The sequence below is a fragment of the Sphingomonas sp. SORGH_AS_0870 genome (assembly GCF_031453175.1).
GTDB lineage: Bacteria > Pseudomonadota > Alphaproteobacteria > Sphingomonadales > Sphingomonadaceae > Sphingomonas.
Genome location: NZ_JAVIYW010000002.1, coordinates 298,846 through 1,207,523 on the forward strand (window position 1 = coordinate 298,846; position 908,678 = coordinate 1,207,523).

Sequence of the window (908,678 nt, forward strand, 5' to 3'; positions counted from 1 at the left end):
CGCTGCCCCATCCGCTCCAGACCGACCTGCCTCGGCTGAAGCGGGGCGGGGTCGGCGGGCAATTCTGGTCGGTCTGGATTCCCGCCGACGTCACCGGCCCGCGCGCGGTCGAGATGACGCTGGAACAGATCGACCGCGTCCACCGCCTTGTCGCCCGCGCATCCCGACCGGATGGCGATGGCGCGCACCGCCGGGGACGTCCGCCGGATCGCGCAGACGGGCCGCGTCGCCTCGCTGATCGGGGTCGAGGGCGGGCATCAGATCGACGGGCGGCTGTCGGTGCTGCGCCAGTATAAGGCGCTCGGCGTCGCCTATCTGACGCTGACTCATGGCCGCAGCCTGGCCTGGGCCGATTCGTCGACCGATGCCCCACACGCCAACGGGCTCAGCGCCTTTGGCCGCGCGGTCGTGGCGGAGATGAACCGGATCGGCATGATCGTCGATGTCGCGCATGTCTCGGACGCGACGATGGCGGCGGTGCTGGACGTCAGCAAGGCGCCGGTCATCGCCTCGCACTCCGACGCGCGCGCGTTGGCGGATGCGCCGCGCAACATCCCCGACGCGCTGCTCCGCCGGATCGGCGCGGGCGGCGGGGTGGTGATGGTGAATTGCTATCCCGCCTTTCTGTCGAGCGCCTGGCGGGCCTGGGACGCGCGGCGTACGGCATTCGCGAAATCGGTCGGCGTGCCCGCCAATGTCTATGGCGCGCGCAGTCCCGCGCCGCTGGTCGCCTGGGACGCCACGAACCCCGCCCCGCGCGTGACCGCGACGATGGTCGCCGACCATATCGAGCATATCGCCCGGATCGCAGGGCGCGGCGCGGTGGGCTTCGGCGGCGATTATGACGGGATCAACGGCACCGGGCCGGAGGGGATGACCGGCGTCGAGGGCTATCCGCTGGTGCTGGCCGAGCTGGTCCGGCGCGGCTGGAGCGATGCCGATCTCGCGGGGCTGACCAACGGCAATATCCTGCGCGTGATGGCGCGGGTCGAGGCGGTGGCGAAAGACCTCAGTGCGACAGCACCGGACGATTCGATCGATCCGCTGGCCCGCTGAGCGTGTCTCCGGCGAATCGCATCGCGACCAGCCAGATCGCAAAGCCGCCCAGCGCCAGCCCGCAGCCGACATAGCCGGTCGAGGTCCAGCCCAGCCCGTGTGCGATCGCCAGGCCGCCTGCCCAGGGGCCGATGGCATTGGCGGTGTTGAACGCCGAATGGTTGAGCGCGGCGGCCAGCCCCTGCCCCTCGCCCGCCACGTCCATCAGCCGCGTCTGGAGCACCGTGCCCAGCGCGCCGCCCAGCCCGATGGCGAAGACATTGGGCAGGATCGTCCACAGGCTCCCCGCCGCCAGCGGATAGAGCGCCAGCATCGCCGCCGACCAAAGCAGCAGCCCCCCGGCCGTCGGCATCAGGGCACGGTCGGCGAAGCGCGGCACGACGATATTGCCGATCGTCATGCCCAACCCGAAGACCGCCAGCACCAGCGGGATGGTCGCGGTGGACATGCCCGTCACCTCGGTCAACGTCGCGGCCAGATAGGTATAGACCGCGAACATGCCGCCGAAGCCGATCGCCCCGATCGCCAGCGTCAACCAGACCTGCCCGCGCCCCAGCGCCGCCAGCTCGCGCCGGATGGTCGCGCCCTCGTCCGGCCGGTCATGCGGCGCGGCGATCCAGACCAGGGTCGCGGTCAGCAGCGCGAGCCCCGCGACCACCCCGAACACCCAGCGCCAGTTGAGCCACTGCCCCAGCATCTGCGCCAGCGGCACGCCGATCACCGTCGCCACCGTCAGCCCCAGCATGATCCGCCCGACCGCGACCGTCCGCCGATCCTCGGGCACCAGCGAGGCGGCGACCAGCGCGGCGATCCCGAAATAGGCGCCGTGCGGCAGCCCGCTGAGAAAGCGGAAGAACAGCATCCAGTGATAATCGGGCGCCAGCGCGGACAGGCCGTTGCCGACCGCGAACATCAGCATCAGCGCGATCAGCAGCGTGCGCCGCGCCAGCCGGGCCGACAGCACCGCCAGCATCGGCGCGCCCACCACGACGCCCAGCGCATAGGCGCTGATGACATGGCCCGCAGTCGGCGCATCGATGCCCAGCCCGCGCGCCAGATCGGGCTCCAGGCTCATCGCGGCGAATTCGGTGGTACCGATCGCAAAGCCGCCCACCGCCAGCGCGGTATGGACGATGCCGGGGGGAAATGTCCGCGCCATGAAGATGTCCTTTCCCCTTTTATATGTTGCAGCGCAGCACGCGGTGCAACCATCCGCCTTCCCATAATCCTGTTGATCCGCCGCAATCCGGCCGTCACATTCGCGCATCGGCAAAGGGGGAATGCCGGATGGATGTCACGGGGGTGATGGCCGTCGTCGCGCGCGAGCTGACCCTGTTCGCAGCGGCGGGGCTGTTGATCGGTGGGCTGGACGATCTTCTGGTCGATCTGCTCTATCTGGCGCGGCGTCTGGCGAGGCGTAGCGCGACCCCGATCCACAGCCATGCCCTGCCCCCGCCGCTGGAGCCGGGCAGGATGATCGTCTTCATCCCCGCCTGGGACGAAGCGGCTGTGATCGGCGCGATGCTGTCGGCGGCGCTGGTGCGGTTCCGCCACCCCGATTACCGGCTTTATGTCGGGCTGTACCCCAATGACCCCGCCACCATCGCCGCCGCCGCCGATGTGGCGCAACACGACGAACGCGTCCGACTGGTCATCGGCCCGCGCGACGGCCCCACCACGAAGGCCGATTGCCTCAACGCACTGTGGCGCGCGCTGGCGCGGGATCGCGTGGCGGAGGATTTCACGGTCAAGGCGATCGTCCTGCACGATGCCGAGGATGTCGTGCATCCCGACGAACTGACGGTGTTCGACACGCTGATCGAGGGACGCGCGGTGGTGCAATTGCCCGTGCTGCCGCTGGTGGTGCCGGGCTCGCGACTGGTGTCCGGCCATTATGCTGATGAATTTGCCGAAAGCCATCAGAAGCAGCTGGTCGTGCGCACCTGGATCGGGGCGGGGATGCCGCTGGCGGGGACAGGCTGCGCCATTGCCCCGACGATGCTGGCCGAGATTGCGGCGCGGCGCGGCGGCGATCCATTCGATTCGACCAGCCTGACCGAGGATTACGAACTGGGTCTGCGCATCGCCGAGCTGGGGGGCGAAGGGCTGTTCGCACGGGTCGCCGACGGAGCGGCGGGCGGCATCGTCGCGGTGCGCGCCTATTTCCCCGCCACGCTGATCGCCGCGATCCGGCAAAAGGCGCGGTGGATGACGGGCATCGCTCTGATCGGCTGGGACCGTACCGGCTGGAGCCGCACCGCCGCGCTGGGCGATCATTGGTGGCGGCTGCGCGACCGGCGAGCGCCGCTCGCCATGCTGGTGCTGGCGGCGGCCTATCTGGGGCTGTTCGCCGAGGCGTTCGGCATCGTGACCTGGTGGGTCGAGGGGCATCCGCTGCCACCGCTCACCCCGGCGCTCCGCACCTTGTTCGCGATCAACGCGCTGCTGCTGGGGTGGCGATTGACAATGCGGATGGTCTTTACCGGCCGGGCCTATGGCTGGCGGGAGGCGCTGTGGTCGCTGCCGCGCTTCGTCATCGGCAATTTCGTCGCGCTGGCCGCCGCGCCGCGGGCGCTGCTCCGCTATCTTCTCGTGCTGCGCGGGCGGCCAGTCGTCTGGGACAAGACCAGCCACGCCTTTCCAGACCTGTCGCCGCAACCATGAGCGGGCGGCCGCTGCGCTTCCTGGGGGGTACGCTGGCGTTATGGACGCTGGGACGGGTCGCCTTCCTGCTGCCGCCCGATACGGATGCGCCGGTGACGGCGGCCCGGCCCCCAACCCTGCATCTCGCCATGCGGTCGGGCGCGCAGCCGGTGGCGGTGCGCGCGGTCCGGCCAGGCGCCGCCAAGGAGCGACCCACCGAACGACACCCCGAACGAAACCGGTCCATCCCCGTCCCAGCCCCCGCCACTCCTCCGCTATCGTCCGTCATGCCGTTCCCGGACGACACGCCGAGACCAAACCCGCCGGCGGATGCGATTCCGCTTCTGCCCGAAAGCCCGCCACCGCCCGACCGATGGAGCACCTCCGCCTGGGCCATCCTGCGAAGGGGTGGCGATGCGCTGACGCCTGGCGGACAACTGGGCGGTTCGCAGGCGGGGGTCCGGCTGCTCCGTCGCCTCGACCGAAGCGGCACCCTGTCCGCCAGCCTGCGGGTCTCGTCGGCGTTGAACGGCATGAGCCGGGAGATCGCGCCGGGGCTCGACTGGCGCCCCTTTCCCCATAGGCCGGTTCGCGTGCTGGTCGAGCAGCGTATCCCGCTGGATGGCGGGGATGGCGGGCCTGCCCTGCTGGCGGTGGCGGGGATCGGCCCCCGGCCGGTCGCGCCGGGGCTCGCGCTGACCCTGTATGCGCAGGCCGGGGCGGTGGCCCGCGCCCGGATCGAGCCCTTTGCCGACGGCGCGGCCCGGGTGACGACGCCGCTGGCGGCCGGCATCGACCTCGGGCTGGGCCTGTGGGGCGGGGCGCAGCGCGAGGTGCGGCGGCTGGATATCGGTCCCACATTGGGGGTGGGCGTGCCGCTCGCCGGGCGGTGGGTGCGCCTGTCGCTCGACTGGCGACAGAGGATCGCGGGGCGCGCCGCGCCGAACTCGGGTCCGGCCCTGTCGCTGGCGGGCGATTTCTGATCCGCCGATACTGTTCGGCAAGGCCTATCGGGCTATAACGCCGCCGTGGACCTGTATCTTCCGATCGCCAACCTGTCGGTCAACGCGCTCGTCATCGTCGCGCTGGGCGCGGGCGTGGGCCTGTTGTCGGGCATGCTGGGGGTCGGCGGCGGCTTCCTGACCACGCCGTTGCTGATCGTCTATGGCATTCCCCCCACCGTCGCCGCCGCCTCCGCCGCCAGCCAGGTGACGGGGGCCAGCGTCTCGGGCGTGTTCGCGCATTTCCGGCGCGGCGGGGTCGATGTGAAGATGGGCGGGGTGCTGGTCGCGGGCGGCATCGTCGGGTCGTTCGCGGGGGCCTGGATCTTCCGCCTGCTCCAGGCGAGCGGGCAGATCGATACGGTCATCGCCATCGTCTATGTCCTGATGCTCGGCTGGATCGGATCGGTCATGGCGCGCGAGGCGACGAACGCGATCATCGCACAGCGCCGGGGCGTCGCCCAGCGCGCGGCGCGGCGTCGGCATCACCCGATGGTCGCCGCCCTGCCCTTTCGCACGCGATTCTACGCCTCGGGGCTCTATATCTCGCCGCTGGCGCCGCTGCTGCTGGGCTTCTTCATCGGCATCCTGACCATATTGCTGGGCGTGGGCGGCGGATTCATCCTTGTCCCCGCGATGATCTATATCCTGGGCATGGCGACCAATGTCGTGCTGGGCACCTCGCTGTTCCAGACGCTGTTCGTCACCGCCGCCGCGACCATGGTTCATGCGACCACGACCAAGGCGGTCGATATCGTGCTGGCTGCGCTGCTCCTGATCGGTTCGGTGACGGGCGCGCAGGTCGGGGCGAAGCTGGCGACCAACGTCAAACCCGAATATCTCCGCCTGGCGCTGGCCGTCATCGTCCTGCTCGTCGGGTTGCGCATCCTGCTGGGGCTGGTCTGGCGGCCCGAGGAAATCTTCACGGTCCAGCTGCTGTGAGGAGGGCCGCGCTCCTGACGCTGCTCGCGCCGCTGCTGATGGGACAGGCCAAGCCGGTGCTGGTCCCCGACGTGTCGCAGCGCGATATCGAGATCGTGTACAGCTTCACCGGCGCCGAGCTGCTGCTGTTCGGCGCGATCCTCTATCCCGGCGGTCGCCCGCCCAGCGACGACCGGCCGACCGACATCGTCGTGGTGGTCAAGGGCCCGACCCAGTCGATCCTGATCCGCGAGAAGGAGAAGATCGCCGGGCTGTGGGTCAATGCCGGGCGGCTGCGCTATCAGTCGGCGCCGTCCTTCTACGCCATCGCATCGTCCCGCCCGATCAACCGGATCGTCGACGACCGGACGCGCGCCATCTACGAACTGGGGCTGGACAGCCTGCAGCTTTCCCCCGCCTCCAACGCGCCCGCCAATGTGCAGGCGCGGTTCCAGGCCGGGCTGGTCGACCAGCGCCGCCGTGCGGGCCTGTATGTCGAGGCGCCGCGCGCGGTCGAGATCACCGACAATGTCCTCTACCGCGCGCGCGTGACCATCCCCGCGCGCGTGCCGGTGGGACGCTTCACCGCGGAGACGTTCCTGATCCGCGACGGCCGCGTGCTGGCCGCCGCGGTGCGCGATATCGACATCCGCAAATCGGGGTTCGAGCGGTTCGTCGCGCGCGCCGCCGACCGCGCCGCCATCCCCTATGGCCTGACCGTGGTCGCGCTCTCGGTGCTGCTCGGCTGGACCGCCGGGTGGATCGCGCGGCGGGTCTGAGGCGGGATCGATACGGCTTCTTAAGTCTTTGATCCCTAACGGTCGGGGCTGATTCCTCCCCCTGACCGGATATGTGCTGGCCGATGCACGCCCCCCTGCCCCGACCGTCCGATACGCTTTCCCATGACACGCCCGCGATCGGCTGGCTGCTCGGCATCGCAGGCGCGGGCGGGCGCGTCCTGCTCGACCGCGAGGCACTGGCGCTGCTGTCCGGCGATGCCGATCCCGTGCTGGCGCAGGCCGGACAGGTCGCGACCCCGGTCAAGCTGCGCCATGGCGATCGCTGGATCGTGGGCAGCATCCGCTCGCTGACGCTCGACCCGGCACAGGACGCCGCCGCCATCGCCGCCGAGATCGAGCTGATGGGCGAGGCGATGCGCAACCCCGAGACGGGCGAGCTGTACGGCTTTCGACGCGGCGTCACCGCCTATCCGGTGCCGGGCAGCACCGTCCATGCGGTCTCGGTGGCCGAGCTGGCGGCGATCCATGGCCAGCGCCATGCCACTACCGTCCGGATCGGCACCGTCCATCCGGGGCGCAGCGTGCCCGCGATGCTGGCGGTGGACGCGCTGTTGGGCCGCCATTTCGCGATGCTGGGATCGACCGGCACCGGCAAGTCGACCGCGACCGCGCTGATCCTGCACCGCATCTGCGCGCTCGCGCCGCTGGGCCATGTCGTGATGATCGATCCGCACGGCGAATATGCCCGCGCCTTTTCCGACCGGGGCGAGATCCACGATGTCGGCAATCTGCGCATGCCCTATTGGCTGATGACCTTCGAGGAACATGCCGAGATGCTGCTCTCCGCCGGTCCGGCCGAGCGCCAGGCGGAGGTCGACATCCTGGCCCGCTGTCTGCTCGCCGCGCGGATGCGCAACCGGGCGGCGGCCGAGCTGCCCCGCGTCACCATCGACACCCCCATCCCCTATCTGCTGTCCGACCTGACCGCCGCGATCGCGCAGGAGATGGGCAAGCTGGACCGTGCGGGCGACACTGCGCCCTATCAGCGGCTGAAAGCGCGGATCGAGGAGGTGAAGGGCGATTCCCGCTATGCCTTCATGTTCTCCGGCATGCTGGTCGCCGACACCATGGCGGCGTTTCTGGGGCGCATCCTGCGCATGCCGGGCGGATCGCGGCCGATCTCGATCATCGACCTGTCGGGCGTCCCTTCCGAGGTGACGAGCGTGGTCGTCGCGATGCTGGCGCGGATGATCTTCGACCATGCGATCTGGTCGCGGCCCGAGGATCGCCGCCCCGTGCTGATGGTCTGCGAGGAGGCGCATCGCTACATCCCCGCGCACGCCGAACGCCATTCGGCGGCGGGGCGCATCCTGTCGCGCATCGCCAAGGAGGGGCGCAAATATGGCGTCTCGCTGGGGCTGGTGACCCAGCGTCCGTCCGATCTGGCCGAGGGCGTGCTGTCGCAATGCGGCACGATCATCGCGATGCGGCTGAACAACGAACGCGATCAGGCGGTGGTCCGCGCAGCGATGCCCGAGGGCGGGCGCGGCCTGCTCGACACCATCTCGGCGCTGCGTAACCGCGAGGCGATCCTGTGCGGCGAGGGCGTCGCCCTGCCGATGCGCGCGAGCCTGGACACGCTGGACGAGGCGCTTTGCCCCGCCTCCGGCGACATGACGATCACCGAGCTATGGGCGCGTCCCGCCCGCGGGGATGCGATGCTGGCCGACACCGTCGCCCGCTGGCGCGGGGCAGGGAAATAACGGCTCAGCGACCCGGCTGAACCGCCAGAAGCGCGCGAACCTCTTGGCGGAAGGCGCGCAATCTAGCGCCCGACAGCGCGGCCATGCTCGTCAGCTTCAGGCTGTAGGGATTGACGGTCACGCCGTTCTTCCACACCTCCCAATGCAGATGCGGCCCGGTCGACATGCCGGTCGAGCCGACATAGCCGATCACCTGCCCCTGGCGGACGCGCGCGCCCGAGCGGACCGTGAAACGGCTCATATGGCCATAGCCGCTGGCGATCCCGCCCGCATGGGTCAGCTTCACGAAATTGCCATAGCCGCCCGATCGCCCGGCGAACTGGACGACGCCGTCCATGATCGCATGGATCGGCGCGCCGTAAGGGGCGCCGATATCGGTCCCCTTGTGCATCCGCATGAAGCCCAGGATCGGGTGCATCCGCTTGCCGAAGGACGAGGTGACACGCCCCGCGACCGGCACCGCCATCGCGCCGCGCCGTTCGCCCTGGCCGTTGACGTCATACCAGGGGCTGTCCTCGTCCCCCGCCAGCCGCGCGAGCTGCATCTGGCGACCGCCATGGTTCAGCCCGACGAACAGCAGCTTGCCCAGCCGAGTCTCGCCGGTGGCGGCGCGTTCGCGTTCGATGATCAGGTCGAAACTGTCCGAGCGCCGGACATCGCGCCCGACCGACAGCCGCGCCGACAGCGCCTTGATATAGGCCTCGACCGCCTTGGCCGGGGCGCCCGCCGCGCGGACCGAACGGTACAGGCTGGATCCGACCAGCCCCTGGAGGCGCAGCGGGGTGCGGTCGATCGCGATCGGCTGCTGCGTCATCGCCAGCCCTTGCGCGGTGCGGGTCAGCGTCACCGCCAGGTCGAAGCGCGCGCGTAGCGTCATCGATTCCAGCGGCCGCGCGACCGTCCGGCTGGGCCGCCGCCCCAGCGTCAGCATGACGCGGGTGCCCGAGGCGATGTCCGCGCCGTCCGTCGCCTGTGCGACCAGATCGGCCGCCGCCTGCGCCTGGTCGCGCGCCACCCCGGCGCGTTGCAGCACACGCGCCAGCCGGTCGCCCGACCCGACGGTGGCGGACAGCTCGACCACCGGCCGCTCGGGCGCCTCGGCCAGATTGGCCACCAGTTCGTTCGCGGCCATGTGCCGACCGCTATCGGCCCCCAGCGCCAGCGGCGCGATCGCCTGCGCCCGGGCGTTACTCCGCGCCTCTCCCGTCAATGCGGCGGGCGAGGGGGACAGGATCGGGCGGTGAAAGCCCGGCGCCATCGCGATCGTCGCGGCGCACAGCCCAGTGCACGTCGCCAGTCCGCGCCACCAGGCACGGCTGCCGATCTGCGCGCCCAGATCGGGCACCCAGTCGATGCCGCGCAATCCCGCGCGCCAGCGTGCCAGCCATCCGCCGGGAATCGGCGCCAGCGCGGTGCCCGGCAGCCGGACGGCCGTTCCGCCCGAGCCGAAGCCGCCCGAGGCCATCAATGTATCGTCGGTGGTCAGGAACATGGGTGGGTGATGCGTCCGTCTGTCGTCGATCAGCGTCGCCGATCCCCCCGGCGCACGAAAGGGCCGTGCGAAGCCGGGGCCGCAAAGTCAAACGCCCGCGCCGCCCCCCGCCCCGATGCTGCGACCGGGCGTGGCCGGTTCGGGCCGAAACCGGCCCGACATCCGCCATCTTGCTTCATGCCGTTGCAACCGGCCGCGCGAAGCCCGATGTAGGGATCATGACCAGCCGCGTATCGGGCACCGTGACGGCCGTTCTCGGGCCGACCAACACCGGCAAGACGCACCTCGCGATCGAGCGGATGTGCGCGCATAGCAGCGGCATCATCGGCTTTCCCCTCCGCCTGCTCGCGCGCGAGGTCTATGACCGCGTCGTCGCGCTGAAGGGACCGGAAAAAGTCGCGCTGGTGACGGGCGAGGAAAAGATCGTGCCGCCCGACGCCCGCTGGTTCCTGTGCACCGCCGAATCTATGCCCGACCGCGACGTCGCCTTCGTCGCGCTGGACGAGGCGCAGCTGGGTGCCGATCCCGAGCGCGGTCATGTCTTTACCGATCGGTTGCTGCACGCGCGCGGCCGGGACGAGACGATGATCCTGGGGTCCGAGGCGCTCAAGCCCATGATCCGCGCGCTGGTGCCCGAGGCGGAGATCGTCGCACGACCGCGCTTCTCGACCCTGTCCTATGCGGGCGCCAAGAAGATCAGCCGCCTGCCCAAGCGCTCGGCCATCGTCGCCTTCTCCGCCGAGGAGGTCTATGCCGTCGCCGAGATGCTGCGGCGCCTGCGCGGGGGCGCGGCGGTGGTGATGGGGGCACTGTCCCCACGCACCCGCAACGCGCAGGTCCAGATGTTCCAGGCGGGCGAGGTCGATTATCTCGTCGCCACCGATGCGATCGGCATGGGGCTGAACATGGACGTCGCGCATGTCGCCTTTGCGGGGCTGCACAAGTTCGACGGGCGTCGCCGTCGTCGCCTGACCGTCGCCGAAATGGCCCAGATTGCGGGCCGCGCCGGGCGCCACCACCGCGACGGCACCTTCGGCGCGCTGGCCGAGGAAGGCCCCGACGCGTTCCTGCCCGAAGAGATGCTGGCGATCGAGGAGCATCGCTTCCCCCGGCTCGACCATCTCTATTGGCGCGACGGCGATCCCGACCTGTCGAGCATCGATGCGCTGATCAAGAGCCTGGAGCGCAAGCCCGAACCCGGCGTGCTGCGCGCCGCCCCGCTCGCCACCGATTTGCGGGTGCTCAAGCGGCTGGCCGACGAACCCTGGGTCCGCGACCGGGTGCGGCGGCCCGCCATGGTCGCGCGGCTGTGGGCGGCGTGCGGCATTCCCGATTTCCGCAAGGTCGGCATCGATCCGCATGCCCGCTTCGTCTCGCGCGTGTTCGGGCATCTGTCCGAGGGGCTGGGCCATGTCCCGCACCAGTGGTTCGCCGACGAGATCGCGCGGCTGGACAGCATGGCGGGCGATGTCGAGACGCTGGCGGGCCGCCTCTCTGCGATCCGCAGCTGGGCCTATATTGCGCAGCGGGCCGACTGGCTGGCCGATCCCAAGCATTGGGCCGAGCGAACCCGCGAGATCGAGGAGCGGCTGTCCGACGGGCTCCATGCCAGCCTGACCCAGCGTTTCGTCGACAAGCGGACGACCGCGCTGATCCGCCGCATCGGCGCGGATGCGGGCGCGCTGCCCGTCACCATCGGGCCGGAGGGCGAGGTGCTGGTCGAGGATCACCCGATCGGGCGGCTGGAGGGGTTCCGCTTCACCGTCGAGGCGGGGGCGCGCGCCAATGACAAGAGGCTGTTGCTGGCGGCGGCCGAAAAGCGGCTGGGCACCGAGCGATCGCGGCGGGCCGAGGCGTTGATCGCGGCGGGGCAGGAGGCGATCCTCCTCGCCGAGGACCGGCTGGTCTGGGACGGGCATGGCGTCGCCCGGCTGGTCGCGGGGCCGTCGCTGGGGCGGCCGGTCGTGCGGCTGGAGCGCGATCTCGATTGCCTGAGCCAGCCGCTTCGCGAGCGGGTGAAGGCGCGCCTCGACGGCTGGGTGGCACGGGCGCTCGACCGGAATGTGCCCGCGCTCGTCCGGCTCGCGGCCCTGGCGCGCGAGGCCAAGGCGTCGCCCGCCTTGCGCGCCGTCGCCGCCGCGCTGGAGGATGCGGGCGGGATCGTCCCGCGCCAGCCGCTGCGGCTGATGATCGACGCGCTGTCGCCCGAGGAGCGGCGGCGGCTGCGCGGGCTGGGGATCACCATCGGGACGCTCGACATCTTCGATGCGCGGTTGCTCAAGCCCGCCGCGGCGGCGTGGCGGCGCACGCTGATGACGCTTTGGGGGCAAAGCCCCGAACTGGCGCGGATCGGCGCGACCACCCTGCGCCGTGACGAGCCGGGGCGCAGCGTCGCCTCGGGCTTCCGCCCGCTGGGCGACCAGGCGGTGCGGATCGATCTGGTCGAACGCATCGCGCGGGCCACCCATGACGCGCGCGACGGGCGCGGGCCGTTCGCGCCCGACCCGGCGCTCGCCACCTCGATCGGGCTGGAGCCCGCGACGCTCGACCGGCTGATGGGCGATCTGGGTTTCCGCAAGGTCCGCCCCGCCGCCGAGGGCGATGCCCCCCGCTGGATCTGGCGCGGCCGTCCCCCTGCCCGCCCCGCTCCCCGGGTCGAAGCCCGACCAGGCAACGCCTTCGCCGCGCTCGCCGACTGGGGGCGCACGCCGTGACCTTTATTTCCCACCGAAAGGACCGCCTGACCCCATGACGAACCGCGCCCCTGCCCCCGAGTCGATGCGGCTCGACCGTTTCCTCTGGTGGGCGCGGATCGCCAAGTCGCGGGATACGGCGCAGGCGATGGCGTGTGACGGGCATTTCCGGATGGATGGGCGCGCGATCGACCGGGCGCATGCGCCGGTACGGATCGGCAGCATCCTGACCTTCGCGCATCATGGCCAGGTGCGCGTGCTGCGGGTGGAATCGCTCCCCGTCCGGCGCGGACCACCCGCCGAAGGACGCGCCTGCTACTGCGATCTGGTCACTTCGCCGGTTTCAAGCGTTGACGGATCGCCATACGCGGCATAGCAGCACGCGTTCGTACCTTGGGAGTTGTCATGACCTACGTCGTCACCGATGCCTGCATTCGCTGCAAGTATATGGACTGTGTCGAGGTGTGTCCCGTCGACTGCTTCTATGAGGGCGAGAACATGCTCGTCATCAACCCGTCCGAGTGCATCGACTGCGGCGTGTGCGAACCGGAATGCCCGGCCGAGGCGATCCTGCCCGACACCGAGAGCGGTCTGGAACAGTGGCTGGAGCTGAACAACACCTTCTCCGCCCAATGGCCCAACGTCACGCGCAAGCTGGACCAGACGCCGCCCGACGCCGATGCGATGAAGGGCGTCGAGAACAAATATGAGCAGTTCTTCAGCCCCGAACCCGGTAAGGGTGACTGAGCGGGGGTAACGACCGGAGTCGACCGATCCGCACCGGCGCCGTCTTGCGACGGGTAGCCATGCGGATATGCTGGTAATTTTGTTGCGACCATGCTATATGGTTCCGCGACGGGCCTAGCTTTTTCTCGCGACGGCCCGCCTTGATGTGTTCGACCCTTCCTTCCCGAGGCCGGCTTGATCAGTGGACCCATTTCCGCTCGTTCGGCGCTCGCGCGAAGGCCTTGATCCGGAAAGGCCCCCAATGGCTGCCAAGGCGCTCCACTTCGACGTCGGTGACTATGTCGTGTATCCCAAACATGGCGTGGGCCGCGTCATCGAGCTGCAAAAGCAGGAAATCGCAGGGATGCAGCTCGAACTCTATGTGCTGCGGTTCGAAAAGGAGCGCATGACGCTCCGCGTTCCCACCAACAAGGCCGAGTCGGTCGGCATGCGCAAGCTGTCCTCGGACAAGACCATGCGCGAGGCGATGGAAACGCTGAAGGGCAAGCCCAAGGTGAAGCGCACCATGTGGTCGCGCCGCGCGCAGGAATATGAAGCCAAGATCAACTCGGGCGACCTGGTGTCGATCGCCGAGGTGGTCCGCGACCTGTTCCGTGCCGACGACCAGCCCGAGCAGAGCTATTCCGAGCGGCAGATCTTCGAGGCCGCCACCAGCCGCCTCGCGCGCGAACTCGCCGCGATGGAAGAGGTGGACGAGCCCCGCGCCCAGGAAAAGATCCTGGAAATCCTGCGCGCCGCCGCCGCCATCTACAACAAGGAAAAGCCTGCGGCCTGAGGCCGTTCGCCATTTCCGAACCGAAAAGGGCGGTCCCGATGGGGCCGCCCTTTTCATTTGCGCCCATGCCCCGACCATGTGTATTGTCCACACAATACACAGGAGGTCGCCCATGACGAAGTCCCTCGCTCTTCCCTCGCTCCTGGCCATCGTCGCGCTGGCCATCCCCACCGCCGCCTGTTCCTTCGAAAGCGAGGCGCGGGGGCAGGACATTCCCGCTCAGGGGTCGGGCGGTGCGCGCAGCTATGCCGCGACCGCCTTCACCAGCGTTGAGTCGAGCGGCAGCGATCCGGTCGACATCCGGGTCGGCCGCGACTTCTCGGTCCGCGCCGAGGGGCCCAGCGCCGAACTCGACCAGCTCCGCGTCGCGCGCGACGGCGACAAATTGCTGATCGGACTGAAAAAGGGCGTGCATTGGGGCAAGCGCTCCGGCGTCCGGGTAATGGTCACCCTGCCCCGCCTGACCGGCGCCGGAGTCGGCGGATCGGGCCGGATGACGATCGACCGGGTCGAGGGGGCAAGCTTCAAGGGCGGTGTCGCGGGCTCGGGCGATCTCGCCATCGCCGCGATGCGGGTGGGCGATGCGGATCTGGGGATCGCCGGATCGGGTTCGATCAGCGCCGCCGGCACCGCCGATGCGCTGAAGATCGGCGTCGCCGGATCGGGCAGCCTCAACGCCGCCGGTGTGCACGCCCGAAAGGCCAAGGTCGGGATCAGCGGATCGGGCGATGTGACCGTCCGGGTCGATGGTCCCGCCCAGGTGGGTCTGACCGGGTCGGGCAGTGCCGATCTGGGCCCGAATTCGGTCTGCACGGTCGGCAAGGCGGGTTCGGGATCGGTGCGCTGCGGACGGCAATAAGGACAGCCCGGCGGCGCTTGCCGAGCGGCCCGATCGGGACGAGGATAGGGCGATGCGTCACCTTTTGCCGTCCGTTCTGATCCTGGCCGCCCTGATCCCCGTCACCAGCACCGGGGCGGCGGATCGGCGGGTCGACCTGAGCAGCTTCGACTCGCTGCGGGTCGAGGGGGCGTTCGTCATCGCGCTGACCACCGCGCCCTCGCCGCGCGCCATGCTGTCGGGGGATGCGGAGACGCTGCGCCGGGTCGATGCGCATGTCGCCGGGCATAGCCTGGTCGTCCGGATGATGCCGGGCGATCCCACCATGCGACGCCCGGCGAGCCAGCCGGTGACGCTGACCCTCGCCGCGCCGCCGCTGTCGGCGATCACCGTCATCGGCGGATCGCGGATCACCGCGCAGGCGCTGCGCGGTCCCAGCCTGAGCGTGTCGATCGCGGGGCCCTCCGATGTCCGGATCGACCGGGTGGAGGGCGAGCAGCTGGCCGCGTCGCTGATGGGATCGGGCAGGCTGGCGATCGGCGGGGGGCGGGTCGGCAAGGCGCGGCTGGCGGGCAACGGCACCGTGACCATCGCCGCCGAAGGGCTGGAGGTCGGCGACTTGGCCGTCACGCTGGAGGGGCCGGGCGAGGTGACGGCGCGGGCCCGCTATAGCGCGACCATCGCCAATAACGGGCTGGGCCGGGTGACGGTCGACGGCACGCCCAAATGCCGCATCCTTGGCGGCGGCGGCGGCACGACCCGCTGCGGCGCGCGATAGGATCAGCCGGGCGCCCCCACCCGCCGCGTCAGAAAGGCGTCGATCGCCGCCAGGGCGTTGGCGCGGACCGGATCGGCCTCGCGCAAGATCTCATGCGCGCATCCCTGGCCGAAACAGACCAAAATGGCGTTCGGCATCCGCGCCGCCACGCGCCCGGCGGCGCGCGCATCGACCAGCCGGTCGGCCTGCGCCACCAGCATCAGCACCGGCGTCTCGATCCGCGCCAGCCCCGGATCGTCGCGAAGCGCCGCCGTCGCGCGGAAAGCCTCCGCCACCCAATGCCAGCTGGGCGAGCCGAGACAGAGTTCGGGCCGCATCCGCCGAAACGCCTGCTGGTCGGCGAAGCGCGCAAGGTCATGGGTCAGCCGCTTCTGCCGGGCGGTGGCGGCGGCGGGCGTCTCCAACCGACGCCAGGCGGGGCGGAAGCGATCGCCCCGCCCCGCCTGCCAGCGTGCGAACCGCGTCCCCGCCCATTGCCCGATCGGCGAGCGCATCGCGATCATCGGCGCGACCAGCACCACCGCATCGGGCGCGATCCGCCCGGCCGCCAGCGCGGCGAGCGTGACGAACCCACCCATGGAATGGCCCAGCACGACATGCGGCCCCTCGCCCTGCGCCACCCAATCGGCATGGAAGGCGGCGAGATCGTCGATCAGCCGGTCGAACCCCTCGACATGCCCGGTGTCCCCTTCGGCCAACCGCCCCGATCCGCCCTGCCCGCGCCAATCGAATGCGGTCACATCCCACCCCAAGGTGCGGAAATGGTCGATCGCATCGCCATATTTCTCGATCATGTCGGCGCGCCCGGTCTGGAACAGCAACCGCCCGCGCCGCACGCTGCCCTCTGCGTGCGGACGATCATAGCGCCGATGGACCCAGCCGTCCGGGGCTTCCCAGATGGACAGCCATTCGGCGGACCAGTGCGGTGATAGCGCCACGGACTTTCCCTTCACGGCGGAGGACGGAGTCCGGTCGCTACCGCCCTTCCCGCCGTTTTTTTATGACAGGCGGATCAGAAGAGCGACCATTCCAGGATCGCGGGTTCCCTGGCCTGCACCGTCATGCGCAGGAAGCGCGCCGTGACCGGATGGCGCAGCACGATCGGCGACCCGCTCACCCCCTTCGCCGCCGCGACCTCGCGCCACTGGCGGCCGTCGGGCGATGCCTCGATCCGGATATCCTGCGGCTGGATCACGAAGGCCGGGCGGATCCTGCTTTCGCGGAACGCGCGCATCCGGCCCAAATCGGCGGTCAGCACCGGCGGCTGCCCCGCCTCGGGCCGCCAGGCGGTAGCATAATTGTCGTCCGCCGCCAGCGCCGCCGCCCCCTGCCCCGTCCAGCGCAGCCCGCGCGTCCGCTGCGCGGCGAAGGCGGGGATGGCCGGGTCATGGCTGGGCGCGACCTGCGCCAGCGTTCCGTCGGCGCGCACGGTCAGCGGATCGATCGCCACTTGCCGCAACACCCGCTCGCTGCCCATCACGAACGGCAGCGCCTGTCGGTGATAGAGGATATAGGATCGCCCCTTGTCCGCGAAGATCGCATGATGGCCGGGGCTGATGATCTGCCTGGCGGCATCGGTCTGCAGGATCGGGCTGTCGGCGGCCTCGGTGAACGGCCCCATCGGCGAGCGGCCGACCGCATAGCGGACCTTGTACGTGTCCTTGGTCGTGTTGCCGTCGCTATAGGTCAGCAGATAGCGGCCCTTCTCCTTCACCATGAAGGGGCCTTCGAAATAGTTTGCCGGGGTCACGTCGCGGGGTTCGCCGTCGAAATGCACCATGTCGGGCTTCAGCTTCACGACGAAGCAATGCCCGTTGACCCAGTTCAGCCCCGATCCCCAATAGAGATAGGCCTGGCCGTCATCGTCGACGAACGCCTCGGCGTCGATCATATGATATTGGGGCGCGAAATCGCGCGCGATCAGCGGCTTGCCGCCATTGGCATCGGCCCAGGGCCCCGCCGGCGACGGCGCGGAGCCGACCCACACCTCGCTGCCGACCGAGACATACATGTACCAGCGGCCGTTCGCCGCCTTGACCACCGAGGGCGCCCAGACCTTGGCATCGCCCGAGGTCGGGCTGGTCGCCGCCTGCTTGGTCGGCCAGTTCGGCTGAGAGAAGGTCCAGTCGCGGCCATTGTCCGAGGTCCAGAGCCCCAGCCGGTCGTCGCCCCAGGGATCGACCGTCGCGAAGATATACCAACGCCCCCCATCGCGCACGATGGAGGGGTCGGCGAAATAGCCGGGCAGCAGCGGATTGCCCGCTCCCGGACTGTTCCACGAAAGGTCGCGTCGGGGCGCAGCGGACCCCGCCGTCCCGACGAACGCCATAGGGGCGAGCAGGATGGCGGCGACCAGCGCCCCGGCGCGGACCTTCATCAGCGCAGGTCCAGCATCACGACCGACTTGGCCGGGATCTGCACGCTCAGCATGCCCCCCGACAGCGTCGCGCCGCTGAACGGCTGCGGCGCGACCTGGCTGGGCGCGTCGAACGTGTTGTGCGCGTCCATCGTGGCACCCGTCAGGATGCGGCCCGACACCTGCGCGGCGTTCAGGCCGTCCAGCTTGACGGTAACGGTCGCGGGCTGGTTGGGATCGACATTGGTCAGGCCGACATGGACCACGCCCGCCTTGTCGCGCACCGCCGAGGCGCTGACCGCCTTCATCACCCACTGGTTCTTGCTGTACCAGCGCGACTGGACATCGACCGGCAGGACGGTGGCGTCCTGATAGTCCTTATACATGTCGAACACCCAATAGGTCGGCGTCTTCACCATCCGCGCGCCGTCGGTCAGCAGCATCGCCTGGAGCACATTGACCATCTGCGCGATATTGGCGCCGCGCACCCGGTCGGCATGCTTGGCGAAGATGTCGAGGTTCAGGCTCGTCACCATCGCGTCGCGCAGGCTGTTCTGCTGGAACAGGAAGCCGGGATTGGTGCCGGGCTCGACATCATACCAGGTGCCCCATTCGTCGACGAGCAGCGCGACCCGCTTCCGGGGGTCGTATTTGTCCATGATCGCCGCGTGGCGGGTGATCAGCTCGTCCATCTTCAGCGTCTTGGACAGGGTGCGCGCCCAGGCCTCCTCGTCAAAGCCGGTCGCCGCGCCCTTCTTTTCCCACGAGCCGGGGATGGTGTAATAATGGACGCCGATGCCGTCGAAGTGGTTGCCCGCCTCGCGCATCATCACCTCGGTCCAGTTATAGTCGTCGCTGTTGGCACCGCTGGCGATCTTCATCAGCTTCTCGCCCGCAGGCACCTTCAGGAAGGTGGAATAGCGACGCGTCACGTCGGCGGCATATTCGGGGCGCATATTGCCGCCGCAGCCCCACAGCTCGTTGCCGATGCCGAACATCGCCAGCTTCCATGGGCGGTCGCGGCCGTTCCGGCGGCGCTCCTCGGCATAGGTCGATTTGGACGGGAAGGTCATATATTCGACCCACTCGGCCATTTCGGACGGCGCGGACGAGCCGACATTGCCCGAGACATAGGCCTCGGCGCCGACCAGCTCGGTATAGTTCATGAACTCGTTGGTGCCGAAGCTGTTGTCCTCGGTCACGCCGCCCCAGTTGGTGTTGACCTTGGTCAGGCGCTTGGCCTGCGGACCGACGCCTTCGCGCCAGTGATATTCGTCGGCGAAGCAGCCGCCCGGCCAGCGGATCACCGGCACGCGAATCGCCTTCAGCGCATCGATCACGTCGCGGCGATAGCCGTTGATGTTGGGGATCTTGCTGCCCTTGCCCACCCAGATGCCCGGATAGATGCCGGTGCCCAGATGCTCGGCGAACTGGCCGAAGATGTGGCGGTCATAGACCGCGCCGGGACGGTCGCCATGCACCGCCACCTGATCGCCGCCGCTCGTCGGTGCCGTCTGCGCGGTTGCCGACGCTCCGTTCAGCGACAGGGTGGCGAGCGCCGCCGCGAACAGAAACTTGGTTGCCCTTTTCATGGATTCTCCTCTGCCTGATGCGGGCATGATGAATTATTGTCCGAGTAAAAAACAGCCCCCTTTCCACCATGGATTGACGCGATCATCCCCTCCTCCGCTAAGATGCCTGCGTAATCGGGTCAGGCGGGGAGCAGGCGATGGGGTTTTGGGCGGATCGGGCAAGGCGCGGCGGTCGGGTCGCGGCCATGCTGGGGATGATTTTGTCGGCGTCGTCGGTGGGGGCGCAGGCGCCCGGGCCGGATCGCCCGGTGCCCGTCACGCTGCGCCCCGCCATCGATCGCCCCTCGACCGTGTTCGAGGGCTGGGGCACCGCGCTCGCCTGGTTCGCGCATGTCACCGGCGGCTGGCCCGAGGCGGAGCGGACGCGACTGGCCGATCTCTTCTATGGGCCGGGCGGCCTGGGCTGGACGATCGCGCGCTACAATATCGGCGGGGGCAATGCCGCCGATACCAAGCCCTATATGAAGGTCGGCCGCGCGGTGCCGGGATTCTGGCGGCAGCCCGCCGGTGTGACGGGCAAGGACTGGTGGCGGCCCAAGGACCCCGCCATGTGGGACTGGAACCAGGACGCCAACCAGCGCTGGTGGCTGGACGCGATCCGGGTGCGGGTGAAGCAGCCGATCTTCGAGGCCTTCTCCAACTCGCCGCCCTGGTTCATGACGGTCAGCGGCCGCGTGTCGGGCGCGGAAAAGGGCACCGACGACAATCTGCGCCCCGGCATGGAGGGCGCCTTCGCGACCTATCTGGTCCGCGCGACCCGCGAATTGCAGCAGCGCCACCATATCGCCTTCCGCACCCTGTCGCCGGTCAACGAGCCTAACACTGATTATTGGTTCGCCGCCAACACGCAGGAGGGCGCGCACTGGTCGCCCCGGCGACAGGCGATGATGATCGACGCGACCGCCGCCGCGCTGAAGGCGCAGGGCCTGGCGACCGTGGTCGGCGCGCCCGACGAGACCGCCTCGAATCTGTTCGTCGAGGACTGGGCCGCCTATCCGCCCGCGACCCGCGCTGCGATCGGCCAGCTCAACGTCCACAGCTATGGCAGCGTTCACCAGACGGCGGTGCGCGACATCGCGCGATCGTCGAGCATCCGGCTGTGGATGAGCGAGAACGACACCCCGCTGTCGCGCGATCCCGAGGACTTTACCGGCATGGCGACGCCCTTGGCCTTCGCCGAGCATGTCGTGGGGGACATCAAGCGGCTGGAACCCGCCGCCTGGGTCTTCTGGCAGGCGGTCGAGGATCTGAGCACGCGCGACGGGCAGAAGGGATCGAACTGGGGCATCGTCAAGGCCGACCTGCAAGGCGCGGCGGATCGCCCGCATGCGATTCACGTCACCGGCAAATATTGGGCGATGGCACAGTTCAGCCGCTTCATCCGGCCGGGGGATCGGCTGGTGCCGGTGGACGATATGGACACGGTCGCGGCGCTGTCCCCCGACGGACGGCGGCTGGTGCTGGTCCATGTCAATCCAGGGCTATCCCCGCGCCCGCTGACCGTCGCGGTGCCGGGGCGGTGGCAGCGGCGCGCGTTCCTGACCGATGCGGGGCATCATGCCGAGGCGGTCGATTCGACGGTGGCACCGCCGCGGTCGATCGTGACGCTGGTTTTGACGCGGTAGTTCGGGGCGTTGGGGGCGTGGCCTTCGACTTCGCTCAGGCTGAACGGAGTTTGGGGGGCATCTCCATTCCCTCACGCCGTTCAGCCTGAGCGAAGTCGAAGGCCAAGGGAATCACATCCCCGCATCGGGATCGGTCAGCCCGATCATCCGCCGCCCCGCCCGCCTCGCGAAGTTCAGCGTCACCTTCTTGCGGATATGCGCGGGCAGCGGCACGCTGTGCGCCTCCCGGACGATCGCGGCGTCATAGCGGTCGGCGACGATGATCCCGGTCCGCTCGGGCAGGAAGGCGGCGCCCTCCAGCGGCGACCAGTCGAACCCGGCGGGCACCGCCCAGTAGAAGCGGTCGCAATGCGCCAGATAGTCGGGCCATTTGCCGTCGCCCAGCATGTCGGCGCGCGACACCTTGATCTCGACGATCACCGCCTGCCCGCGCGCGTCGAGCGCCATCAGGTCGGCGCGGCGGCCGCCCTCCAGCGGAACCTCGGGAATGGTGATCAGATCGTGGCGGAGCAGCATCCGAGTCACGCCGCGCGCGACATCGGCGGCGCAGAGCGGCGAGGCGGGATCGTCGACACACGAAGCGGGCGGCATGTCCAACATGCCACCCGCTTAGAACATTTGACGAACAAACGCAAAGCCCCGCCAGAGCGGGACCGGATCAGCGATAGAAGATGTGATTGCCGATCGCGGCGACCTTCTGCACCCGCACGCCCGGACGGTTGCCGGGGGTGTTGAAGTACAGCGCCTTGCCCGCGGTGCTGTCCCACGCCTGGGACAGCGCGACCTGCGCGACCGCGATGGCGGTGCGATAGGCGGCGCGCGACGGGCTGACCGAGGGAATTTCGCCACCGCGCACGAAGCTGAACTGCCCGCGCTGCTTGATGACGTCGCACACGCTGGTCGGGAAGCGGCCCGACTTGGTGCGGTTCAGGATGACCTGGGCGACGGCGAGCTGACCGGCGAGCGGTTCGCCGCGACCCTCGAAGTAAATCGCACCGGCAAGGCAGCGGAGCTCTTCGCTCGACGCCATCTCGTCCTGGGCGGCTACGGCCTCGGCCAGCGTTTCATATTCGCCGGCGTCATCCGCTTCAGAAACCTGGGAAAGATCGGGAAGCGCGGACATGGTGGCCCGGGCGCTCTGGGGAACCATCGCCAGATCGGCGGCGTTGATCCCGGAAACAGCCATCGCCGTGGCTGGTACGGCACCACCGGCAGCATTGGCGGCGACATTGGTCGCCAGGCTGGGGGTGCTGGTGGCGAGAAGTCCCGCCAGGGAAAGAGCCATGGCCGCAGTAGCCGCGACTCGCTTGAAAACCGTCATTCACTCGAACAGACATGCGGTTGGATCACGGACCCGAGCAGCCCAAAGGGCACTCGTCCGGGCTTCCCCCCGACTGCGTAACCGACCGGATCGCACCCAGCGCGGCACAACGCGACTTTAAGATGGGGGGCTCGTGGCCGATCCGGCCGCGTTCGTCAATGTTGCAGGATCGTTTCAGCGGTGAAGCGTTCCGCCGCAGCGCCGTCCAGTTCGATTACCCACAGGTCGGGATCGCGCGACCGGCGGCGGCGCCAATAGCTTAAAATATCGTTTGCAGGCGTCGAATCGATCAGCGCGGTTCGGCCATCGGAGCCGAGCCCCCGCTCCAGCACGCGCTCGCGGCGCTCGGCGGTGACGGGGTCGGTATCGACGACGATCACCAATATGCCCCCCGCCTGCGGATCGCCCTTGGCCAGCACCATGCCCATGCCGCCGCTATCGTTCATCCGGCGGAGCAGCGCGGTGACCAGCATCCCGCTCGGCAGGCGACCGTCCATCGCCTCAACCCGCCCGATAGCCGGGCAGCCCCGCCAGCGCGATCTGCGAGCGCATGAAGGTGCCGGTGCCGCGCGCGACCTCTTCGCCATCGGCGTCGATCAACCGCGCATCCGCGACGAACACCCGGCGCCGTCCGCTGACCCAGCGCCCCTCGGCGACGACCGCCCCCGCCCGCATCGGCCGGGTGAGCAGCAGGTTGAACTGCGTCGTCAGCAGGAAGCGATCGGTGACCAGGCTGTTGCAGGCATAAAAGGCCGCATCGTCCAGCATCTTGAAATAGCTGGTGCCATGCGCCGCCCCCGCCGCGTGATAATGGCGTTCGTCGACCAGGAAGCGGATACGCGCGACGCCGGGTTCGGGAATCTCCAGCGAGGAGTCGAACAGCCGGTTGATCGGTGCCTCGGCATAGAGCGCCTCCAGCGCCCGGAAATGCGCGGCCTCGCCTTCAGGCCGCGGCGTCACGCGCCTCGTCCTGGGTCAGCAGCGCCCAGATCGCGTCGGGCGACCCGGCCCCGCGCAGCTTGGCGACGAAGCCCTTGTCGCGCAGCCGTCGCGAGACCCGCGCCAGCGCCTTGAGATGCGCGGAGCCCGCATCAGCGGGGGAGAACATCGCAAAGACCAGGTCGACCGGCATGTCGTCGACCGCCTGGAAATCGACCGGCTGCGCCAGCCGCGCGAACACGCCGACGATCTGGTCCAGCCCGGCGACCTTGCCATGCGGAATGGCGATGCCGCCGCCGAAACCGGTCGAGCCCAGCTTCTCGCGCTCGACCAGCACGTCGGTCAGTATCTTGGCGCTCTGTCCGGCAGGACCGGACGCCGCCGTCGCCAGAACCGGAAACAGGCTTTTCTTGTTCGCGGCCGTAACACCGGCCAGCACGGTTTCGTGGCGCAACAGATCGCTAAAGTCGTTCATCGTTTTTTCCGGTGCGCCCCCGCGCGGCCCGGCTATTAGCGGGCCACGCGGAAGAACGATAGGGGCTTAAAGGTCAGCCGCCCCGCTGCGGTTCGACCCAGCCAATGGTTCCGTCGCCACGGCGATACACCATGTTATACGATCCGGTGCCCGAATTCTTGAACAACAGCGCGGCTGTATTGCGCAGGTCGAGCATCATCACCGCATCCGACACGCTGGCATCGGGAATGTCGACGCGGGTTTCGGCGATGATCAGGGGCGCATCGCCCGCCTCATCTTCATCGACCTGTTCGGCGAACAGGGTATAGCCCGCATCATAGGCCCCCGCCTCGGCCAGTTCGATCGCCTGGCCCGCATTGCGATCCTTCAGGCGGCGCGAGTAACGGCGCAGCTGCTTTTCGATCTTGGTGGCGGCACCGTCGAAGGACAGATGCGCGTCCTGTGCATCGTGGCGGCCCTTCAGGACGAGGCCGCGGGTCACATGCATGACGATATCGCATTTGAAGCCGATATCGTGCGGCCCCTTGCCGAACGTCACCTCCGACGACATGGCGCGGGCGAAATATTTCTCGGCGATACCCTGAAGCCGGTCCGTCACATGGGTCCGCAGCGCGTCGCCCGTTTCGACCTGATGACCAGAAATCCGGATATCCATCGTCTTCTCCTTGTCTTACACGACTGGGACGGTCCTTTTGGCCTGTCCCGTGGCGTCAACCGGACGCCTCGGCCCCCCAAATCGGATCGGTGATACCCTTTAGAAACGCGGCATGGGCGGCAAGTTCCCCCTCGCTGGGGCGGAAGATGCGCGGCGGCCGGACTTTGGCGGGCGCGCGGGCGACGACCACCGGCCCCGCCTCCACCATGGTCTCGGCCAGCAGGCCCAGCCCGATCTGGCGCCCCGCCCATAAGCTCGACATAGACCTGCGCCAGCAGTTGCGCGTCGAGCAGCGCGCCGTGCAGCACGCGGTGCGACCGGTCGACGCCGTAACGCGAACACAGCGCGTCGAGCGTATGCTTGGCCCCCGGATGCTTGCTGCGCGCGATGGCCAGCGTATCGACCATCCGCGTCTTCTCGCAGACGTGCGGAAAGCCCAGCGCGCCCAGCTCGCCATTGATGAAGCCGAAGTCGAAGGTCGCATTGTGCGCGATCAGCGGCGCGTCGCCGATGAAGTCGAGAAACTCGGCCACGCCCTGGGCGAAGACCGGCTTGTCCTTCAGAAAGGCGTCGGACAGGCCGTGGATCGCCTGCGCCTCGGGGGGCATGGCGCGTTCGGGGTTGAAATAGGCGTGATAGGTCCGCCCCGTCTCGACCCGGTTGACCAGTTCGACACAGCCGATTTCGACCAGCCGGTCGCCTTCCGAAAATTTGAACCCTGTCGTTTCGGTGTCGAAAACGATCTCTCTCATGCCCCGACTATCGGACTTCGGAGTCCCGCATGCAAGTGATCAGCCGCTGCACCGCGCGCTTTGTGTCGGTGATGGGAATATCGGTCGCGATGACGTGATCGGCGCGCGCGCGCTTGTCGGCATCGGGCAGCTGACGTGCAAGAATCGCGTCGAATTTCTCGCGTGTCATGCCGGACCTTGCCAACACCCTGGCCTCCTGCACGGCGGGTTCTGCCGATACGACCAACACCTTATCCACAGCCTTATCCCCGCCCGTTTCGAACAGCAAAGGCACGTCGACGACGACCAGCGGCACGTCGGCATGGCGGTGGAGAAAGGCGGCGCGCTCGGCCTGGACCGCCGGATGGACGATTCGCTCGAGCCGCCGCATCGCCGAATCATCGCCCAGCACCGCGCGACCCAGCGCCGTCCGATTCACGCCGTTCGCATCGGTGGTGCCGGGAAAGGCCGATTCGATCGCCGCGACCAGCCGCCCGCCCGGCCCCTGGAGCCTGTGGACACAGGCATCGGCGTCGAACACCGGCACGCCCTCGTCGCGGAACATCTGCGCGACGGTGGACTTGCCCATGCCGATCGAGCCGGTCAGCCCGAGGACGATCATCCGAGCAGAAGGCCGCGCAGTTCCTCGTCGCGGTCGCGAGGCGGCTCGGCACCAAAGAACAGCTCGAACGCCACCGCCGCCTGGCCGATCAGCATCTCCAGCCCATCGATCGTGTCGAGATCGCGCGCCCGCGCCGCCGCCAGCAGATCGGTCTCCAACGGGGCATAGACGATGTCATAGACCACCGCCTCCTCGGGCAGCGCCGACAGGTCGAGGGTCAGCGGCGGCTGGTCGGTCATCCCCAGGCTGGTCGCGTTGACGACCAGGGCCGAGGGCGGCACCGCCGCGCCGATCGGCAGCGCCTGGCCCTTCAGGCCGAAGGAGGACAGCAGCGCCGCGCCTTTGAGCACGTTGCGGTTGAACAGCGTCACCGGGCCGACACCCATGCGCGACAGCGCGAACAGGATGGCGCGCGCCGCCCCCCCTGCCCCGATCACCGTCACCGGCTGCCCCGCGAGGTCCAGCCCGCTCAGCGGCGCATAGAATCCCGCCGCATCGGTGTTGGTGCCGACCAGCGCGCCGTCCTCGGCCCGGATCACCGTGTTGATCGCGCCGATCGTGGTGCGGACGTCGCCGCGATCCTCGACATGCGCCAGCGCCTCGACCTTGTGCGGCACGGTGACGTTGCAGCCGCGCCAATCGGGATCGGCCTTGCGCTCGGCGAAATAGGCCGCCAGCCCCTCGGGCGCGACGTGGACCGCGCGATACGCGACGTCGAGGTCCAGCGCCTCGGCCCAGAAATTGTGGATGATCGGCGATTTGGAATGGCTGATCGGGTCGCCGATCACCTCTGCATAGGGCTTGGTCATGGAATTTCCTGTCAGGCGGCCATCCAGCCGCGCTCGCGCAGATAGCCCAGGACGGGCAGCAGCGGCATGCCGAGAATGGTGAAATGGCTCCCCTCGATCCGCGAGAAGAGCTGGACGCCCGGCCCCTCGATCCGGAAACAGCCGACACAGCCCGCGATTTCGGGCCATTCCTGGTCCAGATAGCGGTCGATAAAGGCACCCGAAAGCGGGCGGACATGGAGTTTCGCCCGCTCGACATGCCGCCAGACCGGGCGGCCATGTTCGGCGATGACGGCGGCGCTCCACAATTCGTGGCTGCCGCCGCTCATCCGCGCGAGATGCTCGGCCGCTTCCTCGCGGCTCTCGGGCTTGTCGAGCAGCGTGCCGTCGGCCAGCGCGACGATCGAATCCGATCCCAGCACCGGGACCGGCCCGGCATTCGCCGACACCTTCACCGCCTTCATCTCGGCCAGCGCGTCGGACAGGTCGCGGGGGGAGGCGCCCGCCATCGCCGCCTTCACGCCCGCTTCGTCGACGCGCGCGGGCAGCGCCTCATAGGCCACTCCGGCGGCCTCGAGCATCGACCGACGCGAGGCGCTTTGCGAGGCGAGGATGATCATGCTTCGGCCTTTCGTTGATTCACCAGCGAGATGATCGCCGCCGCCGTCTCCTCGATCGAGCGGCGGGTGACGTCGATCACCGGCCAGTCATTGTCAGCGAACATCCGCCGGGCAAAGGTCAGTTCGCGATTGACCGCCTCCTGCTCGACATAATCGGTGTCGGGCGCCTGGTTCAGCGAGAGCAGCCGGTTGCGCCGGATCGCGATCAGCCGGTCGGCGCTGGTGGTCAGCCCGACGACCAGCGGCTTTTTCAGCGTGAACAGAAAGGGGGGCGGGGGGCTTTCGACCACGATCGGGATGTTGGCGGTCTTGAACCCGCGATTGGCGAGATAGATGGAGGTCGGCGTCTTGGACGAGCGGCTGACACCCGCCAGCACGATATCGGCTTCCTCCCATTCCTCCCAGGCGATGCCGTCGTCATGCGCGATGGTGAACTGGATCGCATCGACCCGCGCGAAATAGGCGGCGTCCAGGACATGCTGGCGACCGGGCCGCATCTTGGCCTGCACGCCCAACAGCCCCGACAGCGCGGCATTGACCGGGTCGAGCGGCGCGACGGTGGGCAGGCCCAGTGCATGGCACCGGCTCTCCAGCACGCGCCGGGTGGTCGGGTTGACCAGCGTATAGATCACCAGCCCCGGATTCTGCGCGATCTCCTGCAGGATGCGCTCCAGATGGCTCTCGGTGCGGACCATCGGCCAGAAGTGCCGGACGGTTTCCACATCGTCATATTGGGCCAGCGCCGCCTTGGCGATGTTCTCCAGCGTCTCGCCCGTGGAATCGGACAAAAGGTGGAGGTGGAGCCGCGTCGTCATGACCGGCCTAATGACTCTGTGGATAACATGGGAAGAATCGGTAGCGTAACTTCGCCGACCGGCCAAGCGGCGGACCGGCGGTGGATAACGACCGATTCGTCCACAATGAATCTCACAGGCCCGATTCTTTTCCACAGCCTGTGAGTTACGGGGGTCATGAATCCGAATCCCGTTGAATCGGCGATTCCCCATGAGTCAACGTGTTGGCATATCGGGGAGAGCCGCATAATCCCGACAACCAACGTGCCAACCACTTCAACAATCCATTCTTAGAATCTTCTTATTTAGAAGAAGGGGGGTCTCCTGACCGACGTTGCGATTCAAAAGCCCCTGCTCGCCGTGCTGAACGGAGAGCGGCAGGCGACACCGCCCATGTGGCTCATGCGACAGGCCGGACGCTATCTGCCCGAGTATCGCGAACTCCGGGCGCAGAAGGGGGGCTTCCTGGCCCTGGCCACCGATCCGGCGGCGGCGACCGAAGTGACGGTGCAGCCGATCCGGCGCTTCGGTTTCGACGGGGCGATCCTGTTCTCCGACATCCTGATGGTTCCCTGGGCGCTGGGCCAGGATCTGAGCTTCGGGGCGGGGGAGGGGCCGCGTCTGGCGCCCGCGCTGGTCGATCATGCGCTGAATGCTCTTCAACGCGTCCCTGAGCGGCTCGACCCGGTCTATGCCACCGTGGCGGGGGTGAAGGCGCAATTGCCGTCCCAGACCACCTTCCTGGGCTTTGCTGGCTCTCCCTGGACGGTCGCGACCTATATGGTGGCGGGGCAGGGGTCGAAGGACCAGGGCGAGACGCGGCGCTTCGCCTATGCCGATCCGGCCGGCTTCGGCGCGATCATCGATGCGATCGTCGCGATGACCGTGGATTATCTGGCGGGCCAGGTCGAAAACGGCGTCGAGGCGGTGCAGCTGTTCGACAGCTGGGCGGGGTCGCTGTCCCCGGCGCAGTTCGAGCGCTGGGTGATCGCCCCCAATGCCGCGATCGTCGAGGGTTTCCGCCAGCGTTGCCCGGGCGTGCCGGTCATCGGTTTCCCCAAGGGGGCCGGGGGCAAGCTGCCCGCTTATGCCCGTGAGACGGGGGTGGATGCGGTCGGGCTGGACGAGACGGTCGATCCCGTCTGGGCCGACACCTATCTGCCCAAGGAGCTGCCGGTGCAGGGCAATCTCGACCCGCTGGCGCTGATTGCGGGCGGCGAGGCGCTAGACGGCGCGGTCGACCGCATTCTGGCGGCGTTCACCGAGCGGCCGCATATCTTCAACCTGGGCCATGGCATTCTGCCCGACACGCCGATCGCGCATGTCGAGCGGCTGATCGCCCGTGTACGGAGCGCATCATGATCGGACTGCTCGGCGCCGCCTATGAATGGGTGAAGGCGGCACATATCATCTTCGTGATCTTCTGGATGGCCGGGCTGTTCATGATGCCGCGCTATCTGGTCTATCACCAGGAGGCGCTGGTCGCTGGTGACGCCACCGACGCCGCGCGCTGGGTCGAGCGCGAGGGCAAGCTGCGCGCCATCATCCTGACGCCCGCGATGATCGCGGTGTGGGTGCTGGGGCTGTTGCTGGGGGCCTCGCTGGGGGTGTTTTCCGGTGTGCCGGGGCTGGGGTGGCTGCATGCCAAGCTGTTCTTCGTGCTGCTGCTCAGCGGCTATCATGGCTGGATGGTCGGCTATTCCAGGAAGCTGGCGCGGGGGCAGATGACGCTGACCGGCAAGCAGCTGCGGATGATCAACGAAGTGCCCGCGCTGGCGGCTGCGGTGATCGTGGTCCTGGTGGTGATCAAGCCGTTCTGACCCCTTCTTCTCCCCTCCCGCAGGCGGGAGGGCCCTCCTTCTTGCTCCCCTCCCGTAAACGGGAGGGGTTGGGGGAGGGCAGGGAGTCTCACCGAGACCATTGCCCATGACCTTCCCTCCCCCATCCCCTCCCGCCTGCGGGAGGGGCGTGAGTCTCATATGGGGCGGGCCCTTTCCCCATTGACTTGGGGTTCCCCGAATCCTAACTCAAATCTTGTACGGCGCGGTCCTCGCGTCGCGTACGCTTCCTTATCGACAGCCTCGTTTCGCCGCGATCCTCGCCGACCGACGCCCTCCGACCATCCGGACCGATCCCCATGCATCTGAAAGACCTGAAGAAGAAGACCCCCGCCGACCTCGTGCAGCTGGCCGAGGAACTGGGGGTCGAGAGCGCGTCGACGCTGCGCAAGCAGGACCTGCTCTTCGCCATCCTGAAGGAGCAGGCGGAAAAGGGCGACCAGATCATGGGCCTGGGCACGATCGAGGTGCTGCCCGACGGTTTCGGCTTCCTGCGCTCGCCGGAGGCCAACTATCTCGCCGGGCCCGACGACATCTATGTCTCGCCCAACCAGGTCCGCAAGCACGGCCTGCGCACCGGCGACACGGTGGAAGGCGAGATTCGCGCGCCCAAGGACGGCGAGCGCTATTTTGCGCTGACCAAGCTGACCAGCGTCAATTTCGACGATCCGGAGGCGGTCCGCCACCGCGTCAATTTCGACAATCTGACGCCGCTCTACCCCGAGCAGAAGCTGATCCTCGACCCCGCCGACCCGACCCAGAAGGATAAGTCGGCACGCGTCATCGACATCGTCAGCCCCCAGGGCAAGGGCCAGCGCACGCTGATCGTCGCGCCCCCGCGCGTGGGTAAGACGGTGATGCTGCAGAACATCGCCAAGGCGATCACCGACAACCATCCCGAAGTCTTCCTGATCGTCCTCCTCATCGACGAGCGTCCGGAAGAAGTCACCGACATGCAGCGCTCGGTGCGCGGCGAGGTCGTCTCCTCGACCTTCGACGAACCGGCGCAGCGCCACGTGCAGGTCGCCGAGATGGTGATCGAAAAGGCCAAGCGCCTGGTCGAGCACAAGAAGGATGTGGTCATCCTGCTCGACTCGATCACCCGCCTCGGCCGCGCCTACAACACCGTCGTGCCCTCGTCGGGCAAGGTGCTGACCGGCGGCGTCGATGCGAACGCGCTCCAGCGGCCCAAGCGCTTCTTCGGCGCGGCGCGTAACATCGAGGAGGGCGGCTCGCTCTCGATCATCGCCACCGCGCTGATCGACACGGGCAGCCGCATGGACGAGGTCATCTTCGAAGAGTTCAAGGGCACCGGCAACTCGGAAATCGTCCTCGACCGCAAGGTGGCGGACAAGCGCATCTTCCCGGCGATGGATGTCGGCAAGTCGGGCACCCGCAAGGAAGAGCTGCTCGTCGAAAAGGACAAGCTGTCCAAGATGTGGGTGCTGCGCCGCATCCTCATGCAGATGGGCACGATCGATTCGATGGAGTTCCTGCTCGACAAGATGAAGAACTCGAAGACCAACGAGGATTTCTTCGACTCGATGAACCAGTAACCGGCGCTTGGCGGGGCCATCGGGCCCCGCGACGCTACGGAAATAGGGGTTCGCTGGCGGAATTGGTCCCGCTGGCGAACCCATTTTCGTTTTGGGGCGTTAGCAGGCCCGATCCCACCCCCTTTCGGGATCGTGCCGGTCCAAGCACGGCACGGCCGCGTCGTTGCTTACCAGGCGACGCGGCCAAACGGGGGGTACCCAATCTCCGTTCAGCCTGAGCGAAGTCGAAGGCCAAAGGTTTCCGTTGCGAAACGCGGACCCTGCGCTTCGACGTCACCTCACGGGAATGGAAGGGTAGGTGAGAGGCGCTCCGGCCCTTACGGCCGGGTGCGTCCGCCGCCCATGCCACCGCCCTGACCGCCACCCGCGCCGGGTGCGCCCACCGCGCCGATATTGCCGAACAGGTCCTGGAAGAAGCCGCGCTTGCGGCCCAGCGTCGGGGTGGTCTTGCCATAGGGCGAGATGTCGGCGACCTGATCCACGCCCGAACGGCGGATCGTCGTCACGTTGCCCGCCTGATCGAAGCTGATCTGAAGCGTGATCTGCGACGCCGGCTTGGGCAGGTTGAAGCCCAGATTGCGGCTGTCGCGCGCGACATAATACCAGTCGCCGCCGCCGAACTGGCTGGAGATGGTCGGCGTGCCCAGCGTCTGGAGCACCGACTGGCGGTTATCCACGCCCGGCTGGATCGAGTTGACGAGATCGGTGTCGACCACATAACCCTGATGCGACCGCAGCGGCGTGCAGGCCGACGCGGCCAAGGCCATCGCCAGGCCAAGCCCGAGGGCGCGGGTCGAAGAAACGCTCATCATCATCTCCGGGCCGGGGGATCGGCCGCACAGGCAAATATACAGGCGGTCGATCCGCTCGACCGTCACCCCCTCGATATGCCAAGGGAAAGACGCATACAAGCACTCGCGCGGGTGTGATCGCGCAAGGCGAGGGAGGGGCGGATGGCCGCGGGCTGGCTGAAGCGGATGGTGGCGCGCTATTTCGGGCGCGACGGGAACGAGGCGTTGCCGCTCTACAATGCGGTGGTGCTGCGCGCGCGCGAACCGCATTGGTATGTCGAGGGCGCGGTGCCCGACACGGTCGATGGCCGGTTCGACATGATCGCGGCGATCCTCTCGCTGGTCCTGATCCGGCTGGAGCGGGAGTCCGAGGGGGCGGCGCTGGCCGCGCGGTTGACCGAACGCTTCGTCACCGACATGGACGGGCAGTTGCGCGAGCTGGGCATCGGCGACATCGTGGTCGGCAAGCATATCGGCCGGATGATGGCGATGCTCGGCGGCCGCCTGACCGCCTATCGCGACGGACTGGCGGGGGAGGGGGCGGCGCTGGATGCCGCGTTGCTCCGCAATCTGTATCGGGGGGATGCGCCCGCCGGTCCGGACGCCGTCGCCCATGTGCGCGATCGGATGCGCGATCTGTCTGAGCGGCTGGCGGCGGTGTCGCTGGCCCGATTGAGAATGGGAGAATTGCCGTGACCCCCGAATGGAGCCGCCCCGAAAAGATCGACACGATCGGCGAGCGTGAAAAGCCCGTGACGATCCAGGCCTCGGAAGAGGAGCGCCGCGCGCTGGCCGGGCGGTTCGGACTGGTGTCGATCGACGCCCTCGCCGCCGATCTGGTCGTCCGGCGCGATGCGATGGGCATCCTCGTCACCGGCACGGTCCGCGCGAAGGTGGCCCAGCCCTGTTCGGTAACCGGCGACCCGGTGCCCGCCACGGTCGACGAGCCGGTGGCGTTGCGCTTCGTCGAACCTTCGGCGCATGGCGGCGACGAGGAGATCGAGCTGTCCGAGGATTCGCTCGACACGATCGAGATCGAGGGCGGCACGATCGATCTGGGCGAGGCTGCGGCCGAAACCATCGCGCTCTCGCTCGACCCTTTTCCGCGCAGCCCCCATGCGGCGGCGGCCTTGAAGGAAGCGGGGGTTATCAGCGAGGACGAGGCCGGGCCGTTCGGTGCGCTGGCGGGATTGAAGGCCAAGCTGGAGGGGAAGGAGTAACTTCCTTCACTCACGCCACTTTTTTGCGATTATCCACAGGCTGTCAACAGATGGCTAACAGGTCGCCAACGGTTTTTCGGGTCATTTTCCGACAGATTGGCCCACAGCCTATCAGGGGACAGGTCAGGGTGTATCGGGCCCCAGCGTCGGGTCCAGGTCGCGCGGGCGGATAAAGGCGATCAGGGTCGCGCTGTGTGAAGCGGCATCTGCCCAGCGGGTGATCGGCAGGGTCAGCTGCGCGACGGTGGCGGTGGGATATTTCTCCTCGACCCGTTCGCGCAACTCGCCATCGCAGGTCAGGTCGAGGACCAGATCCTCCAGCCCGGGATTATGCCCGACCATCAGGACATGGTCGCAGGCGTCGGGCAGCGCATGGACCTGATCGAGCAGGCTGGCCGAGGAGGCGAGGTAGAGCGCCTTGTCCCAGACCGGCGCCAGCTTGCGGCCATAACCGCTCCACACTTCGTCCAGTGTCTCGATCACGCGGACGGCGGGCGAGGCGAGGATATGGTCGAAGGCCATGTCGAGCGATTTCAGATGGCGTCCCATCATCGCCGCCGCGCGCCGCCCCTTGGCGTTGAGCGGCCGGTCGAAGTCGCGGGCGACGGGATCGTCCCAGCTCGATTTGGCATGGCGAAGCAGCGTCAGCGTCTTCATCGGATCGGATTCTCCGTCGCGGCGGCCAGCGGGGTTTCGACCGATCCATGCCCGATCCCGGCGTCGGAGGAAAGCCGGGCCGCGACCCGCGCGACCGCCTCGTCGAGCGTGACGCGCGCAATCGCCACGCCCGGCGGAAAGGCGTCGAGCAGGCGCGACGGCATGGCGGCGGACAGCAGCACGAAGGCACCACGATCGTCGGCGCGGCGGATCAACCGGCCGAACGCCTGGGCCAGTCGCGCGCGGACGATACGGTCGTCATAGGCGCTGCCGCCCCCCGCCAGCTTGCGTGCGGCATGAAGCACGGTCGGCTTGGGCCAGGGTACGCCCTCCATCACCACCAGCCGCAGCGAGGCGCCGGGCACGTCCACCCCGTCGCGCAGCGCATCGGTGCCGAGCAGCGACGCCGACGGATCGTCGCGAAAGATATCCACCAGCGTCCCCGTGTCGATCGGATCGACATGCTGCGCGTGCAGCGCCAGCCCCTCGCGCGCCAGCCGGTCGGCGATCCGGCCATGCACGCCGCGCAACCGTCGGATCGCGGTGAACAGCCCCAGCGTACCCCCGCGCGACGCCGCGATCAGCCGGGCATAGGCATTGGCCAGTTGGGGAATGTCGCCGCGCTTGACGTCGGTGACGATCAGCACCTCGGCCCGGCTCGGATAATCGAACGGGCTGGGGGCGACGAAATGGGCGGGGCCACGCGCCAGATGCGGCGCGCCGGTCCGCGCCTCCGCCACGTCCCAGTCGCCGCCCGCGCGCAGGGTCGCCGAGGTGACGAGCGCGCCATGCGCGGGCTTCAGCACGATTTCGGCAAAGGGGCGGGTGGGGTCGAGCCAGTGACGGTGTAGCCCGATATCATATTCGCGCCCCTCGACCCGGTCGACCGCCAGCCAGTCGACAAAGTCGGGATCGGCAGGGCCGCCGATCCGCGCGAGTAGCGACAGCCAGGCGGCGACCGTCTCGGCGCGCCAGGCGATCGACGCGATCGCGCCCTCGACCCGCGCGCGCGCCTGACCGTCGAGCCAGTCGGGCGCTTCCTGCAACACCGCCTCCAGCCGCTGGCCCAGCGTCACCAGCGGGCGCAGCAGCGCGTCGAGCGCGTGCGCGGCGGGACCGGCGGTATCGATCAGCTCGGGGGAAGGGTCGGCGAGTTCGGTCTCCAGGCCATAGCCCGCATCGCCGGTTTGCTCGGCGCGCGCAAAGGCCAGCCCCCGCACCGCCGCCAACAGCGTCTCGATCGGACCGAAGGGCTGGCCCTCCGCCAGTCGGCCGAGCCAGCCTTCGCTCGCTAGCGCCTGCGCGGCCTGCACCGCATCGCCGATCGCGCGATTGCCGCCCTCGTCATAGCTGGCGACATCGGACAGCCGCGCCGCCAGACCGCGCCGCCGCCCGCGCGACCCGGCCTCGGGGCCCAGGATCCAGCGGCGCAGCTCGATCGTCTCCGATCCGGTCAGCGCGGTGGCGAACATCGAGTCGGCCGCGTCGAACAGGTGATGGCCCTCGTCGAAGACATAGCGGGTCGGTCGCGTCTGCGTCTCGCGCCCGCGCGCGGCGTTGACCATCACCAGCGCATGGTTGGCGATGACGATATCCGCCTGCACCGAGGCGCGCGCCGCCCGTTCGATGAAGCATTTCCGATAATGCGGGCAGCCCGCATAGACGCACTCGCCACGCCGATCGGTCAGCGCGGCCGATCCGTTGCGCCGGAACAGGGTGGTCAGCCAGCCGGGCAGGTCGCCGCCGACCATATCGCCATCGCCGGTATAGGCGGCCCAGCGTGCGACCAATTGCGCCAGTACCGCCGCGCGTCCCGCAAACCCGCCCTGAAGCGCGTCCTCCAGATTGAGCAGGCAGAGATAATTCTCCCGCCCCTTGCGCGTGACCACCCGTTCCTTGCGCAGCACCGCGTCGGGGAAGATGCGCGCGGTCTCGCCGCTCAGCTGGCGTTGCAGTGCCTTGGTATAGGTCGAGATCCACACCGCACCGCCCGCCCGCTCGGCCCAGAGGCTGGCGGGGGCGAGATAGCCCAGCGTCTTGCCGATGCCGGTCCCCGCTTCGGCCAGGACCATGTTGGGTGTGTCGCGGACCGCGCGCGGTGCGAAGGCGGCGGTGACCGCGGCGGCATAGGCGCGTTGGCCCGGCCGCTCCTCGGCCCCGTCGCCGGTCAGCCGGACCAGCCGCTCCTCCGAATCCTGCGGCGGCAGGTCGATGGTGCGCGGGGCTGGGCGGGGGGCATCCTCTTCCCATTCGGGCAGCGCGCTGAACAGCCAGCGTTCGTTGCGCTCGGGCCGGGTCAGGCGCGGACCGATCAGCGGCGCCCACGGCCAGCGGAGTCGCGCCAGACTTTGCGCGGCGGTCCAGGCGCCCTCGCGCTCGGGCCAGGCGCCGTCGGGCATGGCGAGCAACGTCTCGGTCGCGCGGAGGAGGAAGGCCGCGACGTCGGCATCGCTTTCCGGAGGCGCGAGTCCGCAGGCACGGGCAAGGCCATGCGGGGTCGGGACCGCGAATTGGGCGGGGCGCAGGAATGCGAACAGCTCGAGGATGTCGAGCCCCGACAATTCGGCATAGCCCAGCCGCTGCCCGATCAACGGTGCGTTGAGGAGGATCACCGGGGTTTCCGACGCCAGCCCGATCGCCTCGCCGCGCGAGACGGCGCGGGTCTGTCCGCCGGTGGAAATCCACACACCGCTATGGCTGGCGTGAAGAGCGGGGTGGGGAAGCGCGGTCACGATGATGATTTGGGGGAGTGGGAACAGGTTGGCAACGGGGAATGGGATTGGAATCGTTCAGGCCAACAGGTTTGCTGTCCGACCCTCCCAGCAGGGCACCCATTCATGGCGCGCATAACGCTGCAACAACGCACGCCCCTCCCGCAAGCGCGAGGGGATGGGGGAGGGAAGGCCAAACAGGACCACCCGATCTGTTCCACGTGGAACAACCCGCAATGTGGATAACTCTGTGGGCAAAGCGCGGATAGCCGGTGGAAATTGCAAAATACGTTGTGAATTGCCCCCCGGCTTGCCAGAGGCAAAATCATGACAGACGAACTTCGCTCCACCGCTCTCGAGTCCAAGGCCTGGCCCTATGAGGAGGCCCGCAAGCTCCTCAAACGCTATCCCGACGGCAAACCGGGCGGCGAGCCGATCCTGTTCGAAACCGGCTATGGCCCCTCGGGGCTCCCGCATATCGGGACGTTCAACGAAGTGCTGCGCACCACCATGGTCCGCAACGCCTTCCACGCGCTGTCGGACCAGAAGACCCGGCTGATCGCCTTTTCGGACGATATGGACGGGTTGCGCAAGGTGCCCGACAATGTCCCCAACCAGGAGATGCTGCGCGAGCATCTCGGCAAGCCGCTGACCCAGGTGCCCGATCCGTTCGAGACGTTCGACAGCTTCGCCGCGCACAACAATGCGATGCTGCGCCAGTTTCTCGACCGCTACGGCTTCGATTACGAGTTCGCCTCCTCGACCGACTATTACACCTCGGGCCGGTTCGACGACGCGCTGCGGCTGGTTCTCAAGCATTTCCAGGGCATCCAGGATGTGATGCTCCCGACCCTGCGCGCCGAGCGCCGTGCCACCTATTCGCCGGTCCTGCCGATCAGCCCCAAGTCGGGGATCGTCCTTCAGGTGCCGATCGAGGTCGTGGACGCCGAGGCGGGCCTGATCGCGTTCGAGGATGAGGGCGAGCGGATCGTCCAGTCGGCGCTGGGCGGCCTGTCCAAGCTGCAATGGAAGGTCGACTGGGCGATGCGCTGGGTCGCGCTGGGCGTGGATTACGAGATGGCGGGCAAGGACCTGATCGACTCGGTCACCCAGTCGTCCAAGATCGCGCGTGTGCTCGGCGGCCGTCCGCCCGAAGGCTTCAACTATGAGATGTTCCTCGACGAACATGGCGAGAAGATCTCCAAGTCCAAGGGCAATGGCCTGAGCCTCGACCAGTGGCTGACCTATGGGCCGGAGGAGAGCCTGGCCTTCTTCGCCTATCGCGAGCCCAAAAAGGCCAAGCAGCTGCACATGGGCGTCATCCCGCGCGCGGTGGACGAATATTGGCAGTTCCGGGTCAACTATCCCAACCAGTCGCTCAAGGAGCAGCTGGGCAATCCGGTGCATCACATCCATGACGGCAAGCTGCCGCAGGGTGAGCTGCCGGTGACGTTCGGCCTGCTGCTCAATCTGGTCGGCGTGATGGGCGAGGCGACCAAGGAGCAGGTCTGGGGCTATCTCGCCAATTATGTGCCGGAAGCCTCGGCCGCGAAATATCCCGAGCTGGACCGGCTGATCGACCATGCGCTGGCCTATGCGCGTGACTTCGTCGCCCCGACGCTCCAGCGCCGCGCGCCCGAGCCGCATGAGGCCGAGGCGCTGCGCCAGCTCGACGCACAGCTGGCCGCGCTTCCCGAGGGGGCGAGTGCCGAGGATATCCAGAACATCGTCTATGAGATCGGCAAGACCGACGCCTTCCCGTCGCTGCGCGACTGGTTCAAGGCGCTGTACGAGACGCTGCTGGGATCGGCGCAGGGGCCACGCATGGGCAGCTTCATCGCGCTCTACGGTGTGGACAACAGCCGCAAACTGATCGCCGAGGCGCTCGCCAAGGCGGCGTAAAAGGGAAGGGGGGGTGCCGACCGGCTCCCCCCTTTTTCATATCAGCGGAGATGCTCCGCAAAGAACGCCATGGTGCGTTCGTCCGCCAGCCTGGCCGACTCCTCCGAGCGGCGCTGGCCGAATTCGGCGGCAAAGCCGTGATCCTCGCCGGGATAGTCGTACAGCGTCACCTTGGGGTGATCGTCCAGCCCCGCGTGCATCCGCTTCTGGGCGTCCTTGTCGACGAAATGATCCTCCTCCGGAATGTGGAGCAGCACCGGCTTGGCGATCGCATGCTTCTCGCCGAGCAGCCCGTCGATGCCGACGCCATAATAGCCGACACTGGCATCCACATCGGTCCGCGCCGCGGTCATGAAGGCCAGCCGTCCGCCCAGGCAATAGCCGACCACGCCGACCTTGAAGTCCGCGCCATGTTCGTCGCGGATCGCCTTGATCGTCGCCTCGATATCGCGAATGCCGCCATCCTGGTCGAACTGTCCCATCAGGTCGAGCGCCTGCTGCATCTCGTCGGGGACGTCGGGATCGAGTTCGATGCCCGGCGCGATCTTATGGAAGAGATCGGGCGCGACGGCCAGATAGCCCGCCTCGGCCAGCGTATCGCATTTGCGGCGGATGCCCGCATTGATGCCGAAGATTTCCTGGATGACGATGATCGCCGCGCTCGGCTGTCCCTGCGGCTCGGCGTGATAGGCGTTGAACTGGCCGTCGCCGTGGTCGGCGGCGATGGTCTTGGTCCCGGTCATGTCTACTGGTCTCCTGTGGTCCACGCGATCATAACGCCTTATGCCCAGCTTGGTCGCGATGGAGAATGGCGCATGAAAGTGAATGTGGAAATCGACTGCACGCCCGAAGAAGCACGGCGTGCGATGGGCCTGCCCGACCTGACGCCGATTCACGAGCGCTATGTCCAGATGATGCTCGACACGATGCAATCGGGGGTGAAGCCCGAAATGGTCGAGGCGATGATGCGCAGCTGGGCCCCGATGGGCGAGGCGGGCATGGCGATGTGGCGGCGCATGTTCGAGGGGCAGAAGGGCTGATCCGGTGAGCGACACGATCTTCGCCGTATCGAGCGGGCAGCCCCCGGCCGCCATCGCGGTGATCCGGGTCAGCGGCCCGGCGGCGTTCGCGACGGCCGAGCGGCTGGGCGGGCGTCTGCCCGCACCGCGTCGGGCGGGGCTGCGGACCCTGCGCGACGGGGCGGGGGCGGTGCTGGACTCGGCGCTGATGCTCTGTTTCCCTGGCCCCGCGACGGCGACCGGCGAGGATCTGGTCGAGCTGCATTGCCATGGCGGCCGCGCAGTGGTGGCGGCGGTCGAGGCGGCGCTGGCGACATCACCCGGCGTCCGCCGGGCTGAGCCGGGCGAGTTTACCCGCCGCGCCCTGCTCAACGGCCGGATCGATCTGGCCGAGGCGGAGGGGCTGGCCGATCTGCTCGAAGCCCAGACCGAGCGACAGCGACGGGCCGCGATCGGCGCGGTCGAGGGACGGGTGAGCCAGGCGCTGCGCGGCTGGATGGACCGGCTCTCCGCTCTGTCCGCCGGGATCGAGGCGATGCTCGATTTCGCCGAGGAGGATGACGTGCCGCTCGACGCCGCCATGGTGGCGCGGATCAGGAGCGACATGACGGCGCTGGCCGCCACGATGCTGGCGGCGGTCGACCAGCCGCCGGTCGACCGGCTGCATGACGGTATCCGGGTGGTGCTGGCGGGGCCGCCCAATAGCGGCAAGTCGACCCTGCTCAACCTGCTGGTCGAACGCGAGGCGGCGATCGTCTCGCCGATTGCGGGGACGACGCGCGACCGGATCGAGGCGAGCGTGCTGCGCGGCGGCATCGCCTATGTGCTGACCGACACGGCGGGGCTGGCCGAGGATACCGACGATGTGATCGAGGCGATCGGCGTCACGCGCGCGCAGGAGGCGATCGAGCAGGCCGACATCCTGCTATGGATGGCCGATGCTCCACCGCCGCGCGACGATGCGATCTGGCTGCACGCGCGCGCCGATCTGCCGGGGCGCGAGGCTTTGCCCGAGGGGCGGGTGTTGGCGGTGCGGCGGGACGATGCGGCGACGGTGGCCATGGTCTGGGACGCGATTGCGGCGCATGCGGCGACTCTGCTCCCGCGCGAGGATGCGCTGAGTTTCAAGCGGCACCAGCAGGATCAATGCCGCCGTGCGGCACAGGCGCTGCTCACCGCGCAGGGCGATGACGTGCTGTTGATCGCCGAGGAACTGCGGGTGGCGCGGCAAGCGCTGGCGGCGGTGCTGGGGGTCAGCGCGACCGAGACGATGCTCGACGCCCTGTTCGGACGCTTCTGCCTGGGCAAGTGATGTTCCACGTGGAACGTTTTGCCACGGATCGCTTTGACGCTGCGCGCCGCTTGCGATAGGGCGGGGGCATGTTTGATGTCGTAGTGATCGGTGGCGGTCACGCGGGAACCGAGGCCGCCGCAGCGGCCGCGCGCCGGGGCGCGCAGACGGCCCTTTTGTCCTTCGATCGTCATGGCCTGGGTGCCATGTCCTGCAATCCGGCGATCGGCGGATTGGGGAAGGGCCATATCGTGCGCGAGGTCGACGCCTTTGACGGGTTGATCGGTCGCGCGGCGGATCAGGGCGCGATCCACTATCGCATGCTCAACCGGAGCAAGGGGACGGCCGTGCAAGGCCCTCGCGTCCAGGCCGACCGGCGGCGCTATGCCGGGGCGATCCAGGCAATGCTGGCGGCCCAACCCGGCCTGACGATCGTCGAGGGCGAGGCCGAGGCGCTGGTGCTGGACGGCGACCGGGTGGCCGGTGTGCAGCTGGCCGACGGCTCGGTGCTGGCCTGTCGCGCGGTGGTGCTGGCGACCGGGACCTTCCTGGGCGGACGGCTTTTCCGGGGCGAGGAGCGGCATATGGGCGGCCGTATCGGCGAGCGTGCGGCGACCCGCATGGCCGAACAGCTGCGTGGCCTGGGCCTGCCGATGGCGCGGATGAAGACCGGCACGCCGCCGCGTCTGGACGGGCGCAGCATCGATTGGGCCCGGCTGGACGAGCAGCCGTCCGACACCGATCCCTGGACCATGTCGCCGATGACGGCGGTACGGCCGCTGCCGCAGATCGCTTGCGCGATCACCCGGACGACCGAAGAGACCCATGCGATCATCGCGGCGGCCTTTCACCGCTCGCCGCTGTTCACCGGCGCGATCGAGGCGAACGGCCCGCGCTATTGCCCGTCGATCGAGGACAAGATCAAGCGCTTCGCCGACCGCGACAGCCATCAGATCTTCTTGGAGCCGGAGGGGCTGGATGATCCGATCGTCTATCCCAACGGCCTGTCAACCTCGCTGCCGACAGATGTGCAGGCGGCGATGATCGCCTCCATGCCGGGGCTGGAGCGCGCAGTCATCACGCTGCCCGGCTATGCGGTGGAATATGACCATATCGATCCGCGCGCGCTCGATGCGCGGCTGGCGCTAGGGGCGCTTCCCGGCGTGTTCTGTGCGGGACAGATCAATGGCACGACGGGGTATGAGGAAGCGGCGGGGCAGGGGCTGATCGCCGGGCTCAACGCGGCGGCGCTCGCCTGTGAACTGAGCCCCGTCATCCTCGACCGCGCCTCCAGCTATCTGGGCGTGATGATCGACGATCTGGTGTTGCAGGGCGTGACCGAACCCTATCGCATGCTGACCGCGCGCGCTGAATATCGGCTGTCGCTGCGGGCCGACAATGCCGAGACGCGGTTGGGGGATATCGCCGAGACGGCGGGATGCCTGTCGCCCGAGCGGCTGGCGCATCGGCAGCGGCGGCAGGCGCAGCAGGCGACCCTGCGCGACCGTTTGGCGGTCATCCGCACCGCCTCAGATCTGGCGCGCAGTGGGGCGGCGATCGCGCAAGACGGCGCCCGCCGATCCGCCTATGAATGGCTGCGCTTCGACGGCGTCACGCTGGCGCATGTCGCGCCCGATGCGGCCGAGGGGTGTGACCCGGCCGTCGTGGCCGAGACGCTCGAGGATGCGCGCTATGCGCCTTATGTCGAGCGCCAAGCCGAAGAGGTCGCGCGGCTTCGCGCCGACGAGCAGATCCTGTTGCCCGCCACGATCGACTATGCGGCCATCCCCGGTCTGTCGCAGGAGATGATCGACCGGCTGGGTCTGGCGCGTCCCGCGACGCTGGCCGCCGCGTCGCGCATTCGCGGCATCACTCCCGCCGCCTTGTCGGCGGTTCTTCTCCACGCACGAAAGATGGCGGCATGACCGAAGACCAGGCCCGCGACTGGGTCGTCGCGCGTTTAGGGGCGGAAGCCGCCGACCGGATCGACCACTTCCTCAATCTGGTGGTTGTGGAAAACGATCAGCAGAATCTCATCGCCCCCTCGACCATCTCCACCATCTGGTCGCGGCACGCGCTCGACTCGGTACAGCTGATTCCGCTGGCGGATCGGCCTGATGGGCAATGGGTCGATATCGGCACGGGGGGTGGCTTTCCCGGTATGGTCGTGGCGCTGGCCTGGCCAGGCAAGGTCGCGCTGGTCGAGCCCCGCAAGCGCCGCGCCGACTTCCTGCGCGACTGTGCCGAGACGCTGGGGATTGCCGACCGGGTCAGCGTCTATGCCTCCAAGATCGAGGCGGTGGAGATCAAGGCGGATATTATTTCTGCTCGCGCCGTGGCGACAGTCGAAAATCTTTTGCGCGCAGCCGCCCATTGCGGCAAACAGGATACGCGGTGGCTGCTCCCGCGCGGCCGCCTGGACGAGCGCGAAATCAAGACCCTCAAGCGGCAATGGCGCTTCGTGTTTCACGTGGAACATAGCATCACCTCGGCGGATTCGTCGATCGTGATCCTCGACCGAGTAGGGCCCCGATGATCTGCGTTGCCATCGCGAACCAGAAGGGTGGGGTGGGCAAGACCACCAGCGCCATCAATTTAGCGACCGCGCTGGCCGCGACCGGGCTACATGTCCTGCTGATCGACCTCGATCCGCAAGGCAATGCCTCGACGGGGCTGGGCATTCCCAACAGCCAGCGCATGTTCTCCAGCTATCACGTCCTGCTGGGGGAAGCGCGGATCGACGATGCGGTCGTCCATACCCAGGTGCCGCGCCTCGACGTCGTGCCCGCGACGGTCGACTTGTCGGGGGCCGAGCTGGAGCTGGTCGATTATGAGAATCGCACCCATCGGCTCGATCATGCGATGCGCCGCTCGCAGGGCAATTGGGACATCGTGTTGGTCGACTGCCCGCCCTCGCTGGGGCTGCTGACGATCAATGCGATGGTGGCGTCCGATTCGCTGTTCGTGCCGCTGCAATGTGAGTTCTTCGCGCTGGAGGGCCTGTCGCAGCTTTTGACCACGGTCGAGCGGATACGCGCGCGGTTCAATCCGGGGCTGGCGATCCTGGGCGTGGCTTTGACGATGTTCGACCGGCGCAACCGGCTGACCGATCAGGTGTCGGCGGATGTGCGCGCGGTTTTGGGAGGTGTGGTGTTCGATACGGTGATTCCGCGCAACGTCCGGCTGTCGGAGGCGCCCAGCCATGGACTTCCTGCGTTGATCTATGACCATCGCTGCGTCGGCAGCCAGGCCTATATCGCGCTGGCCCGCGAACTGATCGCGCGCCTGCCGCTGACCACCCAGCCGGGAGCGGCCGCGGCATGAGCACGGAAACCGCCAAGCGCCCGCGTCCCGGCCTGGGGCGCGGACTGGGGGCGTTGCTCGGTGACATTGCGCGCGAGACGCCGATCCAGCCGGGCGACCAGCAGATCCCCGGTGGCGTGCGGATGCTGCCCGTGGGGGCCTTGTCGCCGCATCCCGACCAGCCGCGTCGCCATTTCGAGGAAGCCGCGCTCGACGAACTCGCCGCCTCGATCGCGGCGCGCGGGCTGATCCAGCCGATCGTCGTGCGTCCGCATGGCAAGGATTACCAGATCGTCGCGGGCGAGCGCCGCTGGCGCGCGGCGCAGCGTGCCCGGCTGCACGAGGTGCCCGTCGTCGTCCGCGACTTTGACGACGCCCAGACGCTCGAAATCGCGCTGATCGAGAATATCCAGCGCCAGGACCTCAACGCGATCGAAGAGGCGCAGGCCTATCAACGGCTGGCAGGCGAGTTCGGCCATACCCAGGAAGCGCTGGCCAAGATCGTCCACAAGTCGCGCAGCCATGTCGCGAACCTGCTGCGCCTGCTCGAACTGCCCGAATCGGTGCAGAAGCAGGTCGTTACCGGCGCCCTGTCGATGGGCCATGCCCGCGCGCTGCTGGGGGCGGAGGATGTCGAGGCGCTGGCCGATCAGGTGATCGGACGCGCGCTGAGCGTGCGCGAGACCGAAAAGCTGACCCGCGAGGCCAAGGGCGGCGGGCGCAAGCCGGCGGCGGAGTCGGACAAATCGGGTCCGCGCGGCAACGGGATGGATGCGGCGGATGCGGATATCGCGGCGCTGGAGGGCCAGCTCGCCGATCTGCTGGGCCTGTCGGTGCGGATCGCGCATGGCGAGAAGGGCGGCACGCTGACCCTCAGCTATTCGACGCTCGATCAGCTCGACATGGTATGCCAGCGCCTGACCGGTGAGGGTATTTGAAAGGGGGACGCTGGTCTGTTCCGCAGACAGGCGCAACTCGCTTTTAATTTCTGAATGGGCGTGGGCCTCGCTTCGCTCAGCCTGAACGGATGTTGGTAAAGATCCGGAGGCCCCGTTCAGGCTGAGCGAAGACGAAGACCAAGGGCGATCACCCCCGCCGGGCAATGCCCTGTGCGATGATCGTCGCCTCGGCCTCCGCCAGCACGGCACCGGCATTGCCCGGCGCCATCACCGCCCGCTCCGCCGCGCGAATCCGCGCCAGTGCGCGCGCCAGCATCGCCGGGGTCCAGCGGCGCAACGCCTTGGCGGTGCGGGCCTCGTCGCGAAAGAAGACGCGGTGGCGCTTCATCACCGCGTCGACCGGCTCGCCCTTGTCGATATCGGCGCGCATTTCGGCCAGCGCGACCAGGCGGCGGGCCAGCGCGCGCAGCCAGGGGATGGGGGAGGCGCCACCTTCATCCAACAAGGCCAGTTCGCCGCCCAGATCGGCGACGCGGCCCTCGACCACCGCTTCGACCGCATCGCCCATCTCGACCTCGCCCAGATCGGCGCCGATGGCGTCCAGCGCGCCATGGTCGATCTCGCGCGGGCGATCGGGGGCGGCGTCGGCATAGAGGGCGAGTTTCTCCAGCTCGCGGGTCATGACCGAGCGATCGGCTGCGGCGGCATCGACCAGCCGCGCCGCCACGCCCGCCGCCAGCCGTAGCCCCATTTCGCCCGCCATGGTCGCTGCCAGCCGCTCGGCATCCGCCGCCGTGGGGGCGTAACAGCCAAAGGCCATGGCGCGCGGCGATTCCAGCGCCAGCTTGACGATCTTGGCGGTCGTCTTGACCGATGGGGCGATGGCGACGACCGGATTGCCCGCCGATTCCGCTTCGAGCAGCGCGGTGAACGCCGCCAGCCCTTCCTCGCCGACACTGGCGATACGGATATGCCGGGGCCCGCCGAACAGCGACAGCGCGGCGGCTTCGTCGGTCAGGCGGGCGGGATCGCTCTTGAGCGTCGCCGAATCGAGATCGATCCGCTCGGCATCGCGCCCCATCGCATTGGCCAGCAACCGGGCCAGTTCGGCGGCCCCCGCCTCGTCCGGCCCGTGCAACAGATAGAGGCGGATGTCGGGCGAGGGGCGGCCCAGCGCCTGGCGAATCTGGTTGGCGCTGGCTTTCAAGAGAGGGGGGCCTTCACAGCAGTCGCGCCGTCACGGCCGCGCGGGGGCCATCGCCTCGCCGGGGCGCGACCGGGCATAGGTGGCCAGCCGCGCGACGATTTCGTCCGCGACGATCACCGACAGCCGCTCCAGTGCGGTATTTTCCGCCGCGATGGTGGCATATTCGGACCGGACCACGTCGATCCCGGCATCCGATCCGGCGGTGGCGTCGACCAGCACCGCATTGCTCGTCTGGTCGACCAGCTGATAGCGCGCGCGCAGGATTCGCCGCTCGCGCACCACCGAGTCGTCGCGCCGCACGCCAAGCCCGCGAATCTGGTCGTCCAGCTTCACATCGAGCCGATAGCGCGCATTCCCGGTCTTGCCGCCCAGCCGGTCATTGAGCGCATTGGCCATCAGCCAGCCCGCCTTCCCCTGAATCGGTGCGACCTCGATCTGCGACAAGGCGGTCGCGACCGAGCCCGAGCCGCCCCCCGCATAAAGCGGATGCAGCCCGCAGCCCGACAGGCCCAGCGTCAGCGCCAGACCGGCGGCGATTTGACAGAAGAGGGGCAGGGGAAGGGAGCGGGTCATGCGACGATATTCACCAGACGGTCGGGCACCACGATCACCTTCCTGGGCGTTGCGCCGTCCAGCGCGCGGACGATCTTGTCCGACGCCAGCGCGGTCGCTTCGAGAACGTCCTTGGGAAGCCCCTTGGCGACGGTCAGCGTGTCGCGCAGCTTGCCGTTGACCTGTACCGCGACGGTGACCTCGTCCTCGACCAGCAGGCTTTCATCGACCACCGGCCAAGCGGCGTCGGCGATCAGGCCGTCCTGGCCCATCCCGGCCCAGGCTTCCTCGGCCAGATGCGGCACCATCGGCGCGACCAGCAGCATGGTGGTGCGGATCGCCTCGTTACGGGCGGCCGATGGCTTGGCCTTTTCGATCGCGTTGACCAGCTCGTACAGCTTGGCGACGGCCTTGTTGAAGGCCAGCGCCTCGATATCCGCCGCGACGCCCGCGATGGTCTGGTGCAATTTCCGGGAAAGCGCCTTGTCCTCGCCCTCGGCGGCCTCCGAGCCGTCGAACAGACGCCACAAGCGCTGGACGAAGCGCCACGACCCCTCGATGCCCGATTCGGACCAGGGCAGGTCGCGCTCGGGCGGGCTGTCGGACAGCATGAACCAGCGCACCGCGTCCGCACCGTACTGATCCACAATGGGTTCGGGATCGACGGTGTTCTTCTTGGACTTGGACATCTTCTCGACGCGGCCGACGGTGATCGGTTGTCCGGTCGCGATCTCGATGCCGTCGCGAATCTCGCCCGGCGCCAGCCAGCGGCCGTCCGACGACTTGTAGCTTTCGTGCGTGACCATGCCCTGTGTGAACAGGCCCGCAAAGGGCTCCGCCACGTCGATCAGGCCGATATGCTTGAGGGCACGCGTCCAGAAGCGGGCATAGAGGAGATGCAGGATCGCATGCTCGACGCCGCCGATATATTGCCCGACCGGCAGCCATTTCTTGACGACCTCGGGATCGAACGGGCGATCCTTGGGCTGGCTGGCGAAGCGGATGAAATACCAGGACGAATCGACGAAGGTGTCGAGCGTGTCGGTCTCGCGCCGGGCGGGCTTGCCACAATTGGGGCAGTCGACATGCTTCCAGGTCGGATGCCGGTCGAGCGGGTTGCCGGGGACGTCGAAGGTGACGTCCTCGGGCAGCGTCACCGGCAGCTGGTCCTTGGGCACCGGCACCGCGCCGCAATCCTCGCAATGGATGATCGGGATCGGCGTGCCCCAGTAACGCTGGCGGCTGACGCCCCAGTCGCGCAGGCGGTACACGGTCTGGCCCTGGCCCCAGCCTTCGCTTTCGGCGCGCGCGATGACGGCGGCCTTGGCGGCCTCCACGTCCATCCCGTCGAGCGGACCCGAATTCACCAGCTGGCCGGTGCCGGTATAGGCGGTGTCGCCCTCGAACACCGGCGCGGTCGTGTCGCCATCGGCGACGACGCGGGTGACGGACAGAGCGTATTTGCGCGCGAAGTCGAGGTCGCGCTGGTCATGCGCAGGCACGCCCATCACCGCACCCGTGCCGTAATCCATCAGCACGAAGTTCGCGATATAGACGGGCAGGGTGATGCTCTCGTCCATCGGATGCTGCATCCGATAGCCGGTGTCGAAGCCCAGCTTTTCCTGGGTTTCCAGCTCGGCCGCAGTGGTGCCGCCCGCCTTGCAACGCTCGATGAAGGCCGCCGCATCGGCATTCGTCTCGGCCAGCTGCCGCGCGATCGGGTGGTCCGCCGCGATGGCGACGAAGCTGGCGCCGAAGATCGTGTCGGGCCGGGTCGAATAGACCTCGATCGGCGTCGCGAAGGGGGCGACCGGCGCAAAGCGGAACTGGAGACCCTGGCTGCGGCCGATCCAGTTCTCCTGCATCAGCTTCACCTTGTCGGGCCAATGCTCGAGGGTGGTGAGGCCCTCCAGCAGCTCGTCGGCGAAGTCGGTGATCTTGAGGAACCACTGGTTCAGCTTGCGCTTCTCGACCAGCGCGCCCGAACGCCAGCCGCGCCCGTCGATCACCTGCTCGTTGGCGAGCACGGTCATGTCGACCGGGTCCCAGTTGACCGCCGATTCCTTGCGATAGACCAGCCCGCCCGCATACAGGTCGAGGAACAGCGCCTGCTCATGCCCGTAATAATCGGGCTCGCAAGTCGCGATCTCGCGCGTCCAGTCGAGCGCGAAGCCCAGCCGCTTCAGCTGCGCCTTCATCGTCGCGATATTGTCGCGGGTCCAGCCGCCCGGATGGACGCCCTTTTCCATCGCGGCATTCTCGGCGGGCATGCCGAACGCGTCCCAGCCCATCGGGTGGAGCACCTCATGCCCGATCATCCGCCGATAGCGCGCCAGCACGTCGCCCATCGTATAGTTGCGGACATGCCCCATATGGATGCGCCCCGAAGGATAGGGAAACATCTCAAGGACATAGCTACGCGGCTTGGGGCTGTGATCGTCGGCGGCGAAGGTGCGCCGCTCCTCCCAGATCCGCTGCCAGGTCGAATCCGATTTCAGGGCGTTGAAACGCGAGGCCATTCTTCTCGTCTTTTATCAGTTCGTGATCGACGCACGGCGCAGGTCGCGCGCCTTGGTCAGGATGATGTCTTCCAGCTTCTGGATGGTCGCCGCCTGGACGGGCGCCTCGACCCACTGGCCGCTGCGGTTCACCTCACGCAACGCGGTAACGCGCAGCGCGTCGGCGCGCAGGTCCTGGTCGAGGATGGTGACGGTGACCTTCATCCGCTCGGTCGGCGTCTGCGGATTGACGTACCAGTCGGTGACGATCACGCCGCCGTTCGAGTCGGTCTCGGCCAGCGGCATGAAGCTGAGCGTGTCGAGGCTGGCGCGCCACAGATAGGAATTGACGCCGATCGTCGTGACCTTCGACGCGGCCAGATCGGCCTGCGGGCGATCCTTCTTGCCGGCACAGGCGCCGAGCGACAGGGCGGCGATAACCGCGAACGCGGTGGCGGAACGGCGAAGCATCGGCATTGTCCTGACTGGGAATAAGGGTTGGCTATAGCCTCTACAGGGGCCCCGCCACCCCGGCAAGCGCCCGGACGATGGGCGGCGTTTCCCCGATTCTGTGGATCGTGCGCAACAGTCAGACAAGATTCGCCCATCGGGGCGTAACAATGGGATCGCTCACCTGCCTTTTCATGTTAGGACGATCCCTACAAAGGGGTTTCCATAAAGGGGTGGACCGTGTCGTTCGGGCGTGTGGTGATCGGAATTGCTATCGGGGCGCTCGCCGCCACGACGGCTCTGGTCGCGCCCGCCATCGGCGCGGTGGAGCAGGGGGGCAAGCCCATCAAGCGCAGCCTGTCGCTGCGCGCCAGCGGCGGCTTCACCCCGGCGGCGGCCGATCCCCGGCTGGCGGCGCTGTTCGCCAAGAGCGGGCTCGACGCGGGCGACCTGCGCTTCACCCCGGCGGAAAGCCAGCGCGGCGTCAGCCGTGCGGTGACCGTCGCGGTGCGTGCGCGGACCAGCCGTACCAATGACGAGCGGATCGCCGCCAACACCGCGCCGACGGTCGGCCTGGCGCCGATCTCCTACAATCTGGGCGTCGCGGTCGGCTGGAAGCGGCTGGCGGTGTCGGGTGACGTGACCCGCGTCGACCTGGCGGGCATGCCGGGCAGCCGCGAGAGCGCCGATGTCGCGGTCAGCTATACCGCGAATCGCTTCACCGGCCGGGTGAAGGCATCGACCGATCGCCCGATCGACGCGACGGCCAAGCTGGTCGACATGCCGTCCAGCTATTCGCTCGACATGGGCGGGTCCTATTCGCTGACGCGCAACCTCGATGTGACGGCGGGTGTTCGCTATCGCTCGGATCGTGAGCGCCTGGCGCGACTCGACGACGATCGCCGTAACAGCCAGGCGGTGTATCTGGGAACGGCCTTCCGCTTCTAAGCGCGAACCGCTCGGTAGCGAGCGGTTCCGAGGCGTCTCTGGTATCTCTGGGGCTGACCGGCTCGCGCGCTCGCTAAGCGAGCCCACCCCTCACCCAGCTCCGACTAAGCCTTTGCTGCGCAAAGGCCAAGTCTGCGCAACCCTCTCCCCTCTGCGAGGGGTGAGGGAAGAACAGGCAGCGCTGAATGGTGATCGGCCCCAGTTCGTCATCCCAGCGAAGGCTGGGATCTTCGGATTGGCTGTCCCGTCGACGCTTCGGACGACGCGTTACTACTCTGCCCAACAAGCAGGAATGAGAGGGATGCCCTTCTCCGCGTCCTCTGCGCCTCCGCGCGAACCAAATATGAAAGCCGCAACGGATCATATGGCGAGGCGGCTCGCTGCGTTAAACCGCAACCCAAGCGTCGATCGCGGCCCAGCCCTCGAATCGCCCGCGCAACCGGCGGAAGCGTTTCGCGGTCATCCCGCCCAGCGCGATTCGGGGAAGGTCCAGCCCCCGCCCGATCCGCGCGGCGCGTGGCAAACCCAGACTCGGCGCGCCGCGATGCGAGCGGGTGGGGAATAGCGGCGATACGAACAGCAGGTCGGCCCCGGCCTTCCATCCCGCGACCGCCTCCGCCCGGTCATGTGCGGGCCAGCTCCGCAGACCCTTACCCCGGCCGCGCTTGTGCACTCCGTCGCCGGGCAGGCCACCGCCTGCCACCAGCAGGAGCAGCCGCCGCGCGCGCGCGATTCGGAACACCCGCCGATGAATCGCACGCCGCGCGGCCGGGGGCGTGGCATGGTGGCGAAAGACCACCCCCGATCCCGGCGGTAGCCGCCGCAAGGCGGACCACAGCCCGTCCCCCAATCGCTCGTCGGTCATCAGCCATGTCTCGGGGTATCGGTCGGCCATTGCGGGCACTATAGCGCGGGGCATGACCGACGACAGCGTTTCCCGCCTCTCCACCGTCTCCACCCAGCTCCAGCGTGCCGCGAAGCTGGGCGATCACCCCAGCCCGACGCTGATCGCGGTGTCCAAGACGCATGATGCCGACACGATCCGCCCGCTGCTGGATGCTGGCCACCGTGTCTTCGGCGAGAATCGCGTGCAGGAGGCGGCGGCCAAATGGCCCGCGCTGCGCGACGATTATGCGGGCGTCGAACTCCATCTGATCGGCCAGCTCCAGTCGAACAAGGCCGGTGACGCGGTCGCGCTGTTCGATGCGATCCACACCGTCGACCGCCCCTCGCTGATCGCCGCGCTGGCCGAGGCGATGGAAAAGAGCGGGCGGCGGCCCGATTGTTTCCTTCAGGTCAATATCGGCGAGGAGGAGCAGAAGGGCGGCTGCGCCATCGCGGAAGCCCCCGCCATGCTAGAGACGGCGCGCGCCGCCGGGTTGCCGATCGTCGGGTTGATGGCGATCCCGCCGCACGGGCTGGACGCCGCGCCCTATTTCGCGCTGCTCGCCAAGATGGCGCGCGAGCTGGGGCTGGCGAAGCTCAGCATGGGCATGTCCGAGGATTATGAGGTCGCCGCGATGCTGGGCGCCACCCATGTCCGCGTCGGCAGCGCGCTGTTCGGAGCACGCGGATGAGCCGCTTCGCCGCGCTGCTGTTCGATTTCGACGGCGTCCTGATCGACAGCGAATATGAGGGCAATCGCCACCTCGCCGAATGGCTGACCGCCAACGGCCACCCGCATACGCCCGAAGAGGCGATGCACCATTATATGGGGCTGGCGGGGAAGGACTTCGTCGCGACGATCGAGGCGCGGATCGGCCACACGCTGCCCGAGGCCTTTTACGAAGCGCGCCGCGTCGAGGATGTCCGTGCGATGGAAGAGGGCGTCGCGGCGATCGCGGGGGCGGTCGATTTCGTCCGCTCGCTGCCCGCCGATTTTCCACGCGCGGTGGTGTCGTCCAGCCCGACCGTCTGGCTCGACCGGCACTTGCGCCATCTGGGCCTGCGCGAGGCGTTCGGCGATCATGTCTATAGCGGGCGCGAGCATGTGACGCGCGGCAAGCCCGCGCCCGACCTGTATCTCTTTGCCGCCGACCGGCTGGGCGTGCGGATCGAGGATTGTGCGATCCTGGAGGACTCCCCCGTCGGCGCGACCGGTGCGGTGGCCAGCGGCGGCCATGTCATCGGCATGTGCATGGGGACGCATTGCGGCATCGGCCACGACCAGCGGCTGCGCGAGATCGGCGTCGCGGCGATCGCGCAGGATTATGCCGATGTGCGGCGCGAACTGGGGTTCTGAACGCCCAACGCTCCGATCAGCCTGAGCGAAGTCGAAGGCCACGGGAATGACCCTTGTGGCTGAGCGCGGGGCGTGCACTTCGACTTCGCTCAGTGCGAACGGAGGATAGGCAGAGCGTTAAAGCTGGTGCCCGGTCCGGTCGCGCTTGGTCGCCAGATAGCGTTCATTGTGCGGATTGGGCGGCAGGCTGTGCGCGACGCGTTCGACCACGCGCACCCCCGCCGCTTCCAGCCCCGCGACCTTGGCCGGGTTGTTGGTCAGCAGCCGCACCTGGTCCTGCCCCATCAGGGTCAGCATCCGCGCCGCCACCCCGAAATCGCGCGCGTCGATCGCGAAGCCCAGCCGGGTATTGGCGTCGACCGTGTCGAAACCCTGATCCTGAAGCTGATAGGCGCGCAGCTTGTTGACCAACCCGATCCCGCGCCCTTCCTGCCGCAGATAGAGCAGGATGCCCCAGCCAGCCTCGGCAATGGCCTGGATCGCGGCATGGAGCTGCGGCCCGCAATCGCACTTCAGGCTGCCCAGCACGTCGCCGGTCAGGCATTCGCTGTGCAGCCGCACCAAAGGCGGCTGCCCATTGGGCTGGCCGATCTGCAGGGCGACATGCTCGCCCGCCGCATGGGGCGAGCGAAAGGCGACGATCTCGGCATTCTCCGCGCCCGCGACGGGCAGGCGCGCGCGGGTGGCGATGGCCAGCGCCTCGGCATTCTCATGCGCGGCGATATCGGCGAGCGACAGCTCGGCCTCGACGCCGGTCCCACCGACGAAGAAGGCGGGCAGCATCCCTGCGATGCGCGCGAATCGCACCGCCGCCGCCGCGACCGCCGGATCGGGTAGGGGCAGCGCGCGATAGGGGCCCTTGAGCGGCGTCGCGAGGTCGAACTGCGGATCGGCGAGCGCGGTGGCGGCGGCGAAGTCGATCCACGGCGCGCGCTCGACCAGCACGGCGGCGTCGGGATCGGCGGCGTCGAGCTGGTTGGTCAGCTTCAGCGTCGCGGCCCGCCCCGCCGAGATCAGCACCGGCGCGCGGGCCCCAGGATCGAAGGCGGCCAGCCGCAACGGATCGGCCGTCTCGACCGCGAGCAGCGGCTGGCCCGCAATCGCGATCGGCCAGCCCCGGCGCAGCGCGTCGATCGCGCGCGCGGCGGCCTTGGCATCAGCGCTCAAAAATCGAATTCCGTCATGATCGGGATATGGTCGGAGGGTTTCAGCCAGCTGCGGCACCCCTCGAACACCCGATGCGACACCGCCTTTTCGGCCACGTCGCGCGTCGCCCACATATGGTCCAGCCGCCGCCCGCGATCCGACGCCGCCCAGTCCTTCGCGCGGTAGCTCCACCAGGTATAGAGTCGCTCGGGCGCAGGGATGAAGTGGCGGCCCAGATCGACCCAGTCGTTCGACGCCTGCAACCGCGCCAGCGTCTCGACCTCGATGGGGGTATGGCTGACCACGTCGAGCAGCTGCTTGTGGCTCCACACGTCCGATTCGAGCGGCGCGATGTTGAAGTCGCCGGTCAAGATGGTGGGGCAGTCGAGCTTGCCCGACCAGTCGATCATGCGACCTAGAAAATCGAGCTTCTGGCCGAATTTCGGATTCACCGCGCGGTCGGGCACGTCGCCGCCTGCCGGGATATAGACATTCTCCAGCCGCACGCCGTTCGGCAGGCGGATGCCGACATGCCGCGCCTCGGCATTGGCCTGCCAGTCGAGGCGGTCGTCCTCGGTGATGGGGACGCGGCTGGCGATCGCGACGCCGTGGTGCATCCGCTGGCCATGGATGATGATATGCTCATAGCCGAGCGAGCGGAACAGATCGAAGGGGAAGTCGTCGTCGACGACCTTCGTCTCCTGAAGACACAGCACGTCGGGCGCGGCTTCCGTCAGGAATTGCTCGACGATGGCGGCGCGGAAGCGCACCGAATTGATGTTCCAGGAGGCGATTTTCACGAGCGCCGATGTAGCGGGGGCAGGGGGGGGAGACAAGATTACCCGCTCCCCCATTCCTCCCCTGCAAGGGGAGGTGGCAGGCCGTCAGGCCTGACGGAGGGGTGTCACCCCTCGAGAGCGGGACACCCCTCCGACGCGCGATGCGCGCCACCTCCCCTTGCAGGGGAGGAATAAGGGGGAAAAGGAAAGGCCCCCGCTCCGGGGGCATGGAGCGAGGGCCGACCTAGCGTTCGTCACGCAGGCGGGATGAGGATGCCTGTCCGAGCAACAGGGGGGAATCTCGAACGCCCCTCAACCGCAAGGCCCTGATAGGACAGGAAACCTGTCGCCTGGATGAATGAAATAGTCCGCGACCGTTCAGTTTCGCGCCGCCGCTCTCCGCGGGTCGTTGAATCGGAACGCCTTGTCGTCCACCGGCACGCCGAAGCGCTGGTTGGACAGGCGAATCGTGGTCCGGTTGTTCTGGCTGTCGAGCGCGACCCAGCCCTGCATCATCAGCCCGCCCGGCGCGGCGGCGTCGCGTGCGAAGACCAGGGTGATCTTGCCATATTCGGGATGCTTGGGGTCGTTCGCCTCGACCGAGAGCAGGCGGGGATCGGCGCTGGGCACCACCTTGGCATAACGGCCGATGTCGCGGCTGGGGTCGAGCAGCACGCCCAGCGGCGAGTTCTTGATCGGCCAGCGCTGCACCTGCTTGACCGAATAGTCGATGAAGGTCAGCGCGCCGCCGTCGGCGACGATCAGCAGAGGCACGCCCTTTTCATACTGGAACCGGATCCGGCCCGGCTTCTTCATGGTCAGCGTGCCGGTCAGGACCTTGCCGGCGCGGTCGGTCTGGGTGAAGTCGGCGGTCATCGTCTGCACCGATTGCAGGTGACGCTGCACCGCCGCCAGGTCGCCATTGGCCTGGGCCAGCGCGGGGACGGGGGCGGCGACCATCGCCATGGCGGTCGGCGCCAGCAGGGCGGACGCCACAATCGAACGGATCATCAAAACACTCCTTTGGGCACGCCTGTCCTTGCGCGCCGTCTATTGAACGGGTCGTGAATCGCGGGTGTTACAGGGTGAAGGCGGCCTTCAGCCCCAATATGGTGACGTCGTCGGCCTGCGAATAGCCGCCCGGATGGTGGACGAACTGGACGTTGGGCCGCATCTCCAGCCATTCGGCGGGGTGGATGCTGTAATAGACTTCGGCGGCATATTCCGATCCCTGCACCGCAGGCCGGGTGGGATCGAGCCGCTGGCCGTCCGCCACCCGCCCGTTCACATGCGTCCGCGCCACGCCGAAGCCCAGCACGTCGCCCGGCACGGCGGGGACCAGCCCCTTGTAGAACAGCCCGGCCGCAACCTGATTGTCGGTGACGCTGGTCGCACGGTCGGCCTGGGTCGCGTTGAGGAAGACGCTGAGGCCGTTTTCGGCCTTGCCGTCCTTGGTCGCGCCGGTCAGTTGCTGCTGGATATTGATATAGACGCCGTAGCGGCTGCTCCGCTCCAGCGGGGCCAGGCCGGTGATCGCGATCGGACGACGGTTGATGTCCAGGAAGACGTCTGCCGCATCCGCCGTCGCGACCCAGCCGCCCAGCTTGTACGACCCGATCCGCCCGGCGGTCGGGTTGCGGATCCAGCCGATCTCGGCGGGGACCAGCACGCCGGTCGCGCCCTTGAAATGGCCGATGAAGAAGTCGGTATCCAGGTTGCGCGGATTGATCTCATAGACCGCGCCCTGGACATACAGGTCGTCGCGCGGTTCGTAGCGCAGCCGCGCGCCCCACTGGCTGACCGGCCAGTTCTGCCAGTAATCGCCGACCAGATTGCCCGGCTGTGCCCCGCAGAAGCTGAGATTCATGAAATGGCAGGAGAAGATGGCGAAATCCTCGCCCGGATTGGTGCGGCCCAGCTTCAGCTCGAACCGGTCGCCGATCCGCTGCTCGTACCAGAACTGGGTCAGGCGCAGCGTCTGGCCGCGACCATAGACCTCCTGCACCTGTTGCAGCGTGCCCAGATTGGCGTCGTCGCTGAGGTTGCGGCCGCGCCGATAGGTGAGGGTGGCCTGGAACGCCCCGCCCTTCAGCCCCATCACCTTTTCCAGATCGAACAGCGCGCCCGCATCGAACTGCCCGGTCTCGCGGAACAGCGTCTTGCGCCCGCCGGTCAGGTTCGCGGCACTTTCGGAGGCATAGCGCGCGGTGACGGTGATGCCGCGCTCGTTCAGCCGCGTGCGGATCTTGTGCCAATCGCCGATGATCCCCGGCGGCGGGGTGCGGCGCGTATCGGCGGTGATCGCGGAGGGCGCGCTGTCGGAGGGGCGGACCGCGCGGCGGCGGGTCGGGATTCGCTGCGTATCGCCGGTGGCGGCATCGGGCGTGATGCGCGCGGCGGTGGGGACGGGGTCGGTGGTCTGTTGCGGTGACAGCGGGGCCGCGAGCAGCAACGGCGCCCATCCCCAGATCATCGCCATCCTATAGCCCCCCGTTTTCCAAGACTTATCGTTGCGCGGCCCTAACGATCCGGGGGGCAAAAGGTGCCGTAAACGTCAATCCTCCCCCGCGCCGGGGAGGATCGGGTCAGCCCTGCTCCGCCGCGCGGACCTGGTCGACATAGTCGCCATACCCTTGCGCCTCCATCTCGCCGAGCGGCACGAAGCGCAGCGAGGCCGAGTTGATGCAGTAGCGCAGGCCGCCGCGATCGCGCGGGCCGTCGGGGAAGACATGGCCCAGATGGCTGTCGCCATGCGCCGAGCGGACCTCGGTGCGGACCATGCCGTGCGTGGTGTCGCGCAGCTCGTTGACATGGGCGGGCTCGATCGGCCGGGTGAAGCTGGGCCAGCCGCAATGCGAATCGAACTTGTCGGCGGAGGCGAACAGCGGCTCGCCCGAGACGATGTCGACATACAGGCCCGGCTCGCGGGTGTGGAGATATTCGCCGGTGCCGGGGCGCTCGGTGCCGCTCTGCTGGGTCACATAATATTGCTCGGGGGTCAGCCTGGCCAGGGCTTCCTCGGTCTTGGCGTAACGGGTGTCGGTCATGGCGTGTCCTTTCCCAAAGATTCAGGCGTCGGCAGGTTCGGCGGCCAGGATCTGGCGCAGCGCCTGCTCGAAGGATTCGGGCGGCTGTCCGCCCGAGATGAGATAGCGGTTGTCGATCACGATGGCGGGCACCGACTGGATGCCACGCCCCTGCCACAGCCGCTCCGCCTCGCGCACCTCGGCGGCATAGCGATCGGAGGACAGGATCGCGCGCGCCTCGTCCTCGGGCAGACCGGCACGGACGGCGGCGGCGGCCAGGATCTCGCGATCCGAAATATCCTGTCCCTGCGTGAAATAGCTGTCGAACAGCGCGTGCTTCAGCGCGGCCTGTCGCCCTTCGATCCCCGCCCAGTGGAGCAGGCGGTGCGCATCGAAGCTGTTATAGATTCGCGACGTGTCGCCCATCGCCATGGTGAAGCCCACCGCCGCCGCGCGCTCGCGGATCGTCGCGCGGTTGGCCGCCGACTGTTCGGGGGTGGCGCCATATTTGCGGCCGATATGCTCGACGATATTCTCGCCCTCGGGCACCATGGCGGGATTCAGCTCGAACGGCTGGAAGTGCAGATCGACCTCGACCGCCGCGCCCGACGAGTCCGCCAGCCGCTCCAGCGCGATCTCCAGCCCGCGCAGGCCGATGATGCACCAGGGGCAGGAGATGTCGGAGACGAAATCGATCCGGATGGGGCGGGGCATGGGCGGTCCTGATGGCGGGCGGGAAGGGCCCTTATGTGGGGATGCCGGCCGGCTTCGGAAGGGGGCGGAACGCAAAGCCCCCGGCGGGTCTTTGCCATCGACGGGTCGCAGCCGCTACGACACCGGCCTGCTCCAAGGAGATGACTGCATGACCAAGACAGCCCTTATCACCGGCGCCACCGCCGGAATCGGCGCCAGCGCCGCGCGTGCGTTCGTCGCGAGCGGCTGGCGGGTGATCGGGACCGGGCGCCGGGGGGACCGGCTCCAGGCGCTGGCGGAGGAACTGGGCGGGGCCTTCCATCCGCTCGCCTTCGACATCACCGACGAGGCGGCGCTCGACGCCGCGCTGGGCGACCTGCCGCCCGAATTCGCCGGGATCGACCTGCTGATCAACAATGCCGGGCTGGCGCTGGGCACGAAGCCCGCCCAGGACAGCGACCTGGCCCAGTGGCGCACGATGATCGCGACCAATATCGACGGGCTGATCACCATCACCCACCGGCTGCTGCCCCGGCTGATCGAACGGCGCGGGGGGATCATCAACCTGTCCTCGGTGGCGGCGAATTATCCCTATACGGGCGGCAACGTCTATGGCGGGACCAAGGCGTTCGTGAAGCAATTCTCGCTCAACCTGCGCGCCGACCTGCATGGCAAGGGGGTGCGCGTCACCTCGATCGAGCCGGGCATGGTCGAAACCGAGTTCACCACGGTCCGCACCGGCGGCGACCGGGCGGCGTCGGACGCACTCTATGCGGGGTCCAACCCGATGACGGGCGAGGACATCGCCGCGACATTGCTCTGGGTCGCCGAATTGCCGCCGCATCTCAACATCAACCGGCTGGAACTGATGCCGGTCAGCCAGTCCTTTGCGGGCTTCCAGGTCGCGCGCGAGGGCTGATCACAACGGCCGGTGCATGACCAGCGCCTCCACCGGCCCCAGCGCCGGGTGCCGGAACGCCCCCGGCACCCGGCCGACCGTGGCAAAGCCCAGCGCGGTCCACAGATGCACGGCGGCGGCGTTGCTGGCCACCACGAAGTTGAACTGCATCGCGGTGAAGCCGTGCGCGCGGGCTTCGTCAAAGGAATGGAGCGCCATCGCCCGCGCGACGCCTTTGCCGCGCGCGGCCGGGGCGGTCATATAGCCCGCATTGGCGACATGATCCCCGCCGCCCGCCTGATTGGCGCGCAGATAATAGGTGCCGAGGATCGCACCATCCTCCTCCGCGACAAAGACCGTCTTGTCCCCGCCGAACCAGTAAGCGAGCGCGGCCTCTTCGGACATGGCGGGGTCGAGCGCATAGGTCTCGCCCGCGCGGATCACCGGCAGGATGATCGCGGCGATGGCGGGGGCGTCGGCGGGGGAGGCGGGGCGAATCGGCATGGGGCGGATCTAAGGCCGAATGACGATCAGGTCGCGCGATATGGCGGCCATGGTCCCCGAACGAGCGAAGGAGTCGCTTTCGACCGCTGAACGTCGCGACAGATTGGCGCTTCCATACAAAGGGCGACATGCAAGTGATGTGAGATTTTATGGGATCGTCGCTGGCGACAAAGGCGATCTCTTCCGAGAGATCGCTGGAGCGGGCGAAGGGATTCGAACCCTCGACCCCAACCTTGGCAAGGTTGTGCTCTACCCCTGAGCTACGCCCGCTCTGGCGTTCCGAACCGGCTGACCGGCTGGGGTGAGGCGGGCTATTAGATGTGGGTTTCGAATCCGGCAAGCACTTTTTTCAATTTTTTTACGGCTGGCGACTCCGTCAACAGAACATTACAAGAACATATATGGAGGAGCCCTTTGCCCTGATCGATCGTCTGCGCCGCGCGGCCGCGCTGGTGGAGCAGGCGCGTGACGGCGAAGAGGGGAAAGGAAAAGGCGCGCCGCCCCGGCTGGCGCGGGCGCAACTCCATGAGGTTCATGCGCTTTCCCAGGAATCGGCGGCCAGCGGCGCAGGGTTCGCGATCGGATGCGTGCTGGCCGGCGCGGCGCGGCCGACCCTGTGGCTGCGCACCGAGGCGGCGGAGCGGCAGGGCGGGCGACTCCATGGGCCGGGGCTGATCGCGATGGGGCTCGACCCCGCCGAACTGGTCGTGGTGGTGGTCGCCGACGATGCCGCGCTGCTCCGCGCCGCCGCCGATGGCGCGCGCTGTCCGGGGCTGGGCAGCGTCATCGCCGAGGGCTGGGGGGCGATACGCGGGCTCGACCTCACCGCCTCGCGCCGGTTGATGCTGGCTGCCGAAGCCTCGGGCGTGATGATGATCCTGTTGCGGGTGGGCGGGCAGGTCGTGCCCAGCGCGGCCGCGACCCGCTGGTCGGTCGCGCCCGCCCCGTCGCGCGCGCTCGCCGCCGATGCGCCGGGGGCGCCCGCCTATGATCTGGAATTGCTGCGCCGACGGGGAGGGCCCGCGGGCGCCCGGTGGCGTGTGGAGTGGAACCGTGACACGCAGAGCTTCGATCCCGCGCCGCTATCTGGCCCTCGTCTTCCCCTGGTTGCCGATCGAGCGGTTGCGGGCACGCCGCCCGCACCTGTTCGTGGCGCGGGGTGACGCGCCGATCGCCTTTGCCGAATCGGTGGGCGGGGCGATGCGCCTGGCCGCGCTCGACCCGGCGGCGGTGGCGGCGGGGCTGTCGGTCGGGCTGACGCTGGCCGATGCGCGCGCGCGGGTGCCCGAGGTCGAGGTGTATCCCTATGATCCGGCGGCGGACGCCGACTGGCTGGAACGGCTGGCCGAGGGCGCGCGGCGGTACAGCCCGGCGGTGGCGCTCGACCCGCCACAGGGGCTGGTGCTCGATTCGGGCGGAGCGGACCATCTGTTCGGCGGCGAGCGCGGGCTGGCCGAGGATATCGAGACGCGGATGGCCAGGCGTGGCATCACCGTCCGGCTGGCTTATGGCGACACGCCCGAGGCGGCGCGCGCGCTGGCGCGGCATGCGGGGGCGCCCGCCCCGGACGAGATGGGCGCGATCCGCCGCCTGCCCGTCGCCGCGCTGGAGCTGGACGAGGATGGCTGTGCGGCGCTGGTCGCGGCGGGGCTGAAGTCGGTCGGCGATGTGCTGGCGCGGCCGATGGCGACGATCGCCGCGCGATTCGGGCGCGAGGCGGCCACCGCGCTCCGGCGGCTGACCGGCGAGGAGGACAGCCCGCTGACCCCGCGCGTCGTCGCGACCCCGATCGCGGTGGAGCGCCGCTTTGCCGAGCCGGTGGCGCGGACCGAGCATATGCTGGCGGTGCTGGAGGAACTGGCGGGAGAGGCGGCGCGCGCGCTGGAAGAGCGGCATGAGGGCGGCCGCCGCTGGGACGCGCGCCTGTTCCGTGCCGATGGCGAGGTGCAGGCCTTGCGCGTCGAGACGGGGCAGCCGACGCGCGACCCGGCGGTGCTGCTGCGGCTGTTCCGCGAGCGGATCGAGGCGCTGGCCGATCCGCTCGACCCCGGTTTCGGCTATGACCTGATCCGGCTGGACGTGGGGCTGGCCGAGAAGCTGGACGCGGTGCAGTTGCGGCTGGAGGGGGGCGAGGCCAGGACCGAGGCGGTCGCCGCGCTGATCGACCGGCTGGGCACAAGGCTGGGGCGCGAGCGGGTGCGGCGAATCCATCCGCGCGACAGCCATATGCCCGAACAGGCCGAATTGCTGCTGCCCGCAACCGACCCGACCCCCAGGGCCGAATGGACCCGGCCCGAGCCGGGCGAGCCGCCGTCGCGCCCCATCCACCTGTTCGATCCGCCCCAGCCGATCGAGTCGCTCGCCGCCGAAACGCCCGACGGCCCGCCCGCGCGCTTTCGCTGGCGGCGCAAGCTGCACGACGTGGCGCGCGCGGAAGGGCCCGAGCGGATCGCGGGCGAATGGTGGCGCCGCGCCGACATGGCGCCGCCGACCCGCGACTATTACCGGGTGGAGGATGTGCGCGGGCGGCGCTTCTGGATCTTCCGCCACGGGCTTTACACGGAGACCGAGCGGCCGCGCTGGTATGTGCACGGGCTGTTCGCGTGAGGGAGGGTGACCCTTTTCCTCCCCTGCAAGGGGAGGTGGCAGCGCATAGCGCTGACGGAGGGGTGTCGCGCTTTCGAGAAGAACGATATTTCTGTAACGCACCATCCCGGCGAAGGCCGGGATCCAGTTGGGGTGACGTCGGCCCATCATTCCCATCGGTGCGAAACTGGACCCCGGCCTTCGCCGGGGTGGGGCGTGTGGGGCTGGGAAGATCGAGTTTCGCCACGATCTCGCCAGCACGGGCAGAACCGTAAATGCCCGCCTTCGCCGAACTGGTCGCGGCGACGCATTATTCCTTTCTCGACGGGGCGAGTCCGGCCGAGGATATGGTGGCCCGAGCCTATGAGTTGGGCCTCAACGGCATCGGCATCGTCGATCGCAACACCGTCGCAGGAGTCGTGCGCGCCCTCAAAGCCTGGCGAAAGGCCTGCACGTCAGCGGCGGAGATCGGCGGATCCCCGCCACCGACCCTGGTCGTGGGCGCGCGGCTGGTCTTTGCGGACGGCACGCCCGACATCGTCGCCTATCCGGTCGACCGCACCGGCTGGGGGCGGCTGACCCGGTTGCTGACGCTGGGCAACAAGCGCGCGAGGAAAGGCGGCTGCATCCTGGGGCTGGGCGATCTGATCCGCCATGCCGAGAATCTGCTGCTGATCGCGCTGCCGGAATCCTCCGCGCGGCCCTGCGAGCCGATGCCGGATGCGATGCTGCCGCCCCGGCGTGCCGATCCGGGGCTGGCGGCGACGCTCGACCGGCTTGTCGCGGCGGCGCCGGGGCGGGTGTGGCTGGGCGTGACCATGCCGAGAGGGGGCGCGGACCGGCGGCGGCTGGCGGCGCAGGCGGCGCTGGCCGAGGCGCGGGGCGTGCCCCTGCTCGCGACCGCCGATGCACTGTTCGCCGAACCCGCCGACCGACCGGTACAGGATATACTGACCTGTATTCGCGAAGGCCTGACCATCCGCACCGGCGGACGGCGGCTGGCGGCCAATGCCGAACGCCACCTGAAGCCCGCCGCCGAAATGGTACGGCTCTTCGCCGACCGGCCGGGGGCGGTGGACGAGAGTATCGCGATCCTCGACCGGATCACATTCCGGCTGGAGCACCTGTCCTACGACTATCCGCATGAGCCGGTGCCCGAGGGGTGGGAGGCGCAGGACTGGCTGGACGAACTGGTCCGGCGGGAGGCCGCCGCGCGGTTCCCCGAGGGCGTTCCGGCCCGGTTACGGGATACGCTGGACATGGAACTCGCGCTGATCCGCGAGCGCCACTATGCGCATTACTTCCTGACCGTGCACGACGTGGTGAGCCATGCGCGCGGCTTGAAGCCGCCGATCCTCTGCCAGGGACGCGGCTCGGCGGCCAATTCGGCGGTATGCTGGATATTGGGCGTCACCTCGGTCGATCCGACCCGGCATGACCTGCTCTTCTCGCGCTTCGTATCGGCCGAGCGGGGCGAGCCGCCCGATATCGACATCGATTTCGAACATGAGCGGCGCGAGGAGGTGATCCAGTATATCTATAACCGCTATGGCCGCCACCGCGCCGCCATCGCCGCGACCGTCATCCATTATCGCCCGCGCAGCACGGTGCGCGAAGTCGGCCGCGCGCTGGGGCTGAGCGAGGACGTCACGCAGCGGCTGACCAGCACCGTCTGGGGCAGCTTTTCCCGACACTTCGAGGAGAAGCGGTTCCACGAAACCGGCTTTTCCCCCGACAATCCGGAGATCGCCCGGCTGCGCATGCTGGTCGACCGGCTGCTGGGGGCACCGCGTCACTTATCACAGCATGTCGGCGGCTTCGTGCTGACGCAAGGAAGGCTCGACGAGACGGTGCCGATCCATAACGGCGCGATGGAGGGGCGGACCTTCATCGAATGGGACAAGGACGATATCGACGAGCTGAAGATCATGAAGGTCGACATATTGGCGCTCGGCATGCTGACCTGCATCCGCAAGGCGTTCGACCTGATGGAGGCCAACGGGATGCCGCGCCCCGACCTCACCGATCTGGCGCAGGAGGAGGATGATCGCGTTTACGCGATGCTGCAAAAGGGGGACAGCATCGGCGTGTTCCAGGTGGAAAGCCGCGCCCAGATCAACATGCTGCCCCGGTTGAAGCCGAAGGAATTCTACGACCTGGTGGTACAGGTCGCGATCGTCCGGCCGGGGCCGATCGAGGGGGACATGGTTCATCCCTATCTGCGCCGCCGCGCGGGCAAGGAGCCGGTCAGCTATCCGTCCCCGACCAAAGGTCCGGCGGACGAATTGCGGACGCTGCTCGGCAAGACCTATGGCGTGCCGCTGTTCCAGGAACAGGCGATGAAGCTGGCCATCACGGCGGCGGGATTCACGCCGGACGAGGCCAATGGCCTGCGCCGCGCCATGGCGACGTTCCGCAATGTCGGGACCATCAAGGGTTTCCGCGAAAAGATGATCGGCGGCATGGTCCGGCGCGGATACGAACCCGACTTCGCCGAGCGGTGTTTCAAGCAGATCGAGGGGTTCGGCTCCTATGGCTTTCCCGAAAGCCATGCGCTGTCCTTCGCGCGGCTGGTCTATGTTTCGGCCTGGCTGAAATGCCATCAGCCCGCGATCTTCACCTGCGCGCTGCTCAACGCCCAGCCCATGGGATTCTATGCCCCCGCCCAGCTGGTCCGTGATGCGCGCGAGAACGGGAAGGTCGAGGTGCGGCCGGTCGATGTGAATCACAGCGGCTGGGACAATCGGCTGGAGCGGCGCGCGGACGGTCGCTTCGCGCTGCGGCTGGGGTTCCGGCAGGTCGACGGGTTTCGCGAAGCCTGGGGTAACGCCATCGCCACCCACGCCCCTTACGAATCCATCGAATCGGTCGCGATCCGCGCGCAGCTTCCCCGTCGTGCGCTCGACCTGCTGGCACAGGGGGACGCCTATCGCTCGCTGGGGCAGGGGCGGCGCGAGGGGCAGTGGGAGGCGCGGCGGATGAAGGCGGCGCAACTGCCGCTGTTCGCCGCGATGCAGGCCCCCGAAATGGCCGCCGAGCCCGAGGTGACGCTGCCGCCGATGACGCTGTCCGAACAGGTCAGCGCCGATTACCGCGCGACCCGATTGTCGCTGAAGGGACATCCGATGGCATTCCTGCGCGCCGAACTGGCGGCGGAGGGGGTGTTGTCCGCCGCCGACCTCCGCAATCTGCGCGACGGGCGGCGGGCGAAGGTGGCGGGGGTGGTGCTGGTCCGCCAGCGGCCCGGCAAGGGCCATGCGATCTTCGTCACGATCGAGGACGAGACGGGAATCGTCAACGCGCTGCTCTGGGCGCGTGATTTCGAGGCGAATCGGCGCGCGGTGATGGCTTCGCGGTTGATGCTGCTCCACGGCGTGGTCCAGCGCAGCGAGGAGGGCGTCGTCCATCTGATGACCGCCGGTGTCGAGGATCGCAGCGCGATGCTCGCCCGGCTGGAGGATGTGCCCGCCGCGCCGACCCGCTCGCCCGATCCGCGCGGGCCGGTCGCGCCGCGCGGGGTGCATCCGCGCGACGTCCGCCTGCTCCCCCGCTCGCGCGATTTTCATTGAAGGCGGCAATTTCTGCGACGGCGACCCGCCGAAGGACTTGTGCCCACCCCCCGCCATGCCATATTTTACCTCATCATGGCCCTGAACAACGATCTCCTCACCCCGCCTTCGGGGATGACCGGCAATGGGCCGGGGCGCGGGCCCGGCCAGGGCCCCGATCATGGCGACGATGACGGTTCCGGCCTGGGCGTCGCGACCCGCACCCGCGCACGGACCAAGCAGCCGACGCCGTACCGGGTGCTGATGCTCAACGACGATTATACCCCGATGGAATTCGTCGTGCTGTGCCTTCAGCGGTTTTTCCGGATGAGCATGGACGATGCGACCCGCGTGATGCTGCACGTGCACCAGCGCGGGGTCGGGGTGTGCGGCGTCTTCTCCTATGAAGTCGCCGAGACGAAGGTGGCGCAGGTCATCGACTTCGCGCGCGCCAACCAGCATCCGCTTCAGTGCACGCTCGAAAAGGCGTGACCATTCGCGGGTGAGGGGGATGCCCCCCCCTTCGCTATCCCGACGACAGACCGTCCGCCGCCTGCCGACCGGACATCCAGGCGCTCTCCACGCGCGGCGCGATCAGCCAGTCGCCGCACGCCGCCAGCGCGATGTCGGGCCGGACATGCGTGCCCGTCCCGCCCTTGGCCGAACGGGCATAGCGCCAGCGATGTGCCGCGGCATGGATCGGCGGCGGCAATGACCCCGTCTGCTCCTCGAAAGCGCGCAACAGCGATGCGGTGACCGAGGCGGCATCGCGCTCCAGATGCCGTCGCGACCAGTCCTCGGTCGCGTGGATCGTCCAGGCCTCGCCGCCGCCATGCCCCGGCTTGGCGGGGTTGCGCGCCGCCCAGTCGATCGGCTCGCGAAGGGCGGGCACGTCCGCCACCGACAGCCGGGTGTCGAATCCCAGCATCACCGTCCAGCAGGGCGCCGAAGGGCAGGCGGCGGCGCGCTGTACCAGTCCGGGGTCATGCGCGGCGATCAGCGGGCCGACCTGTTCGGCCGGGATCGCCAGCACCAGCGCGTCGAACGGCCCTTCCCGGCCGTCGTCATGGACCAGCGTCCAGCCCGTCGCATCGCGCGCGACCGAGCGGATATGGGTCGACCAGCGGACCGGATGCGCCCCGGCCATATGCGCCGGGATCGTCGCCATGGCGGGCGTGCCGACCCAGGCATCCGCCCCGGCGGCAGGCCAGCGCGCCACGATTCCCGCTTTTTCCCAGTCGGCGACCTGGGCCCTGAAAAGCGGATCGCGCGCGGTCAGATATTGCGCGCCGTAGTCGAAGGCGAAGTCGAGCCCTTCGGCGAAAACCGTCTTGCTCGACAGGCGGCCGCCGGGGCGGCGTCCCTTGTCGAACAGCTGGACGTCGCATCCCGCCTCTGCGGCTCGCGCGGCGCAGGACAGCCCGGCCCCCATGCCCGCCCCGATGATCGCCATCGATCGCATCGTCGCCATTCTCCATTGCGGCCTGCCCGCTCGCACGGGCTCCGTGCGGCTACGCATCGCGGCCGCAAATGATCCGCATCAGCGGCGCAAGCAACCGACTTGATCCATGATGATTTTTTTAACCGCCACCGCCCCCGCGAAAGGATCGACCGCTCCATCGCGACGTTGTTGCGCGCGAAGATCGGCGGGCTCGTCCGCCGGTCGGGGACGACATGCCGCCAACGCCATCGCATGGCGGGGATGGGGACTGACCTTCATCTTGCCAGCATGTCACTGTGTTTCAGTGATTTTCTTTCCCGCTCCGACACGCATGAGGCCAAGGCATGGAAGACTATAAGACGGTTCTCGAAGGCAAGTGCCCCTTTGGCGGGGACCGGATCGGCGGTGCCTTCACCACCCCGCCGACGCTGGCGGACTGGTATCCCAATCGCCTGCGCGTCGAGCAGCTTCACCGCCATGGCCCGCGCGCCAATCCGCTGGGCGAGGCGTTCGACTATCGCGCCGCCTTTGCCCGGATCGATTTCGAGGCGCTGAAGGCCGAGATCAAGCAGTTCCTGACCAGCTCGGTCGCCTGGTGGCCGTCCGACTATGGCAATTACGGGCCGCAGATGATCCGCATGTCCTGGCACTCGGCGGGCAGCTATCGCATCGCCGACGGGCGCGGCGGCGCGGGCGAGGCGATGCAGCGTTTCGCGCCGATCAACAGCTGGTGGGACAATGGCAATGTCGACAAGTCGCGTCGCCTGCTCTGGCCGATCAAGCAGAAATATGGCGCGGCGCTGTCCTGGGCCGACCTGATTGTCCTGACCGGCAATTGCGCGCTCGAGATCATGGGGCTGCCCACCTATGGGTTCGGCGGCGGGCGCGAGGATGCGTGGGAGGCCGACGATGCGGCCTATTGGGGGCCGGAGGTCTTCGACATGACCCAGGTCGATTCGTTCGACGAGATGGTCAATCGCGACAAGCGGTGGCGCGGGGAGAATAGCGACGCCGATTACGACCTGGAACAGCCGCTTGCCGCCTCGCACCAGTCGCTCATCTATGTGAACCCCGAAGGCCCCTATGCGAACGGCGATCCGATGGCCTCGGCGCGGGACATCCGCATCACCTTCACCCGGATGGCGATGAACGACGAGGAGACGGTGGCGCTGATCGCGGGCGGTCATGCCTTCGGCAAGAGCCATGGCATGGTGAAGGCCGACCGGATCGGCGCGCCGCCCGAAATCGCCCCGATCGAGGAGATGGGGCTGGGCTGGCACAATCCCGAGGGCACCGGCAATGCCGAATTCACGATGACCAACGGCATCGAGGGCAGCTGGACCCAGAACCCGACCCAGTGGGACAACAGCTATCTGGAAAATCTGCTGGGCCTGGAATGGGAACAGACGCGCAGCCCGGCGGGCGCGCTGCAATGGACGCCGGTCGACGGTGACGCGCCGCGCACCCCCGATGCGCATATCGAGGGCAAGACCCATAAGCTGATGATGATGACCAGCGACATCGCGCTGAAGGTCGACCCTGTCTATCGCCCGATCTGCGAGCGGTTCCTGGCCGATTTCGACTATTTCACCGAGCAATTCTCCAAGGCGTGGTACAAGCTGACCCACCGCGACATGGGCCCGCGCGAACGCTATGTCGGGCCCGAGGTGACGATCGAGCCCGACCTGCTGTGGCAGGACCCGATTCCGGTCCGCGACCATCCGCTGATCGACGGGGCCGAGATCGCGCAGCTCAAGCAGCAGATCCTGGATTCGGGCCTGTCGGTGTCGGACCTGGTCTTCACCGCCTTTTCCGCGGCCGTCACCTATCGCGACAGCGACAAGCGGGGCGGCGCCAATGGCGCGCGAATCGCGCTGGCCCCGCAAAAGGACTGGGCGGTCAATCGCCGCACCGTGCCCGTGGTCGCCAGACTCCGGGAGCTGATGGCGGCGTTCAACGAAGCGGCGATGGACGGCAAGCGCGTGTCGCTGGCCGACCTGATCGTGCTGGGCGGTTGCGCGGCGGTCGAAAAGGCGGCGGCCGATGCCGGTTTCGCCGAGGCGGTGCCGTTCGGCGCGGGACGGCGCGACACCACCGACGAACTGACCGACGCGGACAGCTTCGAATGGCTCAAGCCCGTGGTCGACGGCTTCCGCAACTATGTCGACGATCAGTTCGCGACGATCACCCGGGGCCGCGTGTCGCCCGAGCAACTGTTCCTCGACAAGGCGGCGCTGCTGACGCTCAGCGCCCCCGAATGGGTCGTGCTGGCGGGTGGCCTGCGGGTGCTGGGGGCCAATTGGGACGGGTCGCAGGACGGGCTGTTCACCGACCGGGTGGGCGTGCTGACCAATGATTTCTTCCGCGTGCTGACCAGCATGGACTATGTCTGGACCCGGCGCGACGATGCGGGGCTGCGCTTCACGCTCGACGACCGCGACAGTGGCGAGACGCGATTCACCGCGACGCGCAACGACCTGATCTTCGGCACCAATTCGCAGCTGCGCAACATCGCCGAGGTCTATGCCGCCGAGGACGGCCAGCGCCGTTTCGTCCGCGACTTCATCGCGGTGTGGAACAAGGTGATGACCGCCGATCTTTTCTGATGGCAGGCGGCGGCCCCGGACAGGCCAGGGCCGCCGCCTTCACCGGGTGAGGAGCCCATGAGCCTGACCGTCTGGTACGACGCCGCCTGTCCGTTGTGCCGTCGCGAGATCGCGATGATGCGGCGGCTCGACCGGCGCGGGCGGATCGCGTTCGTCGCGATCGACGAAGGTTCGTCTTGTCCGATCGATCGTGAAGCTTTGCTCGCCCGTTTCCACGCGCGCGAGGATGGGCGGATGCTGTCGGGCGCGGCGGCCTTTGCCGCGATGTGGCGGGCCATCCCGCTGCTGCGCCCGCTGGGGCTCGCCGCGCGCAATCGGGTCGCGCTGGGGGTGCTGGAGGCGGCCTATCTGCGCTTCCTGAAGGTCCGCCCGCATCTGCAACGGCTGGCGGGCGGGCGCGGCTGACCTATCGGCCGGGCGGCAGCCAGCTCAGGTCCAGCCCCTCGAACCGGTCGACATAGCCCGCCTCGCGCACCAGCCGCTGCTCGGCGAGCAGGAACACCCGGCCGCCCTCGCGCCGGATCAGCCCCTCATCCTCCAATTGCCGCAGCATCCGGTTGACGTGCACGGCGGTCAGGCCGATCGCATCGCCCATCTCCTCCTGGGTCAGCCCCAGCGTGAAGGAGGTGGAGACATCGATCCCCGCCTGGCGCATCTGCGCGCGCAGCGACAGGAGCAGCGTCGCGACCCGCGCGCGCGCCGTGGTGCGGCCCAGCCCCGCCAGCCGGTCGGTGGTGATGACCCGCTCGATCTGGTTGAGGACCAGGAACAGGCTGAGCAGCCGGGGATGTTCGGCGGCGATGGAGGTGACCAGCGTCCGGTCGAACGAACAGACGACCGCGTTCGACACCGCCACGATCGTATCGGGCGACCGGCCATAGACCAGGGTCGACAACGCGAAGAGGTCGCCGGGAAACAGGAAGCGCACGATCTGGCGACTGCCGTCGTCGAGCAGGACATAGCACATCAGCATGCCCTGCTGGACGATATACAATTCTTCGCTGCGCGCCTGTTCGTCCATCAGCACGCCGCCGCGCTTGATCGACCGGGGCCGCTCTTCCAGACGCGCCAGGGTCTGGCGTTCCGCCGGGGTCAGCGTAACCCAACGATTGAGGCGATCAGCAAGGCCGCTTTTTGACACTGACACTCCATCCCCCCAAGCGGTGGAATGCCTTAGCCATCAAGGCCGATCCCTCGCATTAATATCGATCAACCGGCCCTATTCTTGCTTGTCGGGGGTTTCGACGGTCCGGACGCGCGCGACCCTTGGCGGTGGCGCGCGCGTCCGCTAGGAGGGCGGGTCTATGGACCGTATCCTCATTCGCGGCGGCAACCGGCTGTCGGGCCGCCTGAAGATCTCGGGCGCGAAGAACGCCGCGCTCACCCTGATGCCCTGCGCGATCCTGACCGACGAGCCGGTGACGCTGCGCAACCTGCCGCGGCTGGCCGATGTCGACGGGTTCGGCCATCTGCTGAACCAGATCGGCGCGTCGACGCGGGTCGAGGGGACGCGGCCCGAGGATTTCGGCCGGGTCATGACGATCCGGGCGGGCCAGCTTTTCTCGACCGAGGCGCCCTATGACATCGTGCGCAAGATGCGCGCGTCGATCCTGGTGCTGGGCCCGATCCTGGCGCGCGCGGGCGAGGCGCGGGTGTCGCTGCCCGGCGGCTGCGCGATCGGCAACCGTCCGATCGACCTTCACCTGAAGGCGCTGGAGGCGATCGGCGCGGAGATCGAACTGACCGCCGGCTATGTGAAGGCTAGCGCGCCGGGCGGTCGCCTGTCGGGCGGTCGCTATACCTTCCCGGTGGTGTCGGTCGGCGCGACCGAGAATGCGCTGATGGCCGCCGTGACGGCCAAGGGCACCTCGGTGCTGGGCAATGCCGCGCGCGAGCCCGAGATCGTCGACCTGTGCCGGTTGCTGATCGCGATGGGCGCGCGAATCGACGGCGTCGGCACCGAGACGCTGACCATCGAGGGTGTCGACCGGCTGCACGGCGCCACCTACTCGGTCATGCCCGACCGGATCGAGGCGGGCTCCTATGCCTGTGCCGCGGCGATCACCGGCGGCGACCTGGAACTGGTCGGTGCCTGTGCCGACGACATGCGCGCGACGCTCTCCGCGCTGACCGAGGCGGGGGTGACGGTCGAGGAAGGCCGCGATTCGATCCGCGTCGCCGCCAACGGCCCGCTCCAGCCGCTGACCCTGTCGACCGCGCCCTATCCGGGCTTCGCCACCGACATGCAGGCGCAGTTCATGGCGATGCTGTGCAAGGCCGAGGGCACCAGCACGCTGACCGAGACGATCTTCGAGAATCGCTACATGCACGTGCCCGAACTGGCGCGGATGGGCGCGGACATTCAGGTGCATGGCCGCACTGCGATGGTGAAGGGGGTCGAGAAGCTGACCGGCGCGCCGGTGATGGCGACCGACCTGCGCGCCTCGATGAGCCTGATCCTGGCGGGTCTGGCCGCCGAGGGCGAGACGGCGGTGTCGCGCGTCTATCACCTCGACCGGGGTTACGAGCGCCTCGAAGAGAAGCTGTCGGCGGTCGGCGCGGATATCGAGCGCGTCGGCGACTGATCCGATCCTCCCCGGGCCGGGCCTGGGGAGGGGATCGCCGCGAAGCGATGGTGGAGGGACGAAGCGGCCTGGCCATGGCCTCTCCGCCAAGCCGCTACCACCAGCCCTCGGCCTCCAGCACCGGCACCATCGCGCGCGAGACCCGCGCCTCCACCCCGCCGGTCAGGACCAGTCGCACGCCGCGACCTTCGCGATGCGCCTCGCGGACGGCCGCGCGCGCCACCCACCAACTGCGATGCACCTGCGCGCCGACCAGGGGGGCGACCTCCTGCACCGCGTCGCGCATCCTCAGCAGGATCAGTTCCGACCCATAAGCGCCGTGGACGCGCAGATAATGGTCCTCCATTTCCAGCGCGACGATGTCGGGGCCGAAGCCTGGAGGCAGGCGGCCCAGCAGCGCGGGGCGGGGATCGGCAACGGGTAGCGCGGATTCGGGCGCGGATTCGAGCGTGGGGGGCTCCGGCGCGACACGCCGCCGCCGTTGGCCGTACCACAGCAACAGGCTGGCCAGTCCCCCGATCACCAGCACATTGCCATAGAGCAGCAGCGCCTGATCCCCGTCGGGCCAGCGCGGCGGCAGGCCCAGCCGCCCGACCCACCAGACGATGACGCTCATCGGCCCGCTGGCGAGGATCGCGGCGGCGGCCCAGCCCGCCATTTCGGGCAGGTGCAGCCGCGCCGCCACGGTCAGTGCGCCCGCCATCATCGGCTTGTACAGCGCATAGCCCGCCAGCATCAGCGCGATCCAATAGATCAGCCGATGGGCGAAATGCGCATCGAACGTCCCGAACGGTCCCAGCACCGCCAGCAGCAGCCCCACGCCGATCATCAGCGCGATATCGATCACTAGGCGGCGCGAACGGGGCATCACGGGCTTGTGCCTATGGCCAATTGGCGCTTCGCGAAATGGCAAATCGGCCGCTCCACGAAGCGGAACCGCCGATCCGCGCAAGACCGCTGGCGAACAGGCGGCGCGACGGCAGGAAGGGACGAACCCGTTTCCGATCAGGATATCGACCGATGACCAGCCTTTCGATCGCCGCCCCGAACTGCCGCCGTTCCGATATATCCCCCGCGCTGCGCCTCGCGATCCTGGTCGCGGGCGGTACCTTGTCGCTGATGGCTATGGCCGCCATGGCGCGGGGGGCGCTCGGCCTGTCACCGACGCTGGCGCGGGCGCATGACGTGGCGGTGTGGATTCACCTCGGCTCCGTACTGCCCGCGTTGTCGCTGGGGCTGTATGTGCTGCTGGCGCGCAAGGGCGATGCGCGGCACCGGATGCTGGGCAAGCTGTGGAGCGGGGCTGATGGCGGTCGCGGCGCTGTCGGCGCTGGCGTTGCGCGACCTGAATCACGGGCAGTTCAGCGTCATCCACCTCTTCGTGCCGGTTACGCTGATCGGACTGTGGCGCGCGATCGCGGCCGCCCGCGCGGGGCGGATCGATACGCATCGCAAGGTCATGGTCGGCCTGTATCTGGCCGGGCTGATCGGCGCCGGTTCCTTCGCCTTCCTGCCCGGTCGTGTCATGGGAACGTGGCTGTTCGGCTAGGTCGGATCGACATCCAGCCATGCCTTTCCGTCCCTCGCCCCTCGCAGAGGGGAGAGGGTTGCACAGACTTGGCCTTTGCGAAAGCAAAGGCTTAGTCGGAGCTGGGTGAGGGGTGGGCGCTCGCTTTACGAGCGCGCGAGCCGAAGGCTCGCTCGACCCCTCACCCAAGCTGCGCTAGCCAGCAGGCTGGCAAGCTCCGCTAACCCTCTCCCCTTTCCAGGGGAGAGGGGGAGGAAGACGCAATCGTGAATGGCGATCGGCCCTAGGTCACCAGCCGCTTGAGCGTCTCCACCCGGTCGGCCTCTGCGGCGGGCTTGTCGGTGCGGATGCGGGCGATTCGGGGGAAGCGCATCGCGACGCCGGATTTGTGCCGCTTGGACTCGTGGATCGAATCGAACGCGATCTCCAGCACCAGCGTCTTCTCGACCTCGCGCACGGGGCCGAAGCGCTGCACGGTATGCGCGCGCACGAAACGGTCGAGTTGCCGCAACTCCTCGTCGGTGATCCCCGAATAGGCCTTGCCGACGGGGAGCAACTCGCCCTCCTCGGTCCAGCAGCCAAAGGTATAGTCGCTATAATAGCTCGACCGGCGACCATTGCCGCGCTGGGCATACATCATCACGCAATCGGCGGTCAGCGGATCGCGTTTCCATTTGTACCACAGGCCGACCCGCCGCCCGCCGCTATAGGGCGAATCCCGACGCTTGAGCATCACCCCCTCGATCGCGGCATCGCGGGCGGTGGCGCGCAGGGCCTCCAGCGCGGTGAAGTCCTCCGCCTCGATCACCGCGCTGACGTCGAATCGGTTGGGGTCGAGTTTCGCCGCGAACGCCTCCAGCCGCTGGCGGCGCTCGGTCCAGGGGAGGGCGCGGACATCCTCGGTCCCGTCGACCAATATGTCATAGAGCCGGACGAAGGCGGGGTAGTCGGCCAGCATCCTGGCCGACACCGTCTTGCGCCCCAGCCGCTGTTGCAGCGCGTTGAAGCTGGCTGCGCCGCCGCCATCCTCCAGCGTACCGCCCTGATGCTCGCCCTTGACCAGCAATTCGCCATCGACCGCACCCACCGCGTCGAAGGCGCTCGCCACATCGGGAAAGGCGTGGGTCACATCGTCGCCGGTGCGGCTGTAGAGTCGGGTCTGGCCCGCGACATGGACGATCTGCACCCGGATGCCGTCCCATTTCCACTCGGCGGCATAGTCGGTCAGGTCGACCCGCAGATCCTCCAGCGGATGCGCCAGCATGAAGGGGCGGAAGACCGGCACGTCGGCGGGCGTCGGCTGCGCGCCCTTGCCCTCGCCCCAGGCGAACAGTTCGGCATAGGGCGGCGACAGGCCATGCCAGACCTCTTCCACCGCGTCGACGTCCAGCCCGAAATGCAGCGCGAAGGCGGTCTTGGCGAGCCGGGCGGACAGGCCGATGCGCAGCCCACCGGTCGCCATCTTGAGGAGCGCGAACCGTTCCTCCGCACTCGACCGGTCGAGCATGTCGGCCAGCACGGCGGGGGCGTCCGAGCGGGAGAGGTGGCGCAACCGCTCGACCACCGCGCTGACCGAGAGGGGTTCGGGGTCCAGCGGCCGGTCGGGCGCGGGCCAGAGCAGCGCGACCGTCTCGGCGGTGTCGCCGACATAGTCGCGGCTCATGCGGAACAGCACCGGGTCGACCCGCTGCTCGATCAGCGCGCGGATCAGCGCGGGCTTGACGCCGGGCAGGTCGAGATCGCCGGTCAACGCCGCCATCGCCCAGCCCCGGTCGGGGTCGGGCGTGGCGGCGAGGTAATCCGCGACCAGCTTCAGCTTGGCGTTGCGCGACCGGGTATAGATCAACGCATCGAGCAACGCCGCGAATTCGCGCATCGGCGGATCAGTCGATGGCGTTCTTCACCGACTTGCCCGCGACCAGTCCCAGCACGAGGAAGATCACGAACAGTGCGATCGCGATGAAGAACAGGATCTTGGCGATGCCGACAAAGGCGCCCCCGATCCCCCCGAATCCCAGCGCGCCGAGAATCAGTCCGACGACGAGAAAGGTGATGGCGAGCTTGAGCATGGGACGATTCTCCTGACCTGACAGGGGGTCAACCGGCCAGGACGGTTGGTGTTCCGATTACGGATGGGCGAAACCGAAAGGGGGCGGGTGAGCCCGCTAAATGCAGGGATCGGTTGGCAAAAGGGGTGGGGAAATGGAACAAGGCCATCCTATGCCTTATCCGACCCACCGCTATCGCGCCTTGTGCGACCTGACCCCGGCCGAAGAGAATGCGCTGATCAACCTGGGCGATGCCGAGGTGGTGCGCCGTCGCGGCCAGACGTTCCAGCGCGAAGGCGACGTCGTCAGCGGCTTTTACCTGCATATCCGGGGATGGATCAGTTCCTCGATCGTGCTGCGCAACGGCGATCGGCTGATCCAGAAGGTCCATCTGCCCGGCGATATGCTGGCCACGCCCAGCATGGTCCTGCCGCATGCCGCCGACACGCTGACCGCGATTACCGAGGCGGTGACGGCGTTCGTACCCTATGAACGGATTGGTCAACTGTTGACCGAGATGCCGCGTCTTGGCGCGCTGTTCACCACGGCGGCGCAGATGGAGCGGTTGGCGCTGATGGACATGCTGGCGATCACGGGCAACGCCTCGGCCAAGGAGCAGTTGGCGCGCCTGCTGGTCGATCTGCACGCGCGGCTGACCCCGATCGACATGGTGCAGGACGACAGCTTCCACCTGCCGCTGACCCAGGAGATCATCGGCGATCTGGTCGGCCTGACCGCCGTTCACGTCAACCGGACGATCCGGGCGATGGAGGCCGAGGGGCTGATCTCGCGACAGGGCCATCGCTTCCGCCTGCTCGATCTGCCCGCGCTGCGCCAGCTCTCCCCGCTGCCCCCCCGGCGACCTCGGTTCGAGGCCCCCTGGCTGCCCGCCGCGGCGGTCTGACACCCAGACAAAAGGCCCCGGCTTTCGCCGAGGCCCTTTGCATCATGGGGCAGGGATGGGGGGATCAGCCCTTGCGGCCGGCTTCGAACAGGAACCAGGCGCGTTCCTCGGCTTGGTCGGTCCATTCGTCGACGATGCCGCTGGTGGCATTGTCCTTGGCCTCTTCGGCGGCGTCCTTGACGGTGCGGAACCGCTCGACCAGCTTCAGATTGTCGTCGCGCAGCTCGACCAGCATGTCGGCGGCCGACACGAATTCGCGGTCATTGTCGACGATGGTCTGGCGCCGCGCGATATCGCCGATCGAACGCAGCGTCACATTGCCCGTCTTGCGCACCCGCTCGGCAATCGCGTCGGTCACGCCCAGGATCTGCGTCGCCTGGTCGTCGAGCATCAGGTGATAGTCGCGGAAATGCGGGCCCGAGACGTGCCAGTGGAAATTCTTGGTCTTCAGGTACAGCGCATAGCAGTCCGCCAGGGCGCCGTTGAGCGCGTCGGCGACGCTGGCGGTCGCGTTGCGGCTGAGGTCGGTCGGCGTATCGAGCGCCGGATTGATATCGGACATGACATGCTCCCGCTATCTGTCGTTGCTGTCTGGATCGTTGCGTAAACGATCCGATGGCGCAAATGCTCCCTGCCTGTCCATGCACAAAGACCGTGCAGTCTGATCGATCCCCTAGATCAGTCCCCGGATCGACAGGGCGATGGTGATTCCGGCCAGAATCATCGCGCAACCGACGCCGATCCGTATCGCCCGTAGCGGCAGGCGGCGCCACTCCCGCTCACCGAGCAGCAGCGCGGGCAGGATCGCCCCCGCAAGGCCCAGTATCGCGCCGGGCAGCGCGGCCCAGGGCAGGGGCGACCGCGCCGCCGCCGCCGCGATGACCAGCGTCGTCGAATCGGAAAGCTGGATCGCACCGCTGCCGATCACCGCCGCGACCAGCGGGTTCCAACGCGGCGGCATGGCGCGCGGCGCGGTCATCCGCCCGAACAGCCCGATCCCCAGGACGAGCAGCGCCAGCGCCAGCAACAAGCTGCGGGTGTCGGGCGTCACCTCGGGCGCCAGCGTTTGGCCGAACGCAATCGCCAGGCCCGCCATGACCGCCTGGACCAGCATCGCCCCCAGGACGACCCGGCCGGGCTGTCGGCTATGCTCGGCCAGATGGACCACGAAGCCGCTCCATCGCCCCGCCGCCTGTGCGCCCAGCACCGCGACCAGCACGATCATCAGCGCATCCATTCAGCCCGCCAGCCGCGCCGAACAGACCGTGGCGAAGTGATTCGCCGTCTCGAAATCCTGCCGCTCGCTCGCCACCGCGTCGGTCAGCATCGTCAGCCAGCCATGCACGGTCGCCGTGCCGCCGCTGCGCGACAGGGCACGGTCGATGAAATGGGTGACGGTGACCGCCGGGGCCAGGCCATGGGCATGGGCGATTCGGCGAATCGCCTCGACGCCCCCCGCCAGATCGGCGACGGGGGCATAGGGCGCGCGAACGTCGAGCGCGGCGATGCGCGCCCAGAGCTGATCGCGAATCGCGCCGTCCATGCCCTTTTCGCGGGGCGAATCGCCTGTACCCATGGCCTTGCGCCTGTTCCTTCCACCCGTCCCTGTCCGGCGGCCCGCCGGGATCGGGGGGTGTAAGCATAGTCGCGGGCGCGTAAAGAGGGGCTTAAATGGCCCGCAATACTTGACTCGGGCGGGCCCATGGGCCATGGGCGGCGCTTATATAGCGGCGGCTCCGGCTGCCGCTTTCGCTTTTTCACGCATACAGGAACCAGGTCATGGCCAAGCCGACCACCGTCAAGATCAAGCTCGTCAGCTCGGCTGATACCGGCTTCTTTTACGTCACGAAGAAGAACCCGCGCACCAAGACCGAGAAGCTGAGCTTCAACAAGTACGACCCGGTCGTGCGCAAGCATGTCGAGTTCAAGGAAGCCAAGATCAAGTAATTTGCGGGCGGCGACCCCCAGGGTCGCCCCGTAATGGCTTGAAGGCGTGAAGCCGCCGTCCTGATGGACGTGCGGCTTTTTGTCGTTGGCGTGAGACCACTCCCCCTCCCGCCTGCGGGAGGGGCGTGCTTGGGGTAAGGGGCGTGTGCCTACGCCGCTTCGGGATACAGCGTGCGGATCAGCCAGTCGTGGAACAGCCGCACCGACTTCTGCTGGAGCGCGCGGGGGCGGCAGACGAACCAGTGGCTGTACGGGCTGTCGACCTCGATATCGAACAGCCGGACGAGGCGCGGGTCCTGCGCATGTTCGAAATGGCTGGCATGCATGAAGGCGATGCCCAGCCCCTGCGCCGCCGCCTCCAGCATCAGCCCGCCCGAATCGAAATAGTCGATCGCCTTGGGCTTGATGTTGGTCAGCCCCGCCACCTGGCACCAGGCGGTGAAGGCGTCGGGCATTTCGCGGTGGAGCAGCGCGGTCATGCCGTTCATCTGCGACGGGCGGACCAGCGGGTTGGGGCCTTCGACCAGCCGCTTCGACCCGATGACATAGACCTTGTTGCGATCCAGCCGCTTGGCATAGAGCGAGGGATCGATGTCGCGGCCCAGCGCGATCACCGCGTCCAGCCCTTCGCCCAGTCGCGCGATGCCGTGCCCGGCGGTGTCGATGTCGAGATGCAGTTCGGGATGCGCCGCGCGCAGCATCCCCATATGCGGGAACAGCCGCTGCGCCGCATAGAGCGGCAGCACCCCGAGTCGCAGGCGCAGCACCTCGTGCCCGCTGGTCATCGCCTCCACCGCGTCGCTCAACTGGTCGAGCAGCGGCGCGATCTGCTCCATCAGCGTCTGGCCATCCTCATTGGGCACCATCGCCTGATGCCGCCGCGCGAACAGCGGCTTGCCGACGAACCGCTCCAGCGTCTGGACCCGGCGGCTGAGCGCAGGGGCGGACAGCGCCAGTTCCTCGGCGGCGGCCTTGATGGAGCCCAGGCGGACGACCTGGACGAATGCTTCGATCGCACCCAGCGGGGGAAGCCTGCGCATCTCGCACCTGTTGTTGTGACATCCTCTCGATCAGAGGATTGCATAAACTGCAACCTTAGCCAAGCTTTTCGCACTTGCAACATAGCGTGCTGCGGCGCAAAAGGAACGGGCCTTTCAGGCATCCTCTCCTAAAAACTTTTACGGGCTGGTCGTTTCGATCGGCCCTTTTTTTTGCCTCGCTCCGTCGGGCGGCCCTTTCGCGACCCGGAACCCGCCCCCAAGTCCCGCGCTTTCGTGTTGAACACTCAAGCCAAGGGATCATCATGGCCGACAGCGACGCGCCGACCCGCAAGATACAGGTGGCCAATAGCCGTCCCGAGGATTCGGGGCGCGGGCTGGCGCATATGCCGCGCGCGCTGATGGCGGCGCTGGGCATCACCGAGGGCGATGTCGTCGAGATCGTCGGCAAGCAGGCGACCCCGGCGCGCGCCGTCGCCCCCTATCAGGAGGATGAGGGCCTCGACCTGCTGCGCATCGATGGGTTGCAGCGGGCCAATGCGGGCGTCGGCTCGGGCGATTTCGTCGAGGTGCGCAAGGTTGAATCGAAACCCGCGACCCGCGTCGTCTTCGCCCCGGCGCAGGAGAATCTGCGGCTCCAGGGATCGGCGCAGGCATTGAAGCGCACCTTCTTCAACCGGCCGCTCTGCCAGGGCGATGTGGTGGCGACCGCGGGGCAGCAGCGTGTGACCAACATGCCGCCGGGCGTCGCGCAATTCATGAACGCGCCCGCCTATGCGCTCCAGGAGATCCGCCTCGCGGTCGTCGCGGCCAGCCCCAAGGGCGTCGTCCATATCGACGAGAACACCGAGGTCGAGCTGCGCCCCGAATATGAGGAGCCGCGCGAGGCCCGACGTGCCGACGTCACCTATGACGATATTGGCGGCATGGCCTCGACCATCGATCAGCTGCGCGAGATGGTCGAACTGCCGCTGCGCTATCCCGAATTGTTCGAGCGGCTGGGCGTCGAGCCGCCCAAGGGCGTGCTGCTCCACGGGCCGCCCGGCACCGGCAAGACGCGGCTCGCCCGCGCCGTCGCCAATGAATCGGACGCGCAATTCTTCCTGATCAACGGGCCCGAGATCATGGGCTCGGCCTATGGCGAATCCGAACAGCGCCTGCGTGAGATTTTCGAGGAGGCGACCAAGTCCGCTCCCTCGATCGTCTTCATCGACGAGATCGACTCGATCGCCCCCAAGCGCGACCGGGTGCAGGGCGAGGCGGAGAAGCGGCTGGTCGCGCAGCTCCTGACCCTGATGGACGGGCTGGAGGCGCGCGCGAACCTCGTCATCATCGCCGCGACCAACCGGCCCGAGGCGATCGACGAGGCGCTGCGGCGGCCGGGCCGCTTCGACCGCGAGATCGTGGTGGGCGTCCCCGACGAGCGCGGGCGGCGCGAGATTCTGGGCATCCACACGCGCGGGATGCCGCTGGGCGACAAGGTCGACCTGGCCGAGCTGGCGCGCACGACCTTCGGGTTCGTCGGGGCCGATCTGGCCGCGCTGACCCGCGAGGCGGCGATCGAGGCGGTGCGGCGGATCATGCCGCGCCTGAACCTCGAGGAGCGGACGATCCCCGCCGAGGTGCTCGACACGCTGTCGGTGACGCGCGAGGATTTCATGGAGGCGCTCAAGCGCGTCCAGCCCTCGGCGATGCGCGAGGTGATGGTGCAGGCGCCCACCGTCCGCTGGGAGGATGTCGGCGGGCTCGACACCGCGCAGATGAAGTTGAAGGAAGGCGTCGAGCTACCGTTGAAGGACCCGGATGCCTTTCGGCGACTGGGTATCCGGCCCGCCAAGGGCTTCCTGCTCTATGGCCCGCCGGGCACCGGCAAGACCCTGCTGGCGAAGGCGGTCGCGCGCGAGGCGCAGGCCAATTTCATCGCCACCAAGTCGAGCGACCTGCTGTCCAAATGGTATGGCGAGAGCGAGCAGCAAATCACCCGCCTGTTCGCCCGCGCGCGGCAGGTGGCGCCGACGGTCATCTTCATCGACGAGCTCGATTCGCTGGTCCCCGCGCGCGGCGGCGGCCTGGGCGAGCCGCAGGTGACCGAGCGGGTGGTCAACACCATCCTGGCGGAGATGGACGGGCTGGAGGAATTGCAGTCGGTCGTCGTGATCGGTGCGACCAACCGCCCCAATCTGGTCGACCCCGCGCTATTGCGGCCGGGCCGGTTCGACGAGCTGATCTATGTCGGCGTGCCCGACAAGGCGGGGCGTCGGCGGATCCTGGGCATCCAGACCGCGAAGATGCCGCTGGCTCCCGATGTCGACCTGGACGATGTGGCGGCGCGGACCGATCGCTTCACCGGCGCGGACCTGGGCGACGTGGTCCGCCGCGCGGGCCTGATCGCGCTGCGCAAGTCGCTGGGCGCGCAGGAGGTCGACATGGCGGCGTTCGACGAGGCGCTGACCGAGGCGCGGGCCAGCGTGACCCCTGAAATGGAGCGCGATTACGAACAGATCGCCGCCCGGCTGAAACAGGATGCAGCGGCGATCCAGCCGATCGGCTTCATCACGCCGGGAATGCTGACGCCGAGAGGGGATAAGCAGCCTTGAGGGAAAGCCCCTCCTTCCGGCGGGGAGGGGGGGGCTATGGCGATCGACATTCAGTATTGCTTCTTCTTTCCCTCTCCCCTGGACAGGGGAGAGGGTTAGCGGAGCTTGCCAGCCTGCTGGCTAGCGCAGCTTGGGTGAGGGGTTGAGCGAGCCCAAAGGCTCGCGCGCTCGCGAAGCGAGCGCTCACCCCTCACCCAGCTCCGACTAAGCCTTTGCTTTCGCAAAGACCAAGTCTGCGCAACCCTCTCCCCTCTACGAGGGGCGAGGGACGGAAAGGCGTCGCTGAATGTCGATCGGCTCTAGGCTACGGGCCATGGTCTCGGTGAGACTCCTTGCCCTCCCCCATCCCAGTTTCAGGTAAACGATGCCCCGCATCGTTTAGGTCATGCCGGGGGCATGACAGACCTGGAACTCGCTTGCGGGAGGGACGTGCTTGGGGCCGGGCGCGGGCAACTCTCTTATGCTCGCTCCCCACCATAACTCCGCCCCACCTCGGCCACAGCGACCTCGTATCGCGAATACCACTCCGCCCGCCCATATTCCCGGATCGCCGCATGTTCCGGATGCGCCCGCCACGCCAGCGCGCTCGCCTCGTCCGCCCACCAGCTGATGGTGATCCCCAGCCCGTCCGCTCCGCGCACGCTGTCGACGCCGCAATAACCCGGCTGCTCCGCCGCGAGGGCATCCATCGCCTCCGCTGCGGCCGCATAGCCCGCCGCGTCATTCTCGGTCCGCTGCGACACGAAGATCACCGCTATCTGCCCCGTCCGATCCATCGCCGCTGCTCCTTTCGCCCCATCGCTTTGCGGTGGAATGCACCGCCCCGGCGCAACCCAATAGCTTGAAAGTCGTTCGGCACCTGTGCGACGAGGGGGTTTCCCTCGCGTCTCCTCCTCGCGGGGATCACGAACGACAGGAACTCGATGCCCAGCTCGACCACCGCCGCGCGCAAGTCCCGCACCGAAGCCACGGGTTATCCGTCGCCCGGCCAGATGTTTTTTCAGCAGTTTCTGAAGCATCCGGTGATGGTGGGCTCGATCATCCCCTCGTCGGGCAAGCTGATCCGCAAGATGCTGGCCCCCGTCGACTGGGCCAATACCAAGCTGTTCGTCGAATATGGCCCCGGCGTCGGCACCTTCTGCCGCCCGGTGCTGGACCGGATGGCGCCCGATGCGAAGCTGATCGCGATCGATACCAATGCCGATTTCTGCGACTATCTGCGCCACACCATCATCGACCCCCGCTTCACCGCGGTGAACGGCTCGGCGGCGGACGTGCAGAAGATCGTGCGCGACCATGGCTTCGACCATGCCGATTATGTCCTGTCGGGCCTGCCCTTCTCGACCCTGCCGCCCGGCGTCGGCCCCGCCATCGCCCAGGGCACGCACGACGTGCTGCGTCCCGGCGGCGCGTTCCTGGTCTATCAGTTCAGCCCCAAGGTGAAGGACTTCCTGACCCCGCACTGGGACAATATCGACCACGACATGGAATGGTGGAACGTGCCCCCGGCGCAGCTCTACTGGGCCTGGAAGGATTGATCGGCCGAGGCGTCGCCCCGGTGCAGGCCGGGGCCTTTCATGCGACGGGGCAACGATCGCCCATATTCCCGCCCTTGCCGGCATGACGTCCTAATCCCCGTCGGACGACTCGATCCCGAAGTTCAGCCCCCGCGATACCGACGGATCGATCACCGCGATCAGCAGATAGGCCGCGAACTGGCGCAGCCGCTGGAACCAGCCGGTGTTCCGCTTGTACCATTCGGGCGTGATCGCCTCCGACCGGGCGATTTCGGCATCGACATAGGCGCGGACATGGTCGGCAAAGGCGCGGTCCTCGATCCGGAGCATCAGCTCCAGATTCACGAACAGGCTGCGCATGTCGAAATTGGCGGAGCCGATATGCACCGCATCGTCGATCGCATATAATTTGGTGTGCAGCTTGGTGAGCTGATATTCATAGATGCGCACGCCCTTGCGCAGCAGCCCCGCATAGGTGAAGCGCGCCGCCGCGATCGTCGCCTCATTGTCCGACTGGCCCGCCGTCACGATCCGCACCTCGGCATCGCGACGCCCGGCACGGTCCAGCCGCCGCAATATGGTCGGGCTGGGGGTGAAATAGGCCGCGATCACGTCGATCCGCCGCCCCCGCCGCATATCGTCGCGCACCGTCCGCGCCCAGGGCGACAGCCGCCGCGTCGGCCCGCCGATCAGCCAGCGCAGCGCCCCCGTCGACTCGCTCCAATCGGCCAGCGCGCGGTTCAGGTCGCGCAGCCGCCCCTTGGCATCCTGCGTCCAGGCGAACAGCGCATCGAAATAGCCCGCCATCCGCGCCGCCGCCGGCCCCTCGACCAACAGACCCAGGTCGCGCCAGCTCTGCTCGGCGGGGGTGCCGAAATAATCGTCCTCGATATTGAAGCCGCCGATAATGATGGAGGGCGAGGGGCCCTCGGCATCCGCCAGCGCCAGCTTCTGGTGGTTGCGCAGCAGGTAGCGGCGGCCGAAGCGCGGCTCGAAGCGCGACAGCCGCGCGCCGGTTGCGACCAGCGGCCGGAAGAACGCCTCATCCGCGCCCGCGCCGAATCCGTCGACCACCACCGACACCGCCACCCCGCGTTGCGCCGCCGCGATCATCGCATCGCGCACCCGGCGCCCGGTCGCGTCGTCGGCATAGATATAATAGAGGATGCGCAGGCTGGTCCGTGCGCCTTCGATCAGTGCCAGCAACGCCGCCAGCCGTCGCGGGCCGGTGTCGAGCAGGGTCAGCCGGTGGCCATCGACCGGAAAAACGGGCTGTTCGGGCGGGGCGGGTGACGAAATGGCGAACTCCTGAAAGGCCCGGTGATCCTGACGAAAGCGTAACGAGCCAAGCGACATATGCGTTGCACGCGCCGCGGCTTTTGACTTGTGCGCCCTTTGCTGCTAGGTGGCCCGCTTTCATCCCAGCATTATTTGCGAAGGACACACGCATGGCGCGCGTCACCGTCGAAGATTGCGTCGACAAGATTCCCAACCGTTTCGATCTGGTGCTGTTCGCGGCGCAGCGGGCCCGTCAGATTTCGGGCGGGGCGGATCTGACCGTCGACCGCGATCGCGACAAAAACCCGGTCGTCGCGCTGCGCGAGATCGCCGAGGAAACGGTTCGCCCGACCCATCTGGAAGAGGCCGTGGTCAACAGCCTGCAGCGCGTCCAGATCGACGACGAGGACGAGGCGGATGACGTCGGCAGCCTGCAGGCTTCGGCCGAGGCGCTGCGCCTGACCGCCGCCGCGCCGCCGCGCAACCAGAATCTGGGTGCCGATTACGACGGCTGATCGCGCCCGCGATCATGCGAAAAGGGGCCGGTGCGAACCCTCGCGCCGGCCCCTTTCGTTTGCGCGGCAGGATCAATAGCCCCAGCCGCCGCCATGCCAGTAATCCCAACGTGCGGCATGCCGCTCATGCCGGGCAAAGCGTGCGTCGCGCCGCGCCTCCGATCGGCGTACGGCCGCAGCATGGGCATAGGCGTCCGCCGCGCGATAATCGCCATAATAGGCCGCCTCATCGGCCGCCCGCTGGTCCCGCCCGGCCTGATACGCATGCACCTCGGCCCCGCGTCCCGCACGATGCGCCATATAATCATCATAGCGCCAGTCTTGCGCATTGGCGGCCCCGGCGGCCAGCATGGCCCCACCGGCCAGTGCGAACAGCAATCCCGTTCTGAGCATCTTCATCGCAACACCCTCACATCCATTCGCTCCCGGATGGACGGGACGTTGCCCTTCCCATCCTGAACCGGGCGTGGCAGCGGCGTTCAGCGGGTTGGCAGATAGAGCGAGGAGCGAGGGCCGATCGCCATTCAGCGATGCCTTTCCGTCCCTCGCCCCTCGCAGAGGGGAGAGGGGTGCGCAGACTTGGCCTTTGCGAAAGCAAAGGCTTAGTCGGAGCTGGGTGAGGGGTGCATGCGCGCAGCGCGCGAGCCGAAGGCTCGCTCAACCCCTCACCCAAGCTGCGCCAGCCAGCACGCTGGCAAGCTTCGCTTCCCCTCTCCCCTGTCCAGGGGAGAGGGGAAGAAGAAGCAATACTGAATGTCGATCCGCCCTGGGTGGCGGGTCCGTCCGGACGAACCGGTAAGGCGGACCATCACCCGCCCCGCGAGACCGGCTCCGACAGGATCTTCGCAAAGCAGACGGCCTCGGGCCGCCCGGCATATTTCCCAAAATTGGGGATGCGCCGATAGCCGTTCTTCTCGTAGAATCGTACGGCCCTTTCATTGACCCGTCGCGTCTCCAGCCAAAGCTGGTCATATCCGTCCGCCCGCGCGCGGGTTTCGAGACAGGCGAGGATAGCCGCGCCGACACCCTTACTTCCGGGCAGGGCGAACATCCGCTTGAGCTCCGCCACGCCCTCCGCCAGCGGCCGATACGCGCCACAGCCGAGCGGCCTTCCCTCCTCGTCATACGCCAGCACGAACGACGCGCCGTCACCCTGTACGTCCAGGGGATCGAAGGATGCTCGGCCGCTGTCCCCGGTTATCGTTTCCAGCGCGTCGGAAAGCCGGTCGAGCAGCCGGGACGATGACGGATCGGTGGGGTCGGCGGGTTCGATACGCATTTGAGGAACGGCTCCTTCGAGGGCAAGGATTATCGCGCCCACTCGCGGGCTTGTCGAGCGTGTATTGACACAATAATACACATGAGCGATCCTCTCCGCTTCTCAATGGGGAGAAGGTCCATGTACAGCGAAAGCGACATCGACGGTGCGGTGGCGGCGGGGGCGATTTCGTCCGAGGCGGCGGCGGCGCTGCGGCGGCACGTCGCGACGGTCCATGCCGCACCGGCCGTCGAGGAGGAGCATTTCCGGCTGCTCACCGGGTTCAACGACATCTTCGTGTCGATCGCGATCGCGCTGCTGCTCGCCGCGCTCGGGCAGATCGGCTTCAGCCTGAGCCATGGGCTAGGCGGTGCCTTCGTCGCGGCGGCGGCGTGGATGCTGGCCTTCTACTTCACCGGCAAGCGGCGGATGGCGCTGCCCAGCATCCTGTTGCTACTCGCCTTTGTCGGCGGTGTGGCGGGGGGGCTGATCGGGTTCATCGAGACCCTCTGGTCGAACATCAACGGCACGGCTGGCGCCTTGGCGATGTCCGGGGTGGGGCTGGTCTCGGCCGGGGCGGCATGGCTGCACTGGCGCCGGTTCATGGTGCCGATCACCGTGGCGGCGGGGGCGGCGGCGCTGGTCGCGGTCGTGATCGGGCTGTTGATGGCGGCGTTCCCCGACATCAAGCAGGGCATGTGGCCGATCCTGCTCGTCTGCGGGATCGGCGTCTTCGCGCTCGCTATGCGTTGGGACATGTCGGACCCGCAGCGTCAGACCCGGCGTGCGGACGTCGCCTTCTGGCTGCACCTGGCCGCCGCGCCGATGATCGCGCATCCGATCTTCCAGATGCTGGGCGTGTTCGACGGAGAGATCGGCGCGGGCGTCGCGGTGATCGTGCTGGCGCTCTACCTGCTGTTCGCGGGGATCGCGCTGGCGGTCGACCGGCGGGCGCTGCTCGTCTCCAGCCTCGTCTATGTGCTCTATGCGCTCTATTCGCTGTTCCGCAGCGCCGGGGCGGTCGAACTGGGCGCGGCGTTCACCGCCTTCGTCATCGGCTCGGCGCTGCTGACGCTGTCCGCCTTCTGGCAGCCGATGCGGCGAATGGTCGTCGGCTGGCTGTCGCAGCCGATGCGCCTGCGCCTGCCGCCGGTGCACCAGCCCGCCTGATTGGGGAGCGGGCCGGTACCGCTGAAACGGGTCTAAAGCCCCTGAAGCCTCGCCGCCCGTCGGAGACGGGCGGCGATGTCGCGTTCAATAGGCATAGGCCCGGACCAGATCGTAGAGATAGTCCCGGCCGTCATAGAGCGACGTGACCCGAATCCGCTCGTTCAGGCCGTGAATGCCCGACATATCCTTCTCGATGAAGATGCCCGGCGCGCCGTAGACCGGGATGCCGATCGTCTGGAAGAAGATGCCGTCGGTCGCCCCCGTCGACATCATCGGGACCAGCGGCACGCCGGGGAAGTGCTTGGCGGCCAGCGTCTTCATCGGGCCGATGATCTTGGGGTCCAGCTTGGGCGGAATGGCGGTCGGCCGTACCGGCTGGTTGGCGGTGACGGTGATCTTCGGCCCGGCCAGTTCCTTCAGCTTGGCCAGCGTGCCCTCGACCGTCTCGCCGGGGAAGATGCGGCAGTTGATATTGGCGGTCGCGCGCTGGGGCAGCGCGTTTTCGGCATGACCCGCCTGAAGGAGCGTCGCGACGCAGGTGGTGCGCAGCGTCGAATGCAGCGCCTTGTCCTGGCTGACGACGGCGTCGGCGGCCTTGTCGTTCGGATCGGCGAGCAGCCGGGTGATCGCATCGCCGAGCGGCCCGCCGACCTTCTGCGCGGTCGCGGTCAGGAAGGCGCGGGTGGTGTCGGTCAGCTGGATCGGAAACTCGTAACCCTGCACCGCCTTCACCGCGTCGGCGAGTTCGTAGATCGCGTTTTCGGGCGTCGGCTGCGAGCTGTGACCGCCGGGATTGGTGGCCAGGAAGGTATAGTTCTGCGCCGCCTTCTCGCCGACCTGCACCGCCAGCAGCTCGCGCTTGCCGTCCGAATCGAGCCGCCCGCCGCCGCCCTCGTTCAGCACGAACTCGGCCGCGATCAGATCGGGCTTGTTCTTCGCCAGCCACTCCGCACCGTTGAACGCGAAGGTCGTTTCCTCGCCACAGGTCAGCGCCATCTTGATCGTGCGCTTGGGCGGGGTCTTTTTCAGGCGGATCAGCGTATCGGCCCAGATCGCGCTCATCGCCTTGTCGTCGACGGTGCCGCGACCATAGAGGAAGCCGTCCTCCTCGATCAGCTTGAACGGATCGCGGGTCCAGTCCTCGCGCTTGGCCTCGACCACGTCGAGATGGCCGAGCAGCAGCATCGGCTTCAGCCGCTTGTCGGTGCCGGGCAGTACCGCGACGATGCCGCCGTCCTTGGGATGCTCAGGCACCGAGAACAGGGTGATGTCGGCGTCCTTGTAGCCCGCGGCCTTCAGCCGGTCGGCGATCTGGGCGGAGGCCTGGGTACAGCTGCCCACCGACAGGCTGGTGTTGGTTTCGACCAGCTGCTTGTACAGGTCGAAGAACGCCTTCTGGTCGGGACGGGTCTGCGCCGCCGCAAGCCCCGGCATCATCGCCAGCGTCGCGGCAACCCCGCCGAGCCATTTCGCCAACCGCATATCTGATCCCCCTGATTATCGTTTCGGTGGGGAATAGAGCGTGTTGCGGGAGGCGGCGCAAGCGACGGAATGTTCCTCCCCTGGAAGGGGAGGTGGCGCGCGTAGCGCGTCGGAGGGGTGTCCCCCTCTCGATAGCGCGACACCCCTCCGTCAGGCCTGACGGCCTGCCACCTCCCCTTGCAGGGGAGGAAAGGGGTTCGCCTAATCCTTTGCCCCGGCGCGATTTCGCGCTAGCAGTCGCCGATGGACCATCCCGACGCCGTTTCCCGCTCGCGCCTGATCTCTCCCTCGCTGTTCGCGCTGTCGATCTTCTACGGCGGCATGGTGTGTATCGCGGGCGTGCTGGGCAACAAGCAGGTCGCGCTGGGGCCGCTGGCGGTCGAGGCGGGGATCTTCGCCTTCCTGCTGCTGGTCGTGACGTCGAGCGCGGTGGCCGAGCTGCACGGGCCGCAGGTCGCCGGGCGGCTGGTGCGGGTGGGCTTCGTGCCGCTGCTGGTGTCGCTCGCTTTGTCGTGGATCGTCTGGATGCTGCCGCCCTCGCCGGAGATGATCCCGGCCAATCGCGACGCGATCCAGCTGGTGCTGGGATCGACCTGGCGGATCTGGCTGGGCGGCATCGTCGCCTATGGCGTGTCGCAGACGCTGAACGTCACCATCTTCGCCGCTCTGAAGGGCAAGGAGGGCAGCAAGCTGCTCTGGCTGCGCGCGGCGGTGGCCAGCATGCTCAGCCAGGTGGTCGACACGCTGCTGTTCGTCACCATCGCCTTTTACGGCGCCTTCCCCATCGGCCAGCTGATCGTGGGGCAGATGATCGCCAAGGTCACGCTGTCGGCCGTTCTCGTCCCGCCGTTGATCTATCTGTTCGTCGGCCTGGGGCGGCGGCTCGATCGCGCCTGATCCATATTGCCGGTTTTCCCCGTTCCCGACCCGCGATAAAGGGCCGCTCATGACCAACCACGATCCCGACGCCGCCCTGCTCGCCAAGGCCGAGACGCTGACCGAGGCGCTGCCCTATCTCCAGCGTTATGCGGGCAAGACCTTCGTGGTGAAATATGGCGGCCACGCCATGGGCGATCCCGAACGGCAGCGGGATTTCGCCGAGGACATGGTGCTGCTGAAGGCGGTCGGCATCAACCCGGTGGTCGTCCATGGCGGCGGCCCGCAGATCGGCGCGATGCTGAAGCGCCTCGGCGTCGAGTCGCAGTTCGTCAACGGCCTGCGCGTCACCGACAAGGAAACCGCGCAGATCGCCGAGATGGTGCTGGCGGGATCGATCAACAAGGAAATCGTCAGCTGGATCTCCGCCGCCGGGGGCCGCGCGGTCGGCATCTCGGGCAAGGACGCCGGGCTCGTTATCGCCGAGAAGGTGCAGGGGCGCGAGGCCGATCCGCTGAAGGGGATCGAGCGCCATGTCGATCTGGGCTTTGTCGGAGAGCCGGTCGCGGTCGACCCGCGCCTGATCGAAAGCCTGTGCGCCGACGGCATCATCCCGGTCATCGCGCCGGTCGCGATCGGGATGGACGGGCATACCTATAACATCAACGCCGACACCATGGCGGGCGCGATCGCCGCGCGGCTGGGCGCGTCGCGCTTCTTCCTGCTGACCGATGTCGCGGGCGTGCTCGACAAGCAGGGCGAGCTGATGACCGACCTGAACCCCGCGCGGATCGCCGAGCTGCGCGCCGACGGGACGATCTCGGGGGGGATGATCCCCAAGCTGGAGACCTGCGTCTCGGCGGTCGAGGCCGGGGTGGACGCGGCGGTGATCCTGGACGGGCGCGTGCCGCACGGGATGCTGCTGGAGATCTTCACCAAGCAGGGTGCGGGGACGTTAGTGCGCCGGTGATCGGGGTGAGGTCGGGGGCGTGGCCTTCGACTTCGCTCAGGCTGAACGGGGGTTGAGCGGTCTAACCTAGCCTCTGGCCGCTCCCCTCCCGCCTGCGGGAGGGGGTGGGGGAGGGCACGGAGTCTCACCGAGACTGTCGCCCGTGGCCAAACCCCCACCCCAAACCCCTCCCCCCTACCGGGAGGAGGGGCTTTAAGAAGATGACGGGCTTTCGGGTCAAAAATCGACCGCCACCCCCTTCAATTCCCAATCCCCATAGCGCACCGGATTCTTCCCCAATGGGTCGTCCTGCGGCTCGGGCTTGGCCTCGGGCTGCGGCACCGGGGTATTTTGCGAGAGATAGGCGGGCGGCTTCACATGGTCGGGGCGCTGGCCCATGGGCGGTCCTTTCGACTAAGGGGCAATGATTGCAGCCCATGTCGGGGCTGACAGGAGTTTTGCCAAGTGACACGCCCCCCCCAATCGCCTTCGCGCCCCGGCCGTCCCGATCGTCGCGGGCCGCCCAAGGGCGGCGACCGGCGCGGGGGACCGCAGCGCCCCTCTGAACCGCTGGGCACCGCCACCCGCCGCGCCGCCATCCGACTGCTCGACGCGGTGCTTCGCCGGGGCGAACCGCTGGAGGCGGCGCTCGCCTCGGCCACCCGTGCACTGGCGGGCGGACCGGATCGGGGCCTGGCGCATGCCATCGCGGCGGAGACGCTGCGCCGCCTGCCCGATCTGGACGCGCTGATCGACTCGGCGACCAAGCAGCGGCTGCCCGACGATGCCAAGGCGCGCTTCGCACTGCGCATCGCGCTCGTCCAGGTGCTGGCGCTGGGCACGCCGCCGCACGCCGCGATCGCGACCGTGCTGCCGCTGGTCGATGGCGGCCCGCGCAAGCTGGTCCACGGTGTCTTCAGCACCATCACCAAGAGCGGTGTCCTGCTCCCCGAAATCCCCGCGCTGCCGCCCGCGACCGAGATGCGCTGGGAAGAGAATTGGGGGGAGGATATGGTCGAGGCCGCCGCCCACGCCATCGCCGCCCCGCCGCCGCTCGACCTGACGCTGGCCGATCCGTCCGCGACCGACGAATGGGCGGAAAAGCTGGGCGGGGTCAGCCTGCTCCCCGGCCATGTCCGCCTGCCTTCGGGCAATTCGGTGATGGAGTTGCAGGGCTTCGACGAGGGCGCCTGGTGGGTGCAGGACCTCGCCGCCTCGATCCCCGCCCGTCTGCTGGGGCAGGGGCCGGGCCATGTGCTCGACCTGTGCGCCGCGCCGGGGGGCAAGACGTTGCAGCTTGCGAGCGCGGGCTGGACCGTCACCGCGATCGACCAGTCCGAATCGCGACTCGCCCGCCTGGCCGAGAATCTCGAGCGCACCGGCCAGTCGGCTGAGGTCGTCACCGCCGACCTGCGCGAATGGAACCCGAAGGGGCAGGTCGATGCGATCCTGGTCGATGCGCCATGCAGCGCCAGCGGCATCTTCCGCCGTCACCCCGACGTCCTCTACCGCGTTCGCCCCGCGATCATCGCCGAGATGGCGGAGTTGCAGCGGGTGATCCTGGCCCGCGCCGCCGACTGGCTGAAACCCGGCGGGACGCTGGTCTATGCCACCTGCTCGCTGGAGCCCGAAGAGGGCGAGCGCCAGATCGCGGCGTTCCTGGCCGAGCGGCCCGATTACGCGCTGTCGCCGATCGCGGGCGAATGGCCGGGGATCACCGACCAGGGCACGATCCGCACCCTGCCGACGATGCTCGCAAGGGAAGGGCGGCTCGACGGGTTCTTCATCGCGCGGCTGCAACGCAAAGGCTGACTTGGGCGCGATAGGACGTTAAGGACAAATGCCATGCTCCCCGTCCGTATCGCACCCTCCATCCTGTCCGCCGATTTCGCCAAGTTGGGCGAAGAAGTCCGGGCCATCGACGCCGCGGGCGCCGACTGGATCCATATCGATGTGATGGACGGGCATTTCGTGCCCAACATCACCATCGGCCCGGCGGTGGTGAAGGCGCTGCGCCCGCATACGGACAAGCCGTTCGACGTGCATCTGATGATCTCGCCGATCGACGCCTATCTGGACGCTTTTGCCGAGGCGGGGGCGGACACCATCACCGTCCACCCGGAGGCGGGGCCGCACATCCACCGCACGATCCAGCATATCAAGGGGCTGGGCAAGCGCGCCGGGGTCGTGCTGAACCCCGCCACGCCTGCCAAGATGCTGGATTATCTGATCGACATGGTCGATCTGATCCTCGTCATGAGCGTGAACCCCGGTTTCGGCGGCCAGAGCTTCATCGAAAGCCAGCTGAAGAAGATTTCGGCGATCCGCAAGATGATCGAGCATTCGGGGCGCGCCATCGACCTGGAGGTCGATGGCGGCGTCGATCCGGCGTGGGCGAAACGCTGTATCGAGGCGGGGGCCGACGCGCTGGTCGCGGGAACGGCGGCCTTCCGGGGCGGTCCGGACCAGTACGCCGCCAACATCGCCGCCCTGCGCGGTTGAGCGCGATGCGGAGCGGGATCGAGGGCGGGTCCACCCCGCAGGCTGCCGACAGCATCGAGGAAGGCAAGCGGCTGGTCCGTGTCGGCACTGGCGGGCTGTCGCTCGCCGACCGGTTGAGCGAGCATCTCCACCGGCTGACCTGGCGCACGCCGCTGCATTCGCTGCGGCTGAAGGGGCGGCATCCGCTCAAGCTGATGGCGGTGCCCGAAGACCCGATCCTGGGCGATATCGAGCGCGGCCATGCCCTTCTCGGCGGGGTGCTCGACTGGCGCGGCGAGGAGCGCGGGGTCGAATCGATCGATTTCGCGCATCCCGACTGGTCGAGCGGCTTTGCCGACCATCTGCACGGCTTTGCCTGGCTGCGCGACCTGTCCAGCGTCGCGACGCGGGCGCAGGGGGTGCCGATCGCCGAATATCTGATGGGCCGCTGGCTCGACGCGTTCGGGGACAAGATCGATCCGGTGGCGTGGCGGCCCGATCTGTGGGGCCGCCGCATCCTGTTCTGGACTGCGCATGCGCCGCTGATCCTGTCGTCGACCGATCTCGTCTATCGCTCGCGCGTGCTCAACACCCTGGCGCGGGGCGCGCGGCATCTGGATCGCGGCGCGGACAAGGCGCCCGCCGGGGTCGCGCGGATCGCCGCCTGGTGCGGCGTCGTCGCGGCGGGATTGCTGCTGGCGGGGGGCGATCCGCGCCAGGCGTTCGGCGAGGCGGGGCTGAACCGCGCGCTCGACACCGGCCTGTTCGCCGATGGCGGCGTCATCGCGCGCAGCCCGGCGGTGCAACTCGACGCGGTCATGCTGCTGACCATGATGCGCGAGGTTTATGACGCGCGCGGGCTGGCGTTCCCGGAGGCGTTCCAGGCGCGGTTGCAGAAGATGATCTCGGCGCTGCTCGGCGTGGTGCATGGCGACCGCGCGCTGTCGAGCTGGCAGGGATCGGGGCCCGAGACGCCCGAGAAGATCGCCGCCGTCATCGAGGCGTCGGGCGTGCGCACCCGGCCGCTGCGCCAGGCGGGCGACTGGGGTTATCAGCGGCTGGCGGCGGCGCAGACCGTGCTGCTCATGGACGCCGCGCCCCCGCCCATCGCGCGCGCGATCGAGGGGGGCTGCGCCTCGACGCTGGCCTTCGAGTTTTCGGACGGGGCGCAGCGGATCGTCGTCAATTGCGGCGGCGCGGGCGCGACCGTGGCACAGGTTCCCGCCAGCCTCGCGCATGGCCTGCGCACCACGGCGGCGCATTCGACGCTGGTCCTGGGCGATTCCAACTCCACTGCGATCCATGCCGACGGCACGCTGGGGCGCGGCGTCGCCGAGGTCGAGCTCAGCCGCCAGGAATCGGACGCGGCCAGCCGGATCGAGGCGAGTCATGACGGCTATGTCCGCCGCTATGGCTTTCTCCACCGCCGCCAGCTGCTGCTGACCGGCGACGGACGCGAGCTGCGCGGCGAGGATGCGCTGTTGCCGCAGGGGCGCAAGCGCCAGGCCGGATCGACCCATTTCGCGCTGCGCTTCCATCTGGGCGACGGAGTCGAGGCGGTCATCACCGCCGAGAGCGGGCAGGCGATCCTGCGGTTGGACGACGGCGCGCTGTGGCAGTTCCGCTGTCGCGGCGGCACGCTGGCGATCGAGGAGTCGCTGTGGATCGACGGCACCGGCCGCCCGGTCGCGACGCAGCAGCTGGTCGTGACGGGCGAAACCCCGGCGGGCGGCGCGCATGTCAGCTGGGCGTTCAAGCGGGCGCTCTGAGCGCATCGGCGCGAAGAGCGCCCGCCCCGGCGAAGGCCGGGGCACAGTCGAACCATCAAATTCCTCCCCTGCAAGGGGAGGGGGACCATGCGAAGCATGGTGGAGGGGTGTCCCCATTAGAGAGGAAGCCTGCCCTGACGAGCGGTGACACCCCTCCGTCAGGCCTGCGGCCTGCCACCTCCCCTTGCAGGGGAGGAATCATGCTCCCCCGAATCACATTTTGCGCTTCGGCGAATCGGAGTCTATCGGGGCCGCAAACTCTCCCCCAGCATGTAGGACCCGCAGCCCGATGGCCGTTTCGCTCCCCTCCGCTCCCTCCGTCGACACCGTGCCGGTCCGCCGCGCGCTGCTGTCGGTGTCCGACAAGACCGGCGTCATCGATCTGGCGCGCGCGCTGGCCGAGCGCGGGGTCGATCTCGTCTCGACCGGCGGCACCGCCAAGGCGATCCGCGATGCGGGCCTGCCGGTCCGCGACATCTCCGAGGTGACGAACTTCCCCGAGATGATGGACGGCCGGGTCAAGACGCTGCACCCGATGGTCCATGGCGGCCTGCTCGCGGTGCGCGACGACCCCGCGCACGCCGCCGCGATGACCGAGCATGGCATCGGCGCGATCGATCTGGTCGTGGTCAACCTCTACCCCTTCCAGCAGACGGTCGCGAAGGGGGCGGAGCGGCCCGAGATCATCGAGAATATCGATATCGGCGGCCCGTCGATGGTGCGTTCGGCCGCCAAGAACCATGGCTATGTCTCGATCCTGACCGATCCGGCGGACTATGCCGACTTCCTGGCCGAACTCGCCGCGAATGACGGCGCCTCGACGCTGAAGACCCGCCAGCGCCTCGCCGCAAAGGCCTTTGCCGCCACCGCCGCCTATGACTCGGCGATCGCCCAGTGGTTCGCCTTCGCCGACCAGGGCGAGGCGTTCCCGGCGACCCTGCCGCTCGCCTTCACCCGCCACCCCGAAACGCTGCGCTATGGCGAGAACCCGCATCAGGTCGCCGCGCTCTATCTGCCGCAAAAGGGCGGTCAGGGCATCGCCCAGGCCGAGCAGCTTCAGGGCAAGGCGCTGAGCTACAACAACCTGAACGACGCCGATGCCGCGCTGGAGCTGGTCAGCGAATTCATCGACGGCCCGCCCACGGTCGTCATCGTCAAGCACGCCAACCCCTGCGGCGTGGCGAGCGGCGAGACGCTGCTCGAGGCGTATCAGGCGGCCTTCGCCTGTGACACGGTGTCGGCCTTCGGCGGCATCATCGCCTGCAACCGTCCGCTCGACGCCGAGACGGCGGAAGCGATCTCGGGCATCTTCACCGAGGTCGTGGTGGCGCCGGACGCTTCGGCAGAGGCACGCGCCATCTTCGCCAAGAAGAAGAACCTGCGCCTGCTGCTGTCGGGCGAACTGCCCAACCCGTCGCGCCCGGGCCTGATGATGAAGTCGATCGCGGGCGGTCTGCTGGTCCAGAGCCGCGACAATGGCCGCCTGACCGACGACATGTTGAAGGTCGTCACCAAGCGCGCGCCGACCGCACAGGAACTGGCCGATTGCCGCTTTGCCTGGACGGTCGCCAAGCATGTGAAGTCGAACGCGATCGTCTATGCCAAGGGCGGCTCGACCGCCGGTGTCGGCGCGGGCCAGATGAACCGTCTGGAATCGGCGCGCATCGCCGCATGGAAGGCCAAGGACGCCGCCGACAAGGCGGGCTGGGCCGAGCCACGCACCATCGGTTCGGCTGTCGCCTCGGACGCCTTCTTCCCCTTCGCCGACGGCCTGCTCGCGGCAGTCGAGGCGGGCGCGACGGCGGTGATCCAGCCGGGCGGCTCGATCCGCGACGATGAAGTGATCGCGGCGGCGGACGAAGCCGGGCTGGCGATGGTGTTCACCGGCATGCGCCACTTCCGGCATTGATCCGAAAAAGGCCCCTTCCGAAGCGTTCGGAAGGGGCCTTCTTATGACCGACCCATAGCCCAACCGTTCACGCTGAGCGTAGTCGAAGCGTCATCCCATGGCCTTCGACTTCGCTCAGCGTGAACGGAGATTGGAAGTTACCGCGTGATCCCGCCCGCATGGGGCAAGGTGGCTTCCTCCGCGCTCGGCGCCTTGCCGAACAGCGCGCGGTCCGCTGGCCCAAAGGCCCAGCGCCACAGCACCAGTAGATAGGTCGCCGCGATGGCGGGCTCGCCGAACAGCAGCTCGGCCCATTCCAGTCGCTTGGGCAGCAGCGTGAAGGCTCCGCCCACGACGATCGCCGCCCCCGCCGCCCAGAGCAGCGGCCAGCGAAAGGGCGAGACGGGCGCGTTCAGGATGCCCGACAGCACCCGCGCCTTGATGACCGAGGTCATCGTCACGCTCATCGCCAGCGCAACCGCCGGGCCCGCCGCCGCCCAGGTCGGCGGCCAGCCGAGCGCGCGCATGCCCAGGATCAGCGCGAAGCTGAGGCCGATCTGCACCCCCAGCATCGCGATCGAGATCATCAGGTTGCGGTGCCGCGCGGTATAGACCAGCGCCGATTCGCACACCGCGCCGGTCGAGGCCAGCACCTCGGCGAACAGCAGGAAGGCGAGCGCGGCGGTGCCCGACACGAATTGCGGGCCGACCACGCCCATCACGCCCTCGCCGGGAATCGAGCCCATCAGCGCCAGGCAGCCCTGCGCCGCCATGATCCAGAACGCCACCTGCCGCACCTGCCGCGCGATGGCGCCCATGTCGCCATTGGCCAGGCTCTGGGTGATGACCGGGCCCAGGATCGGGTCGAAGCTGGTCTTCAGCTTCTGCGGAAGCGAGGCGACCTGCTGCGCCATATAATAGATGCCGACGATGCGCGGCTCGAACATCACGCCCAGGATGAAGCGGTCGACATTGCGCGTCCCCCATTCCAGCGCGTCCGCCCCCGCCAGCGGCGCATTGGCGCGGGCGAGCGCGAAGACGCGGGCGAGGCGCGGGCTCCAGCCATGCGGCAGGCCATAGCTGCGCAGGAACGGCACCAGGCTGGCGATCAGCGCCGCCGTCATCGACGCGACATAGGACAGGACCAGCCCGTCGCGGATCGTGAAGAAGGAAAAGACCCAGGCCGCGATCGAGATGGTCCAGGGCTCGACCACCGCGCGCGCGGTGACCGTCGCCTTGACGTTCAGGCGATAGGCGAGCGCGGCGAGGCTGACGTCCGACCAGGCGATGGCGACGATGATGCAGGGCAGCCACCGGTCCAGCCCGGTGATCGCGCTGTTGGGATAGAGCAGCTCGGGAAAGGTCCACAGCACCGCGCTGGCCAGGACCGAGGCCAGGAAGGCGAGCGCCATCGCATCCCACACGACATGGACATGCGGCCGCTCGGTCGAGGACAGCGCCTGCGCCAGCCCGCGCTTCATGCCCAGCGTCGCGATCAGCGCCGCCAGCTCGACCACGACCACCGCGATGGCGAAGCGGCCGACCAGATCGGGGCCGTACATGCGCCCCGCGATGAACAGAAAGGGGATGCGCGCCGCCAGCCGCAGCGCGAAGCCCGCGATATTGGTCCGCCCGCCCTTGGCGAGCGTATCGATGTCCTTGCTCTCGGCCATCAGCCGCGACGATTTCGGGCGAGGGGGCGCGGACAGGTCAATGCGCCGCGCCCCAGCTCTTGCCGAACCCGATCTCGACGCCCAGCGGCACCGACAGCGTGACCGCCGGTTCGGCCGCACCCGCCATGACTTCGCGGATCACCGCACCGGCCGCCTCGGCATCCGCCTCGGGCGCCTCGAACACCAGTTCGTCATGCACCTGGAGCAGCATCCGCACATGGCCCAGCCCCGCGGCGGCGAGGGCGGGTTCCATGCGGACCATGGCGCGCTTGATGATGTCGGCGCTGGTCCCCTGGATCGGCGCGTTGATCGCGGCGCGTTCCGCCCCCTGGCGCTCGCCCTGGTTGCGTGAGGCGATACGCGGGAAATGCGTCTTGCGGCCGAACAGCGTGCTCGTGAAGCCCTTCTCGCGGACGCTCGACAGCGTCTCGGCGATGTAGCGGTTGATGCCGGGGAAGCGCTCGAAATAGCGGTCGATCATCGCCTGCGCCTCGTCCGCCGACACGTCGAGGCGACCCGCCAGTCCCCAGCGCGAAATGCCGTAGAGGATGGCGAAGTTGATCGTCTTGGCCCGCCCGCGCGTGTCGCGATTGACCTCGCCGAACAGCTCCTTGGCGGTCAGGCTGTGGATGTCGTCGCCATTGGCGAACGCGTTGCGCAGCGCCGGCACGTCCGCCATATGCGCGGCGAGGCGCAATTCGATCTGCGAATAGTCGGCGGCGATCAGGACATGGCCGTCCTCGGCGATGAACGCCTCGCGCAGCTGCCGCCCGACCTCGGTGCGGATCGGGATGTTCTGCAGGTTCGGCTCGGTCGAGGACAGCCGCCCGGTCTGCGCGCCGGTCAGGCTGTAGCTGGTGTGGACGCGGCCGGTCTTCGGGTTGATCTGCGCCTGGAGCGCGTCGGTATAGGTGCTCTTCAGCTTGGACAGCTGGCGCCATTCCAGGATCTTGCGGACGATCTCCGCCGCCTCGCCGCCGTCGCGGGCCAGGCGTTCGAGTTCGGTCACGTCGGTCGAATAGACGCCCGACTTGCCCTTGCGCCCGCCCTTGAGACCCAAGCGGTCGAACAGGATCTCGCCCAGCTGCTTGGGACTGCCGATGGTGAAGGGGGTGCCCGCCATCGCATGGATCTCACCCTCCAGCGCGGCGATCTGTCCGGCGAATTCGGTCGAGAGCTGCGACAGGCGGTCGCGATCGACCTTGATGCCGCGCCGCTCCATCCCTGCGATGACGGGTACAAGCGGGCGGTCGACCATCTCGTACACGCGCGTCGCCTGCTCCATGGGGAGCCGCGCCTTGAACCGCTTCCACAGCCGCAGCGTGACGTCGGCATCCTCGGCGGCGTAGCGGGTGGCGGTCTTGAGGTCGACCTCGTGGAAGCCGAGCTGCTTCTTACCGGTGCCGACCACTTCCTTGAAGGCGAGACAGGTGTGCGACAGATGCGTCGCGGCCAGTTCGTCCATGCCGTGGCCGTGAAGCCCGGCGTCGAGGTCGAAGCTCAGCACGATCGTGTCGTCATGCGGCGCGACGGCGATGCCGCGCTCGCCCAGCACGATCATGTCGAATTTCAGATTCTGGCCGATCTTCAGGACCGACGGGTCCTCGCACAGCGCCTTGATCCGCTCGAGCGCCGCGGCGACCGGAATCTGCACCGGCACTTCGGCCAGCAGGTCGGTGCCGCCATGCCCCAACGGGATGTAGCACGCCTTGTTGGGGGCTAGGCACAGGCTGACCCCGACCAGTTCGGCCTGGGTCGCGTCGGTCGAGCTGGTTTCGGTATCGATCGCGATAAAACCCTGATGGCGGGCGTCGGCGACCCACCGGTCGAGCGTCTCGAGGTCCTGCACCGTCGTATAGCCGTCGAGATTGCACGGCTCGTCATCTTCCATCGGTGCGGCGGGCGTGGCCTCTCCGGCGGCGGGCGCGGGCGCGGCGTCGTCGGTGATCTGCCCCATCTTGGCGATCAGCGAACGGAAGCCATGATGCTCCAGGAACGCGCGCAAGGGGGCATCCGGGATGGTCGGATGCAGCGCCAGTTCCTCCAGCGGCTGGGGCAGCGGCGCGTTGCACTCCAGCGTGACCAGCCGCTTCGACAGCCGCGCATTCTCGGCATGTTCGATGAGGTTGTCGCGCAGCTTGCCCTTCTTCATCTCGGGCGCGGCGGCGAGGACGGATTCGAGGTCGCCATGCTCGACGATCAGCTTGGACGCGGTCTTCGGCCCCACGCCCGGCACGCCCGGCACGTTGTCGACGCTGTCGCCCATCAGCGCGAGCACATCGCCCAGCTGCTTGGGACCCACGCCGAACTTCTCCTGGACGTAAGATTCGCCCAGACGCCGGTTGTTCATCGTGTCGAGCATGTCGAGGCTGCCATCCTCGACCAGCTGCATCAGATCCTTGTCGCCCGACACGATCGTGACCTGCCACCCCTCGGCCATCGCGGCGCGGGCGTAGCAGGCGATCAGGTCGTCGGCCTCCAGCCCCGCTTCCTCGATACAGGGCAGCGAGAAGGCGCGGGTGGCGTCGCGGATCATCGGGAATTGGGGGACCAGATCGGGCGGGGGCGGGGGCCGGTGCGCCTTATACTGGTCGTACATGTCGTTGCGGAAGGTCTTGGACGACTTGTCGAGCACCACCGCCATATGGGTCGGCCCATCGGCGGCGTTGATCTCGTCCACCAGCTTCCAGAGCATGGTGGTATAGCCGTACACCGCCCCGACCGGCTCGCCATGCTTGTTCGTCAGCGGCGGCAGGCGGTGATAGGCGCGGAAGATATAGCCGGAGCCGTCGACGAGATAGAGATGGGGCATATCGCTGCGGTTTAGCGGAACAGAGAGAGGGTAAACAGCCCCTGATCGCACGGCTTTTGGCGGCTGTGGCGGATGGGCCACGCTCAGCCTGATGGGCTGATCTAGCGACGGGAATAGGTGGTTAGCTGCCGTTTGCGGTTGGCAAAGGCAATTGTGAAACGAGGAGATCGCAGTTCGGCTTGCTCATATTGCATAGCCCAGCGATCGCGAAGCGTCGCAGTTTGCCGGAACCGTCGCCGACATAGAGGACGTTGGCCTCTCTGGGCGGCCAAGGCGTGGTCATGACGTTGCCGGGAGAGAGCTTTTGCGTTGATGGCGGCCGAGGTACGCCGTTTTTGAGTATATCGACGTAGACGGTCGCGTTGGTGTCATTTCGCAAGCTCGTCGTCGGACTACAGGCTGCAAGCGGCCCGAAGATCAAAAGCCCAATCAACGTGAACCGCCACCTCATAAGCGCACGATGTCGTCTAAGAGGATTGTCTGCAACTGGGCAATAGCAGCCGTTACCCCCAAGCCACACTCAATTCGCCACCGCCACCGGTCCTCTCGGCGGCCCCGCCGCATCGGCTACCGCCGCCGCGACATTCTGGATCAGCTGTTGGCGCTTGCGAATATCCTCGGTCGTGTCGCCGATCATCACCGCAATCGCAAAGCGGCGGCCATCGGGGGCGGTCAGCAGGCCGACATCGTTGAAGCCCGCATTGCGGCGGCCCAGGTCCTGCCCCGTCCCGGTCTTGTGCGCGATCGTCCAGCCGCTCGGCACGGCGGCGCGCAGGCGGGCATGGCCGGTGCGCGAGGCCTCCATCGTGTCGATCAGGATGCGGGTCGAGGTTTCGGACAACAGCTCGCCGCGCGCCAGCCGGGCCAGCGCATCGGCGATGGCGATCGGCGCCGCGCCGTCGGGCGGATCGCTGACATAGGCGTCGAGCGCCGCGGTCCGCGCCGCGGGGTCGAGCCGATTGCGCGCCGCCTGGAACGCCCCCGCCATCGCGAAGGCGGGTTGCCAGGTCAGGCCCGCCGTCTTCGCCTGGAGCAGCCGCTCGCCGGGGCCGAAGCGGATATCGCCCAGCCGCTTGTTGGCGATCATCGCGCGCACCGCCTGCGGCCCGCCGACATAGGTGAGCAGCCGGTCATTGGCGGTATTGTCGCTCTGGGTCAGCGCGCGGGTCAGCAGTTCGCCGACCGTGGTATGATATCCGTCGCCCTTGACCAGCATCGCGATCGGCTGGTGGAACAGGGTCAGGTCCTCGCGCCGCACGACGATCGGCTCGTCCAGCCGTGCGCGGCCCCTGTCGCGCAGGTCAAGCAGCGTGATCGCGACCCACAGCTTGGACACCGATTGCTGGGGCAGGCGCTGGCGGCCGCCGACCTCGACCGTCCAGCCGTCATCGACCGCGCGCACCGCAATGCCCTTCTTGCCCGAAAAACCGGCGGACAGCCGATCGATCGTGCTGACCAGCCCGGCGGGCGCGGCGGGGGCGCGGCTGGGGCGGGGCGGGGGGAGCGGCATCGACACCGAAACCTGGGGATCGGGCACGCTGGGAGCATGGGACGTCGCGCCGGGGCGCGAATCCGCCCCACAGCCTGCGAGCCCCAAGAGAAGAAACCCGGCAGGCCATGAACGCAGCCCGCCGCTCGATACTCGCTTCGTCACCGCAATACCCCGCAACACAGGGGTATCCTTACGTCTTGACCGGGTGGGGGAAATCCCCGTGTCCGGGCCTTGCGACGAAAGGTCGCACGCGCACGACAAGATGCGAAACATTCCAAATTCCTCCCTTTGCAGGGGAGGAATCAGGGCTTGCCTTACGGAATCAGGATCGTGTCGACCGCTTCGGGCAAGGTCTCGGGATAATCGAGCGTGTAATGCAGTCCCCGGCTCTCCTTGCGATGCAGCGCGCAGCGGACGATCAGCTCGGCGGTCTGGAGCAGGTTGCGCAGCTCGATCAGGTCGGGCGTGACGCGGAAATGGCCGTAATAGTCGTTGATCTCGTCGGTCAGCATGCGGATGCGGTGCTGCGCGCGCTCGAGCCGCTTGGTGGTGCGCACGATGCCGACATAATTCCACATGAAGCGGCGGATTTCGGTCCAGTTCTGCTTGATGACCACCTCTTCGTCCGAATCGGTGACACGGCTCTCGTCCCAGGGGCGGATGGCGGGGGCGGGGGGCAGATCGTCCCAATGCGCCGCGATATGGTTCGCGCACGCCTCGCCATAGACGAAGCATTCGAGGAGCGAATTGGAGGCGAGCCGGTTGGCACCGTGCAGCCCCGACTGGGTCACCTCGCCCGCCGCATAGAGGCCTGGCAGGTCGGTGCGCCCGTCGCGGTCCACGATGACGCCGCCACAGGTATAATGCTGCGCGGGGACGACCGGGATCGGCTGGACCGTCATGTCGATGCCGAGGCTCAACAGCTTTTCGTGGATGTTGGGGAAATGCTCGCGGACGAAGGCGGGCGGCTGGTGGCTGATGTCGAGATGGACATAGTCCAGGCCCAGCCGCTTGATCTCATGGTCGATCGCGCGCGCCACGATGTCGCGCGGAGCGAGTTCGGCGCGGGCATCGAAATCGGGCATGAAGCGGTGGCCGGTCTCGGGAATCTTCAGATGCCCGCCCTCGCCGCGAACCGCCTCGGTAATCAGGAAATTCTTGACCTGGGTGTTGTACAGGCAGGTCGGGTGGAACTGCATGAATTCCATGTTCGACACGCGCGCGCCCGCGCGCCATGCCATCGCGATGCCGTCGCCGGTCGCCCCCTTGGGCGCAGTGGAGAATTGATAGGTGCGGCCGGCGCCCCCGGTCGCCAGGATCGTCGCGCGCGCCTTGTGCACCACGACGCGGCCCGTCCGCCGGTCGACTGCATAGATGCCCCAGACATGGCCCGCCCCCGAATAGCGCATCTCGTGGCGGCTGGTCGCCAGGTCGATCGCGACCTGATCGGGGACCATGGTGATGTTGGGATGCGCGTCCGCCGCCTTCAACAGCGCGTCGAGCACCGCCCAGCCGGTCGCGTCCGCCACATGCACGATGCGCCGGTGCGAATGCCCGCCCTCACGCGTCAGGTGGAGCATATTGCCCTCGGTCGCGAAGGGGACGCCCAGTTTCTGGAGGCGCTCGATCGCGGCGGGGGCGTTCTCGACCACGAATTCGACGGTGGCGCGGTCGTTCAGCCCCGCGCCCGCGACCATCGTATCCTCGATATGGCTGTCGAAGGTGTCGCCGGGTTCGAGGACGGCGGCGATGCCCCCCTGCGCCCAGGCGGTCGAGCCCTCGTTCAGCTTGCCCTTGGCCAGCACCGTCACCTTGAACCGGTCGGCCAGGTTCAGCGCCGCGGTCAGCCCGGCCGCGCCCGATCCGACGATCAGGATATCGGAATCGGTCATGCGCGGGCTCCTTCGGGCGCGGGGGCAGGGGTCATGGCGCACCCTGTGGCACGGACGCGGGGCGGGGGACAGGGGGTAACGCCTTGCCTTGGTGCGCGCGCCTTCCCACTTGCCCGTCATGGCGTTGGCCCGATCCGATTGGCGCGACCGTCTGCGCGCGGCGATCCCCACGGGGGTGATCGTGGGCGGCCTGGGCTATGCGCTGGTCCTGGGGCTGGGCTTCACACCGGTCCAGCCCCTGGTTTCACCGGCGCTCGACAGTTTCGACGTCACGCCGCCCAAGCCGCCGCCCCCGCCGCCGGTCCGGCCCAAAAGGATCGAGAGCCACCGGCCGCGCGGTGCCGCCGCGCCCCCCAATATCCGGTCGAAGGCTACCCCTGTCGTCGCCCCGCCGCCGGTGGTCGTGCTGCCCCCGGTCTCGCCCGTCATCACGGCGCCGGTAGCGGGCACGGGCGCGGACCCGAGCCAGGGCGCCTCCGACAAGCCCGGGCTCGGCACCGGGGCGGGCGGCATCGGCAATGGTACGGGCAGCGGCGGGTCGGGGGATGGGGACGGCTATGGCGACGAAACCCCGCCGCGCCGGATCAGGGGGCGGATCAAGGATTCGGACTATCCCGAAGCCGCCGCCGATGCGGGTGCCAGCGGGACGGTGCAGGTCCGCTATTTCGTCAATGTCGATGGCCGGGTCAGCGGGTGCGTGGTGACCAAGAGCAGCGGCAATGCCGCTTTGGACGAGACGACCTGTCGGCTGATCGAGCAGCGATACCGTTACGACCCGTCCCGCGATGCCGAGGGGCGGCCGGTGCGGTCGATCATCGTGGTGAATCAGGATTGGGTGCTGGAGCGTTTGCCTGCGGAGCGGTGATAGGTCGGGCTTTGGGGGAGCGCCGGGCGTGGGCTTCGACTTCGCTCAGCCTGAACGGAGGTCGGGATATTTCGGTTCGCGCAGAGGCGCAGAGGACGCGGAGGTGTTCGGTGCGCGGATAGCGCATCCCTTACCTATCATGGCCTGTTGGAGCGGACTGTAGAATGAGTGGAGTGGTACACCTCCGCGTCCTCTGCGCCTCTGCGCGAACCCAAAATTCCTTCCCCCCAAGAACCCCGTTCAGCCTGAGCGAAGTCGAAGGCCAAGCGAATCCCTCAAGCCCCAACACTCCGCGTCAACGACAGGAACACGTCCTCCAGATCGGCTTCCTTGGTCGAGACGTCGACGATCCCGTATCCGTCCGCCTGCACCGCCGCCAGGACCTGGCCCGCATTCACCTTGTCCTTGGCATAGGTGATCTCCAGCGTGCGGCTGCCCTTCAGCACGATCTTGCCGAAGCTGGCATGGTCGGGCACCGCCGCGACATCGCGGTCCACCGTCACCGCGACGATCTTTTCCTGCGCCTTGCCGACCAGCTCGCGGGTCGGCTCATTGGCGACCAGGCGACCATGGTTGATGATCGCGATCCGGTCGCACAGCTCCTCGGCCTCTTCGAGATAATGGGTGGTCAGCACCACCGTCACGCCCTGTTCGTTGAGCTGCTGGACATAGGCCCAAAGCTGCTGGCGAAGTTCGATGTCGACGCCCGCCGTCGGTTCGTCGAGGACGAGGACGGGCGGCGAATGCACCATCGCCTTGGCGACCATCAGGCGGCGCTTCATGCCGCCCGACAGGGTGCGCGAATAGGCGTTCGCCTTGTCCTCCAGATGAACCGCGCGCAGCAATTCCATCGAGCGGCGCTGGCCCTTGGGCACGCCGTACAGTCCGCCCTGAATCTCCAGCGTCTCCAGCGGCGTGAAGAAGGGGTCGAACAGGATTTCCTGGTTGACGATGCCGATCGACGCTTTCGCGTTGCGCGGATGCCGGTCGATGTCGAAGCCCCAGATCGACGCCGATCCTTCGGTCTTCATGACCAGACCCGCCAGGATGTTGATCAGCGTCGACTTGCCCGCACCGTTCGGCCCCAGCAGCCCGAAGATCTGCCCCCGCGGCACGTCGAAACTGACCCCGTCGAGCGCGCGCTTGCCGCCCTGATAGGTCTTGGCGATGCCCTGGATCGAGATGGCGGCTTCGGTGCTGGCGGTCATGGCGCCCGAGATAGGCGTGTGGGGCGGACAGGCCAAGCCGGTTTTCGGGAATTGCACGGGGCTCCATGCCTTGCTATCGCGCGAGCCTATGTTGCCGCCGCCCGAAACCACCCGCGTCACCCAGACCCGCGTCGCTTGCGACGGTGCCACCGACATTCCCGGCGGCGCTGCGCTCGGTCATCCGCGCGTGTGGTTGCAGATCGACGAGACCGGCTATGTCGATTGCGGCTATTGCGATCGCCGCTTCGTGCTGATCGGCGGCCCGGCGGACGGCGCGGACCAGGCGGCGCTGCCGGATCATGGCGACGGCGCCGGGCGCTAACCCCCAACACGAATGAGACTCACGCCCCTCCCGCAAGCGGGAGGGGCTTAAGAGAGCGCTGCGGTATGCGGCCGGGGCTTAACAAGGTCGGAATTCCGCCGACGGGAGATTTCAAACCTCGGCGGGGCGTCCTATATCCTCGTGATGACCGTCACCGATCCCCGCTCGTTCCTCTACCGCGACACGCTGGACCCCGAGGCGGCGTTGCGCCTCACCGCCAATGCCCTGTCCCGCGCCGACGATGGCGAGCTGTACCTCCAATATAAGCGGTCCGAAGCCTTCGGCTTCGACGACGGGCGGTTGAAGACGGCCAGCTACGACACGCATTCGGGCTTCGGCCTGCGCGCGGTGTCGGGCGAGATGACCGCCTTTGCCCATGCCAATGAGCTGTCGGAGGCCGCGATCCGGCGCGCCGCGCAGACCATGGCGCTGATCGATCCCGCCAAGGGCGCCGCCGCGCCGCCGCCGCAGGGGACCAACCGGCACCTCTATACCGCGACCGATCCGCTCGACCTGATCCCCTTTGCCGAGAAGGTGTCGCTCTGCCAGACGATCGACGCCGCCGCCCGCGCGCGCGACCCGCGCGTCGTGCAGGTGTCGGTCGGCCTGTCGGGCAGCTGGAGCGTGGTCGAGATCGTCCGCGCCGACGGCTTCGTCGCGACGGACGTGCGGCCGCTGGTGCGGCTCAACATCTCGGTCGTGGTGGAACAGAATGGGCGGCGTGAGACGGGCAGCTTCGGGATCGGCGGCCGCTATCTGTACGACCGGCTGGTCGCGCGCGAGACGTGGGAGCGCGGCATCGACATCGCGCTGACCCAGGCGCTGGTCAATCTGGACTCGGTCGCCGCCCCGGCGGGCGAGATGACCGTGCTGCTCGGGCCGGGCTGGCCGGGCGTGCTGCTGCACGAGGCAATCGGGCACGGGCTGGAGGGGGACTTCAACCGCAAGGGCACCTCGGCCTTTTCGGGGCGGATCGGCGAGCGGGTCGCGGCGCCCGGCGTCACTGTGGTCGATGACGGAAGCCTGGCCGACCGGCGCGGGTCGCTGTCGATCGATGACGAGGGCACGCCGACGCGCGAGGTCGTGCTGATCGAGGACGGCATCCTGAAGGGTTACATGCAGGACCGGCTCAACGCGCGGCTGATGGGCGTCGCGCCGACTGGCAATGGCCGCCGCGAGAGCTTTGCCCATGCGCCGATGCCGCGCATGACCAACACCTTCATGAAGGGCGGGCAGGACGATCCCGCCGAGCTGCTGTCGCGGGTGAAGAACGGCATCTTCGCCAAGTCCTTCGGCGGCGGGCAGGTCGATATCGTGTCGGGCAAGTTCGTCTTCTCCTGCACCGAGGCGTACCGGATCGAGAACGGCAAGCTGGGCGCGCCGATCAAGGGCGCGACGCTGATCGGCGACGGGCCGAGCGTGCTGACCAAGGTGAAGGGCATCGGCAACGACTTCGCGCTGGACGAGGGCGTGGGGGTCTGCGGCAAGGGCGGGCAGAGCGTGCCTGCGGGCGTGGGCCAGCCGAGCCTGCTGGTCGAAGGGCTGACCGTCGGCGGAACCGCGCTGGCGGCGTGATTTCCCTTCCTCCCCTCAAAGGGGAGGTGGCAGGCCGCAGGCCTGACGGAGGGGTGTCACCCTCTCGATAGCGGAGCCCCCTCCCCTTGCAGGGGAGGAAAGGCTGCCCAAAATTTGGGCATATCCTTACCAATGCCTAAAAATTGATGCCGCCCGGCAGGCGAAACAGATCGCGCCGCATCATCATAGCGCGCAAAAGTCACGAAAACGTAACTGGCACACCCTTTGCAATGCTTGTCGGCGGGAAACGCAAAGGGGGCACAGGTGAAGCTGATCATCGCTATCATCAAGCCGTTCAAGCTCGACGAGGTGCGCGAGGCGCTCACCACTTTGGGCGTGGCGGGCATGACGGTGACCGAGGTGAAGGGTTTCGGGCGGCAGAAGGGCCAGACCGAAATCTATCGCGGGGCCGAATACAGCACCAACATGGTGCCCAAGATCAAGATCGAGGTCGTCTGCGCGTCCGAGATCGCCGACCGCGTCGTCGAATCGATCCAGGCCGCCGCCAACACCGGCGCGATCGGCGACGGCAAGATCTTCATGCTCGATGTCGGCCAGGCCGTGCGCATCCGCACCGGCGAAACCGACGAATCGGCACTCTGAGCAAGGGGGGATTTCGATGAAGCATGTCACCAAATTGGCGACCGGCGCGGCGGGCCTCGGCCTGACGCTGTTCGTCGCGCTACCCGCCTGGGCCCAGGATGCCGCCGCGCTCCAGTCGCCCGCCGCCGCCGCGCCGGCCGCGACCGTGAACAAGGGCGACACCGCCTGGATGCTCACCTCGACCGTGCTGGTCATGATGATGATCCTGCCGGGCCTGGCGCTGTTCTATGGCGGTCTGACCCGCGCGAAGAATATGCTGTCCACCATGACCCAGATCGGCGCGGCCGCCTGCCTCGCGATGCTGATCTGGGTGATGTACGGCTATAGCCTGGCCTTCGGGCCGGACGTGTCGGGGGGCGCGTCCAACTTCATCTCCGGGCTGGGCAAGGCGTTCCTGAAGGGCGTCACGCCCGCCAGCCAGGCGGCGACCTTCACCGCGGGCGTCGAAATCCCCGAATATGTCTTCATCTGCTTCCAGATGACCTTCGCCGCGATCACCGCCGCGCTGGTGCTCGGCTCGGTTGTCGAGCGGATGAAGTTCTCGGCGGTCATGGCGTTCACCGCCGTGTGGCTGACCATCGTCTATTTCCCGATCGCGCACATGGTGTGGGCATCGTCGGGCCTGTTCTTCAAGGCGGGCGCGCTCGACTTTGCGGGCGGCACGGTGGTGCACATCAACGCCGGTGTCTCGGCGCTGGTCGCCTCGCTGATCCTGGGCAAGCGCATGGGCTATCCCACCACGCCGATGCCTCCGCACTCGCTGACGCTGACCGGCGTGGGCACCGGCCTGCTGTGGGTCGGCTGGTTCGGGTTCAACGCGGGCTCCGCGCTGGAGGCCAATGGCTCGGCGGGCCTGGCGATGATCAACACCTTCGTCGCGACGGCGTCGGGCGGCCTGTTCTGGATGCTCGCCGAGCGTCTGGCGGGGCATAAGGGTTCGGCGCTGGGCTTCTGCTCGGGCATCGTCGCGGGTCTGGTCGCGGTGACCCCGGCGGCGGGCAATTCGGGCCCGTTCGGCGCGATCGTGCTGGGCGCCATCGCCAGCGTGATCTGCTTCTATGCGGTGTCGGTCCTGAAGCCCAAGCTCGGCTATGACGATGCGCTCGACGCCTTCGGCGTGCACGGCATCGGCGGCATGATCGGCGCGATCGGCACGGCCGTGGTCTACGCCCCCTCGCTGGGCGGTCCGGGTGCGGCGGATTACGTCATGAGCTCGAAGCTGCTGGTCCAGCTCGGCGCGGTCGCCACGACCATCGTCTGGGCCACCATCGGCACCGTCATCGCCATGTACATCGCCAAGGCTGTCACCGGCCTGCGCGTCTCGAAGGAAGTCGAGCAGGAAGGCCTCGACCTCGGCGAGCACGGCGAGCGCGCCTACAACTGATCGGGAGCGGGGGCGACAGACCCCCGCACCCCACGACGTTCCTCCTGCGGACGACCTAAGCCCGGTGCGGCAACGCACCGGGCCTTTTTTTGTGTTGGCGGGGAAACCGCACCGACAGGGCGAAGGCCGGGGTAGAAAGTCGGACCACCCTCCGTTCGCACTGAGCGAAGTCGAAGTGCACGGGATTCGCTTACCCGGAGGGTGGGGCGTGGCCTTCGACTTCGCTCAGGCTGAACGGAGGTGGGGCTGGGGGGATAGTGGGGGAAGGGGGCGACCCTTACCGCCCCTTCGGCCCCGCCGCCGGCCCCGCCTGCTGCGCCCGCGCCGCCTTGGCCGCCTCATATTCGTCGAAGGTGCGCGACAGCAGCGCCTGCGCCTCCGCCTCGGTCACCTTGCCGTCCTTGTTGGCATCGGCCTTGCCGAACCACAGCTCGGCCAGACGCCCGGCATGGACGTCGTCGATCTTCTTCTGGCCGTTGCCCATCTTCATGATCGCAGCCTTCACCTCGGCCTTGGTCAGCGCGCCGTCGTGATTGGTGTCGCGCGCCTTGAACTCGCGCGAGAATTTCGCGGCGGCGGACGCGCGGGTGTCCTGCGCCATGGCGGGCACGGCAAGGGTCGCGGCGATCAGGCCGGTGACGAGGAAACGGGTCATGCGGGAACTCCTGAACGGGACATCATGGCCGCTCCTGACCGGCTTTGGCTGTCGCCGCAATGAACAAGCGGGGGAACGGGCCCAACCGAAGGTTGCGTGAGGCCGCCACAGCGCATAGGGGCCGGGGCAAATCCATCTCCTATCCTCGAAGGACTTTGCCGTGAGCGAAGATATCAAGCGCGTCGTCCTCGCCTATTCGGGCGGCCTCGACACCAGCGTCATCCTCAAGTGGCTGCAGCAGCATTATGGCTGCGAGGTCGTGACCTTCACCGCCGATCTGGGCCAGGGCGAGGAGCTGGAGCCCGCGCGCAAGAAGGCCGAGATGGCGGGCGTTAGACCTGAGCATATCTTCATCGACGATCTGCGCGAGGAATTCGTCAAGGATTACGTCTTCCCGATGATGCGCGCCAATGCGCTCTACGAGGGGCTGTACCTGCTCGGCACCTCGATCGCGCGGCCGCTGATCGCCAAGCGCCAGATCGAGATTGCCAAGATGGTGAACGCCGACGCGGTCAGCCACGGCGCGACCGGCAAGGGCAACGATCAGGTCCGCTTCGAGCTGGGCTATTATGCGCTGAACCCCGATATCAAGGTCATCGCGCCGTGGCGCGAATGGGACCTGACCAGCCGCACCAAGCTGATCGAATTCGCCGAGGCGCACCAAATCCCGGTGTCGAAGGACAAGCGCGGCGAAGCGCCCTTCTCGACCGACGCGAACCTGCTGCACACCTCGTCCGAGGGCAAGGTGCTCGAGGATCCGTGGGATGAGGTCCCCGATTACGTCTATTCGCGCACCGTCAATCCGGAGGACGCGCCCGACGTCCCCGAGACGATCACCATCGATTTCGAGCGTGGCGACGGTGTCGCGCTGAACGGCGAGGCCTGCTCGCCCGCAACCCTGCTGACCAAGCTGAACGAGCTGGGCCGCAAGCACGGCATCGGTCGCCTCGATCTGGTCGAGAACCGCTTCGTCGGCATGAAGAGCCGCGGCATGTACGAGACGCCGGGCGGCACCATCTATGCGCTGGCGCATCGCGGCATCGAGCAGATCACGCTCGACCGGGGCGCCGCGCATCTGAAGGACGAACTGGCGCCGCGCTATGCCGAGCTGGTCTATAATGGCTTCTGGTTCTCGCCCGAGCGCGAGATGCTCCAGGCCGCCGTCAACTACAGCCAGGAGAAGGTGACCGGCACCGTCCGCCTGAAGCTGTACAAGGGCCAGGCGATCGTGACGGGCCGCAAGTCGCCCTACAGCCTGTATTCGGAGAAGGTCGTGACCTTCGAAGACGATCAGGGCGCATACGACCAGCGCGACGCGGCGGGCTTCATCAAGCTCAACGCGCTGCGCCTGCGCCTGCTGGGCCGCCGCGACCAGATCTGATCCGGGTTCGGAGCTGAATGCCGAAAGGGCGGACCGGGCAACCCGTCCGCCCTTTTTTGCGACTGCGTCATCCCAGCGAAGGCTGGGATCTCGGGCGGTGGAAGAGCAAGTGTCGCGAAAGGCCCCAGCCTGCGCTGGGGCGACCGTCCCTCATGTCGCTCAGGCTGAACGGAGGATAGGGCACGTTTTCAAACGGAGTTCCGTTGCCGAGCCCCCAACAACTCGCCGCACCGCAGCAAGGGGGATGCTTGTCCTCGCCCCCTTCGATCCGCTAGGCCGATCGCCATGAATGGGGGAAAGCTCAACTGGTGGCAGACGCGGTGGTTCGTGGCGGCGATGGCGCTGCTCGCGGCCGTGCCGCTGCTCTGGCCGACGGTGCCGCCGCTGGTCGACCTGCCGGGTCATATGGGCCGCTACCGGGTCCAGCTCGATTATGCCGCGCAGCCCTGGCTGGCCAACTGGTATCATTTCGAATGGCAGATGATCGGCAATCTGGGCATCGACCTGCTGATCGAGCCGCTGGCGCCGATCTTCGGGCTGGAGCTGGCGGTCAAGCTGATCGTCATCGCCATCCCCGTGCTGACCGTCACCGGCCTGCTCTGGATCGCGCGCGAGGTGCAGGGGCGGATCCCGGCCACCGCGCTGTTCGCGCTGCCGCTGGCCTATAGCTATCCCTTCCAGTTCGGGTTCGTGAACTTCGCGCTGGCGATGGCGCTGGCGCTGAACCTGTTCGCGCTGTGGCTGCGCATGGGGCGGCTGGGCGCGGTGCGGTTGCGCGGCATCGTCTTCGTACCGCTGTCCTGCCTGCTCTGGGTCGCACACACCTTCGGCTGGGGCGTGCTGGGCGTGCTGGCCTTTTCGGCCGAGCTGATCCGCCAGCATGACATGCGCCGTGCCAGGGGCGCGCATGGGGTGAAGGGGTGGATCGAATCCGCCATCCATGCCGGGATCGGCTGTATCCCGCTCGCGCTGCCGATGGTGCTGATGGTGCTGTGGCGCTCGGGCGAGCATGTCACCGGGCAGACCACCGACTGGTTCAACTGGCGGTGGAAGATCAACTGGGTGACGATGGTCCTGCGCGATCGCTGGATGGCGTTCGACCTGGCCTCGGTCACGGTGCTGTTCCTCGTGCTGCTCAAGGGCGTGCGTGACGAGCGGGTCGAATATTCGCGCAATCTGGTGCTGACGGCGGCGTTCCTGGCGGTCGTCTATCTGCTGTTACCGCGCATCGTCTTCGGTTCGGCCTATGCCGATATGCGACTGGCGCCCTATGTCCTGGCGATCGCGCTGATCGCGCTCAGGCCCCGGCGCGGGCTGTCGTTGCGTGGTGCTTCGACGCTGGCGGTGATCGGGCTGGTGTTCTTCGTCGTGCGGATCGGCGCCACCACGGTCAGCTATGTGATGTACAGCAACGATTACGACCGGGTGCTGACCGCGCTCGATCATGTCCCGCCGCGCGCGCGGCTGCTGACCTTTGTGGGCCGCCAATATTGCGCCGATGTCTGGCCGTCGAGCCGGCTGGAGCATGTTGCGGGCCTCGCGCTGGAGCGCAAGCTGGCCTATGCCAATGACCAATGGTCGATGGCGGGCGGCCAGCTGCTGACCGTGCGCTATGCCCCCGCCAAGCGTTTCGCGCACGACCCGTCGGAGATCGTGACCGCGCGCCGCTGTCGCGGGCAATGGTGGCGGCCGATCGACACCGCGCTGAAGCTGCTGCCGCGCGATGCGTTCGACTATGTCTGGCTGGTCCATCCGCCGCGCTATGACGAGCGGCTGACCCGCGGGCTGACGCCGATCTGGCGGTCGGGACGCGACGTGCTGTACCGGATCGACGATCGCCGTCCGATCATCGATCCGGCGGCCTATGAGCTGCTCAGCCGTCCTTCGCCCGAAGAGGAAAAGCGCGTACCCGCCCGGCGCAAGGCGACCGCCGATCAGGACGACCGATAGGGGCTAACCCCGGCGGAACGGGGTCAGCTCGCCCAGATATTCGCTCTCCGCCGCCATCGCCTCGCGCTCGCGGGTCACGAATTCGGCGACGGCGCGGCGAAAGGCGGGGTGGGGGATGTAATGCGCCGAGTAGGTCGGCACCGGGGCGTATCCGCGCGCCAGCTTGTGCTCGCCCTGCGCGCCCGCCTCCACGGTCGACAGCCCGCGCGCGATGGCGGCGTCGATCGCCTGATAATAGCATAGCTCGAAATGGAGGAAGGGCACCTCCTCGGTCGCGCCCCAATAGCGCCCATAGAGCGTGTCCGCGCCGATCAGGTTCAGCGCCCCCGCGATCGGCAGCCCCTCGCGCTCCGCCAGGATCAGCAGCACCCGGTCGCCCAGCCGCTCGCCGATCCGGTCGAAGGCGGCGCGGGTCAGATAGGGCTGGCCCCATTTGCGGCTGCCCGTATCCTGATAGAAGGTCCAGAAGGCGTCCCAATGCTCCGGCCGGATGTCGGCGCCGGTCAGGTGGCGGATGGTCAGCCCCGCGACGGCGGCGGCGCGCTCCTTGCGGATCGCCTTGCGCTTGCGGCTGGCCAGCGCATCCAGGAAATCGTCGAAGCTGGCATAGCCGTCATTGCGCCAGTGGAATTGCACCCCCTCGCGGATCAGCCAGCCCGCCGCCTCGAAATGCGGCACCTGGTCGGGCGCGACGAAGGTGGCATGCGCCGAGGACAGCGCGTTCTGGTCGGTCACCGCCTCGATCGCGGCGATCAGTGCGGGCGCAAGCGCCGGGTCGCGCAGCAGCAGGCGGGGGCCGGGCACGGGCGAGAAGGGCGCGGCGATCTGGAGCTTGGGGTAATAGCGGCCCCCGGCGCGCTCCCACGCATCGGCCCAGCCATGGTCGAAGACATATTCGCCCTGGCTATGCGCCTTCAGATAGGCGGGCGCGATCGCGGCGGGCTGTCCGTCCGGGCCGTCGATCACGATGGGCGCGGGGGTCCATCCCGATCGGCCGCCGACGCTATGCGAGGTTTCGAGCGCGCTCAGGAAGGCGTGGCTGACAAAGGGATTGGCGGTGCCCGCACAGGCGTCCCACTGGTCGGGGGACAGGGCGGCGACGCCGGAGAGGATACGCGCGACGGCGGTGGTCATCGCGGTGGGATATGCGGTTTGGGGCGGGGCGGGACAAGGGCTGGCGGTTCGCTTGTGGCGAGGGCCCTCCCCCATCCCCTCCCGCTTGCGGGAGGGGTGCGTTACCGGGTGGGCGTTTCCCACCATCGCGATGGTGGCCTGTCGCTGCCACCAAACACGCCCCTCCCGCAGGCGGGAGGGGATGGGGGAGGGGAAAGCCGCAAGCTACGCACTCACGGCAAATCCCCGATCACCCCAACTGAACGATCGCATCCACCTCGACCGCCGCGCCCAGCGGCAGTACCGGCACGCCGACGGCCGAGCGCGCATGGCGGCCAGCCTCGCCGAACAGCGACACCATCAGCTCCGACGCGCCATTGGCGACCTTGGGCTGGTCGGTGAAGTCGCCCGCCGAATTGACGAACACGCCCAGCTTCACGATCCGCTTCACGCGGGCCAGGTCGCCGCCCAGATATTTCTTGATCTGCGCCACCAGCATCAGGCCGCACGCCTGCGCCGCCTTCTGCCCGTCCTCCAGCGAGACGCCCTCGCCCAGCCGCCCGGTGACGAGCTGGCCGTCGATGAAGGGCAGCTGGCCCGAGATATGGAGGAGCCCGCCCGCCTCGACGACGGGGACATAGGCGGCGACGGGGGCGGCGGCCTCCGGCAGGGTGAGGCCGAGCTGCTCGAGCGCGCGATCGATATGGGTGGTCATGGCGCGAGACATGGCGCGGTGCGCCCCCGCCGGTCAAGTATCCCGTCAGCCCGGCGCGGCGCGCCCCTCGGCGAATCGTGCGGCGATCCAGGTCTCGGCGCGGCGCCAGTCGTCGATCCGGGCATGCGCGGCGGGCGCGGGCGGGACATGCGGCGCCATTTCCGGCTCCGACACCATGTGCAGCCGGTGGACCTGCGGCGCATGCTCCGCGACCGAGGCATGGTGTTGCGCCAGATCATCGACGAAGACGGTGACGGGGTGGCCATGCTCGGCGACGAGCCTCGCCACCGGCACGCCCTTGGGGCCGGAATTGCACTGGACGCGGTGGGTGATGCCGAATCGCGCCAGCTGCTCGATCCGGGGCTGGCGGCATTCCTCGACCAGATTGGTCAGGATGACGATGTCGGCCTGTTTCGCCAGCGCGGCCAGCGCCTCGGCGGCGTGGGGCACCAGGGTCTGGCGCTCCATCTGGCCGGGAAAGAAGCCGTGCAGCAGCTCCCAGGCCTCGTCATGGGTAGGGGCGGGGCCGCCGCCGCGCCGGGACAGCGATCCGAAAAAGTCGTGCCGGTCCAGCGCGAATTCCATGTCGTGCGCCTCGTCCAGCCAGTCGCGAAAGTGCCGCACCATATGGACCAGCACCTCGTCGCAGTCGCAGATCAGCAGCGGCTTCATGCGGCCTCCAGCGTCCGCCGCGCGGCGACCAGCGCCTCGGGACGCACGCCCAGCGAATCGGCGCATTCGATCAGGTCGGCCTCATGCCCCTCCAGAAAGGACAGGATGGCGGCCAGCACGCCGGGCTCGCCCGCCCCGCCGCGCAGTTCCTCGACCGACAGGCCGGTCAGCGCCAGCAGCCGTTCGGCGCGGCTCTGGCTTTGCAGCGTCCAGACGAGCGCCTGCAACGCCAGCGCCCCGGCCGTCTCGATGCGTGCGGGTTCGATTGTATCCGGTCCGGGCATTGCCTATCGTCACTCATGGTCAATGGTGGAACGGGCGTGACAAGAAAGGTGCTCGTTGTCGAGGACAACGAACTCAACCTCAAACTCTTCTGCGACCTCCTGCGCGCGCACGGCTTCATCGCGGAGCCGGTCCGCGACGGGCGCGAGGCGGTCGCACGCGCGCGCGAGGTCGAACCCGACCTGATCATCATGGACATCCAGATGCCGCACGTGACCGGCTATGAGCTGATCCTGGAGCTGAAGGCGGACGAGGAACTGCGCCGCATCCCGGTGATGGCGGTCACCGCCTATGCGGGCCGCGAGGACGAGGACCGGATCCGCGCGGCGGGGGCGGATTCCTATGTCTCCAAGCCGATCAGCCTGATGCGATTCATGGAGGCGGTGAACGCGTTGCTGTGAGGGGGAGGCTGCTCCCCTACCTCCGTTCGCCCCGCTCCCCACCTTCCGTTCGCACGGAGCGAAGTCGAAGTGCATGCCCCGAACCTCTGGCACGGGCGTCATCCCGTGGCCTTCGACTTCGCTCAGGCTGAACGGAGAAAGGGGCGAGCGAGATGTCTATTTTGGGTGGCTAGCTGCCATGTGGCTTGAACCACCGACGGAAGAACGCCTGCCGCCCAGCCACTCGCTCCCGACGCTCCGCCGCTGCCTGCTCTTGGAACTGGGAACTGCTGTAACCGACCGCCCAGCGGTAAAGAGATACGAGCATCATGGCGAACATTGCCGCCCCACCAAGCGCAAAAACGCCGAGGGCAACCGTACCGTCACGCGAGAGGCCCAAAGCCTCAAGTGCGCTGATCACCGCTAGACTCAAGAAGGCCGGCACACCCCAAACAAGCCGCTGCGCAAACGCGAATACCGGATTGTATCTTCGACTCGTCCAGTCCCGATCCATCCAGTTGATCAGCGCACGAAACATGGCGGCTCGCTCCCTCGTCACCGCCTTATCGCCTATTGCCGACGTCCGCTATTGGGCGAAGGCGAAAGCGCCCCCCGACACTCCGGGCTCAATCCTCCGAATCGTCCCCGACCGGCGCGGCCTTGCGCCCCTTGAACCCCTGCGCCACGACGAACCATTCCACCGATCCCTTGCGGCTCGACGGCGGCTTGGCGTGCTTCACGGTGGCGAAGTGGCGCTTCATCTCGGCGACCAGCTGCGAATCGGCGCCGCCCGCAAAGACCTTCGACACGAACACCCCGCCGGGCGACAGCACGTCGCAGGCAAAGGCGAACGCCGTCTCGACCAGCGCCATGGTGCGCAGCGCGTCGGTCTGCGGATGGCCGACCGTGTTGGCCGCCATGTCCGACATGACGAGGTCGGGCGCGCCGCCGAGCGCCTCCATCAGCCTGTCGGGTGCCGCATCGTCCATGAAGTCCATCTCGAAGATGGTGACGCCGTCGATCGGGTCGACGGGCAACAGGTCGATGCCGACCACGCTGGCGTTCGGCACCTTGCGCCGCACCACCTGGCTCCAGCCGCCCGGCGCGATGCCGAGGTCGATGATCCGCTTCTTGCCGCGCAGGAAGCCGAACCGCTCGTCCAGCTCGATCAGCTTGTACGCCGCGCGGCTGCGATACCCCTCCGCCTTGGCGCGGCGGACATAGGGATCGTTCAACTGGCGCTCCAGCCAGCGGGTCGATTGCGCGGTGCGGTTCCGGGCGGTGCGCACGCGCTGGTGCAGCCCCGAATTTCCTCTGCTCACGGTCTGGTGATTCCCATCAAACGCCGCAAAATCCCCTCGCGGATTCCACGGTCGGCGATCCCTAGCCGCTCGGCGGGCCAGAGGTCCAATATCGTCTCGAGGATGGCGCAGCCCGCGACCACCAGGTCGGCGCGCTCGGGGCCGATGCACGCGACCTTGCCGCGCGCGGCCAGGCTCTTGCGCGACAGGCTGGTACTGATCTCGCGCATCGCCGCCGTCGGCACGATCAGCCCGTCGACCGCGGCCCGGTCATATTGGCTGAGCCCCAGATGGACGCTGCCCAGCGTCGTCACCGTGCCGCTGGTGCCCAGCAGCCGGGGGCGCTTCAGGTCGCGCGGCAGGCGTGCGGCGAAACCGGCAAAGCTGTCCGCGACGATCTGGCGCATCCGCGCATAGGCGGCCAGCCGCCCTGCCTCGCCCTCGCCGCCGCCCGCGCTTTCGGTGAGCGAGACCACGCCCCAGGGGGCCGAATGCCAGTCGAGGATGCGGGGGCTGGGGCCGCGCGTGTCGACCAGCACCAGTTCGGTCGAACCGCCGCCGATGTCGAAGACCAGAGCGGGGTCCTCGCCCGGCTCGATCAGCGCGTGACAGCCGAGTACGGCGAGCCGTGCCTCTTCCTCAGCCGAGATGATGTCCAGATGGATGCCCGTCTCCGCCAGCGCGCGCGCGATGAAGGCGGGGCCGTTGGCTGCCCGCCGGCAGGCCTCGGTCGCGACCGCGCGCGACAGGGTGACGTTGCGGCGCCGCAGCTTGTCGGCGCAGACGCGCAGCGCCGCGATGGTGCGGTCGATCGCGGCGTCGGACAGGCGGCCGGTGGTGGCCAGCCCCTCGCCCAGCCGGACGATGCGCGAAAAGGCGTCGACCACGGCAAAGCCGCCGCCCTGCGGCCGCGCGATCAGCAGCCGACAATTGTTGGTGCCAAGGTCGAGCGCGGCATAAGCCTGCGCATCGGACCACCGGCCACGCTGGGGCCGGGGCGGTGCCGGACGGGCAGGGGGCTTGGCCTGCCGGTACGGCCGTCGGGTGGGTTGATCCCCCATCGCCGTATCTCGCTTTATTCTGTTCTATCCGTCACGGACATGAGCGTCCGCCGGTGCTTGGTCCCCAAGGTAGCGGGTCGGTGCCCGTGCGACAAGACGCACGGCATCAAAGCCTGTTGACAAGCCCCGCCAGCCCGCCTAGAGGCACGCCCCTGTTCGGTGCCCCGTCGTCTAAAGGTAAGACCACGGACTCTGACTCCGTTAATTGAGGTTCGAATCCTCACGGGGCATCCAGACATTTGCCGCGATCAGGCGATCTGATCCGCAGGCCGGGCTAAGCGCCCGCCCCATATCCCCTTCCAAGAAATGTCACGCTGATGATCGGCGTCGCCTGCCGTCGATTCGCACGGCTGTAGATGATGACTTAGGTCGGATCATTCAGAATTGCTTCTCCTCTCCCCTGGACAGGGGAGAGGGTTAGCGAAGCTTGCCAGCCTTGCTGGCTAGCGCAGCTTGGGTGAGGGGTTGAGCGAGCCCAAAGGCTCGCGGCGCTCGCCAAGCGAGCGCCCACCCCTCACCCAGCTCCGACTAAGCCTTTGCTACGCAAAGGCCAAGTCTGCGCAACCCTCTCCCCTCTGCGAGGGGCGAGGGAAGGAAAGGCAGCGCTGAATGTCGATCGGCCCCAGGTGAGCATGTCGGCCGTCTCGGCCTGTTTCGTGGCGAATCGTTCTATCCCGCCATCGAATCGGGTCGCACGCGAATCCCGGACGTCGCCGTGCGCTTCCCGTCGTCGATCATTTGCCGGGGTGGCCTCTTCGCAAATCCAGTCGTGGGTGCCGTCGCGTATCGTCGGGATGCGTGGTGGCAGCAGGGGGCTGTCGTTCGACGGAGCTTCCTCCGATATAATCGTCCCCAAAGCACGAATATCGGCAAGCAAAGCCTCGACGGCATGGTCATGGCGGCCGGGATCGGAAAAGACGGCGCGATGATTTCGCGCGATATGCCAAAGCATCGGGACAAACACGTGTCGGCGGCTGTCTTTCGACAGCCGCCTCACATTTTCCACCAATGTTGGAAAGTGGTGCCCAGAAGAGGACTCGAACCTCCACGACCTTGCGATCGCCAGCACCTGAAGCTGGTGCGTCTACCAATTCCGCCATCTGGGCACGGGGTAGGCCCGCGCCTTTAGGGTAGGGTTCGAATCCTTGTCAACGGCTTTTTTGCGAGGCAAAGGGGCGAAAGACGATTTTTCTCGAAAAAATAGGGACGGTCATGACGAACAAGCTGGTGACGCTGATTGGCGGCGGGGGCTTTCTGGGCCGCTATGTCGCACGCGAGTTGATGCGCACGGGCGCGCGGGTGCGGGTCGCGCAGCGCGATCCGCGCCAGGCCTATTTCCTGCGCACGCAGGGCGGGCTGGGCCAGACGCAGTTCGTCGCGGCCGATATCGCACGGCCCGACACGGTCGCGCGGGCGGTCGAGGGCGCGGATGCCGTCGTCAATCTGGTCGGCGTGATGGGCGGCAATATGCAGCGCATCCATGTCGACGGCGCGCGCACCGTCGCCGAGGCCGCGCGCGCGGCGGGGGTCGAGGCGCTGGCCCATGTCTCGGCCATCGGCGCCGATTCGAACGGCGCGGCGGCCTATGCCCGGTCGAAGGGGCAGGGCGAGGATGCGGTGCGCCAGGCTTTCCCGAACGCCACGATCCTGCGCCCCTCGATCGTGTTCGGGCGCGAGGACCAGTTCGTGAACCGCTTTGCGGGCATGGTGTCGGCGCCGATCGTGCCGATCCTGCGTGCGGGCGTGAAGTTCCAGCCGGTGTTCGCGGGCGATGTCGGCCAGGCGATCGTCGCGGCGATCCTGGACGGCGAGACGCATGGCGGCCGCACCTATGAGCTGGGCGGGCCGGACGTGCTGTCGATGGGCGAGCTGATCCGCTGGATCGCCGCGACGCTGGGCCGCAAGCCGAACTTCGTCGAGCTGCCCGACTTTGCGGGCGCGCTGCTCGCCCGGCTGCCGGGCTCGCCGATCAGCTGGGACCAGTGGCTGATGCTCCAGCAGGACAATGTCGCCGCCGCCGGTGCGCCGGGTCTCGCCGCGCTGGGCGTCACCCCGGCGCCGCTGGCGACCGTCGCGCCCGAATATCTGATCCGTTTCCGCAAGGCGGGCCGGTTCGGGCGGCGGGCGCAGACGCTGGCGGCCTGAGCCGTCCCATAACGCCCCACGGGTCGCCGCTTAGGCGTTTCCCTGTCGGCCCCGTCGTCCTATGGCGACGGGGCCAATTTTTTGGGGACGCTCGTGAACGATCTGCTAGCCGCCATCATCCTCGGTATCGTCGAGGGGGTCACCGAATTCCTGCCGGTGTCCTCGACCGGACACCTGATCCTGGCGGGCGCGCTGCTCGGCTATGACGATGCGCGGTGGCAGATGTTCAACATCGTCATCCAGCTGGGCGCGATCCTGGCGGTCGTCGTCCTCTACTGGCGGACCTTCTGGACCGTGCTGGAGGGGCTGTTCAAGCGCGATCCGGGTTCGATCCGCTTCGTGCGCAACCTGCTGATCGCCTTCATCCCCGCCGCCGTCATCGGCGTGCTGGCGAAAAAGCATATCGAGGCGCTGCTGCTCCAGCCCAAGGTCGTCGCCATCGCGCTGATCGTCGGCGGCATCGCGATCCTGGTCATCGAGCGGCTGGTGAAGCCCGGCACGACGCGCGGCATCGCGGCCGTCCCGGCCAGGACGGCGCTGGGCGTCGGCTTCCTCCAGTGTCTGGCGATGATTCCGGGCGTCAGCCGCTCGGGCGCGACGATCCTGGGCGCGCTGACCCTGGGTGTCGAGCGGCGCACGGCGGCCGAGTTCAGCTTCTTCCTCGCCATCCCCACCATGCTGGGCGCCAGTGTGGTCGAGACGGCGGGGCATCTGGATGCGATGCGCAGCGGGAGCAGCGTCGGGCCGATCGAGATCGGTGTCGGCTTCGTGGTGTCCTTCGTGGTCGCCCTGCTGGTCGTCCGCTGGTTCGTCGGCATCGTCGGCAAGCACGGCTTCGGCCCCTTTGCCTGGTATCGAATCGTCGCGGGTAGCATCGCGCTGGCGATGCTGACGCTGCATTGATACCGGATCGGGCCTATTTACTTGCGGGTCGCTCGCAATAAGGGCGGGCCGCGCACAAATAAGGGTCTAAATAGGACGCGCTTGCTGTCCTATATGTCGATTTGCCCGTGACATGGGGTCGTTCGCGCAATATCCGCATCTTCGGAGGCGCATATGGCGAACGATTCTATGCTGAAGTTTGTAGGCCGCGAGCAGGCTTATCCGGCCAAGCGGGCGGCCGAGGCGCGCGCGGAGGATTTCCGCGAGATCGCCGAGCGTTATGCGCCCCCGGCGGCGGAGGATCAGGCGGGGCGCTGCTCGCAATGCGGCGTGCCCTATTGCTCGGTCCATTGCCCGCTGCACAACCATATCCCCGACTGGCTGCGCCTGACCGCCGAGGGGCGGCTGCGCGAAGCCTATGAGCTGTCCAACGCCACCTCGACCATGCCCGAGATTTGCGGCCGCATCTGCCCGCAGGACCGGCTGTGCGAGGGCAATTGCGTCATCGAGTTTTCGGGCCACGGCGCGGTCACGATCGGATCGGTCGAGAAGTTCATCACCGACACCGCCTGGGAAGAAGGCTGGGTCGAGCCGCTGGTCCCCGGACCCGCGCGTGGCCAGTCGGTCGCGGTGATCGGCGCGGGGCCTGCGGGGCTGACGGCGGCCGAATATCTGCGCGTGTCGGGCTATGAGGTCCATGTCTATGACCGGCACGACCGGGCGGGCGGGCTGCTGACCTATGGCATCCCCGGCTTCAAGCTGGAAAAGCCCGTCGTCATGCGCCGGGTCGAGCGGCTGAAGGCGGGCGGCATCGTCTTCCATGAGGGTTTCGCGGTTGGCGAGGACGCGACGCTGGAGGATCTGCGCCGCCGCCATGACGCGGTGCTGATCGCGACCGGCGTCTATAAGGCGCGCAATGTCGATGTGGACGGCGCGGGCGCGAACGGCGTGATCGCCGCGCTCGACTATCTGACCGCGTCCAACCGCAAGAGCTTCGGGGACACGGTCGAGGCGTTCGAAAATGGCTCGCTCAATGCAGAGGGCAAGAATGTCGTCGTGATCGGCGGCGGCGACACCGCGATGGACTGCGTCCGCACCGCGATCCGCCAAGGTGCCAAGTCGGTGAAGTGCCTCTATCGCCGCGACCGGGCCAACATGCCGGGCTCGCAACGCGAAGTCGCCAATGCCGAGGAGGAAGGCGCCGAGTTCGTCTGGCTCTCCGCCCCGCTGGGCTTCGAGGGTGGCGAGACGGTGACGGGTGTCCGCGCCACCAAGATGCGGCTGGGTGCCCCCGACGCGAGCGGCCGCCGTGCGCCGGAGGCCGAGCCGGGTGCCGACCATCTGCTCGAGGCGGACATGGTCATCAAGGCGCTGGGCTTCGATGCCGAGGACCTGCCGAGCCTGTTCGGCACCGCCGAACTGGGCGTTAGCCGCTGGGGCACGGTGCTGGTCGACGGCCGCACGCTGATGACCAGCCTGGACGGCGTGTTCGCGGCGGGCGACATCGTGCGCGGCGCCTCGCTGGTGGTGTGGGCGATCCGCGACGGTCGCGACGTGGCTAAGGCGATGCACCAGTGGCTGAAGGCGCGCGCCAAGACCGCGACGCGCGAGAAGGTGGCGGCATGAGGCGCGGGCGGGCCCTGCTCGCGCTGACCGCGACCGCCATGCCGGGTGTCGCGATGGCCCAGACGGCGGCACCCGCGCGTGCGCCCGTCGTGGCGGAGCCCGACGCGGCCCGGCTGGCTCTGGCGCGGCAGTTGCTGGATCAGATGATGCCCCCCGCCACGCGCCAGAGCATGATCCAGGCGATGCTGACCCCCATGCAGGCCAATATGCGGCAGGGTCTGGAACAGTCGCCTGGCTTTCAGCAGGCGTTGACCAAGAACCCGAAAGCGCGCGCGATCTTCGATCGCTTCCTCGACAAGCAGCAGGCGCGAACGAACGCCACGCTGACCGAGGCGTTGCCGGGCATGGTCGACGCGATGGCGCGGGCCTATGCGCGCCGTTTCGATGCGGGGCAGCTGGGCGATCTTCAGCGCTTCTTCGCGACCCCGACCGGCCAGGCCTATATGAAGGCCTCGTTCACGATCATGGCCGACCCCGACATCGCCGCCTGGCAGCGCAAGCTGATGGGCGAGGCGATGACCCATATGCAGGACGATATCGCCACGATGGCCAAGGACATCGACGCGACCCAGCAGGACAAGAAGTGATGACCGACCAGCGCCAATATCTCGCCGAGCATGGCATGTACCGCCCCGAATTCGAGGGCGATGCGTGCGGCGTCGGCATGGTCGCGGCCACCGATGGCCAGCCCTCGCGCCGGGTCGTCCAGTCGGCGATCGACGCGCTGAAGGCGGTGTGGCATCGCGGCGCGGTCGATGCCGATGGCAAGACTGGCGACGGTGCGGGACTGCATGTCGACCTGCCGCACCGCTTCTTCGACGACGCCATCGCCGCGTCGGGGCACAAGGTGCTGCCCAACCGGCTGGCGGTCGGCATGATCTTCATGCCGCGCACCGATCTGGGCGCGCAGGAGACCTGCCGCACCATCGTCGAGAGCGTCATCATCGAGGCGGGCTATACCATCTATGGCTGGCGCCAGGTGCCGGTCGACGTCTCGGTCATCGGGCTGAAGGCGCAGGCGACCCGGCCGGAGATCGAGCAGATCATGATCGCCGGGCCGATGCCCGACGAGGTCGATGCCGCCGAGTTCGAGAAGAACCTGTACCTGGTCCGCCGCCGCATCGAAAAGCGGGTGATCGCGGCGCAGATCAGCGGCTTCTATATCTGTTCGCTGTCCTGCCGCTCGATCATCTACAAGGGGCTGTTCCTCGCCGAGAGCCTGTCGGTCTTCTATCCCGACCTGCAGGACCACCGGTTCGAGAGCCGCGTGGCGATCTTCCACCAGCGTTACTCGACCAACACCTTCCCGCAATGGTGGCTGGCGCAGCCCTTCCGCTGCCTGGCGCATAACGGCGAGATCAACACGATCCGCGGCAACAAGAACTGGATGCTCAGCCATGAGATCCGGATGGCCTCGATCGCGTTCGGCGACAATTCGGAGGACATCAAGCCGGTGATCCCGGCGGGTGCGTCCGATACCGCCGCGCTCGACGCGGTGTTCGAGGCGATCTGCCGGTCGGGTCGCGACGCGCCGACCGCCAAGCTGATGCTGGTGCCCGAGGCGTGGCAGAAGGACCTCGACACGCCCAAGGCGCATGCCGAGATGTACCAGTATCTCGCCTCGGTGATGGAGCCGTGGGACGGCCCCGCCGCGCTGGCGATGACCGATGGCCGCTGGGCGGTGGCGGGCATGGACCGCAACGCGCTGCGCCCGCTGCGCTACACGCTGACCGCCGACGGGCTGCTGATCGTCGGGTCGGAAAGCGGCATGGTGGTGGTGCCCGAGGCGACCGTCACCGCCAAGGGCCGGTTGGGGCCGGGGCAGATGATCGCGGTCGATCTGGCCGAGGGCAAGCTGTACGACGACCGCGCGATCAAGGACCAGATCGCAGGCGAACAGGACTATGCTGCGATGATCGGCGAGTTCCTGACCATGGACCAGCTGCCCGCGCCGTCCGAAGAGGATGCGCTGGTGCGGATGCCGCGTGCCGAAATGCTGCGTCGTCAGGTCGCCGCCGGCCAGACCATGGAGGATATGGAGCTGATCCTGTCGCCCATGGCCGAAGGCGGCAAGGAAGCGATCGGGTCGATGGGCGACGACACGCCGCTCGCCGTCATCTCCGACAAGCCGCGCCTGATCAGCCAGTTCTTCCGCCAGAATTTCTCGCAGGTGACGAACCCGCCGATCGACTCGCTTCGCGAACGCTATGTGATGTCGCTCAAGACCCGGTTCGGCAATCTCGCCAACATCCTCGACACCGAGGATCGGCGCGAGCGCGTGCTCGTCCTGCCGTCCCCGGTCCTGACCGGCGCCGACTGGCACCGCCTGAAGACGCATTTCGGCCGTTCGGCCGCCGAGATCGACTGCACCTTCGAGGCGGATGGCGGTCCGGACCGCCTGCGCGCCGCGATCCAGCGAATCCGCAACCAGGCCGAACAGGCGGTGCGCGAAGGGCGCTCCGAGCTGTTCCTGACCGACGAGCATGTCTCCGAAGACCGTGTCGCGATCGCGGGCGTGCTGGCGGCGGCGGCGGTGCACACGCATCTCGTCCGCCGGGGGCTGCGCAGCTATGCGTCGATCAACGTCCGCTCGGCCGAGTGCCTCGACACCCATTATTATGCGGTGCTGATCGGTGTCGGCGCGACCACGGTGAATGCCTATCTGGCCGAAGCCGCGATCGTCGACCGTCACAGCCGCGGGCTGTTCGGCGACCTGACCATCGACCAGTGCCTGGCCAACCATCGCACCGCGATCGAGGATGGCCTCCTCAAGATCATGGCCAAGATGGGGATCGCGGTGATCTCCAGCTATCGCGGCGGCTACAACTTCGAGGCGGTCGGCCTGTCCCGTGCGCTGGTCAACGACCTGTTCCCCGGCATGCCCGCCAAAATCTCGGGCGAGGGCTATAACTCGCTCCATTACTCGGCGATGGTCCGTCACGAAGCGGCCTGGGATCAGCATGTCGCGACGCTGCCGATCGGCGGCTTCTATCGCCAGCGCGACGGCGGCGAGACCCATGCCTATTCGGCGCAGCTGATGCACCTGTTGCAGACGGCGGTCGCGACCGACAGCTATTCGACGTACCTGCAATTCGCACGCGGCGTCGGCGACCTGCCGCCGGTCTATTTGCGCGACCTGCTCCAGTTCAACTTCCCGAACGAGGGCGTGCCCGTAGATCAGGTCGAGGCGATCACCGAGATCCGCAAGCGCTTCGTGACGCCGGGCATGTCGCTGGGCGCGCTGTCGCCGGAAGCGCATGAGACGCTGGCGATCGCGATGAACCGGATCGGCGCGAAGGCGGTGTCGGGCGAGGGCGGCGAGGACAAGCTGCGCTATCAGCCATACGACAATGGCGACAACGCCAACTCGACGATCAAGCAGATCGCGAGCGGTCGCTTCGGCGTCACGGCGGAATATCTGAACGCCTGCGACGAGATCGAGATCAAGGTCGCGCAGGGTGCCAAGCCCGGCGAGGGCGGGCAGCTGCCCGGCTTCAAGGTGACCGAGTTCATCGCCAAGCTGCGCCACGCGACGCCGGGCGTGACGCTGATCTCGCCGCCGCCGCACCACGACATCTATTCGATCGAGGATCTCGCGCAGCTCATCTATGACTGCAAGCAGATCAACCCGCGTGCGCGCGTCTGCGTGAAGCTGGTCAGCTCGGCGGGCATCGGTACGGTCGCGGCGGGCGTGGCCAAGGCGCATGCCGACGTCATCCTGGTGTCGGGCCATGTCGGCGGCACGGGCGCCTCGCCCCAGACCTCAATCAAATATGCCGGTACGCCGTGGGAAATGGGTCTGTCGGAGGTCAACCAGACGCTGACCCTGAACGGCCTGCGCGGTCGCATCCGCCTGCGCGCGGACGGCGGCCTGAAGACCGGGCGCGATATCGTGATCGCGGCGATCCTGGGCGCGGAAGAGTTCGGCATCGGCACGCTGAGCCTCGTCGCGATGGGCTGCATCATGGTGCGTCAGTGCCATAGCAACACCTGCCCGGTCGGCGTCTGCGTGCAGGACGAGCGGCTTCGCGCCAAGTTCACCGGCACGCCCGAAAAGGTCATCAACCTGATGACCTTCATCGCCGAGGAAGTCCGCGACATCCTGGCGCGCCTCGGCGTGCGGTCGCTGGACGAGGTGATCGGGCGGACCGAGCTGCTGCGCCAGGTCAGCCGCGGGGCCGAGCATCTCGACGATCTCGACCTCAACCCCGTGCTGGCGAAGGTCGATGCGACCGATGCCGAGCGGCGGTTCAGCCTGTCGACCTTCCGCAACGAAGTGCCCGACAGCCTGGATGCACAGATCATCAAGGACGCCTCGGCGGTCTTCTCGCGCGGCGAGAAGATGCAGCTGACCTATTCGGTGCGCAACACGCACCGCGCGGTCGGCACGCGCCTGTCGTCGGAGATCACCCGCAAGTTCGGCATGAGCAAGCTGGCCGACGGGCATGTCACCGTGCGGCTGCGTGGGAGCGCGGGCCAGTCGCTGGGCGCGTTCCTGTGCAAGGGCGTGACGCTGGAAGTGTTCGGCGATGCCAATGACTATGTCGGCAAGGGCCTGTCGGGCGGCACCATCATCGTGCGCCCGGCGGTCAGCTCGCCGCTGGCCAGCCAGAAGAACACGATCATCGGCAACACCGTGCTGTACGGCGCGACCTCCGGCAAGCTGTTCGCGGCGGGCCAGGCGGGCGAGCGTTTCGCGGTCCGCAACTCGGGCGCGACCGTGGTGGTCGAGGGCTGCGGCGCGAATGGCTGCGAATATATGACCGGCGGCGTCGCGGTGGTGCTGGGTCAGGTCGGCGCGAATTTCGGCGCGGGCATGACCGGCGGCATGGCGTTCATCTATGACGAAGAGGATCGCTTCGCCCGCCGCGCCAACCCCGAGAATATCGTGTGGCAGCGCCTGGCGTCGGCGCATTGGGAAGGCGTGCTGCGCGACCTAGTCGAACAGCATGCCGCCGCGACCGACAGCAAATGGTCCAAGGGCCTGCTGGAGGACTGGGACCGGGTCGCCGGGCATTTCTGGCAGGTCTGCCCGAAGGAAATGCTGACCCGCCTGGCGCACCCGCTCGATGACAGCGTCGAGGCGGTGGCGGCGGAGTAACGGGCCATATTCTTCCTCCCCTGCAAGGGGAGGGGGACCATGCGCAGCATGGTGGAGGGGTGTCACCCTATCGAGAGCGCGACACCCCTCCGTCAGCCCTTCGGGCTGCCACCTCCCCTTGCAGGGGAGGAATAGCGACGCACTTCGCTCACGCTGAACGGGGTTGCGGGGTGCGGGGCAGGGCAAGAGCCTTTTCCATCCTGACATCCCCGTCATCCCGCCGACAGGGATCGCGGAACCGTTGCGGGATCGTGACGGTTACGCCGCGATGCATGAAGGGGAGGGCCATATGAACATCGACCGCCAGAGGATCGAGCGAGGGGGATTCATCCTCTTCCTGGCGATCGTCACCATCGGCCTGATCGCGGTGATTTCGGGCTTTCTGATCGCGCTGCTCTGGGCGGGGCTGGCGGCGATCCTGTTTCGGTCGCTGTTCCAGTGGCTGCTGACCAAGACCGGCGGGCGGCGCAATCTCGCCGCCGGGCTGACCATGTTGATCATCACCTTTGCCGTGGTGGTGCCGACCCTGTTGATCGGCAGCATGGTCGTCGACCAGGCGTCGGGCGTCTATCTGAAGATGCGCAGCGGCCAGATCGACTTCGCGCAATATTTCCAGCAGGTCCGCGATGCGCTTCCCCAGCGGCTGCGCCAGGCGATGGACAATTCGGGCGTCGGCAGTTTCGAGGGGCTTCAGGCGCGCGTCTCGCGCACGCTCAGCAGCAGCGTCAGCCAGATCGCGACCCGCGCGCTGTCGATCGGGCGCAATGCCTTCGCCTTTGCGCTGGCCTTTGGCGTGGGGCTCTATGTCGCCTTCTTCCTGATCCGCGACGGCGATCGGCTGGGCCCCGATTTCGTCCGCGCGCTGCCGCTGGAGCGGGGCGTGGCGACGCGGCTGGTCGATACCTTCGTCGCGGTGGTGCGTGCGACCATCAAGGGATCGGTCATCGTCGGGCTTGTGCAGGGGGCGCTGGGCGCGATCACCTTCTGGATCGTCGGCGTGCCCGCCGCGCTGCTCTGGGGCGTGCTGATGGCGATCGCGGCGCTGCTGCCCGCGATCGGCCCCGCAATCATCTGGGGGCCGGTCGCCATCTATCTGCTCGCGACCGGCGCGGTCTGGCAGGGGGCGGTGGTCGTCGCTTCGGGCGTGCTGGTCATCGGGCTGGCCGACAATATCCTGCGGCCGATCCTGGTCGGGCGCGACACGGGGCTGCCCGACTGGATCGTGCTGCTGACGACGCTGGGCGGGATCGAGCTGCTGGGGTTGAGCGGCATCGTCGTCGGACCGGCGGTCGCCGCGCTGTTCCTGGCGGGATGGCGCATCCTGAGCGAGCAGCGCGGGGCGGTCCCGGCTGCCGAAACGGCGGGCTGAGCGCACGCCGCCACGGTTTGCACCACGGCAAGCCGGTCCCTATGGTCCGCCGCCACGGGGGCAGGGGTGCGCCTGGGGCAAAGGGACGGTAATGAGGGTGCGATCGGGCGGGTGGATGGCGATCATCGGGCTCGCGGTGGTGCTGGGCGGATGCCGCGAGCGCACGTCCGCAACGGCCAGCCGGGGAACGGTGATCGAAGTGCCCGTGCCCGAGCCTGCATCACCCGCCCGACCGGCGGAGCCTCGGTCGGACGCGGTTGCGGGCCGGGTCGGCCCGACTATCGGCTTTCCCCAGGGCGGCGCGGCGCTGAACGCCGAGGCCCGCGCCGCGCTCGACCGGCTGGCCGGCGACCGGGCGGCGGGGCAAGGGCGGATCGTCCTGCGGGGCCATTCGGACAGCGAAGGCGATGACGACTCCAATCGCCGCATGTCGCGCAAGCGCGCGGAGGCGGTGCGCGACTATCTGGTGGCGCGGGGCATCGCCGCCACGCGGATCGAGGTGATCGCCCTGGGCGAGACCCGTCCCATCGCCCCCAATGCCAAGCCCGATGGCAGCGACGACAGCGCGGGCCGCGCGCGCAACCGCCGGGTCGAGATCGAGCTGGACCCCGCCGCCTGACCGTCGACGGGCCGGTCACCCCGGATTGCGGACCGGGTCGCCGCCCTTTAGGGGGATGGGCATGGCCAAGGCTGATCGACTTGCTCGCCTCGACGCGCACCGCGTGGATATGGAAGGCGAATATCGCGAGGCGCTGATCGCCGCGCTGCGCACCACGGCGGCGGGCAAATGGGGGCTGTTCGATCATCGCAAGGACCGCGCGGCGCGGGCGGCGGCGGCACCGGTCGTCGCGCAACTGACCGAGATCGGCGAGAGCATCGACGACGCGCGCGAGCAGCTGGGGCTGCCGCCGTTCGACCTTCATGCGGAGTTTCTGGCCGCGCGCGGGCCGGTCGGGCCCGAGGCGGTCGGCGAGCCCCGGCAGGCGCAGGCCTGGCTCGACCGCCTGCTGGCGGCCCCGCCTCTTACCGACGGATGACCGGCGGGCGGCTTAGGCCGCCTCCAGCCCCTCCATCGCGACCGCCGCGATATCGTCGCCCAGCTGGTCGACCCGCGCCGGATCGGCGTCCCAGGCGAACATGAACCGCGCGCCCCCGCCGATGAAGGTATAGAAGCGCCAGCCGCGCGCGCGTAGGGCTTCGAGGACGGCGGGCGGCGCGCTCAGGAACACCGCATTGGCCTCGACCGGGAACATCGGCGCGATACCGGGCAGGCCCGCCACCCGGTCGGCCAGCCGCCGGGCACAGTCATTGGCATGGGTCGCGTTGGACAGCCACGCGCCGGTGTCGAGCATCCCGATCCACGGCGCGGCGAGGTAGCGCATCTTCGACGCCAACTGCCCCGCCTGTTTGCAGCGATAGTCGAAATCCTCGGCCAGCGCGGGGTCGAAGAACAGGATCGCCTCGCCCACCGCCATGCCGTTCTTGGTGCCGCCGAAGCACAGCACGTCGACCCCGGCGCGCCACGTCATGTCGGCGGGCGAACAGCCGAGCGCGGCGCAGGCATTGGCGAAGCGGGCGCCGTCCATGTGCAGCCGCAGCCCCAGTTCGCGACAGGTCGCCGACAGCGCATGGATTTCGGCCAGCGTATAGACCTGCCCCGTCTCGGTCGGCTGGGTGATCGTCACCGCGCGCGGCTTGGGGAAATGGATGTCCGACCGGCCGGTGGCCAGCGCGCGCACCGCGTCGGGGGTCAGCTTGCCGTCCTCGGTCTGAGCGACCAGCAGCTTGGAGCCGTTCGAGAAGAATTCCGGCGCGCCGCATTCGTCGGTCTCGACATGCGCGGAGGCCGAGCAGATGACGCTGTGATAGCTCTGGCAGAGCGCGGCGAGCGCCAGCGAGTTGGCCGCCGTGCCGTTGAAGGCGAAGAACACCTCGCACTTGGTCTGGAACAGCGTGCGGAACGCGTCGGCGGCGCGGTCGGTGAACGGGTCCTCGCCATAAGCGGGGACATAGCCCTGGTTCGCCTCGGCCATCGCCGCCCAGGCCTCGGGACAGATGCCTGCATAATTGTCGCTGGCGAATTGCTGGGGGGCAGGGTGCCGGGGAATGGCCGCGTCCATCACAAATCCTTCGTGCCTGTGGGCGAGTCGGGATGAGGAAAGTGGCTGATCGTCCCGTTGTTGCCGGTCTGGCCACATCCCTCTCCGAAGGGGAGAGGCACCACCTTGCCGGGAGGCAGGTTGGTGCCGGGCGACGGCCCGACTCTTGATGCTGCGTCGCCCCTAGCCGCGCGGCGGGGGGAAATCAAGCCGTGCGGCCGGATCGGACTAAGCCGACCAAAATAGCGCAAAGCATTGCGTATCGTCGCCGAAAGGTGGAAGCGTAAACGTTATGAGCATCAGGACCTCGCGCCGCGGCAGCAGCGCTCCCACGATCAGCGATGTCGCGCGCGCGGCGGGCGTGTCGCTGATGACCGTATCGCGCGTCATCAACAACGAGGCCAATGTCCGCCCCGCCACCCGCGAAAAGGTCGAGGCGGCGATCGCCCAGCTGAACTATGCCCCCAACCCCGCCGCGCGCAGCCTGGCGGGCGCGGCGCAGATCCGGGTGGGGATGCTGTACAGCAACCCCAGCCAGGGCTTTCTCAGCGAATTCCTGCTCGGCACGCTGGACCAGGCCTCGCGCCTCGACATCCAGATGGTGGTCGAGAAATGCGAGATCGGCGAGCATGAGGTGGAGGTCGCCCGGCACCTGATCGCGGGCGGGATCGACGGCGTGATCCTGCCGCCGCCCCTGTGCGAGGCGGATGCGGTCCTGTCGCTGCTGGGCGAGGCGGGGGTGCCCGCCATCGTCGTGGCGACCGGCGTGCCCGCCGAGGAGATGCCCGGCACGACCATGGCGGTCCAGATCGACGACCGTGCCGCCGCCGAGGAGATGACGCGCCACGTCATGACGCTGGGCCATCGCCGGATCGGCTTCATCTGCGGCAATCCCAATCTGTCGGCCAGCGCACGCCGGTATGAGGGGTTCCGCGCCGCGCTGGAGGCGGCGGGCGTGCCCTTTGACGAGGCGCTGGTCGCGCCGGGCCTCTATACCTATCGATCGGGGCTGGACGCCGCCGAGCGGCTGCTCGACCTGGCCGAGCCGCCGACCGCGATCATCGCGTCGAACGACGACATGGCGGCGGCGACGGTCGCGGTGGCGCATCGGCGCGGGCTGGACGTGCCCAGCGACCTGACGGTCTGCGGGTTCGACGACACCACGCTGTCGACCACCATCTGGCCCGAGCTGACCACCATCCACCAGCCGATCGCCGACATGGCCCGCGCGGCGGTGGAGATGATCGCGACCGTGATCCGCCAGAAGAGCGCCGAGGCGGTCGACCACCGCCTGCTGGATTACAGCCTGATTCGCCGCCAGTCGGATGCCGCGCCGCGCCGCCGCCCGCGCGAAATCTGACGACGGCGCGGGGGGCCGCCGCGAATCCGTCCGGCATGGGACAGGATGCGCGCGCGCCCGCTTGACGAAGCGATGATTTAAGATAGCGTTACCACGGAAGGCCGGTCGCATCTTGGACCGGTGACAGGACGAGTTCGTGCGGATAGGCGAAGACGCCACGCAGCGACGAGGAGAGGGCCCGAGTGACCGATAATGCGAGAGGGTTGACCGCAGGCAGCGTCAACCATGGATTCATCGCCGCCATCGTCGTCGTCGCGACGATCGGCGGTTTCATGTTCGGATACGACTCGGGCGTCATCAACGGCACCCAGAAGGGGCTGGAGGCCGCGTTCGACCTCGGCCGCCTGGGCGTCGGCGTCAATGTCGGCGCGATCCTGGTCGGCTCGGCGATCGGCGCGTTCGGCGCGGGGCGGCTGGCCGACGCGATCGGCCGCCGCAACGTCATGATGCTGGCCGCGGGGCTCTTTCTGGTCAGCGCGCTGCTGGCCGGTGCGGCGGGTAGCTCGGCGATCTTCATCCTCGCGCGCATCATCGGCGGCCTGGGCGTCGGCGCGGCCAGCGTGATCTCGCCGGTCTATATCTCCGAAGTGACCCCGGCCTCGATTCGCGGCCGCCTGTCGAGCGTGCAGCAGGTGATGATCATCACCGGCCTGACCGGCGCCTTCGTCGCCAATTTCGCGCTGGCCCGCTATGCCGGTGGCTCGACCGCCGAATTCTGGCTGGGCTTCCCGGCGTGGCGCTGGATGTTCTGGCTCCAGGCGATCCCGGCGGCGATCTATTTCGCGGCGCTGTCGATCATCCCGGAAAGCCCGCGCTTCCTGGTCGCCAAGGGCCGCGATGCCGAGGCGCATGCCGTGCTGACCAAGCTGTTCGGCGAGGCCGAGGCGACCCGCAAGGTCGCCGATATTCGTGGCAGCCTGGCCGCCGACCAGCACAAGCCCAAGCTGTCCGACCTGGTCGACAAGACCACCGGCCGGATTCGCCCGATCCTGTGGGCGGGCATCGGCCTGGCGGTGTTCCAGCAGCTCGTCGGCATCAACGTCGTCTTCTATTATGGCGCGACCCTGTGGGAAGCGGTCGGCTTCTCGGAGGATTACGCGCTCCAGACCAACATCCTGTCGGGCGTGCTGTCGATCGGCGCCTGCCTGTTCACCATCGCGACCGTCGACAGGATCGGGCGCAAGCCGCTGCTGCTGATCGGCTCGGCGGGCATGGCGGTGACGCTGGCGATCGTCGCCTATGCCTTTTCGACCGCCGTCACCGGCGCGAACGGCGGCGTGACCCTGCCCGGCAACAACGGCGTGATCGCACTGGTCGCGGCGAACCTGTACGTCATCTTCTTCAACGCCAGCTGGGGTCCGGTCATGTGGGTCATGCTGGGCGAGATGTTCCCCAACCAGATTCGCGGATCGGGCCTGGCGGTGTCGGGCTTTGCCCAGTGGATCGCCAATGCCGCGATCTCGGTCAGCTTCCCCGCGCTGGCGGTGTCGCCGGGGCTCAGCATCACCTATTTCGGCTATGCCTTCTTCGCGGCGGCGTCGTTCTTCTTCGTCAAGGCGATGGTGAACGAAACCCGAGGTCGCGAACTGGAAGACATGGCGGGCTGATCCGCAGGTCCCAGACTTGGCGAGGCCCGCTCCCTCCGGGGGGCGGGCCTTTTCCTATGCGCGCCCCCGTCCGTTCGGCCTGAGCGAAGTCGAAGGCCAAGGGAATCCCTCACCCCAGGGGGCAGGGGAGAGGCTTGGGGCGTGGCCTTCGACTGCGCTCAGGCCGAACGAAGGGGTGTGCCCCTCAGCCCCGCCCGGCCTGGATCAGGATCGAATCGGAGGGCAGCAGCCGGTCCATGAAGGGCAGCATCGCCGCGCCGATGGCGGGGGCGTCCTGCGCCATGCGGGCGGGGCGGATTTCGGGGCGGGCGGGCAGCTCGATCGCGGCCAGCGCCTGTTTCAGCCCGTCGGCCAGCCGGACGATCAGCCAGCCGGGCAGGCGTCCGCCGATCAGGATGGCGTCGGGATCGAACAGGGTGGTGACCGCGACGAAGGGCTGGGTCAGCGCCGCGACCGAGTCGTGGACCCATTGGTCGATCACCGCGCAGACGACCGGATCGTCATGCTCGCCCAGCGTCTCGGGCGACCCGAAGGCGCGGCCCGCCGCCGCCAGCCGGACGCGCAGGCCCGCCAGCGACACGGTATCCTGCACGATCGCCCCGGCGCGCCCGGCGCTGGGATCGGGGATCAGCCCGATCTCGCCCGACCGGCGATGCGCGCCGCGATGATAGGAGCGGTCGATGATCAGCCCGCCGCCCAGCCCCGCGGTGATCAGCAGGTAGAAGAAGCTGGGGCAGGAGAATGTTTCGTCATATTGCGCCTCGCCCAGCGCGGCGGTGGCGGCGTCATTGTCGCGCAGCACCGGCCAGGGCAGCACGGGGGCGAGCAGCGCGTCGAGGTCGACCGCGTCCCACTGGGCATAATCCTCGGGCTGGTCGGGCAGCGAGCGGCCAAGCCCGTCGGGCATGGCGACGCCGACGCCCAGGATGCGCGCCCGGTCGACCGCCCCCTCGGCCAGCGCCGCGTCCAGCGTCTCGCGCAGGAAGGCGACCACCTCGTCCGGCCCGGCAAAGGCGATCTCGCGGGTGGCGCGGGCGCGCACCGTGCCGCTCAGGTCGAGGATCGCCAGCGACAGATGATCGCGGTCGATGGTCAGCCCGATCCCGAAGGCGCCCTCGGGACACAGCTCGATCTTGAGCGCCGGCTGGCCGCGTCCGCCATGCAGCCGCCCGGCGGTGCGGACCAGCCCCATATCGGTCAGGCGGCCGGTGATGTTGGCGATGGTCGGCGGCGTCAGCCCGGTTTCGTTGGCGATCGCGACTCGCGTGGTTTCGCGGTGGAAGCGGATGACTTGGAGAACGGTGCGCAGATTGTAATCGCCCGCCCGCTCCAGATTGGTGCCCGACAGGCCGCGCGACAGGCGGGCGTCGCGGGCATGCCCATCGGCAGGTCGCCCGCGCTCTGGCGACAGGAGCGGCACCGCTCGCATATGATCCATCTCCCTTGTGAAGCGGACCCCCATCCGCTCCCTGTTATACGCTTGGATCGGCGGGATGGACCGTCGAGGTCAAGTGGTATCGTAGAATATCGCAAATGGTATTGCCGCAGGGCCGCCCGGCCAGCGTCCGGGCGGCCCCGCCTTGCGGGCCATGCGATCAGGCGGCGGGTGTCAGGCGGATCAGCCGCCCCTGCGATTCGCCGCCATCCTCCAGCACATAGATGGCGCCGTCGGGGCCCTGCTCGACCTCGCGGATGCGCGCGCCCATGTCCCATTGGTCGCCCTTGGCCGCGCTGGTGCCGTTCAGGTCGACGCGGACCAGCGCCTTGCTCGACAACCCGCCGATGAACGCGTCGCCGCGCCACTGCGGGAAGAGCGACCCCGAATAGATCATCAGCCCGCCCGGCGAGATCACCGGGTTCCACGAGACCTTGGGCGCCTCATAGCCATCGCCCGCGCGGTGGTCGGGAATGTCGCGCCCGTCATAATGCGATCCGTTGGAGGCATTGGGCCAGCCATAGTTGCGGCCCGGCAGGATCAGATTGACCTCATCGCCGCCCTTGGGCCCCATTTCCTGTTCCCACAGATTGCCCGACGCGTCGAAGGCGAGCCCGAGCAGGTTGCGATGGCCATAGGACCAGACGGCCGGATCGAAACCCTGGGCGGCCAGCGGATTGCCCGGCGCCGGCTTGCCGTCCGGGGTCAGGCGAAGGACCTTGCCCAGCGTCGCCTTGGGATCCTGGGCGGGCGTGAATTTCTGCCGCTCGCCCGCGGTGAAGAACAGATATTGGCCGTCGGGGGAGAAGGCGATGCGGCCCGAATAATGGCCGTCGCCGGTGACGGCGGGGCTGGCGCTCCACAGGGTCTCGATGCCCGCCAGCTGCGCGGTGCCGTTCGTTTCGCGCAGCGTGCCGCGCGCCAGCACGACATGCTTGCCGCCATCGGTCGCCGCCGAATAGCTGAAATAGACGCGGCCGCTCTGTGCGAAATCGGGGGCGAGGACCACGTCCATCAACCCGCCCTGGCCCGCCGAATCGACGCCGATCCGCGCGATCGTCTGGCGCTGTTGCCCGTCCGCGGCGACCAGCAGCATCCGGCCGTCCTTCTCGGTGACGAGCATCCGCCGGTCGGGCAGGAAGGTCATCGCCCAGGGCGCGTCGAAATCGGCGACGACCGTGCGGCCAAAGGGCTGGCCGTCGACCACGGTGGCGGGCGGAGTGGCCGAGGGGGAGGGCGTCGGGGTCGGCGTGCCGCCCGGCGTCACCGCGACCGGCGGGGCGTTTCCGGTCTCGTCGGGCCCCGGCCCGTTACCCGAACAGGCGAGAAGCGCCACCGGCAAGGCGGCGAGCAACGGCAGTTTCATGATCTACTCTCCCGGTTGGCCCTGTCGGCCCGATGGGCCGCCAACGCTTCGGCATGGATGCTTGTTTCGTCAGAGGGATATGTGTATAGAATGCGGCATTCTCTTACATCGTCGGGTGAAAGAGGCTGCGGGACGGGTTCCGCGGCAGCGCACCGGCACATCTGGAGCTTTCATGGCGGACATCGCCCTTCTGACGCAACTCATCGAACCCGAGGCCAAGGCGCTCGGCTTCGAGCTCGTGCGCGTGAAGATGTATGGCGGCACGTCGGACCCCACGCTGCAGGTGATGGCCGAGCGTCCCGACACGCGCCAGCTGAACATCGACGATTGCGCCGACCTGTCGCGCCGCATCTCGGACGTGATGGACGCGCTGGAGGCCGAGGGCCGCGACCCGATCGACCATGCGTACCGGCTGGAGGTCTCCTCGCCCGGTATCGACCGCCCGCTGACCCGGCTGAAGGACTTCGCCGACTGGGCGGGGCATGAGGCGCGGATCACGCTCGCCGAGAAGCTGAACGGCCGCAAGCAGTTCAAGGGCGACCTGAACGGGGTCGAGGGCGAGACGGTGGCGATCACCGATGCCGAGGGGGTTCGCCACGAACTACCCTTCGCCGCGATCGAGGACGCCAAGCTCGTCATGACCGACCGGCTGATCGCCGCGACGGTGCCGCTGTCCCTGGATGGCGCGGAAGAGGTTTATTATCAGGACGCGCCCGAACAGGACGGCGCCACCACGGAAGGACGGCACTGATGGCTACCGCCATTTCCGCCAACAAGGCGGAACTGATCGCGATCGCGAATGCGGTCGCCTCGGAAAAGATGATCGACAAGGGCATCGTCATCGAGGCGATGGAGGACGCGATCCAGCGCGCCGCCCGTGCGCGCTATGGTGCCGAGAACGACATCCGCGCCAAGCTCGACCCGAATTCGGGCGACCTGCGCCTGTGGCGCGTCGTCGAGGTGGTCGAGCAGGTCGACGACTATTACAAGCAGATCGACCTGAAGGGGGCCGAGAAGCTGCAAAAGGGCGCGAGCGTCGGCGACTTCATCGTCGATCCCCTCCCTCCGATCGAATTCGGCCGCATCGCGGCGCAGGCGGCCAAGCAGGTCATCTTCCAGAAGGTCCGCGACGCCGAGCGCGACCGTCAGTATGACGAGTTCAAGGACCGCCAGGGCGAGATCATCACCGGCGTCGTCAAGCGCGTCGAGTTCGGTCACATCGTCGTCGACCTGGGCCGCGCCGAGGGCGTGATCCGTCGCGACCAGCAGATCCCGCGCGAAGTCGTCCGCGTGAACGACCGCATCCGCTCGCTGATCCTGAACGTCCGTCGCGAAAACCGTGGTCCGCAGATCTTCCTGTCCCGCGCGCATCCGGACTTCATGAAGAAGCTGTTCGCGCAGGAAGTGCCCGAAATCTATGACGGCATCATCGAGATCAAGGCCGCCGCGCGCGATCCGGGCAGCCGCGCCAAGATCGGCGTGATTTCGCACGACTCGAGCATCGACCCGGTCGGCGCCTGCGTCGGCATGAAGGGCAGCCGCGTCCAGGCCGTCGTGCAGGAAATGCAGGGCGAGAAGATCGACATCATCCCCTGGTCGCCCGACACCGCGACCTTCGTGGTCAACGCGCTCCAGCCCGCGAACGTCAGCCGCGTCGTGATCGACGAGGAAGAGGACCGCATCGAGGTCGTCGTTCCCGACGATCAGCTCAGCCTCGCCATCGGTCGTCGCGGCCAGAATGTCCGCCTCGCCAGCCAGCTGACGGCCAAGGCGATCGACATCCTGACCGAGGCCGACGCGTCCGAGAAGCGCCAGAAGGAATTCGTGGCCAACTCCGAGATGTTCCAGAACGAACTGGACGTGGACGAGACGCTGGCCCAGCTGCTGGTCGCCGAAGGCTTCGGCGCGCTGGAAGAGGTCGCCTATGTCGAGCTCGACGAGCTGGCCGCGATCGAGGGCTTCGACGAGGATCTCGCGCAGGAGCTCCAGAGCCGTGCGCAGGAAGCGCTGGACCGTCGCGAACAGGCGGCGCGCGACGAGCGTCGTGGCCTGGGCGTCGAGGATGCGCTGGCCGAAATGCCCTATCTGACCGAGGCGATGCTGGTCACGCTGGGCAAGGCGGGCATCAAGACGCTGGACGATCTCGCCGACCTGGCGACCGACGAACTGGTCGAGAAGAAGCGCGCCGAGCCGCGTCGCCGTGGTGACGACACCCCGCGTGCCGCGCCCAAGGGCGGCATCCTGGCCGAGTACGGCCTGAGCGACGAGCAGGGCAATGAGATCATCATGGCCGCGCGTGCGCACTGGTTCGGCGACGAGGACGAGCCCGCCGTCGAGGCGGCGCAGGCGGAGGGCGACGAAGCCTGATGCCGTTCGTCTCGATCCGTCTGGCGGGCACCGCCTCCAAGCAGCAAAAGGCCGAGATCGTCGCCGACGTGACTCGTTCGCTGGTGGAGCGGCTGGGCAAGAACCCGGCCGCCGTCCAGATCGTGATCGAGGAGGTCTCCACCGAAAATTACGGCGCGGGCGGTCAGTTGATCGCCGACCGTGATGCGCCTTCCTCCAACCCCCCGGGAGACGCGCATGCGGAACCGGGACAATGAGCGCGCTGGCGTAAATAATGCTCCGGCCAAGAAGGGCCGGGGCCCCAGAGACGCCGCGAAGGCGGCCCGCGAGTCGATCGACGGGCCGGTCCGCCGCTGCATCCTGTCGGGCGAGCATGATGCGCGCCCGCACCTGATCCGTCTGGCGCTCGCGCCCGACGGACGGGTGCTGCCCGATGTCCGTGCGAAAGCGCCGGGGCGGGGCGGCTGGATCGGCGTGACCCGTAGCGAGCTTCAGGAGGCCATCGCCAAGGGCAAGTTGAAGGGAGCACTGGCGCGCGCGTTCAAGACGGGCGAGTTTGCGATCCCCGACGACCTGCCCGCGCTGATCACCGCCGCGCTGGAGCGCAATGCGCTCGACCGGCTGGGACTCGAGTCGCGCTCAGGGCTATTGCTGACCGGATCGGACAAGATCGCGACGGCGGCGCGCTCGGGACAGCTGCACGCGCTCTATCACGCCGCCGATGCGGGCGAGGATGGCTGTCGCAAGCTGGCCCAGGCGTGGCGCGTCGGATCGGACCGTGAAGGTTCCGATCTGAAGGGGTTGGCGTTGCCCGCCACACGCCCCATATTGTCATTGGCGTTGGGCCGCGAAAATGTGGTACACATCGGCCTGACAGATCGTAACGCGGCAAAGCGGGTGAGCGAAGCGCTCGACCGCTGGCTGCATTTTATCGGACCCGACCCTGTGGCAACGCCTTGCGAAACGGCCTCGCAAGGCGCATCGGCGTCCGACCTTACTGGTGACCGACCGGCCGTGACCGTACACGAGGATTTTGAGTGAGCGAGACCGACAACGACAAGCCGAAACTCGGAATGCGCCAGCCCCTGGGGCTGAAGCGCACGGTCGAGACCGGCAAGGTGAAGCAGAGCTTCAGCCACGGCCGCTCGAACACCGTGATCGTCGAGACGAAGCGCCGTCGCGTCCTGGGCCCGCAGGGGGGAGCGCCGGAAACGGCCGCCCCCGCGCAGGCCCCCGAACCCGTGCCCGCAGCACCCGTCGCCGCGGCGCCGGTCGCACCGCGTCGCCCGGTGCCGTCGAACGAGACGGCACAGGAGCGCCAGGCGCGCCTGCTGCGTGAAGCCGAGGAACAGCGCCTCGCCATGCAGGAAGAGATTCGTCGTCGCGAGGACGCCGAGCGTCAGCAGCGCGCCGAGGACGAGCGTGTGCGGGCCGAAGAGCGCGCGCGTGCCGCCGCCGAGGCTGCCGCCGCCCCGCCGCCCGCGCCGGAACCGGCTCCCGAGCCTGCGCCCGCGCCCGAGCCGACCCCGGCGCCCGCGCCCGAGCCGACCCCGGCGCCCGCGCCCGTCGCTGCGGCGGAACCCGCCCCGGCTCCGGCCGCGCCGACCATCTCGGTCCAGCCGCGTCCCTTCCGTCCGGTCGAACGCCCGGTGATCCCGGCGCCGCAGCCCAAGGCGGAAGAGCCCAAGGTCGAGGCACCCGCCCCGGCACCGGCGCCAGCCCCGACGCCCGCCCCCGCTCCGGTGGCGGCGAAGCCCGCGCCTGCGCCCGCTCCGGTGGTGCCGACGCCGCCGATCCTGGGTCGCGATCCCTCGATGCCCGCGCCGCGCCGCTTCTCGCCGGTGCAGCGTCCCGAGATTCCGAAGCCTGCGCCCAAGCCCGCGCCTGCGCCCGCCGCAGCCGCGACTCCGGCTGCCAGCGCGCCGACCAACACCACCGCCTCCGCTCCGTCGGGTGGCGCACCGCGTTCGATGCCTTCGGGCCAGCCGACGCCGCGCAACGCGCCTCCGGGCCGTCCGCAGCAGCGCGACCGCAAGGGCGACGAGCGTCGCGGCGGCAAGCTGACCGTCACGCGTGCGCTGAACGAGGACGGCGCCCGCGCCCGCTCGCTCGCCGCGCTGAAGCGTGCCCGCGAGAAGGAAAAGCGTGGCTTTGGCGGCCCGCGCGAGCCGCAGGTCAAGCAGGTCCGCGACGTGCAGGTGCCCGAGGCGATCACCGTCCAGGAACTGGCCAACCGTATGGCCGAAAAGGGCGCGGATCTGGTCAAGGCGCTGTTCAAGATGGGCATGCCCGTCACCATGACGCAGACCATCGACCAGGATACGGCCGAGCTGCTGGTGACCGAATTCGGCCACAACATCGTCCGCGTCTCGGACAGCGACATCGACTTGGCGCTCGACACCAGCGAGGACGCGGCCGAGAGCCTGCAGCCGCGTCCGCCGGTCGTGACGATCATGGGCCATGTCGATCATGGCAAGACCTCGCTGCTCGACGCGCTGCGCGGCACCGATGTGGTGCGCGGTGAGGCCGGTGGCATCACCCAGCATATCGGCGCCTATCAGGTCACGCTGAAGGACAAGTCGAAGATCACCTTCCTCGACACGCCGGGCCACGAGGCCTTCACCCAGATGCGCGCCCGCGGTGCCGACGTCACGGATATCGTGGTGCTGGTGGTCGCGGCCGATGACGGGCTGATGCCGCAGACGATCGAGGCGATCAACCACACCAAGGCGGCGGGCAAGCCGATGATCGTGGCGATCAACAAGATCGACAAGCACGACGCCAATGCCCAGCGCGTCCGCGAGCGTCTGCTCGAGCATGACGTGCAGGTCGAGGACATGGGCGGCGAGACCCAGGACGTCGAAGTCTCGGCGCTCAAGAAGATCGGTCTGGATACGCTGATCGAGAAGATCCAGCTTCAGGCCGAACTGCTCGAACTGGCCGCCAACCCCGACCGCGCCGCCGAGGGCAGCGTGGTCGAGGCCAAGCTCGACAAGGGTCGTGGTCCGGTCGCGACCGTGCTCGTCACGCGGGGCACGCTGAAGGTCGGCGACGTGTTCGTCGTCGGCGCCGAAAGCGGCAAGGTCCGTGCGCTGGTCGACGACAAGGGTCGCCAGGTGAAGGAAGCCGGTCCGGCGATGCCGGTCGAGGTGCTCGGCCTGTCGGGCGTGCCCCAGGCGGGCGACCTGCTCCAGGTCGTCGAGAACGAGGCCCGCGCCCGCGAGGTCGCCGAATATCGCCAGAGCGTGCTACTCCAGAAGCGCACCACCTCGGCCCCGGCCAGCCTGGAGTCGATGTTCTCGGCGCTGAAGGCGAACCAGGCCAAGGAATATCCGCTGGTCGTGAAGGCGGATACGCAAGGGACCGTCGAGGCGATCGTGGCGTCGATCAACAAGATCGCGTCCGACCTCATCAAGGCGCGCATCCTGCATTCGGGCGTCGGTGGCATCACCGAGTCGGACGTGACGCTGGCGGCCGCCAGCGGTGCGCCGATCATCGGCTTCAACGTCCGTGCGAACGCCAAGGCGCGCGAGATCGCCGAGCGGAACAAGGTGGCGTTGAAATATTACGACGTCATCTACGACCTGATCGACGAGATCCGCGCGGGCATGGCGGGCGAACTGGGCCCCGAGGCGTTCGAGACGGTCGTCGGCCGCGCCGAAATCCGCGAGGTCTTCTCGGCGGGCAAGATCGGCAAGGCCGCCGGTCTGCTGGTCACCGAGGGTGTCATCCGCAAGGCGCTCAAGGCGCGCATCACGCGCAACGACGTCATCATCTACCAGGGCGAGATCAATTCGCTCCGCCGGTTCAAGGACGATGTCGCCGAGGTTCGCGCGGGCCTGGAATGTGGTGTGACGTTCACGCAGAACTTCACCGACATCAAGGCGGGCGACTATCTCGAAACCTTCGAGGTCGAACTGCGCGAGCGTTCGCTCTGATGCGGGCGGGGTGGTGGGATAACTCCTGCCGCCCGCCTCTGCCGGACATGATCGCGGTCGCCTGCCCGGCGGCCGCGATTTCCGTTTGAAGAAGAACTATCATGGTCCAAGCCAAGAACCCCGCCGAACCCTCGGTCCGCCTGCTCCGTGTCGGCGAGCAGGTGCGTCATATCCTGTCCGAAATCCTGGCGCGCGGCGACGTGCATGACGAGACGCTGGCCAAGCATATGGTCAGCGTGACCGAGGTGCGCATGTCCCCCGACCTGCGCCACGCCACCGTCTTCGTGAAGCCGCTGCTCGGCAAGGACGAGGAGGTGGTCATCAAGGCGCTGCGCACGAACACCGCCTATCTCCAGCGCGAGGTCGCGCACCGGGTGAAGATGAAATATGCCGCCAAGCTGAAGTTCCTGGCGGACGAAAGCTTCGACGAGGGAAGCCATATCGACTCGCTCCTGCGCTCGCCGAAGGTCGCGCGGGACTTGGAGGAGGATGCTGGGGAAGCATGATCGCTTTCCGGCCTCGAATTGTGACTTTGGCTTATCCCTACCTCCGTTCAGCCTGAGCGAAGTCGAAGGCCAAGGGAATAGGTTCGCGCAGAGGCGCAGAGGGCGCAGAGAAGAAGTGCCCCACATTCAAACGTCGCCCCACCCCAGTGAAGGCCGGGGCCAATCTCGATGTCTTGGATGGCGCGCTGCGTCGGGGCGGGGGAGGCAGATATCCTGCACCGCCGCCCGTTAATGGCAACTGGACCCCGGCCTTCGCCGGGGTGGAAGCGTTGGGGGCAATGCCTCTCTGCGTCCTCCGCGCCTCTGCGCGAACCTCTGTCAGCCGGAACGGCCGTTGGGAACGGCCTAATCCCGCCCCGGCACCAGATCGGCGTCGATCGTGATCGTCACCTGTCGCCCGACGATCAGCGGATAGGCGGTCATCCCGAAGTCCCGCCGGTCGATCCGCGTCGACGCCGCGATATGCACCGGCTCTCGGCCGGTCATCGCGGCGAAGTCGCGTGAGAAGTCGACCGCCAGTGTCGCCGGACGGGTGACGCCGCGCGCGGTGATCGTCCCTGCGACCTGCGCGCTATGCGGTCCGGTCCGGGTCATGGTCGAGCCATGGAAGATCACGCGGGGGTATCGCTCGACATCGAAGAAATCGGGTCCGCGCAGGCGGGACCGGGTCAGCGAATCCCCTGCCTCCAGCGCTTGCGCATCGATCCGCACGTCCAGCGTCACGGCTTGCGCATCCCGGTCCGACAGGGCCACGCGACCCTCCAGCCGGGGAAAACGCGCCGTCTTGCTGCCCAGGCCGAAAAAGCCGACCTTTGCCTGCACGCGCGCATGGGCGGGGTCGATGCCATAGGCGAGCGAGCCGGGCGCGGTTGCCGATCCGGCGCCACCCATCGACATGGCCGCCACTGCCATCGCCATTCGCGTGCCAACCCACATGCCGGTTCGTCCCATGCTCGAAATGGCGGCTCCCCTCCGATAAGGGCGGCGGATGGCCAAGCTCTATTTCTACTATGCCAGCATGAATGCAGGGAAATCGACCATGCTGCTGCAGGCCGATTTCAATTATCGCGAGCGGGGGATGAACACGATGCTGTTCACCGCCGCGATCGACGATCGCTTCGCCTATGGCACCATCGCCTCGCGAATCGGCCTGTCGCAGCCCGCGACGCCGTTCCAGGCGACCACCGATCTGGAGGCCTGCGCGCTCGACCGGCACGCGCAGACGCCGCTGGCCTGTATCCTGGTCGATGAGGCGCAGTTCCTGACGCCCGAACAGGTCGATCAACTGGCGCGGCTGGCCGACCGGCACCGGATTCCCGTGCTCTGCTATGGCCTGAGGACCGATTTTAAGGGCCAGCTCTTCCCCGGATCGGCGCGGTTGCTGGCGCTGGCCGACACGCTCAGCGAGATCAAGTCGGTCTGCGTCTGCGGCGCCAAGGCGACGATGAACCTGCGCGTCGACGGCCAGGGCCATGCGATCGCCGAGGGCGCGCAGACCGAGATTGGCGGCAATGACCGCTACATCGCCTTGTGCCGCCGCCATTTCGGCGAGGCGCTGGCGGGCGGCACGGTGCTTGAGGCGCCGTCCTTGAGATAGGGGCCAAGCCCGACTAACGCCCGTCCGATGCATGGATGGATCATACTCGACAAGCCGCTGGGGCTCGGCTCGACGCAAGGGGTGAGCGCGGTCAAGCGCGTGCTGCGCCAGGGCGGCTATGGCAAGGGGATCAAGGTCGGCCATGGCGGCACGCTCGACCCGCTGGCGACCGGCGTGCTGCCGATCGCGGTGGGCGAGGCGACGAAGCTCGCCGGGCGGATGCTGGACAGCGACAAGGTGTACGACTTCACCATCCGCTTCGGCGCGCAGACATCGACGCTGGATGCCGAGGGCGAGGTGGTCGCCGAGAGCGATATACGCCCGACTCGCGCGGCGCTGGAGGCGGTGTTGCCGCGCTTCACCGGCCCGATCGACCAGGTGCCCCCCGCCTATTCCGCGCTGAAGGTGGATGGCGAGCGCGCCTATGACCTGGCGCGGGCCGGGGAAGAGGTGGTGCTGGCGAGTCGCAGCGTGACGATTCATTCGCTTCAATCCTCCCCATCTCCGATGGGGAGGGGGACCGCGCTCGGAGAGCGTGGTGGAGGGGCGGGCGCGCTCGCCACCGATTCCGTCGCTGACGCGACGCCCCTCCTCCACCATCCTGCGGATGGTCCCCCTCCCCAAGCGGAGCTTGGGGAGGAATTGGAGGAGGTCACCCTCACCGCCCATGTCTCCAAGGGCACCTATATCCGCTCCCTCGCGCGCGACATCGCGCTGGCGCTGGGTACGGTGGGCCATGTCACCATGCTCCGCCGGATCAAGGCGGGGCCGTTCACCCTGGCCTCGGCGATATCGCTGGACAAATTGAACGAAATGGGGCAGGCGCGCGGGCTTGAAGAGATACTCCTGCCGCTGAGGGCGGGGCTGGACGACATCCCGGCTCTCGCGCTCGACCCCGACCAGGCAGGGGCGCTCCGTCAGGGGCGTGTGCTGGTCGGGATTGCCGCTGACGATGGCCAATATTTCGCGATGCTGGGCGACCGCCCGGTGGCGCTGGTGGAGGCGCTGGACGGGGACGTCCGGGTCGTGCGCGGTTTCAACCTCGATTAAGAAAGGACCACGATGTCGATCACCGCTGAACGCCGCCAGGAAATCATCAAGGACCATGCCCGCGCCGAGGGTGACACGGGTTCGCCCGAAGTCCAGGTCGCGATCCTGACCGAGCGGATCCAGAACCTGACCGGCCACTTCAAGACCCATGCGAAGGACAATCATTCGCGTCGCGGTCTGCTGATGCTGGTCAACAAGCGTCGCTCGCTGCTCGACTATCTGCGTCACAAGGATGGCGACCGCTATCTGGCGCTGATCGCCAAGCTCGGCCTGCGCAAGTAAGACGCGGGGCGCGCCAAGCGACCAAAAAGGGCACTCCCATCAGGGGGTGCCCTTTTTTTATCGGCTGGTGTATGAAGCACCGGGCCGACCGGATGCCGCAAGGGCGCATCCCCAAAGCCTCTATGTCATCAAACCCGACGATAGGGTCGGGCAGGATCGGAGGATCGGCAATTCGGTCGACCTCCAGAGCCAATCTTGGCTCAACCCATAGGCCCCGGCGGGATAGGCCCGTCGGAGTGAAGGATATTCCATGTTCAATACCAAGAAAGTGGCCATCGAGTGGGGCGGCAAGACGCTGACCCTCGAAACCGGCAAGGTGGCCCGTCAGGCCGACGGCGCGGTGATCGCGACGCTGGGCGAGACGGTGGTGCTGTGCGCCGTGACGGCCGCGAAGAATGTGAAGGAAGGCCAGGATTTCTTCCCGCTGACCGTTCACTATCAGGAGAAGTTCTCGTCGGCGGGCCGCATCCCCGGCGGTTTCTTCAAGCGCGAGCGCGGTGCGACCGAGCGTGAGACGCTGATCAGCCGCCTGATCGATCGTCCGATCCGCCCGCTGTTCCCCGAAGGTTTCTACAACGAGATCAACTGCATCTGCCAGGTGCTCTCCTATGACGGCGAGAACGAGCCCGACATCCTGGCGCTGGTCGCCGCATCGGCCGCGCTCACCATCTCGGGCGTGCCCTTCATGGGCCCGATCGGCGCGGCGCGCGTCGGCTATGTCGATGGCGAATATCAGCTGAACCCGACCGACGCCGAGGCGCTGGCCGGTGACCTGGACCTGGTCGTCGCCGCCACCCACAATGCGGTGATGATGGTCGAGTCGGAAGCCAAGGAGCTGTCCGAGGAAGTGATGCTGGGCGCGGTCATGTTCGCGCACAAGGCGTCGCAGCAGATCATCGACGCGATCATCGATCTCGCCGAGCAGGCCGCCAAGGATCCGTGGGAGCTGAAGGTCGGCGACGACCAGAAGACCGTGAAGGCCGAGCTGAAGAAGCTGGTCGGCAAGGACATCACCGCCGCCTACAAGCTGACCGACAAGCAGGCGCGCCAGACCGCGCTGGGCGAGGCCCGCGCCAAGGCGAAGGCCGCCATGGCCGAGCGCACCCCGCAGGAGCAGCTCGTCGCCGCCAAGCTCGTCAAGAAGCTGGAAGCCGAGATCGTCCGCACCGCGATCCTGAAGGACGGCCGCCGCATCGACGGTCGCTCAACCACGCAGATCCGTCCGATCGAGGCCGAGGTCCACTTCCTGCCGCGTTCGCACGGCTCGGCGCTGTTCACCCGCGGCGAGACCCAGACGATCGCGACCACGACGCTGGGCACCAAGGATGCTGAGCAGATGATCGACGGGCTGAACGGCCTGTCCTACCAGCACTTCATGCTGCACTATAACTTCCCGCCCTATTCGGTCGGCGAAGTGGGCCGCTTCGGCGCGCCGGGCCGTCGCGAGATCGGCCATGGCAAGCTGGCGTGGCGCGCGCTGCACCCGGTGCTGCCGTCGAAGGAAGAATTCCCCTACACCATCCGCGTGACCAGCGACATCACCGAGTCGAACGGCTCGTCGTCGATGGCCACCGTCTGCGGCGGCTCGCTGTCGCTGATGGATGCGGGCGTTCCGCTGAAGCGCCCCGTCTCGGGCATCGCCATGGGCCTGATCCTGGAAGGCAAGGACTTCGCGGTCCTGTCCGACATCCTGGGTGACGAGGATCACCTGGGCGACATGGACTTCAAGGTGGCGGGCACCTCCGAGGGCATCACCTCGCTCCAGATGGACATCAAGATCGCCGGTATCACCGAAGAGATCATGAAGGTCGCGCTGGCGCAGGCCAAGGAAGGCCGCGCGCACATCCTGGCCGAGATGAACAAGGCGCTGGGCGAGACCCGCACCGAACTGTCGGCCCATGCGCCGCGCATCGAGACGATGACGATCGACAAGTCGAAGATCCGCGACGTGATCGGCACCGGCGGCAAGGTGATCCGCGAGATCGTCGCCACGACCGGCGCCAAGGTCGACATCGACGACGAGGGCGTGATCAAGATCAGCTCGTCCGACTCGGCGCAGATCGAAGCCGCGATGAACTGGATCAAGGGCATCGTCGAAGAGGCCGAGGTCGGCAAGATCTATAACGGCAAGGTCGTCAACCTCGTCGATTTCGGCGCGTTCGTGAACTTCATGGGCGGCAAGGACGGTCTGGTCCACGTCTCGGAGATCAAGAACGAGCGCGTCGAGAAGGTCTCGGACGTCCTGAGCGAAGGCCAGGAAGTCAAGGTCAAGGTCCTCGAGATCGACCCGCGCGGCAAGGTCCGCCTGTCGATGCGCGTCGTCGACCAGGAAACCGGTGCCGAGCTGGAGGACAATCGTCCGGCGCGCGAACCGCGCGGCGAGCGTGGTGACCGTGGTCCGCGCGGCGACCGTGAAGGCGGTCGCGGTCCGCGTCGCGATGGCGGCGACCGTGGCGGCGAAGGCCGCAGCGGCCCGCGTCGCGACCGTGGCGACCGTCCCCGCCGTGAAGGCGGCGAGCAGGGCGGTTCGTCCGAATTCGCCGCTCCGGCCTTCCTGACCGGCGATCGCGACTGATCCTTTGCCATGAGGCAGGAAAAGGGCTCGGGGGAAACCCTGGGCCCTTTTTCGTTGGGGGGATGCGGGTGGGTGATTCCCTTGGCCTTCGACTTCGCTCAGGCTGAACGGATTCTTGTGCCCAGACCCATTCCCGAACGCCGTTCAGCCTGAGCGAAGTCGAAGGCCACGCCCCGACCCCCGCCGCGTGCGTTCCGGAGTCAAAATTCCCGTGCGAAAGTCAGCCCGCTACCACCACCCCGACGAACGCCGGGGGAGTCCCGCAGGAGCGGAAGCGCCCGCGCCGGACCCGCGCGATGGCGGTCAGGCGGGATCCTTGGCCCGCTCATGCGCGCTATAGCCCAGCCGGGCATGGCCCTGCACCGGCCCCGCCACATCGGCGACCAGATAGAGCGGCCGCCGCTTCGATTCGATATAGAGCCGCCCCAGATATTCGCCGATCATGCCCAGCACGAACATCTGCACCGCGCCCAGGATGACGGTGACCAGCATGGTCGAGGTCCAGCCCTGCACCGCCGAGCCGGTCAGCCAGCCGATCGCGATATAGACCAGCAGCAACAGCGACGCCGCGGTCAGCGCCAGGCCGATATGGCTGGCCCAGCGCAAGGGCGCGGTCGAGAAGCCCGTCACCGCGTCGAAGGCCAGCGCGATCATCTTGCCCAGCGGATAATGGGTCTCGCCTGCATGCCGCTCGGCGCGGTCATAGGGGAAGGGGACCTGGCGGAAGCCGACCCAGGCAACCATGCCGCGAATGAAGCGCGCCTGTTCGGGCAGCGACTGCAACGCGTCGAGCGCACGGCGGCTCATCAGGCGAAAATCGCCGGTGTCGAGCGGGATCGGCGTGTCGGTCAGCCGGTCGAGCATGCGGTAGAAGATCGCCGCCGTCGCCTTCTTGAACAGCGTTTCCCCGGCCCGCTTGCGGCGCACCGCATAGACCACGTCCGCCCCCTGCGCCGCCATCGTCGCGCGCATGTCGGTGAGGAGCTCGGGCGGGTCCTGAAGATCGGCGTCGATGATCAGGATCTGCTCGCCCGAACACAGGTCGAGGCCCGCAGTCAGCGCCAGCTGGTGGCCGTGGTTGCGCGACAGGTTGATCGCGACCAGATGCGGATCGGCGGCGGCGAGCCGCTGCATCACCGGCCAGCTGTCGTCGCGCGAGCCGTCGTTGATCAGGACGATCTCGTAATCCTCGCCTACCGCCGCGCGCGCGGCGCCCGAGATACGCGCGTGCAGCACGTCCAGACAGGCGGCTTCGTTATAGCAGGGGACGACGACGGACAGGGCAGGGCGCTTCATGACGCCGCCGGTTTAGCGGCGTCGAGCGCGTCCGTCACCCATTCACGACCAGCTTGACCAAACGACCCGGCACCAGCGCTTGTTCCGAATCGAGCCCGTTCAGCGTCACGAACCGCTCGCGCTTGTAATCGGGAAAGGCCATGCGCGCCGACAGGCTGTCGATCGTGTCGCCCTGGCGGACGGTGACGATGCTGATCTTCTTGCCGCGAATGGCATTGGCCTCGGCGGTCGAGAGCGGCGCGACCGACGCGAGCAGCGGCTGGAACGGCCCGATGCCGCTGCCGGCGGGGGTGACCAGCGTGAAGGTATAAGTCGCGGCGGGGAAGCGATACGCGACCACCGTCGCATCCACCGCGCGGTTGTTGGCGGCGGCGCGGGTGGTGACATAGGCATAGGGGATGCCGTTGGCGGTCCCGTTCTGCACCTGGCCCGAGGGGGTGCCGGTGCCGAGCTGGCCGAAGCGCTGCGCGATCGCCTGGGAAAGGTCGCTGCCCTGGCCCAGACGCATCTCGGCCTGGCCGCCCTGACCGGCGATGGTCACCGCATCGCTGCCATTGGCGATGGCATAGCCGGTGGGCGCGGTGAATTTCAGCTTCAGGCCGGGATGGCGAAAGCTCTGGCCGTCGACCACGCCCTCCTTGGGATCGTCGCCATAGGGCAGGCCGTCGAGCATCCGCAGGAAGGCGGTGTCCTGCGGCGGGGTGGTTTCGGGACGGCCGGTCGCTTGCGCGAGCGAAGCGGCGCGGCGGACGCGGTCGGCGCTGTTGGGATGGGTCGAGGCCCAGGTCGGAATGGCATTGGCGTCCTTGCCGGATGTGCGCGCCGCCAGGTTGCTCGACGCGGCCAGCGAGGCGAGCATGTCCGCCGAGGCATAGGGATCATAGCCGGCGGCGGTCATGTAGCGGATGCCGAGGCCATCGGCCTGATATTCCTGATCGCGGCCATATTTCAGCGTGTAGAGCTGTGCGCCGGTGCCCACCAGCTGGGTGGCGATATTGCTGCCGGTCAGCAGCCCCGCGCCCGCTGCCAGGATCGAGCCGATGGTCGAGCGGGTGTTGCGGCTCTGCGAATGGCGCGCGGCGACATGGCCGACTTCATGGCCCAGCACTGAGGCGAGTTCGGCCTCGGAATTCATCAGCGCGAGCAGCTCGCGGGTGACATAGATATAGCCGCCGGGAATGGCGAAGGCGTTCTCGACCGGCGAGTTGAGCGTCGTCACGACGAAATCGCCCTGCGCGTTGGACAGGCCGGACTGGACCGCCACCCGCTTGCCGACCCGCTCGACGAACGCGGCCTGCGGGCCGGTGTAGCGGCCGCCATATTGCTTCACGAGTTCCGGGTTGGCCTGCGCCCCTTGCGCCTTGTCCGAGGCGGAGATCGACCGGGTCTGCTGGGCGACGACGGGGGCCGCGACGAGCGCGAGCATGGCGGCGGCGGTGACGAAACGCATGTTAAGGCTCCCCTGTTTGGGGTCTCCAAAGCGCAGGCGCGTCGGGGGTTCCAGCTTTTTGTTACGCAGGCGTCATCCGGGTGTCAGGAAATCCAATGCCGCATGGTTCCCCGGCGAAGGCCGGGGCCCAGTTTCTCGGCGGCTTAGGAGGCGCGAAACGATGCGGGGAAGGCAAACGCCCCGCGTTCTCGATCATTCACCCCTACTGGGCCCCGGCCTTCGCCGGGGGAACGAAGAAGATTCTGTTCGCGCAGAGGCGCGGAGGACGCAGAGGGGGTTCGTTCAACCACCTTGGCGACGGTCATCATGCAGCGTCGAAGATGACAGGACGCGCGTTCCGCGCGCCGGACCTCTCTGCGTTCTCCGCGCCTCTGCGCGAACCTAAACCCGCTCCACCGAACTCACCACATCCGCCGCGCGCAAGGCGGCGATCAGGCGCATCAGGTGTTGCAGGTCGTGCACCTCGACATCGATCAGGTTCGTATGGAAGCGCGTGTCGCGGGTATCCAGCCGGACGTTGATGATGTTCGCCTTATGCTGGCCGATGATCGTCGCCAATATGCCCAGCGCGCCGGGTTCGTTCTTGACCATCACCGAGATTCGCGCGGTCGCGCCCTCGCTATCGTCGCCCCAGGAGACGTCGACCCAGTCGGTTTCCTCGTCGGTCCGGTCGGCCAGTTCGGCGAGGACCGGGCACTGGATCGCGTGCACCTCGATCCCCGCATCCGGCCGCCGCAACCCGACGATGCGGTCGCCCGGCACCGGGTGGCAGCATTGCGCCAGGTCATAGGCGACGCCGGGCGTCAGCCCCTTGATCGAGATGGCGCTCGATTGCGGCGGCAGCGCGGCGACGTCCGCGCCCGCCGAGCCCGGCATCAGCGCCTCCATCACCGCGGCATCCGACACGGTCCGCCTGGCGATCGCGATCATCAGATGCGCCTCGTCGGGCATCTTCAGCCGTTGCAGCGCATGGGTCAGCGCGTCCGCGCCGATCTGGGCAGGCAGGCGGCGGACGATATCCTCGTACAGCTTGGTGCCCAGCGTCACCTGCTCGGCGCGTTCGGCATGGCGCAGATGGCGGCGGATCGCGGCCAGCGCCTTGCCGGTGATCGCCAGGTTCAGCCAGTTCGCCTGCGGCGTCTGTCCGGCCGAGCGCAGGATCTGCACCTGGTCGCCATTGGAGATGACGGTCGACAGCGGCACCACCCGCCCGTTCAGCTTGGCCCCCACCGCCTGGTCGCCCAGATCGGTATGGACGGCATAGGCGAAGTCGATCGGCGTCGCGCCCTTGGGCAGCTGGATCAGCTCGCCCTTGGGGGTGAAGGCGAAGATGCGATCCTGGTACATCGCCATCTTCGTATGTTCGATCAGCTCCTCGGGGCTGTCCGAAGTGTCGAGGATTTCGACCAGGTCGCGAATCCAGCTCACCTGCGCATCATGGCGCGTCGCCTGTTTGTAGGTCCAGTGCGCCGCCAGGCCGAAATCGGCCTCGGCATGCATTTCGGGGGTGCGGATCTGGATCTCGATACGCGCATTGTCGGCGTGGATGACGCTAGTATGGAGCGAGCGGTATCCGTTGCGCTTGGGCGTCGAGATATAGTCCTTGAACCGCCCCGGCACCATCGGCCAGCGACGATGGATCAGCCCCAGCGCGCGGTAGCAATCCTCCTCGGTCGGCACGATCGCGCGGAACGCCATGACGTCGGACAACTGCTCGAAGCTGATGTGCCGCTCGTTCATCTTGCGGAAGATCGAGAAGGCCGATTTCTCGCGCCCCGTCACCTCGGCCTCCACCCCGCCGCGTGACATGAGCAGCTTCAGCCCGGAGGCGATCTTGGCGATCCGGTCGCCGCCGCCTTCCTTCATTTGCGCCAGGCGAAGCGTGATCGACTCATACGCCTCGGGTTCGAGCTGCTGGAAGGATAGCATCTGCATCTCCTTCATGAACTCGTACATGCCGATCCGCTCGGCGAGCGGGGCATAGATGTCCATCGTCTCCTTCGCGATGCGGCGGCGCTTTTCCGGCTTCGCGATGTGATGGAGCGTGCGCATATTGTGGAGGCGATCGGCCAGCTTGACCAGCAGGACGCGGATATCGTCCGACATGGCGAGCAGGAACTTGCGCAGATTCTCGGCGGCGCGCTCGCTCTCGGTCTGTGCCTCGATCTTGGACAGCTTGGTCACGCCGTCGACCAGCCGCGCGACATTGGGACCGAACAGCCGTTCGATCTCGTCATAGGTGGCGACCGTGTCCTCGATCGTGTCGTGCAGGATGGCGGTCGCGATCGTCTCGTCATCCAGATGCAGGTCGGTCAGGATGCCGGCCACCTCGATCGGATGGCTGAAATAGGGATCGCCCGAGGCACGTTTCTGGCTGCCATGCGCCTTCATCGAGAAGACGTAAGCGCGGTTCAGCAGCGCCTCATCGGCCTGGGGGTCATAGTCGAGCACGCGGTCGACGAGTTCATACTGGCGGAGCACGAGATCAGATTTGCGTGGGTGGGATGACCATTGCAACATTTTTGATGCGATCAGGGTGATCGAGGTCTTCTCAAGCCCCTTTCTTCTTCGAGCCCCTCTCCCGGCAGGGGGAGGGGTTGGGGAGGGGCAAGAGCCACGGGCGTTGGTCTCTGTGAGACCCTGTGCCCTCCCCCATCCCCTCCCGCCTGCGGGAGGGGAGTGGCCAGAGGTGAGGAAGGCCTATACCAACCTCCGTTCAGCCTGAGCGAAGTCGAAGGCCACGGGAATCACCCCGCCATCGCCTCCGCCGCCAGAGCCTCCGCCTCGATCAACAGGTCGTCGTCCGCAGTCCCCGTCGCCACCTTCTCGCGCCCGATCAGCACCAGCACCGGCACGGCGAGCGGGCTCACCCGCTCCAGATCGACATGCAGCATCGTGCCCCCCGCCCGGTCGAGCAGATTCGCCAGCCGCCCCACATCGGTCATCCGCGCCCGCGCATCGTCCCACGCCGCCTGGAGCAGCAGATGGCCGGGCTCGTACTTGCGCAGCACGTCGTAGATCAGGTCGGTCGAAAAGGTCACCTGCCGCCCGGTCTTGCGCTTGCCGGGATGCTGGCGGTCGACCAGCCCGCCGATCACCGCCACCTCGCGAAAGGCGCGCTTGAGGAGGTGCGATTGCTGGACCCAGTCGGCGAACTCGTTCTCGAGAATGTCGGGCGAGAACAGGCTGGCGGGGTCCGTCACCTTTTCCAGCCCATAGCATGCCAGCGCATAGTCGCTGGCGACGAAGCCCAGCGGTTTCAGCCCCTGCGCCTCCATCCGCCTTGTGATCAGCATCCCCAGCGACTGGTGCGCATTCCACCCCTCGAAGCTATAGGCGACCATGTAATGCCGCCCCTCGCGCGGGAAGGTCTCGACCAGCAACTGGCCGGGGCGGGGCAGGACCGAGCGGCGATCCTGCATCTCCAGCCAGGCATGCACGTCCGCCGGGAAGCGATCCCACTCGCCCCGGTCGGCCAGGAATTCGCGTACCCGGTCGGCCAGGCTGGTCGACAGCGGCATCCGGCTGCCGCCATAGGTCGGGATGCGCGCAGGGCGGGAGGTGGCGCGGACGATCAGGTCCTCGCCATCGATCGATTCCACCTCCAGGCTCAATCCGGCGAAGAAGAAGGTGTCGCCCGGCGCCAGGGTCGCGGCGAAGCCTTCCTCCACCCGGCCGAGCTGGCGGCCGTTGCGGAAGCGGACCTTCAGCATCGTCGCTTCCACGATGATCCCGGCGTTCAGGCGGTGCTGGGCGACGAATTGTGGATGGGTAACGCGCCACGTCCCGTCCGGCTGCTGCACCAGCCGCTTGAACCGGTCATAGGCGCGCAGGGCATAGCCGCCGTCGGCAATGAACCGCAGCACCCGGTCGAAGGTCGCATCGTCCAGCGCCGAATAGGGCATGGCCGAGCGAATTTCGTCCAGCAGCGCGGCCTGCTCGAACGGCGCGGCACAGGCGCAGGCCATGACATGCTGTGCCAGCACGTCGAGCGCGCCGGGGCGGAACAGGTCGGGGTCCAGCTCGCCCGCCTCCACCGCGTCGAGCGCGGCGCGCGCCTCCAGATATTCGAAGCGGTTGCCGGGGACCAGGATCGCGCGGCTCGATTCGTCCAGCCGGTGATTGGCGCGACCGATCCGCTGGAGCAGGCGCGACGAGCCCTTGGGCGCGCCCATCTGGATCACGCAGTCAACATCGCCCCAGTCGACACCCAGGTCGAGGCTGGCGGTCGCGACCAGCGCGCGGAGTTGCCCGTCGGCCATCGCCGCCTCGACTTTCTGGCGGGCTTCCAGCGAGAGCGAGCCGTGATGGACGCCGATCGGCAGGCTCTTGTCGTTCGCCTTCCACAAATCCTGGAAGATCAGCTCGGCCAGGCTACGCGTGTTGCAGAAGACGATGGTGGTCCGGTTCGCCTCGATGACGCGCATGACCTGCGCGGCGGCATAGCGGCCCGAATGGCCCGCCCAGGGAATGCGGTCCTCGGGCAGCAGGATCGCTATGTCCGGCGGCGCGCCGGGTTCCCCCGTGACCAGGCCGACCGCGTCGATATCGCCATCGGGCGCGAGCCAGGCGCGATAGCCGTCCGGGTCCGCCACCGTCGCCGACAGCGCGACCCGTCGCAGACCGGGCGACAGCCGCTGCAACCGCGCCATGCACAGGGACAGCAGGTCGCCGCGCTTCCCGGTGGCAAAGGCGTGAACCTCGTCCACCACGATGGTCTTGAGGCCCGCGAACATGGTCGCGGCATCGGGATAGCTGAGCAGCAGCGATAGCGATTCGGGCGTGGTCAGCAGGATGTGCGGCGGCTTCACCCGTTGCCGCGCCTTCTTGTCCGACGAGGTGTCGCCGGTCCGCGTCTCGACCCTTATGTCGAGGCCCATCTCCTCGATCGGCGTCACGAGGTTGCGGCGGATATCGACCGCCAGCGCCTTCAGGGGCGAGACGTAGAGGGTGTGCAGCCCCTCGCTCGGTTGCTCGATCAACTCGGTCAGCGTCGGCAGGAACCCCGCCAGCGTCTTGCCCGCGCCCGTGGTGGCGACCAGCAGCGCGTGGCGGCCTGCGCGCGCTTCCTCCAGCATCGCCAGCTGATGGGTGCGCGGGTGCCAGCCCTTGGCGGCGAACCAGTCGGTCAGGGCGGGCGGAAGGGAACCGGGAGGCATATCCAAGGATATAGGTAGCATGGCCAAGCTCGGCGACTGGATACAGCCCCATAAACACGGGATTTACGTGGCCCCTGCCGATGTGTGGGTGGACCCGTCCGAACCGGAGGCCAAGGCGCTGGTGACTCACGGCCATGCCGACCATGCGCGTGGCGGGCATGGCACCGTCTGGGCGACGCCCGAGACGCTGGCGATCATGGCGGCGCGCTATGGCCCGCAGAACGGCGTCGAGGTGGCGTATGGCGAGACGATCCGGCTGGGCGAGGTGGAGGTCGGCTTCGTGCCCGCCGGGCATGTGCTGGGATCGGCGCAGATCGTGCTCGACTATCGCGGCGAGCGGGTGGTGGTGTCGGGCGATTACAAGCGCCGCGCCGATCCGACCTGTGCGGCCTTCGAGCCGGTGAAATGTGACGTCTTCGTCACCGAAGCGACCTTCGCACTACCCGTCTTTCGCCATCCCGAAACCGGGGACGAGATCGACAAGCTGATCGCGCGGCTCCATGCCAATCCGACGCGCTGCGTGCTGGTCGGCGCCTATGCGCTGGGCAAGGCGCAGCGGGTGATCGCCGAACTCCGCGTGCGGGGGCATGAGGCGCCCATCTACCTCCACGGCGCGCTGGCGCGGCTATGTGCGCTCTATCAGGAGCTTGGCGTCGATCTGGGCGAGCTGCGCATGGTGGCCGACACGCCCAAGGCGGAGATGGCGGGGCATGTCGTGATGTGCCCGCCCGGCGCGCTTAACGATCGCTGGTCGCGGCGGCTGCCAGAGCCCATCACCGCCATGGCCAGCGGCTGGATGCGGGTGCGCCAGCGCGCGCGGCAGAAGAATGTCGAGCTGCCGCTGATCCTGTCCGACCATGCCGATTGGGACGAACTGACCCGGACGCTGACCGAAATCGCCCCGCGCGAGGTGTGGGTGACGCACGGCCGCGAGGAGGCTCTGGTCCACTGGTGCGAGACGCGACAGATGAAGGCGCGGGACCTGGCGCTGGTGGGGTTCGAGGATGAGGATGATTGAGGGGGCGGCGTGGCCTTCGACTTCGCTCAGGCTGAACGGAGATTTGTGCCTTAACGCCGTTCAGGCTGAGCGAAGTCGAAGCCCATGCCCCACCCTCACACCAAGGCCAAGGGCCGGGCAGGGTCCGCCACCACCGACCCCGGCACCGCGAAGACGCCCTTCTTCGCCAACCGCTCGCCGGGCCGGACCTTGGCTGTCTCCATCGCCAGCCACGGCGCCAGCAGCAGCCCCAGCGTCACCGGCGACAGCCACGCCCCCAGCACCGGGTTCAGGAACGACACCCCCAGGAACACCACGCCCAGCGCCAGATGCCAGCGATAGCGCGGCATCGCATCCGCCGCCGCCAGCCCGTCGCGCACCCGGCTCTGCGGGTTCCAGCCCGATGGCTTGCCGCGCATGATGTTGACGAGGTCGATCGTCTGGGTCAGCGCGATGCCCGGCGCGGTCAGGATCGACAGCGGCACGTCGAGCGCCACCGACGCCAGGATCGCGCGCGCGCCGCCATAGCTGGCCCGGCGTTCGCGGTCGGCCATCGCCCAGACGATGCTCAGCAGCTTCGGCCCGAACAGCAGGATCAGCGTCACGACCAGCACCCGCGCCGACGTCACCGCGCGCACCGTCGCGGCATCGTCGGACAGGCTCTGCGCGATCGAGGTGGCGATCAGGATCAGCCAGGCGGGCGAGGTCAGATAGGCCGAGGCGCCGATCAGCAGCTGCAACCGGCTGATCCAGTGGAAACCGCTCGCGCCCAGCAGCTTCAGATGCTGGGTATTGCCCTGCGCCCAGCGCCGGTCGCGCACCGCCTGGTCGATCAGCGTGGGGGGATATTCCTCGAAACTGTCCTCGACCATCAGCATGTGCAGCCGCCAGCCGCGCCGCCGCAGCAGCGCGGCCTCGACCATGTCATGGCTCATGATCGTGCCGCCGAAGGGCGGGCGTCCGGGCAGGTCGGGCAGGCCGCAACTCTCGGCGAAGGCGCGGATGCGGATCAGCGCGTTATGCCCCCAGAAGGTCGATTCGGACCCCGACCACCAGACCAGCCCGGCGGTCGAGATCGGGCCGTAGAATCGGCTGGCGAACTGCATCCAGCGCTGGAAGAAGGTCGTCGCGCCGATGATCATCGGCACGGTCTGGAGAAGCGCGATCGAGGGGCGCTGCTCCATGATCTGCGCCATGCCGACGATGGTGTCGCCGCCCATCAGGCTGTCGGCATCGAGCATCAGCATGAAGTCGTAGGCCGCACCCTGGTTGCGGATCCAGTCGGCGACGTTGCCGGGTTTGCGTCCGACATTCTCGGTCCGGCGGCGATAATAGAGCGGCACCGCCAGCCAGGGGGCGAGCTTTTCCCAGGCGGCACGCTCCTCGGCCTCGGCGGCTTCGCCCGAATCGGACAGGACGAAGAAGGCGAAACGGTCGGCCGCCCCCGCCCGGTCGATCATGACGGCCATGCGTGCGATCCGGTCGAACACCGCATCGACATCCTCGTTATGCACCGGCACCAGCACCGCCGTCCGCGCGGTCGGCGGCGCGGCCCCCTTGGGCGCGGGGGTGATGCCCGGATGCGCGCGCGAGATCAGCAGGACGAAGCCGATCGCCGCCGTCACGAAGCCGAACGAGATCCAGGCGAACAGCGGAAAGAACAGCAGCAGCAACAGCCCGTCGAGCAGGTTCAGCCCGTCGCTGAGCAGCGCCTCCTTCACCGAGGCCGAGGCGGCGGTCGCCAGCAACCCGGTCAGCAGCACCAGCAGCAATCGGCGGGTCAGGATGTCGTCGGGCGCCAGATTGACCCCGGCGCGCGGCTCGGGCGCGGAGTGCGGCGGCGGCGGGCCATCGAAACGCTGCACCGCCATGGTCAGCGGTGCGGGTGGCGGCATGATGGCGCGCGGATGGGTCACGGCAGGAAGACCGGGGCAAGCACCGTCTCGGTCAGCGCCCTGGTTCCGCGCTTCAGGAACAGGCGGACATCGGCGGGCCCCTGACCTTCGGGTGCGATGTCGGCGGTGACGCGCCAGCGATTGGGCTGTCCCACCACCGGATAGGCGGCCTGGGTCAGCAGCTTGCCGCGCGTGACCGAGATATCGGCCGTCACGCCGCTCTGCCGGTCGAGCCCGGCCAGCACGGGGCCGGTGAAGTCGACCACCAGCTTGCGCGCGCCCGGCGTCGGCTCCGCACCGGGCCGTCCCGCCGCGCCGGTCCACAGGTCGACCGCATGGGCGACGGCCGGGACGATGGTGGGATCGGTCGATCCCCAGCTCAGGCGATAGTCGAACTGCCGCTTCTGCCCCGCCTTGGGTGCATCGGCGGGGTTCCAGAAGGCGACGATATTGTCGACCGTCTCCGACGCGGTGGGAAAGGCATAGAGCATCACCTGGCCCCGGCCCCAATTCCCTTGCGGCTGGACCCACAGGTTCGCGCGGCGGTCATAAAAGGCCCCGTCGTCCTGGTAATGATCGAAGTCCCGGTCGCGCTGGAGCAGGCCGAAGCCGCGCGGATCGGTGTCGGCGAAGCTGTCGAGCGTCGGGCGCGGCGGATTGACCAAAGGCCGCCACAGCCGCTCACCCGCGCCGGTCAGCAGCGCGAGGCCGTCCGAATCATGAATCTCGGGCCGCCAGTCGCTGCCCGCTGCCCGGTTGCCCTCGCCATACCAGAACATGCTGGTCGCGGGCGCGATGCCCAGCCGCTCGACATCGCGGCGGAAGAACAGCACCGCCGACACACGCTGTTCGACGCCCGCCGCGCCCTTTTGCGACTCGATCCGGTAGGCCCCTGTGACGCTGGGCCCGTCGAGCAGTGCATGGACGGTATAGCCTTGCGCGCCGGTCCGCTCGATCCAGAAGTCGGTAAAGGCGGGAAATTCCTCGCGCCCGTCGATGCCGGTATCGATCGCGATACCCCGCGCCGACAGGCCATATTGGTCCTGCGCACCCGCCGTGCGGAAATAGGAGGCACCCTGAAAGGCCAGCCAGTCGCTCTTGCCGTCGGCCGTCATCGCGCGGAACCCGGCGATGCCCAGCGGCGGCGTATGGCCCGCCTCGGCGGTGAACAGCGCGGGCGAGAAGGGCACGGCGCGCGCCTGGCCGTTCGCGACGATGTTGATGCCGACCGGATTGGGCGCATAGCGGCCCAGCGGGAACAGGCGGATGCCGCCCGCCAGCGTGCGGTCGTCGCGATACCGGATCGTGCCCACCGCGTCATAGTCGATCGCCGCCGCCGCCTCGACCTTGGCCTGGGGGCGATAGGGCTGACGGGCCAGTTCTTCCGCCCGCCGTTGCAGCGCGGCCCAGGAAAAGGGCTGGGGGGCGCCGGTCGCGCCACCGGGGGCAAGCGCCTGGGCGGCGAGGCGTGGCGATACGCCCAGAATGGCGAGGGCCGCGACCAGTTCACGGCGATTGGCCTGCATCATCGGCTCGGCGTCTCCATCGGTGAATCCATCCGTCCCTCGCTGGCGGGACATGGCTCGTGGTGCAACGCAGCATGCGATGATCGGTTGCTCTGTTACTGTCGAAGCGACAGCAGCAAAGGAAAGTATAATATATTTGACCGGGCTGGCGGGATCTATTATGACCAGTACAAATCAAGAGGGGGGCTCTTGAATGACCGAAAAGTTCAGGCGGATCCTGTGTTCGATCCGTCCGTCGCGTTCCCTTGCATAACAGACAATGATGAAGTCGCGCGTCCTTGCGATGCGCCGACGATGTTGTTCGGCGGCCGATGGCTGGCGCGGCATCTGTTTGTCTTGTCAGGACGAAAGCGGGCGAGCGCCGTTTGCGATCCGCTTCATCGACCGTTTACCCCAGCCTGTCCCGCCCGGTTCGTGCCGGGCGGGGCTTTTTTCGCGTATCGCGAACGGCGCTCCCCCGCCGTGTATCGAAAATTCCCGCCGCTGTGACGGTTATTTCGCCTCGGACAGCAGTTTTTGGGCCTCGGCCCCGGCCCAGTCGAATCCACCCGTCACCCGCCAGATCTCCTTGCCGTCCGCGCCATAGAGGATCGTGGTCGGCAGATTGGCCTGGTAATGGACGCTTAGCCCCAGCTTGGGGTCGAGATAGACGGGCAGCGCGTCGAGCTTCCGGCCCGCCAGGAACGGCTTCACCTTGGCCGCCTCGTCCTGCGCGACCGCGATTACCGCAACCTTGCCCTTCAGCCGCTCGGCCGTGGCGGCCAGCGTCGGCATCTCGGCGACGCACGGCCCGCACCAGGTCGCCCAGAGATTGACCAGCACCGGCTTGCCCCGGAAATCGGCCAGCGTCGTCGGCTTGCCGTCGAGCGTGGTGAAGCCCAGCGTCGGGGCGGCCTCGCCCTTGTGGCTGCGGTTCACGGCTCCGGCAGGCTTGGGCGCGTCGGGCGTCGAGGCGACTTCCCCGCCGGTCACTTCCCCGCCGGTCACTTCCCCGCTCGAAACTTCGCCCGTGGCGGTGTTGGCGGCTTGCTCCGGCGCGGGGCTTTGCTTATCGCACCCGGCGACCATCAGCCCCAGGAGACAGGCGATCACGGTACGCGACGACATGGGCGGCTCCAACGCAATGTGGGGCGGGCGCTTCGCAGAAGGTCCCGCCGCGGTGATGCGCGAGATAAACGCGTCCATCCCCTTCGACAAGCGACTGTGGAAACAGGACATCGCCGGGTCGAAAGCACATGTCGCCATGCTGGGCAAACAGGGCATCGTGTCGGCCGAGGACGCCGCGACGATTTCCGCCGGGCTGGACCGGGTCGCCGAGGATTATGCCGCGAACGGCGTGGCCGAGGACCTGACCCTCGAAGATATCCATATGCAGACCGAGGCGAAGCTGGCCGCGTTGATCGGCCCGGTCGCGGGGCGGCTGCACACCGCGCGGTCGCGCAACGACCAGGTGGCGACCGACTTCCGCCTGTGGGTGCGCGACGCGATCGACGAGACGCTGGCGGCGCTGGGCGCGCTGCGCGAGGCGTTGCTGACCCGCGCGGAAGAGCATGCCGACAGCGTGATGCCCGGCTTCACCCATCTGCAATCCGCGCAGCCGGTGACCTTGGGCCATCACCTGATGGCCTATCACGAGATGATCGTGCGCGACGCCAGCCGCTTCGCCGATGCGCGTGTGCGGATGAACCAGTGCCCGCTGGGCTCGGCGGCGCTGGCGGGGACGGGCTTTCCGGTCGACCGGCACATGACGGCGGCGGCGCTGGGCTTTGACTCGCCGACGCGCAACTCGCTCGATGCGGTCAGCGACCGCGACTTCGCGATCGACTATCTCCAGGCGGCGACCAACTGCTCGCTGCACCTGTCGCGTCTTGCGGAAGAATTCGTGCTCTGGGCGTCGCAGCCCTTCGGCTTCGTCGCGCTGTCCGACCAGTGGTCGACCGGCAGCTCGATCATGCCGCAGAAGCGCAACCCCGACGCGGCCGAGCTGGTGCGCGGCCATGCCGGGCGGATCATGGGCTGCATGACCAGCCTGATGGTCACGATGAAGGGCCTGCCGCTCGCCTATTCCAAGGACATGCAGGACGACAAGCCGCCGGTGTTCGAGGCGCACGACCTGCTGGCGCTGTCGATCGCGGCGATGACCGGCATGATCCAGAGCGCGACCTTCCGCACGGAACGGATGCGCGGCGTCGCGGAGGCGGGCTTCTCGACCGCGACCGACCTAGCCGACTGGCTGGTGCGCGTCGGCGGCATCCCCTTCCGCGAGGCGCATCACATCACCGGCCGCGCGGTGAAGCTGGCCGAGGAGAAGGGCGTGATGCTGCACCAGTTGTCGATCGACGAGCTGACCGGCATCGACGCGCGGATCGATGAGCGCATCTATGACGTGTTGTCGGTCGATGCCTCGGTCGCCAGCCGGGTCAGCTTCGGCGGCACCGCGCCCGCCAATGTCCGCGCCGCCATCGCGACCGCGCGGGGCCTTCCCGCATGAGGCGGGCGCTCGTCCTGCTGGTCGCGCTGGGCCTGAGTGCTTGCGGCGCGGCCAACCGGCTGCAACCGCCCAAGGGCGAGCAACTGCCCGTCGCGCCGCGCGGCGCCACCGTCCGCCCCACGGCGCAGCAATTGCTGACGCCGACCCCCCAACAACGCCCGCAACGCTCCGACGAACTGATGACCCAGTCGCAGGAACGGCGTTCGGACGAATTTGATTTGCCCCCCCGCTGATGGACCATTTTCATTTCCAAGACGGCGAACTCCATGTGGAGGACGTGGCCGTGTCCCGGATCGCCGCCGAAGTCGGCACGCCGGTCTATATCTATTCCGCCTCGACCTTCCGGCGGCATGCACAGGTGTTCCGCGAGGGGCTCAAGGGCCTGCCGCGCGTCCACCTGGCCTATGCGATCAAGGCGAACCCCAATCTCGCCGTGCTGCGCGTGCTGGCCGATGAAGGCTATGGCGCCGACGTCGTCTCGGTCGGCGAGATGCGCCGCGCGCTGGCGGCGGGGATGAAGGCGGAGGACATCGTCTTTTCCGGCGTCGGCAAGACGAAGCGAGAGCTGGTCGCCGCGCTCGAGGCGGGGATCGGCCAGTTCAACCTGGAGCTGGAGGAAGAAGGCGCGGTCCTGGCCGAGCTGGCGCATGAGCGCGGGCTGGTCGCCCCCGCCACGCTGCGCGTGAACCCGGACGTGGATGCTGGCACGCACGCGAAGATCTCGACCGGGCGCAAGGAGAACAAGTTCGGCGTGCCGATCGACCAGGCGCTGGGCATGTTCGACCGTCTGGCGGGGCTGCCCGGCATCGACCTGAAGGGCGTCGCCTGCCACATCGGCAGCCAGCTGGGTGATCTCGCGCCGCTGGAGGCCGCGTACAAGCGCGTCGGCGAGCTGGTCGCCGAGCTGCGCGGGGCGGGGCATCGCATCAGCCGCGTCGACCTGGGCGGTGGCTTGGGCGTGCCGTACAAGCCGGGCGACGTCATGCCTGCGCCGGCCGCTTATGGCGAAATGGTGGCGCGCGTGACCAAGGACTGGGATGTCGAGCTGATGTTCGAACCCGGCCGGGTGATCGCGGGCAATGCGGGCGTGCTGGCGACCGAGGTCGTCTGGGTGAAGCCCGGCGTCGCCAACCCTTATGTCATCGTCGATGCAGCGATGAACGACCTGGCGCGCCCGGCGCTTTATGATGCCTGGCATGATTTCATCGCGGTCAAGCCGACTGGCGAGACGATGATGGCGAATATCGCGGGGCCGGTCTGCGAGACGGGCGACACCTTCGCGATGAACCGCGAGATCGATGTGGTGAAGTCGGGCGACCTCGCCGTGTTCCGCACCGCGGGCGCTTATGGCGCGACCATGGCGTCGACCTATAACAGCCGCCCGCTCGTCCCCGAGGTGATGGTCGAAGGCGACCGCTTCGCCGTCGTCGCCGACCGCATCGCCGCCGAGACGATCATCGCCGCCGAGCGCGTGCCGGAGTGGCTGAAGAAGTGACGTCGCGACCTGCCGCCTTCCTCCCCTGGAAGGGGAGGTGGCAGGCCGTCAGGCCTGACGGAGGGGTGTCACCCCTCTCGATAGCGGGACACCCCTCCACCAGCTTCGTGTGCGAGCGAGATTGTGCCCCCGGCACAATCTTGACTTGCCGGGGGCAAGCCAAAGCTCGCACACCCCCTCCCCTTACAGGGGAGGAAGGGTGACGTGAGCCTCGCCAGCCTGCCGCTGTTCGTCCGGCTGGGCGGGCGTCCGGTGATCCTGCTAGGCGAGGGCGAGCCCGCCGAGGCCAAGCGCCGCCTGCTCGACCGGGCGGGCGCGCTGGTCGTCGGTGAAGAGGCGCAGGCCGCGCTCGCCATCGTCGCGATCGAGGATGAGGACGAAGCGCAAGACGCGATCGCCCGGCTGAAGGCGCGCGGCGTGCTGGTCAACGCGGTGGACCGTCCGGCGGCGTGCGACTTCACCCTGCCCGCCATCGTCGAGCGGGGGCCGGTCATCGTCGCCGTCGGAACCGGCGGCGTGTCGGCCGGACTGGCGGCGGCGCTGCGCCAGCGGCTGGAGGCGTTGCTGCCCGCCGGGCTGGGGGGGCTGGCCGAGGGACTCTATGCCGCGCGGGCGGGTTTGCGGGCGCGCTTTCCCGACGGGGCGGAGCGGCGGCGGGCGATCGGGGCGGCGCTGTCGCCGGGCGGGCCGCTCGACCCGCTCAAGGCGGAGGGCGATGTCGCCGCCTGGCTGGCGGGGGCCGACCGGCCTGCGGCGCGGTTCGAGGCGTTCGTGCTGACCTCGACCGATCCCGACGACCTGACGCTGCGCCAGGCGCGCGCGCTGGCCGCAGCCGACCGGGTCTATCACCGCGCGGATGTGCCGGGCGCGATCCTCGACCGTGCGCGTGCCGATGCGGTGCGGATCGCCAGCGACACCGCACCCGCCGATCCGGGCGAGGGGCAGGTGGTCGATCTGGCGATGGCGATCCCGGCATGACCGGCTTTGCCTATCGCGTCGATCAGGGCCAGGCGACGACGATCCCGATCCGCGAGGCGATCGCGACTCAGGCCCGGCTGGTCTGGGTGCATCTGGAGACCAACGACGCGGTCGCGCAGCGCTGGCTGAGCGATTCGGCGCATGTCGGCGATTATGTCGTCGACGCGCTGACCGCGACCGAGACGCGCGCCCCCGGTGCGAGGCGGTGGGCGAGGGGGCGTTCGTCAATCTTCGCGGGCGGAGCAGCGAACCGCTCGACGGATCCGACATGCTCGCCTCGGTGCGGATCTGGGCGGTGAAGGGCCGGGTCTATTCGGTGACGCGCCGTCCGCTGCTGGCGGTCGATCTGGTGCGGCAGGAGGTCGAGAAGGGCGCGATCGACGATCCCGGCGACCTGATCACCGCCTTCGCCACCGCGATCACCAACGATCTCGACCCCGATGTCGCGGGCCTGGGCGACGATCTGGACGATTGCGAGGAGCAGTTGGACGAACGCCGCGTCTTCCAGCTTCGCCGCACGGTCAGCCGGGTGCGGGTCGCCGCGATCGGCTATCGCCGCTTCCTCAACCCGCAGCGCGCGGCGCTGGAGAAGCTGGCGGCGCTGCCCGGCGACTGGCTGGCCGATGACGACCGGCTGCACCTGTCCGCCGCCGCCGACCGCGCGGCGCGCATGGCCGAGGAGCTCGAGTCGATCCGCGAACGCTCGGCGCTGATCCACGAGACGCTGACCGACCTGCGCGCCGAACAGATCGACAATCGCGCGCTGGTCATCTCGATCGTGGCGATGGTGTTCCTGCCGCTGACCTTCATCACCGGGCTGTACGGGATGAACGTCAAGAACCTGCCCTATGCCGAGGAGCCCTGGGCGTTCGACGCGATCCTGGGCGCCTGCGCGCTGATCTCGGCGGGGATCGTGATCTACTTCGTGCAGAAGCACTGGTTCCGGCGTTAGGGCGGATCGGCATTCGGGATGGCTTCTTCTTCCCCTCTCCCCTGGACAGGGGAGAGGGTTAGCGAAGCTTGCCAGCCTGCTGGCTAGCGCAGCTTGGGTGAGGGGTACAGCGAGCCCAAAGGCTCGCGCGCTCGCTTCGCGAGCGCTCACCCCTCACCCAGCTCCGACTAGGCCTTTGCTTTAGCAAAGACCAAGTCTGCGCAACCCTCTCCCCTCTACGAGGGGCGAGGGACGGAAAGGCGTCGCTGAATGTCGATCGGCCTTAGGTCATACCGATTTACGGCCCCAACGGCCGTTCACGCTGTGCGAAGTCGAAGCGCATGTTACGCGTTTTGCCAAGGACCCCCTGTCATCCCGTGGCCTTCGACGTCGCTCAGGCTGAACGGAGGGAAGGGATCTGGGGAGAAGCGGGGGAAAGGGCCTCAGCTGTCCTTCTTGGGGTTGTTCATCTTGCGCACCGTCTCCCACGCCTCGGCAATGTCGGCGATGCTGGCCGCGACGTTGCGGAACACCTGCGCGTTCTGGCCCAAAGAGGCGTCGACGATCTGTTTGCGCGCGCCGCCATAGAGCTTGGCGAAGGTGATCGACATCTCGCCGCCATTCTCGAAATCGAGTCCCGCCTCCAGCGCGAACAGGATCGCGGTGGCGCGCGTCACCCGCTCGCTCTTGCGGGCCAGCTGGCCATGCTCGGTCGCCCAGGCGGCGGAGCGGAGCGCGGCGACCAGTTCCTCGTAGAGAAGCGTGACCAGCGCGGGGCCATCGGCCATGGCGGTGCGGCCGACCACGTCGATCTGGCGATAGACGGCGGCAGGATCGGTCAGAAGGGCGGAGGCGTACGTCATCTCAATTGCCCTTCGTCCACATCTTCACCTGCTGGTCCATGAAACTCTGCACCGATTTATAGGCGGTGACCCGGCTGTTCATCTGCGCGAAGCGCGCGGTCAGCGCGTCGCTGGCCGTCTGGCGGGAGTCCGCCAGCTTGGTCTGCGCCAGGGCCGTATCCGATTTCTGCTGGGTCAGATTGTTATAGGAGGCGGTCAGGCCATAGATGCTGCTGGTCGACGACATCTGGATCGTGTTCATCTGGGCCGACAGGCCGATGACATTGTCGTCGCTGGCCCGGAACATCTTCTCGACCACGTCGGGATATTTGCTGAGCGCCTGCGACAGGCGGGTCTGGTCGACGGTCAGCGTGCCGTCCTTCTCGGTCTTCACGCCCAGATCGGCCAGGGTCAGCGGGGCGCCCGCCGCCGAATCGCCCGGCACCAGCTTCGTCGTGGTGATGGTCCGCAGCGTCTGGGCCAGCGAACGCGCGGCGGGGTCGGCGCGTAGCGAGCCGGTGATCGGATCGGTCGCCTTGGTGATCGCCTTCATATTGTCGTTGAAGGTCGACACGAAGTTGGACACGACATTGCTGAGCGCGGCGGTCGGCGACGAACCGGTCAGCGACACCGCCTTGCTGGTCACCGCCGACAGGGTCATGGTCACGCCCTGGACCAGATCGCTGACGGTATTCGAAGAGCGCTCCACGGTGACGCCGTCCATCGTGATGCTGGCATTGGCCGCGGTCGACGAGGTGGAGGTGCCGCTCGCATTGTTGCCCACGTTCAGCCGCGACAGGCCGGCCGTGTCGCCTTCGCTCGCGGTGATGGTGAAGCTGTTGTCCTTGCCGGTCGCGCTCGAGAAGGACAGATAGGCGTTGCCCGACGAATCGGTGATGACCGCGGCCTTGACGCCGGTATTGGCGGCGTTGACCTTGGCCGCGAGCGCCGCCGGGGTCGAATCGGCGCTGTCGATGGTGACCGAAATTGCATCCTTCGACCCGACCTTGATCGACAGGCTCCCCGTGCCCAGCGAGGCGGTCGAGGAATAGGAGGATTTGGTCGAGGAGACCTGCGCGGTCGCGAGCGCGTTGATGGTGATCGACTTGGACATGCCCGCCAGCTTGGCGCCCGCCGAGGTGGTGACGGACAGGCTGTTGGGGTCCGAACTGACCGCCTGCGTCGCGAGCGTCCCCCCCTTCGCCAGCGAGGCGAGGGCGGAGGCGAAATCGGTGATGCTGCTCTTGATCGAGGACACGTCCGAAATCTGCGAGGTCAGCGTGTCCGACTGGGTCTTCAGCGCGGCCGTCTTCGCGGCGAACTGGGCCTCGATCAGCGCGGGGACGACCGACGACAGGTCGATGCCCGATCCCGTCTGAAGCGAGTTGAACAGCGCCTGGGCGGCCGTCTTGGTGGTGCTGGCGGTCGTACTGGTCGTCGTACTGGTCGACGACGCGGTCACGGAAACATCAGTCATCGGCAATCCTTCGGCACGCGCCCGACATCCTTAACGACCGCCTGCGTCCGAACTTTAGGCGGATGCGGCGAATGGAGCGCGGCGATCACGGCCTTGCCCCTCATGGCTGGGCCACGCCGTTTTCGTCGAAGCGGGCGCCCTCCGGCACTTCGACCGGCGGCTGGGCGGTACCGCCCGCGCCCGCATTGAGCCCGAAGACGAAGGCCAGGACGACCGCGATCGCCTGATACAGGTCGGCGCGCACCTCCTGCCCCTCGCGGCTGGTATAATAGACCGCGCGGGCGAGCTGCGGATATTCCAGCACCGGCGTGTCGAGTTCGGCGGCAAGCTCGCGGATCGCCAGCGCGGTGGCGCCGCGCCCCTTGGCGACGACGACCGGCACCTCGTCTTGGCCCCGTTCGTAGCGCAGCGCGACCGCGAAATGGGTCGGGTTGGTCAGGATGACATGCGCCTCCTGCACCGCCGCGCGCACCGCCCGGCGCGACATCTCGCGCTGCTTGCCGCGGATATGCGCCTTGGCCTCGGGGTTGCCTTCGCTTTCCTTATGCTCGTCCTTGACCTCCTGCTTGGTCATTTTCAGCTTGGACATCAGCTGGAAGATTTGGATCGGCACGTCGAAGCCAGCGATCAGGACCAGCCCCATGCCCATCACCAGCAGGATGGAGGTGAAGGTGCCGCCCAGCGACCCGATCGCGCTGTTCAGGTCGGACTGGGCCAGCCCCATGGTGGTGCGCGACGAGCGCCACAACAGGACGCCGCCGATCGCGCCGAGCAGCACGACCTTGAGCAGCGACTTGCCCAGTTCGGTCCAGCCCTGCATCCCGAAGATGCGCTTCAGCCCCGAGGCGGGGTTGAGCTTGGACGGCTTGGGCGCCAGCGCCTTGGCGTTGAAGTGGAGCGAGCCCAGCCCCGCCTGCGACGCGATGGTCGCGACGATGGTCACCGCGAACAGCGAGGCGAGCGAGGGCAGCAGCTTCCATCCCGCCTCCATCAGCGGGCGGAACGGCTCGAAATCCTCGACATCGGCATGGGTGAACTGGAAACTGGTCGCCATCACCGCCTTGCACGCGCCGAGCAAGGTGGGCCCCGCGAACATCAGCCAGGCGATACCCGCCATCATCACCAGCGCCGCCGCCAGATCGCGGCTGCGCAGCACCTGCCCGTCGTCGCGCGCTTTGTCGCGACGCTTTTGGGTTGGGGCTTCTGTTTTCTCGCCGCCCTCCGACATCAGCCGATCACCAATGTTTCGGTGGCGGCCAGCGCCTCGCGGATGATCACGAGCATGTAATCGCCCATGGCGGGGAAGGCGACGGCGATGGCGATCACCCCGACGCCGAGCGCGGCGGGCAGGCCCACCGAGAAGAGGTTGAGCGCGGGCGCGGCGCGGCTCATCATGCCGACCACCAGGTTCAGGCAGAGCAGCAGGAACCCGACCGGCAACGCCAGCAGCAGCCCGGCGAGGAACGCATAGCCGCCGAACAGTGCGATCGCCTTGAACTGCGCCGGGGCCATCCAGGCCTGGCCGGGGGGCAGCGCCTCATAGCTTTTCACGATCGTCTCGACGAGCACCAGATGCCCGTCGACCGACAGGAACAACAGGGTCAGCATGACGGTGAAGAACTGGCCCAGCGCCTGGGTCGAACGGCCGTTGAGCGGATCGATGGTCGCGGCGAAGTTGATCCCCATCGACCCGCCGATCAGCTCGCTGGCGACCAGCGGCGCGGTGAAGGCGACCTGGAGGATCAGGCCGAGCGCCAGCCCCACGATCGCCTCGGCCGCGACCGACAGGATGGTAGGGACCGAGAAGATGACCGGCGGCGGCACCACCGGATGGACCGAATTGACGAGGAAGGCGATGGCCCCGGCCAGGCTGATCCGCACGGGCAGGGGGATCGACACCGCACCGAACACGGGCGCGGTGACGAACGCGGCCCCGATGCGGATCATCAGGAACAGGATCGCCCAGGCCTGCGGCTCGATCGAGAGGCCGAAGCCGAGCATGTTACTTTACAAGATCCGGGATGCGCTCGAACATGCTGACGGTGAAATCGCTGAGCAGCCCGACGATCAGGCTGCCGAAGATCAGGATAGAGACGGCGACGACGATCAGCTTGGGGACGAAGGACAGCGTCTGCTCGTTGATCGAGGTCGCGGCCTGGATCATGCCGATCACCAGACCCGAGACGAGCACGGGCAACAGGATCGGCGCGGCGGCGAGCGCCAGCACCCACATGGTCTGGTTGGCCAGCGTCAGGAAATATTGGGCGTCCATGATGCGGTCTTTGTCCCGTGTGGGTCAGGGTTTCCCATGGCCTTCGACTTCGCTCAGGCTGAACGGGATTATGGTCCGAAAATGGTTAACGAAGGCCTTCCCTCCCGGTCGCCGTTCAGATCGGCATTCCTCCAATTCCTCCCCTGCAAGGGGAGGTGGCAGGCCGAAGGCCTGACGGAGGGGTGTCGCGACGGGAGAGGTAGGTCGAAACCCGCGACCGGGGACACCCCTCCACCATGCTTCGCATGGTCCCCCTCCCCTTACAGGGGAGGAATGGGGGCCGTCTGACCGTTGATCCCTCAAGTCGCGAAACTGTTCGCCAGACTGCCCATGGTCAGCGCCCATCCGTCGACCAGCACGAACAGCAGCAGCTTGAACGGCAGCGAGATGATCGAGGGCGACAGCATCATCATGCCCAGCGCCATCAGCACGGTGGCCACCACCAGGTCGATGACGATGAAGGGCAGGAAGATCAGGAAGCCGATCTGGAACGCGGTCTTCAGTTCCGAGGTGACGAAGGCGGGCAGCAGCACGGCATAGGGAATGTCGTTGGGGCTGGCATAGGGGCCCGACTTGGCCATTTCGGCGAACATCGTGACGTCCTTCACCCGCGTCTGCTTGGCCATGAAGGCGTGGAGCGGGGCGCCGGCGGTCTTGATCATCTCGGTGCCGGGCAGGCGACCCTCGGCATAGGGCTGGATCGCGTTCGCGTTGATCTGGCTGATGGTCGGCGCCATGATGAACAGCGACAGGAACACCGACAGGCCGATCAGCACCTGGTTGGGCGGCGTCTGTTGCAGGCCCAGCGCCTGGCGCAGGATGGCGAGCACGATGACGATCCGGGTAAAGCTGGTCATCATCAGGATGATGCCCGGCAGGATCGTCAGCAGGCCCATGATGATCAGGACCTGGAGCGAAAGGCTCAGCGAACCCGAACCGCCATTGGCGCCGCCGCCCAGCTGGCCCAGCGCGCGGTCGACCGCGTCGCCGACACCCGGTGCGGGGGCGGCGGCCGGGGCTGCGGCGGGCGCGGCTTGGGCGAAGGCGGGCATCGCGATGACCAGCGCCAGCAGCAGCGCGAGCAGGACCCACAGCGGCTTCAGGCTGCGGCGCGGCGCATCCTGGCTATAGGTGCGGATCAGCGCGGGGCCGGTGCCGCGACGGGTGACGGAAATGCTCATTGGTCGAACGATGTCGGCTTGGGTGCGAAGCGCGAGACGAAGTCGCCGCGGCGCGGGGGTGTGGGCGGCACGGGCGCGGGGGCGATCGGGGCCTGGCCCTTGACCTCCACCTTGTCGACCAGCTGGACGCCGCCGCGCCCGACCGAGACGAGCAGGTTGCGCCCCTCGAACTCGATGACCGCCAGCCGCAGGCCGGGCGAGATCATCATCGTCTCGCGGACATGGATCAGCCGCGTCGCGGGACGGCCCGGCATCCGGCTCTCCAGCCGCCGCCACAGATACAGGCACCCGATCATCAGCCCGCAGATCAGCGGCAGCAGGACGGCGAGCTTCAGGATGTAGGACCAGAGCATGGCGGGGGTCAGCCGCGCTTGTCGGGGTTGACCAGCTCGGTCATGCGCACGCCGAAACGGTCGCCGACCGTCACCACCTCGCCACGCCCGATCAGCGTGCCGTTGACCAGCACGTCGAGCAGTTCGTTGGCCTGGCGGTCCAGCTCGATCACGCTCGATTCGGACAGCGCCAGCAGCTCGCGGAGCGACAGCTGGGTCGAGCCGATCTCGACGGTCAGCTTGACATCGACATCCTGGAGCAGCCGGAAATTGGCGGCGACCGACGTGTCGACGGGGAATCCCCCGGCCATATCGTTCATTCTACGGGTCCTTCGTGGAAATTCTGCGCCAGACCTTCGGCCGAGCGGGCAAGCGAGGTGAGCTGGACGGCGGCGCGACCATTGGCGGTGCCGACCGTGCCCATGCCGAGCAGGTCGCCGCCGACCATCACCGGCACTTCGGGGCCGAAGCTGATCGGGATCACGTCGCCGATCTTCAGCTCCATCAGGCGACTGAGCGAGACGACGGGTTCGGCCAGCACCGAGCGGACCGGGAAACGCACCGTCATCACCGCGCGGGTCAGGTCGCCGCGCCAGGTCGGATCGGCCTCGGCCTGCTTGTCGACGACCTTGCCGGTCAGCGCCGAGCCGTGCGGCTTCAGGGCGGCGACCGGATAGAGGATGTCGAGCATGGTCGGGCGGCGGTTATGCCCCGCAATGCCGAAGCGGGTGACGATCATCGCATCCTCGCCCTCCAGGCCCGGCAGCATCGCGGGCGAGGATTCGGGCGGGCCCGCGGTGAACTCGATCCGGGCGAGCGATTCCCAGGCGCGGCGCAGCGGCTCGGCCATCATGCCGCCCAGGCGACGGATCATCGCGTCGGCGGCGGGCGAGAACTCGCCGGGCAGCGTGTCGGGCGCGGTGCCGTTCCCGCCGAACAGCAGGTCGATCAGCGACAGGCTGAACCCGCCCTCCAGCACGCACAGCGCATGGGCATTGTCCTGGATCGCGGGGCCGCCGACCGACACCATCGCCATCGGCAACCACGCGCTCAGGCCGTCGCCGCGCTCCGCGCGATAGTCGGAAAAACGCTGGACGACCAAAGGCTCGGCCCAGCAGCGCAGTTCTTCGCGAAGAAGCGATTCGAACAGCCCCCGCAGCGACCGCGCGAGGCGCGCGGACAGATGCTGCATCGTGTGCAGGTCGCCGAACGGATTGAGCTTCGTCGTCCCCAGCACGCCGTGATCGGCGCTTTGGGGACGAAGACGCTCGCGTTCGTCGGCCTGGGCGGGGGCGTTAACCATGCCTCACTGAACAACGAAATTGGTAAAGTAGACGTTAGCGATACCCCCGAATCCCTCCTTTTGCCGAAGAATCTCGTTGATCGCGTCGACCAGCTTGCGTTGCAGCTGGCGCTTGCCCTCGCTGCTGAACACCTGTTCCTCATTGGCATCGCCCAGCGCCATCAGGATCGCCGAGCGGACCGCCAGGTCGTTGGTCTTCAGATTGTTGATGACCGTGTCGTCATAGGGGGTCGACACCGCCAGCCCGACCTGGATGACATGCACCGAGTCGCGCAGGTTCGAGGTGAAGTCCTTGGGCATCTCGTAATAGTTGGACGCATAGCGTTCGCCGCCGTCGCCGACCGGGGTCGCCATGCCGACATGCTCCTTGGCCTCGCCGCCTTCGCCGCCCTCGCCGCCGCCATGGCCGCCGCCCTCGCCGCCTTCGCCCTCGCCGCCTTCACCCGCGCGCTTCTGCTCGGACTTGGGCACCAGCTTGGGGCCGGGGTGGTTGGCCTCGGCCTCGGCCTCGCCATGGTCCTCTTCCTTGGCATGGCCGCCGCCGATCAGGCCCGAATTGGCGGCATAGAGCCCCGCGCCGACGCCCCCGCCCAGCAGGACGAGCACGCCGACCACCATCACGATGATCTTGCCCAGCTTGCCCTTCTTCTTGGGGGCCTTCTCTTCGGTTTCCTTGGCGTCGCTCATGTCTCAATCCTCAGGCGATTCGGGTGGTGGCGTCGGCGGGGGCATCCCCGGCGTCGCTGGAGGCCGTCCCCCCGGCAAGCGCCGGGCGGGTGGGCAGAACGGGTTCGGGCTGGCGCTGCGGCTGGCGCTCGCCGCCGCCGCCGCCCGACTGGCCCAGATCGACCGCCGTCTGGCCCAGCCGCATGCCCTTTTCCTCGGCAAGCCGGGCGAGCGTCGGCTGCGCATCGGCGAGCATCGTCGCGGTCTGCGCCTGGTCGGCGGTGAAGTGGATATGCGTCGCGCCGTCCTCATGGCGCAGCGCGACCGCGATGCCGCCCAGCGCGTCGGGGGACAGCTGGATCCGGGTGTCGGCGGTGGCGGCGTCCTCGCGCATCCGCTCGATCCGGTCGATCATGCCCTGCGGCCAATGGCCTTGCGTCATGTCGAGCGGTGCCTGCTCCGCGCCCGTCATCGCCGCGACCGGCGCGGCGGTCAGCGAATCGGCGCGGGTCAGCGTCGCGGGGTCGATGGCGCCCAGCCCCGTATCCTTGCGGCGGCCGGACTGCTCTTCGGATTCGTCCTGCGCCGCGCGCATGGCACCGGCGAACAGCTGGAGGGCGGGCGCGGTCTGGCCCGTCTGCAGGATCGCGGCGGAGGCTTCGGCGGTCGGCGGCGCGGCGAGCGGCACCGCCTGCGCCGTGGCGGCAAAGCGCGCCGGCACGTCCGAGCGGAGCGCCGGGCCCTGCTCCCGAGTGGCTTGGGTCACGGTCGAATCGGTCGACAGGGTCGCCAACGCCGCTTCCCCCGTCGAGCGAAGGGTGGACCCCGTACCGGAGGGCAGGGGGGCGGTGGTCCGTGTCGCGGATGCCGTGGTGGCAAGGGCCTGCCCGTCGCCGGGAGCAGCCATCGCCTGTGCCGGTATGTCCGCAGCGACCGGCAGGGCTTCGGACGGGAAGCGGGGCGCCTTCGCCAAGCCTGTCGTGCCGCTCGACACGACCGCATCGGCGGGTGCCGCGCCGTCGCCGGTGGAGGCGGCCACGGGCATCGCCTGTTCCGGCGAAACCGGCATGGCGGCGAGCAGCGTTGTGATCGGGGCGGCCGAGGCGCGTACAGCATTGGTCGGCGCCGCCACGGTCGTCTCCTCGACCGGAAGGATCGGGAGCGGGGGCACCGCCATCGGCAAGAGGGTGGCGTCGCTCGGCAAGGGCTTGCCGTCCTTGACCGTCTCGCTGCCGCTCCCGGCGGTATCGCCGCCGGTCTTGCCCTTGCCCTGTTTCGCGGCCTCGCCCGTCTCCGCCGTGGCGTCCCCGCCCATGCCGGGCACCAGCGCGAACAGCATCGCGAAGGCGGAGCTCATCGCATTGCCCGCGCCCGCCGTCAGCGACGAGCGGACGGCGGAGGGGCCGGAAGCGGGGACGGAGGCGAGGGGCGACATCATGACAGACATGTCAGCAAGGTTCGTGCCGATTGCGCCGGTTGCCGCCGCTGGACGGCATGTCCTCCAGCGCGCGCATCTCGGCACGGATCGCGGCGAGGCGCGCGCGGTCGAGCAGCTTCTCGACGGCGGTCTGGTCGCGCTTGGCGGCCTTGGTCTGTTCGCCCGCATGGGCGGCGCGCTGTTCGGCGACCTGGATGCGCATGGTCGCGGCATCGGCCGATTCGAGCAGCCGGTTGCGGAAATGCGCATTGGCCATCAGCGACCCCGCCGAGGCGCTGGCGGTCGGGGCGGGGGAAACCGCCTCGATCAGCTGGCCGATACGCTGGGAGAGTTGCTGTTCGGTGGCGACGCGTTCCTGCGCGCGCGCTTCCTCCGCCATCGTCAGGTTGAGTTGCAGCGTGCGGACCCGGTGAAGCCGGTTCAGCATCGTCTGTTGCCGGGATGCCATTTATGTCCCCCTTTACCGGGCTCAGCCGAGCGGCTGGCCGAAAATGCCCACCAGTTCCTCGACCGCATGGTCGAGCGGCACGACCTCGTCGGCGTCCTGCCGGATATATTCCATCACCGCCGGATGGCAGGCGATGGCGGCGTCGATCGCCGGGTCCGCCCCGGCGCGATAGGCGCCCATCAGGACGAGATCGCGGTTTTCCTCATAGGTCGCCAGATGACGACGCAGCGTCCGCGCGGCCTGGGCATGGGGCTTGCCGACGATGTCGGTCATGACGCGGCTGACCGAGGGGCCGATGTCGATCGCGGGATAGACGCCGCGCTCGGCGAGATGGCGGTTGAGCACGATATGCCCGTCCAGGATCGAGCGCGCCGAGTCGACCACCGGGTCGTTGCCGTCGTCGCCGTCCGCCAGCACGGTGTAGATGGCGGTGATCGATCCCGGCCCATGCGCGTCGGCGCCCGCCCGCTCGATCAGATTGGGCAGCATCGCGATGGCCGAGGGCGGATAGCCGCGCGCCGAGGCGGGTTCGCCCAGCGCCAGCCCGATCTCGCGACCGGCATGGGCGACGCGGGTCAGCGAATCCATGATGAGGAGGACCTTCTTGCCCTCGGCCCGGAACGCCTCGGCGATGGCGGTGGCGCGCAGAGCCCCGCGGATGCGCAGCACCGGCGAATGGTTGGCGGGCACCGCGACCACCACCGAACGCGCGCGGGCTTCACCGGCGACCTTGGTTTCCAGGAAGTCGGCGACCTCGCGGCTGCGCTCGCCGATCAGGCCGATGACGATGACGTCGGCGCGCGCGGCGCGGACCATCATGCCCAGCAGCACCGACTTGCCGACGCCCGAGCCCGCCATGATGCCGACGCGCTGGCCCTGGCCGATGGTCAGCAGGCCGTTGATCGCGCGCACGCCGACATCCATCGGCTCCAGCACGCGGCCCCGGTCGAGCGGCGACTGCATCCTGCCCGCCAGCGGCCAGCGGCCCGCGCCGCGAATGGGGCCCAGGCCGTCGATCGGCTTGCCCGATCCGTCGACCACGCGGCCGAGCATCGCCGCGCCCACTTCCGCCTCGCCCGGAGGGCCGAGCGGGCGCACCGGCGCGCGCGGGAGCAGCGGCGCGGGGCCGCCCAGATTCATCATCAGCGTGCGGCCGTTGCGGAAGCCGATCACCTCGGCCTCGACGCACGATCCGCCCTTCTCGCCGATCGCGCAGACCGTGCCGACCGGCAGCGAGAGGCCGACCGCCTCCATCAGCAACCCGTCATAGGAGGCCAGCCGCCCCGCCACCACGGGACGCGGCGCGAAATCGGCCTGGGCCAGCGTATCGAGATAATCGGCGGTGAAACGGTTCAGCATTGGGGAACGGGCACCTTGTCGATCGCGGCGGAAAGCTGGTCGAGCCACAGCGAGGGGCCGTCCTCGACGATGGTGGACGCGCTTTCGAGGACGAAGCCGCCGCGCTCCACGGCGGGGTCGCCGACCGGGAAGACGGTCTGGGGCAGGCGGCCTTCGAGCAGCGCGACATCGTCCGGATGGACGCGCAGCATCGCGGCTTCCTGGGCATCGGCCAGCAGGTCGATCGCGGCCTCGATCCGGCCGGTCAGCCGGTCGGCATCGACGCCGATCTCGCCCACCAGCTTGCCGACCAGGGCGAGGACGGTCTGGCGCAGCTGTTCGGCCATCATCGACCGGTCGACGCGCGAGGATAGCGCCTGCGCGATCGCATCGACCATCTGGCCGTCGCGCGCCTCGGCCTCGGCCCGCGCCTGGAACTGCGCGGCGGCGGCGGCCAGCCCGGCGGCATAGCCCTCGGCATGACCGGCGTCGTGCGCGGCGGTGATCGGATCGATTGCAGGGGCCGCCGCGTCCTCGCACGCCGCGAACGGGTCCCAGCCCTCGGTCGGGTCCTGGTCGCGATTGGCGGGGTGGAAGTGACGCGGTTGCCCGTCGGCCTGCCGGGGCGCGCCGCCGGTCTGGCCCGCGCCCGTGCCCGCCGGTCCCTGCGGCCGGAAGGAGATCGGCCCCGAACCCAGGTCGATGCCCAGTCCCGCCATGTTGGACGGCGCGAAGCCGCCCGGCGGGGCGAAGGCCTGGTGCAGCGCGGCCGCGGCGGCATTCTGGCGTGCGGAGAAACCCGCGACGAAATCAGACATAGTCGTCCTCGCCTCCGCCCATCATGATCGTGCCTTCCTTGGCGAGATTGCGCGCGACGGTGATCATCGCCTTCTGCGCCTCGAGCACCTCGGACAGCTTCATCGGCCCGCGCGACTCGATCTCGTCGCGGATACCCGCCGCCGCACGTGCCGACATGCAGCCCAGGAAGCGTTCGCGGGCGGCCTCTTCCGCGCCCTTGAGCGCGCGGGTGAGGATTTCGCCATCGACGTTGCGGATGAGCGTGCCCAGATTCTTGTCGTCCATGTCGAGCAGGTTCTCGAAGATGAACAACGCCTCCTCGATCTGCTTGGCGACGTCGCGGTCGATCTTGAACAGCTTGGGCATGACCCGCTGCTCGGTCGCCTTGCGCGCGCTCGACAGGATCTTGGCCGCCTCGCGCGAACCGCCCAGCGCCAGGCCCTGGCCGCCGCCGCTGCCCTCGCTCCAGCGCTTGAGGATCTCGTTCAGCGTGTCGATCGCCTGCGGCGTCACCGGGCCCAGCCGCGCGACGCGGTGGAGGATGTCGGGCTGCATCGCCTCGGGAAGCAGTTCCAGCACCTTGCCCGCGACGGCGGGATCGCAATTGGCGATCAGGACCGCGCCGATCTGGGGATGTTCCTTCTCGACGATCTTGGCGATGTCGACGGGATCGAGCCAGCCGAGCATCTCGATCTCGCACTGCGCCTCGGTGGGCACGATGCGCGACAGCACGCTGCCGGCGCGTTCGGGGCCGAGCGCGCGGTTCATCAGATTCTCGACGATCGGCTTGGGCTGGAACGCGATCGAGGCGCGGGCGCGGGCACAGCCGACGAAATCGTCCAGGACGAAGCCGACATCCTGCTCGCTGACATCGGCGATCGAATACATCGCCTTGCCCAGTTCCCGGACCTCGTCGGGCTCCAGCTTCTGGAGGATCGCGGCGGCTTCTTCCTCGCCCACCAGCATCATCAGGACCGCGGCGCGCTCGACACCCGAATAGACGCGCCCTTCTTCGGCAGAGGCCATTATTGCTGCGCCTCCGAACGGATCATGTCGCGGACGGCCAGCGCGGCGCGCGCCGGATTGTCACGGGTGAAGCCGCGCACCTTGGTGATGCGCTCGTTGAAATTGTTCGTGTCCTCGATCTCGTCGAGCGTCACGGCGGGCGGCTGCGTGCCGATCATGCCGGGCAGGGGCTGGCCGTCCGCGCCGACCCACACCGGCTGGCCGTTGGGACCGATCCGCACGGGTTCGCCGTTGGGGCCGATCACCGGCTGGCCATCGGCGCCCATCAGCACTTCGCCGACACCTTCGCCCGCGCCTGCGCCGTCGGCCGCGCCCATGGGCAGCGCCTTGGCCGCCTCGGCTTCGGCCTTCTTGCGGGTCATCGCCTTGACCAGCGGACGCACGCCCAGCAGCAGGACCAAGAGCGCGATGACCAGCGCGGTGGCGTTGCGGGCGACGATCGGCAGCCAGCTATTGTCGTACCAGGCGCGCTTGTCGTCCAGGCTGGCGTCGGCGAACTTGCGGCTGATGACGGTGACATTGTCGTTGCGCTGCTGGTCGAAGCCGACCGCCGACTTCACCAGGTCGGAAATCTGGGTGATCTCCATCTGGCTGCGCTTGCCGGTGGCGGGGTCGCGCAGCAGGACCGCGACGGTCAGCCGCTTGATCGAACCCGGCGTGGCCCGCGTCACCGAAACCTCCTTGTTCAGGTCATAGGCGCGCTGGAAGGCGTCGGACTGCTTTTCCGGATTGAGGCCCGGGCCACCGGCGACCGGCTTCTGGTCGGCGGGCGGGTTGCCGCTCGCGCCGTTCGCGGGTTGCGGCTGTTGCAGCGTGCTGGCGGGCGGCGGCGTGTTGGACAGCGCGCCGGGGATGCCGCCGGGGGTGACCGGGTCCTTCTGGTTGCCGGTCCAGTTGCCGGTTTCGGCCCGCAGCGCGCCGTCCTTGTCGTAACGCTCGCTCGTGGCGCTGGTCTCGTCGAGATTGACGTCGGCCTGCACCTCGGCGGTGAAATTGCCTGCGCCGACCAGCGGGGTCAGCAGCTGGATCAGCTGGGTGCGGTATTTCTCTTCCATGCGGCGCTGGAAATCGATCCGGCGATCGTCGCCGGTCGCGCCGTCGGCGCCCTTCTTGGACAACAGGCCGCCCATCTGGTCGACCACGGTCACATCCTCGGGCTTCATGCCCGGCACCGACGAGGCGACGAGATTGACGATCGACTGGACCTGCGATTCCGACAGCGAGCGCCCGGCATTGAGCTTGAGCACCACCGAGGCGGAAGGCGAGGACTTGTCGCGGATGAAGGGCGAGGCGTCCGGCGTGGCGAGGTGCACGCGCGCCTCGGCCACCGCGTCGATCTCCTGGATCGAGCGGGCCAGTTCGCTCTCGCGCGCCTGGCGAAGCCGTTCGCCCTCGACCGCGCGGCTGACGCCCATCGGCAACTGGTCGAGGATCGCATAGCCGCCGGGCGCCTGCTTCGGCAGCCCCTGGCCCGCCAGCAGCATCCGCGCCCGGGAATAATCCTCTTCGTTGACGGTCAGCGCGCCGGTGCCGTCGTTGATCCTGCTCTTGATGTTCGCCGCCGACAGCGCGCTCGTCACCGCCTGCTTGTCCGCGTCCGACAGATTCTCGAACAGCGTCTTCTGCGTCGGGCTGGACAGCGCCATCCAGGCGAGCGCGGCGGCCGCGATCAGCCCGATCAGCAGCGCCATCGGCGCGGAGCGGCGGACGGCGGGCTGCGCCATCACCGACTTGATCTGGCGAAGCGGGTTGGCGAACTTTTCCGGCAGCGGCGGCAGGGCCGGTGCGGGATTGGTCGATGCGGGGGTGAGGGCAGTGCTCATCTTACACCGGCATGCTCATGATGTCCTTGTAGGCGGACAGGAGTTTGTTGCGGACCTGCAGCGTCGCCTCGAACCCGACCGACGCCTGCTGGCGGGCCATCATCACCTTGGCGATGTCGACGGTTTCGCCGCGTTCGTAGGATTCGGACAGGCGGGCGGCCTGTTGCTGGCCCTCGTTCACGCCCTTCAGCGCGGACTCCAGCGTGTCGGCGAAGGTCGCCGGCGCGGCCGGGGCTTGAGTCTGGGCGGCCTGTGCCGCCTGGTTGGCACCGGCCTGGCTTGCCGCCTTGAGCGCTTGATTGCGTTCCAGGATCTGGGCACGAAGCGCCATCACCCGGTCGACGCTCATCGCGCCGCCGACACCGCCGACGCTCATGCCATCATGGCCCGGCTAGAGGGGCGGATGATCTCCTCGCCCTGCTCGCGCGCCTTGGCGAGACGGTAGCGAAGCGTGCGCTCGGAAATGCCCAGGCGCTTGGCGGTCTCGACCCGGTTGCCGCCGCAAGCGGCCAGCATCTCGCGGATCGCGGCGAACTCGCTCATCTGCACGACCTTGCCCAGCGTGGCTTCCGCGGTCGTCACGGTCAGCGGCATGTCATCGGTGTCGTTGGCGACCATCGGGCGGTCGAACACGATATGCTCGGCCTCGATCGTCGCACCGCCCGCGAAGAGCAGTGCGCGCTGGATCACATTCTCCAGCTCGCGGACATTGCCGGGCCAGTTGTGCATCGCCAGCTTCTCGATCGCGGCGGTGCTGGGCCAGGGCATCACGGTGCGGCCCGCGGCGTGGCGCAGGATCATCGTCGCGGCGAGCGCGGGAATGTCCATGCGGCGCTCGCCCAGCGCCTTGGTGGTCAGCGGGAAGACCGACAGGCGGTAGTAGAGATCGGCGCGGAACCGGCCCGCCGCCACTTCGGCCTGGAGGTCGCGATTGGCGCAGGCGATGACGCGGACATCGACCGACTGCGGCATCGATGCGCCGAGCGGGATCACCTCGCGCTCCTGCAGCACGCGGAGCAGCTTGGCCTGGAGCTGGAGCGGCATCTCGGCGATCTCGTCGAGGAGCAGCGTCCCGCCGTCCGCCGCGCGGAAGAAGCCTTCGCCCGCCTGCGCCGCGCCGGTGAACGCGCCCTTCTGGTGGCCGAAGAGGAGCGCTTCCAGCATCGACTCGGGCAGGGCGGCGCAGTTGATCGCGACGAAGGGCTTGGCCGCGCGGGCCGACTGGGCATGGATGGCGCGAGCCACCACTTCCTTGCCGGTGCCGGTCGGGCCGTTGATGAGGACGGTGATGTCCGACTGGGCGACGCGCTCGGCCAGGGTGAACAGCGCCAGGCTCTCCGGGTCGGCGGCGGTCGGCACGGTCGGCCCGGCGACCAGTGCACGCACGAAGCTGTTGCCCACGCCCGCCTCGGCCGCCGAATAGGTCACGGTGGCGGGGCGGCCGGCGCTTGCCGGGACGATGGCGGGGACCGGGCCGTCGATGACGACGACCGAGCGTGCCGGATGCTCGACCGGGTCGCCCTCGGCCAGCAGGAACATGTCCCCGGCCTGGGGAACGGCACCCGACTCGGCGATCGCCAAGCCCTGGGCACGCAGCGCGGAAATCAGCGCGTATTTCTGCTTAACCAGCGCAGCGGAGGGGAAAATCGACGACATCGGGCTTGAGTCCTTTCGTGACTCTGCAATGCCCCTTCTTTGGTAAAACCGTGGTTAATGCGGCAACGCGAACGGCAAGTTTTTTCCGGGCGCGACGCGCGCCCGTATGTGTGCTCGCGACGCCCGGCTGCGCGCGCGACCGTTCCGGCAAAACCGGCAAGCCAACCGGCAAAAATTTGCATGCCACCGGCTAAAGCCTGCCGGAAAGCGGCCGTTACTCCACTCGGCGGCTCGGTGATCCAGAGGGGACACAGACGGATCGCCGAGCAGATTTGGAGACATCACATGACCGTTATTGCCAGCAATATCAGTGCATTGCGTGCTACCGCCGCGTCGACCTCGGCGTCCTTGGCCCTCAGCAGCTCGATGGAGCGCCTGTCGACCGGCCAGCGCATCAACTCGGCAAAGGACGACGCCGCCGGTCTGGCGATCAGCAACTCGATGACCGCGCAGATCAAGGGCATGGCGCAGGGCATCCGCAACGCCAATGACGGCATCTCGATGGCGCAGACGGCCGAAGGCGCGCTGAACGAGGTCAGCAACATGCTGCAGCGCATGCGCGAGCTGAAGGTCCAGTCGTCGAACGGCACCTATTCGGCCGACGACAAGAGGAACATCACCAACGAGCAGACGACGCTCGCCGACCAGATCAGCTCGGTCGTGAAGAACACCAAGTTCAACGGCACGGCGCTGTTCAATGCGGCCTCCCAGGTCTCGATCCAGACCGGCGCGACCAGCAGCGATACGGTCTCGATCAATCTGCGCGACATGACCGCGACCTATGCGGCCGGTACCGGCGGCGCGGCCGACACGGGTTCGAAGCTGAGCGCAGTGGTCGATTTCGCCCCGGCTTCGGGTTCGACCTCGCTGAAGTCGGACACGCTGGACAATTACGACGCCGCGATCGCCGACGTGTCGAAGATCCGCGCGGGCCTGGGTGCCACCCAGAACCGTCTCCAGTCGGCGGTCAACAGCGCGACGTCGAACATGACCAACCTGTCCGAAGCGCGCAGCCGCATCCAGGACACCGACTTCTCGGAAGAAACCACCGCGCTCGCCAAGGCGCAGATCCTGAGCCAGGCGTCCACCGCGATGCTGAGCCAGGCCAACCAGTCGCAGCAGGGCGTGCTGAAGCTCCTCGGCTAACGCCCTGGGCGAATGCCGACCGCGGTTATCCCCTCGGTCGCGGAAGGTGGACCCCCCGGTACCTTATAATAGGGTGCCGGGGGGCTCCGCCCGAAAAAACGCGCCCAAACGACTCTTTTCTCTAAAGTCCGGTCCCAGGCGGTCGTTACCCGTCTTGGCAGCTCGACCTTCGCCTTGGGGGCGGCGGAGAGCTCCGGCTTTGGAGAACGACCATGACGGTTATCGCCAGTAATATTTCGGCGTTACGCGCGTCGAGCGCCAACGGCGCCGCATCGGAAGCGCTGAACGTGTCGATGGAGCGCCTGTCGACCGGCAAGCGAATCAATTCCGCGAAGGACGACGCCGCCGGCCTCGCCATCGCCGCCTCGATGTCGGCGCAGGTGCGCGGCATGAACCAGGCCATCCGCAATTCCAACGACGGCATCTCGATGGCGCAGACCGCCGAAGGTGCGCTCCAGGAAGTGAGCAACATGCTCCAGCGGATGCGCGAACTGGCGGTGCAGAAGGCCAATGGCATCTATTCGACCACCGACAAGGACAACATTACCGCCGAACAGAACGCCCTGGCGGCACAGGTTTCGACGATTCTCCGCAACACCCAGTTCAACGGGCAGAAGCTGCTGAACGGCACCGCGGGCAATTCGGGCGCGGTCCAGATCCAGGCGGGCGCGAACACCAGCGACGCCATCACCATGAATTTCAGCGATCTGACGACGGCGACCGAAATGACCAACGTCATGGTCTTGGGCGATCCGAATGCCGGCACGACCAGCTCGGTGAAGTCCACGGCGACGCTCGAGAATTTCGACTCGGCCATCGGCAAGGTCGCCAATATCCGCGCGGGCCTCGGCGCCACGCAGAACCGGCTCCAGTCGGCAGTCAACAACCTGACCTCCAACGTCACCAACCTGACCGATGCGCGCAGCCGTATCGAGGACACCGATTTCTCGGCCGAAACCACCGCGCTCGCCAAGGCGCAGATCCTGAGCCAGGCATCGACCGCGATGCTGAGCCAGGCCAACCAGTCCCAGCAGGGCGTGCTCAAGCTGCTCGGCCAGTAACACCCGGTTCCTGAGCGCCCCGGCACCGCGCCCCCACTCGGGTGACGGGGCCGACCGGCCGCGAGTCCCTCGCCAGGCCGGTTTGCAGGACAAACCCCGGCGGCCTCCGTGCCGCCGGGGTTTACTCATGTCCGCGCTCAATCGGCGCGCAGCACCAGCGCGGGCGAGGTCCGCCCCGCCCGCCACGCGGGATAGAGGCTGGCCAGCACCGCCCCCGCCACCACGCTCAGGCCGATCGCGGCCAGCTCGGCCCGCGAAATTCCGATCGGCAACGACAGGAGGACGTCCCATTCCGCCTGCCGCGCCGGGGACAGATGGCGCACCGCCGCGACGATCGCGGCGCGCTGGGTCAGCAAACCGGCCGCCAGCGCCAGGCCGACGCCCGCGCCGGTCAGCGCGATGATGCTGCCGACCGTCGTGAAGATCCGCGCGATGCTCGCCACCGACACGCCCATCGTCCGCAGGATCGCGATCTCGCGCCGCTTGGCCCGCGCCAGCAGCGTCATCGACGACAGGATGTTGAACAGCGCGACCAGGGTCACCAGCCCGACCGCGATCGTCATCCCGATCTTCTCGGTGACGAGCGCGGCGAGCAGCGCGCGATTCGCCTGCCGCCAGCTGGTGATCGGATAGCCGGGGCCCAGGCGCCTGCGCATCGCCGCCGCGACCGCCGCCTCCCGCGCGGGATCGGTCAGGACGATGGCGATCCGGCGGGTGACGGCGGCGTCGTCCTTCAGGATGGGCAGCGAATCGAGCGGCGCGAACACCGTCACCCGGTCGCTCCCCTTGTCCTCGTCGGGATAGAAGGCGGCGACCCTTGCGTCGAACAGGTCGAGCGACGGCATATGGTCGGGGCCGAGCCGCACCCGGCCGATCGCGATGGTATCGCCGGGGAACAGCCCCAGTTGCAGCGCGGCATCCTGTCCGATCGCGACCGCGTTCGCCGGGTCCGGGCTATGGGCCAGCGCCGATCGCATCGTCGGGACCAGCCGGGCGAGCGTCGCCGGGTCACGACCCTGCAACTGGATGGGGGTGATCCGCCCGTCGATCGACAGCGCGGCGGTAAGCTCGCGAATCGGCTCGGTGCGCGCGACGCCGGGCAGGTGGGCGATGACGGCGGCGACCTGGCCCTCGGTCATCGCGGCATGGGCGGGGACGGTGACGCTGAGATGGCCATCGACCGGCGCGACGCTGTCGGCCAGCCTGGTTTGCGCGCCGTTCATGACCGCGATGACCAGCACCAGCGCGGCGACGCCGATCATGACGCCGGTGCATCCGATCGCGGCGACCAGCAACACCAGCCGCCCACCCGCGCCCGGCCACAGATAGCGTGCGATCAGTCGGCGTTCATGGCGTGCGAACATCGGCGTCCCCGGTCATCGGGGACGCGCTTATAGGAAGATGGCGCCATCGGAAATGGCGCGGGCCCGTTCCTCCCCCTCGCAGGAGAGGAATCGCCTTATCGCTGGCTGGCGAGCGCCTTTTTCAGGCGGGCATGCGCCGCGCTCTTGATCTGGCAGATGCGCGCGGCGCCGACGCCCAGCACTTGGCCGATTTCCTCCAGGTTGAGTTCCTCGACATAATAAAGCTGGATCACCATCGCCTCGCGCTCGGGGAGCGCCGAGATGGCGGCGATCAGCGCGTCGCGCAGGTCGCTTTCGGCCAGCTGCTCGAAGGCGTCGGGGGTGTCGTCGGCGAACCAAGGCAGGTCGTCGGCATAGACATCGTCGATCGCCTCCATCCGCACCGCCTCGGCGGTCTTGTAGTCGGCGCGCAGCCGCTCGACCGAGACGCCCAGCTTTTCCGCCACCGCCTCGTCGGTCGGGGCCTGGCCGCCGGACTGCGACAGGGTGGTGACCGCCTCGCTATACTGGCGGCGGCGGCGCATCGCGCCGCGCGTCGTCGTGGCCTGGCGGCGCAGCTCGTCGATCATCGCGCCGCGCAGCCGCGACTTCAGATAATGGCCGAACTCGACCCCGCGCTCCTCGAACGAGGCGGCGGCCTCGACCAGCGCGACCAGCCCGACCTGGACCAGATCCTCGACCTCGATCAGGCTCGACATGGATCCGTGCACATGCCACGCGATCCGGCGGACCAGCGGCAGATGCTGGCGGATGATCGCATCGGTGTCGCCGCCGGGGCGACGGACGGTCGGACGATAGGTGATCGGGCGGTCGGCGACCGTGGGGTTGGCCAGCGCCGGATCGAAATTCGCCGGGTTGAGGCTCTGGGCGTTGACGAACGCGCCGCTCAGGGGATGCGCGCTCATGCGGCCAGCGCCTGCGGAGCGCCGATCACGGCGACGACCTCGACCGCCTTCTCCTCGGGCACCTCGAAGAAGGACAGGACCGGCGTGTCGGGCATGCAGGTGCGCAGCAGCTTGCGCATCGCGAGCCGCACGCCCGGCTGGACGACCAGCGCGAACGGCTTGGCCTCGGCGATCAGCGGCTGGGCGGCATGGGTCAGCGCCTCGGTGATGCGGCGGCCCAGATCGGGCTCGATCACATGGCGGCGCGCGGTGTCGGCGCGCATGGCCTGGCCCAGCAGCCCTTCGAGCTGGCCGTCCAGCGTCATGACGCGCAGCGGCTCGCGCATCCCGCACAGTTTCTGGATGATGAGCGCGCCCAGCTGCGGCCGGATCAGCTCGACAATCTCTTCGGCGTCGAGCGTCTTCTGGGCCGCCACGGCGATCGCGCTGGCGATGCGGCGGAACTCCTTCAAGGTGATATTCTCCGAAAGAAGGCCCTTGAGAACCTGGGTCAGGGTGGTGAGCGGCAGGGGGTTGGGGCTGAGCGAGGCGGCGAGCTGGCTCGCGCGTTCCTTCAGCCCGTCGAGCAGCGACTGGACCTCGTCGGGGCCGAGCAGCTCGGCGGCGTTGGAGCCCAGAATGTGGTTCAGATGGGTCGCCATGACGGTGCCCGGATCGACGACCAGATAGCCCATGCCGGTGGCGGCATCGGCGTCGCCCTTCAGGATCCAGGTGGCGGGCAGGCCGAAGGTCGGGTCCTGGACCGGCTTGCCGTCCAGCGTGCCGAAGGCCTGGCCGGTGTCGAGCGCCAGCATCTCGTCGGGCGACACCTGATCCTCGGCGGCGACGACGCCGTTGATGAGGATGCGGTAGTTGAACGGCCCGAGATTGATGTCGTCGCGGACCCGCGCCTGCGGCACGACGAAGCCCAGTTCCTTGGACAGCTGGCGGCGGACGCCGGTGATGCGCGCCATCAGCGGGGCGCCGCGACGCTCGTCGACCAGCGGCACCAGGCCATAGCCGATGTCGATATGCACCTGCATCCCGTCGATGACCTCGTCCCAGCCGATGCGCGAGGGATCGACCGGCTCGGCCGCGGGGGGCGGGGGGACGGGGACCGGGCGCTTCTCGATCTGGCGCAGCTTCCACGCGGTGAACCCGGCAATGGCGGCGGCGGGCAGCAGCACGAGGTGCGGCATGCCGGGCAGCGCGCCGAGCAGGCCCAGGATCACCGCGACCGGGATCCAGGTCTTGGACGCGCCGAACTGCGACCCGATCTGGCCCGCCAGATCCTTGTCGGACGACACGCGCGTCACGATGGCGGCGGCGGCGATCGACAGCATCAGGCTGGGCAGCTGCGCGACCAGCGCGTCGCCGATGGCGAGCAGGATATAGGTCTTGGCGGCGTCGGCCACGCCCATGCCGTGGCTGACCGGACCCAGGATCAGGCCGCCGATGATATTGGCCGCCAGGATCAGCATCGCGGCGACCGCGTCGCCCTTCACGAACTTGGACGAACCGTCCATCGAGCCGTAGAAATCGGCCTCGGTCGACACCTCGACGCGGCGCGCCTTGGCCTGGTCGGGGGTGATGAGACCGGCGTTCAGGTCGGCGTCGATCGCCATCTGCTTGCCGGGCAACGCGTCCAGGGTGAAGCGCGCCGAGACCTCGGACACGCGGCCCGCGCCCTTGGTCACGACGATCAGGTTGATGATCATCAGGATCGCGAAGACGAAGAGGCCGACGACATAGTCGCCGCCGATCAGGAAGGTGCCGAACGCCTCGATGACATGGCCCGCCGCGCTCTCGCCCTCATGACCGTGCACCAGCACGATGCGGGTCGAGGCGACGTTGAGGCCCAGGCGGAACAGCGTGGCGAACAGGAGGACGGTCGGAAAGGCCGAGAAGTCGAGCGGCTTTTCGGCGTTCAGTGCGACCATCAGGACGGCCAGGCTGATCGCGATATTGGCGACGAAGAAGATGTCGAGCAGCGCGGGCGGGATCGGCACGACCATGACCAGGACGAGCAGCAGGATCGCCGCGGGAAGGGCCATGGTGCGGCCGCCGGAAAACAGCTTGCCCATCGTTTAACCCCCCATGCTCGCGAGCATCATGTACGCCAGCCGCGCATGGTCGGGCTTGGGGCGCAGCACGCTGTCGCTGTCGGTGATGCTGGCCGATCCGTTGCGCAGGCCCAGCCGGTTCATCGTGCTGTTGGCCCAGGCCATGGCGTCGGCGGCGCTTTCGTTGTTGCCGGTGACGACCGTCGCATCCTCGCCCATGCCCTTCAGCGCGAGCGACTGTGCGGCGAATTGCAGGTTGGCGGCGCGGGTCGCGTCGCTGTCGGCGCTGCTGCCCGCCAGCTTGTCGGCGAAGCGGTTATAGATGTCGGAGAGCGTGCGCGGCTGGCCGTTCGCGGCATAGAAGACCGAGCGGTTGGCGCGCGCGGCGGCGGGGAACAGCGCGGCGCCGGTCGCCTGCGGGCTCGACGCCATGGTGCTCAGGAACTTGGTCGCGCCGCCCAGGCCCAGGAAATGCGCCATATACAGGTCGGTACCGCCCGCCTCGCGACCCAGCGTCGCCTCCAGCGCGCTCTTGTTGTCCGAGGCATGTTCGGCCGCCATCAGCGAGGCGGCGGTGGGATCGTTGCGCAGCCCCATGACGGCGGCGCGCGCCTCGCCCGACACATGATAGCGTCCGCCCGACTGGCCGATCGAATCCGCCGCCCAGCCCAGGCCATGCTCGGCGCCATGCTTCTTGACCACCGCGAGCCAGCTCTGCTCGACGAACTGGTACAGGCCCGAGGCCGAGGAGGTCCCCGCACGGGCATTCGCGTTCAGCCCGGACTCGAGCTTGGCCTGCCCCAGCAGATAGCCGAAATCGACACCCGTGCGGCTGGACGCCAGCGCGATGGCCGATTGGATCCTGGTTTGAGAGACGGGTTGGACGGTCATGCTGTTCGGTAAAAGCCCTTGTTCGGGCTCTACTCAGCAAAGGGCGTGCCAATTCCCCGTGGCTGTGCCGGGGATCGGTGCGAATCCGGCGCGGGAGACGAAAAAAGCCCGGCAAAGCGGGCTTTCGTGCTGGGGGCCGGCAGGGCCGGCCATCAGGGTCGGCAGGGGGCGTGGCGGCAAAGCGGCAACGGCTTGCCGCCCGGCAAGCGGCAATCAGGCGTAGGCGCGCATCGCGGGGCGATAGCCCATGCCGGCATCCCCGGTCAGGGTCTGGAGCTTGCGACGGACATTGGCCGCCATCAGGTTCACATAGATGCGGCAGGTCTCGTTCAGGCGGTTGGCCTCGTCGGCCAGCTCGCGCAGCTCGGGCCCGGCGGGGCCGGTGCCCAGCGCGGCGACCTGTTCGATCGCGGCCAGCTTTTCCGAGGTGGCGCGTTCGAGGGCGACCACGTCGTTCGACTTCAGCGCCGCGATTTCGCGGTGCAGGGCCTCGATGACCTGGATCAGGGCGTCACGGCGCGTCATTTACCGTTCCAGTCGAGCTTCAGGGCGATCATCTGGTCGGCGATGGTCGCCGGCAGGATCGGGAAATCGCCATTGGCGATGGCCTTCTTGATCTGGGCGACACGATCCATGTCGACCGGCGGCTGGGCCGCCAGGTCGCGCGCCAGATTGCCGACGCCGCTGGTCTCGCTGGCCGCCTTGGCCGGGTTCGGAGCGGTCTGGGTGCTCGCCGCGAGCGCGTTGGGACGCGTCACGGCGGCGATCCGCCCGATCCTCGCTTCCCCGGCACTCAGCCTTGTTACATCCACCATGTCCGCACCTTCTGGTTCCGCTGACATGGAGGGTAACGGCCGAATCCGGGGAATCTTTAGCGAGAATTTACGCTCTCGCCCCCGATTTTCCGGCCGATGGGCATTCCGCTATTCGGCCCAGCCGGGCAGGGTGGCGCGACCGCTGGCCAGCGCGACCGCCTGGACCGGTTGGCGGGACGAATCGATGCGGACCAGGAAATGCGCGCCGGGCGCGGCATCGGCCATCGCCACGCCTTCGCGGGTGATCGAAAAGCCGTTCGATCCCGCCTCGATCACCACCGGATCGCCGCGCCGGATGACCGGCTCCACTCGGGCGGCGGCGACGGGAATCGGGCGCGGCTCGGCGGCGGGCTTCGGCACGGCCAGCACCGGCACGAAGATGCGCCATTGCGGGCTGGAACAGGTGACGACCACCGCGTCGTGCATCTCGGTGCGCCATGATAGCGCGACGGTGGGGCATTGGCTGAGCTTCAGCCTGGCATCGACCGGCGACCGGGCGCCCCCCTCCACCCCGACGGGGCGGCCGGTAAAGGCGGTGACGGCGGCGTCGAGCGCGGCAATATCCTGAAAGCCGGCGGCACCGGCCAGAAGCAGCGACAGGATCATCAGGGTCTCCGTGGCGGATCGCCGGCAAAGACGAGCGTGACCATCGCGATGCGCGGGCCCGGCTTGGCGGCGGTGGAAAGGATCAGGCGGTCGGCGGCGGCGGGGCCGATCAGCGCGGCGGCGGCGCGGGCGCGATCGGCGGCCAGCACGACCGCGCTATGGGTGACGGGATCGACATCGACGGCGCTGCCGTCGGTCGCCCCGGTGATCGACAGGCGGATGCGCGGATCGGCCAGCGCCTCGCGCGCCCAGGGGCCCAGCAGCGGGTCGGGATCGACCGGCTCGGCCGAACCGGGGGCGAAGCTCAGCGAGGCGGTCGCGACCGGCATGGCGGGCGGCGGGGCGGGGGGCAGGCGGAGCGCCTGCGATGCGGGATCGGTGTTGGCGCCGAACTGCGCGCGCAGTCCGTTGAGCAGCGCGGGCCGCCGCTCCGCCCCCGTCGCCTGGACGAGAACGAGGAAGCCGACCAGCAACAGGGCGAGGTCGGCCAGCGTGATCAGCCAGATCGGCCGCGAGGGCACGGGATCGGGAAACACCGGATCGGTCATGCCACGCTCATCAGGCTGGGCGGAGAGGACGGGCCCGACTTGGACGACGCCGTCGATCCGCGCGAGGGGCGCGGGGCCTCGCGCGCGGCCAGGGCGGCAAGCGGGGCGACGATGCGGGTCCGCTCGAACGCCTCGATCCGCGCGGCGCGGCGCAGCCGCATCGCGATCGGCTGGGCGACCAGATTGGCGAACAGCGCGCCATAGAGGGTGGCGAGCAGCGCGATCGCCATCGCGCCGCCGATCCGCTGCGGATCGTTCATCGTCGCGAACATCGCCGCCAGTCCGATCAGCGTGCCGACCATGCCCATGGCGGGCGCCACCTCGGCCGCGCCGGTCCAGATATCGGCGACCGCGACATGGCGCTCGATCCGGCCCTGCCGCGCCAGGTCGAGCCGCGCGGTCACGGCCTCCGGCCCCTCGCCATCGACGATCGCGGCGATCGCCTCGGCCAGATCGGGGTCGGTGACGACCGAACGATCGAGCGTCAGCACCCCGTGCCGCCGCGCGACGCGCGACAGATGCGCGATCTGTTCGATCAGCGGCTCGGCGGCGAAGGGCTTCCGCGCCAGCACGGCCAGCGCCCGGAGCGCGCGCCGCCCGTCACGCCATGGCGTGCGCAACAGCGTCGCGATCAGCGTCCCGCCCAGCACGATGGCGAGCGCCGCGGAGTCGAAGAACTGGTGGAGCGGTGGAAGGGCTATCATGCGCGCCGCCACGCAAAGACCGGGCCAAATGCCTGTGCGGATTCGCCAAAGTCGCACCCGCTGGGGGGAGCGCGTCGGGGCGGCGCGCGCGGCGCGGGTGGGGCGGCAGGACCATGCTGCCGCTTCGTTGCCGCCGACCGGCAAAAGGCGGCAACGCCTTGCCGGAGGGCGGGCGGGCAAGGCGGCCGGGCCAGCCCGACCCCGCGCCTTTCCGCGCCTTTCGACAGGTTGGCACGGTGATTGCGTATCCCCGGTTATCGCGATGATCCGCGTGGGAAAGGAGGTTGAACGATGGCCGCAGAAACGCTTTTCGGAATTCACGGCGCGGCGCTGGAAGTCCGGGCGCAGCGCATGGGTGTGCTGGCCTCGAACATCGCCAACGCCTCCACCCCCGGATTCAAGGCGCGCGACATCGATTTCAAGGCGGCGCTCGCCGCGATCGAGGGCGGCTCCGACCAGGGCCAGGGCAAGGGGATCGCCGGCGCGACGAAGTATCGCGTTCCGCTCCAGACCTCGCTCGACGGCAACACGGTCGAACTCAACCAGGAACAGACCGCCTTCGCCGAAAACGCCGTCCAGTATCAGACGACGCTGTCGTTCCTGAACGGCCGCATCTCCACCATCACCCGCGCGCTGAAGGGCGAATAAGCGATGGCCGACACGCCTCTCTCCATCTTCCAGGTCGCGGGCCGCGCCATGTCGGCGCAGCTGGTGCGGATGAACACCACCGCGTCGAACCTCGCCAATGCGGGCGGTGTCGCCGGGTCGGCCGAGACCGCGTACAAGACGATGAAGCCGGTCTTCCGCACCAGCTTCGACGCCGCGACCGGCCTGTCCACCGTCGACGTCGAGAAGATCGTGACCGCCGGGGAGGACCCCGCCAAGCGGCACGATCCGAACAACCCCTTGGCCGACAAGGACGGCAATATCTACGAGGCCGCCGTCGACGAGACCCGCGAGCTGGTCGACATGATGGAGACCTCGCGCACCTACCAGAACAATGTCGAGGTCATGCAGACGGCCAAGTCGCTGATCCTCGATACCCTCAAGCTGGGACGCTGATCATGACATCCACCGCGCTCGAGTCGACGCTCGACAGTCTGGGCATCGCGCGAACCGGGTCGACCGGCTCGTCCTCGACCACCACGACGGCGAAGAAGTCCACCACGCTGGGCCAGGCCGATTTCCTGAAGCTGCTGACCGCGCAGCTGAAGAACCAGGACCCGTTCTCGCCGATGGACAATACCCAGATGGTCGCCCAGATGGCGCAATTCTCCAGCGTGGCGGGCATCTCCGAGATGAACACCACGCTGACCTCGCTCGCGAACAAGCTGACCGGGACCACGCCCGCGGCCGCGATGAACTATGTCGGCAAGACCGTGCTGACCCAGGGCACGACCGCCTATGGCCGCACCAGCGGCGGGCTGGCGGGTCAGGTCGAACTGGATGCCGCGGCGTCCAACGTGACGGTGACCATCGCCGATGCCAGTGGCGGGGTCCTCAAGACGCTGTCGCTCGGCGCGCAGAAGGCGGGCGCGGCCAGCTATGACTGGGACGGCAAGACCGCCGACGGCAAGAGCGCCGGATCGGGCCCCTTCACCATCTCGGTGTCCGCCAACAACGGCAGCACCGCCGTCACCAGCCGCTCGCTGGTCTGGGCGCCCGTCCAGTCCGTCTCGCTGCCCTCCACCGGCTCGCCGGTCCTGACCGTCGCCGGTCTGGGCCAGGTCCAGCTCTCCGCCGTCCGCGCCGTCGGCTGATCCCCCTTCACGTACCAGGAAGATAGCCCATGTCCTTCTACACCTCGCTCAGCGGCCTTCAGGCTTCGCAGACCGACATGTCGGTCATCTCGCACAACCTCGCCAATGTCGGCACCAACGGCTTCAAGAAGAGCCGCGCCGAATTCGCCGACGTGATGGCCGCCAATTTCGCCACCGACCCGTTCAAGCAGGTCGGCTCGGGCACCGTGGTCAAGGCCAACCGGCAGGAGTTCAAGGAGGGCAATTACACCAGCACCTCCAACGCGCTGGACCTCGCCATTTCGGGCGACGGCTTCTTCACGGTGCAGGCGGGCGGCACCGCGGGTACGCTCCAGTACACGCGCAACGGCTCGTTCCAGGTCGACACCAAGAACTATGTGACCGACACGCAGGGCAACCGCGTCCAGGTGTTCCCGGTCGACAAGGACGGCAACGTCACCGCGTTCGGCAATGACGGCCTGACCAGCCTTCAGCTGCCCACGACCAGCGGCACGCCGGTCGCCACCAAGAAGGTGACGATGGCCATCAACCTGTCGAGCACCGCCGTCGCGCCGACCGCCGCGTTCGACCGCACCAATATGGGCACGTACAACAACACGACCCAGACCAAGATCTACGACACGGCGGGCAACGCCATGACGCTGACCAACTATTATGTCCGCGCGCCGTTGCCGGTCGATGCCAATGGCAATGCGATCCAGCCCTCGGACGGCAGCAGCAGCTGGCTGGTCTACAGCTTCGTCGGCGATCAGCAGATGACGACCAATGGCGGGTCGAAGGACCCGATCAAGATGACCTTCGATTCGGGCGGCAACCTGAAGTCGCCGACCGGGGCGACCAAGTTCGACAATTTCACCCCGCGCACCTCGACCACGTCGCAGCCGCTGTCGATCGACTATACCGGCTCGTCGCAGTCGGGTTCGATCTTCTCGGTCGCCTCGCGCACCCAGGACGGCAAGTCGGTGGGCCTGTTGTCGGGCGTGTCGGTCGGCGACGACGGCCTGGTGACCGCCTCCTTCTCCAACGGCGAGACCGCCGCGCTGGGCAAGGTCGCGGTGGCGACCTTCGTCAACATGCCGGGCCTGCGCCAGGAGGGGAACAGCTATTGGGAGGCGACCGGCAAGTCGGGCGCGGCCAAGTTCGGCACCGCCAACCAGGGCGCGTACGGCGCGATCCGGTCGAGCACCATCGAGGGGTCGAACGTCGACATCACCGAGGAGCTGGTCAACCTGATCGCCGCGCAGCGCGACTTCCAGGCGAACGCCAAGGCGCTCGATACGTCGAGCCAGATCTCGCAGACCATCTTCAACATCCGCAGCTAAGCGAAACGGGCCGGGTAACGGGACAGGTAACGGGGGGCAGCGATGGACAAGCTGGTCTATACGGCGGCGACGGGACTGCGGGCGCACATGTCGGCGCAGTCGGCGATCGCCAACAACATGGCCAATGCCTCGACGATCGGTTTCCGTTCGGACCGGGTCGTGTTCGACCGCATCGACCTGAAGGGCGGCGGCGCGGCGTTCGAGGCGCGGATGCCCACCGCCGAGGAAGTGACCGACGCCGACCGCCAGCCCGGCACCGTCCAGCATACCGGCAATCCGCTGGACGTCGCGGTCGCGACCTCCAGCGCGTGGCTGGCGGTGCAGGCCCCCGACGGGTCGGAAGCCTATACCCGTCGCGGCGACCTGGAGGTCACGGCCTCGGGCGTGCTGCAGACCGGCGACGGCTTTCCGGTGATCGGCCAGAACGGCCCGATTACCGTGCCCCCCTATAATTCGATGAGCGTCTCGCCTGACGGCACGCTGTCGATCGTGCCGCTGGGCGCAGGGCCCGGCACCCAGCCGCAGGTGATCGACCGGATGAAGCTGGCCGACACGCGCGGCAGCCAGACGGTCAAGGGGCTGGACAATCTGCTGCGCGTCAAGGGCGGCGGGGCGCTGCCGCAGGACATGGACGCCACCGTCCAGTCGGGCGCGCTGGAAGGGTCGAACGTCAACATGACCCAGACGCTGGTCGACATGATCGAGAACCAGCGCAGCTACGAGGTGCAGGCCAACCTCATGAAAGAGGCCAAGTCGATGGACGAGAACAGCGCATCGCTGATGCGGCTGCCGAGCTGAGGATTAAGGGTTTATGTCTTCCGCCGCCATGCACATCGCGCGCACCGGGCTCGACGCCCAGGACATGCGCATGCGGGTCATCTCGAACAACCTGGCCAACGTCAACACGACCGGGTTCAAGCGCGATCGCGCCGCGTTCGAGACGCTGGCCTATCAGACGATCACCGCGCCGGGCGCGGCCAGCTCGACCGAGAGCAAATATGCGACCGGCCTGAACCTGGGCACCGGCGTGCGCATCCAGGGCACCGCGCGGATCAACACGCAAGGGTCGATGCAGACCACCAACAACAGCCTGGACATGGCGCTCGACGGCGAGGGCTTCTTCCAGGTGCAGATGCCGGGCGGGACGCTGGGCTATACCCGCGCGGGCAATTTCTCGCGCTCGGCCGAGGGGCTGCTGGTCACGTCCGAGGGCTATCAGGTGATGCCGGGCATCACCGTGCCGCAGGGCGCGACCCAGATCACCATCGGCTCCGACGGCACCGTGTCGGCCACCATCCAGGGCCAGGTCGCCCCCGCCGAGATCGGCCAGATCCAGGTCGCGACCTTCCCCAACCCGGCGGGCCTCCAGTCCAAGGGCGACAATTACCTGACCGAGACCGCCGCCTCGGGCGCGGTCGGCATGGGCGTCGCGGGGCTCGAGGGGCGCGGCCAGATCCGCCAGGGCATGCTCGAAGGCTCGAACGTCAACGTCGTCGAGGAGCTGGTCGACATGATCGAGACCCAGCGCGCCTATGAGGTCAACTCGAAGATGATCAAGTCGACCGACGAGATGCTCCAATACGCCAACCAGAATCTGTGAGGCCGGTGATGCGTCTGGCTCTTCCCCGTTTCGACTATTGGATCGAACTGGCGCTGTCGACGGCGGCCGCCGCGATGGTCGTCGCCGCGCTCGCGCCGTTGCCCGCGCAGGCCAGCCTCTTCGGCAAGAAGCAGCCGGTCGAGGATTTCACCACCGTCCGCCCCGCGCCCATGCCCGCCCAGCCGGTCCAGCCCGCCAACGGCTCGATCTTCCAGGCGGCCGACGGCTATGCCGCGCTGTACGAGGGATGGCGCGCGCGCCGGGTCGGCGATCCCCTCACCATCGTCCTCGTCGAGCGCACGGCGGCGTCCAAGTCGGCGACCTCCAAGCTCGGCTCGAAGGGCGATCTGGGGATCAACCCGCCGACCACCGGCCCGCTGGGCTCGCTGCTCAAGTCGACCGATATCGGCATGGGCGGCAGCCGCAACTTCAACGGTTCGGGCGCGGCCGACCAGTCCAACTCGCTGTCGGGCGAGATCAGCGTGACCGTGGCGCAGGTCTTCCCCAACGGCACCATGCTGGTCCAGGGGCAGAAGCGCGTGACGCTGAACCGCGGTGACGAGTTCATCCGGATCAAGGGGCTGGTCCGCATGGCCGATATCGGCATCGACAACCGCGTCGAATCGACCCGCGTCGCCGATGCGCAGATCGCCTATACCGGCAAGGGCGATGTCGCCCGCGCCAGCCGCCAGGGCTGGCTGAGCCGTTTCTTCCAGGCCGTCAGCCCGTTCTGAGGCATAGAGACATGATCCGCTTCCTCCTCACGCTCCTCGCCACGCTCCTGATCGCGGCCCCGGCCTCGGCCGACCGGATCAAGGATCTGGGCGGTTTCCAGGGCATCCGCACCAACCAGCTGACCGGATACGGCGTCGTCGTCGGCCTGCCGGGCACGGGCGACGACAATCTGGAATATACCGTCCAGTCGCTGAAGGCGGTGGTTTCGCGGTTCGGCCTGCAACTGCCGCCGGGCGCCAATCCGGGGATGAAGAACGCCGCGGTGGTGATGGTCACCGCCGAGCTGCCGCCCTTCGCCAAGCCGGGGCAGAAGCTGGACATCACCGTGTCCTCGATGGGCAAGGCCAAGTCGCTGCGCGGCGGCGCGCTGATCCTCACCCCGCTCCAGGGCGCCGATGGCCAGATCTATGCGATGGCGCAGGGCAATCTCGCGGTCGGCGGCCTGGGTGCCGAGGGCGCGGACGGGTCGAAGATCGTCGTCAACGTCCCCTCCACCGGCCGCATCCCCGAGGGCGCGACGGTCGAGCGTGCGGTCGCGACCGGCTTCGACACCGCGCCGATGCTGACCTTCAACCTGGCCCGCGCCGACTTCACCACCGCGCAGAATGTCGCGCAGGCGATCAATGCGCGCCTCGGCATGGGCATCGCGCAGGCGATGGACGCCGTGTCGGTCGCGGTCCGCGCGCCGATGGGCGCCGATGTCCGCGCCACGCTGATGTCCGAGATCGAGAATCTCGACGTCGCCTCCGCCGAGCCGCCCGCCAAGGTGATCGTCAACGCGCGCACCGGCACCGTCGTCATCAACTCGGCGGTCCGGGTCGGCCCGGCGGCGGTGACGCACGGCAAGCTGACCGTGAAGATCGACGAGCAGCAGCGCGTCAGCCAGCCCGGCCCGTTGAGCGGCGGCCAGACCGCGATCACCCAGAAATCGGGCGTCTCGGTCGAGGAAGAGCGTCGCCCGATGTTCGTCCTCGCCCCCGGTCCCAAGCTCGCCGACATCGTCAAGGCGGTGAACGCGATCGGCGCGGCCCCGTCCGACCTGGTCGCCATCCTCGAAGCGCTGAAGGAAGCCGGCGCACTGAAAGCGGAGTTGATCGTCCTGTGACCCAGAGCATCGCACCCAGCTCGGCGATTTCGCCGACTTCCGCCCCCGCTTCGGCGATTTCGGGAAGCGTGTCGACCGACACCCGGCGGCTGTCCAACGGCGCCAATCTGGACAAGGCGGGCACCCAGTTCGAGGCGATCTTCACCGGCATGATGCTCAAGGCGATGCGCCAGACCAAGCTGGGCGACACGATGTTCGAATCGAAGGCGCTCGACACGTTCCGCGACATGCAGGATCAGCAGGTCGCGCAGACGATGGCGGTCCAGGCGCCGCTGGGCATCGGCAAGGCGGTCACCGCCTTCCTCGCCAAATCTCAACCTGCCGTTAACCAGAAATAATGTAGCACGAGTCGCATGAGCGATCTGCTCTCTATCGGCGCTTCGGGCGTCCGCGCATATCAAACCGCGCTGACCGCCGTTGGTGAGAATATCGCCAATGTCGCGACGGACGGCTATTCGCGCCGGACGGTCACGACGCAGGAAGTCTCGCCGGCGGCGGGGCTGTCGGCGAACAAGGTGTCGGCGGGCTCGGGCGTGGTGGTGCTGGGCATCGCGCGTTCGACCGACGTCTATGCCACCGCCGCGGTGCGCTCGGCCACCTCCGACCTGTCGCGGACCCAGACGGGGGCGACTTGGCTGAGCCGGATCGAAAGCACGCTGACCGGCGACCAGGTTCAGACCCGCCTTACCTCCTTCTTCACCGCCGCGCGCACCCTGGCGTCGGATCCGAGCTCGAACGCGTTGCGCGCGACGATGCTGGAGGCGGCGCGGTCGACCGCCAGCGCCTTCAGCGCGACCAATGCGGCCTTCGACCAGGTCCAGGCCGATTTCGACGGCCAGGCGCGGCAGGCGGCGCAGGACCTGTCCTCGCTCGCCGTCTCGCTGGTGCGCGTCAATGACGGGCTGGGCCGGACCCAGGCGGGAACGGCGGCGGCGGCGCAGCTGACCGACCAGCGCGACCAGATCCTGACCAAGATGAGCGCGCTGGCCGACATCACCAGCACCACCGACTATCTGGGGCGCGCGACGGTGCGGCTGGGCGATCGCGCCGGGCCGGTGCTGGCCGCACCCGATGTGACGGGTTCGGTGACCTATCAGCGCGGAACCGATGGCAGCGTGGCCTTCAAGGTGGCGGTGCAGGGCGAGCTTCACGACTTCATCCCCACCGGCGGGTCGATGGCGGGGATGCTCGACGGGGCGGAGCGGATCAACGCCACGCGCGGCGCCTTCAACCAGGTCGCGAAGGATTTCGTCAACACCGTCAACACCTTGCAGGCGGGCGGCCAGGACGTGAACGGTCAGCAGGGCGCGAAGATGTTCGCCCTGACCGACGGCACCGCCAATATGAGCCTGTTGCTGACCAGCGGCTCCGGCATCGCGGCGGCCAGCAATGGCGCGGGATCGCGCAACGCCGACAATCTGACCCTGCTCGAACAGGCGCGCAGCAACACGAGCACCGGCAATTTCGAAAACCGGCTGACCCAGATCGTCACCGGCAACGCCACCACGCTCAAGCAGCGCCAGACCGTCGCCGAGGCGCAGACCGCGATCAGCGACGGCGCCAAGGCGACCCTGTCGGCGGCTTCGGGCGTGACGCTGGATTCGGAGGCGGTGACGCTGATGCGGTTCCAGCAGGCCTATTCCGCGTCGAGCCGCGTCATCCAGGCCGCGCGCGACACCTTCCAGTCCATTCTCGAGCTCCGGTAACGGCCATGCAGATTTCCACCAACGTCTTCTATGAAACGGCGTCGCGCCGGATGTCGGAGCTGACGGGCAAGGCGAATGCGCTGCAGGTCGAGATTTCGACCGGCAAGAAGCTGCAGACCCCGTCCGACGACGCCGCCGCATCGGCCCAGATCGCCGAATTCAACCGGCGCGACGCCAATGACGCGGTCTACAAGACCAATCTGACGGTGGCGGGATCGCTGCTGCAACAGGCGGACACCACGCTGGGCCAGATCGGCAAGCAGGTGCAGAAGGCGCTGGAACTGGCGACCCAGGCCGCCAACGGCACGCTGTCGGCCGCCAACCGGTCGAGCGTGGGCGACCAGATCGCCTCGATTCGCGACGCGCTGGTCGGGCTTGCCAATTCCAAGGATGCGCGCGGCCTGCCGCTGTTCGGCGCGGCGGCGGGGACCGATGCCGTCAAGCAGGTCAACGGCACCTATGTCTATTCGGGGGCCAGTGTCTCCGACATCCCGATCGCCGACGGCCAGTCGATCGACGTGTCGGTCGGCGCGGACCGGGTGTTCAAGGCGGGCAGCGACGACACGCTCAACGTGCTTAACAACCTGGTTACCGCACTTCAGTCAGGATCTGGTGACGTCAGCGCGTCCATCAAGGACGCGATGAACAAGTTGAGTGCCGCGAACGACAATATCGCGAGCGTGCAGGCCTCGGTCGGCGCGCGCGCGGCGCGTGTCGAACTGCAGCAGGGGTTGCAGCAAAAGGCCGCCACCGACCGCACCGCGCTCCGCTCCAGCGTCGAGGACGCCGATGCCGTCACGACCATCACCCAGTTGCAGCAGACGATGACCGTGTTGCAGGCGACCCAGGCCAGCTTCACCAAGCTGTCGAACCTGTCGCTGTTCGATTACCTCAAGTGATGCTGTCCGGGCCCGCGCCCGGTAACCCTATTTTGACCTAAGAGGCGTAGGCGGGTGGTCTGACAGGCACAGCGCCGGTCTTCGGGAGAATCGGTTCACCATGTTTCCTGCCATCGGCCTCGTCATCCTGCTCGGCATGGTGTTCGGCGGCTTCGCCATCACCGGCGGCAAGCTGGGCCCCGTGTTCGAGGCGATCCCGCACGAGATGCTCATCATCGGCGGTGCAGCCGTCGGCGCGCTCGTCATCGGCAATTCCGGCAAGGAGCTGAAGGCGCTGGGCGGCGCGATGGGCAAGATCTTCAAGGGCCCGAAATACAAGAAGCAGGACTATCTCGACGTCATCTTCCTCGTCTCGAAGCTGATGAAGATGCTGCGCACCGAGGGCCCCATCGCGCTGGAACCGCATGTCGAGGACCCCAAGTCCTCGTCGGTCTTCGCCGAATATCCGCGCCTCGTCGCCGACCATACCCTCGTCAACCTGATCGCCGACACGCTGCGGCTGGTCGTCGTCTCGTCCGGCACGCTCGACGTGCATGCGGTCGAGGAGGTGATGGACAATGCGATCAAGACCCACCACCATGAGGTAGAGGGGCCGCAGGGCACGCTTCAGAGCCTGGCCGACTCGTTGCCCGCGCTCGGCATCGTCGCTGCCGTGCTCGGCATCGTGAAGACCATGGGTTCGATCGACAAGCCGCCGAGCGTGCTGGGCGGCATGATCGGCTCGGCGCTGGTCGGCACCTTCATGGGCGTGCTCCTGGCCTATGGCATCGTGAACCCGTTCGCGGGGCGGCTGAAGCAGGTGATCGACGCCGACGCGGCTATCTATCACGTGGTCAAGCAAATCATCATCGCCTCGCTCCACGGCCATCCGCAGCCGCTGGTCATCGAGGCGGCACGCTCCGGCATCGCGCACAAGGACCAGCCCGGCTTTGCCGAGGTGTTCGACGGCCTGCGGGGCAAATAAGCCATGGCCCGCGCACCGCACGGCAAGAACGAGCCGCCCAAGATCGTCATCGTCAAGAAGATCATCGCCGATGGTCATGGCGGGCATCATGGCGGCGCGTGGAAGGTCGCCTATGCCGACTTCGTGACGGCGATGATGGCGTTCTTCCTGCTGCTCTGGCTGCTGGGTGCCACCACCGAGAAGCAGCGCAAGGGCATCGCCGACTATTTCGCGCCGACCCTGCTCGACACCAAGTCGGTGGGCATCGGCGGCGGCGTCCTCAACGGCGGCGCGGGGCTGGGCCAGATGCACAAGGAAAGCAGCGCGGCCATCACCCAGACCATGGTCATGAAGATCAACGGCCAGGGCGGCAACAAGGCGGGCACCGGCAACAAGGGCTCGCTGCGCAATCCCGACAGCATGGCGCGCGACCAGCAGACCTTCGACGCGGTCAAGCGCGAGCTTCTGAAGAAGATGGAGGTCACGCCCCAGCTCAAGAAACTGGCGCAGCAGGTGCGTTTCATCCCGACCGATGACGGACTGCGCATCGACCTGGTCGACAATGCCAATTATTCGATGTTCGCGATGGGGACGACGACGCTGACCCCGGAGGCGTCCGAGCTGATCGGCACCATCGCCAAGACGGTCGCCGACGTGCCCAACACGATCATGATCCGCGGCCACACCGACGGCGTGCCTTACGGCGATCCACGCGCGATGAACAACTGGCTGCTGTCGTCCAGCCGCGCCGAGGCGACCCGCCGCCGGCTGGCATCGGGCGGGCTCCCGGAGTCGCGGTTCGAGCGGATCGAAGGCGTCGCCGATCGCGAACCGATGATCGCCAACAACCCCTCCGACCCGCGCAACCGCCGCGTGGCGATCACGCTGCTCTACCGCAAGGGCGCCTTCGGGCAGTAAGCGGGCGGTTCGTTCCGTCCGGGCGTCTTTGGGGGATCGACAATCCGGAATGGGTATTCTTCCCTCTCCCCTGTCCAGGGGAGAGGGAAGGGATCACAACCCCACCCAAGCAAAAGGCCCGCCTGACCATCCTGCTCCGGGAGACGAGCAGGACGGTCGGACGGGCCTTCATGCGATCGGTCGATCGCGCCGTCGCTTATTCGGCGTCGGCGGCCTCGGCCTTGCGCGGCTTGCGCGCGGCAGGCGCGGCGCCCGCGTTGCGCGGACCGGGCTTGCGGCCCAGGCCGATCTTCTTGGCCATCGCGCGACGGCTTTCCGAATAGCTCTCGGCGACCATCGGATAGTCGGGCTTCAGGCCGTAGCGCTCGCGATATTCCTCAGGGGTCAGACCATGGGTCGCCAGATGACGGCGCAGCGTCTTGTAGGGCTTGCCGTCGATCATCGAGACGATGTGGTCCTTCGACGCAAGCGACTTGCGGACCGAAACCGCCGGAACATATTCGGTCGGTGCTTCGACATCGGCGGCCTGCGGCGCGCTGCCCAGAAGCGAAGATACGGTTTCGTGCATCTTGTGCAGAAAGGCCGGGACCTCTTCGGACGAAGTGCGGGTGTTGGGATTACCCAGCCACGCGATGGTCAGTTCGGTCGCCAGTTCTACGGCATTCACATCGATAGGGTCGTCGGCCATGATACGCTCCTTTTTTATTTATGGTTTGACCTAACCGTCAATCTCGCCGCGTCAACCGTCCGGAGCGGAAATGGGTCAAATATATCCGTTTCTCTATTCGTTTGACTTGGTGGGGCGCCAATATCTCTATTTGGGACGGCGTTGCTGCGGCTGATGGGCGCAGATGCACGACGATAGGGTCGGCAACCCGGACAATGCTTGGCGAAGCAGGTTTAAATCCAGATCAAGAATTGGATGACGGCCCCGTCATCAGCGTGGTTTTGCAAGCAATTACCCAGCTGTTTCCACGCCCCGTCGGTTCCACGATTGCAAAAAATGCAACAAAAATTGTTTAGCTTGCAGTTGTGCTAATCGCGTCGATCCGCCAAAGAGAGCGGGCCTTTCAGGCATCCTCTCCTAAAAACTTTCACGGCTGGTCCTCGGACCAGCCTTTTTTTTGCTATGCATTCGGCGGGCATGCGCCTAGGTTGCCGCATCGCCGCGCTTCAATGACAAGATAAGCAGGAGTGGAAGCCGCCGGAAAGACCGGCATCGCGCGTCGGTGCCGGGGGTCGAGCGACCCGGGTCGCTCCCCCCGTCCAACCTGATTCGATGACCACCAGCGGCGTCAGCGCCGACAAGCGATCATGATCGGCGCGCGTATCACATCGCAATGATGTACCGGGGATGGGCCGGGCGTCCCATGCGGTCGACCCCGGCCTGAAGCTGAGGGGGCGACGCGACCGCGTCTATGCCTTGTCCTCGGGCGTCTTGCGGCGAATGAACTGGTCGAGCGCGGACAGCGCCATGCCCGCAAAGGCCGCCGCTTCCGAAACGCCGGGGACCGACGGAGCGGGATCGCGCGGCAGGCCGTCCTGCGGCGGCGGTCCGGAGGGTTCCTCGGCGCTCGGGCGTTGGGTATCGCGCGCCAGCGCGGCGGCGGCGACCACCAGGCCGGTGGCGATCAGCTGGCGTCCCATCGGGCTGCGCGCCTGATCCAGCAGGACCTGCCCGACCCGGTGCAGCGGCGACGCTGTGGCGGACCCGGCCTGCTCGGCGCGTGCCGCCTTTTTCTGCTTCTTTTTGTGCTTCTTCTTGCCCATCGACGGCGCACTCCTGCCCTGGTGTATTTTCAATATAATACACCTTGGTCCGCGTACAAGATGGCGGGGTGGTCAGCCGTTGAGCGCGCGCGCGCGCCGTCGCTGGACCGAGCTGCCGATCCCCATCGATTCGCGATATTTGGCGACGGTGCGCCGGGCGATGTCGAAGCCCTTGGCCTGGAGCAGTTCGACCAGCGTGTCGTCGGACAGGATCTTGGCGCCTTCACCCGCGATCAGCGTCCGGATCGCGCTCTTCACCGCCTCCGCCGACACCGCATCGCCGCCATCCGCCGTCGCGATCCCGCTGGTGAAGAAATATTTCAGCTCGAACAGCCCGCGCGCGCAGCTGAGATATTTGTTGCTCGTCACCCGGCTGACGGTCGATTCGTGCATCCCGATCGCCTCGGCCACCCGCGCCAGCGTCAGGGGTTTCAGATGCGCGACACCGTTCAGGAAGAACGCCTCCTGCTGCTTCACGATCTCGGTCGCGACGCGGATGATCGTCCGCTGCCGCTGGTCGAGCGCCTTCATCAGCCAGTTGGCGCTGGCCAGGCAATCGGCCAGCCAGGCCTTGGACCCCTTGTCCTGCGGTCCGTGACGCAGTTCCTGATAATAACGGCGATTGACCAGCACGCGGGGCAGGGTGGCGGTGTTCAGCTCAATGCCCCAGCCGGCCTTGGTCCGGGTGACGAACAGGTCGGGCACCACCGCCTGTGCGGGTTCGCCGCCATAGCGACAGCCGGGCTTGGGATCATAGCCGCGCAGCTCGCGGATCATGTCGGCCATGTCCTCGTCATCGACCCCGCAAATCCGCTTGAGCCGGACCAGGTCGCCGCGCGCCAGCAGGTCCAGATTGGCGATCAGCCGCGCCATGCAGGGATCGTAGCGGTCGGCCTCGCGCGCCTGGAGCGCCAGGCATTCGGCCAGGTCGCGCGCGCCGACCCCCGTCGGCTCCAGCCCCTGCACGACCGACAGGATCGATTCGACACGCGCCAGCGGGACGCCCAGCCGCTCGGCGATCTCGGCCAGCGGTGCGGTCAGATAGCCCGCCTCGTCCAGCAGGTCGATGATATGGGTCGCGATCGTCAGGTCGGCACCCGACAGGATCATCGCAACCTGCGCCCCCAGATGCTCGGCGAGGCCCGGCGCATCATTGGCCAGCGAATCCCAGTCGGGTCCGTCCTCGCCGCCCAGGCCCCCGCCCGTGCCCGCGCCGTTCAGCGACAGCCCGCCATCGGGGCCGGTGCCGCCATCGGCGACGCTGTCCTGCTGATGGCTCTCGGTCGCGTAATCCAGGTCGAGCCCGCGATCCTCGGCGGGCGCGGTGCCCGCGACCAGCTCGTCGGCACCGGCGGGCGCCTCGCGCTCGGGACGCTCGGGGGTGGCCACGTCGCGGATCGCGGTCGCGTCGAGCAGGGGGTTCTTCTCCACCTCCTCGGCGATGAACGCCTCGATCTCCAGGTTGGACAGCGCCAGCAGCTTGATCGCCTGTTGCAGCTGCGGCGTCATCACCAGCGACTGGGACTGGCGGATGTCGAGGCGCGGGGCCAGGCTCATGCGGACGCCCCCGGTCCGACGCCCCGTGCCCATCGCCCGGCAAAGGCGATGAAGCGGAACGGGGCGGAGCGGGGCGCGGTCCTCATGCGGTCAGAGCGAGAAGCCCTCGCCCAGATAGAGGCGGCGGACATTGGCATCGGCCACCAGCTCTTCGGGCGATCCGGTGAACAGCACGCGGCCATCATAGATGATGTAGGCGCGGTCGACGATGTCCAGCGTCTCGCGGACATTATGGTCGGTGATCAGCACGCCGATGTCGCGCCGCTTCAGGTCCTTCACCAGATCGCGGATGTCGGCGATCGAGATGGGGTCGATGCCCGCGAACGGTTCGTCGAGCAGCATGATCGACGGATCGGCGGCCAGCGCGCGCGCGATCTCGGCCCGGCGCCGCTCGCCGCCCGACAGCGCCATGGCGGGCGCGGCGCGCAGGCGGGTCAGCCCGAATTCCTCCAGCAGCTTGTCGAGCTTGCGCGCGCGCTCGGCGGGATCGGGCTCGGCCAGTTCGAGCACGGTCAGGATGTTCTTCTCGATCGACAGTCCGCGAAAGATCGAGGTTTCCTGCGGCAGATAGCCCAGGCCCAGGATCGCGCGGCGATACATGGGCAGCCCGGTGATATCCTCGCCGTCCAGCATGATGCGGCCCGAATCGGGCTTCACCAGCCCCATGACCGAATAGAAACAGGTCGTCTTGCCCGCGCCGTTTGGGCCGAGCAACCCGATCACCTCGCCGCGCCCGACCGAGACCGAGACGTCGGTCAGGACGGTGCGCTTGTCATAGCTCTTGGCGATGGACACGACCTGCAGGCCGTTCGCCACGGGCGGCTCGGCCACAGGGGGCCTGTGCTCCTGCGCCTCGCGAATCGGGGTTTCCATATCCATCGGCCAGTCTGTTCCCTTCATTGGCAACCACGGTAGCGCGGGCGGGCGCCCGGCGTCACGCGTCAGTTGCGATCGGGGACCGAGAAGGTGCCCGTGACCCGGCCCGACGGCGCGCGCGACACGGTGCCGCCATTGCCGCCCGATGCGCCGCCCGCCACCGACGATCCGTCGATCACCGCGCGCCCGGTGTCGAGATTGATGGTCAGCCGCCCGCCATTCACCGTGTTGCCGTCCTGAGTCAGGGTGACGTTGCCCAGCATCGTGATGACCCGGCGGTTCAGGTCATAGATGCCGTAATTGGCGCGCGCGGTCTGGTTGGGGCGCTTGACCACGACATTGCCCGACGCGTCGAAGCGCGACACCTGCGGCTTCCCGCCGATCACCTGCCCCGTATAGGTGATCGTCATCCGCGCGGCGGTCAGCGTCATTTCCGCCTGGCGCAGCGAGACATTGCCCGACAGCACGCCGCGATTCTGCTTGTCCTGCAATTCGATGACATCGGCGCCGAAATCGATCGGCGCGCGGCTGTTGTGCCGGACCTGCGCCGCCGCGGACACGGCAAGGACGATGAGGGCAGGAGCCGTCGCGGCGATGAACTTGTTCATGATCGGCTATTTCGTGCTTTACGGCACGATGCGCAAGCGGGCGTTGCCTTCCAGCCGGACGGTGCGATCCTCCAGATTGGCGCGCAGCTTGTCGGCGCTGAAATTGCCCTGCGGCATGCGGCCCGTCACCGCCCCCCCCGATACCAGCGTGCGCTGTTGCAGGTCGATCGTCGCGTTCTGCGTCTGGAGGTTGTAGCCGCCCTGCGACTGGACGTTGAGCGGGCCGTCCAGCTTCACCTGCTCGGTCCGCATGTCGTACAGCCCGGAATTGGCGCGCACCGTGGCGGGACCGTCGGACAGCTGGATCGCGGCGGCCAGCCGGTTCAGCTCCACCACCGGCTCGGCCGAGCTGCGCTGGATCGCCGAGCCCGCGTCGAGCGAGAAGGGCTGCCCCTTGTCGTCGACGCCGCGATATTGCGCGGCCTGGATCTTCATCCGTTCGCGCGCGACCTCGACCTTCTTCTTGTCGAGGACGAAGGACACCTCGCTGGAGGAATAGATCGGCGCCATCACCAGGAACGCGGTCAGCACACCGATCGCGCTGGGCAGGATCCAGCGCGCCGCCGTCACGAACCGGTCGTGGCGGCTGCCCGGCGCGGCCCAGCGCTGGCGCTGGGTGCGGACGCGATCGGCGATCTCGGACATGGCGGCTGCTTCCTAAAGGGCGGGGCGGATCAGGCGTGGGCGAAGATATCGACCTCGGGCCAGCCCGCCAGGTCCAGCTCGGCGCGCGCGGGCAGGAAGTCGAAACAGGCCTGGGCCAGTTCCATCCGCCCCTCGCGCACCAGCCGCTTGTCCAGCTCGACCTTCATCCGGTGCAGATAGCGCACGTCCGAGGCGGCATATTCGCGCTGCGCGTCGGACAGTTCGGGCGCGCCCCAGTCGGACGATTGCTGCGCCTTGGACAGCTCGACGCCCAGCAGCTCGCGGACCAGCTCCTTCAGGCCGTGGCGGTCGGTATAGGTGCGGATCAGCCGCGAGGCGATCTTGGTGCAATAGACGGGCGCGGCGACCACGCCCAGATAATGGCGGATCGCGGCGATATCGAATCGCCCGAAATGATAGAGCTTCAGCCGTGCCGGATCGGCCAGCAGCGCGCGCAGGTTGGGCGCGGCATAGTCGCTGTTCGGGCCGAAGCGCACCAGATGCTCGTCCGGGCCGCCATCCGACAGCTGGACGACGCACAGCCGGTCGCGCGGGGTGATCAGGCCCATCGTCTCGGTATCCACCGCGATCGCGGCGCCGGCGGCGAACAGGTCGGCGGGGATGTCTTCTTCATGCAGATGAACGGTCATATGTCCTGCCCTAGCGGGGGCGGGGGAAAGCCTCAACCGCGATCGGCCGAATCGGCGGGCCGATGCCCCCGGTTTTTTTCCACAGGAATTGTGGAGTTTTGGCCACAATTCCGACGCAATCTGCCTCGTTCGCGATGAACAGAGAGGCGCGTGCACGATTTCGTTCGCGATGGGAGAGCTTCTGCGTTATGGATAGCAACTAGGCGCAAAAGGTTTGGCGCCAAAAGACCCGCGCTCTTCGTCCGGCGCACGGTTCTTGAAGATAGCATTTGCGGGCGAACCGGGAAGACGAACAGGGCTTATGGGTTTCGATAGAGGTAGCCGAGGCAATCGCGGCACGCGTGGTCGCGACAAGCGGGACAATTTCGGCGGCGGCGATGAAGGCGGCTTTGGTGGCGGCTTCGGCGGCGGTGATCGCTTCGGCGGTGGCGGCTTCGGCGGCGGCTTCGGTGGCGGCGATCGCTTCGGCGGTGGTGGCGATCGTGGCGGCTTCGGCGGCGGTGATCGCTTCGGCGGCGGCGGCGGCGGTTTCCGTGGCGGCGGCGGTGGCGGCTTCGGCGGCGGTCGTGGCGGCGGGATGCCCCCCCAGGTCGTTGGCGAGGGCACGGGCGTCGTCAAGTTCTTCAACGCGCAGAAGGGTTTCGGCTTTGTCGTGCGTGATGACGGCGGCGAAGACGTGTTCGTCCACATTTCGGCGGTCGAGCAGGCCGGCCTGACCGGCCTGGCGGAAGGCCAGCCGCTCGGCTTCACGCTCGTCGATCGCGGCGGCCGCATCTCGGCCACCGAGCTGAAGATCGAAGGCGAGCCGCTTCCGGTCCAGGATCGCGCGCCCCGCGAACCGCGTGAAGGCGGCTTCGGCGGTGACCGCGGTCCCCGCGGCGGTGCGGCCGGTGGTTTCGGCGGCGCCCCGCAGCGCCAGCTGACCGGCGAGAAGGCGACCGGCACGGTCAAGTTCTTCAACGCAATGAAGGGCTTCGGCTTCATTCAGCGCGACGACGGCCAGCCCGACGCGTTCGTTCACATCTCGGCCGTCGAGCGCGCCGGCATGGGTTCGCTGAACGAAGGCGACCGTCTGCAGTTCGAGATCGAAGTCGATCGTCGCGGCAAATATGCGGCGGTGAACCTGCAGAACGAGGGCTGATCCCCTCGGCTGAATAAGCCATCCCTTTTCGGGCGACAGGGCCCGGCGTTGCAGCGATGCGACGCCGGGCCTTTTCGTTTTACGGACGGCCCGCGCCGCGCCACTGGTGGCGATTTCCGGCCTGGTGATGGCAGCCGCGATAACGGGTTGGCCGAACGCGCTCAGCCGCGCGGCCGGAGAGGCCATGCGGCCGCTCTGATTGCCCGTTGAACTCGCACCGGCATCCTCTACCTCCAGCGCCCGCCCCCTATCGCGGTCGGGCGAAAGTCCGCCGATCGAGGCTTCCCAGCAGCATCGCGAAACGGATAGGCTTGGGCGCCATGCCCCGCCGACCTGCAATCACCCATGTCCTGTTCGTGTGTAGCCAGAACCGGCTGCGCAGCCCGACGGCGGAGCAGGTTTTCGCGTCGCGACGTGACCTGGAGGTCTCGTCCGCCGGGACGAACAACGACGCCGAAAATCCGCTGACGGCCGAGCTAGTGATCTGGGCGGACGTCATCGTGGTCATGGAGAAGGTCCACCGAACCAAGGTTCAGCAGCGGTTCCGCCGGGCGTTGAACGGCAAACGGCTGATCTGTCTGGACATCCCCGACAACTATGCCTTCATGGATCCGGCCTTGATCGACCTGTTGCAAACGCGGCTGGCCCGGCATTTGCCTGAAGCGTGACCATGGCCATGGTGGAATGGAGGCGTTGAGGTGATCGCCTGGCTCAAGAGGCTTCCGTTCTTCGGGCGACCGGCATCATATCCGTGTGTGACCCCGCCGCTACTGGGCGACGCACCGGCGGAGCAGCGCTATGCGGCTCTGGCCGATTACTGGGCGCTGGCAGAATCCAAATTCTATACGCCCGCCCATGATGAGGACGACATCGCGGCGCTGGAGTCGCGATATGGCATACGTCTGCCACCCGAATTTCGCGCCTATCTCTCGATCGCGGCGCCGCGCCGGCAATTCATGGACCAAGTGACGATCAGCTGGTGGGCGGTCGGTGACATAAAGTCACTGGCGGAAGAATGCGCCAAATGGACACCCGGATGGGGCGATGCCGTCGAGTCCGACGCGCACCGTTACTTGGTCTTTGCGGACTATATGATCTGGTGCTGGGCCTGGGCGATCTGCTGCGTGGAAGGGCCAGATTACGGCCGGATCGCGCTGATTCGTGGCGATCCGCCCGATGCCTTCGTCGCCGACGATATGGGCGCGTTCATCGCCCTGGCCTTGCGCGACGATCCCCAGATACACTGACCGGCGGCCGTATCGCGTTGCACGACGCATTCCCATTCTGTACTGATCGATACAGACATGAATATGTGGTCAGGAGGTTTCTCGCCATGCGCCCGCCCTTGCCGCCCTTCTCCGCCGAAAGCGCCGCGCAAAAGGTGCGCGCCGCCGAAGACGCTTGGAACAGCCGCGACCCCGAGCGCGTGGCGCAGGCCTATACCCCCGATTGCCATTGGCGGAATCGCGCCGAGTTCATCACGGGGCACGGCCAGATCGTCGTCTTCCTGCGCCGCAAATGGGCACGCGAGCGCGACTATCGGCTGATCAAGGAACTTTGGGCGCAGGAGGGGAGCCGGATCGCGGTTCGCTTCGCCTATGAATGGCATGACGATCACGGCCAGTGGTTCCGCTCCTATGGCAATGAGAATTGGGACTTTGCCGAGGACGGGCGGATGCGGCGGCGGATCGCGTCGATCAACGACCTGCCGATCGCCGAGGCCGAGCGGCTGTTCCGCTGGCCGCTCGGCACCCGTCCGGCGGACCATCCCTCGCTGAGCGATCTGGGGCTGTAAAGGTGGCGCGGCTGATCGCCGAGCGGGCCGACGCGCTGCCGGGGCTGGCCGAGGTGTTTCGCGAACATGGCTATGCCGGGGCCAGCCTGTCGCTGATCGGTGCGGCGACCGGGCTGGGGCGGGGCAGCCTTTATCACTTCTTCCCCGGCGGCAAGCAGGAGATGGCCGAGGCGGTGCTGGCCGAGATCGGCGACTGGTTCGAACGCCAGGTCTTCGCGCCGCTTGCCCAGGCGGAGGACCCGCGCGGCGGTATCGATGCGATGATGGTCGCGATCGACCGTTATTACCGCTCCGGGCAACAGGCATGCCTGATCGGCGCCTGGGGTCTGGGGGCGACGCGCGAACCCTTTGGCGCCGCGATCGCGGGCTATTTCCAGCGCTGGATCGCGGTGCTGGCCGATGCGCTGGCGCGGGGCGGGGTGGAGGACGACCGCGCGCTGACCCTGGCGCAGGATGTGGTCAGCGGCATCCAGGGGGCGATCACCCTGTCGCGGGCGCTGGGCGATCCCACGCTGTTCCGCGCGACGCTGGGGCGGCTGACCGCGCGGCTCTATACCGCGCTCGCCGCGGCTTGAGGGGGGAGGCGGCGCTCCCCCCTTCGTCCGGTCAGATCGCGGCCAGCGCCTGTTCGCAATCGGCGATCAGGTCGCCCGCATCCTCGACCCCGATCGAGATGCGCACCAGATTGTCGGTGATGCCCAGCGCCGCCTTGCGCTCGTCGGGGACCGACAGATGCGTCATCGCGGCCGGATGGCTCGCCAGCGTCTCGGTCCCGCCCAGGCTGACCGCCAGCTTGGCGATGCGCAGGCTGTCGAGGAAACGGAACGCCTCCGCCTCGCCGCCCTTGAGATAGAGCGAGAAGGTCGAACCGCCCCCGGTGCAGTGACGGCGATAGATATCGGCCTGCCGCTCCAGGCCGGGCGTGCTGTCGAGAAAGCCGAGATAGCCGACGCGCTCGACCTTGGGATGATCGCGTAGATAGGCGCAGACCTTGGCGGCATTCTCGCCCGCGCGGCTCATCCGCAACTCCAGCGTCTCGAGCGAGCGGAGCAGCATCCAGGCGGTGTTGGGGTCGCAGATGGTGCCGATGGTGTTGCGCATCGACCGGATGGTGGCGATGTGCGCCTTGGAACCCAGCACGCCGCCCGCGACCAGGTCCGAATGGCCGCCCGCATATTTGGTCAGCGAATAGACGACCAGATCGGCCCCGTGGCGCAGCGGCCGCTGCCACAGCGGCCCCAGAAAGGTGTTGTCGATCGCGATCGGGGGCTTTTCCGCCGAATCGGCAAAGGCCGCGTCGCGTGCCGCCGCCACCGCCTCGATATCGACCAGCGCGTTGGTCGGGTTGGCGGGGCTTTCCAGATAGATCAGCGCGACCCGGCCGATCTCCGCCGCCCGGGCCATGACCGTGTCGATCTCCTCGCGCGTCGCACCGGCGGGGAAGTCGAGCCACTTCACCCCGAATCGGCCCAGGATGCGGCCGATCAACGTCTCGGTCGCGGCATAGAGCGGCCCCGAATGGACGATCACGTCACCTGGCTGGACCATCGACAGGAACAGCGTGGCGATCGCCGCCATGCCGCTGGAAAAGGTCAGCGCGTCCTCCGCCTCGTCCCAGATGGCGAGGCGATCCTCCAATATCTCCTGATTCGGCCCGTTGAAGCGCGAATAGACCAGGCCGTCCGCGCCGCCCGGCCGCTTGCCGGTCACGCCCTCGAAATGACGCTTGCCCGCCGCCGCATTGGGGAAGACGAAGGTGGAGGTCAGGAAGATCGGCGGCTTGAGCGATCCTTCGGACAGGGTCGGGTCAAAGCCATGGCCCATCATCAGCGTCGCGGGGCTCAGCTTGCGGTCGCCGATGCTGGTCGCATCGCTCCTGCGCTCGGCCGTGGCCGGGGTCTGAGTCTGGGGCGGGACGCCGGTCAGATCGGATTCGGTCGGCATGTCGGTTTCCTTGCGAACGAGGGGGCCGCTCTGTCGGCGGCGATACAGGCAGGATAGCGCGGCAAACGGCTTTGGCGAGGCTCAGGCCAGGCCGATCAGCGAAATCTGGCGGCCATAGGACGGCTCGGCGCGGTGGGTGGCACGGCGGAAGCTGAAGAATCGGTCGCCCTGCGCATAGGTGTCCTCGCCCAGCGCGGCGACGCGCGAGACCCCGGCGGCGGCGAGGCGATGCGCGACATAGGCCTCCAGATCGAACTGGTAATGGTCGATGCGGCGACCATCGGCGAAGAAGCGCTCATTCTCGGGCGCCTGTTCGACGAAGCGCCGGAGGAAGGCGGCATCGACCTCATAGCTGGCGCGGGCGATGCACGGGCCGATCGCGGCGGCGATCCGCTCGCGTCGCGCGCCCAGCGCCTCCATCGCCAGCAGCGTGGCGTCGGTGACCCCGCCGAACGCACCCTTCCAGCCCGCATGCGCGGCGCCGATCACCCCTGCTTCGGCATCGGCGAACAGGACGGGCGCGCAATCGGCGGTCAGGATGCCGAGCAGCAGCCCCGGCCGGTCGGTCACCAGCGCATCGCCATGCGGACGGACATCGTCCTCGGGCGGGGTCAGCACCGTCACCGCCTCGGCCGAGTGGATCTGGTAGCAGGTGACGAGCCGCGCGCCGGGCAGCACCGCGTCGCGCGCGCGGCGGCGATTCTCGGCCACCGCATCGGCATCGTCCTGCGAGCCGAGCCCGACATTCAGCCCGCCATGAATCCCCGCCGACACGCCGCCGCGCCGCCCGAGAAAGCCGTGCGGCACATCCCCCAATAGCGAGGTGCGAAGCGTTTCGATGGTCATAGCGACAGCCTCATGATCCGGTCCTCGTCGATCGTGTTGCCGACCGCAAAGTCATAGCGCCCGACATCGACAAAGCCGTGGCGCGCGTAAAAGGCCTTGGCGCGGTGGTTGTCGACATAGACCGACAACATCAGGTCGCGCGCGCCGCGCAGCCGGGCTGCGTCGATCGCCCATTGCATCAGCGCGGGGCCGACACCCGCGCCCAGATGGCTCGACAGGACATAGAGCTGGTACAGCTCGACCGCATCGTCCGGCCAGTCGCCGGGAAAGGCGACGGGGCCGATCTTGGCAAAGCCGATCACCGCATCCCCCTGCAACGCCAGGCGTATCGAAAAGGCCGGATCGCCGATCTGCGACGGCAGGCCGGTGGGGCCGAAGGCCTCGTCCAGAAAGGCGTTCAGGTCGGCGGGCGGATAGAGATGGCCGAACGTCTCGGTAAACGCCGTCCGCGCCATGGCGGCGAGGGGGGCGGCGTCGTCCGGGCCTGCGTCGCGATAGGCGATCATTCGCCATAGCCCGCAGGCACCGGCCAGTCGGGGCGCGTCACCGCCAGCGCGCGGAACAGCGTGCCCATGTCCTGCATCAGCCGGTTGCGATCGGCGAGCAGCGCATCGGCGCGGTCGGGATGCGTGCGGGCCAGCGCGGCGGTGCGCTGGTCGATCCCCAGCGCGCCGAGCAGGTCGCGCTGCGTCACCGGCCCGAAGGCGGCGAGGCCGGCGCCCTGCGCGGCGGCGGCCAGCGTCGTGAAGTCGACATGCGCGCTCAGATCCTGTTCGCCCGGCCGGTCGAAGGGATTGGCATAGGCATGGCCGCGCACCGCCTGGAGCGTGTCGGCGATGGCGGGGCCTTCATAGCCGTAATCGACGATCAGCGCGGCGCCCCCTTGCGCGGTGATCCGGGCGGACAGGCCGCGCATCACCGCGACGCTGGCGGGGGACACCTCGATCACCGACCCGGCCCCGGCCGCGCGCAGCGGTTCGGGGATGATCTCCGCGGGCACCGGCGGCCCGGCGATCGGCAGGAACAACAGGTCCTGCGCGGCGACCAGCCGCTCATGCCAGCCATCCCCGCGCCGGACGAGCTGGCGGATGGGCAGCGCGTCGAAGAATTCGTTGGCGACGACGATCAGCGGCCGGTCGGTGGGCAGCGTCTCGACGGTGTCATGCCACTGGGCGTCCGCGACCCGCTCGCGCTGCGCGGTGCGGAGCGTCGCGCTGGTCTCGACGAAATGGATGGTCGGGGTCAGTCCCGCTTTCGCCATCGCCCGCCGCGCATCCGCCGCCAGCGTGCCGCGCCCCGGACCCAGTTCGACCCAGTGTATCTCGGGCCGCCCCGCGCGGTCCCACAGGTCGGCGCACCACAGGCCGACCAGCTCGCCGAACATCTGGCTGATCTCGGGACTGGTGGTGAAGTCGCCGCCCGCGCCCAGCGGATCGCGGGTGCCGTAATAATGCGCATTGGCGGCGGCCATGAACTGCGCCACCGGGATCGGTCCGGCGAGCGCGATCGCGCGGGCGAGCCGTTCGGGCAGCGCGTCCTCGGGCTCGGGCTTGTGATCGGCGGGGGGGATCAGCGGGTTCGTCATGCCCCCGCTCTGCCCCCCGGCACGCCCGCCCGCAAGAGCGTCAGGCGACGCTGTCGGTGCCCGCGATCGGCTCTACGCGGACGCGGCGGGCCTTGGCGCTGTTCATCAGGTACAGCCCGCCCAGGATCATCGGCACGCACAGCCACTGGCCCATGTGCAGCCCGGTCATCTGCGCAAAGGCGCGCAGCTGCTGGTCGGGTTCGCGGAAGAACTCGACGATGAAGCGGGCGATGCCATAGCCGAGCAGGAACAGGCCGGACAGCTTGCCGGGATCGTAGCGCGCCTTGGTCCGCCAGAAGGCGAAGCTCATCACCGCGAACAGGACCAGCCCTTCCAGCCCCGCTTCGTACAGCTGGCTGGGGTGACGCGCCGGGTCGGGCAGGCCGAAGGGGACGGTGCGCGGAAAGACGATCGCCCAGGGCACGTCCGACGGCTTGCCCCACAGCTCGCCGTTCACGAAATTGGCCAGGCGGCCCAGGAACAGCCCGACCGGCGCGGCACAGACCAGATAGTCGAGGATGCGCAGCCAGTTGAGCTTGTGCTTGCGCGCAAACAGGATGACGCCGACCCCGGTGCCGACCGCGCCGCCATGAAAGCTCATCCCCCCGTCCCACAGGCGCAGGATCCGCACCGGGTGCAGGAACATCTCCGGCGCGTAGAAGATCACATAGCCGATCCGCCCGCCCAGGATGATCCCCAGCGTCGCGTAGAAGACCAGATCGTCGGCATGGGTCCGCGACATCGGCGCGCCCGGCCGGTCGAGCATCCGGCCCAGATACCACCATCCGAACAGGATACCGGCGATATAGGCCAGGCTGTACCAGCGCAGCGTGAAGAAGCCGATCGAGAAGATGTCCGGGTGCAACCCCAGATCCTCGAACCGGATATGGCCGCCGGCGGCCGCGAGCATGGACAGGATCAAGCGCGTTTCCCTTTCTGGCCCGTCTCCATAGAGCGGTCGTGAGACAACACCAAGACCGGGGCTTCGGTGCCTTGGGGGCTTGGTGGGGTGGGGTGTGGCCTTCGACTGCGCTCAGGCTGAACGGTCTTTTGTATCCAGACCCATTCCCTCCCGCCGTTCAGCCTGAGCGAAGTCGAAGGCCACGCCATGACGGTCGCCAAACGGGATTCACGCGAAGCCGCGAAGATTCTTGGTTCGCGCAGAGGCGCGGAGGGCGCAGAGAGGATGCGGCTGCACGATCATGCCGCCGTCTCGATCGGTAGACCTTGTTGTGCATGACAGGCAGACTGGCCTGGCGGCCGGGCCAGCCACCTCTGCGCCCTCCGCGCCTCTGCGCGAACCCAAAAGACTTCGCGACTTCACGGCATCGCGCGAACAATCGACTCCGTCGCTTTGAGACAGCGAAACCCCCGGCTTGTCTGCTCCTGCCTGTCGGCTAAGGCTGGCGGGGATGGAGCTGAACCGGCGCAACATATTGATCGGCGGGGGCGCGGGGGCGGGGTTGCTGGTCGCCTGGGGGCTGTGGCCGCGCGCCTATGTGCCCGATCTCGCCACCGAGCCGGGCGAGCAGGCGTTCGGCGCATGGCTGAAGATCGGGCGCGACGGCATCGTTACCGTCGCGGTGCCCCAGGCCGAGCATGGGCAGGGGATCGCGACGACGCTGGCGCAGGTCGTCGCCGACGAACTGGGCGCGGACTGGCGGACGGTCGCGGTCGAGCCCGCGCCGCTCGGCCCGCTCTATGCCAATAGCGTCGGGGTCGATTCGCTGTTCGAGGGCGCGTTCGACCGGCTGCCCGAGGCGGTGCGCGCCGAATGGCTGCGCCGGGACATGGTGATGCTGACCGCCGGGTCGAGTTCGATCCGCATGTTCGAGGCCCCCGCGCGCGCCGCCGCCGCGACCGCGCGCGCGCTGATGGCGCAGGCCGCCGCGCGCCGCTGGGGCGTCGCATGGACCGCATGCGAGGCGAGGGACGGCTTCATCACCCATGGCGCGCAGCGGCTGCGCTTCGCCGAGCTGGCCGAGGCGGCGGCGGGTGAGACGGTGCCCGAGCCCCTGCCGCTGGGCAGCGGCGGTGCGGGCGCGCTGGCGGGCCGGGACCTGCCCCGGCTCGATTCACCCGCCAAGGTCGATGGCTCGGCCAATTTCACCGCCGACATCCGCTTGCCCGAGATGGTGCATGTCGCGGTTCGCCATGCGCCCTGGGGGCGGACCCGCTCCATCGCGATCGACCGCGCGGCGGCGATGCGGGTGCAGGGCGTGGTCGATGTGGTCGAGGGCGACGACTGGGTCGCGGTCGCCGCCGCCAGCTGGTGGATCGCGCAAAAGGGCCTCGATGCGCTGGCACCGCGCGCCGTGACCGAGGGGCCGATCCCGACGACGGCGGACATGGCCCGCGCGCTCGACGCGGCGCTGGCGCGGAAGGGGCATTCGGTCGCCTCGCAGGGCGATGTCGAGGCTGCGCTGGAAGGCGGGGGGCGGATCGCGGCACGCTATCAGATTGGGGTGGGGGTCCATGCCGCGATCGAGCCGCGCGCGGCGGTGGCCGCCTGGCGCGACGGCGGGCTGGAGCTGTGGTTGCCGACCCAGGCGCCGGTCCGCGCGCGCGACATCGCGGCGCGGGCGGCGGGGATCGCGCCGGACCGGGTGATCGTCCACCCCATGCCGATCGGCGGGTCCTTCGGCGTCGCGCTGGAGAGCGAGGCGGCGGCGCAGGCGGCTGTGATCGCGGTCCGGTTGAAGCGGCCGGTCAATCTCCTCTGGTCGCGGACCGAGGATCTGCGCCGCGACGCGTATCGCGCGCCGATGCGGGCCGAGATGACCGCGCGCGTGGCGGGCGGGCGGCTGCTGGCGTGGCGGGCGCGGGTCGCCACGCCTGACACCGGCCGCGATCTGGCCGCGCGGCTGATGCCCGGCGGGTTCGTCCGGGTGGGCATGGCGCGGGGCGACGCCTATGCGATGGGGGGAGCGGTGCCGCCCTATGCGATCCCGGCGCTGGCGGTGGATCATCACGCCGCCGACCTGCCCATTCCGACCGGCCATGTGCGCGGCGGCGCCCATGTCGGCCATGGCTTCGTGGCCGAATCCTTTCTCGACGAATGCGCGCAGGTCGCCGGGGCCGATCCGCTGGCCTGGCGGATGACGATGCTGGGCGAGGCGCCGCGCCTGGCGCGCTGCCTGTCCACCGCCGCGTCGCTGGGCGGATGGGAAGGGGGCCGCGCGGGCAGCGGGCAGGGCGTGGCGGCGCATGCCTTTCGCGGTAGCTTCGTCGCGGTGATGGCAGAGGTTCACCGCGACGCCGCGGGGCGGCCGATCGTCGACCGGCTGGTCGCGGCGGTCGATGCCGGGCGGATCGTCAACCCCGACATCGTGCGCCAGCAGATCGAGGGCGGGCTGATCTTCGGGCTCGCCGCATGGCGCGGCGGCGCGGTCGGCTTCGCCCAAGGGCTGGCCGAGCCCGCGCGGCTGGGGGCGTTGAACCTGCCGCGTCTGGCCGACACCCCCGACATCACGGTCGAACTGATCCGCTCGGACGAAGCCCCCGGCGGCGTGTCCGAACTGGCCGTGCCGCCGGTCGCGCCCGCCATCGCCAACGCGCTTGCCACCCTGCCGGGCTTCCCACGGATACGAAGCCTGCCGATGGAGTTGTCCGCCTGATGCTGCCCCCCGACCATCCGCCCGTCCCGCGTCCGAAGATCGGCGTGCTCCTAATGAATCTGGGCACCCCCGACGCTCCCGAGCCGCGCGCGGTCAAACGCTATCTGGGCGAATTCCTGTCGGACCGCCGCGTCATCGAGATTCCCGCCCTGCTGTGGCAGCCGATCCTGCGCGGCATCATCCTGAACACCCGGCCCAAGAAGTCGGCGCATGCCTATTCATTGGTCTGGCGCGAAGACGGCTCGCCGCTCGCCGCCATCACCAAGGCGCAGGCGGCGGCGCTGAAGGACGCGTTCGGGCCCGGCGTCATGGTCGACTGGGCGATGCGCTATGGCCGTCCCGCCATTGCCGACCAGGTCCAGGCGATGAAGGATGCCGGGTGCGAGCGGATCCTGCTCGCGCCGCTCTATCCGCAATATTGCGCGGCGACGACCGCGACCGCCAATGACCGGGCCTTCGCGCATCTGGCGACGATGCGCTGGCAGCCCGCGATCCGCACCCTGCCGCCTTATTATGACGATGCGCTCTATATCGATGCGCTGAAGACGCAGCTGGAGGCGCAACTCGCCGCGCTGGATTTCACCCCCGAGGCGGTCGTCGCCAGCTTCCACGGCATGCCGCAGCGGACGCTGGAGCTGGGCGACCCCTATCATTGCCATTGCCGCAAGACCGCGCGGCTGCTGGCCGAGGCGATGAAGGACACGCTGGGCGACCGCGAATTGCTGGTCGCGTTCCAGTCGCGATTCGGCCGCGCCAAATGGCTGGAGCCCGCGACCGACACCGTGCTCGAGGCGCTGCCCGGACGCGGCATCCGCAAGGTCGCGATCCTGGCGCCGGGTTTCTCGGCCGACTGTATCGAGACGCTGGAGGAACTGGCGATTCGCGGCCGCGAAAGTTTCGAGGGCGCGGGCGGCACCCATTTCGCCTATCTGCCCTGCCTCAACGACAGTGACGTCGGGGTCGCGATGCTGCGCGGATTGATCGCACGCGAGCTTCAGGGGTGGTTGCCGTAGCGTAATATTACGTTTCGCCCGGTCTTCGCCATTGCGGATGACCTCTGCCCCTTTTAAGCCACAATCGGAAAATGGGAGAGGTTTGATGGCACGGGTCGCGATTGTGACGGGTGGTACGCGCGGTATTGGCGAGGCGATCAGCCTGGCACTGAAAGAGGCGGGCGTGACCGTCGCCGCCAATTATGCGGGCAATGACGAACGCGCTCGTGAGTTCTCCGAACGCACCGGGATCAAGGCGTATAAGTGGGACGTCGCCGATTATGACGCGGTCCAGGCGGGCGTCGCGCAGGTCGCCGAGGAACTGGGCCCGGTCGACATCGTCGTCAACAATGCGGGCATCACCCGCGACGGCACGCTGCTGAAGATGACCTACCAGATGTGGAAGGAGGTCATGGACACCAATCTGGGCGGTTGCTTCAACATGGCCAAGGCGGTGTTCCCCGGCATGCGCGAGCGCAAATGGGGCCGCATCGTCAATATCGGTTCGATCAACGGCCAGGCGGGCCAGTATGGCCAGGTCAACTATGCCGCCGCCAAGTCGGGCATCCATGGCTTCACCAAGGCGCTGGCGCAGGAAGGCGCGCGCGTCGGTGTGACGGTGAACGCGATCGCGCCGGGCTATATCGACACCGACATGGTCGCCGCGGTCCCCGCCGACGTGCTGGAGAAGATCGTCGCCAAGATCCCGGTCGGCCGACTGGGCCAGGCGCATGAGATCGCGCGCGGCGTCGCCTTCCTGTGTTCGGACGAGGCGGGCTTCGTCACCGGCTCGACCCTGTCGATCAACGGCGGCCAGCACATGTATTGATGCAAGAACGCCGACCTCCACGGGGGAGATCGGCGTTCCGTCCTCGATACGCTACGCGAGGAAAACCGGGGCGGGTGGGGCAGATACAGGCCGCGCCCGCCCGAACTGTGTTAGCGGCAATAGCCCGGACGACCCGACCGCTCGATCGCGCGGCCCGCCAGCGCGCCCGCACCGCCGCCGATCAGCGTGCCCAGCGTGCGGTCGCCATCGGTGTCGATCGTCCGGCCCAGCAGACCGCCCGCGACCGCACCGACGATGGTGCCAGTGGTGCCGGAGCGACGGCACTTGCGCGCCTGATATTCGGCACGCGCGCCATCCTCATAACCCCGGTCGTAGCGATCGGCATGATAGGCCCGGCGATAGCGGTGCGCATCCGCGGCGGTCGCGGGCAGGACAGCGCCGCCGAGCATCGCCAGCGTGGTCGCCGCCAGGGTCAGGGTCTTCATCATGATATCACTCCCGATATTTCGTTTCGATCGGCGGTCCCGTCCGCCGTTGATCCGCTTCTGGACGATTCGGCTTGAGCCTTTCCTGAATGCCGCGGTTATCCGCCGTTCATCCGCGTCGGCCTGTGCCGATCCGATCGGGCGAGCGCATTTTTGGCGCTGTCGTGTTGCGGCGCGGCGCGTATGAGGCGCCATGCGTATCCTCCTGTCCTGCCTGTTGCTGCTGGCCTGTATCCCCGGATGGTCGGGTGAGGCGCGGCTGGGGCTGCTGGAGCAGCCGGGGCAGATGGACGTGCGCCGCGTCGCGCTCGACCCGCATGATCCGTCGCGCCGGATGCTGGGCGCGCTGACCTATCTGGGCGGTGTGGCGCTGACCAGCCGCGATCCGGCCTTTGGCGGATTTTCGTCGCTGACGGTGACGGGGGACCGCTTCACCCTGCTCAGCGACGGCGGCAATATCGTACAGTTCGCGATGGGCGGGGACTGGCGTCCACACGGCATCCGCTTCGCCAACCTGCCCGCGGGGCCGGGGATCGGGTGGCAGAAATGGGACCGCGACAGCGAACCGATGGCGGTCGATCCGCGCACCGGCGCTCTATGGGTGGGGTTCGAGCGCTATAACCAGATCTGGCGCTATGCCCCCGGCTTCGCGCGCGCGGAGGGATTCGTCGCGCCGCGCGCCATGAAGCGCTGGCCGATCAATGGCGGCCCCGAGTCGCTGGCGCGGATGCCCGACGGGCGATTCGTCACCATTTCGGAAGAGGCCAAGATTCGTCGCACGCTGTGGCGTGGGGGCGAGGCGTCGCGCAAGACGACGCGGCAGGGACTGATCTTCGCGGGCGATCCGTTGCGCCACCGCCCGCGCCTGTTCGCCTATCGCGTGTCGCCCGATTACGATGTGGCGGACGCCGCCGCCTTGCCCGATGGGGCGCTGATCGTGGTCGAGAGGCGGTTCCGGCTACCGTTCCGATTCTCGAATCGAATCATGCTGGTTCCGGCGGAGCGAATCGCGCCGGGGCGGGTGGTGCGGGGGCATCTGCTCGCCGAACTCGACGCGCCGCTGATCCACGACAATTTCGAAGGGGTCGCCGTGACGCAGGAGGGCGGGGCGACGATCCTGTGGCTGGTGTCGGACGACAACCAGCTGCCGATCGAGCGCAGCTATCTGCTGAAATTCCGGCTGGACCCACGCTGATCGGGCGATTCGCGAACGTGATTCGCGTGGCCTTCGACGTTGCATCGGCCGAACGGCGGTTTGGAATGGGCGAGGCGAATCGCGGACACGGATGCTGACACCCGTTCAGCCTGAGCGGAGTCGAAGGCCACGTCCCAGCGCCGATCGGCATTCCATAATGCCTTATCCTTCCCTCGCCCCTCGCAGAGGGGAGAGGGTTGCGCAGACTTGGTCTTTGCGAAAGCAAAGGCTTAGTCGGAGCTGGGTGAGGGGTGGGCGCTCGCTTGGCGAGCGCCGCGAGCCTTTGGGCTCGCTCAACCCCTCACCCAAGCTGCGCTAGCCAGCAGGCTGGCAAGCTTCGCTAACCCTCTCCCCTGTCCAGGGGAGAGGGAAGAAGAAGCAATCCTGACTGTCGATCCGACCTAGCCCATGCCCCTACCCACGCCCAACCAAACGTCGAAAACCCGCCGCTCCGGGGAGCGGCGGGCTTCGAAACCTCGGCAGTCGCGTCGCGCGATTAGGCGGCGGCGGCTTCGGTCTGGGTCGAGGCCAGCTTCTTCACGACGTCGCGCTTCAGGCGACGGGCGCGCAGGCTGAGCTGGTCGTCCGAGGTCTTGACGAGCCAGTTGTCGAGGCCGCCATTGTGCTCGACCGAGCGCAGGCCGTGGGTCGAAACGCGAAGACGGACGCTCTTTTCCAGCGCGTCGGAAATCAGCGTGACGTTCTGCAGGTTCGGCAGGAACGTACGCTTGGTCTTGTTGTTGGCGTGGGAAACGTTGTTACCCACCTGCCGGCCCTTGCCGGTCAGCTCGCAAATGCGCGACATGATCGTTATCCTGGTTTCAGGCAATGCCCGGAAAGGCCGCGCGGATAACCCGTACCGGCGTCCGCGTCAACCGATTCCCCATCGGGGCCCGTGCAACCGGCCCGGTGAACGGGGCGTTGTTACGGCAACGAACCTGATGGAGCCAGACCCATGCGCGCCTTTCTCGTCCTTATCGGCATCGTCCTCCTGCTGGTCGCCGGGGCCATGGCGATGGGCTGGGTCAATATCGACCAGACCCGTCCGGCGGTGGTGCAGGCCCCCGCCTTCCGCGCCGAGGGGCCCAAGGTCTCGGTCGGCACCGAGACCAAGACCGTCGAGGTGCCCACGGTGAAGGTCGAAAAGCCCGCCGACAATGCCCAATAAGCGATAAGGGGCAGGGGCACCGCTCTTGCCCCTGTTCGCCGCGCGCGGCAGGGAGGGGGCATGTTCCCACTCCCCGCCCCGATGCGCGCCGCGCTCGACGCCGCTGCCCAGGCGGGGCAGGCCGGGGAAGTGCCGGTCGGCGCGGTGGTGATTCGCGATGGTGTCATCCTAGCCACGGGGGCGAATGCGCCGCGCCGCCTGCACGATCCCACCGCCCATGCCGAAATCCAGGCGATTCGCGCGGCGGCGGCCAAGCTCGGCCGCGACCGGCTGGAGGATTGCGACCTCTGGGTCACGCTGGAGCCCTGCGCGATGTGCGCGGGGGCCATCGCCCATGCCCGGATCGCGCGACTCTATTATGCGGCCAGCGATCCCAAGGGCGGGGCGGTCGAGCACGGCCCCCGCTTCTTCGCCCAGCCGACCTGCCACCACCGGCCGGACATCTATGCCGGGATCGGCGAGGGGGAGGCGGCGGGCCTGTTGCGGGATTTCTTCGCGGCCCGGCGATGACGACGCGTCAGTCCGGTCCCGCGTGCTTCCGGAGGCGGCCCACCAGATAGTTCGCCAGAGCACCGCTCGCCCCGCCAACAAGCACAGTGCGCCATGCCGAATTCACACCGACATGCCATGCGTTGAGGATCATCAACGCGACGTAGGTGAACAGTCCCGTCAGCAGGGGCGGCGCCCATCTGGAGGCCCGCCAGCCCGTCTTGCCCGCCTGTGCCTCCATGTCCTTCGCCCCCTCGATCACCAGGGCATATCATAGGCGCGTGCGCGCGGGCCGCCCATGAAAAAAGGCCCGGACGGTATCCCGTCCGAGCCCTTTGCCCTGTTCGCGAATCGCGACTCGATCAGCGCAGGTCGCCCTCGCGGATCGGCACGATCTTGATCTCGACGCGGCGATTGGCGGCGCGGCCTTCCTCGGTGTCGTTCGAGGCGATCGGCTGCGACTTGCCGAAGCCGCGCGTGCCGATGCGGGCGGGCTGCACCCCGCGCGAGGCGAGATAATCCGCGACCGAGACCGCGCGCTGTTCGGACAGGCGCTGGTTATACGCATCGCTGCCGGTCGAATCGGTGTGGCCGTACACGTCGATATAGGTCTGTTTATACTGCGACAGGATGTCGGCGACCTGATCCAGCGTCTGGCGGAACTGCGGCTGCACCTGCGACGAGTTATAGGCGAAGGTGATGCCCGAAGGCAGGTTCAGCAGCAGGTCGTCGCCCTGGCGCACCACCTGTACGTCGGTGCCCGCGGTCCGCGCGCGCAGGTCGCGCTCCTGCTTGTCCATATAGGCGCCGATCCCGGCCCCGGCGAGGCCGCCGATGCCGGCGCCCAGGATCTTCTCGGTCCGGTCGCGTCGACCGCCGACGAGATCGCCGAGCAGATAGCCGCCGACCGCGCCGCCGATGCCGCCGATCGCGGCCTTGGACAGGCGCTGCTGTCCGGTTTCGGGATCGGTCGTGCAGGCCGAGGTGGCGAGCAGCGCCGACATTGCGGCCATGGACAGGAACTTAGCGGACGTCTTCATGCGCATAACCCTTGTTAGATTGTCGCGTCTCACCCCCGGAAACGCGGACCCGGTCGCGCTTGTTCCGCAAGCGATCTGAACGGAACATGACGACGGGAGTTGTCGAAGGCCCTCCCGTCCCGCTATGAGCACCCTGTACCGATGGCACCGCTGCCCCCCTTTCCGTGGATCGACGTCCTCATCATCCTCGCGCTTGTCGCGTTGAACGGGGCGTTCGCGATGAGCGAGCTGGCGATCGTGTCGTCGCGCCGCGCCCGGCTGGAGGCGATGGCGCGCAGCGGGCGCAAGGGCGCGCAGGCCGCGCTGACGCTGGCCGCCGATCCGGGCAAGTTCCTGTCGACCGTCCAGATCGGCATCACCCTGACCGGCATCATCGCGGGCGCCTATTCGGGTGCCAGCCTGGGCACGCCGACCGCCGCCCGGCTGGAGACGCTGGGCATCGCGCCCTCGACCGCCGCGACGCTGGGCTTCGCGCTGGTGATCGGGCTGACCACCTATGCCTCGCTGATCCTGGGCGAGCTGGTGCCCAAGCAGTTCGCGCTACGCAAGCCCGAGCCGATCGCCGCCTTCGTCGCGGTACCGATGCGCTGGCTGGCGGTCGGCACCGCGCCCATCGTCTGGATCCTCGATTCGACCAGCGGGGTCATCTTCAAGCTGCTGGGCCTGAACCGCGACAATGAGGATCAGGTGACCGCCGAGGAGCTGCACCTGATCGTCGCCGAGGCGTCCAAGTCGGGCGTGATCGAGGAGCATGAACGCTCGATCATCTCGGGCGTGGTGCGGCTGGCCGACCGGCCGGTGCGCGAGGTGATGACGCCGCGTACCGAGATCGACTGGCTGGACTGCACGCTGGACGATGCCGCGATCCGCGCCAAACTGCTCGAAAGCCCGCGCACCCGCCTGCCGGTGGGGGAGGGCTCGATCGACGCGGTGGTCGGGGTGGTGCAGGCGCGCGATATCGCGATGGCGCTGTTCCGGGGCGAACCGCTCGACCTCAAGCAGCTGATGCGCAAGGCGCCGGTCGTCATCGATCGGATCGACGCGATGGACGTGCTGCTGGCGCTGCGCCAGGCCGAGGTGCCGATGGCGCTGATCCATGACGAGTACGGCCATTTCGAGGGGATCGTGACCCCGGCCGACCTGCTGGCGGCGATCGCGGGCGAGTTCGCCTCGGACGCCGATCCGGGCGAGGCCCCCTCGGTGGTCGAGCGCGATGACGGCTCGCTGCTGGTCGCAGGCACCATGGCGGCGGACGCGCTGGCCGACCGGCTGGGCATCGACCTGCCCGACGACCGCGACTATGCGACCGTGGCGGGCCTGGCGCTGGCGGTGTTCCGCCATCTGCCGACCGAGGGCGAGAGCTTCGTCGAGCAGGGCTGGCGCTTCGAGGTCGTGGATCTGGACGGACGGCGGATCGACAAGCTGCTGGTCAGCGAAGCGTAGCAGACCGATAGCCCGTTGCGGCGGTCCCGCGACGCGAAGACGCGCCTATCCGGCCCAGCGGAAACGGACCAGCGCCATGACGAGCGCGAACACATACGCATAGCCGAAGCGGTCCAGGCGGATCAGGGACAGGCCCTTGCGCCGCCGGAGGCTGCCAATCACCGCCATGACGGCGCCCAGGACGAACGGCGTCACGATCACATTGATCCGGCGCCAGTCCGGGTTGGTGATGGGCGAGGACGGGAACAGCAACAGGCTCAGTCCGCCTGCCGCCAGGCCCCAAAGGGCGAAGCCGATGGTGGCAATGACCGGGTTCTTCGGCTTGCTGAAGGTCTCGCCCATGCTGTGCAGCCCGATCTCCGCAGCCGTCTCGATCAGCAGCTGGATCAGGATTTCACCGCCATATTGAATCAGGATCTCGAACAGGAATTCCATGCCGTTCCCCCACCCCTCACCCAAGCTGCGCTAGCCAGCAGGCTGGCAAGCTTCGCTAACCCTCTCCCCTGTCCAGGGGAGAGGGAAGAAGATGCAATACTGAATGGCGATCCGCCATGGGTGGGATCGATGGCGGGACTCAACCTTCCAACCGAATATCCCCGGACGCCACCACGCGCGCGATCAGCGGCAGGATATGATCGACCGCAAAGGCGTGGAGTTCGCTCGACCGTGACGCGCAGGCATCTTCGGCGATGACCACGTCATAGGACAGCTCCCACGCCGAACGCGCGGTCGATTCGACGCCCATATTGGTCGAGATGCCCGCAATCACCACCGTTCGCACCCCGCGCCGGCGCAGTTGCAGGTCCAGGTCGGTGCCGGTGAAAGCGCCCCAGTGATGCTTGAGCACCACGATGTCGCCAGGCTCGACCAGGCCGGGGACCAGTTCGCTGAAGTCGGGCGGGGTGCCCTCGGGCGGCAGGCTGGGGCGGTCGACCGTCTGGCTGGGCATCGTCTCGGGCGTGAAGCCGACATGGACCAGCACGACCGGCGCACCCGCCGCGCGGAATCGGGCGGCGAGGGCCTTGGCGGTGGCCACGACCTCGTCTCCCGAGCGGGGGCCGCCGGCGCGCGGGACGATGCCCTGTTGCAGGTCGATGAGGATGAGCGCGGTGGTGGCGGGATCGAGTGTCGTCATCGCACCTCAACCGACCGGCAAAGCCCCCGTTCCGTCAGAGCCTGCCGAACACCGCCTCGAAGCCCGCACGGTCGCCCGCCGCCAGCAGCCGCGCCTGTTCCAGCCAGCGGTCGCGCGCCATCCGGCCCGAAAACGGCCCCAGTTGCGCATCGAGCGACTGGGCCTGCGCCTCGCTCAAGCCCGCCATGTCGCCGACCGTGGTGATGCCATGTTCGGCCAGCTTCTGGGTCAGCTTGGGCCCCAGGCCCTTGAGCAGCGTGATCGGCTGATCCTCGGGCCGCGCGGCCTGGGCCGGAGCAGGTTGCGGAGCAGCCTCGGCGGCGGGGCTGGCGGCCAGGGGCGCGGCCGCGGCGACCGGCTCGGCGTTCAGCGGCTCGTCCGCCACCGGCGATTCCTCGGGTGCCGCCGGGGCGGGCATGACCGGGGGCGGCGGCGGGGCGGCCGGAGCCGGAGCGGGGGCAGGCGCTGGTGCGGGTTCCGGAACGGGCTGGGGCTCCGGAACGGGCCGGGGCTGCGTCAGCGCGGCCTCGCGGATCGGGGCGCTGTCGGGCTGGCGGAGCGCGACGCCCGCTTCCTCGGCATTGTCCTCGACCTGGCGGGTGGCCTTGTTCCGGCGATGCTTGAGCCGCATCCCGATCAGGATGACCGCGATCGCCGCCACCGCGACCAGCGCGATCAGGGCGAAATGGATGGTGGTGATGGTCGCCACGCCATCAGGGATCAGGCTTTGCGCCGTCGCAGAAGTCTCGTTCATCGACTTACCCTATTGTCCCATCGCCCCGATCGCGAGCCCAATCGTCAGGCTCAGGCCTCGGTTCCCTGTGCATCGGCCTCCCGCGCGACCTCGCGCCAGCCGATGTCGCGGCGGCAGAAGCCGTCGGGGAAGCGGATCGCGTCGACCGCACGATAGGCGGCGGCCTGCGCCTCGCCCACGGTGGCGGCGCTGGCGGTGACGGCCAGCACGCGGCCGCCGCTGGCGACCAGCTGCTCGCCGTCCATCCGGGTGCCCGCCTGGAACACGACCGCGCCGGTCGCCTCGGCGGCGTCGATCGCATCGATGCTTCCGCCCGCGCTGGGCGTGCCGGGATAGCCCGAAGCCGCCATCACCACGGTCAGCGCGGGATCGTCCGAGAAGGCGGGCGCGGGCAGCTCGGCCAGCCGCCCCTCGGCCACCGCCAGCATCACTGCCAGCAGATCGCCCTGGAAGCGCAGCATCAGCACCTGGCATTCGGGGTCGCCGAACCGCGCATTATATTCGATCAGCTTGGGCCCCTGCTCGGTCAGCATCAGCCCGGCATAGAGCACGCCCGAAAAGGGCGTCCCTTCGGCGCGCAGCGTATCCACGGTGGGGCGGACGATCCGGTCGATCGCCTGGCGCTCCAGCTCCGGGGTCAGGACGCGCGCCGGGCTATAGGCGCCCATGCCGCCGGTATTGGGGCCGGTATCGCCGTCGCCGACGCGCTTATGATCCTGCGCCGAGCCGAAGGGAAGGAGCGCCTCGCCATCGGTCAGGACGAAGAGGCTGGCCTCCTCGCCCGCCAGGAATTCCTCGATCACCACTTCGGCGCCGGGGACGGAGAACAGGTCGGTGATCGCGGCATCGGCCTCGGCGCGGGTGAAGGCGACGGTCACGCCCTTGCCCGCCGCCAGGCCATCGGCCTTGATGACGACGGGCAGGCCGAAGGTCGTGGCGAGCGCGGCCTGCGCGTCGGCGAGGGTCGAGACGCGGACATAGCCCGCGGTCGGGATGTCGGCGCGGCGGCACAGGTCCTTGGTAAAGCCCTTCGACCCCTCCAGCTGCGCGGCGGCCTTGCTCGGGCCGAACACGGGCACGCCCTCGGCGCGCAGCGAATCGGCCAAGCCATCGACCAGCGGCGCCTCGGGGCCGACCACGACCAGGCCGATGGCATGTTCCTTCACGAACGCCACCACGGCGGCGTGATCGGTCGCGTTCAAGCCGACGCAGGTCGCATGCGCGGCGATACCGGGGTTGCCGGGCGCGGCGTAGAGCGTATCTAACCCGTGCGACTGGGCCAGCTTCCATGCCAGCGCATGTTCGCGGCCCCCCGATCCCAGCAGCAGGACGTTCATGCCCGATCCTTATCCCTATGACGAAAGTTCGAGGCTGGTAGCCGAGGATATCGCCGGCGACAACGCGCTCGCGCTGTCGGTCGGCGAACTCAGCCTGAAGCTGAAGCGGATGGTGGAGGGCGAGTTCGGCCATGTCCGCCTGCGCGGCGAAATTTCGGGCTATAAGCGCGCCACTTCGGGCCATGTCTATATGAGCCTGAAGGACGAGAATGCGGTCATCGACGCGGTGATGTGGAAGGGGGCGGCGAACGGCTTGCCCTTCCAGCCGCAGGACGGGGTGGAGGTGATCGCCACCGGCCGCCTGACCACCTTCCCCGGCCGGTCCAAATACCAGATCGTCGTCGAACGGATGGAGCTGGCGGGTGCGGGCGCGCTGATGGCCCTGTTCGAGAAGCTGAAGGCGAAGCTGGCGGGCGAGGGGCTGTTCGCGCGCGAGCGGAAGAAGCCGCTCCCCTTCATGCCGCCGGTCATCGGGGTCATCACCTCGCCCACGGGTGCGGTCATCCGCGACATCCTCCACCGGCTGGAGGATCGCTGTCCCACCCATGTCATCGTCTGGCCGGTCAAGGTGCAGGGCGTAGGCTCGGCGGAAGAGGTCGCCGCCGCGATCCGGGGCTTCGACGCGATCCAGCCCGGCGGCCCGGTGCCGCGCCCCGATCTGGTGATCGTCGCGCGCGGCGGCGGCTCGATCGAGGATCTGTGGTCGTTCAACGAAGAGGTGGTGGTCCGCGCGGTCGCGGAATGCACGATTCCGATCATCTCGGCGGTGGGGCATGAAACCGACACAACGCTATGCGACTATGCCGCCGACTTGCGCGCGCCGACCCCCACGGCGGCGGCGGAGATCGCGGTGCCGGTGCTGGCCGACCTGCGCCTGACCGTGGCGAGCCACCGCCAGCGGACCGAACGCTGCGCGCGCCGCTATGTCGAGCGGGGGCGCGAGCGGCTGGACGCCATGGCCCGCCTTCTGCCCAAGCGCGACCAGCTGCTCGGGCCGCAGCGCCAGCGCGCCGACGAGGCGGGGGCGCGGCTCGATCGCGGGCTGGAGCGGCGGGTGACGCTGGCGCGCGGCGGGCTGGACCGGGCGGGCGCGGCGCTGCGCCCGGCGATCCTCGAGCGCCAGGTCGAGCGCGGGCGCGACCGGCTGGCCGCGACCTGGCGGCTGGTCCAGTCACTCAACCCCGACCGGATTCTGGAGCGCGGCTATGCCCGGATCACCGCGCGGCCCGGCGGCGAGACCTTGTCCTCGGCCGAGGCGGCGCGCGCGGCGGACACGCTGACGCTGCGTTTCCGCGACGGCACGGTCGATGTGGCGGTCGACGGGGACGGTAGCCGGGCCGGGGTTGAGCGCCCGGCCCCCAAAACCTATGACAAGCCCAAACGGGAGCCCAGGCCGGATCAATCCCGGCCGGACCAGCCCACGCTCCTTTGACCCGAAAGTGACGAAGATGCTGATGTCGAACACCGATCGCCCCGCGCGGCTCCATTATCTGGCCAACGGCTTTCGCGTCCTGTCGCCGGGCGACCATGTCGTCTGCGCGGTGACCGGCCGTCGCATCCCGCTCGAGGAGCTGAAATATTGGAGCGCCAGCCGACAGGAAGCCTATGCCGATGCGCAGGCGACCGCGCAGGTGCTCGCCCCGCAATGAGGAAGGCGGGCGGTGTCGCGCTGGGGCTGCTGGTCGCGGGGCTGGGCCTGTCCCCGGTTCCGGCGCAGACCGTCGCGGTGCCCGCCGCCACCCGCTCGGCGTTCCGCTGGACCGGCGAACTCAGCCAGGGCGGGTTGATCCGGGGACAGGCGCCTGCGGGTACGGTCGCGATGACGCTCGACGGACAGGATGTGCCGATCACGCCGGACGGGGCCTTCCTGATCGGGTTCGACCGCGACGCCGGACCCGCCGCCGAACTGGTCGCGACGCTGGCGGACGGTCGCCAGTTGCGCCAGAGCCTGACCGTCGCGCCGCGCGCCTGGCGGATCGAGCGGCTCGACCGCCTGCCCAAATATCCCGTTCCCGATCCCGAATTCCAGCGGCTGCGCCCGCCCGAGCTCGACCGGATTCGCGCCGCCCGTGCCCAGGTCACCGATGCGGAGGGCTGGCGTCAGCCGCTGATATGGCCGGTCCGGGGCCGCATCTCCGGCCTGTTCGGGGCGCAGCGAATCTATCGCGGCGAGCCGGGCAGCTATCACTCCGGCACCGACATCGCCGCCGCCACCGGCACCATCGTCCGCGCGCCCGCCGATGGCGTCGTGATCCTGGCGGCGGACACGCCCTTCACGCTGGAGGGGCATCTGCTGATGCTCGACCACGGCCAGGGTCTCAACAGCGCCTTCCTGCATCTGTCGCGCATCGACGTCCGCCTCGGCGACCATGTCCGCCAGGGCCAACCCATCGGCGCGGTCGGCGCCACGGGCCGCGCCACCGGCCCGCACCTCCACTGGAGCCTGCAATGGCGCGGGCGCAAGCTCGACCCGCTGCTGGTGACGGGGCCGATGGGGTGAGGGGGGGTCATTCCACCCGTTCGATCCGTACCGCCAGGTTGCCGTTGAACGAGGCCCGGAAACTGCCCATCGCCGCCTTGAAGATCCGCACCGACTGACCGACCTCCGGATCGAATCGCGCCTTTTCGGTCGTGCGCCAGACGCCGCCCTGATCCAGCCAGACGGTCCATTGATCCCGCCCGAATGGGGCCAGTCGAACCACCTTGGAGCGGACCTCGCGGATTTCCGGCTCCTTGGCTTCCTCGCGGCCGAACAGCTGAATCTCTGGCAGGCGCAAGCCGAACAGCGATTGCCGCTTCTGCCGAACCTCGCCCCGGTCGAGCACGACCATCTGTCGTTCGCTGCGCGCCTTGGCAAGCGCGGTTGCCGCTTGGTCGAAACAGGTCAGCCGTCGACCCGCATCGGCGATCGCGCGACAAGCCGTGATCTTGTCAATCAGCAACGCCGACTGCCCGCTATCCGGCGCATCCTGCGCCGCAGCGGGGCAGGCGCCCAGAATCGTGATCGCTAAAGCTATGACGTGTATAGCTTTTTTGGGTGTTTTTTGGGTCATTTTCCGCCGTCTACCCTTCCTATGATCCGACACGCCCTGTGTCAGTTTTGTCACTAGATTGCTAAAAGCCACGTCATTTTTGCTGTTTATGCGTGTTAGATTGTTGCCTGATGTCAAAACTATTGCATAAACCTTAACCCAGTCGATGGCGCACGGTCTTCGTGTGAGCATCGCCGATCCGCGAAGACGGATGAACAAAAAAAGGGGCTAGTATATGAAGGGAATGCGTTCGCGCTTGCTCGCGACGACGTTCATGCTGGGGGCATTCGCGGCTGGCACGGCCGCTCAGGCGCAGACGGCGCCGGCCACCGGCGGTAACGCCGATGTCTCCACCTCCGCCGCAACGCAGCAGCCGGAAAGCGGCGAAGTCGTCGTCACCGGTTCGCGCATCGCGCGGCGGGACCTGCAGACGGCCGCTCCGATTGCGGTCGTGGGCCAGGAAGAGTTCCAGCTTTCCGGTACCGTGAACGTCGAGCAGGTCATCAACACCCTGCCGCAGGTGATCCCGGGTTCGACGGCCTTCTCGAACAACCCAGGTGGCGGCGTGTCGACGCTGAACCTGCGTGGTCTGGGCTCGCAGCGTACCATGGTGCTGGTCAACGGCCGTCGCTGGGTTTCTTACGACACCTCGCAGGTTGTCGATCTGAACACCATTCCGGCCTTCCTGCTGGAAGGTGTGGACGTGGTGACCGGCGGTGCATCGGCCGTTTACGGGTCGGACGCGCTGGCTGGCGTCGTCAATTTTCGTCTGCGCAACAACCTGAACGGCGTGATCGCCGGTGGCCAATATGGCATCACCGAGCGCGGCGATGGCCGTCGCTATGAGGGTTATGTCGCGATCGGCGGCGAACTCGGTGATCGCGGCCATGCGACGGTTTACGGCGAATATTACAACCGTGCCTCGATTTTCCAGGGCGCGCGTGACTTCTCGCGAGTCGCCCAGCAGGAGAATTTCGACGCCAACGGCAATCCGACCGGCTTGGTCGCTGGCGGGTCGTCGACCACCCCGAACGGCCGCGTCACCTCCACTTATGGATCCTCCGTCTGCCCGACGGGTAACGTCTTCTGTTCGCCGGGCGCCTTTTTCACTGCGCCGGGCGTCAGCCGTCGTCGGACCTCGACCGACCTCTATAACTATGCGGTCGACAATTATCTGATGGTCCCGCAGGAGCGTTACCTCCTCGGCGGCTATGCGGATTATGAGTTCAAGGACGGGCACACGGCCTATGTCGAGGCGACGTTCGTCAACAACCGCGTTGCCAACGAACTGGCACCGACCCCGGTCACGGGTACGTATCAAGTCAACATCAACGCCGTTTCGCCGTTCCTGTCGGCAAATGACGTGGCGGCGCTCCGTGCGCTGGATGCCGTCGCGGCGTCCGGTAACACGGTGGGCGATGGCATTGTCCCGCTCGCTATCCAGCGCCGTGTCAATGAAACCGGGTCGCGCAATTCGCTCGACGAGCGTAACGCATTTCGCCTGCTCGTCGGCGTTCGTGGTGCCATCACCGACGCTCTGAACTACGACGCATATTATTCCTATGCGCGGACCCGCAACTCGAACATTCAGGCCGGCAATATCTCCAAGTCGGCGTTCCAGGCGGGCCTGAACGGTTCGGCGAACGCGATCAATATCTTCGGTCCGGGTACCCTGACCAAGGCGATGGTCGATCAGATCTCGATCGTGGCACAGAACAGCGATATGTCGGTGCTGCAGGTGGCCAACGCCTCCGTGTCCGGCTCGCTTTTCAATCTGGGCCTGGGAGCCGGTGATGTCGGCTTCGCTCTGGGCGGCGAATATCGCAAGATGTCGGCCGAATTCGTGCCCGACACGGCGCTGTCGTCCGGTGACGTGATCGGCTTCAACGCCGGTGACCCCACCAACGGTAGCTACAACGTCAAGGAAGTCTTTGGCGAATTGCGCGTGCCGATCGTTGCGGACCGCCCGTTCTTCCACCGCCTCGAACTGGGTGGTGCAGGTCGCTATTCCAGCTATTCGCTGGGTGGCGTGGGCAACGTCTGGACCTATGCGGCGGATGCCCAGTGGGCGCCAATCCGGGACATCACCTTCCGCGCCCAATACCAGCGCGCGGTTCGTGCGCCGAACATCGCCGAATTGTATCAGGGCGCCGCAGTCGGCTTCCCGACCGCAACCGATCCCTGCTCGTTGGCTTCGGCGGCGAGTAATGCGACCATTCGAGCTCTTTGCATCGCGACTGGCGTTCCTGCATCGGCGGTTGGGCAGGCCAGCACCCAGATCAACTCGCAGATCCAAGGCGTTTTTGGTGGTAACCCGAACCTGAAGCAGGAAGTGTCGGACAGCATCACGGCGGGCGCGGTAATCCAGCCGTCCTTCATCCGCGGTTTGACGATCAAAGCCGACTACTTCAACATCAAGGTCAAGGATGCGATCAGCACTTTTGGCGGCGGTCTCGGCAATTCCCTCAGCCTTTGCTATAATGTCTTCCAAAACATCAGCAGCCCATATTGCCAGGTCTTCGTCGGCAAGCGGAATGCACTGGGCCAGTTTGACGGCGAGAACCTCCCGTCGTTGCTGAACGCCAATGTCGGTAAGCTGGAAGTCGAGGGTGTCGACCTTGCCGTGGATTACGCCACCAAGCTGGGCTTCTCGGTTTTCGGCGGGGAGCAGGTCAGCCGCCTGAACTTCTCGTTCCAAGGCACCTATACCGGCAAGAATACCCTGACGCCGGTCGCCACGGCACCGGATCTGAACAACAAGTGCGCCGGAGCCTTCGGTTCACTGGCTTGTGGAAGCCCGACGCCGCGTTGGAAGTGGGCGAGCCGCGCATCGCTGCTGGATGGTCCGTCGACCATCAGCGTGCGTTGGCGCCATCTGTCGGGTGTTCGCGACGACGATCCGGATACGACCTACTTCGTCGAGCGTATTCCCGCTTATGACGTGTTCGATCTGACGTTCGCGTTCGATGTCACCAACAACATGAACTTCGCGATTGGCGTGAACAACCTGTTCGACAAGAAGCCGAAGGTCCTGGGCTTGAACCAGGAGCAGTCGAACACTTATCCGGGCGTCTATGACGTGCTGGGGCGTGATTTCTTCGCGTCGGTTCGTTTCACCTTCTAATTTTCGCTATTCATTGGCGAAATTTTGCGGGCGGCAGGTCAATGATCTGCCGCCCTTTTTTTGGCTATATCCCACGATGCCGGTTGAACGGTCCTCCATAGGCCCGGCGGCATTTTGCCTGTTCGCAGAACGAAGACGAGGGAGGCCATGGGGGTGCCCCGCGTGATATCCGCGCGATGCTGTGGACCACGCTCCCGGACCAGGGCCCCGCGTCGCGGGAGGTGAGCCTGATTGCAAGGTCAGGTCCTACCCTGTGACAACATGACCGACCCATGGCTGCGAGGTCTCACAGGTCAGGCCGATTCACGCGATGCACTGTCTGGGTTTTTCCCCCTTCCAAGCGCAGGCGGTGCCCGAAATCTGTCTGTCGTTCTTGATCGGGTCAGAGGACTGGCGAACGGGTCAAGTGACGGAATAAGCCTTGGGCGGTCCTATCAAGACGCCCATTTTGCTGTCGACGGCGTCATTTTATCATCACGTCCTGATCGAGCGATATTGGCCTCGCCATGTCTACGCGCTGACCATGCTGGCGGATCTTGCCGGTAACCCATTCCGGTAGTTGATAACCCCCGATCCGGGCTTGCTCCGCGTCCGATGCTGACGGCTGTGGCTACGTTCACTTGCCGCACAAGCGACAGGGATATTGTCATATCGTTTGCATTCAGAAACATGTCATCCTTGTGTCATGTGATGCCACGGCACCCGGAAAGGCCAATGTGGAAGTGGTTGTGTCATTTTTGCGACACGCGCACGCTTGATGCGATTGCGGCGGTATTCCGGACTTTACAGCGGCGAAACTTCGTCTCAATCAAGCAACATTCCATCACGAAACGCAATTTTTGTTTCACGAGGGTGGGGAGCCGCCGAGCCCAAGGCCGGACGGGTAGAACAAGAGGGGTAATAAACATGACCAATTCATGGATCGGTCAGCGCAAGCTTGGCTTGTTGGCGACCGTTGCGCCGCTGTCGATGCTGTTGGGCGCGCCCGCACTGGCGCAGACCGCGCCTGCCGCGAGCCAGAATGCCGAGAACAATGCGCAGGTCGCGCAGGGCGCCGAGCAGGCGAATGCGGGCACGAGCGGCGATATCGTCGTCACCGGCTCGATCATCCGCGGCGCCGATGTCGGCCCGTCGCCGGTGTCGACCATCACCGCCGAGAATCTCGACGTGCGCGGCATCAATACGGTGCAGGCCGGTATCCAGGCGCTGGCATCGAACAACGGCCCGGCGCTGACCAACTCGTTCACCGCCAATGGCGCATTCGCGACCGGCGCGTCGTCGGTGTCGCTGCGCGGTCTGTCGACCAACTCGACGCTGGTGCTGTTCGACGGCCTGCGCGCCGCCTATTACCCGCTGTCGGATGACGGCACGCGCAACTTTGTCGATCTGAACACCATCCCCGACGACATCGTCGACCGCGTCGAAGTGCTGCGCGACGGCGCTTCGTCGAGCTATGGCGCCGACGCGATCGCGGGCGTGGTGAACATCATCACCAAGCGTTCGGTGAAGGGCATCATGGGCCGCGCCGAAGCCGGTATCTCCGAGCGCGGATACAACGCCAACCAGCGCCTGTCGCTGACCACCGGCACCGGCGACCTCGATGAGCAGGGCTATAACGCCTATATCAGCGGCTTCTATTACCGCTCGGAAGGCGTGAAGGCGCGTCAGCTGCCCGCACCGTATAATTCGAGCGACGAGCGTGGCATCTGCTCCAGCCGCACCGGCACGCTGGTCTGCGGCCCCAACAACATCGCCAACGGCCTGGATCAGAACAACCAGTACACCAACGGCTTCGCGATCAACACGCCGAACTTCTATGTTCGTCCGGCGGATGCGACCAACACCACCGCGCTCGGCCGCTATCAGCTGCTGAACCCGTCGGCGGGCTGTCTGACCGGCAACCCGTACAACCCGACCGCGGCCGAACTCGCGCTGCCCGCCAACGCGACCGCACCGGGCACCGTCTGTCAGGTCGACGGCCAGAATCGATACGGCAATATCACCCCGGACATCGAGCGTATCGGCGGTTCGGCGCGCTTCACCGCCAAGATCGGTGACACGTCGGAAGCCTATCTGCAGGTCAATTTCCAGCAGGCGACGACCAGCTATACCGGCACCCCCACGGTGATCCGCGCCAATGCGCCAGCCGGTATCCTGTTCCCGCAATATTCGACGTCGCAGAACGCCACGCCCTCGATCGATCCCAACTCGTCGATCTTGGCACTGCCGATCTATATCTGCCCGCGCTCGACCGTCGGCGCGTGCAACGCGACCAATGGCACGCTGAACCCGAACAATCCGTTCGCGGCCCAGGGCCAGGTCGCGCGTCTGGTCGGCCAGCTGCCGGGCAGCTTTGAATCGACCCAGACCCGCAGCCGCGTCTATCGCGCCGCCTTCGGCATCCACGGCACGATCTTCGATGATGTCGACTATCGTTTCGATGCGACCGCGATGCACACCGATCTGCGTCTCGAGCAGAACGGCTATGTCTACATCCAGCACCTGCTCGATGTGATCAAGGACGGCAGCTACAACTTCGTCAATCCGGGCCTGAACAGCCAGGCGACGCTGAACTATCTGACGCCGACCAACATCACCAACGACAGCTCGGACCTGCTGCAGGCGCAATTCACCCTGGGCAAGGCGATCATGGCACTGCCGGGCGGCGACCTGCGCGTCGCGGTCGGCGGCTCGATCTTCTACGAAGCGATCGACGCGCCCAGCGCCAACTCGGACGAGAATGGCCCGACCCAGCGCTATTTCCGCCTGAACGCGTTCGGCACCCAGGGCAATCGTACCGTCTCGTCGGCCTTCTACGAGGTCAATGCGCCGGTGTTCGACCAGCTGACGCTCAACGCCTCGGGTCGTTATGACCATTATTCGAGCGGCCAGAGCGCCTTCTCGCCCAAGTTCGGCGCGATCTTCAAGCCGATCCGCCAGGTCTCGCTGCGTGGCACCTACTCGCGCGGCTTCCGCATCCCCTCGTTCGGCGAGGCGAATGCGCTGCCCACCACGGGTTACGTGACCCAGCAGCTGACGAGCATCCCGGCGGCGTTCCTGCGCCAGTACAGCATCAATCCGGGCGCCAACCAGATCTGCTCGGCCCAGACGCCGCAATTCTGCTCGTCCTACATCACCAGCTATTCGATCGGGCAGACGACGCTGGCCTCGCAGAATCTCGACCCTGAAAAGTCGCGCAGCTTCACCGCGGGCATCAAGGTCGATCCGGTGCGCGGCCTGTCGCTGACCGTCGACTATTACAACATCCGCAAGACCGGGGCGATCACCACCCCCGACCTGTCGCCTGCCATCGCCGCTTATTATGCGGGCGGCGCGATCCCGTCCGGGTTCCAGGTCATCCCGGATGCCGTCGACGTCAACAACCCGACCGCCACGCCGAAGATCGCCTTCGTCCGTTCGCAGCTGATCAACGCCCAGACCATCAAGTCCGAGGGCATCGATTTCGGCATGAACGGCTTCTACGACTTCGGCACGTTCCGCTGGAACACCAACCTGAATGCCAGCCTGATCCTGGAGCTGAGCACGACGGTGAACGGCGTGCGCCAGACCTATGTCGACACGCTGGGCAACTTCAACCTGACGGCGGGTTCGGGCACGTTCGAGTGGAAGGGCAACTGGGTCAACACCTTCGACTTCGGCAACTTCGCCTTCACGGGTACGGTCAACTACACCTCGGGCTATGACCTGTCGGCCATGGACCAGGGCGATGCGTACAAGGATTGCGGCCAGGCACCGGCCTATTTCGGCTGCCGCGTGAAGAGCTACATCACGGCGGATGCGAACGCGTCGTTCAAGGTCAACGACAAGTTCACCTTCTACGTGAACGTCCTGAATGTGTTCAACCGCCTGCCTCCGATCGATCCGGTCACGTACGGCGCGTATCTGTACAACGCGGTGCAGGGCGGCGACGGCATCTTCGGCCGTCAGTTCCGCGCCGGCGCCAAGTTCAACTTCTAACCCCAGGGTTCGCTTCGGCGAGCCCTACTCGGGGGCGGTTCCTTCGGGAGCCGCCCCCAATTTTGTGGAGCGGACAAGCGCGACCGGCTGCGCATGTTAAGGGTTGCTGGCGGGTGGCGGATCGCCGAACAATCGCGTGATGAACCTGCCCCCGCTTCACCTCAATCCATCCCCCGACCCGGATCGTCTGGCCGGGGATTTCGCGCGTGACCGGCGGGTGCGGATTCCCAACATCCTGACCGATGAATGCGCGGGCTGGTGGTACGATCATCTGCGTCAGCGCACCGATTGGCGGCAGGTGGTGAACAGCGGCGACCGGATATTCGAACTGGATCGTACGACGCGCGAAGGGATGAGCGCCGCGCAGCGACAGGCGCTGGACGATGCCGTCTATGCGGGCGCCCGAACCGGGTTCCAATATCGCTATGAGACGATCCGCACGCCCGATGGCACCGCCGCTCGCGAGGCGAGCGACGATCCGCTGACGGCCTTTGGTCGCTGGATGTCCGAAGGGGCCGTGTCCGACCTCTTGCGCAGGATCGTCGGCGACCCAGCCGTCGCCATGGCCGATGCGCAGGCGACCGCCTATGCGCCGGGGGACTTTCTGACCGGCCATGACGACGGCATGGCGGGCAAGAACAGGGTGGCGGCCTATGTCCTGGGCCTGACGCCGGCATGGCGATGCGAGTGGGGCGGCCTGCTGCTGTTCCACCCGACACAGGCGGATGGGGATGCGGCGGAAGCCTGGGTGCCCCGATTCAACACGCTCAACATCTTCGCGGTGCCGCAACCGCATAGCGTGTCGGAAGTGACCCGCGCCGCGCCCTATCGTCGTTATGCGATCACCGGCTGGCTGCGACGCGGGCCGATCCCGGCCTGATCGGGCAGGGCGGGCGAAGCCGGGCATGTCATCCCGGCTTCGCATGGAAATCACCCCACCGACAACGCCAGCTTGCCGTCGCCCTCATCCACGGTGACGGTCGCGCCGTCCTTCACATGCCCGCGCAGGATTTCCTCGGCCAACGGGTCCTGCAAATGACGCTGGACCGCGCGGCGCAAGGGGCGTGCGCCATAGACCGGGTCGTAGCCCACCCGGCCCAGCCATTCGCGCGCGGCGTCGGTCAGGTGCAGGGTAATCTTGCGATCGCTGAGCAATTTGGCGACGCGGCCGACCTGGATGTCGACGATCGGGCCCATATGGCTCTGGCCCAGCCGATGGAACAGGATGATCTCGTCCAGCCGGTTGAGGAACTCCGGGCGGAAATGCGCGCGGACGATCTCCATCACCTGCGGCTCGACGCTCTCGACGCTCTGCCCGTCCTCGACATTGGCCAGATACTGGCTGCCCAGGTTGGAGGTCAGGATGATCAGCGTGTTCGAGAAGTCGACCGTCCGCCCCTGGCCGTCGGTCAGGCGGCCGTCGTCCAGCACCTGGAGCAGCACGTTGAACACGTCGCCATGCGCCTTCTCCACCTCGTCGAACAGCACGACCTGATAGGGCCGCCGCCGCACCGCCTCGGTCAGCACGCCGCCTTCCTCATAGCCGACATAGCCGGGAGGGGCGCCGATCAGCCGCGCGACGCTGTGCTTCTCCATGAACTCGCTCATGTCGAGGCGCACCATCGCGGAGGGATCGTCGAACAGGAATTCGGCCAGCGCCTTGGTCAGCTCGGTCTTGCCGACGCCCGTGGGCCCCAGGAACAGGAAGCTGCCCAGCGGCCGGTTGGGGTCCTGTAGCCCGGCGCGCGCGCGGCGGACGGCGGTGGAGACGGCGCGGACCGCATCCTCCTGGCCGATCACGCGCGCACCGATCACCTCCTCCATGCGGAGCAGCTTTTCGCGTTCGCCCTGCATCATCCGGTCGACCGGCACCCCGGTCCAGCGGCTGACCACGCCCGCAATATCGTCGGCGGTGACTTCCTCGCGCAGCATCGAGCCCTCGGTCGCGGACTGCGCCTCGGCCAGCTGCTTCTCCAGCTGCGGGATGCGGCCATAGGAAAGCTCACCCGCCTTGGCGAGATCGCCGCTGCGCTGCGCCTGATCGAGTTCGATGCGCGCCTGGTCGAGCTGTTCCTTCAGCTTCGCCTCGCCCGCGATCTTGTCCTTCTCGGCCTGCCAGCGCTGGGTCAGCGCGTGCGACTGTTCCTCGAGATTGGCGAGTTCCTCCTCCAGATGGCCGAGCCGGTCGATGCTGGCGGCGTCGCTTTCGCGGCGCAGCCCCTCGCGTTCGATCTTCAGGCGCAGGATGCGGCGGTCGAGCGTCTCGATCTCCTCGGGCTTGGACTCCACCTCCATGCGGATGCGGCTGGCGGCCTCGTCCATCAGGTCGATCGCCTTGTCGGGCAGGAAGCGGTCGGTGATGTAGCGGTTGGACAGAGTCGCCGCCGCCACCAGCGCGCCGTCGGTGATGCGCACGCCGTGATGGAGTTCGTATTTCTCCTTCAGCCCGCGCAGGATCGAGATGGTGTCCTCGACCGTGGGCTCGCCGACAAAGACCGGCTGGAACCGCCGCTGGAGCGCGGGGTCCTTTTCGACGTACTTGCGATATTCGTCGAGCGTGGTCGCGCCGACGCAGTGCAGCTCACCGCGCGCCAAGGCGGGCTTGAGCAGGTTGGAGGCGTCCATCGCCCCGTCGCCCTTGCCGGCCCCGATCAGCGTGTGCATCTCGTCGATGAACAGGATGATGTCGCCCTCGGCGGCCTTCACCTCGTCCAGCACGCCCTTCAGCCGCTCTTCGAACTCGCCGCGATATTTGGCGCCCGCGATCAGCGCGCCCATGTCGAGCGCCATCAGCCTGCGGTCCTTCAGCGTGTCGGGCACGTCGCCATTCGCGATGCGCAGCGCCAAGCCTTCGGCGATCGCGGTCTTGCCGACGCCGGGTTCGCCGATCAGCGCGGGGTTGTTCTTGGTCCGGCGCGCCAGAATCTGGATGGTGCGGCGGATTTCCTCGTCGCGGCCGATCACGGGGTCGAGCTTGCCGTCGCGCGCCACTTGCGTCAGGTCGCGGGCGAATTTCTTCAGCGCGTCATAACGGTCCTCCGCCCCCGCCGTGTCGGCGGTGCGGCCCTGGCGCAGCTGTTCGATCGCGCCGTTCAGTCCTTGCGGATTGACCCCGCCCGCCGCCAGCGCCTTGCCCGCCGCCGTGGTGGAGGCCAGCGCCAGCGCGAGCAGCAGCCGCTCGACGGTGACGAAGCTGTCGCCCGCCTTTTGCGCGACCTGCTCGGCCTGGTCGAGCACGCGGACCAGGTCATTGTCGAGGCCGGGCGACGACTGCGCCCCCGAGCCGGATACGGCCGGGATACGGCCGAGCGCCGCATCGGTCTCGCGCTCGACGCGCTTGGCGTCGCCGCCCGCCGCCTGGATCAAACCGGCGGCCATGCCCTGATCGTCCTCGATCAGCGCCTTGAGGAGATGTTCGGGAGCGATACGCTGATGGCTGTTGCGGATCGCCACGGTCTGCGCGGCTTGCAGAAAGCCTTTGACGCGGTCGGTGAATTTTTCGAGGTTCATCTGGGGTTCCTGTCGCTTTCCAGGTCAGATGGTGTTGCAAATTGGCAACACAAGGGGTGGGCGCATGATGCTGTCCGCAAGATGGGATGGCCGTTTCGATTGCGAAAGGGTGGCAAGCGGGATGCGGCGAAATCGCTGTGTCGGACCGGGATTGCGGTCCGTCGCGCGCCCGCTATGCTCGACCCCTTACTGAGTGGGGAGACTCAAAAGATCATGCGTATCAAGTCCGTGGCGCTGACCGGCGCCGCCGCCCTCGCGTTCGTCCTGCCGGGGCAGGCCATTTTTGCACAGACCGCGGTCAAGGCCGCCGCCACCGCGAAGCCCGCGCCCGTATCGACCCTCGTGAAGGCGGTCGACATCCCCTATCAGACCTTCACCCTGAAGAACGGCCTGCGCGTCGTCGTCCATACCGATCGCAAGGCGCCCGTCGTCGCGGTCAGCGTGTGGTATGACGTCGGCTCGAAGCACGAGCCCAAGGGCAAGACCGGGTTCGCGCACCTGTTCGAGCATCTGATGTTCAACGGGTCGGAGAATGCGCCGGGCGATTTCTTCGCGCCGCTCAAGTCGGTGGGCGCGACCGACTATAACGGCACCACCTATTTCGACCGGACCAATTATTTCGAGACGGTGCCGACCGCCGCGCTCGACCGCGCGCTGTTCCTGGAATCGGACCGCATGGGCTATCTGCTCGGCGCGGTGACGCAGAGCGTGCTCGACGAGCAGCGCGGCGTCGTCCAGAACGAGAAGCGCCAGGGCGACAACCAGCCTTACGGCCTGACCCAGTACAAGATCCTCGAGGGGCTGTTCCCCGCGGGCCATCCCTATGCCCATACCACCATCGGCTCGATGACCGATCTCGACGCCGCGACGCTCGACACGGTGAAGGACTGGTTCCGGGAGCATTACGGCCCCAACAATGCCGTGCTGGTGCTGGCGGGCGATATCGACGTCGCCACCGCCAAGCCGTTGGTGGAAAAATATTTCGGCGCGATCCAGCCGGGGCCCAAAAGCGTCCTGCCGACCGTCGGCATCCCGACCCTGCCCGCCCCCGTCAACGAGGTGATGAAGGACCGCGTGGCGGCGGTCATGATCAGCCGCAACTGGGCGGTGCCGGGGCTGAACGATCCCGAAAGCGCGCCGCTGGTGGTCGCGGGGTCGATCCTGGGCGGACTGGCCTCGTCGCGGCTCGACAATATCCTGGTCAAGCAGGAGAAGCTGGCGGTGCAGGTGTCGGCCAGCGACCGTCCCTTCGCACAGGTCGGCATGTTCAACATGACCGCGATCGTCCGCCCCGGCGTCGATCCGGCGCTGGTCGACAAGCGGATGCAGGAGATCCTGGCCGACTTCCTGAAGAACGGCCCGACCGCCGACGAGGTGCGGCGGGCGGTGACCCGGTTCGTGTCGGGCCGTGTCGAGGGGCTGGAATCGGTCGGCGGCTTCGGCGGCAAGGCGGTGGCGCTGGCCGAGGGGGCGCTCTACTCCAACGATCCGGGCAAATATAAGAAGCAGTTGCTGGCGATCGCGGCGCAGACGCCCGCGACCGTCAAGGCGGCGGCCGACAAATGGCTGTCGCGCCCGGCTTATACGCTGACCGTCGTGCCCGGCGCGCGCGATGCTTATGAGGAGGCCAAGGTGCCGCCGCGCGCCGATGTGCCCGCCGCGCCCGACCAGCCGGTCAAGGGGACGCGTGGCAGCCTGCCCGAAGTCGGCGAGGTCAAGCCGCTGAGCTTCCCGGCGGTCGAGCGCAGCCGCCTGGCGAACGGGATTGAGCTGATCTACGCGCAGCGGACCGCCGTGCCGGTGACGCAGATCGCGATGTCGTTCGACGCCGGGATCGCCGCCGACGTGCCCGGCAAGCTGGGGACGCAGCGCCTGGTCCAGTCGATGCTGGACGAGGGCACCACCCACCGCAACACGATCGCGATCGCCGAGGAGCAGGAGCGGCTGGGCGCCTCGATCGGGTCGAGCGCATCGAACGACCGCACGGTCGTCGGCCTCGACGTGCCGAGCGCCAATCTGGCGCCCGCGCTCGACCTCTATGCCGATATCGTCCGCAACCCCGCCTTCCCCGATGCCGAACTGGCGCGGGTCAAGGCGCAGACGCTGGCGGGCATCAAGCAGGAGCTGACCAGCCCGCAGGGGCTGGCGAGCCGCGTCCTGCCGCCGCTCGTCTATGGGCCGACCAGCCCCTATGCCAAGGCACAGGGCGCGGGCGATCCGCGGGCGGTTGCGGCGCTGACCCGCGCCGACCTGATCGCGTTCCAGCAGGCGTGGCTGCGCCCCGACAAGGCGAAGATCTTCGTCACCTCCGACCGTCCGCTGGCCGAGGTGAAGGCGGCGCTCGACCGGGTGCTGGGCGACTGGCGCGGCACGGGCGCGGCGGGGGTCAAGAACTTCGCGGCGGGGCAGCCCTCGGCGCCCAGGATCGTGCTGGTCAACCGGCCCGACAGCCCGCAGTCGATGATCCTGGCGGGCGCGCCGACGGGGCTGAAGGGCATCGACAATCTGCTGGTGCAGAATACCGCCAACGACGCGCTGGGCGGCAGCTTCCTCAGCCGGATCAACACCGACATCCGGGAGAACAAGCACTGGTCCTATGGCGTGCGCGGCGGCTTCCAGACCTCGGAATTCGCGGCGCCCTATGTCATGTCGGCGCCGGTGCAGGCGGACAAGACCGGTCCGTCGATCGACGCGCTGCGCACCGACGTCACCGAATTCCTGACCACCAAGCCGATGGACCAGGTGGAGTTCGACCGCGCGATCACCGGGGCGATCCGCTCGCTGTCGGGCAGCTTCGAGACGTCGGGCGCGGTGCTGTCGGCGATGCAGGCCAACGACCTGTTCCGCCGTCCCGACGATTATTATGCGACGATCACCCGGCGGTATCAGGCGATGACGCTGCCCGAGCTGAACAAGTCGATCGAGGCGGCGTTGAACCCCAGGCAATTCATCTGGGTCGTGGTCGGCGATGCCAAGACGGTCAAGCCACAGCTCGATACGCTGGGCCTGCCGGTCGAGGTGGTCGAGGCGGCCGATGTGGCGGGGCCCGCCCCCGCCGCCGGACAATAAGGGAGAGCGAATATGGCCGACATCGACGGCACCTGGAACTGCACCGTCAAGTCGCCGCTGGGCGACCAGGAGATGACCCTGACCGTCACCACCGAGGGTGATCGCTTCACCGGCTCGGGCGGCGGCCAGATGGGGGCGATGGATATCGAGGGGAGCGTGTCGGGCAACACGATCCACTGGAAGATGTCGATCTCCTCGCCCATGCCGATGACGCTGGACTGCGAAGCGACCGCCGATGGCGACACGCTGACCGGATCGGTCGGCGCGGGCGCGTTCGGCAGCTTCCCGCTGTCGGGCACGCGCGCGGGGTGATTTCCACGCCTTGAGCGGGGGAAGGGCGGTGCGTCGCAGGACGGGCCGCCCTTTTTCTTTGGGGTTTCCCTTGGCCTTCGACTTCGCTCAGGCTGAACGTCGGGTGGAATGGGACTTTCCCCGCAGCCGTTCAGGCTGAGCGAAGTCGAAGCCCATGTGCAAACACCCGCCCCATAACCGCTTCAATTCCCGCCAAATCCCGTTACGCTGCCGGTCGAAAACCAAAAGGGGACAAGCATGATCGACCGGCGGCATTTCCTGGGGGGCACGGCGGCGCTGGCCGTGGCGGCGGGCAGCGAGGGGGTTCTGGCCCAGACCAGCGCATCCGCCCGCCTGACCGCGCTGTTCGACACGCTGGTCCAGGAACAGCTCCGCCGCAGCCCGGAGGGCGCGACCAGCCTCGGCCTCGACACCGGCGCCAATGCCGATCTGCGGGGGCGTCTGTCCGACCAGTCCCCCGCCGGGATCGCGGCGGCGAAGGCGGCGACCAAGGCCGATCTGGCCCGGCTCCAGGCGATCGACCCCGCCACCCTGTCGCCCGAGGAGCGGATCGACCTGGAATCGGTCCTCTACACCCGGCGCTCGGCGGAAGCGGTGCAGGCGTTCGATTTCGGCGGCTATTCCTATGGCCCCAGCCCCTATGTCGTGTCGCAGCTGTCGGGCGCCTATCAGTCGGTCCCCGACTTTCTCGACACCAAGCACAAGATCGCCAATGCGGGCGATGCCGATGCCTATCTGATGCGGCTGCGCGCCTTCGGGCAGCAGATGGACGCGCAGACCGACCGGATGCGCCATGATGCGGGGCAGGGGGTGGTGCCGCCCGACTTCATCCTCGACCTCGCGATCGAACAGATGGGCAAGACCCGCCAGCCCGCGAGCGAGGCGCTGGTCATCCGGTCGCTCGCGCGCCGCGCCGCCGAAAAGGGGCTGGGCGACCGCCATGCGCAGGCGGCCGCGAAAATCTATGAGGCGGAGGTGCTGCCCGCGCTGGATCGCCAGCTCGCCTATGCCAAGGCGTTGCGGGCCAAGGCGACGCATGATGCGGGTGTGTGGAAACTGCGCGAGGGGGCGGCCTATTATCCGGTCGCGCTCAAGGCCAATACGACGACCAGCTTCTCGCCCGATGAGGTCCATCGCTTCGGCCGCGACCAGGCGGCGATGCTGTCCGCCCGGCTCGACGCGCTGCTGAAGAAGCAGGGCTTTACCAAGGGTACGGTGGGGCAGCGCATGGCCGCGCTCTACAAGAATCCCGACCAGCTCTATCCCAATACCGACGAGGGCAAGCGCGCCGCCATCGCCTATTGCAACGCGCGGTTGGATGCGATCCGGACGCGCCTGCCGCAGGTGTTCGAACGCATGCCGCCCTATGGCTTCGAGGTGCGCCGTGTGCCGCCCCAGACCGAGGCGGGCGCGGCGGCGGCCTTTGCGCAGGGGCCCGCCATCGACGGATCGCGCCCCGGCCTGGTCTATTTCAACCTGAAGGACAGCGCCGACTGGCCCAAATTCTGCCTGGCCACGACCGTCTATCACGAAGGGTTGCCGGGGCATCAGATGGAGGGCGGGCTGGCGCTGTCCAACACGCGGCTGCCGCTGATCCGCAAGATCAACGGCTTTTCGGGCTATGGCGAGGGCTGGGCGCTCTATGCCGAGCAGCTGGCGGACGAGATCGGCATGTATGACGACGATCCGCTGGGGCAGCTGGGCTATCTGAAGTTCCTGCTGTTTCGCGCCAATCGCTGCGTGGTCGATACCGGGCTTCACCATATGCGCTGGACCCGCGAACAGGCGATCCGCCATTTCGTCGAGGCCGAGGGCGAGGCGGAGGGGTTCGCGACGCGCGAGGTCGAACGCTACTGCGTCAATCCCGGCCAGGCGGCGAGCTACAAGCTGGGCCATTCGGTCTTTGTCGACATTCGCGAGTCCGCCCGGAAGCAGCAGGGCGCGCGGTTCGACCTGAAGGCGTTCCATACCGCCGTGCTGCGCCACGGCCGCGTGCCGCTCGACGTGCTGCGCCGGATCGGCGAGGACTGGGCGCGGACTTGACGTCGATCAGCATCGCGGTGATCCTCCGTCCGGGAGAATAGCGCGATGCGGGACAGCGTTTCGGTCCGGCGGGATCATGGGCGGCGATCGGTGGCGGTCGTCGCCACGGTCGCGGTCCATGCCGCGATCCTGGCGCTGCTGATCTGGGGACAGCCCCGGCATCGCCTGACCGACGACCCGGCCCGGCCGCTGCTGACGCTGTTCGACGTGCCCCGCCCGCCGGAGCCTCCGCCCGTCCCCGTGCCGCCGCCGCCGGTCGCACCCGCCCCGGTCAAGCGCGAGAGCCTGGTGCCGCGTCCGACCGCCGGGGGCGGATCGCCACGCCCGGCGCCCGCGCGTCCCGCCCGACAGGCCGCCCCGGCGGCGGTCGCGCCTGCCCGGTTCGACATGGTCGACCTGCCCGCCCCGGCGGCGGGATTGGCGGCCGAGCCGGCCTTGCGCGTCGGGACGGCGATTTCGGATGGGCTGGGGACGGGAATCGCCAGCGGGCGCGGGACGGGTGGCGAGGGGCGCGGCACCGGCAGTGGACGCGGCGACGGCGATGGTCCGGGCGAAGGACGGCTCCGCTACGCGCTTGCCGAATGGATCGAAAAGCCGCCGCAGGAGCTGATCGACAAAGCCTTTCCCAAAATGGCTTGGGCGGGCGGGGTCAGCGGCATCGCGGTGCTGCTATGCGACGTGCCCCGGCCGGGAACGCCCAAAAGCTGTTCGATCGCGGCGGAGCGTCCCAAGGGGCGCGGTTTCGGCGCGGCGGCACTGGGGCTCTACCGGCAATTCCGGATTCGGCCGGTGATGAAGGGCGATCAGGTCTATCAGGCGCAGGTGCTGGTGCCCGTGACCTTCACCGTCCGGCGATAGCGTGACGCCCGCTCAGCGCGTCACGCGCGTGATATGCCCCATCTTGCGCCCCGGCCGCGACTCGGCCTTGCCATAGAGGTGGAGATGGGTGCCCTTTTCGGTGAACGCGCCGTCCCAGGCATCGTCGCCGATCAGATTCTCCATCTGCACCCACGCACCCGTCAGCGACGTGTCGCCCAGCGGCAGGCCGCAGATCGCGCGGATATGATTCTCGAACTGCGAGGTTTCGGCGCCCTCGATCGTCCAATGGCCCGAATTGTGGACGCGCGGGGCCATCTCGTTGAACACAGGGCCGTTCTCGGTCGCGAAGAACTCGCAGGCCAGCACGCCGACATAGCCCAGCTGCTCGGCAATGCGGATGGCGAGCGCGGTCGCTTCCTCGGCCTGCGCCACGATCTCGGGCGGCGCGGGCAGGGTGGAGGTGCGCAGGATCGCGTCGCGGTGGATATTGTGCGGCGGGTCGTAGCGGACGGTCGTGCCGTCGGTCCCGCGCGCCACCAGGATCGAGAATTCGTGGCTGAAATGGATGAACCCCTCCAGCACGGCGGGGCCGCCAATCGCTTCCCAGGCGGCGGGGGCATCGGCCATCTCGCGGATCAGCGCCTGGCCCTTGCCGTCATAGCCGAAGCGCGTGGTCTTCAGGATCGCGGGACAGCCGATCCGCTCCAGCGCGGCGGTCAGGTCGGCGGCACAGTTCACCGGCGCCCAGGGGGCGGGGCGGCCGCCGACCTTCTCGACGAAGCTCTTCTCGGCGATCCGATCCTGCGCGACGCGCAGCGCGGCGGGCGCGGGGTGGACGGGCAGCCGCTCGGCCAGCCATTCGACCGGCGTCACGTCGACATTCTCGAACTCATAGGTGACGACGTCGCAGGCGGCGGCGAAGTCGGCGAGCACGACGGTGTTGTGATAATCGGCGCGGGTCAGCGCGGACGCGGTCTGTGCCGCGACGCTTTCCTCGTCGGGGGCCAGCACATGGGTGCGATACCCCAGTTGCGCGGCCGCCACCGCCAGCATCCGGCCCAGCTGGCCGCCACCCAGAATCCCGATCGTCGAACCCGGCTTCAGCATCGGCTTACCCTTGCGGATCGTTGGCGACGCCGTCGGTCTGGCGCTGACGCCAGTCCTTCAGACGCTCGGCTAGGTCTTCGTCGGACAGCGACAGGATCGAGGCGGCCAGCAGGCCCGCATTGATCGCACCCGCCTTGCCGATGGCCAGCGTGCCTACGGGCACGCCGCCGGGCATCTGGACGATCGAGAGCAGGCTATCCATGCCCTTCAGCGCCTTGGACTCGACCGGCACGCCCAGCACCGGCAGATGGGTCATCGACGCGGCCATGCCGGGGAGGTGCGCCGCGCCGCCCGCGCCCGCGATAATGACCTTGATCCCGCGATCGGCGGCGGTGGTGGCGTAATCGTACAGGCGCTGCGGCGTGCGATGCGCGGAGACGACGCGGGTCTCATGCGCCACGCCCAGCGCCTCCAGCGTCTCGGCGGCATGCCGCATGGTTTCCCAGTCCGAAGTGGACCCCATGATGATCCCGACCGACGTCATATCCGCTGTTCCGCCTTAGCCCCTTTGGCCCCGTTGCCGGGGAAGCGGGCTGCCTAGCGGGACGGGACGAGGGGGGCAAGTTTCCGTATGCGTTCGGGCATGGTGGTGGGCGATTTTGCCGGAGCGTCTGGGCGTGGGCTTCGACTTCGCTCAGCCTGAACGGAGGATGGAGTTTGGTTCGCGCGGAGACGCGGAGACGCGGAGGTGTCGGTATGGGCCGCCGCGTAGCCCTCCCTGTCGAACGGAAGACGATGGCAGGCTCCGATGGGAACAATAGACCTGCTGCGCGGACCAAATCTCCGCGCCTCCGCGCGAACAAAAATCTTCGTGTCTTCGCGTCTTCGCGGCTTCGCGTGAAATCAAATGATCACGCGAAGCCGCGATGGCGCGAAGAGGTCGGGGCGCGAGGCGGTCGCACGTCAGACCGCCCCGTCTCCCGATCGCTTACCGCTCCGACAGATAATAACGGTCGGTCGGGGTCAGGTCGTCGGCCAGTTCATAGACGATCGGCTGCGCGGTCGGGATTTCCAGGCCGGTGATCTCGTCGTCCGGAATGTTCGACAGATGCTTGACCAGCGCGCGCAGCGAGTTGCCGTGCGCCGAGATCAGCACGCGGTTGCCGTCGCGCAGCGCGGGCGCGATGCGCTCGTCCCAATAGGGCAGGACGCGCGCGATCGTGTCCTTCAGGCTCTCGGTCTGCGGCACGTCGATACCCGCATAGCGGCGGTCGCCCGACACGTCGAACTCGCCGCCCGCATCCGCCGGGGGCGGGGGCACGTCGAAGCTGCGGCGCCAGATCTTGACCTGCTCGTCGCCATGCTTGGCCGCCGTCTCCGCCTTGTCGAGGCCGGTCAGCCCGCCATAATGCCGCTCGTTCAGCCGCCAATGCTTCTCGGTCGGCAGCCAGAGGCGGCCCATCGTTTCCAGCGCCAGGTTCAGCGTCTTGATCGCGCGGGTCTGAAGGCTGGTGAAGGTCAGGTCGAAGTCGAGGCCCTTCTCGGCCATCATCGCACCCGCCGCGCGCGCTTCGGCCGCACCCTGCGCGGTCACGTCGACATCCCACCAGCCGGTGAAGCGGTTCTCGAGATTCCAGGCGGACTGGCCGTGGCGGATCAGGACGAGCTGGGGCATGGAAACTCCTTCAAAGTGATGAGGCCCGCATAGAGCGGCGGGCACGCGGGGTCGAGGTCAGCCGCGAAAACGGCCTTGCGTCGAGGCGGGATTGGCCTTCAGCACGCGGCCCATGCGGGTCGGCCGGTCGAGCAGCTCGCCGCCGCAATCGGGGCAGATCTCGTCCAGCTCGTCGGCGCATTCGGCGCAGAAGGTCGTCTCCAGCGAGCAAATGAACGCGCCGCCCTGGCTGGGGGGCAGGTCCGCGCCGCAGCGCTCGCAATCGGGGCGCATCTCCAGCATCAGGCGGCCACCTCGCGCACCACGTCGCAGATCCGGTCCACCAGAGTCTCCACCTGACGCTTGTCCTCGCCCTCGGCCATCACGCGGATGACCGGCTCGGTGCCCGAGGGGCGGATGACCAGGCGACCGCGCCCGGCCAGCTCGGCCTCGGCGGCGGCGATGACGCCCTGCACCTTCTCATGCTCCAGCGGCTTGCCGCCCGCGAAGCGGACATTCTTCAGGAGCTGGGGGAGGGGATCGAAGCGGTGCAGCACCTCGCTGGCGGGCGCGCCCGCGCGCTTCAGCTCGGCCAGCACCTGGAGCGCGGCGACCAGCCCGTCGCCGGTGCGGGCATAGTCGGACAGGATGATATGCCCCGACTGCTCGCCGCCGACATTGTAACCGCGCGTGCGCATCGCCTCGAGCACATGACGGTCGCCCACCTTGGTGCGGATCAGGCCCAGCCCCTGCGCTGCCAGGTGCCGCTCCAGCCCCAGATTCGACATGACGGTGGCGACCAGGCCGCCGCCCGCCAGCCGCCCTTCGCGGGCATAGCTGGTCGCGATCATCGCCATCAGCTGGTCGCCATCGACCACCGCGCCGGTCTCGTCGACAATGATGAGGCGGTCGGCATCTCCGTCGAGGGCAATGCCGATGTCCGCGCCGCTCGCCACTACCGTCTCGGCCAGCGTCTGCGGCGCGGTCGAGCCGACGCCGTCATTGATGTTGGTGCCATTGGGGGTCACGCCGATCGCGACCACATCCGCGCCCAGTTCCCACAGGGCGGCGGGGGCGACCTTGTACGCCGCGCCGTTCGCGCAGTCGATCACGACACGCAGGCCGTCCAGGCGAAGCGCCTGCGGGAAGGTCGACTTGGCGAAGTGGATATAGCGCCCGGCGGCGTCGTCGACCCGGCGCGCGCGGCCGATCTTGCCCGAGGGGACCAGCGGGACATTCTGCTCGATCAGGTCCTCGATCGATTCCTCGGCCTCGTCGGACAGCTTATAGCCATCGGGGCCGAACAGCTTGATGCCATTGTCGGCAAAGGGATTGTGGCTGGCCGAGATCATCACGCCGATATCGGCACGCATCGAATGGGTCAGCATCGCGACCGCGGGCGTGGGCAGCGGCCCGAGCATCACCACGTCCATGCCGACGCTGGTGAAGCCCGCGACCAGCGCCGATTCGAGCATATAGCCCGACAGGCGGGTATCCTTGCCGATCACGACGCGGTGGCGGTGATCGCCGCGCTGGAAATAGGCACCGGCCGCCATGCCGACCTTCATCGCCATCTCGGCGGTCATCACCGCGCCGTTGGTCGCGCCGCGAATGCCATCAGTGCCGAAATATTTTCTTGCCATGCGGCCAAGTCCCTGCCGGATTAAGAGGAAGCACCATGCGGTCGCGCCCCGTTTAGCGTGACCTTTCCAAAAGCTCAAAGGAACCGAGGGCCCTTCATGTCCCGAGCCACGCTGATCCTATTGTGTCTGGCCGCCGGTCTGTTGGCGGGGGTGGGGCTGGCGGCGGCCTCGCCCGGGGTGGCGCAAGCGGGTGTCGCGGTCGCGCGGCCGGTCGGCACGCTGTGGCTGAACGGGTTGCAGATGACGGTCATCCCGCTGGTCGTCACGCTGCTGATCACCGGCGTGACCGCCACCGCCGAGGCGGCGCAGGCCGGGCGGATCGCCGCGCGGGCGATCCTGACCTTCCTGATCCTGGTCACGCTGACCGCGACGATGGCCGCCGTCGTCACGCCCGCGCTGCTGCACGCGGTGCCGATCCCGCGCGACGCGGCGGAGGCGCTGAAGGCGGCGCTGGGCCATGCGGAGCCGGTCGCCGCCCCGCCGCCCATCGCCGAGTTCGTGACCGGCATTGTGCCGACCAACATCTTCGCCGCCGCCACCAACAATGCGCTGCTGTCGCTGATCCTGTTCACGCTGGCCTTCGCCTTTGCGATCACCCGGATCGAGGGTGAGGGGCGCGCGCTGCTGCTGCGATTCTTCACCGCGATCCGCGATGCGATGCTGGTCCTGATCGGATGGGTGCTGTGGCTGGCGCCGCTGGGCGTGTTCGCGCTGGCCTTCGTCGTCGGGGCGAGCGCGGGCGGGGGCGCGTTCGGGGCGCTGGCCCATTATATCGCGATCATCGCCAGCGTGGGGGTGATCGTCATGCTGATGGCTTACGGCGTGGCGATGCTGGGCGCGCGGGTGCCGCTGGCGCGCTTCGCCCGCGCGCTGGCCCCGGCGCAGGCGGTGGCGATCTCCACCCAATCCTCGCTCGCCAGCCTGCCCGCGATGGTCGAGGGGACCAAGGTGCTGCGCATCGCACCGGGCACCGCCAGCCTGGTCCTGCCGATGGCGGTGGCGATGTTCCGCGCGACCCAGCCCGCGATGAACGTCGCGGTCGCGCTCTATATCGCCGACTGGTTCGGGATCGTGCCCGGCATGGCCTCGGTCGCGGCCGCCGTGGTCGTGGCGATCCTGTGCTCGCTGGGCTCGGCGAGCCTGCCGTCGCAGATCACCTTCTTCGCCTCGATCGCGCCGGTCTGCGTCGCGCTGGGGGTGCCCGCCGCACCTTTGGGGCTGTTGATCGCGGTGGAGACGATTCCCGACATCTTCCGGACGCTCGGCAATGTCAGCATGGACCTTGCCGCCACCGCGACCGTTTCCCGAGCCAGCCGCACCATCAACGAGGACACCCCATGAAATACCGCACGCTCGGCCCCGAATTCGAGGTTTCCGCGCTGGGTCTCGGCTGCATGCCGATGGCCGGTGTCGGCCGGAACATGTACGGCGAGGCGGACGAGGCGGAGAGCATCGCGACCATCCACCGCGCGATCGAACTGGGCGTGACCCTGTTCGACACCGCCGAAATCTATGGCCCGCTGGTCAATGAGGAACTGGTCGGCCGCGCCATTCGCGGCCAGCGCGACGCCGTGGTGATCGCGACCAAGTTCGGCTTCCGCTATGACGAGAACGGCATGACCGGGGTCGATTCCACCCCCGCCAATGTCCAGCGCGCGTGCGAGGGCTCGCTCAGGCGGCTGGGCGTCGAGACGATCGACCTGTTCTACCAGCACCGGGTCGATCCCAATGTCCCCATCGAGGACACGATCGGGGCGATGGGGCGGCTGGTCGAACAGGGCAAGGTCCGGCGGCTGGGCCTGTCCGAGGCCAGCGCCGAGACGATCCGCCGCGCCGCCGCCGTCCACCCGATCGCGGCGGTCCAGTCGGAATATTCGCTGTGGGAACGCGATGTCGAGGCCGACATCCTGCCCGTGGTGCGCGAACTGGGCATCGGCTTCGTGCCGTACAGCCCGTTGGGGCGCGGTTTCCTGACCGGGCAGATCACCCGGCGCGAGGATTTGCCCGAGGGCGATTATCGGCGGAACGATCCTCGCTATTCAGAGGAGAATTTCGACCGGAACATGGCACTGGTCGAGGTGGTGAAGTCCATCGCCGCCGCGCATGACGCGAGTGCCGCGCAGGTGGCGCTGGCCTGGCTGCTGGCGCAGGGCGACGACATCGTGCCGATCCCCGGCTCCAAGCGGCGCGTGACGCTGGAGGATTCGATGAAGGCGGCCGAACTGACGCTCTCGGCCGGGGAACTGGCGACGCTGGACGAAGCGGCTCCGCTGGGCGGCACGGCGGGGCCGCGTTATGGCGAGCGGGCGATGGCGATGACGCGTCTCTGAGCCGCTCGCCGGAGCAATACCCCCGAACCTCCGTTCAGGCTGAGCGAAGTCGAAGCCCACGCCCCGGCCTGTCCGCAGGCGTCATCCCGTGCACTTCGACTTCGCTCAGTGCGAACGGAGGTGGGGGTGATCGGAAGAGCAAAGGGGGTAGGGAAAAAAGGGGCGGCTGGGTCATCCCGAACCGCCCCATTTGGTTCACAGCGGCTTCTGCTCCAGCCGCGTATCGACGCCCGCCGCCGCCGGTTCGGCCAGTTCCTTGTCGCCCGCCAGTGCGGCATCGGCCTTCAGCAGGTCGAGGTGCATCAGCCTGGCGATGAAGGGCGACACGACCAGCACGACGACGCCGATCCCGATCGAGAACCAGCCGATCCGCGTATAGACGTCGAGCACCTTGTCCGGCCCCGCGCCCTCGCCGCCGGTCGCCTGTGCGATCAGTCCGGCGATGAAATTGCCCGCCGCCGTCGCCAGGAACCAGGTGCCCATCATCAGCCCGGTCATGCTGGGCAGCGACAGCCGCGTCATCGCCGACAGCCCGACCGGCGAGAAGCACAGCTCGGCCATGGTGTGGATCAGATAGACGAGGATGACGAAGATCACCGGCGTCGGCGCCCCGGCATATAGCGCGGCCCCCGCCACCAGGACCAGAAAGCCCGCGCCCACGCCGACCAGCCCGATGCCGAACTTGAACGGCGCGCTCGGCTCCCATCCCCGCTTGGCGAGCAGGGTCCAGACCGCCGCGAAGACCGGGGCCAGCAGGATGATGAAGATCGAGTTGACCGACTGGAAGGCGGAGGCCGGGATCGTCCAGCCGAGCAGGCTGCGATCGACCGAGCGGTCGGTATAGACGTTGAGCGAGGAGCCCGCCTGTTCGAACAGTGCCCAGAAGAGCGGGCACAGCGCGATCAGGAACAGCGCGGCCAGGATACGGTCGCGATCGATCTTGCCCAGGGTGAACACCGCCCGCCACAGGATGAAGCCCACCGTGCCGATGCTGAACACGATCAGCAGCGTGCCGACCGCATCCTGATGCCGGATCAGCTGCCACGTCACCAGCGTCGCCACGATCGCGCCCAGATAGATCAGCCATTCGCGCGACAGACCGGCCACGACCGGCGCGCGCAATACGGGCAGCGAGGGCGCTTCACCCGCGCCGTGGAGCTCGCGCTTCAGCCCGATAAAGGCGACCAGGCCCAGCAACATGCCGATGCCCGCCGCGCCGAAGCCATAGGCCCAGCCCACCGTCTCGCCCAGCACGCCGCACACGATCGGCCCCAGCGCGCCGCCGCCGTTGATCCCCATATAGAAGATCGAGAAGGCTGGATCGCGCCGCATGTCGTCGCGGGCATAGAGTTGCCCGACCAGCACCGAGATATTGGCCTTGAGGAAGCCGGTGCCGATCACGATCGCGGCCAGCGCCAGATAGAAGCCCTCCAGATAGACGCCTTGCGCGCCCTGCGGCCCTTCCATCACCGCGATCAGCAAATGGCCGAAGGCGATGAAGATGCCGCCCGCCAGCACCGCGCGTCTGGCCCCCAGATAGCGGTCGGCCAGATAACCGCCGATCACCGGCGTGAAATAGACCAGCGACATATAGGCGGCGTAGATGCCGAAGGCCGGTTCGTCGGTGAACAGGAAATGCTTGGTCAGGTAGAAGACCAGGATGGCGCGCATCCCGTAGAAGGAAAAACGCTCCCACATTTCGGTGAAGAACAACAGGAACAGGCCTCGGGGATGCCCCAAAACCGTCTTGCCGCGCGCGGCGGCCTCATACGCAGTCGCCATGCCGGCGTTTACTCCATCGAAATCGCCCCGCGCGCCGGTCGGCACGCTGGGGCGTAATGGTTCGGTAACCTAGCGGCAAAGCCGCGACTGTAAATATCATGCGCGACGCCGTAAGGATCGAACCCATGAGCGATTCCTCCTCCGACATGGTGTTCAACGACCGTACGACCCCGCTTTCGCTGCTGGCGACGCGCCGCTCGGGCAAGCCGCGCGATCTGGTCGCGCCGGGGCCGGACGCCGCCCAGCTGGCCGAGATGCTGACCATCGCCGCGCGCACCCCCGATCACGGCAAGCTGGCGCCGTGGCGCTTCGTGATCGTGCCGACGGAGGCGCGCGGCCGACTGGCAGAGGTCATCACGACGGCGTACCGCGCCGAACGGCCGCAGGCGAGTGCGACCGAGATCGCCGCGCTGGACCAGTTCGCACATCAGGCGCCCTCGCTGGTCGTCGTCCTGTCCTCTCCCCGCACCGAAAGCCACATCCCGCTGTGGGAACAGGAATTGTCGGCGGGGGCGGCGTGCATGAACCTGCTCCATGCCGCGCATGCCATGGGCTATGCCGGGGGCTGGCTGACCGGCTGGCCCGCCTTTTCCGATGCGGTGCGCGACGCATTCGGCGCCGCGCCCGAGCGGATCGTCGGGTTCGTCTTCCTCGGCACGCCCGGACGCCCGCTCGACGAACGGCCGCGCCCGGACATGGCGCGGATCGTGTCGACCTGGGGCGGATAGGCCGAGCCGCTGCCGCGACGATCGTGCAAACGTTGTCACCATAGCCCCTCGACTTTCCCGAGGCGTTGCTGTATTAACTTGGCATGACAGCTCTTAGCGGCGACGACAGCCCGGTTTACATCCGCCTGCGCGGGACGATCGCGGCGGGCATTCTCAACGGCACCTACCGGACCGGGGACCAGCTTCCATCGGTCCGCGCGCTGGCGGCGGACCAGGGGGCGAACCCCCTGACGGTCGCCAAGGCCTATCAGAGCTTTCAGGACGACGGCTATGTCGAGGTGCGGCGCGGCGTCGGCATGTTCGTGATGCCGGGGGCCGCCGACCGGCTGCGCGCCGCCGAGCGCGAGAGCTTCCTGGCGGTGCAATGGCCGCGCATCCGCGACCATATCGACCTGCTCGGCCTCGACGCGACCGACCTGCTCAGCGTCGAGCGGGTCTGACCTTCGGACGCCGCGTCCAGGCGATCAGCCCGGTCGCCGCGGTTCCCAGCGCCAGCAGGCCGACCAGCACCGCCAGCGCGCGCCCGGCCCAGGACATGGTGCGACCATCATGCAGGCGGCGCGCCCAGGACAGCATCACCGGCGCGGCATGACCCGGCGCGGCGACCGCCCCGACGCTGTCATCGGCGACCTTGACGATGCCGGGCGCGGACCCCGCGAAATACAAGGTCCAGTCCGCCGAGCGTTCGGTCGGCCAGTCGATCGCCGATAGCGACCCTCGAGACCAGCGCTGCGCGCTGGCGACCACCCGCGCGACGGGCAGGGCGGGGCGGGCGACCGGCGGCGCGGGGCGCGGCGCGGTGGCCGTACCGGACAAGGCGAGCGCGATGCCGCTGACGGTCATGGCCAGCACTGGGACCGCCGACCAGAATCCGATCCCCCGATGCCAGGTCCTGACGGCGTCGCCTCTCCGGCCAGAGCGCCTGGCGGGCCGTTTGCGGGCCAACGCTGCCCAGAACCCGCTCAGTCCGGTCAGGACGATGGCGATCCCGGCGATCCCCACGATCCATCGCCCCGCCCCCGCCAGGAAAAGCCCGTCATGCAGGCGCCGGAGCGCGCCGATCACCCCGCCGTCGCGCCAGCCGCTGGCGAGGATATGCGCGGTCGGCGGGTCGAGGAATAGCTGGCGCTGCGCGCGGTCGCCCACCCGGTCGAGCGTCACGACGACCGGCGCGGATCCCTCGCCGAGCGCCAGCGTGGCGATCCGCTCGCCGGGGCGCAGGCGGCGAGATGCGGCGTCGCTATAGGCCTGTGCGGCGATCCGGGTTTCGCCGCTGATCCGGTATCGGTCCGGCGCGGCGATCCGCTCGATCAGCGGCGCACAGGCCAGGATCACGCCGGACAGCGCCAGCGCGACCGCGAACAGCCCGCTCACCAGCCCCAGCCAGCGATGGACCCGCAATCCCCGGTCGCGATGCGTAATGCCGGCCACACATACCCCGAAACAGACGGCGCGCCCTGCCGGAGCCGGGCGGCGGCGTCAATTGGGGAGGGGGGTCTTCCCCCACCTCCGCTCGGGCTGAGCGACGTCGAAGCCCGCGCCTGGTCCTTTGCTCCAGGGGGCAACCGTCATCCCATGGCCTTCGACTTCGCTCAGGCCGAACGGGGCGGAGGGAATGGGAGCATGATCGGTGCCGGAAGCGATCTTGCCCCAGTTATGCCAAGGGTTCGGCTGGTATAAGTCCACCCCTCCGTTCAGGCTGAGCGCAGTCGAAGCCCACGCCCCGTCCTTCGCCCCGGGGGCAACCGTCATCCCATGGCCTTCGACTTCGCTCAGGCTGAACGGAGGGAGGGATGGGGGTATTGTCGGTGCCGGAGGCGATCTTGCCCCGGTCATGCCAAGGGTTCGGCTGGCGTAAGTCCTCCTCCGTTCAGGCTGAGCGAAGTCGAAGCCCGCGCCTGGTCCTTTGCCCCGGGGGCAACCGTCATCCCATGGCCTTCGACTTCGCTCAGGCCGAACGGGGGGAGGGGATGGGGGTATTGTCGGTGCCAGAGGCGATCTTGCCCCGGTCATGCCAAAGGTTCGGCTGGTATAAGTCCCCCCCTCCGTTCAGGCTGAGCGAAGTCGAAGCCCACGCCCCGTCCTCGCCCCAGGGGCAATACTCATCCGTGGCTTGTCGACCACGCCCAGCTCCGCCCCTTCGCGAACCCGATCACCGCCGCAGGAACAGCCAGGACCGGATCGCGCTCGCCAGATTGGGGGGATCCTCCGCGCCGATCCGCAGCGCGTCGATCTCCGCCACCAGCGCGGACAGCGGCAGGGCATGCGCCACCGCCGCCTCTTCCAGCGCGGTCCAGAAGACCGGCTCCAAGCTGATCGAGGTCGCGTGGCCCGCGATCGTGATCGAGCGTTTGACCGGCCCGACGAAACCCTCCGCCGGGGGCGCGATCCGGCTCACGGGGTGTCGAACAGGCTGGCCAGCTGCTCGATGATCGTGCCGCCCAGCTGCTCGGCGTCCATGATCGTCACCGCGCGGGCGTAATAGCGGGTCACGTCATGGCCGATGCCGATCGCGACCAGCTCGACCGGGCTCTTGCTCTCGATCCAGCCGATCACCTGGCGCAGATGCCGCTCCAGATAGCTGCCCGAATTGACCGACAGCGTCGAGTCGTCGACCGGCGCGCCGTCGGAGATGACCATCAGGATGCGCCGCTCCTCGGGCCGCGCGACCAGGCGGCTATGCGCCCACATCAGCGCCTCGCCGTCGATATTCTCCTTGAGCAGCCCCTCGCGCATCATCAGGCCGAGATTGTTGCGCGCGCGCCGCCACGGCTCGTCGGCTTGCTTGTAGACGATGTGGCGAATGTCGTTCAGCCGCCCCGGCTGTGGCGGGCGCCCGGCGGCCAGCCAGGTTTCGCGGCTCTGCCCGCCCTTCCACGCACGGGTGGTGAAGCCGAGAATCTCGGTCTTCACCCCGCACCGCTCCAGCGTGCGCGCGAGGATGTCGGCGGAGATGGCCGCGATGCCGATCGGCCGTCCGCGCATCGAGCCCGAATTGTCGATCAGCAGGGTGACGACGGTATCGCGGAAATCGGTGTCGCGCTCGATCTTGTAGGACAACGACTGGCCGGGATTGACCACCACGCGCGCCAGCCGCGCCGCGTCGAGAATCCCCTCTTCCTGGTCGAAGTCCCACGATCGCGACTGTTGCGCCATCAACCGGCGTTGCAGCCGGTTGGCCAGCTTCGACACCGCCGATTGCAGATGCGCCAGCTGCTGGTCGAGATAGCCGCGAAGCCGCGCCAGCTCGTCGGCGTCGCACAGCTCGCCCGCCGCGATCACCTCGTCATATTGGGTGGTCCAGGGCTTATAGTCGAATTGCGACGCCAGATCGTTCATCGGGCGATTGGGGCGGGTCGGCTGGCTGCCTTCGTCGCCATCCTCGCCGGGTTCGCCGTCGAGATCGTCGAGCGAATCCTGGCTCTGCTCCTGCGATTCGCCGTCCTCGCTGTCCGAGTCGCGCTTCTCGGCGCGGGCTTCTACCTCGCCTTCGCCCTGGCCCTGTTCGTCGTCCTGATCGTCGCTTTCGTCCTCATTCTGCTGGTCCTCGCCCTCCTGGTCGTCGCCGCCCTCATCGGCCTGTTCGGGCTCGGCGGGGGGCTCGGCGAGTTCGAGGTCGGCGAGCATGCGCGCGGCCAGCGTCTGGAACCTCTTCTGATCGTCCATCGCGCCCGCCAGCGCGTCGAGATCGGTCGCCCCCTCCAGCCAGTCGCGGACCAGCGCCAGCGCGGGCGCGGTCTCGGCGGGCGAGGGACGCCCCGTCATCCGCTCGCGCAGCAGCAGCCCGAGCGCGGTCGACAGCGGCACCTCGTCGCGGTTGCGCGCCCGCGTCATCGGATCGGAGCGCAGCCGCACGTCGAGCGCATGCGCCAGATTGTCGCCGATCCCGGCATAGCCCCGCGCGCCCAGCGCCTCGATCCGCGCGGTCTCCACCGCGTCATAGACCGCACGCGCCACCGCTTCGGTCGGCGCGGCGCGGGCATGGAGCGCGGTGTCGTGCAGCTTCAGCCGCAGCGCGAAGGCATCGGCAAAGCCGCGCGCCTCGGCCACCTGCTCGGGCGGCAGCGCGCGGCCGGGCATCGGCACGCGGATATGCTTGCCCGATTGCGCGGGCGCATCGGCGGTGAAGGCCAGCTCCACCTCCGGCTCCTGCGCGATGGTGCGCGCCGTGCCGCCGAGGACCGCCTTGAACCGGTCGAGAGGGGTTTCGTTGCCCAAGGGAATCAGGCCCGGCTGACGACGCTCTCGGGCAGGTCCTTGCCGAACACGCGCTGATAATATTCCGCGACCAGCGCGCGTTCGTTCTCGTCGCACTTGTTCAGGAACGACAGGCGGAAGGCAAAGCCCGGATCGTTGTTGAAGATCAGCGTGTTCTGCGCCCAGGTGATGACCGTGCGCGGGCTCATCACGGTCGAGATGTCGCCGTTGATGAAGCCCTTGCGGGTCATGTCGGCGACGCGGACCATGTTCTCGACCAGCTGCTTGCCCTCGGGCTTGTCATATTCGCCCGACTTGGCGAGCACGATCTGCGCCTCGGTCGCGGCGGGCAGATAGTTGAGCGTCACCACGATGTTCCAGCGGTCCATCTGGCCCTGGTTGATCTGCTGCGTGCCATGATAGAGCCCGCTGGTGTCGCCCAGGCCGATGGTGTTGGCGGTGGCGAACAGGCGGAACCACTTGCTGGGACGGATGACGCGATTCTGGTCGAGCAGGGTCAGCTTGCCCTCGGTCTCCAGCACGCGCTGGATCACGAACATCACGTCGGGACGGCCCGCATCATATTCGTCGAAGACGAGCGCGGTCGGCGTCTGGAGCGCCCAGGGGAGCAGCCCTTCGCGGAACTCGGTCACCTGCTGCCCGTCCTTCAGGACGATGGCGTCGCGGCCGATCAGGTCGATACGGCTGATATGCGCGTCCAGGTTGATGCGGATGCACGGCCAGTTCAGTCGCGCGGCGACCTGTTCGATATGGCTGGACTTGCCGGTGCCGTGATAGCCCTGCACCATCACGCGGCGATTGTGCGCGAAACCGGCCAGGATCGCCAGCGTCGTGTCGGGATCGAACACATAGGCGGGATCGAGATCGGGGACGCGCTCATCGGCCTCGGAGAAGGCGGGCACCTCCATGTCGGTATCGATGCCGAACAGGTCGCGCACCGACACCATCTTGTCGGGTGCGTCGAGGATCGTCGTATCGCGGCTGTCGGGAAGCGTATTCGGGATGTTGGTCATCAGGCCCTCGTCTCGTCGCTCAACGCCTTAGGCCAAGCGCGGCTCCCTACTCAATGGCGGTGATCGCAGGAAGATGGCGGATCGGCCCGGTCGCGGCGATTGCGTCGGCGGGGCTTGGGCGTCATCGTCGGGGGAGCCGACGGGCCGCCGAATCGGCTCCGGGGAGCGTCATAACGCCCTGAGAGATCGGCAATATGATGGGGTGGGGTGATGGCGAATTTCATCTGGTACGAATTGCTGACCGACGATGCGGCGGCGGCGCAGGCCTTTTATGCGGGCGTGATCGGATGGCAGGTGGGCGACAGCGGCATCGCCGACCTGGATTACCGAATCTTCGCCACGACCGAGGGCGAGGCGATCGGCGGCCTGATGCAGCGGCCGCCGGGGGCGGCGGGCAAGCCGGTCTGGCTGGGCTATCTGCCGGTGGTCGATGTCGACGAGTCGCTGGCCACCATCGTCGAGGATGGCGGATCGGTGCTGATGCCCGCCTGGACCATGGCGGGCGTCGGGCGGATGGCGCTGGTCGCCGATCCGCTGGGCGCGCCCTTCTATATCATGGCGGCGGAGGAGGAGCGCCCGTCGCGCGCCTTTGTCGAGCATGGCACCGGCCCCGCGACCGGGCATGTCGTGTGGAACGAGCGGATCGCCAGCGACCCCGACCGGGCGCTCGCCTTTTTCCAGCGGCATTTCGGCTGGGCCCATCGCGGCGGGATGCCGATGGGCGAGCTGGGCGAATATCGCTTCCTGGCCGATGGGCCGGTGGTGCTGGGCGCGTTGATGGGGTGCCCGCCGGGGGGCGTGCCGGGATGGCATTTCTACTTCGCGGTGGAGGACATCGATGCCGCGGCGGCGCGCGTGACCGAGCATGGCGGCACGATCGCGTTCGGGCCGATGGAAATTCCCGGCGGCGATTATTCGCTGTCGGCGCTGGACCCGCAGGGCGCGCGATTCGGGTTGGTCGGGCCGCGGAGGTAACGAGGGCGGATCCTTTCCTTCCCTCGCCCCTCGCAGAGGGGAGAGGGTTGCGCAGACTTGGTCTTTGCGAGAGCAAAGACTTAGTCGGAGCTGGGTGAGGGGTGGGCGCTCGCTCCGCGAGCGCCGCGAGCCTTTGGGCTCGCTCAACCCCTCACCCAAGCTGCGCTAGCCAGCAGGCTGGCAAGCTTCGCTAACCCTCTCCCCTGTCCAGGGGAGAGGTGAAGAAGAAGTCCTGAATCGCGATCGGCCCCTTATTCCTCCCCTGCAAGGGGAGGTGGCAGGCCGCAGGCCTGGCGGAGGGGTGTCCCGCTATCGAAAGGGTGACACCCCTCCACCAGCTTCGCTGGTCCCCCTCCCCTTGCAGGGGAGGAATAAGCGTTCAGGCGAATGCCGGGGCCTGGCGGAGCTGTTGATAGGCCGCAATCACCTTTTGCAACCGCCCCTCATGGCTCCGGTCGCCGCCATTGCGGTCGGGGTGATAGCGCCGCACCAACTCGCTATACCGTCGCCGCAGCGCGCTGCGGTCCGCATTCGCCTCCAGCCCCAGCACTTTCAGGCTTTCGCGATCCTGCCCCGACAATGGCTTGCCGTCGCTGCGTTCGGGCGCGGCCTCGCGGCGATAGCGCGCGGCGATGGCGTCGAGCGGATCGGAGAAATCGGCCCAGCGCGGCCCCGGATCGGTGCCGCCTTGCGCAAAGGCGCGCGTCTCGCGCTCCCAGCCCGCATAGGGGCGTTGCGCGCGGTGAATCTCGTCGGCGCTCATGCCTTCGAAGAAATTGTACCGGCTGTTGAACGCGCGGACATGCTCCAGGCAGAACCAGCGGAACTGCCCCGGTCCGTCGCCGCTGCGCGTGCCCTCGGGCGGGGGCGCGCGAAACTCGCCCGCCTCGGCACAACCGGCATGGTCGCAGGCGCGGCCGGTATTTTCGACCCGGCCGTGAAACCGCGCGCCGGATTTATCCTTGGAGGTATCGCTGCTCGACCGACGTACCACGGCTATCCGCTTGTCCCGAAAAACCGTCTATATAGGGGCCATGACCGATATCACCACCGCCCCTGTCGCCGACCAGATCACCGCCCGCCTGACGCAGGCGCTGGCCCCCACCCATTTGGAGGTCATCAACGAAAGCGCGATGCATCTCGGCCATCTGGGCGATGACGGCACCGGCGAGAGCCATTTTCGCGTCATCGTCGAATCGCCCCTGTTCGCCGGGGAGTCGCGCGTCGCCCGCCAGCGCCGGGTGAACCACGCGCTGGCCGATCTGTTGTCCGAGCGTATCCATGCGCTGGCGATCAGCGCGAAGGCGCCCGGAGAATAAGCCCATGCCCTATGACCTGTGGTACTGGCCCGGCCTGCCGGGACGCGGCGAGTTCGTCCGGCTGGCGCTGGAGGCCGCAGGTCTGCCCTATCGCGACAGGGGCATGGAGGAGGGCGCGGAGGCGTTGCTCACCGATATGCGCAAGGGCGATCGCCCGCCCTTCGCGCCGCCCTATCTGCGCGCCGGGGGACAGGCGATCGCGCAGGTCGCCAACATCCTCCACTGGCTGACCGAGCGGCACGACCTGGCGCCCGCGCCCGAGCGTGTCTGGCTCCACCAGCTGCAACTGACGATCAGCGACATGGTCGCCGAGGTGCACAACGTCCATCATCCGGTCGCGACCGGCGCCTATTATCACGAGCAGAAGCCCGAGGCCGCGCGCGCCGCCGCGCAGTTCCGGGGCGAGCGGCTCCCCAAATTCCTCGGCTATTTCGAGGATGCGCTCGAGGACCGCGACTGGATGGCGGGCGGGTGCTGGTCGCCGGTCGACACCTCGCTGTTCCAGCTGGTCGCGGGCCTGCGCTACATGTTCCCGAAACGTATGGCGGCGGTCGAGCGCGACTATCCCGCGCTGATCGGCTTGCACGACCGTGTGAAGACCCTGCCCGGCATCGCCGCCTATCTGGACAGCGACCGGCGACAGGCGTTCAATGAAGACGGAATCTTCCGCCATTATCCGGAGCTTGATGCCGAATGACCCGCTTGCCCCGTCCCGCCGCGCGCATCCTCCTGGTGGATGGGGCGGGCCGGACGCTGATGTTCCGCTTCACCCCCGGCGATCGCCCGCCCTTCTGGTGCACGCCGGGCGGCGCGGTCGATCCGGGCGAGAGCTATGAGGACGCCGCGCGGCGCGAGCTGCTGGAGGAAACCGGGCTCGACCGCGATTGCGGGCCGCAGGTCGCGCGGCGGCAGGTCGAATTCCGCACCATCGAGGGGGTCGAGGTGGATGCCGACGAACGCTATTTCCGCGTCGACATCGACGCGCATGAGGTGACGGGCGCGGGCCGTACCGCGCTCGAACAGCGGGTCATGCAGAGCTGGCGCTGGTTCACCCGCGACGAACTGGCCGCCCACGCCGAACCCTATTTCCCGACCGACCTGATCGAGCTGCTCGACGCCACGGATGCGACCCATGTTTGACGATTTCCTGCTGCGTACGCTGCAACCGTCCACCCACGACCTGGGCGGGTTCAAGGTGCACCGGACGCTGCCCAACAAGGAGCGGACGATGGTCGGCCCCTTCCTGTTCTTCGACCAGATGGGCCCGGCGCAGCTGGCGCCCGGATCGGGGATCGACGTGCGGCCGCATCCGCATATCAACCTGTCGACCGTGACCTATCTGTTCGACGGCGCGCTGGGGCACCGCGATTCGCTGGGCACCGACCTGGTGATCGAGCCGGGGGCGGTGAATCTGATGACCGCGGGGCACGGCATCGTCCATTCCGAACGCTCGCCCGGCGAGACGCGGCCGCAGGGGCCGATCCTGTCGGGCATCCAGACCTGGCTGGCGCTGCCCGAGGCGCAGGAGGAGATCGACCCCGCCTTCGAGCATATCGGCGCCGACGCGCTGCCGGTGATTCAGGGGCAGGGGGCGACCGCGCGGGTCATCATGGGCGAGCTGTGGGGGGAGCGCGCGCCGACGACCACCTATGCGGGCACCATCTATGCCGACATCGCGCTGGAGCCGGGCGGGAGCGCGCCCATCGATGCGTCGGCCGAGGAGCGCGCCGTCTATTGCGCGCTGGGCGAGGCGAGCCTGGAGGGGATGCCGCTGGAGCCGCAGCGGCTCTACATCCTGAAGCCGGGGATCGCCGCGACGTTGCGGTCCGGATCGGGCGGGCGGGTGATGCTGTGCGGCGGCGATGCGTTCACCACGCCGCGCCATGTGTGGTGGAACTTCGTCTCCTCCCGCCGCGAACGGATCGAGGAGGCCAAGCGGGCCTGGCGCGCGCGGGAGTTTCCGACGGTGCCGGGGGACGATGCCGAGCGGATCGAGATTCCGGAGATTCCGAAGACCGTCAGCTATCCGTGAAGGGGGAAGAGTCGCGGGCTGCCCACTCGGTGAGACGCCTTGCCCTCCCCCAGCCCCTCCCGCCTGCGGGAGGGAAGTGGTGGGGGGCGTGGCCTTCGACTTCGCTCAGGCTGAACGGATGTTTGTAAACAGGACCTGATCCTACGCCCCGTTCAGCCTGAGCGAAGTCGAAGGCCATGGGGCAACGCCAGCCACGCGAAAACAGCCCGCCAGAAGCGAACCGTCAAAACACCATCGATGTCAGAAAAATGGTGCCCAAGGGCGGGATCGAACCACCGACACTGCGATTTTCAGTCGCATGCTCTACCAACTGAGCTACTTGGGCCCACACCGCGATTGCGATTGGAGGCGTGCCTTTACGGGTGGCTTTGCCCCGTGTCCAGCCCCTCTTCGTCATTTTCTTTGACCGGAATGCGATAACCCTCGCCCAGCCATTGCAGCAGGTCGCGGTCCTTGCAGCCGCGCGAGCAGAAGGGAGCGTGGTCGGCGGCGGTCGGCTTGTCGCAGATGGGGCAGGTGGTCATGCGCGTTCCAGTTGCAGCGGGCGGCCCGTGCGGCGCGCGCATTCGTCGCGCCAGTCGGGCTGGGCCATCAATCGGTCGTAAAGGGGGCCGGGGAGCCGGTGGACCATCGCCGGGCCGGGCGGCTCGCGCTCCCATTGGCGCAGGATCGCGCGGGCGCGGGCGCCGACGGGATCGATCGCCAGCCGCTCGGGGATCGAGGCGCGCGGGCGCGGGCGTACGATCTGGAGGAAGCCGAAACCGTTGACCGCCGTCCGCTCGAAGGGAAGGGGGAGCGCGGCATCCAGCGCCTCCGCCACCGCCTGGCGCGGGCCCTTGCCCTCCAGTGTCGGAAAATCGATCCCGATCGACCCGCCAATGCCGTGGCGCAGGATCGCCCCGGCCACCGCACGCGCCGCCGCGATCGCCAGCGGTTCGTGCGGGGGCGAGCCGTCGACATCGAACAGCGTCATCGCCGGGGTCGGCGTCATTCGCAGCACACCCGCGCCAAAGCCGATCTCTCCCGTCACCGCCTCGTCGAGCAGTTCGGACCAGCCCGCCGCTTCCAGATCGTCCGCCTGATGCGCGCGCAATTCGCGGACCGGCAGGCCGGTGGCGGCGATGCGGGCGCGCAGATCGGGGCCGGGGGCGGGCGTCGCGTCGTCGGGGGCCTGTTGCGCCTTGGGCAGCTTGGCGCGGCCGCGCTCGGGTATGGCCTCGCGCGTGACGATGACGGTCAGCGCGGAGCCTTGGGTCATCCCCTTGGGCACCGGCGACAGCAGCACCTCCCCGCCGCCCGCCAGCGTCACCCGGCCCTGTCGACCGGGGAGCAGTTCGACCAGCCGCCCTTCGGCCACCGTGCCGACGGTCAGCGTGGCGGTCGGCTCGATTGCGGCCTGGACGATCCGGCCATCCGCGACCAGCGCGGCGCGCGCCTCGCCGATCCCGGCCTCATAGAGCCATTCAGACAAGCGGCAGCCCGGCGGCTTTCAACAGGGCGCGCGTCTCGAACAGCGGCAGGCCGATCACGCCCGAATGCGACCCTTGCAGGAAGCGGACGAACGCCTCGGCGCGGCCCTGGATGGCATAGCCGCCCGCCTTGCCCAGCCCTTCGCCACACGCGACATAGGCGTCGATCTCGTCATCGGAGAGCGGCTTGAACGCGACGATGGTGTCGGCCAGCCGGGTGCGCGCCTTGCCGGTCGCGTCGATCACGCACACCGCCGACAGCGCATGGTGCCGCCGTCCGGACATCAGGCGCAGCAGCTTGCGCTGAACGTCTTGCGTCTCGGCGGGGGGCAGGATGCGGCGGCCCAGCGCGATGGTGGTGTCGCCCGCGACGACGATCTCGCCCTCGGCACGCTCGACGGCCTGCGCCTTTTCCACCGCCAGCCGCAGCGCATAGACGCGGGGAAGCTCGGCGGGGCGCGGCGCTTCGTCGATATCGGGGGAGGCGACTCGGTCGGGCACGACTCCCAGCCGCGCCAGCAGATCGCGGCGGCGCGGGGAGGAGGATGCAAGGACGAGCGGCATGTGGGGCCGGTCGCTCACTTGAAGCGGTAGGTGATCCGGCCCTTGGTCAGGTCGTACGGCGTCAGCTCGACGAGCACTTCGTCGCCGACCAGCACGCGGATGCGGTTCTTGCGCATCTTGCCTGCCGTATGCCCCAGGATCTCGTGATCATTCTCGAGCTGGACGCGGAACATCGCGTTGGGGAGGAGTTCCACCACGCGGCCGCGCATCTCGAGCAGTTCTTCCTTGGCCAAAAAATACCTCGGTTCGTCGTGTTATAGGGTATGTCGAAGAGGCGCCGCCATAGCCGCAATGGCCCCAAAAGGAAAGGCGCGCCGAATCTACCTGGGATATGGGGTTGCGGGACGCCTTCGGCAAGGTGGAGGCGGCAGGTCGTTATCGCGCCGTATCATGCTGGAACCCAAGCCGTGCGGGCAGGGCAACCGGGCCGCCAGCGTCGAACAGACGCAGTCCTTCGCCCGGACCGAACTGGCCGACCCGCGTTGCCGCGACGGGGGGCGGGGTGTCGGGGGGCAGGGCGAAGAGGAGTTCGTAATCGTCGCCCGCAGTCGCCGCGGCCAGCCGGGCGGCGCGATCCTCGCCGCCATGGGTGCGTGCCTCGGCGGAGAGCGGGACCGAGTCGAGGTCGATCGCCACCGCCAGCCCGCTCGCGCCCGCCATGCGCATCGCGTCGATCAGCAGGCCGTCCGACACGTCCATCATCGCATGAACCACGGGGCCCAGCGCGCGGCCTTCGGTCAGGCGCGGGACGGGGCGGCGATAGGCGTCGCGCAGGGTGGCGGGGCCATCGCCCTTCATCGCGATCGCGAGGCCCAGTCCGGCATCGCCGATCGTCCCGGTGACCCACAGGCCGTCCCCCGCTTTGGCCCCGTCGCGCGACGGGGCGGCGGCGTCGCGGCCGAAGGCGGTCAGCGTCAGCGTGCGGGGGCCGCGCATCGTCACCGTGTCGCCGCCGATCAGCCGGGCCTGGAACCGGGTCAGCACGGCATCGAGCCCGACGAGGAACGCGCGGTCCCAGGCGGCGTCGCCCAGCGGATAGTTGAGCAGGACGCCCTCGACCAGCGCCCCCTTGGCGGCGAGGTCGGACAGGTTGGTCGCGACCAGCTTCCACGCCACATCGGCGGGCGGGTCATGGGGCAGGAAATGCACCCCCTCGACCAGCGTATCGGTGGTGACGACCAGCGGCGCAGCGGTCAGCACCGCGCTGTCGTCGATCAGCCCGCGCGCGCCGGGATGCAGCGGCATCCGGCGCAACGCGGCGATGAACTCCGCCTCGGTCATCGGGGCGGGCGGGGCTTCAGGCCCGCGCGACCTTGGCGATCGCGTCGAGCAGGCCGTTGACGAAGCCCGATTCGCGCTTTTCGTAAAAGGCATGGGCGACGTCGACATATTCGCTGATGACCGCGCCGACCGGCACGTCGTGCCGCGCGAGCAGTTCATAGGTGCCGGCACGCAGGATCGCCTTCATCGGCTTGTCGAGGCGGTTCAGCGACCAGCCCTTGGCCAGCTTTTCCTCGATCGCCCGGTCGATCTCGCCCAGGCGGGCATGCACGCCCTTCACGATGTCGTCGAAGAAATCGATGTCGGCATCGGCATATTCGACATCCTCGATGGTCGCGCCGATGCGGTGATTGTGGAATTCGTGGAGCAGCGTGGCCAGCGGCGTCTGTTCCATGTCATGCTGGTAAAGCGCCTGAACGGCGGCAAGGCGCGCGGCGGCGCGCGCCTGGGTACGGGCGGTGGGACGAGTCATTGGCGGGCCTTTACCGGGCTGTCGCCAATTCGTCACGTATTTTGGGAGAGGCTGGGTGGGACGGGGCCTTCGACTTCGCTCAGGCTGAACAGAGGGTGGTAAACGGGGCTGGATACCAACCTCCGTTCAGCCTGAGCGAAGTCGAAGGCCAAGGGCCGAAACCCTCACAATTCCCGACGGAAATACACCACCCGCTCGGTCTCAACGAACCCCAGCGCGCGGTGCATCGCATGCGAGTCGATATTGGCCAGTTCGGCATCCGAAGCGAACTCGGCACAGCCCTGCGCCCGGCCCCAATCCGCAACGGCCGCGACCAGCGCCCCGGCCACTCCTTGGCGGCGATGGCCCGGATCGACATACAGCCCTTCGAGAAACAGCACCGGCGAGCCGTCGCACCCATTGACGTAATCCCGCCGCACCGCCGCCTCGGCAAAGCCGATCACCCGGCCGTCCAGCAGCGCGACGAAATTGCCGTCATCCTCGGGCAAATCCGCCGGATCGCCCGCTTCCTCGCCCCAAAGCGCCGCCCGCAACGCCAGCCATCCTTCCCGATGCTCCGGCGCGGCGGGCGCGACGATCATCGGTTGAGCCGCAGCCGCAGCGCCACCGACTTGGCGTGCGCCGGAAGCCCCTCGGCATGCGCCAGCGCGACCGTCGCGGGGCCGAGCTCGGCCAGTGCCGTCTCGGTCAGGCCCAGGAAGCTGGTCCGCTTCATGAAGTCGAGCACCGACAGCCCGCTGGCGAAGCGCGCGCGGCGCCCCGTGGGCAGGACATGGTTCGGCCCGGCGACATAATCACCGATCGCTTCGGGGGTATGGCGGCCCAGGAACACCGAGCCCGCATGGCGCAGCCGGTCGAACAGGGCCTGCGGATCGTCCACCGCCAGTTCCAGATGCTCGGGCGCGAGCCGGTCGACCAGCGGCATCGCGGCCTCCAGCGAATCGACCACGATGATCGCGCCATTCGCATCCCAGGCGGTGCGCGCGACGCTGGCGGTCGCCAGTTCGGGAATCTGGCGGTCGACGGCTTCGGCCACGCGGGTCGCGAAGTCGGCATCGTCGGTGAACAGGATCGACTGGGTGACGGTGTCATGCTCGGCCTGGCTCAGCAGGTCGGCGGCGATCCAGTCGGGATCGTTCTTGCCGTCGGCCACCACGACGATCTCGGAGGGGCCCGCGACCATGTCGATGCCGACCATGCCATAGACCTGCCGCTTGGCCTCCGCGACCCAGGCATTGCCGGGGCCGGTGACGACATCGACTCGCTGGATGCGGCCCGCGCCATAAGCCAGCGCGCCCACCGCCTGTGCGCCGCCGACACGCCATACCTCGTCCACGCCCGCCAGATGCGCGGCGGCGAGGACGAGGTGGTTGATCTCGCCCTTCGGGGTAGGCGTGACCATCACCAGCCGCTCGACCCCGGCCACCTTGGCGGGAATCGCGTTCATCAACAGCGAGGAGGGATAGGCCGCGCGGCCGCCGGGGACGTAGATTCCGGCCGCGTCCACCGCCGTCCAGCGCGCGCCCAGCCGCACGCCCTGCGCATCGACATAGTCGGTGTCGGTCGGCTTCTGCTTTTCGTGATAGGCCCGGATGCGCGCGGCGGCGAGGTCGAGCGCGGCGCGCAATTCGGGCTCCAGCGCGTCATAGGCGGCGCGGCAGTCAGCCGGTTCGATCCGCCAGCCGGTTTCGGCCAGGTCGTGTCCGTCGAACTGCTTGGTGAAGGCCGCCACCGCCGCCTCGCCATCGTCGCGGACCGCGCGCAGGATCACCTGCACGTCGCGCGCGACATCGGCATCGCTCTCGCGCCGGGCGTCGACCAGTTCGTCGAACGCGGCGGCAAAGCCCGATTCTTGCGTGTTCAGCCGGATCATGCCGCTTCCCTCTCGGCCACCGCGCGGCGGAACGCCTCGACCAGCGGCACCACGGCGCTGCGCGTCTTCATCGCGGCGCGGTTGACGACCAGCCGCGAGGTGACCTCCTCGATCACCTCCACCTCGACCAGCCCGTTTTCCTTCAGCGTGCGGCCCGACGACACCAGGTCGACGATGCGCGGCGCCAGGCCCAGCGTCGGGGCCAGCTCCATCGCGCCGTTCAGCTTGACGCACTCGGCCTGCACGCCCCGCGCGGCGAAGTGGCGGCTGGTGATATGCGGATATTTGGTCGCAACGCGGACATGGCTCCACCCGCGCGGATCGTCGCCCTCCGCCATCGCGACGGGCTCGGCGACCGAGATGCGGCAATGGCCGATCTTCAGGTCGACGGGCGCGTACAGCTCGGAATAGCCGAATTCGGACAGCACGTCCGATCCGACGATGCCGAGCTGTGCCGCGCCATGCGCGACGAAGGTGGCGACGTCGAAGGCGCGGACGCGGATCAGCTCGATGCCGGGGACATCGGTCGCGAAGCGCAGCGCGCGGCTGTCCTTGTCGGTGAAGGCCGGTTCGGGCCGGATGCCGGCGGCGGCGAGCAGCGGCAGCGCCTCGGCCAGGATGCGTCCCTTGGGGACGGCGATGATGAGCGGCTGGACCATGAGGATCGGGGGCTTAACCCCCGCCATCGGGGATCGCAATTCTTATCCTCCCCTGCAAGGGGAGGGGGACCGTCGCAAAGCGGTGGTGGAGGGGGATTGCCGCAAGGGACGTCTTATGGGGCGATCCCCCCTCCGTCAGGGCTTCGCCCTGCCACCTCCCCGTGCCGGGGAGAATTTACACCTTCGCGGCGTAGATCATCCGGCCGGGGCCCAGGTTCGCGAACACCCGGTCCAGGTCGCTCTCGCCGACCGCGAAGCAACCCTGGCTGCGGCCCAGCATCCCATGGGTGCGGATCATGTCGCGATTGGCGTACCAGGCGGAGTGGATCACGATCGCACGGCCCAGCGCATTGTCGTTGGTCGGATCGAGCCCGACCAGACGCTGCGACCGGCCATGCTTGCCGACATAATAATCGTCGGTCAGGAAGGCGCCCTCGCTGCTGGCGTTCGAGTTGAACGCATTCGAGAAGCGCTGGAGATAGCCGCTGTGCGACGGGTCCGACCCGCTGCCGTGCGAGACGAGCAGCGACTGGCTCTTGCCGCTGACCAGGTCGATCAGGTGGAGGCGCGGTTCGGACGAGCCGACCGCGAAGTCGACGATCGCCATCCGGTCGCGCTGGCCGATCCGCCCGTTATGCCGTTGCAGCGAGGCCATCGCCGCGCGCAGTAGTTCCGGACGCACCACCCGCGACGAGGCCAGGATCGGCTGTGCCGGGATCGGATCGGGCGCACCGGGCAGCGTGGGATGTTTCGGAACCGGCGGCTGGCGAAGTGGGCGGAGATCCCCCGCGGTCAGGCGACCCCGGGCCGTTGCCGCACCCGGAACCGCGAGCGCCCCGGCCAACACCAGCGCGTTCTTCAACAGCGCGCGCCGACCCGGCGCAGCGTCCAGATTTTCGAGCATTATGATCCTTCAAACCCCAGAATTCCCGCGACTCCTAGATAGCAGGGAAGGGGCCGTTTTTCTGCCCTTCGGCCTATCGGTTGATCGCTTGGTTCCATCGATTCGGCGAAAGTTCCGGCTCAGCGTAAAAAATTTCGCTCGGCACCAAATGTGGCTTGACGTGTTTAAGAAATTATGAACCCGCCAAGGAAAAGGGATATGAAGGCTTTCGCTTTTGCCGCCCTGCTCGGGGTGACCACTCTGGGTTTCGCCGCACCCGCTTTCGCCGAAGAGGGGCCTGCCACCGCCACCATCGCCCAGGCCGCCGCCGCGCTGGCGCCCAACCGATTCGTCTGGGCCGATCCGCAAATGGCGGCGGTCGATCCGGTCGTCCAGCCGGTGACGGTCGTCGTCAGCCTGCCGATGCAGCGCGCCTATGTCTATCGTGGCGACACGATGGTCGCTGCGGCGTCGGTGTCGACGGGCAAGGACGGCAAGGACACGCCGGTCGGCATCTTCCCGATCCTGCAGAAGCGCGAGATGCATCGCAGCAATCTCTACAATTCGGCGCCAATGCCGTTCATGCAACGGCTGACTTGGGACGGCGTGGCGCTGCACGCGGGCAACAATCCCGGATTTCCCGATTCGCATGGCTGCATCCGGCTGCCCAGCGCCTTCGCCAAGAAGCTGTTCTCGATCACCACGGTCGGGACCAATGTGATCGTCACCGACCAGATGGTCGGGGATCATCTCGATCCGGCGCTGCTGGATACCGAGGCGAGCCAGGCCAATCAGGCGCAGCTGGCGTCACTGGAGCGGTGAGGTCGGGGCGTGGCCTTCGACTACGCTCAGGCTGAACGGAGTTTGCTCCCGCGTTCCGTTCACGCTGAGCGAAGTCGAAGCGCACGGGCTGGCCGTGCGGCTAGGCCACCAACCCCAATTCCCGAAGCTGCGGCCGAAGCGTCGCCTCGTCGGTGAAATGCAGCGCATGGATTCCCATCGCCGCCGCCGCATCGATATTGGCGCGATTGTCGTCGATGAACACCGCCTGCCCCGGCTCCAGCCCGAACCGGGCGAGCGCGAGGGCATAGATGGCGGGGTCGGGCTTCACCAGCTTCTCGTCGCCCGACACCACGATGGCGCGGAAACGATCGAACAACGCCGCCTCGCGCGCCCGGAAGGGCGGCCAAAATTCATGGCTGAAGTTCGTGATCGCGAATAGCGGGACGCCCGCCGAATCGAGTTCGGCGACCAGTTCATGCATGCCCGGAATCGGATCGCCGATGCTCTCGCCGAAGCGCGGGCCCCAGGCGGCGATCAGGTCGCGATGCTGCGGATATAGCGCGATCAGCTCCGCCGAGGTGTCGGCGAAGTCACGGCCCGCATCATGCTGGAAATGCCATTCGGTCGTGACGACATCGCGGACAAACGCATCGAGCGCCCGATCGTCCGCGATCAGGCGCCGATACAGGATCCGGGGATCCCAGTCGTAGAGTACGCGACCGACGTCGAAGATGACGGCGGTCGGCCGATCGGAACGGGCCGCGGACACGCCGCCAGCCTCGTCCTGTTCGATCAGCCCCAAGAGCGATTAGCCCTGGCGCGCCTTGAAACGACGGTTGGTCTTGTTGATGACATAGGTGCGGCCGCGACGGCGGATCACGCGGTTGTCCCGGTGGCGATCCTTGAGCGACTTCAGGGAATTGCGGATCTTCATGATCGATTCGCTTCTTTTGAACTGGAGGGTGATCTGGAAAGCGTCGCCGCCTAGTGGCAAAGGGCGGCCAAGTCAAGGTTGGGGCATGACATGACGGTCATCCGCCACGCGGCCTCTTCCGCCGCTGGATCAACCCCCATATGTCATGCGTTGCCCATCCGTAACATCTTCAAGGTGCCCCCCACTCATGAAAGCCCGCTCGCTCCTGATCCTCGCGGCCGCCGCCGGAACGCTGGCCGCCTGTTCCACCACGGGCGGGCGCCTGCCGCCGACCGAGGTGATTCGCTATCATCTGGGCGAGCCGATCGCGCGCGGGACCGTCCGGGTCGAGCCGCTGTCGAACACGGGCCCCGCCAGCATCGAGTTCAAGACCTATGCCGCCGCGGTCGAAACCGCGCTGCTCCGCAACGGCTATACGCTGCCCCAGGGTGATGCGCAGCCCGACTATATCGCTACCGTGGCCTTCACCCGCGCCAACCGGCTGGGCCCGCCGCGCCCGTCGCCCTTCTCGATCGGCCTGGGCGGCGGCAGCTTCTCGGGCGGTCGTGGCGGTGGCGTCGGGCTGGGCGGGGGCGTCAGCTTCCCGATCGGCAAGAGCCGTCCGCAGGAGATCATCGGCACCGAGCTGTCGGTCCAGATCAAGCGCCGCGCCGACCAGTCGCCGATCTGGGAAGGCAGCGCGCGCAACATCGCCCCGATCGAGGCGGTGGCGAAGGTCGATGCCCAGGCCCAGGCCGCCAAGCTGGCCGATGCGCTGTTCACCAGATTCCCCGGCGAGTCGGGCCGCACCATCGAGGTGAAGTAAGCCGATGACGCTGACCATCAACGCGGCCTTCGACGGCGGCAATATCCGCCTTGTCGGGATCGAGGGCGACCGGGTCGATCTGGAGATCGTGAACGACCGGGATTCGGACTTCTACCAGTGGTTCTATTTCCGGGCCGGTGGGGTGAAGGGGCGCACGCTGACCTTCCGGATTCTGAACGGTGCAGGCTCGGCCTTTGCCGATGGCTGGCCGGGCTATCATGTCCGCGCCTCGACCGACCGGCAGGACTGGCGCATGACCCCGACCCGCTATGCCGACGGGGTGATCGAGTGGCAGTGGACGGGCGAGTCGGACCTGGTCTGGTTCGCCTATTTCGAGCCCTATACGATGGAGCGCCACCACGACCTGATCGCGCGGATCGCCGCGCGCGGCGTCCATCACGAAGAGATCGGCCAGACGCTCGACGGCCAGCCGATCGACTATTTCCGCCTCGGTTCGGGTGCGAAGCAGGTGTGGCTCTATGCCCGCCAGCATCCGGGCGAATCGATGGCCGAATGGTGGATGGAGGGCGCGCTCGACTGGCTGACCAGCCCGGCGGCGGAGTCGCTGCTGGCGGCGGCGACCTTGCATGTCGTGCCCAACATGAATCCGGACGGCACGCGGCGCGGGCATCTGCGCACCAATGCGGTGGGGGTGAACCTCAACCGCGAATGGCACGCGCCCACCCCCGAGCGCAGCCCGGAAGTGCTGTGCGTGCGCGACCGCATGGACCGGACCGGCGTCGACTTCGCGATCGACGTCCATGGCGACGAGGCGATCCCGGCGAACTTCATCGCCGGGTTCGAGGGGATTCCGAGCTGGACCGAGGAGCATGGCGCCAAATTCTATGAATTCGGTCGCCGCCTGGCCGCGCACACCCCCGATTTCCAGACCCAGATGGGCTATGAAAAGGCGAGCGCGGGCAATGCCAACCTCGCCATGTCCACCAACCAGCTCGCCGAGCGGTTCGGTGCGGTGTCGGTGACGCTGGAAATGCCGTTCAAGGACCATGATCCCAATCCCGACGCGGTCCATGGCTGGTCGGGCGAGCGGTCGGCGAAGCTGGGCGTGTCGTGCCTAGAAGTGCTGTCGGAGATGATCGGGGACATCTGATCGGGGAGTGGGGGGCGCTCCGGAGGGGCGTCCCTTGGCCTTCGACTGCGCTCAGGCTGAACGGAGCGACGGATGTTACGCCGATTTCCCCAACCTTCGTTCGGCCTGAGCGAAGTCGAAGGCCACGCCCGGCGTTACCGGTGTACCCCCTCCATCGCGAGGTAATGGTCCAGCTCCGCCAGCACCCGCTCCAGCCCCGCCGCATCCCCGGCCTCGGCCCGCACGGTCAGCGCGGCTTGCGTGTTGGACGCCCGCAACAGCCACCAGCCATCCGCCGTCCGCACCCGGACGCCATCCGTGTCGTTGACCTGGGCCCCGTCACGGGCCAGCGACGCCGCCACCCGGTCGACGATCGTGAACTTGTCCGATTCGGATATGACGATCCGCGTTTCGGGAATATCGACCATCGCGGGCATCGCCCCGCGCAGCTCGGTCATCGAGCGGCCCGCCAGATGCGCCGCGCGGATCAGGCGGATCGCGGCATAATGCGCATCGTCGAATCCGTACCATTCGCCCGCGAAGAACATATGGCCCGACATCTCGCCGCCCAGCGGCGCGTCGGTTTCGGCCATCTTGGTCTTCATCAGGCTGTGCCCGGTCTTCCACATCACCGGCTGGCCGCCCAGCGTCGTGATATGGTCGAACAGCGCCTGGCTGGCCTTCACATCCGCGACGATCGGCGCGCCGGGATGCTCGGCGAGTGCGGGCCCGGCCAGTAGCATCAGGATCTGGTCGCCCCAGATCACGCGGCCCAGCCCGTCGATCGCGCCGATCCGGTCGCCGTCGCCATCGAAAGCGAATCCGAAGTCGAGCGACTTCTCGGCCACGAGTCGCTTCAGCGCGTCTAGGTTGCTCTCGACCGTCGGATCGGGGTGATGATGCGGGAAATGACCGTCCACATCGGTGAACAGCGTGTGATGCTCACCCGGCAGGCGCTGGACCAGCTTCTCGATGACCGGGCCCGCCGCGCCGCTGCCGCAGTCCCAGCCGATGCGATAGGCACCCCCGGCATAGCCCGCCATCAGCCGGTCGACATAGGCGTCGAGAATGGCGTGCTCGCTCACCCGTCCCTGGCCCGTGGTCCAGTCGCGCGTCCGTGCCATCCGCGCCAGGTCCTGCACATCCTCGCCGAAAAACGGGCGGTGGTGCAGCACCATCTTGAAGCCATTGTCGTCGCGGGGATTGTGGCTGCCCGTTACCTGTACGGCGCCGTCCACCCCTAGGGTCGCTTCGGCGAAATAGACCATCGGGGTGGGGCCCAGCCCCAGCCGGACGACATCGACGCCGCTTTCGCACAGCCCCTCGACCAGCGCGGCCTCGAGTGCGGGCGAGCTAAGCCTACCATCGCGCCCGACCGCGACGCGGGAGCCGCCCGCGCGCCGCACCCGGCTGGCAAAGCCGCGCCCGACCGCATAGGCGGCGGCTTCGTCCAGCGTCTCGGGTACGGTGCCGCGCACGTCATATTCGCGGCACGCGCTGGGATGGATCGCGGCGGCGCGTTCAGCCACCACGCCGGTCCAGCAACAGGTCGCGCGCGGCGTTCACCCGCCGCGCGAGTTCGGCCGATCCACCGCGATCGGGATGGACCTGGCTCACCAGCCGCCGATGCGCCTGGCGGATCGCCTCGGCATCGGCGTGCGGCGGCAGGTCGAGGATCGCCAGCGCCTCCGCCTCGTCACGCGGCAGGCGGGGCGTGCGCGCCGCTCTGGCGGGGCGGGGCATGTAGCGCCACACCAGCCAGATCACCGCCAGCGCGATCAGCCATTTCACGCCGTCCGCATCCCGTATCCGATCATGCGGCCGCGTCGGTTTCGGTCGTGCCGCCCAGCGCGGAACCCTCCTCGCCCGGCTCGGGCAGCTGGAGCGCGGCCATCATCTCGCGCAGTTCCTGCCGGGCGGCGACATGGCCCAGCCCCATCGCGCCGAACTCCTTGGAGTCGATCATGGTCAGGCCGTTGGGGAACATCTCGCGATAGATGACCCGCTCGCCCAGCCCCGGAATGATCCGGAAGCCGACCCGGCGCGACAGCTGGGTCAGCGCGTCCGACACGCGGCGCATGTTGCGCGCCTCGATATGCTGAAGCCGGTTGCGCAGCACGACCCAGTCGATGGTGGTGCCGTCGGCCCGCGCCCGCTGTTTGCGCGCGTCCCAGATCAGCTCGGAATAGAAGCTGGGGCGCGTGACCTGGAAACTCTCCGGATCGACCTGGCCGATCAGGTCGAAATCGACGAAGCTGTCGTTCATCGGCGTGACCAGCGTGTTGGACAAGGCCGCTGCCGTCCGCGCGAAATGGTCGTCGCGGCCCGGCGTGTCGACGATCAGGAAATCGGCATCCTGCGACAGGCCGAACCACAGCTCCTCGAACCCCTCCTCGGTCTGGGTGGTGTGGGTCGCATGGACCGGCATGGGCAGGGCATGGCCGGTGCGCCGGATCGTCTCGGCGCGATTCTCCAGATACCGGCCGACGGTGCGTTGACGATGATCCAGATCAAGACAGGCGACTCGGGCCCCCTTGGCTGCCAAAGCGATGGCGACATGGACCGCCGTCGTCGATTTGCCAGTGCCACCTTTTTCATTGGCAAAAACAATCACGTGGGTTGAAGATAGCCGCTCCGGCAACTCGTCGCTTCCTTATTGATCCCCGTTGCCACCCTTCATAGAAGCCCTCGGCGTGGGGAACGAGGGGTAAAATCAGTGGAAGTCATTCGGGATCGCGAAGCGCTGGCCGCGACGCTCGGCACGTTGCGGGCCGAGGGCGCGCGCGTGGCGTTCGTGCCGACCATGGGCGCGCTCCATGCCGGGCATATCGCGCTGATCGAGGCGGCGAAGCGGCCGGGAACCAAGGTGGTCGCGTCGATCTTCGTCAATCCCCGGCAATTCGGCGCGGGCGAGGATCTGGGTCGCTATCCCCGGCGCGAGGCGTCCGACCTGCGCATGCTGACCGAGGCGGGATGCGATGCCGTCTGGATGCCCAGCGTCGAGACCATGTACCCGGAGGGGCATGCGACCACGATCCATGTCGCGGGCGTCAGCGAGGGCTTTGACGGCGAGGCGCGTCCCGGCCATTTCGACGGCGTCGCCACCGTCGTCGCCAAGCTGTTCAACCAGGTCCGCCCCGACGCCGCCTATTTCGGCGAAAAGGATTTCCAGCAGCTGGCGGTGATCCGCCGCATGGTCGCCGATCTCGATTTCCCCATCGATATCGTCGGCGTGCCGACCCAGCGCGACGATGACGGTTTGGCCCTGTCGTCGCGCAACATCTATCTGGACGAGGAACAGCGGGCCAAGGCGGTGGCGCTGCCCCGCGCGCTAGGCGTCGCCGCGCGGGCGATTGGGCGGGGCGAGGAGGTGGCGACGGTGCTGGCCGATGCCCGCGCCACGCTGACCGCCGCCGGGTTCGAGGTGGACTATGTCGCCCTGGCCGATGCCGAGACGCTGGCCCCCGATCCCGCCGCCGACCGCCCCCGCCGCCTGCTCGCGGCTGCGCGCATGGGATCGACCAGACTGATCGATAATATCGCTATCACACTCGGTTAATGAGTTAACCAATTTGTGACCGTTATGGCCATAGACCCATGCTCGTGGACACGGTGTCCGCAAGAGGGGCATGGATATGGCCAATAGCAGCAAATCCGCGCAGTTCCTGATGGAAAGCCGGATCGCCGACCAGATGGCGACCGACGGCGCGGCGATGTACGATCTGGGCGTCGCCTTTTCGACCGGCTCGGGCGGCACCCGCCTGGACCTGATCGAAGCGCACAAATGGTTCAACCTGGCGGCGGTCGCGGGCTTCCTGCCCGCGCAGATCGCACGGTCCGAAGTGGCCGAAGACATGACCGCGCGCGAAATCGCCGAAGCGCAGCGCCAGGCCCGCGCCATGCTCTACGGCCATCTCCCGCAGATGCGTGCGGCTTGAGGTCCTGACACCCCGCCGATAGACGGCCCTGATCGTTTTCGATTTGGGGGGGGGCGATGGACGACAAGAGTGACGGCCAGGTGACCCTCAGTCTCGGGCGCGTCGCCGTTCATGTCGGGGTCGCGACATTGGTGGGCATGTCGGTCACGATCATGCTAGAGCGATACGGCCATTTACCGCACTGGATGGTGGTCAATAACGCAAGAGGCAGGTCGTTCGTCTGGCTGATCGGGCTGTTGTTCGGTTCTCTCGCATGGCGAATGCTGAACAAGGTGTTCCCGGTGCAGGGGAAAGGCGGAGCGTAGAGGCCGCCATGTCCGCGACATGAGGGATTCGGGATTGCAGGGGCGGTAACGGCTCCGTCATCGGCCGACCGGAATGATCGACGAGGCTTATCCCCGCCGACCATTTACGCCGTCATGCAATCGCGATCAGTCCGCCGCCTTTTTCGCAGCCGTCTTTTTGGGCGCGGCCTTTTTGGCCGGGGCCTTCTTCTCCGTCGCGGATTTGGCCGCCGTCTTGGCAGGCGCCTTCTTGGCTGCGGCCTTCTTCGCCGGTTTCTTGCGGGCCGGAGCCGCTGCCGCCCGCGCGTCGATCAGCTGCGCGGCCTCTTCCAGCGTCAGCTGGTCCTTGTCGACCGTCTTGGGGATGGTCGCGTTCGTCTCGCCATCCGTGACATAGGGGCCATAGCGCCCCTCCATCAGCTTGATCTCCGCCTCGGTGCGCGGATGCTTGCCCAGCACCTTTAGCGGTTCGCGCGACGCCGTGCCGCGCGCGGCGCGCCCGCCGCCCGCCGCCGCCTCGGCCAGCTTGACCACGGCGGCGTTCATGCCGGTCTCGAATACCTCGGCGGTCGAGGTCAGTCGGGCATATTTGCCGCTATGCGCCAGATAGGGGCCATAGCGGCCGATCGACGCGGTGATCGGCTCGCCCGTCTCGGGATGGTTGCCGATGGTGCGCGGCAGGCTGAGCAGCTTGAGCGCCCATTCCAGATCGAGATCGACATCCTTGGGGATCGAGGCGCGCTTGGCGTCCTTGCCCTCGCCCAGCTGGATATAGGGGCCGAAGCGACCCGACTTGCGCTCGACCGGCAGTCCGGTTTCGGGATCCTGGCCCAGCGTTTCCGGCCCTGAATCCTCGCCCGCGCCCTCGCCGCCTTGAGCGAAGCGACGGGTATATTTGCACTCGGGATAGTTGGAGCAGGCGATGAACGCGCCGAACCGGCCGCCGCGCAGCGCCAGCCTGCCCTCGCCGCAATTGGGGCACAGGCGCGGGTCCGACCCGTCCGCCTTTTCGGGGAACAGGTAAGGCGCCAGGAACTGGTCCAGCTCGGCGGTGATCGCGGAGGGCTGCTGCTCCATGACTTCGGACGTGCGTGGCTTGAAGTCGCGCCAGAAGGCGTCGAGCACCGCCTGCCACTGGGCGCGGCCGCCGGACACGTCGTCCAGCTCCTCTTCCAGCTCGGCGGTATAGTCATAGCCGACATATTTCTCGAAGAAGCGTTCTAGGAACGCCGTCACCAGCCGCCCGCTCTCCTCGGCGAAGAAGCGGTTCTTCTCGACGCGGACGTACGCACGGTCCTTCAGCGTCTTGATGATCGACGCATAGGTGGACGGCCGCCCGATGCCGAGTTCCTCCATCCGCTTGACCAGCGAGGCTTCGGAGAAGCGCGGCGGCGGCTGGGTGAAGTGCTGTTCGGCCTTGACCTCCTTCTTGGCGGGCGCATCGCCCTCGCGCAGGCGGGGGAGGCGGCGCGCCTCCTCGTCCTGGCTGTCGTCCTGGCCTTCTTCATAGAGCGCCAGATAGCCGGGGAAGAGCACGACCTGGCCGGTCGCGCGCAGCACATGGCGGCCGGTGCCGTCGGCCATGTCGATGGTGGTCCGCTCCATCCGCGCCGAGGCCATCTGGCTCGCCAGCGCCCGCTTCCAGATCAGGTCGTACAGGCGGCCATGATCGCCCGAGCCCGCACGATCGCGCGAGAAGTCGGTCGGGCGGATCGCCTCATGCGCTTCCTGCGCGTTCTTCGCCTTGGACTGATACATGCGCGGCTTGTCGGGGACATAGGAGGCGTCATAGCGATCGGCCACCGCCTTGCGCGCGGCCGAGATGGCCGACCCGTCCATCTGGACGCCGTCGGTACGCATATAGGTGATCGCGCCGTCCTCGTAGAGTTGCTGCGCGATCCGCATCGTGTGATCGGCCGAGAAGCCCAGCTTGCGCGCGGCCTCCTGTTGCAGCGTGGAGGTGGTGAAGGGCGGCGGCGGATTGCGCGTCGCGGGCTTGGTTTCGACCGACTGGACCGCGAAGCGGCCCGCCTCGACATCCGCCTTGGCGCGGGTCGCGTCGCCTTGAGTGCCGATCGACAGGCGGTCGAGCTTCTTGCCCTCCCACTGGACCAGCCGCGCGACGAAGGGCGTGCCGTCCTGCTCCATATCGGCCGTCACCGACCAATATTCCTGGGGCTTGAACGCCTCGATCTCGCGCTCGCGCCCGACGATCAGGCGCAGCGCCACCGACTGGACGCGCCCCGCAGACTTGGCGCCCGGTAGCTTGCGCCACAGTACCGGCGACAAGGTGAAGCCGACCAGATAGTCGAGCGCGCGGCGCGCCCGGTACGCGTCGATCAGGTCGGTATCCAGCTCGCGCGGGTTCTGCATCGCGTGCAGGATGGCGGGCTTGGTGATCGCGTTGAAGGTGACGCGCTCCACCTTGTCGGGCAGCGCCTTGCGGTTCTTCAGCACCTCCTGGACATGCCACGAAATCGCCTCGCCCTCGCGATCAGGGTCGGTGGCCAGGATCAGGCGGTCGGCCTTCTTGGCCTCGTCGGCGATCGCTTTAAGCTGGCGCGCCTTGTCCGCGTAATTCTCCCACTCCATCGCGAAATTCTGGTCGGGATCGACCGAGCCGTCCTTGGGCGGCAGGTCGCGGACGTGACCATAGCTCGCCAGGACGCGGTAGTCCGAACCCAGATATTTCTCGATGGTCTTCGCCTTGGCGGGCGATTCGACGATGACAAGCTGCATGAGTGGTGAAACGCGTCCCTTATGTGCGTACGCGAGGATGGGGAGGGGGCGGGGGGCCGTCAAGCGGGGTTGGGTCGTTGGCGGTGGAGGTTCGGGCGGGTGCGGGTGCCCTGTTAACGCTCTCGGACGAAACGCAGCGCCTCCCCCCGATAGGTCGGCCGGTCGTGCAAAGCATAGCCCAGCCGCTCCGCCAGGCGGATCGAGCCGAGATTGGCGGGCGATATGATGCACTGGGTCGCGGCGGGCGCATGATGCTGCTCCATCCAGCGATGCGCGGCGGTCGCGGCCTCGAACGCATAGCCCTTGCCATGCGCGGCGCTGGTGAAGACCCAGGCCGCTTCCGGTGGAGAGGGTGAAAGTCTCGGCACCACCTCGCGGCGGAAATCCATGAAGCCGGTCTCCCCGATATATTGCCCGGTGGCCCGGTCGAGCACTGCGAACATCCCATGGCCGAACACCGACCAATAGCCGATGAAGCGGAACAGCCGCATCCATGCTTCTTCACCCGACATCGGCGGACCGGCATGACGGACCACGACGGGATCGGCGACCATCGCGGCATAGGCGTCGAAATCCGCCACCTCATAGGGACGAAGGGTCAGGCGTTCGGTCTGGATCATGCCAGCGCCACCCGCCCGCCCGCATGGCGCTCCAGCCGTCCGGCCAGTTCCAGTTCCAGCAGGATCGTCTGGACGATGGCGGGCGGGCGGCCGCTCTGGCGGATGAGTTCGTCCACGCTCACCGCCACCGGGCCGAGCAGGTCGCCAATCCGCCGCCGGTCGGCATCGCTCGCCTCCTGCGGCGGCGGCGGGGTGTAGGCGCTATCGGGTGCGCGGACCATGCGCGGGTCGATGGGGCGGATCTGTTCCAATATGTCCCCCGCCGACTGGATCAGCGTCGCACCCTCGCGGATCAGCATGTTGCAGCCTTGCGCGCGCGGGTCTGCCGGATGGCCGGGCACCGCCATCACCTCGCGCCCCGCCTCGCCCGCCAGCCGCGCGGTGATGAGCGAGCCCGAACGCGGCGCGGCCTCGACGACCACGGTCCCTTGCGCGAGTCCTGCGATGATCCGGTTGCGCGAGGGGAAGTGGCGGGCCAGCGGCTGGGTGCCCGGCGGCTGTTCGGCGATCAGCAGGCCGCGCGTCGCCACCTCTTCCTGCAACCGGGCATTTTCGGGGGGAAAGGCGATGTCGATGCCGCTGGCGATGACGCCGATCGTGCCGCCCCCCAGCGCGCCCAGATGCGCCGCGGTGTCGATCCCCCGCGCCAGGCCCGAGGTGACGGGTACATGCTGCGCCGCCAGATCCTGTGCCAGCCCGCGCGCGAAGCGGCAGGACGCGGCCGAGGCATTGCGCGCGCCGACCAGCGCCACCCCGCCGCGATGCGCCAACCCGATGTCGCCGCGCACGATCAGCGCGGGCGGCGCGGTGTCGAGCTCGGCGAGCAGCGGCGGATATTCGGCCTCGCCCAGCAGGACATGCCGCGCGCCGAGCCGTGCGACCGCCTCGATCTCGCGGGCGATCAGCGCGGGATCGGGGATGCGCGGGCCATCGCCGCCGCCGCGCCGGGCGAGCATCGGCACCGCGTCCAGCGCCGCCTCCGCCGCGCCGAAGCGCGCCATCAATTGTCGCCAGGTGACGGGACCGATGCCATGCGTCCGCAGCAGCCGGAGCTGCGCGAACCGGGCGTCAGCCACGCGTCTTGCCGATGCGCGGCTCGGTACCCGCCAGCAGCCGTTCGATGTTCGGCCCGTGCTTCCACACGACGATCAGCGCGAGCGCGATCAGCAGCAGGACCAGGTCGAACCGGCCTAGTACGGCGGCGGCCAGCGGCGCGCTGATCGCCGCGATCATCCCCGCCACCGCCGAGATGCGGATGGTGGCGAGCAGGCCTAGCCAAACCACCGCATAGACCAGGCCCAGCGGCCAGTAGAGCGCGGTGACGACGCCCATCAGCGTGGCGACGCCCTTGCCGCCGCGAAACTTCAGCCAGACGGGATAGCAATGGCCGACGAACGCCGCCGCCGCCGCCAGCACCTCCTGGCCGGGCAGCCAGTGGCGGACCAGCAGCACGGCGGCGACCCCCTTCAACATGTCGAGGATCAGCGTCGCGGCGGCCAGCCCCTTGCGGCCGGTGCGCAACACGTTGGTCGCGCCGATATTGCCCGATCCGATGCTGCGCAGATCGCCCGCGCCCGCCATCCGGGTCAGGATGATGCCGAAGGGAATCGACCCCAGCAGATAGCCGATCAGCAAGGCCCAGCTCGGCGGTCCCCAGATGATGTCGGTCGGCAATGGTCTTCCCCCGGTTCTCCGGGACAGACATAGAACAGCGATCCCGGCCTGTCCAATCGCGGCCCGCTCTGGCCTCGGCGTCGGGGGGCGCTTAAAGACGGCGGGATGAGCGATGCGCGTCCCATCCTGTTCTTCGATTCCGGCGTCGGCGGACTGTCGATCGCGGGGCCCGCGCGCGCCCTGCTGCCGACCGCCCCCTTCGTCTATGTCGCGGACAGCGCGGGCTTTCCCTATGGCGAAAAGACCGAGGCGGAGATTGCTGGGCGGGTGCCCGCCCTGCTGGGGCGGCTGGCGGAGCGGTATCGGCCAAGGCTGATCGTCATCGCGTGCAACACCGCCTCGACCATCGCGCTGCCCGCGGTCCGCGCCGCGCTGGACGTGGCCGTGGTGGGCACCGTGCCCGCGATCAAGCCGGCGGCGGCGATGAGCGAGACGCGGGTGATCGGCGTGCTCGGCACGCGCGCGACGGTGCGACAGGCCTATGTCGACGATCTGGCGGCGCGGTTCGCGGGCGATTGCCGGGTGATCCGGCACGGCTCGGCCGAACTGGTCGAACTGGCCGAGGCCCGGCTGCGCGGCGAGACGCCGTCGTCCGAATCCTTCGCGGCGGTGCTGGACGGGCTGTTCGGGCAGCCGGGGGGCGAGGCGATCGACGTGATCGTCAACGCCTGCACCCATTTCCCGCTGGTCGAGGCCGAACTGACGGCGGCGGCGCCGCGTCCGGTGCGCTTCGTCGACGGCGGGCCGGGAATCGCGCGGCGAATCGCGTTTCTGACCCAGGGGCAGGACTGGCCCGACTCGGCGGGAGAGGGGGTGGCGGTGTTCACGCATCTGGGCGAGCGCGAGGCCGCCCTGCGACCGGGGCTGGCGGCGCGCGGCTTTTCGCGGATCGAGACGCTATAGCATCGCTCGCCCCGCCCGAACGGGGCTTGCGAGCCATCCGCATCGGGAACCGTGGGGACGCTGGGACAATATGTCCACCATGATCGATCACAGTCATCGCGGTTATCGACTCGCATCGCCCGCCGCATCGTCCTACATTCCCAACCCATGAGCATGGACGGTACGGACGTGCGCGTGGATTATTCCCGCGTCTTCACCCAGGCGATCGACCGCCTGCACGCCGAGGGACGTTACCGCGTCTTCATCGACATTCTGCGCAACAAGGGCATGTTCCCCAATGCGCGCTGCTTTGCCGGTCATAACGGACCCAAGCCGATCACGGTCTGGTGCTCCAACGACTATCTGGCGATGGGACAGCATCCCAAGGTCATCGCCGCGATGGAGGAGGCGCTGCACGATGTCGGCGCGGGCTCGGGTGGCACGCGAAATATCGGCGGCAACACCCATTATCATGTCGATCTGGAAGGCGAACTCGCCGACCTGCACGGCAAGGAAGCCGCGCTGCTGTTCACCAGCGGCTATGTCTCCAACGAGGCGACGCTGGCGACGCTCGCCAAGATCCTGCCCGGTTGCGTGATCTTCTCCGACGAACTCAACCACGCCTCGATGATCGCGGGCATCCGCAATTCGGGGTGCGAGAAGCAGGTCTTCCGCCACAACGACCTGGCGCATCTCGAGGAACTGCTGGCGGCGGCCGATCCGGGCGTGCCCAAGTTGATCGCGTTCGAGAGCGTCTATTCGATGGAGGGCGATGTCGCCCCGATCGCGGCGATCTGTGATCTCGCCGACAAGTATAATGCGCTGACCTATCTGGACGAGGTCCATGCGGTCGGCATGTACGGCGCGCGCGGCGGCGGCATTTCGGAGCGGGACGGGGTCGCGCACCGGCTGACCGTGATCGAGGGGACGCTGGGCAAGGCGTTCGGCGTGATGGGCGGCTATATCGCGGCCGACCGGATGATCGTCGACGTGATCCGCTCGTACGCGCCGGGTTTCATCTTCACCACCTCGCTGTCGCCGGTGCTGGTCGCGGGCGTGCTGGCGAGCGTCCGCCACCTGAAGCAGAGCGCGGTCGAGCGCGAGGGCCAGCAGGCCGCCGCCGCCCGGCTGAAGGCGATGATGCGCGATGCGGGACTGCCCGTGATGCTGGGCGAGACGCATATCGTGCCGGTGATGGTCGGCGACCCGGTCAAGGCCAAGAAGATCAGCGACATCCTGCTCGCCGAATATGGCATGTACGTCCAGCCGATCAATTATCCGACCGTCCCGCGCGGCACCGAACGCCTGCGCTTCACGCCGGGCCCGGCGCATGACGAGGCGATGATGGCGGAACTGGTGTCGGCCCTGGTCGAGATTTGGGAACGGCTCGAACTGAAGATGGCGGCCTAGGGGCGATCACCATTCAGCGATGCCTTTCCATCCCTCGCCCCTCGCAGAGGGGAGAGGGTTGCGCAGACTTGGCCTTTGCGAGAGCAAAGGCTTAGTCGGAGCTGGGTGAGGGGTGGGCGCTCGCTCTGCGAGCGCGCGAGCCTTTAGGCTCACTCAACCCCTCACCCAAGCTGCGCTAGCCAGCAGGCTGGCAAGCTTCGCTAACCCTCTCCCCTGCCCAGGGGAGAGGGAAAAAGACGCAATACTGAATGGCGATCCGGCCTAGGTTCTGTCTGCATTTATCGTATCCAGATCATGGCGCATGCGAGATGGACGAATCCCATGAAGGCGGAGATCGTCTTCTCGCAGCGCAGGGCGATACGGCGGAAGCGTTTGAGTTTGTTGAAGAAGCACTCGATCTGGTGGCGCTCTTTGTAGAGCCGCCAGTCGATTGCCGGCTTTCGGGTCCGGCTGGGATTAGCCTTGATCTGCGCCGTTGCGCCGAGATCATCGGCAATGAAAATGCGCAGCGGATCGGCATCGTAGGCAGCATCGGCGATGACATGACCAACGCCACGCAGGCCTTTCAGCAGATCCAGCGCCTGGGGAGCGTCGCCACGTTGCCCCGGCGTCGGGTGAATACGGATCGGCAGTCCGATGGCGTCGACGGCCGCGTGTAGCTTGGTCGTCAGTCCGCCACGCGAACGGCCAATCGCGGCAGCGTCAGCCCCCCTTTTGCGCCACTTGCATCGGCATGGACCTTCGAGATCGTGCTGTCGATCAGGACATATTCGAAGTCCGGCGTGTCGGCCATCGCATGGAACAGCTTTTCCCAAACGCCAGCGTGCGACCAACGGCGGAACCGCGCATGGACCCCGCTCCATTTGCCGAACGCCTCCGGCAGATCACGCCAGCGTGCTGCATTGCCCGCCATCCACAAAATGGCATCCACGAACAGCCGATTATCGACCCCGCTGCGCCCACGCAGTCCATCTCGCCCAGGAAGATGTTCCGCAATCCGCTCCCATTGCTCGTCCGTCAGCGTGCGTCTGCTCATGATCTGGCTCCTTTGCCAACCTTGAATCAGAACTTACCAACAATGGGAATCCTCAAATGCAGACAGGGCCTAAGCCCTCTCCATCATTCCATGTTCCCCGGCGAAGGCCGGGGCCCAGTTGCTGCAATGGCAATGGTATACAGGGCGATGGGTGGGAGGCATGCGGCAAGGCTTCGCTTGGGCCTCCCACGCTTGGCCAGTCCGCTCCATTGAGGTCGTGGCAACTGGGCCCCGGCCTTCGCCGGGGAACAGGGGGCGATAGGGCTGTCGGATGCCGGAATTTCGCGGGGAGGCCCGTCCGTGATCGACGGCTCGGCCCCGCTTTACGTCTTGCAATAGCCTTCGCCCGTCTTGACCGTCAGGCACTCGGTCTTTCCCGCCAGATATTTCAGCCCGGTCGCATCGCCACCCGTCGGGCGCAGCGTCTCGCGCACGCCGTTGCGTTCGAAGACGATGGTGTCGCCCACCGCATCGCCCAGGAACTCGCCCCGGTGGTCGAGGTCCCACTGCATCTCCAGACGATAGCGGCCGGGCGTTGCGGCATGCTTCACGTTCAGGACCATGCCCTCCACTCCGATCCAGCGGCCGACATAATCCGGTGCCTTCTTCTTGGGCACGCCGTTGAAGGTCGCGCCGTCGCCCGCCGGGCCCGCCGTCGCGGCCGCCTGGGGGCCGCTGGCCGGGGCGGCGTCGTTGGTCACCGAGTCGGGCGCCTCGCGCGAGCAGGCGGAGAGGGTGGCGAGGGCGGCGAGGATCAGGATACGCGTCATGCCGCGCAGAACCCCTGGCCATGGCGCACGTTCCGTTGCGCGAAGGGGTAGCCATCCGCCCCGTGCGCGCGTAAAGGCGCGCTCATTCCATTCCTACCCCGTCAGGAGCGCCCGTCCCATGCGCATCGCGATCGCATCCGATCATGCCGCCGTCTCGTTGAAGACCGTGCTGGCGGACTGGCTGCGCGAACAGGGGCATGAGGTGTTCGACCTGGGCACCGACGGCACGGCGAGCGTCGATTATCCCGATTTCGGCCATGCGGTGGCCGAGGCCCTGGCCGATGGTCGCGCCGAGCGCGGCGTGGCGCTGTGCGGCTCCGGCATCGGCATCTCGATCGCCGCCAACCGCCATCCCGCCTGCCGCTGCGCGCTCGTCTCCGAGCCGCTGTCCGCCGCGCTCGCCCGCCAGCATAACGACGCCAACGCCATCGCCATGGGCGCGCGCGTCATCGGCGAGGAAATGGCCAAGGCCTGCCTGACCGCCTTCCTGTCCACCCCGTTCGAGGGCGGACGTCATCAGCGCCGCGTCGACATGCTGTCCGCCGCATCCGCCCAGAATTGAACGCCCAAGGATATCCGCAATGAGCACGCTTAACGACGTCCAGCCCGCCGGCTTCTTCACCCGCACCCTGGCCGATGCCGACCCCGCCGTCTTCGCCGGTGTGTCGCACGAGCTGGAGCGCGAGCAGACCCAGATCGAGCTGATCGCCAGCGAGAACATCGTCTCCAAGGCGGTGATGGAAGCGCAAGGCTCGGTCTTCACCAACAAATATGCCGAGGGCTATCCGGGCAAGCGCTATTATCAGGGCTGCGCGCCGTCGGACGAGGTCGAGCAGCTGGCGATCGACCGCGCCAAGCAGATTTTCGGCTGCGACTTCGTCAACGTGCAGCCGCATTCGGGCGCGCAGGCGAACGGCGCGGTGATGCTGGCGCTGGCCAAGCCCGGCGACACGATCATGGGCCTGTCGCTCGATGCCGGCGGGCACCTGACGCACGGCGCCAAGGCGGCGCTGTCGGGCAAGTGGTTCAACGCGGTCCAGTATGGCGTCGCCCCCGAGACGCACCTGATCGACTATGACGAGGTCGCCCGCATCGCGCGCGAGTGCCAGCCCAAGATCATCATCGCGGGCGGATCGGCCTATCCCCGCGTCATCGACTTCGCCAAGTTCCGCGCGATCGCGGACGAGGTCGGCGCGTATTTCATGGTCGACATGGCGCACTTTGCGGGCATCGTCGCGGGCGGTCTGCACCCGACCCCGTTCGGCCATGCGCATGTCGTGACCACCACCACGCACAAGACGCTGCGGGGCCCTCGCGGCGGCATGATCATGACCAATGACGAGGCGATCGCCAAGAAGATCAACTCGGCGGTCTTCCCGGGCCTTCAGGGCGGCCCGCTGATGCACGTCATCGCCGCCAAGGCGGTCGCGTTCGGCGAGGCGCTCCAGCCCGAGTTCAAGACCTATATCGCGGCGGTGGTCGAGAATGCCCGCACGCTGGCGGCGACGCTGAAGGCGCGCGGCGCGAACCTGGTCGCGGGCGGCACCGACACGCATCTGGCGCTGGTCGACCTGACCCCGCTGGGCATCACCGGCCGCGACGCCGACGAGGCGCTGGAGCGCGCGGGCATCACCTGCAACAAGAATGGCATCCCCAACGATCCGCTGCCCCCGATGAAGACCAGCGGCATTCGTGTCGGCTCGCCCGCGGGCACCACGCGCGGTTTCGGCCCGGCGGAGTTCGAGCAGATCGGCCATATGGTCGCCGACGTGCTCGACGGTCTGAAGGCCAAGGGCGAGCATGGGGACCCCGAGGTCGAGGCGAACGTTCGTGCCCGTGTGCGTGAGCTTTGCGCACGCTTTCCGATCTATCAGGGATAAGGACGTAAACGCATGGCCAAGTTCGACGAGAAGTTTTCCGAGGTGCAGAACGACATCAAGTCGACCCCCGGCCTCGGCAAGAGCATGGCGAAATGGGGCGCGCTCGGCGCCGTGGTCGCGATCCCGGTGCCGTTCGTCGGTCCGGTCCTCGGCGCGGCGGCGGGTGCCGGTTACGCCTATTTCAAGGCCAAGAAGAAGATCTGAATGCGCTGCCCCTTTTGCGGCCATGAAGACAGTCAGGTAAAGGACAGCCGCCCCACCGAAGATGGGGCGGCGATCCGCCGCCGCCGCCAGTGCGAAGGCTGTGGCGCGCGCTTCACCACGTTCGAGCGCATCCAGTTGCGCGAGCTGACCGTGATGAAGAGCGAAGAGCGGCGCGAGCCGTTCGACCGCGAAAAGCTGCTCCGCTCGATCGCCATCGCGACCCGCAAGCGCCCGATCGACCCGGTGCGGGTGGAAAAGCTGGTGTCCGGCATCCAGCGCCAGTTGGAAACCAGCGGCGAGGGCGAGGTATCGTCCAAGCGGATCGGCGAGATGGTGATGGAAGGGCTGAAACGCCTGGATTCGGTGGCCTATATCCGCTTCGCCAGCGTGTATCGCGAGTTCGGCGAGGCCAAGGATTTCGAGGCTTTTGCGGGGACTGTGGAAGAGGTGGCGCCGAAGGGGGAGTGAGGTTCGGGGCGTGGGCTTCGACTTCGCTCAGCCTGAACGGCCGTTTTGCCAAGCCCAATTGCACCTCTCCCCAACCCCCACACTCCGTTCAGGCTGAGCGAAGTCGAAGCCCAAGGGAATCCCTTGCCCCAAGCCGCCGTCGCGATAGCATCAGGCGATCGGCAAATGGGAACCGGGCCATGGCCTTCTACTGCTACATCCTCCGCTGCTCCGACGGCAGCTTCTACACCGGCCACACCGAAAACCTCGAACACCGCATCGCCCAACACCAATCCGGCGAAATCCCCTGCTACACCCAAACCCGCCGCCCGGTGGAATTGGCTTGGTCGCAGGACTTCCCCACCCGTCACGAGGCCCTCACCGCCGAGCACCAGATCAAGGGCTGGTCCCGCACCAAGAAGGCCGCGTTAATCGCATCGGACTGGACGGCGCTGAAAGAAGCCGCGATACCGCGCGCGGAACGTGCCCTTCGACTTCGCTCAGGGCGAACGGAAGAGTGAACGTGAACAAATCCCAGCCCCCCGTCATCGTCCTGGTCCGCCCGCAGCTGGGCGAGAATATCGGCAAGGCCGCGCGCGCCATGCTCAATTTCGGGCTGGTGGAGATGCGCCTCGTCACCCCGCGCGACGGCTGGCCCAATCCGCAGGCGGGGCCCGCCGCCTCGGGCGCGGACAGCGTGCTGGAACAGGCCAAGGTCTATGAGAGCGTCGCCGATGCGGTCGCCGACTGTGCGCAGGTCTATGCCACCACCGTACGCAAGCGCGGCGTGACCAAGCCGGTCGTGACCCCGGAAGAGGCGGCGCGCGAAATCCATGCCGACACGACCGGCCGGGCGGCCTTCCTTTTCGGGCCCGAGCGATCGGGGCTGGAGACCGACGACGTGGCGATCGCGCGCAAGATCGTCACCGTGCCGATCAACCCCGAATTCGGCAGCCTGAACCTGGCGCAGGCGGTGATCCTGATCGCCTATGAATGGTCGAAGGGCGTCGAACTGGCCCAGCCGCCCGAGGTCGAACTGCCCGAGGTCGCGCCGCAATTCGAGCTGGACGGCATGATCGGCCAGCTCGACGAGATGCTGGACGGCGCGGGCTATTTCTTCCCGCCCGACCGGACGCCCGCCACCAAGCGGACGCTGCGCACCCTGCTGACCAAGCCCGGCTGGTCGAGCCAGGAAATCCGCACCCTGCGCGGCGTGCTGTCGACGCTGGCCCGCCCGCGCGAGCGGTAAAGACCGCACGTCCAAACTCCGTTCAGCCTGAGCGTAGTCGAAGGCCACGCCGTGATCTCCGCCACGGGGGCCGCTTGGCGGGGGATGGCCCTTGGCCTTCGACTACGCTCAGGCCTAACGGAGATGGGGTCGTCTTACCCCCGCGTCCGGTCGAAGGTCGCCAGTTCATAGGCGATCGACCCTTCGACCAGAACGTCCCACATCTCGGCGATCACGGCGTCGGGCAGGCCCAGCCGTTCGGCCTCGGCCCGCGCCTGTTCGATCACCTGGGTCTTGCGATCCTCGTCGCGCACGCGGTCGCGGCTCGGCTTGATCCGCGCGGCGGCGTCCATATAGGCGAAGCGGCGCGCAAGCAGCGCCACCAGCTCGCGGTCGAGCTGGTCGACGCCCGCGCGAACCTCCGCCATGGTGGTGCAATCGGGTCCGGCGAGAATCTGGGTCATGGCCAAGCTCTGCCGGGCGGCGTTCGCGCTGTCCAGTCCGGCTTGCGGGTCGGGGCTGGCGCGGGATAGGCTGCGGCTTCGTTCCAATTGGGAGATAGGACGATGCTGACCACCTTGCTGCTGCTCGCGCTTTCCGGCCAACAGGCCGAACCCACCCCCGCGCCGGTGAAGGAAAAGAAGATCTGCCGCGCGCAGGAAACCACCGGCTCGCGCCTCGCCAGCAAGCGGATCTGCAAGACCCAGGCGGAATGGGACGAGATCGCCGCCAATGCCCGCAACGATGTGGAAAGCACCGCCGGACGGCTGAGCACCGCCAACGGTCGCTGATCCGCCGCTTCGCTTGACTCCGGGGTGCGTCTCGGTTAGGCGCGCCCCTTCGCAATTGCCCCCGCATCCCGGTGAAGCGGTGGGCCTGCGCTTGTCCCCATAAAGGCTTGCATGGTGCGATACCGGGACCAACGTCGTTCGTAATTGCCAAGGATTTAAGATGTCGAAGCGTCAGAGCGCGAAGTACAAGCTCGATCGCCGTATGGGCGAGAACATCTGGGGCCGCCCCAAGAGCCCCGTCAACAAGCGTGAATATGGCCCCGGCCAGCACGGTCAGCGTCGCAAGGGCAAGATGTCGGACTTCGGTCTGCAGCTCCGCGCCAAGCAGAAGCTGAAGGGCTACTATGGCGACGTGACCGAGAAGCAGTTCAAGGCCTGCTACCAGGAAGCCGCCCGCATGAAGGGCGACACCTCGCAGAACCTGATCGGCCTGCTCGAGCAGCGTCTGGACATGATCGTGTACCGCGCCAAGTTCGCGCCGACGATCTTCGCCGCGCGCCAGCTGGTCAGCCACGGCCACATCCGCGTCAACGGCGTGAAGTGCAACGTCGCGTCGCGTCGCTGCTTCGTCGGCGACGAGATCTCGCTGGGTTCGAAGGCGACCGAAATGGCGCTGGTCATGGAAGCGCAGCAGCTCGCCGAGCGTGAAGTGCCCGATTACGTCACCGCCGACGGCAACACCAAGGTCGCGCTGACCCGCATCCCGACCCTGGACGAGGTGCCCTATCCGGTGAAGATGGAGCCGAACCTGGTCGTCGAATTCTATTCGCGCTAAGTTTTCGGGTCTTACCGAATGCGAAGAGGCGGTCCTTCGGGGCCGCCTTTTTTCGTTTCGGCGTCGCTTGCCGGATGCCGAAGGGCCGCCCATACTCCGCCCATACAAGGAGAGGGGTGCGATGCGACCGGGTTTTGTTGCCATCGGTGCATGGATGATCGCGACGGCCGCCACGGCCCAGACCGCCGAGCAGGGCCAATATGCCGGACAGCTCCGCGCGATATTTACCGCCGTCGCCGGCGGCACCTGCCCGGCCGACCTGATGGCGGATGGCTTGCTCAAGGCGTGTCAGGACCAACTCCCCCGGATGGCGCCGGACCTGAAGGCGGCGGGGCCCGTCAAGACGATCACCTTCGTGCAGGCCGAACAGATAAGCGGCGAACGCTATGAGCAATATCGGGTGATCTTCACCAACGGCGCGCCGTCCAAGTGGACGATCGGCGGGCTGCGGAATGGCAAGTTCCAGTCGGTCTATTCGCTGGGGGACTGACGTGTCTCCTTGGCCCGGAACGGCGTTTCCGGAGCTGACGCTGGAGTGAAGGCAAACGCCGGCATGCTTGCCCTCGGCGACGCCGCCCGGCACAACCTCCCCAAACACAAGGGGAAAGCACATCATGCGTCGTCTGGTCCTATTGTCCCTCCTGCTCTCGGGCACCGCCATCGCGCAGGAACGGCCCGCCATTTCGGTCGACACGCTCAAGACCGTGACGCAGGTCCTGTCCTCCGACGAATATGAAGGCCGCGCGCCGACCACGCCCGCGGAGGACAAGACGGTCGCCTATATCATCGACCGTTTCCAGAAGGCCGGTCTGAAGCCCGGTAACAAGGGCAGCTGGACCCAGGACGTGCCGATGGTCGAGATCACCGCGACCGACGTCCAGCCCTTCACGGTGGCGGGCAAGGGGCAGCCCATTTCGCTGGCCTACCGCACCGACATGGTGGCGGGGACCTATCGCGTCACGCCCCGGATCGACGTGAAGGACAGCGAGATGGTCTTTGTCGGCTATGGCATCACCGCGCCCGAAAAGGGCTGGGACGATTATGCCGGGGTCGATGTGCGCGGCAAGACGGTGGTCATCCTGATCAACGATGCCGACTGGCAGACCATGGGGCGCGAAGGGCCGTTCGAGGGCCGTGCGATGACCTGGTATGGTCGCTGGCCCTATAAGTTCGAGAATGCCGCCAAGCACGGCGCCGCCGCCGCGCTGATCGTGCACCAGACCGAACCTGCCGCTTACCCCTGGGCGGTGGTCCAGTCCTCCTGGACCGGGCCGCAGCTGGAGCTGGACGAGGCGGGGGATCATAGGGACCAGAGCCAGGTCATCGGCTGGATCCAGCAGCCCGTGGCCGAGCGCATCCTGAAGGCGGCGGGCAAGGACCTCGCCAGTTTGACCAGGGCGGCGCAGACCAAGGGGTTCAAGGCGGTGCCGCTGGGCCTGACCCTGTCGGGCGGCTTCGCCAACACGATCCGGCGCCAGGCATCCAAGAACGTGATCGGCGTCCTGCCCGGCACCACGGAGCCGGGCGATTACGTCCTCTATTCGGCGCATTGGGACCATCTGGGCCGCTGCGACGCGGTGGACGGCGACGATATCTGCAACGGCGCGCTCGACAATGCCACGGGCATCGCCGGGCTGGTCGCGCTGGCCGAGGCGCAAGCAAAGGCGGGGCCTGCCAAGCGCTCGATCGCATTCCTGGCGGTGACGGCGGAGGAAAGCGGGCTGCTCGGCTCGGGCTATTATGCGCAGCATCCGGTGTTCCCGCTGGCGCGGACCGTGGGGGGCGTGAACATGGACGGGCTGAACGTGACAGGCCGCTCGAAGGACTTCGTGCTGGTCGGCAAGGGCAAGTCCGAGATCGAAGATCTGGCCAAGGGCTTTGTCGGCCGGCAGGGCCGCTATATCGGCGAGGAAGCCAATCCCGAGCGCGGCAGCTATTACCGCTCCGACCATTTCTCCTTCGCCAAGCTGGGCGTGCCGATGCTCGACGGCGGGTCGGGGCAGGACAAGGTGATGGGCGGTATCGCCGCGGGCAAGAAGGCGACCGAGGATTATGTCGCCAACCGCTATCACAAGCCGGCCGACGAATATGATCCCCGCTGGGATTGGTCGGGCGCGGTCGAGGATTTGACGGTCTATTATCAATTGGGCAGGACGCTGGCCGACCGGCCGGGCCTGTGGCCCAACTGGTATCCCACCGCCGAATTTCGCGCCATTCGCGATCAAAGCAGGAAGAACGTCCAGTGACCACGCAGACCGTGACCACGCCCCCACCGCCCGAATGGGCCCCGCATGACGCCGTGTGGATCGGCTTTCCCAGCCATCCCGAGCTGTGGCAGGAGGATCTGGAGCCTGCGCGCGAGGAGGTGCTGGCCTTTGCCCGCGCCGTCCATGCCGATGGCCGGGGCGAGCGGGTGATCCTGGTCGCCGCCGATGGCGAGGCGGCCGACGCCGCGCGGGCCATGGCGGGCGATGCGGCGGAGGTGATCGTCCAGCCCTTCGGCGATATCTGGCTGCGCGACACCGGCCCGATCGTCATCGGCGACGGATCGGCGCGGCTGTTCCAGTTCAACGGCTGGGGCGGCAAATACGACCTGCCCGGCGACGATACGGTCGGCGCGCGGCTGGCCGAGGATCGCGGTATCGCGGCGACGGCGTGCGACTGGGTGCTGGAAGGCGGCGCGATCGATGGCGACGGCACCGGGCTGGTCATCACCACGCGCCAGTGCCTGCTCAACCCCAATCGCAACCCCGAGCTGAGCGAGGCGGCGATCGCCGACCGGCTGGCGCGCGACCTGGGGCTGACGCGGATCGTCTGGCTGGGCGACGGCCTGCTCAACGACCATACCGACGGCCATGTCGACAATCTGGCGCGCTTCGTCGGCCCGAACCGGGTCGCCATGCCCGAGGCGGCCGAGAACGACCCCAACTGGCAGGTCTATGCCGCCGCCAGGCGGACCGCCGAGGCGGCGGGGCTGGAGGTCGTGACCATCCCGTCGCCCGGCCGTGTGCTGCGCGACGAAGAGGTGGTGCCCGCCAGCTATATGAACTTCTATATCGGCAATGCGGCGGTCGTCGTGCCGGTCTATGGCAGCGAGAATGACGATGCGGGCGTCGCGGCGATCCAGGCGATCTTCCCCGACCATCAGGTCGTCGGCCTGCGCGCCGACGCGATCCTGACCGGCGGCGGCAGCTTCCACTGCATCTCGCAGCAGATCCCGGCGCGCTGATCCGAATCGCTGCCGACAAAGGGCCCGCGCTTCCGGAGGGGAGCGCGGGCTTTTTTGCTGTGTAACGCTTCCAGCGGAGGGGGATCGGGGATGCGGCCCCTCGCATAAGGTGCTACTCCTCGCATGATAGAAGGGGGATGCGCCATGATGATCGCCCGCTCGACTGCCACGCCCGATCGTTCCGTCTGGTCGGCCATCATCCCTCCCCTCGTCATCATGGCGGCGGCGGCCCTGCTCCGCCTGCCGATCGCGCTGGCCCATCCCCATGCGGCGGCATTGCTGTTCCTGTGGATCGCTTCCGACGCGATGATGCTCGGCCTGATCGCCCGCCATCGCCGTCCCGGCTGGCGCGCGGGCATTGCTGCCATGGCGATGGCGGGCTCGGCGGTCCTTTCCCTGTCGCCGGTGCCGATCCGCGCCGCCCTGGTCGACATGCCCTGGGCGCTGGCGGTGCCGGTGGTCGCGATCGGCCTTCATGGCGGCTGGGGCCTGTGGCGCGTGGCGGAGCGGGTGCGACATTGGGATGCGCGTGATCCCGATCGCTGGGGCGCATTGCTTGGCGAAATTCTACCCCCGCCACTCGCGCGCTTCGCCATGGCCGAGGCGAGGCTGCTGCATCTGGCCCTGTTTCGCTGGAACGGCGCTCCCGACGTGCCGCCGGGGACGATCGGCTTTGCCTATCACCGCTATCTCCAGCCGATGATGATCGCGCTGCTGCTGCTATCCTGCATCGAGATCGGGGTCACGCACCTGCTCATCGCGCATTGGAACCGGACGCTGGCGTGGATGCTGTTCGCGATCAGCGACGTGTCGCTTCTCTATCTGGTCGGCCTCATCAAGTCGCTTCGGCTGGCACCTGTGTTGCTGACCCGGACGGGGGTGCGGATTCGCGCCGGAATTCTGATCGACCGGATAATCCCCTATGAAGCGATCGCCGAAGTCACGGCGAATCCCGATGGAGAGACGGTGCGGGCGCCGGGCAACTGGAACGTGGCGTTGCTCGCCTGGCCCAACCTGATGCTCCGGCTCGAAACGCCGCTGCCGCCCCGTTCGCCCTGGCATGGCGCGCCGGTTCAAGCGATCGCCTTGCGGCTCGACGAGCCCGGTCGCTTCCTCGACGAATTGCGCGCCCGGCTGGTCACTCGGCGGGTGACGGGCCGGTCCTGAGCCATTAAAGGGCGTGGCCATGACCCAGATCACCGTCGCCGCGCTGCAACTGGCCTTCACCGCCGATATCGACCGCAACATCGCAGAGGTGTCGCGCCTCGTCCGCGAGGCGGCGGCCCAGGGGGCGCAGGTGATCCTGCCGCCCGAATTGTTCGAGGGCGAATATTTCTGCCGCGTCGAGGACGAGGGGCTGTTCGCCAACGCCAAGCCGACCGCCGAGCACAAGGCGGTGCGCGCGATGCAGGCGCTGGCCTCCGAGCTGAAGGTCCATATCCCGACCAGCTTCTTCGAGGCGGATGGCCCGCATCACTATAATTCGCTGGCGATGATCAATCCCGACGGGCAGGTCGCGGGCGTCTATCGCAAGAGCCATATCCCGGACGGTCCGGGCTATGAGGAGAAATTCTATTTTCGCCCCGGCAATACCGGGTTCAAGGTGTGGGACGGCCCCGCGACCAAGCTGGGCGTCGGCATCTGCTGGGACCAATGGTATCCCGAGACGGCGCGCGCGATGATGCTGATGGGCGCCGAAATCCTGTTCTATCCCACCGCGATCGGCAGCGAGCCGCATGACGACAGCCTCGACACCGCCCGGCTGTGGCGGCGCGCGATGGTCGGCCATGCGGTGTCCAACGTCGTGCCGATCGTCGCGGCCAACCGGGTCGGCTGCGAGCATGGCCAGACCTTCTACGGCACCAGCTTCATCTGCGACGAGCGCGGCGACATCCTGGCCGAGCTGGACCGCGAGGAAGAGGGCGTGATCGTCGCCACGCTCGACATCGACCGGGTGAAGCGTCACCGCGCGGCGTTCGGCTTCTTCCGCGACCGCCGTCCCGAGCTGTACGGGCGGCTGGTCCAGGATATCTGACGTCTTGTTCCTCCCCAGGCGCGCTTGGGGAGGAGTAGGATCATCCCCGCAAGGCCAGCGCCCGTTCGAACACCGCCTCGAACATGGCGGGGGTCAGTCGCCCGGTATTCTGGTTGTAGCGCGAGCAGTGATAGCTATCGAGCACCACCGGCCCGCCACCGGGCAGGCGGTGCTCGGCCAGATGCGCGAACCGCGCCTTGGGCAGGCGTCCGCCCAGCGCCTTGATGACCGATCGGTGCGCGATCTCGCCCAGTGCGATCACGACCGACAGCCGGGGCAGCGCGGCGAGTTCCTGCTCCAGGAAGGTGCGGCAGGTGCGGATTTCGTCGGGCGTCGGCTTGTTCTCGGGCGGCAGGCACTTGACCGCGTTCAGGATCACCGCGCCGTTCAGCGTCAGGCCGTCATCGACCCGCGCGTCGAAATTCCCCTCGGCCAGCCCGAACCGGGCGAGCGTGCCATAGAGCAGCGGCCCGGCGCCATCGCCGGTAAAGGGGCGGCCGGTGCGATGCGCGCCATGCTTGCCGGGGGCCAGGCCGACGATCGCCAGCCAGGGATCGGCATCGCCGAAGGGCGGCACGGGGCCGTTCCACCAGCCGGGATATTCGGCGGCGACCGCGTGGCGGACTTCGACCAGGCGGGGGCATAGCGGGCAGTCATGGGGCGGCTGGACGGGCACGAGCGGCGCGGGGATGGCGGGAAAGGATGCATCGGACATCGCGCTCGGGTAGTCGTCGGGCATGACGACGACAAGCTATGCCATCGCGCTGGGTTCCAACCGTCCGGGGCGGCATGGCTCCCCGCGCGCCGAGATCCGCGCGGCGCTGGCCGAGCTGGGCGATGTCCGCGCGGTGTCGCCGATCATCGTCACCGCGCCGGTCGGCCCGTCGATCCGGGCCTTCGCCAATGCCGCCGCGCTGGTCGACAGCCCGCTCGATCCGCCCGCGATGCTGGCGCGGCTGAAGGCGATCGAACGCGCCTTCGGGCGGCGGCGCGGGCAGCGCTGGGGGGCGCGGGTGATCGACCTCGACATCGTCCTGTGGTCGGGCGGGGCCTGGCGGTCGCCGGGGCTGGTCGTCCCGCACATCGCCTATGCCGCGCGCGCCTTCGTGCTGCACCCGCTGGCCGCCATCGCCGCGGACTGGCGCGATCCGCGCGACGGCCGCCGGGTGAGACATTTGCGACATGGTGTTGACCGCAGGCGTCCGCGCCCCTAGGTCGCTTCCACCCCGATGGAGGGTCCGTAGCTCAGTTGGTAGAGCAAGCGACTTTTAATCGAGAGGTCCCGGGTTCGAGTCCCGGCGGACCCACCACGGGGTGTTTCAAGCACTGTGGCGCGCTTACTTTGTCAGAGCGCGGCGCTCTAATGACATAGAAGGCCAGGGATTAGTCCCCAGTGAGGGGGCGCCCGCACTGCTTCGGTCTTCGGTGGCAGATCGGTGAGTGTCGCACAGCTGTTCGATCACGCGACTCAGATTCTCTCCGGTTGACTGAGACCGGCGATCGACGATGATGCCGCCATGTCCAACCTTGCTGAGCTCCGAGCATTGGCCCAAGCGCAAAGCCCCTTGATGCCATTGGTGGCGGAAACGGTCGAGCTGCAGGCGACACAGTCGGGGCAGCGAGGGGCATGCCCTTTCCACCCGGATGCGACCCGTGGCCTCTACGTTCACAACGGCCGCTTTCACTGTTTTTCATGCGGTGCCAACGGCGACGTGATCGACTGGTGGATGCGGCTCCACGGAGTCGACGAGGCGACCGCGACAGCACATCTCGCTCGAGGCGTTCCCGGCGACAGCATCGATGAACATGGCAAAAAGCCTTGCTGACCGGACAGGTTGACCGGTCAGCAAGGCTGCGGATGACGGAACGATATTCTTGGTGTGCCACCTAGCGCGTCAACGCTTCTGCGCCGGCTGGCACAAGCTCGCCTAGGTCTGCGGTGACCTGGACGCTACGACCTGCCCGAGCAGGTGCTGCGTGAATGCGCCGCCGCCCCGACCATAGGCCATGCGCCCCCAGGCATCCCAATTATCGACCCTGGCCGCGATCCAGGCAAACAGGTCGTCGCGCACGATCAGGTCATCGAAGGCCAGGGACCAGGTCACCCGCCTAACCGGCATCCTGGCGGGGCTTCCGTTCGCCATCGAGGTCAGCGTGATCGCATGCGACTGCCCCACCGTCTCGCGCGCGAAGACGTGACGCCGCAACCCGACCGCGTGCTCGAAATCCTGCAGCGTCTGCTCCTGGTCCCAATCGGACGGATCGCGCGATGCCGCGACCACCGCCGCCATGACGTCCGCGATGGGCAGATCCTCCCACTCCGGGTCGCGGGTCGCGATCAGCATCATGAGGACCGACCGACCCTCGGGACTCAGATCGTCCGTCAACCCCCGCTGCAGCAGACCGACGGTACAGAGCCAGCACATGTAGAAGGTCAAGAAGATGAGGTTGCCGCGGAATAGATCGAACCGCCGCTCGCTTTCACCACGATCCGCCATATCGAAGGACAGAAGGACCCGGAGCAGGAATTCGAGCTGCTCCCGTACGGCATGCGTGTCGGGGAAGCCCAGCTCGCCCCGCCAGAAGGCATCGCGCACTGACTGCCACTTGCGGCCATCCTCGTCCTCGAAATGAGGGCCGTTGGCCCGCAGCCACCAGCCCCAGGGCAGATCGCCCGGTCGGTGCCGCTCCCTAGCCGTCGCCATCATCCTGCCCTCGGCTCAAGACCGATGGGCGGAAGCGGCGACCCTTCGCGCGGCGGGACTGGAAGACCGTCGCGGATCGCGGCGAGCTGCGCCGCGAGGTTGCGAATCTCGTGCACGACATATCCGTCGTCACGGTATCTGGCCTCGATCCCGGCGCCCATGAGGCTCTGGCGATCGCCCACGTATTTCGGCACGACGTCGAAGACGTGGTTGCAGTCGAAGCCGAACCACCACTGTCCCTGGCCGGCTCGATGATCGCTCGCATGCTGCAGCGGCACTTCGCCGATGACGACGTGGCAGATGCGGCGGTATTCGGTGATCAGGCGTCGGCGCGGATTGGGGCCATCGTCGCAGATGCGCGAGTAGGTCAGGCCGCCATGCACCTCGATCCCGAGGCTCGCCGGCACCGCGTCATGGTCCCAGCCGAAGAGCGGATGGGTGGACGACACTCCGACGAAGCCGCGCAGGAAGCCTTCCGGATGCTCGCGCATCATGATGCACTCCAGGCCCGTCGCCTCGTCGATCCACGAGACCTTGTCGGCCTCGCCGAGCCATGGACCGTGAGCGCGCGGCATTCCCTGCTTGGCATAAAAAATGTCTGCTGCCGGAACCACGCCGTCGCTCGTCGCATAGCCGCGGCCGGTGATGCGGACCACGCCCTCCTGACTGACGAATTCGCCACCCGCACCGAGCACTTTGCCCAGTTCGACGCCCGGCCCGACCGCATCCGCCAGTACACCGTCCCCGACCTTCGCGAGCGACAGCGGCTTCTGTACCGCGACGGCCGTCGACCTCGTCTTCTTCGTGGCCATGACTTTCACCTTTCCTGCTGTGGTTCGATCAATCATCTGGTCGAGGGGCAGCGCCGCCCTTCGGCGCTTGCGCCTATCGGGTCGTCCCTGGCCGCCCGCCCACAGCGCCTGCGCAGCCTGCGGCCGATCCCTCGCTGACGGTCGAGATGAAGCGCGCGCCTACCGGCACTGACGAAGACGCTCACAGGAAGCGGTCCGCGGCCGTGACCATCTCGAAGCGAGGCGCCATGGCTCTGGCACCGCACCCCGCGGCATAGACGGTCGTCGCCAGCCAGAATTCCTCTGCCATGCGCGCGTCATCCGCGATCTCGGTCCACCACGCCCGGCGGTCCGGATCCCATCGATAGCCCCGCGCCTTCAGCACGTCCTTGGCGTCGAAGCTGGCCCCGTCGGCGTACACCATCCAGCTGGGCGCCCTCATGCGGCCGAGCAGTTCCGCGAGCACGGTCGTGCCATCGTCGGCGCGGTGACGGAGCAGCTGCACGAGGGCGTCGACGTCCGCAGTCGCCCGATGAGGTCGGAAGAAGTGTCCCGCCTGCTGGAGCAGATAGCCGAGGTTCCGGCCGTCGAAGCCCCGGCTGCGCCAGTCGACTTGACTGAAGGAGCAGGCCCAATCGAGTCCGCGTGCGCCCTGCAGACGCCGCTCGACATAGGGGCGGTCGTATGCGGCGTGGTGCGCCACGATGCACGATGCCGAGCGGAGCAGACGCGTCGCCTCAGCCTCGTCGATCCGCTGACCGGCGACGTCCTCATTGGTCAGCCCGGTGATCGCGGTCGTCTCCGGCGTCAGCGGGTAACCCGGATCCTCCGTCCACGAATAGATGGGGCCGATGTCGGTGATGACACCATCCGCATCAAAGCGAAACGGGCGGATCGCCAGTTCGATGATCGTGCCCAAGTGGACGACGGTGCCCGTCGTCTCGACATCGATCGCGACGCCGATGGTGGCGTCAAGATCGTCCCCGTCGCCGGTGGGACCTTCGCGCACGTCGAGCCTGTGCAGGACGCGCGTCTTCTCGTCGCCACCCGCGTTGACGCGGCCGGCCGATGCCTGCTTTTCCATGTCATTCTCCGGTGATCAGGTCGGGCGGTGCCCGGCGGTTACGCGAACCTCAGGCCTCGAGGCGCTGTTCGGTGTCGTACGAAAAAGAGGCGTATCGCGGCTCGTCGCTCGCCAGCTCTACCGAACGCAGCAGTTCGGCAACCGCGCCCGGCACAAGCGCGATGGCGAGAGGTGAATAGGGGTGGAAACCCTCGCGAATCTCCGCAATCTCGATCACGTCCTCGCCGAACCTAGTGCGCAGGCGCTGCACGACCTCGGCAGGGTGACGCGCCACCGAAGCGTGAAAGGCCTGCAATACGACGCCGTCTCCCTCCCAGGCGATCGTCGCACAATAGAGCGATGGCCTCGCCGCCAGTCTGTGCTTTCCACTACGGCCGCGCCTCGGCCGCGATAGATGCGGACTGTCGTCGGCGCCATCAGAAGCTACAAGCCGGTCGAGGACGGCAGGATCGGCGTCCACCCCGAGTGAGAGGCCGTGCAGTAAGATCGCGCGCACGAAGTGGTCACGGTCCAGACACGCCTCCAGCGCAGAGGCGCCATCGAACATCCGGCGAGGCGCGAGCATCCAGGCCATCGGATCGACGGAACTTGCCTCGCGCTGGAATCGTGCACCGGCCTCGGCGGCGACTGTCGCCACGCGGCACACGGCGCGGCGAGTGGTCACCACTTCCATGTCACCCGGCAGGTCCGGTTCCATCGGATCATCGAACGTGAAAAGCGTCGGCGTCGGTTGCGGCGGGCTGATGGGCTGGCTAGTCGCGACGGTCGAATGCATGACTTTCTCCCTTCCTGTTCGGACCTGAGCTGTTGCGCCATAAGGGCAACGGGGCGGCACGCGATCTGGGAGCCAAACCTAATATATCAATAGATCTGGACATATTGACTTAGAAAATTGTGGGTTAACTCCGCATTAGGGAAATCCGCTCCTCGCGGACTTCCTGACCTTGAACATTGTTATCTGGTCCATTATTCTAGATTTATGGACAAGTTAGCGGCTATCCAGCTCATGAGCGCCCTTGCTCAGCCAACGCGGATGGAGGTCTTCTTTGCGCTTCGCGATAGAGCGGAGGGCCTTTCCGTAGGCGACTTAGCTAAGCTCGTCGACACGCCGCCCAACACCATGTCGTCTCACCTGTCCATTCTCGCTCGAGCGGGAGCTGTGGTCGCGTCGCGTTCGGGTCGGGTCGTGACCTATATCGCAGCCCCAAATGCCGTATCGGAACTTTCGTCTTTCTTGTCGGGAGGCGATCTGAGGCTCTGACGCAGAGGCCATCCGCGACACTATACCTAGGGTCAGGACTCGTTGATCACAGCCAGAAGATGACGGTGGCAGCAAGGGCGACGGCCGAGAAGAAGGCCGTGGGGCAGCGATCGTAACGGGTTGCGACGCGTCGCCAGTCTTTGAGGCGACCGAACATGATCTCGATGCGGCTGCGGCGCCGGTAGCGGCGCTTATCGTACCTGACGGGCTCGTTGCGGGATCGCCGGCCCGGGATGCACGGCTGAATGCCTTTTGCCTGGAGCGCGTCTCTGAACCAGTCGGCGTCGTAGCCGCGGTCGCCGAGCAGCCATTGCGCCTTGGGCATGTCGTCGAGCAGCGCTGCCGCGCCGGTGTAGTCGCTGACTTGGCCCGCCGTCATGAAGAAGCTCAACGGGCGGCCGTTTGCATCGGCGATGGCATGGAGCTTGGTGTTCATGCCGCCTTTGGTACGGCCGATCAGGCGGCCGAGGTCCCCTTTTTTACCCGCAGGCTCGATGCCGTGCGGTGCGCCTTGAGGTAGGTCGCGTCGATCATCACCGTATTCGGCTCAGCGTCCGCCGCTGCCAAGCCTTCCATCATTCGGGTGAATACGCCTGCCTCTCCCCAGCGCTTCCACCGGTTATAGAGTGTCTTGGGCGGGCCATAGGCGGCGGGCGCATCGCGCCAGCGCAGCCCGTTGCGGTTGACGAACACGATGCCGCTCAACACCTTACGGTCATCAACACGCGGCTTGCCGTGGCTCTTGGGAAAGAACGGACGCAGCCGTTCCATCTGCTCGTCCGTCAGCCAAAACAGGTCACTCATTCCGGTCTCCTCGCGGAGCCTGAATCAGATTGCCGCCCTCACATCAATGGGTCCTGACCCTAGAAGCGATTGGCGATCGTTGTTCCGTAGGCGGTCGGCGCTTTTGAGCCAATGGACGAACGAGGATCGAACCTCAACCAGCAGGCAGCGCCCCGTGTCGTCGAAGCATCTCAGGTCCCAGGGATCGGCATCCTGGAAGTCGTCGGCGCGGATTTCGTCGTACTCCTCAACCGTCCAGCGCATCTCGTTCTTTTGGTAATAGCGCTCCAGTATCCGCCGCACGGCATGATCCGCCAGCTTTCCTGCCACCAGCCTGCGAAGACGGACGTCCCGCTCACGAGGCGAACCGCCCGGAGAATTGACGTTGACCAAGTCAACCTTACGCATCGCAATGTGCCGAGCGCGGTCAAGATCGTCCCCATCGAATACGGCCCTGATCGGGCCGAGATCCTCCAGAACACGGGCTGGCGTGTAATGCAGTTCCATCAAGCAATCCGCCTTCCAAAGCCATTGCGTCCAAGCCGGTTACCGCTTGAGCGAAGGCGCCCGACGCGTCTATTATCATATGGTGGCGACACGTCAGATGCCGAGTGCGCGTATGATGCTGGCCCGGATCTCTGCAGCATCGAGGCCATCGACCTCGCTCGTCGTGAGCAACGTAACCTCCGCGTCTGGATCGCCTGCGGTCCCGACGCCGACCGATCTGTACCAGGCCTCCTTCCTTGCCCATCGCCTACGATAGTCAGGCCGGTTGAGCATTCCGAGATGCTCGATCAAAAGCGTGCGTCCGGTCTCGGCGTCCTCTACCGTGAAGTCCGGGTAGCGGACCGCTCCGTCGGTGCCGACGAACGGCCGTTCATAGGAATAGGGCAGGTCGAGGGCGGCAAGGATGTCGGCGACGATCACCTCCGACTTTGACCTGACCAGCTCGCCTCGCGTGGTGCGATGTATTAGTCCCCGTTCGAGGAAGCCGCCACCGTAATCGATGGGATCGGGAGCGACAAACAGATTGGTCCATCGTCTCGCGGTTTCCGAACGCGCGTCGCCCGACAGCTCCATCAGCTCGCGAATGTCGCCCTGGTGGAGGAGGACGACCTCCTGCTGCTGGCGGGTGAGGGCCGTGTAGAGCAGCTCTCGTGATAGCGGCCGGCAGGGGTTCGGCAACACGACGAAAGTGGTTCCGAATTCGCTTCCCTGCGACTTGTGGATCGTGAGGGCGTAGGCGAGCTCGAGCCGCGCCTCGCCATCGGCACCGAATTCGTAGCGCTCGAACCCGAACTTGTGCCCGAGCTGTGTCGAGAACTCGACCTCCAGTTTCCAGGGGGCGCCTTGGAGCTTCCACTTGCTTCCCTTGAACTGTCCTACGACGAGGCCGATCTCGCCATTCGCGAGGTACGCGCGATCCAGCTTCGGCCACACGTCCCTCCGGCGCCCATTTGCGACGTTGATCACCTTGTCGCCCCAAACGATCTTCTGGGCGCCCATCGGCGCCGGCACACGCCGCTGCCAGCTCTTCTCGGCTTCTGCCGCCTTCAACGTCTCGGTCCTGAACAGTCTCTTCATCCACCGGTTCAGACCATCGACGCCGCTTTCACCGCCGCGCATTGGCGCCAGGATCTGCCAGGACTCGACCTCGGCCGCGCCATGCACTCGACCTTCATCGCCGTCCTTCGAAGGCCAGAAGTAAGCGCGTCCCTGGTGCTCGGTACCGCCAAGGCTCAGGCCGAATGCCGTCTCGTCGTCGAGGTCGACATCCCTGCCGACGCGGACGTGCGCGGCAATCGCGTCCTGCAGCTTTACGTGCAGGTCCTCGTCGTCAGTCCACTGCACCGCGCGGACCCCGACGGCCGTCCCGCGGACCAACCGATCCCAGACCTCGTCGGCACCGGGATCCGGCGACTGTCCGCTGAACCACCGGGAGAGGAGCACGTCGTCGCGTCCTTCGGATCCGCCTTCGGCCTGACGGCGGACGACAGTCAGTTCGGCAAGGCCACGCAGCGGGCCATCGGTGCTCCGAAGCAGGCCTATGATGTCGAAGAACGGTCGTCCCGCCCCAATCGGCGGCAGCTGTCGAGGATCGCCGACCAGGATCAGCCTCTGTACGATTGCTGGATCCAACGCGTCCAACGTCGCCGCGAGCTGGTCTTCGGTCAGCATGGATGCCTCGTCGATTACGACCGTTCCGAAGCCCGCCTCCCGATCTAGAGCGCCGGTGACGAGATAGGTTCCGGTCACGGCGTCGTAGCGATCCCAACCGAGAAGGAACTGGGCGAGCGTGTAGGCCGTGACGTCGCCGGCCTTCTTCTGCATCTGCACCCTGGCCTTGCCGGTCGGAGCGAGAAGCAGGACGCCACCTGCGGAAACCTGGTCCAGCGACAGCAGGGCCATCAACAGGGTCGTCTTGCCCGTCCCGGCAGGCCCGATAAGCACCGATCCTCGCGACCGGTAGAGTTCCTCGAGTGCCGTCGCCTTTTCGTCCCGCGCTGCTTCCTCGATAAGATCTTGGCCGACCAGGGCTCCGCCGAGGGCCTCGTCAATCTTCGCTCGCCAGTCGTGGTCGCCCTTATGGCGTGTGCCGCCGACGCGTCGCCTGATGCGAGTGGCGATCAGATCGCGAGCGGCCGCGTAACGCGCCAGCTGCCAGCCACGACCGCCATCCCGAAGTTCGGTCGGCTCGATCGTGGGTGCGAAGCCACTCTCAAAGGCGGCGACCCAGTCGCTGCCGACGGGGCACGGCGGAGCGATGTCTGCGTCACGTATGGCGGAAACCAGCCAGTCTTGGGGCAGCAAGGTATGCCCCTGGGACGCGGCCTTCTCCAGCATGTCGACCATGAAGGCCCGTACGCGGCGTGGATCTGTCGGTTCTGTGCAAGCGGACGGCGACGGCACCGAAAACTCGCCGCCGACATGCGGACCGGGGAAGATGCCCCTGTCTATGGTCCTGACGGGGACGGGGTCGAGACGACCCCGATCGAGCTCGTAGACCAGGTAGGGGTTCGCGAGCAGGGCCGCGTCATCGACCTGGATGCCCGCCTTGACGCGCTCCTCCAAAACCCACCATCGCACGGCCTGCTCAGACGAAATCTCGAATCGCGACAGCAGCTTCAGCAGCGCCAGACGATCCGGACGGAGGCTTTTCCACAGCGCACCTGCGACCGGACCGACCGATGCGCCGAGCTCCGGCGGAAGCAGGGAAGGATCCGATAGGACGGCATCCACATGCGCCCACGGATCGGTCGAACCGGCAACGCCCTGCGCGTCGCAGCGTCGGCCTATCTCGTGTGCGAGAAGGGTGCCGTTCTGAAGACCGAGAGCCGTCAGCGCTGAACCAAGTCCGGGGAAGGAACCGCGGAGACGCCATAGCCGGTTCAGTTCGGCGTCAATCCAATCTCTCGCCGCCGACCAGTCGCCGTCCAGCAACTGTTCGTACCGGCTGACGACTGCGGCGGCGGAAATCAGGGCTGAGACGGCTTGGTCGTGGCTGACGTGCTCCGCGCCCATCGAGAAGGCGTTCCAGTGATCCTCCGGAGCGTGCAGCACGAAAGAGGCGAGATCCAGGTCGGGATCGGACGCCGCCATCCGTAGCAGTTCATGATAGGGCAGCAGGAAGCCGTCGCCAATTCCTGGTCTTATGGAGTGCTCGACATCGCGTTCCCATACCATGGACCTGAGCCCATTGGCCGGCGCGTCTTCGTAGGCGTATTCGGTAGACGGGCCGACCTTACGCACGCGGCCGATGCCGACGATCACCCGACGAGGATCTTCGGTCAGTGGCGTCTTTTTGGCGTAGAAGAAGACCAGCGACGCCTCGGGCTCGATCGCGCCGAAGAAGGTGTCGAGCAAGGCGAGCTGATTGCTCCGTTCCTGCACCCAAGCACTCTTGAATCCGATCTCCGGCTCGCGCTCGGACTGGAAGTCAAGTTTGAGGGCGGACGCAACCGCGGGTGTTCCCTCTTCTCCTAGCATCATCCAGCCGAACGGGATGGCCGCGGCAGAGAATGGCGCATGACGATAAGTCGTCCTGCGGAAGTGCAAATGCGATGGGCGTCCGCTATAAGGGTGTTCGAACCGACGCACGTAGCCGAAGCCGGCCATGAACGCGCCACGCTCGGCGGCGCATGCGGGAAGCCGACCGCCGTCGACGTCGAAGGTCTTACCGGCAACCGAAGCCTCCCAGTCGTCGTCCCGAGTATCGCCGATCCGCGGCAGCGCTATGCAGTGTGTGTTCCCGCGCGGATTGGTGCATACCCGCCCGTCCCAACCAAGATCGTGCCAAGGAACCCGGATCGAGAGATGTCGTGTCGGCAGCCTGCGTGCACCCTGAATCATGTTGTCCGTTACCCCCCCTAAAGACACCTTAACTCTAACGTCGCCATCGCCTCAAACAAGCGGGTCTATATTTTCTTACCGCTCAGGCTAATACGGCCGTAACGTAGGAGTTGCGCAAAGGCCCGATCGGGCGCAGACAATGGTCAAAACTTTTTAGGAGAAGCAATGCCGCGGATTCGTCAACTCCGAATCGAGCGGTTCCGGGGCATCGCGCAGCTCGAGTGGCAGCCCAGCAGCGGGATCAACGGTCTGATCGGTCCCGGTGACTCTGGCAAGTCGACGATTCTAGACGCTATCGATCTCCTTCTGTCGCCTCGCCGCTCCGTGACATTTAGCGATGCCGACTTCCACGGGCTCAACACCGCCGCCGAGATCATAATCGAGGCAGCGGTCGGTGATTTGCCCGCCTCGCTGCTTGACATGGAGCGCTATGGCCTCTTCCATCGCGGATGGGATAGCGACCTCGGCGTATCAGACGAACCGGAAGCTGGTGGTGAGATCGTCCTCTCCGTGCGCCTCACGGTCGCAGCCGACCTCGATCCTCGTTGGACCTTGTACTCCGAGCGCGCCGAAGCCGAGGATTGCCTTCGCGACCTGCCGTATGCGGAACGGGCAGGTCTTGCGCCCACGCGACTTGGAGCATTCGCCAGCCATCATCTCGCATGGGGTGCGAAGAGCGTGCTCAACCGGATCGTCGACGTCCGACCGGCCGCCGCAGCTGCGCTTGCCGACGCTGCGAGGCAGGCGCGGGCGACCTTCGGTGACGCCGCTGCCCCCGAGGTCGCAGACACGATCGCGCTCGTACGCGGCGTCGCCCAGCAGGTCGGCGTCAGCGGAGCCGAGGAGGCAGCGGCGCTCCTCGACGCACATGGTGTAGGCTTCGGGGCGGGCTCAATCGCGCTGCACGACGGGGATGGCGTCCCGCTACGCAACCTAGGCATCGGCAGTTCCCGGCTACTCGTCGCTGGCCTGCAGGCGCTGGCGGGTAACTCGTCGCCATTCACGCTGGTGGATGAGCTTGAGCACGGCCTTGAACCGTTCCGCATCATCCGCCTGCTGCACCAGCTTGGCGCAAAGGACGCCGAGCCGCCGCGACAGGTCTTCCTTACCACACATTCGCCAGTCGTCGTACGCGAGCTGTCAGCACAGCAGCTATGGCGCGCGGGGCGAGACCCGGCGAGCGGCAAACCAGCTCTCCGCAAGCTCGGGCGCTCACCCGAGGACCAGGGTGCGCTGCGCAGCTGCGCCGACGCGTTCCTGGCGCCCAGCGTGCTCGTTTGCGAGGGTGCCACCGAGGTCGGTCTCCTGCGCGGCCTAGACCTCTACTGGACCGATCGTGGGGAGCGACCCATCGGTAGCCGCGGCATCGCGCTCGCGGACGGTACGGGGTCGAACATGCTCCAGCGCGCCCTATCGTTCGCGCGCGCCGGCTATCGGACCGGCCTGCTTCACGACTCCGACAAGGAACTGGACGCAGACGAGTTGCACGCGCTTGAGACCGCGGGGGTCGCGCGCTTCTACTGGGATGAGCCATACACGACGGAGATGCAGATGTTCGCATCGATCGCCGACGACGCGATTCCACACCTGGTTAACCTCGCACGAGGCTGGAACGGCACGGCTTCGGTAAACGACCAGATCCGCGCCCGGCGGCCGGAGATTGATCTCGCGTTCGACGATCCCTTCGGGTACTCGGCGGTCGAGCGACAGGCCCTTGGAGCCGCGGCTACTAAGGGCAAGTGGTTCAAGACGGTCAGCTATGCGGAGACCATCGGCCGCGAGGTCGTCGGACCGTTCCTGGCGGCCAGCAACGGCCGTCTTGTCGCTGCGATCAACGAGCTGCGGGACTGGATAGTCGATGCCGCCGGTGCCGAACCGGCCTCTTGAGGTGAGGCTCTTCGACTTGAGGCCAGGTGCCGTCGTCGCACCTGCGGGTTGCGGCAAGACTCAGACCGTGGTGGACGCCCTGGCCGGTCATGAGGGCCTTCCCGTTCTTGTCCTCACTCACACGAACGCGGGCGTCACGGCTCTGCGCACGAGGTTGGCACGGGCAGGCGTGGTGGCCGAACGCTTCCGAGTGGCCACGATCGACGGATGGGCGCTGAAGCTGATCCATCTTTACCCGCGCCTCGCCGGGTTCAGGAATGATGCGGAGCGGGTCGACTATCAGTCGACGCAGGACGCCGCCGTCGCCGTCCTTGAGAGTGGCGCGCTCGCCTCTGTCCTACGGGGAACCTACGCGCGCGTGGTTGTGGACGAGTATCAGGACTGCTCCGCCCGGCAGCATCGTCTCGTCTGCGCCCTCGCCGCCGAACTCCCTTGCCATGTGCTGGGCGACCCGCTTCAGTGCATCTTCGATTTCAACGACGAGCACCCCGACTGGCACGCCGACGTGCTGTCCACCTTTGGCGTCGTCCGCGAACTCGACGTTCCATACCGATGGGTCAATGCCAAGCAGGGCGACTTCGGCCAGTGGATCCTGGACGCGCGAACCGACCTACTCCGGGGAGCTCAGATCGACCTGCGGGCGGGGCCGCCAGCAGTCCGCTGGCAGCAGCTTGCTGCGGATCCCACGCAGCGCGTGCGCGAACAGGCCGCCATCGTCGCGAGCGTGCGGACTCGAGCGGGATCGGGACTCTTGATCATCGGCGACTCGCGGCCGGTGAAGAACCGGCTCGACTTTGCCCGAGCGAACGTCGGCGTGCAGGTCGTCGAGCCCGTCGACCTAGCGGACTTGATTACGGCCGCAGGCGAGATCGACGCCGTGACGCACGTTCAACGTCTGAACGCGGTCCTTCGCTTCGTTTCCAAAGCGATGGCTGGCGTCGCACGCCCGCTTGCCGAGCGGGTGAACGCGCTCCGGCGGGGCGATCCAAGTTCGGGACCATCGTCGGTCGAACGTATCTGCCTGCGCTTCTTTGATGGCGCAGGCCTCGTCGACGTCGGGCGGCTCCTCGATGAGCTTCGTCACACACCCGGCGTGCACGTCTACCGGCCGCACCTCCTGGCCGTCATGCTGGCGGCACTTTCGCGCGCGCAGGCTCGTGGGATTAGTCTGAAGGATGCCGCGATCGCAGAGCGGGAAGCGCATCGCGTGAAAGGGCGGCCGTTGCCCCCGCGCGGTATCGGCAGCACACTGCTGCTGAAGGGTCTGGAGAGCGAGCATGCCGTAGTGCTGAACGCGGATCCCATGAACGCGCAGAACCTATACGTGGCGCTGAGTCGCGCCTCCACGTCGCTCACCGTATTCTCCAGCAGCCCACTCGTCCCATGACGCTCGGCGGATCGGCATTGATCACAATCAACGCTCGCGTTTCTCGACCTGCTCGGTCAATGGGTCAGGCTACCATGTATCCTGGCATCCGGCCCACATGAGCTATCATCACATTCTGATCAGGCCGTCCTCGCGCCTCCGCAAGGACATCGAGCTAGCGGCCCACCGCCTGCTTGAACAGCGAGGCTTCGGCGTGACCGGGGCAGCGCAGTTCGACGGAGACCAGCATTGGCAGTGCCGGGAGCTGTTCTGCGTCCCCGCAGAGCAGATCAGACTGGCACTGGCCGAGGTCCGCCATCAGTTCGCAGACGATTGCGTCTATCAAGAGCCGGCCTGAATCGTAGAAAATGCTTCGGGCCCTCGGCCCCGCCTGGCCGCTGGTCAGCGGGCGACGGTCATTGGCCGATGGGTCCTAGACTGATCGGAAGACGACAAGGCCGACCGCGACGAGTAGCAGAACTGAGATAACTGTGCTGGCGATGGCCGAATTGACGAACGCACGCTCGGCGTCCGCCACCGGTGAGGCGACCATGCGCTCGTACTCGTCATCGGGGAGGAAGCGGTACAGACGTTCTCGCCATTCGGTTCGCAGGCTGCGCTGAAGATCCAGGAAATTCCAGCCCGACCAGATAACGGCTCCCACATAGACGGCCAAGGCTAGGCCTATGGCGACCGCAGCGGGAGCGACGAACCGCGCGTTGCTGCCAAGAGTCAGTCTTGCGATGACCAGCGCGACGTTGCCGACGGCGGACGTGGTCACCGCAGCCGCCATGGTCCTCGTCGCATCTGTCAGCTTGGACGTCTCGTCGGACACAGCTTTCCGAAGATCGCTTAGCGTCTTCAGCGCGTCGCGGCTCTGCTGCGACACCCCGAAGCTGTAGGCGATGCGCGCACCTTCCAGCGCCGTCGGCATGGTCGATGCGAGCGCCCGCGCGTCGCCGTCGCGCAGAGCTGTACGAGAGACTTCGGCGGCGAGAAGGCCATGCCTGTTTTCGAGCTCGCGGGGATTTTCGTACACCCAACCTGTTGCGCGCTGCAGTGCGGCGAAGCATCCGACTTCGATCAGCGATGCGCCCTCGACCGCAAAGCGGGTCGGCGGCGGACCGCGGAAGAGCACGCGGCCGTCGCTCTCTACCTCCTGCGCAATCGCCCGGACCAGCGCGCCGGCCGCGTGCGCCCTCCATAGCGGCAGGATTCGGCCAGACACGTCCGCGTCGGGATCACGGAGCAGCCAGCGGCCGATATGTTTGAGCGGATCACCCGCCCCCAGCACTCTCACCACCTTCGAGGGATGAGGCACCTCCATCGCGGCGAACGGCGCGACATCGTCCCACGGCCGCCAGCTGACCGAGTAGGTCTCGATCCGACGATCGAGGCCATGGACCCACACAACGTCCTCAGCCGGCGCCCGGTCGATTACCGCATTTAGTCCCGCGGTCGTGACGACGGGGTAGATCCAGTCCGGCACGACCGGCTTCGCGGCCACCAGCTCGACGTCGACGGCGTGAGCGTCAAGTTCGTCCGGGACGAGGTCTCCACCGGCATCGGCCAGGCGCACCAGCGCGAACCCCGCCGGAACCAGCAGCTGCAGCACATCCCGTGCATCCGGTCCCGCAAGCTGATACAACGCCAGCTGCGTCCGCGTCTCGCTGACGGTGGCCTGCCCCGCCGCAGAAAGAGCGTTAGCCTTGTTGGCGAGCGCTGATAGCAAGGGTGCCATCCTCGACCACCTGCCGGGTCGTGACCGTGAAGGTTGTCACCCCGTCCCGGTCCGTACGGGTCACTGCCTGGCCCATCTGCTCGGCCGGGAATTCGATTCTAACCTCTTCGGCGGTCCGTACGTATTCACGCGGCTGAAGCAGGAAGATCCGACCTTCGGGAACAAACGCAACCTCCTCCAGCCCCTGACGGCGCAGATGCATCCTCGTCTTGCGCTCGATGCGCGACGCGACCTGCTCGTCGGCAGGACGGTTCGCGGCGTGCAGAGCGGCATCGACGATGTCGTCGTTGGTCACGGGAGTACGAGCCTGAAGCGACTGCTTCATCCGTCGCAGCGCAGCGCCGACGCCGCCGACCGGCAAGTCGGTCGCGACGTCTCTCAAGGCAGCGCGCATGGCTTCGTGGAGGCGGTTGCTCAGCTCCGCGTCCGTTCGCTCTCGCGCAACGCCGAGATAGCGTGCGAAATAGTCGGTAAGGTCCGGCGCCTGATGCATCCGGTCTGCCGCCGACACCATCGGCTGAGCCACGCCGTTCACGATCCGAACGATGCAGATCTTCTGAATCGCCTTGCGTTCCTTGACGAACGCCTGAACGATTGCCCTCAGCACGCTGCGACCGTCCTGCTGCGACAGTTCGACGACCTCGCGGTAGTCGTACTTGATCAGCGCGTAGAATTTGGTCCCTGGCGCGGCTTCCAGCTGGAAAACGAAGAACGCGCCCGTCGCGGCCTGGCGCACGTGGTCGCGCGCGAAAAGCTGCGCCAGTTCCTGACCCCCAGCCTCGAAATCCTGAGTACCCGACGCCATACGTTCCAGGATCGGGCGGACAAGCGAACCGTCTTCGAACTCGTGTACAGCGTCACCCGCCTCGTCGAGGATGCGAATGCGGAAGAACAACTCCTCCTGAACCGGGACTTCGGGGGCAGGCTGGAACTCTTCGTCCTGTCGCCCGATCACATGCAGGATCATCCGGGTGACACGCAGGTCGTTCTGCTCGGCTTCAGTGAAAAACGACATTCCCGCTCCCAGTCAGGGTTCCTCGGTTGAGTATCCGAACCGATCGAATCGCACAACTGATCGATCCGACTTGCTTGACGCGACGACCATACGATTCTGGTGACTTACGTCCCGCACCTTCCGCTGCGCATGTTCTTGATTTGTTTCGGCGATAGCGCTCGTCGGGCCTAACTGCAAGCGCCGTTCATTCAGTCGCCGCCTTGCGGTTTCTCGACAGGCACGTCCGCCTGGTCGCTGCCAGCAACGCGGCGCTCCGACGGACCTGTGCGGACGGGCCAGCTTGTCCGGATCCCAGGTGCGAAACCTGCCAGTCCGTCAAGCGACCGACCGCATCGACGACCCGGTCCACCCGCCAGGCGAGCGCTCCGTCACCGGCATGGCCAAAGCGAGGAAGAACAATCAATCGAAAGGAAAAAGATGGAAGGCATCGATCTATCCGGCGTCGATCCGACGCGCTGGCCCGAGATCCGTCGTCGGGTCGCGATCCTCGACGAATACTGCGCCATTCCCGAGCGCACCCAGCGCTCTCGCCGCGCGTTCGCCCGCCGGCTTGGTGTGGGTGAAGCCCACTTCAGCAGCCTGGCCCAGATCTGGCGCGAGCGGCGCGATCCGGCCGACCTCCCGGGCGCACGCGCGCACCACCCGCCGAAGCCCGCCAACCGCCTTCCCGCCGCGTCGACCGACGTCGCGCGCGCCGTGATCGCCGATCTCGGCGCGATGGCCCGGCGACGGGATATCCTGTCGGAGGTGCGCAGCCGCTGCGAGAACGCCGGAGTCATGCCGCCTTCGGCAGCTACCATCACCAACATGCTGGCCGCAGCGCGGGCATCGCTCGACGAGGCCACGACGTTTGATCCCGAAATCCTCGTCGACAGCTGCGCCGCGAAGCTGCCGGCGCGGCACCGCGGCGGCGTGGTCCTGCCCCGGCTGCTCGTTGCGGTCCAGCTGCCGGAGCGCGTCATCATCGCATACGAGATGTCGCTCGATACGACCGTGCCGCCTTCGGTGGAAAGCCTGGCCGCAAGCATCCGGGCCGCCGCCGACCCGTCAGGACGACCGCTCCGCATCCGGGCTCCCCACTTGGGCGTATCGGAACAGGCGTTGATCGGCGCGACGGTGCTGCGGGGCAAGCCCACCGGATTGCCGACACTCACGCAGCTACTCGCGCCTGCCATCGGCGACATCCCGCTGGTTTTCCAGATTTCGAGGGCGATATCGGCCGACGCCCTCGTCAGGATCCGCAACGTGTCGCCGCTCTCGCGCCGGGACGTTCAGGCGGCGCTCGACCAGGCGGTGGCAACCCACAATTCCCGACGCCCTGCGCCGGTGGCGTTTATCCCCGCCGGTCAGCCAGCAGCCTGAAGCTCGGGCGCCGATGCGATGAAGCGCAGCATCCGGAGCAGGGCCGGCGCCGGCCTGGAGGCACCTGTGGTCGACGACGCTGCCCGCACTGCGGAATTGTGGCGAGCGACATCGATCTCCAATGCTTCGATCGCCTCGGCATCGGAGTAGGAGCGGGACGTGGTGGGGGCCTCGCCGTCGCCGGCTGTCCGCATTGGAATTATCCTGAGCTTGCCGACCGAGGATCCTGCCACCAGCTTGAAGTAGCGACCGTAGCGCTTTTCGCTGATGACCGGGTCGAACACCTCGGCGATCGGGTGCCGAGCGTGGGCCTGGAACACGGTCTTCCAAGCGTCGACGTCGTCTCCGACGATCACGTCGACGCGCTTCAATTCGTCCGCCCAGGGCAGCTCGCCTCCATCGGGTCCCTCGATGCGCCGGAGCGCGTCGTGCGCCGCGCGCGCGTACGCGGATAGGCTGTCCTCCACGCGGCCAACCGAAAAGCCGAGTATGTACCGAGCGGTCCGGTCGATGACCGCGAACATCACATGGTTTGTTCCGTCCGGACGGAGCAGGTCGCATGCCACGGCGTCGAGACCGGGCCGAAGTCCGGCCTGCTGCTCTCCGCGCACACGCAGGACCTCGCGCTCCACCATCGCGCGTAACGTGTTGACGTGCGGTAGGTCGAGATCATCGAGATCCGGATGTTTCTGAAGCGCAGTCACGATGGTGCCGATCTTCGTGCCGGCGTCGGCAGCAAGGCGCTCCGCGATCACCGGCACCAGCACCGCCTGTATCCGGTTGATGGTCGCGCCGTCGAGTCTCGGGCCGCGGCGGCCCGGCTGGTTGGCGAAGGTGCCCAGGGCCGCGAGCGTGCCCTTCGCCTTCCAGGCACCGACGATCTCGTACCACCGGCTGACCTTCACCTTGGCCAGCTCGGCCGCCTCCGCTGCGGTCATCTCGCCCGGCCGGAGTATCCAGTCCTTGACCGTCGCGATCCGCTTCAGCGTCAGCTCGCGTCGATCGGGCAGCATCGATGCCCACAGGTGTCGTTCCTCTTCGCTCGCTGAGCGTTCAAGCGCAGCTTCGAGGGCAGCCACCAGATCCTCGCGGGAACTCTGAGCGAAGAGGATGGGCGTCGGTTCGCCGTGTTCACTAGGCACCTTCGGCATGGACGATCGTCTAGCTAACAGCGGCATTAACTACAAGAATCTTCCGGACCTTATTGTTTCCGGAAAACCTCTACCATATAACCCGACTAGGAAGGTATGTTAGAAGTTGTCCAGATAGATAGGGATAGAGCATGCGGAAGTACGACGATGCGGCATCGAAGCAGGCGAAACGACGGCGCGAGACGAGCTACGTTCGCCGCCATCACGGTGTGATCCACCACGGTGGAAGGTGGCTCACGCCCGGTGAGGCGCTCAGGCTGCTCGAGCGGCTGGCCGCCGAACGGCGGCACCGCGGCTTCGGAGACAAGGCATGAAGTCCCCGCGAGGTCGGGATATCGACCCACCGGAGGTTTCGAAGCCTGCGCCGCCCGTGCGTCGCCGTCGCAATGCCAAGGCGGGAACCGGTTCGACCCGCGCTTCGCGTCGGAGGCGCGATGGCGACGGCGGCACTGCAGCGTCCAGCATCGCGAGTGAATTTGCCGGGCACACGGATATGACGGAAGGCCTTGGCTCGACGATCGCCCCGCTCGCGAACTGGAATCCTACGCGCCGGCCGCCGCGTCATCCGGTCCGGCGAGTACCGTATGCACTGCTCCATCCCACGAAGTTCGACCATCTCAAGGATCCAGAGCAGTGGGAGCTGATCGGCGTTGAGACAGCGGCTGGCCTTGGCCACGTTCGGAACGGCATGAACTATGCGCAGGCGTACACGACCTGCGCTACGCTCTACGAGAAGGCTCGGCGCATCCAGTTCCTCGAAGGCCCGAACGAGCCTGCTGTCGCCGATCATCTCGAGATGTGCCCCCGCTACATCGATTTCCAGTTCCAGCCCGTCGTGCTGATCTTCCGCCGCGCCGACGGCAAAATCATCCGGAAGTACCCTGACGTCGCGTACGAGCTTGCCGATCACCGCGTCGTCTTCGGTGAGATCAAGTCGAATGACGCGTGGTTCGTGGCCGAAGGCGTGCGTCGCCCCCTGGAGCGGGTCAGCACCGCACTGCAGGAGCTCGGCCTGGGACCGATTCATAAGATCAAGGGCGAGCCGTTCCGACGCGACGACACTGTCGAGGCTCACTCCATCGCCATGGAGGCGAGGCTGACGACCTTCGATCGCGACGCCGACGCGACCGCCGTCCGCAAGGTGATCATGGCCAGCGGTGGACACGCCCGCTACGTGGACGTCGTCGCCGCCCTGGGCGGATCGAGGAGCGTGGCGGTAGACAAGCTCTATGCGATGCTGTTGCGCCGCATCGTCGACTTCGACCTGCGATCGACCCCGAAATCGGAAACCGTTGTGACGGCGCCCCGTGCCGTGTCCCCATACGCGCTGCGCGAGATCCTCGCGCGGTTCGAGAAGAAGGCGGCCTGACCATGAATCCGCTTGGCTTGGTCTTCGGGACCGTCTTCGTCCATCTGCTGAAACGCATCGTGTTCGTCGAGGCGGTCGACGACTTCGTCTTCCGCTTCCACGTCGAGGGGACGGACGATGAATATTTCATCGAAGACGCCTCAGGCGTCATGGTCCGCCTGACCGTCCGATCCCTCCTGGAGGAATATGCGGCCGGAAGGCTGCGCGAGTGCAGCCATGGCGAGGTTACCCTATCGGAATGGCGCGGACGCTATCTTGGGTGGGATATCGCCGCGTGCCTGGCGAAGTACCCGCGCGCCGTTGCCAAGTACGACGTCGCGCTCGCCGCGCTCCAGGACGGCATGCCGCGATCGGAGGCGACCTTGCGGGCGTTCGCCGAGGCCCGTTGGCCAGCCGGACTGCCCGCGCCCAGCGGCAGGTCAGTCATCCGCTGGATGAATAACCTCGTCGAGTGCGACGAGAGGGTCGGCGCGATGTGCAACAGAAGCGGGCGCCAGAAGGGCCAGTCGCAGCTCCCGCCCATCGTCGATCGCCTGGTCCATCAGGCGATGGCGCTCTTCTATGCGGTCGAAGAGCTGAAGAAGATGGACTGTTTCGCGCTCGTCGTAGCGGCCTGGAAAAGGCTGCACGATCGCGGAATCGCTAACATCGGGGAGTCCCATCCGCACAAGTCGACGGTCATCAACCGCATCAACAAATGCGAGAACGTCAATACCTATGCCGCCAAGTACGGCAACGAGGCGGCGGAGCGATACTTCCACGCGTCGGGCAACGTCGTGCCGACCAGTCGCCCGTTCGAGCTGATGTACATCGACGGCACCGAACTCCGGCAGGTGACGCACTACTCGAACGACGTCGAAATTCCGAGCCACAAGCTCAAGGTGGTCGGGCTGATGGATGCACACTCTCTGTTCGTCCCGCCAACCCAGCCTTTCGGTGGCCCCTACCGCGCCGAGATGGGGATGGGCGCGCTCATGGGCGCGCTGACTCCTCCGGCGCTCACCGACGAGATGATCGCCGATGACCCCATGCTCCTCCTCTGCTTCGGCCGGATCGGAACGCTGCGGGGCGACAACGATAAGGCCATGATCCCGCCGACCGCGATCGGCAATCTTGCAAGCGTGATGAAACGCGTAGAACTGGCCCAGAAATACGGGCCAGACGAGAAGGCGAACCTCGAAAACTTCTGGGGTTGGGTCAAGGAGAGGTTGGAAGGGGAGCCAGGTACCGTGCTTTCCCCCCGAAGCCGGCGGAAGGGCATCCGCTATGACCCCCTCAAGTTGACCATGCCGCGGCATGATCTGGCCGCGAAATTCGAGGCGCTCAGGCTGGAGTGGAACGCCACGGGCCACAAGGCGCTCGGATGGCGTACGCCGAACCAGGTGATGCTCGACTATATCGGTAGAAGCCGCATCCGCTTCACCCCACCAGCGGAAGTCCGCCGGTATCTCGCCCGAACCGTTGCGGCCGAGATGACCAACGACGGCGTCGTCTATGACGAGATCCTCTACAAATGGAATCGGGAGGGCATCACACAGACGCTCTCCCGCAACCTGGCCGCGGAAAAGATCAGATCGCGGCTCGAAAATACTGCGAAGTGCAGCGTCTGGTTGCGCGTATACGACTGGAACTTGGATATGGTCGAGGTACAGGACGAGGCGGGCAACGAGTTCGTCGAGCTCTGGTCAGACGACCCCGACTATACCCGATTCCTCACCCGCTACGAACACGCGTTCCACAAGCAATGCGTCGTTTCGGGCGCGACCGGCGCGCAGACGCTCACCGAGCGGGCCCTGCGTCGCGCAGCGTCGCTCAGCCAGCAAAAGCGCGTGCTGGAAGAGGAACCATTCACCATCGCCAAGAGGGCCGGGGCCATCCTCGAACAGGCGGAGATCAGGGAACTCGGCGGCAGTGTCGCGGATGATCCGGACCTGACGAATTTCGGAGATATGCTTGTCCCGACAGACGTCGGCGGCGCCGACCGTGTGGATCCATCCACCGGCCCTTCCCAGAGGTCCGAGAACCAGGGCCGGGAGGAGACACGCGAGGACGACAAACGCGATCTGAAGGATGTTCGGGGGGACTGGAGCGGCCTCGATCCAGACGCAAGATCAGATTTGCGGATGCTGAGTGCCCTTGAGGAGGACCCTGACGAAGGCATCACCTGGGACGACGACGATGAGAACGAGGAAGACAACCGATGATCCCGAAGAGAAAGGCAATACCGCTCGGCCCGCAGCCGTTGCCCGCTCGGGGCGATCCCGTTCCCGACTATTCGAACCCGAGCCGTCGGGCCCGGGTCGTGTCGGTCGTGCCGTTCTTCAAGAACAACTGGATCGAGCACGAGCCGCAAACCAGTCTCGTAAACCAGCTGCTAGCCTATATGGAGTCGATGCAGCCCCTGCTTGACGGCCCGATCGACGGCCGGTGCCTGTCGCAGGACACCAATGCCGGCAAGTCGCGGATGATTGAGGCCCTGGTCGCCGAAGCCGCCTTGAGGCGGGAAGAAGAGGGTTTACCCTCTAACAAGTACCAGATCATCGTCGTGGAGCTTAACGAGGCGACGTCGGTCAAGAGTTTCTTCCGGAACATCCTGAAGGCTCTCGACGATTCTCATTGGAATAATAAGCACGATACGATTGACGACCTTGAGGATCGGATCCACCACTTCTGTCGCAAGCTGGGTGTTCAAGGACTGGTTGGTGACGAGGTTCAGCATCTCGACAAGAAGTCGTCAGACGCGACTGGCGTGACCAATCGCCTCAAGTCGTTCCTCAATCGGGGGATCGTTCCGTTGATACTGGTCGGCAACGAGAAGGCCGAGGCATTCTTTGAGAAGAACACCGATCTTGCAGCTCGGCTCGGAACCCCTCTCGTCTTGAAGCCGCTCGATCCGCGGAACGACAGAACCGATGGAAAGCTGTTCACGGCATTTTGCAAGAAGCTCGACGCGTCAATGGTCAAGGCCAAGATCGTCGACGAGCCAGCAGGGCTCGATAAGGCCGGTCTGCGCAGTCAGCTTGTCGCCGTCAGCGGCGGACACGTCGGTCGGGTGTGCCGTGTCGTATGTGAGGCGACGATCCATGCGCTGTGGCGCGGCTCCCCCAAGGTCGAGAAGCACGATCTCAGCGTCGCGACACGCAGGTACGCCATGGGGCCAGTCAACTGGGTCACACGCGATCCATTCTCGAGCTCGAAGTGACTCGGTCGATCAAGCAGCTGCGCTTCGAATACCATCCGCAGCCGGACGAGAGTGCGATCGGCGCGCTCGCGGCCGGCTGTCGTGACCACCGCCTCGTGCGCGTCGCCTCGGCGCTCGAAGGCGGCGCAATCACCATCGCCAAGCCTGGGCATGTCCAGCTCGCGTCTGCCGACGACGCCGCCCGCCTCGCGCATATCCTTCGGACCGACGTGGATTCGATCGCTGCCATCACTTTCGATGCGACGGGCAGCCGCAGCAGCATCATGCTTGGCGAGCTGCGCATGCCACGTCCAGCGTTCGACTTCTTGCATCGTCGCATCGGGCCTCATTCCCTGAAGGGGAGGCCCCATCATCGAAGTGCCTGGCTCAACCGTCTGCTCCCGTACTGCCCGGAATCGTTCGAACATCTCGTGGAGGCCTGCTCGAAATGCGGCCCCCTTGGGTGGCGGCGAACACGCGGGATTGGCAATTGCGAGTCCTGCACCCAGACCGTGCCTGCATCAGACCTGCCGCGCCTGCCTGAACGCCTGGAACTCGATTATCGGCTGGCCGCCGACCTGATGTCCCGCGATCCAGTGGCTGGTCGGCGAGCGGTCAACCTACTTCCCAGCTGCCTGCAGACCTTCTCCCGGACGACGCTCGTCGACATCATGCTGAAGTCCGGCATCATGGCCAGCGAGCTTCCGACCCGCTGGGAGCTGGATCAGCTTCGTTCGCAATCGTCGGAGATGGTGGCCGAGATCATCGCTAACGGCGCTGGGATACTGCGATCCTGGCCCGACGGGATCAGGGACGTGGTCACCAGGCGTATGGATACGAACGTCGACGATCTTGTGGCCTACGAGGAAGTGCGAACGGAGGTGCGTTGGATCGCGAAGTATTCCGGTGATGAGGGTCAGGCGATCCTTGCCTTGGCGTTCCCACACCTTGACGGTCGGACTGCGGAAACGTTCTCCTCTGCCGCCCGCTTCTATACGGCGACCGAAACCAACCAGCGACTATGGTCGTCGAGCGTCGAGCTAGGCAAGCTGCGGGAGGCTGATGCAATCAGGTTCGAGCCTCTCCCGAGCCGGCGGCGCCTGCGTGCGAGGTATGATGCCGACGACGTCGACGAGCTGCACCGCCAGCTACAAGCCGGTGAGACGCCCGGAGCAGCCGCGGGGCGCTTCGACTTGCCGGTTTATGCGGTCGGCCAGCTGGTCACGTCGGGTCGTCTCGAAATTATGCCCCATCCTGGCGTTCAGGTCCTGCGCGGCTACCTGATCGACAGAGGCCGGGCGGAGCAACTGGAGGGGGCGCTCACCCACGGGGCCAAGCTCCCGGCGAAACCGTCCGGTGCGGTCTCGTTGCGCTACGCAATGATGCGCTACGGAGGTGAGAAGCCTTGGGCCTTTATCCTCGAGGAGATGCTGGAAGGCAGGATCGACTACCACTTACCGGAAGGTAAAGCGCCCAAGATTCGTGACATCATGGTCGACCTGACCCGGTTCCCAAAGCATATCACCTGCGGCACGGCTTCGGCTGATCCCCTTGGCCTGACCCACGTCTCGCTTCGCGATGCGGAAGAGATTCTGGGGACCACCTTTTACGAAGCCCAGGCAACGATCGTGGCAGCTGGCCTACAGGTCGTCCCCTACGGCAAAGGGAAGGGTGTGGCCCGTCGAGAGTTGAACTCCCTCGCGGCACAGGTTGCGTTCACCGGAGAGGCGTTGGCCAGAACGGCTTTGCAGCCGCAGGCACTTCACCGTGAGCTACTCAGGATGGGAGCGGGTCGGTTGCATGGCGCATGGAGCAGACAATCACTTTTTGAACTCGGGCTGGTCGACCTACTTACGACCGACAGGTGTAAGCACACTTCAGCCGTGTAACCGTGAAGCGGCTCATCCTGTTGTGTCACCCTCCGGCACCAAGCTCGAACTGGTCGTGCATCAAGCGCTGTGACAATGTAAGAGCGCCACAGTGTCAAGACATTGCGGACCTTTCCCGATCGGCGGGTGGCATCCTGGCCCGCCGCGTCCCCGCCTGATACGCGTGGCACGATGGGGTCATGGCGGCAGGGGCTGCCCCATGGTAATCCGTAGCGGCGCCAATGACGTAGGATGCTGGCGCGCCGAACAGGACGAGCGCCGCATGGATTTTCCGCTGATCGCCCCCCGACCGCCCCGGCTGTCCGAGCATCTGGACGGGCTGAAGCGGATCGAGGCGTCCGGGCAGTTCAGCAACAACGGCCCCGAAGTCCGCGCGCTCGAGGCGGAGATGGTGGACCGGCTCTTCGACGGCCGGGGGGCGGCGCTGGCGGTGGGCAATGCGACGCTGGGGCTGATGATCGCCATCCGGCAGGCGGCGGGCATGACGCCGAAGCCCGGCATGCTGGCGATGATGCCCGCCATGACCTTTGCCGCGACCGCGCAGGCGGCGATCTGGGCGGGGCTGACGCCGTTGATCGTCGATGTCGATCCCCAGGGCTGGACGGCCGACCCGGGCGAGGAGGAGCGGATGCTCGCGCGCCATGGCGACCGGATCGGGGCGATCGTGCCCTATGCCACGTTCGGCACGGATATCGACCTGGATCGCTATGCCTGGCTGGCCAGACGCCATGGCGTGGGGGTGGTGGTCGATGCGGCGGCCTCGCTGGGCACGCTGGACGAACGGGGGCAGGGGTTCGGCACGGGTGCGCCCTTCACGCTGGTCTATTCGATGCACGCGACCAAGACCTTTTCGGTCGGGGAGGGCGGGCTGGTCTATAGCGGCGATGGCGACCGCATCGACCAGTTGCGCGCGATGGTGAATTTCGGTTTCGAGCGCGGGCGGGTCGCGACGCTGCCCGGTATCAACGCCAAGATGCCCGAGATACTGGCCCTGATGGCGCGTACGAAACTGGCGGAGATCGACGCCGTCTGCGCCGCGCGCGCGGATCTGGACCGCGAATATCGCGACAGCCTGCCCGGCTATGGCTTTCAGGCGGAGCGGGGGCGGCGGCAGGCGACGCAGTTCATGCCGGTGCTGTTGCCGCCAGCGATTGCGGCGCGGCGCGACGCGGTGATCGCCGCCCTGGCGGCGGACGGCGTCGGGGCGGGGCATTATTTCAGCCCGCATCTCGGCGAGCAGCCGCTGTTCCGCGACACCGCGCTGATCCAGCCGACCCCAGTGGCGGACGCGCTGTCGGCGCGGATGCTGAGCCTGCCGATCACGGACGGGATGAAGTCGGGCGATGCCGGGACCGTCGCCGAGCGGCTGAAGGCGGTGGTCGCGCGCATCGCCGCCGAGGGCGCGCCCGCGCCGGACCGCGACCGGCCCTGTGGCTGCCTGGTGGTGGGGGGCGGCCCGGCGGGGACCGCGATCCTGATCGCGGCGAGCAAGACGGGACAACTCGTGCCGCTGGCCCGGCAGGGACTGGTCCTGGTCGAACGGTCGGACCGGATCGGCGCGGGCGAGCTGGGCGGCTATGCCATCCGCTCGGACACCACCGCCGAAACCTTTCTGTCGGCGGTGAAGGGCAATCCGCATCCCGAACTGGCCGCGCTGGAGGCGCATCCGGCGGGGCAGGTGATGGCGGGCTATTGTGGGGCGCTGGGCGCGCCGCTTCGCGATACCGCGCCGCTGCTGGAGGCGACGGCGCAGCGGCTGCGCGGGATCGTCACGGATCATGGCGGGGCGGTCCTGACCGCGACCGAGGCGGTGCGCGCGGACCGCATGGCGGATGGCGGGTGGCGCACCACCCTGAACGGTCCCGATGGCGTCCGCACCCTGACCTCGCGGCATATCGTCATCGCCACGGGGGGATACCAGACCGACGAACAGATCGCCGACGCGATGGTGGCGGGCGCGCGGCTGGGCGATATGGCGGGGGACCGGCTGATGCGATCCGACACGCTGCTGCGGCATGGCGGGATCGACCGGGCGCGGGAGCGGCTGGCGGGTGTCCGCGCGCCGCGCGTCGCGATCATCGGCGCATCGACCAGCGCGATCGCCTGCGCCGTGCAATTGCTCAAATGCCATGATCTGCCCTTCGGAGCGGAGGCGATCACCCTGCTCGCCCGGACGCCGCCCAAGCCCTTCTTCCCGACGGTCGAGGCCGCCCATGCCGAGGGGTTCACCGATTTCACCCAGGACGACATCTGCCCGGTCAGCGGCTTCGTGCTGCGCCTTGCCGGGTTGCGGCTGGAGTCGCGCGAACTGGTCCTGCGGATGCTGGCGCTTGGCGGGCGCACGCCCGATCCGCGGCTGGCGCTTCACCGGATCGCGGGAGAGGCGGACCTGCACGCGCGCGCCATCATCGGCGCGGCCGATCTGGTGATCGGGGCGCTCGGCTATCGCCCGCGCGCGCTGCCGCTGTTCGACGCCGATGGGGTGGCCATCGCATTGGCGCATGAGGAGGGGCGGCCGATGGTCGACCGCCATTGCCATATCCTCGATGCGCAGGATCGGCCGGTGCCTGGCGCCTATGGCATCGGTCTGTCCGCCGGTTTCGTGCCCTGGGGGCCGCTGGGGGGAGAGAACAGCTTCCGGGGGCAGGCCAACGGGCTGTGGCTGTGGCAGAATGATGTCGGCCGGATGATCGTCGATCAGGTGCTGGGGCAGGGCGATGCGCAATCGGGTGCGGCGGCGGCATGAGCGATCCGATCGTCAGCGTCGTCATTCCCGCTTATAACGGCGCGGCGCTGATCGGTGAGACGCTGGCCAGCCTGGAAACCCAGACGCTGACCCAGTGGGAGGCGTTGGTTGTCGACGATTGTTCGTCCGACGACACCCGCGCGCTGGTGCGCCACTGGCGCGATCCGCGTGTCCGCCTGATCGAGAATGCGGTGAATGGCGGTCCGGTGCGGACGCGCAATCGCGGCTTTGCCGAGGCGCGGGGGCGCTATCTGGCGGGGCTGGACCAGGACGATCTCTGCCGTCCCGAAAGGCTGGCGCGGCAGGTCGCCTATCTGGAGGCGAATCCCGATGTCGCGCTGGTGGGGGCGCAGGCGGAGCAATGGGTCGAGGGGCGGATCCTGCCCATGAACTATGCGCCGCACACCACCCCCGATCTGATAGCCTGGCTGAGCTGGATCGAGAATCCGCTGGTCTGGTCGACGGTGATGGTCCGTGCCGAGGTCGCGCGGCGGCTCGATCCGTTCACGCGGCCCGACATCCTCTATGCCGAGGATTTCGACCTGTATCATCGCATCCGCCGATTCGGCCGGATCGCGCGGCTCGACGAGCCGCTGCTGATCTATCGCCAGCATGCCGGGGGCGTGTCCAAGCGCTTCACCGACACGATGCGGGACAGCGCGACGCGGGTGCTGGCCGAGGCGCATCGGCCGCATCTGGGCGCGGAGGCCGAGGCGGTCGCGCGGCTGCTGGTCCGGCACAATATGGGCGGCCTGCCGGTCGCGGACGGGGCGACGTTCCGGCGGCTGGGACGGGCGATCGCCGGATTGCAGGCGGCCTTCGTCGCCGAGGTCGCGCCGCGTGACGAATCCCTCGCGCTGATCCGCTGGGAAACCGCGCGGCGATGGCGGCAACTGGCGCGCGCCGCGCTACGTTCGGGGCGCGTGACGCTGGGCGATGTGCTGAGCGCGCGGCCGCCGCATCTGGGGCTGGGCTATGCGGGGCTGGACGATCTGTTGCGCTGGCGCGCCATCGGCGCGGTGCGACAGCTGCGTCGTATCCGTCGGGAATTGGATTCATCCACCGTCGAAAACGAATCGCCCAAGGGCTGATTCGCCTCGGCGACGTCGCGCTTCGGGATTGGCGCGGACCGCGCAAACAAAAGCCCGCGCAGAGGGGGCTGCGCGGGGCATGGCAATCAGTGCGTCTTGGGAGCCGGGCTTGTCGATCCGCAAGCCCCGGAAAAATCAGAAAAGATGATGAACCAGTCGCGAGGCGCCCAGCGCGACGCCGCCAACGGCGACCCAGCTGGCCATCGCACCGAAGGCCAGGATCAGCAAACGGTCAACGGGCGAAATGGCGTTATCGTTCATGGTCATCGGTCCTCTCCGACCGGTCTGCCTGCCGGTATGAGACATTTCTGCGACAAAATTCGCCGAGAAGCAAACCCATTTTTCAAATCAGCCTGATTGATAAATTCTCCGTTCAGGAAAAAGGAGAGGGGCAAATGCGCGCCCTGGCCTCTCCAGGCCCGGAAATCGGGCATTTCCCCTTGCCTTGCCAGGGAGATGGCACGATCAGCACCCTCCTATGACAGACCCGAACCCCGTCCCCGATATGCGCCCCGCGTCCGTGTTGAGCGAACCCGGTGTTCGACCCTCGACCATGCCGCTGGCGTTGCGCGGTGCCGCCGCGGGCGCAACGGCGCTGGCGCTTCTGCTGATTCTGGGCCTGCTGATCGATCACTGGCCCTTTGCCTGGGACCGGGCGATTCTGACCGGGCTGCGCGCGCATGGCCAGTCGCGCGCGCTGATGCGGGCGGCGGTCGATGTCACCGCGCTGGGCAGCGTGCCGGTGCTGATCCTCATCATGGCGGGGGCCGTATCGCTGCTGGCCGCGCGTCGGCTGTGGCTGACCGCGATCGCCACGGCGGCGGCGGGGATCAGCGGGGGCATGGCGGTGACCCTGGTCAAGACGATCGTCGCGCGGGCGCGGCCCGATCTGGTGCCGCACTGGGTCGACGTGTCCAATGCCAGCTTTCCCAGCGGCCATGCGGCGGGCAGCGCGATGGTCTATCTGACGCTGGCCGCGCTCGCGACGCAGGTGACGCAGGAGCGGCGGGTGCGCCACATCATCGTGATCCTGGCGGTGCTGCTGGTCGGGATGATCGGGGTCAGCCGCGTCTATCTGGGCGTGCACTGGCCGTCCGACGTGGCCGCCGGATGGTGTTTCGGAACGCTCTGGGCGTTGGGCTGGTGGTGGGCGACCGCCGCCGCCCGCGAGTCATGGCGCGGCGCGCGCCAATAGCCGCTGTGCCGCCTTCAGGTGCGGCGCATCGAGCATCTTGCCGTCGAGCTGGAGCACCCCCGCGCCGGGGTTCGCCGCGAACAGGTCGACGATCGCCTGCGCCCGGATCACCTCTTCGGGCGTCGGGGTGAAGGCGGCGTTGATCACCGGCACCTGCCGGGGATGGATCGCCATCATGCCGGTAAAGCCGTCGCGCCGCCCGCGCGCGGCATAATCGGCCAGCCCCTCCGCGTCGCCGAAATCGGGATAGACCGTCTCGATCGCCGCGACGCCCGCCGCATGCGCCCCGAACAGGGTCAGCGAACGGGCCAGTTGATAGGGGGCGGTATAGCCGCCATCGGCCTGGCGCGCGGTCGTGGCGCCGATCGCGGCGGGCAGGTCCTCCGCGCCCCAGGTCAACCCGGCGAGCGGCAGGCGCGCCCCCGCATAGTCGCCCAGCCGGAAGATCGCCGCCGGGGTCTCGGTGGCGATGGGCAGGATGGGGGGCAGGACGGGGATGTCCGCCACCCCCAGCGCCGCCAGCGCGTCCAGGCTGGCCAGCCCTTCCGCCTTGGGCAGGACGAGGCCGTCGGGACGCGCGGGCAGGATGATGGCGAGATCGTCGGCGGCCAGCGGTCCGTCGACCGGGTTGATCCGGACGAAGATCGCCTTGTCCGTCTCGCGCGGGGCGGACAGGAAGCGGGCGACCGCCTCGCGCGCCACCGGCTTGGCGTGGGTCGCGACCGAATCCTCCAGGTCGAGGATCAGCGCGTCCGCCTCCGTCCGCAGCGCCTTGGCCATCAGGCTGGGCTGGTCGCCCGGCACGAACAGGAGCGAACGCAGCCGCATCGGCGTCAGCGGCCCATTTCGGCCAGCTTGCGCTCCCAGGCCAGCGCGTCGCGGACGATGCCGTCCAGATCGTCGCGTTGCGGGCGCCAGGGCAGCGCCGCCAGGATCGCGCTGTTGTCGGCGACCAGTTCCGCGGGATCGCCCGCGCGGCGGCCCTCCATCCGGCGCTCGATGGTCAGGTTCGTCACCCGGTCGACCGCGTCGAGCACTTCGAGGACCGAGAAGCCGCGACCATAGCCGCAGTTCAGCGTGTGGCTCTCGCCCGGCTGGGCGACCAGCAGCTCCAGCGCGGCGACATGCGCGGCGGCGAGGTCGGAGACATGGATATAGTCGCGCACGCCGGTGCCGTCGCGGGTCGCGAAGTCGGTGCCATAGACGCCGACCGCCTCACGCTTGCCGATCGCCGCCTCGACCGCGATCTTGATGAGATGGGTCGCGCCGACCGTCGACTGGCCCGAGCGGCCCTGCGGATCGGCCCCCGCCACGTTGAAATAGCGCAGCGCGCAATAGTTGATCGGATGCGCGGCGGCGACGTCCTTCAGCATGATCTCGGTCATCAGCTTGGACATGCCATAGGGATTGATCGGCGCCTTGGGATCGCTCTCCTTGATCGGCACGCGTTCGGGCGTGCCATAGGTGGCGGCGGTCGAGGAGAAGATGAAGTGCGCCACGCCCTCGGCCACCGCGCTTTCCATCAGCGAACGGCTGGCGGCGGTGTTGTTGCGATAATATTTGAGCGGATCGGTGACCGACTCGGGGACGATGATCGAACCGGCGAAGTGCATGATCGCGCGCACGCCATGCTCGCGGATCGCGGCGCGCACCGCTTCGTCGTCGGCGACATTGGCGACCACCAGCGAGGCGCGGGGATCGACCGCCCAGTCGAAGCCGGTGACGAGATTGTCTAGCACGACGACGTCATAGCCTGCATCCAGCAGCGCCAGCACGGCATGGCTGCCGATATAGCCGGCGCCGCCGGTCACCATCACCTTGCCGTCGATCGTCGCCATCATCTTTTGTCCCAAAGCCTTGGATTGTCGTCGCCTAGCGCCTTCCTATCTAGGCACACAAGACGACAAGGAGATTCCGAGTGACCGAATATGTGACGCTGGCCGGCGGATGTTTCTGGTGCACCGAGGCGGTGTTCAAGGACGTGATCGGGGTCGAGTCGGTCGAGAGCGGCTATATCGGCGGGACCGTGCCCAACCCGACCTACAAGCAGGTGTGCGGCGGCGATACCGGCCATGCCGAGGCGATCCGCATCGGTTTCGACCCCGAGCAGCTGGCGCTGGACGATCTGCTCGACATCTATTTCGCGACGCATGACCCGACGCAGCTGAACCGCCAGGGCAATGACGTCGGCACGCAATATCGCTCGGCGATGTTCCCGGCCGACGAGGCGCAAGAGGCCGCGATGGTGGCGGCGAAGGCGCGCGCGCAGGACGGCAGCGACAAGCCGATCGTCACCACGATCGAGCCGATGGCCGAATGGTATCCGGCGGAGGATTATCACCAGGATTATTGGGAAACCTCGGGACGGTCCAACCCCTATTGCATGGCGGTGATCCCGCCCAAGCTCCAGAAGCTGCGCAAGAGCTTCGCCGCGCGGTCGAAGGCGGTGACGGCGTAAATTCCGGGGCGAGGTCGGGGCGTACGCTTCGATTCCGCTCAGCGTGAACGGAGCAGTGGAGCGATCCCATCCTCCCGTTCAGCCTGAGCGTAGTCGAAGGCCACGCCCCGGACCTTTGCCAAAAATACCCTTGTGGTGTCGGTTGATCCCTTGGCCTTCGACTTCGCTCAGGCTGAACGAAGAGAGGGTTTTTCCTTCACGCTAAACGAAATCTAGGGCGGATCGACATTCAGCATTGTTTCTTCTTCCCCTCTCCCCTGGACAGGGGAGAGGGTTAGCGAAGCTTGCCAGCCTGCTGGCTAGCGCAGCTTGGGTGAGGGGTTGAGCGAGCCCAAAGGCTCGCGCGCTCGCTTCGCGAGCGCCCACCCCTCACCCAGCTCCGACTAAGCCTTTGCTCTCGCAAAGGCCAAGTCTACGCAACCCTCTCCCCTCTACGAGGGGCGAGGGACGGAAAGGCGTCGCTGAATGTCGATCGGCCCTAGGGCCTCGCCGTAAACCCTAGCGCGTCGCGGCCCGCCGCAGCCGGTCGTTGATTGCCTCGCCGATCCCGTCCGCCGGGATCGGGGCGACCGCCAGGCGGGCGTGATCGCTCGCATCGGCGCGGTGGAGGGCGTCGAACAGCCGTGCGGCGGCCTTGACCGGATCGCCGCTCGCCGACAGCGTGTCGTGTCCCGCGACCGCGCCAAAGCCGATCAGCCATTCGTCCGCATCCGCTGCCGTGGCGTTCAGCCGCAGCGCCTTGCGCGGGGCATAGTGGCTGGCGAGTTGCCCCGGCGCGGTGACGATCGCGGGGGCGTCCGGCCCCTGTTCGACCGTGCCCAGCACGCCCGCCAGCATCGCCGCCGTGACCGGACCGGGGCGCAGGATGGTGCGGCCCGCGACGATCGTCGATTCCAGCCCCGCCTCGGTCGCGCCGTCGTCCAGAATGGGCACGTCCGGCCCCAGGCTGGCGCGGACATGGGACGCGCGGGTCGGGCTGATCCCGCCGCTGGCATTGGCCGAGGGGGCGGCGAGCGGACGGCCGCTCTCGGCCAGCAGCGCCTGCATCGCGCGGTGGCGCGGCACCCGGATCGCCACCGTGTCCAGCCCCGCCGTCACCAGCGAGGCGATGCCCGACCCCGCCCGGACCGGGCGCACCAGCGTCAGCGGGCCGGGCCAGAAGGCCTCGGCCAGCGCCAGCGCCTCGGCATCGAAGTCGGCCAGCGCCTGCGCCGCCGCCAGATCGGCGACATGGACGATCAACGGGTTGAAGGACGGCCGCCCCTTGGCCGCATAGATGCGTGCGACCGCCGCCGCGTCGGTCGCGTCGGCGGCGAGGCCATAGACCGTCTCGGTCGGCACCGCGACGATCCCGCCCGCTGCGATCACCGCGGCGGCGGCACGGATCGCGGAAGGGCCGAAGGGCAGGGTCGGGTCGTGATCGGGAAAGGTCATGGCTGACGCGGCCTATATCCTGTCGGGACGTGCGCGATAAGGGGGCGGGGCAGGGCCATGCGCGCCCCCCTTCGACAATCGCGGTCGGGCATCCTATCTGCTGGGCCATGTTCGACCTCGATTCCTATCTCGCCCGCATCGCCCTTCCCTCGCGCGTGACCGTCGATGCCGAAGGGCTGGCGCGGTTGCAGCGCGCGCACCGGCTGGCCATCCCGTTCGAGAATCTCGACGTCCGCCTCGGCCGTCCGATCGCGATCGACAGCGCCAGCGTCTTCGCCAAGCTGGTCGGGGCCCGGCGCGGCGGATATTGTTTCGAGCAGAACCGGCTGCTCCTCGACGTGCTGGCGGCGCATGGCTTTGCCGCGCGGCCGCTCCTGGCGCGGGTCTGGCTGCGCGCGACCGACGTGCCGCCGACTACCCATACGTTCAGCCTCGTCCATATCGACGGCCAGGACTGGATCGCCGATGCGGGCTTCGGGGGCAGCTATTCGCCGCCGATGCCGTTGGTCGACGGAGCGGAGGCGAGCGGCCCCGATGGCGCGCGCTTCCGGCTGGCGCGCGACGTCCAGCATGGCTGGATGCTGCTGCGCGACGGGCATCCGGGCAATACCGATGGCCGCTCGGCGGGTGAGGGGTGGGAGCCGCAATACAGCTTCACCACTGACCGTGTCTGGGATGCCGACCTGGCGATGGGCAACCACTGGACCTCGACCTATGAGGAGAGCCGGTTCCGCCTGGCCAATATCGTCAGCATCATCCTGCCGCGCGGCTTTGCGACGCTGACCGGCCGGCATTATCGCCGCTGCGTCGGGCAGGAGGTGACGGAAGGGACGATCACCGACCCGCGCGTTTATCGGATGCGGATGAGCCTGATGTTCGGCATCGACCTGACCGCCGACGAAACCGCGACCCTGTTCGCCGAATAATCCCGAACCCCGTCCGCGAATCGCGCCGTCGCCCGGTGGCAGTGCGATTCGCGGTCGCGCCCGATCGATCTTCACCGAAATGCCGTCCGGCGGATGCTTCCCCGGACGGGTTTTCCCGTGCGCGCTGCGCCATCTGATGCCGATGAAATGGCGGCTTTTCAGGACATCGCACAGGCGCGGCCAATAATTCGCCATTTTGGGCAGAAAATTTTGCCCATTTAAGGGGCATTTTACCTTTGTTCCCTATCCCTCCAAATGAATGCGGGGGAATTACAAATGAGTCGACCCTTAAAGACGCCCCTTCACCCGTGCCAAGGCAAGCCGGGTGCAGCCGCGCGACAAGGGTGACTCCCGATTGGGATACGGAACCGGGCGCCGAAATCTTGACGATCGTCCCGATAGATAAGTGATCCTCGACGCAGGCGCGATCCTGCGCCGTCGAATCTTTGCTGCGAAGGATAAAATCATGTCGATCACGACAGTGATGGCAAGCGAGAATCTGTGCCTGCCGAACATCGGCACGCTTGCCGAGGAATTGCAGGCCGTCATCACGCCGGGCGCGACGGTCCGGCTGGATCTCTCCGAGGTCGCCGCCCCCGATCTGAGCGTCGTCCAGCTCGTCCAGGCGGCACGGGTCGGCGCGGCGGAGGTCGATTGCGATTTCGCCCTGGCGGCCCCGGCGGGCGAGTCCTTCCGCGCGCTTCTCAACCGGGCGGCCTTCCTGCCCCACCCCAACCCCGAACACAGCCAATTCTGGTTCCACGGAGATACGGACCAATGACCGCCTCGATCCTTACCGTTGACGACAGCGCCTCCTTGCGCATGGCGATCCGCATCGCGCTGACCGGCGCGGGCTATGCGGTGACCGAAGCCGCAGACGGCGTCGAGGGGCTGAGCAAGGCGACCGCGACCCGGTTCGACCTGATCGTCACCGACCTGAACATGCCCAATATGGACGGGTTGGAGATGATCCGCGCGCTGCGCCAGCAACCCGCCCAGGCGGGTGTGCCGATCATCTTCCTGACCACCGAATCGGACGACGCGATGAAGGCGCAGGCCAAGGCGGCGGGCGCGACCGGCTGGCTGGTCAAGCCCTTCCAGCCCGAACAGCTGATCCGCGTCGCACAGAAGGTCCTCGCACGGTGAGCGGCGAGGATCCGACAGCCGCCTTCCGGATCGAGGCGGGCGAGCTTCTGGAGCAGGTCGAACAGGGGCTGCTCGACCTGGGGCACCGGCTGGACGACATGGGCCTGGTCAATGCCGTGTTCCGGGGGCTTCACACGCTCAAGGGCTCGGGCGCGATGTTCGGCTTCGACAAGCTGGCGGCCTTCACCCATCACTGCGAAACCGCGTTCGACCGCGTCCGCAAGGGCGATGTTCGCGCGACGCCGGACCTGGTGTCGGTCATCCTGTCGGCGGGCGACCATATGCGCGCGCTGGTCGAGGGCGATGCGCCCGAGGCCGAGGGGCAGGCGATCCTGACCCGGCTGGCGGCGGCGGTCGATGCCGCGGCGGGCGGGGCCGGCGAAGCGCCTGTGCCCGTCGCCGCGCCGGTCAGGACGGGCTGGACGCTGTCCTTCCGCCTGCCGCCCGACGCGATGGCCAATGGCACCAATCCGCTGGCGCTGCTCGACGAGTTGCGCGAGCTGGGCGAGGCGACGATCGTCGCGCGGACCGACGAGATTCCCGCGCTCGGCACCTTCGAGCCCGGCCACTGTGTCGTCGGTTGGGACTGCACGCTGATCGGCGACATTTCGCGCGATGCGATCGAGGACGTCTTCCTGTTCGTCATGGACGATATGGAGATCACCATCGCCCCGCTGGCGGTCGAGGCGAGCGAGGAACCGGCGGTGGCGGACGAACCGGCGGCGGCATCGCCCGTCGCGGCTCCGGCCCCCGCGCCCGTCGTCACGGCCCCGGTCGCGGCGAATGACCAGCCCGCGCGCACCCCGGCCAACCGGTCGCAGGGCGAGCATGTCCGCGTCCCCGCCGAGCGTCTCGACGAACTGATGGACCGGGTCGGCGAACTCGTCATCGCGCAGAGCCGCTTGTCGCAGCTGGCGGGCCATGGCCACGACCTGAGCCTGCGCTCCGTCTCCGAGGAGATCGAGCGGCTGGCGGGCGAGATGCGCGACACGATGATGATCCTGCGCATGGTGCCGGTCTCGACGCTGTTCGGCCGCTTCCGCCGCCTGATCCACGATCTGGCGATCGAAACCGGCAAGACGATCGAACTCGTCACCGAGGGCGAGACGACCGAGGTCGACAAGACGGTGATCGAGCGGCTGTTCGACCCGCTGGTCCATATCATCCGCAACAGTTGCGACCATGGGCTGGAACGGGCCGAGGACCGCCTCGCGGCGGGCAAGTCGGCCAGCGGCCTGATCCGCCTCAGCGCGCATCAGGCGGGCGGCGAGGTGCTGATCACCATCACCGACGACGGGCGCGGCATCGATGTCGAGCGGGTCCGTGCCAAGGCGGAGGCCAATGGCCTGATCCAGCCGGGGCAGGTGGTCGGTGAGGACGAGCTGCTGGGCCTGATCTTCCACCCCGGCTTCTCGACGGCGGCGCAGGTCACCAACCTGTCCGGGCGCGGCGTCGGCATGGACGTGGTCAAGCGCACGATCGAAAGCCTGCGCGGCTCGATCGACGTGAAGAGCGTGCCCGGCCAGGGTTCGACCATCACGCTGCGCATTCCGCTGACGCTGGCGATCATCGAGGGGCTGCTCGTCCGGGTGGGTGAGGGACGCTATGTCATCCCGCTCGCGGCGGTCGAGGAATGCCTGGAGCTGTCGCTGGAGGAGGATCTGCGTTCGCGCGGGCGCAGCATCATCACGCTGCGCGAGCGGCTGGTGCCCTTCCTGCGGCTGCGCGACCTGTTCGAAACGGGCACCAAGCCCGACACCTATCAGAAGATCGTCGTGGTCGGCACCGGCCAGGAGCGGGTCGGCCTGGTCGTCGACCAGATCATCGGCAACCACCAGACGGTGATCAAGGCGATGTCGCCGCTTCACCGCAACGTCGCGGCCTTTGCGGGCGCGACCATATTGGGCGACGGTTCGGTCGCCCTGATCCTCGACATCGCCCAGCTGATCGCGCTGAGCCAGCCCAGGGAGGAGCGGCGTCTGGCCGCTGGATAAGCCCATGCCCTATCACAAAGTACCCCATTGGACGCCCGACCAGGGGCTGGAGGTCCTGACCTTCGGCCTGGGCGGAGAGACCTTCGCACTGGAGGCGGGCATCGTCCGCGAGATATTGGACATGATGCCGGTCACCGCAGTGCCGGGCGCCGATCCGCTGGCCGCGGCGGTCATCAACTTTCGCGGGCGCATCGTGCCGCTGGCCGATCTGCGCGGTTCGTTCGGGATGGAGGCGCTGAGCACCACCGCCGACAGCCGGATCATCGTGATCGAACTCGACCTGGACGGCAATCCGATCCTGATCGGCCTGACCGCCGACCGGGTGAACGAGGTGACCGTGCTGCATGCGGGCGATGCGGAGGAGGCGCCCGTCATCGGCATGCGCTGGCCGCGCGACCATGTCCGCTGCCTGGTCCGGCGCGAGGGCGATGTCGTCGTCCTGCCCGATCTGGCGGCCCTGTTCTCGCGTCTGACCGCCCATGCGACCGAGGCGGCAAGCATCCACTAAAACATACGACATATCAGCCATTTGCGCGGGGGGACAAAATCATGCGAGCAACGATAAAAATGAAACTGGCGGCCAGCTTTGCCGTCACGATATTGCTTTTGCTGGCCGTCATCGGCGTCGGCATCGCCAAGATGAACGCACTGAACTCCGCGATCACCGAGGTCATCGCGGGCCCCGCCAAGCGGCTGGAGATCGCGCTCATGGTCAATGAGCGGATGAACAAGACGCTGCGCTTCGAAAAGAACATGGCGCTGACCAACGACGATGCGCTGACCCGCAAGTTCGACGAACAGGTGATGAAGGCGCGCAGCGAGACGCGCAACATGATCGCGACGGGGCTGAACATCGCCAGCGCCGACGGCAAGCCGCGCTGGATGCAGGTCCAGTCGCTCTTCGAGCAATATGTGCCGATCAACGACCAGATCCGCAGCCTGGCGCTGGTCAACAAGAATGCCGAGGCCGGACAGCTTTCGGTGTCCAAGTCGCGCGAGATCGCGGGCACCATGTCCGAACAGATCGACCAGATCGTCAGCATCGCGCAGGACGCGATGAAGCAGGCCGATGCCGATACCAATGCGCAATATGAGCAGGCGCGCAACATCCTGCTGGCGACGGCGGTGGCGGCGATCCTGATCGCGATCGGTGCGGCCTTCTGGATCGCGCGCCTGGTGTCGCAGGGGCTGAGCAAGGTGTCGGTCGCGCTCGACGCGGTGGCCATCGGCGATCTCAGCCAGGATGTGACCGTCAAGACCAATGACGAGATCAAGGACCTGGTCGACACCGTCAACCGCATGACCGCCAATCTGCGCGAGAGCGCCCAGCTGGCCGATACGATCGCCAGCGGCGACCTGACCATCAGCCACCAGCCCCTGTCGGACAAGGACGTGCTGGGCCATGCGCTGGTCTCGATGGTCGAGCGTCTGCGCGGCGTGGTGAGCGACTCGACCCAGGCGGCGCAGAATGTCGCGGCGGGCTCGCAGCAGCTGTCCTCCTCGTCGGAGCAGGTGAGCCAGGGCGCGACCGAACAGGCCGCCGCCGCTGAGGAAGCCTCGGCCTCGATGGAGCAGATGGCCGCCAACATCAAACAGAATGCCGATAACGCGACCCAGACCGAGAAGATCGCCCGCCAGTCCTCGCAGGACGCCGAACAGAGCGGTGCGGCGGTGCAGAAGGCGGTCGTCGCGATGCGCACCATCGCCGAGAAGATCGGCATCGTGCAGGAGATCGCCCGCCAGACCGACCTGCTGGCGCTGAACGCGGCGGTCGAGGCGGCCCGCGCGGGCGAACATGGTCGCGGCTTTGCGGTCGTCGCCGCCGAGGTCCGCAAGCTCGCCGAGCGCAGCCAGTCGGCCGCTGCCGAGATCAGCGGCATGTCCTCGGACACCGTCGCCGCCGCCACCCAGGCGGGCGAGATGCTGACCAGGCTGGTCCCCGACATCCGCCGCACCGCCGAGCTGGTCGCCGAGATCAGCGCCGCGTGCCGCGAACAGGATATCGGCGCGGTCCAGATCAACGAGGCGATCCAGCAGCTCGACAAGGTGACCCAGCAGAACGCCTCGGCCTCCGAGCAGATCTCGTCCACCTCGGAGGAACTGGCCAGCCAGGCCGAGGAGCTTCAGGAAGGCATCGCCTATTTCCGCGTCGAGAAGACCGGTGGCCAGCATGTGCGCAGCTCGGCGGTTCGCAAGCCGGTCGTCCAGCGCGCCGCGCCGGCCAAGAAGGCCAGCCAGGCCTCGCGACCCGGCTCGATCGCCGACCAGCAGGCGCGGGTGCGCGGCTTCGCGCTCGACCTGGCCAATGGCGGTCCCGACAGCGAGGACGCCGATTTCGGACGCGCCGCCTGATCGCTGCGTGACCGGGGGAGGCGGATCGCCTCCCCCACTACCCCTTTCCCATCCGTAACGCCGACCGTCATCCGCGCGCCAAGACGCGGAGGCCCCGGCGTGCGCCCTTTTTTCCTCCTTGGGACATCACCATGCTGACGCTGTTCAACAATCTGTCGATATCGAAGAAGCTGACATTATGTCTGGGCGCGATCATCGCGATTACGGTCGGCGTCGACGGGGTGATCCTGTCCAATGCGGGCAAGGTCAAATCGACCACCGAGATCAACGAGCATACCTATAAGGTCATCGCCACGGCGGACGATATCGTCACCAACATGGTCAACCAGGAAACCGGCTATCGCGGCTATCTGGTGTCGGGGAACGATGACTTCCTGAAGCCCTATCACAAGGGCTGGACCGATTTTTCGCATGCCTGGACCGAGGTCAAGGCGATGACCAGCGACAATCCGGCGCAGCAGTCGCGGCTGGACGATATCCGGCGGCTGGCGGAAAGCTGGCATAACGATGTCGCCGAAAAGGCTATCCGCCTGATGGCGCATCCCGAAACCCGCGAAAGCGCGCGCGCGCTGGAGAGCAGCGGTGCGGGCAAGGCGGCGATGGACCAGCTGCGTGGCCGGGTCGGCGAACTGGTCGCCACCGAACGCACCCTGCTCGCCCAGCGGCAGGAGGCGCAGCGGGACGCCTTCTCGACGATCACCCTGGCCATCTGGATCGGCATGGCGGCCAGCGTGCTGGCGGCGGTCGCGATCGGCCTGTTGATGACTCGCACGATCGCTCGTCCCATCGGCCTGTTGTCCCAGGCGCTGGCCCGCATCGCCGAGCCGCTGGCGACCAATCGCCGCGACGAGATCGGGCAGATGCAGGGCAGCGTCGGCGCGGTCGAGGGCGCGTTCGACCAGATTTCGGGCGTGCTGGATGCCGTGTCGAAGGGCGACACGACGGTCGGCATGACCCAGCGTTTCGGCGGCCTGACCGATCAGCTGAACGCCAATCTCGACGCGCTGCGCCGCAGCTTCGAGGGGATCGCCGCCATCGCCGGGGAGATTGCCGGGGGCGACCTGACCGTCCAGCCCAAGCCGCTGTCCGACAAGGACCGGCTGGGCCATGCGCTGGTCACGATGGTCGAGCGTCAGCGCGGCGTCGTCGGCGATGCGACCCAGGCGGCACAGAATGTCGCGAGCGGCAGCCAGCAGCTGTCCTCCTCGTCGGAGCAAGTGAGTCAGGGCGCGACCGAACAGGCCGCCGCCGCCGAAGAGGCCTCGGCGTCGATGGAGCAGATGGCCGCCAACATCAAACAGAATGCCGACAACGCCACCCAGACCGAGAAGATCGCGCGCCAGTCGTCGCAGGACGCCGAACAGAGCGGTGCGGCGGTGCAGAAGGCGGTCGTCGCGATGCGCACCATCGCCGAAAAGATCGGCATCGTGCAGGAAATCGCGCGCCAGACCGACCTGCTGGCGCTGAACGCGGCGGTCGAGGCGGCGCGCGCGGGCGAACATGGACGCGGCTTCGCGGTCGTCGCCGCCGAGGTCCGCAAGCTGGCCGAGCGCAGCCAGATGGCGGCGGCCGAGATCAGCGGCATGTCGTCCGACACCGTCACCGCCGCGGTCGAGGCGGGCGAGATGCTCAGCCGCCTCGTCCCCGACATCCGCCGCACCGCCGAGCTGGTCGCCGAGATCAGCGCGGCCTGCCGCGAACAGGATGTCGGCGCGGTCCAGATCAACGGCGCCATCCAGCAGCTCGACAAGGTCACGCAGCAGAACGCCTCGGCCGCCGAACAGATCTCGTCCACCTCGGAGGAGCTGGCGAGCCAGGCCGAGGAGCTTCAGGAAAGCATTTCCTATTTCAACGTGGATGACCGCGACCGCGCCGGGTCGGCCCGATCGTCGCGTGCCGCCAAGCCGGCCGATCGCCGCGCCGCCGCCCGAAAGGCCAAGCCCGCGCCGCGTTCCCAGTCGGTTGCCGACCAGCAGGCCCGCGCGCACGGCTTCGCGCTCGACCTGAGCAATGGCGGCCCGGACGGCGAGGACGCCGAATTCGGACGCGCGGCATGAGCGCGCGCGGCGACATCCAGGTCGTGGTCTTCGGACTGGGGGACGAGGAATTCGCGCTTCCCGTGACCAGCGTCCGCGAGATCCTGGATCATCGTCCGGCCTATCGGGTGCCTGCCGCGCCCGACTGGTTCCTGGGGCTGACCGATGTGCGCGGCCTGTCGGTGCCGATGGTCGACCTGCGCGCGCGGCTGGGCCTCTCGCCGGTCGAGCCGACGTTGACGACCCGCATCCTGGTCGTCGACCTGGTCGGGGCGGGGGACGTGCCGCTCTCGCTCGGGCTGGTCGTCGACCGGGTGCTCGACGTCAGCATCTTCGCGGCGGACATGATCGAGGATTCGCCCGGTGTCGGTGGCCGATGGCGATCGCAGCAGATCGAGGCGATCCTGCGGCGCGGCACGGGCTTCGTCGCGCTGCTCGATCCCGGTCGGCTGTTCGCGGCGGACGATCTCGACGGCCCCATGTCCCTTGCGGCGGCGGCCTGACTTTCGGGGGCGGTATCGATCGATACCGCCCCGCTTCCTTTTTCAAGAACATAACCTCTTAGGAACAGTAAAATGCGTTTCCATGCCTCGCTCAAGACCACGTCGCATGTCGATGCCGCCACGATGGAAATCACCCGGTTGCAGCGCGCCTTCGCCCAGGGGCGGACGCAGGAGCGGGCCGATCTGACCGGCGCGACCGGCAAGGCGCGCGACATTCTGGTCGCGGTGAACGAGATGATCGAAGCGGCGGCGTCCCCCACCGCCGCCTTTACCCGGCGGCTGTCGCACATGGCCGCCGAGCATGATCGCGGCGATATCGACGCGATGCTGCCGGTCGACGATTTCCACGGTGACCTCGCCGCCGCCGCCCGCCTGGTCAACGACCTGGTCGCCAGCCATATCGCGGTCAAGAAGATGGCGATGGCCTGCGTCAAGTCGCTGGGCGAGGGCGATTTCGAGGCGCCGCTGGCGCCGCTGCCCGGCAAGAAGGCGTTCATCAACGACACGATCGAGCAGCTTCGCGGCAATCTGAAGGGCCTGATCGCCGAGATGAACACCATGTCGGCCGAGCATGATCGCGGCGATATCGACGTCTTCGTGCCGGTCGAGCGGTTCCAGGGCGACTTCGCGGCGATGGCCAAGGGCCTCAACGACATGGTGGCCAACCATATCGCCGCTAAGAAGAAGGCGATGGCCTGCATCAAGCAGTTCGGCGAGGGCGATTTCGACGCGCCGATGGAGCAGCTGCCCGGCAAGAAGGCCTTTATCAACGAGACGATCGAGCTGCTGCGCACCAATTTCAAGGCGATCATCGGCGAAATCCAGCGGCTGATCGCCGCCTCGACCGCGGGGCAGCTGAGCGAGCGGGGCGAGGCCCAGCGCTTCCCCGGCGACTTCGCGCGTCTGGTCCAGGGCATCAACGGGATGCTCGACGCGATCCTGCTGCCGATCGGCGAGGGCAACCGGGTGCTCAATCTCGTCAGCACGGGCTCGCTGCTCGAACGGGTCGAGATTGCGTGCGAGGGCGATCATCGCCGGATGAAGGATGCGATCAACAATCTGGTCGACAATCTGACCAGCTTTGCGATCAACGTGTCGGGCGCGGCGGATCTGGTCGCGGCGGGCAGCCAGCAGCTGTCCTCCTCGTCGGAGCAGGTGAGCCAGGGCGCGACCGAACAGGCCGCCGCCGCCGAAGAGGCCTCGGCCTCGATGGAGCAGATGGCCGCCAACATCAAACAGAATGCCGACAACGCGACCCAGACCGAGAAAATCGCGCGCCAGTCCTCGCAGGATGCCGAGATCAGCGGGGCGGCGGTGCAGAAGGCGGTCGTCGCGATGCGCACCATCGCCGAGAAGATCAGCATCGTGCAGGAGATCGCCCGCCAGACCGACCTGCTGGCCCTGAACGCCGCCGTCGAGGCGGCGCGCGCGGGCGAACATGGTCGCGGCTTCGCGGTGGTCGCCGCCGAGGTCCGCAAGCTGGCCGAGCGCAGCCAGACGGCGGCGGCCGAGATCAGCGGCATGTCCTCGGACACCGTCGCCGCCGCCACCCAGGCGGGCGAGATGCTGACCAGGCTGGTCCCCGACATCCGACGTACCGCCGAACTGGTCGCCGAGATCAGTGCCGCGTGTCGCGAACAGGATATCGGCGCGGTCCAGATCAACGAGGCGATCCAGCAGCTCGACAAGGTGACCCAGCAGAACGCCTCGGCCTCCGAGCAGATATCGGGCACGTCGACCGAACTGGCGGGCCAGGCCGAGGATTTGCAGGAGAGCATCGCCTTCTTCCAAGTGGCGCAGGAGGCGCGACCGGCGGCGGCCAAGTCGGCGGTGCGCAAGCCCGCGCCGCGTCCGGCGGCGGCCAAGGCGCGGCCCGGCGGCGGACGTGCGGGATCGGTGGCCGACCAGCAGGCGCGCCTGCGCGGCTTCGCGCTCGACATGACCAGCGGCGGCCCGGATGGCGAGGATGTGGATTTCGGCCGAGTCGCCTGACGTCGCCATCGGGGGCAGGGTATCGGGGGCGGGGCGTCGCATTGCCTCGCTCCCGGACGCCATCGCCGCGCAAGGCCGCGTAAAATCGGCACAAGAGCATCCGCTCTGAACCAATCCTTCATCAGTTGCCGGTTAATTGATGATCGGAATTTTATGGGTGATTCGAAACCACCTCGAAAGGTGGTTCTTACGGGGACTGACGATGCGCGCAACCATCAAGATGAAGTTGGCCGGGACATTCGCGGTAGTATTGTTGCTATTGGCGGTGGTCGTCGGGGTCGGCATTTCCAAGATCAACGTTTTGAACACCATGATCGCGGACATCATCGATGGACCGGCCAGGCGCATCCAGCTCTCGTTGACCGCCGATGGTGATATCGGCCGCGCGATCCGCGCCGAAAAGAACATGATGCTGACCCAGGATGCGGCGGCGAACCGCAATTTCGAGGCGCTGTTCGCGCAATATGACGCCAAGATCCAGGAAAGCCTGAACGGCGGGCTGAAGATCGCCACCGAGCAGGGGCGTCCGGTCTGGACCAAGGCGCTGGAGGACTGGCGCGCCTACAAGGCGGTCAGCGAGCGGGCGCGCGGCCTGGCGATGGAGAATCGCAATGCCGAGGCCGCGCAGATCTCGATGACCGAGGGGCGCACCATCGCCACCAATCTGAGCGAGACGCTGGGCAAGTTGGCGATCATCACCCAGGGGCAGATGGTCAAGGCCAATGCCGAGTCGGACGCGCTCTACGCATCGGCGCGCACCACCATGTTCACCACCGCCGCGGTCGCGCTGCTGATCGCGATCTGCGGTGCGGTGTGGATCGCGCTGCTGGTGTCCAACGGGCTGCGCAAGGTCGGCGAGGCCATGTCCGCGGTGGCCGAAGGCGACCTGAACAACGAAGTGTCGGTTCGCAGCAATGACGAGATCAAGGATCTGGTCGACACGGTGAACCGGATGACCGGCCGCCTGCGCGACACGATCACCCAGACCGCCCAGGCGGCGCAGAATGTCGCGAGCGGCAGCCAGCAGCTGTCCTCCTCGTCGGAGCAGGTGAGCCAGGGGGCGACCGAACAGGCCGCCGCCGCCGAGGAGGCCTCGGCCTCGATGGAGCAGATGGCCGCCAACATCAAACAGAATGCCGACAACGCGACCCAGACCGAGAAGATCGCCCGCCAGTCCTCGCAGGACGCCGAACAGAGTGGTGCGGCGGTGCAGAAGGCGGTCGTCGCGATGCGCACCATCGCCGAGAAGATCGGCATCGTGCAGGAAATCGCCCGCCAGACCGACCTGCTGGCGCTGAACGCGGCGGTCGAGGCGGCCCGCGCAGGCGAACATGGTCGCGGCTTCGCGGTCGTCGCTGCCGAGGTCCGCAAGCTGGCCGAGCGCAGCCAGACGGCGGCGGCCGAGATCAGCGGCATGTCCTCGGACACCGTCGCCGCCGCCACCCAGGCGGGCGAGATGCTGACCAGGCTGGTCCCCGACATCCGACGTACCGCCGAACTGGTCGCCGAGATCAGTGCCGCCTGCCGCGAACAGGATATCGGCGCGGTCCAGATCAACGAGGCGATCCAGCAGCTCGACAAGGTGACCCAGCAGAACGCCTCGGCCTCCGAGCAGATCTCGTCCACCTCGGAGGAACTGGCGAGCCAGGCCGAGGAGCTTCAGGAAGGCATCGCCTTCTTCCAGGTCGACACGATCGGCCATGGGGCTCCCGCCCGCACGCCGCATAACCGCCGCCCGGCCTCGCGCCCGGCCGTCGCCAAGGTCAGGGCCAAGGCCCCGTCGCCCGCGCGGCCCGGCTCGGTCGCCGACCAGCAGGCGCGGGTGCGCGGCTTCGCGCTCGACCTGACCAATGGCGGCCCGGACGGCGAAGACGCCGAATTCGGACGCGCGGCATGAGCGCGGCGGGGGGAGACATCCAGGTCGTGGTCTTCGGTCTGGGGGACGAGGAGTTCGCGCTTCCCGTGACCGCAGTCCGTGAGATTCTGGACCATCGTCCGGCCTATCGGGTGCCCGCCGCGCCCGAATGGTTCCTGGGCCTGACCGATGTGCGCGGCCTGTCGGTGCCGATGGTCGATCTGCGGTCGCGGCTGGGATTGCCGCCGGTCGAACCGACGCTGACGACCCGGATCCTGGTCGTGGACATGACCGGCGCGGGGGGCGCGCCGCTCGCGCTGGGGCTGGTGGTCGACCGGGTGCTCGACGTCAGCACCTTCGCCGCCGACTCGGTGGAGGGCTCGCCCGATATCGGCGGCCGCTGGCGGTCGCAGCAGATCGAGGCGATCCTGCGGCGCGGGGCGGGCTTCGTCGCGCTGCTCGACCCCGCCCGGCTGTTCGGCGCCGATGACGGGCCCGACGCGCTGGCGACCCTGGGCCTGGCGGCCTGATCCTTCTTGCAACCGGCCGCCCGGCGCGGCGGCCGGTCCCTTTCCTTCCGGCGAACAGGAGCCGACCCCTTGAGCAATCTGGCCCGCGTGGCAGACACGACCGATGCGCTGCAACCGCGCGATTTCGATCGGCTTGCCGCCTATATCTACAAGGAGTGCGGCATCCGCCTGCCGCCGGTCAAGATCACCATGATCGAGGGGCGGCTGCGCCGCCGGGTGCGCGCCAACGGCCTGTCCAGCCTGCGCGACTATTGCGGCTGGCTGTTCGACGGCAATCATCTGGAGGGGGAGCGCGAGCATCTGCTGAACGCGGTCACCACCAACAAGACCGACTTTTTCCGCGAACCCAAGCATTTCGACTATCTGGTCGATACCGCGCTGCCCAAGATGCACCGCGAGGGCGTGCGCCAGCTGCGGGTGTGGAGCGCGGCCTGCTCGACGGGGGCGGAGCCCTATACGCTGGCGATGCTGCTCGATGCCTATGCCCAGGACAAGGGCGGCCCCGATTTCGGCATCCTGGCGACCGATCTGGACAGCGAGGTGCTGCGCACCGCCCGGCGCGGCGTCTATCCGGCGGCGATGCTGGACCCGGTGCCGACCGCGCTGCGCAACCGCTATGTGATGCGGCCGAGCGATCCCAAGCGCGGCGAGATGCGGATCGTGCCCGCCCTCCGCTCGGCAATCGGCTTCGCGCAGATGAACCTGATGGACGAACGCTATCCGGTGGGCGATGCGATGGACATCATCTTCTGCCGCAACGTGCTGATCTATTTCGACAAGCCGACCCAGGAAAAGGTGGTGTCGCGGCTGGTCGCCTGTCTGCGGCCCGGCGGGCTGATCTTCCTGGGCCATTCGGAATCGATCGCCGGGTTCCAGCTGCCGCTGCGCCCGGTCGCCAACACCGTGTTCGAGCGCGTCTGATGCCGGTCAAGAAGATCCGCGTCCTCGTCATCGACGACAGCGCGAGCGTCCGCCAGGCGATGACCGCGATCCTGTCCGCCGATCCGGCGATCGAGGTGATCGCGGCGGCCGCCGATCCCTTCGCTGCGGCGCGCTATATCCAGGAGGAGGTGCCCGACGTCATCACGCTCGACGTCGAGATGCCGCGCATGGACGGCATCACCTTCCTGCGCAAGCTGATGGCGCAGCGCCCGGTGCCGGTCGTCATGTGCTCCTCGCTGGTCGAGGAGGGGTCGGAGACGCTGCTCCAGGCGCTGGAGGCCGGCGCGGTCGACGTGATCCTGAAGCCGCGCGTCGGGGTGGCGGACCATCTGGCCGAGGCGCATCTGATGATCCGCGAGACGGTCAAGGGCGCCGCCACCGCGCGGCTGGGCGCGCGGCGACAGGGGCGGACCACCGCCCCGGCACGCAAGCTGACCGCCGATGCCGTCCTGCCGCCGCCGACCGGCCGCGCGATGAGCCGCACGACCGAGATGGTGGTGTGCATCGGCGCGTCGACCGGCGGGACCGAGGCGCTTCGCGAGGTGCTGGAGGCGCTGCCCGCCAATTCGCCGGGCATCGTCATCGTCCAGCATATGCCCGAAAGCTTCACCCGCGCCTTCGCCAAGCGGCTCGACGGGCTGTGCCAGGTCGACGTCAAGGAGGCCGAGGATGGCGACACGGTGATGCGCGGCCGGGTGCTGATCGCGCCCGGCGGCCTGCGCCACACCATGCTGGAACGGCAGGGCGCGCGCTATGTCGTGTCGGTGCGCGAAGGACCGCTGGTCTCACGCCATCGCCCGTCGGTCGACGTACTGTTCCGTTCGGCGGCGCGCAACGCCGGGGCCAATGCGGTCGGCATCATCCTGACCGGCATGGGCGACGACGGCGCGCGCGGCCTGCTGGAGATGAAGCAGGCGGGCGCGCGCACCTTCGCGCAGGACGAGGCGACCTCGATCGTCTTCGGCATGCCCAAGGAAGCGATCGCGCGCGGCGCGCATGACAGGATCATCCCGCTGGGCAGCGTCGCGCGCGAACTGCTGCAAGCCACGGCCCGCTGAGAAGGGGAAATACCATGTTGATGGCACGGATCGATACGCCCCTGGCCACCCCCGTCCTGGGACCTGTTTTGGGTGATGCCCCGTCGGTCGGGGAACTGGCCGATCATCTGCAAGGCGAGATGACGGGGCTGGAGGATGCCTTTCGCCAGACTGGCGAGGCGCTGGCCTCGGCGATCGACACTATCGACGGGCTGGCGCAGGGGCTGGCGGCGATCCGCGAGTCGCTGTCGCCCGAGACCGCCGGGGTCGCCGTCACCCGGCTGCGCGACGTCGCCTATCGCCTGATCACCCTGCCGATGATCCAGGCGCGCCGCGCGGTCGAGGTCGAGACGCTGAACGGCCGTACGCGCGAGCTGCGCGGGCTGCTGGGCGAAGTGGGCATGATCCTGAAGCTGCTCGGCATCTATGGCATGAACATCAAGATCGCCTCGTCGGGCGAGCCGTCCTTCCTGAACTTCGTGGTCGGCATGGACGAGAAGCTGGCCAGCGGTCGGAACGAGCTGCGCCATATCGAACAGGATCTGGGCCAGTTCAACCAGGTCATCGGCGAGGTGCAGGCCGCCGACCAGCGGCTGGCCCGCGAATGCGCGAGCGCCGGGGGGACGGTGCCGTCCGAACTGACCGGCAATGCCAATGCGTTGCAGGACCATGTGAACGCGGTGATGCGCACCACCGACGAGGTGGCGGGCATCATGCGCACCGTGCAGGGCGAGGTGGCGCGCATCCTGGGCGCGATCCAGATCGGCGACAGCGTGCGCCAGCGCGCCGAGCATGTGATCACAATCCTGCGCCGCATCGCGCCCGCGACGATCGGCGACGTGCCGCCGGTGCCGCCCGGCGCCGCCGCGCATCTGGCCCGGCTGGCCGCCGCGCAGATGGAGGCGATGTCCGATGATTTCGGGCGGGAGATCGTCGCGATCGTCCAGTCGCTCGAACGGCTGGGGCCGCTGGCCGATCATCTGCGCACGCTGCTGGGTTCGCACAATGCCGATGACGGGCAGATCCTGGTCCGGCTGGAACTGGACATCGCCAAGCTGACCAGCGTCACCGACCAGCTGTGCGACGCCGACGGGCATCTCGCCGAACTGACCGGCTTCGTCAGTCGGACGCTGGCCGATCTGACCCAGGGGCTCAGCCGGATCCGCAACATCGCGACCAGCGTGCAGGACATCTCGACCAATACCCAGTTGCTGTGCCGTCGCCACGGCACCCTGGGCCGCGCGGTCGCGGTCATCGCCAAGGAGGTCGCCCCCTGCGCCAGCCGTCTGGACCAGTTGAGCGTCGCGGTCGGTCGGCTGGTCGGCGTGCTGGCGGCGATCGATCTGGTGCAGGACAGCACGCAGGACGGCACGGTGCGCACGCGCGGCGCGCTGAACGACGCGCTGGCGGTGGTCCGCGCGGCCTGCGAAAGCTCCAGCGCGGTGATGGCCAAGGGCGATGGCGACGCGCAGCGCGTGCTGGCGTCGCTCCAGGCGAGTGCCAGCGACCTGGCCGAACAGCGCGCCTTTGCCGACACGCTGGCGACCGCCGCGCAGGGGCTGGCCCTCTATGCCGGGCAGCAGGGTCATGCGGCCGATGCGGGCGCGCTGACCGCCGAGGATTTCGCCGCGCTGACCGAGCTGCTGCCCTGGGGCGGGAAGCCTCTACACCATGGCGTGCGAGCGGGTGATCCATGCGGACTTCCTGTTGCCCGGCATGGCGGTGCCCGCGCCGTCTGTCGCGGCGGTCACCTTCGACGACGACGATGACGGGCTGTTCTGATCCTGTCCGCGGGCCGCGCCCGTCCCGGCGGCGGGGCGGGCGAGGGTTACGATAGCTTCACCCGTCCGTCACGAAGCCAATCGGCTCACCAATCGTTTCGCTCCTGCAGCATGAACGGGGACCCGCCTGTCCCCGTGGCACAGCAAGGGACCTAGCGAGATGGCCGAGACGATCGCCGACCTTTTGAACCGCACGCTGATCGAGGCGGGTGTGGCGCGAATCTGGGGCGTGACGGGCGACAGCCTGAACGCGTTCAACGATTCGCTCCGCAAGTCGGGCAAGATCGACTGGATGCATGTCCGCAACGAGGAGGCGGGCGCCTTCGCCGCCGGGGCCGAGGCGGCGGCGACCGGCGCGCTGGCGGTGTGCGCGGGCAGTTGCGGGCCGGGCAATCTCCATCTCATCAACGGCCTGTTCGACTGCCACCGCAACCGCGTTCCCGTGCTCGCCATCGCCGCGCATATCCCGTCGAGCGAGATCGGCCTGAACTATTTCCAGGAGACCCACCCGACCGAGCTGTTCCGCGAGTGCAGCCATTTCTGCGAGATGGTGCAGGATGCGCGGCAGATGCCCGAGATCCTCCACCGTGCGATCCGCACCGCGATCGGCCAGCGCGGCGTCGCGGTGCTGGTGATCCCCGGCGATGTCGCGTTGCAGACCGCGCCCGCGACGCGCGCCATTCCCTTCCCCGCCCTTGCCGCGCCGCGCCTCGTGCCCGACGCGCAGGCGCTGGGGCAGGTCGCCGCGCTGCTCAACGAATCCAGGGCGGTGACGCTGCTGTGCGGCGCGGGCACGGCGGGCGCGCATGACGAGGTGGTCGCGCTGGCCGAGGCGCTGAAGGCCCCGATCGTCCATGCCTATCGCGGCAAGGAATGGATTGAATATGACAATCCCTATGATGTCGGGATGACCGGGCTGATCGGCTTCTCGTCGGGCTATCACGCGATGATGGAGTGCGACACGCTGCTGATGCTGGGCACCGACTTTCCCTATCGGAACTTCTATCCCGAAAAGGCGAAGGTGGTGCAGGTCGACCGTGATCCCGGCGCGCTGGGGCGGCGCGTGCCGCTCGACCTGGGGGTGGTCGCCGATGTCGGCGAGGTCGCGCGCGGCCTGATCCCGCTGATCACCGGCGAGCGCGACGGGCGCTTCCTGGACAAGGCGCGCGCGCATTATCGCGACGCGCGAAAGGGGCTGGACGATCTCGCCACCCCGCGCGACGGCGACAAGCCGCTCCACCCGCAATATGTCGCCCGGCTGGTCGACCGGATCGCGGCCGAGGATGCGGTCTTCACCGCCGATGTCGGCACGCCTGCCGTCTGGGCGGCACGCTATCTGACGATGAACGGCAAGCGGCGGCTGATCGGATCGTTCAACCACGGATCGATGGCCAATGCGCTGCCCCAGGCGCTGGGCGTGCAGGGGGCGTATCCCGCGCGGCAGGTGGTGTCGCTGTCGGGCGATGGCGGGCTGACCATGTTGATGGGCGACATGCTGACCGCCGTGCAGATGAAGTTGCCGGTCAAGATCGTCGTCTTTAACAATCGCTCGCTGGGTTTCGTCCAGATGGAGCAGAAGGCGGCGGGCTATGTCGATACCAATGTGTCGCTGCACAATCCCGACTTCGCCGCCATCGCGCGCGAGATGGGCTATTTCGGGGTGCGCGTCACCCGCTCGGACGCCTTGGAGGAGGCCCTGCGCGCGGCGTTCGCGCATGACGGGCCCGCGCTGGTCGATGTCGTGACCGAGACCCAGGAGCTGATCATGCCCCCCAAGATCCAGGCCGAGCAGGTCAAGGGCTTCAGCCTGTACGCCGCGCGCGCGGTGCTGAGCGGACGCGGGGACGAGGTGATCGAATTGGCCAGGGCCAATCTCTTCCGGTGATCCGGCGGCTTGCCCTGAGGGACTGGGTCGGGCAGCGCCTGTCGCGGGCGGACACGATCCGCAGCGTGGCGTTCGTCGCGCGCTGCACCGGCGCGGCGGTGCTGGCGCTGGTGGTGGCGAACCGGCTGGGACTCGACCATCCGGTCTGGGCCAGCGTCTCGGCGCTGGTCGTGTCGCAGGACACGCTGGGCGACACGCACCGGTCGCTGAGCTGGCGGATCGTCGCGACGGTGATCGGCGTGGGGGTCGCGGTGCTGGTCGCGCTGATCCTGCACGGGGCGGGGCCGGTGGCGATGCTGGCGGTGGCGGTGGGGATCACCGCCGCCGTCGCGCGGCTGCGCACCGAGCTGCGCGTGTGCATGTGGACCTCGGTCATCGTCCTGCTGACCGTACCGCCCGGCGGCACCATCCTGACCGCGGCGCTCGCCCGCGCGCAGGAGGTGCTGCTGGGCGTCGCGATCGGCGCGGCGCTCCACTGGGTGGCGGAACGGTTGCTGTTCCGCCGGGCCTAGCCGCGGGAGGTCATCGGCCGGGCATCGGCGCGATCGTGATGCGGTCGATATTGGGGGCGTAGCGCGACCGCAGCAGGACACCGGGCCAGGTCTGCGACGCATAGGTGCGGCCGTCCCATTCGGGCTGTTCCTCGCCCGAGATGCGGATCGTGTTCGCGCCGGCGCGCAGCGTGACGGGCACCGTCATCTCCCACCAGTTATTGGCATGGAAGCTGTTGGGGAAGGTGGCGAGCAGCGGCTTGGCGCCGTTGACCGAGATGCGCGCGATCCGGGCGAGCGGGTCGGGATTATAGTGCGTCGCCTTGGACTGTTCGTCGTTGGAAAAGCGGATGGTCAGCGCATAGGTGCCCGCCCGGTCGGCCATGACGCGAGGGAAGGTCAGCGTGTTGCCGTTGCCGGTCGCGCCGCCGATGTCGAACACCGCGCGTCCTCCCTCGGCGCGCGAGGCGGTGCCGATCCGCGCGGTTCCGGCGACCTGCGCCTCTTCGGCCTGATAGCGATGCGGGGCGGCGGGGGCGGCCTCGCGGGTGACGCGCAGCGCGCGCAGCACGGGCGATCCGCCTGCGCCGCCGACCACCACCTTGTTGATCCCGCCCAGCAGGAAGGCGCGACCGTCGGTCAGCGTGCGGCCATTGACCGTCATGCGCGCCGTGCCGCCGCGCATATCCGCCGCCAGCCGCATCGGCCCGTCCTGCGGCGCATAGACCCAGAAGGTCGCGCTCTTCCCCGGCGACAGGGTGACGCCGTCGCCCGCGGGGGCGGGATCGCCGTGCAGCACCGCGTCCTGCACGTCGTACAGCGCGGTCGTCGGCGCCGGATCGGCGGCGGTCAGGGTGATCCGGTCGACCAGCGCATTGCCCTGGGTGTGGCGGCGCCCGTCCCGGCTGCGCGTCGACAGGGTCAGCACGTGCCGCCCCTGCGTCAGCGACAGCACCGTATCGACATGATCGAGCACCGATGGCTTGTAGCCCAGCGGCAGCAGCAGCTCGGTCTCGCCCGCCGCCTTGCCGTCGATGGTCAGGAAGACGTTGGTCGCCCCCTGCGCCTGTGCCAGCGGGTCCTTGTTGAAGGTGCTGGCCAGCACCCGCAGGTCGTAGCGGCCGGTGCGCGGCACATCGACCGCGAAGTCCAGCGCGGCATCGTGGCCGGTCGCGAATCCCTCGACCGAATAGCGGCCCGAGGTGTGGAAGCGATCGACATTGTCGGGCGATCCCTCGGGCCCGCGCAGCGTTAGGCCGGTGCCCCGGCGGGTCGCCTGTTCCGCCTCGTAATCCTGCCGCCAGGGCAGGGTGACGGCGGCGGGCCGTGCGGCCTGGCCGGGGGTCAGGACCAGCTCATAGGCGGCTTCCTCGCGCAGGGCGGGCAGGCCGTCCTGGCCGAAGCGCATCTCCACCCGCCCGTCGCGGACCGGCAGGACGCGGTCGGCGATCAGGTGGGGCGGGGTGGCGTCACCCAGCTGGCCGGTCCAGCCGATCTCGCGCACCCGCGCGCGCACCGTTCCGCCGAACAGCGCGGGAATCCGGTCGAGCGCGACGATCGCGTCGCCGCTCTTGCCGCCGAACAACAGCCGCGCCTGGTGCCGGGCGGGATCGAGCGTCGCCAGCCCCTGCAGCGTATAGCTCTGGTCCGGGTGCGGCGGCGTGACCGCCAGCGTATGGCCGCTCATCGTCGCATAGGCGTTGAGCAGCCACCATTGCCCGTTGCCGCGATTGGCCTGCACCGCCGAGTCGCTGAGATTGCCGTCGATATTCCAATAGGCGATGTCGGCATCGACCTTGGAATCCTCGATCGCGGCGACCCATTGCACCATCTGGCCGGGAACGGAGGTGTGGTAGTTATAGGCATATTCGTTGATGTTGATCGGCAGGTGGCGGCCCTGCCACCTGGTCCCGGCGAACAGCCTGTCCTCCCATTGCCGATATTGGCGCACGCTGGTGCGCACCGTCGCCGGGTTGCTGAGTTCGTGCCAGGTGATGACGTCGGGCACCGTGTCGGCCGCGATGGCGTGGCGCAGGAAGCCCTCCACCTCGGGGAACAGGATGCTGGTATTGGGCCCGGCGACCCGCGCATCGGGCATCTCCTGCCGGATCATGCGATAGGCGCGGTCCCAGGCGTCGTTGAAGACGGTCGGGTCCTTCTGCCAGCGCACGCCGTTGCAGCTCTTGGGACCGTCGGCGAACATGTTCCCGTCGGGCTCGTTATAGGGGACGAAGACGATGCGGTCGCGATAGCGCTTGGCCATGCCCTTCACCTGGCGGACCTGCGCGCGGAGCTTTTCGATATAGGCCGCGACCGACTGGGCGCAGTCGCCCGTCTTCCAGTTGTACGGGAATTCGCGGTTGATGTCGGTCATGTAGATATAGGTGTCGCCGCCCGACGCATCGGTCAGCAGCGTCGCCACCTCCAGCGCGTCGGCGCCGGGATGCTGCGGCCCGTCCTGCGCCTTGGTCGAGACAGTGCGCAGGCCGATGCCCTCGACCAGATTGGGATGCGGCAACCGCGCATCGTACAGGCCATAGAGCGTGCCCGACGCGCCCCCGTGAAACGCGCCGGTGTCGCTCGACAGGTCGACCGTGATCCGGTCCTGCGCGGTGGCCAAGGTCGCGGTCGATCCGAGCAGTGCGGCAAGCATCAGGCGAAGCGGGGAGGGCATCAGGCGGGCTTTCGTCAGGAGGAGCATGGAGCGCGCTCGGCGGTCATGCGCTCGATCGTCGCGCGGGTCAGGATCAGGCGGGCGGCGGTGGCGGCGAGCGCCAGGTGCATCAGGCCGGGGATGAGGGTCGACAGCGCGCGGATGCCGGTCAGCGACAGCGGTGTCTGGTTGCCCGCCCCCGCCCGGTACGACACGATGACCAGCACCCCGCTGATCAGCACGCCCGCCAGCGCCCAGGCCAGCTTCACGAAGAACTGGTTGAAGGCGAAGCTCATGCCCGAGGAGCGCATGCCGAGCTTCCACTCGCCATATTGGTCGGCCAGCTGGATCAGGGTGAAGTGCAGCGGCAGGGTGCAGCCCAGCACGACGCAGCACAGCCCGACCAGCACCAGCCACAGCATCGGATGGCCGCCCGGCACGAAGAAGGCGGCGAAATGCCCCGCGACCAGGATCAGGTTCACCCCGACATAGACGGTCTTCACGTCGAACCGCCGGGTGAAGAAGGGCACGATCACCGATCCCAGGAACCCGCCCGCCGTCGCCGTGCCGAAGAACAGCGCCTGATAGGTCGTGTCGCCGCCCAGCACATAGGTGATGAAATAGAGGGCGGCGCCTCCCTTGGTATTGAAGATGCCGATCAGCAGCAGCGTCATGACGAAGGTCAGGCGCAGCTGGTCGTTCTTCAGCGTGGTGGCGACCGCGACCTTCAGCGGCACCTCGGCCGAGTCGGCGGCGACCACCCGCTCGCGCACGAACAGGAAGCAGATCAGGAACATCGCGACCGCCGCCAGCGACAGGATCGCCACCCCGTCCCGGTAACCGCGCGCGATGTCGGTGCCGCCCAGCTGGCGGACCATGATCGGCAGGCCGACCGACACGCAGAAGGAGGCGATGGCGACCAGCGCGAACCGCACCGACTGGCACGCCACGCCCTCGCGCGCGCTGTCGGTCATGCGGGTGATCAGCGCGCAATAGGGCACGTTGTTGAGCGAATAGGAGAAGGCGAGCAGGAAATAGGTCGCCGCCGCATAGGCGACCTTGCCGTCATAGCCGAGATCGGGCGACTGGAAGGTCAGGAAACAGCTCAGGCCCACGGGAATTGCGGTCCACAGCAGATAGGGGCGGAACCGCCCCCAGCGGGTGGAGGTGCGGTCGGCCATGATCCCGATCAGCGGGTCGGAGATCGCGTCGAAGATGCGCAGCGACAGGAACAGGATGCCGACGATCCCCGGCGCCAGCCCGAAGACGTCGGTATAGTAGAAGGTCAGGAAATTGGCGATCAGCCCGGTGACGATCGTGCCCCCGGCATCGCCCAGCCCGTAACAGACCTTCTCGACGAACGGGATCGAAGCGGCGACGGCGGCATCGCTCCGCTGTGCTCCGTTCGCCGCTATGGCGTGGTCCGCCCCCGATGCCGCCATGACCCTCTCCCTTGCTCCCCCGCCTATCGCCTGACGATTCCGATTCCGCTTTCCCTTATTCCCAACCGTCCCGATCGAAGGCCGCGGCGACCGCCGCGCCGTCGCGCACGAAGACCGGAATATGGTCGAGCGGCGCCGCGACCGACAGGTCGCCGCCGCCTTCGATCAGGTCGCCGTTCCACGCGTCGCGCCACACCCCGGCGGGAAGATAGACGCAGCGCATCGTCTCCCCCGCCGCCGTCACCGGCGCGACGAGCAGGTCGGGGCCGAACATATATTGATCGTCCACCGCCCAGCAGCGCGGATCGTCCGGATGGTCGTAGAACATCGGCCGCATCAGCGGATCGCCGCGTTCGTGCGCATCGCGCATCAGCCCGGCGACATAGGGGCGCAGCCGCTCGCGAAGCGCGGCATAGCGGCGCAGGACCGCGAAGACCGGCTCGCCGAAACTCCAGAGTTCGTTGCCCGCACCCGTATCGCATTGCGCCACGCCGTCGCGGAACGGCTCGGGCGGCGGGATGATGGGGTCGCGATGGCCGTGCATCCGCAGCACGGGGGTGAATACCGCCCATTGGAACCAGCGGACCATCAGTTCGTGAAAGGCCGGGTCGCCGACATCGCCGCCGTGGAAGCCGCCGATATCGGTCGTCCACCAGGGGATTCCCGCCATTCCCATGTTCAGCCCGGCGCTCAGCTGGTTGCGCATCGCCTCGAACGAGGAATGGATGTCGCCCGACCAGACCAGCGCGCCGTAACGCTGGCTGCCCGCCCAGGCGCAGCGGATCAGGCTGACGATCTCGGTCTCTCCCTCCGCCGCCAGCCCGTCGTGAAACGCCTGGGCATAATGGAGCGGATAGGCGTTGCCGACCGCCAGCACGCTGCCCGCATGATAGCGATAGGTGTCGAAATCATAGGCGCTATATTCGGGTTCGGCCTCGTCCAGCCAGAACAGCGCCACCCCCTGGTCGCGATAGTTGCGCTTCGCCCTTTCCCACAGAAAGGCGCGCGCGCCCGGATGGGTGGTGTCGATGAAGCGGGTATTGCCCAGAAATTCCTGTTGCACGTCCAGCCCGCGATTGGCGCGGACCAGATAGCCCTTTTCGGCCATCTCGGCGTAATTTTCCGACCTGGGGTCGACGGTCGGCCAGATCGAGACGAGCAGTTCGGTGCCCATCGCCTTCAACTCGGCGGTCATCGCCGCCGGGTCGGGCCATTCGCGCGGATCGAACCGCCAGTCGCCCTGGACCGGCCAGTGGAAGAAGTCGGCGACGATCACCGCCAGCGGAATGCCGCGCCGGTGATAGTCGCGCGCGACCGCCAGCAGTTCCTCCTGGGTGCGATAGCGCAGCTTGCTCTGCCACAGGCCCAGCGCGAAGTCGGGCATCATCGGCACGGTGCCGGTGACGCGGGCATAGTTGCGCACGATCTCGGCGGGGGTGTCGGCGGCGGTGATCCAATAGTCGATCTCGCGCGCGGCGCGTGCGGTCCAGACGGTGCCGTTGGCGGCGAAATGCACCTCGCCCACCGCCGGGTTGTTCCACAGAAAGCCATAGCCTTCGCTCGACACGACGAAGGGGACGCTGGCCTGCGAATTGCGCTGCGCCAGTTCCAGCGAGCAGCCCGCCAGATCGAGATTGGGCTGCTGATACTGGCCCATGCCGTAGAGCCGTTCGCCGCGCTTGGCCTCGAACCGCACGGTGATCGCGGCGACCTCGCCGGGCAGCGGCTTGAACTCGCGCCCCGACAGGCCGAGCGCGCTGATCGTGCGCACCTCGTCGGTGCCGACCGTCCAGAATGTGTTGATCGTATCGCGCTGCCGCCATTTCTCCTCGAGCAGAAGCTGCCCCCGCGCGTTCAGAAAGCGGACCCGGCCCTGAAGGTCGACCTCGGCGGTGATCCGCCCATGGGTGATGCGGGCGATGGCCCCGTCGCGGGTAACGTGCGGCGTGCCGTCATGGGTGACGGTGTCGAGCAGCGCATGGGTCTTGGCATCGGTCGCCGGAAAGGTCGAGGCGCGCAACCGAAGCCCGTCGGGACCATGCGCCTCGATCCGCAGCCAGTCGCCATTGTAGCGCCATGCGATCGCGCGCGATTCCAGACACAGCGTGTCCAACCCTATCACCCTCCCGATCTTTGTCCGTCCGTAAACGTTTACGAATAGTGATCGGAACAATCGGGACTGTCAATGACCCTTGTGCGGATCGCGTCGTCCCGCAATCACGGGCGGATGGACATACGCCAGCTCGCCAAGCATTTGGGGCTTTCGATCGGCACGGTTTCGCGCGCGCTGAACGATCGCAAGGATGTCAGCCCCGCCACGCGCGAGCGGGTGATCGCGGCAGCGCGGACCCATGGCTATATCCCCAACCAGTCGGGGCGGACGCTGCGCAGCGGGCGGACGGGCACGATCGGCTTCATGCTGACGCTGGAGAATGACAGCGCGATCCATGGCGACCCGTTCTTCATGGCGCTCCTGGAGGGATTGCAGAGCGGGCTGGGCGAGCATGACCTGGACCTCGTCGTCCTGCTGGCGCGCAAGGGCGAGGACGGGTTGACCTTTTTGCGGCGGCACGTGTCGCGCGGGACGGTCGATGGCTGGGTGTTGTCGGGGACGCAGCAGGACGATGCGCGGATCGCGTTCCTGCTCGAGCGGGGGATTCCCTTCATCGCGCTGGGGCGGACCGCGACGGCGCAGGACTATGCCTGGATCGACCTGGATTTCGAGGGGGTGGTGGCCGAGGCGATGGGCTTGTTCACCCAGGCCGGACACCGGCGCATCGGGCTGGTCGCGCCGCCCGTGTCGATCAACAACAGCCAGATCGTCCTCGCCTGCTACCGCGCCGCGCTGGAGCGGGCGGGGCTGCCCTTCGACCCGGTGCTGGTCCATCATGGCGAGACGGACGAGAGCGATGGCGAGGAAACCGCGCGCGCGCTGATGGCGCTGGCCGATCCGCCGACCGCCTTGCTGCTGATGGGCGAGACCGCGCCGGTCGGGGCCTATCGCGCGCTGCGCAGCATCGGGCTGGAGCCCGGGCGCGATGTCGCGGTGATCGGCTTGCGCGACAGTCCGGCGTGCCGGGCGCTGTCGCCCGATCTGACCTGCTTCACGCTGACGCTGGGCGATCTGGGGCTGGCGCTCGCCAAAGGCGTGGTCGCCCGGCTGCCGGGCCGGTCGGCGGAGGACGAGCCGCTCGTCCAGCAGCTCTGGCGCATGAGCCTGCGTGCCGGGCGGAGCCATGTGACGGCCTCCTGATCGCCTCTATCTGTCCGACAAGAAACACCGGCGCCGTGGTGGAATGCGCGCCTTTTTGCCGCCGATCCCTTCTGCGCGCGAAAGCGGTTGCGAATCCCGACCGAAGCCCGCTACCCCATGGGCAAAGATAAATAGTCGGAGAAGATCGGTGCCCTCATGCTGCCACGCCCCGTCGCGTCGCGACGTCCTTGCCACCGCCAGCGTGGGGGCGATGGCCACCGCCTGGGGCGCGGCGATGCCCGCCAGCGCCTGGGCGCAGAACGGGGCGGGGCTGGGGGCGCGGCCGATCGCCACCGCATCCGCCGCCATGGTCCAGCCCTTCGACATGGCCGATGTCACGCTGGCGGAGGGGCCGTTCCTCCATGCGCAGAAGATGACCGAGGCGTATCTGATGCGGTTGCAGCCCGATCGGATGCTCGCCAATTTCCGCAAGAATGCCGGACTGAAGCCCAAGGCCGCGGTCTATGGCGGCTGGGAGTCGGAGGCCCAGTGGGACGACATCAACTGCCATGGCCATACGCTGGGCCATTATCTGTCGGCCTGTGCGCTCGCCTATCGCGCGACCGGCGACCGGAAATACCGCCAGCGCATCGACTATATCGCGAACGAACTGGCCGAGTGCCAGAAGGCGGCGGGCACCGGGCTGGTCTGCGCCTTTCCCAAGGGGGCCGCGCTGGTCGCGGCGCATCTGCGCGGCGAACCGATCACCGGCGTGCCGTGGTACACGCTGCACAAGGTCTATGCGGGCCTGCGCGACGCCGCCTTGCTGGCGGACAGCGAACCGGCGCGGGCGGTGCTGATCCGGCTGGCCGATTGGGGCGTCGTTGCCACCAGGCCGCTATCGGATGCGCAGTTCGAGACGATGCTGGAAACCGAATATGGCGGCATGAACGAAATCTATGCCGACCTGTATGTCATGACCGGCAACGCCGATTACCGCCGCGTCGCCGAGCGTTTCTCGCAAAAGGCGATCATGAACCCGCTGGCGCAGGGGCGCGATTATCTCGACGGGCTGCACGCCAATACGCAGGTGCCCAAGATCATCGGCTTCCAGCGCGTGTTCGAGGCGACCGGCGAGCCGAAATATCAGAATGCGGCGGCGTTCTTCTGGCGGACCGTGGCGCATACCCGCTCCTTCGCGACCGGCGGGCATGGCGATGGCGAGCATTTCTTCGCCATGGCCGATTTCGACAAGCATGTCTTTTCGGCCAAGGGGTCGGAAACCTGTTGCCAGCACAATATGCTGAAGCTGACCCGCGCGCTGTTCCTGCACGATCCGCGCGCCGAATATGCCGATTATTACGAGCGTACGCTCTACAACGGCATCCTCGCCTCGCAGGACCCGGATACGGGCATGGCGACCTATTTCCAGGGCGCGCGGCCGGGCTACATGAAGCTCTATCACACCCCCGAAGACAGCTTCTGGTGCTGCACCGGCACGGGGATGGAAAATCATGTGAAGTATCGCGACTCGATCTACTTCCATGACGACCGTGCGCTTTACGTGAACCTGTTCATCCCCTCGAGCGTGACCTGGGCCGACAAGGGCGCGGTGCTGACCCAGGTGACGACCTTCCCGGAGACGGCGACCACCCGGTTCCAGTGGAAGCTGCGCCAGCCGACCGAACTGACGCTGAAGCTGCGCCACCCGAAATGGAGCCGGACCGCGACCCTGCTGGTCAACGGCGCCGAGGTGGAGCGATCGGACAAGCCCGGCCGCTATGCCGAGCTGACCCGGACGTGGAAGACCGGCGATACGGTCGAATGGCGGATGGTGATGGAGCCCGGCGTCGAAAGCGCCCCCGCCGCGCCGGAGATCGTCGCCTTCACCTATGGCCCGCTGGTGCTGGCCGGCGCGCTGGGCCGCGAGGGGCTGGCGCCGGGTGCGGACATCATCGTCAGCGAGCGCAAATATGGCGATTACAACAATACGCCGTTCCAGGCCCCGACGCTGGCGGGCGAGCCGGGGGAACTGACGCAGAAGATTCGGGCCTCGGGCAAGCCGCTCGAATTCACCATCCCGGCCGCGGACGGCCAGCCGGTGCGACTGGTCCCGTACCACCGCATCGCGCATGAGCGTTACGCGACCTACTGGAAGTTGGCCTGATCACGATTCGACCACCCCGGCGAAGGCCGGGGTCCGGTCGCTATCAGATTACAAGATCCCAGAAGATTTGTTCGCGCGGAGGCGCGGAGGACGCAGAGAGGCTGTCCGATCGGCTGCGGCACGTCTTCATCTCTATGGGGTGGAGAGAGGCATAAGCTGCCACGGGCGAAACACCTCCGCGTTCTCCGCGCCTCCGCGCGAACACAATCTCTTCTGATCCACTGCCCCGCACGGCATCTGGCCCCCGGCTTTCGCCGAGTCGGGCCTATCCGATGATGTCTGGAATGGTGGGCGATGACGGGCTCGAACCGCCGACATTCTCGGTGTAAACGAGACGCTCTACCAACTGAGCTAATCGCCCCCTCTCGGGAAACCCGCCTAATACTGCCATTTTCAGGGCTGGCAAGGGGCCGTTTCGCGGAACCGAAGGGAACCGAGCGGAACCAGGCGGAACCAGAAGTCCCGAACTATTCCCGAACAGATTTGGCGTGCAGCGGCTTGGGGCGGGGATGTCCTGCGCAAGCGATCCAGCGCGACGGTCCATGGCTTGGCTATGAGCGTCATATGCGCTGATGGGGGAGGGGCCTTCCCAAACGTTTAGGAGGCCTCGGGAAAACCCCAACATCCCCAACATGTGTGCAAAATCAATGACTTACACCCCAACATTTACCCCAACATAACTATAACCTGATTGGGGTCTTTAAGAGCAATTTCGTACTCTAAAAAAACCACCTAAATTCAATGACATTGGGGTTTTCGGTAAAAAAGATTGGCGAATATTGGGGTCGGACCCCAACCTCATTTTTCGCAGTTTTCTGCGGGTTTCAGCGCCAAATTCTTAGCAGATTGGGGATATTGGGGTTTTCCCGCATATGCCCCCTTCTGTTGGGGCTAGGTGCGCAAATCTGACCATGCACCTGACCGGCGCAACTGGCGGATGATGCCATTAAATGCGGCGGTGCATCCTTGGGCTCTGCCGATCTCATTCTCTTGGCCAGCCGACTCCCAAAATGTCGTCAGCGGCCAGCGCTCGGGACAATGGGGGAGGAGCGATCGGAGCGCGAGCCGTACCGCTGTTGTGTCGCATCGCTGTTCGCCGCTCGCGATCATGGCCTCGCGAAGAACCTGCACGGCGAGGTCGATAATCGCGCGCTTCTGCCGATCCATTACGCCTTGCCTTCGTGTCGCATTGTCGGGGCAATTGGTGCACCTAAGTGCACCCAGCCGCACCCAGGCTTGATCGCTACGCCGCCCAGGACCTGGGCCGGTTCCCGGCGGTTCGCTCACTGCACCTTTTCGGACACAGAAAGAGCGCGGGCGAGGCGGGGAGGAAAGCGCGCAATTCGGGGGTACGACAGATTATTGCGCAAAATGTAATAAAATTACATTGCATAATATTATTGCGCGAAAAGCAATAAAATTGCGCGATGATGTTATACGATTTTGGTGATGGTTCCGGGGGGCAGGACCTCGTCGGGGTGCGGCTCATCCCTACCCCAGCGCCCCTCCAGCTCCCCCGCCTGCACGATCACTCGACTAGGTCGCAGGATCACCGCTTCATTGAAGGGGGTCCCCATGACACGTGTGAGAATGTCTTCGACCATCTTGTTGAGCACCAGGTCGTCATGAATGCCTAGCCGCTGCTTATCGGTCCGCTTGTAGAGCCCCAGACCGATGCGCAGCGCCAAGCGCAGGTGATCGCGCGACACCCGCTCCATCAGTAGGACATCCAGTCCAGCTCGGCATCGTCGAGCGCGGCGAAGGCGTCGCCATCGGCGCCCATGGCGCGCAGCCGGTCGCGGACCTGGTCGGGTGTACCATTGCGGGGAAAGCCGCGATCGGCGCGAGCAGCGGCGGCAATCGGATCGATCCAGTCGCCACGATCCTTCTGCGCCATCAGCCAAGCGCCGAAGGGCTCCTTGGCCTGTCCATATTCAGCAAGCATCGTCACCTCCATCGAGTCGATGGGGCGATTATACCATGTTCCTAGTTTGTTCCAACGATATGGGGCGGCATCGGCCGCCCCTGGCCTAGGCCGCCTTGGTCACCATCGCCGCGATGGTCGCCTGCATCACGGCCTCGTCGAAGGCGACGGCCTGGGCACCGACCTGCGCATTCACATCGAGCCAGCGCATCATGAGCGGGTACATTTCCAACGCCCAGAACATGCGCGTCGCCTCGGCGGGGCTCCCCAATGCCGAGCCTTGCGCGGGCACGATGCCGAGGAGCTGGGGCGGCACGCGGTTCGCGGCGAGGATATCGTCGCGGGTCGCGTTCTTGATGCCGAGAAATTCGTCTTTCGCTCCCACCTCGGCAATCGGCAGGATCTTGATCCCGCCATCCTTTCCGCCGGGCTGGTGCACGAACATGTTGCGAAAGTTGCCCGGCCCTTTGGCCTGGCGCAGTGCCTCCCGGATTTTGTCGACATCACCCTCGGCGAACTCGCCGGTCGCGTGCAGGATGAACCCGGCGTGCGAGCCGTTGATGTAGTATTTTCGGCGGAACAGGGTCGCCGCCTCGTTGAGCAGCGTCGATTGCAGCGCCGAGATATACTCAGGCACCCCGTAAATCTCCTGGTTCACGTCCGGCTGCATGATCTGGATCACGCTGCCCGGCCGGAATTCGGTCTCCGTCGCGCTGCCGGGCACGAAGAAATAGCGGCCATCCTCCACCCCGCGCCTGGTCGCCTTCGCCAGAGAATGCTTCAGATGGTGCAGCCCGCCCAGGCGGTTCGACACCTGTTCCAGAAAGCCGAAGCCGAAGACCAGATAATCCTGCACCACCTTTTCGAAGTCCGACCGCGTCAGATACTGGGTCGGCTTGAAGGCCCCGACCAGCAAATTGCGCTTCAACAGGATCGCAGAGCTGTGATGCGGCGAGGCGCGGAACGACCGCGCCAGCCCTTCGACGCTGATCGGCGGTTCATACCACCGCCCATTGTGCCAGCACTGGAGCAGGTCGAGGATTTCGCGCCGATCATTGACCGGCTCGGGATCGCCGAAGCTGAACGCCTCCGCTGCGGCCGGTGCCGCCCGGCTGCTGGCGCCGAACAGGGGCATTTCTTGCATCACAGGATCTCCATGGTGGATTTCGGCGCTTCGCGGCCGTCGAGCGGTTCATTTATGAGCGTGTGCATGGTCGCCCAGGCGATATCGGCGTGACCGTCATCACCGCCGCGCCCGGCCTTGAACGTCGTGTTCCGGCCGCTGTCGGTGATCGTCTTCTTGATCGAGATGAACGACGAAACCACGTCGAGATGACCCAGGTCGAACGCAAGGCGCCCCCGGCGCACGACGTTCTGCGCCTTCATCACCATGGTCGCCTTCACTTCGAGCGAATATTCGATTTTGGTCACGCCGCGGATCGGTGAACCCGGCTTGGCGAGGAGCTGATAGACGCCTGCGCCAACGCCCGTCGCGTCGATCCCCAGATAGGTGCAGTTGTAGCGTGACAGGATCGCCTTGATGAAATCGGCCTGCTGCTCGAAATCCAGGCCCCGGAGCTGGTGGCGCTCCAGGATGCGGAACGTGCCGCCCTGTTCGGTGGGCGGCGCGACGATGACCAGCGCGGCATTGTCGCCCTCTTCGCTGTTCTGCGGATCATAGCCCGCCCAGACCGGACGCTCGCCATAGGGACGCCTGCTCTCGGGCTCGAAATCGGTCCACTCGACCTCGCTGTCGCAACCCAGCGCGACCAGGTCGTTGAACTTGAACGCCGACAGGCTATCGTCGACGAACTGGCACCCGAACAGGTTGGCGAATTCGTCATCCGGATGATCGTCGTGCAACTCATCCAGATCGACCAGGTCAAAGCCGCTCTCGATCGCGTCATGGACCGTGACGATCTGACGCCAGATCCCGTCCTCACAGACACGGCCCTCCTTCAGCGACTCATGGCTGGTGTCGATCTCGACCCGGTCCGCCTTCTTCTTGCGCTTGTTGCGGCGCTCGCCGGTCCAATAGGGGTAGGCGAGGTGCGCGACGGTCGACGGCGTCGAGAAATAGGTCTTCCGCCATTTCGTGTGCGTCGCCATCGCCGACGCCACCTTATTCAGGTCCTCAAACCCGTGGACCCAGAAGAACTCGTCGAAATAGAAGTTGCCGCTGCGCCCCTGGGCGGTGCGGAAATTCGTGCCCAGGAAGTGCAGCTCGGCCGCTGCCTCGCCCTCGGGGCGCAGATCCGACGTGATGAGCATCGGATCGCCGCCCAGGGTGACGCCGACCAGCTTGGCGAAACCGACGATGTAGTTGCGGAACTGGTGGGCCTGCGCCTTGGACGCCGATAGGAAGATTTGGTTTCGGCCGCTCTTGATCGCGTCCATCAACGCTTCGAACGCGAAATAATAGGTCGCACCGATCTGGCGCGACTTCAGGATCATGCGCGTGCGGCGGTTGAGGTTCGCCCACCAGGTTTCCTGATAGCCGAACATTTGGCCGAGGAAATGGTCTTCCAGTTGCTGCGCCTGTTCGGCGGTGAAGTGGTTCTTCTTCGCCTTGGGCTTGCGCTCGCCCGAATTGCGGTTGGCGACCTTGTCGTTCAGGTCCCCGGAATGACCGCCCGGCGCTTCATAGCGGCGGACCCGTGCCAGACTTTCGACCTGGCGGCGTAGAGCGTCCAGCTCGACATAGTCCGACTCGGTCTTCTTCTCCTTGCAGATCAGCACCATCAGGCGCGTCTCAAGGCAGTCCTCCAGCTTGCGGATCGAGGTCGCTTCGTCCCACCGATCGCGCCGCCCCCACGACTTCACCGTGTCACGGCTAAGCTGCAATTCGTCGGCGATCTGGCCATAGCTCCACCCGCGCCAGTACAGGCTGCGCGCGGCATTGCGCCGGTCTTCGGGCGCAAGCGTCAGGGGATTGGCGAGGATCGACATGGTGCGGCGGACCTTGCCCGCGCCGCGCCGAACCGGGAGGCACATCCGGGTGTCGGGGCGCTCCCCACACTCGGCCGCGCTTGAGAAGATAGCCGCCTTCGGTGCCTTTCAGGGCCTCGCATAGATCGGGCGGTCGCCGCCCATCCCGAGACCGAACCGCCGAGGACCGCCATGGGCAAGAAGAGCAATTTTTTCCGCGCATTCGTGGCGGGCCAGACGATCAGCGATGGCCGCGTCGTGACGCCGGAGATGATCGATCAGATCGTCGAGACCTTCAATCTCGACACGTACACGCCACGCATCAATGTCGAGCATATCGCGGGCTATAGCCCCGAGCCGCCCTTCAATGGCTATGGTGACGTGATCGCGGTCAAGAAGCAGCTCGACGAATTCACCATCGCGGGCAACTCCGAGAAGCGCGCCGCCCTGTACCTCCAAGTTGACGGCAACGACCAGCTTTTCGCCCTGTCGAAGCGCGACCAGAAGCCGTTCCCCTCGGTCGAGCTGACCCCGAACTATGCGGGCACCGACAAGGTGGGCCTGATCGGCCTGGCGTTCACCGACACCCCCGCCTCGATCGGCACCCAGCGCCTGAGCTTCAGCCGCGTCAACGGCACGATGCTGAGCACCGCGACCGACCGCGCCGAGATCGCCTTTACCGAGGAAGCGGACGGCAAGGACCAGGTCGACAACATCGTCAACCGCCTGTTCTCGAAGCTGACCGGCCATTTCAAGCAGAGCGAGCCAGAGAAGCCGAAGGACGAAGCGGCCAAGCCCGCGAACGACAATTTCGACCCTGGCAAATTCACCGCCGACATCCAGACGGCGGTGGCGGGCTCGATCAGCGCCGCGCTGGCGCCGATCGCCGAGGCACAGGCCAAGCATCAGCAGGAATTCGCGGACCTGAAGGCCAAGCTGGAGGGCGAGCCGCAGACCAGATTTTCGCGTCAGCCCGTCTCGGGTGGCGGCGCGGACATCGTGACCGACTGCTGATCGCCCCCTCCCGAACCCACCCCCCGACCGTCAGGATTTCGCTCCCATGCTCAATGGCACCCGCACCAAGTACGACCAGTACACCCAGCAGATCGGCAAGCTGAACGGCGTCACCGACCCCAGCCGTACGTTCACCGTCGCGCCCGCCGTGGCGCAGACGCTGCGCGCCAAGCTCCAGGCGTCCAGCGACTTCCTGAGCCGCATCAACATCATCCCGGTGGTGGCGCAGGAAGGCGACAAGGTCGGCGTCGGCGTCAAGGGTACGATCGCCAGCCGCACGGACACGCGGACCAAGGATCGCGCGCCGCGCTATCCGGGCGATCTGACCGAGAGCACCTATCGCTGCGAGAAGACCGATTTCGACACGCTGATCCGCTATGAGACGCTGGACGCCTGGGCGCATCAGCCCAATTTCCAGCCGCTCATTCGGGATGCGATCGTCAACGCCAAGGCGATGGATATCATCACCATCGGCTTCAATGGTGTCTCGGTCGCGCTGACCACCGATCCCGTCGCCAATCCGCTCCTTCAGGACGTGAACAAGGGCTGGCTCCAGCACATCCGTGAGGACAGCCCCGAGCGCCATATGGCCGGCGCGGCGCTGAAGAAGGAAGTCCGCGACGCGACCACCGGCCGCGTGACCACCCCCGGCGCGATCTATGTCGGCCCCGGCACGGTCGGCACCGAGGTCGACTATGTCAATCTCGACGCGCTGGTGTTCGACGGTATCGAGCTGCTGCACGAAAACTACCGGGAAGACACGGACCTGGTCGTGATCGTCGGGCGCGAGCTGGTCCACGACAAGTATTTCAAGATCGTCAATGCCGCCGGTGACCGCGCGACCGAGCAGCTCGCTCGCGACGTGCTGCTCTCCGACAAGAAGATCGGTGGTCTTCAGGCGGTCCGCGTGCCGAAATTCCCGAAGAATGCGTTGCTCATCACCACGCTCGCTAACCTGTCGGTTTACGAACAGATCGGCACCGAGCGGCGCAAGATCGAGGACAACGCCAAGCGCGACCAGATCGAGAATTACGAGAGCGTCAACCATGCCTATGTCGTCGAAGACTCGGGCAAGGCGGCGCTGATCGAAGCCATCGTCATGGGCAAGAAGCCGGCCGCGTAAGCGGCTGCACTTGCCCCGCACCCCGTACCCGCCCCCGTACAGGACACGCCAATGAGCTATGCTCAACAGATGCAGGAACGCGTTCTTGCCATGAAATCGGCGTCGGCTCCTGCCTCCGGGGGCGGGCACACCCGCCCCGCCGCGACCGCCCCCTCGGTCGCGGCGGGACATTCGGCCCCCGCATCCAGCCGTGAAGGCAGCACCGCCGAGAGTCGCCTTGCCGCGCAGATGAAGATGCGCCTCACCCACGACCTGCGACGGCTGAAGGAAATCAAGTCGACCGAGCTGAAGGTCGCCGCCAAGCGCGACATGCTGCCCGAATATGCCGCATTCTGTGACGGTCAGCTCGAAGCGGGCCGCTGCACCGTTGGCGATGCGCTGGGTTCGACCGGCGCCGATGACGTGCTCCCCACCATCATGGTCTGGTCGATCGATACCGGCGACTGGTCCCGCGCGCTCGATATCGCGGGCCATGTCCTGCGTTTCGGCCTGGCCATGCCCGAGCGCTACAAGCGCGATGCCGCGACGCTGGTGGTCGAGGAGATCGCCGAGGCCGCGATCCGTGCCCAGGCGTCGGGCCAGACCTTCCCGCTCGACGTGCTGGAAAAGGTCGAGCTGCTGACCATCGGCACCGACATGCACGACGAGGTCCAGGCCAAGCTGCAAAAGGCGCTCGGCGTCGAACTGGCCCGCGCGGCCGGGGAGATCGACACCGGCCCTACCGATTACATCGCTGGTGCGACCCGTGCGCTGGGCGTGCTGCGCCGCGCGCAGGAACTGAATCCGCGCGCGGGCACCAAGACCCGCATCACCAAACTCGAAAAAGCCATCAAGGCGGCAACCGCCTTTCAGGAATCGGCCGGTCCCACCGGCTGACAAGCTGCCCCCCGGCGCTCGGGGGCGGATCACGCGATGCGGGAGGGTCCTTCGGGACTGTGGGCCGCGATCGACCTGGTCCCCACCCCCGTAGGCCGAGGGGCGCCCGGCACGAAGGACATCCATGCTGACGCTCGCTTTCCTTTTCGCCATGGCGCTCGAAATAGCCGGTGGCATGGCCTTCTCCATCGGCCTGATGTCGTTCTACATCATCGCCACCGAAGATATCGCCTTCGTCCGCGCCCACGCGCCCGATCTGGATGATCTGGGGAAGGCCGAGATCCTGGGGCTGGCGGCGCTCACCGCGACCATCGGCCTCGTAGTCTTTATCCTCGGCTTGTCGATCGCGCAGTGGATCATTCTGGCATGACCACCCTTGTCATCCCGGCGCTGGGCAATGTGAACGGCTGCACCTCGATCGTCCCCGACCCCGCCGCACCGGACGCCACCATCATCACCAATGACGGCTTTTTCCCCGACATCGATCTTGCGCATTTCCGCCGTGCCACCCGCCTGCGCGAAAGTGTCACCGTCGATCGCCAGCGGGACGCGGTGCTGGCGGCGATCATTACCGTGGGCAATGATCTGACCGCCTGGGCCGCTGCCCGGCGGGCGGCGGGCGCGGCCGATTTGGCGAGCGTCGGCGATGTGCCCAACCCGAAGCTGGGCGGCGAAGCCCGCTTGGAGATCCTATACCGCCGCGCCGTCTATGCCTTTGCCAAGGCGGACCTGGTCGAGCGCTACCGCGACGTGGACACGACCGCGCCCGGTCAGCGCCGCGCCGAGGATCTCGACCCGACGATCGGCGAGCTGCGCCGCGACGGCGCGTGGGCGGTGCGCGACATGCTGGGCGTCACCCGCACCTGTGTCGAGCTGATCTGATGGCGACGATGCTCCACGCGCATCAGGGCGACACGCTCGACGCGCTGCTCTGGCGCGAAATGAACCTCGGTCCCGCCGACTGGCCCGCCGTGCTCGATGCCAATCCGGGCCTTTCGATGAACGTGGTGCTGCCGATCGGAACGCCGGTGACGGTGCCGACCGCCCAGACCACCCCCGCCACGCCGACGCTCGCCCTTGTGAACTTGTGGGATTGACGATGAAAAATATTCTCCATGACATCGCGGAAGGCTTTTTTTCTTTTCTGAGCGGTCTGGTCCCCGGTGCGTTCGGCGCGGGTGTCAGCCTAGCCTATGAAGAGGGGCTGACCTGGTCCCGCCGCATCACCCAGATGATGGTCGGAATCACCGTCAGCTATTTTGCGCGCAACCTCGCCGCCTCGCTGACTGGCTGGGACGGCTATGTCCTTCAGGCGGTCGGGTTCGTGGTCGGCATGACTGCGTTCAAGGCAACGCCCGCGCTGATCGCCGGCATCGTCGAGCGCGCCCCCATGCTCCTCAACCTTATCGACGTCATCACCGGGCGAAAGGGCGCCAAGTGAGCTACGACCGCATCCGCTTGGCGCATGAGATCGCGCGTGACGAAGGCGACAAGCTGACCGTCTATCGCTGTACCGAGGGCTATCGGACGATCGGTAAGGGGCGCAACCTCGATACGGTTGGAATTTCCGCGCGGGAAACGGCCGTGCTGGGGATCACCGTCGCGAGCTGCATCGCGCGCGGGATCAGTCAGGCACAGTCGGACGCGCTGTTCGTCAGCGACATCGAACGGACCGAAGACGACCTCGATCGATACTTGCCCTGGTGGCGCAAACTCGATCCCGTCCGCCAGCGCGTGATGCTCAACATGTGTTTCAATCTGGGGATCGGTTTTCCGCCGACGCGGACCCGCAAGGGCAGGGGGCTGCGCGCCTTCGTCAACACCTTGCCGAAAATCGAGCGTGGCGATTGGCGCGGTGCGGTCGCCGGGATGCGCGCCTCGCTCTGGCACGACCAGGTCGGCGCCCGCGCCGTCCGGCTGGAAGCGATGATGCTCACTGGAAAGGACCCGTCATGATCTGGCTTCGCAAGCTCTGGGGCGGACTGCGCACCGAGCTGCCCTTTGTCATCCTGGTCGCGGTCGCCGCTGTCGGCGCCTGGCTCTACGTGCAAGCCCGCCATGCCGAGCGGGACCGCGACGTGGCCGTGCAGCGCGGCGATCTGGTGTGCGCGAACGTCGGCGTCAAATGGACCGCCAAGCATCCGCGCGGCCCTGGCGCCGCCTGTGCCGATCGTGCCAGCCAGCTCCGCACCGACCGCGAGGCGATCGATCGCCAGACCGCCGCCCTGCTGACCGAGGCGATGAAGGCGCAAAACGCCCGGTCGCTCGCCGACACCCAGGCCGCACAGGCCGCCATGGCCCGCGTACGGGCTGCTGACACCCGAATGGAGAAGGCCAATGCGGATGCGAATGCGCACGATCATGTGGGCGCTGACTGGATCGCTGCTTTTAACGACCTTGCCGGGCTGCATCGCCCGGCGCGCTGACCTGACGCCACCGGCACCCGTCGCCGTCGCCGTCGAGCCGCCCCGGCCCCCCGCCGATCTGCTCACCTGCGCCGATCGCCCCGCCGCCCTGGTCGAGGATTCCGCGATGATCGCGACGATCCCCGGCGCCTGGCGGGCCGGGTTCATCGGTCTGGCCCGCGCCGCTGGCGTCAACGCCGACCGGCTCGACCGTCTCACCAACTGGATCGTGCCGGGCACCTGCCCGGCCAAGGAGTAACCATGGCCCTGTCCACCATCGAAGAGCGGCGCGCGATCTATGACCGCACCGTCGCGCAGGCGACCACCGCCGCCCCACTGAAACCCGCCGCGTCGGCGCCGATCGCGGGCGTCAGTGCGGGCGTGGAGGTCGCGGGACCGTTCATCCCCGATCTAGGGCGCCCGATCACCGTCGCACTTTCCGCCGCCAAATGGCCGGGGGGCAACGCGCAAATCCTGCGCTCGACCGATGGCGGGGTGACGCGCCTCCCGTTGACGCCGGGCGGCGTGCCCATCGGCAACTATGCGACGCCTGGTGTCGATCAGCCATGGGTCGAGACCGAGGCGGGCGCTACCTTCTATCTGACCCTGCCGGGCGCTGGCATCACCTATCGGGTGGCGCAATGACCCGGCGCCTCGCCTCCGCGCTCTTCGCGCTCTTCCTGGCCCTCTTCGCGCTCCAGCCGATCGCGGCGCAGGTCGATCCCGCCGCCCGCGCTATGGCGGCACAGGCGATCCAGAGGGCGAGCCCATGGCGCGTCGCGCCCTATCTCGGCGTCGTCGTCGACAAGGCGCGGCTCGATACCGCCGTGTCAGGCAGCAACACGCGCGCCATGGCGGTCACCGAGTATCGCACGACCAGCGCAATCTCTCGCCCTCGGGTCATCCACTACAACCGCTATATCTCGCCCGCGCTCAACGAGACTGATGGCGGCGCGCCCGCGACCTATACCAGCTGGGTCGAGTATCCGATCGGCGTCAAGCTCTATGGCCCGGTCAGCGCGGTCGCCGCGCCTGGTCAGAAGGTCGTGCTCGACATGGGCGCGATCACGATCCCGAACAACGCGCGCGTGCGCGTCTGGACGCTGATCGACGGACCGCTGATCCACTATGTCGGACAGGGCGGCGGGAGCCAGCTCGGCAGCACGATCCAGTTCGGCGCATCCGCCCCCGCCACCCCGACGTTGGGCGCCATGGTGCCGCAGCCGAGCGGGACCAACGGCTATTTCCCGATCGTGGTCGACACGACCACCGCGCCGACCGTCTTCGTCGCCGATGACAGTCATGCCTATGGGATCGGCGATACGTCCGACCTGACCGGCTATCTCGGTTATCTCGAACGCTATTACGCGGGCTCGATCGGCTTCATCAACGGCGCGCAGGCGGGTGACTCTCTCGCCAAATATCTGACGCCGGGCAACCGCACGATGCGGCTCGATGCGATGCAATATGCATCCGACATCGGCATCAACCTGGCGGGCAATGACATCTCCAATGGTGTCACCGCGGCGACGATCATCGCCAACCTGACCACGGCGGCCGGAGAGGTCCCGCCGGGCAAGCGCAAGTTCACCACGACCGAATTCGTCAAGACGACGCCGACCGACAGTGCTGTCAAATGCACCACCGTCGCCAACCAGACCGCGACCGTGAACGAGGCCAACCGGCTCGGCGTCAACCGGTTCAAGCGGTCGGGCGTCCTGTTCGACTATTGGCTCGATTTCGAACCATGGGATGCGACGATGAACGGGACGTCGATGGTCTGGGCGCTGAGCGCGACCGGTGCGCCGCTGACCGATGACTGCATCCACCCCAACCGCACCGGCTATCTCGAAAGCGTGCGCAACATGCGCCAGATTATTCCGTTTCCCTGATGAACAAGCCCGCCTCCTTGAGCCGCCTGTTGATCCAGGCCGTCCCCCAGTTCGCCGAAAATCCGGAGAACCTTGCCCTCTATGTCGACGAGGGCAGGGTGGCGGCGACCAGTGGTGCCAGCCTCTCCTTCGAATATCGCTACAAGCTCAACCTGGTCGCACAGGATTTTGCGGGCGACCGCGCCGCACTGTTCGTGCCGCTGCTGGCATGGATCGCCCAGGCGCAGCCCGATCTGCTCGACCGCCCGACGGCCGAACCCTTCACCTTCGAATGCGAGCTGCTGGACGCGGACACGGCCGATATCTCGATCACGCTGGACCTGACCGAACGGGTCGCGGTGCGTCCGCGCGAAGGCGGCGGCTATGAGGTCAACTATCTGGACGATCCGACCCCGGCCGATCTTGATCGCTTCGACGGCGTTTGCGGCGTCAATCTGTGGCAGCTCTTCCTGCGCGACGAACTGATCGCCCAGAGCGACAGGCCAGCCCCCGGCGCATCACCAGGCACGTCATGAGTGATGACCTGGCATCCATCGAGACGCTGGCCAGCGCGCTCCTCCGTAAGGTCGGCGCGCCCGAACGACGCCGCATCCTGCGCGAAATCGCGGGCGATATCCGCGCCAGCCAGTCGGCGCGTATCGGTCGCCAGCAACAGCCCGATGGGACCGCGTTCGAAAAGCGCCGCCCCCGCAAGCCGGACACGCCCGGCACCCATGCGGTGAAATTCCTCTACCCCAAGGGCGCGGCGAACCCACGCCTGGTCTTCATGAAAAGCTGGGTACGACAGGGACCTTTGCTGACCGGGTTCGACGCCGAGGCGGGCGGCATCCGCAGCTTCTTCTGGGACAAGGTCGACCAGTGGCTCCCCGTCGATCCCGCCGACCAGAATAAGCGCGCCGGCAAATTCCGGCGGCAGGGCAGCGTGCGCGCCAAGCCGATGTTCGCCCGCTTGCGCAGCGGCCGGAACCTGAAAAGCGGCGCGACGGCGGACGAGGCGTGGATCGGCTTTCCCAAGCCCGCCGCCAGCCGGGTCGCCAGCATCCACCAATATGGCGAGATGGACCGCCCGTCGAAGCGCGGCAAGCCGGTGCGCTATGCCCGCCGCGTGCTGCTCGGCCTGACCAGCGAGGAGCGGTCCGCCATGATCGACACCATCCTGCGCCACGTCGCCGCCTGATGGGGTTCGGGTGTCGGGACGTTCCCGACACCCGGCACCAATGGCGCGAGGGCATGGGCCTCCGCGACATGGCCGCATGGCCACCGAATACGCTACCTTCACCGCCGTCGATCTGTCGCGCCTGCCGGCGCCTGCGGTGGTCAAGGCGCTGTCCTATGAGCAGATCCTCGCCGAGATGATCGCGCGGCTGAAGACGCTGCTGCCCAGCTTCGACGCGACCGTCGAAAGCGACCCCGCCGTAAAGATCCTTCAGGTCGCCGCCTACCGCGAATTCCTGCTCCGCGCCGATGCCAATGATGCGGCGCGCGCCGTCATGCCCGCCTATGCGACCGGCTCCGACCTCGACCAGCTCGCCGCGCTGATGGGTGTCGCGCGCAAGCTGCTGACGCCTGCCGATGCGGCCACCGATACGCCCGCTGTCTATGAAAGCGATGACGATTTCCGACGCCGCCTGATCCTGGCGCCCGAGGGCTATTCGGTCGCCGGACCCGAGGGTGCCTATATTTTTCACACGCTTTCGGCCGCGCCTGATGTGCTCGACGCCAGCGCGACCAGCCCCTCGCCCGGTGAAGTCGTCATCACCGTCCTGTCGCGGACCGGCAATGGTGCGGCGAGTGCGGCGCTGCTGGCGGCGGTCGATGCCTATGTCTCTGCCGAAACGCGCAGGCCGATGACCGATCATGTCACTGTCCGTTCGGCTTCGATCAGCGAATATCGCGTCGAGGCCATGATCCGAACCTTTTCGGGGCCGGATAGCGCGATCGTCATGGCGGAGGCACAAAAGCGCCTGGCGGCCTATGTCGCCGACAATCACCGCCTCGGCCGCGACATCGTCCGCTCGGGCATCTTCGCCGCCCTGCATGTCGAAGGCGTGCAGAATGTCGTGCTGACCGCGCCAGCGGCGGACGTGGTGCTGGACCGGACCATGGCGCCCTATTGCACCGGAACGGCCATCACCTTCGGCGGGGTGGGCGAATGACGCTGCTTCCGCCCAATGCCTCGCCGCTCGAACGCGCCCTCGACCATGCCGTCGCGCGGATCAGCGATGTGCCGACACCCTTTCGCGATCTCTGGAACCCCGCCACCTGTCCCGTCGAGCTGCTCCCCTATCTCGCCTATGCGTTGTCCATCGATAGCTGGTCGAGCGACTGGCCCGAGGCGGTGAAGCGGCGCCGCATCACCCAGGCCATCGCGATCCAGCGCCGAAAAGGGACCGCCAGTTCGGTGCGCGATGTGGTCACCGCCTTCGGTGGTGTCATCGCCATTCGCGAATGGTGGCAGATGCAGCCGCCCGGCGATCCCCACACGTTCAGCCTGGTCCTCAATATCACCGATCAGGCGGGCGCGCCGGTCGATGCAGCCTTTGTCGAGGCGATCATCGCCGAGGTTTACCGCACCAAGCCGGTCCGTTCGCATTTCACCTTCAGCCAGGCGCTGAACGCTACTGCCGGGCTTGCGCCCGTCGCGGCGGTACGCCCGACCCTTTTCACCCGCCTTGCCATGACCGCGCCTGCGGCCTGACCCGGAGAGATCATGTCGATCGTCTTGACCATTACCGACGCCGGGCGGGCCGCCCTGGTCAATGCCGCGCGTGACGGCACCAATGCGGTCCGCATCGCCGGGGCCGGTCTATCGCCAACGGCGGTGGCCCCATCGCCGTCCGCTACGACCCTGCCCGGCGAAGTGAAGCGCATCGCCACCATTTCGGGCGGCGCCAGTGCGGCCGATGTGATTCACCTGATCGTCCGCGACGAAACCAGCGACAGCTACACGGTGCGCAGCTTCGGGCTGTACCTCGGCGACGGGACGCTCTTTGCGATCTATGGCCAGGCGTCGCCGATCATCGAAAAGTCGAGCGCGGCGCTGCTCCTGCTGGCGATCGATGCGACGCTGGTCGATATCTCCGCGACCCAGATCACGTTCGGGAACGCCAATTTCCTCAATCCGATGGCGACCACCGACACGCCGGGCGTCGTGGAACTCGCGACGCTGGACGAGGCGAGGGCCGGCGTCCCCAATCGCGTGCTGACCCCCGCGCTGGCGCTCGCCGCGTTGCTTGGCCTCGACGGCAGCGGCTCGGGCCTCGACGCGGATTTTCTCGACGGGCTGGACAGCTCGGCCTTCATGCGGGCGAGCGAAGGGGCGAAATTCGCCCTCCTGACCGGCGGGGCCTTTACGGGGCCGGTGCAGGCTGTGACGCCCGGTAATGGCGACAGCGGCGGATTTCGGCTGCTGGCCAACGATCTCAGCGGCTTTGCGAAACTCCAGGTGCTTAACCGTTCCGGCGATGCGCAATGGGGCGTGTGGACCTATTCGGCCGATGGCGTCGCGAGCTGGTCGGGGCCGCTGCGGCGCGGCACGGCGATGCTGTGGGATGCGGCGAATGACGGCTCGGGTTCGGGCCTCGACGCCGATCTGCTCGACGGACTGGACAGCACCGCCTTCATGCGGGCGAGCGAGGGGGCCAAATTCGCTCTCCTGACCGGCGGGGCCTTCACGGGTCCGGTGCAGGGCGTGACGCCCGGTAATGGCGACTCGGGCGGATTTCGGCTGCTGGCCAACGACCTGAGCGGCTTCGCGAAACTGCAGGTGCTCAATCGGGCTGGCGATGTGCAATGGGGCGCATGGACCTATTCGGCCGATGGCGTCGCGAGCTGGTCGGGTCCGCTTCGGCGCGGCACGGCGATGCTGTGGGATGCGGCGAATGACGGCTCGGGTTCGGGCCTCGACGCCGATCTGCTCGACGGTCTGGACAGCACCGCCTTCATGCGGGCGAGCGAGGGGGCCAAATTCGCTCTCCTGACCGGCGGGGCCTTCACGGGTCCGGTGCAGGGCGTGACGCCCGGTAATGGCGACTCGGGCGGATTTCGGCTGCTGGCCAACGACCTGAGCGGTTTTGCCAAACTGCAGGTGCTCAATCGGGCTGGCGATGTGCAATGGGGCGCATGGACCTATTCGGCCGATGGCGTCGCGAGCTGGTCGGGGCCGCTTCGGCGCGGCACGGCGATGCTGTGGGATGCGGCGAATGACGGCTCGGGTTCGGGCCTCGACGCCGATCTGCTCGACGGTCTGGACAGCTCGGCCTTCATGCGGGCGAGCGAGGGGGCCAAATTCGCTCTCCTGACCGGCGGGGCCTTCACGGGGCCGGTGCAGGGCGTGACGCCCGGCAATGGCGACTCGGGTGGATTTCGGCTGCTGGCCAATGACCTCAGCGGCTTTGCGAAATTCCAGGTGCTCAACCGTCCGGGCGATGCGCAATGGGGCGCATGGACCTATTCGGCGGACGGCTATGCGGCCTGGTCCGGTACGCTGGGGCGTTTGGGCAGCGGTCGATATGTCCATTTCGCGGACGATCTGCCTGGCGACACCATCACGCGCGGCACCGCGCCCCCCTCGGGCGGTAAGGACGGCGACACTCATTATCAGGTCGACACCGACGCCGGGACGATGCGCCTGTGGCACAATTACCGAGGCACCTGGGTACATAGCTGAAGGATGATGCAATGAAGACGACGATTGGCAAATATGACCCGGCGACGCGCACCGTGCCGGTGACGTTCGAAAGCGGCGATATCCGTCACCATCGCTCGGTGAACGCCTGTGTGACGGCGGGTGGTGACTATGATGCAGAAGCGACCGGGGAGCGCGTCGAAGAGGTGGCGCGCGGGGTCGTGGCGAAGATCGTTTGTGGCGTGATCGTCGCGACGGAAGAAACCGCCGCCTGATCTGACGGTTCTGACCTATCGGGTGTCGGGAACCTCCCGACACCCGCAACCCCGCGCACCCGAAGCGGGGCGGCTTCATGGTCCGCGACCATGGCCTCTCTCAACGATCCCCGCCGCGTTATCGGCAACATTATTCAGGTCGGCACGATCGAAACCGTCGATCGCGGCGAAGCGACCTGCACGGTGCGCGTGGGCGAGATCGTCACCGGCTCGGTCCCATGGATCGTGCCGCGCGCGGGAAAGACGCGCATCTGGTCGCCACCCACGGTCGGCGAGCAATGCACCCTTCTGTGTCCGGAGGGCGATATGGAGGCGGGCTTCGCCTTCCTTGGCCTGTTCTCCGACGCCAACCCGGCCCCCTCGGCCGAGGATATCGACCTGATCCGCTTCGGCGACGGCGCGATCGTCTCCTACGATGCGACCGCGCATCTTCTGGTCGCCGATCTGCCGGCGGGCGGGAAGGTCCGGATCAACGCGCCGGGCGGTGTCACCATTACCGGCCCGCTGACCGTCGACGGCGATGTGTCGATCAATGGCAAGGCAACCGCCAGCGACGATGTGATCGGCGGTGGCAAGAGCCTGAAGGGTCATATCCATACCAAGGTTCAGGCGGGCGGCGCCGTGTCGGGACCGCCACAATGATCGGCATGGACGCCGTCACCGGCAAGCCGCTGACCGGCCTCGATCATCTGCGCCAGTCGATCGCCGATATCCTGTCGACGCCGATCGGCGCCCGCATCGGGCGGCGCGAATATGGCTCGCTGCTCCCCGATCTGATCGACCAGCCGATGAACCCGGCCGGTCGGATGCGCCTGATCGCCGCAACCGCGCTGGCGCTGCTCCGCTGGGAGCCGCGCATCCGCCTGACCAACGTCGCGATTTACCAGACCGCGCCTGGCGCCTTTTCCGTCGCGATCGAGGGCGTCCGGACCGACGCGCGCCTCGGCGCCCGCGCCAGCCTCACCATCCCGCTCACCTCCGCCACTGCCACCGCCTGAAGGAAAAATCATGGCCTATCAACACGGCATCACCATCACTGAGGTCACTGAGGGCGCAGCCGCGCTGACCACCATCGCCACCGCCGTTATCGGCATGGTCGCCACCGCGCCCGACGCCGACGCCACCGTCTTTCCGCTCAACCGCCCCGCGCTCATCATGGACATGGATAGCGCGATCGAGAAGGCGGGGACCAATGGCACGCTGGCGTCCGACCTGCGCGCCATCGCCGACCAGGCGCGCGCGCCCGTCGTCGTCGTCCGCGTCGCGCCTGGCGCCGATACCGCCGCGACCAATGCGGCGGTCATCGGTGGGACGGTCAACGGCCTGAAGACCGGCATGCAGGCCTTGCTGGCGGCCGAGGCGCAGGTCGGCGTCCGCCCGCGCATCATCGGTTGTCCCGGCCTCGATACCCAGGCGGTGACCACCGCCCTGGCCGTGATCGCCCAGCGGCTGCGCGCCCGCGCCTATGCCGCCGCGATCGGCGCCGACATTTCGGCCGCGATCGACTATCGCAAGAATTTCGCTGCGCGCGAGCTGATGCTCCTGTGGCCCGACTTCATGGCGACCAATGCGGCGGGACAGACGGTCAGCAGCACCGCGACCGCGCGCGCGCTCGGCCTGCGCGCCCGCATCGATCAGGAACAGGGTTTTCACAAGACCCTGTCCAACGTGCCGGTCAGCGGCGTGACCGGCCTGTCGAAGGACGTGCAATTCGACATCCAGGACGCCTCGACCGAGGCGAACTTGCTCAACGCCGCCCAGGTCACCGCGCTGATCCGCACCGGCGGGGGCTTCCGCTTCTGGGGCAGCCGCACCTGCGCCGCGCCGGAATCGCCCTTCACCTTCGAAAGCGCCACCGCGACCGCGCAGGTGCTGCTCGATACGATCGCCAACGGGATGCTGTGGGCGATCGATAAGCCGCTGCGCCCCAGCCTGGTCAAGGACATTGTCGAGACGATCAACGGCAAGCTGCGCGAATTGAAGAGCGCCGGCCAGATCATCGACGGCAACGCCTGGTACGATCCGGCCAAGAACACCACCGCCACCCTGAAGGCGGGCAAGCTGGTCATCGACTATGATTACACGCCCGTCCCCCCGCTCGAAAACCTGACCCTGACCCAGCGGATTACCGACAGCTACCTCGCCGATTTCGCGGCGGGCGTGGCCGCCTGACGCCCGCTTCCCTCCCCCTCTGACGATCGGACCTGACCCATGGCGATGCCGCGCAAGCTCAAGAATATGAATGTCTTCAACGAAGGGAATAGCTGGCTGGGCGAGATCGCCAGCGTGACGCTGCCCAAGCTGACCCGCAAGCTGGAGGACTGGCGCGGGGGCGGCATGGACGGCACCGTCAAGCTCGACATGGGCGCCGAGCCTATGGAGATCGAGACGACGTGCGGCGGGCCGATGCTCGACGTGCTGAAGCAATTCGGCGTGATGAATATGGCGGGTGTCTATCTCCGCTATGCGGGCTGGCACGAAAATGACGCCACCGGCACCACCGATACCGTCGAGTTGACCGTGCGCGGTCGTCACGAGGAAATCGACATGGGCGAGTCGAAGCCCGGCGAGGGCGGCGAATTCAAGACCAAGACGGCGCTGGTCTATTACCGCCTCGAATGGAATGGCCGCGAGGTCATCGAGATCGACGTGCTGAATATGGTCTTCCGCGTCGACGGCGTCGATCGCCTCGCCGAAATGCGCGCCGCCCTGTCCTGATGCGCCGCTCCCACCCTTCGAACAAGCCGGGGGTCACCCCCCGGCAATGCCGCAAAGAAATCGAGGCCGATCTGGCCCGCAGCGAAATGGAAAATGTCATGACCGAAGCGACCACCAATCCCGCCCTGCGTACCTTCACCCTCGACGAAGCCGTGAAGAGCGGCGACACCGTCCTGATCCCGGCGGGCACCGTCATCACCGTGCGCAAGCCCGGCTCGGGCGAACTGCGCGGCTTGACCCTCATGGCGTTGTCGCAGCTCGACGTGACCGCGCTGCACACCCTGGCGCCGCGCATCACCACGCCACCCATTGCCAAGGGCGCGGTGATGGACCCCGCCGACCTGATGCAGTTCGGGGGCGAGGTGATGGATTTTTTGCTGCCGAAAGCCGCGAAGGCGATGGCGGACTCCCCGACGACGTAGAGGAAGTGATGGCGGACGTGGCGACCATCTTCGGATGGTTGCCCGCCGCGATGGATGAAATGTCCGTGCCCGAGCTGATGCGCTGGCACACCCGCGCGATCAAGCGCGCCAAAGCAAGACGAGGCGAGTGATGGACCGGAACCTGCGCATCCAGGTGTTGATGGAGGCGAGCGACCGGCTCACCCGCCCGCTGCGCGACATGGCGAATGGCGGCACCCGCGCCGCCCAGGCCCTGCGCGGCACCCGCGAGCAGATGGAAAGCCTGCAACGGGCGCAAGGGTCGATCGGCGCGTTCCGCACCCTTCGCGCCGGACTCCAGTCCACCACCCATGAACTGGCCGCCGCGCGCACCCGCGTCGGCGAGCTGCGCGCCGCCATGGCCGCGACCGAAACGCCCAGCCGGGCGATGGCACGTGACCTGACCCGCGCCGAAAACGCGGTGTCGCGTCTGACCAACCAACAACGCCGACAGGCGGCCGAGCTGCGCACCACCCGCGCCGATATGCGATCGGCGGGCATCGGCGTGCGCGATCTGGCCGAACATGAGGAGCGCCTCGGCCGCGAGATCGAGGAGACGACGCGCCACATGGCGGAACAGTCCCGCCGCGTCGAGCAACTCGCCGCCCGTCAGCGCCGCCTGGGCGCCGCGCGCGAGAGCTTTTCGCGGACGCAAGGCATGGCGGGCGGCATGGCCGCCAGCGGCGCGGCCGGGATCGGCGGTGCCATCGCGCTCGCCGCCCCGCTGGTCGCGTCGTCGCGCGGCGCCATGGACCTTGAGGAAGGGATGGCGGGCGTCGCCAAGGTCACCGGCATGGCGCAAGGCCCGCTCGCCGCCATGCAGGACAGGCTGGTCGCCTTGAGCGAGCGCATCCCGATGACCGCCGTGGACCTGTCCAATATTGCCGCAGCGGCGGGCGCGGCGGGCGTCGGCATGGACAAGTTCGGCCGCCCCTTGCCCAGTCAGGCCGAGGATCTGGTCGCCTTCACCGATGCCGCCGCACGGATGGGTATCGCCTTCGACATGAGCGCCGAGGACGCGGGCGGGACGATGGCGAAATGGCGTCAGGCGTTCAAGATGACCCAGCCCGAGGTGGAGGCGCTCGGCGACCGGGTGAACGCGCTGACCAACAAATTCGGCGGCAAAGCCGATGCGGTCGCCGGCATCGTCACCCGGATCGGCCCGCTCGGCGAGGTGGCGGGCATCGCCGCGGCGCAGATTTCTGCACTGGCATCGTCGCTGAATTCGATCGGCGTCGAGGAAGAGGTCGCGGCGACCGGCATCAAGAACACGCTGTTGACCCTGACCAAGGGCGCGGCCGCGACCAAGAGCCAACAGGCCGCGTTCAAGGCGCTCGGCCTCGACGCGGTGAAGGTCGCCAAGGCGATGCAGGTCAACGCCAGTGGTACGATCGTCGACGTGCTGGAACGGGTCGGGCGGTTGAGCAAGGACCAGCAGGCCAGCCAGCTTAGCGAGCTGTTCGGCACCGAATCGGTCGGCGCCATCGCGCCCTTGCTCACCAACCTCGACGGCCTGAAACAGCGCCTCGGCCTGGTCGGTGACAAGAGCCAATATGCCGGCTCGATGACCGGCGAATTCCTGTCGCGGATCAACACCACCAAGGGCGCGACGGACCTGGCGAAGAACGCCTTCGAAGCGGTCAACATCACCCTGGGTCAAGCCCTGCTCCCCACGATCAAATCGGGTGCGCAATTCTTCGCGGGGCTGGCCAAGGGCGCCCGAGCATTCGCGCAGGCGCATCCCGTCATGGCGAAGGGCGCCATGGTCCTGGTCGGCGCGCTGGGGGTTCTCTTCGGCCTGTTCAGCGTCGGCATGATCGCCATCGCCGGGATCATGGGGCCGATCGCGCTTCTGAACGCGGGCTTGATCGCGATGGGGACGGCGGGCGGGATCGCTGCGGTCGGATTTCTGCCGATCATCGGCACCCTTGCGGCAGTGGTCGGCGGGATCGCGGCCGTCGCCGGGGCGGTCTATCTGATTTATTCGAATTGGGGCGCGATCACCGGCTTTTTCGGCAGCCTGTGGAACGGGGTGAAGGCCGTCTTCTCCATGAGCCTGGGTCAGATCCTGACCGGGCTGGCTGGTTTCATCGGCGCCGCGCTGGGCACGCTATACCGCTTCGGCGGGGCGGCCGGGGTCTGGCTGACCGGCACGCTTCCCGGCCTTCTCGGCCGGGGCTGGGATGTGGCCTGGGGCGCGTTCAAGGCGGCGATCCGCGCCGCCTTCACGACGCTGCCCCGCCTGTTCTTCGATTTTGGCGGCATGATCGTCACCGGGCTGATGAATGGCGTCGCCAATGCGCCGGGCCGCCTGTGGAGCGCGGGCGTCCGCATGGCGAAGGCGCTGGCGGGTGGCTTCAAATCGGCCGCGCAGATCCATTCCCCCAGCCGCGTCTTCATGGCGCTGGGCGGTCATGTCATCGGCGGGCTCGACAAGGGCCTCGACGATGCGGCGGGCGCGCCTGTCGCGCGCATGGCGCGCCTCACGCGGCAAATGGCGGCGGTATTGGCGGTGCCAGCCGTGACGATGCCGGCGATGGCCGCCCTGTCATCGCCCCCGCCCGTCATGCGGCGGCTGGTGACGGACGCGGACAACGTCCGAACCGCGATCAACACGGGCGATCGGGCGCGCCGCGACATGCGACAGGCCGTCGACCGCCCGCGCGGCATGGCCAGCGCACCCGCCCCGGCCGCGCCGTCGCAATATCACTTCCACATCAACCAGCTCCCCGGCCAGTCCGCCGAGGATCTCGCCCGTGCGATCCGCCGGGAGCTGGAAGATTATGAGCGGTCCAAGGCCGCATCCGCCCGCTCGACCTATCGCGATGATCCGGATGGAGCCGATCTATGAGCAACATGATGGCCCTGGGGATGTTCGTCTTCTCCCTCCCGACGCTCGCCTATCAGGATCTTCAGCGCAAAAGCGCCTGGCGTCACGCGCGCAGCGGGCGGATCGGCAATATCGACGCGACCCAATTCACCGGCCGCGACAATCAGACCATCACGCTGGCGGGGGACGCTCCCGCCGAGTTGATGGACGGACGCGCCTCGCTGGACCGGCTGCATGAAATGGCGGACGAGGGCGCGGCCTGGTCGCTGATCGATGGCGCGGGCCGCGTTTACGGCGCGTTCGTCATCACCGAGCTCGATGAGCGCCAGCGCCACCTGATGCCCGACGGCACGCCGCGCCTGATCGAATTCACGATCGAGCTGCTCGAAGTGGACGCTGGACAGGGACAGGCCGCATGACCGCGATCGAGAATGTCCCCGACTATCTTGTGACGGTGAACGGACAGGACATCACCGGCAAGCTCAAGGGGCGCATCCCCGAACCCAGTGGCCGATCCCGCGCGCGCCTGATCGGCCTGCGCCTGTCGGAAAAGCGCGGCGGGGACGCCGACGAACTGGAACTGACGATCGACGACAGCGACGGCGGGATGGCCTTGCCCCCCGAAAAGGCGTTGATCGAGATCCAGCTCGGATGGAGCGCGGGCAGCACGGTCAATGTCGGGCTGGTCGACAAGGGCCGCTTCACCGTCGACAGCGTCGAACATAGCGGCCCGCCCGACATCGTGACCATCCGCGCGCGTTCTGCGGACATGACCAGCGCGATCGTCACCCGGCGCGACCAGTCATGGAGCAAGACGACATTGGGTGCGGTCCTGCGCGCCGTCGCCGCCCGCAACAAGCTGACCCCGCGCATCGCCCCGGCGCTGGCGGATATCGCCGTCACGACGCTCGCCCAGGCGCGCGAAAGCGACATGGCGCTGCTCCGCCGCCTGGGGCGCGAGCATGACGCGGTGGCGACCATCAAGGGCGGCGCGCTGATCTTCGCGGCGATCGGCGCGGGGATCAGCAGCTCGGGCAAGCCCATCCCCGGCGCCACCCTGACCCGGGCGGTCGGCGATCGGCACAGTTTCCGGATCGAAAAGCGCGAGGAGGTTGGGACGGTCGAGGCCGCCTGGCACGACCGCAAGGGTGCGAAAAAGCAGGTGGTGACGGCGGGCAAGGGGGAGGGGACCACCCGCCGCCTGACCCGCACCTATCCCACCGAGTCCGCCGCCAGACAGGCCGCCCAGGCCGAACAGAGCCGCGCCGCGCGCGCGCCGCGTAAACTGGACCTCGGCCTCGCCCTCGGGCGGCTCGACCTCTACCCCGACCGGCCCATGACCGTGTCGGGGTTCAAGGCCGAGATTGACAAGGTGAAATGGTTGATCGCCGACGTGACCCACGAATTGCTGGCCGATCGCGGCTTCACCAGCGCGGTGACGCTGGAACAGGCGTAACCGCGGCTTTGCGGACGTGGTCAGTCTTCCAGGTTCACCAGGACAGGCGGCGTTTCGTCACAGCCCAGCAGGAAATCGGCCGCCGCCATCAGGTTGACCGGGTCGCCATTGATCCGAACCCCGACCGTGCGCCCCTCGCCACCATCCTCCCACGCTTCGCGCATGGCCTCCGACCGATCGACGATACGCGCTTCATAGGCGCGAAGATCGGCCCAGACGAAATCCGGCGTCGGGCGGCTGCCCGCTGCCCAGCGCTTGACATTGTCGAGGCGGATCGGCTGGCCATCGCGGGCGTGGACATGCGTCGCGGCCTGCTCGGACAGGCCGAGCCGCGCGAGGCAGGCGGCGTATAGCGTCTTCATCGAACCGTCCTGATCCTGACCGTATGGCCTTCGGCGCGGAGCGTCCGCGCCACGCGACGCACCATCGCCTCATGGTCAGCCCTGCTCATCCCTTCGGCGCATGCCGCACTTTCAAGGAAGCACTGGTCATTGCCATAGAGGTATAGGTCCAGGGATTCCGGCGGCTCGCCATGCTGGCGGGTATGGATGGCGACTTGGGTCAACACCCGGTCGACCATTTCATCAGGGGCCGAGGGAAACCGTCCCGACGACATCGGCCGCGCTTTGCCAAGGCTGATCGCGGCCCAGCCCAATGCGGAACTTGTGGCGTTGGACGGGTCCTTCCCGAGACGAAGACCAAGACGCCAGCGGTCGCCGCGTCGAAAGTCCCAGGGTTCACGCATGCTCGACACCGTCCTGGGCGTCGCGCAGCTGATAAGTCGTTTCGCGGTGCGAGTGGTGAGAGGCGAATGCGATCTCGTCGCCGTCTTCGTTCAGGAAGAATTGCGCTTGGCAAGCATATTTTTGCGTTGTGACGGAAATAATCTGCGCTACAAGCGCAATATGGAAAATGAGACAGTCCGCCGCGTCATCGCCGCGATCACCCCGGCCATCCGCCAGGCCCTCACCGAGACGCGTGGGGAAGTAGCCGACAACCCGATCCCCGAAAGCGCTGAACAACGCGCCGCAGTCCTGCGCGCCATGCGCGCCTATTGCGGGGTGGAACAGGCGGCGGTGGCGCAGGGGGCCGATTTGTCGCTGAGGACCATCGGCTATGCGGAAAAGGGCCATGGGGTCAGCGTGCGGGCTTGGGAAAGGTGCATGACCTTCTTCGCCACGAAAGGGCTGGCCTGGGACGGTCGGGCGATCGTCGTCGCGAGCGAGGGCGCATGATCTTCACCACCCTGCGCCAACTCGCCGACCGCGTCGAAACGCTGGTCGCATCCGCCAATGATGACGACATGACTTGGTGGCAGGTCAACTCGGCGATCTGGCGCTATGTCGGGCGTCCCGACCATCCTCGCTGGCATCATGAGGCGGATCGCAATGTCTGGTGGTGGGGTGACCCGCGCGAGGACGTCGATTGGGACCGATACGCCCCGCAATATCTATCGTCCTGGGATGCGGCCTATGGCCTGGTCCTGCCCGGCTGGCGCCTGGCACTGGCGGGCACCGGGGCGGAATGGACCGCCGGGCTGGCGAACGGCGACAAATTCGTCGGATCATCCGCGCCCGGCGCGCCGCAGGCGATCGTCGCGGCGGCCATCCGGTCCCGCTTCGCCTAGTCCCGACCGCCGCGGGAATGGTGCATCATCGCCGCCTCGACTTGTTCGCGCAGGCTGTAAACGTCGTCGCGGTCAAGGCTCTCATAGGCTTGCTGCTCGGACGCGGCGGTAATCAGGAACAGTTGATAGGTGATCTGCTTCGACTTTTTCCAGGCGAGATAGGCGCCATAGCCAAAGACCAGCGTGAAGATCAGGAAGGGAGGAACGGCGATCCCGATGGCCAGCGACAGAACGGCCCCGAGCGCCAGCAGGACGACCATGCACCCGGCATTCTGCGCCGTCACCTCGCGAATCTCCACGCTGGTGATCTTGTTGATCGCATAGCTCTTCGCGCCGAACCGCGCGAAGTCGTTGTCCACCGAAACCATCACCTATCCCCCCGAAATCCCTATGAATTCGATCCACTTCGGATGCATCGCCGTAACGACCCGCCGATATGACCCAGATCAACAACCCCTGTTAAATCATACCCGACTTTGCACGGCTGGCGGCCCGCGCCGGTCGCTGCAAGTCGCGGTTAATGCATGAACTTTTTGTCAGGCCCGCGCATCACGCGCCGATCGAGATAGCGGTCCATCATGTTCCGCCCCGCCTCCAGCAGACGGATCGTCCCTTCCACCTCACCGAACGCCGCCAGCCCCTTGGACACCAGCCAACCGATATACGGCTCGGCAAGGTCCCGTTCGACATGCGCCGCGAACAACAGCTCCTGGTGCGTCGCCGATCCGCCCTCGCTGTCCGCGAGGTAGAGCAGCAACAGCATGTCCCAGGCGGGCTCACCGAAACCGCCCTCGACACTGGCGAAGGCGGCATCCCGGTCGCGCCGCGATACGAAGATCTCGGCCGCCAGCCGCTTGCGTTCCGCCCGCATCATGGGCGGTCCCCGATCAGGCGACGATCGGCCGCCCGTCCAGCGTCTTCCAGTCCGGCTCGATCAGCCCGGCCGCGCGCCGCATGTGATAGCGCCACGCCCCCGCTGCCGTCGCCAGCAACATCGGATAGGCCCATATCTGCAACTCGATCGCATAGCCGGTGGCCTGCATCGTCGGATCGATCAGCTTGGCCAGATGCGCGACGATCGCCGCCAGCTGCCATCCCGCGACCCATAGGGGCCAATGGCGCGTGCACCGCGACGCCAGCACGATCAGCGCCAGCAACAGCGCCAGGTCGACCAGCGCCGACCCCACCGCCAACGCGGCATAGGCCCGCCCGTCGACCAGCCGGTGCACCGCCTCGTCCGTCGCGAACGCGCCCAGTTGCAACAGCGCCGAGGCCCGCTCCGGTGGCCCGCCCCGCGCCAGCGCATAGGCGCAGCACAGGACGAGGACCGCGAGGAAGAGGTACAGGCTCATGGCCTGTTCCATCGGACCGCGAAGCGCATCGCGTCAACCCGGCCCTGTCAGGCCGCATTGGCCTGCACGACCGCCAGATGCGCGCCGGTGGTGCCGGGCAGGACGGGGATGACGTTTTCGCGCGGCGTGTCGCCATGGTCGCCATAGGCGCGCGCCGGGACGTTCATCCCGTCGGCGATGTCCCGGAACCCGTAATGCGCCGTGTGGACCGCCTTGCGCGTCGCCATCAGCGTCGCCTGCGCCGTGACCACCTGCTCGATCGCGTCATGCCCGGCATGCAGCGGCAGGCGCGCCGCGCGGCGTCCCTCGACCGCTGCGGCCTGCGCCTGCGCCAGCAGGACGAACGCCTGATCCAACAGCTTTTCGGCCTTCATCAACGGCAGGCCCACCGCCTGCGCCACACCGATTTTCGTTTCCAGGCTCGCCAATCTGACCTCCGCTGCGGGGGAGGCCCCCGCGATTATCCGGTTAGTCGATCGAAGGCGCGAAGCACCGGCTTCGCGACGGGTGGCAGTCCACTGCCCAGCGCCATGGCCAGGGCCAGGGCAGCAAGCGAACCCACCGTGATCAGCCCTATCCGACCCAGCGTCTGCAACAGCGAAAGCGTGTTGAGCCGCCGTGCTCCTCCCAAAGCAGGCCAGAACGGGGCCGCCCCGATCGACGCCTCGGTCGTTAGGGGCTCGGCGATCGGGCCGGATACCCGTGCAGAATCGGACTGCCATTCTACAGGGGGCGTTTCGGGGGGTATGATGTCGCGCCCATCCCCCTGCAAAATCGGGGTTTCGCCGAATATCATCGCGGCCGCCTGGCGCCGGTCGCGCGCGCCGGTCAGCTCGATCGCCTCGGCGATATATTTGTCGACCGTCGACTTGCTGATGCCCAGCTCGGCCGCGATCTCTTTCGACGTGGCACGACGCGACCAGACCAGCCGCAGACATTCGATCTGGCGGGGGCTCAACCGGGCCGGGGGCTCGCTCATGCGCGGGGCGCGGCCATGACCGGCCGCCTGGTCCGCGCGACCCCGGCGTGCGAGCAGGGCTGCTCGCCATGCGAGATCGACTGTTCGATCACGGTCGCGGTTCGGGACTCGCTGTGGCGAGATCTGCGGCGGCTTCTTCTGGCGCCGCGCGATGGTCCTGGCGCGTCTCCGACACGACGCGAAGATCTCGCAAACCTGACAGAGCAATGGGGAGCTTACGTGCAAGCAGTCGAGCGTTCGCGGCCCGTGACGCCTTCAGGTCCAGTCCCGCGAGCATCCCCTCGAACATCAGGGTCAGAGCCTCCTCCGATCCAAGCGGGATAGTGACATCCACCCACAACATGTTTGACGCTGTCGGGGCAGGGGGAGGGAAAGCGTCCTGATCGTTGAGCAGCGCTTCGGCCCAGCGGAACCAAGGTGGGACCGTCTTGCCGTGGCCATTCTCGAAATATGAGACAGCTTGCTGCGTCAGATTGACTTCGACCCCTCGTGAAGCCGCCGTCTCGACGATGGCACGCGCGAGGGTCGCAGCCGACCAACCGCGCTCATCGCGCGCGGCCTTCAACCAGGCGGCCTTGGAGGTCACGTCATCCACCGTGTGACCGTTACAAAACATTTGTGATGTGATCCGCTACAAATGGCTTGTAGTTGTTTGTGGTTCTTTGTAAGCCGTTTGTTATGACGGACGAACAGCTCAAGATCGCGCTTGCCGCACGAGACGAGGCGCTCGAAAAATTCGAGGGCAACCAGTCGGCTTTCGAGCGCGAGACAGGCGTAAAGCAGCAGACGCTTTCGTACTGGCTCAAGCATGACCGCCCGGTCAGTCCGCTCTTTGTTCTCAGGGTCGCAACCGCCACTGGAATTCCAGCATCGCGCATTCGCCCTGACATGTATCCCGAAGCCCCCTCAAACGTACTCCCATGCCAAGAGGCGGTAGAGGGCGTCGCGCCGATTGTCCCCGGCGATCGGCGCGCCATTTCGCAGTGTGTGAAGTCATGAACACACAGACGCCTGTTCAGGCAAAATGCGCCGCGTCGCCCGACCACGACGATATTCTGGAGACGCTTGAGAATGCGGCAGATGATTGGCGGACCAAAGGCTACGCCAGCGCGCTGAGCGAGGTCCGCGACATGGCGAACATCGGCCGCGCCCTCATGACGGCGATTGCCGATAACGCCGGGTGCCCGCCGCTGATAGGCTGGCATCCCGCTGACTGCCCGTCCGAAATCGTCGTCGACTTGCTCAACATGATGGAATCAAACCGCTTCACCAAGCTGGTCGACCGGATCGCCAATTGGTCCGATGACGAATTGAAATTCGTCTCGCCACGGCAGGTCCGGCACATTGCACAGGTGGTCATTGCGGGGGCCGATCCCGAATATCCGCCATTCGAGTTGGAGGGGCGCGCCCGCATTGAGGCAATCGAGAGCGCCATCCGCATCGGCATTTTCAATACCTGTGTCCAGCGCGGCATGAGCCAAGACGCGGCGATCGCCATCGTGCGCGGCACGATGGAACAGCTCTGCGTCGCCTCCGCCCTTTCCAAAGCCAAGGACGATCGAGCATGAGCTACGACACCACGAATGCGCGTCACATCGCCCTGCGCCTGTCGACAGGACAGGCGTTTCTGGTCCTCGATCTGGACGGCGATCCCACCGTCCTGGGCTGTGTCGAGGCGACCGCGATCCGCATGACCAAGGCCACCAAGCGCCGCCCGGCGCTGGTCGAACGCGCCCTGACCCGCGATGGCCAGACCGGCTTTATCCTCACCAAGATCGGTTTTTCGGTGAAGACCGAACTGCAAGCGGTGATGGCTGAGCAATGACCATCGCCGACATCCTCCACGGGTGCGTCTTCACTGGCGCCGGGGCCTTGGCGGTCACCACCATCGCCTGCGCGTTGGGCCGCAACTGGACCAAGATCACCGCCGCCTATCGCGGCCAATGGTTCGTCGCCGCGCACCAGCCCGCCCCGCACCGCCCGAGCAACGATTTGCTCCCCGAAACCACGAACGCCCGGAGGGCTGCATAATGGGCGCGCGCCTGGACTATGATCTGATTTCGCGCTTCGTCACCAAGCTTTTTCTATCGCAAAAGCTAGATGCGGCGAAGCGATTGAAGGTCGAGCGACCCACTGATGCGATCAGTGATTTGGAAAAGGACAAGCTCTTTCTCCTGCACGTGAGGGCGGCGGGAAAGTTGCAAGAGCTGTCCGACTTCATGGACGAGGTGCTTCCCCGCCCTGTTCCAATCGATAAGCCTATCCCGGTTGGTCGATCAGCCAGCACCGTCGTGATCGACGAATATTCCGTCTTGGCTCAAGCCGTTCGCGGGATTTCTGACGACTTCATGACCAGCGAGGCGCACCACCCTGGGTACGTCCTGATCCCGACCGCAAAATTCGAGCAGCTTCAAGCGGCCGAGCGGGTGCTCGGGGCATGACCATTGCAAAGCCCACCGATGCCGAAATCCTCGCCATCGTGCGCCGGTACGCGAATGGCGTCATGACCTACGTCGTGCGCAATATTCTGGCGAGCACGCCGCGCGGTCCCGAGTCGCACGCCCAGCCCTATCCCCGCCTCGATACGGCTTTCGTGCGGCGTCGCCTCATGGCGATGGAAAAAGCTGGTCAGGTCAAGCGCGTGCGCTCGGGCTACGCTACCATGATTTGTTGGAGCATAGCATGACCCATCTTCGCGCACCCCGTACCTATCCCGACGCCATCACCCGCATTGCGGGCGTGATCGGCTGGGACCAGGTCAAGCAGATCACCGGCCGGGCCGAGCGCTCCGTCCGCTACTGGTCGCAGCCCAATTGCAATACCGTGCCCCCGATCGACCAGGCGCAGGCGCTCGACGCCGCGTACATCGCGGCAGGAGGGCAGGGGGCGCCGTTCTTCGACGCCTTCGAATTCCAGCTTGGGCTTCAGGTGCAGCGCGAAACCGCCTGCACCCGTGAACTGCTGGACAAGATCGCCATCGCGACCAAGGAATGTGGCGACGCTCTGTCCGCCGCCATGGCCGTCGTATCGACCAATGCCTCGCCGCTGAGCGCCCACCGCGCGTTCGCCGAGACCGAGGAGGCAGACCGCGCGATGAACGCGCTGATGCGCCTCCTGTCCAGCTTTCTCCCGTCCGATGTCAGCGGCGTGGGAAATAACGGGGGTAACCACCAATGAAGACGAAGCGCCGGAGGGCATCCTTGCCCTCGATCACCTGCCCGCACTGCCAATCGGTTGCGGCGATCCGCACCAGTGAATCGGTCAGCGAGTTGCTGCGCCAGCTCCGCTTTCGGTGCGAGAATGACGAATGCGGCCACGTCTTCGCGGCCGACCTGGTCGTGGTGCGCACCATCGTGCCCAGCGCCTGTCCCAATCCGCTGATCCGGCTCCCCTTCGGCCGCACCGCGCGCACGGCCAATGACGACACGCCGATCCCGGCCAATGACGATCGCCCCGCTGCGGCCGAGATCGCGCCCACCCCCAGCTAATCCGCCTGCGGCCCCGCGCCGCGCCTGATCCTTGCCCTGATTGATGACCACCCGGCGCGACCCCGTCGCCGGGCACGGTCCCCCTTTGCCTGAAAGTCCTGACCCCCGTGCAGCCTGAAGTCCTCCGCACACTGATCGCCCGCCTGAAAAAGGATTACGGCTTCGTCGACAAGAAGCGGTTCCTTCAGCAGGGCAAATGCCCGGCCTGCGGCGAAAAGGAGCTGTTCACTTGGCAGGACAAACCCTTTGTCCTGAAATGCGGACGCGAAAACAATTGCGGCGAAAGCATTCAGGTCAAGCCGCTCTATCCCGACATATTCGACGACTGGTCAAAGCGTCATGTGCAGACGCCCCAGGACCCGCACGCTGCGGCGGATGCCTATCTCCAGCACGCGCGCGGCTTCAATCTCATGGGCCTGCGCGAATGCTACACCCAGGAGAGCTACCACGATAGCAAGCTGGGCATCAGCACCGCGACCGTCCGCTTTGCACTGCCCGGCAAGCCCAACAGCTATTGGGAACGGCTGATCGATCAGCCCGGCCGCTTCGGCAAGAAGAAGGCCCGCTTCTCCTATGGATGCGAATATGGCGGTCTGTGGTGGGCCATGCCCGCGCACACGCCCGATGTTCTCGCCGACGCGGCCGAGGTCTGGGTCGTGGAAGGCATCTTCGACGCGGTCGCGCTCAACCAGGCGCCCGCGTTCAAGGATCGCGGTGCCGTCGCGGTCAGCACCCTGTCGTGCAACAATTACCCGCTCAAATCGCTCGATGCCCTTCGCCTGGCAGCGGCCGAGAAGGGCAAGCCCACCCCCAAGATCATATTCGCCTATGACGTGGGCAAGGCGGGCGTCCGCTTCACCCGTGAATTCGTCGCGAAGGCCCGCAAATCTGCATTTGCCTGCGGTGCCGCCCAGGTCCGACCCGATGGCGAGGGCGAAAAGCACGACTGGAATGATCTCGCCCAGTCGGACGAGCTGACCGCCGAGCATCTTGCCGACTACCTGTGGAACGGCGAGGTGACGATCGCGGGCAGCGCCACCGAGAAGGCGCTGCTGATCTACCGCAAGGAACGCTACGCCTCCTTCCCGATCATCTTCGGCGGCAAGCAGCTCTGGGCGAGCTTCTCCATCGATCGCATCAACCAGATCGTTCAGAACTGGCTGGAGAGCGAAGCGCCCGAACATGCCGATTTCAAGACGCTGCCCTTCGACGAGCAATGGAACCAGGCGGCCGAGGAAGCCTGCGATATCGAGGAGGTCGCCAATTGCGTCTTCCGCACCCTGTATTTCCAGCGTGATCCCAATATCGAAGAGGGGGCCTATTACCTCCGCGTCGATTTTCCCAAGGGACGGGCGAGCGTAAAGGCGACCTTCAGCGGCTCGGCGACGACGACGAACGGCGAATTCAAGAAGCGCCTCGCTTCGGTCGCGGCGGGCGCGCAATGGACCGGCAGCGCCTACCAGCTCGATAAATTGATGCAGGTTCAGTGGACCAGCTTGAAGCTGGTCGAGGCGATCCAGCACACCGGATATTCCAAGGAACATGGCGCCTGGGTCCTCGGCGACCGCGCCGTCTACCAAGGCCGCGTCTACGAGCCGAACGAGGAGGATTTTTTCGTCCTCGGCAAGCAGAACGTCAAGCTTCGCACCACCGACCGTATCCTGCGCATCACCTACGATCCCGACAAGCTCAACCTGGCGTGGTTGCCGCCGCTGTTCACGGCCTATGGCCCCAAGGGCATCGTCGCCTTGGCATTCTGGGTCATGAGCTTTTTCGCGGACCATCTGCGCCGCGACCAGGAGAGCTTGGCCTTTCTGGAAATGACCGGCCTTCCCGGCACCGGCAAAAGCACCCTGCTGGAATTCCTGTGGAAGCTGGCCGGTCGTTCTGGATACGAGGGCTTCGATCCGACCAAGGCGACCAACGCGGGTATCGCCCGTACCCTGGGGCAGGTCGGCAATCTGCCCGTCGTGCTGATCGAAGGCGACCGCACCCAGGAGTCGCACGGCAAGAAATTCGAATGGGACGAGCTGAAGACCGCCTATAACGGTCGTCCGGTCCGCACCCGTGCCATCGCCAATGGCGGCATGGAGACATTCGAGCCGCCCTTTCGCGGCGCGATCGTCATCGCCCAGAACGACGCCGTCGAGGCGTCACCGGCGCTCCGCGAACGCATCATGGCGATGCACTTCGACAAGAGCCGCTTCGGCCCGGCCGGTAAGACGGCGGGCGAGCAGCTCGCCCGCGCCGATGTCGAAAATGTCTCGGGCTTCCTGATCCACGTCATCCGCCGCGAGGCCGAGATCATGAAGACCTATCACGAGGTCTTTCGTGGTCACGAGGATAGGCTCGGCAAGCTGGCGGGCGTCCACAACGGTCGCCTCATCAAGAACCACGCCCAGCTCGCCTCCATGCTCGATGCCATGCGCTTGGTCGTCACCAACCTGACCGACACCCACGCGGACGAGGCGCACGCCTTCATCGACACCATGCTGCAGGAGCGGCAGCGCGCGGTCGAGGACGATCATCCGCATGTCGAGCTGTTCTGGGAGCGCTTCGACCATATGCGCTCGATCGAGGCGGAAAACACCGACAAGCCGATCGATCACAGCCGCACCGTCGAGGTGCACGCGATCAACCTGGTCCATTTCGAACAGCGCTGCGCCGACCTGCGCCTGTCGCTGCCCTGCACGATCATCGAGCTGAAGCGCCTGCTGAAGACCAGCAAGAAGCGGAAATTCGTGGCGGCATCGAAGCCCACGAACAGCACCACCGGCAAAACGGTGAACTGCTGGATTTTCAAAAATCCCGACCACTTGCCCACCCCCGCATATTGAGGAGCCCTGACCTATGGACGCCAATAGCAAGTACATGTTCACGACGCTGGAAGGTCTGAAGCGGCGCGCCACAGAACTGAAGCGCGAAACCGGCTGCAAGCATAATGAGGCGCTGGAATTCATCGCCAAACTGGGCGGCTATACCAATTATCAGCACGCCTTTCGTGCTCTTGCCGGGCGCTGATCCATGAATGCGATCACCATGCGCACCGTGCGCGGCCCTGGCGGGGTGACGCGGCATGTCCCGTGCCTCGCCCCGCCGCCCGCGAAAAAGGGCAAGAAGAAGTCCAAGCCCGTCCCCGATCCGATCATGACCAACGGCGAGGCAGCAGCCGAACAGATTAAGCAGCTTTTAGAGCGGCTGGAGCGCCTGCACGAGGAAAAGCAGGGCATCGCCGACGACATTAAGGACGTGTTGGCCGAGGCCAAGGCGGTCGGCTTCGATCCGACGACGATCGAGACGATCCGCAAAATTCGCCTGAAGAAGAAGGAGGAATACCAGGAAGCCTCGGCGATCCTCGAAACCTACATGATAAATTTGGGGATGATCTGATGGATCGCCCCTATCGCCCCCGCTGGTACGACGATCACACGCTCCTTGCGGCCGTCGCCCGCAACCTGCACGCCCAGCGCGCCGCCCACTATCCCCGCCTGGTCGCCGAGGGGCGCATCACCCGCTCGGCCGCGCTCGACGGCCTGCGCGTTATGCGCACCATCGCGCGGTGCTGGAACGCCATCGCCTGGCTCCGGCCGGAGCCTTTCGGCGTCCACACCCCCGACCAGGGCGGCGCCTGGCCGTTCGAGCGCCAGCATCACCTGACCCTGTCCGCCCGCCACGCCCGCACCCGCGCCAACGCCAATCCCGGTGAATTCGAGATCGTGGGCTTCGCCGACGCGGTCGACACCCTCTTGTGGTGGGAAACGGCAAACATGCCCGCCCGCCTGCTCGCCGACATCAATATCGGCCTGCGCGACGGCTCCTACGCCACGCGCGGCACCCGCCCTTTGCCATGGAAGGAAGCCGCATGACCCAGCCGACCCCTCGCAAAAGCCGCCTGCTGACCGCTGCTGCGATCATACTGGCAATCGCCCTCATCCCTTTCGTCCTGATCGGCCTTGCCGGTGCCGCCCAGGAGCGTCGCCGGTGACCCGCCCCAGCTACCACCAGGAGGAGGCGGAACGCGCCCGCCTGCAAGCCCTGTCGCAACGCCAGCCGCTCACCGACTGGCAGGCCGATCGCCTCGCCCATCTCGACTTCCTCGCCGCCAGCCGCGGCTTCGCCCTCTACCGCGCCTGGGCAGGCCGCCACGCCCTCGCCATCCGCACGAAATCGCCCCGCCGGAGGAAAGCGGCATGAAAACCGAGCGCCTTCAGATGAATCTGTTCACGAGCGGGTTTAGCACCCTGGCGATCGACGATCGCGTGCGCGCCGCCATCGCGGCCGGGGTGCCGGTCGCCTATTCGCTATCCGGCGGGAAGGACAGCGTATCGATCAGCCATGCCGCCGATCGGCTGCTCGACCAGCTCGGCCACCCGCGCGACCGCCGCATCGCCATCCATTCCGACCTCGGCCGGATCGAATGGCAGACGACACCCGCGACCGTCGAGGCGGCAGCGGCCGCGATCGGTGTTCCGCTTGTCGTGGTGCGTCGTAAAGCCGGAGACCTGGTCGACCGCTGGGAGCGGCGTTTCGAGCTGGGCCTTGATCGCTATATCGACCTGCGCACCTATCACCTGACGGGGCCTTGGAGCAGCGCCAGCAATCGCTTCTGCACGGCCGAGCTGAAGACCCAGGTCATTCTGCCCGAGCTGCTGCGCCAGTGGAAGGGCACCGAGATCCTGTCGATCGTCGGCATCCGCCGACAGGAAAGTCCGAAGCGCCGCCTGGCGCCGATTTCCAAGCGGGAAGGCAAGCCCTGGGTCCGCGCGGCCGGCGGATGCATCACGACCTGGCACCCCGGCGTCGATATCCGCGAGGACGAGGTCTTCACCTATCTGGAGCGCGAAGCCCTGCCCGTCGCCGAGCCGTACCGCCTGGGCAGCACCCGCTTCGGCTGCGCCTTCTGTGTGATGGGATCAGAAAATGACCTGACCGTCTCGGCGCGGGCGCCCGGCAATCTGGGCTTGCTGCACCACCTGGTCGATATCGAGGCGCAATCGACCTTCTCTTTCCAACAGCAGCGCTGGCTCGGCGACATCGCCCCCGACCTGATCCACCCTGCGCTATGGGCCGATCTGGAGCGCGGCAAGGTCCGCGCGGCTGAGCGCCGCAATCTGGAGGACCGCTTGCCCGCCAATCTGCGCTATGTGAAGGGCTGGCCCCAGCGCATCCCGACCCTCGCCGAGGCGAGCGTCATCCTGTCGACCCGCTCGGCGATCTTAGCCGTGCACGGCAAGACCTCGCCCTACGACACGCCCGCCCTGGTTCGCGATCGGATCGCCGAGCTATTCCACGCCGAACGGGTGAAGGAGGCGGCGTGACCGAGCTGCTAACCCCTGACCAGGCGGCGCATAGATTGTCCGTCTGCACGAAGACCTTGCGCCGACTCCGGCAGGACGGCCACATTCGTTACGTCGCCATCACCGACCGCAAAATCCGCTATCGCCCGGAGGATTGCGACGACTATGTGGCAAGCCGCGCCCGGAAGGCCCCTGAATGTCCGTCTACAAGCCGAAAAACTCACCGTATTTCCACTTCGACTTCATCGTCAAAGGTCGTCGATTTCACGGCTCGACAGGCGCGAAAAGCAAACGAGCGGCGCTAAGGTACGAGGAGAGGGAGCGGGCAAAGGCGCACCATGGCGGACAGGTGCGTCCCCCGATCACCTTGGACGAGGCGTGCGGCCTCTATCAGGACAAGGTCGAAGAGCTGCCTTCGTGGATCGACGCCGAGCGGACGATCAAGATACTGATCGCCGCGATCGGCGCGGCCAATCTTCTGTCGGAGATCACCCAACGCGATCTGCTCGCCCTGGTCGCGAAGCGCCGCCCCGATCTGGAAAATTCCTCTGTCAATCGAGAGATCGAGGTATGGCGCGCCATCTGGCGCTGGGCGGATAAGGCCCGCTACGACGTGGGCGAGATGCCCGATTGGGGCGCCCTGCTCTTGAAGGTGACGGCCAAGGCCCCGCGCGAATTGAGCGCGACCGAGGAAACCTCCCTTTTCGAGGAAATCCGCGACGATCTGTACGCGTTCTGCGAATTCGCCCTCAAGACCGGCTGGCGCAAGAGCGAGGTCATGGGCCTGCGCTGGTCGGACGTGGACCTCGGTGCCCGCACGGCGGGCACGAAGATCAAGGGCGGCGACATCGTCCGCCGCCCGCTCACCCAGGATATGCTGGTCATCATCGCCAATCAGCCGAAGGTCGGGCCGTTCGTCTTCACCTATAAGGCGGTACGGACGAAGCCCGAATTCGTCGACAAGCTCGGCCGGAAGCAACCTGGGCGGAAGAAGGGCGATCGATACCCGATGACCGCGACGGTCATCCGCAAGCCCTGGGCGGCCGCACTGGCGGCAGCAGGCGTCGAGAATTTCCGCTTCCACGACCTGCGCCACACGCGCGGCACCCGAATCCTGCGCGCCACCGGCAACCTGAAGGCCGCCCAGCGCGCCCTGGCCCACAAGTCTATCAAGACCACCCTGCGCTACGCCCACGCCACCGACGACGACGTGCGTCAGGCCCTAGATGCAAGCGAGTCCCGGACTATTCCCGAAGTCCCGAACGCCAAGGGCGCAAAAGCCTAGGTTTTCTGCGGGTTTCAGGGGCTTTGGGAGCATCGGTGTAAACGAGACGCTCTACCAACTGAGCTAATCGCCCCCTCTCGGGAAGCCCCGCCTAATGCCGGGGTGTCGGGCATCTGGCAAGCCGCTTTTGCGTCGCGAACCGCAGCGGTTCCTTTGTTGGATACAAAGCCGATCGCATCCGGTACATAACAGGAACATCGGGGGCGGCCTGACCGGGGGAGCGGTCGGGGGCGTCCGGTGCTTCGGGGGGAGCGGGGATGGCCGGAACGGGGGAGGGCGCGCGGTGGACGCAGGCGCGGCGACGGCAATTCCTGGCGGCGCTGGCGGTCAGCGCGGATGCGGGCGTGGCGGCGCGGGCGGTGAGAGAGACGCTGGGCGCCGTGCGCGGGTTGCGGCGACGCGATCCGACCTTCGCGGAGGGCTGGGCCGAAGCGATCGGTGCGGCGCACGCGCTGGTCGAGGAAGGCCTGCTGCGCCGGATGCTGACCCTGTTGGCCCACGGTGGGGAGGAGGGCGGAGAGGCCGGTGCGGGGACCACCGGCCTCTCCATCACCCCGCCGCTCTCGGCCACCGAGGTGCAACTCTATCTGAAGCTGCTCGCCCGGCGGGATGCGCTGGCGCAGGCCGGTGACGGGGCGAACGCGGCGGCGCGCGCCGATGCGGCGGAGACCGATGCGGCGCTGGAACGCGCGCTCGACGGCCTGGCGCGGCGGCGGTTGAAGGGGATGGCGTGATGGCGGGAGAGGATGCGGCGACGCGGCTCGCCACGCTGGCGATGCTGGAACCGGAGGCGCGGGGGCAGGCGCTGGCGGCGCTGACCCCGGCGCAGAAGCGCGAACTGGTCGAGCGATGGGAATTATGGGCGCATGACGGACAGATCGCGCCGCCGGGCGACTGGCGGGTCTGGCTGATCCGCGCGGGGCGCGGCTTCGGCAAGACGCGCGCGGGGGCGGAGTGGGTGAGTGCGCTCGCCCGCGACAATCCGGGCGCGCGGATCGCGCTGATGGGGGCGACCCTTCGCGATGTCGAGCGGGTGATGGTGCGCGGCGAAAGCGGCCTGCTGGCGGTGGCGCGCAAGGGCGAGACGCCGCGCTGGATCGGCAGTCTCGGGCAGGTGCATTTCGCATCGGGCGCGATCGGCTTCGCCTATTCGGCGGCGGCGCCCGAGGCTTTGCGCGGGCCGCAGCATCATGCGGCCTGGTGCGACGAACTGGGCAAATGGAAGGGGGAGGCCGGGTGGGACAATCTGATGATGACGCTCCGGCTGGGGGAGCGCCCCCGCGTGCTGGTCACGACCACGCCGCGCGCGACGCCGCTGATGCGCAAGGTCATGGCGCTGCCCGATTGCGTCGAGACGATCGGGCGGACCAGCGACAATGCGCATCTGCCCGACAGCTTCCAGGACGCGATGCTGGCGCAATATGGCGACACGCGGCTGGGGCGGCAGGAGCTGGACGGCGAGATGGTCGACGACCGCGAGGGGGCCCTGTGGACCCGTGCACTGCTCGACCGGCAGCGGGCGAAGACGGTGCCCGCGCTCGACCGGGTGGTGGTCGGCGTCGATCCGCCCGCGACCAGCAGCGGCGATGCCTGCGGGATCGTCGCGGTCGGGCTGGGCCGCGACGGCCATGGCTATGTGCTGGAGGACGCCAGCGAGGCGGGGCTGTCGCCCGAGGGCTGGGCGGCGCGGGTCGCGGGCTGCGCCAGGCGCAACCGCGCGGACCGGGTGGTGGCCGAGCGCAACCAGGGCGGCGACATGGTGGAGAGCGTGCTGCGGCTCGCCGACCCGACCCTGCCGGTGCATCTGGTCTATGCCTCGATCGGGAAAGCCGCGCGGGCGGAGCCGGTGTCCTTCCTCTATGCGCAAGGCCGCGTGTGGCATGCGCGCGGCTTCCCCGCGCTGGAGGACGAGCTGTGCGGGCTGGGCGTGGCGGGGGCCTATGACGGGCCGGGCCGCTCGCCGGATCGCGCAGACGCGCTGGTCTGGGCGCTGACCGAGCTGATGCTGTCGGGCCGGGGGCCGCCGGGGATACGGAATTTATGAGGTCAGCTTTTCCTCCCCTGCAAGGGGAGGTGGCAGGCCGAAGGCCTGACGGAGGGGTGTCCTGGTTGGAGATGTGGGACTGTCTTCGCGGGCGGTGACACCCCTCCACCATCCTGCGGATGGTCCCCCTCCCCTTGCAGGGGAGGAATGGTTTTCGAGGAGATTCGACGATGAGGATGTTCGGTCGCAAGGCCGGGCGGGGGGCTGCGCGTCCCTTGCTCGGGCTGGGCTTGGCCCGGTCGGGGGTGCCGCTGACGGGGGCGGCGCCGTCCTATGAAAGCCAGGTGCGCGAGGGCTATCTGCGCAACCCGGTGGCGCAGCGCGCGGTGCGGATGGTCGCGGGCGGACTGGCGGAAGCGCCGCTGGTCGCCTCGCACCCCGAACTGGTCGCGCTGGTCGCGGCACGCAGCGAGGGGCAGGCGCTGCTGGAGACGGTCGCCACCCATATGCTGCTGCACGGCAATGCCTATGTGCAGCTGCTGCGCGACGGCGATGGTGCGGTCGTCGAGCTGTTCGCGCTGCGCCCCGAACGGGTGACGATGGAACTGGACGCGAGCGGCTGGCCTGCGGCCTATCTCTACCGGGCGGGCGGACGGGTGACGACGCTGCCGGTCGATCCGGTGCGTGGCCATGTGGTGCACCTGAAAAGCTGCCACCCGCTCGACGATCATTATGGGCTGGGCTGTCTGGGCGCGGCGGCGGGGGCGATCGCGATCCACAATGCGGCGGCGACGTGGAACCGCGCGCTGCTCGACAATGCGGCGCGGCCGTCGGGGGCGCTGGTCTATGATCCGGGCGACGGCTCGACCCTGACCCCCGACCAGTTCGAGCGGCTGCGCGCCGAGATGGAGGGCTTTGCGGGCAGCGGCAATGCGGGGCGTCCGCTGCTGCTCGAAGGCGGGCTGAAGTGGCAGGCGATGAGCCTGACCCCGGCGGAGCTGGACTTCATCGCGGCCAAGGCGTCGGCGGCGCGCGAGATCGCGTTGGCCTTTGGCGTGCCGCCGATGCTGCTCGGCCTGCCCGGCGACAACACCTATGCCAATTACCGCGAGGCGAACCGCGCGCTGTGGCGCCAGGCGATCCTGCCGCTGGCGGGGGCGATCCTGAGCGGGCTGTCGCAGGGGCTGGCGGGCTGGTTCGAGGGGGCGAGCCTGTCGGTCGACATGAATCGCGTCACCGCGCTGGCCGAGGAGCGGCAGATGCTGTGGCAAATGGCGGCGAGCGCGGACTTCCTCGATCCGGCGGAGAAGCGCGCCATGGTAGGCCTGTCATGAGCGGCGACGTTCTGGCGCGGCTGCTGGCGCAGGCGGCGGACAGCGGTGCGGACCTCGTGACGCTGCGCGCGGTCGCCGAGGAAGCGGGCGAGCTGGGCGCGACGCGCGCGCTGACCCGGCTGGGCCTTTCGGACGCCGAGGCGGCGGGGGATGTCGCGGAACTGCGCGAGCTGCTGACCGCGTGGCGCGAGGCCAAGTCGTCGGTGTGGAAGAGCATGGTCGGCTGGATCAGCCGGTTGCTCGGCGCGCTGCTGCTGGCGGGAATCGCGATGCGGCTGGGGATGGAGGACTGGCTGAAATGAGCCTTTCCTTCACCGGCTATGCCGCGATCTGGGACCGGATGGACCGGGTGGGCGACGTCATGCGGCGCGGCGCGTTTGCGGGCGCGGGGCGGGTGCCGCTCCTCTGGCAGCATCGCGGGGCGGCGATGGGGCGGATCGAGTCGCTCGTCGAGGACGCCACCGGGCTGGCGGTCGCGGGCGAGGTCGAGGACCCCGCGCTCGCCGCGCTGGTCCGGTCGGGCGCGGTGGCGGGGCTGTCGGTCGGTTATCGGCCGCGCGTCGTCCACCAGGGCGCGGCCCGCGCGATCCTGTCGGCGGAACTCATCGAGATCAGCCTGGTGACGGTGCCGATGCAACCGCTCGCCCGCGTGAATCACCTTTCAACCAAGGGGAATTGATATGGACGTGATCGAACGACCCGTGCTGGACGGCGCGCGCGACAAGAGCGACGGCGCGTTCGGCGGCTATGTGCGCAGCGGCACCACCGTCGAGATGAAGGCCTTTACCGGCACGACCGGGGACAGCGGCGGCTTTGCCGTCCCGCGTGAGATCGATGCGGCGATCGCCTCGGTCCTGAAGACCGTCTCGCCGATCCGGGGCATCGCCAATGTCGTGGCGGTGGGATCGGCGGGCTATCGCAAGCTGATCACCACCGGCGGCACGCCTTCGGGCTGGGCGAGCGAGACGGCGGCGCGGCCCGAGACCGCGACGCCCGCCTTTGTCGAGCTGGCGCCGCCGATGGGCGAGCTCTATGCCAATCCCTCGGCCAGCCAGGCGATGCTGGACGATGCAGCGTTCGACGTCGAGGGCTGGCTGGCGGAGGAGATCGCCACCGAGTTCGCACGGGCCGAGGGCCAGGCCTTCATCACCGGATCGGGCGTCAACCGGCCGCGCGGCTTGCTGACCAGCCCGATATCCTCGGCCCGGGACGGCACCCGCCCCTTCGGCACGCTGCAATATCTGGCGAGCGGGGCGCCCGGCGCGTTCGGGCCCGCCCCCGACGAACGGCTGGTCGACCTGATCCAGTCGCTTCGTGCGCCCTATCGCCAGGGGGCGTGCTTCGTGATGAACGCCGCGACCTCGGCGCGCATCCGCAAGATCAAGTCGGGCGACGGCCAGTTCCTGTGGGCGCCGGGGCTGGTGGCAGGACAGCCCGCGACGCTGCTCGGCTATCCGGTGGTCGAGGCGGAGGACATGCCCGACATTGCCGAGAATTCCTGCGCGATCGCGTTCGGCAATTTCCGGCTCGGCTATCTGATCGCCGAGCGCGCCGAGACGGCGATCCTGCGCGACCCGTACAGCAACAAGCCGTTCGTCACCTTCTACGCCACGCGGCGGGTCGGCGGCTGTGTCAGCGACTCGGAGGCGATCAAGCTGATGAAGTTCGCGACGAACTGACCCCTCGGAAAAATCGGGGCAGCCGGCAGGCGGCTGCCCCGTAGTTCAGGGAGGATGCCGGACCCGGCCGGGGGGCGCGGGGTCGGCATGGCCGGTGCCCAAGGGGGAGGCGGGCAGCGGCTGAGCAGGTCTCTGCTCCCCAAGTGTGACGATCATATGTCGCGCCTGTCGCAACTTGTATCGGTGAAGGAGAATTCATGATGAGCGGGACGATGGAGCCCCTGCCCGCCGCGACCGTGACGGCGGCGGCGGGCGCGGTGCGCGCGCTGTTGCGGCTGGACGAGGGCAATGAGGCGGCGCTGGTCGAGCGAGTCGCGGGCGTCGCGCTGGGGCTGGCCGAGTCCTTTTGCGGGCAGGTGCTGATCGCGCGAGTCGTCGAGGAGCCGGTGACGGCGTCGGTCGCGTGGCAGGCGCTATCGGCGACGCCGGTCGGCGCGATCCTGTCGGAGGGCGAGGGGGCGATAGACCGTGATGGTCGTGGCTGGGTCCGTACCGGCACGGCGATCACGGTGCGTTATCGCGCTGGGCTGGCAGCGGACTGGACGGGCTTGCCGCCCGAGATCGCGCATGGCGTGGCGATCATGGGCGCGCATCTGTTCGACAATCGCGAGGCCGCCGCCGTGCCGCCCGCGGCCGTCGCGGCGCTGTGGCGGCCCTGGCGGCGGATGCGGCTCGACACGCCGAGGCGGTCGTGACCGCGCGCGAGGCGCTGCGCACCGGCCTGTTGACCGGCCTGCGCACCGTTTTGCAGCCGCTGGCGGTGACGGTGTTCGACGCGGTCCCGGTGCGCGGCGGCGTCCCGCAGGCGGTGCTGGGCGAGCCGAGCGACAGCGACTGGGGCGCGGCGGGGATCGAGGGACGCGAGCTGCGGGTGACCGTGACGCTGAGCGACGAGGGCGAACAGCCCCGGCGGCTGCGCACGGCGATGCAGGCGGTCGAGGGGATCGCGCTGCCTGCCGCGCTGTCGGACGGATGGCGGGTCGCCGGGCTGGCGGTCATCGCGACCCGCATGGCGAAGACGGGCGCGCGCTGGACCGCGAGCGTCGAGTGGCGCGCCCGTTTGTGGCGCGCGGGACAATAAGGGGGGACATCATGGCGATCGAAAAGGGAAGCGCCTTTCTGCTCAAGATCGGCGACGGGGCCGAGCCGCCCGCCTTCGCGACGATGGCGGGGCTGCGCACGACGCAACTGTCGATCAACGGCGAGACGGTGGTGGTGACGAACAAGGATTCGGGCGGCTGGCGCGAGCTGCTGTCCGGCGCGGGGGTGCGGCATGTCAGCGTCGCGGGCGCGGGCGTGTTCACCGGATCGGCGGCGGAAGCGCGGATGCGCGGCCATGCGCTGGCGGGCACGATCGAGACCTATCGGCTGAGCTTCGAGAGCGGCGGGTCGATGACCGGCCGGTTCCTGGTCACGCGTCTCGACTATAGCGGCGATTTCGGCGGCGAGCGGACCTACACGCTGGCACTCGAAAGCTCCGGCCCGGTGGTGGCGGCATGAGCGCCGGGGCCAATCCGGTGCGCGGCGAGGCCGCCTTGCGGGTCGGCGGCGCCGAGCTGGTCGTGCGGCCGAGCTTCCAGGCGCTGGTCGCGGCGGAGGGCGAGCTGGGCCCGCTGTTCGAACTGGTCGAGCGCGCGGGCGAGGGGAAATTGTCGCTGGGCGAGGCGGCGGCGCTGATCTGGCACTGCCTGCGCGAGGTGCCCGAGGGGCTCAGCCGCGAGCAGCTGGGCGAGGCGCTGGTCGAGCTGGGACTGGCGGCGCTGGCGCCGGTGCTGCGGCAATTGCTGCGCCAGATCCTGGGCGGGCGATGAGCTTTGCCGACGATGCGGCGCGGCTGGCGGGGATGGCGGGCGCGGTGCTGGGCTGGTCGCCCGACCGCTTCTGGCGCGCCACCCCGGCCGAGCTTTACGCGGTGGTCAGCGCCTTGACGGGGGCGGGGCAGGGCGGGGGCGATCCGCCGTCGCGCGCCACGCTCGCCCGGTTGCGGGAGATGTATCCGGATGGATGAGCAGGATTTCGCGCCGCGCATCGACATGCGTGGCTTCACCGCAGACATGGCCGCGATGCGCGCCGACCTGTCGCATGGGCTGGGCGATGCCGCCGAGCTGGGCGCGCGTAGCGTCGAGGGGGCGCTGCTCCGGGCGGCGCGGACCGGCCGGTTCGGTTTCGAGGAGCTGAAGGCGACCGCGCTGTCCGCGCTCGACCAGATCGCCCGCGCGGCGTTGCGACAGGGGGTAGGGGCGGTCGGTGACGGCGGCCTGCTGGGCCTGCTGGGCGGACTGGCCTCGGGCCTGCCGGGGCGGGCGACCGGCGGGCCGGTATCGCCCGACCGCCCCTATCTGGTCGGCGAGCGGGGGCCGGAGGTCTTCGTGCCGACCAGCAGCGGCCGGGTGGAGCCGTTGGGCCGCGCTGCGTCGCCGCGCGACGTGCGGGTGGCGATCACGATCAACGCCGGGGCGGGCGAGGCGTCGGGGGTGCTGCAACGCTCCGGCCGCCAGGTGGCGCGTGCGGTTCGCGCGGCGCTGGCGGAGGATTGAGGCGCCCACGACGGCCCAAGGGACAAGGGGAGGGGAAAACCGGTGCAATGGTGTCTGCATGAGCAGCGGCGGGATCAGCGGGGCGATCATCTGTCGCGCTTCGATCCCCGTTACTGGACCGTCGACTTCCCGCGCCCGATGATGGCGGCGGTGGTCGCGAGCGGGGCGGACAGCCTGCGCGTCGACACGGTCTTCTATCGCACCGACGATCTGGCGGGGCTGATCTGGGAGTCGGCCGACCGGCACGACCATCCGCTGCTTCGCTATGATACGGTGCGCGACTATCGCGATTGCCGGTTGCGGTTTCGCTGGCGTTCGGGCGGGATCAAGCCGCTCGACGCGCGGCATGGGCCGACGCTGACCATCGAGGGGCGCGACGCAAGCGGCAAGGCGCGCGCCTGGTATGTCCGGCTGTGGAATTATGCGACCGGCACGGCGGAGGATGCGGAGGTCGTGATCGACTTCGCGAACCTGGCGGGCGGGTTCAGATTTCCCGAGGAGCGCGATCCCGTCTGGGCGGGCGATGTCGACCGCATGTTCGTTTCGCTGGTCGCGCCCGATTACGATGCGGGGGCGGCCTTTCTGGCGCGGCCGCAGGAGGGGTGGGTCGAGCTGACCGGCATCGCCTGCGACGGGCCGGGCGCGGTGATCGGGGTCGGCGCGGCGGTGCTGCCCGAACAGGGGTTCCGCATCGCCAGCGGCTATGACGACAGCTATCACCTGACGCCGCAACGTTTGCTGCGCAACATGCTGCACCTCGGCTATCGCGGCGACCTCGTCCATTATGTCGGCATGAGCCATTATTTCCGGCTCGAACGCAGCGGCGACGGGCTGTACGCCAGCCTGGCGGGCGGCGTGCTCAACGCGCCCTGCGCCGCCTGGCATCGCGGGTTCGCGGTCGAGGCCAGGGCGCTGGGCTATGACCCGATCTGGTCGCTGTCCTATGAGCTGTTCGACGCGCATTGCTGGGGCGACTGGAAGCAGCGTTCGGCCGATGGCGCGCCAGCGCTGACCGGCTGGTCGCCGCCCTCCACGCTGCTCAGCCCGGCGCATGGCGGGGCGATGGCATATCTCCAGGCGGTGGCGCGCGCGTTCCTGGGGATCGGACAGGCGGCGGGGCTCGCCCCGAAATTCCAGGTGGGCGAACCCTGGTGGTGGGTGCGTCCCGCCGACGGCGCGCCGTGCCTGTACGACGCGGCGGCGGTGGCGGCCTTCGCGCCGGTGCCGATGGCGAGCATGGCGGAGGCGCGGAGCCAGGCGCAGCGCGATACGCTCGACCGGGCGGGGGCGTGCCTGGCGGCATCGACGGCGGCGCTTTGCGCGGCGGCGAAGGCGGCGGCGCCGGGCTGCGTCACCCATTTGCTGACCTATCTGCCGACCGTGCTCGACCCGGCCGCGCCCGAGGCCGTCCGCGCGAACATGCCGGTCGGCTGGGCGAGTCCGGCCTTCGATATCCTGCAACTGGAGGATTATGACTGGGTGACGGCGGGCGACACCGCCTCGACCCGCAAGGGCGTCGCGCTGGCCGAGGCGCGGCTGGGCTATCCGCCGGAGCGACAACATTATTTCTCGGGCTTCGTGCTGCGCGCCGATCAGCGGGCGCAATGGGGCCGGATCGCCGAGGCGGCCGGGGTCGCGCGGGCGCGGGGGATCGCGGCGACCTTCGTCTGGGCGATGCCGCAGGTGATGCGCGACGGGTTCGTCTGTTGGGAAGGGGGAGAGGATCGCGTGCAGGCTTTCGACGATGTGCTGTTCCCGCTGGCGCTGGGCCGCGAGGCGGAGGTGACGCCGGGCTTTTCCACCGCGATCCTGACGAGCGCGGGCGGGCGCGAGGCGCGCAATGCCGCTTGGGCGGAGGCGCGGACCACCTATGATGTCGGCCCCGGCCTCCGCTCGGCCGAGGATATGGCGACGCTGCTCTCCTTCTTCCGCGCGCGGCTGGGCCCGGCACGCGGGTTCCGGCTGCGCGATCCGTTCGACAGCAGCGCGACCGACGAGGCGATCGGCATCGGCGACGGCACCACCCGCCGCTTCGCGCTGCTCCGCCATTATGGCGACCAGCCGCGCCGGATCACCCGGCCGGTCGCGGGCAGCGTCTCGGTCAGGGTGGCGGGCCGGGGCGTGACGGGCTTCGTCGTCGAGCCGGGCGGGTGGCTGTTGTTCGACACCGCTCCGGTGGCGGGCGCGGCGATCGCCGCCAGCTTCGCCTTCGACGTGCCCGTCCGCTTCGCCGAGGACCGGCTGAGCGTCACGCTGGCGGGGTTTCGCGCCGGGGCGGCGGCGTCGGTGCCGCTGGTCGAGGTGCGCGAGGCATGAGCGGCGATACGCTGACCGGCTGGGTGCTGTGCTGGCGGATCGAGCGGTCCGACGGGGTGACGATCGGGCTGACCGGCCATGACCATGACCTGTGGATCGACGGTCTGCGCTACCGCGCCGCGCCCGGCCTGACGCCCAGCGCGATCCTGCGCGGCGATGGCCTCGACCCCGATCTGATGGACGCCTCGGGCGCGCTGACCAGCGAGGCGATCGGCGAGCGCGACCTGCTGGCGGGCCGCTGGGACGGGGCGCGCGTGGCGGCGATCGCGGTCGACTGGAGCGGCGCGGGCGACCCGGTGCCGCTGGGCCAGGGGACGATCGGCGCGGTGCAGCTGGGCGAGGGGGGCTTCACCGCCGAACTGCGCGGCGTCGGCGCGCTGCTCGACCGGCCGGTGGCGGCGGAGACCTCGCCGGACTGCCGCGCCGCGCTGGGCGACCGGCGGTGCCGCGTGCCGATGGCGGGGCGGCGGCGCATCGCGCGGGTGACCAACTGGGACGGCGAGGCGATGCTGACCGTCGCGCATGACGAGCCGGTCGCCAATGCCTATGGCCAGGGGCGGCTGATCTGGTTCGGCGGCGCGAACAGCGGGCTGGAGGCGGTGGTGTTGCGGTCGGAGGGGCGGCGTCTGTGGCTGGCCGCCACGCCCGCCTTCGCGGTCGAGGGCACGCCGCTGGTCGAGCTGGTCGAGGGGTGCGACAAGCGGCTGGAGACCTGTGTCGCGCGGTTCGGCAATGTCCTGAATTTCCGGGGCGAGCCGTTCCTGCCCGGCATCGACCTGCTCACCCGCTATCCCGGCGCATGAGCGCGGTGGCGGCGGCGGCGGCCGCGCTGATCGGCGTGCGGTTCCGGCTGCACGGGCGCGACCCGGCGCATGGGCTCGACTGTGTCGGGCTGGTCGCGGCGGCGACCGGGCGGGCGGCGCCGACCGGCTATGGCTGGCGCAGCGGCGACGCGGCGAAGGCGGCGGCGGCGCTCGATGCGCAATTTCAGAGGACGACGGATTCGCCGGGCGCGGTGCTGTTGCTGCGCGCCGGGCCGGGGCAGCTCCATCTGGCGATCCGGGTCGGTGACGGGATCGTCCATGCCGATGCGGGCCTGCGTCGGGTCGCCTGGCGGCCGGGTGCACCGCCCTGGCCGGTGCTGGGCTGTTGGAAGGGGGAGGGATAATGGCGACCTTGGTGTTGGGCACGGTGGGGCGGGCGCTGCTGGGGCCGGTGGGCGGCGCGATCGGTGCGCTGATCGGCAACCGCGTGGATCACGCGGTGCTGGGGCCGCGACGCCAGCAGGGCCCGCGCCTGACCGAGCTGTCGGTCCAGACCTCGACCTATGGCACGCAGATGCCCGCCGTCTTCGGCACGATGCGGGTTGCCGGGCCGGTGATCTGGGCGACCGACCTGGTCGAGGCGCGCGGGTTGACCGGCGGGGGCAAGGGGCGTCCGGCGACCGAAAGCTATAGCTATACCGCCAATTTCGCGGTCGTCTTGTCGGGGCGGCCGATCCGGCGGGTGGGGCGTATCTGGGCCGATGGCCGGTTGCTGCGCGGGGCGGCGGGCGATTTCAAGGTGGCGACGGGCTTTCGCCTTCATCCCGGCACCGAGGATCAGCCGGTCGACCCGCTGATCGCCTCGGTCGAGGGGGCGCGCGCCTCGGCCTGTCGGGGCCTCGCCTATGCGGTGTTCGAGGGGCTGGCGCTGGCCGAGTTCGGCAACCGCATCCCCCAGCTGACCTTCGAGGTCGAGGCGGACGAGGCGCCGCTGTCGTGCCGTGCCATCGCGCAGGCATTGTGCGGGCAGGTGCGCGGCGGCGATGCGGGCGCGACCGTCGCGGGATTCGCCGCAAGCGGGGGCAGCGTGCGCGCGGTGCTGGACATGCTGGCCGATATGAGCGGCGGGCAATGGGTCGCCGAGGGCGACGGCATCCGGCTGGTCGCGCCGTCCGCATCCGCCACGCCCGCCGTCACGATCCGCGACGATGCCTTGGCGGCGGACGGCCATGGGCGGCGCGGCCAGCGCGCCATCGCCAGCGAGGCGAGCATCGCCGCCAGCGTGACGGTGGCGCATTACGACCCCGCCCGCGATTATCAGATCGGGCAGCAGCGCGCGCGTCGCCCCGGCGGGGTGCGCGACGAGCGGCTGGAGCTGGCCGCCGCGCTGGATGCGGCGACCGCGCGGACATTGGCGCAGGACCGGCTGGCGCGGCTGTCGGTCGAGCGGGTGCGGCGGACGGTGACGCTCGGCCCCGAAGCATTGTTCATAGCGCCGGGCAGCATCGTCGCGATCGCGGGAGAGGCGGGGCGCTGGCGGGTGATCGAATCCGCCTGGGAGAATATGGCGGTGCGGCTGACCTGCGTGCCGCTGGGCCGGGGCGGGCCGATGCTGCCCGCCGCATCCGGCCGGATCGCGCCCGCGCCGGACCGGGCCATCGGCGCCACCCGGCTGATCGCCTTCGAAGCGCCGCCGCTCGACGACCAGCCGCTCGGCACGCCGCGCCTGTCGGTGGTGGCGGCAGGCGGTCCCGGATGGCGGCAGGCCTCGCTCGCCTATAGCCTGGACGACGGCGCGAGTTGGACCGCGCTGGGCCTGACGGCGATGCCGGGCGTGATCGGGCGGGTGACGGCGGTCTCCCCCGGCGGGGCGATCGGCCTGATCGACCGGTGCGGGGCCTTGGTCGTCGCGGTGGCGGAGGATCTGGCGGATGCCGATCCGGCGGCGATCGATGCGGGGGCCAATCTCGCCTGGGTCGGTGGCGAGCTGTTGCAGTTCGCGCGCGCCGAGCCGCTGGGCGACGGGCAATGGCGGCTCAGCCAGCTGCGACGCGGCCTGCGCGGGACCGAGGCGATGGTCGGCCAGGCCGGACCCGGCGACGCCTTCGTCCTGATCGCGGCGGCCAGCGTCCGGACGATCGACATTCCCGTCACGATGCTGGGCGCTCGGGTCCGCTTCCTGGCGCATGGCGTGGGCGACGGCGTCGAGGGGGTGCAGGCATCGGCGATGGTGACCGGCCAGTCGGTCCGCCCGCCCGCGCCGGTCCATCTGCGCTGGCGGCGAGGCGAGGACGGGCGGGTCACGATCGGCTGGACCCGGCGGAGCCGCATCGGCTGGGGCTGGACGGACCGGGTCGACGCGCCGCTGGGCGAAGAGAGCGAGCGCTACCGCGTGACGATCGGCGAGCGGGAGGAGGAGGTTTCGGCACCCGTCTGGACGGGCAGCGCGCCCGTCGGGACGCGGGTGGCGGTGCGGCAATTGGGGACGCTGGCGGCATCGCTGCCGCTGGTCGCGATATTGGGGGAGGGACGAGATGGGTGAGGAAACGCCGCGCTGGACGCTGCCGCTGCTGTCGGCGGGGCAGGCGCAGAAAGAGGTGACGCATAACGAGGCGCTGAGCCTGCTCGATCTGGTCGTGCAGCCCTGTGTCGAGGCGGTCGGGCTGAACGCGCCGCCCACCGATGCGACACCAGGTCAGGCCTGGGTCGTCGGCGACCAGCCGACCGGCGCCTGGACCGGCCATGCCCGGCATCTGGCGGGCTGGACCGCCGGGGGCTGGCGGTTCCTGATTCCCCGGCCCGGCCTGTCGGTGTGGAGTCGGGCCGATCGCTGCCGATCGGAATGGGGTGAGGATGGCTGGCGGACGGGCCGGGTGACGGCGCGCGAGTTGCTGGTGGAGGGAAAAAAGGTTGTTGGCCCGCAACAAAGTGGCATCGCGCTTACAGAAGGTGGGCAAGTCATTGATTCACAGGCAAGATCGGCGGTCGACGCGGTGATCCGCGCGCTACGGAACCATGGCTTGATCGCCTCGGCATGACCCAAAATCTGTGCTTTTAATGCCACAGTCGGGGGCTTTTGTTTGCTTGCGTGGAAACCAACCCTCCGATAGTGAGTTTGCGCTGTCCGTAGTGACAACCAAGAAAGGGGACTATGATGCGGAAGCTTGCCATTGTTCTGGCACTTGCCTCCACCGCCCTCGCTTCGCCTGCCCTCGCCCGCGACAAGTCGTGGTATGTCGGCATCGAAGGCGGCGGGATGATCGTCGAAGATATCAACTATGATATCACCGGCACGCGTACCGGCACCGCCACCGTCGACCATGACTATGGTTATGACATTGACGGCGTGATGGGTTACGACTTCGGTGGTTTCCGTCTGGAAACCGAAGTCGGCTATCGCCGCGCGACGGTCGACAGCTTCAGCTCGACCACGCTGACCAACACCGGCATCGGCACGGGCACCGTTCCGGCCGGTAACTATGACTATGCCGGTGGCTCCACCTCGGCGCTCAGCTTCATGCTGAACGGCTTGCTGGACTTCGGTGCCGATGACGGCATCCAGGGCTTCGTCGGCGGCGGCGTCGGCGTCGCGCGCGTCAAGGCGAACTACGCCCTGAACAACCGCGCCGACTTCCTGAACGACTCGGACACCGTGTTCGCGTGGCAGGCTCTGGCGGGCATCCGCGCGCCGCTGACCGACCACATCGACGCGACGCTGAAGTATCGCTTCTTCAACGCCGAGAACGTCAAGCTGGTCGACGTTGCGAACAACACGTTCGACGGCCGCTTCCGTTCGCACTCGATCCTGGGTGGCGTGGCGTACAACTTCGGCGAACCGGCAGCTCCGCCGCCGCCCCCGCCGCCCCCGCCGCCCCCGCCGCCTCCCCCCCCGCGCCGCCCCCGCCTCCGGCTCCGGAGCCCGTGGTGTGCTCGCCGGGTCCGTTCATCGTGTTCTTCGAGTGGAACAAGTCGGACGTCACCCCGGAAGCAGCGTCGATCCTCGACAACGCGATCACCCAGTACCAGAGCTGCGGCAATGCCCGCGTGATGGTTGCCGGCTTCACCGACACCTCGGGTACGCCGCGCTACAACATGGGTCTGTCGCAGCGTCGTGCCGACGCGGTGAAGGCGTACATGACGTCGCGTTCGATCCCGGATGGCTCGATCTCGACCGAAGCGTTCGGCGAAGACCGCGACCACCTGCGCGTTCAGACTGCGGACGGCGTCCGCGAGGTCCAGAACCGTCGCGTGGAAATCACCTACGGTCCGGGCGCTGGCCAGTAAGCCACGCTCAGCCAAGGCTGATTGCAAAAAGGGAGGTCGGCGAAAGCCGGCCTCCTTTTTTCATGCGCGCGCGCGCGGCCTGTACACGGGCCGTAATCGATTTCGGCGATTCATACTTTCTTCGCCCCTGCCCAATATGAACAGGTGACTGGGGATACGAAGGGGCAAGGCCGCCATGCCGCGCGGAGGACAACATCATCGAAGCCGGGAAGCGCGTCGGCAGGTCATGATTCCGTGCCGGATGAAGTCGGTGCGGGGATGGGGCGACGCCTGCATCCACAATATCTCGTCGCGCGGCATGATGATCGCCTCCGACGATCCGCTGGTGCCCGGTGACTATGTCGACATTCGCCGGGGCCGCCAGGTGGTGATCGGCCGCGTCATCTGGCGGCGCGATTGCTATACCGGCATCCGAACCCAGGACGTGATCAGCGCCGATACCCTCATCAACGAACCGCGCCTGGAAGGGCGCCCGGTCCAGTCCGCCGCCGAAGCCGATCGCCGCACCAGCCGCAGCCGCGCGGTCAGCCGCATCGACACCGCGCATGGCCTGGACCGAAGCCGCTGGCTGGCCGGCAACCTGCAATTCGGCGCGCTCTGTGCCTTTGGACTGGTCGCCGCCATCGTCATCGCCCTGCAGGTGGCGCAGATGCTCGCCATTCCCACCGGCCGCATCACCCAGGCGCTGGCGGTAAAGCCCGACGCGCGCCCCTGATCCGCGAAGGGGATCAGGCCGGTTCGTCCGCGCCGATCGCCGCCGCCAGCCAGGCGGGGCACAGCGCATCGCCCAGCGTCTCGACCCGGCGATGCTCGACCATCAGCCCCAGCTCCGGATAGGTCGCCCGTGTCCGGTCGCCCGCATCGCCCAGCGGTGCCACGACCAACCGCCGGTTGACCTTCGAGCGGTGATGCATGCGGGCGGTATTCTCCTGCCCGACATAGCAGCCCTTGGTGAAGCTGACCCCGTTCAGCTCGCGCGCATTGCATTCCAGCCAGAGCGTCTCGCCCGACCCCAGTTCGCCCACGCCCTCGGTAACGCCCAGCGACAGGCGGTGCGCGACCCAATCGGTCGCCGCGTCGCCGGCGGGGGCCAGCCAGCGCTTGCCCAATTCGGGCAGGCGTGGGTCCTCGGCATGGCCATCGGCGTCGCGGCTCCAATGCACCGCCAGTTCCTCCACGGGCTCGATCGTGATCGCCCGGCGCAGGCGATAGATCGACAGCCGCCGCGCCAGCGCCTCTGCCTGCGCGGCCTCCGCATCGATCAGCACCGCATCGCCGTCCGCCCATAGCAGAAAGTCGAACAGCGCCTTGCCCTGCGGGGTCAGCAGCCCCGCCCAGCGCGGCCGGTCGGGCGTCAGGCCGATCACGTCCTGCGTCACCAAGCCTTGCAGGAAACCGCGCACATCCTCCCCCGCCACGCGGATCAGGCGCCGGTCGGCCAGCGTCGTGGCGGGCGTGGCGCCGGGCTGCGTCGTCGGGGTGGTATCGCTCATGGTGGCAAGGTAGGAGGGCGCGACCAATCGCGAAAGGCCCGTTTGTCATGACCTTCGATCTGCTTCTCTCCGGCGGCACCGTTCATACCCCCGGCGGCCCCGTTCGTGCCGATGTCGGCGTGACGAACGGCCGGATCGTCGCCATCGGGGCGAAGGGCGATGCGGGGCGGGTGATCGATTGCACCGGGCTCGACATCCTGCCCGGCGTGATCGACAGCCAGGTCCATTTCCGCGAGCCCGGCCTGATGCACAAGGAAGACCTGGCGAGCGGAAGCCGCGCGGCGGTGATGGGCGGCGTGACCGCCGTCTTCGAAATGCCCAACACCAAGCCGAACACCGATTCGGCCGATGCGATCACCGACAAGCTGACCCGCGCGAAGACGATGTATTGCGACCACGCCTTCTATGTCGGCGCGACCAACCACAATGCGCGCGACCTGGCCGAGCTGGAGCGGATGCCGGGCACGGCGGGCGTCAAGATCTTCATGGGCGCGTCGACCGGCGACCTGCTGGTGTCCGAGGACGCGCGGCTGGCCGAGGTGCTCGCCTCGGGCCATCGCCGCGTCGCCATCCATGCCGAGGACGAGGACCGGATGAACGCGCGTGCGGGCGAGCGGATCGAGGGCGATCCGTCGTCGCACCCGGTCTGGCGCGACGACGAAAGCGCGCTGCTCGCCACCCATCGCATCCTGCGGCTGGCGCGCGCGGCCAATCGCCGCATTCACATCCTGCACGTCACCACGCCCGCCGAGCTGGAATATATCGCCAAGCACAAGGACATCGCGACCTGCGAGGTCACGCCGCAGCATCTGACGCTGGCGGGCGAGGAGGCCTATCCGCGGCTCGGCACGCTGGCGCAGATGAACCCGCCCATCCGTTCGGGCGCACATCGCGACGGGCTGTGGCACTGGCTGAACCAGGGCGTGCCCGACGTCATCGGCTCGGACCATGCGCCGCACACGCTGGAGGAAAAGGCCAAGCCCTATCCGGGCAGCCCCAGCGGGATGCCCGGCGTGCAGACGCTGCTGCCGCTGCTGCTCGACCATGCCGCGAACGGCCGCCTGTCGCTCCAGCGCGTGATCGAGCTGACCAGCGCCGGTGCGCAGCGCATCTTCGGCATCGTCGGCAAGGGGCGGATCGCGGCGGGCTATGACGCCGACTTCACAATCGTCGACCTCAAGAAGCGTTGGACGATCGAGGAAAAGTGGCTTCAGTCCAAGTGCGGCTGGTCGCCCTTCACCGGCATGGAGCTGACCGGCAAGCCGATCGGCACGATCGTGCGCGGCCAGGTGGCGATGTGGGAAGACCAGCTGGCCGAGACCCCGACCGGCCAGCCGATCCGTTTCGAGGCGGTCGATTTCGGATGATCGCAGAGCGCCGGGTGCGTGACATCCGGGTCTATTGCCCGGTCGCGCACCGCACGCTGGCGGCGATGATCGCCGGCGATCCGATGGCGGTCGAGCGCGACGCGACCGCCGCCGCGCTGCTCGCGATCCTGCGGACGCCGCCGCTGGGCGATTTCGGGCGGTATCGCGAGGTGGTGGAACTCGCGCTCGGCTATGAAGGCTTCCGCCCGGCCGAGGGCGCGGTGCCGACGCTGGGGACGGTGGGCGAGGCGAGCTGGTCGCCCACCGTTATCCTGACCGCGATCTATGATGCGGAGGCGGATGTGTCGGGCCTGGCGGAACGGCTGCTCGCCGCGCATCCCTGGGACGTGCCGGTGATCGCGGTCAGCGAGCCCTATCGCTTGCTGATGCGCGGATAGGGGCGGGCATGGGCTTCGACTTCGCTCAGCCTGAACGGCTGTTTGGGAATCACCCGCTCCGTCCGTTCAGCCTGAGCGAAGTCGAAGGCCAAGGGAATCCCCCAGCCCCGATCAGAACGGCAACCAGCGCGCCTTGTGCGTGAAATTCATATAGCCGACATTGACGCCCGCGCGCCAACCGACGCCCAGCCGCACCGGGATCAGCACGACATTGCCGCGCCGCAAATAGGTCGCGGCGAACCCGCCGACGAAATAGAGCCGCCCCTCGGCCGCCGGGAAGCGGTGGAACAGCTCCTCGGTGTCGTAGAGGTTGTAGACCAGCACGAACACCTTGTTCGCGTCGCCGCCAATGTCGAAGCCCAGCGAGGGGCCGGTCCAATAGACCGGCATCTGCCCCTCGACCTTGTGCGTCATCACGCCCGAGCCATAGCGAAGCCCGACGACGAATGCGCCCGACGCCTCGCGCCCCGCGATATAGGCATTGGGGCGGCCCTGCTCGCGCAGGATGCGCTCGATCATCCCCGCCAGGCCCTCGGCGCCCTTGCCGAACACATCCTCGCCCGCGGCCATCAGATCGTCGCGCTCGAAGGTTTCGGAGGCCTGGGTCGTCTGCGTCGCGCGCGAATCGGGAATGGGGGTGGTGACCGGGGGCGGAGTGGTGGTCTGGGCGGGGGGCAGCGACTGGACCGGCGGCTCGACCGGCACGGGATCCCGCTGCGCCGGACGCGAGGGCTGGGTCGCCAGGTCGCTGTCGATTCCCTGGTTCGGATCGATGGTCCGGACCTGGGCGACGGCGGGCATGGCGGTCGCGGCGACGGCGGACAGGCCGCACAGGACCGACAGACCCAGATGGACGAAACGCATGACCTTCAACTCCCCCGGCAAGCCGATGCGGCACGTTAACCAGCCGCCGCCTTGCAGTGCAATGAACGACCTGAAGGCCCCTAGTCGATTTTCTCCACAAAATCCCGTCCAACCCCGGTTGATTGCCTCCCCCGGCCCCGCTATAGCCGCACCTCGCCGCAACCGGAGACGTGGGTGAGTGGCTGAAACCAACGCTTTGCTAAAGCGTCGTACGGGAAACCGTACCGAGGGTTCGAATCCCTCCGTCTCCGCCATATTGCGCGCTCCCCGATCATGTTCGAAACGCCGTAAGGCCGAACCGTGCTTCACCGCCCAGTCGAGCGGCCGGGACGGCATCTGATCCGTTTCCGGACCTGTGCCGATCGGCGCTTGTGTTGTCCTGTCCTTGCGATCACCCTCGCGGAAACGAACCGGCTTTCGGGACCGGGAGACGAGGGAGGATGAGCTATGAGGAACGCACTCGCGGCGCTGGCGATGGGTATGGCGGGCGTGGCGGCGGCCGGCGCGGCCCAGACCCCGTCCGCGCCGACGCCCGCGCCGGTGAAGGAGGATTTCAGACCCTCCTCGCTCAACCAGCCGGGCCAGCTCTATCCGCAGGTCAATTCGCAAGGTTATGCCCGTTTCCGCATCCTCGCCCCCGATGCCAGGGCGGTGAAGGTCAGCCTGGGGCTGGGTGGGCGCGGCGGGACCGTGCTGACCAGAGCGCCCGATGGGTCATGGATGGGCACGTCCGAAGGGCCGCTGGACGAGGGATTTCATTATTACCACCTGACCGTCGACGGCGGCACGTTCAACGATCCGGGGACACTCAACTTCTACGGCTCGACGCGCTGGGAAAGCGGGATCGAGATTCCGGCGCATGACGCGGACTTCTATGCGCTGAAGGACGTGCCCCATGGCCGGGTCGAGCAGATCCTGTTCGCCTCGCCCAGCACGGGCACGCAGCGGCGCGCCTTCGTCTACACCCCGCCCGGCTATGACCGGAGCGCGGCCGAACGCTATCCGGTCCTCTATCTCCAGCATGGCTGGGGGGAGGACGAGACCGCCTGGTCCAACCAGGGCCATGCCAACCTCATCATGGACAATCTGATCGCCGCCGGAAAGACGCGGCCGTTCCTCATCGTCATGACCTATGGCATGACCAACGATCTGCGCCCCGGCGGTCCGGGTGGGCTGGCCGCGTTCGATATCCGACCGTTCCAGACGGTGCTGCTGAACGAGCTGATCCCTTATGTCGACGGGCATTTCCGCACCCTGTCCGACCAGCGTCACCGCGCGATGGCGGGGCTGTCCATGGGCGGGTTCGAGACCAAGCTGATCGCCCCCAAACATCTCGACACCTTCGGCGCGATCGGGTTGCTGAGCGGCGGGACCATGTCGATGGAGGATGTGAAGGCGGCACCCGGCTATCGCGACAAGGTGCGGCTGACCTTTGTCAGCTTCGGCAGTCGCGAGCTGGAGGGCGGTCGCACCGGCCCGCCGGGCGGCCCGCGCAGCGATCCGCGCGCCAATGCCGAAGCGTTGAAGAAGGCCGGGTTCAACAGCGTCTTCTTCGTCTCGCCGGACACGGGACACGAATTCCAGACATGGCGGCGCAGCCTGCATGCCATGGCGCCGCTGCTGTTCCGCGACTGAGGGGGACGGGGTCGGCGGCGGTGATGCGCCGCCGACTTTACGCGATCAGTTGCGCAGGCTGTCGGGCACGACGCCGCCATTTTCGGCGAGCTTGGCCATCACCGCCTTGTGCAGCGCGATATTCTGTTCGGCCGACCCGTCCTCGGCGGCGTGGACGCCCAGTTCGTCGGCCAGTTCCTTGCGCGCCGACAGGCTGGAATCCAGGTCGAGCAGCTTGAGCAGATCGACGATCGAGCTTTGGTAGTTACCCCCGCCGCCCTTCATCGACGCCATTTCGGACAGGACCGCACCGACATCGACCGCCTGGGGCGATGCAGGTTCGGGGGCAGGGGTAGGTGCGGCGGCCGGGGCGGGCTGGGTCGGTTCCGCCTGGATCGTGGCGGGCGCCGGGGTGGGAGCGGGGGCAGCCGTCTTGCTGCCATGGTGGAATATCTTGTTCAGGATATTGCCGAAAATGCTCATGACCGAGTTCCTTCGCTGATACGGATGACGGCGATGCCCGCCTCAACGACGAAAAGTGGCGTCCGGGTCCGTCACGGGTCGCTTCCCGGTTGGGAACGTCATCGCCCGACAGACGCTTACACCCCATCTCCCGACGCTTTTTCAGGGGTTTGCCATGACCATTCGTACGACGCTCATCGCCACGACCGCCCTTCTCGCGCTGGCGGGGTGCGGCAAGAAACAGGATGCGACGCCCGCCGACACGACGAACAGCGTCGCCGCCGCCAACCAGCTCGACGCCGCGACGCCGACCCCCGCCGCCGTCAGCGCGTCGCAGAGCTTCGTCAACACCGCCGCCGCCAGCGACGCGTTCGAGATCGAAAGCTCGAAGCTGGCGCTGACCAATGGCGCGTCCGCCTCGGTCAAGTCCTATGCCCGCAAGATGATCGAGGCGCACACCGCCTCGACCGCCAAGCTGAAGGCGACCACCGCCACGCTGAGCCCCGCGCTCACCCCCGATCCGGCGCTCAACGCCGAGCAGCAGCAGACGATCGACCAGCTGAAGTCGCTCAACGGCGCGGCGTTCGACCAAGCCTATATCGCCGCGCAGGCGGCCGGGCACCAGCAGACGCTCGATGCGCTGAAGGCCTATGCCGCGACCGGCGACGTGCCCCAGTTGAAGACCTTCGCCAACGGGCTGATCCCGACCGTCGCCGCGCATCTGAACATGGTGAAGGGCCTGAAGGCCTGAGTTAAGGGACAGGGGCGGCGGGCCTGCGCGCCGCCCCTTCTCAAAAGGCGAAGCTGACCGTGCCGATCGCGCGACGCGGGTCGCCGATCGCGACGCCATATTGGTTGACCGCCGAGGTGTAATAGGTCCGGTCGAAGATGTTCTTCAGGTTGAACTGGAACGTCACCCGCCGCCCCGCCAGTTGCGTGTCATAGGTCATGAAGGCGTCGGCCACGACATAGGATGCCAGCCAGAAGCTGTTGGCATCGTCCCCAGGCCGCCGCGCGACATAGCGTCCGCCCGCGCCCAGCCTCAGCCGATCCTCGCCCGCGATCGCCCCGACATCATAGGCCGCCGACAGCGACGCGGTATGCGGCGCGACATTGGCGAGCTGGTTGCCCGAAAATGCCGGGTCCTCGACGGTCCGCGCATGGGTATAGGCATAGCTGCCGATCAGGCTGAGCGTGCGCGTCACCTGGCCCGCCACGTCCAGCTCCACCCCGCGCGAGATCGCACGGCCGGCGGTGCGGTAATCGGTCAGCGCGGTCGCCGGATTGAACTGCGACACCAGCACGTTGCGCTTGTCGATATCGTACAGCGCCAGCGTCGCGGTGACGCGGTCGGGCATGTCCAGCTTGGCCCCGACCTCGAACGAGCGTCCCCGCTCCGGCGCGAAGGCCAGAGGTGAGGGTGACGCCGCTGGCCAGCGGCGCGATGGTCGAGGTCGGCTTCAGCGAGCGGGTATAGCCGCCATAGAGCGACAGGATGTCGGTCGCGCGCCAGACCAGCCCGGCCTGGGGCACGAACTCCCAGCGGTCCAGATCGGTGTTGGCGGTGAAGGGCCGTCCGCGCCCCGCCCGCTGGTCGAACCCGACCAGCCGTCCGCCCGCCGTCACGATCCAGCGCTCGCCCAGATGGATCGCGTCCTGGCCGAACAGCGAATAGTTATACAGCCGGTCGGTCTGGTCGCTGTCGGACGGCGACACGGTGGTCGGAAAGGGCTCGCGCCCATAGACGGGGCGCAGATAGCTGAAGGTCGTGGACGTCGCCTGGCGGATCAGGTCGCGGCGATAATAGCGGCGATATTCGCCCTCCACGCCCAGGATGATCTGGTGCCGCATCCCCAGCGCCTCGACCTGGCCGTCGAGATAGGCCTGAACATAGGCATCGGTGCTGAGCGACCCGACGGTCGCGTCGTTGCGGCGGGTCAGCGTGCCGCGCGTCGTGTTGACGCCGGTGACCCGCAACTGTCCGGCATCGTAACGCTCGCTGTTGAAGCTCGCCGCCAGATGCGCCGCCCATGTGCCGCCCAGCCGGTGGTCGAGCGCCAGCTGGACCAGGTGGCTGTCGCCGACCATCCGGTTGTTGCGATCGTCCAGCCGCTCGCGACGCGGCACCGCCAGCGGGGTCATCGTGCGGGGATCGAGCACCGTCCCCCGGTCGAAGGGCGTGTCGAACCGGCGATATTCATACCACAGCACCACCTGCGTATCGCCGCCATACCAGCCGAGCGAGGGCGCGATCAGCGTGTCGCGGCGCTCGCCGAAATTGCGCCAATAATCCTCGTCCTGATGATCGAGCACCAGCCGCCCGGCCAGAGGACCCGCGATCGGCCCGGTCAGGTCGGCCATCGCCTCCAGCCCGGTGCGCGATGCGGCATAGGCCGATCCGGTCAGCGCGACCGCCAGATGCGGGTCGAGCAGCGGCTTCTTCGCGACGGTGTTGATGACCCCGCCGGGGTCCATGATGCCATAGAGCAGCGAGGCGGGGCCCTTCAGCACCTCGACGCTCTGGGTGGCGGCGTTGAAGGCGCGGCCCTGTACCAGCGGCATGCCGTTGCGCATCACCGACCCGTCGCGATTGCCGCCGAAGCCGCGCTTGAGCACCGTGTCCTGCGTCGCGGCCAGCGTATTGCCCTGGGTGATGCCGCTGATATTGGCGAGCGCATCGTCCAGGAAGCGCGGGCGCTGGTCGCGGATCACCTGCGCGGGCACGATATTGACCGCCTGCGGCGTCTCCAGCGGTCCGGCCGAGGAGCGCAGGGTCGAGGCGTCGGGGGTCGGCTTGTACCGATCGTCCGCCGCCCTGGGCGCGGGCGAGGCGCGGCCGGTGACGACGATCTCCTGCCCGGTGGTGCCGTCGTCGTCGAGCGTGGCCGCCTGCGCGGAAGCGGCGGTCAGGCCCAGGACCAGCAACCCGCCGGTGATCGTTCGCATAGGATGTCCCCTTTGCGAGCGCCTCATATACTTTTGATAGGGACTCGCAATAGCTACCTGCGCGTGAGCGTGATCCCGTCCGGCCCCTCGCGCACCGACAGGTCGAACAGCGCGCCGATCAGCGTCAGGCTCTCGACCGGGCGGTCCAGCCGGAAGCGCCCGTTGAACGTCTCGTCCGCCAGCGCCGGATCGGCCAGCCGGATGGGGCGGGGGCTGTAGCGCCCGATCCGCGCCACCGCATCGCCCAGCCGGATTCGGTCGCCGGTCAGCCAGCGATCCTGCCACCCCTGATAGATGGCGGTGTCGAAGCGGTGGAGCGCGATCCGGTCGCGCCCGGCCTCGGCCCAGTAACCGGCGGTGACGACCACCGGCGCCTGCCCCGGCACGCTCAGCCGCACCCGGCCGCGATAGACGCGCAGCTCGCTATGCCCCGCGCCGCGATCGACGCTGAAATTGGTGCCCAGCGCGACCATCTGCCCTTCGGGTGTCGAGACGGCGAAGGGGCGGTCGGCGTCATGGCGCACCTCGAACCGTGCCGCGCCGCCTTGCAACGTCAGGTCGCGCGCGTCGTCCGAAAAGGCGATCGCGACGCGCGAGGCGGCGTCGAGCGTCATGTCCGATCCGTCGGGCAGCGTGACCCGGCGCTGCTGCCCGACCGCGCTGGCATAGTCTGCGCGCACCGTTCCGCCGGGGGGCAGGGCGTGCCACAGCACCGGCGCAACGGCCATGGCGGCGAGCGCGGCGGCGATGCCGATGGCGAAGCGCCGGTTCGCGGGGCGCGCCAGCGCCTGCCAGCGGCGGGGACGGGGGCGGGGTGCCGGGATGGACAGGCTCGCCCGTTCCGCCTGCTCGACGACATGGAACAGCGCCGGGTCGCCCAGCAGCCGTACCATCCGCCCCAAGGCGTCGCGATGCGCGGGCGAGCGGTTCAGCCATGCGCCCAGTTCGGCGCGATCGTCCGGCGACAGCGCGTCCAGCCGGTCGGCCCAGTCCGCCGCCTCTTCGATCAGCCCGTCAGTCATGCGCCCGGCTCCGGGGAAGGGGGCGGATGGGGCCGTCGTCCACGCATCCGGCCAGATCGACCATGGCGCGGACCAGATGCTTCTTCACCGCCTCGACGCTGATGTTCATCTCCTGGGCGATCTGCTGGCGCGACTTGCCCTCCAGATGGCGTTCGACAAAGACCGCGCGGCGCTGCGGCGGCAGGGTGTCCAGCACGGCGCGGAACCGGTCGAAACGCTGGCGATAGTCCAGCACCTCGTCCGCCAGCGGCAGCGCGCAGGCCAGTTCGGTGTCGACCGGGCCATGGTCGGCGACGATCCGCCGGGCGCGGTTATGGATGACCGAGTCGGCCACGCGAAAGGCATAGGCGAGCGGCTGTTCGATCACCTGTCTGCGCTCCTGCTCGATGACGCGCATGATCGCCTCCTGCACGATGTCCTCGGCCTGTTCGGGCTCGCGGATCCGCCTGCGGACATAGGTCAGCAGCCGGTCGCGCCCGTCCGCCACCCAGGCGAGCGGCCCGCTCATTCGGTCCCGTCCATGAAGAGCCGGTCGCACCGCATCCGGGGACATTTCCTCGCGAAAAACAGGATGCGTCGGCCTCGGGGAGAGGCCGACGCACCATGATCCGATATCCTGCGCGGGCAGGACATCAAGTGCCGTCAGGGTCAGAAGGTGACCCGGACACCGCCCAGCAGCGTCGTGCCCGAACGGGTCACGACATAGAGCCGCTTCGTGCTGTTGGAATATTGCTTCTCGCGCTGGTTGGTCAGGTTGATGCCGTTCAGCGTCAGCTGGACGTTCTTGGTGACGCTATAATGCGCCGACATGTCGACATAGACCGTGCCCTCGAACCCGGTGACGTCCTGGTCGGGGCCGAGCGCGGTCAGCACCGGCGAGGCGCTGAAGATATAGCCGCTGCGATAATTGGCCGAGACGCGCGCGTCGAACGCCTTGTCCTGGTAATAGAGCGTGGCGTTGGCATTGTACTTGCTCAGCCCCTCCAGCGTGGTCGGGATGCTGCCCGCATAGATTTTGGAATAGTCCAGCCGCGAGTCGACATAGGTGAAGTTCACCGCGGTCCCCAGCCGGTCGAACGGCGCGGGCAGGAACTTGAAGTCGGTCTGGCCCGACAGCTCGACCCCGAACAGGTTCGTCGCCAGCAGGTTCACGGGGCGCGAGAAGCTGTCGATGATCGTCTTGCCGGTGACGCCCGGATAGAGATTGTCGGGCAGCCCGGTCTGCGAATAGGGCACGTCGCTGACCGTCTGGGTCGAGATATAGCCGTCGAGATGCTTGTAGAACAGGGCGGCGGCGACATAGCCGACCGAGCCGAAATACTGCTCGGCCGAGATGTCGAAGTCGTTCGACTTGTAGGGGCGCAGGTTCGGGTTGCCGATCGACACGGTGATGTCGCCATTGTTGTTGCTGACCGATCCGTTGACCGCCAGCGCGCCCAGCGCCGGACGGTTGATGTTCTGCGACGCGGCGAAGCGCAGCATCAGCCCCGGATTCAGCTCGAAGATCAGGTTCGCGGCGGGCAGCACGCCCTGATATTCGCCGCGCACCGTGACCGGGCCGACGCTGGCCAGCCCGTCCGAGGTGACGGTGGTGCGATAGTAGCGCGCCCCGATATTGCCGCGGAAGGGCACGCCGCCCAGCACATGGTTCCAGTCATATTGGACAAAGGCCGCGCTGGTGCGCTCCTCGACCGCATATACGCCGATCTTGTTGGCCAGATATTGCGAGCGGTTGATGCCCAGGGTCTGGAGCATCTTGGGGAAGTTGACGATCGTCCAGTCCTGCCCCGAATAGCCGGTATAGGTCTGGGCATAGGCGCTGGGATTGGCGTTGACCTTGCCCGACACGAAGCTGCTCGTCAGGATATTGTCCTGCTCGGCATAATAGCCGCCGTTCGAGAAGCGCCGCCACTCGCCGCCGACGCTGATCGTGTCGTCGGGGGTGAACTTATAGTCGAAGCGGCCCTTGACGTTGTCGAAGGCGGAATCCTGGTAGGTGTTGTTCACATACAGGCGCTTGGCGTGCCAGAAATTCGGGTCGGTGGTGTTGAATTTATAGGTGTTGACCAGCGAATAGGTGCCGCCGCGATAGTCGGAGGTGACGTCGCCAAAGCCCTCCAGCGTGAACTTGTCGTTGACCGGCATGTCGTAGCGCGAACGCTCGACGCCGCCCAGCCAGGTGAAGGTCAGGCCGTCGACCAGCTCGGCGTCGCCGCTGAGCACCATCTGCTTGAACACGTTCTTGGTGTTCTGGACGCGGGTCTCGGTCGACGCCTTGCCGCCCGACACGTCGAGATAGGTCACCTCATTGCGGTCGTTCCACTGGATCGCGTTGACGCGCGAATTGGGATAGACGGTGCCCGCAAAGGTCTCACCGCCGCCCAGCCAGGTCGAGCTGCCGCCGCCGCGCGAGGCCAGGTGCGTCTCGAAACGGTCGCCCTTGAACTGGCCGTAGAGGCCGTCGAGCGTCAGATGCACCTTGTCGGTCGGCGCCCACTGGACCGAGGTGGTCAGCCCGATCCGCTCCTGCTTGCTGTCCCATACCGACAGGCGGTTGCCGCGCGCGAACAGCAGGTCGCCCGAGTTGATCTTGGTCTGTTCGGCGGCGGTCAGGCCGCTGATGTTGCTGCCATTCGCCTTGTTGCGGCGCCAGCGATAGGTGTCGAACCCCTCCTCGCGGGTGTTGCGGCGGCTATAGGCGGCCGAGACGAGGATGCCGAAATCGCCCCAGTTTTTGGAGATCAGGCCGGTCAGGCGCGGCTGGAAGTCGCGGGTCAGCGAGTTGGTGCCGCCCTGCGCCGACATGGCGATCTTGGTGCCTTTGAAGTCGAACGGGCGCGCGGTGTAGAGCCCGACCGTGCCCGCCAGGCCGCCCTCGGTCTGCTTGGCCTGGTACGACTTTTCGACATCGACATGGTTGAACAGTTCGGCGGCGAACAGGTTGAAGTCGAAGGCGCGGTCGCGCGTCGTCTGGCCGCGGCTGTCCTGCGGCGAGTCGACATTGCCCAGCACCTCCATCCCGTCGAGCTGGACGCGGGTGAAGTCGGGGCCCAGGCCGCGCAGGGAGATGCGGCGGCCTTCGCCCGCTTCACGATTGATCGCGACGCCGGGCAGGCGCTGGAGCGCCTCGGCCAGGTTCAGGTCGGGAAAGGCGGCGATGTCGCTGGCCGCGATCGAATCCTTGATGATCGACGCCTCGCGCTTGGAATTGCGCGCCTGGGCCAGGCTGGTGCGATAGCCGGTGACGACCACCTCGCCCTGCTGGTCCGTCGCGCCGTCCTGGTTCGGCGCGTCCTGCGCAACCGCCGGCTGCACCGCGAACAGCGCGCTCGACGCCAGCAGCAGCGTTCTCTTCGTCCACATCTCGAATAACCCCCCAAGGAATGAAATCACGCGTCCGGCCAAACGGACGGTCGCGGGGAAGACGGGGGTTCGCGCAAAACGGGGACAAGGAAATTTGTAAAAGTTTTAAGACATTTATGGCGTTTTTGTTACGGTTTTTCTACGGATTTGAGAATCGTCTGAACAATCCGAGGGCCATGTCCCCGGTTGCCGGAGAAAAACGTCTTGGGATAGGCGAATGACAACTTGGGCAGGGGACGAGCGGATGCGGACGATGCGAACGGGCTGGGGAATGGCAGCGATCCTGATGCTTGCGCTGGCGATGCCGGGCGGCGCGGTCGCGCGGGAGGTGGCGGGCTATCTGGCGACGGGCGAGGGGCTGGACCTGGCCGCGATCCTGCCAGGACCGCCCGCACCGGGCAGTCCGCGCGCGCTGGCCGATGCGCGGGTCTTTCGCGACAGCCGGACGCTCGCCGGCACCGCGCGCTGGCAACAGGCGACGGCGGACGTGTCGAGCGATCTGGGCGATCGCTTCGCCGGGGCGCTGGGCTTTCGGCCGGACTGGAGCAAGCTGCCCGTCACCCGCGCGCTGATCGCGCGGTTCGATGCCGACCGTTCGGCGGCGATCGGCGCGGCCAAGCGGCACTGGCAGTCGCCGCGCCCCTTCATCGGCACCGACCTGCCCATTTGCGAGCCGCGCACCCCCTCGCTGATCGCCAATGGCGACTATCCCTCAGGCCATACCGCGCATGGCTGGGGCTTTGCGCTGCTGATGGCGGCGCTGATCCCGGACCGGGCGCAGGCGATCCTGGCGCGCGGGCGCGACTATGGTGACAGCCGCTGGATCTGCGGATCGCACAGCCAGAGCGCGGTCGAGGGCGGTTATCTGGCGGCCAGCGCGGTGTTCGCGCGCGAACAGGGCCAGCCCGCATTCCGCCGCGACCTGGCGGCGGCGGCCGACGAGCTGGCGCGCTACCGCCGGGGCCTTACAGCCGCCAGTCGACGCTGAACGCCACGACGCGCCCCTGCTGCGCGCGGACGGTGATGACACCGTCGCTGGCCCCGGCGCGAATCTCGCCGCCCAGCGCGTCGCCCTGCATCACCGCGATCCGGTCGAGGATGTTGGTCGCGCGCAGCCGCAGCGTCAGGACGGGCGTCGCCGCCCAGCTCGCGCCCAGATCGACCAGCGCGAAGCCGGGCAGCGCCAGCGTATTGGCATCGTCGGCAAAGCGCCGCCCCATCGCCGAAACATCGCCGTCCAGCGTCCAGCCGGTGCCGGGCAGGGTGGCGCTGGCCGACAGGCTGGCCATCAGACGAGGCACCCGGCGCGGCATCCGGCCGCTCAGGTCGGTGACGACGGGCGTGCCGCCGGTGGTGTCGGCGAAGCGATAATGGCGCAGCCTGGGGTCCTGCCAGGTCAGCGTGCCGCGCAGCGCCAGGCCCGGCCGGGGGCTGGCATGGCCGCTAAGCTCCAGCCCCAGCGTACGTGCGGTCGCGTCATGCTGCCCCACCTGCACCGCGCCGGTCGCGGGATCGAGCGACAGGTCGGGCAGCGCGATGTCGGGAAAGCGGCTGGCGAAAAGCGTCGCGTCCAGCCCCGCACCGCCACGCCGCCAGATCAGCCCCAGCTCGGCCTGTTCGACCGACAGGGCGCGGACGGCGTCGCCGCTGCCGATGCGGAACGCGCCGGGATCGGGCAGCCGCATCGCATGGGTCGCGCGGGTGAACAGTCCCAGCCGATCGGACGCCCGCCAGTGCAGCGCCAGCGTCGCCGCCGTCCGCGCGATGCGGGCCCGGCGCCGGTCCCATATCCCCGATCCGACCGCGATCCGGTCATCCGCCAGCGTCGCCGGATCGCCGCCATTCACCGTCGTCGCGCGCTCGACCCAGGCGGACAGCGCGGCGCGCTCGTGCCGCAGGCCCCAGTCGAGCCGCCAGTCCGGCGCGAACCGCCATTCGTCGGCGGCATAGAGCGCGACCATGCGCTGGTGCCCGTCGACCGCCTCATAGGTCGATCCCCGGCTCGACAATCCGCCATCGGTCGCGCGGCCCAGCACCCGCCCGGCGGCATCCAGCGCGACGAGATCGAGCAACCGGCCCTGTCCCCGCGCCTCGACCAGCGCACGCGCGACCGCACGCCGGAAGCGCCAGTCATAGCCGACGCCGTACAGCCCCAGCGTCAGATCGTGATGCCCCGCCGCCTCCAGCGCGCGCGAATAGGACAGGTCGGCGATCGCTTCGGACAGGCGGACGTCGGCGGCGACGGGGTTCAGCGTCACGACCCGGTCGTTGCCGGGAATGGCGGCAAAGGGGCTGTCGTCGCTCGCATGGCGCAGAGCGGCTGAGACGGTGCCCGGAAAGGCGGCGGCGAGGCGGGGCAGCGCGTCGGCCACGGCGCTTTCCGCCGGAACCGCGCTGCCCGACGAGGAAAGCGCATAGCGCTCGGTCCGCGAGGTCCGGCCATGCACGCGAAGGGTCAGCGTGCCGCCGCCCGCCGCCTGCGTCAGCGCCAGCGAGGGCATGACCAGCCGGTTGCGATTGTTCCGCCCCAGCGGCCGCTCGCCCAGCGCGGCGAAGCGCAGGGTCGCCAACTCGGGGCCGAAAGAAACTGTCCCGGCGCGGATCGAAACCGGGCATCGGCTCCAACCGGCCGCCGACATAGCGCATCGGAAAGGACGAGATGTTGAGCGTGTCGTCGGCCAGCCCGCGCCATGCCAGCGTCAGCCGCCCGCCCCGCCAGTCGTGATCGACCCGCGCGCGGATCTGGCCGCCGCCCAGCGTCGCGGCGATGCGCCGCACCGTCGGATCGCGCGCCACCGACCCGCCGATGATCGCGCGCCAGCCGGGGGCGACGGGGCCGGTCGCATAGCCTTCCCAGCGGACCAGCCCGTAATCGGTCAGCGTCGCGCGCATCTCGCCGCCGGGCCGCCCGGCGGGGGCGCGGGTGCGCATGTTGAGCACCCCGCCCGGCGCATTGCTGGCAAAGATCGCGGAGGGGCCGCCGCGCACATAATCGACCGTCTCGACCATCAGGTCGGGGCGGACGAACTGGTCGATATCGGTCCAGGGCAGCGTGTCGTGCTGCACCGGCAGGCCGTCTTCCTGCACCGCGATCGCCTGATAGCCGTCGAGCGGGATGCCGCGCACCCGGACAGTGTTGGCCGCGGTTCCCGCCGAGGTGTCGACCCACAGGCCGGGCAGGCCCGACAGCATCTCGGCCAGGCTTTGCGGCGGCCGCCGCGCCAGTTCCACCGCGTCCAGATGCGACGCGGAATAGCTGCGATCCAGTTCGCCCTGCACGTCGGTGCCGCGTCGTCCGGACACGATCACCTCCTCGCCGACCACCGGCGGCGGGGGCGGGGAGGCGGCGCGGCGCGGCGGCGTGACCTTGGGCGGCAGCGACCGGCCGGCCCGCACCACGATCCCGCCCGGCATCCGGCGACAGGACAGTCCGGCCGGGCGACACCAGCGGTCGAGCGCGCGCGACAGCCGCAGCACCCCCTTCAGCGCGGGCGCCTGGCGACCGGCCAGGTCGGCGGGCCGCGCGACCAGCGCCTGCCCCGCCTGCCGTGCCAGCCGATCGAGTCCGGCCGCGACCGTCCCGGCGGGCAGGTCGACACGCAGCATCGGGTCGTCCTGCCCGGCGGCCAGCACCAGCGCGGCGAGCAGCATCATCGCCGCCCCGCCGTGTCCCGCGCGCCCATCACTGTCCGACCGTCGCCACCCATTCCGCCACCACAGGAGCCGCGCCCTTGCGCGCCGCCGCCCCGGCATCGCCATCGACGGATGCGCGCCGATACCGCGCGAATATGTAGCGCGCATGTCAGTCGCCCCCGACATTCCACGGCTTCGCGAAGATGCCGCTGAACCGATCTGGATCAAGAATCGTTACGCCCGATCATCGATGGAGGACAGGACGTGGCGGGTCAGACAGTGATCGTGACGGGCGCGGAATCGGGCATCGGCGCGGCATGTGCGGAGGCGTTCGGCGCACGGCAGGCGCGGGTGGCGGTGCTCTATTATGCGGATGCCGCCGCCGCCGAAAAGACCGCGGCGGCGGTGCGCGCCGCCGGGGGCGAGGCGATCACCGTTCAGGCGCATGTCGATGACGAGGCCTCGGTCGATCATGCCTTCGCGACCGTCGAACGGCATTGGGCCCCGGCCGATGTGCTGGTCAATTCGGCCGGGCTGAACATGTCGGGCGTGACGGTGCGCGATATGACGCTGGCCCAGTGGCGACGGCTGCTCGACACCGACCTGACGGGCGCCTTCCTGACCTCGCGCCGGTTCCTGACCGGGCGGGGCGCGGCGAAGGGTGATGCCGCGATCCTGCATATCTCGTCGATCCATGCCTATGCGGTGCGCGCCGGGGGCGCCGATTACTGCGCGGCCAAGGGCGGGCTGTCCAACCTGGTCGAGACGCTGGCGATCGAGGAAGCGCCGCACGGCATCCGCGTGAACGCGATCGAGCCGGGCATGATCCTGACCCCGATGAACGCGCATGCGCAGGCCGATCCGGTCTATCGCCGAACACTCGAGCAGAATATCCCGATGGGGCGCGCCGGGAATGCCTCGGAGGTGGCCGACCTCGCCGTCTTCCTCGCCTCCGACAAGGCACGCTACATCACCGGGGCACGGATCGTCATCGATGGCGGCCTGTCGCTGATGCAGGCGCTCGGCGCATGATGGCCCCCGACGCGCAGGGCCCGGTCGCCGATCCGCACCGCAAGGACCGGGTGGTCGACGCCCCGCTCGACCTCGACTTCAACGTCAAGCGGATCGAGGATGTGACGCTGTCGGGCCCGCCCGCGCTGATGGCCCGCGACCTGATGAGCCCCTATGTCTGGCGCGAGGCGGACGGGCGATGGGGCATGATGGTCCGCGCGGTGGTCCGTCCGGGCGAGACGCTGACCGATACCGGCGTGATCTGGTCGGGATGGAGCGAGGACGGGCGGCATTTCACCATGCTCGACGCCCCCTCGATCGCGCCGGGGCCGGGCGACCATGACGCGGGCGGGGTCGAGGACCCGACCGTCGTGCGCCGCGAGGACGGCTATCTCGTCTATTATTCGGGCGTGCTGGCGGACCATTCGCATGGCGAGCTGTCCTATGCCACCGGCCCCGCGCTCGACCTGCTGGAAAAGAGCGGCGTCGCGCTGGCCTCCTCCAAGTCCGAGGGCAATACCAAGGAAGCGACGGTCGACCGCACCGCCGATGGGCGCTGGCGGCTGTTCTACGAATATGCCGCCGACCAGGCCTCGCGCATCGGCATGGCGATCGGCGCGGATGTCGCGGGCCCCTGGACGGAACAGCCCACCCCCTTCATGCCGCGCGAGAACAGCTGGGACGACTGGCATCTGTCGACCGGCCCGCTGCTGACCGACGACAAGGCGTGTCCGGTCATGTTCTACAACGGCGCGACGCGCGATGCGCGCTGGCGGATCGGCTGGGTGGCGTTCGACGAACATTATACCCGCGTCGTCGCGCGCGGGATCGAGCCGCTGATCCTGCCGCCGCCCGCCGATGATCGCGGCGCGACCGACATCGCCTTCGCTGCCTCGGTCGTGGTGGCTGAGGATGGCATCTGGCTTTACTATTCGCTGGAGGATCGGCGATTGTCACGGGCGCTCATCCGGCGCAGTTGAGCCGTCTCCGTCCTTGTTCCCCAGGAAAGCGTATCGATGTCCGCAGATACCGAAGCCTCCGTCGCGCCGAGCATCCATGCCTCGATCGCTCCGGCCCCGGCGCTGCGGCCCGACCGCCCCTATGCGCGGGACGAACTGCTCCACGAGCTGTTCGACGCGACCTGCCGGGACCGGGGCTGGACGACCGCGCTGAAGCTGATCGGCGCAGACGAGGAATTCGGCCGCTCGACCGAATGGACCTATGACATGCTGGCGCAGCGCAGCCTGTCGCTGGCGCACCGGCTCCGCGCGCTGGGGGTGGGGAAGGGCGACCGCGTCGTCCTGTGCCTGCCGCGCGGGCTGGACCAGTATATGGCGATCCTGGGGGTGCTGCGCACGGGGGCGGCCTATGTGCCCGTCGACTGGGGCTATCCGCAGGATCGCATCGCCTACATCATCGAGGATAGCGGCGCGGCGCTGACCATCACCACGAGCGCGCGGGCGGGGGAGATTCCGGGGCGGACTTTGTGCCTGGACGCCGAACTGGGCGATCTCGCCGCCGAGCCGCCGCTGCCGCTGGGGCGCGAGGCCACCGGATCGGACCCGCACGACCTGGCCTATATCATCTATACCTCGGGCACGACCGGGCGGCCCAAGGGGGTGATGATCACCCATGCCAATGCCTGCCATCTGGTCCGCTCCGAAAGCGCGATCCTGGCGCTGGAGCCCGGCGACATCGTGTTCGGCGGGTTCAGCCTGGCCTTCGACATGTCGGTCGAGACGATGTGGAGCGCCTTCTTCGTCGGCGCGAAACTGCTCGTCGCGACCGAGGCGCTGGCGTCGAGCGGGCCCGATGTCGCGATCGCGCTGGCCGAGGAAAAGGCGACGGTCTGGCACGTCGTCCCCTCGCTGATCGCGCTGGTCGAGCATCCGGTGCCCACGCTCCGCCTGATCAACATGGGGGGCGAGGCGTGCCCGGCGGACCTGCCGCGTCGCCTCGCGCGGCCGGGCTTGCGGCTGCTCAACACCTATGGCCCGACCGAGACTTCGGTGACCGCGACCTGGACCGAGGTGCAGCCGGGCAAGCGCATCACCATCGGCAAGCCGCTGCCCGGCTATACCGCCTGGATCGTCGACGAGGCGTTGCAACCCGTGGAGGCGGGGCAGGAAGGCGAGCTTGTGATCGGCGGCCCCGGCGTCGGCGTCGGCTATGTCAACCGCCCCGACCTGACCGCCGAGAAATTCACCATGACCCCGTTCGACACCGTGTCGGGCGGGCCGGAGCGCATCTATCGCTCGGGCGATCTCGTCCGGCTGGATGCGGCGGGCGACATCGATTTCGTCGGCCGCATCGACACCCAGGTCAAGATTCGCGGCTTCCGCGTCGAACTGGCCGAGATCGAGGCGGTGATCGGCGAGGCGCCGGGGGTGGCGCAGGCGGTCGTCCATCTGTTCACCGATGCCGATGGCGCCGAATTCCTGGCGGCCTTCCTCGTCGCGCGCAGCGGCGAGAGCGTCGATATCCCCGCGATCAAGGCACGCGTCACCGAACGCCTGCCCAATTACATGCGCCCCGCCGCCTATCAGCTGCTCGCCGCGTTGCCGACGCTGCCCGCCTCGGGCAAGGTGGACCGCAAGGCGCTGGTCAAGCCCGAGGTGACGGTCGACACCGGCCGTGCGATCGAGGCGCCCGCGACGCCGATGGAGGAACAGCTCCACCGCATCTGGGCGGAGGCCTTCGCGCCGCAACCGGTATCCGTCACCGACGACCTGTTCGAGGATCTGGGCGGCCACTCGCTGAAGGCCGCACGGCTCGTCTCGGCGGCGCGCAAGGTGCCGGGGCTGGCGGGGTTGTCGCTGGAGGATCTCTACGCCGCGCCGACCATCCGCGCGCTGGCGCTGCGCATCGGCGGGACCGCACCCGTCGCGGTCGCGACCGAGGCGAGTTTCCACCGCGTCCCCGAATGGCAGCGGATGCTGTGTGTCGCCGCGCAGACCGTCGCATTGCTGCCCATCTACACCATTGCCGGGCTGCAATGGTTCTTCCCCTATGTCGCCTATACCCATCTGGCGGGGCGGATGAGCCGGATCGACGCGCTGGTCCTCAGCGCCTTGTTCTTCACCATCGTCCCCGTCGCCTCGATGCTGTTCTCGATTGCGGCCAAGTGGCTGATCGCCGGGCGGTTCAAGGCGGGCGACTATCCGCTCTGGGGCTGGACCTATTTCCGCTGGTGGCTGGTGCGCCGGATCATCGCGGTGACGGCGACCCCCTATCTGGCGGGCACCCCGATGATCCGGGGATATTATCGGATGCTGGGCGCCCGGATCGGCAAGCGCGCCTATATCGGCACCGGCATCATCGACACCGCCGACCTGTTTGCGTGCGGCGACGACGCCATCGTCAGCGACCAGGCGGTGCTGGCGACCAGCTCGGTCGAGCGCGGGCTGTTGCGGCTGGGCACGGTCCATCTCGGCGCGCGGTCCTTTGTCGGGTCGCAGGCGGTGGTCGGGCGGAATGCGCGGCTGGAGGAGGATGCGATCCTCGACGACATGTCCGCACTCCCCGCCGAGACGGTGATCCCCGCGCGGCAACGCTGGACCGGATCGCCCGCCGCCTTCGATACGGAGGTCGAGCCCGGCACGGTGCGGACCGCGAAGAGCGGCGCGGCGTCCCTCGGCCTGCTGATCGGCGCGCTGCTGCTGCCGATCCTCGCCATCCTGCCGATCGCGCCGGGCCTGATCGCGCTGATCGAGCTGGACTGGGCGACGACCGGCTATGGCTATATGCTCGTCTCGCCGCTGCTCGCCGCGACCTATATCGTGATGATGTGCGTGCTGACCGTGCTCGCCAAGCGGCTGCTGCTCGGCCGGGTCGCGCCGGGCGTCTATGACCTGAACAGCGGCTTCTATGTCCGCTACTGGATGGTCAAGCAGATCAACGATCTGGCGCTGCGGCTGCTGCACCCGATCTTTGCGACCTTGTACGTCATCCCCTGGTACCGCGCGCTGGGCGTGAAGGTCGGGCGCCGTGCCGAGATTTCGACCGCCAGCGCGATCATCCCCGACCTGGTCGAGATTGGGCCGGAGAGCTTCATCGCCGACTCGGTGATCTTCGGCGCGGCCAAGATCGGGCATGGCACCATCGAGCTGGCGCATACCCGGATCGGCCGCCGCAGCTTCATCGGCAATTCGGCGCTGCTCCCGACCGGCGCGCAGATCGGCGACGAGGTGTTGATCGGCGTCCTGTCCAAGCCCCCCGCCGACCCCGCGCTCGCGACCGAGGCGGGGAGCACCTGGTTCGGCTCGCCCGCCTTCAAGCTGCCGGTGCGCCAGGTCGCGACGATGTTCGACGAGGGCGCACGCTTCAACCCGTCGCGCGGGCTGATCGCCACGCGTCTTTCCATCGAGGCGATCCGCACCACCCTGTCGCTGACCGCCTTTCTGGTGTTCTTCAGCATGTTGTTGTCGGTGGTCGGCGATCTCGACGATCTGGAGCGCGGCGGGCTGGTCATCGTCTCGACCTTCCCCTTCCTCTATCTGGGCTTTTGCCTGGCCTGCGGGGCGTTCGTGCTGGCGCTGAAATGGCTGGTCGTCGGGCGGTACAAGGCGACCACCGCGCCCTTGTGGAGCACCTTTGTCTGGCGGACCGAGCTGGTGACGGCGACCTATGAGAATCTGGCGGTCAGCAACCTGCTCGAACCGTTGCGCGGCACGCCGTGGATCGGGCTCTATCTGCGGCTGATGGGCGCGAAGGTCGGGCGGCGCTGCTATATCGACACCACCGACCTGACCGAGCATGATCTGGTCACGATCGGCGACGATGTGGCGCTGAACGACTATGCCGGGTTGCAGACGCATCTGTTCGAGGACCGGGTGATGAAGGTCGGCGCGATCACCGTCGGCGACCGCGCGACCATCGGCTCGCTGGCGATCGTCCTCTACGATGCCGAGATCGGGGCGGACGCGCAGCTGAGCGACCTGTCGGTGGTGATGAAGGGCGAGACCCTGCCCGACGGCACCAACTGGGAAGGCAGCCCCGCGCGCATCGTCACCGGGGGATGACGCCGCTCTGGCATGACGGCGTGCTGGAGGCGCTGGACGCGGATGGCCCGGTGATCTGGCGGACCGAGGATCCGGGGGCGGGGCGGCGAGGGGCTCTGGCCGCGCGGCTGCTCGCCCGGCTCGGCGGCCTCGATCCGCAGGCGGTCATGCTGGCGCGCAGCCCGGCGGGGCAGCCGCAGGTCGTGGTCCCGCGCGGCTGGCATCTCGGCCTGTCGGGGCGCGGCGGCCAGTGCCTGATCGGTGCGGCGCGCCGGCCGATCGCGGTCGACCGCGAGCTGATCGAGGATGCCCCGCCGCTCTGGGACATGCTGACCCCGCTGGAAGCACAGGCGCTGCGCGCCGCGCCGCCGGGGGACCGGTCGCGGCAATGGCTGCGCCGCTGGACGATCAAGGAAGCGCACGCCAAGCTGGTCGGCACGCCCCGGCGGCTGGCGGCGGAGGCGATCGAGACCCGGCTGCTCGACCCGGTCATGGCGACCGCGACCTGCGAGGGCACGTCCCGCTGCTGGAGCCGCGAGGCGGGGGACGCCATCGACACCGTGGCACTCTGGGACCGCACGCCATGACCGACATTCTCGTCCGCGCTTATGAACAGGCCGACCGCGCCGCCGTGCTGGCGATCTTCGACGACAATCGGGCGGACTATTTCGGCGCGGGCGACCGCGAATGGCTGGAAGAGACGCTGGACGATCCCGACGGCCCGGCCTTCGTGGTCGTGCTGGACGGGGAGGCGGTGGCGTTCGGCGGCTATGAACTCTGGGAGCATTACAACAAGGGGCTGCTCTATTGGGGCATGGCGGCGCGGCGTTGCCACGGCATGGGGCTGGGCCGGTTGCTGCTGTTCGAGCGGCTGCTCCATATCGCCACCCATGCCGATCCGCCGACCCGCTATGTCACCGTCGACACCTCGCCACGGGTCGCCCCCTTTTTCCAGCGCTGCGGATTCGAACAGACCGCCGTCTGGCCCGAGGGCTATCGCTCGGGCATGACGATGCACGAATTGCGCTTCGATCTGGCGGAGGTCCCGGTGGCGACACTGAGGGCATGGCGCGACGCGGCGCTGGACAGCGTGCGGCGCCGTGTGGATGGCGCAGGAGGGTAGTCCGGTGAAGCCCCTCTCCCGGCAGGGGGAGGGGTTGGGGAGGGGCGAGGGCCACGGGTTATGGGCTCGGTGAGACCCCATGCCCTCCCCCGACCCCTCCCGCCTGCGGGAGGGGAGAGGTCCGAACGGGCGTCGGATCGTTCTACCAGCCCTGCGCCCATTCGTCATAGCGGAGGGCTCGGCCCATAAAGCCCCTCTCCCGGCAGGGGGAGGGGTTGGGGAGGGGCGAGGGGCACAGGCTTTGGGCTCGGTGAGACCCCATTCCCTCCCCCGACCCCTCCCGCTTGCGGGAGGGGAGAGGTCCGAACCGGCGTCAGAACGTACCCCAACCCTCCGCCGTCCCGGCATAGCGGACCGCGCGGCCATATTTGGCGAGTTCGGCCTGCACCTCGGGCAGCGCGCGGGCCTTGTCCATCGTCTCGACCATCTCGGCCTCCAGCGGTGTGCGGTGCGGAGAGGGCGGCTGGATCAGGAACAGGCCGATCGCCTGCTCCCGGCTGTCCTCGGCGCGCAGGCGGGCGATCAGATGCTCGCCGATCGCCTTCACGTCGCCCCGGCATGCCGCGGCGGCGGTCGTCGCGCTCCAGTTCTCGGCGGGCTTGGCGGCCAGCCGGTCCTCGTCGGCTTTCGCCTCCGCCGCATGGCCCAGCCGGTGCTGCGCACAGGCGCGGTTGGACCAGATCCACATCTTGCCATAGAGGCTGATCTTCGGGCCCTGCCCGGCCTCCAGCGCGGTCAGGCTGTCGATGCTCGCCTGATAGCGTCCGGCGGCGGTCAGCATCTCGGCGCGGTTGATCGCCAGCGAGACCAGCTCGGGATATTGCTCCATCCCCAGCGCCAGCATCCGGTCATATTGCGCCACCGCCTCGTCGGTCCGGCCCAGCGCTTGCAGATTCTCGGCATATTCGTTGGCCAGCCAGAAGCCGTCATGGCCGACCATCTCGATCCGCGCAGTGTCGGTGGCGAGCGCCTTGCCCGCCTCAAGTGCCTCCTGATAGCGGCCGAGCGTGCGCAGCGTGCGCATCTGTTCGGTGATCGCCTTGTAATCGCGCGGCGCGGCGCGGGCGGCGGCCTCCGCGCTGGTGGCGGCGCTGGTCAGCGACTGGCGGAAGCCATCGGCGACCAGCCGCTCCATATCGCCCCACAGCGGCTGGTGCCGCCTGTCGGTGGCCAGCGCCAGCAGCGCGGGCGTCGGCGGGGTCCTGGCCAGCCCGGCCCGCACGGCGGCGAGATCGCCCCGGCGGCTCTGCGCCACGATCGCGCAGCCCAGCATGCTGCCGCCGAAGCCGGTGCGCGGCGATTGCTGCCATTCGCTGTCGGACAGGACGATGCACAGATCCTCATGGGCCTTCGTCCGCGCCTCGGCGGGCAAGGCCTGGATCTTCTGGAGTGCGGCGCGAACCCATGCATCTTCGAGTCCGGTGACGATCGCGGGCTGGGCGGCGCGGGTGCGCTGCAAGGCCTTCACGACCGAGTCCGGCGTTCCCAGGTCCAGCTCATAGGCGATCCACATGCGGAACACCTCGGGATTGCCGTCGAATTGCGCGGTCGCCGACTGGAATGCGGCGAGCGCCGCCTGCGGACGCCGCAGATCGGACAGCACCGCCGCCTTCAGCCCGTCGACCATCCCCGCCATCGGCGAGGGGTGCGGCAGCTTTTCGGACATTGCGGCGATCAGCGACAGCGCCTCGATCTTCGACGGCTGGTCCGGCTTCTGGATCAGCGCCATCAGCTTTTCCAGGTCGGGCCGGATCGTCGCCGCCAGGGCGGGGTCGAGCCCGGCGGGCATTCCCGAGGGGCGCGGGGACTTTTCCAGATAGAATTCGATGCCCGTCTCGTTCGAGACCTTTTCCGACACGGCATAGACCGCCTCCGCCTCGGCGGCGGGCACCATGTCGCGCGGGCCGGTGTCGAGCCGATAGACGATGTGCAGGCCGTCGGGCAGCTTGGTCGAGCGGCGCGAGAAGGCGACCGGCCCGCCCTTGGCCTCGACATCGTCCAGCGGCTCGAGCAGCCGGTCCTTGACCCGCAGGTCGATCGTCTGCTCGTTCACCACATGGTCGGGCAGTGCCAGCGGCTGGCGGCGCGGATCATCCTGCCGGTCGGGCAAGATATCCTGTGCGGCATAGGCGCGGGTGATCAGCTTGGCGGACAGCTTGGCCTTGTCGAACGCGGCGCGCGACATCGTATAGTCCTCGACCATCGTCACCACATTGGCGTCGCGATCGTCGGTCTGGACCAGCGGCTTGCCCTCGACCAGTTCGGGAAAGCGCTTGCGATAGAAAGCGAGATTGTTGTCCGCGATCTTGCGCGCGGAGGTCGAGGCCCAGCTGCCGCGCACCTGGTCGGCGCGGGCGTCGGTATAGCGGGTCACGACGTGCAGGGTCATCGCGACCTCGGCCTTTTCGTCGACCGCGAATTCCTCGACCACGGTCATGCGCCCGGCCCGCTCGCCATAGCCCGCCATCGGCTCGAGCGCCGCCTGGCCGTCGCGGATCGGCAGCGCATGGCCCAGATTGGAGGGGACGATCGCGGTCCCCCGGCCGCCGCGATGGGTGCCGGTCGGGTCGATCCACAGCACCCGCCCGTCAAGGACCGCACGGACGATGACATGGTCGAACACCAGCGGCGAGGGCAGGCGCTCGGTCAGCCGGGGGCCATCGGTCGTCGATACCAGCGCGGGCACCGCATCGATGCCCAGCCGCCGCAGCGCCACCGCCAGCAACAGGCTCTTGTCCTTGCAGTCGCCGTAACCGCGCGCCAGCACCACGCCGGGCCGCCGCGGCACGAACGAGCCCTCGCCCAGTTCCTCGCCGACATAGCGGATATTGTCCTGAACATAGCGGGTCGCGGCGGTCAGCCGGTCGGCGGGGGCGGGCGACGCCTTGGCGATGGCGTCCAGCCGCGCGGCGAAGTCGGCGGGCAGCGTGTCATCGCCCCGGTAGAGCCCGGTCGCCCAGGCCGCGACCTCGCCCCAGTCGCGCATCGTCGAGATTTCGCCCAGTCCCCACTGGAACACGCCGCCGGGCACATTGTCCTCGCCCTTCATCGGCGCGGGATCGGTGACGCTCCATTCCCATTCGGTGCCGCGATCGGTCTTGCGCGGCGGAAAGGCGATGTCGCTGTTGATCGCCTTGAAACGCGGCGTCATCCCCTCGGGCCAGACGAACCGCAGGCTGCGCATCGCCAGCGGCTCGGAGAAACGCTGGGAGAAACCGTAAAAGGCGTGGCCCGCCCACAGGCTGGACCGGGCATGGACCGTGGTCGCGTAATCGACGATGTCGCCGACCCGCACGTCGCGCAGATTGGCGATGACCTTCATCGTGCCGCTGACGATGCCGTCCTCCAGATCGTCCTCGCGCTCGACCACGCGGAACTGCGTGTCGCGGGTCAGGTCGATGACCTTGCCGTCGCGGATCAGGTGGACGAAATGGACGCCCAGCGTCTCGAAGGCCGGATTATAGGCCATGGTGATCTGACCGGCCGACTCCAGCCCGCTGCGGTTGATGACCTTGCTCGTCAAGCGGAACCAGTCGTCATGACCGTCCGGGCGCGAGCGATATTGTGCATCGTTGAGCAGATAGACGACGCCGTCCTGCGCCCGCTCGACGCGCGGCTTCGTCGCCTCGGGGATGGCAAGCGTGCGGACCCAGTCGGGCATCGGCTCGACCGCCGGGGCCTGCGCGGCGGCGGGGCCCGTGGTCTCCACCGCCACGGCGACCGGTCGGGCGGCGTGAAGTGGAAAGGCGGCGACGCCCGCCATCAGAAGCGCCGGCGCCAGCCGGTGCCGCGGCACGAATATGGTACGCACGTCTCTATTCCCCCCAGATCCCCGGCCGGGACGCTATGGCGCGGCGGGAATCCTGGCAAGGGGGGACGGGGGCGGTGGGAAAGGCGCGCGGTGGTGCGGATCGGCGGATGGTGCTAAACCATTGATGGATATAGCCATAACCGATCGGGAGAGGATCATGCGCGACACCAGCCGTCGAACCGTCATCACAGGGCTGGGCGCCGGACTGGCCATGGCGGCCGGGGGTGCCTGCGCCGCACCGGGCGGGCGTAGGATCGGTTATGCCATTGTCGGACTGGGCCGCTATGCCGAACTGATCATGTCCAAATTCGCCGAGTGCGATCACGCGCGCCTGACTGCGCTGGTCAGCGGCACGCCCGAGAAGCTGGCCCGCTTCGGCGAGACATATGGCGTGCCCGCCAGCCACCGCTACAGCTATGCCGACTTCGACACGATCCGCGACAATCCCGATGTCGACGTCGTTTATGTGATCCTGCCCAACGCCCTGCACGCCGAATATACGGTGCGCGCGGCGCGGGCGGGCAAGCATGTGATGTGCGAGAAGCCCATGGCGGTGTCGTCCTCGGACTGCCGGACGATGATCGAGGCCTGTCAGGCGGCGGGGCGCAAGCTGATGATCGGCTATCGCTCGCGGTTCGAGCCGTATAACCGGCTGGCGATCGATCTGGCGCGCAAGGGCTTTGTCGGGCCGACGCGGATCGTCACCTCCGACCATGGCTTCGATGCGCAGCCCAACCAGTGGCGGCTCGACCGTGCGCTGTCGGGGGGCGGGTCGCTGATGGACATCGGCATCTACAGCCTGAACGCGGTCCGCTACCTGACCGGCGAGGAGCCGGTGGAGGTCAGCGCGGTGGAATCGACCGACCGCAACGATCCGCGCTTTCGTACCGTCGAGGACCGCATCACCTTCCTGTTGCGCTTCCCCTCCGGGATCGAGGCGACCTGCGTGTCGAGCTACAGCTCGGGGCACAATATCTACCGCGTGACGGGGACGAAGGGCTGGATCGAGCTGGAACCCGCCACCGCCTATGAGGGGCAGCGGATGTTCGTCCACCGCGACGGCCGGACCGAGGAGCGGCGCCTGCCGCCGGGCAAGGGGCAGCATGCCGGACAGCTCGACCATTTCGCCGAGTGCATCCTGAACGACACCCGGCCGCTGGTCCCCGGCGAGGAAGGGCTGGCCGATCTGCGCGTCATCGAGGCGATCTATCGCTCCGCGCGGGAAGGGCGGCGGATCACCCTGACCGCCTGAGCCGTGATGGCGGCTTCCTGATCCAGGTGATGCGGTTTATCCTATTGTAAAATAGAGATAAGGTGGAACGATCGCCCGATCGATCGGGTTGGAGCCCGATGCGGATTCACCATCTCAACTGCGGGACCGACTGCCCCCTGGGGGGTGCGTTGTTCGACGGGCGCAGCCATGGGCCGCTGGGGCATCTGGTCTGCCACTGCCTGTTGATCGAGACCGAGGCGAGCGGGCTGGTGCTGGTCGATACCGGCTATGGCCTGCGCGACGTGGCGCATCCGCATCGCCGCCCCCATCCCCGCATCACCCTGCCGTGGCGGGCCATGCTCAACATCCGGCTGCGCGAGTCGGAAACCGCGATCCGCCAGATCGAGGCGCTGGGCCACCGCGCCGGGGATGTCCGGCACATCGTGCTGACCCATCTCGACTTCGACCATGCGGGCGGGCTGGAGGATTTTCCCAATGCGACCGTGCATGTCATGCGCCGCGAATATGACGATGCCGCCGGGCCGCATGCGGGGATCGTCGCGCGCAACCGCTGGCGGCCGCGGCAATGGGATCAGGTCGCGCGGTGGCAGTTCCACAGCGCCGGGGGCGAGGGCTGGTTCGGGTTCGATGCGGTCCGCGACCTGCCCGGCCTGCCGCCCGAGATCCTGCTGGTGCCGCTGCCCGGCCACACCTGGGGCCATGCGGGCGTGGCGATCCGACAGCCCGGCGGGCGATGGCTGCTCCATGCCGGGGACGCCTATTTCTATCGCGGCGAGATGCGCGAGGCGAGGCGCCGCTGCACGCCGGGCCTGCGCGCCTATCAGCGGCTGATGGAGGTCGATGCGCGTGCGCGTCTGGCCAACCAGGCCCGGCTGCGCGACCTGTCGATCGCACGCCGCGACACGGTCACGCTGGTCTGCGCGCATGATCCGGTCGAATGGGAGCGGTGCCGCGACGGCTATCCGCTATAGCGGCAAACGGCTTTCGCGAACGACGCCATGCGATAGGATGCGCCGGTCCCGCCAACGGGACGGGAGAGGGCCATGAATCATCATTGCGTCGCGATCGTGCCGGCTGGCGACATGGCGGCCAGCACCGCCTTCTACCGGTTGCTCGGCTTTACCGTCGCGGCCGATTTCGGCGGCTATCGGATAATGGAGGACGGGCGCGGCTGGCATCTGCATTTGAACCACATGCCCGGTTGGCCACCCCGCGTGGAGGAGAATCCCTTCGGTCTCTATCTCTATGTCGAGGACGTCGATGCGGTCGCCGACCGGGTGCGCGACCGGATCATCGAACCCGGCGCGCCGCACCTCAAGCCCTGGGGCACCTATGAGTTCGCGGTCAGCGACCCCAGCGGGGTGCTGGTGCGGATCGGGCGGGTCGCGGGATAGCGCCGCCCGTCCGGCTCAGTGCAGCTTGGCGATCGACAGCCCGTCTTCCTTGGCGCGCGCCTTGACCGACTCCTCGCTGCGGGTCAGCGCCTTGGCGATCGCCTTCAGCGCCATGCCCTTCTTGGCGAGCGTGTGGAGTTTCTGAATCTCGTCGGGCCGCCAGGGCTGGCGGTGTCTCTCAAAACGTTCGGCCATATCCGCATGATAGCGTGATCTGGCCCCGCTGGCCATGGCGGGCGGGCGGATGATGACTGTCTTACAAATGCGTCATGGAGCGCGACGACGCTTGCCTTCGCACCGCAGCAAGGCGAAGCAGAACGTCCGGGAGACTATATATCATGCGAGTATCTCTATGCGCTTATACGCCCTGTTGTGTTGCGTAGCCACGGCCGCGATCGCCATGCCGGCGATGGCGCAGACGCGCGGCGTGCCCACGCCTGACGCGGACCAGGCACAGGGAGGCGACAGCAGCGACATCGTCGTGACCGCCAAGCGGCTGGACACGGCGCGCGCGCATATCCAGCCCAGCCTCGGCGCGTCGAATTACGAGATCACCAGCGCGACGATCAAGGCGCTGCCCGGTGGCGAGAACCAGCAGTTCAACCAGATCCTGCTCCAGGCGCCCGGCATCGTGCAGGATGGTTTCGGCCAGTTCCACGTCCGCGACGACCATAACGGCCTGCAATATCGCATCAACGGCACCATCCTGCCCGAAGGCCTGGCGGTGTTCGGCCAGACCCTGTCGCCGCGCCTGGTGGACAAGGTCAACATCCTGACCGGCGCGCTGCCGGCGCAATATGGCCTGCGCACCGCAGGCGTGATCGACATCACGACCAAGAGCGGGCTGTTCGACAATGGCGGCACCGCGTCCATCTATGGCGGCAGCCACAACACCATCCAGCCCAGCCTGACCTATGGCGGCTCTTCGGGAAGCACCAATTACTTCGTGTCGGGCGATTACCGGCACAGTGGCCTGGGCATCGAGAGCGTCGACGGCCGGTCCAACCCGGTGCATGACGATACCGACCAGTATCAGGGCTTCGCCTATGTCGACCATATCCTGGACGACCAGAACCGGGTGTCGTTCGTCGGCGGCTATTCGAACCAGTGGTTCCAGATCCCCAACCCGGTCGGCCAACAGCCGGGCGGCACCTGGAGCGTCGGCGGACAGAAGACGTTTCCCAGCGAGAAGCTGAACGAGACGCAGCTGGAGAAGACCGGCTTCGGCCAGCTGGCCTTCCTCCACGATGCCGAGCCGTTCACCGTGCAGGCGTCGCTGTTCGCGCGCTATTCCTCGCTGCGCTATCGTCCCGACGTGCTGGGCGAGCTGCTCTATAACGGGCAGGCGCAACAGGCGTACAAGCAGGATTTCGCGATCGGCGGGCAGGTCGATGCCGTCTATCATCTGGGCGATGCGCACACGCTGCGCGGCGGCCTGCTGCTGTCGCGCGACCGCTCGACCAGCGCGACCACGACCAGCGTCTTCCCGGTCGACGGCAACGGCGCCCAGGCGGGCGAGCCGATCCAGATCGCCGACAATAGCGGCAAGACCGCGACCAGCGTCAGCGCCTATCTGCAGGACGAATGGAAGCTGCTGCCCAGGCTGACGCTGAACTATGGCGCGCGCTACGACCTCTATAACGGCTATCGCCGTGAGGGGCAGCTGTCGCCGCGCGTCAACCTGGTGTGGCAGCCGGATGATGTCTATACGCTGCACGCGGGCTATTCGCGCTATTTCGTGCCGCCGCCCTTCGAGCTGGTCGGCAATACCAGCATCAACAAGTTCGTCGGCACCAGCGCCTATCCCTCGGTCACCGTCAACGACGTCCCCTATGCCGAGCGGCAGGATTATTTCGACGCCGGGTTCCAGGCGCGGCTCAGCCGCTACTTCACCTATGGCATCGACGCCTATTATCGCATCTCGAAGAACCTGATCGACGAGGGGCAGTTCGGCGCGCCGATCATCCTGACCCCGTTCAACTATCGGCAGGGGCGAATCGGCGGGATCGAGGCGAATATGAGCTATCAGCGCGGGCCGCTGCTCGCCTATGCCAATTTCGCCGCCGCCAAGGCCAAGGGGCGGGGGATCGTCTCCAGCCAGTTCAGCTTCGGCCAGGACGATCTCGACTATATCGCCCGGCACTATATCTATCTGGATCACGACCAGACCTTCACCGGATCGGCGGGTGTGTCCTATGCCTTTGCAGGCGGCACGAAGCTGGGCGGCAGCATGATCTATGGCTCGGGCCTGCGCCGCGATGACGATGTGCGGAGCATTCCCAACGGTGCCAAGATCGCGCCCTATGCCCAGTTCAACCTGACCGCGAGCCACCATCTGGCCGGGCCGAACATCGACATCCGCTTCGACGTCATCAACGCGCTCGACCACAAATACGAGATCCGCGACGGAACCGGCGTGGGTGTCGGCGCGCCGCAATATGGGCCGCGTCGCGGCTTCTTCGTCGGCGTGTCCAAGTCGTTCTGAGGAGGGGGGCGGCGGCGCGAACCGCCGCCCCGCCACCCGGTCAGGCGATGCCGAACGTCCTGATCCGGTCGGGCATGTGCCGGTCGAGCGCGATGGCGGCGGCGCGGTCGCGATCGGCCTCGGCGGTCCTGCCCAGCCGCTGCTCGACGATGGCGCGGCCATAGAGCGCCCAGGCGCGCTTCGGGTCGATGGCGAGCGCGGCGTCGAAATCGGTAAGCGCGGCCTGATCCTCGTGGCGCCGCAGCCGGACGAAGCCGCGGCTGTCGAGATAGCTGGGATTGCCCGGCACCGCATGGATGGCGGCGTTGCAGTCGCTCATCGCCTTGTCCAGCTCGACATTCGCGAGCATCCGGGCCCAGCATCGCCCATTGAGCGCCGCGCCGCGCCGGGCATCGTCGCGATGCGTGTCCAGCCACAGGCCATATTGCGCGATCGCCGGGGTGAAGGCGTCGGCATCGGCATAGAGCCGCGCGATCTGAAGCCGTTGCATGTCCTCGCGTGGCAGGGTCGCGCTGATCTGGTCGAGATCGGCGACCGCGCCCGCCGGATTGCCCGCCCGCTGGCGAAGCTCGGCGCGCAGGAAACGGGCGCGGGTGTCGGCGGGGGCGAGCGTCAGCGTGGTGTTGAGGTCGTCGATCGCCAGCACCGGCCGCCGCTGCTCCAGATAGGCGAGCGCGCGCTGGCGGGGGAAGCGCGGGTCGCGGGGCGCGAGCGTCATGGCATGGGTGAAGGCGTCGATCGCGCCGGGCAGGTCGTGCTGGGTCTGCAGCATCGCGCCGCGACGGCTATAGCCCTCGGCATCGGTCGGTGCAGCGGCCTCGGCGACGACCTGCACCGCGCCCGACGCGGCGGGATCGACATGCGCGGCGGCGTCGAACAGCCGTCCGCCATTATAGGTGAAATACAGCCGGTGCTGCGCATTCGAGACATAGAGGCGGTGCGACACGAAATAATCCGCGCCCAGCAGCATGTCGGTGTCCAGTCCGCCCAGATCGGCGATATGCAGCCGGACATTGTGCAGTTCCTCATTGCCGATCCGCAGCAGCTTGAACCGCGCGACCCAGCCCTTGACGACATGATGCCCGATCCCGGTCGACCAGCCTGCGGGCTCCACCCCCGGATCGCCGGGATGCACCCCGGCGCGCGCGGCGGCGCGCAGGGTCAGCACCGTGCCGTCCGCGCCGGTGTCGAAGGTGGCGCGCAACTTCGCGCCATCCAGCTCGACCGTGCCGACCGTATGGTGCTGGCGGCTGTCGCGCGGCTCGATCGGCATTTCGAAGAAGGGCTGCCCCTTGGTCCAATAGGCCATGGCGGCCTTGGCGCAGTTGCTGGGCTTGAACAGCCGCACCATGCCGCCGGGCAGGTCATATTCGACATCGGCCAGTCCCAGCACATTCTGGCCGAGCAGCCCGGTCTCTCCGACATCGCTGCCGCTGACGATGAATTCGACATGCGCCAGGTCGAACCCAGCCAGCGTGAAGCGGCGGACGGTGGTGACGCGCGCCTCCGAACTGCCGCCGACCCCGTTCACGCGATACCCGTCGGGAAGCGGGCTCAGCGACAGCCCGAACTCGCGCGCGACGGGCGGCGCGATGTTGCTGTAAAAGGCGCCGCTATCGAGCAGGAAGGGGGCGGGCCTGCCGTTGATCTGAGTCTCGACCACCGGGCGAAGCCCCTGCATGGTAACGGGGATCGCGGCCATCATCCCGACCTGACACCCCGTGGCCGCCATAGCGGGCGCGGCGCCACCCGCCAGCAGGCCTGCCGCCACGACATATCGCCCCATCGTCCCCATCATCGCGCCATCATCCCCATGCCGGCTGCCTTGGTGATGCAGCATAGCGGGACACCGAAGCAGCAAAGATGACGCGAATCTGAAATCCCTGATATGTCACGCCCGAGCATAGCCAGAGTTTTCATGGCCGCCGGATTTTGTTTCCGGTCGATCCGATCCTTTTGCGAGCGGGCCATTTCTTCGTGTCATCGGCCGGGTCGTCGGAAAAAGCGTGGAGCTTCAGGACGGTTGATTTTACCAAACGCCCGGCGAGCGGTCCCCGGCCAACATAAATCAGCCTGACTGCGGATATTTCAAAACATTGCTGAGTTGGGGCCCCGCATCTTGCGGAGACGATCCATGGCGACAGCTGCCCTATCCGACGCCTCCGGCGCCCATGCGCCGGACGCCGACCGCCGCCGCGCGACGCGCTGGTTACAGGCGCTCAATTTCTTCATGGCCGACATGCAGGCGGGGATCGGCCCCTTTCTGGGCGTCTTCCTGCAACAGCGCGGGTGGCAGACGGGGCCGATCGGCACCGTCATGACGCTGGGCGGCGTGGCGGGAATGGTGATGACCGTGCCTGCGGGCGCCTTTATCGACCATACCGACAAGAAACGCTGGGTGGTGGTCATCACCGGCATCTGCACGGTGCTGGCGTCCTTCCTGATCCTCTGGTCGCAGACCGGGCTGGTCGTCGGGATCAGCCAGGTGGCGACCGCGATCGCGGGCGCGGCGATCGGGCCGGCGGTGACCGGCATGACGCTGGGCGTCGTCCGGCAAAAGGGCTTCAACGCGCAGAATGGCCGCAACCAGGCCTGGAACCATGCCGGGAACATGGTCGGCGCGGGGCTGTCGGGTTTCCTCGGCTGGAAGTTCGGGATGCCCGCCATCTTCTTCCTGGCCGCCGCCTTCGGCGTGCTGGCGGTCATCTCGGTCCTGTCGATCCCCGAGCGCGCCATCGACCACCGGGCCGCGCGCGGGCTGGAGGATGACAAGGGCGAGGATGAGGACGGCGGGCAGGCCGAGGGGTTCAAGGCGCTGCTGTCCAACAAGCCGATGCTGATCCTGGCGGCGGCGCTGGCGTGCTTCCATCTGGGCAACGGCGCGATGCTGCCGCTCTATGGCATGGCGGTGGTCGGCGCGGGCAAGGGCGATGCGGCGATGTTCACCGCGACGACGGTGATGGTCGCGCAGGCGGTGATGATCGTCGCCAGCCTGGTCGCGATGAAGGTCGCCGCCGGGCGCGGTTACTGGCTGGTCCTGCTGATCTCCTTCGCAGCGCTTCCGCTGCGGGGATTCCTGGCGGGGACCTTCATCGAGCATTGGGGCGTCTGGCCGGTCCAGGCGCTCGACGGGATCGGCGCGGGGCTTCAGAGCGTCGCGGTGCCGGGGCTCGTCGCCTGCCTGTTGAATGGCACCGGCCGGGTCAATGTCGGGCAGGGCGCGGTGATGACGATCCAGGGCGTCGGGGCCAGCCTGTCGCCCGCGATCGGCGGGTGGCTGGCGCAGGAGCTGGGCTATGGCATCGCCTTCTACATATTGGGCGGCTTCGCGGTCGTCAGCCTGGCGCTGTGGATCGGCTTTGCGGGGACGCTGCGCCCGGCCTGCGGGGGCGACGCCGGAAAGGAGGCCAAGGCATGAGCGGCGGCATCTGCTGGGTCCATATCGGCGACCTGCATCTGGACGCGGACGACGGCTGGCAAAGCCTGGACCGGCTGCGGGCCATCGTGGCGCAGGTGAATGCGCGGATCGGTGAGGCGGCGGACTTCGTCTTCCTGCCCGGCGACAACGCCAATCACGGCACGCCCGAACAATATGCCCGGATGCTGGACGCGCTGGCACCGCTGTCGAGACCCTGGCGGATCATCCCCGGCGACCATGATTTCGAGCCGGGCGACCTCGCCGCCTATGACGCCGCCATCCCCAGGGCCAACCGGCCTGAGACGGAGGTGATCGCCGGGCATCGCTGCCTGTTCCTCGACATCGTGTCGGCGGGCGCGGGTGGGCCGGATTTCCGGCTGACCATGCACGACCGCAACCGGCTGGCCGAGGAACTCGCGCGGGCCAAGGCGGCGGGGCAGGTGCCGCTGGTCTTCATGCACGCCTATCCGGGCGATCTGGCCGCCGATGGCGAGACGATCGCGCGCCAGTTCATCGATGGCGAGGTCGCTTTCGTCGATACCGGCCATACCCATTATAACGAGCTGCTGAACGATGGCCGGGTCATCTATGGCGCGACCCGCTCGACCGGGCAGATCGAGGAAGATGGCGGCGCGGCGGGCTTCGCCATCGTCCATGTCCAGGACCGGGTGGTCAGCTGGCGCTTCCGGCGGCTGGACGCGCCCTGGCCGCATGTCCAGATCGTGGCTCCTGGCGATGTCCGCCTGATCACGCGGCCGACCGACCCGCATCAGGTCCCCCGGCCGGGCCCGGTGACGATCACGGCCAGGCTGTTCGGCGCCGATGCCGATGCGGTGCCGCAGGTCACGGCCGATGGCGGCGCGGCGACGGCGATGACGCGCGGGGAGGATGGATCGTGGCATGCCGAGATGACGCTCGACGCCGGGCTGCACGCGATCGAGGTGGTGTGCGGCGAAGGACGCGACCGCATCGACTGTCTGGTCCGGGGCATGGACGCGATCCCCAAGCGGCGCCTGCCCGTTGCGCCGGGCGAGGATTGCCATGCGATCGGCCCCTGGCCTATCGCCGGGATCGACGGGGCCCGGCTGGGGCCGAACAAGAATGGATGCGGATGGTGACTCTGGCGACGGGTGCGACCTGGGCGATTGCGGGTCTGTCGACCGCCGGGGTCATCGCGCGGCCGATGCGCTGGCCCGAATGGATCTGGGCGGTGGCAGGGGCGGCGTTGCTGATCGTCCTGGGCCTGATGCCGCTCGGGCAAGCGGGGCAGGCGGTGGCCAAGGGGGGCGACGTCTATCTGTTCCTGATCGGCATGATGTTGCTCAGCGAGACGGCGCGCGAACACGGTGCGTTCGACTGGATCGCCGCCACCGCCGTCAACGCGGCGAAGGGATCGCGCGCGCGGCTCTTCGCGCTGGTCTATGCGACCGGGGTGGTCGTCACGACCTTCATGTCCAATGACGCGACCGCCGTCGTGCTGACCCCGGCGGTCTTCGTCGCGGCGAAGAAGGCGAAGGCCGACCCGTTGCCGCTGCTGTTCGCCTGCGCGCTGATCGCCAATGCCGCCAGCTTCGTCCTGCCGATCTCCAATCCCGCCAACCTGGTGCTTTATGGCGGGCATATGCCGCCGCTGGGCGCGTGGATGGCGGCCTTCGCGCTGCCCTCGATCGGGTCGATCGTCATGACCTTCCTGGTGTTGCGCACCATAGAGCGGCAGCGGATCGCGGGCGGTTGCGAGCGCGACGTCGCGCGCGACCCGCTGACCAATGGCGGCAAGCTGGCGATTGCGGGCATCGTGCTGACCGCGCTCCTTCTCCTCACCATGTCGGCGCTGGACGAGTCGCTGGGGTTGCCGACCGCGATTGCGGGGATCGCGACGGCGGTGATCGTGTCGCTGCTGGCGGGGCGCTCGCCGCTGACGCTGGCGCGGTCGGTGAGCTGGGGCGTGCTGCCGCTGGTCGCCGGGCTGTTCGTGCTTGTCGAGGCGCTCGACCGGACGGGTGTGATCGCCTGGGTGGCGAACGGCCTGCGCGGCATGCTGGCCGATCCGACACGCGCGGCGGCGGTGTCGGGCACGGTGCTGGCGTTCGGCAGCAACCTGATGAACAACCTGCCCGCCGGGTTGATCGCGAGCAGTGCGATCGCCCAGGCGCAGCCGCCGCAGATCGTCACCGACGCGCTGCTGATCGGGGTCGATCTGGGGCCCAACCTGTCGGTGACGGGCTCGCTGGCGACGATCCTGTGGCTTCAGGCGATCCGGCGCGAGGGGGAGGATGTCAGCTTCCTCGCCTTCCTCAAGATCGGCGCGGTGGCGATGCCGCTGGCGTTGCTGGCGGCGCTGGGGATGCGGTTGCTGATCGGGTAAGCGAGGGGCGTGCGCTTCGACTTCGCTCAGCGTGAACGGAGTGGGGGAAGGGATCCCAACCTCCGTTCAGCCTGAGCCCAGTCGAAGGCCAAGGGAATCACAGCGCCGCCAGATCGATCGCCGCGTTCTTGTCGAGCCACTGCCCCGCCTCCGGCATCGGGTATTTCAGCCCGGTGGCACAGTTGAACAGCACCACCCGCTCATCCTCGTCGACCAGATTGTCGCGCACCGCCTGCTTGTACGCCGCCAGTGTCGCCCCGCCCTCGGGGCAGAGCAGCAACCCGTCCCGCTTCGCACAGTCCTCCACCGCCTTCAGGATGGCAGGGTCGCCCACCGCCAGCGCCGCGCCGCCGGACTCGCGCACCGCACGCAGGATCAGGAAGTCGCCGACCGCCTTGGGCACCCGGATGCCCGCCGCCACCGTCGCGGCGTCCTCCCATCTTTCGGCATGCTCCTCGCCCGCCTCATAGGCGCGGACGATGGGCGCGCAGCCGCTGGCCTGGACCGCATACATGCGCGGTCGCCTGGACCCGATCCAGCCCAGCCGCTCCATCTCGTCGAACGCCTTCCACATGCCGATCAGGCCGGTGCCGCCGCCGGTCGGATAGAAGATCGCATCGGGCAGTTCCCAGCCGAGCTGCGCGGCCAGTTCCAGCCCCATCGTCTTCTTGCCCTCGATCCGATAGGGCTCCTTCAGCGTCGAGAAGTCGAACCAGCGCCCCTCCGCCGCGCCGCGCCCGACGATCGCGCCGCATTCGTCGATCTGGCCGTTGACCCGCCACACGCGCGCGCCCTGCGCGGCGATCTCGCGGACATTCACTTCCGGCGTTTCCTCGGGGCACAGGACCACCGTCTCAATCGCGCACCGCGCGGCATAGGCGGCCAGCGCCGCGCCCGCATTGCCGTTGGTCGGCATCGCGATCCGGGTCACGCCCAGCTCGCGCGCCATCGCCACCGCCATGACCAACCCGCGCGCCTTGAACGATCCGGTGGGCAGCCGCCCCTCGTCCTTGACCAGCACCGATCCGCCGCCCGAGCGGGGAATCGGGATCAGCGGCGTCTCGATCTCGCCCAGCGACACGATGCTCTCGGTGCGCCGGACGGGCAGCAACTCGCGCCAGCGCCACAGATCGGTGTCGCGCGCGGCGATCGCATCGCGCGACACCGCGCGGCCCATCGCCTCCAGATCGTACCGCACCAGCAGCGGACGGCCCGCGCGCGACAGGCCGTGGAGCCGGTCCGCCTCATAGCGTTCGCCGGTCAGCGAGCATTCCAGATGGGTGACGAAGGTTGGGCGGTCTTCGGTAAGGTTGCGGTTCATGGGGTCAGCCTATCGGCCGAAACCGCCCGACGCCATAGGCTTAGCCCGGGCTCGCCGCCGATCCCGCGAGCAGCCCGCCATCGATGTTGAACTCCGCGCCGGTGACATAGGTCGCCTCGTCCGAGGCCAGCATCACCGCGATCGCCGCGACCTCGTCGGGTTCGCCGAAGCGTTTCAGCGGGGTATCGGCGACCAGCGCCGCCATGCGCGCCGCGCGGTCGGGCCCGTCACCCAGCATCGGTTCCCAGATCGGGGTCAGGATCGCGGCCGGGTGGATCGTATTGCAGCGGATCGTCCAGCCCTGCTGCGCGCAATAGAGCGCGACCGTCTTGCTGTGGTTGCGGATCGCCGCCTTGGACGAGGCATAGGCCGCCGCCGCCGGAATCCCGACCAGCCCGGAGCGCGACGAGATGTTGATGATCGATCCGCTGCCCTTCGCCTTCATCGCGCCGATGGCATAGCGACAGCCCAGGAAGGTGCCGTCCAGATTGACCCGGTGCACCGCGCGCCAGTCGGCCAGCGTGGCATGTTCGGGGTCGTGCGCGACGGGCCCTTCCTCGAACCCGGTGATCCCGGCATTGTTGACCATGACATCGACCAGCGGGACCGTGTCGGCGAGGCGCGTCCAGTCGGCTTCCTCGGCGACGTCCAGCGGTTCGAAACGACAGCCGAGCGCGTCGGCGGCGGCCCGGCCGGTGTCGGTATCGCGGTCGGTCAGGATGACGGTCGCGCCTTCCGCGTGGAAGCGCCGGGCGATGGCATGGCCGATCCCGCGCGCGGCGCCGGTGACGACGCACGTCTTGTTCTGCAAGCGTGGCATGGATTGTCTCGAAATTCAAAAGGGGCAGGCGGAGCGGCGGGTGCCGTCCGGGAAGACCTGTGCCGCGTCAGCGGTGCCGCTGGATCATTTCGAAAACTCCCGTTCGATAACGTCTTCTAACACGAATGGCGCGGGTCATCACCCCTTCAGCGCTTCCATCGAATCAACTGCCGGTCGTGCAGCCGCGACAGGGTCAGCAGCGCGGTCGCCGCGCCGATCAGGCACATCAGCATGTCCCATTGCGTGTCCCAGACATCGCCCTGCGTGCCCAGAAACGCCTCCGCCCCCTGGCCCAGCATCCACGCGGCGGCGAATTCGATCAGCTCATAGGTGGCGCTGACCGCCAGGCAGCAGGCGAGGACGAGAAAGGTCGTCAGCCCGCCGCGCGGCAACCCGCCCCGCCGGATCAGCGCCTCGCGAAACACGATGGCGGGCACGAAGCCCTGCGCGAAATGGCCCAGCCGGTCATAGGGATTGCGCGCCAGATGCAGCCAGTCCTGAACCCAGGCCCCGGCGGGCACCCGCGCATAGCTATAGGCCCCGCCCAGCATCAGGATCAGCCCGTGCAACCCGACCAGCGCCAGCGCCAGTCCGGTCCAGGCAAAGCGCCGCCGCGTCGCCCAGAGGATCGGCAGCAGGATCAGCACCGGTGCGACCTCCATCGCCCAGGTCGCCCGGTCGAACGGTCGCCACCCCGATGCGACCAGCGCCGCCGCCCAGATCAGGGTCAGCAGCACCAGCCGCCGGTCGTCGCGCTTCCATCGGTCCCGTTGCATGCGCCGACGATAGCGGCGTGGCGACCCCATGCAACGCCCGCACCGGATTGCCGGGGGCGCTCGCGGGTGCCAAGGACGCCGCGGACAACAGAAGGGACCGGCGATGATCGTGCGCGGCGATGAGTTTCAGGATGTCGAGGTGCCGGGCAGCGGCGCGATGCGGGTCCACCTGATCCGCCCGGCGGTCGAGGGGCGCTTTCCCGCCATCCTGCTGTTTTCCGAAATCTATCAGGTGACCGCGCCGATCCGGCGGCTGGCGACGATGCTGGCGGGGCAGGGCTATGTCGTCGGCATCCCCGAGGTCTATCACGAATATGAGCCCGCCGGCACGGTGCTGGCCTATGACAAGCCGGGCACCGATCGCGGCAACGACCTGAAATTCACCAAGCCGGTCGCGGCCTATGACGCCGATGCGACGGCGGCGCTGACCGCACTGGCGGCGCATCCGGCGTGCAACGGGCGGCTGGGCACGTTCGGTGTGTGCCTGGGCGGGCATCTGGCCTATCGCGCCGCGCTCGACCCGCGCGTCTCGGCGGCGGCGTGCTTCTATGCCACCGACATCCATTCGGGCACGCTGGGCGAGGGGCGCAGCGACGACAGCCTGGCGCGGATGGACGACCTAAAGGCCGAGGCGATGTTCGTCTGGGGGCGGCAGGACCCGCATGTCCCCTATGCCGGACGCGAGGCGATCCGCGCCCGGCTGGAAGCGGTCGGCGCCCGCTATGAATGGCATGAGGTGAACGGCCAGCACGCCTTTCTGCGCGACGAGGGGCCGCGCTACGACCCCGCATTGTTCCTCCAGGCGATGCAATGGACCCTGGCGCTCTATGCGCGGGCGCTGCGTTGATCGTCCTTCGGTATCATCCCGAAATCGCGGCATATTTGCGGATGTTTAACCCTTTGTGACCGATATGGGCGGAAACGAGACCGCCCTTCCATGATCCTTCGTCCCCCCTCGCTTCGTCGCGCACGCGCCCGGCGCTCGGTCCTGAGCGATCGGCGGGGGGCTGCGATCGTCGAATTCGCGCTGGTCGCGGCGCCGTTCCTCGCGCTGCTGCTGGCGATCCTGCAGACCAGCCTCGCCTATCTGGCGCAGGAATCGCTCGAAACCGCGGTCGAGGTCGCGGCGCGCGGCATCGTGACCGGGCAGACCCAGTCGGCGGACATCAAGTCCCTGGCGCAGGGGATGACCCAGGCGCAGCTCGCCGAGCGGTTTCGCAAGTCGGGCTGTGCGCAACTGCCCATCTTCCTGTCCTGCTCGCGTCTCTATGTCGATGTGAAGAGCGCGCCCGGCGGCGGGCTGGCCATCGCGCCGCTGGATCTGCGTCTCGATGCCAATGGCAAATTGTCCGCGCCGCTGTCCTATAGCCTGGGCGAGCAGGGGGCGGTCGTGATCGTGCGGTTCGTCTATGTGTGGCCGATGCGGATCACGCCGCAGCCCGATCTGAGCGGCAATGCCGGTTCGTCGATCCTGATGGCGACATCGGTGTCCAAGTCGGAACCCTATACGTGAGGCGGCATGTCCTGCCGACGATGCGAGGCGACGCGCGCGGGGTCGCCCTCGTCGAATTCGCGCTGATCCTGCCGGTGATGCTGTTGCTCTATCTGGGCGGCGTCCAGCTTCAGGACGGGATCGCCTGCAATCGCAAGGTGACGATCGCCACCCGCGCGGCGGCCGACCTGATCGCGCAGAACACGACCGGCATCATGTCGGCCGCCGAGATCCAGGACAATCTGGTCGCGGCCGCGCAGGTGCTGCAACCCTATGCCGCGGACAAGGCGCGCTTCCGGATCACCGAGATCGCGACCGATGCCCGCGGTAATACGACCGTGCAGTGGAGCCGGGGACTGAACACAACCGGCTATGCCGTCGGCACCACCCTTGCGGTTCCGGCCGCGATGCGCGGTGCAGGCACCTATTTCCTGCTCGCCGAGGTCAGCTACGCCTATTCCCCTCCGGTATCGTTCGGCACCATCGGTCCGATGACCTTCCAGGATCGTCTGTTCATGGTGCCGCGCAATACCGACAAGATCGATTGTTCGAACTGCCAATGATCCGTCGCATCCTGTCCGTCCGCCTGCTTCGCGCGGCGCTTCGCCATCGTCGCGGGAACGTGATGATGCTGTTCGCCCTGGCCCTGCCGGTGCTGACCTTCGCCATCGGTATGGGGGTCGACTATGCGCGCGCGATGAAGGCCCAGACCAAGCTCAACGCGATCGCCGATGCGGCGGCGCTCTCGGCGGTCAGCAAGGCCAAGCTGGGCGTCAGCGACAGCGATGCGGCGGCCTATGCGGCCCAGGTCTTCCAGGCGCAGGCCAAGGGCGTCGGCGGGGAGGGGGCGATCCAGGTCACCGGACTGACCGTGCAGGCGCCCACCGACGCCAACGGACGGCGCAACGCCACGGTCAGATACACCGCCACATCCTCGAACGCCTTCGCCCAGATATTGGGGCTCAAGACCCTGCCCATATCGGGCCTGTCGGCCACCACCAACGCGGTGGCGCCGGATATCGACTTCTACATGGTGCTGGATGTCTCGGCCTCGATGGCGCTGCCGACGACCTCGGCGGGGCTGGCCAAGGTGGCGCAGAGCAACAGCCAGGGCTGCAAATTCGCCTGTCATTCCCAGGCCGATCAGACCGGGCGCGATGCGAACGGCAGGATAACGGACCTGTACGGGGTCGCGACATCCTATGGCCTGACCCTGCGCATCGACGACGAGGGCACCGCCCTGTCGCGCCTGAGCACCAATATCCGCAGTGCGTCGAGCAAGAACGGCGCGGCATATCGGGCGGCGGTGGTGACCTTTCGCGGCAAGGGCGGCATCACCGTTCTGACGAAGCGGACACCGGACATGACGATCGTGGCCAGCAAGGCCAAGACGCTGAAGGTGCCGCTATACTATACCAACAACTGCCCGACCCGCGCCTGCGATCCGGACGAGGTCGGCTTTGGCGACAGGGACTCGGCGCATAGCGACATCCTGAGTTGGATGCGCGACAATATGGAAACGCCGGGCAGCGGCACCGACAACCAGGCTCCGCAGGGCGTGATGTTCATCGTCACCGACGGCATGCGGGACGAGGCCCGCACCAATGGCCGACCCGAGGTGGCGATCGACACGACGCTTTGCGATGCGATCAAGGCCCGCAACATCCGTATCGCGGTTCTCTATACCGAGTATCTGCGCGAAGCGATGGACAACCACAGCTGGTCCCAGAAGAATGTCGCGCCCTATCTGTACCAAGTCGAACCGGCGTTGCAGAAATGCGCTTCGCCCGGCCTGTATACTAAGGTTACGACCGACCAGGATATCTTCGCCGCCATGGACGGCCTGTTCCAGAGCGCCGTCGCGACCGCGCGCATCACCCGGTAGGATGCGCGCGGGGGCGCGGGGTCAGCCCGCCAGCGCCTCGACCTGTTCGGCCAGCTCCAGCCAGCGCATCTCGGCCGCGTCCTTTTCCTCCCTCGCCTTTTCGATCGCCTTCATCAGCCGGTCGAACTGGGCGGGGTCCTTGGCATAGAGATCGGGGTCGGCCAGCTTCACCTCGTCGCGCGCGATGGCCGCTTCCAGCTCTTCGATCCGCTTGGGCAGCAGCTCGTAATCGCGCTGGTCCTTGTAGCTGAGCTTGGTCTTGGCCTGGACCGGCGCGGGGGATGCCGGGGCGGCGGCCTTGGCCGGAGCCTTCTTCTCCGCGACCGGCTTGCGCTTGGCGACCCAGTCGGCATAGCCGCCCGCCACCACATCGACCGTCCCCGATCCGTCCAGCCCCAGCGTCACCGTGACGGTGCGGTCGAGGAAGTCGCGGTCGTGGCTGACGATCAGGACGGTGCCGTCATAATCGCCGATCACCTCCTGCAACAGGTCGAGCGTCTCGAGGTCGAGATCGTTGGTCGGTTCGTCGAGCACCAGCAGGTTGGATTCGCGCGCAAATTCGCGGGCGAGCAGCAGGCGCGACCGCTCGCCGCCCGACAGCGTCCCGATCTTTGCCTCGGCCAGCGAGGGGTCGAACAGGAACTCCTTGAGATAGCCATGGATGTGCTTGCGCACTCCGCGCACGTCGATCCAGTCGCCGCCGTCCGCCAGCACCTCGCGCACCCGCTTTTCGGGCGCCATCAGCTTGCGTTGCTGGTCGATGATGACGCCGTCCAGCGTCTTGGCCAGGAACACCGTGCCTTCGTCGGGCTCGATCTCGCCGGTCAGCAGCTTGAGCAGGGTGGTCTTGCCCGCGCCGTTCGCCCCGACCAGGCCGATCCGGTCGCCGCGCGTCACCTTCAGGCTCAGGTCCTTGATGATCGTGCGGTCGCCGTAGCGCTTGGTGACATGCTCGGCCTTGATGACCTCCTTGGTCTTCACATCGTCCGACGCGATGCCCAGCTTCGCCGCGCCCTGCGGCCCGATCATCGCGGCGCGGGTGGCGCGCATCTGGTGCAGCTTTTCCAGACGGCCCTGGTTGCGCTTGCGCCGCGCGGTGACGCCGCGGTGGAGCCAATGCTCCTCGATCTTCAGCTTGGCGTCCAGCTTCTCGGCGGCGCGCTGTTCCTCGGCATAGACCTGTTCGGTCCACGCATCGAAGCCGCCGAAGCCGACCTCGTTGCGCCGCATCTGCCCGCGATCCAGCCACAGCGTCGACTTGGTCAGCCGGGTCAGGAAGGTGCGGTCATGGCTGATGACGACGAACGCGCCGGTGAAGCGCTTCAGCCAATCCTCCAGCCATTCGATCGCGGCGAGGTCGAGATGGTTGGTCGGCTCGTCGAGCAGCAGCACGTCGGGGTTCATCGCCAGCGCGCGGACGATCGCGGCGCGCCGCTTCTCGCCGCCGCTGGCGGTCGCGGCCTCGCGGGTCAGGTCGATGCCCAGCTGTCCGGCGATCGCCTCGGCCTCATAGCTTTCCGGCGCGCCCTCGCCCGACAGGACATAGTCCATCAACGTGGCGCAGCCGGTCAGGTCGGGGTCTTGTTCGAGATAAACGACATGGGTGCCGGGCACGATCATACGCCGCCCCTCGTCCGAATCGATGATCCCGGCGATCAGCTTGAGGAGCGTCGATTTGCCCGCCCCGTTACGCCCGATCAGCGCCAGCCGGTCGCGCGGACCGATATGGATGTCGAGATGCCGGAAGAGCCAGCCCGAGCCTTGCACAAGGCCCAGGTCTTCATAGGAAAGAACGGGTGCTGCCATGATGGATTGGCAGTTAGGCGTGAAGGGGGAACCCGGCAAGCGCTCCATGCGCTGTCGCACGGCTGCATGATCCATTCAGAGGCTGTTCAACGGTTTCCCGCTATGCCAGTTTCATGTCGATGACCGTCCTTCTGGCTCTGCTCGCCGCACCGATGGGTCCGCCGCCGATAATCGGGTCGCCCCCCGATCAACGTCGCGGCGACCAGATGCGCGCGGCCCAGGCCCGCCGGGAAGGCAATTTGTCGCTGCGCGAGATCGAGGCGCGGGTGGTGCCCACCATGCGCGATTCGCAATATATCGGCTTCGACTATGATGCCGGCGCGGCCATTTACACGCTGAAGTTCCTGCGCAATGGCACGGTCATCTGGGTGGAGGTCGACGGTCGCACCGGCCGCGTCATCGGCCGGACCGACGGGTGAGCGCGACCCCCGCCGGCTGCAATCGAACAACAGGAGTTTTGCGATGCGCGTTCTGATCGTCGAGGACGAGCCCAATCTCGGCCAGCAGTTGAAGTCCACGCTGGAGGGCGCGGGCTATGCCATCGACCTGGCCACCGATGGCGAGGAGGGGCATTTCCTGGGTTCGACCGAAAGCTATGACGCGATCGTGCTCGACCTGGGCCTGCCCGAGATTGACGGGCTGACCGTGCTCGACCGCTGGCGCAAGGAGGGCAAGACCATGCCCGTCCTCGTCCTGACCGCGCGCGACAGCTGGTCGGACAAGGTCGCCGGGCTCGATGCGGGCGCGGACGACTATGTCGCCAAGCCGTTCCAGACCGAGGAGCTGATCGCCCGTCTGCGCGCGCTGATCCGGCGCGCCAGCGGCAATGCCTCGTCCGAGCTGACCGCCGGTGACGTCCGCCTCGACACCCGCTCGGGCAAGGTCACGCGCGCGGGCGAGCCGGTGAAGCTGACCGCGCAGGAATATAAGCTGCTGTCCTATCTGCTCCATCACAAGGGCAAGGTGGTCAGCCGCACCGAGCTGATCGAACATATCTACGACCAGGATTTCGACCGCGATTCGAACACGATCGAGGTGTTCGTGACGCGCATCCGCAAGAAGCTGGGCCAGGATGTGATCACCACCATTCGCGGCCTGGGCTACAGCCTGGACGATCCGGCGGCCGGGTCGGCGGGCGCGGCGGCCTGACCGGCGGCCGCACCGGGACATTGCCATGAAGGACGGTGCCACCCTGCGCCCGACACGGCGCACCGGATCGCTGTCGCGCCGCATGATCCTGATCGCGGCCGGGTGGATCACGGTCCTGCTGGCGGGCGGCGGCTTCGCGCTCGATCGGGTGCTGGTGTCGGCGGTGACCCAGAATTTCGACGACCGGCTGGCCTATGTGCTGCGCTCGCTGCTGGTCTCAGCCGAAATCCAGCAGGGCGAGGTGTGGTTCAGCCGCGAGCCCGCCGACCAGGCGTTCCTGGAACCGGGCTCGGGCGTCTATTGGCAGGTGTCGGCACCGGGGCGCGAGGCGTTTCCCTCGCGATCCCTGTGGGACCGGCAGCTGGCCTATGGCACGCCGCACAACGACGACAGCATCCACACCTATAACAGCGACCAGTTCCCCGAGGAAAAGCTGCGCATCGTCGAACGGGATGTGAAGCTGCCCGGATCGGAGGTGCGCTGGCGGTTCCAGGTCGCGCAGAGCCGCCAGGGGCTGGACGCGCAGATCGCCGCGCTCCGGCGGACGCTGGTGCGCAGCTTCGCGCTGCTGGCGGTCGGCCTCCTTCTGATGGCGGCGATCCAGACCTTCTACGGCCTCTATCCGCTACGCCGGGTGCGCGAGGATATCGCGGCGATGCGCGCCGGGCGGGCGGACCGGATTTCCGACGCCATGCCCGACGAGGTCGCGCCGCTGGTCGAGGAACTCAACGCGCTGGTCGAGCATAACGAGAAGCAGGCCGAGGAGGCGCGGCGGCATGCGGGCAATCTGGCGCATGCGCTCAAGACCCCGCTGACCGTCATCATGAACGCCGCCACCGCGCATGCCGACGATCTGGCCGAGACGGTCATCCGCGAGGCGCGGACGATGCGGCGGCAGGTCGACCACCATCTGGCGCGCGCCCGCGCAGTCGGGCGGCGCGGCTCGGCGCACAGCCGGGCGGAGGTCTGGCCCAGCCTGCAATCGGTCGAGCGCGCGGTCGGCCGCCTCTATCGCCACGCCCGGATCGATGTCGATGGGCCGAAGGACCTGGTCGTCCATGTCGAGCGCCAGGACCTGGACGAGATGCTGGGCAATCTGGTCGAGAACGCGGCCAAATATGGCGGCGGCAGCGTTTTCGTGACGGTGGCCGCGCAGGCGGGCTTCGTCGAGATACTGGTCGAGGACGACGGCACCGGCATCCCCGAAAGCGAACGCGTCCGCATCTTCGATCGCGGCGTCCGGCTGGACACCGGCAAGCCCGGCACGGGACTGGGCCTCGCCATCGTGCGCGACGTGGCGGAGATTTACGGCGGCACCGTATCGCTGGAGGAGAGCGAGGACCTGGGCGGCCTGCTGGTGCGGCTCAGGCTTCCGGCGGCGGTGGGCTGATTTCGGTTCGCGCGAAGGCGCGATGCCGCGAAGAGAAGAAGATGGGTTCGCGCAGAGGCGCGGAGAACGCGGAGGTGGCCCGCCCGGGGCGAGTATATTCCTCATCCCTCGGCCAAGATGGGCTTGCATCCGGTTCGGCAAGCCAAGCACCTCTGCGCCCTCCGCGCCTCCGCGCGAACAAAAAATCTTCGCGTCATCGCGCCTTCGCGTGAATCAACGAATCAGGCCGCCACCGTCTCCAACGCATCCATCGCCCGCGCCGCGATCCCGATGGACCGTTTGCGCGCCTCGTGGTCGAAGATCGAACTGACCACCATCACCTCGTCCACCTTGGTCCGCTCGACAAAGGCGGCGAGCTGCCGTTCCACGGTCGCGGGCGCGCCGATCGCCGAGCAGGACAGGACATGGTCCAGGATCGCGGCCCCCTGCGCGCCGAGGCTCTCGCGATAGCCGGGGACGGGCGGGGGCAGCTTGCCCGGGTTGCCGGTGCGCAGCGCGACAAAGGCCTGTTGCTGCGAACTCGCTAGCAATTCCGCCTCTTCGTCGGTGTCGGCGGCGAAGACGTTGAACCCCGCCATCGCATGGGGCTTGTCGAGCACCGCCGACGGCCGGAAGTCGCGGCGATAAATGGCCAGCGCGTCGTCCAGCGCGTCGGGCGCGAAGTGCGAGGCGAAGGCATAGGGCAGGCCGAGCGCGGCGGCGAGCTGCGCGCCGTAAAGGCTCGATCCCAGAATCCACATTTGCGGCCGCGCGCCCGCACCGGGCGTGGCGACGATGCCGGTCTGGCCGTCATCCGCGAAATAGCTTTGCAGCTCCATCACGTCGCGCGGGAAGCCATTGGGATCGCTGTCCAGCGTCCGGCGCAGCGCGCGCGCGACGCGCTGGTCCGATCCGGGCGCGCGGCCCAGCCCCAGGTCGATCCGGCCGGGGAACAGCGCATCGAGCGTCCCGAACTGCTCGGCGATGGTCAGCGGGGCATGGTTGGGCAGCATGATGCCGCCCGCTCCGATGCGGATCGTCTTGGTCGCCTGCCCGACATGCGCCAGCACGACGGCGGTCGCGGCCGAGGCGATGCCCGCCATGCCGTGATGCTCGGCGGTCCAGTATCGGTGATAGCCGTTCGCCTCGGCATGAGCGGCCAGGTCGGCGGCATTGGCCAGCGCCTGCGCCACGGTGCCGCCCTGAATGACGGGCACCAGATCGAGCAAGGAATAACGTGTCATAAGAGCAAGATGGGGGTGGCGCGCGCCCTTCGCCAGCCAAGACCGGGTATCAGAAGGTCAAGCCATACTTCACCGCGGCCCCGCGCTCGTCGGGCAGGGCGGCGATCTGTCCCGGATCGTGCCGCCAGAACAGATGGGTGGACAGCTCGCCCGCGCCCAGCGGCACGGCATGGCGCGCCTCGATCAGCGTCTCGCGCCCGGTCGGCGCCAGCGCCAGTCGCTGCGTGGTCCAGCCGTCGACCTGCCCGGCGGCATAATCCCAATGCGCCGGGAGCCGCAGGTCGAGCCCGCCGCCGGTGACGCGCAGCGGTTGCGACAGCCGCACGTCCAGCCGGTCGCCGCCGAACAGGCCGCGCTTGCCCACCTCGACCGACCAGGACCGGCTGACCAGCAGCCCGCCGCCCATGCCGCCGAACGCGTCGGTCCAGCCCCGGCGCCAATGCCCCGCCAGCGTCCAGCCGCCATCGCTTTGCCAGCGCGCGGCGGCATCGGCGAACCAGCTGGTCGCGCGCGGTTGCCCCAGCGCGCCGCCGAACCAGCCGCCCAGCACCGTCGACCGCTCGGCCAGCCGGGTCAGGCCCAGCGTCGTCGCGATCGCCCCGACGCGCCGGTCGAGCCCCAGTGCCATCTGGTCGTAGCGCGGCGGCGTCATCCCCGGCACGGCGGCGGCGAAGCGGCCATTCTCGGCCGACAGGCTGATGCCGAGCGCGCCCAGCCGCTGGCGCAGCGCCGCCGAGGTGCGCGGTGCCCGGTCGATGCCGAAGCCCGGATCGGTCAGCAGGAAGCCCGGCCCCGCCTGTCCGGTCCACCCGGCCAACAGCGCGTCGGCACCGCTGGCAAAGCCGAAGCCGATGGCGGTGTCTGGCGCCAGTGCCTGGGTCATCGTGCCCGCGACGATCCGGCGACCGGCGGGGGGCGCGTCGGAGGGGACGATGGCGCGCAGCCGCGCCTCGCCCGCCGTGGTGATCGCGCTGGTGACCGCGATCGTGCGGACGCCATCGGAGAGGCTCGCGCCTTCGATTCGGCCGAGCAGGCTGGGGGCGAGCAGCGCGCGCGGCGCGGCGCGTGCCACCGTGCCCGACAGATCGAGCTGATAGGCGCGCGCATAGCCGTCGAGCGCGACCATGCGCAGCCCCGCGACGGCCGCGTCGCCCATGGCAGGGGACAGGCGTGCATTGACCGACAGCGAGACGGCGGCCCCGGCCGCTCCCGTGCCAGCCACGTTCAACGCACCGATCGGCTGGAAGGCGTTGGTCAGGTCCAGCGTCCCCCGGCCATAGACGCCGTCGCTGCCCGCCGATCCCGTGTCGCGCGCGGTGCGCAGCAACAGCTCGACGATCTGCGCGGCGGTCAGGTTGGGAAAGGCCTGGGCCAGCAGCGCGGCGGCGCCGCTGATCTGGGGCGCGGCGAAGGAGGTGCCCGACCACAGCTTGCGCGTGCCGGTCTGGTCGGGTGCCTCGACCATCTCGCCCAGCGCGGTCAGGTAATGCGCGGCGGACTGGCCCGCGCGGTTGCTGAAGTTGGAGATGACGCCGCTGGCATTGACCGACCCGGCGATGATGACCTGGCCGCGCGCGACACTGGCATCGTTGGCGATCTGGGCCAGCGCGGTGGGATCGGCCTCGCCGTCATTGCCCGCCGCGATCACCACGACCATCCCCGCCGCCGTCGCGCGGCCGATCGCGGCGGTCAGGCTGGCGGGCGGAGTCTCGTTGGCGCCCAGCGAGATGTTGACCACCTTCGCGCCCGATTGTCGCGCCACGTCCAGCCCGCGCGTGATCGCATCGAGCGGAAAGGCGCAACCGCTGCCCGCATCGCCCCCGGCGGTGCTGGAGCAGCTGCCGGGCCGGTCGGCGCGCAGGACCACCAGTGTCGCGTCGAACGCGACCCCCTGCGCCCGGACGCCGTCGCGCCCCCCTGCGGCGGTGAAGGCGACGGCGGTGCCGTGCCCGTCCTCGTCGGTGATGCCGCGCGTTCCAGCGACATCCGAGGAGGCGCTGGCGATTCGCCCGGCGAATAGCGCGTTTGTCGTGTCGATCCCCGAATCGATGATGCCGAGCGCGACGCCCTTGCCGGTCGCCCCGCGCTGATAGGCGGCCAGCGCGTTCATCGCGACCGCCCCCGTCGTCGCGCGATACCCGGCGGTGTCGTAATTGGGGATCGGGGTGGGCGTCGGTGTCGGCGTGGGGCTGGGCGTCGGCGTGACCATGGGCGGCGTCGGTGTCGGCTGGATGCCCGATCCGGCCCCGCCGCACGCGCCGAGCGTCAGGCTGGTCGCCAGCACCGTCGCAATGCCGGTCATGCCCCGCAGGCGCTCGATCCTCACATATCCCCCTTCGTCCGACCCCGTGTGCGATCCTTATCGCCGATCCTGCATCCTGACGAGCCCGGCGGCTTGCGGCGAGGCGACGGCCCGCCTACACGCCCGACCATGCTGCCCGCCCTTGCCCATATCGACGCATGGATCTTCGATCTGGACAATACGCTGTATCCGGCGAGCGCCAATCTGTTCGCGCATATCGACCGGCGGATGACCGCGTTCGTCGGCGAGCTGCTGGGCCTGGACCCCGCCGAGGCGTTTCGCGTGCAGAAGGAATATTTCCACGCGCACGGCACCACGCTGGCCGGGCTGATGGCCGAGCATGACGTCGATCCCGCCGCCTTCCTCGCCTATGTCCACGATATCGAGATGGACGTGCTGGAACAGGACGCGCCGCTCGCCGCCGCGCTGGCGAAGCTGCCGGGGCGCAAGCTGGTCTTCACCAATGGCGACAAGCCCTATGCGCTGAAGGTCCTCGACCGGCTGGGGCTGGGCGAGCATTTCGAGGCGGTGCACGACATCACCGCCATGGGCCTGGTCCCCAAGCCGCAGCCGTCCGCCTATGCGGGGCTGTGCGCGGCGTTCGACATCGACCCGACCCGCGCCATCTTCTTCGAGGACATGGCGCGCAACCTGATCCCCGCCAAGGCGATCGGGATGACGACCGTGTGGGTCGACAACGGCTCCGAACAGGGGCCCGAGGCCGCCCGCGACCATATCGACTATACCGTCCACGCGCTGACGCCGTGGCTGACGAGCATATTGGAGGACTGACGATGGCTCACGAACTGGCCGCCACCATCGATGCCGCCTGGGAAAACCGGGCCGAGCTGGGTTTCGCCACGCAAGGCGAGGCGCGGATCGCCGTCGACCGCGCGCTGGCGCTGCTCGACCGGGGCGAGGCGCGCGTCGCCGAGCCCGACGGGAATGGCGGCTGGACGGTCAACCAGTGGCTGAAAAAGGCGGTGCTGCTGTCGTTCCGCCTCAACGACAATGTCCTGATCGACAACGGTCCCGGTGCGGGCCACTGGTTCGACAAGGTGCCCTCGAAGTTCAGCGGCTGGTCGGAGGCCGAATTCCGCGCCGCCGGTTTCCGCGCGGTGCCCGGCTCGGTCGTGCGGCGCGGCGCGCATGTCGCCAAGGGCGCGATCCTGATGCCCAGCTTCGTCAATATCGGCGCCTATGTCGGTGAGGGCACGATGGTCGACACCTGGGCGACGGTGGGCAGCTGCGCGCAGATCGGCAAGAATGTCCATCTGTCGGGCGGGGCAGGCATCGGCGGCGTGCTCGAGCCGCTCCAGGCGGGTCCCGTCATCATCGAGGACGGCGCGTTCATCGGCGCGCGCGCCGAGGTGGCCGAGGGCGTTCGCGTCGGCGAGGGCGCGGTGCTGTCGATGGGCGTGTATCTGGGCGCCTCGACCAAGATCATCGACCGCGAGACGGGCGAAGTCTTCCGCGGCCATGTGCCGCCCTATTCGGTCGTCGTTCCGGGCACGACCCCGTCGGTCGACGGCAAGCCGGGGCTGTACTGCGCGGTGATCGTCAAGCGCGTCGATGCGCAGACGCGGTCCAAGACCAGCATCAACGACCTGCTGCGCGACTAAACGCGCCGGACGCGCGATCCTTGGCACGCCCCTCCCGCAGGCGGGAGGGGATGGGGGAGGGCCTGGCCACAGGCGATGGTCTTTGTGAGACTCGATGTCCTCTCCAAACCCCTCCCGCCTGCGGGAGGGGCTTATCGCTCACGCGAAGCCGCGAAGTCGCAAAGAAGAATGGGTTTCGCGCGGAGGCGCGGAGGACGCAGAGGTGTTGTACCGGACGGCAGCCTTCATCCGGCCTCTCCGGCCTGAGGCGAAAAGAGGACGGTCGCCCGAAGCGATACCCCTCCGCGCCTCCGCGCCTCCGCGCGAACAAAATCTTCTCTGCTTCGCGGCATCGCGGCTTCGCGTGAACCCAAACTACAAACCGACCCGCTCCGCCAGCCAGCGCGCCGCAGCCTCCGGGCTTTCCTTGGCCGCGTCATCCCGGTCGACACGATAATTCGCCTCGCGCATCGCCTCGACCGGAATCCGGTTCAGCATCGGCCGCAGCGCCTCTACGAATGTCGCATCCGCCGCCCGGTCCTTCGCCACCAGCAGCACCGCGTCATACCCCGGTATCGCGCGCTTCGGATCGCCCAGCACCACCAGCCGGTCCGCCGCGATTCGCCCGTCCGAAGAGAAAGCGGAGATCACATCCGCCCGCCCGCTTTCCAGCGCGCGGTACATGAAGGTCGGGCTGTACGGCGTCTGCCCGGCGAAGCGCAGGCCATAGGCATCGCGCACCGCCGCCCATTCGGGGCGGTCGAGAAATTCCAGGTCGCTGCCCAGCTTCAGTCGGGGCGCCACACGGCCCAGATCGGCGAGCGACCGCACCCCCAGCCGCTGCGCGACCGGGGCCTTCATCGCAAAGGCATAGGCATTCTCGAACCCCAGCGGCCCCAGCATCGCCACATCGCGCGTCGCGGCCCATTGCTGGAGCGTGCCCAGCATGGCGGCGCGGGGCGGCGAATCCTGCCGGTGCATCGCGGTGGTCCACAGCGTGCCCGCATAATCGACATAGACGTCGACCCGGCCCCCCGCCGTCGCCTCGAACGCCACCGCCGAGCCCAGCCCGTCGCGATAACTGACCGAATAGCCCGCACGGGTCAGCCGGTCGCCGATCAGGCGCGCCAGGATATATTGCTCGGAAAAATTCTTCGCGCCGATCACCACCTCGCGCCGCTGTTGCGAGCCGCGCGGCCATAGCGGCTGCGTTGCCAGCGCACAGCCCAGCGCCAGCGCGATCAGCCCGCCGATCCACAGGCCCTTCCGCCGCCTCGCCAGCCCGCGCTCGATCAACCCGATCAGCGCGTCCACCCCCAGCGCCAGCGCGGCGGCGGCGACGCAGCCCGCCAGCACCAGAGCCCATGCCTGGGTCTGGAGCCCGGCAAAGATCATGTCGCCCAACGAGGGCTGGCCGACCGTCGTCGACAGGGTCGCCGCGCCGATCGTCCAGACCGCCGCCGTCCGGATTCCCGCCGCCAGCACCGGCGCGACCAGCGGCGCCTCGACCAGCCGCAGCTTCTGCGCGCGGGTCATCCCGACCGCATCGGCCGCCTGCAACACCGCCGGATCGAGCCCGGTCAGCCCCGTCACGCCGTTGCGCAGGATCGGCAGCAGCGCATAGAGCGTCAGCGCCAGCAGCGAGGGCAAGAAGCCCAGCGCCGGTATCCCACCGCCGACCAGCCCGGACAGGCTGAGCAGTACTGGATAGAAGAGCGCGAGCAGCGCCAGCGCCGGAATGGTCTGGACCAGACTGGCGAATCCGAGCGCGGCCCGCGACAGCCCCGGCCGCCGCGCGCATGCAAAGGCCAGCGGCACCGCGATGACGATCCCAAGCAGCAGCGCGGCCATGCTGACCGTGACATGATGCGCGAGCAGCGGCGGCACGCGGTCCAGCGCGTCGAGAAAGGCGCTCATCGCGCGAGCGCCGCCAGCCGTTCGGCCTGGTGCCGGGGAACCGCCATCAGCGCCTGCGCGACCGTGCCGCCCTGGCCCGCGACCAGTTCCGCCGGGGTGGCGTCGGCGACGATCCGCCCCTGGTCCATCACCAATATGCGGTCGGCGGTCAGCAGCGCCTCGGCCATGTCATGAGTGACGAGCAGGGTCGTCAGCCCCAGCCGCGCATGCAGCTCCCCCAGCCGCCCGGCCAGCGCGTCGCGTGTCACCGGGTCGAGCGCGCCCAGCGCCTCGTCGAGCAGCAGGATCGGCGGCTCGGTCGCCAGCGCGCGGGCGATCGCGACCCGCTGGCGCTGGCCGCCCGACAGCGCGTCGGGCATCCGCCCGGCCAGTTCGCGGGGCAGGTCGACCAGATCGAGCAGTTCGCCCACGCGATCCCCCACCGGCCGCCCCGCGATGCGCAGCCCGATCGCGATATTGGCGGCGACCGTCATGTGCGGGAACAGGCCGTGCTGCTGGAAGACATAGCCGATCCGCCGCCGCCATTCGGGCGCGGGCCGCGCGCCGGCATCCTCTCCATCGATGGTGACGCGGCCCATATCGGGCGTCTCCAGCCGGTTGATCATCCGCAGCAGCGTCGACTTGCCCGATCCCGACGCCCCGACCAGCGCGACGAAGCTGCCCCGCGCGACGGTCAGCGAAACCCGGTCCACCGCCGCAACCGATCCGTAGCGGCGGCTGACATCGGTCAGGTCAATCATGGGGGCGGCGGGGGATGGCATCGGCATGTCCAACGCAGGGTCGACCGTTTCCGCCCCACCGTCCATCGCCTTTCGCTCTGTTCGTGGGGAACGAGACGCGGTATGGCATGTAAAACATGTTCAACAAAGTGCCGCGTCAGGAGAGCCCCATGAACACTATCCCGCAGCCCGCCAGCCATGTGCTGGACCGTGTCCTCGTCCTCGAAATGGTCCGCGTGACCGAGGCGGCGGCGATCGCCGCCTCGACGCTGGTCGGGCGCGGTGACGAGAAGGCGGCGGACGCGGCGGCGGTCGAGGCGATGCGCGCCGCGCTCAACGAGCTGGAGATGGACGGCACCGTCGTCATCGGCGAGGGCGAGCGCGACGAGGCCCCGATGCTGTTCATCGGCGAGAAGGTCGGCACCGGCCATGGTCCGGAGATCGACATCGCGCTCGACCCGCTGGAGGGCACGACGATTTGCGCCAAGGCGGGGCCCAACAGCCTGGCGGTGCTGGCGATCGCCGAGAAGGGCCATCTGCTCAACGCGCCCGACGTCTATATGGACAAGATCGCGGTCGGCCCCGGCTATCCGGCGGGCATCATCGATCTGGACCGCAGCGCCAGCGAGAATATCCGTGCCATCGCCGAGGCCAAGGGGGTGAAGCCCGGCGACATCGTGGTCTGCGTGCTCGACCGGCCGCGTCACGAGACGCTGATCGCCGAGCTGCGGTCGCTGGGCTGCGGGGTGGTGCTGATCGGCGATGGCGACGTGGCGGGGGTGATCGCGACGACCGATCCGGACACGACGATCGACGTCTATATGGGTTCTGGCGGCGCGCCGGAGGGGGTGCTGGCCTGCGCGGCGTTGCGGTGCGTCGGCGGGCAGTTCAAGGGGCGGCTGCTGTTCCGCAACGATGCCGAGCGGGCGCGGGCGTATAAATGGGGCGTGACCGATCTCGACAAGCAATATGACCTGACCGAGCTGGCGCAGGGCGACTGCATCTTCGCGGCGACCGGCGTGACCGACGGCTCGCTGCTGGCGGGGGTCAAGCGGCGGCCCAAGGTGATGACGACCGAGAGCGTGGTCATGCGCGCCTCGTCGGGCACGGTGCGCTGGGTCAAGGGGCAGCACCGGCTGTGATCTGCCAGGTTGATCGTCTTTCCGACGACGTAGCGCCGTGACCTTCCCACCCGCGCCGTTCAGCCTGAGCGAAGTCGAAGGCCATGGGATAAGCGTGGCCAAGCCGCGTACGCCGGGCGTGCGCTTCGACTTCGCTCAGCGCGAACGGATGGGTGAGGCACGATCGGCTATGGAAGGGCAATGGTCATGATGTCGCCCATTCTAGCCGCCCTGCTGCTGCTCGCCGCGCTGGGCGGCGTCTGGTGGTTCCAGAAGGGCGATCTGGGCGAATATCGGCGGTTCAAGGCGCTGAACGACGGTCATTCGCGGCGGATGCGCTTCCGGTTGTGGCTGGTGCGTGCGGCGCTGGTCTTCCTGGTGCCGGTGGGAATCGGTCTGGCGCTGCTTGGGCGGCTGGTGGCGCTGGTCACCATGCCGGGCGAGTTCGCACCCCTATCCGCGCTGCTGCCCTCGGTCCTTGCCAGCGACGACGGGGCGTTGGGGTTGTTGCTGGGCGGCGCGGTGGGTGGGCTCGCCATGGGGGCGGTGCTGGCGCGCGTGTTGAAGCGCCGGCCGCTGGGCGATGTCTCCGCGCTGCTGCCGCGTGACCGGCGCGAGCTGAAATATGCCGCCGCGCTCAGCGCCATGGCCGGGGTGAGCGAGGAAGCGTTTTTTCGCCTCTATCTGCCGCTGCTGATCGCGGCGCTGACCGGACAGGCCTGGATCGGCTTCGTCGCCTCGCTGGTGCTGTTCGGGGCGATGCACCGCTATCAGGGCTGGGCGGGAATTCTCGCCACCACCGCGCTGGGGGCGGTGATGACGGGGCTGTACCTGATGACCGGCAGCCTGTGGGTCGTGATGCTGGTCCACGCGCTGGTCGATCTGAACGGCCTAGTGGTGACGCCGTGGCTGGGCGGGGCACTCAAAAGATAACCTGCTCCCCGGCGAAGGCCGGGGCTAACGCAACGTTCATGGTGCGTCGAAACGGCGAGGGGGTGGCCCATGTCCCGCATCCTCGACAACCCACCGCAACTGGCCCCGGCCTTCGCCGGGGAACAGATAGGTTTCAGGCCGCGCTCAATTCTTCAGCCGCCAGCCGGTGCGGAAGATCCAGCCGATCCACGCCAGGCACGCCAGCAGGAACAGCCCCGTCACCCCCAGGCTGACCGTCGGGGCCACGTCCGACGTGCCGAAAAAGGTCCAGCGAAAGCCGTTGATCAGATACACGACCGGATTGAACAGCGTCACGGTCCGCCACGGCTCGGGCAGGATCGTCACCGAGTAGAAGGCGCCGCCCAGAAAGGTCAGCGGCGTGACGATCAGCAGCGGGATGACCTGCAACTGCTCGAACCCGCGCGCCCAGATGCCGATCGCGAAGCCGAACAGCGAGAAGGTCGTCGCGACCAGCAACAGGTAAAAGATCATCGCCACCGGATGCAGGATCGACAGATCGACGAACAGATAGGCGGTCGCCAGGATCACCAGCCCGATCACCATCGACTTGCTCGCCGCCGCGCCGACATAGCCCAGCACCGTCTCGATCGGCGACAAGGGTGCGGACAGGATCTCGTACATCGTCCCGGTGAATTTAGGCATGTAGATGCCCAGGCTGGCGTTCAGGATACTTTCCGAAAAGATCGACAGCAGCATCAGCCCCGGCACGATGAATGCGCCGTACGGCACGCCCGAAACCTGATTCATCGCAGAGCCGATCGCGGTACCGAACACCACGAAGTACAGCGTCGTGGTGATGACCGGCACCATCAGGCTGGTCCACACGGTCCGCCGGAACCGCGCCATTTCGAAGCGATAGATCGCCCATATGCCATGCAGGTTCATGCGCGCGTCCCCTCGACCAGATCGACGAAAATATCCTCCAGCGAGGATTTGTAGGTTTCCAGATCGACGAACCCGATCCCCATCTCGCCCAGCATTCGCAGGAGCGAGGGGATGCCGGTATGCTCGGCGCGCGCGTCGAAGATGTAGCGCAGGCGGCGCCCTTCATCCTCCAGCGTCAATTCCCATTCCGCCAGCGCGGCGGGGATCGCCGCCATCGGCTCGGCCAGCGTCAGCACCATTTCGCGCTTGCCGAGCTTCTTCATCATCTCGGCCTTTTCCTCGACCAGAAGAAGCTGGCCCTTGGCGATCACGCCCACCCGGTCGGCCATCTCCTCGGCCTCCTCGATATAATGGGTGGTCAGGATGATGGTGACGCCACGTTCCCGCAGGCGGTGGACCAGCTTCCACATGTCGCGGCGCAGTTCGACATCGACGCCCGCGGTGGGTTCGTCGAGGAACAGCAGGTCGGGTTCGTGGGCGAGCGCCTTTGCGATCAGCACCCGGCGCTTCATGCCACCCGACAATTCCATCAGCTTGGCATGGCGCTTGTCCCAGAGCGACAGGTCGCGGAGCACCTGCTCGACATAAGCAGGGTTGGGCGCGCGACCGAACAGGCCCCGGCTGAAATTCACCGTGTCGATGACCCGCTCGAACATGTCGACCGACAATTCCTGCGGCACCAACCCGACTTTCCGCCGCGCGCCCTTGTAATCGCGTAGCGCGTCATGCCCGTCGACCCGGATCGTACCCGCAGATGGCGTGACGATGCCGCAGACGATCGAAATCAGCGTCGTCTTGCCCGCGCCATTGGGGCCGAGCAGCGCGAAGATCTCGCCGCGCCGGATGGTCAGGTCGACCGGATGCAGCGCGGTAACGCCGCTTTTATAGGTCTTCGTCACCCCCTGGATGGACAGGATCGGGTCGGTCATGCGGCAGTCCCCCGTATTTGGCCCCCGTTGGAAGACTGCCGCTTTATCAACCGTTTCGCGCGTCGGCGATGGCCTTTTGCAATTGTTCGATCGGCAGCGCGCCCGACAGGACGCGGTTGCCGACGATCCAGCTGGGCGTACCGTTCAGGCCCAGGCGACTCGCCGCCTCCATGTTGCGTGCGATCTCGGCATCGGCCTGGGGCTGGAAGGCGGCGAGCTTGGTCGTGTCGACCCCGGCCGCCTTGGCCGCCGCCGCGATCGTCGCGTCGCTGACCGGCCCTCCGGCATAGAGCGCGTCGTGGAACGCCTGGAACTTGCCCTGCGACGCGGCGAGCAGGCTCATCCGCGCCGCCGCCCGGCTGGACGGCGCCAGGATCGGCAGCTCGCGATAGACGATGCGCAGTTTCGGATCGGCCTCGACCAGCTGCTTGAGCAGCGGCAGGCTGGCCCGGCAATAGCCGCAATTATAGTCATAGAATTCGACCAGCGTGACATCGCCCTTGGGATTGCCGGAATAGGCGTTGCCGAACGGCTTGGTCAGGTCGCCGCCGATCGCCGCCACCGCCTTGCCCTGTTCACGGTCCTGAAGCCGCTGCATCGCCTCCGGAATCACCTCGGGATGGTCCAGCAGATAAGCGCGCACCGCCTCGCCCGAGGCACCGTGCGGCGCGGCCAGCTGCTGGATGCCGATCGCGGCGCCGCCACCGATCAGGCCGCCGATCACCGCGACGGCGGCCAAGGCCTTCATGCTCATTTGCGGCGCTTCTTCTTGGAACTGGCGGCGGCGTCGGCAGAGGTCATCGCGATATCCTGCGCCCGAATCCATTCGGACGTATTGGGGGTGAGATTGGCCATCGCATAGCGGGCGCTCTGGATGGCGGTGCGGGTGTCGCCCATCATGCTGGCCCGCTCGGCGGTGGCGAGCGCGGCGCGCGGCTCGTCGCCCAGCTGTTCATAGGCGGTGCCGAGCTGAATCCAGGCGAAGGGATTGTCGTCGTCGCGCTGCACCGCGACCTTCAGCACCTTCACCGCCTCGGCCAGATGGCGCTTGTCCTCGGTCGCGATCAGCGCATGGCCGAAGGTCGTGGCGATCAGCGCATTCTGCCCCGACCCCATGGTCGCGGCGCGAAGCGGGGCCAGCGCCTCTTCGGGCTTGCCCGATTCGAGCAGGATCTGGCCCTGGATTTCCTCGAAATAGGGATCGTGCGGGTCACGCGCGATCAGCGCATCGGCCTCCGCCTCGGCTTTGTCGGGGTATCCCGCCTTGTGATAGGCATAGGCGCGCGCATAATGCGCATAGACCGACTGGTCGCTGACCGGATATTTGATCAGCGTCGCCTCGGGCGTGGCGACATAGCCCAGCAGCTTGGCCTTCACCCGCAGGAAGCGTTCCTGCAATTTCGCGTCGACCGGCTTGTTCCAGGCGGGGGCGGCCTGGAGATCGGCGGTGAGCGCCTGGATGCGGTCGGCCGATAGCGGGTGGGTCTGCGCGAAGGGATCGATATTGGTGTAGCCGTACCGATATTGCTGGTTCTGCAACTTCTTGAAAAAGCTAAGCATCCCCTTGCCGGTGATCCCGGCGGTGGTCAGGTATCGCGCGCCCGCCGCGTCGGCGCTGGATTCCTGCGTGCGGCTGAACGCCAGCACCTTGCCCATCGCGGCCTGCTGTCCCGCCGCCATGATCCCCGCGCCCGCCTCGCCGCCGCCCGCCGCCATCGCGGCCAGCCCCAGCACCATCGAGAGCAGGTACATGCCCATGGCGGGCTTCATCGCGGCATCGCCCAGCACGACATGGCCGTCGGCGATATGGCCCAGCTCGTGCGCGACGACGCCCTGGACCTCGTTCACATTGTCCGCCGCCTGGATCAGCCCCGAATGGACATAGACGATCTGGCCGCCCGCCACGAAGGCGTTGATCGAATCGTCGTTGATCAGGACGATCTTCACGTCGCGCGGCGACAGCCCCGCCGCCTTGATCAGCGGCGCAGACATGTCGGCGAACAGCGTCTCGGTCTCCGCATCGCGCAGGATCGACTGCGCGGCGGCCGGTTGGGCCCAGAGCAGGGCGGTGGCGGCGAAGGCGGCGATCAGGCGCTTCATGATATCCTCTATCGTCGGGTCGGGCCCCGCGCACAACCGGCTTTGCAGGCGCGGATGCGATGGATAGCCTCTGGCAGCGCATGGCTGAACGCCGGGCGAACGAAAGGGGAGACGGGATGGTGGCGATGACGATCGACGAACGACCCGCGCCGGTGACGGTGCGACAGGGCCTGCCACCCTGCCGGATTCGGGCCAGCGGTGCGGAAATCCGGCGGATCGCCGACCTGCCCGCCTCCGTCGCCGCTGCGATGGACGCGGCGGCCGGGGGTGTCGTGGCCGAGGCGGGACAGCCCTTCCATGCCACCGACATCGCGCACCGCGATGCGCCGCCGGGGGTCCGCTTCCTGCGCGCCTATCGGGTGCGCGACCTGTGGCTGGTCTGGGTGGAGCGCGGCGGGATCGCGCATCGTTACGATGTGTTGGGGTTCCGGGGCGCGCCGCATGGCATGGTGGCGGCGGTTCCGACGAATCCGGGCCGGATGGGGCTATGCGCCGCGTCGCGCAGGCTGGCGGCGGCGGAGCGGGGATAGGGCGGGGCGGCATGGCTTCCGGTGGTCGTCTTGCCACCCTCACCCTTCCCACCCGCTGACGCGGGCGGGCCCCTTCCCTCTCCCGGTGGGAGAGGGAGGGAGGCGCGGAGCGCCGGAAGGGTGAGGGTGGCGCCCGAACCGTAGCGTCCACCCCCCCTGTCTGATGTGATGCTGGTATGAAGGTGTTGCGGAAGGGAGCCCGTCCCCCCCGAGGGTCTGGAGCCCGATAGGGAGCAAGGGTCCCTTCCGCGTTGGTCACAACCCTGAACAGTTGCTTGGGACTGCTGATCCCGCACGACATGGACAGGAGCCTATACCATGCCACAAGCCGTCATCGGCTGCGACCTTTCGCGTGCTCTCATCGACATTTGCGAACTGCCATCCGGTCGGATCGGGCAGATCGCCAATACACCGGATGCCATCGACGCCTGGCTCGACACGCTCGACCATGATGTCCGTGTCGTCTTCGAAGCCACCAGCGGCTGCGACGGCGAGTTGATCGCAGCGCTTGCGATGCGCAGCCATCCCTTCTCACGCGTCAATCCGCGCCAAGCGCGCGAGTTCGCCCGGGCCACCGGCACGCTGGCCAAGACCGACCGCGTCGACGCCCGTATTCTGGCGCAGATGGGCGCGGCGCTGAACCTGCCGGCTACCATCCCGCTCAGCCCGGCGCGTTCCCGCCTGGCCGATTTCCTGCGCCGCCGCAGGCAGTTGGTCGACATGCGAAAAGCCGAAAAGCTGCATCGCCATAGCGCTGGCCAGCCCGACATCGCCCGGGCCATCGAGGCTATGATCGACATGCTCGGCCAGCAGATTGCCGAGCTCGACCGACAGATCGCAGGCTTCATCGCCCAGGATCACGCCCTGTCCGAACAGGCCCTGTCCGAACAGGCCCGGCTGCTGACGGCCGTTCCCGGCATCGGACCCACCGTCCTCGCCACCCTGCTCGGCGAACTTCCCGAACTCGGCACGCTGTGCCGCCGCAAGATCGCCTCGCTCGCAGGCCTTGCCCCCCACGCCCGCGAAAGCGGGACATGGCGCGGTGCCAGGCGCATTTGGGGCGGTCGACGAAAAGTCCGAGAAGCCCTCTACATCGCCGCCCTCAATGCCTCACGGCGTATCCCCGTCCTCACCGCCATGCGCGACAGGATGCGTGCCAAGGGCAAGGCGCCGAAAACCATCCTCATCGCCGTCGCCAGACAACTCCTCGTCATCCTCAACGCCATGATCCGCAAGCGACAGCCTATCGCTCTCGCATGATCATCACAGTTGCCCCCACAAAAACGCCCTCCTTCCGCCGGGGAAGGAGGGCGTCTTCGCGTTCAGGGCTCGGCGATCAGGCGCCGAAGGTCCGCTGCCACCAGCCGCGACGCGGGGTTTCGCCCGTGGCGGCGTCCGGCTCGGCGGTCGGGGCCGGTTCCTCGGCGGTCACGGCTTCGGCCTCGACGGGGGCTTCCTCGGCGACCGGCTCGGCGGCTGCCTTGGGGGCGGCCTTCTTGCGGGTGCGCTTGGGCTTGGCCGGGGCTTCCGCCTCGGCGGCGGCGGGGGCCTCCTCGGCGACCGGCTCGGCGGCTGCCTTGGGGGCGGCCTTCTTGCGGGTGCGCTTGGGCTTGGCGGGGGCTTCCGCCTCGACCTCGGCGACCGGGGCGTCCGCCGCCGGAGCTTCTTCGGCCACCGGCGCCTCGACCGTTTCGCTCACCACCGGCGCGGCCTTGCGGGCGCGCGGGCGACGACGGGTCTTGGGCGCGATTTCCGCCTCGGCCTCGGCCACCGCCAGCGGCGTGGTCACGGGGGCGGCATCGCCCGCCTCGATCGGCTCCTCGATGGTCAGCGGCGTTTCGGCCGCATCGTCATCGCCCTCGGCGACCGTTTCGGCACCGGCGTCGGCCGCAACCTCGGTCGCGCCGCCGTCCTGGCGACGGCCACCGCGACGGCCGCGACGGCCACGACGGCGGCGACCGCCTTCGCGGGGTTCGCCGGATTCGGTCTCGGCCTCGGTCGCCTCGACGGCTTCGGCGGCGTTCTCCTCGCCTTCCTCGGCCTCATCGGATTCGGCTTCCTCGATCGCCTCGGCACCTTCGCCCTGCTCGGCCTCGCCACGGTTGCGGCGACCACGACGGCGGCGGCGACGCTTGCGACCGCCTTCGCCTTCCTCGCGGGGCTCGCGCGGCGCGGCGGCTTCGGTGGCCTCCTCCTCGACCTCGTCCTCTTCTTCCTCCTCGATCTCGTCGATCAGATCGTCCTCATCCTCCTCGACGGGCAGGAGCGTGTCGATCTTGGGGGCATAGGCGGGCGGCGGGCCGGAGGCCTCGACCGTCATGCGCGCACCCTCTTCCTCGCGATCCGGGATGATCTCGACGGTGACGCCGTAGCGATCCTCGATCTCGGCGATGTCCGCGCGCTTGCGGTTCAGCACATAGATGGCGGCTTCCTGGCTGGCGCGCAGCGTCAGGATCGAGCCGCGACCGCGTGCGGCCTCGTCCTCGATCAGGCGCAGCGCCGACAGGCCTGAGGACGAGGCGGTGCGGACCAGGCCGGTGCCCTCGCAATGCGGGCAGGGGCGGGTGGACGCTTCGAGTACGCCGGTGCGCAGCCGCTGGCGGCTCATCTCCATCAGGCCGAAGGACGAGATGCGGCCGACCTGGATACGGGCGCGATCGTTCTTCAGCGCCTCCTTCATCGCCTTCTCGACCTTCCGGACATTGGAGTTGTTGTCCATGTCGATGAAGTCGATGACGACGAGGCCCGCCATGTCGCGCAGACGCAGCTGGCGCGCGATTTCCTGCGCGGCTTCCAGGTTGGTCGCGGTCGCGGTCTGCTCGATATTATGCTCGCGGGTCGAACGGCCGGAGTTGATGTCGATCGACACCAGCGCCTCGGTCGGGTTGATGACCAGATAGCCGCCCGACTTCAGCTGCACGACCGGATTGTACATCGCGGCGAGCTGATCCTCGACATGCGCGCGCTGGAACAGCGGCACGGCGTCGGCATATTGCTTCACCCGGCGGGCATGGGCGGGCATCAGCAGGCGCATGAAGTCCTTCGCCTGGCGATAGCCTTCCTCGCCCTCGACGATCACTTCCTCGATCTCGCGGTTGTAGATGTCGCGGATCGCGCGCTTGATCAGGTCGCTGTCGCCATAGATCAGCGCGGGCGCCGACGAATGCAGCGTCTTTTCGCGGATGCCGTCCCACAGGCGCGCCAGATAGTCGAAGTCGCGCTTGATCTCGGTCTTGGTCCGCTGGAGCCCGGCGGTGCGGACGATGCAGCCCATGGTCGAGGGCAGCGCCATGTCGGCCATGATGGTCTTCAGGCGCTTGCGGTCGGCCGCGTTCGAGATCTTCCGGCTGATGCCGCCGCCATGCGACGTGTTGGGCATCAGCACGCAGTAGCGACCCGCCAGCGACAGGTAGGTGGTCAGCGCCGCGCCCTTGTTGCCGCGCTCTTCCTTGACGATCTGGACCAGCAGCACCTGGCGGCGATGGATGACGTCCTGGATCTTGTAGCGGCGGCGCAGATTCTGGCGACGCTGGCGCAGCGCCTCGACCTGGTCGTCATTGACGGTCGACTTGCGCGCGCGCGGGGCGGCCTCGCCGTCCTCGTCGTCGTGATGGTCGTCGGCGTGATCGTCATGATCGTCGCCGTCGTGATCCTCGTCATCCTCGGCGTCGAGCTCGGCGCGCAGCGCGGCCTCTTCGGCGGCATGCTCGGCCTCTTCGCGGAGCAGGGCTTCGCGGTCTTCCTTGGGGATCTGGTAATAGTCGGGATGGATTTCCGAAAAGGCCAGGAAGCCGTGACGGTTGCCACCGTAATCGACGAACGCCGCCTGCAGCGACGGTTCGACGCGGGTCACCTTGGCGAGGTAGATATTGCCCTTGAGCTGCTTGCGCTCGGCCGACTCGAAGTCGAATTCCTCGATCCGGTTACCCTTGACGACCGCCACGCGGGTTTCTTCCCGGTGGCGTGCGTCGATCAGCATACGCGTGGTCATTATGAAGTCTCCACGCGCGCGTCGGGCCCGGTGGCAGCCGTCGCGCGCGGTAAATAAGGTGGGCGGCGGCGCGGGGCGCCGGTCCGCTGGAAAAAACGGAATGCGTGTCGGCCGCAGCCGCAGCGCCGGCAACGGGGCCGGTGCGGATCCACGACACCGCGTTCCCGCCGGCATGGGCCGGTCGGACTGCGGGGTGGATCATATGCGTCATGCGAGCGTCAACCTGGTTGGCCCTGGCGCGAAAGCCTTCGCGTTCCCGGCCCTTGATGGATGGCCCCGCCCCGATCGTGGGAGAGGTGATCGGGGTCGGGGTCCACCGGATTGCTAGCATCATCGGAACGTTTGCGCAACAGGCGGAAAACTGCCGATTCTCCCGGCCAGAAAATGCCGAATTGCCGGTTAACCATGCGTGGAAAGGCTGGATACAGCTGCGCGGCGTTACCCCCGAATGTCGATCGACCGATCGCCGAAAAGGGTTTTGGGGTGATGGCTTTTCGCTGGACCAGCGGCCGGCGGGCGCGGCATGTACGCCGCGTCGTGTTGATGCTGATCGCTTTTCTGATGGGGGTGTTCGCGCCGGCCGGTGCGTGGGCCGCCACGATTCGCAAGGTCGTGGTGCGCGGCGCGCAGGTGATCATCCGGTTCGATACACCCGTCAAGCGCGCGCGCAGCGTCATGCTGGACGAGCCGCGGCGCGTGTCGATCGACGTGACCGGCGCCTCGCCCAACGCGCTGGCGGTGCGCGAAGGGGTGGTGCGCGGCCTGACCCAGCGGCGAATCAAGCCCGACGTCACCCGCCTGGATTTCGACCTGGCGGAGAATGCGACGATCTTCGACGGCGGCTTCGACGATGACGGGCGGCAATTGTCGCTGACCCTGAAGCCGGTGCGCCAGGGCTATACCCAGGCGAGCTTCGCTGGCGCGCTCGACTTCTTTCCCTTCCATTTCCAGCGCAAGCCCACCTATGCGCTGTCGGTGCCGGTCCCGGCGGCGACGCGCACTTTGCCGCTGCCACGGGTCAAGGGCGCCGACGACCGCCCGCTGGTGGTGATCGATGCGGGGCATGGCGGGGTCGATCCCGGCGCGATCAATCCGCAGACGGGCCTGCGCGAAAAGGATGTGACGCTCGCCATCGCCAAGGCGATTCGCGATACGCTGGTGGCATCGGGCCGGGTCCGCGCGGCGCTGACCCGCGAGGACGACCGCTATATCCTGCACCGCGAACGCTATAATATCGCGCGGCGGCTGCATGCCGACTTGTTCATCTCGATCCATTGCGACAGCGCGGGCGCGGGCGAGGCGCGCGGGGCCACCGCCTATACCCTGTCCGACGTCGCCTCCGACAAGGAGGCCGCGCGGCTGGCGGCGCGCGAGAACAAGGCGGACGTGATCGCGGGCGTCGATCTGGGCGGGAACAGCGACGTATCCTCGATCCTGATCGACCTGACCCAGCGCGAGACGATGAACGCCTCGGCCAGCTTCGCGCGCCTGCTGGGCCGCGAGGCGCAGCCGCTGATCCCGGTCAAGCCGGTCTTCCACCGCATGGCCTCGCTGATGGTGCTCAAGGCGCCCGACATGCCCTCGATCCTGTTCGAGACGGGCTATATCTCGAACATGCAGGACGCGGCGTTCCTGGCCAGCAAGGACGGGCAGAAGCGGATCGCGCAGGCGGTGCTCCAGGCGGTCGAGGTGCATTTCGCGCGGCGGATGGCATCGCGCTGAGCCCACCGGAGATCGGGGTGAACCCGTCCGGCAACACTCGTTAAACTTTTGCGGTTAGGGTCATTTTCCAATGACCGAATATGTAGAACAGCTTGAGGGGCAGTATCGGCGCACGACGGAGCAGCTGGCCCTGTATCGCCGCGCCTGCGCGTCGCCGGTGCTGGACCTGGCCGCGCTGTGCGCCGCCCGGCACGGCCTGCTTTCCGCCAGCACCGCGCGCGCCAAATTCCTCCAGACGGAAATCTATCCGCTGATCCTGCGCGGCCAGGGCGATGCCTTTGCGGCCCGCATCGAGGAACTCGACAGGGATCTGGCCGTCAAGCGGCGGCTGTCGAGCGGACATATCGCACAGTGGTCGACGGCGGCGGTGCAGGCGGATTGGCCGGGCTATAAGGTGGCTTCGGCGCAAATCGTTCGTCTGGTGGAGACGCGCCTGACGCTCGAGAAAGCGGTCATCCTGCCCGCGCTTCGCACGCTGGCGATGCGGCGCGTGGCGTAACGGGCGCGACCGATGAAGGACTATTACGACATCGCGTTCGACGAGCGCGCCCGGATTCTGCACATCACGACCAACGGCTTCTGGTCGCTGGCGGTGACGACGATGTTCTCGGCCGATCTGCTGGCGCGCGGGACCGCGATCCGGATCCGGCACGGGACGTTCTGCACGCTGGCCGATCTGCGCAAGGCGCCCATCCAGCCGCTGCCGGTGATCGACGCGCTCGCGGCGATGATGCCCAAGGCGCTGAAGCTGACCTCCGCCCCGATCGCGGCGGTCGCGGGGTCCAGCCTCGCCAAGTTGCAGACCGAGCGCTATCTGGTCGGCCCCAATTGCCGGACCTTCCTCAGCCATGACGAGGCCGTGGCGTGGCTGGCGGAGGCGTCGCTGCCCGTGCGGGCGTGATGCCGCGGCGGCGCGGGGCGCCATGTCTGGCCCCCATCGCCGGATCGGCGTAAGGGGCGGGCGATGATCCGCGTCTGTGCCCTTTACCGTTTCGCCCCTTTCCCCGACCCCGCCGCGCTGCGCGAACCGCTGCTCGCCGTTGCGGAGGCCAATGGGATTCGCGGCACGCTGCTGCTGGCGGCCGAGGGGATCAACGGCACCATTGCGGGCAGCCATGACGGGATCGCGGCGGTGCTGGACCATATCCGCACGCTGCCCGGCTGCGCCGACCTGGACTATAAGGACTCGACCGCCGAGACCATGCCGTTCCACCGGATGAAGGTGCGGCTGAAGCGCGAGATCGTGTCGATGGGCGTGGACGGCATCGACCCGACCCGCGAGGTGGGGACCTATGTCGCGGGGGCGGAATGGAACGCGCTGATCGCCGATCCGCAGACCGTGCTGATCGACACGCGCAACGATTACGAGGTCGCGATCGGCAGCTTCGACGGCGCGGTCGACCCGAGGACGAAGAGCTTCCGCGACTTTCCCGCCTGGTTCCGCGATCACCGTGACGAACTGATGGCGGGCAAGAGCCGGGTCGCGATGTTCTGCACCGGCGGGATACGCTGCGAAAAGGCGACCGCCTTCCTCAAGGCCGAGGGGGTGGAGGATGTCTTTCACCTGGACGGCGGCATCCTGAAATATCTGGAGACGATGCCCGAGGAGGAGAGCCGCTGGCAGGGCGAATGCTTCGTCTTCGATGCGCGCGTGGCGGTGGGGCATGGGCTGGCGCAGGGCTCGCATGCGCTATGCCATGGCTGCCGGATGCCGGTCAGCCCCGAGGATCGCGCATCGCCGCTCTATGTCGAGGGGGTCAGCTGCCCCGCCTGTCACGGCACCCGCGACCCCGAGCGGCTGGCCGCCTATGCCGAGCGGCACCGGCAGGAGCGGCTGGCGGCGGCGCGGGGGCAGGCGCATGTCGGCGCGCGCCTTGCCCCCTCGGCCGGTGCCGACCCCGCCCTCGGCCCGGATCGCGACGAGCCGCCCGCCGCCTGACGCGGGCGTGACGGCTGGCAGGTGGCAAGCCGGAGCGAACCTGCTACACGGACCGTCGCAAAATCATGGCCGTCACCTTCTCCCATCCGTCCGAAGCCCCCGAAACGCCGCGTCGCCCGCCATGGCGCCGCTGGTGGGTGAGGCTGTCGGCCGCGCTCGCCCTGCTGGCCGTGATCGGCGCGGGCCTGTTCTGGTTCCTGTTCATGCGCGACCTGCCCTCGGTCGATGCGCTCAAGGCCTATGAGCCGCCGCTGCCCACCCATGTCCGCGGCATCGACGGCACCCCGATCCAGTCCTATGCGCGCGAACGCCGGGTCGAGCTGTCCTATAACGAATATCCGCCGCTGCTCGTGCGCGCGTTCCTGGCGGCGGAGGACAAGACCTTTTTCGAACATGGCGGCGTCGACTATCCGGGTCTGGCGGGCGCGGTGCTCGACTATGCGCAGAAATGGGGCACCGGGCGGCGTGCGCGCGGCGGTTCGACCATCACCCAGCAGGTCGCCAAGAACCTGCTGATCGGCAACGCCTATTCCCCGACGCGCAAGGTGCGCGAGGCGATCCTGGCGTACAAGATCGAGAATGCGCTGACCAAGCCGCAGATCCTGGAGCTGTATCTCAACCAGATCGCGCTGGGGCGGAACGCCTTTGGCGTCGAGGCGGCGTCGCATGCCTATTTCGACAAGGAACTGAACGAGCTGACGCTCGGCCAGATGGCTTATCTGGCGGTGCTGCCCAAGGGGCCGTCCAATTACGATCCCATCCGCCATCCCGACCGCGCGCTGGAGCGGCGCGGCTATGTGCTCGGCGAGATGCTGCGCAACAACTTCATCACCCGCGCGCAATATGACGCCGCCATGGCCGAGCCGCTGGGCACGGTGCTGCGCCGCACCCCCAAATATGCGCAGGTCGGCGGCTATTTCGTCGAGGAGGTCCGCCGCCAGCTGATCAAGCAGTTCGGCGAGAACGCCAAGAGCGGGCCGCACAGCGTCTATGATGGCGGGCTGTGGGTGCGTACCTCGCTCGACACCCGGCTCCAGGATCTGGCGACCCAGGCGCTGCGCGACGGGCTGGTCCGGTTCGAGGGCGGGCGCGGCTGGTCCGGGCCGATCCGGCACGAGACGATCGACGACAGCAACTGGCAACAGGTGCTGCTCAACACCAATATCGCGCTCGACTATCGCGACTGGCGCGCCGGGATCGTGACCGGCAAGGGCGGCAGCGAGGCGACGATCGGCTTCGCCAACGGCCGCACCGGCACGCTGCCGCGCAGCCTGGCGCAGATGCCGCGCCGGGGGACGGCGGCGACCGCGTTCAGCGCGCTGAAGGTCGGCGACATCGTCGCGGTCGCGCCCGAAGGCGGCGTGTTCGGCCTGCGCTCGATCCCGCGCATCTCGGGCGGCTTCGTGGTCGAGGAACCCGCCAGCGGCCGCGTGCTGGCGATGCAGGGTGGATTCGACGCCCGGCTCCAGGCGTTCAACCGCGCCACCCAGGCCCAGCGCCAGCCGGGATCGACGATCAAGCCGATCGTCTATTCCGCCGCGCTCGACCACGGCATGACGCCCGCCTCGATCATCGTCGACGGGCCGTTCTGCGTCGACCAGGGTGCCAATCTGGGCACGAAATGCTTCCGCAACTTCGGCAATTCGGCGGGCGCCGGGCCGCACACCATGCGCTGGGGCATCGAGCAGTCGCGCAACCTGATGACGGTGCGCACCGCCGCGACCGTGGGCATGAAGAACGTCGTCGCCACCATCAAGCAGATGGGGATCGGCGACTTCCCGCCCTATCTCGCCTATGCGCTGGGCGCGGGCGAGACGACGGTGGGGCAGATGGTCAACGCCTATGCGATCCTGGCCAATAGCGGGCGCGGCGGCGATCCCTCGCTGATCGACTTCGTCCAAGACCGGCACGGCAAGGTGATCTGGCCGGAGAATTGGCGCGCCTGCGACCGTTGCAACATGGCCGATTATGACGGCAAGCCGATGCCGCGCCCGGTTTCGCATCAGCGGCAGGTGCTGGACGCAATGACCGCCTATCAGATGGTCCATATCACCGAGGGCGTGATCCAGCGCGGCACCGCGACCGGCTTGCGCGACCTCGACCGTCCGATGTTCGGCAAGACCGGCACCAATAACGGCCCGACCGATGTGTGGTTCGTCGGCGGCACGCCGCAATTCGTCGGCGGCCTCTATATCGGCTATGACCATCCGCGTTCGCTGGGCGGCTATGCGCAGGGCGGGACGGTCGCGGTGCCGATCTTCCGCGAATTCGCCGAAAAGGCCTATGAGGGGCTCGACAAGCTGCCCTTCCGCGCGCCGCCGGGCATCCGCATGGTGCGGATCGACCGGGCGAGCGGACGGCCGGTCTATGGCACCTTCCCGACCGGCGACGATCCCAAGCCTGCCGTGATCTGGGAGGCGTTCAAGCCCGAGAGCGAACCGCGCCGCCGTGCCCGCCGGGCGGGCCCCGCGACCGAGGCCCCCGCGACGCCGACCGGCCCCGCCACCCCGGCGGCGCCTCGCGACAGCGATTTCTTGCAAAGAGAAGGCGGAATCTACTAGCCCGCTTCCCATATTCGTTTTGCCGTCCCCGTTCGGACGGCCGCACGACCGATTCGGAGAATTTTCATGCGCGCAGAAGCGCAGGCTCATGTCGACACGATCAAGGATGCCCTGGAGCTGCTGCGCCGCTTCCTCGACTGGGACCGCGCGCTGCGCCGCCTGGACGAGCTGAACGCGCGCGTCGAGGATCAGGCGCTGTGGAACGACCCCAAGCAGGCGCAGGCCGTGATGCGCGAGCGTCGCCGTCTGGACGAGGCGATCACCGCCACCCGCGCCATCGAGAACGAGCTGTCGGGCACGGTCGAGCTGATCGAGCTGGCCGAGATGGAGGGCGACGAGGAGCTGGAGAAGGAAGCCGTCACCAGCCTGGGCGAACTCGCCAAGCGGGCCGAGGCCGACAAGGTCAAGGCGCTGCTGGCCGGCGAAGCCGACGCCAACGACACGTACCTGGAAATCAACGCGGGCGCGGGCGGCACCGAAAGCCAGGACTGGGCCGGGATGCTCCAGCGCATGTATACGCGTTGGGCCGAGCGGCACGGCATGAAGGTCGAGCTGATCGACTTCCATGCGGGCGAGCAGGCCGGGATCAAGTCGGCGACGCTGCTGGTCAAGGGCGAGAATGCCTATGGCTATGCCAAGACCGAGTCGGGCGTGCACCGGCTGGTGCGGATCAGCCCGTACGACTCCGCCGCGCGACGCCACACCAGCTTTTCGAGCGTGTGGGTCTATCCGGTGATCGACGACAATATCGAGGTCGAGATCAACGAGAGCGAACTGCGCATCGACACCTACCGCGCGTCGGGCGCGGGTGGTCAGCACATCAACACCACCGACTCGGCGGTCCGCATCACCCACTTGCCGACCGGCATCGTCGTGCAGTGCCAGAACCAGCGGTCGCAGCACAAGAACAAGGCCGAGGCCTATAACCAGCTCCGCGCCCGCCTGTACGAGCGCGAACTGGCCGAGCGCGAGGCGGCGGCCAATGCGCAGAACGCGACCAAGACCGATATCGGCTGGGGCCACCAGATCCGCTCCTATGTCCTCCAGCCCTATCAGCTGGTGAAGGATCTGCGGACCGGCGTCACCTCGACCGCGCCCGGCGACGTGCTGGACGGCGATCTCGACTCGTTCATGGCGGCGGCGCTGTCGCAGCGCGTGACCGGCGAGGCGGTCGCGGTGGAGGATGTCGACTAAGATGCGTATCCAGGGGGCGGGATCGATCCTGGCGGCGGCACTCGTCATCGCGCTGGGGGGCGCGGTGGCGGCGTGCGACGGCTCCAAGCCGCTGATCCAGCGCGACGAGGACAAGCCCGGACCCTTTCCGGCGGCGGACCGCCCGGTCGCCGACGTGGTATCGGCGCGCTGGTCGAGCGAGGACGCGCGGGACCGGCTGCGCGAGGCGGACCAGGTGATGGACCGCGCCAAGATCCGCCCCGGCATGACCGTCGCCGATATCGGCGCGGGCGAGGGCTATTATACCGTCCGCCTGGCGCAGCGCGTCGGCAAGCAGGGGCGGGTGTTGGCCGAGGACATCGTCGCGGCCTGGCGCGACCGGCTGGCCGACCGCGTCGCGCGCGAGCGGCTGGACAATGTCAGCGTCCGGCTGGGCGAGCCCGCCGATCCCAAGCTGCCGCCGAACAGCTTCGACCGGGTGCTGATGGTCCATATGTATCACGAGATCGACCAGCCCTATGAGTTCCTCTGGCGGCTGTTCCCCGCGCTGAAGCCCGACGGGCTGGTCGTGGTGGTCGACGCCAATCGCCGCACCCGTGCGCACGGCACCCCGCCCGCGCTGTTGAAATGCGAGTTCGAGGCGGTCGGCTTCACCCAGGTCTCGATCGAGAACATGCCCTCGGCGGGCGGTTATCTGGCGACCTTCCGCGCGACCGGGCCGCGCCCCGAACCCGACACGATCCGGCCCTGTCGGATGCCAGGCAACTGAGCCGGGACCCTTACGTCGTCATTGCGCCGACAGACTTGGAACATGACATATTTGTCATGTATTGATCGGTCATCGGTCCCGCACGGGGCCGATACGCCACCGGCCAGCATGGGCCGGGGCACGCCAAGGAGAAGACCATGACCATGTTGTTGATCGCCGGGCTGGTGCTCGGCACCGCCGCCGCATCCGATGGAGCGATCGAGCACCGGATGCAGCTGGACCATCATTCCGGGCCGGTCGCGGTCCGTTACAGCGCCGATGTCGGCGTGACCCATAAACAGATCGGCGCGGTCGCCACCGGCGGCCGCCCCTCGACGCTGCGTTGCCTGTGGAGCGCCAATGTGACCGTCCATCGCGAGGCGCGGGCGACCACCGGCACGACCCTGAGCCGCAGCGCGGCGCGTGACGGTGTGATCGAGGGCAGCCGTCCGGGCTGGTGCAGCACCCAGCGCGCGGCGATCGCGCGCGAGGTGGCGCAGCGCCAGGACGCGGTGCGCGATCATGTCCAGGCCGTCGCGCAGGAGGATCATCCCACGCTGCGCGCCGAGATGGATCGTCTCCATGCGGAGACGCGCGCCGGATGACCATGACGCACAAGGCCCTGTGGGCGGCGGCGTCGATGCTCGCCCCGATCGTCGCGGCGCATCCCGCCACCGCGCAGGATCGCCCCGCCATCGGGGTCGAGCTGGACAGCGACGAGAATCGCCGTGGCCTGAGCTGGAGCGGGGGGCGGGTGTCGCCCTCCGCCGACATCTTCGCGACCCGTGGCGCGCTGGAGGCGAGCGGCCGGATCGTGGCGTTGCGCGAATCGGACCGTCATGGCGGCGCGGGCCTGGTCGGCGACCTGACGCTCGGCGCCAGCACGCTGGCCGGGCCGGTGACGGTGCGCGGCCGGGTGACGGGGCATCTGTTCGGCGGCGCAGGCTTCGACGCCGATTATGTCGAACTGGGCGGCGTCGCCTCCTATACGCTGGGGCCGGTCCAGCTGGACGCCGGCGCGGATTACGCCCCGTCGCAGGACGCGATCGGCGGCGACAATCTCTATCTCCATGCGGGTGCGCAGGCGGGCGTGCCGGGCACCCCCTGGACCGTGCTGGCCGGGGTCGGCCATTCGACCGGCCAGACCGACAATGCCGCGCGCGCCGCCCGGCTGCGGCCCGGCGGCGACTATAGCGACTGGCGGATCGGCGTGGAGCATGTCGCGGGGCCGGTGACGCTGGGGCTGGATTATGTCGGCACCGACGTGTCGGAACGGGCGGCATCGGCCTTCCCGCTGGCCGATGCGCGGCATTCGGGCGACCGGCTGGTCGGGCGCGTGCGGTTCTCCTTCTGAACGGAGCGCGGCGCCGATCGGCCCCTCATAACATCCCCTGATCGCGCAGGCTGACCACCGCGCCCCGCGACAGGATCAGATGGTCGAGCAGCATCACGTCCAGCGCCGCCAGCCCCTGCGCCAGCCGCCGGGTCAGCGTCAGGTCGGCGGCGCTGGGGCGGGGATCGCCGTCCGGATGGTTGTGCGCCATCACCACCGCCTTCGCCGCCAGCAGGATCGCGTCGCGCGCCACCCGCGCCAGGGGGACGCCGACCGAATCGGCATGACCCGCGACATGGCGCAATCCCAACAAGGTCCGTTCCGAACCCAGAAAGGCGATCCCCAGGGCCTCGCCGCCGGTCCGGTCCAGCCCCGCGAACAGCCGACACGCATCCTGGCGCGTGCGGATTCGCAAGGGCGGGCGAAGAAGGGCGGGCATTCCCGGACCTGCTTCACCCCGGCGTCGAAAGCATCTTCAGCCCGCACCGATCCGGTCGCGCTTGGCGCGGGGCGTGCGCGGCGCTAGGCCCGGGCCATGCGGCAATATCTCGACCTCATGGACCGGGTTCTGACCCACGGCGTGCAACAGATGGACCGGACCGGCACCGGCACCCTGTCGGTGTTCGGCCATCAGATGCGATTCGATCTGGCCCAGGGCTTTCCCGCCCTGACCACCAAGAAGCTCCACCTGCGCTCGATCATCGTCGAGCTTTTGTGGTTCCTGCGCGGCGACACCAATGTCCGCTGGCTGCAGGAGCGAAAGGTCAGCATCTGGGACGAATGGGCCGATGCGCAGGGCGATCTCGGCCCCGTCTATGGCAAGCAGTGGCGCGACTGGGCGACGGCGGACGGCCGCCATATCGACCAGATCGCCGAGCTGGTGGAGCAGATCCGCACCCAGCCCGCCTCGCGCCGCCAGATCGTGTCCGCCTGGAACCCCGGCGACCTGCACGCCATGGCGCTGGCGCCCTGCCATTGCCTGTTCCAGACGCATGTCGCGAACGGGCGGCTGTCGCTGCAACTCTATCAGCGCTCGGCGGACATCTTCCTGGGCGTGCCGTTCAACATCGCCTCCTATGCGCTGCTGACCCATATGCTGGCGCAGCAATGCGATCTGGAGGTGGGCGAGTTCATCTGGACCGGCGGCGACTGCCATCTGTACCTGAACCATCTGGACCAGGCGCGCACCCAGCTGGGCCGCGAGCCCGGCGCGCTGCCCCGGCTGGAGATCGTGCGCAAACCCGATGCGATCGACGGCTATGAGCCCGAGGATTTCGTCCTGCACGATTATGTCGCACAACCGCATATCAAGGCGGCGGTGGCGATATGATCGTCTTCGTGCTGGCGCGGGCGCGCAACGGCGTGATCGGGCGCGACGGCCAGCTCCCCTGGCACCTCCCCGCCGACCTGAAGCATTTCAAGGCGCAGACCATCGGCAAGCCGATGATCATGGGCCGCAAGACCTTCGAGAGCTTTCCGGCACCCTTGCCCGGACGGCGGCATATCGTCCTGACCCGCGATCCGCACTGGAGCGCCGAGGGGGCCGAGGTCGCGCATGACGTCGAGTCCGCCTTGGCGCTGGCGGGATCGGGCGATGTCGCGGTGATCGGCGGCGCGGAGATCTTCGCGCTCTTCCTGCCCCGCGCCGACCGGATCGAACTGACCGAGATCGACGCGGAGCCCGAGGGCGATGCTGTAGTCCCGGCCTTTACCGGATGGCATGAGACCCGGCGCGAGACGCATCCGGCCGAAGAGGGGCGTCCCGCTTATGCCTTTGTCTCACTGGTGAGACGATGATTGGCTGACCGGGATTTCCGCTGTCCGTTGCGCGATGGGCATCGGCAAGCGCCGCAAAGCCTTCTATGACGGGCGGGCGCGTCGATCATGAGGCGCGATGATCCTATCGGACGGGCAAGATCGCATGATCTGGGAAGCGCAGCGGCAGGCGGAGGAACGATGGGATGCCGAGCGGGAGGCCATGCTGTTCCTGGAGGCGCACCGGCTGGCGCATACGCCCGACAGCCATGCCGTGGCGCTTCACGCCCTGCGCCATCCCGGCAGCGTGCTGGGCCGCGAGGTCGCGCGGCGGACCGATGGCGGCGTCCGCCTCACGCCCGACGATGTCGATTCGCTCCGCCCGCTGTTGCGCGTGCACGAGGAGGCGGGGCACAGCCATGAGGCCTGGCAGCGCGATCTGGGCGTCCAGGCCGAACGGCTCGAGTCGCTGACCACCGACGCGCGGCAGATCACCCGGGACTTCACCAGCGACATGGCCGCGCTGTCCGGGGTGGACCGGGATGCGCCGGAGGCGAGGGGTGCGGGGGACGTGGCCGGCCTGCTCGAACAGTTGATCGCGCGTATCGCGAAGACCGAGCGCGAGCTGGCCGAGCTGTCGGGGCATATCGCGGCGCTGCGCGACCGGATCGACACGGTGCCGCGCAACGAGGATGTCGACCCGCTGACCGGCGTGATGACCCCGACCGGCGCGCGCCAGATGATCGCGGAGCTGCCCGACCTTGCGCATGGCTATGTCCTGGCGAGCTGCGGGCTGGACGATCTCGACGCGATTGAGGCGCGATATGGCCGGCCGGTGGCGGACAATGTCGTGCGCGCCTTCGTCGCGACGCTGCGCCAGAGCTGTGTCGGTGCCGACATCATCCGCTGGCAGGACAATCTGTTCGTCCTGCTGTTGCGCGGCCGCCCGCTGTCGCATCTGGCGATGATGATGGAGGAGGCGCGCGGGGCGATGCTGGCGCGCACGCTGCGGCTGCGCGGATCGGGCGAGCCGATCGGGGTCGTCACCCTGTCGGCGGGCGTCGCCATGGGGCAGGGAGCGGAGCTGCCGGAGGTGCTCGACCGGGCCGAGGCCTTTCGCGCCGTGGCCAGTGCGGGGCAGGGCAATCGCGTCGTGTCGCGCGCCTAGCCAATTCGCGCGGGCCTGTTATAGCGCGCGCCCATGCAGCGTCTTGATGGCGTGAGCCCCGTTCCGGCCGATCTGGCCGGGGGGATCGTCGCGCTGGGCAATTTCGACGGATTCCATCTCGGCCACCAGGCGGTGGTTGGGGCCGCCGTTTCGCGCGCGCGCGCCGAGGGGCGTCCGGCGCTGGTCGCGACCTTCGATCCGCATCCGATTCGCCTGTTCAAGCCCGACGCCGCGCCGTTCCGCCTGACCACGCTCGACCAGCGCGAGCGGTTGTTTGCCGAGGCCGGGGTGGATGCGATGGTCGTGTTCGGCTTCGACACCGCGCTGGCGGCCCTTAGCGCGCAGGAATTCGTCGAGCAGCGGCTGCTGGGCGCGCTGCGGGTCGGCGGCGTCGTGACCGGCGAGGACTTCACCTTCGGTCGGGGGCGCAGCGGCACGGTCGCGACCCTGCGCGAATGGGGGCGGCGGCAGGGCTTCTCGGCCGAGACGGTCGCGCCGGTGACGCTGGACGGCGAGCCGGTCTCGTCGAGCCGGATCCGCGCCGCGCTGATCGCCGGAAACCCGCGCGAGGCGGCCCGGCTGCTGACCCGGCCGTTCGCGATAGAAGGCAGGGTCCAGCATGGCGACAAGCTGGGCCGCACCATCGGCTATCCCACCGCCAATCTCGACATGGGGCATTATCTGCGCCCGGCTTACGGCATCTATGCGGTGCGCGGAACGCTGGACGACGGGCGGGTGCTGGACGGCGCGGCCAATCTGGGCATCCGGCCCAGCTTCGACCCGCCCAAGGAATTGCTGGAGCCGCACTTCTTCGACTTTGCGGGCGATCTGTACGGGCGGACGCTATCGGTCGCGCTGATCGAGTATCTGCGGCCCGAGGCGAAGTTCGACACGCTCGACGCGCTGATCGCGCAGATGGACGGCGATTGCGCCCGCGCGCGCGACATTCTCGCCCGTGCATAATCCGGCATGACGTGTTAACCTAAAGTCGTTAAGGGCGTGTCCCCTATGACCGACGCGCCCGATTATCGCGACACCGTCTTCCTGCCGAAGACCGATTTCCCCATGAAGGCGGGGCTTGCCGCCAAGGAACCGGCGATTCTGGATCGCTGGGCCAAGATGGGGCTGTACGACCGCCTCCGCCGCGAGCGGGCCGGGCGCGAGCGGTTCATCCTGCATGACGGCCCGCCTTATGCGAATGGCGACATCCATATGGGCCATGCGCTCAACAAGGTGCTGAAGGACATCATCGTCCGGTCGCAGACCCTGTTGGGCAAGGACGCGCCTTACGTCCCCGGCTGGGACTGTCACGGCCTGCCGATCGAGTGGAAGGTCGAGGAGGCGTATCGCGCCAAGAAGCTGAACAAGGACGAGGTGCCCGTCGCGCAGTTCCGCGCCGAGTGCCGCGCCTATGCCGACACCTGGGTCGGCACGCAAAAGGCGCAGTTCGAGCGGCTGGGCATCATGGGCGACTGGGCCAACCCCTATCTGACCATGACCTATGACGCCGAGGCGGTGATCGCGGGCGAGCTGTTGAAGTTCGCCGAATCGGGCCAGCTCTATCGCGGCGCCAAGCCCGTCATGTGGTCGCCGGTCGAAAAGACCGCGCTGGCCGAGGCCGAGGTCGAATATGAGGACATCGTCTCGACCCAGATCGATGTCGGGTTCGAGGTCGCATCCTGCCCCGAATATCCCGATCTGGTCGGCGCGCTGGCGGTCATCTGGACGACGACCCCCTGGACGATCCCGGTCAACCAGGCGCTGAGCTATGGCGAGGCGATCGACTATCTGCATTTCGAATGCGATGGTCGCCGCTATCTGGTTGCCGAGCCGCTGTTGCCCGCCTTCACCAAGCGGACCGGCATCACGATGAAGGGCTTTATCGGTCTGGTGAAGGGTCCGGTGCTGGAAGGCGCGACCGCCAAGCACCCGATGCACGCGCTGGGCGGCTTCTTCGCCAGGCCGCGTCCGTTCCTGGCGGGCGAGTTCGTCACCACTGACGCGGGTACGGGCTTGGTCCACATGGCCCCCGATCACGGCGAGGACGACTTCCTGCTGTGCAAGGCGCATGGGATCGATCCGGTCTTCGCGGTGCAGGGCGACGGCACCTACCGCGCCGACTGGGCCTGGCTGGGCGGCCAGGGCAGCGTCATCAACAAGAAGTTCGTCTCCGCCGAAGGGCCGATTTGTTCGGACCTGCGCGAAGTCGGCGCGCTGCTGTCGGCGTCGGACGATTTCCAGCACAGCTATCCGCATAGCTGGCGCTCGAAGGCCAAGGTCATCTTCCGCGCCACGCCGCAATGGTTCATCCCGATGGACCGCGCCGAGGCATCGGTCGATCCGACGCTCGCCATGGCGAATATCGATCCGATCTCGGGCGTGACGCCGCTCCTCACCGTGCCGCTGGGCAATGGCGCGACGCTGCGCCAGACCGCGCTCGACGCGATCGAGCGGACCCGCTGGGTGCCCGAGCGCAGCCGCAACCGCATCCGCTCGATGGTCGAGGGGCGTCCGGACTGGGTCATCAGCCGCCAGCGCGCCTGGGGCGTGCCGATCGCGCTCTATGTGAACCGCCAGACCGGCGAATATCTGGCCGACAAGGCGGTCAATGCCCGCATCCTCGACGCCTTCCGCGAAGGCGGGGCGGATGCGTGGTTCACCGCCGACCATCAGGCGCTGCTGGGCGCCGATTACGACCTCGCCGATTTCGAGCCGGTCAACGACATTCTCGACGTGTGGTTTGACTCGGGCTCGACCCATGCCTTCGTGATCGAGGCGCGCTATGGCGAGGGTACGCGCGCGAACCTGTATCTCGAAGGGTCGGACCAGCATCGCGGCTGGTTCCAGTCGTCGCTGCTGGAGTCGTGCGGCACGCGCGGTCGCGCGCCCTATGATGCGGTGCTGACCCATGGCTTCGCGCTCGACGGGCAGGGCCGTAAGATGTCCAAGTCGCTGGGCAATGTCGTCGATCCGCTGAAGATCATCGGCGAGTCGGGCGCCGACATCCTGCGCATCTGGACCGCCTCTACCGATTATTTCGAGGATGTGCGCATCGGCAAGGAGGTGCTCGCCACCGCCTCGGACAGCTATCGCAAGCTGCGCAACACCTTCCGCTATCTGCTGGGCGCGCTCGACGGATTCACGGAAGAGGAGCGCATCTCGTTCGACGCGATGCCCGAGCTGGAGCGTTACGTCCTGGCCCGCCTGACCGCGCTCGATACCGAGCTGCGCCGGGCGGCGGACGCCTATGAGTTCAACCGCTACTTACGCGCGCTAACCGATTTCGCGAATGAGGACCTGTCGGCCTTCTTCTTCGATATCCGCAAGGACTCGCTCTATTGCGACGCCGCGACCGATCCGAAGCGGCGCAGCTATCGCACCGTGCTCGACATCCTGTTCCATGCGCTGGTCCGCTATGCCGCGCCGATCCTGTGCTTCACCGCCGAGGAAGTGTGGCAGGCGCGCTATCCGTCGGAGGATGGCTCGGTCCATCTGCTCGAATGGCCCGAGCTGCCGCAGCTGGGTGAGGACGAGGCGCTGATGGCGCGCTGGGCCGAGATTCGCGGGCTGCGCGCGCAGGTGACCGAGGCGATCGAGCCGCTGCGCCGCGAAAAGACCGTGCGCTCGTCCAACGAGGCCGAGGTGACGGTGCCGTCGCTGCCGCTCGAGCCGCATGCGCTGGCCGAGGCATTCATCGTCGCCGATGTGGCGCTGGCCGATACGGTGACGGTGACGCGCACCACGAAGCACAAATGCGGTCGCTGCTGGCGGCATCTGCCCGATGTGGCGGTGGACGGCGAGCTGTGCGGGCGCTGTGCCGAGGTGGTCGCGCATGGCTAAGTTCCCCCGGCTGGGGCTGGTGACGGCGGTCGCGCTGTTCCTGCTCGATCAGGTCATCAAATGGGCGATCACCGGGCCGATGGGCCTGCGGTCGCTCGGCGACGTGCGCGAGATCGCGCCGATCTTCAACCTGCGCTTCGTCCCCAATTTCGGCATTTCGCTGGGGCTGCTGACCGCCGACAGCAACGCCTCGCGCTGGGCGCTGGTCGCGATGACCGGGGCGATCGCGCTGGCGGTCGGCTATTGGATGACGCGCGAGCGCAACCCGGTCGATCAGGTCGCGCTCGGCTGCGTGCTGGGCGGGGCGCTGGGCAATATCCTGGACCGGGTGCGGTTCGGCTATGTCGTCGATTTCGCCGATCTGCACTTCGGCGAGTGGCGGCCCTTTTTGGTCTTCAATGTCGCCGATGCAGCGATTACGATAGGCGTTCTGGTTCTGCTGGCGCGCGCGCTTCTCGTGCGCGATCGGCCTGCTCCCGTGGAGAAGAGCAATGCGTAAGTTGGTGCCCGTCATCGCAGGTCTGTCCTGCGCCGCGTTGCTGACGGGATGTGGGGCCGGGCGCGGCCTGGACCGGGCGCGTCCCGACGAGTTCGCCGTCGCGCGTCAGCCCTCGCTGATCATCCCGCCCGATTTCGCGCTGGTCCCGCCCCAGCCGGGCGCCGCGCCCGTCCAGGCGCGTAGCAACCAGCAGCAGACGCTCGACGCGCTGTTCGGCGGCCAGGCGGCACGCAGCCAGTCCGAATATGGCCTGGTACAGAATGCGGGCGGCGACAGCGCCGATGCGGGCATCCGCTCCTCGGTCGGCGATCCCGGCACGAACGTCGTCGACAAGGGTGCGACCACGCGCGACATCGTGGCGGCGCCCGAGGGTGACGGCCAGGACGCGCGCGCCGCGACCAAATAAGGGGTTTTCCCAAAGGGATCGGGGCCGGGACGCTTGCGCGTTTCCCGGCCCTTTTTCATGGGGAAAGCGCGTCAGGCCGGCGGTGCGCCCTCTGACCCCGACAGGCCGGGATCGGTCTGTGGCCCCATGTCGAATCGTACCCGGTCGACACAGCCGACATAGCCCTGCCTCTGCGCGGGCAGGCGCGCGCTGCGCAGGACGGTGATCGCCTGTCGCCCGAAATCGGCGGTCGGCTCGCTGGCGATCACGGTCAAATTGCCGAGTTCGCCCCAGGGCGCGACATCGTAGCGGATGACCGCCCAGCCTTCGATCCGGCGCCGTCGATAGGGTTCGGGAAAGCGCAGCTGCGGCGGCGTGGCCCAGCCATGCTCATCGGGGCAATTGCCATCGGCCACTCTGGTCGCGCGGATCGCCTCGGGCATGTCGGGGGCGGGCAATGTCCCGGCTTCGCGCCAATAGGGGGCCAGACACCCTGTCCTCGCGCCCCTGGTAAAGCGCGACGCCCGCATGGCGGTCAGCCCGGCCGCGTTCAGCGCGGCGTTGCCGGTGCCGGTCAGGATGGCGGCATGGACCGGCTTGCCCGCCGCATTCAGGTCATAGCGGATCATGCTCCAGTCGCGCACTCCCGGCGTCGCGGGGATTTTGACGAAGTCGGGGATGTGGCGGATCAGGGCGCGGGGGAGCGGTGTGTCGAGACAGGGGCCGCCGCTCGCCCGGATCGACTTCCACCCTTCTTCGGGCAGGCGGCCGGAGAGGGGATTGATCGTATAGGACATCAACTCGGGTGCCGCCGCCTGGTCCAGCGGCACGGCCTGCATGGTGAAGGTCACGCCGCACCCTTCGTGCGGCTTGCCCGCCGGAAAGCGGCTGGCGGCCATGGCGGGCAGGATGTCGTCGCCGAACGGCAGATAGTCGGGACCGTCGCGGCTGATCGAGACGGGCCTGCCGCGCTCGTCGATGGCGAAGCGCAACGTCGTGCTGCGCGGTGCCGCCTCGACGGTCCAGCCCAGCATGTTCCAGGGTCTCCGGATCGCCTGTCCCGATACCATGGTGCCGCGGCAGCGGACCTCGCCCGGCATCCACTGGATCAGCATCTGGCGAGGGCCGCCGGGACTGGCGGGAGGCGCCGGCTGGGACGGGAGCGCGGCGGCGGCGGGAAGCCCCAGCAGGGCGGTGGCAAGGCAGATCGAGCGGGCGGCGCGGGGCATGGGCAGGCTCTCCATGGACGCGATCCGTCGACCGGGCGGCCGCGACCGGGGCCAGCTTAGGCGGTGCCCGGCGGGGAAGCGAGGGGCCATCGGCATCCCCGCCATGCGGAAAGGGCGGCCCCGTCGCCGGCGCCGCCCTTCACCCCCCGATTATCCGCCGATCAGAAGGCGGCCGTCACCGAGAACACCACCGTCGCCCCCGCGATGGTGTCGCCGCCCGGAACCTGCCCCTTGGAGAAATTGGGCTGGAGATAGGCCGACTTGGCGCGGGTGATGTCGGTGTCGATATAGGACACGTTGAAGGTGAAGTTCTTGTACGCCGCGACATCGGCGCCCAGCGACCAGTCCCAATATTGCCCCGTCGGCGACAGGCTGGTGCCGTTCGGGCCCAGGCCCGGATTGCCCTTGGAATAGCCGATATGCGCCTTCGCGGTGATCGGGGTGTTGGGAATGCCGACCGCGCCGTCGCCGGTCAGGTACAGATTGTCCCAACGTTGGCCCCGGCTGTACGAGGTGTTGGAGAAGTTGCCGAGCGAGGTCTGCTTGGGCGCATAATAGACGCCGGCGGTCAGCGTGGCGGGACCGGCGGTCCCCGACAGGCGGCCGAAGAATTCGACCACGTCCGATTCGGACGCGCCGCCCGGATAGGTGTACCAGGTCACGCCTGCATCGACGGTCGCGGTGCCATAGCTGTGCTTGTACCCGGCAATGCCGTCCAGCTCCATATTGGCGCCGCCGAACGTGCCCCAGCCCGCCAGGTTGGAGGCGAAGGTGCCGATATAGAATCCGCTTTCGTGACTGACCGTCAGCGCGGCCTGGACCGCGGCGTTCTTGTTGGTCTGCGAGATGCCGCGCAGGCGGTAGTCGGTCAGGATCGCCGCGCTGCCGCTGACCGTGATCGGCGAGGGCGGTGCGGTTTCGGTGCCGCTGTCCTGCGCGAAGGCGGGCGTCGCGGCGACCAGCGAGAGGCCGCCGAGGAGGATCGTGGAGAAGCGCATCGTTTCCCTTTCAAACGGAAATTCGATGTTCTCACCTGCAACCCCGCATGGGTGCGGCCTCTATCGTGTCGGGTCAAACCCGGCGGACCGTCTGCCGTAGCGAGGTAGCAAGAATTGGCAGGACGTGGTGCGCCGCACAAGTATAATCTAACGCAAGTTGGCTTTCATGTGACGCGATGTTGCGCAAACAGCACAGGTCATGCCCCCAGATTTTCGTGACGCGCCCCGCCCGGCAGCGAACGGATGTGAATGTCGCGCTGGGGATAGGGCAGGCCGATGCCATGCTCCTTGAACAGGAACCACAGCCGGTTGAGCACGTCGGAGCGGACATTGCCGACCCCGCTTTCGGGATCGCTGATCCAGGCCAGTATCTCGTGCTGGAGCGCATGGTCGCCAAAGCTCATCAGCCAGACGGTCGGCTTGGGGCTTTTCAGCACGCGCGGCGATTCGCACGCGGCGCGCAGCATCAGCTCCTGCGCGAGTTTCAGGTCGTTGTCATAGGCGATGGAGACAGGAATGCGGACGCGGACGTTGCGGTCGGAATAGGACCAGTTCTCCACCTCCTGGGTCATCAGATTCTCGTTGGGGATCAGATGCTCCTTACCGTCGCGGGTGATGATCGACACCGCGCGTACCCCGATCTTGTTGACCCAGCCGATCTCGTTCTGGAGCGCGATGACGTCGCCCGGTTTGATCGACCGGTCCATCAACAGGATGATGCCCGCGATCAGATTGCCGATCGTCTTCTGCAACCCGAAGCCGATCGCCAGGCCGAAGCCGCCCGAGAACAGCGCCAGGCTGGTCAGGTCGATCTCCAGCAGGTCGATGGCGAAGAAGAAGGCGATGACGACGATGCCGATGCTGGCGAGCTTCTGGGCCAGCAGCTTCTGGGTCGGGTCCAGCCCGCGCGCATGGCCGATCCACTGCTCGGTGATCCGCGTCACCGCGCGGGTCAGCGCCAGGATGGCGACGACCGTGACCAGCATCGTCACCAGCAGCATCACCGAGAATCGCCGCGATCCCACGGTAAAGCCGATCTGCTCGGCCAGCCGGGTGACCGGCTCCAGCCCGCCGATCTCGCGGCTGAACAGCGCGACGAAACAGACGGTGGCAAAGACCCAGGCCAGCCAGCGCGGCAGGTTCAGCCCGCGCAGCAGCTGGAACCCCGCCCGCGCCACCGAACTGCCCAGCGCCAGCCCGATGGGCACGCCCGCCAGCGACTCCCACGGCCAGATCGCGCCCAGCGTCATCAGCAGGAGGGCGGCGGCCAGATGGCGGGTGATCGCACAGATGCGCGCCTGCAGCGCCTCGCCATGGGTCGCGGCGAAACGCTGGACCAGCGCCGCGACATGCGGGCCGAGCTTGCGCCCCGCGACCACGCCGCCCGCCAGCATGGCGAGCGTCAGGACCGAGGCGACCCCAGCCTCGATGGCCTCGACGCGGGTCGGCAGTTCGATGCCGCTCGCCTGAAGCCATTCGACCAGCGTCACCCGCGCGCTGCCCGGAAGCGGGCAAGCCCCCGGTCGAGATCGGCGATCAGGTCGTCCGTGTCCTCCAGCCCGATCTGGAGCCGGATCAACGGCCCGGCGAAATCGCGTTTGGTAACGCTGCGATAGCGGTGCGGGTCGGCGGGGATGGCCAGGCTTTCATAGCCGCCCCAGCTGAACCCCAGCCCGAAATGCGCCAGCCCGTCGAGCATCGCGGTGCGCGCCGCATCGTTGCCGCCGTCGAGGGCGAAGGCGAACAGCCCGCTCGACCCCAGGAAATCGCGCGCGAATATCGCATGGCCGGGGCAGGAGGGGAGCGCGGGGTGGAGCACCTGGGCGACCCCCGGCTGTTCGGCGAGCCATTTCGCGATGGTCAGCGCGCTTTGCTGATGCTGGGCCAGCCGCACGCCCATGGTGCGCAGTCCCCGGCTGCCCAGATAGGCGTCGTCGGGACTGGCGACCTGCCCCAGCTGGAAGCTGGTGTCGCGAAGCGCCGCCCAGTGCGACGGCGCGGCCGTCACCGAGCCCAGCATCGCGTCCGAATGGCCGACGACATATTTGGTGCAGGCCAGCACCGTCAGGTCGATGCCCTTTTCGATCGCCGGGAAGAACAGCGGCGTCGCCCAGGTATTGTCGAGGATCGTGGTGATCCCGCGTTCCTTGGCGACGGCGACGATGGCGGGAATGTCCTGCACCTCGAAGCTGAGCGAGCCGGGGCTTTCGAGGAAGATCGCGCGGGTCGCCGGACCGATCAGCTCGGCGATGCCCGCCCCCACCAGCGGGTCGTAGAAGCGCGTCGTGATCCCCATCCGCGCCAGCAGCCCGGTGGCGAGCCCGCGCGTCGGGTCATAGGCGCTGTCGACCAGCAGCAATTCGTCGCCCGGCGACAGCACCGACAGCAAGGCCGCCGCGATCGCCGCCACGCCCGAAGGATAGAGGAAGGTCGCCTCCGCCCCCGGCTCCAGGCTGGTCAGCGCATCGGCCAGCGACCATTGGGTGGGCAGGCCCTTGCGGCCATAGAACAGCTTTTCGTGCAGGTTGCCCGCACCGGTGGCGCGCATATGCGCGACATTGTCGTAGAGGACCGTGGAGCCGCGCCAGACGGGGACGTTGACCACGCCCTTCGTCCATTCCGCGCGGCGGCCCGCCTGGACGAGACGGGTGGCGGGCTTGATGGGCAGGTCGTCGTCGGTCATCGGCGTCACGCGTCTTTCGCTTTGGGGGTGCTGGGGTCGGAGCCCCATTCGGTCCAGCTGCCGTCATAGACCGGCATCATCCCGCCGATCCGCTCGGCCCCGAAGGCCAGCACGCAGGCGGTGATGCCGGAGCCGCAGGTGGCGACCATCGGCCTGGTCGGGTCGATCCCGGCGGCGCTGAATTCGGCCGCGATGGCCTCCGGCGATTTCCACCGGCCATCCGCCTCGAACAGCCGGGAATAGGGCAGGTTGAGCGCACCGGGGATATGGCCCGGCTCGACGCCGGGGCGGGGTTCGGGTTCGGCACCGGCGAAGCGGCCGGGCGAGCGGGCATCGACCAGTTGCGCATCCCCCGCCTCGACATGGGCATGGACTTCGCGGAGCGTGCGCAGCCGGGCCAGATCGGCATGGGCGACGAACAGGCCGGGCGTATCGACCGCGCCCGCCGGGCCCGTCATGACCGGATGCCCCGCGGCGGTCCAAGCCTCCAGCCCGCCATCGAGCAGGGCGACCGACTTCGCGCCGAACAGCGTCAGCATCCACCAGGCCCGCGCCGCGCTGTGCAGCGGGGAGCGGTCGTAGAGGACGATCCGGTCGGCATGGCCGACGCCCGCCTCGCTCATCGCATGCGCGAAATGCTCGGCCATGGGCAGGGTCATCGGCAGGTCGCTGTCGGGATCGGCCAGCCCTCCCAGCGCCAGGAAGCGCGCGCCGGGAATATGCCCGTCCTCGAACCCGCGCCTCGCCTTCGCGTCGCCGGGATCGTCGAGGAAATAGGTGACGTCGAGGATGCGCACATCCGCCTCGCCTGCGATGGCGGCGAGTTCGTCCGGGTTGATGAGTGGCGGCATCCTGGGGTCCCCTTGGTCGAGTGCCGTACCTAGGCGTGTTCGGGGCGGGGTCGCAAGCCAAGCCAAAGCCCCTCTCCCGGCAGGGGGAGGGGTTGGGGAGGGGCAAGGGCCACGGGGGCTGGTCTTGGTGAGACTCCAGACCCTCCCCCATCCCCTCCCGCTTGCGGGAGGGGAGCGGCCAGAGGCGAGTATAGGTTATTCCTCGCTCCGTTCACTCTGAGCGAAGACGAAGGCCACGAGAATCTCGCTATTCCAACCCCTCCAGAAACCCCGCCGCCTGCGCCCGGATCGCCTTGCGGTCTTCCTCCGCCATCCGGTTCCAGTTGCGATAGGGCATCGCCATGCGCGGATTCTCGCCGAAACGCTCCTCGTGCCGCGCCAGGAAATCCCAATAGAGCGCATTGAACGGGCAGGCGTCCTCGCCCACCCGCTGCTTCACGTCATAGCGGCACGTCCCGCAATAATCCGACATGCGGTTGATATAGGCCCCGGACGAGACATAGGGCTTGGAGGCGATGATACCGCCATCGGCGAACTGGCTCATGCCCACGACATTGGGCAGCTCGACCCATTCATAGGCATCGATATAGATTTCCAGATACCAGCGATGCACCTCCACCGGGTCCGCGCCGATCAGGATGGCGAAATTGCCCGTCACCATCAGCCGCTGGATGTGATGGGCATGCGCGGTGTCGAGCGTCTGGCCCAGCGCCTCGGCCATGCAGTGCATGTCGGTCTCGCCCGTCCAGTAGAAGCCGGGCAGCGGCCGGGTCGCGCGCAGGGCGTTGCGGTTCACATAGTCCGGCCCGACATGCCAGTAGAGCCCGCGCACATATTCGCGCCAGCCGATGATCTGGCGGATATAGCCCTCGACCGAATTGAGGCTGACACGCCCGTCCTCATATTCCCCTTCCGCCATCCGGCAGAGTTCGAGCGGGTCGAGCAGCCCCGAATTGATATAGGGCGACAGGACCGAGTGCCAAAGCTGGTGCTGTCCGGTCAGCATCGCATCCTGATAGTCGCCGAATTTGGGCAGGCCGTTCGCCATGAACGCCTCGGCCTGTTTCTGCGCGTCCTCCGCCGTGGTCGCATAGGCGAAGCCGTCGAGCGAGCCGGGATGGTTGTCGAACCGTGCGGCAACCATCTCCAGCACCTCGCGGGTGATCCGGTCGGGGGCAAAGCGCAGGGGTTCGGGCGGTATGTCCTTTTTGGGCGCGGGCTTGCGATTATCGGCGTCGTAATTCCACTTGCCGCCCTCGGGCTTGTCGCCCTTCATCAACAGGCCGGTCTTGCGCCGCATCAGCCGGTAGAAATACTCCATGCGCAGTTCCTGGCGGTCCTCCGCCCAGGCTTCGAACTCGGCCTGGCTGGCGATGAAGCGGGTGTCGGGAAGGATGTCGACGGGGATGCCGAACATCGTCTCCCACGCCTCCAGCATCGCGGCGACGCGCCATTCGCCCGCCTGGGTGACGACGATCCGCGCGGGGTCGTGGCGTCCGACCGCGCGCGCGACTTCGCCGGTGAAGCTGCCCATATTGTCGGGGTCGTCCAGCCGGACGTAATCGACCGTCCATCCCGCCTGGCGCAACGCCTCGGCATGATGGCGCATCGCGGACAGGATATAGGCGATCTTGGCCTTGTGATGGCGGACATAGGCCGTCTCGTCCGCCACCTCCATCATCAGCAGGATCGCGCTTTCGGGATCGGCACCCTCCAGCGACGACAGGTTCATCGACAATTGATCGCCCAATATCGGGATCAGCGTTGGCGATTCGGGCATGGTTGTCCTACATGGCCTTTCATGAAGCATCTCGGCCAGACCAGCGCGCTGCCCGCTTCCCCGGAAGAGGCGGTGCTCGATTATGTTCCCAACCCCCGACCGGGGCGCACCTATCTGATCCGGTTCGCGGCGCCCGAGTTCACCTCGCTCTGCCCGGTGACCGGCCAGCCCGACTTCGCGCATCTGGTGATCGACTATGTGCCCGGCGAGACGATCGTCGAGTCCAAGTCGTTGAAATTGTTCCTGGGCAGCTTCCGCAACCATGCCGGTTTCCATGAGGATTGCACGGTCGGCATCGGCGAGCGCCTGTTCGAGGAGATGAAGCCGGTCTGGCTGCGCATCGGCGGATATTGGTATCCGCGCGGCGGCATTCCGATCGACGTGTTCTGGCAGTCCTCCGCCCCGCCCGCCGATCTGTGGCTGCCCGACCAGGGCGTCGCGGGCTATCGCGGCCGGGGCTGACGACCCCCGGCCGGGCCGGTCAGCGGGGGTTCAGCGGGCCGTGCTAGACGGGGCGCCTCACAGAATGGAGGTTCCGTCGTGAAGACCAGGTTGATGATCGCCGCTTCCCTTCCCCTCTGTCTTGCCGCCGCCGTCCTGCCGACCGCGGCGCAGGCCATGCCCAACCCGGCATCGGTCTTCTGCCAGAAGATGGGCGGCCGCTCGGTCAACGCCACGCTGCCGGACCGGTCGCAGCTCGGCCTGTGCTATCTGCCCGGCAAGAAGATCGTCGAGGAATGGACGCTGTACCGGATGTTCGACGGCAAGAAGCCCTCGCCCCGGCACAATCCCTTTCGATAGGACATTCCGCTTCGCAACAGGGTCCTGAGCGACCCTTTTCGTCGGCAGACCGGGCCTTTGCAGCGCCCGGTCGCCTGACACGGTTGCGGTGCAGCAAATATGTAATACGGTCTGCAACCTTCCTGCCAAATGCGGGTTAACCTTGAAACGATGTGTCCGGTGGGAAACCCGCCCCGACATGTCGTGCTTCAAGGACTGGCAATATGGCGGATGCGAACGGAACCGTGATCGAACGACTGGCGCTGATCGGAAACTTCCTGCCCCGGCAATGCGGGCTCGCGACATTCACCACCGACGTCTATTCGGCCCTTCGCGATCGCTATCCCAATCTGGCGGTCGACGTCTATGCGATGGACGATCATCCCGGCCGCTACGCCTATCCCCCGGCCGTGACCGCCGCCATTCCGCAGAATGAGCGCTCCGCCTATATCGACATGGCCCGCCGGATCGAGGCGAGCGGCGCGCAGGCCATCTGGGTCCAGCACGAATATGGCATCTATGGCGGCGCGGCGGGCGAGCATCTGCTCGCGCTGCTCGACCGCACCACGCTGCCCGTCATCGCGACGCTGCACACGGTTCTCGAAAAGCCTTCGGCCGACGAGCGGCGGGTGATGGAGGGGCTGCTTCGCCGCTGCGCCAAGATCATCGTCATGGCCGAGAAGGGCTGCGACATCCTCAAGCGCGTCTATGGTGCCGATCCGCGCCAGATCGCGATGATCCCGCACGGCGTGCCCGACCGCGAACTGATCTCGCCGGATATGTTGAAGGCCCGGTTCGGCTGGGAAGGCCGCAAGGTCGTCTTCACCTTCGGGTTGCTGGCGCCCAACAAGGGGATCGAGACGATCATCAAGGCGCTGCCCGCCGTCGCCGCGCATCATCCCGAACTCCTCTATGTCGTGCTGGGCGCGACCCATCCCAATCTGATCGCGCATGAGGGCGAAGCCTATCGCGACCGGCTGAAGGCGCTGGCCGAGGCGCGCGGCGTGGCGGACAATGTCGCCTTCGTCGATGCGTTCGTCGACCATGACGACCTGATCGAATATCTCCAGGCCGCCGATATCTACGCCACCCCCTATACCAACCCCGCCCAGATCACGAGCGGGACGCTGTCCTATGCGGTCGGCGTCGGCAAGGCGGTGATCTCCACCCCCTATGTCCATGCCGCCGAGATACTGGACGACGATCACGGCGTGCTCGTCCCCTTCGGCGACGTCGAGGGATTCGCGCGCGAGATCGACCGGCTGCTGGGCGACGACACGGCGCGCGACCGGCTGTCGCAGCGCGCCTATGCGCGGGGCCGCACGATGATCTGGCCGCGTCTGGCCGAGGGGGCGATCAAGCAGATCGGCACCGCGATCACCACCCGCCCGCGCCGCATCGCCACCGGCCATACGCCGACGATCAAGCCGCTAACCCCCGATCTGGCCGCCGTCGAGCGGATGAGCGATTCGACCGGCATGTTGCAGCACGCCATCTATTCGGTGCCCGATCGCCGCCACGGCTATTGCATCGATGACAATGCCCGCGCGCTGATCTTCATGACCCAGGCGCCAGGAATCGATCCCGTCACGCGCGACAAATGGACCACCATCTACGCCTCGTTCCTGCAATATGCCTGGAATCCCGAGGCGCGGCGCTATCGCAACTTCATGCGGTTCGACCGCAGCTGGTGCGAGGATGTGGGGTCGGAGGATTCCAACGGCCGTACCCTATGGGCGCTGGGCGTCGCCGCGCGCGATGCGCAGCTCGCCAAGCACCGCGACTGGGCGCAGATGTGGTTCGATGCGACCGCCTCGCTGGCGCTCGACCTCGGTTCGCTGCGGGCCCAGGCCTTTGCGATGCTGGGCGCCGCCGCCATGCTCGAGGCGCGACCGGGGCATCAGCTGGCGCGCACCATCCTGGAAAAGCTGCCGCCGCTGCATCTGGCGCTGCTGGAAGAAGCGCGGCGGCCCGAATGGCAGTGGTTCGAGATCGTGCTCGCCTATGACAATGCCCGCGTGCCGCAGGCGCTGATCGAGGCGGGGCGTGCGCTGGGGCGTCAGGACCTGATCGATTGCGGCATTTCCACGCTGGACTGGATCGTCGCCAAGCAGACCTCGCCGGAAGGCCGTTTCCGCGCGGTCGGCAGTGAGAGCTTCGGTCGCCCCTATGCCGAGCCGTTGCAGTTCGACCAGCAGCCGCTGGAGGCGCAGGCGACGGTCGAGGCCTGTCAGTCCGCCTATGTCGCGACCCGCGACCCGCGCTGGATCGCCGAGGGCGAGCGTGCCTATGGCTGGTTCCTGGGCCTGAACGACCTCGACCTGCCGCTGGCGACGGCGCAGGATGGCGGCTGTTTCGACGGATTGATGCCCACCGGCCTCAACCGCAACCAGGGCGCGGAGTCGATCCTGGCCCTGCAACTCGCCAATTGCGCGATCGCCAGCCTTTGCCATTCCGCATCATCCATGGCAGGAGCCGATCGTCACATTGCCTGATGCGTCCAGCATGGGGGATGGGATGAGCGTTTTGGGTAAAGTGGCGAGACGGTAGCGCGATGGATCTTTTCAACCACCGGCTGCGGCTTCATGCCGATCCTTCCCGCGTCGTGGTGCGGCCGTTTCACATCGCCTGGGGCGGTGGCAATGGCGCGCCGCCCAGCCGGACCGAACGGCTGGTGGGCGAGGTGCTGGCAATGACGCCGCAGGAAGCGCGCGACCAGCTGGAAACCGTGCTGAAGGATTTCGAGGCGCGGCACTGGCAGACGCGGCGCGTCTTCATGACCCGCTATGACCAGATCGAGGATCTGCTGAAGCTGGACGGCGCGGCGATCAGCGACGAGAAGCGGCAGCTGATCGGCGCCTATTTCTGCCACGAATATAGCTATGCGGCGGCGGCGCTGATGAACCCGTCGGCGGTGCCGCATTTCGACCAGACCGGCATCCAGCCGGGGTCGCAGCGCATCCTGATGTCGATGCGCGCGGTGGGCGAGGGGCATATCTCGTCGGTCGCCTTTCGCGAGGGCATCATCAACGACCAGAATCAGCTTCGCCTTGCGCCCGAGCCGCCCTTCGCGACCGCGACCGACGTGCATGGCTGGGGCGACGACGATGTGCCGGGCGGCCCCGTCACGGTGCATCGCCACCGCGACTCGACGCTGTCGGGCACGGTCATCTTCCCGATCACCCAGGCCCAGTCCAAGGGGCTGGAGGACATGCGCATCGTCCAGTTCACGCATGACGACGGCGCGGTCGAGTGGATCGGCACCTATACCGCCTATGACGGCTCGGGCATTCAGTCCGAACTGATGCGCACCCGCGACTTCCGCGCGTTCGACCTCGTGCCGATGACCGGCTCGGCGGCGCGCAACAAGGGCATGGCGCTATTCCCGCGCAAGGTCGCCGGGCAATATATGATGATCGGGCGGCAGGACGGCGAGAACCTGTTCCTGCTCAAGTCCGACTCGCTGACCCATTGGGACGAGGGCGAGAAGATCCTGACCCCCGTCTATCCGTGGGAGCTGGTGCAGATCGGCAATTGCGGCCCGCCCATCGAGACGGACGAGGGCTGGCTGCTGCTGACGCACGGCGTCGGCGCGATGCGCAAATATTCGATCGGCGCCGCACTGCTCGACAAGGACGACCCTTCCAAGGTGCTGGGTCGGACGAAGCAGCCGATCCTGGCCGCCAAGGACCAGGACCGCGAAGGCTATGTGCCCAACGTCGTCTATTCGTGCGGCGCGATCCGGCACGGCGACTCGCTGTTCCTGCCTTACGGCATCGCGGACAGCTCGATCGGCTTCGCTTTCGTGAAGATCAGCGAGTTGCTGGCGGCAATGTAACGACCCGGCGGCGCGTATAGCGATACAGCGCCGCCAACAGCCCCAGGAACAGCAGCGTCCCCCCGACCAGCGCGGGGGTGGCGAAGCCGTCGCCGACCAGCGCCAGCGGCGCGTCCGAATTGGTCAGATAGACGATTCCGGCAAAGCCCACGCCCCACAGGCTCTCGCCTACGATCAGCCCGGTCGCCGTCAGCACGCCCAGCCGCTCCGCCGTCTCCGGATTGGCGCTTCGCCGCGCCCAGCGGTTATAGCCATGGCCGATGACCGCGCCCAGCACGACGGGCAGCGTCGCGGTCATCGGCAGATAGATGCCCAGCCCCACGCCCAGAGGCGGCAGGCGCAGCCAGCCGAGCTTGCCCAGCCCTTCGTCGGCGATGATGACGCCGATGCCGATCAGCGCCCCGACGCCGATCATCGTCCAGTTGAGGTCACCGCCCAGCACCCCCTTGGCCAGGGCCGAGATCAAAGCGGCCTGCGGTGCGGACAGCGCATTGGGGCCCGCGCCCGGCGTGCCCGCGAATCCCAGCGTCGCGTTGAGCAGGTCGAGCACCGGCGGGATCACCAGGCTGCCGAAGACGACGCCGATCATCAGCGCCACCTGCTGCTTCCACGGCGTCGCGCCGACCAGCTCGCCGGTCTTCAGGTCCTGGAGATTGTCGTTGGAGATGGTCGCCACGCCGAACACGACGCCGGTGACGATCAGCGCGTAGGCGACCAGCGCCTGCGTCGTCTCGGGCGGGGTGCCGCGCCCGAACAGCCCGACCAGCAGCAGCGCGGCGGCCAGGACGGACAGGATGCCGATCCCCGACACAGGGCTGTTCGACGCTCCGATCAGCCCCGCCATATAGCCGCACACGGCCGCGATCACGAGGCCGATCAGCAGGATGAAGAGCAGCGCGCCGCCGATCAGCGCGATGCCCGACGCCGCCAGCGGCCCGCCCGCGATCACCGACCAGAGCAGCCCGGCGATCGGCACCAGCGTCGCCAGCGCGACCGCCGCGACGATCCCGATCGGCAGGTCGCGCTCGCCCACCGCCAGCACCGCCCCGTCGCGCCTGGCCGAAGCGGCGGCCAGCGAAGAGCGGATGCCGCCGATGACCGGCCCGATGATCTTGAGGAGCGTCCAGATCGCCGCCACCCCGATCACGCCCGCGCCCAGGAAGCGCACGTCGCGGGAAAAGATGCTGCCCGCCCATTCGGCGACGGGCCCGGTCGAGGGAGACATGGCGGTCAGGATCGGCAGCGCCCCCCACCATCCGATCGCGATTCCCGCCAGCATCGCCATGCCGACCGACAGCCCGACCAGATGCCCGACCCCGATCAGCGCGAAGGACAGCCCGCCCGCAATTCCGGTCGCGCCCGCACCGGTGCGGAAGAAGACCGCTGCCTCGGCCACCGCCAGCTTGGTCTGGGTCAGGATCGCGAACCCGGCCGAGGCGAGCGCGTTGACGACGATCAGCCGCAGCCCGACCGCGCTTTCCACTTCGCCCTCGCGGCTGCCCGCGCCGACCTTCAGCACCTCGGCGGCGGCGCGGCCCTCGGGATAGGGCAGGTCGGTGTCGACCACGAGCGCACGGCGCAGCGGCACCGAGAACATCACGCCCAATATGCCGCCCGTCGCGGTGATCCCGGCGGTCAGCAGATAGGGGAAACCCTGCCACCAGCCGATCATGACCAGGCCAGGCAGCACGAAGATGATCGCCGCCAGCGTTCCCGCCGCCGAGGCGACGGTCTGGACGATATTGTTCTCCAGCACCGAACTGTTCGGCAGATAGCGCAGGATCGCCATCGAGATGACCGCCGCCGGGATCGAGGTCGCGAAGGTCAGCCCGACCTTGAGGCCGAGATAGACGTTCGCGGCGGTGAACAGCAGGGTGATGATCCCGCCCAGCGCGATCCCGCGAAGGGTCAGCTCGGCGACGGGGGCGGCGGTGGCAGAGGTACGGCTCATGCGCGCAGATGTGGCAGATGGCGGGGCGCGCGACTAGGGTTTCGTGGCGGGGCGGGGCGTGTGCTTCGACTTCGCTCAGCGCGAACGGGCGGGGGACGGATCACCCATTCCCGGTTGGCGGGCGGGGGGTATCCTCTGACATCCGTTGAACGGGCGGGGCATCCCCCAACCTCCGTTCAGCCTGAGCGAAGTCGAAGGCCAAGGGAAACCCGTTATCTCAAGCCCCCATCCCGGCGGAGGCCGGGGTCCAGGCACCACCAAGGCCGATCGCCATTCACCGATGCCTGTATTTCCCTCGCCCCTCGCAGAGGGGAGAGGGTTGCGCAGACTTGGTCTTTGCGAGAGCAAAGGCCTAGTCGGAGCTGGGTGAGGGGTGGATGCGCGCAGCGCGCGAGCCTTAGGGCTCGCTCAACCCCTCACCCAAGCTGCGCTAGCCAGCAGGCTGGCAAGCTCCGCTAACCCTCTCCCCTGTCCAGGGGAGAGGGAAGAAGATGCAGTCGTGAATGTCGATCCGCCCTAAATTTGTGGCGCGCGGGGAGGCCATGGTTTCGCGCCTCCGCCGGGGTGGCGGCGGATTCGTGGCAGGCGGTGTCGCTTGGCCTTCGACTTCGCTCAGGCTGAACGGATGTTGGGGAGGGTCAGCCCCGGAACAGGTTCCCCAACACCCCACGCACCACCGCGCCCATGATCCCCCCGCTGTTCGACCGCCGCCGCGATCCGCCGCCGAACACCTGCTTGCCGATTTCGTTGGCGACCTGTCGCCCGATCGAGGAGCTGGCCGAGCGTGCCGCGCTGGTCGCGATCTTGGCCCAGGGGGAGTTGGCGGCCTCGCGCTGTTCGGCGATGCGCGCGCGTTCGGCTTCCTTCGCGGCCTTCGCCTCGGCCTTGGCCGCTTGTGCCGCCTGTTTGTCGGCTTCGGTCGCGGCCCGCGCTTCCGCAGCGGCGGCGGCCGCTTCCTGCGTCTTGGCGGTGAGCAGTTCCTCGGCCGATTCGCGGTCGATCGCCCGATCATATTTCGCGCCGACCGCGTCGGTTTCGACCAGGACCTTGCGCTCCTCGGGCGTGGCGGGGCCGACCCGGCTGCGTGGCGGGGCGATCATCGTGCGTTCGACCGGCGAAGGCGAGCCATCGGGCTGGAGCAGCGACACCAGCGCCTCGCCGACCTTCAGCTCGGTGATCGCGCTGGCCACATCGACGCCGGGATTGGCGCGGAACGTCTCGGCGGCCGAGCGCACCGCCGCCTGGTCGCGCGGGGTGAAGGCGCGCAGCGCGTGCTGGACTCGGTTGCCCAGCTGCCCGGCGATCTTGTCGGGCACGTCGATCGGGTTCTGGGTGATGAAATAGACGCCGACACCCTTCGACCGGATCAGCCGCACGACCCGCTCGATCGTGTCGACCAAGGCGGGCGCGGCTCCGTCGAACAGCAGATGCGCCTCGTCGAAGAAGAAGACCAGCTTGGGCTTGTCAGGGTCGCCGATCTCGGGAAGCTGCTCGAACAATTCGGACAATAGCCACAGGAGGAAGGTGGCATAGAGTTTGGGACTGGCCATCAGCTGGTCGGCGGCCAGGATGTTGACGGCGCCGCGCCCCGCATCGTCGGTACGGATCAGGTCGGCGAGTTCGAGCGCGGGCTCGCCGAAGAAATGCTCGCCCCCCTGCGTGCGCAGCTGGAGCAAGGCGCGCTGGATCGCCCCGACCGATTGCTTGGAGATATTGCCATAGCTGGTCGTCAGTTCGTCGGCCCGCGCGGCGCATTCGGCCAGCATCGCCTGGAGATCGTCGAGGTCGAGGAGCAGCAACCCCTCCTTGTCCGCGACATGGAAGGCGATGGTCAGCACGCCCTCCTGCGTCTCGTTCAGCCCCATCATCCGCGCGAGCAGCAGCGGCCCCATCTCCGACACGGTGGCGCGGACCGGATGCCCCTGGGTTCCGAACAGGTCCCAGAACTGCACGGGCGCGGCCTCATAGGACCAGTCGGTCATCCCCAGCTCGGCGGCGCGCGCGGCGAAGGCGGCATGGGTCTTGCCCAGCGCCGATCCGGCCAGCCCCAGCCCCGACAGGTCGCCCTTCACATCGGCGACGAAGCTGGGCACCCCGGCGCGCGAGAAACCCTCGACCATGGTCTGCAACGTCACCGTTTTGCCGGTACCGGTCGCGCCCGCGATCAGGCCGTGCCGGTTGGCGCGCTTGAGGTCGATCGCCTGCGGCTTGCCGCCGCCCATGCCGATGAAGATGCCTTCCATGGCCGCATATTATCGCGGCGTTCGGTGACGGGAATAGCAAAAGGGCCGCCGCATCGGGGAGATGCGACGGCCCTTTTCGGACGGGCGGAACCGTTACTTGATGCGCAGCGGCATCAGGCGGTCGGCGATCCGGCCGCGGGTGATCTGCGCCAGCACCTGCGGACGACCGGCGGCCTTGGCGGCGGCGACGACGCGCTGGACGTCGGCGGCGCTGCGGACCGGGGTGCCGTTGATCGCCGTGATGACGTCGCCGCGCTTCAGCTTGGAGGCGGCATCGCTCGACGGGTCGACCGCCGCGATCACCACGCCCTGGGTCGACGGCTCGACATTGATCGCGCGGGCGATCGCCGGGGTCAGCGTCTGCACCGACAGGCCCAGGCCGCCACCGGCCGCCGGAGCGACCTGCGCATCGTCGTCGCTGTCGGGGAAGGCGTCGGAGCCGTCACCCAGCGACGCGGCCAGTTCCTCGTTGGACGGACGCGTCGCGGCGGTCGCGGTCAGCGAGACCGGCTTGCCGCCGCGCAGCACCTCGAGGTTGACGCGGCCGCCCGGCGGGACATTGGCGATCAAATAGGACAGCGTCTGTTCGGGCGTGACCGACTGGCCGTTGACCTTGGTCACCACGTCGAACGCCTTCAGCCCGGCCTTGGCGGCGGGGCCGTTGGGCTCGACCTTGGCGATGACCTCGCCCTGGTTCTTGGGGATGCCCAGCGACGCGGCGACATCGTCGGTGACCGGGCCGCCGATCTGCACGCCCAGATAGCCGCGCTCGATCTTCTGGCCCTTCATCAGCTTGTCGATGATCGGCTTGGCGTCTTCGGCCGGGATGGCGAAGCCGATGCCGATATTGCCGCCCGACTGCGAATAGATCTGGCTGTTGATGCCGATCACATTGCCGTTCATGTCGAACATCGGGCCGCCCGAATTGCCCTGGTTGATCGCGGCGTCGGTCTGGATGAAGCGGTCGTTCGCGCCGCCCTGGCCGGTGACGCGGTGGACGGCCGAGACGATACCGGCGGTCACGGTGCTCGACAGGCCGAAGGGCTGGCCGATCGCCAGCACCCAGTCACCCGGCCGCGCGCGCGACGAATCGCCGAAGCGGACGAAGGGCAGGTTCTGGCCGTCGATCTTCAGGACCGCCAGGTCCGAGGTCTCGTCGCGGCCGACGACCTTGGCGGTATATTCCTTGCGGTCGTTGAGCGTGACGGTGATCGAATCGACCGAGGCGCCCTGCGCGCCGGGTGCGATGACGTGGTTGTTGGTGACGATGTAACCGTCGGGCGAGATCAGGAAGCCCGAGCCCAGCGAGGCGCCTTCGCGCTTTTGCGGCTGCGGCCCGGTCTGTCCGCCGAACTGGCCGAACATGCCCTCGAACGGCGTGCCCGCGAACGGGTTCGGCTGCTGCTTGACGGTGATCGACTGCTTGGTGGAGATGTTGACGACGGCGGGCTGGAGCTTGGCGACCATGTCGGCAAAGCTCATCGGCGCGCCGGCGCGGGGGGCGACCGCCTGGATCGCGCCCGGTTCGTTCTGCGCGACCTGGGCGGTGCCGGGCTGGAGGGCCAGGGTCGCGGTCGCGCCACCGAGGAGGAGCGCACTGGTAATGGCGTAGGCGTAGCGCACTGGGCTAGGGTCCTCTCAAAGAAAATTCAGTTTGACCGTGTCCTATTTGTCACGGTCTGGCTGAACGACGCTTGAATATGAACGAGCGGAAAGGTGGCGAAACCACCTATCGGCCCGGCGCGGTGAATTCCTTCAAATAGCTGTTCTGCGGCGACAGAATGATCTGGGTGCTCCCATGTTCCTGGGTCGAGCCGTCCGCGCCGAAGGTGTGGCGATAGGACTGCATGGCCCGGTAGAAGTCATAGAAATCCGCATCCTTGCCAAAGGCCTGGGCATAGATTTGCGCGGCCTGGGCATCGGCATCGGCGCGGACGATCTGCGCCTGCTTCTGGCCTTGCGCGGCGATGGTGATCGCCTCCTGCTGGCGCGCGGTCTGCATCCGGGCGAGCGCGCTTTGCAGCGGGGTGCCCGGCGGCAGCTCGGCTTCCTTGATCCGCACGTCGACGATCTGCACGCCATACTGGCGCGCGATCCGGTCGAGCCGGACCTGGATCGCGTCCATCACCTGCCCGCGCTCGGGGCTGAGCAGTTCGGACGACCGCCGCTTGCCCAGTTCGTTGCGCAGCGCCGATCCGAAGATCGGGCGAAGCTGGTTGATGACGCCGTCGACGCTGCCCGCCGTCGCCAGCATCCGGCGCGGGTCGATCACGCGGAAACGGGCAAAGGCATCGACGTTCATGCGCAGCTGGTCGGTCGACAGCACCTGGGTCTTTTCCAGGTCGAGGTCGAGCACCCGCTTGTCGACCCAGACGATGCGGTCGATGAAGGGAATGCGCGCGATCAGCCCGGCGCCGCTGTCGCCCAGTTCCTCGTTCGGGCGATAGCCGTTGACGATCCGGCGCGGCTGCTCGAACCGATAGATCACCGCCTGCTTGGTCTCGGGCACGATGGCGAAGGTCGCCGCCGCCACGATCACCGCGACCAGCAGGGCGACGCCCAGCACGATCGGATTGCGCATCGACAGGCCGTTCACTGGCCGCCTCCCTGCGTCGCGACGGGCGCGGCGGGTTCGGGCGCCACCATCTCGGGCGCGGGGCGCGCCTTTTGCAGCGGCAGATAGGGCACAACGCCCGGTGCCTCGACGATGGTCTTGTCCGACTTGGCCAGCACGGCCTCCATGGTCTCGTAATACATGCGGCGACGGGTCACTTCGGGGGCCAGGCGATATTGTTCGTACACCTTGTCGAACTGCGCCGCCTCACCCTGGGCGCGGGCGATCACCTGCTGCGCATAGGATTTGGCCTGGTTCACATCGGCCACCGCGCGCTGCTGCGCCGCCGTCACCTTGTTGAAGTCGTCGACGATCTGCTGCGGCGGGGCGGCCTGCTTGATCGCCACGCCCTGGATGCGCACGCCCGAGCGATATTCGTTCAGGATCGACTGGGTCAGCTCCTGCACCCGCTGTTCGATGCCGGTGCGGCCCGAACCCAGCGCCTGGTCCAGCGTCGTCTCGGCGATCACCGCGCGCATCGCGCTTTCGGCGGCGGCGCGCACCGTGTCCTGCGGCTGGGCGAGGCGGAAGGCGAAGTCGCGCGGATTGGCGATGTCCCAGCGGACCGAATAGGTCAGGTCGATGATGTTCTGGTCGCCGGTCAGGACCAGATTCTCGCCCGAGCCCTCGGGGAAATTCTCGGTCCGGATCTTCTGCACGTCCAGGACGCGGACGGCGGCGATGGGGGCGGGGGCGGTCAGCTGGATGCCGGGTTCGAGCACGCCGGTATAGCGACCGAAATAGGTGACGACGCCGCGCTGCTGCGGGCCGATCGGATGGATCGAGGTGTAGAGCAGCCAGATGCCGACCAGGATCGCGGCCCCGATCGCCCAGAGGGTGCGTCCGCCGGGCGCGCCGGGCAGGCCGCCAAAGCCGCCACCGCCCGATCCGCCGGGGCCTTCGCCCGGTCCGCCGCCGCCCGATCCGCGCGCCTTGCGGATGAACTCGTCCAGCGCGGTCGGCTTGGCAGGGGCCTTGCGACCGCCCGGCGGGACGGCCCAGGGATTGCGGGGCCCGCCATCGGAGTCCTCACCGGACCCGCCCCATGGGCCCTTCGGCGTCTCGGCGGCAAGATTGGGGGGGCGTCGGAAGCGACCCGTCAGCTTTCTCATAGTCATCGTTATAGGAACGGTTCGCCGACAAAAACAGTGCCAAGCCGCGTAACCCATCCTATCTGCCCCCCATGAGCATGATCGAGACGGTGAAGGCGGCGGTGGCCGCAGTGGCGGGCAAGCGCGCGAGCGTGCGGATGGAGGGCGCGCGCGCGGGCGTCGTGCTCGACGCGACGGGGCTGGACGGCGCGGGCCGACAGGCGCTGGAGGACGGGGTCAAGGCTGCCGCGATCCAGTCGGGAGCGGAGGATGTCCGTGTCGTCCTGACCGCCGAGAAACGCGAGCGCCGGATCGTCGCGGTCGCCAGCGGCAAGGGCGGGGTGGGCAAGTCCACCCTGTCGGCCAATCTCGCCATCGCGCTGGCGCGGGGCGGGCGCAAGGTCGGGCTGGTCGATGCGGACATCTATGGCCCGTCGCAGCCCCGGCTGATGGCGGCCGAGGGGGTGAAACCCGTCGCGCAGGACGGCAAGCTGCAACCCGTGCCGACCCCGCATGGCGTTCCCCTGCTGTCGATGGGCCAGCTGGTCGAGCCGGACAAGGCGATCGCCTGGCGCGGGCCGATGGCGGCGGGGGCGCTCAGCCAGCTGGTCGATGGCGACTGGGGCGCGACCGAGCTGCTGGTGCTCGACCTGCCGCCGGGGACGGGCGATGTCCAGCTGACCATGGTGCAGAAGCACCGCCCGGCGGGTGCGGTCATCGTATCGACGCCGCAGGACCTGGCGCTGATCGATGCGCGCCGCGCGATCGACCTGTTCACCAAGGCCGGGGTGCCGATCATCGGGCTGGTCGAGAATATGGCGGGCTATTGCTGTCCGCATTGCGGCGGCATCTCGGACCCGTTCGGTTCGGGCGGGGCGGAAGCGGCGGCGGCGGAGTTGGGCATTCCCTTCCTGGGTCGGGTGCCGCTGACCATCGCGATTCGCACCGCCTCCGACGCGGGCCAGCCGCCCGCGGCGGGGGAGGGGGACACGGTCTTCGCCCCGCTGGCCGAACGGGTGGCACAGTGGCTGGACGCGAGCCCGGCGGCGGCATGAAACCGGCGCGGCGGCAGGGCGTTAGAGCCGGATAAGCCGCCCGCATCCCCTTGATCCCGCAAGCCGGACGGGCGGTTCGACAAAAAGGACCGTCCATGCCGCTGACCGCCGACGAGGATATCCGCGCCCTGCTGAGCGAGGCGCGCACCATCGCGCTGGTCGGCGCCTCGGATCGCCCCGACCGGCCCTCCTATGGGGTGATGAAGCGGTTGCAGGATCATGGCTATCGCGTGATTCCGGTCAATCCGCAGATCACCGGCGAGCATGTGCATGGCGAGTTCGTGTTCCGTGAGCTGGGCCAGCTGGGCGATCCCATCGACATCGTCGACATCTTCCGCCGCTCGGATGCGGTCGGCGCCATCGTGGACGAGGCGATCGCGGTCGGGGCCAAGGCGATCTGGATGCAGCTGGGCGTCGTCAACGACGAAGCGGCGGCGCGCGCCGAGGCGGCCGGGCTGAAGGTGGTCATGAACCGCTGTCCGGCGATCGAGATACCCCGGCTGGGCATCGCGCCGGTGACCGGGGGTTGAGGTCGGGGGCGAAGAACAGGGAGATGCGACGATGATGATGCCGTTCCTGATCCTGCTGGCCGCGCCGCAAGCACCGGAGCGTCAGCTGGTGACACTTCCCCGACTGACGACGGGATGTGTGCCGGGTCGCTGTCCGATGACGGCACGCCCCTCGCCCTATCGGTTGGGCCCCGACAGGACGAGCGCGATCGATTCCAAGTCCCGCGCCTTTGCCAATGACGGCACCTATTGTGCTGTTGTCGGGGACAAATATTGCACCAGCAAGCCGCGAACCCTGTTCCGGATGCCGATCGACCAGTAATCGAGCGGTAATGGCGCAAAGGAATACTGGCGCGATGCCCGCGAAACAGGCATGATCCCGGCCGTGGCGGTCATCCGACCGCGCGCATGCACGATGCCGGGAGAGCGTCATGGTTGCGACGATTTGGGCGATAGGGATGATGGTGGCACCCATTCAGGGGGAGATGCCGCCGCCCCAGCCGTCGGTCGACGCAATCATGGCCAGGACCCGGCGACTGACCAGCGTCGAGAGCCGCTGCATTTATGATCCCAACTCGACCGATGTGACCGTGTGCGGTCGTCGCAATGCCGATCGCTTCCGCTTTCCCTATCAATCCGCACCCGATCCCGGCGACCCCAGGCATGAGGGGGTGATGGCCGAGCGCACCCGGATACTGGCGCGCAGCACGCCGTTGAAGGATCTGTCCCCCTTCCAGGTCGGCGGCGGCCATGTCGGCGTCACGGTCGAAACAGGTGGGCGCAGCGGCGCGCCGACCCTGCGGAAGCCCGCGCCATGATGCTGGTGCCGCTGATCCTCGCGCTCCAGGCGACTCCGGCGGTGGCCGGACCGCCGCCGGGCACCCAGCGTTTCTCGATCCTGGCTCCCGATCCCTGCCCGCCCTCGGCCGGGACGAAGGACGAGGTGATCGTGTGCGGACGGCGCCTGGGCGACAATCGCCTGCCCCCTGATCCGGATGCGCCGCCCGCCAAGCCGCTGATGTCCAATCCCGACCTGACCGGCATCGGGGCGTTGCGGGCCGCGGGCACGCCCTGCGCCGCGCAGCTTGCGGGGTGCGGGGGGAAGGTGGACGTCGTGACGCCCGTGCTGATGCTGGCGAACGAGGCGCGGATCGGGCTCAGCAAGATCGTCGACAAAGCGCGCGACAAGCGCAACCGCGTGCCGATCGCGCTCGACGGTCCGGGGCCGCGAGGGCATTTGGAGCCATAGGCCGGATCGCCCCTATTCCTCCCTCTGGAAGGGGAGGGCGCCCACGGTCGCGCGCTTCGACGAAGCTTCCAGCCGGGACACCCCTTCGTCATGCCTGCGGCCTGACACCTCTCCTTCCAGGGGAGGAATGGACGGAATGTCGATCCGATCGAGACGCCCGCGCCGATGAAGCGGGCGCGCGCCTCAGCCGCGCGCCTGTCGCCGCGACCGGGCCGAGGGCGGCGGGGCGAACCAGTCGGCCAGTGTCAGCCCGGTCTGCGCCATCGCGCGCAGCACCACCTGTCCCGCCGCGCGCGCGTCGCTCAGCGCGTCATGGTGGCGGTGTTCCAGCTCGAGAAAGGCGGCCAGCGTGCTCAGCTTGTGATTGGGCAGCTCGGGCCAGGCCCGCCGGGCGATGGTCACGCTGTCCAGCCAGCGTGCGGCGATCGGGGGCAGCGCGTCGCGTTCGCAGGCCCGGCCCAGCGCGCCCTTGTCGAACCCCGAATGCGCCACCGTCACCCGCCCGCCCAGATGCCCGGCCAGTTCGGGATGGAGCGCGGCGAAATTGGGCTTGCCCAGGACATGATCGGCGGTGATGCCATGGATGCCGATATTGAAGGGGCTGAACTCGTCGCACGGATCGACCAGCGTCTCATAGGCGAGCACCTCGACTCCGTCCGTATAGCCGACGATACCGATCTGGCAGATGCTGCTGGTACGCGAACAGGCGGTTTCGACGTCGATGACCACGAAATCGGGGGAAATCATCCCGCCGCTTTAGCGCGATCTGGCGTTTCGAGCAATAAAAGGTCGCCTGCCCGCTCGACAGCGACCATTTCTATCCGCTACCCGCCCAGGCTCAACGAACGCTCTGGATACGGGAAAAGATGATGGGCGACGCATTGCGGGTGGCTTTGGCGGGACTCGGTACGGTGGGGGGCGGCGTCATTCGCCTGCTCGACGCAAACCGGGAGCTGATTACCCGGCGCGCCGGTCGCCCGATTGAGATCGTCGCCGTCTCCGCGCGCGACCGGACCAAGGATCGCGGCGTCGACCTGTCGCGGTTCGAGTGGGTGGACGACACCGCCGCGCTCGCCGCGCGCGAGGATGCCGATGTGGTGGTCGAGCTGATCGGCGGATCGGACGGCCCGGCGCTGACGCTGGCGCGCACCGCGCTGGAGGCCGGGCGCGGCTTCGTCACCGCCAACAAGGCGATGCTGGCGCATCACGGGCTGGAGCTGGCGCAGAAGGCGGAGGCGTCGAAGGCCGCGCTGAAGTTCGAGGCGGCGGTGGCGGGCGGCATCCCGGTCATCAAGGGCCTGCGCGAAGGCGCGGCGGCCAATGCCATCGCGCGCGTCTATGGCATCCTGAACGGCACCTGCAATTTCATCCTGTCCAAGATGGAGGCGGAGGGCCGCGACTTCGCCGAGGTGCTCGCCGAGGCGCAGGCGCTAGGCTATGCCGAGGCGGACCCCAGCTTCGACATTGACGGGGTGGATGCCGCGCACAAGCTGTCGATCCTGGCCGCCATCGCCTTCGGTACGCAGCCGGCGTTTGGCGATGTCGCGATCGGCGGGGTGCGCCATGTCCTGGCCGCCGATATCGCGCAGGCGGCGTCGCTGGGCTACCGGGTGCGGCTGGTCGGCGTGGCGGAGGAAGGGGCGAACGGCCTGTTCCAGCGGGTGCATCCGCATCTGGTGCCGCTCGACCATCCGCTGGCGCATGTCACCGGCTCGACCAATGCGGTGGTCGCGGAGGGCAATTTCGTCGGCCGCCTGCTGTTCCAGGGCGCGGGCGCGGGCGATGGCCCGACCGCCAGCGCGGTGGTCGCCGACCTGATCGACATTGCGCGCGGCGAATATGGCGCGTCCTTCGCCATGCCCGCGCATGAACTGATCCCGGCGGCCAAGGCCGATAGCGGCGAGCGGCGCGGGCGCGCCTATCTGCGCTTCACCGTGCAGGACAAGGTCGGCGTGCTGGCCGAGATCGCGGCGGCGATGCGCGATGCGGGCGTGTCGATCGAAAGCCTGATCCAGCGGGGCGAGGCGGCCGATGGCGGCGTGATGATCGCCATCGTGACGCATGAGGGGCCGGAGCGCGCGGTCGCCCAGGCGCTGGAGCGGTTGCGCGGCAGCCAGAGCCTCGTCGGGCAGCCGTTGTTGATGCATATTTTGGGGTAATTTTCGGGGGCGTAAGGTCTCTGCGAGGCCCCTTGCCCTCCCCCAGCCCCTCCCGCCTGCGGGAGGGGAGTTTTAGGGTGACGCCTCCCGCCTGCGGGAGGGGAGTTTTAGGGTGATGCCTCCCGCCTGCGGGAGGGGAGTTTATGGAATTCCGCGTTTCGTCCTTGCCGCTCCCCTCCCGCAGGCGGGAGGGGAGTTTATGGAATTCCGCGTTTCGTCCTTGCCGCTCCCCTCCCGCAGGCGGGAGGGGCTGGGGGAGGGCGGTGTCTCACCGAGCCCCTCCCTTACTTCTTGATCAACCCGATCTCGACCAGCCGCTCGTACAGATAGTCATGCGCCGTGATCGGCGTCGGATAGCGGTTCGGATTGTCCGCCGTCACCGTGCCCAGCAGCGTCTCGATCAGGAAATCGGGCGCGGGGTGCAGGAAGAAGGGCATCGAGTAACGCGAGAAGCCGCGCCGCTCGACCGGCGGGTTGACCACCCGGTGCGTGGTCGAGGGCAGGACATGGTTGGTCAGCCGCTGGAGCATGTCGCCGACATTGACCACCATCGCCCCCTCGGGCGGACGGATCGCCAGCCATTCGCCCGAATCGCGGTCGAGCAGTTCCAGCCCCGCCTCTTCCGCGCCCAGCAACAGGGTGATGAGGTTGATATCCTCATGCGCGCCCGCCCGCACGCCCTCGGCATCCGCCGGGATGGGGGGATAATGGAGCAGGCGCAGCACCGAATTGCCGTCCTTGACCGCCGGATCGAACCAGTGCGGATCGAGCTTCAGATGCCGGGCGATGGCCGACAGCAGGCGATCCCCCGCGCGGTCGAACGCGGTGAAGAGTTCGAGAAAGTCGTCGCGGAACCCCTCGGGCCGGGTGGGCCAGATATTGGCGGGCATCCGGTCGGCATAGGCATGACCCTCGGGCAGTTCGCGGCCGACATGCCAGAATTCCTTGAGGTCGACGACCTTGGCATCCTTGGCGATCTCGGTCTTGAACGGGGTATAGCCACGCGCGCCGCCGCCGCCGGGGATGTGATAGCCGCGCTTTTCCTCCTCGGGCAGGTCGAACAGCGCCTTGGTCTGCGCCCAGGCGCGGTCGATCAGCTCGGCGGGGACGCCGTGGTCGGCGACGATCGCAAAGCCGAACCGCTCGAACGAACCGCCCAGCGCGGCGGCGAACGCCTCGGGATCGCGGTCCTGATCGGCCAGGCTGAGCGTCGGGACCTCGGCGGAGCGGGTGTCGGTCATGAATATGTCGTCCAGAAAATCGAATAGGCGTAAGGCTATATAATGTCCCTACCGGCCCGAACAGGCCAGCCGGTCAGCGGTCAATTTATCCGCCGAGCGTGATCGTGCCCGTCGATCGGTCGCCGCCCGCATCGCGCAGGTCGAGGCGGAAGCGCTTGTTCTCGGCGGTGGTGCCGACCAGCTCCTCGCCGCGATCGGTCAGGGTGAAATCGGCATCCGTCATCTTGTCGCGGAACCAGTCGCGCACCGTCTGGGGATCGGCGGGGCTGTCGAAGGTCATGACGAACGCCTTGTCACGGCCATTGCCGACATCGACGTTGCGGATCTTCGAGCCGGGATAGAGGTGGACGCCGTTCAGCTCGAAATTATCGGCCTCCAGCGACACCTTGGGCAGCTTGAACGCGCCGGTGAAGCCGGGCAGCGCCAGCTTCACCTCGCCCGACCTGCCGTCGACCGCCGCCACCGTCTGGCCGTCCGAGCTGTTGATCGTCACCGAGGTCCCGTCGGTCGGCCGGTCGCAACCCGCCAGCGCCCCCGCCAGCGCCAATGCCATGCCCAGCGAAAGGGGCAGAGCGGTTCGATGCAGGATGGTCATGACGGCAAACTCCCTCCAGTGTCCTGTCGGTCCGATACACGTGGGGGTGGTATCTGGCGCGCGCAAGCTGTCGACGTGCTGAACGCGGTTGACGGCGAAGGTGATCGGCTCGGTTGGGTTTTCCCGGTTTCCCTGGCGTCCGAACGCGCTTATGGGACAGGCATCATGTCCGAATCCCGTTCCGCTGATCCGGCGACCCCCGTCGCCGCCGACACCCCCGGCGCGCCCATCGGCTTTGTCGAATTCGTCCTGCTGATCGCGGCGCTGATGGCGCTGACCGCGCTGGGGATCGATTCGATGCTGCCCGCGCTGCCCGCCATCGGCGAGGCGCTGAACGCGTCGCCCACCCAGCGGCCGTTCGTCGTTACCGCCTTCCTGATCGGGTTCGGCGTGGCGCAGCTGGTGCATGGGCCGCTGGCGGACCGTTATGGGCGGCGGCGGGTGCTGATCGTGGCGCTGGTCATCTATATCATCGCCAATGGCGCGGCGGCGATGGCGGGCAGCTTCCTGCTGCTGATGGTCGCGCGCGTCTGCGCGGGCGCGGCGATCGCGGCGACGCGGGTGGCGACGGTGGCGCTGGTCCGCGACTGCTATCATGGTCGCGCCATGGCGCAGGTCATGTCGATCGCCTTCATGGTGTTCATGGTGGTGCCGATCCTGGCGCCCGCCTTCGGTGAGCTGGTGCTCTTGTTCGGCAACTGGCGGCTGATCTTCTGGACCATTGCGGGCCTCGCCACGCTGGTGCTGATCTGGTTCGCGGTCCGCATGCCCGAGACGCTGAAGCCCGAGGCGCGGCTGCCCATCTCGCTCGACCGGATCTGGCGCGGCTGGCGGCAGACCGCGGCCGACCGGCTGTCGCTGGGCTATACGCTGGCGGCGACCGCGCTGATGGCGGCGCTCTATGGCTATCTCAACTCGGTGCAGCCGATCATGGCGGTGACGTTCGGGCGCGAAAAGCTGCTTGCGCTGATCTTCGCCACGACCTCGGTGACGATGGCGGCGGCCAATCTGCTCAACTCGCGGATCGTCATGCGGCTGGGCACGCGGCTGATCAGCCACAGCTCGGTGACGATCCTGATTATCGTCTCGGCGCTGCATCTGGCGATCGCTTGGTTCGGCGGCGAATCGCTGGTCGTGTTCGCGGTGCTTCAGGCGATCACCATGGCCTGTTTCGGTCTGGCGACCTCCAACTTCTCGGCAATGGCGATGGAGAATATGGGCGGCATCGCGGGCACCGCGTCGAGCGTGCAGGGCTTTGCCAGCGTCACCATCGGGTCGGTGATCGGTGCCGGGATCGGCCAGGCCTTTGACGGGACGACCCGGCCCTTGACGCTGGGCTTCCTGGTGGCGGGCTGCGCGGCCTTCGCCTTCGTCTTCGCGACCGAGCGCGGGCGGATGTTCCGCCCCCTCTGACACGCACACGGCCCGCGCCGGGAACCGGCCGGGCCGCCGCACCGTTCCACCCTCCACAGATCACAGGAGGCAAGGATGGGCGGACATCAGGTTTCCAGCCAGGGACCCGGCGACGATGGCTGGGACGAGGAAGGCTATGACGAGAGCCAGCGCGCCGAAATCCTGGAGGCGACGCGCGACGGCCCCAGCGATGGCGTGCTGATCACCGATATCGACCCCGATCTGGGCGACGATACGGTGGAGGACGAACCGATCGACGAACTCGACATGGACTCCGAGGAGGTGGGCGAGAGCGACGCCTCGGTCGACATGAGTGCCGAGGACATCGACGAGGACGATCTCCAGGAGGATTTCGAGGACGACACCGTCGCCGACGGCGATATCGACGAAGCCGACGACGCCGCGCTGCGGCCATGAACCGCCTGCCTGTCGCGCTGGCGGCCGGGGGGATCGTGCTGGTCGGCTGTTCGACCATGCCCGATCCCCGCTCCTCGATGCCGCCGATGGTCTCGACCGATTTCCGGTGCGAGAATGGCAGCCGCTTCTGGGTCCGTTTCGACAATCGCGACGACAGCGCGCTGATGCGGCTGGACGGCGTTCTGGCGATACGCCTGGCCGGTCAGCCGGTCGCGTCTGGCATCCATTATGCCGGGTTCGGTCATGACCTGCGCGGCAAGGGGGGTGAGGTTGTTTTGACACGCCCCACCGGCGATTCCCTCCGCTGCCAGGCCGTCCGCTGAGCCGAGGGCATCATTCAAGGCGAAAAAATGGCGGAAAATCTGGGCCGCCGCATTCTCCCCTCAATTGGTTCATCTAGGTGACAGGAACTGTGTCATCACGGCAACAGGTTCCCACAACGCGACCAAAATGACGATCTTCGTGCAACCCCGCACGGTTTTGCCGGTTAAGCGGGCCTGGGCTGAGCGGTTCGATCCGCCGCCCCACATAGAATAAGAGAAGGGTATCTCACATGCGTAAGCTTTCCCTCGTCGCCGCAGCGGCGGCCGCGTTCGTTGCCGTGCCTGCCATGGCACAGGACATGAACACCACCGACACGACGGCTGCGGCACCTGCCCCGGCCGCCGACACCGCGACCGCTCCCGATGGCACCCGCGCCTTCGGTATCGAGCCGTACGTCGCGGTCATGGGTGGTTGGGAGCAGTTCGATCGCCAGTCGGTCGCCGGCATTCCCACGCAGCCCAAGGGCTATAACCTGGACGGCGCGCTGGTCGAGGGCATCGTCGGCTTCAACGTGCCGCTGGGCCCCGTGTTCGTCGGCGCCGAGGGCGCGGTCGCCAAGGGCGTGTCGGGTGACATCGACTGGCAGTATGGCGCCTATGGCCGCGCGGGCTTCCGCGCTGGCGAGAGCGGCCTGTTCTACGGCAAGGTCGGCTATCGCTGGAACAACTTCCACAACTTCGCTCCGGGCGTCGCTGGCGACCTGAAGCGTGACTATCACGCGACCGTCTATGGCGTCGGCGCCGAAGTTGGCCCGAAGGACATCGGTCTGGGCGGCCTGACCGGCAACTCGGGTCTGCGTCTGCGTCTGGAAGTCTCGACCTTTGACGACGCGCATTCGTTCCGCCCGATGGCGGGTGTCGTCGCACACTTCTGATCCCTCGGGGTCCAGTTGGCGTAAGGTGGCGGGGTTCGGCAGTGATGCCGGACCCCGTTTTCCTTTGTGGACAGGCTTCCCATATCGATGGCGATGACCGGACGGGTAAAACGCAAGGCGGGACTGGCGGCCGCCGCCCAACGGGTCGAGCGGGCACCGCCGCGATCCTGCGCGCTGTGCGACCGGCCACTGGGGGCGAAGGTGGAATGGCACCACCCCATCCCCAAGAGCGAAGGCGGACGCGAGACGGTGCCGGTCCATCCCATCTGTCATCGGACCATCCATGCGACCTTTTCCAACGCGGAACTGGCGCGGGGGTTTTCGGACTTTGCGGTGCTGCGTGCGCATCCGGAGATGGCGCGGTTCCTGCGGTGGATTGCCGGGAAACCGGCGGACTTCCATGCGCCGACGCGGGCGGCGCGGTGATCTGGGTTCGCGCAGAGGCGCAGAGGGCGCGGAGATCCTTTGGGGGCATGGCAAGCTCCCCCAATCTCCGTTCAGCCTGAGCGCAGTCGAAGGCCAAGGGAAACCCTCTCCCCGCAGCCCTCACGGCCGCAGGCCAAACTTGAAATTTCATAGTGTGACAGGCGTTATCCCGTGGCCTTCGACTACGCTCAGGCTGAACGGATGTGAGGAGATCCTCCACCTGCCTTTTTTCCTCCGCGCCCTCTGCGCCTCTGCGCGAACCACACTTCTTCGCGCCATCGCGGCTTCGCGCGAAAAAAAGGGCGGACCGAAGCCCGCCCTTTCGGCAATCACTCCGCCGCGACGCCCGCGGCCGAGAACATGTCGCCGGTCTCGCCCGGCTCCTCGTTCGCCGCCTTGGCGGTCTTGGCCTTTTGCCGGGTGTCGAACGCGTCCCAGACGTCGTTCCACTGGCCGCGCGTCGCCGCCTTGGAATATTCGGTCGCACGCGTCTCGAAGAAGTTGGCATGCTCCACGCCGTTGAGCAGCGGGGTCAGCCAGGGCAGCGGATGCTCGTCGATCATATAGATCGGCTTCAGCCCCAGCTGGCCCAGGCGCCAGTCGGCGATGTAGCGGATATACTTCTTGATCTCCTTGGGCTTCATCCCCTCGACCGGGCCCATCTCAAAGGCGAGGTCGATGAAATTGTCCTCCAGGCGGATCGTCGTCTGGCACACATCGGCGATGTCGTCCTTCACCGCCTTGGTCAGGCACTGGCGCTCCTGGCAGAAGGCGTGGAACATGCGGATGATGCCTTCGCAGTGCAGGCTCTCGTCGCGCACCGACCAGCTGACGATCTGGCCCATGCCCTTCATCTTATTGAAGCGCGGGAAGTTCATCAGCATCGCGAAGCTGGCGAAAAGCTGGACGCCCTCGGTGAAGCCGCCGAACATGGCCAGCGTGCGGGCGATGTCCTCGTCGCTGTCGACGCCGAAATTCTGCATGTAATCATGCTTGTCCTTCATCTCGGCATATTCGAGGAAGGCGCCATATTCGCTCTCGGGCATGCCGATCGTGTCGAGCAGATGGCTGTACGCCGCGATGTGCACCGTCTCCATGTTGGAGAAGGCGGTCAGCATCATCTTGATCTCGGTCGGCTTGAACACGCGGCCGTACTTTTCATGATAGCAGTCCTGCACCTCGACGTCCGCCTGGGTGAAGAAGCGGAAGATCTGGGTCAGCAGGTTGCGCTCGTGATCGGTCAGCTTCTGCGCCCAGTCGCGGCAATCCTCGCCCAGCGGCACCTCTTCGGGCAGCCAGTGGAGCTGTTGCTGGCGCTTCCAGAACTCGAACGCCCAGGGGTATTCGAAGGGCTTATACTGCTTGGAGGCTTGGAGAAGTGGCATCGGGGTTACTCCGGATACGAATGACGTGAAGAGGGTGAAGGCCGGTTCAGCCGCTGCTGGCCCAGGAGCGCAGCGCGGTGGCGAAACCGGCCAAAATGATCCCGCCCATGGCGAACATGGTGCCCGCGATCAGCCGGGCATAGCGGCCCTGCTCCGACCGGGGCGTGCGGAGCTGCAACAGCAGGATCAAGCCGATCCCGCCCAGCAAGGCCGCGACGGCGTACATGATGAACGCCGATGTCATGCGACCAATTCCGGCGTGGCGCGTTCCGAAACCGAACCCAACACAGGAGATTCAAGATGGTCGATGTCAGCCAGATCAAGGAACATGCCGAAGTCATCGGTGCGGACGGCGTCCATGTCGGGACGGTCGACCATGTCCAAGGCGACCGCATCAAGCTGACCAAGAACGACAGCCCCCAGACCGAGGATGGGCAGGGCGCCAAGCATCATTACCTGCCGATCGGCCTGGTCGCCGAGGTCGAGGGCGACCAGGTCCGCCTGTCGGCGACCGCACAGAACGCCGTCGACCAGTTCGAAGAGGCGGAGTGAGGCATAGTCTCCCTCTCCCTGTGGGAGAGGGAGGGAGCGCCCGTCAGGGCGCGGAAGGGTGAGGGCGGTGTCGGTCATGCGGCACCGCCCTTTTCCGTGGGCGATCCACCCTCATCCTTCCCACGCGGCTGTGCCGCGCGGGCCCCTTCCTTCTTCCGCAGGGAGAAGGAGATTCGAGCCAGGACCCCTTCGAGATTTGCCATTACATCCGCGTTGGTCACGCGAACCGTCCGATACCCCTCGCGCGCCATATAGGCTTCGCGGGACGCGTCATGGCCTTCCGCGACGACATGGGTGTCGCCGTCGACCTCGATGACCAGCTTTTCGGAAAAGCACAGCATGTCGGCGAAGAAAGGTCCCAGCGGCGTCTGATGACGCCATTTCAGATGCGGATAGGTTTCACGCAGCGCGCGGAGCAGACGGCGTTCGGGTTGGGGCGCGTCGCGGCGGAGTTGGCGGGCGCGTTGCACCGTGCCGGAGCGATGATTGTCGTAGTGACGCACACCCTCACCCTTCCGCCGCCTTCGCGGCTCCCTCCCTCTCCCGAGGGGAAAGGGATTGATAGCTCACCTCACTGACAGGCCAGGCACTCGTCATAATCGGTCGTCTCACCGATCTCGAACTTGGGTGCGCTGATCGTGTTGTCCGCCTCGACGCCGCCGCTCCCGGCGAAACCGGCGCGCTGCACCGACTTCGACCGTAGATAATAGAGCGACTTGATGCCCAGCTCCCACGCGCGGAAGTGTAGCATCAGCAGGTCCCACTTCTCCACGTCCGCCGGGATGAACAGGTTCAGCGACTGCGCCTGGTCGATATAGGGCGTGCGATCCCCCGCCAGTTCGAGCAGCCAGCGCTGGTCGATCTCGAACGAGGTCTTGAACGTGTCCTTCTCTTCCCTCGACAGGAAGTCGAGATGCTGGACCGAGCCGCCATGTTCGAGGATCGAGTTCCACACCGCGTCCGAGTTCTTCGACTTCTCGATCAGCAGCTTTTCGAGATAGCTGTTCTTGACCGAGAACGACCCCGACAGCGTCTTGTGGGTATAGATGTTCGCCGGGATCGGCTCGATACAGGCGCTGGTGCCGCCGCAGATGATGCTGATCGACGCGGTCGGCGCGATCGCCATCTTGCAGCTGAAGCGCTCCATCACGCCGACGTCGGCCGCGTCGGGGCAGGGGCCGCGCTCGACCGCCAGCGTCATCGACGCCTGGTTCACTTGCGCGTTGATGTGCTTGAACATCCGCAGGTTCCACGACTTGGCCATGGCGCCCTCGAAGGGGATGCCGCGCGCCTGGAGGAAGCTGTGGAAGCCCATCACGCCCAGACCCACCGACCGCTCGCGACCGGCCGAATAGGCGGCCCGCTCCATGCCGGGCTCGTGGCGGTCGATATAGTCCTGAAGGACGTTGTCGAGGAAGCGCATCACGTCCTCGATGAACTGCTTGTCGTCCTTCCACTCGTCCCAAGTTTCCAGGTTCAGCGACGACAGGCAGCAGACGGCGGTGCGGTCCTTGCCCTTATGGTCGATGCCGGTCGGCAGCGTGATTTCCGAACACAGGTTCGAGGTCGACACCTTCAGCCCCAGCTCGCGGTGGTGCTTGGGCATGTTCTTGTTCACATGGTCGGCGAAGACGATGTACGGCTCGCCGGTCGCCAGACGGGTCTCGACCAGCTTCTGGAACAGCGCGCGCGCGTCGACGGTCGCGCGGACCTCGCCGGTCTTCGGGCTCTTGAGATGCCATTCGGCGCCGTCGCGCACCGCTTCCATGAAGGCGTCGGGGATCAGCACGCCGTGATGGAGGTTCAGCGCCTTGCGGTTGAAGTCGCCCGAGGGTTTCCGGATTTCCAGGAACTCCTCGATCTCGGGGTGCGAGATGTCGAGATAGCAGGCGGCCGAACCGCGACGCAGGCTACCCTGGCTGATCGCCAGCGTCAGCGAGTCCATCACGCGGACGAAGGGGATGATGCCGCTGGTCTTGCCGTTCAGGCCCACCGGCTCGCCGATGCCGCGCACCTGGCCCCAATAGGTGCCGATGCCGCCGCCGCGCGACGCCAGCCAGACATTCTCGTTCCAGGTGGTGACGATGCCGTCCAGGCTGTCGGGCACCGAGTTGAGGTAGCAGCTGATCGGCAGGCCGCGACCCGTGCCGCCGTTCGACAGGACGGGCGTGGCGGGCATGAACCACAGCTTGGAGATATAGTCGTACAGCCGCTGCGCATGCTCGGCATTGTCGGCATAGGCCGAGGCGACGCGCACGAACAGGTCCTGATAGCTTTCGCCGGGCAGGAGGTAGCGGTCGTTCAGCGTTTCCTTGCCGAAATCGGTCAGCCGCGCGTCGCGGGCATGGTCGACCTCGACCGGATAGGGCTGCGGCCGGACCGACTTGGTGTCGGCGGGCGTCGGGGCCGGGGCGGCAATGTCCGCCGCCATCTTCTCAAGCATGTCAGTCGTCATGTCGCTATCCCGGTCATCCCTGAAGTCCATCATTGATGCCGCTCCTTTGTTCCTGATCCGTTCGGGTCGGTGCCCCGCCCCCGGCACAGCCGTGCCACAGGCGTCGCGAACGGTGGGAAATGGCATCGCAAAGGCCGTTTTCCGGCGCTTCCGCGATCCCGACCGGGCCTGTCGGTCCGATCCCTTCCTACCAGCGATTGGGGTTGTCCCCGACCTCTTCCACTATCCATAGTGGAAAATCCCGGCGATCACCGCAAGGGGGGTAAAGCGCGGAAAGGGGGTTGGTTGCGACGAATGGCGGTCGTCAAAGCGGTGTCGAAACCCGCGACGCATGGATGTCTGCGGGGTTCGCGAAGCGCAAGCCCCTAAAAATATTTTTGAACGTCGATGGCGCCCGCCCCGGTCAGCCGAGCGACAGCCAGAACAGTGCCGCCAGCCCGACCAGGGCGACCAGCATCTGGGGCGGGCGCAGCCGCGCGAAGTGGCGCGGCGCACCGCCCCACCGGGCGAGCCAGGGATCGGTCAGCGCGATCGAGGCATAGCCGATCAGCAACAGCGCAAAGCCCGTCGCCGGCCCCGCGACCAGCGCCAGCAGCCCCAGCGAGAAGCGAAGGATCATGGTCAGCATCTGCGACACATGGGGGCCGCCGGGCGTGAAGAAGCTCAGGCCGCGCGCCACGCCCGCCAGGAAGATCAGGATCGCCGCCCCCCAGATCTGCCCGATCAGCAGCGTCAGCGGCACCTTCGCCCAGGCGGCCAGCGCCGCGATCGGCAGGACCAGCACCGGCCCATAGCCGAAGATCAGGCTGAGCGGGGGAATGCGCGCGTCGGCGGCCTCCGCCATGGGGAGGGGGCCGGGGGCGGGGGACGGTGCGGGGGAAGACATGACGGCGCGAACGTGCGGCAGTCCTTTCCTATCCCGCCGTCCGCCTCATGCCGACCGGTGATGCGGCTCGGCCTCTTCGCGCGCGACCTCCAGCCAGGGGTGGTCGTCGGGCAGCGGGGTGGCGAAGGCGATGCCGACCCGCCCTTCGCGTTCCCAGCGGATATAGCCGCGCAAGGGCGGATCGACACCCAGCCGGATGCCCACCGCCGCGCCGCCCACGATATAGGCGGGGGGCAGCCCCTCGATCATCATGCCGGTGGTCGACAGGTCGCGAAGCCGGACATCGACGGTCGCCCCGCCCGAGACGATCTGCGCGACGCGCAGGACCTTGGTGCGCGGCCGACGGTGCGACTTCATGCCCACCGGCGTGGCGCGCGCGCCCTGTTCGCCCAGCAGGCGGTGGACCTCCTCCACGCCGCTCGGCTTGCCATAGACATAGCCCTGGATCTGGCTGCACCCCAGATCGCGGATCAGCGCGATCTCGTCCTGCAACTCGACGCCCTCGGCGGTCGTCTCCATGCCCAGCGTGTCGGCCAGGGTCACGATCGCGCGGATGATCGCGGCATTGCGGCTGCCGCTCCCGACCGCGCCGCGCACGAAGGACTGGTCGATCTTGATCTTGTCGAACGGCGCATGGCGCAGATAGCCGAGCGAGGAATAGCCGGTGCCGAAATCGTCCAGCGCCAGCCTTACGCCCAGCGCCTTGAGCGCCACGAACTGGCGCTGCGATTCCAGATCGTCGTTCAGGAAGACGCTCTCGGTGATCTCCAGCTCCAGCCGCGACGGGGCCAGCCCCGATTGCTCCAGCGCCTGGCCGATCAGCACGGGCAGATGCGGCTTGGCGAACTGGATGGACGAGACGTTGACCGCCACCCGCGCGGCACGCGGCCAGCTCGCCGCCTCGAGACAGGCGGTGCGCAGCACCCATTCGCCGATCTGTTCGATCAGGCCGCATTCCTCGGCCACCGGCACGAACTGCGCGGGCGAGATGTCGCCCTGGGTCGGATGGGACCAGCGCAGCAGCGCCTCGAACCCGACAATCTCTTCGTCGCGGGTGGACACGACCGGCTGATAGGCGAGGCGGAACTGGTTCTGCGCGATGGCGGTGCGCAGATCCTCCTCCATCCGCTTGCGGCTGCGCGCCCCCTCCAGCATCGCCTCGGCATAGAATCGGTGCACGCCGCGCCCGTCGCCCTTGGCGGCATAGAGGCCCAGATCGGCGTTGCGGATCAGCGTCTGCGAATCGGCGCCGTCCTGGGGCGCGATGGCGATGCCGATCGAACAGCCGATCGTCACGTCATGGCCCTGGATGCCATAGGGTTGCGACAAGGTGTCGATGATGACCCTGGCCAGCGTCGCCAGCCTTTCGCGCGAATCGGTGCCGGGCAGCAGGATCTGGAACTCGTCGCCGCCCAGACGGCCGACCAGCCCGGCATCGCCCACCGCCTGCTCCAGCCGCCGCGCCACCTGTTGCAGCAACAGGTCGCCCGCCTGGTGGCCCAGCGTATCGTTGACCGCCTTGAACCGGTCGAGGTCCATCAGGAACAGCGCGGTCGGGCGATAGGGGCTGACCGATTGCTTGAGCATCGTGTCGAGCGACAGCTTCATCCGCTGGCGATTGGCGAGGCCGGTCAGGCTGTCGAACAGCGCCAGCCGGGTGATCTCCGCCTCCGAGCGGCGCTTTTCGGTCAGGTCCGAGCCCGAGCCGATAAAGCCGCGGAACCGGCCGATGCCGTCGATGATCGGACGGCCCGAGATCGACCACCATCGTTCCGGATCGCCCGCACCCGAATCGACCGCGCAGACGGTATAGTCGGAAAAACTGGTGCGCGAGGCCATGTGGAAGGACAGCGTCCGTTCGGTCCCCGGTGCCGAGGGGTCCATCTGGAACAAATCGGTCAGCAGCCGACCCTTGCAGGCGAGGCCGGTCGACTGGAGATCCTCGGCCACTTTCTTCGACAGATAGGTCAGGGCGCCCGTGCCGGTCGGTTTCCCAGAACCAGCCGGTGCCATGTTCCTCGAACTCGGCGATCATCTTGACCGCCTGCTGTCCCTCGCCAAAGGCGCGGGCGCGGGCGTCCGCGACATTATAGTCCAGGCGGCCGACGCGCCGGGCGTTGAGGACCAGGATGATCAGCGGCGGCACCACCGCGCCGAGAATCGGGGCCAGCGGCACCCGCCAGGCCAGCGCCGCGATCACCGCCATGAAGGCGAAACCGAAGGAATAGCCGATCATCGCCCCGCGCACCGGATGCAGCATCGCGGCGGTCGTCCACATCGCGCAGATCAGCGCCAGCGTCGGCGTCCAGGGTCCGGGGGCATGCTGCGACCCGATGACCAGCGCCAGCAGTGCGCCAGTCGCCAGCGCCACGAGGAAACCCAGTCCGACCAGATATTGCTTGAGCCGGTAGAAGGGCCATTGGCGCGCCTCGCCGCAGGCGAGCACGATGCCGAAGATCAGCGTGCTGCCGACCAGCACGCCGCTCGCAATCTCCTTCTGGACCTGCATCCAGGACGGGTCGTCGCGCAGGCTGAAGCTGAGGACGAGCGCGACCGCGACCAGATTCTGCAGGATCGCCAGCGGCCAGGTCCGGCACAGTGTCTGCAACCGCTTGAGATGCACCTCGACCAGCAGCTCGTCATTATCCTCGACGAGCCCCAGCAAGGCCAGAAACGATAGGCGGTCGGAAGCGGAAGGCATGCGCGAAAGGGGGTCCCGATCGGTGGTCCCCCGTCTTGCCTCAGCGAAGTTAAGATAGATTAAAGTCTGGCCGAACGCGAAATGCCGTCATGGCTCCGCTGCGGCGTTGCAAGCCACGCGCCGCTGTCGCACAAGGCGCGCATGACGACCCTGATCCGCGACACCGACCTGATCGAGAGCGTGGCCGACGCGCTCCAGTTCATCAGCTATTACCACCCGATGGATTATATCCGCGCGCTCGGCAAAGCCTATGAGGCGGAGAAGAGCCCGGCGGCCAAGGATGCCATAGCGCAGATCCTGACCAACAGCCGGATGTGCGCGGAGGGGCATCGCCCGATCTGCCAGGACACCGGCATCGTCACCGTCTTCGTCAAATGGGGCCAGGATTGCCGCCTGTCGGGCGACCGGTCGCTGCAGGAGGTCGTCGACGAGGGCGTGCGCCGCGCCTATCTCCACCCCGAGAACCGCTTGCGCGCCTCGATCCTCGCCGACCCCGCCTTCACCCGCCGCAACACCAAGGACAACACGCCCTCCGTCCTCCATGTCGAGATGGTGCCTGGCAACAAGGTGACGGTCGACGTCGCGGCCAAGGGCGGCGGGTCGGAGAACAAGTCCAAGTTCAAGATGATGAACCCGTCCGACTCGATCGTCGACTGGGTGCTGGAAATGGTGCCGCAGATGGGCGCGGGCTGGTGCCCGCCCGGCATGCTGGGCATCGGCATCGGCGGCACCGCCGAAAAGGCCGTGCTGCTCGCCAAGGAATCGCTGATGGGCGCGATCGACATGGGCCAGCTGAAGGAGCGCGGTCCCAGGAACGATATCGAGGCGCTGCGCATCGAGCTGTTCGACAAGGTCAATGCGCTGGGCATCGGCGCGCAGGGGCTGGGCGGCCTGTCCACCATCCTCGACGTCAAGATCCTCGACTGGCCGACCCATGCCGCGTCGAAGCCGGTGGCGATGATCCCCAACTGCGCCGCGACCCGCCATGCGCATTTCACGCTGGATGGCTCGGGCCCGGTCTATCTCGAAGCCCCCAAGCTGGAGGAATGGCCCAAGGTCGACTGGAAGCCCGATCTCCAGGCGGCCAAGCGCGTCGACCTGAACACACTGACGCCGGAAGAGGTGAAGGGCTGGAAGCATGGCGACCGGCTGCTGCTGAACGGCAAGATGCTCACGGGGCGCGACGCCGCGCACAAGCGGATCAAGGACATGCTCGATCGCGGCGAGGAACTGCCGGTCGAGTTTCGCGGCCGCGTGATCTATTATGTCGGTCCGGTCGATCCGGTCGGCGAGGAAGTGGTCGGCCCGGCGGGCCCGACGACCGCGACCCGCATGGATAAGTTCACCCGCATGATGCTCGACCAGGGGCTGCTGGCGATGGTCGGCAAGGCCGAGCGTGGTCCGGCGGCGACCGACGCGATCCGCGAATATCAGTCCGCCTATCTGATGGCGGTCGGCGGCGCGGCGTACCTGGTCGCCCGCGCGATCAAGGGATCGAAGGTCGTCGGCTTCGAGGATCTGGGCATGGAGGCGATCTACGAGTTCGACGTGGAGAATTTCCCCGTCACCGTCGCGGTCGATTCCGAAGGCCAGAACGTCCACACCCTGGCCCCGCTGGTCTGGCGGGACAAGATCGCCAAGGAAGGCCTGCTGACCCCGGCGTGATGGGGGCGACTTAGGGCTGATCGACATTCAGTACGGCTTCTTCTTTCCCTCTCCCCTGGACAGGGGAGAGGGTTAGCGAAGCTTGCCAGCCTGCTGGCTAGCGCAGCTTGGGTGAGGGGTTGAGCGAGCCCAAAGGCTCGCGCGCTCGCGGAGCGAGCGCCCACCCCTCACCCAGCTCCGACTAAGCCTTTGCTTTCGCAAAGGCCAAGTCTGCGCAACCCTCTCCCCTCTACGAGGGGCGAGGGAGGGAAAGGCATGGCTGAATGGCGATCCGCCCTAGCCCCTCCCGCTGGCGGGAGGGGCGTGTCAGGTTTCAGGCGTAGGACGCGATCGCCATCCGTCCGCTCAATTCCGGTAGAGGGCGTCCAGTCGCTCGCCATAGATGTCGCGCAGGACGTGGCGGCGGATCTTTAGCGACGGGGTCAGCTGCTCGTTCTCGATCGTGAAGGGTTCGTCGGCGATGATGAAGCGGCGGATGCGTTCGGTCACCGACAGGTCGCGATTGACCCGGTCGACCGCCGCCGAGACCGCCGCGCGGAAGTCGAGATCGTCGTCCAGCGCGGTGCGGTTGCACCCCGTCCCCGACTTCGCGCACCATTCCGCCGTCCATTCGGCATCGGGCACGATCAGCGCGACCATATAGGGGCGCCGGTCGCCCGCGATCATCGCCTGGCCGATCTCGGGCTGGAGCGTCAGCATCCCCTCGACCTTCTGGGGGGCGACATTCTCGCCCTTGTCGTTGATGATCAGGTCCTTCTTGCGGTCGGTGATGCGCAGGCGACCGGCCGCGTCGAACTCACCGATATCGCCGGTATGCAGCCATCCATCCTTCAGCACCCGCTCGGTCTCGACCGGATTGCGCCAATAGCCGTGCATGACCAGCTCGCCGCGCACCAGTATCTCGCCATCCTCGGCGATGCGGACCTCGGTATCCGCCAGCGGCGGGCCGACCGTTTCCATCCGCACGCCGGCGCGCGGCCGGTTGCAGGCGATGACCGGCGCGGCCTCGGTCTGGCCATAGCCTTGCAGCAAGGTGAGGCCGATCGAATGGAAGAACAGCCCGACCTGGGGGTTCAGCGGCGCGCCGCCCGACACCATCGCCTTCAACCTTCCGCCGAACCTCTTGGCGATCTTGGGCTTGAACAGCGTCGCCACCGCCAGTTGCGCGGGCCGGTCGATCAGCCGGAGCTTGCCGTCATAGCTGCGCGCACCCAGCGCCAGCGCCTGGTCGAGCAGCCGCGCGCCGAGCCCGCCCTTCTTCTCGATCGCCTTGGCGATGCGGGTGTGCAGCACCTCGAACAGGCGGGGCACGACGAACATGATCGTCGGGCGCACCTCTTCGATATTGGCGGCCAGCTTGTCGAGGCCCTCGGCGTAATAGATCTGCCCGCCCAGCGCGATCGGGAAATGCTGGCCCCCGGTATGCTCATAGGCGTGGGAGAGGGGGAGGAAGGACAGGAACACCTCGTCCTCCCAGCCGAAATCCTCCGCGATCACCGCGCTGCACCCGGCGCAATTGTGCAGGATCGCGCCGTGATGCTGCATCACCCCGCGCGGCGCGCCGCCGGTGCCCGAGGTGTAGATGATGCAGGCCAGGTCCTTGCGGCCGAAATCGGCCTGTGCGGCCACCGCATCGGGCGCGGTCGGATGCGCGGCGATCAGCGCGTCATATTGGCGGCACTCGATCTGCGCGGGGCCGAGCTTGAGCGGCTCGAACCCGATCACCGTCTGGACATGGTTGGAGCGCAGCGCGGCGGGGAGCAGCGTCGTCGCCAGCTTCTGGGTCGAGACGATGACCGCGCGCGCGCCCGAATTCTCGATGATGTGGGTATGATCGCGCTCGGTATTGGTGGTGTAGGTCGGCACCGTGACGCAACCCGCCGCCATGATGGCGAGGTCGGCGATGCACCATTCGGGGCGGTTCTCCGACACCAGCATCACCCGGTCGCCGCGTTGCAGCCCGGTCGCGCGCAGCCCCGCCGACAGGCTGGCCACCTGCCGCGCCGCCTCGGCCCAGCTGATCGCGTGCCATGCACCGCCCTGCTTGCGCCACAGGAACGGCGCGTCGCCCTTCTCGGCGGCGCGGGTGAAGAACATGGTGACGAGATTGGGGAAATATTCGAGCGTACGCATGGTGCCTCTCCCACCGGCCCGTATCGTGCACGTCAACGCGCGATCGGGCTCTTTGTTTGCTGGTTCGTCGCTTACTCGGCCGGACGGCCCGGCTTGTCGCCGACACGCCGGATCGCCGTCGTGCGACCCGTCACGTCGATCGCCACGCCCTCGCTGCGCGGATCGGCGGCGCCGACCCAGCGGCCGCCGACGCGCTCGATGGCATTGGCCTTCAGCCCCATCGGCGCGACCGTCACCGTCTCGCCCAGCGCCTGGAGGCCGGGGACCAGCGCGACCAGCGAAGTGCCCTGTTCGACCGTCGCCACATGGCCCGGTGCGAAGAGCAGCCCCTGCGCGATCGCATCCTGTGCGCTCAGCTTCCAGTCGATGACGCCGATGATCGCCTTGGCGACCTGCGCGATGATGGTCGATCCGCCTGCCGCGCCGATCGCCAGCCGGACCTGGCCGTCGGGGCCATAGACGATGGTCGGCGACATCGAGCTGCGCGGACGCTTGCCGCCCTCGACCCGGTTGGCGACGAGGTCGCCGTCCTTGACCGGCACGATGTCGAAATCGGTCAGCTCGTTGTTGAGCATCGTGCCGTCGACCGACAGGCCCGATCCGAACGAGCCCTCGACGGTGGTCGTCACCTCGGCGACATTGCCCGCATCGTCCACGGTCACGAGGTCGGTGGTGCCGGGCACCTCGCTGACCGGGGCGCGGACGCGCGGCGGGGCGCCGGGCGGCGTGCCGGGCGACACCGACGCCATGGTGCGGTCGGGCGAGATCAGCGCCGAGCGGTCGGCGATATAGGCCGGATCGAACAACCCTTTCAGCGGCACGCGGACATAATCGGGATCGCCCAGATACATGTCGCGATCGGCATAGGCGAGCCGCGAGGCCTCGGCGAAGAGATGCCAGGCCACCGGCGAATCCTTGCCCAGCTTGGCCATGTCGAAGCGTTCGAGCAGCTTCAGGATCGACAACATGGTCGATCCGCCGCCCGAGGACGGGCCCATGCTGCAAATCCGGTAGCCGCGATAGGGCGCGCAGAGCGGCGGGCGGGGCTTGGCGGCATAGGTGGCGAGATCGCCGGTCGTCATCTTCGACGGATTGCGCGTCGCGGTGTTGACGGTCGTGACCAGCTTCTGCGCCTGGGGGCCGACATAGAAACTGTCGGGGCCGAGCCGAGCGATCCGCTCGAGCAGCGCGGCCTGTTCGGGATTGCGGATGACGCTGCCCAGCGGGAGGACCTGGCCATCGGGGCCGGTCAGCCGCGCGCGGGTCGCGGCATCGACATGGCCGCCATAGCGGGTCAGCGCGGTCTGGAGCCGCGGGGTCAGCTGGAACCCGTCGCGGGCCAGTCGGATCGCGGGCTGGAACAGCCGCGCCCAGGGCAGCTTGCCGCCCTTCGCATGCGCCAGCGCCATGCCGCGCAGCGCGCCGGGGACGCCGACGCTGCGCCCGCCGGGAACCGCCTCGGCATGGGATAGTGGACGGCCATCGGGGCCGTAGAACCAGTCGGGGGTGGCGGCCATCGGCGCGGTCTCGCGCGCGTCGATCGTGTCTGTGCCGCGCGCGCCGTGGCGGACCCAGTAGCTGCCGCCGCCGATGCCGGAGCTTTGCGGCTCGACCACGTTGAGCGCCAGCATGGTCGCGATCGCGGCGTCGGTGGCGCTGCCCCCGGCGCGCAGGATCTCGACTCCGGCGGCGGCGGCGCGGGGATCGGCGGCGCTGACCATGCCCTGGGTGGGGGCCTTGGCGGCGGGCTGGCGCGCTTCGACGGGCGCGACGGGGGCCAGCGCGAGCGCCGCCACGGAGAGGAGCCAGTGCTTCATGCCGCCGACCCTAGCGGCAAGGGTCGGCCCCCGCCAAGCCGTAACGTCAGGCGCCGACCGCTTCGGCGATGCTGGCGAAACCGTCGCGGGCGAGCAGCGCATCGAGATCGGCGAGGATGCGCGCGGCCAGCCCCGGCCCCTCATAGACCAGCGCGGAGTAGAGCTGGACCAGGCTCGCGCCGCTGCGGATGCGGGCATAGGCCTCCGCGCCCGAATCGATCCCGCCTGCCGCAATCAGCGTCATCGCCGCCCCGGTGGCCTTGCGGAAATCGGCGAGCCGCGTGCGGGCCAGCGGGGCGAGCGGACGGCCCGAAAGCCCGCCGGTCTCGGCGGCGTTGCTGCTCTTCACGTCCGGCCGGGTGATGGTGGTGTTGCCGATGATGATCGCGTCCAGCCGGTGGTCGATCGCGGCGCGGGCGATCTCGTCGATCTGCGCGGGCTCCAGGTCGGGGGCGACCTTCAGGAACAGCGGCACGGCGCGTGCGGCTTCGCGCGAGGCGGCCAGCAGCTCGGCGAGGGCGGGGCCGTGTTGCAGGTCGCGCAGGCCTGGCGTGTTGGGGCTGGAGATGTTGATCGTGACGTAATCGGCGATCGGCGCGGCCTGGGTCACGCCGTGGCGATAGTCGGCGATGCGGTCGGCCGCATCCTTGTTCGCGCCGACATTGATGCCCAGCACGCCCTTGCGCTTCGCGGCGCGCGCCCGCGCCAGTCCCGCATCCAGCCCGCCATTGTTGAAGCCATAGCGGTTGACCACCGCCTTGTCCTCGACCAGCCGGAACAGGCGGGGCTTGGGATTGCCGGGCTGGGGCCTGGGGGTCAGCGTGCCGATCTCGACCATGCCGAAGCCCAGCCCGAAAAAGCCGTCGATCGCCTCGCCATTCTTGTCGACCCCCGCCGCCAGCCCCAGCGGGTTGGCGAAGTCGATCCCCGCCACCCGCGTCGCCAGCCGGGGATAGCGCGCCGGATCGGTCCCCATCGGTGCGCCCAGCGACCCCCAGCGCGACAGCATCGAAACCGTCAGACCATGGGCGCGCTCGGCATCGAGGGCAAAGAGGAGCGGGTGATAAAAGGCCATGTCGGCCCGGTTAGCGGATTGCGGGGGGAGGGGGAAGATTGTGGTTTCTTCCGTCAATTTCTCCGCTCCCCCTCCCGCAGGCGGGAGGGGGGGCGGGAGGGGGGCGGGGGGAGGGGCGTGCCAAGAGGAGAAGGCCTGTGTCCCCGCAAAGGAACGCTATCACCCAACATGGGTTGGTGGGGACCCACAGGGAGATCCCCCGATGAAGACCCCCATCGCATTCACCCCCCAGGTCGAAGACGTGAAGCCCGATGAAGGCGAAACCGTCGACCAGATGAAACAGTCCTTCGCGCATATCCTCGACACCACGTCCAGGGACTATGGCCACGGCGTCCGCGCGGTCCATGCCAAGGCGCATGGCATCATCCGGGGCATGCTGACGGTGCATGGCAACCTCCCACCCGAGCTGGCGCAGGGGCTGTTCGCGACGCCGGGCGAATATGAGGCGGTGGCGCGCATCTCGACCAATCCGGGGGACATATTGGACGATGCGATCGGCCTTCCGCGCGGACTGGCGCTGAAAGTGATCGGGGTCGAGGGCGAGCGGCTGTCCGGTTCGGAGGGCGATGCAACCCAGGATTTCGTGATGGCCAATGCGCCGGTCTTCACCGCACCGACGGCGGATGCCTTTGCCAAGAATCTGAAGATGCTGGCCTCCACCACCGACAGGTTCGAAGGCGGCAAGAAACTGCTGTCCGGCATATTGCGCGGAATCGAGGCGACGCTGGAGACGGTCGGGATCGAGAGCGCGACGCTCCAGACGCTGGGCGGGGCCAAGCAGGTCCACCCGCTGGGCGAGACCTATTACAGCCAGACGCCGTTCCGCTATGGCGACCATATCGCCAAGTTCGCGCTGTTCCCGGTCAGCCCCGCGCTGACCCAGCTGACTGGCGACACGGTCGATACGCATGACCGTCCCGATGCGCTGCGCGAGGTGGTGCGCGAGGTGATGATCGAGCAGGGCGGCCAGTGGGAGTTGCGGGTCCAGCTCAACCGCGATCTCGATGCCATGCCGATCGAGGATGCGACCGTCGAATGGAGCGAGGCGGACAGCCCCTATGTCACCGTCGCGACCTTCACCGCCGAACCGCAGATCAGCTGGCGTGACGGCGAGACGAATGCGATCGACGACGCGCTGTCCTACAGCATCTGGCACGGGCTGGCGGCGCACCGGCCGCTCGGCAATATCAATCGCGCGCGCAAGGACACGTATCGCTTTTCGGCCGAGTATCGTGGCCGAGCGAATGGCTGCCCGATGCACGAACCGCGTGCCATGGCCGAGTTGCCGTGACGGTGACGCACAGGCTAGGACGGGCCGCATGATCCGCCTGTTTCATGTCAGCGACGTGCATTTCGGTGCCGAGGACCCCGCCGCGCTCGCCTGGTTCGCCGAGCGGGTGGCGGCGGAAAAACCCGATGCCGTCATCATGACCGGCGACTTGACCATGCGCGCGACCAAGCGCGAGTTCCAGGCGGGCGGAGAGTGGCTGCAATCGCTCGGCGTGCCGGTGACGGTCGAGGTCGGCAATCACGACATCCCCTATTATTGGGACCCGTTCCGGCGGCTGTTCGCCCCCTATCAGCGCTATGCCGCGGTCGAGCGGATGATCGAGAAGCCGCTCGACCTGCCCGGCGTGACGGTGGTGCCGCTCAAGACCACGGCGCGCGCCCAATGGCGGTGGAACTGGTCCAAGGGGCGGGTCAGCACGGGGTCGCTGCGCCGCGCGCTGGCGCTGATCGAGCAGGCGCCCAAGGATCACCTGATCCTGGTCGCGGCGCACCATCCGCTGATCGAGGGGCCGACCAAGGGCACCGCCAAGACCCGCAACGGCGATGTCGCGCTCACCCAGCTGGCGGCGGCGGGCGCGCATGCGGTGCTGAGCGGGCATGTCCACGATCCGTTCGACGTGCCGATCGACCGCGATGGCCGGATCATCCGGATGATCGGCGCGGGCACCCTGTCCAAGCGGACGCGCAAGACGCCGCCCGCCTTCAACGAGCTGCGGATCGAGGGGTTGGGGTTCGAAACGCTGGTCCGCAGCCTCGACGAAGCCCCGCCGCATGTCATTACCGAGGATATGCGGGCGGGGTGATCGGTCTGCCTGGGTGAAGTCGGGGCGTAGCCTTTAAGCCGCCAGCCGTTCGGGCTGAGCGAAGTCGAAGCCCACGCCCCGACCTCGCCGAAAATCACCCCCGCATCACATGCGGCCGCGCCGCGATCTGGTCGTACATCCGCCCTGGCTGGTCGAGCCAGATCGGCGACAGCTTGGTCGAATCCGCCCGCGCCAGCCCGACCGCATAGGTGCAGCGCGCCACACCCCAGTCGGTATGCGCGGCGGCGGCCAGGATGGGCACGAACATGGGGCGGCCCGCCGCATCGATCACATGGATCGCCTCGCGCGGCAGCGCGGTGACTCCGCGGACCGTCCGGCTCTCGCCTGGCGCCAGCGCGAAGGGCGGGACCACCGGCCGTCCCTGTGGCTGATAGGCGAGTTCGACCAGCTGCTCGTCGAGTCCGGCATGCGCGCTGAGCAGCCGCAGATCGACCGCGACCCGCCCGATCGGCGTCGCGCCGGTGTTGCGGACCGTCACCTCCGCCTCGATCGTCGCCGACAGCATGTTGAGCCCGACGCGCAGCGGGCGCGCCTCGACCGCCAGGAAGCTGGGCTCGGGCGGCAGCGGCGGCAGCGCTGGCGGGGCCGGGGGGGCGATCGGCTCGGGCGCGGGCGCGGCGGGGCGCGGGTCGGGCGCCGCCGAACGCGTCGCCACCGGCTCGGCGGCGGGTTCGGGGCGGGGCATCGGCGCGGACTGGGCGCGCGCGGGGCGGCTGCGACGACCCAGCCAGATTCCGATCAGCAACGCCGCCAGCCCGGTGCCGATCAGCAGTGGCCAGAAGGGCAGGGCGCGATCCGTGTCGGCCTGTTCGGGTGCGGTGGTGCCCGGCGCGACGATGGCCGGGGCCTGGCCATTGCCGATCGTCATGCCGTCCATCGATTCGGTCCGGTCGACCATCGGCGTCTCGGGATCGGGCAGGCGCGTCGCGGGCGGCTCGGGCGAGGGCAGCGGCGTCGGCTCGGCGGTCGGGCTGGGCGTCGGGGTCGGCGACGGTGCGGGCGTGGGGCGCGGCGTCGGCCGGAGGGCGGGGGTCGCACGCGGGGTCGGCGTCGGCGTCGCCTCGGGCGTCGACTGGCCGGGCAGGACCAGGCGCGGCGTCGGCGGCGTCGGCACCGGGGTCTGCGCGGATTGGGGCGAGGATGCGCGCGGCGTCAGGCTGAATCCGTCCAGCCCGCCGGAGGAACGGCCTGCGGCGTCACTGTCCTGCGTGGTGGTCTGGGCGAGGACGGGGCTGGCGAGCATCGGGGCAAGCACCGGCGCCAGCGTCAGGGCAAGAAGGCGCGCGATGCGACGCGGCCCGGACGATGTCATCAACTGCATTCCTCGTGGTAACTACAATCTTCACCGGCCGCCTGGGCCATCGACCCGACCATATAGCCGTGCCCGGTAGGCCCGGCGGATGCAACCCCTTGTGTAGCGCGATATGCGGCCAATATATGGCAGAGCGCGCCGGGGCTGGAACTTTCCCGACCTTGTGGCGTGCGGCGGCTGGACAGTTCGGGTGTCCGCCCCTATATGGCAATCATCCACCACAATCTTCGGGAAATGATGCGCCTTCGCGCAGCGTGTCGGTCGAATGGAAGATTGCTGGTTCAACGGACGCCGGATGCCGCCGCATGTGAATGCGAGCGGCCTTTCGGCGTCCGATGTTGCGTCCCGTCCGGAGGCATCCGGGCAGCGAATTGACGGCTGACGAGGCAGACAGACCCATGGCAACCAAGGCGATCGACAGCGGCTCCGCCCCGCGCAAGGGCGATGGCGGCACCGCCAAGCGGCGTATCCGCAAGGTTTTCGGCGACATCCACGAAGTGGTGCAGATGCCGAACCTGATCGAGGTTCAGCGCGAAAGCTACGAACAGTTCCTCCGTTCGGACAAGTCGCGGGGCCATGTCTCCGGGCTGGAAAAGACGCTGCGCAGCGTCTTCCCGATCCAGGATTTCGCGGGCACCGCCTATCTCGACTTCGATGATTACGTCCTCGAGGACCCCAAGTTCGACGTCGAGGAATGCCGCCAGCGGGGCATCACCTATGCCGCGCCGATGCGCGTCACGCTGCGCCTGACTGCGTTCGAGGTCGATCCCGACACCGAAGCCAAGTCGGTCATCGATATCAAGGAGCAGGACGTCTACATGGGCGACATGCCCCTGATGACGGAGAACGGCACCTTCTTCATCAACGGCACCGAGCGCGTCATCGTCAGCCAGATGCACCGTTCGCCGGGCGTGCTGTTCGACCATGACCGCGGCAAGACCCATGCCTCGGGCAAGTATCTCTTCGCCGCGCGCGTGATCCCGTATCGCGGCTCGTGGCTGGACTTCGAGTTCGACGCCAAGGACATCGTCAACGTCCGTATCGACCGCAAGCGCAAGCTGCCGGTGACGGCGCTGCTCTATGCGCTTGGCATGAACTCGGAAGAGATCCTCAACTATTTCTACAACCGCCTGACCTTCGTTCGCGGCGACGGCGGCTGGAAGATCCCGTTCCAGGCCGAGAACTGGCGCGGTGCCAAGCCGATGTTCGACATCGTCGATGCGAACTCGGGCGAGGTCGTGTTCCCCGCCGGTCAGAAGATTTCGCCCCGCGCCGCCAACAAGGCGGCCAAGGACGGCCTGACCCAGCTGCTGATCCCGACCGAGGAAATCTTCGGTCGTTACTCGGCCTATGACCTCATCAACGAGCAGACCGGCGAAATTTACGTCGAAGCCGGTGACGAGATCAGCGCCGAGAATCTCGAAGCGCTGGACAAGGCGGGCGTCGACACGATCGAGCTGCTCGACATCGACCATGTCGCCACGGGTCCGTGGATCCGCAACACGCTGAAGGCCGACAAGGCCGAAGAGCGCGAGCAGGCGCTGTCCGACATCTACCGCGTGATGCGCCCCGGTGAGCCGCCGACGCTGGAGACGGCGGAAGCGCTGTTCGCAGGGCTGTTCTTCGATCCCGACCGCTACGACCTGTCGGCCGTGGGTCGCGTCAAGCTGAACATGCGCCTCGACCTCGACTGCCCGGACACGGTGACGACGCTGCGCACCGAGGACATCCTGGCGGTCGTCAAGACGCTGGTCGACCTGAAGGACGGCAAGGGCGAAATCGACGATATCGACAATCTCGGCAACCGCCGCGTGCGTTCGGTGGGCGAGCTGCTGGAGAACCAGTATCGCGTCGGCCTGCTGCGCATGGAGCGTGCGGTCAAGGAGCGCATGTCGTCGGTCGACGTGTCGACGGTGATGCCGAACGACCTGATCAACGCCAAGCCCGCGGTCGCCGCGGTGCGCGAGTTCTTCGGTTCGTCGCAGCTGTCGCAGTTCATGGACCAGACCAACCCGCTGTCCGAAGTGACGCACAAGCGTCGCGTCTCGGCGCTCGGGCCGGGCGGTCTGACGCGTGAGCGTGCGGGCTTCGAAGTCCGCGACGTTCACCCGACGCACTATGGCCGCATCTGCCCGATCGAAACGCCGGAAGGCCCGAACATCGGTCTGATCAACTCGCTGTCGACCTTCGCCCGCGTCAACAAGTATGGCTTCATCGAGACGCCGTACCGCAAGGTGATCGACGGCCGCGTGACCGACGAGGTCGTGTACCTGTCGGCGATGGAAGAGCAGAAGCACACCGTCGCACAGGCTTCGGCCGCGACGGATGCGGACAACCGCTTCACCGAGGATCTGGTCTCGGCGCGTCAGGCGGGCGAGTTCCTGATGGCGCTGCCCGATCAGATCACCCTGATGGACGTGTCGCCGAAGCAGCTCGTCTCGGTCGCCGCCTCGCTCATTCCGTTCCTGGAAAACGACGACGCCAACCGCGCGCTGATGGGCTCGAACATGCAGCGTCAGGCCGTGCCGCTGGTGAAGGCGGAAGCGCCCTTCGTCGGCACCGGCATGGAAGAGACGGTGGCCCGCGACTCGGGTGCGGCGATCGCGGCGAAGCGCGCCGGTATCGTCGACCAGGTCGATGCGAGCCGCATCGTGGTGCGCGCGACCGGCGAGGTCGATGCGGGCAAGTCGGGCGTCGACATCTACACGCTGATGAAGTTCCAGCGTTCGAACCAGTCGACCTGCATCAACCAGCGTCCGCTGGTGAAGGTGGGCGACGTCGTGCGGGCGGGCGACGTGATCGCCGACGGCCCCTCGACCGAGTTCGGCGAGCTGGCGCTGGGCCGCAACGCGCTCGTCGCGTTCATGCCCTGGAACGGCTACAATTATGAGGACTCGATCCTCATCTCCGAGCGGATCGTGAAGGACGACGTGTTCACGTCGATCCATATCGACGAGTTCGAAGTCATGGCGCGCGACACCAAGCTCGGGCCGGAAGACATCACCCGCGACATTCCGAACGTGGGTGAAGAGGCGCTGCGCAACCTCGACGAGGCGGGCATCGTCTATGTCGGGGCCGAGGTGGAGCCGGGCGACATCCTGGTCGGCAAGATCACGCCGAAGGGCGAATCGCCGATGACGCCGGAAGAAAAGCTCCTCCGCGCGATCTTCGGTGAAAAGGCCAGCGACGTGCGCGACACCTCGCTCCGCCTGCCGCCGGGCGTGGCCGGTACGATCGTCGACGTGCGCGTCTTCAATCGTCACGGCATCGACAAGGACGAGCGCGCGATGGCGATCGAGCGCGAGGAGATCGAGCGTCTGAAGAAGGACGCCGACGACGAGCGCACGATCCTCAACCGGGCGACCTGGAGCCGCCTGCGCGAGATGCTGCTCGACCAGACCGCCACCGCCGCGCCCAAGGGCGTGAAGAAGGGCATCGTCATCGACGCCGAGGTGCTGGAATCGGTCGATCGTCACGAATGGTGGAAGTTCGCCGTCGCCGACGACGCGCGCCAGAGCGATCTGGAAGCGGTCAAGGCGCAGTATGACGAAGCCGCCAAGCGGATCACGGACAAGTTCCATGACCGCCGCGACAAGCTGGAGCGTGGTGACGAGCTGCCGCCGGGCGTGTTGAAGATGGTCAAGGTCTTCGTCGCGGTGAAGCGCAAGCTGCAGCCGGGCGACAAGATGGCCGGCCGTCACGGCAACAAGGGCGTCATCAGCCGCATCCTGCCGCAGGAGGATATGCCCTTCCTCGCGGACGGTACGCCGGTCGATCTCGTGCTGAACCCGCTGGGCGTGCCGTCGCGCATGAACGTCGGTCAGATCTTCGAGACGCATCTCGGCTGGGCGGCGCGCAACCTGGGTATGCAGGTCGCGGCGCAGCTCGAGGATTGGCGCGAAGCCAATCCCGACGCCAAGCCGGGCGCGGTGCCGGAAGCGGTGAAGGCGCGGCTCGTGGAAATCTACGGCGATCACTATGCCGAAGACATCCAGAACCGTGACGACGAGGAAGTGGCCGAGCTGGTCCAGAACATCCGCACCGGCGTGCCGATGGGGACCCCGGTGTTCGACGGCGCGCGCGAGAGCGACGTGTCGGAGATGCTGGAGCTGGCGGGACTGCACACCTCGGGCCAGTCGGACCTGTTCGACGGGCGCACCGGCGATCAGTTCGACCGCAAGGTGACCGTGGGCATCATCTACATGCTGAAGCTCCACCACCTGGTCGACGACAAGATCCACGCGCGTTCGATCGGGCCGTACTCGCTCGTTACCCAGCAGCCGCTGGGCGGTAAGGCGCAGTTCGGTGGCCAGCGCTTCGGTGAGATGGAAGTGTGGGCGCTGCAGGCTTATGGCGCGGCGTACACGCTCCAGGAAATGCTGACGGTGAAGTCGGACGACGTGGTCGGCCGCACCAAGGTCTACGAAGCGATCGTCAAGGGCGACGATACCTTCGAGGCGGGCATTCCGGAGAGCTTCAACGTACTGGTCAAGGAAATGCGCTCGCTGGGTCTCAACGTCGACCTCAAGTCGATGGAAGACGCCCAGGACGACGGTCTGGCCGAGGCGGCGGAGTAAGACAGGTGAAGCCGGTGGGGCGATCAGCCTCACCGGCGCCTTTCTCGCTCGCCCGATGAATTTTCCCTCCCTGTGAGGAAAGCAAAATGAACGAACTGACCAACTTCGCCAATCCGGTGGCCAAGCCGGAAACCTTCGACCAGATTCAGATCGGCATCGCGTCGCCCGACAAGATCCGTTCCTGGTCGTTCGGCGAGATCAAGAAGCCCGAGACGATCAACTACCGCACGTTCAAGCCGGAACGTGACGGCCTGTTCTGCGCGCGCATCTTCGGTCCGATCAAGGATTACGAATGCTTGTGCGGCAAGTACAAGCGCATGAAGTACAAGGGCATCGTCTGCGAAAAATGCGGTGTCGAAGTCACGGTGTCGAAGGTCCGCCGCGAGCGGATGGGCCATATCGAACTGGCGGCCCCCGTCGCGCATATCTGGTTCCTGAAGTCGCTTCCGAGCCGCATCGGCCTGCTGCTCGACATGCAGCTCAAGCAGCTTGAGCGTGTGCTGTACTTCGAAGCCTATATCGTCATCGAGCCGGGTCTGACCCCGCTGGAGAAGTATCAGCTTCTCACCGAGGACGAACTGCTCGACGCGCAGGATGAATATGGCGAGGACGCCTTCTCGGCCGGGATCGGCGCCGAGGCGGTCCGCATCATGCTTGAAAGCCTCGACCTCGAGGGCGAGCGCGTGCAGCTTCTGGAAGAGCTGGCGACGACCAAGTCGGAGCTGAAGCCCAAGAAGATCATCAAGCGCCTGAAGGTCGTCGAGAGCTTCATCGAATCGGGCAACCGTCCCGAATGGATGATCCTGGAAGTGATCCCGGTCATCCCGCCCGAGCTGCGCCCGCTGGTGCCGCTGGACGGTGGCCGCTTCGCGACCTCGGACCTGAACGACCTGTATCGCCGCGTCATCAACCGCAACAACCGCCTGAAGCGCCTGATGGAGCTGCGTGCGCCGGACATCATCGTCCGCAACGAAAAGCGCATGTTGCAGGAAGCGGTCGACGCGCTGTTCGACAACGGCCGTCGCGGCCGCACGATCACGGGCGCCAACAAGCGTCCGCTGAAGTCGCTGTCCGACATGCTGAAGGGCAAGCAGGGCCGCTTCCGTCAGAACCTGCTCGGCAAGCGCGTCGACTATTCGGGCCGTTCGGTCATCGTGACCGGTCCGGAGCTGAAGCTGCACCAGTGCGGTCTGCCCAAGAAGATGGCGCTCGAGCTGTTCAAGCCGTTCATCTACGCCCGTCTGGACGCCAAGGGTCTGTCGATGACCCTGAAGCAGGCCAAGAAGTGGGTCGAGAAGGAGCGCAAGGAAGTCTGGGACATCCTGGACGAGGTGATCCGCGAGCACCCGGTCATGCTGAACCGCGCGCCGACGCTTCACCGTCTGGGCATCCAGGCGTTCGAGCCGGTGCTGATCGAGGGCAAGGCGATCCAGCTTCACCCGCTGGTCTGCTCGGCGTTCAACGCCGACTTCGACGGCGACCAGATGGCCGTGCACGTTCCGCTGTCGCTCGAAGCGCAGCTGGAAGCGCGCGTCCTGATGATGTCGACCAACAACATCCTGTCGCCCGCCAACGGCAAGCCGATCATCGTGCCGTCGCAGGACATGGTGTTGGGCCTGTACTACCTCTCGCTCGAAAAGCAGAAGGAACCGGGCGAGGGCATGATGCTGGCGGACATGGAGGAGGTCCATCAGGCCCTCTTCGCCGGTGCCGTCACGCTGCACACCAAGATCATCAGCCGCGTTCCGCAGACCGATGAGCAGGGCAACCAGTATCTCAAGCGCTATGAGACCACGCCGGGTCGCATGCTGCTGGGCGAGTGCCTGCCCAAGAGCCACAAGGTGCCCTTCGACATCGTCAACCGCGTCCTGACCAAGAAGGACGTCGGCGAGGTGATCGACGAGGTGTATCGTCACACCGGCCAGAAGGAGACCGTGCTGTTCGCCGACGCGATCATGGCGCTGGGCTTCCGTCACGCGTTCCGCGCCGGCATCTCGTTCGGCAAGGACGACATGATCATCGCACCGGACAAGGATCGTCTGGTCGACGAGACGCGCGAGCAGGTGAAGGACTTCGAGCAGCAGTATCAGGACGGCCTGATCACGCAGCAGGAGAAGTACAACAAGGTGATCGACGCCTGGAGCCGTTGCGGCGACCAGGTCGCGAACTCGATGATGAACGAGATCAAGGCGGTCCGTCATTACGAGGACGGCCCGATGGAGGGCCGTGAGAAGCCGATCAACTCGATCTACATGATGGCCCACTCGGGTGCGCGTGGGTCTCCCGCCCAGATCAAGCAGCTGGCGGGCATGCGCGGCCTGATGGCCAAGCCGTCGGGCGAGATCATCGAAACGCCGATCATCTCGAACTTCAAGGAAGGTCTGACCGTTCTTGAATATTTCAACTCGACCCACGGCGCGCGTAAGGGCCTGGCCGACACGGCACTGAAGACGGCGAACTCGGGTTACCTGACCCGCCGTCTGGTCGACGTGTCGCAGGACTGCGTCATCATCGAAGAGGATTGCGGTACGACCCGCGCCCTGGAGATGAAGGCGATCGTGCAGGGCGGTTCGACCATCGCCTCGCTTGGCGAGCGTATCCTGGGCCGCACCACGGCCGAGGACATCGTCAACGCCAAGACCGGCGAAGTCATCATCGCATCGGGCGTCCTGCTCGACGAGCCGATGGTGGCGAAGATCGAGGCCGCGAACACCCAGTCGGTTAAGATCCGCAGCCCGCTGGTCTGCGAATCGAAGGTCGGCGTCTGCGGCAAATGCTATGGCCGTGACCTCGCCCGCGGTACGCCGGTGAACATCGGCGAAGCGGTCGGCGTCATCGCGGCGCAGTCGATCGGTGAGCCGGGTACGCAGCTGACCATGCGTACCTTCCACATCGGTGGTGCGGCGCAGCTGAACGAGCAGTCGAACCTGGAAGCGGCGGTGGACGGTGTCGTCCAGTTCCGCGACCTGCGTCTGATCGTCGATCAGCGTGGCCGCCGCGTGGTGCTGAGCCGTTCGGGTGAGATCGCGATCGTCGACATGGACGGCCGCGAGCTGTCGGTCGACCGTATCCCTTACGGTGCGTACGTCCTGTTCGACGATGGTCACATCGTGTCGAAGGGCGACCGGATGGCCGAGTGGGATCCGTTCACCATGCCGGTGATCACCGAAAACCCCGGTACGGTGAAGTTCCAGGACCTCATCGAGGGCAAGACGCTGACCGAGCAGGTCGACGAAGCGACGGGTATCGCCCAGCGCGTCGTCACCGAATATCGCGCCTCGACCAAGTCGAAGGAGGATCTGCGTCCGCGTATGACCCTGCTCGACGACAATTCGGGCGAGGCCGGTCGCTACATGCTGGCGCCGGGTGCGACGCTCTCGGTCGAGGACGGGGCGCAGGTGCAGGGCGGTGACGTTCTGGCCCGTGTGGCTCGCGAGTCGGCCAAGACCCGCGACATCACCGGCGGTCTGCCGCGCGTCGCCGAGCTGTTCGAGGCGCGCGTTCCCAAGGACTCGGCGATCATCGCCAAGGTCTCGGGCCGCGTGGTGTTCGGCAAGGACTACAAGGCGAAGCGCAAGATCGGCATCCAGCCCGAGGATGGCGGCGAGGTCGTCGAGTATCTGGTGCCCAAGTCGAAGGTGATCGACGTTCAGGAAGGCGACTACGTCAAGCGTGGCGACAACCTGATCGGCGGTTCGCCCGATCCGCACGACATTCTGGAAACGATGGGCGTGGAGCCGCTGGCCGAATATCTGGTCAGCGAAATCCAGGAAGTTTATCGACTCCAGGGCGTGAAGATCAACGACAAGCACATCGAGACGATCGTTCGTCAGATGCTGCAGAAGGTCGAGATCACCGACGGCGGCGACACCACGCTGCTGAAGGGCGAGCAGGTCGATCGCGAGGAAATGGACGCGATCAACGACAAGCTCGACGCGAACCAGGTCCGTGCGCAGGGCAAGCCCGTCCTGCTCGGCATCACCAAGGCGTCGCTGCAGACCCGCAGCTTCATCTCGGCGGCGTCGTTCCAGGAGACCACCCGCGTCCTCACCGAGGCGGCGGTCCAGGGCAAGCAGGACACGCTGATGGGCCTGAAGGAGAATGTCATCGTCGGCCGCCTGATCCCGGCGGGTACCGGTGCGGGCATGAACCGCCTGCGCGTGGCAGCCTCCAGCCGCGACGCCGCGCTCCGCGCGCAGCAGCGCAAGCTGGCCGAGGCGATCGTCGCGCCGGTCAGCGCGGCCGAGCAGCGGGCGGCGGAAAACGCCCGTTCGCCGCGCGAAGACGTCGGCACGGGCAATGACCCGCTCGCCGAGGTCGCGCCTTCGGGTCACGGCACCGATGCGGATGCCGGTGAGTATCTGAACGACTGATCCGGCTAACGGATTGGAAACAAAGGGCCGCCGTCCGGGCAACCGGGCGGCGGCTTTTTTTGGAACGCCGTCGATCGGGTTTATCGTTGACGCGGATGCGTGGCTGATCGAGAGGCCGACGCGACGAAAGTCCCGGATTTGCGCCGAATGGAGGGTGCGTAGAGCCGGATACGGGAACCGAAATGCCCTCCCAACCATATACGAATATTGGAGAAGATCCCGGACGCGCGCGGGTTGTTGGCGTGCCGATGGGACCCCGGAGACCTGAAATGACGTCCCCCGAGATTGACGAAGACTATTTCTACCAGCGTGCCGAAACCGAACTCGAACTGGCCCAGAAAGCGACCCACCCCGCTGCGGTTCGAGCCCATTACATCATCGCGAACCACTATCTGGATCGCGCCTATAACCAGCCCGCCCATGGCGAGGTGATCGAAGCAGCGGAGTGACGAAAAGGGGGCCTGCGGGGCCCCCTTTTTTCAATGGTTTGGGCGGGGCAATCGACATTCAGTTATGCCTTTCCTTCCCTCGCCCCTCGCAGAGGGGAGAGGGTTGCGCAGACTTGGCCTTTGCGTAGCAAAGGCTTAGTCGAAGCTGGGTGAGGGGTGGGCGCTCGCGAAGCGAGCGCGCGAGCCTTTGGCTCGCTCAACCCCTCACCCAAGCTGCGCTAGCCAGCAGGCTGGCAAGCTCCGCTAACCCTCTCCCCTGTCCAGGGGAGAGGGGAAGAAGACGCAATCCTGAATCGATCCCGCCTAGTCTTCGCAACCCTCTCGCATCACGGAGGGGAAAGGGTAGGCGGGGCGGAATGGTGATACGACCTGGGACATGACGATATGGAGTTGAGTCGACGCGAGCTCCTTTAGGTTGGGCGGAGCATCGCCGCGAACCCCACGCTTGCGGAGGCTCCCCACCCCAGCGATCTCCTGCCATGGTCCTCGCCAAGAACTCGGCGCACGGAGCCCCTATGGCGTTCGCCCGGTCAGGGCGTCCTGGCGGGCGGGATCGGCGTATATTGCGTGGAGATCAGTTGCCACTGGCCGCGATCCCGTCGCGCGACATAGCGCGCTCGAATTGCGCGGATCGTGCCGTTGGGAAAGGTGATCGATCGCCTGGCGGTGACGAGCGCGACCGGACCCTGCGCCCTGACGACGACGTCATCGGTCGTGATGGGCGGCACCGGGGCCTTGGCGGTCGGCGCATAAAAGCCCAGCACCTGGGCGCGGGAATCGACATCGCCGATCGGTGAGATTTCCTCATAATCGGGGGCCAGCGTGTCGGCCAGCACGGCGGGGTCGAACCGGCTCCGGGCCGTCTCGAAGCGCTCGACCAGGTGGCGTAGCGGCGCATCCTGGGCGGAGGCCGTCGGTGTCATGCCGATTCCCGCGACGGCCAGTCCCAAGGCCAGAATGTTCATTGCGATCCCCCCTCTCATCCAGTCCGGCATCACAACCGATATCGGGCATCGGCGCAAGATGCCGAAGGATTGGCGATCCCCCCGCGCCCGACACCGACAGCCAGGCCATTCTATTGCCGTCGAAAAGGAGAAGCGGTGGACTTGGAGGAAACCCGGGATCGCCGGTTAAGTCTTTGGGTAAGCGCAAGGAATATGGCGGCTGCACGCTCGCGGCGGGAATGGGGCCTGGCGCGACGGCGGGCGAAGGCTCGACAGAGGCTCGGGCTGGCCATAGGCGGCAGCCATGGCCCTTTCCCGCCCGCATGACGCCCCCGTTTCGCTTTCCTTCCCGTCATGGGCTTCGGCCTCGGGCAGCGTGATGGCCTGGGTGGCCACCTATGCACTGGCCATGGCGATCTTCTTTCGCACGGTGATCGCGAGCGACTTCGATCTGGGCTTTGGCGAGCGGGGGGACGCGCTGATCGAGATGACCATTCTCGAGCATTGGCGCAACGTCCTGTCGGGCGTGTCGCCCTGGGATGCGGCCTTCTACTTCCATCCCTATGGCGGCTCGCTGGGCTATAATGACGGCTATTTCCTCTATGGCCTGTCCTATTCGGTCTGGCGGCTGGTCGCGGACCCGTTCCATGCCGACACGCTCAACATCCTGACCTTCAAGACGATCGGGTTCGCGGCCGCCTATCATCTGGTGAAGCGGACGCTGGACTGGGGGCGGGGGAGCGCGCTGCTGGTGGCGCTGCTCTGGAGCATCGCCAGCAATATTCACCTCCAGGCCGTCCATGCCCAGTTGCAGAGCGTCGCGCTGCTGCCGGTGGCGATGATCCTGGCGATAGGCTGCGTCCGCGCCGAGGGATGCGGCGATCGCATCGCCGCGCGCTGGCGGGCGGTCGCGCTGGCGGCGCTGATGGCGGCGTGGCTGTTGACCTCCTATTACATGGCCTGGTTCACCATCTTTTCCGCCTGTCTGTTCGTGCTCTGCTGGGCGATGCTGAGCGGGAACGCCAAGCCCGCCGCGCTGGCCGGGCTGGTCCGGCGACATGGCGCGACGCTGGCCTGGGGCGGCGGTGCCTTTGCCGTGCTGATCCTGCCCTTCCTGGCCGTCTATCTGCCCAAGCTGCGCGAGACGGGGGGCGAGGGCTATTACGAGATGCTCGGCTATCTGGTGACGCCGGGGATCGACATGATCAATGTCGGGCCGGGTAACTATCTTTGGGGCTGGCTCTTCCGCCCGCTGTTCGCGCTGCTGCACGCGCTGTTCCCCGACGACCCGCTATTGCCGGGGCGGGTGCTGGGCGGCGAGCATGAGGCGGGGTTCCCGCCGTTGCTGTGCGCGTTGCTGCTCGTCGCGGCGTGGCGGATCGTGGTGCGGCGGCGGATCGGGATCGCGGGGGAGGCGCCGGTGGCGTGGCGTGCCTTTGCGCTGGCGATGATCGTTGCCTGGGCGCTGACGCTGCAATTCTGGGTGGCGTCGCCCTGGAACCTCGTCTTCTGGCTGGTGCCGGGGGCCAAGGGGCTGCGCACCGTGTCACGCTATCAGCTATGGCTGAGCCTGCCGTTCCTGCTGATCGTCCTAGCCGCGTGGCGCGAGCAGGCGGCGCGGCTGGCGGCCACGCGTCCCTGGTGGCTGGTGGGGATCCTCGCCTTGCTGGTTGCCGAGAATCTGAGCGCGGAGACGCCCAACCAGATCAGCCATGCCGTCCATCACGACGCGCTGGCGGCGATCCCCGCGCCGCCCCGCGACTGCGCGGTCTTCTATGTCGTCGCGACGCGGGTGAACGAGCCGCTCTATATCAATGCCGAACTCAACGCGCTCTATCCGCACAATGTCGATGCGATGTTCCTGGCGGAGCGGTGGCGGGTGCCGACGATCAACGGCTTCTCGACCTTCAATCCACCCGACTGGCATTTCGCCGATCCAAAGGCGCCCGATTATGATGCGCGGGCACGGACCTATGTCCGGGCGCATGGGCTGCGGCACGTCTGTCGGCTGGACATGCGGTCCCCGCGGCCGTGGAGCCGGATGGCGGGATAGGGCCTGAGCCAAAGAAAAGGGCGACCCCCGCAAAGGGGCCGCCCTTTCTTTAGCTCGCCAAGCGAACGGGTGCGGGGTTGCCCCCGCAGCCGATTACTTGAGCTCGACGGTCGCGCCGGCTTCTTCGAGCTGCTTCTTGATCTTCTCGGCCTCGTCCTTGGCAATGCCTTCCTTGACGGGCTTCGGAGCGCCTTCGACCAGCGCCTTGGCTTCGGTCAGGCCCAGGCCGGTGATCGCACGGACTTCCTTGATGACGTTGATCTTCTTGCCACCGTCGCCGGTGAGGATCACGTCGAACTCGGTCTTCTCTTCAGCGGCCGGAGCAGCAGCGCCGCCAGCAGCAGGAGCAGCGGCAACGGCCGCAGCGGCCGAGACGCCCCACTTCTCTTCGAGCATCTTCGAGAGCTCGGCGGCCTCGAGGACGGTCAGCTCGCTCAGCTGGTCAACCAGCGCGTTCAGGTCTGCCATGATCTTATCTCCAATACGGGCCGTCTAAAATGGCCCGAGTGTGTCAGTTCAAATCGTATTCGCCCGAAGATCAGGCGGCTTCCTTGTCCTTGTCGGCATAAGCCGCGAGGACGCGGGCGATCTGCGCCGCGGGAGCCTGGGTGATGGTGGCCAGCTTCGTGGCAGGCGCCACGATGAGACCAACCAGCTTCGCCCGGAGCTCGTCCAGCGAGGGCAGAGTCGCCAGCGCCTGCACGCCTGCGACATCAAGGACGTTCGCACCCATCGATCCGCCGACGATCTCGAACTTGTCGGTCGTCTTGGCGAATTCCACGGCCACCTTGGCGGCGGCCACGGGATCGATCGAGCTGGCGATGCCGACGGGACCCGTCAGCATGTCAGCGACACCGGCATAGTCGGTGCCCTGGGCTGCGATCTTGGCAAGCCGGTTCTTCGAGACCTTGTAGGTCGCGCCGGCTTCCCGCATCTTCGTGCGCAGGGCCGTCGACTGGGCGACGGTCATGCCGTGGTTGCGGGTGATGACCACCACGCCAACCTCGTTGAAGTTGCGGTTCAGTTCGGCGACGGCCTGGGTCTTTTGATCGCGATCCATGCCATTCTCCATGGTTGGAACGACCGCGAACGGTCATCCCGGTTGCTTGACCGGGGGGTGTGACCACCCCTCGGGGTGTCCAGCGATGGGGAATGGGCAACCGACGCGTGAGAAACGCGGGGCAGACCGGACGGAACCAGCGAGTGGCACGACCGGCAAAATCCTTTTCCCCGTCTCGGCAGGCAATTAAGCCAGGGCATATTCCCCGGCACCTGCTGTCTAGGACGGAATCCGAACGGGCAAGCCCATCCGGATGCGGGGGTGCCCTTAGGCCGATCGTCATGGGGAGTCAAGCGGGCCGGTATGATGAAGCCAGCGTCATCTGGGAGTCATGGCGATGTCACCGTCATGACGCGGAAGTGAAGCCTGTGTGACTTGGTTGCGCGGCAAAGCCCGGCGCGAGGCCGCGCATCTTTCCCGACGCGGTATCGGGGGAAATTCCATGTCCGATATCAATAGCATGGTCGCCTATGACGATGGTGACGTCGATACCAACCGCTCGACCAACACGCATATGAGCGAGCTGATCGCCACCCGCCTGTCGCGCCGTCAGACGCTGCGCCACGGGGTGTCGGCGATGACCACCGCGCTGTTCGGCGGCATGTTGCTGGCGGGCTGTGACGACGAGAATCCGCAAGGCGTCACCGCCACGGCGGCGGGCAGCACCGCCAGCGTCGCGGCGGGCCGCCTGGTCACGCTGACCGGCACGGTGAGCAGCGGCCAGGTCGCCAATGTCAACTGGAGCCAGACGGCGGGCCCCTCGGTCACGCTGACCAACGCCAACCAGCTCGTCGCCACGTTCCGCGCGCCAGCCGTGGCGACCGCGACCCAGCTGGCGTTCAAGCTGGAGATCACCAGCCGCGACGGCCTGGTCACCAACAACAGCGTGACGATCACGGTAACGCCGATCGCGCTCGACTTCACCGCCGTCCCGCACAGCCTGGCGGACGTGGTGACGGTGCCCTCGGGCTATAGCGTCAGCGTGCTCTATCGTCTGGGTGATCCGATCGCCTCGGGCGTGGCGGCGGCGGCCAATAACGGCACCGACAGCAATTTCGCGCAGCGTGCGGGCGACCATCATGACGGCATGAGCTATTTCGGCCTCGCCGCCAGCGGAGCGAACCCCGATCCGACGAACAGCACGCGCGGGCTGCTCGTCCTGAATCACGAGAACATCACCCAGCTCTATCTCCACGCCAACGGCCCCACGCCGTCGCCGCGCCCCGAATCCGAGGCGATCAAGGAGATCGAGTGCCACGGCGTCTCGGTGGTCGAGGTCACCCGCACGAACGGCGCCTGGACCTATGTCCAGGCCTCGGCGCTGAACCGTCGCATCACCCCCAACACCCCGATGGCGTTCAGCGGCCCGGTAAAGGGCAATGCCTGGCTGAAGACCGCCTATTCGACCGATGGCACCGGCGGGCGCGGCACCATCAACAACTGCGCCAACGGCACGATGGCGTGGAACACGTACCTGACCAACGAAGAGAATTGGGCGGGCTATTTCCGGCGCACCAGCGGCGATGCGGCGGTGCGCGCCGCGACGACGCCCAAGCAGAATGTCTCGCTCGCCCGCTATGGCATCGGCGAGGGGCGTTCGGGCAATTATGGCTGGACGACCGTCACGCCGTCCGATGCGTCGAGCACGGTCTTCCGCCGCTGGAACGCGACCGCCAATGCCGCACTGGCCGCAGACGGCACCGCCGATTTCCGGCACGAGCCGTTCCAGTTCGGCTGGGTGGTCGAGATCGACCCGTTCAACCCCAGCTCGACCCCGCGCAAGCGCACCGCGCTCGGCCGCATGAACCATGAAGGCTGCCAGAGCGGCCGGATGATCGCGGGCGTCCGCCCCGCCTTCTACATGGGCGACGATGCGCAGAACGAATATATCTACAAATTCGTGTCGGCGACGCCGTGGAGCGCTTCGGACGCGTCCGCCAGCGACCGCCTGGCGGTGGGTGACAAATATCTGGACAATGGCACGCTCTATGTCGCCAAGTTCAATGCCGATGGCACCGGCATGTGGATGCCCTTGGTGTTCGGTCAGAACGGGCTGACCGCGTCGAACAGCAGCTATGCCTTTGCCGACCAAGCCGACGTCCTGATCAACACGCGTCTGGCCGCCGACGTGCTGGGCGCGACCAAGATGGACCGTCCCGAATGGACGGCCGTGAACCCGGCGACCGGCGAGATGTATTGCACGCTGACCAATAACGCCTCGCGCCGCCTGGTCGCCTCGGGCAGCCTGACCGGCGTCGATGCGGCCAACCCGCGCGCCTATGTCGATCCGCCCTCGACCTCGGTCGGCAACCGCAACGGCCATATCATCCGCATCCGTGAGACGAACGACACGACCGAGGCGACCAGCTTCACCTGGGACGTCTATGCCTTCGGAGCGGGCGCGGATCTGGACGCGACCAACATCAACCTGTCGGGGCTGGACGCGACCAACGACTTCTCGTCGCCCGACGGCCTGTGGTTCAGCCTGCCGAGCAATGTCGCGGGGCAGCAGACGCCGGTGATGTGGATCCAGACCGATGACGGCGCCTTCACCGACGTCACCAACTGCATGATGCTGGCCGCGATCCCCGGCCGGGTCGGCGATGGCGGCACGCGTTCGGTCACCAGCAGCGCGGGCGGGGCGAGCGCGACCGTCACCACCCGGATCGGCAAGGCGCCCGGCGTGACGCTGAAGCGTTTCCTGGTGGGGCCGAAACAGTGCGAGATCACCGGCATCCACTCGACGCCGGACGGCACCTCGGTCTTCGTCAACATCCAGCATCCGGGCGAGGACGCCAGCAGCGTCGCCGCGCCGACCAGCAACTGGCCCGACAGCCAGAGCGGCAGCGCGGCGGCGACGATCCGCCCGCGCTCGGCCACGATCGTCATCACCAAGAATGACGGCGGCGTCGTCGCGATCTGATCGGCTGGTCGCATCGTGACCCCATGAGGGGGCGGGAAGTGATTGCCTTCCCGCCCCCTTTCGCGTTCAAGGGCTGGCGGACAAGGGAGGGGCGGCATGACGACGACACGGCGCGAGGTGATGGCGGGCGCGGCCGCGATCGGGCTGGGGGCGGCGATCGGGCCGGTGCTGGCGCAGGTGCCGGGCCGCGACAGGCTGATCGCGGGCACCTATGCCAATGAAGGGGGCCGGGGCCTCTATCCGATCGTCGATGGCCGCGTGGGACCGCCGGTGGCGGGGATCGTCAACGCCTCTTACGGCGTGGGCAACGGGCCGGGCGGCGCCTTTTACCTGTTGCGGGAGCAGGTCGAGGGGCGCGTCACCGGCTATGGTCCCGGCTGGGCGTCGCGGGGCGGGGCGTCGACCGGCGGGGCCGATCCCTGCCATGTCGCGCTCGACCGGTCCTCCGCCTGTCTGGCGGTCGCCAATTATTCCAGCGGCTCGGTCGCCTTCTATCGGCTCGACCGGCGGACCGGCGCGCCGGGCGAGGCACAGGTCTTTCGCCATCAGGGTCATGGCCCCAATGCCGATCGGCAGGCGGGGCCGCATGCGCATTGGGTGGGGTTCAGCCCCGACCGGCGCTGGCTGCACGCGGTCGATCTGGGGGCGGATGCGATCTTCGCCTATCGCTTCGACCCCGCCGCGCGGACGCTGGCCGAGCCGGTGATCGGCTGGCAGGCCCCGGCGGGGGCGGGGCCGCGCCACCTGGTCCGCCACCCGACCCTGCCGCGCGCCTATGTCGCCTGCGAGTTGCAGCCCCGGCTGTTCGTCCTCGACGCGCTGCCCGAGGGACGCTTCCGCACGGCGGGCGAACGGGCGCTGCTGGCCGGGGGCACGGCCACGCCCTCCTATGCCGCGCATATCGCGATCGATCGGGCGGGGCGGACGCTCTATGTCTCCAATCGCGGCGCGAACAGCATCACCGTCTTCCGCCTGAACGCCAAGGGCGATCCTGAGCCGGTCCAGCATGTCCCGACCGGCGGCGACTGGCCGCGCTTCTTCCTGCTGCGCGAGGGGCGGGGCGAGATGCTGGTCGCGAACGAGCGTTCGGCTATGGTGAACGCCTTCCAGATCGGCAAGGACGGCCGCCTGACCGCCACCGGCCGGAGCATCGCCATTCCGGGCGTGGTCTTCCTCGCCGAGGTTTGAGGGGCGCACTCCAACCCCGTTCTTGAGTGGATCGCCATTCAGCGATGCCTTTCCTTCCCTCGCCCCTCGCAGAGGGGAGAGGGTTGCGCAGACTTGGCCTTTGCGAGAGCAAAGGCTTAGTCGGAGCTGGGTGAGGGGTGGGCGCTCGCTTTGGCGAGCGCCGCGAGCCTTTGGGCTCGCTCAACCCCCTCACCCAAGCTGCGCTAGCCAGCGGGCTGGCAAGCTTCGCTAACCCTCTCCCCTGTCCAGGGGAGAGGGGAAGAAGGCGCAATCGTGAATGTCGATCCCCCTAGGCGGCGGGCCTTGCGCCAAGTTCCGCTGGTATCGTGGCAAGTTATTGGCGGTGGCCGATGGCCAGGCCCTTGGCTAGGTCCGATCGCCATTCCACGCCTTTCCATCCTGAGCGACCAGAGCCTCCATGCGTTTCTTCCAACCCCTGCTGGCCGGCGCCACCCTGTCCGGCCGTCTGCTCGCCTGTATCGGGGCGGTCATCGGCATCGCGCTGACCATTATCGTATGTGGCGGGTTGCCCCCGCTGGGCCCCGACCTGCCGATCATCGTCGCGCCGCTGGGGGCGTCCGCCGTGCTGGTCTTCGCCGTCCCCGCCAGCCCGCTCGCGCAGCCCTGGTCGGTGGTCGGGGGCAATGTCCTGTCCACGCTGGTCGGAGTGGCGATGTTCCATGCGATCCCTTCGCTGCCGCTGGCGGCGGGATGCGCGGTGGGCGGGGCGATCCTGGTCATGTCGCTGGCCCGGTGCCTGCACCCGCCGGGCGGGGCGGCCGCGCTGACCGCGGTGATCGGCAGCCAGGGCATTCACGCGGCGGGCTTTTCCTTCGCCTTCGCTCCGGTGGCGATCAACTCGATCGCCCTGGTGGCGCTGGGCATGTTCTTCCACCGCGCGACGGGGCGCAGCTATCCGCACGAACCGGGCGTGACCCCACCCGCGCCCGCCGCCGTCATCCGGCCGGAGGATGTCGAGGCGGCGCTGGCGGACATGCATGAGAGCTTCGACATCGCGCGCGAGGATCTCGACATGCTGCTCGCCCATGCCGAGCGCCATGCGCGGGCGAGGACATAGCCCAACGAAAAAGGCCCGCCCCCCGCATGGAGGGACGGGCCTTTCGCGTCATCCGGTCGTGCCGATCAGCGATACTTGCCGCTAAACGAGACGCCGATGATGCGCGGTTCGTTGAACACGGCCGCCATATAGTTCTCGATCACGCCCTTGAGGTTCTTCTCGTTCGTGATGTTGCGGGCGAAGACCGACAGGCTCCAGTCGTCGTTCGGCGCGGAATAGCCGATGCTCAGGCCGCCCTCGAAATTGCCGTTCGAGGTGAACTCCTTGGTCCGGTACAGGACGAAGTTCGTATAGCCCTGAAGGTTCCAGTCGGTCGAGATGAACGCCTTGCCGCCATCGGACAGCGGCAGGTCGTACTTGGCCGCCAGGTTGACGTTATATTCCGGCGCGTTGGGCAGCGGGTTGCCGTCGATCGGCACGAAGAACGCGTTCGCCCCGAAGATGCGGCGTGTCGTCACCGGGCCGTTCAGCACGGTGCAGACCATCACGCCGTTCAGGCCGCAGGTCTGGACGCTGACATTGCGGTCGCGGATTTCCGAATGCAGCAGGCTGACGCCCGCCGACAGCGCCAGGTTGCGCACCGGCAGCCACTGGGCATCGGCTTCCAGACCGTAGGCGACGGCCTTGTCGGCGTTGAGGAGTACGCCGTTGCCGTCCGAGTCGTTGCCGTTCAGCTGGATGTTCTTCACGCGGTACGCGAAGGCGGCGGCGTTCAGGCGCAGCGTGTTGTCGAACAGCTTCGACTTGAAGCCGGTCTCGAACGACAGGTTCGTCTCCGAACCGGCGGTCGAGAAGTCCGAGTTGAACACCGCCGAGCGACCCTGGATGGTCGGACCGCGGAAGCCCTGGGCCGCGCGGACATAGACGTTCAGGTTCGGATTGACCTCATAGAGCGCCGACAGGTCCCAGCTGGGCTGGGTGTCCGACAGACGCACGTCGCGGCGACCACGATAGGTCGAGACGCCGGCGGCGCTGTCGGCGGTGCGCAGCAGCTGGGTCCGCTTGGTATCCTCGCTGATCCGGCCACCGGCGGTCAGGGTCAGGCGGTCGGTCGCCTGATAGCTGACCTGCCCGAACACGCCCCAGCTGGTGTTGACGTCGTGCAGGCGGACCCAGTTGTTCGGGTTCGCCCCGATCAGGAACGCGCGCTGGTAAAAGTCGGTGATGTCGCGGCTGTCGAAATAGATGCCGCCGACCTGCCACTTGAACGGCCCGCTGCCGGTCGAGGCGAGGCGGACTTCCTGCGTCCACTGGTCGAGCCCGCGAACCTGGCCCATGCTCAGGCCATAGCCATTGGCCACGCCATTGACCGGGAAGTTGGCCGCCGCGCCGCCATCGGTGTCGCCCTTGCTGAAACCGGCCGTGGTCTCATAGGCGGTGATCGAGGTCAGCTCGGCCGCGCCCAGGTCCCAGGCGGCGCGCAGCGAGGTGCCTTGCGTGTCATAGGACTGCGGATTGCCGCGCCCTTCGTCATAGGCCACCCGGTCGCGCGGTTCGGCCGAGACGTCGCGCGAACCCTTCTTGATCGCGCCGCGATGGAACAGGGTCGAGGTGCCGTCATACCAGCGGGCATGGCCCGACAGGTTGAACGACAGCGTATCGGTCGGCGTGAAGAGCAGCTGGAGGCGGACGTCGCGCTCGGTGAAGCCGCCCATCGCGTCCTTCTTCGGAGTCAGCGTGCCGTCGGCGCTGGGACCCGAATAGACATTGTCGACCCAATCGTCGCGGTGCTGCACCAGCGCCGACAGGCGGAAGGCCAGCACGTCGCGGATCAGGGGGCCGCCGACACCGGCGTCCATGCTGATCGTGTTGTAGCTGCCGATCGAGGCGGTCGCGCGGCTCTGGAAGCTCTGCGTCGGCTTGATCGTGTCGAACTTGATGATGCCCGCGGTCGTGTTGCGACCGAACAGCGAGCCCTGCGGCCCGCGCAGCACCTCGACCTGGTCGACGTCGAACACCGGGTTCGACTTCAGCACGACATGCTCCAGCACCACATCGTCCTGGATGATCGACACCGGCTGCGACGCGCCGAGGTAGAAGTCGATATTGCCCAGGCCGCGAATATAGAAGCGCGGGAAGATGCGGCCGGTGGTGGTTTCGGCATACAGGCCGGGCACCCGGCCCGACAGCGCCAGAATGTCCTCGCCGCCCTGCTGGAAGGCGCGCAGGTTCGAACCGCTGACCACGCCCACCGACACGGGCACGCGGTTCAGATTTTCCGAGCGACGCTCGGCGGTGACGGTGATCTCGCCCAGCCCCTGTTCGGGGCCATTGTCGGCCGGGGTGGCCGCCGCCTGATCGGCGGTCTGGGCAAAGGCGGGCACGGCCGCCAGCGTTCCCCACGCCGCGCCCAGCAGCGCCACGGTCTTGATTACGGATTTCATGTCGTTCCCCACGCTCGGCGGATCGGTCGATGCCGTCCGCCCGATTGATTTTCTCCCGGTACGCCGAGCGGTTAAAAGTGCATTATGGCGCTTACGTGACAGGACTGATGCGCAAAAAGCACAGCGCGACATGAAAAATTCATGACGACATGGCGCGACCGTCATGCGAAGTTGTGCCCCGGCCAGATTGCGTCCTGCCCGCCGTTGCGGGGGCGGATCGGAACGGCCGGGAGGCAGCCATGACAGGGCGGAGCGGCGGAAATGCAGGGGGAACACAGGCCATGGCGGTCCACGAAACCTCGCCTGTCGCCCACTGGCGAAGGGGCCGGAATCCCGCTTCTGTCACATTGCTGTAACAGTGTTTTGCTTGACGCGGGGCGTTCGGCTGGTCAGGGGGGCGGCGTTCGTGCAAGCTTCGATCCCAGGGTCCATTTCGACGGTCCGGCGTTCCGCCGTGGCCCGCAAAGCCATGGGTGCTGAACACGCACGCTATCGGATCACTATCGGGGTTACCGACTGATGTTCGCCTGGTTCCAACGCCTCCTGCCGAAGACGGGGAATTTCTTCGAGCTGTTCGAGGCGCAAGCCGCCACCATCCTGGCGGGGGCCGAAGCCACCGTCCGGCTGTTTGATACGCAGGGCAATACCGCCCACGAGATCGCCGCGGTCGCCGCGCGTGAGCATGACGCCGACGCGATCACCCGCGATGTGCTGACCTCGGTCCGCTCGACCTTCCTGACGCCGTTCGACCGCGCCTCGATCACCTCGCTGATCGGTTCGCTGGACGATACGATCGACGAGATGCACGCCGCCGCCACCGCGATCGGCCTGTACCGTGTGACCAGCTTCGCGCCCGAGATGCGCGAAATGGCGGCGGTCGCGGTCGAGGCGGCCAAGCTGACCGTCGAGGCGATGCCGCTGATGCGCGACGTCGCGCGCAACGGCGACCGCCTGCATGCGCTGACCGAAGAGCTGGTCCGGCTGGAAGGGCGTGCCGACGAGATCCATGCGGCGGGCCTGAAGCGCACGCTGGACGAATGCGGCGAGCGCGACACGCTGCGCTTCGTGATCGAGAAGGAAGTGTACAAGCATCTGGAGCGCATCCTCGACGCGTTCGAGGATGTCGCCGACGAGATCGACGGCATCGTCATCGATCACGCCTGAGGCGTCGGAGATGCACGAACTCGCCTTTCCGTTGCTGGTCGGCCTGATCCTGGTCGCGCTGGCGTTCGATTATCTCAACGGGCTGCACGACGCGGCCAATTCGATCGCGACGGTGGTGGCGACCCGGCTGCTGCCGCCGGTCGCGGCGGTGGGCTTTGCCGCCTTCTTCAACTTCGCTGCCTATTTCCTGACCGTCGCCTTTCCCAGCCTGCACAAGGTGGCCGAGACGATCGGCAAGGGCCTGATCGACCAGAGCATCGTCACCCCCGCCGTCATCTTCGGCGCGCTGGGCGGGGCGATGGCCTGGAACGTCATCACCTGGCTGCGCGGCATCCCCTCGTCGAGCAGCCATGCGCTGGTCGGCGGGCTGGTCGGCGCGGGCGTGGCGCATGCGGGCATGGACGCGGTGAAGTGGGCGGGTCTGAACAAGACGCTGCTCGCCATCGTGCTGTCGCCGATGCTGGGCATGATGCTGGCCATGCTGGTCATGCTGGCGAGCAGCTGGGCCATGCGCCGGTCGAGCGCGGGACAGGCGGAACGCAGCTTCCGCGCGATGCACCTGGTCTCCTCGGCGGCCTATTCGCTCAGCCACGGGCTGAACGACGCGCAGAAGACGATGGGGATCATCACCGTCCTCCTCTATTCGACCGGGCGGCTGTCCGGCCCGTTCGAGGTGCCGCACTGGGTCGCCATCTCCTGCTATGTCGCGATCGCGCTGGGCACGATGACCGGCGGCTGGCGGATCATCGAGACGATGGGCACCCGCATCACCAAGCTGTCGCAGCACCAGGGGTTCAGCGCCTCGACTGCGGGGTCGATCGTGATCTTCTGCGCCTCGGCGCTGGGCATTCCGGTGTCGACGACGCACACCATCACCGGCTCGATCATCGGCGCGGGCGTGGCCCGACGGGCCTCGGCGGTGCGCTGGGGCGTGGCGGGCAATGTCGTGATCGCCTGGATCATCACCATCCCCGCCTCAGCGGTGATGGGGGCGGGCTTCTACCTGCTGACCCGGTTGTTCTGATAAAGGGGAGGGCGAAGGTCCTCCCCTTTTTCGTTGGGCATCATCCTGCTCTCCGTTCAGCCTGAGCGAAGTCGAAGGCCACGGGATTCGGTTCGCGCAGAGGCGCGGAGGACGCAGAGATTGCGTCCTTTGGGATAACGCCCCCCCTCCTCGATGCTGCTCCGTTCCCCGGCGAAGGCCGGGGCCCAGTTGCTATATACTGGGAGGTGCGCGGCGTCGGTGCGTGGGAGGCAAGAGCGGCCCGCCGTCGATGATGGGCCGCAACTGGGCCCCGGCCTTCGCCGGGGAACAGAAGGATGTCAAGGTGGCGTTCTGGAGAAGGCGCTCTCGGTGTCGTCTGCGCGAAGCGAGTCCCTTGGCCTTCGACTTCGCTCAGGCGGAACGGAGGTGGATTGTGGGGCGGATTTCTCTATCCGCCCCCATAGCCCTCAGGACCCCGTGACCGGCCCACCGGCGGCCTGGAACAGCGCGACCGAGTCGGTCATGCGCGCCGCCTTGGCCTGGATCAGCTGCGACCGGGCCTGCGCGTCGGTCGCGGTGGCGTTGAGCAGCTGCAACGTCCCGACATCGCCCAGCGCCAGCTGCCGCCGTGCGAAGGTCAGCGCCTGGCCCGCCGCGTTGCTCGCCCGCTGCGCCGCGTCCAGCGCCTGCGCGTCGGTGGACAGGCCGGTCAGCGAGTCGGCGACATCGCCGAACGACTGTAGCACCGCCTGGCGATATTGCGCCTTGGCACCCTCCAGCGCCGCCTCGGCCGCCTTTTGCTGGTGGCGCAGCGCATTGGCGTGGAACAGCGGCTGGGTGATCCCGCCAAGCAGCGCCCAGAAGGGATTGCCGCTCTTGAACATGTCGCCGAAATTCTGTGCCGAGCCGCCCGCATTGGCGGAAAGCTGGATGCTGGGCAGCCGTGCGGCGATGGCGGCGCCGACATCGGCCCCGGCGCCCCGCAACTGGGCTTCGGCGGCCAGCACGTCGGGACGGCGATGGACCAGATCGGAGGGGACGATGGCGGGCAGCTCGGTCGGCAGCGTCAGCTGCGCCAGCTCGGGCAGCGGCGGCAGCGCCGATCCCGCCGGGCGGCCGATCAGCGTCGCGATGATGGTGCGCTGCGCCGCCTCGGCACGGACCAGCGGGGGCAGCGCGCCCTCGGCGGTCGCCAGCGCGGCCTGTTGCGTCGACACGTCCGAGGCGCCGACCGCACCCAGCCGCTGACGCTGTTGCAGCGCGCCCAATATGTCGCGATTGACCTGCACCGCCGTCTGCGCGGCGGCGACCTGTTCGGCCAGGCTCGCCCGCTCGATCAGCGCGGTGACGAGGTTCGCCGCCACCGTCATCCGCGCCGCATCCAGCTGGTGCCGCTCGACCTCGGCGCGCGCGGCGGCGGAGCGGACCTGCGCCCGGTTGCCGCCGAACGCGTCGACGTCATAGGACACGCTGACCTGCGCGGTGTGCAGCGTATAAAGCTGCTGGTTCTGGTCGGCGACCGCCGGCGACAGTGCGTTGGACACCCGCGTCCGCTGCGCCTGATAGTTCAGGCCCCCTTGCGGGAACAGCAGCGAGCCGCGCGTCGCCCGCGCCTGTTCCTGCGCCTGCTTCAGCGAGGCTTGCGCGACGGCCACGTCGTTATTGTGTGCCAGCGCCTCGGCGACCAGCGCGTCGAGCTGGGCGTTGCCGAAGGCGTGCCACCATTGGGGCGCGACGGTGGCGGACACCGTCTGCGCCGGGCCGGTCGCGGGTGCGATGACCGGCGCGGGCGTCAGCGGCGGCAGGCTGGCATGCGCGTCCAGATCGTGCGGGCCCACGGTACAGCCCGAGATACTGGCCGAAACGCACGCCAGCAGCGGCAGGGTCAGGAAACGCTTCATGCCGGAACCCCAGAGTCGGAGATGGTGGTATCGTCCTGGTCGTCGACCATAGGATCATGCTTCTTCTTGCGCTGCGACAGCGGCAGGCGGGTCGAATAGCGGCTGATGAGCACCGGCAGGACCAGCAGGATCAGCACGGGGGCCAGCGTCATGCCGCCGACCACGACCAGCGCGAGCGGCTTCTGCACCTGGCTGCCGATCCCGTGAGACAGGGCGGCGGGCAGCAGGCCGATCGCGGCGACCAGACACGTCATGACGACGGGGCGCAGGCTGTTCTTGACGGTGTTGGCCAGCGCATTCTCGCGTGGGGCGCCTTCGTCGATCGCGTTGTTGAAGGTGGTGACGACCAGGATGCCGTCCATCACCGCGATGCCGAACAAGGCCACGAAGCCGATCGCCGCCGAAATGCTGAACGCCGTGCCGGTCAAAGCGAGGGCCAGCACACCGCCCACGATCGCCATCGGGATCGCGGAGAAGGCGAGCAGGCTGTCGCGCATCGATCCGAAGTTCGCATAGAGCAGCAGCAGGATGAGCACGAGGCTGATCGGCACCACGATCTCCAGACGGGCGATCGCGTTCTTCAAGTTATCCAGCTCGCCCGCCCATTCCAGGTGATAGCCCGGCGGCAGGTGGACATTCTGGTTGATCCGCGCGCGCGCCTCCTCGACCGCACCGCCCAGATCGCGGCCACGCACCGAGAATTTGATCGGAACATAGCGTTCCTGATGCTCGCGATAGATGAATGACGCACCGCTGGTCAGCTTGACGTTCGCCACCTCGGACAGCGGCACCTGGATCGTGCCGTTGCCGTCAGGCGAAGGCGCGCCGATCGTGATGTTGCGCACCGATTCCAGCGAGTCGCGCTGGGCGGGCTTCAACCGCACGATGATCGGGAAGTGGCGATCGGTGCCGGGCTCATAGAGGTCGGCGGGCGACTGGCCACCGATGGCGGCGGCCACCGTCTGGTTGATGTCGTCGGGCGTCAGGCCATAGCGCGCGGCCTTGGCGCGATCGACGTCGATCCGCACGGTCGGCTGGCCCAGAATCTCGAACACGCCGAGATCCTCGATGCCCTTCACCTTGGCCATCTGCGCCTTGATCTGGTTGGCCAGCTTTTCCAGCGTGACGAGGTCGGGGCCGAACAGCTTGATCGAATTGGCGCCCTTCACGCCCGAGGCGGCTTCCTCGACATTATCCTCGATGATCTGCGAGAAGGAGAAGTCGACGCCCGGATATTTCTTGGCGAGGCGGCTCGACAGTTCCTCGATCAGCTTCTCCTTGGTCATGCCGCTCGGCCAGCTGTCGAAGGGCTTGAGCGGTACGAAGAACTCGATGTTGAAGAAGCCGGTCGCATCGGTGCCGTCGTCCGGGCGGCCATGCGCGGACAGGACCGCCGTGGTCTCCGGATAGCTGGCGATGATCTTGCGCACCTCGTTGGTCACCTTCTCGCCCGCCTCGAGGCTGATCGAGGAGGGGAGGGTGGCGCGGATATACATATTGCCTTCTTCGAGGTGCGGCAGGAACTCGATGCCGAGCGAGCGCACGCCGACGATGGCCAGGCCCATCATCAGCAGGCCGCCGCCGATCGTCACGATCTTGTTGCGCAGCGCGAAGGACGCGGCGGGCTCATAGACGGCACGCAGCTTGCCGACGATGAACGTCTCGGTCTCGGCCAGCTTGTCCGGCAGGAGCAGCGTCGAGAGCACCGGCGCGACGGTGAAGGTCGCGAGCAGGCCGCCGGTGATGGCATAGGCATAGGTCTTGGCCATCGGGCCGAAGATATGCCCCTCCACGCCGGTCAGGGTGAACAGCGGCAGGAAGCTGGCGATGATGATCGCGGCGGCGAAGAAGATGCCGCGGCTGACCTCGGACGAGGCGCCCAGCACCGCGCCGAAGCGGCTGGCCAGGGTATAGCGGCCCTGGCCGTTCTCCACTGCGGTCGAGCGTTCGACCATGTGGCGGAAGATATTCTCGACCATGATGACGCAGGCATCGACGACGAGGCCGAAGTCGAGCGCACCCACCGACAACAGGTTCGCACTCTCGCCTTGAAGCACGAGGATCAGGATCGCGAAGGCCAGCGCGAAGGGAATGGTGGCCGCCACGATGATCGCCGAGCGCAGATTGCCGAGGAACAGCCATTGCAGCGCGAAGATCAGCAGGATGCCCACCACCATGTTTTCCATGACGGTGTGGATGGTCAGGTTGATCAGGTCGGACCGGTCGTAGATCCGCTCCAGATGGACGCCGGGGGGCAGGATGCCGCTGTCGTTGATGTTGGCGACCTCGGCCTGGACGGCCTTGATCGTCGGCATCGACTGGGCGCCGCGCTGCATCAGGACGATGCCCTGCACGATGTCGTCGTCGTTATTATATCCGGCGATGCCCATGCGCGGCGCGTTGCCGATCTTGACGGTGGCAACGTCCTTGACGAGCACGGGCTGGCCACCCGCCTGGCCGACCAGGACGTTCTGGATCGCGTCGGGCGACTGGATCAGGCCGATGCCGCGCACGATCGCGGCCTGTTCGCCGAAGTTGATCGTCTGGCCGCCGACATTGCCGTCGCTCTTGGACAGCGCCGCCAGCACCTGCGACACGGTCACGCCGTGCGCGTTCAGGCGGTTCTGGTCGATCACCACGTCATAGGCGCGCAGCTTGCCGCCCCAGCCGGTGACGTCGATGACGCCCGGAATCCGCTTGAACCGGCGCTGGAGCACCCAGTCCTGCAGCGTCTTCAGGTCCATCACCGAATAGCCCTTGGGCGCGGAGATGCGGTAGCGATAGATCTCGCCCACCGGCGAGGTCGGCGACAGCGTCGGCTGTGCGCCGCCCGCCAGCGGGGGCAGCTGCGACAGGCGGTTGATGACCTGCTGGCGCGCCTGTTCGTTGGTATAGTCGTAGGTGAACTGGATCTTGATGTCCGACAGGCCGAACAGGCTGATCGCGCGGATCGCGGTCAGGTGCGGGATGCCCGCCATCTGGACCTCGATCGGGATGGTGACATTGCGCTCCATCTCCTCGGCCGACAAGCCTTGGGTCTGGGTGATGACCTCGACCATCGGGGGCACGGGATCGGGATAGGCTTCGATGTTGAGGTTGATGAAACCGATGACGCCAGCGACGATCATCGCGAAGAACAGGCCGACGATCAGCAATCGCTGACGCAGCGCAAAGTCGACGATGCGGTTCATTACTCGCCGATCCCCGCTTCGTTGACGAACAGCGCGCCCGAGGTGACGATCTTCTCGCCCGGCTTCAGGCCCGACGTGATGGTGACCAGCCCGTTGGCCGAGTCGCCGGTCGTCACGTCGCGCGCGACCAGCAGGCCATCGGGCCGCATGATCCAGACGCGGGCGGTGTCGCCTTCATGGATGACGGCGGCGGCGGGGACGCGGATCGCCTGACCCGCACCCCGGTGCTGGATCGCGAAGCTGGCGAACATCTGCGGCTTGAGCGCCTTGTCGGGGTTGGGGATCGAGGCGCGCACCGGCAGGCGGTGGGTCTGCGGGTCGAGCGCGGCACCGACCAGGTCGATGGTGGCGTGGAAGACGCGGCCGGGGATGGCGGGCGTCGTCACCTCGACGGGATCGCCGACGCGGACATTCTCGGCATCGCTCTCGGCCACCTGCGCGACCAGCCAGACGCGCGAGGGGTCGGTGATGGTCATCACCGGCTTGTCGCCGCCCTGCGAGACATATTGCCCCGGCGCGACATCGCGCGAGGCGACGACGCCGCTGATCGGCGCGTGCAGCGTGGTGATGTCGTGGATGCCCGCGACCTCGCCGACATTCTCCAGCCGGTTGATCTCGCCCTGCGACTTGCCGAGAATCGCCAGCTTGTCGCGCGCGGCGCCCAGCGAGGCGGCGGCGGTGCGCGCGGTCGCCTGCGCGGCGGCCAGGTCGACCTTGGCCTGCTGATAATCCTTCAGCGCGCCGCCGGCGGTCTCATAGATTTGCTGCTGGCGGTCGGCGTTGCGCTGTGCCGCAACCAGCTGCGCCTGCGCATTCTGATAGGCGGCGCGCGCCGCGAACAGGCCCGAGCGCGCATCGACGAAATCGCTGGTCTTGATCTGCAGCAGCGGCTGGCCCTGGCGGACCGCCTGGCCCGCCTCGGCGAGCACGCGCACGACCTGCCCCGCATAGGGCATCAGCACGGGGGTCGAGCGGGTCGCATCGACCGTGATCGCGCCCGTCGCCATGGTCTGGTCGCCCGACGCGCCCAGCCCGACGCGCACCGTCGGCATCGCCGCCAGCTGTTCCCTGGACAGGCGCAGCGTGCCCGGCGGCGGCGGGGCGGGGGGCGTTTCCTCCTTGTGGGTCAGCTTGCCGATGACCGTGATCAGGATCAGCGCGCCCACCAGCACGGCGGCGGCGATCCCGATCCAGCGCCATTGCTGCGCGGAGGACAGGCGGCGGGTTTCGGGTAATGTCGCGTCGGCAGGATTGACGTGCATCGGAGTCTTTCGGCGCAAGGAACGGAATTGCTTCGGCCGATACGGGCAAGGCTCTGACGCTTTCCTTGCGGAAATCTTACGAGACGTTCATCTGTGCGGGCATTGCGGCATGGATGGCGATGCCGTTTTTGGCATCTTCCTCATCTATTCAAATGCTTGGTCATTGCGGACGCGTCATGAACGGCATGTCACCTGGCAGGGAACAAAAGTTTCGGTTCGTCGTTCAAATCGAACGGCTCAACTGAGGGAGGGTGAAGATGGCCAGCCATAGACCGCCACCGCGGATTTCGGACCTGCCGCGCGAGGAACGTCTGGATGCCTTGTATCGCCGCGCCGCCGACGATCGCGCGCGCTATATGGCGATGCGGGACCGCAAATCGGGCCTGTTCGACCGACTGCTTCACCTGTTCTGAAACGTGCCGCCGCCGGGGCCTGCCCGGCGGATCGTCAGCGCCCGGCCGCCATCCGGCGCTTGCGGCGAGCGGGCTGACCGCTCCGGACCGGGCGCAGGCGAAAGCGCCGCTCCATGCCGATATCGCTATGCCCGATCGCGATCAGCACGATCGACAGCGACGACAAAGCGGATATCGTGAGCCATATCTCCAGCAGCGCACCCGCCATCCGATATCCCCTGAGTGAGCCGGGCCAACGGCCCGTTCCCGGCTTTGCTCCCCACAGATAAAAATAAAGTGACGGAAGGCCCCCCATCAGGGCCGATGATGGCCATGCGCGACGAAATACGATCATGACGTGCGCCCGGCCTGGCTTTATGACGGCGCATCATGATCCGATCCGATCGACGTTCCTGGCCCCTGGCCATCGGGCTGGCGCTGCTCGCGGGCTATGTCGACGCGATCGGATTCCAGCACCTGGGCGGCTATTTCGTCTCCTTCATGAGCGGCAACGGCACGATGCTGGCGGTGCATCTCGTTCGTCCCGGTCCGGCGGACGGGAGCGTGGCGATGCTGGCGATGTTGCTCGCGCTGTTCGTCGGCGGGGTGATGGGGGGCACGTTGATCCGGCTGGTCCTGCCGCGTGGCGGACAGGCGGCGGTGCTGCTGCTGGTCGCGCTGCTGCTCGGGCTGGCGGGACTCGATGCGCGGCTCGGCTGGGGGATGGCGGTGGCGATGGGCGCGGCCAACGCCACCTTCGAGCGGGACGGCGAGGTCAGTATCGGCGTCACCTACATGACCGGCACGCTGGTCAAGATCGGCCAGCATCTGGCGCAGGCCGTGGCGGGGCGCGAGCGGTGGCGCTGGTTGCCCTATACGCTGCTCTGGGCGGGATTCGTCGCGGGGGCGGGGCTGGGTGCGTGGCTCTATCCCTTCTGGGGCATGGCGGCCTTGCACGGCGCGGGTATCGGCGCGCTGGCGGCGGCGGCGGTCGCATGGCGCTGGCGTCCGGCGGCCTGACGCGCATCGGGGGCGTTCCGGCGGGGCGCTGGTCGGCTTTTGTTACGGTCCGACTTGGATTTCACGCGCGAGTAATATAATTACAAAGCCTAGAGTCGGGCAGCAGACCCGCGACAGGAGAGCATATGCGCGTGATCGACCATGTGGTCGCCGGTGGACAGACCGCGACCGACGCCGCTTCGACCCGTCAGGGTGATGTGTTCGACCCCAATAGCGGCCAGGTGCAGGCGCGCGTGCCGCTGGGCGATGCCGCGCTGCTCGACCGGGCGGTCGCCGCCGCGCAAAGGGCGCAACCCGCCTGGGCCGCGACCAATCCGCAGCGCCGGGCGCGCGTGATGTTCCGGTTCAAGGAACTGGTCGAGCAGAATATGGACGCGCTGGCGCATCTGCTCTCCTCCGAACATGGCAAGGTGATCGCCGATGCGAAAGGCGACATCCAGCGCGGGCTGGAGGTGATCGAGTTCGCCTGCGGCATCCCCCACGCGCTGAAGGGCGAATATACGCAAGGCGCCGGACCGGGCATCGACGTCTATTCGATGCGCATGCCGCTGGGCATAGGGGCGGGCATCACCCCGTTCAACTTTCCCGCGATGATCCCGATGTGGATGTTCGGCATCGCCATCGCCTGCGGCAACGCCTTCATCCTGAAACCGTCCGAGCGCGATCCCTCGGTCCCGGTCCGCCTGGCCGAGCTGATGCGCGAGGCGGGCGCGCCCGAGGGCATCCTGCAGGTCGTGCACGGCGACAAGGCGATGGTCGATGCGATCCTGGACCATCCCGCGATCGGCGCGGTCAGCTTCGTCGGCTCGTCCGACATCGCCCATTATGTCTATCGGCGCGGGGTCGAGGCGGGCAAGCGCGTCCAGGCGATGGGCGGGGCCAAGAACCATGGCATCGTCATGCCCGATGCCGATCTGGACCAGGTGGTCGCCGACCTGTCGGGCGCGGCCTTCGGCTCGGCGGGCGAGCGGTGCATGGCGCTGCCCGTCGTCGTGCCCGTGGGCGAGAAAACCGCGGATGCGCTGCGTGAAAAGCTGATCCCCGCGATCGATGCGTTGCGCGTCGGCGTCTCGACCGATGCGCAGGCGCATTACGGCCCGGTCGTCAACGCCGCGCACAAGCGCCGGGTCGAGGACTGGATCCAGACCGGCGTGGACGAGGGCGCGGAGTTGGTGGTCGACGGGCGCGGCTTCAAGCTGCAAGGCTATGAGGAGGGCTTCTTCATCGGCCCTTCGCTGTTCGACCGGGTGACGCCCGCCATGCAGAGCTATCGCGAGGAAATCTTCGGCCCCGTGCTCCAGATCGTCCGCGCGCCCGATTTCGAGACGGCGGTGCGCCTGCCGAGTGAGCATCAATATGGCAATGGCGTGGCGATCTTCACCCGCAACGGCCATGCCGCGCGCGAATTCGCCGCGCGTGTCGAGGTCGGCATGGTCGGCATCAACGTGCCGATCCCGGTGCCCGTGGCCTATCACAGCTTCGGCGGGTGGAAACGTTCGGCGTTCGGCGACGTGAACCAGCACGGCATGGAGGGCGTCCGCTTCTGGACCAAGGTGAAGACGGTGACGCAGCGCTGGCCCGATGGCTCGCCCGATGGCGGCAACGCCTTCGTGATTCCCACCATGGCCTAAAAGCACGCCCCTCCCGCAGGCGGGAGGGGATGGGGGAGGGAAAGGAGTCTCACAGAGACCATCGCCCGTGGCGTAGCCCCCTCCCCAAACCCCTCCCCCCTCCGGGAGGAGGGGCTTAACAGGACGAGACGAACCCGATGACCCAATTCGACCTGACCGACGAGCAGCGCGAAATCCAGGAACTGGCGCGCCGCTTCACCGCCGACCGCATCACCCCCTTCGCCGCCGAATGGGACGAGAAGCATGTCTTCCCGCGCGACACGATTCGCGAAGCCGCCGAACTGGGCTTCGCCGCGATCTATGTGTCCGAGGAATCGGGCGGCATCGCGCTCGGACGACTGGAGGCGGCGCTCATCATGGAGGCGATGGCCTATGGCTGTCCCTCCACCTCCGCCTTCATCTCGATCCACAATATGGCGTCGTGGATGATCGACCGCTTCGGCGATGCGGATGTGAAGGCGCGGTATCTGCCCGATCTCGTCACCATGGCGCGCATGGCCAGCTATTGCCTGACCGAGCCGGGTTCGGGCTCCGACGCGGCGGCGCTCAAGACCCGCGCGGTGCGCGATGGCGACCATTATGTCGTCTCGGGTTCCAAGCAATTCATCTCGGGCGGCGGCGAGAATGAGGTGTACGTCACCATGGTCCGCACCGGCCCAAATACTCCAGAGGGGGAGGGGCCGAAGGGTATTTCCTGCCTGGTGATCGACAAGGATACCCCCGGCGTGTCCTTCGGCGCGAACGAGCGCAAGCTGGGCTGGCATTCGCAGCCGACGCGGCAGGTGACGTTCGACAATGTCCGCGTGCCGGTCGCCAACCGGCTGGGCGCGGAGGGCGAGGGCTTCCGCATCGCGATGATGGGGCTGGACGGCGGGCGGCTGAACATCGGCGCCTGCTCGCTGGGGGGCGCGCAGCGCTGCCTGGACGAGGCGGTCGCTTACGTGAAGGACCGCCGCCAGTTCGGCAAGGCGATCGCCGAGTTCCAGAATACCCAGTTCACCCTGGCCGACATGGCGACCGAGCTGGAGGCGGCGCGCGCGCTGCTCTATCTCGCCGCCGCCAAGGTGACGGCGGGTGCGCCCGACAAGACCCGCTTCGCCGCCATGGCCAAAAGGCTGGCGACCGATACCGGATCGTCGGTGGTCGACCGGGCGCTGCAACTCCATGGCGGTTACGGCTATCTGATGGATTACCCGATCGAGCGCTTCTGGCGCGACCTGCGCGTGCATTCGATCCTGGAAGGGACCAACCAGGTGATGCGGATGATCGTTGGGCGGGAGTTGCTCAAAGACTAAGCTGTTCCCCGGCGAAGGCCGGGGTCCAGTTTCCAAGCAGCCGATGGCGCGCTTCATAGCTTGCCACAACTGGGCCCCGGCCTTCGCCGGGGAACGGGAAAGGATAGAGGGACCGGCATGACCCAGGATCTGATCGTCACCCGCGAAGGCCCGGTCGGGCGGCTGCGGCTCAACCGGCCCAAGGCGATCCACGCGCTGACCCGTGCGATGTGCGAGGGCGTGCTAGCCGCGCTGGAGGACTGGCGCGGCGATCTGTCGGTCGAGGCGGTCATCATCGACCATGCCGAGGGGCGCGGCTTCTGCGCGGGCGGCGACATACGGTTGCTGGCCGAGAGCGGTGCGGGCGACGGCGAGGCGGCACGGGGCTTCTTCCAGGCCGAATATCGGATGAACCACCGGCTGTTCACCTATGCCAAGCCGATCGTCGCCGTCATGGACGGCATCACCATGGGCGGCGGCGTCGGCATCTCCGCGCCCGCGCGCTTCCGGGTCGCGACCGAGAATACCCGGTTCGCCATGCCCGAGACGGGGATCGGCCTGTTCCCCGATGTCGGCGGCGGCTGGTATCTGTCGCGACTGCCGGGGCGGATGGGCGTGTTCCTGGCGCTGACCGGCCACCGGCTCGACGGGGCGGAGGCGCATGCGCTGGGCCTCGCCACCCATTATCTGCCATCGTCCGCGCTGGACGAGGCGAAGGCCGCGATCCTCTCGGCCCCGCAGGAGATCGCCGCGACGCTCGACCGGCTGGCCGCCCCCGTGCCCGAGGCCGGGATCATGGTCCATGCCGCCGATATCGACCGGCTGTTCGCCGCCGACACGCTGGAGGAGATCGTCGCCGCGCTGGCGGCAGATGGCGGCGAATGGGCCGCGCAGCAGCTGGCGATCTTGCGCACCAAATCGCCGCAAGCCTGCAAGGTGTCGCTGCGTTTGCTGCACGAGGGGGCGCGGACCACCGACTTCGCCGAGGAGATGCGCCGCGAATATGGCGTCGCCAGCCGCGTGGTGCAGCGGCCCGACTTTATCGAGGGCGTCCGCGCGCTGATCATCGACAAGGACAATGCGCCGCGCTGGAACCCCGCCACGCCCGAGGGCGTGACCGACACGATGATCGACCATATCTTCGCCCCCCTGCCCGAGGCCCAGGCCTGGACCCCCGAAGACCGCTGAAGAGGACGCCCGCATGACCGACTATACCACCCTGATCGTCGAGCGCCGCGAGGCGGTGACGCTGGTGACGCTGAACCGGCCCCAGGCGCTCAATGCGCTGAATGCCGAGCTGCTGGCCGAGTTGCTCGAGGTGATGCGCGCCTATGACGCCGATCCCGAACAGCGCTGCGCCGTCATCACCGGCAGTCCCAAGGCCTTCGCGGCGGGGGCGGACATCAAGGAGATGCAGGAGATGGACTTCGCCGCCATGTATGGCGGCGACCATTTCTCCGGCTGGGACGAATTCACCCGCATCCGCAAGCCGATCATCGCGGCGGTCGCGGGCTATGCGCTGGGCGGCGGGTGCGAGCTGGCGATGATGTGCGACTTCATCCTGGCCGCCGACACCGCCAGGTTCGGCCAGCCCGAGATCAAGCTGGGCGTGACGCCGGGCATGGGCGGATCGCAGCGGCTGGCGCATGCGGTCGGCAAGGCCAAGGCGATGGAGATGTGCCTGACCGGCCGGATGATGGACGCCGAGGAAGCCGAGCGCGCGGGCCTGGTCGCGCGTATCGTCCCCGCCGCCGATCTGGTCGAGGACGCGCTGAAGACCGCGGCGACCATCGCCGGCATGGCCCCGATCGCGGTCCGCGCCAACAAGGAGATGGTCAACGCCGCCTTCGACATGGGGCTGGCGCAGGGCGTGCAGTTTGAACGCCGCCTGTTCCACGGCCTGTTCGGCTCGGCCGACCAGAAGGAAGGCATGGCGGCATTCGTGGAGAAGCGCAGCCCCAACTGGACCAACCGCTGATGTGACTCACGCCCCTCCCGCAGGCGGGAGGGGCTTAAAAGAAGAAGATTATAGGAGAGAGCATCATGGCGCGGATCGCGTTTATCGGCCTGGGCAATATGGGCGGCGGCATGGCCGCCAATCTGGCGAAGGCGGGGCATGACGTCCGCGCCTTCGACCTGTCGGCGGACGCGCTGGCGGCGGCGCGGGCGGCGGGCTGCCTGCCGGTCGACAGCGCGGTCGCGGCGATGGAGGGCGTCGAGGCGGTGGTGACGATGCTGCCCGCCGGAACCCATGTCGAGCGCGTTTATGCCGACGCCGTCTTCACCGCCGCGCCGCCCTCCGCGATCCTGATCGACTGCTCGACCATCGACGTCGCCACCGCGCGACGCGTGGCGGAGGCGGCGCGGGGCAAGGGCATGATGGCGGTCGATGCTCCCGTCTCGGGCGGGATCGCGGCGGCCAGGGCGGGCACGCTGACCTTCATGGTCGGCGGGTCCGACCAGGCCTTCGAGCGCGCCGAGCCCTTCCTGTCGGCGATGGGCCAGGCGGTGATCCATGCCGGGGGCAATGGCGCGGGGCAGGCGGCGAAGATCTGCAACAACATGCTGCTCGGCGCGACGATGATCGCGACTTGCGAGGCGTTCGTGCTGGCGGAAAGGCTGGGGCTGGAGCCGCAGACCTTCTACGACATCGCCTCGGTGTCGTCGGGGCAGAGCTGGTCGATGACCAAATATTGCCCGGTGCCCGGCGTCGGGCCGGAAACACCCGCCGATCACGACTATCAGGGCGGCTTCGCGGCGGCGCTGATGCTCAAGGACCTGAAGCTGGCGATGGAAGCGGCACGCGACGCGGGCGCGACCACGCCGATGGGCGAGCGCGCGGCCGAGCTTTACGCCGCGTTCGTCGGCGAGGGGCAGCCGCCGGTCGACTTCTCCGGCATCATCCGCACGCTGCGCTAGGGCCGATCGCCATTCCTTCCCTCGCCTCTCGCAGAGGGGAGAGGGTTGCGCAGACTTGGTCTTTGCGTAGCAAAGGCTTAGTCGGAGCTGGGTGAGGGGTGGGCGCTCGCGAAGCGAGCGCGCGAGCCTTTGGGCTCGCTCGACCCCTCACCCAAGCTGCGCTAGCCAGCAGGCTGGCAAGCTTCGCTAACCCTCTCCCCTGTCCAGGGGAGGGGACTGTTTACACCGGCCGCATTGTGGCTTCTTGTCTGTTCCTGTGATTTGAGACGGGGGGATGGAATGCGTTGCCCAAGGTGTGATGGGACTGACCTGATCAAGCGGGGCCGGAAGGCGGGGCATCAACGCTATGTGTGCCGGGCGTGCGGTCGATACTGCACCGACAGCCAACCCCGGTTCAGTGCTGAGACCAAGGCGATGGCGATCGAGATGTACATGAACAGCATGGGCATCCGGGCGATCGGCCGGGTGCTGGGAGCATCACCGGCCGCGGTTCTCAAGTGGATCCGCAAGGAACATGCAGCGCTGCAGCAGAAACTGGCATATGCCGCTCCGGTCGACACCGGGGAGCCCGATGTCATCGAGATGGACGAGATCTACACCTACATCCAAAAAAACGGCAGCGAGCGGTAATCTGGAAGGCGTACAGCCGTCGGCATCGACGCGTCGTGGCCTATCATGTGGGCGATAACGGCGTCAGAAGTGCGACTGCCATCTACGCGCTGGCCAAGGCCGCCGTCGGTCAGATCAGCGCCATCTTCACCGACGCCAACTCCTGCTACCACCTCGCCTTCCAGCGGATCGGCGCTCCCGAACCCCACCAGCAGACCAAGGCGCAGACGCATCTGATCGAAGCGTCCAACGCCTCGTTCCGCGACATGCTGGCCCGCTTCAACCGCCGAACCAAGCGCGCCTCCAAGACCCAAAACATGCTCGAGATCACCCTCGACATATTCCTCGTCAGAAAACGCCTGCAGAGTCCGGGGTGAACACTCCCCCAGGGGAGAGGGGAAGAAGGAGGAATCCTGAATCTCGACCCAGCCTGGAAAAACCACCGTTCAGCCTGAGCGAAGTCGAAGGCCAAGGGAATCGCTATTCCACAGGAGCCACCTGAGGAAAGCGCATTGCATCGCCTTCGCCCGTGTAAGGCCGGTCGGGGCGCTACATGCGAAAAACCCATCGCGCCTTTTCCCTCCCGCCAATGCGGCCTAAAGCCCGCAGCGTGATGGAAATACCCGCCCCCCTTCGCCTGCGTATCGATCGCGATGCGCTTGTCTCCAACTGGCAGGCCATGGACCGGATGAGCGGGACGGCGGCGTGCGGCGCGGCGGTCAAGGCCAATGGCTATGGCCTGGGGGCGACGCTGGTGGCGCAGACGCTGGCCGGGGCGGGATGCCGCGACTTCTTCGTCGCGAACTGGGCCGAGGCGCTGGCGCTCGCCCCGCTGGGCCTCACCCTATCGGTCCTGCACGGCCTGCGCGCCGAGGACATGGCTGCGGCCATGGCGGGATTCGCGCGTCCGGTGCTCAGCACCCCCGAACAGGTGGCGCGGTGGCGCGAGGGCGGCGGCGGCGCGTGCGACGTTATGGTCGACACCGGGATCAACCGACTGGGCGTGTCTGTGCAGGCGGTGGCCGACGGCCTGCTCGACGGGCTGGCGATCGAGACGCTGATCAGTCACCTCGCCTGCGCCGATGAGGATGTGCCGATGAACGCGCGTCAGCAGGCGGCCTTTGCCGGGTTGAAGGGGCGGACGCACGCACGCCGGATGAGCTTGGCCAATTCGGCGGGTATCGGGCTGGGCGCCGACTATCATTTCGACCTGACCCGGCCGGGGCTGGCGCTCTATGGCGGTATTCCGCGTCCCGACATGGCCGGACCGTTGCGGCAGGTCGCCCGGCCCGAGGCGCAGATCCTGCAGCGTCGCCTGGTCCCCGCAGGCGAGACGGTCGGCTACAACGCCACCTGGACCGCCCCCGCCGATACCGAGGTCGCGATCCTGAACCTGGGCTATGCCGACGGTTATCGCCGCGCGCTGTCGGGCCTGGGGGCGGCACGCGCGGACGACGTGGTCCTGCCGGTGCTCGGCCGGGTGTCGATGGATCTGGTCGCGGTCGACGTGACCGCCAGGCCCGATCTGGCCGAGGGCGACTGGCTGGCGATGGACTATGATCTGGCCGCCGCATCCGCCGCATCGGGCGTGTCGCAATATGAACTGCTGACCGGGTTGGGACAGCGTTTCGGGCGGGGATGAAAAAAAGGGCCCTCCCGAAGGAGAGCCCCGATCAGTTCCGATCCCGACGGATCAGAAGTTGGCCTTGAACCCGGCATAGAAGAACCGGCCGATATTGTCGTACGGATCGCCCGATGCGACGCCCAGCAGGTCATAGGGCGGCTTCTTGTCGGTGACATTGTCGACGCCGACATAGAAGCGGAAGCGCTCGGTCGCGTTGAAGCCGACCTGGATCGCGTGGTAGAACGCCTCGGGATACCAGACCACCGGGAACGCGTCCGGGTTGCGCGCCGGACGGCCGTCATAGCTGTTCTGCGTTTCATACTCGGCGGCAACGGTCGACTTGCCTTCATACCGCAGGCGATACTGGATATCGAAGGTCTCGAAGTTCAGGTTGCCGACGAACTGACCGCGCCATGCGGAAAAGCCCAGCTCGCCCTTGTACCGGTCGCGGAAGGTCGGATCGCCTACATCGGTATAACCGTTGTTCTGCGCCATGTAGCTGGCGAGAAGGCGCAGGGTCAGCGTACCCGTGTCGCTGATCTTGGTGCGATACGACGCATCGATGTCGATGCCCGAGGTTTCCAGCTTGGCGTAGTTGAAGCCCTGCGAGAAGAAGGACGGCCCCGTGGTCGGGAACGACACCGTCGCACCGCCATGGATGACGTTCTGCTGGCCCGCGAAGGTGCCGTTCGGATTGCGGAACACCGCCGCGCAGAACGGATTGTTGATGCCGCTCGGATTGTCGTAGCACTGGTTGATGATTGTCTGCGCCGGCAGCGAGAAGATCGCGTCCTTGATCGTGATGTTGTAATAATCGACGGTCAGCGAGAAACCGCGAATGGCCTGCGGCTGGATCACCGTGCCGATGGTGAAGCTGCGGCTCTTCTCGGCCTGGAGCGCCGAATTGCCACGGTTGAAGCCGTAGATGCTCGACGCCGCATTGTTGGTGAAGGGCTCGGTCGTGCCGTTGAAGGTCTGGGTAGTCGGCACGCCCGCCGCGGCGCAGTTGCGGACGCGATTGGGGTTGTTGTTGATGTTGTTCTGGCTGCAGGGATCCGACGGCTGGGCGAAGGTCTGCGAGCTGGCGGCGTACAGTTCGCTCAGCGACGGGGCACGGACCGAGCGCGCATAGCCGCCACGGAAGGTGATGTCGCGGATCGGCGACCAGATCGCGTTGACGTTGTACGTCCACGGCGTGCCCGCATTGCCGACATTGTAATGCGACACGCGTGCCGCGCCGGTCAGGGTCAGTTCGTGGAAGAACGGACGGTCGGCCAGCAGCGGCACGCTGATCTCGCCGAACGCTTCCTTGATGTCATACGCCGGCGGCGCGAAGGTCGGGATCGAGTTCAGGAACGTCGCGCCGCTGGCGGTCAGATCGTCATACTTCGAATAGGCCGTCTCGCGACGATATTCGCCGCCCAGCGAGAAGGTGACATCGCCGCCCGGCAGGCGGAACAGCGTGCCGTTGACGAAACCGACCAGGTCGAACTGCTCGGCCTTCTGCTTGCGCGTCGAGGTGATCGAGAAATAGTTCAGCGCCGCCTGGCTGACCTGACCCGAACCGAACAGATTGACGGGCACGCAGGCCGCGTCGTCATTGGCGGTCGAGGCATCGGCATTGATCCCGCAGACGATCTGACCGGCGGCGTTGCGCACCGCGTTGATCGAGTTCAGATACTTCTGCGTTACATAGTTGCCGTTGGTCTTGTAGAAGGTGTCGAGGCGGCCGTAGTTGGCCGACACTTCATAGTGCCATCCCTCGGCGAAATCGCCCTCGACACCGCCGACGATGCGGAAGGTCTCGCGCCTGTGAACCTCGCCGCGACCACCGAAGTCGACGTTGAAACGTTGCGCTGTGAAGGTCGTCGCCCCCGGTGCGAGCGCCGAGACGAGCGTCGCGCGGGCCTGGCTGCTCAGGAACGGGTTGTTGATGCTGAACGTGTTGTTCGCGAAGGTCGGCTGACCTTCCTGCAACGCGTCGATGCGGACATATTTGGCCTCGACGAACGGCTTGAACGCGTCCGAGACGTCGAAATGGGCCAGAATGTTGCCCGAGAAGCGTTCCAGCTTGGGCTGGAGCATGCCGTTCAGGCGCAGGGTCGAACCCTGGCCGCCCACGCAGTTGCCCGAGCCGAAGGGGCGCAGGTCGGTGACGCAGTTGTTGGCGGTCAGCGTACCATCGGGATTGAAGACGAAGGTGCGGCCATATTGGCTGAGCGTGTTCGAGCTGCCGATATTGGCCAGGCCCGAACAGGCGACCCCGCGCCGGGCCGCGAAGGCTGCGGCGGACTCGCCGGTGGCGGCGACCGTCGGGCAGCTGGCGGTGAACAGGCCGCCTTCCGAGATGGTGTTGTTACGGACGTTGCGCAGGAAGGCCGTATCGGGAATGCCGTCGCCCAGCGACGATTCCGGCGTCGTGCGGATCGGACCGCCATTGGGATTCAGTTGCGGGCCGGTGTTCTGCACCGCGTTGAACTGGCTGCGGCCCGAATAGGCGCCGGTGATATCGTCGCGGTCCGTGTAATAGACGACATCCGAGAACGAGTATTCGGCGGCGGCGGCGATATTGCCACGGCCTTCGGCGAAATTCTTGCCGACGGTCAGCGCCCCGAAATAGGATCCGCGCGTGCCGTGGCTGGACACGCCGCTCTGGCCGGTGGCGCGAATGCCCTCGAAATTGCGCTTCAGCACGAAGTTGACGACGCCCGCCATCGCGTCCGAACCATAGACGGCCGAGCTGCCGCCCGTGACGACGTCGACGCGTTCCAGCAGTTCGGTGGGGATCGTGTTCGTGTCGATCACGAAGCTGCCCGGCTGCGCGGTCACATGGCGACGGCCATTGACCACGACCAGCGTGCGGCTGGTGCCCAGACCACGAAGGTCGAGCAGGTTCAGGCCGGCGGTGCCGATGAAGCGGGTCGAGTTGGCCTGGCTGTAGGTCGAGCGCAGCGCCGGCAGCTGGTTGAGCGAATCGCCGATGTTGAGGTTGCCGGTCGAGGTCAGCAGCTCGGCGGTGACCGAGGTGACCGGGGTCGGCGAATCCAGGTTCGGCCGCGCCAGACGCGAGCCGGTGACGATGACGTCACCCTTGGCCTGTTCGTCGCGCTCGGTGACGTTGGGATCGGTGGCCGCCCCTTCTTGCGGCTGCGTCGCGGTGGTTTCGGACGTCGCGGTCTGTGCCAACGCGGCGACCGGCAACAGAACCAGGGTGCTGGCCAGCGCAGAGGCTCCCAGCAGGGTACGCATTGTCATTCTTTACCCCCATTATGACGGATCGTTCATGTCCGTTCATCCAAGGGAAAGAAATTTCCGCCGCGAAAACAAGCGCCTCTAAAATCGCAAATGAAAATTGTGTAACCGATGTTGCAGGGATGTGACAGGTTCGACACATCCCTGCAATATAACCGTTAATCGCGAAATTTTCGCATAGAAGCGTGTTTACCGCTCAACACACATGGCGATGCCCATGCCGCCGCCGATGCACAAAGTGGCGAGGCCCTTTTTGGCGTCGCGCTTCTGCATTTCGTAGATCAGGGTCGTGAGCACCCGCGCGCCGCTGGCGCCGATCGGATGGCCCAGCGCGATCGCGCCGCCGTTGACGTTGACCTTGTCGGGGTCGAAACCCAGCTCCTTGCCGACCGACAGCGCCTGTGCGGCAAAGGCTTCGTTGGCCTCGATCAGATCGAGGTCGCCGACGCTCCAGCCCGCCTTTTCCAGTGCGCGCCGGGTGGCGGGGACGGGGCCGATGCCCATGACCGACGGGTCGACGCCCGCAGAGGCCCAGCTCTTGATCGTCGCAAGCACCGGCGTGCCGCGCTTCTCGGCCTCCTCGCGGCTCATCAGGACGAGCGCGGCGGCGCCGTCGTTCAGGCCCGAGGCGTTGGCGGCGGTGACGGTGCCGTCCTTCTTGAAGGCGGGGCGGACGCCCGAGACGCTCTCGATGGTGGCACCCGCGCGGATATATTCGTCGTCGGCGACCACCGTCTCGCCCTTGCGGGTCTTGATGGTGACGGGGGCGATCTCGTCCTTGAACCGGCCTTCGCCGCGCGCCTTTTCAGCGAGGTTCTGCGAGCGGACCGCGAAACGGTCCTGATCGTCGCGCGTCACCTGATATTGCTCGGCAAGGTTTTCGGCGGTGATGCCCATGTGATAGCCCGCAAAGGCATCGGTCAGGCCGTCATGGACCATGGTGTCGACCATGGTCAGCGGACCCATCTTGGTGCCGCCGCGCATCGTCTGGGCATGGGGCGAGAGCGACATGGATTCCTGGCCACCCGCCACGACGATGGTCGCATCGCCATTGGCGATCGCCTGAAGCCCCAGCGCGACCGCGCGGAGGCCCGAGCCGCAGACCTGGTTCACGCCGTAAGCCGGGACTTCCTTGGGGATGCCCGCCGCCATCGACGCCTGGCGCGCGGGGTTCTGCCCCTGCGCGGCGGTCAGCACCTGGCCGAGGATGACCTCGGACACATCCTCGCCCTTGATGCCCGCCTGTTCGAGCGCGGCGGTGATCGCCACCCGGCCCAGTTCATGCGCGGGCGTGGCGGCGAAGGCGCCCAGGAAGCTGCCCACGGGGGTACGCTTGGCGGCGGTGATGACGATCTCGGTCATGAAGGCTCCTCTCTACTTACACACTATCTAGGGGCAGGCAGGCCCGCGATCCAGTCGGCCAGCGGTTGCCAAAGCTGTTGTTCCGCACGACCGCCGACGACCATGCCGACATGGCCCGTGCCACCCGCTCGCCGGTCGGACAGTCCGATGGCTGTGGCGGCGGGAACGATCCGGTCGGCGGTGGCGACGAACTCGACGCTAGGCGCGTCGCATTGCGACGGTGTGACGATCCCGCCGCCGACGCGCCATCGTCCCTGACCGGGACGATCCTCGGCGATCAGCCGCTCGAACAGTTCCAGGCCGAAGCCATGGGGCAGGGGGGCGCCCTGGTTGGCCCAGTCCTCCAGCCGGATGAAGCGGCGTGCGGCGTCGCTGCGCGGATCGAGATCGGCGAAGGCGGCATATTTGGCGATGGTCCGCGCCGGGTCGAGCCGCCAGAATCCCGCCTGCAACGCCTCCATGGGAACGACGCCGAGCGCCTCGGAGGTCGGCTTGATCGCAGCCCATTGCGCGGCCATCGCGGCGCGCGCCTCTTCGCCATAGCCGCTGAAATGCCACGGCGCGGCGATGGCGGCGATCCCGGCCACCCTGCTGCGCGCCGCCGCCGCCATGGCCAGCGTGCCGCCCAGGCAATAGCCGACCAGCACTGGCGGTTCGGGGAATGTCGCGATCAGCGGCAGCAGGAAACGCTCGACATGCCCCGCCACGTCGATGTCGCGATCCTTCGCGCCGGGCGTGCCCCAGTCGATCAGCCAGGGGTGGCAGCCCCGCTCGCGCAGCCAGCGGATTAGCGAGCGGTCGCGGGACAGGTCCAGGATCGAGGCCGGGTTGATCAGCGAGGGGACGAACAGCACGGGCCGTCCTTCCCCTCCGGCATCGCGCAACCGCACCCGTCCGCGCCGTCGCCGCACGGCCAGCGCGCGCATCGGCCGTTCGCGTTTCGCGGCCTGGAACCGCCGCAACCCCTCCATGGCGCGCGTCGCCAGATCGGGATTTTCCGCGGCCTCGCTGCGCAACATCGCCAGGAACAGCGGCAAGGGGCGCGGACCATGTTGCGATGCGAAATCCATGACGTTAGGCTAGGTCAAAATCATAGAAGGCGGGGGTCCATGAAGAAGCAGGCAGCGGACGGCGTCGTGATCGTCAAGAAATATGCGAACCGGCGGCTCTACAACACCGAAACCTCCTCCTACATCACGCTCGACCATCTGGCGGCGATGATCCGGGCGGGGCGCGACTTCAAGGTGGTCGACGCCAAGACCGACGAGGACATCACCCATAATGTCCTGACCCAGATCATCATGGAAGAGGAAAGCCGGGGCGAGACGATGCTGCCGGTCAATTTCCTGCGCCAGCTGATCTCGATGTACGGCGACTCGATGCAGGCGGTGGTGCCGGGCTATCTGGAGGCGTCGATGGACAGCTTCCGCCGCAACCAGGAACAGTTCAAGTCGGCGGTCGAGGGCGCGTTCGCGGGCACGCCCTTCGCCGACATGGCCAAGCGGAACCTGGCGATGTTCGAGGCGGCGACGCAGGGGTTCAAGCCCGGTGCGCCCGCCCCTGCACCCGCGCCCGCCCCGGCGGCTCCCGCAGCCGGCAGGGACGATGAAATGGCCGCGCTGAAGGCGGAACTGGCGGCGCTGAAGGACAAGATCGAGAAGCTGGGGGAGTAACCTTCTGAAACCCTGCGCCGTTCGGCCTGAGCGAAGTCGAAGGCCATGCTGAAACGGTGACCGCCGTGCATCTTTCTCTTCCTCCCCTGCAAGGGGAGGGACCAGCGGAGCTGGTGGAGGGGAGTCCCCGGTCGCGAGCGCGGCACCACCTCTCCAACCGGGACACCCCTCCGTCAGGCCTTCGGCCTGCCACCTCCCCTTGCAGGGGAGGAATGAAAAGATGGCCTTCGACTTCGCTTCGGCTGGACGGAGGTCGGGAAACTCCCTCCATTGAACCCGCGCCCACCCGCATCCATATCGCCGCGCATGAGCGGGAATGAACACGCCATGCCCACCTGGCATGGCACGACGATTTGCTCGGTGCGCCGTGGCGGCCGGGTGGTGGTGGCCGGGGACGGTCAGGTTTCGATGGGCCAGACGGTCATGAAGCCCAATGCGCGGAAAGTCCGGCGCCTGGGCGATGGCTCGGTCATCGGCGGCTTTGCGGGGGCGACGGCGGATGCCTTCACCCTGTTCGAGCGGCTGGAGGCCAAGCTGGAGCGGCATAACGGCCAGTTGCTGCGCGCGGCGGTCGAGCTGGCCAAGGACTGGCGGACCGACAAGTTCCTGCGCAACCTGGAGGCGATGATGATCGTCGCCGACAAGGACGTGACGCTGATCCTGACCGGCAATGGCGACGTGCTGGAGCCCGAGAACGGCGTCTGCGCGATCGGCTCGGGTGGCAATTACGCGCTGGCGGCTGCGCGTGCGCTCGTCGACTATGAACAGGATGCCGAGACGATCGCGCGCAAGGCGATGGCGATCGCCGCCGATGTCTGCGTCTACACCAACGACCGCGTCACGCTCGAAGCCATCGACGGCGCGCAGTAATTTAGGGTTCCCATGAACGACCAGTTGACCCCCAAGGCGATCGTCGCCGCGCTCGACGCGCATATCATCGGCCAGGCCGACGCCAAGCGCGCAGTCGCCGTCGCGATGCGCAACCGCTGGCGTCGCCAGCGGCTGGGCGCGGACCTGCGCGACGAGGTGACGCCCAAGAACATCCTGATGATCGGCCCGACCGGCTGCGGCAAGACCGAGATCAGCCGCCGTCTGGCCAAGCTGGCCGACGCGCCCTTCGTCAAGGTCGAGGCGACCAAGTTCACCGAGGTCGGCTATGTCGGCCGCGACGTCGAACAGATTGCGCGCGACCTGGTCGAGGAAGCGATCCGGCTGGAAAAGGAACGCCGCCGGGTCGCGGTGAAGGACAAGGCGGAAGAGGCGGCGATGAACCGCCTGCTCGACGCGCTGGTCGGCAAGGATTCGAGCCAGGCGACACGCGAGGCGTTCCGCCAGCGCTTCCGCGACGGCCATCTCGACCAGACCGAGATCGAGATCGAACTGGAACAGGCCCCGGCCATGCCGTTCGAGATTCCGGGCGCCGCGCCGCAGATGATCAACCTGTCCGAAATGATGGGCAAGGCGTTCGGCGGCGGCCAGCCGCTCAAGCGGCGCAAGCTGACCGTCGGCGCGGCCTGGACCAAGCTGGTCGAGGAAGAGGCGGACAAGCGGCTCGATCAGGACGAGGTCAGCCGCGCCGCGCTGGCGGACGCCGAGGCTAACGGGATCGTCTTCCTGGACGAGATCGACAAGATCGCGGTCAGCGACGTGCGCGGCGGCTCGGTCAGCCGCGAGGGCGTGCAGCGCGACCTGCTGCCGCTGATCGAGGGCACCACCGTCTCGACGAAGTACGGCCCGATGAAGACCGACCATATCCTGTTCATCGCGTCCGGCGCTTTCCATGTCGCCAAGCCGTCCGACCTGCTGCCCGAGCTTCAGGGGCGGTTGCCGATCCGGGTCGAGTTGAAGGCGCTGACCGAGGGAGATTTCGTCGCGATCCTGTCGGATACCAAGGCGTCGCTGCCTGCGCAGTACAAGGCGCTGATCGGCACCGAGGGGGTGGACATTTCCTTCACCGAGGACGGCATCGCCGCGATCGCGCGCATCGCCGCCGAGGTGAACGCGCAGGTCGAGAATATCGGCGCGCGGCGGTTGCAGACGGTGATGGAGAAGCTGCTCGAGGATATCAGCTTCGAGGCGGAGGATCGCCAGGGCACGGTGCTGACCGTCGATGCGGCCTATGTCGACCAGCAGCTGTCGGCGGTGGCGCGCAATACCGATCTCAGCCGGTTCGTCCTGTGAGTCCGAGGGGAGGGCTCGGTGAGACGCCGTGGCGCTCCCCCATCCCCTCCCGCTTGCGGGAGGGGAGCGGCAAGATCAGACGGTTGAATCTATCCGCTGACGACAGGATCGCCCCTCCCGCAACCGGGAGGGGATTGGGGGAGGGCAAGGCCCCCAGGCCACACCGCCTATTTCTTCACCCGGTCATAGGGCACGAACCCGTCGAACAGGCACCATTGCGACGGGATCGACATGCCCTGTTGCAGCACCCGGAACCGGTCGTTGCGACAGATCTGCGAGCCCCAGCGTTCGACGATCAGCGTATTGAACGGCTGGAGCCCCGGACATTGCCCGCGCACCTTGGCGCGCCACATGCGCTGGCCGCCGCCATTGATGACGATCGTGTCATTGTCATAGATGGACGGCCCCGACATGGCGGTGGTGGTATCGACACACTTGGCGGGCGGCCCCGCGACCCGGCCCGCAAAGGGATCGGACTTGGCCGCCACCAAGCTCAGCCCCAGCGCGACGAGCGGAAGGACGCGCCCGCGCATCACCGGGCCTTCCGATAGGGGGTGAATTCGCCGAAGCTGCAGCTGCCGGTGAAGAAGCCCGATGCGCGGTCGACGGTCTGCGCGATATCGCCCGAGCAGAGCTGGCCCGTGGTGGTGCGCGTGACGAAGATGTTGTTGCCCTGTCCGCCGACCCCGTCGCAGCCGCCCGAGGTCTGGCTGACATATTTCAGATTGGGCGACACGGTATAGACGATGGTCGGGCCATAGGAGCGGACCTGCTGCGTCCGATACTGGCTGATGCACTGGGTCGGCGATCCCGGCGTCAGGCCGCGCAACGCCTTGTCCAGATCGGCCTTCTCGGTTTCGGCCCGTTGTTCGATCCGCGCCTTTTCCGCCGGGGTCAGCGTACAGCCCGCCAACGCCACCGCCGGAACAAGCACCGAAAGCCATGTCGCGATACGCATCATTTCGTCTCCTTCGATCAGCGTCTCCCGTAGCTAGACGTTAACCTCTGAACGCATCCTTGGCTGCACGTCTCTCGGCCAATTCGTCGGCATCGACCGACCGCAGGAACGGATTGGTGGCGCGCTCCAGCGCGATGGTCGTCGGGACGGTGGGCTCGCCCTGTTCGCGCATCGCCTCGACAGCGGCCAGCCGGGCCGCGATCGCCGCATTGTCCGGCTCGACCGTGGCGGCGAAGCGCGCGTTCGACAGCGTATATTCGTGTCCGCAATAGACCCGCGTATCCTCGGGCAGCGCGGCGAAGCGGCGCATATTGGCGTGCATCTGCGCCGCCGTCCCCTCGAACAACCGGCCGCACCCCATCGCGAACAGCGTGTCGCCGGTGAAGATCACCCCGCGATCGGCCAGGTGGAAGGCGATATGCCCCGCCGTATGCCCCGGCACCGACCAGATGGTGGCCTGCGCATGGCCGACCGCGATCCCGTCGCCTTCCTCCAACAGCGTATCGAGCCCTGCGATCCGGTCCGCCTCCGCCGCCGGCCCCGCGATCGTCGCGCCCGCGGCGCGCAACGCGGCCGCGCCGCCGACATGGTCGGGATGCCAATGGGTCAGCCAGACCTGCCCGATCGTCCAGCCGCGCGCGGCGGCGGCGGCGGCCACCGGCCCGGCCTCGCCCGGATCGAGCGCCACGGTGTGCCCGGCATCGTGGATCAGCCAGGCATAATTGTCGGACAGGACGGGGACTCGGACGATTTCCATGAACGGCGTCTTACCAGCTTCCGACATTGGGCATCGAGGCCCAAGGTTCGGCCGGGGGCAGCGCACCGTCCTGCAACAGCTCGATCGAGATGCCGTCGGGCGTCTTGACGAAGGCCATATGCCCGTCGCGCGGCGGGCGGTTGATCGTGATCCCGGCGTCCATCAGCCGCTGGCAGGTGTCGTAGATATTGTCGACGCGGTAGGCGAGATGCCCGAAATTGCGACCGCCGCCATAGATTTCGGGGTCCCAATTATGGGTCAACTCGACCTCGGCGCGGCCTTCGTCCCCCGGCGCGGCCAGGAAGATCAGCGAGAAGCGGCCCCGCTCATTGTCGATCCGCCGCACCTGTTTCAGCCCCAGCAACTCGAAGAAGCGGATGCTGGCATCGGGATCGCTGACCCGGATCATGGTGTGAAGATAGCGCATCGTGTCTCCTGCCTGGGAATAGAGGGGCGGCGCACCGGTCGCGGGAGGCGATAGCCGCCTCGACCGGATCACCGTCCTACCCGCAACGAATCCGGTTCACCTTGACCTGCGATAAGGGGCGTCAGCGGCTCTGGAACTGGGCCAGGGCCTTGGCCGTCAGGCTGCGGATCGGGCTGTCGGCGGGGGCCAGCCGCGCGGCCTCGCTCCACGCCTTGCGCGCGCCCGCCTCGTCGCCGCTGGCGGCGGCGATATTGCCCGCCTCCAGCTGGACATTGGCATCGTCGGCGGAGCGGGCCAGCGCCTGGGCGATGTCCTTTCGCGCGCGCGGCAGGTCGTTCATCCGCCGGGCCAGCGTCGCCGACAACAGCCAGGCGAGCGGGTCGCCGGGCACGTTGGTCAGCGCGGCGTCCAGATCGACGCGCGCCGCCGCCATCTGGCCGTCGGCGACCAGCGCGCGGGCGCGGTCGAGCTGCACCTCGCCGCGCGCGAAGCCGGTCAGTTCGCCCGCCCCAAGCGCGGCGTCGAGCGCGGCGCGCGCCTTGACGGCATTGCCCGCCGCCAACTGGGCATTGCCCGCCTGCGCCCAGTAATTGGCGGCGCGAACGTCATGCGCCGTCTCGGCTGCGCGCGCCGCCTGTTCGAAGGCGCTGGCCGCCGCCACCCAGTTGCGTTCGGTCGCATAGGCGAGCCCCAGGCATTGCTGCGCGAAGAATCCGCCCCCGGCCAGCTGCCATCGCGCCGCCTCCGCATGCGCCGTCCCCGGATCGCGTTCGGCCAGGGTGACGCAGCGTTGATAGCGCGCCTCGCGCGGATCGGCGGGCAGGGCGGGCTTGGTCACTGCGGGAGCCCCGGTCTGAACCAGCGCGGCGAGCGCGATGGGGAGAAGGATCATAGACGGCTCAACACTTCTTCGACGCTCCGGATCAGCAGCGCGATGTCGGCCTCGCGCGACAGCCGATGATCGCCATCCTTGATGAGCAGTGTCTGCACATCGGCTGAACGGAACAGCCCGGCCAGATGCGCGGTGCGGTGCCACGGCACGTCGCTGTCCGCCATTCCCTGAAGCAGTCGGACGGGGCCATCGAACTCGATGGGGGCGAAGGTCAGCCGGTTCGCCTCGCCCGAAGACCAGAAGCGGCGGGTATAGAGGGTGGGCGCGGGGCCATAGGGGTTGGGCCGCTCCAGCCGCCCTTCCTGAAGGATCGCCATCTTCTCCTCGGGCGAGAAACCCCAGTCGGTGAAGTCGGGCGCGGGGGCGATGCCGACCAGCGCCTTGACCTGGGTCGGCCGGGCGCGCGCGGCCAGCAGCATCAGCCAGCCGCCCATCGACGATCCCACCAGCACGGCGGGGCCGGGCACCACCGTATCGAGCATCGCGATGACGTCGTCGCGCCAGTCCGCCAGCGCCTGATCCTCGAACGCCCCCTCCGACTCGCCGCAGCCGCCATAGTCGAAGCGTAGGAACGCCCGCCCGTTCGCCTTGGCCCATTGTTCGAGCGCCAGGGCCTTCGACCCCTGCATGTCCGAGGCATAGCCGGGCAGGAAGACGATCGCGGGCGCTTTGCCCGGCGTCCAGTGATGGGCGAGCCTGGGGCGCGGCGGGGCGGGGGTGTCGGTCATGCGCGGGATTTAGGGGATGGAGGAAACAATGGAAACCCATGGGCTTATCCTCCCCTCCGTTCGGCCCGAGCGGAGGGGAGGGGGCTTCAGATCACATATTCCACGCTTTTCATCTGCGCCTGGGCCGCCTGGACCTTGCGACGCTTGGCGACCATCTCGGCGTAGAGCCGCGCGATCGTGTCGCTGCCGGTCGTGGTGCACAGCCCCGGCACCACCGCATGGACCAGCGCGCCCAGGCCGCCGGCGATCATGATCCCCCCGAACCGCGCCGCGACGCCGAAATGCTGGACATAGCTCTCGCCGACGCTTTCGGGATGCTCGGTAAACAGGCGGCGGAACATGACAGGCGTTCTCCTATGGCCGTTTGCGCTGATCCTATCATGGCGGTGGGGATTGGCCAAATGACGAACGGGCGGCCCTTTACCGGCCCGCCAGCCGCTCCACCATGTCCTGCGCCAACAGGCTCAGCGTATCGTCGCGCGCGCCCATCACCACGATCCGGTCGCCCGGCCGTGCCTCCGCGACCAGCGTCTCGGCGGCGGCCGCCCGGTCGGCGATGTGGCGGGCATCGACCCCGCGTGCGCGCAGGTCGGCGACGATGTCGGCGCTCGTCACCTCGCGCGCGACGGTGCCGCCGAAATAGGCCGGGTCGGGCAGGACCAGCACATCGCCGGGCTTCATCCGCGCGGCGATGCTGTCGACCAACTCGCGGCGCATCACCTTCAGCGGGCCATAGCCATGCGGCTGGAACAGGACCAGCAACCGGCCGGGAAAGGCGTGGAGCGTGTCCAGGGTCGCGGCGATCTTGTCGGGGTTGTGGCCGAAATCGTCGATCACGGTCACGCCGCCCGCCTCGCCGACCTTCTCGAACCGGCGCTTGAGCCCGGTGAAGCGCTCGACCGCGCGGATCGCGTCGATCAGGGGCACCCCCGCCGCCACGCTCGCGCCGATCGCCGCCAGCGCGTTGGAGACATTGTGGCGCCCCGGCACCGACAGCCGGACATGATAGCCAGCCCCCCCCGTGATCAGGTCGAAGCCGATCGCAAAGGGTTCGGGCTTCAGCGCCTCGGCCACCAGATCGCCCGCCCCCTCGACCGCGAAGGTGGTGAGGTGGGGGATGTCGGCCAGCAGCGCCGCCGTCTCGGCATCGCCCGCATTGGCGACGACATGGCGCGCGCGCCGGGCAAAGCCGCCGAACAGGTCGCGCAATTCCTCCAGCGACTTGTGGTCCAGGCTGACATTGTTCAGCACCGCGATGGCCGGGTCGTAAAGGGCGATCGAGCCGTCGCTTTCGTCCACCTCGCTGACGAATGCTTCACCGCTGCCGACCAGCGCGCTGGCGAAGGGGCTGTCGGGCGAGACGAAATCCTTCATCACCGCGCCGTTCATCGCGGTCGGGTCGCGCCCCGTCTCGTGCAGGATGAAGGCGATCATGCCGGTGACGGTCGACTTGCCGCTGGTCCCCGCGACGCCGATGGGCAGCGCGCTGTCGTTGAACAGTCCCGCCAGCATCCGCGCCCGGGTGGCTCGCGCGCAGCCCAGCCGGTTGGCGGCGACGATGTCGGGCACCGTCTCTTCCACCGCCGCCGAGGCGATCACCAGCTGGTCGGCCGACACCACGCCCGATCCGTCCTGCGGGAACAGCGCGATGCCCGCCCGGCGCAGCGCGTCGAACTTGGCTGCGACCCGGCCCTGGTCGAGCCCCCGGTCGGAGCCCGAAACCGCCCAGCCGCGGGCGCGCAGGATCATGGCGAGCGGCATCATGCCCGATCCGCCGATGCCCACCAGAAAACAGGAATTGCCGTTGTCCATGGCGTCACGCTATCGGCGAGATGGCGGTGCAGGGCAATGCCCGGCCGGACGAGCGACTGGAGGGACGCAGGACATGAAGATCGGAATCCTCGCCCCGGCCAGCATCGGCAACCCCGCCGCCGAGGCGCCGGTCAGCGCCTTCGCCGCGATCGCCTATCCGGACGTCGACCTGATCTTCCACCCGCAATGCTATGAGCAGGACGGGCATTTCGCCGGGTCCGACGAACGCCGCGCCTCGGCCTTTTTGGAATTCGCCAACGATCCCGGCATCGACGCGATCTGGTTCCTGCGCGGCGGTTACGGATCGAACCGCATCCTGTCGCGGGTCATGCCCCATCTGAACGCGGCGGCGGGGCACAAGACCTATATCGGCTATTCCGATCTCGGCTTCGTGCTTGCCGCGCTCTATGCCCGGCGGATCGGGCGGCCGGTGCACGGCCCGATGGCGAGCGACATCAGGCGCCAGCATGGCGACGTGACGGTGGCACGCTCGCTCGGCTGGCTGACCGGCGGCGACCGGCAGGGGCTGGAGCCCGGCCTGGACGGACGCCCGGCGGCGGCGTTCAACCTGTCGATTCTTCACGCCCTGATCGGCACGCCCTGGCTTCCCGACCTGACCGACCATGTCCTCATCGTCGAGGAAGTGTCCGAGCATATGTATGCGATCGACCGGATGCTGTTCACCATGGCCAACGCCACCCAATTGAAGGGCGTGGCGGGTGTCCGGCTGGGCGCGGTCAGCAATGTGCAGGAGAATGAGCCGGAATGGGGCGAGACGCTGGAGTTCATGATCCAGCGCTGGTGCACCGAGATGGGTGTGCCCTATCTGGGGCGGGCACGGGTCGGGCACACCCAGGACAATCATCTGGTGCCGTTCGGAATCGTGTGACGCCATAAAAAGGGAGGTCTGACGTGAAGGCAACGACGGTCGGAATGCTGATGCTGCTATCGGCAAGTGGAGCCATCGCGCAGACGACGGAGCCGCCCCAGATCCGGGTCTCGGGCACCGGCACGGCCAAGACGTTGCCCGACCGCGCCACGGTCGGGTATCGCGTGCGGGGCGAGGGCACGACCTCGGACGAAGCGACCGCCAGGCTGCGCGACACTGCGAAAGCCATTCGCACCGGCGTCGAAGGATTGCTGCGCGGCGACATGGAGCTTCATTCGACCGATTTCGACATCGTGCCCGTCCGGTCGCGTGAATGCACGCAGAACAGCTATGGCCAGGCGCAGCTCTCGACGGGGCCCTGCGCGATACTGGGCTATGTCGCGACCATGCCGGTGTCGATCGATACGCCGCGCATCAAGGACGCGGGAACGCTTGTCGGCTTGATCGGGCGCCTGGGTGGCCTCGACGCCGGATTGCAGCGTTTCTGGCTGAAGGATGACCGGTTGGCGCGGCAACAGGCGATGCAAGCCGCGCTGGCCAGCGCCAAGGCACAGGCCCGGTTGATCGCCGAAAGCTCGGGCGCCAAACTCGGTGCGCTGCTGCGTGTTCAGGATGGGAGCTTTGCCGACACGACGATCATCGTGTCCGCGGCCCGCGCGGATCAGGCACCTCCACCGCCTCCTCCTCCGCCCCCCGCGCCCGAGGCCATCCGGGTCGATCTAGCCCCCATGCCGATTTCGACCAACGTCAATGTCATGGTGGCGTACGCTATCGATCAATGAGGCTGCGTTCGGTGGGTGATATGGATAGGATGTCACCCACCGTCCGGTTGCAATTGGATGGTCCCAGCCCTGATACGGATAATGATATGGATCAAAATGGTCGCCAGGAGTGCCGCTTCGTTCCATAAACCAGATCATGATTTCCTTCTTATGTAGAATAATATTATCCATTCGCTTTTAGAAACTTGATTGGACTTAATATCGTCTTTGAGCTGCGGGGGCGCAGTAGGAGAGATAAGATGGCCAATAGCAACGGCGGCGGCGGCCGCGAGAACAATCCGGGCAATTTCGCCAACGATCGCGAAAAGGCCTCCGAAGCCGGTCGCAAGGGCGGCCAGGAGAGCGGCGGCAACTTCAAGAACGATCCGGAGCGCGCCGCCGAGGCGGGGTCGAAGGGCGGACAAGCCAGCCATGGCGGCGGCGGCCAGGGTAGCTGACGCTTCGACGCGCCAATTGAGGGCGGCGGTGGAGTCGGACCACCGCCGCCCTTTTTTTGTGAAAAACCTGGGATGTGGAGGCTGTTAACTATTCGCGGATAACCTAAGGACATGGAAATGCGCAAAATCTGTAGCGGATGCCGGGACGGTATCGATTTCGACATCCCGTTCACGATGGCATTTCAGCCGATCGTCGACACGATGACCGGACGTCCCTTTGCCTATGAGGCGCTGATCCGTGGGCTGGAGGGCGAGGGGGCGTATAGCGTGCTGTCGCAGGTGACCCAGGCCAATCGCTACTCCTTCGATCAGGCGTGCCGGGTCAAGGCGATCGAGACGGCGATGGCGGCGGGAATCATGGACGGCGATGCGCGGCTGTCGATCAACTTCCTGCCTAATGCCGTCTATTCGCCGATGGCCTGTATCCAGCTGACCCTGCGCACCGCCCAGGCCGAAGGCTTGCCGATCGACCGGCTGATCTTCGAATTCACCGAAAACGAGGAGATGGGCTCGCCCGAGCATGTCGGCGGGATCATCGACACCTATAAGCAGATCGGCTTTTCGGTCGCGATCGACGATTTCGGCGCGGGCCATTCGGGGCTAGACCGCTTCGTCCGCTTCCGGCCCGACGAGGTGAAGCTTGACATGGAGCTGGTCCGCGACATCGACACCGATCCCCGTCGCCGCGCCATCGTGCGCGCGATGGTCGGCATGTGCGCCGAACTCGACACGCTGCTGATCGCCGAGGGGATCGAAACCGCCGCCGAGGCCGGGGCCTTGCGGGATCTGGGCGTGCGCTATCATCAGGGTTACTGGTATGCGCGCCCCGCGCTGGAGATGCTGCCCGGGGTTCAGGGACAGGCCTGAGCCACCCCATATACGCCGCCGGGATTCTTCCCTATAGAGCCGCGCTGTGCCCGCCGATCCCGCGCAGGCGCATCATCCGCACCTATCGAAGAGAGTTGTTCCATGTCCGCGATGTTCCGTATCACGCTGCCCGACGGTTCCGTCCGTGAGGTCGCGCCCGGAACTACCCCCGCGGACATCGCCGCCGCGATCGGGCCGGGGCTGGCCAAGGCGGCGATCGCCGCACGCGTCGATGGCGAGCTGCGCGACATCATGCGCCCGTTCGAGGGCGACTCCGCGCTGGCGCTGGTGACCGCCAAGGACGAGGCCGATGCGCTCGAACTCGCGCGCCACGATTATGCGCATGTGCTGGCCGAGGCGGTGCAGGCGCTGTTCCCGGGCACCCAGATCACCTTCGGTCCCGCGACCGACGACGGCTTCTATTACGACTTCGCGCCCAAGGATCGCCCCTTCACCGAGGAGGACCTGCCCGCGATCGAAGCCGAAATGCGCAAGATCATCGCGAAGGACGAGCCGCTGATCCGCGAGGTCTGGACCCGCGAGCAGCTGATCGAGCGCTGGACCGCGCAGGGCGAGACGTTCAAGGCGCAGTGGGCGGCCGAGCTGCCCGATGACGAGGAACTGACCGTCTATCGCGCCGGCAAGGGCGAGGATGCCTGGCTCGACATGTGCCGGGGGCCGCATCTGGCTTCGACCGGCAAGCTCGATCCCAACGCCTTCAAGCTGACCCGCGTGTCGGGCGCCTATTGGCGCGGCGACCAGAAGAACGCGATGCTCAGCCGCATCTACGGCACCGGCTGGCTGAACAAGAAGCAGCTGGCCGAGCATCTGACGCGCCTCGAGGAAGCGGCCAAGCGCGACCATCGCAAGCTGGGCAATGAGATGGACCTGTTCCACCTCCAGGCCGAGGCGCATGGCTCGGTCTTCTGGCATCCCAAGGGCTATCGCATCTGGCGCGAGCTGGAGGCCTATATGCGCCGCGCGATCGACTCGACCGGCTACCGCGAGGTCAAGACGCCGCAGGTGATGGACGCGCGCCAGTGGGAACAGTCGGGCCATTGGGGCAAGTATCGCGAGAATATGTTCGTGATCCCCGACGAGGTGCCCAACACCGAGGACGAGGGCCCGCTGGTCTCGGACGATGCGCAGTGGATGGCGCTGAAGCCGATGAACTGCCCAGCGCACGTCCTAATCTTCCGCCAGGGGATCAAGTCGTATCGCGACCTGCCGCTGCGACTCTATGAGAATGGCTGCTGCCACCGCAACGAGCCGCATGGCGCGCTGCACGGCCTGATGCGCGTGCGCCAGTTCACCCAGGACGACGCGCATATCTTCTGCCGCGAGGACCAGATCGTCGAGGAAGTCCGCGCCTTTTGCGAACTGGCGGACCGGATCTACAAGGATTTCGGCTTCACCTATTCGATCAAGCTGGCGCTGCGCCCCGAAAAGCGTTTCGGCACCGAGGAAATGTGGGACCAGGCCGAAGAGGAACTGCGCAATGCGGTCGTCGCGGCGGGGCTCGCCACGGAAGCCTATGGCTGGGAAGAGCTGCCGGGCGAGGGCGCCTTCTATGCGCCCAAGCTGGAATGGCATCTGACCGACGCGATCGGCCGGACCTGGCAGGTCGGCACCATCCAGTCGGACCGCGTCCTGCCCGAGCGACTCGACGCGTCCTACATCGGCGAGGATGGCGAGCGGCACCGCCCGATCATGCTCCACCGCGCGATCTTCGGCTCCTATGAGCGGTTCATCGGCATCCTGATCGAGCATTATGCGGGCCGCTTCCCCGTCTGGCTCGCGCCGGTGCAGGCGGTGGTCGCGACCATCGTGTCGGACGCGGACGGCTATGCCGAGGAGGCGGCGGCCAAGCTGGCGGCGGCGGGCATCCGGGTCGAGACCGATCTGCGCAACGAGAAGATCAACTACAAGGTGCGCGAGCACTCGGTCGCCAAGGTCCCCGTGCTGCTGGTCGTCGGCAAGCGCGAGGCCGAGGAAGGCAAGGTCGCCGTCCGCCGTCTGGGCAGCCAGGCGCAGGAGGTGATGACGCTGGAGGAGGCCATCGCCATGCTGCGCGAAGAGGCAACTCCGCCCGATCTGCGCGGCTGAATCGGCGCGACGTAAAGGAAAGGGCGGGACGTTTGTCTCGCCCTTTCAAATTTGTGCCCGATCGCTTATATTGAAATCGCAATTGCCACAGGAGAAATACCCATACGTCCTCCCATGATGCGCCGTCCGATGCAGGCGCCGCCGATGAACGGTCCTCGGTTCAACGAGTGGATTCAAAGCCCCAAGGTTCGCGTGATCGACCATGAGGGCGAGAACCTTGGCGTGATGTACACGCGCGAGGCGATGGCGCAGGCCCAGGAGCTCGGCCTCGACTTGGTCGAAGTGTCGCCCAACGCCGACCCGCCCGTCGCCAAGTTCCTCGACGTCGGCAAGTATAAGTACGAGGCGCAGAAGAAGGCGAACCTCGCCCGCAAGTCGCAGAAGACGCAGGAGATCAAGGAGATCAAGATGCGTCCGAACATCGACGACCATGATTACGACACCAAGATGAAGAAGGTGGTCGAATTCATCGGCGAGGGCGACAAGGTGAAGGTCACCATGCGCTTCCGCGGCCGCGAGCTGAGCCACGGCCAGCTGGGCATGAACGTGCTCCAGCGCGTCGCCGAGCAGGTGGCCGAGGTCGCCAAGGTCGAAGCCTATCCGCGCATGGAAGGCCGCCAGATGCTGATGGTGCTGGCCCCGAAGTGACCCGGATCGACTCGGGGGCGTGAGCCCGCCGGGTGACGCGACGATTCTGAAACCCCTGGTGCCCGATGGGCCGCCGGGGGTTTTCGTTTTCGGGTTCGTGCGGAGGGGCGGAGCCATGGGGCCAGGGCGGAATGACATGCGATCGACCTACCCCTGTTCCGAAGGGGAGAGGCCGGGGGTGTGGCGTGTCCGCAAGCGTGCGGTTCGCGGCGAGGCCCCCCCCAACCCTTCCCCTGAAGGGGAGGGGCTCTCGCGCTGCTTCGAAGCAATGCCGTCATGGTTTTCGCGAGCGGCGGCATCGCACGACCGCCCCGCTCCGTTCAGCCTGAGCGAAGTCGAAGGGCACGGGAATCTGGCCCGGTCTGGTCGCGATGGGAAGGCGAGAGGCGGAGGCGGGGCGTGCACTTCGACTTCGCTCAGTGCGAACGGCTGTGGGGATGTGAGATAGTAGGCGGGGCGGCATCGCACGACCTCCCACCTTCCGTTCAGCCTGAGCGCAGTCCAAGGCCACGGGAATCCGGTCGAGTCTGGTCGCGATGGGAAGGCGAGAGGCGGAGGCAGGGCGTGCACTTCGACTTCGCTCAGTGCGAGCGGCTGTTGGGATGTGGGATAGCAAGCGGGCGGGATCGCACGACCTCCTACCTTCCGTTCAGCCTGAGCGAAGTCGAAGGCCACGGGACTCGGGATGGGTCTGGTCGTGATGGGAAGGCGAGAGGCGGAGGCAGGGCGTGCACTTCGATTTCGCCCAGTGCGAGCGGATGTGGGGATATGGGCGGAGGCTTAACCAGTCCCTTGCCCGAAACCCTTTCCACGAGGGAAAGGAATTGCCGCTCACCCAAACCGACCTCTGCGCGAACCTCCATTCGCTCAGGCGGGCCGGGGGAATATCACGCCGCCACTTCCAGCACTTCCCCCGCCGCCGCGCCGAGCAGCCTTTTCTCCAGCGTCTTCAGCCGCCCGCCATTGGTGATCCGGTCGCCGGTCAGGTCGGTCAGGTAGAAGACGTCGACCGCGCGCTCGCCATAGGTCGCGACATGCGCCGAGTGGATCGTCACCTTCGACTGGAACAGCGCATGGGCGAGCTGGTTGAGCAGCGCCGGGCGGTCGCGCGCATGGACCTCGACCACGGTGAAGCGGTTGGAGGCGCGGTTGTCGATCAGGACATTGGGGGCGATCGGGAAGGCGTCCGCGCGCGGACGGACCGAGGGCTTGGCGACCAGCCGGTCGGCCAGCTTGCTGCGATTGGCCAGCGCATCCTCGATCGCGCGGCGCAGGCGGCCCAGCTGGCCCGGATCGTCGAAGGGGCGGCCCAGCGGGTCCTGCACCAGGAAATTGTCGATCGCCATGCCGTCGCGCGTGGTGTGGATGCGCGCGTCGATGATGTTGCCGCCCGCGACATGGATCGCCCCCGCGATGCGGTAGAACAGCCCCGGATGGTCGGCGGCATAGATGGACACCAAGGTCGCGCCGCGTTCGCCGTAAACCTGCGCATCGATCGACAGCTGCGCATCGCCCGCCGCCGCCATCTGGCGGGCATTATGCGCCAGCACATCCTCGGGCTCGGCGATCCAATAGGCTTCGGGCAGGCGGCGGACATGCGCGGCGAACTGCGCCTCGGGCCAGCCCAGCGTCTCGCGCAGCCGTTCCTGCTTGGCCGTGATCCGCTCGCCCCGGCCACGCTGCTTGTGACCGAGTCGCAGCACCTCCTCGGCGGCGTCGTAGAGATCGGCGAGCAGCTGGCGTTTCCACCCGTTCCACGTCCCCGGCCCGACCGCGCGGATGTCGACGATGGTCAGCAGGAGCAGCAGGCGCAGCCGCTCGGGGCTCTGCACCGTTTCGCAAAAGTCGAGGATCGTCTTGAAGTCGGACAGGTCGCGCTTGAACGCGGTCGCCGACATCAGCAGGTGCCAGCGGACCAGCCACGCCACCGTCTCGGTCTCGGCCTCGTTCAGCCCCAGCCGGGGGCAGAGCCGCTCGGCGACTTCGGCGCCCAGGATCGAATGATCGCCGCCCCGCCCCTTGGCGATGTCGTGGAGCAGCACCGCGACATAAAGGACGCGCCGCGACACGATCTGGTCGATGATCGCCGAGGCGACCGGGTGTTCCTCGACCAGTTCCTGCCGCTCGATCTTCGCCAGCAGGCCCAGCGCGCGGATGGTGTGCTCGTCGACCGTATAGTGATGGTACATGTCGAACTGCATCTGCGCGACGACGCGGCCGAAATCGGGCACGAAGCGGCCAAAGACCCCCGCCTCGTTCATCCAGCGCAGCACCAGTTCGGGGTCGTGGCGGCTGGTCAGCACGTCGAGGAACAGCGCATTGGCGCGGGGATCGCGGCGGATATCGTCGGCCAGCTTGGCATCGCGCGACGCGGCGCGCATCGCCAGCGGATGGACCTCCAGCTCATAGCGGTCGGCGAGCTGGAAGATCTCGATCAGCCGGACCGGATCCTCCTGGAAGAAATCGTCACGCGGCAGGGCCAGCCGCCCGCGGTCGAGGACGAAGCCGTTCAACCGGCGCGGGCGGCGGCGGATCGTGGGCAGGCCGAAGCGATGCCCGCGCGCCGCGAACCGCTCGTCCAGATGCGCCAGGAACGCGCCGGTCAGCGCGCCGACCGTCTTCACCTGGAGGAAATAGAGCTGCATGAACCGCTCGACCTTGGCCTTGCCGGGCCGGTCGGAGAAACGCATCCGCTCGGCGATCTGGCGCTGCACGTCGAAGGTCAGCCGGTCCTCGGCGCGTCCCGTGATGGTATGGAGGTGGCAGCGCACCGCCCACAGGAAATTGTCGGCGCGGTGGAATTGGCGATATTCCTCGCGGGTGAACAGCCCGCGCTCGATCAGGTCGGCGGCGCGGTCGACGTCATAGACATATTTGCCGATCCAGAACAGCGCATGAAGATCGCGCAGGCCGCCCTTGCCCTCCTTGACATTGGGTTCGACGACATAGCGGGTGTCGCCCATCTTGCGATGGCGCAGGTCGCGCTCGGCCAGCTTGTCGGCGATGAACTGGCGGTGCGAGTCGGTCTGGATCTCGGACTTGAAGCGGCGTGAGGCCTCTTGATACAGCGCCTGGTCGCCGCACAGGAACCGCCCTTCGAGCAGCGCGGTGCGCACCGTCACGTCGGCGCGCGCCTGGCGGATCATCTCGTCGATCGAGCGGCTGGAATGGCCGACCTTCAATCCCAGGTCCCAGAGCGAATAGAGCATCGATTCGATGACCTGCTCGGCATGCGGCGTCTGCTTGAAGGGCGTGAGGAAGCCGATATCGACATCCGAATAGGGGGCCATCTCGCCCCGGCCATAGCCGCCCACCGCGATCAGGGTCAGCCGCTCGCCCACCGTGGGGTTGCTGAGCGGGTAGAGCGTCTCGGTGGTGAATTCGAACAGCAGCTTCAGCACCTGATCGGTCAGATAGGCCTGTGCGGCGGCCGCCTCCAGTCCGCGCGAGGGGTGGAGGGACAGCCGCCGCGCCACCTCCTGCCGCCCGGCGTCGAGCGCGGCGCGAAGGATCGGCGTGACCTGCGTCCGCCCTTCCGGCCCGGTGATGCCCAGCGCCGCCACCTGCTCGGCAAGGGCACGGCGGTCGACGATGGCGCGGCGGTTGGGGAGGGATTCGAAACGGCTGTGCATGGGGCCTTCATAGGGATTGGTGATGAACAAATGGAGAGGGGCTTCGGCAGAAGCGGTGGGAATGCCCCTCCACCACCCCAAGCCATGCTTGGGGAGGAATGATGTCGCCCAAATCCTCCCCAAGCCGGGCTTGGGAGGGGGACCATGCGCAGCATGGTGGAGGGGCGCGGCCCGCTCTTTCCACCGGCCAAGATTCCCATGCTTGGGCCCGCCGCCCGACCATGATACCGCCGCGCCATGGCCGACCATCACGACATGCCCGCCCTGATCGCCGACATGGGCCGCCGCGCCCGCACCGCCGCGCAGACGCTGGCGCAGATGCCGACCGCCGCCAAGGCGCAGGCCCTGCGCGCCGCCGCGCTGGCGATCCGTCAGGACAGCCCGGCGATCCTGGCCGCCAATGCGCAGGATGTCGCGGCCGGCGCGGCGAACGACCTGTCCCCGGCGATGCTCGACCGGCTGAAACTGGACGAGGAGCGGATCGCGGGCATCGTCGCAGGCGTCGAGGCGGTGGCGGGGCTTCCCGATCCGGTCGGCGAGCGGATCGACGAGCGGACGCGGCCCAACGGCCTGAACCTGTCGCGCATCCGCGTGCCGGTGGGGGTGATCGGCATCGTCTATGAAAGCCGTCCCAACGTCACGGTCGATGCCGCCGCGCTGTGCGCGATGGCGGGCAACGCCGCGATCCTGCGCGGCGGCTCGGAGGCGGTGCACAGCAACCGCGCGCTCCATGCCGCCTTCGCCCGTGGCTGGACGGGGGCGGGCGGTCCGGCGGACGCGGTGCAGCTGGTCCCGACCACCGACCGCGCGGCGGTGGGCGCGATGCTGGCGGCGGACGGGCTGATCGACCTGCTGATCCCGCGCGGCGGCAAGAGCCTGGTCGCGCGGGTCCAGGCCGAGGCGAAAGTGCCGGTGCTCGCGCATCTCGACGGGATCAACCATGTCTATGTCGACGGCTCGGCGGACCATGCGATGGCGACACGGATCGTGCGCGACGCCAAGATGCGCCGTACCGGCATTTGCGGCGCGATGGAGACGTTGCTGATCGACCGCGCCTATTGCCACGCCGCCGAGCTGGTCGCCGCGCTGATCGATGCGGGCTGTACGGTGCGCGGCGACGATGCGGTGCGCGAGATCGTGCCCGGCCTGGAGGCGGCGAGCGCGGAGGACTGGGACACCGAATATCTCGATGCGATCGCCAGCGTCGCGCTGGTCGACGGCGTGGCGGGCGCGATAGCGCATATCGCCGCGCACGGGTCGCACCATACCGATGCGATCGTGGCCGAGGACGAAGCCGTCGCCGAGCGATTCCTGGCCGAAGTGGACAGCGCGATCGTGCTGTGGAACGCCTCGACCCAGTTCGCCGATGGCGGGGAGTTCGGGCTGGGGGCGGAGATCGGCATCGCGACCGGGCGTCTGCACGCGCGCGGGCCGGTCGCGCTCGAGGGGCTGACGACGTATAAATGGGTCGGGCGGGGCACGGGTCAGATCCGGGCCGACGCGCGGGGATGAGGATCGGACTGCTCGGCGGGTCGTTCAATCCCGCCCATCGGGGGCACCGGCGCATCTCGCTGGACGCCATGCGCGCTTTGGGGCTCGACGAGGTGTGGTGGCTGGTCTCGCCCGGAAACCCCCTGAAGGACGGGGCGGGGGACATGGCGCCCTTCGCCGCGCGGCTGGCCTCGGCCGAGCGGATGGCGCGCCGCGCGCCGATCCGGGCCAGCGCGATCGAGCGGGAATTGCACACCCGCTATACCCTCGACACCGTGCGCGCGATCACCCGGCGCTACCCCGGCCACGACTTCATCTGGCTGATGGGCGAGGACAATCTGCGGCAGTTTCACCGGTGGCGCGGATGGCGATCGATTGCGCGCGCGATCCCGATTGCGGTTATCGGCCGTCCGGGGTACAATGCCGCCGCCCACGCGACACCCGCGCTGGGCTGGTTCAGGCGTTTCCAGAGGCGTCCGGGCCAGGCGAAGAACTGGACGATGTGGAGTTTGCCGGCCTTCGTGCTGCTGCGCTTCCGCCCCGACCCGACTTCCGCCACGGGCCTTCGGGCCCGCGATCCGGACTGGTTTCGGCATATGGGCCGAAACGTCCCCTGAACAGGAGCTAACTTGGCCACTTCCCCCCAATCGCCGCGTCCGTCCGATCCTGCCGAGGTGGAGGCGCTGCATCGCCTGATCCTCGCCTCGCTCGACGACGACCAGGCGGTGGAGACGATTTCGATCCCGCTGGCGGGCAAGTCGTCGATCGCAGATTTCATGGTGATCGCCAGCGGTCGGTCGACCCGGCAGGTCGCGTCGATGGCGATGAAGCTCGCCGAGAAGATCAAGGCCGAGTTCGGCCGTTCGGTGCGGATCGAAGGTCTGCCGACCGCCGACTGGGTGCTGATCGACGCCAATGACGTCATCGTCCACCTGTTCCGGCCCGAGGTGCGGACCTTCTACAATCTCGAGCGGATGTGGGCGTTCGGCGATGCGCCGACTCCCCCCGCCAGCCCGGCCGACCGCAACCTCTGACGCCCAGGGGTTTCGCCCGTGCTGCTGCATATCGTCGCGCGCGGGCGAATCGGCCGTTCGCCCGAGGCCGAGCTGGTCGACCGCTATATCAAGCGGATCGGCTGGCCGACCCGGATCACCGAACTTCCTGACACCGGCGGAAAAATCCCTCCGCTGGAGGGGCAGGTGCGCCTCGTCCTGATGGACGAGAAGGGCGAAAACCTGACCTCGATGGACTTCGCGCGTCGGTTGGAGCGCTGGCGCGACGACGGCGTGCGCGAGTGCCGCTTCATGATCGGCGCGGCGGACGGGTTCGAGGATGCCGACCGCGCGCGCGCCGACCTGCTCATCTCCTATGGCCGCGCGACCTGGCCGCACATGATGGCGCGGGCGATGCTGGCCGAACAGCTTTTCCGCGCGACCAGCATCCTGGCCAACCACCCCTATCACCGCGAGGGATAGGCGTGGCCCGGCGGCATGCGACGCTGGCGCTGGCCGCTCTGGCGCTGCTCGGCGCGACCGACATCGCCGCCGACCAGCGTCGCCTGGCCGATGCCCGCGCGGGCGCGGCGGCGGCGCAGGCGCGCGCCCAGGCGCTGGAACGACAGGCGGATGCCGAACGCGATGCCGCCGCCATCGCCCAGGCGCGCGAGCGGGCCATGGCCGCACGCGTCGCGGCGGCCGAGGCGGAGGTGCGTGCGGCGCGCGCGCGGGTCGATCTGGTCGCGGGGCTGCTGGCGCAGCAACAGGCGCGGCTGGCCCGGGCGCAGGCGCCGCTCGCGCATCTGCTGGCGGCGATGCAGGGCATGGCGGCGCGGCCCCCCCTCGCGGCGGTGGCGCAGCCCGGCTCGGTCGCCGATGTCGCGCATGTCCGGGCGGTCTTCGGTACCATCGCGCCGGTGATCGCGGAACGATCGGCGGTGGTGCGCGCCGAGCTGGCGACGACCCGGCGAATCCGGGCGCAGGCGGGACTGGCGGCGCGGGCGCTGTCGGCGACCACCGCGAAATTGGAGAGTGAGCGTCAGGCGCTGGCCCGGCTGGAGGCGGTGCATCGCGGACGGGCCGACACGCTGGGGCGCGGCGCGGTGGACGAGGCCAATCGCGCGCTGGCGCTGGGCGAGGCGGCGCGCGACATCGTCGACCGCATGGCCGAGCGTGGCGAGGCGCAGGCGACGGCGGGTGAACTCCTGGCGCTGCCCGGCCCGGTGGCGCGGCCCCTGGCGCCGGGCGCGGCGGGACCGGCGATCCCGCCGGGCACCTATCGCCTGCCGGTCGCCGGACGGGTGGCGACCGGCTTTGGCGAGATTTCGGATGCGGGCGTTCGCGCGCGCGGCATCACGCTGGCGACGGGGCCGCAGGCGCCCGTCGTCGCGCCGGCCGGGGGCGAGATCCGCTATGCCGGGCCGTTTCGCGGCTATGGCGGGATCGTCATCGTGGATCATGGCGCGGGCTGGACCAGCCTCGTCACCGGGCTGGGCGGCATCGCGGTGCGGGTCGGGCAGAGAGTCGCGGCGGGTGCGGTGCTCGGCCGCGCGGGCCAGGGGCGCGGGGGCATGGCGCCGCGCGTGACGGTGGAGCTTCGCCGCGACGGGCGGCCGATGGATATCACCGCGCTGCTGGGGTGAGGGCGACCCCGAACCCCGCTCACCCCCCGTTCAGCACGGTTGCGCTTTGATTGGCAACGGCTTCCCGCTACACAGGCGGTCCGCTTTTCTGGTCCAGGACCCTCGATGCCCCGTTTGCTGCCGAAACGTCCGCTTCTGACTGCTACTGCCATTGTCGGCGCGCTGGCCATGGTGCCGATCACGACCTCCGCGATGGCGGCGGTCGACAGCTCCACCGTGCGGCAGTTCGACCGGTTCCTCGACGTCTATAACCGGATCAAGGCCGATTATGTCGACAAGGTCGATGACGACACGCTGATCAAGGGCGCGATCCAGGGGATGCTGGCCGCGCTCGATCCGCATAGCAGCTATGTCGACGCGCTGGATTTCGACAATCTCAAGATCCAGACCGAGGGCAATTATGGCGGGCTGGGCCTGACCGTCTCGATGGAGGACGGCGCGATCAAGGTCATCGCGCCGCAAGAGGATACCCCGGCGGGCCGCGCAGGCGTCAAGTCAGGCGACTATATCACCCATATCGACGGCAAGCTGGTCTATGGCCAGTCGCTGGACGAGGCGATCGGCCAGATGCGCGGCAAGCCCGGCACCAAGATCAGGCTGACCATCGTCCGCCCCGGCCGCGACAAGCCGATCGAGCTGACCCTGACCCGCGAGGTCATCGTCCAGCGCCCGGTCAAGTGGGAGGTGAAGGGCGATGTCGGCTATATCAACATCAACACCTTCTCCGAAAACACCGGCGCCGACACGCGCGCCGCGATCATGGCGATCGACAAGGCGCTGGGCCACCGGCCGCTGGGCTATGTCGTCGACCTGCGCGACAATGGCGGCGGCCTGCTGACCCAGGCGATCGCGGTCAGCGACGCCTTCCTGGACCATGGCGAGATCGTGTCGCAGCGCGGCCGCGAGAAGTCGGACATCGAACGCTATTATGCCAAGCCCGGCGACGACGCGCATGGCCTGCCCGTGATCGTCCTGACCAATTCGGGCACCGCCTCGGCCTCCGAGATCGTCGCGGGCGCGCTTCAGGATCATCACCGCGCGCTGGTGATGGGCGAGCGCAGCTTCGGCAAGGGATCGGTCCAGACGCTGTTGCCGCTCGGCCCCGAAACCGCGCTGCGCCTGACCACCGCGCGCTACTACACCCCTTCGGGTCGGTCGGTGCAGGAGGGCGGGATCGAGCCGGACATCAAGGTGCCGCAGATTTCCGATCCCGATTACAAGACGCGGCCCGTCTTCCGCGAGGCCGATCTGCGCCGTCACCTGATCAACGAGGTGAAGGCCGACAATGCGATCCTGGAAGAGGATACCAAGACCGATCCGCGCTTCGCGATGACCCCCGATGCGCTCAAGAAGCAGGGGGTCGAGGACTTCCAGCTCTATTATGCGCTGAAGACCATCGCGCGACTGGGCGGGGCCGCGCAGGTCGCCGCCGCCACCAAGCCGCCGGTGAAGTGACATGACGACCCCGCGTACCCGCAATGAACGCCGCGCCAACTGGATCGCGCTGCTGCTGCCCGCCGCCTTGCTGGCGGGGGCGTGGGGCAGCCAGCTGATCGGCGGGCTGTATCCGTGCGAGATGTGCCATTGGCAGCGCTGGCCGCATTATGCCGCGCTGGTGCCCGCGCTGCTCGCCTTTGTCGTGCCCCAGCGCAGCATCCGGGGATCGCTTGTCATCCTTGCCGCGTTGTTGATCGCGGTGTCGGGGGCGATCGGTGTCGCGCATGCCGGGGTCGAATATGGCTGGTGGCAGGGCTTCACCGCCTGCACCTCGACGGTGGATTTGAACGGATTGAGCGCGACCGACCGGTTGAATGCGATCATGCATGCGCCGGTCATCCGCTGCGACGTGGCGCAATGGACGCTGGGCGGCATTTCGCTGGCCGGGTTCAACGCGATCTTCTCGCTGGGCGGCGCGGCGGCGATCCTGATGTTGATGAGGAAGGCGCGATGAGCCAGCTTCGCTGGATGCCGGGCGACCGGCGCGAACCGATGAAGGCGATGGTCCGGGTGGACCAGGCCGGGGAATATGGCGCGACCCGCATCTATGCGGGGCAGCTGGCGGTGCTGGGCGACCGGCATCCCTTTGCCCGCGCCATCCACCACATGGCCGAGCAGGAGGAGCGCCACCGCGCCTTTTTCGACCGGATGATCGCCGAACGCCGGGTGCGCCCGACGCTGTTCCAGCCCTTCTGGGACAAGGCGGGATTCGCGCTGGGCGCGATCACGGCGGCGATCGGGCCGAAGGCGGCGATGGCGTGCACGGCGGCGGTCGAGACCGAGATCGACAAACATTATCAGGACCAGCTCGACCAGCTGGGCGACAGCGACCCCGAATTGTCCGAGGCGATCGCCGATTTCCAGGCCGAGGAACTGGAGCATCGCGACCATGCGCTGGGCGCGGGCGCGGAGGAGGCGATCGCCTATCCGGTGCTGTACGGATTGATCCGGGCGGGCTGCAAGGTCGCGATCGCGGCGGCCAAGCGGATCTGACACGGGGTGAGCGGGAGAGAGGATATGGTCGAGCGGACGTGGCGCAGGGCGATGCTGGCGGGGCTGGGCGTGATCGCGGCGGCGAGCCCGGTCGCGGCCCAGCAGGCCCCCGTCCGGCAGACCCCAATCCAGCCGATTCCGATCCAGCAGGCTCCGGTCCAACCGGTCGCCGCGCCCGGTGCGGTCAAGCCCAAGCCCGCCCAGGCGCCGGGCGAGGTGTCGCGCAACGCGCCGATCAACGGCGTGCTGACCCTGTTCGGCAACGAACGCTGCCCCACCGACAATAACGGCAACGAGATCGTCGTCTGCGTCCGCCGCAGTGCGCAGGAACAGTTCCGCGTGCCCAAGGAGCTTCGCGAGCTCCAGGTGACGCCCGAGAATGAAAGCTGGGCGGTTCGCGCGACCGGCACCACCAACGAAGGCGTCGGCGTCAACAGCATCGGCAGCTGCTCGGCGGTCGGCGCGGGCGGCGCGACGGGCTGCTTTGCCCAGCGCGTCCGTGAGAATCGCGCCGCCAATGCCGACCGCAAGCGCGAGGCCAGCGTCCCCTAGGGCCGATCGACATTCGGCGACACCTTTCCTTCCCTCGCCCCTCGCAGAGGGGAGAGGGTTGCGCAGACTTGGTCTTTGCGAAAGCAAAGGCTTAGTCGGAGCTGGGTGAGGGGTGGGCGCTCGCGAAGCGAGCGCGCGAGCCTTTGGGCTCGCTCAACCCCTCACCCAAGCTGCGCTAGCCAGCAGGCTGGCAAGCTTCGCTAACCCTCTCCCCTGTCCAGGGGAGAGGGGAAGAAGAAGCAATAGTAAATGTCGATCTGCCGTAATCCTCCCCGGCACGGGGAAGGCGGAGATAGTCGCTACACCACGCCCGCCAGCGCCAATATCCGCTCCGCCTCGATCAGATGGAGCCGCTCGACCATCTGTCCGTCCAGTCGGATCGCGCCCAGCGTCGCCTGGCCGGGCTCGGCAAAGGCGGTGACGATCCGCCGGGCCCAGGCGATCTCAGCCTCGTCGGGGCCGAAGCCGCGATGGGCGGCGTCGATCTGGTTGGGGTGGATCAGCGTCTTGCCGTCAAACCCCAGCCGCCGCCCCTCGGCGCATTCCGCCGCCAGCCGTTCGGGCGCATCGAGCGCGTTGCACACCCCGTCGAGCGCGATCATCCCGCCCGCGCGGGCCGCCACGACGATCTGCACTCGCAACGGCAGCAATGCCTCGGGCGGCGGCGGCGCGGGCAGGCGCATCTCCTTGGCGAGATCGTTGGTGCCCGCCACCAGCGCGGTCAGCCCGACCTCGCGCGCGGCCTGCGTGATCGCGCCCAGCGACAGGATGCCCCGGCACGTCTCGATCATCGCCCAGAGCGGCACGCCCGGCCCCAGCGCCGCCCGCGCCCGTGCCAGGGTCGGAACGTCATCGACCTTCGGGATCAGCACCGCCGCCGGACGCACGGCGGCGAGCGCGGCGAGATCGTCCGCCGCCCAGCGGGTGTCGAGCCCGTTGGTCCGCACCACCAATGGCCTGTCCCCAAAGCCTCCCTCGCGCACCGCGGTCACCGCCGCCTCGCGCCCGGCCGCCTTGGCATCGGGGGCGACCGCATCCTCCAGGTCGAGGATCACCGCATCGCTGTCGAGCGTCCGCGCCTTGGCGATGGCGCGGGGATTGGAGGCGGGAAGGAACAGGGCGCTGCGCAGGGTCATGGCACGAGCATAGACGCGAGCGGGCGCCGCCGTCACGCCTCTGGTAAATCGCCGTTTCGTCTCCATAGTGGGACGGTCGCGAAAACCGATTCCACCATCCCCGCAAAGGGGCGTGGAGGCGGCCGGGGGGATCGAAGGGGGATGATCGTGGAGACGACCGCGCTGTTGCTTCTGGGGCTGACGATTCTGCTGCGCTGTTGCCCGACCTTGCCGATAAGCCGCTGGCTGGCGCGCCTGCTGGTCGAGGCCCCGGCGCGGCAATTGAATCGGGTCCGGCCGGGGCATTGGGCGACGATCGCGCTCGGGGTGGCGCTGATCGGATTCGCCATCTGGTTCGAGATCGACGAGATCCGTATGCTCGGCGCGGCGGCGGGGTCGATGGGCGATCTGGTGATGATCGTCTCGACGATCGAATGGGGCGGGCTGGCCGAACTGACCATGGCCACGGTCCTGTCCTCCTCGATGTTGGCGCGCTGGCCGGTCTTCCGCCGCTGGGGGCGGCAAATGTCCGCGAGCCGGGCGGCGCGCCCGCGCCGGACGGAGCGGTCCGCCAATGACAGCGGTGACGACGAGGGGCGACGACTCGCGGCCTGACCATGCGGGTGCGGAACGAAAGCATGAGGCCGCCGTTCACCGTCTGAATGCTCCGCGATCCGCGCCTCGCCAAATTTTCCGCGCGTTTTGCGTGCCTTGGCCTGTGCGCTGTCCTGACCGCCTGCGAGCCGGGCATATTGAACCCGGCAGGGCCCATCGCGGCGGGTGAGCGCAGCATCTTCTTCAATGCGCTGGCGGTGATGCTGGCCATCGTCGTGCCGGTCATCGTGCTGGCCTTCGCCTTTGGCTGGTGGTTTCGGGCGGGCAACGCACGGGCCAAGCATTTGCCCGAATGGGCTTATTCGGGGCGGCTGGAATTGCTGGTCTGGTCGATCCCGGCGCTGGCCATCATGTTCCTGGGCGGCATCGCATGGATCGGCAGCCACGATCTCGACCCGCCCAGGCTGATCGCCTCCCGGGCAAGGCCGATGACGGTCGAGGTCGTCGCGACCGACTGGAAATGGCTGTTCCTCTATCCTGAACAGGGGATCGCCACGATCAACCGGCTGGTCGTGCCGGTCGGTACGCCGGTGAAGTTCCGCATCACCTCGGCGGGCGTCATGAACAGCTTCTTCGTGCCGCAACTGGGCAGCCAGATCTACGCCATGTCGGGGATGGACTCGACGCTTCACCTGCGCGCCGACAAGGCGGGGCGGTATCGTGGGCTGTCGGCGCATTATAGCGGGGAGGGCTTTGCCGATATGGACTTCTTCGTCGATGCGGTGCCGCAGGCGGCGTTCGACCGCTTCGTCGCGACCGCCAGGGCGGGGCAGGGCAAGACGCTCGACTGGAACGAGTTCGTGGCGATGGCGCATCCCAGCCGCAATGTCCGCCCCGCCAGCTATCCCCGGCTTCAACCGGGCCTCTACGACCAGATCGTGATGCGCAACGGCGCGCCCGAGGGCGACCGGGCCGAGGATGGGCGCGAGCAATGAGCCTTACCGGCAAGCTGGGCTGGGATTCGATCCCGTTTCACGAACCGCTGCCGCTGGTGTCGGCCGGGGTGATCGGCGCGGTCCTCTTGGGCGTCTTCATCTGGGTCTGGCGGCGCGGGGCTCTGCCCTATCTGTGGAGCGAGTGGATCACCAGCGTCGACCATAAGCGGATCGGCGTGATGTACTGCCTGCTGGCGGGCGTGATGCTGTTGCGCGGCTTTTCCGACGCGCTGCTGATGCGGTCGCAACAGGCGATCGCATACGGCAATGAGGGCTATCTGCCGCCCGACCATTACGACCAGATCTTCTCGGCGCATGGCACGATCATGATCTTCTTCGTGGCGATGCCGTTCATGATCGGGCTGATGAACTTCGTCGTGCCGTTGCAGCTCGGCGTACGCGACGTGGCCTTTCCGACGCTCAATTCGGTCAGCTTCTGGCTGACGTGCAGCGGCGCGCTGCTGATCAATATGAGCCTGGTCATCGGCGAGTTCGCCAAAACCGGCTGGCTGGTCTATCCGCCGCTGTCCGAGCTGCGCTTCTCGCCCGGTGTCGGCGTCGATTATTATCTGTGGGCGCTGCAGATATCCGGGATGGGGACGCTGCTGTCCGGCGTGAACCTCGTCACCACCATCCTGAAGATGCGCGCGCCGGGCATGGGCTATAGCCGGATGCCGATGTTCACCTGGACCTCGCTGGCGTCCAACCTGCTGATCGTCGCGGCCTTTCCGGTGCTGACTGCCGTGCTGGCGATGCTGATCCTCGACCGTTATCTCGGCTTCCACTTCTTCACGCCCGAGGCAGGGGGTAACCAGATGATGTTCGTCAACCTCATCTGGGCCTGGGGCCATCCGGAAGTCTATATCCTGATCCTGCCTGCGTTTGGCGTGTTTTCCGAGATCATCTCGACCTTCTCGTCCAAGCCTTTGTTCGGCTATCGCTCGATGGTCATCGCGACCATGGTGATCTGCATCCTGTCCTTCATGGTCTGGCTGCACCATTTCTTCACCATGGGGGCGGGCGCCGATGTGAACGGCTTTTTCGGCATCACCACGATGATTATCGCGGTGCCGACGGGGGTGAAGGTCTTCAACTGGCTGTTCACCATGTATGGCGGGCGCATCCGCTATACCTCGATGATGCTGTGGTCGATCGGGTTCATCGTGACCTTCGTGATCGGCGGCATGACCGGGGTGATGCTGGCCGTGCCCCCGGCCGATTTCGTCCTGCACAACTCGCTGTTCCTGGTCGCGCATTTCCATAACGTCATCATCGGCGGCGTGCTGTTCGGGGCCTTTGCGGGCTTCACTTTCTGGTTCCCCAAGATGTTCGGATTCACCTTGGACGAGCGCTGGGGCAAGCGCGCTTTCTGGTTGTGGATCAGCGGCTTCTATGTCGCCTTCATGCCGCTCTATGTGCTGGGGCTGATGGGCATGACGCGGCGGATGCAGCATTATGACGTGCCCGGCTGGCATCCCTGGCTGCTGGTGGCCGGGGTCGGCGCGCTGCTGATCCTGGGCGGGATCGCGTGCCAGGTCATGATGCTCTATGTCTCGATCCGGACGCGCGAGACCCGCATCGACGAGAGCGGCGACCCCTGGGACGGCCGCACGCTGGAATGGATCACCAGCTCGCCGCCCCCGTCCTTCAACTTCGCGGTGCTGCCCGATGTGAAGGGCGAGGAGGCCTATTGGGGCATCAAGGCAAAGGCACGGGAGAACCGCGCCTTGTCCGACCGCCCCGATTACGAACCGATCGAGATGCCGCGCAACTCGCCCACCGGAATCGTCAGCGCCTTCTTCGCCACCGCCATGGGATTTGCCCTGATCTGGCATATCTGGTGGCTGGTGATCCTGGGCTTCTTCGGGGCCTGGGGGACGTTCATCGTCTTCGCGTGGCGCGACAAGGCCGAATATGAAATCCCGGTCGACGAGGTCGAGCGGCTCGACCAGGCGCGCCGCCGGAGCAAGGCGACGCTGCTCGACCTGCCCGAAGAGGCGCTGTCATGAGCCAGACCGCCAAGGCCCATGATCCCAACAAGCTGGGCCGCGCCGCCGAGCCCAATCCCGACGGTCCGGCCCCTAAGCGGATCGTGGTGTCCTATGGCTTCTGGATCTTCCTGCTGTCGGACTTCATCTTGTTCGCCTGTTTCTTCGCCGCCTATGCGGTGCTGGTGGACGCGACGGCGGGCGGCCCCTCGGGCAAGGACCTGTTCGAGCTGAAGCTGGTCGAGGCCGAGACGGTGCTGCTCCTCCTGTCCAGCTTCGCCTGCGGGCTTGCGGGCGTGGGCACGATGGCGCGCAACATGCGCTGGTTCCAGATCGCCATGGCGGTGACCGCCTTGCTGGGCGCCGCCTTCCTCGCACTGGAGGCCTATGAGTTCCTCCACCTGATCGGCGAGGGGGCGGGACCGGGGCGCAGCGCCTTCCTGTCGGCGTTCTTCGCGCTGGTCGGCTGTCATGGGTTGCACGTCACGCTTGGCCTGCTCTGGCTGACGACGATGATGGCGCAGGCTTGGGCCAAGGGGTTTCGCGAGGACATATTGCGCCGCATCCTGTGCTTCAGCCTGTTCTGGCACGCGCTCGACATCATCTGGGTGGCGTTGTTCACCATGGTCTATCTGATGGGAGTGCGCGGATGAGCGAGCGGCCCGACGAGGAAATGGCGCGCGACGAAACCGCGCCGGGCGTGGATGGCGAGCGCGACTCGATCGTCGGCGGTGTGCGCAGCTATGCGATCGGGCTGGTCGCGGCGGCGATCCTGACGGCGGCGTCCTTCGCATTGGTGCAGTTCGACATCGTCTGGGGCCCGGCGGTCCCCGCCGCGCTGGTCGCGCTGGCGATCGGGCAGATGGGGGTGCATCTGGTGTTCTTCCTCCACATCACCACCGGGCCCGACAACAGCAACAATGTGCTGGCGCTGTTGTTCGGGGTGCTGATCGTGGCGCTGGTGCTGCTGGGGTCGATCTGGATCATGGGGCATCTGAACCATAATCTGATGGGACCGATGGCGACGCCCTAGCTTTCCAGCAGCAGGCCCCGGATGGCGGAGACGCCGTGGCGGCGGTCGAAGCGCAGGATCAGGCTTTCCTCGCTTATGGGCAGGTGGAGCGCGAAGCCATCGCCCCGGTCCCAATCCTCGGGCGTCATCGGGGCACCGGCCAGATGGCGCCACTCGGCCCCCGCCAGCCAGCCGGTCGCATCGAGCGGCAGCGCGCGGCGAAAGGCGCTTAGCCGTGCGACGAACTCCTCCAGCGCCTCGTCCCGGTTCGCCCAGTCGAGCCAGGTCGTGTCATTGTCCTGCGCATAGCCATTGTTGTTGCCGCCTTGGCTGCGCCCGAACTCGTCCCCGGCGGTCAGCATCGGGGTGCCGCGCGACAGGAACAGCGTGGCGAGCAGCGCGCGGACCGAGCGGATGCGGGCGGTGCGGATGGCGGGATCGTCGCTCGGCCCCTCGACGCCATGGTTCCACGACACCTCGTCGCCATGCCCGTCGCGATTGTCCTCGCCATTGGCCTGATTGTGCCGCCCGGCATAGGCAACCATGTCGGCCAGGGTGAAGCCGTCATGCGCCGCGACGAAATTGACCGAGCGGCTGGCCGCGCCGGTGAATATGTCGGCCGATCCCGCCACCCGCGTCGCCAGGTCGCCGCTGCGTCCGTCGCCGCGCCAGAAGCGGCGCACCTGGTCGCGGTAGCGGTCGTTCCACTCCAGCCAATGCTCGGGGAAAGCGCCTAGCTGATAGCCGCCGGGGCCGATGTCCCACGGCTCGGCGATCATCACGCGGGTCGGTAATAGGGGATCGGCGGCGATCTCGGCGAAGATGGGGGCGTTCGGATCGAAGCCCGGCCCGCGCGCCAGCACGGGGGCGAGATCGAAGCGGAAGCCGTCGACCCCGGCCCGCGCGAAATGGCGCAGGCTGTCGAGAATCGTCGCGCGGACGCTGGGGCGGCTGGCGTCGAGCGTGTTGCCGGTCCCCGCATCGTTGATGAGCGTGCCGTCCGCCGTCCGGGCATAGACGTCCGGATCGAGCCCCCGGAAGGACAGGGTGCCGCCCTGCACGTCGCTCTCGCCCATATGGTTGAAGACGAGGTCGAGGATGACGCCGATCCCCGCCTGTCGCAGCGCGGCGATGGTGGCGACCAGTTCGGCGACGCCGCCCGGCACCCGCTCCGGACAAAGCGCCATCGGCACGACCGGATTATAGCCCCAGCCATTGCGCAGGCCGAGCGGCGGCAGATGGCGCTCGTCGATCGCGGCGGTGATCGGCATCAGTTCGACCGCCGCCACGCCCAGCTTGCGCAGGTGATCGAGCACCGCCGGATGCGCGAGCGCCGCCAGCGTGCCGCGCTGTTCCGGCGGAATGGCGGGATGGCGCATCGAGAAGCCGCGTACGTTCAGCTCATAGATCAGCCCCGCCCGGTCGAAAGAGCGGCGGGGCGGGGGACTCGGTCAGCGGGGCGACGACGCGGGCGCGGGGGACGATGTCGGCGGTGTCCTCGCCATATCGGGCAAGGCGCGGGGACTGGATGAAGGGGCGGTCGAGTTCGAGCGCATATGGGTCGACCAGCAGCTTGGCGGGGTCGAACCACAGGTTGCGCGCCGGGTCGTACCCGCCATGCGCGCGATAGCCGTAGAGATGGTCGCGGCCGGGAACGGTGGCGCTCCAGACATCGCCCTCGCGGGTCATGGCGATGCGGCGTTCCGGCCCGCCGTCGAACAGGCACAATTCCACCCGATCGGCGGTCGAGCGGACGGCGAAGCGGGTGCCGCCGGGGACCGGCGTCGCGCCGAGGGGGAGGGCAGGCTGATTCGTCATGGCGGCAGCATGGCAATTCCTCCCCTGCAAGGGGAGGGGGACCGCCGCGAAGCGGTGGTGGAGGGGTGTCCCCGCTGATGGTGACACCCCTTCGTCAGTCCTGCGGACTGCCACCTCCCCTTGCAGGGGAGGAAGAAGGTGGGATCACGTCACCACATCGGGTTCGGTGCGGCCGGTATGCTGGGTGATGCCGGCGATCTCGTCCGCCGCGGCGATGATGTCGGCGAGCATCTCGGGCGTCTCGCGGTCGAGTTCGTCGGCCGAGTAACGCTCCAGATAGACGCGCAAGGTCGCACCGCTGGTGCCGGTGCCCGACAGGCGGAACACCACGCGGCTGCCACCCTCGAACAGCACGCGAATGCCCTGGTTGCGGCTGACCGACTGGTCGGTCGGGTCGGTATAGGCGAAGTCGTCCGCCGTCTCGACCGTCAGCTCGGCGAAACTTTCGCCCGGCAGGGTCGCCAGCTTGGCGCGCAGATCGGCCATCAGCGCATCGGCGCGCTCGCTCTCGACGCCCTCATAGTCGTGGCGCGCATAATAGTTGCGGCCATAGGTCGCCCAGTGATCGCGCGCGATCTGGTCGACCGACTTGCCCGAGGCGGCGAGGATGTTGAGCCAGAGCAGCACCGCCCACAGCCCATCCTTCTCGCGCACATGGTCCGAACCGGTGCCCGCGCTCTCCTCGCCACAGATGGTCGCCATCCCCGCATCGAGCAGGTTGCCGAAGAATTTCCACCCCGTCGGCGTCTCATAGGCCGGGATGCCCAGCTTCTCGGCCACCCGGTCGGCGGCGGCGCTGGTCGGCATCGAGCGGGCGATGCCCTTCAGCCCACCGGCATAGGCAGGCGCCAGATGCGCGTTCGCCGCCAGCATCGCCAGGCTGTCCGAGGGCGTGATGAAGCGCCCGCGCCCGATGATGAGATTGCGGTCGCCGTCCCCGTCCGAGGCTGCGCCGAAATCGGGCGCGTCCGCCGCCATCATCCGGTCGTACAATTCCTTGGCATGGACCAGATTGGGGTCGGGATGATGCCCGCCGAAATCGGGGAGCGGCGTGCCGTTGCGCACGGTGCCGGGCGCGAAGCCCAGCCGCTTTTCCAGGATCTCGGTCGCATAGGGGCCGGTGACCGCGCTCATCGCGTCGAACGACATGGTGAAGCCGCCCTCGACCGCCTTTTGGATCGCGGCGAAGTCGAACAGGCTCTCCATCAGCGCGGCATAATCGGCGACCGAGTCGATCACCTCGACCGTCATGTCGCCGACCGTCACCTCGCCTAGCGTGTCGAGATCGATGTCCGCCGCCTCGACGGTCAGCCAGCGGCTGATCGCCTTGGTGTTGGCGTGGATCGCGTCGGTCACCTTCTCCGGGGCGGGGCCGCCATTGGAGATATTGTACTTGATGCCGAAATCCTCGTCCGGCCCGCCCGGATTGTGGCTGGCCGACAGGACCAGGCCGCCCAGGGCCTTGCGCTGGCGGATCACGTTGCTGGCCGCCGGGGTCGACAGGATGCCGCCCTGGCCGACCACGACGCGGGCAAAGCCGTTCGCTGCGGCCATGCGGATCGCCACCTGGATGACCTCGCGGTTCAGGAAGCGGCCGTCGCCGCCGATGACCAGCGTCTGGCCGGTCTTCTCATCGCCCAGCGCGTCGAAGACCGACTGGACGAAATTCTCGGCGTAATGGGGTTGCTGGAACACCCGCACCTTCTTGCGCAGGCCCGAGGTGCCCGGCTTCTGGTCGAGATAGGGCTGAGTCGCGACGGTCTTGATCATTGGTCCCCCAAGACGGATCGGTAGAGTTCGGCATAGTGGCGGCCGCTATGGTGCCAGCTATAATCGGCATTCATGCCATTCACCTGAATGGTACGCCATTGGTCTTGATCGGCATAGAGTCTCATTGTGCGACGCAGCGCCGCGACGATATTGTCGGGGGTCATGTCGTCGAACTGAAGGCCCGTCGCCACACCCGCGGCCAGCGCGGCCTCGTTGGCGTCGATGATCGTGTCGGCCAGCCCGCCGGTCCGCGCGACCACGGGCACGCAGCCATAGGCCAGGCCGTAAAGCTGGGTCAGTCCGCACGGTTCGAAGCGAGAGGGGATGATGATCGCGTCGCATCCCCCTTGCAGCAGATGCGAGACCGGTTCGTCATAACCGATGCGCACCGAGACGCGGCCGGAATGGCGCAGCGCGGCGGTGGCGAAGGCGATCTCCAGCGCCGGGTCGCCGGTGCCCAGCACGACCAGCCGTCCGCCCATCGCGACCAGATCGTCGATGACCTCGACCAGCAGGTCCATGCCCTTTTGCCAGGTCAGGCGGCTGATGACGGTGAAGATCGGGCCGTCATCCCGCTCCAGCCCGAACTGCTCCTCGACCGCGCGCTTGTTGGCGGTGCGATCGTCCAGCGTGTCGACGGTGAAGGGGGCGGGCAGCGCGGCGTCGGCTTTCGGGCTCCAGATGGCGGGGTCGATACCGTTGACGATCCCGCTGACGCATTCGGCGCGGGCGGCGATCAGCCCTTCCAGCCCCATGCCATATTGCGGCCGGTGGATTTCCTCGGCGTAGGTCGGGCTGACCGTGGTGATCGCATCGGCGGTGCGCAGTCCCGCCTTCAGATAGCCGATCTGGCCGTAATATTCGACGCCGTCGACGCTCCACGCATAAGGCGGCAGGCCCAGATCGGGGAAGTGGTGCGCCGCGAACGAGCCCTGAAAGGCGATATTGTGGATGGTGACGATGCTCTTGGCGACCTTGCCGGGGCCGGGGGCATAATGGAGAAAGGCCGGGGCCAGCGCCGCCTGCCAGTCATGCGCATGGAGCAGGTCGAAGTCATAGCCCGGCACCGCGCCCGAGGCGAGGTCGGCGCCCGCCCGCGCCAGCACCGCGAAACGCCGCCAATTGTCGTGCCAGTCATGGCCGTCGGTATCGACATAGGGAAGCCCCTCGCGCTCATAGAGATGGGGCGCGTCGATGACGAGCAGCCGGTGCTCGCCGAGCCTGGCCTCGCGCAGCCAGGCCTCGGTGCCGATGATGTGCGGGAAGTGATGCACGCGCGGTGCGTCGCCGATCGCGCGCATGACCTTGGGAAAGCCGGGGATCAGCGTGGTGACGGCGATGTCGTGGGGGCTGAGCGCCTCGGGCAGCGCCCCCACGACATCGGCGAGGCCGCCGGTCTTGATGAGCGGGAACGCTTCCGAGGCGACCGACAGGACAGAGAGGGTCATGGGGACTTTCAGTTGGCCAGACGGTCGATCATCGGCTGGGTGATGAGGCAGATGCCCTTGTCGGTGCGCCGGAAACGCTGTCCGTCGAGCACCGGATCGTCGCCGACCACCAGCCCGTCGGGAATCCTGACGCCGCGATCCAGGATCACCCGCCGCAGCCGCGCGCCGCGCCCGATATGGCAGAAGGGCAGGACCACCGCCTCGTCCAGCATCGCGAAGCTGTGCGTGCGCACGCCCGTCGACAGCAGCGAGCGGTGGATCGACGACCCCGACACGATGCAGTCGCCCGCGACCAGGCTGGCCACCGCCGATCCGCGCCGTCCGTCGATGTCATGGACGAACTTGGCGGGGGGCGTGATCTCGGCATAGGTCCAGAGCGGCCAGCTGCGGTCGTACAGGTCGAGCTGCGGCACCACGTCGGTCAGGTCGAGGCTGGCCTCCCAATAGGCGTCGACCGTGCCGACATCGCGCCAATAGGCGCCGGGCTCGTCGCTGGAGCGCACGCAGGAGGCGGAGAAACGGTGCGCCTGGGCTTTGCCGTGCGCCACCAGATAGGGGATGATGTCTTTGCCGAAGTCGCGGCTCGACCCCGGCGTCTCGGCATCGCGGCGCAGCTGTTCGAACAGGAAGGCGGTGCGGAAGACATAGATGCCCAGCGACGCCAGCGACACGTCCGGATTGCCGGGGATGGAGGGCGGATCGGCGGGCTTTTCGACGAAATCGACGATGCGGTCGCTCTCGTCGACATGCATCACGCCAAAGGCGCTCGCCTCGGTCCGCGTCACCTCCAGACAGGCGACGGTGACGTCGGTGCCACTGTCGCAATGCTGCTGGAGCATCAGCTCATAGTCCATCTTGTAGACATGGTCGCCCGCCAGGATAACCATGAATTCGGGCGCATAGCTCTCGATGATGTCGATATTCTGGAACACCGCGTCGGCGGTGCCCTCATACCATTGGAATTCGCTGATCCGCTGGCTGGCGGGCAGGATGTCGAAGCTCTCGTTGCGTTCGTCGCGCAGGAAGTTCCAGCCGCGCTGGAGATGGCGGATCAGCGAGTGCGCCTTGTACTGGGTCGCGACGCCGATGCGGCGGATGCCGGAATTGATCGCGTTGGACAAGGCGAAGTCGATGATCCGCGCCTTGCCGCCGAAATAGACGGCGGGCTTGGCGCGGGTATCGGTCATCTCCATCAGGCGACTGCCGCGGCCGCCCGCCAGCACATAGGCCATGGCATCGCGCGCCAGCGGTTGTCCGCGCCTCAGGTCCATCGTCCGTCTCCCATTCTTCTGTCCGTATCGCAACGCGCCGGCCACGCGTTGATATTCGTGAAAAGGTCTAAATCTGGATCATCCGTCGAACCGCAGGATGACGGTGGCGAGCGGCGGCAGGGTGATCCAGGCCGCGCCGTCGCTGGCATCCACGCCCCCCATATTGCCCAGCCCCGATCCCCAATATTGGGCCGCGTCGGAGTTCAGCACCTCGGTCCAGCGGCCGTCATGCGGCAGCGGCAGGCGATAGGGCGCGCGGGCGACCGGGGTCATGTTGGCGACAACCGCGACCGGCTTCTCGCCCGGCGCCTTGCGCAGCCAGGCGAAGACCGAATGCGCACTGTCGTCGGCGACCAGCCATTCGAACCCCTCGGGCTCGCAATCGCGGGCGTGGAGCGCGGGCGTCTCGCGGTAGAGATGGTTGAGGTCGCGGACCAGCGAGCGGACGCCCTCATGCGCATGGCTGGTCCGCAGATGCCAGTCGAGCGCGCGCGCCTCCGACCATTCCTCGCGCTGGGCGAATTCCTGGCCCATGAACAGCAGCTTCTTGCCGGGATAGCCCCACATGAAGGCGTAATAGGCGCGCAGATTGGCGAATTTCTGCCAGTCGTCGCCCGCCATCTTGGTCAGCAGACTGCCCTTGCCGTGCACCACTTCGTCATGGCTGAGCGGCAGGACGAAATTCTCGTCGAATGCGTAATGCAGCCCGAACAGGATCTCGCCATGATGGTGCCGCCGATGCACCGGCTCGCGCGCCATATATTGGAGCGTGTCGTGCATGAAGCCCATGTTCCACTTGAACCCGAAGCCCAGCCCGCCGTCATGCGCGGGGGCGGAGACGCCGGGCCAGGCGGTGGATTCCTCGGCGACGGTGAAGACGCCGGGATGCTGGCCGTACACCTGGCGGTTGACCTGGCGGAGAAACTCGACCGCTTCCCAATTCTCGCGCCCGCCCTGTTCGTTGGGTACCCATTCGCCATCCTTGCGGCTGTAATCGCGGTACAGCATCGAGGCGACGGCATCCACGCGCAGGCCGTCGATATGGTAACGCTCGGGCCAGAACAGCGCGTTGTTGACCAGGAAGCTCGCCACCTCGCGCCGCCCGAAATTATAGATGGCGGTGTTCCAGTCGGGGTGGAAACCCTGGCGCGGGTCCTCATGCTCGTAGAGCGCGGTGCCGTCGAAATGCGACAGACCGTGCGCGTCGGTGGGGAAGTGCGCAGGCACCCAGTCGAGGATCACGCCGATCCCGGCCCGGTGCGCGCCGTCGACGAAGCGCGAAAACCCCTCCACATCGCCGAACCGCGCCGAGGGGGCGTAGAGGCCGGTCGTCTGATAGCCCCAGCTGGGGTCGTAGGGATGTTCGGAAATGGGCAGGAATTCGATATGGGTGAACCCCATCTCGACCACATAGGGGATCAGCCGGTCGGCCAGCGCGTCCCAGCTCAGATACCAGCCATTCTCGTCACGGTCCCACGACCCGGCATGAACCTCATAGATGCTGATCGGCACGCGGCGCGGATCGACGCCGGCCCAATGCTCGCGATGCTCCTTGTCCTGCCAGCGATGCTCGGGCGGGGCGGTGGTGATCGAGGCGGTCTTCGGGCGGAGTTCGGCGGCGAAGGCGAAGGGGTCGGCCTTCATCGGCTGTTCGGCGCCGTGGGGCCCGTGGATCGCGAACTTGTAGGCGCGCCCCTCGCCGATATCGGGGATGAAGATTTCCCAGACGCCGACATCCAGGCGGCGGCGCATGACATGGCGGCCGGGGTTCCAGTCATTGAAGTCGCCGACCACCGCCACCCGCTCGGCATTGGGGGCCCAGACCGCGAAATGCACGCCCGCCACGCCCTGATGCTCGATCAGATGCGCGCCCATCTTGTCATAGAGGCGGAAGTGATTGCCTTCGCCCATCAGGAAATCGTCGAGCGGCCCCAGCACCGGGCCGAAGCTGTAGGGATCGGTGATCCACCATTCCGCGCCGTGTCCGCTGGCGCAATATCTGACCGGCTGCGGCTCGCCCGTCACCGCGCCCTCGAACAGCCCGCGCGCGTCGACCTGCTTCAGTTCGCCCAACCGGTTGCCCGCCAGATCGAAGGCGGTCACCCGTTCCGCCCCCGGCACCACGGCGCGAAGGAACGTGCCGCCCGGTCCCTGATGAGGTCCCAGCAACGCGAAGGGATCGGCGTTGCGGCCCTCGATCAGGGCTTCCAGAGCGGCACGGGGTGGCTTCACATCACGTTCCAGATTTCCTCGGCATATTGCCGGATGGTGCGATCGGAGGAGAACCATCCGACTTTCGCGACATTGTGGATGGCCGAGGTCGCCCAGCCCGTCTGGTCCTGCCAGCGGGCATCGACCTGGCGCTGCGCGGCGGCATAGGCATCGAAATCGGCGGCGACCATGAACCAGTCGCCATCATACAGCCCGCCCATCAGTCCGGCATAACGGCCAGGATCGTCGGGCGAGAACACGCCCGAGGCGATGGCGGAGACGGCCTGGCGCAGTTCCGGGCTGTTCTCGATCACCTCGCGCGGATTGTAACCGTCGCGGCGCTTGGCGGCGACCTCGTCGGCGGTCAGGCCGAAGATGACGATATGATCGTCGCCGACATGCTCCTTGATCTCGACATTGGCGCCGTCGAGCGTGCCGATGGTCAGCGCGCCGTTGAGCGCGAACTTCATGTTGCCGGTGCCCGACGCTTCCATGCCCGCGGTCGAAATCTGCTCGGACAGGTCGGCGGCCGGGATGATCTTCTCGGCCAGGCTGACATTGTAGTTGGGCACGAAGCCGACCTTCAGCAGATGGCCGACGCTGGGGTCCGAATTGATCCGGCGGGCGACGTCGTTGGCCAGTTTGATGACCAGCTTGGCATTGTGATAGCTCGACGCCGCCTTGCCCGCGAACAGCTTCACGCGCGGGGTCCAGTCGCGCTCCGGATGGCTGCGGATCTGGTCATAGAGCGCTACCGTCTCGATGATGTTCAGCAGCTGGCGCTTATATTCGTGAATGCGTTTGATCTGGACGTCGAAGAGCGCATCGGGGTCCACGCGCAACCCGGTCGACTCTTTGAGATAATTTGCCAGCCCCACCTTGTTGGAACGTTTGATGGCGAGAAACCGTTCCCTGAAATTCGCGTCGTCCGCAAATTCCGTGAGCGCTATCAGTTTTTCCGCGTCATCCTCGAAGCCTGGCCCGATCGCCTCGCGGATCAGCGCGGTCAGTTGCGGGTTGCATTGCTGCAACCAGCGGCGCGGGGTGATGCCGTTGGTCTTGTTGTTGATCCGCGTCGGATAGAGGTGGTGGAGGTCGGCGAAGACCGTCTTCTTCATCAACTCGGTATGCAGCGCGGCGACGCCGTTGACGCTGTGGCTGCCCGCAAAGGCCAGGTTCGCCATGCGCACCCGGCGCTCGCCGCTCTCGTCGATCAGGCTGATCGCGGCGATGGCGCGGTCGTCCACGCCTTCCATCGCCCGCGCCTCGCGCAGCAGCTTGGCGTTGATCGCATAGATCAGCTGCATGTGGCGCGGCAGCAGCCGCTCGAACAGATGCAGCGGCCAGCTTTCCAGCGCCTCGGGCAGCAGCGTGTGGTTGGTATAGCCGAAGGTGCGGCGGGTGATGTCCCACGCCTGTTCGAATCCCAGGTCGTGATGATCGACCAGCAGCCGCATCAGCTCCGCGACCGACACCGCCGGATGGGTGTCGTTCAGCTGGATCGCCGCCTTGTCGGGCAGGGTGCGGATGTCGTGGAAATACTGGATATGCCGCCGGACGATGTCCTGGATCGAGGCGGAGGAGAAGAAATATTCCTGCCGCAGCCGCAGCTCCTGGCCGGCGGGCGAGCTGTCCGAGGGGTAGAGGATGCGGACCAGCGTCTCCGCCGCCACCTGTCCCGCCAGTGCGCCGGTATAGTCGCCCGCGTTGAACCGATCGAGCCGGATGGGGTCGATCGCCTGCGCGGTCCATAGCCGCAGCGTGTTGACCCGCTTGCCGCGCCAGCCGACGACGGGGGTGTCGACCGCGATCGCCTCGATCGCCTCGCCCGGCTTCCAGTGGACCGCGCCCGTCTCGGTGCCCACCACCTCGCCGCCGAAGCCGACGAAATAGGCGCTCTCGCGACGTTCGAACTCCCAGGGGTTGCCGTGGCTCAGCCAGGTCTCGGGCAGCTCGACCTGCCAGCCATCGTCGATCCGCTGGCGGAACATGCCGTTCACATAGCGGATGCCATAGCCATAGGCGGGCAGGTCGAGGCTGGCGAGGCTTTCCATGAAGCACGCCGCCAGCCGTCCCAGGCCGCCATTGCCCAGTGCGGCGTCGGGTTCCATCTCCTCCAGATCGGCCAGGTCGACGCCCAGCGACTGGAGCGCGCCCGCGACCTGCGCCATCACCCCCAGATTGGACAGCGCGTCGCGCAGCAGCCGCCCAATCAGGAATTCCAGGCTGAGATAATAGACGCGCTTGGCGCCCGCCGCATGCGCTTCGCGGGTGGAGGCCATCCAGCGCTCGATGATGTCGTTGCGCACGGTCAGGATGGTCGCGGCCAGCCAGTCGTGGCGGCGGGCATTGGCGGCATCCTTGCCGATCCGGTGGACCAGCGTGTCGACGATCGCATCGGCCAGCGGCCCGGTATCGTCGACGTGCAGGGTGGTGATGGTGGTCGTCATTGATTCGGCGATCCCTGTGTCCCAGTTCTCGCCAGATTAACGGGGCCCGATCCGAAGTCACGCGCCAACCTCTCGCCACCGCGAAACCGTTCAGCCGGTGGCGATTCCCCAGAGCAGGGTGAGGTTGAGGACGATGATCGTCGCCGCGATGATCCAGGCCAGGATGCGCAGCCAGACCGGACTGGCGAACGGCCCCATCATGGCCTTGTTCGCGGTGAAGCGGACCAGCGGCACCACGGCGAAGGGCAGTTGCAGGCTGAGGATCACCTGGCTGAGCACGAGGAGCCTGGTCGCCCCCGCCTGGCCGCTGGCGCCGACGACCAGCACGGCGGGAATGATCGCGAGACCGCGGGTGATCAGCCGCCGCAGCCAGGGCGCGAGCCGGAGGTCGAGGAAACCCTCCATCACGATCTGCCCCGCCAGCGTTCCCGTCACGGTCGAATTCTGGCCCGAGGCGAGCAGCGCCACGCCGAACACCACGCTCGCCGCGCCCGCACCCAGCATGGGGGCGAGCAGGCGATAGGCCTGGTCGATCTCGGCGACGTCGGTGCGGCCCGCGACATGGAAGGTCGCCGCCGCCACGATCAGGATCGCGGCATTGATGAAAAAGGCGAAGAACAGCGCCACCGTGCTGTCGATCGTCGCCATCTTTATGGCGTCGCGCTTGCCCTCGGTCGTCAGGCCGAAGGCGCGGGTCTGCACCACCGAGGAATGGAGGTAGAGATTGTGCGGCATCACCGTCGCGCCGAGAATGCCGATGGCGATGTACAGCATCGCCGGATCGGTCACGATCCGCGTCGTGGGCACGAACCCCGCCAGCACCGCGCCCGGATCGGGGCGCGAGGCGATCAGCTCATAGAGGAAGCAGCCGCCGATGATGAGGAGGAGCGCGATGATGAACGCCTCGACCTTGCGGAAGCCGTAACGCTGGAGCGCGAGGATCAGGAAGACGTCGAATCCGGTAATCAGCACGCCCCAGACCAGCGGCAGGTCGAACAGCAGTTGCAGCGCGATGGCGGTGCCCAGCACCTCGGCCAGGTCGCAGGCGATGATCGCGATCTCGCACAGCAGCCACAGGATGCGCGAAACCGGCTTGGAATAGGCCGCGCGGCATGCCTGTGCCAGGTCCAGCCCGGCGGCGATGCCCAGCCGCGCCGACAGTGCCTGGAGGATCATCGCCATGATGTTGGACAGCAGGATGACCGACAGCAGCGCATAGCCATAGGCCGATCCGCCCGCGATGTCGGTCGCCCAGTTGCCGGGGTCCATATAGCCGACCGCGACCAGATAGCCCGGCCCCGCAAAGGCGAACAGCCGCCGCAGGAAGGACGCGCCTTCCGGAATGGCGATCGAGCGATGGCTTTCGGCAAGCGAGCGGGTGGCGGGCGTGGCTACGGTCATCGACCTTCAGATGTGACGGAGTTTCCGCAACGCGACAACCCGCCAAAGCGTTGCGCTGGGTAAGTTTGGCGAGGGTTTTCAATTCCTCCCCTGCAAGGGGAGGTGGCAGGGCGAAGCCCTGACGGAGGGGTGTCGCGCTACCGAGAGGGGGACACCCCTCCGACGCGCTGCGCGCGCCACCTCCCCTTGCAGGGGAGGAATCAGAGGGACGACCCCACCACCGCACAGGCCAGCGCCATCAGCAGCCCGGCGAAGCGGTTCGAGCGGAACCGATACAGCGCCCCGGCCCCGTCATCGGGCGCCAGCGTCGCGACCTGCCACCCCAGATGCAACGCCACCGGCACCAGCGCGGCGACCGCCAGCACGTCCGGCCGCACCAGCCAGATCGCCCCCGCCCAGCACAGCAGCGCCACCGTATAAAAGGCGCCCACGCCCGGCTTCACATAGGCCCCCATGCGCAGCGCCGAGGAGCGCACGCCGATAAGGGCATCGTCCTCGCGGTCCTGCAGCGCATAGATGGTGTCATAGCCGATCACCCAGGCGATCGACCCGGCATAGAGCAGCCAGAGCGGCGCGGAGAGCGCGCCCGCCACCTCGGCCCAGCCGACCAGCGCGGCCCAGCTGAACACCATGCCCAGCCACGCCTGCGGCCACCAGGTGATCCGCTTCATGAAGGGATAGGCGGCGACGGGCGCCAGACTGGCGAGCGCGACGATGGCGGCCAGCGGGCGCAGCTGCACCAGCACGACCAGCCCGATCAGGCAGAGCGCGACCAGCCAGATCGCGGCCAGCTTCACCGATACCAAGCCGGAGGGGATGGGCCGCGCGCGGGTTCGGGCGACCTGCGCGTCCAGATCGCGGTCGACAATGTCGTTGAAGACGCAGCCCGCGCCGCGCATCGCGATCGATCCCAGCAGGAACCACAGGATCAGCGGCCAGCGATCCGGCAGGCCGCCCGCCAGCGCGATCGCCCAGACGCCGGGCCAGAACAACAGCCACCAGCCGATCGGCCGGTCGAACCTGGCCAGCAGCGCCAGCCCGCGCAGGCGGGGCGGCAACCGCCCGACCAGTCCCTTATGCTCGCTATCGGGTACGATCTCGATGGTCATTCTCATCGCCTATGGGGGCGACCCGTGGCGTGCAAGCCCGTTCGCGGCTATCCTGCGTCGGTGATCCTCCCGCCATCTTCCGTTTCATGATCGGCCTGTCGGTCGCCGTCGGCCGCTTCGTCGAGGCCCTGTTCTGGGCGATCCTGCGCGTGGCGGGGATGGTGGGCGGCGTCGTGCTGGCCGTGGCGCTCGCCCTCGCGCTGGCCTGGTGGCTGATCCGGCGGCGGCGCTAGGGCCGATCCCTTCCTTCCCTCGCCCCTCGCAGAGGGGAGAGGGTTGCGCAGACTTGGTCTTTGCGAGAGCAAAGGCCTAGTCGGAGCTGGGTGAGGGGTGGGCGCTCGCGAAGCGAGCGCGCGAGCCTACAGGCTCGCTCAACCCCTCACCCAAGCTGCGCTAGCCAGCAGGCTGGCAAGCTTCGCTAACCCTCTCCCCTGTCCAGGGGAGAGGGAAGGAAGGCATTGCTGAATGTCGATCCGCCTAGGCGGCCAGCATCGCCAATTGCGAGCGGACGATGTCGAGGCTCTGCTGCGCCAGATGGCTGCCGCGTCCGGCGACGCTGCCGTCCAGATCGGGGCGCTCGCCGATGGCCAGACAGCGTTCCCACGCGCTTTGCGCCAAGGGCAGCCAATGGCCGATCGCCTGTGCCGGATCGGCCATCGCCTGGTCGAACAGCACATCCCCCAGCACATAGAAATAATCGGGCGACTCGGGCCATTGTCCGAATTCGGCATCGGCCAGCGCCACCGCATCGGGCAGCCGCCCCGCGCAGGAGAGGAGCGGGATGGCGGCAGTGACCAGGGCGTGGCGCCAACCCGCCTCGCGCGGGGCCGTCGCCAGCGCGCGCATCACATAATCGCATGCCATCGGCAGGTCGCGGCGCGCCTGGGCCTCCATGCCGAACTGGAACATCAGATAGGGGTTGTTGGGCTGCTCGGCGAGTTCGCGCAGCAGCAGCGCATAGTTGCGGTCGCGCTTCCTGGCCTTCTGGGCGGCAAGATAGCCATCATGGCCGATGTGCAGCGGGATGCGCGCCTGGGGGGCGAGGGAGACGACCTGTTCGTGAACCCGCCCCTCGTAACGGGCACCGCGCGGCAGCAATCGCGGAATCCAGCAGCGCGTCGGGTCGGCGCTGCCCTCCACGGCATTCTCGATACAGGCAAAGCCCAATCGCGGCGGCCCGGCGCACCAGCGGCGCAGCCGCTTGCCGCCGTCGCGAATCCACTCGTCGGCGTCGAGCACCAGGTTCCAGTCGGCATCGGCCAAATCCAGCACATGGTTGCGCGCGGCGGCGAAGTCGTCGGGCCAGGGCAGGTGATGCACCTCCGCCCCCGCCGCCTGCGCGATGGCGACCGTGTCGTCGGTCGACCCGGTGTCGAGCACCACCATGCGGTCGACCCAGGGGGCGATGCTCGACAGGCAGCGGGCGATGCAGCGCGCTTCGTTCCGGGCGATCAGCGTCGCGGCGATCCGCGGGGAGGAAGGCATTGGGGTCGATCCTCGATGAGGGCGTTTGCCGGGATAAAGCCATATCCTGGTAAAGATCGGCCTAAGAAGCGGCCCGAAAACGTCCCGAGGTCACGCGTCAGCAGTACCGGCCCGTGCGGCGCCGCCTATCGCGCCAGCCGACCATCCTCCAGCGCGGCCATGTCGAATGCGAACAGCAGTTCGGGGTCGGGCGCGTCGACCGTCTCGGCGATCTTGGCGGGCGCGATGCGGTGGAGGATATGGCGGATGATCGCGATCCGCGCGTCTTTCTTGTCGTCGGCGCGCACCACATGCCACGGCGCGAAGGGGGTGTGGGTGCGGGTCAGCATCGTGTCGCGCGCCGCCGAATATTCGGCCCATTTGGCCTGCGCGACCTTGTCCATGTCGGACACCTTCAGCGCCTTGAGCGGATCGGTGCGCCTGGCCTCCAGCCGTTCGGCCTGCTCCTTCTTCGAGATGTCGAGCCAGATCTTGACCAGGCGGATGCCGCTTTCGACCAGCATCCGTTCGAAATCGGGCGCATCGCGCAGGAAGGCCTCCTGCTCCGTGGCGGTGGAAAAGCCCATCACGACCTCGACGCCGGCGCGGTTGTACCAGCTGCGGTTGAAGATCACGATCTCGCCCGCCGCGGGCAGATGCGCGACATAGCGCTGGAAATACCATTGGGTGCGTTCGCGGTCGGACGGCTTGGGCAGCGCGACGACGCGGGTCGCGCGGACCGAAAGATGTTCGGTGATCCGCTTGATCGTCCCGTCCTTGCCCGCGCCGTCGCGGCCCTCCAGCACGATGACGACGCGCTCGTCCGATTGGGCGTCCGAGCCCGTCATCGCCATCTGGGTGCGGACCAGTGCCAGTTGCAGCGCTTCGAGTTCTTCCTGGTAATGCTTGCCCATTCGTGCCTCCTTGGCATGAAGAAACACCCGAAACCGCAAAAGTGGCAAGCCGCGCGCGAGCCGTGTAAGCGGGCCCCATGCCCGCTACTCCCGCCTGGCCGCCGCAATCCACGCCCCGCCTGTTCGTCGACCAGATGCTGGGCGAGGGGCCGATCCGCATCGACGGACCCGCCGCCCATTATCTGGTCTCGGTGATGCGCACCAAGGTCGGCGATCCGGTCAAGCTGTTCGACGACCGGACCGGCGAATGGCTGGGCATCGCGGCCTCGGTCGGCAAGCGCGACCTGACGCTCGACGTGACCGAGATGCTGCGCGCGCGCGAAGCGGTGCCCGATCTGTGGCTCTGCGCCGCGCCGCTGAAGAAGGGGCGGGTCGACTGGCTGGCCGAAAAGGCGTGCGAGTTGGGCGTGGCGCGGTTGGTCCCCGTCGTCACCCGCCGCACCGTGGTCGACAAGCCTAATACCGAGCGGCTGCGCGCGCATATGATCGAGGCGGCCGAACAATGCGGCCGCACCGCGCTTCCGCAAGTGGCCGAGCCGGTGAAGCTGCCCGCGCTGCTGCGCGACTGGCCCGAAGGTCGCGCGCTGTTCTTCGCCGACGAGACCGGCGGCGTGCCCGCGCTGGAGGCGATGCGCGCGCATGACGGCCCGGCGGCGATCCTGATCGGGCCGGAGGGCGGCTTCGACGCCGAGGAGCGCGCGGCGATCCGCGCGCATCCGGGCGCGATCGGCATCGGCCTGGGGCCGCGTATCCTGCGCGCCGACACGGCGGCGGCGGCGGCGGTGTCCCTCTGGATGGCGGCGGCGGGCGACTGGCGTTGATTCAGCCTATGGCGTCTCCGCGCGCGCCCGCGTAAGGCGCGGTTCATGAGCACCAAGACCGCGAGCACCGCCAAGGGCGCCATCATCGAGTCGCGCGATCAGCTGATCGCAAGCTTTGCCCGCGGCGAGAAGCCGAGCGACCGCTGGCGGATCGGCACCGAGCACGAGAAGTTCGTCTATGCGCTGGGCGATCATCACGCCCCCTCCTATGACGAGGCGTCGGGCATCCGCGCGCTGCTGGGGCAGCTCGAACAATATGGCTGGACCCCGGTCCTGGAAGGCGACAACGTCATCGCGCTGACCGGTGCGGACGGCTCGATCAGCCTGGAGCCCGCCGGGCAGTTCGAGCTGTCGGGCGCGCCGCTCGACAATCTGCACCAGACCTGTGCCGAGACGGGCCGCCACCTGCAACAGGTGAAGGCGGCGGGCGACACGCTGGGCCTGGGCTTTCTGGGCCTGGGCATGTGGCCGGACAAGACCCGCGCCGAGCTGCCGATCATGCCCAAGGGGCGCTATGCGATCATGCTGCGCCACATGCCGCGCGTCGGCTCGCTCGGGCTCGACATGATGCTGCGGACCTCCACCATCCAGGTGAACCTGGATTACGCGTCCGAGGCCGACATGGTGAAGAAGTTCCGCGTCGGGCTGGCGTTGCAGCCGCTGGCAACCGCGCTGTTCGCCAACTCGCCCTTCACGGAAGGGAAACCCAACGGCAAGCTGTCCTTCCGCAGCCATATCTGGTCGGACACCGACCCCGCGCGCACCGGCATGCTGCCCTTCGTGTTCGAGGACGGGTTCGGCTATGAGCGTTATGCCGACTATGCGCTCGATGTGCCGATGTACTTCGTCTACCGCGACGGAAAATATATCGACGCCGCCGGGCTGTCCTTCCGCGACTTCCTGAAGGGCGAGCTGTCGGTCCTGCCGGGCGAGCGGCCGACGATCGACGACTGGAACGACCATCTGTCGACCGCCTTCCCCGAGGTGCGGTTGAAGACCTTCCTCGAGATGCGCGGCGCCGATGGCGGTCCCTGGAACCGCATCTGCGCGCTGCCCGCGCTGTGGGTCGGATTGCTGTACGACGATGCGGCGCTCGATGCCGCCTGGGATCTGGTCAAGGGCTGGTCGCTGGACGAGCGGCAGGCGCTGCGCGACGCGGTGCCCGAGCTGGCGCTCGATGCCCCGCTGCCGGGCGGCGGGCGGCTGCGCGACATTGCGGGCGAGGTGCTCGACATCGCCCATGCCGGGCTGGCGGCGCGTGCGCGGCTGAACGGGGCGGGGGATAACGAGACCGGCTTCCTCGACCCGCTGCGCGAGATCGTCCGCTCGGGCAAGGTGCCCGCGCAGGTGCTGCTCGACCGCTATCACGGCGAATGGGGCGGGGACATCTCGCGGGTCTATGGCGAGGCGAGCTTCTGAGGGAGTTGCCTGGGCTTCGATTTCGCTCAGCCTGAACGGATCACAGGGAAAAACCTCCGTTCAGCCTCAGCGAAGTCGAAGGCCAAGGGCTCAACCCCGCCCCGAAACCCACCGAAAGAAGCGCGGCACTAGCCCGTACCGCGCCATCCAGTCATCATAATCCCGATACGCCGGATCGGCCGACAGATGCCGCTCCTCGGTCTTGGCGCGCCAGTAATAGACCCCGCTGACCACGCCGAGCAGCAGCGTGCTGCGCATCGCATCCCCCCAGCTTCCGGTCGACAGGACGGGCACGGTCGCGATCCACCAGAAGATGTTCTTCGACAGATAGGCCGGATGCCGCGACACCGCATAGGGGCCATGGGTCAGGATGCCCCGGTGCGTCAGGTTGGAAAAGCGAAGCCCGAACGCCACCGTCGCCCAGGCATAGATGGCGGTCAGCGCCACCAGCACCGCACCGATCGCGGCCAGCACCACCGGATGCCCGGCGAACCAATGGCTCCACGGCGCGGTGCCCGGGCGATAGTCGAGCGGGCCGCCATCGGTCATCAGGATCGTCGGCGGGTAGCAGATCAGCGCCGCCATCCACGCCGCCGCATAGGGATTGGCCGAGCGGATATGCGCATCGAGCGGTCGCATGGTCAGCATATAGCCGACCGTCGCAAAGGCCACGTCGATCAGGAACATCAGCGTGATCAACCAGTTGGCCAGCGCCACCGGATCGCGCATCAGGGTCGGCAGGTCGCCGTCGACAAAGGCGGCAAATCCCCCCGGCACCACCCCCAGCATGAAGGCCAGGAAAAAGGTCTTCACCCCCCAGGCACGCAGATGCGCGTGGATCGCCTGCGGCTCGACGCCCTTCTGTCCGGTCAGCCAGGCCCCCAGGCTCCACGCGCCGTCCCTGGGCTCGACCAGCCGCCGGTCGAGCCACAAGACATAGGGGATCGACCCCAGGAACAGCACGGGCGCCAGCCATCCCAGGCACCACATGGCAAAGGCGAAGCTGCCCTGCCAATAGAAGCGGAACGTCATGTAGATCAGCGCGATACCCGCAAAGGTCGCCCAGAAACCGGCCAGCTTGGTCAGGCTGATGTCCAGCGTCTCGCGGGGCTTGCGCGGATTGGCCCAGTCGATCCCGGTCGAGGGGTTGCGATGCACCTGGTCGACCAGCAGCGACCACAGGATCATCGGCACCGCCACGGCGACCAGATGGGTCAGCGCGGCATAGGGCCCGTCGAGATGGCGGTAATAGGCAAAGCCGAGCCAGGCCAGCGATCCCGCCAGCCCCGCCAGCCCCACGCCGTGCCCGACCGCCGAGGCGGGGCGGGGCGGGCGGGGCGGGGCGGCGACTTCGGACATCAGGCGGGCACCCCTAGCGCAATTTGGTAAGCGAGGCGTTAGGCCGGATCGGCCTCGGGCTCCGTTTCCAGGATTCGCCGGATTTCATCCTGTTCGATCCCGAACGCCGCAGCCAGTCCGCCCAGCGACGCGCCCCGCTTGGCCAGTTCGCGAATCCGCCCCTCATCGACCAGCGTGGTATAGCCGCGCGTGTCGCGTTGCTCGCGCACCACGTCCTTGCGACCCGAGGTGCGGTGGCGCTTGGCGGCGGCGGCATGCGGATCGCGCGCGGCGGCGGCCATTTCCTGCTCACGCCGGGCGGTCCGCTCGGCCTCGCGTGCGGCCGTGTCGCGCACGCGATTGGCCATGCGGGCCTCCATCCGGTCGGCCATGATCGCGGCCCGCTCGCCCGCCCGAGCTTCGCGCGCCTTCGCACGGGCGGCGGCCCGTTCCTCCAGAGTGTCGTTCGTGCGCACGCGCAATCCACCGCGCGGTGGGGACACGCCCCAGCTGTCATCGACCAAGATTCAGGCTTTCCACCATCATATCCGCGCCCGGCTCTATAGCGCCACGCCCCCGTGGTGCCAGTCCCGATCGACGAACCCGTAACGGCAGGGCGCGACGAGGAAACCGCAACGCGATCCGCTTGTTATCTCCGATAATAATCCAGGATGGGAGGATGCGATGGACCCGATGTTCGACCCGGATCTGATCGAATATGTGGACGATGCGACCCTGCTGACTGCGCTGGCCACCATCGCGGTCGCGCCGGAGCGGGGCGACCGCACCGTCATCCTCGCCGAGATCGCCCGGCGCGACCTTGGGCCGCTGACGATCACGCACGACCCAGCGCCGACCACGCCGATGATCGCCGAAATGCGCGCCTGACCGCCCAGGGCCATCAGGCGCGCGCCGCCGTCACTGGCGGATATACCGGAAATACCACACCTCATGCCCCTGCCGCCGGGCCTTGCGCTCGTAACGGGTTTCGGGCCAGTCGGCGGGGCGGGTGAGGAAGTCGGCCGGGGTCCGCGCCTGCCAGGTAAAGTCGGCCCGCGCGTTCATGATCATCATCGACCAGTGGCAATAGGTCGGATCGTCGGTCCCCAGCCGGAATTCACCGCCCGATTTCAGCTTGCGGGCGATGGTGTCGAGCGGGCCGTGGTTCATCATCCGGCGCTTGGCGTGGCGCGCCTTGGGCCAGGGATCGGGATGGAGCAGGTAGACGCGGTCGAGGCTGGCATCGGGCAGCCGCTCGATCACCTCCAGCGCGTCGCCCATGTGCAGGCGGACATTGGTCAGGTCGCGGTCGCGGATATGGCCCAGTGCGCCGACCACCCCGTTCAGGAACGGCTCGCATCCGATGAAGCCGGTGCCCGGCGTCGCCTCGGCCTGGCCCGCCAGATGCTCGCCCGCGCCGAAGCCGATCTCGACCTGGAGCGGGCGCGCGTCGCCGAACAGCCGCACGGCGTCGAGCGGGCCGTCCTCGGGCACGCTGAGGGTGGGCAGCATGTCCTCGACCAGCGCAGCCTGACCTTGGCGCAGCTTATGGCCCTGTCGCCGGCCATAGAGGCGGCGGATCGTCGTCGGATCGTTCATCGCGCGCCCTTAGCGCGGGGAGGGGGCGGGAGCCAAGACCGTGCGCGCGCGTTGCTGGCGGGGAATGGATCAGGATGACAGCAAAGCCGAGGGCAAGGCGCAGAAAGCCGCCGATGCCAAGGATCTCCACCGTGCGGTGCGCGAGGCGGGGGAAAGCGAGCTCGACCGCCCCGCGGGCGCGCTGTTCTGGTCGGGGCTGGCGGCGGGAATCGCGATCCACAGCTCGCTGATCGCCGAGGGCGCGCTGCATGCGGGTTTGCCCGAGGCACCCTGGCGCGAGCTGGTCACGGCGCTCGGCTATCCGGTCGGCTTTCTGGTGGTGATCCTCGGCCGGATGCAATTGTTCACGGAAAGCACCATCACTGCGATGCTGCCGCTGGTGACCAGGCCATCGGGCTGGGCGTTGCAGCGGACGCTGCGATTGTGGGGGATCGTGCTCTTCGCCAATCTGATCGGCACCGCGCTCGCCGCCGGGATGGTCGCGGGCGGGGCGCTGGGCAATCCGGAGATTCGCGAGGCGATGATCGCGGTGTCGGCGGGCATCCTGGAGCTGAACGGGTGGCAGACGTTCATCAACGCCATCCCCGCCGGTTTCCTGATCGCGGTGGTCGCCTGGATCCTGCCCAATGGCCGGAACCAGGCCTTCTGGATCATCCTGGCGATCACCTATGTCATCGCGATCGCCGGGTTCAGCCATTCGATCGTCGGCGCGGACGAGACGTTCCTGCTGGTCTTTACCGGGCAGGTCTCGGTCGAACAGGCCGTGTTCGGGCTGATGCTCCCGGCGATCCTCGGCAATCTGGTCGGCGGGGCGGGCCTGTTCACGCTGCTGGCGCATGGCCAGGTGCAGGGCGAGACACCGGACCAGCCATAAAAAAGGGGAGCCGAAGCTCCCCTTTTCCGTCATCGGTCGGCGATCGGATCAGGCGACGGCGCCCTTGATCCGTTCGACCAGATCGGTCTTTTCCCAAGTGAACAGCGCGCCTTCGGCTTCGCGGCCGAAATGGCCATAGGCCGCGGTCTTGGAATAGATCGGCGCGTTGAGCTTCAGGTGCTCGCGAATGCCCTTGGGCGTCAGGCGGACCAGCTTGGGAAGGGCGGCCTCCAGCTTGGCTTCCTCGACGGTGCCGGTGCCGTGCAGGTCGACATAGACCGACAGCGGCTCGGCGACGCCGATCGCATAGGACAGCTGGATGGTGCAGCGCTTGGCCAGGCCCGCCGCGACGACGTTCTTGGCGAGATAGCGCGCGACGTAAGCCGCCGAGCGGTCGACCTTGGTCGGGTCCTTGCCGCTGAACGCGCCGCCGCCATGCGGAGCCGCGCCGCCATAGGTGTCGACGATGATCTTGCGGCCGGTCAGGCCGGCGTCACCGTCCGGGCCACCGATTTCGAACAGGCCGGTCGGATTGACGTAGATCTGCTTGTCCTCCGGCAGCCAGCCTTCGGGCAGGATTTCGGTCAGGACCGACTTCACATAGTCGCGAAGCTTGGCCTGGCCCGCCTCGTTCGACAGCTCGGCCGAATGCTGGGTCGACACGACGATCGCGGTCGCGCGGACCGGCACGCCGTTTTCGTACTGGAGCGTCACCTGGCTCTTGGCGTCGGGCTCCAGGAAGGGGGCCGCGCCGGAGTGGCGGTCGGCCGCCATCTTTTCCAGGATCTTGTGGCTGTAATAGAGGGTGGCGGGCATCAGGCCGGGGGTTTCGTCGGTCGCGTAACCGAACATGATGCCCTGGTCGCCGGCGCCTTCGTCCTTGTTGCCGCTCTCGTCCACGCCCATCGCGATGTGCGCCGACTGGCCGTGCAGGTTGTTCGAGAAGTCGAAATTCGCCCAGTGGAAGCCCGACTGCTCATAGCCGATCCGCTTGACGGTTTCGCGCACGGTCTGCTCGATCTCTTCCAGCGCGCCCTCGGCCCACTGGTCGTTCTCGAACACGCCCTTGCAGCGGATCTCGCCCGCCAGCACGACCTTGTTGGTGGTGGTCAGCGTCTCGCACGCGATGCGCGCTTCGGCATCCTTGGACAGGAACAGGTCGACGATCGCGTCGCTGATCTGGTCGGCGACCTTGTCGGGGTGACCTTCGGAAACCGATTCCGAGGTGAAGATGTACGAGTTCCGCATTCCCGTCCTCATAACGATATAAAGATAGCTTTATATCGGTCCTAGCGGGCGCGGCGGCGGATGGCAACGCCGATCGCGGCCAGCGCCGCCGCGATGGCCAGCGCCAGCATGTTGCCGATCCGCGAAAAGGGCGTCGGCGGCAGGGCGGCGGGCAGCGGAGCCTGCGCCGCGCCGGTCACCAGATGCGGGACGGTCGCGACCAACCGGCCGTCGGCGGCGATGATCGCGGAGATGCCGTTGGGCGTGGCGCGCAGGATGGGCAGCCCTTCCTCGATCGCGCGCATCCGCGCCTGCGCCAGATGCTGCGGCGGTCCCCAGCGGCCGAACCAGGCGTCGTTGGACGGGTTGAAGAGCAGGCGCGGACGATGCGCCTCGTCCACCACCTGGCCCGAGAAGATGATCTCGTAGCAGAGCTGCACCCCGACCGGCCCGAAATTCGGCACGCGCAGGTTCCGGGGGCCGGGGCCCGGGCTGAAATCCATGTCGCCGGGGACGAGCCGCGCCAGGCCCAGCGGCTTGAGCAGCCACGGCATGGGCAGATATTCGCCATAGGGCACCAGATGCGCCTTGTCATAGCGGCCGGTGATCCGCGCCGCCGGGCTGATCGCGAAGACGCTGTTGGTCGCGCTGACCACCCGGCGGCGATCGGGCGAGAAGTTCAGCGCGGTGCCGCCGACCAGCGCCGTATCGCGCGGGCCCAGCACGCTGGCGATCCGGCGCCGATCCCAGAAGGGCGGGGCATAGTTGAACCCGAAATAGGCCCAGTCGGGATAGCCGTCCTCGATCATGTCGCGCACCACGCCCTCGGGCCAGACGACCAGGCGCGTGCGGGGACCGGGGCGGCCCGACAGCGCGATCAGCCGCTCGAGCATCTCCGGCCCGTCGCTCTCGCCGCGCTGGTCCTGGCTGACATTGGGCTGGACGACGCGGACCAGCGGCGCATCGGCGCCGGGCTCGGGCGCGCGGGTGAGCGGGGCGGACAGGGCGGCGAGCACGGTCGCGGGCACCATCACCGCGGCCGGACGCCAGTCCCGGCGCAGCGCCAGCCAGATCGCCCCCGCCAGCAGCACGGTCAGCCCCGACAGCGCATAGGTGCCGACAAAGGCGCTCATCCGCGCCACGCCGATCACCGGCAGCCAGACGACCGACACCGGGTCCCAAGCATAGCCGGTGAACAGCCGCGCGCGCAAATATTCGGTCGCGATCCAGGCCGCGGCGAAGATCAGGACATAGGCCGTGTCGGCCCGTCGCCCGCGAAACCGCCACGCGACACCGGCCGCCGCCATCGGAAACACCGCGAGATACAGCGCGAGGCCGACCGCCGCGAAATAGCCCAGCACCGGCGGCATCTTGTCCTGAAAGTCGAAGGCGTGCTGGAACCAGTTGTTGTTGACGGTGAAATGCCCGACCCCGAACGCCCAGCCGCGCCACAGCGCCGCCCGCATGGTCGGCGCGTCCTGCACCAGCGCGAGCAGGACGATCAGCCCGGCCAGCATCAGCGGCCAGAGGTCGAGCGGGGCAAAGCCGCAGGCGGCGACGGCCCCGGCGATCAGGGCGAGGAGGGCGGGATAGCGGGTCACGGCGGCAGGATATGGCGCGTGGCCATGACAGGAGCAATGCGGGAGTTCGCAATCCTCCCTGGGGCCGATCGACATTCAGCGATGCCCTCTTTCCCTCGCCCCTCGCAGAGGGGAGAGGGTTGCGCAGACTTGGCCTTTGCGAGAGCAAAGGCTTAGTCGGAGCTGGGTGAGGGGTGCATGCGCGTAGCGCACGAGCCATTGGGCTCGCTCGACCCCTCACCCAAGCTGCGCTAGCCAGCAGGCTGGCAAGCTTCGCTAACCCTCTCCCCTGTCCAGGGGAGAGGGCAAGAAGACGCAATCGTGAACGTCGATCTGACCCCGCTCCCTCCACCCCGCTGCGTATGTGCAAGCGAGCCGCGCCGGGGAGGAAAGGGTGGCAAAACGGACCCCGCCTCCCTAGCTTCCCTCCATGACCCTGCGCCCCTTCCACCTCGCCTTCCCGGTCCACGACCTGGCCGCCGCCCGCCATTTCTATGGCGAGATTCTCGGCTGTGCCGAGGGGCGTTCGAGCGATCACTGGATCGACTTCGACCTGTTCGGGCATCAGATCGTCGCGCATCTCGACCCCGCCGCACAGCCGATCGCGGTGGAGAATGCGGTCGACGGCCATCAGGTGCCGGTGCCGCATTTCGGCGTCGTGCTGACCATGGCCGACTGGCAGGTGCTGGCCGCACGGGTCGAGGCGGCGGGCGTGACGTTCGGCATCGCGCCCTATGTCCGCTTCCGGGGCCAACCCGGCGAGCAGGCGACGATGTTCTTCCGCGACCCCAGCGGCAATGCGCTGGAGTTCAAGGCCTTTGCCGATGATAAGATGCTGTTCGCCACGGAGATGCCCGCATGACCGTGCCCATTTCGCTCGATATCCCGCACAAGCTCGGCAAGGAGGGCGTCCGTCAGCGGCTGGACGGCGGCATCGGCAAGATCGGCCGGATGATCCCCGGCGGCGCCACGGTCGAGCATCGCTGGGACGGCGACACGATGCACTTCACCGTCGGTGCGATGGGCCAGACCATCGGCGCGCAGGCGACCGTCTATGACGACAAGGTCCATGCGGTGGTGAACCTGCCCGCCTTCCTGTCGCTGTTTTCCAGCCAGCTGGAAGCGGTCATCCGGTCGGAGGCGCCCAAGCTGCTAAAGTAAGAGGGCCCGCACGGGTCCATCGGGGGAAAGAGGGGGGAATGATGGCACTGCATACATGGTGGCTCTTCGTCGGGGCGGTGTTCCTCCTGTCGGGCACGCCCGGCCCCAACATGCTGCACATCATGACCCGGTCGGTCGATATGGGGCTGAGGCGCAGCACGGCCGCCATGGCGGGATGCCTGAGCGCGGTGGTGATCGTGTTGGCCGCGTCCGCCGCGGGGCTGACGACCCTGCTGCTGGCGCTGCCCGGCGCGTTCGAGGTGATCCGCTATGCGGGCGTCGCCTATCTGCTGTTCCTGGGGATCAAGGCGTGGCGCGCGGACGTCGCGCCGGTCGATGTCGGTGACGGTGCGATCCCGCCCAGCCTGTCGCACCGCGCGGTCTTTCGCGGCGGCTTCCTGATCGGGATCAGCAACCCCAAGCTGATCCTGTTCGCCGTCGCCTTCCTGCCCCAGTTCATCAATCCCGCCAGAGCCCAGATGCCGCAATTCGCGATCCTGGTCGCCACCTTCGCGGTGATCGAGGGGCTGTGGTATGCGGTCTATGCGCTCGGCGGGCGTTCGCTGTCGCGCTATCTGGGCAGGCCGTCGGTGAAGCGCGCGTTCAACCGCCTGACGGGCGCGATCTTCATGGGTTTCGGCCTGGCGCTGCTGAAGGTGAAACCCGCCTGAGCGGGCCCTGAGCGGGAGGGCGGGGCCCGGACCGACCGGACCCCTCCGACCTTACTGGGCGGCGTGGACCTTCCACACCACATTGCCGACATCGTCCGCCACCAGCAGGCCGCCCGTCGCCTTGTCGACGATCACGCCGACGGGGCGTCCCTGCGCCTCGCCCTTGGCGTTGAGGAAGCCGGTGACGACATCGACCGGCTTCACCCCCGGCACCGGAAAGCCGTTCGCGGCGAACGGCACGAAAACGACCTTGTAGCCCGAGGGCGGCTTGCGGTTCCACGAGCCATGCTCGCCGACGAACACGCCCTGTGCGAAGCGGTCGCCCAGCTTGGCCCCCTGTGCGAAGGTCAGGCCCAGCGCCGCGACGTGCGGCCCCAGCGCATAGTCGGGGCGCTTCACATATTGCTGGAGTGCGGGGTTGGCGGGCTGGACCCGGTCGTCGGGATAGCCGCCCCAATAATACCAGGGCCAGCCGAATTGGTCGCCGAACTCGACCTGAGTCAGATAATCGGGCGCCAGGTCCGAGCCGAGCATGTCGCGTTCGTTGACCACGGTCCACAGTCGCCCGTTCTGCGGATTCAGCGCCATGCCGTTCGGGTTGCGCAAGCCCGAGGCATAGATCCGCCAATTCTTGTCCTTGGGCCAGACCTGAAGGATGGCGGCGCGGTATTTCTCGGCCTCCATGCCGTTCTCGGCGACGTTGCTGGCCGATCCGACCGAGACGAACAGCGTCTGGCCGTCGCCCGAGGCGATGACGTTACGCGCCCAGTGGTTGCCCGCGGGGTTCAGCGGGACGACCTTTTCGGGGCGCGCGGTGATCCTGGTCTCGCCATCGCGATACGGCACGCGCACCAGCGCATCGGTGTTGCCGATGTACAGATAGCCGTCGAACAGCACCATGCCGAAGGGCGAGTTCAGCCCGGTCAGGAACGGGGTCTTCAGATCGGCCACGCCGTCGCCATTGGTATCGCGCAGCAGCGTGATCCGGTTGGCCGACGGCACCGCCGCACCCGCCCGGCCGAGGAAGAAGTTCATGACCCGCTGCACGATCCCGGCATTGGGCCGGGGCGGCGAGTTGGTTTCGGCCACCAGCACGTCGCCATTGGGCAGTTCGTACAGCCAGCGCGGATGGTCGAGCCCGCTCGCAAAGGCCTGGATCGCCAGCCCCGGCGCCACGCTCGGCTTGGCCCCGTTCGCCCAGCCCACGGGCTTGGCGATGTCGACGGTCGGGATCACCTGTTCACGCGGTGCCCCGATGGTCGGCTGCTTGCCCGCCACCTGGTCGACGCTCAGCCGGGCTGTGTCGGGCCAGGCCAGCCAGACGACGATGGCGATGCCGATCAGGACGATGATGCCGGATACGATCAGGACGTGTTTGCGCATCCCTCGAGGATAAGCGGGGCCGCGGGCGGGGGGAAGGCACTAAGGCGACGCGTGCCCAATTTTTCGCAGGCGGAGGGAAGGCGTGTCAGGGTTTCTGACAGATTCGGGAGCAGCCTGTTGATAGGATGTTACGAGGCGAACCAATATCCAAGCAATTCCGGTACTTCTGGAAAGTATTCGCAAAATGTAAAATTTCCTATCATAACAGGATCGGCTCAAACCTATCGGGGGTAATCGAGTGTTCAAGATATTCATGCTGGCCGTCGCGGCGTTTGCGCTGCCGACCGTGCAAGCATCCGCTTCCACTCAGGATAAATCCAATTCCCAGGCGACCGAAAAGACCGGTCAATCGGGTGAAGTCGTCGTCCAGGGCAGCAACGATCGCAACGCGCCGCCGCCGCCGGGGATCAACAAGGTGATTACCGGGCAAAGCTTTGCGATGGTGGCCGACCGTTCCGCCCGATTCGCCAAATGCGCGAAAAATCTCGATGCCAAGATGCTTGGTCCCCTGATCGATGGCGACATGAACAGCGCGCCGCAGACCTATGCGCTTGACCGGATCATCCGGGCGAACAGCGGATGCTATTCGGACCTGCCCTTTGCCAGCGCGCCGCCACAGTTGGGGGAGTGCAATCCCGTCGCGCAGCAGGACATCGTGACCTGCCGCAACCTGTACGATCGTGGTGCGCTGCTCGAAGAGGCGATGGCACGCTATGCCCCCGATGCCACGCTGAGCGAAGCGGATGTGAACAATCCGGCGATCCAGCAGCGGCTGAACATGCGTGAGGCGGGGCGCAACGCCCGGCGCATTCCGAGCGATCGACTGTTGTTTCAGATCGGCATCTGCATGACCCGGCTGCGCCCCGATCTGGTGACCCGCATGGTCCAGGCGCATGGCAATCCCGCCTTGCAGGAGCGCCTGACCCTGATGGTGCTCGATCAGGCCCGCCCGTGCGTCGGCAATGCCAAGAAGGTGACCATGGAGCCGATCCAGCTGCGCTATTATCTGGACGACGCCTTCTACCGCTGGGTCGTGGCGGCACGCGACGTGGGTACGCTGCTCGAATCGTGATTTGGCCGCCGACGCCTTGGGGAGCACGTCGACGGCCGTCGAAGGCGCGAAATGTCAGGGAGTTTATTTCGCGCCCTCGAATCTGGAAACTTGGGCTTCGATCATCCTGAACGATATAGGGGTTTCCCGCGCGCCGTTCTGACCGCTTAGGCATTCATAAGCGAGCCGGCTTGACCGGCATAACGCATTAAAACGACTTCAGTGATCGAGTGGCTGATTTTTCTCCGGCGGCGTAGGTAGATCCGAAACGAATGCGAGAGTCATTGCGTACGACCTGACCAGGCCTAGCATCCCCATGCCACATGGCATGTTCAGGGAGGCCGAGATGACGAAGATTGCGCTGTCCATTCCAGGGTTCGCCGCACTGGCGACGGTTGCCATTGCGGGGGCGGCCACGCCGGCGCTGGCACGGCCGACCTGTCAGCAGGAGGTGGAGATCCGGTGTTCGGGCTATGACTTTGCCGGTCAGCCGCGCCTGGACATCCATTATTCCAGCTATGAGCAATGCGTCGAAAGCGAAACGGCGGTACGATGCACCACACCGCGCGATGGTTCGGAGACTGCCAACCTGATGCGTTTTCGATCCCCGCAGGCGCGGGGATGAACAGGGGCGGTTTGCCGGGGCGTCCGGCAAACCGCCCACCGTATCGCCGTGGTGAAGGGGACTGACCAGGTCCTCGCTGCGCAGACCCGCTGATCCCCGTCAGGCGCGGATCAATCCTCCGCCGCCGCCACCGCAGGATGCAGGCGCAGGCGGTGGATGCGGCGTTCGTCGGCCTCCGTCACCTCGATCCGCCAGCCGCTGGGATGGTCGAGGCACGTGCCGACCGGCGGCACCTGTCCCGCCATCACCGCGGTCAGGCCGCCCAGCGTGTCGACATCGTCCTCCGCCTCTTCGAGCGCGGGGTCGACGGTGCGCGCGACCTCCTCCAGCCCGACCCGCGCATCGGCGTCCCAGGCCCCGCCGTCGAGCGGCACCAGCAGTGCCTGCGGCGCCTCGTCATGCTCGTCCTCGATCTCGCCGACGATCTCCTCGATCAGGTCCTCGATGGTGACGAGCCCCTCGGTGCCCGAATATTCGTCGAGCACCACCGCCAGATGCACCCGCTTCTGGCGCATGTCGGCGAGCAGATCGAGCGCGCCGCGCGACATCGGCACATACAGCGGATCGCGGATCAGCCCGGCCAGGGTGGCGGGATGCTCCGCGCCGGTCGCCAGGATGTTGAACACGTCCTTGATATGGACCATGCCGATGATCTGGTCGAGCGTCTCGCGATAGACGGGCAGGCGGCTATGCCCGGCCTCGGCGAAGATCTGGACGAGATGGTCGAAGGTCGTCCGCTCCTCGATCGCGATGATGTCCGCACGGGGGACGCCCACATCGCCCGCGTCGCGCTCGCCGAAATGCAGGAGGTTGCGGACCATCTGCCGCTCCAGCGGGGTCAGGTCGCCCTTGGCGTCGGGGCCGGGATCGTCCTCGTGCCGGTCGATCGCCTCTTCCAGCTGGTCGCGCAGCGATTCTTCCTGATCGCCGCCGAAGATCAGGGATTTCAGCCCCTGCCAGATACCGGATTCGTGGGAGTCACCGTTGCCGGTGCTGCTACTGGGGCCGTCGGCCATCGGGGGGTGTCAGTCCTCGCGTATCAGATAGGGGTCGGCGATGCCGAGGCTGGCCAGCGCGTCGCGCTCGATCGCTTCCATCGCTTCGGCCTCGTCATCCTGCATATGGTCATAGCCTAGCAGATGAAGCACGCCGTGCACCAGCAGATGAGTCGCATGGGTTTCGGTCGCGATCCCGCGTTCGGCCGCCTCGGCGACGCACACGCCATGCGCCAGCACGATGTCGCCCAGCAGCACCTCGCCATCGTCCGAATTCTGCGTGACCGTCTCGATCAGGTCGGGCTGGACCATCGGGAAGGACAGGACGTTGGTCGACTTGTCCTTTTGACGATACTGGCGGTTGAGCGCGTGCACTTCGTCATCGCTGGTCAGCCGGACCGAGATCTCGATGATCGCGGGCGTGGTCAGCAGGGGGCCATGCGGCGTCCGCTCGATCGCGGCGCGGGCGGCGCGGGTGGCGAGCGCGGTCCACTGGTCCTCGTCGCCGGACCAGGGCTCTTCATGGATCAGCGCAATCTCGATCATCGGGGCCTTTCAGGGGCGGCGGGGGCGGTCGGACGGTAAATCGCCGCCCCCTATCAACAGTTCCGGCGTTACGCCAACGAAAGGACGAGGCCGTCAGGCATTCGGCCCCTCATAGGCATCGACGATCCGCCCGACGATGGGATGGCGCACCACGTCGGCGGCGGTAAAGCGGCTCATCGCGATTCCCTCCACGCCCTCCAGGCGCCGCACCGCATCCGCCAGGCCCGAGGCCGCGACGCCGCCGGGCAAGTCGACCTGGTTGGGATCGCCACAGATCACCATCCGGCTGTTCTGGCCGAAGCGGGTCAGGAACATCTTCATCTGCGCAGGGGTGGTGTTCTGCGCCTCGTCGAGGATGACGAAGGCATCGGCCAGCGTCCGGCCGCGCATGAAGGCGATCGGCGCGATCTCGATCTCGCCGCTGGCGATCCGCCGCTCCACCTGCTCGGCGGGCAGGCAGTCGTAGAGCGCGTCGTAGAGCGGACGGAGATAGGGATCGACCTTCTCCTTCATGTCGCCGGGCAGGAAGCCCAGCCGCTCGCCCGCCTCGACCGCCGGGCGCGACAGGATCAGCCGCTGGACGGAGCCGGTGATGAGCTGCGCCACCGCCTGCGCGACCGCGACATAGGTCTTGCCGGTGCCCGCCGGCCCGAGCGCGAAGATCATGTCGTTGGACACGAGCTGCTTCATGTAATGCGCCTGGGCGGGCGTGCGCGGGACGATCGTCTTCTTGCGCGTGCGGATCATGATTGGCGGGGCGGACGTCCGCTCGGCGCTGAGAATGCCGTCGAGCGTCGGTTCGGAGGCCATCGCGATCGCGGCGTCGACCAGGCCGGTATCGACCTCCTCGCCGCGCTGGATACGGGCATAGAGGTCGTTCAGCACGTCGCGGGCCAGCGCCACCTGCTCCGAGGTCCCCTCCAGCCCGACGCGGTTGCCGCGCGCGGTGATGTAGACGCCCAATCGATTTTCCAACGCGACCAGATTGCGGTCATATTGGCCGAACAGCTGCGCCAGCACTTGCGGCTTGTCGAAGCTGAGTTCCGCCCGGCTGCGTTCACCGGCCTGGGCGGGGAGGGGCTTGCGGCTCATGCGGTCCTTTCACCGTCTGTTGTCCCGCCAAGATGGGATGGCAGGGCACGGAACGCCAGCGAAATTGCATGACATAGGTGTGTCGGCGGGACGGTTTTTCGCGCGCAGAGGCGCGGAGGACGCAGAGAAGAAGAGCATTCCCTCGCGATCGGGAGACCCTCTTCTTCCTCCGCGCTCTCTGCGCCTCTGCGCGATCAGGAAGATTTGGTTCGCGCGAAGACGCGAAGACGCGATGATGTCGTATCGCGGGCGAAGGCGGCCTATCCCTCTCGACCGTTTCGATAGGTCTTCCGGTCGCGAGAGCGGGATGCGCTGTCGGTGATCAGCATCACTTCGCGCCTTCGCGTCTTCGCGTGAACAAACACCGTCGCGCGGGGGCTTCGACTTCGCTCAGCCCGAACGGACGTAAGGGACGGCTTACGCCGCCGCCTTGACCTTGGCCTGTCCGGTCAGCGAGTTCGGGCCCGCCGCGACCAGTTCCACCTCGACCAGATCGCCGATCTGGTGGTCGCCGATCAGGTGGACCGACTGCAACCAAGGCGACTTGCCGAGCATCTGGCCGGGCAGCTTGCCGCGCCGCTCGATCAGGACGGTGCAGGTCCGCCCGACGCTCGCCATGTTGAAGGCGTGCTGGTCGCGGTTGAGCGCGGCCTGAAGCCGCTGGAGCCGGTCGTCCATCACCTCGGCAGGGACCTGATCGGTCATGGTCGCGGCGGGGGTGCCGGGGCGGGGGGAATATTTGAAGCTGAACGCCTGCGCATGGCCCATCGCGTCGACCAAGCTGAGCGTGTCGGCGAACTCCGCCTCGGTCTCTCCCGGAAAGCCGACGATGAAATCGCCCGACAGCGCGATGTCGGGGCGCGCTTCGCGGACGCGGTCGATTACTCGCATATAGCTGTCGCGGCTATGCTGGCGGTTCATCGCCTTCAGGATGCGGTCGCTGCCCGACTGGACCGGCAGGTGGAGGAAGGGCATCAGGCTCTCGACATCGCGGTGCGCGTCGATCAGCCCCTGCGTCATGTCGTTGGGATGGCTGGTCGTGTAGCGGATGCGGTGGAGCCCCGGAATCCGGTCCATTGCGCGGATCAGCCCGTGAAGGCCCCGGTCGTCGGCGTCGTTCCAGGCATTGACGTTCTGGCCCAGCAGCGTGATCTCGCGCGCGCCCGCATCGACCAGCGCGCGCGCCTCGTCCATGATCGCCGAATAGGAGCGGCTGACCTCCGCCCCGCGCGTATAGGGCACCACGCAATAGGTGCAGAATTTGTCACAACCCTCCTGCACGGTCAGGAAGGCCGAGGGGCCGACCTTGCGGCGGCCGGGCAGGTGGACGAATTTCGATTCGACCGGCATGTCGGTATCGAGCGCCGACTCGCCCGCCGCCGCCCTGGCGACCAGGTCGGGCAGGTTGTGATAGGCCTGCGGGCCGACCACCACATCGACCTTGGCGCGGCGGACGATCTCGGGCCCTTCGGCCTGGGCGACGCAGCCGGCGACCGCGATCATCGGCTTGCGGCCCTCGTCGGCGGCGTCCTTTCGGATACGGCCGATCTCCGAATAGACGCGCTCGGTCGCGCGTTCGCGGATGTGGCAGGTGTTGAGCACCACCAGATCGGCGGCACCGGCATCGTCGGTGGCGGACAGGCCTTGCGCGGCCATCAGCTCGGCCATGCGCTCGCCGTCATAGACGTTCATCTGACAGCCGAAGGACTTGACGTGGAAGGTCTTGGGAGATGCGGGCATGACGCGCCCCTTATCGCAAATCGCGGGGCCTCGCCAGCGTCGGCGATGGGGGCGTCGTGCCGGGCAGGACAGGGCCCCCGCGCGGTGCGACAAACGGGTCAGGATGCGGCGATGCGCGCCCGGGCCTCGGCGGCGATCGCCTTGCGGTCGGGGCAGTCGGCGGGATCGAACGGCTCCAGATAATGAAGCGTCACCACGAAGCGCCCCGGTCGCCGCAGCACCCGCCTGGCATGGGCGTCGCCCGCATCGTCGCCCAGCCACGCCAGATCGGCCGCCGCCGCGCCATAGTCTATCCGCACCGGCTGAACGCGGATGCCGGGAATGGGCGGGACCAAGGCGGCGAACAGCGCGGGTTTGAAGGGCAGGAGGTGCAGATCGTCGCCCGTCGTCCCCTCCGGAAAGATCGCCAGCGTCTGCCTCTCAGTCAGCGCGGCGCGGATGGTCGCCACCTGATCGCCGACACCTAGGCGGTCGCCGCGCGCGACGAACACGGTGCGGTTGAGCCCCGCCAGCCAGCCGATCAGCGGCAGCGCCGCGACCTCCGCCTTGGCGACGAAGCGGGTGCCCGATGTGCCCGCCAGCAGCAGGATGTCCATCCAGCTCAGGTGATTGGCCGCGATCATCGCATCCCGCCGGAGCGGGGTGCCGGTGACCCGAATGTCCGCGCCCAGGATGATGGCGACCCGGCGCAGGAACCGGGGCGGCCAGGGCGAGCGGCGTCCGAGTGCCCGCCAGGCCCCATGCAGCATCAGCGCGACCAGCAGCGTGCCGATAATGCACGAAAGGCGACCCGCTGCACGCAGGCCGCCCTTGTGGTCGGCATCGGACAAGGCGACGCTCGCCGTCATCCCTTGCGGTCGAGGCTGACGCCGTAAAGCTCCATCCGGTGGTCGACCAGGCGGAAGCCCAGCTTCTCGGCGATCGCCTTTTGCAGCTGCTCCAGCTCGGGGTCGACGAACTCGATCACGCGGCCGGTCTCGACATCGATCAGGTGATCGTGATGCGCCTCGGGCGAGGGTTCGTAGCGGGCGCGGCCGTCGCCGAAATCGTGGCGGTCCAGGATGCCGGCTTCCTCGAACAGGCGGACGGTGCGGTACACGGTCGCGATCGAGATGCCCGGATCGATCTTGGCGGCGCGCTCATAGACTTTTTCCACATCGGGATGGTCCTCCGCTTCCGACAGGACGCGGGCGATCACGCGGCGCTGTTCGGTGATGCGCAGTCCCTTTTGCGCGCACAGCGCTTCAAGATCGATTTTGCGGGCCATGGTAACGTTCAACTCCTCGGGCTGACCCCCTCTCTACGCGCAAAGCCTAATTGCGAAAAGGGGATAGCGACTCGCAATAACCCGGAAACTGTGATCGGGTCAGGCAATGGCGCGGGCATAGGTGTGGGCATCATAATGCCGCCCGTCCGCGCCCTTGTAATAATTGCGCCGTTCGCCGCATTTGGCAAAGCCGTGCGCGGTATAGAACAGCACCGCCGGATTGTTCGAGCGGACCTCCAGGTGCAGCGTCACCACCCCCGATGCGGCGCAATCGGCGATCACCGAGCGGATCAGCGCGCTGGCGATCCCATGGCGGCGATGATCGGGGACGACGCCCAGCAGCAGCAGCTCCGCCTCATCCATCACGGCGCGGGTCAGCGCGAAGCCCGCCGGTTCCCCGCCCGCCTCGGCGATCAGCAGATGGACGCCGGGCATGGCCATCACGCCCAGCAGCTGGGCCCGCGTCCAGGCCTCGCCCCATTGCGGATCGAAGGCGGCGGCCATGACCTGCTCGGCCGCGCCCGCATCGCGGGCATCCCCGGCGCGCAGCTGCACGCTGAGGCTGGCCATCAGGCGGCGAGCTCGGGCGGGGTGATGCCGCCGGGGAGCTTGGCATCGGGCGCGCGGCCATAGACGGGGCGCGGCGCCAGGCCGACCAGCTCCTGCGGCAGCCGCCACGCCTCGGACGCATCGGGCAGCGCCTCGACCACCGGCAGGTCGGGGGCGAGCGCGGTCAGCCAGCGCACGCCGTTGCCGACCGCCACCCGGCCCTCCAGCGCGGCGAGCGCGGCATCGGGCTTCATCGAGGCGAAGGGGGAGAGCGGCGTCAGGTCGCGGGCAAAGGCCTGGACGAACACCTCGCCATGCCCGCCCTCCAGCACGACGGTCAGCGCCTCGTCCGTCCGCATCGCAAAGGCGGCGGCGGCGACCAGCGCCAGCGAGTGATAGCCCGTGGCGCTCACGCCCCAGCCCAGCGCCAGCCCGCGCGCGGCGGCGATGCCGACCCGGATGCCGGTGAAGCTGCCGGGGCCGCAATCGACCAGGATGCGCGCCGCCCGGCCGCCATCGGGCAGCGCGGCGATCATCGGCACCAGCTTTTCGGCATGGCCGCGCCCGACGACGTCATGGGCATGGCCGATCACCCGCTCGCCCTCCAGAAGGGCGACCGAGCAGGCGGCGGTGGCGGTGTCGATGACCAGCGTGCGCAAGATGGGGCTCAGACGATCCGGTTGGCCTGTTCGAACGACAGGCGGGGATTGCGCGGGTGCAGCGTGCTGCGGTCGCCATAGCCGATCGTCGCGATGAAGTTGGACCGCACGCCCGGCTGGTCGGCGAAGAACGCCTTGTCCACCGCGCCCTGGTCAAAGCCCGACATCGCGCCGGTATCCAGCCCCAGCGCACGCGCGGCCAGGATCAGATAGGCGCCCTGAAGCGAGCTGTTGCGGAAGGCGGAGGCTTCGCGCAGCTCGGTATTGCCGTCGAACCAGCTCTTGGCATCGACATGCGGGAAAAGCTGCGGCAGGTTTTCGTGGAAATTCACGTCCATGCCGATCACCACGGCGGCGGGGGCTGCGCGGATCTTGTCCGCGTTGCTGCCCGTCGCGCAGTCGGCCAGCCTGTCCTTCGCCTCCTGGCTCAGGCACCAGACCATGCGCGCCGGGCTCTGGTTGGTCGAGGTCGGGGCCATCTTCATCAAGTCCCAGACCGCGCGAATCTCGTCCTCGCCGACGGGCGTGTCGAGATAATGGTTGAAGGTCCGGCCTTCGCGGAACAGCCGGTCGAGGCTGGCGTCGTCGATCGGGTTCATCAGACGGCCCTCACTTCGGTGACTTCGGGGACATAATGGCGCAGCAGCTGCTCGATGCCGTTCTTGAGCGTCGCGGTGGAGGAGGGGCAACCCGCGCAGGCGCCCTGCATCTTGAGATAGACCTTGCCCTTGTCGAAGCCGCGATAGACGATGTCGCCGCCGTCATTGGCGACCGCGGGCCGGACGCGCGTGTCGATCAGTTCGCGGATCTGCGCGACGATGTCGGCATCCTCGGGATCGTCGGCGAACGCCTCTTCCTCGCCCGGAACCGCGAAATCGGCCGCGCCCTGCCTGAACAGTGGCATCTGCGCCGAGAAATGGTCGAGCAGGATGCCGAGCACATCGGGCTTCACGTCCGACCAGTCGGTGCCGGGCGCGACCGTGACCGAGACGAAGTCGCGGCCGAAGAACACGCCGGTCACGTCGCCCAGGTTGAAGATCGCCTCGGCCAGCGGGCTGGCGGCGGCTTCCTCGGGCGAGGCGAAGTCGCGGGTGCCGCTGTCCATGACCTTGCGGCCGGGCAGGAATTTCAGCGTCGCCGGATTGGGCGTCGGTTCGGTCTCGATCAGCATGTCCCCCATGTGGCGCGGGTCGCGACGGGGATCAAGCACGGGCGGGGAAAGGATGCGTTTCGAATCCCCAAGCCATGATGGTCCCCCGCCCGATTCCAGCGGCGCCGGCCCGCTCCCCCACCCGGCCTCCCACAGAGTATCCTTGATGGGAGGCCGGGTGGGGGAGCGGGCCGGCGCCGCCCGAACGCGCTGCCAGCGCGTTTCCAAACGGCCCCTCAAGCGACGAGGTGCAGCGGCGCCGACGGCCGGGCGCTGCGCGGCTCGGCCAGGCGGAAGCGGGCGATCGCCGCGTTCAACTCCTCCGCCTCCTGCGCCAGGGTGCGCGCGGCGGCGGTCGCCTGTTCGACCATCGCGGCATTTTGCTGGGTGACGCCGTCCATCTCGGTCAGCGCGAGGTTGATCTGGCCCATGCTGCCCGCCTGATGCGCGGTATCCTTGGCGATGCCGGTCATCAGCGCGCCGATTTCGCCCATCCCCTGGTTGATCCGGGTCAGCGCGTCGCCGGTCTGGCCGACCAGGTCGACGCCGACGCGCACCTGATCCGCGCTGGCCAGGATACGCGCCTTTACGTCGCGCGCGGCATCCGCCGAACGCTGCGCCAGCGCGCGGACCTCGGACGCGACGACCGCGAAGCCCTTGCCCGCATCGCCCGCCCGCGCGGCTTCGACCCCGGCGTTGAGCGCGAGCAAATTGGTCTGGAAGGCGATGCCGTCGATCACCCCGATGATCGTGGCGATCTCGGTCGAGGCATGTTCGATGTCGCCCATCGCGGCGCGGGCGCGGTCGACCACCGCGCCGCCCTCGCGCGCCTCGCTGCGGGTCCGCTCGACCACCTGCGCGGCCTGGGCGGCGCCGTCGGCGGCGTGGCGGACGGTGGCGGTGACCTCATCCATCCCGGCAGCGGTCTGCTCCAGGCTGGCGGCCTGTTGCTCGGTCCGGCGGGACAGGTCGTCAGAGGCCTGGCGAATGTCGATCGCGCCCGCCCGGATGCCGTCCGCCGTGCCCGCCACCGCCGCCATGGCGGCCTGCAAGGCCAACATCGCGCCGTTGAAATCGGCCTTCAGCCGCGCGAAGGGCGCCTCCAGCGGCGCGTCGATCCGGGCGGTCAGGTCCCCCTTCGCCAGCGCGGACAGGCCCTGGCCGATGCTCGACACGATCAGGTCGGTCTGGCGCGCCTTGGCCGCTTCGGCCTCGGCCAGATGGTCGCGAAACGCCGCCATCGAGCGGGCCATCTCGCCCACCTCGTCCGCGCGCGATCCGTGCGGGATGGCGATGTCGGTCTGCCCGGCGGCCAGCGCCCCCATCGCGGCGCGCAGGTCGTGCAGCGGGCGCACCACCGTGCGCAGCGCGATGGTCAGCCCCATGGCCAGCCCGACCACCGCCAGCATCACGGTCGCGCCGATCAGGATCCAGCGACCCTGTTCGGCGGTCTCGGCGGCGCGTTCGTGAAGCGCGGCGACGTCCTCCTTCAGCGCGTCGATCCGGCTGTCGGCGATCGTGGAGGCGCGCCGCTCGGCGGGGCGGACGCGCTGGCGGAAATGGGCCAGGCCGCCCGCCCGGTCGCCGCCATTGGCCAGCCGCCCGGCGATCGCCAGTTCGGCGCGCACCTGGTCCTGTGACGCCAGATACTCGGCCGATACCGATCCCGGCGGCGCGCGGCGCAGCGACGCCAGCTCGTCGCCGAAGCTGGCCAGTCGCCTGGTGAATTTGGTCAGGATCACCTGCCGCTCCGCCGGGTCCTCCTCCAGCGCCAGGTTGAGCGCATCGCGCTGCAACGACCGGCTGAGCGAGCGCAGTTCCGCCAGCCGGAACATCAGCGCGCCCGCATCGGTGGCGGCTTCATTGGCGGCGGCCACCCTTTGCGAGAGGTGAAGCGTCACCCCCGACAGGCTGGCGAGCAATATCACGAACACCAGGACCGGGGCGATCAGGCGGGCGGCGACACTTTTGATTTTCATGACAAATTTGTGACAAAAGCCAATGGAAAGAGTGACTTGCCATTGGTGTCGGCGGGTTGCCAAAATATTAACGTCGCCGCGTCACGGGCCCCGGTCGGGATTTTCAAGCGGGGCGGTCGTGCTGCCCCAGTCCCAACAGCGACTCGGCGATCCAGCGTCCCGGCTGGCGCAGCGGGCGGACGACCTGGACGACCAGGATGGTGCGGGTCCCGCCCGTCTCGTTCCACATTTCATGGACATAGGTGTCATCGAACACCAGGGTCTCGCCCTCGGCCCAACGGACGATGCGATCCTTCACCCGCATCCGCGCATCGCCGTCGCGCGGGACGGCGAGCCCCAGATGGCAGGTGATCAGCCCCTTGGTCGCGCCGCGCCGGGGCGGGACATGCGCACCGGGCGCGAGTCGGGCGATATGGGCATCATGGAGCCCCGGAATTGCCGCGACGGTCGCCGCCAAGCGCGGGCAGGCGCGCCAGTCCGCCCCGGCCGCCGGATCGGCGCGCACCTCGTCGCGGATCGCGGCCCAGTGGCAACGGAGCCCCGCCGTCCAGCCGAAGTCACGCACGTCGAGCACCGGATCATTGGCGACCAGCGAGGAGGCCGCGATCACCCGGTCGGGCAGGTGCCGCAACCGCGCGCCGATCGCCCGGCCGAGCGACGGCCGCGTCGCCGCGTCGGTCGGCGGGAACGGGGCGGGCTGGGGCGGGACCAGCGACAGGTCGGCCCTGGGGGCGGGGGCATCCGCGTCGCATGCGCCCGATTTATGCCATATTGCGCCCTGCGAAGGACGCTGGACTCCGGCATTCATCGACTTGGTCATCACGCGCTTCATATCCCCGGCCTCGACGCCTGCACCGGGGACGTTGGCCGTCCTCCTGCCGCAAGGTCAGTGTCGCCGGACTAGCTCGCCTATGGGTCGAAATGATGGCGACGACCCGGCGGGGGAGCGCCGCGGGGCGGGGGATTGGGGCGATTTGGGGGCGACTGGCGGTGGCGCGTTCGCCGCGATAAGAGGGGGGCATGGCGTTCACGATCCGCGCGTTGCGCAGTCTTGCCCTGCCGGTCCTGATCGGGCTGGCCCTTCCCGTCATCGCCCAGGCCCCCCGGCCGGGCCCGACGGACCAGCGTTCGGTGCCGCAGGGGATGCCCGTCCCCGTCACGGTGGCGACCGCGCCCGCCGCGCCCGCCGAGCGCGATCCGCTCGCGCCGCTGCCGCCCATCCCCGGCGTCGACCAGAGCGCCTGGCTCTACAAGGGCTCCGACCTGCCGCAGGACAAGGCGTGGAAGTTCGGGCGGCTGGCCAATGGCCTGCGCTTCGCGGTCCGGCGCAACGGGGTGCCGCCGGGGCAGGTGGCGGTGCGGGTGCGGATCGACGCGGGGTCGCTCAACGAACGCGACTCGGAACGCGGCTTCGCCCATCTGATCGAGCATCTGTCGTTCCGCGGCTCGCAATATGTCCCCGACGGCGAGGCCAAGCGAATCTGGCAGCGGCTGGGCGCGACCTTCGGCTCGGACTCCAACGCCTCGACCACGCCGACCCAGACCGTCTATCAGCTCGACCTGCCCGGCGCGACCGAGGCGGGGCTGGACGAGAGCCTGAAGATCCTGGCGGGCATGATGGCGGCCCCCTCGATCACCGCCCAGTCGCTGAATGCCGAGCGGCCGGTGGTGCTGGCCGAGCGTCGCGAGCAGCCGGGGCCGCAGGTCCGCTATTCGGACAAGCTGCGCGAGACCTTCTTCGCTGGCCAGCCGCTTGCGGAGCGGTCGCCGATCGGCCAACTCGCCACGCTGGAGGCGGCGACGCCGGAGAGCGTGCGGGCGTTCCACGACCGCTGGTATCGGCCCGAGCGCGCGGTGGTCGTCATCTCGGGCGATATGGACCCGCTCGTCCTGGCGCAGCTGGTCACCCGGAATTTCGGCGGCTGGCAGGGCGTCGGCGCCAATCCGCCCGATCCCGATTTCGGCAGCCCCCGGGCCGATGCGCCGATGGCGGGCGCGCTGGTCGAACCCGCCCTGCCGCCGACCGTGGCGATGGGCGTGCTGCGCCCCTGGCAGTATCGCGACGATACCGCGATCTTCAACCAGAAGCGGATGGTCGACATGGTCGCCGCGCGCCTGATCAGCCGCCGGCTGGAAAACCGGGCGCGGGCGGGGGGCAGCTTCCTGCAGGCCAGCGTCGCGCTCGACGACGTGTCCCGCTCGGCCAATATGACGACGGTGAACGTCGTGCCGCTCGGCGAGGATTGGGAGGCCGCGCTCAAGGACGTGCGCGCGGTCATCGCCGATGCGATGGCGACCGCGCCCACCCAGGCCGAGATCGACCGCGAGCTCGCCGATTACGACGCCATCCTGCGCACCGAGGTAGAGACCGCGCGGGTCGAGGCGGGGGCCAAGCAGGCCGACGACATGGTCGGCGCGCTCGACATTCGCGAGACCGTGACCGCGCCGGAGAGCAGCTATCAGATCTTGAAGCAGGCGGTGGCGGCAAGGATGTTCACGCCCGAGACGGTGCTGGCGTCGACCCGCCGGATCTTCCAGGGGACCGCGACGCGCGCGCTGGTCAACACCCGCACCGCGCAAGCCGATGCGGTCGCCCGGCTGACCGCCGCGCTGAAGGCCGATGTCCGTCCGCTGGCCGAACAGCGCCGCCGACAGGGCACGATCAGCTTCGCCCAGCTGCCCAGGCTGGGTGCGCCGGGCAAGGTCGTGGCGCGCGAGAAGATCGATGCGCTGGGGCTGGAGAAGATCACCTTCGCCAATGGCGTGCGGCTGTTGCTGTTCGCGAATGACGGCGAGACGGCGCGCATCTATCTGCGCGTTCGGTTCGGGCGTGGCTATGATGCGCTGCCCGCCAACCGGGAGAGCCCGGCCTGGGCGGCCGATCTGGCACTGGTGGCGGGCGGGATCGGCAAGTTCGACCAGGGCGATCTCGACCGGCTGACCGCCGGGCGGCGCATGGGGATGGACTTCGGGATCGAGGACGATGCCTTTGCCTTCAACGCGCTGAGTTCGCCCGACGATTATGCCGACAATCTGAAGCTGATGGCGGCCAAGCTGATCGCGCCGCGCTGGGACGCCGCGCCGGTCAATCGGGCCAAGGCGGCGATGCTGGCGGGCTATGACGGGCTCGACGCCTCACCCGACAGCGTGCTGGGCCGCGATCTGGAGCGGTTGCTGCGCGACGGCGATCCGCGCTGGGGCACCCCGCCGCGCGAGGCGGTGGCGGCGCTCACCCCCGCGTCCTTCAAGGCGCTGTGGGCGCCCTTGCTCGCCTCGGGCCCGATCGAGGTGTCGGTGTTCGGCGACGTGAAAGCCGACGAAGCGATCAAGGCGGTGGCCGAGAGCCTGGGCGCGATCCCCGCGCGCAAGGTCGATGCGTCGCCCGCTCCTCCGGTCCGCTTCCCCGCGCATGTCTCCACGCCGGTCGTGCGCACCCATGGCGGCCCCGCCGACCAGGCGGCGGCGGTGATCGCCTGGCCGACCGGCGGCGGGGCGGGGGACGACCGGATCCGCAACCGGCTGGACGTGCTGGCGCAGGTCTTTTCGGACCGGCTGTTCGACCGGCTCCGTTCGCAGGCCGGGGCCAGCTACAGCCCGCAGGTCGGCAGCCAGTGGCCGCTCGGCCTGCCCGGCGGCGGGCGGATGATCGCGATCGGCATGGTCGCCCCCGACAAGGTCGACTTCTTCCTGTCGACCGCACGCGCCATCGCCGCCGACCTCGCCGCGCATCCGATCGATGCCGACGAGTTGCAGCGGATCAAGCGCCCCATGGCGCAACGGCTGATGCGGATGTCGTCGGGCAACCAGTTCTGGATGCAGCGCCTGGCGGGCGCCTCCTACGACCCCCGCCGGATCGAGGCGACCCAGCGGCTGGCGCAGGATTTCGTCTCGATCGGGCCCGCCGACATCCAGGCGGTGGCGGCGAAATATCTGCGGCCCGACACCGACTGGACGCTGGAGGTCCTGCCGCGCGCCAAGTAATCCTCCCCACGAGCGGGGAGGAACATGTCGCTTTCCCGCTCGTTTCAGCCATTCACCGCCTTTGTGCGCTGCAAAATCCGCGCTGCCCTTTCGCTTTGCGCAGCTTTCGGCTATGGCGCGCGGCGACATACCCTCCGAACAAGAGAAACCTGCATGAGCCTCCGCAACGTGGCGATCATCGCGCACGTCGACCATGGCAAGACGACCCTGGTCGATCAGCTGTTCCGCCAGTCGGGCACCTTCCGTGACAACCAGCGCGTGGAAGAGCGCGCGATGGACTCCAACGACCTGGAAAAGGAGCGCGGGATCACCATTCTCGCCAAGCCGACCTCGGTCGACTGGACTCCCCCGGGCAGCGACGAGTCGATCCGCATCAACATCGTCGACACCCCCGGCCACGCCGACTTCGGCGGCGAGGTGGAGCGCATCCTGTCGATGGTCGACGGCGTCGTCCTGCTGGTCGACTCGTCGGAAGGCGCGATGCCGCAGACGAAGTTCGTGACCGGCAAGGCGCTGGCGCTCGGCCTGAAGCCGATCGTCGTCGTCAACAAGGTCGACCGTGCCGACGCGCGTATCCAGGAAGTGCTGGACGAAGTGTTCGACCTGTTCGTCTCGCTCGACGCGAATGACGAGCAGCTGGACTTCCCGGTCCTCTACGCCTCGGGCCGCAACGGCTATGCCTCGACCGACATGGACGCGCGCGAAGGCACGCTGATCCCGATGTTCGAGACGATCGTGAACCACGTCCCGGCCCCGAAGGTCGAGGTCGAGGACGTGCCCTTCACCTTCCTGGTGACGCTGCTCGACCGCGACAACTTCCTCGGCCGCATCCTGACCGGCCGCGTCAATTCGGGCACGGTCAAGCTGAACCAGGCGATCCATGCGCTCGACGCCGAGGGCAATGTGATCGAAACCGGCCGCGCGTCGAAGATCCTGTCGTTCCGCGGCCTGGACCGCGTGCCGGTGGACGAAGCCAAGGCGGGCGACATCATCTCGCTGGCGGGTCTGGCCGTCGCCACCGTGGCCAACACCATCGCCGACACCTCGGTCACCGTGCCGCTCCAGGCACAGCCGATCGATCCGCCGACGCTGTCGATGCGTTTCGCGGTCAACGACTCGCCGATGGCGGGCCGTGAGGGTACCAAGGTCACCAGCCGCATGATCCGCGACCGCCTGATGCGTGAAGCGGAATCGAACGTCGCGGTGAAGGTCACCGAAAGCGACGACCGCGACAGCTTCGAGGTCGCCGGTCGCGGCGAACTCCAGCTGGGCGTTCTGATCGAGACGATGCGCCGCGAAGGCTTTGAGCTGGGCATCAGCCGCCCGCGCGTGCTGTTCGGCGAGGACGAGGACGGCAAGAAGACCGAGCCGTACGAAACCGTCATCATCGACGTGGACGAGGAATATTCGGGCACGGTCGTCGAGAAGATGAACCTGCGCAAGGCCGAGATGACCGACATGCGTCCCTCGGGCGGCGGCAAGACCCGCATCACCTTCTCCGCGCCGTCGCGCGGCATGATCGGCTATCACGGCGAGTTCCTGTCGGACACGCGCGGCACCGGCATCATGAACCGCCTGTTCGAGAAGTACGGCCCCCACAAGGGCAAGATCGAGGGCCGCAAGAACGGCGTCCTGATCTCGAACGGCGCGGGCGAAGCGCAGGGCTATGCACTGGGTCCGCTCGAAGAGCGCGGCATCCTGTTCGTCGGGCACGGCGAAGCGCTGTACGAAGGCATGATCATCGGCGAGAACGCCAAGACGGATGACCTCGAGGTCAACCCGATGAAGGCGAAGCAGCTGACCAACTTCCGCGCGTCGGGCGGCAAGGATGACGCCATCCGCCTGACCCCGCCGAAGAAGATGACGCTGGAACAGGCCATCGCCTATATCGACGACGACGAGATGGTCGAAGTGACCCCGAAGTCGATCCGTCTGCGCAAGCGCTTCTTGGACCCCAACGAGCGCAAGCGCGCCGCGCGCTCGAAGGCGGCATAACAGCCAGCCTGTCGGAAAGGGGGTCGGACGGAAACGTCCGGCCCTTTTTCTTTGGGGGCAGCGGCCTGTCAAAAGGACGGACGCGGCGGCCTTCAATCACGCCTCCGATCACCGACTGCGAACAAGTTTGTTGGCGCGATAGTGTTTATCCCGATATAGGGATCGTCATAGAGAGACGGGGAGGGGTGTCATGGCGCTGGCCATTGAAATCGGTGTGAGCTGGATAGTGGGTTCGGTCGTGTTTGGCTGCGCGATCGCCCGGATGATTCCGACGACTCGCTGATGCGCGGGCGGCGTTTTCCGCCGCGCGGCTCGGTCATGAGCGGGGGCTGATGATCGGCGGGTGAGGCGGCCCCAATGGGCTCAGCGGCTGCCCGAGCGGGCGGCGGGCGCACACCCGACCAGATCGAAGAATTGTGTGGACGCCCGATCGCGCCGCCCCGTGTCGCCATGCCACGTCGCGTCGCGCAGATCGGGGAGCAGGATGTGCGCGGGTGCCGGTCTGCCGCGCCGTGGCACCGATTCGATGACATCATAGGCGGCGGTCGTTCCGACATAGGCCATGTCGCCCAGCGGCCGGGGCCCGCCATCGGGGGAGGGCGGGTGCCAGCCGGGCAGGGTCACGTCGGTCGTGGAGGCCAGATGCTGGCGGCCATCGGTGCCGCCGTTCCAGGGCAGCCACCAGAGGCGCCGCCCGCTATCGCCGAAGCGAATGGCCATGGCGACCCCGGCGGGCCATTCCGGGCCGCTGTCGACCGGGCGGAACGCGGCGGTCACGCTCGGCTGATGGCGCAGCACGTAGCGGGCATTCTCGACCCGGCAATGATCCGCAGCGACGAAAGCAAAAAAGGCCAGCGCAAGCATCGACGATCATCCCAAGAGGTGCCGCGATCATGCGCGACGCCGTGGGCGAAGACAATCGATTCGCGTCGCCAACGACAAAGCCCACCTTCTTGCGAAGACGGGCTTTGGAAACCGCTTTTGTCGGGTTGCCGGGGTTCAGCCCCGCTCGGCTTCCTTGCGGGCGCGTTCCTCATAGAAGTTGCGCACCACGTCCCAGGCTTCCTCGGCGGTCTCGACATAGGTGAAGATGCCCAGGTCGCGCTCGGACACCACGCCCTCCTCGACCAGCGCCTCGAAATTGACGACGCGTTCCCAGAAGGCCCGGCCGAACAGCAGCACGGGAATGGGCTGGATCTTGCCGGTCTGGATCAGCGTCAGCAGCTCGAACAGTTCGTCGAACGTGCCAAATCCGCCGGGGAAGGCCGCCAGCGCGCGCGCATGGAGCAGGAAGTGCATCTTGCGCAGCGCGAAATAGTGAAACTGCAGGCTCAGCGACGGCGTGACGTAAGGGTTGGGCGCCTGCTCGTGCGGCAGGACGATGTTCAGGCCCACCGACTCGGCACCGACGTCATGCGCGCCGCGATTGGCCGCCTCCATGATCGACGGGCCGCCGCCCGAGCAGACGACGAACTGCCGCATGCCCCGGTCGTCGCGCGGCAGGCGGCTGGTGATCTGCGCCAGCTCGCGCGCGATGTCGTAATATTTGCTCTTGGCGACGAGATTCTCGGCGATCTTGCGCGACTTGTCGTCATGCGCCAGCTCGAGCATCGCCTGCGCCTTGGCGGGCTCGGGGATGCGCGCCGAGCCGTAGAAGACGAAGGTCGAGGCGATCTTGGCCTCTTCGAGCAGCAACTGCGCCTTCAGCAATTCCAGCTGGAAACGGACGGGGCGAAGGTCTTCGCGCAGCAGGAAGTCCATGTCCTGAAAGGCCAGCGTATAGGCCGGGCTTTCGGTCTGCGGCGTCGAGACGATCGTCTTGGCGCTTTCGGCGTCCTGGCTGGCATTGGGGAAGACGCGGTTCGGTACTTGGGTCTTATCGGTCATTTCGGATGATGTAGGGGATCGCCGGGGCCGATGCTACCGGCAAAAACGGGCGTTATCGTCTTCCAGATGCAGGTGATTGCGGTGCGCGGCGTTATAGTCGGGGCTGAGCACCGTGCCGAAGCGCCGACAGGCGGATGCGCGAATCGTCGTCCAGAACTGGCGGATTTGCGGATCGCTGGAATACCAGTCGTTCAACAGGGTGATCCGCCGCCCGTCCTTCAGCACGAAGCCGCCGACATCGACCGCATTGGCCAGCGCATGGCCCGATCGGCGATCCCCCATCCGCGTGGTGCCGACGATGTTGCGACAGGCATAGCTGCCCATCCCCTCGACCTTGACCAGTTGCGATCCCAATATCTGCCAGGCGGCGGGAGCCACGGCATTGCGCACCCATCCGGCAAAGGCGCGGGCATTGCCGCACCGCATCGCGGTGACGCCGGTCACGGGCACGCCGATATCGGTCAGCTGCACCGCGCCGTACAGGCCGCAGCCCGGCCCCAATTCCTTGTCGGGCAGGCGGCGATAGGCCACGCCCTCGCGCCGCAGATCGGCCTCGCACTGCGCGGTTTCGCGCAGCGGCGGGCGATAGGGCTCGGGACGCGAGGCCGGTTGCGAGGGCCGGTCGGGACGGCCGCATCCCGAAAGCAGAACGGCCCCGAGAATCGGGAGGGCGAGGGAAAGGGGAACGCGAACCATGTATCCCCTTGTCCGCTGCTGCTGCGCTTTTGTCAGCCCCGATCCGGCGTGCGGAGGCGGGGTTGCGACATGCTCCGGCCCATCGCCGGGCTGGCCGTGTAGCGCGGTCGCGGTGGCGTCGGGCGCCTGACGACCTCTGTCGCTGCAACCGTTTCAACATTCTCGGCGAGGGCCCCGATCGACGCAAAATTGCGCCGTTGCGATTGTGGTTGTCATCTTCGATCGACATCGCTAGGGCCGTCGACGGGCCACGCGGTCCCAACGCCGCGCGTGCTCTCTGTGAGGAGAGTCTTAAATGACTGATACGACTGTCGCCGACGCCACTCTTGCGCCCGCGAAGCCCGCCACCAAACCGGCGCGGCCCTATTTTTCCAGCGGTCCCTGCGCCAAGCCTCCCGGTTGGGAAGCGGCCAAGCTCGCGACGGACAGCCTCGGCCGTTCGCATCGCTCGAAGATCGGCAAGCAGCGGCTGCAATATTGCATCGACCTGATGCGCGAGCTGCTCAAGCTCCCCGACACCCACCGCATCGGCATCGTCCCCGGCTCCGACACCGGCGCGTTCGAGATGGCGATGTGGACCATGCTGGGCGCGCGCCCCGTCACCACCCTGGCCTGGGAAAGCTTCGGCGAGGGCTGGGTGACCGACGCGGTCAAGCAGCTGAAGCTCGATCCCACCGTCCTGCGCGCCGATTACGGCCAGATCGCCGATCTGAACGCGGTCGACTGGTCGAACGACGTGCTCTTCACCTGGAACGGCACCACCTCGGGCGTGCGTGTGCCCAATGGCGACTGGATCGCCGACGACCGCGAGGGCCTGTCCTTCGCCGATGCGACCAGCGCGGTGTTCGCCTATGACCTGCCCTGGGACAAGATCGATGTCGCGACCTTCTCGTGGCAGAAGGTGCTGGGCGGCGAGGGCGCGCACGGGGTCCTGATCCTGGGCCCCCGCGCGGTCGAGCGCCTCGAAAGCTACACCCCCGCCTGGCCGCTGCCCAAGGTGTTCCGCCTGGTGTCGAAGGGCAAGCTGGCCGAGGGCGTGTTCAAGGGCGAGACGATCAACACGCCGTCGATGCTCGCCGTCGAGGACGCGATCTTCGCGCTCGAATGGGGCAAGGCGCTGGGCGGCGCGGCGGCGCTGGTCAAGCGGTCGGACGCCAATGCGGCGGCGCTGAACAAGATCGTGGAAGCGCGCGACTGGCTCGGCCATCTCGCCGCCGATCCGGCGATCCGCTCGACCACCAGCGTCTGCCTGACGGTCGAGGGCGCGGACGAGGCGGTCATCAAGAAGATGGCCTCGCTGCTGGAAGCCGAAGGGGCCGCCTATGACGTGGCGGGTTACCGCGACGCCCCCGCGGGCCTGCGCATCTGGTGCGGCGCCACGGTGGAGACCGCCGATATCGAGGCGCTCGGTCCCTGGCTCGACTGGGCCTACGCGTCGGCCAAGGCCTGACCCTTCTTAGCCCTCTCCCCGCCGGGGAGAGGGTTGGGTGAGGGGCGGCACTAGGCTGATCCGCAAATGGATCGCCCAGCCCCAACCCCTCACCCCGACCCTCTCCCCAGTGGGGAGAGGGAGCTATTCCCCTATTCCCGGAGCAATCCCCATGCCCAAAGTTCTCATCAGCGACAAAATGGACCCCAAGGCCGCCCAGATCTTCCGCGAGCGCGGGGTCGAGGTGGACGAGATCACCGGCAAGACCCCGGAAGAGCTGAAGGCGATCATCGGCCAGTATGACGGCTTGGCGATCCGCAGCTCGACCAAGGTCACCAAGGACATCCTGGAGCACGCGACCAATTTGAAGGTCGTCGGCCGCGCCGGAATCGGTGTCGATAACGTCGACATCCCCGCCGCCAGCGCCAAGGGCGTGGTGGTGATGAACACGCCGTTCGGCAACTCGATCACCACCGCCGAACACGCCATCGCGCTGATGTTCGCGCTCGCCCGCCAGTTGCCCGAGGCCGATGCCTCGACGCAAGCGGGCAAGTGGGAGAAGAACCGCTTCATGGGCGTCGAACTCACGTCCAAGACGCTGGGCCTGATCGGTGCGGGCAATATCGGCTCGATCGTCGCCGACCGCGCCCTGGGCCTGCGGATGAAGGTCGTCGCCTTCGATCCGTTCCTGACGCCCGAACGCGCGCTGGAAATGGGCGTCGAGAAGGTGACGCTGGACGAGCTGCTCGCCCGTGCCGACTTCATCACGCTGCACACGCCGCTGACCGACCAGACCCGCAACATCCTGTCGGCCGAGAATCTCGCCAAGACCAAGAAGGGCGTGCGGATCATCAACTGCGCGCGTGGTGGCCTGGTCGATGAGGAGGCGCTGAAGGCCGGGCTCGATTCGGGTCATATCGCGGGCGCGGCGCTCGACGTGTTCAAGGTGGAGCCCGCCAAGGAGAGCCCGCTCTTCGGCACGCCGAACTTCATCTCGACCCCGCATCTCGGCGCGTCGACCACCGAGGCACAGGTCAATGTCGCGATCCAGGTCGCCGAGCAGATGGCCGATTTCCTGGTGTCGGGCGGCGTCACCAACGCGCTCAACATGCCCAGCCTGTCGGCCGAGGAAGCGCCCAAGCTGAAGCCGTACATGGCGCTCGCCGAAAAGCTGGGCGCGCTGGTCGGCCAGCTGACGACGGGTGCGATCGCGCGCATCTCGGTCCATACCGAGGGTGCGGCGGCCGACCTCAACGCCAAGCCGATGGTCAGCGCGGTGCTGGCCGGGTTCCTGCGCAACCAGACCGACACGGTCAACATGGTCAATGCGCCGCTGCTCGCCCCGCGACCGCGGTGTCGAGGTGCGCGAAGTGCGGACCGAGCGCGAGGGCGATTACCACACGCTGCTGCGCGTGTCGGTCAAGACGGCGGATGGCGAGCGCTCGGTCGCGGGCACGCTGTTCGGCGATCAGGCCCCGCGCCTGGTTGAGCTGTTCGGCATCAAGGTCGAGGCCGATCTGGCCGGGCCGATGCTCTACGTCGTCAACGAGGACGCGCCGGGCTTTATCGGGCGTCTCGGCACCACGCTGGGCGAGGCGGGCGTCAATATCGGCACTTTCCACCTCGGCCGCCGCTCGGCGGGTGGCGAGGCGGTGCTGCTGCTCTCGGTCGACGAGGCGGTCGACGCGGACCTGCTCGCCAAGGTCAAGGCGCTGCCGGGCGTGAAGACCGCGATGGGCCTGGTGTTCTGAAGCCTAAAAGCCCTCTCCCCCTCGGGGAGAGGGTTGGGTGAGGGGCGGGGGCTGGGCACAAACGTCTCGCCTAGCCCCCACCCCTCACCCCGACCCTCTCCCCGGAGGGGAGAGGGAGTGGTATGCTCCTCTGATTTTTGGAGGATCATCTTATGCAGACTGATCCGGTTCTTCTGGATCGCGCCCGCGCTATGCGTCGCGAGATGACCGAGCCCGAAAAGCGCCTTTGGCTCATTCTCCGCGACCGCCGCTTCCACGGCATCAAATTCTCGCGCCAAGTCCCGATTGGTCCCTATATCGCCGACTTCGCCGCGCGGTCCCACAAGCTGGTCATAGAGGTTGACGGCGATACGCATAGCGACCAATCACGCGACGCCCATCGCACCTCCACGCTGGCGCAGCATGGATATGCGGTGATCCGCTTCCAAAACGCGGACGTCATGATCAACCCCGACGGCGTGGCGCACACGCTGATGAACAGGCTTATTCGATGACCGCGCTCCTTCCCGAAGGCTATCACGACCGTCTTCCGCCCTATGCCGATGCCGCCGCATCGGTCGAGGCGCGGGTGCTGGAGGCGGCGCGGCTGCATGGCTATGAGCGCGCCGATCCCCCGTCGATCGAGTTCGCCGAGGCGCTGGGCTCGCGGCTGAAGGCGGGGGGGCTGCATGATGCGGTGCGCTTCGTCGATCCGGTGTCGCAGCGCACGCTCGCCATCCGGCCCGACCTGACCGCGCAGGTGGCGCGGATCGCCGCCACGCGCATGGGGCATCACCCGCGCCCGGTGCGCCTGTCCTATGCGGGCACCGTCGTGCGCCTGCGCGGCTCTGAACTGGCGCCCGCGCGCGAGTGGCGGCAGATCGGGGCGGAGCTGATCGGGCTCGACTCGACGGCGGCGGCGACCGAGGTGGTGCGCGTCGCGGTCGAGGCGCTGGTCGCGGCGGGGACGACCGGCATTTCGATCGACTTCACCCTGCCCGATCTGGTCGACCTGCTGGCGGCCGGGCCGTTGCCGGTCGCGAGCGATCAGGTGGCTGCGCTTCGCGATCGGCTGGATGCCAAGGATGCGGGCGGCGTCGCGGCGATCGCGCCCGCCTATCTGCCGCTGGTCGAGGCCGCCGGGCCGTTCGCGACCGCCATCGCGCGTCTCCGCGCCTTCGATACCCACGGCGTGCTCGCCAGCCGTCTCGACGCGCTGGAGGCCATCGCGGCCGCATTGGGCGAGGGGGTGTCGATGACGCTCGACCCGACCGAGCGGCATGGTTTCGAATTCCAGAGCTGGCTGGGCTTCTCGCTGTTCGTCGCGGGCCCCCCGCGCGAGGTGGGACGCGGCGGCACCTATACCATCTTCCACGAGGATGGCGCGGAGGAGAAGGCGACCGGCTTCTCGCTCTATGCCGACGCCATCGTCGCCACCGCCCCGCCGACCGAGCGGCGGCGGCTGTTCCTGCCCTTCGGCACCGCGCCTGCGACGGGGGCCTCGCTGCGCGCGCAGGGCTGGGTGACGGTGCAGGCGCTGGAGGAGGGGGATACCCCGCAGGCGCAGCTTTGCACTCATATCCTCGACGGTGCTATCCCACGCGCCATCGCCGGTTGACATCAGGGGCCGCGTCCCGCTAGGCGCGCCCCGCACATCATTGGAAACCCCCCTCGCGCCGAGTCCTGTCGAAGGGCGCATGGGGTCCGTCCGGCAGGCGGAGCATAGCATCCATGGCAAATGTAGCAGTCATCGGCGCGCAATGGGGCGACGAAGGCAAGGGCAAGATCGTCGACTGGCTGGCCGAGCGCGCCGACATGGTCGTCCGCTTCCAGGGCGGGCATAATGCCGGTCACACGCTGGTCGTCGGCGAGAATGTCTACAAGCTGTCGCTGCTTCCCTCGGGCATCGTGCGCGGCACCCCCAGCGTCATCGGCAACGGCGTCGTCCTCGACCCCTGGGCGCTGAAGGCCGAGATTGAGCGGCTGGGCGAGCAGGGCGTGAAGGCCACGCCGGAGACGCTGCGCATCGCCGACAACTGCCCGCTGATCCTCCCCATCCACCGCGACCTCGACGGTCTGCGCGAGGATGCGAGCGGCGCGGGCAAGATCGGCACCACGCGGCGCGGCATCGGCCCGGCCTATGAGGACAAGGTCGGCCGCCGGGCGATCCGCGTGTGCGATCTGGCGCATCTGGATGACCTGGGGCCGCAGCTCGACCGTCTCTGCGCGCATCACGACGCGCTGCGCGCCGGGTTCGGCGAGCCGCCGATCGATCGCGAGCGGCTGCTGGCCGATCTGCGCGAGATTGCGGGTTTCGTCCTGCCCTTCGCCAAGCCGGTGTGGCGCGACCTCAACGAGGCGCGCAGCGGCGGCAAACGCATCCTGTTCGAGGGTGCGCAGGGCGTGCTGCTCGACATCGATCACGGCACCTATCCCTTCGTCACCTCGTCCAACACCATCGCGGGTGCGGCGGCGGGCGGCTCGGGCCTGGGGCCGTCGGGCGTCGGCTTCGTGCTGGGCATCGCCAAGGCGTACACCACCCGCGTCGGATCGGGTCCGTTCCCGACCGAGCTGGAGGACGAGACCGGCCAGCGTCTGGGCGAGCGTGGCCATGAGTTCGGTACCGTCACCGGCCGCAAGCGGCGTTGCGGCTGGTTCGACTCGGTGCTGGTGCGCCAGTCGGCGGCGGTCGGCGGCATCACCGGCATCGCGCTGACCAAGATCGACGTGCTCGACGGGTTCGACGAGGTGAAGATCTGCGTCGGCTACAAGCTGGGCGACCAGACGCTCGATTACTACCCGACCCATGCGGCGGATCAGGCCAAGGTCGTTCCCGTCTATGAGACGATGGAAGGCTGGCAGGAATCGACCGCAGGCGCGCGCAGCTGGGCCGATCTGCCGGCGCAGGCGATCAAATATATCCGGCGGATCGAGGAACTGATCCGCTGCCCGGTGGCGCTGGTTTCGACCAGCCCCGAGCGGGAGGACACGATCCTGGTGCGCGATCCGTTCGCGGATTGATCTGGAAGGCCCCGGCGAGAGTCGGGGCCTTTTTTTTGGGGCGGAGTCCCTTGGCCTTCGACTTCGCTCAGGCTGAACGGATGTTGTCGAAGGTCTTGCCCTCCGCTCCGTTCAGCCTGAGCGAAGTCGAAGGCCACGCCCCGAACCCAAACAAAAGACCCGGCCGCTCGCGCGACCGGGTCTTTTCCGTAGTGACGAACCCGAAGGGGTTACATGCCGCCGCTGCTGCCCGGCGGGGTGGTGGTGCCGCCCGTCGTGCCGCTGCCTGCCGAGCCGCTGGTGGTCGGGTCGCTGCCCAGCGTGCCGCTGCCCGTGGTCGTCGACGAACCCGTGGTGTCGGGCATGGTCGAGGGGGTGTTGACCGTGCTGTCGGGTGTGGTCGTCCGGCTGCGGCTCTTGCTGCGCGTGGTCGAGCGGGTGGTGGTGCTCGGCGTCGTGCTCATCGTGTCGCCGGGCTGGCCCATCGTCTGTCCGGGCGCCTGGCCCGGCATGGTCGTCTGGCCCGACATCGTGCCCGTCGTGCCGCCCGTGACCTGCGCCATGCCGGCGGCGGGGATCAAAAGGGCACCGGCTGCGATCATATGCATGTAACGCATTGATTCTCTCCTGCTTTATTCTCGCAATGGTTAACGAGGCAGAAGAACGTCCGTTCCTCTATTTAACCACACTGACCGCGATGAAGCAACGCCTGATCGGCTAAAACCAGCGCGACCATCGACTCCACAACCGGAACGCCGCGAATGCCCACACAGGGATCATGACGGCCCTTGGTCGCGATCTGCGTTTCCTCGCCGGTGCGGGTGATGGTGTCGACGGGGGTCAGGATCGAACTGGTCGGCTTGAACGCGACGCGCATCGTCACCGGCTGGCCGGTGGCGATCCCGCCCGCGATGCCGCCCGCATGATTGGCCAGGAAGCGCGGGCCGCCATTGCCGCTGCGCATCGGGTCGGCATTCTGCTCGCCGGTCAGCGCGGCGGCGGCGAACCCGTCGCCGATCTCGAAGCCCTTGACCGCATTGATGCTCATGCAGGCCGAGGCGAGTTCGCTATCCAGCTTGGCATAGAGCGGCGCGCCCCAACCCGCAGGCACGCCGGTCGCCTCGCACGCGACGACCGCACCGACCGAGGAGCCCGACTTGCGCGCGCCGTCCACGATCGCTTCCCAGCGTTCCGCCGCCGCCGCATCGGGGCAGAAGAACGGGTTCGCGTCGATCTGCGCATCGTCAAAGCCATCATAGTCGATCCGGTCGCCACCGATCGATTCGACCCAGGCGCGGATGCGGACCTGCGGGATCACCGCGCGTGCGACCGCGCCCGCCGCGACCCGCGCCGCCGTCTCGCGCGCCGAGGAGCGCCCGCCGCCGCGATAGTCGCGAAAGCCGTATTTCGCGTCATAGGCATAATCGGCATGGCCGGGGCGATAGGCGAGCGCGACGTTGGAATAGTCCTTCGACCGCTGGTCGACATTCTCGATCATCAGGCTGATCGGGGTGCCGGTGGTCTTGCCCTCGAACACGCCCGACAGGATGCGGACCTGATCGGGCTCGCGCCGCTGGGTGGTAAAGCGGCTGGTGCCCGGACGGCGCTTGTCGAGCCAGGGCTGGATGTCCTCCTCGGACAGCGCGATCCCCGGCGGGCACCCGTCGACCACCGCGCCCAGCGCAGGCCCATGGCTCTCGCCCCAGGTGGTGAAGCGGAACAGGCGGCCGAAACTGTTGAAACTCACGCTGCGTCTCCAAGCCGGGCGAAGGCGGGGGCATGGGCGGCGGCGCCCCGCACGCCGCAGGGGATCAGTCCGCCTTGCAGCGGCACCGCCAGGAAATAATCGCCCGCATAGGGGCTGTCGAAACCGCGCGCCACGTCCGCCGCAAAGCCGAACCGTCCGTAAAAGGCGGGATCCCCCAGCGCGAAGCAGAGGACGACGCCCTCCTGCTCCAGCCGCTCGATCCCGGCGGCGACCAGCGCCTCGCCCACGCCCTGTTGCCGCCAGTCGCGCGCGACGGCGATCGGGGCGAGCGCTACCGCGTTGATCGGCTTGCCGCCGATCTCGACGCTCATGCGGCTGAAGGCGATCGCGCCGACCAGCGCGTTGGTCGCCTCGTCGATCGCGACCAGCATCAGCACCATGTCGCCCTCGACGCACAGGTCGCGGACCAGTGCGGCTTCGGCGGGGGCGGGGAAGCTGGCGACCAGCAGCGCGTCGAGCGCGGCGACGTCCTGTCCCTGCGCAGGGCGGATGGTGATGGCAGCGTTGGGCTGTTCGGACATGGGTTCGTCTTTAGCGTCGCCGGGCCACAAGGCGCGATAGATAATGTTGGCCGCTATTCCTCCCCTGGAAGGGGAGGTGGCAGGCCGGAGGCCTGACGGAGGGGTGTAGCCGGTGGAGAGGAAAGGGCTTCGCTCGCAGAGCGCGACACCCCTCCACCAGCTTCGCTGGTCCCCCTCCCCTTGCAGGGGAGGACGAGTTTGTTACGCCAGCGCGATGTCGGGTGCGTCCTCGGCCTTCATGCCAATGACATTGTACCCGGCGTCGACATGGTGGATCTCGCCGGTCACGCCCGACGACAGGTCGGACAGCATGTACAGGCCAGCACCGCCCACATCCTCGATCGTCACGGTGCGACGCAGCGGCGAGTTCAGTTCGTTCCACTTGAGGATATAGTTGAAGTCGCCGATGCCGCGCGCCGCCAGCGTCTGGATCGGGCCCGCCGAGATCGCGTTGATGCGGATATTCTCCTGACCCAGATCGACCGCGAGATACTTGACGCTCGTCTCCAGCGCCGCCTTGGCCACGCCCATGACGTTGTAGTGCGGGATGACCTTTTCCGCGCCATAATAGGTCAGCGTCAGGATCGAGCCGCCCTCGGGCATCATCGTGCGCGCGCGCTGGGCGACCGCGACCAGCGAATAGGCCGAGATGTTCATGGTCATCAGGAAATTGTCGAGCGTGGTGTCGTAATAGCGACCGCGCAGCTGCGACTTGTCGGAAAAGCCGATGGCATGGACGACGAAGTCGATCGTCGGCCATTCCGCCTTCAGGTCCTCGAACAATTTGTCGAGCGACTCCATCTCGGAGACGTCGCAGTCGAACAGGCGCGCCACGCCCAGCTGTTCCGCCAGCGGGCGGACCCGCTTTTCCATCGCCGCGCCCTGATACGAAAAGGCGAGCTCCGCGCCCGCCTCCGAAAGCTGCTTGGCGATGCCCCAGGCCAGCGACTTGTCATTGGCCAGGCCCATGATGAGCCCCCGCTTGCCTGCCATCAATCCGTTCACGCCGTTACCGCTCCTGCCGGTTCGCTGTCTTCAATCGCCCTCTCTAGCGCCGGTTCGGGCGGTTCCGCCAGTGCCGCGTTCAAATGAGCGCCGAAAACCAGCCCCAGGCCGATCAGATAGAAGAACAGCAGCATCACGACGACGCCCGCCAAGCTGCCATAGGTCAGGTCGTACCCGCCCAGTTGCGACAGCGCCCAGGGCAGCAGCGCGGTCATGCTGACCCACCAGACGGCGGTGAACAGCGCGCCGGGCCATTTGCGGCAGTTGCTCTCGCGATATTTGGACGGGGTGACCGAATAGAAGAGCATGTAGAGCGCGCCGAACATCACCGCGCCGGGGATCAGCCGCGACAGCCCGACCCACCCTGCGACATTCTGCGCGAAGGGGACGAGGCGATAGATGAACTGCTCGGCGGCGGTCAGGATACCAGCCGCCAGGAAGGAGAGCAGCGCGATGACGACCGAGGCGATGATGACCAAAGTCGAGGACAGCCGCGATCGCCAGAAGGCCGTCGTCGCCTTCACGCCGTAGGCCCGGTGGAAGATGTCGCGGATCGTCTCGATGAAGCCGCCCACCGTCCACAGCCCGACCAGCCCGCCCAGCCAGAGCAGCGAGCCCGTCCGCGCCGCCAGCACGTCGCGGATCGGCTTGCGCAACAGGTCGCTGACATCGGGGGGCAGGACGTGCAGGAAGCTCTCGACCGCATGCTGCGTCTCGTTGCTTTGCCCGAACAGCGACAGGAGGGCGGCGGTCGTGATGAAGAACGGGAACACTGTCATCAACGCCAGATAGGCCAGGTTGCCCGCATGGATGAACCCGTCGTTGAAGACGCCGATCGAGGTCCTCTTCAGGATCTCGAACGCGTACGAACCCGGCCGGACCTTGGCGAGTTGCCGGTCCAGCCCGGTTCGGGCCTTGCCCCTGTGATGCGCGCGGTCTTCGGGGGTCAGGCCATTCGGGTCGTTCATGGAACGATCAGACGCCCAGTGCGGCCCTCGGGTTCCTGTCGTCGCTCCATTCGGCAGCGAAGCGTTGCAAGGCTGCATCATCGGCCGGAATGTCGATGATCAGCGTAATGAGCTGATCGCCGCGTCCGCCATCCTTGCGGTGGAAGCCTTTTCCCTTCAATCGCAATGTCTTGCCTGAGCTGGTGCCCGGCGGCACGGTCAGCATCACGGGGCGCTCGACGGTGGGAACCTTCACCTTGCCGCCCAGCACCGCCTCGCCGAGCGAAATGGGCAGGTCGAGCCGGACATCGTCGCCGTCGCGGATGAAGAAGGCGTGCGGGCTGACCTCGATCGCGACAATCGCATCGCCCGCGCCGCCCGGACCCGGCTCGCCCTTGCCCGCCAGACGCATCTGCGTGCCCGTCTCGACTCCGGCGGGCAGCTTCAGGTCGATCGTCTTGTTGTCGCCCAGCGTCACCCGCTGCGGGCTGAGCGTCGCGGCGTCGATGAAGGGCACCTTGAGCGCATAGGTGATCGTGTTGCCCTTGGGCGCCTCGCGACGGCCGCCGCCGCCGAAACCGCCAAAGCCGCCGCTGAACCCGCCGCGCCGTGCGCCGCCGAACATCCCCTCGAAGATGTCGGACATGTCCGCACCCTCGCCGCCAAAGTCGAACTGCTGGCGAAAGCCGCCCGCACCGGGGCGCGGGCCCGCGCCGCCGCCCCCGAAGCCGAAGGGCGCGGCGGGGTTGCCGTCGCCGTCGATCTCGCCCCGGTCGAACCGGGCGCGCTTGTCCTTGTCGTTCAGCAGGTCATAGGCGTTGGTCACCTGGCTGAACTTTTCCGCCGCCTTGGGATTGTCCTTGTTGCGGTCGGGATGCAGTTCCTTCGCCAGCTTGCGATAGGCTTTCTTGATATCGGCTTCGCTGGCCGTGCGGCTTACGCCCAGCGTCTGATATGGATCGGCCACTCTTGTCCCCGTTGCCAGTGTATTACCGATCTATGTGGGGAAGTCCGCACCGGAGCGCAATCCGTCTCCCATGCGTTGCAGCATCGAAGGAGACGGATCATGACCCAGCCGATGCAGGCGACCGGCAAAGACGGCAAGATGGGCGACGCCAAGAAGGGCGCCCCCGACGGTGTATCCGACGCGCCCGGCAAGCATGGCGGCGAAAGCCAGGGCGGCGGTTACGAAGGCGTGCCCGAGCGCGAGGGCGATTTCCACGGCGGCCAGAGCGGCGCGGCCTATCACGGCACGGGCGGCCATCCCGACCCCGACAAGGACAATCCCAATGCGGTGACGGAAGAGGGCTAAAACCCCAACCCCCGTTCAGCCTGAGCGAAGTCGAAGGCCATGGGATTCGGTCTGACGCCGGGCCGCGCCCTTTGCTCCGTTCGAACGGTGGCGAGGCGGAGGCTGACTACCCCGCCACCATCTCCCCAACCGGCGCGACGTCGACGCTGACGTCCATCTTCTGCGCGCCCGAGCCCAGCACCACGCCGTCGACCGGCGCGATCTCGGCATAGTCGCGGCCGACCGCGACGATGATATGGTCGCCCGCCATCCAGATGCCGTTGGTCGGATCGACCCCGACCCAGCCGCGTTCGGGCCCGCACCAGATCAGCACCCAGGCATGGGTCGCATCCGCGCCCACCAGCCGGGGCTGGCCCGGCGGCGGCAAGGTGCGGATATAGCCCGAGGCATAGGCCGCCGGAATCCCCGCGGCGCGCAGGCCGGTGATCATGATCTGCGCGAAATCCTGGCACACGCCGCGCCGCTGGCGAAACGCCTCGGCCGGGGGCGTGTCGACCAGGGTGGCGGCGGGGTCGAAGGCGAATTCGCGCTGGATGCGGCCCGCCAGCGCAAACCCGGCCTCCAGCGCGCCACGCTCCGGCGACAGGTCGGGGGCGCACCATTCGGCGATGGCGGGATCGAGCGGGATCAGCGCCGAGGGAAAGATATAATTGGCCGGGCCTGCCGCCGACAGGTCGCGGCTCGACCGGGCGAGCGCGGACACCTCGGCCAGCGTCGGGTCGCCGGGCGAGGGCATCGGCACCGGCCGGTCGACCACCATATGCGCGCGGCTTTCGATCGTCAGGCTGCGCACCGGCCGGTCGACGACCAGCCGGGTGACATGCGCCAACCCCGCCTCGGCCCGCGCGGTGCGGGTGCGGCCGACCGGCTCGACGATCAGGTCATAGGCCTCCAGCGTCTGGCCCGGCCAATCGATGGGCTTCAGCCGCAGGTTGCACCGCGCATATTTGACCTGCGCGCCATAATCGAAGCGCGTGATGTGGCGGATGTCGTAGATCATGCCAGTGTCAATCCGCCCGCCCGCAAGGGCTCGGCTCCCTGCAGGAAATAGCGGCGCGCGATCGCTTCGGAGAGCAGGCCCAGCCGCCGCTCGACATCGCCCAGCGTATCGGCGTCCAGGGTGCGCGCATCCTGGGTCTCGACGGCGGCGCGGATGGCGACGGCCAGCGCCTGTTGCGGCTCGGCCATGTCGTCGTCGGACAGGACCGGCAGCCGCGACAGGCAGTCGGCGATGCGCGCGGTCTGATAGGCGAGCGCACGCGGGTTGTTGGGGTCGAGCGCGACCAGATCGACCACCGCGACACGCGCCAGCCCGGTCGGATAACGCTGGCGATAGCTGATCTGGCTGTTGGCGAGGTCGAGCAGCGTCGACAGGTCGTCCGCCGACGCCCCCGCCATGCCGAACAGCCGCGTCGCGCGCGCCACCGCCATCGCCCGCTCTACCCGGCGGCCGAGATCGTGGAAGCGCCAGGCCGTGGTGCGGACCATATGCTCGGCCGACAGCCCGGCGATGGCGGCATAGCGGCGCTGGAGCGACCCCGCCCGGTCGAGCATCCCGGCATGGCTGGGGAAGGGCGCCTCCAGCAGCCGCACCATGTCGGCGGACAGGCGATCGCGCGACCCCTCGCTGATCCCGCGCGCCAGCCGGTTGATCCGCGCGACAGAGTGCCAGGCCTCGTCCTCCATTGCGGTGCGGGCGAACTGGGTGAGGGCGGCGCGGTGCAGGCTGTCGGGATGCGGCGCGGCGCCGCCGCCGGTGATCAGTCCGACCAGCCGTCCGACGGTGCGCGGGTCGAGTGCCGCGCCGCCATCGACGTCGATCGAATTGCCCAGCATCACCCGGATCGCGGCGAGCAGCGCCTCGCCACGCTCCAGATACCGGCCCAGCCAGTAGAAATTGTCGGCGACCCGGCTGGGCAAGGTCCCCGGATTGCGCCGGACATGCAGCGAATCGGGCGCGGCGAGCAACGACATCGGCGCCACCGGGTCCGGCCCATGGACGCAGACATCGGCGGACCACAGCCCTTCGCCGATCATCGCGGCGGTCGCTTCCGGATGGTCGCCGATCCGGCCGAAGCCGCCGGGCAGGACGGTCCAGCGCCCCTCGGCATCGCGTGCGGCGAACACCCGCAGCGTGAAGGGGCGGGGCTCCAGCCGGTCGCCGATGACGACGGGCATGGTCGACAGCCGAACCATCTCCTGCCCGACATAATCCTGCGGGCGGCGGGCCATGTCGGCGAGCAATGTCGCGCGCTCCCCGGCCGACAGGGTCGCGCCCGGCCGCGCGCCGTCCGGCAGGCCGAGCGGCCGGGGGCCGAAGGCGGGGGCGATCAGCAGCCGGTCGAGATGCGCGGTGACATGCCCGGCCTGAGCAGAGCCGCCGCACCACCAGGTCGCGATATTGGGCAGCCTGAGCGGCGCGCCTGCTAGCTTTTGCGACAATGCGGGCAGGAAGGCGGAGAAGGCCGGGCTTTCCAGCACGCCCGCGCCCGGCGCGTTGGCCAGCACCACCTGTCCCTCGGCATAGGCGTCGATCAGCCCGGGCACGCCGATCTGCGAATGGCTGTCGAACGCCAGCGGGTCGAGCAGCCGGGGATCGAGCCGCCGCCACAGCGCGTCGATCCGCTTGAGTCCGCCGACCGTGCGGACATAGACCTGCCCCTCGATCGCGGCCAGGTCGGCGCCCTCGACCAGCAACAGCCCCAGATAGCGCGCCAGATGCGCCTGTTCGGGATAGCTGGGGTTGAACCGGCCGGGGGTCAGCAGGCCGATGCGCGGATCGGCGCGACGGCATTGTGCCGCCAGCCCGGCGCGGAAGGCGGCGAAGAAGGGCGCATGGCGCTGGACGTTCAGCCGGTTCTGGAGCCCGCCGAGCGTCCGGCTGACCGCCAGCCGGTTCTCCAGCGCATAGCCCGCGCCCGCCGGGTTGCGCAGGTGATCGGCCAGCACCCGCCATTCGCCGTCCGGCCCGCGCGCCAGGTCGAAGGCGACGAAGCTGAGATGATGCCCGCCCGGCGGCGTCACCCCGACCATGGGCCGCAGGAAATAGGGGCTGCCGGTCGCGAGCGCCGCGGGGATATGCCCCTCGGCCACCAGATCGCCGGGGCCGTAGAGATCGGCGAGGATCGTCTCCAGCAGTTCGGCGCGCTGGACCACGCCCGCTTCGATCCCCGCCCATTCGGTCATGTCGATCAGCAGGGGCACGGGCGAGACGGGCCAGGGGCGCTCGTCGGTCTCGCCGATGATGCGGAAGCCCGTGCCGATATCGGCGGCGTGGCGCTGCACCCGCTCGCGCGCATGGGCCAGGTTGCTGGCGACGGCGGCCAGTTCCTCCAGCATCGCGGGCCAGGCCGGGTCGGCCGATCCCGCCAGCACGTCCGAGGGCGTCGCGATGCTGCGATAGGTGGCGATCCAGGCGGCGGCCTGCGCGGGGCTGTCCTCGGATGGGTCCATCGGGCGGGGAAAATCGCCGCATCCGCCCAAGGTTGCAACAGGCGATTAGAGATCGGGCAGGATTTGATCCGCGACCCCCCAGCCGCGCAGGGCCGCGCCGTCGGCGCGCGCGACCAGTTCGGCGGCATCGCGGATGGTCCAGCGCGCCGCCCGGTCGATCGCGTCCAGCTCGCGCCACGCCACCGGGGCGGCCACCGGCGCCCCGGCCCGGGCCCGCGCCGAATAGGGCATGACCGCCGTCGCGCCGCGCTGGTTGCGCAGCCAGTCGATGAAGATGCGGCCCTTGCGCTTGGCCTTGGTCATGACCGCGACGAAGCGTCCCGGATCGCTCTGCGCCAGCGCCTTGGCGAAACGCTCGGCAAAGTCCGATACGGCAGGCCACTCGGCATCGGGCGTCAGCGGCACGACGACATGCACGCCCTTGCCCCCCGACAGCATCGCGAAGCTCGTCAGCCCCAGTTCGGCCAGCTGGTCGTGGATATGCACGGCGGCGCGCTTCACCTCGTCGAACGACACGCTGGGGTCGGGATCGAGGTCGAAGATCATCCGGTCGGGCTGTTCCAGCGCGGCGATGCCCGCGCCCCAGCCATGGAATTCGATCGACCCCATCTGGATACAGGCGCGCAGGCCCTCCGCATCCTCGACATAGAGATAGGGTTCGGTGCCGCCGTCCTTCTCGCGGATCGGCACCGAATGGACCTGCGGCCCGAAACTGCCCGCGTCATGCTTCTGGAAGAAACAGGCCCGTGCTCGGCCTTGCGGACAGCGGACCAGGCTGACCGGCCGCCGCGCGACCCAGGGAAGCATCAGCGGCGCGACGGTCGCGACATAATCGGCCAGAGCGCCCTTGGTCAGATCGCTGTCGGGGAAGATCACCCGGTCGGGATGGGTGATCGTGACCGCGCTTTCGCCCGACGAGGAAGCAGGCGCGGGGGCGGGGCGTTCCTCGACCACCTGATCGGCGGGCTTGTCCTCGCGCAGCCCGATGAAGCTGGGATGGCGGAGCAGGCCATCGGGCGTCGTCTCGGTAAAGGCGATCTCGGCGACCAGATCGGGGCGGACCCATTTGGCCCCCCGCACCATGGCGCGCGGTGCCTCGACGGTCGCGGTCCGGCGGGCGCGGGCGTCGAGCAGACGGCGGAGTTCGTCCATCCGCGCTGCGGTGAAACCGGTGCCGACCTTGCCGACATAGGTCAGCTTGCCGTCGCGGTTCACGCCCAGCAGCAGCGACTTGAACCCGCGCCGCGCCTTGTCCGAGGGGAGCCAGCCGATAATGACGAATTCCTGCCGCCTCAGGCATTTGGCCTTCAGCCAGTCGCGGCTCCGGCCGCCGGGATAGCGGCTGCCGGCCTGTTTGGAGACGACGCCCTCCAGCCCCTCGGCACACAGCCTGTCGAACAGCGCCTCGCCGGAACCCGTGACATGTTCGGCGAACCGGATCGTCTCGTCGCCGTCAGGGACGATCGCGCGCAGCCGCTCCTTGCGCTGGACCAGCGGCAGCTCGGTCAGATCCTCGCCGTCGAGCGAGAGCAGGTCGAAGGCGAACAGGCTCATCGGTTTGTCGCTGCCGATCGCGTCCTTCAGCGTCGAGAAATCGGGGCGTCCGTCCTTGAACGCGACGATCTCGCCATCGACCAGCGCCGAGGTGACGGGCAGGTCGGCCGCCGCCGCGACGATGCCGGGAAACTTGTCGCTCCAGTCCAGCCCGTTGCGGGTGAAGACCCGCGCCGCGCCACCGCCGACCGCGATCAGCGCGCGATAGCCATCATATTTGATCTCGTGCAGCCAGCCCTGGCCTGCGGGCACCCGGTCGACCAGCGTGCACAGCGCCGGGGGCTGGAACGCCGGCGGTGCGGCCTTTTTCGCCTTCGTCCGGCGCGGGGCGGCCTTCGCCTTTCCGGCGGGCTTTGCCTTGGCCGGTTTTCCCTCGGCGATCTGCGCCATGGTCCGCCCGGTCGACACGCTGGTCAGCGCCTGATCGGTCAGCGTGTCGGTGCCCCCGGCCTGCGCATCGGCGACCTTGCGGAGCAGCCAGTTCTCGCGCTTCTCCCGGCCGCGCGGCTTCATGCGGACCAGCAGCCATTCGCCCTTCATCCGCTCGCCATCGAGGATGAAGTGGAGGTGCCCGTCCTCCAGATCGGCGGCGCTCTTGCCCGCGACCGGCGACCAGGTGCCGCGATCCCACAGCATTACCGTGCCGCCGCCATATTCGCCCGAAGGGATCGTCCCCTCGAACGTCGCATAGGATAGCGGATGGTCCTCGGTCCTGACCGCCAGCCGTTTCTCGTCCGGGTCCAGGCTCGGCCCGCGCGTCACCGCCCAGCTCTTGAGCACGCCGTCCACCTCCAGCCGGAAGTCCCAGTGGAGCCGCGTCGCGTCATGCTTCTGCACGATGAAGCCGTTGCCGCTGCCGGGTTCCAGCGTCCCCGCAGGCTCGGCGGTGCGGGTGAAGTCGCGCTTGGCGTTATAGCGGGCGAGCGGATCAGCCATGTTTGCGCGCCGGGGCCTTGCGGGCGGGCTTCTTGGCGGGCGCCTTGCGCGTGGTCTTGGCCGGGGCCTTGCGCGGGCGGCTGCGCGTCTCGCCGGTCTCCATCGATTGCTTCAGCGCCGCCATCAGGTCGGCGACATGGCCGCCGGAGCGCGCGGGCGCGTCATCCTCGTCCTCGATGATCTTCCGGCCCTTGGCCTTGCGCTTGCGTTCGATCAGGCGGTGAAGCGCCTCGACATAATGGTCGTGGAACTGCTTGGGGTCGAAGGGGCCCGACTTCTTCTCAATCAGCGCCTCGGCCAGTTCGAGCAGTTCGGCATCGGGCTTGGCATCGCCGATATCGCCGAAAAACCCTTGCGCCTTGTTCACCTCGTCGGCGTAGCGCAACGTCTCCAGGATCAGCCCGCGTCCGCATGGCCGAAGCGACACGATATATTCGCGACCCCGCAGCGCCAGCTGGCCGAGCCCGACCTTGCCCGTCCGCTTCAACGCTTCGCGCAGGACGATGAACGCTTCCTCGGCCAGATCGTCGGCGGGGACGACGAAATAGGGGCGTTCGTAATACAGGACGTTGATCTCGCCCACATCGACGAAGCGGGTCAGCTCCAGCGTCTTCTTCGACTCCAGCTTGACCGCGTCGATCTCGTCCTGGTCGAGCAGGACATAATCGCCCTTGGCGACCTGATAGCCCTTCACGATGTCGTCGGTGTCGACCGGGCCGATGTCGCTGACGACCTTTTCGTAATGGATCGGCTTGCCGCTGGGTTCGTGGATCTGCTTGAACTGGATGGTCGCGCCGCTTTTGGTCGCGGGATACAGCTCGACCGGGATCGACACGAGGGCGAGGCGGATCTGACCCTGCCAGTAAGCGCGTGCGGGCATTGGGAATTTCTCCGTTGCGTAACGGGACCAATGACGGACCCGGCGTTTCCGTTCCCGACATTGGTTTTCGTCGGCCACAAGCGTATGGACGCGCGCATGGCTGACGATCCCTTTGCCCTGTTCGATGCGTGGTTTGCCGAAGCGCGTGCGAGCGAAATCAACGATTCCAATGCGATGGCGCTGGCGACGGTCGATGCGCGCCTTCAGCCCTCGGTCCGCATGGTCCTGTTGAAGGGGCATGATGCCTGCGGATTCGTGTTCTACACCAACCGTGAGAGCCGCAAGGCGCAGGATCTGGGCGAGGGCAGCCGGGCCGCCCTGCTGTTCCACTGGAAGTCGCTGCGCCGCCAGATCCGGATCGAGGGCATGGTCGCCCGCGTCTCCGATGCGGAATCGGATGCCTATTTCGCCAGCCGGGGCCGCGACTCGCAGCTGGGCGCCTGGGCGTCGGACCAGTCGCGCCCGCTCGCCGACCGCGCGACGTTCGAGGCGCGGTTCGAGGCGGTGCGCGCCCGGTTCGAGGGCGGCGAGGTGCCGCGCCCGCCGCATTGGGGCGGATACCGCGTGTCCCCCGAGCGGATCGAATTCTGGCTCGACCGCGAACACCGGCTGCACGAGCGCCGCGTCTTCACCCGCACGCCCGAGAATGGCTGGGACGAAGGGCTGCTGTTCCCGTGACCCAGGACGAACGCAAGAAGGTCATTCCGCTGGCGACCAAGGCGGCGCTGGCCAGCGTCGCGATGGCGCTGTTCCTGCTGGCGCTGAAGGGCTTTGCCGCTTGGCGAACGGGGTCGGTCGCGATGCTGGGGTCGCTGGCCGACACCGCGCTCGACCTGCTGGCCAGCCTGGTCACGCTGTACGGCGTCCGGCTGGCGGCGACCCCGGCCGACCATGACCATCGGTTCGGCCATGGCAAGGCGGAGGCTCTGGCGGCGCTGTTCCAGGTGGCGCTGATCACCGCCTCGGCGGCGGGCATCGCGTGGCGCGCGGTGATGGCGCTGGGCGCGGACAATCCCACCTCCGACGCCGAGTTCGGCATCGGCGTGTCGGTCATCGCGATCGCCGCGACCGTGGTGCTGCTCGGCTATCAGCGCAGCGTCATCCGTCGCACCGGTTCGGTCGCGATCCTGGCGGACAATGTCCATTACCAGTCGGACGTGCTGCTCAATGGATCGGTGATCGTCGCGATGGTGCTGGACCAGTATTTCGGCTGGCACGGCGCGGATCCGATTTTCGGCATCGCCATCGCGCTGTGGCTGGCCTGGGGCGCGTTCCAGGCGTCCTCGACCGCGATCGACCAGCTGATGGACAAGGAATGGCCCGACGACCAGCGCGCCGCGTTCCTGGACGTCGCCGCGCGCCAGCCGGGGCTGAAGGGCATTCACGACTTCCGCACCCGCCGTTCGGGCAGCCACGATTTCGCGCAATTCCATATGGAGGTGGCGCGCGACCTGACCGTCGCCGCCGCGCATGACATTGTCGAGGGGGTCGAACGCGCGCTGCGTCGGGCCTTCCCCAAGGTCGAGGTGCTGATCCATCTCGATCCCGAAGGCCATGTCGACACCGACAATCCGCTGGTCGAGGCGGACGTGACCCCGCACTGGTTCGGCAAGCGGATCGGATATTGATGCGCATCCCCTTCACCCAGGTCGACGCCTTTGCCGACGCGGCGTTCGGCGGCAATCCGGCGGCGGTGATGATGCTGTCGGAGTGGCTGGACGACGCCACGCTGCTGGCGATCGCGCAGGAGAACAACCTGTCCGAAACCGCCTTTCTGGTGGCGGCCGACGGCGCGGCGGCGGATTTCGCGCTGCGCTGGTTCACGCCGGGCGACGAGGTCGAGATGTGCGGCCACGCCACGCTGGCGAGCGGGCATGTCGTGCTGTCCTCCGATACGACGCGCGAGCGGGTGCGCTTCGCGACCCGCCATGCCGGGGTGCTGGAAGTGGCGCGCGACGGGCTGGGCTACAGCCTGTCGCTGCCCGAGCGGACGCCGGTGCCTGCGGCGTTGCCGGGCGTGGTCGAGGCGCTGGGCGTCGGGGGCGTGGTCGCGACGCTGCGCCATCCGGCGGGCTATGCGGTGGTCGTGGTCGACGATGCGGCGCGGGTACGGGCCTGTACGCCCGACTTCGCGGCGCTGGCGGCGGCGGGCCGCTACGTCGTGATCCTGACCGCGCGGGGCGGGGCGGGTGAGGCGGATGTGGTCAGCCGCGTCTTCGTACCGGCCTTCGCCATCGATGAAGACCCGGTGACGGGCGCGGCGCATGCGGTGATCACGCCCTATTGGACGCAGGAGCTGGGCCGCGATGCCTTTGTGGCAGAGCAGGCGAGCGCGCGCGGCGGGCGGCTGATGTGCCGGATGGAAGGCGACCGGGTGGTGCTGGGCGGCGAATGCGTGACGGTGATCGAGGGGACGTTCCTGCTGCCGTGAGCGGCCGGGTGCGGGCTTCGACGTCGCTCGGCCTGAACGGGTCTTGAAACTCCGCAATACCCCGGCGAAGGCCGGGGCCCAGGCTCCACCAAGCCTGTGGCGCGCCACGCGATGCGGGGGAGGCCAATGCTCGGCGCCTTCGATGACACATAGCAACTGGATCCCGGCCTTCGCCGGGGTGACGTTATAGGAACTGCAAGGACGGCCTCACTCCGCCGCCAGCAACGTCTCCGCCGCCTGCAAATCCACCGACACCAACCGGCTGACCCCGCGTTCGATCATCGTCACGCCGAACAGCCGGTGCATCCGGCTCATCGTCACCGCATTGTGTGTCACGATCAGATATCGCGTGTCCGTCTCGCGCGTCATTCGGTCGAGCAGCCCGCAGAAACGGTCGATATTGGCATCGTCCAGCGGCGCGTCGACCTCGTCCAGCACGCAGATCGGCGCGGGGTTGGTCAGGAACAGCCCGAAGATCAGCGCCACCGCCGTCAGCGCCTGTTCGCCCCCCGACAACAGGGTCAGCGACTGGAGCCGCTTGCCCGGCGGCTGCGCCATGATCTCCAGCCCCGCCTCCAGCGGATCGTCCGAATCGACCAGCGCCAGATGCGCCGAGCCGCCGTCGAACAGAGTCGCGAACAGGGTCTGGAAATGCCCGTTGACCGCCTCGAACGCCTCGAGCAGTCGCTGCCGCCCCTCGCGGTTGAGCAGCCCGATCGAACCGCGCAGCCGCGCCACCGCCTGGACCAGATCCTCGCGCTCGGCTGCGCTCGCCGCGCCGCTGGCCTCGAGTTCGGCCAGTTCCTGTTCGGCGACGAGGTTGACCGGACCGATCCGCTCGCGATCGGCGGACAGCTTCTCGTGCGCGGCTCCCTCGGCCTGGGGCGAGCCGACGCCCGCGCTCTCGAACCCCAGCTTCTCCGGCAGCACCGGCGCGGGGCAGGCGAAGCGCTCGCCCGAGACGCGGCCCAGCTCGACCCGGCGCAATTCGTGATTCTCGACCCGCGCCAGCGCGCCCGCCCGCGCTTCCCGCGCCGCCGACAGCAGGGCGTTGGCCCCGGCATGCGCGGCCTCCGCCGCACGCAGCGCGCGTTCGGCTTCGGCTTCCTCCGCCTGCGTCCGCTCCGCCTCCGCCTTGGCGGCGTCATGCGCGGCGGCGAGCGTGGCGATCTCCTCGGCCAGCTGCGCCGGGCGATCGGCGATGGCGGCGGTATCGCGGTCCAGCGTGGCGGCGCGGGCATCCATCTCGGCGATCCGCCCCGCCGCCTGACCCGCGCGCTGTTCCCAGCCCTGTGCCTCGGCAATGGCGGCGGCCAGCCGGTCGCGGGTCTGCGCCAGGCTGCGTTCCAGCGTAGTCCGCTCCGACCGCGCCAGCGCCACCGCCGAGCGGGCGAGCTGCGTCTCGGTCTGGAGCCGCGCCGTCTCCGCCGCGCTCGCGCTGCCGTCGGGCAGGGCGGCGAGCGCGGCGGCGGCGCGGTCGCATTCGACCGCCGCCTCGTCCATCTCGTTGGCGATCCGTTCGGCGCGGATGGCGAGATCGGCGCGCTGTCCGGACAGGCGCTCGATCTGCGCCTGCGCCCGGTCCTCGGCCCGCTGCGCCTCGCGATGCGCGGCCTCGGCCTGGGCGAGCAGCGTGCGGGCGCTGGCGGCGGCACCCCGTGCACGCGCGATCCGCTCGTCGATCGTGACTCGCGCGGCGGTGGCGGCGGCGACCGCGCTTTCGGCCGCCGGACGCTCCGCCTCCAGCTTCGCCAGCCGGTTGCGGCGTTCCATCCGCTCCGCCGCCGCCGCGCCGCCGCCCTCGCCGACATAGCCGTCCCAGCGCCGCAGCCGCCCCTCGCGCGTGACCAGCCGCTGGCCGACACGGAGCGGCTGGCCCGAATCCGCCTCGACCAGAAAGATCTGCGACAGCCGCCGTGCCAGCGTCTCGGGCGCCTGGATCCGCGCGCCCAGCGGCAGCGTGCCGACCGGGGCGGGGGGATCGTCCTCGGCGATGGGCGATCCCTGCCAGTCGACCAGCGGCGTATCCAGCTCGTCGCCCAGCGCCGCCGCCAGCGCGCGCTCGAACCCCGGATCGGCCTGCACCTCGTCCAGCAGGCGGTCGCCGCCCTTGCGCTCGGTCGCGCGGGTCAGCGCGGTCATCTCGGCCTCCAGCGCGGCCAGCGCGGCGATCGCCTGCGCGCGCGCCGCCTCGGCGGGATCGCGTTCGGCGGTGGCCATGGCCTCGCTCTCCTCGGCCCATTGCGAGGCGGCGCGCGCCTTGTCGGCATCGGTGCGCGCGGCGGCCTGGGCGGCGATGGCGGCATCGCGCACCGCCTCCTGCCCGGCCAGGTCGGGCAGCGCCTCGATCGCGGCGGCGACCCCGCGCGCCTCGCGCTCGGCGCGTTCGTGGCGCGCCCGCGCGGAGCTCAGCCCGGCCTCGGCGATGCGGCGTTCGGCGGCTTCGGCGGCCTGGGCGGACAGGGCCCGCGCCAGCGCCACCTCGGCATCGCGATTCTTGCTCTCCGCCTCGGCCAGCAGCGTGTCGAGCCGGGGCATGGCCTGGGTCGCATGGGCGATGCGCGCGTCCAGGTCCTCGCGCTCGTCGGTCAGCCGCTGGATGGCGGCGGCGGCGTCATGCGCCAGCGCATCCTCGCGCGCGCGATCCTCGCCGACGCGGGTGCGCGAGGATGCCAGTTCCTCGATCCGGCGTTGCAGCCCGTGACGCTGGTCGCGGGCGCGAGACAGGGCATGGCCCGCCTCGCTCAACGCATCGCGCGCCGCCAGCGCGGCGGCACGGGTCCGCGCGGCCAACGCCACCGCCTGCTCCTGCGCCCCGGCGGCGACCCGCTCGGCCTGGCTCGTCTCGGTCACGCGGCGTTCGGCGGCGTCGGCCTCGATCCGGGCGGACGCGGCGGCATCGGCGGCGTCGCGCCATCGGGCGAAGATCATCCGCGCCTCGGCCATGCGGATCTGGTCGGAGATCAGGCGATAGCGCTCCGCCGCGCGCGCCTGTCGCCGAAGGGTCGCGATGCGGGCATCTTGGTCGGCGATCGCCTCGTCCAGCCGGGTGAGATTGGCCTCGGTCGCGCGCAGCTTGGCCTCCGCATCGCGGCGGCGGACGTGGAGCCCGGCGATCCCGGCGGCTTCCTCCAGCATCGCGCGGCGCTCGGCGGGCTTGGCGGCGATGACCGCGCCGATCCGGTTCTGGCTGACGAGGGCTGGCGAATGCGCGCCGGTTGCGGCATCGGCGAACAGCAGCGCCACGTCCTTGGCGCGCACGTCGCGCCCGTCGATCCGGTAGGCCGAGCCCGCGCCGCGTTCGATCCGGCGGACGATCTCGGTCTCCTCGCCCTCACGCTCGGCCAGGATCGTGACCTCGGCGAAGTCGCGCGGCGGGCGGCTGGCGGTGCCCGCGAAGATGACGTCTTCCATCCCCGCACCGCGCATCGACCGCGCGCTGTTCTCCCCCATCGTCCAGCGCAGCGCTTCGAGCAGGTTCGACTTGCCGCAGCCATTGGGCCCGACAACGCCGGTCAGCCCCGGTTCGATGACCAGATCGGCCGGATCGACGAAGCTCTTGAAACCCGAAATGCGAAGCCGCTTGATCTGCACGGACCCGGTCGCCGCTCCCCCCGATGCGCTGTGGTTAACCGATAGCGGATGGGGGCGGGATGTCGAGGGGGGAGGCGTGGTGGAGACGCTCGCGGCGTGGTTGGGGTTTCCTGGCCAGGAATGGGGGATGTCGCCCACTTGCCGACATTCTTGGGATGATCCAGCATGAGGCATTGGAATGATGGAGCAGCCCTTTGCGATTGCCTATCCGCAATTATCTCGAAACACCGTTGACGATCTTCGTCGAGCCACTTTGCGACCAGTATGAGGTTCCGCCAAAAGGCGAAGCCCTTGTGATCCTTCAGGACGGCTACCCGCACTCGATCGACATTCACCCAGATAATTGGGTCTCAATCTGGAACGAGGGGCCGAAGTTGGCCACTGTCGAGCTATTTGATGAGCACCAGTTCTCTAGAATTATGAGCCAATCGAAGTAGTCGGGGCCAATCGACCACTTTTACCCCAAAAGGGCATTGGTCAGGTCGTCCCGGTACCCTTATCGTAGAGGTATAGCGTCACCGGACACACCTCTTCGTTGGCCCACGCGATCGCTTCCGCGACAGTGACATTCTCACGCTGGTCGTAGGTCAGATCGTGATCGGTTGGTCGCTGTTGGTCCGCATCCTCGCAGGCATTGTCATGCGAAGTCGCCTCGATGATGGCGTTAACCTCGCGCCAGCGATACGGCCTCGTTCGCCTGTCGATGATGTTGCAGATCATGCCGCGAACTTAGTGGGAGCCCGACATCATACAACGTCGGCTTCCCACCAGTTTCCGTCATTCGCGCCGGTGCATGTCGTTTCCGGATCACCCGAACCGCGCCAATCCGAACGGTTCCAGAGGCACGGGTGACGCCTTTCCATCCAGCATCGCCGCCACCAACTCGCCCGTAATCGGCGCGAGGGTCAGGCCCAGATGGTTGTGCCCGAAGGCATAGGACACGCCCGTCGTCCCCGGCACCCGCCCGATCGCTGGCAAGTAATCCGGCAGGGTCGGCCGCGCGCCCATCCAGGGTTTGGCGTCCTCGCCGATCGGCAGGCCCAGCGCGGCGATGTGGCGGCGCAGGCGGTTCCACTTGGCGGGGTCGGGCTTGGCCTGGGCGCGGGCGAACTCGACGATGCTGGCGGCGCGAAGGCCACCGGCGAAGCGGGTGACGATCATCGAGCGGTCCTCGAACACCACCGGGGGCAGGTCGGCGGGCCAGTCGACCGCCGGGCCGGCCTGGAGGTGATAGCCGCGCTCGGCGATGATCGGGGCCTTGAGCCCGAACGGTCGGAGCAGCGCCGCGCTCGCCACGCCTGCCGTCACGACGATCTGCGCCGCCGACAGGCGGCGGCCGTCTTCGAGCCGCGCCTCGCCGTCACCGACCGCTGCCACCCGTCCCACGATGCGCGTGCCGCCGTCCGCCAGGAAGCGGGCGAGGGTGGCTTCGGCAAGATGGGTCGGGTCGGCGATCTGGCCGCTCCCCTCGAAGCGGATGCCGCCCGCGAGCGGGGCGTGGACGCGGGTGCGCCAGTCCTGCAACTCCGACTCGGTCAGGGCGCGGAAGCGCGCGGTGCCGGTGTCCGCCGCCTGCCACCCGGCAAGCCCGCGCGCGGCGCTTTCGGGGGTTTCCCACAGCACGACATGACCGTCCTCGCGCAGCAGTTCGGGCGCGCCCAGCGCCGCGACATGACGCCGCCAGGCGGGCATGGCCTGTGCCAGCAGAGCGGCAAGCGCGCCATGCGCCCGCTTATAGCGATCCGCCCGCGCCGCGCCCAGCAACCGCAGCGCGAAGGGCAGCCAGGTCGCGATCTCGCGCGGGGGCAGCGCCAGCGCGCCGCCGCGAAAGAACAGCCGTCTGGCAAAGCCGCGCACCATTGCGGGCGAGGCGATCGGTTCGGCCTGCTCGGTCGCGATATGGCCCGCATTGCCCCAGGAGGCGGCGCGCGGGGTCTCCTCCGCCTCGACCAGCGTCACCGCCCATCCGGCCCATTGCAGCGCCAGCGCGGTGGTGGTCCCGATGACGCCTCCCCCGACGATCAGGGCGGTGCGATCTTGCGGGGCGGCGGCGTGATTTTCGGGCTTGGGCATAAGTCGGGTCATATCGTATACGGATTTCCTAGCAAGGGAATCCCGATGACGTCACCGACCATCCGCCACACCTTTTTCTGTATCGACGGCCATACTGCGGGCAATCCGGTCCGGCTGGTCGCGGGCGGTGCGCCGCTGTTGCGCGGGAGCAGCATGGCCGAGCGGCGGCTGGACTTTCTGGAACGCTTCGACTGGATCCGCACCGGCCTGTGCTTCGAGCCGCGCGGGCATGACATGATGTCGGGCGGCTTCCTCTATCCGCCGTGCGAGCCCGACAGCGACGCGGCGATCCTGTTCATCGAGACGAGCGGCTGCCTGCCCATGTGCGGGCACGGTACGATCGGCATGATCACCTTCGGCTTGGAAAACGGCCTCATCACCCCGCGCGAGCCGGGCAAGCTGAAGGTCGAGGTGCCGGCGGGCACCATCCATATCGAATATGAGAAGGAAGGCGCCAAGGTCACGGCGGTCCGCATCCGCAACGTCCCCGCCTATCTGGCGGCCGAGGGCATTGAAATCGACGTGCCGGGCTTCGGCCCGCTGACGCTGGATGTCGCCTATGGCGGCAATTATTACGCCATCGTCGAGCCGCAGGGGGCCTATACCGGGCTGGACGATCTGGGCGCGTCGAAGCTGGTCGAGTTGAGCCGCACGATCCGCGAACTGGTGCGCGAGAAGTTCGAGCCGGTGCATCCGCTCGAACCCTCCATCCGGGGGGTCAGCCATGTGCTCTGGGCGGACAAGCCCTCGGCGGAGGATGCCGATGGGCGCAACGCGGTCTTCTATGGCGAACGCGCGATCGACCGTTCCCCGTGCGGCACCGGCACCTCGGCGCGGTTGGCGCATCTGGCGGCCAAGGGGCGCTTGCGCGTCGGCGACCGCTTCGTCCACGAAAGCTATATCCGCAGCCGCTTCATCGGCCGGGTCGAGGAAGCGACCGAACTCGGCGGGCAGGCGGCGATCGTGCCGTCGATCCAGGGCTCGGCGGTGGCGACGGGGTTCAACACGATCTGGATCGATCGCGAGGACCCGTTCTGGGCCGGGTTCACCGTCGTCTGAGGCGATTTTCACGCGAAGACGCGAGGGCGCGAAGAAGAAGAGGTTCGCGCGGAGGCGCGGAGACGCGGAGGTGGAGGGACTCGCCGCGTCAGCGGCCCTCCAATCTCCATCCGTTGCTGATTCCAAAGCGCTGCCGCGCGGGCGACCATCTCCGCGCCTCCGCGTCTCCGCGCGAACAAAATCCTTCGCGTCTTCGCGTGAACCAATCCCGGCCTCAGCCGGGGTCACGCCTCACCCCAGGTCGTCGATTGCGGGCTGCGGCTGGGTGAACCAGGCTGCACCCGTCTCGGTGACGTAGAAATGATCCTCCAGCCGCACGCCGAAGCGATCCGGCACGACGATCATCGGTTCGTTGGAAAAGCACATGCCGGGGCTCAGCGGCGTCCGGTCGCCGCGCACCAGATAGGCAGGCTCGTGGATCGACAGGCCGATGCCGTGGCCCGTGCGGTGCGGCAGGCCGGGCAGGCGATAGTCGGGACCCAGCCCCGCGCGCTCCAGCACCGCGCGGGCAGCATAGTCGACCGCCTCGCACGGTTCGCCAGGCCGGACGGCGGCGAAGGCGGCGGCCTGGGCCTCCTTCTCGATGTCCCAGATGCGGCGGACCTCATCGCCGACATCCCCGAACGCATAGGTGCGGGTGATGTCGCTATGATAGCCGTCGATCAGCGTGCCGGTGTCGACCAGCACCACGTCGCCGTCGCGCAGCACGTCGTCCTGCGGCAGGCCATGCGGGAAGGCGGTCGAGCGGCCGAACTGCACCGCACAGAAATAATTGCCGGTCGATGCGCCCAGCGCGCGGTGCGCGGCGTCGATGAAGCGGATCACCTCCGACGCGCGAATGCCCTCGTGCAGGATGCGCGCGGCGCGGCGATGCACCTCCAGCGTCATGTCCATCGCCTGCTGCATGAGCGCGATCTCGGCGGGCGACTTGATCATCCGACAGCCATCGACGACCGCCGCGCCGCTGACCAGCGTGACGCCGGGCGCGGCGGCGCGGATCCGGTCGACGAACAGGAACGCCATGGCGGGATCGATGGCGAGCGTCCTGGCGCCCATCGCCGCCAGCGCATCGGCGACCAGCGCGGAGGGGCTTTCATCCTCTTCCCACAGGCGGATGTCGGTGGCGGGGATGGCGAGGCTCGCCTCGAACGAGCCCAGCTCGAAGCCGGGGCAGATGAAGATCGGATCGCCCGCGACGGGAAGCAGCATCGCGACCAGCCGCTCGGTCGCACCCCACGCGACGCCGGTGAAGTAGCGCAAGGACGCCCCCGCGCCGATCAGCAGCGCATCGGCGCCCGTCTCGGCCATCAGCGCGCGGGCGCGCGCGATCCGGCGGGCGCGTTCGGCGGCATCGATCGGCGGCGCGGGGTTGGCCCAGGGCGACAGCTCCGCCAGTTCGCGCTCCGCCGTCGATCCGCCGATCATCCCTGCCATGTCACTCGCTCCGTTTCGTATACGGTTGCGGCTCTAGCGTGGATCGGCGGCTCATGCCACCCGGCGCAGGCGATAGCCCTCCGGCCCCTGCGCGACATAGCCCAGCCGCACCGCGCCCTGAAGCGCGGCGACGACCGCGCGCTCGACCTGGCGGCCCTGCGCGAAATGCCGGGCGATGGCGGCGGCGGACAAGGGGCGGTCGGTGCCGAGCAGCGCGAAGACGCTGGCGATCCGTCCGCCAAGGTCGCGTGGAAAGCTGGGCTTGGCCGGGGCGGGCTCGGCGAGCGGCAGCGCGCGTTCGGTCGGGCCGAGCGGGGTCGCGCCCGCGCGGCGGCTCTGGAAGTCGGGGCGCAGCCACAGGACATGGCCGGCGCGCTCGTCCACCCGGCGCTGCGCGTTGAGCGCGACCAGCCGCGCGACCATCTCCGCCGCCGGGATCGCGGCGGGCCAGCCATAGGCGGCGATGACGGCGGCATCGATCTGGTCGTGCAGCCGCGCGATCAGGTCGACCGATCCCCGGCGGCGAAGCGCTTCGTCCCCGGCGGTCAGCCTGTCCCCTGCGACCAGCCGGTGGCGCAGATTGTACAGGCCGGTCAGGGTCAGGTCGGTCGTCTCGGCCAGGATGCGCTTGCGCGTGGCGTCGAGTTCCTCGGCGAGGTCGGCGATGACCCGGCGGGCGGGGTCGCTGGCATCGGGAAAGGGGAAGGGGTCGAAACTCGTCGTCTTCACGTAGACCGCAGGCTGGTTATAGACCCCCAGCATGCCTGCGTTCGCGAGATACCATGCCTCATGGGTCGAGGATTGCAGGATACCCAGGACGTCGCTGTCTGCCGTGGCAATGCAGATCAGCTTGTTGTCGGGCAGGGTGTCGGCGGGCAGGAACTGGAAGATGCGATGCTTGGCCGTCTCGACGGTCGCGATATAGCGCGACAGGCCGTCGAGCGCGGGGCGCAACTCGCGGCGGGGTTCGCCGAACAGCCACCATTGGTTGCGATAGGTCGCCCGTGCATTGCCGTCGCGCTCGGGCTTCACGCTTCGCAGCACATGGCCATAGACCTCGGGAAAGCGCTGGCGCACCTCGGCTTCGGACAGGCCGAGCAGGTCGATCACCATGGCCCCGCGCGTCCGCGCGGTCAGGTCGCGGCCGTGGCAATAGGGACGGATATGCCGTTCCAGCCCCTCGCGGCGGCCGAGCCCCAGCATTTCCGCCTCGGCCGGTGACACGATGAAGCCCGCACCATGGAGTTTCACGCCGGGCGAACATAGCCATTGGTTTGCGAGCAACGGCCGGGCCTGGGTCACGTCCGTTCCCACCGACAGGTCCGCATTGATCCGCCCGACCGTCTCGGCGAAGCGGATGTCAGGCGTGTCGCTGTCCAGCCCGCTCTCTTCGGCGATGTGCAGGCGTCGGCCGTCGACCGTGCCGCGCCCCATGACCGTCATCGCGATCCGCACCATCGCGGCATCGGGCGTCGCCTTGGTCCAGGGATGGTCGGGGATGGCCAGCAGGATCGACAGCGGCGGCGTACCCTCCAGCGCGCGGGCGATGACCCGGCGGCCGAAGGTCTGGGTGATCGAATTGGTCGTGACGAAGCCGAAGCGGATCAGCGGCGTATCCCGCGCCGCCAGCGCCTGCGCGGCGCGGTCCCACCAATAGAGGACGTAATCGGCGGCGCGCGGCATCTTGGGATAGGCGCGCCACAGCGCCTCCGCCATGCCCTCGGGCAAGCGCCCGCGCAGGTCCTTGCCGCCGATGAAGGGCGGGTTGCCGACGATGAACTCCGCCTCCGGCCAGGGTGTCCGCTGGCCCGAGGGGGTGAGCAGCGCGTCGGCGGTGACGATCGACTGGACATCCTCCAGCACCGGGTCGGACACCTGCCCGCCATTGCGCAACTGCCAGCGTATATAGCCCAGCCACAGCACCAGCTGCGCGATGGCGGCGGCGCGGGCGTTGACCTCGATCCCGTGGAAATTGCGCGGGTGCACCGTCTCGGTATCCAGATGCAGTATCTCCTCGCCCGACAGCTCGGCCAGCACCTCCAGCACCTCGCCCTCCAGCCGCTTCATCAGCTCGAGCGTGACATAGAGGAAATTGCCGGTGCCGCAGGCCGGGTCCAGGACGCGGATCGCCGCCAGCCGCCGGTGGAAATCGCGCACCCGCTGGACGGCGGCGCGGGGATTGTCGGCGCGTTCATTCTCCATCGCGCTCAGCACCTGCGCCCAGTCGTCGCGCAAGGGGGCGATGACGGTCGCGGTCACCAGCCGCTCGACATAGGCGCGCGGCGTGTAATGCGCGCCCAGCCGCCGCCGCTGCGCCGGATCGAGCGCCTGTTCGAGCAGCGTGCCGAAGATGGCGGGCTCGACATCGCGCCAGTCGCGCCTGGCGGCGGCGAGCAGCTCGCCAATCTCCTCGCGGTTGAGGGGCAGGGCGTCGGCGGTGTGGAACAGCCCGCCATTGAATCGCCGCACCGCGCAGCGCAGCACATTGGCCTCGCCGCCCCGGTCCATCGAATGCCACAGATCCTCGATCCAGGGCACGAAGGCATCGGGTCGCTCGCGCGCGTCCGATAATAGGGTGACGAAACCCCCGGCGGGCAGCAGTCCGCTATGCTCGGCGAACATGGTGAACAGACAGCGCATCAGGAACAGCGCCACCCCCTCCGGCTCATGCCCGCGCTCCTCCAGCAGCCTGGAGATGCTGGCCAGCCGAGTCGCCACGTCGCGGGTGACGGCGGCGGCATGGCGGGTCGGGTCGAGCGAATGCGGCGCGTCCCAGATCGCCGCCAGCCGCTGGCGCACCTCCTCGCGGCGCAGATCGTCCAGCGCGATGCGGAAGCGGGCGCGGTCGGGGAATTGCTTGTAATGCTTCCCCTGACCCGAAAAGTCGGCGAACAGCTCGATCACCCGACCGACATCGACCACGATCAGGAAGGGCGGCCAGCCATGATCGACGGGCAGCGCGCGGGCATATTGCTCGGCCTGTTCGCGCGCGCGGCGCATCAATATGTCCCATTGCCGCGACCGGGGCGCGGCGCCCGCCCCATCGGGGAGCAGGCCGGGGAGCAGCGGGCCCTCTGCGGCGAGCGATTTCGCGCCCAGGCCCTCGCGGCTCTGCTTGGCCTCCAGCACGAAGCAGCCGCGCTTGTAGAGGTCGATCCGCCCGCGCCGGTCCTCGTCACCGGGCAGGACGACCGCGCGTTCGAAGACATAGTCGTTGCGGGTGCTGGTCGCGTGGGCGGGCTCGGGCGGGGCGACGCCGAGGATCGCGCACAGCTCGGTCAGGAACAGCGCGTAATTGGCGCGCTCCGCCCCGCCTTCGCACGCCTGCCAGCGCCGAATGAACGCCTCGATCGCCGCCGGGCTCGCCATGAATCGAAATCCTCCCGATGGGGATCATCGGGAGGATTTGAGATTAGGCGAGCGATGTCCCCTCCGTTTCGGAGGCGGTTATTCCGCGCCTCCGTTCAGCCTGAGCGAAGTCGAAGGCCAAGGGAATCGGGAACCCGCCGGGCGTACGCTTCGACTTCGCTCAGCGCGAACGGCCGTGGGGATATGGGTCCGTGACGATGCAAGACTTATCCCCCGTACATCGCCATCGCATCGCGCCGGAACGCCGCGCCGCTGTCGGTGCGGCTGTAGAACATGTGCCCGCCCGGATAGACGTTCAGATGCACCCGCTGCGCCACGCCATAGCTCGGCATCTGGTCGACGATCAGCCGCGACGCGAAATAGGGGCAGGACAGGTCGTCCCAGCCATGGACGATCATCACCTTCATCTTGGGATCGTTGGCGATCGCCTTGCGCAGGTCGGTGACGGGGGTGTCGTCGGGCTTGCCGCGATCCCAGGCGCTGTTCACCTCATAGGACAGCGCATGGTAGCGCGCGTCGGTCTTCCAGCCCACTTCGCGCGTCACGAAATCGACCATCGCGCTGGTCGTCGGCGCGATCAGCGAGTCGAGCAGCGGGTCGTTGGACTGCTGCTGCGACGACCAGGGGAAGGGGTCGAAGGCGGTGACGTTCGAGTCGTAGATGCTGCCGATCGTCGAATCATTGCGGTGAATCTCGCGCAAGTACGTCCGCGTGTCGATCCGCCCGCCCAGCCGGCGGACCAGCGCGGGGTCGAGGCCGGTCAGCTCGGTCACGCGGCTGACCAGCCGGTCGACCGCCTGGGTGTCCGACCGCCCGCGCATCAGGTCGCGGAGATAATCGCCGCGCGCATAGGCCTCGACGCCCGCCATCGCCTCGGGGGTCAGCTTGCCCTGCCGCTCCAGCTGGGCCGCCGCCATCGAGGGCAGGTCGATCATCCAGGGCAGCGGCGACAGCGCGGTGGCGTCGTCGCCCGAGGCGGGGTCGAGATAGGGCGATACCATCACCAGCCCGTTGACCCCGACGCCGATCTGCGACTGAAGCTCGTAGGCGATGCGCGGCGCGCGATAGCCGCCATAGCTTTCGCCCATCACATATTTGGGCGAGCGCAACCGGCCTTCCTTGACCAGCCAGTCATAGACGACCTTGGAGAGATATTTGATGTCCGGGTCGTTGGCGTAGAAGGCTTTCTTGGTCTCCGCCTCGTCCACCAGGCTGCGGCTGAAGCCGGTGCCGATCGGATCGATGAAGACCAGGTCGGTAAAGTCCAGCCAGCTGTTCGGATTGTCGGTCGTGACCGGCGCGTCGGACGGTGCATCGCCCTGCGCGCCGAAGGGGACGCGCTTGGGGCCCACCGCGCCCATGTTGAGATAGACCGACGACGCGCCCGGCCCGCCGTTGAACGCGAAGGTCACCGGGCGCTGCACATCGCCGCCGGGCACGGTATAGGCGGTATAGACGACCTGCCCGATCTCCTTGCCCTTGTCGTCGCGCACCGGGATCGTGCCCACGGTCGCCTTGTAGGTGACGACCCGGCCACCGATCCGCGCGCTTTGCGTGATCGTCCTGTCGGCGGGGAGCGGCGGACGCTTGCTGTCGTCGTCCTTGGTCTCGGTGGTCTTGGTCTCGGTCTTCTCGGCCTTTTGCGCCAGGGCAGGCGTCGTCTGGGCGGCCAGCAGCAACAGGGCGGACAGGTGCAGGGTCTTGGACAAGATGGAAACGCTCCCCCTCGGAAATGAGACAGTGTATCATGCAAAGCGCGGGAATTGCCAAGCCCCCGGCTTTTCAAGGGGATCATGGGCGAAGCTCCGGCGTTCCTGCAAGCCCGTCCCAAACGCCCCTCGCAATGGGGCGTGTCGCTTCCTATCTCGCCTCTGGCCTTCTCTCCGGAACAGAAGTAGAACCTGCCTCATGCTGACCAAGATTTCCGTCCGCGGCGCGCGCGAGCACAATCTCAAGGATGTCGATATCGACATTCCCCGTGACACGCTGACGGTGATCACCGGCCTGTCGGGGTCGGGCAAGTCTTCGCTCGCGTTCGACACCATCTATGCCGAGGGGCAGCGCCGCTATGTCGAGTCGCTGTCGGCCTATGCGCGCCAGTTCCTGGAGATGATGCAGAAGCCGGACGTCGACCATATCGAGGGGCTGTCGCCCGCCATCTCGATCGAGCAGAAGACGACCAGCCGCAATCCGCGCTCGACCGTGGCGACGGTCACCGAAATCTACGACTATATGCGCCTGCTCTGGGCGCGCGTCGGCATCCCCTACAGCCCCGCCACCGGCGAGCCGATCGCGGCGCAGACGGTCAGCCAGATGGTCGACCGGGTGATGACGTTGCCCGAGGGCACGCGCCTGTACCTGCTCGCGCCCGTCGTTCGCGGCCGCAAGGGCGAATATCGCAAGGAAATGGCCGAGTGGCAGAAGGCGGGCTTCACCCGCGTCCGCATCGACGGCCAGCTCTACGAGATCGACGAGGCGCCGGCGCTCGACAAGAAGTTCAAGCATGACATCGAGGTGGTGGTCGATCGCCTGGTGGTGCGCGAGGATATCGCCACGCGCCTCGCCGACAGTTTCGAGACCGCGCTGAAGCTGGCCGACGGGCTTGCCTATGTCGATCCCGCCGATCCGGTCGAGCCGCACACGCCAAAATCGGCGGTGCTGGGCGACAATGCGCCCGATGGCCGCATCGTGTTCTCGGAGAAATTCGCCTGCCCGATTTCCGGCTTCACCATCTCCGAGATCGAACCGCGCCTCTTCTCGTTCAACGCGCCGCAGGGGGCGTGCCCGGCCTGTGACGGGCTGGGCGAGAAGCTGATCTTCGACGAGGATCTGGTCGTCCCCAATCACGAGCTGTCGATCAAGAAGGGCGCGGTCGTGCCCTGGGCCAAGTCCAACCCGCCCAGCCCCTATTATATGCAGGTGCTGGGCAGCCTCGCGCGCGAGTTCGGTTTCTCGCTGGAGACGCCGTGGAAGGACCTCGACCCCAAGGTGCAGGAGGTGATCCTGCACGGCACCAAGGGCAAGGCGGTCACGCTGACCTTCATCGACGGCAAGAAGTCCTATGACGTCAAGAAGCCGTTCGAGGGTGTGATCGGCAACCTCAACCGCCGGATGCTCCAGACCGAGAGCGCGTGGATGCGCGAGGAACTGTCCAACTATCAGTCGTCGCAGCCCTGCGAAGTCTGCCACGGCGCGCGGTTGAAGCCCGAGGCGCGGGCGGTGAAGATCGCCATGCAGGACATCTCTTACGCGACTCGCCTGTCGGTGGTGGACGCGCTGGCGTTTTTCACCAGCCTGCCCGAACATCTGACCGACCAGCAGCGCGCCATCGCGCAGCCGATCCTGAAGGAGATCGTCGAGCGGCTGGGCTTCCTCAACAATGTCGGGCTGGATTACCTCAATCTCGACCGGACCAGCGGCACGCTGTCGGGCGGCGAGAGCCAGCGGATTCGCCTGGCGTCGCAGATCGGCTCGGGCCTGTCGGGCGTGCTCTACGTGCTGGACGAGCCGTCGATCGGGCTTCACCAGCGCGACAACGACATGCTGCTGGCGACGCTGCGGCGGTTGCGCGACCTGGGCAACACGGTGCTGGTGGTCGAGCATGACGAGGATGCGATCCGCACCGCCGATTATGTCATCGACATGGGGCCGGGGGCGGGCGTGCATGGCGGCCAGATCGTCGCGCACGGCACGCTCAAGCAGTTGCTCAAGTCCAAGACCAGCGTCACCGCCGATTACCTCAACGGTACGCGCGAGATCGCGGTGCCCGCCAAGCGACGCAAGGGCTCGGGCAAGAAGCTGACCGTGCACAAGGCGACGGCCAACAACCTGCAGGGCGTGACCGCGAGCATTCCGCTCGGCACCTTCACCTGCATCACTGGCGTGTCGGGGTCGGGCAAGTCGAGCTTCACCATCGACACGCTCTACGCCGCCGCCGCGCGCACGCTGAACGGCGCGCGCATCCTGGCGGGCAAGCATGAGAAGATCAGCGGGCTCGAACATCTCGACAAGGTGATCGACATCGACCAGTCGCCGATCGGCCGCACCCCGCGATCGAACCCGGCGACCTATACTGGCGCCTTCACCCAGATCCGCGACTGGTTCGCCGGGCTGCCCGAGGCGCAGGCGCGGGGCTACAAGCCCGGCCGTTTCAGCTTCAACGTCAAGGGCGGCCGGTGCGAGGCATGCCAGGGCGACGGCGTGCTCAAGATCGAGATGCACTTCCTGCCCGACGTCTATGTGACGTGCGACGTCTGCCACGGCGCGCGCTACAATCGCGAGACGCTGGAGGTGAAGTTCAAGGGCCACTCGATCGCCGATGTGCTCGACATGACGGTCGAGGATGCCGCCGAATTCTTCCAGGCGGTGCCGCCGATCCGCGACAAGATGGCGATGCTGGTCGAGGTGGGGCTGGGTTACGTGAAGGTCGGCCAGCAGGCGACGACCCTGTCGGGCGGCGAGGCGCAGCGGGTGAAGCTGGCCAAGGAATTGTCGCGCCGCGCGACCGGCAACACGCTCTATATCCTCGACGAGCCGACCACGGGGCTTCACTTCGAGGACGTCCGCAAATTGCTCGAAGTGCTCCATGCGCTGGTCGAGCAGGGCAATACGGTGGTGGTGATCGAGCATAATCTCGACGTCATCAAGACCGCCGACTGGATCGTGGACCTAGGGCCGGAAGGCGGCGTCAAGGGCGGCGAAATCGTCGCGGTCGGCACGCCCGAGGTGGTCGCCGCCGAACCGCGCAGCTTTACGGGGAAGTATCTGAAGCCGCTGCTCGACAAGGGGCAGGCGCAGGCGGCGGAGTAGCGATCCTCCCCGGCATGGGGAGGGAAACCATGCCGGTATGGGGAAGGGGGCAGCCTGTTGCTTGCTCCTTTCCGCACCGCCCCGGCGGAGGCCGGGGTCCAGTCGCGGGACGCGTAGGGCAACGCATCAATGTCCGCCCAACTGGATCCCGGCCTTCGCCGGGATGGTGGGGGGCGCTGATAGCGGCATGACTTGCTTGGACATCTCGTCCGGCAGGGGCGTCTTTGGCGCACTGGGAGCGGGACGGGTTTTCCCTTGGCCTTCGACTTCGCTCAGGCTGAACGGAGTGTGGGGGATGGGAAGGGCTTGGCGACCCAACCCGTTCGCACTGAGCGAAGTCGAAGTGCACGCCCCGACATTCCAAACAGCTTCGCCCCCACGCGGCAAAACCGATTTAACATATCGCAACTTTTGTCGCATCAAAGCGATTACCCCACATTACCCATAAGGGAGGATGTGATGCGTGCACTGACACTCCGGCCTGGTTGCGGCCGCGACGCTGGTTTCGGGTTGTTCGACCTATGGCGGCGGGTTGGGCGGCGGCTATGGCGGCCCGCGCTACGCCTATGATTACGACCGGCCCGACCCGGCCTATGGCGGCTATTATGCCGACCGCTATTATGTCGACAACAGCCGCTATCGCGAGCGTCGCCTGGGCGCCAACGACCGCGTCTATGTCGGTCAGGACGGTCGCTATTATTGCCGCCGCAACGACGGCACCACCGGCCTGATCGTCGGCGGTATCGCGGGCGGCGCGCTGGGCGCGGCGATCACCTCGGGCGGGTCGCAGACGCTGGGAACGCTGCTGGGCGCCGCAGGCGGCGCGCTGGCGGGCCGTGCGATCGAGCGCAACAATGTCCGTTGCCGCTGATCGCAAGCGTTGACCGATTAAGGGCCGGTCGGTCGCCTCCGTTTCGGATGCGACTGGCCGGCCTTTTCGCACCCGCCTCGCCTACGCTGTCGCCGATCAAGGCATGGGGATGGCGATGGATTTGGCGACGAAGCTGGTCGAACTGGAAAAGCGGACCGCGCAGCACCGTGAATTGCTGCTGACCGAGGAAGCGGCCAAGACCGCGCTGGTCATGCCCTTCATCCAGGCGCTGGGCTATGACGTGTTCAATCCGGCCGAGGTGATCCCGGAGTTCACCGCCGATGTCGGCATCAAGAAGGGCGAGAAGGTCGATTACGCGCTGGCGATCGACGGCAAGCTGGCCATCCTGATCGAGTGCAAACCCTCCTCGATCGAACTCGACCTGAAACACGCCTCGCAACTCTATCGGTATTTTTCCACGACCGAGGCGCGGGTGGCGATCCTGACCAACGGGGTCGTCTATCAATTCTATTCCGACACCGAACAGCCCAACAAGATGGACGAAAAGCCGTTCTTCGTCTTTACGATGGATGGCATCCGCCGCACCGATCCGGCGATCCTCGAACGCTTCGCCAAGGCGTCGTTCGACATCGACCTGATCATCGCCGAGGCCGGGCGGCTGAAGCTCCAGTCGCTGCTGCGTATCGAACTGGAGAAGGAGTTCGCCCACCCCTCGGAGGATTTCGTGCGGATGATGATGGCGCGCCTCTATAACGGCCGTGCCAATGCCGCGATGAAGGAGCAATATCACGCCGCGCTGACCAACTCGATCGCGACGCTGATCCGCGACCGGGTGAACGAGCGGCTGACCTCGGCGCTCAACGTCGCCAATCCGATACCCGACATGATCGAGGAGGGCGCGTCGGACGATATGTCCGAGGGCTCGGGGATCATCACCACCGAGGACGAGATTGCGGGCTTTCGCATCGTCCAGGCGATCGCCGCGCGGCATGTTGACCCGGAGCGGGTGGTGATCCGCGACTCCAAATCCTATTGCGCGGTGCTGCTCGACGACAATAACCGCAAGTCGCTGGTCCGGCTGCACTTCAACAGCCCGACGACGCGCTATGTCGGCACCTTCGAGGGCAAGGTCGAGACACGCCATCCGGTCGCGGCGCTGACCGACATCTATCGGCTGGAAGAGGCGATCGTCGCGCGGATCCGTGAGCTGGCGGGGGCGGCCTGAGGCCAGGGAAGATGAACAAAGTCGAACGAATTGCGACACTTGGCGACATATTCGCGGGGTGGTTGCGATAGCTTTGGGATCAGCGCCACCCATATTGCGGATCGGGCCAGTATTCGCCCGCTTGTTATGGGAGTAACGCTATGAAAGCCATGATCCTCGCGACCCTGGGGTTCGCCACCATCGCGGTTCCGACCGTCGCCGATGCGCAGCGCTGGACCCCGATCGCCCAGCGTCAGGGCCAGCTTCAGGGGCGGATCGACCAGGGTATCCGTTCGGGCGCGCTCAACCGTCGCGAGGCGGATCGGCTGCGGGGCGAGCTTCGCCAGCTCGACCGGCTGGAAAATCGCTATCGCCGCTCGGGCGGGGGCCTGAGCATGTCGGAGCGCAACGATCTCGATCGTCGCTATGCGGTGCTCAGCCGCCAGGTCCGCTTCGAGAAGCATGACCGCAACCATCGCCGCTGATCGGTGAGCAAGACCGCGCCCGCCGCTTCGGGCGCGGTCAGTCGCGTGGCGGCAGCGGGCGGCCGCTGTCCTTCCACTTGTCGAGGATCTGCCCCGACGTCGCCAGCCGATCGCTGATGATCGTATCGCCAGCGGGCGCGGCCCTGGGCGGTTCGGTCGTCGGTCGGGGCGGCGTCGCGACCGGGCTCGCGGATGCGGCAAGCGGCGGCGCGGCCATGGTCGGCGGTGCGATCGCCAGCTCGGCCGGGGCTTCGCTGCGCGCGGACGGCAGGACCGGCACGACCTCGCCCCCGGCATAGCTGCGGTTCATCGCCGCCGCCGTGCCCCAATAGCCTTTCCACCGATGGAAGAGATGCGCGCCGACCATGTCGGTCATCACCATCGCGCGGTTCCAGCCGGGGGCGACCGCGAAGCTGTGATAATGGGTCGCCAGCCCGACCGGCGCATAGACGCTGCCCGCCAGCGCCGCCGCCGCGATCCGCGCCGCGCGTGCCCAGCCCGCCACGGCGGGCGTCCGCGACAGGGCTCCGTCGCAGACGAAGCTGAACTGGCAATGCGCCTGTTCCACCCCCTGATAGACGACGCCGCAGACGCTGGCGGGAAAGGCGGGATGGCGCGCGCGGTTGAGCACGACCTGCGCCACCGCGCGTTGTCCGTCGATGCTCTCGCCACCCGCTTCGTAATAGATGGCGGCGGTCAGGCACTGCATCGCGCGGGCCCGGTCCACGACGGTCGCGCGGCCCCAGCGAAAGGGCTGGGCGGCGACCACGCCGCTGTCGGCCAAGACCGCGCCGGGCGGGATGGGCAGGCTGGGCAGCACGACGGTGCCGGTGCTGCCGTCGGAGGCGGGGAGGGGGCGCGACGGCACCATGATGGGCGTGGGCGCGACCGGCACGCGAGACGGCCGGGGCGCGGCCTCGTCCCCGCGTCGCCAGGCGGCCTGCGCGGCGAGCATCAGCCCCCCGGCCAGCATCAGGCCCAGCATGGCGAACCATGCCTGCACCAACCGCCTTACTGTCCGCCTCGCCACCCGCAACGCGCCGCCGTCCTTCCCGTCCCGTGGCTTTTCAGCGCGCTATAACGCCTGGGGTTAAGGATTTGGCCTCAACGCAATAGATCGACCGCCGCCGCCGGGATCACCTCCACATCCGGATGCGCCTGACGCAACGCGGGCAGGAACTGCCTGGCGTCGCCGACCACCACGATGCTCGCCGCCTTGGGATCGAGCAGGCTGGCCGAGGTCGCCTGCACCGCCGCCGGATCGACCGCTTGGACGCGCGGGATATAGTGGCTGAGCTCGCCCAGCGGCACGCCCTGCAACGTATAGCTGGCCAGGATGTCGGCGATGCCGTCGGTGGTCTCGACCGTCCGGCCGAAGCCGCCGACCAGCACCGCCTGCCGCGTCGCCAGCTCGGCGGGCGGCACCGGCTCGCTGCCCAGCTTGCGCATCTCGGCATCGATCAGCTCGACCACCTCGGCCGCCGAGGGGTTCTTGGTTTGGGTCCGTGCGGAGATCAGGCCGATGTCGCGCCCGGTCGCCACCGAACTGCCCGCGCCGTAAGCCAGCCCGCGCTTGATGCGGATTTCCTGGTTGAGCCGCGACGAGAAGCCGCCGCCCAGCACCGTATTGGCGACTGCCAGCGGATAATAGCGATCGTCGGCCCGGCGAATGCCCGGGCGGGCCACGACGACCCCGGCCTGTCCGGCATCGGGCATGTCGATGACGACGACGCGCGGCGCGGGGAAGGCGGGTTCGGCCGGGCGGGGCGCGGCGGCCGAGGCGCCAGGCGTGCGCCAGCTGCCCAGATAACGCTCGGCCACCTGCCGGGCCCGCGCCGGGGTGATGTCCCCGACCAGCAGCAGCGTGGCCTGTCCCGGCTTCCAGCTGCGCGCATAGGCGGCGGTCAGGTCGGCGCGGGTCAGCGCCTTGAGCGAGGCGGGCGTCCCCGACAGGGGCTGGCCATAGGCGCGCGAGCCGTACACCACCCGGTCGGCGACCATCGCGGACAGTTGCGCCGGGTTCTTCATCGCCACGTTCAGCCCGTCGATCGACTGGGTGCGCGCGCGCTCGATCTCGTCGGCGGCAAAGGCCGGGTGGGTGGCGACATCGGCCAGGATCGTCATCGCGGTGTCGATCTGCGCCGAGGGGACGGTCAGGTCGATCGTCGCGCCGTCATCGGTGGCGCTGCTGGCGATCGATCCGCCGACGCTTTCGACCGCGCGCGCGATCTGCGTGGCGGAGCGGGTCGTCGTGCCCTTGGTCATCAACTCGGCGGACAGGCTGCTCGCCCCGGCCTTGCCCGTCGGATCGGTCGCCGCGCCGCCCAGCGCGACCAGCGAGGCGGTGACCAGCGGCAGGTCGTGCCGCTCGACCGTCACGACGCGCACGCCATTGGCCAGCCGCGTCTCGACCGGCTGGGGCAGGACGGGGGCGATCGGCGCGCCGGGGGCGGGGGGCAGGATGCGCTGCCCCTCGGGGGCCGGGGTCACGACCGGGATGTCGGCGGGCGGGGTCAGTGCGGCGGTCTGTACGGTCGGCGCCAGTTCGATCGGCATCTCCCGGACATTGGCCGGGCGGTCCGAGTCGGGGAGGTAGCGGATCGTCGCGCTCTGCTGATCCTTCAGATAGGCGCGCGCCACGCGCTGAATGTCGGCGGCGGTCACCGTCTGGATCGCGGCGATCTGGCGATCGGCGGCATGGGGATCGCCATCGACGATGACGCTGTTGGCGATCAGGCTGGCCTTGCCCTCGGCCGTCTCGCGCTGCTTGAGCGCGCTGGTCAGCAGTTCGTTCTTCGCCTCGGCCAGTTCGGTCGCGCTGACGGGCTGGTCGCGCAGGCGGGCGATCTCGCGCTTCAGCGCGGCCTCGCCCTCGGCCACCGGCTTGCCGCTGGCCATCATCGCATAGGCGACGAGGTTGCCGGTCGACTGTTTGGTGTCGAGGAAGGTCGCGGCCGACTGCGCCAGCTGGTCGCGATACACCAGGGTCTCGTACAGCCGCGAGCTTTCGCCCGCCGACAGGATCGCGTTCAGCACCATCAGCGCGGGCGTGTCGGCGCTTCGCTCGGGCGGGATGTGATAGCTGATGAGGACCGCCGGAAGCGGCACATTGGCGTCATAGGCGGTGCGCGACACCGCCGCCGTCCGCGCCGGCTCGGCGACCGTCACGCGGGGGATCGGACCGGCGGGGCGCTTGATGCCCGCGAAATACTGGTCGACCCAGCGGTCGAGCTGCGCGGGATCGAAATTGCCCGACACGACCAGCACGGCATTGTCGGGCCGGTAATAGGTCGCATGGAAGGCGCGGACATCGTCGATGCCCGCCGATTCCAGTTCTTCCAGGCTGCCGATGCCCGGCCGCGCATAGGGGTGCGTGGTATAGGCGAGCTTGGGATAATAGATGGAGAACAGCTTGCCATAAGGCTGGGCGAGGGTGCGCTGGCGCAGTTCCTCCTTCACCACGTCGCGCTCGCTGGCGAAGCTCTTGGGCTCGACCACCAGCGCGGCCATCCGGTCCGCCTCGGCGAAGAGCAGGCGTTGCAGGTGGTTGGCGGGCACCACCTCGAAATAATTGGTATAGTCGTCGGCGGTGGAGGCGTTGTTATAGCCGCCGACATCCTCGGTCAGGCGATCCATCTGTTCGGGGACGAGGTTGCGCGTCGCCTTGAACATCAGATGCTCGAACATGTGCGCAAAGCCCGAGCGGCCCTTGGGATCGTCCTTCGACCCGACATCATACCAGACCTGGACCGAGACATTGGGCGTCGTCGTGTCGCGAATGGCATAGACGCGCAGCCCGTTGGGCAAGGTGCGCGTGGTGAAGGCGATCGGCTTCACGCTTTCCGTGCGCGCCCCCTGTTCACCTTGAGCAGCGGCGGTCTGTGCCCCCGCCAGCGAGGGAAGGGCGGCGACGCCGAGCAGGAGCGCGGCACGGAAAAGGCGCATGAAGACCCTCTTGATGGAGTGCGGGTTACTTGGACTTGTTGCGGTTGCCGTAGAGAACCGCGGCGGCGATCGCGGCCGATCCGATGCCGACGCCCAGACCGATCTTGCCCAGCGGCCAGTTGCGCGTCTTGTCCTTCACCGAGTCGGCGGCGGCTTCGGCCGCGGCGACGGCATGCTCCTTGGCCTCCTTGGCGGCGGCGAGGATTTCGTTGGGGGCGTCTTCGGTATGATCGGTCATGTTACTCTCCTACTCGACCAGCTTATTCCTTGGCAGCGTAGCGCGCCCGGAAGTCGTCCGCAAAGGCCGTGAGCCGCCCCTCGGCGATCGCGCCGCGCAGATCGGCCATCATCTGCTGATAGAACCAGATATTATGCTCGGTCATCAGCATCGCACCCAGGATCTCGCCCGCGCGGACCAGGTGATGCAGATAGGCGCGGCTATATTGCGCGCAGACCGGGCAACCGCAGGCGGGATCGAGCGGCCCCTGATCCTCGGCGAACCGCGCATTGCGGATGTTGATCGGCCCCGATCGGGTGAAGGCCTGCCCCGTCCGCCCCGAACGCGTCGGCAGCACGCAGTCGAACATGTCGACCCCGCGCTCGACGGCGCCCACGATGTCGGTCGGCTTGCCCACGCCCATCAGATAGCGGGGCTTCTCGACCGGCAACTGACCCGGCGCGAAGTCGAGGCAGCCGAACATCGCCTCCTGCCCCTCGCCGACCGCCAGGCCGCCGATCGCATAGCCGTCGAACCCGATATCGATCAGCGCGTCGGCCGACGCCTTGCGGAAGCCTTCGTTGAGCGCACCCTGCTGGATGCCGAAGATCGCATTGTCCTCGGCATGCTGCCCGCCCGCATCGAAGGCATCGCGGCTTCGCTTGGCCCAGCGCATCGAGCGTTCCATCGCGGCGGCCTGAACCTCGCGCGAGGAGGTGGTCGGGACCAGTTCGTCGAACGCCATGACGATGTTCGAGCCCAGCAGCCGCTGAATCTCGATCGAGCGTTCGGGGCTGAGCATATGGCGGGTGCCGTCGAGATGGCTCTTGAACGATACGCCGTCCTCGGACCGCTTGGTCAGGTCGGCCAGGCTCATCACCTGATAGCCGCCCGAATCGGTCAGGATCGGCCGGTCCCAGCCCATGAAGCCGTGCAGCCCCCCCAGCCGGTTCACCCGCTCCGCGCCGGGGCGCAGCATCAGGTGATAGGTGTTGCCCAGGATGATGTCCGCCCCGCTGGCGCGCACGTCGCCGGGCTTCATCGCCTTGACGGTGGCGGCGGTGCCGACGGGCATGAAGGCGGGGGTGCGGATCTCGCCGCGCTTCATGGTGATGGTGCCGGTGCGGGCGCGGCCGTCGGTGGCGTGGATGGCGAAGGAGAAGCGGGCGGTCATTTTCTTCTGTCTCGGGGCGCGAGCGGGCCGGTGGGGCCATTGGCGTCGGCGGGAATGGTGCGGATGGTCAGCGCCTCGGCGCGGCTGATCGCGCCGTCATGGTCGCGGTCGAAGCGCGAGAACAGGCGCGAGAAATGCGCCTGCAACTCGGGCAGGGTGATGCGGTTGTCATTGTCCTTGTCGACGTCGAACGGGCTGGGCAGCGCGTTGCGGTCCCCCAGCCAGCGTTCGGCCCAGTCGGCGAACTGGAGATAGCCGATCGAACCCCGATGCGCGGTGTCGATGGCGTCGTAGGATCGCTTGACCCCCGCCTCCATCTCCTCGCGCGTGGTCTTTCCGTCGCCGTCCGCGTCGAAGGCGGCGATCATCATCGCCACCGGCTCGACCACCATCGTCGCCGGGGTCTGGGCGAAGGGCGCGGGGCGCGCGGTGACGGTCACCGTCTCGTTCGCCCCCGGCATCGGCGTCGCCGCCTGGAGCAGCAGCGCCAGCAGGATCATGCGCGCGGCCCCGGCAGCAACAGCGAGGCGTCGCCATAGGAATAGAAGCGATACGCGTGCGCGATCGCATGGGCATAGGCCGCCTGCATCCGATCCAGCCCCATCAGTGCCGAGACCAGCATGAACAGGGTCGAGCGCGGCAGGTGGAAATTGGTCATCAGCCCGTCGATCCCGCGAAAGCGATAGCCCGGCGTGATGAAGATGGCGGTGTCGCCCTCGAACGGACGGATCACGCCGTCTTCTCCGGCCGCGCTCTCGATCAGCCGCAGCGAGGTGGTGCCGACCGCGATCACCCGGCCGCCGCGCGCCTTGACGGCGTTCAGCCGGTCAGCGGTGGCGGCGTCGATACGGCCCCATTCGGCGTGCATCTTGTGATCGACGGTGTCGTCGGCCTTGACCGGCAGGAAGGTGCCCGCACCGACATGCAGGGTCAGCGTGGCATGTTCGATCCCTGCGGCCGCCAGCGATTTGAGCAGGCCGGGCGTGAAGTGCAGCGCCGCCGTGGGCGCGGCGACCGCCCCTGGCTCGTTGGCAAACATCGTCTGATAGTCGTCGGCGTCCTTCTCGGTCACGCCGCGCTTCTGCGCGATATAGGGGGGCAGGGGCATGGTGCCCGCCCGCTCCAGCAACAGCTCGACCGGCTCGTCCCCGGCAAAGTCCAGCGCGAAGCTGCCGTCCTCGGCCCGGTCGCGCGCGGTCGCGCTGACCCCGGCGCCGAAGTCGATGACGTCGCCGTCGCGCAGCCGCTTGGCGTTGCGGATGAAGGCGCGCCAGCGCCGCGTTCCCTCGCGCTTGTGCAGCGTCGCGCCGATCTTCGCCTCGCCGCGTATCCCCTCCAGCTGGGCGGGGATGACGCGGGTGTCGTTGAAGACCAGCAGGTCGCCGGGGCGCAGCGCGGCGGGCAGGTCGCTCACCCGCTCGTCACGGGTGGCGTCGCCGTCGAGGACCAGCATCCGCGCCGAATCGCGCGGGGATGCCGGGTAAAGCGCGATCCGCTCGGGCGGCAGCGCGAAGTCGAAGAGATCTACGTTCACTTGGTGGCCGTTGCCGCCTTCTTGGCCGGAGCCGCCTTGGGGGCGGAACGACGTGCCGGAGCGGGCCGGGGCGCGGGCTTCGTCGCGGGGGCCGCACCAGGCAGCGTCACCGGCGCGCCCAGGTTGGGGGCGGCGACGGGGGCGGGGACATAGGCCGGGGGATTGTCCGCCGCGACATAGGCGTGGACGATCCGGCTGGGGTTCGCGGGCGGCTCGCCCCGTTCGATCTTGTCGACATATTGCATGCCGTCGATCACCCGGCCGAACACCGTATACTTCTTGTCGAGCGAGAAGCGCGGCTGGAAGACGATGTAGAACTGGCTGTTGGCGCTGTTGGGGTCGTCGGCGCGCGCGGCGGCGACCGATCCGCGGACATGCGGCAGATAGTTGAACTCGGCGGGCACGTTGGGCAGGTCCGACCCGCCGGTGCCGTCGCCCTTGGGATCGCCGCCCTGCGCCATGAAGCCGTCGATCACGCGGTGGAAGGTCAGCCCGTCATAGAAGTGGCGACGGGTCAGCGTCTTGATCCGCTCGACCATCTTGGGGGCGACATCGGGACGCAGCCAGATCGTCACCCGGCCGCCGGTCGACAGGTCGAGCAGCCAGAGATTCTCCTTGTCGGTGACGGGCGGCGGGGCCGGGCGGCCGGTGACATTGTCCTCCAGCACCTGGGCCGCCTTGGCGGGAGTGGTGAATTTGGGCTGGGCCTGGGACCTGCTTTGGGCCTGTGCCGGAACGGCGATCAGGCTGGCCATCATCATGGCAAGAGCGGCGAGAACGCGCATCACATCTCTACGACAAGGAAAGGAATGGGGAGGCTGTAGAGCAAATCGCCCCTTGCGCCAATCTGAACCTTTTCGAGGATCAACTCCTCCCCGGCACGGGGAGGGGGACCGTCGCGAAGCGATGGTGGAGGGGGTGTGCGGCAAAGGATGCCGGTTGCGGCGAGCCCCCTCCGTCAGGGCTGCGCCCTGCCACCTCCCCGTGCCGGGGAGGATACTAAGATCCCTTGCGGCCGATCTTCTCGACCCGCGCGACGACATCCTCGCGCACCGCGGGCGTCACGAACTTGGCGATATTGCCGCCATAGAGCGCGATCTCCTTGACCAGGCGGCTGGCAATGGGTTGCAGCGCGACATCGGCCATCAGGAAGACGGTCTCGACGCGTGGATTGATCTGCTGGTTCATCCCCGCCATCTGATATTCATATTCGAAATCGGCGACCGCGCGCAGGCCCCGGACGATGACCTTGGCGCCCTCGCGCTCGGCAAAGTCCATCAGCAGCGAATCGAAGGCGACGACATGGATCTCGCCCGCCACACCGGCGACCTCGCGGCGGACCATCTCCATCCGCTCGTCCAGCGTGAACATGGGCGACTTGGAGGGGTTGGTGGTGACGCCGATCACCAGCCGGTCGACCAGCTTCGCGCCGCGCCGGATGATGTCCATATGGCCCAGCGTGACGGGATCGAAAGTGCCCGGATAGACGCCGATCCGGGTCATCGGTCGCGCTCCACCACATAGGATGCGATGGCGCGGAGCAGGTCGGCCTCGGGGCCGTAATCGCGCAAATGCTCGATCGCCTGGGCGACCAGCATCCGACATTGTTCGCGCGCGCGCTCGACGCCGAGCAGGCTGAGGAAGGTGGCCTTGCCCGCCTCCTCGTCCTTGCGCAGCTTCTTGCCCGCCGCCGCCTCGTCCCCCTCGGCGTCGAGCAGGTCGTCGGCGATCTGGAAGGCCAGACCCAGGTCGTGCGCATAGCCGCGCAGGTGGATGCGGCCCTCGGGCGCGACGCGTCCCAGGATCGCGCCCGCCTCGACCGCGGCGCAGATCAGCGCGCCGGTCTTCATCTGCTGGAGCCGGGTGACGGTGGCGAGGTCGAACACCTGCCGCTCGGCCTCCAGATCCATCATCTGCCCGCCCGCCATGCCGCTGGGCCCCGAGGCGCGGGCGAGGTCGAGGATCAGCTCGGACCGGACGAAGGGATCGGCATGGGTCGACGGATCGGCCAGGATCTCGAAGGCCAGCGCGTGGAGGCAGTCGCCCGCCAGGATCGCCGTCGCCTCGTCGAATGCCTTGTGGACGGTCGGCTTGCCGCGCCGCAGGTCGTCATCGTCCATCGCGGGCAGATCGTCATGGATCAGCGAATAGACATGGATCGCCTCCAGCGCGGTCGCGACCCAGCCCGCACAGTCGCGGTCCACGTCGAACAGATGCGCGGTGGCGAAGACGAGGAGCGGGCGCAGCCGCTTGCCCCCGCCGATCGCCGCATGGCGCATCGCGGCATAGAGCGAGGCGCGGGGATCGCCCGGATCGGCCAGCACCTGCGCGAAGCGGCGGTCGATATCCTCGGCGACCTCGGCCAGCGCGCCCGACAGGGTCGTGGCGGTCAGCGTCACGCTCAACCCGCCTGGAACGGGCGGGTGCCCGCGGCCTTGCCTTCGGCGTCGAGGCGGATCGCCTCGATCCGGGCCTGGGCGGCGTCGAGCCGCTCGGCGCAACGCTGACGCAGACGGTCGCCGCGCTCATAGAGGCGGATCGATTCGTCGAGCGTCGCTTCGCCGCTTTCCAGTCGGCCGACGATCCTCTCCAGTTCCTTGAGGGCGTCCTCGAACGTCAGTTCTTCGATGGGCGTATCCATGACGTCGCTATGCGGCACGCATCCGGCGCGCGCAAGGATGCTTGATCCATCCTTATGCCGCGCCTGTCCCTATCGGAGTCGGTCGACGGTCCAGGTGTAGAGGAAGGAGACGCTGAGCAGCCCCAGATCGACCGCCGCCTGCACCCGGCGCGGCGACCGGTCGGTCAGGTCATGGGTGATGAGGCGGATATCGGCGGTCGGATGGCGATAGGCGAGCGCGACCAGCGCCAGCACCGCCATTCCCATCACGATCCGCCGTTCGCGCACGCCCCCGTCTCCCCGCGCGCCGGTCTAGGCCGTGTCCGGACGAGCGGCAAGGGGGCTGCGGGGCGGCTTTCCGCCATCCCGCCGGTCATCGGGAGGGAGCGGCCCCGGCACGCCCTATCGCGCCCGCAATTCTTGGCGGCGTAGAGCGCCTGATCCGCCTCGCGGTAGATCGCCCTCCAGTCCGTCTCGTCCAGCATCGGGCCGGTGCACAGCCCCAGGCTGGCGGTGACCTTCAGCCCCGAGGGATAGGCGACCTCGCGCAGCCGGGCGAGCAGCAGGTCGATGTCCGGCCCGCGCGCGGCGTCGGTCAGCAGCGCGAACTCCTCGCCGCCGATCCGGGCGATCAGCGTGTCGGGGCCGACCAGATCGGCCAGCGCATGCGCAAAGGTGCGGAGAACCTCGTCGCCGCCGTCATGGCCCAGCTGATCGTTGATCCGCTTGAAATGATCGATATCGACCAGGATCAGCGTCTGCGGCCCGCTGCGCCCGATGGCCTGGTCGAGAAAGGCGCGGCGGTTGAACAGCCCGGTCAGCGAATCGGTATCCGCCAGCCGCCGCGCGACCCGCTCGTCGGCGCGCGCCAGGTCGCGGTCGCGGCTGAGCAGATAGATGCGATAGGCGACGCCCAGGCTGGCGATCAGCGCCTCGGCCCCCATCGACAGCACCGTCGACTGGTCGATCCATGGTCGCCAGGCGATCAGATGCGCGGCGTGGAGCAGCCGGAACATGGCAAAAACGATCGGCGCGCCCCATGCGAAGGCGAAGGCCCAGAGGAAATTGCTCCGTCGCCGCCAGGCCTGGACGAGCACCGCGATCAGGAAGAACAACAGGACGAGGAAGCCGAAGACCACGGCCTGGTCGAGCGGCAGGATCCAGCGTGGCGCGAGCAGCGCGAAGGCGACGTTGGGAATGGCGATCAGCACGAACGACACGATCGCCAACCGGTCCAGCCATCCCTCGAACACCTTCCGCTCGAAGAAGTGGCGTGCGAAGATGACCAGGGTCAGCGCCACCCCGCCCAGCATGATGGCGTTCCATCGGTGCCGCTCGTTATTGTCCAGCCAGGGCAGCCACTGGCCGATCAGCCCCGACGACGCGAGCGCATAGCCGGTGATGAAGAACAGCAACAGGCAATAGACGGGCTGGAGCGGCTGGCGCAGCGCGGGCCAGAGCGCGAGATTATAGACCGCCAGTCCGATCACCATCCCCATGATCAGACCATAGATCAGCCCCAGCGAGGATTCGGTCGCCAGCATGTCGCCATGACGGCCCAGACGCGCGCCGCGCACGACGCCGCGCATGTTCGCCGCACCATGCGCCTCCCACAGGATGCGGACCGGCCGCGCCCCCTCGCGCGGCAGGGGTACGCCGATCATCGCGCCCAGCAGCAGATAGGGGGAGGTGGTCGCGCTGGTATAGGCGACCCGGCGCATCTGGCCGTCGGCATAGAGGATATGCAGGGTCGTTGCGTCCTGCCAGGTGCTGGCGAAGCGGACCGCCAGCCGATCGCGCGGATCGCCCGCAATCACCGGCAGCGGCTGGGAGAGCACCCAATAGTCGCCGACACCATAAGAGGACTGATCGCTCCGGCAGTCGAAACGCTGCGGGGCCGCCAGCATCGCCTGCGGCGTATCGCCGGGGTGGATGGGCCGGATGCAGGTGGCCAGCGGTTGGCCCACCTGCGCCCGCGCGGCGGACAAGGGCACAAGGCCCAGCATGATCGCCAGAATCAGCGCGCCAATCCTGGTCAGCCATCCACCACCCATGGCGCGGACCATATCATGGCTTAATTTAAATTTGGCTTAAATTTTATGAGTGTGTGGTTAACGGTTTGATCTGGGAAAGCCGCCGCATCAGCCCTTCGCATGGCCGCGCGAAAAGGGCCGGGTGATGTCACCCGGCCCGATCATGTCGGCGATCAGCCTGCGTCGACTTCCGCCGGCTTGCCGCCCTTCTTGCGCGGCTTCTTCGGCGCGGCGGGTTCGATCGCGAAGGACAGCGCGCCGTCCTTCATCCTCACCGTCACCTCGCCGCCATGGACCAGCTTGCCGAACAGCAGTTCCTCGGCCAGCGGCTGCTTGATCTTCTCCTGGATCAGGCGGCCCATCGGACGCGCGCCGTACAGGCGGTCATAGCCCTTTTCGGTGAGCCAGCTCTTCGCCGCCTCGTCCAGGCTGATATGGACGTGACGATCGGCCAGCTGAAGCTCGAGCTGGAGGATGAACTTGTCCACCACCCGCGCGACGACCTCGGGCGGGAGATAGCCGAAGGGCACGATCGCATCGAGGCGGTTGCGGAACTCGGGCGAGAACATCTTCTGCACCGCCTGCTCGTCCTCGCCCTCGCGGGTGAGGTTGCCGAACCCGACCGTCTCGCGCGCCATGTCGGCGGCGCCCGCATTGGTCGTCATGATGATGATCGTGTTGCGGAAATCGACCGTCTTGCCGTGGTGATCGGTCAGCTTCCCATTGTCCATCACCTGCAACAGGATGTTGAACAAATCGGGATGCGCCTTCTCGATCTCGTCGAGCAGCAGCACCGAATGCGGGTTCTGGTCGACCGCATCGGTCAGCAGGCCGCCCTGGTCGTATCCGACATAGCCCGGAGGGGCACCGATCAGACGGCTGACCGAGTGACGCTCCATATATTCGGACATATCGAACCGCTGGAGCGGAATGCCCAGAATCGTCGCCAGCTGGCGCGCAACCTCGGTCTTGCCGACGCCGGTGGGGCCGGTGAACAGATAGTTGCCGATCGGCTTGTCGGGATCGCGCAGGCCCGCCCGGCTGAGCTTGATCGCCGAGGACAGATTCTCGATCGCGGCATTCTGGCCGAACACCACCCGCTTGAGATCGGTCTCCAGCGTCTCCAGCTGCTGGCGGTCGTCGGTCGACACGCTTTTCGGCGGGATGCGCGCCATGGTGGCGATCACGGCCTCGATCTCCTTGGGGGTGATCGTCTTCTTGCGCTTGCTGACCGGCACCAGCATCTGCATCGCGCCCACTTCGTCGATCACGTCGATCGCCTTGTCGGGCAGCTTGCGGTCGTTGATGTAGCGCGCCGACAGCTCGACCGCCGACTTGATCGCATCGGGGGTGTACTTCACCTGATGGTGATCCTCGAACGCTGAACGCAGACCCGCCAGGATCTTGATCGTGTCCTCGATCGTCGGCTCGTTCACGTCGATCTTCTGGAACCGGCGCAGCAGCGCGCGGTCCTTCTCGAAGTGGTTGCGGAACTCCTTATAGGTGGTCGAGCCGATGCAGCGGATCGTGCCGCCTGACAGAGCCGGCTTGAGCAGGTTCGACGCATCCATCGCCCCGCCGCTGGTCGCGCCCGCGCCGATGACGGTGTGGATCTCGTCGATGAAGAGGACCGCGTGGGGCAGCTTCTCCAACTCGTTGACGACCGCCTTCAGCCGCTCCTCGAAGTCGCCGCGATAGCGGGTGCCCGCCAGCAGCGCGCCCATGTCGAGCGAGTAGATGACGGCGTTCAGAAGCACCTCGGGGACGTTGCCCTCGATGATCTTGCGCGCCAGGCCCTCGGCGATCGCGGTCTTGCCGACGCCGGGATCGCCCACATAGAGCGGGTTGTTCTTCGACCGGCGGCACAGGATCTGGACGGTGCGGTCCACCTCGGGCCCGCGCCCGATCAGCGGATCGACCTTGCCCAGCTTGGCCTTTTCGTTGAGGTCGACGGTGAACTGCTTGAGCGCGCTTTCCCCCTTGCCCTTTTCAGCGGGCTTGGCGGGCTTTTCCTCCTCGACGCCCTTGGGCGGGGTCGACTCGCTGGCGGCACCACCCTTGCCGACGCCGTGGCTGATGAAGCTGACGGCGTCCAGGCGGCTCATATCCTGCTGCTGGAGGAAATAGACGGCATAGGATTCGCGTTCGGAGAACAAGGCGACCAGCACGTTCGCGCCGGTCACTTCGTCGCGGCCCGAGGACTGGACGTGCAGGATCGCGCGCTGGACGACACGCTGGAACCCGCTGGTGGGGGAGGGGTCGGTCGCCGCCTCGACCTTCAGCGCGTCGAGTTCGGTGTCGAGATACTGGGCGACCGTCGCCTTCAGCTCGCCCAGGTCGACATGGCATGCTTCCATCACCTTGGAGGCATGGTCGTCGTCGATCAGCGCGAGAAGGAGGTGCTCCAGCGTGGCATATTCGTGGCGCCGCACGGTCGCGGCTTCCAGCGCCTTGTGAAGCGTGGTCTCGAGCGCGGGGGCGAAAGATGGCATCTGCGATACTCCTTCCGAAGCGCCATGGACTGACGCCTCGTTTCGACCAATGTCGGGATGGTTCGCCCCGGCATCAAGCGGGTGTAACGCGCGGCGGCTGAACAAAGCGTATCGCGCGAACGAAAATATGGGACCGCCTCGGAGCGTGCGCGCCGGGTGGGGTCCCCCTGCGTCACCGCTTGAACAGCGCGTCGGCGCTGGCGCGGTGGAGCGCGGCGCGGTCGATGTGGCGGCGGGTCCGTTCGATCTCCTGTTCCAGCACCGCGATCCGCGTCTCCAGCTCGGCGAGCGAGAGCGGATCGAGATCGGTCCGGACCAGCATGGTCAGGCTGTCGGGAATGCGGATCGGGGAGTCGTCCTGTTCCATATCGGGATGCAGCGTTGACCCGGTCGCCGCCGATGTCAATAACGGGGCGACATGGCGACGTTCACGAAGGGGCGGTAATCGGTGCACGCGGATAACGACGTGATGGGGATCGGCGATCTCCCCGAGATGATGACCGCGATCGATCCCGAAGCGGCGGGCGGGCCGGAGGTGCTGGTCCCGACCCGTCGGCCGACCCCGCGGCCCGGTGCGGGCGAAGTGCTGATCCGGATCGCCGCCGCCGGGGTCAACCGGCCCGATGTGATGCAGCGCCAGGGGCTCTATCCGCCGCCGCCGGGCGCGCCCTCCATCCCCGGTCTGGAAATCGCGGGCGAGGTCGTCGCGATCGGCGAGGGCGTCGGGCCCGAGCTGCTGGGCCAGCCGGTCTGCGCGCTGATCGGCGGCGGCGGCTATGCCGAATATGCGGTGGCGGTGGCCGAGCACTGCCTGCCCGTGCCCAACGGCCTGTCGATGGTGCAGGCGGCGGCGCTGCCCGAGACGCTGTTCACCGTGTGGACCAATGTCTTCGAGCGCGCCTATGCCCGCGAGGGTGAGACCCTGCTCGTCCATGGCGGGACCAGCGGCATCGGCACCATGGCGATCCTGCTGGGCAAGCTGTTCGGCCTGACGGTGATCGTCACCGCCGGATCGGACGACAAATGCGCGGCCGCCGAAAAGCTCGGTGCAGCCAGGGCGATCAACTATCGCACCGGGGATTTCGTCGAGGCGGTCCAGGCCTTCACCGGCGGCAAGGGCGTGGACATCGTCCTCGATATGGTCGGCGGCGATTATGTGCCGCGCAACTTGAAATGCCTGGGCGAGGAGGGGCGGCATGTCTCGATCGCGGTGCAGCGCGGCGCGAAGGCCGAAATCCCGCTCTGGGAGGTGATGCGTCGTCGCCTGATCCTGACCGGATCGACGCTGCGCGGCCGGGATGCCGAGTTCAAGGCGATGGTCGCCGACGAGGTCGCGCGGATCGTCTGGCCGCATGTCGAGGAAGGGCGGCTGCGCCCGGTCATCGATCGCAGCTTTCCGCTGGCGCAGGCCGCGGACGCGCATCGCCGCATGGAGGCGGGCGACCATATGGGCAAGATCGTCCTGACCATCGGCGAATAATCCGATCTGCCCATTTCGGACTCTGATCGACCGGGGTAACGGATCGGACGAGCGAATCGGCCGGGTCGGCCCGATCTGTTCGGTCTGCACGATTGGCCAAGGGGGATGCGAATGCTGCGATGGGGGCTGGCCGCCGGGATCGTGATGGCGGGCAATATGGCGGCGATACCCGCCGCTGCCCAGTCGGCGCGCGACATCCTGACCCAGGCTTCCTTCGCCGATACCGATGAGGCGAGCGCGTTGCGCCGGGTGACGCTGGCCTATGCGACCGCCGGCAATATGCTGAAGCACAGCCCCGACGATCACGAGGCGCTGCTGATGCGCGCCACCGCGCTGGGCTACCGCGCCAAGCTGACCGGCAACCGCACCGATGCGATCGCGGCGCGGCGTCAGTTCGAGGCGCTGATCGCGGAGAATCCCCGCGACGCCGAGGCGCAGCTGGCGCTGGGCGCCTGGCATATCGGCGCGGTCAAGAAGCTGGGGGCGATCGTCGGGCGCGCGGCGCTCGGGGCACAGCGGGGGGCGGGTTTCGCCCTGCTCGACCGGGCGATCGCGCTGGGCGGCGACCGGGCCTTGTTTCCCGGACTGGCGGCGCTGCTGCGGCTGGAGCTCGATCCGCGCGACCCACGTGGCCGCACACTGGCCGAGGCGGCGGCGCATGCCGCGACGGTGACGCCGATCGACCGCATCCTGCAACGCGCCGCCATCGCGGTGCTGACGCCGGTGCGCGCGGGCGACGGTCCTGCGACCCGCAGGCTGGCCTCGCAGCTCCTGCCCTTCGGACGATTCGACGACGACAATTGATGCGACGCAGGGCCGCCGGGGCGCTGGACGGCGCAAGGGCAGGGGCGTATGAGGCACTGTTTCGGTCACTTTGTGGCGCCGCACCTTGCTCTTGGAGGCGGCTCGCATTAGATTTGCCGCCGCTACGGCCGCTCCGATGAGGGGCGGCCCTTTTATTTTCCGACTGGAGTGATCCCCGTGGCCCAGCCGCTCATGCCCCATGCGACCGCTTCCTGGCTGGTCGACAACACCTCGCTCTCCTTCGAGCAGATTGCGGATTTCTGCGGCCTTCACATCCTGGAAGTGCAGGCGATCGCCGACGACACGGCGGCGACCAAGCTGACCGGCCGCGATCCGGTCCGCGCGCACGAAGTGACGCAGAGCGAGATCGAGAAGGCGCAGGCCAATCCCGATTATCGCATGAAGATGACCAAGGGCCCCGAGCAGGTCCGCCGGACCAAGGGCCCGCGCTACACGCCGGTCAGCAAGCGCCAGGACAAGCCCGACGGCATTGCCTGGATCATCCGCAACCACCCGGAAATCTCGGACGGCGCGATCAGCAACCCGATAGGCACCACCCGCACCACGATCGCCGCGATCCGCGACCGCAGCCACTGGAACATCGCCAACATCACGCCGAAGGACCCGGTGACGCTGGGCCTGACCACCCAGCGCGAGCTCGACTCGGCGGTGGCCAAGGCGGCGAAGGCGACCGGCGGCAATGCCGATGCGCAGCCGACCGACACCCGCCTGGAGGGCGACCGCGAAGCGTTGCTCGCCTCGCTACGCGCCGAGCGCGATCAGCAGAGCCGCGATTCGGACTCGATCGGGCATGGCGACATCATCGATCCGCACTCGCTGTTCCGCAGCTGATCGGCACGCTTCGGCTTGACGAAAGGGGGCGTTCACCGACCGGGTGGGCGCCCCTTTTGCGTGATGGGGAACGGCGTCACCCTTGCCCCGTTGAGTCCGGGCAAAGGAGATCATCCATGTCCGAGCAGGAAAAGCGCGACCCTCAGCCCTTCGATCGCGATGGTGGCTATACGGGCCAGGACTATCATCGCGACGACGAGTGCGCGATGGGTCGGGCGGAGCCGTCGGGCCGCGTGACGACCACCCCGCCGGTACCGGGTGAGGGCAATGCCGACACCAGCCTGCCCGACGACGATGGCAGGCGCGCCACGATCGATCCGAAGACGGGCGAAGTCCATGGCAGCGGGGCAGGCGCCGGTGGCGGCCATCGCGGCGACGAGATCGACGAAGTGGACCCCGCGACTCCGCCGGGCGTGGGGCGGCGGCCGGTAAACTGAAATCCCCGGCAGCCTGTTGTGTCACCCCAGCGCAGGCTGGGGTCTTTTGCGGCAGGCGCCTTTTGCGGCCAATGATCCCGGCTTTCGTTGGGATGGCGCATGTCGTGGCGGAGGCTTTCCGGACGGCAGGCGCAGCGCCGCGCTCACCGCAGAGGCGGCGCGATCATTCCAGCGATGTCGGGAAAGTGGCAGGAGTGCACGGACTCGAACCGTGGGCCCTCGGTTTTGGAGACCGATGCTCTACCAACTGAGCTACACTCCTGCGAGGCGGCCGCCATTAGCCCGGCTGATCGGGCAGGGCAATAGGCTGTTTCACTATTTTCGTGAATCGCTCGCCTGATGCCTTGGGCGCGGTGCGGGGCGGCGACATTGACCCCAGGGCGACTCCCGCGTATAGGCCGCCGCTGCACGAAGGGGATTTCTCGGGAATCGGGACATGTCCGTCGGGCAAGCTTGAACATTGCTGGATGCGAATATGGGCCGGGCGCAAGCCGCGATGGCCCCTTTTTGTATTCCTAAGTGCTGTGATGGCTCCAGCAAAGTAACCTCATGGAAAGGTGAAGGCTTCAATGCCGACGATCAACCAGCTGGTCCGCAAGGGCCGCGAACTGCAGAAGGCCAAGTCCAAGGTCCCTGCAATGGAGCAGAACCCGCAGAAGCGCGGCGTTTGCACCCGTGTCTACACGACGACCCCGAAGAAGCCGAACTCGGCACTTCGCAAGGTGGCCAAGGTCCGTCTGACCAACAGCCGCGAAGTCATCTCGTACATCCCGGGCGAAGGCCACAACCTGCAGGAGCACTCGGTGGTGCTCATCCGCGGCGGCCGTGTGCGCGACCTTCCCGGCGTGCGCTACCACGTGCTGCGCGGCGTCCTCGACACGCAGGGCGTGAAGGATCGCAAGCAGTCCCGCTCGAAGTACGGCGCGAAGCGTCCGAAGTAAGCCGGTCGGGCCTCAATTGAGGCTCCTCGACCACCAAAGGCTGAAGTTTTGTAAGGAAATACGAGAATGGCTCGTCGTCGTCGTCCCGAAAAGCGGGAAATCCTGCCGGATCCCAAGTTCGGGGATGTGGTCCTGTCGAAGTTCATGAATTCGGTCATGCTGGACGGTAAGAAGTCCGTGGCCGAAGCCATCGTGTACGGTGCCCTGGAAACCGTCGAGACGCGCGCCAAGCGCGATCCGATCGGCGTGTTCCACGATGCGCTGAACAACATCAAGCCGGGCATCGAAGTCCGTTCGCGCCGCGTCGGCGGTGCGACCTACCAGGTCCCGGTCGAAGTCCGTCCGGAGCGTGCCCAGGCTCTGGCCATCCGTTGGCTGATCGGCGCGTCGCGCGCCCGTTCGGAGAACACGATGGCCGCGCGTCTGTCGGGCGAGCTGATGGACGCCGCGAACAACCGCGGCAACGCGGTCAAGAAGCGCGAAGATACGCACCGCATGGCGGAAGCGAATCGCGCCTTCTCGCACTACCGCTGGTAAGGGCCTTGCGGCGGACCGGATTCATTTCCGCTCTGCCGCAACCTTTTCGGGGTGCGGTGCCGGCGGTCTTCCGCTGGTCACGCAAACAGCCTATATAAGGGGGAGCCGGGCCAACCGGCTCCCCCCTACGCTTGAGGAAGATCGATCATGGCCCGCAGCCATCCGCTCGAGAAGTATCGCAACATCGGCATCATGGCGCACATCGATGCCGGCAAGACGACCACGACCGAGCGCATTCTTTATTACACCGGCAAGTCCTACAAGATCGGCGAAGTGCACGAAGGCACCGCCACCATGGACTGGATGGAGCAGGAGCAGGAGCGCGGCATCACCATCACGTCGGCCGCGACGACCTGTTTCTGGAACGACAACCGCATCAACATCATCGACACCCCCGGGCACGTCGACTTCACCATCGAAGTGGAGCGGTCGCTCCGCGTGCTCGACGGCGCGGTCGCCTGCTTCGACGGCGTGGCGGGTGTTGAGCCGCAGTCGGAAACCGTGTGGCGTCAGGCCGACAAGTACGGCGTGCCGCGCATGTGCTTCGTCAACAAGCTCGACCGCACCGGTGCCGACTTCTATTTCTGCGTGAACTCGATCATCGAGCGCCTGGGCGCGCGTCCGGCGGTCCTGTATCTGCCGATCGGCATCGAGGGCGGCTTCAAGGGCCTGGTCGACCTGGTCGAGAACCGCGCGATCATCTGGCTCGAAGAGTCGCTGGGCGCCAAGTTCGAATATCAGGACATCCCCGATGACCTGAAGGAAAAGGCCGCGAAGTATCGCAGCGACCTGATCGAAATGGCCGTCGAGCAGGACGACGCCGCGATGGAAGCGTATCTGGAAGGCAACGAGCCTTCGGTCGCCGAACTCAAGGCGCTGATCCGCAAGGGCACGCTGGAAATGGCGTTCGTTCCTGTCGTCTGCGGCTCGGCGTTCAAGAACAAGGGCGTGCAGCCCCTGCTCGACGCGGTCATCGACTATCTGCCGTCGCCGCTCGACGTTCCGGCCATCAAGGGCGTGAAGCTCGACGGCGAGACGCCGGACGAGCGTCCTTCGTCGGACACCGAGCCCTTCTCGGCGCTGGCGTTCAAGATCATGAACGACCCGTTCGTCGGTTCGCTGACCTTCGCCCGCATCTATTCGGGCAAGCTCGAGACCTCGTCGCAGGTCCTGAACTCGGTCAAGGACAAGAAGGAAAAGATCGGTCGCATGCTGCTGATGCATGCGAACAGCCGTGAGGACATCCAGGAAGCCTATGCCGGCGACATCGTCGCTCTGGCGGGCCTCAAGGATACCACGACCGGCGACACGCTCTGCGCGCAGAACGCCCCGATCATCCTCGAGCGGATGGAATTCCCCGAGCCCGTGATCGAGCTGTCGGTGGAGCCGAAGACCAAGGCCGACCAGGAGAAGATGGGCGTCGCGCTCAATCGTCTCGCTCGCGAGGACCCCTCGTTCCGCGTGACCTCGGACGCCGAGTCGGGCCAGACCATCATCAAGGGCATGGGCGAGCTCCATCTCGAGATCCTGGTCGACCGCATGAAGCGCGAGTTCAAGGTCGAGGCGAATGTCGGTGCGCCGCAGGTGGCGTATCGCGAATACCTCAAGAAGCCGGTCGACATCGACTACACGCACAAAAAGCAGTCGGGCGGCACCGGCCAGTTCGGTCGCGTGAAGGTCAAGCTGACCCCGGGCGAGCGTGGCTCGGGCTTCGTCTTCAAGGACGAGATCAAGGGCGGTAACATTCCGAAGGAATATATCCCCGCGATCGAGAAGGGCTTCCGTGAGACCGCGGAAACCGGTTCGCTGGTCGGCTTCCCGATCATCGACTTCGAAGTCCTGCTGTATGACGGCGCGTATCACGACGTCGACTCGTCGGCGCTGGCGTTCGAAATCTGTGCCCGCGGCGCGATGCGCGAAGCGGCCCAGAAGTCGGGCATCACGCTGCTCGAGCCGGTCATGAAGGTCGAGGTCGTGACCCCGGAAGACTATCTGGGCGACGTCATCGGCGACATGAACAGCCGTCGCGGCCAGATCCAGGGCACCGACACGCGCGGCAACGCGCAGACGGTCGAGGCGATGGTCCCGCTGGCCAACATGTTCGGCTATGTGAACGCGCTCCGCTCGTTCACCCAGGGTCGTGCGCAGTACTCGATGCAGTTCTCGCACTATGACGAAGTGCCGCAGAATGTTGCGGACGAGGTCAAGGCGAAGATGGCCTAACAGCGTCCGTCGCGCCCTCGGGGCAACTGGGGGCGCGGACACGCTAGGGGCTGGCAATCGCTTCAAACACCCGCTATGGGGCCGCGTTCGCGTGGCCTCGGATGCGGCACCGAATTCGATTCAGAAGGTAGGAAAATGGCAAAGGCAAAATTCGAGCGGAACAAGCCGCACCTCAACATCGGCACCATCGGCCACGTCGACCACGGCAAGACCTCGCTGACCGCAGCGATCACCAAGGTTCTGGCCGACAACGTCGCCGGCAACGCGGCGGTGGACTTCGCGAACATCGACAAGGCGCCGGAAGAGCGTGAGCGCGGCATCACCATCTCGACCGCCCACGTCGAGTATGAGACCGAATCGCGCCACTATGCGCACGTCGACTGCCCCGGCCACGCCGACTATGTGAAGAACATGATCACCGGCGCGGCGCAGATGGACGGCGCGATCCTCGTCGTTTCGTCGACCGACGGCCCGATGCCGCAGACCCGCGAGCACATCCTGCTCGCCCGCCAGGTCGGCGTGCCCGCGATGGTCGTGTTCATGAACAAGGTCGACCTGGTCGACGACGAGGAAATCCTCGAGCTGGTCGAGCTGGAAATCCGCGAGCTGCTGAGCTCGTACGAATTCCCGGGCGACGACATCCCCGTCGTCAAGGGTTCGGCGACCTGCGCGCTGTCGGGTTCGAACGACAAGTTCGGCAAGGATGCCGTTCTCGAGCTGATGAAGCAGGTCGACGAATACATCCCGCAGCCGGAGCGTCCGCTCGACAAGCCGTTCATGATGCCGATCGAAGACGTGTTCTCGATCTCGGGTCGCGGCACCGTCGTCACCGGCCGTGTCGAAACCGGCATCATCAAGGTCGGTGAAGAAGTCGAGATCGTCGGCATCAACGACACCCGCAAGACCACCGTCACCGGTGTCGAAATGTTCCGCAAGCTGCTCGACTCGGGCCAGGCCGGCGACAACATCGGCGCGCTGATCCGTGGCGTCGCTCGTGACGAAGTCGAGCGTGGTCAGGTTCTGGCCAAGCCGGGTTCGATCACCCCGCACACCGACTTCCAGTCGGAAGTGTACGTCCTGTCGAAGGAAGAAGGCGGCCGTCACACCCCGTTCTTCGCGAACTATCGTCCGCAGTTCTACTTCCGCACGACCGACGTGACCGGCACCGTCGAGCTGCCCGAGGGCACCGAGATGGTCATGCCGGGCGACAACGTCGCTCTGGGCGTGAAGCTGATCGCTCCGATCGCCATGGACATCGGTCAGCGCTTCACGATCCGTGAAGGCGGCCGTACCGTCGGCGCGGGCGTCGTCAGCTCGATCGACAAGTAAGTCTCGGGCGAAAGCCTGAAACTTATCGGGAAAGGGCCGGCCCCGGCGACGGGGTCGGCCTTTTTCGTATGTGGTTTCCGGGGCGCGAGACCATCACCCCTCCGGCGCTACGCGCCTCCCTCCCTCTCCCGCCGGGAGAGGGAAGGGGCCCGCCCGCGTCAGCGGGTGGGAAGGGTGAGGGCGGTCCAGCTCCGTTCGCACTGAGCGAAGTCGAAGTGCACGCCTGGCGGTCTCTGTTTTCCCGTGGCCTTCGACTTCGCTCAGGCTGAACGGGGGTAGGGGGGCGGTTAGGGGCCCTGGTTCCATCCCGCTCAACAAAAACCGCACCCACCCCTTGCGGCACCCCCGGCATATGCGTATAGGCACACGCCTTGAGGGAATCGGCTGGCACCGGGTACACCGGAGTCGGCCGTTTGCTTTTAGTGAGGGCAGGGGTGGTTTTCCGCTCTTGTCGTAACCCAGAGTTTGTTTCGGCCCAGGGTCGCCTTCACGGCGAACGGTCGAGTGCCCGGTCGGATAGCCGATCGCACTTGCCGCTCACCGCGATCGCAACCGGAAAGCCCGCTCTTTCGCATCGGTAGGGATCATGGACAGCAATATCCGCATTCGTCTGAAGGCGTTCGACCATCGCGTGCTCGATCAGGCGACCGGCGACATCGCCGACACCGCGCGCCGCACCGGCGCTCTTATCCGCGGTCCGATCCCGCTTCCGACGCGCATCGAGAAGTTCACGGTCAACCGTGGTCCGCACATCGACAAGAAGTCGCGCGAGCAGTTCGAGGTCCGCACCTACAAGCGGATGCTGGACATCGTGCAGCCGACCCCGCAGACCGTCGATGCGCTGATGAAGCTCGACCTCGCCGCAGGTGTTGATGTCGAGATCAAGCTGGCGTAAGAGAGCCGGCATTCCCGTGGTCGACGATTCCGTCCCACGGGATTTTGGCGTTTCTCCGGCCTGAAGCTACCGGAGAACGCGCCGAGGTCGCTCCCGCGATCCGGCACTCTTAAGGGATACCGCCCGGTGGTCTCGCGCAAGCGGGATGGTGCCGGGGCAGCGTCCCCCGTCTGACCGGTTCGCCGGTCGCCAGCCCGGGACGGGGGCTCGTTTCGCTTTAATCGGGCTGGATATGCCCCCCTTGAATGGTTCTTGGGGGCCTCTGTCGAGGAAGGAACAGGATCATGCGTACCGGCGTGATCGCGAAGAAGCTGGGGATGACCCGCCTGTTCCAGGACGATGGTCGGCACGTGCCGGTCACCGTCCTGGCGCTTGAAGGCGTACAGGTCGTCGCTCGCCGCGAGATGGATCGTGACGGCTACACCGCCGTCCAGCTTGGTGCAGGTGTCGCCAAGACCAAGAATGTTGCCAAGCCGCAGCGTGGCCACTTCGGCAAGGCCGAAGTCGAGCCCAAGCAGGTGCTGGTCGAGTTCCGCGTGAACGAAGACGGCCTGCTGGACGTCGGCGCGGAAATCTCCGCCGACCATTTCGTCCCCGGCCAGTATGTCGATATCCAGGGTCGTACCCAGGGTAAGGGCTTTGCCGGTGCGATGAAGCGCTGGAACTTCGGTGGTCTGCGCGCGACCCACGGCGTCTCGGTCTCGCACCGTTCGCATGGTTCGACCGGTAACCGTCAGGATCCGGGCCGCGTCTTCAAGAACAAGAAGATGGCTGGCCACATGGGCGACAAGAACCGCACGCAGCAGAACCTCGAAATCGTGTCGACCGACGTCGAGCGCGGCCTGATCTTTGTCAAGGGCTCGGTGCCCGGCTCGAAGGGTGGCTGGCTGATCGTCAAGGACGCGGTCAAGGTTTCGCGCCACGCGGACGCCCCGTTCCCCGCCAGCATCAAGGCGGCCGCCAACAACAACGCTTCTGCCGAGCCTGCTCCGGAAGCCACCGAGAGCCAGGAGGGCTAAGTCGTGAAGGTCAAGGTTCAATCCTTCGCCGGCACCGACGCCGCGGACATCGAGCTCAACGACGAGGTCTTCGGCCTCGATCCGCGCGCCGACATCCTGCACCGCGTTGTGACCTGGCAGCTGGAAAAGCGTCGCGCCACCGCGCGCGGCACCCGTGAGCGCGCCGATGTCGCGCGTTCGGGCAAGAAGCTCGGTCGCCAGAAGGGCGGCGGTGTCGCTCGTCACGGCGATCGTCGTGCTCCCGTCTTCATCGGCGGTGGTAAGGCGCACGGCGCCCGCGTCCGCGACTTCAACCCGGGCCTGAACAAGAAGGTTCGCGCCCTGGGCCTGAAGATGGCGCTGTCGAGCCATGCCAAGGCGGGTTCGCTGATCGTGATGAACGATCTGGCGGTTGCCGGTAACAAGACGAAGACGCTGCAGGGCGATCTGGCGAAGCTCGGCTTCGGCAAGACCGCGCTGGTCATCGATGGCGACGCCGTCGAGACGTCGTTCGCACTGGCCGCAGGCAACTTGAAGGAAATCAACGTCCTTCCGGCCGCTGGCGCCAATGTCTACGACATTCTGAAGCATGACACCCTGGTGCTGACGCGCTCGGCTGTCGAAAAGCTGGAGGCCCGTTTCCATGGCTAAGCAGCAGAAGGCGGTCGATCCGCGTCATTACGACGTGATCGTCGCGCCGCACATCACCGAGAAGGCGACGCTCCTGAGCGAGCACAACGCCGTGGTGTTCAAGGTCGCCCCCGGTGCTACCAAGCCCGAGATCAAGGCGGCGGTGGAAGCGCTGTTCGACGTCAACGTCACCGGCGTGAACACCATCGTCCAGAAGGGCAAGACCAAGAAGTGGAAGGGCGCTCCGTACCAGCGCTCGGACATGAAGAAGGCGATCGTCACCCTCAAGGACGGTCAGTCCATTGACGTGACGACGGGGATCTGAGCCGATGGCACTCAAGCATTATAACCCGACGAGCCCGGCCCGCCGCGGTCTGATCCTCGTCGACCGCTCGGCGCTGTGGAAGGGCGCGCCCGTCAAGGCGCTCACCGAAGGCAAGCGCAAGACCGGCGGCCGTAACAACAAGGGCCATGTGACCAGCCGCGGCATCGCGGGCGGCCACAAGCAGCGCTACCGTTTCATCGACTTCAAGCGTCGCCAGTGGGACGTCGAGGGCACCGTGGAGCGGATCGAATATGATCCCAACCGCACCGCCTTCATCGCGCTCATCAACTATGGCACCGACGAAGCCGGCAAGGTCGACCAGTCCTACATCATCGCTCCGCAGCGCCTCGCTGTCGGCGACAAGGTGATCGCGGGCAAGAAGACCGACGTGAAGCCGGGCAACGCCATGGAACTGGGTCAGATGCCGGTCGGCACGATCGTCCACAACGTCGAGATGAAGCCCGGCAAGGGCGGTCAGATCGCACGTTCGGCCGGCACCTATGTGCAGGTCGTGGGCCGCGACAAGGGCATGGTTATCGTCCGTCTGAACTCGGGCGAGCAGCGCTACATCCATGCGAACTGCATGGCGACCGTCGGTGCGGTGTCGAACCCCGACAACGGCAACACCAACCTGGCGAAGGCTGGTCGCAACCGTTGGAAGGGCCATCGCCCGCTGACCCGCGGTGTTGCGAAGAACCCGGTCGACCACCCGCACGGCGGTGGTGAAGGCCGGACCTCGGGCGGCCGTCATCCGGTCACCCCGTGGGGCAAGCCGACGAAGGGTGCGCGCACTCGTCACAACAAGGCGACGGACAAGATGATCATCCGTAGCCGTCACGCCAAGAAGAAGGGCTAACACGCAATGGCTCGTTCCGTTTGGAAGGGTCCTTTCGTGGACCTCCATCTCCTGAAGAAGGCCGAAGTGGCTCAGGATGCTGGCAACCGCGCAGGTCCGATCAAGACCTGGTCGCGTCGCTCGACCATCCTGCCGTCGTTCGTCGGCCTGACCTTCAACGTCTACAATGGTCGCAAGTTCGTTCCCGTCTCGGTGAACGAGGACATGGTCGGCATGAAGCTCGGTGAATTCGCGCCCACGCGCTACTTCCCCGGCCACGCTGCCGACAAGAAGGGTAAGCGCTGATGTCGAAGCCCGCATCCCCCCGCAAGGTCGGTGACAAGGAAGCGCTGTCGGTCGGCACGCAGATCCGTGGTTCGGCGCAGAAGCTGAACCTGGTCGCGGCCCTGATCCGCGGCAAGAAGGTCGGCGACGCGATGAACATCCTGGCCTTCTCGACGAAGGCGATGGCTGTCGACGCGCGCAAGATCCTGGCCTCCGCGATCGCCAATGCCGAGAACAACCACAACCTCGACGTCGACTCGCTCGTCGTCGCCGAGGCGTCGGTCGGCAAGTCGATCACCATGAAGCGTTTCGCGACGCGCGGCCGTGGCAAGTCCACCCGCATCCTGAAGCCGTTTTCGCGGCTCCGCATCGTCGTCCGCGAGCAGGAAGAAGCATAATGGGTCAGAAGAGCAATCCGATCGGCCTGCGTCTCCAGATCAACCGCACCTGGGACAGCCGCTGGTTCGCCGAAGGCCATGACTATGGCCGCCTGCTGCTGGAGGATCTGAAGATCCGCCAGTACATCATGAAGACGCTGCCCCAGGCCGCGATCTCGAAGGTCGTCATCGAGCGTCCGGCCAAGCTGTGCCGCATCTCGATCTTCGCGGCGCGTCCGGGCGTGATCATCGGCAAGAAGGGCGCCGACATCGAAAAGCTTCGCAAGAAGCTGGGTTCGATGACCTCGTCCGACGTGTCGCTGAACATCGTCGAGATCCGCAAGCCCGAGATCGACGCCAAGCTCGTCGCACAGGGCGTGGCCGACCAGCTGGAGCGCCGTATCGCGTTCCGCCGCGCCATGAAGCGTGCGGTGCAGTCCGCGCTCCGTCTGGGCGCCGAGGGTATCCGTATCACCTGCGGCGGCCGTCTGGGCGGCGCGGAAATCGCGCGGACCGAATGGTATCGTGAAGGCCGCGTTCCGCTGCACACGCTGCGCGCGAACGTCGACTATGCCGAAGCGCAGGCGCACACCGCTTATGGCGTGTGCGGCGTGAAGGTGTGGATCTTCAAGGGCGAGATCCTGGGCCATGATCCCATGGCGCAGGACCGGCTGATGATGGAGGCTCAGACCTCCGGCGTGCGCCCGGCGCGCGACGATCATCGCCGCTAAGGATCAAAGAACATGCTGCAACCAAAGCGCACCAAGTTCCGCAAGGCCTTCAAGGGCCGCATCCACGGCGATGCGAAGGGCGGCACGAGCCTGAACTTCGGTTCCTATGGCCTGAAGGCCATGGAGCCGGAGCGGATCACCGCTCGCCAGATCGAGGCGGCTCGCCGCGCGATCACGCGTCACATCAAGCGCCAGGGTCGTCTCTGGATCCGCATCTTCCCAGACGTCCCCGTCTCGTCGAAGCCTGCCGAAGTCCGCATGGGCTCGGGTAAGGGTTCGCCGGAATTCTGGGCCGCCCGCGTGAAGCCGGGTCGCATCCTGTTCGAACTCGACGGTGTCGACGGCCCGCTGGCCGCCGAGGCATTCGAGCGCGCCGCGATGAAGCTGCCCATCAAGACCAAGGTCGTTGCCCGCCTGGGCGACACCTCGCACCTCGGAGGCGAGTAATGGCCAAGACTGAATACACCGGCCAGAGCGACGACCAGCTCGTCGAGGCGCTGGGCAACCTGAAGCGTGAGCAGTTCAACCTGCGCTTCCAGGCGGCCACGAGCCAGCTCGAAAAGCCCAGCCGGGTCAAGGAAGTCCGTCGCGACATCGCGCGGATCAAGACCATCCAGGCGCAGCGCACCGCTGCGGCTGCCAAGTAAGGACCGAGACACATGCCGAAGCGCGTGCTGACCGGGGTGATTGTCTCGGACAAGACCGACAAGACGGTCGTCGTCAATGTGGAGCGGAAGGTCAAGCACCCCCTCTACGGCAAGATCATCCGTCGGTCGAAGAAGTATCATGCTCACGACGAGAGCAATGAGTTCAAGGCCGGTGAGACGGTGCGGATCGAAGAGACCGCCCCGATCTCGAAGCTGAAGACCTGGAAGGTGATCGAGCGGGTGAACACCCACACGACGCCGGAACGGGCCTCGGCAGAGGGCTGAACCCTTTGACATCCGACCCCGCTCTTTCCGCGTGAAAGGGCGGGGTTCGGGTTGAAAAGGGCGCCCTTCGGGGCATCGAGCGGATTGGTCGAAAGGCACAAGCGACTCGCTTGCCTTTCGCACCAGGAGTGGCTATGGGGCCTCTCCCCCTGGCGCGGGTCATCCCTGCGCCGGGGGTCGTTTTTTAAGGCGGGGTCGGGTCGGTATCCACCCCAGGTAGAGAGAAGGAAGCGGATCCATGATCCAGATGCAGTCCAATCTCGACGTCGCTGACAACAGCGGCGCGAAGCGGGTGCAGTGCATCAAGGTGCTGGGCGGCTCGAAGCGCCGTACCGCATCGGTCGGCGACATCATCGTCGTCAGCGTCAAGGAAGCGCAGCCGCGTGGCCGCGTGAAGAAGGGCGACGTTCACCGCGCGGTGATCGTGCGTACCGCCAAGGATATCCGTCGCGCCGACGGTTCGGTGATCCGTTTCGACGGTAACGCCGCCGTGCTGGTCAACAAGAACGAGGAGCCGATCGGCACCCGTATCTTTGGCCCGGTCGTGCGTGAGCTTCGCGGCAAGAAGCACATGAAGATCATCTCGCTGGCTCCGGAGGTGCTGTAATGGCCGCCGCCAAGATCAAGAAGGGCGATCGCGTCATCGTCCTGTCCGGCAAGGACAAGGGCAAGACCGGCACCGTGTCGCTGGCGATGCCGAAGGACGGCAAGGTCGTCGTGGACGGCGTCAACATCGCCACCCGTCACCGCAAGCCCACCCAGGCGAACCCGCAGGGTGGCCTGGAGCGCACCGCTGCTCCGCTGCACATCTCGAAGGTCGCGCATGTGACCGCCGATGGCAAGCCGACCCGCGTCCGTTTCGAGATGCAGGATGGCAAGAAGGTCCGTGTCGCCGTCAAGACCGGGGAGAAGATCGATGGCTGATTACAAGCCCCGCATGAAGGCTATCTACGACGATAGCATCATCAAGGCGATGACCGACAAGTTCGGTTACAAGAACGTCAACGAGATCCCCCGGATCGAGAAGATCGTGCTCAACATGGGCGTGGGCGAAGCGACGCAGGACAAGAAGCGCGTCGACCAGGCCGCCTCCGAGATGGAGCTGATCGCGGGTCAGAAGCCCGTCATCACCAAGGCGAAGAAGTCGATCGCGCAGTTCAAGCTGCGTGAAGGCATGCCGATCGGTGTGAAGGTCACGCTGCGTCGCGAGCGCATGTACGAATTCCTGGACCGCTTCATCACGATCGCGCTGCCGCGCGTTCGCGACTTCCGCGGCCTGAATCCGAAGTCCTTCGACGGTCGCGGCAACTATGCCTGCGGCATCAAGGAACAGATCATCTTCCCCGAAATCAACTATGACCGCATCGACAAGGTGCGCGGCATGGATGTGATCGTGACCACCACGGCGAAGACCGACGACGAGGCGCGCGAGCTGCTCCGTCTCTTCGGCTTCCCGTTCCCCAAGGAAGACGCTGCCGACGAGAAGAAGGCGGCGTAACCGGACTGCCCCCTCTCCACGCCGGGGAGGGGGTCCTTACAGAAAGAGCTTAAGTCCATGGCGAAACTGAGTTCAATCAACAAGAACGAGAAGCGTCGCCTTCTCGTCAAGAAGTATGCCGGCAAGTACGCGAAGCTGAAGGCGATCGCGAACGACCAGAGCCTCGATGAGACCGAGCGTCTGATCGCGCGCCTGAAGATGGCCGAGATCCCCCGCAACGGCAATCCGACCCGTATCCGCAACCGCTGCGAGATCACCGGTCGCCCGCGTGCGTATTACCGCAAGTTCCGTCTCGCTCGCGTCATGCTGCGCGATCTGGCCAACAAGGGCCTGATCCCCGGCGTCACCAAGTCGAGCTGGTAAGGACCATTTGAGATGGCAGTGACCGATCCCCTGGGTGACCTGCTCACCCGCATCCGCAACGGCCAGCGCGCGCGCAAGGACTCCGTCCTGACGCCTGCGTCGAAGCTGCGCGCCCGCGTGCTCGACGTGCTCCAGCGCGAAGGCTATATCCGTGGCTACAGCGAAGAGCAGATGGGCCCCGCGGCCGGCATCCGCATCGAGCTGAAGTATTTCGAAGGCCAGCCCGCGATCAAGCATGTCGCGCGCGTGTCCAAGCCCGGCCGCCGTATCTATTCGGGCGCGCAGGAGCTTCCGCGCGTTCGCAACGGCCTGGGCATCACCATCGTGTCGACGCCGCGTGGCGTTCTGTCGGACGCCGAAGCGCGCGAGCAGAATGTCGGTGGCGAAGTCCTGGCGGAGGTGTTCTGATGAGCCGCATCGGTAAGAAGGCGGTCCCGGTTCCGGCCGGCGTCACCGCGACCATCGCCGACAAGGTGCTGAGCGTGAAGGGTCCCAAGGGCACCCTGACCATGCCGCTCGTTGACGAGATCACCTATGACGTCCAGGCGGACGCCATCGCGGTGCAGCCTGCCAACGCCACGAAGCGCGCCCGCGCCTTCTGGGGCATGCAGCGCACCATGGTGCAGAACCTCGTGACCGGCGTGACCGCAGGCTTCTCGAAGAAGCTGGTCATCACCGGCGTCGGCTACCGCGCCGCCGCGCAGGGCAAGACCCTGAAGCTGCAGCTCGGCTACAGCCACGACGTCAACATCGACGTGCCGGAAGGCATCGAGGTGAAGACGCCGGACGCCACCACCGTCGAGATCAGCGGTTCGGACAAGCAGAAGGTCGGCCAGCTGGCCGCCGAGATCCGTCGCTGGCGCAAGCCCGAGCCGTATAAGGGCAAGGGCATCAAGTACGACGGCGAGTTCATCTTCCGCAAGGAAGGGAAGAAGAAGTAATGACCAAGGGTCTCTCTCTTTTCGAGAAGCGCCGTCGGCGCAACCGTACCGCGCTGCGTGCGCGTGCGGGCACCCGTCCGCGCCTGTCGGTGCATCGCTCGGGCAAGCACATCTATGCCCAGGTGATCGACGACGAGGCCGGTCGTACCGTGGCTTCGGCCTCGACGCTGGAAAAGGACGCACGCGGCCAGTCGGGCGCGAACGTCGCAGCGGCGAGCGAAGTCGGCAAGCGCGTGGCCGAGAAGGCCAAGGCCGCCGGCGTCACGCAGGTCGTTTTCGACCGTGGCGGCTTCCTGTTCCACGGTCGCGTCAAGGCGCTGGCCGAGGCGGCACGCGAAGCGGGATTGGAGTTCTAATATGGCTGACGAGAACAACGTGGCCGTTGCCGGTGCCGAAGGCGCCGCGCAGGACGCGACCCAGGGTCGCGGTCCCCGGGGCGGCCGTGGCCGTGGTCCGGGCGGCGATCGCGGCCGTGGCGGCCGTGACGGCAACCGTGGTCGTCGCGACGACCGTCGCGGTGGCGCCGAGGAGCAGGGCGAAGAGCTGATCGAAAAGCTCGTCCACATCAACCGCGTCTCGAAGACCGTGAAGGGTGGTAAGCGCTTCGGCTTCGCCGCGCTCGTCGTGGTCGGCGACGGCAAGGGACGTGCGGGCTTCGGTCATGGCAAGGCGCGCGAAGTGCCGGAAGCCATTTCGAAGGCGACGGCTGCCGCCAAGAAGGCGATGGTCCGCGTTCCGCTGAAGGACGGTCGCACGCTGCATCATGATGGCAATGGCCATTTCGGTGCGGGCCGCGTGACGGTGCGTTCGGCGCCGCAGGGTACCGGCATCATCGCCGGTGGTCCGATGCGCGCGATCTTCGAATCGCTCGGCGTTGCCGACGTGGTGACGAAGTCGATCGGCACCTCGAACCCGTACAACATGATCCGTGCCACCTTCGAAGCGCTGGGTGACCAGACTTCGCCCAAGGCGGTGGCGCAGCGTCGTGGCAAGAAGATCGCCGACCTGCTGGGTCGCGGTCACGGTGCCACCCAGCAGACTGCCGAGGCGGAAGCCGCGGCCGTCGTGGAGTAAGCGACCATGGCAACCATCAAGATCAAGCAGACCGGTTCGCCGATCCGCCGCACCAAGGACCAGCGCGCGACCCTCGTCGGCCTGGGCCTCAACAAGATGCACAAGGTCGCCGAGCTTCAGGACAGCCCTGAAGTCCGTGGCATGATCCGCAAGGTGCAGCACATGGTTCAGGTGGTGGACTGAGGCACTTCGGGATCGATCCTGCGCTCCGTTCAGCTTGGGCGTAGTCGAAGGCCACGCCGCTCGGCTTGCACTTCGACTTCGCTCAGTGCGAACGGAGAGAGGGATGAGGTCCCGGTCTCATATCCGTCACATTGAACAGTGACAAACACGGGGAAGGGGGCTATGCGGCCCCCTTCCTTTTATCCAGCGGTCGTGATTCTTCCCGAATGACGGCCATGCGCGAAACAAGCGAAAGCGAGTGCAAATCATGAAGCTGAACGAACTTTTCGACAACCAGGGTGCCCGCAAGTCCAAGATCCGCGTCGGTCGCGGTATCGGTTCGGGCAAGGGCAAGACCGGTGGTCGCGGCGTCAAGGGTCAGAAGAGCCGTGAGGGCGTGTCCATCGCGGGCTTCGAGGGCGGTCAGATGCCGCTCCACATGCGTCTGCCGAAGCGTGGCTTCAACAACATCTTCGCCAAGGACTATGCCGAGGTGAACCTGGGCGCGATCCAGAAGGCGGTCGATGCAGGCAAGCTGAAGACCGACGGCACGATCGATCACGCTGCGCTGAAGGCCGCTGGCCTCGCCCGTGGCGGCAAGGACGGCGTCCGTCTGCTCGGCAAGGGCGAACTGACCGCCAAGCTGTCGTTCGTCGTGCAGGGCGTGTCGGCCTCGGCACGTGAAGCGGTCGAGAAGGCCGGTGGTTCGGTCGACGTGCCGCACGTCGTGCCCGCCGCCGAGAAGGCCGCCGCGAAGAAGGGCCAGGCCCGCGCCGCGAAGCTCGCCGCCAAGGCCTGAACCGGATAGGATCCGCCGCTGTCGCATGGCGCCACGCCATCCCCAACAGCGGCGGATTTTGCATCCGGGTTAGACAAGCGCGTCTTCGCGCCTATATGAGCGGCGGGGCGGTTCAAAACGCATCCCGCCGTTTTTCGTTTCCAGGATAACGCAACAGCTATGGCATCCGCAGCCGACCAGATGGCGCAAAGCATCAGCCTGGCGAAATTCGCCAAGGCCACCGACCTCAAGAAGCGGCTGTGGTTCACGATCGGCGCGCTGATCGTCTTCCGCCTGCTCAGCTATGTCCCGCTGCCGGGCGTCGACCCGACCGCGCTGGGCCTGCTGAGCCAGAAGACCACGGGCGGCGTGCTCGACTTCTTCAACACCTTCTCGGGCGGTTCGCTCAGCCGCATGTCGCTGATCGCGCTGGGCGTGATGCCGTACATCACGGCGTCGATCGTCATCCAGCTCGCGACCTCGCTGAGCCCGCAGCTCGCCGCCATCAAGAAGGAAGGCGAGAGCGGCCGCAAGAAGCTGAACCAGTATACCCGCTATGGCACGGTTCTGCTGACCGCGATCCAGGGCTATTTCATCGCCGTGGGCCTCGAGACGCTGGGCGCCAGCCAGGGCATCCAGGCGGTGATCGAGCCGGGCATGACCTTCCGCATCGCGGCGGTCATCTCGCTGATCGGCGGTACGATGTTCCTGATGTGGCTGGGTGAGCAGATCACCAGCCGCGGTATCGGCAACGGTGTGTCGCTGATCATCATGGCGGGCATCGTCGCGCATCTGCCGACGACGCTGGTCAACCTGCTCGAAGGCGGCCGGACCGGCAGCATCGATCCGGTCCGGCTGATCGGCATCATCGTCGCGGTCGTCGTCCTCGTCCTGTTCATCTGCTTCATGGAGCGCGCGCAGCGCCGCATCCTGATCCAGTATCCCAAGCGCGCAACGCAGCGCGGGATGCAGGCCGATCGCAGCCACCTGCCGCTGAAGATCAACACCGCCGGCGTGATCCCTCCGATCTTCGCCTCGTCGCTGCTGCTGATGCCGCTGACCATCTCGCAGTTCGCAGGGCAGCGTGTCGCGGGCGAGAGCCGCTGGGGCGACTTCATCATCAGCCTCAACCAGTATCTGCAGCACGGCAGCCCCGTGTACATGCTGCTTTACGGCGCGGGCATCATCTTCTTCTCGTTCTTCTACACCGCGGTTGTCTTCAACCCGGAGGAGACGGCGGACAATCTGAAGCGCTATGGCGGCTTCATTCCGGGCATCCGTCCGGGCAAGAACACCGAGACCTATCTCGATTACGTGCTGACCCGTATCACGGTGATCGGCGCGGCCTATCTGACGATCATCTGTCTGCTGCCCGAATATCTGGTGTCGGCGCTGCAGATTCCCTTCTATCTGGGCGGGACCAGCCTGCTGATCGTCGTCAACGTGACGATGGACACGGTGACCCAGATCCAGAGCCATTTGCTGGCGCATCAATATGGCGACCTGATCAAGAAGGCGAAGCTGAAGGGTGGCCGCCTGCGCTGAGGCGCGGACGGGACTAGCGGAAAACAGGGGAGAATGACGTGGGCGTGAACATCATCCTGCTGGGGCCGCCGGGCGCGGGCAAGGGGACCCAGGCGCAGCGGCTGGTGGCGAATCGCGGCATGGTGCAGCTGTCGACCGGCGACATGCTGCGCGCGGCGGTCAAGGCGGGCACCCCCGTCGGGCTCCAGGCCAAGGCGGTGATGGATGCGGGCGAGCTGGTGTCGGACGCGATCGTCTCGGCGCTGATCGGCGAGCGGCTGGACCAGGCCGAGGCGGAAGGCGGCGCGATCTTTGACGGCTATCCGCGCACCGCAGCGCAGGCCGAGGCGCTGGACGTGCTGCTGGCCGAGCGCGGCAAGTCGCTGGACCATGTCATCGAGCTGGCGGTGGACGAGGATGCGCTGGTCGAGCGGATCACCGGCCGCTTCACCTGCGCCTCGTGCGGCGCGGGCTATCATGACAGCTTCAAGCCGACCCAGGTCGAGGGCGTCTGCGACGTCTGCGGCTCGACCGAATTCAAGCGGCGTCCCGACGACAATGCCGAGACGGTGCGGACGCGGATGGCCGAATATCGCGCCAAGACCGCGCCGATCCTGCCGATCTACGAAGCGCGCGGCATCGTGACGCGGGTCGACGGCATGGCCGGGATGGACGATGTGGGCACGGCGATCGACGCGATCCTCGATCGCTGACCGACCGCATGACGCGATGGCAAAGGGGGCCGCTTCCGATCGGGAGCGGCCCCCTTTTTTGGACGTTTCCAAGGGGGATCGACATTGAGCTATGCGTTTCCTTCCCTCGCCCCTCGCAGAGGGGAGAGGGTTGCGCAGACTTGGCCTTTGCGAGAGCAAAGGCTTAGTCGGAGCTGGGTGAGGGGTGGGCGCTCGCGAAGCGAGCGCGCGAGCCTTTGGGCTTGCTCAACCCCTCACCCAAGCTGCGCTAGCCAGCAGGCTGGCAAGCTCCGCTAACCCTCTCCCCTGTCCAGGGGAGAGGGAAGAAGAAGACGCCATCCCGAACGTGTCCATCGGCCCTAGGTCGTGACGGGGGTGCCAGCGTCACGGGGCAGGAGTTTTTGGAAGTTCTGCCAGGAGTCCGTCATTTCCGTCAGTTCGTGGCGTTGCCGGTCGGTCAGCATATTTTGACGACCGGAATTCAAGGACTTGTTCACCAGCGCGACGATCTGCGAAACGCGTGTGTCCGCATCCTCGCCGCTGCGGGCGATGGTGAGGGTGGATGCGGCGAGGTCGGCCCGGATCGGGGTGGCGTCAGCCATCCTGTCGAACACCCGGCCGAGGATCGCGGTGGCTTCCTCCTTATGCTCGGGGGCGATCAGGCGGTCGGCGATCGCGGTCATCTTCATGTGCTTCAGCGCGAATTCGGCCGCATAGGTGGTGTCGGTGCGCTGCCCCTGCTGCGGCAGGACGCTCGTCAGCGCGGCAGTGAGAGCCTCGTTCGCCGATGCGCCGTCCTTCAGCATCCCATAGAGCGGGGCGACATCGGCCGCGAAGGGCGCGGTATAGGGATTGGTGACGAGCGTGTTGCCGGTATCGCCTAGATCGATACCCCCGCCGCGCCCGATCACGTCCTGGCGGGCGGCGAGCAGCGCCTTGACCGTCTTGTCATAGGTCACGGAGTCCTGGGGTTTCGCGACGGACCCCTTCTCCAAGCTCTCCAGGGCCTCGAACGCCTCGCGGGAAATCGAGATGGTGGTCGGCCCCTTCGGCTTGTCGAAAGGCGATGGCGCCGACGCCGGGGCGTCCTGGCCCGACAGCGGGCTGAAGCGGATCGGAGAGGCGGACGAAACGGGCGAGATCATGGTCTTTATGACGGCCGTTTCATCTGAATCCTAACCGATTTATCTTTGCCGCCGCGTCGCCGCCTGTCATCGTTTCGCGCCTATGACCGCGCTGATCGCCGATTATTACCGCCATCTCACAGTCGACCTGCGACGGTCCGACCACACGGTGCGGGCCTATGTCGCCACGGCCGGGCGGCTGTGCGGCTTTCTGGCGGAGCATTGGGGCGAGGCCATGGACGGCGGGGCGCTCGCCCGCCTGACGGCCGCCGACCTGCGCGCCTATCTCGCGCGGCGTCGGGGGGAGGGGCTGACATCTGCGTCGACGGCGCGGGAATTGTCGGCGGTGCGCCACTTCCTGCGCTGGGCGGGCGCCGAGCCGCCGCCGATGAAGGGCCCGCGCCGCAAGCGGACGATCCCCCGCCCACAGGCCCCCGCCGACATCATGGCGCTGGGCGAGGATGTCGCGGAAAACGCCGCCGAGCCCTGGATCGCCGCGCGCGACTGGGCGGTGCTGATGCTGCTCTATGGCGCGGGGCTGCGGATCGGGGAGGCGCTGTCGCTGCCGGCGGGCATCTTGCCGCTGGGCGAGACGATCCGCGTCACCGGCAAGCGCAACAAGACGCGGATCGTGCCGTTGCTGCCCGAGCTGCGCGCCGCGATCGAGACCTATGCCGCGCAGATGCCCTTTGCGGTGGCGGGCGACGAGCCGCTGTTCCGGGGCGCCAAGGGCGGGCCGCTGTCGCCCACGATCATCCGGCGCGCGGTCCAGGCGGCGCGGGAGCGGCTGGGGCTGGCGGCGCGGACGACGCCGCACGCGCTGCGGCACAGTTTCGCCACCCATTTGCTGGGCCGGGGCGCCGATCTACGCCAGCTTCAGGAACTGCTCGGCCATGCCAGCCTGAGCTCGACGCAAATCTATACCGAGGTCGATGCCGCGCGGCTGCTCGACATTTACCGGACCGCGCATCCCCGCGCCTGAGGCGCGGGCGGATCATCGCTCGCCGCGCGGCTTCCAGGTGAAGACCCGCCAGAGATAGCCGACCGCGATCGCCCCCGTCATCACGATGGCGGCGGGGCCGACATAGCGGTCGATCGCCTCGAAATTGGCGCCCAGCCAAAGCCCCGCATAGGCCAGGATGGCGTTCCAGATCGTGCTGCCTGCAAAGGTCCAGATCAGGAACTTGGCCAGCGGCATCCGCGTGATCCCGGCGGGAAGCGAGATCAGGGTGCGGAAGGCGGGCATGAAGCGGAACACGAACACCACCCAGCCGCCATGCCGGACGAAGAATTCGTGCAGCCGCTCGACATCGCGCCATTCCATCGTCAGCCAGCGGCCATGGCGATCGATAAAGGGGCGGAACCGCTCATAGCCGATATAGCGGCCGACCGCGTACCAGGCATAATTGCCCGCCGTGGTCCCCGCCGTGCCCCACAGGATCAGCGGGATCATCTCCATCTGCCCGCGCGCGACCGCCATGCCGCCCAGGCCCATGATGACCTCGGACGGGATGGGGGGCAGGATATTTTCCAGCGCCATCAGCAGGAAAATGCCGAAATAGCCGCCCCAGGCGATCAGGTTGAGGATGAAATCGGTCATGCTTGATGGACTGTACCGCCGAACGCAGGGGCGGTTCCCGTATCGCTGCGGCGAACGCGGCGAAAGGGGGAAGCCGCTTGACGAGGCGAGCGGGTTGCGCGAACCCGACGACCATGGCCGACACGTCCCCCTCATCGCCCAAATCGTCGGAAGCGAAGGATACGCTGCGCTTCTTCCTGAAGCTGGCGCTGTTCGTCTTCATCCTGCGCAGCTTCATCGTCACGTCTTTCGTAATCCCGTCGGAATCGATGCTGCCGCGGCTGTTGATCGGCGATTACCTGTTCGTGACGAAGTGGAATTACGGCTATTCGCGCTGGTCCCTTCCGTTCGGCGTCCCGTTGCTGCCCGGCCGTATCCTGGGCCGCGATCCGGCGCGCGGCGATGTGGTGGTGTTCCGCTCGCCGGGGCCCGACGACCATGACGTCATCAAGCGGGTGATCGGCCTGCCCGGCGATACGATCCAGGTGACGAACGGGCAGGTGATCCTGAACGGCCGTCCGGTCCCCAAGCAGCGCGTCGCCGATTTCGTCCTGCCGCTGACCCCCAATTTCGGGCCGACCGAATGCGGCGCGGCCTATCTCGACTCGGTCGGTGGCCGGTCGGTCTGCCGCTATCCCCGGTTCCGCGAGACGCTCCCGGGCGGCAAGAGCTATGACGTGATCGACCAGGGCAATTTGCCCGATCGCGACGATACCGGCGTCTATACCGTTCCCGCCGGGCGGGTCTTCCTGATGGGCGACAATCGCGACGATTCGGCCGACAGCCGTTTCGCGCCGCCGATGGGCATGGGGATGATCCCGATGGACCGGCTGGAGGGGCGCGCCGCCGTCACCTTCTTCTCGACCGATGGCTCGGCGGAGTGGATCAAGCCCTGGACCTGGGTGACTGCCGCGCGCTGGAAGCGGATCGGAGAAGGGTTTTGAGCGCGGTGGATGACTGGCTGAAGGCGATCTTTGGTCGCGCGCCCGCCGACACCGCGCCGTTCCAGCGTGCGCTGACCCATGGCAGCCAGGCGGCGGAGAATTACGAGCGGCTGGAGTTTCTCGGCGACCGGGTGCTGGGGCTGGTCATGGCCGAATGGCTGTGGGAGCAATTCCCGAACGAGCCCGAGGGGCAGCTGTCGCGGCGGCTCAATTCGCTGGTGACGGGCGCCGTCTGCGCCGATGTCGCGCGCGACCTGGGGGTGCGCGAGCATCTGCGGCTGGGCAAGCAGGCGCGCGATGACGGCGCGTCGGACAGCGACAATGTGCTGGGCGACGTGATGGAGGCGCTGATCGGTGCCTGGTATCGCGAGGCGGGGCTGGACGCGGCGCGCGGCTTCATCCGCAAGGCCTGGGGCGACCGCGTGCATGCGCAGGGCAAGGCGCCGCAGCATCCCAAGTCGGCGCTGCAGGAATGGGCCGCCGCGCATAATCGCAAGGCACCCGAATATGTGGTGACGGATCGCTCGGGACCGCACCATGCGCCGCGCTTTACCGTGGCCGTCCGGATCGGTCGCACGGCGGAGGCCAGCGCGAGCGGCGCGAACAAGCAGGAGGCGGAGACGGCCGCCGCCAAGGCGTTGCTGGCGAAGCTGAAGGCCTGAGCGGGGGTGGGGCCGGGGCGTGGGCTTGGACTTCGCTCAGCCTGAACGGCTGTTTGACAGGAAGGCCACGCGTCCCAACCTCCGTTCAGCCTGAGCGAAGTCGAAGGCCAAGCCCCGACCCCGCCCAGGCACCGAAATCAACGCCCCCTGGCGGCCGCTGCGTCCTTCCTCGCCTGAACCTTCGCGCGGTGGTGTCCGATCGCGCAGCCCGCGACCGCGCCCAGCACCGCATGGCCCTTGCCGACGAAATGCCCGGCAACGCCGCCGACCGCCGCGCCCTTGAGGCAGCCCTTGGCCGAGGCGGGGCCTGCCACCGTCAGCAGGATCGCGGCCGACAGGGTGGTCATCAGGGTCTTCATGACACGCACTCCTTTGCGAAAACGGAGCGGGGATATGGCCGGTGACGAATGGCCGGGTACTGATCGCGATGTGACGATCCGTCCATGCGGGCTTTTCCTTGCAGGCAGGGCCGCTTCGCCTGTACCGCTGGGGCATGACTGAACAACGTTGCGGCCTCGTGGCCGTCGTCGGCGCGCCCAATGCCGGAAAATCCACCCTCGTCAATGCGCTGGTCGGCCAGAAGGTCGCGATCGTCAGCCCCAAGGCGCAGACGACTCGCGCCAAGCTGCTCGGCGTGGCGATCGAGGGGGATGCGCAGATCCTGCTGGTCGACACCCCCGGCATCTTCGAGCCCAAGCGCCGCCTGGACCGCGCGATGGTCGCCGCCGCCTGGGAAGGCGCGGAGGGGGCCGACATCCTGGCGCTGGTCGTCGACGGCAAGGGCGGGATCGGGCCGAAGGTGACCGCCATCGCCGAGTCGATCGCGCACCGGCCCGAGCCCAAGCACCTGATCCTCAACAAGGTCGACATCGCCGACAAGGCGCGGTTGCTGGGCCATGCCGAAAAGCTGAACGCGGTCGTGGCGTTCGACGAAATCTGGTTCGTCTCGGCGCAGACCGGCGACGGCCTGCCCGAGCTGAAGGCGCATCTGGCGAAGCTGATGCCCGAAGGGCCCTGGCATTATCCCGAGGACCAGGTCTCCGACGCGACCGAGCGCGCGCTGGCCGCCGAGGTGACGCGCGAGCAGATCTATCTCCAGCTCCATGCCGAGCTGCCCTATGCCAGCGCGGTCGAGACCGAGGCCTATAAGGAGCGCGAGGACGGATCGGTCGAGATCCACCAGCAGATCCTGGTCGAACGTCCCACCCAGCGCGCGATCGTGCTGGGCAAGAACGGCGTGCGGATCAAGGAGATCGGGGCGAAGGCCCGCGAGGAGCTGTCGCGCATCCTGGGGCACAAGGTGCACCTGTATCTGCACGTGAAGGTGAAGCCGGGCTGGGACGAGGATCGCTCGGTTTACAAGGATATCGGGTTGGACTGGGTGGATTGATTGTTTGGGGTGGGGGCTCGGTGAGACACCAGGCCCTCCCCCATCCCCTCCCGCTTGCGGGAGGGGCGTGCCTAGTCCAACTAGGCAGCGCTTCAAAAAGCGATACGCTCGTAGCTTATGCGGTCCATCAGTCTTAAAGCACGCCCCTCCCGCAGGCGGGAGGGGATGGGGGAGGGCCGGGGGCTAGGCACCAACCTCACCCAACCGCCCCAAGGCCCATGCCGCCGCCTCCACCACCACCGGATCGGCATCCCCCAGCAACCCCCGCAACACCGGCACCAGCTCCGCCGCCCCGCTATTCCCCGCCGCGATCGCCGCATTGCGTACCATCCGGTTCCGCCCGATCCGCTTGATCGGCGACCCCGCGAAGATCTGCCGAAAACCCGCATCGTCGAGCGACAGCAAATCCCCCAGCTCCGGCGCGGTCAGCTCGGCACGCGGATGGAACGCCATATTCGCCTGCGCGGCGGCCGCGAACTTGTTCCACGGGCACACCGCCAGGCAATCGTCGCAGCCATAGATGCGGTTGCCCATCGCCGCCCGGAATTCCTCCGGGATCGGCCCCGCATGTTCGATGGTCAGATAGGAGATGCACCGCCGCGCATCGAGCTGATAGGGCGCGGGAAAGGCGTCGGTCGGGCACGCCCGCTGGCACGCGTCGCACCGGCCGCAGGTGTCGCGCGCCACCGCATCGGGCTCCAGTTCCAACGTGGTGTAGATCGCCCCCAGGAACAGCCAGCTGCCATGCTCGCGACTGACGAGGTTGGTATGCTTGCCCTGCCAGCCCAGCCCGGCCGCCTCGGCCAGCGGCTTTTCCATGACCGGCGCGGTGTCGACGAAGACCTTGAGGTCGCAAGCCCCCTCCTGCGCCAGCCAGCGGCCCAGCGCCTTCAGCTGCCGCTTCACCACGTCGTGATAATCGGCACCCTGCGCATAGACCGAGATGCGCCCGATCCGCCCGTGATCGGCCAGCCGCATCGGGTCCTCGGCGGGGGCATAGCTGACGCCCAGCGAAATGATGCTCTTCACCTCGGGCCACAGGCTGGCGGGGCTCTGCCGCTGGTGCGCGCGGTCGGCCATCCAGATCATCGATCCGTGCCGCCCCTCGGCCAGCCACTGGTGCAGCCGCTCGACGGTCTTGGGCGCGGCGTCGGCATGGGTGATGCCGATCGCGGCAAAGCCCAGTTCGGCCGCCTTCGCCTTGATCCGGGTTTCCAGCTTGTCTTGCGCCACGCAGGCCCGCTACCACAGGCGATCAGGGAGGAACAGTTGCGTGGATAATCAGTGGGCGGTCACCGCCTCGGGCCTCGCCAAACGCTTCGGGGATCGCCGGGTGGTCGACGGGGTCGACATCGCGGTGCCGACCGGCGCGGTGTACGGCGTGCTGGGCCCCAACGGCGCCGGCAAGACGACCACGCTTCGGATGCTGCTCGGCATCATCGAACCCGATGAGGGGCAGCGCACGCTGCTGGGCCATGCCCATCCGCGCGATGCCAGCGACATGGTCGGCTATCTCCCTGAGGAGCGCGGGCTGTACCCGGCGATGAAGGCGCGCGAGGCGATCGCCTTCATGGGCGCGCTGCGCGGGCTCGACTGGGCGACCGGGCGCGCCCGCGCGGTCGAACTGCTGGAGCAGGCCGGGCTCGGCCACGCCGCAGACAACAAGATCCGCAAATTGTCCAAGGGCATGGCGCAGCTTGTCCAGCTGCTCGGCTCGGTCGTGCACCGCCCGAAGCTGCTGGTGCTGGATGAGCCGTTCTCGGGCCTCGACCCGGTCAACCAGGAACGGCTGGAGGCGCTGATCCTGGGCGAGCGCGACCGGGGGGCGACGATCCTGTTCTCCACCCATGTCATGGCGCATGCCGAGCGGCTGTGCGACCGGCTGGCGATCATAGCGGGCGGACAGCGGCGGTTCGAGGGGACGGTGGACGAGGCGCGCGGCACGCTGCGCTCCTGGGTCCGGTATCGCCCGCGCGATCCCGCGCAGGTCCTGCCGCCGCTCCTGCCCGCCGATGCGGTGCGCGACGGCGAGGACTGGCGATTCCCGTTGCCCGATGAGGGGATCGAACCGGTGCTCGGACGGCTGCTCGCGGCCGGGGCCGGGGTGCTGAACCTGTCGATCGAGCGCCCCAGCCTGCACGAAGCCTTTGTCCGCATCGTCGGTGCGCCCGCCGAGGAGATCGCGGCATGAATTCCACCCGCCGCCTGATCCGCCAGACGATGACGATCGCACGCCGCGATTTCATCGCGACCGTCTTCACGCCGATCTTCCTCCTGTTCCTGTTCGCGCCGCTGATCATGGTCGCGTTCAGCACCATCGGCGCGATGGGCGCGGCGCAGGCCGCCGATCACGGCGCCGACCATGTCCGCATCGTCGCGATCGTCCCCGAGGCCCTGGCGGGCAGCTTCGTCGAGGCCGACCGGCGGTCGCGCGCCATCTTCCGCCGCGACGAGGAACCGCCCGCGCTGGTCACTCTTGCCCCGGCACGCGATCCGGCGGCCCAGGCGCGCGCCGCGTTCGAATCGCGGGACTATGACGCGACCGCGGTGCTCTATGGCCCGCTCGACCGGCCGACCCTGCTCTATGGCGCACGCGGCTCGCGCGCGGCGGATTATCTGGCCGTGCTGGCGGGCAGCGCGCTGGCGGCCGAGCGGCTGGGCGGGGAATTGCCGCGCGTCGCGCCGACCAAGATCAGCTTTTCGCGCCAGCGCGCGACGCTGGGCGGACAGAACCAGACCGCGTTCCTGGCGGTGTTCGGCGTGTTCTTCCTGACCCTGTTCCTGGCGGGGCAGGTCGTCGGCACCATGGCGGAGGAACGCTCGAATAAGGTGATCGAGGTCTTGGCCGCCGCCGTGCCGCTGGAGGCGGTGTTCCTGGGCAAGCTGCTGGGCATGTTCGGGGTGGCGGTGCTGTTCGTCGGCTTCTGGGGCACGGTGCTGGGCCAGGTGACGAGCGTCCTGCCCCCGGCGTTCAGCGGGATGGTCGGCGAATTGTCCCCGGCAGTCGGCCTGCCGATATTCGCGATCCTGTTCGTCAGCTATTTCACCATGGCCTATCTGTTGCTGGGATCGGTATTCCTGACGATCGGCGCGCAGGCGACCACGATGCGCGAGATCCAGATGCTCTCGCTGCCCATCACCATCGTCCAGGTCGGCATGTTCACCCTGACGCTGAGCGGCCTGTCCAAGCCCGACAGCTGGCTGGCACGGGTGGCGGAGATATTCCCGCTATCCTCGCCCTTCGCGATGGCGGGCATGGCGGCGGCGAGCCCCTCGCTCTGGCCGCATGCGCTGGCGCTGGCGTGGCAGGCGCTGTGGGTGGCGATCTTCGTGACGCTGGGTGCGCGGCTGTTCCGGCGCGGCGTGCTGCAATCGGGCAGCACGCGGCCCTTCTGGCGGCGCAAGGGCTGACCCCCTGTCATCGGGCGGCGGCCTTCCTATCTTGGAGGCATGAGCACGCAACCTGCCGATCGCCGCGCCTTTCTCTCGCTTGCCGGGCTGGGGCTGGCGGGGATGGGCCTGTCCGCCTGCGGCCGCGAGGCGGTGGCCGCCGAGCGCTATCCGGTGGCGATGAGTGACGCGGCATGGCGGCAGAAGCTCGGCCCGGCGGCCTATGCGGTGTTGCGGAAGGAAGGGACCGAGCGGCCCTATAGCAGCCCGCTCAACGAGGAGCATCGCAGCGGCGTCTTCGGGTGCAAGGGATGTGGTCAGTCGCTCTTTTCGTCCAGGACGAAGTTCGACAGCGGCACCGGCTGGCCGAGCTTCTGGGCATCCCTGCCTCGCGCGGTCGGCACCACGTCCGATCGGTCGCTGATGATGGAGCGGGTGGAGGTGCATTGCAGCCGCTGCGGCGGGCATCTCGGCCATGTCTTCGACGACGGGCCCAAGCCGACGGGCAAGCGTTATTGCATGAACGGCGTGGCGATGACGTTCCGGGCGGGGTGAGGGGGAAACGGCCCTTCACGATGCGCAAGGTCGCAGCATGGGCTGCGCGCTGGGTGAGGTGTTCCCTTGGCCTTCGACTTCGCTCAGGCTGAACGGGGGTTTGGAAGAGGAATGGGGGCAGCTTCCGCCCCGTTCGACCTTATCCGGTCACGCTGCGCGACGCCCAAGCGTATGTCCCGCGTGATGCGCTGGGCTTTCCCGACCATCGCCGATGCGGGCCGGGCGGAAAATCTTACTGGGTCGGGGCCGCGAAGGTCAGGATGCCCGAGACCCGGCTGTCGGTGCGCGAGGCGATCTCGTTGGCGGGCATGGCGCTGCTCGGTGCATGGTCCGCATAGATGAAGCCCTTGGTCGGATAGGCCGACGTGCCCAGGTCGCCATTGGGGCCGTACCACACCTTGACCATCGACCAGTCATTGTCGGGCGAGACGTCGATCGCGCGGACGTCGCGCTCGATGCCGCCGCGGCGCGACCAGTTGGCATGGGTGAGCAGGACTTCGCGGTTGCTGACGACCCGGCTGACCATCGCGACATGGCCGACGCGCATCCGGTGGGTGGCTTCGAAGGCGAGGACCGATCCTTCCTTCGGGGTGTGGCCGCGCTCGTAACGGCCCTCGGCCTGGCCCCACCAGGTGTTGGCGTTGCCGTGAAGATCGATGCCCGAAATCTCGCGGGCATAGGGTGCGCACTGCCAGAACTGCGCCGCAGCAGGGGTGGCCATCATCAGGCCGCACGATGCCATCAGCGCGAATCGCACTGCAAATGCCTTGAACTTCACATGACCCCCCGGTCGGAATGTCGGTGTGAGTGTCGATTAACCGGGGATAAACGGGTTGGAAAGCGCAGGCGCAACCATATCCGGTGAACGGTGTTGCGGCGGCGATGACTTGAAAATCCGGCGGCGAAACGAGTTTTTCGTTCCTCGTTTCGCCGCGCGGCAGGCTCGCTTTATCGTCCGAGCAGGCGGTCGACCGTAACCTGGGTCACCGAATGATAGCCGGGACGCGCCTTGTCATAGATTCGCCTGGCCAGCGCCTGGCCCCATTCGCCCTGTCCCTGAAGCTGCTGGAACAGCGGTGCGACGAACTTGCGGCGGCCCTGCGCGGTCAGGAACTGCTCGGCCGACGCCTCGGCGGGCGGATAGCGATTGGCGAGCGCGAGCCGCAGCCAGGCGAAGCGGATCTCGCTATTGCCCGTCCCGTTCCAATGGAAACGTCCATCGAGCGCGGCGAGCCTTTCGGCGGACAGCTGGCGGGGCAACTGGTCGAGGAAGCGGACATATTCCTGCGTCGTGACCTTGTCCGGCACCGCCGAGACCGGGCCACCCGCCGCGAAGGCCCTGGCCGCCGCGTCGATCGCGGGGAAGGCATCGGAGCGGACATGGACCGCATTGGCGGGAATGCCGGGCTGATAGACCCATTGGTCGACGCCGATCCTGGCGTCCTCGCCGGGCTTGAGCAGGTTCTGGCGCAAGTCGGCCAGGAACCCGGCGCTCGTCTGCGGCTGGAAGGCATGGCGGTCGAAATAGCCGCGCAGATAGGCGTCCCAGCGTGCGCGCCCGACGACGGACTCGATCGTCCGCAGGAAGGTCGCACCCTTGTCATAGGCGATCTGGGTCATGCCGTCATCGGGATCGCGCGCGGCATTCAGGTCGAGATGCAGCTTGGTGTCGGGCGACTGCGGGCCACCGGCTTCCTTCACCGCATTCTGCATGTCGGTCCAGGCCAGGTCCGCCTCCATCGCGGCGCGGCGCTTGCCGTACATCGACTCCATGATCCGGTTCTCGAAATAGCTGGTGAAGCCCTCGTTCAGCCAGAAATCGTCCCAGGTCGCGTTGGTGACGAGGTTGCCCGACCAGCTATGCGCCAGCTCATGCGCGATCAGGCTGACGAGGCTGCGGTCGCCCGCCAGCACGGTCGGCGTGGCGAAGGTCAGCATCGGGTTTTCCATGCCGCCGAACGGAAAGCTGGGCGGCAGGACCAGCACGTCATAGCGGCCCCAGCGATAGGGGCCGTACAGCCCCTCGGCGGCGGTGACGAACTTGTCGAGCCCGGCGAATTCCCAGGCCGCCTTGTCGAGCATCGCGGGCTCGGTCCAGATGCCGGTATGGGCGCTGAGCGGCTTGAACTTCAGGTCGCCGATCGCGAGCGCGATCAGATAGGGGGCGACCGGCTTGTCCATGCGATAGCTGGCGGTGTGGCGGCCATCGTTGCAGGGCGTCTCGCCGGTCCGCTCGCCGCTCATCACCACGGTCAGCGCGCAGGGGGCGTTGACGGTGGCGTCCCAGGTCTGGCGGATGCCGGGCGAATCCTGGGTCGGAATCCAGCTGCGGTTGAGGATCGCCTCGCCCTGGCTGAACAGATAGGGCTGTTTCTTGCCCGCCGTCTGCTCGGGCGACAGCCATTGCAGCGCCTTGGCTCCCGGCGCGGAGGCATAGGCGATCTTGACCGTACGCTGGCCGTTCAGCTTGATGGTCAGCGGCGCGCCGTGCACCTTGTCGTTCGCGCCCACGCTATAGGGCAGGGGCCGGTTCTGCGCATCGGTGACGGTGACGATGCGCAGGCCGTTGTCGTCGACGACCAGCTGCCGGGCATCCGGCCTGGCATCGACCGACAGGGTCGCGATGCCGCGCATCACATGGGTGTCGAAATCGGCATAGAGGTTCAGCGAGACATGCGTGACCCGCGCCTCCAGCGGTCGGGCATAGCTGTGCACGTCGCGCGCGTCGGGGCTGGCCAGGACAGGCGCGACGGTCGGGGCGGGGGCGGGGCTTTGGGCGGCGAGCAGCATCGCCAGGGCGGCAACGGACATGGATACTCCGGATGGGACAGGATGATTGCACTATAGCCCGCCCGGCCCGGATTGGGAGGGCTCTGGACCCGGGCGGCCGGGATACCCAGTTAGAAGCGCATGGATGAATTGACGCTGGCCGTGGTCGGGATCGACTTTCCCAATGAGGACAAGGCGCGGAGCAACCGGCGCTTCGAGCTGCTGGCATCGGCCGTCGGCGATCCCGTGACGCTGCGACCCGAGCCGCGCAACCGGCACGATCCCCATGCGGTGGCGGTGTTCAGCGTGCGGGATGTCCAGGTCGGCTATCTCTCCGCCGAACGCGCGCCGCTGATCGGTGCCCGAATCCGGCGTGGCGAGGTGGTGCGCGCCGTCTTTCAGGGGCTGAGCGGATCGGTCGCCTATATCCGGGTCCGCTTCGGTGGCGAGCCGCCAAGCCTGCCGCCTTTGCGCCCGGACGCGCCCGCCCAGGGCGATGATTTCTTCCCCGACCCGGACGGCCCCGACTGGGGCGCCTGAGCCCCTGTCCCGGGCAACAAAAAAGGGAGCCGAAACGGCCCCCTTTTCCGTGCATGTCACCATGCGATGATGGCCGGGGCGGGCCCAGACCCGCCCCCGACGATCAGTTGCTGTCCGCGTTATCGTCCTTGACGATCGCGACGACGCCGATGGCGACCACGCCAGCAGCGATCAGCGCGGCGAGGATGCCGCCGCCGGCCAGCTTGTTGCCCTTGGCGGTCGGAGCCGAGGCGCGGACCGACTTGGCGACCGACAGGCTCGAAGCGGCGTTGGTCGGCGCAGCGGCGACCGGAGCAGCGACGAGGGCGGTGGCAGCAACGGCAGACAGGAACTTCATCATATATAATCTCCCATGGCGAACTACAGCCAAGACGCGGCGTTGTTCTTCGTCCCGATAGCGCATACGCTTCGATCCGCAAAATTGTTCCTGCAGCGCATCAATTTTTTGCAAATGCACGGAACCCTTTTGCAACACCCATAAATCATGAAGATTTGTTAACCACTTGGCGTTCCGGTCATGGGCAGGTCACGGCCATGACCGGACCTGCGGCGCATTTCACCCACACCGGGAGCCGGTGCCGCCCGCCCGTCAGCGCCCGCCGTCACGCCTGGTCAGCGCCGCGACACAACTGGCGCGGTCGATCGCGCTGCCATCGGGTTCGCGCGCGTCGATATAGGTGACGCGCGGCTCGGCCCCGTCCTTGGGGTAGAGATAGGCGTCGAGGACGCAGAAGCGGCCCTGATATTGTAGCTTGCGCGCGGTCCCCTCGCGCACATCGGCATCGGCCGTGCCGAACAGCTTGGTCAGCCCGGCGGCGTCCTGCCCCAGCACCCGCTCCAGCCCGACGCTGGTATAGGGCACCGGCACCGGGACCATGCCGCCGGTGCGGACCGGCGCGGCGGTCTGCGGTACGGTACAGCCCGCCAGCGCGATCGGGGGCAGCAGCATCAGCGCGAATGGGCGGTTCATGCCTTACGTCTCATATGAAAGAAATGGGTCGCCATGCTCGCCCCCAGGACGGGGGCCAGCAGGTTCACCCCCGGAACCACGAACAGGGCGGCGGCGGCAAGCCCCAACAGGAAGCGCGCGGGTCCGGTCGCCTTGCGCCAGCGACGCATGGCGGCCCGGTCCATGTGCCGGGCCGCCACCATGTCGCCCAGATCGCGCGCGAGCAGCCAGCCATTGACGACCAGAAAGGCCGCCGCCGTGCCCACCCCGGTCGCCAGCAGCACGATATAGAGCGGCAGGAGGATCAGGTTGATCGCGATCACGCGCCCCGCCGACCCCAGCCCCATGGCGACCCCGCGCGCGAAGGGCACCGGTCGCGCGCTTGCCAGCCGGTCGGGATAATGGCGCGCCTCGACCGCGGCGACGATGTCGTCGGCGAACAGGCCGACCACCGCAACCGCCACGGCGCGAAAGGCGAGCCAGAAGGCCAGCAGCTCGACCACCACGGTCAGCGCCGCCGACCAACCGCCCGCCTGCGCCCCCAGCCACCCGCTCAGCGCCGCGCGCACGCCCCACCATAGCGCGATCCCGGCGCCCGCGAACAGGGCGAGCGTGACCGCCAGCGAGCGAAACAGCACGCGGCGGATCGCAGGATCGCCAAGCTGGGCCAGCGACAGGAAAAAGGCGCGGATCATGGCGTCGGGAATGGCGCGGGGCCAAGCCTCGAGTCAATGCGCGGCGGCGGCGTCCGCGCCTCCCTTGCGCGGGGGTAGCGCGCTGACTAGGGCGGCGGCATCATAGCTTTTTCCCGGAGTCCCTTTCTTGACCAACCCCACTTACGACGTGGTGGCGATCGGCAATGCCATCGTCGACATCCTCAGCCCGGCCGAAGATGACTTCATCGCCGAAAACGGCATGACCAAGGGCGCGATGCAGCTGGTCTTCTCGCCCGAGGAGGCCGATGCGCTTTATGCCAAGATGGGGCCGGGGCGTGAGATTTCGGGCGGCTCGGCGGCCAATACGCTGGCGGGGATCGCGGCGCTGGGCGGCAAGACCGCGTTCATCGGCCAGGTCGCCGACGACCAGCTGGGCGAGGTCTTCGCGCACGACATCCGGGCGGCGGGCGTCCGCTACGACACGCCGGTCCGCGCCGGACAGCCGACGACGGGCCGCTGCATGATCTTCGTCAGCCCCGATGGGCAGCGGACGATGAACACCTTCCTGGGCGCGTCGCACTACCTGCCCGCCCAGGCGCTCGACCGCGCGCTGATCGCCGATGCCGCCTATCTCTATATCGAGGGCTATCTCTGGGATCCCGAGGAACCGCGCGCCGCGATGCGCGCCGCGATCCAGGTCGCGCGCGAGGCGGGTCGCAAGATCGCCTTCACCGCCTCGGCCGAGTTCGTCATCGACCGCCACCGCGCCGATTTCCATGCGCTGATCGATGCCGGGCTGATCGACGTGATCTTCGCCAACGAGACCGAGATCGTCGCGCTGACCGAGACGGCGGATGTCGAGGCGGCGATCGCCTTCCTGAAGGACAAGGTCGAGACGCTGGTCGTCACGCTCGCCGAAAAGGGTGCGCTGGCGGTGCGCGGCGACGAGCGCGTGACCGTGCCCGCCCAGCCGGTGGACAAGGTGGTCGACACGACGGGCGCGGGCGACCTGTTCGCGGCGGGCTTCCTCCATGGCCAGACGCATGGCCGGGACCTGCAGGCCTCGCTGACCCTGGGCGCCGTTTGCGCGGCCGAGATCATCAGCCATTTCGGCGCGCGTCCGCAGGTCGATCTGAAGGCGCTCGCCGCCAGCCTGTAATCCGCCATCCTCCCCCCGGGCCTTGGCCTGGGGGAACGGCAGCGCCCCAAACAGAAAGGGCCGGAGGATCGCTCCTCCGGCCCTTTTCCATGGTCGTGAAACCGATCAGCGATCCAGCGGCCGGGCGACCTCCGGCTGCATCGCGGGGTCCTCGACCACGTCGATGATGCCGCGCCCGACATGGCTGCGCTTGCGGCTGTAGAGGAAGTAGATCAGCAGGCCGACCGCACCCCAGCCCGGCAGGACCAGGATCGCGATCAGCGGCAGCGAGAAGTACAGATAGGCGCACCCGATCATCGCGGCGGGGGCGACGATCCACACCGCCGGGGTGCGGAAGGGGCGCTTGCGGCCCGGATCGGTCCGGCGCAGCACCATCACCGACAGCGCCACCATGAAGAAGGCGAACAGCGTACCCGAGTTGGAATAGTCGGCCAGCTTGCCGACCGGCAGGAAGGCCGAGGCGATGGTCGCGGCGATGCCGGTGACGATCGTCACGACGTGCGGGGTCCGATAGCGCGGATGCACCGAGGCGAGCTTTTCGGGCAGCAGGCCGTCGCGCGCCATGGTGAAGAACACGCGGGTCTGGCCGAACATCATCATGAGCACGACCGAGGGCAGCGCCAGCGTGGCGGCCAGGCCGATCAGGTTGCCGATCTTTTCCCAGCCGATGGTGCGCAGCACATGCGCCAGCGCCTCGCGCGAGCAGGACAGCGGCTCGGCCGCGCCGCCCGCGACGATCGCCTTGCAGCGATCGGCCAGTTCCGAGGTGCCCGGCGACAGCAGGACGCCCGCGGCGTCCCGCACCGGCTGCGCGCCCAGCGGCGATCCGATCGCGCCCGCCGATACCAGCAGGTAGAAGATGGTGCAGAACAGCAGCGAGGCGATCAGGCCGATCGGCACGTTGCGCTGCGGATTCTTGGTTTCCTCGGCGGCAGTCGACACCGCGTCGAAGCCGACATAGGCGAAGAAGATCGACGCCGCCGCCCCCGCGACGCCGGTCAGTCCGGTGGGCATGAAGGGTTCGAAATGCGCGCCGTTCATGACCGGCACCGACAGCGCGATGAAAAGGGTCAGCGCGGCGACCTTGATCGCGACCAGGATCGCGTTCACGCGCGCGCTCTCGGTCGTGCCGACGACGAGCAGCCAGGTGACCAGCAGCGAGATGATGACGGCGGGCAGGTTGATGTAACCGCCCGAGGAGGGGCCGTTGACCCATTCCATCGGTATGTCGATGCCCAGCAGGTTGCGGATCTGCCCCACCACATAACCCGACCAGCCGACCGCGACGGCGGACGCGCCGACCGCATATTCCAGGATCAGCGCCCAGCCGACCATCCAGGCGAGCAGTTCGCCCATGACCGCATAGGTATAGGTATAGGCCGACCCCGCGACCGGCACCATCGAGGCCAGCTCGGAATAGCACAGCGCCGCCACCGCGCAGACGAAACCCGCCAGCACGAAGGACAGCATCATGCCCGGCCCCGCCTTTTGCGCGGCTTCGGAGGTGAGGACGAAGATGCCCGTGCCGATGACGGCGCCGATGCCCAGCATGGTCAGCTGGAACGCGCCTAGCGATCGTTGCAGCCCCTTCTTCTCAGCGGTCGCCAGAATGGCGTCCAGAGGCTTAACGCGCCCGAAAATCATGAATGTCCAATCCCCCCAAGGGAAGGGCCGCCCCGACAGGGGGCGCACCCGGCGTTCGGTGAATGATCCGGGAAGTTAGCTGCAATTTTATTACGCGCAATCCCTAAGACGCAGCCGATGCGGTCAGGGGAGGAGAAAGGCGTGCGTTTAAAGCCCTTGTCCCGGCAGGAGGAGGGGCAAGTGGCTCGATCAGCGCGCCAGCATCGGGCCGAGCGGCTTGCCCGCCAGGATATGGACATGGAGATGGGGTACTTCCTGCCCGGCGTCCGGGCCGATATTCGCCAGCAGGCGATAACCCGGCGCCACCGCGCCCGCCTCGCGTGCGACATGGCCGACCGCGCGGACGAAGCCCGCAATCTCCGCCTCGCTGGCGCGCGCCGAGAAATCGTCCCACGACACATAGGGGCCGCGCGGGATCACCAGGATATGCGTCGGGGCGTGCGGCGCGATGTCGTGGAATGCGACCGCCCATTCATCCTCATAGACGCGCTTCGAGGGGATTTCGTCGCGCAGGATCTTCGCGAAGATATTCTGGTCGTCATAGGGAAGCGTGGCGTCGATCGGCATGATAATCTCCGTGGGATCAGCGCGCGCGCGCGGCCTTTTCGTCGTGCCCCGATATGCCCTCGCGCCGCGCGAGTTCGGCGCGGACATCGTCCAGCGACAGCCCCGCATCGGTCAACAGCACGATCAGGTGGAAGAGCAGGTCGGCGGCCTCGGACACGATCTTGTCGGGCTGCGCCATGGCGGCGATGACGGTTTCCACCGCTTCCTCGCCCAGTTTCTGCGCGATCTTGGGCCGCCCCTTGGCGAACAGGCTGGCGGCGTAGGAGGTGGCGGCGTCGCCCTCGTCCCGGCGCGCGCGGATCGTGGCTTCGAGGCGGTCGAGCATGTCCATGGCGGCGTGGGTGGCGCAGGCGGCGGGCGGCGTCAATCCTTGCGCTTCCGGCGACGCAGCGCGCGCCGCAAAATCCAGATCGCGCCGATCGCGAAGACGAACAGCGCAATGTCCGACAGCTCGGGATGGCTGCGCAGGCGGACGACGCCGCTATGGCCATTGGCCGGGGTCATGATGGCGAGTGGCATGGGGGATGTTTAGCAGCCTGTTCGGCGGCGGTCATCGGGGGAGATTTTTTCACGCGAAGCCGAAGGTTTTTGGTTCGTGCGGAGGCGCGGAGGGTTTGATCTGGGGCGGGCGCTGGCCCGTGCCCCCGATGTGGAAAGGTCTCCCGCCCGAAAGCGATGGCTCCGCAACCCCACCTCCGTTCAGCCTGAGCGAAGTCGAAGGCCACGGGAGTCGGGCGTGCCAAAGGGCAAAGCGGGGCCGCCGCGTGACCAATCTCTCCGCGCCTCCGCGCGAACCAAAAAACCTTCGCGGCTTCGCGTGAATCTAATGAACCCAGACCTGCGAACCTGCTGCCGCAAGCGGTTGGTCCGCATCCTCCGACGGTTCGGAATGGCTGTGCAGGTCGACGACGCGGTTAGGGGCGTTGGCCGGGGTCGGGATGGCAAGTGGCCTGGGGGGAGCAGCTCTGTTCGGCGGCGGTCATCGGAGAGAGATTTTCACGCGAAGACGCGAAGCCGCGAAGTTTTTTTGGTTCGCGCGGAGGCGCGGAGGGTTTCGATTTGGGGCGGGCGCTGGCCCGCGCTTCGGACGTGGGAAAGTCTCCCGATCGAAAGCAATGGCGCCACAACCCCGCCTCCGTTCAGCCTGAGCGAAGTCGAAGGCCACGGGAATCCGGCGCGGCAAAGGGCAGGGCGTGCGCTTCGACTTCGCTCAGCGCGAACGGGGGACGGGATCGATCGAAGGCGCACCAAGCCGTCCGCCCGGAAACCAAATCCTCCGCGTCGTCGCGCGAACCTCAATGCGCCCGAACCGGCACCCCCGCCGCCGCGAGCGCGCGGTGGGCGTCCGCGATCGACGCATCGCCGAAATGGAAGATCGATGCCGCCAGCACCGCCGAGGCATGGCCGTCGCGCACGCCCGCGACCAGATCGTCCAGCCCGCCGACGCCGCCCGACGCCACGACTGGCACGCTGGTCCGGTCGGCGATGGTGCGGATCAGGTCGAGGTCGTAGCCACCCCGCGTCCCGTCGCGGTCCATCGAGGTGACGAGCAACTCGCCCGCGCCCAGTTCCGCCAGACGCAGCGCGTGCTCCACCGCGTCGATCCCGGTCGCGCGCCGCCCGCCATGGGTGAACACCTCCCAGCCATCGGCCGTCCGCCGCGCATCGATGCTGGCGACGCAGCACTGGCTGCCGAATCGCTCGGCAATGTCCGAGACGACTTCCGGGCGGCTGACCGCGGCGGAGTTGACCGCCACCTTGTCTGCGCCTGCCAGCAGCAGCGCCCGCGCATCCTCGGCGGTGCGCACCCCGCCGCCGACGGTCAGCGGCATGAAGCACACCGCCGCCGTCCGCCGCACCACGTCCAAGATGGTGCCGCGCGCCTCATGGCTGGCGGTGATGTCGAGGAAGCACAGTTCGTCCGCGCCCGCCGCGTCATAGGCGCGCGCCTGCTCGACGGGATCGCCCGCATCGATCAGGTCGACGAAGTTGACGCCCTTGACCACGCGCCCATTGGCGACGTCGAGGCAGGGGATGACGCGCGCACGGACGGTCATGCGGCCGCCGCCACCGACAGCGCCGCCGCCAGATCGAGCCGCCCGTCATAGAGCGCGCGGCCGGTGATGACGCCCTCGACCCCGTCCTGATGGTGGAGCGCCAGCATATGGATGTCGCCGATCCCTGCCACGCCGCCGCTGGCGATCACCGGGATGCGCACCGCGCGGGCCAGGTCGACGGTCGCGGGCACGTTGCAGCCCTTGAGCAGACCGTCGCGGCCCACGTCCGTAAACAGCAGCGACGCGACGCCCGCATCCTCGAACCGCCGCGCCAAATCCTCGACCGACACGTCCGACACGTCCGCCCAGCCGCGCGTGGCGACCATGCCGTCCTTGGCATCGACCGCGACGACGATGCCGCCCGGATAGGCCCTGGCCATGTCGCGCACGAAGTCGGGATTCTCCAGCGCCGCGGTGCCGATCACCACGCGCGAGACGCCCAGGTCGAACCAGCGCTCGACATTCTGAGGGTTACGGATGCCGCCGCCCAGCTGGACATGGCCGGGAAAGGCTTTGACGATCGCCTGTACCGCCTCGCCATTGACCGACTCGCCCGCAAAGGCGCCGTCGAGGTCGACGACGTGCAGATGCTGTGCCCCGGCCCCGGCGAACAGCATCGCCTGATGGGTGGGATCGTCGCCATAGACGGTCGCGCGGTCCATATCGCCCTCGGCCAGACGCACCACTTGGCCGCCCTTCAGGTCGATGGCGGGGAAGACGATCAGGCTCACGGATGCCACTCCAGGAAACGGGTGAGGAAGGAGAGGCCATAACGCTGGCTCTTCTCGGGGTGGAATTGCGCGCCGACCACCGTGTCGCGACCGATCGCGGCGGTGACGGGGCCTGCGTGATCGGTGGTCGCCAGCACATGCTCGCCGGTAAAGGCAAAACTGTGGAGGAAATAGGCCTCGCCCGGCACGATCAGCGGGTGGTCGCGCGTCGGGCGGACATCGTTCCAGCCCATATGCGGGACCTTGGCCGCCGGGTCGGAGGGGGTGAGCCGCGCGACCCGGCCGGGAATCCAGCCCAGTCCGCGATGCTCGCCCATCTCCTCGCCGGTGTCGGCGAGCAGCTGCATGCCCACGCAAATGCCCAGGAACGGGCGGGCACGGGTGAGGGCGACCTCGCGCAGCGCCTCTTCCAGCCCGTCGACGGCGCGCAGATTGGCCGCGCACGCTCCGAATGCGCCGACGCCCGGCAACACGATCCGGTCGGCCTTGGCGATCACATCGGGGTCGGCGGTAATGACGACATCGCTCGCCCCCGCCGCGCGCAGGGCATTGTCGACCGAGTGGAGATTGCCCGACTCGATGTCGATCAGCGCCAGCGTCACAGCATGCCCTTGGTCGAGGGGATGGCGTCGGCCTTGCGCGGGTCGATCTCGACCGCCATCCGCAGGGCACGGGCCAGACCCTTGAAGACGCTCTCGGCAATGTGGTGGTTGTTGTGGCCGTGCAGCAGCTCGACGTGCAGCGTGATGCCCGCCTCCTGCGCGAAGCTGTGGAACCAGTGCTCGATCATCTCGGTCTGGAGCGTGCCCAGCATCGGGTTGGTGAACGGCACCTTCCACACCAGCCAGGGCCGCCCCGAAATGTCGAGCGCGGTGCGGGTCAGCACCTCGTCCATCGGCGACAGCGCCTCGCCATAGCGATAGATGCCGCGCTTGTCGCCCAGCGCCTTGGCAAAGGCCTGTCCGATCGCCAGCGCGCTGTCCTCGGTCGTGTGGTGCCCGTCGATATGCAGGTCGCCCTCGACCTTGACCGACAGGTCGATCAGCGAATGCCGCGACAGCTGGTCGAGCATATGGTCGAGAAAGCCGATGCCGGTGGCGTTCTGATAGACGCCGGTGCCGTCGAGATTGACGGTGACGTCGATGACGGTTTCCGCGGTGGCGCGGTGGACGGAGGCGGTGCGCATGGCCCCTCCCTTAAACACCTATCCGTCCCATGCAATCTTGACCCGCGATCAAAGGCCGCTAGTCCAAGGGACATGACCGAAGGATTGCCCGACAGCCTCATCCCCTATGACGACATCGTGCAGGAGGCCCTGCGCGCCGTGGTGGGGCGTGTACTCGGCCCGGTGGCGGAGACGGGGCATCTGCCCGGCACCCACCATTTCTACATCACCTTCAAGACCCAGGCGCCGGGCGTCGACATCCCGCAGCGGCTGGTCGAGCGATTCCCGGACGAAATGACCATCGTCCTCCAGAATCGCTTCTGGGACCTGACGGTGGACGAGAATCGCTTCTCGGTCGGCCTCAGCTTCAACCAGGTGCCGTCCAAGCTGGTGATTCCCTATTCGGCGATCACCCGCTTCCATGACCCGGAAGTGCAGTTCGAGCTGGGCTTCCATGTCGCCGACGATCCCCAGGGCGATCCCGATCCGCATGATTCGGCCGAGAATGACGAGCCGGTCGCCAAGCCGGTCGAGGACGGCAGCAACGTCGTCGCGGTGGATTTCAAGCGGAAGAAGTAAGGGCGCGCAGAGGCGCGGAGGACGCAGGGACGTCCCGCGCCTCGCAAACGATGCCGTCTTGCCGACGGTCCATAGGGCAGGGCTGAAAACGCCACGGCGCGAACCCCCTCCGCGTCCTCCGCGCCTCCGCGCGAACCAAAATTCTTCTTTTCCCGGCGAAGGCCGGGGCCCGGTTTCCGCCAACGCGATATGGCAGGATAGCATCGCGGGGGGGGGGGGGGGGGGGGGGAGGCCATCTCCCAGCGCCAGCGATGATTGGCCGCAACGGGACGCCGGCCTTCGCCGGGATGGGCTTTGAGTTGTGATGCCGGGGTGACTACATCAGCGGAACCCATCCCGTATCTGGTGAGTCCCTCTGCCCATGACCCAGACCCGCACCGAAACCGACTCGATCGGCCCGATCGAAGTCCCCGCCCACGCCTATTGGGGCGCGCAGACCGAGCGGAGCCTCGAGAACTTCCCCTTTGGCGCGCGCGAGCAGATGCCGATCGGCATCGTCCATGCGCTGGCCATCGTCAAAAAGGCCGCCGCACGAATCAATCGCGGGCACGGGTTGGCGGCAGAAAAGGCCGATGCGATCGAGGCGGCGGCGCAGGAGGTGATCGACGGGCGGCATGACGACCAGTTCCCGCTGGTCATCTGGCAGACCGGCTCGGGCACCCAGTCCAACATGAACGCCAATGAGGTGATTGCGGGCCGCGCCAATGAAATCCTGACCGGCACGCGCGGCGGCAAGAGCCCCGTCCACCCCAATGACGATGTGAATCGCGGCCAGTCGTCCAACGACACCTTCCCGACCGCGCTGCACGTCGCCGCCGCGCTGGCCGTGACGCGGCAGCTTTATCCCGCGCTTGACCGGCTGCACGCCGCGCTGGATGCCAAGGCGAAGGAATGGGATTCGATCGTCAAGATCGGCCGCACCCATTTGCAGGACGCGACCCCGCTGACGCTGGGCCAGGAATTTTCGGGCTATGTCCAGCAACTCGCCAATGCCCGCGCCCGGATCGAGGGGACGCTCCACCGCAATATCCTGCCGCTGGCGCAGGGGGGTACGGCGGTCGGCACCGGGCTGAACGCGCCGCATGGCTTTGCCGAAGCGATCGCCGCCGAGATCGCCGAGGCGACCGGGCTCGACTTCGTCACCGCGCCCAACAAGTTCGAGGCGCTGGCGAGCAATGACGGGCTGGTCGACCTGCACGGCACCTTGAATGTCCTCGCCGTGGCGCTGACCAAGATCGCCAACGACATCCGCCTGCTGGGCTCGGGCCCGCGCTCGGGGCTGGGTGAGCTGGAGCTTCCGGCCAACGAACCGGGCAGCTCGATCATGCCGGGCAAGGTCAACCCGACCCAGAACGAGATGCTGACCATGGTCGCCGCGCAGGTGATCGGCAACAATGCCGCCGTCACGGTCGGCGGGCTACAGGGTCATCTCGAACTCAATGTGTTCAAGCCGTTGATCGGTGCCAACGTGCTGCGTTCGATCCATTTGCTGTCGGTCGGCATGGAGAGTTTCGCCGAGCGCACGGTCGAGGGCATGACCGTCAATCGCGACCGGATCACCGACTTGCTCGACCGCTCGCTGATGCTGGTGACCGCGTTGGCCCCGGAGATCGGCTATGACAATGCCGCCAAGATCGCCAAGCACGCGCATCACAAGGGGCAGACGCTGAAGGAAGCGGGGCTGGAACTGGGGCTGGTCGACGAAGCGACGTTCGATCGGGTGGTGCGGCCGGAGTTGATGCTGGGTCGGTGAGGGATTCCCTTGGGCTTCGACTTCGCTCAGCCCGAACGGGGGTTCGGGGATGCTTCCTCGCTCCGTTCAGCCTGAGCGAAGTCGAAGGCCACGCCCCGGCGCTACCGCTCGATCCTACCCCTTCGCCGGATAGGCGGGCAAGGCGAGCCGATACCGGATCGCCGCCCCGCGCAGGGCGAATCCCGCCAGCGCGGCGATCGGCCCGGCTCCCGGCACGCCGAGCGCGCTGAGCAGCACATAGCTGGTCGAGGCCAGCGCGGCGGCGGTGACGTAGAGTTCGGGCCGCATCAGGATCGACGGCTCCCCCGCAATCACGTCGCGGATGATGCCGCCGACACAGGCCGACACCACGCCCAGCATCGCGGCCGGGATCGGCGAGATGCCATAGCCGCTCGCCTTGGCCGCGCCATAGACGGCATAGGCCGCCAGCCCCACCGCGTCGAACCAGTCGAGCGCGCTGCCCCGCCACCAGCGCGCGGGCGTCGCCCAGACCGCGACGGCGGCGACCAGGCAGACGAGCGGCACGCGCGGATCATGCACCCAGAAGACCGGCGCATTGAGCAGCAGGTCGCGCAGCGTGCCTCCGCCGACCCCGGTGATCAGCGCGAAGAAGACCAGCGTTACCATCGTCTGACGATGCCGGGCCGCAGCCAGCGCGCCCGACACGGCAAAGACGGCCAGGCCCGCCAGGTCGAGCCAGGGCATGACGGCGGGCAGCATGGCGGTCGGTTCGGGCAGCATCGCGCGACCCTAGAGCGACGGGCCGGGGTCGAAAAGGGCGCGGCGAAGATGAATGCGGCGTTATCTCATGTTCATGCAACGGACAGTAGAATGCGGACGTTACGGCATCAGATCAAATTGGAAGGATATATCTCATGCGCAAATTGATGCTTGCTCTGGGCTGCACCGCCATGGTCGTCCCCTCGCTGGTCCTGCCGGCCACCGCCGCCGATGCGCAGCGCCGCTACAAGTATCGCGAATGGCGTGACGATCGCGGCCGCGTCCGCTGCCGCAAGCCGGACGGCACCACCGGCCTGGTCGTCGGCGGCGTCGCGGGTGCGCTGCTGGGCCGCACGATCGACACGCGTGGCGACCGTACGCTGGGTACGCTGGGCGGTGCCGCCGTGGGCGCGCTGGCCGGTCGTGAGATTGAGCGCGGCACGAGCAATCGCCGCTGCCGCTGATCCGACGGCGCATCGGGCTCTCGAAGGGGCGCCACCTGCGGGTGGCGCCCTTTTTCGTGGTCGGGCGAGCAGGGCGCCTGTCCCTTCGGTGAACGGCAAGTAGTTTCCGGTTCACGCAACAGTTTGAAAGATGACGGGTTTTATCCGCATCATCATCGGGAGTTGAGTTATGCGTATCGCTCTGTTGTCGGTTGCCATGGCCGCCACAGCATTTACCGCCCTGCCTGCCGAAGCGCAGCGCAATGGTTGGGACGCGCGGCAGGAATATCGCGAAGACATTCGCGACGCGCGCCGGGACTATAATCGCGACGTCCGCAACGCCGATTCGCGCCAGGATATTCGGGATGCCCGCCGCGAATATCGCGAGGATGTGCGCGATGCGCGCAAGGATTATCGCCGCGACATGCGCAATGTCCGCTGGCGCAACTACGACTATAACCGGTTCGAGCCGGGCCAGCGCGGCTATTATCCCGAGCGCTATTATCGCGACGGCCGCTTCTATCAGCCGCGTACGCTTGGTCGCAACGACCGCATCTATCGCGGCATGAACGGGCGCTATTATTGCCGCCGCAACGACGGCACCACGGGGCTGGTGATCGGCGGCTTGGCGGGCGGCGCGCTGGGCAATGTGATCGCGGGCGGCGGATCGCGCCTGCTGGGCACGGTGATTGGTGCGGGCGGCGGCGCGCTGCTGGGGCGGCAGATCGACCGCGGTCAGGTCCGCTGCCGCTGATCGGGCGGCCCGAACGTCAGGACGGCCCGGCGGGGACACCCGCCGGGCCGTTTTGCCTTTAGATCAGGCCGCCGCCCAGCATCAGGCGCAGGCCGAAGATCAGGATCAGGATCAGGTTGAGGTTCCGCCCGCTGCTGCGCGACGACAGCGCGCCGATCGCCGCGCCGACGATCGCGATGGGGATGACGAACCAATAGCCCCAGGCGAAGAAGGGCAGGAACGGCACGATCCCGAGCAGAAGCGCGACGAGGCCGATGACGATCGAGAACAGGTTCAGCATGGAATCAAGATGGAGACCGGCCATGCGATTCACAAGTCGCAGCGAAGCTCATCCCGTCACGGGACGGCGGCGGCGGGCGCGTTAACGACCGGCTGGGATCGTCATGCTAGGGGTGACGCCATGATTGCCGTGTCGCCGCGAATCCTGATCCCGCTTGTTTGTCTGCTACTTGCCGCCTGTGGCGGCGGCGCGTCCGACGACGATGCGCAGCTGAACGCGCTCGACAACGAACTGGCCGCGATGAACGATGGCAGCCCGGCGCGCGATCCGCAGCTTCGCGAGGCGCTGGCGGGGCAGATCATGGTCGATCCCGGCCTGACCCAGAGCGCCAACGCCAATGCGGTGCGCCCGCCGAATCGCCTCGTCACCGACCAGCTTCCCGCGATGCCGCCGCCCGCCGATCCGGTCGATGCGCGCACGCTGAAGGCCGCGCCCGCGCCGACGCGCGATTGCCCCGAATGCCGTGCCTCGACCAAGGCCTACACGCTGGCCGCGCTGGCGGGGCAACAGGCGCGCAATGCCGGATGCTTGTCGGGCCTGCGTTATGCGGCGGGTTGGGCCGGGCGATTGCCGGGGGCCTTCGCACCCTATCCGGGCAGCCGGCTGGCGGAGGCGGCGGGCAACGACGCCCCTGGCTGCGGCTTGCGTATCGTCAGCTTCCGCGCCGGGGGCGGGGTGGGCAAGGTCGTCGACTATTATTACACCCGCGCCGTCCAGGCGGGCTATACCGCCGAGCACAAGATGGACGGGACGCAGCATGTCCTGGGCGGCACGCGCGGCGAGGCGGCCTATATCCTCTATGCGACCCCCCGTGCGGAGGGCGGCAGCGATGTCGATCTGGTGGTCAAGGGCGGCTGATCGCTTGTCCTTTGCGCATCGCGCGGGGTTGCGCTAGGGAAAGCGGATTATGTCACCGCTTCTTCTCGTGATGCTGGGCGGCGCGCTGGGCTCGGGGGGACGGTATTTGACGGGGCGGGTGCTGACCGATGCACTCGGCCCCGGTTTTCCGTTCGGCACGCTGGCGGTCAACTGGATCGGATGTCTCGCCATGGGCGTGCTGGCCGGGGTGCTGGCGCGCATGGGGGGCAGCGAAGGCTGGCGGCTGTTTCTGGGCGTCGGGGTGCTGGGGGGCTATACGACCTTCTCGGCCTTTTCGCTGGATACCATCACGCTGATCGAGCGGGGGCAGGGGGCGATGGCGCTGGGTTATGTCGCGCTGTCATTATTGGGTTCGCTGGCCGCGCTGTGGGCGGGGCTATGGATGACGAGGATTTTCGCATGACGGACTTTGTCCGCCAATTCACGGTCGGCTATGACGATGACGGCATCCGGCTGGATCGCTGGTTCAAGCGGCATCTGCCCGACACCAGCTTCACCACCGTCGCCAAATGGGCCCGCACCGGCCAGCTGCGCGTCGACGGCGCGCGCGCCACGCCCGGCGACCGGATCGTCGCGGGCCAGGTCCTGCGTGTCCCGCCCGCCGAGCCCGCCCCCGCCGAAAGCAGCAAGCCGACCATGCGGCCGCGCAACATCCTGTCCGAGGACGAGGAGTCGTTCGCGCGCGAGATGGTGATCCACAAGGACCGCGACGCGCTGGTCCTGAACAAGCCGCCGGGCCTGGCGACGCAGGGGGGGACCAAGACGACCACCCATGTCGACGGCCTGCTCGACGCGCTGCAATTCGAGGCGGAGGGGCGGCCCAAGCTGGTCCACCGGCTGGACAAGGACACGTCGGGCGCGCTGCTCGTCGCGCGCAATGCCCGCGCGGCGGCGTTCTTCGCCAAGGCGTTTTCGGGGCGCACCGCCAAGAAGATCTACTGGGCGCTGGTCGTCGGCGTCCCCTCGATCGAGGACGGCACGATCGAACTGCCCATCGCCAAGCAGCCGGGCACCGGCGGCGAGAAGATGCATGTCGACGAGGAGAACGGCCAGGCGGCGCGCTCGCGCTACCGGGTGATCGAGCGCGCGGGCAATCGCTGCTGCTGGGTCGAGCTGCAACCCTTTACGGGGCGCACCCACCAGCTGCGCGTGCACATGGCGGCGATCGGGCACCCGATCGTCGGCGACGGCAAATATGGCGGCGCGGCGGCATTCCTGACCGGTGGGATCAGCCGCAAGATGCACCTGCACGCCCGGCGCATCCGGGTCGACCATCCCGATGGCGGCCGCATCGACCAGACCGCCGAACTGCCCAGCCATTTCGCCGAATCGATGAACCAGCTGGGCTTCGACGAGATTCGCGGCGACGTCCTGCCCCAGGACGAGGATCGCGGCCCGCCGCCCAAGGACGTGCTGAAGCAGCGCGCCAAGGCGCACGCCAAGCAATATCGCAAGGAACGTCGCGGCGAACGGCGCGGCCGGGGTTCGCGTTCGTAGACGCCTGCGGCGAAACACGGTTTGCCAAGAATATGGAGAGCCCCGCCGACCCAAGGTCGACGGGGCTTTCTTTCCATTCAGGCGCAGGGCGCTTGCCCTCCGCCTTCGCGATTAACGGCAGTAACCGGGATTGTTCGACTTTTCGATCGCATGACCGGCCAGCGCACCTGCGCCGCCGCCCAGGATCGTGCCGAGCGTCCGGTCACCGCGCGTGTCGATCGTCCGGCCCAGCAGGCCGCCCGCGATCGCGCCGACGATGGTGCCGGTGGTGCCGCTGTTGCAGCGCTGCGGACCACGGTTGTAATAGCCGCGGTCATAGCCGCCGCGACGGTCGTAATAGCCACGGTCATAGCGCGGGCCACGGTTGTAGCCGTCATAATAGGCATCGCCATAGGCGCGCTCATAGCGGTCGCCATAATAACGCTGCGCCGAGGCGGCGGTCGGAACCATCGCCGTCGCGCCGACGGCAAGGGCAGCGGCTGCGAGCGAGAGCTTCTTGAACATCGTCTTCTCCCTTGATCTTCAATCCGGCGGCGAAGGGACCAATCCCGTCGTCGTTGATGCTCTTCTGCCCGATTCGCCATGATGCGATGCTGAATGCGTTTGTTAGCTATCGTTCATGGAAGAGGGCGCTTCCCCCGCCGCGACCTTGCCGATAGGACGGGCCGATGACGCGCCCGCGCCTTGCCCTGTTCGATTGCGACGGCACCCTTGTCGACAGCCAGGCCAATATCTGCCTTGCCGCCGTCGAGGCGTTCGCCCTGTCCGGCCTCACCCCACCGCCCGCGCCAGCGATCCGCCGGATCGTCGGGCTGAGCTTGGTCGAGGCGATGCGCGTGCTCGCCCCCGACCAGCCCGACGAGGCGCATCACCGGCTGGCGAGCGATTACAAGGCGGCGTTCTTCCGCCTGCGCACCGAAGGCGCGATGGCGCCCGAGCCGCTGTTCGACGGCATCCCCGCGCTGCTCGACCATCTGGCGGCGGAGGGGTGGCTGATGGGCGTGGCGACCGGCAAGTCGGACCGGGGGCTTGCCCGCGTGCTGGCCGAACATGGCCTGGCGCATCATTTCGTCACGTTGCAGACCGCCGATCGGCACCCCTCGAAACCCGATCCCGCGATGGTGTTCGCCGCCATGGCCGAGACGGGGGTGGCCGCGGCGGACGTGGCGATGATCGGCGATACGAGTTTCGACATGGCGATGGGCAAGGCGGCGGGCGCCTTCGCGGTCGGCGTGGCCTGGGGATATCATGACGTGCACGAACTGGTGAATGCGGGCGCGCAGGTCGTCGCGCAGGACGTGGCCGACCTGCCTGCGCTGCTGGTGCGGGCATGAGCGCGGATAGCCGCGCGCGGCGGCACTGGTTCATCATCATGGGCGTCCGCCTGATCGGCGTGGCGGGGGCGCTGTTCGGCATCGTGCTGGCCTCGCGCGGGGTGGCTTGGCCGCAAAAGGCGCTGGGCGTCGCCATCGTCCTGTCGGCCTTGGCGATGATCGCGGTCGTGCCCGCCGGTTTGGCGCATCGCTGGCGGAGTGGTGCGGAATGAAGCGGTTCTGGACGAATGTCGGCGTCGATGCCGATCGGGTGGTCCGGCTGGACGATCGGCCGGTGCGCACGCCGGGCCGCGCGCCGCTGGCCTTGCCGACGCCCGCGCTCGCCGAGGCCGTGGCGGGGGAATGGCGCGCGGTCGAGGAGACGGTGGACCCGCGCGCCATGCCGTTGACCGGGCTGGCCAATGCCGCGATCGACCGCATCGGCGCGGACCCGGCGCCCTTTGCGCAGGGGCTGGCGCGCTACGCCGAAACCGACCTGCTCTGCTACCGCGCCGACTCACCGCCCGAGCTGGTCGAGCGGCAGGACCGGGTGTGGAACCCGCTGCTCGACTGGGCGCGCGATCGCTACGACGTGCATTTCACCCTGGTGAGCGGGATCATGCACCGGCCCCAGCCCGATGCGACGGTCGATCGGCTGGCGCAGGCGGTGGCGGCGCTCGATGCCTTCCGGCTGGCGGCGCTGTCGCCGGTGGTGACGATCACCGGCTCGCTGGTCCTGGCGCTGGCGCTGCTGGAGGGCGCGGCGGAGCCCGATGCAGTTTGGATCGCCGCGCATGTCGACGAGGATTTCCAGGCCGAGATATGGGGCGAGGACTATCTCGCCATCGAGGCACGCGAAGGCAAAAGGCGCGAGTTCGACGCGGCGGTGCGGTTTCTGGCGGCGCTGGGGTAGGGGTGTGGGCTTCGACTTCGCTCAGCCCGAACGGGGGCGGGGCGCGAGGAGAGGCTTTCTGCTGGCATGCCACGCCCGCCGTTCGCACGGCGCGAAGGCGCAGCGTGCGCCCGGCACCCACCCCGTAATTACTTCGTGGTCAGCTTCCGGATGAATCCGATCAGTCCGGTCTGACGCGAACGCTTCAGCCGTTCGGCCTGGAGGATGGTCTTCACCCCCTGGAAACACTGTTCGACATCGTCATTGACCAGGACATAGTCATAACCGTCCCAGTGGCTGACCTCGTTGGTCGCACGGGCCATGCGCGCGTCGATCACCGCCACCGAGTCGGTCGCGCGGCGCTCGAGTCGCTGGCGCAGTTCCTCCATAGAGGGGGGGAAGATGAAGACGCGGACCACGTCGCCGCCCGCAATCTGGAACAGCTGCTGCGCGCCCTGCCAGTCGATGTCGAACAGCACGTCCTTGCCGGCCGCCAGCATCGCCTCGACCTGCGCGCGTGGCGTGCCGTAGCGATTGTCGAAGACATGCGCCCATTCCAGGAACTCGTCATTCGCCACCATGTGGCGGAATTGCTCGAGATCGACGAAGTGATAGTCCTTGCCGTCCTCTTCGCCGGGACGCATCGGACGGGTTGTCGCCGACACCGACATCTGAAGACCGGCATCGTCCGCCAGCAGCTTGCGCGCGATGGTCGACTTGCCTGCGCCCGAGGGCGAGGACAGCACGAACAGCATGCCGCGGCGCTTCAGCTTGTGGGGATCGTCGGGATTGGCGGGCGAATTGGGCATGGCTGCCTTTGACGCACGCCACCGCAGCGCGTCAAGCCATGGCTGACGTGCTGCGACAGGTCGAAGGCGATCGGGCGCGTCAATAGCGCGTGGCGGTCGCCTTGCTGGCCTTGTGGCGGTCATAGGCCTTCTTGGCCGCATAGCCGCCGCCGAGCAGCAGGCCGAGCGGGCCCAGCCGCCGCATGCCGCCCACCGCCAGCGCGCCCAGCGCGGCACCCTTCAGCCCGCCATTGCCTTCGCGACGGCTGACTTCACGCCCGACCAGCGCACCGATGATTCGTCCGATCATTGCACCTCTCCAAAAACCCGGTTCTTGAGCTCGCCCGCGCCGCGCAGCACCACCCAGCCCACCGCATAGGTGATGGCCAGCGGCAGCACGACCTTCAGGACATTGGCGGTCACCGCGCCGATGATCGCGCCGTCGGCGACGCCATCGTCGCCCGACAGGCCATCGATCGCGGAACCGACCAACGCGCCGATAGTGGTTGCACCCATTGCTCTGCCCCTCATTGCTCAAGGCAGGAAAAGCGCGGGAGGGGCGATGGGTTCCGTGCGCATCGGCGGTCCTGCGCGCGACGTGATCTTCAGCCCTTGGCCGCGACCTTGGCTTCGATCGCGTCCCAGATCATGGCGGCGACATCGGTGCCGTCGAATTTCTCGATCGCGACGATGCCGGTGGGGGAAGTGACGTTGATCTCGGTCAGCCATTCGCCGCCGATCACGTCGATCCCCACGAACAACAGCCCGCGCCGCTTCAGCTCCGGCCCCAGCACCGCGCAAATCTCGCGTTCGCGCGCGGTCAGCTCGGTCTTCTCCGCCGAGCCGCCGACCGCCAGATTGGAGCGGATCTCACCCTCGCCGGGGAGGCGGTTGATCGCGCCTGCGACCTCGCCGTCGATCAGGACGATCCGCTTGTCGCCCTTCGCCACGGCCGGGAGGAACGCCTGCACCATATGCGGTTCGCGATATGCGGTGTTGAACACCTCGATCAGCGCGGACAGGTTCGCGCCATCGCGCCCGACCTTGAAGATCGCCTTGCCGCCATTGCCGTGCAGCGGCTTGATGACGATCTCGCCATGCTCGGCCAGGAACGCGCGCGCCTCGTCCAGCGAACGAGTGACGAGCGTCGGCGGCATGAATTGCGGGTAGTCGAGGACGAAGACTTTTTCCGGCGCGTTGCGCACGCTGCGCGGATTGTTGACGACCAGCGTCTTCTCGGCGACCCGCTCCAGCAAATGGGTGGCGGTGATATAGCCCAGGTCGAAGGGCGGGTCCTGGCGCATCAGCACGACATCGGCCTCGTCGCCCAGGTCGAGTTTCACCGGCTCGCCGAAGCTGTAATGATCGCCCGCGACCCGCTGCACGGTGACGGGATGCGCCTTGGTCCAGAGATGCCCGTCCGACCAGTTGAGGTCGCCGGCGTCATAATGGAACAGCTTGTGTCCCCGTGCCTGCGCCGACAGCATCAGCGCGAAGCTCGAGTCCCCGGCGATATTGATCTGGTCCATCGGGTCCATCTGGACAGCGACGGTCAGCGGCTTGGACATGGGGAGCGTTCCTTCCTTCGGACGGGTCTTTGGCAGGGAGGTAATCCTTCGCCCGGCCCCTGTCACCCGCGCGTCACCCGCACCAGGCATTTTCGATGTGACGCGGCCGCGTACCCGGCGCGAGCAGGATGACGTCGACGCGGATATCGTCGCTCGGCCCCGCATAGGTCGCCATCAGGATTTCCGCCGCCGCCGCGACCCGTGCCAGCCGCCGTTCGTCGATCGCGAAGTCCAATTCCGCAGCGGTCTTGCGCGTCTTGACCTCGACAAAGGCGACCAGCGATCCGCGCCGCGCGATCAGGTCGACCTCCCCCGCAGGCGTGCGGACCCGGCGGTCGAGAATGGTCCAGCCCTTCAGCCGCAGCCACCATGCGGCCAGGCGCTCGCCGCGTCGGCCCGACTCTTCGGCGGCGCGGCGGTTCCGGCGGGGGCGAGGCGGAACGAGCGACATGCGTCCCTGCTAACCCATGACCCGTTGGTCAGGCGAGGCTTTCCTCTGGCGACACCAGCCATTCCAGGGCGGATTCGGACGTTTCGAAGATGCGCAGATAGGGTTGCTTCATCAGCCGCAGGATCTGCTGCCGTGCGATCGCGCTGTTGGTCACCATGCCGATGCGGCGGGCGCGCGGGAAATTGCGCATATTGTTGTGCACGACCATGACGGAATCGGACGGCTGGACGCGGATGACGCTCATATCGACGCGCAGGAGATAGCCGGGCACGAAGCCGCTGCGCCAGAAAGCGTCCGTCAGCTCATGGGCATAGCGCGCCGCGATCTCGGGCGTGAACAGCCCTGTCCAGCGTATGTCCAGCAGGTTGATGTCGTGATGAAAGTCGAAGGCGTACATGAGGGAGCGGCTCCTGGCCCCGCCATGCGCCTGCGTCCCTTAGAAATTCCCTAACGCCGCATCCTAATCGTTTGAATCCTCGCTCTTCAGTGCCAGGGCACGGGCGTAGAGCGCCTTGCGGTCCAAGCCCAGCGCCTTGGCCACCTCGCTCGCCGCGCGGCCGACCGGCAGGCGGGTCAGCGCCTCGGCCAGCGCGGCGTCGGCATCCTGCTCGGTGGCGGGCGGGGCCTCGCCCGGCGGCGCGACGACGATCGCGATCTCGCCCTTTGGCCCACCCTCGGCATAGCGCGCGGCGAGGGTCGAGAGGGTGCCGGTCACCGCCTCCTCGAACTTCTTGGTGATCTCCCGCGTCACCGCCGCCTCGCGGTCACCCAGCCCTTCCGCCAGCGCGGTCAGCGTCGCGGCGAGGCGCGGCCCCGATTCGTAGAGGACCAGGGTCGCGCGGATCCCGGCGATTTCGGCGATCGCATCAGCGCGTGCCTTTTCCTTGGGCGGCAGGAAGCCCGCGAACAGGAACCGGTCGGTCGGCAACCCTGCCAGGGTCAGCGCGGCGATGGCGGCGCAGGGGCCGGGGATCGTCACCACCGCATGCCCCGCCGCGCGCGCATCGCGCACCAGCTTGTAACCCGGGTCCGAGATCAAGGGTGTCCCGGCATCGGACACCAGCGCCACCGCCTGGGTCGCCATGCGCGCGATCAGACCGGGGCGGACATGCTCGGCATTGTGGTCGTGATAGGGCTGCATGGGCCGCTTGACCCCGATATGGCGGAGCAGACCGGCGGTCACGCGGCTGTCCTCGACGGCGATGACATCGGCGTTTGTCAATATGTTGGCGGCGCGCGGCGACAGATCGCCGAGATTGCCGATCGGGGTCGCGACGATGTACAGCCCGGGTTCGAGAGTGTGTTCGGATTGGGTCACGGGGATCGTCATGACAGAGGCAGGGCTGTTCGTACAACCGGGGGCCGCAGATTCGGGCGGCTCGCAATTTCACGGCTGGCGGATCGGGCGCGGCCTGGCGCTGGCGACGACGCTGTTCCTGGGAGCGTGCCAGACGATCGTCCCGCGCGGGCCCGTCGAACAGCCCCAGACCCGGCCCGTGCCCACGACGCCGCGCCCGTCGACCGAGGTCGAGCACGGCCTGCCGCGCGACACCGCGCGCCACCGCGTCGCGTTGCTGGTGCCGCTGTCGGGTGCCAATGCGGGCGTGGGCCAGTCGATCGCCAACGCCACGATGATGGCGCTGCTCGATGCGCAGGCGGACACGATCCGAATCACCAATTACGACACCGCGAACGGCGCGGCGGCGGCGGCGCAGAAGGCGATCGCCGAGGGCGCGCAGCTGATCCTGGGGCCGCTGCTGTCCGAGGATGTCCGCGCGGTCGCGCCGGTCGCGCGGGCGGCGCGGGTGCCGGTCATCAGCTTTTCCAACGATGCCGGGGTCGCGGGCGGCGGCACCTATCTGATGGGCTATACGCCCGCCCAGTCGATCGACCGGGTGGTGGATTTCGCGCATGAGCGCGGCGTCACGACCTTTGCGGGCCTCGTCCCCAACGGCCTGTATGGCGAGCGCGCCTCGACCGCCTTTCTCCGCGCGGTCGAGGGGGCGGGGGGGCAGGTCGTCTCGCTCCAGCCCTATGGCCGGGTCGCGGGCGGGATCGCGGCGGCGGCGCAGCGGCTGAATGCCAAGGCGCCCTATGACGCGGTGCTGGTCGCCGATGGCGGCGCGGCGGCGGCGGCGGCGGCCCCGATCCTGAAGCGCGGGTCGGGCGCGAACACGCATCTGCTCGGGACCGAGCTGTGGAACTCCGAATCGGGGATCGCCGCGCGCGCGCCGCTGAACGGGGCCTGGTTCGCCAGCGTGTCGAACACGCTCTACCGGCAATATGCGACCAAATACCGCGCCCGGTTCAGGACCGCGCCCTATCGCCTGTCGAGCCTGGGCTATGACGCGGTCCTGCTGACCGTGCGGATCGCCCGCGACTGGAAGATGAACGCGCCGTTCCCCGAGACCCGGCTGCGTGCGTCGGACGGTTTTTCCGGGATCGACGGCGCCTTCCGCTTCGGCCGCGACGGCGTGGCCGAACGCGCGCTGGAGGTACAGGAAATCCGCGACGGCACCACGATCACCGTATCCCCCGCCCCGACCGGGTTTGGGGAGTGATGTCTTCCTGATCAAAAAAGGCCGGGACGATCGCTCGTCCCGGCCCGAAGTCGAAGCCTGTCTGCGCCAATACGGCCCAGACAGGCTTCGGGGGTAAATCAGAAGGCGTATTGGAACTGGAACCGGGCGTTGCGACCGGCCTGGTAGCCGGTGATCGTCTGGTAGTAGATCGACGCCGTACCTGCATTGTTGGTGCCGAACTCGTTGAAGTTGCTCGGCGTCTTCAGGTTCAGGAAGTTGAAGACGGTCAGACGGATCGTCGCGTTGGAGCGACCGATCGGCAGCTTCGTCGAGATGTCGAGATTGTCGGTGAACAACCAACGGCCATCGAATGCCGTGCCGCGCCGGACCAGCTGGACCGGGTAGGCGGTGTTCGGATCGGTGTTGATCGAGCCGTCCGGCTTGACCTGGCAATAGGCACCCGCCGCGCCATAGGCACGCGCATAGGGGTCAACATCGAGCGGCACGCGGCCGATACAGCCATATTTGCGCGGCGCGGTGGCCGAGAAGCTAAAGCCGAAGTTGAACCAGCCCAGCTGATAGCTACCGAACAGCTTGAAGACGTGACGGCGGTCGTTCGGCGTATAGCCGTACATGCCGCGCGTCAGGCCGGGCTGGTCGAAGTCCTGGGTCAGACCGGTGTCGCTCTGGCCGTTGTCGCTCTTCACGCCGCCTTCATAGTTGCCATAGGTCTTGCCATAGACATAGGACCCTTCGAGGCTCCACACGCCGTCGAACTCACGCCAGGCGCGGAAGGTCATTGAGCGGTGGAAGCGCTGCGCCTTGGGATAGCCCAGTTGTTCGGCAGTAAAATTGACGGTCCGAGGTGTGGTTTCGCCGTTGATCGGATCCGACAGGGTGATTGGGCCACCGCGACCCGGATTAATCAGGACATACTGGTGGAATCCATTCCAGATATTGCCGCAGCCCGAGATGTTCTGCGCCTTGCAATAATTGTTGACGGCCAAGTCAATCGCCGCGTCTTCCAGCACTTCGTTGAGCTGGGTGACGGTCAGATAGGCGTTGAACCGCCAGCGATCGACCCGCTTTTCATAGCCGATGATCATTTCGTCGGCCGATTGCGGCTTCAGCCCTTGCGCCACGACGCTGCGCGTGTCGGGAGCGCGGCCGGTGCCGGTCACGTCGCAGTTGCGGATGCCCGTATCGGGACACGCTGCCGCACCCGCATAGAGTACCGGTGCGCCCAGGATCGGAATGTTGTTGCCATCCAGGCCGTTGAACACGTTGGTACGCGTGTAATATGTTTCACCACCAGCCAGGCGGATATTGGTGTTGGCGGCCACGGGGATGAACAGACGGCTGAAGCTGGCATAGATCTTGTCGGTCTGGTTGCCGACCGGATCGAAGGTCACGCCGATGCGCGGACCCCATTGGTTGCCCGACTTGTAGAAGACGGCTCCATCGCCATTCTTGTTCTGGAACCGATCGAGACGCAAGCCGAGATTGAGGTTCAGCCGGTTGTCCATCAGCGACCAGCTGTCCTGCGCATAAAAGGCGTCGTTGCGCGAGGCGAAGCCGCCACCCGACGCATAGGTCCACTGGCGGACATAGTCGGTACCGATCGGCAAGCCATATTGGTCGCCCGCACGGGTACGGAAGATGGTGTAGCCGATGCCACCGCCATTGCCGAGGGTCTGGACCTTTGAGGACAAGTCTTCGCGGTCATAGCCGAAGCGGACATGGTGAGCGCCGAGTGCCTTGAAGTAGACATCGACGTCGGTGCGATAGAATTTGCGGACGTCCTCGGCCGACTGGATCGCGCCACCGGGATTGGTCAGGTTGATCGGCGAGTCTGTGCGCGAATCGCTGACCGGCGGCAGATTGGTGCCGAAGCGGTTGATCGACTGGCCGAAGCTGACATTCTCGTTACGACCATAGGCCGCCGACACCGTCAGCCACTTGCTCATCACGCCGGTGTAGCGGCCGACATAGTTCTTGCCGCCGTAACGGCCATAGCTCTGCCCCTGATATGGCCCGTCGACTCCAGTCACCGGGTTCCAGCGATTGGCCACCGAGTTGGTGTTGCCATAGGTGCGGGTCGTGCCCTCGCCCGAGGTGTCGAAATAGGTGAATTCCAGGCGTTGGCCGTTGGTGATGACCGCGTCGATCTTGCCGCCGAAGAAGGGAGAGGTGGTACGGTAGGCGTAACGCGAGGTACCGAGGAAGGTGTTGGTTGCCGGGAACCACTGACGTCCCGCAGTGATCGAGCTGATGTTGCGCGACTGATACAGGCCGTAGAAGAACAGGTGATCCTTCCACAGCGGACCCGACAGTTCCGCCGTCATCGATGTGGAATCATAACGGCTGTGTTTGTTGTCCGAATAGATGGTGTCCTTGGTGGCGCTCATCAGTTCGTTGGGGCTGGCGGTGAAGATGATGCCGCCATGGAATTCGTTCGAACCCGACTTGGTGGTCGCGTTGATGAAGCCGCCGGTCGAACGCCCGAACTCGGCCGCATAGCCGCCGGTCTTGGTTTCCACCGTCTGGTAGAAGTCGAACGGAACCGTCACCGCGTACAGGCTCTTACGGAAATCGGTGATGTTCAGGCCGTTGACGAAGAAGGCGTTTTCGGACACCGCCGCGCCGTTGATCGACGGCAGGCCGCCAAACGCACCCGCGCCCGCATTGGCGCCCGGCGCCAGCAGGATGACCGATTGCAGGTCGCGACCGACCGGCAGGCGGGTGGCGATGTCGGCGACGTCGATGACCGCGCCGGTCGTGGTGCTGTCGAAGTCGGAGGTGCGGATACGCTTGCCCGACACCATGATCTCGCCCGCATTGCCCTCGACCTCGCCGCCGAGCGCGAAGCGGTTCGACGACGATCCGGCGCGCAGAGCCACCTTTTCCTCGTTATAGGTCGTGAAACCCGGCGCGGTGATCGTGAAGCTGTAGGTGCCTGGCGGAAGTTCCGGGATCTGATAGCTGCCGTCGCGATCGGTCTTGACGCTGCGGGTAAAGCCCTGCGCATCTGACGTGACGGTGACGGTCGCGCCCGCGATCGGCTTGCCCGATGCGTCGGTGACCTGGCCGCTTGCGATGACGTTGACATAGCCTTGGGCGGCGGCGGGCGCCGCCACGACGGTCAGGCTGGAAACGGCGACGATCCCGGCCGCTGCGGACAATAGGATGCCTTTGCGGCGACGCCGCATTGCTTCGATCCCCATCGATGTAAATCCCCCTTCATCGTGCCCGCCCGTTTATGGGTCGGACACCAGATCAAGGCCTGAACCTGTTCTTCAGGCCTCTGTCCGGCATCTAGGCAGAGCGCAAAACCGGGGTCAATATAGTATAATATATTGTATTATTGATCTAAAGCACCGATTAAGCCGCTGGTTTGTCCTGTTAAATTTCGGAATCTGTCGAAAATGGACAAATTGAACCAATCCTGAACGGAAATTTCATTCACTTTCGGTTCAGTTGTTGCATTGTTACCACAGCAAGCCCGACGGTCAGATTTTTATTACCAAATGCGTACCATTCGTCGCAAAGTCAGCAGGTCTGAAATCGGCATAGTGACGCCCGAAGTCGTCAGAGTACGATGTCGCGAAGGATGGCATCGAGCAGTAGAGCGCCATCTCCCGTCACGATCAGGCGCCCGTCGGCATGCCGGACCAGCCCCTGGCGAGAGAGTGTCGCTACGACTTTCGCATCGACCATCTCTCGACCCCCGGCCAGTGCAGTGATGCGGGTCAGGTCGACGCCTTCGCGCAGGCGCAGGCCCATGACCAGCGCCTCGGTCGCGCGGGTGACGGGATCGAGCGTTTCCTCGGTTTCGATGCCGTGGCCGTTGCGATCGACCGCCGCCATCCAGTTTTCGGGCTTCTTGCGGCGCACCGTCGCCACGCCCTCGCGGCGGCCATGCGCGCCGGGGCCGACCCCAACATAATCGCCATAGCGCCAATAGGTCAGGTTATGGCGGCTCTCCGCCCCCGGCCTCGCATGGTTGGACGTCTCATAGGCGGGCAGCCCGGCGGCAGCGGTGCGCTGGCGCGTCGCCTCGAACAGATCGGCGGCGGCGTCGCCGTCGGGGATGGTCAGCCGTCCCGCCGCCGCCTCGGTGTGGAAGCGCGTGCCGGGTTCGATCGTCAGCTGATAGAGCGACAGATGCTCGGTGCCATAGCCGATCGCGCGGCTCAGCTCGGCCTCCCAGTCGGGCAGGGGCTGGCCCGGGCGGGCATAGATCAGGTCGAAGCTGACCCGCCCGAACGCCCCTTGCGCGGTCTGGAGCGCGCGCAGCGCCTCGTCCACGCCGTGCGCCCGGCCCAGGAAATGCAGCGCCTCGTCATCGAGCGCCTGTACGCCCAGCGAGGCGCGGTTGACCCCGGCGGCGGCCAGATCGGCGAAACGTGCCGCCTCGACCGAGGAGGGATTGGCCTCCAGCGTGATCTCGATCCCCTCGGCAAAGCCCCAGTGGCGCTCGGCGGCGTTCAGGATCGCGGCGACCGTGGCGGGGGGCATCAGCGAGGGCGTGCCGCCGCCGAAGAAGATCGAGGTCAGCCGCCGGTCGGGCAGCGCCTGGGCCTCATACGCCAGGTCGGCGAGCAGCGCCTTTTGCCACGCCGCTTGGTCCACCGACTCGCGGACATGGCTGTTGAAGTCGCAATAGGGGCATTTGGAGACGCAGAAGGGCCAATGGACATAGAGCGCGAGCGGGGCGGGGGTCGGCGATATTGCGGAGGACATGATGCGGCCCGATATGGCGGCGATGCGTGCGCTTCGCCATCTCTTATCGATTCCCGTCCTCGGCCTGTTGCTGGCGGGATGCGGCCAAATGGTCCCGTCCTCGCGGCCGGGCACGGGGGAGCGTCCGCCCGCGCGCGTGGTCGAGGCGCGCCCCTCCGATGCGCCCGCGCCGCGGGGGGCCGGATTGTTGCGCCAGGCGATGCTGGCCGGGCACCGCGCGGCGCGGGCGGAGATCGGGTTACCACCCCTGGCCTGGGACGACGGGCTGGCGGCGAGCGCGCTGGCCTATGCGCAGGACATGGCGCGTACCGGCCGCTTCCAGCATGCCGAACAGCCGCAGGGGCCCACCCGGCAGGGCGAGAATCTGTGGACCGGCACGCGCGGCGCCTATCGCTATGACGAGATGATGGGGCATTGGGTCGCGGAGAAGCGCGACTTCGTGAATCTGCCCGTGCCGCAATCGAGCCGGACCGGGCAGTTCGGCGACGTGGCGCATTATACCCAGATCGTCTGGGCGCGTTCCACGGCGGTCGGATGCGCGATGGCGAGCAACGCACGCGACGACTTCCTCGTTTGCCGCTATAGCCCGACGGGCAACGTCTTTGGCGAACGGGCATTCTAACTCGACGGACGCGGCAAAAGGAATGGCGCAATGGCGAATCCCTATGATCCGATGGCGTGGATCGCCTTCTGGAGCGCGCCCGCGCGTTTCGCAGTGATGGCCGGGGAGGCGATGCTGAGCGCGCAGAGCGTGATCGCGACCCGCATGGGGGCGATGGCGACGGGCACGTCCTCGGTCGCCGAGATGACGCTGATGGTCAGCGAGAAGGTGAAGGCGTTCGACCAGTCGGCGAAGGTCTGGAACCGCGATCAGGCCGCGCTGACGCGTCTGTCGCGGCACGATCCGCGCGGCGGGATCATCGATGCGTGGGAGTCGATGGCCCGGGCCATGCTGATCGGCGCATCGATGCCGGTCCAGGCGATGGCGCCGGTGCACAAGGCAGTGACTGCGAACCAGAAGCGGCTGGCCAAGGGGTAGCCGATTTCCTCCCCTGCAAGGGGAGGGGGGACCATGCGCAGCATGGTGGAGGGGTGTCACCCTATCGAGAGCGCGACACCCCTCCGTCAGCCCTTCGGGCTGCCACCTCCCCTTGCAGGGGAGGAATAGAAGGTCAGAACACCGCCTTCACCAGCTGGCCGAACGCGTCGGCGCGGTGGCTGATGCGGTTCTTTTCGTCCTGGTCCATCTCGGCGAAGGTCTCGCTATAGCCGATCGGCTGGAAGATCGGGTCATAGCCATGGCCCTTGTCCCCGCGCGGCGGCCAGACGATGGCGCCGTCGACGCGGCCCTCGAACCATTCGACATGCCCGTCGGGCCAGCCGACCGCCAACGCGCAGACGAAATGCGCCGAGCGCGCCATGTCCGGTTCCTCGTTCAGCCGATCCTCGACCGCGCGCATCGCCATGGCGAAGTCCTTTTCCGGCCCCGCCCAGCGCGCCGAGAACAGCCCCGGATCGCCGCCCAGCGCATCGACGCACAGCCCGCTGTCGTCCGACAGGGCCGGCAGCCCCGACAGGTCGGCGGCGGCCAGCGCCTTCAGCTCGGCATTGGCGACGAAGGTGGTGCCGGTTTCCTCGGGCTCGGGCAGGTCGAGGTCGGCGGCCGCGATCACCTCGACCCCGTATGGCGCGAGCAGTTCGCGGAATTCGACGATCTTGCCCTTGTTGTGGCTGGCGAGGACCAGCTTGCCGGGTTCGAGCTTGCGGATCGCCTGGCGGCCATTGCCTTCGCCGCTCATGCGCGGATCGCCCGGTCCTGCGCCGCGAAGATCTCGGTGCAGCCCATGCGCGCCAGACGCAGCAGGCGCAGCAGTGCTTCCTCGTCATAGGTGGCGTGCTCGGCGGTCGCCTGGACCTCGGCGATATGGCCGTTCTCGATCAGCACGAAATTCGCATCGGCATCGGCATTCGAATCCTCGATATAGTCGAGGTCGAGGACCGGCGTGCCCTTATGGATGCCGCACGACACGGCGGCGACCTTGTTACGGATGGGGTCGCTGGTCAGCTTGCCCTCGGCCATCAGCTTGTTCACCGCCATGCGCAGCGCGACCCAAGCGCCCGAAATGGCGGCGGTGCGGGTGCCGCCATCGGCCTGGATCACGTCGCAGTCGATGGTGATCTGCCGCTCGCCCAGCGCCTTCAGGTCGCAGACGGCGCGCAGGGAGCGGCCGATCAGCCGCTGGATTTCCTGGGTGCGGCCCGACTGCTTGCCCTTGGCCGCCTCGCGGCTGCCGCGCGTATGGGTGGCGCGGGGGAGCATGCCATATTCGGCCGTGACCCAGCCCTCGCCCTTGCCGCGCAGGAAGGGGGGCACGCGCTCCTCGACGCTGGCGGTGACGAGCACCTTGGTATCGCCGAACCCGATCAGCACCGAACCTTCGGCGTGGCGGGTAAAATTCGGCTCGATGGTGATGGGACGCATCTGGTCGGGCATCCGGCCGGACGGGCGCATAGTCTTCTCCTTGTTCCTTGACCCCAGCCCTAACCGGCCCCCGCCGGTAGCGCCAGAGCGGACGGTGGCGATCGGAAGACACTCGCTTCTTCTCTCTGCGTCCTCTGCGCCTCTGCGCGACAAAATGGTTCACGCGAAGCCGCGACGCCGCGAAGAGGGGACTGGCAATCTTCGCGCCTTCGCGGCTTCGCGTGAACAATCTCTTTTTTTGCGCGCAGAGGCGCAGAGGGCGCGGAGAAGAAGGGGCGTCTCCCGATCGCGGTTGAGCGGCGGGCGGGGAATGCCTACATTTCCGGCATGGTCACGCCACCGATCACCGAGCTGACCGACCGGGCGCGCGATATCTTTCGCGTGGTGGTCGACAGCTATCTCACCAGCGGCCAGCCGGTGGGGTCGAAGACCATCGCGCTGTCGGGGATCAACCTGTCGCCCGCCTCGATCCGCAACGTGCTCCAGGAACTGGAGGAGCGCGGGCTGCTCGCCGCGCCGCATACCAGCGCGGGGCGGATGCCGACCGATGTCGGACTGCGGCTGTTCGTCGACGGCATGATGCACGCGATGGAGCCCAGCATCGAGGAACGCGCCGCGATCGAGGCACGCGCCGCGCGCTCCGGCCCGGTCGAGGAGGCGCTGGCGGCGACGACGGCGGTGCTGTCGGGCCTGTCGGCCTGTGCAGGGCTGGTGATGGTGCCCAAGCGCGAGATGAAGCTGCGCTCGATCGGCTTCGTGCCGCTGTCGCCGACCCAGGCGCTGGCCGTGCTGGTCGCCGAGGACGGCGCGGTCGAGAACCGTGTCCTTGAACTGCCGCCCGGCATGACGCCCTCGGCGCTGGTCGAGGCGGGCAATTATCTGTCCGCGACGCTGGCCGGGCTGACGCTGGGCCAGGCGCGCGAGCGGCTGGAGCGCGAGCTGGCGGCGGGCCGCGCGGCGCTGGACGGCGCGGCGCGCGCGTTGGTCGAACAGGGGCTGGCGGTCTGGAGCGAGGACGGCAATCGCCGCCCGATCCTGATCGTCCGCGGGCAGGGGCGGCTGATCGACGCCGCCGCCGCCGCCGATCTGGAGCGCGTGCGCGACCTGCTCGACGATCTGGAGGGCAAGCAGGAGATCGCGCATCTGCTCGATTCGGCGCGCGCGGGGGATTCGACCCGCATCTTCATCGGCGCGGAGAACAAATTGTTCGCGCTGTCGGGATCGTCGGTCATCGCGCGACCGTTTCGCGGGCTGGATGGCCAAGTGGTCGGCGTGGTCGGCGTAATTGGCCCCACGCGGTTGAACTATGCCCGCGTCGTGCCCATGGTGGATTTCACGGCGGCAACGCTTGCCCGGATGATGGGCTGAACAGGGATTATGATGAGCGAGAACACGACCAACGCACCCCAGAACGACCTGCGTGAGGAAACGGCCGAGGCCGCGCCCGAAGTGGCGGGGCAGGACCGTCTGGCCGAGCTGGAGAACCAGCTGGCCGAGGCCAAGCAGCAATATCTCTATGCCCAGGCCGAGAATCAGAATGTCCGCCGTCGCGCCGAAAAGGAAGCGGCGGACGCACGCAACTATGCCGCGACCGCCTTTGCGCGCGACGTCCTGTCGGTCGCCGACAATCTCCAGCGCGCGCTGGCGGCGATCCCGGCCGATCTGCGCACCGACGACAAGTGGAAGGGGCTGGTCACTGGCCTCGACGCCACCGGCCGCGAGCTGGACAGCGTGCTGGGCCGCCACGGCATCACCAAGATCGAGGCGATGGGCCAGCCGCTCGACCCCAACAAGCATCAGGCAATGATCGAAATGCCCTCCGACCAGGAACCGGGCACGATCGTGCAGGAGATGCAGTCGGGCTATATGATCAAGGACCGCCTGCTGCGCCCCGCGCTGGTCGCGGTGGCGAAGAAGCCGGACTGATCGGTTCCGGAGGAATGGGGAAGGGCGGGCCGGTTGGTCCGCCCTTTTTCGTTCGGAGATGCGCGGCTTTCCCTCCCCCATCCCCTCCCGCTTGCGGGAGGGGCGTGCTCGCGGTCACCGCAAGCGCTTCTTCGGGGTGTGAACCTGACATAGCCATGCAACGCCCCCCTCCCGCAGGCGGGAGGGGATGGGGGAGGGCCCCGGCCCAAGGGCAAACGCCCGCTAATCCCCCCGAAACGGCACCAGCGTCTGATACTGCGCCAGCGGTGGCGCCCCCGCCACCACCGCGCCGCGCTTCAGCAGAAAGGCATGGCGAACGATCTCCGCCTGCTGCTCGATCCCATAGCGCGCGAAGACCTGACCCGGCTTCAGCGCATAGTCGTACCGGCAAAAGGGATGACGCTTCAGCGGCAGGAAGATACCCCGCTGGTGCTGCCAGATATGCACCATCTCGTGGATGAACAGCCCCTGCTCATGGAGCGGGCAGGCGCCGAAATCCTCGCGCCACAAATCGCCCCTGGGGTGGAAATGGATGCAACCGGTGGGCGCCATCACCGTGTCGCGCGGTTGGAAGAAGGCCCATTTGGTCGGGGACAGCCGCACCTTCGCATAGTCGATCGCATCGCCGAAGACGGACCGGGCCAGTCGTTCCTCGCCGGGGGTGAGCATACGCTTGGTCATGGGGACCAGATGGGGCACGTCTGGCGAAGAGGAAAGGGGCGGGCCACCATCGCGGCCCGCCCCCGAAGCATCAGCTGCGCCGCGCGGTCAGCCACTGGCTGTTGGACAGCGGCTTGGCGACGATGCGGACCTCGCCGATATGGCCGAAATAGCCGTCCTTGCGCGCGCCGTCCCACCAGGCGGCGCCCAGCACCCAGGGCATGTCGGCGGCCAGCGTCGCGATGCCGACCTGGCCCGCGCTGTTGCGCAGGACGGGCGCGCCGTCGACATAGAGGATCGTTTCGTTCGCCACCGGATCGTTGACGATCGCGATGTGATACCAGGTATCGACCATCACCTCGCCCGACCAGTTGGCCTGCGGATAGCTGGTGTTGGACGACGGCACGACCTCCCACTGAATCTCGCGCAGCGACGAGATGGCGAACAGCACCGGCGGCGATTCCCGGTCGCCCCCGGCAAAGCCCGGCAGCTTGCCGCGATTGCCGTTGCGGGTCAGGATGTTGCCCCAGCGGTGGTTGGTCACGGTCCAGTTGGCGTCGATCTTGATGAACGCCTCGACCGTATAGCCCGCGCCGAAGGTCGCCGCGTTGATCGGCGCACTGGTCGCGGTGGCGAAGGCGCTGCTGCGCGCGGTCACCTTGTCGGTGTTGCGGAAGCGGACGCTGCCCGGTGCCGAGGACAGGCGGTGGCGGTCGGTCGACCAGACCACGTCCTCGACCATCGCCGGACCCGACAGCGGCACGCGCGCCATGGGGTTGCGGCCGGTCACGTCGGGCAGGGTCTCGCCGACCTGGACGACCTTGCCGTCGACGATGCCGCTCGCCACGCGCCAGTGCGCGGCGGTCTCGGCGATCTTGGGATAGTCGTCGGCGTCGCGCGGCAGCACCTCGGCGGGCGCGGCGGGCTCGGTATAGCCGTTCAGCAGCGCCGAGCGGACGCGCGGCAGGATCGGCACGCCCGCCGTCATCTCGGTATAGGCAAAGCCCGGCAGGAAGCGGGCGAAGCGCTTCTTGAAGTCCATGCTGATCGTGAAGCGGTTGTTCGCATCCTCCAGCACCGCGCGGTCGAACTGGTTGAGCGTCGCCTTGGGCTTCTGGACCACCCAGGGCGAGAAGCTCATCACGTCGATCTTGTTGGCCGAGAAGTCGATCTCGTACAGCCGCATCATCGCGTTACCGCCCTGATAGGCCATCTGGTAATCGACGACCATCTCATGGACCGGATTGCCGAAGTCGTTGGTCTTGGTCAGCAGCGCGGCGCCGTGGTGATGGCCGTTCAGCGTCATGAAGATCTGGTCGTTGTCGCGGATCAGGTTGTTCCACAGCATCAGGCCGTAATCGGTCTCCAGCGGGCTCTTGCCGTCCTTGTCGATGTTGAGCAGCTGGTGGTTGGCCAGGATGACCGGCAGGGTCGGGTTGCGGCGGATCACGTCGCGCGCCCACAGGATCCCGGCGTCCGAGATGCGCCAGGACAGCGACAGCACCATGAACGTCACGCCGTACATCTCGAAGATGTGATATTCGTGGAAACCGGTGCGGTCGCGCTCGCGGAAGGTCGTCTGGGCCTGCGCGCGCGAGGTCGGGAACCAGTTGAGATAGGGCTCGGCCGACAGGGTGCGCTGGCTGTCGGTGCCGTTCTGCTGGTCGGACGGGACGTGGTAATCGACATCGTAGAGGACGTCGTGATTGCCCGCCAGGATCGAATAGGGAATGCGCGCCGTCTCCAGCCGCTTCATCGCGGCATCGGCCACCGCCCACTGCGCGGGCTTGCGCACCTGATCCACCACGTCGCCCAGATGGATGACGAAGGGGATCGAATAGGCCTGGGCGTTGTCGACGATCCACTGGGTCTGCGCGGCGAAGGGCTCCGAGCCATATTTGCGCTGGAACTGGCGGTTCTCGTCCGTCGTCGCATAGCGCGAATAGAATTGCGTGTCGGGCAGCACCGCGATCGAGAAGCTGGTGGTGCCGACCGGCGTGGCGGCGGCCGTTCCGGCGGTGGTCGTCGGCCTGGCGTTCAGCAGCGCATCATCGTCGCACCCCGCCAGCGCCCCCGTCAGCGGCAGCATCGACAGACCCGCGGCCCCGCGCAGCAGCGTCCGCCGGTCGGCGATCCGCCGCAGGCTGAACCTGGTGTCGTTCGTATCGGACATGGTCAAAATTCCCCCATTTTTGGCTCGTTCGAGCCAGCGGGGCGCGCTGTATGGCGCTTGTTTGACACATGAAGGACCGATTCATTACCGATTTTGGTCGATGCTTGAAAAATAAATCAGTCCGCCGTCATTTTTCGGTCATCGGGGGAGGCGGATCGTCCTTAGAGCCGATCGACATTCACGATTGCTTCTTTTTCTTCCCCTCTCCCCTGGACAGGGGAGAGGGTTAGCGAAGCTTGCCAGCCTGCTGGCTAGCGCAGCTTGGGTGAGGGGTTGAGCGAGCCCAAAGGCTCGCAGCGCTCGCCAAGCGAGCGCCCACCCCTCACCCAGCTCCGACTAAGCCTTTGCTTTCGCAAAGGCCAAGTCTGCGCAACCCTCTCCCCTCTACGAGGGGCGAGGGACGGAAAGGCATGGCTGAATGTCGATCGGCCCCGAATCATTCCGGCGGCGGATCGCCCGCCCCGATCACCCGCGCGCCCTGGCGCAGACGGGTGCCGTCGGAAAAGGACAGGAGCAGCGACAGGATACGTCCGGGCTTCACGCCGGGGTTCATGTCGTACAGCATGACATGCCGTCCGCCGGGGGCGAAGGCGACGGTCCCTCCGGCGGGGATGGGGACGCGGTCGACCTTCTTCATCGCCATCCCGCCCTCATGCATCTCGCTGGTGATCGCGACGTCGCTGCTGACCGAGATCAGGTCGACGGCCTTGGGGCCGCCATGGACGATGAAATAGGCGGCGGCGGGGCGGCCGGGCACGGCGGCCAGACGGACCCAGCCTTCCTCGGCGTAGAGTTCCGGCTTTTGTGCGCATCCCGTCAGCGTCGCCCCGGCAAGCGCACAAAGGCCCAGAAAAACGGCGCGACGCATGATGAACCCTCTCGTTTCGGCAAATCCCGAGACCACACTAGGTTCCATCCAATCTTGCGGCAACGGATCGCCCACCTATATCCGGCCAGTGAACGGGGTTTTCGGGTTGCCGCTTTCGGGACCGGCGAACCCCGGCATTGGACTTCCAGACTATGTTCTTGAGGGGCATTTAGAGACTTATGGCAAAAGTGATCGGCATCGACCTCGGCACCACCAACAGCTGTGTCGCTGTCATGGAGGGCGGCAAGCCCAAGGTCATCGAGAATGCGGAAGGCGCGCGCACCACGCCGTCGATCGTCGCCTTCGCCAAGGATGGCGAGCGCCTGATCGGCCAGCCCGCCAAGCGCCAGGCGGTGACCAACCCCGACAACACCATCTTCGCGGTGAAGCGCCTGATCGGCCGCCGCTATGACGATCCCGTCACCCGCAAGGACACCGAGCTGGTTCCCTACGCCATCGCGCGCGGTCCGAACGGCGACGCATGGGTGAATGCGGGCGGCAAGGATTACAGCCCGTCGCAGATTTCGGCCTTCACGCTCCAGAAGATGAAGGAAACCGCCGAATCCTATCTGGGCGAGACGGTGACCCAGGCGGTCATCACGGTTCCCGCCTACTTCAACGACGCCCAGCGCCAGGCGACCAAGGACGCCGGCCAGATCGCCGGCCTCGAAGTGCTGCGCATCATCAACGAGCCGACGGCTGCTGCTCTGGCTTACGGCCTGGAGAAGCAGGACGGCAAGACGATCGCGGTCTATGACCTTGGCGGCGGCACGTTCGACATCTCGATCCTCGAGATCGGCGACGGCGTGTTCGAGGTGAAGGCGACCAACGGCGACACCTTCCTGGGCGGCGAGGACTTCGACAACAAGATCGTCGACTTCCTGGCGTCGGGCTTCCAGAAGGAAGAGGGCATCGACCTCACCAAGGACAAGCTGGCGCTCCAGCGTCTGAAGGAAGCGGCCGAAAAGGCGAAGATCGAGCTGTCCTCGGCCCAGTCGACCGAGGTCAACCTGCCCTTCATCACCGCCGACCAGAACGGCCCGAAGCACCTGGTCAAGTCGATCACCCGCGCCGACCTCGAGCGTCTGGTCGAGGACCTGATCCAGCGCACGCTGGAGCCCTGCAAGAAGGCGCTGGCCGATGCGGGCATGAAGGCCGACGAGATCGCCGACGTGGTGCTGGTGGGCGGCATGACCCGCATGCCGCGCGTCCGTGAGGTGGTGAAGAACTTCTTCGGCAAGGACCCGCATACCGGCGTGAACCCCGACGAAGTCGTCGCCATGGGTGCCGCGATCCAGGCGGGCGTGCTGCAGGGCGACGTCAAGGACGTGCTGCTGCTCGACGTGACCCCGCTGTCGCTGGGTATCGAGACGCTGGGCGGCATCATGACCAAGATGATCGACCGCAACACGACGATCCCGACCAAGAAGAGCCAGGTCTATTCGACCGCCGACGACAACCAGAATGCGGTGACGATCCGGGTCTTCCAGGGTGAGCGCGAAATGGCGCAGGACAACAAGCTGCTGGGTCAGTTCGATCTGGTCGGCATCCCGCCTGCGCCGCGCGGCGTGCCGCAGATCGAGGTCACGTTCGACATCGACGCCAACGGCATCGTCAACGTCTCGGCCAAGGACAAGGGCACCGGCAAGGAGCAGCAGATCCGCATCCAGGCGTCGGGCGGTCTGTCGGACAACGACATCGACCAGATGGTCCGTGACGCGGAGAAGTTCGCGGAAGAGGACAAGAAGCGTCGTGCCGAGGCCGAGGCCAAGAACAACGCCGAGTCGCTGATCCACACCACCGAGCGTCAGCTGGCCGACAATGGCGACAAGGTCGACGCGTCGCTGAAGTCGGAAATCGAGGCGGCCATCGCCGAGACCAAGACGGCGGTCGAGGGTGGCAACCCGGACACGATGAACGAGAAGGCGCAGGCCCTCGCTCAGGTCGCGATGAAGCTGGGCCAGGCGATCTACGAGAAGCAGCAGCAGGCCGAGGCTTCGCCCTCCGCCGATGCCGGTGCGGCCAAGCAGGACGATGTGGTCGACGCCGAATTCTCGGAAGTCGACGACACCAAGTAAGGCTGTCGGCCCGGTCTGCCTGTCGGCGGGCCGGGCCTTCGGTTGCTGTTGAGAATACCGCCTTTCGGGGCATGAAGTGGCGAAGCGCTTGGGCGTCCGCTCCGTCCGGCCTGACGGCACGGTCGGTCGGCGGGCCACGCACAGGCGGACGGGGCGAGACCGGGCATGAGCACGACGATCGACTATTATGAACTGCTCGAATGCGAGCGCACCGCGGACGATGCGACGATCAAGTCGCGCTACCGCAAGCTGGCGATGCAGTACCATCCGGACCGCAATGCGGGCTGCAAGGACTCCGAGGCCAAGTTCAAGGCGATCAGCGAAGCCTATGACTGCCTGAAGGACCCCCAGAAGCGGGCGGCCTATGACCGCTATGGCCATGCCGCGTTCCAGCAGGGCATGGGCGGCGGTGGCGGCGGCCATGGCGGGCAGGATTTCGGCGCCTTCTCCGATATTTTCGAAAGCGTCTTCGGCGAGTTCATGGGCGGCGGACGCGGCGGCGGGCGGCAACAGCCGCGACGCGGTGCGGATCTGCGCTACGACATGGAAATCTCGCTCGAAGAGGCGTTCCATGGCAAGTCGACCGAGATCACCATCGATGTCTCGGCCACGTGCGACACCTGCGACGGCACCGGCGCCAAGCCCGGGACCAGCGCCAAGACCTGCCAGCATTGCGGCGGCCATGGCAAGGTCCGCGCGCAGCAGGGCTTTTTCGTGGTCGAGCGGACCTGTCCGGTCTGTCAGGGGGCGGGCCAGATCATCGCCGATCCGTGCCCCGATTGTCGCGGCGACGGCCGGATCGAAAAGACCAAGACGCTGGCCGTCAACATCCCGGCGGGCGTCGACGAGGGCACCCGCATCCGCCTGACCGGCGAAGGCGAGGCGGGCGCACGGGGGGCTCCCGCAGGCGACCTCTACATCTTCCTGCATGTGAAACGGCACGCCATCTTCGAGCGCGAGGGTACGACCCTGTTCGCCCGCGCGCCGATCAGCTTCACGACGGCGGCGCTGGGTGGATCGCTGTCCATTCCGGGGCTTGATGGCCGCACGCACGAGATCAAGATTCCAGCGGGCATCCAGTCGGGCAAGCAACTCCGCCAGCGTGGGGCGGGCATGCCCGTCCTGCAAGGGCGCGGCACCGGCGATCTGGTCATCCAGATCGAGGTCGAGACGCCGACCCGGCTGTCGACCCGCCAGCGCGAATTGCTCGAACTGTTCCGCGAAACCGAGACCGGGGACGAATGCCCTGAAAGCCAGGGCTTTTTCGCCAAGTTGAAGAGTGTCTTCGCGGGCGAATAAGCAAGGTTTTCCGTCGATTGACACTATCGAACGATGCAGGGCCGGGATGATCGTCCATCCCGGCCCTGTTGACTCCCGAGCAGGGCGGGAGTCATGATTGTCGCGCGACTTTGACAAGGAAGTCCTGCGATGCGTCACTTGCCTGGATGCTTGATCGCCCTTGGTGCGATGGTGTTGGCGCCTGTCGCGGCGCAAGCTGTTCCATCCCCCAAAGTCGAAAAAATCCTTCTGCCGGATGCGGGGGCGTCCGACGAGATCATCGTCCAGGCGCTCAGCCTTCCGCGCGACGCCTTGCCGGTCAATGTCCGCTGGGCGCCGGTCGACAATACGCAAGTCAACATCGCCTATGAGCGCGCGGACCAGTTCCTGGCCTGTGCCTTCGACAAGGCCAGCCGGGACTGGTTGCGCAAGGCGGTCGAAGGGCCCCCGTCGCTGGCCAGCACCGAATATGCGCAGGGCATGGTCATCGTCACCAACTGGGGATGTTACCCGCCGCTGGGATCGAGCCCGCCGTGGAACCCCGCGCTGGCGGGACAGGACATCCTCCATCGGGGAATCCTGATCGAGCGGACGTTGCGCGCCTTTGCGCCGGATGCGTCGCTTGATGCCGCGCAGACCTTCGACCCGGTGGTACGCACGCGCTTCCGCAAGGTGGAAACTGCCCATAACCGCTATCGGCAGAATCCGGAGAAATCGGGGTTTGTCGTAGCCGCCTGCCTGGTTCAGACCCAGCCGGTCCTCGCGACGCGGCTATTCCACGCACCGCAGGGCAGCGATCTGGTCCGGGGGCTGGAACAGGCGATGCTCGTCAATGCGCCCGAGTGCCTGGAGGGGGTGAAGAAGCTGAGCGTCGAGCCGACCACGCTTCGGGTGTATCTGATCGATGCCTTTTACCGCTGGCTGCTCGCCGCACGGAACGTTCCGACACTGATCCCGGCCAGTGGGGCATAGGCGCGGCGTCCAGCCCCCAAGCAAAGCCATATTGCATTGCGGCGACGGTCGCGCTCCAATGGCGGCCATCAGGATGGAGATTGTCATGTCGCCGTGGAAAGCCGCTTTGCCCCTTCTTGCTGCGTGCGCGCTGCTCCCCGCCGCCGCGCCGGTCGCCGCGCCGCGCGTCGGGATCGCCAGTTTCGAGGCGCTGCCCAAGCCCCTGCCGCTGCCCTATCATGCGGGCGACGCCAAGGCGGCCATCGCGGCGGCCCGCGCGCGAGCGGTCAAGGCGCACAAGCGGGTGCTGATCGATCTGGGCGGCAATTGGTGCCTCGACTGCCGCCTACTGGCGGGTGTGATGGAGTCGCCGAAGATGCGGCCCTTCGTCGCTCGGCATTTCGAGGTGGTGACGGTCGATGTGGGCCGGTTCGACCAGAATATGGATGTCCCGGCCTCTTACGGCATCACCGGGCGGCTGGCGGGCGTGCCCGCGGTGCTGATCGTCGATCCGAAGACCAACAAGCTGGTCAATGCCGGGCGGGAAACCGCGCTGGCCGATGCGCGGGCGATGACGCCGCAGGCGGTGGCGGACTGGCTGGCGCAGTGGGTGGGGTGAGGGGGCTCACGGCCGGTTGATCGTCATGTGACGATTTATGGGCCGATCGCATTTGATCGGCCGGGTTCCCTCCCCCAAACCCCTCCCGCCTGCGGGAGGGGAGAGGGAAAAGGGTAAGCGCTTCCCCAGGCAACTCCCCTCCCGCAGGCGGGAGGGGTTGGGGGAGGGGAGTCCGTCTCGGCGGGACAGGCCGCCAATGGGACTCCCCCCGACCGATTACGCGCCGAACACCCGCGCGAAGATCGTGTCGACATTCTTGTAATGGTAATCGAGGTCGAACCGCGCCTCGATCTCCTCGGGCGACAGCGCCGCCGTCACGTCCGCATCGGCCTTGAGCAGTTCCATCAGCGACAGTTCGCCATCGGACTCCCACACCTTCATCGCGTTGCGCTGGACGAGGCGATAGCTGTCCTCGCGGCTCACGCCCGCCTGGGTCAGCGCCAGCAGGACGCGCTGCGAATGGACGAGACCGCCCATCTTGTTGAGGTTCTTCTCCATCCGCGCCGGATAGACGACCAGCTTGTCGATGACGCCGGTCAGGCGGGCGAGCGCGAAGTCGAGGGTGATGGTCGCGTCGGGGCCGATATAGCGCTCGACCGAGGAGTGGCTGATGTCGCGCTCATGCCACAAAGCGACATTCTCCAGCGCCGGGGTGACATAGCCGCGCACCATGCGGGCTAGGCCGGTCAGATTCTCGGTCAGCACCGGGTTGCGCTTGTGCGGCATCGCCGACGAGCCCTTCTGGCCGGGCGAGAAATATTCCTCGGCCTCCAGGACTTCGGTGCGCTGGAGGTGGCGGACCTCGGTCGCCAGCCGCTCGATCGAGCTGGCGATGACGCCCAGCGTCGCGAAGAACATCGCATGGCGGTCGCGCGGGATGACCTGGGTCGAGACGGGCTCGACGGTCAGGCCCATCTTCTCGGCGACATGGGCTTCGACACGCGGGTCGATATTGGCGAAGGTGCCGACCGCGCCCGAGATCGCGCAGGTGGCGATGTCGGCGCGCGCCGCGAGCAGGCGGGCGCGGTTGCGGTCGAACTCGGCATAGGCTTGCGCCAGCTTCAGGCCGAAGGTGACCGGCTCGGCATGGATGCCATGGCTGCGGCCGATGGTCGGGGTCAGCTTGTGCTCCAGCGCGCGGCGCTTGATGACGGCGAGCAGCGCGTCGAGGTCTTCGAGCAGAATGTCCGAGGCGCGCGCCAGCTGCACCGCCAGGCAGGTGTCGAGCACGTCGGACGAGGTCATGCCCTGGTGCAGGAAGCGCGCCTCCGGTCCGGTCCGCTCGGCGACATGGGTCAGGAAGGCGATGACGTCGTGCTTGGTCTCCGCCTCGATCGAATCGATGCGCGCGATGTCGAAATCACCCGCCGCCTTGTCGGCTTCCCAGATGCGCGCGGCGGCTTCCTTCGGGACGACGCCCAGCTCGGCGAGCGCGTCGGTGGCGTGCGCCTCGATCTCGAACCAGATGCGGAAACGGGTCTGGGGATCCCAGATCCGGGTCATGGGAGCACGGGAATAGCGCGGAATCATCGGGGCACCTTCAGGTCGTGGAAACGGCACGGCTTACCGTGCACTCCCTCTCGGAATCACGGTGTGCCGTGCCGTTAGCAGGGACGAGCCGAGCCTTCAAATCCGAAGATGCAAACCCCATATGGTCAAATGCCGAACGGGATCGTATCACTAAAGGCGAAGATGCGTTTCCGGTCTTCATAGTCATCGATCGACCAGAGTAAGGGAGAGACGAGATGATGAAATATGCTTTTCTTGCCGGTGCCATGATGGTGTCTGCCCCGGTGCTTGCGCAGGTTGCACCCGCTCCCGCTCAGACCACGCCGGCGGCGCCGCAATCGGCGACGACAACCACGGCTGATCCGATGCAGGCTGCCACGCCGTCGGCGGAACCCGCCGCGCCTGCCCAGGCGGCCCCCGCCGAGGGGCAGGTCCAGGCGACCGGCAGCCAGATCGCGCAGGTCGTCGATACCCAGTTCCCGACCTATGACAAGGACGGTGATGGCCAGCTGAACAAGGCCGAGTTCACCCAATGGATGGTCGCACTGAAGGCGCAGACCGACCCGTCGACCAAGGCCGAGTCGCCTGCGACCAAGAAATGGGTGGGCACCGCCTTTGCCCAGGCCGACACCGACAAGAGCAAGAAGGTGTCGAAGACCGAGCTGACCGGCTTTCTGAGCCAGGGTCAGGGCTGAGCCGGAACACCCCCTCCGTTCCTACGATTCCCCGAGCGGGGATGAGCGGGGCCGTCGGACCACCCGGTTCGGCGGCCCCTTTTTCGTGCCTGTTTGCGGGGCACGAAAAAGGGCAGGGGCGTCGCCGCCACCTGCCCTGATTTTCGTTCGCTTGCTCGTGAGAGAAAGCGAGGCCGGATCAGGCCTCTTCCGAACCTTCCGACGCATCGGCCGCTTCGTCCGCGGCGGTCGGAACCGTCGGCGGAACGATGGTGGCGATCGCGAAGTCGCGGTCGTCGATGGCGGGCTCGGCGCCCTTAGGCAGCTTCACGTCCGAGATGTGGATCGAGTCGCCCACGGCCAGACCCTTCAGCGAGATGCTGATTTCGGTCGGGATGTTGGCGGCGTCGACGACCAGCTCGATCTCGTGGCGGGTGATGTTCAGCACGCCGCCCTGCTTGACGCCGCTCTCGTCCTCGTCGGTGAAGACGACCGGAACGGCGACCGTGACGGTCTCATGCTCGCCGATGCGCAGGAAGTCGACGTGCAGCGGGCGGTCGGTGACGGGATGGAACGCGACGTCCTTCGCCAGCGTGCGCTGGCCGTCCACCATGATGACCGAGGTGAAGAAGTGGCCGGTCATCAGCGCCTTGACGAGCGCCTTCTCTTCGAGATGGATCGACGCGGCGGCCTTGTTCTGGCCATAGATCACGGCGGGGACGCGGCCTTCACGACGCAGCGAACGGGAGGCTCCCTTGCCAACCTGATCGCGCGTCTCGGCGGCGAGCGTAAGGGTGTCGCTCATTCCAGTAACTCCGAAACAAAAGGGATATAGCTTCCCGATCACGCCTCCAGGGATGACCATGACCGGAAGCGGCGGCGCATAGCCGCAAAGGCGGCAAAAGGCAAGCCACGCGCCGCCTTATCCTCAGAAGCGGATCGGCAGGCCGATAAGGACGCGACCATGCTCGGATCCCGCCTGGGTGCGCAGGCGAACCGCGACGTTACGGCCGATCTGCCGCTCGATCCCAATGCCGCCGACCAGCCCGTTGGGTCCGTTGCCGTCATCGTCGATGACGTTCGCCAGCCGGACGTCGTAGCGATAGCCGCCATAGCCCGCCTCGACGAACACCATGGTGCGATCGCCCAGCACATATCCTGCCCGTGCGGTCACGCTATAGCCCCAGCGCGCCTTCTGTTCGTAGAAGGCGAAAATCTCCTGGCTGCGCACGGTGCCACCCCCAGCCTGGACTGCTACTTCGCCCCCCAGGAGCAGGCGTTCGCTGGCGGGCAGCATGATCCCGGCAAAGCCACCCCCGGCCAGCCCCGCCCCCACATATTTGCGGCTGCTGACGTTATCACCAAGGCGGAAGCCATGGATCAGGACCCCGGCCTCCAGGCCCGCATAAGGGCCAGCAAAGGCGGGCTTGTCCTGCGCGAAGGCGGTCGCGGGCAGGCAGATCAGCAGGGCGGCGGCAAACTGGAGGCGCATCGAAAACGTCCTTTGGTCATAGGGGCTCCCCATCGATTCCCTATGAGGGTTGATGTATGATGATTATGAATTTCTGTAAAACAGAAAGAATGTGATGTCGGACAGATATTTCATGAGCCGTGGGCGCGCGCGGGTAGTGCGGGTGTTCGCGCTGCTGTGCTTTCTGATCGCGGGGGCGGGGGCGGCAACGCTGCCCGCGATGTTGGTGGGGCCGCAGTGGCAGGCCTTCATGATCGATTGTGATGACGGATGCCGCCCAAAACCCCAGCCGCTTGATCAATTGTCGCCGGAGGTCCGACACGTCATCGCCAGCTTGCCAAAGGCCCCGGAACGAATGACCGCCGCCATGGCGGAGCCTTATTGGTGGTGGCGATTGTTCGGCATCCAGATGCTGGACATCCTGCCCTTCACCCTGTTGTTCTTCTCCGTCGGCATGGCGCTAGGGTCGTTCGGCAACCGGCAGGAGCATCGCGATTGGCGCGGAATACGCTGGCTGCAGCGGGCGACGGCGGTGGCGATCATCATGGCGATCGCCGAACCCCTTGCGCAAGTGCTGCGCGACGCCGTCTTTCTCGGCGCGATGACGGATGTCGGGGCTTTTTCCTATTTGATCGACTTCACCCAGATCATCGAGCGGCTGCTGTTTGCCGGGGCGGCCTGGGCTGCGATCTGGGCGCTGGCGGCGGGGTTGCGTGCGCGGGGCGACCTGGCCGAGATCGTCTGATGCCCGTTACCGTCAACCTCGATCTGATGCTGGTACGGCGCAAGGTGAAGTCGAAGGAACTGGCCGAGGCGATCGGTATCACCGAATCGAACCTGTCGTTGCTGAAATCGGGCAAGGTGAAGGGCGTGCGCTTTTCGACGCTGGCCGCCATCTGTCGCTATCTGGACTGCGAGCCGGGCGACATACTGGGCTATGAACCGTCCGACGACGATCTGACGGTGGAAGAATAGGGCGCTTCGCGTCGCTCCCTCCAACGGAGAGCGACGCGAAAACGGGGGTCAATAGGCGATACGCTCCGCCTTGATTCCCTGCTTGGCGAGCTGTGCCTGGACGCTGTTCTGGCCTGCCAGATGGCCCGCGCCCACCGCGACGAAGACGGTGCCGGGCTTGGCCATTCGCTGCTTGATCCACGTCGCCCAGCGGGCGTTGCGGTCGGTCAACAGGGTCTTGGCGAGTTCGGGCGAGGCCTTCAGGCTGTCGTTCATCGTCTTGGCCAGCGCATTGGGGTCGCCTTTGGCCCATTCATCGACCATCTCGGCCATTTCCTCGCCCGCCTTGGGCAGGTCCTCGACCGTCGAGGTCAGGAACTCGATCTGCGCCTTTTGCGACAGGCCGTTGAAATAGCCGATCTGCTGCTCGGCGGTTTCCAGCCCGGCGACAGGCTTGTTCGCGGCCTTGGCGGCATCGGCCAGCACCGTCTCCGGCCCGTTCTTGGGATCGTAACCCAGCTTCTGGATCGGCGCGATAGACAGGGTGACGCCCGCCAGCCATGGCTTCATCCGATCGAAGGCCTGGGGCGGCAGCCCGGCCTCGGTCAGCGCCTTCAGATAGGCGCCGCGCTTGTCGGCGGGCAGCTGTTCGGTCAGGGGCGGGCCGCTGGTGATGATGCCGTTCTTCAGCACGATCTGCTGCATCGTCGCCTGATCGGGCTGCACCATCTCCAAGACCAGCTGGTCGGACTTGTCGAAGGCGGTCTTCACCGCCTCGTCGAACCAGGACAGGCCGGGCTTCAGCACATGGATGGTGCCGAACAGGTAGATGGTGGTGTCCGCATCTTTGACCACCCACAGAGCGGGGTCCGCGTCATTCGGGTTCTGGGCGGGTTTGCTCTGCGCACAGGCGGGCAGCGCGAGCATCAGGGCAAGCGAGGTGAGGGCGGCTTTCATGATCGTCTTCATGGGATCGGACTTTCGGAAAGGGAAGGGTCTGTCGTCCTTTTGGCCGGGGTGGTCCTACCTGTCATCTGCCCTCTCCGCCACAAGTTGCAGGGGCGGCCGTCCTTGACCGCGAAAGGGCCATCCGCCAAAGCCTGCCGCGTTATGCTGACCCGGAACGGACCCCCGGAAGGACCACTTTCCTTCCAGCGCATGATCCTCACCCTCCATGACTATTGGAGCGAGCGCGGATGCGTGATCCTGCAACCCTATGACATGGAGATGGGGGCGGGCACCTTTCACCCCGCGACCACGCTGCGCGCGCTGGGTCCGGATTCGTGGAACGCCGCCTTCGTCCAGCCGTGCCGCCGCCCGACCGACGGCCGCTATGGCGAGAACCCCAACCGGCTCCAGCATTATTACCAGTATCAGGTGATCCTGAAGCCCTCGCCCTCCGACCTGCAGGACCTGTATCTGGGTAGCCTTGCCGCGATCGGCGTGGACATGGCCAAGCACGACATCCGCTTCGTCGAGGACGATTGGGAAAGCCCGACCCTGGGCGCCTGGGGCCTGGGCTGGGAAGTCTGGTGCGACGGGATGGAGGTGACCCAGTTCACCTATTTCCAGCAGATGGGCGGTTACGACATGAAGCCGGTCGCGGGCGAGCTGACTTATGGGCTCGAACGGCTGGCCATGTACATCCAGGACGTCGACAACGTCTATGACCTGCGCTTCAACGATGCGGGCGTGAGCTACGGCGACGTGTTTCTCGAAAACGAGAAGCAGATGTCGACCTGGAATTTCGAGGTGGCCGACACCGAGACGCTGTTCGACGCCTTCCGCAAGGCGGCGGCCGAGTGCGAGCGCTGTCTGGAGGCCAAGCTGCCCATCCCCGCCTATGAACAGGCGATCAAGGCCAGCCACACCTTCAACCTGCTGCAGGCGCGCGGCGTGATCTCGGTGGCGGAGCGCCAGGCCTATATGGGCCGCGTCCGCGATCTGGCGAAGGGCGCGTGCGGTGCCTGGATGGACAAGAACGGCTGGGCCGCGTGATGACCGATTTTCTGCTCGAACTCCGCTCCGAAGAAATTCCCGCCCGGATGCAGGCGGGCGCGCGGGAGAATCTCGCCAAGCTGTTCGCCGCCGAACTCGCCAAGGCCGGTCTGTCGGCGGGTGAGATCGTTACCTATGCGGGCCCGCGTCGCCTGGCGCTGATCGCCAAGGGGCTTCCGTCCGCGACCGAGGCGGTGTCCGAAGAGGTGAAGGGCCCGCGTGCGTCGGCCCCGCCCCAGGCGCTGGAGGGATTCCTCCGCAAGACCGGGCTGACGCGCGAGCAACTGACCGAGCGCGACGGCGTGCTCTTCGCGATCACCGAAAAGCCCGGCCGCGCGACCGCAGAGGTCCTGGCCGAGGCGATCCCCGCGATCGTCCGCGCCTTCCCCTGGCCCAAGTCGATGCGCTGGGGGGCGGAGTCCGCCTCGACCGAGTCGATGCGCTGGGTCCGCCCGCTGCACGCCATCGTCGCGCTGTTCGGGGCTGAGGTGGTGCCGTTCGAGATCGCCGGGATCACCAGCGGCAATGTCACGCGCGGCCATCGCTTCCACGCGCCCGCCGAGATCGTGCTGACCGGCGCGGACACCTATGTCGAGCAGCTGCGCGCAGCCAAGGTGCTGGTCGATCAGGACGAGCGCGCCGCGATCATCCGCGAGCGCGCGTCGGCGCTGGCCGCCGAGGCGGGGCTGGAACTGGTCGAGGACGAAGGGCTGGTCGCCGAGAATGCCGGGCTGACCGAATGGCCGGTGCCGCTGCTCGGCCGCTTCGACGAAGCCTATCTCGACGTGCCGCCGGAAGTCATCCAGCTCACCGCGCGGGTGAACCAGAAATACTTCGTCTGCCGCTCCGGCGACGGCAAGCTGGCGAACGCGTTCGTCTGCACCGCCAATATCGAGGCGAGCGACGGCGGCGCGAAGATCGTCGAGGGCAATGGCAAGGTGCTCGCCGCCCGCCTGTCCGACGCGCGCTTCTTCTACGAGACGGACCTGAAGACCAAGCTCGACGATCTGCGGCCCAAGCTGGAAAAGATCGTCTTCCACGAAAAGCTCGGCACCGTCGCCGACAAGGTCGAGCGGGTGGCCAAGCTGGCCCGCTGGCTGGTCGAAGAGGGGATCGTCACCGAGTCCCCCTCCCGCAGGCGGGAGGGGCTAGGGGAGGGCCGTGCCCCAAGCGACGTCGCCAGCGGAACCGTCCCCCCCCCATCCCCCCCCGCAAGCGGAGGGGGCGAGCTTGCCGATCTGGCGGAGCGCGCCGCGTACCTTGCGAAGGCCGATCTCGTCACCGGCATGGTCGGCGAGTTCCCCGAATTGCAGGGCCTGATGGGCGGATACTACGCCGCCGCGCAGGGCGAGGACCCGCGCGTCGCCGAGGCGGTTCGCGATCATTACAAGCCGGTCGGGCAGGGCGATGATGTCCCCACCGCGCCGGTGACGGTGGCCGTGGCGCTGGCGGACAAGCTGGATAGCGTCGCGCAGTTCTTCATGGTCGGCTTGAAGCCCAGCGGCTCCAAGGATCCGTTCGCCCTTCGCCGTGCTGCGCTGGGTATCGCCAGCACGATCCAGCAGAATGGCCTGCGACTGCCCTTCTACCCGACGACGATCCGCGCCATGGGCAATGCCGATCATGGATCGACGGAGATGATGGATTTCATCATCGACCGCCTCAAGGTCCAGCAACGCGAAGCGGGCGTCCGCCACGACCTGATCGACGCGGTGTTCGCACTTGGCGGCGAGGACGATCTCGTCCGCCTCCTCGCCCGCGTCCATGCGCTGCAAGCCTTCGTCACCACCGACGACGGCGCCAACCTGCTCGCCGGGTACAAGCGTGCCGCGAACATCCTGAAGAAGGAAGGCGTCGAGGGCGACCAGGGCTGGACCGCGCCGACCTACACGCCCGAACCCGCCGAGGCCGATCTGATCGCCGCGCTCGACGCCGCCGAGCCCAAGGCGGCCGAGGCGGTGAAGGCCGAGGATTTCGAGGCCGCGATGGCCGCGCTCGCCTCGCTTCGTGCGCCGATCGACCGCTTCTTCGACGATGTGACCGTCAACGACGCAGACCCGGCCAAGCGGGCCGCGCGCCTCGCATTGCTCGCCCGCGTCCGGGCCGCCGTCCACATGGTGGCGGATTTTTCGAGGATCGAGGGATGAGTTGAGCCGGATCGGGAGACGGACCGACAGCTTCCTGTCTTCCCCTCCGGCAATATCGCCTTATTAACACCGACGCCTGTGTCCCCAGGGCGTCGGACGATACGACCAGTAAAGGATCGAACCGATGACCTATGTGTACCGCTTCGGCGGCGGCGTTTCGGACGGCGGTAAGGGGGACAGGAACCTGCTTGGCGGCAAGGGCGCGAACCTGGCCGAGATGGCGTCGATCGGGCTGCCGGTGCCGCCGGGCTTCACCATCTCGACCGCGATGTGCACCCGCTATTACGAGGATGGCGAGCAGTTTCCGCAAGAGCTGCGCGATGAGGTGGCCGACGGCATCGCGCATATCGAGGCGGTGACCGAAAAGCGCTTCGGCGACCCGGAAAACCCGCTGCTCGTCTCGGTCCGCTCGGGCGCGCGCGTGTCGATGCCGGGCATGATGGACACGGTGCTGAACCTCGGCCTCAACGACGCGACCGTCGAGGGGCTGGCGAAGAAGGCGGGCGACGAGCGTTTCGCCTGGGACAGCTATCGCCGCTTCATCCAGATGTATGCCGATGTCGTGCTGGAGCTGGATCACGGCGCGTTCGAGGAAGCGCTGGAGATCGCCAAGGAGGATAACGGCTTCACCCTCGACACCGAGATGTCGGCCGCCGACTGGAAGGCGCTCGTCACGACCTATAAGGGTCTGGTCGAGGAGCAGTGGGGCAAGCCCTTCCCGCAGGACGTGCACGACCAGCTCTGGGGCGCGGTCGGCGCGGTGTTCGGGTCGTGGCAGTCGGAGCGCGCGAAGGTCTATCGCCGCCTGAACGACATTCCTGCCGACTGGGGCACCGCCGTCAATGTGCAGGCGATGGTGTTCGGCAATATGGGCGACACCTCGGCGACGGGCGTGGCGTTCACGCGAGACCCTTCCAAGGGCGACCGAGCCTATTATGGCGAGTTCCTGATCAACGCGCAGGGCGAGGATGTGGTGGCGGGCATCCGCACGCCGCAATACCTGACCAGGGCCGCGCGCGAGGAAGCGAAAGCCAAACCCGCCTCGATGGAAGAGGCGATGCCCGAGGTCTATGCGGAGCTGGCCGCCGTCTTCGACCGGCTGGAAAATCATTACCGCGACATGCAGGACATCGAGTTCACGGTCGAACAGGCCAAGCTCTGGATGCTCCAGACCCGCTCGGGCAAGCGCACCGCCAAGGCGGCGCTGAAGATCGCGGTCGACATGGCCAATGAGGGCCTCATCACCCGTGAGGAGGCGATCGCGCGGGTCGATCCGGCGGCGCTCGACCAGTTGCTCCACCCGACGCTGGACCCCAATGCCCGGCGCGACGTGCTGACCAAGGGGCTGCCCGCCTCGCCGGGGGCGGCCTCGGGCAAGGTGGTGTTCGACGCCGATGCCGCCGAGCGTGCGGCGGCGGCGGGCGAGGCGGTGATCCTGGTCCGCGTCGAAACCTCGCCGGAAGACATTCACGGCATGCACGCGGCCAAGGGCATCCTGACCGCGCGCGGCGGCATGACCAGCCATGCGGCGGTCGTGGCGCGCGGCATGGGGCGGCCTTGCGTCTCGGGCGCGGGCAGCCTGTCGATCGACAACAAGGCCAAGCTGCTGCGCGTCGGTGCCCGCGAGGTGCGCGAGGGCGATATCCTGACGCTCGACGGTTCGACCGGCGAGGTGATGGTCGGCGCGGTGGCGACCGTCCAGCCCGAGCTGGCGGGCGATTTCGGCACGCTGATGGAATGGGCCGATCAGGTTCGCCGCCTGAAGGTCCGCGCCAATGCGGAAACCCCGCTCGACTGCCAGACCGCGCGCGATTTCGGCGCGGAGGGCGTCGGCCTGTGCCGCACCGAGCATATGTTCTTCGACGCCGCGCGGATCACGGCAGTGCGCCAGATGATCCTGGCCTCGGACGAAAAGGGCCGCCGCGTCGCGCTCGACAAGCTGCTGCCCGAACAGCGCGCCGACTTCACCGCGATCTTCGAGGTGATGGCGGGCCTGCCGGTGACGGTGCGGCTGCTCGACCCGCCGCTGCACGAATTCCTGCCGCAGCAGGAGGCCGAATTCGCCGAGGTCGCGACGGCGGCTGGCGTGGATGTGGATACGCTGAAGCGCCGGGCGAGCGAACTGCACGAGTTCAACCCGATGCTCGGCCATCGCGGCTGTCGCCTGGGCGTGACCTATCCCGAAATCTACGAGATTCAGGCGCGGGCGATCTTCGAGGCGGCGCTGGACGTCGCGGAGAAGTCGGGTGAGGCCCCGATCCCCGAGGTCATGATCCCGCTGGTCGCCACCCGGCGCGAGCTGGAGCTGATGAAGGCGGTGGTCGACAAGGCCGCGCAGGCGGTGTTCGCCGAGCGCGGCAAGACGGTCGAATATCTGGTCGGCACCATGATCGAGCTGCCGCGCGCCGCGCTGAAGGCCGGGGAAATCGCCGAGGTGGGCGAGTTCTTCTCCTTCGGCACCAACGACCTGACCCAGACGACTTTGGGCGTCAGCCGCGACGACGCCGCGCGCTTCCTGGGCGCCTATGTCGAGAAGGGCATCTACGCCAAGGACCCGTTCGTCAGCCTGGATGTCGAGGGCGTGGGCGAACTGGTCAGCCTGGCCGCCGAGCGCGGCCGCGCGACGCGCCCCGGCATCAAGCTGGGCATTTGCGGTGAGCATGGCGGCGACCCGGCGTCGATCGCCTTCTGCGAGCAGGTCGGGTTGGATTACGTCTCGGCCAGCCCGTACCGGGTCCCGATCGCCCGGCTCGCGGCGGCGCAGGCGGCGTTGAAGGCGCGGTAATCGGTCGCGGGGAGGGGAGCGGTTCGCCTGGAGCCTTCCCTCCCCCAACCCCTCCCGCCTGCGGGAGGGGCGTGCCTGGGGGCGCGGGCAGCGTACATCTCGATCGCGTTGCACGGTGCAATCGGTGATTCAGGGCTGAATGTGCCTCAAGTCCCTCCCCTCCCGCAGGCGGGAGGGGCTGGGGGAGGGCAGGGTGTCTCACCGAGCCCACACCCGATGAAACCCCGTTACCCGCGCGTCGAAACCCGGTTCCCGAAATCGAACCAGCCCCGACGCTCACCCGCCGGATAGGCCGGACGCGCGGCGGTGGCAGCGACCGGGCGGTACGGCGCCCGCTCCGTCACGGGGGCCGCCGCCACGGGTTGCGCACTGGTCAGCCGCTGATTCTCGCGCTCCAGCTCGGCGATGCGGGCCTGTGCGGCGGACAATTTGGTCTCGGTATCCTTCACCTGCGCGGCATGGGCGTCGCGCTCGGTCGAATAGCGGGTGCGCCATTTGCGGCCGCCCGGATGGCTCGCCAAACCGAAGAGCCAGCCTGCGATGAGGACCAGCCCCAGCACGGCGAATTGTGTCGTCGAAGTGAACAGCATCGCGGTCGATCCCTGCCTGTTACGTCCGGACAACGACCGGACGCGTCGGTGGTTGCGCGGGCGTTACTGGCCGGCGACCAGCGTATCCTTGATCGAGCAGGCGGCGGGGCCCAGGATCACCACGAACAGCGTTGGCAGGATGAACAGGATCAGCGGCACCGTCATGATCGCGGGCAGGCGCGCGGCCTTTTCCTCGGCGCGCATCATGCGTTCGTTGCGGAACTCGGCCGACAGGACGCGCAGCGCGCTGGCGAGTGGGGTGCCATATTTCTCGGTCTGGATCATCGTGGTGACGACCCCGCGCACCGAGTCGAGATCGACGCGCATCGCCAGATTCTCCAGCGCCTGCCGCCGGTCGGTCAGGAAACCCAGTTCGACCGAGGTCAGCTGGAACTCGTCGCCCAGCTCGGGATAGGCGCGGCGCAATTCGCGCGCCACGCGCATGAAGGCCGCGTCGATCGTCAACCCGGCCTCGGCGCAGATGACCAGCAGGTCGAGCGCATCGGGCAGGCCCTTGCGGATCGCCTGGCTGCGCTTGGTGATCTGGTTCTTCAGCGCCAGATCGGGGGCCTTGTACGCCAGCAGCAGCGTGCCCGCGACCAGGATGTTGCGGCTGAACGGGCTCCAGGTGGCGAAACCGTCGGTGCCGTAAACCCACAAGGCGATCAGCCCGCCCAGCACGATCGGCAGTGCGAGGCGGCCGAAGATCACCGCGACCGCCATCTCCTTGGACCGGATACCCGCCTGGAGCAGCTTGGTCTGGACCGCGCGGACCTGTTCGTCCTGCAACATCTTCAGCGAATCGAGGATGGCATGCATCCGGTTCAGCATCGTGTCGCGGTCGATCAGCCTTGCCCGCGACGGGGGCGGGGCGGCGATCCCGGCCTTGAGCTGTTCGCGGCGCGCGTTGAGGGTGCGCACCCGCGCCTTCATCGGATCGCGGCTGCCGATCAGCAGATAGCCGACGAACAGCAGCGCCAGGATGCAGACGCCCCATAGCAGCGTGGCGGTGGAGGCGGCGTCGAGGCCGAACGGGCCGGTCGCGGAAGAGGGGGCGGGGCTGCGCATTCAGATCTCGAAATTGATCATGCGGGACATGATGAACGCGCCCAAGCCCATCCACAGGATGCCGACGCCGCCGACCAGCATCAGGCGCGGATCGATGAAGAAGCGCGCCATATAGGGCTGGTTGATCAGCCAGATCATGGCGAACACGGCAAAGGGCAGGACGCCGATGATATAGGCCGACGCCTTGGATTCGGACGACATCGCCTTGATCTTCAGCTTCATCTGGGCACGCTTGCGCAGCACATCGGCCAGGTTGGACAGCGTCTCGGCCAGGTTGCCGCCGGTTTCGCGCTGAATGGCGATGGCGATGACGAAGAACTGGAATTCGGGCGTCTCCAGCCGGTCGGCGACGTCCTGCAGCGCGGCATCCATCGTCCGGCCGATCCGCATCCGGTCATAGACCGCGCGGAACTCCTCGCCGACCGGGCCGGGCACCTCCTGGCCGACGACCGCCATCGTCTCGGCGATGGGCAGGCCCGAGCGCAGGCCGCGGACCAGCAGCTCGATCGCGTCGGGAAAGCGGGCGGTGAACTTCGCGATCCGGCGGCCGATCGTCATCGACAGGAAGACATGCGGCAACCACAGCCCGATCCCGATCCCGAGCAGCAGCGCCAGGACGAAGGACAGCCCGATCATCAGGCCCAGCATCAGCGTGACGAGCGCGACGGCGGCGCAGCCCAGGCCATATTGCCCCAGCGTCCAGCCGCGCCCCGCCCGGTCCAGCCGCCTGGCCAGCTTTGCCGGGTTGGGCAGCAACCGGCCGAACGCCTTGTCCATGCGGGTATCGGTGGCGAACGCGATCCCGCGCGACGCGGTCGCCACGGCGGGCTTGTCGAGATCGAGCGCGACCCGCGTGCGCAGGCCCGCCAGCCGCCGCGACTGGGCGCGCGGCGTCGACGGGGCCGACAGTGCGGCCATCACCAGCATCAGCGTCGCGAAGACGCCGATCGCCAGGATCAGGGTCGCCAGGATGCTCACCCGATCAGGCCGTCCCGGCGCGCTTCGACAGCAGCGCCTTGAAGTCGAACCGGTCGAGCAGCCCGCGCCGCGCCGGGGCGGCGGTGCCGTCCTCTGCCGAGGCGCAGATGCGCTGGACCATGGCGATCATCGGCGCGACGGTGCGCGAGGACTTGCCCAGCTCGGCGATCGGCTTGCCCAGCTTGGCGGCCTGCACGACCAGTTTCTGGTCATAGGGGATGAGGACATCGACGGGGCGCTCGATCGACCCCTCGAAATCGCTCTGCGCGATCTCGCAGAGCGCGGCGGGCTGGACCCGGTTGGCGACGAGCAGGACGGCGGCCTGCGGCGCGTTGAGCTTCAGCCAGGCGAGCATGCGGATCGTGTCGCGCGCGGCGGCCAAGGTGAGTTCGGTCACCAGCACCACGGTCTGGGCGGTGTTCAGCAGCATCGGCTGTTGCAGGGCCATGTCGCGCGGCAGGTCGACCAGCGTCGTCTCGAAGGTCAGCCGCATCTCCTCCTGCAACTGGACGAAGGCGATGCCGTCGGTCAGGATCGGCGCGCTGATCGGCGCTTCGGCGGACAGGATGGCCAGCCGCTCCGACGCCTTAACCATCGCGCGTTCCAGGAACAGCCCGTCGATCCGGCTGGGATTGTCGATCGCGTCGACCAGCCCGCGTCCCGGCTCCAGGTCGAGTGAGAGCGCGGCGGTGCCGAAATGCACGTCCAGGTCGAGCAGCGCGGTCGAACGCCCCAGCCGCTCCGCCATCAGCCAGCCGAGCGAGGTGGCGATGGTCGAGGCGCCGATGCCGCCGCGCACGCCGATCACCGCGACGCCGCAATGCGCCCGCTCGGGCGTCTGGTCGGCGGGGCGGGGGGCGTGCAGGATCGCGCGCGCCTGTTCGAGCGTGTCGCGAAGCTGATCGGCGCTCAGCGGCTTGAGCAGATAATCATGGATGCCGCTGTTCATCAGCGTGCGATAGAGGCGCACGTCGTTGACCTGCCCGATCGCGATGACGATCGTGCCGGGTTCGCACACCTCGGCCAGATTGTTGATCTCCCCCACCGCATCGTCGGTGTCGCTCAGGTCGACCAGCAGGATTTGCGGGCTGGCCGACACCGCCAGCGATTGGATCGCGCCGCGCATGCCGGTCTTGAAGACCTTGTCCGGCGACCATCCCTGTTCGTCGGCGATCGGGCGGATCGCCTCGGCCGCCCAGTCGTCGCAGACATAGGCCTGGAACGGGTCGCGCTTCAGCGCGCGTTGGGGATTCCAGGGGGCGTTCACTGGGGCTCTCCGCTGCTGGTCGGCGCGGGGCCGCTGCTCGCGGTCGCGTTGGGATCGCGCAGCGTGGTGCCGCCCGTGCCCGTGGTGCCCGCCCGCCGCATCGCGACGATCGCACGGGTGGCGGAACGCGGGTCGGCGGTGGCGGGGCCGTCGGTGCCGCGGACCAGTTCCCGGGGATCAGCGACCATCGCCGCCAGATTGCGGTTGATCGCGCAGCCATGGTTGGACGAGGTGTCGCCGCTCCAGTCGGGGGCCAGATCGCTGCGCCAGTCGGGGCAGCCGGGCACCGTCGCGCGGGCGCGGGTCACGATCACGCGGATCGTCGCGGGCGCGACCGGGCTCTGCGCGATGGGCGAGGACGGGCCGAGCAGCAGGCCATAGGCGCCGATCACCGCCGCGACCTGGCGATAGGCGCCGGGGGCTTCGCCCGCCGGGTCCTCGACGGTCACGCGGTCGCCATAACCCAGCCGCAGGTTGCGCGCCCAGCCGTCGAGGCGACGATCCTCGTCGGCCGCCAGTTGCCCGCGCGACACGGCGAGGTCGAGCGCATAGTCGGTCTGCGACACGACCGGCTGATGCGCGGTTTCCAGCCCGTGCTGGCCACCGGCGTTACAGGCGGACAGCAGCAGGCCGAGGGACGTCAGGCAAAGCGGGGCGCGGCGCATGGGGCGGGGCATCCTTGGGCGGGCGATCATTCGGAAAAGCCCGGCATGGGAACGGCCTTGCCGGGCCGGGCGGCGGGCGCGGCTCCGACCGGCGCGGCGGCGCCGGATACGGGGCGACCCTGGACCGGCGGGGCCATGGTGGGGACGGGACGCGGCTCTCCGGACCCGGCGGCGACCCGTCCCAGCAGGACGCGCTCGGCATCGTTGGGCGGGCGCTGGCCGTCCGTCGGCAGGGCGATGTCCGAGGGGGAATCGACCGGCTTGACCAGATAGGGGGTGATGATGATGACCAGCTCGGTTTCGTTGCGCTTGAACGCGTTGGAGCGGAACAGCGAGCCGATCAGCGGCAGGTCGCCCAGCCACGGCGCCTTTTCGATGCTATTGTCATGGGTGTTGGACAACAGCCCGCCGATCATCATGCTCTGCCCCGACCCCAGCTCCAGCGTCGTCTCGGCGCGGCGGGTGGACAGAGCGGGGATCGAGGTGCCGTTGATCCGGACCGACCCCACCGAGGAGATTTGCGAGACTTCGGGCCGGACGCGCAGCGAGATCCGCCCGTCGGACAGCACGGTCGGCGTGTAGGACAGGCTGACGCCATATTGCTTATAGTCGACCGACACCGCGCCGAAGCCGCTGGTCAGCGGAATGGGGATCTCGCCCCCCGCCAGGAAGGTCGCGGTCTCGCCCGACAGCGCGGTCAGGTTGGGATTGGCCAGCGTCGAGACCTGGCCCAGCGTTTCGCCCAGATCGATCGCGGCGAGCAGGTTCATCCCCAGCACCCGTCCGGCCAGCCCCACCGACGTCCGCGCGTCGCCCGAGGTGAAGCCATAGCGGGTGCCGATGATCTGCCCCGTGGTCGGATCGGTGACGTCGCTGATCGTCCCGGCATTGCGGCCCGACGCGACACCGAACAGGAAGCCGCCGCTATTGTCGCGGCTCAGCAGGTTGACGCCGATCGTCTTGACGAAGCTGCGACTGACCTCGGCGATGCGGACCTGGAGGTTCACCTGAAGCGGGGTCGCGGTCTTCAAGCGGCTGATGATCCGGGTGTCCTTGCCGACATAGGCCTGGACCAGCCGTTCCGCCTCGGCGACATCGTCGGGCGAGGCGACGGTGCCGGTCAGCAGGATCATGCCGTTGATCGGCGTGGCGGCGATCTTGGCCTCCGGCATGGCCAGCCGCAGCATCCGGCCGATCGAATCGGTGTTGTTGCCGACCCGCACCGTCGCCGAATAGACGACCGCTCCGCCGCGCCCGGTGGCCGAGATGGTCGTTTCGCCCGGCTTCTTGCCATAGATATAGAGCTGGGTGGGCGAGCGGACCTGGACGTCGGCGATGCTGTCGTCGGCGACGAACAGATCGGTCATCGGACGGCGCAGGGTGATGAGGCGCGCGCGCCCGGTATTGATCTCCATCGCGCCCGACCCGTCGCTGACGACCGTGGAGCCTTCCGGATCGGCGGCGGCGGATGGCGCGGGGGCGAGGAGCAGCGGCGAGAGGATCAGCATATGGGCGGCGGCGCGTGCCGAGCCCGCCAGGATGGACCGGGACGCCATGTTCAATTCATCCTTCCAGCTGTGGACGGACCCGAATCGCCCGAACCATGGCCGCGCGTGACCTGCACGCCGCCTTCGCGAACCGGGGCGCCCATGCCCGCGCCCGCGCTGCCCGCCAAGGGCATCGCGCCGCCGGGCATCGGCATCGTGCCGTGATCGGGCCCGGCATTGGCCTGGCGTCCGGGCACCGTCCGGCGCTGATAGCGCGACACGTCGCCGCCGGTGACATAGGAGGCGCGGTCGATCATCGGCTGGCTCGCGCCTGCGCTTCGGTCGGGCTGGTCGGCCAGTGCGCGCAGCGACAGCGACAGCGTGCCGACCGTCTGCGCCACGGCGAGCTGTTCGGCCATTTTCGGCGTCGTCTCGACCGTGACGGTGGTGAAGGGGTGGACCGCCGTCTTGCCGTCCGAGCCCGCCTGATGGTCGGTGCTCTGGTCGGTGGCGAGCACGCGGACGTTGCGCATGATCGTCTCCGACACCTTCAGCGGGGGGCCGTCGCCGCCGCCCGCGACATCCTGGGTCAGCACCATGTCGATGCGGTCGCCGGGAAACACGAAGCCCGCCACCGCCGTCTGCGCCGATACCGGCACCGTCACCGCGCGCATGCCCGGCGTGAGTGCCGCAGCCAGGAAGCCCCGGTCGCCCGGCGGCACCACCGACCCCTGGGTCAGCGGCTGCCCGGCGGTGATCGCATAGCGCAGCACCGTGCCCTGCAGCTTGGTGGGATCGGCCTGGCCCTTCACATAATAGGCACCCTGGACCATGTCCTTGGGCCAGGGCTGAAATTTCAGCGCGGTCGGGTCGATGATCGTGCCGACCGGCAGGGTGCGGGTCGCGACCAGCACCTCGGGGCCCGATTCGGCGGGCGCGACGATGACGGCGGCGGCGGCCTGCGGCGCGCTGCTGCCCGACGTGATGGTCCGGGCGAACAGCGCGGTCATCCCCGCGACCACCAACGCGCCCAACACCAGTAACAATTTGCGACTGTCCATCCCGCGCTCTTGGCCTCGTCGCCGAACCCTCTGCCCGGCCTGTTCAGGAAAATCAGGTATGATTGAATGGGTTAAATATCGGTTCCCGCAGGATCATCAGCCCCGCCACCGCGATCGCGACGCCATAGGGAACCTCGATCGGCCGCGCCTCCCCGCCCTGGCGCCGACGGCGCGACCGATGGTCGAGAATCATGGCGAAGGTCACCACGCCGCCCGCGATCGACATGATCAGCAGCATCCGGAACAGCGGTTGCAGCGGCAGCCATAGCGCCAGCGCGGCGATCATCTTCACGTCGCCGCCGCCCATCATGCCGACGCGAAAGGCCTGCGCGAACAGGAAGAAGACGCATGCCGCCACCGCCAGCTGCACCACGATATCGGGCCAGACCGACAGGCCCGAGGCCCACCACCAGAGCGGCGCGAGCAGCGCGATGGCGGCGTTCTTGCGGTCGGCGATCTCGCGGGTGCGCACATCCTCGATCCCCGCTGCCACCAGCAACAGGGTTAGCGCACCGATCAGCGCGATACGGACAATGGTCCATTCCATCATAGAACCACCTAGACGGCAGGGCTTTCTAAACCGTAACCGGGAGGCGGATGACCGACGCCTTCGCCCTTCGCCGATCCTTCCCCGCGGATGCGCGGCTGTCGCGCTGGACCGCGCCCGATGGCTGGGCGCATCGCCGGTTCGACTGGGTGGCGACGCGGCCGGTCGGCCGGTTGCTGTTCCAGACGGGACGCGCCGACATGATCGAGAAATATCTGGAGGTCTTCGCGCATCTGGTGGCGCGCGGCTGGAGCGTCACCGCGTTCGACTGGCGCGGGCAGGGGGGATCGGGACGCCTGCTCGCCGACCGGCATGTCGGGCATGGCGCCGATTTCTCGGTCTATGTCGCGGACCTGCACAGCTTCTGGCAGCAATGGCGGGGCGAGGGCGGCGCGGGGCTTCGCCATGTCCTGCTCGGCCATTCGATGGGCGGCCATCTGGCGTTGCGCGCCGTGGTAGAGGGCGCGGTCGATCCCGATGCCCTGGTGCTGGTCTCGCCGATGCTGGGGCTTCGCCTGCCGACCGGCGCGCTGCTGGGGGCGATTCTCATCCGCGCGATGGCGGCGCTCGGCCGGGGCGAGCGTGCGATCTGGCGCGCCGATGACGGGGCGGGCCGCCACACCCGCCAGCGCAACCTGACCCATGACGTCACGCGTTACGAGGACGAGGCCTTTTGGTACGCGCGGATGCCCGAGCTGGCGCTGGGGCCGCCGAGCTGGGGATGGCTGGCGGAGGCGTCGCGCTCGATCCGGGGGCTGTCGCGCGATCCCCGGCTCGACCGGCTGGGCCTGCCGACGCTGATGCTGATCGCCGAGGCCGACCGGCTGGTCGATTCGCGCGTCGCGGCGCGGGTCGCCGCCCGGATCGGCGCGCGCACGGTCCGCTTCGGCGACGAGGCGGCGCATGAGCTGCTGCGCGAGGCGGATACGGTGCGGCTGCGCGCGCTGGAGGCGATCGATGCGTTCCTGGCCGGGGTCGCCGCATGAGCCATGACATCGCGATCGTCGGCGCGGGCATGGCGGGGGCGAGCCTGGCGGCAGCGATCGGATCGCGTGCGCGCGTCATCCTGCTCGAGGCGGAGGACATGCCCGGACGCCATGCGACCGGGCGCTCGGCGGCCTTTTGGTCGGAAACCTATGGCGGCCCGGCGGTCCAGCCGCTGACCACCGCTTCCGGCGCGACGCTGCGCGACGGCGGGTATCTGACCCCGCTCGGCTCGCTTCACGTCGGACGCGCGGAGGATTCGGCGCAGATCGAGCGGTTGCTCGGCGATTTCGCGGGCAGCGGGGTGGACCTGTCGCCGGTCGATCCCGCCACGCGCATCCCCGGCCTTCGCCCCGAATGGGTGCAGGGCATCTGGGAGCCGAGCTGCGCCTATATCGACGTGGCCGCGCTCCACGCCGATTTCCTGGCGGCGGCGAAGGGTGCGGGGGCGGTGCTGAGGACCGATGCCGCACTGGTCGCCGCCGAACGCCGCGACGGGCTATGGCATCTGGAGACGCGCGCCGGGCCGGTCGAGGCACGGATCTTGGTCGATGCGGCGGGCGCCTGGGCGGACGAGGTCGCGCGGATCGCGGGGGCCGCGCCGGTCGGCATCACGCCCTATCGTCGGACGATGATGCAGTTGCGCACCGATCCGCCCGCGCCGTCCGGCCTGCCGCATGTCATCGACATCAACGGCCGATTCTATTTCAAGCCCGAGGCGGGCGGGCGGTTGTGGCTGACCCCGCATGACGAGACCCCCAGCGTCCCCTGCGACATCGCGCCCGAGGAATGGGACGTGGCGGTCGCCATCGACCGGCTGGAAAAGGTGGTCGACTGGCGCGTCGCGGCGGTCGAGCGCCGCTGGGCGGGGCTGCGCAGCTTCGCCCCCGACCGCGCGCCGGTCTATGGCTTCGACGCCAAGGTGCCGGGCTTCTTCTGGTGCGCGGGGCAGGGCGGCTTCGGCATCCAGACCGCCCCCGCCGCGTCGCGCATGGCGGCGGCGCTGCTGCTGGGCGAGGGGGATATGCCGGGCAGCGTGGACGCGGCGCGCTATGCGGCGGCGCGGTTCTCGCGATAGACCCGCGCCGCCCGGAAGTGGCTATTTCCGGAACGTCTCCGCCGCATCGCTCGCCAGCTTGTCGGCGCGTTCATTGTCGGGGTGGCCGGCATGGCCCTTGACCCATTTCCACTCGATCTGGTGCCGCTCCGCCGCCGCGACCAGCGCCTGCCACAGCTCGGCATTCTTGACCGGCTTTTTGTCCGCCGTGCGCCAGCCATTGCGCTTCCAGCCATGGATCCACTTGGTCAGGCCGTCCATCACATAGCGGCTGTCGGTCGACAGCGTCACCGCGCAAGGACGCTTGAGCGCGTTCAGCGCCTCGATTGCCGCCATCAGCTCCATGCGGTTGTTGGTGGTCAGCGGCTCGCCGCCCGACAATTCCTTCTCATGCGCGCCCGACCGGATCAGCGCGCCCCAGCCGCCGGGGCCGGGATTGCCCTTGCACGCGCCGTCGGTGGCGATCTCCACGGGAGTCACAGTCCGGCCTTTCCGTCGCGATAGGCGATATAGCGCCGCCAATAGGCGAGCGGGTCCTTGCGCGTCACCAGCGCATCGGCGGGGGTGTTCAGCCAGTCCCAGGCCCGCGACAGCGCGAAGCGGAGGCACGCGCCCATCGCCAGCTTCGCGAAGGCCGCGCGCTCGGTGTCGGACAGCGGGAAGTGGCGCTCATATCCTTGGATCAGCGCCGCGCCGATTTCGGGTGCATAGGTCTCACCGGCCGCGTCGAAGCTCCAGGCCGAGTGCATGACGGCGAGGTCATAGACGCGGTAGTCGGTGCAGGCGAAATAGAAGTCGATCAGGCCGGTGACCTGATCGCCCAGCACCAGCACATTGTCGGGGAACAGATCGGCATGGATGACGCAGCGGTCGAGCGCCTGGCTTTCCCAGCCCTCCAGCACCGTGTCGAGCGCTTCGCCTATCGCGCCGTGCAGGCCCGGTTCGATCCGGTCGAGGTCGCGGCCGCATTGTTCGAACAGCGGCCGCCAGCTGGCATGGCCCATCGAATTGGGGCGGTTCAGCGGAAAGTCCGCCACTGCGCGGTGCATCGCGCCCATCGCATCCGCCGCCGCCAGCGCCTGCGCCGGGGTCGGGTGCGACAGCGACACGCCGGTCAGGAACTGGATCAGGCAGGCGGGGCGGCCCGCCAGTTCCTGGATCTCGACGCCCTGCCGGTCCTTGATCGCGGGCGGCACGGCCAGGCCCTTGGCCGCCAGATGATCGAGCAGCGCGAGGAAGAAGGGCAGGTCGCCCGCCGCCACGCGCTTTTCGTACAGGGTCAGGATGAACCGCGCGGTCGTGGTGTCGACCAGGTAATTGCTGTTCTCGACCCCCTCGGCGATCCCCTTGGCGGAGATCAGCTCGCCCACGTCATAGCGTGCCAGAAACGCCGACAACGCCTCGGCCGAAACCTGCGTATAGACGGCCATGGTTCAGGCGGCCGCTTCCAGGCCGCGCGGCAGCTTGAAGGCGATCGTCTCGCGCGTCGTCTCTTCCTCGCGTTCGGTGACGGTGAAGCGTTCGGACAGCCGGTCGACCAGCTCGCGGACCAGCAGCTCGGGCGCCGAGGCCCCGGCGGTCAGGCCCAGCGTCCTGACCCCGTCGAGGAACGCCCAGTCGAGATCGGCGGCGCGCTGGATCAGTTGCGCGCGCTTGCCCGCCCGCTCGGCGACCTCGACGAGTCGCAGCGAGTTGGACGAATTGGGCGCACCGATCACCAGCACCGCGTCGCACTCGGCGGCGATCGCCTTGACCGCGGCCTGCCTGTTGGAGGTGGCGTAGCAGATATCCTCGCCACGCGGCGCCTGGATGCTGGGGAAGCGGCGCTGGAGCGCCTCGATTGTCGCGGCGGTGTCGTCGACCGACAGGGTGGTCTGGGTCAGGAACGCCAGATTGTCGGGATCGGCGGGGGCGAACGCCTCGACATCGGCGACCGTCTCGACCAGCGACATCGACCCCTGCGGCACCTGGCCGAAGGTGCCGATGACCTCGGGGTGGCCCGCATGGCCGATGAAGACGATGTGGCGACCCATCTCGACCAGCCGTTCGGCCTGGCGATGGACCTTGGACACCAGCGGGCAGGTGGCGTCGAGATAGTCGAGGCCCCGGCTCTCGGCATCGGCGGGCACTGACTTGGGCACCCCGTGCGCGGAGAAGACGACATGCGCGTGCGGCGGCACCTCGTCCAGTTCCTCCACGAAGATCGCGCCCTTGGCCTTCAGGCTGTCGACGACGAACTTGTTGTGGACGATCTCATGCCGGACATAGACCGGCGCGCCATGTTTTTCGAGCGCCAGCTCGACGATGCGGATGGCGCGGTCGACGCCCGCACAGAAGCCGCGCGGGGCGGCGATCAACAGGTCGAGCGGCGGCTTGGGGGCATCGGTCATGCTGCGGCTCTACGCCATTGCTTGCGCGCGTCCAACCCGGTTCCTATGCTGGCGGCCAAACCGGCATCCTGCTTCGGCATCCAGAATAGGCGTTTCGACCTGTGAAAGCATCGCTCCCCGTTTCCGTCTTGGCGCCCGTTGCCCTTGCGCTCGTGCTGGGGGGCTGCGCCCGCACCGGTGAGATCGATGCGTCGGGCGGGATCACCGCCGTCCGCTCGGCCTGCCCGGTGGTGGGCGTGGCGGCGGGCACCGGCGACGTGACCCTGTTCAAGACGCCGGGCGCGACCGACGAGGGGGCGATCGATCTGGTCGCCAACATGACCGATGTCCGCTCGACCTGCGCCGATGTGGGCAGCGACATCGTCACGACCGTGACCTTCAACGTCGAGGCGCGGCGCACCGACACCGCGGCGGCGCGCGACGTGACGCTGCCCTATTATATCGCGATCGTGCGCGGCGGGACCAATGTCGTCGCCAAGCGGGTGAGCCGCGTGTCGGTCCATTTCGACGCGGGCCAGGCGCGCGGCCAGGTGGCGGGCGAGGCCTCCACCACCATCGCGCGCGCTGCCGCGACCCTGCCCGACGATGTCCGCGAAAAGCTGACCCGTCGCCGCAAGGCGGGCGACGAGGACGCGGCGGTCGATCCGCTGAGCCAGCCCGAGATTCGCCAGGCGGTGGCGAGCGCCAGCTTCGAGGCGCTGGTCGGGTTCCAGCTGACCGAGGCACAGCTGAAGTATAACGCGACGCGCTAACGCCGTATTCCTCCCCTGCAAGGGGAGGGGGACCAGCGAAGCTGGTGGAGGGGTGTCGCCGCTTGCGCGTGCGGGACGCCGTCGCGGCGGGTTACACCCCTCCGTCAGGCCTTCGGCCTGCCACCTCCCCTTGCAGGGGAGGAATAGGCACTACAATCCACAAGATTGATCGCATCCGCCACCGTTCCCCGATTGACTTGGGAACCCCCTGTCGGCAGAGGGCGCGGCGTCGATGTCGGACATGTCCGACATAGGCGCGCGCGGGAGAGCGCCGGGTGCATCTTTCAGATGGCAAGACCCGGCCGCCGAAGGAGCAACCACCCCGGAATCTCTCAGGCAAATGGGACCGCGCGATCGCCATCGACACTCTGGAAAGCGCGCCTCGACCCCGGTCGCGGCGCCACCGAAGGGGTAAGCCGGAATTTCCGGCGAAAGCTCTCAGGTTCCGTGACAGAGGGGGATCGGATCGGGTAGGAGACACGCGTCCCTAGCCGACACCCTTTTGACGGAGACCGGCCCCGTGAGCGACGCAACCGACCTGAATGTAGAAGACGCCCCCGAGGGTCAGGAGATCATCCAGACGCTGCCGCTGGACGCCTGGCACCGCGCGCGCGGCGGGCGGATGGTCCCGTTCGCCGGATACGAGATGCCCGTCCAGTATGAAGGCATCATGGCCGAGCATCTGTGGACCCGCGAGTCGGCAGGTCTCTTCGACGTCAGCCATATGGGGCAGGTGGTCTTCACCGGCGACAATGGTCTGGCCCCGGTCATCACCGCGCTGGAAAAGGTTCTGCCGGGCGACATCGCTGGGCTCGGCTCCGCCAAGAACCGCTATTCGCTGCTGCTGAACGAAGAGGGCGGCATCCTCGACGACCTGATGGTGACGAAGCGCACCCTGGACGGTGCGGAAGAGCTGTACATGGTCGTCAACGGCGCGACGAAGTATGACGACATCGCCTATCTGCTCGACTTCATCCCCGACGATGCGACGCTGAACCTGCTCGACGAGCAGGCGCTGCTGGCGCTCCAGGGGCCCAAGGCGGTCGATGCGCTGTCGCGGATCGTGCCGGGCGTCGAGGCTCTGGTGTTCATGACCGCCGCCGACTTCGTGTGGAACGACGTGCCGCTGTGGATCAGCCGCTCGGGCTATACCGGCGAGGACGGTTACGAAATCTCGATCCCCGCCGAGCATGCCGCCGCCTTTGCCGACGCGCTGTGCGAGCAGGCGGAAGTGAAGCCGATCGGCCTGGGCGCGCGCGACTCGCTGCGTCTGGAGGCGGGGCTGCCGCTCTACGGCCATGACCTTGACCCGGAGACGACGCCGGTGATGGCCGATCTGGGCTTCGCGCTCGCCAAGAAGCGCCGCGAGGCGGCGGACTTCCTCGGTGCCGAGCGTATCCTCGCCGAGCGCGAGAACGGCCCCGCCGTCAAGCGCGTCGGCCTGACCGTCGCGGGCCGCCAGCCGGTGCGCGAGGGCGCGTCGGTGGTGGCCGAGGACGGCTCGGTCATCGGCCGCGTCACCAGCGGCGGCTTCGCCCCTTCGATGGGCGCGCCGATCGCCATGGCCTATGTCCCCACTGCGCTGGCGACGCCCGGCACGGCCCTCAAACTGCTTCAGCGCGGCAAGACCCATGACGCCACCGTCACGGCCATGCCGTTCGTCCCCCATCGTTACGTTCGTTCAGGAGCCAAGTGACCATGAGCCGCTATTTCACCGAAGATCATGAGTGGATCGACGTCGACGGTGATGTCGGCACGGTCGGCATCTCCGATTACGCGCAGGGTGCGCTGGGCGACATCGTGTTCGTCGACGTCCCCGAGGAAGGCCGTGAGCTGTCCAAGGGCGACGAGGCCGCCGTGGTCGAGTCGGTCAAGGCCGCCTCGGACGTCTATGCGCCCGTCTCGGGCACCGTGATCGAGGGCAATGCCCAGCTGTCGGATGAGCCCGCGCTGGTGAACACCGATCCCGAAGGCGAGGGCTGGTTCTTCAAGATCACGCTGTCGGATGCCTCGGAGCTGGACGGCCTGATGGACGAAACCGCCTACGCCGCGTTCGTCGCGAAGCTGTGATTTAAAGCCCCTCCCTTATTAGGGGAGGGGCCTTCTTCCTCCCCTCCCGCAGGCGGGAGGGGGCGGGGGAGGGGACTCGATCTCCTCCAGCGACATCGCCTGCCGAAGCCGGGTGCCCTCCCCCGGCCCCTCCCGCCTGCGGGAGGGGAGAAGAAGAAGCCCTCCGCTCGGCGGGGGCGAAGAGGAGGGCGGAGAAATGGAACGCATGCGCTACCTGCCCCTTACCTCTTCCGACCGGGCCGAGATGCTCTCGGTCATCGGCGCGGGATCGGTCGACGACCTGTTCGTCGACGTGCCCGAATCCGCCCGCCTGTCCGGCCCCATCGAGGGGCTGCCGAACCACGCCTCCGAACTGGCGGTCGAGCGGCACATGACCGCGCTCGCCCGCAAGAACACCGTGGCGGGCGACGTGCCCTTCTTCCTGGGCTGCGGCGCCTATCGCCATCATGTCCCCGCCAGCGTCGATCACCTGATCCAGCGCGGCGAGTTCCTGACCGCCTACACGCCCTATCAGCCGGAAATCGCGCAGGGCACGCTGCAGATGCTGTTCGAGTTCCAGACGCAGGTCGCGCGTCTGCTCGGCACCGATGTCGCCAACGCCTCCATGTATGACGGCTCGACCGCCTGCTGGGAAGCGATCGGAATGGCGCGGCGCATCACCAAGAAGTCCAAGGCGATCCTGTCCTCGGGCCTGCATCCGCATTATGTCTCGGTCGCCAAGACGATGGCGAAGTACACCGGCGACACGCTGGAGACGGCCGCGCCGGTCCTGACCGCCGAGACCGATATCGACCAGATGATCGCGGCGATCGACGGCGACACCAGTTGCGTCGTCGTCCAGTATCCGGATATTCTGGGTCGCATCGCCGACCTGACCCCGCTGGCCGAGGCCTGCCACGCCAAGAAGGCGCTGCTGATCGCCGTCGTGACCGAGCCGGTCGCGCTGGGTGCGATCCGTTCGCCGGGCGAGATGGATGCCGACATCGTCGTCGGCGAAGGCCAGTCGCTGGGCGTCGGGCTTCAGTTCGGTGGTCCCTACGTGGGCCTGATGGGCTGCAAGGATAAGTATATCCGCCAGATGCCGGGTCGCTTCTGTGGCGAGACGGTGGACGCGGACGGCAAGCGTGGCTTCGTGCTGACTCTGTCGACCCGCGAGCAGCATATCCGCCGCGAAAAGGCGACGTCGAACATCTGCACCAATTCGGGGCTGTGCGCGCTCGCCTTCTCGATCCACATGACGCTGCTGGGCGAGGCGGGTCTGCGCCGGATGGCGGGGATCAACCACGCGCAGGCATGCCGCGCGGCGGACCGTCTGGCGAAGGTGCCCGGCGTCAAGCTGGTCAACGACGTGTTCTTCAACGAGTTCACGCTGGATCTGGGTCGCGAGGCACGTCCGATCGTGCGGACGCTGGCCGAGCGCGGCGTGCTGGCGGGCGTGTCGCTCGGGCGGCTCTATCCGGGCGAGGACGCGCTTGCGAATGGACTGGTGGTGGCGGTCACCGAAACGGTGACGGCGGAGGATATCGAGACGCTTGCCCAAGCGCTTGAGGAGGTGCTGGCATGACGATCAACCAGAGCGGCTGGAAGCCCACGAGCCCCGAAGCGAAGGACGGCGAGGTGGCGGCGACCTTCACCGGCAACCGCGCGCTGATGCTGGAAGAAAAGCTGATCTTCGAGATCGGCGATGACAAGACCACCGGCGTCGACTTCGCCGAGGGCGATGTCGCAGGATCGCGACTGGGCGAGCTGAGCCGCAAGGCCCCGATCGGCCTGCCGGGCCTGTCGGAGCCGGAGACGGTCCGCCACTATACTCGTCTGTCGCGTCAGAATTACGCGATCGACCTCGGCCTCTTCCCGCTCGGTTCGTGCACGATGAAGCACAATCCGCGCCTGAACGAGAAGATGGCGCGCTTGCCGGGCTTCAGCGACGTTCACCCGCTCCAGCCCGTCGACACGGTGCAGGGCGCGCTGGAGGTCATTCACCAGCTGGCGCACTGGCTGGTCACGCTGACCGGCATGACCTCGGTCGCGATGAGCCCCAAGGCGGGCGCGCATGGCGAGCTGTGCGGCATCCTGGCGATCAAGGCGGCGCTGGAGAAGCGTGGCGAGGGCCATCGCAAGGTGATCCTGGTCCCCGAATCGGCGCACGGTACCAACCCGGCGACGGCGGCTTTCGCGGGCTTCTCGGTCGAGGACATTCCCGCGACCGCCGATGGCCGTGTCGATACCGCGGCGCTGAAGGCGCGGCTGGGGCCGGACGTGGCGGGCGTGATGATCACCAACCCGAACACCTGCGGCCTGTTCGAGCGTGATCTGAAGGACATTTCCGACGCGGTCCATGCGGCGGGCGGCTATGTCTATTGCGACGGCGCGAACTTCAACGCCATCGTCGGGCGCGTGCGTCCGGGCGACCTGGGCGTCGATGCAATGCACATCAACCTGCACAAGACCTTCTCGACCCCGCATGGCGGCGGCGGGCCGGGTTCGGGGCCGGTGGTGTTCTCGGAAGCGCTGACCCCGTTCGCGCCTTTGCCCTTCGTCGAGAAGACGGGCGAGGGCTTCCGCCTGGTCGAGGAAGAGAATGCCGAGGACCATCACGCCGACAGCTTCGGCCGCATGGTCGCCTTCCACGGCCAGATGGGCATGTTCACCCGCGCGCTGACCTATATCCTCAGCCACGGTGCCGACGGGCTGCGCCAGGTCGCCGAGGACGCGGTGCTCAACGCCAACTATGTCCTGCGCTCGCTGGAAAACACGCTCGACGCTCCCTTCGCCAAGAGCGGCCCGTGCATGCACGAAGCCATCTTCTCGGACGAGGGGCTGGCCGAGGGCTTCTCGACGATCGACGTCGCCAAGGCGCTGATCGACGAGGGTTTCCACCCGATGACCATGTATTTCCCGCTGGTCGTCCACGGCGCGATGTTGGTCGAGCCGACCGAGACCGAATCCAAGGCCGCGCTCGATCAGTTCATCGGCGCGCTGGCGTCGGTGGCGGAGCGCGCCAAGGCGGGCGACCCGTCGCTCAAGACCGCACCGCACTTCGCGCCGCGCGCGCGCCTCGACGAGACGCTGGCCGCGCGCAAGCCCGTGCTGGTGTGGAAGGACAAGGCGGCCTGATCGGCTGTTCCCCGCGCCGCCCGAGCGGTGGCGCGGGGGCATCGTCATCCCGGCGCAGGCCGGGATCTCTGGCGATCGTCAGCTTCGGTCGCCAAAGGCCCCAGCCTTCGCTGGGGCGACATCGCTAGAGCGCCGTGAACAGGCAAATCCCGCCCAGGATCACGCCGGGCGCATTGGCGAAGACGATCGGCCAATCCCGCTTCTCGCGCAGGAAGCCATAGGCGACCCAGAGCGAGCAGTTCACCATCGTCGCCAGCGGCTGAATCACCGAACCCTTCTGGCCCGCCAGGTTGAGCTGGATCTGGTCGATATAGGACAGGTACATGGCCACCGCCGTGGCGGTCGCGATCCAGCCGAGTAGCATCAATTTCCGTTCGCTCACAGCCGTTTGGTCTCCTTCTTCATGACAGATAAATCGATTGAAGCCTGGTGCTGCAACGCGCAAGCGGGGCAGGATGCTCCGGGGCGGAAAAGGGACCAGCATGCGCTTTGACACAAGCGAGGCGACGACGCTGGAGACGATCCTGCGCTGGCGCCGCGACGTCCGCCATTTCCGCACCGATCCGATCGACGAGGTGGTGCTGGCGCGGCTGGCCGAGACTATGGCGCTGGCCCCCTCGGTCGGCAATGCCCGGCCATGGCGGGTGATCCGCGTCGAGGACCCCGCATTGCGCGCCGCCGTCCGCGCCGATTTCCGACGCTGCGACGAAGAGGCGGCGGCCGATTATGCCGACGAACAGGCCGCGGCGTATCGCGCGCTGAAACTGGCGGGTCTGGACGCCGCGCCGGTCCAGCTGGCGGTCTTCACCCATGTCGATCCGGCGGAGGGGCATGGCCTGGGCCGTCGCACCATGCCCGAAACGTTGCGCCAGTCGACCGCGATGGCGATCCACACGCTGTGGCTGGCGGCGCGGGCGGCCAATCTGGGCATGGGAATGGTCTCGATCCTCGACCCCGCCGCCATGGAGCGGATCTTCGAGGTGCCCGAGGACTGGAGCTTCACCGCCTATCTCTGCCTGGGTCATGCCGAGTGGGACGACGATACCCCGCTGCTCCACCGCGCGGGGTGGCAGGAAAATGCGCCCACGCGGTGGGAGGTGCGCTGAAATTCCTCCCCTTGCAGGGGAGGAATAACGTCAATCCTCCGCGGCGGCGGAGATCGTCTGCTGCTTGCCCAGCCGCTGCTCGCGCCAGACGATGAACAGTCCGCTGGCGATGATGACCGGGGCGCCCAGCCAGGTCCCGGCCGTGGGCAAGGCCCCGAAGATCAGCCAGCCATAGACGGTCGCCCAGATCAGCCCCGAATAGTCCATCGGCACGACGGCGGCGACGGGGGCCAGCCGCGATGCGCCGGTCAGCGCCAGCTGCCCCATGCCGCCCGCCAGCCCGATCGAGACGAGCACCACCCAGGTCAGCGGATCATGCATCTTCAGATGGAAGGCATAGGGCAGGGCGATGAAGGGCAGGGTCAGGATGGTGAAGTAGAAGACGGTCGTGGTCGCGGGCTCGTCGCGCAACTGGCGCAGCACGATCGCGACGATCGCCACGAACATTGCCGCCATCAGCCCGACAAATGCTCCGAACAGCGACATGTCGTTGGCGCCCGGCCGTACCACGATCAGCACGCCAATAAAGCCGACCAGAACCGCGCTCCACCGTTGCAGCCCGGTCTTCTCCCCCAGCACCAGCGCGCCGAGCAAGGTGGCGAAGATCGGCACGGTGAACTGGAAGGTCGTCGCCTCGGCCAGCGGCAGCAGCATCACCGCGCCGAAGGTGAAGACCATGCCGACCAGCCCGACCATCGCCCGCTTGGCATGACCCTTCAACCGGGTGGTGCGCAGCGACGCCAGCCCCGGCCCCGCCATGACGAAGGCGAGCACGACCGGCAGCGCGCAAAGCTGTCGAAAGAACATGGTTTCGGACAAGGTCGCCCCACGCGACTCGGCCAGCTTCACGAGCGCCGACATGGTCGACAGGAAGAAGATGGCGATCAGGCGCAGGCCGATGCCTTTGAGCACGCGGTCGCCGGTCATGACCCTGCGCTTAGAAGAGCCTTTCATAAACGGCAATGGGCGAGGCCGGTCTGGGGCCGCCCTATGACCGGGCTATGGCGTGGCCTGGCCCACCGACAGGGCGGGGTGGCAGAGCATGGCAACCAGTTCGCTTTGGCGGGTGCAACCGATCTTGCCGAATATGGAGCGCAAATGCGTGCGTGCGGTCGCATAGCTGATGCCGCGGATGATCGCCGCCTCCTGGAGTGATCGACCGGCCGCCAGTTCGACCGCCAGCATCGCTTCCGCCGGGGTCAGGTCGAACAGCAGTTTGAGCAGCCCTGCCTTTGGGACGGACCGATTGGCGGGGTCGGCGGCGATGATGATGAAGCCGTCGGCGTCGAAACGTGACCTGGCCATTTGGCGCAGCGGGATGAAGTGGAGGGCACAGGGCGGCATCATGGCATGCGCGTCCAGCAGGATCGTCGCGCTGACCACCGCATCGGTGCGGCTGGCGGCCAATGCCCTTCGGATCTTGGCATCGATGGCGGTGTTCCGAAAGCGAATCCGCCCCTGGACCGTCGTGATACGATCGCCCATCCCGACCTCGAATTGTCGGTTATGGGCGCGCAGCCGTCCACTGCGTTCGATGACGGCGGCGGGGGTGTTGAGCAGGTCGAGCGCATCGACCGTCGCCTGGGCGGCGACCTGGTTCATCTGCATCGAAAGGCTGGCTGCGCGCGCCAGGTGAGGGCGCAGCCGATCCAGCTGAGGCAGGGCGGCGCGGGCACTGGCTTCGCTGGCAAAACCCTCCAGCGTGACGGTGATCATCTTGTCCGCCACGCCCTGGATGACGGTCCCGGCGCCGATCGCATATCCCTCGGGGATCAGAAAGTCGCGATAGACCGGGAGAGTGGCCATCGTGTCTGGATGATGCAGGTCGCTGTCGGTACGGAACCGGGGCGCGTGTTCGGCGACGAGCGGCGCGGCTCTGACATTGGGTTCCAACCACCCCTGATCGATGTAGCGTTGAAAGAAATCATCATGTCTCAATGACATGATGAATAAATTCTGCCATTCCGAAGTGGCAAACAGGCAGGCGCAGCGAGCACCAAAGTGTCTCGAGAGTTCTTCGAGAAGTTGCGGCCAGCGATTGGGATCCGCAACCGTCGCATATATTTCGTCCAAAAGCCTTGGGTCGACCATGGCGCGGTCGCTATCGGAAATTCCTTTACGCGACATACCACAAATGGATGATGTAGGCACAATATCCGGCCGCTTATGATGACGGCGATGAAATATGGCCATTATGTCATACATCATTGTTTTCATAACAAAGATGAGCGGCGGGGGATATGATCGATCAGCATGAAGGGCGCGTGGACATTCACAACTTGTCGGCGCGTTCGCAAGGACGAGATAGCGAAGATGGTTCGCATCTATCGAAAAAGACTGATGAAGTCGTGCGCGATAACGGACGGATGAAGCCGAGAATGGCCCTTTTGGTCATCCTGTTCATTGCGATCCTGTCCTGGTCCTGGATTTTCCTGCTTTTCTGATCGTCGATGCCCTGCGGTGCGTAGCGGCTTGGCGAAACCGGGTCTTTGCCGCTATCGGGCGAGCATGAAGCACGCTCTGTCCGTCACCCGCGACGCGGATTTCTCCGCCTGGTATCAGTCCGTCATCGCCGAGGGCGATCTGGCCGAGGAATCGGGTGTCCGGGGCTGCATGGTCATCCGCCCCTGGGGCTATGGCATCTGGGAGCGGATCCAGCGGCTGCTCGATGATCGCATCAAGGCGACGGGGCATGAGAATTGCTATTTCCCGCTCTTCATCCCGCTATCCTATTTCGAAAAGGAGGCCGAGCATGTCGACGGCTTCGCCAAGGAAATGGCGGTCGTCACGCATCACCGGCTGATCGCGGACGGCAAGGGCGGGCTGGTCCCCGATCCCGAGGCCAAGCTGGAAGAGCCTTTGGTCGTGCGCCCGACCTCGGAGACGGTGATCGGCACCGCCTTTGCGCGCTGGGTCCAGTCGTGGCGCGACCTGCCGGTGCTGATCAACCAGTGGGCCAATGTCGTCCGCTGGGAAATGCGCACCCGCATGTTCCTGCGCACCGCCGAATTCCTGTGGCAGGAAGGGCATACCGCCCATGCCACGGTGGACGAGGCGCGCGCCGAGACGATCCAGATGCTGGAAGTCTATCGCAGCTTCGCCGAGGACTGCCTCGCCATGCACGTCATCGCGGGCGAGAAGCCCGAGAATGAGCGCTTCCCCGGCGCGGTCTCGACCTATTCGATCGAGGCGATGATGCAGGACGGCAAGGCGCTTCAGGCCGGGACCAGCCATTTCCTCGGCGACAATTTCGCGAAGGCTCAGAATATCCGCTTCCAGAATGCCGAAGGCGGACTGGACTTTGCCCAGACGACCAGTTGGGGCGTGTCGACCCGGATGATCGGCGGCATGATCATGGTGCACGGCGACGATGACGGGATGCGCGTGCCGCCCAAGGTCGCGCCGTGGCAGGTGGTGATCGTGCCGATGCTGCGCGACCAGCCGGAGGACGAGGCGCTGCTCGCCTATTGCCGCGATCTGCAAAAGGAATTGGTCGGCCAGTCGGCGCTGGGCGAGCCGATCCGCGCCATGGTCGATGCGCGGGCGCAAAAGGCCGCGACCAAGCGCTGGGGCTGGGTCAAGAAGGGCGCGCCGATCATCATCGAGGTCGGCGGCCGCGACATGGCGGGCGGCAACGTCTCGGTGATCCGTCGCGACCGGCTGTACCGCGAGGACGGCAAGCTCGACTCGGTCGTGAGCCCGCGCGGCGATTTCGTGTCGGGGATCGAGGCGCTGCTGACCGACATCCAGGGCGAACTCCATCGCCAGTCGGCCGAGCGGTTGAAGGCGCAGATCGTCCCCGTCGACGACTGGGCGGGCGTCGAGGCGCATTTCGCCGATGGCGTGAAGAACCCCGGCTGGGTCGATGTCCGCTGGGCCAAGCCGACCGGCGAGGAACTGGAGCAGGTGGTCGAGAAGCTGAAGGGCTTGAAGCTGACCATCCGCAACGCGCCGATGGGCCAGACGGGTTGCGATGACGGCCCCTGCATCTTCACCGGCCGCGCGGGCGTGGAGCGGGTGCTGATCGGCCGGGCATATTGATCCTGGCACGCCCCTCCCGCCTGCGGGAGGGGCTTAAGAAGAGGGGCTAGCCTCGCACCAATCGCGCCCAGGGCAGGTCCGGCCCGGCGGGTATGATGCCAGTCGGGTTCAGCTCCAGATGGCTGGCATAATAATGCGTCTTGATGTGATCCAGATGCACCGTCTCCGCGATCGCCGGAATGGCCAGCATCCGCTCCAGCAGGCCCTCGAGCGCCGGATAGTCCTGCACCCGGCGGACATTGCATTTGAAATGGCCGTGATAGACCGCATCGAAGCGGACGAGCGTGGTGAACAGCCGGATATCCGCCTCGGTCATCCGGTCGCCGACCAGCCAGTCGCGCCCCGTCAGCCGCTCCTCCAGCGTATCGAGTTCGGCGAATAACGGCCCGACCGCCGCGTCATAGGCCTCTTGGCTCTTGGCGAAGCCGCACTTGTAGACGCCGTTGTTCACCCGGTCATAGACGATTTCATTGATCGCATCGATCTCGCCGCGCAACTCGGGCGGGTAATAATCCCCCTCCAGCGCGCCCAGCCCGTCGAACGCGCCGTTCAGCATGCGGATGATCTCGGCAGACTCGTTGCTGACGATCGTGTCGCGGTCCTTGTCCCACAGGACGGGCACCGTCACCTTGCCGCTATAGCCGTCGCGCGCGCGGGCATAGAGTTGCCACAGATAGTCCGCGCCGTGCAGCCTATCGCCGGTGCCGCCGCGCTCGGTCGCGAAGGTCCAGCCATTCTCGCGCATCAGCGGATCGACCACCGACAGGTCGATCATCGACTCCAGTCCCTTGAGCGCCCGCACGATCAGCGTCCGGTGTGCCCAGGGACAGGCATAGGACACATAGAGGTGATAGCGCCCCGGCTCGGCCCGGTGGCCGGGCTGGCCGTCGGGGCCGGGGCCACCGTCCGCCGTCACCCAGTCGCGGAAGCCCGAGTCCGGGCGCTTAAAGCTGCCCTTCTCGTCCGACTTGAACAGCCCGTCGGCGTGCCAGACGCCGTCCACCATATTGCCCATGCGCGTGTCTCCTATGGGGAGGGTACGCATGGGGGCGGGGGAGCGATCCCAGTTTTTCCTCCCCAGTAGGGGAGGGGGACCGTGCGCAGCATGGTGGAGGGGCGTGCCCCCTTTCGATAGCGGGACACCCCTCCGTCGCGCTTTGCGCGCCACCTCCCCTTGCAGGGGAGGAATGGGTCAGCGGCGCTTGCCGTTGTGGCGGATATTCGCGGGCCTGCCGCGCCGTTTCAGCACGCGGCGCGGCTCGGGCGTGGCGCCCTTGCCGTCGGGGAGTTCGAAGCGCAGCGCGCCCGATACCGGGTTCGCCTCCGCCAGACGCAGCGGCAGGCGCTGGCCCAGCTTGTAGATTTCGCGGGTCTTCTCGCCCAGCAGTTGCTGCGAGCCTTCATCATAGTGGAAGTAATCGCCGCCCAGGTCGCGGATCGGCATCAAGCCGTCGCCGCCTACGTCATCGACGGTCGCGAAGAAGCCGAAATTGGTGACGCCGGTGATCCGCGTCTCGACCACCTCGCCGACATGCTCGGCGAGGTACGCCGCGACATAGCGGTCGATCGTCTCGCGCTCCGCCTCCATCGCGCGGCGCTCATATTGGCTGATCGACGTGCCCAGCCGCTCCATCTCCTCGCCCTCGGGTAGCAACCCGCCATCACCCAGCTTGTACGCGCCGACCAGCGCGCGGTGGACGACGAGGTCGGCATAGCGCCGGATCGGCGAGGTGAAATGCGCATAGGAGCCCAGCGACAGGCCGAAATGCCCCTGATTGACCGGCGCATAATAGGCTTGCGTCTGCGAGCGGAGGATCTGCTCCATCACCTGCGGTTTGAAGTCCGCGTCGCCGATCTTGTCGATGATCCGGTTGAAGGTCGCCGGGCGGATCACCTGGCCCATGGCGAAGGGGATGTCGAAGGTTTCGAGATAGTCCTTGAGCGCGACCAGCTTGGTGCGGCTGGGCACCTCATGGACGCGGTACATCACGGGTGCCTTCTTCGCCTCCAGCGCCTTGGCGGCGGCGACGTTGGCGGCGATCATGTAATCCTCGATCAGCCGGTGCGCATCCAGCCGCGCGCGCGGCGCGACCGACAGGATGCGGCCATTCTGGTCGAGCACCACCCGCCGTTCGGGCAGGTCGAGGTCGAGCGGCTCGCGATCGTCGCGCGCCTTGGCGAGCGCGGCCCAGCAGTCCCAGAGCGGGCGCAGCGCCGTCTCGGTCAGTGGATGCGAGAGTTCGCCATCGATCGCGGCCTGCGCGTCTTCATAGGCGATGTTCGCCGCCAGCCGCACGACCGCGCGGGTGAAGCGAAAGCCCTTGAGCTTGCCGTCCTTCGTCACCTGCAAGTGACAGGCGAGCGCGGCGCGGTCCTCGCCTTCCTTCAGCGAACAGACATCCGCCGACAGGATCTCGGGCAGCATCGGCACCACCCGGTCGGGGAAATAAACCGAATTGCCCCGCCGCTGCGCATCCTTGTCGATCGCTGAGCCGGGACGGACATAGAAGCTGACGTCCGCGATCGCGACGATGGCGCGCCAGCCCTCGGGATTGGCGGGATCGTCGTCGGGCGCGGCCCAGACGGCATCGTCATGGTCGCGCGCATCGACCGGGTCTATCGCGACGATCGGCAGATCGCGCAAATCCTCGCGGTCGTCGCCCAAGGGCTGGCGCGCGACCCGCTCGGCCTCCTCCAGCGTTTCGGGCTGGAAGCGGTCAGGAATCTCGAACTTGTGGATCGCGATCAGCGAGAAGCTGCACGGGGCGAAGGGATCGCCCAGCCGCTCGACCACCTTTGCGGTGATGCGCGGCGGGCGGCCCGCCTTCTCGGCCAGCACCAGGTCGCCCGCTTCCGCGCCGCCGGTGTCCGACACCATCATCTCGCGTCGGTCCTTCTTGTCGACGGAGGTCAGCCAGAAGCGCCCGGCCTCCTCGCGCAGCACGCCCAGCACCTGTTCGGAGGCGGGCGCGATCGTCTTCATGACATGCGCGATCCAGCCGCCACCCGCTTCCTCGGTACGCGCCAGCACCCGCTGGCCGATGCCGAGTTGCCCACGCTTGCGTTCGCGGATGCGCAGGCGGGGGATGGGCACGCCGTCCGCTTCCCAGCGTTCCGGCTGGCCCCAGACATTGCCGCCGTCATCGACATCGACGACGCGCAGCACCGTCACCTTGGGCAAGCCGCCCATCTTGTGGAAGGCGCGGCCCGGCGCGCTGTCGATCAGCCCTTCGTCGGCCATGTCCTTGAGCAGCGCCTTCAGCCCGATCTTCTCCTGCGCGGACAGGCCAAAGGCGCGTGCGATCTCGCGCTTGCCCGCCGGCTGGTCCGACTGTTCGATGAAGGCGAGGATTTGCTCACGGGTCGGCAGACCCGGCTGGGGTTTTTTCATGGAGTGGAGATAGGCGGTGGGGCGGGCGACGTCACCCCCGGCATTCCATTCCTTCCCCTGCAGGGGGAGGAATGTGTTTGGCTTGCGCGTCCAGCCTTGTCATGATCCAATGTAATACCAGTACGGCGTAGCGGGACGGGCAGATGATGATGACTTTATGGGCTTCGGCCGCGATCCTGGCGGTGGCTCCGGCGCAGGCCGATCTGGACCGGCTGGCGGCGACTTTGGGCTATCGCTATACCATCCTGACCAACCGTCCGGCATCCTGTCCCACCGGCATCCCGCGCTGTTTCGAGGCGGATATCGCCATCGCCGTGCCCGGGGACGCGCCCAGCCTGCCGGTCGAGATCCGCTACAGCCTGGTCAATCCGGTGCTGAAGGTCGAGAGCGACCTGTTCGACAATCGGACGATCAACGGCGATTTGAACGTCCTGACGCTGAAGCCCGGCCGGAGCCTGACGCCGGGGCAGGTCTATCATGTGAAGCTGACCGGGCTGGGCGCATTCTTCTCGCGCAATCACATGATGCCCAACGCGACGCTGGCCGCCGCCGGTCTCGCGCCGCGCGTGATCGCAGCGACCCGGACGGGGACCGATGCGGAGACGGCGCTGGAGACCTTGCCCTTCGTCGCGCCGATGACCGATGAGGCCGCGCTGGCCCGCAGCGCACCCGACGACCAGACGCTGTGGCGGACTCCCGAGCGTGCCTTTGCGCTCTATGCCGAGCGGGGGGCGGCGACCCCGGTCGACGTGGCGATCCTGCCCAGGCCGATGACGGTCAGGCGGCCCGCCGGTGCGCCGGTCGATCTGTCCGGGGGGCTTCGCGTGACCACGGACGGCATCGCCCGCGCCGCCATCGCGCCCGCGCTGGCCGGATTGCCCGTGGGCCGTGTGCCGCTGACCATCCGCAAGACGGCGGGGCTGGCGGCGGAGGGCTATCGCCTGACCATCGGCCAGGGCGGCGTGACCATCGCGGCGGCGGATGCGGCGGGGGCGTCCTATGCCCTGCGGTCACTGGCGCAGCAGATGGCGGCGGAGGGCCCGCGCCTGCGTCCGCTGATCGTCGAGGACGCGCCGCGCTACGGCTTTCGCGGGCTGCACATCGACCTGGCGCGCAATTTCCATAGCAAGGCCGAGATCCTCAAGCTGATCGAGCAGATGGCGGCGTACAAGCTCAATACGCTGCACCTGCATCTGGGCGATGACGAGGGCTGGCGCCTCCAGATCGCGGCGCTGCCCGAACTGACCGAGATCGGCGCCTATCGCTGCGAGGACCTCGGCGAGAAGACCTGTCTCTCGCCCCAGCTCGGCGCGGACCCGGCGCGCGATGCGCCGAGCAACGGCTATCTGACCGCCGCCGATTATACCGACATCCTGCGCGCCGCCGCCGCGCGGCAGATCGCGGTCATCCCCTCCTTCGACATGCCGGGCCATTCGCGCGCGGCGATCCGGTCGATGGAGGTCCGCTATCAGCGGCTGATGGCGAAAGGCGACCGCGTCGGCGCCGAACGCTTCCGCCTGGTCGAGCCGGGCGACACCACCCGCTATTCCAGCGTCCAGCATTATGACGACAACACGCTGAACGTCTGTATCGACAGCACCTATCGCTTCATCGACACGGTGATCGACGCCATCGCGGGCCTGCACAAGGCGGCGGGGGTGCCGCTGACCACCTATCATATCGGCGCGGACGAGACGGCGGGCGCCTGGACCCAGTCGCCCGCCTGCAAGGTGATGATGGCCAGGACCGGCCTGCAACCCAAGCAGCTGGGCGCCTATTTCATCGAGCGGATTTCGGCCGATCTCGCCAGGCGCGGCATCGCGGTCGCGGGGTGGAGCGACGGCCTGGGCCATACCGACCCCGCAAGGATGCCCGCGAAGGTCCAGACCAATATCTGGAGCAACCTGCACGCAGGCGGCGTCGCCGAGGCGCATGGCCAGGCCAATCACGGGTGGAAGACCGTGCTGTCGATCCCCGATCTCGGCTATTTCGACATGCCCTATGCCGCCGATCCGGACGAGACGGGCTATGACTGGGCCTCGCGCGGGGTGGACAGTTTCCAGGTGTTCGGCTTCATGCCGGGCAATCTGGCCGCCAATGCCGCGCTGATCCCCAATATCCTCGCCCAGCCCAAAGCCATCGCCGACACCGTGCCGCTCCAGCCCGGTCGCGAGATCGCGGGTATCCAGGCGCAATTGTGGAGCGAGACGGTCCGCCGCGACAGCCAGGTCGACTATATGCTGTTCCCGCGCCTGCTGGCGCTGGCCGAGCGGGCGTGGCGCAAGCCGGACTGGGAGCCCGCCTATGTCGCGGGGGCGGGCTATGAACCCGGCGATGCGCGGGTGGACCGGGCGAAGTTGCTGGCGGGCTGGCGCGACTTTGCCGGGCGGATGGGCGTGCAGATGCGGATGCTCGACCGCGCGGGCGTGGCCTATCGCCTCGCCCCGCCGGGCGCGTGGATCGCGGGCGGTCGGCTGGAGGCGAACACCGAGTTTCCCGGCACCCCGATCGAGTATCGCATGGGCGGTGCCACCCCGTGGCGGCGCTATGACGGGCCGGTGGCGGTGACGGGGGCGGTCGAGCTTCGCACCCGCACCCCCGATGGCCGCCGCGCCAGTCGGACGGTTACGGTTTCGCCGTAACCGCGATCAGACCCTTCGGTTACGGTCTCGCCGTAACCGCGATCAGGTTGGGCGCGTCCGCGACGAACGTATCGAGCACGCCGTCCGCGATCTTGACCGGCCCGCCGAAGCGGGTGGCGCCGGGGATGGTCTGCACCGCGGCGGCCTGGGTGGCGATCCGCTTTGCATCGGCGAAATAGCGCGTCGCGGCCGGGTTGCCCCGGTCGGCGGCGTCGAGCCCGGCGGCGGTCTGTCGCAGCGCGCGGCCCCAGAGCTGCATCGCATCGAGCCAGGGGGCGGCCTGTTCGGCAAAGCCCGGATCGGCCACGCCCGCACGGATCGTGTCAGGCGCATCGGCCAGTGCATCGGCCTTGTGGCCCAGCGCCGCGATCGCCGCGCGCCGCTCTTCCTCGTCGCCATTGGCCAGCGCCTCGCGGACATGATCGAGCAGCGCCTTCAGCTTCGGCGCCTGTTCCTGCCAGGGCTGGCTGCCGAAGGTGGGGGCCAGATGCTGGGTATCGAACAGTTCCAGCAGCGCGGCCGTCGCGCGCGCGTCATTCCCCGCCAGATCGCGCGCGGCATAATGCCAGGTGCGGTCCGCGTCATAGCCCTTGTCGTTCCAGCCAAAGGCCAGCACGCCCGTCACCGCGACCCGGCTGGGCGCTTCCTGGTTCATCGGGTTGGACAGGATGCCGGTCAGCTCGGACGACAACCCCGCCTCGCGCTTGGCATAGGGGGCGAGCAGCAGCCGCCCGGCCGAGCTGGCATAGTCGTTGACCGGATAATTGTCCCATAGCAGCGTCTTGCGCCCGAACGCCTTGGTCGCCGCCTTGGCATCGGGGATGGAGATGGCGGGGGGCACGACATCGGTGCCGGTCCATTGCACGACGATGCGCGGGTTTAGGTTCGCCCGCAGCGCGGCCTTGTAGGGGCTTTCCTTGGCGTCGTAATATTCGGTCGGCACCATGATCAGCGGACGCGAGGCCGGGTCCTGGCGCAGCAGGTCGGCCTGTACCACGTTGAGCAGCTTCGACTGGGCGATGCCCGCCGCCTCCGCGCCCGAGGGGCCGAACGCCGCCTTGTCGGCGTCGCAATTCCACTTCTGATATTCGATGTCGTCCAGCGCGACATAGAAGCTGTGCACGCCGATCCCGCGCAGCGCCGCGAATTTGCGCAGCAGCGCCTGTTCGTCCGCCGGGTTGGAGAAGCAGATGCTCGGCCCCGGCGAGATGGCATAGACGAAATCGACATGGTTCGCCCGCGCCCGCGCGACCAGCGTGCCGAGTTCGCTCAGCGTGGTCGCCGGATAGGCCTCGCGCCACTTGTCGCGCGCGAAGGGGTCGTCCTTGGGGCTGTAGACATAGGTGTTGGCCTTCATCTCCCCCAGAAAGTCCAGATGCCTGGTGCGGTCGGTCATCGACCAGGGCTTGCCGTAAAAGCCCTCGATCGTGCCGCGGATCGGCATGGCGGGATGATCGCGGATGGTCAGCGCGGGGATGGTCGGCCGGGCGAGCAGCTGGCGCAGCGTCTGCACCGCATGGAACAGGCCGTCGGCATCATGCCCCGCCAGCGTGATCAGCCCCGCGCCCGTGCTGCGGGTCGTCAGCGTATAGCCTTCGGTCCGGTCCTCGGCGGTCGCGCCGCTGCGTGCCAGCGCCTCGCGGACGATCGCGGCGCTGTCGGGACCGATCACGATCGTCGGGCGGTCGGGGGTGGCGGGCAGGCGGCTGGCGGTCGCGACCTCGCTGATCCCCGCCCTGGCGAGAAGCGTGCGGACCAGCGCGGCGGTCGCGGGCTCGGTGCCGGGCGCGACGATCAGCGTGACCGGGCGCCTCAGCGCGATCGCGCCGTCGCCCAGCGTCATCGCGGTCGGCGCCGGGAAGATGGCGGGAAGGGTGGCGGTGGCGGCCTGCGCCGAGGGGGCCGAGAGGCTCGCGAATGCGACCGCCGCGATGACGCCGCCGTTCCACCTGTTTGCCCGCCGCGTCATCCTCGTTCTCCGGTATTGAAATGGTATTGTCGGAGACTAGGGGAGAGGGGCGTGGGCCGCAAGCCGGTTTAGGTTGCGGGGTAATGGTTTGAGTTTTATGGATTTTGTCGGGGCGGCGGGGCGTGGCCTTCGACTTCGCTCAGGCTGAACGGTGGCGGGGCGCGTGCTGAATCCTAGAGCCGATCGACATTCACGCTTGCTTCTTTTTTCCCTCTCCCCTGGACAGGGGAGAGGGTTAGCGAAGCTTGCCAGCCTGCTGGCTAGCGCAGCTTGGGTGAGGGATACAGCGAGCCCAAAGGCTCGCGCGCTCGCCAAGCGAGCGCCCACCCCTCACCCAGCTCCGACTAAGCCTTTGCTTTCGCAAAGGCCAAGTCTGCGCAACCCTCTCCCCTCTGCGAGGGGCGAGGGGCGGAAAGGCATGGCTGAATGTCAATCAGCCCTAACACCCGTTCCGCCTGAGCGCAGTCGAAGGCCACGCCCCTCCAGAAGAAACTGGTACTAAACCGGCCCTATCAGTCGTGGAATTGCAGGCTGGCCAGCCGCGCATAGAGCCCGCCATGCGCGATCAGTTCGGCGTGATGGCCCTGCTCGACGATCCGGCCGCCGTCCATCACCACGATCCGCTCGGCCGCCCGGACCGTCGCCAGCCGGTGCGCGATGACCAACGTGGTCCGGTCCGCCATCAACCGCTCCAGCGCCTGTTGCACCAGCTGCTCGCTCTCGGCGTCGAGCGCGCTGGTCGCTTCGTCCAGCAACAGGATCGGCGCATCGCGGAGGAGCGCGCGGGCGATGGTGATCCGCTGGCGCTGCCCCCCGGAAAGGCGCGCGCCGCCTTCGCCCAGGAAGGTGTCGAGCCCCTGCGGCAGCGCGCGCAGGAAATCGGCGGCGTTGGCGGCCTCTGCGGCGGCCCAAAGCTCATCGTCGCCGGCGTCCCACCGGCCATAGCGTAGATTGTCGCGCGCCGAGGCGCCGAAGATCACCGTCTCCTGCGGCACCATCGCGATTCGCGCCCGGATCGCGGCCGGGTCGGCATCGCGCAGCGACACGCCGTCGAGCGAGATATGGCCGCCCTGTGGGTCGTAGAAACGCTCGGCCAGCTGGAACAGCGTCGACTTGCCCGCGCCCGAGGGGCCGACCACCGCCACCGTCTCGCCCGGTCGGATGTCGAGCGAGAAGTCGTTCAGCGCGGCGACCTCGGGCCGGGTCGGATAATGGAACACGACATGCTCGAACCGCAACGCGCCCATCGGCACGACCGGCAGGACGGCGGGGGCGGGGGGCGGGGCGATTTCGGGCTGTTCGGCGAGCAGCTCGGCCAGGCGCTGCGCCGCGCCCGACGCGCGCAAAATGTCGCCCCACACCTCGGTCAGCGCCTGGAACGAACCCGCGACCAGCATGCCCGTCACGACGAAGGCGGTCAGCGACCCGCCCGACAACCGCCCGCTGGCGACATCGGCGACCGCTTCCCAGAGCAGCAGGGTCAGCCCGCCGAAGAACAGCCCGATCACCATCGCGGTCATCACCGCGCGCAGCAGGAAGCGCTTGCGCGAGGTGGCGAAGCCGTTGCTGACGGCATGTTCGAACCGCTCGGCCTCGCGCCGCTCCTGGCCGAACGCCTGCACGACCTTCATCGCGCCCAGCGTCTCGACCGCGATCGCGCCGATATCGGCCAGCCGGTCCTGGCTGTCGCGCGAATAGCTGCGCACCTTCTTGCCCAGCAGCACGATGGGCAGCACGACGAGCGGGATGCAGACCAGCAGCGACAGGGTCAGCTTGGGCGACAGCGCGAACAGATAGATGGTGCCGCCGATCCCGATCACGACATTGCGCAGCGCGATCGAGATGGTCGATCCGACCACCTGCTCGATGATCGCGGTGTCGGCGGTCAGCCGGCTGGCGATCTCGGAGGGGCGATTCTCCTCGAAATAGCGGGGCGCCAGCCGCAGCAGATTGGCCTGCACCGCGACGCGGATGTCCGCGACCGTCCGCTCGCCCAGCCAGGACACGAAATAGAAGCGGAACGCCGTTGCCAGCGCCAGCACCACGACCACCGCCAGCAGTCCCTGGAAATAGGGGGTGATATCTTCCCCCTTGGTCAGGTTGCCGAAGCCGTGGTCGATCACCTTCTGGAAGGTGCGCGGGATGAACAAGGTCGCGCTGGCCGCGACCAGCAGCGACAGCGCGGCGGCGGCGAGATGCGCGGGGTAGCGCAGCGTGAACCGCCAGACCATCTTCAGATTGCTGATGCGGCGGCTGGCCGGAACGGGGGCGGAGTCGCGGGGGGCGGCGGGTTTGGCCATGATCGCTGCGGCCTAGCAGCGCGGAGGCGGCGGCTCAACGCCGGGTGTCGACCCTTAGGCATCGTTTGGCCGCTTTGAAGCGTTCAGCGGCATGTAATCGTGAACATGATCCTGTCATCGACCCGGCACCATGACCGATCGGCCATATTATGGTCATCTCGCGCAAACGGTTTCGTGCTAGACCGATGGCAATCAGGGCTCCCGCTGGGGAGCGCAGGGGAATCGACGATGTTGTACGACGCCTATGAAATGCAGCGTTCGATGCTGGCGGGTGCGAGTGCGCTGGCCAATTTCGGCGCGGGCCTGCTCCAGAACCCGGCCAATCCCTTCGCCTATCTGGGCGGCGGCGCGATCATGGGGTCGGCGCTGGAGGTGTTCGCCCATGCCGCCGCGCCGCGCGGCAAGCCCGCCTTCGGCCTGACCAAGACCGAGATCGACGGGCGCGAGGTCGCGGTCCATGAAGAGATCGTGCTGCGCAAGCCCTTCGGCCAGTTGAAGCGGTTCCGCCGCGAGGGCGTGGAGGGCAGCCCCAGGCTGCTGATCGTCGCGCCGATGTCGGGCCATTATGCGACGCTGCTGCGCGGCACCGTCCAACGGATGCTGCCGACCTGCGAGGTGTACATCACCGACTGGCGCGACGCGAAGCTGGTGCCGCTGTCGGATGGGCGGTTCGATTTCGACGATTATGTCGACTATCTGATCGACTTCCTGACCGAGATCGGGCCGGGCGCCCATATGCTGGCGGTGTGCCAGCCTTCGGTGCCGTCCTATGTCGCGGCCTCGGTGATGAGCGCGGACAGGCATCCCTGCACGCCGCGCACGCTGACCCTGATGGGCGGCCCGGTCGACACGCGCGAGGCGCCGACCGCCGTCAACCTGCTGGCGACCGAGCGGCCCCATGCCTGGTTCGAGCAGAATGCGATCGCGACCGTGCCGATGACCTATCCGGGGGCGGGGCGGCGGGTCTATCCGGGCTTCCTGCAGCTGGCCGGGTTCATGTCGATGAACCTGGGCAACCACATGATCTCGCACTGGGAAATGTTCAAGCATCTGGTCCAGGGCGACGACGAGAGCGCCGAGGCGACCAAGCGCTTCTATGACGAATATCGCGCGGTGTGCGACATGACGTCGGAATTCTATCTCCAGACGGTCGAACTGGTGTTCCAGCGGCACGCGCTGCCCAAGGGCGAGATGCTGCATCATGGCAAGCGCATCGATCCGGGTGCGATCACCGATATCGGCATCCTGGCGATCGAGGGCGAGCGTGACGATATCTCCGGCTTGGGCCAGACCCGCGCCGCGCTGACGCTGGCGACGAGCCTGCCGGACGAGAAGAAGCGCTATTACATGGCCGAGCAGGTCGGCCATTACGGCATCTTCAACGGCTCCAAATGGCGCAACCGCATCGCGCCGGTGGTCGAGGAATGGATCAAGGCCAACGGGTGAGGGGCTGCCGACGCCTGACTCAACGTCCCATTCTCCGTTCAGCCTGAGCGAAGTCGAAGGCCACGCGATACCCTCTGCCAGAAGCGTGTGGCGAACCGATTCCCTTGGCCTTCGACTGCGCTCAGGCTGAACGGGGCGGGGGCCGGACAGGGGCGGGAGAAATAGAAAAACGCCCGGAAGCCATGGCCTCCGGGCGTTTCGCATTCCCGTAACCGCGTATCTACGCGACCGAACCGACCACCGCATGGCTGGACGACTCGTCCGAACGGATCGTGCCGCCGAACAGCATCTTCACCCGGCCCGACAGTGAGATATCGGTTTCCCACAGCTCGGCCGAGCTGATGTCGAAGCGCAACAGGGTCAGATTGGGGTCCGACTTGCCCTTCGGGAACCAGGCCTCGACCTGATTATTCCACAGCTTGTCGATCTGCGCCCGGTCATCGTCCTTCGAGACATGGCCCGCGAGGCAGGCGAAGAAGTCATGTCCCTTGCCCACGAACTGCGCCATCGCCTCGCCACCGCCCGCGATGCGGTTGTCGCGACCGGCGAAGAAGAACAGCGTATTGGGCTGATCGTCGTCGATCTGCGCGGTCATCGGTTCGGAATGCTGGCCGTCATTCAGGCCGATCATGACGAACGGGCTGTCCTTCAGCTTGTTGAGGAACTTGGCGGCGATTTCCTGGGGGCTGTCGTCGGCCATCATGGCTCTCCTGTTCTTGGGGTTTGACGGGAGAACGATGCGGGGGCGGGGATGGTTGCGCGCTCTTGTAGAGAGCCTCTCTACAAGAGTGTGGTCTCGGCTCGATCCGCTGGTTTGACCAAGATTGTGGAGCGGCCGTCATGCCGCCTTTACAGGAAGGACTCTTCAATGACCCTCAATGCCATCGTGCAATGCCTGCGCATCATGATCCATTTTGCGGACCTGATCCTCAGGATTGTGGAAATGATCCAACGCTGAGGTGACGATTGGGACCCGGTTAGCAGACCGAGTCCCAAAAGCCTTGAGTCGGGATGGCTGCAACCGTCCAAACCCAGTGAAATGGCGGATGTCCGTCGCCATCCGTTTTCTAACCGATGACGGCACCGAAATCCAATTTGGAAGCCGGTGACACCTCGTATCAAACGATACCCATCCCCCGCATTTCCCGCTAAGCGCTGGTCCATCACAGCATAGCCATGCGACCCGCCAGTGCCCTACCGCGCGCCGGGCCGCTCGACCGGACCTGAAGACCTATGACCTCTGCCGTTACCGCCGATGCGCGCAAGACCATGAAATCCTTGTATCGTGCCCCCGAACCCGATGTCCTGAAGCCGCTGCTCGACCGCGCCGCAGCCACCCCGGAGATGCGCGAGCGGATCATGGGCCATGCCTCGGGCCTTCTCGCGGACCTGCGCGCGGCGCAGAATCGCGGTTGGGTAAACCAGTTCCTCCAGGAATATCGCCTCAACTCGTCCGAGGGCGTCGCGCTGCTGAGTCTCGCCGAGGCGTTTCTGCGCGTGCCCGATCCCGAGACGGCCGACCTCCTCATCGCCGATAAGCTGGGCGAGGCGGACTGGCGCGCGCATACCGGGCGGTCGGCGTCGAAGCTGGTCAACTCGGCCACCTGGGGCTTGGTCGTCGGCCGTGCGCTGGTGGGGGAGGGTGAGGCGGGGCCGCTCAAGCGGCTGTTGTCGCGCGCGGGTGAGCCGTTCGTGCGGCAGGCGGTCGGTGCCGCGATGCGGATGATGGGCGAGATCTTCGTGATGGGCCGCACCATCGAAGAGGCGATGCGCCGCATGAAGAAGCCCGAGAACAAGGGCTTCACCGCCAGCTTCGACATGCTGGGCGAGGCGGCGCGGACGCATGAGGATGCCGAGCGTTATTTCCAGGCCTATGTGAAGGCGATCGACGCGGTCGGCTCCGACCCGGCGGCGGGGCATTCGGTGTCGGTCAAGCTGTCGGCGCTCCACCCGCGTTACGAGCTGCCGCGCGCCTATGAATGCGTGCCCGCGCTCACCGACATGCTGGCGCAGCTCGCGCGTCAGGCGGCGGACAAGGGCATCGCGCTGACCGTCGATGCCGAGGAGTCCGAGCGGCTGGAGATGAGCCTCGACATCATCGGCGGCGTGGCTGCCCTCCCGGCGCTGAAGGGCTGGGACGGCTTCGGCATGGCGGTGCAGGCCTATGGCAAGCGCGCCCGCGCGGTCATCGCCTGGGCCAATGGCCTCGACCGGATCATGAACGTGCGGCTGGTCAAGGGCGCCTATTGGGACAGCGAGATCAAGCGCACCCAGGTCGAGGGGCTCAACGACTATCCGCTGTTCACCCGCAAGGCGGCGACCGACGTGTCCTATCTGGCGGTGGCCAAGGACATGCTGGCGGCGGAGAATATCCGCCCGGCCTTTGCCAGCCACAATGCGCTGACCGTCGCGACCATTTTGGAATGGGCGGGCAACAGCCACGACTTCGAGTTCCAGCGGCTGCACGGCATGGGCGACGGCCTGTACGAGCGGCTGGTGCGCGAACAGGGCCATAAGTGCCGCATCTATGCGCCGGTCGGCGGGCATCGCGACCTGCTGGCCTATCTGGTTCGGCGTTTGCTGGAGAATGGCGCGAACTCCAGCTTCGTGCATCAGCTGGCCGATGCGCGGCTGACCGAGGCGGAAATCCTGGCCGATCCGGTCGCCAAGATCGCCGCCGTGGGTGGCGCGCGCCACCCGAGCATCCCGCTGCCCATCGACCTGTTCGCGCCGGGGCATCGCAACTCGACCGGCATCGACCTGAGCGACATCGCGACGCTCGACGCCACGGTGAAGGCGGTGAATGCGCCTGCCGTGACGCCGGTCGCCGCCACCGCCGATGTGGCGTCGCTGGTCGCGCGCGCCCATGCGGCTTTCCCGGCCTGGAACGCGACGCCGCTCGACACTCGCGCTTCCGTGCTGGAAAAGCTTGCCGACCTGCTGGAGCAGGACCGCGAGCGGTTGATGGCGATCCTGGTGCAGGAGGCGTTCAAGACCATCCCCGACGCGATCGGCGAGGTCCGCGAGGCCGCCGATTTCTGTCGTTACTATGCGCAGCAGGCGCGGGCGCGGCTCGGCTCGGTCGAACTGCCCGGGCCGACGGGTGAGCGCAACACGCTGCACCTCGAAGGGCGCGGCGTCTGGGCGACGGTCGCGCCGTGGAACTTCCCGCTGGCGATCTTCCTCGGCCAGACGGTCGCGGCGCTCGTCACCGGCAACACCGTCGTCGCCAAGCCCGCGCCGCAGACGCCCGCCATCGCGCAGGCCGCTGTCGAACTGGCGTACCGGGCGGGCGTGCCCCGTGACGCGCTGCTGCTGGCGGTCGGCGGGCCGGAGGTCGGCCAGGCGCTGACCGAGGATCACCGGATTGCGGGCGTGGCCTTCACCGGATCGACCGCCACCGCCAAGCGGATCGCGCGGACCCTGGTGGCCGATGACGACCGCCCGATCGTGCCGCTGATCGCCGAGACCGGCGGCATCAACGCGATGATCGTCGATTCGACCGCTCTGCCCGAACAGGTGGTGGCGGACGTCATCACCTCGTCCTTCCGCTCGGCGGGGCAGCGTTGCTCGGCGCTCCGGCTGCTGCTGGTGCAGGCGGATGTCGCGGACAATGTCATCGAGATGCTCAAGGGTGCGATGGAGACGCTGGTGCTCGGCCCCACGGGCCAGCCGGCGACCGATGTCGGGCCGGTGATCGACCGCGCCGCCTATGATAAGCTGATGGCCTATCGCGCGGCCATGACGGCGCGCACGATCAAGACGCTGGACGCGCCCGCCGACGGGCTGTTCGTGCCGCCGACGCTGATCCGGCTCGACCGGGTGGAAGACCTGACTCAGGAATGGTTCGGCCCGATCCTGCACGTCGCCACCTGGGAAGCGGGCACGCTGTCCGAGACGATCGCGAAGGTGAATGCCAAGGGCTATGGCCTGACCATGGGCCTGCACAGCCGCATCGCCCGCGCCAGCGAGGTCGCCGAGAGCGAGGCGGCGGTCGGCAACCTCTATATCAACCGCTCGATGATCGGCGCGGTGGTGGGCAGCCAGCCCTTTGGTGGCGAGGGTCTGTCGGGCACCGGGCCCAAGGCGGGCGGGCCGCATTACCTGTACCGCTTCTGTGCGGAGCGGGCGGTGTCGGTGGACACGACCTCGGCGGGCGGCAACGCGACGCTGTTGTCGCTGGACGAAGGCGGGATCTGACGGCCGCCACACCCTCACCCTTCCGGCGCTTCGCGCCTCCCTCCCTCTCCCAATGGGAGAGGGAAGGGGCCCGCCCGCTCTAGCGGGTGGGAAGGGTGAGGGTGTTCGCTCAGGCCCGATGCACCTCGACCGGCTGGACCTGCGGATAGGGCATGACCAGCGTCCCGTCCGGTGCGGCGGTGTAGGTCGTCTGCGTCGGATAGGGGATGGAAATCCCCTCCGCCGCGAAGCGCTTCATCAGCGTGACGAGCATCCGGTTGCGCAGGTCGTGCGCGGTGGCCCAGTCGTCGCCGGGCACGTCGAACTGGAGCGCGAAATCCAGGCTCGACGCGCCGAAGCTCTCGAACCCGGCGCGGGCGACCTTGCCACCTTCGCCCTCGACGATCTCGGTCAACAGGGCGGGGATGCGCGCCAGCGTCTCGGGCGGGGTTTCATAGGCGACGCCGATCATGAACGACAGCCGGACATGGTCGCGCACGGTCGTGTTCTGGATTTCCTTGTCGAGCAGATTGCGGTTGGAGATGATCCGCAACTCGCCGGTAAAGGCGCGGATGCGGGTGGATTTCAGGCCGATCGCCTCGATCACGCCGTTCGTATTGTCGTAACTGATCTTGTCGCCGCGCCGGAACGGGCGGTCGAAGATGATGGCGAGCGCGGCGAACAGGTCGCCGAAAATCCCTTGCGCCGCCAGACCGATGGCGATGCCGCCGACGCCCAGACCCGCGACCAGGCCGGTGACGTTCACGCCCAGATTGTCGAGCACCACGACCAGCGCGACGGCGAACAGCACCGCTGTGACCAGCAGCCGGATCAGCCCCATCGCCGAGAGCAGCGCCTCGCCCGAATAATGTTCGGACTGGGTGCGGTGCTCGATCGTGCCGAGGATCAGTTCGCGCGCCCAGATCGCGGCCTGGAACGCGCTGGCGATGGTGAAGAAGAAGCTGATCGTCTTGGCGACTTCGCCCGGCGCGCCCGCATAGCCCGCGACCAGTTGCGCGGCGAGCGTGACGATGAAGAACATGTTCGTCCGCGCAATCGCATGGCCCAGGATTATGCCCCAGCCCCCTGCGAAGCCGGGGCGGCTGCACAGCTTGTCGCCCAGCCTGCGGACCCAGAGCAGCGCCAGTACGATAACGGCACCTATGCCGATCGCGATCAGCACCTTGAGCCAGTAATCCTGCACCCATTGATAGGTTGCGTTGACGATGCCCCCGACCTGGTCGGGAATGCGGGAGCCGTCGAAGATCGGCGCCTTGGGCGAGGATTTCGCCATGGGGACTCCTTGAATACGGGGGCGGTCAGGCCGCCTTGCTGGCCGGGGTTCCGGCCTCCAGAAATGCGATCAGCCCGCACTCGACGCGGGACAGCCCCGCGCGCGCACGCGGCAGGCGCAGGGTCTTGCGAAACGCTGCTTGGCCCTCTTTGACGAGCGCGATCAGCGAGGGGTGGACATAGGATTTGCGCGCGATGGCGGGGGTGTTGCCCAGCTTTGCGACCACGGGCTCCAGCATCGCCTTCAGGCTGAGGTCCGCCTCGGCCAGCGCCAGCGCCTCGAACGCCGCCACGCTGGCGGCCCAGGTGCGGAAATGCTTGGCGGTGAAGTCGCAGCCCGTGGCCTCGCGGATATAGCCATTCACGTCCGACGAGGTGACCGGATTGGCCTCGCCATCCTCGTCCACCCAGGCGAACAGATGCTGTTCGTCCAGATCCTGGCACCGCTTCACGAAGCTGGCGAGCGAGCGGTCGGTCAGGGTCATGTCGCGCATCTTGCCCGACTTGCCCCGGTAACGCAGGCGCAAGGTGGTGCCCTTCACCTGCCCGTGACGCTTGCGTAGCGTCGTCGCGCCGAAACTCTTGTTGGTCGCGGCATAGGCTTCGTTGCCGACGCGGATATGGCCGTTGTCGAGCAGCCGGACGACGGCGGCGACCGCGCGATCCTTGCACAGGCCGCGCTTCTTCAGGTCCGCCTCCACCCGCTTGCGGAGCCGGGGCAGGGCATGGCCGAACGCGGCGCAGCGTTCATATTTCGCCGCTTCCTGCGCCTCGCGGAAATCGGCGTGATAGCGATATTGCTTGCGCCCCTTCTCGTCCCAGCCGACCGCCTGGATATGGCCGTTGGCGCGCGGGCAGAACCAGGCGTCCCGATAGGCGGGGGGCAGGCCGATGCGATTCAGCCGGTCGATTTCGTCGCGATCGGTGATCCGCTCGCCTTTCGGGCTCCAATAGGCCCATTGGCCGCGAACCTTGGTCCGGGTGATGCCGGGCTTGCTGTCGTCGCAAAAGACTAATCGGGTGGCCATCGCTCTCTCTCGGGTCGTCCTTGCAAATGCGTCGCTGGTCGCTTCGTTCCGGAACGGCCGATGCGGTCGCGGGTTCTGACTGGGCCGATCCCCCCAGGCATTCCCGACAGGAGTTTTCATCATGGCCGATCTTTCCCAGGCACGCGTCCTGATGCTCGCCGCCGACGGATTCGAGACCGTCGAGCTGTTCAAGCCCCGCCAAGCGCTGGAAGACGCCGGTGCGAAGGTGACGCTCGCCTCGCTCAAGTCCGACCCGATCCAGGGCATGGAAGGCGACATCAACAAGGCGGAGACCGCGACCCCCGACCTGACCGTCGACGAGGTCGATACCGACGATTACGATGCGCTCGTCATCCCCGGCGGCACCTGCAACCCCGACAAGCTGCGCCTGAACGAGCGCGCGGTCGAGATCGTCACCGAATTCATGGAGGACGACAAGATCGTCGCCGCCATCTGCCACGGCCCCTGGCTGCTGGCCGAGGCGGACGTGATCGATGGGCGTCGCCTGACCAGCTATCCCTCGATCCGCACCGACCTGTCCAATGCGGGCGCGGACGTGGTGGACGAGGAGGTCGTGGTCGACGGCAATCTCATCACCAGCCGCAAGCCGGATGACATCCCCGCCTTCAACCAGGCGATCCTGACCGCGCTGGAAGACGAACTGGCCGACGAGGAAGAAACCGAAGAGGCATAAACTCAATCCTCCCCATCGCAGATGGGGAGGGGGACCGCCGCGAAGCGGTGGTGGAGGGGCGGGCGACATTTGCCCCTCCACCACGCCCTGCGGGCGCGGTCCCCCTCCCCGAGCAAGCTCAGGGAGGAATGGGTCTCGCATCCCTTCGCGGGACGATCGCGGGCGTCGCATCCTTTGCCCATGCATGGCAGGATGCGGCGCCCGTTCGCTTTTTCAGGATGTCCTCCATGCGCCTGGTTCCGCTCCTATTTCTCGGCATGACGTCGGTCGCCGCCCTCGCGCAGGGCAGTGGTCCGCCCTTCACGGTCGGCGGGCGAGGCTTCGGCACGTTGCAGGAGGCGGTGACGGCGATCGGCGATGGCGACGGGACCATCCGGATCGCGCCGGGCACGTACCGCGAATGCGCGGTGCAGACGACGGGGCGGATTGCCTATATCGCCGCCGAGCCGGGCAAGACGATCTTCACCCGCATCGCCTGCGAGGGGAAGGCGGCGCTGGTCCTGCGCGGTCGCGGCGCGCAGGTGCAGGGCATCGTGTTCAGCCATATCGAGGTCGGCGACGGCAATGGCGCGGGCATCCGCATCGAGAAGGGGCCGCTGTCGGTCAGCAACGCGATGTTCCTCGACAGCCAGTCGGGCATCCTGTCCGCCGACGATCCCAACGGCACGGTCAGCGTCGACCATTCGACCTTTTCGGGGCTGGGCCATGACCCGACCGGCACCGGCGCGCATGGCATCTATATGGGCCGCTACCGGTCGCTGCGCGTCACCGCCTGCCGGTTCGAGCGCGGGCAGGGCGGCCATTATGTCAAGACGCGCGCGCCCTATGTCGAGGTGCTGGACAGCAGCTTCGACGACAGCCACGGCCATATGACCAACTACATGATCGACCTGTCCAACGGGGCGAAGGGGCGGATCGCGGGCAATGAGTTCGTGTTCGGCCGCGACAAGGACAATCACTCGACGCTGATCACCGTCGCGCCCGAGGGGGCGAAGAACGACTCGTCGGGGCTGGTGGTCGAGAACAACCGCGCGCGGCTGGCGCCCGGCGCGGGCTTCAATCCGGTGTTCGTCGGCAACTGGGCGGGCGAGCCTCTGGTGATCCGCGGCAACATCCTGGGCCCCGGCATCACGTCGACGGCGCGAAAGTGGTAGGGCGGAACAGCGGCTTGTGCCGCGCCTCGCGCGTCTTGCGGGTCAGATAGGTGTCGAGCCCGATCTGCGCGGCCATCAGCTGATAGAGGAAGGGGTTGAACGCGATCCCGACGAACGCCCCGCCCAGCAGATAGATCAGGTGCCCATGCTGGAGCGCGCCCGCCAGCTGTCCGCCCCAGTGCAGCGGATCGCTGGCGGCCCGGTAACGGCGGCGCAGCGCCTCCATCCGCAGGATCCCCGCCACATTGATCCCCAGCCACAGGAACAGTCCCGGCCAGCCCTGTTCGCCCAACATCTCGAAATAGCTGGAGTGATAGGCGCGCGCGCGGTCGGTGGTGACGCGCTTCTCCACCTTCGAGTCATGCGCCGAGCCCTCGACCGAGGTCAGGTCGAACCGCACCGAGTTTTGCAGATAGGCCTCGAACCCGCCCCCGAACGGGTTGGAGGTCGCATAGTCGAGCGTCCATTTCCACACCGCCAGCCGGGTCGAGGCGGACTCGTCCCCCTGATAGGTGCGGATGGTGTTCATCCGCTGCGTATAGGAGGAGGGCAGCAGCGGCACGACCGCCACCCCGGCGGCCGCCAGCGCGCCGATATAGAGCAGCCGCCGTTTGACGTCGCGCAGCATCAGGATCGCCAGCAGCCCGATGCACAACAGCCCGGTCCGTGCCGAGGTCCCGACCGGGATCAGCAGACAGGCGAAGATCAGCCCCAGCCCGAACACCCGCACCCGCCAGTCGGGTGGGAAGATCGTGCCGTGCCGCATCAGCCACAATATGGTCGGAATGACCGAGATGGCGACCGCCGAGATGATGCTGCCCTCGTACAGTCCGGTATTGTTGTTCACCATCAGGTTGAGTTCGCCGTAACCGCCGCCGCTGACCAGCGTCTTGACCCCGCCGACGATGACGATCGACGCCAGCGACAGGACCATGAACAGCAGCAGCGCCTCGATCCGCAACCGGGTGCGCAGGGTCAGCGGCAGGAAGACGGCAAAGGCCAGCGCCTTCCACACCCATCCCCATTTGTCCGCCGCCTCGATCGGGAAATCGGCCCCGAAATAGGTGGTGATCCCGCAATAGATCAGCAGCATCAGGATGCCCGCCTGCCGCGCGGTGAACCGGCTGTCCCGCTTGTCGTCGACCAGCGCCCAGGCCCCGACCGCCGCGACCACCGCGATCAGCGAGATCGGCACGGCGTTCAGCAGATAATAGGTCAGCCGCTGGGGCGAGACGATGTCGATATAGATATAGGTCAGCACCAGCAGGAACGGGCGGCGCAGGCCCATGCCGAACAGGCTGACCAGAAAGCCGATCAGGAACAGGTCACGCATCGCCGCGTGGCCGTTCGCCGGGGCGTTTGATTCGCGACGGACGCTCGACCTCGCCCTCCTGGTCCAGATCGCGGCGGGTCAGCAGGCGCCACGCCGCCAGCAGCATCAGGCCATGGGTCAGCAGCAGGGCGAAACTGTCGATCATCGCCCCTCCTTCCCATTCCAAAACGGCGCGGTCGGCCACGCTTATAAACCCACGGTTGACGCGGCGTTAAGGGGTGGCATGACAGGCGTAACGCCATGCGTATCCTGCATATCCTCGACCACGGTCTGCCGCTGCAAAGCGGATACACGTTCCGGACGCGCGCGATCCTGAGGGCGCAGGTCGCCCAGGGGCATCAGGTGGCGGCTGTGACCGGGCCGCGTCAGGGCAGGGGCGAAGGCGGGGTCGAGATGCTCGACGGGCTGACCTTCTACCGCACCCCCAGCGCGACCGGCACGCCCAACGGGCTGGTCGGCGAGGCGAGGGGGATGGCCGCGCATGTCCGGGCGATCGGCGCGGCGGTCGACGCGTTCCGGCCCGATATTCTCCATGCCCATTCGCCGGTGCTCGATGCGCTGGCCGCCTGGGTCGTGGCCCGGCGACGCAAATTGCCGCTGGTCTATGAAATCCGCGCCTTCTGGGAGGATGCGGCGGTCGGCAACGGCACGGGCGTCGAGGGCAGCCGCCGCTACCGTGCGACCCGTGCGCTGGAAGGCTGGGCCTGTGCGCGGGCCGATGCGGTCGCGGTCATCTGCGAAGGGCTGCGCGGCGACCTGATCGCGCGGGGAATCGCGGCGGACAAGATCATCGTCTCGCCCAATGGCGTCGACCTGACCCTGTTCGGCCGCCCGCCCGCGCGCGACGACGCATTGGCGCGCGAGCTGGGGCTGGACGATGCGGAGGTCATCGGCTTCATCGGCAGCTTCTATGATTATGAGGGGCTGGACGACCTGATCGCCGCCATGCCCCGTCTGGTCGCGGCACGGCCCCGCGCGCGGCTGCTGCTGGTCGGCGGCGGTCCGATGGAGGCGGCCTTGCGGGCGCAGGCGCAGGCCTCGCCGGTGGCGTCGGCGATCCGCTTCATCGGGCGGGTGCCGCATCAGGCGGTAGAGCGCTATTACGGGCTGGTCGATATCCTCGCCTATCCGCGCAAGAAGATGCGGCTGACCGATCTTGTCACGCCGCTGAAACCGCTGGAGGCCATGGCGCAGCGGCGGCTGGTCGCGGCGTCCGATGTCGGCGGGCATCGCGAGCTGATCCGCGACGGCGAGACGGGGACGCTGTTCCCGCCCGACGATCCGGTCGCGCTGGCCGACGCGCTGGCGGACCTGCTGTCGAATCGCGGGATATGGGAGGCGCGGCGCGATGCGGGGCGATATTTTGTTGAAACCGAACGCGATTGGGCCTCGAATATCCGCCGTTACGAACCTGTTTACCGAAACCTGCTAGGCAAGGCGCCGATCGGATCATGACCTTCACCGCGACGCCTTCCCCCTATCGCTTCGTGCCCGCGCTGGTCGGCGGGGCGTTCGGCGTACTGCTCGCCTTCATCCTGCTCGTCGCGCCGGTCTGGCGCCTGGAAATGCTGGTCGCGCAGCTGGGGCTCGCCGATATCTTCTCCGCCGCGCAACCGCCCTTGGGCGTCAAGGCGCGGCTGTTGCTGGCGTTCGGGATCGGTGCGGGCGGCGGGGCCGTCCTGTGGGCCGCGACCTATCTTCTCTGGGGTCCGGGCGGGCTGCTGGCCCGGCGCGCCAAGGCCGAGGATGCCGAGGACGAGGATTATGTCCCCAGCGTCCGCCGCTCCGACCGCCACCCCGATGCGCCGCCGCGTCGCCCGCTGCTCGCCGCCGAACTGGGCGCGCCACCGCCCCCGCCGGAGGACGAGGACATGCCCGACATAGAGCGGACGCTTCCCGCCGATCTCGACATGCCGCTGGCCGCGTTCGATCCGGACGCGATCCGCGCCGTCCCGCGCGAACCGGTCCGCGCCGAACCCGAACCCATGCCGATCCCCGCGATGCGCGAGCCCATTGCCGAGGAACGCGGCGGCGCGCTGCCGCTTCGCGGGGACGAATCGATCGAGGCGATGCTGGAACGGCTGGAGCGCGAAACCGCGCTGCGCAAGGCGCACCGGCAGGGATAAGGCGCTTCGGGCCGAGTCGTAACGGGGGCTCCGGCTTAAAGAGGATTTGGTTCGCGCAGAGGCGCGGAGGACGCAGAGGCGTCGCCGCCCGGGGATGCGTGGCCCCTCTCTTCACATGCGGAAGGGCGTGATTTTCGAAACCCTATCTCTGCGTCCTCTGCGCCTCTGCGCGAACCTCATTTTGCCTTGAGGCTCCCCCCACGGCGCGCAACGCTCACGCGAACGGATGACGGGCAAAGCGCGGACCCGGCCACCGCGAAAAACCAAACGCCCGCCCGGACGAATCCGGACGGGCGTCTGATGCCATCGGCAAGAGGAGCGGGCCACCGGCCCGCCCCCGACGGGCGGCTTAGGCCGCCAGCTTGCGCAGCACGTACTGCAGGATGCCGCCGTTCAGGAAATATTCCAGCTCGTTGACGGTATCGATGCGGCACTTGGTCAGGAAGGTCTCGGTCGAGCCGTCCTTGCGGGTCAGGATCACCTCGACATCCTGACGCGGACGGATCGCCGCCACGTTCTGGATGGTGAAGCTCTCGGTGCCGTCCAGCTTCAGCGTCTCGCGGGTCACGCCCTCGGCGAACTGAAGCGGCAGGACGCCCATGCCGACCAGGTTCGAGCGGTGGATACGCTCGAAGCTCTCGGTGATGACCGCGCGCACGCCGAGCAGGTTGGTGCCCTTCGCCGCCCAGTCGCGCGACGAGCCGGTGCCATATTCCTTGCCCGCGATGATGACGAGCGGCGTGCCGTCGGCCTTGTGACGCATCGCGGCGTCATAGATCGGCATCACTTCGCCGTCATACTGGGTCATGCCGCCTTCGACGCCCGGCACCATCTCGTTCTTGATGCGGATATTGGCGAAGGTGCCGCGCATCATCACGTCATGGTTGCCGCGACGCGCGCCATAGGAGTTGAAGTCCTTCTTGGCGACCTGATGCTCCTGCAGGAAGATGCCTGCCGGGCTGTCGGCCTTGATCGAACCGGCCGGGCTGATGTGGTCGGTGGTGATCGAGTCGCCCAGGATGGCAAGCGGCTTGGCCTCGATGATGTCGGTGACGGGCTTCGGCGTCATCTCCATGCCCTCGAAATAGGGCGGGTTGGCGACATAGGTCGAAGCGGCGGGCCAGCTATAGGTGTCCGAGCCGGTCACCTCGATCGCCGACCACTTGGCGTCGCCCGCATAGACATTGCCGTAGCGCGAACGGAACATCTCGTCGTCGATGTTCGCATCCATCAGGCTGCGGACTTCGTCGTTCGAGGGCCAGATGTCCTTCAGGTAGACGTCCTGGCCGTCCTTGCCCTGGCCGATCGGCGTCTCACGCATGTCCTGCGTGACGGTGCCCTTCAGCGCATAGGCCACCACGAGCGGCGGCGAGGCGAGGAAGTTGGCGCGCACGTCGGGCGACACGCGGCCCTCGAAGTTGCGGTTGCCCGACAGGACCGAGGCCGCGACGATGTCGTTGCCGTTGATCGCCTTCGAGATCGGCTCGGCGAGCGGACCCGAATTGCCGATGCAGGTGGTACAGCCATAGCCGACCAGGTTGAAGCCGATCGCGTCGAGATCGGCGGTCAGGCCCGCCTTGTCGAGGTAATCGGTCACGACCTGCGAACCGGGGGCGAGCGAGGTCTTGACCCAGGGCTTGGGCTTCAGGCCCAGCGCGTTCGCCTTGCGGGCGACCAGGCCGGCGGCGACCAGCACGCTCGGGTTCGAGGTGTTGGTGCAGCTGGTGATCGCGGCGATCACGACGTCGCCGTCGCCGATGTCATGGCCACGATCGTCGACCGCGACGCGCTTGGCCTCGTCCTTCTTGTACACCTTGGCGAGGTCGGCGTTGAACACGTCGTCGACTTCGGTGAGGACGACCTTGTCCTGCGGACGCTTCGGACCCGCCAGCGACGGCACGACCGTCGACATGTCGAGTTCCAGCGTGTCGGTGAAGACGGGGTCGGCGGCATCGTCATGACGCCAGAAGCCGTTCGCCTTGGCATAGGCCTCGACCAGCGCGACATTCTCGTCCGAACGCGCGGTCAGGCGCATATAGTCGAGCGTCTTGTCGTCGACCGGGAAGAAGCCGCAGGTCGCGCCATATTCGGGCGCCATGTTGGCGATCGTCGCACGGTCGGCGAGCGTCATCGACGACAGGCCGGGGCCATAGAATTCGACGAAGCGGCCGACCACGCCCTTGGCGCGCAGCATCTGGGTGATGGTCAGCACCAGGTCGGTGGCGGTGATGCCTTCCTGGAGCTTGCCGGTCAGCTTGAAGCCGACGACCTCGGGGATCAGCATCGACACGGGCTGGCCGAGCATCGCGGCTTCCGCCTCGATCCCGCCGACGCCCCAGCCGAGCACGCCCAGGCCGTTGATCATCGTGGTGTGGCTGTCGGTGCCGACCAGCGTGTCCGGGTACGCGATCGCGGACGAGCCGGTCGCATGCTCGCCGGTCTCGGTCGAGGACCAGATGGCCTGGCCGATATATTCCAGGTTCACCTGGTGGCAGATGCCGGTGCCCGGCGGCACGACCGAGAAATTGTCGAGCGCCTTCGAGCCCCACTTCAGGAACTCATAGCGTTCCATGTTGCGCTGGTACTCGAGGTCGACATTGTCCTCGAACGCCTGCGGCGTGCCGAACTCGTCCACCATGACCGAGTGGTCGATGACGAGGTGGACGGGGACCTGCGGATTGATCTTGGCCGCGTCGCCGCCCAGCTTGGTGATCGCGTCGCGCATCGCGGCGAGGTCGACCACGCAAGGCACGCCGGTGAAGTCCTGCATCAGCACGCGGGCCGGGCGATACTGGATTTCGCGGTCCGAACGCTGGGTCTTCTGCCAGTCGACGATCGCCTGGATATCCTCGCGCGTGACGGTCGTGCCGTCCTCGAAGCGCAGCAGATTCTCCAGCAGCACCTTCATCGAGAAGGGCAGGCGGCTGATGTCGCCGAGCTGCTCGGATGCCTTGGCGAGGCTGAAATAATCATAGGTCTTGCCGTCGACGTTCAGCGTCGAGCGGGTCTTCAGGCTGTCCTGGCCTATCGCAGTCATGGGCGTCCCTTCTTGGTCGAGCCGAGCACGCCCGGGGGACACGGCAGCATGCAGCCGCGAGCAGGCGCGCCGGGAATAAATCCGGTAGACGCCAGCGGCCTTAGCAATGGCGGGGCCGACAGGGAAGGGTGTCAAGTTGCGGAAACGCCGTCGTCCCGCCCTTTCCGACAATGCCCTCTCCCGCAACCATCGCAACCGGCGGTGCTGTCGTGGAAAATCCGTGGAACAGCTGTGCCGAATGACGGGTTGAGCCGTCATGGATGGAGTTCGGATAATGCACGGCCTGATCGTTTCACGATTCCCCGCATCGGATAGGGGGCACGAAGCGGTAACGGCGCGTTCGCCATTGTCCGCGATACGCCGCGACGCGCGTACCGATGGTGGATGGCGGTGATGGCGAAGGACACGCCCCAATCGCCCCGCCTACCCGACCCGATCGTCGCGGTCGGCCTGCTCACCCAGCGCGATTTGGACGTGCTGGGGTCGGGTTTCCGGCGGTCCTTCCCGGTCCAGGAGGATACGGCGTTCGACGATCTGTTGAAGGCGCTCGATTCGATCGAGGGAATCGCGTCCTCGACCCGGCGCGAGTGAGGCCGACGGAGGCCGATCCAAATCCTTAAATATTCGTGTCCTGGCCAGATCGGACGCCAAATTGGACAAGGAGTGTCTTGGCGAGGCACCACTCTCGCGGCTAGGGCGTGGAACGCACGCGGGCGATCCGCCCGGCGTGGCCGGAAAAAGTGATGACCCCCGAACGTTTCGCCCTGTTGACCCGCCGCCATCGCGAATGTCTGCGCGGGGTGAAGGCCTTGAAAGGGTCCAAGGAAATCGCCGCCGAGCTGGGGCTCGGGAAATCCACCGTCGACAGCTATCTGACCGAGGCCGTTCGCCTGCTGGGCGCACGCAATCGCCGCGACGCGGCCATCGCACTGGCCGATTTCGAGGCCCATGAAAATGACCAAGTCCCTGAAATCGAAGCGGAACCTGCCCCGCATAAAATCATACCCGATTCTGCGGGGCTAGTTTCCGAACCGACGCCCATGCCACTTCCGATGGCACCGGATGGGAGTACGGTCGGCGGGGCGGTGCAGGGCGGCCATGTCCACGCATCGCCCCGCTTGTCTCTCCCGGTCCGGCGTCAGGGCCAGGCCCGCAACGACATGACCATGGCCGAAAGGCTGCTGTGGATACCCACGATCGCCGTCGCGCTCGCCATCGGCTTCGGCATGCTGGCGACGGGACTCGATGTGATGACCCGGGTCATCGGGCGGCTGTCGCACCTTGGCTGACGGCAATGTGCCATGCCGCCGGGAGCGGGCATGGTCGAAATCGGGGGCAAGCGATGATGACCGAACATGAATCGGCACTTCAGGTGACCGAGCTGCTGTGGAAGCTGGAAAACGATCTCGACGCGGCCTTCGCGACGGCGGGCGCATTGGCGATGGCCCTGCCGCGGGCACGGGCCGAGGCGAAGCTGTCGGCGGTCGTCGGCCAGCACGCCTTCGAGATGCTGGGCCAGGCGATGATGGCGATCGGCCAGGCGCGCGGCCATACGGTGCAGAGCCACCGCATCCTCGAAAAGGTCGGCAAGACGATCGGCTTCGACGCCGACGAATATGGCGACAATCGGCCCAAGCCGCCCGAAGTCACCGGCACGGTGTCGCCGATGCCGCTGCGCGCCGCGGCCTGATCCGACAGGCACGGCGTGTCCGACCCATCATCCAGGCAGCGGGGCACGCCGTGACTCACGTCTATGTCTTCAACTTCCTGCAAGGGCTGGTCTGCCTCTATGCGCTGACGCTGGGGGGATGGCCCGAACGCACCACCGCCGTGATCCTGCTGTGCGCCTCGGTCGCGACGGTGGTCCTGCCCTTCGATCCGTCGACCAGCTTTCACCGTGTCGAGGCGCTGGAGCTGGGCATCGACCTGGCGTTGATGATGGGGCTGACCGGCGTGGCTTTGCTGGCCAACCGGTTCTGGCCGCTATGGCTGGCCGCCTTCCATCTGCTGGCGGTGGGGATTCACGGGGTCAAGGGCTTCGACCCGGCGCTGATGCCGTGGATGTATGCGGCGGCGGGCGGCAAGCTGGCCTATCCCATGCTCGTCCTGCTGGGGATGGGGGTGCTGCGCCATCGCATCCGGCTGGCGCGCTATGGCACCGATCCCGACTGGACCCTGCCATGGCGGGGCGGCGAGCGGCATGGAGCCTGAATTTCGCCTGCTGCACTGGCCCGAGGCGGATCGCGCGAGCTTCCAGCATTTCGTAGAGGTCATGGCGGACGTGCAGACCCGTATCGCCGCCATTTCGGGGACGCCCGGCGGTGTGCCGGTGCCGCGTGCGCCGCGCGTGCCGACCCCGCGGGAATGCGCGCGGATGATCCTGAACCAGCGGATCGAGCTGCGCCGGATCGCGGGGTCCTGTGCCGACATGTTCGGCGACCCGGCCTGGGAGATCATCATCGCGCTGTTCGAGGCGGGCGAGCCGCTGTCCGACGAGGCGCTGCTGGACGCGATCGGCCTGCCGCCGGAGGGTCTGACCGGCCCCCGCTGGATCGCGCTGCTCGTCCAGCGCGGCTGGGTCGAGCGCCACGAGGACGGATTGACGCTGGGCGCACCCGCCGAGGCGATGCTGACCCGGTATTTCGCAGGGTTTTGAGCGCGATCGGACGGGGTGAAACTCCTGACGCGGCCAAGGGTTCAAGGGACACGGGCAAAGGCAAGGAGACGGATGAGATGGCCGAGGATAATGGCGGCGGCGCAGGTGCGATCGGTGGCGACATGGGCACCGGCGCCTTTGCCGACCGGGTGAAGGGCGCGGGCGAGGCGATGCAGGCGACCGGCCAGAAGATGGCCGAGGGCGGATCGCAGGTCACGCTCAAGATGCTGGAACAGGCCGAAACCAACACGCGCGAGGCTTTCGCCGCGATGCGCTCGGCGGCCTCGGCCAAGGATCTGGGCGACGTGATGCGCATCCAGACCGAGTTCCTGCGCGAACAGGGCAATCGCTCGATGGCGCAGGCGCGCGAGATCGGCGAGCTGATCGTCCAGTTCGGTCGCGACGCCGTCGGCGCGGCGCGCGGGTCCGGCAATTAGGGCCGATCGACAGTCAGCGATGCCTTATCCTTCCCTCGCCCCTCGTTAGAGGGGAGAGGGTTGCGCAGACTTGGCCTTTGCGAAAGCAAAGGCTTAGTCGGAGCTGGGTGAGGGGTGGGCGCTCGCTTCGCGAGCGCGCGAGCCTTTGGGCTCGCTCGCCCCCTCACCCAAGCTGCGCTAGCCAGCAGGCTGGCAAGCTTCGCTAACCCTCTCCTCTGTCCAGGGGAGAGGAAAGAAGACGCAATCCTGACGGCATTCCGCCCGGCGCGCGAGGCGGCCGGGCGGGATCGCTTCAGCCGGCGGGGCTGACCGGCACCGGGCCGTTGGCCGTCGCCTCCAGCAGCGAGTCGCCGCCCAGCACCCGGTAGAGGGCGACGCGGTTGCTCGCCGCCGTCAGCTGGGTCGCGATCACCGTGCGCTGCGCCGAATAGAGCGAGCGCTGCGCATCCAGCGTGTTTAGGAAGGGCGTGATTCCGCCGCGATAGCTGGCTTCGGTCAGGCGATAGGTATCCGCCGCCGCCGTCAGGAAGCGGCGATTAGCGCCCAGCTGATCGGCGATGGTCCCCTGCCGGGCCAGCGCATCGGCGGTTTCCTGGAACGCGGTCTGGATCGTCTTTTCATAGGTCGCCAGCGCGGCGTCACGCTGCGCCTCCGAATAGCGGACCCCGGCGACGCCCGCGCCCGCCTGGAAGATCGGATAGCTGACCGACGGCGCGACCGAATAGTTGAAGCTGCCGCCCGAGAAGAGCGAGGACAGCGCGGTGCTGGCAAAGCCGACCAGCCCGGTCAGCGAAATACGCGGGAACAGCGCCGCGCGCGCCGCACCGATCTGGCCATTGGTCGCGCGCAGCTGATATTCGGCCTGCACCACATCGGGGCGGCGCAGCAGGATGCCCGAATCGAGCCCGGCGGGCAGGGTGGCGATGGTGGGGGCGGCCTCCTCGATCGATGCGGGGAGCAGGCTGGTCTCGATCGGCGCGCCGACCAGCAGTTGCAGCGCGTTGACGTCCTGCGCCACGGCGGTCTTCTGTTGCGCGAGATCGGCCTGCGCGGTGGCGAGCACCTGTTCGGCCTGCCGCAGGTCGGTGCGCGGCGCGATGCCGCCCTCCAACCGGGCGCGGGTCAGCGTGACGCTGCGCTCGGCACTCGCGGCGGTCTGCTGCGCGATGGCGAGCAGGCTCTGGTCCGCGCCATAGTTCAGCCAGGCATCGGCGATGTCGCCGACCAGCGTCAGCCGGGTCGCCCGCGCCCCCGCCTCGGTCGCGAAATAGCGGTCGAGTGCGGCGCCGGTCAGCGACCGCACGCGCCCGAACAGGTCCAGCTCGAACGCGGTCGTGCCCAGATTGACCGACCAGGCGCTGCCATTGCCGCCCGAGCTGGTGACGATCGAGCCGCCGGTGCCCCCGGTTCCGACACCCGTCCCGGTTCCGCCGGTGCCGACACCACCCGTGCCCGTCCCCGTTCCGCCGGTTCCGGTGCCTGTGCCGCCATTGCCGACCGCCTGGCTCGCCGCGCCGCCCGATCCGCGATCGGTATAGCTGTAGCGGCCGGTGGCATCGACCTGCGGCAACAGGCTGGCGCGCTGGATGCGATATTGCGCCCGCGTCGCGGCGATGTTGGCGGCCGCCACGCGCAGGTCGCGATTGTTCGCCAGCGCCTGCGCGATCAGCCGTTGCAGCCGCGCGTCGCGGAAGATGTCGCTGTAGCGCACGCTGGGCAGCGCCGCCTCCGACTGACGGAGATAGGCATCGCCGACCGGCCAGGAGGCCGGCACCGGCAAGGCGGGCTGGACATATTTGGGCGCCATCGAACAGCCCGACAGGGCGGTGGCGGCCAGCAGGATCGCGGGCAGGGGGGATGGAATACGCATCAGGCCTTCTCCGCGCCTTCGGTGGCGGGGGGACGATGCCCCGCGCCATGCTCGCTCGTCGGACGCCCCCGCAGACGGGCCAGGCCGTTGCGCACCGACCGGCGGACCAGCACGAAGAAGAGCGGGATATAGAAGATCGCGAGCACGGTCGCCGTCAGCATGCCCCCGATCACCGCCGTGCCGATCGCGATCCGGCTGTTCGCGCCCGCGCCGGTCGAGATGGCGAGCGGCAGCACGCCGAAGATGAAGGCGAAGCTGGTCATCAGGATCGGCCGCAGGCGGATCTTGGCCGCCTCCAGCGCGGCGTCGATGATCCGCTTGCCCTGTTTCTCCGCCTGCTCGGCGAACTCGATCATCAGGATGGCGTTCTTGGCCGCCAGCCCCATCGTCGTCAGCAGGCCGATCTGGAGATAGACGTCGTTGGTCAGCCCGCGCAATGTCACGAAGGCGACCGCGCCGATCAGGCCCAGCGGGATGACCAGCAGCACGGCGAACGGGATCGACCAGCTTTCATAGAGCGCGGCCAGGCACAGGAAGACGACCAGGATCGACAGCCCGTACAGGATCGGCGCCTGCCCGCCCGACAGCCGTTCCTGATAGGACAGCCCCGCCCAGGCGACCGAGGTGCCGGGGATATCCGCCGCCAGCTCGGTCATCCGCTGCATCGCGTCGCCCGAGCTGTAGCCCGGCGCGGCCGATCCCTGGAATTCATAGGAAGGGATGCCGTTGAACCGCGACAGGGTGGTCGGCGCCACGCCCCAGTTGATCGTCGAGAAGGATGAGAAGGGCGCCATCTGCCCGCTCGACCCGCGGACGAACCATTGCTTCAGGTCCTCGGGCTCGGCGCGGTACGGCGCGTCGCCCTGGACATAGACGCGCTTCACCCGGCCCCGGTCGATGAAGTCGTTGACATATTGCCCGCCCCAGGCGGTGGACAGCGTGCTGTTGACCTGCTGCTGCGAGAGGCCGAGCGCGGACAGCTTCTGCTGGTCCAGGTCGACGCGCAGCGTGGCGATGTCGGGCAGTTCGGTCAGGCGGACCGAGGCCAGCTTGGGATCGGCATTGGCCTTGGCGAGCAGTTCGTCGCGCACCGCCTCGAACTTCTCCAGCGGCATGCCGGAGGTATTCTGCAACTCCATGGTGAAGCCGTCCGACTGGCCAAGGCCGCGCACGGCGGGGGGGACCAGCGCGAAGACCTGCGCGTCGCGCAAGCCCCGGAACGCGGCGGAGGCGCGGCCGGTGATCGCATCGGCGCTGTTTTCCTTGCCCTTGCGATCGGCCCAGTCGACGAAGTTGATGAAGCCTTGGCCGGTATTCTGGCCGCTGGTGCCGCCACCGCCGCCGCCCGCGACCGAGAACAGCACCTGGACGTTCTTGCCCTCATGCTGCGCGAAATATTGCTCGACGCGGCGCTGGATCTCCATGGTGCGGTTCTGCGTCGCACCGGCGGGCAGGCGGAACTGGACGATGGCCGCGCCCTGATCCTCGGTCGGCAGGAAGCCGGTGGGCAGGCGCAGGAACAGGATCGCCAGCAGCGCGACGACGCCGACATAGATCAGCAGGAACAGCCATTTGCGGTCGACCACGGTGCGCACGGCCGAGACATATTTCTCGACCGTCCAGTCGAAGCGGCGGTTGAACCCGTCCTTCGCGCGCTGGAGCCCGTGCGCCACGCGTGGGAATTTGCGGTCGAGCCAGGCGCCGTCCTCGCCCTCCTTCGCCTTCTGCTTGAGCAGCGTCGCGGTCAGCGCGGGCGACAGGATGATCGCGACCGCCACCGACAGGATCATCGCCGAGACGATGGTGATCGAGAACTGGCGATAGATGACGCCGGTCGACCCGCCGAAGAACGCCATCGGCAGGAACACCGCCGACAGGACCAGCGCGATGGCGACCAGCGCTACCGTGATCTCGCGCATCGACTCGATCGTCGCCTCGCGCGGGGTCATGTCGGGATTTTCCTCGAGCAGACGCTCGACATTCTCCACGACCACGATCGCGTCGTCGACCAGCAGACCGATCGCCAGCACCAGCCCGAACAGGGTCAGCGTGTTGATCGAGAAGCCCGCCATATAGAAGATGGCGAAGGTGCCCAGCAGCACCACCGGCACCGCGATCGTCGGGACCAGGGTCGCGCGCCAGCTTTGCAGGAAAACGAACATGACGATGACGACGAGGATGATCGCCTCGATCAGCGTCTTGACCACCTCGTCGATCGACAGCTTGATGAAGGCGGTGGTGTCGTTGGCATAGGCGACCTTCAGGCCCGGCGGAAAGCCCTTGGCGACGCGGGTGATCTCGGCCTTGACCAGTTCGGCGGTCTTCAGCGCGTCGGCGCCCGGCGCCATCAGCACGGCGATACCGGCGCCCGGATGCTGGTTGATCCGGCTGACCGCGGCATAGCTTTCCGCACCCAGCTCGATCCGCGCCACGTCGGACAGCTTGACGGTCGCGCCGTTGTTCAGCGTCTTGACGATGATCTCGCGGAACTGCTCGGGCGTCTGGAGTCGCGACTGCGAGGTTACGGTGGCGTTGAGCATCTGGGTCGAGGCGGACGGCGTGCCGCCGACCTCGCCCGCCGCGACCTCGGTATTCTGGTTCTGGATCGCGGTGGTCACGTCCGAGGGCATCAGCTGGTACGAGGCCAGCTTTTCCGGGTTCAGCCAGATGCGCATCGCATATTGCGATCCGAACACGTTGGTGTCGCCGACACCCTGGATACGGCCCAGCGGGTCCTGGAGATTGGAGACGAGATAGTCGGAGACGTCCTGGTTCGTCATCCGGTTCGTCTCGTCATAGACGCCCGCGATCAACAGGAAGTCGGGGTTCGACTTGCGGACGACCAGGCCTTGTTGCTGCACCTGTTGCGGCAGGCGTGCGACCGCCTGCTGGACCTGGTTCTGGACCTGGACCTGCGCGATGTCGGGGTCGGTGCCCTTGGCGAAGGTGGCGGTGATCGACACCGAGCCGCGGCTGGACGAGGAGGACTGGAAATAGAGCAGCCCGTCGATGCCGGTCAGCTGCTGTTCGATGACCTGGGTGACCGAGTTCTGCAGCGTCTGCGCCGAGGCGCCGGGGAAGGTGGCGCGGATCGACACCTGGGGCGGGGCGACGTCGGGATATTGCGCGATGGGCAGGCCCATGATCGCGCCGACGCCCGCCAGCATGACGATGATGGCAAGGACCCAGGCGAAGATGGGACGATCGATGAAGACGCGGCTGAGCATGGTCCGGTCAGCCCGCCTTGCCCTTGGCGGCCTGCATCGTCTTCATCTGTTCGGGCGAGGGGGGCTGGACCTTTTGCGGGCTGTTGGCGGGCACCGCGCGCACGCTCTGGCCGTCGCGCAGGTTGGACAGGCCCTGGGTGATGATGCGGTCGCCGGGCTTCAGCCCGTCGGTGACCACCCAGAAGCTGCCCTGCGTGCGTTCGGCCTTCACCGTCTTCTGCTGCACCTTGTCGTTCGGCCCGACGACGAACAGCGTCGCATTGCCCTTCGCGTCGCGCGACACCGCCTGCTGGGGGACCAGATAGGCGCTGGTATCGATCGCCTGCGCGAACCGCGCGCGGACGAACATGCCGGGCAGCAGCAGCCCCTGCGGATTGGGGAAGCGCGCGCGCAGCGTCACGGTGCCGGTCTGGGGATCGACCACCGCCTCGGCGAACTCGACCGTGCCGACCTGCCCGTAATCGGTGCCGTCCTCCAGCCGCAGCCGGACCTGCGCGCTGGCGGGGATCAGGCCGTCGCGCGCCGACAGGCTGCGCCGCAGCGACAACAGGTCGCTCGCCGACTGCTGGATATCGACGAAGATCGGGTCGAGCCGCTGGATCTGCGCCAGCGGATCGGTCTGGTTCGAGCTGACCAGCGCGCCGACGGTGAACAGCGAGCGGCCGATCCGCCCGCTGATCGGCGCGGGGACGGTGGTGAATTGCAGGTTCACCCGCGCCGTTTCCAGCGCGGCGCGGGTCTGGGCGACCTGGGCCGCCGCCTGGCGGGCGCTGGCCTGGGCATTGGTATAGTCCTGCTTCGAGATCGCCTCGATCTGCGCCAGCGGGCGATAGCGTTCGGCCTGGATCCGGGTCGCCTCGGCATTGGCCTGCGCGCTTTGCAGGTTCGCGGCGGCCTGGTTGGCGGCGGCGCGATAGAGGCGGGGATCGATCTCGTAGAGCGGCTGGCCGCGCTTGACGAGCGCGCCCTCGGTGAACAGGCGGCGGCGGATGATGCCGGTCACCTGCGGCCGGACGTCGGAGCTTTCAAAGGCGCTGGTCCGCGCGGCCAGTTCGGTCACGATCGGGGCGTTGGTCGGCTGCACGGTCACGAAGCCGACGGTCGGCGTCGCCTGCGCGCCATTGCGTCCCTTGGCGGCGCCACCCGCTTCCTTCCCGCCGCATCCCGACAGCGTCAGCAGTGCGACGGCCATGGCCGTACCGGCGAGCATGCCGTGCCCGCGAAAACCTGCAAAGTTCAATTCGTCCACCTGCCTGAAAAGTCCGGCCGCGCGCCCGGCATGCGCGAAAATGCGCGACCGGGACGAAACGTTGCTGAGCGCCAACAAATTGCACGTGGCGGGTCCGAAAAGGCAAGTGATGATGGCCTAATCCTCCTGCCTTAATTGTCGCAAATTGTCGCGCCGCGGCAAAACCGCGCCGGGTGGGGAGCCTTTGCGTTTCTCAAGCATTTTCAAACGACATGACCGATCGCGATGCCGATAAGCGCCTGGCCGCTGCCGCAGCGGTCGATGAGGTTTGCGACAACATGCTCGTCGGACTGGGAACGGGATCGACGGCCGCCCACGCCATCGCCGCGCTGGCCGCCCGAAAGCTGAGGATCGACGCCGTCGCCACCTCCGAGGCGAGCGCCGCGCTGGCGACGTCGCTGGGGATTCGGGTGCGCGATTTCGCCACGGTCTCGCGCGTCGACCTGGCGATCGATGGCGCGGATGCGATCGATGCGCGACTGCGCGCGGTCAAGGGCGCGGGCGGCGCGATGCTGCGCGAAAAGGTCGTGGCGGCGTCCGCCGACCGGATGATCGTGATCGCCGATGGGGCGAAACGCGTGGCGCGTCTGGGCGGCGCGCCGCTGCCGGTCGAGATACTGCCCTTTGCGGCGGCCTTTGCGACGTCGCGGGTGGCGCAACTGTTCGTCCGCTGCGTCGAGCGTCAGGATTACCGGACCGACAATGGCAATATCGTCATCGACGGCCATGGCTGGGACGATGCGGCCCCGCATGCGCTGGCGGACGCGCTGATGGCGATCCCCGGCGTCGTCGGGCATGGCCTGTTCCTCAGCGAAATCGATGCCGCCTATATTGCCGACGACGGAATCGTTACCCGGCTGGAACGGGGGCGGAACCCGCGCTAAGGCCGGTGACGCATGGCAACCAGGATCGTTCGCGCCCGCGTGCGGTCACATATACGAAGGATGAGGCCAGATTCCATGACCGATGCCACCACCAACGCCGTGGCCGACACCCATCTGCATGAAGATGGGTCGATCGAGCGCCTGACCATCGACACGATCCGTACCCTGTCGATGGACGCGGTGCAGCAGGCCAATTCGGGCCACCCCGGCACGCCGATGGCGCTGGCCCCGGTCGGACATACCATCTGGTCCAAATTCCTGCGCTATGACCCCGCCCATGCCGACTGGCCCAATCGCGACCGTTTCGTGCTGTCGGTCGGCCATGCCTCGATGCTGCTCTACTCGCTGATCCACCTCGCGGGGATCGAGGAGATCGACGCGGACGGGAACAAGTCGGGCAAGCCCGCGCTGAGCCTGGAGGACCTGAAGGGTTTCCGCCAGCTCAACTCCAGGACGCCGGGCCACCCCGAATATCGCCACACCACCGGCGTCGAGACCACGACCGGCCCGCTGGGCGCGGGCTGCGGCAATTCGGTCGGCATGGCGATCGCCGAGCGCTGGCTGGCCGCGCATTTCAACCGCGAGGGTTTCCCCGTCTTCGACCATGACGTCTATGTCGTGTGCGGCGACGGCGACATGATGGAGGGCGTGGCGTCCGAGGCGGCCTCGACCGCCGGGCATCTCAAGCTGTCCAACCTGTGCTGGATCTACGATTCGAACCAGATCTCGATCGAAGGCGGCACCGACATCGCGTTCAACGAGGATGTGGGCAAGCGGTTCGAGGCCTATGGCTGGAACGTGCTGCACGTCGACGACGCGAACGACGTGGCCGCGCTGACCGCCGCGCTCGACACCTTCAAGGCGACCGAGGACAAGCCGACCTTCATCGTCGTGAAGTCGGTGATCGGCTATGGCAGCCCCAAGGCGGGTAGCGAGAAGGCGCATGGCGAGCCGCTGGGCGAGGATGCGATCCGCGCGACCAAGAAGGCCTATGGCTGGCCCGAGGACGCCAAGTTCCTGGTTCCCGACGGCGTGCGCGAAGCCTTCCAAGGCGCGATCGAGGCACGCGGCAAGCCGCTGCGCGACGAATGGGTCGCGATGACCGATCGCTACCGCGCCGCATATCCCGAACTCGCCGCCGAACTCGACGCGATGCTCGCCGACAAGCTCCCCGAGGGCTGGGACAGCGACATCCCGGTGTTCGAGGCGGATGCCAAGGGTATCGCCAGCCGCGACTCGGGTGGCAAGGTGCAGAACGCCATCGCTGCCAAGGTGCCCTGGCTGATCGGCGGCTCGGCCGACCTCGCGCCCTCGACCAAGACGCTCATCAAGGACGGCGGCTCGTTCCAGCCGGGCAGCTATGAGGGGCGCAATTTCCACTTCGGCGTGCGCGAGCATTCGATGGGCGCGATCGTCGACGGCATGGCGCTGTCGCACCTGCGCTCCTATGGCGCGACCTTCCTGGTCTTCTCCGACTATATGCGCGCGCCGATCCGTCTCGCCGCGATCATGGAACTGGGGGCGACCTTCGTCTTCACGCACGACTCGATCGGCGTGGGCGAGGACGGTCCGACCCATCAGCCGATCGAGCATCTGGCGACGCTGCGCGCGATCCCCGGCCTCGACACCATCCGCCCCGGCGATGCGAACGAAGTGGCCGAGGCATGGCGCTGCGCCGTCGAGTCGGCCAGCCACCCGACCGCGCTGATCTTCTCGCGCCAGGCGCTGCCGACGCTCGATCGCGGTAAGTACGCGCCTGCCTCGGGCGTGAAGAAGGGCGGCTATGTCCTTGCGGATTGCGACGGCACACCCGACATCATCCTCATCGCAACGGGGTCGGAACTGTCGCTGGTGACGGACGCCTATGAGACGCTGAAGGCCGATGGCATCAAGGCGCGCGTCGTCTCGCTGCCCAGCTGGTATCGCTTCGAGCTGCAGGATGCGGCGTACAAGGAAAGCGTGCTGCCGAAGGGCGTGACCAAGCGTCTGGCGGTCGAGCAGGCCGGGTCGATCGGCTGGGACCGCTATGTCGGGTTCGACGGTCGCACGATCACCATGTCGACCTTCGGCGCATCGGCGCCGCTCGCCAAGTTGCAGGACAAGTATGGCTTCACCCACGACAATGTCGTGAAGGTGGCCCGCGAAATGCTGGAGACCAAGTGATGAGCAAGCTGTCGGAACTGGGCGCCAAGGGCTGCGCCCCCTGGCTCGATTTCGTCGATCGCAAGTTCCTCGAGGCGAAGGGCTTGGAAAAGCTCGTCGCCGAGGACGGGCTGACCGGCGTCACCTCCAACCCGTCGATCTTCGAAAAGGCGATGGGGCATGGCGACGCCTATGACGGCACGCTGGCGGCGTTCGACAAGGAAAACCCCGGCGCGGCGACCATCGACCGTTACGAGCATCTGGCGATTCAGGACATCAAGGCGGCAGCGGAAACGCTGAAGCCCGTCTATGACCGTCTCGACGCCAAGGACGGCTATGTCAGCCTGGAAGTGTCGCCCTATATCGCCGACGACACCGACGCGACCATCGCCGAGGCCGAGAAGCTGTGGCACGCGGTCGATCGCCCGAACCTGATGATTAAGATCCCCGGTACCGATGCGGGCGCGCCGGCGATCTCGGCGACCATCGCCAAGGGGATCAACGTCAACGTCACGCTGCTCTTCTCGCAGGCCGCCTATATCAAGGTGGCGGAGGCTTATGCGGCCGGGCTGGAAGAGCGGGTCAAGGCCGGCCAGCCGATCGACCGGATCGCCAGCGTCGCCAGCTTCTTCATCAGCCGCATCGATTCGGCGATCGACAAGAAGATCGACGAGCGCGTCGCCGCCGGTGATGCCGAGGCGGATGCGCTGAAGGCCGTGCGCGGCAAGGTTGCCATCGCCAACGCCAAGCTGGCCTATCAATGGTATCTCGACTTCCTGAAGTCCGACCGCTGGCAGGCGCTGGCCGCCAAGGGCGCGCAGCCGCAGCGGCTGCTCTGGGCGTCGACGGGGACCAAGGATCCGTCCTTCCCCGACACGCTCTATATCGACACGCTGATCGGGCCGGACACGGTCAACACCATGCCGCCCAAGACCATGGACGCCTTCCGCGACCATGGCACGGTGGCCGAGACGCTGACGGCCGACATCGATGAAGCCAAGCACGTGCTCGCCGAGGCCGAGCGGCTGGGCCTGGACCTGGACGGCGTGACCGGCACGCTGGTCGCGGAGGGGGTGGCCTCCTTCGTCAAGGCGTTCGACGATCTGCTCGGCGCGATCGGGCAGAAGCAGCCCGCGACGGCCTGATCCGACAGGCCCCCTTCCCAGGACGGGAAGGGGGCCTTTCACTTTCTACGACATCAAGAACATAATGGAGTTCCGCATGAAGATCGGTCTGGTCGGCCTTGGCCGCATGGGTGGCAATATCGCACGCCGCCTGATGCAGGCTGGGCATCAGGTGGTGGCCTGGGATCGCAGCGAAGAGGCGGTGCAGACGCTCGCCAAGGACGGCACCGAGGCGGCCACGGGGCTGGAGGACATGGCCACCAAGCTCGCCGACAAGGCGATCTGGTGGGTAATGCTGCCCGCAGGCGGCCCGACCGAGGACACGATCGCGGAGATCGCCAAGCTGGCCAAGGACGGCGACGTGGTGATCGACGGCGGCAACAGCTTCTACAAGGACGATATCCGCCGCGCCAAGATGCTCGCCGAACAGGGCATCCATTATGTCGATGTCGGCACCTCGGGCGGCGTCTGGGGCCTGGAGCGCGGCTATTGCATGATGATCGGCGGCGACAAGGAAACGGTCGACCATCTCGACCCGATCTTCGACGCGCTGGCGCCGGGACTGGGCGATATCGTCCGCACGCCGGGCCGCATCGCCGAGAAGGTCGATCAGCGCGCCGAGAAGGGCTATATCCATGCCGGTCCCGCCGGTGCCGGTCACTTCGTCAAGATGATCCACAACGGCATCGAATATGGGCTGATGCAGGCCTATGCCGAGGGCTTCGACATTCTGAAGTCGAAGAACAGCGACAAGCTGCCCGAGGACGAGCGTTTCGACCTGAACCTGACCGACATCGCCGAAGTGTGGCGTCGCGGCAGCGTCATTTCGTCCTGGCTGCTCGACCTGACCGCGATCGCGCTGGCCAAGGACGAGATGCTGGAGCAGTTCTCGGGCCATGTCGCCGATTCGGGCGAGGGCCAGTGGACGATCGACGCGGCAATGGAGGAGAAGGTCCCGGCCAACGTCCTGACCGCCTCGCTCTTCGCGCGCTATCGCAGCCGGGTCGATCATACCTATGGCGACAAGGTGCTGTCGGCGATGCGCTTCGGCTTTGGTGGCCATACCGAAATCCCGCAATGAGCGGGCCGATACGGCTTGTCGTGTCGGATGTCGACGGCACGCTCGTCGACCCCGACAAGAAGCTGCGCGCCGCCACCATCGCCGCCGTCAAGCGGCTGGAGGCGGCGGGGGTCGGCTTCACCATCATCAGCGCCCGGCCCCGGTCGGGGCTGGGATGGCTGGCCGACGAGCTGGCGATCGATGCGCCGATCGGCGCGTTCAACGGCGGGACGGTGTTCCGCCGCGACGGCCGCGTCGATGCGCAGTTCCGGGTGCCGGTCGCGGTCGTGAACGACGTGCTGGCGATGGCGGCGGACAATAACGTCGCCATCTGGGTCTTCGCTGACGATCGCTGGTACGCCAGCAGCGACGAAGGCACTCATGTCGAACATGAGCGAAAGGCTTCGTCGCAGGAGCCGGTGATCACGCAGGACTTTGCTGCGCTGGTCGACAAGGTCGACAAGATCACGCTGGTCAGCGACGACGCCGATCTGCTGCGCGGCCTGCACGAAAAGGCGAATGCGGCGCATGGGGCCGAGGCGACCATTGCTCAGTCGCAGACCTATTATCTCGACGTGACGGCGCTGGCCGCGAACAAGGGCGACGGCGTGGCGACACTCGCCAGGGCCTTTGGAGTTCCCCTCGAACAGGTCGCAGTATTGGGCGATCAGGCCAATGATCTTCCCATGTTGACACGCGCCGGGTTGCCGATCGTGATGGCGAATGCGCCGGACGCTGTTAAGGAACAGATATCGGTACACACCCGTTCCAACGCGGACGACGGCGTGGCCTATGCCATCGATACCTTCATCATGCCCAGAATTGGAGTGTCTTCATGAAGCAACTGGTTGCGTTCGACCTCGACGGTACGCTGGCCGAAAGCAAACAGCCCCTGGGCGAGCCGATGGGGGAGGCGCTGGCCGACCTGCTCGCCGTCGCGCATGTTGCGGTGATCTCGGGCGGGGACTGGCCGCAATTCGACAAGCAGGTGGCGAGCCGACTGCCAGACCGGGCGGACCGCACCAAGCTGTGGCTGATGCCGACGACCGGCACCAAGCTCTACACCTATCAGGACGGCGGCTGGACCCCGGTCTATGCCGAACTGTTCGACGATGCGACCAAGGCGAAGATCCTGGAGGCGTTCGACGCCTCGCTGGAGGCGACCGGCTTCGTGCCCGAGCAGACCTGGGGCGAGCGGATCGAGGATCGCGGCAGCCAGATCACCTTCTCGGCGCTCGGCCAGCAGGCGCCGATCGACGCCAAGGAACATTGGGACCCCAAGTTCGAGAAGCGCAAGGTCATCCAGGCCGACCTCAAGCAGCGCCTGCCGGGCCTGTCGATCAACATGGGCGGGGCGACCTCGATCGACATCACCCGTGAGGGCGTCGACAAGGCCTATGGCCTCAAGAAGCTGCGCGACGCCAGCGGGATTCCGCTCGATACGATGATGTTCATCGGCGACGCGATCTTCCCCGGCGGCAACGACTATCCGGCCAAGGAACTGGGCCTCGATACCGTCCGCGTGCGCGACCCCGAAGAAACGCTGGCGGTGATCGCGGGGATCGTCGCCTGTCTGAAGTAAGCGCGACCGCGTCGGAGGCGCTGCGCGCGCGCACCGCCTCCGCGCATGATGCGGTCGATACGGCTTATGGCGCGTATCGGCTGGACGATCGGGACAGCTACGCGGCCTTTCTGATGGCCCATGCCCGCGCCTTGCCGGCGGTCGAGGCGTGGTTGCAGGGGCAGGATGTGGCGTTCCCATGGCGGTCGCGGCGCAAGGCGTTGGCGGCGGACCTGGCAGCGCTCGGGCAGGAGATGCCCGAGCCGCTGCCATTCGATCTGCCCGACGACGAGGCGACCGGCTGGGGCGCGCTCTATGTCACCGAGGGCTCACGGCTGGGCGGCGTGATGCTGGCCCGGCAGGTGGGGGAGGAATTTCCCCGCGCCTATCTCGAATCGGGGTTCGGTTCGGGCGAGTGGCGGGCCTTTCGGCATGCGCTGGACGATGCGGCGGTGGACCCCGCATGGATCGACCGCGCCGTGGCGGCGGCGGAGCAGGTGTTCGGTCTGTATCGACGCGCGGCCTAGGGGGATGCCGTCGGGGCGTTCCCTCCGCGCCTGCTCGATCCCCCACCTCCGTTCAGCCTGAGCGAAGTCGAAGGCCACGCCCCTCCCATCGCCTCATTCTGCCTGGCGGGGTGGATTCCCTTGGCCTTCGACTTCGCTCAGGCTGAACGGGGGGTGGGGGCTGGCATTATTGCCCCCTCAATCCGCGATCGGGGCGATCACGATGGCGCGCAGGCCCGGCTGGTTGTCGGCATATTCGATCGTGCCCGACAGCCGCTGCATCATCGCCGTCATCATCCGGCTGCCGAAGCCGCGCCCGTCATCGTCGCCATGGCTGCGTCCGCGCCCTTCGTCCGCGACGACCAGGCGCAGGCGGTTGCCATATTGCTCCAGCGTGATCGTCACCGGCCCTGCCGCGCCGCCATAGGCATATTTGGTCGCGTTGATGATCAGCTCGGTCGTCACCAGCCCCAGATTGACCGCCCGGTCGGTCGGCATCAGCGCGGGCGCCAGGTCGAGACGCATCATCGAGGCCCATTCCGCCCCCAGCGACTGTTTCATGTCGCCGACCAGTTCCTCCAGATAGCGTGCCAGATCGACCGTCTGGATATGGTCGTCGCGGTACAGCCTGCGGTGGACCAGTGCGACCGCCGACAGCCGGGCCTGCGCCTCGGTCAGTTGCTCGCGGACCTGCGGGTCGTTGGTCGACCGCGCCTGGAGCGCCAGGAAGGACGAGACGAGCTGAAGGCTGTTCTGGACGCGGTGGTCCACCTCCTTCATCAGCACGTCCTTCTGGAGCAGGAGCGCGTCCTTGTCGTCCATCGTCCGCTGAAGTGCGGCGTTCAGCCCGCGCAGCCGGTTGTTCTGAAAGGCATCGTGCAGCGCCCGGCGCAGGCGATGCGCCGCCTCCATCTCCTCCAGCGTCCAGCGGCGCGAGCGGCCGCACACCGTTTCGCTCCAGCTGGCGAAGGATGCGCGCGGGGTCAGCGTCTCGTCGGGCGACAGGCCGACCGACTTGTGCGGATTGCCCGCCCATTCGATCTCCTCGACCTGTTCGGGACGGAACCACAACAGGGTCACGCCACCATCGACCAGCGGCAGCACCAGCATCCCACTGGCGGTCGCGGCGAGCGCCTTGGCGTCGGGCGACACGCTGCCCAGCTCATGCGTCGCATAGAGCTCGCCGCCGGTACGCGCGGTCGCCCAGAGCGCCAGCTCGATCATCGCCAGCGACGGCGGGCAGACGCCATGGCTCTGCACCTTGCCGCCCTCGATCATGGCGAAGCCGGTTGCGCCCAGCATCGCCATCAATTCGGGCATCATCCGCGCGACAGCGGTTGAAATCTCGCCCAATCCGGTGATGCGCGGTAGGATCGCATCCTCGTCCGCGCGCAGGCGCAGCCGCTCACGATAAAGCTCGGCCTCTTCCCGCGCGCGAATCTGGCGCGCCAGTCCACCCGCCAGCGCGGCGGCCGCGGCGCGCAGCTCGCAGGACAGGCGACGCGGGCTGTGATGGTGGCAGGCGATCATCCCCCATAACAGCCCGTCCTTGACGATCGAGATCGAGGCGGAGGCCGCGACCCCCATATTCCTCAGATAGCGGACATGGATGGGCGACACGCTGCGCAGGCCGACATCGCTGAGGTCCACCGTCTCGAACCCGGCAGGGCGCAGCGGGGCGGGGACATAATCGACATCGGGGATGCTGCGCGTCCGGTTGCGGATATACAGCGCGCGCGCCTGCCTGGGGATGTCCGAGGCGGGGAAATGATGGTTCAGGAAGGAATGAAGCTCGGGCGTGCGGGACTCCGCCACGACCTGCCCCGAATCCTCGTCCATGAAGCGATAGAGCATGACCCGGTCGAACCCGGTCAGCGTGCGGAAAAGCGTCGCCGCCCGCTCGTAGAGCATCGGCAGGTCGCCCGCCCGCTCGAAACTGGTCGCCGCCGCGTCCAGCCAGTTCAGCGGACTGCCGCCGCCCCAGGGGGTGTCCGCGATCCCCGGCTCCAGTTCGACCAGCAGCAGATGGTCCGGTGTGCGATGGACGACCGCGGTGAAGATCTCGGAAAGGCCATGGACCGGGCGCACCGCCGACACCGATCCCATGACGGAGGGCACAGCACCGACGATCTGCGCCACCTCGTCCCCGACCACCGCGGCGATCGGCTGGCCGAGCCAGTCGGGCGCCAGCCGCTCCTCGATCGCACCGGCTCCGGCGACGACGCACAGCGTATCGGCCGCCACGACCAGCAACAGGCCGTGGGGTTGGATGGCGCCTGGAATGTGAATGGGTTCCCGATCGCAAGCCGTGATATCCTGGCCAGGGTCGGTTGCGATGGTGCGGGTGGCCATCAGGGTCGGGCTTTCCTCTCTTCCCTGCCACATGCCGGGTTACTGACCCCTTTGCAAATGGTTGAGCACGGCAATCGATCCCTTATCGCGACACCTAATCTCGTTTTGGAACAATCATTGCGCGATCGGGTAATATCCGGTTAAAGCCACGCAACGGACATCAGATCCGCTGGAGAGGACATGATCGACGATTTCGACTTCGCGCTCGGTGAGAGCGCGGACATGATTCGTGAGGCGACGCGCCGCTTCGCCACCGACCGGATCGCCCCGCTGGCCGCGCGCATGGACGCGGAGGACTGGTTCCCGCGCGACATCTGGCCCGAAATGGGTGCGCTGGGTCTGCACGGCATCACCGTCGACGAAGCCGATGGCGGGCTGGGTCTGGGCTATCTGGAGCATGTCGTCGCGATCGAGGAAGTGTCGCGCGCCTCGGCATCGCTCGGCCTGTCCTATGGCGCGCATTCCAATCTGTGCGTCAACCAGATCCGCCGCTGGGGCAGCCCAGAGCAGAAGGCGAAATACCTGCCCGGCCTGATCTCTGGCGAGCATGTCGGCAGCCTGGCCATGTCGGAAGTGTCGGCCGGGTCGGACGTCGTCTCGATGAAGCTGCGGGCCGTGAAGGCCGATGGCGGCTGGGTGCTGAACGGCACCAAATTCTGGATCACCAACGCGCCCTATGCCGATACTTTGGTCGTCTATGCCAAGACGGGCGAGGGCAGCCGGGGGATCACCGCCTTCCTGATCGAGAAAGCCATGCCCGGCTTCGCGATCGGGCAGAAGATCGACAAGATGGGCATGCGCGGAAGCCCGACCGCCGAGCTGCTCTTCAACGACTGCTTCGTGTCGGACGCGCAGGTGATGGGGCCGATGAATGGCGGCGTCGGCGTGCTGATGAGCGGGCTCGACTATGAACGCGCGGTGCTGGCGGGGATTCAGCTGGGCATCATGCAGGCATGCCTCGACGTGGTCGTGCCCTATGTCCGCGAGCGGCGGCAGTTCGGCCGTGCGATCGGCGAGTTCCAGCTGATCCAGGCCAAGGTCGCCGACATGTATGTCGCTCTCAACTCGGCGCGGGCCTATGTCTATGCGGTGGCGCGGAGTTGCGATGCCGGACGGACGACGCGGTTCGACGCGGCGGGCGCGATCCTGCTCGCCAGCGAAAATGCCGTGAAGGTCTCGTTGGAAGCGATCCAGGCGCTGGGCGGTGCAGGCTATACCAAGGACTGGCCGGTCGAGCGCTTCGCGCGCGATGCCAAGCTGCTCGACATCGGGGCGGGCACCAACGAAATCCGCCGGATGCTGATCGGCCGCGAACTGATCGGCAAGCTCGAAAAGGTGGCGCAATGACGGCCGACGCATTCCTCCCCAAGCTTGCTTGGGGAGGGGGACTGCGCTCGCAGAGCGTGGTGGAGGGGCAAGCCCCTCGCCCCTCCACCAGCGCTTCGCGGCGGCCCCCCTGCCCATCGAAGATGGGGAGGATGTGATGGGGGCTATTCTTTCGACACGGGTCGCCCGTGACGATGCGGCGTTCCGCACCAACGCCGACCATAACCGTGCACTGGCCGAGCGACTCCGCGCCGATGTGGCCAAGGCTGCCCTTGGCGGAAGTGAAACCGCCCGCGAACGCCATGTCGCGCGTGGCAAGCTGCTGCCCCGCGACCGGGTGGAGCAACTGCTCGACGCGGGCGCGCCCTTCCTCGAAATTGGCCAGCTTGCCGCCAATGGCTTGTATGACGATGCCGTGCCCGGTGCCGGGGTGATCGCGGGCATCGGCCGGGTGCATGGCCGCCAGGTGATGATCGTCGCCAATGACGCGACGGTGAAGGGCGGCACCTATTATCCGCTGACGGTCAAGAAGCACCTCCGCGCGCAGGAGATCGCGCTCGAGAACCGGCTGCCCTGCATCTATCTGGTCGACAGCGGCGGCGCGAACCTGCCGCACCAGGCCGAGGTGTTTCCCGACCGCGATCATTTCGGGCGCATCTTCTTCAACCAGGCGCAGATGTCGGCGGCGGGCATCGCGCAGATCGCCTGCGTCATGGGGAGTTGCACGGCGGGCGGCGCGTACGTCCCCGCCATGTCGGACGAGACCGTGATCGTGCGCGGGCAGGGGACGATCTTCCTAGCCGGGCCGCCGCTGGTGAAGGCGGCGACGGGCGAGGTCATCTCGGCCGAGGAACTGGGCGGCGCGGACACCCATGGCCGCAAGTCGGGCGTGGTCGACCATGTCGCGCAGGATGACGACCATGCCCTGTCGATCGTCCGCGACATCGTCGCGACGCTGCCGCCGCCGACGCTGCCCGACGTCAACCTGGCTGAGCCGGATGCGCCGCTCTATCCGGCGGACGAGCTATACGGCCTGATCCCACAGGACGTGCGCGCGCCCTATGACGTGCATGAGGTGATCGCCCGGCTGGTCGACGGATCGCGCTTCCACGAATTCAAGGCGCTGTACGGCGCGAGCCTGGTCTGCGGCTTCGCGCATATCCATGGCAAGCCGGTTGCGATCCTGGCGAATAACGGCGTGCTGTTCTCCGAGAGTGCGCAGAACGGCGCGCATTTTATCGAGCTGGCCTGCCAGCGGCATATCCCCTTGCTATTCCTCCAGAATATCTCCGGCTTCATGGTCGGCGGCCGTTACGAGGCGGAAGGAATCGCCAAGCATGGTGCCAAGCTGGTGACGGCGGTGGCGACCGCGCAGGTGCCCAAGATCACCGTGCTGATCGGCGGCAGCTTCGGCGCGGGCAATTACGGCATGTGCGGGCGGGCCTATTCCCCGCGCTTCCTGTTCACCTGGCCCAATGCGCGGATCAGCGTGATGGGCGGCGAACAGGCGGCGAGCGTGCTGGCGACGGTCCACCGCGATGCCGACAGCTGGACGCCGGACGAGGCGGAGGCGTTCAAGGCCCCCATCCGCCAGCGTTACGAGGACGAAGGCAATCCCTGGTATGCGACCGCGCGGCTGTGGGATGACGGGATCATCGATCCGGCGCAGACGCGCGATGTGCTGGGACTGGCGCTGGAGGCGTGCCTGAACGCGCCGATCGCGGAGGCACCCCGCTTCGGGGTGTTCCGGATGTGATGCCCATGGACCTGGCCATCGACGGCGCGACCCTAGTGGACGAGGCCGATTTCCATGCCCGCATCCGTGAGGCATCGGGCGTCACATGGTATGGCGGCAGCCTGGACGCGCTGTTCGATCTGCTGGTCGCGGTCGTCGATCCACCGATCAGCTTGTCTATCACCAACGCCGCCGCCGCGCGAAAGGTGATCGGTGAGCGTTTCGATCGCATCCTGACCGTGATCTTCGACGCCATCGCCGAACGCCCGGGTGCCATCATGTTCAAGCTGGAATCCTGATGATGAACAGCCTCCTCATCGCCAATCGCGGCGAGATCGCCTGCCGCATCATCCGCACGGCGCGCGACATGGGCCTGCGCACCATCGCGGTCTATTCGGAAGTGGATGCGCGGGCGCTACACGTCCGGCTCGCCGATGAAGCCATCGCCATCGGCCCCGCCCCCGCGCGCGAAAGCTATCTGGACGCCACTCGCATCCTCGCCGCCGCGCGCGAGAGCGGGGCGGAGGCGATCCATCCCGGTTACGGTTTCCTGTCCGAAAATGCCGAGTTCGCCGAGAAGGTGATCGCCGCCGGTCTGGTCTGGGTCGGCCCCGATCCCGACAGCATCCGCGCCATGGGCCTGAAGGACGCCGCCAAGGCGCGGATGATCGCCGCCGGGGTGCCCGTCACCCCCGGCTATCTGGGGGAGGACCAGTCGCCCGACCGCCTCGCCGCCGAGGCCGACGCGATCGGCTATCCCGTGCTCATCAAGGCAGTGGCGGGCGGCGGCGGCAAGGGGATGCGCCGGGTCGACGACCCCGCTGCCTTTGCCGAGGCGCTGGCCTCCTGCCGCCGCGAGGCGGCATCGTCGTTCGGCGACGACCGGGTGCTGATCGAGAAATATATCCTCTCGCCGCGCCATATCGAGGTGCAGGTCTTCGGCGACCGCCACGGGCAGGTCGTCCATCTGTTCGAGCGCGACTGTTCGCTGCAACGCCGCCACCAGAAGGTGATCGAGGAAGCCCCCGCGCCCGGCATGGACGACGCCACCCGGCAAGCGGTCTGCGCCGCCGCCGTCCGCGCCGCGCAGGCGGTGGACTATGTGGGGGCGGGCACGATCGAGTTCATCGCCGACGCCTCCGAAGGGCTGCGCGCCGACCGCGTGTGGTTCATGGAGATGAATACGCGCCTCCAGGTCGAGCATCCCGTCACCGAGGCGATCACCGGCGTCGATCTGGTCGAATGGCAGCTGCGCGTCGCGGCGGGTGAGCCCTTGCCGATGACGCAGGGCGACCTGTCCATCCAGGGGCATTCCATCGAGGCGCGGCTCTATGCCGAGGACCCTGCCAAGGGCTTCCTGCCCGCGATCGGCATGCTGGAGGTGTTCGACTTGGGCGACGACCCGACGATCCGCATCGACACCGGGGTCGAGCAAGGCGCGGAGATCACCCCCTGGTACGACCCGATGATCGCCAAGGTCATCGCGCATGGCGACACCCGCGAGGAGGCGCGCGAGGCGCTGGCCGATGCGCTGGACGAGGCGGTGATCTGGCCGGTGCGCACCAATGCGGGCTTTCTGGTCCAGACGCTCGACCATGTCGATTTCGCGGGCGGCCGGGTCGATACCGGCCTGATCGCACGCGAGGGCGAGGCGCTGATGCCGCCGCCCGAACCGTCCGAGGAAGCGCTGGCCGAGGCCGCCGCCGCGCTGATCGGGCAGGACGGACTGACCGGCTTCCGCCTCAATGCCGCGCCCCGGCGGAGCGCGCGCTTCCTGCTCGACGGGCGGCCCATCACCGTCGATTTCAGCGAAGCGGGCGATGTGCCCCCGGCGCCGAGCGATCAGGTGCTGATCTCGGAGGGTGGGCAAAGCTGGTCCTTCACCCGCTGGCGCGCCGATGGGCTGGCGGCGGGCGGGGCGGGGGATGGCGCGATCCTGTCGCCCATGCCCGGCCGGATCATCGCGGTCGCCGTGACCGAGGGACAGACGGTCGGCGTGGGCCAGCCGCTCGTCACGCTGGAGGCGATGAAGATGGAGCATGTCCTGACCGCGCCCTTCGACGGCATCGTCACCGACCTGAAGGCCAAGACCGGCGGGCAGGTGGCGGAGGGCATTGCGCTGGTCCGCATCGTCGCGGAGGATGCGGCATGAGCGGGCGCTTCTTCGAGGACTGGACGATCGGCGACCGGATCGACCATCCGATCCGCCGCACGGTGACCGAGACGGACAATCTCCTCTTCTCGACCATGACGCACAATCCGCAACCGCTGCACATCGATGCGGAAGCCGCGCGGGCCAGCGAGTTCGGGCAGATCCTCGTCAACGGCACCTTCACCTTCTCGCTGATGGTCGGGCTGTCGGTGGGAGAGACGACGCTGGGGACGCTGGTCGCCAATCTCGGCTATGACGAACTGGTCATGCCCGCGCCGGTCTTCCTGGGCGACACGCTGCGCGCGACGAGTGAGGTAACGGCCCTGCGCGAGAGCAAGTCGCGACCGGGCGCGGGGCTGGTGACGTTCCGGCACGAGGCGCGGAACCAGCGGGGCGAGGTGGTATGCCGGTGCCTGCGGATCGCCCTGGTGAAGAAGCGGGGATAGGGGCGTGGCCTTCGACTTCGCTCAGGCTGAACGGAACTTGGTACCAACCCCCGTTCGCACTGAGCGAAGTCGAAGTGCACGCCCCCAAACTCACAACCGCGTCCGAACCCCGATCCACAAGGTGCGCGGCGTCGCCCGTTCGATCAGCCCCGCGCCGCTATACGCCGCCTCGACCCGCACATCGGCCACATTCTCCGCCCGCGCCTCGATCAGCCAGCCGCGCGTGACCGGCACCGCCGCATAGGCGTCCAGCGTCGTCGCGGGGGCCAGCGACCGGACATTCTGGTCGTCCTCGAACTGGCGCCCGACATGCCGCACCGTCCCGCTGAGCGCCGCGCCGCGATGCGCGACCGCCAGCGTCGCCGAGAGCTGGTCGCGCGGAGTCTGGGCCGGACGCAAGCCATCCAGCGGCGCGGCAAGCCCTGATGCCTCGACCCTGGCATCGACATGGGACCAGGAGGCGCGGGCGCTGACCGGCCCCGCCTGGGCATTGGCCTCCAGCTCGAAGCCTGCCGAACGGATCGCGTCGAGATTCTGCCGCATCCGGTACACGCCGTTCGCCGCAACGAAGCCGACGCCGGGGAAGGTCCCCGGCCCACGCCCCATCGTCACATTGGCGATCGCATCGGTCAGCCGGTTGAGGAAATAGGTGCCCGACAGGCGTACGCCCGTAAGCGGCGTCAGGTCGAATCCACCCTCGACACCCTCGACATGCTCGGGGTTCAGCGCGGCATTGGCGGCGGTGGCGTCGGCACCCGCCCGGAATGGTCGGTAGAGTTCGTTAAGCGTCGGCAGGCGCCAGCCTCGATAGGCCGCCGCACGCAGCGTCACGGGCTCGACCGGCCGCAGCGCCACCCCCAGCCGCCCGGTGAATTCCTGCCCCGAACGGTCGGGAAAATTGGTGTCGGTCAGCACCGCGCCGGTCGCCAGCGCATTCTCGTCCAGCCGCCCGTTGCGGATGCGCCAGTCATCCACCCGCGCGGCGGCGGTGAGGGTCAGCGCGCCCGCCTCGACGCTGCCATCGGCGAACAGCCCCATGGTCCGCGTCGCACCGCCCGCGTCCCGCCGCCGGGTGGGGAGGCCCGCGACATAGGTGTAAAGCTCCTGCGTCCGCCCGCTCGTATCGCGAATGTCCCCGCCCAGCCGCAGCGTCACGGCCTCGCCCAGCGGCGGGGAGACCTCCACTCGGCCGCCCAGCCCGGTGGCGGGGACATTATACTGGTCGAGCGTCAGCGTCGCCGCGGTCCGCGCAGCGTTCACGCTGGCATAGCGCGAGGCGAATTGCCGCGTCTGGACATAGCCGAGCGCCGACCAGCCCCAGGCGCCGCGTCCGACCAGCCGGACGCTGGCATCCGCCCCGTCCGAGCGATTGTCGGTAAAGTCGGTGCCCCGATCGCGCGCATCGTGAAACGCCGCCAGCGTCATCTGCAACTCGGTCGAGGGCGCGATCCCGACGACGCCGCGCGCCGCCCCCGAATATTGCTCATATGGGGCGGGGCGGTCGACCGGCCCCCGCTGTCCCTCGACGATGGGGGGGAAGCCGTCGCCGCGTGCATAGGCCCCCGACAATGTCAGGAACCCGTCGCCCCGCACCAGCGACGCCGCCCCTTGCGCATCGACCGAATCCCGGCTGCCATAGGATAGCGCCAGATCGAGCGGGGACAGCTGGTCGGGGGTGGCGCTGTCCATCTCGATCGTGCCCGCCAGCGCGCCGGGGCCCCAATATCCCGACCCGCCGCCGCGCGTGACCCGGATGCGCCCCAGCCGTCCGGTAGCATAGGCCGGGAACACCACCCAGCCGCCGAACGGATCGGCCTGTGGCACCCCGTCGAGGACGAGCAGTGCCCGGCTAGAGGCGTTGCCGCCCAGTCCGCGCAGCGTGATGCCCTGCGAGGTCGGATGCGCCGAGCGGCTGTCCGATCGGCGGAACTGCTGGAGCCCCGCGACATCGGCCAGGACGTTCTCCAGCCGCTGCGACGCATTCCGCGTGATCCGGTCACGGTCGATCGTCACCACATCCAGCGCGTGGTCGCCCGGCTGGTCGCTCAGGCCGCGACCAGTGACGATGATGTCGGGTTCGGTGGTTTGCGCTGGGAGGGTGGTGGGGGCGAGCACGAGGGCGAGCAGAAGAACGGGCATGGTGAAGTGAGGGTCCCCTTTGCTCCCCTTGATAGGGATGCTGCGATGGGAAGACGAATCAGGGCGGGAAGAGGTCCCGACTTCCATGAGTCTCACGCCCCTCCCGCAGGCGGGAGGGGATGGGGGAGGGCAGGTCACGGGCGATGGTCTCTGTGAGACACCATGCCCTCCCCAAACCCCTCCCGCCTGCGGGAGGGGCTTAAGATGGAATGGCTTGGCCGGAAACACGGATGACGCGCCGGAAAAACCCGCTTACAGTCCTGTCATCGTGGCCACCCTGCACACCCTTGCGAACCCCGCGCGCTTCCTGAAGATCGCCCGTCCGCTCACCGGGATTTTCCTGGGGCTGGGCGTCGTGCTGATCGCGATCGCGGTCTGGGCGGGGCTGGCGGTGACGCCGCCCGATTATCTTCAGGGCGAGACGGTGCGCATCCTTTATATCCACGTCCCCGCCGCCTGGCTGGGCATGGGCGGGTGGAGCGGGATCGCGGTGGCCAGCCTGTCGCTCCTGGTCTGGCGGCATCCGCTGGCGCAGGTCGCCGCGCGCGCCATTGCCTGGCCGGGGGCGGTGTTCGCGGGCCTGTGCCTGGCGACCGGGTCGATCTGGGGGCGGCCGACCTGGGGGACCTGGTGGCAATGGGACGGGCGGCTGACCTCGATGCTGCTGCTGCTGTTCGTCTATCTGGGCTATATCGCATTGGCGCGGGCCGATGCCGATCGCGGCGGCGATGGGCGGATTCCGGCGCTGTACGGGCTGGCGGGCACCGCGCTGCTGCCGGTGATCCGGTACTCGGTGGTGTGGTGGAACACGCTGCATCAGGGGCAGTCGATCGGGCTGACCGGCTCCAGCATCGACCGCTCGCTGCTCTGGCCGCTGCCCATCGCGCTGGGCGGCTTTACCTTCCTGTTCGCCGCGATCGTGCTGATGCGGATGCGCATGCTGCTGGCGCAGGCCAAGGCCGAGGCGCGGATGCGGCGGATGGCGCGCGCATGAGCCAGTGGGCATTCGTTGCGGCGGCCTATGCGGTGATGCTGGGGGGCGCGGGCGCGCTGACGCTGGTTAGCTATCTGGCGATGAAGCGCGCCGAGAAATGACGCCCAAATCACAACGTCTCACGCTGGCGCTGCTGGCGCTGGCCGCGATCGTCGCGGCGGTGCTGCTCGCCATGTCGGCGATGAAGGACCAGGCGGCGTTCTTCTACACCCCCTCCGACGCGCAGAGGCAGGGCCTGCCGCTGGGCCGCGCGGTGCGGCTGGGCGGGATGGTCGAGGCGGGTTCGGTCCGCCGTGCGCCCGACGGGGTGACGGTGCGCTTCATCGTGACCGACGGCAAGGCGACGACGCCCGTGACCTTCGCCGGGATCACCCCCGACCTGTTCCGCGAGAAATCGGGCGTCGTGGCCGAGGGGCAGTTCCAGCCCGATGGCCGTTTCGTCGCGACCAATTTGCTCGCCAAGCATGACGAGAAATATATGCCCCCCGAAATGGCGGGCAAGCTGCACGAGAGCCGGAGCCTGAAGCCGTGATCGCCGAAGCTGGCCTCGCCGCGCTGTGGCTCGCCGCGATGCTGGCGGGGTTGCAGTTGCTGCTCGGCGTCCTCGCGCTGCGGCGCAAGGACGCGGCGGGCGAGCAGGCGATGGCGGCGATCGGGCCGGTCGCGATCGTGCAGGGCGCGCTGGTCGCCATCGCCATGGCCGCGCTGATCGCGGTGTTCGTCGGCACCGACCTGTCGGTCAAGCTGGTCGCCGAGAACAGCCATTCGGCCAAGCCCTGGATCTACAAATTCGCCGGCGCCTGGGGCAATCACGAAGGCTCGATGCTGCTCTGGGTCACGATCCTGGGTGCGGGCGGTGCCTTGGTCGCGTGGAAGGAACGCGCGCTCGACCGGGCGACGCATGTCGCGACGCTGGCCGCGCAGGGGGCGATCGCGCTGGGCTTCTATGCGTTCCTGCTGTTCGCCTCCAACCCGTTCGCGCGGTTGAACCCCGCGGCGGTCGAGGGGCAGGGGCTCAACCCGCTGTTGCAGGACCCCGGCCTCGCCTTTCACCCGCCGACGCTTTACGCGGGCTATGTCGGGCTGTCGGTCGCCTTTTCCTTTGCGGTCGGCGCGCTGGTCACGGGGCAGGTCGGGCCGGTCTTCGCCCGCGCGATGCGGCCCTGGGTGCTGGGCGCCTGGGTGCTGCTGACCATCGGGATCACCGCAGGCTCCTACTGGGCCTATTATGAGCTGGGCTGGGGCGGCTGGTGGTTCTGGGACCCGGTCGAGAATGCCTCGCTGATGCCCTGGCTGGCGGCGACCGCGCTGCTTCACTCGGTCAATGTGCTGGCGGCACGTGACGGGCTTCGCGCCTGGACGGTGATGCTGGCGGTCGTCGCCTTTTCCATGTCGATGATCGGCACCTTCCTGGTCCGGTCGGGCATATTGACCAGCGTCCATGCCTTTGCCGTCGATCCCCGGCGCGGGGCGTTCATCCTGGGGTTGCTGGGGCTTTATATCGGCGGCGCGCTGGCGCTGTTCGGGGCGCGGATCGGGCAGGTGCGCGCGGGCCGCAGCTTCGCCTTTGTCAGCCGCGAGGGCGGGCTGGTCGTCAACAACCTGTTGCTGTCGGTGATCCTGGGCATCGTGCTGATCGGTACGCTCTATCCGCTGGTCGCGGCGGGGTTCGGGGTGCGGCTGTCGGTCGGGCCGCCCTTCTTCCAGGCCGCCGCCGGGCCGATCGCGCTGGCGCTGGTCGCCGTGATGGCGGTCGGACCTGCCCTGCGCTGGCGGAGCGACGTGGCGGAGGCGGTACTGATCCGCATGTTGTGGCCCATGGTCGCGGCGGCGGGGACCTTTGCGCTGCTGCTGACGCTGGCGGGGAGCATGACCATCCTGTCGCTGCTCGGCCTGTCCTTCGGCATCGGGTTGATCGTCGCCAGCGTCCTGCCGGTCACCCGGCGCAACTGGCGGCGCACGCCCTTGCCGATCTGGGGCATGGTCGTCGCGCATGTCGGTATGGGGGTCAGCATGGTCGGCATGGCATGCGACAGCGCGTTCACCGCCGAGCGGCTGGTCGCGCTCTATCCGGGGCAAGCGACGATCGTCGGGCCGTGGCGGGTACAGCTGGACCGCATCTATCCCAATGTCGGGCCAAACTGGTCGGCGCTGGAGGCGCGGCTGACCGCGACGCGCGACGGCGACGGCGCCACGCTGCGCCCGCAACAGCGTTTCTTCACCGACCCGCCGACCACCACCAGCGAGAGCGCGATCGCGACCCGCTGGGACGGACAACTCTATACCGTGCTGGGGCAGCAGGATGCGGCGACGGGACGCTGGCAGTTGCGGCTGTGGTGGAAGCCGTTCGTGACGCTGATCTGGCTGGGCGGCGTGCTGATCGCGCTGGGCGGCGCGCTGGCGCTCGGCGGGCGCTGGTTCAAGGGCTGGCAGCAGCGGCGGCGCGAGGCGCTCTGGGGATGAAGCGCTGGCTGATCTGGGTGCCGCTGGCGGGTTTTGCGATCCTGTTCGTCGTGGTGGCGAGCGGGCTGATGCGGCCGTCCGACACGACCGTCCGTTCGACCCTGGTCGACAAGCCGCTGCCGGACTTTCGTCTCGACCCGATGGTGCCGGGCAAGCCGGGGGTGGCGAGCGCCGATTTCGGCAAGGGGCAGCCGCGCCTGCTCAACGTCTTTGCCAGCTGGTGCATCCCCTGCATCGCCGAGGCGCCGCAGCTGATGGCGCTGAAGGCGAAGGGCGTGCCGATCGACGCGATCGCGATCCATGATAAGGGCCCGGCCATCGCCGATTTCCTGCGGCGCAACGGCGATCCCTATGCCGCAATCGGCGACGATGCGCATAGCCGGGTGCAGATGTCGCTCGGCTCGTCGGGCGTGCCGGAAACGTTCCTGATCGACGCGCGGGGCCGGATCGTGCGCCAATATATCGGGGATATCCGCGCCGATCAGGTCGATCCGATCGTCCGCGACGTGGCGGCGGCGCGATGAGCCTGTTCCTCGCCTTGGCGCTGAGCGGCGCGGCCGTGGTGGATTACGGCAACACCCAGCTGGCCGATCCCCGCGCCGAGGCGCAGGCGCGCGCGCTGATGGGCGAGCTGCGCTGCGTCGTGTGCCAGGGCCAGTCGATCGCCGACAGCGATGCCGACATGGCCGCCGACATGCGCGCCCTGGTCCGCCAGCGTATCGCGAAGGGGGAAAGCCCGGCGGCGATCCGCCGGTGGCTGATCGAGCGGTATGGCGATTATGTCAGCTACGACCCGCCGCTGTCCGGGGCGACCGCGCTCCTGTGGGCGACGCCCCTGCTGTTGCTGGTCGCCGGGGCGTGGATCGCGCGCGGCAGCTTTCGGAGGCGGCGCTGATGGGCTGGCTGGCGCTTCTGGTGCTGATGGGCGGCGCGTTGGCGCTGGCGTGGCGGTTGGGGCTGCCCCGTCCGCTCTGGACGATGCTGGGCGCGGCGCTGGCGCTGGGCGGGGTGGGCTATGCTTGGCAGGGGCGGCCGATGCTGGCGGCGAGCGCACCCGCGCCCCGGCCCGACCCGCTGCTCGACAATGACGCGCTGGTCGAGCTGCGCGGCCAGCTGATGGGGCGTTATGGCGGCGAGGCGGCGATGTTCACCGCCGCCGACGCGCTGGCGCGCTCGGGCGACAAGCGGACCGCGGTGCGGATCATGCTCGCCGCAGTGGGCGGCAATCCGCGCAGCGTCCCTTATTGGACCGAGCTGGGCAATGTCCTGTTCGCGCATGACGGCTATCAGATGTCGCCTGCCGCACGCTTCGCCTTCCGCCGCGCGCGGACGCTGGGGCCTGGCGATCCGGCACCCTTCTTCTTCGAGGGGCTGGCCTGGATGCGGGCGGGGGACTTTGCCAAGGCGCGTGTTCGATGGCGACGCGCCCTGTCGCTGACCCCCGCCGATGCACCCTATCGCGACGCCATCGCGCAGCGGGTCATGCTGCTCGACCAGGCGATGACGATGATGGGGCAATAGGGGCTTATTTGCCCCGGCCTGTCTTGTCCTGCAGCGCGTCGATCCGCTTGGAGGCGTCGGCCTTGCTCAACGTATCGTCGAACGCCTCGCCCGCTTCCTCGGACAAGGTCTTCAGATAACTGGCCTGCGCGCCCGTCATCGGCTCGTCGCCGGTGGTCCAGTCATCGGGGTCCTTCTCGGCATTGGAGAAGGGTTCGGATTTGGGATTGTCGGTCATGGCGTGATCCTTTCGACGGGATCAACGGCGACGTTCTGTTTGCGTTCCGCTTGGCTGCGTTCACGCGAAGGGACTGATCGACTTTGTGGCCGAAGGCGTAAATGCGCTTCGACTTCGCTCAGCGTGAACGGAGCGGGGGAGGGTTTGCAGGCACTCAAACCCGTTCAGCCTGAGCGAAGTCGAAGGCCAGGGACCAGCCTTGCGGCCAGGTCCGGGGCGTGCGCTTCGACTTCGCTCAGCGCGAACGGCTTTAGCCCGCCCAGGCCTCGAACGGCAGGTCCAGCGCCTCGGCGACCGCCGCGTGGCGGATCTTGCCGCCCGAGACGTTCAGGCCGTTCGCCAGATGCGCGTCCGCCTTCATCGCGGCCTCGGCACCCATGTTCGCCAGCTTGACCGCGAACGGCAGGGTGGCGTTGTTGAGCGCGAAGGTCGAGGTGCGGGCGACGGCACCCGGCATGTTGGCGACGCAGTAATGGATCACGCCGTCGACCTCGAACACCGGGTCCTGATGGGTGGTGGCATGGCTGGTCTCGAAGCAGCCGCCCTGGTCGATCGCGATGTCGACCATCACCGATCCGCGCTTCATCGTCTTGAGCATGTCGCGGGTGACCAGCTTGGGCGCCGCCGCACCGGGGACCAGCACCGCGCCGATGACGAGGTGCGCATTCTTCACCGCCGCCGCGATCGCCGCCTTGGAGGCATAGGCGGTCTTGATCTGGCTGGAGAAGAACATGTCCAGTTCGGCCAGACGGTCGTTGTTGATGTCATAGATGGTGACGTCGGCGCGCAGGCCGACCGCCATCTGCGCGGCGTTCACGCCCGAGACGCCGCCGCCCAGGATCGCGACCTTGGCGGGCGCCACGCCGGGCACGCCACCGAGCAGGATGCCACGGCCGCCCTGCTGCTTTTCGAGGTAATGCGCGCCGACCTGCACCGCCATGCGGCCTGCGACTTCCGACATCGGCTTCAGGAGGGGCACGCCGCCACGTGGGCTGGTGACCGTCTCATAGGCGATGCAGGTCGCGCCCGACTTCACCAGCCCTTCGGCCTGGGGCTTGTCGGCGGCGAGGTGGAGATAGGTGAACAGGACATGGTGCGGGCGCAGCATCGCGACCTCGACCGCCTGCGGCTCCTTGACCTTCACGATCATCTCGGCCTGGTCGAAGACTTCCGCAGCGGTAGCGACGATGCGCGCGCCCGCGTCGACATAGTCCTGGTCCTCGAAGTCGATGCCGCTGCCGGCCTTGGTCTCGACGATGACCTCGTGACCGGCCGCCACCAGCTCGGCGACCGAGGGCGGGGTCAGGCCGACGCGATATTCGTGGTTCTTGATTTCCTTGGGGACACCGACGCGCATGGGACTCTCCGTAAGAATGTTGCCATGACAATAGCGCCGATGGGGCGGGAGAGGTGTGCAAAGCCGTCCCGAACGATCGTATAAAATGGGATTTCCTTGCGTGTGTGGCGGGTGTAGCGGGACAGGAATGTCTGACGCGATCGACCGCCGCATCCTGGCCCAGCTGGCCCGCGATTCCGACCTGACCAGCGCTGCGCTGGGGGAGAAGGTCGGACTGTCCGCCAGCGCGGCGCATCGCCGGGTGGCGCAGCTGCGGGAAAGCGGGGTGATCTGCGGCTATCGCGCGATCCTGAGCCATGAGGCGCGGGGGCGGCCCTCCACAGTGATGGTCAACGTCACGCTCAAGGACCAGCGCCAGGATACCATGGCCGCGTTCGAGCGCGAGATCCTGCGCTGTCCCGAGATCGTCGAATGTTTCCTGATGAGCGGCGAGGCGGATTACATGATCCAGGTCGAGGTCCGCCGTGACGACAGCTATGAGCGTATCCACCGCGAGACG

General features: G+C 67.6%; 868 protein-coding genes, 8 tRNA genes, 9 pseudogenes and 2 riboswitches (2 of these 887 only partly in view). Of the genes and pseudogenes, 494 read left to right on the plus strand and 391 right to left on the minus strand.

Features of this window, described 5'->3' with window-relative positions:
- Both QE363_RS01810 and QE363_RS01815 read left to right on the plus strand, forming a co-directional pair.
- Positions 1-296: the 3' portion of a membrane dipeptidase gene (locus QE363_RS01810; RefSeq protein WP_309691280.1), read on the plus strand. It extends 169 nt beyond the left edge of the window; the window shows 296 of its 465 coding nt (coding positions 170-465); the start codon falls outside the window, past its left edge; its stop codon occupies positions 294-296.
- Positions 178-1,056 (plus strand): membrane dipeptidase, encoded by an 879-nt coding sequence (locus QE363_RS01815; protein ID WP_309691283.1) that lies wholly within the window; start codon positions 178-180, stop codon positions 1,054-1,056. Before QE363_RS01810 ends, QE363_RS01815 begins: the two co-directional genes overlap by 119 nt.
- Here QE363_RS01815 and QE363_RS01820 read toward each other — a convergent pair.
- Positions 1,010-2,215, minus strand: a complete 1,206-nt coding sequence (locus tag QE363_RS01820) for an MFS transporter (protein WP_309691285.1) — start codon at positions 2,213-2,215, stop codon at positions 1,010-1,012. The two genes, QE363_RS01815 and QE363_RS01820, sit on opposite strands and share 47 nt — an antisense overlap.
- Positions 2,216-2,343: 128 nt before the next feature.
- Between QE363_RS01820 and QE363_RS01825 the strand changes: the two genes are divergently transcribed.
- The 5 genes from QE363_RS01825 to QE363_RS01845 all read left to right on the plus strand — a co-directional run bounded on the left by QE363_RS01825 (position 2,344) and on the right by QE363_RS01845 (position 8,124).
- The gene (locus tag QE363_RS01825; RefSeq protein WP_309691287.1) at positions 2,344-3,720 is read left to right on the plus strand and encodes a glycosyl transferase family protein; all 1,377 of its coding nucleotides are present in this window, start codon (positions 2,344-2,346) and stop codon (positions 3,718-3,720) included.
- Positions 3,717-4,682, plus strand: a complete 966-nt coding sequence (locus QE363_RS01830) for a hypothetical protein (protein ID WP_309691290.1) — start codon at positions 3,717-3,719, stop codon at positions 4,680-4,682. Before QE363_RS01825 ends, QE363_RS01830 begins: the two co-directional genes overlap by 4 nt.
- Before the next feature lie 45 nt (positions 4,683-4,727).
- Positions 4,728-5,642 (plus strand): sulfite exporter TauE/SafE family protein, encoded by a 915-nt coding sequence (locus QE363_RS01835; RefSeq protein WP_307101754.1) that lies wholly within the window; start codon positions 4,728-4,730, stop codon positions 5,640-5,642.
- Positions 5,643-5,680: 38 nt separating this feature from the next.
- On the plus strand, positions 5,681-6,400 hold the full coding sequence (locus QE363_RS01840) for a TIGR02186 family protein (RefSeq protein ID WP_373424719.1): 720 nt from the start codon (positions 5,681-5,683) through the stop codon (positions 6,398-6,400).
- Positions 6,401-6,483: 83 nt separating this feature from the next.
- Positions 6,484-8,124, plus strand: coding sequence for a helicase HerA domain-containing protein (locus tag QE363_RS01845; RefSeq protein WP_309691294.1), 1,641 nt, complete (start codon positions 6,484-6,486; stop codon positions 8,122-8,124).
- Between the two features lie 4 nt (positions 8,125-8,128).
- On the opposite strand, the gene QE363_RS01850 is transcribed toward QE363_RS01845, so the two are convergent.
- Positions 8,129-9,616 carry a peptidoglycan DD-metalloendopeptidase family protein gene (locus QE363_RS01850; protein WP_309691296.1) on the minus strand — a complete coding sequence of 496 codons (1,488 nt, stop codon included), beginning with the start codon at positions 9,614-9,616 and terminating at the stop codon, positions 8,129-8,131.
- A 218-nt stretch (positions 9,617-9,834) separates the two neighbouring features.
- On the opposite strand from QE363_RS01850, the gene QE363_RS01855 reads away from it, so the two are divergent.
- The 6 genes from QE363_RS01855 to QE363_RS01880 all read left to right on the plus strand — a co-directional run bounded on the left by QE363_RS01855 (position 9,835) and on the right by QE363_RS01880 (position 15,447).
- Positions 9,835-12,330, plus strand: a complete 2,496-nt coding sequence (locus QE363_RS01855) for a helicase-related protein (RefSeq protein WP_309691298.1) — start codon at positions 9,835-9,837, stop codon at positions 12,328-12,330.
- 34 nt (positions 12,331-12,364) lie between these two features.
- On the plus strand, positions 12,365-12,685 hold the full coding sequence (locus tag QE363_RS01860; RefSeq protein ID WP_309691299.1) for a S4 domain-containing protein: 321 nt from the start codon (positions 12,365-12,367) through the stop codon (positions 12,683-12,685).
- A 29-nt stretch (positions 12,686-12,714) separates the two neighbouring features.
- Entirely contained in the window at positions 12,715-13,056 is a 342-nt protein-coding gene (fdxA, locus tag QE363_RS01865) for a ferredoxin FdxA (protein WP_125959090.1), read from the plus strand.
- Between the two features lie 241 nt (positions 13,057-13,297).
- The gene (locus tag QE363_RS01870; RefSeq protein WP_042486954.1) at positions 13,298-13,831 is read left to right on the plus strand and encodes a CarD family transcriptional regulator; all 534 of its coding nucleotides are present in this window, start codon (positions 13,298-13,300) and stop codon (positions 13,829-13,831) included.
- Positions 13,832-13,943: 112 nt separating this feature from the next.
- Positions 13,944-14,690, plus strand: a complete 747-nt coding sequence (locus tag QE363_RS01875; RefSeq protein WP_309691314.1) for a head GIN domain-containing protein — start codon at positions 13,944-13,946, stop codon at positions 14,688-14,690.
- A gap of 52 nt (positions 14,691-14,742) precedes the next feature.
- The gene (locus QE363_RS01880) at positions 14,743-15,447 is read left to right on the plus strand and encodes a GIN domain-containing protein (protein ID WP_309691316.1); all 705 of its coding nucleotides are present in this window, start codon (positions 14,743-14,745) and stop codon (positions 15,445-15,447) included.
- A gap of 2 nt (positions 15,448-15,449) precedes the next feature.
- On the opposite strand, the gene QE363_RS01885 is transcribed toward QE363_RS01880, so the two are convergent.
- The 3 genes from QE363_RS01885 to QE363_RS01895 form a co-directional block, all read right to left on the minus strand.
- Positions 15,450-16,385: an alpha/beta hydrolase gene (locus QE363_RS01885; RefSeq protein ID WP_309691318.1), complete on the minus strand. Its 936-nt coding sequence runs from the start codon at positions 16,383-16,385 to the stop codon at positions 15,450-15,452.
- A 74-nt stretch (positions 16,386-16,459) separates the two neighbouring features.
- The gene (locus QE363_RS01890) at positions 16,460-17,824 is read right to left on the minus strand and encodes a family 43 glycosylhydrolase (protein WP_309691320.1); all 1,365 of its coding nucleotides are present in this window, start codon (positions 17,822-17,824) and stop codon (positions 16,460-16,462) included.
- A complete protein-coding gene (locus tag QE363_RS01895; protein WP_307101774.1) occupies positions 17,824-19,395 on the minus strand; it encodes an alpha-N-arabinofuranosidase in 1,572 nt (523 codons plus the stop codon). The genes QE363_RS01890 and QE363_RS01895 overlap by 1 nt, the downstream gene beginning before the upstream one ends.
- A 185-nt stretch (positions 19,396-19,580) precedes the next feature.
- Between QE363_RS01895 and QE363_RS01900 the strand changes: the two genes are divergently transcribed.
- Positions 19,581-21,020, plus strand: a complete 1,440-nt coding sequence (locus QE363_RS01900; RefSeq protein WP_309691322.1) for a glycoside hydrolase — start codon at positions 19,581-19,583, stop codon at positions 21,018-21,020.
- A gap of 111 nt (positions 21,021-21,131) precedes the next feature.
- Here the strand turns inward: QE363_RS01900 and QE363_RS01905 are convergent, their stop codons facing one another.
- The 11 genes and pseudogenes from QE363_RS01905 to QE363_RS01955 all read right to left on the minus strand — a co-directional run bounded on the left by QE363_RS01905 (position 21,132) and on the right by QE363_RS01955 (position 27,986).
- Complete coding sequence (locus tag QE363_RS01905; protein WP_309691323.1) at positions 21,132-21,620, minus strand: MmcB family DNA repair protein; 489 nt, start codon at positions 21,618-21,620, stop codon at positions 21,132-21,134.
- Between the two features lie 58 nt (positions 21,621-21,678).
- The gene (locus tag QE363_RS01910; protein WP_307101780.1) at positions 21,679-22,305 is read right to left on the minus strand and encodes a cell wall hydrolase; all 627 of its coding nucleotides are present in this window, start codon (positions 22,303-22,305) and stop codon (positions 21,679-21,681) included.
- A gap of 191 nt (positions 22,306-22,496) precedes the next feature.
- Entirely contained in the window at positions 22,497-22,838 is a 342-nt protein-coding gene (locus QE363_RS01915) for a DUF1491 family protein (protein WP_309691326.1), read from the minus strand.
- A 4-nt stretch (positions 22,839-22,842) separates the two neighbouring features.
- Complete coding sequence (locus QE363_RS01920) at positions 22,843-23,301, minus strand: PaaI family thioesterase (RefSeq protein ID WP_309691328.1); 459 nt, start codon at positions 23,299-23,301, stop codon at positions 22,843-22,845.
- A complete protein-coding gene (locus QE363_RS01925; protein WP_307101786.1) occupies positions 23,285-23,755 on the minus strand; it encodes a PTS sugar transporter subunit IIA in 471 nt (156 codons plus the stop codon). Before QE363_RS01925 ends, QE363_RS01920 begins: the two co-directional genes overlap by 17 nt.
- 73 nt (positions 23,756-23,828) lie before the next feature.
- On the minus strand, positions 23,829-24,410 hold the full coding sequence (gene hpf, locus QE363_RS01930; protein WP_307101788.1) for a ribosome hibernation-promoting factor, HPF/YfiA family: 582 nt from the start codon (positions 24,408-24,410) through the stop codon (positions 23,829-23,831).
- 55 nt (positions 24,411-24,465) lie between these two features.
- Positions 24,466-25,162: pseudogene (dnaQ, locus tag QE363_RS01935) on the minus strand (DNA polymerase III subunit epsilon).
- Positions 25,163-25,169: 7 nt separating this feature from the next.
- Positions 25,170-25,763 (minus strand): dephospho-CoA kinase, encoded by a 594-nt coding sequence (gene coaE, locus QE363_RS01940; protein WP_309691331.1) that lies wholly within the window; start codon positions 25,761-25,763, stop codon positions 25,170-25,172.
- Positions 25,760-26,572, minus strand: coding sequence for a shikimate dehydrogenase (gene aroE / locus QE363_RS01945; protein WP_309691334.1), 813 nt, complete (start codon positions 26,570-26,572; stop codon positions 25,760-25,762). The genes coaE and aroE overlap by 4 nt, the downstream gene beginning before the upstream one ends.
- Positions 26,573-26,583: 11 nt before the next feature.
- Positions 26,584-27,171, minus strand: a complete 588-nt coding sequence (locus QE363_RS01950) for a nucleoside triphosphate pyrophosphatase (RefSeq protein WP_309691336.1) — start codon at positions 27,169-27,171, stop codon at positions 26,584-26,586.
- Positions 27,168-27,986 (minus strand): pyruvate, water dikinase regulatory protein, encoded by an 819-nt coding sequence (locus tag QE363_RS01955; RefSeq protein WP_307101798.1) that lies wholly within the window; start codon positions 27,984-27,986, stop codon positions 27,168-27,170. Before QE363_RS01955 ends, QE363_RS01950 begins: the two co-directional genes overlap by 4 nt.
- A gap of 318 nt (positions 27,987-28,304) precedes the next feature.
- Between QE363_RS01955 and hemE the strand changes: the two genes are divergently transcribed.
- The 3 genes from hemE to rho all read left to right on the plus strand — a co-directional run bounded on the left by hemE (position 28,305) and on the right by rho (position 31,359).
- Positions 28,305-29,327, plus strand: a complete 1,023-nt coding sequence (gene hemE / locus QE363_RS01960) for a uroporphyrinogen decarboxylase (protein WP_309698046.1) — start codon at positions 28,305-28,307, stop codon at positions 29,325-29,327.
- Positions 29,324-29,785, plus strand: coding sequence for a CopD family protein (locus QE363_RS01965; protein ID WP_309691338.1), 462 nt, complete (start codon positions 29,324-29,326; stop codon positions 29,783-29,785). The genes hemE and QE363_RS01965 overlap by 4 nt, the downstream gene beginning before the upstream one ends.
- 317 nt (positions 29,786-30,102) lie before the next feature.
- Positions 30,103-31,359: a transcription termination factor Rho gene (gene rho, locus QE363_RS01970; RefSeq protein ID WP_042486922.1), complete on the plus strand. Its 1,257-nt coding sequence runs from the start codon at positions 30,103-30,105 to the stop codon at positions 31,357-31,359.
- A gap of 317 nt (positions 31,360-31,676) precedes the next feature.
- Here rho and QE363_RS01975 read toward each other — a convergent pair whose 3' ends face one another.
- Positions 31,677-32,174 (minus strand): outer membrane protein assembly factor BamE, encoded by a 498-nt coding sequence (locus QE363_RS01975; protein WP_373424720.1) that lies wholly within the window; start codon positions 32,172-32,174, stop codon positions 31,677-31,679.
- 138 nt (positions 32,175-32,312) lie between these two features.
- Between QE363_RS01975 and QE363_RS01980 the strand changes: the two genes are divergently transcribed.
- Both QE363_RS01980 and QE363_RS01985 read left to right on the plus strand, forming a co-directional pair.
- Entirely contained in the window at positions 32,313-32,846 is a 534-nt protein-coding gene (locus tag QE363_RS01980) for a ubiquinol-cytochrome C chaperone family protein (protein ID WP_309691340.1), read from the plus strand.
- Positions 32,843-33,370, plus strand: coding sequence for a DUF177 domain-containing protein (locus QE363_RS01985; RefSeq protein ID WP_309691342.1), 528 nt, complete (start codon positions 32,843-32,845; stop codon positions 33,368-33,370). The genes QE363_RS01980 and QE363_RS01985 overlap by 4 nt, the downstream gene beginning before the upstream one ends.
- 123 nt (positions 33,371-33,493) lie before the next feature.
- Here QE363_RS01985 and QE363_RS01990 read toward each other — a convergent pair whose 3' ends face one another.
- Entirely contained in the window at positions 33,494-34,027 is a 534-nt protein-coding gene (locus QE363_RS01990; protein ID WP_309691344.1) for a histidine phosphatase family protein, read from the minus strand.
- Positions 34,024-36,759, minus strand: coding sequence for an ATP-dependent DNA helicase (locus QE363_RS01995; RefSeq protein WP_309691346.1), 2,736 nt, complete (start codon positions 36,757-36,759; stop codon positions 34,024-34,026). Before QE363_RS01995 ends, QE363_RS01990 begins: the two co-directional genes overlap by 4 nt.
- 306 nt (positions 36,760-37,065) lie before the next feature.
- Between QE363_RS01995 and QE363_RS02000 the strand changes: the two genes are divergently transcribed.
- The gene (locus tag QE363_RS02000) at positions 37,066-38,640 is read left to right on the plus strand and encodes a lysine--tRNA ligase (RefSeq protein WP_309691348.1); all 1,575 of its coding nucleotides are present in this window, start codon (positions 37,066-37,068) and stop codon (positions 38,638-38,640) included.
- A gap of 41 nt (positions 38,641-38,681) precedes the next feature.
- On the opposite strand, the gene QE363_RS02005 is transcribed toward QE363_RS02000, so the two are convergent.
- Positions 38,682-39,383: a dienelactone hydrolase family protein gene (locus tag QE363_RS02005; protein WP_309691349.1), complete on the minus strand. Its 702-nt coding sequence runs from the start codon at positions 39,381-39,383 to the stop codon at positions 38,682-38,684.
- A 72-nt stretch (positions 39,384-39,455) separates the two neighbouring features.
- Here QE363_RS02005 and QE363_RS02010 point away from each other — a divergent pair, with 72 nt between their 5' ends.
- From QE363_RS02010 to QE363_RS02035, 6 genes are all read left to right on the plus strand, one after another.
- The gene (locus QE363_RS02010) at positions 39,456-39,680 is read left to right on the plus strand and encodes a DUF6489 family protein (protein ID WP_306997208.1); all 225 of its coding nucleotides are present in this window, start codon (positions 39,456-39,458) and stop codon (positions 39,678-39,680) included.
- Between the two features lie 4 nt (positions 39,681-39,684).
- The gene (gene mnmE, locus QE363_RS02015; protein WP_309691354.1) at positions 39,685-40,971 is read left to right on the plus strand and encodes a tRNA uridine-5-carboxymethylaminomethyl(34) synthesis GTPase MnmE; all 1,287 of its coding nucleotides are present in this window, start codon (positions 39,685-39,687) and stop codon (positions 40,969-40,971) included.
- 68 nt (positions 40,972-41,039) lie between these two features.
- Positions 41,040-42,875 (plus strand): tRNA uridine-5-carboxymethylaminomethyl(34) synthesis enzyme MnmG, encoded by a 1,836-nt coding sequence (gene mnmG / locus QE363_RS02020; protein WP_309691356.1) that lies wholly within the window; start codon positions 41,040-41,042, stop codon positions 42,873-42,875.
- Positions 42,872-43,486: a 16S rRNA (guanine(527)-N(7))-methyltransferase RsmG gene (rsmG, locus tag QE363_RS02025; RefSeq protein ID WP_309691358.1), complete on the plus strand. Its 615-nt coding sequence runs from the start codon at positions 42,872-42,874 to the stop codon at positions 43,484-43,486. Before mnmG ends, rsmG begins: the two co-directional genes overlap by 4 nt.
- Positions 43,483-44,274, plus strand: coding sequence for a ParA family protein (locus tag QE363_RS02030; protein WP_307101824.1), 792 nt, complete (start codon positions 43,483-43,485; stop codon positions 44,272-44,274). The genes rsmG and QE363_RS02030 overlap by 4 nt, the downstream gene beginning before the upstream one ends.
- Complete coding sequence (locus QE363_RS02035; protein ID WP_309691362.1) at positions 44,271-45,191, plus strand: ParB/RepB/Spo0J family partition protein; 921 nt, start codon at positions 44,271-44,273, stop codon at positions 45,189-45,191. Before QE363_RS02030 ends, QE363_RS02035 begins: the two co-directional genes overlap by 4 nt.
- Before the next feature lie 148 nt (positions 45,192-45,339).
- Here the strand turns inward: QE363_RS02035 and holA are convergent, their stop codons facing one another.
- From holA to QE363_RS02055, 4 genes are read right to left on the minus strand one after another with little or no spacing between them, the layout of a single operon-like run.
- Entirely contained in the window at positions 45,340-46,359 is a 1,020-nt protein-coding gene (gene holA / locus QE363_RS02040; RefSeq protein ID WP_309691364.1) for a DNA polymerase III subunit delta, read from the minus strand.
- 30 nt (positions 46,360-46,389) lie between these two features.
- Positions 46,390-46,932, minus strand: a complete 543-nt coding sequence (gene lptE / locus QE363_RS02045; protein WP_309691365.1) for an LPS assembly lipoprotein LptE — start codon at positions 46,930-46,932, stop codon at positions 46,390-46,392.
- Positions 46,929-49,430: a leucine--tRNA ligase gene (gene leuS, locus QE363_RS02050; protein ID WP_309691366.1), complete on the minus strand. Its 2,502-nt coding sequence runs from the start codon at positions 49,428-49,430 to the stop codon at positions 46,929-46,931. The genes lptE and leuS overlap by 4 nt, the downstream gene beginning before the upstream one ends.
- Before the next feature lie 15 nt (positions 49,431-49,445).
- Positions 49,446-49,880, minus strand: a complete 435-nt coding sequence (locus tag QE363_RS02055; RefSeq protein ID WP_309691369.1) for a DUF3576 domain-containing protein — start codon at positions 49,878-49,880, stop codon at positions 49,446-49,448.
- Positions 49,881-50,099: 219 nt separating this feature from the next.
- Between QE363_RS02055 and QE363_RS02060 the strand changes: the two genes are divergently transcribed.
- Positions 50,100-50,807: a hypothetical protein gene (locus QE363_RS02060; protein ID WP_307101835.1), complete on the plus strand. Its 708-nt coding sequence runs from the start codon at positions 50,100-50,102 to the stop codon at positions 50,805-50,807.
- Positions 50,808-51,192: 385 nt separating this feature from the next.
- Here the strand turns inward: QE363_RS02060 and QE363_RS02065 are convergent, their stop codons facing one another.
- The gene (locus tag QE363_RS02065) at positions 51,193-51,702 is read right to left on the minus strand and encodes a thiamine phosphate synthase (protein ID WP_309691372.1); all 510 of its coding nucleotides are present in this window, start codon (positions 51,700-51,702) and stop codon (positions 51,193-51,195) included.
- 22 nt (positions 51,703-51,724) lie between these two features.
- On the opposite strand from QE363_RS02065, the gene QE363_RS02070 reads away from it, so the two are divergent.
- Together QE363_RS02070 and QE363_RS02075 are read left to right on the plus strand one after the other, a co-directional pair.
- Positions 51,725-52,384, plus strand: a complete 660-nt coding sequence (locus QE363_RS02070) for a YggS family pyridoxal phosphate-dependent enzyme (RefSeq protein ID WP_307101839.1) — start codon at positions 51,725-51,727, stop codon at positions 52,382-52,384.
- On the plus strand, positions 52,381-53,049 hold the full coding sequence (locus tag QE363_RS02075) for an HAD family phosphatase (RefSeq protein WP_309691373.1): 669 nt from the start codon (positions 52,381-52,383) through the stop codon (positions 53,047-53,049). The genes QE363_RS02070 and QE363_RS02075 overlap by 4 nt, the downstream gene beginning before the upstream one ends.
- 117 nt (positions 53,050-53,166) lie before the next feature.
- Here QE363_RS02075 and ribA read toward each other — a convergent pair whose 3' ends face one another.
- From ribA to QE363_RS02105, 6 genes are all read right to left on the minus strand, one after another.
- Positions 53,167-54,216 (minus strand): GTP cyclohydrolase II, encoded by a 1,050-nt coding sequence (ribA, locus tag QE363_RS02080; protein WP_307101842.1) that lies wholly within the window; start codon positions 54,214-54,216, stop codon positions 53,167-53,169.
- Positions 54,213-55,049 (minus strand): exodeoxyribonuclease III, encoded by an 837-nt coding sequence (locus QE363_RS02085; protein ID WP_309691375.1) that lies wholly within the window; start codon positions 55,047-55,049, stop codon positions 54,213-54,215. The genes ribA and QE363_RS02085 overlap by 4 nt, the downstream gene beginning before the upstream one ends.
- Before the next feature lie 303 nt (positions 55,050-55,352).
- Entirely contained in the window at positions 55,353-55,985 is a 633-nt protein-coding gene (locus QE363_RS02090; protein WP_309691378.1) for an outer membrane lipoprotein carrier protein LolA, read from the minus strand.
- Between the two features lie 67 nt (positions 55,986-56,052).
- Positions 56,053-57,447 carry a carbohydrate porin gene (locus tag QE363_RS02095; RefSeq protein ID WP_309691379.1) on the minus strand — a complete coding sequence of 465 codons (1,395 nt, stop codon included), beginning with the start codon at positions 57,445-57,447 and terminating at the stop codon, positions 56,053-56,055.
- Between the two features lie 112 nt (positions 57,448-57,559).
- Positions 57,560-58,021 (minus strand): peptide-methionine (R)-S-oxide reductase MsrB, encoded by a 462-nt coding sequence (gene msrB, locus QE363_RS02100; RefSeq protein WP_309691382.1) that lies wholly within the window; start codon positions 58,019-58,021, stop codon positions 57,560-57,562.
- 21 nt (positions 58,022-58,042) lie between these two features.
- Complete coding sequence (locus QE363_RS02105) at positions 58,043-58,714, minus strand: DsbA family oxidoreductase (protein ID WP_309691384.1); 672 nt, start codon at positions 58,712-58,714, stop codon at positions 58,043-58,045.
- A 148-nt stretch (positions 58,715-58,862) separates the two neighbouring features.
- Here QE363_RS02105 and QE363_RS02110 point away from each other — a divergent pair, with 148 nt between their 5' ends.
- Positions 58,863-59,612 carry an SDR family NAD(P)-dependent oxidoreductase gene (locus QE363_RS02110; RefSeq protein WP_309691386.1) on the plus strand — a complete coding sequence of 250 codons (750 nt, stop codon included), beginning with the start codon at positions 58,863-58,865 and terminating at the stop codon, positions 59,610-59,612.
- On the opposite strand, the gene QE363_RS02115 is transcribed toward QE363_RS02110, so the two are convergent.
- Together QE363_RS02115 and QE363_RS02120 are read right to left on the minus strand one after the other, a co-directional pair.
- On the minus strand, positions 59,613-60,095 hold the full coding sequence (locus QE363_RS02115; RefSeq protein ID WP_309691388.1) for a GNAT family N-acetyltransferase: 483 nt from the start codon (positions 60,093-60,095) through the stop codon (positions 59,613-59,615).
- Between the two features lie 195 nt (positions 60,096-60,290).
- Positions 60,291-60,365 (minus strand) — tRNA-Gly (locus QE363_RS02120).
- A 131-nt stretch (positions 60,366-60,496) separates the two neighbouring features.
- On the opposite strand from QE363_RS02120, the gene QE363_RS02125 reads away from it, so the two are divergent.
- The 4 genes from QE363_RS02125 (at position 60,497) to clpS (ending at position 66,721) form a co-directional block, all read left to right on the plus strand.
- The gene (locus tag QE363_RS02125; protein ID WP_309691389.1) at positions 60,497-61,258 is read left to right on the plus strand and encodes a hypothetical protein; all 762 of its coding nucleotides are present in this window, start codon (positions 60,497-60,499) and stop codon (positions 61,256-61,258) included.
- Positions 61,149-62,702, plus strand: a complete 1,554-nt coding sequence (locus tag QE363_RS02130) for a DNA polymerase Y family protein (RefSeq protein ID WP_309691390.1) — start codon at positions 61,149-61,151, stop codon at positions 62,700-62,702. The genes QE363_RS02125 and QE363_RS02130 overlap by 110 nt, the downstream gene beginning before the upstream one ends.
- Before the next feature lie 254 nt (positions 62,703-62,956).
- Positions 62,957-66,250, plus strand: a complete 3,294-nt coding sequence (locus QE363_RS02135; RefSeq protein WP_309691391.1) for an error-prone DNA polymerase — start codon at positions 62,957-62,959, stop codon at positions 66,248-66,250.
- A gap of 114 nt (positions 66,251-66,364) precedes the next feature.
- Positions 66,365-66,721 (plus strand): ATP-dependent Clp protease adapter ClpS, encoded by a 357-nt coding sequence (gene clpS / locus QE363_RS02140; RefSeq protein ID WP_307104689.1) that lies wholly within the window; start codon positions 66,365-66,367, stop codon positions 66,719-66,721.
- Between the two features lie 34 nt (positions 66,722-66,755).
- Here clpS and QE363_RS02145 read toward each other — a convergent pair whose 3' ends face one another.
- Positions 66,756-67,700 (minus strand): FAD-dependent oxidoreductase, encoded by a 945-nt coding sequence (locus QE363_RS02145; RefSeq protein WP_309691393.1) that lies wholly within the window; start codon positions 67,698-67,700, stop codon positions 66,756-66,758.
- Between the two features lie 314 nt (positions 67,701-68,014).
- Between QE363_RS02145 and katG the strand changes: the two genes are divergently transcribed.
- Both katG and QE363_RS02155 read left to right on the plus strand, forming a co-directional pair.
- A complete protein-coding gene (katG, locus tag QE363_RS02150) occupies positions 68,015-70,276 on the plus strand; it encodes a catalase/peroxidase HPI (protein ID WP_309691395.1) in 2,262 nt (753 codons plus the stop codon).
- A 57-nt stretch (positions 70,277-70,333) separates the two neighbouring features.
- Positions 70,334-70,681 carry a DUF393 domain-containing protein gene (locus QE363_RS02155; RefSeq protein WP_309691396.1) on the plus strand — a complete coding sequence of 116 codons (348 nt, stop codon included), beginning with the start codon at positions 70,334-70,336 and terminating at the stop codon, positions 70,679-70,681.
- Between the two features lies 1 nt (position 70,682).
- Here QE363_RS02155 and QE363_RS02160 read toward each other — a convergent pair whose 3' ends face one another.
- Positions 70,683-71,417 carry a Crp/Fnr family transcriptional regulator gene (locus QE363_RS02160; protein ID WP_309691398.1) on the minus strand — a complete coding sequence of 245 codons (735 nt, stop codon included), beginning with the start codon at positions 71,415-71,417 and terminating at the stop codon, positions 70,683-70,685.
- A 163-nt stretch (positions 71,418-71,580) separates the two neighbouring features.
- On the opposite strand from QE363_RS02160, the gene murA reads away from it, so the two are divergent.
- Positions 71,581-72,861 carry a UDP-N-acetylglucosamine 1-carboxyvinyltransferase gene (gene murA, locus QE363_RS02165; protein ID WP_307101873.1) on the plus strand — a complete coding sequence of 427 codons (1,281 nt, stop codon included), beginning with the start codon at positions 71,581-71,583 and terminating at the stop codon, positions 72,859-72,861.
- 94 nt (positions 72,862-72,955) lie between these two features.
- Here the strand turns inward: murA and QE363_RS02170 are convergent, their stop codons facing one another.
- On the minus strand, positions 72,956-73,729 hold the full coding sequence (locus QE363_RS02170; protein WP_309691401.1) for a LytTR family DNA-binding domain-containing protein: 774 nt from the start codon (positions 73,727-73,729) through the stop codon (positions 72,956-72,958).
- Between the two features lie 438 nt (positions 73,730-74,167).
- Here QE363_RS02170 and QE363_RS02175 point away from each other — a divergent pair, with 438 nt between their 5' ends.
- Complete coding sequence (locus QE363_RS02175) at positions 74,168-74,410, plus strand: hypothetical protein (RefSeq protein ID WP_309691404.1); 243 nt, start codon at positions 74,168-74,170, stop codon at positions 74,408-74,410.
- A 262-nt stretch (positions 74,411-74,672) separates the two neighbouring features.
- Here the strand turns inward: QE363_RS02175 and QE363_RS02180 are convergent, their stop codons facing one another.
- Together QE363_RS02180 and QE363_RS02185 are read right to left on the minus strand one after the other, a co-directional pair.
- Positions 74,673-76,265: a cisplatin damage response ATP-dependent DNA ligase gene (locus QE363_RS02180; RefSeq protein ID WP_309691407.1), complete on the minus strand. Its 1,593-nt coding sequence runs from the start codon at positions 76,263-76,265 to the stop codon at positions 74,673-74,675.
- Positions 76,266-76,272: 7 nt separating this feature from the next.
- Positions 76,273-76,458, minus strand: a complete 186-nt coding sequence (locus QE363_RS02185) for a DUF1328 domain-containing protein (RefSeq protein ID WP_007407044.1) — start codon at positions 76,456-76,458, stop codon at positions 76,273-76,275.
- 151 nt (positions 76,459-76,609) lie between these two features.
- On the opposite strand from QE363_RS02185, the gene QE363_RS02190 reads away from it, so the two are divergent.
- A complete protein-coding gene (locus QE363_RS02190) occupies positions 76,610-77,341 on the plus strand; it encodes a Crp/Fnr family transcriptional regulator (RefSeq protein ID WP_309691417.1) in 732 nt (243 codons plus the stop codon).
- Positions 77,342-77,405: 64 nt separating this feature from the next.
- Here the strand turns inward: QE363_RS02190 and QE363_RS02195 are convergent, their stop codons facing one another.
- The 3 genes from QE363_RS02195 to QE363_RS02205 all read right to left on the minus strand — a co-directional run bounded on the left by QE363_RS02195 (position 77,406) and on the right by QE363_RS02205 (position 78,917).
- Entirely contained in the window at positions 77,406-77,903 is a 498-nt protein-coding gene (locus QE363_RS02195; protein ID WP_307101883.1) for a Dps family protein, read from the minus strand.
- 111 nt (positions 77,904-78,014) lie between these two features.
- A complete protein-coding gene (locus QE363_RS02200) occupies positions 78,015-78,578 on the minus strand; it encodes a TMEM165/GDT1 family protein (RefSeq protein WP_309691419.1) in 564 nt (187 codons plus the stop codon).
- Entirely contained in the window at positions 78,579-78,917 is a 339-nt protein-coding gene (locus tag QE363_RS02205; protein WP_309691421.1) for a hypothetical protein, read from the minus strand.
- A 203-nt stretch (positions 78,918-79,120) separates the two neighbouring features.
- Here QE363_RS02205 and rpmG point away from each other — a divergent pair, with 203 nt between their 5' ends.
- A complete protein-coding gene (gene rpmG / locus QE363_RS02210) occupies positions 79,121-79,288 on the plus strand; it encodes a 50S ribosomal protein L33 (protein ID WP_007407030.1) in 168 nt (55 codons plus the stop codon).
- 149 nt (positions 79,289-79,437) lie between these two features.
- Here rpmG and QE363_RS02215 read toward each other — a convergent pair whose 3' ends face one another.
- Positions 79,438-80,328: a LysR substrate-binding domain-containing protein gene (locus tag QE363_RS02215; protein ID WP_309691437.1), complete on the minus strand. Its 891-nt coding sequence runs from the start codon at positions 80,326-80,328 to the stop codon at positions 79,438-79,440.
- Between the two features lie 263 nt (positions 80,329-80,591).
- Here QE363_RS02215 and QE363_RS02220 point away from each other — a divergent pair, with 263 nt between their 5' ends.
- A complete protein-coding gene (locus QE363_RS02220; protein WP_309691439.1) occupies positions 80,592-82,883 on the plus strand; it encodes a CDC48 family AAA ATPase in 2,292 nt (763 codons plus the stop codon).
- Positions 82,884-83,341: 458 nt separating this feature from the next.
- Here QE363_RS02220 and QE363_RS02225 read toward each other — a convergent pair whose 3' ends face one another.
- Positions 83,342-83,659, minus strand: coding sequence for an antibiotic biosynthesis monooxygenase (locus QE363_RS02225; protein WP_309691441.1), 318 nt, complete (start codon positions 83,657-83,659; stop codon positions 83,342-83,344).
- A 147-nt stretch (positions 83,660-83,806) separates the two neighbouring features.
- On the opposite strand from QE363_RS02225, the gene QE363_RS02230 reads away from it, so the two are divergent.
- Positions 83,807-84,421, plus strand: a complete 615-nt coding sequence (locus QE363_RS02230; protein WP_307101897.1) for a class I SAM-dependent methyltransferase — start codon at positions 83,807-83,809, stop codon at positions 84,419-84,421.
- Between the two features lie 90 nt (positions 84,422-84,511).
- Here the strand turns inward: QE363_RS02230 and QE363_RS02235 are convergent, their stop codons facing one another.
- Positions 84,512-85,756, minus strand: coding sequence for a phospholipase D-like domain-containing protein (locus tag QE363_RS02235; RefSeq protein ID WP_405053157.1), 1,245 nt, complete (start codon positions 85,754-85,756; stop codon positions 84,512-84,514).
- A gap of 92 nt (positions 85,757-85,848) precedes the next feature.
- Here QE363_RS02235 and rpoZ point away from each other — a divergent pair, with 92 nt between their 5' ends.
- Positions 85,849-86,193, plus strand: coding sequence for a DNA-directed RNA polymerase subunit omega (gene rpoZ, locus QE363_RS02240; protein WP_042486773.1), 345 nt, complete (start codon positions 85,849-85,851; stop codon positions 86,191-86,193).
- A 72-nt stretch (positions 86,194-86,265) separates the two neighbouring features.
- On the opposite strand, the gene QE363_RS02245 is transcribed toward rpoZ, so the two are convergent.
- Both QE363_RS02245 and QE363_RS02250 read right to left on the minus strand, forming a co-directional pair.
- Positions 86,266-86,592, minus strand: a complete 327-nt coding sequence (locus QE363_RS02245; protein ID WP_309691444.1) for a hypothetical protein — start codon at positions 86,590-86,592, stop codon at positions 86,266-86,268.
- Between the two features lie 409 nt (positions 86,593-87,001).
- Positions 87,002-87,472, minus strand: a complete 471-nt coding sequence (locus QE363_RS02250) for a GNAT family N-acetyltransferase (RefSeq protein WP_309691445.1) — start codon at positions 87,470-87,472, stop codon at positions 87,002-87,004.
- Between the two features lie 120 nt (positions 87,473-87,592).
- Here QE363_RS02250 and QE363_RS02255 point away from each other — a divergent pair, with 120 nt between their 5' ends.
- Entirely contained in the window at positions 87,593-88,621 is a 1,029-nt protein-coding gene (locus tag QE363_RS02255; protein WP_309691447.1) for a hypothetical protein, read from the plus strand.
- 84 nt (positions 88,622-88,705) lie between these two features.
- Here the strand turns inward: QE363_RS02255 and QE363_RS02260 are convergent, their stop codons facing one another.
- Complete coding sequence (locus QE363_RS02260; protein WP_309691448.1) at positions 88,706-90,103, minus strand: M20/M25/M40 family metallo-hydrolase; 1,398 nt, start codon at positions 90,101-90,103, stop codon at positions 88,706-88,708.
- Between the two features lie 243 nt (positions 90,104-90,346).
- Here QE363_RS02260 and QE363_RS02265 point away from each other — a divergent pair, with 243 nt between their 5' ends.
- Complete coding sequence (locus tag QE363_RS02265; RefSeq protein WP_307101909.1) at positions 90,347-91,000, plus strand: queuosine precursor transporter; 654 nt, start codon at positions 90,347-90,349, stop codon at positions 90,998-91,000.
- A 49-nt stretch (positions 91,001-91,049) separates the two neighbouring features.
- Positions 91,050-91,949 carry an acetylglutamate kinase gene (gene argB / locus QE363_RS02270; RefSeq protein WP_309691449.1) on the plus strand — a complete coding sequence of 300 codons (900 nt, stop codon included), beginning with the start codon at positions 91,050-91,052 and terminating at the stop codon, positions 91,947-91,949.
- A 216-nt stretch (positions 91,950-92,165) separates the two neighbouring features.
- Here argB and QE363_RS02275 read toward each other — a convergent pair whose 3' ends face one another.
- Positions 92,166-92,327: a DUF1674 domain-containing protein gene (locus tag QE363_RS02275; protein WP_307101913.1), complete on the minus strand. Its 162-nt coding sequence runs from the start codon at positions 92,325-92,327 to the stop codon at positions 92,166-92,168.
- Between the two features lie 66 nt (positions 92,328-92,393).
- On the opposite strand from QE363_RS02275, the gene QE363_RS02280 reads away from it, so the two are divergent.
- The 4 genes from QE363_RS02280 to purH all read left to right on the plus strand — a co-directional run bounded on the left by QE363_RS02280 (position 92,394) and on the right by purH (position 98,087).
- The gene (locus QE363_RS02280) at positions 92,394-93,740 is read left to right on the plus strand and encodes an RsmB/NOP family class I SAM-dependent RNA methyltransferase (protein WP_405053158.1); all 1,347 of its coding nucleotides are present in this window, start codon (positions 92,394-92,396) and stop codon (positions 93,738-93,740) included.
- A 33-nt stretch (positions 93,741-93,773) separates the two neighbouring features.
- Positions 93,774-94,430 carry a ribulose-phosphate 3-epimerase gene (rpe, locus tag QE363_RS02285; RefSeq protein ID WP_309691450.1) on the plus strand — a complete coding sequence of 219 codons (657 nt, stop codon included), beginning with the start codon at positions 93,774-93,776 and terminating at the stop codon, positions 94,428-94,430.
- 5 nt (positions 94,431-94,435) lie between these two features.
- Positions 94,436-96,178, plus strand: a complete 1,743-nt coding sequence (locus tag QE363_RS02290) for a heparinase II/III family protein (RefSeq protein WP_309691451.1) — start codon at positions 94,436-94,438, stop codon at positions 96,176-96,178.
- Between the two features lie 289 nt (positions 96,179-96,467).
- A complete protein-coding gene (gene purH, locus QE363_RS02295; RefSeq protein WP_309691454.1) occupies positions 96,468-98,087 on the plus strand; it encodes a bifunctional phosphoribosylaminoimidazolecarboxamide formyltransferase/IMP cyclohydrolase in 1,620 nt (539 codons plus the stop codon).
- Positions 98,088-98,224: 137 nt separating this feature from the next.
- On the opposite strand, the gene QE363_RS02300 is transcribed toward purH, so the two are convergent.
- The 4 genes from QE363_RS02300 to nadB form a co-directional block, all read right to left on the minus strand.
- Positions 98,225-99,739, minus strand: coding sequence for an oligosaccharide flippase family protein (locus tag QE363_RS02300; RefSeq protein WP_309691456.1), 1,515 nt, complete (start codon positions 99,737-99,739; stop codon positions 98,225-98,227).
- Between the two features lie 37 nt (positions 99,740-99,776).
- Positions 99,777-102,551, minus strand: a complete 2,775-nt coding sequence (gene polA / locus QE363_RS02305) for a DNA polymerase I (protein WP_309691458.1) — start codon at positions 102,549-102,551, stop codon at positions 99,777-99,779.
- 520 nt (positions 102,552-103,071) lie between these two features.
- Entirely contained in the window at positions 103,072-104,211 is a 1,140-nt protein-coding gene (locus QE363_RS02310; protein WP_387432932.1) for a serine hydrolase, read from the minus strand.
- A gap of 146 nt (positions 104,212-104,357) precedes the next feature.
- Positions 104,358-105,935: an L-aspartate oxidase gene (gene nadB / locus QE363_RS02315; protein ID WP_309691459.1), complete on the minus strand. Its 1,578-nt coding sequence runs from the start codon at positions 105,933-105,935 to the stop codon at positions 104,358-104,360.
- Positions 105,936-106,053: 118 nt separating this feature from the next.
- Here nadB and QE363_RS02320 point away from each other — a divergent pair, with 118 nt between their 5' ends.
- Positions 106,054-106,800 carry an energy transducer TonB gene (locus tag QE363_RS02320; RefSeq protein WP_309691460.1) on the plus strand — a complete coding sequence of 249 codons (747 nt, stop codon included), beginning with the start codon at positions 106,054-106,056 and terminating at the stop codon, positions 106,798-106,800.
- A 275-nt stretch (positions 106,801-107,075) separates the two neighbouring features.
- Here the strand turns inward: QE363_RS02320 and QE363_RS02325 are convergent, their stop codons facing one another.
- Positions 107,076-108,008: an ABC transporter ATP-binding protein gene (locus tag QE363_RS02325; protein WP_309691462.1), complete on the minus strand. Its 933-nt coding sequence runs from the start codon at positions 108,006-108,008 to the stop codon at positions 107,076-107,078.
- 88 nt (positions 108,009-108,096) lie between these two features.
- Here QE363_RS02325 and QE363_RS02330 point away from each other — a divergent pair, with 88 nt between their 5' ends.
- The 4 genes from QE363_RS02330 to QE363_RS02345 all read left to right on the plus strand — a co-directional run bounded on the left by QE363_RS02330 (position 108,097) and on the right by QE363_RS02345 (position 111,892).
- Positions 108,097-108,330 carry a zinc-finger domain-containing protein gene (locus tag QE363_RS02330; RefSeq protein WP_307104697.1) on the plus strand — a complete coding sequence of 78 codons (234 nt, stop codon included), beginning with the start codon at positions 108,097-108,099 and terminating at the stop codon, positions 108,328-108,330.
- Between the two features lie 144 nt (positions 108,331-108,474).
- Entirely contained in the window at positions 108,475-109,905 is a 1,431-nt protein-coding gene (gene tldD / locus QE363_RS02335) for a metalloprotease TldD (protein WP_309691464.1), read from the plus strand.
- Positions 109,906-110,169: 264 nt separating this feature from the next.
- Entirely contained in the window at positions 110,170-110,508 is a 339-nt protein-coding gene (locus QE363_RS02340) for a P-II family nitrogen regulator (RefSeq protein ID WP_042488306.1), read from the plus strand.
- Positions 110,509-110,524: 16 nt separating this feature from the next.
- The gene (locus QE363_RS02345) at positions 110,525-111,892 is read left to right on the plus strand and encodes an ammonium transporter (protein ID WP_309691468.1); all 1,368 of its coding nucleotides are present in this window, start codon (positions 110,525-110,527) and stop codon (positions 111,890-111,892) included.
- Between the two features lie 277 nt (positions 111,893-112,169).
- Here QE363_RS02345 and QE363_RS02350 read toward each other — a convergent pair whose 3' ends face one another.
- Positions 112,170-112,547 carry an EF-hand domain-containing protein gene (locus QE363_RS02350; protein WP_309691470.1) on the minus strand — a complete coding sequence of 126 codons (378 nt, stop codon included), beginning with the start codon at positions 112,545-112,547 and terminating at the stop codon, positions 112,170-112,172.
- Between the two features lie 160 nt (positions 112,548-112,707).
- Here QE363_RS02350 and QE363_RS02355 point away from each other — a divergent pair, with 160 nt between their 5' ends.
- Together QE363_RS02355 and QE363_RS02360 are read left to right on the plus strand one after the other, a co-directional pair.
- The gene (locus tag QE363_RS02355; protein WP_309691472.1) at positions 112,708-113,928 is read left to right on the plus strand and encodes an argininosuccinate synthase; all 1,221 of its coding nucleotides are present in this window, start codon (positions 112,708-112,710) and stop codon (positions 113,926-113,928) included.
- Positions 113,929-114,213: 285 nt separating this feature from the next.
- On the plus strand, positions 114,214-115,878 hold the full coding sequence (locus tag QE363_RS02360; protein ID WP_307101942.1) for a hypothetical protein: 1,665 nt from the start codon (positions 114,214-114,216) through the stop codon (positions 115,876-115,878).
- A gap of 3 nt (positions 115,879-115,881) precedes the next feature.
- On the opposite strand, the gene QE363_RS02365 is transcribed toward QE363_RS02360, so the two are convergent.
- From QE363_RS02365 to QE363_RS02380, 4 genes are all read right to left on the minus strand, one after another.
- Entirely contained in the window at positions 115,882-117,012 is a 1,131-nt protein-coding gene (locus QE363_RS02365) for a GNAT family N-acetyltransferase (protein WP_309691473.1), read from the minus strand.
- Between the two features lie 229 nt (positions 117,013-117,241).
- A complete protein-coding gene (locus tag QE363_RS02370) occupies positions 117,242-117,706 on the minus strand; it encodes a RidA family protein (RefSeq protein WP_309691474.1) in 465 nt (154 codons plus the stop codon).
- A 45-nt stretch (positions 117,707-117,751) separates the two neighbouring features.
- Positions 117,752-118,378 (minus strand): HAD family hydrolase, encoded by a 627-nt coding sequence (locus tag QE363_RS02375; protein WP_309691475.1) that lies wholly within the window; start codon positions 118,376-118,378, stop codon positions 117,752-117,754.
- Positions 118,375-118,662: a DUF3572 family protein gene (locus QE363_RS02380; RefSeq protein WP_307101950.1), complete on the minus strand. Its 288-nt coding sequence runs from the start codon at positions 118,660-118,662 to the stop codon at positions 118,375-118,377. The genes QE363_RS02375 and QE363_RS02380 overlap by 4 nt, the downstream gene beginning before the upstream one ends.
- Positions 118,663-118,698: 36 nt before the next feature.
- Here QE363_RS02380 and QE363_RS02385 point away from each other — a divergent pair, with 36 nt between their 5' ends.
- Positions 118,699-119,061 carry a response regulator gene (locus tag QE363_RS02385; protein WP_307101952.1) on the plus strand — a complete coding sequence of 121 codons (363 nt, stop codon included), beginning with the start codon at positions 118,699-118,701 and terminating at the stop codon, positions 119,059-119,061.
- 169 nt (positions 119,062-119,230) lie between these two features.
- Here the strand turns inward: QE363_RS02385 and QE363_RS02390 are convergent, their stop codons facing one another.
- The 3 genes from QE363_RS02390 to QE363_RS02400 all read right to left on the minus strand — a co-directional run bounded on the left by QE363_RS02390 (position 119,231) and on the right by QE363_RS02400 (position 121,402).
- Positions 119,231-119,578: a hypothetical protein gene (locus QE363_RS02390; protein ID WP_309691477.1), complete on the minus strand. Its 348-nt coding sequence runs from the start codon at positions 119,576-119,578 to the stop codon at positions 119,231-119,233.
- Positions 119,579-119,666: 88 nt separating this feature from the next.
- The gene (locus QE363_RS02395) at positions 119,667-120,362 is read right to left on the minus strand and encodes an RlmE family RNA methyltransferase (protein ID WP_307101954.1); all 696 of its coding nucleotides are present in this window, start codon (positions 120,360-120,362) and stop codon (positions 119,667-119,669) included.
- The gene (locus QE363_RS02400; RefSeq protein ID WP_307101956.1) at positions 120,359-121,402 is read right to left on the minus strand and encodes a Ppx/GppA phosphatase family protein; all 1,044 of its coding nucleotides are present in this window, start codon (positions 121,400-121,402) and stop codon (positions 120,359-120,361) included. The genes QE363_RS02395 and QE363_RS02400 overlap by 4 nt, the downstream gene beginning before the upstream one ends.
- A gap of 160 nt (positions 121,403-121,562) precedes the next feature.
- Between QE363_RS02400 and QE363_RS02405 the strand changes: the two genes are divergently transcribed.
- Positions 121,563-121,636: transfer RNA gene (locus tag QE363_RS02405), tRNA-Gln, on the plus strand.
- A 785-nt stretch (positions 121,637-122,421) separates the two neighbouring features.
- Here QE363_RS02405 and QE363_RS02410 read toward each other — a convergent pair.
- Positions 122,422-122,508 (minus strand) — tRNA-Leu (locus QE363_RS02410).
- Positions 122,509-122,614: 106 nt separating this feature from the next.
- On the opposite strand from QE363_RS02410, the gene QE363_RS02415 reads away from it, so the two are divergent.
- The 8 genes from QE363_RS02415 (at position 122,615) to QE363_RS02450 (ending at position 133,562) form a co-directional block, all read left to right on the plus strand.
- Positions 122,615-123,547: a complex I NDUFA9 subunit family protein gene (locus QE363_RS02415; protein WP_309691479.1), complete on the plus strand. Its 933-nt coding sequence runs from the start codon at positions 122,615-122,617 to the stop codon at positions 123,545-123,547.
- A 93-nt stretch (positions 123,548-123,640) separates the two neighbouring features.
- A complete protein-coding gene (locus QE363_RS02420) occupies positions 123,641-124,450 on the plus strand; it encodes an undecaprenyl-diphosphate phosphatase (protein ID WP_309691482.1) in 810 nt (269 codons plus the stop codon).
- A 153-nt stretch (positions 124,451-124,603) separates the two neighbouring features.
- Positions 124,604-126,055, plus strand: a complete 1,452-nt coding sequence (locus QE363_RS02425) for an NAD(P)-dependent oxidoreductase (RefSeq protein WP_309691483.1) — start codon at positions 124,604-124,606, stop codon at positions 126,053-126,055.
- Positions 126,052-126,642 (plus strand): DUF2059 domain-containing protein, encoded by a 591-nt coding sequence (locus QE363_RS02430; RefSeq protein ID WP_309691486.1) that lies wholly within the window; start codon positions 126,052-126,054, stop codon positions 126,640-126,642. Before QE363_RS02425 ends, QE363_RS02430 begins: the two co-directional genes overlap by 4 nt.
- A complete protein-coding gene (gltB, locus tag QE363_RS02435; RefSeq protein ID WP_309691488.1) occupies positions 126,642-131,156 on the plus strand; it encodes a glutamate synthase large subunit in 4,515 nt (1,504 codons plus the stop codon). Before QE363_RS02430 ends, gltB begins: the two co-directional genes overlap by 1 nt.
- A 289-nt stretch (positions 131,157-131,445) precedes the next feature.
- Complete coding sequence (locus QE363_RS02440) at positions 131,446-132,525, plus strand: AI-2E family transporter (RefSeq protein ID WP_309691490.1); 1,080 nt, start codon at positions 131,446-131,448, stop codon at positions 132,523-132,525.
- Between the two features lie 91 nt (positions 132,526-132,616).
- A complete protein-coding gene (locus tag QE363_RS02445; RefSeq protein ID WP_309691491.1) occupies positions 132,617-133,144 on the plus strand; it encodes an OmpA family protein in 528 nt (175 codons plus the stop codon).
- A 61-nt stretch (positions 133,145-133,205) separates the two neighbouring features.
- Entirely contained in the window at positions 133,206-133,562 is a 357-nt protein-coding gene (locus QE363_RS02450; RefSeq protein ID WP_309691492.1) for a hypothetical protein, read from the plus strand.
- A gap of 12 nt (positions 133,563-133,574) precedes the next feature.
- On the opposite strand, the gene QE363_RS02455 is transcribed toward QE363_RS02450, so the two are convergent.
- Positions 133,575-134,645: a low specificity L-threonine aldolase gene (locus QE363_RS02455; protein ID WP_309691495.1), complete on the minus strand. Its 1,071-nt coding sequence runs from the start codon at positions 134,643-134,645 to the stop codon at positions 133,575-133,577.
- 46 nt (positions 134,646-134,691) lie between these two features.
- Positions 134,692-134,802, minus strand: a riboswitch (SAM-I-IV-variant riboswitch).
- A 114-nt stretch (positions 134,803-134,916) separates the two neighbouring features.
- On the opposite strand from QE363_RS02455, the gene QE363_RS02460 reads away from it, so the two are divergent.
- Positions 134,917-135,984: a LacI family DNA-binding transcriptional regulator gene (locus tag QE363_RS02460; protein WP_307102032.1), complete on the plus strand. Its 1,068-nt coding sequence runs from the start codon at positions 134,917-134,919 to the stop codon at positions 135,982-135,984.
- Between the two features lie 203 nt (positions 135,985-136,187).
- Positions 136,188-137,591 (plus strand): sugar porter family MFS transporter, encoded by a 1,404-nt coding sequence (locus tag QE363_RS02465; RefSeq protein WP_309698057.1) that lies wholly within the window; start codon positions 136,188-136,190, stop codon positions 137,589-137,591.
- Between the two features lie 184 nt (positions 137,592-137,775).
- Here QE363_RS02465 and QE363_RS02470 read toward each other — a convergent pair whose 3' ends face one another.
- Both QE363_RS02470 and QE363_RS02475 read right to left on the minus strand, forming a co-directional pair.
- Positions 137,776-139,029 carry an ROK family transcriptional regulator gene (locus QE363_RS02470; RefSeq protein WP_309691497.1) on the minus strand — a complete coding sequence of 418 codons (1,254 nt, stop codon included), beginning with the start codon at positions 139,027-139,029 and terminating at the stop codon, positions 137,776-137,778.
- Positions 139,030-139,186: 157 nt separating this feature from the next.
- Positions 139,187-140,392, minus strand: a complete 1,206-nt coding sequence (locus QE363_RS02475; RefSeq protein ID WP_309691498.1) for a PQQ-dependent sugar dehydrogenase — start codon at positions 140,390-140,392, stop codon at positions 139,187-139,189.
- Between the two features lie 172 nt (positions 140,393-140,564).
- Between QE363_RS02475 and rimP the strand changes: the two genes are divergently transcribed.
- From rimP to rbfA, 6 genes are all read left to right on the plus strand, one after another.
- Positions 140,565-141,143, plus strand: coding sequence for a ribosome maturation protein RimP (gene rimP, locus QE363_RS02480; RefSeq protein WP_309691500.1), 579 nt, complete (start codon positions 140,565-140,567; stop codon positions 141,141-141,143).
- A complete protein-coding gene (gene nusA / locus QE363_RS02485) occupies positions 141,143-142,759 on the plus strand; it encodes a transcription termination factor NusA (RefSeq protein WP_307102040.1) in 1,617 nt (538 codons plus the stop codon). Before rimP ends, nusA begins: the two co-directional genes overlap by 1 nt.
- On the plus strand, positions 142,759-142,995 hold the full coding sequence (locus QE363_RS02490) for a 4-oxalocrotonate tautomerase family protein (protein WP_309691502.1): 237 nt from the start codon (positions 142,759-142,761) through the stop codon (positions 142,993-142,995). The genes nusA and QE363_RS02490 overlap by 1 nt, the downstream gene beginning before the upstream one ends.
- Positions 142,976-143,779, plus strand: coding sequence for a DUF448 domain-containing protein (locus tag QE363_RS02495; protein WP_405053159.1), 804 nt, complete (start codon positions 142,976-142,978; stop codon positions 143,777-143,779). Before QE363_RS02490 ends, QE363_RS02495 begins: the two co-directional genes overlap by 20 nt.
- Complete coding sequence (gene infB, locus QE363_RS02500; RefSeq protein ID WP_309691504.1) at positions 143,776-146,676, plus strand: translation initiation factor IF-2; 2,901 nt, start codon at positions 143,776-143,778, stop codon at positions 146,674-146,676. Before QE363_RS02495 ends, infB begins: the two co-directional genes overlap by 4 nt.
- Before the next feature lie 101 nt (positions 146,677-146,777).
- Complete coding sequence (gene rbfA / locus QE363_RS02505) at positions 146,778-147,182, plus strand: 30S ribosome-binding factor RbfA (RefSeq protein ID WP_309691506.1); 405 nt, start codon at positions 146,778-146,780, stop codon at positions 147,180-147,182.
- A 345-nt stretch (positions 147,183-147,527) separates the two neighbouring features.
- Here rbfA and QE363_RS02510 read toward each other — a convergent pair whose 3' ends face one another.
- Complete coding sequence (locus tag QE363_RS02510; RefSeq protein ID WP_309691508.1) at positions 147,528-148,100, minus strand: YceI family protein; 573 nt, start codon at positions 148,098-148,100, stop codon at positions 147,528-147,530.
- 70 nt (positions 148,101-148,170) lie between these two features.
- Here QE363_RS02510 and QE363_RS02515 point away from each other — a divergent pair, with 70 nt between their 5' ends.
- The 4 genes from QE363_RS02515 to pnp all read left to right on the plus strand — a co-directional run bounded on the left by QE363_RS02515 (position 148,171) and on the right by pnp (position 152,686).
- Positions 148,171-148,779: a thymidine kinase gene (locus QE363_RS02515; protein WP_309691510.1), complete on the plus strand. Its 609-nt coding sequence runs from the start codon at positions 148,171-148,173 to the stop codon at positions 148,777-148,779.
- Between the two features lie 27 nt (positions 148,780-148,806).
- Positions 148,807-149,829 carry a tRNA pseudouridine(55) synthase TruB gene (gene truB / locus QE363_RS02520; RefSeq protein WP_309691511.1) on the plus strand — a complete coding sequence of 341 codons (1,023 nt, stop codon included), beginning with the start codon at positions 148,807-148,809 and terminating at the stop codon, positions 149,827-149,829.
- Positions 149,830-149,841: 12 nt separating this feature from the next.
- Positions 149,842-150,111: a 30S ribosomal protein S15 gene (gene rpsO / locus QE363_RS02525; RefSeq protein WP_261268525.1), complete on the plus strand. Its 270-nt coding sequence runs from the start codon at positions 149,842-149,844 to the stop codon at positions 150,109-150,111.
- A 250-nt stretch (positions 150,112-150,361) separates the two neighbouring features.
- The gene (gene pnp / locus QE363_RS02530; RefSeq protein ID WP_307102054.1) at positions 150,362-152,686 is read left to right on the plus strand and encodes a polyribonucleotide nucleotidyltransferase; all 2,325 of its coding nucleotides are present in this window, start codon (positions 150,362-150,364) and stop codon (positions 152,684-152,686) included.
- Positions 152,687-152,989: 303 nt separating this feature from the next.
- Here the strand turns inward: pnp and QE363_RS02535 are convergent, their stop codons facing one another.
- The 4 genes from QE363_RS02535 to QE363_RS02550 all read right to left on the minus strand — a co-directional run bounded on the left by QE363_RS02535 (position 152,990) and on the right by QE363_RS02550 (position 160,591).
- On the minus strand, positions 152,990-153,982 hold the full coding sequence (locus QE363_RS02535; RefSeq protein ID WP_309691514.1) for a glycosyltransferase family 2 protein: 993 nt from the start codon (positions 153,980-153,982) through the stop codon (positions 152,990-152,992).
- 34 nt (positions 153,983-154,016) lie between these two features.
- On the minus strand, positions 154,017-155,432 hold the full coding sequence (locus QE363_RS02540; protein ID WP_309691517.1) for a M48 family metalloprotease: 1,416 nt from the start codon (positions 155,430-155,432) through the stop codon (positions 154,017-154,019).
- Positions 155,433-155,813: 381 nt separating this feature from the next.
- Positions 155,814-157,913, minus strand: coding sequence for a bifunctional (p)ppGpp synthetase/guanosine-3',5'-bis(diphosphate) 3'-pyrophosphohydrolase (locus QE363_RS02545; protein ID WP_309691518.1), 2,100 nt, complete (start codon positions 157,911-157,913; stop codon positions 155,814-155,816).
- Positions 157,914-158,179: 266 nt separating this feature from the next.
- Positions 158,180-160,591, minus strand: a complete 2,412-nt coding sequence (locus tag QE363_RS02550) for a ligase-associated DNA damage response DEXH box helicase (RefSeq protein ID WP_309691521.1) — start codon at positions 160,589-160,591, stop codon at positions 158,180-158,182.
- A gap of 19 nt (positions 160,592-160,610) precedes the next feature.
- Here QE363_RS02550 and QE363_RS02555 point away from each other — a divergent pair, with 19 nt between their 5' ends.
- Positions 160,611-161,609 (plus strand): ligase-associated DNA damage response exonuclease, encoded by a 999-nt coding sequence (locus tag QE363_RS02555; protein WP_309691523.1) that lies wholly within the window; start codon positions 160,611-160,613, stop codon positions 161,607-161,609.
- A gap of 95 nt (positions 161,610-161,704) precedes the next feature.
- Here QE363_RS02555 and mdoH read toward each other — a convergent pair whose 3' ends face one another.
- From mdoH to QE363_RS02570, 3 genes are all read right to left on the minus strand, one after another.
- On the minus strand, positions 161,705-163,483 hold the full coding sequence (gene mdoH, locus QE363_RS02560; RefSeq protein WP_309691525.1) for a glucans biosynthesis glucosyltransferase MdoH: 1,779 nt from the start codon (positions 163,481-163,483) through the stop codon (positions 161,705-161,707).
- A gap of 17 nt (positions 163,484-163,500) precedes the next feature.
- The gene (locus QE363_RS02565) at positions 163,501-165,012 is read right to left on the minus strand and encodes a glucan biosynthesis protein (protein WP_309691527.1); all 1,512 of its coding nucleotides are present in this window, start codon (positions 165,010-165,012) and stop codon (positions 163,501-163,503) included.
- A gap of 489 nt (positions 165,013-165,501) precedes the next feature.
- Positions 165,502-166,116, minus strand: coding sequence for a TlpA disulfide reductase family protein (locus tag QE363_RS02570; RefSeq protein WP_309691528.1), 615 nt, complete (start codon positions 166,114-166,116; stop codon positions 165,502-165,504).
- A 16-nt stretch (positions 166,117-166,132) separates the two neighbouring features.
- Between QE363_RS02570 and argH the strand changes: the two genes are divergently transcribed.
- The 5 genes and pseudogenes from argH to QE363_RS02595 all read left to right on the plus strand — a co-directional run bounded on the left by argH (position 166,133) and on the right by QE363_RS02595 (position 170,925).
- Positions 166,133-167,500 carry an argininosuccinate lyase gene (gene argH / locus QE363_RS02575; protein ID WP_309698061.1) on the plus strand — a complete coding sequence of 456 codons (1,368 nt, stop codon included), beginning with the start codon at positions 166,133-166,135 and terminating at the stop codon, positions 167,498-167,500.
- Positions 167,497-167,733, plus strand: coding sequence for a hypothetical protein (locus tag QE363_RS02580; RefSeq protein ID WP_307102074.1), 237 nt, complete (start codon positions 167,497-167,499; stop codon positions 167,731-167,733). The genes argH and QE363_RS02580 overlap by 4 nt, the downstream gene beginning before the upstream one ends.
- Positions 167,733-168,995, plus strand: a complete 1,263-nt coding sequence (gene lysA, locus QE363_RS02585; protein ID WP_309691530.1) for a diaminopimelate decarboxylase — start codon at positions 167,733-167,735, stop codon at positions 168,993-168,995. The genes QE363_RS02580 and lysA overlap by 1 nt, the downstream gene beginning before the upstream one ends.
- 204 nt (positions 168,996-169,199) lie before the next feature.
- Positions 169,200-169,973 (plus strand): bifunctional precorrin-2 dehydrogenase/sirohydrochlorin ferrochelatase, encoded by a 774-nt coding sequence (locus tag QE363_RS02590; protein ID WP_309691532.1) that lies wholly within the window; start codon positions 169,200-169,202, stop codon positions 169,971-169,973.
- Positions 169,970-170,925 (plus strand): annotated as a pseudogene (locus QE363_RS02595) (zinc transporter ZntB). Before QE363_RS02590 ends, QE363_RS02595 begins: the two are co-directional and overlap by 4 nt.
- A gap of 422 nt (positions 170,926-171,347) precedes the next feature.
- Here QE363_RS02595 and QE363_RS02600 read toward each other — a convergent pair.
- The 18 genes from QE363_RS02600 to QE363_RS02685 all read right to left on the minus strand — a co-directional run bounded on the left by QE363_RS02600 (position 171,348) and on the right by QE363_RS02685 (position 187,504).
- The gene (locus QE363_RS02600) at positions 171,348-171,767 is read right to left on the minus strand and encodes a flagellar protein FliS (RefSeq protein WP_307102081.1); all 420 of its coding nucleotides are present in this window, start codon (positions 171,765-171,767) and stop codon (positions 171,348-171,350) included.
- Position 171,768: 1 nt separating this feature from the next.
- Positions 171,769-173,223, minus strand: coding sequence for a flagellar filament capping protein FliD (gene fliD / locus QE363_RS02605; RefSeq protein ID WP_309691534.1), 1,455 nt, complete (start codon positions 173,221-173,223; stop codon positions 171,769-171,771).
- 100 nt (positions 173,224-173,323) lie between these two features.
- Entirely contained in the window at positions 173,324-174,451 is a 1,128-nt protein-coding gene (flhB, locus tag QE363_RS02610; protein ID WP_309691536.1) for a flagellar biosynthesis protein FlhB, read from the minus strand.
- On the minus strand, positions 174,451-175,224 hold the full coding sequence (gene fliR, locus QE363_RS02615) for a flagellar biosynthetic protein FliR (protein ID WP_309691538.1): 774 nt from the start codon (positions 175,222-175,224) through the stop codon (positions 174,451-174,453). The genes flhB and fliR overlap by 1 nt, the downstream gene beginning before the upstream one ends.
- A gap of 1 nt (position 175,225) precedes the next feature.
- Complete coding sequence (gene fliQ, locus QE363_RS02620; RefSeq protein ID WP_307102089.1) at positions 175,226-175,495, minus strand: flagellar biosynthesis protein FliQ; 270 nt, start codon at positions 175,493-175,495, stop codon at positions 175,226-175,228.
- 299 nt (positions 175,496-175,794) lie between these two features.
- Complete coding sequence (gene fliP, locus QE363_RS02625) at positions 175,795-176,676, minus strand: flagellar type III secretion system pore protein FliP (RefSeq protein ID WP_309691542.1); 882 nt, start codon at positions 176,674-176,676, stop codon at positions 175,795-175,797.
- Entirely contained in the window at positions 176,673-177,029 is a 357-nt protein-coding gene (locus QE363_RS02630; RefSeq protein ID WP_309691544.1) for a flagellar biosynthetic protein FliO, read from the minus strand. The genes fliP and QE363_RS02630 overlap by 4 nt, the downstream gene beginning before the upstream one ends.
- Before the next feature lie 8 nt (positions 177,030-177,037).
- Positions 177,038-177,328 carry a flagellar motor switch protein FliN gene (gene fliN / locus QE363_RS02635; RefSeq protein ID WP_007406148.1) on the minus strand — a complete coding sequence of 97 codons (291 nt, stop codon included), beginning with the start codon at positions 177,326-177,328 and terminating at the stop codon, positions 177,038-177,040.
- Positions 177,325-178,311 carry a flagellar motor switch protein FliM gene (locus QE363_RS02640; RefSeq protein WP_309691554.1) on the minus strand — a complete coding sequence of 329 codons (987 nt, stop codon included), beginning with the start codon at positions 178,309-178,311 and terminating at the stop codon, positions 177,325-177,327. Before QE363_RS02640 ends, fliN begins: the two co-directional genes overlap by 4 nt.
- A gap of 3 nt (positions 178,312-178,314) precedes the next feature.
- Positions 178,315-178,998, minus strand: a complete 684-nt coding sequence (fliL, locus tag QE363_RS02645; RefSeq protein WP_309691556.1) for a flagellar basal body-associated FliL family protein — start codon at positions 178,996-178,998, stop codon at positions 178,315-178,317.
- Between the two features lie 10 nt (positions 178,999-179,008).
- Positions 179,009-180,415: a flagellar hook-length control protein FliK gene (locus QE363_RS02650; protein WP_309691559.1), complete on the minus strand. Its 1,407-nt coding sequence runs from the start codon at positions 180,413-180,415 to the stop codon at positions 179,009-179,011.
- Positions 180,416-180,425: 10 nt separating this feature from the next.
- Positions 180,426-180,863, minus strand: a complete 438-nt coding sequence (locus QE363_RS02655; protein WP_307102103.1) for a hypothetical protein — start codon at positions 180,861-180,863, stop codon at positions 180,426-180,428.
- A gap of 21 nt (positions 180,864-180,884) precedes the next feature.
- Complete coding sequence (locus tag QE363_RS02660) at positions 180,885-182,222, minus strand: FliI/YscN family ATPase (RefSeq protein WP_307102105.1); 1,338 nt, start codon at positions 182,220-182,222, stop codon at positions 180,885-180,887.
- Complete coding sequence (locus tag QE363_RS02665; RefSeq protein ID WP_309691562.1) at positions 182,216-183,019, minus strand: FliH/SctL family protein; 804 nt, start codon at positions 183,017-183,019, stop codon at positions 182,216-182,218. Before QE363_RS02665 ends, QE363_RS02660 begins: the two co-directional genes overlap by 7 nt.
- Positions 183,012-184,025, minus strand: a complete 1,014-nt coding sequence (gene fliG, locus QE363_RS02670; protein WP_309691563.1) for a flagellar motor switch protein FliG — start codon at positions 184,023-184,025, stop codon at positions 183,012-183,014. Before fliG ends, QE363_RS02665 begins: the two co-directional genes overlap by 8 nt.
- Positions 184,025-185,848: a flagellar basal-body MS-ring/collar protein FliF gene (gene fliF / locus QE363_RS02675; RefSeq protein ID WP_309691565.1), complete on the minus strand. Its 1,824-nt coding sequence runs from the start codon at positions 185,846-185,848 to the stop codon at positions 184,025-184,027. Before fliF ends, fliG begins: the two co-directional genes overlap by 1 nt.
- A gap of 1 nt (position 185,849) precedes the next feature.
- Positions 185,850-186,224 (minus strand): flagellar hook-basal body complex protein FliE, encoded by a 375-nt coding sequence (gene fliE / locus QE363_RS02680; protein ID WP_307102113.1) that lies wholly within the window; start codon positions 186,222-186,224, stop codon positions 185,850-185,852.
- A complete protein-coding gene (locus QE363_RS02685) occupies positions 186,221-187,504 on the minus strand; it encodes a sigma-54-dependent Fis family transcriptional regulator (protein WP_307102115.1) in 1,284 nt (427 codons plus the stop codon). The genes fliE and QE363_RS02685 overlap by 4 nt, the downstream gene beginning before the upstream one ends.
- Before the next feature lie 285 nt (positions 187,505-187,789).
- Between QE363_RS02685 and QE363_RS02690 the strand changes: the two genes are divergently transcribed.
- Entirely contained in the window at positions 187,790-188,650 is an 861-nt protein-coding gene (locus QE363_RS02690) for a flagellin (protein WP_309691569.1), read from the plus strand.
- Between the two features lie 212 nt (positions 188,651-188,862).
- Complete coding sequence (locus QE363_RS02695) at positions 188,863-189,711, plus strand: flagellin (RefSeq protein ID WP_309691570.1); 849 nt, start codon at positions 188,863-188,865, stop codon at positions 189,709-189,711.
- 137 nt (positions 189,712-189,848) lie between these two features.
- Here QE363_RS02695 and QE363_RS02700 read toward each other — a convergent pair whose 3' ends face one another.
- The 9 genes from QE363_RS02700 to QE363_RS02740 all read right to left on the minus strand — a co-directional run bounded on the left by QE363_RS02700 (position 189,849) and on the right by QE363_RS02740 (position 197,586).
- Positions 189,849-191,075, minus strand: coding sequence for an ABC transporter permease (locus QE363_RS02700; protein WP_309691572.1), 1,227 nt, complete (start codon positions 191,073-191,075; stop codon positions 189,849-189,851).
- Between the two features lie 95 nt (positions 191,076-191,170).
- On the minus strand, positions 191,171-191,980 hold the full coding sequence (locus QE363_RS02705; RefSeq protein WP_309691574.1) for an RNA polymerase sigma factor FliA: 810 nt from the start codon (positions 191,978-191,980) through the stop codon (positions 191,171-191,173).
- Positions 191,977-194,043, minus strand: a complete 2,067-nt coding sequence (gene flhA / locus QE363_RS02710) for a flagellar biosynthesis protein FlhA (protein WP_307102126.1) — start codon at positions 194,041-194,043, stop codon at positions 191,977-191,979. The genes QE363_RS02705 and flhA overlap by 4 nt, the downstream gene beginning before the upstream one ends.
- Positions 194,044-194,046: 3 nt before the next feature.
- On the minus strand, positions 194,047-194,913 hold the full coding sequence (locus QE363_RS02715) for a lytic transglycosylase domain-containing protein (protein ID WP_309691577.1): 867 nt from the start codon (positions 194,911-194,913) through the stop codon (positions 194,047-194,049).
- 213 nt (positions 194,914-195,126) lie between these two features.
- The gene (locus tag QE363_RS02720; protein ID WP_307102131.1) at positions 195,127-195,438 is read right to left on the minus strand and encodes a flagellar protein FlgN; all 312 of its coding nucleotides are present in this window, start codon (positions 195,436-195,438) and stop codon (positions 195,127-195,129) included.
- Positions 195,435-195,728 (minus strand): flagellar biosynthesis anti-sigma factor FlgM, encoded by a 294-nt coding sequence (gene flgM / locus QE363_RS02725; protein WP_307102133.1) that lies wholly within the window; start codon positions 195,726-195,728, stop codon positions 195,435-195,437. Before flgM ends, QE363_RS02720 begins: the two co-directional genes overlap by 4 nt.
- Positions 195,729-195,836: 108 nt before the next feature.
- The gene (locus tag QE363_RS02730) at positions 195,837-196,334 is read right to left on the minus strand and encodes a flagella basal body P-ring formation protein FlgA (RefSeq protein WP_307102135.1); all 498 of its coding nucleotides are present in this window, start codon (positions 196,332-196,334) and stop codon (positions 195,837-195,839) included.
- Positions 196,334-196,882: a flagellar motor protein MotB gene (locus QE363_RS02735; protein WP_309691580.1), complete on the minus strand. Its 549-nt coding sequence runs from the start codon at positions 196,880-196,882 to the stop codon at positions 196,334-196,336. Before QE363_RS02735 ends, QE363_RS02730 begins: the two co-directional genes overlap by 1 nt.
- Positions 196,879-197,586 (minus strand): MotA/TolQ/ExbB proton channel family protein, encoded by a 708-nt coding sequence (locus QE363_RS02740; RefSeq protein ID WP_309691582.1) that lies wholly within the window; start codon positions 197,584-197,586, stop codon positions 196,879-196,881. The genes QE363_RS02735 and QE363_RS02740 overlap by 4 nt, the downstream gene beginning before the upstream one ends.
- 291 nt (positions 197,587-197,877) lie before the next feature.
- Here QE363_RS02740 and flgB point away from each other — a divergent pair, with 291 nt between their 5' ends.
- The 13 genes from flgB to QE363_RS02805 all read left to right on the plus strand — a co-directional run bounded on the left by flgB (position 197,878) and on the right by QE363_RS02805 (position 208,574).
- A complete protein-coding gene (flgB, locus tag QE363_RS02745) occupies positions 197,878-198,234 on the plus strand; it encodes a flagellar basal body rod protein FlgB (RefSeq protein ID WP_307102142.1) in 357 nt (118 codons plus the stop codon).
- Between the two features lie 3 nt (positions 198,235-198,237).
- Positions 198,238-198,648 carry a flagellar basal body rod protein FlgC gene (gene flgC, locus QE363_RS02750; protein ID WP_307102145.1) on the plus strand — a complete coding sequence of 137 codons (411 nt, stop codon included), beginning with the start codon at positions 198,238-198,240 and terminating at the stop codon, positions 198,646-198,648.
- Positions 198,649-198,650: 2 nt separating this feature from the next.
- Positions 198,651-199,346 carry a flagellar hook assembly protein FlgD gene (locus tag QE363_RS02755; RefSeq protein ID WP_309691585.1) on the plus strand — a complete coding sequence of 232 codons (696 nt, stop codon included), beginning with the start codon at positions 198,651-198,653 and terminating at the stop codon, positions 199,344-199,346.
- Positions 199,347-199,375: 29 nt separating this feature from the next.
- Positions 199,376-200,668, plus strand: coding sequence for a flagellar hook protein FlgE (locus QE363_RS02760; protein WP_307102149.1), 1,293 nt, complete (start codon positions 199,376-199,378; stop codon positions 200,666-200,668).
- Between the two features lie 42 nt (positions 200,669-200,710).
- Complete coding sequence (locus QE363_RS02765) at positions 200,711-201,466, plus strand: flagellar basal body rod protein FlgF (RefSeq protein WP_309691587.1); 756 nt, start codon at positions 200,711-200,713, stop codon at positions 201,464-201,466.
- A 13-nt stretch (positions 201,467-201,479) separates the two neighbouring features.
- Positions 201,480-202,268, plus strand: coding sequence for a flagellar basal-body rod protein FlgG (gene flgG, locus QE363_RS02770; protein WP_309691588.1), 789 nt, complete (start codon positions 201,480-201,482; stop codon positions 202,266-202,268).
- A gap of 74 nt (positions 202,269-202,342) precedes the next feature.
- Positions 202,343-203,002 (plus strand): flagellar basal body L-ring protein FlgH, encoded by a 660-nt coding sequence (locus QE363_RS02775; RefSeq protein WP_309698063.1) that lies wholly within the window; start codon positions 202,343-202,345, stop codon positions 203,000-203,002.
- Positions 203,003-203,013: 11 nt separating this feature from the next.
- Positions 203,014-204,108 carry a flagellar basal body P-ring protein FlgI gene (locus QE363_RS02780; protein WP_307102152.1) on the plus strand — a complete coding sequence of 365 codons (1,095 nt, stop codon included), beginning with the start codon at positions 203,014-203,016 and terminating at the stop codon, positions 204,106-204,108.
- Positions 204,109-204,176: 68 nt separating this feature from the next.
- Complete coding sequence (locus QE363_RS02785) at positions 204,177-204,446, plus strand: rod-binding protein (RefSeq protein ID WP_309691590.1); 270 nt, start codon at positions 204,177-204,179, stop codon at positions 204,444-204,446.
- Between the two features lie 15 nt (positions 204,447-204,461).
- Complete coding sequence (flgK, locus tag QE363_RS02790) at positions 204,462-205,814, plus strand: flagellar hook-associated protein FlgK (protein WP_309691592.1); 1,353 nt, start codon at positions 204,462-204,464, stop codon at positions 205,812-205,814.
- Positions 205,815-205,819: 5 nt separating this feature from the next.
- Positions 205,820-206,713, plus strand: a complete 894-nt coding sequence (flgL, locus tag QE363_RS02795) for a flagellar hook-associated protein FlgL (protein ID WP_307102157.1) — start codon at positions 205,820-205,822, stop codon at positions 206,711-206,713.
- Positions 206,714-206,813: 100 nt separating this feature from the next.
- Entirely contained in the window at positions 206,814-207,677 is an 864-nt protein-coding gene (motA, locus tag QE363_RS02800) for a flagellar motor stator protein MotA (RefSeq protein ID WP_219018840.1), read from the plus strand.
- A gap of 3 nt (positions 207,678-207,680) precedes the next feature.
- Positions 207,681-208,574, plus strand: a complete 894-nt coding sequence (locus tag QE363_RS02805) for a flagellar motor protein MotB (protein ID WP_309691597.1) — start codon at positions 207,681-207,683, stop codon at positions 208,572-208,574.
- A 196-nt stretch (positions 208,575-208,770) separates the two neighbouring features.
- On the opposite strand, the gene QE363_RS02810 is transcribed toward QE363_RS02805, so the two are convergent.
- From QE363_RS02810 to QE363_RS02840, 7 genes are all read right to left on the minus strand, one after another.
- Positions 208,771-209,262 carry a MucR family transcriptional regulator gene (locus tag QE363_RS02810; RefSeq protein WP_307102164.1) on the minus strand — a complete coding sequence of 164 codons (492 nt, stop codon included), beginning with the start codon at positions 209,260-209,262 and terminating at the stop codon, positions 208,771-208,773.
- A gap of 728 nt (positions 209,263-209,990) precedes the next feature.
- A complete protein-coding gene (locus tag QE363_RS02815) occupies positions 209,991-210,344 on the minus strand; it encodes a hypothetical protein (RefSeq protein ID WP_309691598.1) in 354 nt (117 codons plus the stop codon).
- 72 nt (positions 210,345-210,416) lie between these two features.
- Positions 210,417-211,901, minus strand: coding sequence for an RNA polymerase factor sigma-54 (gene rpoN / locus QE363_RS02820; protein ID WP_309691600.1), 1,485 nt, complete (start codon positions 211,899-211,901; stop codon positions 210,417-210,419).
- Positions 211,902-211,991: 90 nt separating this feature from the next.
- Positions 211,992-212,780 carry an LPS export ABC transporter ATP-binding protein gene (gene lptB, locus QE363_RS02825; RefSeq protein ID WP_307102170.1) on the minus strand — a complete coding sequence of 263 codons (789 nt, stop codon included), beginning with the start codon at positions 212,778-212,780 and terminating at the stop codon, positions 211,992-211,994.
- Between the two features lie 62 nt (positions 212,781-212,842).
- Entirely contained in the window at positions 212,843-213,385 is a 543-nt protein-coding gene (locus QE363_RS02830; protein ID WP_307102172.1) for an LptA/OstA family protein, read from the minus strand.
- Positions 213,386-213,403: 18 nt separating this feature from the next.
- Positions 213,404-214,030 carry an LPS export ABC transporter periplasmic protein LptC gene (gene lptC / locus QE363_RS02835; protein ID WP_309691604.1) on the minus strand — a complete coding sequence of 209 codons (627 nt, stop codon included), beginning with the start codon at positions 214,028-214,030 and terminating at the stop codon, positions 213,404-213,406.
- A gap of 29 nt (positions 214,031-214,059) precedes the next feature.
- Complete coding sequence (locus QE363_RS02840; protein WP_309691605.1) at positions 214,060-214,680, minus strand: ribonuclease D; 621 nt, start codon at positions 214,678-214,680, stop codon at positions 214,060-214,062.
- A 301-nt stretch (positions 214,681-214,981) separates the two neighbouring features.
- Here QE363_RS02840 and QE363_RS02845 point away from each other — a divergent pair, with 301 nt between their 5' ends.
- The 5 genes from QE363_RS02845 to QE363_RS02865 all read left to right on the plus strand — a co-directional run bounded on the left by QE363_RS02845 (position 214,982) and on the right by QE363_RS02865 (position 218,191).
- Complete coding sequence (locus tag QE363_RS02845) at positions 214,982-215,821, plus strand: cold-shock protein (RefSeq protein WP_309698065.1); 840 nt, start codon at positions 214,982-214,984, stop codon at positions 215,819-215,821.
- A 320-nt stretch (positions 215,822-216,141) separates the two neighbouring features.
- On the plus strand, positions 216,142-216,489 hold the full coding sequence (locus QE363_RS02850) for a low molecular weight protein tyrosine phosphatase family protein (RefSeq protein WP_309698067.1): 348 nt from the start codon (positions 216,142-216,144) through the stop codon (positions 216,487-216,489).
- A gap of 87 nt (positions 216,490-216,576) precedes the next feature.
- Positions 216,577-217,068, plus strand: coding sequence for an SMI1/KNR4 family protein (locus tag QE363_RS02855; RefSeq protein ID WP_309691607.1), 492 nt, complete (start codon positions 216,577-216,579; stop codon positions 217,066-217,068).
- An 86-nt stretch (positions 217,069-217,154) separates the two neighbouring features.
- Positions 217,155-217,616 (plus strand): nuclear transport factor 2 family protein, encoded by a 462-nt coding sequence (locus tag QE363_RS02860; RefSeq protein ID WP_309691610.1) that lies wholly within the window; start codon positions 217,155-217,157, stop codon positions 217,614-217,616.
- Positions 217,617-217,618: 2 nt separating this feature from the next.
- Positions 217,619-218,191, plus strand: a complete 573-nt coding sequence (locus QE363_RS02865) for a TetR/AcrR family transcriptional regulator (protein WP_309691612.1) — start codon at positions 217,619-217,621, stop codon at positions 218,189-218,191.
- Between the two features lie 31 nt (positions 218,192-218,222).
- Here QE363_RS02865 and QE363_RS02870 read toward each other — a convergent pair whose 3' ends face one another.
- From QE363_RS02870 to lgt, 5 genes are all read right to left on the minus strand, one after another.
- Positions 218,223-219,560 (minus strand): cystathionine gamma-synthase family protein, encoded by a 1,338-nt coding sequence (locus QE363_RS02870; protein ID WP_309691614.1) that lies wholly within the window; start codon positions 219,558-219,560, stop codon positions 218,223-218,225.
- An 81-nt stretch (positions 219,561-219,641) separates the two neighbouring features.
- Positions 219,642-220,406 (minus strand): peptidoglycan editing factor PgeF, encoded by a 765-nt coding sequence (gene pgeF / locus QE363_RS02875; RefSeq protein ID WP_309691616.1) that lies wholly within the window; start codon positions 220,404-220,406, stop codon positions 219,642-219,644.
- Positions 220,403-220,912 carry a GNAT family N-acetyltransferase gene (locus tag QE363_RS02880; protein WP_309691617.1) on the minus strand — a complete coding sequence of 170 codons (510 nt, stop codon included), beginning with the start codon at positions 220,910-220,912 and terminating at the stop codon, positions 220,403-220,405. Before QE363_RS02880 ends, pgeF begins: the two co-directional genes overlap by 4 nt.
- Positions 220,909-221,991: an SAM-dependent methyltransferase gene (locus QE363_RS02885; protein WP_309691618.1), complete on the minus strand. Its 1,083-nt coding sequence runs from the start codon at positions 221,989-221,991 to the stop codon at positions 220,909-220,911. The genes QE363_RS02880 and QE363_RS02885 overlap by 4 nt, the downstream gene beginning before the upstream one ends.
- Before the next feature lie 40 nt (positions 221,992-222,031).
- Positions 222,032-222,913 carry a prolipoprotein diacylglyceryl transferase gene (lgt, locus tag QE363_RS02890; RefSeq protein WP_387434306.1) on the minus strand — a complete coding sequence of 294 codons (882 nt, stop codon included), beginning with the start codon at positions 222,911-222,913 and terminating at the stop codon, positions 222,032-222,034.
- 490 nt (positions 222,914-223,403) lie between these two features.
- Between lgt and QE363_RS02895 the strand changes: the two genes are divergently transcribed.
- The 3 genes from QE363_RS02895 to phbB all read left to right on the plus strand — a co-directional run bounded on the left by QE363_RS02895 (position 223,404) and on the right by phbB (position 227,429).
- Positions 223,404-225,608 (plus strand): molybdopterin cofactor-binding domain-containing protein, encoded by a 2,205-nt coding sequence (locus QE363_RS02895; protein WP_309691620.1) that lies wholly within the window; start codon positions 223,404-223,406, stop codon positions 225,606-225,608.
- Entirely contained in the window at positions 225,608-226,621 is a 1,014-nt protein-coding gene (gene hemH / locus QE363_RS02900) for a ferrochelatase (RefSeq protein ID WP_309691622.1), read from the plus strand. The genes QE363_RS02895 and hemH overlap by 1 nt, the downstream gene beginning before the upstream one ends.
- A gap of 85 nt (positions 226,622-226,706) precedes the next feature.
- On the plus strand, positions 226,707-227,429 hold the full coding sequence (gene phbB, locus QE363_RS02905; RefSeq protein ID WP_056432167.1) for an acetoacetyl-CoA reductase: 723 nt from the start codon (positions 226,707-226,709) through the stop codon (positions 227,427-227,429).
- A 110-nt stretch (positions 227,430-227,539) separates the two neighbouring features.
- Here phbB and QE363_RS02910 read toward each other — a convergent pair whose 3' ends face one another.
- The gene (locus QE363_RS02910; protein ID WP_307102199.1) at positions 227,540-227,878 is read right to left on the minus strand and encodes a glycine zipper 2TM domain-containing protein; all 339 of its coding nucleotides are present in this window, start codon (positions 227,876-227,878) and stop codon (positions 227,540-227,542) included.
- Positions 227,879-228,068: 190 nt separating this feature from the next.
- On the opposite strand from QE363_RS02910, the gene QE363_RS02915 reads away from it, so the two are divergent.
- Complete coding sequence (locus tag QE363_RS02915; protein WP_309691629.1) at positions 228,069-229,070, plus strand: esterase-like activity of phytase family protein; 1,002 nt, start codon at positions 228,069-228,071, stop codon at positions 229,068-229,070.
- 496 nt (positions 229,071-229,566) lie between these two features.
- Here QE363_RS02915 and rpmB read toward each other — a convergent pair whose 3' ends face one another.
- Positions 229,567-229,875, minus strand: a complete 309-nt coding sequence (gene rpmB, locus QE363_RS02920) for a 50S ribosomal protein L28 (protein ID WP_307102206.1) — start codon at positions 229,873-229,875, stop codon at positions 229,567-229,569.
- 150 nt (positions 229,876-230,025) lie between these two features.
- On the opposite strand from rpmB, the gene QE363_RS02925 reads away from it, so the two are divergent.
- Both QE363_RS02925 and QE363_RS02930 read left to right on the plus strand, forming a co-directional pair.
- On the plus strand, positions 230,026-230,238 hold the full coding sequence (locus tag QE363_RS02925) for a hypothetical protein (RefSeq protein WP_307102207.1): 213 nt from the start codon (positions 230,026-230,028) through the stop codon (positions 230,236-230,238).
- Between the two features lie 81 nt (positions 230,239-230,319).
- A complete protein-coding gene (locus QE363_RS02930; protein WP_309698071.1) occupies positions 230,320-230,748 on the plus strand; it encodes a nucleoside deaminase in 429 nt (142 codons plus the stop codon).
- Positions 230,749-230,755: 7 nt separating this feature from the next.
- On the opposite strand, the gene QE363_RS02935 is transcribed toward QE363_RS02930, so the two are convergent.
- Together QE363_RS02935 and QE363_RS02940 are read right to left on the minus strand one after the other, a co-directional pair.
- Positions 230,756-230,989, minus strand: a complete 234-nt coding sequence (locus tag QE363_RS02935) for a hypothetical protein (protein WP_309691630.1) — start codon at positions 230,987-230,989, stop codon at positions 230,756-230,758.
- A 100-nt stretch (positions 230,990-231,089) separates the two neighbouring features.
- Positions 231,090-231,767, minus strand: a complete 678-nt coding sequence (locus tag QE363_RS02940; RefSeq protein WP_309691631.1) for an OmpA family protein — start codon at positions 231,765-231,767, stop codon at positions 231,090-231,092.
- Between the two features lie 141 nt (positions 231,768-231,908).
- On the opposite strand from QE363_RS02940, the gene QE363_RS02945 reads away from it, so the two are divergent.
- Positions 231,909-233,210: a hemolysin family protein gene (locus QE363_RS02945; RefSeq protein WP_307102214.1), complete on the plus strand. Its 1,302-nt coding sequence runs from the start codon at positions 231,909-231,911 to the stop codon at positions 233,208-233,210.
- Positions 233,211-233,255: 45 nt separating this feature from the next.
- Here the strand turns inward: QE363_RS02945 and QE363_RS02950 are convergent, their stop codons facing one another.
- The 4 genes from QE363_RS02950 to purD form a co-directional block, all read right to left on the minus strand.
- Positions 233,256-233,645, minus strand: coding sequence for a hypothetical protein (locus QE363_RS02950; protein ID WP_309691633.1), 390 nt, complete (start codon positions 233,643-233,645; stop codon positions 233,256-233,258).
- Between the two features lie 139 nt (positions 233,646-233,784).
- On the minus strand, positions 233,785-234,345 hold the full coding sequence (locus tag QE363_RS02955; RefSeq protein WP_309691635.1) for a hydrolase: 561 nt from the start codon (positions 234,343-234,345) through the stop codon (positions 233,785-233,787).
- A gap of 34 nt (positions 234,346-234,379) precedes the next feature.
- Positions 234,380-235,099: a hypothetical protein gene (locus QE363_RS02960; RefSeq protein WP_309691636.1), complete on the minus strand. Its 720-nt coding sequence runs from the start codon at positions 235,097-235,099 to the stop codon at positions 234,380-234,382.
- 50 nt (positions 235,100-235,149) lie between these two features.
- Entirely contained in the window at positions 235,150-236,436 is a 1,287-nt protein-coding gene (gene purD / locus QE363_RS02965; RefSeq protein WP_309691637.1) for a phosphoribosylamine--glycine ligase, read from the minus strand.
- Between purD and xseA the strand changes: the two genes are divergently transcribed.
- From xseA to QE363_RS02980, 3 genes are read left to right on the plus strand one after another with little or no spacing between them, the layout of a single operon-like run.
- Positions 236,435-237,868, plus strand: coding sequence for an exodeoxyribonuclease VII large subunit (gene xseA, locus QE363_RS02970; protein WP_309691639.1), 1,434 nt, complete (start codon positions 236,435-236,437; stop codon positions 237,866-237,868). The two genes, purD and xseA, sit on opposite strands and share 2 nt — an antisense overlap.
- Before the next feature lie 16 nt (positions 237,869-237,884).
- Entirely contained in the window at positions 237,885-238,085 is a 201-nt protein-coding gene (locus tag QE363_RS02975; protein WP_307102226.1) for a DUF2093 domain-containing protein, read from the plus strand.
- On the plus strand, positions 238,082-238,936 hold the full coding sequence (locus QE363_RS02980) for a M23 family metallopeptidase (RefSeq protein ID WP_309691641.1): 855 nt from the start codon (positions 238,082-238,084) through the stop codon (positions 238,934-238,936). Before QE363_RS02975 ends, QE363_RS02980 begins: the two co-directional genes overlap by 4 nt.
- 7 nt (positions 238,937-238,943) lie before the next feature.
- Here the strand turns inward: QE363_RS02980 and QE363_RS02985 are convergent, their stop codons facing one another.
- Complete coding sequence (locus tag QE363_RS02985) at positions 238,944-239,561, minus strand: hypothetical protein (protein WP_309691643.1); 618 nt, start codon at positions 239,559-239,561, stop codon at positions 238,944-238,946.
- 142 nt (positions 239,562-239,703) lie between these two features.
- Between QE363_RS02985 and QE363_RS02990 the strand changes: the two genes are divergently transcribed.
- From QE363_RS02990 to QE363_RS03000, 3 genes are all read left to right on the plus strand, one after another.
- Complete coding sequence (locus QE363_RS02990) at positions 239,704-242,592, plus strand: TonB-dependent receptor domain-containing protein (protein ID WP_309691646.1); 2,889 nt, start codon at positions 239,704-239,706, stop codon at positions 242,590-242,592.
- Between the two features lie 906 nt (positions 242,593-243,498).
- The gene (locus QE363_RS02995; protein ID WP_309691650.1) at positions 243,499-246,570 is read left to right on the plus strand and encodes a TonB-dependent receptor domain-containing protein; all 3,072 of its coding nucleotides are present in this window, start codon (positions 243,499-243,501) and stop codon (positions 246,568-246,570) included.
- 139 nt (positions 246,571-246,709) lie between these two features.
- Positions 246,710-247,450, plus strand: coding sequence for a 2OG-Fe(II) oxygenase family protein (locus tag QE363_RS03000; RefSeq protein ID WP_309691652.1), 741 nt, complete (start codon positions 246,710-246,712; stop codon positions 247,448-247,450).
- Between the two features lie 50 nt (positions 247,451-247,500).
- On the opposite strand, the gene clpB is transcribed toward QE363_RS03000, so the two are convergent.
- Entirely contained in the window at positions 247,501-250,080 is a 2,580-nt protein-coding gene (clpB, locus tag QE363_RS03005) for an ATP-dependent chaperone ClpB (protein WP_309691654.1), read from the minus strand.
- Positions 250,081-250,293: 213 nt separating this feature from the next.
- On the opposite strand from clpB, the gene QE363_RS03010 reads away from it, so the two are divergent.
- From QE363_RS03010 to QE363_RS03025, 4 genes are all read left to right on the plus strand, one after another.
- Entirely contained in the window at positions 250,294-253,149 is a 2,856-nt protein-coding gene (locus QE363_RS03010) for a pitrilysin family protein (protein ID WP_309691655.1), read from the plus strand.
- Between the two features lie 12 nt (positions 253,150-253,161).
- Entirely contained in the window at positions 253,162-253,461 is a 300-nt protein-coding gene (locus tag QE363_RS03015; RefSeq protein WP_307102239.1) for a hypothetical protein, read from the plus strand.
- Between the two features lie 237 nt (positions 253,462-253,698).
- On the plus strand, positions 253,699-255,504 hold the full coding sequence (locus QE363_RS03020; RefSeq protein WP_309691658.1) for a DUF885 family protein: 1,806 nt from the start codon (positions 253,699-253,701) through the stop codon (positions 255,502-255,504).
- A gap of 45 nt (positions 255,505-255,549) precedes the next feature.
- The gene (locus QE363_RS03025; protein WP_309691659.1) at positions 255,550-256,362 is read left to right on the plus strand and encodes an energy transducer TonB; all 813 of its coding nucleotides are present in this window, start codon (positions 255,550-255,552) and stop codon (positions 256,360-256,362) included.
- 12 nt (positions 256,363-256,374) lie between these two features.
- On the opposite strand, the gene QE363_RS03030 is transcribed toward QE363_RS03025, so the two are convergent.
- The 5 genes from QE363_RS03030 to glmM all read right to left on the minus strand — a co-directional run bounded on the left by QE363_RS03030 (position 256,375) and on the right by glmM (position 260,667).
- On the minus strand, positions 256,375-257,430 hold the full coding sequence (locus tag QE363_RS03030) for a 5-(carboxyamino)imidazole ribonucleotide synthase (RefSeq protein ID WP_309691660.1): 1,056 nt from the start codon (positions 257,428-257,430) through the stop codon (positions 256,375-256,377).
- Positions 257,431-257,434: 4 nt separating this feature from the next.
- Entirely contained in the window at positions 257,435-257,914 is a 480-nt protein-coding gene (gene purE, locus QE363_RS03035) for a 5-(carboxyamino)imidazole ribonucleotide mutase (RefSeq protein WP_309691662.1), read from the minus strand.
- A 444-nt stretch (positions 257,915-258,358) separates the two neighbouring features.
- Positions 258,359-259,045 carry a 2,3-diphosphoglycerate-dependent phosphoglycerate mutase gene (gpmA, locus tag QE363_RS03040; RefSeq protein WP_309691664.1) on the minus strand — a complete coding sequence of 229 codons (687 nt, stop codon included), beginning with the start codon at positions 259,043-259,045 and terminating at the stop codon, positions 258,359-258,361.
- A 57-nt stretch (positions 259,046-259,102) separates the two neighbouring features.
- The gene (locus tag QE363_RS03045) at positions 259,103-259,327 is read right to left on the minus strand and encodes a DUF1272 domain-containing protein (RefSeq protein WP_294238197.1); all 225 of its coding nucleotides are present in this window, start codon (positions 259,325-259,327) and stop codon (positions 259,103-259,105) included.
- Complete coding sequence (glmM, locus tag QE363_RS03050; RefSeq protein ID WP_309691666.1) at positions 259,327-260,667, minus strand: phosphoglucosamine mutase; 1,341 nt, start codon at positions 260,665-260,667, stop codon at positions 259,327-259,329. Before glmM ends, QE363_RS03045 begins: the two co-directional genes overlap by 1 nt.
- A gap of 96 nt (positions 260,668-260,763) precedes the next feature.
- Between glmM and QE363_RS03055 the strand changes: the two genes are divergently transcribed.
- Together QE363_RS03055 and QE363_RS03060 are read left to right on the plus strand one after the other, a co-directional pair.
- Positions 260,764-262,008: a cation:dicarboxylate symporter family transporter gene (locus QE363_RS03055; protein ID WP_309691667.1), complete on the plus strand. Its 1,245-nt coding sequence runs from the start codon at positions 260,764-260,766 to the stop codon at positions 262,006-262,008.
- Positions 262,005-262,997 (plus strand): aldo/keto reductase, encoded by a 993-nt coding sequence (locus tag QE363_RS03060; protein ID WP_309691668.1) that lies wholly within the window; start codon positions 262,005-262,007, stop codon positions 262,995-262,997. Before QE363_RS03055 ends, QE363_RS03060 begins: the two co-directional genes overlap by 4 nt.
- Positions 262,998-263,192: 195 nt before the next feature.
- Here QE363_RS03060 and QE363_RS03065 read toward each other — a convergent pair whose 3' ends face one another.
- Positions 263,193-264,779 carry a peptide MFS transporter gene (locus tag QE363_RS03065; RefSeq protein ID WP_309691670.1) on the minus strand — a complete coding sequence of 529 codons (1,587 nt, stop codon included), beginning with the start codon at positions 264,777-264,779 and terminating at the stop codon, positions 263,193-263,195.
- Positions 264,780-264,928: 149 nt separating this feature from the next.
- Here QE363_RS03065 and QE363_RS03070 point away from each other — a divergent pair, with 149 nt between their 5' ends.
- Complete coding sequence (locus QE363_RS03070; protein WP_309698072.1) at positions 264,929-265,507, plus strand: nitroreductase; 579 nt, start codon at positions 264,929-264,931, stop codon at positions 265,505-265,507.
- 83 nt (positions 265,508-265,590) lie between these two features.
- A complete protein-coding gene (locus QE363_RS03075) occupies positions 265,591-265,947 on the plus strand; it encodes a GntR family transcriptional regulator (protein ID WP_309691671.1) in 357 nt (118 codons plus the stop codon).
- Here QE363_RS03075 and QE363_RS03080 read toward each other — a convergent pair.
- From QE363_RS03080 to cobS, 4 genes are all read right to left on the minus strand, one after another.
- The gene (locus tag QE363_RS03080; protein ID WP_309691673.1) at positions 265,928-266,938 is read right to left on the minus strand and encodes a PepSY-associated TM helix domain-containing protein; all 1,011 of its coding nucleotides are present in this window, start codon (positions 266,936-266,938) and stop codon (positions 265,928-265,930) included. The two genes, QE363_RS03075 and QE363_RS03080, sit on opposite strands and share 20 nt — an antisense overlap.
- Before the next feature lie 721 nt (positions 266,939-267,659).
- Positions 267,660-267,905 carry a ribbon-helix-helix domain-containing protein gene (locus tag QE363_RS03085; protein ID WP_309691674.1) on the minus strand — a complete coding sequence of 82 codons (246 nt, stop codon included), beginning with the start codon at positions 267,903-267,905 and terminating at the stop codon, positions 267,660-267,662.
- The gene (gene cobT / locus QE363_RS03090) at positions 267,902-269,725 is read right to left on the minus strand and encodes a cobaltochelatase subunit CobT (RefSeq protein WP_309691676.1); all 1,824 of its coding nucleotides are present in this window, start codon (positions 269,723-269,725) and stop codon (positions 267,902-267,904) included. Before cobT ends, QE363_RS03085 begins: the two co-directional genes overlap by 4 nt.
- 5 nt (positions 269,726-269,730) lie before the next feature.
- Positions 269,731-270,738 carry a cobaltochelatase subunit CobS gene (gene cobS / locus QE363_RS03095; protein ID WP_307102269.1) on the minus strand — a complete coding sequence of 336 codons (1,008 nt, stop codon included), beginning with the start codon at positions 270,736-270,738 and terminating at the stop codon, positions 269,731-269,733.
- A 210-nt stretch (positions 270,739-270,948) separates the two neighbouring features.
- Here cobS and QE363_RS03100 point away from each other — a divergent pair, with 210 nt between their 5' ends.
- Entirely contained in the window at positions 270,949-271,713 is a 765-nt protein-coding gene (locus QE363_RS03100) for a VOC family protein (RefSeq protein WP_309691681.1), read from the plus strand.
- A gap of 379 nt (positions 271,714-272,092) precedes the next feature.
- Here QE363_RS03100 and QE363_RS03105 read toward each other — a convergent pair whose 3' ends face one another.
- Positions 272,093-272,707 carry a J domain-containing protein gene (locus QE363_RS03105; protein WP_309691682.1) on the minus strand — a complete coding sequence of 205 codons (615 nt, stop codon included), beginning with the start codon at positions 272,705-272,707 and terminating at the stop codon, positions 272,093-272,095.
- Between the two features lie 40 nt (positions 272,708-272,747).
- Between QE363_RS03105 and QE363_RS03110 the strand changes: the two genes are divergently transcribed.
- Genes QE363_RS03110 through QE363_RS03125 form a run of 4 tightly spaced genes read left to right on the plus strand, consistent with a single transcriptional unit; the run spans position 272,748 to position 275,064 of the window.
- Complete coding sequence (locus QE363_RS03110) at positions 272,748-273,032, plus strand: BolA family protein (RefSeq protein WP_309691683.1); 285 nt, start codon at positions 272,748-272,750, stop codon at positions 273,030-273,032.
- A gap of 4 nt (positions 273,033-273,036) precedes the next feature.
- Positions 273,037-273,729 (plus strand): glutathione S-transferase, encoded by a 693-nt coding sequence (locus QE363_RS03115; protein ID WP_309691684.1) that lies wholly within the window; start codon positions 273,037-273,039, stop codon positions 273,727-273,729.
- A complete protein-coding gene (locus QE363_RS03120) occupies positions 273,726-274,172 on the plus strand; it encodes an NUDIX domain-containing protein (RefSeq protein WP_309691685.1) in 447 nt (148 codons plus the stop codon). The genes QE363_RS03115 and QE363_RS03120 overlap by 4 nt, the downstream gene beginning before the upstream one ends.
- On the plus strand, positions 274,165-275,064 hold the full coding sequence (locus QE363_RS03125) for a pirin family protein (RefSeq protein ID WP_309691687.1): 900 nt from the start codon (positions 274,165-274,167) through the stop codon (positions 275,062-275,064). The genes QE363_RS03120 and QE363_RS03125 overlap by 8 nt, the downstream gene beginning before the upstream one ends.
- A 249-nt stretch (positions 275,065-275,313) precedes the next feature.
- Here QE363_RS03125 and QE363_RS03130 read toward each other — a convergent pair.
- From QE363_RS03130 to QE363_RS03180, 11 genes are all read right to left on the minus strand, one after another.
- Positions 275,314-275,389 (minus strand) — tRNA-Phe (locus tag QE363_RS03130).
- 31 nt (positions 275,390-275,420) lie between these two features.
- On the minus strand, positions 275,421-275,588 hold the full coding sequence (locus QE363_RS03135; RefSeq protein WP_307102281.1) for a DNA gyrase inhibitor YacG: 168 nt from the start codon (positions 275,586-275,588) through the stop codon (positions 275,421-275,423).
- On the minus strand, positions 275,585-276,535 hold the full coding sequence (locus tag QE363_RS03140) for a ribonuclease (RefSeq protein WP_309691690.1): 951 nt from the start codon (positions 276,533-276,535) through the stop codon (positions 275,585-275,587). The genes QE363_RS03135 and QE363_RS03140 overlap by 4 nt, the downstream gene beginning before the upstream one ends.
- Positions 276,528-277,097, minus strand: coding sequence for a nucleoside triphosphate pyrophosphatase (locus QE363_RS03145; protein ID WP_309691693.1), 570 nt, complete (start codon positions 277,095-277,097; stop codon positions 276,528-276,530). The genes QE363_RS03140 and QE363_RS03145 overlap by 8 nt, the downstream gene beginning before the upstream one ends.
- A gap of 14 nt (positions 277,098-277,111) precedes the next feature.
- Entirely contained in the window at positions 277,112-277,330 is a 219-nt protein-coding gene (infA, locus tag QE363_RS03150; RefSeq protein ID WP_007403889.1) for a translation initiation factor IF-1, read from the minus strand.
- Positions 277,331-277,472: 142 nt separating this feature from the next.
- Positions 277,473-278,378, minus strand: coding sequence for a thiamine-phosphate kinase (thiL, locus tag QE363_RS03155; protein ID WP_309691759.1), 906 nt, complete (start codon positions 278,376-278,378; stop codon positions 277,473-277,475).
- Positions 278,379-278,394: 16 nt separating this feature from the next.
- Entirely contained in the window at positions 278,395-278,850 is a 456-nt protein-coding gene (gene nusB, locus QE363_RS03160) for a transcription antitermination factor NusB (RefSeq protein WP_309691761.1), read from the minus strand.
- 164 nt (positions 278,851-279,014) lie between these two features.
- Positions 279,015-279,431, minus strand: a complete 417-nt coding sequence (aac(6'), locus tag QE363_RS03165) for an aminoglycoside 6'-N-acetyltransferase (protein ID WP_309691764.1) — start codon at positions 279,429-279,431, stop codon at positions 279,015-279,017.
- Positions 279,428-280,723, minus strand: a complete 1,296-nt coding sequence (gene hisD, locus QE363_RS03170) for a histidinol dehydrogenase (RefSeq protein ID WP_309691767.1) — start codon at positions 280,721-280,723, stop codon at positions 279,428-279,430. The genes aac(6') and hisD overlap by 4 nt, the downstream gene beginning before the upstream one ends.
- Positions 280,720-281,382 carry an ATP phosphoribosyltransferase gene (hisG, locus tag QE363_RS03175; protein ID WP_261271083.1) on the minus strand — a complete coding sequence of 221 codons (663 nt, stop codon included), beginning with the start codon at positions 281,380-281,382 and terminating at the stop codon, positions 280,720-280,722. The genes hisD and hisG overlap by 4 nt, the downstream gene beginning before the upstream one ends.
- A 175-nt stretch (positions 281,383-281,557) precedes the next feature.
- Complete coding sequence (locus QE363_RS03180; protein WP_309691769.1) at positions 281,558-282,286, minus strand: murein L,D-transpeptidase catalytic domain family protein; 729 nt, start codon at positions 282,284-282,286, stop codon at positions 281,558-281,560.
- 198 nt (positions 282,287-282,484) lie between these two features.
- Between QE363_RS03180 and QE363_RS03185 the strand changes: the two genes are divergently transcribed.
- Complete coding sequence (locus tag QE363_RS03185; RefSeq protein WP_309691771.1) at positions 282,485-283,087, plus strand: L,D-transpeptidase family protein; 603 nt, start codon at positions 282,485-282,487, stop codon at positions 283,085-283,087.
- Positions 283,088-283,187: 100 nt separating this feature from the next.
- On the opposite strand, the gene QE363_RS03190 is transcribed toward QE363_RS03185, so the two are convergent.
- A complete protein-coding gene (locus QE363_RS03190; protein ID WP_309698075.1) occupies positions 283,188-283,844 on the minus strand; it encodes an HAD family phosphatase in 657 nt (218 codons plus the stop codon).
- A 12-nt stretch (positions 283,845-283,856) separates the two neighbouring features.
- Positions 283,857-283,982 (minus strand): type B 50S ribosomal protein L36, encoded by a 126-nt coding sequence (ykgO, locus tag QE363_RS03195; protein WP_003046794.1) that lies wholly within the window; start codon positions 283,980-283,982, stop codon positions 283,857-283,859.
- Positions 283,983-284,169: 187 nt separating this feature from the next.
- On the opposite strand from ykgO, the gene QE363_RS03200 reads away from it, so the two are divergent.
- On the plus strand, positions 284,170-284,787 hold the full coding sequence (locus QE363_RS03200) for a DUF4136 domain-containing protein (RefSeq protein ID WP_309691773.1): 618 nt from the start codon (positions 284,170-284,172) through the stop codon (positions 284,785-284,787).
- A gap of 4 nt (positions 284,788-284,791) precedes the next feature.
- Positions 284,792-285,898, plus strand: coding sequence for a M14-type cytosolic carboxypeptidase (locus QE363_RS03205; protein ID WP_309691776.1), 1,107 nt, complete (start codon positions 284,792-284,794; stop codon positions 285,896-285,898).
- Positions 285,899-286,032: 134 nt separating this feature from the next.
- Here QE363_RS03205 and pgmG read toward each other — a convergent pair whose 3' ends face one another.
- Genes pgmG through QE363_RS03220 form a run of 3 tightly spaced genes read right to left on the minus strand, consistent with a single transcriptional unit; the run spans position 286,033 to position 288,518 of the window.
- A complete protein-coding gene (pgmG, locus tag QE363_RS03210; RefSeq protein ID WP_309691779.1) occupies positions 286,033-287,406 on the minus strand; it encodes a phosphoglucomutase/phosphomannomutase PgmG in 1,374 nt (457 codons plus the stop codon).
- On the minus strand, positions 287,399-287,668 hold the full coding sequence (locus tag QE363_RS03215) for a DnaJ domain-containing protein (RefSeq protein ID WP_307102311.1): 270 nt from the start codon (positions 287,666-287,668) through the stop codon (positions 287,399-287,401). Before QE363_RS03215 ends, pgmG begins: the two co-directional genes overlap by 8 nt.
- A gap of 22 nt (positions 287,669-287,690) precedes the next feature.
- Positions 287,691-288,518 (minus strand): division plane positioning ATPase MipZ, encoded by an 828-nt coding sequence (locus tag QE363_RS03220; protein WP_309691783.1) that lies wholly within the window; start codon positions 288,516-288,518, stop codon positions 287,691-287,693.
- Between the two features lie 75 nt (positions 288,519-288,593).
- Between QE363_RS03220 and panC the strand changes: the two genes are divergently transcribed.
- The 3 genes from panC to QE363_RS03235 all read left to right on the plus strand — a co-directional run bounded on the left by panC (position 288,594) and on the right by QE363_RS03235 (position 290,120).
- Entirely contained in the window at positions 288,594-289,436 is an 843-nt protein-coding gene (gene panC, locus QE363_RS03225) for a pantoate--beta-alanine ligase (protein WP_309691785.1), read from the plus strand.
- 76 nt (positions 289,437-289,512) lie between these two features.
- Positions 289,513-289,815 carry a hypothetical protein gene (locus QE363_RS03230; RefSeq protein ID WP_309691788.1) on the plus strand — a complete coding sequence of 101 codons (303 nt, stop codon included), beginning with the start codon at positions 289,513-289,515 and terminating at the stop codon, positions 289,813-289,815.
- A gap of 56 nt (positions 289,816-289,871) precedes the next feature.
- On the plus strand, positions 289,872-290,120 hold the full coding sequence (locus QE363_RS03235) for a hypothetical protein (RefSeq protein ID WP_309691791.1): 249 nt from the start codon (positions 289,872-289,874) through the stop codon (positions 290,118-290,120).
- Between the two features lie 126 nt (positions 290,121-290,246).
- Here the strand turns inward: QE363_RS03235 and topA are convergent, their stop codons facing one another.
- The 4 genes from topA to plsY all read right to left on the minus strand — a co-directional run bounded on the left by topA (position 290,247) and on the right by plsY (position 295,132).
- Complete coding sequence (gene topA / locus QE363_RS03240; protein WP_309691794.1) at positions 290,247-292,838, minus strand: type I DNA topoisomerase; 2,592 nt, start codon at positions 292,836-292,838, stop codon at positions 290,247-290,249.
- A 113-nt stretch (positions 292,839-292,951) separates the two neighbouring features.
- A complete protein-coding gene (locus QE363_RS03245; protein WP_309691796.1) occupies positions 292,952-293,458 on the minus strand; it encodes a GNAT family N-acetyltransferase in 507 nt (168 codons plus the stop codon).
- Positions 293,455-294,534: a DNA-processing protein DprA gene (gene dprA, locus QE363_RS03250; RefSeq protein WP_309691798.1), complete on the minus strand. Its 1,080-nt coding sequence runs from the start codon at positions 294,532-294,534 to the stop codon at positions 293,455-293,457. Before dprA ends, QE363_RS03245 begins: the two co-directional genes overlap by 4 nt.
- A complete protein-coding gene (gene plsY, locus QE363_RS03255; protein ID WP_309691801.1) occupies positions 294,527-295,132 on the minus strand; it encodes a glycerol-3-phosphate 1-O-acyltransferase PlsY in 606 nt (201 codons plus the stop codon). The genes dprA and plsY overlap by 8 nt, the downstream gene beginning before the upstream one ends.
- 105 nt (positions 295,133-295,237) lie before the next feature.
- Here plsY and murI point away from each other — a divergent pair, with 105 nt between their 5' ends.
- Both murI and hemA read left to right on the plus strand, forming a co-directional pair.
- Complete coding sequence (gene murI, locus QE363_RS03260; RefSeq protein ID WP_309691804.1) at positions 295,238-296,035, plus strand: glutamate racemase; 798 nt, start codon at positions 295,238-295,240, stop codon at positions 296,033-296,035.
- 147 nt (positions 296,036-296,182) lie between these two features.
- Entirely contained in the window at positions 296,183-297,424 is a 1,242-nt protein-coding gene (gene hemA / locus QE363_RS03265) for a 5-aminolevulinate synthase (protein ID WP_309691807.1), read from the plus strand.
- A 278-nt stretch (positions 297,425-297,702) separates the two neighbouring features.
- On the opposite strand, the gene QE363_RS03270 is transcribed toward hemA, so the two are convergent.
- Both QE363_RS03270 and QE363_RS03275 read right to left on the minus strand, forming a co-directional pair.
- Positions 297,703-298,460, minus strand: a protein-coding gene (locus QE363_RS03270; protein WP_309691809.1) for an IS5 family transposase whose coding sequence is annotated in 2 segments (ribosomal slippage) — positions 297,703-298,142 and positions 298,142-298,460 — 759 coding nt in all. Because the reading frame shifts where the segments join, the coding sequence is not laid out codon by codon here.
- 323 nt (positions 298,461-298,783) lie between these two features.
- Positions 298,784-299,230, minus strand: coding sequence for a hypothetical protein (locus tag QE363_RS03275; RefSeq protein ID WP_309691810.1), 447 nt, complete (start codon positions 299,228-299,230; stop codon positions 298,784-298,786).
- A 118-nt stretch (positions 299,231-299,348) separates the two neighbouring features.
- On the opposite strand from QE363_RS03275, the gene rpiB reads away from it, so the two are divergent.
- From rpiB to QE363_RS03305, 5 genes and pseudogenes are all read left to right on the plus strand, one after another.
- Entirely contained in the window at positions 299,349-299,792 is a 444-nt protein-coding gene (gene rpiB / locus QE363_RS03280; protein WP_309691813.1) for a ribose 5-phosphate isomerase B, read from the plus strand.
- Between the two features lie 19 nt (positions 299,793-299,811).
- Positions 299,812-301,110, plus strand: a complete 1,299-nt coding sequence (gene glyA, locus QE363_RS03285) for a serine hydroxymethyltransferase (RefSeq protein ID WP_309691815.1) — start codon at positions 299,812-299,814, stop codon at positions 301,108-301,110.
- 12 nt (positions 301,111-301,122) lie between these two features.
- Positions 301,123-301,314, plus strand: a complete 192-nt coding sequence (locus QE363_RS03290; protein WP_309691817.1) for a hypothetical protein — start codon at positions 301,123-301,125, stop codon at positions 301,312-301,314.
- Positions 301,315-301,782 (plus strand): transcriptional regulator NrdR, encoded by a 468-nt coding sequence (gene nrdR / locus QE363_RS03295; RefSeq protein WP_307102340.1) that lies wholly within the window; start codon positions 301,315-301,317, stop codon positions 301,780-301,782.
- Between the two features lie 179 nt (positions 301,783-301,961).
- Positions 301,962-303,010 (plus strand): annotated as a pseudogene (locus QE363_RS03305) (TrmH family RNA methyltransferase).
- Between the two features lie 134 nt (positions 303,011-303,144).
- Here QE363_RS03305 and QE363_RS03310 read toward each other — a convergent pair.
- Complete coding sequence (locus tag QE363_RS03310; protein WP_309691827.1) at positions 303,145-303,453, minus strand: chorismate mutase; 309 nt, start codon at positions 303,451-303,453, stop codon at positions 303,145-303,147.
- A gap of 102 nt (positions 303,454-303,555) precedes the next feature.
- Between QE363_RS03310 and QE363_RS03315 the strand changes: the two genes are divergently transcribed.
- The 7 genes from QE363_RS03315 to aguB all read left to right on the plus strand — a co-directional run bounded on the left by QE363_RS03315 (position 303,556) and on the right by aguB (position 309,819).
- The gene (locus QE363_RS03315) at positions 303,556-303,780 is read left to right on the plus strand and encodes a hypothetical protein (RefSeq protein ID WP_307102349.1); all 225 of its coding nucleotides are present in this window, start codon (positions 303,556-303,558) and stop codon (positions 303,778-303,780) included.
- 160 nt (positions 303,781-303,940) lie between these two features.
- Complete coding sequence (gene rpsD / locus QE363_RS03320) at positions 303,941-304,555, plus strand: 30S ribosomal protein S4 (RefSeq protein ID WP_183950038.1); 615 nt, start codon at positions 303,941-303,943, stop codon at positions 304,553-304,555.
- Between the two features lie 154 nt (positions 304,556-304,709).
- Positions 304,710-305,045: a hypothetical protein gene (locus tag QE363_RS03325; RefSeq protein WP_309691832.1), complete on the plus strand. Its 336-nt coding sequence runs from the start codon at positions 304,710-304,712 to the stop codon at positions 305,043-305,045.
- Positions 305,046-305,169: 124 nt separating this feature from the next.
- The gene (locus tag QE363_RS03330; protein WP_309691836.1) at positions 305,170-306,801 is read left to right on the plus strand and encodes a M28 family peptidase; all 1,632 of its coding nucleotides are present in this window, start codon (positions 305,170-305,172) and stop codon (positions 306,799-306,801) included.
- A gap of 11 nt (positions 306,802-306,812) precedes the next feature.
- Positions 306,813-307,784 (plus strand): agmatine deiminase family protein, encoded by a 972-nt coding sequence (locus QE363_RS03335; RefSeq protein ID WP_309698077.1) that lies wholly within the window; start codon positions 306,813-306,815, stop codon positions 307,782-307,784.
- 144 nt (positions 307,785-307,928) lie between these two features.
- Positions 307,929-308,951, plus strand: a complete 1,023-nt coding sequence (locus QE363_RS03340; RefSeq protein WP_309691839.1) for a hypothetical protein — start codon at positions 307,929-307,931, stop codon at positions 308,949-308,951.
- Between the two features lie 19 nt (positions 308,952-308,970).
- Positions 308,971-309,819 (plus strand): N-carbamoylputrescine amidase, encoded by an 849-nt coding sequence (gene aguB, locus QE363_RS03345; protein WP_307102357.1) that lies wholly within the window; start codon positions 308,971-308,973, stop codon positions 309,817-309,819.
- Between the two features lie 40 nt (positions 309,820-309,859).
- Here the strand turns inward: aguB and QE363_RS03350 are convergent, their stop codons facing one another.
- Positions 309,860-310,534 (minus strand): uracil-DNA glycosylase, encoded by a 675-nt coding sequence (locus QE363_RS03350; RefSeq protein WP_309698078.1) that lies wholly within the window; start codon positions 310,532-310,534, stop codon positions 309,860-309,862.
- A gap of 22 nt (positions 310,535-310,556) precedes the next feature.
- Here QE363_RS03350 and folK point away from each other — a divergent pair, with 22 nt between their 5' ends.
- The 3 genes from folK to QE363_RS03365 all read left to right on the plus strand — a co-directional run bounded on the left by folK (position 310,557) and on the right by QE363_RS03365 (position 311,645).
- Positions 310,557-311,033, plus strand: coding sequence for a 2-amino-4-hydroxy-6-hydroxymethyldihydropteridine diphosphokinase (gene folK / locus QE363_RS03355; protein ID WP_309691843.1), 477 nt, complete (start codon positions 310,557-310,559; stop codon positions 311,031-311,033).
- A gap of 20 nt (positions 311,034-311,053) precedes the next feature.
- A tRNA-Lys gene (locus QE363_RS03360) sits at positions 311,054-311,129 on the plus strand.
- Positions 311,130-311,336: 207 nt separating this feature from the next.
- Complete coding sequence (locus QE363_RS03365) at positions 311,337-311,645, plus strand: CHC2 zinc finger domain-containing protein (RefSeq protein WP_309691845.1); 309 nt, start codon at positions 311,337-311,339, stop codon at positions 311,643-311,645.
- Positions 311,646-311,747: 102 nt separating this feature from the next.
- On the opposite strand, the gene QE363_RS03370 is transcribed toward QE363_RS03365, so the two are convergent.
- From QE363_RS03370 to QE363_RS03385, 4 genes are all read right to left on the minus strand, one after another.
- On the minus strand, positions 311,748-312,527 hold the full coding sequence (locus QE363_RS03370; RefSeq protein ID WP_309691847.1) for a hypothetical protein: 780 nt from the start codon (positions 312,525-312,527) through the stop codon (positions 311,748-311,750).
- A complete protein-coding gene (locus QE363_RS03375; protein ID WP_309691849.1) occupies positions 312,524-313,336 on the minus strand; it encodes a hypothetical protein in 813 nt (270 codons plus the stop codon). Before QE363_RS03375 ends, QE363_RS03370 begins: the two co-directional genes overlap by 4 nt.
- Before the next feature lie 181 nt (positions 313,337-313,517).
- A complete protein-coding gene (locus QE363_RS03380) occupies positions 313,518-314,399 on the minus strand; it encodes a 3'-5' exonuclease (protein ID WP_309691852.1) in 882 nt (293 codons plus the stop codon).
- Between the two features lie 49 nt (positions 314,400-314,448).
- Positions 314,449-315,174, minus strand: a complete 726-nt coding sequence (locus QE363_RS03385) for a hypothetical protein (protein WP_309691855.1) — start codon at positions 315,172-315,174, stop codon at positions 314,449-314,451.
- 231 nt (positions 315,175-315,405) lie between these two features.
- Between QE363_RS03385 and QE363_RS19675 the strand changes: the two genes are divergently transcribed.
- Positions 315,406-315,660 carry an ArsR/SmtB family transcription factor gene (locus tag QE363_RS19675; RefSeq protein ID WP_405053160.1) on the plus strand — a complete coding sequence of 85 codons (255 nt, stop codon included), beginning with the start codon at positions 315,406-315,408 and terminating at the stop codon, positions 315,658-315,660.
- 46 nt (positions 315,661-315,706) lie between these two features.
- Here QE363_RS19675 and QE363_RS03390 read toward each other — a convergent pair.
- The 3 genes from QE363_RS03390 to QE363_RS03400 form a co-directional block, all read right to left on the minus strand.
- A protein-coding gene (locus tag QE363_RS03390; protein WP_309691860.1) for an IS5 family transposase occupies positions 315,707-316,464 on the minus strand; the annotation gives its coding sequence in 2 pieces (ribosomal slippage) (positions 315,707-316,131 and positions 316,131-316,464; 759 coding nt in all).
- 24 nt (positions 316,465-316,488) lie between these two features.
- A complete protein-coding gene (locus QE363_RS03395) occupies positions 316,489-316,950 on the minus strand; it encodes a hypothetical protein (RefSeq protein WP_309691863.1) in 462 nt (153 codons plus the stop codon).
- Positions 316,951-317,043: 93 nt separating this feature from the next.
- Entirely contained in the window at positions 317,044-320,793 is a 3,750-nt protein-coding gene (locus QE363_RS03400; RefSeq protein ID WP_309691865.1) for an AAA family ATPase, read from the minus strand.
- Positions 320,794-320,958: 165 nt separating this feature from the next.
- Between QE363_RS03400 and QE363_RS03405 the strand changes: the two genes are divergently transcribed.
- The 3 genes from QE363_RS03405 (at position 320,959) to QE363_RS03415 (ending at position 324,404) form a co-directional block, all read left to right on the plus strand.
- Positions 320,959-322,680 (plus strand): ATP-binding protein, encoded by a 1,722-nt coding sequence (locus tag QE363_RS03405; protein ID WP_309691868.1) that lies wholly within the window; start codon positions 320,959-320,961, stop codon positions 322,678-322,680.
- The gene (locus QE363_RS03410) at positions 322,652-324,067 is read left to right on the plus strand and encodes a UvrD-helicase domain-containing protein (protein WP_309691871.1); all 1,416 of its coding nucleotides are present in this window, start codon (positions 322,652-322,654) and stop codon (positions 324,065-324,067) included. Before QE363_RS03405 ends, QE363_RS03410 begins: the two co-directional genes overlap by 29 nt.
- A gap of 97 nt (positions 324,068-324,164) precedes the next feature.
- Positions 324,165-324,404, plus strand: coding sequence for a hypothetical protein (locus QE363_RS03415; protein WP_309691874.1), 240 nt, complete (start codon positions 324,165-324,167; stop codon positions 324,402-324,404).
- Positions 324,405-324,479: 75 nt separating this feature from the next.
- Here QE363_RS03415 and QE363_RS03420 read toward each other — a convergent pair whose 3' ends face one another.
- Both QE363_RS03420 and QE363_RS03425 read right to left on the minus strand, forming a co-directional pair.
- Positions 324,480-325,787, minus strand: a complete 1,308-nt coding sequence (locus QE363_RS03420; protein WP_309691876.1) for a hypothetical protein — start codon at positions 325,785-325,787, stop codon at positions 324,480-324,482.
- The gene (locus QE363_RS03425; RefSeq protein WP_309691878.1) at positions 325,750-326,802 is read right to left on the minus strand and encodes a hypothetical protein; all 1,053 of its coding nucleotides are present in this window, start codon (positions 326,800-326,802) and stop codon (positions 325,750-325,752) included. The genes QE363_RS03420 and QE363_RS03425 overlap by 38 nt, the downstream gene beginning before the upstream one ends.
- Positions 326,803-327,219: 417 nt before the next feature.
- Here QE363_RS03425 and QE363_RS03430 point away from each other — a divergent pair, with 417 nt between their 5' ends.
- A complete protein-coding gene (locus QE363_RS03430; RefSeq protein WP_309691879.1) occupies positions 327,220-328,164 on the plus strand; it encodes a hypothetical protein in 945 nt (314 codons plus the stop codon).
- On the opposite strand, the gene QE363_RS03435 is transcribed toward QE363_RS03430, so the two are convergent.
- Positions 328,149-329,315 carry a hypothetical protein gene (locus QE363_RS03435; RefSeq protein ID WP_309691882.1) on the minus strand — a complete coding sequence of 389 codons (1,167 nt, stop codon included), beginning with the start codon at positions 329,313-329,315 and terminating at the stop codon, positions 328,149-328,151. The genes QE363_RS03430 and QE363_RS03435 overlap by 16 nt on opposite strands.
- A gap of 131 nt (positions 329,316-329,446) precedes the next feature.
- Here QE363_RS03435 and QE363_RS03440 point away from each other — a divergent pair, with 131 nt between their 5' ends.
- From QE363_RS03440 to QE363_RS03470, 7 genes are all read left to right on the plus strand, one after another.
- The gene (locus tag QE363_RS03440) at positions 329,447-329,629 is read left to right on the plus strand and encodes a hypothetical protein (protein WP_309691883.1); all 183 of its coding nucleotides are present in this window, start codon (positions 329,447-329,449) and stop codon (positions 329,627-329,629) included.
- Complete coding sequence (locus QE363_RS03445; protein ID WP_309691885.1) at positions 329,626-330,684, plus strand: hypothetical protein; 1,059 nt, start codon at positions 329,626-329,628, stop codon at positions 330,682-330,684. Before QE363_RS03440 ends, QE363_RS03445 begins: the two co-directional genes overlap by 4 nt.
- Positions 330,685-330,686: 2 nt before the next feature.
- The gene (locus QE363_RS03450) at positions 330,687-332,888 is read left to right on the plus strand and encodes a hypothetical protein (protein ID WP_309691887.1); all 2,202 of its coding nucleotides are present in this window, start codon (positions 330,687-330,689) and stop codon (positions 332,886-332,888) included.
- A complete protein-coding gene (locus tag QE363_RS03455) occupies positions 332,885-333,886 on the plus strand; it encodes a TniB family NTP-binding protein (RefSeq protein ID WP_309691889.1) in 1,002 nt (333 codons plus the stop codon). The genes QE363_RS03450 and QE363_RS03455 overlap by 4 nt, the downstream gene beginning before the upstream one ends.
- The gene (locus QE363_RS03460; protein WP_309691891.1) at positions 333,883-335,754 is read left to right on the plus strand and encodes a hypothetical protein; all 1,872 of its coding nucleotides are present in this window, start codon (positions 333,883-333,885) and stop codon (positions 335,752-335,754) included. Before QE363_RS03455 ends, QE363_RS03460 begins: the two co-directional genes overlap by 4 nt.
- A gap of 199 nt (positions 335,755-335,953) precedes the next feature.
- Entirely contained in the window at positions 335,954-338,500 is a 2,547-nt protein-coding gene (locus tag QE363_RS03465; protein WP_309691893.1) for a DegT/DnrJ/EryC1/StrS family aminotransferase, read from the plus strand.
- Complete coding sequence (locus QE363_RS03470) at positions 338,497-339,591, plus strand: glycosyltransferase (protein ID WP_309691894.1); 1,095 nt, start codon at positions 338,497-338,499, stop codon at positions 339,589-339,591. The genes QE363_RS03465 and QE363_RS03470 overlap by 4 nt, the downstream gene beginning before the upstream one ends.
- 135 nt (positions 339,592-339,726) lie before the next feature.
- Here QE363_RS03470 and QE363_RS03475 read toward each other — a convergent pair whose 3' ends face one another.
- Entirely contained in the window at positions 339,727-339,858 is a 132-nt protein-coding gene (locus QE363_RS03475) for a hypothetical protein (RefSeq protein WP_309691896.1), read from the minus strand.
- A 253-nt stretch (positions 339,859-340,111) separates the two neighbouring features.
- Here QE363_RS03475 and QE363_RS03480 point away from each other — a divergent pair, with 253 nt between their 5' ends.
- Entirely contained in the window at positions 340,112-340,786 is a 675-nt protein-coding gene (locus QE363_RS03480; RefSeq protein WP_309691899.1) for a phosphatase PAP2 family protein, read from the plus strand.
- On the opposite strand, the gene QE363_RS03485 is transcribed toward QE363_RS03480, so the two are convergent.
- Positions 340,763-341,614 carry a CoA ester lyase gene (locus QE363_RS03485; RefSeq protein ID WP_309691900.1) on the minus strand — a complete coding sequence of 284 codons (852 nt, stop codon included), beginning with the start codon at positions 341,612-341,614 and terminating at the stop codon, positions 340,763-340,765. The genes QE363_RS03480 and QE363_RS03485 overlap by 24 nt on opposite strands.
- Positions 341,615-341,619: 5 nt before the next feature.
- Positions 341,620-342,627 (minus strand): UDP-glucose 4-epimerase GalE, encoded by a 1,008-nt coding sequence (gene galE, locus QE363_RS03490; protein WP_309691902.1) that lies wholly within the window; start codon positions 342,625-342,627, stop codon positions 341,620-341,622.
- A gap of 77 nt (positions 342,628-342,704) precedes the next feature.
- Between galE and msrA the strand changes: the two genes are divergently transcribed.
- Positions 342,705-343,244: a peptide-methionine (S)-S-oxide reductase MsrA gene (gene msrA, locus QE363_RS03495; protein WP_309691905.1), complete on the plus strand. Its 540-nt coding sequence runs from the start codon at positions 342,705-342,707 to the stop codon at positions 343,242-343,244.
- A gap of 498 nt (positions 343,245-343,742) precedes the next feature.
- Here msrA and QE363_RS03500 read toward each other — a convergent pair whose 3' ends face one another.
- A complete protein-coding gene (locus tag QE363_RS03500) occupies positions 343,743-344,678 on the minus strand; it encodes an L-threonylcarbamoyladenylate synthase (protein ID WP_309691908.1) in 936 nt (311 codons plus the stop codon).
- Between the two features lie 107 nt (positions 344,679-344,785).
- Here QE363_RS03500 and QE363_RS03505 point away from each other — a divergent pair, with 107 nt between their 5' ends.
- From QE363_RS03505 to QE363_RS03580, 16 genes are all read left to right on the plus strand, one after another.
- Positions 344,786-345,604, plus strand: a complete 819-nt coding sequence (locus tag QE363_RS03505; protein WP_309691911.1) for an arylamine N-acetyltransferase — start codon at positions 344,786-344,788, stop codon at positions 345,602-345,604.
- 466 nt (positions 345,605-346,070) lie between these two features.
- On the plus strand, positions 346,071-346,385 hold the full coding sequence (locus QE363_RS03510; RefSeq protein WP_309691914.1) for an STAS domain-containing protein: 315 nt from the start codon (positions 346,071-346,073) through the stop codon (positions 346,383-346,385).
- Positions 346,382-346,750 carry a response regulator gene (locus tag QE363_RS03515; RefSeq protein WP_307102379.1) on the plus strand — a complete coding sequence of 123 codons (369 nt, stop codon included), beginning with the start codon at positions 346,382-346,384 and terminating at the stop codon, positions 346,748-346,750. The genes QE363_RS03510 and QE363_RS03515 overlap by 4 nt, the downstream gene beginning before the upstream one ends.
- Positions 346,747-348,744: a chemotaxis protein CheA gene (locus QE363_RS03520; protein ID WP_309691917.1), complete on the plus strand. Its 1,998-nt coding sequence runs from the start codon at positions 346,747-346,749 to the stop codon at positions 348,742-348,744. Before QE363_RS03515 ends, QE363_RS03520 begins: the two co-directional genes overlap by 4 nt.
- A gap of 4 nt (positions 348,745-348,748) precedes the next feature.
- Positions 348,749-349,252: a chemotaxis protein CheW gene (locus tag QE363_RS03525; RefSeq protein WP_309691920.1), complete on the plus strand. Its 504-nt coding sequence runs from the start codon at positions 348,749-348,751 to the stop codon at positions 349,250-349,252.
- Between the two features lie 59 nt (positions 349,253-349,311).
- Entirely contained in the window at positions 349,312-351,096 is a 1,785-nt protein-coding gene (locus tag QE363_RS03530) for a methyl-accepting chemotaxis protein (protein ID WP_309691922.1), read from the plus strand.
- 131 nt (positions 351,097-351,227) lie between these two features.
- Complete coding sequence (locus QE363_RS03535; RefSeq protein WP_309691924.1) at positions 351,228-353,153, plus strand: CHASE3 domain-containing protein; 1,926 nt, start codon at positions 351,228-351,230, stop codon at positions 353,151-353,153.
- Positions 353,150-353,635 carry a chemotaxis protein CheW gene (locus QE363_RS03540; RefSeq protein ID WP_309691926.1) on the plus strand — a complete coding sequence of 162 codons (486 nt, stop codon included), beginning with the start codon at positions 353,150-353,152 and terminating at the stop codon, positions 353,633-353,635. Before QE363_RS03535 ends, QE363_RS03540 begins: the two co-directional genes overlap by 4 nt.
- Positions 353,636-353,707: 72 nt before the next feature.
- Positions 353,708-355,627 carry a methyl-accepting chemotaxis protein gene (locus QE363_RS03545; protein WP_309691929.1) on the plus strand — a complete coding sequence of 640 codons (1,920 nt, stop codon included), beginning with the start codon at positions 353,708-353,710 and terminating at the stop codon, positions 355,625-355,627.
- A 202-nt stretch (positions 355,628-355,829) separates the two neighbouring features.
- Positions 355,830-357,524 carry a methyl-accepting chemotaxis protein gene (locus tag QE363_RS03550; protein WP_309691931.1) on the plus strand — a complete coding sequence of 565 codons (1,695 nt, stop codon included), beginning with the start codon at positions 355,830-355,832 and terminating at the stop codon, positions 357,522-357,524.
- Positions 357,521-358,012 (plus strand): chemotaxis protein CheW, encoded by a 492-nt coding sequence (locus QE363_RS03555; protein WP_307102393.1) that lies wholly within the window; start codon positions 357,521-357,523, stop codon positions 358,010-358,012. Before QE363_RS03550 ends, QE363_RS03555 begins: the two co-directional genes overlap by 4 nt.
- A gap of 69 nt (positions 358,013-358,081) precedes the next feature.
- A complete protein-coding gene (locus QE363_RS03560; protein ID WP_309691934.1) occupies positions 358,082-358,933 on the plus strand; it encodes a protein-glutamate O-methyltransferase CheR in 852 nt (283 codons plus the stop codon).
- Positions 358,933-360,012: a chemotaxis response regulator protein-glutamate methylesterase gene (locus QE363_RS03565; protein ID WP_307102397.1), complete on the plus strand. Its 1,080-nt coding sequence runs from the start codon at positions 358,933-358,935 to the stop codon at positions 360,010-360,012. The genes QE363_RS03560 and QE363_RS03565 overlap by 1 nt, the downstream gene beginning before the upstream one ends.
- 14 nt (positions 360,013-360,026) lie before the next feature.
- Positions 360,027-361,760, plus strand: a complete 1,734-nt coding sequence (locus tag QE363_RS03570; protein ID WP_309691938.1) for a hypothetical protein — start codon at positions 360,027-360,029, stop codon at positions 361,758-361,760.
- Between the two features lie 172 nt (positions 361,761-361,932).
- Positions 361,933-363,657 (plus strand): ubiquinone-dependent pyruvate dehydrogenase, encoded by a 1,725-nt coding sequence (gene poxB, locus QE363_RS03575; protein ID WP_309691941.1) that lies wholly within the window; start codon positions 361,933-361,935, stop codon positions 363,655-363,657.
- Positions 363,654-364,169 carry an FUSC family protein gene (locus QE363_RS03580; RefSeq protein WP_307102404.1) on the plus strand — a complete coding sequence of 172 codons (516 nt, stop codon included), beginning with the start codon at positions 363,654-363,656 and terminating at the stop codon, positions 364,167-364,169. The genes poxB and QE363_RS03580 overlap by 4 nt, the downstream gene beginning before the upstream one ends.
- Before the next feature lie 10 nt (positions 364,170-364,179).
- Here the strand turns inward: QE363_RS03580 and QE363_RS03585 are convergent, their stop codons facing one another.
- The 3 genes from QE363_RS03585 to QE363_RS03595 are packed head-to-tail and all read right to left on the minus strand — an operon-like array spanning position 364,180 to position 370,356.
- Positions 364,180-366,822: a cellulosome protein gene (locus QE363_RS03585; protein ID WP_309691944.1), complete on the minus strand. Its 2,643-nt coding sequence runs from the start codon at positions 366,820-366,822 to the stop codon at positions 364,180-364,182.
- A 14-nt stretch (positions 366,823-366,836) separates the two neighbouring features.
- Positions 366,837-368,243 (minus strand): MFS transporter, encoded by a 1,407-nt coding sequence (locus QE363_RS03590; RefSeq protein WP_309691945.1) that lies wholly within the window; start codon positions 368,241-368,243, stop codon positions 366,837-366,839.
- 55 nt (positions 368,244-368,298) lie between these two features.
- Entirely contained in the window at positions 368,299-370,356 is a 2,058-nt protein-coding gene (locus tag QE363_RS03595; RefSeq protein WP_309691949.1) for a glycoside hydrolase family 31 protein, read from the minus strand.
- Between the two features lie 72 nt (positions 370,357-370,428).
- Here QE363_RS03595 and QE363_RS03600 point away from each other — a divergent pair, with 72 nt between their 5' ends.
- Together QE363_RS03600 and QE363_RS03605 are read left to right on the plus strand one after the other, a co-directional pair.
- Positions 370,429-371,496: a substrate-binding domain-containing protein gene (locus QE363_RS03600; RefSeq protein ID WP_309691952.1), complete on the plus strand. Its 1,068-nt coding sequence runs from the start codon at positions 370,429-370,431 to the stop codon at positions 371,494-371,496.
- 211 nt (positions 371,497-371,707) lie between these two features.
- A complete protein-coding gene (locus QE363_RS03605; protein ID WP_309691955.1) occupies positions 371,708-373,603 on the plus strand; it encodes a beta-L-arabinofuranosidase domain-containing protein in 1,896 nt (631 codons plus the stop codon).
- Between the two features lie 285 nt (positions 373,604-373,888).
- Here QE363_RS03605 and QE363_RS03610 read toward each other — a convergent pair.
- From QE363_RS03610 to QE363_RS03635, 6 genes are all read right to left on the minus strand, one after another.
- Positions 373,889-373,964: transfer RNA gene (locus tag QE363_RS03610), tRNA-Val, on the minus strand.
- 530 nt (positions 373,965-374,494) lie between these two features.
- Entirely contained in the window at positions 374,495-374,770 is a 276-nt protein-coding gene (locus QE363_RS03615) for a hypothetical protein (protein WP_309691958.1), read from the minus strand.
- Between the two features lie 266 nt (positions 374,771-375,036).
- The gene (locus QE363_RS03620) at positions 375,037-375,321 is read right to left on the minus strand and encodes a hypothetical protein (protein ID WP_309691960.1); all 285 of its coding nucleotides are present in this window, start codon (positions 375,319-375,321) and stop codon (positions 375,037-375,039) included.
- A complete protein-coding gene (locus QE363_RS03625; RefSeq protein ID WP_309691962.1) occupies positions 375,321-375,548 on the minus strand; it encodes a hypothetical protein in 228 nt (75 codons plus the stop codon). Before QE363_RS03625 ends, QE363_RS03620 begins: the two co-directional genes overlap by 1 nt.
- A gap of 85 nt (positions 375,549-375,633) precedes the next feature.
- The gene (locus QE363_RS03630; protein ID WP_405053161.1) at positions 375,634-376,671 is read right to left on the minus strand and encodes a phage portal protein; all 1,038 of its coding nucleotides are present in this window, start codon (positions 376,669-376,671) and stop codon (positions 375,634-375,636) included.
- A complete protein-coding gene (locus tag QE363_RS03635) occupies positions 376,671-378,476 on the minus strand; it encodes a terminase large subunit domain-containing protein (protein ID WP_309698082.1) in 1,806 nt (601 codons plus the stop codon). The genes QE363_RS03630 and QE363_RS03635 overlap by 1 nt, the downstream gene beginning before the upstream one ends.
- Positions 378,477-378,647: 171 nt before the next feature.
- On the opposite strand from QE363_RS03635, the gene QE363_RS03640 reads away from it, so the two are divergent.
- The 27 genes from QE363_RS03640 to QE363_RS03770 all read left to right on the plus strand — a co-directional run bounded on the left by QE363_RS03640 (position 378,648) and on the right by QE363_RS03770 (position 398,111).
- Positions 378,648-379,469 carry a GPO family capsid scaffolding protein gene (locus tag QE363_RS03640; RefSeq protein WP_309691964.1) on the plus strand — a complete coding sequence of 274 codons (822 nt, stop codon included), beginning with the start codon at positions 378,648-378,650 and terminating at the stop codon, positions 379,467-379,469.
- A 46-nt stretch (positions 379,470-379,515) separates the two neighbouring features.
- A complete protein-coding gene (locus QE363_RS03645) occupies positions 379,516-380,592 on the plus strand; it encodes a phage major capsid protein, P2 family (protein WP_309691967.1) in 1,077 nt (358 codons plus the stop codon).
- A 90-nt stretch (positions 380,593-380,682) separates the two neighbouring features.
- Complete coding sequence (gene gpM, locus QE363_RS03650) at positions 380,683-381,468, plus strand: phage terminase small subunit (RefSeq protein WP_309691970.1); 786 nt, start codon at positions 380,683-380,685, stop codon at positions 381,466-381,468.
- A gap of 124 nt (positions 381,469-381,592) precedes the next feature.
- Positions 381,593-381,838 carry a hypothetical protein gene (locus QE363_RS03655; RefSeq protein ID WP_309691973.1) on the plus strand — a complete coding sequence of 82 codons (246 nt, stop codon included), beginning with the start codon at positions 381,593-381,595 and terminating at the stop codon, positions 381,836-381,838.
- Positions 381,835-382,350 carry a head completion/stabilization protein gene (locus QE363_RS03660; protein WP_309691977.1) on the plus strand — a complete coding sequence of 172 codons (516 nt, stop codon included), beginning with the start codon at positions 381,835-381,837 and terminating at the stop codon, positions 382,348-382,350. The genes QE363_RS03655 and QE363_RS03660 overlap by 4 nt, the downstream gene beginning before the upstream one ends.
- The gene (locus QE363_RS03665) at positions 382,350-382,565 is read left to right on the plus strand and encodes a tail protein X (protein ID WP_309691979.1); all 216 of its coding nucleotides are present in this window, start codon (positions 382,350-382,352) and stop codon (positions 382,563-382,565) included. The genes QE363_RS03660 and QE363_RS03665 overlap by 1 nt, the downstream gene beginning before the upstream one ends.
- Before the next feature lie 2 nt (positions 382,566-382,567).
- Positions 382,568-382,909: a hypothetical protein gene (locus QE363_RS03670; RefSeq protein ID WP_309691983.1), complete on the plus strand. Its 342-nt coding sequence runs from the start codon at positions 382,568-382,570 to the stop codon at positions 382,907-382,909.
- Positions 382,906-383,424: a glycoside hydrolase family protein gene (locus QE363_RS03675; protein ID WP_309691985.1), complete on the plus strand. Its 519-nt coding sequence runs from the start codon at positions 382,906-382,908 to the stop codon at positions 383,422-383,424. Before QE363_RS03670 ends, QE363_RS03675 begins: the two co-directional genes overlap by 4 nt.
- On the plus strand, positions 383,421-383,894 hold the full coding sequence (locus QE363_RS03680) for a hypothetical protein (protein ID WP_309691989.1): 474 nt from the start codon (positions 383,421-383,423) through the stop codon (positions 383,892-383,894). Before QE363_RS03675 ends, QE363_RS03680 begins: the two co-directional genes overlap by 4 nt.
- Positions 383,866-384,132 (plus strand): hypothetical protein, encoded by a 267-nt coding sequence (locus QE363_RS03685; protein ID WP_309691996.1) that lies wholly within the window; start codon positions 383,866-383,868, stop codon positions 384,130-384,132. Before QE363_RS03680 ends, QE363_RS03685 begins: the two co-directional genes overlap by 29 nt.
- 2 nt (positions 384,133-384,134) lie before the next feature.
- The gene (locus tag QE363_RS03690) at positions 384,135-384,518 is read left to right on the plus strand and encodes a hypothetical protein (protein ID WP_309691999.1); all 384 of its coding nucleotides are present in this window, start codon (positions 384,135-384,137) and stop codon (positions 384,516-384,518) included.
- Positions 384,515-385,765, plus strand: coding sequence for an SGNH/GDSL hydrolase family protein (locus tag QE363_RS03695; RefSeq protein ID WP_309692001.1), 1,251 nt, complete (start codon positions 384,515-384,517; stop codon positions 385,763-385,765). The genes QE363_RS03690 and QE363_RS03695 overlap by 4 nt, the downstream gene beginning before the upstream one ends.
- Positions 385,765-386,280, plus strand: a complete 516-nt coding sequence (locus tag QE363_RS03700) for a phage tail protein (RefSeq protein WP_309692004.1) — start codon at positions 385,765-385,767, stop codon at positions 386,278-386,280. Before QE363_RS03695 ends, QE363_RS03700 begins: the two co-directional genes overlap by 1 nt.
- On the plus strand, positions 386,277-386,942 hold the full coding sequence (locus QE363_RS03705; protein ID WP_309692005.1) for a phage virion morphogenesis protein: 666 nt from the start codon (positions 386,277-386,279) through the stop codon (positions 386,940-386,942). Before QE363_RS03700 ends, QE363_RS03705 begins: the two co-directional genes overlap by 4 nt.
- A gap of 76 nt (positions 386,943-387,018) precedes the next feature.
- Positions 387,019-387,921 carry a baseplate J/gp47 family protein gene (locus QE363_RS03710; RefSeq protein WP_309692007.1) on the plus strand — a complete coding sequence of 301 codons (903 nt, stop codon included), beginning with the start codon at positions 387,019-387,021 and terminating at the stop codon, positions 387,919-387,921.
- A complete protein-coding gene (locus QE363_RS03715; RefSeq protein WP_309692009.1) occupies positions 387,918-388,463 on the plus strand; it encodes a phage tail protein I in 546 nt (181 codons plus the stop codon). The genes QE363_RS03710 and QE363_RS03715 overlap by 4 nt, the downstream gene beginning before the upstream one ends.
- A gap of 12 nt (positions 388,464-388,475) precedes the next feature.
- A complete protein-coding gene (locus tag QE363_RS03720; RefSeq protein WP_309692011.1) occupies positions 388,476-390,434 on the plus strand; it encodes a hypothetical protein in 1,959 nt (652 codons plus the stop codon).
- 11 nt (positions 390,435-390,445) lie between these two features.
- Positions 390,446-390,667 (plus strand): hypothetical protein, encoded by a 222-nt coding sequence (locus tag QE363_RS03725; protein ID WP_309692014.1) that lies wholly within the window; start codon positions 390,446-390,448, stop codon positions 390,665-390,667.
- A gap of 90 nt (positions 390,668-390,757) precedes the next feature.
- On the plus strand, positions 390,758-391,309 hold the full coding sequence (locus QE363_RS03730) for a phage baseplate assembly protein V (protein ID WP_309692017.1): 552 nt from the start codon (positions 390,758-390,760) through the stop codon (positions 391,307-391,309).
- Positions 391,306-391,665: a GPW/gp25 family protein gene (locus QE363_RS03735; protein ID WP_309692020.1), complete on the plus strand. Its 360-nt coding sequence runs from the start codon at positions 391,306-391,308 to the stop codon at positions 391,663-391,665. Before QE363_RS03730 ends, QE363_RS03735 begins: the two co-directional genes overlap by 4 nt.
- 7 nt (positions 391,666-391,672) lie before the next feature.
- Positions 391,673-392,839, plus strand: coding sequence for a phage tail sheath subtilisin-like domain-containing protein (locus QE363_RS03740; RefSeq protein ID WP_405053207.1), 1,167 nt, complete (start codon positions 391,673-391,675; stop codon positions 392,837-392,839).
- Between the two features lie 39 nt (positions 392,840-392,878).
- Positions 392,879-393,385 carry a phage major tail tube protein gene (locus QE363_RS03745; RefSeq protein ID WP_309692024.1) on the plus strand — a complete coding sequence of 169 codons (507 nt, stop codon included), beginning with the start codon at positions 392,879-392,881 and terminating at the stop codon, positions 393,383-393,385.
- 98 nt (positions 393,386-393,483) lie between these two features.
- Positions 393,484-393,807, plus strand: coding sequence for a phage tail assembly protein (locus QE363_RS03750; protein WP_309692026.1), 324 nt, complete (start codon positions 393,484-393,486; stop codon positions 393,805-393,807).
- A gap of 8 nt (positions 393,808-393,815) precedes the next feature.
- Entirely contained in the window at positions 393,816-393,938 is a 123-nt protein-coding gene (locus QE363_RS03755; protein WP_309692028.1) for a GpE family phage tail protein, read from the plus strand.
- Entirely contained in the window at positions 393,938-396,676 is a 2,739-nt protein-coding gene (locus QE363_RS03760) for a phage tail tape measure protein (protein ID WP_309692031.1), read from the plus strand. The genes QE363_RS03755 and QE363_RS03760 overlap by 1 nt, the downstream gene beginning before the upstream one ends.
- Positions 396,673-397,074, plus strand: a complete 402-nt coding sequence (locus QE363_RS03765) for a phage tail protein (protein ID WP_309692033.1) — start codon at positions 396,673-396,675, stop codon at positions 397,072-397,074. The genes QE363_RS03760 and QE363_RS03765 overlap by 4 nt, the downstream gene beginning before the upstream one ends.
- A complete protein-coding gene (locus QE363_RS03770; protein ID WP_309692035.1) occupies positions 397,071-398,111 on the plus strand; it encodes a contractile injection system protein, VgrG/Pvc8 family in 1,041 nt (346 codons plus the stop codon). Before QE363_RS03765 ends, QE363_RS03770 begins: the two co-directional genes overlap by 4 nt.
- 20 nt (positions 398,112-398,131) lie before the next feature.
- Here the strand turns inward: QE363_RS03770 and QE363_RS03775 are convergent, their stop codons facing one another.
- Complete coding sequence (locus tag QE363_RS03775; RefSeq protein ID WP_309692037.1) at positions 398,132-398,473, minus strand: hypothetical protein; 342 nt, start codon at positions 398,471-398,473, stop codon at positions 398,132-398,134.
- Positions 398,470-398,856, minus strand: a complete 387-nt coding sequence (locus tag QE363_RS03780; RefSeq protein ID WP_309692039.1) for a hypothetical protein — start codon at positions 398,854-398,856, stop codon at positions 398,470-398,472. Before QE363_RS03780 ends, QE363_RS03775 begins: the two co-directional genes overlap by 4 nt.
- On the opposite strand from QE363_RS03780, the gene QE363_RS03785 reads away from it, so the two are divergent.
- Both QE363_RS03785 and QE363_RS03790 read left to right on the plus strand, forming a co-directional pair.
- Positions 398,855-399,346: a hypothetical protein gene (locus tag QE363_RS03785; protein WP_309692041.1), complete on the plus strand. Its 492-nt coding sequence runs from the start codon at positions 398,855-398,857 to the stop codon at positions 399,344-399,346. The genes QE363_RS03780 and QE363_RS03785 overlap by 2 nt on opposite strands.
- Positions 399,343-399,738 (plus strand): hypothetical protein, encoded by a 396-nt coding sequence (locus QE363_RS03790; protein WP_309692043.1) that lies wholly within the window; start codon positions 399,343-399,345, stop codon positions 399,736-399,738. The genes QE363_RS03785 and QE363_RS03790 overlap by 4 nt, the downstream gene beginning before the upstream one ends.
- On the opposite strand, the gene QE363_RS03795 is transcribed toward QE363_RS03790, so the two are convergent.
- From QE363_RS03795 to QE363_RS03820, 6 genes are all read right to left on the minus strand, one after another.
- Positions 399,735-400,106 (minus strand): DUF6232 family protein, encoded by a 372-nt coding sequence (locus QE363_RS03795; RefSeq protein ID WP_309692045.1) that lies wholly within the window; start codon positions 400,104-400,106, stop codon positions 399,735-399,737. The genes QE363_RS03790 and QE363_RS03795 overlap by 4 nt on opposite strands.
- 149 nt (positions 400,107-400,255) lie before the next feature.
- Positions 400,256-400,612 carry a hypothetical protein gene (locus tag QE363_RS03800; protein WP_309692046.1) on the minus strand — a complete coding sequence of 119 codons (357 nt, stop codon included), beginning with the start codon at positions 400,610-400,612 and terminating at the stop codon, positions 400,256-400,258.
- 13 nt (positions 400,613-400,625) lie between these two features.
- The gene (locus tag QE363_RS03805) at positions 400,626-401,090 is read right to left on the minus strand and encodes a hypothetical protein (protein WP_309692048.1); all 465 of its coding nucleotides are present in this window, start codon (positions 401,088-401,090) and stop codon (positions 400,626-400,628) included.
- Positions 401,091-401,137: 47 nt separating this feature from the next.
- The gene (locus tag QE363_RS03810) at positions 401,138-401,518 is read right to left on the minus strand and encodes a hypothetical protein (protein ID WP_309692050.1); all 381 of its coding nucleotides are present in this window, start codon (positions 401,516-401,518) and stop codon (positions 401,138-401,140) included.
- Between the two features lie 32 nt (positions 401,519-401,550).
- The gene (locus QE363_RS03815) at positions 401,551-402,069 is read right to left on the minus strand and encodes a helix-turn-helix transcriptional regulator (RefSeq protein WP_309692052.1); all 519 of its coding nucleotides are present in this window, start codon (positions 402,067-402,069) and stop codon (positions 401,551-401,553) included.
- 88 nt (positions 402,070-402,157) lie between these two features.
- Positions 402,158-402,664: a helix-turn-helix transcriptional regulator gene (locus tag QE363_RS03820; protein ID WP_309692054.1), complete on the minus strand. Its 507-nt coding sequence runs from the start codon at positions 402,662-402,664 to the stop codon at positions 402,158-402,160.
- 83 nt (positions 402,665-402,747) lie between these two features.
- Here QE363_RS03820 and QE363_RS03825 point away from each other — a divergent pair, with 83 nt between their 5' ends.
- From QE363_RS03825 to QE363_RS03995, 36 genes and pseudogenes are all read left to right on the plus strand, one after another.
- Complete coding sequence (locus QE363_RS03825; protein ID WP_309692056.1) at positions 402,748-403,068, plus strand: hypothetical protein; 321 nt, start codon at positions 402,748-402,750, stop codon at positions 403,066-403,068.
- Positions 403,065-403,637 (plus strand): hypothetical protein, encoded by a 573-nt coding sequence (locus QE363_RS03830; RefSeq protein ID WP_309692058.1) that lies wholly within the window; start codon positions 403,065-403,067, stop codon positions 403,635-403,637. Before QE363_RS03825 ends, QE363_RS03830 begins: the two co-directional genes overlap by 4 nt.
- Positions 403,634-403,894, plus strand: coding sequence for a hypothetical protein (locus tag QE363_RS03835; protein ID WP_309692060.1), 261 nt, complete (start codon positions 403,634-403,636; stop codon positions 403,892-403,894). The genes QE363_RS03830 and QE363_RS03835 overlap by 4 nt, the downstream gene beginning before the upstream one ends.
- Positions 403,891-404,100, plus strand: a complete 210-nt coding sequence (locus QE363_RS03840; protein WP_309692062.1) for a hypothetical protein — start codon at positions 403,891-403,893, stop codon at positions 404,098-404,100. Before QE363_RS03835 ends, QE363_RS03840 begins: the two co-directional genes overlap by 4 nt.
- A complete protein-coding gene (locus QE363_RS03845) occupies positions 404,100-404,510 on the plus strand; it encodes a hypothetical protein (protein ID WP_309692064.1) in 411 nt (136 codons plus the stop codon). The genes QE363_RS03840 and QE363_RS03845 overlap by 1 nt, the downstream gene beginning before the upstream one ends.
- Positions 404,507-404,755, plus strand: coding sequence for a hypothetical protein (locus QE363_RS03850; protein ID WP_309692066.1), 249 nt, complete (start codon positions 404,507-404,509; stop codon positions 404,753-404,755). The genes QE363_RS03845 and QE363_RS03850 overlap by 4 nt, the downstream gene beginning before the upstream one ends.
- On the plus strand, positions 404,752-405,246 hold the full coding sequence (locus QE363_RS03855) for a hypothetical protein (RefSeq protein ID WP_309692067.1): 495 nt from the start codon (positions 404,752-404,754) through the stop codon (positions 405,244-405,246). The genes QE363_RS03850 and QE363_RS03855 overlap by 4 nt, the downstream gene beginning before the upstream one ends.
- Complete coding sequence (locus QE363_RS03860; protein ID WP_309692069.1) at positions 405,243-405,557, plus strand: ogr/Delta-like zinc finger family protein; 315 nt, start codon at positions 405,243-405,245, stop codon at positions 405,555-405,557. Before QE363_RS03855 ends, QE363_RS03860 begins: the two co-directional genes overlap by 4 nt.
- Positions 405,558-405,664: 107 nt before the next feature.
- Positions 405,665-408,394, plus strand: a complete 2,730-nt coding sequence (locus QE363_RS03865) for a toprim domain-containing protein (RefSeq protein WP_309692071.1) — start codon at positions 405,665-405,667, stop codon at positions 408,392-408,394.
- 13 nt (positions 408,395-408,407) lie between these two features.
- Positions 408,408-408,578 (plus strand): hypothetical protein, encoded by a 171-nt coding sequence (locus QE363_RS03870; protein ID WP_309692073.1) that lies wholly within the window; start codon positions 408,408-408,410, stop codon positions 408,576-408,578.
- A 3-nt stretch (positions 408,579-408,581) separates the two neighbouring features.
- Entirely contained in the window at positions 408,582-408,947 is a 366-nt protein-coding gene (locus QE363_RS03875; protein WP_309692075.1) for a DUF2312 domain-containing protein, read from the plus strand.
- A complete protein-coding gene (locus QE363_RS03880) occupies positions 408,947-409,423 on the plus strand; it encodes a hypothetical protein (protein WP_309692078.1) in 477 nt (158 codons plus the stop codon). Before QE363_RS03875 ends, QE363_RS03880 begins: the two co-directional genes overlap by 1 nt.
- The gene (locus tag QE363_RS03885; protein ID WP_309692080.1) at positions 409,420-409,542 is read left to right on the plus strand and encodes a hypothetical protein; all 123 of its coding nucleotides are present in this window, start codon (positions 409,420-409,422) and stop codon (positions 409,540-409,542) included. Before QE363_RS03880 ends, QE363_RS03885 begins: the two co-directional genes overlap by 4 nt.
- Positions 409,539-409,751: a hypothetical protein gene (locus tag QE363_RS03890; protein ID WP_309692083.1), complete on the plus strand. Its 213-nt coding sequence runs from the start codon at positions 409,539-409,541 to the stop codon at positions 409,749-409,751. The genes QE363_RS03885 and QE363_RS03890 overlap by 4 nt, the downstream gene beginning before the upstream one ends.
- On the plus strand, positions 409,748-410,875 hold the full coding sequence (locus tag QE363_RS03895; protein ID WP_309692085.1) for a phosphoadenosine phosphosulfate reductase family protein: 1,128 nt from the start codon (positions 409,748-409,750) through the stop codon (positions 410,873-410,875). Before QE363_RS03890 ends, QE363_RS03895 begins: the two co-directional genes overlap by 4 nt.
- Positions 410,872-411,159, plus strand: a complete 288-nt coding sequence (locus QE363_RS19680; RefSeq protein WP_405053162.1) for a helix-turn-helix domain-containing protein — start codon at positions 410,872-410,874, stop codon at positions 411,157-411,159. Before QE363_RS03895 ends, QE363_RS19680 begins: the two co-directional genes overlap by 4 nt.
- Positions 411,051-412,139: a site-specific integrase gene (locus QE363_RS03900; RefSeq protein ID WP_309692088.1), complete on the plus strand. Its 1,089-nt coding sequence runs from the start codon at positions 411,051-411,053 to the stop codon at positions 412,137-412,139. Before QE363_RS19680 ends, QE363_RS03900 begins: the two co-directional genes overlap by 109 nt.
- 257 nt (positions 412,140-412,396) lie before the next feature.
- The gene (locus QE363_RS03905) at positions 412,397-412,873 is read left to right on the plus strand and encodes a hypothetical protein (protein WP_309692091.1); all 477 of its coding nucleotides are present in this window, start codon (positions 412,397-412,399) and stop codon (positions 412,871-412,873) included.
- Positions 412,873-414,183: a terminase large subunit domain-containing protein gene (locus QE363_RS03910; RefSeq protein WP_309698084.1), complete on the plus strand. Its 1,311-nt coding sequence runs from the start codon at positions 412,873-412,875 to the stop codon at positions 414,181-414,183. The genes QE363_RS03905 and QE363_RS03910 overlap by 1 nt, the downstream gene beginning before the upstream one ends.
- Before the next feature lie 170 nt (positions 414,184-414,353).
- Complete coding sequence (locus tag QE363_RS03915) at positions 414,354-415,457, plus strand: phage portal protein (protein ID WP_309692094.1); 1,104 nt, start codon at positions 414,354-414,356, stop codon at positions 415,455-415,457.
- Positions 415,454-415,759: a DUF6127 family protein gene (locus tag QE363_RS03920; protein WP_307102422.1), complete on the plus strand. Its 306-nt coding sequence runs from the start codon at positions 415,454-415,456 to the stop codon at positions 415,757-415,759. The genes QE363_RS03915 and QE363_RS03920 overlap by 4 nt, the downstream gene beginning before the upstream one ends.
- Positions 415,756-416,136, plus strand: a complete 381-nt coding sequence (locus tag QE363_RS03925) for an HK97 family phage prohead protease (RefSeq protein WP_309692098.1) — start codon at positions 415,756-415,758, stop codon at positions 416,134-416,136. The genes QE363_RS03920 and QE363_RS03925 overlap by 4 nt, the downstream gene beginning before the upstream one ends.
- Position 416,137: 1 nt before the next feature.
- Complete coding sequence (locus QE363_RS03930) at positions 416,138-417,136, plus strand: phage major capsid protein (RefSeq protein WP_309692100.1); 999 nt, start codon at positions 416,138-416,140, stop codon at positions 417,134-417,136.
- A 197-nt stretch (positions 417,137-417,333) separates the two neighbouring features.
- Positions 417,334-417,831: a hypothetical protein gene (locus QE363_RS03935; protein ID WP_309692102.1), complete on the plus strand. Its 498-nt coding sequence runs from the start codon at positions 417,334-417,336 to the stop codon at positions 417,829-417,831.
- Entirely contained in the window at positions 417,828-418,217 is a 390-nt protein-coding gene (locus QE363_RS03940) for a DUF3168 domain-containing protein (protein WP_309692104.1), read from the plus strand. Before QE363_RS03935 ends, QE363_RS03940 begins: the two co-directional genes overlap by 4 nt.
- Positions 418,218-418,228: 11 nt before the next feature.
- Positions 418,229-418,636, plus strand: a complete 408-nt coding sequence (locus QE363_RS03945) for a phage major tail protein, TP901-1 family (RefSeq protein ID WP_307102433.1) — start codon at positions 418,229-418,231, stop codon at positions 418,634-418,636.
- A complete protein-coding gene (locus QE363_RS03950) occupies positions 418,633-418,947 on the plus strand; it encodes a gene transfer agent family protein (RefSeq protein WP_307102435.1) in 315 nt (104 codons plus the stop codon). The genes QE363_RS03945 and QE363_RS03950 overlap by 4 nt, the downstream gene beginning before the upstream one ends.
- Positions 418,944-419,144 carry a phage tail assembly chaperone gene (locus QE363_RS03955; protein WP_309692110.1) on the plus strand — a complete coding sequence of 67 codons (201 nt, stop codon included), beginning with the start codon at positions 418,944-418,946 and terminating at the stop codon, positions 419,142-419,144. The genes QE363_RS03950 and QE363_RS03955 overlap by 4 nt, the downstream gene beginning before the upstream one ends.
- Positions 419,137-419,673 carry a tail tape measure protein gene (locus QE363_RS03960; RefSeq protein ID WP_309692113.1) on the plus strand — a complete coding sequence of 179 codons (537 nt, stop codon included), beginning with the start codon at positions 419,137-419,139 and terminating at the stop codon, positions 419,671-419,673. The genes QE363_RS03955 and QE363_RS03960 overlap by 8 nt, the downstream gene beginning before the upstream one ends.
- A 42-nt stretch (positions 419,674-419,715) precedes the next feature.
- Entirely contained in the window at positions 419,716-421,989 is a 2,274-nt protein-coding gene (locus QE363_RS03965) for a DUF2460 domain-containing protein (protein WP_309692115.1), read from the plus strand.
- On the plus strand, positions 421,986-422,792 hold the full coding sequence (locus QE363_RS03970; protein ID WP_309692120.1) for a DUF2163 domain-containing protein: 807 nt from the start codon (positions 421,986-421,988) through the stop codon (positions 422,790-422,792). The genes QE363_RS03965 and QE363_RS03970 overlap by 4 nt, the downstream gene beginning before the upstream one ends.
- Positions 422,789-423,157, plus strand: a complete 369-nt coding sequence (locus QE363_RS03975; protein WP_309692123.1) for a peptidoglycan endopeptidase — start codon at positions 422,789-422,791, stop codon at positions 423,155-423,157. Before QE363_RS03970 ends, QE363_RS03975 begins: the two co-directional genes overlap by 4 nt.
- On the plus strand, positions 423,157-425,295 hold the full coding sequence (locus QE363_RS03980; protein WP_309692126.1) for a phage tail protein: 2,139 nt from the start codon (positions 423,157-423,159) through the stop codon (positions 425,293-425,295). The genes QE363_RS03975 and QE363_RS03980 overlap by 1 nt, the downstream gene beginning before the upstream one ends.
- Positions 425,288-425,791, plus strand: coding sequence for a DUF2793 domain-containing protein (locus tag QE363_RS03985; protein ID WP_309692129.1), 504 nt, complete (start codon positions 425,288-425,290; stop codon positions 425,789-425,791). The genes QE363_RS03980 and QE363_RS03985 overlap by 8 nt, the downstream gene beginning before the upstream one ends.
- Positions 425,792-425,907: 116 nt before the next feature.
- Positions 425,908-427,037: pseudogene (locus tag QE363_RS03990) on the plus strand (OmpA family protein).
- Positions 427,038-427,212: 175 nt separating this feature from the next.
- Positions 427,213-427,752: a PilZ domain-containing protein gene (locus QE363_RS03995; RefSeq protein ID WP_387432558.1), complete on the plus strand. Its 540-nt coding sequence runs from the start codon at positions 427,213-427,215 to the stop codon at positions 427,750-427,752.
- A 13-nt stretch (positions 427,753-427,765) separates the two neighbouring features.
- On the opposite strand, the gene QE363_RS04000 is transcribed toward QE363_RS03995, so the two are convergent.
- A complete protein-coding gene (locus QE363_RS04000; RefSeq protein ID WP_309692134.1) occupies positions 427,766-428,530 on the minus strand; it encodes a folate-binding protein in 765 nt (254 codons plus the stop codon).
- 47 nt (positions 428,531-428,577) lie between these two features.
- On the opposite strand from QE363_RS04000, the gene QE363_RS04005 reads away from it, so the two are divergent.
- Both QE363_RS04005 and QE363_RS04010 read left to right on the plus strand, forming a co-directional pair.
- On the plus strand, positions 428,578-429,897 hold the full coding sequence (locus QE363_RS04005) for a dihydroorotase (RefSeq protein ID WP_309692137.1): 1,320 nt from the start codon (positions 428,578-428,580) through the stop codon (positions 429,895-429,897).
- Complete coding sequence (locus QE363_RS04010) at positions 429,894-430,295, plus strand: hypothetical protein (protein WP_309692138.1); 402 nt, start codon at positions 429,894-429,896, stop codon at positions 430,293-430,295. Before QE363_RS04005 ends, QE363_RS04010 begins: the two co-directional genes overlap by 4 nt.
- A 111-nt stretch (positions 430,296-430,406) precedes the next feature.
- On the opposite strand, the gene QE363_RS04015 is transcribed toward QE363_RS04010, so the two are convergent.
- Positions 430,407-431,159 (minus strand): DUF1134 domain-containing protein, encoded by a 753-nt coding sequence (locus QE363_RS04015; protein WP_309692141.1) that lies wholly within the window; start codon positions 431,157-431,159, stop codon positions 430,407-430,409.
- A 164-nt stretch (positions 431,160-431,323) separates the two neighbouring features.
- On the opposite strand from QE363_RS04015, the gene QE363_RS04020 reads away from it, so the two are divergent.
- Together QE363_RS04020 and QE363_RS04025 are read left to right on the plus strand one after the other, a co-directional pair.
- A tRNA-Ser gene (locus QE363_RS04020) sits at positions 431,324-431,413 on the plus strand.
- 193 nt (positions 431,414-431,606) lie between these two features.
- Positions 431,607-432,794 (plus strand): alpha/beta hydrolase-fold protein, encoded by a 1,188-nt coding sequence (locus QE363_RS04025; RefSeq protein WP_309692144.1) that lies wholly within the window; start codon positions 431,607-431,609, stop codon positions 432,792-432,794.
- A 45-nt stretch (positions 432,795-432,839) separates the two neighbouring features.
- On the opposite strand, the gene QE363_RS04030 is transcribed toward QE363_RS04025, so the two are convergent.
- Positions 432,840-433,256 carry a DUF3597 domain-containing protein gene (locus QE363_RS04030; protein WP_309692146.1) on the minus strand — a complete coding sequence of 139 codons (417 nt, stop codon included), beginning with the start codon at positions 433,254-433,256 and terminating at the stop codon, positions 432,840-432,842.
- Positions 433,257-433,410: 154 nt separating this feature from the next.
- Between QE363_RS04030 and QE363_RS04035 the strand changes: the two genes are divergently transcribed.
- Entirely contained in the window at positions 433,411-433,986 is a 576-nt protein-coding gene (locus tag QE363_RS04035) for a DUF4142 domain-containing protein (protein WP_309692147.1), read from the plus strand.
- 40 nt (positions 433,987-434,026) lie between these two features.
- Here QE363_RS04035 and QE363_RS04040 read toward each other — a convergent pair whose 3' ends face one another.
- The 5 genes and pseudogenes from QE363_RS04040 to QE363_RS04060 form a co-directional block, all read right to left on the minus strand.
- The gene (locus QE363_RS04040) at positions 434,027-434,593 is read right to left on the minus strand and encodes a TonB-dependent receptor domain-containing protein (protein WP_309692150.1); all 567 of its coding nucleotides are present in this window, start codon (positions 434,591-434,593) and stop codon (positions 434,027-434,029) included.
- 127 nt (positions 434,594-434,720) lie between these two features.
- Positions 434,721-436,208, minus strand: a pseudogene (locus QE363_RS04045) (TonB-dependent siderophore receptor); the annotation flags it as partial.
- A 26-nt stretch (positions 436,209-436,234) separates the two neighbouring features.
- Complete coding sequence (locus QE363_RS04050) at positions 436,235-437,203, minus strand: FecR domain-containing protein (RefSeq protein ID WP_309692153.1); 969 nt, start codon at positions 437,201-437,203, stop codon at positions 436,235-436,237.
- A complete protein-coding gene (locus QE363_RS04055; RefSeq protein ID WP_309692159.1) occupies positions 437,196-437,711 on the minus strand; it encodes a sigma-70 family RNA polymerase sigma factor in 516 nt (171 codons plus the stop codon). The genes QE363_RS04050 and QE363_RS04055 overlap by 8 nt, the downstream gene beginning before the upstream one ends.
- A 140-nt stretch (positions 437,712-437,851) precedes the next feature.
- Positions 437,852-440,566, minus strand: a complete 2,715-nt coding sequence (locus QE363_RS04060; protein WP_309692162.1) for a TonB-dependent receptor — start codon at positions 440,564-440,566, stop codon at positions 437,852-437,854.
- Between the two features lie 271 nt (positions 440,567-440,837).
- Between QE363_RS04060 and QE363_RS04065 the strand changes: the two genes are divergently transcribed.
- Entirely contained in the window at positions 440,838-441,554 is a 717-nt protein-coding gene (locus QE363_RS04065) for a phosphatase PAP2 family protein (RefSeq protein WP_309692165.1), read from the plus strand.
- Here the strand turns inward: QE363_RS04065 and QE363_RS04070 are convergent.
- Together QE363_RS04070 and QE363_RS19685 are read right to left on the minus strand one after the other, a co-directional pair.
- Positions 441,532-442,824: a TonB-dependent receptor domain-containing protein gene (locus tag QE363_RS04070; RefSeq protein WP_405053163.1), complete on the minus strand. Its 1,293-nt coding sequence runs from the start codon at positions 442,822-442,824 to the stop codon at positions 441,532-441,534. The genes QE363_RS04065 and QE363_RS04070 overlap by 23 nt on opposite strands.
- Positions 442,825-443,515: 691 nt before the next feature.
- A pseudogene (locus QE363_RS19685) lies at positions 443,516-444,385 on the minus strand (TonB-dependent receptor); the annotation flags it as partial.
- A 78-nt stretch (positions 444,386-444,463) separates the two neighbouring features.
- Between QE363_RS19685 and QE363_RS04080 the strand changes: the two are divergent.
- Genes QE363_RS04080 through QE363_RS04100 form a run of 5 tightly spaced genes read left to right on the plus strand, consistent with a single transcriptional unit; the run spans position 444,464 to position 451,333 of the window.
- A complete protein-coding gene (locus QE363_RS04080; protein ID WP_309692172.1) occupies positions 444,464-445,231 on the plus strand; it encodes an SDR family oxidoreductase in 768 nt (255 codons plus the stop codon).
- Positions 445,228-446,190, plus strand: a complete 963-nt coding sequence (locus QE363_RS04085) for a glycosidase (RefSeq protein WP_405053164.1) — start codon at positions 445,228-445,230, stop codon at positions 446,188-446,190. The genes QE363_RS04080 and QE363_RS04085 overlap by 4 nt, the downstream gene beginning before the upstream one ends.
- Positions 446,191-446,226: 36 nt before the next feature.
- Complete coding sequence (locus QE363_RS04090; protein ID WP_309692174.1) at positions 446,227-450,231, plus strand: Pls/PosA family non-ribosomal peptide synthetase; 4,005 nt, start codon at positions 446,227-446,229, stop codon at positions 450,229-450,231.
- A complete protein-coding gene (locus QE363_RS04095) occupies positions 450,228-450,797 on the plus strand; it encodes a 4'-phosphopantetheinyl transferase superfamily protein (protein ID WP_309692179.1) in 570 nt (189 codons plus the stop codon). Before QE363_RS04090 ends, QE363_RS04095 begins: the two co-directional genes overlap by 4 nt.
- Positions 450,794-451,333 (plus strand): GNAT family N-acetyltransferase, encoded by a 540-nt coding sequence (locus QE363_RS04100; protein WP_309692181.1) that lies wholly within the window; start codon positions 450,794-450,796, stop codon positions 451,331-451,333. Before QE363_RS04095 ends, QE363_RS04100 begins: the two co-directional genes overlap by 4 nt.
- A 313-nt stretch (positions 451,334-451,646) precedes the next feature.
- On the opposite strand, the gene QE363_RS04105 is transcribed toward QE363_RS04100, so the two are convergent.
- Positions 451,647-455,144: a DUF3857 domain-containing protein gene (locus QE363_RS04105; protein ID WP_309692184.1), complete on the minus strand. Its 3,498-nt coding sequence runs from the start codon at positions 455,142-455,144 to the stop codon at positions 451,647-451,649.
- A gap of 157 nt (positions 455,145-455,301) precedes the next feature.
- Here QE363_RS04105 and QE363_RS04110 point away from each other — a divergent pair, with 157 nt between their 5' ends.
- From QE363_RS04110 to QE363_RS04120, 3 genes are all read left to right on the plus strand, one after another.
- Positions 455,302-456,396: a Gfo/Idh/MocA family oxidoreductase gene (locus QE363_RS04110; RefSeq protein ID WP_309692185.1), complete on the plus strand. Its 1,095-nt coding sequence runs from the start codon at positions 455,302-455,304 to the stop codon at positions 456,394-456,396.
- 98 nt (positions 456,397-456,494) lie between these two features.
- Positions 456,495-457,349: an MBL fold metallo-hydrolase gene (locus QE363_RS04115; RefSeq protein ID WP_309692186.1), complete on the plus strand. Its 855-nt coding sequence runs from the start codon at positions 456,495-456,497 to the stop codon at positions 457,347-457,349.
- A 72-nt stretch (positions 457,350-457,421) separates the two neighbouring features.
- Positions 457,422-457,772 (plus strand): VOC family protein, encoded by a 351-nt coding sequence (locus QE363_RS04120; protein ID WP_309692187.1) that lies wholly within the window; start codon positions 457,422-457,424, stop codon positions 457,770-457,772.
- A 15-nt stretch (positions 457,773-457,787) separates the two neighbouring features.
- Here the strand turns inward: QE363_RS04120 and QE363_RS04125 are convergent, their stop codons facing one another.
- A complete protein-coding gene (locus QE363_RS04125; protein WP_007403839.1) occupies positions 457,788-457,967 on the minus strand; it encodes a hypothetical protein in 180 nt (59 codons plus the stop codon).
- Between the two features lie 157 nt (positions 457,968-458,124).
- Here QE363_RS04125 and QE363_RS04130 point away from each other — a divergent pair, with 157 nt between their 5' ends.
- A complete protein-coding gene (locus tag QE363_RS04130; protein ID WP_309692201.1) occupies positions 458,125-460,257 on the plus strand; it encodes a TonB-dependent receptor domain-containing protein in 2,133 nt (710 codons plus the stop codon).
- Between the two features lie 40 nt (positions 460,258-460,297).
- Here QE363_RS04130 and QE363_RS04135 read toward each other — a convergent pair whose 3' ends face one another.
- Positions 460,298-462,055, minus strand: a complete 1,758-nt coding sequence (locus QE363_RS04135; protein WP_309692205.1) for an aspartyl protease family protein — start codon at positions 462,053-462,055, stop codon at positions 460,298-460,300.
- Positions 462,056-462,391: 336 nt separating this feature from the next.
- On the opposite strand from QE363_RS04135, the gene QE363_RS04140 reads away from it, so the two are divergent.
- The 3 genes from QE363_RS04140 to QE363_RS04150 are packed head-to-tail and all read left to right on the plus strand — an operon-like array spanning position 462,392 to position 466,040.
- Positions 462,392-463,675, plus strand: a complete 1,284-nt coding sequence (locus QE363_RS04140) for an MFS transporter (protein WP_309692209.1) — start codon at positions 462,392-462,394, stop codon at positions 463,673-463,675.
- Entirely contained in the window at positions 463,672-464,793 is a 1,122-nt protein-coding gene (locus QE363_RS04145; protein WP_309692212.1) for a metallophosphoesterase, read from the plus strand. The genes QE363_RS04140 and QE363_RS04145 overlap by 4 nt, the downstream gene beginning before the upstream one ends.
- Entirely contained in the window at positions 464,790-466,040 is a 1,251-nt protein-coding gene (locus tag QE363_RS04150) for an arsenic transporter (protein WP_309698089.1), read from the plus strand. Before QE363_RS04145 ends, QE363_RS04150 begins: the two co-directional genes overlap by 4 nt.
- 97 nt (positions 466,041-466,137) lie before the next feature.
- Here the strand turns inward: QE363_RS04150 and QE363_RS04155 are convergent, their stop codons facing one another.
- The 3 genes from QE363_RS04155 to QE363_RS04165 all read right to left on the minus strand — a co-directional run bounded on the left by QE363_RS04155 (position 466,138) and on the right by QE363_RS04165 (position 468,957).
- A complete protein-coding gene (locus QE363_RS04155) occupies positions 466,138-467,361 on the minus strand; it encodes a threonine synthase (protein WP_309692214.1) in 1,224 nt (407 codons plus the stop codon).
- Positions 467,362-467,401: 40 nt separating this feature from the next.
- Positions 467,402-468,181, minus strand: a complete 780-nt coding sequence (locus QE363_RS04160) for an SDR family oxidoreductase (RefSeq protein WP_309692216.1) — start codon at positions 468,179-468,181, stop codon at positions 467,402-467,404.
- Between the two features lie 146 nt (positions 468,182-468,327).
- Complete coding sequence (locus tag QE363_RS04165; RefSeq protein WP_309692219.1) at positions 468,328-468,957, minus strand: DUF2238 domain-containing protein; 630 nt, start codon at positions 468,955-468,957, stop codon at positions 468,328-468,330.
- A 103-nt stretch (positions 468,958-469,060) separates the two neighbouring features.
- On the opposite strand from QE363_RS04165, the gene QE363_RS04170 reads away from it, so the two are divergent.
- From QE363_RS04170 to QE363_RS04185, 4 genes are all read left to right on the plus strand, one after another.
- Complete coding sequence (locus QE363_RS04170) at positions 469,061-469,804, plus strand: dienelactone hydrolase family protein (RefSeq protein ID WP_309692221.1); 744 nt, start codon at positions 469,061-469,063, stop codon at positions 469,802-469,804.
- A gap of 90 nt (positions 469,805-469,894) precedes the next feature.
- Positions 469,895-470,470 (plus strand): TadE/TadG family type IV pilus assembly protein, encoded by a 576-nt coding sequence (locus tag QE363_RS04175; protein ID WP_309692223.1) that lies wholly within the window; start codon positions 469,895-469,897, stop codon positions 470,468-470,470.
- Positions 470,467-471,012, plus strand: coding sequence for a pilus assembly protein (locus QE363_RS04180; protein ID WP_309692227.1), 546 nt, complete (start codon positions 470,467-470,469; stop codon positions 471,010-471,012). Before QE363_RS04175 ends, QE363_RS04180 begins: the two co-directional genes overlap by 4 nt.
- A complete protein-coding gene (locus QE363_RS04185; protein WP_309692230.1) occupies positions 471,009-472,334 on the plus strand; it encodes a pilus assembly protein in 1,326 nt (441 codons plus the stop codon). The genes QE363_RS04180 and QE363_RS04185 overlap by 4 nt, the downstream gene beginning before the upstream one ends.
- 21 nt (positions 472,335-472,355) lie before the next feature.
- Here QE363_RS04185 and QE363_RS04190 read toward each other — a convergent pair whose 3' ends face one another.
- The gene (locus QE363_RS04190) at positions 472,356-474,140 is read right to left on the minus strand and encodes an ABC-F family ATP-binding cassette domain-containing protein (protein ID WP_307102525.1); all 1,785 of its coding nucleotides are present in this window, start codon (positions 474,138-474,140) and stop codon (positions 472,356-472,358) included.
- A gap of 119 nt (positions 474,141-474,259) precedes the next feature.
- Between QE363_RS04190 and QE363_RS04195 the strand changes: the two genes are divergently transcribed.
- Genes QE363_RS04195 through QE363_RS04205 form a run of 3 tightly spaced genes read left to right on the plus strand, consistent with a single transcriptional unit; the run spans position 474,260 to position 476,679 of the window.
- The gene (locus tag QE363_RS04195; protein ID WP_405053165.1) at positions 474,260-474,559 is read left to right on the plus strand and encodes a hypothetical protein; all 300 of its coding nucleotides are present in this window, start codon (positions 474,260-474,262) and stop codon (positions 474,557-474,559) included.
- A 43-nt stretch (positions 474,560-474,602) separates the two neighbouring features.
- Entirely contained in the window at positions 474,603-475,289 is a 687-nt protein-coding gene (locus QE363_RS04200) for a response regulator transcription factor (protein WP_307102529.1), read from the plus strand.
- Positions 475,290-475,314: 25 nt separating this feature from the next.
- Positions 475,315-476,679: an ATP-binding protein gene (locus tag QE363_RS04205; RefSeq protein WP_309692236.1), complete on the plus strand. Its 1,365-nt coding sequence runs from the start codon at positions 475,315-475,317 to the stop codon at positions 476,677-476,679.
- Between the two features lie 221 nt (positions 476,680-476,900).
- Here the strand turns inward: QE363_RS04205 and QE363_RS04210 are convergent, their stop codons facing one another.
- The gene (locus QE363_RS04210; RefSeq protein WP_309692239.1) at positions 476,901-477,902 is read right to left on the minus strand and encodes an LLM class flavin-dependent oxidoreductase; all 1,002 of its coding nucleotides are present in this window, start codon (positions 477,900-477,902) and stop codon (positions 476,901-476,903) included.
- 49 nt (positions 477,903-477,951) lie between these two features.
- Complete coding sequence (locus tag QE363_RS04215; protein WP_309692240.1) at positions 477,952-480,228, minus strand: S8 family peptidase; 2,277 nt, start codon at positions 480,226-480,228, stop codon at positions 477,952-477,954.
- 105 nt (positions 480,229-480,333) lie between these two features.
- On the opposite strand from QE363_RS04215, the gene QE363_RS04220 reads away from it, so the two are divergent.
- The gene (locus QE363_RS04220; RefSeq protein WP_307102540.1) at positions 480,334-480,996 is read left to right on the plus strand and encodes a pyrimidine 5'-nucleotidase; all 663 of its coding nucleotides are present in this window, start codon (positions 480,334-480,336) and stop codon (positions 480,994-480,996) included.
- A gap of 2 nt (positions 480,997-480,998) precedes the next feature.
- Positions 480,999-481,826 (plus strand): 2,3,4,5-tetrahydropyridine-2,6-dicarboxylate N-succinyltransferase, encoded by an 828-nt coding sequence (dapD, locus tag QE363_RS04225; protein WP_307102542.1) that lies wholly within the window; start codon positions 480,999-481,001, stop codon positions 481,824-481,826.
- Between the two features lie 354 nt (positions 481,827-482,180).
- Here the strand turns inward: dapD and QE363_RS04230 are convergent, their stop codons facing one another.
- Positions 482,181-483,722, minus strand: coding sequence for a glycine betaine ABC transporter substrate-binding protein (locus tag QE363_RS04230; RefSeq protein ID WP_309692243.1), 1,542 nt, complete (start codon positions 483,720-483,722; stop codon positions 482,181-482,183).
- Positions 483,719-484,489 carry an ATP-binding cassette domain-containing protein gene (locus tag QE363_RS04235; RefSeq protein ID WP_405053208.1) on the minus strand — a complete coding sequence of 257 codons (771 nt, stop codon included), beginning with the start codon at positions 484,487-484,489 and terminating at the stop codon, positions 483,719-483,721. The genes QE363_RS04230 and QE363_RS04235 overlap by 4 nt, the downstream gene beginning before the upstream one ends.
- Positions 484,490-484,611: 122 nt before the next feature.
- Here QE363_RS04235 and glpX point away from each other — a divergent pair, with 122 nt between their 5' ends.
- Positions 484,612-485,583, plus strand: a complete 972-nt coding sequence (gene glpX, locus QE363_RS04240) for a class II fructose-bisphosphatase (RefSeq protein ID WP_309692247.1) — start codon at positions 484,612-484,614, stop codon at positions 485,581-485,583.
- 186 nt (positions 485,584-485,769) lie between these two features.
- The gene (locus QE363_RS04245; RefSeq protein ID WP_309692250.1) at positions 485,770-486,495 is read left to right on the plus strand and encodes a CPBP family intramembrane glutamic endopeptidase; all 726 of its coding nucleotides are present in this window, start codon (positions 485,770-485,772) and stop codon (positions 486,493-486,495) included.
- Between the two features lie 144 nt (positions 486,496-486,639).
- On the opposite strand, the gene QE363_RS04250 is transcribed toward QE363_RS04245, so the two are convergent.
- The 4 genes from QE363_RS04250 to QE363_RS04265 are packed head-to-tail and all read right to left on the minus strand — an operon-like array spanning position 486,640 to position 490,430.
- Positions 486,640-487,401, minus strand: coding sequence for an ABC transporter permease (locus tag QE363_RS04250; RefSeq protein ID WP_307102552.1), 762 nt, complete (start codon positions 487,399-487,401; stop codon positions 486,640-486,642).
- Positions 487,398-488,330 carry an ABC transporter ATP-binding protein gene (locus QE363_RS04255; protein WP_309692256.1) on the minus strand — a complete coding sequence of 311 codons (933 nt, stop codon included), beginning with the start codon at positions 488,328-488,330 and terminating at the stop codon, positions 487,398-487,400. Before QE363_RS04255 ends, QE363_RS04250 begins: the two co-directional genes overlap by 4 nt.
- 46 nt (positions 488,331-488,376) lie before the next feature.
- Positions 488,377-489,084: a DsbA family protein gene (locus QE363_RS04260; protein ID WP_309692258.1), complete on the minus strand. Its 708-nt coding sequence runs from the start codon at positions 489,082-489,084 to the stop codon at positions 488,377-488,379.
- The gene (locus QE363_RS04265) at positions 489,081-490,430 is read right to left on the minus strand and encodes a M48 family metalloprotease (RefSeq protein WP_309692263.1); all 1,350 of its coding nucleotides are present in this window, start codon (positions 490,428-490,430) and stop codon (positions 489,081-489,083) included. Before QE363_RS04265 ends, QE363_RS04260 begins: the two co-directional genes overlap by 4 nt.
- Positions 490,431-490,546: 116 nt before the next feature.
- On the opposite strand from QE363_RS04265, the gene QE363_RS04270 reads away from it, so the two are divergent.
- Together QE363_RS04270 and QE363_RS04275 are read left to right on the plus strand one after the other, a co-directional pair.
- Complete coding sequence (locus QE363_RS04270; RefSeq protein WP_309692266.1) at positions 490,547-490,960, plus strand: hypothetical protein; 414 nt, start codon at positions 490,547-490,549, stop codon at positions 490,958-490,960.
- A gap of 318 nt (positions 490,961-491,278) precedes the next feature.
- Positions 491,279-492,220 carry an IS110 family transposase gene (locus QE363_RS04275; RefSeq protein WP_309692269.1) on the plus strand — a complete coding sequence of 314 codons (942 nt, stop codon included), beginning with the start codon at positions 491,279-491,281 and terminating at the stop codon, positions 492,218-492,220.
- Positions 492,221-492,296: 76 nt separating this feature from the next.
- Here the strand turns inward: QE363_RS04275 and QE363_RS04280 are convergent, their stop codons facing one another.
- Positions 492,297-494,951, minus strand: a complete 2,655-nt coding sequence (locus tag QE363_RS04280; protein WP_309692272.1) for a ribonuclease E/G — start codon at positions 494,949-494,951, stop codon at positions 492,297-492,299.
- Between the two features lie 486 nt (positions 494,952-495,437).
- On the opposite strand from QE363_RS04280, the gene QE363_RS04285 reads away from it, so the two are divergent.
- From QE363_RS04285 to QE363_RS04325, 9 genes are all read left to right on the plus strand, one after another.
- Positions 495,438-496,673 carry an N-acetylmuramoyl-L-alanine amidase gene (locus tag QE363_RS04285; protein WP_309692274.1) on the plus strand — a complete coding sequence of 412 codons (1,236 nt, stop codon included), beginning with the start codon at positions 495,438-495,440 and terminating at the stop codon, positions 496,671-496,673.
- 70 nt (positions 496,674-496,743) lie between these two features.
- Positions 496,744-497,172 carry a hypothetical protein gene (locus tag QE363_RS04290; RefSeq protein ID WP_309692277.1) on the plus strand — a complete coding sequence of 143 codons (429 nt, stop codon included), beginning with the start codon at positions 496,744-496,746 and terminating at the stop codon, positions 497,170-497,172.
- 12 nt (positions 497,173-497,184) lie between these two features.
- Complete coding sequence (locus QE363_RS04295; RefSeq protein ID WP_307102568.1) at positions 497,185-497,574, plus strand: hypothetical protein; 390 nt, start codon at positions 497,185-497,187, stop codon at positions 497,572-497,574.
- 63 nt (positions 497,575-497,637) lie between these two features.
- Positions 497,638-498,612, plus strand: coding sequence for a rhodanese-related sulfurtransferase (locus tag QE363_RS04300; RefSeq protein ID WP_309692283.1), 975 nt, complete (start codon positions 497,638-497,640; stop codon positions 498,610-498,612).
- 65 nt (positions 498,613-498,677) lie between these two features.
- Entirely contained in the window at positions 498,678-501,173 is a 2,496-nt protein-coding gene (locus tag QE363_RS04305; protein WP_309692285.1) for a transglycosylase domain-containing protein, read from the plus strand.
- 66 nt (positions 501,174-501,239) lie between these two features.
- Positions 501,240-502,367 (plus strand): peptide chain release factor 2, encoded by a 1,128-nt coding sequence (gene prfB / locus QE363_RS04310; RefSeq protein WP_307102574.1) that lies wholly within the window; start codon positions 501,240-501,242, stop codon positions 502,365-502,367.
- 1 nt (position 502,368) lies between these two features.
- Positions 502,369-503,115 carry a class I SAM-dependent methyltransferase gene (locus QE363_RS04315; RefSeq protein WP_309692289.1) on the plus strand — a complete coding sequence of 249 codons (747 nt, stop codon included), beginning with the start codon at positions 502,369-502,371 and terminating at the stop codon, positions 503,113-503,115.
- 137 nt (positions 503,116-503,252) lie between these two features.
- Complete coding sequence (locus tag QE363_RS04320; protein WP_307102577.1) at positions 503,253-503,699, plus strand: hypothetical protein; 447 nt, start codon at positions 503,253-503,255, stop codon at positions 503,697-503,699.
- Between the two features lie 2 nt (positions 503,700-503,701).
- Entirely contained in the window at positions 503,702-504,448 is a 747-nt protein-coding gene (locus QE363_RS04325) for a TorF family putative porin (RefSeq protein WP_309692292.1), read from the plus strand.
- Positions 504,449-504,473: 25 nt separating this feature from the next.
- Here QE363_RS04325 and QE363_RS04330 read toward each other — a convergent pair whose 3' ends face one another.
- Positions 504,474-504,866, minus strand: a complete 393-nt coding sequence (locus QE363_RS04330) for a JAB domain-containing protein (protein WP_309692294.1) — start codon at positions 504,864-504,866, stop codon at positions 504,474-504,476.
- Between the two features lie 96 nt (positions 504,867-504,962).
- Here QE363_RS04330 and QE363_RS04335 point away from each other — a divergent pair, with 96 nt between their 5' ends.
- The 7 genes from QE363_RS04335 to QE363_RS04365 all read left to right on the plus strand — a co-directional run bounded on the left by QE363_RS04335 (position 504,963) and on the right by QE363_RS04365 (position 512,095).
- Entirely contained in the window at positions 504,963-505,757 is a 795-nt protein-coding gene (locus tag QE363_RS04335) for a thymidylate synthase (RefSeq protein ID WP_307102582.1), read from the plus strand.
- Positions 505,754-506,224, plus strand: a complete 471-nt coding sequence (locus tag QE363_RS04340) for a dihydrofolate reductase (RefSeq protein ID WP_309692298.1) — start codon at positions 505,754-505,756, stop codon at positions 506,222-506,224. The genes QE363_RS04335 and QE363_RS04340 overlap by 4 nt, the downstream gene beginning before the upstream one ends.
- 124 nt (positions 506,225-506,348) lie before the next feature.
- Positions 506,349-507,350, plus strand: coding sequence for a diguanylate cyclase domain-containing protein (locus QE363_RS04345; RefSeq protein ID WP_309692299.1), 1,002 nt, complete (start codon positions 506,349-506,351; stop codon positions 507,348-507,350).
- A gap of 33 nt (positions 507,351-507,383) precedes the next feature.
- Positions 507,384-508,313 carry a bifunctional riboflavin kinase/FAD synthetase gene (locus tag QE363_RS04350; protein WP_309692303.1) on the plus strand — a complete coding sequence of 310 codons (930 nt, stop codon included), beginning with the start codon at positions 507,384-507,386 and terminating at the stop codon, positions 508,311-508,313.
- A gap of 45 nt (positions 508,314-508,358) precedes the next feature.
- Entirely contained in the window at positions 508,359-511,190 is a 2,832-nt protein-coding gene (gene ileS, locus QE363_RS04355) for an isoleucine--tRNA ligase (protein ID WP_309692305.1), read from the plus strand.
- Positions 511,183-511,689 carry a signal peptidase II gene (lspA, locus tag QE363_RS04360; protein WP_309692308.1) on the plus strand — a complete coding sequence of 169 codons (507 nt, stop codon included), beginning with the start codon at positions 511,183-511,185 and terminating at the stop codon, positions 511,687-511,689. Before ileS ends, lspA begins: the two co-directional genes overlap by 8 nt.
- Entirely contained in the window at positions 511,682-512,095 is a 414-nt protein-coding gene (locus QE363_RS04365) for a DUF3035 domain-containing protein (protein WP_307102594.1), read from the plus strand. Before lspA ends, QE363_RS04365 begins: the two co-directional genes overlap by 8 nt.
- A 71-nt stretch (positions 512,096-512,166) precedes the next feature.
- Here QE363_RS04365 and QE363_RS04370 read toward each other — a convergent pair whose 3' ends face one another.
- From QE363_RS04370 to QE363_RS04395, 6 genes are all read right to left on the minus strand, one after another.
- Positions 512,167-513,318: a TonB family protein gene (locus tag QE363_RS04370; RefSeq protein ID WP_309692313.1), complete on the minus strand. Its 1,152-nt coding sequence runs from the start codon at positions 513,316-513,318 to the stop codon at positions 512,167-512,169.
- A 146-nt stretch (positions 513,319-513,464) separates the two neighbouring features.
- Positions 513,465-514,301 carry a TorF family putative porin gene (locus QE363_RS04375; RefSeq protein WP_309692316.1) on the minus strand — a complete coding sequence of 279 codons (837 nt, stop codon included), beginning with the start codon at positions 514,299-514,301 and terminating at the stop codon, positions 513,465-513,467.
- A 197-nt stretch (positions 514,302-514,498) separates the two neighbouring features.
- A complete protein-coding gene (locus QE363_RS04380) occupies positions 514,499-515,791 on the minus strand; it encodes a mechanosensitive ion channel domain-containing protein (RefSeq protein ID WP_309692318.1) in 1,293 nt (430 codons plus the stop codon).
- Complete coding sequence (metC, locus tag QE363_RS04385; RefSeq protein WP_309698091.1) at positions 515,788-516,984, minus strand: cystathionine beta-lyase; 1,197 nt, start codon at positions 516,982-516,984, stop codon at positions 515,788-515,790. The genes QE363_RS04380 and metC overlap by 4 nt, the downstream gene beginning before the upstream one ends.
- 5 nt (positions 516,985-516,989) lie before the next feature.
- Positions 516,990-517,835, minus strand: a complete 846-nt coding sequence (locus QE363_RS04390; protein WP_309692321.1) for a sulfurtransferase — start codon at positions 517,833-517,835, stop codon at positions 516,990-516,992.
- A gap of 247 nt (positions 517,836-518,082) precedes the next feature.
- Positions 518,083-519,615: a cryptochrome/photolyase family protein gene (locus QE363_RS04395; RefSeq protein ID WP_309692324.1), complete on the minus strand. Its 1,533-nt coding sequence runs from the start codon at positions 519,613-519,615 to the stop codon at positions 518,083-518,085.
- 21 nt (positions 519,616-519,636) lie between these two features.
- Between QE363_RS04395 and queF the strand changes: the two genes are divergently transcribed.
- The 4 genes from queF to QE363_RS04415 all read left to right on the plus strand — a co-directional run bounded on the left by queF (position 519,637) and on the right by QE363_RS04415 (position 524,233).
- Positions 519,637-520,077, plus strand: a complete 441-nt coding sequence (gene queF / locus QE363_RS04400; protein WP_007403692.1) for a preQ(1) synthase — start codon at positions 519,637-519,639, stop codon at positions 520,075-520,077.
- Positions 520,078-520,155: 78 nt separating this feature from the next.
- The gene (locus QE363_RS04405) at positions 520,156-520,416 is read left to right on the plus strand and encodes a DUF333 domain-containing protein (protein WP_309692333.1); all 261 of its coding nucleotides are present in this window, start codon (positions 520,156-520,158) and stop codon (positions 520,414-520,416) included.
- Positions 520,417-520,619: 203 nt separating this feature from the next.
- Positions 520,620-522,890: a glycosyltransferase family 4 protein gene (locus tag QE363_RS04410; protein ID WP_309692335.1), complete on the plus strand. Its 2,271-nt coding sequence runs from the start codon at positions 520,620-520,622 to the stop codon at positions 522,888-522,890.
- A gap of 59 nt (positions 522,891-522,949) precedes the next feature.
- Entirely contained in the window at positions 522,950-524,233 is a 1,284-nt protein-coding gene (locus QE363_RS04415) for a glycoside hydrolase family 130 protein (RefSeq protein WP_309692337.1), read from the plus strand.
- Here the strand turns inward: QE363_RS04415 and QE363_RS04420 are convergent.
- From QE363_RS04420 to QE363_RS04440, 5 genes are all read right to left on the minus strand, one after another.
- Positions 524,208-526,184 (minus strand): OPT family oligopeptide transporter, encoded by a 1,977-nt coding sequence (locus QE363_RS04420; protein WP_309692339.1) that lies wholly within the window; start codon positions 526,182-526,184, stop codon positions 524,208-524,210. The genes QE363_RS04415 and QE363_RS04420 overlap by 26 nt on opposite strands.
- Positions 526,185-526,822: 638 nt before the next feature.
- Positions 526,823-528,427: a helicase HerA-like domain-containing protein gene (locus QE363_RS04425; RefSeq protein WP_309692342.1), complete on the minus strand. Its 1,605-nt coding sequence runs from the start codon at positions 528,425-528,427 to the stop codon at positions 526,823-526,825.
- Between the two features lie 93 nt (positions 528,428-528,520).
- A complete protein-coding gene (locus QE363_RS04430; RefSeq protein WP_309692345.1) occupies positions 528,521-530,050 on the minus strand; it encodes a Do family serine endopeptidase in 1,530 nt (509 codons plus the stop codon).
- A 106-nt stretch (positions 530,051-530,156) separates the two neighbouring features.
- Positions 530,157-531,023 (minus strand): protease modulator HflC, encoded by an 867-nt coding sequence (locus tag QE363_RS04435; protein WP_309692347.1) that lies wholly within the window; start codon positions 531,021-531,023, stop codon positions 530,157-530,159.
- On the minus strand, positions 531,020-532,153 hold the full coding sequence (locus tag QE363_RS04440; RefSeq protein WP_309692350.1) for a protease modulator HflK: 1,134 nt from the start codon (positions 532,151-532,153) through the stop codon (positions 531,020-531,022). Before QE363_RS04440 ends, QE363_RS04435 begins: the two co-directional genes overlap by 4 nt.
- A 71-nt stretch (positions 532,154-532,224) precedes the next feature.
- On the opposite strand from QE363_RS04440, the gene QE363_RS04445 reads away from it, so the two are divergent.
- From QE363_RS04445 to QE363_RS04465, 5 genes are all read left to right on the plus strand, one after another.
- On the plus strand, positions 532,225-533,187 hold the full coding sequence (locus QE363_RS04445; RefSeq protein WP_309692353.1) for an Mrp/NBP35 family ATP-binding protein: 963 nt from the start codon (positions 532,225-532,227) through the stop codon (positions 533,185-533,187).
- Positions 533,188-533,282: 95 nt separating this feature from the next.
- Positions 533,283-533,717 (plus strand): CoA-binding protein, encoded by a 435-nt coding sequence (locus QE363_RS04450; RefSeq protein WP_309692356.1) that lies wholly within the window; start codon positions 533,283-533,285, stop codon positions 533,715-533,717.
- 31 nt (positions 533,718-533,748) lie between these two features.
- Positions 533,749-534,018: a hypothetical protein gene (locus QE363_RS04455; protein ID WP_307102627.1), complete on the plus strand. Its 270-nt coding sequence runs from the start codon at positions 533,749-533,751 to the stop codon at positions 534,016-534,018.
- A gap of 109 nt (positions 534,019-534,127) precedes the next feature.
- Positions 534,128-534,514: a hypothetical protein gene (locus tag QE363_RS04460; protein ID WP_309692360.1), complete on the plus strand. Its 387-nt coding sequence runs from the start codon at positions 534,128-534,130 to the stop codon at positions 534,512-534,514.
- Positions 534,511-534,945 (plus strand): hypothetical protein, encoded by a 435-nt coding sequence (locus QE363_RS04465; protein WP_309692363.1) that lies wholly within the window; start codon positions 534,511-534,513, stop codon positions 534,943-534,945. The genes QE363_RS04460 and QE363_RS04465 overlap by 4 nt, the downstream gene beginning before the upstream one ends.
- 183 nt (positions 534,946-535,128) lie before the next feature.
- Here QE363_RS04465 and QE363_RS04470 read toward each other — a convergent pair whose 3' ends face one another.
- Complete coding sequence (locus QE363_RS04470; RefSeq protein WP_309692365.1) at positions 535,129-535,692, minus strand: 3'-5' exonuclease; 564 nt, start codon at positions 535,690-535,692, stop codon at positions 535,129-535,131.
- Positions 535,693-535,814: 122 nt separating this feature from the next.
- Between QE363_RS04470 and QE363_RS04475 the strand changes: the two genes are divergently transcribed.
- Positions 535,815-537,104: a homoserine dehydrogenase gene (locus QE363_RS04475; RefSeq protein WP_307102634.1), complete on the plus strand. Its 1,290-nt coding sequence runs from the start codon at positions 535,815-535,817 to the stop codon at positions 537,102-537,104.
- A gap of 284 nt (positions 537,105-537,388) precedes the next feature.
- Here QE363_RS04475 and QE363_RS04480 read toward each other — a convergent pair whose 3' ends face one another.
- Positions 537,389-538,345, minus strand: a complete 957-nt coding sequence (locus tag QE363_RS04480) for a 2-oxoglutarate and iron-dependent oxygenase domain-containing protein (protein WP_309692369.1) — start codon at positions 538,343-538,345, stop codon at positions 537,389-537,391.
- Between the two features lie 85 nt (positions 538,346-538,430).
- Positions 538,431-538,940, minus strand: a complete 510-nt coding sequence (locus QE363_RS04485) for a hypothetical protein (protein WP_309692372.1) — start codon at positions 538,938-538,940, stop codon at positions 538,431-538,433.
- A 165-nt stretch (positions 538,941-539,105) separates the two neighbouring features.
- On the opposite strand from QE363_RS04485, the gene QE363_RS04490 reads away from it, so the two are divergent.
- The 5 genes from QE363_RS04490 (at position 539,106) to QE363_RS04510 (ending at position 542,394) form a co-directional block, all read left to right on the plus strand.
- Positions 539,106-540,353, plus strand: a complete 1,248-nt coding sequence (locus QE363_RS04490) for a multidrug effflux MFS transporter (RefSeq protein WP_309692375.1) — start codon at positions 539,106-539,108, stop codon at positions 540,351-540,353.
- A 75-nt stretch (positions 540,354-540,428) separates the two neighbouring features.
- Entirely contained in the window at positions 540,429-540,770 is a 342-nt protein-coding gene (locus QE363_RS04495; RefSeq protein WP_307102642.1) for a DNA primase, read from the plus strand.
- The gene (locus tag QE363_RS04500; RefSeq protein ID WP_309692378.1) at positions 540,767-541,093 is read left to right on the plus strand and encodes an MliC family protein; all 327 of its coding nucleotides are present in this window, start codon (positions 540,767-540,769) and stop codon (positions 541,091-541,093) included. The genes QE363_RS04495 and QE363_RS04500 overlap by 4 nt, the downstream gene beginning before the upstream one ends.
- Before the next feature lie 230 nt (positions 541,094-541,323).
- Complete coding sequence (locus tag QE363_RS04505) at positions 541,324-541,968, plus strand: outer membrane protein (protein WP_307102644.1); 645 nt, start codon at positions 541,324-541,326, stop codon at positions 541,966-541,968.
- 93 nt (positions 541,969-542,061) lie between these two features.
- A complete protein-coding gene (locus QE363_RS04510; RefSeq protein ID WP_309692381.1) occupies positions 542,062-542,394 on the plus strand; it encodes an HNH endonuclease in 333 nt (110 codons plus the stop codon).
- 329 nt (positions 542,395-542,723) lie between these two features.
- On the opposite strand, the gene QE363_RS04515 is transcribed toward QE363_RS04510, so the two are convergent.
- Together QE363_RS04515 and QE363_RS04520 are read right to left on the minus strand one after the other, a co-directional pair.
- Positions 542,724-543,779 carry a ribonucleotide-diphosphate reductase subunit beta gene (locus QE363_RS04515; RefSeq protein WP_261268832.1) on the minus strand — a complete coding sequence of 352 codons (1,056 nt, stop codon included), beginning with the start codon at positions 543,777-543,779 and terminating at the stop codon, positions 542,724-542,726.
- Between the two features lie 46 nt (positions 543,780-543,825).
- Positions 543,826-544,023, minus strand: coding sequence for a hypothetical protein (locus QE363_RS04520; protein ID WP_307102650.1), 198 nt, complete (start codon positions 544,021-544,023; stop codon positions 543,826-543,828).
- Positions 544,024-544,079: 56 nt separating this feature from the next.
- On the opposite strand from QE363_RS04520, the gene QE363_RS04525 reads away from it, so the two are divergent.
- Positions 544,080-544,331, plus strand: coding sequence for a DUF2171 domain-containing protein (locus tag QE363_RS04525; RefSeq protein ID WP_261268835.1), 252 nt, complete (start codon positions 544,080-544,082; stop codon positions 544,329-544,331).
- A gap of 74 nt (positions 544,332-544,405) precedes the next feature.
- Here the strand turns inward: QE363_RS04525 and QE363_RS04530 are convergent, their stop codons facing one another.
- From QE363_RS04530 to QE363_RS04545, 4 genes are all read right to left on the minus strand, one after another.
- Positions 544,406-544,834: a DUF559 domain-containing protein gene (locus QE363_RS04530; protein WP_309692387.1), complete on the minus strand. Its 429-nt coding sequence runs from the start codon at positions 544,832-544,834 to the stop codon at positions 544,406-544,408.
- Between the two features lie 68 nt (positions 544,835-544,902).
- Complete coding sequence (locus tag QE363_RS04535) at positions 544,903-546,816, minus strand: ribonucleoside-diphosphate reductase subunit alpha (RefSeq protein WP_309698092.1); 1,914 nt, start codon at positions 546,814-546,816, stop codon at positions 544,903-544,905.
- A gap of 373 nt (positions 546,817-547,189) precedes the next feature.
- On the minus strand, positions 547,190-547,672 hold the full coding sequence (locus tag QE363_RS04540) for a DUF3429 domain-containing protein (RefSeq protein WP_309692389.1): 483 nt from the start codon (positions 547,670-547,672) through the stop codon (positions 547,190-547,192).
- A 45-nt stretch (positions 547,673-547,717) separates the two neighbouring features.
- A complete protein-coding gene (locus QE363_RS04545; protein WP_309692391.1) occupies positions 547,718-549,685 on the minus strand; it encodes an EAL domain-containing protein in 1,968 nt (655 codons plus the stop codon).
- Between QE363_RS04545 and QE363_RS04550 the strand changes: the two genes are divergently transcribed.
- Together QE363_RS04550 and QE363_RS04555 are read left to right on the plus strand one after the other, a co-directional pair.
- Positions 549,684-550,352, plus strand: a complete 669-nt coding sequence (locus tag QE363_RS04550; RefSeq protein ID WP_309692394.1) for a hypothetical protein — start codon at positions 549,684-549,686, stop codon at positions 550,350-550,352. The genes QE363_RS04545 and QE363_RS04550 overlap by 2 nt on opposite strands.
- A 162-nt stretch (positions 550,353-550,514) precedes the next feature.
- Positions 550,515-552,038 carry a fumarate hydratase gene (locus QE363_RS04555; RefSeq protein ID WP_309692397.1) on the plus strand — a complete coding sequence of 508 codons (1,524 nt, stop codon included), beginning with the start codon at positions 550,515-550,517 and terminating at the stop codon, positions 552,036-552,038.
- Positions 552,039-552,383: 345 nt separating this feature from the next.
- On the opposite strand, the gene QE363_RS04560 is transcribed toward QE363_RS04555, so the two are convergent.
- The 3 genes from QE363_RS04560 to QE363_RS04570 form a co-directional block, all read right to left on the minus strand.
- Positions 552,384-554,171 carry an AMP-dependent synthetase/ligase gene (locus tag QE363_RS04560; protein WP_309692400.1) on the minus strand — a complete coding sequence of 596 codons (1,788 nt, stop codon included), beginning with the start codon at positions 554,169-554,171 and terminating at the stop codon, positions 552,384-552,386.
- A 71-nt stretch (positions 554,172-554,242) separates the two neighbouring features.
- A complete protein-coding gene (gene ggt / locus QE363_RS04565) occupies positions 554,243-555,988 on the minus strand; it encodes a gamma-glutamyltransferase (protein ID WP_309692403.1) in 1,746 nt (581 codons plus the stop codon).
- 46 nt (positions 555,989-556,034) lie between these two features.
- A complete protein-coding gene (locus QE363_RS04570; RefSeq protein WP_309692406.1) occupies positions 556,035-557,063 on the minus strand; it encodes a quinone-dependent dihydroorotate dehydrogenase in 1,029 nt (342 codons plus the stop codon).
- 202 nt (positions 557,064-557,265) lie between these two features.
- Between QE363_RS04570 and QE363_RS04575 the strand changes: the two genes are divergently transcribed.
- Together QE363_RS04575 and QE363_RS04580 are read left to right on the plus strand one after the other, a co-directional pair.
- Positions 557,266-558,354, plus strand: coding sequence for a catalase family protein (locus QE363_RS04575; protein ID WP_309692409.1), 1,089 nt, complete (start codon positions 557,266-557,268; stop codon positions 558,352-558,354).
- 28 nt (positions 558,355-558,382) lie between these two features.
- Positions 558,383-559,156 (plus strand): metallophosphoesterase, encoded by a 774-nt coding sequence (locus QE363_RS04580; RefSeq protein WP_309692412.1) that lies wholly within the window; start codon positions 558,383-558,385, stop codon positions 559,154-559,156.
- Positions 559,157-559,250: 94 nt separating this feature from the next.
- Here the strand turns inward: QE363_RS04580 and QE363_RS04585 are convergent, their stop codons facing one another.
- Positions 559,251-560,489 (minus strand): hypothetical protein, encoded by a 1,239-nt coding sequence (locus tag QE363_RS04585; protein ID WP_309692415.1) that lies wholly within the window; start codon positions 560,487-560,489, stop codon positions 559,251-559,253.
- Positions 560,490-560,887: 398 nt separating this feature from the next.
- Here QE363_RS04585 and rpoB point away from each other — a divergent pair, with 398 nt between their 5' ends.
- The 3 genes from rpoB (at position 560,888) to QE363_RS04600 (ending at position 569,888) form a co-directional block, all read left to right on the plus strand.
- Positions 560,888-565,066, plus strand: a complete 4,179-nt coding sequence (gene rpoB, locus QE363_RS04590; protein ID WP_307102671.1) for a DNA-directed RNA polymerase subunit beta — start codon at positions 560,888-560,890, stop codon at positions 565,064-565,066.
- A gap of 86 nt (positions 565,067-565,152) precedes the next feature.
- Entirely contained in the window at positions 565,153-569,439 is a 4,287-nt protein-coding gene (gene rpoC, locus QE363_RS04595; protein ID WP_309692420.1) for a DNA-directed RNA polymerase subunit beta', read from the plus strand.
- A 269-nt stretch (positions 569,440-569,708) separates the two neighbouring features.
- Complete coding sequence (locus tag QE363_RS04600) at positions 569,709-569,888, plus strand: hypothetical protein (RefSeq protein ID WP_307102675.1); 180 nt, start codon at positions 569,709-569,711, stop codon at positions 569,886-569,888.
- A gap of 530 nt (positions 569,889-570,418) precedes the next feature.
- Here QE363_RS04600 and QE363_RS04605 read toward each other — a convergent pair.
- A complete protein-coding gene (locus QE363_RS04605; protein ID WP_309692423.1) occupies positions 570,419-570,853 on the minus strand; it encodes a nuclear transport factor 2 family protein in 435 nt (144 codons plus the stop codon).
- Positions 570,854-571,136: 283 nt separating this feature from the next.
- On the opposite strand from QE363_RS04605, the gene QE363_RS04610 reads away from it, so the two are divergent.
- Positions 571,137-572,885: a hypothetical protein gene (locus QE363_RS04610; RefSeq protein WP_309692425.1), complete on the plus strand. Its 1,749-nt coding sequence runs from the start codon at positions 571,137-571,139 to the stop codon at positions 572,883-572,885.
- 93 nt (positions 572,886-572,978) lie between these two features.
- Here QE363_RS04610 and rplL read toward each other — a convergent pair whose 3' ends face one another.
- Both rplL and rplJ read right to left on the minus strand, forming a co-directional pair.
- On the minus strand, positions 572,979-573,353 hold the full coding sequence (gene rplL / locus QE363_RS04615) for a 50S ribosomal protein L7/L12 (protein ID WP_007403895.1): 375 nt from the start codon (positions 573,351-573,353) through the stop codon (positions 572,979-572,981).
- A 70-nt stretch (positions 573,354-573,423) separates the two neighbouring features.
- On the minus strand, positions 573,424-573,945 hold the full coding sequence (gene rplJ, locus QE363_RS04620) for a 50S ribosomal protein L10 (RefSeq protein WP_007403805.1): 522 nt from the start codon (positions 573,943-573,945) through the stop codon (positions 573,424-573,426).
- Positions 573,946-574,387: 442 nt separating this feature from the next.
- Here rplJ and QE363_RS04625 point away from each other — a divergent pair, with 442 nt between their 5' ends.
- The 3 genes from QE363_RS04625 to QE363_RS04635 all read left to right on the plus strand — a co-directional run bounded on the left by QE363_RS04625 (position 574,388) and on the right by QE363_RS04635 (position 579,134).
- Positions 574,388-576,868, plus strand: coding sequence for an alkaline phosphatase PhoX (locus QE363_RS04625; RefSeq protein WP_309692435.1), 2,481 nt, complete (start codon positions 574,388-574,390; stop codon positions 576,866-576,868).
- Positions 576,869-576,964: 96 nt separating this feature from the next.
- Positions 576,965-578,056, plus strand: a complete 1,092-nt coding sequence (locus tag QE363_RS04630; protein WP_309692439.1) for a lactonase family protein — start codon at positions 576,965-576,967, stop codon at positions 578,054-578,056.
- A 418-nt stretch (positions 578,057-578,474) separates the two neighbouring features.
- Positions 578,475-579,134, plus strand: a complete 660-nt coding sequence (locus tag QE363_RS04635) for an HPP family protein (RefSeq protein WP_309692441.1) — start codon at positions 578,475-578,477, stop codon at positions 579,132-579,134.
- Between the two features lie 65 nt (positions 579,135-579,199).
- On the opposite strand, the gene QE363_RS04640 is transcribed toward QE363_RS04635, so the two are convergent.
- Positions 579,200-581,518, minus strand: coding sequence for a TonB-dependent receptor domain-containing protein (locus tag QE363_RS04640; RefSeq protein WP_309692443.1), 2,319 nt, complete (start codon positions 581,516-581,518; stop codon positions 579,200-579,202).
- 519 nt (positions 581,519-582,037) lie between these two features.
- Here QE363_RS04640 and QE363_RS04645 point away from each other — a divergent pair.
- Both QE363_RS04645 and QE363_RS04650 read left to right on the plus strand, forming a co-directional pair.
- Positions 582,038-582,682: a DUF47 family protein gene (locus tag QE363_RS04645; RefSeq protein ID WP_309692445.1), complete on the plus strand. Its 645-nt coding sequence runs from the start codon at positions 582,038-582,040 to the stop codon at positions 582,680-582,682.
- 10 nt (positions 582,683-582,692) lie between these two features.
- Positions 582,693-583,706, plus strand: coding sequence for an inorganic phosphate transporter (locus QE363_RS04650; RefSeq protein ID WP_307102701.1), 1,014 nt, complete (start codon positions 582,693-582,695; stop codon positions 583,704-583,706).
- A gap of 428 nt (positions 583,707-584,134) precedes the next feature.
- Here QE363_RS04650 and QE363_RS04655 read toward each other — a convergent pair whose 3' ends face one another.
- The 3 genes from QE363_RS04655 to QE363_RS04665 are packed head-to-tail and all read right to left on the minus strand — an operon-like array spanning position 584,135 to position 590,021.
- Complete coding sequence (locus tag QE363_RS04655) at positions 584,135-585,568, minus strand: efflux transporter outer membrane subunit (protein WP_309692449.1); 1,434 nt, start codon at positions 585,566-585,568, stop codon at positions 584,135-584,137.
- Positions 585,565-588,759, minus strand: a complete 3,195-nt coding sequence (locus tag QE363_RS04660; RefSeq protein ID WP_307102706.1) for an efflux RND transporter permease subunit — start codon at positions 588,757-588,759, stop codon at positions 585,565-585,567. Before QE363_RS04660 ends, QE363_RS04655 begins: the two co-directional genes overlap by 4 nt.
- Complete coding sequence (locus tag QE363_RS04665) at positions 588,759-590,021, minus strand: efflux RND transporter periplasmic adaptor subunit (protein ID WP_309692451.1); 1,263 nt, start codon at positions 590,019-590,021, stop codon at positions 588,759-588,761. The genes QE363_RS04660 and QE363_RS04665 overlap by 1 nt, the downstream gene beginning before the upstream one ends.
- 257 nt (positions 590,022-590,278) lie before the next feature.
- Between QE363_RS04665 and QE363_RS04670 the strand changes: the two genes are divergently transcribed.
- Positions 590,279-590,434 (plus strand): hypothetical protein, encoded by a 156-nt coding sequence (locus QE363_RS04670; protein ID WP_307102708.1) that lies wholly within the window; start codon positions 590,279-590,281, stop codon positions 590,432-590,434.
- A gap of 34 nt (positions 590,435-590,468) precedes the next feature.
- Here the strand turns inward: QE363_RS04670 and QE363_RS04675 are convergent, their stop codons facing one another.
- On the minus strand, positions 590,469-590,642 hold the full coding sequence (locus tag QE363_RS04675) for a hypothetical protein (RefSeq protein ID WP_309692453.1): 174 nt from the start codon (positions 590,640-590,642) through the stop codon (positions 590,469-590,471).
- A 161-nt stretch (positions 590,643-590,803) separates the two neighbouring features.
- Between QE363_RS04675 and QE363_RS04680 the strand changes: the two genes are divergently transcribed.
- From QE363_RS04680 to alr, 10 genes and pseudogenes are all read left to right on the plus strand, one after another.
- A complete protein-coding gene (locus tag QE363_RS04680) occupies positions 590,804-591,433 on the plus strand; it encodes a YoaK family protein (protein WP_309692455.1) in 630 nt (209 codons plus the stop codon).
- A gap of 125 nt (positions 591,434-591,558) precedes the next feature.
- Positions 591,559-593,064, plus strand: a complete 1,506-nt coding sequence (locus QE363_RS04685; RefSeq protein WP_309692457.1) for a CoA-acylating methylmalonate-semialdehyde dehydrogenase — start codon at positions 591,559-591,561, stop codon at positions 593,062-593,064.
- 137 nt (positions 593,065-593,201) lie between these two features.
- Positions 593,202-594,359, plus strand: a complete 1,158-nt coding sequence (locus QE363_RS04690; protein WP_309692459.1) for an acyl-CoA dehydrogenase family protein — start codon at positions 593,202-593,204, stop codon at positions 594,357-594,359.
- A gap of 117 nt (positions 594,360-594,476) precedes the next feature.
- Positions 594,477-595,526 (plus strand): enoyl-CoA hydratase/isomerase family protein, encoded by a 1,050-nt coding sequence (locus QE363_RS04695; protein WP_309692461.1) that lies wholly within the window; start codon positions 594,477-594,479, stop codon positions 595,524-595,526.
- 13 nt (positions 595,527-595,539) lie between these two features.
- A complete protein-coding gene (locus QE363_RS04700; protein WP_309692464.1) occupies positions 595,540-596,316 on the plus strand; it encodes an enoyl-CoA hydratase in 777 nt (258 codons plus the stop codon).
- A 65-nt stretch (positions 596,317-596,381) separates the two neighbouring features.
- Complete coding sequence (mmsB, locus tag QE363_RS04705) at positions 596,382-597,257, plus strand: 3-hydroxyisobutyrate dehydrogenase (RefSeq protein ID WP_309692466.1); 876 nt, start codon at positions 596,382-596,384, stop codon at positions 597,255-597,257.
- A gap of 279 nt (positions 597,258-597,536) precedes the next feature.
- Positions 597,537-597,608 (plus strand): annotated as a pseudogene (locus QE363_RS19690) (hypothetical protein); the annotation flags it as partial.
- Between the two features lie 63 nt (positions 597,609-597,671).
- Positions 597,672-597,887 (plus strand): hypothetical protein, encoded by a 216-nt coding sequence (locus tag QE363_RS04710; protein ID WP_309692468.1) that lies wholly within the window; start codon positions 597,672-597,674, stop codon positions 597,885-597,887.
- 35 nt (positions 597,888-597,922) lie between these two features.
- The gene (locus QE363_RS04715) at positions 597,923-598,243 is read left to right on the plus strand and encodes a hypothetical protein (RefSeq protein WP_309692472.1); all 321 of its coding nucleotides are present in this window, start codon (positions 597,923-597,925) and stop codon (positions 598,241-598,243) included.
- Positions 598,244-598,479: 236 nt separating this feature from the next.
- On the plus strand, positions 598,480-599,508 hold the full coding sequence (gene alr, locus QE363_RS04720) for an alanine racemase (protein ID WP_309692474.1): 1,029 nt from the start codon (positions 598,480-598,482) through the stop codon (positions 599,506-599,508).
- A gap of 51 nt (positions 599,509-599,559) precedes the next feature.
- Here the strand turns inward: alr and QE363_RS04725 are convergent, their stop codons facing one another.
- The 3 genes from QE363_RS04725 to QE363_RS04735 all read right to left on the minus strand — a co-directional run bounded on the left by QE363_RS04725 (position 599,560) and on the right by QE363_RS04735 (position 605,174).
- Complete coding sequence (locus QE363_RS04725) at positions 599,560-602,745, minus strand: TonB-dependent receptor domain-containing protein (RefSeq protein WP_309692481.1); 3,186 nt, start codon at positions 602,743-602,745, stop codon at positions 599,560-599,562.
- Between the two features lie 186 nt (positions 602,746-602,931).
- Positions 602,932-604,104: an acetyl-CoA C-acetyltransferase gene (locus QE363_RS04730; protein WP_309692483.1), complete on the minus strand. Its 1,173-nt coding sequence runs from the start codon at positions 604,102-604,104 to the stop codon at positions 602,932-602,934.
- Positions 604,105-604,127: 23 nt separating this feature from the next.
- Entirely contained in the window at positions 604,128-605,174 is a 1,047-nt protein-coding gene (locus tag QE363_RS04735; RefSeq protein ID WP_309692487.1) for an alpha/beta fold hydrolase, read from the minus strand.
- A 39-nt stretch (positions 605,175-605,213) separates the two neighbouring features.
- On the opposite strand from QE363_RS04735, the gene phaR reads away from it, so the two are divergent.
- The 3 genes from phaR to hslU all read left to right on the plus strand — a co-directional run bounded on the left by phaR (position 605,214) and on the right by hslU (position 607,958).
- Positions 605,214-605,777 carry a polyhydroxyalkanoate synthesis repressor PhaR gene (gene phaR / locus QE363_RS04740; protein WP_307102732.1) on the plus strand — a complete coding sequence of 188 codons (564 nt, stop codon included), beginning with the start codon at positions 605,214-605,216 and terminating at the stop codon, positions 605,775-605,777.
- A gap of 327 nt (positions 605,778-606,104) precedes the next feature.
- Complete coding sequence (gene hslV / locus QE363_RS04745) at positions 606,105-606,647, plus strand: ATP-dependent protease subunit HslV (RefSeq protein ID WP_309692491.1); 543 nt, start codon at positions 606,105-606,107, stop codon at positions 606,645-606,647.
- A 12-nt stretch (positions 606,648-606,659) separates the two neighbouring features.
- Positions 606,660-607,958, plus strand: a complete 1,299-nt coding sequence (gene hslU / locus QE363_RS04750) for an ATP-dependent protease ATPase subunit HslU (protein WP_307102735.1) — start codon at positions 606,660-606,662, stop codon at positions 607,956-607,958.
- Between the two features lie 167 nt (positions 607,959-608,125).
- Here the strand turns inward: hslU and QE363_RS04755 are convergent, their stop codons facing one another.
- From QE363_RS04755 to murC, 8 genes are all read right to left on the minus strand, one after another.
- Positions 608,126-608,491: a DUF6491 family protein gene (locus tag QE363_RS04755; RefSeq protein ID WP_309692493.1), complete on the minus strand. Its 366-nt coding sequence runs from the start codon at positions 608,489-608,491 to the stop codon at positions 608,126-608,128.
- The gene (locus QE363_RS04760) at positions 608,491-608,919 is read right to left on the minus strand and encodes a hypothetical protein (protein ID WP_309692495.1); all 429 of its coding nucleotides are present in this window, start codon (positions 608,917-608,919) and stop codon (positions 608,491-608,493) included. Before QE363_RS04760 ends, QE363_RS04755 begins: the two co-directional genes overlap by 1 nt.
- 37 nt (positions 608,920-608,956) lie before the next feature.
- Entirely contained in the window at positions 608,957-609,673 is a 717-nt protein-coding gene (gene gloB, locus QE363_RS04765) for a hydroxyacylglutathione hydrolase (RefSeq protein WP_309692497.1), read from the minus strand.
- Positions 609,674-609,683: 10 nt separating this feature from the next.
- Complete coding sequence (locus tag QE363_RS04770; RefSeq protein ID WP_307102745.1) at positions 609,684-610,100, minus strand: VOC family protein; 417 nt, start codon at positions 610,098-610,100, stop codon at positions 609,684-609,686.
- 121 nt (positions 610,101-610,221) lie between these two features.
- The gene (locus QE363_RS04775; protein WP_309692501.1) at positions 610,222-610,992 is read right to left on the minus strand and encodes a tetratricopeptide repeat protein; all 771 of its coding nucleotides are present in this window, start codon (positions 610,990-610,992) and stop codon (positions 610,222-610,224) included.
- Positions 610,989-611,720, minus strand: a complete 732-nt coding sequence (locus QE363_RS04780; protein WP_309692503.1) for an alpha/beta hydrolase — start codon at positions 611,718-611,720, stop codon at positions 610,989-610,991. Before QE363_RS04780 ends, QE363_RS04775 begins: the two co-directional genes overlap by 4 nt.
- A gap of 86 nt (positions 611,721-611,806) precedes the next feature.
- Positions 611,807-612,061 (minus strand): DUF6356 family protein, encoded by a 255-nt coding sequence (locus QE363_RS04785; protein WP_309692504.1) that lies wholly within the window; start codon positions 612,059-612,061, stop codon positions 611,807-611,809.
- A 79-nt stretch (positions 612,062-612,140) separates the two neighbouring features.
- Complete coding sequence (gene murC, locus QE363_RS04790; RefSeq protein WP_309692505.1) at positions 612,141-613,532, minus strand: glutamate ligase domain-containing protein; 1,392 nt, start codon at positions 613,530-613,532, stop codon at positions 612,141-612,143.
- A gap of 73 nt (positions 613,533-613,605) precedes the next feature.
- Between murC and QE363_RS04795 the strand changes: the two genes are divergently transcribed.
- From QE363_RS04795 to infC, 6 genes are all read left to right on the plus strand, one after another.
- Entirely contained in the window at positions 613,606-614,421 is an 816-nt protein-coding gene (locus QE363_RS04795) for an LD-carboxypeptidase (protein WP_307102754.1), read from the plus strand.
- 23 nt (positions 614,422-614,444) lie between these two features.
- Positions 614,445-615,203, plus strand: a complete 759-nt coding sequence (locus QE363_RS04800) for an SIMPL domain-containing protein (RefSeq protein ID WP_309692507.1) — start codon at positions 614,445-614,447, stop codon at positions 615,201-615,203.
- Positions 615,204-615,442: 239 nt separating this feature from the next.
- The gene (locus QE363_RS04805) at positions 615,443-615,640 is read left to right on the plus strand and encodes a general stress protein (RefSeq protein ID WP_307102756.1); all 198 of its coding nucleotides are present in this window, start codon (positions 615,443-615,445) and stop codon (positions 615,638-615,640) included.
- A gap of 117 nt (positions 615,641-615,757) precedes the next feature.
- Positions 615,758-616,507, plus strand: a complete 750-nt coding sequence (locus QE363_RS04810; protein ID WP_309692512.1) for an EAL domain-containing protein — start codon at positions 615,758-615,760, stop codon at positions 616,505-616,507.
- Between the two features lie 102 nt (positions 616,508-616,609).
- Positions 616,610-618,613 (plus strand): threonine--tRNA ligase, encoded by a 2,004-nt coding sequence (thrS, locus tag QE363_RS04815; protein WP_309692515.1) that lies wholly within the window; start codon positions 616,610-616,612, stop codon positions 618,611-618,613.
- A gap of 114 nt (positions 618,614-618,727) precedes the next feature.
- Complete coding sequence (gene infC / locus QE363_RS04820; RefSeq protein ID WP_037569087.1) at positions 618,728-619,261, plus strand: translation initiation factor IF-3; 534 nt, start codon at positions 618,728-618,730, stop codon at positions 619,259-619,261.
- 887 nt (positions 619,262-620,148) lie between these two features.
- Here infC and QE363_RS04825 read toward each other — a convergent pair.
- On the minus strand, positions 620,149-622,893 hold the full coding sequence (locus tag QE363_RS04825) for a [protein-PII] uridylyltransferase (protein WP_309692528.1): 2,745 nt from the start codon (positions 622,891-622,893) through the stop codon (positions 620,149-620,151).
- Between the two features lie 237 nt (positions 622,894-623,130).
- On the opposite strand from QE363_RS04825, the gene QE363_RS04830 reads away from it, so the two are divergent.
- From QE363_RS04830 to QE363_RS04870, 9 genes are all read left to right on the plus strand, one after another.
- Positions 623,131-624,405: a glutamate-5-semialdehyde dehydrogenase gene (locus tag QE363_RS04830; RefSeq protein WP_309692531.1), complete on the plus strand. Its 1,275-nt coding sequence runs from the start codon at positions 623,131-623,133 to the stop codon at positions 624,403-624,405.
- On the plus strand, positions 624,402-625,001 hold the full coding sequence (locus tag QE363_RS04835) for a nicotinate-nucleotide adenylyltransferase (RefSeq protein ID WP_309692534.1): 600 nt from the start codon (positions 624,402-624,404) through the stop codon (positions 624,999-625,001). Before QE363_RS04830 ends, QE363_RS04835 begins: the two co-directional genes overlap by 4 nt.
- Before the next feature lie 12 nt (positions 625,002-625,013).
- Positions 625,014-625,418, plus strand: a complete 405-nt coding sequence (rsfS, locus tag QE363_RS04840) for a ribosome silencing factor (RefSeq protein WP_307102768.1) — start codon at positions 625,014-625,016, stop codon at positions 625,416-625,418.
- Positions 625,419-625,436: 18 nt separating this feature from the next.
- A complete protein-coding gene (locus QE363_RS04845; RefSeq protein WP_309692538.1) occupies positions 625,437-625,859 on the plus strand; it encodes a 23S rRNA (pseudouridine(1915)-N(3))-methyltransferase RlmH in 423 nt (140 codons plus the stop codon).
- Positions 625,860-625,861: 2 nt separating this feature from the next.
- Positions 625,862-627,022 carry a peptidoglycan DD-metalloendopeptidase family protein gene (locus QE363_RS04850; protein ID WP_309692539.1) on the plus strand — a complete coding sequence of 387 codons (1,161 nt, stop codon included), beginning with the start codon at positions 625,862-625,864 and terminating at the stop codon, positions 627,020-627,022.
- A 105-nt stretch (positions 627,023-627,127) separates the two neighbouring features.
- Positions 627,128-628,477: a S41 family peptidase gene (locus tag QE363_RS04855; RefSeq protein WP_309692542.1), complete on the plus strand. Its 1,350-nt coding sequence runs from the start codon at positions 627,128-627,130 to the stop codon at positions 628,475-628,477.
- 1 nt (position 628,478) lies between these two features.
- Positions 628,479-628,973, plus strand: coding sequence for a disulfide bond formation protein B (locus QE363_RS04860; RefSeq protein WP_309692545.1), 495 nt, complete (start codon positions 628,479-628,481; stop codon positions 628,971-628,973).
- Positions 628,970-629,512: a demethoxyubiquinone hydroxylase family protein gene (locus QE363_RS04865; RefSeq protein WP_307102782.1), complete on the plus strand. Its 543-nt coding sequence runs from the start codon at positions 628,970-628,972 to the stop codon at positions 629,510-629,512. The genes QE363_RS04860 and QE363_RS04865 overlap by 4 nt, the downstream gene beginning before the upstream one ends.
- 24 nt (positions 629,513-629,536) lie before the next feature.
- Positions 629,537-630,064, plus strand: coding sequence for a hypothetical protein (locus tag QE363_RS04870; protein WP_309692549.1), 528 nt, complete (start codon positions 629,537-629,539; stop codon positions 630,062-630,064).
- Positions 630,065-630,363: 299 nt separating this feature from the next.
- Here the strand turns inward: QE363_RS04870 and QE363_RS04875 are convergent, their stop codons facing one another.
- Positions 630,364-631,200 (minus strand): CoA ester lyase, encoded by an 837-nt coding sequence (locus QE363_RS04875; RefSeq protein ID WP_309692552.1) that lies wholly within the window; start codon positions 631,198-631,200, stop codon positions 630,364-630,366.
- Positions 631,201-631,341: 141 nt separating this feature from the next.
- On the opposite strand from QE363_RS04875, the gene QE363_RS04880 reads away from it, so the two are divergent.
- Genes QE363_RS04880 through cyoD form a run of 5 tightly spaced genes read left to right on the plus strand, consistent with a single transcriptional unit; the run spans position 631,342 to position 635,750 of the window.
- The gene (locus tag QE363_RS04880) at positions 631,342-631,794 is read left to right on the plus strand and encodes a hypothetical protein (protein WP_309692554.1); all 453 of its coding nucleotides are present in this window, start codon (positions 631,342-631,344) and stop codon (positions 631,792-631,794) included.
- 47 nt (positions 631,795-631,841) lie between these two features.
- Positions 631,842-632,729, plus strand: coding sequence for a ubiquinol oxidase subunit II (gene cyoA / locus QE363_RS04885; protein WP_309692557.1), 888 nt, complete (start codon positions 631,842-631,844; stop codon positions 632,727-632,729).
- Positions 632,726-634,738: a cytochrome o ubiquinol oxidase subunit I gene (cyoB, locus tag QE363_RS04890; RefSeq protein WP_309692560.1), complete on the plus strand. Its 2,013-nt coding sequence runs from the start codon at positions 632,726-632,728 to the stop codon at positions 634,736-634,738. Before cyoA ends, cyoB begins: the two co-directional genes overlap by 4 nt.
- A complete protein-coding gene (locus QE363_RS04895; protein WP_309692562.1) occupies positions 634,735-635,370 on the plus strand; it encodes a cytochrome (ubi)quinol oxidase subunit III in 636 nt (211 codons plus the stop codon). Before cyoB ends, QE363_RS04895 begins: the two co-directional genes overlap by 4 nt.
- Positions 635,367-635,750 carry a cytochrome o ubiquinol oxidase subunit IV gene (gene cyoD / locus QE363_RS04900; RefSeq protein WP_309692566.1) on the plus strand — a complete coding sequence of 128 codons (384 nt, stop codon included), beginning with the start codon at positions 635,367-635,369 and terminating at the stop codon, positions 635,748-635,750. The genes QE363_RS04895 and cyoD overlap by 4 nt, the downstream gene beginning before the upstream one ends.
- Here cyoD and glgX read toward each other — a convergent pair.
- The 8 genes and pseudogenes from glgX to ubiA form a co-directional block, all read right to left on the minus strand.
- Positions 635,747-637,547, minus strand: a pseudogene (gene glgX / locus QE363_RS04905) (glycogen debranching protein GlgX). The gene cyoD and the pseudogene glgX overlap by 4 nt on opposite strands.
- Before the next feature lie 144 nt (positions 637,548-637,691).
- Positions 637,692-639,317 carry an alpha-D-glucose phosphate-specific phosphoglucomutase gene (locus QE363_RS04910; protein WP_309692569.1) on the minus strand — a complete coding sequence of 542 codons (1,626 nt, stop codon included), beginning with the start codon at positions 639,315-639,317 and terminating at the stop codon, positions 637,692-637,694.
- Entirely contained in the window at positions 639,314-640,765 is a 1,452-nt protein-coding gene (glgA, locus tag QE363_RS04915) for a glycogen synthase GlgA (protein WP_309692572.1), read from the minus strand. The genes QE363_RS04910 and glgA overlap by 4 nt, the downstream gene beginning before the upstream one ends.
- Before the next feature lie 8 nt (positions 640,766-640,773).
- The gene (gene glgC / locus QE363_RS04920; RefSeq protein WP_309692574.1) at positions 640,774-642,036 is read right to left on the minus strand and encodes a glucose-1-phosphate adenylyltransferase; all 1,263 of its coding nucleotides are present in this window, start codon (positions 642,034-642,036) and stop codon (positions 640,774-640,776) included.
- Between the two features lie 78 nt (positions 642,037-642,114).
- Positions 642,115-644,268: a 1,4-alpha-glucan branching protein GlgB gene (gene glgB / locus QE363_RS04925; protein ID WP_309692577.1), complete on the minus strand. Its 2,154-nt coding sequence runs from the start codon at positions 644,266-644,268 to the stop codon at positions 642,115-642,117.
- The gene (locus tag QE363_RS04930) at positions 644,265-646,697 is read right to left on the minus strand and encodes a glycogen/starch/alpha-glucan phosphorylase (protein ID WP_309692579.1); all 2,433 of its coding nucleotides are present in this window, start codon (positions 646,695-646,697) and stop codon (positions 644,265-644,267) included. The genes glgB and QE363_RS04930 overlap by 4 nt, the downstream gene beginning before the upstream one ends.
- 90 nt (positions 646,698-646,787) lie before the next feature.
- Positions 646,788-648,098, minus strand: coding sequence for an Nramp family divalent metal transporter (locus QE363_RS04935; protein ID WP_309692582.1), 1,311 nt, complete (start codon positions 648,096-648,098; stop codon positions 646,788-646,790).
- Positions 648,099-648,298: 200 nt separating this feature from the next.
- Positions 648,299-649,207: a 4-hydroxybenzoate octaprenyltransferase gene (ubiA, locus tag QE363_RS04940; RefSeq protein WP_309692585.1), complete on the minus strand. Its 909-nt coding sequence runs from the start codon at positions 649,205-649,207 to the stop codon at positions 648,299-648,301.
- 29 nt (positions 649,208-649,236) lie between these two features.
- Here ubiA and QE363_RS04945 point away from each other — a divergent pair, with 29 nt between their 5' ends.
- The gene (locus QE363_RS04945; RefSeq protein WP_309692589.1) at positions 649,237-649,440 is read left to right on the plus strand and encodes a hypothetical protein; all 204 of its coding nucleotides are present in this window, start codon (positions 649,237-649,239) and stop codon (positions 649,438-649,440) included.
- Positions 649,441-649,684: 244 nt separating this feature from the next.
- On the opposite strand, the gene QE363_RS04950 is transcribed toward QE363_RS04945, so the two are convergent.
- Together QE363_RS04950 and ppk2 are read right to left on the minus strand one after the other, a co-directional pair.
- On the minus strand, positions 649,685-650,692 hold the full coding sequence (locus QE363_RS04950) for a glycosyltransferase family 2 protein (RefSeq protein WP_309692592.1): 1,008 nt from the start codon (positions 650,690-650,692) through the stop codon (positions 649,685-649,687).
- 125 nt (positions 650,693-650,817) lie between these two features.
- On the minus strand, positions 650,818-651,585 hold the full coding sequence (gene ppk2, locus QE363_RS04955; protein ID WP_309692595.1) for a polyphosphate kinase 2: 768 nt from the start codon (positions 651,583-651,585) through the stop codon (positions 650,818-650,820).
- Between the two features lie 77 nt (positions 651,586-651,662).
- Here ppk2 and QE363_RS04960 point away from each other — a divergent pair, with 77 nt between their 5' ends.
- Both QE363_RS04960 and QE363_RS04965 read left to right on the plus strand, forming a co-directional pair.
- A complete protein-coding gene (locus QE363_RS04960; protein WP_309692597.1) occupies positions 651,663-652,406 on the plus strand; it encodes a 16S rRNA (uracil(1498)-N(3))-methyltransferase in 744 nt (247 codons plus the stop codon).
- A 45-nt stretch (positions 652,407-652,451) separates the two neighbouring features.
- Entirely contained in the window at positions 652,452-653,825 is a 1,374-nt protein-coding gene (locus tag QE363_RS04965) for a glutamate--cysteine ligase (protein WP_309692599.1), read from the plus strand.
- Positions 653,826-653,915: 90 nt separating this feature from the next.
- On the opposite strand, the gene QE363_RS04970 is transcribed toward QE363_RS04965, so the two are convergent.
- Together QE363_RS04970 and QE363_RS04975 are read right to left on the minus strand one after the other, a co-directional pair.
- Positions 653,916-655,184 carry a DUF1295 domain-containing protein gene (locus QE363_RS04970; protein WP_309692602.1) on the minus strand — a complete coding sequence of 423 codons (1,269 nt, stop codon included), beginning with the start codon at positions 655,182-655,184 and terminating at the stop codon, positions 653,916-653,918.
- Between the two features lie 38 nt (positions 655,185-655,222).
- Positions 655,223-655,639 carry a hypothetical protein gene (locus QE363_RS04975; RefSeq protein WP_309692604.1) on the minus strand — a complete coding sequence of 139 codons (417 nt, stop codon included), beginning with the start codon at positions 655,637-655,639 and terminating at the stop codon, positions 655,223-655,225.
- A gap of 208 nt (positions 655,640-655,847) precedes the next feature.
- On the opposite strand from QE363_RS04975, the gene QE363_RS04980 reads away from it, so the two are divergent.
- Positions 655,848-656,051, plus strand: coding sequence for a hypothetical protein (locus tag QE363_RS04980; RefSeq protein ID WP_309692607.1), 204 nt, complete (start codon positions 655,848-655,850; stop codon positions 656,049-656,051).
- 30 nt (positions 656,052-656,081) lie between these two features.
- Here QE363_RS04980 and QE363_RS04985 read toward each other — a convergent pair whose 3' ends face one another.
- Complete coding sequence (locus QE363_RS04985; RefSeq protein ID WP_307102830.1) at positions 656,082-656,762, minus strand: tRNA (guanosine(46)-N(7))-methyltransferase TrmB; 681 nt, start codon at positions 656,760-656,762, stop codon at positions 656,082-656,084.
- Positions 656,763-656,826: 64 nt separating this feature from the next.
- On the opposite strand from QE363_RS04985, the gene QE363_RS04990 reads away from it, so the two are divergent.
- A complete protein-coding gene (locus tag QE363_RS04990; RefSeq protein WP_309692614.1) occupies positions 656,827-657,636 on the plus strand; it encodes a formate/nitrite transporter family protein in 810 nt (269 codons plus the stop codon).
- A 48-nt stretch (positions 657,637-657,684) separates the two neighbouring features.
- Here the strand turns inward: QE363_RS04990 and metK are convergent, their stop codons facing one another.
- Both metK and lnt read right to left on the minus strand, forming a co-directional pair.
- Positions 657,685-658,884 (minus strand): methionine adenosyltransferase, encoded by a 1,200-nt coding sequence (gene metK / locus QE363_RS04995; protein WP_309692616.1) that lies wholly within the window; start codon positions 658,882-658,884, stop codon positions 657,685-657,687.
- 41 nt (positions 658,885-658,925) lie between these two features.
- Positions 658,926-660,464, minus strand: coding sequence for an apolipoprotein N-acyltransferase (gene lnt, locus QE363_RS05000; protein WP_309692618.1), 1,539 nt, complete (start codon positions 660,462-660,464; stop codon positions 658,926-658,928).
- 409 nt (positions 660,465-660,873) lie between these two features.
- Between lnt and QE363_RS05005 the strand changes: the two genes are divergently transcribed.
- The 3 genes from QE363_RS05005 to QE363_RS05015 are packed head-to-tail and all read left to right on the plus strand — an operon-like array spanning position 660,874 to position 662,275.
- Complete coding sequence (locus tag QE363_RS05005; protein ID WP_309692621.1) at positions 660,874-661,305, plus strand: VOC family protein; 432 nt, start codon at positions 660,874-660,876, stop codon at positions 661,303-661,305.
- Entirely contained in the window at positions 661,302-661,604 is a 303-nt protein-coding gene (locus QE363_RS05010; protein WP_309692623.1) for a polyhydroxyalkanoic acid system family protein, read from the plus strand. The genes QE363_RS05005 and QE363_RS05010 overlap by 4 nt, the downstream gene beginning before the upstream one ends.
- A 41-nt stretch (positions 661,605-661,645) precedes the next feature.
- On the plus strand, positions 661,646-662,275 hold the full coding sequence (locus QE363_RS05015; protein WP_309698094.1) for a LysE family translocator: 630 nt from the start codon (positions 661,646-661,648) through the stop codon (positions 662,273-662,275).
- A gap of 51 nt (positions 662,276-662,326) precedes the next feature.
- Here QE363_RS05015 and QE363_RS05020 read toward each other — a convergent pair whose 3' ends face one another.
- Positions 662,327-663,658: a sorbosone dehydrogenase family protein gene (locus tag QE363_RS05020; RefSeq protein ID WP_309692626.1), complete on the minus strand. Its 1,332-nt coding sequence runs from the start codon at positions 663,656-663,658 to the stop codon at positions 662,327-662,329.
- A 238-nt stretch (positions 663,659-663,896) separates the two neighbouring features.
- Here QE363_RS05020 and QE363_RS05025 point away from each other — a divergent pair, with 238 nt between their 5' ends.
- Together QE363_RS05025 and QE363_RS05030 are read left to right on the plus strand one after the other, a co-directional pair.
- The gene (locus QE363_RS05025) at positions 663,897-664,730 is read left to right on the plus strand and encodes a hypothetical protein (RefSeq protein ID WP_309692628.1); all 834 of its coding nucleotides are present in this window, start codon (positions 663,897-663,899) and stop codon (positions 664,728-664,730) included.
- A gap of 325 nt (positions 664,731-665,055) precedes the next feature.
- On the plus strand, positions 665,056-665,334 hold the full coding sequence (locus tag QE363_RS05030) for a hypothetical protein (protein ID WP_309692631.1): 279 nt from the start codon (positions 665,056-665,058) through the stop codon (positions 665,332-665,334).
- A gap of 110 nt (positions 665,335-665,444) precedes the next feature.
- Here the strand turns inward: QE363_RS05030 and QE363_RS05035 are convergent, their stop codons facing one another.
- The 12 genes from QE363_RS05035 to QE363_RS05090 all read right to left on the minus strand — a co-directional run bounded on the left by QE363_RS05035 (position 665,445) and on the right by QE363_RS05090 (position 676,131).
- Positions 665,445-666,350 carry a hemolysin family protein gene (locus QE363_RS05035; protein ID WP_309692636.1) on the minus strand — a complete coding sequence of 302 codons (906 nt, stop codon included), beginning with the start codon at positions 666,348-666,350 and terminating at the stop codon, positions 665,445-665,447.
- 9 nt (positions 666,351-666,359) lie between these two features.
- Entirely contained in the window at positions 666,360-666,875 is a 516-nt protein-coding gene (gene ybeY, locus QE363_RS05040; protein ID WP_307102851.1) for an rRNA maturation RNase YbeY, read from the minus strand.
- A 93-nt stretch (positions 666,876-666,968) separates the two neighbouring features.
- Positions 666,969-667,967, minus strand: a complete 999-nt coding sequence (locus QE363_RS05045) for a PhoH family protein (RefSeq protein ID WP_307102852.1) — start codon at positions 667,965-667,967, stop codon at positions 666,969-666,971.
- 417 nt (positions 667,968-668,384) lie between these two features.
- Positions 668,385-669,707 carry a tRNA (N6-isopentenyl adenosine(37)-C2)-methylthiotransferase MiaB gene (gene miaB, locus QE363_RS05050; RefSeq protein WP_309692641.1) on the minus strand — a complete coding sequence of 441 codons (1,323 nt, stop codon included), beginning with the start codon at positions 669,705-669,707 and terminating at the stop codon, positions 668,385-668,387.
- A 98-nt stretch (positions 669,708-669,805) separates the two neighbouring features.
- Positions 669,806-670,555, minus strand: coding sequence for a lysophospholipid acyltransferase family protein (locus tag QE363_RS05055; protein ID WP_309692644.1), 750 nt, complete (start codon positions 670,553-670,555; stop codon positions 669,806-669,808).
- Positions 670,552-670,974 (minus strand): Fur family transcriptional regulator, encoded by a 423-nt coding sequence (locus tag QE363_RS05060; RefSeq protein WP_007406973.1) that lies wholly within the window; start codon positions 670,972-670,974, stop codon positions 670,552-670,554. Before QE363_RS05060 ends, QE363_RS05055 begins: the two co-directional genes overlap by 4 nt.
- Before the next feature lie 99 nt (positions 670,975-671,073).
- Entirely contained in the window at positions 671,074-671,544 is a 471-nt protein-coding gene (locus tag QE363_RS05065) for a GNAT family N-acetyltransferase (protein ID WP_309692656.1), read from the minus strand.
- Complete coding sequence (gene tsaB, locus QE363_RS05070) at positions 671,544-672,182, minus strand: tRNA (adenosine(37)-N6)-threonylcarbamoyltransferase complex dimerization subunit type 1 TsaB (RefSeq protein WP_309692658.1); 639 nt, start codon at positions 672,180-672,182, stop codon at positions 671,544-671,546. The genes QE363_RS05065 and tsaB overlap by 1 nt, the downstream gene beginning before the upstream one ends.
- 8 nt (positions 672,183-672,190) lie before the next feature.
- Positions 672,191-672,781: a malonic semialdehyde reductase gene (locus QE363_RS05075; protein WP_307102863.1), complete on the minus strand. Its 591-nt coding sequence runs from the start codon at positions 672,779-672,781 to the stop codon at positions 672,191-672,193.
- Positions 672,781-673,353, minus strand: coding sequence for a NifU family protein (locus QE363_RS05080; RefSeq protein ID WP_307102865.1), 573 nt, complete (start codon positions 673,351-673,353; stop codon positions 672,781-672,783). Before QE363_RS05080 ends, QE363_RS05075 begins: the two co-directional genes overlap by 1 nt.
- A 215-nt stretch (positions 673,354-673,568) precedes the next feature.
- Positions 673,569-675,311 (minus strand): methyl-accepting chemotaxis protein, encoded by a 1,743-nt coding sequence (locus QE363_RS05085; protein ID WP_309692663.1) that lies wholly within the window; start codon positions 675,309-675,311, stop codon positions 673,569-673,571.
- 103 nt (positions 675,312-675,414) lie between these two features.
- Positions 675,415-676,131 carry an aspartyl/asparaginyl beta-hydroxylase domain-containing protein gene (locus tag QE363_RS05090; protein WP_309692666.1) on the minus strand — a complete coding sequence of 239 codons (717 nt, stop codon included), beginning with the start codon at positions 676,129-676,131 and terminating at the stop codon, positions 675,415-675,417.
- Between the two features lie 200 nt (positions 676,132-676,331).
- On the opposite strand from QE363_RS05090, the gene QE363_RS05095 reads away from it, so the two are divergent.
- Positions 676,332-679,292, plus strand: a complete 2,961-nt coding sequence (locus QE363_RS05095; protein ID WP_309692669.1) for an insulinase family protein — start codon at positions 676,332-676,334, stop codon at positions 679,290-679,292.
- A gap of 153 nt (positions 679,293-679,445) precedes the next feature.
- Positions 679,446-681,287, plus strand: a complete 1,842-nt coding sequence (gene typA, locus QE363_RS05100) for a translational GTPase TypA (RefSeq protein ID WP_309692672.1) — start codon at positions 679,446-679,448, stop codon at positions 681,285-681,287.
- A gap of 363 nt (positions 681,288-681,650) precedes the next feature.
- Here typA and QE363_RS05105 read toward each other — a convergent pair whose 3' ends face one another.
- From QE363_RS05105 to QE363_RS05115, 3 genes are all read right to left on the minus strand, one after another.
- Positions 681,651-682,151 (minus strand): hypothetical protein, encoded by a 501-nt coding sequence (locus QE363_RS05105; protein ID WP_309692675.1) that lies wholly within the window; start codon positions 682,149-682,151, stop codon positions 681,651-681,653.
- Positions 682,152-682,286: 135 nt separating this feature from the next.
- On the minus strand, positions 682,287-683,174 hold the full coding sequence (locus tag QE363_RS05110; protein ID WP_307102875.1) for a TIGR00730 family Rossman fold protein: 888 nt from the start codon (positions 683,172-683,174) through the stop codon (positions 682,287-682,289).
- A gap of 33 nt (positions 683,175-683,207) precedes the next feature.
- On the minus strand, positions 683,208-683,870 hold the full coding sequence (locus tag QE363_RS05115; RefSeq protein WP_309692681.1) for an extensin family protein: 663 nt from the start codon (positions 683,868-683,870) through the stop codon (positions 683,208-683,210).
- Positions 683,871-684,165: 295 nt separating this feature from the next.
- On the opposite strand from QE363_RS05115, the gene QE363_RS05120 reads away from it, so the two are divergent.
- The 5 genes and pseudogenes from QE363_RS05120 to QE363_RS05140 all read left to right on the plus strand — a co-directional run bounded on the left by QE363_RS05120 (position 684,166) and on the right by QE363_RS05140 (position 690,050).
- Positions 684,166-685,320 (plus strand): phosphoserine transaminase, encoded by a 1,155-nt coding sequence (locus tag QE363_RS05120; protein WP_309692684.1) that lies wholly within the window; start codon positions 684,166-684,168, stop codon positions 685,318-685,320.
- Between the two features lie 151 nt (positions 685,321-685,471).
- Positions 685,472-687,050 (plus strand): annotated as a pseudogene (gene serA / locus QE363_RS05125) (phosphoglycerate dehydrogenase).
- A gap of 152 nt (positions 687,051-687,202) precedes the next feature.
- On the plus strand, positions 687,203-687,544 hold the full coding sequence (locus tag QE363_RS05130; RefSeq protein WP_309692687.1) for a DUF559 domain-containing protein: 342 nt from the start codon (positions 687,203-687,205) through the stop codon (positions 687,542-687,544).
- Positions 687,541-688,647, plus strand: a complete 1,107-nt coding sequence (locus QE363_RS05135) for an ATP phosphoribosyltransferase regulatory subunit (protein ID WP_309692692.1) — start codon at positions 687,541-687,543, stop codon at positions 688,645-688,647. The genes QE363_RS05130 and QE363_RS05135 overlap by 4 nt, the downstream gene beginning before the upstream one ends.
- Positions 688,648-688,760: 113 nt before the next feature.
- A complete protein-coding gene (locus QE363_RS05140) occupies positions 688,761-690,050 on the plus strand; it encodes an adenylosuccinate synthase (RefSeq protein WP_309692695.1) in 1,290 nt (429 codons plus the stop codon).
- A gap of 209 nt (positions 690,051-690,259) precedes the next feature.
- Here the strand turns inward: QE363_RS05140 and QE363_RS05145 are convergent, their stop codons facing one another.
- From QE363_RS05145 to QE363_RS05170, 6 genes are all read right to left on the minus strand, one after another.
- Entirely contained in the window at positions 690,260-690,646 is a 387-nt protein-coding gene (locus QE363_RS05145) for a hypothetical protein (protein ID WP_307102889.1), read from the minus strand.
- 62 nt (positions 690,647-690,708) lie between these two features.
- On the minus strand, positions 690,709-691,776 hold the full coding sequence (aroC, locus tag QE363_RS05150; RefSeq protein WP_307102892.1) for a chorismate synthase: 1,068 nt from the start codon (positions 691,774-691,776) through the stop codon (positions 690,709-690,711).
- Positions 691,773-692,318 carry an N-acetyltransferase gene (locus QE363_RS05155; RefSeq protein ID WP_309692700.1) on the minus strand — a complete coding sequence of 182 codons (546 nt, stop codon included), beginning with the start codon at positions 692,316-692,318 and terminating at the stop codon, positions 691,773-691,775. The genes aroC and QE363_RS05155 overlap by 4 nt, the downstream gene beginning before the upstream one ends.
- A gap of 201 nt (positions 692,319-692,519) precedes the next feature.
- Positions 692,520-693,311 carry an enoyl-ACP reductase FabI gene (gene fabI, locus QE363_RS05160; RefSeq protein WP_309698096.1) on the minus strand — a complete coding sequence of 264 codons (792 nt, stop codon included), beginning with the start codon at positions 693,309-693,311 and terminating at the stop codon, positions 692,520-692,522.
- A gap of 8 nt (positions 693,312-693,319) precedes the next feature.
- Positions 693,320-694,291 (minus strand): YihY/virulence factor BrkB family protein, encoded by a 972-nt coding sequence (locus QE363_RS05165; RefSeq protein WP_309692703.1) that lies wholly within the window; start codon positions 694,289-694,291, stop codon positions 693,320-693,322.
- A 7-nt stretch (positions 694,292-694,298) separates the two neighbouring features.
- Positions 694,299-695,237 carry a J domain-containing protein gene (locus QE363_RS05170; RefSeq protein WP_309692705.1) on the minus strand — a complete coding sequence of 313 codons (939 nt, stop codon included), beginning with the start codon at positions 695,235-695,237 and terminating at the stop codon, positions 694,299-694,301.
- Positions 695,238-695,336: 99 nt separating this feature from the next.
- Between QE363_RS05170 and QE363_RS05175 the strand changes: the two genes are divergently transcribed.
- On the plus strand, positions 695,337-695,582 hold the full coding sequence (locus tag QE363_RS05175; RefSeq protein WP_307102899.1) for a hypothetical protein: 246 nt from the start codon (positions 695,337-695,339) through the stop codon (positions 695,580-695,582).
- Between the two features lie 106 nt (positions 695,583-695,688).
- On the opposite strand, the gene QE363_RS05180 is transcribed toward QE363_RS05175, so the two are convergent.
- Genes QE363_RS05180 through QE363_RS05195 form a run of 4 tightly spaced genes read right to left on the minus strand, consistent with a single transcriptional unit; the run spans position 695,689 to position 702,405 of the window.
- Positions 695,689-696,582 carry a transglutaminase family protein gene (locus tag QE363_RS05180; protein ID WP_307102901.1) on the minus strand — a complete coding sequence of 298 codons (894 nt, stop codon included), beginning with the start codon at positions 696,580-696,582 and terminating at the stop codon, positions 695,689-695,691.
- On the minus strand, positions 696,579-699,035 hold the full coding sequence (locus QE363_RS05185; protein ID WP_309692712.1) for a circularly permuted type 2 ATP-grasp protein: 2,457 nt from the start codon (positions 699,033-699,035) through the stop codon (positions 696,579-696,581). The genes QE363_RS05180 and QE363_RS05185 overlap by 4 nt, the downstream gene beginning before the upstream one ends.
- A 45-nt stretch (positions 699,036-699,080) precedes the next feature.
- Positions 699,081-701,525 (minus strand): DNA ligase D, encoded by a 2,445-nt coding sequence (gene ligD / locus QE363_RS05190; protein WP_309692715.1) that lies wholly within the window; start codon positions 701,523-701,525, stop codon positions 699,081-699,083.
- Entirely contained in the window at positions 701,518-702,405 is an 888-nt protein-coding gene (locus tag QE363_RS05195; RefSeq protein ID WP_309692718.1) for a Ku protein, read from the minus strand. Before QE363_RS05195 ends, ligD begins: the two co-directional genes overlap by 8 nt.
- 96 nt (positions 702,406-702,501) lie before the next feature.
- Between QE363_RS05195 and pdxH the strand changes: the two genes are divergently transcribed.
- From pdxH to QE363_RS05210, 3 genes are read left to right on the plus strand one after another with little or no spacing between them, the layout of a single operon-like run.
- Positions 702,502-703,083: a pyridoxamine 5'-phosphate oxidase gene (gene pdxH / locus QE363_RS05200; protein ID WP_309692720.1), complete on the plus strand. Its 582-nt coding sequence runs from the start codon at positions 702,502-702,504 to the stop codon at positions 703,081-703,083.
- Positions 703,080-704,033 (plus strand): cation diffusion facilitator family transporter, encoded by a 954-nt coding sequence (locus QE363_RS05205; protein ID WP_307102910.1) that lies wholly within the window; start codon positions 703,080-703,082, stop codon positions 704,031-704,033. The genes pdxH and QE363_RS05205 overlap by 4 nt, the downstream gene beginning before the upstream one ends.
- Positions 704,033-704,836, plus strand: coding sequence for a PhzF family phenazine biosynthesis protein (locus QE363_RS05210; RefSeq protein WP_309692725.1), 804 nt, complete (start codon positions 704,033-704,035; stop codon positions 704,834-704,836). Before QE363_RS05205 ends, QE363_RS05210 begins: the two co-directional genes overlap by 1 nt.
- A 207-nt stretch (positions 704,837-705,043) precedes the next feature.
- Here QE363_RS05210 and QE363_RS05215 read toward each other — a convergent pair whose 3' ends face one another.
- The 3 genes from QE363_RS05215 to QE363_RS05225 form a co-directional block, all read right to left on the minus strand.
- Positions 705,044-708,430 (minus strand): AAA family ATPase, encoded by a 3,387-nt coding sequence (locus QE363_RS05215; RefSeq protein WP_309692728.1) that lies wholly within the window; start codon positions 708,428-708,430, stop codon positions 705,044-705,046.
- A 477-nt stretch (positions 708,431-708,907) separates the two neighbouring features.
- Positions 708,908-709,150, minus strand: a complete 243-nt coding sequence (locus QE363_RS05220) for a hypothetical protein (RefSeq protein WP_309692730.1) — start codon at positions 709,148-709,150, stop codon at positions 708,908-708,910.
- Between the two features lie 87 nt (positions 709,151-709,237).
- Complete coding sequence (locus QE363_RS05225; protein ID WP_309692732.1) at positions 709,238-710,515, minus strand: FAD-binding oxidoreductase; 1,278 nt, start codon at positions 710,513-710,515, stop codon at positions 709,238-709,240.
- 33 nt (positions 710,516-710,548) lie between these two features.
- Between QE363_RS05225 and QE363_RS05230 the strand changes: the two genes are divergently transcribed.
- Positions 710,549-711,562 carry a 4-hydroxyproline epimerase gene (locus tag QE363_RS05230; RefSeq protein ID WP_307102921.1) on the plus strand — a complete coding sequence of 338 codons (1,014 nt, stop codon included), beginning with the start codon at positions 710,549-710,551 and terminating at the stop codon, positions 711,560-711,562.
- 231 nt (positions 711,563-711,793) lie between these two features.
- Here the strand turns inward: QE363_RS05230 and QE363_RS05235 are convergent, their stop codons facing one another.
- From QE363_RS05235 to QE363_RS05245, 3 genes are all read right to left on the minus strand, one after another.
- A complete protein-coding gene (locus QE363_RS05235; protein WP_309692737.1) occupies positions 711,794-712,996 on the minus strand; it encodes a Xaa-Pro peptidase family protein in 1,203 nt (400 codons plus the stop codon).
- Between the two features lie 51 nt (positions 712,997-713,047).
- The gene (locus tag QE363_RS05240) at positions 713,048-716,365 is read right to left on the minus strand and encodes a DNA methyltransferase (RefSeq protein ID WP_309692740.1); all 3,318 of its coding nucleotides are present in this window, start codon (positions 716,363-716,365) and stop codon (positions 713,048-713,050) included.
- A gap of 206 nt (positions 716,366-716,571) precedes the next feature.
- Positions 716,572-718,074: a S10 family serine carboxypeptidase-like protein gene (locus tag QE363_RS05245; protein WP_309692742.1), complete on the minus strand. Its 1,503-nt coding sequence runs from the start codon at positions 718,072-718,074 to the stop codon at positions 716,572-716,574.
- A 199-nt stretch (positions 718,075-718,273) separates the two neighbouring features.
- On the opposite strand from QE363_RS05245, the gene uvrA reads away from it, so the two are divergent.
- The 4 genes from uvrA to QE363_RS05265 all read left to right on the plus strand — a co-directional run bounded on the left by uvrA (position 718,274) and on the right by QE363_RS05265 (position 723,695).
- Positions 718,274-721,174: an excinuclease ABC subunit UvrA gene (uvrA, locus tag QE363_RS05250; protein WP_309692745.1), complete on the plus strand. Its 2,901-nt coding sequence runs from the start codon at positions 718,274-718,276 to the stop codon at positions 721,172-721,174.
- 532 nt (positions 721,175-721,706) lie between these two features.
- On the plus strand, positions 721,707-722,045 hold the full coding sequence (locus tag QE363_RS05255) for a glycine zipper 2TM domain-containing protein (protein WP_309692748.1): 339 nt from the start codon (positions 721,707-721,709) through the stop codon (positions 722,043-722,045).
- 115 nt (positions 722,046-722,160) lie between these two features.
- The gene (locus QE363_RS05260; RefSeq protein ID WP_309692751.1) at positions 722,161-723,231 is read left to right on the plus strand and encodes a type I restriction endonuclease; all 1,071 of its coding nucleotides are present in this window, start codon (positions 722,161-722,163) and stop codon (positions 723,229-723,231) included.
- Positions 723,232-723,371: 140 nt separating this feature from the next.
- Positions 723,372-723,695 (plus strand): hypothetical protein, encoded by a 324-nt coding sequence (locus tag QE363_RS05265; protein WP_309692755.1) that lies wholly within the window; start codon positions 723,372-723,374, stop codon positions 723,693-723,695.
- Positions 723,696-723,732: 37 nt separating this feature from the next.
- Here QE363_RS05265 and QE363_RS05270 read toward each other — a convergent pair whose 3' ends face one another.
- From QE363_RS05270 to QE363_RS05335, 14 genes are all read right to left on the minus strand, one after another.
- Positions 723,733-724,698: a cell wall hydrolase gene (locus QE363_RS05270; RefSeq protein WP_309692759.1), complete on the minus strand. Its 966-nt coding sequence runs from the start codon at positions 724,696-724,698 to the stop codon at positions 723,733-723,735.
- Between the two features lie 101 nt (positions 724,699-724,799).
- Positions 724,800-727,640: a pitrilysin family protein gene (locus QE363_RS05275; RefSeq protein WP_309692762.1), complete on the minus strand. Its 2,841-nt coding sequence runs from the start codon at positions 727,638-727,640 to the stop codon at positions 724,800-724,802.
- A gap of 25 nt (positions 727,641-727,665) precedes the next feature.
- Entirely contained in the window at positions 727,666-727,878 is a 213-nt protein-coding gene (locus QE363_RS05280; protein ID WP_307102939.1) for a hypothetical protein, read from the minus strand.
- A 22-nt stretch (positions 727,879-727,900) separates the two neighbouring features.
- Positions 727,901-729,031, minus strand: a complete 1,131-nt coding sequence (gene tgt / locus QE363_RS05285; protein WP_309692765.1) for a tRNA guanosine(34) transglycosylase Tgt — start codon at positions 729,029-729,031, stop codon at positions 727,901-727,903.
- On the minus strand, positions 729,028-729,531 hold the full coding sequence (locus tag QE363_RS05290; protein ID WP_307102942.1) for an EF-hand domain-containing protein: 504 nt from the start codon (positions 729,529-729,531) through the stop codon (positions 729,028-729,030). Before QE363_RS05290 ends, tgt begins: the two co-directional genes overlap by 4 nt.
- Positions 729,528-730,565: a tRNA preQ1(34) S-adenosylmethionine ribosyltransferase-isomerase QueA gene (gene queA / locus QE363_RS05295; RefSeq protein WP_309692768.1), complete on the minus strand. Its 1,038-nt coding sequence runs from the start codon at positions 730,563-730,565 to the stop codon at positions 729,528-729,530. Before queA ends, QE363_RS05290 begins: the two co-directional genes overlap by 4 nt.
- Complete coding sequence (locus QE363_RS05300) at positions 730,562-731,350, minus strand: peptidylprolyl isomerase (protein WP_309692771.1); 789 nt, start codon at positions 731,348-731,350, stop codon at positions 730,562-730,564. The genes queA and QE363_RS05300 overlap by 4 nt, the downstream gene beginning before the upstream one ends.
- 214 nt (positions 731,351-731,564) lie before the next feature.
- On the minus strand, positions 731,565-732,068 hold the full coding sequence (coaD, locus tag QE363_RS05305; protein WP_307102949.1) for a pantetheine-phosphate adenylyltransferase: 504 nt from the start codon (positions 732,066-732,068) through the stop codon (positions 731,565-731,567).
- Positions 732,065-732,964, minus strand: coding sequence for a farnesyl diphosphate synthase (locus QE363_RS05310; RefSeq protein WP_309692774.1), 900 nt, complete (start codon positions 732,962-732,964; stop codon positions 732,065-732,067). Before QE363_RS05310 ends, coaD begins: the two co-directional genes overlap by 4 nt.
- A gap of 2 nt (positions 732,965-732,966) precedes the next feature.
- Positions 732,967-733,206, minus strand: a complete 240-nt coding sequence (locus tag QE363_RS05315; protein WP_007406073.1) for an exodeoxyribonuclease VII small subunit — start codon at positions 733,204-733,206, stop codon at positions 732,967-732,969.
- Positions 733,207-733,275: 69 nt separating this feature from the next.
- Positions 733,276-733,473 carry a hypothetical protein gene (locus tag QE363_RS05320; protein ID WP_309692789.1) on the minus strand — a complete coding sequence of 66 codons (198 nt, stop codon included), beginning with the start codon at positions 733,471-733,473 and terminating at the stop codon, positions 733,276-733,278.
- Positions 733,452-735,251: a diguanylate cyclase gene (locus tag QE363_RS05325; RefSeq protein ID WP_309692792.1), complete on the minus strand. Its 1,800-nt coding sequence runs from the start codon at positions 735,249-735,251 to the stop codon at positions 733,452-733,454. Before QE363_RS05325 ends, QE363_RS05320 begins: the two co-directional genes overlap by 22 nt.
- 140 nt (positions 735,252-735,391) lie before the next feature.
- Entirely contained in the window at positions 735,392-737,710 is a 2,319-nt protein-coding gene (gene clpA, locus QE363_RS05330) for an ATP-dependent Clp protease ATP-binding subunit ClpA (protein WP_307102958.1), read from the minus strand.
- Positions 737,711-737,882: 172 nt separating this feature from the next.
- On the minus strand, positions 737,883-738,077 hold the full coding sequence (locus tag QE363_RS05335; RefSeq protein ID WP_309692798.1) for a DUF1192 domain-containing protein: 195 nt from the start codon (positions 738,075-738,077) through the stop codon (positions 737,883-737,885).
- 129 nt (positions 738,078-738,206) lie between these two features.
- Here QE363_RS05335 and QE363_RS05340 point away from each other — a divergent pair, with 129 nt between their 5' ends.
- From QE363_RS05340 to QE363_RS05355, 4 genes are all read left to right on the plus strand, one after another.
- Positions 738,207-739,190, plus strand: a complete 984-nt coding sequence (locus tag QE363_RS05340) for an NAD(P)H-quinone oxidoreductase (RefSeq protein ID WP_309698098.1) — start codon at positions 738,207-738,209, stop codon at positions 739,188-739,190.
- Positions 739,191-739,301: 111 nt separating this feature from the next.
- On the plus strand, positions 739,302-739,994 hold the full coding sequence (locus QE363_RS05345) for a hypothetical protein (protein WP_309692800.1): 693 nt from the start codon (positions 739,302-739,304) through the stop codon (positions 739,992-739,994).
- Positions 739,995-740,171: 177 nt separating this feature from the next.
- On the plus strand, positions 740,172-740,846 hold the full coding sequence (locus tag QE363_RS05350) for a DUF1013 domain-containing protein (RefSeq protein ID WP_309692802.1): 675 nt from the start codon (positions 740,172-740,174) through the stop codon (positions 740,844-740,846).
- 116 nt (positions 740,847-740,962) lie between these two features.
- Positions 740,963-741,283 carry a hypothetical protein gene (locus tag QE363_RS05355; RefSeq protein WP_309692805.1) on the plus strand — a complete coding sequence of 107 codons (321 nt, stop codon included), beginning with the start codon at positions 740,963-740,965 and terminating at the stop codon, positions 741,281-741,283.
- Positions 741,284-741,469: 186 nt separating this feature from the next.
- Here QE363_RS05355 and QE363_RS05360 read toward each other — a convergent pair.
- Positions 741,470-741,545: transfer RNA gene (locus QE363_RS05360), tRNA-Trp, on the minus strand.
- 307 nt (positions 741,546-741,852) lie between these two features.
- On the opposite strand from QE363_RS05360, the gene rpsL reads away from it, so the two are divergent.
- From rpsL to QE363_RS05495, 27 genes are all read left to right on the plus strand, one after another.
- Positions 741,853-742,224 (plus strand): 30S ribosomal protein S12, encoded by a 372-nt coding sequence (rpsL, locus tag QE363_RS05365; protein WP_007406072.1) that lies wholly within the window; start codon positions 741,853-741,855, stop codon positions 742,222-742,224.
- Positions 742,225-742,290: 66 nt separating this feature from the next.
- Positions 742,291-742,761, plus strand: a complete 471-nt coding sequence (gene rpsG, locus QE363_RS05370; protein WP_007406077.1) for a 30S ribosomal protein S7 — start codon at positions 742,291-742,293, stop codon at positions 742,759-742,761.
- Positions 742,762-742,908: 147 nt separating this feature from the next.
- Positions 742,909-744,984 (plus strand): elongation factor G, encoded by a 2,076-nt coding sequence (gene fusA / locus QE363_RS05375; RefSeq protein ID WP_294235119.1) that lies wholly within the window; start codon positions 742,909-742,911, stop codon positions 744,982-744,984.
- A gap of 135 nt (positions 744,985-745,119) precedes the next feature.
- Positions 745,120-746,313, plus strand: a complete 1,194-nt coding sequence (gene tuf / locus QE363_RS05380) for an elongation factor Tu (protein WP_183950625.1) — start codon at positions 745,120-745,122, stop codon at positions 746,311-746,313.
- A 586-nt stretch (positions 746,314-746,899) separates the two neighbouring features.
- Entirely contained in the window at positions 746,900-747,208 is a 309-nt protein-coding gene (gene rpsJ, locus QE363_RS05385) for a 30S ribosomal protein S10 (RefSeq protein ID WP_007406109.1), read from the plus strand.
- Between the two features lie 284 nt (positions 747,209-747,492).
- A complete protein-coding gene (rplC, locus tag QE363_RS05390; protein WP_056430750.1) occupies positions 747,493-748,227 on the plus strand; it encodes a 50S ribosomal protein L3 in 735 nt (244 codons plus the stop codon).
- A 3-nt stretch (positions 748,228-748,230) separates the two neighbouring features.
- The gene (gene rplD / locus QE363_RS05395; protein WP_056430747.1) at positions 748,231-748,857 is read left to right on the plus strand and encodes a 50S ribosomal protein L4; all 627 of its coding nucleotides are present in this window, start codon (positions 748,231-748,233) and stop codon (positions 748,855-748,857) included.
- Entirely contained in the window at positions 748,850-749,161 is a 312-nt protein-coding gene (locus QE363_RS05400; RefSeq protein WP_042491181.1) for a 50S ribosomal protein L23, read from the plus strand. The genes rplD and QE363_RS05400 overlap by 8 nt, the downstream gene beginning before the upstream one ends.
- A 4-nt stretch (positions 749,162-749,165) precedes the next feature.
- Positions 749,166-750,017 (plus strand): 50S ribosomal protein L2, encoded by an 852-nt coding sequence (gene rplB / locus QE363_RS05405; RefSeq protein ID WP_042491179.1) that lies wholly within the window; start codon positions 749,166-749,168, stop codon positions 750,015-750,017.
- Positions 750,018-750,023: 6 nt separating this feature from the next.
- Complete coding sequence (gene rpsS / locus QE363_RS05410) at positions 750,024-750,302, plus strand: 30S ribosomal protein S19 (protein ID WP_037569384.1); 279 nt, start codon at positions 750,024-750,026, stop codon at positions 750,300-750,302.
- The gene (gene rplV / locus QE363_RS05415) at positions 750,302-750,679 is read left to right on the plus strand and encodes a 50S ribosomal protein L22 (RefSeq protein WP_042491177.1); all 378 of its coding nucleotides are present in this window, start codon (positions 750,302-750,304) and stop codon (positions 750,677-750,679) included. Before rpsS ends, rplV begins: the two co-directional genes overlap by 1 nt.
- Entirely contained in the window at positions 750,679-751,389 is a 711-nt protein-coding gene (gene rpsC / locus QE363_RS05420; protein WP_007406047.1) for a 30S ribosomal protein S3, read from the plus strand. The genes rplV and rpsC overlap by 1 nt, the downstream gene beginning before the upstream one ends.
- 12 nt (positions 751,390-751,401) lie before the next feature.
- Complete coding sequence (gene rplP, locus QE363_RS05425) at positions 751,402-751,836, plus strand: 50S ribosomal protein L16 (protein WP_007406071.1); 435 nt, start codon at positions 751,402-751,404, stop codon at positions 751,834-751,836.
- Positions 751,836-752,036 (plus strand): 50S ribosomal protein L29, encoded by a 201-nt coding sequence (gene rpmC, locus QE363_RS05430; protein WP_007406063.1) that lies wholly within the window; start codon positions 751,836-751,838, stop codon positions 752,034-752,036. Before rplP ends, rpmC begins: the two co-directional genes overlap by 1 nt.
- Positions 752,037-752,048: 12 nt before the next feature.
- Entirely contained in the window at positions 752,049-752,321 is a 273-nt protein-coding gene (gene rpsQ, locus QE363_RS05435; protein ID WP_037569382.1) for a 30S ribosomal protein S17, read from the plus strand.
- 238 nt (positions 752,322-752,559) lie between these two features.
- The gene (rplN, locus tag QE363_RS05440) at positions 752,560-752,928 is read left to right on the plus strand and encodes a 50S ribosomal protein L14 (RefSeq protein ID WP_007406105.1); all 369 of its coding nucleotides are present in this window, start codon (positions 752,560-752,562) and stop codon (positions 752,926-752,928) included.
- Complete coding sequence (rplX, locus tag QE363_RS05445) at positions 752,928-753,245, plus strand: 50S ribosomal protein L24 (RefSeq protein WP_309692849.1); 318 nt, start codon at positions 752,928-752,930, stop codon at positions 753,243-753,245. Before rplN ends, rplX begins: the two co-directional genes overlap by 1 nt.
- Positions 753,238-753,819, plus strand: coding sequence for a 50S ribosomal protein L5 (gene rplE / locus QE363_RS05450; RefSeq protein ID WP_307102997.1), 582 nt, complete (start codon positions 753,238-753,240; stop codon positions 753,817-753,819). The genes rplX and rplE overlap by 8 nt, the downstream gene beginning before the upstream one ends.
- 57 nt (positions 753,820-753,876) lie before the next feature.
- On the plus strand, positions 753,877-754,182 hold the full coding sequence (rpsN, locus tag QE363_RS05455) for a 30S ribosomal protein S14 (RefSeq protein WP_007406083.1): 306 nt from the start codon (positions 753,877-753,879) through the stop codon (positions 754,180-754,182).
- A 12-nt stretch (positions 754,183-754,194) separates the two neighbouring features.
- Positions 754,195-754,590: a 30S ribosomal protein S8 gene (gene rpsH / locus QE363_RS05460; protein ID WP_037569377.1), complete on the plus strand. Its 396-nt coding sequence runs from the start codon at positions 754,195-754,197 to the stop codon at positions 754,588-754,590.
- Positions 754,590-755,123 carry a 50S ribosomal protein L6 gene (rplF, locus tag QE363_RS05465; protein ID WP_309692858.1) on the plus strand — a complete coding sequence of 178 codons (534 nt, stop codon included), beginning with the start codon at positions 754,590-754,592 and terminating at the stop codon, positions 755,121-755,123. The genes rpsH and rplF overlap by 1 nt, the downstream gene beginning before the upstream one ends.
- A complete protein-coding gene (rplR, locus tag QE363_RS05470; RefSeq protein ID WP_007406066.1) occupies positions 755,123-755,479 on the plus strand; it encodes a 50S ribosomal protein L18 in 357 nt (118 codons plus the stop codon). Before rplF ends, rplR begins: the two co-directional genes overlap by 1 nt.
- A gap of 1 nt (position 755,480) precedes the next feature.
- Positions 755,481-756,197, plus strand: coding sequence for a 30S ribosomal protein S5 (gene rpsE / locus QE363_RS05475; protein WP_307103002.1), 717 nt, complete (start codon positions 755,481-755,483; stop codon positions 756,195-756,197).
- Between the two features lie 6 nt (positions 756,198-756,203).
- Entirely contained in the window at positions 756,204-756,380 is a 177-nt protein-coding gene (gene rpmD / locus QE363_RS05480) for a 50S ribosomal protein L30 (protein WP_307103004.1), read from the plus strand.
- 247 nt (positions 756,381-756,627) lie between these two features.
- Positions 756,628-757,158, plus strand: coding sequence for a 50S ribosomal protein L15 (rplO, locus tag QE363_RS05485; protein ID WP_309692861.1), 531 nt, complete (start codon positions 756,628-756,630; stop codon positions 757,156-757,158).
- Between the two features lie 159 nt (positions 757,159-757,317).
- Complete coding sequence (gene secY, locus QE363_RS05490; RefSeq protein WP_307103009.1) at positions 757,318-758,682, plus strand: preprotein translocase subunit SecY; 1,365 nt, start codon at positions 757,318-757,320, stop codon at positions 758,680-758,682.
- Positions 758,683-758,726: 44 nt separating this feature from the next.
- Positions 758,727-759,374, plus strand: a complete 648-nt coding sequence (locus tag QE363_RS05495; protein ID WP_309698100.1) for an adenylate kinase — start codon at positions 758,727-758,729, stop codon at positions 759,372-759,374.
- 338 nt (positions 759,375-759,712) lie between these two features.
- Here the strand turns inward: QE363_RS05495 and QE363_RS05500 are convergent, their stop codons facing one another.
- Positions 759,713-760,498 carry a hypothetical protein gene (locus tag QE363_RS05500; protein WP_309692863.1) on the minus strand — a complete coding sequence of 262 codons (786 nt, stop codon included), beginning with the start codon at positions 760,496-760,498 and terminating at the stop codon, positions 759,713-759,715.
- A gap of 82 nt (positions 760,499-760,580) precedes the next feature.
- Here QE363_RS05500 and QE363_RS05505 point away from each other — a divergent pair, with 82 nt between their 5' ends.
- A complete protein-coding gene (locus tag QE363_RS05505; RefSeq protein WP_309692866.1) occupies positions 760,581-761,459 on the plus strand; it encodes a tyrosine recombinase XerC in 879 nt (292 codons plus the stop codon).
- Between the two features lie 12 nt (positions 761,460-761,471).
- Here QE363_RS05505 and QE363_RS05510 read toward each other — a convergent pair whose 3' ends face one another.
- A complete protein-coding gene (locus QE363_RS05510; protein ID WP_309692871.1) occupies positions 761,472-762,077 on the minus strand; it encodes a DedA family protein in 606 nt (201 codons plus the stop codon).
- A 113-nt stretch (positions 762,078-762,190) separates the two neighbouring features.
- On the opposite strand from QE363_RS05510, the gene lepB reads away from it, so the two are divergent.
- Both lepB and rnc read left to right on the plus strand, forming a co-directional pair.
- Positions 762,191-763,000 carry a signal peptidase I gene (lepB, locus tag QE363_RS05515; protein WP_309692874.1) on the plus strand — a complete coding sequence of 270 codons (810 nt, stop codon included), beginning with the start codon at positions 762,191-762,193 and terminating at the stop codon, positions 762,998-763,000.
- 5 nt (positions 763,001-763,005) lie between these two features.
- A complete protein-coding gene (gene rnc, locus QE363_RS05520; RefSeq protein WP_309692876.1) occupies positions 763,006-763,662 on the plus strand; it encodes a ribonuclease III in 657 nt (218 codons plus the stop codon).
- Positions 763,663-763,799: 137 nt separating this feature from the next.
- On the opposite strand, the gene QE363_RS05525 is transcribed toward rnc, so the two are convergent.
- Complete coding sequence (locus tag QE363_RS05525; RefSeq protein WP_309692879.1) at positions 763,800-764,021, minus strand: hypothetical protein; 222 nt, start codon at positions 764,019-764,021, stop codon at positions 763,800-763,802.
- A gap of 134 nt (positions 764,022-764,155) precedes the next feature.
- Here QE363_RS05525 and era point away from each other — a divergent pair, with 134 nt between their 5' ends.
- Complete coding sequence (gene era / locus QE363_RS05530; protein ID WP_307103023.1) at positions 764,156-765,052, plus strand: GTPase Era; 897 nt, start codon at positions 764,156-764,158, stop codon at positions 765,050-765,052.
- A gap of 183 nt (positions 765,053-765,235) precedes the next feature.
- Here the strand turns inward: era and queG are convergent, their stop codons facing one another.
- Complete coding sequence (gene queG, locus QE363_RS05535; RefSeq protein ID WP_309692882.1) at positions 765,236-766,285, minus strand: tRNA epoxyqueuosine(34) reductase QueG; 1,050 nt, start codon at positions 766,283-766,285, stop codon at positions 765,236-765,238.
- A gap of 40 nt (positions 766,286-766,325) precedes the next feature.
- Here queG and QE363_RS05540 point away from each other — a divergent pair, with 40 nt between their 5' ends.
- Genes QE363_RS05540 through msrB (QE363_RS05550) form a run of 3 tightly spaced genes read left to right on the plus strand, consistent with a single transcriptional unit; the run spans position 766,326 to position 768,997 of the window.
- A complete protein-coding gene (locus QE363_RS05540; RefSeq protein WP_309692885.1) occupies positions 766,326-767,243 on the plus strand; it encodes an ATP-binding cassette domain-containing protein in 918 nt (305 codons plus the stop codon).
- Entirely contained in the window at positions 767,240-768,463 is a 1,224-nt protein-coding gene (locus tag QE363_RS05545; protein WP_309692887.1) for an ABC transporter permease, read from the plus strand. The genes QE363_RS05540 and QE363_RS05545 overlap by 4 nt, the downstream gene beginning before the upstream one ends.
- A gap of 39 nt (positions 768,464-768,502) precedes the next feature.
- On the plus strand, positions 768,503-768,997 hold the full coding sequence (gene msrB / locus QE363_RS05550; RefSeq protein ID WP_309692890.1) for a peptide-methionine (R)-S-oxide reductase MsrB: 495 nt from the start codon (positions 768,503-768,505) through the stop codon (positions 768,995-768,997).
- A gap of 232 nt (positions 768,998-769,229) precedes the next feature.
- On the opposite strand, the gene QE363_RS05555 is transcribed toward msrB (QE363_RS05550), so the two are convergent.
- Positions 769,230-769,739 carry a CHAP domain-containing protein gene (locus QE363_RS05555; RefSeq protein WP_309698102.1) on the minus strand — a complete coding sequence of 170 codons (510 nt, stop codon included), beginning with the start codon at positions 769,737-769,739 and terminating at the stop codon, positions 769,230-769,232.
- A 206-nt stretch (positions 769,740-769,945) separates the two neighbouring features.
- Positions 769,946-771,808 (minus strand): M1 family metallopeptidase, encoded by a 1,863-nt coding sequence (locus QE363_RS05560; protein WP_309692894.1) that lies wholly within the window; start codon positions 771,806-771,808, stop codon positions 769,946-769,948.
- 99 nt (positions 771,809-771,907) lie between these two features.
- On the opposite strand from QE363_RS05560, the gene QE363_RS05565 reads away from it, so the two are divergent.
- On the plus strand, positions 771,908-772,306 hold the full coding sequence (locus tag QE363_RS05565) for an HIRAN domain-containing protein (protein ID WP_309692896.1): 399 nt from the start codon (positions 771,908-771,910) through the stop codon (positions 772,304-772,306).
- A 103-nt stretch (positions 772,307-772,409) separates the two neighbouring features.
- Here QE363_RS05565 and QE363_RS05570 read toward each other — a convergent pair whose 3' ends face one another.
- The 3 genes from QE363_RS05570 to QE363_RS05580 form a co-directional block, all read right to left on the minus strand.
- Positions 772,410-772,646 (minus strand): hypothetical protein, encoded by a 237-nt coding sequence (locus QE363_RS05570; protein WP_309692899.1) that lies wholly within the window; start codon positions 772,644-772,646, stop codon positions 772,410-772,412.
- A gap of 249 nt (positions 772,647-772,895) precedes the next feature.
- On the minus strand, positions 772,896-773,276 hold the full coding sequence (locus QE363_RS05575; protein ID WP_309692901.1) for a hypothetical protein: 381 nt from the start codon (positions 773,274-773,276) through the stop codon (positions 772,896-772,898).
- Complete coding sequence (locus tag QE363_RS05580; protein WP_309692904.1) at positions 773,273-773,950, minus strand: EI24 domain-containing protein; 678 nt, start codon at positions 773,948-773,950, stop codon at positions 773,273-773,275. Before QE363_RS05580 ends, QE363_RS05575 begins: the two co-directional genes overlap by 4 nt.
- A gap of 127 nt (positions 773,951-774,077) precedes the next feature.
- Here QE363_RS05580 and QE363_RS05585 point away from each other — a divergent pair, with 127 nt between their 5' ends.
- Positions 774,078-775,070, plus strand: a complete 993-nt coding sequence (locus QE363_RS05585; RefSeq protein ID WP_309692906.1) for an adenosine kinase — start codon at positions 774,078-774,080, stop codon at positions 775,068-775,070.
- Positions 775,071-775,175: 105 nt separating this feature from the next.
- On the opposite strand, the gene QE363_RS05590 is transcribed toward QE363_RS05585, so the two are convergent.
- From QE363_RS05590 to hisB, 8 genes are all read right to left on the minus strand, one after another.
- Entirely contained in the window at positions 775,176-776,714 is a 1,539-nt protein-coding gene (locus tag QE363_RS05590) for an amino acid permease (protein ID WP_307103046.1), read from the minus strand.
- Positions 776,715-776,903: 189 nt separating this feature from the next.
- Positions 776,904-777,281, minus strand: a complete 378-nt coding sequence (locus QE363_RS05595) for a histidine triad nucleotide-binding protein (protein ID WP_309692911.1) — start codon at positions 777,279-777,281, stop codon at positions 776,904-776,906.
- A gap of 16 nt (positions 777,282-777,297) precedes the next feature.
- Positions 777,298-777,612, minus strand: coding sequence for a phosphoribosyl-ATP diphosphatase (locus tag QE363_RS05600; RefSeq protein ID WP_307104744.1), 315 nt, complete (start codon positions 777,610-777,612; stop codon positions 777,298-777,300).
- Between the two features lie 32 nt (positions 777,613-777,644).
- On the minus strand, positions 777,645-777,800 hold the full coding sequence (locus QE363_RS05605; RefSeq protein WP_309692914.1) for a hypothetical protein: 156 nt from the start codon (positions 777,798-777,800) through the stop codon (positions 777,645-777,647).
- Positions 777,801-778,576: 776 nt separating this feature from the next.
- Positions 778,577-779,338: an imidazole glycerol phosphate synthase subunit HisF gene (hisF, locus tag QE363_RS05610; RefSeq protein ID WP_307103052.1), complete on the minus strand. Its 762-nt coding sequence runs from the start codon at positions 779,336-779,338 to the stop codon at positions 778,577-778,579.
- A complete protein-coding gene (gene hisA / locus QE363_RS05615) occupies positions 779,335-780,069 on the minus strand; it encodes a 1-(5-phosphoribosyl)-5-[(5-phosphoribosylamino)methylideneamino]imidazole-4-carboxamide isomerase (protein ID WP_309692917.1) in 735 nt (244 codons plus the stop codon). Before hisA ends, hisF begins: the two co-directional genes overlap by 4 nt.
- The gene (hisH, locus tag QE363_RS05620) at positions 780,066-780,671 is read right to left on the minus strand and encodes an imidazole glycerol phosphate synthase subunit HisH (protein WP_309692920.1); all 606 of its coding nucleotides are present in this window, start codon (positions 780,669-780,671) and stop codon (positions 780,066-780,068) included. The genes hisA and hisH overlap by 4 nt, the downstream gene beginning before the upstream one ends.
- Positions 780,668-781,255, minus strand: coding sequence for an imidazoleglycerol-phosphate dehydratase HisB (hisB, locus tag QE363_RS05625; protein ID WP_309692922.1), 588 nt, complete (start codon positions 781,253-781,255; stop codon positions 780,668-780,670). Before hisB ends, hisH begins: the two co-directional genes overlap by 4 nt.
- 72 nt (positions 781,256-781,327) lie before the next feature.
- Here hisB and QE363_RS05630 point away from each other — a divergent pair, with 72 nt between their 5' ends.
- Both QE363_RS05630 and fumC read left to right on the plus strand, forming a co-directional pair.
- On the plus strand, positions 781,328-781,813 hold the full coding sequence (locus QE363_RS05630; protein ID WP_261269238.1) for an SspB family protein: 486 nt from the start codon (positions 781,328-781,330) through the stop codon (positions 781,811-781,813).
- A gap of 361 nt (positions 781,814-782,174) precedes the next feature.
- A complete protein-coding gene (gene fumC / locus QE363_RS05635) occupies positions 782,175-783,566 on the plus strand; it encodes a class II fumarate hydratase (protein ID WP_309692927.1) in 1,392 nt (463 codons plus the stop codon).
- 114 nt (positions 783,567-783,680) lie between these two features.
- On the opposite strand, the gene QE363_RS05640 is transcribed toward fumC, so the two are convergent.
- Positions 783,681-784,307: a trimeric intracellular cation channel family protein gene (locus QE363_RS05640; RefSeq protein WP_307103064.1), complete on the minus strand. Its 627-nt coding sequence runs from the start codon at positions 784,305-784,307 to the stop codon at positions 783,681-783,683.
- Between the two features lie 134 nt (positions 784,308-784,441).
- On the opposite strand from QE363_RS05640, the gene QE363_RS05645 reads away from it, so the two are divergent.
- Together QE363_RS05645 and QE363_RS05650 are read left to right on the plus strand one after the other, a co-directional pair.
- Positions 784,442-784,750, plus strand: a complete 309-nt coding sequence (locus QE363_RS05645; protein WP_058715332.1) for a glycine zipper 2TM domain-containing protein — start codon at positions 784,442-784,444, stop codon at positions 784,748-784,750.
- Between the two features lie 169 nt (positions 784,751-784,919).
- Complete coding sequence (locus QE363_RS05650) at positions 784,920-785,483, plus strand: glycine zipper 2TM domain-containing protein (protein ID WP_309692937.1); 564 nt, start codon at positions 784,920-784,922, stop codon at positions 785,481-785,483.
- Between the two features lie 58 nt (positions 785,484-785,541).
- Here QE363_RS05650 and QE363_RS05655 read toward each other — a convergent pair whose 3' ends face one another.
- A complete protein-coding gene (locus QE363_RS05655; RefSeq protein WP_307103069.1) occupies positions 785,542-785,787 on the minus strand; it encodes a hypothetical protein in 246 nt (81 codons plus the stop codon).
- A 96-nt stretch (positions 785,788-785,883) separates the two neighbouring features.
- Here QE363_RS05655 and QE363_RS05660 point away from each other — a divergent pair, with 96 nt between their 5' ends.
- From QE363_RS05660 to QE363_RS05670, 3 genes are read left to right on the plus strand one after another with little or no spacing between them, the layout of a single operon-like run.
- Positions 785,884-786,621 (plus strand): hypothetical protein, encoded by a 738-nt coding sequence (locus tag QE363_RS05660; RefSeq protein ID WP_309692941.1) that lies wholly within the window; start codon positions 785,884-785,886, stop codon positions 786,619-786,621.
- A 49-nt stretch (positions 786,622-786,670) separates the two neighbouring features.
- On the plus strand, positions 786,671-787,045 hold the full coding sequence (gene crcB, locus QE363_RS05665) for a fluoride efflux transporter CrcB (protein ID WP_307103073.1): 375 nt from the start codon (positions 786,671-786,673) through the stop codon (positions 787,043-787,045).
- On the plus strand, positions 787,042-788,139 hold the full coding sequence (locus tag QE363_RS05670) for an RluA family pseudouridine synthase (RefSeq protein ID WP_309692944.1): 1,098 nt from the start codon (positions 787,042-787,044) through the stop codon (positions 788,137-788,139). Before crcB ends, QE363_RS05670 begins: the two co-directional genes overlap by 4 nt.
- A gap of 111 nt (positions 788,140-788,250) precedes the next feature.
- Here QE363_RS05670 and QE363_RS05675 read toward each other — a convergent pair whose 3' ends face one another.
- Positions 788,251-788,643: a glycine zipper 2TM domain-containing protein gene (locus tag QE363_RS05675; RefSeq protein ID WP_307103081.1), complete on the minus strand. Its 393-nt coding sequence runs from the start codon at positions 788,641-788,643 to the stop codon at positions 788,251-788,253.
- A gap of 164 nt (positions 788,644-788,807) precedes the next feature.
- On the opposite strand from QE363_RS05675, the gene QE363_RS05680 reads away from it, so the two are divergent.
- Genes QE363_RS05680 through QE363_RS05690 form a run of 3 tightly spaced genes read left to right on the plus strand, consistent with a single transcriptional unit; the run spans position 788,808 to position 790,365 of the window.
- Positions 788,808-789,473, plus strand: coding sequence for an HAD-IA family hydrolase (locus QE363_RS05680; protein ID WP_309692948.1), 666 nt, complete (start codon positions 788,808-788,810; stop codon positions 789,471-789,473).
- Positions 789,470-789,685: a hypothetical protein gene (locus QE363_RS05685; protein ID WP_309692951.1), complete on the plus strand. Its 216-nt coding sequence runs from the start codon at positions 789,470-789,472 to the stop codon at positions 789,683-789,685. The genes QE363_RS05680 and QE363_RS05685 overlap by 4 nt, the downstream gene beginning before the upstream one ends.
- Complete coding sequence (locus QE363_RS05690) at positions 789,682-790,365, plus strand: ATP12 family protein (protein ID WP_309692954.1); 684 nt, start codon at positions 789,682-789,684, stop codon at positions 790,363-790,365. Before QE363_RS05685 ends, QE363_RS05690 begins: the two co-directional genes overlap by 4 nt.
- Positions 790,366-790,493: 128 nt before the next feature.
- Here QE363_RS05690 and gmk read toward each other — a convergent pair whose 3' ends face one another.
- The 7 genes from gmk to rsmI form a co-directional block, all read right to left on the minus strand.
- Entirely contained in the window at positions 790,494-791,153 is a 660-nt protein-coding gene (gene gmk / locus QE363_RS05695) for a guanylate kinase (protein ID WP_309692957.1), read from the minus strand.
- Positions 791,154-791,232: 79 nt separating this feature from the next.
- Positions 791,233-791,442: a hypothetical protein gene (locus QE363_RS05700; RefSeq protein ID WP_309692961.1), complete on the minus strand. Its 210-nt coding sequence runs from the start codon at positions 791,440-791,442 to the stop codon at positions 791,233-791,235.
- Positions 791,439-791,648: a hypothetical protein gene (locus tag QE363_RS05705; RefSeq protein ID WP_309692963.1), complete on the minus strand. Its 210-nt coding sequence runs from the start codon at positions 791,646-791,648 to the stop codon at positions 791,439-791,441. The genes QE363_RS05700 and QE363_RS05705 overlap by 4 nt, the downstream gene beginning before the upstream one ends.
- A gap of 89 nt (positions 791,649-791,737) precedes the next feature.
- Entirely contained in the window at positions 791,738-792,700 is a 963-nt protein-coding gene (gshB, locus tag QE363_RS05710) for a glutathione synthase (RefSeq protein WP_309692966.1), read from the minus strand.
- Between the two features lie 73 nt (positions 792,701-792,773).
- The gene (locus tag QE363_RS05715) at positions 792,774-793,151 is read right to left on the minus strand and encodes a YraN family protein (protein WP_307103098.1); all 378 of its coding nucleotides are present in this window, start codon (positions 793,149-793,151) and stop codon (positions 792,774-792,776) included.
- Between the two features lie 28 nt (positions 793,152-793,179).
- Entirely contained in the window at positions 793,180-793,548 is a 369-nt protein-coding gene (locus tag QE363_RS05720) for an STAS/SEC14 domain-containing protein (protein ID WP_307103101.1), read from the minus strand.
- Positions 793,549-793,611: 63 nt separating this feature from the next.
- Positions 793,612-794,481 carry a 16S rRNA (cytidine(1402)-2'-O)-methyltransferase gene (rsmI, locus tag QE363_RS05725; RefSeq protein WP_309692972.1) on the minus strand — a complete coding sequence of 290 codons (870 nt, stop codon included), beginning with the start codon at positions 794,479-794,481 and terminating at the stop codon, positions 793,612-793,614.
- On the opposite strand from rsmI, the gene QE363_RS05730 reads away from it, so the two are divergent.
- Positions 794,480-795,712, plus strand: a complete 1,233-nt coding sequence (locus QE363_RS05730; protein WP_373424675.1) for a penicillin-binding protein activator — start codon at positions 794,480-794,482, stop codon at positions 795,710-795,712. The two genes, rsmI and QE363_RS05730, sit on opposite strands and share 2 nt — an antisense overlap.
- Positions 795,713-795,810: 98 nt before the next feature.
- Here the strand turns inward: QE363_RS05730 and QE363_RS05735 are convergent, their stop codons facing one another.
- Positions 795,811-798,897, minus strand: a complete 3,087-nt coding sequence (locus QE363_RS05735; RefSeq protein ID WP_309692975.1) for a carboxypeptidase regulatory-like domain-containing protein — start codon at positions 798,895-798,897, stop codon at positions 795,811-795,813.
- Between the two features lie 364 nt (positions 798,898-799,261).
- On the minus strand, positions 799,262-800,416 hold the full coding sequence (gene hemW / locus QE363_RS05740; RefSeq protein ID WP_309692979.1) for a radical SAM family heme chaperone HemW: 1,155 nt from the start codon (positions 800,414-800,416) through the stop codon (positions 799,262-799,264).
- Here hemW and QE363_RS05745 point away from each other — a divergent pair.
- Both QE363_RS05745 and QE363_RS05750 read left to right on the plus strand, forming a co-directional pair.
- Positions 800,415-801,038 (plus strand): CAP domain-containing protein, encoded by a 624-nt coding sequence (locus tag QE363_RS05745; protein WP_309692982.1) that lies wholly within the window; start codon positions 800,415-800,417, stop codon positions 801,036-801,038. The two genes, hemW and QE363_RS05745, sit on opposite strands and share 2 nt — an antisense overlap.
- Positions 801,039-801,068: 30 nt before the next feature.
- A complete protein-coding gene (locus tag QE363_RS05750; RefSeq protein WP_309692986.1) occupies positions 801,069-801,455 on the plus strand; it encodes a hypothetical protein in 387 nt (128 codons plus the stop codon).
- 133 nt (positions 801,456-801,588) lie between these two features.
- On the opposite strand, the gene rdgB is transcribed toward QE363_RS05750, so the two are convergent.
- The gene (gene rdgB, locus QE363_RS05755) at positions 801,589-802,215 is read right to left on the minus strand and encodes an RdgB/HAM1 family non-canonical purine NTP pyrophosphatase (protein ID WP_309692988.1); all 627 of its coding nucleotides are present in this window, start codon (positions 802,213-802,215) and stop codon (positions 801,589-801,591) included.
- Positions 802,212-802,928 carry a ribonuclease PH gene (rph, locus tag QE363_RS05760; RefSeq protein WP_261269213.1) on the minus strand — a complete coding sequence of 239 codons (717 nt, stop codon included), beginning with the start codon at positions 802,926-802,928 and terminating at the stop codon, positions 802,212-802,214. The genes rdgB and rph overlap by 4 nt, the downstream gene beginning before the upstream one ends.
- Before the next feature lie 297 nt (positions 802,929-803,225).
- Here rph and hrcA point away from each other — a divergent pair, with 297 nt between their 5' ends.
- Both hrcA and grpE read left to right on the plus strand, forming a co-directional pair.
- Positions 803,226-804,266: a heat-inducible transcriptional repressor HrcA gene (gene hrcA, locus QE363_RS05765; protein ID WP_309692993.1), complete on the plus strand. Its 1,041-nt coding sequence runs from the start codon at positions 803,226-803,228 to the stop codon at positions 804,264-804,266.
- A gap of 12 nt (positions 804,267-804,278) precedes the next feature.
- Entirely contained in the window at positions 804,279-804,824 is a 546-nt protein-coding gene (grpE, locus tag QE363_RS05770) for a nucleotide exchange factor GrpE (RefSeq protein ID WP_309692995.1), read from the plus strand.
- Positions 804,825-805,046: 222 nt separating this feature from the next.
- Here grpE and QE363_RS05775 read toward each other — a convergent pair whose 3' ends face one another.
- The 3 genes from QE363_RS05775 to QE363_RS05785 all read right to left on the minus strand — a co-directional run bounded on the left by QE363_RS05775 (position 805,047) and on the right by QE363_RS05785 (position 808,525).
- Positions 805,047-805,505 (minus strand): vgr related protein, encoded by a 459-nt coding sequence (locus QE363_RS05775; RefSeq protein ID WP_309692996.1) that lies wholly within the window; start codon positions 805,503-805,505, stop codon positions 805,047-805,049.
- Positions 805,506-805,575: 70 nt separating this feature from the next.
- Positions 805,576-807,657 (minus strand): LamG-like jellyroll fold domain-containing protein, encoded by a 2,082-nt coding sequence (locus QE363_RS05780; RefSeq protein WP_309692998.1) that lies wholly within the window; start codon positions 807,655-807,657, stop codon positions 805,576-805,578.
- 436 nt (positions 807,658-808,093) lie between these two features.
- Complete coding sequence (locus tag QE363_RS05785) at positions 808,094-808,525, minus strand: copper chaperone PCu(A)C (protein WP_309693001.1); 432 nt, start codon at positions 808,523-808,525, stop codon at positions 808,094-808,096.
- Between the two features lie 179 nt (positions 808,526-808,704).
- Here QE363_RS05785 and dnaK point away from each other — a divergent pair, with 179 nt between their 5' ends.
- The 4 genes from dnaK to QE363_RS05805 all read left to right on the plus strand — a co-directional run bounded on the left by dnaK (position 808,705) and on the right by QE363_RS05805 (position 813,451).
- A complete protein-coding gene (dnaK, locus tag QE363_RS05790; protein ID WP_309693004.1) occupies positions 808,705-810,603 on the plus strand; it encodes a molecular chaperone DnaK in 1,899 nt (632 codons plus the stop codon).
- 165 nt (positions 810,604-810,768) lie between these two features.
- On the plus strand, positions 810,769-811,902 hold the full coding sequence (gene dnaJ, locus QE363_RS05795) for a molecular chaperone DnaJ (protein WP_309693007.1): 1,134 nt from the start codon (positions 810,769-810,771) through the stop codon (positions 811,900-811,902).
- 168 nt (positions 811,903-812,070) lie between these two features.
- Positions 812,071-812,853, plus strand: coding sequence for a hypothetical protein (locus QE363_RS05800; protein ID WP_309693010.1), 783 nt, complete (start codon positions 812,071-812,073; stop codon positions 812,851-812,853).
- 85 nt (positions 812,854-812,938) lie between these two features.
- Entirely contained in the window at positions 812,939-813,451 is a 513-nt protein-coding gene (locus QE363_RS05805; RefSeq protein WP_309693011.1) for a thioredoxin family protein, read from the plus strand.
- A gap of 216 nt (positions 813,452-813,667) precedes the next feature.
- On the opposite strand, the gene purB is transcribed toward QE363_RS05805, so the two are convergent.
- Positions 813,668-814,981 (minus strand): adenylosuccinate lyase, encoded by a 1,314-nt coding sequence (gene purB / locus QE363_RS05810; RefSeq protein ID WP_309693014.1) that lies wholly within the window; start codon positions 814,979-814,981, stop codon positions 813,668-813,670.
- A gap of 344 nt (positions 814,982-815,325) precedes the next feature.
- On the opposite strand from purB, the gene QE363_RS05815 reads away from it, so the two are divergent.
- Positions 815,326-815,655: an EF-hand domain-containing protein gene (locus QE363_RS05815; RefSeq protein ID WP_309693017.1), complete on the plus strand. Its 330-nt coding sequence runs from the start codon at positions 815,326-815,328 to the stop codon at positions 815,653-815,655.
- Between the two features lie 178 nt (positions 815,656-815,833).
- On the opposite strand, the gene QE363_RS05820 is transcribed toward QE363_RS05815, so the two are convergent.
- The gene (locus QE363_RS05820) at positions 815,834-816,439 is read right to left on the minus strand and encodes a 50S ribosomal protein L25/general stress protein Ctc (RefSeq protein WP_307103134.1); all 606 of its coding nucleotides are present in this window, start codon (positions 816,437-816,439) and stop codon (positions 815,834-815,836) included.
- Between the two features lie 123 nt (positions 816,440-816,562).
- Positions 816,563-817,126, minus strand: a complete 564-nt coding sequence (locus tag QE363_RS05825; RefSeq protein WP_309693024.1) for an outer membrane beta-barrel protein — start codon at positions 817,124-817,126, stop codon at positions 816,563-816,565.
- A gap of 112 nt (positions 817,127-817,238) precedes the next feature.
- On the opposite strand from QE363_RS05825, the gene QE363_RS05830 reads away from it, so the two are divergent.
- Both QE363_RS05830 and QE363_RS05835 read left to right on the plus strand, forming a co-directional pair.
- Positions 817,239-817,850: a hypothetical protein gene (locus tag QE363_RS05830; RefSeq protein WP_309693029.1), complete on the plus strand. Its 612-nt coding sequence runs from the start codon at positions 817,239-817,241 to the stop codon at positions 817,848-817,850.
- Complete coding sequence (locus tag QE363_RS05835) at positions 817,850-818,080, plus strand: helix-turn-helix transcriptional regulator (protein WP_309693031.1); 231 nt, start codon at positions 817,850-817,852, stop codon at positions 818,078-818,080. The genes QE363_RS05830 and QE363_RS05835 overlap by 1 nt, the downstream gene beginning before the upstream one ends.
- Positions 818,081-818,128: 48 nt before the next feature.
- Here QE363_RS05835 and QE363_RS05840 read toward each other — a convergent pair whose 3' ends face one another.
- Entirely contained in the window at positions 818,129-819,016 is an 888-nt protein-coding gene (locus QE363_RS05840; protein WP_309693033.1) for a TraB/GumN family protein, read from the minus strand.
- 201 nt (positions 819,017-819,217) lie between these two features.
- Here QE363_RS05840 and QE363_RS05845 point away from each other — a divergent pair, with 201 nt between their 5' ends.
- From QE363_RS05845 to ppdK, 3 genes are all read left to right on the plus strand, one after another.
- Positions 819,218-820,057, plus strand: coding sequence for a glycine--tRNA ligase subunit alpha (locus tag QE363_RS05845; RefSeq protein WP_309693036.1), 840 nt, complete (start codon positions 819,218-819,220; stop codon positions 820,055-820,057).
- Positions 820,057-822,204, plus strand: a complete 2,148-nt coding sequence (gene glyS / locus QE363_RS05850) for a glycine--tRNA ligase subunit beta (protein ID WP_309693039.1) — start codon at positions 820,057-820,059, stop codon at positions 822,202-822,204. Before QE363_RS05845 ends, glyS begins: the two co-directional genes overlap by 1 nt.
- 124 nt (positions 822,205-822,328) lie before the next feature.
- Positions 822,329-824,989, plus strand: coding sequence for a pyruvate, phosphate dikinase (ppdK, locus tag QE363_RS05855; RefSeq protein ID WP_309693042.1), 2,661 nt, complete (start codon positions 822,329-822,331; stop codon positions 824,987-824,989).
- A gap of 227 nt (positions 824,990-825,216) precedes the next feature.
- Here ppdK and QE363_RS05860 read toward each other — a convergent pair whose 3' ends face one another.
- From QE363_RS05860 to QE363_RS05895, 8 genes are all read right to left on the minus strand, one after another.
- Complete coding sequence (locus tag QE363_RS05860) at positions 825,217-825,579, minus strand: hypothetical protein (protein ID WP_309693045.1); 363 nt, start codon at positions 825,577-825,579, stop codon at positions 825,217-825,219.
- Between the two features lie 63 nt (positions 825,580-825,642).
- Positions 825,643-826,647 carry a type II secretion system F family protein gene (locus QE363_RS05865; RefSeq protein ID WP_309693048.1) on the minus strand — a complete coding sequence of 335 codons (1,005 nt, stop codon included), beginning with the start codon at positions 826,645-826,647 and terminating at the stop codon, positions 825,643-825,645.
- On the minus strand, positions 826,648-827,625 hold the full coding sequence (locus QE363_RS05870; protein ID WP_309693051.1) for a type II secretion system F family protein: 978 nt from the start codon (positions 827,623-827,625) through the stop codon (positions 826,648-826,650).
- Between the two features lie 4 nt (positions 827,626-827,629).
- Positions 827,630-828,892 (minus strand): pilus assembly protein CpaE, encoded by a 1,263-nt coding sequence (locus QE363_RS05875; protein ID WP_309693054.1) that lies wholly within the window; start codon positions 828,890-828,892, stop codon positions 827,630-827,632.
- A complete protein-coding gene (locus QE363_RS05880) occupies positions 828,889-829,557 on the minus strand; it encodes a CpaD family pilus assembly lipoprotein (RefSeq protein WP_309693056.1) in 669 nt (222 codons plus the stop codon). Before QE363_RS05880 ends, QE363_RS05875 begins: the two co-directional genes overlap by 4 nt.
- Positions 829,558-829,583: 26 nt before the next feature.
- A complete protein-coding gene (locus QE363_RS05885) occupies positions 829,584-831,113 on the minus strand; it encodes a type II and III secretion system protein family protein (RefSeq protein ID WP_309693059.1) in 1,530 nt (509 codons plus the stop codon).
- Positions 831,114-831,115: 2 nt separating this feature from the next.
- Positions 831,116-832,105, minus strand: a complete 990-nt coding sequence (gene cpaB, locus QE363_RS05890) for a Flp pilus assembly protein CpaB (RefSeq protein ID WP_309693061.1) — start codon at positions 832,103-832,105, stop codon at positions 831,116-831,118.
- A 52-nt stretch (positions 832,106-832,157) separates the two neighbouring features.
- The gene (locus QE363_RS05895; RefSeq protein ID WP_309693063.1) at positions 832,158-832,652 is read right to left on the minus strand and encodes a prepilin peptidase; all 495 of its coding nucleotides are present in this window, start codon (positions 832,650-832,652) and stop codon (positions 832,158-832,160) included.
- A gap of 50 nt (positions 832,653-832,702) precedes the next feature.
- On the opposite strand from QE363_RS05895, the gene QE363_RS05900 reads away from it, so the two are divergent.
- Together QE363_RS05900 and QE363_RS05905 are read left to right on the plus strand one after the other, a co-directional pair.
- Entirely contained in the window at positions 832,703-833,638 is a 936-nt protein-coding gene (locus QE363_RS05900; protein WP_309693065.1) for an alpha/beta hydrolase, read from the plus strand.
- Positions 833,635-834,714, plus strand: coding sequence for an FAD-dependent oxidoreductase (locus tag QE363_RS05905; RefSeq protein WP_309693067.1), 1,080 nt, complete (start codon positions 833,635-833,637; stop codon positions 834,712-834,714). Before QE363_RS05900 ends, QE363_RS05905 begins: the two co-directional genes overlap by 4 nt.
- Positions 834,715-834,735: 21 nt before the next feature.
- On the opposite strand, the gene rnhA is transcribed toward QE363_RS05905, so the two are convergent.
- The 3 genes from rnhA to ispH are packed head-to-tail and all read right to left on the minus strand — an operon-like array spanning position 834,736 to position 837,083.
- Positions 834,736-835,173 (minus strand): ribonuclease HI, encoded by a 438-nt coding sequence (gene rnhA / locus QE363_RS05910; RefSeq protein WP_307103169.1) that lies wholly within the window; start codon positions 835,171-835,173, stop codon positions 834,736-834,738.
- Positions 835,170-836,123 carry a homoserine kinase gene (gene thrB / locus QE363_RS05915; protein WP_309693071.1) on the minus strand — a complete coding sequence of 318 codons (954 nt, stop codon included), beginning with the start codon at positions 836,121-836,123 and terminating at the stop codon, positions 835,170-835,172. The genes rnhA and thrB overlap by 4 nt, the downstream gene beginning before the upstream one ends.
- A 3-nt stretch (positions 836,124-836,126) precedes the next feature.
- Complete coding sequence (gene ispH, locus QE363_RS05920; RefSeq protein WP_309693073.1) at positions 836,127-837,083, minus strand: 4-hydroxy-3-methylbut-2-enyl diphosphate reductase; 957 nt, start codon at positions 837,081-837,083, stop codon at positions 836,127-836,129.
- Between the two features lie 128 nt (positions 837,084-837,211).
- Here ispH and QE363_RS05925 point away from each other — a divergent pair, with 128 nt between their 5' ends.
- From QE363_RS05925 to gcvPB, 5 genes are all read left to right on the plus strand, one after another.
- Positions 837,212-837,835, plus strand: a complete 624-nt coding sequence (locus tag QE363_RS05925; RefSeq protein WP_309693075.1) for a hypothetical protein — start codon at positions 837,212-837,214, stop codon at positions 837,833-837,835.
- 251 nt (positions 837,836-838,086) lie between these two features.
- Positions 838,087-838,194, plus strand: a riboswitch (glycine riboswitch).
- A 161-nt stretch (positions 838,195-838,355) separates the two neighbouring features.
- Positions 838,356-839,531 carry a glycine cleavage system aminomethyltransferase GcvT gene (gene gcvT / locus QE363_RS05930; RefSeq protein WP_309693077.1) on the plus strand — a complete coding sequence of 392 codons (1,176 nt, stop codon included), beginning with the start codon at positions 838,356-838,358 and terminating at the stop codon, positions 839,529-839,531.
- Positions 839,532-839,533: 2 nt separating this feature from the next.
- Complete coding sequence (gene gcvH, locus QE363_RS05935) at positions 839,534-839,905, plus strand: glycine cleavage system protein GcvH (RefSeq protein WP_307103178.1); 372 nt, start codon at positions 839,534-839,536, stop codon at positions 839,903-839,905.
- A 205-nt stretch (positions 839,906-840,110) separates the two neighbouring features.
- A complete protein-coding gene (gene gcvPA, locus QE363_RS05940) occupies positions 840,111-841,469 on the plus strand; it encodes an aminomethyl-transferring glycine dehydrogenase subunit GcvPA (RefSeq protein WP_309693082.1) in 1,359 nt (452 codons plus the stop codon).
- A complete protein-coding gene (gene gcvPB, locus QE363_RS05945) occupies positions 841,466-843,022 on the plus strand; it encodes an aminomethyl-transferring glycine dehydrogenase subunit GcvPB (RefSeq protein WP_309693084.1) in 1,557 nt (518 codons plus the stop codon). The genes gcvPA and gcvPB overlap by 4 nt, the downstream gene beginning before the upstream one ends.
- 124 nt (positions 843,023-843,146) lie before the next feature.
- Here gcvPB and QE363_RS05950 read toward each other — a convergent pair whose 3' ends face one another.
- Entirely contained in the window at positions 843,147-843,386 is a 240-nt protein-coding gene (locus QE363_RS05950; protein WP_042484722.1) for a SemiSWEET family transporter, read from the minus strand.
- Between the two features lie 118 nt (positions 843,387-843,504).
- On the opposite strand from QE363_RS05950, the gene bluB reads away from it, so the two are divergent.
- On the plus strand, positions 843,505-844,128 hold the full coding sequence (gene bluB / locus QE363_RS05955; protein WP_309693093.1) for a 5,6-dimethylbenzimidazole synthase: 624 nt from the start codon (positions 843,505-843,507) through the stop codon (positions 844,126-844,128).
- 30 nt (positions 844,129-844,158) lie between these two features.
- Here the strand turns inward: bluB and QE363_RS05960 are convergent, their stop codons facing one another.
- Both QE363_RS05960 and QE363_RS05965 read right to left on the minus strand, forming a co-directional pair.
- Positions 844,159-845,055, minus strand: coding sequence for a DMT family transporter (locus QE363_RS05960; protein ID WP_309693097.1), 897 nt, complete (start codon positions 845,053-845,055; stop codon positions 844,159-844,161).
- A 72-nt stretch (positions 845,056-845,127) separates the two neighbouring features.
- Positions 845,128-846,321, minus strand: a complete 1,194-nt coding sequence (locus tag QE363_RS05965) for a helix-turn-helix transcriptional regulator (protein WP_309693100.1) — start codon at positions 846,319-846,321, stop codon at positions 845,128-845,130.
- 47 nt (positions 846,322-846,368) lie between these two features.
- Here QE363_RS05965 and QE363_RS05970 point away from each other — a divergent pair, with 47 nt between their 5' ends.
- Positions 846,369-846,572 (plus strand): hypothetical protein, encoded by a 204-nt coding sequence (locus QE363_RS05970; RefSeq protein WP_309693103.1) that lies wholly within the window; start codon positions 846,369-846,371, stop codon positions 846,570-846,572.
- Positions 846,573-846,636: 64 nt separating this feature from the next.
- Positions 846,637-848,169: a proline--tRNA ligase gene (gene proS / locus QE363_RS05975; RefSeq protein WP_309693106.1), complete on the plus strand. Its 1,533-nt coding sequence runs from the start codon at positions 846,637-846,639 to the stop codon at positions 848,167-848,169.
- Between the two features lie 46 nt (positions 848,170-848,215).
- Here the strand turns inward: proS and QE363_RS05980 are convergent, their stop codons facing one another.
- Together QE363_RS05980 and rnr are read right to left on the minus strand one after the other, a co-directional pair.
- Positions 848,216-849,184 carry a glutathione S-transferase family protein gene (locus tag QE363_RS05980; RefSeq protein WP_309693108.1) on the minus strand — a complete coding sequence of 323 codons (969 nt, stop codon included), beginning with the start codon at positions 849,182-849,184 and terminating at the stop codon, positions 848,216-848,218.
- Between the two features lie 177 nt (positions 849,185-849,361).
- Entirely contained in the window at positions 849,362-851,560 is a 2,199-nt protein-coding gene (gene rnr / locus QE363_RS05985; protein WP_309693110.1) for a ribonuclease R, read from the minus strand.
- A 143-nt stretch (positions 851,561-851,703) separates the two neighbouring features.
- Between rnr and QE363_RS05990 the strand changes: the two genes are divergently transcribed.
- Complete coding sequence (locus tag QE363_RS05990) at positions 851,704-854,202, plus strand: family 20 glycosylhydrolase (RefSeq protein ID WP_309693115.1); 2,499 nt, start codon at positions 851,704-851,706, stop codon at positions 854,200-854,202.
- A 19-nt stretch (positions 854,203-854,221) separates the two neighbouring features.
- Here QE363_RS05990 and QE363_RS05995 read toward each other — a convergent pair whose 3' ends face one another.
- Positions 854,222-856,171 carry a beta-N-acetylglucosaminidase domain-containing protein gene (locus QE363_RS05995; protein WP_309693118.1) on the minus strand — a complete coding sequence of 650 codons (1,950 nt, stop codon included), beginning with the start codon at positions 856,169-856,171 and terminating at the stop codon, positions 854,222-854,224.
- 512 nt (positions 856,172-856,683) lie between these two features.
- Positions 856,684-858,471, minus strand: coding sequence for an ABC transporter transmembrane domain-containing protein (locus tag QE363_RS06000; protein ID WP_309693121.1), 1,788 nt, complete (start codon positions 858,469-858,471; stop codon positions 856,684-856,686).
- 228 nt (positions 858,472-858,699) lie between these two features.
- On the opposite strand from QE363_RS06000, the gene QE363_RS06005 reads away from it, so the two are divergent.
- The gene (locus QE363_RS06005) at positions 858,700-859,917 is read left to right on the plus strand and encodes a polyhydroxyalkanoate depolymerase (RefSeq protein ID WP_309693125.1); all 1,218 of its coding nucleotides are present in this window, start codon (positions 858,700-858,702) and stop codon (positions 859,915-859,917) included.
- A gap of 220 nt (positions 859,918-860,137) precedes the next feature.
- Here QE363_RS06005 and QE363_RS06010 read toward each other — a convergent pair whose 3' ends face one another.
- Positions 860,138-860,617, minus strand: a complete 480-nt coding sequence (locus QE363_RS06010) for a pyridoxamine 5'-phosphate oxidase family protein (protein ID WP_309698106.1) — start codon at positions 860,615-860,617, stop codon at positions 860,138-860,140.
- A gap of 569 nt (positions 860,618-861,186) precedes the next feature.
- Between QE363_RS06010 and QE363_RS06015 the strand changes: the two genes are divergently transcribed.
- Positions 861,187-864,117: an L-glutamate gamma-semialdehyde dehydrogenase gene (locus QE363_RS06015; RefSeq protein WP_405053209.1), complete on the plus strand. Its 2,931-nt coding sequence runs from the start codon at positions 861,187-861,189 to the stop codon at positions 864,115-864,117.
- 109 nt (positions 864,118-864,226) lie between these two features.
- Here QE363_RS06015 and QE363_RS06020 read toward each other — a convergent pair whose 3' ends face one another.
- Together QE363_RS06020 and QE363_RS06025 are read right to left on the minus strand one after the other, a co-directional pair.
- Positions 864,227-865,390 (minus strand): mechanosensitive ion channel domain-containing protein, encoded by a 1,164-nt coding sequence (locus QE363_RS06020; protein WP_309693129.1) that lies wholly within the window; start codon positions 865,388-865,390, stop codon positions 864,227-864,229.
- A 25-nt stretch (positions 865,391-865,415) separates the two neighbouring features.
- Positions 865,416-866,417 carry a DNA topoisomerase IB gene (locus tag QE363_RS06025; RefSeq protein WP_309693132.1) on the minus strand — a complete coding sequence of 334 codons (1,002 nt, stop codon included), beginning with the start codon at positions 866,415-866,417 and terminating at the stop codon, positions 865,416-865,418.
- Positions 866,418-866,538: 121 nt separating this feature from the next.
- Between QE363_RS06025 and QE363_RS06030 the strand changes: the two genes are divergently transcribed.
- Together QE363_RS06030 and QE363_RS06035 are read left to right on the plus strand one after the other, a co-directional pair.
- Positions 866,539-867,111 (plus strand): type 1 glutamine amidotransferase domain-containing protein, encoded by a 573-nt coding sequence (locus tag QE363_RS06030; protein WP_309693136.1) that lies wholly within the window; start codon positions 866,539-866,541, stop codon positions 867,109-867,111.
- 227 nt (positions 867,112-867,338) lie between these two features.
- Positions 867,339-868,265, plus strand: a complete 927-nt coding sequence (locus tag QE363_RS06035; protein WP_309693139.1) for a right-handed parallel beta-helix repeat-containing protein — start codon at positions 867,339-867,341, stop codon at positions 868,263-868,265.
- Here QE363_RS06035 and QE363_RS06040 read toward each other — a convergent pair.
- The gene (locus QE363_RS06040) at positions 868,240-869,598 is read right to left on the minus strand and encodes a putative O-glycosylation ligase, exosortase A system-associated (protein ID WP_309693142.1); all 1,359 of its coding nucleotides are present in this window, start codon (positions 869,596-869,598) and stop codon (positions 868,240-868,242) included. The genes QE363_RS06035 and QE363_RS06040 overlap by 26 nt on opposite strands.
- Positions 869,591-869,743: a hypothetical protein gene (locus QE363_RS06045; RefSeq protein ID WP_307103216.1), complete on the minus strand. Its 153-nt coding sequence runs from the start codon at positions 869,741-869,743 to the stop codon at positions 869,591-869,593. Before QE363_RS06045 ends, QE363_RS06040 begins: the two co-directional genes overlap by 8 nt.
- Positions 869,744-869,838: 95 nt before the next feature.
- Between QE363_RS06045 and QE363_RS06050 the strand changes: the two genes are divergently transcribed.
- Complete coding sequence (locus QE363_RS06050) at positions 869,839-871,053, plus strand: TIGR04063 family PEP-CTERM/XrtA system glycosyltransferase (RefSeq protein WP_309693148.1); 1,215 nt, start codon at positions 869,839-869,841, stop codon at positions 871,051-871,053.
- The gene (locus tag QE363_RS06055) at positions 871,050-871,724 is read left to right on the plus strand and encodes a hypothetical protein (RefSeq protein WP_309693151.1); all 675 of its coding nucleotides are present in this window, start codon (positions 871,050-871,052) and stop codon (positions 871,722-871,724) included. Before QE363_RS06050 ends, QE363_RS06055 begins: the two co-directional genes overlap by 4 nt.
- 349 nt (positions 871,725-872,073) lie before the next feature.
- Here the strand turns inward: QE363_RS06055 and acnA are convergent, their stop codons facing one another.
- On the minus strand, positions 872,074-874,761 hold the full coding sequence (gene acnA / locus QE363_RS06060) for an aconitate hydratase AcnA (protein WP_307103222.1): 2,688 nt from the start codon (positions 874,759-874,761) through the stop codon (positions 872,074-872,076).
- 393 nt (positions 874,762-875,154) lie between these two features.
- On the opposite strand from acnA, the gene QE363_RS06065 reads away from it, so the two are divergent.
- From QE363_RS06065 to QE363_RS06090, 6 genes are all read left to right on the plus strand, one after another.
- Positions 875,155-875,352, plus strand: a complete 198-nt coding sequence (locus QE363_RS06065; RefSeq protein WP_309693154.1) for a hypothetical protein — start codon at positions 875,155-875,157, stop codon at positions 875,350-875,352.
- 152 nt (positions 875,353-875,504) lie between these two features.
- Positions 875,505-876,050 (plus strand): helix-turn-helix transcriptional regulator, encoded by a 546-nt coding sequence (locus QE363_RS06070; RefSeq protein WP_309693156.1) that lies wholly within the window; start codon positions 875,505-875,507, stop codon positions 876,048-876,050.
- A gap of 53 nt (positions 876,051-876,103) precedes the next feature.
- Positions 876,104-876,451, plus strand: a complete 348-nt coding sequence (locus tag QE363_RS06075) for a hypothetical protein (protein ID WP_307103229.1) — start codon at positions 876,104-876,106, stop codon at positions 876,449-876,451.
- 50 nt (positions 876,452-876,501) lie between these two features.
- The gene (locus tag QE363_RS06080) at positions 876,502-876,972 is read left to right on the plus strand and encodes a hypothetical protein (RefSeq protein WP_307103231.1); all 471 of its coding nucleotides are present in this window, start codon (positions 876,502-876,504) and stop codon (positions 876,970-876,972) included.
- Positions 876,962-877,417: a hypothetical protein gene (locus QE363_RS06085; protein WP_309693161.1), complete on the plus strand. Its 456-nt coding sequence runs from the start codon at positions 876,962-876,964 to the stop codon at positions 877,415-877,417. Before QE363_RS06080 ends, QE363_RS06085 begins: the two co-directional genes overlap by 11 nt.
- Before the next feature lie 77 nt (positions 877,418-877,494).
- A complete protein-coding gene (locus tag QE363_RS06090; RefSeq protein ID WP_307103235.1) occupies positions 877,495-877,854 on the plus strand; it encodes a phasin family protein in 360 nt (119 codons plus the stop codon).
- Between the two features lie 292 nt (positions 877,855-878,146).
- On the opposite strand, the gene QE363_RS06095 is transcribed toward QE363_RS06090, so the two are convergent.
- Genes QE363_RS06095 through QE363_RS06105 form a run of 3 tightly spaced genes read right to left on the minus strand, consistent with a single transcriptional unit; the run spans position 878,147 to position 884,161 of the window.
- A complete protein-coding gene (locus QE363_RS06095; protein WP_309693164.1) occupies positions 878,147-879,724 on the minus strand; it encodes an efflux transporter outer membrane subunit in 1,578 nt (525 codons plus the stop codon).
- A complete protein-coding gene (locus QE363_RS06100) occupies positions 879,724-882,951 on the minus strand; it encodes an efflux RND transporter permease subunit (protein WP_309693166.1) in 3,228 nt (1,075 codons plus the stop codon). Before QE363_RS06100 ends, QE363_RS06095 begins: the two co-directional genes overlap by 1 nt.
- A 7-nt stretch (positions 882,952-882,958) precedes the next feature.
- Positions 882,959-884,161: an efflux RND transporter periplasmic adaptor subunit gene (locus QE363_RS06105; protein WP_309693168.1), complete on the minus strand. Its 1,203-nt coding sequence runs from the start codon at positions 884,159-884,161 to the stop codon at positions 882,959-882,961.
- Between the two features lie 251 nt (positions 884,162-884,412).
- Here QE363_RS06105 and rpiA point away from each other — a divergent pair, with 251 nt between their 5' ends.
- From rpiA to QE363_RS06140, 7 genes are all read left to right on the plus strand, one after another.
- Positions 884,413-885,084: a ribose-5-phosphate isomerase RpiA gene (gene rpiA / locus QE363_RS06110; protein WP_309693171.1), complete on the plus strand. Its 672-nt coding sequence runs from the start codon at positions 884,413-884,415 to the stop codon at positions 885,082-885,084.
- 75 nt (positions 885,085-885,159) lie between these two features.
- Positions 885,160-887,247, plus strand: a complete 2,088-nt coding sequence (tkt, locus tag QE363_RS06115; protein WP_309693173.1) for a transketolase — start codon at positions 885,160-885,162, stop codon at positions 887,245-887,247.
- Positions 887,247-888,371 carry a transaldolase gene (gene tal, locus QE363_RS06120; protein ID WP_309693176.1) on the plus strand — a complete coding sequence of 375 codons (1,125 nt, stop codon included), beginning with the start codon at positions 887,247-887,249 and terminating at the stop codon, positions 888,369-888,371. The genes tkt and tal overlap by 1 nt, the downstream gene beginning before the upstream one ends.
- Positions 888,372-888,447: 76 nt before the next feature.
- Positions 888,448-889,431 carry a phosphogluconate dehydrogenase (NAD(+)-dependent, decarboxylating) gene (gnd, locus tag QE363_RS06125; protein ID WP_309693179.1) on the plus strand — a complete coding sequence of 328 codons (984 nt, stop codon included), beginning with the start codon at positions 888,448-888,450 and terminating at the stop codon, positions 889,429-889,431.
- Entirely contained in the window at positions 889,428-890,249 is an 822-nt protein-coding gene (locus tag QE363_RS06130; protein WP_309693181.1) for a Cof-type HAD-IIB family hydrolase, read from the plus strand. Before gnd ends, QE363_RS06130 begins: the two co-directional genes overlap by 4 nt.
- Positions 890,246-890,992, plus strand: a complete 747-nt coding sequence (locus QE363_RS06135) for an HAD-IIB family hydrolase (RefSeq protein ID WP_309693184.1) — start codon at positions 890,246-890,248, stop codon at positions 890,990-890,992. The genes QE363_RS06130 and QE363_RS06135 overlap by 4 nt, the downstream gene beginning before the upstream one ends.
- Positions 890,993-891,105: 113 nt before the next feature.
- Positions 891,106-891,498 (plus strand): biliverdin-producing heme oxygenase, encoded by a 393-nt coding sequence (locus QE363_RS06140; protein WP_309693187.1) that lies wholly within the window; start codon positions 891,106-891,108, stop codon positions 891,496-891,498.
- Between the two features lie 177 nt (positions 891,499-891,675).
- Here the strand turns inward: QE363_RS06140 and QE363_RS06145 are convergent, their stop codons facing one another.
- On the minus strand, positions 891,676-893,829 hold the full coding sequence (locus QE363_RS06145; RefSeq protein ID WP_309693189.1) for a histidine kinase dimerization/phosphoacceptor domain -containing protein: 2,154 nt from the start codon (positions 893,827-893,829) through the stop codon (positions 891,676-891,678).
- Positions 893,830-894,009: 180 nt separating this feature from the next.
- Here QE363_RS06145 and QE363_RS06150 point away from each other — a divergent pair, with 180 nt between their 5' ends.
- From QE363_RS06150 to QE363_RS06170, 5 genes are all read left to right on the plus strand, one after another.
- The gene (locus QE363_RS06150) at positions 894,010-895,176 is read left to right on the plus strand and encodes an acyl-CoA dehydrogenase family protein (protein ID WP_309693191.1); all 1,167 of its coding nucleotides are present in this window, start codon (positions 894,010-894,012) and stop codon (positions 895,174-895,176) included.
- Positions 895,177-895,312: 136 nt separating this feature from the next.
- Positions 895,313-896,911 (plus strand): carboxyl transferase domain-containing protein, encoded by a 1,599-nt coding sequence (locus tag QE363_RS06155; protein ID WP_405053166.1) that lies wholly within the window; start codon positions 895,313-895,315, stop codon positions 896,909-896,911.
- A gap of 5 nt (positions 896,912-896,916) precedes the next feature.
- On the plus strand, positions 896,917-897,189 hold the full coding sequence (locus QE363_RS06160) for a barstar family protein (RefSeq protein ID WP_309693196.1): 273 nt from the start codon (positions 896,917-896,919) through the stop codon (positions 897,187-897,189).
- Complete coding sequence (locus QE363_RS06165) at positions 897,189-899,042, plus strand: acetyl/propionyl/methylcrotonyl-CoA carboxylase subunit alpha (RefSeq protein WP_309693199.1); 1,854 nt, start codon at positions 897,189-897,191, stop codon at positions 899,040-899,042. Before QE363_RS06160 ends, QE363_RS06165 begins: the two co-directional genes overlap by 1 nt.
- Positions 899,039-899,488: a MaoC family dehydratase gene (locus QE363_RS06170; protein ID WP_309693202.1), complete on the plus strand. Its 450-nt coding sequence runs from the start codon at positions 899,039-899,041 to the stop codon at positions 899,486-899,488. The genes QE363_RS06165 and QE363_RS06170 overlap by 4 nt, the downstream gene beginning before the upstream one ends.
- A 90-nt stretch (positions 899,489-899,578) precedes the next feature.
- On the opposite strand, the gene QE363_RS06175 is transcribed toward QE363_RS06170, so the two are convergent.
- The gene (locus QE363_RS06175; protein ID WP_309693206.1) at positions 899,579-901,627 is read right to left on the minus strand and encodes a TonB-dependent receptor domain-containing protein; all 2,049 of its coding nucleotides are present in this window, start codon (positions 901,625-901,627) and stop codon (positions 899,579-899,581) included.
- A 268-nt stretch (positions 901,628-901,895) separates the two neighbouring features.
- Here QE363_RS06175 and ccmC point away from each other — a divergent pair, with 268 nt between their 5' ends.
- From ccmC to QE363_RS06205, 6 genes are all read left to right on the plus strand, one after another.
- A complete protein-coding gene (ccmC, locus tag QE363_RS06180; protein ID WP_309693209.1) occupies positions 901,896-902,621 on the plus strand; it encodes a heme ABC transporter permease CcmC in 726 nt (241 codons plus the stop codon).
- A 97-nt stretch (positions 902,622-902,718) separates the two neighbouring features.
- Entirely contained in the window at positions 902,719-903,153 is a 435-nt protein-coding gene (gene ccmE / locus QE363_RS06185) for a cytochrome c maturation protein CcmE (protein ID WP_309693212.1), read from the plus strand.
- Positions 903,150-905,084 (plus strand): heme lyase CcmF/NrfE family subunit, encoded by a 1,935-nt coding sequence (locus QE363_RS06190; RefSeq protein ID WP_309693215.1) that lies wholly within the window; start codon positions 903,150-903,152, stop codon positions 905,082-905,084. The genes ccmE and QE363_RS06190 overlap by 4 nt, the downstream gene beginning before the upstream one ends.
- Positions 905,081-905,608 carry a redoxin family protein gene (locus QE363_RS06195; protein WP_309693218.1) on the plus strand — a complete coding sequence of 176 codons (528 nt, stop codon included), beginning with the start codon at positions 905,081-905,083 and terminating at the stop codon, positions 905,606-905,608. Before QE363_RS06190 ends, QE363_RS06195 begins: the two co-directional genes overlap by 4 nt.
- Entirely contained in the window at positions 905,605-905,979 is a 375-nt protein-coding gene (locus QE363_RS06200; RefSeq protein ID WP_309693221.1) for a cytochrome c-type biogenesis protein, read from the plus strand. Before QE363_RS06195 ends, QE363_RS06200 begins: the two co-directional genes overlap by 4 nt.
- Positions 905,943-906,605, plus strand: coding sequence for a hypothetical protein (locus QE363_RS06205; protein ID WP_309693223.1), 663 nt, complete (start codon positions 905,943-905,945; stop codon positions 906,603-906,605). The genes QE363_RS06200 and QE363_RS06205 overlap by 37 nt, the downstream gene beginning before the upstream one ends.
- Before the next feature lie 4 nt (positions 906,606-906,609).
- On the opposite strand, the gene QE363_RS06210 is transcribed toward QE363_RS06205, so the two are convergent.
- Both QE363_RS06210 and ald read right to left on the minus strand, forming a co-directional pair.
- Entirely contained in the window at positions 906,610-906,822 is a 213-nt protein-coding gene (locus QE363_RS06210; protein WP_307103283.1) for a DUF3072 domain-containing protein, read from the minus strand.
- Positions 906,823-907,072: 250 nt separating this feature from the next.
- Positions 907,073-908,179: an alanine dehydrogenase gene (gene ald / locus QE363_RS06215; protein WP_309693226.1), complete on the minus strand. Its 1,107-nt coding sequence runs from the start codon at positions 908,177-908,179 to the stop codon at positions 907,073-907,075.
- 127 nt (positions 908,180-908,306) lie between these two features.
- Between ald and QE363_RS06220 the strand changes: the two genes are divergently transcribed.
- Positions 908,307-908,678: the 5' portion of an Lrp/AsnC family transcriptional regulator gene (locus QE363_RS06220; RefSeq protein ID WP_307103285.1), read on the plus strand. The gene runs 72 nt beyond the window's last position; only the first 372 of its 444 coding nucleotides appear in the window; the start codon lies at positions 908,307-908,309; its stop codon lies beyond the right edge, outside the window.

Coding starts and splice junctions, on each gene's coding strand:
- hisF (WP_307103052.1), bottom strand. CDS start 779,338: ATGACCGTCCGTGCGCGCGTCATCCCCTGCCTCGACGTCGCCAATGGG.
- QE363_RS03695 (WP_309692001.1), top strand. CDS start 384,515: ATGACCCGGCGCCTCGCCTCCGCGCTCTTCGCGCTCTTCCTGGCCCTC.
- QE363_RS05690 (WP_309692954.1), top strand. CDS start 789,682: ATGAAGCGGTTCTGGACGAATGTCGGCGTCGATGCCGATCGGGTGGTC.
- hemH (WP_309691622.1), top strand. CDS start 225,608: ATGCTGCCCCCCGACCATCCGCCCGTCCCGCGTCCGAAGATCGGCGTG.
- QE363_RS02510 (WP_309691508.1), bottom strand. CDS start 148,100: ATGGCGATGGCAGTGGCGGCCATGTCGATGGGTGGCGCCGGATCGGCA.
- QE363_RS03765 (WP_309692033.1), top strand. CDS start 396,673: ATGAGCAACATGATGGCCCTGGGGATGTTCGTCTTCTCCCTCCCGACG.
- QE363_RS02880 (WP_309691617.1), bottom strand. CDS start 220,912: ATGATCGCCTATCGCGACGCAGGCCCGGACGACGCCGCCCCCCTCGCC.
- QE363_RS02350 (WP_309691470.1), bottom strand. CDS start 112,547: ATGACCCGTTTCCTCGTCACCGGCCTGATCGCCGCGACCCTTGCCGTG.
- QE363_RS05865 (WP_309693048.1), bottom strand. CDS start 826,647: ATGCGCAGCCCCGCCCCCTCTTCCGCGACCGGCCCGTTCGGCCTCGAC.
- QE363_RS04145 (WP_309692212.1), top strand. CDS start 463,672: ATGAGCGGCGGCATCTGCTGGGTCCATATCGGCGACCTGCATCTGGAC.
- QE363_RS03315 (WP_307102349.1), top strand. CDS start 303,556: ATGCTGACCACCTTGCTGCTGCTCGCGCTTTCCGGCCAACAGGCCGAA.
- QE363_RS03735 (WP_309692020.1), top strand. CDS start 391,306: ATGATCGGCATGGACGCCGTCACCGGCAAGCCGCTGACCGGCCTCGAT.
- QE363_RS04660 (WP_307102706.1), bottom strand. CDS start 588,759: ATGAACCGCATCGTCGACTTTGCGCTGCGTCAGCGATTGCTGATCGTC.
- QE363_RS05130 (WP_309692687.1), top strand. CDS start 687,203: ATGCAGACTGATCCGGTTCTTCTGGATCGCGCCCGCGCTATGCGTCGC.
- QE363_RS02660 (WP_307102105.1), bottom strand. CDS start 182,222: ATGCTGAACCGTTTCACCGCCGATTATCTCGATACGCTGGCCCAGGCC.
- QE363_RS04950 (WP_309692592.1), bottom strand. CDS start 650,692: ATGCCTTCCTCCCCGCGGATCGCCGCGACGCTGATCGCCCGGAACGAA.
- QE363_RS04735 (WP_309692487.1), bottom strand. CDS start 605,174: ATGGATTTCGCATCGCAACATGGTCCGCGCCCCTTGCCGCTGTTCCTG.
- ispH (WP_309693073.1), bottom strand. CDS start 837,083: ATGACCGATGCCCCCAAGCCGCCGCTCGACCTGTTGATCGCCGCCCCG.
- clpS (WP_307104689.1), top strand. CDS start 66,365: ATGACCGGCAATGGGCCGGGGCGCGGGCCCGGCCAGGGCCCCGATCAT.
- QE363_RS03680 (WP_309691989.1), top strand. CDS start 383,421: ATGATCTGGCTTCGCAAGCTCTGGGGCGGACTGCGCACCGAGCTGCCC.
- QE363_RS03435 (WP_309691882.1), bottom strand. CDS start 329,315: ATGCCGAAGGTGCCTAGTGAACACGGCGAACCGACGCCCATCCTCTTC.
- QE363_RS03330 (WP_309691836.1), top strand. CDS start 305,170: ATGCGTCGTCTGGTCCTATTGTCCCTCCTGCTCTCGGGCACCGCCATC.
- QE363_RS04120 (WP_309692187.1), top strand. CDS start 457,422: ATGAATCATCATTGCGTCGCGATCGTGCCGGCTGGCGACATGGCGGCC.
- QE363_RS03385 (WP_309691855.1), bottom strand. CDS start 315,174: ATGCATTCGACCGTCGCGACTAGCCAGCCCATCAGCCCGCCGCAACCG.
- QE363_RS05335 (WP_309692798.1), bottom strand. CDS start 738,077: ATGGAACAGGACGACTCCCCGATCCGCATTCCCGACAGCCTGACCATG.
- QE363_RS02125 (WP_309691389.1), top strand. CDS start 60,497: ATGGAGGAGCCCTTTGCCCTGATCGATCGTCTGCGCCGCGCGGCCGCG.
- QE363_RS02765 (WP_309691587.1), top strand. CDS start 200,711: ATGGACAAGCTGGTCTATACGGCGGCGACGGGACTGCGGGCGCACATG.
- purE (WP_309691662.1), bottom strand. CDS start 257,914: ATGACGTCGGTCGGGATCATCATGGGGTCCACTTCGGACTGGGAAACC.
- QE363_RS03950 (WP_307102435.1), top strand. CDS start 418,633: ATGAGCGCCGGGGCCAATCCGGTGCGCGGCGAGGCCGCCTTGCGGGTC.
- era (WP_307103023.1), top strand. CDS start 764,156: ATGACTGAACAACGTTGCGGCCTCGTGGCCGTCGTCGGCGCGCCCAAT.
- QE363_RS05630 (WP_261269238.1), top strand. CDS start 781,328: ATGACCGAAGGATTGCCCGACAGCCTCATCCCCTATGACGACATCGTG.
- QE363_RS06135 (WP_309693184.1), top strand. CDS start 890,246: ATGAAGCAACTGGTTGCGTTCGACCTCGACGGTACGCTGGCCGAAAGC.
- QE363_RS02330 (WP_307104697.1), top strand. CDS start 108,097: ATGTTGCCGCCGCCCGAAACCACCCGCGTCACCCAGACCCGCGTCGCT.
- QE363_RS02945 (WP_307102214.1), top strand. CDS start 231,909: ATGGCACCGCTGCCCCCCTTTCCGTGGATCGACGTCCTCATCATCCTC.
- gshB (WP_309692966.1), bottom strand. CDS start 792,700: ATGTCCAAGCCGCTGACCGTCGCTGTCCAGATGGACCCGATGGACCAG.
- QE363_RS03885 (WP_309692080.1), top strand. CDS start 409,420: ATGACCCAGCCGACCCCTCGCAAAAGCCGCCTGCTGACCGCTGCTGCG.
- QE363_RS03920 (WP_307102422.1), top strand. CDS start 415,454: ATGAGCGGCGACGTTCTGGCGCGGCTGCTGGCGCAGGCGGCGGACAGC.
- QE363_RS03540 (WP_309691926.1), top strand. CDS start 353,150: ATGAGCGCGCGCGGCGACATCCAGGTCGTGGTCTTCGGACTGGGGGAC.
- rnr (WP_309693110.1), bottom strand. CDS start 851,560: ATGAAAAAACCCCAGCCGGGTCTGCCGACCCGTGAGCAAATCCTCGCC.
- rplO (WP_309692861.1), top strand. CDS start 756,628: ATGAAGCTGAACGAACTTTTCGACAACCAGGGTGCCCGCAAGTCCAAG.
- QE363_RS04490 (WP_309692375.1), top strand. CDS start 539,106: ATGTCCGAATCCCGTTCCGCTGATCCGGCGACCCCCGTCGCCGCCGAC.
- QE363_RS03120 (WP_309691685.1), top strand. CDS start 273,726: ATGACCCGCTTGCCCCGTCCCGCCGCGCGCATCCTCCTGGTGGATGGG.
- rpmB (WP_307102206.1), bottom strand. CDS start 229,875: ATGTCGCGCATTTGCGAGCTGACCGGCAAGGGCCGGCAGGTGGGTAAC.
- QE363_RS03895 (WP_309692085.1), top strand. CDS start 409,748: ATGAAAACCGAGCGCCTTCAGATGAATCTGTTCACGAGCGGGTTTAGC.
- QE363_RS03705 (WP_309692005.1), top strand. CDS start 386,277: ATGAGTGATGACCTGGCATCCATCGAGACGCTGGCCAGCGCGCTCCTC.
- QE363_RS05840 (WP_309693033.1), bottom strand. CDS start 819,016: ATGAAAGCCGCCCTCACCTCGCTTGCCCTGATGCTCGCGCTGCCCGCC.
- QE363_RS05750 (WP_309692986.1), top strand. CDS start 801,069: ATGGCGAATCCCTATGATCCGATGGCGTGGATCGCCTTCTGGAGCGCG.
- QE363_RS02010 (WP_306997208.1), top strand. CDS start 39,456: ATGAAAGTGAATGTGGAAATCGACTGCACGCCCGAAGAAGCACGGCGT.
- rpsJ (WP_007406109.1), top strand. CDS start 746,900: ATGGACAGCAATATCCGCATTCGTCTGAAGGCGTTCGACCATCGCGTG.
- hemW (WP_309692979.1), bottom strand. CDS start 800,416: ATGTCCTCCGCAATATCGCCGACCCCCGCCCCGCTCGCGCTCTATGTC.
- QE363_RS03910 (WP_309698084.1), top strand. CDS start 412,873: ATGGCGGGAGAGGATGCGGCGACGCGGCTCGCCACGCTGGCGATGCTG.
- rpsQ (WP_037569382.1), top strand. CDS start 752,049: ATGCCGAAGCGCGTGCTGACCGGGGTGATTGTCTCGGACAAGACCGAC.
- QE363_RS03815 (WP_309692052.1), bottom strand. CDS start 402,069: ATGAGCGAGCCCCCGGCCCGGTTGAGCCCCCGCCAGATCGAATGTCTG.
- QE363_RS02955 (WP_309691635.1), bottom strand. CDS start 234,345: ATGACGACACTCGATCCCGCCACCACCGCGCTCATCCTCATCGACCTG.
- cpaB (WP_309693061.1), bottom strand. CDS start 832,105: ATGGACAGTCGCAAATTGTTACTGGTGTTGGGCGCGTTGGTGGTCGCG.
- QE363_RS02780 (WP_307102152.1), top strand. CDS start 203,014: ATGATCCGCTTCCTCCTCACGCTCCTCGCCACGCTCCTGATCGCGGCC.
- truB (WP_309691511.1), top strand. CDS start 148,807: ATGCATGGATGGATCATACTCGACAAGCCGCTGGGGCTCGGCTCGACG.
- QE363_RS02630 (WP_309691544.1), bottom strand. CDS start 177,029: ATGCTCTGGTCCTACATCCTGAAGCTCGCCGTCCTGCTGCCGCTGATC.
- QE363_RS04280 (WP_309692272.1), bottom strand. CDS start 494,951: ATGACCACGCGTATGCTGATCGACGCACGCCACCGGGAAGAAACCCGC.
- purH (WP_309691454.1), top strand. CDS start 96,468: ATGGCCGTTTCGCTCCCCTCCGCTCCCTCCGTCGACACCGTGCCGGTC.
- QE363_RS02055 (WP_309691369.1), bottom strand. CDS start 49,880: ATGCTTCGCCGTTCCGCCACCGCGTTCGCGGTTATCGCCGCCCTGTCG.
- cyoA (WP_309692557.1), top strand. CDS start 631,842: ATGCTCCGCGATCCGCGCCTCGCCAAATTTTCCGCGCGTTTTGCGTGC.
- QE363_RS02930 (WP_309698071.1), top strand. CDS start 230,320: ATGCGCGCCGCGCTCGACGCCGCTGCCCAGGCGGGGCAGGCCGGGGAA.
- QE363_RS01950 (WP_309691336.1), bottom strand. CDS start 27,171: ATGATCATCCTCGCCTCGCAAAGCGCCTCGCGTCGGTCGATGCTCGAG.
- QE363_RS03545 (WP_309691929.1), top strand. CDS start 353,708: ATGCGTTTCCATGCCTCGCTCAAGACCACGTCGCATGTCGATGCCGCC.
- cyoD (WP_309692566.1), top strand. CDS start 635,367: ATGAGCGAGCGGCCCGACGAGGAAATGGCGCGCGACGAAACCGCGCCG.
- QE363_RS06020 (WP_309693129.1), bottom strand. CDS start 865,390: ATGGCGAAATCCTCGCCCAAGGCGCCGATCTTCGACGGCTCCCGCATT.
- rpiB (WP_309691813.1), top strand. CDS start 299,349: ATGCGCATCGCGATCGCATCCGATCATGCCGCCGTCTCGTTGAAGACC.
- QE363_RS04160 (WP_309692216.1), bottom strand. CDS start 468,181: ATGCCACGCTTGCAGAACAAGACGTGCGTCGTCACCGGCGCCGCGCGC.
- fabI (WP_309698096.1), bottom strand. CDS start 693,311: ATGGCAGGCAAGCGGGGGCTCATCATGGGCCTGGCCAATGACAAGTCG.
- rpmG (WP_007407030.1), top strand. CDS start 79,121: ATGGCCAAGCCGACCACCGTCAAGATCAAGCTCGTCAGCTCGGCTGAT.
- dnaK (WP_309693004.1), top strand. CDS start 808,705: ATGGCAAAAGTGATCGGCATCGACCTCGGCACCACCAACAGCTGTGTC.
- rpmD (WP_307103004.1), top strand. CDS start 756,204: ATGGCAACCATCAAGATCAAGCAGACCGGTTCGCCGATCCGCCGCACC.
- QE363_RS04390 (WP_309692321.1), bottom strand. CDS start 517,835: ATGCCGCCACTCATCAACCCGGACGAACTCGCCGCCATCGCAGGCGAG.
- QE363_RS01990 (WP_309691344.1), bottom strand. CDS start 34,027: ATGAAGACGCTGACGCTGCTTCGCCATGCCAAATCGAGCTGGGACGAT.
- rpsG (WP_007406077.1), top strand. CDS start 742,291: ATGGCTCGTCGTCGTCGTCCCGAAAAGCGGGAAATCCTGCCGGATCCC.
- uvrA (WP_309692745.1), top strand. CDS start 718,274: ATGCTGACCAAGATTTCCGTCCGCGGCGCGCGCGAGCACAATCTCAAG.
- QE363_RS01910 (WP_307101780.1), bottom strand. CDS start 22,305: ATGGCTCTTTCCCTGGCGGGACTTCTCGCCACCAGCACCCCCAGCCTG.
- QE363_RS03630 (WP_405053161.1), bottom strand. CDS start 376,671: ATGCAAGAAATGCCCCTGTTCGGCGCCAGCAGCCGGGCGGCACCGGCC.
- rimP (WP_309691500.1), top strand. CDS start 140,565: ATGGCGGACATCGCCCTTCTGACGCAACTCATCGAACCCGAGGCCAAG.
- hisG (WP_261271083.1), bottom strand. CDS start 281,382: ATGGTCCAGCCGCTCATCATCGCCGTCCCCAAGGGACGCATCCTGGCC.
- QE363_RS06025 (WP_309693132.1), bottom strand. CDS start 866,417: ATGGCCACCCGATTAGTCTTTTGCGACGACAGCAAGCCCGGCATCACC.
- clpA (WP_307102958.1), bottom strand. CDS start 737,710: ATGCCATCTTTCGCCCCCGCGCTCGAGACCACGCTTCACAAGGCGCTG.
- QE363_RS03770 (WP_309692035.1), top strand. CDS start 397,071: ATGACCGCGATCGAGAATGTCCCCGACTATCTTGTGACGGTGAACGGA.
- pgeF (WP_309691616.1), bottom strand. CDS start 220,406: ATGACCATCGAAACGCTTCGCACCTCGCTATTGGGGGATGTGCCGCAC.
- QE363_RS05775 (WP_309692996.1), bottom strand. CDS start 805,505: ATGACCAAGCGTATGCTCACCCCCGGCGAGGAACGACTGGCCCGGTCC.
- QE363_RS04370 (WP_309692313.1), bottom strand. CDS start 513,318: ATGGAGAGCCTGCCCATGCCCCGCGCCGCCCGCTCGATCTGCCTTGCC.
- QE363_RS02005 (WP_309691349.1), bottom strand. CDS start 39,383: ATGACCGGGACCAAGACCATCGCCGCCGACCACGGCGACGGCCAGTTC.
- QE363_RS03690 (WP_309691999.1), top strand. CDS start 384,135: ATGGCCCTGTCCACCATCGAAGAGCGGCGCGCGATCTATGACCGCACC.
- rph (WP_261269213.1), bottom strand. CDS start 802,928: ATGCGCCCGTCCGGCCGGATGCCCGACCAGATGCGTCCCATCACCATC.
- QE363_RS04990 (WP_309692614.1), top strand. CDS start 656,827: ATGGATCAGGATGACAGCAAAGCCGAGGGCAAGGCGCAGAAAGCCGCC.
- rplJ (WP_007403805.1), bottom strand. CDS start 573,945: ATGGATCGCGATCAAAAGACCCAGGCCGTCGCCGAACTGAACCGCAAC.
- glgA (WP_309692572.1), bottom strand. CDS start 640,765: ATGACCCTCTCTGTCCTGTCGGTCGCCTCGGAAGCGTTCCCGCTCATC.
- lspA (WP_309692308.1), top strand. CDS start 511,183: ATGGCTAAGTTCCCCCGGCTGGGGCTGGTGACGGCGGTCGCGCTGTTC.
- QE363_RS03835 (WP_309692060.1), top strand. CDS start 403,634: ATGAGCTACGACACCACGAATGCGCGTCACATCGCCCTGCGCCTGTCG.
- prfB (WP_307102574.1), top strand. CDS start 501,240: ATGCGCGCAGAAGCGCAGGCTCATGTCGACACGATCAAGGATGCCCTG.
- QE363_RS05960 (WP_309693097.1), bottom strand. CDS start 845,055: ATGACCGGCGACCGCGTGCTCAAAGGCATCGGCCTGCGCCTGATCGCC.
- QE363_RS05020 (WP_309692626.1), bottom strand. CDS start 663,658: ATGCGCAAACACGTCCTGATCGTATCCGGCATCATCGTCCTGATCGGC.
- QE363_RS03975 (WP_309692123.1), top strand. CDS start 422,789: ATGAGCGCGGTGGCGGCGGCGGCGGCCGCGCTGATCGGCGTGCGGTTC.
- tkt (WP_309693173.1), top strand. CDS start 885,160: ATGACCGATGCCACCACCAACGCCGTGGCCGACACCCATCTGCATGAA.
- QE363_RS05060 (WP_007406973.1), bottom strand. CDS start 670,974: ATGGCCCGCAAAATCGATCTTGAAGCGCTGTGCGCGCAAAAGGGACTG.
- QE363_RS02580 (WP_307102074.1), top strand. CDS start 167,497: ATGAGGCGGGCGCTCGTCCTGCTGGTCGCGCTGGGCCTGAGTGCTTGC.
- QE363_RS05260 (WP_309692751.1), top strand. CDS start 722,161: ATGGATTTGGCGACGAAGCTGGTCGAACTGGAAAAGCGGACCGCGCAG.
- QE363_RS04245 (WP_309692250.1), top strand. CDS start 485,770: ATGATGTCGCCCATTCTAGCCGCCCTGCTGCTGCTCGCCGCGCTGGGC.
- QE363_RS02075 (WP_309691373.1), top strand. CDS start 52,381: ATGAGCCGCTTCGCCGCGCTGCTGTTCGATTTCGACGGCGTCCTGATC.
- QE363_RS03430 (WP_309691879.1), top strand. CDS start 327,220: ATGGAAGGCATCGATCTATCCGGCGTCGATCCGACGCGCTGGCCCGAG.
- QE363_RS03760 (WP_309692031.1), top strand. CDS start 393,938: ATGGACCGGAACCTGCGCATCCAGGTGTTGATGGAGGCGAGCGACCGG.
- QE363_RS05640 (WP_307103064.1), bottom strand. CDS start 784,307: ATGCTGCCCGAACCGACCGCCATGCTGCCCGCCGTCATGCCCTGGCTC.
- metK (WP_309692616.1), bottom strand. CDS start 658,884: ATGCGGAACTCGTACATCTTCACCTCGGAATCGGTTTCCGAAGGTCAC.
- QE363_RS05700 (WP_309692961.1), bottom strand. CDS start 791,442: ATGATCGGACGAATCATCGGTGCGCTGGTCGGGCGTGAAGTCAGCCGT.
- QE363_RS04445 (WP_309692353.1), top strand. CDS start 532,225: ATGAGCATGATCGAGACGGTGAAGGCGGCGGTGGCCGCAGTGGCGGGC.
- rplP (WP_007406071.1), top strand. CDS start 751,402: ATGCTGCAACCAAAGCGCACCAAGTTCCGCAAGGCCTTCAAGGGCCGC.
- QE363_RS04630 (WP_309692439.1), top strand. CDS start 576,965: ATGACGACGACACGGCGCGAGGTGATGGCGGGCGCGGCCGCGATCGGG.
- QE363_RS06085 (WP_309693161.1), top strand. CDS start 876,962: ATGGAGCCTGAATTTCGCCTGCTGCACTGGCCCGAGGCGGATCGCGCG.
- fliN (WP_007406148.1), bottom strand. CDS start 177,328: ATGAACGATATGGCCGGGGGATTCCCCGTCGACACGTCGGTCGCCGCC.
- QE363_RS04340 (WP_309692298.1), top strand. CDS start 505,754: ATGATCGTCTTCGTGCTGGCGCGGGCGCGCAACGGCGTGATCGGGCGC.
- gltB (WP_309691488.1), top strand. CDS start 126,642: ATGACCGACCAGCGCCAATATCTCGCCGAGCATGGCATGTACCGCCCC.
- QE363_RS03900 (WP_309692088.1), top strand. CDS start 411,051: ATGTCCGTCTACAAGCCGAAAAACTCACCGTATTTCCACTTCGACTTC.
- QE363_RS03925 (WP_309692098.1), top strand. CDS start 415,756: ATGAGCCTTTCCTTCACCGGCTATGCCGCGATCTGGGACCGGATGGAC.
- QE363_RS04190 (WP_307102525.1), bottom strand. CDS start 474,140: ATGGCAGCACCCGTTCTTTCCTATGAAGACCTGGGCCTTGTGCAAGGC.
- QE363_RS03025 (WP_309691659.1), top strand. CDS start 255,550: ATGCGGGACAGCGTTTCGGTCCGGCGGGATCATGGGCGGCGATCGGTG.
- QE363_RS03625 (WP_309691962.1), bottom strand. CDS start 375,548: ATGCTTGCTGAATATGGACAGGCCAAGGAGCCCTTCGGCGCTTGGCTG.
- QE363_RS06170 (WP_309693202.1), top strand. CDS start 899,039: ATGAGCGGGCGCTTCTTCGAGGACTGGACGATCGGCGACCGGATCGAC.
- QE363_RS02915 (WP_309691629.1), top strand. CDS start 228,069: ATGCGTATCCTCCTGTCCTGCCTGTTGCTGCTGGCCTGTATCCCCGGA.
- QE363_RS04470 (WP_309692365.1), bottom strand. CDS start 535,692: ATGATTTCCCCCGATTTCGTGGTCATCGACGTCGAAACCGCCTGTTCG.
- hisD (WP_309691767.1), bottom strand. CDS start 280,723: ATGATCCGGCTGAACACGCAAGAATCGGGCTTTGCCGCCGCGTTCGAC.
- QE363_RS03745 (WP_309692024.1), top strand. CDS start 392,879: ATGGCGATGCCGCGCAAGCTCAAGAATATGAATGTCTTCAACGAAGGG.
- QE363_RS02090 (WP_309691378.1), bottom strand. CDS start 55,985: ATGATCCGTTCGATTGTGGCGTCCGCCCTGCTGGCGCCGACCGCCATG.
- nusB (WP_309691761.1), bottom strand. CDS start 278,850: ATGACTCGTCCCACCGCCCGTACCCAGGCGCGCGCCGCCGCGCGCCTT.
- QE363_RS03375 (WP_309691849.1), bottom strand. CDS start 313,336: ATGGCCACGAAGAAGACGAGGTCGACGGCCGTCGCGGTACAGAAGCCG.
- QE363_RS02370 (WP_309691474.1), bottom strand. CDS start 117,706: ATGACCACCCATATCGATCGCGCGCTCGAGCAGCTCGGCCTCACCCTG.
- QE363_RS03350 (WP_309698078.1), bottom strand. CDS start 310,534: ATGTCCGATGCATCCTTTCCCGCCATCCCCGCGCCGCTCGTGCCCGTC.
- QE363_RS05090 (WP_309692666.1), bottom strand. CDS start 676,131: ATGACCAAGTCGATGAATGCCGGAGTCCAGCGTCCTTCGCAGGGCGCA.
- QE363_RS05300 (WP_309692771.1), bottom strand. CDS start 731,350: ATGCGCGTTCTCGCCGCTCTTGCCATGATGATGGCCAGCCTGATCGCC.
- QE363_RS04825 (WP_309692528.1), bottom strand. CDS start 622,893: ATGCACAGCCGTTTCGAATCCCTCCCCAACCGCCGCGCCATCGTCGAC.
- QE363_RS02380 (WP_307101950.1), bottom strand. CDS start 118,662: ATGCCCGGACCGGATACAATCGAACCCGCACGCATCGAGACGGCCGGG.
- QE363_RS04270 (WP_309692266.1), top strand. CDS start 490,547: ATGGTGGCGATGACGATCGACGAACGACCCGCGCCGGTGACGGTGCGA.
- rsmI (WP_309692972.1), bottom strand. CDS start 794,481: ATGACGATCCCCGTGACCCAATCCGAACACACTCTCGAACCCGGGCTG.
- QE363_RS02665 (WP_309691562.1), bottom strand. CDS start 183,019: ATGTCTGATTTCGTCGCGGGTTTCTCCGCACGCCAGAATGCCGCCGCG.
- QE363_RS03010 (WP_309691655.1), top strand. CDS start 250,294: ATGCGTATCAAGTCCGTGGCGCTGACCGGCGCCGCCGCCCTCGCGTTC.
- QE363_RS04090 (WP_309692174.1), top strand. CDS start 446,227: ATGTCCGCAGATACCGAAGCCTCCGTCGCGCCGAGCATCCATGCCTCG.
- QE363_RS06140 (WP_309693187.1), top strand. CDS start 891,106: ATGGCCCATGCCCGCGCCTTGCCGGCGGTCGAGGCGTGGTTGCAGGGG.
- QE363_RS03775 (WP_309692037.1), bottom strand. CDS start 398,473: ATGAAGACGCTATACGCCGCCTGCCTCGCGCGGCTCGGCCTGTCCGAG.
- QE363_RS05900 (WP_309693065.1), top strand. CDS start 832,703: ATGACCGACGCCTTCGCCCTTCGCCGATCCTTCCCCGCGGATGCGCGG.
- QE363_RS02450 (WP_309691492.1), top strand. CDS start 133,206: ATGGCCAAGGCTGATCGACTTGCTCGCCTCGACGCGCACCGCGTGGAT.
- crcB (WP_307103073.1), top strand. CDS start 786,671: ATGTCACCGCTTCTTCTCGTGATGCTGGGCGGCGCGCTGGGCTCGGGG.
- QE363_RS04580 (WP_309692412.1), top strand. CDS start 558,383: ATGATCCGCCTGTTTCATGTCAGCGACGTGCATTTCGGTGCCGAGGAC.
- QE363_RS03000 (WP_309691652.1), top strand. CDS start 246,710: ATGAACCTGCCCCCGCTTCACCTCAATCCATCCCCCGACCCGGATCGT.
- QE363_RS05705 (WP_309692963.1), bottom strand. CDS start 791,648: ATGGGTGCAACCACTATCGGCGCGTTGGTCGGTTCCGCGATCGATGGC.
- QE363_RS03075 (WP_309691671.1), top strand. CDS start 265,591: ATGACAGCTCTTAGCGGCGACGACAGCCCGGTTTACATCCGCCTGCGC.
- QE363_RS03525 (WP_309691920.1), top strand. CDS start 348,749: ATGCCCTATCACAAAGTACCCCATTGGACGCCCGACCAGGGGCTGGAG.
- QE363_RS02695 (WP_309691570.1), top strand. CDS start 188,863: ATGACGGTTATCGCCAGTAATATTTCGGCGTTACGCGCGTCGAGCGCC.
- QE363_RS01860 (WP_309691299.1), top strand. CDS start 12,365: ATGACGAACCGCGCCCCTGCCCCCGAGTCGATGCGGCTCGACCGTTTC.
- flgB (WP_307102142.1), top strand. CDS start 197,878: ATGGCCGCAGAAACGCTTTTCGGAATTCACGGCGCGGCGCTGGAAGTC.
- QE363_RS03325 (WP_309691832.1), top strand. CDS start 304,710: ATGATCGCGACGGCCGCCACGGCCCAGACCGCCGAGCAGGGCCAATAT.
- QE363_RS04555 (WP_309692397.1), top strand. CDS start 550,515: ATGACGACCCTGATCCGCGACACCGACCTGATCGAGAGCGTGGCCGAC.
- QE363_RS02170 (WP_309691401.1), bottom strand. CDS start 73,729: ATGCCCCGTTCGCGCCGCCTAGTGATCGATATCGCGCTGATGATCGGC.
- QE363_RS05785 (WP_309693001.1), bottom strand. CDS start 808,525: ATGCGTCGCGCCGTTTTTCTGGGCCTTTGTGCGCTTGCCGGGGCGACG.
- QE363_RS03395 (WP_309691863.1), bottom strand. CDS start 316,950: ATGGAACTGCATTACACGCCAGCCCGTGTTCTGGAGGATCTCGGCCCG.
- fliQ (WP_307102089.1), bottom strand. CDS start 175,495: ATGGACGCCCAATATTTCCTGACGCTGGCCAACCAGACCATGTGGGTG.
- QE363_RS03790 (WP_309692043.1), top strand. CDS start 399,343: ATGATCTTCACCACCCTGCGCCAACTCGCCGACCGCGTCGAAACGCTG.
- QE363_RS02460 (WP_307102032.1), top strand. CDS start 134,917: ATGAGCATCAGGACCTCGCGCCGCGGCAGCAGCGCTCCCACGATCAGC.
- hslU (WP_307102735.1), top strand. CDS start 606,660: ATGAACGACCAGTTGACCCCCAAGGCGATCGTCGCCGCGCTCGACGCG.
- QE363_RS02950 (WP_309691633.1), bottom strand. CDS start 233,645: ATGGAATTCCTGTTCGAGATCCTGATTCAATATGGCGGTGAAATCCTG.
- QE363_RS04100 (WP_309692181.1), top strand. CDS start 450,794: ATGACCGACATTCTCGTCCGCGCTTATGAACAGGCCGACCGCGCCGCC.
- QE363_RS05570 (WP_309692899.1), bottom strand. CDS start 772,646: ATGATGAAGTTCCTGTCTGCCGTTGCTGCCACCGCCCTCGTCGCTGCT.
- QE363_RS05145 (WP_307102889.1), bottom strand. CDS start 690,646: ATGCGTTACATGCATATGATCGCAGCCGGTGCCCTTTTGATCCCCGCC.
- QE363_RS05510 (WP_309692871.1), bottom strand. CDS start 762,077: ATGACCGATTTCATCCTCAACCTGATCGCCTGGGGCGGCTATTTCGGC.
- QE363_RS06105 (WP_309693168.1), bottom strand. CDS start 884,161: ATGCTCGCCGGTACGGCCATGGCCGTCGCACTGCTGACGCTGTCGGGA.
- QE363_RS03110 (WP_309691683.1), top strand. CDS start 272,748: ATGACCGATATCACCACCGCCCCTGTCGCCGACCAGATCACCGCCCGC.
- QE363_RS06045 (WP_307103216.1), bottom strand. CDS start 869,743: ATGATCGACAGTTTCGCCCTGCTGCTGACCCATGGCCTGATGCTGCTG.
- QE363_RS04515 (WP_261268832.1), bottom strand. CDS start 543,779: ATGCCACTTCTCCAAGCCTCCAAGCAGTATAAGCCCTTCGAATACCCC.
- QE363_RS01975 (WP_373424720.1), bottom strand. CDS start 32,174: ATGATGATGAGCGTTTCTTCGACCCGCGCCCTCGGGCTTGGCCTGGCG.
- QE363_RS04250 (WP_307102552.1), bottom strand. CDS start 487,401: ATGAACCTGCATGGCATATGGGCGATCTATCGCTTCGAAATGGCGCGG.
- ggt (WP_309692403.1), bottom strand. CDS start 555,988: ATGAAGCACTGGCTCCTCTCCGTGGCGGCGCTCGCGCTGGCCCCCGTC.
- QE363_RS03700 (WP_309692004.1), top strand. CDS start 385,765: ATGAACAAGCCCGCCTCCTTGAGCCGCCTGTTGATCCAGGCCGTCCCC.
- QE363_RS02425 (WP_309691483.1), top strand. CDS start 124,604: ATGGCGAACGATTCTATGCTGAAGTTTGTAGGCCGCGAGCAGGCTTAT.
- QE363_RS05165 (WP_309692703.1), bottom strand. CDS start 694,291: ATGAACGACCCGAATGGCCTGACCCCCGAAGACCGCGCGCATCACAGG.
- QE363_RS05860 (WP_309693045.1), bottom strand. CDS start 825,579: ATGCTGTTCACTTCGACGACACAATTCGCCGTGCTGGGGCTGGTCCTC.
- QE363_RS04500 (WP_309692378.1), top strand. CDS start 540,767: ATGAACCGCCTGCCTGTCGCGCTGGCGGCCGGGGGGATCGTGCTGGTC.
- QE363_RS01850 (WP_309691296.1), bottom strand. CDS start 9,616: ATGTTCCTGACCACCGACGATACATTGATGGCCTCGGGCGGCTTCGGC.
- QE363_RS05235 (WP_309692737.1), bottom strand. CDS start 712,996: ATGGCAGGGATGATCGGCGGATCGACGGCGGAGCGCGAACTGGCGGAG.
- QE363_RS02255 (WP_309691447.1), top strand. CDS start 87,593: ATGTACAGCGAAAGCGACATCGACGGTGCGGTGGCGGCGGGGGCGATT.
- flgC (WP_307102145.1), top strand. CDS start 198,238: ATGGCCGACACGCCTCTCTCCATCTTCCAGGTCGCGGGCCGCGCCATG.
- QE363_RS04510 (WP_309692381.1), top strand. CDS start 542,062: ATGACCGGACGGGTAAAACGCAAGGCGGGACTGGCGGCCGCCGCCCAA.
- QE363_RS02815 (WP_309691598.1), bottom strand. CDS start 210,344: ATGGGCAAGAAGAAGCACAAAAAGAAGCAGAAAAAGGCGGCACGCGCC.
- aroE (WP_309691334.1), bottom strand. CDS start 26,572: ATGACCAAGCCCTATGCAGAGGTGATCGGCGACCCGATCAGCCATTCC.
- QE363_RS02440 (WP_309691490.1), top strand. CDS start 131,446: ATGAACATCGACCGCCAGAGGATCGAGCGAGGGGGATTCATCCTCTTC.
- QE363_RS04155 (WP_309692214.1), bottom strand. CDS start 467,361: ATGAACCGCAACCTTACCGAAGACCGCCCAACCTTCGTCACCCATCTG.
- rbfA (WP_309691506.1), top strand. CDS start 146,778: ATGGTCCAAGCCAAGAACCCCGCCGAACCCTCGGTCCGCCTGCTCCGT.
- QE363_RS04810 (WP_309692512.1), top strand. CDS start 615,758: ATGCGCAAAATCTGTAGCGGATGCCGGGACGGTATCGATTTCGACATC.
- QE363_RS02775 (WP_309698063.1), top strand. CDS start 202,343: ATGGTCGTCGCCGCGCTCGCGCCGTTGCCCGCGCAGGCCAGCCTCTTC.
- phbB (WP_056432167.1), top strand. CDS start 226,707: ATGGCACGGGTCGCGATTGTGACGGGTGGTACGCGCGGTATTGGCGAG.
- nusA (WP_307102040.1), top strand. CDS start 141,143: ATGGCTACCGCCATTTCCGCCAACAAGGCGGAACTGATCGCGATCGCG.
- QE363_RS04475 (WP_307102634.1), top strand. CDS start 535,815: ATGGGCGACGCATTGCGGGTGGCTTTGGCGGGACTCGGTACGGTGGGG.
- QE363_RS06155 (WP_405053166.1), top strand. CDS start 895,313: ATGGGGGCTATTCTTTCGACACGGGTCGCCCGTGACGATGCGGCGTTC.
- QE363_RS05195 (WP_309692718.1), bottom strand. CDS start 702,405: ATGCCCGCACGCGCTTACTGGCAGGGTCAGATCCGCCTCGCCCTCGTG.
- QE363_RS02655 (WP_307102103.1), bottom strand. CDS start 180,863: ATGGCATCCCGGCAACAGACGATGCTGAACCGGCTTCACCGGGTCCGC.
- QE363_RS02175 (WP_309691404.1), top strand. CDS start 74,168: ATGGCGGTCGCGGCGCTGTCGGCGCTGGCGTTGCGCGACCTGAATCAC.
- QE363_RS02245 (WP_309691444.1), bottom strand. CDS start 86,592: ATGAAGATGCTCAGAACGGGATTGCTGTTCGCACTGGCCGGTGGGGCC.
- QE363_RS03785 (WP_309692041.1), top strand. CDS start 398,855: ATGCTCGACACCGTCCTGGGCGTCGCGCAGCTGATAAGTCGTTTCGCG.
- QE363_RS04460 (WP_309692360.1), top strand. CDS start 534,128: ATGGTTGCGACGATTTGGGCGATAGGGATGATGGTGGCACCCATTCAG.
- QE363_RS03030 (WP_309691660.1), bottom strand. CDS start 257,430: ATGCTGAAGCCGGGTTCGACGATCGGGATTCTGGGTGGCGGCCAGCTG.
- QE363_RS04710 (WP_309692468.1), top strand. CDS start 597,672: ATGGCGATCGAGATGTACATGAACAGCATGGGCATCCGGGCGATCGGC.
- QE363_RS03135 (WP_307102281.1), bottom strand. CDS start 275,588: ATGACCACCTGCCCCATCTGCGACAAGCCGACCGCCGCCGACCACGCT.
- QE363_RS04535 (WP_309698092.1), bottom strand. CDS start 546,816: ATGGACTTCAGGGATGACCGGGATAGCGACATGACGACTGACATGCTT.
- QE363_RS03800 (WP_309692046.1), bottom strand. CDS start 400,612: ATGATGCGGGCGGAACGCAAGCGGCTGGCGGCCGAGATCTTCGTATCG.
- QE363_RS02910 (WP_307102199.1), bottom strand. CDS start 227,878: ATGATGAAGACCCTGACCCTGGCGGCGACCACGCTGGCGATGCTCGGC.
- QE363_RS05660 (WP_309692941.1), top strand. CDS start 785,884: ATGATTGCCGTGTCGCCGCGAATCCTGATCCCGCTTGTTTGTCTGCTA.
- QE363_RS05290 (WP_307102942.1), bottom strand. CDS start 729,531: ATGATCCTGCTGGCGCTGCTGCTCCAGGCGGCGACGCCGATGCCGGGG.
- QE363_RS01840 (WP_373424719.1), top strand. CDS start 5,681: ATGGGACAGGCCAAGCCGGTGCTGGTCCCCGACGTGTCGCAGCGCGAT.
- QE363_RS04725 (WP_309692481.1), bottom strand. CDS start 602,745: ATGACAATGCGTACCCTGCTGGGAGCCTCTGCGCTGGCCAGCACCCTG.
- murC (WP_309692505.1), bottom strand. CDS start 613,532: ATGGACAACGGCAATTCCTGTTTTCTGGTGGGCATCGGCGGATCGGGC.
- QE363_RS04040 (WP_309692150.1), bottom strand. CDS start 434,593: ATGCCCGACCGCGTCACCGCGACGCTGGCGCTGTACGATATCGACAAG.
- QE363_RS05675 (WP_307103081.1), bottom strand. CDS start 788,643: ATGTTCAAGAAGCTCTCGCTCGCAGCCGCTGCCCTTGCCGTCGGCGCG.
- QE363_RS05140 (WP_309692695.1), top strand. CDS start 688,761: ATGGCAAATGTAGCAGTCATCGGCGCGCAATGGGGCGACGAAGGCAAG.
- QE363_RS04775 (WP_309692501.1), bottom strand. CDS start 610,992: ATGATCCTTCTCCCCATCGCGCTCGCCGCGCTGGTTCAGACCGGGGCT.
- QE363_RS04165 (WP_309692219.1), bottom strand. CDS start 468,957: ATGCAACGGGACCGATGGAAGCGCGACGACCGGCGGCTGGTGCTGCTG.
- acnA (WP_307103222.1), bottom strand. CDS start 874,761: ATGACTGCGATAGGCCAGGACAGCCTGAAGACCCGCTCGACGCTGAAC.
- QE363_RS04010 (WP_309692138.1), top strand. CDS start 429,894: ATGATCGCAGAGCGCCGGGTGCGTGACATCCGGGTCTATTGCCCGGTC.
- phaR (WP_307102732.1), top strand. CDS start 605,214: ATGAAGAAGCAGGCAGCGGACGGCGTCGTGATCGTCAAGAAATATGCG.
- ppk2 (WP_309692595.1), bottom strand. CDS start 651,585: ATGGGCAAGCATTACCAGGAAGAACTCGAAGCGCTGCAACTGGCACTG.
- QE363_RS05595 (WP_309692911.1), bottom strand. CDS start 777,281: ATGCCGATCGACGCCACGCTTCCCTATGACGACCAGAATATCTTCGCG.
- QE363_RS04205 (WP_309692236.1), top strand. CDS start 475,315: ATGAAGGACGGTGCCACCCTGCGCCCGACACGGCGCACCGGATCGCTG.
- QE363_RS04060 (WP_309692162.1), bottom strand. CDS start 440,566: ATGTGGACGAAGAGAACGCTGCTGCTGGCGTCGAGCGCGCTGTTCGCG.
- QE363_RS02145 (WP_309691393.1), bottom strand. CDS start 67,700: ATGGCGACGATGCGATCGATGGCGATCATCGGGGCGGGCATGGGGGCC.
- ubiA (WP_309692585.1), bottom strand. CDS start 649,207: ATGACCATCGAGATCGTACCCGATAGCGAGCATAAGGGACTGGTCGGG.
- QE363_RS04230 (WP_309692243.1), bottom strand. CDS start 483,722: ATGAGCGCCTTTCTCGACGCGCTGGACCGCGTGCCGCCGCTGCTCGCG.
- QE363_RS04780 (WP_309692503.1), bottom strand. CDS start 611,720: ATGACCGACACCCCCGCCCCGCCGCGCCCCAGGCTCGCCCATCACTGG.
- QE363_RS04670 (WP_307102708.1), top strand. CDS start 590,279: ATGGCCAGCCATAGACCGCCACCGCGGATTTCGGACCTGCCGCGCGAG.
- QE363_RS06000 (WP_309693121.1), bottom strand. CDS start 858,471: ATGGCCAAACCCGCCGCCCCCCGCGACTCCGCCCCCGTTCCGGCCAGC.
- QE363_RS05580 (WP_309692904.1), bottom strand. CDS start 773,950: ATGATCCGCGCCTTTTTCCTGTCGCTGGCCCAGCTTGGCGATCCTGCG.
- QE363_RS01980 (WP_309691340.1), top strand. CDS start 32,313: ATGGCCGCGGGCTGGCTGAAGCGGATGGTGGCGCGCTATTTCGGGCGC.
- pnp (WP_307102054.1), top strand. CDS start 150,362: ATGTTCAATACCAAGAAAGTGGCCATCGAGTGGGGCGGCAAGACGCTG.
- flhB (WP_309691536.1), bottom strand. CDS start 174,451: ATGTCGGAGGGCGGCGAGAAAACAGAAGCCCCAACCCAAAAGCGTCGC.
- QE363_RS01905 (WP_309691323.1), bottom strand. CDS start 21,620: ATGTTGGACATGCCGCCCGCTTCGTGTGTCGACGATCCCGCCTCGCCG.
- murA (WP_307101873.1), top strand. CDS start 71,581: ATGGACCGTATCCTCATTCGCGGCGGCAACCGGCTGTCGGGCCGCCTG.
- QE363_RS05885 (WP_309693059.1), bottom strand. CDS start 831,113: ATGGCGTCCCGGTCCATCCTGGCGGGCTCGGCACGCGCCGCCGCCCAT.
- QE363_RS01820 (WP_309691285.1), bottom strand. CDS start 2,215: ATGGCGCGGACATTTCCCCCCGGCATCGTCCATACCGCGCTGGCGGTG.
- QE363_RS02415 (WP_309691479.1), top strand. CDS start 122,615: ATGACGAACAAGCTGGTGACGCTGATTGGCGGCGGGGGCTTTCTGGGC.
- QE363_RS04880 (WP_309692554.1), top strand. CDS start 631,342: ATGATCGTGGAGACGACCGCGCTGTTGCTTCTGGGGCTGACGATTCTG.
- QE363_RS05590 (WP_307103046.1), bottom strand. CDS start 776,714: ATGATTTTCGGGCGCGTTAAGCCTCTGGACGCCATTCTGGCGACCGCT.
- QE363_RS02230 (WP_307101897.1), top strand. CDS start 83,807: ATGCCCAGCTCGACCACCGCCGCGCGCAAGTCCCGCACCGAAGCCACG.
- QE363_RS04985 (WP_307102830.1), bottom strand. CDS start 656,762: ATGAACGATCCGACGACGATCCGCCGCCTCTATGGCCGGCGACAGGGC.
- QE363_RS04520 (WP_307102650.1), bottom strand. CDS start 544,023: ATGACATCGGCGTTCATCATGTACGCCGTCGCGGCCTTGCTGGGCGGG.
- QE363_RS05175 (WP_307102899.1), top strand. CDS start 695,337: ATGACCCAGCCGATGCAGGCGACCGGCAAAGACGGCAAGATGGGCGAC.
- QE363_RS03020 (WP_309691658.1), top strand. CDS start 253,699: ATGATCGACCGGCGGCATTTCCTGGGGGGCACGGCGGCGCTGGCCGTG.
- murI (WP_309691804.1), top strand. CDS start 295,238: ATGAGCGATGCGCGTCCCATCCTGTTCTTCGATTCCGGCGTCGGCGGA.
- QE363_RS02705 (WP_309691574.1), bottom strand. CDS start 191,980: ATGAGCGCGCATCCCCTGAGCGGCGCGTTCGTCAACGCCCAGAGCCTC.
- QE363_RS05080 (WP_307102865.1), bottom strand. CDS start 673,353: ATGCTGATCGAGACCGAACCGACGCCCAATCCGGCGACGCTGAAATTC.
- QE363_RS04325 (WP_309692292.1), top strand. CDS start 503,702: ATGACGCACAAGGCCCTGTGGGCGGCGGCGTCGATGCTCGCCCCGATC.
- QE363_RS02260 (WP_309691448.1), bottom strand. CDS start 90,103: ATGCGGTTGGCGAAATGGCTCGGCGGGGTTGCCGCGACGCTGGCGATG.
- QE363_RS04625 (WP_309692435.1), top strand. CDS start 574,388: ATGTCCGATATCAATAGCATGGTCGCCTATGACGATGGTGACGTCGAT.
- poxB (WP_309691941.1), top strand. CDS start 361,933: ATGGCCGAGACGATCGCCGACCTTTTGAACCGCACGCTGATCGAGGCG.
- QE363_RS06150 (WP_309693191.1), top strand. CDS start 894,010: ATGATCGACGATTTCGACTTCGCGCTCGGTGAGAGCGCGGACATGATT.
- QE363_RS04675 (WP_309692453.1), bottom strand. CDS start 590,642: ATGGCGGGTGCGCTGCTGGAGATATGGCTCACGATATCCGCTTTGTCG.
- QE363_RS02265 (WP_307101909.1), top strand. CDS start 90,347: ATGGACCATCCCGACGCCGTTTCCCGCTCGCGCCTGATCTCTCCCTCG.
- fliE (WP_307102113.1), bottom strand. CDS start 186,224: ATGAGCGTCGGCGGTGTCGGCGGCGCGATGAGCGTCGACCGGGTGATG.
- QE363_RS02345 (WP_309691468.1), top strand. CDS start 110,525: ATGAAGCATGTCACCAAATTGGCGACCGGCGCGGCGGGCCTCGGCCTG.
- cobS (WP_307102269.1), bottom strand. CDS start 270,738: ATGACCAACATCCCGAATACGCTTCCCGACAGCCGCGATACGACGATC.
- fliF (WP_309691565.1), bottom strand. CDS start 185,848: ATGAGCACTGCCCTCACCCCCGCATCGACCAATCCCGCACCGGCCCTG.
- QE363_RS02600 (WP_307102081.1), bottom strand. CDS start 171,767: ATGACGTACGCCTCCGCCCTTCTGACCGATCCTGCCGCCGTCTATCGC.
- QE363_RS03380 (WP_309691852.1), bottom strand. CDS start 314,399: ATGGAAAAGCAGGCATCGGCCGGCCGCGTCAACGCGGGTGGCGACGAG.
- QE363_RS02730 (WP_307102135.1), bottom strand. CDS start 196,334: ATGATCCTGTCGCTGCTTCTGGCCGGTGCCGCCGGCTTTCAGGATATT.
- QE363_RS05035 (WP_309692636.1), bottom strand. CDS start 666,350: ATGGCCGACGGCCCCAGTAGCAGCACCGGCAACGGTGACTCCCACGAA.
- QE363_RS02760 (WP_307102149.1), top strand. CDS start 199,376: ATGTCCTTCTACACCTCGCTCAGCGGCCTTCAGGCTTCGCAGACCGAC.
- QE363_RS06065 (WP_309693154.1), top strand. CDS start 875,155: ATGGCGAAGGACACGCCCCAATCGCCCCGCCTACCCGACCCGATCGTC.
- QE363_RS04685 (WP_309692457.1), top strand. CDS start 591,559: ATGCGCGTGATCGACCATGTGGTCGCCGGTGGACAGACCGCGACCGAC.
- QE363_RS05325 (WP_309692792.1), bottom strand. CDS start 735,251: ATGGTCCGCGCCATGGGTGGTGGATGGCTGACCAGGATTGGCGCGCTG.
- QE363_RS04665 (WP_309692451.1), bottom strand. CDS start 590,021: ATGCACGTCAATCCTGCCGACGCGACATTACCCGAAACCCGCCGCCTG.
- lptC (WP_309691604.1), bottom strand. CDS start 214,030: ATGTCCGAGATCGCCGATCGCGTCCGCACCCAGCGCCAGCGCTGGGCC.
- QE363_RS04290 (WP_309692277.1), top strand. CDS start 496,744: ATGACCGAATATGTAGAACAGCTTGAGGGGCAGTATCGGCGCACGACG.
- QE363_RS03960 (WP_309692113.1), top strand. CDS start 419,137: ATGGATGAGCAGGATTTCGCGCCGCGCATCGACATGCGTGGCTTCACC.
- thiL (WP_309691759.1), bottom strand. CDS start 278,378: ATGACCGAGGCGGAGTTCATCGCCGCGTTGCGCCGGATGCCGCTGCAT.
- QE363_RS02860 (WP_309691610.1), top strand. CDS start 217,155: ATGCGCCCGCCCTTGCCGCCCTTCTCCGCCGAAAGCGCCGCGCAAAAG.
- QE363_RS04860 (WP_309692545.1), top strand. CDS start 628,479: ATGACGACCCCGCGTACCCGCAATGAACGCCGCGCCAACTGGATCGCG.
- glyS (WP_309693039.1), top strand. CDS start 820,057: ATGACCGATTTTCTGCTCGAACTCCGCTCCGAAGAAATTCCCGCCCGG.
- QE363_RS03985 (WP_309692129.1), top strand. CDS start 425,288: ATGGGTGAGGAAACGCCGCGCTGGACGCTGCCGCTGCTGTCGGCGGGG.
- QE363_RS05075 (WP_307102863.1), bottom strand. CDS start 672,781: ATGAACCCGATCGACGACGCCAGCCTCGACCGGCTGTTCCGCGAAGGC.
- QE363_RS03440 (WP_309691883.1), top strand. CDS start 329,447: ATGCGGAAGTACGACGATGCGGCATCGAAGCAGGCGAAACGACGGCGC.
- gpmA (WP_309691664.1), bottom strand. CDS start 259,045: ATGCCCCAGCTCGTCCTGATCCGCCACGGCCAGTCCGCCTGGAATCTC.
- QE363_RS05800 (WP_309693010.1), top strand. CDS start 812,071: ATGGTGTTGGCGCCTGTCGCGGCGCAAGCTGTTCCATCCCCCAAAGTC.
- QE363_RS02515 (WP_309691510.1), top strand. CDS start 148,171: ATGGCCAAGCTCTATTTCTACTATGCCAGCATGAATGCAGGGAAATCG.
- QE363_RS03955 (WP_309692110.1), top strand. CDS start 418,944: ATGAGCTTTGCCGACGATGCGGCGCGGCTGGCGGGGATGGCGGGCGCG.
- QE363_RS05990 (WP_309693115.1), top strand. CDS start 851,704: ATGATGATGACTTTATGGGCTTCGGCCGCGATCCTGGCGGTGGCTCCG.
- QE363_RS05845 (WP_309693036.1), top strand. CDS start 819,218: ATGATCCTCACCCTCCATGACTATTGGAGCGAGCGCGGATGCGTGATC.
- ccmE (WP_309693212.1), top strand. CDS start 902,719: ATGACGCCCAAATCACAACGTCTCACGCTGGCGCTGCTGGCGCTGGCC.
- QE363_RS03245 (WP_309691796.1), bottom strand. CDS start 293,458: ATGATCCAGACCGAACGCCTGACCCTTCGTCCCTATGAGGTGGCGGAT.
- rpsS (WP_037569384.1), top strand. CDS start 750,024: ATGGCTCGTTCCGTTTGGAAGGGTCCTTTCGTGGACCTCCATCTCCTG.
- QE363_RS03905 (WP_309692091.1), top strand. CDS start 412,397: ATGGCCGGAACGGGGGAGGGCGCGCGGTGGACGCAGGCGCGGCGACGG.
- QE363_RS03980 (WP_309692126.1), top strand. CDS start 423,157: ATGGCGACCTTGGTGTTGGGCACGGTGGGGCGGGCGCTGCTGGGGCCG.
- QE363_RS01925 (WP_307101786.1), bottom strand. CDS start 23,755: ATGAACGACTTTAGCGATCTGTTGCGCCACGAAACCGTGCTGGCCGGT.
- QE363_RS04700 (WP_309692464.1), top strand. CDS start 595,540: ATGACCGACTATACCACCCTGATCGTCGAGCGCCGCGAGGCGGTGACG.
- rpsH (WP_037569377.1), top strand. CDS start 754,195: ATGGCAGTGACCGATCCCCTGGGTGACCTGCTCACCCGCATCCGCAAC.
- rpsD (WP_183950038.1), top strand. CDS start 303,941: ATGTCGAAGCGTCAGAGCGCGAAGTACAAGCTCGATCGCCGTATGGGC.
- QE363_RS02360 (WP_307101942.1), top strand. CDS start 114,214: ATGAATGGGGGAAAGCTCAACTGGTGGCAGACGCGGTGGTTCGTGGCG.
- QE363_RS03425 (WP_309691878.1), bottom strand. CDS start 326,802: ATGTCGTTTTTCACTGAAGCCGAGCAGAACGACCTGCGTGTCACCCGG.
- QE363_RS02850 (WP_309698067.1), top strand. CDS start 216,142: ATGCCCCGCCGACCTGCAATCACCCATGTCCTGTTCGTGTGTAGCCAG.
- dnaJ (WP_309693007.1), top strand. CDS start 810,769: ATGAGCACGACGATCGACTATTATGAACTGCTCGAATGCGAGCGCACC.
- QE363_RS04285 (WP_309692274.1), top strand. CDS start 495,438: ATGGCTTTTCGCTGGACCAGCGGCCGGCGGGCGCGGCATGTACGCCGC.
- rpsL (WP_007406072.1), top strand. CDS start 741,853: ATGCCGACGATCAACCAGCTGGTCCGCAAGGGCCGCGAACTGCAGAAG.
- QE363_RS04125 (WP_007403839.1), bottom strand. CDS start 457,967: ATGGCCGAACGTTTTGAGAGACACCGCCAGCCCTGGCGGCCCGACGAG.
- QE363_RS02300 (WP_309691456.1), bottom strand. CDS start 99,739: ATGGCCGAGAGCAAGGACATCGATACGCTCGCCAAGGGCGGGCGGACC.
- QE363_RS04415 (WP_309692337.1), top strand. CDS start 522,950: ATGGATCTTTTCAACCACCGGCTGCGGCTTCATGCCGATCCTTCCCGC.
- QE363_RS05670 (WP_309692944.1), top strand. CDS start 787,042: ATGACGGACTTTGTCCGCCAATTCACGGTCGGCTATGACGATGACGGC.
- QE363_RS03655 (WP_309691973.1), top strand. CDS start 381,593: ATGCTGACGCTCGCTTTCCTTTTCGCCATGGCGCTCGAAATAGCCGGT.
- QE363_RS03445 (WP_309691885.1), top strand. CDS start 329,626: ATGAAGTCCCCGCGAGGTCGGGATATCGACCCACCGGAGGTTTCGAAG.
- QE363_RS03100 (WP_309691681.1), top strand. CDS start 270,949: ATGGCGAATTTCATCTGGTACGAATTGCTGACCGACGATGCGGCGGCG.
- hemA (WP_309691807.1), top strand. CDS start 296,183: ATGAGCATGGACGGTACGGACGTGCGCGTGGATTATTCCCGCGTCTTC.
- QE363_RS04785 (WP_309692504.1), bottom strand. CDS start 612,061: ATGTTCCGCCGCCTGTTTACCGAGCATCCCGAAAGCGTCGGCGAGAGC.
- QE363_RS05645 (WP_058715332.1), top strand. CDS start 784,442: ATGCGCAAATTGATGCTTGCTCTGGGCTGCACCGCCATGGTCGTCCCC.
- QE363_RS03290 (WP_309691817.1), top strand. CDS start 301,123: ATGGCCAAGTTCGACGAGAAGTTTTCCGAGGTGCAGAACGACATCAAG.
- pdxH (WP_309692720.1), top strand. CDS start 702,502: ATGGCTGACGATCCCTTTGCCCTGTTCGATGCGTGGTTTGCCGAAGCG.
- QE363_RS06145 (WP_309693189.1), bottom strand. CDS start 893,829: ATGGCCACCCGCACCATCGCAACCGACCCTGGCCAGGATATCACGGCT.
- QE363_RS05680 (WP_309692948.1), top strand. CDS start 788,808: ATGACGCGCCCGCGCCTTGCCCTGTTCGATTGCGACGGCACCCTTGTC.
- QE363_RS02565 (WP_309691527.1), bottom strand. CDS start 165,012: ATGATGCAGGCCAATCGCCGTGAACTGGTCGCGGCCCTCGCCATTCTG.
- argB (WP_309691449.1), top strand. CDS start 91,050: ATGACCAACCACGATCCCGACGCCGCCCTGCTCGCCAAGGCCGAGACG.
- QE363_RS02740 (WP_309691582.1), bottom strand. CDS start 197,586: ATGATAGCCCTTCCACCGCTCCACCAGTTCTTCGACTCCGCGGCGCTC.
- QE363_RS04035 (WP_309692147.1), top strand. CDS start 433,411: ATGACCATTCGTACGACGCTCATCGCCACGACCGCCCTTCTCGCGCTG.
- QE363_RS03510 (WP_309691914.1), top strand. CDS start 346,071: ATGTCGATCACGACAGTGATGGCAAGCGAGAATCTGTGCCTGCCGAAC.
- QE363_RS01845 (WP_309691294.1), top strand. CDS start 6,484: ATGCACGCCCCCCTGCCCCGACCGTCCGATACGCTTTCCCATGACACG.
- gmk (WP_309692957.1), bottom strand. CDS start 791,153: ATGCCCAATTCGCCCGCCAATCCCGACGATCCCCACAAGCTGAAGCGC.
- QE363_RS02925 (WP_307102207.1), top strand. CDS start 230,026: ATGCGCGCCTTTCTCGTCCTTATCGGCATCGTCCTCCTGCTGGTCGCC.
- QE363_RS02990 (WP_309691646.1), top strand. CDS start 239,704: ATGAAGGGAATGCGTTCGCGCTTGCTCGCGACGACGTTCATGCTGGGG.
- QE363_RS04600 (WP_307102675.1), top strand. CDS start 569,709: ATGACGTCCCCCGAGATTGACGAAGACTATTTCTACCAGCGTGCCGAA.
- QE363_RS04525 (WP_261268835.1), top strand. CDS start 544,080: ATGGTCGATGTCAGCCAGATCAAGGAACATGCCGAAGTCATCGGTGCG.
- ybeY (WP_307102851.1), bottom strand. CDS start 666,875: ATGATCGAGATTGCGCTGATCCATGAAGAGCCCTGGTCCGGCGACGAG.
- flgM (WP_307102133.1), bottom strand. CDS start 195,728: ATGGTGGATGTAACAAGGCTGAGTGCCGGGGAAGCGAGGATCGGGCGG.
- lysA (WP_309691530.1), top strand. CDS start 167,733: ATGGACCATTTTCATTTCCAAGACGGCGAACTCCATGTGGAGGACGTG.
- QE363_RS04440 (WP_309692350.1), bottom strand. CDS start 532,153: ATGAGAAAGCTGACGGGTCGCTTCCGACGCCCCCCCAATCTTGCCGCC.
- QE363_RS03470 (WP_309691894.1), top strand. CDS start 338,497: ATGAGCGATCCGATCGTCAGCGTCGTCATTCCCGCTTATAACGGCGCG.
- QE363_RS02445 (WP_309691491.1), top strand. CDS start 132,617: ATGAGGGTGCGATCGGGCGGGTGGATGGCGATCATCGGGCTCGCGGTG.
- rplX (WP_309692849.1), top strand. CDS start 752,928: ATGGCCGCCGCCAAGATCAAGAAGGGCGATCGCGTCATCGTCCTGTCC.
- QE363_RS05110 (WP_307102875.1), bottom strand. CDS start 683,174: ATGACCGATAAGACCCAAGTACCGAACCGCGTCTTCCCCAATGCCAGC.
- QE363_RS03370 (WP_309691847.1), bottom strand. CDS start 312,527: ATGATGGCGACGGCTAGGGAGCGGCACCGACCGGGCGATCTGCCCTGG.
- fumC (WP_309692927.1), top strand. CDS start 782,175: ATGACCCAGACCCGCACCGAAACCGACTCGATCGGCCCGATCGAAGTC.
- QE363_RS05805 (WP_309693011.1), top strand. CDS start 812,939: ATGTCGCCGTGGAAAGCCGCTTTGCCCCTTCTTGCTGCGTGCGCGCTG.
- QE363_RS05650 (WP_309692937.1), top strand. CDS start 784,920: ATGCGTATCGCTCTGTTGTCGGTTGCCATGGCCGCCACAGCATTTACC.
- QE363_RS04585 (WP_309692415.1), bottom strand. CDS start 560,489: ATGACATCGTCCGGGCCGCGTCGCATCGCGCGCCTTCTTGCCCTGACG.
- QE363_RS03515 (WP_307102379.1), top strand. CDS start 346,382: ATGACCGCCTCGATCCTTACCGTTGACGACAGCGCCTCCTTGCGCATG.
- flgG (WP_309691588.1), top strand. CDS start 201,480: ATGTCTTCCGCCGCCATGCACATCGCGCGCACCGGGCTCGACGCCCAG.
- folK (WP_309691843.1), top strand. CDS start 310,557: ATGACGACGACAAGCTATGCCATCGCGCTGGGTTCCAACCGTCCGGGG.
- QE363_RS02470 (WP_309691497.1), bottom strand. CDS start 139,029: ATGGATCATATGCGAGCGGTGCCGCTCCTGTCGCCAGAGCGCGGGCGA.
- gloB (WP_309692497.1), bottom strand. CDS start 609,673: ATGGAAATCGTCCGAGTCCCCGTCCTGTCCGACAATTATGCCTGGCTG.
- QE363_RS06165 (WP_309693199.1), top strand. CDS start 897,189: ATGATGAACAGCCTCCTCATCGCCAATCGCGGCGAGATCGCCTGCCGC.
- motA (WP_219018840.1), top strand. CDS start 206,814: ATGTTTCCTGCCATCGGCCTCGTCATCCTGCTCGGCATGGTGTTCGGC.
- QE363_RS02085 (WP_309691375.1), bottom strand. CDS start 55,049: ATGGGGGAGCGGGTAATCTTGTCTCCCCCCCCTGCCCCCGCTACATCG.
- QE363_RS02235 (WP_405053157.1), bottom strand. CDS start 85,756: ATGTCGCTTGGCTCGTTACGCTTTCGTCAGGATCACCGGGCCTTTCAG.
- QE363_RS04450 (WP_309692356.1), top strand. CDS start 533,283: ATGCCGCTGACCGCCGACGAGGATATCCGCGCCCTGCTGAGCGAGGCG.
- QE363_RS02195 (WP_307101883.1), bottom strand. CDS start 77,903: ATGTCCGATATCAATCCGGCGCTCGATACGCCGACCGACCTCAGCCGC.
- QE363_RS02065 (WP_309691372.1), bottom strand. CDS start 51,702: ATGGCCGACCGATACCCCGAGACATGGCTGATGACCGACGAGCGATTG.
- typA (WP_309692672.1), top strand. CDS start 679,446: ATGAGCCTCCGCAACGTGGCGATCATCGCGCACGTCGACCATGGCAAG.
- glmM (WP_309691666.1), bottom strand. CDS start 260,667: ATGGCAAGAAAATATTTCGGCACTGATGGCATTCGCGGCGCGACCAAC.
- flhA (WP_307102126.1), bottom strand. CDS start 194,043: ATGGGCAAGCTGTTTTCCGGCGGCCGCACCATGGCCCTTCCCGCGGCG.
- QE363_RS04130 (WP_309692201.1), top strand. CDS start 458,125: ATGCGCTTATACGCCCTGTTGTGTTGCGTAGCCACGGCCGCGATCGCC.
- lptB (WP_307102170.1), bottom strand. CDS start 212,780: ATGGATATGGAAACCCCGATTCGCGAGGCGCAGGAGCACAGGCCCCCT.
- QE363_RS05340 (WP_309698098.1), top strand. CDS start 738,207: ATGACCGCGATCGATCCCGAAGCGGCGGGCGGGCCGGAGGTGCTGGTC.
- QE363_RS04375 (WP_309692316.1), bottom strand. CDS start 514,301: ATGCGCTTCTCCACGATCCTCCTCGGCGGCCTCTCGCTGGTCGCCGCG.
- tuf (WP_183950625.1), top strand. CDS start 745,120: ATGGCAAAGGCAAAATTCGAGCGGAACAAGCCGCACCTCAACATCGGC.
- QE363_RS03860 (WP_309692069.1), top strand. CDS start 405,243: ATGAAGACGAAGCGCCGGAGGGCATCCTTGCCCTCGATCACCTGCCCG.
- QE363_RS05655 (WP_307103069.1), bottom strand. CDS start 785,787: ATGGCCGGTCTCCATCTTGATTCCATGCTGAACCTGTTCTCGATCGTC.
- QE363_RS01855 (WP_309691298.1), top strand. CDS start 9,835: ATGACCAGCCGCGTATCGGGCACCGTGACGGCCGTTCTCGGGCCGACC.
- QE363_RS03405 (WP_309691868.1), top strand. CDS start 320,959: ATGCCGCGGATTCGTCAACTCCGAATCGAGCGGTTCCGGGGCATCGCG.
- polA (WP_309691458.1), bottom strand. CDS start 102,551: ATGCCCCATCTCTATCTCGTCGACGGCTCCGGCTATATCTTCCGCGCC.
- QE363_RS03055 (WP_309691667.1), top strand. CDS start 260,764: ATGTCCCGAGCCACGCTGATCCTATTGTGTCTGGCCGCCGGTCTGTTG.
- QE363_RS05225 (WP_309692732.1), bottom strand. CDS start 710,515: ATGACCCGACTTATGCCCAAGCCCGAAAATCACGCCGCCGCCCCGCAA.
- QE363_RS03060 (WP_309691668.1), top strand. CDS start 262,005: ATGAAATACCGCACGCTCGGCCCCGAATTCGAGGTTTCCGCGCTGGGT.
- QE363_RS05830 (WP_309693029.1), top strand. CDS start 817,239: ATGAGCCGTGGGCGCGCGCGGGTAGTGCGGGTGTTCGCGCTGCTGTGC.
- rpsC (WP_007406047.1), top strand. CDS start 750,679: ATGGGTCAGAAGAGCAATCCGATCGGCCTGCGTCTCCAGATCAACCGC.
- rpiA (WP_309693171.1), top strand. CDS start 884,413: ATGACCGATCGCGATGCCGATAAGCGCCTGGCCGCTGCCGCAGCGGTC.
- QE363_RS05015 (WP_309698094.1), top strand. CDS start 661,646: ATGGCACTGCATACATGGTGGCTCTTCGTCGGGGCGGTGTTCCTCCTG.
- QE363_RS03200 (WP_309691773.1), top strand. CDS start 284,170: ATGAAAGCCCGCTCGCTCCTGATCCTCGCGGCCGCCGCCGGAACGCTG.
- QE363_RS04005 (WP_309692137.1), top strand. CDS start 428,578: ATGACCTTCGATCTGCTTCTCTCCGGCGGCACCGTTCATACCCCCGGC.
- QE363_RS03465 (WP_309691893.1), top strand. CDS start 335,954: ATGGTAATCCGTAGCGGCGCCAATGACGTAGGATGCTGGCGCGCCGAA.
- rpe (WP_309691450.1), top strand. CDS start 93,774: ATGCTCCCCGTCCGTATCGCACCCTCCATCCTGTCCGCCGATTTCGCC.
- QE363_RS04260 (WP_309692258.1), bottom strand. CDS start 489,084: ATGAGCATGAAGGCCTTGGCCGCCGTCGCGGTGATCGGCGGCCTGATC.
- QE363_RS05950 (WP_042484722.1), bottom strand. CDS start 843,386: ATGCTACTCGGCTGGATCGCGACCGCCACGGCGGTGGCCATGTACCTG.
- QE363_RS05565 (WP_309692896.1), top strand. CDS start 771,908: ATGGATGAATTGACGCTGGCCGTGGTCGGGATCGACTTTCCCAATGAG.
- QE363_RS03400 (WP_309691865.1), bottom strand. CDS start 320,793: ATGATTCAGGGTGCACGCAGGCTGCCGACACGACATCTCTCGATCCGG.
- hpf (WP_307101788.1), bottom strand. CDS start 24,410: ATGGATATCCGGATTTCTGGTCATCAGGTCGAAACGGGCGACGCGCTG.
- xseA (WP_309691639.1), top strand. CDS start 236,435: ATGCCCGATCCTTATCCCTATGACGAAAGTTCGAGGCTGGTAGCCGAG.
- mnmG (WP_309691356.1), top strand. CDS start 41,040: ATGTTTGATGTCGTAGTGATCGGTGGCGGTCACGCGGGAACCGAGGCC.
- QE363_RS02980 (WP_309691641.1), top strand. CDS start 238,082: ATGAGGAAGGCGGGCGGTGTCGCGCTGGGGCTGCTGGTCGCGGGGCTG.
- QE363_RS03755 (WP_309692028.1), top strand. CDS start 393,816: ATGGCGGACGTGGCGACCATCTTCGGATGGTTGCCCGCCGCGATGGAT.
- QE363_RS06130 (WP_309693181.1), top strand. CDS start 889,428: ATGAGCGGGCCGATACGGCTTGTCGTGTCGGATGTCGACGGCACGCTC.
- QE363_RS04235 (WP_405053208.1), bottom strand. CDS start 484,489: ATGCCGATGCCATCCCCCGCCGCCCCCATGATTGACCTGACCGATGTC.
- cyoB (WP_309692560.1), top strand. CDS start 632,726: ATGAGCCTTACCGGCAAGCTGGGCTGGGATTCGATCCCGTTTCACGAA.
- QE363_RS02070 (WP_307101839.1), top strand. CDS start 51,725: ATGACCGACGACAGCGTTTCCCGCCTCTCCACCGTCTCCACCCAGCTC.
- QE363_RS03840 (WP_309692062.1), top strand. CDS start 403,891: ATGACCATCGCCGACATCCTCCACGGGTGCGTCTTCACTGGCGCCGGG.
- flgK (WP_309691592.1), top strand. CDS start 204,462: ATGAGCGATCTGCTCTCTATCGGCGCTTCGGGCGTCCGCGCATATCAA.
- miaB (WP_309692641.1), bottom strand. CDS start 669,707: ATGCCCGCATCTCCCAAGACCTTCCACGTCAAGTCCTTCGGCTGTCAG.
- coaE (WP_309691331.1), bottom strand. CDS start 25,763: ATGATCGTCCTCGGGCTGACCGGCTCGATCGGCATGGGCAAGTCCACC.
- QE363_RS02475 (WP_309691498.1), bottom strand. CDS start 140,392: ATGAAACTGCCGTTGCTCGCCGCCTTGCCGGTGGCGCTTCTCGCCTGT.
- rplN (WP_007406105.1), top strand. CDS start 752,560: ATGATCCAGATGCAGTCCAATCTCGACGTCGCTGACAACAGCGGCGCG.
- QE363_RS03185 (WP_309691771.1), top strand. CDS start 282,485: ATGAAGGCTTTCGCTTTTGCCGCCCTGCTCGGGGTGACCACTCTGGGT.
- QE363_RS04185 (WP_309692230.1), top strand. CDS start 471,009: ATGATCCGTCGCATCCTGTCCGTCCGCCTGCTTCGCGCGGCGCTTCGC.
- QE363_RS04220 (WP_307102540.1), top strand. CDS start 480,334: ATGCTGCCCGCCCTTGCCCATATCGACGCATGGATCTTCGATCTGGAC.
- QE363_RS03310 (WP_309691827.1), bottom strand. CDS start 303,453: ATGACCCAGATTCTCGCCGGACCCGATTGCACCACCATGGCGGAGGTT.
- QE363_RS03720 (WP_309692011.1), top strand. CDS start 388,476: ATGTCGATCGTCTTGACCATTACCGACGCCGGGCGGGCCGCCCTGGTC.
- QE363_RS02755 (WP_309691585.1), top strand. CDS start 198,651: ATGACATCCACCGCGCTCGAGTCGACGCTCGACAGTCTGGGCATCGCG.
- QE363_RS04770 (WP_307102745.1), bottom strand. CDS start 610,100: ATGCGCTATCTTCACACCATGATCCGGGTCAGCGATCCCGATGCCAGC.
- QE363_RS05155 (WP_309692700.1), bottom strand. CDS start 692,318: ATGTCCGAACAGCCCAACGCTGCCATCACCATCCGCCCTGCGCAGGGA.
- QE363_RS04300 (WP_309692283.1), top strand. CDS start 497,638: ATGATCCGCGTCTGTGCCCTTTACCGTTTCGCCCCTTTCCCCGACCCC.
- QE363_RS03935 (WP_309692102.1), top strand. CDS start 417,334: ATGATGAGCGGGACGATGGAGCCCCTGCCCGCCGCGACCGTGACGGCG.
- QE363_RS04830 (WP_309692531.1), top strand. CDS start 623,131: ATGGCCGACCATCACGACATGCCCGCCCTGATCGCCGACATGGGCCGC.
- fdxA (WP_125959090.1), top strand. CDS start 12,715: ATGACCTACGTCGTCACCGATGCCTGCATTCGCTGCAAGTATATGGAC.
- QE363_RS03555 (WP_307102393.1), top strand. CDS start 357,521: ATGAGCGCGGCGGGGGGAGACATCCAGGTCGTGGTCTTCGGTCTGGGG.
- QE363_RS03750 (WP_309692026.1), top strand. CDS start 393,484: ATGACCGAAGCGACCACCAATCCCGCCCTGCGTACCTTCACCCTCGAC.
- QE363_RS04910 (WP_309692569.1), bottom strand. CDS start 639,317: ATGATCAAGACCGTCGCGACTCAGCCCTATCTCGACCAGAAGCCGGGC.
- rpsO (WP_261268525.1), top strand. CDS start 149,842: ATGTCGATCACCGCTGAACGCCGCCAGGAAATCATCAAGGACCATGCC.
- QE363_RS04545 (WP_309692391.1), bottom strand. CDS start 549,685: ATGGCACCGGCTGGTTCTGGGAAACCGACCGGCACGGGCGCCCTGACC.
- QE363_RS05005 (WP_309692621.1), top strand. CDS start 660,874: ATGACCCTGCGCCCCTTCCACCTCGCCTTCCCGGTCCACGACCTGGCC.
- QE363_RS02735 (WP_309691580.1), bottom strand. CDS start 196,882: ATGACCGATCCGGTGTTTCCCGATCCCGTGCCCTCGCGGCCGATCTGG.
- QE363_RS02325 (WP_309691462.1), bottom strand. CDS start 108,008: ATGACCGCCAGCACCGAAGCCGCCATCTCGATCCAGGGCATCGCCAAG.
- QE363_RS04755 (WP_309692493.1), bottom strand. CDS start 608,491: ATGCGCGGGCGCGTCCTTCCGCTCGTCGCGCTGGGGCTGAGCTTGGTG.
- QE363_RS05525 (WP_309692879.1), bottom strand. CDS start 764,021: ATGAAGACCCTGATGACCACCCTGTCGGCCGCGATCCTGCTGACGGTG.
- QE363_RS06200 (WP_309693221.1), top strand. CDS start 905,605: ATGAGCCTGTTCCTCGCCTTGGCGCTGAGCGGCGCGGCCGTGGTGGAT.
- QE363_RS04085 (WP_405053164.1), top strand. CDS start 445,228: ATGATGGCCCCCGACGCGCAGGGCCCGGTCGCCGATCCGCACCGCAAG.
- QE363_RS05240 (WP_309692740.1), bottom strand. CDS start 716,365: ATGGCGAGCCCGGCGGCGATCGAGGCGTTCATTCGGCGCTGGCAGGCG.
- QE363_RS04635 (WP_309692441.1), top strand. CDS start 578,475: ATGCGTTTCTTCCAACCCCTGCTGGCCGGCGCCACCCTGTCCGGCCGT.
- QE363_RS05095 (WP_309692669.1), top strand. CDS start 676,332: ATGGCGTTCACGATCCGCGCGTTGCGCAGTCTTGCCCTGCCGGTCCTG.
- gpM (WP_309691970.1), top strand. CDS start 380,683: ATGAAATCGGCGTCGGCTCCTGCCTCCGGGGGCGGGCACACCCGCCCC.
- QE363_RS03420 (WP_309691876.1), bottom strand. CDS start 325,787: ATGGCACCCTTGCTATCAGCGCTCGCCAACAAGGCTAACGCTCTTTCT.
- QE363_RS02275 (WP_307101913.1), bottom strand. CDS start 92,327: ATGGGCCAGCGCCCCGACCATGTGAAGCCGCCCGCCTATCTCTCGCAA.
- QE363_RS02095 (WP_309691379.1), bottom strand. CDS start 57,447: ATGATCTGGGGATGGGCGCCGTTGCTGCTCGCGGCCCCGCTGTCACCG.
- nadB (WP_309691459.1), bottom strand. CDS start 105,935: ATGACCGATTCCGATATCCTGATCGTCGGATCGGGCGCGGCCGGGCTG.
- QE363_RS05600 (WP_307104744.1), bottom strand. CDS start 777,612: ATGGACATGCTCGACCGCCTCGAAGCCACGATCCGCGCGCGCCGGGAC.
- QE363_RS02960 (WP_309691636.1), bottom strand. CDS start 235,099: ATGAACGAGACTTCTGCGACGGCGCAAAGCCTGATCCCTGATGGCGTG.
- QE363_RS04575 (WP_309692409.1), top strand. CDS start 557,266: ATGAAGACCCCCATCGCATTCACCCCCCAGGTCGAAGACGTGAAGCCC.
- QE363_RS04540 (WP_309692389.1), bottom strand. CDS start 547,672: ATGTCTTCCCCCGCACCGTCCCCCGCCCCCGGCCCCCTCCCCATGGCG.
- QE363_RS04275 (WP_309692269.1), top strand. CDS start 491,279: ATGCCACAAGCCGTCATCGGCTGCGACCTTTCGCGTGCTCTCATCGAC.
- QE363_RS04420 (WP_309692339.1), bottom strand. CDS start 526,184: ATGAGCCGTACCTCTGCCACCGCCGCCCCCGTCGCCGAGCTGACCCTT.
- rpoZ (WP_042486773.1), top strand. CDS start 85,849: ATGGCGCGCGTCACCGTCGAAGATTGCGTCGACAAGATTCCCAACCGT.
- QE363_RS03455 (WP_309691889.1), top strand. CDS start 332,885: ATGATCCCGAAGAGAAAGGCAATACCGCTCGGCCCGCAGCCGTTGCCC.
- gcvPB (WP_309693084.1), top strand. CDS start 841,466: ATGACGATCAACCAGAGCGGCTGGAAGCCCACGAGCCCCGAAGCGAAG.
- QE363_RS05315 (WP_007406073.1), bottom strand. CDS start 733,206: ATGGATACGCCCATCGAAGAACTGACGTTCGAGGACGCCCTCAAGGAA.
- QE363_RS03640 (WP_309691964.1), top strand. CDS start 378,648: ATGGGCAAGAAGAGCAATTTTTTCCGCGCATTCGTGGCGGGCCAGACG.
- QE363_RS04795 (WP_307102754.1), top strand. CDS start 613,606: ATGAAGATCGGAATCCTCGCCCCGGCCAGCATCGGCAACCCCGCCGCC.
- QE363_RS04115 (WP_309692186.1), top strand. CDS start 456,495: ATGCGGATTCACCATCTCAACTGCGGGACCGACTGCCCCCTGGGGGGT.
- QE363_RS02975 (WP_307102226.1), top strand. CDS start 237,885: ATGCTGATGTCGAACACCGATCGCCCCGCGCGGCTCCATTATCTGGCC.
- QE363_RS04000 (WP_309692134.1), bottom strand. CDS start 428,530: ATGAGCGATACCACCCCGACGACGCAGCCCGGCGCCACGCCCGCCACG.
- QE363_RS03550 (WP_309691931.1), top strand. CDS start 355,830: ATGCGCGCAACCATCAAGATGAAGTTGGCCGGGACATTCGCGGTAGTA.
- QE363_RS03615 (WP_309691958.1), bottom strand. CDS start 374,770: ATGGATCGGCAGAAGCGCGCGATTATCGACCTCGCCGTGCAGGTTCTT.
- QE363_RS05210 (WP_309692725.1), top strand. CDS start 704,033: ATGCGCATCCCCTTCACCCAGGTCGACGCCTTTGCCGACGCGGCGTTC.
- QE363_RS04210 (WP_309692239.1), bottom strand. CDS start 477,902: ATGACACGTTATTCCTTGCTCGATCTGGTGCCCGTCATTCAGGGCGGC.
- QE363_RS06090 (WP_307103235.1), top strand. CDS start 877,495: ATGGCCGAGGATAATGGCGGCGGCGCAGGTGCGATCGGTGGCGACATG.
- QE363_RS04645 (WP_309692445.1), top strand. CDS start 582,038: ATGTTCGCCTGGTTCCAACGCCTCCTGCCGAAGACGGGGAATTTCTTC.
- QE363_RS02540 (WP_309691517.1), bottom strand. CDS start 155,432: ATGCGTTTCGTCACCGCCGCCGCCATGCTCGCGCTCGTCGCGGCCCCC.
- lptE (WP_309691365.1), bottom strand. CDS start 46,932: ATGACCCGCTCCCTTCCCCTGCCCCTCTTCTGTCAAATCGCCGCCGGT.
- QE363_RS04195 (WP_405053165.1), top strand. CDS start 474,260: ATGACCGTCCTTCTGGCTCTGCTCGCCGCACCGATGGGTCCGCCGCCG.
- QE363_RS01900 (WP_309691322.1), top strand. CDS start 19,581: ATGCTGGGGATGATTTTGTCGGCGTCGTCGGTGGGGGCGCAGGCGCCC.
- QE363_RS03275 (WP_309691810.1), bottom strand. CDS start 299,230: ATGACGCGTATCCTGATCCTCGCCGCCCTCGCCACCCTCTCCGCCTGC.
- QE363_RS03780 (WP_309692039.1), bottom strand. CDS start 398,856: ATGCGTGAACCCTGGGACTTTCGACGCGGCGACCGCTGGCGTCTTGGT.
- QE363_RS05895 (WP_309693063.1), bottom strand. CDS start 832,652: ATGGAATGGACCATTGTCCGTATCGCGCTGATCGGTGCGCTAACCCTG.
- QE363_RS02805 (WP_309691597.1), top strand. CDS start 207,681: ATGGCCCGCGCACCGCACGGCAAGAACGAGCCGCCCAAGATCGTCATC.
- QE363_RS03145 (WP_309691693.1), bottom strand. CDS start 277,097: ATGCCGCTCGTCCTTGCATCCTCCTCCCCGCGCCGCCGCGATCTGCTG.
- QE363_RS05835 (WP_309693031.1), top strand. CDS start 817,850: ATGCCCGTTACCGTCAACCTCGATCTGATGCTGGTACGGCGCAAGGTG.
- QE363_RS04140 (WP_309692209.1), top strand. CDS start 462,392: ATGGCGACAGCTGCCCTATCCGACGCCTCCGGCGCCCATGCGCCGGAC.
- QE363_RS03045 (WP_294238197.1), bottom strand. CDS start 259,327: ATGCTGGAGATGCGCCCCGATTGCGAGCGCTGCGGCGCGGACCTGCCC.
- QE363_RS02105 (WP_309691384.1), bottom strand. CDS start 58,714: ATGCCCCGCCCCATCCGGATCGATTTCGTCTCCGACATCTCCTGCCCC.
- QE363_RS01915 (WP_309691326.1), bottom strand. CDS start 22,838: ATGGACGGTCGCCTGCCGAGCGGGATGCTGGTCACCGCGCTGCTCCGC.
- hslV (WP_309692491.1), top strand. CDS start 606,105: ATGCCCACCTGGCATGGCACGACGATTTGCTCGGTGCGCCGTGGCGGC.
- gcvH (WP_307103178.1), top strand. CDS start 839,534: ATGAGCCGCTATTTCACCGAAGATCATGAGTGGATCGACGTCGACGGT.
- QE363_RS02430 (WP_309691486.1), top strand. CDS start 126,052: ATGAGGCGCGGGCGGGCCCTGCTCGCGCTGACCGCGACCGCCATGCCG.
- QE363_RS04695 (WP_309692461.1), top strand. CDS start 594,477: ATGACCCAGGATCTGATCGTCACCCGCGAAGGCCCGGTCGGGCGGCTG.
- QE363_RS04110 (WP_309692185.1), top strand. CDS start 455,302: ATGCGCGACACCAGCCGTCGAACCGTCATCACAGGGCTGGGCGCCGGA.
- QE363_RS04870 (WP_309692549.1), top strand. CDS start 629,537: ATGGTCGAGCGGACGTGGCGCAGGGCGATGCTGGCGGGGCTGGGCGTG.
- QE363_RS03670 (WP_309691983.1), top strand. CDS start 382,568: ATGAAAAATATTCTCCATGACATCGCGGAAGGCTTTTTTTCTTTTCTG.
- QE363_RS04730 (WP_309692483.1), bottom strand. CDS start 604,104: ATGACCGAGATCGTCATCACCGCCGCCAAGCGTACCCCCGTGGGCAGC.
- QE363_RS03235 (WP_309691791.1), top strand. CDS start 289,872: ATGGACGACAAGAGTGACGGCCAGGTGACCCTCAGTCTCGGGCGCGTC.
- QE363_RS04650 (WP_307102701.1), top strand. CDS start 582,693: ATGCACGAACTCGCCTTTCCGTTGCTGGTCGGCCTGATCCTGGTCGCG.
- QE363_RS02000 (WP_309691348.1), top strand. CDS start 37,066: ATGACAGACGAACTTCGCTCCACCGCTCTCGAGTCCAAGGCCTGGCCC.
- QE363_RS03805 (WP_309692048.1), bottom strand. CDS start 401,090: ATGAGCCTGTACCTCTTCCTCGCGGTCCTCGTCCTGTGCTGCGCCTAT.
- QE363_RS02555 (WP_309691523.1), top strand. CDS start 160,611: ATGGCCAAGCTCGGCGACTGGATACAGCCCCATAAACACGGGATTTAC.
- QE363_RS03125 (WP_309691687.1), top strand. CDS start 274,165: ATGTTTGACGATTTCCTGCTGCGTACGCTGCAACCGTCCACCCACGAC.
- QE363_RS06050 (WP_309693148.1), top strand. CDS start 869,839: ATGCGTATCCTGCATATCCTCGACCACGGTCTGCCGCTGCAAAGCGGA.
- QE363_RS04835 (WP_309692534.1), top strand. CDS start 624,402: ATGAGGATCGGACTGCTCGGCGGGTCGTTCAATCCCGCCCATCGGGGG.
- purD (WP_309691637.1), bottom strand. CDS start 236,436: ATGAACGTCCTGCTGCTGGGATCGGGGGGCCGCGAACATGCGCTGGCA.
- QE363_RS05180 (WP_307102901.1), bottom strand. CDS start 696,582: ATGATCTACGACATCCGCCACATCACGCGCTTCGATTATGGCGCGCAG.
- grpE (WP_309692995.1), top strand. CDS start 804,279: ATGAGCGAGAACACGACCAACGCACCCCAGAACGACCTGCGTGAGGAA.
- QE363_RS03115 (WP_309691684.1), top strand. CDS start 273,037: ATGCCCTATGACCTGTGGTACTGGCCCGGCCTGCCGGGACGCGGCGAG.
- QE363_RS02225 (WP_309691441.1), bottom strand. CDS start 83,659: ATGGATCGGACGGGGCAGATAGCGGTGATCTTCGTGTCGCAGCGGACC.
- QE363_RS04680 (WP_309692455.1), top strand. CDS start 590,804: ATGATCCGATCCGATCGACGTTCCTGGCCCCTGGCCATCGGGCTGGCG.
- QE363_RS02895 (WP_309691620.1), top strand. CDS start 223,404: ATGGAGCTGAACCGGCGCAACATATTGATCGGCGGGGGCGCGGGGGCG.
- alr (WP_309692474.1), top strand. CDS start 598,480: ATGGAAATACCCGCCCCCCTTCGCCTGCGTATCGATCGCGATGCGCTT.
- QE363_RS04095 (WP_309692179.1), top strand. CDS start 450,228: ATGACGCCGCTCTGGCATGACGGCGTGCTGGAGGCGCTGGACGCGGAT.
- QE363_RS06005 (WP_309693125.1), top strand. CDS start 858,700: ATGTTGTACGACGCCTATGAAATGCAGCGTTCGATGCTGGCGGGTGCG.
- bluB (WP_309693093.1), top strand. CDS start 843,505: ATGCGCTTTGACACAAGCGAGGCGACGACGCTGGAGACGATCCTGCGC.
- QE363_RS02190 (WP_309691417.1), top strand. CDS start 76,610: ATGCCTTATCCGACCCACCGCTATCGCGCCTTGTGCGACCTGACCCCG.
- infC (WP_037569087.1), top strand. CDS start 618,728: ATGATGCGCCGTCCGATGCAGGCGCCGCCGATGAACGGTCCTCGGTTC.
- clpB (WP_309691654.1), bottom strand. CDS start 250,080: ATGAACCTCGAAAAATTCACCGACCGCGTCAAAGGCTTTCTGCAAGCC.
- QE363_RS05735 (WP_309692975.1), bottom strand. CDS start 798,897: ATGGGGATCGAAGCAATGCGGCGTCGCCGCAAAGGCATCCTATTGTCC.
- QE363_RS03590 (WP_309691945.1), bottom strand. CDS start 368,243: ATGGCGGCATCGGGGGCGGACCACGCCATAGCGGCGAACGGAGCACAG.
- QE363_RS03830 (WP_309692058.1), top strand. CDS start 403,065: ATGAACACACAGACGCCTGTTCAGGCAAAATGCGCCGCGTCGCCCGAC.
- QE363_RS05275 (WP_309692762.1), bottom strand. CDS start 727,640: ATGCGCCTTTTCCGTGCCGCGCTCCTGCTCGGCGTCGCCGCCCTTCCC.
- QE363_RS06100 (WP_309693166.1), bottom strand. CDS start 882,951: ATGCTCAGCCGCGTCTTCATCGATCGTCCCATCTTCGCCTGGGTCCTT.
- QE363_RS03870 (WP_309692073.1), top strand. CDS start 408,408: ATGGACGCCAATAGCAAGTACATGTTCACGACGCTGGAAGGTCTGAAG.
- QE363_RS03365 (WP_309691845.1), top strand. CDS start 311,337: ATGTCCAACCTTGCTGAGCTCCGAGCATTGGCCCAAGCGCAAAGCCCC.
- QE363_RS06035 (WP_309693139.1), top strand. CDS start 867,339: ATGCGCCTGGTTCCGCTCCTATTTCTCGGCATGACGTCGGTCGCCGCC.
- ykgO (WP_003046794.1), bottom strand. CDS start 283,982: ATGAAGATCCGCAATTCCCTGAAGTCGCTCAAGGATCGCCACCGGGAC.
- QE363_RS01815 (WP_309691283.1), top strand. CDS start 178: ATGGCGCGCACCGCCGGGGACGTCCGCCGGATCGCGCAGACGGGCCGC.
- QE363_RS05555 (WP_309698102.1), bottom strand. CDS start 769,739: ATGGCATCGTGCGGCCTGATGATGGCCACCCCTGCTGCGGCGCAGTTC.
- QE363_RS04970 (WP_309692602.1), bottom strand. CDS start 655,184: ATGTCCGAAGTCGCCGCCCCGCCCCGCCCGCCCCGCCCCGCCTCGGCG.
- QE363_RS02690 (WP_309691569.1), top strand. CDS start 187,790: ATGACCGTTATTGCCAGCAATATCAGTGCATTGCGTGCTACCGCCGCG.
- QE363_RS02180 (WP_309691407.1), bottom strand. CDS start 76,265: ATGCGCGAATTCGCGGCGTTGCTCGATGCGTTGATCTATACCCGGTCG.
- QE363_RS05115 (WP_309692681.1), bottom strand. CDS start 683,870: ATGGTTCGCGTTCCCCTTTCCCTCGCCCTCCCGATTCTCGGGGCCGTT.
- QE363_RS04330 (WP_309692294.1), bottom strand. CDS start 504,866: ATGCCCGCCCTTCTTCGCCCGCCCTTGCGAATCCGCACGCGCCAGGAT.
- QE363_RS03665 (WP_309691979.1), top strand. CDS start 382,350: ATGGCGACGATGCTCCACGCGCATCAGGGCGACACGCTCGACGCGCTG.
- QE363_RS04760 (WP_309692495.1), bottom strand. CDS start 608,919: ATGATGCGTATCGCGACATGGCTTTCGGTGCTTGTTCCGGCGGTGGCG.
- gcvPA (WP_309693082.1), top strand. CDS start 840,111: ATGCGCTACCTGCCCCTTACCTCTTCCGACCGGGCCGAGATGCTCTCG.
- galE (WP_309691902.1), bottom strand. CDS start 342,627: ATGATGGCGACGATCGACGGCAAGGTGATGGTGACCGGCGGCGCCGGC.
- rplR (WP_007406066.1), top strand. CDS start 755,123: ATGACCAAGGGTCTCTCTCTTTTCGAGAAGCGCCGTCGGCGCAACCGT.
- coaD (WP_307102949.1), bottom strand. CDS start 732,068: ATGACCCGGATCGGCGTCTATCCGGGCACTTTCGATCCCGTCACGCTG.
- QE363_RS05715 (WP_307103098.1), bottom strand. CDS start 793,151: ATGTCGCTCGTTCCGCCTCGCCCCCGCCGGAACCGCCGCGCCGCCGAA.
- QE363_RS03500 (WP_309691908.1), bottom strand. CDS start 344,678: ATGACCTTTCCCGATCACGACCCGACCCTGCCCTTCGGCCCTTCCGCG.
- QE363_RS02035 (WP_309691362.1), top strand. CDS start 44,271: ATGAGCACGGAAACCGCCAAGCGCCCGCGTCCCGGCCTGGGGCGCGGA.
- rplC (WP_056430750.1), top strand. CDS start 747,493: ATGCGTACCGGCGTGATCGCGAAGAAGCTGGGGATGACCCGCCTGTTC.
- QE363_RS01875 (WP_309691314.1), top strand. CDS start 13,944: ATGACGAAGTCCCTCGCTCTTCCCTCGCTCCTGGCCATCGTCGCGCTG.
- QE363_RS03970 (WP_309692120.1), top strand. CDS start 421,986: ATGAGCGGCGATACGCTGACCGGCTGGGTGCTGTGCTGGCGGATCGAG.
- QE363_RS04455 (WP_307102627.1), top strand. CDS start 533,749: ATGATGATGCCGTTCCTGATCCTGCTGGCCGCGCCGCAAGCACCGGAG.
- katG (WP_309691395.1), top strand. CDS start 68,015: ATGGAAGACTATAAGACGGTTCTCGAAGGCAAGTGCCCCTTTGGCGGG.
- QE363_RS05265 (WP_309692755.1), top strand. CDS start 723,372: ATGAAAGCCATGATCCTCGCGACCCTGGGGTTCGCCACCATCGCGGTT.
- QE363_RS03475 (WP_309691896.1), bottom strand. CDS start 339,858: ATGACCATGAACGATAACGCCATTTCGCCCGTTGACCGTTTGCTGATC.
- QE363_RS03875 (WP_309692075.1), top strand. CDS start 408,582: ATGAATGCGATCACCATGCGCACCGTGCGCGGCCCTGGCGGGGTGACG.
- lepB (WP_309692874.1), top strand. CDS start 762,191: ATGGCCGACACGTCCCCCTCATCGCCCAAATCGTCGGAAGCGAAGGAT.
- fliR (WP_309691538.1), bottom strand. CDS start 175,224: ATGCTCGGCTTCGGCCTCTCGATCGAGCCGCAGGCCTGGGCGATCCTG.
- rplB (WP_042491179.1), top strand. CDS start 749,166: ATGGCACTCAAGCATTATAACCCGACGAGCCCGGCCCGCCGCGGTCTG.
- QE363_RS03415 (WP_309691874.1), top strand. CDS start 324,165: ATGAGCTATCATCACATTCTGATCAGGCCGTCCTCGCGCCTCCGCAAG.
- QE363_RS05055 (WP_309692644.1), bottom strand. CDS start 670,555: ATGACGGCGAGCGTCGCCTTGTCCGATGCCGACCACAAGGGCGGCCTG.
- QE363_RS02995 (WP_309691650.1), top strand. CDS start 243,499: ATGACCAATTCATGGATCGGTCAGCGCAAGCTTGGCTTGTTGGCGACC.
- metC (WP_309698091.1), bottom strand. CDS start 516,984: ATGACCGACGACGACCTGCCCATCAAGCCCGCCACCCGTCTCGTCCAG.
- rpoN (WP_309691600.1), bottom strand. CDS start 211,901: ATGAGCCTGGCCCCGCGCCTCGACATCCGCCAGTCCCAGTCGCTGGTG.
- QE363_RS04605 (WP_309692423.1), bottom strand. CDS start 570,853: ATGAACATTCTGGCCTTGGGACTGGCCGTCGCGGGAATCGGCATGACA.
- QE363_RS03585 (WP_309691944.1), bottom strand. CDS start 366,822: ATGCCCTCCCCGCTTCGCCTGATGCTTGCCGCACTGCTCGGATCGACC.
- QE363_RS03795 (WP_309692045.1), bottom strand. CDS start 400,106: ATGGTTTCGGTGGACAACGACTTCGCGCGGTTCGGCGCGAAGAGCTAT.
- proS (WP_309693106.1), top strand. CDS start 846,637: ATGAAGCACGCTCTGTCCGTCACCCGCGACGCGGATTTCTCCGCCTGG.
- QE363_RS04610 (WP_309692425.1), top strand. CDS start 571,137: ATGGCCCTTTCCCGCCCGCATGACGCCCCCGTTTCGCTTTCCTTCCCG.
- QE363_RS06030 (WP_309693136.1), top strand. CDS start 866,539: ATGGCCGATCTTTCCCAGGCACGCGTCCTGATGCTCGCCGCCGACGGA.
- QE363_RS02870 (WP_309691614.1), bottom strand. CDS start 219,560: ATGCCGACCGAATCCGATCTGACCGGCGTCCCGCCCCAGACTCAGACC.
- QE363_RS06070 (WP_309693156.1), top strand. CDS start 875,505: ATGACCCCCGAACGTTTCGCCCTGTTGACCCGCCGCCATCGCGAATGT.
- QE363_RS03995 (WP_387432558.1), top strand. CDS start 427,213: ATGCCGCGCGGAGGACAACATCATCGAAGCCGGGAAGCGCGTCGGCAG.
- QE363_RS01880 (WP_309691316.1), top strand. CDS start 14,743: ATGCGTCACCTTTTGCCGTCCGTTCTGATCCTGGCCGCCCTGATCCCC.
- mdoH (WP_309691525.1), bottom strand. CDS start 163,483: ATGCCGCCACCCGCACCGCTGACCATGGCGGTGCAGCGTTTCGATGGC.
- nrdR (WP_307102340.1), top strand. CDS start 301,315: ATGCGCTGCCCCTTTTGCGGCCATGAAGACAGTCAGGTAAAGGACAGC.
- QE363_RS06210 (WP_307103283.1), bottom strand. CDS start 906,822: ATGACCGACAATCCCAAATCCGAACCCTTCTCCAATGCCGAGAAGGAC.
- QE363_RS02495 (WP_405053159.1), top strand. CDS start 142,976: ATGCGGAACCGGGACAATGAGCGCGCTGGCGTAAATAATGCTCCGGCC.
- QE363_RS04935 (WP_309692582.1), bottom strand. CDS start 648,098: ATGACCGTAGCCACGCCCGCCACCCGCTCGCTTGCCGAAAGCCATCGC.
- QE363_RS02290 (WP_309691451.1), top strand. CDS start 94,436: ATGCGGAGCGGGATCGAGGGCGGGTCCACCCCGCAGGCTGCCGACAGC.
- QE363_RS05575 (WP_309692901.1), bottom strand. CDS start 773,276: ATGAACCGCCCATTCGCGCTGATGCTGCTGCCCCCGATCGCGCTGGCG.
- QE363_RS04640 (WP_309692443.1), bottom strand. CDS start 581,518: ATGAAATCCGTAATCAAGACCGTGGCGCTGCTGGGCGCGGCGTGGGGA.
- QE363_RS04395 (WP_309692324.1), bottom strand. CDS start 519,615: ATGCCCGAATCGCCAACGCTGATCCCGATATTGGGCGATCAATTGTCG.
- QE363_RS04200 (WP_307102529.1), top strand. CDS start 474,603: ATGCGCGTTCTGATCGTCGAGGACGAGCCCAATCTCGGCCAGCAGTTG.
- QE363_RS06055 (WP_309693151.1), top strand. CDS start 871,050: ATGACCTTCACCGCGACGCCTTCCCCCTATCGCTTCGTGCCCGCGCTG.
- thrB (WP_309693071.1), bottom strand. CDS start 836,123: ATGGCCGTCTATACGCAGGTTTCGGCCGAGGCGTTGTCGGCGTTTCTG.
- QE363_RS02250 (WP_309691445.1), bottom strand. CDS start 87,472: ATGCGTATCGAACCCGCCGACCCCACCGATCCGTCATCGTCCCGGCTG.
- QE363_RS06195 (WP_309693218.1), top strand. CDS start 905,081: ATGAAGCGCTGGCTGATCTGGGTGCCGCTGGCGGGTTTTGCGATCCTG.
- QE363_RS04065 (WP_309692165.1), top strand. CDS start 440,838: ATGGCAGCGATCCTGATGCTTGCGCTGGCGATGCCGGGCGGCGCGGTC.
- QE363_RS03715 (WP_309692009.1), top strand. CDS start 387,918: ATGACGCTGCTTCCGCCCAATGCCTCGCCGCTCGAACGCGCCCTCGAC.
- fliL (WP_309691556.1), bottom strand. CDS start 178,998: ATGAGCGACGCCAAGGAAACCGAAGAGAAGGCCCCCAAGAAGAAGGGC.
- QE363_RS03620 (WP_309691960.1), bottom strand. CDS start 375,321: ATGGAGCGGGTGTCGCGCGATCACCTGCGCTTGGCGCTGCGCATCGGT.
- QE363_RS02115 (WP_309691388.1), bottom strand. CDS start 60,095: ATGCCGATTCGCCCCGCCTCCCCCGCCGACGCCCCCGCCATCGCCGCG.
- rpoB (WP_307102671.1), top strand. CDS start 560,888: ATGGCAACCAAGGCGATCGACAGCGGCTCCGCCCCGCGCAAGGGCGAT.
- QE363_RS02030 (WP_307101824.1), top strand. CDS start 43,483: ATGATCTGCGTTGCCATCGCGAACCAGAAGGGTGGGGTGGGCAAGACC.
- QE363_RS05345 (WP_309692800.1), top strand. CDS start 739,302: ATGCTGCGATGGGGGCTGGCCGCCGGGATCGTGATGGCGGGCAATATG.
- QE363_RS02390 (WP_309691477.1), bottom strand. CDS start 119,578: ATGTTTCGTGCGCTGATCAACTGGATGGATCGGGACTGGACGAGTCGA.
- QE363_RS05605 (WP_309692914.1), bottom strand. CDS start 777,800: ATGCCACTCGCCATCATGACCCCGGCCAATGGCCATAGCGGCGTCGTC.
- QE363_RS04895 (WP_309692562.1), top strand. CDS start 634,735: ATGAGCCAGACCGCCAAGGCCCATGATCCCAACAAGCTGGGCCGCGCC.
- QE363_RS03065 (WP_309691670.1), bottom strand. CDS start 264,779: ATGGCGACTGCGTATGAGGCCGCCGCGCGCGGCAAGACGGTTTTGGGG.
- QE363_RS04265 (WP_309692263.1), bottom strand. CDS start 490,430: ATGAAGCGCCTGATCGCCGCCTTCGCCGCCACCGCCCTGCTCTGGGCC.
- QE363_RS03825 (WP_309692056.1), top strand. CDS start 402,748: ATGACGGACGAACAGCTCAAGATCGCGCTTGCCGCACGAGACGAGGCG.
- QE363_RS03710 (WP_309692007.1), top strand. CDS start 387,019: ATGGCCACCGAATACGCTACCTTCACCGCCGTCGATCTGTCGCGCCTG.
- tal (WP_309693176.1), top strand. CDS start 887,247: ATGAGCAAGCTGTCGGAACTGGGCGCCAAGGGCTGCGCCCCCTGGCTC.
- QE363_RS04350 (WP_309692303.1), top strand. CDS start 507,384: ATGCAGCGTCTTGATGGCGTGAGCCCCGTTCCGGCCGATCTGGCCGGG.
- QE363_RS03645 (WP_309691967.1), top strand. CDS start 379,516: ATGCTCAATGGCACCCGCACCAAGTACGACCAGTACACCCAGCAGATC.
- QE363_RS03930 (WP_309692100.1), top strand. CDS start 416,138: ATGGACGTGATCGAACGACCCGTGCTGGACGGCGCGCGCGACAAGAGC.
- QE363_RS02640 (WP_309691554.1), bottom strand. CDS start 178,311: ATGGTTAACGCCCCCGCCCAGGCCGACGAACGCGAGCGTCTTCGTCCC.
- QE363_RS04505 (WP_307102644.1), top strand. CDS start 541,324: ATGCGTAAGCTTTCCCTCGTCGCCGCAGCGGCGGCCGCGTTCGTTGCC.
- rpoC (WP_309692420.1), top strand. CDS start 565,153: ATGAACGAACTGACCAACTTCGCCAATCCGGTGGCCAAGCCGGAAACC.
- QE363_RS02715 (WP_309691577.1), bottom strand. CDS start 194,913: ATGACCGTCCAACCCGTCTCTCAAACCAGGATCCAATCGGCCATCGCG.
- QE363_RS04345 (WP_309692299.1), top strand. CDS start 506,349: ATGATCTGGGAAGCGCAGCGGCAGGCGGAGGAACGATGGGATGCCGAG.
- QE363_RS04930 (WP_309692579.1), bottom strand. CDS start 646,697: ATGACGACCACCATCACCACCCTGCACGTCGACGATACCGGGCCGCTG.
- QE363_RS04320 (WP_307102577.1), top strand. CDS start 503,253: ATGACCATGTTGTTGATCGCCGGGCTGGTGCTCGGCACCGCCGCCGCA.
- QE363_RS02885 (WP_309691618.1), bottom strand. CDS start 221,991: ATGACGAACCCGCTGATCCCCCCCGCCGATCACAAGCCCGAGCCCGAG.
- QE363_RS03600 (WP_309691952.1), top strand. CDS start 370,429: ATGACCCTTGTGCGGATCGCGTCGTCCCGCAATCACGGGCGGATGGAC.
- gnd (WP_309693179.1), top strand. CDS start 888,448: ATGAAGATCGGTCTGGTCGGCCTTGGCCGCATGGGTGGCAATATCGCA.
- hisB (WP_309692922.1), bottom strand. CDS start 781,255: ATGCGCACCGCCTCCGTCCACCGCGCCACCGCGGAAACCGTCATCGAC.
- QE363_RS01825 (WP_309691287.1), top strand. CDS start 2,344: ATGGATGTCACGGGGGTGATGGCCGTCGTCGCGCGCGAGCTGACCCTG.
- QE363_RS03850 (WP_309692066.1), top strand. CDS start 404,507: ATGACCATTGCAAAGCCCACCGATGCCGAAATCCTCGCCATCGTGCGC.
- glpX (WP_309692247.1), top strand. CDS start 484,612: ATGAACACTATCCCGCAGCCCGCCAGCCATGTGCTGGACCGTGTCCTC.
- QE363_RS04465 (WP_309692363.1), top strand. CDS start 534,511: ATGATGCTGGTGCCGCTGATCCTCGCGCTCCAGGCGACTCCGGCGGTG.
- QE363_RS04295 (WP_307102568.1), top strand. CDS start 497,185: ATGAAGGACTATTACGACATCGCGTTCGACGAGCGCGCCCGGATTCTG.
- QE363_RS02830 (WP_307102172.1), bottom strand. CDS start 213,385: ATGAACAAGTTCATCGCCGCGACGGCTCCTGCCCTCATCGTCCTTGCC.
- QE363_RS03660 (WP_309691977.1), top strand. CDS start 381,835: ATGACCACCCTTGTCATCCCGGCGCTGGGCAATGTGAACGGCTGCACC.
- QE363_RS19675 (WP_405053160.1), top strand. CDS start 315,406: ATGAGCGCCCTTGCTCAGCCAACGCGGATGGAGGTCTTCTTTGCGCTT.
- rpmC (WP_007406063.1), top strand. CDS start 751,836: ATGGCCAAGACTGAATACACCGGCCAGAGCGACGACCAGCTCGTCGAG.
- rdgB (WP_309692988.1), bottom strand. CDS start 802,215: ATGAGCGGCGAAGGCAATGGCCGCCAGGCGATCCGCAAGCTCGAACCC.
- tldD (WP_309691464.1), top strand. CDS start 108,475: ATGACCGTCACCGATCCCCGCTCGTTCCTCTACCGCGACACGCTGGAC.
- QE363_RS03230 (WP_309691788.1), top strand. CDS start 289,513: ATGGCCAATAGCAGCAAATCCGCGCAGTTCCTGATGGAAAGCCGGATC.
- QE363_RS05280 (WP_307102939.1), bottom strand. CDS start 727,878: ATGACCGATCATACCGAAGACGCCCCCAACGAAATCCTCGCCGCCGCC.
- QE363_RS04550 (WP_309692394.1), top strand. CDS start 549,684: ATGTTCCTCGAACTCGGCGATCATCTTGACCGCCTGCTGTCCCTCGCC.
- QE363_RS01890 (WP_309691320.1), bottom strand. CDS start 17,824: ATGAAGGTCCGCGCCGGGGCGCTGGTCGCCGCCATCCTGCTCGCCCCT.
- leuS (WP_309691366.1), bottom strand. CDS start 49,430: ATGGCCTCGCGTTTCAACGCCCTGAAATCGGATTCGACCTGGCAGCGG.
- QE363_RS02205 (WP_309691421.1), bottom strand. CDS start 78,917: ATGGGTACAGGCGATTCGCCCCGCGAAAAGGGCATGGACGGCGCGATT.
- QE363_RS02200 (WP_309691419.1), bottom strand. CDS start 78,578: ATGGATGCGCTGATGATCGTGCTGGTCGCGGTGCTGGGCGCACAGGCG.
- QE363_RS06160 (WP_309693196.1), top strand. CDS start 896,917: ATGGACCTGGCCATCGACGGCGCGACCCTAGTGGACGAGGCCGATTTC.
- QE363_RS03015 (WP_307102239.1), top strand. CDS start 253,162: ATGGCCGACATCGACGGCACCTGGAACTGCACCGTCAAGTCGCCGCTG.
- QE363_RS02720 (WP_307102131.1), bottom strand. CDS start 195,438: ATGACGCGCCGTGACGCCCTGATCCAGGTCATCGAGGCCCTGCACCGC.
- QE363_RS04965 (WP_309692599.1), top strand. CDS start 652,452: ATGAGCACCAAGACCGCGAGCACCGCCAAGGGCGCCATCATCGAGTCG.
- QE363_RS03205 (WP_309691776.1), top strand. CDS start 284,792: ATGACGCTGACCATCAACGCGGCCTTCGACGGCGGCAATATCCGCCTT.
- ligD (WP_309692715.1), bottom strand. CDS start 701,525: ATGGCTGATCCGCTCGCCCGCTATAACGCCAAGCGCGACTTCACCCGC.
- QE363_RS02135 (WP_309691391.1), top strand. CDS start 62,957: ATGCCCGCCTTCGCCGAACTGGTCGCGGCGACGCATTATTCCTTTCTC.
- QE363_RS04305 (WP_309692285.1), top strand. CDS start 498,678: ATGGCCGTCACCTTCTCCCATCCGTCCGAAGCCCCCGAAACGCCGCGT.
- QE363_RS03855 (WP_309692067.1), top strand. CDS start 404,752: ATGACCCATCTTCGCGCACCCCGTACCTATCCCGACGCCATCACCCGC.
- QE363_RS03570 (WP_309691938.1), top strand. CDS start 360,027: ATGTTGATGGCACGGATCGATACGCCCCTGGCCACCCCCGTCCTGGGA.
- QE363_RS05815 (WP_309693017.1), top strand. CDS start 815,326: ATGCAGGCTGCCACGCCGTCGGCGGAACCCGCCGCGCCTGCCCAGGCG.
- QE363_RS03180 (WP_309691769.1), bottom strand. CDS start 282,286: ATGCTCGAAAATCTGGACGCTGCGCCGGGTCGGCGCGCGCTGTTGAAG.
- fliP (WP_309691542.1), bottom strand. CDS start 176,676: ATGAGCATTTCCGTCACCCGTCGCGGCACCGGCCCCGCGCTGATCCGC.
- QE363_RS04365 (WP_307102594.1), top strand. CDS start 511,682: ATGCGTAAGTTGGTGCCCGTCATCGCAGGTCTGTCCTGCGCCGCGTTG.
- QE363_RS05185 (WP_309692712.1), bottom strand. CDS start 699,035: ATGGACCCATCCGAGGACAGCCCCGCGCAGGCCGCCGCCTGGATCGCC.
- fliD (WP_309691534.1), bottom strand. CDS start 173,223: ATGACTGATGTTTCCGTGACCGCGTCGTCGACCAGTACGACGACCAGT.
- QE363_RS06010 (WP_309698106.1), bottom strand. CDS start 860,617: ATGGCCGACGACAGCCCCCAGGAAATCGCCGCCAAGTTCCTCAACAAG.
- QE363_RS02400 (WP_307101956.1), bottom strand. CDS start 121,402: ATGGGGGATCAACCCACCCGACGGCCGTACCGGCAGGCCAAGCCCCCT.
- QE363_RS05545 (WP_309692887.1), top strand. CDS start 767,240: ATGAATTCCACCCGCCGCCTGATCCGCCAGACGATGACGATCGCACGC.
- QE363_RS05820 (WP_307103134.1), bottom strand. CDS start 816,439: ATGAGCGACACCCTTACGCTCGCCGCCGAGACGCGCGATCAGGTTGGC.
- QE363_RS05730 (WP_373424675.1), top strand. CDS start 794,480: ATGACAGAGGCAGGGCTGTTCGTACAACCGGGGGCCGCAGATTCGGGC.
- QE363_RS04560 (WP_309692400.1), bottom strand. CDS start 554,171: ATGCGTACGCTCGAATATTTCCCCAATCTCGTCACCATGTTCTTCACC.
- QE363_RS05560 (WP_309692894.1), bottom strand. CDS start 771,808: ATGTCCGTTGCCGCCCTGGCGATGCTGCTCGCCGCCCAAAGCCCCGCC.
- QE363_RS05500 (WP_309692863.1), bottom strand. CDS start 760,498: ATGATCTCGCCCGTTTCGTCCGCCTCTCCGATCCGCTTCAGCCCGCTG.
- QE363_RS05065 (WP_309692656.1), bottom strand. CDS start 671,544: ATGGCCAGCCTCAGCGTGCAGCTGCGCGCCGGGGATGCCCGCGATGCG.
- QE363_RS02490 (WP_309691502.1), top strand. CDS start 142,759: ATGCCGTTCGTCTCGATCCGTCTGGCGGGCACCGCCTCCAAGCAGCAA.
- QE363_RS02535 (WP_309691514.1), bottom strand. CDS start 153,982: ATGAAGCGCCCTGCCCTGTCCGTCGTCGTCCCCTGCTATAACGAAGCC.
- ald (WP_309693226.1), bottom strand. CDS start 908,179: ATGCGCGTCGGTGTCCCCAAGGAAATCAAGAACCACGAATATCGCGTC.
- purB (WP_309693014.1), bottom strand. CDS start 814,981: ATGATTCCGCGCTATTCCCGTGCTCCCATGACCCGGATCTGGGATCCC.
- QE363_RS04980 (WP_309692607.1), top strand. CDS start 655,848: ATGGACCCGATGTTCGACCCGGATCTGATCGAATATGTGGACGATGCG.
- QE363_RS04170 (WP_309692221.1), top strand. CDS start 469,061: ATGATCGTGCGCGGCGATGAGTTTCAGGATGTCGAGGTGCCGGGCAGC.
- argH (WP_309698061.1), top strand. CDS start 166,133: ATGTGGGGCGGGCGCTTCGCAGAAGGTCCCGCCGCGGTGATGCGCGAG.
- tgt (WP_309692765.1), bottom strand. CDS start 729,031: ATGACCGCCCGCTTCTCCTTCGCCATCCACGCCACCGACGGCCGCGCC.
- QE363_RS01955 (WP_307101798.1), bottom strand. CDS start 27,986: ATGACGACGCGGCTCCACCTCCACCTTTTGTCCGATTCCACGGGCGAG.
- QE363_RS01965 (WP_309691338.1), top strand. CDS start 29,324: ATGATCGGACTGCTCGGCGCCGCCTATGAATGGGTGAAGGCGGCACAT.
- QE363_RS02845 (WP_309698065.1), top strand. CDS start 214,982: ATGGGTTTCGATAGAGGTAGCCGAGGCAATCGCGGCACGCGTGGTCGC.
- rplF (WP_309692858.1), top strand. CDS start 754,590: ATGAGCCGCATCGGTAAGAAGGCGGTCCCGGTTCCGGCCGGCGTCACC.
- QE363_RS05995 (WP_309693118.1), bottom strand. CDS start 856,171: ATGACGCGGCGGGCAAACAGGTGGAACGGCGGCGTCATCGCGGCGGTC.
- QE363_RS04175 (WP_309692223.1), top strand. CDS start 469,895: ATGATCCTTCGTCCCCCCTCGCTTCGTCGCGCACGCGCCCGGCGCTCG.
- QE363_RS02320 (WP_309691460.1), top strand. CDS start 106,054: ATGGCGTTGGCCCGATCCGATTGGCGCGACCGTCTGCGCGCGGCGATC.
- QE363_RS02375 (WP_309691475.1), bottom strand. CDS start 118,378: ATGAAGCCGCTGCTGATCTGCGACTGCGACGAGGTGCTGGTCCATATG.
- QE363_RS04030 (WP_309692146.1), bottom strand. CDS start 433,256: ATGAGCATTTTCGGCAATATCCTGAACAAGATATTCCACCATGGCAGC.
- QE363_RS01830 (WP_309691290.1), top strand. CDS start 3,717: ATGAGCGGGCGGCCGCTGCGCTTCCTGGGGGGTACGCTGGCGTTATGG.
- QE363_RS02570 (WP_309691528.1), bottom strand. CDS start 166,116: ATGTCGTCGCGTACCGTGATCGCCTGTCTCCTGGGGCTGATGGTCGCC.
- QE363_RS05010 (WP_309692623.1), top strand. CDS start 661,302: ATGACCGTGCCCATTTCGCTCGATATCCCGCACAAGCTCGGCAAGGAG.
- QE363_RS06095 (WP_309693164.1), bottom strand. CDS start 879,724: ATGCGTATTCCATCCCCCCTGCCCGCGATCCTGCTGGCCGCCACCGCC.
- QE363_RS02700 (WP_309691572.1), bottom strand. CDS start 191,075: ATGTTCGCACGCCATGAACGCCGACTGATCGCACGCTATCTGTGGCCG.
- QE363_RS05720 (WP_307103101.1), bottom strand. CDS start 793,548: ATGTACGCCTTCGACTTTCATCACGACATCAACCTGCTGGACATACGC.
- thrS (WP_309692515.1), top strand. CDS start 616,610: ATGTCCGCGATGTTCCGTATCACGCTGCCCGACGGTTCCGTCCGTGAG.
- QE363_RS03410 (WP_309691871.1), top strand. CDS start 322,652: ATGCCGCCGGTGCCGAACCGGCCTCTTGAGGTGAGGCTCTTCGACTTG.
- QE363_RS03535 (WP_309691924.1), top strand. CDS start 351,228: ATGCTGACGCTGTTCAACAATCTGTCGATATCGAAGAAGCTGACATTA.
- QE363_RS05880 (WP_309693056.1), bottom strand. CDS start 829,557: ATGCGCCGCGCCCCGCTTTGCCTGACGTCCCTCGGCCTGCTGCTGTCC.
- QE363_RS04015 (WP_309692141.1), bottom strand. CDS start 431,159: ATGCGTTTCGTCCATCTGGGTCTGTCGGTCCTGTGCGGCCTGTCCGCC.
- QE363_RS04875 (WP_309692552.1), bottom strand. CDS start 631,200: ATGACCCTGCGCAGCGCCCTGTTCCTTCCCGCCTCCAATCCCCGCGCC.
- QE363_RS02215 (WP_309691437.1), bottom strand. CDS start 80,328: ATGCGCAGGCTTCCCCCGCTGGGTGCGATCGAAGCATTCGTCCAGGTC.
- rpsN (WP_007406083.1), top strand. CDS start 753,877: ATGGCGAAACTGAGTTCAATCAACAAGAACGAGAAGCGTCGCCTTCTC.
- QE363_RS04480 (WP_309692369.1), bottom strand. CDS start 538,345: ATGACCGACACCCGCTCCGCCGAGGTCCCGACGCTCAGCCTGGCCGAT.
- QE363_RS04135 (WP_309692205.1), bottom strand. CDS start 462,055: ATGATGGGGACGATGGGGCGATATGTCGTGGCGGCAGGCCTGCTGGCG.
- QE363_RS02455 (WP_309691495.1), bottom strand. CDS start 134,645: ATGGACGCGGCCATTCCCCGGCACCCTGCCCCCCAGCAATTCGCCAGC.
- QE363_RS03605 (WP_309691955.1), top strand. CDS start 371,708: ATGGCCACCGCCTGGGGCGCGGCGATGCCCGCCAGCGCCTGGGCGCAG.
- ileS (WP_309692305.1), top strand. CDS start 508,359: ATGACCGACGCGCCCGATTATCGCGACACCGTCTTCCTGCCGAAGACC.
- QE363_RS03505 (WP_309691911.1), top strand. CDS start 344,786: ATGTTCGACCTCGATTCCTATCTCGCCCGCATCGCCCTTCCCTCGCGC.
- QE363_RS03635 (WP_309698082.1), bottom strand. CDS start 378,476: ATGTCGATCCTCGCCAATCCCCTGACGCTTGCGCCCGAAGACCGGCGC.
- glyA (WP_309691815.1), top strand. CDS start 299,812: ATGAGCACGCTTAACGACGTCCAGCCCGCCGGCTTCTTCACCCGCACC.
- QE363_RS05135 (WP_309692692.1), top strand. CDS start 687,541: ATGACCGCGCTCCTTCCCGAAGGCTATCACGACCGTCTTCCGCCCTAT.
- ppdK (WP_309693042.1), top strand. CDS start 822,329: ATGACCTATGTGTACCGCTTCGGCGGCGGCGTTTCGGACGGCGGTAAG.
- fliG (WP_309691563.1), bottom strand. CDS start 184,025: ATGGCCTCTGCCGAAGAAGGGCGCGTCTATTCGGGTGTCGAGCGCGCC.
- QE363_RS04485 (WP_309692372.1), bottom strand. CDS start 538,940: ATGACCATCCTGCATCGAACCGCTCTGCCCCTTTCGCTGGGCATGGCA.
- QE363_RS05965 (WP_309693100.1), bottom strand. CDS start 846,321: ATGGCCATATTTCATCGCCGTCATCATAAGCGGCCGGATATTGTGCCT.
- QE363_RS05355 (WP_309692805.1), top strand. CDS start 740,963: ATGTCCGAGCAGGAAAAGCGCGACCCTCAGCCCTTCGATCGCGATGGT.
- QE363_RS05980 (WP_309693108.1), bottom strand. CDS start 849,184: ATGGGCAATATGGTGGACGGCGTCTGGCACGCCGACGGGCTGTTCAAG.
- QE363_RS05030 (WP_309692631.1), top strand. CDS start 665,056: ATGACGAAGATTGCGCTGTCCATTCCAGGGTTCGCCGCACTGGCGACG.
- QE363_RS04025 (WP_309692144.1), top strand. CDS start 431,607: ATGAGGAACGCACTCGCGGCGCTGGCGATGGGTATGGCGGGCGTGGCG.
- rsmG (WP_309691358.1), top strand. CDS start 42,872: ATGACCGAAGACCAGGCCCGCGACTGGGTCGTCGCGCGTTTAGGGGCG.
- QE363_RS05905 (WP_309693067.1), top strand. CDS start 833,635: ATGAGCCATGACATCGCGATCGTCGGCGCGGGCATGGCGGGGGCGAGC.
- QE363_RS04255 (WP_309692256.1), bottom strand. CDS start 488,330: ATGACCGACCCGATCCTGTCCATCCAGGGGGTGACGAAGACCTATAAA.
- QE363_RS06075 (WP_307103229.1), top strand. CDS start 876,104: ATGATGACCGAACATGAATCGGCACTTCAGGTGACCGAGCTGCTGTGG.
- QE363_RS05400 (WP_042491181.1), top strand. CDS start 748,850: ATGGCTAAGCAGCAGAAGGCGGTCGATCCGCGTCATTACGACGTGATC.
- QE363_RS02185 (WP_007407044.1), bottom strand. CDS start 76,458: ATGCTCAAGCTCGCCATCACCTTTCTCGTCGTCGGACTGATTCTCGGC.
- QE363_RS02155 (WP_309691396.1), top strand. CDS start 70,334: ATGAGCCTGACCGTCTGGTACGACGCCGCCTGTCCGTTGTGCCGTCGC.
- rho (WP_042486922.1), top strand. CDS start 30,103: ATGCATCTGAAAGACCTGAAGAAGAAGACCCCCGCCGACCTCGTGCAG.
- QE363_RS02110 (WP_309691386.1), top strand. CDS start 58,863: ATGACCAAGACAGCCCTTATCACCGGCGCCACCGCCGGAATCGGCGCC.
- QE363_RS03485 (WP_309691900.1), bottom strand. CDS start 341,614: ATGCGGCTGCGTTCGCTCCTGTTCGTGCCGGGCGACCAGCCCAGCCTG.
- QE363_RS04865 (WP_307102782.1), top strand. CDS start 628,970: ATGAGCCAGCTTCGCTGGATGCCGGGCGACCGGCGCGAACCGATGAAG.
- fusA (WP_294235119.1), top strand. CDS start 742,909: ATGGCCCGCAGCCATCCGCTCGAGAAGTATCGCAACATCGGCATCATG.
- QE363_RS04960 (WP_309692597.1), top strand. CDS start 651,663: ATGCCCGCTACTCCCGCCTGGCCGCCGCAATCCACGCCCCGCCTGTTC.
- QE363_RS04855 (WP_309692542.1), top strand. CDS start 627,128: ATGCCCCGTTTGCTGCCGAAACGTCCGCTTCTGACTGCTACTGCCATT.
- QE363_RS01870 (WP_042486954.1), top strand. CDS start 13,298: ATGGCTGCCAAGGCGCTCCACTTCGACGTCGGTGACTATGTCGTGTAT.
- QE363_RS05505 (WP_309692866.1), top strand. CDS start 760,581: ATGACCGCGCTGATCGCCGATTATTACCGCCATCTCACAGTCGACCTG.
- glgC (WP_309692574.1), bottom strand. CDS start 642,036: ATGGACCTGAGGCGCGGACAACCGCTGGCGCGCGATGCCATGGCCTAT.
- QE363_RS03945 (WP_307102433.1), top strand. CDS start 418,229: ATGGCGATCGAAAAGGGAAGCGCCTTTCTGCTCAAGATCGGCGACGGG.
- rplL (WP_007403895.1), bottom strand. CDS start 573,353: ATGGCAGACCTGAACGCGCTGGTTGACCAGCTGAGCGAGCTGACCGTC.
- QE363_RS04805 (WP_307102756.1), top strand. CDS start 615,443: ATGGCCAATAGCAACGGCGGCGGCGGCCGCGAGAACAATCCGGGCAAT.
- QE363_RS02220 (WP_309691439.1), top strand. CDS start 80,592: ATGGCCGACAGCGACGCGCCGACCCGCAAGATACAGGTGGCCAATAGC.
- QE363_RS04315 (WP_309692289.1), top strand. CDS start 502,369: ATGCGTATCCAGGGGGCGGGATCGATCCTGGCGGCGGCACTCGTCATC.
- rplE (WP_307102997.1), top strand. CDS start 753,238: ATGGCTGATTACAAGCCCCGCATGAAGGCTATCTACGACGATAGCATC.
- QE363_RS05105 (WP_309692675.1), bottom strand. CDS start 682,151: ATGCTTGCGCTGGCCTTTTTTGCTTTCGTCGCTGCGGATCATTGCCGG.
- topA (WP_309691794.1), bottom strand. CDS start 292,838: ATGCAGCTTGTCATCGTCGAATCGCCCGCCAAGGCGAAGACCATCGAG.
- QE363_RS03915 (WP_309692094.1), top strand. CDS start 414,354: ATGAGGATGTTCGGTCGCAAGGCCGGGCGGGGGGCTGCGCGTCCCTTG.
- msrB (WP_309691382.1), bottom strand. CDS start 58,021: ATGACCGACACCCGTTACGCCAAGACCGAGGAAGCCCTGGCCAGGCTG.
- QE363_RS04425 (WP_309692342.1), bottom strand. CDS start 528,427: ATGGAAGGCATCTTCATCGGCATGGGCGGCGGCAAGCCGCAGGCGATC.
- QE363_RS04570 (WP_309692406.1), bottom strand. CDS start 557,063: ATGGCCTTTTATCACCCGCTCCTCTTTGCCCTCGATGCCGAGCGCGCC.
- QE363_RS05220 (WP_309692730.1), bottom strand. CDS start 709,150: ATGATCTGCAACATCATCGACAGGCGAACGAGGCCGTATCGCTGGCGC.
- QE363_RS02810 (WP_307102164.1), bottom strand. CDS start 209,262: ATGGCCGACGACCCTATCGATGTGAATGCCGTAGAACTGGCGACCGAA.
- QE363_RS04690 (WP_309692459.1), top strand. CDS start 593,202: ATGACCCAATTCGACCTGACCGACGAGCAGCGCGAAATCCAGGAACTG.
- QE363_RS05780 (WP_309692998.1), bottom strand. CDS start 807,657: ATGTCCGATACGAACGACACCAGGTTCAGCCTGCGGCGGATCGCCGAC.
- QE363_RS02685 (WP_307102115.1), bottom strand. CDS start 187,504: ATGTCGTCGATTTTCCCCTCCGCTGCGCTGGTTAAGCAGAAATACGCG.
- QE363_RS04655 (WP_309692449.1), bottom strand. CDS start 585,568: ATGAAGCGTTTCCTGACCCTGCCGCTGCTGGCGTGCGTTTCGGCCAGT.
- mmsB (WP_309692466.1), top strand. CDS start 596,382: ATGGCGCGGATCGCGTTTATCGGCCTGGGCAATATGGGCGGCGGCATG.
- QE363_RS03845 (WP_309692064.1), top strand. CDS start 404,100: ATGGGCGCGCGCCTGGACTATGATCTGATTTCGCGCTTCGTCACCAAG.
- QE363_RS02550 (WP_309691521.1), bottom strand. CDS start 160,591: ATGCCTCCCGGTTCCCTTCCGCCCGCCCTGACCGACTGGTTCGCCGCC.
- QE363_RS03340 (WP_309691839.1), top strand. CDS start 307,929: ATGATGATCGCCCGCTCGACTGCCACGCCCGATCGTTCCGTCTGGTCG.
- QE363_RS04410 (WP_309692335.1), top strand. CDS start 520,620: ATGGCGGATGCGAACGGAACCGTGATCGAACGACTGGCGCTGATCGGA.
- QE363_RS03725 (WP_309692014.1), top strand. CDS start 390,446: ATGAAGACGACGATTGGCAAATATGACCCGGCGACGCGCACCGTGCCG.
- queF (WP_007403692.1), top strand. CDS start 519,637: ATGAAGCATCTCGGCCAGACCAGCGCGCTGCCCGCTTCCCCGGAAGAG.
- secY (WP_307103009.1), top strand. CDS start 757,318: ATGGCATCCGCAGCCGACCAGATGGCGCAAAGCATCAGCCTGGCGAAA.
- QE363_RS04050 (WP_309692153.1), bottom strand. CDS start 437,203: ATGACTGACGGGCTGATCGAAGAGGCGGCGGACTGGGCCGACCGGCTG.
- QE363_RS06015 (WP_405053209.1), top strand. CDS start 861,187: ATGAAATCCTTGTATCGTGCCCCCGAACCCGATGTCCTGAAGCCGCTG.
- msrB (WP_309692890.1), top strand. CDS start 768,503: ATGAGCACGCAACCTGCCGATCGCCGCGCCTTTCTCTCGCTTGCCGGG.
- QE363_RS03530 (WP_309691922.1), top strand. CDS start 349,312: ATGAAACTGGCGGCCAGCTTTGCCGTCACGATATTGCTTTTGCTGGCC.
- QE363_RS05120 (WP_309692684.1), top strand. CDS start 684,166: ATGACTGATACGACTGTCGCCGACGCCACTCTTGCGCCCGCGAAGCCC.
- QE363_RS05970 (WP_309693103.1), top strand. CDS start 846,369: ATGATCGATCAGCATGAAGGGCGCGTGGACATTCACAACTTGTCGGCG.
- QE363_RS04335 (WP_307102582.1), top strand. CDS start 504,963: ATGCGGCAATATCTCGACCTCATGGACCGGGTTCTGACCCACGGCGTG.
- QE363_RS02650 (WP_309691559.1), bottom strand. CDS start 180,415: ATGATGTCGCCCCTCGCCTCCGTCCCCGCTTCCGGCCCCTCCGCCGTC.
- QE363_RS03450 (WP_309691887.1), top strand. CDS start 330,687: ATGAATCCGCTTGGCTTGGTCTTCGGGACCGTCTTCGTCCATCTGCTG.
- QE363_RS03880 (WP_309692078.1), top strand. CDS start 408,947: ATGGATCGCCCCTATCGCCCCCGCTGGTACGACGATCACACGCTCCTT.
- QE363_RS05045 (WP_307102852.1), bottom strand. CDS start 667,967: ATGAGCCGCAAGCCCCTCCCCGCCCAGGCCGGTGAACGCAGCCGGGCG.
- QE363_RS04055 (WP_309692159.1), bottom strand. CDS start 437,711: ATGAGCGGGCCGCTCGCCTGGGTGGCGGACGGGCGCGACCGGCTGCTG.
- flgL (WP_307102157.1), top strand. CDS start 205,820: ATGCAGATTTCCACCAACGTCTTCTATGAAACGGCGTCGCGCCGGATG.
- rpsE (WP_307103002.1), top strand. CDS start 755,481: ATGGCTGACGAGAACAACGTGGCCGTTGCCGGTGCCGAAGGCGCCGCG.
- QE363_RS05745 (WP_309692982.1), top strand. CDS start 800,415: ATGATGCGGCCCGATATGGCGGCGATGCGTGCGCTTCGCCATCTCTTA.
- QE363_RS05230 (WP_307102921.1), top strand. CDS start 710,549: ATGACGTCACCGACCATCCGCCACACCTTTTTCTGTATCGACGGCCAT.
- QE363_RS05825 (WP_309693024.1), bottom strand. CDS start 817,126: ATGCGCCTCCAGTTTGCCGCCGCCCTGCTGATCTGCCTGCCCGCGACC.
- QE363_RS01895 (WP_307101774.1), bottom strand. CDS start 19,395: ATGAAAAGGGCAACCAAGTTTCTGTTCGCGGCGGCGCTCGCCACCCTG.
- QE363_RS05085 (WP_309692663.1), bottom strand. CDS start 675,311: ATGAAAATCAAAAGTGTCGCCGCCCGCCTGATCGCCCCGGTCCTGGTG.
- aguB (WP_307102357.1), top strand. CDS start 308,971: ATGACCCAGATCACCGTCGCCGCGCTGCAACTGGCCTTCACCGCCGAT.
- QE363_RS03730 (WP_309692017.1), top strand. CDS start 390,758: ATGGCCTCTCTCAACGATCCCCGCCGCGTTATCGGCAACATTATTCAG.
- hrcA (WP_309692993.1), top strand. CDS start 803,226: ATGGTCACGCCACCGATCACCGAGCTGACCGACCGGGCGCGCGATATC.
- QE363_RS05685 (WP_309692951.1), top strand. CDS start 789,470: ATGAGCGCGGATAGCCGCGCGCGGCGGCACTGGTTCATCATCATGGGC.
- QE363_RS02940 (WP_309691631.1), bottom strand. CDS start 231,767: ATGAAGACGTCCGCTAAGTTCCTGTCCATGGCCGCAATGTCGGCGCTG.
- dapD (WP_307102542.1), top strand. CDS start 480,999: ATGGCTCACGAACTGGCCGCCACCATCGATGCCGCCTGGGAAAACCGG.
- QE363_RS03565 (WP_307102397.1), top strand. CDS start 358,933: ATGCCGGTCAAGAAGATCCGCGTCCTCGTCATCGACGACAGCGCGAGC.
- QE363_RS06040 (WP_309693142.1), bottom strand. CDS start 869,598: ATGCGTGACCTGTTCCTGATCGGCTTTCTGGTCAGCCTGTTCGGCATG.
- rplV (WP_042491177.1), top strand. CDS start 750,302: ATGTCGAAGCCCGCATCCCCCCGCAAGGTCGGTGACAAGGAAGCGCTG.
- QE363_RS06175 (WP_309693206.1), bottom strand. CDS start 901,627: ATGCCCGTTCTTCTGCTCGCCCTCGTGCTCGCCCCCACCACCCTCCCA.
- QE363_RS04495 (WP_307102642.1), top strand. CDS start 540,429: ATGGGCGGACATCAGGTTTCCAGCCAGGGACCCGGCGACGATGGCTGG.
- QE363_RS02365 (WP_309691473.1), bottom strand. CDS start 117,012: ATGACCACCGCCGTCGCGCGTATCCTCTCCGGCGTCGCCGCCCTGTCC.
- QE363_RS02840 (WP_309691605.1), bottom strand. CDS start 214,680: ATGACCGTTCATCTGCATGAAGAAGACATCCCCGCCGACCTGTTCGCC.